Raw genomic sequence first — 903542 nt, 5'->3', positions numbered from 1 at the left:
AAGCGACAGCGCGTGTTCAATCGGGCTAAAAGCCCAGTAAACATTAGCTAAAAGACCAAAGGCGTACGTTTATTGGGTCCAAAAAAAAGCCCTTGCAAAGCATGTATTACGGTATACCATAAGACCTACAGACACATAAAAACCGCCAGAGGACCCTCCCATGATCGATGCCGCCATCTACAAACAAGTGATGGGTTCGTTTCCTTCCGGGGTGACGGTGATCACCACGCTGGATGACGATGGCCAAATCGTCGGCCTGACCGCCAGCGCCTTCAGCTCTCTGTCCATGGACCCGGCCCTGGTGCTGTTCTGCCCCAACTACAGCTCCGATTCCTATCCAGTACTCATCAAGAACAAACGCTTTGCCATTCACGTCCTGTCCGGCGGCCAGCAGAGCGAAGCCTATGCCTTCGCGCGCAAAGGCAAAGACAAGGCGCAAGGCATCGAATGGACATTGAGCGAACTGGGCAACCCGATTCTGGCTAACGCCACGGCGGTGATCGAATGCGAGCTGTGGCGCGAATATGAAGGGGGCGACCACGCAATCATGGTCGGCGCGGTGAAGAACCTGATCGTGCCCCAGCACAACGCCGGGCCACTGGTGTATTGCCACGGCAAAATGGGCGCCCTGCCTGCCGTCGCCTGATCCAGACGTATTTTGCGCATAGTGCGAATTTCGATTATTCAATAAGCCGCCAGCCGACTCCCGATCGACAGGCCAACAACAAAAGATCCGAGGTAAGCGTCATGAAGTTTTCCCTGTTCGTGCACATGGAACGTTGGGACGAAAGTGTCAGCCACCGTCAGCTGTTCGACGACTTGACCGAACTGACCCTGATGGCCGAAGCGGGTGGTTTCAGCACCGTCTGGATCGGCGAACACCACGCCATGGAATACACCATCTCGCCGAGCCCGATGCCGCTGTTGGCCTACCTGGCCGCCAAGACCACCACCATTCACCTCGGCGCCGGCACCATCATCGCGCCGTTCTGGCACCCGTTGCGGGTCGCGGGCGAATGCGCCTTGCTGGACGTGATCAGTAACGGTCGCATGGAAGTCGGTCTGGCCCGTGGCGCTTATCAGGTGGAGTTCGACCGAATGGCCGGTGGCATGCCCGCCTCCTCCGGCGGCCAGGCGCTGCGCGAGATGGTTCCGGTGGTGCGCGCCCTGTGGCAAGGCGATTACGCCCACGATGGCGATATCTGGAAATTCCCGACCTCCACCAGCGTGCCCAAGCCGATCCAGAAGCCTAATCCGCCTATGTGGATCGCCGCTCGCGATCCGGACTCGCATAACTTCGCCGTGGCCAACGGCTGCAACGTCATGGTCACGCCGCTGATGAAGGGCGACGAAGAAGTCCTCGATCTGAAGAACAAATTCCAGGCCGCGCTGGATAACAACCCGGACGTGCCACGCCCGCAACTGATGGTGCTGCGTCACACCCACGTTCACGCGGCCGACAACCCCGAGGGCTGGAAAGTCGGGGCCAAGGCGATCTCGCGTTTCTATCGCACCTTCGATGCCTGGTTCGGCAACAAGGTAACGCCGGTCAACGGCTTCCTGGAACCGAGCCCGGAAGAGAAGTTCGCCGAGCGCCCGGAGTTCCGACTGGAGAGCCTGCACAAGACCGCCATGATCGGCACCCCGGAAGAAATCATCCCGCGCATCAAGTACTACCAGCAATTGGGTGTCGACGAATTCAGCTTCTGGTGCGATAACAGCCTGCCTCACGCGGAAAAGAAAAAATCCCTGGAGCTGTTCATCAAACACGTGGTCCCGGCGTTCCGCTGAAAGTCCACCACCCCGGCCCCTCGGACGCAAAGCCAGGGGCCGCCTGACGTGTAGGGTCGATTCCAATGATCAATGATCGCCGCCCATCACTCGCCCTTCCCTCCGGCGCCGAGCAGGCTTACCTGCGCGGCGAATCGACCGTTTCACATCTGCATTTCAAGCGCCTGCGCGCCAGCGTGACTGCCAAGCAGAACGGTTTCTGGCAACCCGTTTATTGAGCTGACCCGAACTGGAATTCACGCACCCGCGTCTCTTCAAAACGAGGCGTGCCCGGTGCTTTGTGCTTCGGCCCATGATCAGGTTTGCTCAATGAATAATAAAAACGCGCTGTTGATCATCGACATGCAGCAGGAGGACGGATTCGTCCTGGAACACTTCGACACCGTGGCGGCCAACACCGTCGCCCTGCTCAAGACCGCCCGCCGCCAGCGGGTGCCTGTCATCTATACCCGTCACATCAACCAGGCCGACGGCAGTAACCTGCCGCGCGGCGAACCGCGGGCGGCCGACGGCGGCCCCAGCAGCTATCGCGCGGGCACCCGCCAAGTGGAAATCCTCGAACTTTTGGCGCCGCAGCCTGATGAGCTCGTTATCGACAAGAGCCGTTACAGCGCCTTCCACCGCACCGACCTGGATGGCCGGCTCAAGGCGCTCGGGGTCGATACCCTGATCGTCTGCGGCGTGTTGACCGATGTTTGCGTGCTCAGCACGGTGTTCGACGCCTTCGCCCTGGGTTATCAGATTCGGCTGGTCAGCGATGCCTGCACCACGACCACACTGGCGGGGCATTACTCGGCGCTGCTGATGATGGCCAACTGGATCTACGCCATGGAAATCCTCACCGGCGCCGAATGCCTGCGAGCCCTGGAGAACCGCGATTATCTAAGCCTGATCCCCGAGCGCCCAGACCTGTTCGCCCACCAGCCCCATGAGCTGGAACGCACCATCGCCCGCTTGCAAACCCACCTCGCCCGGACTCAGGAGTAATCGCCATGCAAGTTGAAAAAAGAAGCATCGATTTCATCCCTGAGGCTGAACGCCATGGCCAACCCGGCTCGCTGTTCTTCATCTGGTTTGGCGCCAACATGAACATCACGACCATTGCGTCCGGCGTGTTGCCGGTCGTGATGGGGCTCAATCTGTTCTGGAGCGCGCTGGCGATCATCATCGGTTCGCTGCTGGGGGCCATTTTCATGGCCTCCCATTCTGCCCAGGGACCGAAACTGGGCATCCCGCAAATGATCCAGAGCCGGGCGCAATTCGGCGTGCTGGGGGCGGTATTGCCGCTGCTGTTCGTGATGCTGATCTACCTGGGGTTTTTCGTCAGCAACACCTTGCTCGCCGCCCAGGCATTGGAGTCCGTCAGCCCGTTGCCGGCCACCGGCAACATCTACCTGATCGGGGCATTGTGCTTTGTCGTCGCGCTCTACGGTTATCGCCTGATTCACCGCTTGCAGAAGCTGCTGTCGATCCTTTCGCTGCTGGTGTTTATCGGCGCGACCGTGTCAGCGCTCCAGTTGCCAATTCCTGCGGAGCAATGGCTGCCAACCGACTTCTCGTTGTCGAAGTTCCTGGTGGCGGTGAGCATCGCCGTGACCTGGCAACTGTCCTACGCGCCGTACGTGGCCGACTACTCGCGTTACTTGCCGAGTAGCACGCCAACCGCAAAAGTGTTCTGGTACAGCTACGTCGGCACGGTCAGCGGCGGTGCCTGGATGATGATTTTAGGGGCGATTCTCAGCGTCGGTATCACGGGCTTTTCCAGTAACGTCGGCAGCCATATCGCCGGCCTGTTTGGGAGCGGCGCGCTGCTGCTGTTCGCCTTCATCGTCTATGGCCAGGTGTCGATCAATGTGTTCAACCTGTACGGCGCCTTTATGTCGACCATCACCGTGATCGAACCCTTTGCCCAGCTCAAGGTGACACCTCGTGTACGCGGCCTGTTCATGCTGCTGATCAGCCTGGTGGCCACAGCCTTGTGCACCATCAGTCAGGACGACTTCATCAACTTTTTCCTCAATTTCATTTTCTTCATGAGCTACTTCCTGATCCCTTGGACGGCAATCAATCTGGTGGATTACTACTGCCTGCGCAAAGGGCAGTACCGGATCGATGACATCTTCGACAAGGACGGGATCTACGGGCGCATCAACTGGATCGCTTGCGGCAGTTTCGTGCTGGCGATCGCGCTGGAAATCCCCTTCATGAACACCACGTTGTATGTCGGCCCGGTGGCCAACGCCCTGGATGGCGTAGACCTGGCGTGGATGGTCGGGTTGCTGGTACCCGCCCTGAGTTACTACTGGCTGATGAAACTCGGCAAGCGTGCCCAGGGGGTGGGCGAGATGTCTTGAGTGTGAGGCAGGGCAGCAGGTGTAAGGCCAACATCGATCGGTAGCCAACATGCCCTTGCTCGCAGGTTTGTGATGGATCATCGGGGCGCAACGATGCCTCGATGATCAGGTCTGTTTTCGGATCGAGGTCTTGATCGGGGCACAGGGAGCAAACGACCGTGTTGTTTCGCTGCTCACCCGGTGCGAATATTTCGCTTTATGTACCAGGCAATAGGGAGGCTTCGAACGTGAGCGCTACTGCTTCAATCTGGTTATTTGTCGTGCCATTCGCCATTGCAGCCGCAATCCCCGGCCCTGCTCAGGGAGCCCTGCTCGGCCAAGTGGTGTCGCGCGGCGCAAGGTCTACGATACCCTTCATCGGCGGTATGGTGCTGGGAAATGCGGCCTGGCTGGTGGTTGCCACCCTCGGTCTTGCGGCGCTGGCACTGCAGTTCGAGCATGTGTTCATCGCGGTGAAATGGCTGGGTGTTGCCTTTATTCTGTTCATCGCATGGAGCCTATGGTGCAAGAGCACCGAACAACCTCAAGCACCTCCCAAGCGCTCAGTGGGCCGAGGCCTTCTTGCAGGCGCTGTGCTGACCCTGAGCAATCCAAAGGCGGTGGTATTTTTCGGCGCGGTGTTGCCTCATGCATTTGATCTGACGGCTCTGTCCTGGCCCGAAGTCCTCTTTATCACCGCACTCGGCATTGGGATTGATCTGACCATCCAATTGGCTTACCTGGTTACCGCATCGCGAATCAAGTGCGCCCTCCAGTCACCCAAGGCAATGAAGCGTCTGAACAGAACATCCGCCGGCGTAATGACTGGCTGTGCGGGCTGGATGGCTGTTTCACACTGATCTGCTTGCAGCAATGTTCACCGTTGAAGTCTACGCCGCCCCAGGTTGGCCTTTTGCATCAAGGATGAAATGCGCAATGCTGCAGACGAAAAAAAGCCCGCTCAATGAGCGGGCTTTCTGTGGTGACCTGGCGTTCAGCGTTCCAGGTTACCGAATATGGCGCAGCGGACGGGACTCGAACCCGCGACCCCCGGCGTGACAGGCCGGTATTCTAACCGACTGAACTACCGCTGCGCGTAACACATGAAGCGAATGGTGGGTGATGACGGGATCGAACCGCCGACCCTCTGCTTGTAAGGCAGATGCTCTCCCAGCTGAGCTAATCACCCTTCGTCTCGGTGTGGCGCGCATTCTACGGAGCGACCCTGGGTCTGGCAAGCACTTTCTTAAATCTTTTTTTTGAGGCCTTCCAATGGCTTAGGCAGGGTTGGCCTGGGGCGTTATCAAGAGAATAATGCCCCCCTTTGTATAAAGGAGAGACTCACCCCATGTGGTTCAAGAACCTGCTTATCTATCGCCTGACCCAAGATCTGCCTGTTGATGCCGAGGCGTTGGAGACTGCAATGGCCACCAAACTGGCGCGCCCTTGTGCAAGCCAGGAGTTGACCACTTACGGTTTCGTCGCGCCTTTTGGTAAAGGCGAAGACGCTCCCCTGGTACACGTCAGCGGAGATTTCTTGCTGATCGCCGCACGCAAGGAAGAACGCATTTTGCCGGGTAGCGTGGTACGTGACGCGCTCAAAGAGAAAGTCGAAGAGATCGAGGCCGAGCAGATGCGCAAGGTCTATAAGAAGGAACGCGACCAGCTCAAGGATGAAATCATCCAGGCCTTCCTGCCGCGCGCGTTTATCCGTCGCTCGTCGACCTTCGCCGCCATCGCGCCGAAACAAGGCTTGATCCTGGTGAACTCGGCCAGCCCCAAACGCGCCGAAGACTTGCTGTCGACCCTGCGTGAAGTGATCGGCACCCTGCCGGTACGCCCACTCACCGTAAAAACCGCACCGACGGCGATCATGACCGACTGGGTGACCACCCAAAAACCAGCCGATGACTTTTTTGTCCTCGACGAGTGCGAACTGCGCGACACTCATGAAGACGGCGGCATCGTGCGCTGCAAGCGCCAGGACCTGACCGGCGAAGAGATCCAACTGCACCTGACCACCGGCAAGGTCGTGACGCAACTGTCCCTGGCGTGGCAGGACAAGCTGTCCTTCATGCTCGACGACAAAATGACCGTCAAACGCCTGAAGTTCGAAGACCTGTTGCAAGACCAGGCGGAACAGGATGGCGGCGACGAGGCCCTGGGCCAATTGGATGCCAGCTTTACCCTGATGATGCTGACCTTCGGCGAATTCCTGCCGGCGTTGGTTGAAGCGTTGGGCGGCGAAGAGACCCCACAGGGCATTTAAAGCCATGTGAATCAAACTGTGGGAGGGGGCTTGCTCCCTGCCACATTTGATAGGTGTTCAACTTCAAGAATCTGATAACAAGGACATCCCCATGCGCGCACTCGCCGCCCTGAGCCGCTTCGTCGGCAATACCTTCGCCTACTGGGTGCTGATTTTTGCCGTGCTGGCCTTCCTTGAACCCGGTTGGTTCATCGGCCTGAAAAGCGCCATCGTCCCGCTGCTGGGCCTGGTGATGTTCGGCATGGGGCTGACCCTCAAACTCGATGACTTCGCCGAAGTCGCGCGCCACCCATGGCGAGTGGCGCTCGGCGTGGTTGCGCACTTTGTGATCATGCCGGGCGTGGCCTGGTTGTTGTGCCAAGTGTTCCACCTGCCGCCGGAAATAGCCGTCGGCGTGATCCTCGTCGGGTGCTGCCCAAGCGGCACCTCGTCCAATGTAATGACGTGGCTGGCACGCGGCGATTTGGCGCTGTCGGTGGCCATCGCGGCCGTCACCACCCTCCTCGCCCCACTGCTCACGCCGGCGCTGATCTGGCTGCTGGCCTCGGCCTGGTTGCCCGTGTCGTTCATGGAACTGTTCTGGTCGATCCTGCAAGTGGTGCTGCTGCCGATCGTGCTCGGCGTGGTTGCACAACGCCTGCTCGGCGAGCGGGTGCGTCATGCCGTGGAGGTGTTGCCGCTGGTGTCGGTGATCAGCATCGTGATCATCGTTGCGGCGGTGGTTGCCGCCAGCCAGGCGAAGATCGCCGAGTCGGGCCTGTTGATCATGGCCGTGGTGATGTTGCACAACAGCTTCGGTTTCTTGCTGGGTTACTTCACAGGCCGCGTGTTCAGGTTGCCATTGGCGCAACGCAAGTCGCTGGCGCTGGAGGTGGGCATGCAGAACTCCGGGCTGGGCGCTGCGCTGGCCAGCGCGCACTTCTCGCCACTGGCGGCGGTGCCGAGTGCGCTGTTCAGCGTCTGGCACAATATTTCCGGGGCATTGCTGTCGACCTACTTCCGTGGCATGAGCGAAAAGGAAGACCGGCGCATGGTGGAGAACACTCCGCAAACTTGATCGCCCGATCCGTTTTCGGCACTCTACGGGCTTCGCGGGGACGACCTCGCGACGCCAACGAGCGTTGAATCCGGGGACGACCCCGCCTGAAGAAGCGAGGTCATCATGTCCTGGATCATTCTGTTTTTTGCCGGGTTGTTCGAAGTCGGCTGGGCCGTGGGCCTTAAGTACACCGACGGTTTCAGCAAGCCGCTGCCCACTGCCCTCACGATTGTCGCCATGGCCATCAGCCTCGGCCTGCTGGGGCTGGCAGTCAAAGAGCTGCCACTGGGTACCGCCTATGCCGTATGGACTGGCGTAGGCGCCGTGGGTACGGTGATTGCGGGCATTGTCCTGTTTGGTGAATCCATGGCGTTGTTTCGGTTGGCCAGTGTGGCCTTGATCATTTGCGGGCTCATTGGTCTCAAGATCAGCACTTAGGCCACTGCCGCTTCCCAGAGCGAGCCCCACATTTTGATGTGTGAATGTGGGGCTTGCTCCCGATGAGGCCGACCCAACCCATGCAGGGCTACCGGACACTCCCCCGCAAACCGCCCACCACAGCCTGCAACTGCACAGGCGTTGCAGCCTGCGCGGCAATCGGCTCCCCGGCCACCAACACCACCCGCGACCAAATCCGGTGGAAAAACCCCTTGTTTGGATCGCGACTGAAGAAACTTCCCCACAGCCCCTGCAACGCCATCGGGATCACCGGCACCGCCGTCTCTTCCAGAATGCGTGTCACCCCGCCACGAAACTCATTCATCTCGCCATCGGCGGTCAGCTTGCCTTCCGGGAAGATGCACACCAGTTCGCCGTCCTTCAGGTACTGCGCAATCCGTGTGAAGGCCTTTTCGTAGATCTGGATGTCTTCATTGCGCCCGGCAATCGGAATCGCGCCGGCGGTGCGGAAGATAAAATTGAGTACCGGCAGGCGGTAGATCTTGTAGTACATGACAAAACGAATCGGCCGACGCACTGCGCCGCCAATCAACAATGCATCGACAAACGACACGTGATTGCACACCAGCAACGCCGCGCCTTCATCAGGAATGGCCTGCAGGTTGCGATGTTCCACCCGGTACATGGAATGGCTGAGCAGCCAGATCATGAAACGCATGGTGAACTCGGGGACGATCTTGAAGATGTAGGTGTTGACCGCGACGTTGAGCAGCGACACCACCAGGAACAGTTCGGGGATCGACAGCTTGGCCACGCTCAGCAGCACGATCGACACAATCGCCGACACCACCATGAACAGCGCGTTGAGGATGTTGTTGGCGGCAATCACCCGTGCGCGCTCGTGCTCGGCGGTACGCGACTGGATCAGCGCATACAGCGGCACGATATAGAAACCGCCGAACACCCCCAGGCCGAGGATATCGAACAACACCCACCACGCCTGACCGACACTGAGCACCGCCAGCCAGTCGTTGGCCTGGATGTTCTGCACGAAGCCGCCGGAATGCCACCACAGCAACAGGCCGAACACCGTCAGGCCGAATGAGCCAAAGGGCACCAGGCCGATTTCCACCTTACGCCCGGAAAGTTTCTCGCAGAGCATCGAACCGAGGGCGATACCCACCGAAAACACGGTGAGGATCAACGTCACCACGGTTTCGTCGCCATACAACCACTCTTTGGCGTACGCGGGGATCTGCGTCAGGTAGATCGCCCCGACGAACCAGAACCATGAGTTGCCGACGATCGAGCGCGACACCGCCGGCGTCTGGCCCAGGCCCATGCGCAAGGTGGCCCAGGACTGGGTGAAGATGTTCCAGTCCAGGCGCAGCTGCGGGGTCGACGCCGCCGCACGGGGAATGCTGCGACTGGCCAGGTAACCCAGCACCGCGACGCCAACAATCGCCACGGACACCACAGGCGCATAGTGGGCGGACGACATCATCACTCCCGCACCGATAGTGCCGGCCAGAATAGCCAGGAAGGTGCCCATTTCCACCAAGCCGTTGCCGCCCACCAACTCGTCGTCGTGCAGGGCCTGGGGCATGATCGAATACTTGACCGGGCCGAACAGCGCCGAGTGCGTGCCCATGGCAAACAGCGCCAGCAGCATCAGCTCCAGATGGTTGGTCAGGAAGCCTGTGGCGCCCACGGCCATGATCACGATCTCGCCGATCTTGATCGCGCGGATCAGCGCATCCTTGTTGAATTTCTCGCCAAACTGCCCGGCCAACGCCGAGAACAGGAAAAACGGCAGGATAAACAGCAGCGCGCACAGGTTGACCCAGATAGAGCGGTCACCGTCGATGGTGAGCTTGTAGAGAATGGCCAGGATCAACGACTGCTTGAAGATGTTGTCGTTGAAAGCGCCCAGCAACTGGGTAACGAAGAACGGCAAAAAGCGCCGTGTGCGCAGCAAGGTAAATTGCGAGGGGTGGCTCATCGTCCGTGTTCCTGCGTGGCCTTTATTTATCAGGCCACGACTTTACCTAATCGCGCTTACTTATTCCCTAATCCTGCAATGCAGGGTGAAACAAAAAGCTCACCTTTGTAGGCGCCTTGCACGGTGCGCTTGGCGACAACCCACCACATCAGCGCCAAGGCCGCTACCAACACGCAGCCCATTACGCCGAAGAAGCCCAGGTGCAGCACGGCTGCCAGTTTCAGCGTGGCCAGGGCATACACCCCCAATGGGAAGGTAAACCCCCACCAACCGAGGTTGAACGGGATACCGGCGCGCAAGTAACGCAGGGTGATCAGCACTGCGATCAGCATCCACCACAGGCCGAAGCCCCACAGGGTGATACCCGCGATCAGGCCAAGGCCGCCGGCAATTTCACCGACGCCGGGCAAGCCATTGGCGGCAAAGATGACGGGAGCATCGCCGCCCAGCAACAACATCCCAAGGGCCCCGGTGCCGATGGGACCGAGCGCCAGCCAACTCGACGCGGCCATATTGGCGTGGGGCAATTTATGCAGGGCCATGCGCAGCATCAGGATAGTCAGGATGCTGAACGCCACCGGCAGGGAAAACGCCCATAGCACGTAGCTGGTCACCAGCATCACCAATTGCCCATGGGCATCTGCCAGGTGTGGCGCGAGCAAGCCACCGCTGGCTGCGGCGACTTCAGCGGCGACTACAGGCAGCAGCCACACGGCGGTCATCTGGTCGATGCTGTGTTCCTGACGGGTAAACATCATGAACGGGATCAGCACACCGCAGGCCAGCGCCATGGCCACGTCCAGCCACCACAGCGCTTCGGCCAGCGGAATCACATCGGCACCCCAGCGCGGCAGGCCGAACAGCAACAAGCCGTTAAGAATGGTTGCCAGGCCCATGGGAATGGTGCCGAAAAACATCGAAACCGTGGAATGCCCGAAGATCCGGCGCGCCTCGTGAAAAAACATCACCCACCGCGCCGCATACAAAACGCTGAACAGCAGGAACAGGCCAATGGTCAACAGCCAAAGCCCTTCGGCGAGCGCCTGCACACCTGGCAGAGTGACGGGCAACTGCGCCAAGGCCAGCGCCAGCACCCCGGTGCCCATGGTCGCGGCAAACCAGTTGGGGGTGAACTGGCGAATCACTTCCCGAAGGCGGGTCAGGTGGCTGAAGGGTTTGAAGCGGGCAGTAGTCGAGCAGGTCATGATGGCAATCCTCTTCCTCGCATGAGGGTGGGACCATGGTAGAACCTGATCGAATATCTATATAACGGGTAATATCTCTAACTGTTATCTATTTTGCCGATAAGCGCTAAACACTGCCCTCGCTTTCTATCACCAGAATTCGCGCAGGGCCCTGGGGATGAGCCACGTGCTCGGTGCCGACGCTGGCGTAGAAAATATCCCCCACCGCCAGCTCCGCCACCTGCTCCAACCCATGGTCGCGGTAGTACATGTTTACCCGCCCATCCAGCACCACAAACACTTCTTCACCGTCGTTGGTGTGCCAGCGATACGGCTGGTCGGTCCAGTGCAAACGGGTGGTGATGCCGTTCATGTTGGCAATATCCAATGCTTCCCAGGCACGGCTGCCGGTGAAGTCCTTGCTGCGAATGATCTTCATGCTTGAATCTCACGGCTTTTTGAATCGGCGATTATTACCGGATCAAGGGCTGGATGTCGCCTTGCGCCTGGAAGAATCCTGCATGAGCAGCGCGACCAAGGCACTGAGTGTCAGCCCGATCAACAGCGCCCCATACGCATCCGTAGTGGCAATTAAACCAACGCTGCGGATCAGATTACCCGCCAACAGTGATGGCACGCAGAACGCCAGGTAACTCAGCACATAGAACGCCGACATCAAACCCGCCCGCTCATGGGGCAAGGCCAGCGGTACGACGCTGCGCACAGCCCCAAGGAACCCGGTTCCGAAGCCACTGCCGGCGATCAGCGTGGCGACAAAAAATAACGGCAAGCTGCCGGCGTGCACAGCGCTCAGGATCAACGCCACACCCACCGCCAGCAATACAGCCCCCAGGCGCAGGAGCCTGTCGGCCGAGCGATTGCGCAGGCTGTAGATCATCAGCGCTGCGCTCAATGTCAGCACGGCCACCAACCCGCCACCGATCAGATGGGATGTGGAGCCGGTCGCCGCCCGCACCAGCGACGGCGCGAGGGACAGATAAAAACCTCCCATGGCCCATACCGCGACGTCTACCGGCAACGCCACCCATAACGCGCGGCGAGCCTGGGCCGGCACGTGCAAGGTGGGCCACAGCGAGGCCAGCGCTCCCGGTATCCGGCTGACGGTTTCCGGCAAGCGCACTACATACAAGGCTTGTAACAGCATCAGGCTGAACAGCACCGCATAAATCAAGGTGGTCGGGAACGGTGCAAACTCCACCAGCAGGCTGCATCCCATCGCCCCGCACGCCATCCCCAACATCGGCGCCACACTGTTGATCAGCGGCCCTTGCTGGCGATCGTTATCGAGCAACGCCGCCCCCAGCACCGCCGTGGCCATGCCGGTGGCAAAGCCCTGCAATGTACGCGCGGCAATCAGCCAGGCCACGCTGCTTTCATTGATAAATAGCAGCATCGCCAGCATGTTCAGGACCAGCGCGGCAAAAATCACCGGCCTGCGCCCCAGATGGTCCGACAACGACCCCACGGTCAGCAGCGCCGCCAGCAGGCTCAAGGCGTACACGCCAAAGATCAGCGTGAGCATGCCTGCCGAGAAATGCAGGCCTTCCTGATACAGAGGGTACAACGGCGTCGGCGCGCTGGAGGCGGCCAGGAATGTGAGCAAGGTGATCGCGAGGAACACCAGACTGGAACGATGAGACGTCAGGTTGGGCATGGGCACGCTCCGCTAAAGCTAATATTTTGCTTTTGTGGAGTGTGCGACCGGCCAGCACTTAAAGCAAATTCTTTGTGTTAAGGTCACAAACATGGTGATTAAAGAAGGCCTCCGCCCGGGAGGCCGTAGTGCCCGGGTACAAGAATCCGTTCATTCGGCAGTGCGCGAACTGCTGGAGACCCATGAACGCACGAGCGTGACCGTGCCGATGATAGCCGCGCGCGCAGGCGTCACCCCGTCGACCATCTACCGACGCTGGGGCGACCTGTCGGTGCTGCTCGCCGACGTGGCCCTGGCGCGCATGCGCCCCGACAGCGAACCGGCCAACACCGGCAGCCTGCGCGGTGACCTGCAAGCCTGGGCCGAGCAATATCTGGATGAAATGAGTTCGGCGCCGGGGCGCAACATGATGCGTGACGTGCAGTGCAGCGTGACGCCAGGATATTGCGTGAGCATCTTGAGTGGGCAGTTGCAGGCGATTGTCGACCGCTACCCGGACCAGGCGCCACCGAGCGTGGACCGTTTGATCAACCTGCTGGCGGCGCCGACGGTGTTTCGCATTCTGTTTTCAAGCGCACCGTTGGAAGTTGAACAACTGCACGAGCTGATCGAGCTGGCGCTGAAGTCATAAGGCCTCATACAAAACCAAATGTGGGAGGGGGCTTGCCCCCGATGGCGGTGTAACAGTCCACATAGTTTTGACTGCGCCACCGCTATCGGGATGTAAGCCCCCTCCGACATTTTTTACCGCGTTCAGATCAGTACTTACGTACGCATCCCACGCCCACTCACCAGCAACCGCGCGCAACCGATATACAACACCACGGTGGCCACGATCATGAAGGTGATCGCCACGCTGATCTTGATATCCGACACACCCAGGATGCCGTAGCGGAAGGCGTTGACCATGTGCAGCACCGGGTTGGCCAGTGACACGGTCTGCCAGAACGGTGGCAGCAAGGTGATGGAATAGAACACGCCGCCCAGGTAGGTCAGCGGCGTCAGCACGAAGGTTGGGATGATCGAAATATCATCGAAGTTGCGTGCAAACACGGCGTTGATAAACCCCAGCAACGAGAAGATCGTCGCCGTGAGCACCACCACCAGAATCGTCACCCCGAGGTGATGCACTTGCAGCTGCGTGAAGAACAGTGACAACAGCGTCACGATCACCCCGACCATCAAACCGCGCAGCACGCCACCCAAGGTGTAGCCGATCAGAATGGTGTGCGGCGACACCGGCGACACCATCAATTCTTCGATGGAGCGCTGGAACTTGCTGCCGAAGAAACTCGACACCACGTTGCCGTAGGAGTTGGTGATCACTGACATCATGATCAGGCCCGGCACGATGTACTCCATGTAGGTGAAACCACCCATGTCGCCGATCTGCCGACCGATCAGGTTACCGAAGATCACGAAATACAGGACCATGGTGATCGCCGGCGGCAGCAACGTCTGCGGCCAGATCCGGGTAAAGCGCTTCACTTCGCGGTAGACGATGGTTTGCAGCGCAACGAGGTTAGGTTGCAGTTCGGAACTCATACCGCCACCTTCGTCAGATTTTTCTCCACCAGGGACACGAACAACTCCTCAAGGCGATTGGTTTTGTTACGCAGGCTCAGCACTTCGATGTTCTGGGTTGCCAACTGCGTGAACAGCGCGGTAATGCCCATGGCTTTGTCGACCTGGACTTCCAGGGTGTGGCTGTCCACCAGGCGGCTCGGGTAGCCGAGCAGTTGCGGCGGCACCGACAGATTGTTCTTCAGGTCGAGCAGGAAGGTTTCCACATGCAACTGGCCCAGCAGGTTACGCATGCTGGTGTTCTCGACGATGGTGCCGTGGTCGATGATGCCGATATTGCGGCACAGCTGCTCAGCCTCTTCCAGGTAATGGGTGGTGAGGATGATGGTGATGCCCTTCTCGTTCAGCTCGGTGAGGAAGGTCCACATCGAGCGACGCAGCTCGATGTCCACGCCGGCGGTGGGCTCATCGAGGATCAGCAGGCGCGGTTCGTGCACCAGTGCGCGGGCGATCATCAAGCGGCGTTTCATACCACCGGACAGCGAGCGCGAAGGCACATCGCGCTTGTCCCACAGGCCCAGTTGGGTCAGGTATTGCTCGGCGCGTTCCTTGGCGACTTTCATCGGGATGCCGTAGTAACCGGCCTGGGTCACGACGATGTCGAAGGTCTTTTCGAACTGGTTGAAGTTGAATTCCTGGGGCACCACGCCGATAGAGCGCTTGAGCGCCGCCGGGGATTTATCCAGGTCATGACCGAAAATATTCACCGTGCCGCTGGTCTTGTTCACCAGGGTCGAGAGGATACCGATGGTGGTGGATTTACCTGCGCCGTTGGGGCCGAGCAAGGCGAAGAAGTCACCTTCGGCGACGTCCAGATCGATACCACTCAGGGCCTGGAAACCGTTGCCGTAGGTTTTGGTTAGCTGCCGGATGGACAGAGCGGAACTCATATCGGAATACGCACCAAAGAAGGGAATAGAAAGAATAGATGAGGGCGCACCGCAGGTAGTTCAACCTGCGGCGCATGGCGAGCATGGTGCGTGCCCGCGTCGCACAAGTACAGTCACCTGTATTAATAGTCAGTATTAAGTCAACACGGTCATGACCGCTTTGCGATACGCCGGCCGCTGCTGCAGGCGTTGGTACCAAGCCTCTAGATGGGGCATTGCAGGACGTTCGATGGGCATTTCGAACCAGGCGTAAATGAAACAGCCCAAGGGGATGTCCCCCATGCCGAAAGCGTCGCCGGACAGGTAAGGCTGCCCGGCGAGGGCCTGCTCGACCGTCTGGAGCGCATCAATGCAGGCTTGGCGTCCTGCGTGGATGGCGTGCCAGTCCTGTTTTTCTGCGGGGGTACGCAATACCCCCCAGAACACGATCTTGAAGGGCTCGGCCAGGGTCGAGGTGGTCCAGTCCATCCACTTTTCGGCATTGGCACGGGCTTGCAGGTCGCTTGGGTAAAACGCCGACGCGTGCTTGGCGCAGAGGTAACGCACAATGGTGTTGGACTCCCACAACGCAAAGTCGCCGTCCTGAATCATCGGCACCCGGCCATTGGGGTTCAGCGCCCGGTACTGCGGGGTATCGACCACACCAAACGCCCCGCCCGCATCAATTGCCTCATAGTCCAGGCCGAGCTCCTCGGCGCACCACAGTGCTTTCCTGACATTGGATGAATTTTTACGACCCCAGATCTTCAGCATGACCGCGCCTTATTGTGGTGAACATGGCTTGATGAACGCAGCAGCATACGCCGGTTCACCCACGGCTTAAATCGCTCTGCAAGTCGCCCAGCAGGCTCGGCATGTGTTCGGCAAACAGGTGCGGGTAACATTTCTGAATATGGGCGAAGAACATTTCTTCGGGCACATCGGCAAATTGCCCATGGTCCAGCACGTACTCCATCGAACGCTGGCCTTGACGATTGAACGCATGGAACACGCTGTCGTTAACCCCATCGAATTCCAGCGGCGGCACATCGAATAGCTCACACAATTGCTGATTGAACGCAGGCGTGGCCTTGACCCAGCCACCGTCCAGGTACAGCTCGGTGTAACCGTGCATGGCGAACACATCACTCTTGAGCAACGCGAGCAGACGCGGGGTCGACAGGTGATTACGCACATCCGCCAGGCCGATGCGCGCGGGGATACCGCAATGGCGGGCGCAGGCGGCGAGCAAGGTGGCCTTGGGCACACAGTAGCTCTCGCGGGTAGCCAGGGCGAAGCTGGCGTTCAACGTGCCGGGGTCGCGGCTGAAGGTGTAGGGGTTGTAGCGCACAGCCTCGCGTACGGCGAGATAGAGACTGACTGCCTGGTCACGTAAATTCGCATGGGTTCCGCGGTTTTTTTCGGCGAACTCCACCACCGCAGGGTGGTCACTATCGATGAAGCGGCTGGGACTCAGATACCTTTCCATGAGCTTTATCTCCAAAGCAAGCCTGAAGTCTAACGACCGGCCTGCCGCAGAGATAACGACGATTCGGCCAAATGTCGGCGCCTGCTGATCGTTGCCTCCCGTACAACTCGTTACACCCCGACCACCGCGCTTTCTAGGATGCCGACTAAGCTCCTTGGTGGTTTCGCCCTGGTTCACGGAGGATTGAATATGCTGTTGTTGTGGATACTGGTTCTGGTGGTCGGCGTTGCTTACCTGGCGCACCGCCGCACGGCGCCCCTGCCCGCCTTGGGCGTGGTTGCCGTTTACTTGTTGGCGATGGGGGCCTGGAGCCATGCACCGGGTTGGCTGCTGCTGATCTTCTGGGTGTTGATCGCCATCGTCGCCGCGCCCTTGTTGCTGCCCGACCTGCGCCGCCAATACTTCACCAAACCACTGTTCAGTTGGTTTCAGAAAGTCCTGCCGCCGATGTCCGAAACCGAGCGCGACGCCATCGACGCCGGCACCGTGTGGTGGGACGGCGAGCTGTTCAGCGGTCGCCCCGACTGGGACAAATTGCTGGCCTACCCCAAGGCCCGATTGACCGAAGAAGAACAGGCCTTCATCGACGGCCCCACCGAAGAACTCTGCGCCATGGTCAGCGACTGGGAAATCGGCCAGGCCATGGACCTGCCGCCCGCCGCCTGGGAGCACATCAAGACCCACGGTTTCTTTGCCCTGATCATCCCCAAGGAATACGGCGGCAAGGGCTTCTCCGCCTACGCCCACTCCCAGGTCGCGATGAAGCTGGCCACACGCAGCGGCGACCTGGCGTCCACTGTGATGGTGCCCAACTCCCTCGGCCCGGCCGAACTGTTGCTGCATTACGGCACCGATGAGCAACGCAACCACTACCTGCCGCGCCTTGCGCGTGGCGACGACATCCCGTGTTTCGCCCTCACCGGCCCGCTGGCGGGCTCCGACGCAGGCGCCATGCCCGACACCGGCGTGATCTGCAAAGGTGAATGGGAAGGCCAGGAAACCCTGGGCCTGCGCCTGAACTGGGAAAAACGCTACATCACCCTCGGCCCGGTCGCGACCTTGCTCGGGCTCGCCTTCAAGGCCTATGACCCGGACCACCTGCTGGGTGAAGAAGAAGACCTGGGCATCAGCCTCGCGTTGATTCCTACCGATACCCCTGGCGTGGAAATCGGCCGTCGCCACCTGCCGCTCGGCGCCGCCTTCATGAACGGCCCCAACTCCGGCAAGGATGTGTTCATCCCCCTGGACTACCTCATCGGCGGCCAGGAAATGCTCGGCAAGGGCTGGATGATGCTGATGAATTGCCTGTCGGTAGGCCGTTCAATTTCCCTGCCGGCGGTCGGCACCGGCGCGGCCAAGTTCACCAGCCTGGTGACCGGCCAATATGCTCAGGTGCGCGAGCAGTTCAATGTGCCGCTGTCGGCTTTCGAAGGAATCCAGGAAGCCCTGGCGCGTATCGGCGGTAACGCCTGGCTGATGGACAGCGCCCGCATGCTCACCGCCAACGCCGTCGACCTGGGCGAGAAACCCTCAGTGCTGTCGGCGATCCTCAAATACCACCTCACCGAGCGCGGCCGCGAGTGCATCAGCCACGCCATGGACGTGCACGGCGGCAAGGGCATCATCATGGGCCCGAACAACTACCTGGGCCGCAGCTGGCAAGGCGCGCCCATTTTCATCACGGTGGAAGGCGCGAATATCCTCTCGCGCAACCTGATGATCTTCGGCCAGGGCGCCATCCGCTGCCATCCGTTCGTGCTCAAGGAAATGGCCCTGGCCGGTCGTGAAGACCACGACCAGGCGCTGAAAGAGTTCGATGGCCTGCTGATGCAGCATATTGGTTTTGCCGTGGGCAACGCTGCCAGCACCCTGGTACTGAATCTCGGCGTTGGGCATTTCGAGAAAGCCCCCGGCAACCGCTTGAGCCAAGGCTATTTCCGTGCACTCAATCGCCAGGCCGCCGCGTTCGCCCTGCTCGCCGACTTGAGCATGATGCTGCTGGGCGGCGAGCTGAAACGCCGCGAACGCCTGTCGGCACGCTTGGGCGATGTGCTGAGCCACATGTACCTGGCGTCGGCGGCGCTCAAGCGTTATTACGACCTGGATTCGCCCGACCATCTGGAACCGCTGTTTGCCTGGGCCATGGAAGAAAGCCTTGGCGAATCGGAACGCGCACTGGATGAACTGCTGAGCAACTTCCCGAACAAGGTGCTCGGCTGCCTGCTGCGGGTGATCGTGTTCCCGTTCGGCCGTCGCCACACCGGGCCGTCGGATGCACTGGATGCCCAAGTGGCTGCGGTGATCGGCCGCGCCAAAGGCGACCCGACCCTGGAAGAATTGCTGGCCGGCTGCTACCGCCCGCAATCGGCGGACGATCCGGTAGGCGCGCTGCAACAGGCTTACGATCTGCTCGGCGCCAGCCATCCGCTGCAGAAAAAACTCCACACCGCGCTGAAAAGCGGCCAGGTCAAACCGGCCGCCGGCGAGCATGCCATTGACGCCGCGCTGCACGCCGGCGTGCTGCAACCGGCCGAAGCGCAGGCCCTGCGTGACGCCGAAGCGGCGCGACGCAAGGTGATCGACGTGGATGATTTCAGCAAGGAAGAACTGAGCCAGGCAGAGGGCAAAACCCGCTGAGTCGAGCGGTCATATAAATACGGGCGCTTGAGCTATATACTCTCGCGCCCGTTTTTGCTTTAGAGGACTTATCTCGTGTCCAACGTCGTTGCCGATCATCTCGTCTTGCTCGACCACCTGCGCAGCATCCTGGTTGCCGTCGGCGAAGCCGAACAGGTGCCCGAGGAAAGCCACACCCTGTTCCTGGAGCGCTTTGACGAATTGCGCGCTCTGCTGCCCATCGACCCGATCGAGAGCCAGTACCTGGGCCAAGACCTGATGAGCCAGGTCATCCTGCGCTACCCGCAAATTGCCCACCTGGTGCCGCGCGACCTGCTGTGGTTCTTTGGCGGCGATTGCCTGCACTTTATGCCCGACGAAGAACTGGACCTGTACCAGGCCCTGGAAGAGCGTCGCTATGAAGCCGAACAGAACGACGAACCGTTCGATTGGAACCAGGAAAAGCAGTTGATGGCGATGCCCCAGGATCAGAGCAAGCACTGATCTGGAGAATGCTGAATTCCAGTCTGTGTGCGAGCACGCCCGCACACATTTCCATTGCGTTTCTACCGTCGACGCAATGTCGGCTCCTTCGCCATGCACTCCACCAGATAGTCGATAAACACCCGCAACTTCGGCGGCAGGTAGCGCGTGGGCGAATGCAGCAACCATGCGTCGCCATGGTAGGACGCAATAAAATCCCACCCTGGCAACACCTGGACCAATCGCCCCTCCTCCAGCGCATGACGCGCCGTAAAGTACGGCAGGCTAGCGATACCCACATGCTGCAACACCGCATCCAGCCGCACGCCGGTGTGATTCGCCGCATAGCGCCCGCGCACGCCGACGGTGACGGCCTTGCCGCCCTGACGAAATTTCCAGCGTGAGTCAGCCGGGGTTTCGCCAAGGTAAATGCAACTGTGCTGCAGCAAATCATGGGGATGCGCCGGCGTGCCGTGTTCGGCCAGATAGTGCGGCGTCGCGCAGAGCAAATGCTCGATCGGCAACAACTGTCGCCCCACCAGCCCCGGCGGCGGGCTGTCGGTAATGCGGATGCTCAGGTCGACGTTATCGTCGATCAGGTCCACATGCCGGTCTTCTAGGATTAACTGCACATCCACCTTGGGATAGCGCCGCAGGAACGCCGGCATATGCGGATGCACCACAAACCGCCCCACCGCCTTGGGCACGCTGACCCGCACCAGGCCCTCGGCTTCATGAGTGAACTGGCCACTGACCTCCATTACCGAGCGCGCCGCACTGACCATCTCCTTGCAGCGCTTGAAGACTTCTTCACCGCCTTCGCTCAGGCGCAATTTGCGCGTGGTGCGTTGCAGCAAGCGCGTGGCCAGGGCCTTCTCCAGGCGCGAAATACTGCGGCTCACCGCCGACGGCGAAACGCTCAACTGTCGCGCCGCTTCGGAGAAGCTGCCGGTTTCCACCACTTTGACGAAAATTGCCATTTCGCCCAGTAGCGGCAAAGGAAGATTGATGCTCATGACGCATAGGTCCATTGATAATTGCGCGGATTATCACTCATCGGCGCACTATTTATACTGCCCACAGAACCCTGATGCGGATGTAGAAATGACCGAGCGCCTGTTTTTCACCCATGACCACCTGACCGCCGAACTTGAAGTGATCAGTTGCATACCCCGCGAGGGCCAGTTTGCGGTGATCCTGCGGTCGACGATTTTTCACCCGCAGGGCGGCGGCCAGCCCTTCGACACCGGCCAGCTCGGCGAAAGCAACGTACTGCGCGTGGCCCTTGAGGCCGATTGCGTGGTGCATTACCTCGACCAACCCGTGGCGCCCGGGCCAATCACCGTGCGCGTCGATGCACAACGCCGCGCCCTGCATAGCCGCCTGCATTCGGCCGGGCACTTGATCGGCAACGCTGGTGAAACCCTGGGCTGGAAGCCGATCAAGGCGCACCACTGGCCAGGTGAAGGCAAAATCACCTTTATCCGCGGCGAGGCCGCTCAAGCGATGAATGCCGAAGTGATTCAACAGCAAGTCAACCAATGGATCGCGGCGGACTTCCCACGCCATACGGCCCTGGAAGACGGCACCCGTGAAGTGGGCTTCGGTGAATTGCCCGTCTATGCCTGCGGCGGTACCCACGTGCAAACGCTCAGCGAATTGGGCCAAGTGACGATCCTGGCCTTATCAGAGAAAAAGGGCGCACTGTCGGTGCGTTACACCCTCGATTGAGGGGTGTGGCCATACCCTGGCCAGCCTTGACCATGGCCACCCGAGTAGTGGTAGTGTGTAGAAATGTTTCTGACAGATCGATCAGAAACGCCCTACTCCCACCTTGCAAAGGAATGCTTTCAACAATGCACTTTCCACTCAAGCAATTGGCGGCGGCCACCCTGTTCGCGGCTGGCCTTTCGTTAGTGACCTCGCCCGCCTTCGCTAATATCACGCCGTCACAAAGTACGGCGATTCTCAAACAGTTCAACGAAACGTCCGTCACCGATTTTCGTGGTTTCCTCGGCACCCTGGCCAAGGGCGACCTGGGCAAAACCGATGACGTGGGCCCGGCGATCGGCGCCTTCCTCGATAACCAAACCTTGAGCGCCGACCAGCAAAACGAGATCAACCGCCTGCTGGGCATTTATACGCGGGTGAAATACGGCAAGGCAGCCCTGGAAACCCTGCGCGAGCTGGTGGAAATTCCGACGTTCAATGTGGACGGCGTGCCGCAATACCAAAACCCGGAGTTCCTCAAGATCGCCGACAAGATCCAGGCCCTGGCCAAGACCTTCAACCTGGACTTCCGCAACGTCGATAACCGCGTGTACGAAATCTCGCTGGGAGGCAGCGGCGACGAAGTGGTCGGCATTCACGCACACGCCGACGTAGTGCCGGTGACGCCGGAAAACTGGGTGCTCAAGGACGGCACCAAACTCGACCCGTTCAAGGTCACGTTGATCGGCGACCGCATGTACGGTCGCGGCACCGAGGACGACAAGAACGGCATCGTGGTAGCGATGTACGCGATGAAGGTGATCAAAGAAGAAAAGCTGCCGCTGGCGCGCCACTTCAAGCTGCTGGTGGACACCACCGAGGAGACCTCCGGCGACGCGATCCCTTATTACTTTGAACACAACCCCACACCGCAATACAACCTGGCGCTGGATGGCGGCTACCCGGTGGTGATTGCCGAGAAGGGGTATGGCACCGTCATGGCCACGTTCCCGCGTCGCACGGGCGAAGGCAAAGGTGCAGAAATCGTCGCAATGACGGGCGGCATGGCGACCAACCAGATTCCGTCGGCCTCGGTCGCCACCTTTATCAGCGACACGCCTGCGCAATTGGCGGCCAGCCTGCAAACGGCCGGCACCGAATACGCCAAGCGCAACGGGGGCGACTTCGAGGTCACCGCCAAGGTCGATGGCAAGGACGTCAAACTGACCGTCACCGGTGTGTCGGCCCACTCCTCCGAGCCGGAATCCGGTATCAACCCGGTGGCGCGCATGCTGGAGCTGATCCACAGCGTCGACGGCAAGATCGCCCTCAAGCACAACCACATCACCGACGCTGCGCGGTATGCGTCCGATAACTGGGGCCTGGATTATCTGGGCGGTAAATTGGGCGTGGGTTTCTCCGATGAATTCATGGGGCCATTGACCACCTCACTGACCTTTGTCGGCCTGGATGACAACACTTTCAAGCTGGCGGTGAACCTGCGGGTGCCGAAGGGCAAGTCCCCGGAGAAACTCAAGGCCCAGATCGCCGAGAAGCTGAGCGCCTGGGACAAGCAGACCAAGGTCAACGTGAACTTCACTTACTCGGTCGCCGAGCCGATGTTCCGCAACCCGGAAGGTGAATGGGTGAAGGCCTTGCTCGCGGTAGCCAGTGAAAACCTGGGCATGGAACACAGGTTCGGCACCTCGGCCGGCGCAACCTCGGTGCATGAGCTGCCGAACGGCGTGCAATTCGGCCTGGCGCGGCCGGAGGTGAAGTACACCGGGCATACCGACAATGAGTTCAAGACGGTCGAGCAGTTCTTGCTGGACCTGCAGATCGTCACGGAAATGATGGGGCGTGTGGGGCAGTTGCCGAAACTCTGAAACCTCTGCTCTCACCCATATGAAAACGCCGCTCCCCCTCAGAGCGGCGTTCTTGTCTGGGCAGAACATGCGTAGGAAACCTCCTGTTTTGCTCGACCTCAGCCCCTATGAGTCTTTCAGGCTGCTGTTCGACACCACTTTCCATGGCATTGGGTGCTAGTTTCGACAGGCCTCTCCAACTACCTACGCAGATAGGAGTGCCATAATAATGAACAACCCACTCAAAGCACTGCTCGCCGCCACTGCGCTCGCCGGCAGCCTTTCAACATTCTCCCTGCCCACATACGCCAACATTACCCAGCAGCAGAGTTCAGTCATTCTCTCGACTTTCAGTGAGACATCGTTCACCGATTTTCGTGAGTTCCTGAGACGCCTGGGCACCAGCAGCCTCGCCGTCAGCCAAACACTCGCACCGGCAATCAATGCCTTCCTCGATGCCAAGGACCTTACCAACGAGCAGCAAAACCAGCTTCATCGACTGCTTGGCTTGTATGCACGACTCAAATACCGTGATGCAGCCATCGATACCCTGGGTGAACTGGTGGCCATCCCAACCTTCCGCGTGGAAGGCGTCGCTCAGCATGAAAATCCCGAGTTCCTTCGGTTCGCCTACACCCTCGAACGCATTGCCCGATCGTTCAACCTGACATTTCGCAACGTCGACAACCGCGTATATGAAATATCCTTGGGCGATAGCGGCAACGAGGTCGTGGGAATCCATGCGCATGCCGACGTGGTACCAGCCAATCCAGAGGACTGGGTGCTTGAAGACGGCACACGCCTCGATCCATTCCAGGTTACTCAGGTAGGTAACCGCCTGTATGGCCGAGGCACGGAGGATGACAAAAACGGGATCGTCGTGGCGCTATATGCAATGAAAGTCATCAAGGAAGAACAACTGCCGCAGGTACGCAGTTTCAAACTACTGGTGGATACCACCGAGGAGATCGCCGGCGATGCGATCGCCTACTACTTTTCACGCAACCCAACCCCCAACTACAACATCGCACTCGATGGCGGCTATCCCGTGGTGATCGCCGAGAAGGGCTACGGCACGCTAGTTACCCATTTCCCCCGGCGCGACGCACAGGGCAAGGGCGCCGAAATCACCTCCGTGACGGGAGGACTTGCCGCGAACCAGATCCCGCGGACGGCCGTCGCGACTTTTGCCGATGACAACCCGGCACAATTGGCGGCCGTCCTGCAAAAGACTGGCGCCGACTATGCCAAGGGCAATGGCGGCGACTTCGAGGTGACCGCCGAGGTCGTCGGCAAGGACGTCAAGCTAACGGTTACGGGGGTTGCGGCCCATTCCTCGGAACCCGAGTCAGGTGTAAACCCCGTCGCCAGGATATTGGGCCTGATCCACGAGTTGGCGGGAAAAATCGCCCTCAAGCGCAACCACATCACTGACGCAGCGCGCTACGCCACCGACAACTGGGGCCTGGATTATCTGGGCAACAAACTGGGGATTGGCTTTACCGATACATTCATGGGGCCACTGACCACCTCCTTGACCTATATCGGTATGGACGAAAGAGCTTTCACCGTGACGGTCAATCTGCGAGTGCCGAAGGGCAGGGCCACAGAAGCACTCAAAACCGATATCGATGAAAAGCTGCAAGCCTGGAGCCAACAGACCGGGGTGGCGATGACCATCGATTGCTCGATTGCCGAGCCGATGCACCGCAACCCCGAGGGTGAATGGGTCAAAGCATTGCTGGCCGTGGCCACCGAGAACCTTGGCATGGAGCCCAAGTTCGGCGCGTCCGCAGCCGCTACATCGGTCCATGACCTGCCCAACGGCGTGCAATTCGGCCTTGCCAGACTCGATACCAAATATACCGGCCACACCAACGGTGAATTCAAGACAGTCGACCAGTTCCTCCTGGATTTGCAGAACGTGACCGAGATGATGGGGCGAATCGGGCAAATGCCCAAGCTCTGACGACGAGGTCTTTATAAATCAAGCACAAACAAAAACGCCGATCATCACTGATCGGCGTTTTTGTTGAATATGGAGCGGGAAACGAGACTCGAACTCGCGACCCCGACCTTGGCAAGGTCGTGCTCTACCAACTGAGCTATTCCCGCAAATGGCGTCCCCTAGGGGACTCGAACCCCTGTTACCGCCGTGAAAGGGCGGTGTCCTAGGCCACTAGACGAAGGGGACACGCTACTGAAACACATGGTGTGTATCTCAGTGCCCAGAGGCCTCGCCCGAAGACGTGGCCCTGGTTTCACTCAATGTCGCCCAAAGGCAACACTGCTTAAAATTTGGAGCGGGAAACGAGACTCGAACTCGCGACCCCGACCTTGGCAAGGTCGTGCTCTACCAACTGAGCTATTCCCGCAAATGGCGTCCCCTAGGGGACTCGAACCCCTGTTACCGCCGTGAAAGGGCGGTGTCCTAGGCCACTAGACGAAGGGGACACGCTACTGAAACACATGGTGTGTATCTCAGTGCCCAGAGGCTTCGCCCGAAGACGTGGCCCTGGTTTCACTCAATGCCGCCCAAAGGCAACACTGCTTAAAAATTGGAGCGGGAAACGAGACTCGAACTCGCGACCCCGACCTTGGCAAGGTCGTGCTCTACCAACTGAGCTATTCCCGCATATGGCGTCCCCTAGGGGACTCGAACCCCTGTTACCGCCGTGAAAGGGCGGTGTCCTAGGCCACTAGACGAAGGGGACACACGTACAACATTCACTACTCAACGCGTTTTGCTGTGTGCTTTACGCTTTAAGTGGCGCGCATTCTATGGATGGATTGGTAGATCGTCAACCCCCAAGGATAAATTTATTAAAATCAATGACTTCGCCTGCGTTTGCAGGCTTTCATGGGCATTCTGCCCGTCCAGGCCTTGGCGCCTATATTCTGGCGCACGACAAGACGTTATAGTTCGCTCAAGCAAATGATGGCAATGTGCATCCATGCAGGGAGCGCGTACCTATATAGAAGAAACTACCTGGGCAATTGGTCGATCAGTCCTATCCGATAGCTGGCCCAGTCACTACACTCCACTGTAAACCCTATAAAGAGGTCACACCGGTGACACCACTCATGATCACCCTGCTGGTAATAGCCGGGATCGCAATACTGATCGCCATTGGCTACATGAACCACGTGGTGGAAAACAACAAGCTGGAAAAACAACGCACCGTGATCGAGCTCAACGATCGCATGCGTCGTTGCGGTGAAATCACCGAGACGTTCCCTGGCCAATTCATGACCCCGGCGCTCAAACTGTTGTTGACCCGCCTGGAGCTCAACGTCAACCAGCGCCTGTTAAACCTCAACAAGACCAGCGCAGCTCACAAGGCGCGCATCACCGAGTTGAGCGCGCTGGTGGCCCAGGGCGAGTCCATTCCGGTAAACAACCCACCCACGCCGATCCAGACCGAAGCCAAGGCCAAGGACGTACGCTTTTTGCTCGAAGCCCTGCATGGCCAGGTCACTCGCGCCGCCCAGGACGGTTTCCTGCCGGCAAACGAAGCCAAGCACTGGATCAAGGAAATTCGCCATATCCTGGTGCTGCTGCACATCGAGTTCTTCAATAACCTCGGCCAGCACGCCTTGCAGCAGGGTCAGCCGGGCCAGGCGCGCCTGGCCTTCGAGCGCGGCGCGCAATACCTGCGCAAGCAACCGGAGCCTGTGCTCTATAGCGCGCAGCTGCAGCAGCTGGAAGCCCAACTGGCGCGTACCAACGCTACCGTGCTGGCAAACAGCCAACAGACGATAGAAGAAGCCAGCGAATTGACCGAGGGCATGAAAGAGGTCGAGGCCGACGCCGAGTGGAAAAAGAAAGTCATCTACGACTGACCAAGCCTCCCCTCGTGGTGAGCCCTGCTCACCACGAGATGCCATCACTTTGCACCTATCCCCTTGCCCAAGACTCGCGTAAAAACATGCCCCTCACTCCGTGAAGTTAGAGGTCGTGCCATGCCTTTCGCCGTGATTGATGGACAACCGCTGCACTATATCGACCAGGGCACAGGCCCCGTGGTCCTGCTGGGGTCAAGCTACCTGTGGGACCGCCATATGTGGGCACCGCAGATCGAGGCCCTGTCGCAACAGTACCGCGTCATCGTTCCCGAGCTGTGGGGGCATGGCGAATCGGGCCCGCTGCCCACGCACACCCACTCCCTCGACGACCTTGCGCGCCAGGCCCTGGCGCTGCTGGATCAGTTGGACATCGCGCAAATCAACCTGGTTGGCCTTTCGGTGGGGGGCATGTGGGGCGCGCGTCTCGCATTCTTGGCGCCCGAGCGCATCAACAGCCTGGTGCTGATGGACACCCACCTCGGGGCCGAACCCGAAGCCACGCGCCAATACTACTTCTCGCTGTTCAAGATGATCGAAGACGCCGGCGCCATTCCTGAGCCGTTGCTGGATGTGATTGCCCCCATCTTCTTTCGCCCGGGTATAGACCGCGAATCGGCGCTGTATCAGGATTTTCGCTCGTCGCTGCAAGGCTTCCCACGGCAACGCCTGCTGGACAGTATCGTGCCATTGGGCCGCCTGATCTTCAGTCGCGAGGATGTACTCAAGCAACTGCCGAGCCTGGACCGCGACACCACATTGGTGATGTGCGGCGAGCAGGACAAGCCGCGCCCCCCGCACGAGTCCGAGGAAATGGCCGAACTGATCGGCTGTACCCTGACATTGATTCCAGACGCCGGGCATATCAGCGCACGGGAAAACCCGGACTTCGTCAACGAAGCCCTGCTGACCTTCCTCGCCAACCACGCCTGACCACCCTCGCCTTTGCTCACCGCTCCCCGGCGGCGATCAGAGGCGGAAGTGCCCCACCATCCCCTTGAGCTGCGCCCCCAACTGCGCCAGTTGGATGCTGGACGCGGCGTTACCCTGCATGCTCAACGCCGACTGATCGGCGCTGGCACGGATACTGGTGACACTGCGGTTGATCTCTTCGGCCACCGAGCTTTGCTCTTCGGCCGCGGCGGCGATCTGCTGGTTCATCTGTTGAATCAATGACACCGCCGCCGCGATGCTGCCCAAGGCACTTTCTGTTTCCAGGGCATCACTGACCGCCAACTTCACCAGTTCGCCACTTTGCTGGATCTGTTGCACCGACGACTGCGCCGCGCTGCGCAAGGTGCTGACCAGCCTCTCGATTTCTTCGGTCGATTGCTGAGTCCGCTTGGCCAGCGCCCGGACCTCATCGGCGACCACGGCAAAGCCACGGCCTTGCTCACCTGCACGGGCGGCCTCGATGGCTGCGTTCAAGGCCAGCAGGTTAGTCTGCTCGGCCACGCTCTTGATGACGCTCAACACCGTGCCGATGTTCTGGATTTCGGCGCTGAGGCTTTGGATGCTGGCACTGGCACTGGTGCTCGAATTGGCCAGCAACTCGATGCGCTGCAAACTCTGGCGGACCACTTGTTGGCCGCTGTCAACCTTGTCGTCCGCCGTCTGCGCGGCTTGCGCGGCCTCTTCGGCATTGCGCGCCACGTCGTGCACGGTAGCGGTCATCTGGTTCATCGCCGTGGCCACTTGCTCGGTTTCTTCCTTCTGGCTGCTGACCTCGACATTGGTCTGCTCGGTGACGCTGGACAACGAATGCGCCGAGCTGGCCAATTGCTCAATGCCAGCTTGCAGCCCACTGACCATATCGCTCAAGCCGTTCCCCATCTGTTGCATCGCCTGCATCAACTGCCCGATTTCATCCCGGCGGCTGACCTCCATGCGCCCACTCAGATCACCGGCTGCGATTTGCTGCGCCACCGCGATCACACTGCGCAGCGGCGCGACGATCAGGCGCGTAATCACCCAGGCCGCAATCAACCCCACCAGCAACGCCAACGCCGACGACCCGATGATCAACATCGCGCTTTTCTTCAGTTGTGCCCGCATCGACACATCTTCAGCGTCATAGGCCTGGTTGACCCGGCTGACCACTTGGTCGGCCCGATCATGCAACTGTTTGTAGACGACCTTTTCCTGCGCCAGCAGGCCGGTGTATTCGCCCAGTTTCTCGCTGAAGGCGGCGATATGCCCCGAGACTTCGCCGAGTACCGTCTGGTAGCCAGGGTCCTTGACCGCGGTTTTCAGCTGTTCCACCTGAGCCAGGGCTTGATCGGCCTGCTCGATCTTGCCTTGCTCGGCGTCATCCGCATCGACCCTGCGGCTCTGGTCCAGGCGCACGTGGGCTTCGTTCATGGCCTGCAGCATCAAACGCGAGACCTGACTGACCTGGCCGGCCTGCTCGATAAACTCGGCGCCCTCCTTGCCTTGGCTTTCCTTGAGACCATAGGCGCCGTCGTCCGCCAGCCCGGCCTGCAACACGTCGAGGTTATTGGCCACACTGGACACCGACCAACTGGCCATTTCCAGGGCCAGGTCCTTGGTCTGGGTCAGTTCGACAAACTCGTCGAACGCCTTGCGGTAGGCGGCCAGAGCCTGCTCTACATCCGTCATCACCGGCACATTCGCCGCAGACTGGGCCTTGAGGCTGGCCGCCTGCGCGGCCAGGGCATCGATACTTTCATGCAAGGCATCGACCGCCTTGGGGTCGGCATGCAATGCATAGTCCTGCTCGATCAGGCGCACCTTGAACAAACCGCTGTTGAGCGACGACATGGCCTTGAGGTCTTCGAAACGCTGACCAACGGTTTGCAATGACCACACGCCGATAGCCGCTACCAAGGCCGTCAGCAGCAGCACCAGAGTGAATCCAAGAGCCAGTTTTTTCGCCATACCGAGGTTGGCGAAACGTCGTTGCACGCCCGAAATCATTGCACGTGATCCTCTTGCAATGGCAGATGCCATCAAGCCCGATTGACAAGACACGAGATTCGCAACGACCAGGCCATCAACACAAGGCGTCGGCGCCACAATAATGGCAAAAAGCTACACGATCGTCGTTTTCAGGATGGTCGAGGTCGATCTGGCAGGTGCCATGGCACGGAACAAGGCCAAGGCCCGCTGATCAGCAGCATAGGCCACATTTATACGCAGCCACTCACTGTGTTCACCGGTCGGGCTGAACAGCGCCCCAGGCGACAGCAGCACCCCCAGCCGTCGGGCACAGGCTTGTAGCCGCGACAGCTCACTCTCGGCCGGTCGCGCCCATAACAACATGCCGCCGGCGGGCACGGCGAACACCTCCCATTCTTCGTCCTCCAGCACTTGCAACGTGGCGGTCATTTCCGTGCGCAGCCGCTTGCGCAAGCGCTGCACCCACTTGCGGTACGTACCATTGGCCAGCAGCGCGGCGACCACTGCTTCGGCAAACCGCGAAGTGCCGAAACCGGTCAACGTCTTGAGGCTGACCAACTGCGCGATGATCGCCGCGCTGGCACAGAGGTAGCCCACGCGCAACGCGCTGCTCAGGGTCTTGGAAAAACTTGCGATGTAGATCACGCGATCGCCATGGGGCAGCGCCGAAAGCCGTGTGCAGCTGGCGTGCTGCAGATCCCCGTAGACGTCTTCTTCAATGATCAGGAAGTTGTCGCGATGGGCCAGCTCCAGCAAGCGCTCGGCCACCGCCCGACCGAGGCTGGTCCCGGTGGGGTTGTGATACAGGCTGTGAATGAACAGGCATTTGGGGCGATGCTGCTGCAACAGCGTTTCCAGCGCCGGCAGGTCCGGGCCGCCTCGGGTGCGCGGCACTTCCAGCAGGTGCACGCCCTGGAACGCCAATTGCCGATAGAGGTTGCCATACCCCGGCGTTTCCACCACCACGCTGTCACCGGCCCGAAGTAACGTGCGTATCAACAGGTCCTGGGCATGGCTGGCGCCTGCGGTCGTGAGGATGCGATCAAGGCTGGTGGCGATGTGAACCCGGGTAAGGTGCTTGAGCAGTTGCTCGCGCAGCACGGGCAAACCCAACGGGGTGCTGTAGTTGAACAGGCCCGCCGTGTCGGAGCGGGTGACTTCACGAATGGCATAACTGATGTCATCGCTTTCATGCCAGGTATCCGGCAGCCAGCCGCAGCCGAGTTTAAGCTCGCCCACGGGGTTATCGGCAAACGCCCCCCAATCGCGCTCCGCGCCCTCATACCAGTGGCCCTCGTGCGAGACAGGCGGCTGGGCCACCACAAACCCCGAGCCCTGCCTCGGTGCCAGCAACCCTTGAGCGACCATCCGCTCGAAGGCCTCGATGACGCTGGATTGGCTAAGCAGGTTATCCAGGGCCACCTGCCGGATGGACGGCAGGCGCGTGCCGGGACTCACCCCGTCCTTGCGGATCCATTGCGCCACCGCGCTGACGATTTGCTGCACCACCGGTACAAGGGCTTGTCGATCGATCCCTAAATCCATGAGCCACTCACTTCAACTGTCTGATTTCAACCCGAAGAGTTAAGCACAGAAGCCCGTAGTGGCCGGCGGCAAAAATCTATTAAATTATTGATTTTATTAGCTTATTTACCTAATGATACACATTCGATCACAGCGTTTTGCCAGCTTTGGAAAAGCCCCACAGCACCCCAGACTTTTTCGAATAGGGTGCGGCGCAAGGTCCTAGATCGCCGTCGCGCCACCGTCGACCGCCAGGGCGTGGCCGGTGGTGAACGCAGCGCCATCGCTGCACAGGTACAACACGGCGCTGGCGATTTCCTCGACTTTGCCGATCCGCCCAACCGGGTGCATGGCCGCAGCGAATTCGGCCTTGCGGGGGTCGGCCTCATAGGCGCGGCGGAACATATCGGTGTCGATCACCGCCGGGCACACCGCGTTGACGCGGACTTTCTTCTTCGCATACTCGATGGCCGCCGACTTGGTCAGGCCGATCACGGCGTGTTTGGAAGCCGCATAAATGCTCATTTTCGGCGCCGCGCCCAAGCCCGCCACCGATGCGGTATTGACGATGGCACCGCCGCCCTGGGCCAGCAGCAACGGCAACTGATACTTCATGCACAGCCACACCCCCTTGACGTTGACGCCCATGATGGCGTCGAACTCATCCAGGCTGCCGTCCGCCAGCTTGCCTTTCTCAATCTCGATCCCGGCGTTATTGAAGGCGTAGTCAAGACGGCCATAGGCGTTGACGGTTTGCGCCATCAGTTGTTGCACGTCCGCCTCCAGCGTGACATTGCAGCGCACGAACAGGGCCTCACCGCCAGCTTGCCGGATCAACGCCACAGTGCCCTCGCCGCCCGCCACATCCAGGTCGGCAACCACGACCTTCAAACCTTCTGCGGCGAACGCCAGCGCGGTGGCGCGGCCAATACCGGCGGCGGCGCCGGTCACCAGGGCGACCTGGCCGAAAAACGTCATGCTCATGGGAATGTCCTGTGGAAGAAATAGCGGTGGCGCGAGTCTAGCCAACGCCGGGACTTGCACGTCAGCACTATCAAACGGCCGGTTAGCGCTGCATGAGTGCTGGTGATAAGCCGCCAGGGCCGACTATCAATGACACCTATCGACAAGCATTCGCCCCCAGCACGAACCTTGCCCGCAGGCCCTGGAAGGTCTATCACTCATGCTTCATTTCTAAAGAGCCGCTGCCATGACCGCCCAGACCAATCGCCAATTCCTGCTCGCCAAACGCCCGGTCGGCGCAGCCACCCGGGACACCTTCACCTACCAGGAAGTGCCGGTGGGCACGCCGGCGGACGGGCAAGTGTTGGTACACAACGAATACCTGTCCCTCGACCCGGCCATGCGCGGCTGGATGAATGAGGGCAAGTCCTACATTCCGCCCGTCGGTATCGGCGAAGTCATGCGCGCGTTGGGCGTGGGTAAAGTAATTGCGTCGAACCACCCCAACTTCGCCGTCGGGGACTACGTGAACGGTGCCCTGGGCGTGCAGGATTACTTCGTCGGCGAACCGCGGGGTTTCTATAAGGTTGATCCGTCACTGGCGCCTCTGCCCCGCTACCTGTCCGCGTTGGGCATGACTGGCATGACCGCCTACTTTGCCCTGCTGGACACCGGCGCGCCCAAAGCCGGCGAAACCGTGGTGATCTCCGGCGCGGCCGGCGCGGTGGGCAGCATTGCCGGGCAAATCGCCAAACTCAAGGGCTGCCGCGTGATCGGCATTGCCGGCGGTGCCGACAAGTGCAAGTTCCTGGTGGATGAACTGGGCTTCGACGCCGCCATCGACTACAAGAACGAAGACGTACCCGCCGCCCTCAAACGTGAATGCCCCAAAGGCGTGGATGTGTATTTCGATAACGTCGGCGGCGACATTCTCGACGCCGTGCTCAGCCGCCTGGCGCTGAAGGCACGGGTGGTGATTTGCGGCGCCATCAGCCAGTACAACAACAAGGAAGCCGTGAAAGGCCCGGCCAATTACTTGGCACTGCTGGTCAATCGCGCGCGCATGGAAGGCTTTGTGGTGATGGATCATGCGGCGAACTTTGCCGCTGCCGGGCAGGAGATGGCCGGTTGGATGGCCCAGGGCAAGCTCAAGAGCAAGGAAGACATCGTAGACGGGCTGGAGACCTTCCCGGAGACGCTGATGAAGCTATTCAACGGCGAGAACTTCGGCAAGTTGGTACTCAAGGTCAACTGAACCACCCTGGAACCTCTCAACAGGGGAGCGGGCTTGGCTCGCTCCCCTGTTTTTTTACCGCGTATGCCCCAAGGTCAGGCGATCTCGGCCACTACCGCCGCCAACGCCTTGGCCGGATCGGCCGCCTGGCTGATCGGACGACCGATCACCAGATAGTCGGAACCCGCGTCCAGCGCCTGGCGCGGGGTCAGGATACGGCGCTGATCGTCGTGGGCGCTGCCTGCGGGACGGATACCCGGCGTCACCAATTGCAACGACGGGTGAGCGGTCTTCAGCGCCTGGGCTTCCAGGGCCGAGCACACCAGGCCATCAAGGCCGGCTTTCTGTGCCAGGGCGGCCAGGCGCAGTACCTGCTCCTGGGGCTCGATGTCCAGGCCGATCGCCGCCAGGTCTTCGCGTTCCATGCTGGTCAGCACGGTCACGCCGATCAGCAGGGGCTTGGGGCCGCTGCGCTGTTCCAGCACTTCGCGGCAAGCACTCATCATGCGCAGGCCGCCTGAGCAGTGCACGTTGACCATCCACACGCCCATTTCGGCGGCAGCCTTGACCGCCATCGCGGTGGTGTTGGGGATATCGTGGAATTTCAGGTCGAGGAACACTTCAAAGCCTTTGTCACGCAGGGTGCCGACGATTTCCGCGGCGCAACTGGTGAACAGTTCCTTGCCGACCTTGACCCGGCAAAGCGCGGGGTCCAACTGGTCAGCCAGCTTCAGTGCGGCGTCACGGGTGGGGTAATCCAGGGCGACGATGATAGGAGTCTGGCAGACGGACATTGGGATGGGCTCTCAGGCAAGTCGAAATCGGCGCGGATTGTAGCGCAAGCGGCGCCGTTGCGGGATCCGATGATCGGTAAATACTGACCAAGCGCTACCCGGCGGGCATTGGCGGGCATTATGTCAAAGCCGATACATTCACGACATGCCCCCAACACGCCCCGCCGCTAGCCTCGCTCGCACGACCTACCGACCAGCACTTCCAGCCATGGGGCTGGGCGCCTATGCTGACCGCAACAACCAGGCAGACGATCGCACTATGCAGACCCCCTTTGTCCCAGTGAACGGCGAACAGAAAGGCGCGGTAATCGCCGATGAAAAACGTTGGAACACCCGCGCGCTGATCGTCGATGACGATGTGCCGATCCGCGAATTGCTGATCGACTACCTGGCCCGCTTCAATATCTTCGCCACCGGCGTCACTGACGGCACCGCGATGCGCCTGGCCATGCAGGCCGAAACCTTTGACGTGGTGGTGCTCGACCTGATGCTGCCAGGCGAAGACGGCCTGTCGCTGTGCCGCTGGCTGCGCGCGGAGTCGGATATCCCGATCCTGATGCTCACCGCCCGCTGCGAGCCCACCGATCGCATCATCGGCCTGGAGCTGGGCGCCGACGACTACATGTCCAAGCCGTTCGAGCCGCGCGAGCTGGTGGCGCGTATCCAGACCATCCTGCGCCGGGTGCGGGATGACCGTACCGAGCAACGCGCCAATATCCGCTTCGACAACTGGCGCCTCAACAGCGTGCTGCGCCAGTTGGTGGCCGACAACGGCCTGGTGGTGCCGCTGTCCAACGCCGAGTTCCGTCTGTTGTGGGTGTTTATCGAGCGCCCGCGCCGGGTGCTGAGCCGCGAGCAATTGCTGGATGCGGCCCGTGGGCGTTCCATCGAAGCATTTGATCGCAGCATCGACCTGCTCGTCTCGCGCCTGCGCCAGAAACTGGGGGACGACCCCAAGGCCCCGCAGTTGATCAAGACCGTGCGCGGCGAAGGCTATCTGTTCGACGCACGGGATATCGGTTGATGCGTGCGCCCTTCAACACACTGTTTGGTCGGTTGTTCGGCGTGTTGCTGGTGGCGATTGTGCTGGCCCATGCGCTGGCGTTCTTCTGGTTTCACCACTACGGGCAACCGCCTCCACCGCCGGAGCGTTTTATCGAGCAGCCGGGCGCGAGCAGCATGCCGCTGCGCGAAAAGCCCCCCCGCCCTTGGTTCGGCGGCCCGGTCGTGCCCCTGACCTTTCAATTTTTCTCGCTGATTATTGCGGCCTGGTACGGTGCCAAATTGTTGAGCCGACCGATCCAGCGCCTGAGCGAAGCGGCAGAACGCTTGAGCCTGGACCTCGACAGCCCGCCCCTCGACGAATCCGGCCCACGGGAAGCGCGCCAGGCAGCCTCGACCTTCAACCTGATGCAAAAGCGCATTCGCGAACAGGTCAGCCAGCGCGGGCGCATGCTCGGCGCTGTCTCCCACGACCTGCGCACTCCGCTGTCACGCCTCAAGCTGCGCCTGGAGCAGATCGACGATACAAAATTGCAGGGCCAGATGCGCCAGGACCTGGACGACATGATCGGTATGCTCGACGCCACCCTGAGCTACCTGCACGAACAGCGCACCAGCGAAACCCGACACTGGCTGGACGTGCAAGCCCTGGTGGAGTCGACGAGTGAAAACGCCCAGGACCAGGGGTCGGATGTGCAATTCACCGGCACCTGCGCCCCACTGCAGGTGCAGCCCATGGCCTTGCGCTCCTGCTTGAACAACCTGATCGACAATGCGTTGCGCTATGCCGGCACGGCACGTATCGAGCTGGCGGACAGCAGCGAAGCCTTGGTAATTCGGGTGATCGACCAGGGCCCGGGCATTGCCGCCGACAAGCGCGAGGCGGTGTTCGAGCCGTTCTATCGGCTCGAAGGCTCCCGCAATCGCAATTCCGGCGGCGTGGGTTTGGGCATGACGATTGCCAAAGACGCCGTGGAACGCCTCGGCGGCCGCCTGAGCCTGGAGGAGACCCCAGGCGGCGGCTTGACGGCGGTGATGTGGTTACCCCGCACCTGACCCGGTAGCCACTACGACGGTTTGTCTTCGCGGCGCCCCTGCGCCTGGGTGGCGCTCCAATCCGTCAGCAGGCTGTACGCCACGGCCAACAGGGTGGGGCCGATAAACAGGCCGATAAAGCCAAAGGCGATCAAACCGCCGAATACCCCGAGCAACACGATCACCAGCGGCAGGTTGCCGCCACGGCTGATCAGGTACGGCTTGAGCACGTTGTCCACGCCGCTGATGATGAACGTGCCCCACACGCCCAGGAACACCGCGTAGGTGTAGTCGCCCTTCCATGCCAGCCAGGCCGTGGCCGGGATCCACACCAGCGGCGGGCCCATGGGGATCAGGCTGAGCAGGAACGTGACGATCCCCAGCACCAGCGCGCCCGGCACACCGGCGATCAGGAAGCCGATCAGCGCCAGCACGGCTTGGGCGGCGGCGGTGCCGATCACGCCGTTGACCACCCGTTGCACCGTACCGGCCACCAGTTCGATGTAGTACCCCGCGCGGTCACCGATCAGGCGCTCCAACAGGCGGTGCACGAACATCGCCAACCGTGGGCCATCGCGATAGAAAAAGAATACGAACACCAGGCTCAAGGTCAGTTCAAGGATGCCGCCGCCGATCTGCGCACTGCGCGCCAGCAACCAGTTGCCCACCTGGCCCAGGTAAGGCTTGAGGCTGACCATCAACGCCGCACCCTGCTGATCGATGCTGTTCCACATCCCGACCAGGCGCTCCCCCACAAAAGGGATCGAACCCAGCCAGGTCGGCGCCTCGGGCAGGCCGTCGACCTGAATATCCTTGATCAATGCCACGGCGTCGCGCACATGGTCCGCCAGGTTGAACCCCAGCCACACCAGCGGCACCGCCACCAGCAGCATCCAACCCAGGGTCAGGATGCCGGCCGCCAACGATTCGCGGCCGCCCAGCCAGCGCGTCAGCAGCACCATCAGCGGCCAACTGGCAAATGCCAGTACCGCGCCCCAGAACAGCGCCGACCAAAATGGCGCCATCACCCAGAAGCTGGCACCAAACAACACCAGCAGCAGGATTTGCACCAGCAGGCGATCGTTATTGAGCATGGGTATCTCGAGAAGAAGACTGTAGGAAGAGAGCTTAGGCGAACGGCGCGGGTCCGTTCGCCTGGTAGCGGTCAGCGTATCAGATGCAGGTGCAGGCCTTTGGTTTCAGCGGTACCGGTTTCCAAACGGGCGGCGCGCACGCCTGTGTCGACCAAGGCCTGGCGCCAGGCCTCGGCATGCGGGCCGGCCAGGCTGACGCGCAACGTGGTGTCGAGGTTCAAGCCACGGGAGATCAAGGTCAGCCAGGTGGCGTCCGGCTCTGCGCCGAGTGCGGGAAAGTCCAGCTCGCCGGTGCTTTTCAACTCGCGCAACAACGTCGCCGAGGTGGGCAACAGAGCCCCCAGCGGCGCGCTCGCGTTCATTTGCTCTACATGCAGATAGGCGCGGCGGTTACCGCGGGTGATGCCGTACAACGCTACCAAGGCATTGTCCTGCGGTGCGGCCAGACGCAGCAGCAGGTATTCCTGCTGGCCATCGGCACCCACCAACTTGGCGTTGCCGAAAATCTCGTTGGCCCACAGGCTGCTTTCGCCGCAATCGCGGGCCTGGCACCAGAACAACAGTTGCGCGCCGTTGGCCTGCAATGCCTCGCGGGTGGCGGTAAACGCAGCGCTGGAGCTGTGTTCGGCGGGCATTTCATAGGTAATGGCGGTGGTTTGGCCGCGCGCGGTGGCCTGGCCTTCATAACGCAATTGGCCGCTGATCTTGCGGATCGCGCCCATGGGGTAGATACGTTCTTTTTCTTCGGCGGGGCGGTAATCGACGATTTGCGCATCGACCTGACGGGCCACGGCAGGCAGGTCCTGGCTACCCGGTACGTCGGCGGCAAACACCCAGGGGCTGAGAAGGCTCAACCCGAAGATACGGACACATCCGTTACGCACGCTCATAAGATCAACGCGCCTTGGCCATCGTAGGTCGCAGCGGTGTTGAGATTGTTCATGGTTGACTCCCTTTCAATCCGCCCAGCCTCGGCAGTTGACCGCGCCAAGTCAAGGCGCGGAGAAGAACCGATTGAAACAGTCTGCAACAAGAACCGCACCGGGCTCATCATTCAGGTGCAAATGATGGCCACCTGGCAGCGTCGTCACGCTAAAGGGGAGCTGGGAAAGCAATTCCGGATGTTTCGCCAGCATGCCGTCGGCTGCCACCACCAACTGCGCAGGGCAAGCGACACGACGCACGAAAGCCATGGCCTGTTCGTCGGTCAGACGCATCGGCGAAGCCAGGGTCAAGCGGCTATCGGTGCGCCAGGTATAACCGCCCGGCACCGGCATCAAACCACGCTGGGCCAGCAGTTCGGCGGCTTCACGGCTGACGGCCACCAAGCCTTTCATCCTCGCCTCGACGGCGCGATCCAGGGTGGTGTACACCGGCTTGCGCTTGCCTTGCAGGTTCAATTGCGCCTGCAACGCCATGCCCAGGCGCTCGGCCGCGTTCTCGCCACTGGCCGTCGGAGGGATCACACCGTCGATCAACCCCAAGTGCGTGACCCGTTCCGGCAAGGCACCGGCCAGCACCAGAGAAACGATGGCGCCGAGGGAATGGCCAAGTAATGCAAAACGTTTCCAACCCAGTTGCTCGGCCACTTGCAACACATCGAAGACGTAATCCCACAATGCATAACCGGCGCCGGTTGGACGGTGCGCCGAATGCCCATGGCCCGCCATGTCCAGCGCCACGATGCGCAAGCCTTCGAGCTTGGGCGCCAGGCGCGCAAAGCTGTTGGCGTTGTCCAGCCAGCCATGCAGGGCGATCACCGGCACGCCATCCTCCGGGCCAGACAAATGCGCGGCCAATTCGATATGCGCCAGGCTCAGGCGGACTTCTTCGACCGGCGTGCTCATGCGCAACTGCGCTCGCGGGCCTGCCAGCGGGCGAACAGGGTCTTGATCAAGGTCGCCGTGTCTTGCGGACGTTCAAGCGGGAACATATGTCCGCCCGGCATGGTGAGCATCTCTCCCATCGGCAGGCGGTCTACGCCGCTGGCATGGTGACGCATCACCACGCGGCTCTGGCGGCCGCGCACCACCGCCAAGGGCACCTTCAACTGGCGTACCTGGCCGGGGCTGGTGTGGGGCACACCACGGTAAATGCTGATTTCAGTGGCCGGGTCGAAACGCAAACGCAGGCGATCACCCGCCTGGTACAGGCCATGTTGCAGGTAAGCCTCGAAGCAATCGGGGTCGAAGCCACGAAACAGTGTCTTGCCGGCGAAGTAACTGCGCGCGGCGTCCAGGTCGCTGAACTCCTCACGCCGGCCCAGGGTGCGCCCCGCCGGGGTCAGGCGGTCGATAAAGCCGAAACGCTTGGCCGCGCGTATCACCCAGCGGTCCGCACGGGTCAGTACCGGCGAGTCGAGCATTACCACCCCGCGATACAGTTGCGGCCGGCGCAGGGCCGCGTGCAAATGCAACACGCCCCCCAAGGAGTGGCCCACGCCCCATACTGGTTCCGGCTGTTGTTCCAGATGGTGGATCAATTCATCCACCAGGTTCTGCCAGTTATCGTCCACGGGAAACCTGGGGTCGTGGCCGTGCTGCGGCAAGTGAGCCACGCTGTATTGCGGGGCCAGGGCGGCAAACAGCTTGCCGTAGGTGGCCGATGGGAAGCCATTGGCGTGGGCAAAAAACACGTGCTGCGACATACCGGCCCCCTCTCCAAAACAAAAGTGGATTGTCACAACGCCAGGTCGGCACAGCAATGACTGTAACTGCCAGGAATGATGACACTCACGCCACGCCTATCGCGCCGGCGGGTTCTCGCCCAGGGGCACCACGGCCATGGTCAGGCGCGAAACGCAGTTGGCCTTGCCATCCTCGGTGGTCAGGCGAATGTCCCACACCTGGGTGGTGCGGCCGATATGGATCGCCTTGGCCACCGCCGTCACGCGCCCGCTGCGCACGCCGCGCAAGTGGTTGGCGTTCACCTCCAGGCCCACGCAGTAGAACTTGCTGGGGTCGATGCACAAGTAGGCGGCCATGGAACCGACGCTCTCGGCCAGCACCACCGAGGCGCCACCGTGCAGCAGGCCGTAGGGCTGATGGGTGCGGTGATCGACCACCATGCTGGCGGTCAGGGAGTCGTCGTCGAAGCTTTCAAAGCGAATATCCAGCAGTTCACCGATGGTGTTTTTCTGCGCGGCATTGAGCTGTTCGATATTCGGTTGGGTGCGCCACAGGCTCATGGGGGTAGTCCTTGTTGGTTTTATGATGGGCCTAATCCTGCCACACAACGGTCTCGGAACGCTCGCTCCAACGCTGCAATTGCGCGCCGTAGGTCGACTCGATGACGTTGCGCTTGATCTTCAAGGTTGGCGTCAGGAAGCCGTTTTCCACGCCCCAATTGTCGTTGACCAACACCAACTGACGCAGGCGCTCGTGCTTATCCAGCGCCTGGTTGACGTGTTCCAGCCAGCGCTCAAGGCTAGCGCGCAACGCTTGTCGGTCATGGCCTGCCGCCGACAGCACGCACAGCCCTATCGGCGCCGCGAGGCCATCACCCACCACGCACACCTGCTCGATGCTCGCATGTTCGGCCAGGCGGTTTTCGATCGGCGCCGGGGCCACATATTTGCCTTTGCTGGTTTTGAAGATCTCCTTGAGCCGCCCGGTCAGGCGCAGGCGGCCGTCGGCATCCTGCTCGCCTTTGTCGCCCGTGCGCAGGAAACCATCGGCAGTGAGTGTCTCAGCGGTTTTTTGCGGGTCTTTGAAATAGCCGAGCATGGTCGCGTCGCTGCGCACCTGCACTTCTCCCGACGGTTCGATCCGCACCTCGACGCTCGGGCACGGCGGGCCGATCCAACCGATTTTCTGCGCGCCCGGGCGGCACACATGGGAATAACCGCAGCTCTCGGTCATGCCATACACCTCAAGCACGTCCAGGCCCAGCCGCCAATACCAGCGCAGCAGGGCTTGCGGCACCGGCGCCGCGCCGGACAGCGCAATACGCAACGCATCCAGGCCCAAGCCGGCAAGCACCTTATGGCCAACGTACTTGCCGATAAACGGCAGGCGCAGCAAGGTGTCGAGGCGCTTCTGCGGGATCTTGGCGTACACCCCCATCTGGAATTTGGTCCAGATACGCGGCACGCCAAACAGCGCGGTCGGGCGTGCCCTGCGCAAGTCCGCCAGAAACGTGTCCAGGCTCTCGGCGAAAAACACGGTTTGCCCGGTATAGATCGCGGCCATCTCCACGAACATACGCTCCGCCACGTGGCACAGCGGCAAGTACGACAGCAAGCGGTCACCCTCCCCCAGGCCAAACAATTCGGCGCCGCGGGTAGCGGCGAAGCCCAGGGCACCGAAACTGTGCATCACGCCTTTAGGCAGGCCGGTGGTGCCGGAGGTATAGATGATGGTTGCCAGGTCGGCGGCCGCAGGCGCGGGGTTGTCCTGGATCGGCGGGCAGGCTTGGAGGTCGGCCCAGCTGAAGTCGAACGCGCCACCCGGGCACAGCGGCAGGCTGATGGTCGGCAAGCCGCCAGGTACGCCAGGGGCCATGGCGGGCCAATCGTCGAGTTTGCCGACAAACACCAGCGCCGCTTCGGAATGCCTGAGCACATGGGCAACCGAGTCAGCCGTGAGGTTGGGGTAAAGCGGCACCGAGACATGCCCGGCCATCCAGATCGCCAGGTCGGCGATGACCCAGTGCGCACAGTTTTTCGAGATCAGGGCAATGTGCGAACCCGCCGGCAATTCCCGCTCGCGCAGCCAGCGCGCAGCGCAACGGGCCTGGTGGCCTACTTCACTCCAGGTGAGCGTCTGCACCTTGCCCCCGCGAAGGGGCTGAACCAGAAAGCGCTGGCGCGGATGGCGCGCCTCACGTTCGAAGAAGACGTGCAACGGCAAACGAACAGCGACGGGCATGGGACGCGCTCCTTTGTGATCCGACCATAGCCAACCAAGCACTTGCTTGGTCTACGGTATAGCACACACAAAGCAGCGCCAGCGCCTAGGGGTTCTTCACGCTCACCAGGCTCATCAGCCCCGCCAGCGGGAAGTCGCCCTCCAATTCCGCCAGGCTGGCGGTGTACATCGGCTGCGGCTGGCGTTGATGGCCATGCTGCAAAAAGCTGATCAGGCTGCCGACCAATGGCTGATGGCTGACCAGCAGCACAGTGTCATCGGTCTCGAGTTTTTGCAGCACCTCCAGTGGGTTGCCCTCCGGGGTCAGCCACGGCACGGTGCGGACCTGAGGTTCAAAACCAAGGGCTTCGCGCACCAGTTGCGCGGTCTGCTGCGCCCGTACGTAGGGGCTGGCGATGATCGCCGTGATCGGCTGGCCGATCAGGTGCGCGGCGCTGCGCAGCACTTCGGCGCGGCCATGCTCGGTGAGGTTGCGTTCAGCGTCGCTAGGGGCATGCCCCTCGGCCTCACCGTGGCGCAAAATCCACAGCTTCACAGTTTCGGCTCTTCATCACGCACCGGGTGCGGCGCCGGCGGCACGCTGTGGGCGGCCTCGCCCTCCGGTGCGCGCGGGGTGGGCCAATCGGCGAAAGGCCAAGGCTTTTGTTCGCTGTGAAAGCTGCCGAAGCGGCCGATCTGCGCCAGGAACTGGCTGAGGCTGTCGCCGAAGTTCATCAGGCCCAGGCTCGGCGCGCCGTACACCAGGCGGTAGATCAATTGCACCACGACCAGCGCGCCAAGGAGGAACTGCGCCACTTGCCACACCAGGGCAAACACCAGCATCCAGAGAATGCGCAGAACAATGGATTCGTATTGGGGGGCTGCTTTCGGATCGTTCATGACGCGTTCCTCAGTTGAAACCACTGGTGGAAATAAAGTCGACATCGGTTTTCGGCTCGGCGCGCATCAGCAACTCGATGACCTGATTCAAGGTGCGCCCTTCGAACAGGATCGCGTGCAGCCCGGCGACCAGCGGCATATACACGCCCACTTCCTGAGCCTTGGCCTTGAGCACCTTGAGCGTGTTGACCCCTTCGGCCACTTCGCCAAGACGCGTCACCGCGTCGTCCAGGCTCAAGCCCTGGCCCAGGGCGAACCCCACCTGGTAGTTGCGGCTTTTCGGCGACGAGCAGGTGACGATCAAGTCGCCCACGCCCGCCAGCCCCAGGAAAGTCATCGGGTTGGCCCCCTGGTTCACCGCGAAGCGGGTCATCTCCGCCAGCGCCCGGGTGATCAGCATGCTCTTGGTGTTTTCGCCCATGCCCAGGGCCACCGCCATGCCGGCGATGATCGCGTAGACGTTCTTGAGCGCGCCCCCCAGTTCGACGCCGAAGCGATCGCCGCTGGCATACACCCGGAACGTACGCCCGTGCAACACCGCCTGGACGCGCTCGCACAAGGCCTCATCTTCACTGGCGACCACGGTGGCGGTCAGCGCATGCTCGGCCACTTCCCGTGCCAGGTTCGGCCCCGACAGCACACCAATGCGCGCCTGGGGGGCGATGTCTTCAAGGATTTCGCTCATCAACTTGAAGGTCTGCGCCTCGATGCCCTTGGTCAGGCTGACCAGCATTTTGCCCGCCAGGCGTTCGGCGTGAGGCGCCAGCACTGAGCGCAACGCGCTGGACGGCAGCGCGACAAAACACAGCTCGCAGTCGGTCAGGGTGGCCAGCAGGTCGGTAACCGGTTCGACCGCCGGATGAATCTTGATGCCTTTAAGGTAACGAGGGTTTTCGCGATGCACGCGAATGGCCTCGGCTTGCTCGGGATCACGCATCCACTGGCGCACCGCGTGACCGTTCTCGGCCAGCAGGTTAGCCACGGCGGTACCAAAACTTCCGCCTCCCAGGACCGCAATAGGGCGCTGTTCAGTCATATGCAATCCGTTAATCCATACCAGTGGCGATGGCGGCATTATACGGAGCGGCCCGTTTGCGGCCAGCCCCCGTGTCAATTCGTGCGCCTGTCGGAAAATGCCATGTCTGTGTGAAGTAATTGCAAGGGCGACGACTGGCAAATGGCCCCGCCTCGGTTAACATGGGCGGCTACCCGTCATTATCAAGGCCGTGTCGTGTCTCTGGGCCCTCCTCCCCGTTCATCTGTATTGCTGATGCTGCTCTGCAGTGGCGCCGTGCTGGCCGACGACCTGTTCCTCGACAGCCAGCCGCTGCCGCAGGTCTTGACCGCCACCCGCCTCAAGCAGTCGGCCGCCGCCGTGCCCGGCAGCATGACCGTGATCGACAGCGAATTGATCAAGGCCAGCGGCGCGCGGGACGTCAGCGAACTGCTGCGCCTGGTGCCGGGGATGATGGTCGGCTACACCACCGGCAACCAAGCGGCGGTGAACTACCACGGCACCAGCGCCAGCGATGCGCGACGCATGCAAGTGTTGATCGACGGCCGCTCGGTGTATCGCGCGGGCCTGGCCACGGTGGACTGGAGCGACATTCCGGTGGCCATGGAGGATATCGAGCGCATCGAGGTATTCCGTGGCCCCAACACCGTCAGCTACGGCGCCAATGCGCTGATGGCAGTGGTGAATATTCTTACGCGCTCGCCGGCCAACAGCCATGGCTCGCGGGTAAAAGTCATTCGCGGCGAACGCGGAATCAACGACTTTTACGCCAGCCAGGGCGTGGGTTGGGAAACCGGTGATTTGCGCCTGACCTTGTCAGGGCAACAGGACGAGGGCTTTGACAGCGATGCCGCCGGCGCCGACCGCCGCGACGGCCGCCGCCTCAACCGCTTCAGCCTGGCAGTGAGCCAGACGTTGAATGCGCAGCAGAGCATCGACTGGCAGCTGGACGCCAAGGAAGGCACCAACCAACGCCCGTACACCTACACACCGGTATTTGCGGGGATTAACGAAGGTGGCGACAACTCCGACGTCAGCGCCAAGGACTACGCAGGCTCCCTGCGCTGGAACGTCGACTTCAACCCCGAACACAGCCTGTATGTGCAAGGCTCGGCCCAGCAGTGGGACCGCCGGCAAATCTGGAAAGCCTGCGACGCCAAGGTCTCGTTCAGCCCCGAGCTGACCCAGTTGTGGCAGCTCAACCCCAACTACGCCGAGCTTCTGGCCCGGCATATGGATACCTTCAGCAGCGCCCCACCCGGCAGCGCCGCCGAGCAGGCCTTGGCCAACCAGGTGCTCGATCAATGGCGCAACGGCGCCAACCAGAGCGTGTGCGGTGACATCGACCAAAGCACCCGCGAAAGCCGATACGACCTGGAGATCCAGGACACCCTCAGCCTGTCCGACAGCCTGCGCCTGGTCAGCGGCATCAACTACCGCTACGACCGCGCCGACTCCGACACTTACTTCAACGGCACCCTGGACGACACCACCTGGCGCCTGTTCGGCCAGTTGGAATGGCGTGCCAGCGAGCATTGGTTGCTGCAAGGCGGCGCCATGTATGAAGACACGCACCTGAGCGGTCATTCCTTGACGCCCCGAGTGGCCGTCAACTACCTGATCAACCCGCGCCACGGCCTGCGCGCGGTGTATTCCGAAGCGATCCGCTCGCCGGACATGTTCGAGAACAACGTCAACTGGAGCTACCGCGTCACCAACCTCAGTTCCCCCACCTATGGGCAGAACACCGGGCAGTACTTCGTGAAGACCCGCGGCCCGGGCAACCTCGACAAAGAACTGATGCGCTCGCGGGAACTGGGCTACAACGGTTTTTTTGCCGACATCGGGCTGAACATGGACGTGAAGCTGTTCTACGACGAAATCACCAACATGATCAGCTCGCCCCTGCGCAACAACCAGTACATCGCCAGCAACGCCAACCGTTCGCGGTTCACCGGGGCGGAGTCGCAGTTCGACTGGCGCCTGAGCAACGCCGACCGCCTGCGGCTGACCTACGCTTACGTGGACGCCACGACCAGCAACCCGCTGGACAAAGCGCAAACCGCGCGTAACAGTGGCTCGGCCGGCTGGTTGCGCGAGTGGGGCCAGGGTTGGTCCAGCGCGCTGTTCTACTATGGCGACGACGCACTCAACCAATATCGCTTCGAACGGGTCGACCTGCGGGTGGCCAAGCGCATTGCCCTGGGCAAAGCCAATGTGGAGCTGGCCGGCATGTTGCAACAACGCCTCGATAACCAGCCCACCACCTGGGCCGACAACCATTACGACCATCGCCATGTGCTCTACTTCAGCGCGGAGTTAGAGTTCTGACATGGGCGACTCGTCACGGATGACCTTCTTCTTTATCCATACGCTGTGGCGACGCGCCGTGCTGCTCGCCTGCCTGCTGCTGGCCACGCCCGCGTGGAGCGCCGACATCCTGCTGACCGCCGCCGACGACGCTGCCGGCGTGCAGGCCTTTACCCACGCCCTGGCCGCGCAGCGCCCTGAAGACCGCATCACCTTTACCGCCCTCAAAGACTTGCCGGCACCCAACCGGCTGCCTGCCGGCACGCGCCTGATCCTGCTGGACCTGCCCGGCCTCGACTGGCGCCTGCAAGACCCCCAAGGGCCACCGACCCTGGTGCTGCGTATCAGCCGGCTGCAAGCCCATCAGCGGCCAGGTGTCGCGCAGCACGCGCGCATCAGCCTGTTATGGAGCGATCCCCCGCTGGAACGTCAGTTGCAGCTAATCACCAGCATCCTGCCCCAGGCGCGGCGCATCGGTGTGCTCTATGGTGCCGAAAGCGAATTCCTGCTGCCCGAGCTGCGCCACCGGGCGTCGGCACTGGAGCTGGAGATAGTGCCCCAGCGCTGGGACAACACCATCGACAGTCGCCCGCTGCAAACGCTGTTCAGGAACAGCGACGTACTGCTGGGCCTGGACGACCCGCAGTTATACAACCCGAAAACCGCGAAAAATCTGTTGCTGAGCAGCTACGCCCAGCAATTGCCCCTGGTGGGGCCCAATGCAGGGTTTGTACGGGCCGGCAGCCTGGCCAGCACCTACAGCGACCAGACCGACTGGCTGGCTGTGCTCGACCGCCTGTTGGATCACCCGCCGGCCAATTGGCCACGCACGCTGTACCCGGAACACTTCAAAGTCGTGGCCAACCCACAAGTCGCGCGCTCACTGGGCATCGAACAGATAGACGAAGCCGGCGTCGCCGCCCGCCTGGCCGAAGGAGAAAAACGCCCATGACCTTGCGCCGTCGTTGGGACATCAATACCCGCACCCAGCTCATCACCCTGGGCCCGGCGCTGTTGCTGACACTGCTGTTGATCAGCTTCTTTACCTTCGTGCGTATCCAGGACCTGCGCCAGGAACTGGACCACACCGGTCAATTGATCGCCAACCAGTTGGCCCCCGCCACCGAGTATGGGGTGATTTCCGGCAACAACGAGGTGCTCGAAAGTTTGCTGCGCGCCACCCTGGCCACACCGCACGTGCGTTTCCTGGAGATTCAGGACAGCACCGAACACATCCTGGTGTACGTGGAGCAACCGTCGGAAAAACACGACCGCTCGCTGTCGGTAAAAGTGTTCCAGGCGCCGATTCGCCTGCAGCATATCCAGTTGGGCAATGACTTTTTCCAGGACAACCTCAACGAACCCAAGGCGCCGCGCGCCGATTACCTGGGCCGGGTGATCGTCGGCATGTCCAACGATGCCTTCAGCCAGCGCCAACAGGAGATCCTGTTCAAGGCCGGCATCCTCGCGCTGTTCGCCCTGCTGTTTACCTTCCTGCTGGCCCGGCGCCTTGCCGCCAGCCTGTCGCAACCGATCAGCGCCATGGGCCATGCGGTCAAGGCCATCCAACAAGGCGACTACAAGACGCCGCTGCCGATTGTGGATGACTCCGAGCTGGGCGACCTGTCTCGACATATCAATAACCTCGCCGAAGGCCTCAACCAGGCCAGCCGCGAACAGCAGCAGGCCATGGCCCAGTTGATCCAGACCCGCGAAGAAGCCGAGCGCGCCAACAATGCCAAGTCGGACTTCCTGGCAATGATGAGCCACGAACTGCGCACGCCGATGAACGGCGTGCTGGGCATGCTGCAGTTGCTGGAAACCACCGAAATGACCGAGGAACAGGCCGAATATGCGGCGCTGGCCTCCGAGTCCACCGAACACTTGCTCAAGGTCATCAACGACATCCTCGACTTTTCGCGCATCGAGCGTGCGGCGCTGGAGCTGGAACACATTCCGTTCAACCTGGCCGACCTGATCAACAGTTGCGCCCAGGCCTTCCAGCACAGCGCACAGCAGCGCGGGCTGGAGCTGAAGCTACCGATTCCGCCGGGCATGGAGACCTTGCGGGTGCAGGGCGATCCGACGCGCATCCGCCAGATCCTGGTGAACCTGATCGGCAATGCGCTGAAATTCACCGAGCACGGCAGCGTCAGCGTCGAGCCGCACTGTCAGCCCCTGGATCATGAGCTGGTGTGGTTCACCTGTACCGTGCGCGACAGTGGCATTGGTATTTCCACCGAACGCCTGGAGTTGATGTTCGATGCGTTCCAGCAGGCCGACAGTTCCATTTCAAGACGTTACGGGGGTACCGGCCTGGGCCTGCCCATCGCCCGCACCCTGGCCGAACGCATGGGCGGCACCCTGCGCGCCCAGAGTGAAGAAGGCCGTGGGTCAGTGTTTACCCTGGAAATCCCTCTGGCCATCGACCAGCACAGCCTGCCCGCCATTGCCTCGGATGCCGAGGGCAAAACCAGTGCCGGTGATGGCCGCCATGTGCTGCTGGTAGAGGACAACCCGGTCAACCGCGCGGTGGTCGAAGCCATGCTACGCAGCCTGGGTTTTGAAGTGAGTTTGGCTACCGACGGCGCCGAAGCGATCCGCAGTGCCGAAAGCCTGATTTTCACGGCCATCCTGATGGACTGCCGCCTGCCATTGATCGACGGCTATGAAGCCACTCGGCAGATTCGCCAGTTGCCGGGCTGCGCCGACCTGCCGATCATCGCGTTGACCGCCAATGCCTTGCAGGGCGACCGCGAAGCCTGCCTGGCAGCGGGAATGAACGATTACCTGGCCAAGCCGTTCAAACGCACCGAGTTGCAGCAAATCCTGCAGCGCTGGGTACAGTAGCGCCGCGCCATCAGCCAACTGCGACTGGCGTGAAAGACGAAAGTGCGGCAGTCTTAGGCACCCGAACGGGCCTATAAACAGACCCGGTTTAAAATTTCAGTGAACAAGTGTACATTCAGTGCCTTGAAGCTGTGACTTTCACTACAACGCAATAGTCTATGTGTAGGCTGCCGACATGAGGCATGAACGCTTCATTCGGTTCGGGAAGATTTGCCCTACCCTGCCGCATGGGATTATTGAGGAGCTCGCATGACCAAACAAAACGCCTTTACTCGGGAAGACCTGCTGCGCTGCAGTCGCGGTGAGCTGTTCGGCCCAGGTAACGCGCAATTGCCCGCCCCGAACATGCTGATGGTGGATCGCATCACCCATATCAGCGAAGAGGGTGGCAAGTACGGCAAAGGTGAATTGGTCGCCGAGCTGGATATCAACCCGGACCTGTGGTTCTTCGCCTGCCACTTCGAAGGTGACCCCGTGATGCCAGGCTGCCTGGGCCTCGACGCCATGTGGCAACTGGTCGGCTTCTACCTGGGCTGGCAAGGCCTGCCGGGCCGGGGTCGCGCCCTGGGTTCGGGCGAAGTGAAGTTCTTTGGCCAGGTCTTGCCGACCGCCAAGAAAGTCACCTACAACATTCAAATCAAGCGCGTCCTCAAGGGCAAGCTGAACCTGGCCATCGCCGACGGTTCGGTGACTGTCGACGGTCGCGAGATCTATACTGCCGAAGGCCTTCGGGTCGGCGTATTCACTTCCACTGACAACTTTTAAGGGTTATCCGCATGCGCCGCGTCGTTATCACTGGTCTGGGCATCGTTTCTTGCCTGGGCAATGACAAAGAGACCGTCACCGCTAACCTGCGTGCAAGTCGCCCTGGCATCCGCTTCAACCCGGAATATGCCGAAATGGGTCTGCGTAGCCAGGTTTCCGGCTCCATCGACCTGCCCCTCGAAGAACTGATCGATCGCAAGATCTATCGCTTCGTCGGCCACGCTGCCGCCTACGCCTACCTGGCCATGAAAGACGCCATCGCCGACTCAGGCCTGAGCGAAGACCAGGTTTCCAACGTACGCACCGGCCTGATCGCCGGCTCCGGCGGCGCATCAACCCTCAACCAGATGGAAGCGCTGGACATCCTGCGCGAAAAAGGCGTGAAGCGCGTTGGCCCCTACCGTGTAACGCGGACCATGGGCAGCACCGTTTCGGCCTGCCTGGCCACGCCGTTCCAGATCAAGGGCGTGAACTACTCGATCTCCTCCGCCTGCGCCACCAGTGCTCACTGCATCGGTACCGCCGTAGAGCAGATCCAGTTGGGCAAGCAGGACATCGTATTCGCCGGCGGCGGTGAAGAAGAGCATTGGAGCCAGTCGTTCCTGTTCGACGCCATGGGCGCACTGTCCACCCAGTACAACGAAACCCCGGAAAAAGCCTCCCGTGCCTACGATGCCAAGCGTGACGGTTTCGTCATCGCCGGCGGCGGCGGCATGGTGGTGGTTGAAGAGCTGGAACACGCTCTGGCCCGTGGTGCCAAGATCTACGCGGAAATCGTTGGCTACGGCGCAACGTCCGACGGCTACGACATGGTTGCGCCAAGCGGTGAAGGCGCCATCCGTTGCATGCAGATGGCGATGTCCACCGTCGACACCCCAATCGACTACCTGAACACCCACGGCACTTCGACTCCGGTCGGCGACGCCAAGGAAATGGAAGGCGTGCGTGCGGTATTTGGCGACAAGGCTCCGAAAATCAGTTCCACCAAGAGCCTGTCCGGTCACTCCCTGGGCGCCGCCGGTGTTCATGAAGCGATCTACTGCCTGTTGATGATGGAAGGCAACTTCATGGCCGGCTCGGCCAACATCGACGAGATCGACCCGGTCGTCGCCGATATGCCGATCCTGACCAAGACCGTTGAAAACGCGAAAATCGACACCGTGATGAGCAACAGCTTCGGCTTCGGTGGCACTAACGCCACCCTGGTGCTGAAACGCTGGCAGGGTCAGTAAGCCCTGTAGCCCCATGAAAAAGCCCCGACTGGTTCGGGGCTTTTTTATGGGTGAGCCCATGTGGAACCGCCTCGCCTTTACCGCACCTTCATTGCATTCAGCGCTTGGGCAGGATGGCCAGGAAGTTATCGCGGGCCACCTTGCGGGCGATGTCCTCAGGCAAGGCGTCCAGGAAAGGCTCAAAGCGGCGCATTTCCTTACCCAATTTGTTGAAACGCCCCACTACGTCCGAGCCCAACATAAACCGCTCCGGAAAGCGCTCCACCAGCTCGACCCACTCCGCACGAGGCACGCCTGCGTCATCAAGCAAATACGGCGTGAGCATGCTCCAGGACAGGTCGATGTACAGATTGGGGTAAGCCTCCAGCAGGCGACTCAAGGTGGGCAGCAAAAAATCCATCTGCACCTGATGTCGATGGATCTCTTTGCTGGTACCCGCGTGCGCCCAGATAAACCGTGTGTGCGGGTGGTTGCGCAGTGGCTCTTCGATTTCGGCCAGGTACAACGGGTTGCGCTCGCGCTTGGAGGTGATGTTGGAGTGCAGCATCACCGGCAAGTCGTTTTCGGCGGCCAGGTGGTAAATGCGCGTCATGGCTTCGTTGTTGGCGCGAGGGGTGTCGCCGGACGTCAGGGCCGTGAGGTCATCGTGGCGGGTAAACACCTCACCGATGCCCTGCCACAGGCCTGGGTTAAGGTCGAGCATGCGCTGGATATGCGCGTCGGAATTCTTGTCGTTGGGGTTGAAACCGCTTAGAAACGGATGAAAGTGCTGGCGCTGTTCAGGCGTCAGCTTATTCACGGCCGCGGCGACAATAACGTCGGTGGCGCTGTACCAATAGGCATCTGCGTCATCGCCCGCGTAGTAGCGCGGGCGCTTGGGTTCGTCTTCGTGCCACTTTTTCGCCACGGGGATGCCGGAAATCATCACGTGCTCAATGCGATTTTCGTGCATGGCCTTGAGCAATTTTTCCATGCCCGCCGTTTCCTGGAAAAAATCCACGTAATGCAGGTGCGCGTCGCTGTAGGCATAGTCGCGGGCCTGCACGGCAAGGCTGCTGGCGGCGAACAACAGGGCAACACTCAGGCGGGTCCAGAGCACGATACAACCTCGATCAGGGCGAGTACGAGTAGACCTTGCCTTGCGCGCCGAGGTTCATCATGCAAAAACGTGGAACACCCCAAGGCCCGCATGCTCTATAACTGCATGACCTACATCCTGCCACCCTGTGAGGTTTGCCATGCCTGTTACCGTGAATACACTGAACGCTGAAAATTTTCGCCACAGCGTCAACATCAATAACCACGAGTTGTTTACCGACCTGCCCAAAAGCCTGGGCGGCGACGACTCCGCGCCCTCCCCCCACGATTACTTCGACGCGGCATTGGCGTCCTGTAAAGCCCTGACCGTCAGGCTGTATGCGCAGAAGAAAAACATCCCGCTCACCGGCGTCACCGTGGAAGTGACCCACGACGCCGCCGAGGAACAAAAGGGCAAATACAAACTCGGCGTCAAGCTGACCCTCAAGGGTGTGCTCACCGACGCACAGCGCGACGAGTTGCACCGCGTTGCCGACAAATGCCCGGTGCACAAGCTGATGACCACCGCCGAGATCAGCATCGAGACCACGCTATCGGAAGGTGCGTTCAGCCAATAGCAGCAACCTCTCGTCGAGCGGGTTATGCTCACGGCCAACTAACCCGCTCAGATTGGGACGCACCATGACCCTCCTCACCGTGATCCGCCCTCGCCAGGAAGAGGTTGAAGGCCAGCCGATCCTGCGCCCGCTGCCCTCGCGCGAATGCCGTAGCGTCGGACCTTTTGTATTTTTCGACCATATGCTGTCCACCCGCTACGCACCGGGCAGCGGCATGAATATCCGCCAGCACCCGCATATCGGCCTGTCCACCCTCACCTACCTGTTTGAAGGCGCGTTGCAGCACAAGGATAGCCTGGGCTCCGACCAAGTGGTGCAGGCCGGCGATGTGAGCTGGATGACTGCCGGCAGCGCAATTGCCCACGTCGAGCGCACACCAGAAGCCCTCAAGGCCAGTGGTTTCAGCCTGCATGGGTTGCAAGTATGGCTGGCCTCGCCCAGGGACCACGAAACCGGACCAGGCCATTACAGCCATCACCCCGCCAACAGCCTGCCGGTGAGCGACAACCTGGGCGTGTGGACTCGCATGATCGCGGGCAACGGGTTCTGCCTCGAATCACCGGTGCCGGTGCTGTCGCCCACGCTGTATGCCGAGGTGCGCATGCAGACGGCCACCACCCTGCCGATCCCGGACGAGCATCAGGAACGCGCGGTGTATGTGCTGGAGGGAGAAGCGCAGCTCGACGGCGAACTGTTGCAGGCACATAGCCTGGTGATATTGCCGAGCGGCCAGGCGATGACGTTGTTTGCCGAGTCCGATTGCCACCTGGTGGTGTTTGGCGGCGCGCCATTGGATGGACCGAGGCGGATCAACTGGAATTTTGTCGCGAGTGATCCCGCAGTGATCGAGCAAGCCAGGCAGCGTTGGGCGGCTGGGGATTGGCCGACGGTGCCGGGGGAATCCGAAAGAATTGAGTTGCCTGCGAGATAGCCATCGGAAGCAAGCCCCCTTCCACATTTGAAGGTGTATACCAATCAAGTGTGGGAGGGGGCTTGCTCCCGATGGGGTCGGAACAGGCGCTAGAGAATCAACCCTTGAACACTTCATCCAACAAGTTATGCATCGAGCGGAACGCCCGTGCAGCAGTCTTCGCGTCGTACATCATCTTGCCCGGCACATTGGCGTGCGGGTCGGTGAAGGAATGCACCGCGCCACCGTAGCTCAGCAGTTGCCAATCCACACCGGCGGCGTTCATTTCGTCTTCAAAGGCCGGCAGTTGCTCTTTGGGCACCAACGGGTCGGAGGCGCCATGCAGCACCAGCACCGAACCCTTGATGTTATTGGCATCTGCCGGGTTTGGCGTGTCGAGGGTGCCGTGGAACGATACCGCGGCCTTCAATGGCGCGCCCGTGCGGGCCAGCTCCAGGGAGCAGCAACCGCCAAAGCAGAAGCCGAAGGTCGCCAGCCTGGACGTATCAACAGCCGCTTCAGTCTGGCTTTGCAGTTGCTCAAGGGCCGCCTGCATGCGCTTGTTCAACAATGGGCGGTCATTTTTCAACGGCATCATCGCCGCACCGGCCTCATCGCCATTCGATGGACGCACGGTTTGCCCGTACAGATCGGCAATCAGCACCACGTAGCCCTTGCTCGCGACGGTCTTGGCGATTTCTTCCGCGCCGGCACTCACGCCCATCCAGTTCGGCGCCATCAGCAAGCCCGGCAACGGCCCTTTTTGGCTCGCATCGAACGCCAGGCGGCTCTCGTAAGACTGGCCATCAATCTCATAGACCACGGAACGCACAGTGACTTGGCTCATCATTCTCTCCAGTTGAGGTGCACTAGAACGAAAAAACCCGCCGAAGCGGGTTTTTCTACAACGGTGTTAAACCGACAGTTCAACCAACAGCTTGTTCAGTCGGCGCACATAAGCGGCAGGGTCTTTGAGGCTGTCGCCAGCGGCCAGGGCCGCCTGGTCGAAGAGGATGTGCGACAGGTCGCCAAACCGCTCTTCGCTCTGCTCGCCGTCGAGTTTCTCGATCAGCGGGTGAGCCGGGTTGAACTCGAAGATCGGCTTGGAATCCGGAACCTTCTGCCCGCTGGCTTCGAGGATCTGACGCATCTGCATGCCCAGGTCCTGCTCGCCGATGGCCAGGATCGCCGGGGAATCGGTCAGACGGTGGGAAACCCGCACTTCGCTGACGGCATCGCCCAGGGCAGTCTTGATCCGCTCAACCAGGCCTTCTTTGGCCTTGGCGACTTCTTCGGCTTCTTTCTTCTCTTCTTCGGAGTCCAGGTTACCCAGGTCCAGGTCACCACGGGCCACGTCGACGAAGGTTTTACCGTCGAACTCGCTGAGATAGCTCATCAGCCACTCATCGATACGGTCGGTCAGCAGCAACACTTCAATGCCTTTCTTGCGGAAGACTTCAAGGTGCGGGCTGTTCTTGACCTGGGCGTAGGTTTCGCCTGTCAGGTAGTAGATCTTGTCCTGACCTTCCTTGGCGCGCGCCAGGTACTCGGCCAGCGACACAATCTGCTCGCCCTCTTCGCCCTGAGTGGAGGCAAAACGCAGCAGGCCGGCGATTTTCTCTTTGTTGGCGAAATCTTCCGCCGGGCCTTCTTTCATGACCTGGCCGAAGTTTTTCCAGAAGCCTTTGTATTGCTCAGGCTCGTTCTTCGCCAGTTTTTCCAGCATGTCGAGGACGCGCTTGGTCAACGCCGACTTCATGGAGTCGATGATCGGGTCTTTCTGCAGGATTTCCCGCGACACGTTCAGCGACAGGTCATTGGAGTCGACCACGCCTTTGATAAAGCGCAGGTACAGCGGCAGGAACGATTCCGCCTGATCCATCACGAACACGCGCTGGACATAGAGCTTGAGGCCTTTGGGCGCTTCACGCTGGTACAGGTCGAACGGCGCACGAGCCGGCACGTACAGCAGCGAGCTGTACTCGAGCTTGCCTTCGACCTTGTTATGGCTCCAGCTCAGCGGGTTCTCGTAATCGTGGGCGATGTGCTTGTAGAACTCCTGGTATTCCTCATCCTTCACTTCAGTGCGAGGACGGGTCCACAGGGCGCTGGCGCGGTTGACCACTTCCCATTCCTGGGCAGGGGCCTCTTCGCCTTCGGCGGCCGCTTGTTCTTTGGGCAGTTCAATCGGCAGCGCGATGTGGTCGGAGTACTTTTTGATGATGTTGCGCAGGCGCCAGCCGTCGGCGAATTCGTCTTCACCGTCTTTGAGGTGCAACACGATACGCGTACCGCGGTCGGCCTTATCGATGGTGGCGATTTCAAACTCGCCCTCGCCCTTAGAGGCCCAATGCACACCTTCGCTGGCATCAAGGCCGGCACGACGGCTGAATACTTCAACCTTGTCGGCCACGATGAAGGCCGAGTAGAAGCCCACGCCGAACTGGCCGATCAGGTGCGAGTCTTTCTTCTGGTCGCCCGACAGGTTTTTCATGAAATCGGCGGTGCCGGATTTAGCGATGGTGCCCAGGTGGGTAATCGCATCGTCACGGCTCATGCCGATACCGTTGTCTTCGAGCGTGACGGTCTTGGCGTCTTTGTCGAAGCTCACACGGATTTTCAGTTCGGCGCCACCTTCCAGCCACTCGGGCTTGGACAGGGCTTCGAAACGTAATTTGTCGACAGCGTCAGAAGCGTTCGAGATCAATTCGCGAAGGAAGATTTCCTTGTTGGAATACAGCGAATGGATCATGAGGTGCAGCAGTTGCTTCACCTCGGTCTGGAAGCCCAGGGTTTCCTTTTGAGTTTCCACACTCATGGTCATCAAACTCCAATTGGATGGCAGTGGCCGCCCCCGAAAGGGTTAGCGGCGGGTTGTCATCAGAGTTGGGGCCTAAGACCAGGATTTCAAGGGCGGCTCGTTTCCTCAATCTTGAAATGCGCACGGGCGGTGGCAATGGGTTCCGCCGGCGTGCTTTGCCAGGCGGTGATCGCCACATTCGCCACCCGGCGGCCTTGGCGCCAAACCTGGCACTTGGCGTAGGTGTCGCGGAACTGGCCCGCACGCAGGTAATCCAGGGAGAAATCGATGATCTTCGGCAGGCCGGGGGCGCCGGTAAACACCAGCAGGTGCAGCGCGGCCGACAGCTCCATGAAGCCTGCAATCACGCCACCGTGCAGCGCCGGCAATATGGGGTTACCGATGTTGTCCTTGTTGGCGGGCAGACGAAACAGCAATTCGTCGCCCAGGCGCGTGCATTCGATGCCGATCAGCTTGGCATAGGGGATCAGGTTGAGCAGCGCCTCATAATCTGCGCGTTCATGGGCTTGTTCGAGGCGGGTCTTGAATCGGTGCGTCATGCCTGCTCTCCCTTGATCGTGCTGCGAAAGCCTTGGGTGCCGCTGAGACGCTTACCCATGCGTATGAACGTGCCGACCACATGGGCGATGGGTTGCTGCGGGTCGTCCTGGTAGGCGACACCACGAGTGAAGATCACGTCGGTGGTCACCCGGTAGCACTGAGCGAAACCGTAGACCGGTTTGTGCGGTTCAGCGGGATGCATGTAGTCGATGCGCAGATCGAGGGTCGGGCACACCTCGAATTCCGGCAGCACGCACAAGGTGGCCATGCCGCAGGCGGTATCCATCAACGAGGTCAGGGCGCCGCCGTGGATGACGCCGGTGGTGGGGTCACCCACGATCGCCGGGGTGTAAGGCAACACCAGCGTCATGCCCTCCTCGCCAGCTTCGTGCACGTTAATACCCAGTACCTGGCAATGGCGCAGGGCCGATACAAATCGCGTCGCACGCTCTAACAATAGGTTTTCGGTCATTCGATCCAGACTCTTATTAGTGTTGATTCGCGCAGTAGGCGGTGCGCGAGAAAGTTCCTTGAACAACGCGGTTTATATATCTGCGTCATAAAAGGAACTAAAACTGAGCCCTCGGGCTCGAAAGGCCAGTAGATATCTTCAATAAGGAGAAACACCCCATGCGCAAGACTTTAGCTATTTCCATGATGTTGGCCGCTGCCCTCGGTCTCGCTGCCTGCGACAAAAAATCCGAAGACAAAGCCCAAGACGCTGCGGCACATTCTGAGCAAGCTCAGAAAGACATGGCCAAGGCTCAGGATAAAGTGAACGACGCTGCGAAAGAAAACGCCGATGCTGCCAAAGCTCAGGCTGAATCGAACGAAGCCGCCGCGAAAGAAGCAGCACCTGCTACCCCTGCCACCGGTTCTTGATACCGCGGCTTGAAATAGCTTGGCTGCAAAAAGAAAGCCCGCTTAGATAGCGGGCTTTACTTTGTCTGCCGTTTTTATTCGCAGCGTTAATACGCGCAAGTGGACTAGGCCGTCTCTTTGACGGTATCAGGCGCCGTCGTATCCGTTTGCGTATACACCATCACTTGCAAGACGTCGGAATGAAACTCGCGGCGATACAGCACGAACACCACCCCCGCGCTCATCAACATGAACAACCAAGGGCTGACGAACCACGCCAGCATGGTCATGCCGAAGTAATAGGCGCGCAGGCCAAAGTTGAACTGGTTGGCCGCCATGGAAATCACCCGTGCCGCGCGCAACGCAAACGCCCTGCGCTCCTGCTCCGACACCAGCCGTTCACCGATCATCGGCGCCGACCCCACCAGCACTGCCGCAAAGTTGTATTGGCGCATGCACCAACTGAACGTGAAGAACGCGTAGACAAACACCAGCGCCAGGCACAATAGCTTGATTTCCGACATGCCCTGGGACGCCTGTTGCACCATGGGAATGTCCGCCAGCAACGACACGGCCCGCTCGGATGCACCGAGCACGGTGAGAATGCCAGCGAGGATGATCAGGGTACTGGAGGCAAAGAACGAGGCATTGCGCTCCAGGTTACCGATCACACTGGCATCGGCGATACGGTTGTCCCGCAGCAGCATGCGACGCATCCAGTCTTCACGGTACAGATGCAACACACTGGCCAGGCATGCAGTGTCGCGGGCCTTCCAAGTGGCATAACGGGTATAGCCGCCCCAGCACAGCACAAACCAGAGGGCGGCAAGCAGGTGGATCTGATTGGTTTCGACGAATGACATGCGGGTCCTTTTTACACGGTGTTGGCTCGCGGAATGCAGTACGAATGTGGAAGGGAGTTTGCCCCGATGGCGGTGGGACAGTTACAGGTTTATCCACTGACACACCCTCATCGGGCAAGCCCCCTTCCACCTGTTGAAAGCGTGCCAACTCTAGAAGGTTGTCGCCTCTCAAACATAAAATGCCCCGTATCGATTGATACGGGGCATTTCAGTACTGCGCGAAACCGGTCGTTACGCGATCGCTTCGCTGCGCTTGCCGAGCATACGGTCAATCCCCACCGCTACCACCAACACCATCACCGACGGTATCAGCCAGGCCAGGCCTTGCTCGCTCAGTGGCAAGTTCGCCAACTGCACCGGCATCCAGCCCGCCAGCCCTGCCCCCTTGAGCGCGTCGATGCAGCCCAAGATGAACGACACCAGCATCACCGGGCCAACGATACGGCCCTGCTCCTGCCAGAAGTCTTTGCAGAAACTCAAGGCCACCAGCACGATGCACGGCGGGTAGATGGCGGTCAGTACCGGGATCGAGAAGGCAATCAGCTTGGTCAGGCCCAGGTTGGATACAAACAACGAGAACAACGCCAGGATCACCACCAGTGTCTTGTAGGACAGTGGCAGCACACGGCTGAAATACTCGGCGCAGGCGCAGGTCAGGCCGACGGCGGTCACCAGGCACGCCAGAGAGATCAGTACGGCGAGGAAGCCGCTACCCAGGGAGCCAAAGGTGTGTTGCACGTAGGCGTGCAGCACAGCGGCGCCATTCGCAGCGCCGGCGGCCACTTCATGGCTGCCCGAACCCAGGCGAAACAGGCTCACATAGACGAGGGCCAGGCCCATGCCGGCAATCAGGCCGGCGATGATCGCGTAGCGGGTGATCAGCTTGGGCGATTCGACGCCACGGGAGCGAATGGCGTTGACGATCACAATGCCGAATACCAGCGCGCCCAGGGTATCCATGGTCAGGTAGCCATTGATAAAGCCCTGGGAGAACGGCGCGGCGACGTATTCCGGAGTGGCGACACCCACGTCGCCGGCCGGCAAGGCAAACGCGGCGATGCCGAGGATGGCCAGCGCAATGATCTTCAACGGCGCAAGAAAACGACCCACGGTGTCCAGCAGTCGACCCGGGTACAGCGAAACGAAGAACACGACCAGGAAGTAGACCGAGCTGTAAAGGAACAGCGCCAGCGGGCTTTCACCCGTCAACGGCGCCAGGCCGACTTCAAAAGACACGGTCGCGGTACGCGGGGTGGCGAACAGCGGCCCTACCGCCAGATACGCCGCCGCCGCGAGCAGGCCACCGGCGATCTTGCCGATCGGGCTGCTCAACGCGTCCATGCCACCGCCGACCTTGGCCAGGGCGATTACGGTAACCACCGGCAAGCCTACTGCGGTGATCAGAAAGCCCAGCGCCGCCATCCAGACGTCAGGCCCTGCCTGCAAACCCACGATAGGCGGGAAGATGATGTTGCCGGCGCCCACGAACAGGGCAAAGGTCATAAAACCCAACGCCAGGATGTCCTGGCTTTTCAACACTTTCATTTGAGGAAATACCACACTACTGAATCGGAATTTAGAGAGGGATTCCCTATGGATGAGGGAAATACTGCCGGCCCTTGTGGGGACCGACCGGTCTGGCGCGCAGCGGCCTTTTGGGATGCGGGCGCATAAAGAGGGGGCTAGGGTACAGAATTGAGCTGACAAACGCACTGTTGCGGGGCGCACTGTCCGATAAGCGACAGCTCGATGTCGCGTTTTCGTACTTAATTCGGCAATACGATCCAATGCGGGAGGGGGCTTGCTCCCGATAGCGGTGGTTCAGTCACATCATCAGTGGCTGGCTCACCGCTATCGGGAGCAAGCCCCCACATTGGATTGAGTACATTTCAACCCAAAACGCACAAAGGCCACCCGAAGGTGGCCTTTGTGTGGTGAAGCGTCAGTTAAGCGCGAGGCTTACTTGACAGCCCAACCGGTCAGCTCGGCCAGGGCCTTGCCGATGTCTGCCAGCGAACGCACGGTTTTTACACCTGCGTCTTGCAGTGCAGCGAATTTCTCGTCTGCAGTGCCTTTGCCGCCGGAGATGATTGCGCCAGCATGGCCCATGCGCTTGCCCGCAGGGGCAGTCACACCAGCGATGTAGGAAACAACCGGCTTGGTCACGTGAGCCTTGATGTAGGCTGCCGCTTCTTCTTCAGCCGAACCGCCGATTTCACCGATCATGACGATCGCTTCGGTCTTCGGGTCTTCCTGGAACAGCTTCAGGATGTCGATGAAGTTGGAGCCTGGGATCGGGTCACCGCCGATGCCGACGCAAGTCGACTGACCGAAACCGGCGTCAGTGGTCTGCTTCACAGCTTCGTAGGTCAGGGTGCCGGAGCGCGAAACGATACCGACTTTGCCTGGCAAGTGGATGTGACCTGGCATGATGCCGATCTTGCATTCGCCTGGAGTGATCACGCCTGGGCAGTTAGGGCCGATCAGGACTACGCCCAGCTCGTCGCACTTAACTTTAGCGTCCAGCATGTCCAGGGTAGGAATGCCTTCGGTGATGCAGACGATCAGCTTGATGCCGCCGAATGCCGCTTCCAGGATGGAGTCCTTGCAGAAAGGAGCTGGAACGTAGATCACGCTGGCGGTGGCGCCAGTGGCAGCTACAGCGTCTTTCACGGTGTTGAACACTGGCAGGCCCAGGTGCTCGGTGCCGCCTTTGCCCGGAGTTACGCCGCCAACCATCTTGGTGCCGTATTCGATGGCTTGCTGGGTGTGGAAACTACCTTGCGAACCGGTAATACCCTGGCAGATAACTTTGGTGTCTTTATTGATCAGGACGCTCATTATTTGCCCTCCGCAGCTTTGACAACTTGTTGAGCAGCGTCGGTCAGGCTGGTAGCCGCGATGATGTTCAAACCGCTTTCTGCCAGTACTTTAGCGCCCAGTTCAGCGTTGTTGCCTTCAAGGCGAACAACAACCGGGATTTTAACGCCGACTTCTTTCACTGCACCGATGATGCCTTCGGCAATCATGTCGCAACGAACGATGCCGCCGAAGATGTTGACCAATACTGCAGCGACGTTGGAGTCGGACAGGATGATCTTGAACGCTTCGGTAACGCGTTCCTTGGTAGCACCACCGCCCACGTCGAGGAAGTTGGCTGGTTTGCCGCCATGCAGGTTGACGATGTCCATGGTACCCATGGCCAGGCCGGCACCGTTGACCATGCAACCGATGTTGCCTTCCAGGGCTACGTAGTTCAGTTCGAACTTGGCAGCGTGCGCTTCGCGCGGATCGTCTTGCGACGGATCGTGGAAAGTCTTCAGCTTAGGCTGACGGTACATGGCGTTGGCGTCGATGTTGATCTTGGCGTCCAGGCAGTGCAGATCGCCGTCAGCCTTGATCACCAGCGGGTTCACTTCCAGCAGGGCCAGATCGTGATCCTGGAACAGTTTGGCCAGACCTACGAAGATCTTGGCGAACTGGGCGACTTGCTTGCCTTCCAGGCCCAGCTGGAAAGCCAGCTCGCGACCTTGGAATGGCTGAGCGCCAACCAGTGGATCGATAGTGGCTTTCAGAATTTTTTCTGGGGTTTCGTGAGCGATCTTCTCGATGTCCACGCCACCTTCGGTGGAAGCCATGAACACGATGCGACGGCTCGAACGGTCAACGACAGCGCCCAGGTACAGCTCTTTAGCGATATCAGTACACGATTCAACCAGGATCTTGGTGACTGGCTGGCCATTGGCATCAGTCTGGTAAGTCACCAGACGCTTGCCCAGCCACTGCTGTGCGAAGGCCTTGGCGTCTTCTTTGCTGCGAACCAGCTTAACGCCGCCCGCTTTACCGCGACCACCTGCGTGGACCTGGGCTTTGACAACCCACTCGGTGCCACCGATTTTGTCGCAAGCTTCTGCTGCTGCTTCCGGGGTGTCTACTGCGTAGCCCTTGGAAACTGGCAGGCCGTATTCAGCGAACAGCTGCTTACCCTGATACTCGTGAAGATTCATGCTTTTTACCGTCTTCGTTAGGTACTGCGCATTCGGCGCTGCGCTCATTATGAGTGCCGCGCCACCTGTGACTGCTGCTTGCGCAACTTGCGGGGCTTATGGCCCGTAAAGCTGCGCAAGGCTGCGTCCAGCGGATATTCCGCGGTGAGTCTTGCGCGCAAGGCTCACGACGGGCAACTCCGCCGTGGTTTCTTATTATCTCGCTTAGCGCTTCTTGCGGTTGGCGATGTGGATGGCGCCGCCATTCACTGCCAACGCAGCTTCGTGCAACGCTTCGGACAGGGTCGGATGGGAGAAGACCATCATGCCCAGGTCCTCGGCACTGGTGCCGAATTCCATACCGATTGCGCCTTGCTGAACCAGTTCTGCAGCGCTCGGGCCAATCACGTGGACGCCCAATACGCGGTCAGTCTTGGCATCAGCGATGACTTTGACAAAACCACCGGTGTCGTTGGCTGCCATGGCACGGCCAGAAGCGGCAAACGGGAAGGTGCCGACGTTAACTTCAACGCCTTCAGCTTTCAACTGCTGTTCGTTCTTGCCGACCCATGCAATTTCCGGGTGGGTATAGATGACCGATGGGATCAGGTCGTAGTTCATCTGGGTTTTGTGGCCCTTGATGCGCTCGACAACCATGATGCCTTCTTCGGACGCCTTGTGCGCCAGCATCATGCCGCGAACCACGTCGCCAATGGCGTACACGCCAGGCACGGTGGTTGCGCAGTGATCGTCAACGTGGATGAAGCCACGCTCGTCGATGTTCACGCCGCTGTCAGCCGCCAGCAGGTCGGTGGTCACTGGACGGCGACCAACGGCTACGATCAGCTTGTCGAACGTGATGGTTTGTTCGCCATCCTTGTCGGTGTAGGTCACGACCACTTCTTCGCCGTTGACCTTCGAACCGGTCACGCGAGCGCCCAGCTTGATGTCCAGACCTTGTTTGGTCAGGGTTTTCAGCGCTTCTTTGGACACTGCGGTGTCGGCAGCCAGCAGGAACGTGTCCAGGGCTTCCAGCACGGTCACTTCGGACCCCAGGCGGGACCAGACCGAACCCAGCTCTAGGCCGATCACGCCGGCGCCGATTACGCCCAGACGCTTAGGCACAGCCTGGAATTCCAGGGCGCCGGTCGAATCGACGATCACGTTCTGGTCAACCGGGGCCGGTGGAATGTCGATTGGACGCGAACCTGGCGCCAGGATCACGTTTTCGGCTTCGATGACTTCTACCGAACCGTCTGGCTTGGTGATTTCAACTTTCTTGCCGGCCAGCAGTTTGCCGTGGCCTTGCAGGGACGTTACGCCGTTGGCCTTGAACAGGGTTGCAACGCCGGAAGTCAGGCCTTTGACGATGTTGGCTTTACGGCCGACCATCGCTGGCACGTCCATGGTCACGCCAGCGTGGTTGATGCCGTGGATGGCAAAACCGTCTTGCGCTTCGTGGAATTTCCAGGAGCTGTCCAGCAGCGCCTTGGAAGGAATGCAACCAACGTTCAGGCAAGTACCGCCCAATGCCAGTTTGCCTTCCTTGTCGGTGTATTTTTCGATGCAAGCAGTCGAGAGGCCCAGTTGTGCGGCCTTGATGGCGGCAACATAGCCGCCAGGGCCTGCACCAATCACTACAACGTCAAATTTCTGCGACATGAAAATAGTTCCTCTATTTAGCAGCAAGCTTTCAAGCCGCAAGCTCCGGGCAAGGCCGCCTCATGGGCGACCCGCCACGGAGCCTGCAGCTGCTTCTATCAGATATCCAGCAGCAGACGAGCCGGGTCTTCCAGCAGGTTCTTGATGGTCACCAGGAAAGTCACGGCTTCTTTACCATCGATCAGGCGGTGATCGTAAGACAGTGCCAGGTACATCATTGGGCGGATCACGACTTGGCCATTGATGGCCATCGGACGCTGGATGATGTTGTGCATGCCCAGGATCGCGGCTTGTGGCGGGTTGACGATCGGCGTCGACATCATCGAACCGAAGGTACCACCGTTGGTGATGGTGAAGGTACCACCGGTCATCTCATCGATGGTCAGCTTGCCGTCACGGGCTTTCTTGCCGAAGCCGGCGATGCCGCCTTCGATTTCGGCCAGGCTCATCAGCTCGGCGTTACGCAGAACCGGAACCACCAGGCCACGGTCGCTGGATACGGCAACGCCGATATCCGCGTAGCCATGGTAAACGATGTCGGTGCCATCGATGGAAGCGTTGACGGCCGGGTAGCGTTTCAGCGCTTCGGTAGCCGCTTTCACGAAGAACGACATGAAGCCCAGGCGCACGCCGTTGTGGGACTTCTCGAACAGGTCCTTGTACTTCGAACGCAGCGCCATGACTTCGGTCATGTCGACTTCGTTGAACGTGGTCAGCATCGCCATGTTCGATTGTGCTTCAACCAGGCGCTTGGCCACGGTGGCACGTACGCGGGTCATCGGCACGCGCTTCTCGGTGCGATCGCCAGCGGCGAACACAGGCGCGGCGGCAGCCGGTGCGGCAGCCTTGGCAGGTGCGGCGGCTGGCGCGTTTTTCTTGGCTTCAACAGCGGCAACCACGTCTTCCTTGGTCACGCGGCCGTCTTTGCCGGTGCCTTTGATGGACGCCAGGTTGATGCCGTTTTCTTCAGCCAGCTGACGAGCAGCCGGTGCGGCGATTGGATCTTCACCGCCAGCGGCCGGAGCGGCAGCCGGTGCCGAGGCAGCCGGGGCTGCAGCGGCGGCAGGTGCTGCTGCGGCGCTGCCCTCTTCGATCGAACCCAGTACCTGGTTCGACAGAACGGTAGCGCCTTCTTCGGCAACGATTGCGCCCAGCACGCCGTCAGCTTCGGCCAACACTTCCAGAACGACTTTATCGGTCTCGATGTCGACGATCAGGTCGTCACGCTTGACGGCCTCACCTGGTTTCTTGTGCCAAGTGGCAACGGTGCCATCGGCAACCGATTCCGGGAATGACGGGGCTTTGATTTCGATAGCCATTATCTGTGGGTCCTTAAAATTCGGTTTCAGTCAGCGCGAAGGCGTTAAACAGTGAAAGCATCTTGCAGCAGTTTTTCCTGCTGCTCGGCGTGCATCGACGCATAGCCACACGCAGGCGCAGCAGAAGCATCACGACCGGCATACTCCAGGCCCAGGGCCTTGTTGTGATTGCCGATGCTGCGACGCAAGTGATGCTGGCTGCTGTACCAGGCGCCCTGGTTCATCGGTTCTTCCTGACACCAGACCACGTTCGTGAGGTTGGTATAAGGCGCGATGATCTCCATGAGGTCATCTTCCGGGAACGGGTAAAGCTGCTCGATACGCACAATGGCGATGTCTTCGCGGCCTTCGGCACGGCGTTTTTCCAGCAAATCGTAGTAGACCTTGCCGCTGCACAGGATCAAGCGAGTGACTTTGGCGGCGTCCAGCGTGTCGATTTCCGGAATAACGGTCTGGAACGAACCTTCGGCCAGATCTTCCAGGGTCGAGATGGCCAATTTGTGACGCAACAGCGACTTGGGCGTCAGCACGACCAGCGGCTTGCGCAGCGGGCGGATCACCTGGCGACGCAGCAAGTGGTAGATCTGGGCCGGGGTCGTCGGCACGCACACCTGGATATTGTGCTCGGCGCACAGTTGCAGGTAACGCTCCAGACGGGCCGAGGAGTGCTCAGGCCCCTGACCTTCATAACCGTGCGGCAGCAGCATGGTCAGACCGCACAGGCGGCCCCACTTGTGCTCGCCGCTGGTGATGAACTGGTCGATAACCACCTGGGCACCGTTGGCGAAGTCGCCGAACTGGGCTTCCCAGATCACCAGCGCGTTAGGCGTGGTGGTGGAGTAACCGTATTCGAACGCCAGCACGGCTTCTTCGGACAGGAACGAATCGTACAGGTCGAAACGTGGCTGGCCTTCGTACAGGTTCTGCAACGGGATGTAGGTGCCCGCGTCTTTCTGGTTGTGCAGCACCGCATGACGGTGCGAGAACGTACCGCGGCCGATGTCCTGACCGGTCATGCGGATCGGGTGACCTTCGAACGCCAGGGTCGCGTACGCCATGGTTTCGGCGTAGCCCCAGTTGATCGGCAGGCCACCGGCTTGCATCTTCTGACGGTCTTCGTAGATCTTCGCAACCTGGCGCTGCACCACGAAGCCTTCTGGGATTTCCAGCAGCTTGGCGGACAGTTCCTGCAGGGTCTTGAGGTCGAACGAGGTGTCGTGACGCGCGGTCCAGGTGTGACCCAGGTACGGACGCCAGTCCACGAACAACTCTTTGTTCGGCTCTTTGACCAGGCTTTTTACTACATGCAGGCCGTTATCCAGGGCGTTGCGGTATTCATCGATCTTCGCCTGAACACGCGCCTCATCCATCACACCGGCCTTGGTCAGGCTTTCGGCGTACAGCTCACGGGTGGTGCGCTGCTTGGTGATCTGCTGGTACATCAACGGCTGGGTGCCGCTCGGTTCGTCGGCTTCGTTGTGACCGCGACGGCGGTAGCACACGAGGTCGATCACCACGTCACGCTTGAACTGCATGCGGTAGTCGACAGCCAGTTGGGTCACGAACAGCACGGCTTCCGGATCATCACCATTCACATGGAGGATCGGCGCCTGGATCATCTTGGCAACGTCGGTGGCGTACTCGGTGGAGCGCGCATCCAGCGGGTTGCTGATGGTGAAGCCAACCTGGTTGTTGATGACGATGTGAACAGTACCGCCGGTCTTGAAACCGCGGGTCTGCGACATCTGGAACGTTTCCAGAACCACGCCTTGACCGGCGAACGCCGCGTCGCCGTGGATGGAAATCGGCAGAACCTTTTCACCGGTGGTGTCGTTGCGACGGTCCTGACGAGCACGGACCGAACCCTCGACCACCGGAGAAACGATTTCCAGGTGGGATGGGTTGAAGGCCATGGCCAGGTGAACTTCACCGCCGGTGGTCATCACGTTGGACGAGAAGCCCTGGTGGTATTTAACGTCACCGGAACCCAACTCGACCTTCTTCTTGCCTTCGAACTCGTCGAACAGCTCGCGCGGGTTCTTGCCGAAGGTGTTGACCAACACGTTCAAACGACCACGGTGAGCCATGCCGATCACGATTTCCTTGGTACCGTAGGAACCGGAACGCTGGATCAGCTCGTCGAGCATCGGGATCAGGCTTTCGCCGCCTTCCAGACCAAAACGCTTGGTACCCGGGTATTTGGTACCCAGGTATTTTTCCAGGCCTTCGGCTGCGGTGACGCGCTCAAGCAGGTGGCTGCGCACGTCGGCGGACAGCACCGGACGGCCACGCACGCCTTCCAGACGATGCTGGAACCAGTGGCGTTGCTCGGAATCGGTGATGTGCGTGAATTCAGCGCCAATGGTGCGGCAATATGTCTGCTGCAACGCTTCGTGAATTTCGCGTAGGCTCGCTTCCTCTTTGCCGATGAACAGGTCGCCGGCACGGAAGGTCGTATCAAGATCGGCATTGGTCAAGCCGTAATGATTGATCGACAGGTCAGCCGGTGCAGGACGCTGCCAGAGCCCCAGCGGGTCAAGCTGGGCCGCCTGGTGGCCGCGCATGCGGTAGGCCTGGATCAGTCGCAGTACTTCAACTTGCTTCTTCTCATGCTCACTGCTCACGCTGCCGGCGGAAACCGGTTGGGCGCGGCGCTGGTTCTTTGCCAGCAGCACAAATTGATCGCGAATTGTTGCGTGCGATACATCGGTGGCAGCGTTGCCGTCTGAAGACAACGTCTGAAATTTGGTGCGCCATTCTTCTGGCACAGCGTTAGGGTCGTGCAGGTAGAGCTCATAAAGCTCTTCCACATAGGCAGCGTTACCACCTGAAAGATAGCCGCTGTTCCACATGCGCTGCATCACGCTTTCTTGCATGCTTGGTCACCCTCGATTTGGGGACACCACCGGCGAAAACACCGAGTTTGCTTGCAAAAGGCCAAGTGCAGCGACCAAAACAAGCCACTTAGGATCACGCTGATAGTTCGGGTACCAACCCGAATGCCCCTGCTTGTCTCATTTCTTCAAAATAAGAGCTGCGGCTTTGTAAGTCGCTGCTCAAGTTAAAACTACGGCGCCGGTTGAAGCCTGCGCCGCAGCATTTACGGGCACAACGGTCCTGCTCTATTGCAACGTCAGTTACACGCCGCTTTGCAGCAACATGTTACGGATGTGACCAATGGCCTTAGTCGGGTTCAGGCCTTTAGGACATACGTTGACGCAGTTCATGATCCCGCGGCAGCGGAATACGCTGAACGGGTCATCCAGCGAAGCCAGACGCTCGGACGTCTTGGTGTCACGGCTGTCTGCCAGGAAGCGGTACGCTTGCAGCAGTGCAGCTGGGCCCAGGAACTTGTCCGGGTTCCACCAGAAGGACGGGCACGAAGTCGAGCAGCAGGCGCACAGGATGCACTCGTACAGACCGTCGAGCTTTTCACGTTCTTCAGGGGACTGCAGACGTTCGATGGCCGGAGCCGGCGTATCGTTCTGCAGGAACGGCTTAACTTTCTCGTATTGCTTGTAGAAGATGCTCATATCGACGACCAGGTCACGGATAACCGGCAAACCTGGCAGAGGACGAACGATCAGCTTGTTGCCTTTGACCACGGCCGACAGCGGCGTGATGCACGCCAGGCCGTTTTTGCCGTTGATGTTCATGCCGTCGGAACCGCACACACCTTCACGGCAAGAGCGACGATAGGAGAAACCTTCGTCCTGCTCTTTGATCAGTGCCAATACATCCAGCACCATCAGGTCTTTACCACCGGTATCGACCTGGAATTCCTGCATGAACGGCGCGGCGTCCTGATCAGGGTTGTAGCGATAAACACTGACTTTCAACATGGCAGCCACCCTTAGTAAGTCCGAATCTTCGGTTCAAACGTCGGCACCGTCTTCGGCGAGAAGTTCACGGCACGCTTGGTTACGCGCTTGTCACCCGGGAAATACAGGGTGTGGCACAACCAGTTTTCGTCGTCGCGATCTTCAAAGTCTTCACGAGCGTGAGCACCACGAGATTCTTTACGAACCTCGGCGGCGATCGCAGTCGCTTCAGCCACTTCCAGCAGGTTTTGCAGTTCAAGGGCTTCGATACGAGCAGTGTTGAACGCCTGGCTCTTATCGTTGATCTTGACGTTGGCGATGCGCTTGCGCAGGTCAGCCAACTGGGCGATACCCTTCTGCATGTATTCGCCGGTACGGAACACACCGAAGTAGTTCTGCATGCAGCTTTGCAGTTCACGACGCAGGGTCGCCACGTCTTCACCATCGGTACGCTCGTTCAGAGCGTTCAGGCGCGCGAGGGCGGTCTCGATGTTGGCGTCGGTGGCGTCATCGTATTCGATGCCGTCGGTCAGGGCTTTTTCCAAGTGCAGGCCGGCAGCGCGACCGAATACCACCAGGTCGAGCAGCGAGTTGCCGCCCAGGCGGTTGGCACCGTGAACCGATACGCACGCCACTTCGCCTACGGCGAACAGGCCATGAATGATCTCGTCCACGCCTTCGGCGTTCTGGGTGATCGCCTGGCCATGAATGTTGGTCGGCACGCCGCCCATCATGTAGTGGCAGGTTGGAACAACCGGAACCGGAGCAACCACTGGGTCAACGTGGGCAAAGGTCTTGGACAGCTCGCAGATACCTGGCAGGCGGCTGTGCAGTACTTCTTCACCCAGGTGATCGAGTTTCAGCAGTACGTGATCGCCGTTAGGGCCACAGCCGTTGCCGGCGATGATTTCTTTAACCATCGAACGGGCAACCACGTCACGACCGGCAAGGTCCTTGGCGTTCGGAGCATAACGCTCCATGAAACGCTCGCCGTGCTTGTTGATCAGGTAGCCACCTTCGCCACGGCAACCTTCGGTTACCAGTACACCGGCGCCGGCGATGCCGGTTGGGTGGAACTGCCACATTTCGATGTCTTGTACCGGCACGCCTGCACGCAGAGCCATGCCGACGCCGTCACCGGTGTTGATCAGGGCGTTGGTGGTCGAGGCGTAGATACGGCCTGCACCGCCGGTCGCCAGCACGGTAGCCTTGGCGCGGATGTAGGTGGTTTCACCGGTTTCGATGCAGATGGCGATCACGCCAACAAATGCGCCGTCGGCGTTCTTTACCAGGTCGACCGCGTAGTACTCGTTCAGGAACGTAGTACCGGCTTTCAGGTTGCCTTGATAAAGGGTGTGCAACAGCGCGTGACCGGTACGGTCGGAAGCTGCGCAGGTACGGGCAGCCTGGCCGCCTTTACCGTAATCCTTCGACTGGCCGCCGAATGGACGCTGGTAGATACGACCTTGCTCGGTACGGGAGAACGGCAGACCCATGTGGTCCAGCTCGAACACCGCGGCAGGGCCTTCCTGACACATGTATTCGATAGCGTCCTGGTCACCGATGTAGTCGGAGCCCTTGACGGTGTCGTACATGTGCCAGCGCCAGTCATCGTTCGGGTCGGCGGAGGCGATGGCGCAAGTGATGCCACCCTGGGCCGAAACGGTGTGGGACCGCGTCGGGAACACCTTGGTGATCACGGCAGTCTTGTGACCACCCTGGGCCAGCTGCAGCGCTGCGCGCATGCCGGCACCGCCGCCACCAATAATGATGGCGTCGAAGGAAATAGTAGGAATGTTAGCCATGAATCAGATACCCCAAAGAATCTGCACACCCCAGACGAAGTAAGCGAACATCGCGACGCCGCATACAGCCTGGAAGAGGAAACGGACTGCGGTCGCAGACTTGCCCAGCGCCATCGGCGTGAGGTAGTCGGTCGCGATGGTCCACATGCCGACCCAGGCGTGAGCGCCCAGGGCTACAAGGGCCAGCAGACTGAAGATTCGCATCGCATTGTGGGAAAACAGGCCGTGCCATTGCTCATAGCCGATGCCCGGATTTGCGACGAGGTATCCGATCAGGAAAATGAAATAAGCCGCGAGAACGACCGCAGACACACGCTGTGCCATCCAGTCATAGAGGCCCGAACGCGACAGATTCGTTACGCTGGTTACCATATCCAAACTCCTGCCAGAACGATCAGCACCACGGAAATGGCGATGATGATTTTCGAGCCCAGGCGGCCGCCTTCCAGCGTCTCACCGATGCCCATATCCATGATCAAGTGGCGCACACCGGCTACCAGGTGATACAGCAGAGCGGACAGGAGGCCCCATGCTACGAACTTGGCCAGCGGGCTGGTCAAGCATGCCTTCACCTCGGCGTAACCTTCCTCGGAACCCAGGGATTTGCTCAATGCATAAAGCATGATGCCCAAGCCCAGGAACAGGATGATGCCGGAAACACGGTGCAGGAACGACGTAACGCCGGTGATGGGGAGTTTGATGGTCCTTAGGTCTAGGTTTACAGGTCGTTGGCTATTCACGGCTTTTTTTCACACTGAAGAGCCCCTAACAATCAGGGCAAAGTTGTTGGGGAGTGCGACTGGTCAGGTAAGCACCACCCAGGGAGTGCGACCCCCAATGAAAGCAAGCCCAAAAGCCCTTGGCGGTCGGTGGCCGAGTATAGACAGTTAGGTTACTAATGACAACGCGCGCACCTCACCCTAATAGCGGATTGCGCTGGCGGGATAAAAGGCGTAAATGGCAGTTAATTTCGACGAAAAAGTACGGTTAAAGCCTTCTGGAGCAAGACTTTAGGCAAATTGACATCTGAATTTATCTCACTATAGTGGTGCGGGCCCTGCGTGGGGGGTCTGTCTGATGATTTGAAGCATAAATAGGAGGCCACATGGCTGACAAAAAAGCGCAGTTGATCATCGAGGGCGCAGCCCCCGTCGAGCTGCCCATTTTAACCGGCACCGTTGGTCCCGATGTAATCGACGTACGGGGCCTGACGGCCACGGGCCGTTTCACTTTCGACCCAGGCTTCATGTCGACCGCCTCTTGCGAGTCGAAGATCACCTATATCGACGGCGACAATGGCATTCTGCTGCACCGGGGCTACCCGATCGAGCAACTGGCTGAAAAGTCGGACTACCTGGAAACCTGCTACCTGCTGCTAAATGGCGAATTGCCAACAGCCGAGCAAAAAGCCCAGTTCGTCAGCACCGTGAAGAACCACACCATGGTTCACGAGCAGTTGAAGACCTTCTTCAACGGCTTCCGTCGCGACGCCCACCCGATGGCCGTCATGTGCGGCGTGGTCGGCGCCCTGTCGGCCTTCTATCACGACTCCCTCGACATCAATAACCCGCAGCATCGCGAAATCTCCGCGATCCGCCTGGTTGCCAAGATGCCGACCCTGGCCGCAATGGTTTACAAGTACTCCATGGGTCAACCCATGATGTACCCGCGCAACGACCTGACGTACGCGGAAAACTTCCTGCACATGATGTTCAACACCCCGTGCGAGATCAAACCGATCAGCCCGGTACTCGCCAAGGCCATGGACCGGATCTTCATCCTCCATGCCGACCACGAGCAGAACGCCTCGACGTCCACCGTGCGCCTGGCGGGCTCTTCGGGTGCCAACCCGTTCGCCTGCATCGCCGCCGGCATCGCCGCGCTGTGGGGCCCTGCCCACGGCGGCGCGAACGAAGCCGTATTGACCATGCTCGATGAAATCGGCGATGTCTCCAACATCGACACCTTCATCGCCAAGGCCAAGGACAAGAACGATCCGTTCAAGTTGATGGGCTTCGGTCACCGGGTCTACAAGAACCGCGACCCGCGCGCCACCGTGATGAAGCAGACCTGCGACGAAGTGTTGAAGGAACTGGGCATCAAGAACGATCCGCAACTCGAACTGGCCATGCGCCTGGAAGAGATCGCCTTGACCGACCCGTACTTCATCGAGCGCTCGCTGTACCCGAACGTCGATTTCTACTCGGGGATCATCCTCAAGGCGATCGGCATTCCAACCAGCATGTTCACCGTGATCTTCGCCCTGGCGCGGACCGTGGGCTGGATCTCCCACTGGAAAGAAATGCTCTCCAGCCCGTACAAGATTGGCCGCCCGCGCCAGCTGTACACCGGCTACGAGTCGCGCGACATTACCAAGCTGGAAGATCGCAAGTAAGCAATCAGCTTAAGTTGTACTGAAAACGGCCTCCCTTAGTGGAGGCCGTTCTTATTTGTGTCTCCTGATCTACCGCTATCGGGAGCAAGCCATAGCCCAGACACCCCAGAACCCCAGATAAAAAAATACCCCGGCCTTGCGACCGGGGCACTTCTTATCCAGCGACAACCTTAGTGGTTAACCGCCCCACTCGCCCCCAGGCCAGTCTGCGAACGCACAAACTGCGGGAAGTACAGTGCACGCTCTTTCTCTGCCGCCGCCGACTTGTCGGTGATGGAGAAGAACCAGATACCCACGAACGCGATGATCATCGAGAACAGCGCCGGGTATTCGTACGGGAAGATCGCTTTTTCATGGTGCAGGATCGACACCCAGATGGTCGGACCCAGCACCATCAGGCCCACGGCACTGATCAGGCCCAGCCAGCCGCCGATCATCGCGCCACGGGTGGTGAGGTTTTTCCAGTACATGGAAAGCAGCAACACCGGGAAGTTACAGCTGGCGGCAATCGAGAACGCCAGGCCCACCATGAATGCGATGTTCTGGCTTTCGAACAGGATACCCAGACCGATGGCCAGCACGCCCAAGGCCACGGTGGTGATCTTCGACACACGAATCTCGTCCTTATCGTTGGCCTTGCCCTTCTTGATCACACTGGCATACAGGTCATGGGACACCGCCGAAGCACCGGCCAGGGTCAAACCGGCAACCACCGCCAGGATGGTGGCGAAGGCCACGGCCGAGATGAAGCCCAGGAAGATACTGCCGCCCACTGCGTTGGCCAGGTGCACCGCCGCCATGTTGTTACCGCCCAACAGTGCGCCGGCAGCATCCTTGAACGCCGGGTTGGTGCTCACCAGCAGGATCGCGCCAAAGCCGATGATAAAGGTCAGGATATAGAAGTAGCCGATGAAACCGGTGGCGTACAGCACGCTCTTACGCGCTTCCTTGGCGTCGCTTACAGTGAAGAAGCGCATCAGGATGTGCGGCAGGCCGGCGGTACCGAACATCAGTGCCAGGCCCAGGGAGAATGCCGAGATCGGGTCTTTCACCAGGCCGCCAGGGCTCATGATCGCTTCACCTTTAGGGTGAACCTTGATCGCCTCGGAAAACAGCATGTTGAAGTCGAAGTTGACGTGCTTCATCACCATCAGCGCCATGAACGAAGCACCGGACAGCAGCAACACTGCCTTGATGATCTGCACCCACGTGGTGGCCAGCATGCCGCCGAACAGCACGTACATGCACATCAGGATGCCGACCAGGATCACCGCTACATGGTAGTCCAGGCCGAACAGCAGTTGGATCAGCTTGCCCGCGCCGACCATCTGCGCGATCAGGTAGAACGCCACCACCACCAGCGAACCACAGGCCGACAGGCTGCGGATCTGGGTTTGCCCGAGGCGGTAGGACGCCACGTCGGCAAAGGTGTATTTACCCAGGTTACGCAAGCGCTCGGCGATCAGGAACAGAATGATCGGCCAGCCCACCAGGAAGCCGATCGAGTAGATCAAGCCGTCATAGCCAGAGGTATACACCAGCGCGGAAATCCCCAGGAAGGATGCCGCCGACATGTAGTCACCGGCAATCGCCAGGCCGTTCTGGAAACCGGTGATCTTGCCGCCGGCCGCATAGTAGTCGGCCGCCGACTTGTTACGCTTGGAAGCCCAGTAAGTGATGCACAGGGTGGCACCGACGAATGCGATGAACATCACGATGGCCGAGATGTTCAGCGGCTGCTTGTGCACTTCACCGGTCAATGCGTCCGCCGCCCAAACGGCAGGAGCAAAAAGCGAAGCGCCGAATACTGCCAGTAGACGACGGATCATTGCGCAGCCTCCTTGAGAATCGCATTGTTCAGGTCGTCAAACTCGCCATTGGCCCGACGCACGTAAATGCCGGTCAAAATGAAAGCGGACACAATCAGCCCGACGCCCAGGGGAATGCCCCAGGTAATCGACGAACCAGGGCTGAGCTTGGCCCCCAGTACTTGTGGCCCGTAAGCGATCAACAGGATGAAAGCGGAGTAAAGCCCTAGCATGATCGCCGAGAGAATCCAGGCGAACCTTTCCCTTTTTCTCACCAGCTCCTTGAAACGCGGGCTGTTTTGAATCGAGAGGTAAATGCTGTCGTTCATTGTTTTTATCCTCGCAGCACAGCTTTTTTATTATTGGAACATGGCCACTGTATGCGGCTGCCGAACAGGTTCCAGACGACCTTAGTAGTAGATCGAGTGTAGCGAGGGATTGGGAGGGCGCAGAAACATTTGCGGGAGGGTGAAACCAATGTGGGAGCAACTGTCTTGATGACCCTAACTTTGGCATCGCTTTTTAAGACAGCCAAGCTCCCACAGCTTCAAGCCGTGTGACCTTCAACCACACATCGCTGCCGATTCAGGCAGCGTGTTCTTTCCATTCGGCTCTATAACGCAGCATCGCGTTCAGCCTGACTAACAAAACACGCATGCATGCAATTAGCGCAACTTTTGCGCGTTTGCCTTTGTCGCGCAGTGCTTTATAGCGGGCCTGGAATTCAGGCTGTTCCCGGATGACAACCCAGCAGGCCATGTAGAGCGAGCGACGCACGGAAAACCTTCCGCCGCTAATGTGACGCGCACCTTGGTGTTTCCCACTGTCGTTGTTATACGGAGCGAGGCCCGCTAGCGCCGTGATCGGACGCCTGCCAATCTCGCCCAGCTCCGGCAGATATGCCATTAGGCTAGCCGCCGTAATGAGCCCGATGCCCTTAACTGAGCACAGGCGTTCGACCTTTTCGCGGTCTAGCCTGTTGGCGGTTTCGCGAATCAGCTGCTCTATCGCGTTCACAGCCTTGCTCAAGTAGTCGATATGGCTCTGCAACGCCGGTTTTACTACGTCGCAGGAGGCTGTTTTCAGGCGCCTTCTGTCATCGTCCCTCTGCTGAACAAAGTTCTCTCGCTGCTGGACTAACGCGCGCAACTCGTCATGTTCCGGGCTGGTGATTCGGCTGCTTGGTGAGTCGAGAACCGCTGCGAACTGCGCAAGAGACTTTGCGTCTATCGGGTCGGTTTTAGCGTGTTGCCCCATCGCCCTGGAAAAACTCTTGGCCCGACGGGGATTGACGCAGATGACATTAAGGCCCGCAGCCTGAAGCGCCTTCATGACTTTGCGCTCATAACCGCCAGTAGCCTCCAACACCACGCGTCCGACCTGGTGAAGCAATAGCCACCCAATCAACCCAGGGAAATCTTCTTCGGCGTTAGCGCAATTTACCCCAACGTCAACCTGATGAACTCGAGCTTCAAGGCTGTCCTTGGAAACATCAATGCCTGCTGGATAGGAAAACATAGCCAAACCCTCTTACACTAAAAGTGAGAGCGCTCTGGCTTGGCCCACGCTTGTAACTGTTCGAGGTGGGCTCGTTCAACTGTTCGGGCTCATGTCCAGAGCGGAGAAGTGAGTGGCAGCATGGGCTCCCACACGTGCTTTAAGCACTTCGGGCATTCAGCTTGCCACTCACCCTCTCACTCTCAGCTTAATCCCGTATCAAGACACAAGGGGGCTTGCTCCCGACTGCGGCATGTCAGTCAATATTGCTTAACTGGCACACCGCAATCGGCAGCAAACCCCCTCCCACAAGGGATTGCATCAAGGTAGTGAATTACTTAGCGGTCCACTCGGCCACACGCTCAGGGTGCTTGGCGACCCAATCCTTGGCCGCTGCTTCAGGCTTGGCGCCCTCCTGGATGGCGAGCATGACTTCACCGATTTCATCCTTGGAGGCCCACTGGAATTTTTTCAGGAAGGCCGCGACTTCCGGCGCTTTCTTCTCCAGGCCCTTGCTGCCGATGCTGTTGACGGTCTCAGCAGCACCATAAATCCCTTTTGGGTCGTCCAGGAAACGCAGTTTCCACTTGGCGAACATCCAGTGTGGCACCCAACCGGTGACGGCAATGGATTCCTGCTTATCTTCGGCACGCGTCAGTTCAGCGATCATCGCCGCACCCGAACTGGCTTGCAGTTTGTAATCGAGACCGTACTGCTTGATGGCTTCGTCGGTCTTGAGCATTACGCCTGAACCGGCGTCGATACCGACGATCTTGTTCTTGAAGGTGGTGTCGGTCTTGAGGTCTTCGATGGACTTGGCCTTGACGTACTCCGGCACGATCAAGCCGATCTTGGCATCTTTGAAGTTGGGGCCGTAGTCGACCACCTTGTCCTTGTTCTTGGTCCAGTACTCACCGTGGGTCACCGGCAGCCAGGCGGAGAGCATGGCGTCGAGTTTGCCGGTGGCAACGCCCTGCCACATGATCCCGGTGGCGACCGCTTGCAGTTTCACGTCATAACCGAGCTTTTGTTTGATCACTTCTGCCGCCACGTGGGTGGTGGCAACGCTGTCCGACCAGCCATCCACGTAGCCGATGCTCAGGGTTTTGCTGTCGGCACTGGCCAGTGTGGAGCTCATCGCAACTACCAGAGTGGCAGCCGCGCCCAAGAGTCGTCGCATCTTCATCGTACTTCCCCGAAAGTGCTGCGCCCGACGGATGCCGAGCGACGTCAACCTGTTGTTATGTGGTGCACCACGCCCCCTTCACGCGCATCGATCCGGTGGCTGCGGTATCAGTGGAGTGCTGACAGCCTGATCATCAACCTGCCGGGTTCATCGACCTGCTCTGTCAGCGACCTCAGGTAAGCAAGAAACGACATCACATCGCCAGCAGGACGATTATGAGGACATGGCGTCAAAATCCCGCCCGAAGTTTGCATGTCAAAAACATGCTGCTGCCACTGGCGAGGGCCAAATCCGGGTAAGATGCGCGCCTTTGCTCCCCCAGATAAGCCGACCATGCCCGCGACTGCCCGCTTCCCTGCCCTGCCCTATTGCTTCGCTCTGATCCTTGGCCTGCTGGCCATTGCCGGCTACTGGTACGGCCTCGGCCGGCCGGTGGCGCTGCCGGACGTGGCCAGTGCCAGCCACAAGCTGCAATGTGCGTCCTACACGCCGTTCGACAAGGACCAATCGCCGTTCGACCAGCCTTTCACACTGCGCCCTGCACGCATGGACGCCGACCTGGCGCTGCTGGCCACGCGCTTCGAATGCATCCGCACGTACTCCATGACCGGGCTGGAAGCCTTGCCTGGCCTGGCGCGCAAACATGGGTTGAAGCTGATGATCGGCGCCTGGGTCAGCAGCGACCCGGTGGCGACCGAAAAGGAAGTCGATCAGTTGATTGCCTCGGCCAACGCCAACCCCGATGTCGTGACTTCGGTGATCGTCGGCAATGAAGCCTTGCTGCGCAAAGAGGTCACCGCCACGCAACTGGTGCGACTGATCCAAAAAGTCAAAGGCCAAATCAAGCAACCGGTGACCTATGCGGATGTCTGGGAGTTCTGGCTGCAACACCCGGAAATCGCCCCGGCGGTGGATTTCCTCACCATCCACCTGTTGCCGTACTGGGAAGATGACCCGTCCGGCATCGACCAGGCCCTTAAGCATGTGGGCGAAGTGCGCCAGACCTTCGGCAACAAATTCGCGCCCAAGGATGTGCTGATCGGCGAAACCGGCTGGCCCAGCGAAGGTCGCCAGCGCGAAACGGCGGTGCCGAGCCGGGTCAATGAAGCCAAATTCATGCGCGGCTTCGTGGCCATGGCCGAAGCCAATGGCTGGCGCTACAACCTGATCGAAGCCTTCGACCAGCCGTGGAAGCGTGCCAGTGAAGGGGCCGTGGGCGGGTATTGGGGCCTGTTCGACGCCGACCGCCAGGACAAGGGTATCCTCGCCGGGCCGGTGACCAATGTGCCTTATTGGCCGCTATGGCTGGGCGTGGGCGGCGCCATCCTGTTGGCTACGTTGGCACTCGGTGGTCGCGTGCGCAGCGCGCGCAACGCACTCGCGCTGCCGCTGCTCGGCGCCGTTGCTGCGTGTTCCATCGGCACCTTTGCTGAACTCACCCGTATCACGGCCCGTTTTAATGATGAGTGGGTATGGGCAGGCTTGCTGGTGCTGTTGAACCTGCTGGTGCTGGCTCACGCCGCCTTGGCCTTGGGCGCCCGCGAAGGATGGCGCCAGCGTGCCTTCAACTGGCTGGAGCATCGTGCGGGCTGGCTGGTCGCGATCGCAGGGTTCGCAGGCGCGGTGATGATGCTGGCGCTGGTGTTCGACCCGCGCTACCGCAGCTTCCCGAGTGCGGCACTGGTGCTACCGGCGTTGATTTACCTGGTGCGCCCGGTGACCGGGCCGCGTCGGGAGATTGCGTTGCTGACCTTCATTATCGGGGCCGGCATTGCGCCGCAGCTGTATCGGGAAGGTCTGTTGAACCAACAGGCATGGGGTTGGGCGGCAGTCAGTCTGTTGATGGTTGCAGCCTTGTGGCGTTGCCTGCGGGTGCGCAAGGCTTAAGAGCGAAATCGGCAAGCCACCCTCTCACCTTTGGAGTGCGTGCTCAGGTGGGAGGGGCGGCACGACGATTCGCCTTGCCCCCCGATTGGCCTTATCAGGCGCCGCGAGGCTTCCTGACCAGCCGCAACCCCGCAATCACCACCGCAAACACGGCAAATGTGGTGTTGTACAACGCCAGCGCCGGCACCCCGAACACCAAGCCCAACACCGCCAACCCCCACCCCGCGCGCCCCGGCACAAAAAACGCGAGTACCGAGGTGATCAATGCCGCCCAGCCCAGCACCTGGAAGTGGATCATCAACCCCAGGTTCGAGCGCAACTGGCATTCCCAGCGACTGGCCTCATCCGCGCAAATGCCCACCCACCGGCCATCTTCCATAAAACCGTAGCGCGCGCCATAACTGGCGGCCAGCCAGAGCGGCAGGGCAATAAGCAGCAAAATCAGCGGCAAACGACGGGACATGAGGCACTCCGATAGGCAAAAACGGCGCTCAGCTTAATGCCCCGACGGCCGTTAGCAAGGTACATACACACAATTAGTGTTCACCCATGCGTGGCAAAGTGTATCGTCTGGCTACTATTACCCCGATTCTGACGTTTATTTCCGACTTTTCGTGCCGAGTACTGGCACTTCGGACGCTACGCGGTGGTCATAGCCTGCGAACTTCATTCAGCACGTTTCCTCTTAGGGATTAAGTCATGCTCCGTTCCTTGCGCTGTGCTGCCTTACTGGGCAGCCTTTTTTTGAGTGCGTCAGCACTGGCGGTCGACATTGACCAAGCCAGCTATGGCTACCCTTTGACCAACCCGTTCGAAGCGACCATCGCCACCACCCCGCCTGACCTTCGGCCCACGTTGCCGACCGACGACGAGATCAACCAGTCCGACTACACCCTGACCATGCGCCCCGAGCGCGAGTTCAGCCTGCCGGACAACTTCTGGGCAGTGAAGAAACTCACCTATCGCATCGCCAAGCAAGACCGCGCCGCACCGCTGATCTTCCTAATCGCGGGCACCGGTGCGCGGTTTGACAGCAGCATCAACGAATACCTGAAAAAACTGTACTACCAGGCTGGCTACCACGTGGTGCAACTGTCGTCGCCCACCAGCTTTGACTTCATCGCCTCCGCGTCGCGCTTCGCCACCCCCGGCATCAGCCAGGAAGACGCCGAAGACATGTATCGTGTAATGCAAGCCGTGCGGGCGCAGAACGCCTCGCTGCCGGTGACCGACTTCTACCTCACCGGCTATAGCCTGGGTGCCCTGGATGCGGCATTCGTCAGCAAGCTCGACGAAACCCGCCGCAGCTTCAACTTCAAGAAAGTCTTGCTGCTGAACCCGCCGGTCAACCTCTACACCTCGATCACCAACCTCGACAAGTTGGTGCAGACCGAGGTGAAGGGCATCAACAACACCACCACCTTCTATGAGCTGGTGCTGAACAAGCTGACCCGCTACTTCCAGCAAAAAGGCTACATCGACCTCAACGACGCCCTGCTCTACGACTTCCAGCAATCCAAGCAACACCTGACCAACGAACAGATGGCCATGCTGATCGGCACCTCGTTCCGCTTCTCGGCGGCCGACATCGCCTTCACCTCGGACCTGATCAACCGCCGCGGCCTGATCATCCCGCCGAAGTACCCGATCACCGAAAGCACCAGCCTTACGCCATTCCTCAAGCGTGCGCTGCAGTGCGACTTCGACTGCTACCTCACCGAGCAGGTGATCCCGATGTGGCGCGCCCGCTCCGACGGCGGCAGCCTGCTGCAACTGGTTGACCAGGTCAGCCTGTACGCCCTCAAGGACTACCTGCACGCCAGCCCGAAAATCGCCGTCATGCACAACGCCGACGATGTCATCCTGGGCCCGGGCGACCTCGGCTTCCTGCGTAAAACCTTCGGCGATCGCCTGACCGTCTACCCGCTGGGCGGCCATTGCGGCAACCTCAATTACCGCGTCAACGCCGACGCCATGCTGGAGTTCTTCCGTGGCTAAATATCTTTTGCTGCTCGCCGCGCTGATGTGCGCAGGCGTCGCCAATGCCGACAACAGCAAGGCCCACGAGCCGGTGACGATCGATGCCGATGGCTTCAAGGAGCCGTTGACCAAGCTCAAGTTCAACCCGGGCCTGGACCAGCGCGAATTCGAGCGGTCGTCGCTCACCGCGCTCAACGTGTATGACCCGTTGGAGTCGTGGAACCGCCGCGTCTATCACTTCAACTACCGTTTCGACCAATGGGTGTTCCTGCCCGTAGTCAACGGCTATACCTACGTCACACCAAGCTTCCTGCGCACCGGCGTGAGCAATTTCTTCAACAACCTGGGCGATGTGCCCAACCTGTTGAACAGCCTGTTGCAACTCAAGGGGCATCGCTCCCTGGAAACCACCGGGCGCCTGCTGCTCAACACTACCGTCGGTATTGCCGGCCTGTGGGACCCGGCCACCGCCATGGGCCTGCCGCGCCAAAGCGAAGACTTCGGCCAGACCCTGGGCTTCTACGGCGTACCCGGTGGCGCCTACCTGGTGCTGCCGATCTTCGGCCCGTCAAATCTGCGCGACACCGGCGGCTTGCTGGTGGATTACACCGCGGAGTCCCAGATCAACTTCCTGAACGTCTCCGAAGTCAGCTCCAACCACCCGGAAATCTGGGCCCTGCGTGCCGTGGACAAGCGCTACCAGACCAGCTTCCGCTACGGTCAGATGAACTCGCCGTTCGAGTATGAGAAGGTGCGGTATATCTATACCGAATCGCGCAAGTTGCAGATTGCCGAGTAAACAGCGCGCACAAAAAAGGCCATTCGATTGAATGGCCTTTTTTATCGCGCTGATTTTTAATCTCTTACTCAGCTAATATTTTCTGGAATTTCTCATAATTCATTTGGAGGCACGCCGTAATCGTTCACTCCCCTATCGCCTTGGGTGAACAACTGAATGGACACCAGGATAAAACCAACTACCGGTATCAAAAGCCAAAGGACGTAAGCTCCCGTGACATTTACGTCATGGAGCCGCCGGAAGGTCACTGACAACGCGGGTGGAATCATAAACAACACGTAGATACCAAATGGAACGTAGAACCACGGATTCGAATAAATACCTGCCTGGTTCGCTACCACTACGGAGCCCAACATAACCATTGCGTCCATTACTGCAAACGCCCAATACTCCCGTCTACAGGCTCGCCCACTGAACTTGGCATAGTTTTTTATCGCTTGAAAACACCAGTTCATCCTTAACCCCTTATCGATCCATTTTTTATCGCGCCACTTCACATGAAGAAGCGCGACGCATCCTATAAATGCCTGGAAAACCGAACTGTAGGATTAATCTTAAACAGCGTTTCAAACTCTACTCGATACGAACGAATCAGCGTTTCGCCGCTCGCCATGCTTTGCCAAGTATCGATACAACCGCCAGCACGACGGCCCCGGCAATAATCCCCGCCACCGCATTGAGCACTGTAGGCATCAACCACGCCAGGCCACCGACACTCTGGCTCACCGTCTCGATCCAGTGATGCACCACCGGCACGCCATGGGTGAGGATGCCCCCACCGACCATGAACATCGCCGCCGTGCCGATCACCGACAGGCTCTTCATCATGTACGGCGCCGCCCGCAGGATGCCGCCACCAATACTGCGCGCTACCTGGCCAGGCTTTTGCGTGAGCCACAAACCCAGGTCATCCAGCTTGACGATACCGGCCACCAGCCCGTAAACGCCCGCGGTCATTACGATGGCGATACCCGACAACACGATGACCTGCTGCGTCAATTGCGCATCGGCCACGATACCCAGGGTAATGGCGATGATTTCCGCCGAGAGGATGAAATCGGTGCGGATTGCGCCTTTGATCTTGTCCTTTTCGAAGGCCACCAAATCGGTCGCTGGGTCGGCCACGGCTTCGACCAGTTGCGCATGTTCGGCCTGATCGTCTGCCTTGCTGTGCAGGAATTTATGCGCGAGTTTTTCGAACCCTTCAAAACACAGATAGGCGCCGCCGAGCATCAACAGCGGTGTGACCGCCCAAGGCGCAAAAGCACTGATCAGCAGCGCCGTCGGCACCAGGATCAGCTTATTGACGAACGAGCCCTTCGCCACCGCCCATACCACGGGAATTTCCCGCTCGGCACGCACGCCGCTGACCTGCTGGGCGTTGAGCGCCAGGTCGTCGCCCAGCACGCCGGAAGTCTTCTTCGCGGCCATTTTTGTCATCAGGGCGACGTCATCGAGTACTGCGGCGATATCGTCGATCAACACCAACAAGCTGCTTCCTGCCATGAATCGGGTATCCATAAGGGAGAGAAGCGGCGAGCATAACGCGTTGCGGGCACATTGTTGAGGCTCGCGGATAGCCGGTGCTACCATGCGCAACCGCCTGTCATGGCAAGGAAACCTCCCGTGCTCAGTTTCATAGATACGTTTCTCTTTTGGCGAGCGGCTGTTGTCGTCAGGCAAGGAGCCGCGACGACTCATAGCTCGCTATGGGGAGGAGCGGCGACGCAGAATGGCGGCAACAGCCGCCGTCAAAAAGAAACAGTATCTGTGAGACTGAGCACTTTATGAGCAGCATTCGCGAGCGCAACAAAGAAAAAATCCTGCGGGCGGCCAGCGAGGAGTTTGCCGACAAGGGCTTCGCCGCGACCAAAACCAGCGACATCGCCGCCAAGGCCGGGCTGCCCAAGCCCAACGTCTATTACTACTTCAAATCCAAGGACAACCTCTACCGCGAGGTGCTCGAAAGTATTATCGAGCCGATCCTGGCGGCCTCCACACCGTTCAACCCAGACGGCGCCCCTTCGGTGGTGCTCGGCAACTACATCCGCTCGAAAATCCGCATCTCCCGCGACCTGCCGTTTGCCTCAAAAGTGTTCGCCAGCGAAATCATGCACGGCGCCCCTCACCTGAGCGCCGAGCAGGTCGAACAGCTCAATGCCCAGGCCAGGCACAATATCGAGTGCATCCAGAGCTGGGTGGATCGCGGTTTGATAGCCGCCATTGACCCTCATCACCTGATGTTCAGCATCTGGGCCGCGACCCAGACCTACGCCGATTTCGACTGGCAGATCTCCGCGGTAACCGGCAAGGCCAAGCTGGATGAAGCCGATTATGAAGCGGCGGCGCAGACGATTATCCGGTTGGTGCTCAAGGGCTGCGAGCCGGACTGATACACCGAAGGGCCTTTGCCCATCGGGAGCAAGCCCCTCCCCCATTTGAACGGTGAACACGGTCAAAACTGTGGGAGGGGGCTTGCTCCCGATGAGGTCCTGACAGTCACTCAATACTCAAGCTGACACCCCCGCATCCGCCCGCAACCCCACCCCCTCAATCGCCGTAATCGCACACTGCTCGTCAATATCCGACGTATCCCCGCTGATCCCGATAGCCCCCAGCACCACACCGCCGTGATCGCGAATCAGCACGCCACCCGGCGCCGGCACGACGCTGCCCTGCCCCAGGCTGTTCAGCGCAGCGATAAACGCCGGGCGTTGCTGTGCGTCCAGCGCCAGCAAGCGCGAGCCCTTGCCCAGGGCAATCGCGCCCCAGGCCTTGCCGATGGCAATGTGCGGGCGCAGCAGGCTGGCGCCGTCTTCGCGTTGCAGCGTGATCAAGTGGCCGCCGCTGTCGAGCACGGCGATGGTCAGCGGCGCGGCCGCGATGGTGCGCCCGGCGTTGAGGGCATCGCTGGCCAATTGGCTGGCGAGTTTCAAGGTTAAAGCGCTCATGGTGCCGTCCTTCTTTTGTTATTGAGAATACGGGTGGAGGTCTGTTTGATCAGATGCTCGGCACAACAAATAGAACACAATGATTTATATTTTTGTATACAATATTTTCTCCAACGCCTTCCATCTGTCGAAAAAACGCCTTCCGCCACGCGTAAACACCCATCAATAAAATGAATTGACCTGCGTCGCTTGTCGTGAATACACTTCGACCCAACACCACTTGTATACAATTACAAAACGCAAGAGGCACCAAAACATGAGCAAAATGAGAGCAATCGAAGCCGCCGTCCTTGTCATGCGCCGCGAAGGCGTGGACACCGCCTTCGGTATCCCTGGCGCCGCGATCAACCCCCTGTACTCAGCCTTGCAGAAGGTGGGTGGCATCGATCACGTCCTTGCTCGCCACGTTGAAGGCGCCTCGCACATGGCCGAGGGTTACACCCGCACCAAGGCCGGCAATATCGGCGTGTGCATCGGCACCTCGGGCCCGGCGGGCACCGACATGGTCACCGGCCTGTACAGCGCCTCGGCCGACTCGATCCCGATCCTGTGCATCACCGGCCAGGCGCCGCGTGCCCGCCTGCATAAGGAAGACTTCCAGGCCGTGGACATCACCAGCATCGTCAAGCCGGTGACCAAGTGGGCGACCACCGTCCTCGAACCTGGCCAAGTGCCCTACGCGTTCCAGAAAGCCTTCTATGAGATGCGCTCCGGCCGTCCGGGCCCGGTGCTGATCGACCTGCCGTTCGACGTGCAGATGGCCGAGATCGAATTCGACATCGACGCCTACCAACCGCTGCCATTGGCCAAACCGCTGGCCACCCGCGTCCAGGTGGAAAAAGCCCTGGCCCTGCTCGACACCGCCGAGCGCCCGCTGCTGGTCAGCGGCGGCGGCGTGATCAATGCCAACGCCAGCGAGTTGCTGGTTGAATTTGCCGAACTCACCGGTATCCCGGTGATTCCGACCCTGATGGGCTGGGGCACCCTCCCTGACGACCACCCGTTAATGGTAGGCATGGTCGGCCTCCAGACCTCCCACCGGTATGGCAACGCGACGATGCTCAAGTCGGACATGGTGCTGGGTATCGGTAACCGCTGGGCCAACCGCCACACGGGTTCGGTGGAGGTCTACACCGAGGGGCGTAAATTCATTCACGTCGACATCGAACCGACGCAGATCGGCCGGGTATTCACCCCGGACCTGGGCATCGTTTCCGACGCCGGTTCCGCGCTGACGATGTTTATCGAAGTCGCCCGCGAGTGGAAAGCCGCCGGCAAGCTCAAGGACCGCAGCGCCTGGCTGCATGAGTGCCAACAGCGCAAGGCCACCCTGCACCGCAAGACCCACTTCGACAACGTCCCCGTCAAACCGCAACGCGTGTACGAAGAGATGAACCAGGTGTTCGGAAAAGACACCTGCTACGTCAGCACCATCGGCTTGTCGCAGATTGCCGGCGCGCAATTCCTGCATGTCTACAAGCCGCGCCACTGGATCAACTGCGGCCAGGCAGGTCCCTTGGGCTGGACCATCCCCGCCGCGCTCGGCGTGGTCAAGGCCGACCCGAGCCGCAAGGTAGTGGCGTTGTCCGGCGACTACGATTTCCAGTTCATGATCGAAGAACTGGCCGTGGGCGCACAGTTCAAGCTGCCGTACATCCACGTGGTGGTGAACAACTCCTACCTGGGGCTGATCCGCCAGGCCCAGCGCGGGTTTGAAATGGACTACTGCGTGCAGCTGTCTTTCGACAACCTCAACGCGCCGGAACTCAACGGTTATGGCGTCGACCACGTCGCCGTCGCCGAAGGTCTGGGTTGCAAGGCCCTGCGCGTGTTCGAACCGGGCCAGATCCAGCCGGCGTTACGCAAAGCCCAGGCGATGATCGAAGAGTTCAAGGTGCCGGTGATCGTGGAGATCATCCTGGAGCGCGTGACCAATATTTCGATGGGCACCGAAATCAACGCCGTCAACGAATTTGAAGACCTGGCACTGGTCGGCAACGATGCGCCCACTGCCATATCCCTGCTCGATTAAGGAGAACCCTATGCCACGTTTTGCCGCCAACCTGTCCATGCTGTTTACCGAGCAGGACTTCCTCGCCCGCTTCAAAGCGGCCGCCGAGGCCGGGTTCGAGGGTGTGGAATACCTGTTCCCGTATGAGTTCAGCTCCGCCGAGATCAAGGCGCAACTCGATGCCAATGGCCTGACCCAGGTGCTGTTCAACCTGCCGGCCGGGGACTGGGCCAAAGGCGAGCGCGGCCTGGCGTGCCATCCGGACCGGGTCGAGGAGTTCCGCGCCGGGGTCAAGCTGGCCATCGCCTACGCCCAGGTTTTGGGTAACACCCAGATCAACTGCCTGGCGGGCATTCGGCCAGAGGGGGTGGATGATCAAATGCTGCAAAAGACCTTCGTCGCCAACCTCAAATACGCCGCCGACAAACTGCAAGCGGTGGGTATCAAGCTGGTGATGGAGGCGATCAACACCCGCGACATTCCAGGCTTTTACCTGAATAACACGGCGCAGGCCCTGTCGATTCGCGAGCAGGTGGGCAGTGACAACCTGTTCCTGCAATACGACCTCTATCACATGCAAATCATGGAAGGTGACCTGGCCCGCACCCTGTCCGCGCACCTGGGTGAGATCAATCACGTCCAACTGGCCGACAACCCCGGCCGCAACGAGCCGGGGACCGGGGAGATCAACTACCGCTTCCTGTTCGAGCATTTGGACCGCATTGGCTACACCGGCTGGGTCGGCTGCGAGTACAAGCCGTTGACCACCACCGAAGCGGGACTGGGTTGGCTCAAAACCCATAACGCCATCTAACAAACACAACACAAAGCCCAATGTGGCAGGGGGCTTGCCCCCGAGGGGTCTCTGATTCAACAGGTGTGTCGGCTGGTACACCGCTATCGGGAGCAAGCCCCCTCCCACAGGGGACCTGCGGTGTCATTACAAGAGGATTTCATCATGGCTAAAATCGGCTTTATCGGCACCGGCATCATGGGCGAACCCATGGCCGCGAACCTGCAAAAAGCAGGTCACCAACTGTTTCTGTCCGAACATCACGGCAAGGCTCCGCAAGCGCTGAGCGACGCCGGCGCCGTGGCCCTCGCCACCCCGCAACATGTCGCGCAGGAAGCCGAGTTCATCATCGTCATGGTGCCCGACACTCCGCAGGTGGAGGACGTGCTGTTCCGCGCCGATGGCGTCGCTGCCGGCCTGTCGCCAAACAAGGTGGTGATCGACATGAGTTCGATCTCCCCCACCGCCACCAAGGCCTTCGCCGAGAAGATCAACCAGCACGGCGCGCAGTACCTCGATGCGCCGGTGTCCGGCGGTGAAGTCGGCGCCAAGGCCGGCACCTTGAGCATTATGGTCGGTGGCGAGCCGCGGACCTTCGAACGCGCCCTCGCGTTATTGCAGAGCATGGGCAAGAACATCACCCTGGTCGGCGGCAATGGCGACGGCCAGACCGCCAAGGTCGCCAACCAGATCATCGTCGCGCTGAACATCCAGGCGGTGGCCGAAGCGCTGCTGTTCGCCGCCAAGAACGGCGCCGACCCGGCCAAGGTGCGTGAAGCGCTGATGGGTGGCTTTGCTTCGTCGAAGATCCTGGAAGTGCATGGCGAACGCATGATCAAAGGCACGTTCGATCCGGGCTTTCGCATCAACCTGCACCAGAAAGACCTCAACCTGGCCCTGGCCGGTGCCAAGGAGCTGGGGATCAACCTGCCGAACACCGCCGGCACCCAGCAAGTGTTCAGCACGTGCGCTGCGATGGGCGGCGGTCACTGGGACCACTCGGCGCTGATCAAGGGCCTGGAGCATATGGCGAATTTTTCGATTCGCGATCAGTAATCCCCTTTGGAATGCAATCAACTGTGGAAGGCGGTTTGGCCCCTCCCACAGTTGATCCCATTCCACGTCTGAAAATGGCTGCACATCTAATAACAAAAATCCTCGGGAGCCCGCTTATGTCGGTCGATCCGCAACACCTGCTTCGCGAGCTGTTTGCCACAGCCATCGACGCCGCCCATCCCCGCCGAGTGCTTGAACCTTTTCTGCCCGCCGACCGCAGCGGCCGGGTGATCGTAATCGGCGCAGGCAAGGCGGCGGCCGCCATGGCACTCGTCGTCGAAAGTTGCTGGCAGGGTGAAGTCACTGGCCTGGTGGTCACCCGCTACGGCCACGGCGCGCCGTGCAAAAAAATCGAAGTGGTCGAAGCGGCTCATCCAGTGCCCGATGCCGCTGGCCTGGCCGTGGCCTGCCGCGTACTGGCGTTGATCAGCAACCTGGGCGAAGACGACCGCGTGATTTTCCTGCTCTCCGGTGGCGGCTCGGCGCTGCTGGCGCTGCCCGCCGAAGGCATCACCCTGGCCGACAAACAAACCCTCAACAAAGCCCTGCTCAAGTCCGGCGCGACCATCGGCGAGATGAATTGCGTGCGCAAGCACCTCTCGGCGATCAAAGGCGGCCGGTTGGCCAAAGCGGCGTGGCCGGCGACGGTGTACACCTACGCGATCTCCGATGTGCCGGGCGACCAGGCCACGGTGATCGCCTCCGGCCCTACCGTCGGCGACCCAAGCACCTCGCAACAGGCGCTGGCGATTCTCACGCGCTACGGCATTGAGGCTCCGGCGTCAGTGCGCAGTTGGTTGCAGAATCCGGCCTCGGAAACCGTCAAGCCCGGTGACCCGGTGCTCGCCCGCAGCCACTTCCAATTGATCGCCCGCCCTCAGCAATCCCTGGAAGCGGTGGCGGTCAAAGTGCGTCAGGCCGGCTTCAGCCCGCTGATCCTCGGCGACCTGGAAGGCGAAGCGCGGGACGTGGCCAAGGTGCACGCCGGGATCGCCCGGCAAATCGTGCAGCACGGCCAGCCGTTGGCGGCGCCGTGCGTGATCCTTTCCGGCGGTGAAACCACGGTGACCGTGCGCGGCAACGGCCGTGGCGGGCGCAACGCCGAATTCCTGCTGAGCCTCACCGACAGCCTCAAGGGCTTGCCCGGCGTGTATGCCCTGGCCGGCGATACCGACGGCATCGACGGCTCGGAAGACAACGCCGGCGCAATCATGACCCCGTGCAGTTATTCGCGCGCCGAGGCCTTGGGCCTGAGCGCCGCTGATGAGCTGGACAACAACAACGGCTACGGCTATTTCGCCGCGCTCGACGGCTTGATCATCACCGAGCCGACCCGCACCAACGTCAACGATTTTCGCGCCATCCTGATCCTTGAGACTGCCAACCATGACGCCTGACAAGAAGGTCAAAATCCTGGCCACCCTGGGCCCGGCCACCGACGGGGTCGACGCCATCCGCGAACTGGTGGAAGCCGGGGTGAATATCTTTCGCCTCAACTTCAGCCACGGCGACCACGCCGACCATGCCCGGCGTTATCAGTGGATCCGCCAGGTGGAGCGCCAGCTCAATTACCCGCTGGGCATTCTCATGGACCTGCAAGGGCCAAAACTGCGGGTCGGGCGTTTCGCCAAGGGCAAGGTGCAACTGGTGCGCGGCCAGGCGTTGCGCCTGGACCTGGATGAAACCCCAGGCGACCAGCGCCGGGTCAACCTGCCCCATCCGCAGATCATCGCGGCCCTGGAGCCGGGCATGGACCTGCTGCTCGACGATGGCAAGTTGCGCCTGCGGGTGATGACCAAGCATGCCGATGCCATCGACACCACGGTGCTCAATGGCGGCGAACTGTCTGATCGCAAAGGCGTGAACGTCCCACAAGCGTTGTTGGAACTGAGCCCACTGACCGCCAAGGACCGACGTGACCTGAGCTTCGGCCTGGAGCTGGGTGTGGACTGGGTAGCGCTGTCGTTCGTGCAACGCCCGGAAGACATTCGCGAAGCCCGCGAGTTGATCGGTGACAAGGCGTTTCTGATGGCCAAGATCGAGAAACCTTCGGCCGTGCAGCGCCTGCGGGAAATCGCCGAACTGAGCGACGCGATCATGGTGGCCAGAGGCGACCTGGGCGTGGAAGTGCCGGCCGAGAGCGTGCCGCAGATCCAGAAAGACATCATCCGCACCTGCCGCCAACTGGGTAAGCCGGTGGTGGTGGCCACGCAGATGCTCGAATCCATGCGCTTTTCACCCGCGCCGACCCGCGCCGAAGTCACCGATGTGGCCAACGCGGTGGCCGAAGGCGCGGACGCGGTGATGCTCTCGGCGGAAACCGCATCGGGCGAGTACCCGCTGGAAGCCGTGCAGATGATGAGCAAGATCATTCGCCAAGTGGAGCGTGGGCCGGATTACCAGGCTCAACTGGACGTCAGCCGCCCAAAAGCCGATGCGACAGTCTCGGACGCGATCAGCTGTGCGATCCGCCGCATCAGCAGCATCCTGCCGGTAGCCGTGCTGGTGAACTACAGCGAGTCGGGCAACTCCAGCCTGCGCGCGGCGCGAGAGCGGCCGGTGGCGCCGATCCTCAACCTTACGCCGAACCTGTCCACGGCACGCCGCTTGAGCGTGGCGTGGGGCGTGCATTCGGTGGTCAATGACCGGCTGCGCCAGGTGGATGAAGTGTGTTCCACCGCGCTGGAAATCGCCCAGGCCCAGGGCATGGCGCAGCGCGGGGATACGTTGGTGATTACCGCCGGGGTGCCGTTCGGGCAGTTGGGGTCGACCAACTCGCTGCGTATCGAGACGCTGATTTAGCGCCGGTAAGGGCCTTATCGGGAGCAAGCCCCCTCCCACACTGGACTGTTTTCACACCTATGAATGTGAACCCAATCAAGTGTGGGAGGGGGGCTTGCTCCCGATGAGGGCAACTCGGTCTCACTGACAACCCATCATGCACAACCCAACCTGCCCCGACTGGGCCGAAGCCCTGCTCAACGGTTTCAGCCAGATTTTCCTGCAGCGCCACCCGCTGTGTGGCCTGCTGTGCCTGCTGGCGATCCTGATCGGCGCCCCGGCCGTGCTTGGCGGTGCGCTGCTGGGTGGGCTGGCGGGGCTGCTCACCGCTCAGCGCCGGGGCTATCCCAAGGCTGAACGCCAGGCGGGTCTATATAGCTACAACGGCGTATTGCTGGGCGTATTGATCAGCCAGCACTTTACCTGGTCAGCCTTGGTGCCGCCGTTGATCCTGGCGTGCGGCGGCCTGAGTGCGATCCTCACACGACAGTGGCTAAAACGCGCGCCACATCCCGAGAACCTGCCCGCCTACACCGCGCCGTTTGTCCTGCTGGGGTGGCTGCTGTTGGGCAGCATCCCGCCACCCCCGGTCGCCTTCAGCGAACCCGAGGTCTTGACCCTGCTCGCTGCGCCTCTCACCGGCCTGGCGCAAGTCATGCTGCTGGACCAGCCCCTGGCCGGCGCCTTGATTGCCATCGGCCTGTGGCTGGCCGACCGGCGCGCCGCCGCGTGGGCACTGGCCGGTGCGATCAGCGGCGTGTCGGCCGGCCTGCTGCTGGGCGATAACACCGCTACCCTGTTGGGCCTGCACAGCTACAACCCGGCCCTCGCGGCCCTGGCCTTGAGCCCGGCACGCCGCCAACCCTGGTTGCCACTGCTCGGCATCCTGCTGGCGATTCTGCTTACGCCGGGCTTTGCCAGCCTGCCCGTGCCGGCGCTCACCGCGCCGTTTATCCTCGCCTGCTGGCTGGTGCGCGCCGGCCGCCGAGTGCTTGCGCAACCGCGCATGGACAGCCCCTTCGAATCGCCCTAGGCTTGCTCGATATTCGATTCGGGCGGGACTTATGGACAGCAACAACGACTGGCGCCAGCGCCTCTACGTCATGGTTTTTCAGAGCGATACGCCGGCTGGGCGGCGCTTTGACGGCATCCTGCTGCTGATCATCCTGGCCAGCCTTGTGATCGTGATGCTCGACAGCATCGACCAGATCCACCAGAACTACGCGGATGTGCTGGCGTATATCGAGTGGGGCTTCACCGTGATTTTCCTGATCGAGTACGGGCTGCGCCTGTATTGCTCGCCCAAGCCGTTGCGCTATGCCTTCAGCTTTTACGGGCTGGTGGATTTGCTGGCCATCGTGCCCGGCATCCTCGCCCTGTATTACAGCGACGCTCAATACCTGCTGATCATCCGCATCATCCGCATGCTGCGTATCTTCCGCGTGCTCAAGCTCAGCCCGTACCTCAAGCAGGCCAACTACCTGATGGCGGCGCTGCGCGGCAGCAAGCAGAAGATCGTGGTGTTCCTGGTCAGCGTGTGCACCCTGGTCACGGTGTTCGGCACCTTGATGTATGTAATCGAAGGCCCGCAACACGGGTTTACCAGCATCCCCAAGGGCATCTACTGGGCCATCGTCACCCTGACCACCGTGGGCTTTGGCGATATCGTGCCCAAAACCCCGCTGGGCCAGGTGATTTCGTCGCTGGTGATGATCACCGGTTACTCGATCATCGCGGTACCCACCGGGATTTTTACCGCCGAACTGGCCAGTGCCATGCGCGGCGAGCAGTTGCAAACCGATTGCCCGGTGTGCAAAAAAAACAGCCATGAGCCCAGCGCGGCATTCTGTTCACGCTGCGGCAGCAATCTGTTTAAGAAAGTGGAATAAGCAAAGTTCTTTTTAATCTTTAAGCGACTATGGCGCCCCGGCTATAGTCGCTGGCAAATGGCCTTACCCTTCTCTCGAACAACAAGGAATGAGCAGTGAAAAAAATCCTCAGCGCCTCTCTATTGGCCGCCGGCCTGGCCCTGGCGGGCTCCGCCCAGGCAGCGACCACCCTGCTCAACGTCTCCTACGACGTGATGCGCGATTTCTACAAGGACTACAACGCCGCCTTCCAAAAGCACTGGGAAGCCGAGCACTCGGGCGACAAGCTGACGGTGCAGATGTCCTTCGGCGGCTCCAGCAAACAAGCGCGCTCAGTGATCGACGGCCTGCCGGCTGACGTGATCACCATGAACATGGCCACCGACATCAACGCCCTGGCCGATAACGGCAAACTGGTGCCGGACAACTGGGTCACGCGCCTGCCGGACAACAGCGCGCCGTTCACCTCGGCCACTGTGTTTATCGTGCGCAAGGGCAACCCAAAAGCCCTGAAAGACTGGCCGGACCTGCTCAAGGATGGCGTGCAGGTGATCGTGCCCAACCCGAAGACTTCGGGTAACGGCCGCTACACCTACCTGTCGGCCTGGGGCTATGTGCTCAAGAACGGCGGCGATGAAGAAAAGGCCAAGGCCTTCGTGGGCAAACTGTTCAAGCAGGCGCCTGTGCTCGACACCGGCGGCCGCGCCGCCACCACCACGTTCATGACCAACCAGATCGGCGACGTACTGGTGACGTTCGAGAACGAGGCCGAAATGATCGCCCGGGAGTTCGGCCGTGATCAGTTCGAAGTGATCTACCCAAGCGTCTCCGCCGAAGCCGAGCCACCGGTGTCGGTGGTCGACAAAGTGGTCGATAAGAAAGGCACCCGCGCCGCCGCCGAAGACTACCTGAAGTACCTGTGGTCGCCACAGGGCCAGGAAATCGCCGCCAACAACTACCTGCGCCCACGTGACCCGAAGGTGCTGGCCAAGTACACCGACCGTTTCCCCAAAGTCGACTTCCTGTCGGTGGAGAAGACCTTTGGTGACTGGCGCACCGTGCAGAAGACCCACTTCAATGACGGCGGGGTGTTTGACCAGATTTACTCCGGTCAATAACTGACAAAACGCGGTAAACCTGTGGGAGGGGGCTTGCTCCCGATAGCGGTGGATCAGTCAATACTGCGTTGACTGATACTCCGCTATCGGGAGCAAGCCCCCTCCCACATTTGGTTTTTGTGTAGTTGTTTCTGAATGTATCATCGCCCTGCATAAGTGATATCACCACAAACGGCCTACTCAGCATGGAGCCTTGTCTTTACTCTCGCTCGCCATCTTCCTTCGCTTTTATGAGAACACCATGAACGCAACTTCCCACGCTACAACCACCATGACCCGAGGCATGGTGATGCTGTTTGCGTTTTGCTGCGGCGCGATTGTCGCCAACATTTACTACGCGCAGCCGATCATCGAATTGATCGCCCCGGACATCGGCCTCACGCCGGCAATGGCCAGCCTGATCGTGTCGCTGACGCAGATCGGCTATGCGTTGGGCTTGTTCTTCCTGGTGCCGTTGGGCGACCTGCTGGAAAACCGCAAGCTGATGATCCTCACTACCGTCGTGGCGATTGCCAGCCTGTTGGGCGCTGCATTTACCGAGCAGCCGAACCTGTTTTTGCTGGTGTCATTACTGATCGGCTTCAGTTCGGTGTCGGTACAGATCCTGATCCCGCTGGCCGCGCACCTGGCACCCGCCGAATCCCGTGGCCGGGTGGTCGGTAGCATCATGGGCGGCCTGCTGCTCGGTATCCTGCTGGCACGCCCGGTGTCCAGCGTGGTGGCGGATCACTTCGGTTGGCGTGCAATGTTCATGGCCGCCGCGGCGTTGATGGCGTTCATCAGCGTGGTGCTGATGCTGACCATTCCCAAGCGCCAACCCGACCACAGCGCCAGCTACGGCCAGTTGCTGGGCTCGCTGGGCACCCTGTTGCGTCGCCAGCCGGTATTGCGCCAGCGCGCGTTTTACCAAGGCTGCATGTTTGCCGCCTTCAGCCTGTTCTGGACCGCAGCCCCGCTGGAACTGGCGCGCAATCATGGCCTGAGCCAAAGCGAGATCGCCCTGTTTGCCCTGGTCGGTGCCCTGGGCGCTGTCGCTGCGCCCATCGCCGGGCGCCTGGCCGATGCCGGCCACACTCACCGTGCTTCGCTGCTGGCCATGCTGTTTGCGGCGCTGAGCTTCCTGCCGGCCTTCATACACCCGCTGTTCAGTGTGATCGGCCTGGCGGTGACCGGCGTGGTGCTGGACTTCTGCGTGCAGATGAACATGGTCATCGGCCAACGCGCCGTCTACGCCCTTGACGCCCACAGCCGCAGCCGCCTGAACGCGCTGTACATGACCAGCATCTTCATCGGCGGCGCCTTCGGTTCGGCGATTGCCAGCAGTGTGTATGAACACGGCGGCTGGCTGGGGGTAGTGGTGGTGGGCAGTGCGTTGCCGCTGGTGGCGTTGTGGCGGTTCTTCAGTGCGTCACGGCAGACGGTTGCGGCAGTGGCCTGATCGCAACTCCCACCGAGCTCGCATCAGGAGCGGACCAACTGTTGGCTGAGACTTCATCACGTCCGACAGTTGATCCAAGCTCCGTCAGGCTACGCCCCTAGCCCAGGCAGCAGAGCAAACGCTCGACCGTGTGCTCCAGCGGGCCGGAGTTATCCAGCACGCACAACCCCGCGCCATTGGCGGCGATCAGTTCCTCGGTGAACCGTGTGTTGCGCGCCAGGCGTTCCTCGATATCCGCCAGCGACTCACGCCCGCGCGCGAGCAAGCGCTGGCGCAATACGGTTTGATCCACCGTCAGCAACAGCACCAGCAACGTCGGGTAACGCTCGCGGGTTTGCGCCAGGTGCGCGCGGGAGCCATTGACCAACACGTCCTCCCCCGCCGCCAGCCATTCGTCAATCGCCTTGGGAATGCCGTAGCACAGGCCGTTGGCCTGCCAGCTGAGGGCAAATGCGCCCTCGGCCTCCATCACCGCAAACTGCGTCGGGCTCACGCCCTGGGCGGCTTCGCCTACCGCCTCCGGCGAACGCGTGATCACCCGGCGCGCAATGCGGCAGCCACGCTCGGCCAACCGTGGGCGTGCCGCGTCCAGCAGGCTGTCCTTGCCCGAACCCGAAGGCCCGATGAGATAGATCAACCTGCCTGCCATCACCACACTCTCTTTGCTTGTTTTCAGACTTCTTGGACCACGGCGCTGGGTAGTCGGCACGGAAAAGTTCACCCAGCACGCGCTCGGAAGCCAGGCCCGCGGCGGCCACATTACCGGAGTGCGACATGCCGTGCATCACGTTCTGCGTATACGCAAAGGGGGGCTTGCCCCGTGGCGATGGCGATTGGATGTCCCCTGTGGGAGGGGCGGTGCCACTTGCTCCCGATATCGGTGTGGTAGCCCGGTTCCTTCATAGATCCCCAAAACGCTCAAGGGCGTTTTTTTGCGCGGGCTGCTTTGTGGCGGCTGTGCATGGGAGGCTTCGGCCTGCCGGGTTTCTATGACCGGTCTACCACCCCGTGTACAGTCGCCTCCTTACATCGTGTGGTAGCGAAATGGAGGTGCTCATTCATAGGAGCTTCGCCATGAAAAAGTTACTTCGAGTCCCCCACCATCCGCCTCGGATGACACCCCGCAACCCCCACCCGACGTCATCTTCGGCGTCCGCCCCGGTCTCGGCACCGAAACAGGCCTGAGCAATGCCGCATTTTGACCCCGGTGTTTGGAAGGATGCATTTCACAGATATTAAAAAGGCGACCTCGTGGAGGTCGCCTTTTGTCATTGCGCGTACTGCTTGCTCAACCCCGGCGGTACGCCCTGCACGTCGGTGTCTTCCCACGGGCCGTTCGGGCTGATGGAGCGGCTCCAGCCGTTGCTCCAGCGGTAATAGGTGCGCTGGCGGTAGAAGGTGTCCGGCTGGTCGTCGAGCACGTAGACCTGCATCTTGCCGTCCCAATGGCTGGCGGCGCCGGGCGGTGGGGCGAATGTCGGCGATTTGGTCGGTAGCGGTTTTGGCGCCGGAGTGACTGGGCCGGAAGGTTGTTTGCTCGGCTGGCTGGACGGGCCCGACGGCGGGATGGTGGGGCCGGTGGGGCTCGGAGGTGGCCGGTGGACCGCACAGGCACTCAGGCCTAATACGAGGCTGAGCAGGGTAATGCGTGCGAATGCGGTCATGGTGTTTCCTCGAATTACTGGTCCGGACTGTCGATGGTCAGTTGCTGCTGCGCAGTGGTGCTGCTGGCCAGGGGTTGGCTGCGGCCGATCCACTCGCCCTTGGTCGGCTGACCGGCCCGGGAGATGCGCGCAACCAGTTGGACTTCAGGGAAGTTGGACAGTTTCAACTGCGGCATCATTGCGTCGGCATCGCCCAGTTCGACGGTGATGGGCAACTCGGCAACGGTGACGCGTTTAGCCGCCAACGGCGCCGGCGGGCCGCTGACGGCGCGGGCGAAGATGAATACGCTGTCGGTCGGCAGGGCGTTGGCCTTCACGTTGGCGGCCAGGTCCACGCGCACTTTAAGCCGCGCCTTTTGTGCGACGGTGCCGCCGCTCTCTTTGAGTTTTTCCGTCGCCCGGTCGATGCCGCCTTGCAGCGCAGCGCGGGAATTATCCTGCGCGGGTAACTGCGCCAGCAGGCGGCCCCAGTAATCAATCGCGTCCTGATAACGCTGGCCTTCAAAGGCGGCAATGCCCAGTAGACCCAAGCTGGTGACTTCGTTCGGGTCAAGCTTCAACGCTTCATCGGTCAGCGCCTGCACGTTGGGCGACCACTGTTTGTTGTCGGCAAAGTACTGCGCCTGGGCCCATTGGCCGAGCAGTTCCGGCTGGCGACCGGCCAGGGCCACGGTGCGTTCGAAGACCTTGGCGGCATCGGCGGCACGGTCCTGGGCCATATACGCGCGGCCGAGGAAGTACAGGCCTTCGGCCGAGTCCGGCTGGGCGGCGGCGGCGCGCTCCAGGCGCTGGGTCATGTCTTGCAGGGACACCGGCGGCTGGGAGAATTCGCGAGTCAGTTCGACCTTGTCGCTGGCGCCGAAGTGCAGGTAGAGCCCCAGGCCCAACACGGGCACCAGCACGGCGGCGAGTAATGGCAGCGGTTTGCCCAGGCGCGATTCGCGGGGTTTTTCCATGCCTTCGGTATCGGCGAGCAATTCGCGGGCGGCTTCGGCGCGGCCGGTGTCGAGTTGCGCGGCGTTCAATACGCCTTCGTCCTGCTGCATTTGTAATTCGGCGACGCGCTCTTGATACAGCGCCACGTTCAGCGCGGTGCGATCCTCTTCACGCTGGGCACGACGGCCGCGCAACACAGGGATCAACAGGAAACTCAGGGCAATCAGAAGCAGCAAGCCGGCTGCGAGCCAGAAATCAATCATCAGTCTTGGTGTCCAGCAATTGGTCGAGACGTTTGCGTTCTTCAGGGGACAGCGCGTCACTGCCATCGGCAGGCGCGGCGCGGCGGCGGCGGACGATCACGGCCATCACCACCACACCGGCCAGCAGCAGCCCGGCGGGGCCAAACCAGAGCAGCGCGGTCTTGCCGGTGAGCGCCGGTTTGTAACGCACGAAATCACCGTAGCGGTCGACCATGAAGTCGATGATCTGCTGGTTGTTCTTGCCCTCCCCCAGCATGCGGAAGATCTCTTTGCGCAGGTCGGCGGCGATGGGTGCGTTGGAGTCGGCAATGTCCTGGTTCTGGCACTTGGGGCAGCGCAGTTCCTTGGTCAGGTCGCGAAAGCGCTCACGCTCGGCGTCGTTGGCGAATTCATAGGTGTCGATGGCGGCGTGGGCCACACCGACCAGCCCCAGGGCCAGGACAGCAGCGGCTAACAGACGCTTCATGGCTTGGCCTCATCGACCAGCGCCTGGTACTTGGCGGCCAGTTGCTCGCGCCATACCACTTCGTCGATCACGCCCACGTATTTGTCGCGGATCACGCCCTTGGCATCAATAAAGAAGGTTTCCGGCGCGCCGTACACGCCCAGGTTCAAACCGAGGTTGCCGTCTTCATCGCGGATATCCAACTGGTACGGGTTGTGGAACTCCGCCAGCCATTTCAGGGCCGCCGCGTTGTCGTCCTTGTAGTTGATGCCGTAGATCACCACGCCTTTGTCGGCCAGTTTGTTCAGCACGGGGTGCTCGACGCGGCAGGAGATGCACCAGGTGCCCCACACGTTGACCAGCGCCGGTTTGCCCAAGAGGTCAGCACGGGTCAGGGTTTTGTCGCCCTGCACGTTGGGCAGCGAAAACTCGGGGAACGGCTTGCCGATCATTGCCGACGGCAACTCGGCCGGGTCCAGGTACAAGCCGCGATAGAGGAACACCGCCACCACCAGAAACGCCGCCAGCGGCAACACCATCAACCAACGCTTCATACCGCCACTCCCATGCCGAGGGCGTCACGCACCCGGCTCTTGACCTTGACCCGATAACGCCGGTCCAGCGCCGCGAGCAACCCACCAAACCCGGTAAGCAAGCCGCCGAACCAGATCCAGCGTACAAACGGTTTTACATGTACGCGCACCGCCCAGGCACCCTCGCCCAGCGGCTCGCCCAATGCCACATACAGGTCACGGGTGAAACCGGCGTCGATACCCGCCTCGGTCATCATCGAACTCTGCACGGTGTACAGGCGTTTTTCCGGGTGCAGCACGGCGATTTCCTTACCGTTGCGTACTACGCGCACGGTGCCTTTGTCTGACGTGAAGTTAGGCCCCTCGAAGTGCTTGGCGCCTTCGAAGATGAACTGATAGCCGGCCAGGTCCATGGACTCGCCCGGCGCCAGGCGCAGGTCGCGCTCGGCACTGTTCTGGCTGGAGAGCACCACGCCCAGGGCGCATACGGCGATGCCGAGGTGGGCGATTTGCATGCCCCAGTAACTGCGGGTCAGCGTCGGCAGCCCTTTGATCAGGCCTTTGTGGCGGGTCTTGTCGGCGATATCACGCACGCCGGCCAGCAACACCCAGGCCGCCAGCAGGAACGTGGCCAGTACCGCCCAGTTGAAATCGCCATAGGCCACGCCGGCGATCACCGCCAGGGCAACACTGCCCAACAGCACCGGCATCAGCATGCCGGCCAGCCATTTCACCGGGGTGTCTTTCCAGCGCACCAGCACGCCCACCGCCATCACCACCATCAACAGGCCCATCAACGGAATAAACAACGTGTTGAAATACGGCGGGCCGACGGACAACTTGGCGCCGCTCAAGGCATCCAGCACCAGCGGGTACAAGGTGCCAAGCAAAATCATCGACGCGGCCACCACCAGCACCAGGTTATTGCCCAGCAACAGGGTTTCCCGCGACCACAGGTTGAAGCCCACCTGACTCTTGACCACCGGCGCGCGCAGTGCGAACAGGGTCAGCGAACCGCCCACCACAAACAGCAGGAATATCAGGATAAACACGCCGCGCGCGGGGTCGGAGGCAAACGCATGGACCGAGGTCAACACGCCCGAACGCACGAGGAAGGTGCCGAGCAGGCTGAGGGAAAACGCCGCGATGGCGAGCAACACGGTCCAGCTTTTGAACACGCCGCGTTTTTCGGTGACGGCCAGCGAGTGAATCAGCGCCGTGCCCACCAGCCAGGGCATGAACGAGGCGTTTTCCACCGGGTCCCAGAACCACCAACCGCCCCAGCCGAGTTCGTAGTAGGCCCACCACGAGCCGAGGGTGATGCCGATACCGAGGAAGGCCCAGGCGACGATGGTCCACGGCCGCGACCAGCGCGCCCATGCTGCGTCAAGACGCCCGCCCAGCAAGGCGGCGATGGCAAACGCGAAGGCCACCGAGAACCCCACGTAACCCATGTAGAGCATCGGCGGGTGCACGATCAGGCCGATGTCTTGCAGCAAGGGGTTGAGGTCATGCCCGTTGGCCGGGATCTGCGGCAGGATGCGGCTGAAGGGGTTGGAGGTCATGATCAGGAACAGCAGGAAACCGATGCTGATCATGCCCATCACCGCCAGTACCCGCGCCAGCATCACCTGCGGCAGTTGGCGCGAGAACACCGACACGGCGAAGGTCCAGCCGCCGAGGATCAGCGCCCACAGCAGCAACGAGCCTTCGTGGGCGCCCCACACGGCGCTGAACTTGTAGTACCACGGCAGCGCGCTGTTGGAGTTATTGGCGACATAGGCGACGGAAAAGTCGTCGGTCATGAAAGCGTAGGTCAGGCAGCCAAACGCGAACAGCAGGAAGGCGAACTGGCCCCAGGCGGCCGGCTGCGCCAGGCTCATCCACAGGCGGTCGCCACGCCAGGCGCCGAGCAACGGCACCACGGCCTGTACGATGGCGAAGCACAGCGCGAGGATCATCGCCAACTGGCCCAATTCGGGAATAAACAATGCGGGCATCATCACTCAGCCCTCCTTCGCGGGTGTTGGCGCGGATTGGCCGCTGTCCTTGAGCGCCTTGGTGACCTCCGGCGGCATGTATTTTTCATCGTGCTTGGCCAGCACTTCATCGGCCACCACCACGCCGTCGGCGTTGAGCTTGCCCAGGGCGACGATGCCCTGGCCTTCGCGGAACAGGTCCGGGAGGATGCCCCGGTAGGTGATGGTCACAGCCTTGTTGAAGTCGGTGACCACGAAGGTCACGTCCAGGGAGTCGCCGGAGCGCTTGAGCGAGCCCTTCTCGACCATGCCGCCGGCGCGGATGCGGGTATCGACAGGCGCTTCGCCATTCGCGATCTGGGTCGGGGTGTAGAACAGATTGATGTTCTGTTGCAGGGCGCTCAGGGCCAGGGCCACGGCAATGCCGACGCCGGCCATGATGGCGAGGATGATCAACAGACGCTTTCTACGCAGCGGATTCACTTTTCGGTCTCCCGGCGCAGACGACGCGCCTCTTGTTGCAGGTAACGCTTGCGGGCCAGGATCGGCGCGGCGACGTTGAGGGCCAGCACCGCCAGGCAGATGCCATAGGCCGTCCAGACATACAGGCCATGGTGGCCCATGGCGAGAAAATCACTGAAAGAAGCAAAACTCATCCGCGCACTCCCAGGCTGCTTTGCACGTGGGCCTTGACCCAACTGGTGCGGGCTTCACGCTTGAGCACTTCGAGGCGCATGCGCATCAGCAGCACCGCCCCGAAGAAGCAGTAGAACCCCAGCACCATCAGCAGCAGCGGTGCCCACATCTCCACGGGCATCGCCGGTTTTTCGGTGAGGGTGAACGTGGCGCCCTGGTGCAGGGTGTTCCACCACTCCACCGAGTATTTGATGATCGGGATGTTGATCACACCAACAATCGCCAGCACCGCGCAGGCCTTGGCGGCGCTGTCACGATTGCTGATCGCGTTGCCCAGGGCAATCAGACCGAAGTACAGGAACAGCAGGATCAACATGGACGTTAGTCGCGCATCCCACACCCACCATGAACCCCAGGTAGGTTTGCCCCAGATAGCGCCGGTGACCAGCGCCACGGCCGTCATCCACGCACCGATAGGCGCCGCGCATTGCAGGGCCACGTCGGCCAGTTTCATCTTCCACACCAGGCCGACGATGCCGCACACCGCCAGCATCACGTAGCAGGACTGGGCCAGCATCGCGGCGGGCACGTGGATATAGATGATGCGAAAGCTATTGCCTTGCTGGTAGTCCGGCGGCGCAAAGGCCAGGCCCCAGACCAGGCCGATGCCGATCAGCAACACGGCGGCGACGCTCAACCATGGCAGCAGCTTGCCGCTGATGCCGTAAAACCATTTGGGCGAGCCGAGCTTGTGAAACCAGGTCCAGTTCATTGCTGTTTCTCACGGTTGCTTCTTGTCGTTGCAAGAAGCGTAGGGTCTTTACTGGCCAGGCGTGCAAAGCCTGACCAGACCTCATTATTCGCCGACGCTGATCTTCAGGCCGGCGGCTATGGCAAAGGGTGTCAGGGTTACCGCCAGGGCGGTCAGGCTGCCAAGCCACAGGAGGTAACCGGTCGCCGGCATGCCCATGAGCGCGGCTTGCAAAGCGCCGCTGCCGAGGATCAGTACCGGGATGTACAAAGGCAGAATCAACAGGGCCAGCAATAGGCCGCCGCGCTTCAAACCCACGGTCAACGCTGCGCCCACCGCCCCCAACAGGCTGAGCACCGGCGTACCGAGCAACAACGACAGCAGCAATACCGGCAGGCACTCCACGGGCAAGCCGAGCATCATGGCCAGCAGCGGCGAAAGCAAGACTAGCGCCAAACCGGAAAAAGCCCAGTGTGCCAGTACCTTGGCCAGTACCAGAAGTGGCAAGGGGTGCGACGAAAGGACCCACTGCTCCAGGGAACCGTCTTCGAAATCACTGCGAAACAGCCCGTCCAGCGAGAGCAGGACCGATAAAAGCGCCGCCACCCACACCAGCCCCGGAGACAAGGTTTGCAACAGTTTAGTCTCAGGGCCGACCGCCAACGGGAACAGCGCGATGACGATGGCGAAGAACACCAGCGGGTTGGCCAGTTCGGCCGGACGACGGCACAGCAGGCGCGCTTCGCGAGCGACCAACAAGGCGAATACGCTCATGCCGACCACCGCCCCAGGTCCAGATCGCGGTAACCGGCAGGCATACGGGTGAGGGTGTGATGAGTGGTGAGCAGTACCGTGCCGCCCTGCTCGCAATGGCGCGCCAAGTGTTCTTCAAGCTGGGCGACGCCTTGTTTATCCAGGGCGGTGAAGGGTTCGTCGAGAATCCACAGCGGCGGGCCCGGCAGGTACAAGCGGGCCAGGGCCACGCGGCGCTGTTGGCCGGCGGACAGGGTGTGACAGGGAACGTCTTCGAAGCCCTTGAGGCCCACGGCCGCGAGTGCCTGCCAGATGGCGTCACGCGAGGCGGGGTGATGCAGGGCGCTGAGCCAACTGAGGTTTTCTTCGGCGGTGAGCACGTCTTTGATACCGGCGGCGTGGCCGATCCAGATCAGGTTGCGCGCCAGCGTAGTACGTTGCTCATTGAGCGGTTTGCCGTTGAGGCGTACAACACCGGCCGTAGGCTGCATCAACCCGGCCAGCAAACGTAACAAACTGGTCTTGCCGCTGCCGTTGGGCCCGCTGACCTGCACCATGTCACTGCCCGCCAGTCGCAGTTCGAGGTGCTCGAACAACAGGCGCAGGTCGCGTTCACAGGAGAGCGCTACGGCTTCAAGAAGAGGGCTGGTCAAGAGATCGCGGGCCTTTACGGTTCAAGTCGGCGGTGCAGCGGCCGTTAAAGAGAGATGCACAATAACGGCTTTGGCGACCGATTTTAGAGAGCTGGATCAAATAGTTGTGAGGTTTTTACCGCTCTCTTTACAGACGGGCGGCATTATACATGCGATGCCCTACGCTAAAGAGGGCTATTTCCCAGAGACGATGCGCACGATGACCGGCGAGATCAACCTTCCTACGCTTGCTCCCCCTCCTGCCGCCGGGCAAAGCCCCGCGCCTGCACCGGGAGCCTTGCTCAAACTGCTGGAGCCGCAGATCGGTTTGATCGATCCGGGGAAAACCGCGAACGCCGAAGTCATCGCCCTTAAACAAGGCGGCGAAGCCTTTCAGTTATTGCTCAAATTGACCCTTGAGGGCGGCCGCCAGACCCTGGTACAGGCCAGCAGTGCCCAACCGTTGCCGCTGGGCAGCAATGTGGCCGTGAGCCAGACGCCAGCGGGCAACCTGACCCTCAGTTTGCAGCAGGCCTTAAGCGCCAATGTGGCGGCCCTGACCCGCATCGACATCGACCGGATGCCGATGGGCACGTTGTTGCAAGCCAAGGTGCTGACCACTCAGATGCTGCCCCAGGGCACCACGCAGCCGGCGATCTACCGCTCGCTGGTGACCGTGCTCAACAACGCCCTGGCGGGTGCGACGCTGACCGTGGAAAGCCCCCAGCCCTTGCGCGTGGGTAGCCTGCTCAGCGCCGTGGTGCAGGACGCGCAAACCTTGAGCTTTGTGCCGCTGAGCGGGCTCAAGGATCAATTGGCCGTCGCGCAACAGCTGGCTACCCAGCAGAGTCGCCAAGGCTCGCTGGATGCAGTGTTCACGGCCTTGCAGAACCTGCCGCGCGGCGACAGCACCTCGGCCGACCTGCGCGCCGCGGCGGATCGTTTGCTCGCCGCCCTGCCCGACCTGGCACAGGTGAGCAACCCCAAGGTGCTGGCCCAGGTGATCCAGAACAGCGGCGCGTTTCTGGAAGCCAAGTTACTCGCCGGGCAAAACCCCCAGGTACCGCCGCTGGATATGAAAGGCGCGCTGCTGCGCCTGGTCGCCGATCTGCTGCCCGCCCTGCCCACCGCCACCAACCTGAACGCCATCCTCGCCGCCAACACCCTGGCCCAGGTCATGCCGAATTTCGTGCGCAGCCCGCTCAACACCCTTGGCCAGGTCAGCGCCCGGCAGGCACCGGTGGGCTTCCCGCTGCCGGAGCGGCTCATGGCCAAACTGGAAGGCGAAGGCGACCTGGAAAACCTGCTGCGCCTGGCCGCCGGCGCGATTTCCCGCCTGCAAAGCCATCAACTGTCGAGCCTGGAACAAACCGGCACCACCGCCGATGGCCGCCTGCAGACCACCTGGCAGTTGGAAATCCCCATGCGCACCCTGCAGGACATCGTGCCGCTGCAGGTCAAATTCCAGCGCGAAGAACCGGCGCAGGAGAAGGAACAGCCGGAACGCAAGGCGAATAAAGAGGCCAAGCAGATGCTCTGGCGCGTCGAACTGGCCTTCGACATGGAGCCGCTGGGGCCGTTGCAGGTGCAGGCGCAACTGAGCCAGGGCAAGCTGTCCAGCCAGCTCTGGGCAACGCGGCCGTTCACGGCGAGTTTGATCGAAAGCCATTTGGGCAGCCTGCGCGAGCGCCTGGTGACATCGGGCATCAACGTCGGCGACCTGGATTGCCACCTGGGTACCCCGCCACGCGGGCCGAAGACCGGACTGGAGCAACGCTGGGTGGATGAAACCGCATGAAGAACACCGAATCACCACGCCAGGCGATTGCCCTCAAATACGACGGCCAGCAGGCCCCCACCCTCACCGCCAAAGGCGACGATGCCCTGGCCGAAGCGATCCTCAAGCTGGCGCGGGAAAATGAAGTGCCGATCTATGAAAACGCCGAGCTGGTAAAACTGCTGGCGCGCATGGAACTGGGCGACAGCATTCCCGAGGAGCTGTACCGCACGATTGCCGAGATCATCGCGTTTGCCTGGACGTTAAAGGGCAAGTTCCCGGTAGGGTATGACCCGGATGCGGGGCCGGTGGAGCGGGATGTGACGGAGCGCGGCGACGATTACTGAATAGCCATAGGCACGCACACGTCCAAAATGTCGGAGGGGGCTGGCTCCCGATAGCGGTGGGTCAGCTACGGATGTATGGCTGAGCCCCTGCTATCGGGAGCAAGCCCCCTCCCACAGTTGGATTTGTGTTCAGTTCAGGACTTCACTCAGGGGAATGAAATTGACTCGATCGCCGACCTTGAGCGTCGTCCCTTCCACCACTTCCACAAACCCCTCGGCCCACGCCGCGCTGCGCAGCACGCCGGAGCTTTGGTTGCGGTAGATGATCGCCTGGCCCTGCTCGATACGCCCGCGCAGATACTCGCGGCGATTGCCCGGCTTGGGCCACTCAAAGCCCACCGGCACCTCCAAGCGCAACGGTTCCACGTCGGCCACGCCTTGGCGCCGCAGGATGTAAGGCCGCGCCAGCAATGCGAAGGTCACCAGGGTCGAGGCCGGATTACCCGGCAGGCCGATCACCGGCACACCACGGAAATGGCCGACGGTCAGCGGCTTGCCCGGTTTGATCGCCAGCTTCCACAGCGCCAACTCGCCCTCTTCGCGCAGGGCGACACCGAGGAAATCCGCTTCGCCCACCGACACGCCGCCAGTGGACAGGATCAGGTCGACGCTGCCCAGGCTCGCCAACCGTGTACGGGTCTGTTCGAGGTCATCCGGCAGGATCCCGGCGTCGAGCACTTCGCAGCCCATGCGTGCCAACCAACTGCACAGCACGCGGCGGTTGCTGTTGTAGATCTGGCCCGGGCTCAGCGGCAAACCGGGTTCGATCAGCTCATCGCCCGTGGACAACACCGCCACGCGCACGCAGCGCACCACCGCCAAGCTGTCACGGCCCAGGGAGGCGGCCAGGCCCAGTTCGATCGGGCCCAGGCGTGTACCGGCCGACAACACGCATTCGCCGACCGTGGTTTCCTGGCCCTGGGGACGAATGTTCTGATGAAGATGCAGGGGTTCGGTAAAGCTCACGCGCGCGTCGGCGTGGAGCACAGCGTTTTCCTGCATTTCGACGCAGTCGGCGCCCGCCGGCACCGGCGCGCCGGTGAAGATGCGCGCGCAGGTGCCGGGCGCCAAGGGCTCAGGCGCAGTGCCGGCGAAAATGCGCTGGCTCACCACCAGCGGCTCGCCGGTCCAGTCGGCCAGGCGCAGTGCGTAACCGTCCATGGCGCTGTTGGGCCAGGGCGGCAGGTCGAGGGTGGAGACCAGGTCCTGCGCCAAGACCCGACCATCGCATTCAGCCAGCGACAAAGCGTGCGACTCACGGATCGGCGCGGCTTCGGCCAGCGCCAGCAGCTGCTGCAGTGCGGTTTCCACCGGCATCAGAGTGCCGGTCTTGCCGGGCTTACCCACGGGATTCACAAGGCTCGGCCTGTTTCAGATGCGGCACGAAGTTGCACGGGCGATGGCGGTTATCCAGTTGCTCGGCAAGGATGCCGTCCCAGCCGGTGCGCACCGCATTGGTGGAGCCCGGCAGACAGCACACCAGCGTACCGTTGGCCAGGCCGGCCAGGGCGCGCGATTGCACGGTGGAGGTGCCGATATCGGCCACGGAGATCTGGCGGAACAGTTCGCCAAAGCCATCGACCTGTTTGTCCAGCAGGCAGCTCACGGCTTCGGGGGTGCTGTCGCGGCCGGTGAAACCGGTGCCGCCGGTGATCAGCACCACTTGCACCACGTCTTCGGCGATCCAGTGGGCTACCTGGGCGCGGATTTTGTAGAGGTCGTCCTTGAGCAGTACGCGCTCGGCCAGGTGGTGGCCGGCGGCGCTCAGGCGGTCGACGAAGACCTGGCCCGAGGTATCGGTGTCCAGGGTGCGGGTGTCGCTGACAGTCAGTACAGCAATATTCAGGGGTACGAAGGGCGCATCAGCCTTGGCTTTCATGGCACGGTCCGGTTGTCGAAGGAACAGCCCGGTGTTATATCACAGGCCCCCATTTACCTGCCGCAGCGGAACCGCCATGTCTCTTGATTCTTCGCGCCTGCCCTGTTCGATTCTGCTATTGGCCGGTGGCCGTGGCCAACGCATGGGGGGCCAGGATAAGGGCCTGGTGAAGTGGCGCGGCCAACCCCTGATCGCCCACTTGCAGCGCCTGACGCGCCCGCTGACAGACGACCTGATTATCTCGTGCAACCGCAATCACGACCGCTACGCCCCCTATGCCGATCAACTGGTGAGCGACGACAGCCCGGACTTCCTTGGCCCCCTCGCGGGCATCCGCGCCGGTTTGGCGGCGGCACGCCACTCGCGTCTGCTGGTACTGCCGTGTGATGTGCCGACTATTGACGCTGACTTACTCAACGCCCTGCGTGACACGCTGGAGCGCAACCCGCTGTGGCCGGTCATGGTGCGTCACGGCGAATTCTGGGAACCGTTGATCTGCATCATCCCGACCTACCTGCGCGCCGAGATAGAACAGGCTTGGCACGCCGGTGAGCGCAGCCCGCGCCAGATCTTCCTGCAACTGGGTGGCATCGGCGTGGAATGCGCGGCGGATGACCCACGCTTGGCCAACCTGAATACGCCTGAGCTGTTGCACCCAAGGTCCGACGTGTCAGAATGAACCTTCGCACAAGGAACTTTGATGACGTCTTACACGTCTCAAGGTCAGCACTTAAAAGTATTCTCTTGGAGACAACACCCATGACTCAACGGACCATCGCCGCTCTCATGCTTGCACTGGGCCTCGCTACCCTCGCCGGTTGCGCCTCGCCAACAGTGATCACCCTGAATGACGGTCGCGAAATCCAGGCCGTCGACACCCCGAAATACAACGAAGATTCGGGTTTCTATGAATTCGAACAACTGGACGGCAAGCGTACCCGTATCAACAAGGATCAGGTGCGTACCGTTAAAGACCTGTAAGTCTTAACGTTTGCCATCAAGGCCCGCCTCGCGCGGGCCTTGTCGTTTCCGGGGTTACCAGTCGAGCGTGATCCGGCTGCGGAAACTGCGCGTTTGACCGGTCACCGGGTCGACAAATCGCACGCCCTGGGCCAGCAGTTTGAGGGGGTTGGCGTAGTCGTCCACGGCGTCCTGGATCACCTGCGGGTAGAACGGGTCGTTGCAGATGCTCGCGCCGAGCGCGGCCATGTGCACGCGCAACTGGTGCTTCTTGCCGGTCACGGGGAACAGGCCGTAGCGCCACAGGCCGGCGTGTTTTTCCCGCACCTGCACCGCCGTTTCGGTGTTGCTGGCACCTTCGCCTTCCTGCATGCGGAAAAAGGGTTCGCCCTCCACCAGGCGGCTTTTGTGCACCAACGGGAACGTCAGCCCAGGCAGGGCCGGGGCGATGGCTTCGTAGAATTTATCGATCCGGCGTGTGGGAAACAGCTGCTGATAGGCCGAACGACTGGCTGGATTGGCCGAGAACAGCACCAACCCGGCGGTGTGCCGGTCGATGCGATGCAGCGGCACCAGCGAGGGGTTGTCCAGGCGGCGGATGAGGCGGCGCAACAGGGTTTGCTCGACATACTCACCGGCAGGCGTCACCGGCAAGAAGTGTGGTTTGTCCGCCACCACCAGGTGTTCATCGGCGTACAGGATGGTTTCCTGAACCGGTATTACCTTTTCGTTCGGCACTTCGCGGAAGTAGTAGATGCACAGCCCCTCTTTGTACGCGAGGTCCTGGCGGATCGGGCTGCCGCTGATATCCAGCACCCGACCGCGGGCGATGCGGTCCAGCCAGTGTGCGCGGCTGACGGCCGGGAAGTGTTCGCACAGGCAGTCGAGCACCGTCGCCCAACGGCCTGGAGGCAAGTACAACGTGCTGGCTTGATGCTGGGACGCGGAAAAACCGGAAGTGGACATGCCGATGCTCGAAGCCTTGAGAAAACCGGCGGGCATTATCCCGCATGAAGCGGGATTCGGCCTAGGGCGGATATCACGCCTTGGCCAATTGCGCCCGCAGGATCGGCGACGCACTGGCGGCCTCGGTGAACTCCTTGAGCCAGCGCAGTACGTCCACTGCTTCCCAGCGGCCCGGATCGTACAAGGCGTAGAGCAAGCCCTGGTAGCCCACTACGTCCAACTGCTTGTGGTAACCGGCGCGCTGGAACAACGCTTCGATCTCGGCAAAGCAGGTATTGAAATGCACCTTGTTAAACGGCGTCTTGCCTTCCGTGACCAAGCCATCGAGGCGCAGCTCGTTCACCGCATCGCGCACGACGTCGGCAGACATGCGATTGACGCTGCTTTTCAGTTGTTCAACATTCACCACGGGCGTTCCCTCTATTCAATCGCTGTACAAACATACAGTAACTTAATATTTGGAAACCCGCCATCGCATAAACCTCAGCGAAGGAAGGCGACAACCTGTTCAGTGTCGAACGGCCAGTCCAGTTCCGCGCCCGTGTCCCTGCGTCGAAGCACCGGAATTCTTAGGCCATAGGCCTCGGTCAGGTCGTCGGGGTCGGTGATGTCGACCAATTCAACGAGCAGTCCGTGTTCGACGAGCGGCATGATTTCAGCTTCAGCAATCTCACACAGATGGCAACCCAGGGTGCCGAACAGCTGGCATTCAGGAAGCATGGCGAATAGACCTGGCAGGGGACGAGTGAGCATTCTAAAGCCGCCCTGGCGCTGTGACCCACAAAAAAAATTGACCCAGATCAGCATGGCCTATAACTGATTCAGCGATTCTCGCGGCTTTTTGCCCGCTCACCCTGCAACGGAGATGCTCGTGTTTGCCAACCTGCTGATCATTCTGGCCTCCTCCCTGGTGGTGATTGCGCTGTTTCGCCGGCTGCAACTGCCTCCCGTGCTGGGCTACCTGTGTGTGGGCCTGGCCGTGGGGCCGACGGCTCTGGATTGGGTGAATGACAGCGAAGAGCTGCCCGACCTCGCGGAGTTGGGCGTGGTGTTCCTGCTGTTTTCCCTGGGTTTGGAGTTTTCCCTGACCAAGATGCTGGCCCTGCGCCGCGTCGTATTCGGCCTGGGCAGTTTGCAAGTGCTGGGTTGCGCGGTGCTGCTGGGCGGTATGTTGATGGCCTTGGGCGTGGCGCCAGGCATCGCCTTGCTGCTCGGTGCGGGGCTGGCGTTGTCGTCTACGGCCATCGTCAGCAAGGAGCTGACCAGCCTCGGGGAAATCTTCAGCAGCCATGGCCAGAATGCGATCGGCGTGCTGCTGTTCCAGGACGTGGTGGCCGTGTTGCTGCTGACCCTGGTGCCCGTGTTTGCCGGCAGCAGTGACCACGCCTGGTACTGGGCCTTGCCGCTGACCCTGGGTAAAACCGGGGTGCTGTTCGTGGGCCTGCTGCTGGCCAGTCGCTGGTTGTTACCGCGCCTGTTTCACGAAGTCGCCGCGTCCCATTCGGCCGAGCTGTTTGTGCTGTTGGCGCTGGTGATTGTGTTGTTGACCGCCTGGCTCACGCACTTGCTCGGCCTGTCTCCGGCCCTTGGTGCGTTCCTGGCCGGCATGCTGCTCGGCGAAAGCCATTATCGCCACCAGATCGAAGCGGATATCCGACCGTTTCGCGACATCCTCCTGGGGCTGTTTTTCGTCAGTATCGGCATGCTCATCGACCTGCAGTTATTCCTAAGCCACGGCCTGCTGATCCTCGGCCTGACCCTCACCTTGATGCTTATCAAGGGCGCCGTGGTCGCCGTGCTGGTCAAGCTGCGCGGCAGCGACAGTGAAACCGCCTGGCGCAGCGGCCTGGCCCTGGCCCAGGGTGGTGAGTTCTGTTTTGCGCTGATGGCGCAGATGCAGCAGAGCCAACTGATTCCGGACCAGTTCAATGGCGTGCTGCTCGCCGCGACCTTCTGCTCGATGCTGCTGACTCCGCTGTTGTTGCGCGCCGCGCCGGCGATTGCCCTGCGCCTGCACCGCAAACCCAACCAACAGGTGCAACTGGAAGCAATCACCGCGCTCAACGCGCAGTTGCACGGGCATGCGGTGATCTGCGGCTATGGCCGTGTCGGGCAGTCCATCGGGCGTTTTCTGCACCGCGAGCGGCAGGCGTTTATCGCCCTGGATGACGACCCGGAACGGGTGCAGGAGGCGGCCACCGAAGACAGCAGCGTGCATTACGGCGACTGCCGCCGAGGCGCGCTGCTCAGTGCGGTGGGCCTGGAGCGCGCGCGGTTGGTGGTGATCGCCGTGGACAACAGCGATGTCGCCCTGCTGGTGTTGAAGGAGGCACGCCGAATCAACCCCGACGTGCCGATCCTGGTGCGTACCCGCGATGACAGCCAACTGGCTGAGCTGAAAGCCGCGGGCGCCAGTGAAGTGGTGCCCGAGTTGTTGGAGTCGAGCCTGATGCTCGCCTCCCACGCCTTGATCCTGCTGGGCCTGCCGGACCAACAGGTACAGGCCCGGGTCGATGAAGTGCGGCAAACCCGCTACCGCCTGCTGCACGGTTTTTACTCCCACCCCGGCAATGACGACGAGGCGCCGATCAATCCTGACTGACCGCGCCGATCTTGTGGATCGACAGGTCCGCGCCGTAGTACTCCTGCTCCTGGCTCAGGCGCAGCCCGCTTGCGCGCTTGATCACACCGTACACCAGCAGGCCGCCGCCAAACGCCACGGCTACGCCCAGGCCGGTGCCGATCAACTGGCTGATCAGGCTCACGCCGCCCAACCCGCCCAGCGCCGTCTGGCCAAAGATGCCGCAGGCGATGCCACCCCATACGCCGCACAAACCGTGCAGCGGCCATACGCCCAGCACGTCGTCGAGCTTCCAGCGATCCTGGGCCGCAATAAAACACCACACAAACAAGCCGCCGGCGACCACACCGGTCACCAGCGCGCCCACCGGATGCATCAAGTCGGAACCGGCGCAGATCGCCACCAGCCCGGCCAGCGGACCGTTATGTAGAAAGCCTGGGTCATTGCGGCCGATCACCAGCGCGGCGACGGTGCCACCGACCATGGCCATCAACGAGTTGACCGCCACCAGCCCGCTGACGCCGCTCAGGGTCTGCGCACTCATCACGTTAAAGCCGAACCAGCCGACGATGAGGATCCACGACCCCAGCGCCAGGAACGGAATACTCGACGGTGCAAAGGCCACCAGGCGCCCTTCGCGGTAGCGCCCATTGCGCGGGCCGAGCAGCAACACCGCCGCCAGCGCCAGCCAGCCGCCCATGGCGTGCACCACCACGGAACCTGCGAAGTCATGGAAACTGGCACCAAAGGCGGCAAGCAACCAGGCTTGCAGGCCGAAATTGCCGTTCCAGACCATGCCTTCAAAGAACGGGTAGATAAACGCCACGATCAACGCAGTGGCACACAGCTGCGGGGCGAATTTTGCACGCTCGGCAATGCCTCCGGAAATAATCGCCGGGATCGCTGCGGCAAACGTCAGCAGGAAGAAGAACTTCACCAAACCGTAACCGTGGTCGGCGCTGATCACGGCCGCCGGTTGCATGAAGCTCACGCCGTACGAGATCCAATAGCCTATAAAGAAATAGGCCAGGGTGGAGATGGCGAAGTCGCTGAGGATCTTGGACAGGGCGTTGACTTGGTTTTTCTGGCGCACCGTGCCGACTTCGAGGAACGCGAAGCCGGCGTGCATGGCCAGTACCATGACCGCACCGATCAGGATAAACAGGGTGTTGGAGCTGTGGACCAGAGTGTCCACCGCGCTTTGCAAATTTTCCATGGAGGTTGGCAGGCCTGTGTTAAACACAAAAAGCACCAAAGCGGTTCGAGCCAGGGTTGCGCGCACTAAATTGGCACCGACGGCCCCGCCCCTCTGCAGAAGGCGTGAACCGCTTTAGCGCAGCGATCAACCTGAAAAGCCGTGGCCGACAGGGTTTTTCCGCGAGTTTGAGTTATTTAAGGTAAGGTTTTTGATGGCTTGAGGCCTTACCGCCCAGATTCAGCGCAGCCTTCAGGGCCTGCGCACCAAGGCAAAGCAAAAGCTGTACCAGACAATTGCACTGAACCTTCACCGATGCCGGTGACTCGAAACCACACGTACAGATCAGCCCATCACGGAGATACCATGGCCAGAAAAACAGCACAGACCGCGCAGGAAATATTGATGGCGGATTTTCAAACCCTGGTCAGTGACACCGAAAAGTTGCTGGACGACACCGCGATCCTGGCCGGTGACCAGGCCGACGAACTGCGCAGCAAGATCCATGAAAGCCTGCTCAAAGCCCGCGAAACCCTGCAACTGACCGAAGACTCCCTGCGCGAACGCGGCCAGGCAGCGGTAACCGCCACTGAAGATTACGTGCAGGCCAACCCTTGGCAGGCGGTGGGCATTGCCGCTGGCGTGGGGTTTCTGATCGGCCTGCTGGCTACAAGGCGCTAACACTATGTCTATCGACGAAAGCGGCTCGTCCACGGGCACACGTTCTACCTCACGACGCCTGGGCGCGGCCGTTCTAGGGCTGCTGCACAGCCACGTCGAATTGTTTGGCATCGAACTGCAGGAACAAAAGGCGCGTACCGTCAGCCTGCTGCTGTTTGCAGGCCTGGCGCTGGTGTTTGCCCTGCTGTTGCTGGTGGGGTTGTCGACGCTGGTAATGATTCTGGTATGGGACACCGGCTATCGCCTCACCGGGATCATCTGTCTATGCGTGTTTTATACCCTCGCCGCCGCGTTCTGCGGGGTGCGCCTGAAGGCGGCGGTGTTCGATGAATCCACGCCCTTCCACGCCACGCTCGAAGAGCTGGCCAATGATCGGGAGCGCCTGCTGCCATGAGCCTGACTGAAATCCCTCACACCACCTCCCGCCGGGAAATGCGCAAGGCGTTGATCCGCCTGCGCATGGAAATGCACCGCCAGGAAATCCGTCACGAGTCGCAACAATTGCTCGCACCCCTGCACAAAGTCCGCGATATGCGCCACAACTGGCAGGACAGCCTGGGCATCAAGCACGCGCCGCTGTGGGGCGTGGCGGCGGTGACGCTGATGGGCTTCTTTACCGGCAAGGGCGCCAAGGGCGGCAGCCTCAGCAGCCTTACGCGCCTGGTGCGCCTGGGTGCCGGTTTGATCCCGTTGATCAAATTGGCGATGGCCAGCTCTTCGCGTAAAGCTTGAGCCCTGCTGGCTGCATTCTTGCAAACAGAATCGGCCCGGCCCTCTTGAATGAGGGCCGGGCCTTTTTTTCGCCACCTCGCTTAAGGAGGCCCCGTGATCGACGGGCAACCGCTCGCCTGCTTCCAGCCGTTTATCGATACCGCCACCGGGCGCATTGCCGGCGTCGAGGCCCTGGGCCGACTGCGCCAGCCGGACGGCCGTTTGCAATCCGTGGGCCCGCTGTTCGACGACCCGCGCACACCGGGCGTGGCGTTGCGCCGCCTCGACCGGCAGATACGCGACAACGCGCTGAGCCGCCTGCATGAAGCCCCCGACGATTGGTTCCTGAGCCTGAATATGTCGCCGCGCTGGATCAACCGCCTGCGCCCGGGCCAGGCGTTGCCGAGCCTGAAACAGATACACAGGCATGGCGTCGACCCTGCGCGCATTGTGTTCGAGATCACCGAGTTGGGCGGCGATATACAGCGCCTGGCCGACGTGGTGGCGCGCTATCGCGCGGCGGGCGCACGTATTGCCATTGACGATTTCGGCGCTGGCTACTCCCAGCTCGACCGGGTACTGGCCTTGCAACCGGACATTCTCAAGCTGGACATGCGCCTGTTCCAGGCCGCCGCCCGAGGCGGACCGAGCAGCGACGTGGTGCGGGCGCTGGCGCAGATGGCGGAAAAGACCGGTTGCTGGATCATCGCCGAAGGCGTGGAGACCGAGGCGCAACTGAGCTTCGCCCTGGAATGCGGCTCGCGGTATGTGCAGGGCTATCTGTTTGCCCAGGCGCAGTTGGACTGGTTCGCCACCGACGCCTTCGTACCGCGTTTTGCGCAACTGCGCACGGCGTATGTGCAGCAAAAACTGGCGGAGCGCGGACGCCTCATGCACCTGCGCCAGCAACTGACCGAACTGATGAAGATCCTGCAAACCTGGGCCCAAGGCCAGGCGCCGCTGGCCCTGCTGCCGCAGCTACCGGACTTCCCCTGGTTGCTGCGCTTTTATCAGTGCGACCGGCATGGAACGCAGTTGACGCCCAACTTCGAGTGGCGCCAGGACGCGTGGCAGTCCGACAGCCGCTACCTGGGCCATAACTGGTCGTGGCGCCCGTACTTCTATCACTTGCTGGCCGAAGGTTGGGAGGAACGGCGCCTGACCCTGTCCTCGACCTACCGCGACGCCACCACCAACCAGTACTGCCTCACCGCCGGACAATTCTTCGACAATGGTCAGCGCCTGCTGTTAATCGATATTGACGCCGCCGGCCTGTAGATTTTCGCTTGCCCCGCCAAGGCGGAACCGGGAAGCTGGGAGGGTCATTTACCGCCCGGAGAGTACTCGCCTTGGATTGGCCCACCCTGCTTACCCGCGAACGTCTTGGAAAACCCCTCCACAGCCCGGAAGAATTGGGCCGCAGCCCGTTTCACAAAGACCATGACCGCATTATTTTCTCCGGTGCGTTCCGCCGCCTGGGCCGCAAGACCCAAGTGCATCCGGTGTCGAGTAACGACCATATCCACACGCGCCTGACCCACTCGCTGGAAGTCAGTTGCGTAGGCCGCTCCCTGGGCATGCGCGTTGGCGAAACCCTGCGCGGCGCCTTGCCCGATTGGTGCGACCCGAGCGACCTGGGCATGGTGGTGCAATCGGCTTGCCTGGCCCATGACATCGGCAACCCACCCTTCGGGCATTCCGGCGAAGATGCCATCCGCCATTGGTTTCAACAGGCGGCGGGGCGCGGCTGGCTGGACGACATGAGCGGTGCCGAGCGCAATGACTTTCTCAACTTCGAAGGGAACGCCCAGGGCTTCCGGGTGCTGACGCAGCTTGAATATCACCAGTTCGATGGCGGCACACGGCTGACCTACGCCACCCTGGGGACTTACCTGAAATACCCCTGGACCGCCCGCCACGCCGACTCCCTGGGCTACAAAAAACACAAATTCGGCTGTTATCAGAGCGAGCTGCCGATCCTCGAACAGATCGCCCACAAACTCGGCCTGCCGCAACTCGAAGAACAACGCTGGGCCCGTCACCCGCTGGTGTATCTGATGGAGGCCGCGGATGACATCTGCTATGCCTTGATCGACCTGGAAGACGGCCTGGAAATGGACCTGTTGGACTATGCCGAAGTCGAGTCGCTGCTGCTTAACCTGGTGGGCGACGACCTGCCGCAGACTTATCGGCAACTGGGCCCACTGGACTCACGCCGCCGCAAGCTGGCGATTTTGCGCGGCAAAGCCATTGAGCACCTGACCAACGCCGCCGCGCACGCGTTCGTCGAGCAGCAGGACGCCTTGCTGGCCGGTACCCTCCCCGGCGACCTGGTGGAGCATATGCACGGCCCGGCCAAACGCTGTGTACTGGATGCCAAAGACATGGCGCGCAAGAAAATCTTCCAGGACAAGCGCAAGACCCTGCATGAAATCGGCGCCTACACCACGCTGGAGATTCTGTTGAACGCCTTTTGCGGTGCGGCGCTGGAGCAACATGGCGGACGCACGCCGTCCTTCAAGAACCGGCGCATTCTCGACCTGCTTGGCAACAATGCGCCCAACCCTGCATGGCCATTGCACACCTCGTTCCTACGCATGATCGACTTCATCGCCGGCATGACCGACAGCTATGCCACCGAGATGGCGCGAGAGATGACCGGGCGCTCCAGCCCTCAGTAACGGAATTGATCAAGCCGTCTGCCGCCTTCAAAGAATCCCCCTACACAGGGAACAGAGCGGCCTGATCGAATTCGCACAAACACCCGGAGAATAATCGCGCACGCTCCGGGCAAACGTGGATAACTGCCCTGCGTCCCCATCGACGCTTGACTCATCGTGTACTTTCTATGCCCAGTTACCCCCTTCGTATCCTGTTGGTGGAGGACCATCCCTTTCAACTGTTGGCCACCCAGTGCCTGCTTAGAAGTTTTGGCTTCGAGCAACTGACACCGGCGGAAAACGCCGAACAAGCGATCCGCTTGATGACGCTGGCCGAGGCGCCCTTCGACATCCTCCTGTGCGACCAATGCCTGCCCGACCTGCCTGGGCTTGAGTTGATAGACATCGCCAGTCGCCAACGCTTTATCAACACCGCGATCCTGCTCAGTGGCTTGCCCTTGGCAGAACTTTCCATGCTGCAAACCCAAGCCTTGGAACGAGGCCTTCCCCTGCTCGGCTACTTGCCAAAACCCTTAAACAAACATGAACTTTCATGCTTGATCCGAGCATTGAGCCCGGCCTGAATGTAGGACGTTAAACCTATTAACCCGTCGAAAACATTCCGGCTTATCTTCACCTAATCCATCGCATCAGCATTCAGCCAGCTAGTTGCAAAACACCGGAATGCCGCTTCAGAAAGCCTTAGCAACTCGTAAGTCTTCACCTTTTTTTATGTAGGACCTTTCCTGTTTTATATCTGCCCCCCTTCGTGCTCATGCTCCACACCCTCTTCTGAGCTAATGTGCCCGCTTTATTTGCACCAGCATGGAATGTGACTATGAACACCGTTTTTATTATCGATGACCATCCGGTTATAAGGCTTGCCATCCGAATGTTGTTGGAACATGAGGGCTACAAAGTAGTGGGTGAAACGGATAACGGATGCGACGCCATACAAATGGTGCGCGAATGCCTGCCGGACCTGATCATCCTCGATATCAGCATTCCAAAACTGGACGGGCTGGAAGTGCTCTGCCGATTCAACGCCATGAATGCCTCAATGAAAACGCTGGTGCTGACGGCCCAGTCGCCGACACTCTTCGCCACGCGATGCATGCGGTCGGGCGCCGATGGGTATGTGTGCAAGGAAGGCGACCTGAGCGAGCTGCTGAGCGCTATCCGTGCCGTGCTATCCGGTTACAACTACTTCCCCAGCCAGGCATTGAATGCCGCCGGCATCGACTCCAAAGAACTCGAACTGTTCAAAGCGGTCAACGATCGCGAACTAATGGTATTGCAACTTTTTGCACAAGGCCGCACCAATAAGGAAATTGCAAAAGGTATGTTCTTGAGCAACAAGACAGTAAGTACTTATAAAAAGCGGCTGATGCAGAAACTTCAAGCCAAGTCCTTGGTAGAACTTATCGAGATGGCAAAACGAAACGCGCTAGTGTGAGAAAGCGGATGCCCAGGTGTATAAAGGACTATCTGATTATATTGAGTGCCGGTTTGTGCTTCAGCACCGCTGTGCCTGCAAACACTCAAACAAGCCCGGAACACTTCAACTTGTTGAGTCGCGCAAGCGCCATACAACTGGAGCCCAATCTGGACAAGGCGCAACGCCTGTGGTTGCAGAACAAACGCGAACTACTGCTGGGGGCCGCATCACCCGACTATCCGCCCTTCGACCTCACCTCAAGCGGTCGCGACTATGAAGGCCTTACCGCCGACTACGCTGGCCTGCTGGCTCAGGCACTGGACCTTCCGGTGAAAGTGTTGCGATATCCGTCCCGTGAGGCCGCCATACGCGCCCTGGAAACAGGCGATATCGATTTGCTGGGTTCCTCCAACGGTTTTGAAGCGGCGAACCCCAACCTGACCTTGTCAGAACCCTATGCCGTGGATCAGCCGGTACTGGTCACCCGCGAGGGCGAAACCCGCAGCCTCAGTGATGGCCTGGCGCAACTGCGCCTAGCCCTGGTCTACCACTACCTGCCGCTGGACGAGGTAGAGAAGCTGTACCCAGAGGCAATCATCCGCGCCTACCCCTCCTATCAAAACGCCCTGAATGCGGTGGCATTCGACCAGGCCGACGTGTTCCTGGGCGATACCATTTCCACCCATTACCTGATCAACAAGGGCTACCTGAAAAACATCCGCATGGCCAACTTCAGCAAGCATGAAGCCTACGGTTTCAGTTTTGCCGTGCCCCAGCACCAGCGCACCCTGTTGAGCATCGTCAACGCGGTATTAATGGCCGTGCCCATCAATGAACGGGAAGCGATTGCCAAGCGCTGGAGTGCCGGCAGCGATATCTTGCTGACTGACCACAAGCTGCAACTGACCCTTCGCGAAGAGCGTTGGCTGAAGGACAACCCGGTGGTCAGGGTGATCGTCAACGAAGCCTATGCGCCGTTGACGTTCTTCGATGCCGAAGGCAATTTTCGCGGCATCACCGCCGACCTCCTGGAGCTGATTCGCCTGCGCACCGGGTTGCGCTTCGACATCCAGCGCGGCCGGGATGTGGACGCGATGATCAACCAAATCGAGGCCGGCAAAGCGGACATCATCGGCGCCATCGTTCCCAGCACCGAACGAGAAACCCAGCTGAACTTCAGTCGCCCCTATCTGGAAAACTCCTACGTGATGTTAACGCGCAAGGAGAACCAAGCTCCCACTGGCCTGGAAGAAATGGAAGGCAAGCGGCTGGCGATCACCGTAGGCAGCCCGTTGGAAAAATTCCTGCGCGAGAATTTTCCGAAGATTCATCTGGTTGAAACAGGTGACTCCTTCAAGTCGACCGAACTACTGGTAAAAGGCGAGGTGGAGGGTGCGGTCAATACCCTGGTGGTCGCCAACTATTTCCTGTCATCGCGGGTGTTCCAGGACAAAACTCAAATCAGCTTCAGCATCGGGACGATGCCCGCCACTTTTGCGCTGGCGACCTCACGCAGCGCTAACGAACTCAGCTCGATTCTCGACAAGGCCCTGCTCAGCATCGCGCCGGATGAACTGGGGGTGATCAATAGTCGCTGGCGAGGCTACAGCGTCGACTCCGACAGCTACTGGCGCGATTACCACCAATTGATCGCGCGCATCATCATCGGGACCGGGCTGCTGCTGCTGACGTCCCTGATCTGGAACGCTTACATGCGCCGCCAGATCAAGCATCGGAAGATGGCCGAACGCGCGCTCAATGATCAGTTCGAGTTCATGCGCGCCCTCGTCAATGAAACCCCGCACCCGATCTATGTGCGTGACCGACAGGGCTTGCTGCAGACCTGCAATGACAGCTACCTGCAAGTGTTCGACGTCAAGCGTGAAGACGTGATCGGTAAAACCGTGACCCAGATCGGCACCGCCCAGGCGGCGGAGGCGGCGCAATATCACGCCGACTACCAGCGCGTGGTCGCCGAGGGCAACCCGCTGATCCTGGACCGAACCCTGCACATTCATGGCAAGAAGCTGACGATCTACCACTGGATCCTGCCGTACCGCGATTCCGTCGGTGAAGTCCAAGGCATCATCGGGGGCTGGATAGACATCAGCGAACGACGCCAACTATTCGATGAACTGCGCGCCGCCAAGGAGCAAGCCGATGAAGCCAATCGCGCCAAGAGTACGTTCCTCGCCACTATGAGCCATGAAATACGCACGCCGATGAACGCGGTGATCGGCATGCTCGAGCTGACTCTCAAGCGAGCCGACCAGGGCCACCTGGATCGGCCGGCCATCGAAGTGGCCTACAACTCAGCCAAGGATCTGCTGGAACTGATCGGCGATATCCTCGACATCGCGCGTATCGAGTCCGGCCGCCTGAGCCTGGCGCCGGAACGCGTCAACCTGCGCGAGGTGATCGAGTCGGTGGTGCGCGTCTTCGACGGCCTGGCCCGCCAGAAAACCCTCAGTTTGTTGCTGGAGTTCAAGCCCGACCTGGTCCATACCGAAGTGCTGATCGATCCACTGCGCTTCAAGCAGGTGCTGTCGAACCTGGTGAGCAATGCCATCAAGTTCACCGAGCGTGGCCAGGTGAAAATCAAGGTGGAGGTATTGCCCACCCAACTGCCGCAACAGGTCGAAATGAAATTGGTGGTGGAAGACACCGGCATCGGCATCAGCCGGGACGATCAGGCGCGCCTGTTCGAACCCTTTGCCCAGGCCGACAACTCCGGGCAACTGGCCAGGAGCGGTGCGGGCCTGGGGCTGGTGATCTGTCGCAGCCTGTGCGAAATGATGGGCGGCCAATTGAGCCTGAGCAGCGTGCCGATGGTGGGCACCCAAGTGCACGTCAGCCTGAAGATGACGCGCCTTCAACCTGAGCTGGCGAGCACCGAACCCAAGCCCGAGGCGACGGCGACCGCACCGGTGCTCAGTGTGCTGGTGGTGGACGATCACCCGGCGAACCGCTTGCTGATGTGTCAGCAGCTCGGTTTCCTGGGCCACCAGTTCACCGCGGCCCAGGACGGTGCGATGGGCTTCCAGGCCTGGCGCCAGGCGCACTTCGATCTGGTAATCGCCGACTGCAACATGCCGATCATGAATGGCTACGAGTTGAGCCGTTCTATCCGCGAATACGAGCAGCGCGAACAACTCACACCTTGCGTGGTGTTGGGCTTTACCGCCAATGCCCAGCCCGAAGAGAAGCAGCGCTGCGCCCAGGCGGGCATGAACGATTGCCTGTTCAAGCCCATCAGCCTCACGGCATTGGAGCGGCAATTGGCCCATATCCACCCTAAACCGGCTGGCCCGATGCTCGACCTCGGCAACTTCGATGCCCTGACCGGCGGCGACCCAGACATGCGCCGACGCTTGCTGGAGGAGCTGTTGAACAGCAGCCGGCATGACCGACAGCAATTGCTCACGCTGATGGCGCCGCCGGCCAAGCCCCAGGAGATTATCGAGCAGGCCCACAAGATCAAGGGCGCCGCCCGCATCGTTCAAGCCCGCTCATTGGCCGCGCAATGCGAAGTCATCGAGCAGGCCTGTGCGCGCGGCGATGACCCACCCTCGATCGAAGCCGCCGTGAAAACCCTGGAAAAGCTGATGTTGGAATTGGAAGAGAGGCTGCACATCCAGCTCGGGGAACTGAATGACCAATAACGGAGGGCGGTCCCAAGACCGCCCCTGCCGGATCAGCAATCGGTCAGGCGCAGGAAAATCGCCGCCAGCTGTTCAATACCCACTTGGTCCTGCGGGGTAAAGCGGGCCAGCGAAGGGCTGTCCAGGTCGAGAACGCCGATCAGTTGGCCGGCCTTGACCAACGGCACTACCAACTCACTGTTGGATGCACTGTCACAGGCGATATGCCCGGGGAACGCGTGTACATCCTCCACCCGCTGGGTTTGCCGCGACGCCGCTGCAGCCCCACACACCCCTCGCCCGAACGGAATACGGACACAGGCGATCTGGCCCTGAAACGGCCCCAGCACCAGCTCATCATTACGATTGAGATAAAAGCCGGCCCAGTTCAGATCGTCCAGCTGGTTAAACAGAAAGGCGGAAAACTGCGCGCTATTGGCGATGAAATCACGCTCATCGGCCAACAGCGACTCCAGCTGTGCGCAGAGCATGGCGTAGCCGTCCAGGCCGGTGCCGGCCTGCTGTAAATCGATCATGGTTGACGCTCCAGCAGTTTCAGGCCCACCCAATAGCGGGCGAATTGATACGCGCAACGGCCATTGCGGTTGCCGCGCCCGGTCGCCCAGCGCACGGCAAGAATGTCGAGCGCTTCATCCCGCTGCCATTGCAAACCGGCCTTGCCGGCCAGCTCACCCACCCAGTGCTCCACCACCTCCAGGAAGTGCTCTTGAGTAAAGGGATAGAACGACAGCCACAAGCCAAAACGGTCAGACAAGGCAATCTTGTCTTCCACCGCTTCGCTGGGGTGCAGTTCACCCTCCACACGCTTCCAATTGTCGTTGTCGCTCTGGTTTTCCGGCACCAGGTGGCGGCGGTTGGACGTGGCGTACAGCAGCACGTTTTCCGGCGCCTGCTCCAGGGAGCCGTCCAGCACACTCTTGAGTACGCGGTAGTCGCCTTCACCGGCCTCGAACGAAAGGTCGTCACAGAACAGAATGAACCGCTGCGGCAGCTTGAGCAGTTGCTCGACCACCCGCGGCAGGTCGGCCAGATGGTCACGCTCGATCTCGATCAGGCGCAAACCGGCCTGGGCATGCTGGGCCAGCAAGGCGCGCACCATCGACGATTTGCCGGTGCCACGCGAACCCCACAGCAACGCATGGTTGGCGGGCAGGCCATCGAGGAATTGTTGAGTATTGCGCGCCAGTGTTTCACGTTGCTTGTCCACGCCGATCAAGTCGGACAAGCGCATATCCAGGCTCACCTCCAGCGGCAACAGAAAACCACTGCGACCTTCGCGCTGCCAGCGGGCGGCGAGGCACTGGTTCCAGTCGATGGTTTGCCGTGGCGCGGGCAATAAGGGTTCCAGGCGGGCGAGCACGGCGTCAGCGCGCTCAAGAAAGGCATTCAATCGAGAATCCACAATTATTCCTCTGGCAACTTCCTGCAAAAGATGGCGTATTGGCAACCCTGCGACAGGCCGTACAGGGCTGCGTAAAGAACGATTCATGCCGGGCAGCAAACGCTTGTGGATGTTCAGCTATGCTTGCCGGGCGAAGGGAAACGTAACGTGGTTCAACACTCGATGGATATCAAGTTCGCCCACCGCTTGTCTTATAAACAAGCCAGATTGACTGTGCTGGTCGGTTTCGTCTTGGGAACCTTGCTCAGCCTGATCCAAATCGGCATTGATTATGCCAGCGAAGACGCATCCATCAACCGTGAAATTCGCTCGTTGATTGAAATCAGCCACAACCCCGCGTCACGCATTGCCTACAACATCGATGCCGAACTGGCCCAGGAACTGACGTTGGGCTTGTTGTACTCCCCCGCCATTACGCACGTGCAGTTGATCGACAACAACGGTGTGGTGCTGGCCGATGTCGACCGGCCGCGCAAAGAAAGCACCTATCGTCCCATCAGCGACTTTTTGTTCGGCGCCAACCGCCAGTTCGAAGACCGGCTGTTCCTGAGCCACATGCCCAACGAGTCCCTTGGCGTGCTGCGGCTGGACGTCGACACCTACGCGTTTGGCAGCCGCTTCCTGCGTCGCGCCGAGATAACCCTGCTCAACGGTTTTGCCCGCAGCCTTTTGCTGACCGGCATCCTGCTGGGCTTGTTCTACGTGATGCTGACGCAACCGCTGGTGCGCATTATCGGTGAGCTGAGCACTCGCAAACAGACCCGCCTGGACTGCCCACCGGGGCATGAACACGATGAAATCGGCGTGCTGGTAAACGTCGCCAACCAGCAATTCGACACGCTGGAAACCGAGATCCAACAGCGCCGCCATGCGGAAGACCGGTTGACGGAATATCTGGGGCAACTGGAGAACATCGTCTCCGCGCGCACCCTGGAGCTCAAGGCCAGCAACCAGCGCTTGAGCCAGTCCAACGATGAGTTGGAAGCCGCAAAGATGAGTGCATTAGGCATGGCTCAGGCCCGGGCGGCGTTCCTGGCCAATATGAGCCACGAGATTCGCACGCCGCTCAATGGCCTGTTGGGTATGATCGCGCTGTCGCTGGACAGCCCGCTGAACGCCGAACAACGTCAGCAACTGTCCATCGCCCATGACTCCGGCAAAGTACTGGTGGAGTTGCTCAACGATATTCTCGACCTGTCCAAATTCGACGCCGGCCAACTGGAGCTGGAGCACATCCCGTTCGACTTGGGGGCGCTGGTGGAAGACACCGCCAACCTGCTGTCGCAGAACGCCGCGCCAAGCGTCGAGCTGACGTGCCTGATCGACCCGCAGTTTCCATCCCAGGTACTGGGCGATCCGACCCGGGTACGGCAAATTGTCAGTAACCTACTGTCCAACGCGTTGAAGTTCACACGCTTCGGCCGGGTGGACGTGCGCCTGCGCACCCATGACGGCGGAGTGCGCGTTGAAGTGTGTGATACCGGCATCGGCATTGCGCAGGAAGCCCAGGCGAAAATTTTCCAACCGTTCACCCAGGCGGGCGCAGGGATCACTCGCCAGTTTGGCGGTACCGGCCTGGGCCTGGCGTTGACGCATAACCTGTGTGACGCGATGAAGGGACGCTTGAGCATCAGCTCGGAAGTGGGCTTTGGCAGCCAGTTCTGCGCAGACCTGCCACTGCCCACCCACCTACCGGCGGCCCAACTCGCGCCGCTCACAGGCGCAGTGATCGTCATCACCAATACCGGCAGTGGCCTGGCGGAGTTGCTCACGACCCTGCTGCCCAGTTGGGGGCTGGCACCGCGTTGCTTAACCCTGGATGACGACTTGAGCGGGCAAACGCCCGACCTGCTGATTACCGACTGCCCGGAATGCCTGTTCCGCATACGGCCGGGTATTACCGCGCCCATTTTGCTGGTGACGGCCTACGGCAACTTTATGCCCAGCGAAGAAGTCGCCGCCCTGGCGCCGCTGCAGCAACAGGCACGCCCTTTGAGCCGCAGCGCGTTGCACCAGATCCTGCAACGCAACTTGCGCACCGACGCGCACCTGGTACTTGACCCGATCCAGCTGGACGCCGCCCCGCTCGCACATCGGGCGCGAATCCTGCTGGTGGAGGACAACCCCGTCAACCAATTGGTGGCCAAAGGCATGCTCAGCAAGCTGGGTTGCGAAGTGATCGTGGCCGCCCACGGTGGCGAAGCGCTCAGATTTCTCGAAGAACAACGCTTCGACATGGTGTTGATGGACTGCAACATGCCGGTGATGGACGGCTACGAGGCCAGCCGGCAGATACGCCACAGCGGACGCTGGCCGGAATTACCGATTGTCGCGTTGACGGCCAACGCCATGTCCGAAGAACGCGAGCGCTGCCGTGCGGCGGGAATGAACGATTACCTGGCCAAGCCGTTCCGCCGCGAAGAACTCAACGCCCTGCTGGACCTGTGGGTGCCGACGACGACAGCGCTGTGACCTGTGCCAGCAATTGATCCAGACCGTCGCGCAGGGCGTCGGCCTGGTTCAGGTCGACGCCGCTGTCGCACAACAGCCGGGCCTTCAGGGCGAGGGTCCGATCACGCAGTTGCGCGCCGGTGTCACTCAGGCTCAGGTGCACTTCGCGTTCATCCTGGGCACTGCGTCGGCGTCGCACCCACGCCAGTTGCTCCAGGCGCTTGAGCAAGGGTGTCAACGTGCCTGAGTCGAGCATCAGACGCTCACCCAAGGCCTTGACCGTAGGTTGTGCCGGGGGAGCGTCGTGCCACTCCCACAACACCAACATCGCCAAATATTGCGGGTACGTCAGGCCCAACTGATCGAGCATCGGCTTGTAGGCGCGGGTTACCGCGCGTGAAGCCGCGTAGAGCTTGAAGCACAGCTGGTTGTCCAGCGCCAGGGATACAGCGGGCAAATCGGTCATTTGAGCAGCGCTTCGATCTCTTGAGTCAGGTCCTGGGGCTTGGTAGTCGGGCCGAAGCGCTTGACCACCTGGCCGTCATGGCCGACGAGGAACTTGGTGAAGTTCCACTTGATACCCTTGGAGCCGAGCAAGCCCGGCGCGCGTTTCTTCAGTTGGACGAACAGCGGGTGGGCGTCGCTGCCATTGACGTCGATCTTTTTGAACAACGGGAAACTGACACCGAAGTTCAGCTCGCAGAACTCGGAAATAGCGCCTTCGTCACCCGGCTCCTGCTTGCCGAACTGGTTGCAGGGGAACCCCAGCACCACCAGGCCCTGATCCTTGTATTGCTGCCAGAGCTGTTCAAGGCCCTTGTACTGCGGGGTGAAGCCACATTTGCTGGCAGTGTTGACCACCAGCACAGCCTTGCCCGAGAAGTCGGCCAAGGTCTTTTGCTCGCCCTTGATGGTGGTGCAGGGGATGCTCAGCAGGTTGTCGCTCATGGCAGTGCCTCGACGTCAGAGAAAGGCGATAAAAATAGCGAGCAATTCAATTGTGTGCAATTTAATTGACCACACTTATAACCCGTTATAGATCGCCCCCGCACGCAAATGCAAAGGCTGGGGGCGATCATGGCTTAGCGCGGCACCAGGTCCAGGCACACCGAGTTGATGCAGTAACGCAAGCCTGTCGGCGGCGGGCCATCCGGGAACACATGGCCCAGGTGCGCGTCGCATTTGGCACAGGTGACTTCGGTGCGAATCATGCCGTGGCTGACGTCACGGATCTCGACCATCGCGCTGTCGGCGATCGGCTCATAGAAGCTGGGCCAGCCGCAGCCGGAGTCAAACTTGGCCTTGGAATCGAACAGCGGCTCATTGCAGCAAATGCAGTGGTACACGCCGTCGGTCTTGGTGGCGTTGTACTTGCCGCTGAAAGGTCGCTCGGTGCCCTTGAGGCGGCACACGTTGTACTGCTCCGGATCGAGCATGGCCTTCCATTCTTCAACGGTCTTCTGCAACTTTTCCATCGGTACACCTCGGCAACTGAAAAAGCCTGATCTGTGTCTTTTCCATGGATCAGGCGGCACGTATGATTGCGCCTCTTCAAAACGCCAGTCTGGCACCCGCGCTATCGGCATTCAAACGTATTTATGGGTGCGCGCCTCGCGGGATTTCACAGTACGGTAGTGTCCACGCCGTCTGGATCGTTCATTTTCAGGATCACATCGCCATGCAGGTCAGCAAATCGAACAAGCTCGCCAACGTCTGCTATGACATTCGCGGCCCAGTGCTCAAGCACGCCAAACGCCTGGAAGAGGAAGGCCATCGCATCCTCAAGCTGAACATCGGCAACCCGGCGCCCTTTGGTTTCGAAGCGCCCGACGAGATCCTGCAGGACGTGATCCGCAACCTACCTACCGCCCAGGGCTACAGCGACTCCAAGGGCCTGTTCAGCGCGCGCAAGGCGGTGATGCAGTACTACCAGCAAAAGCAGGTGGAAGGTGTCGGCATCGAAGACATCTACCTGGGCAATGGCGTGTCCGAGCTGATCGTGATGTCCATGCAGGCACTGCTCAACAACGGCGACGAAGTGCTGGTGCCCGCACCTGACTACCCGCTGTGGACCGCTGCCGTGACCCTGGCCGGCGGCCACCCGGTGCACTACCTGTGCGATGAGGGCGCCGACTGGTTCCCGGACCTGGCCGACATCAAGGCCAAGATCACCCCTAACACCAAGGCCCTGGTGATCATCAACCCGAACAACCCTACCGGCGCGGTGTATTCCAAGGAAGTGCTGCTGGGCATGCTCGAACTGGCGCGCCAGCACAACCTGGTGGTGTTTTCCGACGAGATCTACGACAAGATCCTCTACGATGACGCCGTGCACATCTGCACCGCCTCCCTGGCACCGGACCTGTTGTGCCTGACGTTCAACGGGTTGTCCAAGTCCTACCGCGTGGCGGGGTTCCGCTCCGGCTGGATCGCCATCTCCGGCCCGAAACACAATGCCCAGAGCTACATCGAGGGCATCGATATGCTGGCCAATATGCGCCTGTGCGCCAATGTGCCGAGCCAGCACGCGATCCAGACCGCCCTGGGCGGTTACCAGAGCATCAACGACCTGATACTGCCCCAGGGCCGCCTGCTGGAACAACGCAACCGTACCTGGGAGCTGCTCAACGCAATCCCGGGCGTGAGCTGCGTAAAACCCATGGGCGCGTTGTACGCCTTTCCCCGGATCGACCCGAAAGTCTGCCCGATCCTCAATGATGAGAAGTTCGTGCTCGACCTGCTGCTGTCGGAAAAACTGCTGGTGGTCCAGGGCACCGCGTTCAACTGGCCATGGCCGGATCACTTCCGCGTGGTGACCTTGCCGCGTGTGGACGACCTGGAAATGGCCATTGGTCGTATCGGCCATTTCCTCAAGTCCTATCGCCAGTAGCGAAAATCGCGCTGTACGAGCGACATCCGGTCGTACAGCGATTATCTGGCAACACTTCTCTGTGCGTGGCCGTTCGAAGCCCTTGAGTTGCCCCTCTTCAGCCGCCGGCCCCCTATAATTGCAGGGCTGTGAGGCAACCGGAGGCTAATCAGGGGTTATATTCCGGGTCGGAAAATCCCTTCAGGGCTCTACATCCAGGCTGTAGGACACAGTTTGAAATAGTCGCCCGGTTGAATCACCCCAGGCTGCACCTTATATACCCCGCAGTAAGCGACATATTAAGCATGAGGAGAACTCTACAACCATGATGCGCATCCTGCTGTTCTTGGCCACTAACCTGGCGGTCGTGCTGATTGCCAGTGTCACCCTGAGCCTTTTCGGGTTCAACGGGTTCATGGCGGCCAACGGGGTTGATCTGAACCTCAATCAGCTGCTGATCTTCTGTGCGGTCTTTGGTTTTGCCGGCTCGCTTTTCTCGCTGTTCATCTCCAAGTGGATGGCGAAGATGAGCACCAGCACCCAGATCATCACTCAACCACGCACTCGCCATGAACAATGGCTGATGCAAACCGTGGAGCAGTTGTCTCAAGAAGCAGGTATCAAAATGCCCGAGGTGGGGATTTTCCCTGCTTATGAAGCCAACGCCTTCGCCACGGGCTGGAATAAGAACGACGCCCTTGTGGCCGTGAGCCAGGGGCTTCTGGAGCGTTTTTCGCCCGATGAAGTAAAAGCGGTGCTGGCCCATGAAATCGGTCACGTGGCCAATGGCGACATGGTCACCCTGGCATTGGTGCAGGGCGTGGTGAACACCTTTGTCATGTTCTTCGCGCGGATCATCGGTAACTTTGTCGACAAGGTGATCTTCAAGAATGAAGGCGGTCGCGGCATCGCCTACTTCGTGGCGACCATCTTCGCTGAAGTGATACTGGGCTTCCTGGCCAGCGCCATCGTGATGTGGTTCTCGCGCAAACGCGAGTTCCGCGCAGACGAAGCCGGCGCACGCCTGGCGGGCACCAGCGCAATGATCGGCGCACTGCAACGCCTGCGCTCCGAACAGGGCCTGCCGGTGCATATGCCCGACAGCCTGACCGCCTTCGGCATCAACGGCGGCATCAAGCAAGGCCTGGCTCGCATGTTCATGAGCCACCCGCCGCTGGAAGAACGCATCGACGCACTGCGTCGTCGCGGCTGATAGCATCGGCAAACACAAAAGGAGCGACTGGATCGCTCCTTTTTTGTGAGCCCCGGTTTATTCCAGCACGAGCCTGTAGACCCGCTCGTCGAGGTGCGTGACGCCGTCCTGCACGAACTTCCAGCTCTCGCTCAGGATGTCTTGCTCTGCAAGCTTCCGCTGGGTCCAGTGCGACCCGAACAGAACCCTCACTTCGTCATCCGTTACTGCAAAGGGTGGGCCGGCCTTTTGCGTCTGGTCGTAGTCGAGGGTGACCAGCAACCCTTGGCAGCCCTGCTGCAACAGGCCGCTTAGATGCTCGGCGTACCGCGCGCGCATCAATGGCGGCAAGGCAATCAACGCGGCACGGTCGTAGAGCGCGGTGCAATCGGCCACTGCGTCCGCAGCCAGGGCGAAGAAGTCACCGCACCACAGTTCAATCGAACCCGCCTGGTACACCTTGAATTCGCCCCGTCGAGTGATGCGAGGCGTCAGATTCTGCTCGTCAAAGAACGCTTCAACCGCCAGCTCCGACAGTTCTATACCGAGCACAGGGTGCCCATGACTGGCCAGCCAGATCAGGTCCAGGCTTTTGCCACACAATGGCACCAGCACCTTGGCGCCTTCAGCCAAGTCCAGCTGCGGCCAATACTGGAGTAGGTAAGGGTTGACCTCGGACAAGTGAAAGCCGATCTGATTGCGCGCCCAGCGCTCTTGCCAAAATGTGGGCTCCATGGGGTCACCTCTGAAAAATCGATCAAATAGCGCTAAAACTTATATTAGATTTAGATCAATGATCTGATTGAAGATGGGCTCATGTTAACGCTCAGGACCCCTCTTATGCTCCCTAGCCTGTTTATCTCTCACGGTTCGCCGATGCTCGCCCTGCAACCCGGCGCCAGTGGCCCGGCGCTGCAACGTTTGGCGGCGCAAATAACCCGCCCGAAGGCGATTGTGGTGGTGTCGGCACACTGGGAAAGCCATGAACTGCTGGTCAGCGGCAGTGCGGCGCCCGAAACCTGGCACGACTTCGGCGGCTTCCCTCGCGAGCTGTTTGCCGTGCAATACCCGGCACCGGGCGACCCGCAGCTGGCGGGCGAGATCGTCGAACGCTTGCACGCCGATGGCCTGGCAGCTCGAATCGATGACAAACGCCCTTTCGACCACGGCGCCTGGGTGCCGCTGTCGCTGATGTACCCCGAGGCGGATATCCCGGTGGTCCAGGTTTCCCTGCCCAGCCGAATGGGCCCTGCCCTGCAAACCCGAGTCGGACACGCCTTGGCGGGGCTGCGTGAACAAGACATGCTGCTGATCGGTTCCGGCAGCATCACCCATAACCTGGGAGAGCTGGACTGGCATGCCGGGCCTGAAAGCATCGAGCCCTGGGCACGCGACTTTCGCGATTGGATGGTAGACAAGCTGACTGCCGATGATGAAGCCGCGCTGCACGATTACCGGCGCCAGGCCCCACATGCCGTGCGCAGCCACCCCAGCGATGAGCATCTGTTGCCGCTGTACTTTGCGCGCGGTGCCGGCGGTCAGTTCAACATCGCGCACCAAGGCTTCACCATGGGCGCCCTGGGAATGGACATCTATCGCTTCGGCTGACGCAGATCCCGAATTTCCAGACAAAAAAAATCCCCGAACCAGTCGGGGATTTTTTATCTGCGATCAATCAGCCAAGAGGCGGATCAATCTTCGCGGTAGCGACGCAGCTTCAACTGCTTACCGGCCACGCGAGTGTCTTTCAGCTTGGTCAGCAGTTTTTCCAGACCGTCTTCCGGCAGCTCTACCAACGAGAAGCTGTCACGAACCTGGATGCGACCGATGGCTTCACGTGCCAGGCCACCCTCATTGAGGATAGCGCCCAGTAGGTTCTTGGCGGCGATACCGTCACGCGCGCCCAGCGCGGTACGGCAACGAGCACGACCTTCAGCCAATGGAACCGGAGCACGACGCTCACGATCGCCACGGTCCGGGCGGTCGCCGGTACGCTCTGGACGATCACCGCGTGGCGCGTTGTTCGGTACCAGCGGGCGTTCTTTCTCGATGGCGGCCAGGGTCAGGGCCTGACCGTTGGTAGCTTTGCGCAGCAGGGCTGCGGCCAGGGCACGCGGGGTGCACCCGATATCGGCGGTCAGGCGGTCCAGCAGATCGCCGTGGGTCGATTCGGCGTCAGCCACCAGCGGTGCCAGGCTGTTGGTCAGTTTCTTGATGCGGGCATCAAGAACGGCCTGGGCATCCGGCAGGCGGACTTCGGCGACTTTCTGACCGGTTACGCGCTCGATCACTTGCAGCATGCGGCGCTCACGTGGAGTCACCAGCAGCAGTGCGCGACCTTCGCGACCCGCACGGCCGGTACGGCCGATACGGTGAACGTAGGACTCCGGATCGTAAGGCATGTCAACGTTGAACACGTGGGTGATACGTGGAACGTCTAGACCACGAGCGGCTACGTCGGTTGCCACAACGATGTCCAGGCGGCCATCCTTGAGGGAATCGATGACGCGCTCACGCTGGTTCTGGGCAATGTCACCGTTCAGCGCAGCGGCTTTATAGCCTTTGGCTTCCAGGGCACTGGCCAGGTCCAGGGTCGCTTGCTTGGTGCGCACGAACATGATCAGGGCATCGAAGTCTTCGACTTCCAGCAGGCTCAATACAGCCGAGGTCTTCTGGTCAGCGTGAACCAACAGGTGAGCCTGTTCGATCGCGGTAACGGTCTGGGTCTTGGTCTGGATCTTCACGTGTTGCGGATCGCGCAGGTGGCGTTCGGCAATGGCACGGATCGACTGTGGCAGGGTAGCCGAGAACAGTACGGTCTGACGGGTCGGTGGCAGAGCCTTGAAGATGACTTCCAAGTCATCCATGAAGCCCAGCTTGAGCATTTCGTCAGCTTCGTCGAGCACCAGGTGATTCACGGTCGACAGGACTTTTTCGTCGCGACGCAGGTGGTCGCACAGACGGCCCGGGGTGGCGACGACGATCTGTGCGCCGTTACGGATGGCTTTCAGTTGTGGGCCCATAGGCGCGCCGCCGTAAACGGCCACAACGGTTACGCCTGGCATTTGCTTGGCGTAGGTTTCGAAAGCGGTTGCTACTTGCAGCGCCAACTCACGGGTTGGCGCCAGGATCAGGGCTTGCGGTTCGCGCTTTGCAGGATCGATGCAGTGCAGGATAGGCAGGGCGAACGCGGCGGTTTTACCGGTACCGGTTTGCGCCTGGCCAATCATGTCCTGGCCGGCCATGATGATCGGGATCGATTGCTGCTGAATAGCCGAAGGTTCTTCGTAGCCGGTCGCAATGACGGCAGCGAGAATGTTCGGGTTAAGATTAAAAGCGGCGAAGCCGCCGGTTTCCTGGGTCATGGGTCTGCCTCTAAGTGCATCCGCAAAGACCCATGCTCCAAAGCTGCGCATGCCGTGTTGAGACTCAAGAGTCGCCCTGGCTGCTTTGTCGGCGGGGATTTGCGAAAACGAATGAATGAAAAAGATTCGTCAAGGAAGAGTCCGCTGTGCGGACGTGCAGCCGAAGCTGACTTCGGGGAATTGCGCTACCTAAACGCGGCCCGGTTAAAGGCCGGCGCGCACTATACCGGAAATACCTGAAAAAGGGAGCTTTTTTTATCAGCAAGCGCCGATAAACCGCGCTGAATCACAGTCTTTGCAGATAACACCGCCAGGGTCTATTTTTAAAGGCCCGGCGCTGTTGGTCATAAAGCTTAAACGGTTCACCCAACCCTGAAGACCTTTGGTCCGAAACCCTTCCCCGCACCCGAGGGCACCCCCGATGAATCTAGCCAGCAGCAGCCGTGTCAGTCGTGAACTCCAGGGCCATGTCCTGCTGTTGGGCCTGGACCGGGTGGCCAAGCGCAACGCCTTTGACCTGGAGTTGCTCAACCAATTGAGCCTGGCGTATGGCGAATTTGATCGAAACGAGGCTGCACGCGTCGCGGTGGTATTTGCTCACGGCGACCACTTCACCGCCGGCCTGGACCTGGCCAATGTCAGCGCCGTGATGGCCGGGGGCTGGCAGCCGCCACTGGGAGGCTGTGATCCATGGGGCGTATTTGCCGGCCCACGCGTGAGCAAGCCGGTGATTGTCGCCGCCCAGGGTTACTGCCTGACGCTCGGTATCGAGTTGATGCTGGCGGCTGATATCAACCTGTGCGCGAGCAATACGCGCTTTGCGCAGATGGAAGTACAGCGTGGGATCTTTCCGTTTGGCGGCGCGACATTGCGCTTTCATCAGATCGCCGGCTGGGGTAACGCCATGCGTTGGCTGCTTACCGGCGATGAATTCGATGCCCATGAAGCGCTGCGCCTGGGGCTGGTGCAGGAAGTGATGGCCAGCGAGGACCTGCTACCGCGTGCCATCGAACTGGCCAGCCGCATCGCCCGCCAGGCACCGCTGGGCGTGCAGGCTACGTTGATGTCGGCACGGTTGGCGCGCATGGAAGGCGAGACGGTGGCCGCCGCAGCCTTGCCGCCGATGGTGGACAAATTGTTTAACAGCGAAGATGCCAGGGAAGGGGTGCGGGCAATGGTCGAGAAGCGGCCGGGAGTGTTCAAGGGGATTTGAGTTGGCTGTACGGCCGCCATCGGGAGCAAGCCCCCGATGGCGTCAGGACAGACAACTAGGTCGCCGGCCGAATCGCCTTGATCAACGCCTGCAACGAATACCCCAAACGCGGCGCCAGCGCCTCGGCGCGGGCCGTGAGCGCGCCAAGGTCGAGTTCCTGATCAAGCTCCGAAGGCACCAACAGAATCACATTGCCCTCCTTCACCGGCAGTTCCCAGTAATGCCGGTGATACAACCCACGCAACAAGGCCGCCCCCAGGGGCTTGCCATCGTCGGTGGCCCACTGGTTGATCACCAGCCAGCCGCCGGGGTTGAGTTTTTTCTGACAGTTTTCCAGGAAAGTCCAGGCCAGGTGCCCGACTCCGGGGCCGACATCGGTATACAGGTCGACGAAAATCAGGTCAGCCGATTCAGCGGTCTCCAACAAATCCAGGGCGTCGCCGATGCGGATGTACAACCGCGGATCGTCATCCAACCCCATGAATTCAATGGCCAGGCGCGGCACATCGGGGCGCAGTTCGATGGCTTCGACGTCCTCCAGCGGCAGGAACTTGAGGCAGGCCTGGGTCAACGTACCGGCGCCCAAACCGAGGAACAATGCACTCTCCGGCTGTTCATGGCACAACGCGCCGATCAGCATCGCGCGGGTGTAGTCGTACTCCAGCCAACTCGGATCGGCGGTGAACACGCAGCTTTGCTCGATGGCATCGCCGAACTCGAGAAAACGGTAATCGGCCACTTCGAGCACGCGGATCATGCCGAAATCATCATGGACTTCAGCCAGCAGGCGCTCGACACGCTCCTCGGTCATCACTACTCCTAAAGGGTTTACCGCACGGCAAAGGCGCGATTGTCGGCCAACCGGCAGCAGCAGGTCACGCACTAATTGCTGATAACATTGGCGCCCGACCGTCAATCACCCAATCGAGTTCATGATGAGCCAACCCTGGAGCCCCGACAGCTGGCGCGCCCTGCCGATCCAGCAACAACCCCAGTACCCGGACGCCGCACACCTGTTGCAGGTAGAGCAGAGCCTGGCCAGCTACCCGCCATTGGTGTTTGCCGGGGAAGCGCGCGAGTTGCGCCGTCAGTTTTCCGAGGTAACCCAGGGCCGCGCCTTCCTGCTGCAAGGCGGCGATTGCGCCGAGAGTTTCGTCGAGTTCTCCGCCGCGAAAATCCGCGACACCTTCAAGGTGCTGCTGCAGATGGCGATCGTCATGACTTTCGCCGCCGGCTGCCCGGTGGTGAAAGTCGGGCGCATGGCCGGCCAGTTCGCCAAGCCGCGCTCGGCCAACGATGAGACCATCGACGGCATCACCCTGCCCGCCTACCGTGGCGATATCGTCAACGGCATCGGCTTCGACGAAAAAAGCCGCGTGCCGGACCCGGACCGCCTGCTGCAGTCCTACCATCAGTCCACCGCCACCCTCAACTTGCTGCGTGCCTTTGCCCAGGGCGGCTTTGCCGACTTGCATCAGGTGCACAAGTGGAACCTGGACTTTATCGCCAACTCTGCGCTGGCCGAGAAATACAGCCAACTGGCCGACCGCATCGATGAAACCCTGGCGTTCATGCGCGCCTGCGGCATGGACAGCTCGCCGCAACTGCGCGAAACCAGCTTTTTCACCGCCCACGAAGCGTTGCTGCTCAACTATGAACAAGCCTTCGTGCGCCGCGACAGCCTGACCAATGACTACTACGACTGCTCGGCCCACATGCTGTGGATCGGCGACCGCACCCGTCAGTTGGATGGCGCTCACGTGGAATTCCTGCGCGGGGTGAACAACCCGATCGGCGTCAAGGTCGGCCCGAGCATGAACCCCGATGACCTGATCCGCCTGATCGATATCCTCAACCCGGACAACGACCCCGGCCGCCTCAACTTGATCGCGCGCATGGGCGCCGGCAAGGTCGGCGATCATTTGCCAGACCTGATCCGCGCCGTGCAGCGCGAGGGCAAACAGGTGCTGTGGAGTTCGGACCCGATGCACGGCAACACCATCAAGGCCAGCAGCGGCTACAAGACCCGCGACTTTGCGCAGATCCTCGGTGAAGTGAAGGAGTTCTTCCAGGTACACCAGGCCGAGGGCACCTATGCCGGCGGGATTCATATCGAGATGACCGGGCAGAACGTCACCGAGTGCATCGGCGGCGCGCGACCGATCACCGAAGACGGCTTGTCCGACCGCTACCACACCCATTGCGACCCACGGATGAACGCCGATCAGTCGCTGGAGCTGGCGTTTCTGATTGCCGAGACCTTGAAGCAGGTCAAGCGCTGAGAGACTTGCCGACTGAACTGACGCCCTCGCGGGCAAGCCCGCGATCAGCCCCTAGAAATCAATCTCCAGCCTGATCATCGCCGCCCTTAACCGGGCGGCACTCGGCCTTTGGCAATTGAGCTGGACCTGCTCCAGCCCAAGCCAGCTCGCCATTTGCCGCAGGTTCAGCGCAAGCGCCAGCAGGCCTTCCTCATCCAGCCCCGGTTCTTCTTCGTGTACCGCATGCACCGCCAGGCGCCCGTTGGCGCGTTCGGCACGCAGGTCGATCCGCGCGGCAATCCGCTCGTGATGCAAAAACGGCAGCACGTAGTAGCCATACACCCGCTTGTGTTGCGGGGTGTAGATCTCCAGCCGGTAACGGAAATCAAATAAACGCTCGGTGCGGCTGCGCTCCCAGATCAACGAATCGAAGGGCGACAGCAAGGCGCTGGCTGCCACCTTGCGTGGCACCTTCGGCTCGGGGAGACAGTACGCCGCTTGCTTCCAGCCCTGCACCTGACACGCGAGCAACTGGCCATCCTCGACCAATTCGGCCAAGCGACTGCGGCTATCGGCGGGGTCCAGGCGAAAATAATCGCGCAGGTCTTTTTCGGTGCCCACGCCCAGGGCTGTCGCGCTGTGCAACAGCAGGCCGCGCTGGGCCTCGGCTTCGGTCAGGGGCGCGCGTTGCAGGATGTCGGCGGGGATGACACGTTCGGGTAGATCGTAGAGCCGTTCGAACCCGCGTCGCCCCGCGACGGTGACCAGGCCGGCGGCGAACAGCCATTCCAGCGCATGTTTTTCATCGCTCCAGTCCCACCAGGGGCCGGCGCGCTCTTCACGGGTGGACAAACTGCCCGCGCCCAGCGCGCCCTGTTGTTCGACGGTCTTCAACACACGCTCGATAGTCGCCTGCCGCTCGCGCCCAAAACGCGCCATTTGCGAGTAAATGCCTTGCCCGCGCTGCGCCCGCGCCATGCGCCAACGCATCAACGGGTACAGCGCCATGGGCAGCAATGACGCCTCATGCCCCCAATACTCGAACAACGAACGCCGTCGTCCCTGGCTCCAGGCCGCCTGTTCAAGTATCAACGGGGAATAACTGCCCAGCCGGGAAAACAGCGGCAGGTAATGAGAGCGCACCACCGCGTTGACAGAATCGATCTGCAACACGCCCAGGCGTTCGATCAGGCGGTTAAGGTGCGCAGCCTTGATCAGCGCAGGCGCCTGGCGCCCGGAAAAGCCCTGGGCCGCCAGAGCCATGCGTCGAGCTTGCTTGAGGGAAAATGCCAGGTCGGCGAGCATGTACATCTCCTTGAGTGCGCGCGACCTACCCTACTGCATCCCGCATCATTTTCGCAGCGGGTCTTCCCAGAAATGCCGATGATTTTCGTGCTCCACATCGGCGCGGTTGAGGCCGATGTCCTTGAGCGCATCGTCGCTCATGCTCGCCAGCATCTGGCGCTCGCGGTGCAAGGCCTGCCAACGCGCCAGGGTGTGGAACAGCCCGACTAGCGGCCGTTTAGCCATCAATACAAAACCTTGTTGACCTTTCATCTTCTCGCCCTCCCTTGGGGATGACGGAAGTGTGTGCCCGGCCTTATGATCAATCCAACGAATGTTTTTAATGCAATACATCTCAGAGTTTGATCAATTGTCCAGCTACCCGAGTATCGACACCGATGTGCTGCGCACCTTCGTCGCCATCGCCGACCAAGGCGGTTTTACCCGCGCCGGCGAGCAGGTCAACCGCACGCAATCAGCCGTGAGCATGCAGATGAAGCGCTTGGAAGAAGACGTGCTGCAACGCAAGCTGTTCGAGCGCGATGGCCGGCAGGTGCGGCTGACTCCCGAAGGCCAGGTGTTGCTCGGGTATGCGCGGCGCATCCTCAAACTGCACAGCGAAGTGTTCAACACCCTGCGCGAACCGCACATGGTGGGCCTGGTGCGCATCGGCACGCCGGATGATTATGTGATGCGCTTTCTTCCTGGGATTCTCAAACGGTTTTCCAAGGCTTATCCGCTGATCCAGATCGAGATGCACTGCGAGTCGTCGCAAGTATTAATGCAACGCAGGGATTTGGCCTTGACCGTGATCAGCCGCCAGCCCGGCGATGACATTGGAGAACTGTTGCGCACTGAGCGCCTGGTATGGGCAGCGGCGCAGAGTTTTTGCGTGGATGAGCACCAGGTCGTGCCTTTAGCCGTTTCGGGGACCGATTGCTTCGGTACCCAGTGGATCCAAACGGCATTGGATGCGGCCGGGCTCGACTACCGCCTGGCCTATCACAGCTCCAATTGCGCGGCGATTCAGAGCGTGGTCGGCGCCGGGCTGGCGGTCATGGCCAGCATGGAAAGCCTGGTGACCGAAGACTTGCGGATACTGGGCAGCAACGAAGGCTTTCCGCCATTGCCTTCGATGAACCTGCGCCTGCTACGCAACCCGGCGATGGCGTCGCCCATCACCGAATGCCTGGCCGATTACATCCTCGAAGGCTTCAAACTTTAAAGGTGAGCATCACCGCGCAGAGCACCAGGAAGCCGCAGAACAGGCCGCGCAGCAGACGCTCCGGCAATGCATGGGCGACCTTCACCCCCCAACTGATGCTGAGCAGGCCACCGATGGCCAGGGGGATGCCGATCATCCAGTCGACTTCGTGGTGCCAGGCGTAGGTCACCAGCGTCACACCGGTGCTGGGCAGCGCCAGGGCCAAGGACAAGCCTTGGGCGACGACTTGGGTGGTGCCGAAAATACTTGTCAGCACCGGTGTCGCAACCACCGCGCCGCCGACCCCAAACAAACCGCCCATGGAGCCGGAAGCGGCGCCCAGCACCCCAAGCCATGGCCAGGAGTAACGCATCTGTGCTGTCGGCGGCGCATTGCGGGTGAACATGCGCACCAGGTTGTAGGCCGACAGCGCCACCAGAAAGGCAATAAAACCGATACGCATGGCGCCAGCATCCAGGCCTACTGCCCAGATCGACCCGAGCCAGGCAAAGGTGAAACCCATCACCCCCAGCGGCAACGCATGGCGCAATTCAATCCGGTTGCGCTGGTGATACCGCCACAGCGCAAGCATCACGTTCGGCACCACCATCACCAGCGCGGTGCCCTGGGCGATCTGCTGATCCAGGCCGAACAGCACGCCCAGCACCGGGATGGCGATCAGCCCGCCGCCAATCCCAAACAGCCCGCCCACCGTGCCCAAGGCCGCGCCCAATACCAGGTACATCGCTAAATCCAACACCACGCATCACTCCATAAACCCAGGCCTTGCATGCTACGCAGTCGGCTCTGGCGCGCAAAGGCACAGCAACGCACAATGGCTGTGCCAATCTCGCATAAGCGTTTGCTCATGAACCCCAACACCCTTACCGACCAGTTGAGCCTGTTTCTGGATGTATTGGAGACCGGCAGTTTTTCCGCCGCCGCCCGCCGCCATCCGCTGACGCCCTCGGCGGTGGCGCGGCGTATCGACAGCCTGGAAAGCTCGGTGGGCAGCCGCCTGTTCCAACGCAGCACCCATGCCGTGGTGCCAACGCCCGCCGGCTTGGCGTTCGCCGAGCGCGCGCGGCGGATCGTCAGTGAGTTACAACTGGCGCGCGCCGAAGCGGTTTCCCTGAGCCATGCGCCCGAGGGGTTGATCCGGGTGGACGCACCGGCGGCATTTGGTCGGCGGCACCTGGCGCCGGTGATTGCAGACTTTCTGAAGGTGTACCCCGGCCTGGATGTGCACCTGCATCTGATCGACAGCTTTGTGGACATGCAAGGCGCGCATTTGGGCAAAGTCGATCTGGTGCTACGCGCCGGGCATATCGTCGATACCCGACTGATCGCCACGCCCCTGGCCAGCATCGTACGCATCGCCTGCGCCAGCCCGGCCTACCTGAAAAGCCGTGGCACGCCGACCCATCCCCGCGAGCTGAATGAACACGACGGCCTGGACTGGGATGGCCTGGCGCCGATGTTCGCCTGGCGCTTTGAGCTGGACGGGCGCCGTGCGACGTACCGCCCGCAACGTATCCGCATGAGCGCCAACAACGCCGAGGCCCTGCTTTGCGGCGCGCTGGCCGGTTTGGGTATCGCCCACTTGCCGACCTGGCTGGCCAGCGAGTACCTGGTGCGTGGCGAACTGCTGCCCCTCTTTTGCGAAAATGGCCTGCCCAGCCCGGAAACCACCGGGATCTATGCCCTGCGCCTGGAACAACAGCCCAATGCGCGCAGCCGTTTATTGCTGGAGTACCTCAAATCCCGTTTCAGCCCGGTTCCGCCCTGGGACCTGGCACTGCAAAGCGGCCTGGCCTGACCGTTCGGCCAGAATTATCTGGCGCATTAAACATTTGCCCGCTAGATTCCAGGCCAGACACGTTTTTTAAAGGCCCCGCCATGAGCAAGAACCCTGACCCATGCGAATCCCTGATGCTGAACAATCAGCTGTGTTTCGCCCTGCATTCCACGTCGCTGTTGATGACCAAGGTCTACAAGCCCCTGCTGCAGGCTCTCGGCCTGACCTACCCACAGTACCTGGCCATGATGGTGCTGTGGGAAGAGGACGGTTTGACCGTCGGCGAAATCAGCAGCCGCCTGCTGACCGATCCCGGCTCCCTGACACCTTTGCTTAAACGCCTGGAGGTCGAAGGCCTGCTCAGCCGCACCCGCAGCCGTGAAGACGAACGCGTGGTGGTCGTGGAATTGACCGACGCCGGGCGCGCCTTGCAGGACAAGGCCATGGGCATTCCCCACTGCATCCTCGGCGCCAGCGGGCTGGAGTTGGACCAACTGCGCAAGCTGCAAGGTGAATTGATTGCCCTGCGCAACAACCTGCAAAACGCGCTCTGACAGGCGATAAAGCACGCCAAAAAATGTGGGAGGGGGCTTGCTCCCGATAGCGCTGGGTCAGTGACATAGGGATTGACTGACGCACTGCTATCGGGAGCAAGCCCCCTCCCACACTGGTTTCAGGGGCACAGAAAAAATATTTGTAGATTTATCTTGCGCACTAAACATTAGCGCTATACATTCGCCTCACCAACTACTTAGCGCGCAAATGTTTAGCGCAAAACACCACAAGAGGAAAACCTCATGCAAACGCTCTATACCGCAGTAGCCACCGCCACCGGCGGCCGTGATGGTCGTGCTGTTTCCAGCGATAACATCCTCGACGTCAAGCTTTCCACTCCGAAAGAACTGGGCGGCGCCGGCGGCCAGGCCACCAACCCGGAACAACTGTTCGCCGCCGGTTACTCGGCCTGCTTCATCGGCGCACTGAAATTCGTGGCCAGCCAGACCAAACGCAAAATCCCGGATGACGCCTCGATCACCGCCCACGTGGGCATCGGCCAGATCCCCGGCGGTTTCGGCCTGGATATCGACCTGCACATCAGCCTGCCGGGCCTGGCCCAGGATGATGCGCAAAGCCTGGTCGACGCCGCTCACCAGGTGTGCCCGTACTCCAACGCCACCCGTGGCAACGTCGATGTCCGCCTGCACGTGACCGTCTGATCACCTCTACCGCCCTCAGGAGAAGAACATGAACACTATTGGTAAAGCGCTCACCGGTACCCTGCTCGCCCTGTCCATCAGCAACGCCTTCGCCGCCGGCGGCGATGTCGAGCACAACACCCAGGCTTTTCTGGATGTGTTGAACGCCGGCACGGGCAAGCCGATCGAGCAGCTGACGCCCAAGGACGCCCGCGCGGTGCTGACCGGCGCCCAGGCCGGCGTAAAGCTGACGCTGCCCAAGGCCGATGTGAGCCAGAAGACCATCCAGGTCGATGGCAAGCCACTGGAGCTGACGATCGTGCGTCCGGCCGGGGTCAAGGGCACATTGCCAGTGTTCATGTTCTTCCACGGCGGCGGCTGGGTGCTTGGGGATTACCCGACCCATGAGCGTCTGGTGCGAGATCTGGTGGCGGGTTCGGGGGCGGTGGCGGTGTTTGTCAATTACACACCGTCCCCTGAAGCGCACTACCCGGTGGCGATCAACCAGGCCTACGGCGCAACCAAATGGGTGGCCGAGCATGGCAAAGAGATCAACGTAGACGGCAAGCGCCTCGCGGTAGCGGGCAACAGCGTCGGCGGCAACATGGCAGCCGTGGTCAGCCTGATGGCCAAGAACAAGGGCACGCCGGCCATCAAGTTCCAACTGCTGCTATGGCCGGTGACCGACGCCAACTTCGACACGGGGTCCTACAACCAATACGCCGAAGGGCACTTCCTCACCAGGAACATGATGAAGTGGTTCTGGGACAACTACACCACCGATGCCAAGCAACGCGCCGAGATCTATGCCTCGCCGCTGCGGGCCACCACTGAACAACTCAAGGGCCTGCCGCCCGCGCTGGTGCAGACCGCCGGTGCCGACGTGCTGCGTGATGAAGGTGAAGCCTATGCCCGCCAGCTGGATGCGGCCGGTGTGCCGGTGACCGCGGTGCGCTACAACGGCATGATCCACGACTACGGTTTGCTCAACGTGGTCAGCCAGGTGCCGGCGGTGCGTTCGGCAATGCTGCAAGCCTCGGATGAGCTCAAGCAACACCTGAAGTAAAACCTGCGCTCATAAAAAACCCGACTCATGGTCGGGTTTTTTGCTTCGTACGGCAGGGCCAGAATTACTTCTTGGCGCGACCTTTGTACGAACCGCCTTCGCGGGTGTCGATCTCGATGTCATCACCGATTTCGATAAAATCTGCAACTTGCAGTTCGGTACCGTTTTTCAGTTTGGCTGGTTTCATCACCTTGCCAGAAGTGTCGCCGCGAGCGGAACCTTCGGTGTAGTCAACGGTACGAACGATAGTGGTCGGCAGTTCTACGGAAACCAAGCGCTCTTCGAAGAAGATGGCTTCGCAGACGTCGGTCATGCCTTCTTCCACGAACGGCAGAACGGCTTCGATGTCTTCAGCGTTCAGCTCGTACATGGTGTAGTCGGTGGTGTCCATGAACGTGTAGGTGTCGCCGCTGATGAACGACAGGGTCGCTTCTTTACGGTCGAGGATCACGTCGTCCAGTTTGTCATCGGCGCTGTAGACGATCTCGGTTTTGTAACCGGTCAGCAGGTTCTTCAGCTTGGTCTTCATGATTGCGCTGTTACGACCAGACTTGGTGAACTCAGCTTTCTGAACCAGCCAAGGGTCGTTTTCAAGACGGATCACTGTACCGGGTTTCAGTTCTTTACCAGTTTTCATTGCATATATCCGAAATTTGGATGGGATTTACAAAATTCAAGGTGGCGTATCATATCCAACTTTCATAAAACTGTACCAGCGCCGTTGCAAGATCGGCCTGCAAGGCCTGTTCCAGAGGCCACGTTTGGGCGTGCCGACTCACTTGCGGCCAGTGCTCCAGCAGCATTTTCCACGGCTGCACCATATCGCCTTCGGTGTTCCAGGCTTGCCAGAGCGCAACCAGTGCAGCCTTGGCGGCCGGCGATAACGCCGCGGTGTACAACGCAAGAAAAGCATCGAGCTTGTCGAGATGGATGTCTTCGTCCTGGCGATAGATATGCCACAGCAACGGCCGCCCGGCCCACTGGGCGCGCACGAACGAGTCTTCACCGCGCACGGCATTGAAGTCGCAGCACCACAGCAAGCGGTCATATTGCTCCTGGCGCACGAACGGCAGCACCTGCACGGTCAGGCCGTCGCGTTGATGCACATCCCCCGCCGCCAGCCGCTCTACACCGAGCCAACGTTGTACGTCGCCGAGGATGCGCCCCTCCGGCACCAATAGATGAGTGGCATGCCCGTCCGTCGACAAGACGTCCAGCCAACCGGCCAGGCCGGCGTTTTCGTAGGCAAACAGGGAAAACAACCGCGCACCGGCTGCCGGAAATACACCCAACCCCTGCAAGAATTGTCGCTGTGCTGTGGCATCCGCCTGAAATGCCTGACGTTGCTCAAGCAACCCCGCCTCACGCAACAGACCACCGGTACCGGCGCGGAAGCCAGGGAAAAAGAAGTACTTCTGCACCCCCTTGAACTTCACCGACGGCAGGCGATGACAGCCCACCACCCAGTCCTCGGCGCTCAGGTAATCCAGATTCATCCACAACGGCGTGCGCTCACGCTCGGCCATGGCTTCCATATAGTCAGGCGGTAACTGGCAGGCGAACGCGGCAATCACCACGTCGGCCGCCGGCGTTGCCGACCATTCGGCCGGCCAGTGGCGTACTTCGACGCCGTCTTGCCATTGTTGGGCCGACTGCACGTCAATGTCGGGGCACATGCGCTCAAAGGCGCGCAGGTCATCGACCCACAAGCACACGGCACAGCCGTGCTCCGCCACCAATTGCCGGGCCAGGCGCCAGGTCACGCCGATGTCGCCGTAGTTATCGACAACGCTGCAAAAAATATCCCAGCGGGCTTTCATTCCGGGCTCCAACACTCAAAGGCTCGATTGTCCGCATAAAAGCGCCGATGCAGAAGGCTTGATCGCGATTATTCTGCACAGTGGCTGTGCGACAATCGCGGCCACGCCGTCAATGCCTGCCAGGAGGCCATCATGTCCGAACGTCCGTTGTCGCTGTTCAAGCTCAGTGCTGCCGTGGCTTTTGGCCTGTGGCTGGGGTTTATCGCTATTGTGCTGACCGCCTGGCTGGCATCGCGCTACCTGTTCCCACACAGCCTGGCCCCCGTCGCCCAAGCGGTTCAGCAGTTGGGCAAACCGGCCGCTGCTGCGCCGGAGCCGCCCAACCGCATGTTTGAGCAGTACCAACAGAACCTGCAAAAGCAGGAACAGCAGCAAACCCTGGACCAGGTACGTAACAATGCGCGCAACCTGTCCAACCCCAAATGCCAGTTCTGGCTGCAACAGGACCAGAACGCCCCGAATGAAAAAAGCCGGGCGAATGTCCTGCAATTCTGCGATTGATGACCCATTACCCCATGAATAAACACGCCGTTCTCCAACTGATCCTGGAAAAACTCAACGTCGACCTGGAGACCGCCCAACGTGCGGCCCAAACCGCCTACGAAACCGCGACCCACGAAGAAAACATCGCGGAAAACAAATACGACACCCTGGGGTTGGAGGCTTCTTATCTGGCGGCCGGACAGGCCAAGCGGGTCGAAGAGATCCGGCAGTCGCTGGCGCTGTGCCAGAACCTTCAGTTGCGCGCATACGATGATCAGCGCGGGATCGAACTCGGTGCGCTAGTGGGTCTGGAGGATGAGAACGGGCGCCAGCAATGGCTGTTCCTGGCACCCGATGCAGCGGGGTTGAAGGTGGATGTGGTCGGGCAACCGGTAACCGTCATCACGGCGCGCTCCCCCTTGGGCAAAAACCTGCTGGGCAAGCGCATCGATGATGAGGTGGAGATTCTGGTGGCGGGCGCCCAGCAACACTTCACTGTCACCGAGGCCCGCTGACGCCGTTAGTGGACAGGCAGTTCTACGCCGTCAAACAGCTCTTCCAGTTCCTGTTTGTTATGGCACTGAATCGCCTTGGCCATGACTTCACGGGTCAGGTGCGGCGCGAATTTTTCGATGAAATCGCACATGAAGCCACGCAGGAAGGTGCCACGACGGAAGCCGATCTTGGTCACGCTGGACTCGAACAACTCGCTGGCATCGAGCACCACCAGGTCTTTGTCGAGGTTGGTGTCGACCGCCATCTTGGCGACGATCCCCACGCCCAGGCCCAGGCGCACGTAAGTCTTGATCACATCGGCGTCGGCGGCGGTGAACACCACTTTAGGCGTAAGGCCGCGATGGCTGAAGGCTTCGTCGAGCTTTGAACGCCCGGTAAAACCAAAAACGTAGGTGACGATCGGGTATTCAGCCAGGGCTTCCAGGGTCAGCTTCGGCAGCTTGGCCAATGGGTGGCCCTGGGGGACGACCACGCAGCGGTTCCAGCGGTAGCACGGCATCATGACCAGGTCGCCAAACAGCTCGAGGGCTTCGGTGGCGATGGCGAAATCCACGGTGCCATCAGCGGCCATCTCGGCAATCTGCATCGGCGAACCCTGGTGCATGTGCAGGGCCACGTCGGGGTATTGCTTGATGAAATCGCGGATCACCGGCGGCAATGCATACCGTGCCTGGGTGTGCGTGGTGGCGATCGACAGGGTGCCCTTTTTCTCGTTGGAGAACTCCTGGGCGATCTGCTTGATGCTTTCGACTTTACGCAGGATCTCGCCGGCGGTGGTGATGATGCGCTCACCGGCCGGGGTGACACGGGTCAGGTGCTTGCCGCTGCGCGCGAACACTTCGACGCCCAACTCATCTTCGAGCAGGCGGATCTGCTTGCTGATACCGGGTTGCGAGGTGTAAAGGCTTTGAGCGGTAGCGGAAACGTTGAGGTCGTGGTGCGCCACTTCCCAGATGTAGCGCAGTTGTTGGAGCTTCATATGTGTCCCTCAAAGCAGATAGACGCCACGGGTATCAGCGACGGTATATAACTATATTAAAGGTCAGACAGATAAATCTAGAACTTTTTTATCGTTTTCACCCTTCACACGTCATCACTGCGTCGACGTTGTAACGACGGCACCAGGTAAACCGGCACCGTAGACAGCTGCAACACACGTGCAGCGGTGCGCCCAAGGGGCGTGGCGGCTGGCGTTGCATCGCTGTGACTTCCTACGATCAACAAGTCGACGGAAAGTTTGCGCAGTTGGTCGAGAATCACCTCGCATGGGTCCCCCTGGATCACCCGTACCGAGCGGATCAACTGCAGGTCCTGCCCGCCCTCTCCCAATTCCTCGCGGAAACTGTCGAGCACCCGTTGCTCGATAGTCGCCAATACTGTGGTCATCCCCTGGCTCTGCCACTCAATCAAGGCCTTTTCATCCAGGTAACTTTGCAACACCGACTCAGCGAACAGCCCGATTGGCTCGACCACGTGGATCACATACAGGTCCGCCTTGAACGTTCGCGCCAGCGCCAGTGCATGCTGCATCACATACGGGGCATACAGACCGAGGTCCGTGGCATACAGCATCGAACGAATCATAAAACCTCCTGGACTGCCAGGCTGGAGGAGATTGAATGAGCTTAGCAGCGCCCTCAGGGCTCGGCCTGAATCCTCACTTCGTTACTGATGCCATGGGGCACATGCCCGGTGGCCACCACTTCCCTGGCTTTTTCGCAGTGACCGGCCTGGTCGTCGAAAAACACATCGGCGGCAAACGCTTCCAGAAACGCGGATTTCTCCAGCCCACCGAGAAACAACGACTCGTCCAAACGGATATCCCACTCACGCAGTGTGCGAATCACGCGCTCGTGAGACGGCGCCGAGCGGGCGGTAACCAGCGCCGTGCGGATCGGGCAGGCATCGTCTGGAAACTCGCGCTGCAACAAGTTGAGCGCCGCCAGGAACCCCTTGAAGGGGCCGCCATGCAAGGGCTGTCGGGCCGATTCGCGCTCGCTGGCCTGGAACGCCGCCAAGCCGCCGGCCTGGTAGACACGCTCGGACTCATCGGAAAACAACACCGCGTCACCGTCAAAGGCGATGCGCAACTCTTCACTGCAAGCACGACGCGCGCCGCCGGACAAAATGGTCGCGGCGGCGAAGCCGGCGTCCAGGGCACTGCGCACATCTTCAGCATGGGTCGAAAGAAACAGGTGGCAACCAAATGCCGCCAAATAAGGATAAGGACTACGCCCGCCTACGAAAGCGGCGCGGGAAATATCCAGGCCGTAATGCTGGATCGAGTTGAACACACGCAGGCCGGTGTCTGCGCTGTTACGCGACACCAACACCACCTCGACCCGGGCGCGCCCCAGGCTGGCGTTGAGGCTCAGCAGTTTCTTGACCAGCGGGAAGGCATCGCCGGGTTCGAGGATTTCCTCCTCGTGCTCGATCTGGTATTTGCGGTACGCCTCCACCCCTTGGGCCAGGTAGACCTTGTGGCTGTCGCTCAGGTCGAACAGTGCCCGCGACGAAATCGCCAGCACCAGTTTGTCGCCCAATCCCGTTGCCATGACGCTTCCCCCCGACTCAGCGGTTGTGCCGATCAATAAAACTCAAGGCCTGGTACAGCGCCTGTATGCGCGGCAACTCGCAACCGGCGGCCTTCGCGGCCGCCAGAGGTCGAGCATAGATTGCCGCCAGCTCCAACGGGCGTTTGTGCACGTGATCGTGGTACATGCTCGGCAGGTAATCCTCCATGCTCTCGGTCATGGTGAACATCTGCTCGGCGTAACTCTGGGGAATATCATGGCCGCAGGCATGGGCGCCCTGCACCACTTCGGTCATCAGCGCCTGGATCAACGCGCGGCTGGACTCGTCCGCCATCATCGCGGTGGTGCCGCTGCCCAACAATACCGAGAGACCGTTATAAGGCACGTTCCACACCAGTTTGTGCCAGCGCGCCTGATGCACATTGGCCATGGCCTGGGATTCGATGCCGGCTGTATGAAACAACGCAGCGCCGGCTTCGACAATGGCCTTCTGGCGGGCCTCATCGTTGGCCGCCGTGCCGCTGTGGTAGCCCAGATTGACGCGCCCCAGCGCCTGGTGCTCGACCACACCCGGGCCCGAGCGGTGCACACCGATGTAGCACAGGCCACCGAGCAGATGCAGCGACGCCGGCAGGTGCTCACGCAGGCTGTCTTCCACATCCAGGCCGTTCTGCAGCAAGATCACTTTGGCGTCGGGAGCCGCGACCTGAGCAATGGTCGGCGCCAGGTCGACATTGCCCGTGGATTTGGTGCCCACCAGCAACCAGTCGCACGGCGGCATGTCGGCGGCCTGGGCGTAGGCCTGCACCGGGTGCAGGTGCAATTCGCCGTGCAGCGTGCTGTTCAGGCGCAAGCCGTGCTCGTTGACTTGGGCGTACTCGCTGCGCAACAGGAAGTGCACATCGAACCCGGCGCGCGCCAGCATCACACCGTAGAAACCACCGATGGCGCCGGTACCGATGATGCCGATGCGCGGGGATTGAGTGGTCATGGCAAGTCCTCTGGTGTGCGGGTAAGCGCTTGATTGATCGCGTCGGTAAGGTCGGCAGACGTAAGGCGGGCCTGTAGCTGTCCGAGGAATTGACCCTCGCACACCACGAACAACGCGGGCAAATGAAAGATTTGGTAACGCTCGACCGCGCCGCCGTTGTGCCCGGCATCCACCCAGCACACGCGGTCTACCGGCAGTTGCCAGCCGGGTAATTGCTGGCGCGCCCAACGGCAACTGGAACAGCCCACACTGGTGAACACCACCAGCGAAATGCCTGGCAATCCCAGCAATTGCTGGTCAATATCCAGGTCGGTCAATTCCTGTTCCTTCACTATACTGCTGCTGCCGCCGTCAACTGGACGGTGCTCGGAGTCCGTGTACATGGGTCGTTTTTTACCTCACCCTGATGATGTCGCCGCACTGTTGATCCAACGTCCTTCCCCCGCCCTTCCCCGCCAACGCCTGCACACTATCGGCCTGGGCGGCATCGCCTGCAATTGCCCACGTGCCTGGCGCCAGGGCACAGCGGTGGATCTGCATATCCCGTCCCTGGGCGCCACTGCGCGTTATCCGGGCTACGTGGCGTGGTGCCGCAAGGTCGAAAGCGGCTACCGCGTCGGTATTTCATTTACCGATGAACATGCGTTGTTCGGTGCGCGAATGGGTGAGCAAGCATGCCGGATGGAACGCTACTGCCGCCAGCACGAAGATGCCGAGCCAACCCCCGCGCAAGTCGAAGCCTTGGCCCGCGAGTGGGTGTCGCGCCATGCCGGCGAGTTCTCCCATGAGGCATTTGTGCGGCCGGCACTGGATTAAAGCGGGCTTTGCCCATTGTCGCGGCCCCGTGTTACGCGCTAAGGTTCCTCCCCCCTGCATCCAAATCATGCTGTGCTCCGCCGCACGGGGATGGCTGGCGGCCGGCACCCGTGACCCTGACGAGTAACACGATGGCTGATTTACCGATCAATGACCTAAACGTCGAATCCAACGAGACCCTGATCACACCTGATCAGCTCAAGCGCGAAATTCCTTTGAGCGAGGCTGCCCTGCAGACCGTCACCAAAGGCCGCGAAGTCATCCGTGAGATTCTTGACGGCACCGACCACCGCCTCTTCGTCGTCATCGGCCCTTGCTCGATCCACGACCTCAAGGCCGCCCACGAATACGCCGAGCGCCTCAAGGTGCTGGCGGCGGAAGTGTCCGACACCCTGTACCTGGTGATGCGCGTCTATTTCGAGAAGCCGCGTACCACTGTCGGTTGGAAAGGCTTGATCAACGACCCGTACCTGGACGACTCGTTCAAGATCCAGGACGGTTTGCACATCGGTCGCAAATTGCTGCTGGACCTGGCCGAGATGGGGCTCCCCACCGCCACCGAAGCGCTGGACCCGATTTCTCCGCAATACCTGCAGGACCTGATCAGTTGGTCGGCCATCGGCGCGCGCACCACCGAATCCCAGACCCACCGCGAAATGGCGTCCGGCCTGTCCTCGGCCGTCGGCTTCAAGAACGGCACCGACGGCGGCCTGACCGTGGCGATCAACGCGCTGCAATCGGTCTCCAGCCCTCACCGTTTCCTGGGTATCAACCAGGAAGGTGGCGTCTCCATCGTCACCACCAAGGGCAATGCCTATGGTCACGTGGTGCTGCGCGGCGGCAACGGCAAGCCAAATTATGACTCCGTCAGCGTTGCCCTGTGCGAACAGGCGCTGAACAAGGCCAAGATCAAGCCAAACATTATGGTCGATTGCAGTCACGCCAACTCCAACAAGGACCCGGCCCTGCAACCACTGGTGATGGAAAACGTCGCCAACCAGATCCTGGAAGGCAACCAGTCAATCATCGGCCTGATGGTCGAGAGCCACCTGAACTGGGGTTGCCAGGCCATTCCAAAGGACTTGGCCGACTTGCAGTACGGCGTGTCGATTACCGATGCCTGCATCGATTGGGCCGCCACCGAAAACACCCTGCGCAGCATGCACGCCAAGCTCAAGGACGTATTGCCCAAACGCAAACGCACCTGAATTGCGCACACAAAAACGCCGGGCTAAGCCCGGCGTTTTTGTGTGCGCAGTTTATTCCTTACAGCTTCGCGGCATGGCGCTGATGGCGCTCCATGTAGCGTTCGACATAGGAACAGGATGGAATCACCGTGTAGCCTGCCTCTTCGGCAAACTTCAAGGCCTCTTCGGTCAATGCCGCCGCGATGCCACGGCCCCGCAGTGCGTTGGGCACGAAGGTCCGATAGATATCCAGGGTCTGCTTCCCGAGGTCCATATAGGTCAGATAGGCACGATGACCGTCCACATTGGTCTCGAACTGATGACCAGCCTGGTCATGGTGGATGGACAACGCCTCGCTCATCACTACTCCTCGCGGGTCTTGGTTTCTGACCCCTACCTTACCGATGTTTTTCCGGCGAAGGAACATCTACGCCACCCCGTGCCGGTTTCGACAACGAGAAAACCTTTAGCGCTCACAACCAGCACGTAGGGAATAGTAGGCACCAATCCTGCGATTGCTCAAGGCGCACTCGTCATCCCCTGCCGCTGGTGGATAAAGAAAGAGCCCCCGACCCATCTGTGATCGAAAGCCTGAACATTGCCGGCAGTTGAACCTTGAGACGAACAGGCGCTCTTAAAGTCACCTCTACATGCGTGAAAGATACGCGACCCGGCAACACCCAACTGAACGAAAGTGTCGGCGCAGATATATAAAATTTCATCTATTCACGCGGCTCAACACATGCGGGCCGGCCCTTTCAGCCTGGGTAGCGTTTGCCTCCAATGAAAAAAATTGGACACTTTTTATACAAATCCCCAAAAGGTTAGCCAAAATAGATTCGCCGCGAGAATTTTTTTTGCTTCTTGCGCTACGTCAGTTTACTTACTACAAGTAATGGGTAGTATGTACGCCGGCTATTAGCTCACTCTGAGAAAGTAGCCATTTAATAGAAAGTCCTTGAAGGGGAACACGATGAACAACGTTCTGAAATTCTCTGCTCTGGCTCTGGCCGCAGTTCTGGCTACCGGTTGCAGCAGCGTCTCCAAAGAAACCGAAGCTCGTCTGACTGCAACTGAAGACGCAGCAGCTCGCTCCCAGGCCCGTGCAGACGAAGCCTATCGTAAAGCTGATGAAGCTCTGGCTGCTGCTCAAAAAGCACAACAGACTGCTGACGAAGCTAACGAGCGCGCTCTGCGCATGCTTGAAAAAGCTAGCCGCAAGTAATAATCCCTCGGGGTTGTTATCAAGCCGATCCATTTATGGGTCGGCTTTTTTATTGCCTGAATGCATGAAGGGCTTGCTCCCGATAGCAGTGTAGCCGCCAGCACATCAGGTACTGACCGACCGCTATCGGGAGCAAGCCCCCTCAAACATGGTTGTTCGCTCGGGTTTATTGCTGCAGATCGATCGGCATGCTCGAGGCTATAGGCGCTGCACCCGGCACCCCGATTTCGGTGGGCAAACCATCTTCCGCCGCCACCACATCACGCACTTGGTCCCAATTGACCCGCAGGTTATTGGCCAGGTCTTCACGCTTGAGCAAAGCGTTGATCACCGCCGTGTGCTTGTCGACCACCGACGGCGTGCCATCGTCGTTCAACGGCGTATGCGCCTCCAGATAGACCTTGCCGCCGCTGCTGCCGAACTTGTACGCATCGTTGATGATGCGCACCGAAGTGCCCACCGGCACCATGCCGGCCATCTCCAGCACGTTGTTGTTGAACATGCGGAAGCAACCATGGCTGGTACGCGTGCCGATGCCGAACTTCATGTTGGAACCGTGAATCAGGTAACCCGGCGTGCCCAGGGTGAACTTGAACGGCCCCAAGGGGTTGTCCGGGCCGGCCGGTACCACATTGGGCAGCGGGTCGCCGTTGGCGGCGTGTTCTGCCTTGATCGAGGCGGGCGGCGTCCAGGTCGGGTTCGGCGTCTTGGCGATGATGCTGGTATGGGCAATCGGCGACCCCCAGCCCTCACGACCAATCCCCAGCGGGAAGGTGTAGACCACGTTCTGGCCCTTGGGGAAATAATAGAGCCGATATTCCGCCAGGTTGATCACGATGCCCTCACGCGGCCCCGGTGGCAGGATGAAGCGTGTCGGCAACACGACCTCGGTGCCCGCCCCCGGCAACCAGGCATCGACCCCCGGGTTGGCGGCAACCATCTCCGAATACCCCAAGTCGTAAGTGGTGCCCAGGTCGGCAAAGGTGTCTTCGTACTTGGCCTTGATCACCTGCACTTGCCCGACGATGTCTTCACCCGGCGGCGGCAAAGGCAACTGCAAAGCGGATGCAGAACCGGCCGCACAAAGTGCAGCAAGAGACAGGCAGCAGGTAACGACGGAAAGGCGCGACAACATCCGGAAAATCCTTCGCAGAACGACGGGTAGGTAAAAATCGATTGTATACGTGAAGCGAGCTTGTAGCTGCAAGCGTGTAGAAGCTACTAGAGTTCGAAACGCAGCTCCGGCCAGATTGGCGGCGTGCCACGCTTTTGGGACTCCAGGATCGCGCGGCACAAGGGGCACAGGCGCTGGTCCTGAAAGATCGAACGGTCGACCACCGACCAGCGTGGTTGCGCCGGCAATAACGTGCCGCACAGCGTGCGATCAATGGAGCCGCCCAATTCCAACTGTCGCGTCACCAAATGCACCCGCACTTCCTGGCAGGCGAACAGATCCAGCTGCTCGTCAGGCTCGATCAGTTGGTAGTTAAACAAGGACCAGGCAGGACGCGACATCAGGGGCTCCAGATCGGGGGGGCGCCACCTTAGCCGAAAGCCTGCCGGTAGAAAAGCGTCACAGCAGGGGTTTTAGCGTCGGCCAGACATTTTCCAGCAACTTGCCTTGCGCGGCGACCGCCGGGTGCAGCCCATCAGCCTGCATCAGCTCCGGATGGCCACCAATGCCTTCAAGGAAAAACGGCACCAACGGCACCTTTTTCTGCTCCGCCACGTCACTGAATACCTTGGCGAAAGAATCGACATAACGTTTACCGTAATTGGGCGGAATCTGCATGCCCAGCAGCAACACCTTCGCGCCGCTGTCCTGGGACTTCTGGATCATCGAAGCAAGATTTTGTTGCAATTGCGCCGGCGGCTGTCCGCGCAGGCCATCGTTGCCACCCAACTCGATAACCACCACGTCCGGCTTATGCTCTGCAAGCGCCGCGGGCAGCCGTGCCAGGCCTCCGGCGCTGGTATCACCGCTGATGGAGGCGTTGACCACTTTATCGTCGAAACCCTCCTTCTTGAGCCGTTGCTCCAGCAAGGCAACCCAACCTTTGCTGGTATCCAGGCCGAAACCGGCACTGATACTATCGCCAACGATCAGGACTGTACCCGCCGCTGCGTTCTGGGCCATGCACATCAAGGCCAGGCCAGCACTCAAAAACCACATTCGCATCGGATTCTCCATGGGCGCAAGCATTCTCATCGCGCGGGACCTTAGCAAAGTGGTTCCCAGCGCGGAAGGTGAACTGACTATCCTGCACGAACTGAGCCTGGAACTGAACACAGGCGATAGCCTGGCTATTGTCGGCAGCTCCGGCTCAGGCAAATCCACCCTCCTCGGCCTGCTGGCCGGCCTCGACCTGCCAAGCAGCGGCGAGGTCATCCTGGCCGGGCAAGCCCTCAGCACACTCGACGAAGACCAACGGGCGCGCATCCGCGCCGAACACGTAGGCTTTGTGTTCCAGTCGTTCCAGTTGCTCGACAGCCTCAATGCATTGGAAAACGTCATGCTGCCGCTGGAACTGGACGGCCGCAAAGACGCCCGCGAGCGCGCCAAACATCTGCTGGAACGCGTAGGCCTGGGCCAGCGCCTGACCCATTCGCCGCGCCAATTGTCTGGTGGCGAACAACAGCGGGTAGCGATTGCCCGTGCGTTTGCCGCCGAACCAGACGTGCTGTTTGCCGATGAACCCACCGGCAACCTCGACAGCCACACCGGAGAGCGCATCAGCGACTTGTTGTTCGAACTCAATAAAGAGAGTGGCACGACCCTGGTGCTGGTCACCCATGACGAGCGCCTGGCCCACCGCTGCCGACGTCTCATCCGCCTTGAAGCCGGCCTGATGGTCGCACCCCTGGAGCCTTGATGGCACGTTTGCCGCTGTTGCGCCTGTTCAGCCTTGCCATGCGCCAATTACTGCGCGACGCTCGCGCGGGCGAATTGCGTGTGTTGTTTTTCGCCCTGCTGGTAGCGGTAGCCGCCAGTACCGCCATCGGTTACTTCGGCGCGCGCCTCAATAGCGCCATGCTGTTACGCGCCACCGAGTTCCTGGGCGCCGACCTGGTGCTTGAAGGCAGCTCGCCGGCCCGCCACGAACAAATCAAATCCGGCACCGAACTGGGCCTGAACCATGCTCGCGTGGTGGAGTTTTCCAGCGTCATTGCCACCGACAACGGCATCCAGCTGTCCAGCATCAAGGCCGTCAACGAGCAGTATCCGCTGCGTGGCGAGCTCAAGAGCGCCGCGGCCCCCTTCGCGGATGAAACGGCGGGGGGCGGCCCGAAACCCGGCGAAGCCTGGGTGGAGGCTCGGTTGCTGACAGCGCTCGAACTCAAGGTGGGCGACAGTATCGATGTGGGCATGAAAACCCTGCGCCTGGCCCGTGTGCTGACCTATGAACCCGATCGCGCCGGCAATTTCTATAGCCTCACGCCTCGGGTAATGATCAACCTGGCGGACCTTGACGCCACGGGCGTGGTCCAGCCCGGCAGCCGCGTCAGTTATCGCGAGTTATGGCGCGGGCCGCAAGACAGCACCGCACTGCAAACCTATCGTGACCTGATCAAACCCGGCCTTGCGGCCAATCAGCGCCTGCAGGATTCACGGGACGGCAACCAGCAGATCGGCGGCGCCCTCGGCAAGGCCGAACGCTACCTGAACATGGCCAGCCTGGTGGCGGTGCTGTTGGCCGGTGTGGCTGTGGCCTTGTCCGCCAACCGCTTCGCCACCCGACGCTTCGACGCCAGCGCACTGTTGCGCTGCCTGGGTTTGTCGCGACGTGAAGCCATGATGCTGTTCAGCCTGCAACTGACTGTGCTGGGCCTGTTGGCGAGCCTGGCCGGCGCCCTGCTCGGCTGGCTTGCGCAGTTTGGCCTGTTCTACTTCCTGCACGACTTGTTGCCAGCCGATGTCCCACCTGGCGGCCTGTTACCGGCCGTTGCCGGGGTCGGCACCGGGCTGGTCGCGCTCGCTGGTTTCGCGCTGCCGCCGCTGGCCGCGCTGGGTCGCGTGCCACCGCTGCGGGTATTGCGACGCGACTTGCTGCCTATTCCGTCCAGCACGTGGATGGTCTACGGCGCCGCGCTGTTTGCCCTGGGCCTGATCATGTGGCGCCTGAGTCTCGACTTGGTGTTGACCTTCGCCCTGCTGGGCGGTGGCGTGGTGGCTGCATTGGTGCTGGGCGGCTTGCTCCTGCTGTTGTTGCAAAGCCTGCGGCGCCTGTTGGCTCGAGCATCCCTGCCCTGGCGCCTGGGCCTGGGCCAGTTGCTGCGCCACCCCCTCGCGGCGGCAGGCCAGTCCCTGGCGTTTGGCTTGATCCTGCTATCCATGGGCCTGATCGCCCTGCTGCGTGGCGAATTACTCGACACCTGGCAAAACCAGTTGCCCAAGGACGCACCCAACTATTTCGCCCTGAATATCCTGCCGGCCGACAAGGACGCCTTTGGCGCCCGCCTGCTTGAAGTCCAGGCGCAATCCGCGCCGTTGTACCCCGTAGTACCAGGGCGACTGATCAGCATCAATGGCGAACCGGTGCAAGAGATTGTCAGCAAGGACTCCAGCGGTGACCGCGCGGTACAACGCGACCTGAGCCTGACCTGGGCCGCCGACCTACCGCCCGGCAACGCCCTGACCGCGGGCTCGTGGTGGTCGCAGCAACCCACCGATGACATTCCCGGCGTCTCGGTGGAGGCCAAGGTCGCGCAAAGCCTCAAGCTCAAGCTCAACGACCACTTGGTGTTCACGGTGGCGGGGGAAAACCGCGAAGCTCGGGTGACCAGCCTTCGCACCATCAACTGGGATAACTTCCAGCCCAACTTCTTTATGATTTTTCAGCCGGGCACCTTGAAAAATCTGCCCGCCACCTACCTGACCAGTTTTTACCTGGCGCCGGGTCATGACCAGCAGATCGTCGACCTGTCGCGGGCCTTCCCCGCAGTGACCATCCTGCAGGTCGAAGCCCTGCTGGAGCAATTGCGCAGCATCCTCGCCCAAGTAACCTTGGCGGTGGAATATGTGCTGTTGTTCGTACTGGCAGCCGGGATGGCGGTGTTGTTCTCAGGCTTGCAGGCCACACTGGATGAACGCATCCGCCAGGGCGCGCTGCTGCGAGCGCTGGGCGCGGAACGCGCGCTACTGGTGAAGGCCCGACGCATCGAGTTCGGCTTGCTGGGCGCGGTAAGTGGTTTGCTGGCGGCATTGGGCACCGAGCTGGTGACCTGGGTGCTCTACCGCTACGCCTTCGACCTGGCCTGGCACCCGCACCCGTGGCTGTTGCTGCTGCCGGTGATCGGCGCCGTACTAATCGGCGCCGCCGGGGTATTCGGCACACGTCGCGCGCTGAATGCCAGCCCACTGACGGTATTGCGCGAAGGCTGAAAAGTTGATTGCCCGCGCCGCCAAGGGGCGCGGGCCAATGCTGTTTACTTCACGTACTCAATGGCCGTAATCCACCAACAGACTTCGCCACCTGGGGTCTGCACGATGGCCTCATCGTCAACCTCTTTGCGTAACAGCGCGCGCGCCATCGGCGAATCGATAGAGATGTAGTCCATGCGATCATAAATTTCGTCATAACCGACGATACGAAAACGCTTGGTCTCGCCCTGCTCGTTTTCGATTTCCACCCAGGCACCGAAAAACACCTTCCCTTCCTGCTCGGGCACGTACTCCACCACGCGCATGTCTTCCAGGCGTTTGCGCAAGTAGCGCACACGGCGGTCGATCTCACGCAGCAGTTTCTTGTTGTACTGGTAGTCGGCGTTCTCGCTGCGATCCCCCAGAGACGCAGCCCACGTTACCTTTCGCGTGGTATCCGGGCGCTTCTCTCGCCACAGGTAATCCAGTTCCTTCTTCAGCGCTTCATGACCTTCTTTGGTAATCAGCTTGGTACTCAAACGCTTGCATCCCCAGGCAATGTCCATCGGTGCCGATACGCCAGGGCTCACGCTCCGGCGTCGACTGGCTGGCATTGATAATAAATGAACCGAGAAAAGTAGCCAGGGCAGTTCTAACGATCCAAAGCCTGATCCAGTTCATGCAGCACGCCTTGCAGACTCTGGCGCAAGCCTAATAACTGCGACGTCATCACATTCAATGCTTCGGCCTTCCGGTTGACTGCCGACGCCTGCTCCTGCAGTTCAAGGTTGCGCTGCTCTTGGGCTCGCGCGGTGTCGTCCACTTGATCCTGCTCGCGCTGCAGCCGAGCCTTCCATTGAGCCAATACTGTCTCCTGCTCGACCGCAGCGAGTTTCTGCTGGGTCAACTCCTGCGCAACACGAGCAAGGTTGGTGAGCGTGCTGTCCACCTGGAACAAAGCGCTCTGGTCCAGTGGCGCCGCCAGCCCTGGCTGCATTGACAAGTCGGGCTCAGCCGTGGAAATGGACGCTATTTGCAATGGCACCACGGATGGCGTCTCGACGAGGGCCGGTACTGGCTCTTCAAGCCTTCGCTCGGGCAGTGCCTGCGGGGCAGGTTCAGGTCGGCTTGGCGCTCTGGGCGGCGAGACCATTTGCGATGAGAAGCGAATGGACGGCACGATCAACGTAGCGCTTTCAATGGCCGGCAAAGTGGGCGCGGATATGCCCAAGGTGATCACTTTCATCACCAGCGCTTTCTTGATGATCAGCGAGTGATGATCCTCTGGCCTGGCAGGCGGCAACTTACTGCCCTTCAGATCAACAAAATGGTACGGCACCTGGGTTTCATTGGTACCGCCAGCCTTGGTCTCCAGTGCGGCCGCCAGTATCAGGATCTGCTTGAACACATGCATGGCTATTTGCAGGTCTTCCTTGGACTCAACACCGCCCAAAAAATACCGTTCGGCTTTTTTGCGCAAGGTCGCGATATACACCCGTGAACTACCAGGCTCAACCTCCTCATCCAGGCTGTAGGCAATAAAGTTAGAGGCAATCTGACCGACAGCAAAACCACACAGCAACGCGCCGTTGACAGGAGCATCTTGGCCATTGCGTTCAAGAACTAACGTACGTAGAAGCATCATGATAATCAGGCCTCACTGAGACATTTAAAAATACACACCAATTGTTTCAGTGACGCGCCCGACACGCACGTAGGATTTTTCTTATTAATACCAATGGACATTCCCAAACGAGACCATTAACCGTACTCTTTTTCAAATCTCAGCACCTGCGTCATACACACTTATTCGGTAAAACCCGTGATCGAAATAAGCAACCTGACAAAATACCTGAACAAAAAGAATAGACTTAGCGATATTTCATTCAACGCAAAGCCCCGCGAATGCTTGGGATTATTTGGGGATGACCCCATTGCCAAAACGACACTTTTGAATTTAATGTCGGCTTCAATATTTCCCTCCAGTGGAAATATAAATATTCAAGGCTTGGATACACGTACTCAAACGCGCGAAGTCAAAAGACTGGTTGGTTATCAACTTTACCGACACGTTAGCCATGCCACTCTGACCGTAAAAGAATTCCTTTACTACATCGCAGCGACGTATGGATTTAAAGGCGCCGAACAGCGTGCACGCGTGGAACAAGCCGCCACGCGCCTGGAATTGCTGACGGCGCTCAATGCCCCCCTCGACGCCTTGTCCATCGGGTTGAAGCGCAAAGTCGGGATCGCCCAGGCCATTTTGCACACGCCCCTTGTGTTGCTGATGGACGAACCAACGGAAGGCCTCGCGCCTGATCAGAAACATGCATTCACCGGGCTGATCCAGTCGTTGAAGCAGGACATGACGCTGGTCATCGCTTCGCGTAACCCTGATGAACTGTCGCAGTTCTGCACGCGTGCGCTGGTTATCGCCGACGGCCGCCTGGTGACGGACGCCCCCTTGCAGAAACTGCAACGTGATTCCCGTCATTTCCAGGCGGTCACCCTCACCGCCGATACCCCCTTGGACTTGCTGGCCCTCGCTGTGCTGCCTGGAGTCGCGGGTATTGAAGAACATCAACATGCACCGGGCACCGTCACCGTTCTGGCCATGCCCGGGCACACCATCTACACCCACATTCACACACTCATTGCCAACCGTGGCTGGAAAATCAACACATTGGATCTGGAGCCCGGTCGCGTGAACGAGGTGGTTCCATATCCGAGCCAGGAGAGGCGCCTGTGAGACTGTTGCCCGTTATTTTCAAGCATCAACTCACCAGTTATGCCTCAACGCCTGCGACCTACTTGAGCATTGCTCTGTTTTTGCTCATGTCCGTCACGCTGGGGCTTTATGCACACCGCTGGCTGGAGCAAGACACGCTTGATCTGCAGATTTTCTTCCAACTGCATCCCTGGCTCTATTTGGTGCTGATGCCTACCCTGACGACGCAACTCTGGGCAGAGGAATCCAATGCCGGTTTTCTCGACGTGGTCAAAATACTTCCCATCACTGCGTCAGAACTGGCTATTGGCAAATTCCTGGCCGCCTGGGCCGTGGCATCGGCGGCCTTGATCTCAACGTTCCCTCTCGTCATCGTGGCTAACTATCTCGGCACCGCAGATAACGGGCTTATCGCGTCTCAATTTATAGCGAGCTGGCTGTTAGCGGGCAGTTATTTGGCGGTAGGCTGTTTTATATGTTCCTTTACACGCCAGCATATAATTATTTTCATATTCACGTTATGTTTGCTGTTGATCGCCAGTGGCTTGTCTACGGCCATCGATAATCTTGAACATCAGGCACCTGTGTGGTTGATCGACAGTTTAACTGTTCTCAACCCACTATCACGCTTCAGCACTATCGACAACGGCAAGCTGACACTTCATGACGCGGCTTACTTCATCAGCATTATTGTCGCCTTTCTCACTGCGACAACTGTCATTCTCAACCATAAACACCGCTGAGGAGGACAGATCACCATGCGATCCACTTTGCGTACGGGCATGACACTTACTGTCATATTGCTGCTGTTCCTCGCTTTTAATCTGGTTTGGGTAGCAAAAATCCCTGATATCCGGTGGGACTTTTCTGAAAAAAAAATCCATACCCTATCCCCTTCGGTCCACTCGTTATTGGTATCCCTGAATAGCCCTCTGGACTTGTATTACTTCAACGCACACAACACCCCAACACGCAGCGATGCCTTGAAACGCTACGGTAAGCGCATTGAAGATCGGCTTCGGGAATACGAAAAGGCAGCGAAAGGCATGATCAACCTGCACGTTATCGACCCCGAGCCTTTTTCAGAAGACGCCTACAAAGCCGGGTTGTTCGGCCTCAACGGCGAGACGGGTTTCATGGGGCTGATTGGCACGCGTGCGAATCGCGGAGCACAACGGATAGAGTCATTCAGTCTGGATAGGGAGCCGTTGCTTGAATATGAGATCAGCCAGTTGATCTCCCGGTTGCAGCACCCGCAACCTCCTACCGTAGGGCTGCTGCCAGGGCTGACCCTCGACGAAACATCGGGCCGGCTATTGGGGGAACTACAGCAGCACTTCAAGGTGGTCAACTTGGGAACGACCACCGATCGCGTGCCGGAGAATGTCCAAACGCTGATGGTTGTGTATCCGCAAGCGCTGTCCGAACGGACGTTGTATGCCATTGAGCAGTTTGTACTGAAGGGCGGCAGGCTCATGATGTTTATCGACCCGATAAACGAACAGGACTCAACCCCATCGGTGGTCAATCCCAAGCTGGATGAACTGCTCGCCGCATGGGGCATACAATTGCCAGCGGACAAATTGCTCATCGATAACCACTATGCAATGTCGCAGACACAGGGTGCCGGCAAGCCCACCGTGCAGCATCCGGCCAGGTTGAATCTGCCCCGACAAGCAATGAATACACACGATATCAGCACCCGGAAAGTGAATACCGTGACGGTATCGAGCAGCGGCGCCCTTTTTCAGCGCAAAAAAGCGCGCACAACCTTCACCCCTCTCCTACAAAGCTCAAGGCACTCCGCACTGCTGGAAACCGAGCGTTTCGCTTCAGCAACCACGTTCAGTTCGGTATTCGAAGAAGCCTCCACTGCAGCGCAACGCCACGTGATCGCGGCCCGTATTGAAGGGCCGGCTTACTCAGCCTTTCTCGACGGCATGGCGGGACAGCCGCCCGGTTTGCAGCAAGCGGCGAACATCCATGTGGTGGTAGTCACCGACACAGACCTGCTCACGGATCAAGTCAGCAACTGGGCATCCGACAGCAATGCGCTGTTTGTACTCAATACACTGGATAACTTGGCGGCCCCCGATACGCTCGCCAATATCCGCCCACGCGCAGCGGCGCAGGGGTCGACAAGTAAGCTGGGGCGACTGCGTGATGATGCCGCACGCGCCTATCATCAACAGGCGATTGAGTTGGAGCAGCGTCTACAGCGAACAGAACGGGAATGGCAACGGCTGAGCCCACAAGCGCTGGCTCCCGGGCCCCAGGCTGTGGATACGAACTCAACCTTACAGGCGCTCAATAAAGAGCGCCTGCGTTTGCCTATCGAATTACATGCTTTGAAGGTAAAGACGTATGCCCCCGTGCATCGCATGGAGCAGACGATAAAGGGGGTGTTGAGCTTGGCGATGCCACTGACATGGTGCCTGCTCGCCTGGTTTATCTTCCTGCGCCAGCGTCGCCGGCTGCGGCATGAAGCGGTCTTATACTGACGCGCTATCAACGACGGGCAATCAACCCCTGGCGGGCGATTCGGGTCAACTGACGGATCACTTCATCCGCTTCATCGGCACATGGCGCCTGGATAACCGCAAGGTCAAAGCTATCACTGGCAAAGCGCGCAAGAGAATCGCCATCCTCAACGAACTGAATCAGGAACGCTGAAGGGCGCCCGGTGCGACGTGGCCAGCCGTCCAGATAACGCAATAGCGTCGGCTGGTGCTTGCCGCCCAGGAGAATCTTTGGATTGCGTTGAGTGAGGTCCGCGGTGATCGGGGCCAGGCGTATCAGGGGGCGTAGTGCATTCATCGTGTCGTGTCTCTGCCTCAAAAGTCTGCGGGCAGGTGAGAGGCAACACCGAACCAGCGCTTTAGCGGTATTTCGAAGTGCTCTCGTCAGGCGAGAACAAGCTTCTGTCGGGCTGCATCGAGTCCCAGTGGCGCCCCGCAATTAGCTGTTTAAATCGGCGCATGAACGGCATCCTAGAGAAGCCGATGGGCCGGTGTCAAGAATCCCAGGCAACGAAAAGGCCCGCATGGCGGGCCTTTTCGATGTGTCAGCAGGCAATCAGTTGGCGATGGCCCGGTCGGCAGACAGTTTGCCGGCACCTTCCAGCAACACTGCCAGCGAGCCGCCCAACAAGGCCAGTGCGAACTCGTAACCGTTATTGGCCATGAACAGACCGTTATGGATATGCACCGAGAAGATCGCCACCAGCGACAGGATGGTCAGGCCCAACGCCGCCGGGCGTACCAGCAAGCCAATGATCAACGCTAGGCCGGCAAAGAACTCGGTGCCACCCGACAGCAGCGCCATCAGGGTACCCGGCGCCAGGCCAATGCTTTCCATCCACTGGGCAGTGCCCGCCAGACCGTAGCCGCCGAACCAGCCAAAGAGTTTTTGCGACCCGTGCGCGGCGAAGATGATGCCGACAACAATGCGCAAAATAGTCAGGCCGTAGCCGGCACGGGTGGACAGAAGACTTTTGATCATTGGGCTCATGCTGAGAATCCTTTTCGGAGTAGGGGTTGGTTGGCCGCTATATTAATCAGTTTAAGCAATGATAAAAGCCGAAAAAATGCTTAATTAATATCGATAAACCTGATCACTTGCGTGATGCCACTTTCGCCACCGGGGGCTCCAGAGACTCCCGCTCCCGGTCAAACGCCAAATAATACTTGTTGACGCTATTAACATAGCTGACCCCGCCCATCCCCACCTGCTCCATGGCGATGCGTTCGACCTGGAAGAACCACTGGTTCGGATTAAGCCCCCGGCGCTTGGCCTCGGTACGCATGCCCTGCACCCGCTCCGGCCCCATGTTGTAGGCCGCCAGCACAAACGCCATGCGTTCGCGCTCGTTAAGCTTGGGGCTGGCAAAAAATTTGCGCCGGATCAACGCCAGGTAACGTGCGCCCGCCTGCACATTGCTGTCGAGGTTTTCAATATTGTTGACGCCCACCCGTTGCGCCGCCGAGGGTGTGATCTGCATCAGGCCGGTGGGGCCACCGCTGTTGCGTGCACCGGGGTCGAAAGCGGACTCCTTGAAAGCCAGTGCCGCAAGGTTCAACCAGTCCATACCCTGCTCCCGGGCGTGCTTTTGCAACACCGGGCGCAGTTTTTCCAGGCGTTGGCGGTCGACACGGGCCAGTGGATTACGGACTTGGTAGAGGCGACGGTAGATACGTTGAAAGGCCACATCCTGGTCGGACGGCGTTCGGTAAGTCTTGAGAAATCGATCAATACTGGCTCGCAGCATCGAAGCGTCCTGGCTCACAAACCAGTACTCGTCGCCCGGCTCACTGATCACCACCTGCTTGTCGAAACGCAGTTTGGGCAGGACCTTCGACCAGCGCTCGGCAATCGGCTTTTCGACAATGGTCAGATGAAAGATGCCCGCCTGGACCATCTCCAGCACATCTTCCACGGCCAGGGTCGGGTCGACCCATTCCACTTTGATCGGCGGCTGCTTGTGCAACGCCAACTTCTGGTTGACCTGGTTGATGGCGTCCGCCGCCGCACTGCCGGTGGTCAGCGCCAGCGTGCGCCCAGACAACTGCTCCAGCTTGGTAAAGCGTTTTTCGCCTTTTACGCCAACCAGCCACAAGGGTATGCCGCTGGCAATCGGATCGCTGGTGGTGATCTTGTGAGCGGCGGTTACATCAAGCAACTCGCCGGGTGCCACGAGGTCGCCTTCGCCACGTGCCAGCGCGCCGAGCAACTGGTCCTTGGCCTTGGGAATGATCTTGAGGTTGATTTCCTGGCCATCACGGGCGTGGCCATTGAGGTATTGCTCGAAGGCCCGCAGGCGATGGTACTCGACACCGATGGCCTGGCCCTGTACTTCGCCGGAACTGTTGCGACTCTGGTTGACCAAAACACGCAAGGTGCGGCTGGCGCGGATCTGCGCCAGGTCGCGCACCTTGCCGGGCTTGGTCACTTCCAACGGCCCGTCCAGACGCGCGACCGCCGCCATGGGCAGCAGTAATGTCAGGCACAACACAAGCAACGCCGAGGGTCGGATCATCCGCTCTCCGGAAAGAATACTGGCCAGTGCCCTCGCGAAAACGAGGCGCTGGGAGTCAGAAACAGAGCGCTTTAAGCGCAGGCTTTGCGCGCAACGGTGGCACAGTGCAAGGCAGCCAGCCAATCACGATGTCACTTGCGACGTTCAAAGACAGCTATAACTCGTTGTAGTTCTTCGATTTTCTTATAAATCTACAGCTCTGATATGCTTTCCGGCCGCAGGCGGAGATAGCACCATGCAACTCATTGATATCGGCGTCAACCTGACCAACCCCAGTTTCGACGACAAGCACCAGGCCGTTCTCGACCGCGCCTATGCCGCCGGCGTGCACCAGTTGGTGCTCACCGGCACCAGCGTCGACGGCAGCGAACAGGCTTTGGAGCTGTGCGTAAACCTCGATGAAAGCGGCCAACGCCTGTTCAGCACCGCCGGCATCCACCCCCATTGCGCCAGTGACTGGAATGATGACAGCGCCCAACGCTTGCGCGGTTTGCTCAGCGAAAGCCGTGTGCGGGCGGTGGGCGAATGCGGCCTGGATTTCAACCGGGACTTCTCGCCGCGCCCGCAACAGGAAAAGGTCCTCGAAGAACACCTGGCCCTGGCCGTGGAACTGAAACTGCCGGTATTTCTTCACGAGCGCGACGCCAACCAGCGCTTGCTGGACATCCTCAAGGGCTACCGCGACCACCTCAGCGCAGCCGTGGTGCATTGCTTCACCGGCGAACAGCAGGCGTTGTTCGGCTATCTCGACCTCGACTTGCACATCGGCATCACCGGCTGGATCTGCGACGAGCGCCGTGGGACGCACCTGCATCCACTGGTCAGGGAAATTCCCCGCGGCCGCCTGATGCTGGAGAGCGATGCGCCCTACCTGCTGCCGCGCACCCTGCGACCCAAGCCAAAGAACGGCCGCAACGAACCGGCCTACCTGACCGAAGTACTGCGCGAAGTCGCCCTGCACCGTAACGAAAGGATGGAAGACCTGGCCCGCCACAGCACCGCCTGCTCCCGGGCGTTTTTTGGGTTGCCTAGCGTGGATTGATGCGGCGCATTGACCCATGTCAAAACCGGATTTCTGAGTAGCGGCACAATAATGGCACCTTGCCAATGCTGTTTCCGCTATCAGAGAAAACCTTCCATGGGTGCCTGGCTTAGCAATATCTCGCTGAAGTACAAATTCTGGGCCGTGAACGCGGTCGCCTTTATCACCACCCTGCTGCTGGTCCTGTACGCCGTGCAGCTCGAACAACAAGCGCGCAGCACAGCGTCCCAGGCCTCGGCGCAGGCCCAAGGGCAACTGCTCGGCGCCTGGCCGGCCGACAAACCGTTGCCCAAGGGCGAGCATTGGCTGGCTTTTGCACGCGGCCAAGTCCCACAGCTTGGCGACCTGGATCTGTCCGCCCTGAGCAGCAGCACCGGCTGGGTCGAACTCAACCCTATGCCGCTGTTCGGTGAAAACCCGCTGCTGGGCGCTGAAGTGGTCGCCCGTCCTGACGGGCAATATATCGCCGTGCTTGCTCACGCCCCCAGCCTGAGCCAGGTCTTCGGCGAACGCTTCGCCAACTATGCGGTGGCGGTCCTCATCCTGATGCTCGCCATGCTCGGCGCTTCGCAGTTGCTGATCCGCTTCCTGCTCAGCCAACTCAACACCCTCAAGGACGTGATGCTACACGTGGAGAAAACCGGCGACCTGTCGGCCCGCGTGCCGTTGGCCTGCAAGGACGAAGTCGGCCAGATGGCCAGCGCATTCAATGCCATGCAGGCCGGTTACCAGCGGGTCGTCAACACTGTGGCGCGCACCGCCCGGCAACTGGACGAGGGCGCCGCACGCCTGGCCGGCAGCATGAACGAGGTGCAACACGGCATGCTCGGCCAGCAAAGCGAAACCGACCAGGCCGCCACTGCCATCAACGAGATGACCACTACCGTCCACCACATCGCCCAGCATGCCGGCGCCACCCGCGATTTATCCCAGACCGCCGACACCCTCGCCGGCAGCGGCCAGGCCGTAGTAACCCGCGTGCAACACTCTATCGCGGGCCTGTCCAGCGGCGTGCAACAGACCGCCGAAATGATCCAGAAACTGGCCGAAGACAGCCAGAAAATCAATGGCGTGGTCAGTGTGATCCACAGCATCGCCGAACAGACCAACCTGCTGGCCCTCAACGCCGCCATCGAGGCCGCTCGCGCCGGGGAAATGGGCCGTGGCTTTGCCGTGGTCGCCGACGAAGTACGCAACCTCGCCAAACGCGTACAAAGCTCCACCGATGAAATCACTCACATGGTCTCGGCGCTGCAAGCCGGCACCCGCGACGCCGTGGACTTCATGCAGGAAAGCTCGTTCAAGGCCGACGATTGCGTGCAGCAGGCTCAGGAAGCCGGCGCCGCTCTCGCCGAAATCACCGGTGCCGTGGCGCAGATGCGCGAGAGCAACACCCAGATCGCCGTCGCCGCCGAACAACAAAGCCATGTGGCCGAAGAGATGAACCGCGCGGTGGTGAGCATCCGCGATGTGACTGAGAACACGGTGCGGCAAACCGTGGACTCGGCCACCACCAGCCAGGAGCTGGCCACCCTGGCGGGTGAGTTGAGCAAGGCGATTGGCCAGCTAAAACTGTAGGACCGACCAGCCTGTAATCCGACTCCTACGATCGGCCCTGCATTTACCCGCCGTTTTGGCGAAACCTCCTAACCGTCCTGGCGAATAGCGCCGACTTCTTTACCTGACGAACCTCTCCAAAGTCTCTCGCCTGATCATTCAGTGCGAGGGACCGCCGATGCACCTACCCGTTAATGCCCTGCTCAGTGGGGCTGCCTCTTGATTCCGGTCATAGGTCAGCTTGTCCTGTCTCCCATGAACGCCAAGGCGCCGGACGTTGAAGGCGTCTTGCGTGATTTGCGGGCATGTCTCAACACCTTTGACGACTGGGCCGAAAGCGTCTGGAGTGGCTCGGCGCTTGAGGTGGAGCAGGTTTTCAAAGTCGGCGAAGAGGTTGCGTTAATCGCGCCGGTTTCTTCCACAGAGCCCAGCGCTGTCGTCGCCAAGTGTGATGCCCAGGGCTCGCTCACCCTGCTGCACATGTTCGAAAGCACACGGTCGGTGCCTATCGGCAACACGCCGGTAGTGCTGCAGGCCATCGACCAGGATGGCAGCCCGACGGGACCGTCCATCCATCGAACCATCGGCCCCAGCGGCATTCTTGAAATCCAGGAATGTACCCGCGACCAGAAATACCAGATCACCTTTTATCCCAACGTTTCCAAGGATCACGTCAAGGCGCTGTATGCGTCTTATCAGTCGGTGATCGCGGAGCTGGAAACGCGCCTGCGTGATGAATGGGCCAAGACTTTCAAACCCCAGTGGGACGAGTTTGCCAACGCTACATCGTTGCAACGCAGCGCGATGCAGGGCATGGCGTTTTCCAGCGGTTTGGCTCAGGCGCTCTACAACCTGTGGGACAACGTTACGCAGGTGTATGAGCTGCTGGCGGATCTCAAGGCCAACAGCGAGAAGCTGTTGGCGTACATCTCCCAGGCTGAACTCGATGCGCTGCTGGCGCTCGGCAGCGACGCGATTGCCAACGGTTTGCTGGTGCTTAGTGATGAGCCGCTGCTCTTCATCTACCTGACAGCGATGGTCAGTTGGATACGCCTGTTGCCGCCGCCTGAGATGTACGAAGTACTCGGAGAAATCACCGGTGAGGTGTTGATCAATCTGCTGCTGATTTGGGCGACGGCGGGCACCGGCGTGGCACTGCGCTTGGGCGCCCAAACGCTGAGTTCCATCAAGTCCGTACGGGTGCGAGGGTTGTTGGAGTTGCTCGCCAAGCACCTTGTGGGGCCGAGATTGGAACTGCATGTCGAGACGGCTAAACCATTGCTGCTGGGCAGTGCGCCAACGCCGATCAAGACGATTCCGGTTGCGCCGTTGAAGGCTGGGGATCAGGTGGTCTCGAACCCTGTTCCGTTGGTTCGTAACAAGTCCCAGCAGACGGTGTTGGTTCGGCAGGAGCATGTCGATGATGTGCCGGTCGTGGCTACGAATCCCAAGGGTGACGCGGCGACTTCGGCGGACAAAACAGCGACCAATGGCTGCCCGGTGTCGATGGTCACTGGGGAGGAATTGCTCACCCTCACCGATGGTGTTTTGGACGGGATATTGCCGTTTGAGTGGACCCGTTTGTACCGCACCAGCGCGGTGGAAGTGGATGTTGGGCTGGGGTTTGGCTGGAGTCATTCGCTGGCGCAGCGGCTTTCTGTTTCGGGCGATTCGGTGGTGTGGACCGACCATGAAAACCGGTCGACTGAGTTTCCACTGCCGACCGAGGCGCGACCGGCGATCACCAACAGCCTGGCTGAAGCGGCGATCTATTTGGGGGCTTCGCCGGATGAGTTAGTGCTGGCCCAGGCCTCGCGGTTTTATCACTTTCGTGACGGGGTGCTGGTCTCGATCAGCGATGCGTATGACAACCGCCTGCGGATTTCGCGGGATGTGGTGGGGCGTATTGCACGGCTGGATAACGGCGTCGGGCGCTCGTTGTGTTTGCGCTATGAACTGGGCCGCATGGTGGCGGTGGATTACCAGGTTCAGCGGGCCAAGGGGTATGAGCCTTACGAATGGATCACGGAACAGAACGTTGTTTCCTACGCCTATGACGACGCGGGACGACTGCTTTCGGCAACCAACGCCGTCGGCGAAAGCGAGGTTTATCGGTACGACGAGCAGCACGTCATTCTGGAGCGGGGCTTGGCCGGCGGGGCGAGTTTCTTCTGGGAATGGGAACGCTCTGGCAAGGCGGCGCGGTGTGTCCGGCACTGGGCCAGTTTTTCGCAGATGGATACGCGGTATGTCTGGGAGGACAACGGCCGCGTGGTCGTGCATAACGCCGATGGCAGTCAGGAAGTGTATGTCCACGATGACCGCGCACGGCTGGTGCAGCGCATTGATCCGGACGGCGCCCAGCACTTCAAATCCTACGATGACAAGGGTCGACTGACAGTCGAGCAGGATCCGCTCGGGGCGGTGACGGCGTATCAGTACGACGATGCCGGACGCTTGGTGGCGTTGTTTCCGGGAGATGATGAACCGACGTCCTACGAGCATGACAACGGCTTCGTACGGGTTGTGCGGCGTGGTGAAGCGGTCTGGAAGTACGAGCGTAACGACCAGGGCGACCTGACGCGTAGGACCGATCCCGATGGTGAGGTGACGGACTACAGCTACAACAAATACGGGCAACTGACGGGGGTTTGGTATCCCGATCACAGCTGTCATCGGCTGGTATGGAATGAACGCGGCCAGCTCATTGAAGAGCAACTGCCCAATGGCGGCGCCAAGCGCTATCGCTACGACGATCTGGGCCGCCAGATTGCCCGCGAGGATGAACAAGGCGGGCTGACCGGGTATCAGTGGGACAGCGTTGGCCGGTTGATTCGCATCGTGTTGCCGGGCGGTGCAACCCGCGAATACAGCTACAACCCCTATGGCAAAATCACTACCGAACGCGACGAACTCGGCCACGTCACCCGCTACGAATACGCCGACGGCCTGCACCTGATCAGCCGCCGCCTCAACGCCGATGGCAGCCAGGTCAACTACCGCTACGACAACGCTCGGCTGTTGCTCACCGAAATCGAAAACGAGGTCGGCGAAACCTACCGGCTCAACTACCACCCCAACGGCCTGATCCAGCAGGAAATCGGCTTCGACGGCCAACGCACCGCCTACGTCTACGACCTCAACGGCAACCTGCAGGAAAAAACCGAACACGGCGACGATGGCCGTCAGCTAGTTACCCTTTACCAGCGCGACCACGCCGGCCGACTCGTACGAAAAACCCTGCCCGACGGCAATACCGTTGATTACGCCTACGACCGCCAAGGCAACCTCCTCAGCGTCGACGACGGCCACTGGGCGCTGGCCTACGAGTACGACACACAAAACCGCCTGACCGCCGAGCATCAAGGCTGGGGCACCTTGCGTTATGGCTACGACGCCTGCGGTCAACTGCAACACCTGCGCTTGCCGGACAACAATCGACTGACCTTCAACCATGCCAAAGGCGGCCATCTCGCCACCGTTGAGTTGAACGGCACACTGCTGACTTCCCACCTTTTCAAAGCCGGCCAAGAGCACCAACGCCAACAAGGTCAACTGCTCAGCCACTACCACTACGACGACCAACACCGCCTGCACGCCCACACCATCACCCAACAGGAAAACCACCTCTACCAACGCCACTACGATTACGACAAATCCGGCAACCTCACCCGCCTGAACGACACCCGCAAGGGCGAACACCACTACCGCTACGACCCGCTAGCCCGCCTCACCCGCGCCGACCATTCGCAAGACCTGCACGAACGCTTCGGCCACACCCCAGCGGGCAATCTACTGATGCACGACCGCCCCGGCCCGGACATCGTCGCCGGCAATCGGTTGATGATCCAGGGCGACCGGCACTATGACTACGACGCCTTCGGCAACCTGATCCGTGAACGGCGTGGCAAAGGCCATCAACTCGTTACCGAGTACCGCTACGACTGCCAGCATCGCTTGATCGGTATTACACAACCCAACGGCCAGACCGCGAGTTACCGCTACGACCCGTTTGGGCGGCGCATCAGCAAAACCGTTGATGGCATAACGACCGAGTTTTTCTGGCAAGGCGAAAAGCTGATCGCCGAGCACCATGCGGATCGGCATCGCAGCTACCTCTACGAACCGGACAGCTTCCGTCCGTTGGCCTTACTGGAAGGGTTTGGTCCCAAAGAAACCAAGCCCTACCACTACCAACTCGACCACCTCGGCACGCCCCAGGAACTCACCGCTCCAGACGGAGAAATCGTCTGGTCCGCCCACTACCGCGCCTACGGCCAAATCAGCCGACTCGACATCGGAAAAATCGACAACCCGCTGCGCTTCCAAGGCCAATACTTCGACCCAGAAAGCGGGCTGCACTACAACCGCCATCGCTACTACAATCCGGATGTTGGTCGTTACCTGACGCCGGATCCGGTGAAGCTGGCGGGTGGGATCAACGCCTACCAGTACGTGCCCAACCCGACTGGATGGATTGACCCGCTAGGGCTAAATGCAAATTGTCCAGCAACAGGCAGAAAAAGCGCCGAATGTGAAAAACAAGCGGAACTAACTGCACCGGAAGTTTCTAGGAACGGGGCGTTTAAGCAAGCAAAGTCCGATGCCGGAATACCGAGAACACAACATCCGGAGCCGGTGTTTGATCCTAGATTGGGGAAAACCAGGCAATACTCAATGGTCACGATGAGAGACAGACAAAAAAATGAAGTTTTGGACGAACACGGCAAACCGATAATGACTCGGGAATACCTATTCACTCGTGGTGACCGCTTTCCAGTCTTGATTCAAGATCACGGAGCCGGACACAAATACTCAGATCCCGACGGTAAAGGAAATCAAACCGCGCATTTCAATCTTCGACCGAAAGAAAGACCTCGAACTGGCAAACTAGATGAAGCCAAAACCCATTACTACTTCAAGGATAAAAAATGAAGCACTGGAACGAGTTAAACGACACGATCTTTTTCAATAAAGTATTTACTTTCCCCGTGGAAATTGGAGAAATCACCCTCTACTCACTAACCATCGATAATGACAGACCCAATATCGGAATGGGTTTTGACATCAAAGAGTTACCGGACGCCCCACCAGAAAAATGGATTAAAGAAGGATATAACACTTGCAGGATAGGCTTGGATTTCGGAGGGGTAAGCGATGTAAAAATCGAAAATATCCCTACTCGCGAACCTCTGAGAATGAAAATAACCAAGCTTGAAGATCATTATGCAATCCACGCTAAATCCGGTACATCTACAATCGAATTAAAAGCCAAATACGTTTCTCTGTGCGGACCTTCCGTTTATATCTGCGATCCAGATTCCGCTGGTTATTAGCTTTTATAGCTTACGGACTTTGCTTTTTCTATGCCTCCCATAGCCAACCCCAATTCGCCGCCCCGCCCTCTCCCACCTAGACTCCATCCAAGCCATTTCAACGGACAGAGGATTCACCATCATGGGCAAACGTCATCCCAATCTCCCCGCCTGGCAATGGCGTAACTACCCGCAGAACCATCAGCACCCGACCAATCTGGCGCTGCATATGATTGCCGTGCCGCTGTTCATCATTGGTTTTCTGTTGATCGTGTCGGGTGTGTTCAGCCTGAGCCTGGCCAGTTTCGCGGTAGGCATCGTCGGTCTCCTCGCGGGCCTGGCGCTGCAGCGTCACGGCCATAGCCTGGAAGCCGAGGCGAGTGAGCCGTTCAGTGATCGTAAAGATGCGGTGCAGCGCCTGGTGGTCGAGCAGTTTGTGACGTTCCCGCGGTTTGTGTTGAGCGGTGGTTGGTGGCGCGCCTGGCGGCAACGCCATCGGCATTGAGGTTCAGGCGAAGACCACCACGGTCTGGCGGCTGAGGGCGATCAACTCGCCGGTTGGGCTCCACAGCGCGGCGGCGGCATGGCCGTAGCCGTCGCGGGCGTGTTCGATATTGACGTGGTATTGGCACCAATCGAGGGTCGTCAAGTTTTGTAAGGGCTGGATGAACTCGATGGTCCAGGTCAGGGTGCTGCCCGGCGCCGGTTTTTTCAGGTGCGGGAGCAAGGCCGGGGGCCAGGCATCGACCAGGGCGAGGATATGCGCTTCGGTCAGGGGTTCTTCTTTTACGTCACCACGCAAGCGTACCCAGCCGCCCATATCGCGGGATTTATTGCCGGTAAATGGCAGCCCGCCGACACTCCAACGCATTGCCATATGCCGCATGAATTCAGGGGTTACGCCCTTGATATAGGGCAGTTCCTGGCACTCGTCCCAATGTTTGAACACTGGCGGCGCTTCACTTGCCACATCAATTTCTGACTCACGGGACGCACCGAAGCTGGCCTGCACCAGCGTCGCCGTTTCACCGTTCTGCACCACGCGCCCGAGCAGTTGGCTGACCGCTTTGCCCTCGCGCAACACCTCGACGTGGTAACTGGCGGGCACGTCAGGCGCCACCGGGCCGACGAAGGTCACCGCCAGCGAGCGCAATGGACGATCGGCAGGCACCTGGGCGCGCAATGCTTCATATTGCAAAGCGGCGACCAGGCCACCAAAGGTCGCGCGCCCCTGGGCCCATTCGGCGGGGATGGTCACATCCAACGGGTTGCTACGGGCGGCGTCGAGCAAATCACTGAAGCGCATGGCGACCTCACGTCAAAAGAACAGATGGGGGATCTTAACCATCGGGCCGGCGAGGTACAGCGCTCATTCCGGCCAAAAGCCGGACCGATTCAGAAACATTCGGCGCTGAGTTTGTCCAGCACACGATCCGCCTTCCCTTCGGCCTTGACCATGGTTTTATGCCATATCGCCACGCAGGGTTGCAGGTCGGCTTGCTGTTCGGCCTGGGCCAGCCACTGCCAGCAGTCGTGCCAATCGCCCAGGGCTGCCTGGGCTTTCTTCAGGCGCGACATGGCGTTGGCAGGCAATCTGTCCAGTTCGGGATAGGCCTCGGCGGCGTAGCGCACACGCTTGATCAACAAGCGCAGGCGGTGGCGATCATGGTCGGGATCCTTCAGGGCCTCGTCGAGTGCCTGCCATTGCTTGGCCAGACGTTTCTCGACGCGCGAACGCAAGCCCTTGAGGAGTTTCTGATGTTCTGAGGCGCGAATAAAACGCGGGAAGGCATCCAGGATCAGCAGCAAATGCGCAAGTTGAGCACTTTGCGCCACCTGGCGATACGCATCGGGTTGCAGGCGCAAGCGCCGATCCGCCGCTGCGTGATGACCATGCTGATGCAGATAGGCCGCCAACACTTCACGGTCACGCAGCGGCGTGGTCAATTGGCCGACCGCGGCGGCGGCCATTTCAAGCTGTTCGACGCCTGGCAACCCACGCAAGGGGCGCAACAGGCTGCGCAGGCGCCGCACGGTGGTGCGCAAATCATGCAAGGCTTCATCGTCGGTGACGGCAGCAAGGCGAGCCTGGCAGCTCAGTAACCCTACTTCCAGGCCAATGACCTGAGCGACTAACTGATCGACCAACGCTGACATCCTGCCCTCACTTTCCGATGAAAAATCCTACTTGCTATACCTCAACGCCCGGCGCGCGACTCACGGATATAGAACCGCGCCTTCTCAGCCTTGTTGGAGCAACCTTCAAACGCTTCAAACTGTTGCTGGGTCTTGGCGCCCGTCAACAGGGATAAAGCCTTGGAGTAACTGACGGTGCCGGCAAACCCTTCTGCCTTGGCCAGGTCGAGCTCTTTCCAGGCGGCGTCCAATTGCGAGCCGCAGCTGTCGCGGTAGGCAGTCTTCCCGGCACAACCGGCCAGGGCCAGCATGATCACAGGCACACACATCCAGGCTTTCATCGATGACACCTCAAAAATAGAAAAACAGTCGTAGCGTGTAGACGTTACCTACGACAAAAAGTGCCTTGTCCATAGCCTGAAATCGGTAGTACCTATTGCCAGAGCATACCCGAGCCTAGTGGTTTTTCTGGAAAAATATTGCGCAGCTCAGCGAAGATTGAAGCCGCCCCCTCAATAGGTGCATTGTGGGCACCTGCCGATAAAGGACATGGACCATGAAGAAACGTGTTGCCTTGGTGCTGGGCTCCGGCGGCGCCCGGGGCTACGCCCATATCGGAGTGATCGAAGAGATCGAACGGCGCGGCTACGATATCGCCTGCATCGCTGGCTGTTCCATGGGCGCCGTGGTAGGCGGGATTTACGCCGCCGGCAAGCTGGATGAATACCGCCGCTGGATTGAAAGCCTCGATTACCTGGACGTACTGCGCCTGGTGGACGTGAGTTTTCGCCTGGGCGCAATTCGCGGCGAGAAAGTCTTCGGGCAGATCCGCAAGATCGTCGGCGATATCAATATCGAAGAGCTGCGCATTCCCTACACTGCCGTGGCCACCGACCTCACCAACCAGCAGGAGATCTGGTTCCAGGAAGGCTGCCTGCATCAGGCCATGCGCGCTTCGGCGGCGATCCCCAGCCTGTTCACCCCGGTAATGCAGGGCAACCGCATGCTGGTGGACGGCGGCCTGCTCAACCCGTTGCCGATCGTGCCGGTGGTGTCGAGCCACTGCGACTTGATCATTGCGGTCAACCTCAACGCCACTAACCAGAAGCACTACCAGTTGCCGGTGATCCAACGCCCGCCCGCGTTCAAGAGTCGCTTTAACAGCCTGGCCAAGTCATTGGGTTCGCACCTGCCGTTTCGTCGCAAGCAAGCCGAGCAGTTGATGAAACTCGAGCAGGAAGCCCTGCACGCCCAGGCCGCCGAGATCAACCCGTGGCTGGAATCGGCCGAACCCGAATCCCAGCAACCCGCCGCCGCGCCGGAAAAACCCGGCGCGCCGAAGTCGGCCACCGGGTCGTTCATCATCGACAACGTGGGGCCGGCGTCGCTGCTGGACCTGATCAACCAGAGTTTCGAAGTGATGCAAACGTCGCTGGCCCAGTACAAGATCGCGGGCTACCCGCCCGATGTGTTGATCAACGTGCCGAAGCGGGTGTGCCGGTTCTTCGAGTTCTACAAGGCGCCGGAATTGATCGCCCTGGGGCGGGAGATTGCCAGTGACACATTGGATCGATATGAGAGTGAGCAGCCTTGAACGCGATAGCGGCGGTTCAGACAACGAAATGCATCAGGCTCAAGCACTGAGCAACCGATACCCCACCCCCGCCTCGGTCACGATAAACCGTGGCTGAGTGGGGTCATCCGCCAGCTTCTGGCGTAGATGGCCCACCACGATACGCAAGTAGTGGCTGTCTTCGGTATGGGTAGGGCCCCAGATATCCTTGAGCAGTTGCTGCTGCGTAATCACCCGTCCCGCATGCCGCGCCAGCTGCGCCAGCACTGCATATTCCTTGCGGGTCAGCGCCACTTCGGCACCGTCCAGCAACACGCGGCGATAGGCCAGGTCCACCGTCAACGGGCCAAAATTCAACGCCGCTTCCTGCGCCTCCCCCGCTGGCGCCTGGCGCAGCAATGCGCGCACCCGAGCGAGGAACTCCTGGATGCCAAACGGTTTGGTCACGTAATCGTTGGCGCCACCGTCGAGGGCTTCGACTTTCTGCCCTTCGCTGGCGCGCACCGACAATACCAGCACCGGCACCGTCGACCATTCGCGAAACTCACGTAGCACCTGCTGGCCGTCCATGTCCGGCAGCCCGAGGTCGAGCACCAGCAGGTCCGGTTTGTTCAATGCTGCCTGGGCCAGGCCTTCGTTACCGGTACCGGCCTCGATCACTTTGTAGCCCTGGGAGGCCAGGCTGATGCGCAAGAATTTGCGGATCTGCGGTTCGTCATCAATGACCAAAATCGTCGCGGTCTGGCTCATGGTGTCCAATCAAAATACGAGGTGCAAAGAGGGTAGCTCACGAGTCGCGCTCCAGGCCAGGCTGTGTCGGTAACGGCAGGAACAGCGTGATGCAGGTACCGCGCCCTTCGATGCCATCGGCCACGCTGATGTGCCCACCGTGTGCGCCGACCATGCCCTGGCAAATCGCCAGGCCCAGGCCCGTGCCCTGCCCGCCTCGATCGCCGCGCGCAGCGGTGTAGAACATATCGAAAATCTTCACGCGCTCGTCCTCGGGAATCCCAGGCCCCTCATCGGCCACGGCGAAAAACAGCTGGTTATCCAACACCCCCGCGCTCAATTTCAAACGGCCCTGGGGCGGCGAAAAACGAGCGGCGTTTTCCAGCACATTCACCAGGGCCTGCTCGATCAGCGCCGCATGCACGTACAACAACGGCAACTCGGGCGGCACGTCGGTGCTTACCTGCAACGGCGCCAGCACCGCGCGCAAGCGGCCGAGGGCGCTGCCGACGATATCGCCGGGCGACACCCAATCGCGCGCCAGCTTCAGCGCGCCGTGCCCCAGGCGGGTCATGTCCAGCAAGTTCTGGATATAGCGGTCGAGGCGCTCGGCCTCGTCGCGGGTGCCTTCGAGCAACTCGCGGCGATCCTCCAAGGGGATGGCCTCCCCCAGCGCCAGCAGGCTGTCGATGCTGCCGCGCATGGACGTCAACGGCGTGCGTAAATCATGGGACACAGAGGCGAGCAAGGCGCTGCGCAGCTGCTCGGTTTCGCCGTGCAAGCGCGCGGACTCCAGTTCCTGCGCCAATTGAGCCCGGGCCAGCGCCTGAGCCAGCGGCTGGCTCAAAGCCGTGAGCAAACGCCGACGTTGGCCGCTCAGTTCCAGCCCTGGTTTGGCGCTGACACCGAGCAAGCCCAACGGGCCTTCTTCACCTGACAACGGCCACCACCACCAGCGCCCAAACGGCAAGGTGCCAGTGCCCATGCCAGCGGGTTGATCATGCTGCCAGGCCCAGTCGGCGGCAGCGCGTTCAGATTCGCTGAGGGTCAGCGGGCCGCCCGTCTCGATCTTCCAGCCACCCTGACCATCGCGATTGAGCAGGCACAGGTCCAGGTCGCTCCAGCCCTCCAGGTGATGGGCCGCCGCGCTGACCACCGCCTGACGATCGGTGGCGGCGGTGAGTTTGCGCGACAGGTCGAGCAGTTCGCTGGTTTCTTCCTGTGTGTCTCGCAAGGCTTGCAGTTGTCGGCGCTGGCGGGCGGCGAGGTTGCCGGTGAGCGCCGCCATCAGCAGGAAAAACAGCAGGGTCAGCACATCTTCTTCGCGCTGGATGGCGAAGGAAAAATTCGGCGGAATAAACAGAAAATCGTACGTGAGAAATGACAACGCCGCACACACCAGGGACGGTCCCAGGCTGCTGCGCACCGCGACCAGCAGCACGGCGGCGAGAAACACCAGCGAGATATTCGGCAGCGGCAACACACTGGACACCGCCCACGCCATCGCAGCGGCCACGACGGTGGCAACCACCGCCAGGGCGTAATCGAACCACACCAACCCACGCACCTCGGGCAAGCGTGGCGATGCCGGCGTGTCGTCGCTGTCGAGCACGTTGATTTCCAGGCTTCGGGCATTGCGCAGCAGGCGCGACGCCAGGCCGCCACCAAACAGGCGACGATGCCAACGCATTCGCGACTGCCCCACCAACAACAGACTGGCGCGACGTTCGAGGGCGTGCTGGATAAGCGTCTTGGCCACCTCCCCCGCCCGTAGCAACACCACCTCCCCACCCAGGCGCTCGGCCAGTTGCTGAGCGTTTTGCAAGCGCAGGCGCGACTGCTCATCCCGCGCACGGCCGTTATCGATATGCACCAGGCTCCACGGCAGGTGCCGACGCTGCGCCACACGGCTGGCATGCCGCACCAGGCGTTCGGCCTGCGCGTCGCCATCCACGCCCACCAGCAAACGGCCGCGTACCGCCGGGGCGGCCTGGCCAAGTTGGCGATAACCCTGGGCCAAGTCGTCGTCGACATGGGCCGCGGCGGTCTGCATCGCCAGCTCGCGCAAGGCCATCAGGTTGGTCTGGGTGAAAAACGCGTCGATGGCGGCACGCGCCTGTTCCGGCACATACACCTTGCCATCACGCAGGCGCTCCAGCAGCTCGCGCGAAGGCAGGTCGATCAGCAGCAGTTCATCGGCCTCTTGCAGCACCCAGTCGGGCAAGGTTTCACGCACTTGCACGCCAGTGATGCCGCGCACCTGGTCGTTGAGGCTTTCCAGATGCTGGACGTTGACCGTGGTGAACACGTTGATACCGGCGGCGAGCAGTTCCTGAATGTCTTGCCAGCGCTTTTCATGGCGGCTGCCGGGAGCATTGCTGTGGGCCAGTTCATCCACCAGTACCAGCTTGGGCTTGGCGGCGAGCAGGCCGTCGAGATCCATTTCTTCGAGCATCACGCCACGGTACTCGCTGCGCAGCAACGGTTGCTGCGGCAGACCGCTGAGCAGGGCCTCGGTCTCGGCGCGGCCGTGGGTTTCGACGACGCCGGCGATCAGCTTCACGCCCTGGCGCAGTTGAGTGTGGGCGGCCTGAAGCATGGCGTAGGTCTTGCCCACGCCGGGCGCGGCGCCGAGGAAGACCTTGAGCCGGCCACGGCCGTTGCGGGGTAAGTCGGCTAACAGGGCGTCGGCGCGGCCGGAGTCGCTCATGCGTGGGGTTCCTTCAGGTGTTGATATCGTCAGTTCAATCACGATCAAAATGTGGGAGCGAGTCGAATCGTCGCACCGCCCCTCCCACAAGGGTTCAGAGTTTTTCCAGGGCCATGTTCAGTGCCAGTACATTCACCACCGGCGGGCCCACCAACGGGCTTTCGGTGTGCTCATCCAACAGCCGTTGCAAGGTCGACACCGGCAGATTCCGCGCCGCCGCCACCCGCGCCAGTTGATAGGCAATCGCCTCGGGTGGCAAGTGTGGATCAAGACCGCTGCCGGAGGTAGTCAGCGAGGCTAAAGGCACCGGGCCCTGGCCGGGCACCTGCTGTTTGTTGGCGTCGTCGAACACGCGGGTGGCCAGCGCCGGGTTGCTCGGGCCGAGGTTACTGGCACTGCTGGAAACCGTCGCAAAGGCGCCGGCCGAAGGACGCGGGTGGAACCAGCTGTCACCGCTAAAGTCCTGGGCGATCAGGCTGGAGCCGCGCACTTTGCCACTGGCATCGCGCACCAGGCTGCCATTGGCCTGGTCGGGAAAAGCGACCTGAGCGACGCCGGTCACCACCAGAGGGTAGGCGACGCCGGTGACCAGGGTCATGAGCACCAGCAGGCTCAGGGCCGGACGGATGATGTTGGACATATTCAAATCCTCAATTGAGTCGAGAAACCCTGTGGCGAGCGAGTGTGCTCCCTCGCCACATAAGCACCGTTCGGGTTACACCAGGTGCAACGCGGTCAACAGCATGTCGATGGCCTTGATGCCCACGAACGGCACCAGCAGCCCGCCCAGGCCGTAGATCAGCAGGTTGCGCCGCAGCAACGCCGCCGCACTCGCCGCCTGCACCCGCACGCCACGCAGCGCCAGGGGAATCAGCACCACGATGATCAGCGCGTTGAACACGATGGCCGAAAGGATCGCGCTTTGCGGGCTCTGCAGATGCATCACGTTGAGCACGCCCAACTGCGGGTAGATCGCGGCAAACAGCGCCGGCAGGATCGCGAAGTATTTGGCCACGTCGTTAGCGATGGAAAACGTGGTCAGCGCGCCACGGGTCACCAGCAACTCCTTGCCGATCTGCACCACATCCAAGAGCTTGGTGGGATCGCTGTCGAGGTCGACCATGTTGGCGGCTTCGCGGGCGGCCTGGGTGCCATCGTTCATCGCCATGCCCACGTCGGCCTGGGCCAGCGCCGGCGCGTCGTTGGCGCCGTCACCGCACATGGCGACCAGGCGACCGTCGTTCTGCTCATGGCGAATACGCGCGAGTTTTTTCTCTGGGGTGGCTTCGGCCAGTACGTCATCCACGCCTGCTTCTGCGGCAATCGCGGCGGCGGTCAAGGGGTTGTCGCCGGTCACCATCACGGTGCGGATGCCCAGTTTGCGCAGCTCGGCGAAGCGTTCACGGATGCCGGGCTTGACCACGTCCTTCAGATGAATCGCACCCAGCAATTTGCCATCGGCGCACACCAGCAACGGCGTGCCCCCGCTTTGGGCGATTTTGTCGATTTCCCGCGACAACGCCGGTGGCAGCTCACTGCGCTGCTGGCCTATGAATGCCAGCAGCGAATCCACCGCGCCCTTACGGAACACACGGCCCTGGTAATCGACACCGGACAACCGGGTTTCAGCGCTGAACGGCACGGCCGTCAGTTCATCGACGGATGGCTCAGCCTGGGGATGCAAGGCGCGCAGGTACTCGACGATGGATTTACCTTCCGCCGTGTCGTCCGCCAGGGACGCAAAGAGCGCGCCTTCGGCCACTTCGCGAGCGCTGACGCCAGGCGCCGCCACCACCGCCGCACAGCGACGGTTACCAAAGGTGATGGTGCCGGTTTTGTCCAGCAGCAGCACATGCACGTCCCCCGCCGCTTCCACCGCCCGGCCGGACTTGGCGATCACATTGAGGCGCACCAGGCGGTCCATACCGGCGATGCCGATGGCCGACAACAAGCCGCCAATGGTCGTCGGAATCAGCGTCACCAGCAGTGCGACCAGGAACACCAGCGGCAAGCTGCCATTGGCGAAGTGGGCGAACGGCTGCAGGGTGACGACCACCAACAAAAAGATCAGCGTCAGACCGATCAGCAGAATATCCAGCGCAACTTCGTTGGGGGTTTTCTGGCGTTTGGCGCCTTCCACCAACGCGATCATGCGGTCCAGGGTCGACTCGCCCGGGTTGGCGGTGATGCGGATCAGCAGCCAGTCCGAGACCAGGCGTGTATTGCCGGTGACGGCCGAACGGTCACCGCCGGACTCGCGGATTACCGGGGCGGACTCGCCGGTGATCGCCGCTTCGTTGACCGCCGCGATGCCTTCGATGACCTCGCCGTCACCGGGGATCATCTCCCCAGCGGCAACACGCACCACATCGCCTTTGCGCAGGCTGGTGGCCGGCACCACCTTGAAACTGCCGTCGGCCTCCTTGCGCCGTGCACTGAGGCCCTCGCTGCCGGCCTTGAGGCTGTCGGCGCGGGCCTTGCCACGGCCTTCGGCCAAGGCTTCGGCGAAGTTGGCGAACAGCACGGTGAACCACAGCCACACGGCGATTTGTACGGCGACAAACGTGGGCACGGCGGTATCAGGCACAAAGCACAGCACGGTCGTGAGGATCGCGGTCAGCTCAACCACCAGCATCACCGGTGAGCGTTGCAACTGGCGCGGGTCCAGTTTGACGAACGCCTGGATCAGCGCCGGGCGCCACAGCGCGGAAATGGCGGTTTTGGCAGGCGCCTGAGTATTGGTCGGGGCCGCGTTTTTTGCAGGCATATTCATCTTCATATCCCCTCTTAGAAGCCCATGCTCAGGTGTTCAGCAATAGGGCCCAACGCCAGCGTCGGCAGGAAAGTCAGGCCGCCCACCAGCAAAATGGTCACGGTCAACAGGGTCACGAACAGCGGTCCGTGGGTGGGGAAGCTGTTCTGGCCAATCGGTGCGCTCTTTTTCATCGCCAGGCTGCCGGCCAGGGCCAGTACCGGGAGGATGTAGCCAAAGCGACCGATCAACATGCCCAGGCCGAGCATCAGGTTATGGAACGGCGTGTTGGCGCTGAAGCCAGCAAACGCCGAGCCGTTGTTGGCACTGGCTGAGGTGTAGGCGTAGAGCAGTTGGCTGAAGCCATGGGGGCCAGGGTTGCTGATGGCACCGGCTGGGCCTGGCAGGCTGGCAGCAATGGCACCGAGCACGAGCACGCCAACCGGCATCACCAACAAGGTCACGACGAGCAGTTGCACTTCCTTGGCCTGGAGCTTCTTGCCGAGGTATTCCGGCGTACGCCCGATCATCAGGCCGGCGAGGAACACGGCGATCAACACGTTGAGCAACATGCCGTACATACCGGCGCCGACGCCGCCGAAGATCACTTCGCCGACCATCATATTGACCAGCGCCACCATTCCGCTGAGCGGGCTCAGGCTGTCTTGCATGCCGTTGACCGAACCGTTGGACGCCGCCGTGGTGGTCACCGACCAGAGCACCGTGCCGGTGGTGCCGAAGCGCGCTTCCTTGCCTTCCAGCGGCGCGGTTTGCTCCACGGCCGGGTTGTTCAGGCTCGGGTTGGGCTGGTACTCAGCCCACAGTGACGTCGCGCCGCCGATCAGGAACAGCGCGAGCATGCAGCCCAGAATGGCGCGGCTCTGGCGCAAGTCTTTGACGTAGTGGCCGAAGGTGAACACCAATGCCACCGGGATCAGGATGATCGACGCCACTTCAAACAGATTGGCCCAGGCGGTAGGGTCTTCAAACGGGTGCGCCGAGTTGACGCCGAAGAAGCCACCACCGTTGGTACCCAGTTGCTTGATCGCGATCTGACTGGCCGCCGGGCCCAGCGGGATCACCTGATCCACGCCTTGCATCGTCACGGCATCGACGTAATGGGCGAAGGTCTGCGGTACGCCCTGCCACACCAGGAACAGTGCCAGCACCAGGCACAACGGCAACAGCCCGTAGAGGGTGGCGCGGGTCATATCGACCCAGAAGTTACCGAGAGTCTGAGAAGATTTGCGACCAATCCCACGGCATAACGCGACCAGGACTGCCAGACCAGTGGCTGCACTGACGAAGTTCTGCACGGTCAGGCCGGCCATCTGGCTGAGGTAACTCAGGGACGCTTCGCCGCTGTAGTTCTGCCAGTTAGTGTTGGTCATGAAACTGACTGCGGTGTTGAAGGCCAGCGTCCATTCCTGGCCCGGCAATTTCTGCGGGTTCAGTGGGAGAGATCCCTGGAACAGCAAAATCGCGAACAGCAGCAAAAAGCCCGCAAGGTTGAACGCGAGCAACGCCAACATGTATTTGCGCCAGCTTTGTTCCTGCTGCGCGTCCACGCCGGCCAGGCGATAACAGGCCCGCTCGACAGGCCCCAGCAGCGGGCTGAGCCACGTGCGCTGGCCTTCCATCACCTTGTAATAGAACCGCCCCAGGAACGGCGCCGGCACCAGCACCACGGCAAAGAAGGCGATGATCAGCCAATAGTCATAACTGTGCATAGCCCGCTCCTAGTTCCGATCCGCGCGTAACAGCGCAACCAGCAGATAAATGAACAGCGCCACGGCCAATAGCAGTGACACCCCGTCCAGAACGCTCATGGAAGTCTCTCCGTTTAGCGGCGAGTGCCGCGTGTGGGGCAATTGTCCGCAGGAGTGGCGTAAAGGAACGAGAGCATGGGGGTAGGCGGGGCGTAAAGATGGCGTAAAGAGTGGGTTTATGCGGGGTTTACGCCGGGGTATTCGGCGTTTGGGCGGGCGTTATCGGGAGCAAGCCCCTTCCCACATTGAACCGTATTCCAAGGATGTATCCGGTCAACATGTGGGAGGGAGCTTGCTCCCGATAGCGCCGGCACAGTCACCGCCGCACCCCTCTGGTGCAACGCCGAGAAATTTCAAACGCCAAACCGTCCCCCAGGCGACAGTTGCGTCGCTTTACGACAATGATTCTCAGGCTGGCATGGCCGCTGCAACACCTTGAATCATTCCAAACCGTTCCGGGAGCGCAGCACAATGAACACACAACTCAAACCCACCTTGGGCACCCTGCACTTATGGGGCATTGCCGTCGGGCTGGTGATTTCCGGGGAGTATTTCGGCTGGAGCTACGGCTGGGGCGTGGCCGGGACCTTGGGCTTTCTGGTGACCTCGTTGATGGTCGCCGCGATGTACACCTGCTTTATCTTCAGTTTCACCGAGCTGACCACCGCAATTCCCCATGCAGGCGGCCCGTTTGCCTACAGCCGCCGCGCCTTTGGTGAGAAAGGCGGCTTGATTGCGGGGCTCGCCACTTTAATCGAATTCGTCTTCGCCCCACCCGCTATCGCGTTGGCCATCGGCGCTTATCTGAACGTGCAGTTTCCGGCGCTGGACCCGAAACACGCGGCCGTCGGCGCCTACATCGTGTTCATGGGCCTGAACATCCTCGGCGTGAAACTCGCCGCCACCTTCGAACTGGTGGTGTGCGTGCTCGCCGTGGCCGAGCTGTTGGTGTTCATGGGTGTAGTCGCGCCAGCCTTCAGCTTCAGCAATTTCGCACTGAACGGCTGGGCCGGTTCCGACACGTTTGGCGCCCCGGCGATTGCCGGGATGTTTGCGGCAATTCCGTTTGCCATCTGGTTCTTCCTCGCCATCGAAGGCGCGGCCATGGCCGCCGAGGAAGCGAAAGATCCGAAGCGCACCATTCCAAAGGCCTACATCAGCGGCATCCTCACCCTGGTGATCCTGGCCATGGGCGTGATGTTCTTCGCCGGCGGCGTGGGTGACTGGCGCACCCTGTCGAACATCAACGACCCGCTGCCACAGGCGATGAAAACCGTGGTGGGCGACAGCTCCGGCTGGTTGCACATGCTGGTGTGGATCGGCCTGTTTGGCCTGGTGGCCAGCTTCCACGGGATTATCCTTGGCTACTCGCGCCAGTTCTTTGCCCTGGCTCGCGCCGGTTATCTACCGTCTTTCCTCGCCAAACTGTCGCGTTTTCAGACGCCCCATCGCGCCATCATCGCCGGTGGTGTCGTCGGTATTGCCGCCATCTACAGCGACGGCCTGATCAACCTGGGCGGCATGACCCTGACCGCGGCGATGATCACCATGGCCGTCTTCGGCGCCATCGTGATGTACATCATGAGCATGCTCAGCCTGTTCAAACTGCGTAAGACCGAACCGCTGCTGGAACGCACCTTCCGCGCACCGGGTTATCCAATCGTGCCCGGCATTGCGCTGGTACTGGCGGTGGTGTGCCTGGTGGCGATGGCCTGGTTCAACACGCTGATCGGCCTGATCTTCCTGGGCTTTATGGCGGTGGGTTTTATCTATTTCCAACTGACCGCGCAGGACCGTGCCGATGCACCGGTGGACGCAATGTTGACCGGGCTCTAAGGTTTCGAGGCAGAACGGGCCTACACTGAACTACTCAGAAAGCCCGTTACTCAAAGCAGCTATTGCCGTGGGAAAATTCTCCCACGGCAAGCTGCCTCAAGGAGAGCCTTATGCCGTGGTATGCGTGGTTGATTATGGTGGTTGCGATCGGGTCGATCGTCGGTGGGCTGATGATGCTGCGTGACAGCGCCAACAAGGTGGAACTCACCGACGAACAACGCAAACGCGTAGCCGAGCGCAACGCCCAGGCGGATGCCAAGGATGCGCAGGATCGCTAGGGCTGCTTACTCCCAGTCCGCCTTGGCGATATGCAACCCGTGCTGCCCCTTATAGGCAGCACGCTCCGGCTGGCTCCAGCCGCTCAATAGTTCATTCTCCAGCTTATAGATCTCAACCCCAAGCGGACGGCAGACCGTCAGCGGGTCCTGTGCATCCGGCCCCCACATGGGCAGCGACAAATCCCCACCCGGGCACGTCGACAGCGCGCACAACACATCTATCTCGGCAAAAAACTCCAGGTAATCGCCCTTCTGCGCCGGGCACGCCTTCATGAAATACATGTCGTCGTGATTCAGGCCCGTACATTGGAAGATATTCAGCACGTCATGCACATCAAACTCTGTCAGACCGTGGGGTAATACCGCACGGGTCAGGTTCGAATGGCAATGGTGATGGAAGTCCTCACCGGTCAACATGCGGTTCACATAGGGATCGCAACGCGTGCCCAGCAAATCGTGCAGGCGCCCGCCGTGTTCATCGATGCCGTAACTGGCCAGGCTGTCATCGGTAATGGTTACCAGAGGCCGCAAAAATGGCAGGTTCGACCACAGCCGATCATGGGTGCTGACATGCGCCCCCTGCAACTGGCGAGTACGCGCCGCCCACAGACGCTCGCGCGGATCATGGGCATTCCACACGTTAAAATCCCCCACCTGCGGCCCCACCGGCGTGGTCACACGAAACACATGCCCTGCCGGCACCTTCCACGCTTTGCCCGTTCGAATCGGTACCTCGAACTGCTCGATCAACGTACGTTTATCCGCCCGATCACGAATACGCTCATAAAACGCAGTGTCGACCTGTAGCGCTGAACCCTTACTGACCTGATAAGCGGCCGGATAGTCTTTGTACATGGTGCAAGTCCTCGATCAGGGATAGGAAAACAGGGCCAATGACAGGCGTTCCGAATCATCCAGGTACACGCTCATCGCCTCCCCTGCCGCCGGCTTGTCTTGCTGGACCAATAATTGATAAATCTCACGGTCACGCTCCAGCCAGGGCGATTGAAAACGCTGCTCATCAGGCGCCGCGCAAAACACCAGGCGCAGTTGCGCGATGACTTGGGCGAAAAACTCATCGAACAACGGGCTGCGCATCAACCCCACAATCTGCTGATGGAACAGCAAACTGTGAGTCGCCACGGCTCGCCAATCTTCACGTTCGCGAGCCAGGGTGGTGGCGTCAATCGCGTTTTGCATGCACTCCGATTGCTGCAGGGTAAGCGCACCGCTCAGGGCTATGGCCTGCAATTCAAGGGTGCGACGGACGACGAATAAATCCCGCACCTCTGCGCGCTCCAATCGTCGGACCACCACCCCCTTATTGCGCACATAGCGGGTCAGCCCTTCCTGCCCCAGGCGATGCAAGGCTTCCCGGATGGTATTGCGCGACGCGTTATAGGCCTTGACCAATTCCACCTCCACCAACGCCATACCCGGCAACAGCCGCCCACCGATGATATCGGCGCGCAACTCCAGAGCTATCTGGTCGGCTAAAGACAAACTGAGCGTCATGGCTACCTCGGGATTGTTGAACAATCTTTCGGGTAGATGTAATCACTTTTCATGCCAAGGCCGGCGCACGAGGGGAAATACAGAGTGGTTAACTTGCGAGTCTGTAACCGAGGCTGCGCTATGTTTTTTTCTAACGGCTATGTAAAACGGCATCAGGGAATGGATGTGAGCAAAAGCGCTTGGCGACAATGTCGACCCTGATGGTCGCATTGGGGTTGGCGAGAAGTGGAAAACGCAAAATTGGCGAACCGCGTCATGAACAGGCTGCGGGGAAGAGCTAAGGCACAGGTTTCGAAATGGCAAAAAGGCCGGCCAACGACCGGCCCCCTTTACTTAATTGACAACAAGCCTTTCGCGGTTCTTTTCCAGCAACGCTTTACCGATGCCTTTTACTTCCAGTAACTCGTCCACCGCCGTAAACGGGCCGTTACTTTCGCGGTAAGCGATGATTGCCTTGGCTTTGGCGGCACCAATACCGAACAGGTCGCGACGCAGGGTTTCGGCATCAGCGGCGTTGAGATTGACTTTGGCGGATTGCTCGGCCTGGCTCATCTGCGCCGAGACAGGGGCTGGGGCTTCGGGTTTGATGGAAGGGGCTGCGGTGGTCGCAACCGAAAACGCGGTGACGACGGCAAAGATCAGGGAAGAGATGTAGGTATTTTGCATTGGTGACGCTCCATGACATCGGTAGAAGAGAAGCAGCTTTCCGAAGCTGCTTTTCAAACTTAGGCGATGTCTGGAAGGAGTCAAAAACCCAGGCGTTACAGAGTGTGAGCTTAAGGCTCCAAACGGCGCTGTTGAAAAATAAGATCGACGATTTCACCATCCGGCGAATAGCCACTTACCGTGTCGCGCAGCAGCTGTCGAACACGGGAGTAATCGTCCTGATCCAAGGCCCCCAACAGTTCGTTCAACTTACCTTTGAGAAGATCCCAAGCCAGATGATCTTCATTGGCGCTCATGATCATCGGGTGCTGAGTTGCAACTACGTTGTCGCCGATAAGTAATTCTTCGTAAAGCTTTTCACCGGGGCGCAGTCCTGAAAACTCGATGGCGATATCGCCATGAGGGTTTTTATCAGAGCGCACACTGAGGCCCGACAAATGAATCATCTTCTCAGCGAGCTCGACAATCTTCACCGGCTCGCCCATGTCTAGCACGAATACGTCGCCGCCCAAGCCCATGGAACCGGCCTGAATTACCAACTGCGCAGCTTCCGGAATAGTCATGAAGTAGCGGGTGATTTTCGGGTGAGTGACGGTCACCGGGCCACCCGACTTGATTTGCCTGTGGAACAGCGGAATCACCGAGCCAGAGGAGCCAAGGACATTGCCGAAACGCACCATGGTGAATCGGGTCTTGTTAACGCGCGAGACGTTTGAATTGTCGCCAAACAATACGGGGGCTACCTCTCGACTAAGGGCTTGCAGCGTCAGTTCGGCGAGGCGCTTCGTACTGCCCATCACATTGGTCGGGCGGACCGCCTTATCGGTAGAGATCAGCACGAAATTGGCGACGCCCGTCTGCAATGCGGCTTGCGCCGTATTCAGTGTGCCCATGACATTATTCAACACGCCTTCGGCGATGTTGTGCTCCACCATCGGCACATGTTTGTACGCGGCAGCGTGATAAACAGTGCTGATGTGCCAGGCTTTCATGACATCGAGCAACTTGGATTGGTTACGCACCGAACCCAGGATGGGTAAAATTTTGACCGGTAGCGACTCGCGGTTAATACGCTCTTCGAGTTCGCAAAGGATGCTGTATAAATTGAACTCACTGTGTTCGAACAGCAGCAGCGATTTAGGGCGCAGTGGAAGAATCTGCCGGCACAGTTCTGAACCAATTGACCCACCCGCACCCGTTACCATCACGTTCTGCCCTTTGATACAGCGTTCGAGCAATTCGTGCTGGGCTGGCACCGTGTCCCGACCCAAAAGGTCTGCAATATCGACTTCCTGGATATCGTCGACCTTCACCCTGCCACTGGCCAAGTCCATGAAGCCGGGAACACTGCGCACATGCAGAGGGAAACCTTCAAGAAACCCGAGGATTTCACGGCGGCGACCGCGGTTGGAGGATGGAATAGCCAGCAGTATTTCCTGCGCCCCCGTGGCATCGATCATGCGTTGAATGTGCTTGGGCTTATACACTTGCAGCCCGGAAATAACGCGCTCGGAAATACTAGAATCATCATCAATAAAAGCCACCGGCCGCATAACACGCCCCATTCGCAAGGCGGCTACCAATTGATTGCCGGCAGCGCCTGCGCCGTAGATGGCGACGCGCGGCAGCCCATCCTCACGATTAGTAAACGGCACATGTTGCGCAGCGGAAAACCAATCACCCAAGAAGTATTGGCGCATGCCAAGTCGCACGCCGCCTACCATGATCAGACTGAGCCACCAGTAGTTGAAAATAATGGAGCGCGGAACCACATTTTGATGGTTGCTGTACCAGTAAACCACCACGCCAAGAATGAGCGAAGACAAGCTGACCGCCTTGATAATCGCGATCAATGCGTCGTTGCCGAAGTAGCGCATCACAGCACGGTACATACCAAAGCGAATGAACAGCGGAATTGAAATCACTGGAGCGGCAATGAACAACCAGAGGTGAAGACGAACCGGGTTGGCCAATTCATCGATGCCCAGGCGTACAACGAAAGCAAGCCATAAGGCAGCCCAAACGACAAACACATCCGTGCCGACCTGAATCAGTCGTTTTTTTCGTCTAGGCAAAGCGACCAAGTAGGCCCTTAACTTATCCATAGCGTTTTCAAACACCTCTTAACATCCTAATGCTTTGCCTTGGTAAAGCCATCCATGAGCCCTTCGAGGCGTTCTGCCCGGCTGCACGTGCGGCTCAGTCAATAACGTCTGATCGCTCAAGTTCTCCAGCATGAAACTTGATCGCCAGGAAGATCAGCGGTAGATAAGCGACAACCAGAGCCCACGTTCCATCCCATCCATATAGAACAACACCGAGTGCAATGGGCAACAACCAAACGATATTAATGGCCGCCACCGCCAACGTCACTGGCAGGTGTCTACCGAACTTGCGTGAAGCAAACTGATAGGCATGACTGCGATGCGCTTCGTAGACCTTATCGCCCCGTAGCAGGCGGCGCACCAGAGTGAACGTTGCATCAACCACAAACACACCCAACAAAATCAACCAGGCCCAGAAAAACGATGATTGAACCCAACCGGCCTGAATCGCAAAACAACCCAAGATAATGCCCAGAAATCCGCTTCCGGCATCCCCCATGAAAATTTTGGCAGGTGGGAAATTCCAAACCAGGAACGCGCTCACAGCAGCAGCTAAGAGCAGCGGTAACCAAATCATGTCCTGATGACCACTCAACGCAAAGAGCAAACAGCCACCAAGGCACGCGCAGATGGCTTCAACACTGGCAATCCCATCTATACCATCCATAAAATTATAGAGGTTGAGCATCCAGACCAGAAACACAGCGGCCAGAATATTCCCGATCAGCCCCAGATGCAGTTCCCAGCCGAACACCGTCAGCGGGCCAAGTCCGTCCATCCAGAACAACGCCCAGATCGCTGATGCGAAATGGCCAGTCAGGCGCCAGCGGGCAGCGATATGGCCATGATCATCCATAAAACCCAGTACGGCTACCAGCGCGCCGGCTCCTCCCATTGCGATCAACGTATGGGCCGAAACCAAATCCAGCCACCCCAAAACAGGAGTCACCGCCAGAAACGCCAGCACGATTGCAACACCACCACCGCGTGGCGTGGGAATCGAATGCGAACTGCGCGCATTCGGGATATCCATAATGCTTCGCGAAAGCGCATAACGCCTAAGTACAGCAGTCATCAAAAATGAGGTTAATGCAACAACAAGAACAATCCACCCTTCACTCATTTCTTTTCATTTTCCATGTAATCCGAGGCAGTGAGCCTCAACGCCTGTTCCACTGACAATGGCGGCGTCCACCCCAGAACGGCACGCGTTTTGGCGATATCAACCTGCAATGAACCACACAACCGTTGAGACAAGCTGCGCTTGCCTAGCATGCGGGCAGCGGCATTCAGTAAAACGGCAGGGACGGGAAGCAGACGCGCCGGCCTTTCCAACGCTGATGCCATCTTGCGTAACAGGGCGGTGGTGGACAAATCTTCGCCATCGCTGACCATAAAGGTCTGGTTGGCAGCCGCCGGATGACTCAGACACAGAACGGTCAGATCAACCAGGTTATCCAACGCTACAAGGCTGCGAGCGTTATGAATGGCGCCAAAAGGCAAAGGTAACCCCTTATGCAGCCAACGCATCATGCTCAGAAAATTAGCTTTCACACCTGGCCCATAAACCAGTACGGGGCGAATGATCACCACCTCCATACCCGTCGTTAGGGCCAACTCCCGAAGGCGCTGCTCGGCTTCCATCTTTGAAACCCCGTAAGGGTCTACCGGGTTGCCTGGCTGATCAGCAGTAAACGGCACACCGGGCTCGGTGCCTTCGCCGTTGACCTTGATCGAGCTGAGAAACACAAAGCGACGTACCCCAGCCTCCGCAGCCTGACGCGCCACGTTAAGCGTGCCTTCGACATTGACCACGCGGAATGCGTGAAGGGGGTTAGCTTCCAAGTCGTTCATGACGTGAACACGAGCGGCGCAATGGACCACTGCGTCCACCCCAGACAGTTCCGCCGAGAAACTCGCCGTTGCAAGGTCCTCGAATCGAACCACCCGCTCGGCCGTTGCGCAGGTAAGATGACGGCCCCTTGCGGCAACAGTGACACGAGTGTCAGCACGAGCGGCTAACACTTGAACCAACCGGCTGCCGACAAATCCCGAAGCTCCAGTGACGAAAATGTGCACGTAAAGCTCCTTGCCTACGACTTAGACCAAACAGTGCGATTAATATAATCAGTATAACTGTGCACAATACGCACGACTTTCTTGGATACAGCACCGCCAAGATAATCATCGACCACCGCAAGCGCCCGCTCGCCACGAACATGTTGCGTGGTGACGATACGCACCGAATCAAGAACGCGCTCGGCTCTCAACCCACACATTATCAGCGTGCCTGCATCCATGCCCTCTGGTCGCTCATGAGCATTGCGGATGGTGACTGCCGGCAAGTTCAGCAACGAGGCTTCTTCGGTGATAGTACCGCTGTCGGACACCACGCAAAACGCCTCCATCTGCAATTTGATGTAGTCGAGCAGGCCAAACGGCTTTACGAAGCGAATCAGTGGATGATCCAGAGACTCGCCCAGTGCCTCAAGGCGCTTGCGGGTGCGAGGGTGAGTAGAGACGATGACCTGATAGTGGTATTCGTCTGCCAGTGCCTTCAGTGAACCGAGCAAATCCTTCAAATTGTCTGGGGTATCAACGTTTTCCTCACGGTGCGCGCTGACAATAAAATATTGCCCCGCGACCAGCCCTTCTCGAACCAGAACATCCGATGCTTCAATTTTGGGCATGTAATGCTGCAAGACTTCCGCCATATGCGACCCGGTCTTGATAATGGTCTCGGGACGCACACCTTCATCCAGTAAATAACGACGTGCATGCTCGGTGAGTACCATATTGATATCACTCAAATGGTCCAGCACTTTGCGGTTGAGTTCCTCGGGTACACGCTGGTCGAAACAGCGATTCCCCGCCTCCATGTGGAATACCGGGATTTTTCGACGTTTGGCGGATATAACCGCCAGACACGTATTCGTATCCCCGTAGAGCAACAGGGCGTCGGGTTTTTCCAACTCAAAAAGCGCGTCTGATTTGGCGATCACCTCTGCAATTGTCTGAGCCGCAGTTTCGCCAACGGCGCCTAAAAAGTGGTCGGGCTTGCGAATGTCCAGCTCGTCAAAAAACACTTGATTAAGCTCATAGTCATAATTCTGGCCCGAGTGAACCAAAATATGCTGAGTCTGTTTATCGAGTTCTGCGATCACCCGACTCATCTTAATAAGTTCCGGGCGAGTACCGACTAGCGTCATGACCTTAAGCATTGAGCTGCTCCTGAATAAACTCCAACTTCAACAACAGCGTTTTAACACCTTCGACGTCCAAACGTTCTGTATTATGGGAGGTGTAATCATCCAACTCGGAAATATGCGTTTCGCCTTCGACAAAGTACTTCTCATAATTCAAGTCGCGATTATCCGCCGGAATCCGATAGTAGCGCCCCATGTCCTCGGCCTTGGCCATTTCCTCCCGCGAAATCAGCGACTCATAAAGTTTCTCACCGTGTCGAGTGCCAATAACTTTAATCGCATTTAAACGCTTGAACAGTTCTTTCAGCGCTTGCGCCAAATCCTCTACCGTAGAGGCCGGAGCCTTTTGCACGAAAATATCGCCTTGCTCGGCAAACTCGAAAGCATGCAACACCAAGTCCACGGAGTCTTCCAGCGACATCAAGAAGCGGGTCATATTGGGATCGGTAACCGTCAATTCGCCGCCTTGTTTCAGCTGATTGACGAACAACGGGATGACCGAACCCCGCGAGGCCATGACATTGCCGTAACGCGTGGAGCAAATAACCGGGCCGCCTTGTGGGATCATTCTGGACTTGGCAACCACCAGCTTTTCCGCCATAGCCTTGGAAATACCCATGGCGTTGATCGGGTACACCGCTTTGTCAGTGCTCAACACCACGACACGTTCTACATTGTTCGCAATGGCCGCGTTGAGCACGTTCTCTGTACCCAGAACGTTGGTTTTGACAGCCTCCATTGGGTAAAACTCACAGGACGGAACCTGCTTGAGTGCCGCCGCGTGAAAGATATAATTGACGCCCACCATGGCTTGGGAAATGCTCGCGTAGTCACGCACATCACCAATATAGAACTTGACTTTGTCATTGCCCAACGCAATGCGCATATCTTCCTGTTTTTTCTCGTCGCGACTGAATACCCGAATTTCTTTTACTTGGGTGTCGAGAAAGCGCTTTAAAACGGTATTACCGAAAGAACCAGTGCCACCGGTAATCATCAAAATTTTGTTATCAAACATAAAACCTCCTAATTTATCGCTGTGCGCGCATAAACTGAATCAGCTCCGGCCATGACGGCGGATTATAACCCACGGCCTCCCGAAAGCGCGTCGAGTCAAGGGAACGATCGATCGCTAATTGGTTATCGGGAATAATATCGATATTTTTCTGGTAGACCTTAGCGATTTCGGTCAGCAGCGTAAATTTATCAATTGGTTTGGCAGAGACGTGATAAAGACCGGATAACTCTGGTTTTGGCAGTACAAACTCAGCGATGATACGAGCCAGCTCTACGGTAGGCACACCGGAAAAAATAGCTTTCGTGAAGCCCTTTACCGAACCTTCCTGGGACAGAAACCAGTCGACCAGAGATGCACTACTTGCTAACTCATGGCCAATAATCGAAGTGCGCAACGTTATCGCATGAGGCTGATCATTCACCTCACCAATGAATTTGGATTTACCGTAAAGGTCCACTGCATCCGACGTATCGGATTCGAGGTACATGCCCTTCGTTCCAGTAAATACGCAGTCGGTACTGATATGAATCAGCCGTGCGTTAATCAATTGGCATAACTTGGACAGGCGATGCGGCAGCATTGAATTGAGCGGCAGCGTCGACAGGGGATCTTTGGCTTGGGCTAATTGCTTGATCAGGCCGACACAGTTGATCACCACGTCAGGACGGTTTTTTTCAAACACCGCTACCAAAGACTCGTAATCCAAAACATCAACATCCGAATAAAAGCAGCACGCGTGCTTCTCTTCGAAGTAATTGGCCCCGCCTTTGCCACGCATAGTACCGAAAACGCTATGTGAAGTGTGATTGGAAATGTACTTGAACACGGTACTTCCAAGCATTCCCGTCACGCCCAGCACTAATATTTTCATGATTGATCTCTAAGAGTTGGCAATACGGTTTTCAATAATTTGTACCAATCGATGGCATTGCGTCTTCATTTCGTAATTGTCACAGAAAAACCTGAATGCCGCCGCTCCGTAGGCGGCTCTTTTTTCCGGCGTAGCCTCGTAGAGCGCCTCAATGTTCTTGGCCAGCGCTGCGGCATCCTCTGCTTGCGAACATAAGCCAGCCCCCGCCTGGGCCAAAATCCTGGCCCCTTCGCCATCCAGAGCAGCCAGAATAGGCTTGCCTGCTGCCATATAGGCTTGGATCTTACTGGGTATGGTCAATGCGAATATCTCTTCTCGCTTGAGTGTCACCAGTAACGCCCCACTTTTTGCGAACAATTCGGGCATAGCTGAGGAGGGCAAACGGCCTACGAGTTCCAGATTGTGCAGATGGTGCTGGCGTTTTTGTTCCTGCATCCAATCCAAACGGCTACCACTGCCCACCACGACAATCTTGCAATCCAGGTGCACCAGAGCCTTGGCGGCATCGACAATAGTCTCCAAGGACTGTGCAAACCCAAGGTTCCCGGCAAAGACCACGCAAAAATTCGACAGCAATAACTGGCGGACCTCAAGCGGCACGCCATCAACAGCATTCGCTTGCGTGGCTGCAACGCGGTAAGAGTTGGGGTAGTAGACGAGCTTGTCTTTCGCCACGTACTTGGACGCAGAGGAAATGAACGCTTCAGATTGAACCAGGACCGTGTCCGCCCGTGCGTAGATAAAACGCACCAAGACACCTATTGCCTTCAACAGCATTGGATTTTTGATAAACCCTGTTGCCTTGAGCGTTTCCGGCCACAAATCCTGCACCCAAACCATCAAGTGAGCCTTGCTGGAACGTTTTAACACGATGGCAGGAATAGCTGCTGTAATCGGCGAAACCGCAAAAACGATGATTGCGTCAAATTGCTTACCAGCGTTTTGTTTCGGGAAGTACCTAACGCCATTTGCCACAAAGGAAAGGTAGTTGAGAAGCAAGTTTTTAGCGCCACCTGACTTTCTGGGCCTCAACGGAACCCTATGAACTTTTACTCTGTCCTTGTAGATCTGCTCACTACAAGCAGTGGAGTCATAACCTTTGTAGGTATCGCCTTCGGGATAATTAGGTTGTCCTGTAAAGACTTCAACAGTGTGCCCGAAGCACGCCAACTCCTCGGCAACATCATTGATAATGAAGCTCTCAGGATAAAAATACTGAGTGACAATCGCTATATTCAAAGACATATCATCCCACACTATCAAATCGGGACTTAAGCGCTTTAGGCCCCTGAAGAATAACTGACTTGACAAATGACAACATGGCAACCCAGCGATTAATTGAAATATCAAATACAGGGGTCCGATTAGACAGCTCAACAAACCGCTTTGATGTTTCAACGATATCAAACGATTTGGCTTTTTGCCGATGTTTATCAGAAACTTCGCTGTATCCCTCAGGACTCATACTATGTAACATCTCGATTGTTTCCCGAATCCCTACTCTCACTGTAGTCGCTGACACTTCGTTGTAGGAATACCCTGAGACATCCGAAAATAGACCACACGTCAGCGGTAACTCTATGGATTCAATGCCCACCACCGAAGGAATACCGGCTGCAGATGCTTCAATGATCGTCGTACCAGAGCCCACGAAACAAAACGCGCCGTCGAAAATGCTGGGGAGCTCGGCATACTCCACTTCGCCCATAAAGTGCACATAATCACTGACACCGCATGTCTCAGCCAGCGAGATAAGCGCAGCGTGCTCTGGACCGGCGCCGTAGATAAAATACTCAAAATTTGCACGTTTACGAAGCTCTGACAGCTGTGCGATGACATGCTTATTATAAACTTTAAAATCGACTAAACGGCCTATGGAAACGATGCGCAGAGACGACTGAAGTGGCTGACGAGTACTATAGCTTTCAAAGGATACCCCCAGCGGCAATACATCCAGCGTCGCCACATCGACATTAGAAAGCGCCGCTGCCATCTCCGCGGTTCGCTCATTAGGAAACAGCGTCAAGTGGACGTTTTTATCATACAATTCGAGCATTTTCTTTCTGAAATATATATTTCGACCCCGCCACCAACTGATTTCCATAGAGTGATAGATACCAATACTAAGGAAAGTGAACTTCAACCGCGCCTTATTCAAAAAAACATAAGCCAACGTTAACACGTCCACCACATGCACGACATCGTATATAACCGGATCCTTTGGCACGGGCAACAGCGCATTTATCCAACTGGACGCAGGAAAAAATGGCAGATGTTCTACGATATTGACTGTAGCGTAATTAGACAACTCATTGAACAGGCCTGCGTCATACTTATTCGAAAGTAATGTAACTGTTACATTACACCCGGACTGACTGAGGTATTTAGACAACCTGACAACATAGGTCTCAACGCCACCAATGGCCAAGCCACCCAATACAAGCAAAATATTCTTCATACACTCACCGAGAAAAATTATAAAAAATCAAAAAAAATTTCAGAACCGCCCGTCCACCTTAAATTGCTGCTCAGATTCAAATAAAGTGCACCGAGGGCGTAGACAGCGACAATCAAGAAGCCATTTCTCTTGCCAAAAAGATGCACTGCAATCATAGGCAACAGTATATATTCAAACATTGATATACTCGCGTACCCGCGACCTGCAAGAATTGCAAAGTCGCCCAAGACAATTCGCAAGAACGTCGCACAATAAAAAACGCAGAAAACGAGATTGAAAGTGGGATAGCTTACCTCCAGCTTTTTCCACCACACCCACCCAGCTATAATCAGAAGTAAATTCTTAATATTGACCATATCAAAAAGTGGCAATGCGTAGCCGTACTTTTCAGTGGTTAGATATGAGTCAATTTTTTCACTGATAAAACTGATGAACGCCATTTGCCGCAACAACCATTTCGAGTCAACAAAGGATGTCATAAAAACAAGAACTACCGTGAGCAACAGATACATCACGCGTGTTGGCCTGAGCATATACAACACGACAGGAACTATAAAAAAAGCCGACGACACGTGTACAGTCATCGCCAGCGCAAGATAAAACGCCAACAGCATATATTGTTTTTTATGAAGATACGTCGCGGCTAAAAATACTATGCCAGAGGCTATCCCCAGACGTATCGCGTTCAAGTCCTTCGCAAGATAAAAATGCGTAAAGTAAATCAGCATACCCAAGGCAAAGTAAGGAGAGAAATACCGAATACTCCTAACATTGAAACTTATCGCCGCCAGTGAACTGACCCCAAATAAAATATAAGAGTTTCTCGCTAACGCCGCGAGCGTTGAGAGAAGCATAAAGAAACCGAATTCGATATTAAATGTTGTATAGCTGTAATCACAATAAATATTGCTGCATTCCAAAATTGAAGGAATTTCATGCAGCATTGTCAGGTAAGCAAGATCGTCATTGCCCACACCGGCCACCCTGAAGGTTGCCAATAGGAAAAGCGGCACCCCCATCAGAGCAGAAACAACCGCTTGCGGCAGTTTCTGTTCACCCAGTATGTCCCACGCGGCGACGATGACCAGAAATCCGAATACGAGATACAGCGGGAGAAAAAACTGCATGCCCATCAGTTACGTGCCCAATAAATAAAACCGGCCATCGAAATCATAAAGTATATGATATATGCTAGCATGTAAGCATACATGACACCGTGCACCCCACCCACTTCGCGCCCTACAGTAAATGTCAAGCCGATAAAAAGTAGCGCCTGCAGCACTTCAGCCAAGATATATAGTTTCGTTGCCGCCTTCGCCACCGCGACGAAACCAACAACATAAGCAGAGACTTTAAAAAAATCGCCAATCAACTGATAAATTATATAGCCTTCCAATTCATGAAATTCGGAAGATAATAATGCTGGGATAAAAAAACTACGCCCAAAATAAAGAACACTACCGCCAGCTAAGAAAGCCGCCATTACCAATAGAAGAAATTTCACTACCTGGGCTTTAACCGCTGCTTTATCTTGAGTCGATGACACCAGCGGCATGTAATATGATGCTAAAAAAACGCTGAAAAAACCAATATACGCGCTCGAGAGCTTGATACTCCCTTGCCAAATTCCCGCCTGGGCATAGCCCACCTGCGTTATTAGCGATTCCCTGATGATTATTTCGACCACTGGAAACATTAAGGCGCTGACAAGCAGCATCAATCCGAATCGGGAAAAATTCCTGCCAAGTGTTATATCAAACTTCTGCCACTTGACCATTCTGAAAATCGACATCCTCCTCAGAAAAAACAAAGAAATGAGCGCGGGCATGGTAAACAATGACACCATTGCCATCGCTGCACCAGACACACCCCATGCAGAAATTAACCACCAGATTATGGGGAGCACAAGAATATTGGAAATAACCTGAACGCTGGCGTTTACCTTCAGTTTCCCTAGACCGTTAAAAAAACCGGAGAACAAAATATTGAACGCAAATACAAATTGAGCAAAGGCCAGCACTATAACAATCCAGAAGTCTTCACGCCGCCCGAATATTAGCGTCGAAATTTTTTCTGAAAAAACAAGCAGAAAAACAAACGCCACAAGGCAAAAACCCAAGGCGTAGAATATTGACGTCGAGAACAATTTGTACATTTTAAAATGACTTTCTTTAAACTCCGCGACGTACTTGATTACGCCGTGGCTTATACCGCCCCCTGCCAGCAACACAGCGATAGATACCAAGCTCATGAAATGACCCAGCTTGCCGAGGCCATCCGCCCCCATGTACACGGCGATTAATTTTAGTAAACAGAAGCCAACCAATATCTTTGACGCTTGAGCAGCGCTTGTAAAAAAGGCGCCGATCAGCATACCTCGGTTTGAGCCATCCAACTTACCGGCCGAGGGCATTAACTGCACCTATCACGGAATTGATAACATGCTGGATCTCAGCCTCTGTCATACCATGCCAGACAGGCAAACGAATAAGACGCTCGCTTTCCCTGGTAGTAAAACGGTCTTCACCGTTGAATCGACCGAGCAAAACACCTGCAGGCGCGCTGTGAAGTGGAACATAATGAAAAACCGCCCCCACGCTGGCATCCTTCAAATGGCTGAGAACTGCCCCGCGTGCAGCGATATCTTTTACTTTGATATAAAACATATGCGCATTGGCCACACAGCCATTTGGAATGGTCGGAACTTCAATCAGTCCCGTCGCCGCCAACTCTGCGAAGGCCGTACGGTAGTGCTGCCAAATACTGAGTCTAGAATCATTAATGAGCGTCGCGTATTCTAATTGCCCAAATAAATAAGCGGCCTGCAATTCCCCCGGCAAATAACTACTACCAATATCAACCCATGTATATTTATCAATCATACCTCTAAAGAACTGGCTGCGATTAGTACCCTTTTCCCTAATGATTTCGGCGCGACCAATAAAGCGCTTATCATTGATTAACAACAAACCACCTTCACCGCCACTGGTGTAGTTTTTTGTTTCATGAAAACTATAAGCAGCCAAATGCCCGATGGTCCCTAGCCAACGCCCTTTATAAGTCGACATCATGCCCTGAGCAGCATCTTCCACGACAAACAAGTCATGTCGCTGCGCAATATCCATGATCGCATCCATGTCACAGGCAACACCGGCATAATGAACGGGCACAATCGCCTTAGTTTTTGTAGTGATCGCCGCTTCGATAAGCGTTTCATCAATATTCATTGTGTCTGGCCGAATATCTACAAAAACAATCTTCGCGCCTCGAAGTACAAATGCGTTAGCAGTACTTACAAAGGTATAGCTTGGCATGATGACTTCGTCACCCGGCTGTATATCTATCAAGATAGCAGCCATTTCGAGCGCTTGAGTGCACGAAGGTGTCAATAACGCTTTTTCACAAGAGAATGTTTTCTCAAACCAACGCTGACAACCAATGGTAAACTCACCGTCACCAGACATCTTGGCACTGCGCATGGCACGTATTACATATTGATCTTCGTTACCCGTATAGGGTGGTTTATTAAATGGAATCTGCATCGCGCTCACCGTAAAATTCTTTTGCTTACTGGGCTTAAGCCAAATATTGCTTAAAGACAAGACCCGCAAATAGAATTGATCGCGAGCCGATTAATTGCTGCCTCGGCATTTGTTCGAACACAAAACTGGAGGAGTTTTCACACAGATATGAGGGTATTCACAGTAGCAGATCGCCGGCCGAATCCCGCCTAACTACTAGCACTGAAAACGCAAGACGCCAGCTATCGTTGATGGGCTGCATTTTACCCGATAACCGGTGCGCTTTGAACCTTGACGTGGCGCTTTTATAACGCCAACCCTAGGCAATCTATCCGCAACTGACTGATTTTTATGAAGAAAATCCTAAGCTCAAGGTATCGATTAACTCGACTGAGCAAGAGGAAGGGCGCGCTTTCAGTAGAGCCCCTCCAAATAATGCGGGCCTCACTTGACGATTACCCGGAAGGAAAATAGCCCCCTACACAACCCATAGGGAGAAGCGGTCGCGAGGAGGAACTTTATCCGCGCGCAGCCGACGCTCGCTTATTACGGCGGACACTGGCTGCCAATACGCAAAAAAAGGGACCTATCAACAACCCGACGATTAGCGCAGCGACGACATAAACGGCCACTGGCAGTTGCATGGTGGCCCACCCCAGGAACGAAAGAGAGACGCCTTGTTGGTTCTCCAACACAAAAGCTGCAACCATCAGTGCAACAGCTAGCACTACCAACATCAGAAAAACACGTTTAATCCCACGCATGACTTACTCCCACCCTAACGCCACTCAGACGCCTTCTTCCTCATCTTCATTCACCCGATCCCGCAGTTCCTTCCCCGGCTTGAAATGAGGCACAAATTTCCCATCCAGACTTACCGACTGCCCAGTCTTAGGATTGCGCCCTACCCGTGGCGCACGATAGTGCAGCGAAAAACTCCCAAATCCACGGATCTCAATCCGATCCCCGGTAGCCAGGCACTGGGACATTTGCTCAAGCATGGTCTTAATAGCCAACTCCACATCCTTGGATGAGAGCAGCCCTTGATGGGTGACAATTCGTTCGATCAACTCCGACTTCGTCATATTTTTCCCTTCTTTTTCAAGCAGCTAGGAAAAGCGCTTCGAAGGTTTTAGCATGACTTGATGAATTTGAACAGCCCATGCATAAACTTATCTGCTGGTTAAATAAACACCTGAATAGAACACAAAACCTCTCAATTGCATATGACGAGCATCTTGCGAGTAACCGCGCCGGCGGGGTTCCAGCCGAACAGGTAGTCGCCCTCCTCATCCTTGGCGTCGCTGGATCGAGTGATGACCTTATAGCCCTGCATCTTGCATTCACGAGCGGCGCGCCTCTCGCACTTATCCCAGCCGTTGCCAAGACCGGAGCAGTCGACCTCTATGCCGCTGACGCCGCGCCTGGCGTGAGTTTTGGCGCTGGTGACTGAGCAGCCTGCAAGCATTACCACTGCGAATATTACGATAAGCTTGTTCATTGAAATCCTTATTAAAACAACAACAAAACGGGTAACGCTTTTACCAAGACTATAGTCAGTTCTGACCCCGAGCTAAATGCCTTGGTTCTCGCTTGTTGATTCAACAAATTGCAGGCACAAAAAAGGGCGACCGAAGTCGCCCTTTTTACAGCCTTACAGAACTTAGTTCTGCTTAGCCATAGCTTCGCGCAGCAGGGAGGCCATAGTGGTCTCGCCTTGTGCAGCTTCCGGAGCCGATTTCAGGCTCTGGATTGCTTCTTTCTCTTCCACTTCGTCTTTGGACTTGATGGAGAGCTGGATTACACGGCTCTTGCGGTCAACGCTGATGATCTTGGCTTCTACTTCCTGACCTTCTTTCAGAACGTTGCGCGCGTCTTCAACGCGGTCACGGCTGATTTCGGAGGCTTTCAGAGTCGCTTCGATATCGTCGGCCAGAACGATGATGGCGCCTTTAGCGTCAACTTCTTTCACAGTGCCTTTAACGATGGCGCCCTTGTCGTTCTCTTGAACGTACTCGGAGAACGGATCGCTTTCCAGTTGCTTGATGCCCAGGGAGATGCGCTCGCGCTCTGGGTCAACCGACAGGATAACGGTGTCCAGCTCGTCGCCCTTCTTGAAACGACGAACAGCTTCTTCGCCAACTTCGTTCCAGGAGATGTCGGACAGGTGAACCAGGCCGTCGATGCCGCCGTCCAGACCAATGAAGATACCGAAATCGGTGATCGACTTGATGGTGCCGGAGATTTTATCGCCCTTGTTGAACTGGCCAGAGAAATCTTCCCATGGGTTAGATTTGCACTGCTTGATGCCCAGGGAGATACGACGACGCTCTTCGTCGATGTCCAGAACCATAACTTCCACTTCGTCGCCGACTTGTACGACTTTCGAAGGGTGGATGTTCTTGTTGGTCCAGTCCATTTCGGAAACGTGTACCAGGCCTTCCACGCCTTCTTCCAGCTCAGCGAAGCAGCCGTAGTCGGTCAGGTTGGTTACACGCGCGGTAACGCGAGTGCTTTCTGGATAACGGGCTTTGATAGCAACCCATGGATCTTCACCCAGTTGCTTCAGGCCCAGGGAAACACGGTTGCGTTCGCGATCGTATTTCAGAACCTTGACATCGATCTCGTCGCCAACGTTGACGATTTCGGAAGGATGCTTGATACGCTTCCAAGCCATGTCGGTAATGTGCAGCAGGCCATCGACGCCACCCAGATCGACGAATGCGCCGTAATCGGTGAGGTTCTTGACGATACCTTTGACTTGTTGGCCTTCCTGCAGGGATTCCAGCAGAGCTTCACGCTCGGCGGAGTTTTCTGCTTCCAGGACGCTGCGACGGGAAACGACAACGTTGTTGCGCTTCTGGTCGAGTTTGATGACCTTGAATTCGAGTTCCTTGCCTTCCAGGTGCGTGGTGTCGCGCACTGGACGAACATCGACCAAAGAACCTGGCAGGAACGCACGGATGCCGTTAACGTCGACAGTGAAGCCGCCTTTAACCTTACCGTTGATAACGCCCTTGACCACTTCTTCAGCTGCGAAGGCTGCTTCGAGAACAATCCAGCATTCAGCGCGCTTGGCTTTTTCACGGGACAGCTTGGTTTCACCGAAACCGTCTTCAACCGAGTCCAGAGCAACGTGAACTTCGTCACCGACATTGATTGTCAGATCGCCAGCATCGTTGTAGAACTGTTCCAGCGGGATCAGAGCTTCAGACTTCAGACCAGCGTGAACGGTTACCCAGCGAGCTTGGTAATCGATATCAACGATAACACCGGTGATGATGGAGCCTGCCTGAAGGTTCAGGGTTTTTAGGCTTTCTTCAAAGAGTTCCGCAAAGCTTTCGCTCATTTTAATTCCTGTTGATAAGGGCGAAGAATACGCCCATCTCCACACCCCAGACGGTGTGGGTCAGTTTCAGTTAAAAGAAGCCACCGCAGGACTATGACTGGTCCCCTGCGGCCTTCTTGATCACCCGGCGATATCGCGAATGGCGATTTCGCTCAAGATGCGTTCCAGCACCTGCTCGATGGACAGCTCCGTGGAATCCAGCTGGATGGCATCAGCCGCCGGCTTTAGCGGGGCTACTGCGCGCTGGGTATCACGCTCATCGCGTGCACGGATCTCATCTAGCAGACTCGACAGACTAACACCATCGACTTTGTCCTTCAACTGCAAGTAGCGGCGGCGAGCCCGTTCCTCGGCGCTGGCTGTCAGGAAAATCTTCAGCGGCGCCTCGGGAAATACCACCGTGCCCATGTCGCGACCGTCGGCCACCAGGCCCGGTGGTTCCTGAAAAGCCCGCTGACGCTGCAGCAGCGCATCACGCACCGCCGGCAGCGCGGCAACCTGGGACGCCCAGGAGCCGACCTGCTCGTTGCGCAGATCATCGGTCACATCATCACCTTCGAGGATGATGCGCTGGGGATGGCCTTCCGTCGCCCCGACGAACTGCACATCAAGGTGCGCCGCCAGTAGCTTCAGAGACTCTTCGTTGGTCAGGTCGACGCCATGGTTGCGTGCGGCAAATGCCAGCAGGCGATAGAGCGCGCCGGAATCCAGCAGGCACCAGCCCAGGCGCTTGGCCAGGATGCCGGCGATCGTGCCTTTGCCCGAGCCGCTTGGCCCGTCGATGGTAATCACCGGAGCTTTGATATTCACAATTGAGCCTCTTGGGCAACACGCATGCCGACATGGGCACACAGTGTAAGAAAGTTCGGAAAAGACGTAGCAACATTGGCGCAGTCATGGATACGAATCGGCGCCGTTGCCCGCAGGGAAGCGACGCTGAACGCCATGGCAATGCGGTGATCGCCGTGGGCGTGTACATCACCGCCGCCTATCGGGCCGCCGTCAATGATAATCCCATCAGGGGTCGGTTCACACTTCACCCCCAGCGCCAGCAGACCGTCGGCCATCACCTGGATTCGGTCGGACTCCTTCACGCGCAACTCTTCAGCGCCACACAAAACGGTCCGGCCCTCAGCGCAGGCCGCCGCCACAAACAGCACTGGAAACTCATCGATAGCCAACGGCACCAGCGCTTGAGGAATCTCGATACCCTTCAGCGCAGCCGCACGTACACGCAGGTCAGCAACCGGCTCGCCACCCACTTCGCGTGGGTTTTCCAGGGTGATATCGGCACCCATCAACCGCAGGATATCGATCACACCGGTTCGGGTCGGATTGATTCCCACGTGCTCCAGCAACAACTCGGAGCCTTCGGCAATCGAAGCGGCCACCAGGAAGAACGCCGCTGAAGAAATATCCCCCGGCACTTCAATGTGGGTCGCTGTCAGTAAATGGCCCGATTCCAGCGATACGGTAGCGCCCGGCACTGCCACCGGATAACCAAACCCGCGCAACATGCGCTCAGTATGGTCGCGGGTCGGCGCAGGCTCCGTCACCGCGGTGACGCCTTTGGCGTACAACCCGGCAAGCAACAGACAGGACTTGACCTGAGCACTGGCCATCGGCAGCGCATAATTCATGCCTTTCAACGATTGCCCACCACGGATGGTCAGCGGCGGACATCCTTGCGGGCCTGTCTCGATCAACGCCCCCATTTCCCGCAAGGGCTTGGCCACGCGATTCATCGGGCGCTTGGACAGCGACGCGTCGCCCGTCAACACGCTGTCGAAACTTTGCGCCGCCAGCAACCCGGCCAACAAGCGCATGGACGTACCGGAGTTCCCCAGATAAATCGGCCCCGGTGCAGCCTTCAAACCATGCAAACCCACGCCATGAATGGTCACGCGCCCATGGTGCGGGCCCTCGATGACCACCCCCATGTCGCGAAACGCCTGCAAGGTGGCCAAGGCATCTTCACCTTCAAGGAAACCTTCGACTTCGGTCACGCCTTCAGCCAACGAACCCAGCATGATCGACCGATGGGAGATCGACTTGTCGCCCGGCACGCGGATACGCCCGCTCAAGCGACCGCCCGGGTTGGCGATGAAGGTCAGCTCATCGGCATTCACAGCTGTTTCCATATAGGCCCGGCGCGCCAGGATCTTGCTGAAGTGCTCTCGCGCCACTCGTGCACGCGTAAACACGCCCAATAATTGATGGCCGTCCCCCGCATCGACCGCGTCGCGCAAAGCGTCGAGGTCACTGCGAAAAGTGTCCAGAGTGCGCAACACCGCTTCGCGATTGGCGAGGAAGATGTCGTGCCACATCACCGGATCACTGCCGGCAATCCGCGTAAAGTCGCGAAAGCCACCGGCGGCGTAACGGAAAATATCCAGGTTCTCGTTGCGCTTGGCCAAAGAATCCACCAGGCCGAACGCCAGCAAATGCGGCAGATGGCTGGTCGCAGCCAAGACCTCGTCATGACGCTCGACCTGCATATGCTCGACATCCGCTCCCAGCTCACGCCAGAGACGATCTACCACCGCCAACGCGGCCGGATCGGTTTGCGCCAACGGCGTGAGGATCACTTTATGCCGACGGAACAACTGCGCATTGGACGCCTCCACCCCGCTCTGCTCGGAGCCTGCAATCGGATGGCCCGGCACAAAGCGCGCAGGCATGCCGCCAAAGGCCAGTTGCGCGGCGCGCACCACATTGCCCTTGGCACTGCCGACATCCGTGAGAATCGCGCCGCCCAACTCCATGCCGGCCAGCAACGCCAACAGTTTTTCCATGGCCAGGATCGGCACGGCGAGCTGGATCACGTCGGCGCCCTGGCATGCGAACGCCAGGTCGGCCTCACACCGATCCACCACCCCCAACTCAACGGCCAGCTTGCGCGATTGCGGGTCCAGGTCCACACCGACCACTTCGCCGCATAGCCCGCTTTCGCGTAGGCCTTTGGCGAAGGAGCCGCCGATCAACCCCAGGCCGACCACCACCAGGCGACCGATCATAGGCACAACAGGTTGCAATGCAGTGACATCAACCACGAGCCAGAACCTTGGCCAGCGCCTCCAGGAAGCGGCTGTTTTCAGCCGGCAAACCGATGGTGATGCGCAGGTGGTTCGGCATACCGTAGTTGGCCACCGGACGCACGATCACGCCTTCACGCAACAGCCCCTGGAACACCGGGGCCGCCACCTGGCCGAGGTCGACGCAAATGAAGTTGCCCTTGGACGGAATCCAGCCCAGGCCCAAATCACGGAAGCCATCCTGCAACTGCAACATGCCGCTTTCATTAATGCGTCGACCTTCTGCCAGGTACTCGGCATCTTTCAACGCCGCACACGCCGCCGTCAGGGCCAGGCTGTTGACGTTGAACGGTTGGCGCACGCGGTTCAGCACATCAGCCACCACCGCCGTGGACAAACCATAACCAACGCGCAACGACGCCAGGCCATAGGCCTTGGAGAAGGTGCGCGACACCAGCAGGTTCGGGTAGGCCGCCAGGAAGTCCAGCCCATCCGGCAGGTCGCTGCCTTCGGCGTACTCGATGTAGGCCTCATCCAGCACCACCAGCACATGCTCCGGCACGTCTTGCAGGAATTCATTCAGCGCCGCTGCATCAAACCAGGTACCGGTCGGGTTGTTCGGGTTGGCGATAAACACTACGCGCGTCTGGGCATCGATGGCCGCCAGCATCGCGGGCAGATCGTGGCCCCAGTCTTTGGCAGGAATCACGCGGGCTTGAGCGCCAACGGCCTGGGTGACGATCGGATAAACCGCAAACGCGTGCTCGCTGAACACCGCATTCAGGCCCGGCGCCAGGTAGGCACGGCCGACCAGCTCGAGGATGTCGTTGGAGCCGTTACCCAGGGTCACCTGGTTCAGCTCGACACGACACTTTTGCGCCAGCAGCGATTTAAGAGCAAAACCATTGCCGTCCGGGTAGCGGGTCAGCTCGGCCAGCTCTTCACGAATCGCCACCAACACCTTGGGGCTCGGGCCGAGCGGGTTCTCATTGCTGGCTAGCTTGACGATCTTTGAAGGATCCAGGTTCAACTCACGCGCCAGCTCGTCCACAGGCTTGCCCGGTACGTAAGGCGACAGTTGTTGCACGCCCGGCTGAGCCAGGGCGAGGAAGTTGCCACTCATGTTAACGCCTCACAAAACCGCTTTCGGGTAAGAACCGAGCACCTTGAGCGCCACGGCTTCCTGACTTATTTTCTCCAGCACGCCCTTGACCAGCGGGTCGCGGTGATGGCCGATGAAATCAATAAAGAACACGTAGGTCCATTTACCGCTGCGCGAAGGCCGCGTCTCGATGCGTGTCAGGTCAATCCCGTTGTCGTGGAATGGCACCAGCAACTCATGCAACGCGCCGGGCTTGTTGCTCATGGAGACAATGATCGACGTCTTGTCATCGCCGGTCGGCGGCACTTCCTGGCTGCCGATCATCAGGAAACGCGTGGAGTTGTCCGGGCGGTCCTCGATTTTCTCGGCCAGGCGCGTCAGCCCGTAAAGGCCCGCCGCCATATCACCGGCGATCGCCGCCGAATTCCACTCACCCTTGACCCGCTTGGCCGCTTCGGCATTGCTGGACACCGCCACCCGCTCGACATTCGGATAATGGGCGTCCAGCCACTTGCGGCACTGAGCCAGGGATTGGGCATGGGAATAGATACGACTGATGCTGTCGGTCTTGGTGTTCTCCCCCACCAACAAGTGATGGTGGATACGCAACTCGACTTCCCCACAGATCACCATGTCGTGCTCGAGGAGGCTGTCCAGCGTGTGGTTGACCGCGCCTTCGGTGGAGTTTTCCACCGGCACTACGCCAAAATTCACCGCGCCGGCCGCCACTTCACGGAACACTTCGTCGATGGCTGCCATCGGCTTGCTGATCACCGCGTGGCCGAAGTGCTTCATGGCCGCCGCCTGGGTGAATGTGCCCTCGGGCCCGAGGTAGGCGACCTTGAGCGGCTGTTCCAGGGCCAGGCACGAAGACATGATTTCACGGAACAACCGCGCCATTTCTTCGTTGCCCAACGGCCCCTTGTTGCGCTCCATCACCCGCTTGAGTACCTGGGCTTCACGCTCGGGACGGTAGAACACCGGCACCTCACCTTCCGCCAGGGACGCCATCTTCACCCGCGCCACTTCCTGGGCGCAGCGCGCGCGCTCACTGATCAGTTCCAGGACTTTCTCGTCCAGGCTGTCAATGCGCACGCGCAGGGCCTTGAGCTCTTGTTCAGACATTAGCCGTGTTCCTTTTCGAACTCTGCCATGTAGGCAACCAGCGCGTTGATCGCGTGAATGTCGACGGCGTTATAGATGGAGGCACGCATGCCGCCCACCGAGCGGTGGCCCTTGAGGTTCAGCAGGCCGCGCTCGTCGGCGCCGGCCAGGAACGGCTTGTCCAGGCGGTCGTCCGCCAGGCGGAACGGTACGTTCATCCATGAGCGGTCGGTGAGGTTGATCGGGTTGCTGTACAGGCCGCTGGCGTCGATAAAGTCGTACAGGACGCGCTTTTTCTCTTCGTTGAGCTTGCCCATGGCCGCCACGCCGCCCTGCTCCTTGAGCCATTCGAACACCAGGCCCGACAGGTACCAGGCGAACGCCGGCGGCGTGTTGTACATCGAGCCGTTATCGGCCGCGACCTTGTAGTTGAGCATGGTCGGGCACAGCGAGCGCGCGCGGCCCAGCAGGTCTTCGCGGATGATATTGACCAGGATGCCGCTAGGGCCGATGTTCTTCTGCGCGCCGGCATAGATCATGCCGTACTTGGAGACGTCGATCGGGCGCGAAAGGATGTCCGAGGACATGTCGCACACCAGCGGCACGTCCCCCACTTGCGGCACCCAGTCGAACTCCAGGCCACCGATGGTTTCGTTCGCAACGTAGTGCACGTAGGCCGCGTCCTTCGATAGCTTCCACTCGTTCTGACCGGGAATGGCGAAGTAGTCGTAGGGCTTGGCGGTGCCTGCCACGTTGACATGCCCGTAGCGCGAAGCTTCTTCGATGGCCTTCTGGCCCCAGATACCGGTGTCGATATAGTCGGCGGTGCCGCCTTCCGGCAACAGATTCAGCGGGATTTGCGCGAACTGCTGGCTGGCGCCGCCTTGCAGGAACAGCACTTTGTAGTTCGATGGGATGTCCAGCAAGTCGCGCAGATCCTGCTCGGCCTTGGTGGCAATGGACACGAACTCATCGCTGCGATGGCTCATTTCCATCACGGAGAGGCCTTTTCCATGCCAGTCGAGGAGTTCACCCTGCGCACGCTGCAGGACTGCTTCAGGAAGCGCCGCGGGACCGGCACAGAAGTTATAGGCTCTCTTGCTCACATCCAATCTCACTCTGATCTGGTGGGGTGGTGCAATAAACGGGTATTCAATACTTTCATAAGGGACAAACAACAAGGGGGCGAATCTTCATCCGCCCCCCTGTGTGCCCGCTTATTCCTGCGGTTCTTCTTCGTCTGCGGCAGCGTCGAGGGTCGGCTCGTCGACGTTGTCATCGCCTGCTGCGATCACCTCGCCTTCAAACGCGTCCCCTTCCAGCTCTTCGCCTTCGACTTCCGATGGTTCCTGGACGCGCTCCAGGCCTACCAGTGTTTCGTCGCTAGCCAGCTTGATCAGCGTCACGCCCTGGGTGTTACGGCCCAGGCTCGACACTTCGGCCACACGAGTACGTACGAGGGTGCCCTGGTCGGAAATCAGCATGATCTCCTCGCCATCGAGCACCTGCACCGCGCCGACCAGACGACCGTTGCGGTCGTTGCTGACCATGGCGATAACGCCCTGGCCGCCACGCTTGTACTCCGGGAACTCGCTGATAGCGGTGCGCTTGCCATAACCGCGCGCCGAAGCGGTGAGGATCTGGCTGCCTTCTTCCGGAATCAGCATCGAAATCAGCTTCTGCCCTTCCGGCAGGCGCATGCCACGCACACCGCGGGCAGTACGGCCCATGGCGCGAACGTCGGATTCCTTGAAGCGCGTGACTTTGCCGCCGTCGGAGAACAGCATGACTTCGCGCTCGCCGTCAGTGATGGCTGCGGAGATCAGCACGTCGCCTTCATCCAGCTCCAGGGCGATCAAGCCCACGCTGCGCTGGCGGCTGAAGGACTCCAGCGGGGTCTTCTTCACGGTGCCTTTGGCGGTCGCCATGAAGATGAAGTGACCTTCGGTGTACTCCTCGACCGGCAGCATGGTGGTGATGTATTCATCGCTGTCCAGCGGCAGCAGGTTGACCAACGGACGACCACGGGCGGCACGGGAGGCCTCCGGGATTTCGTAGGTCTTGAGCCAGTACACCTTGCCCTTGCTGGAGAACAGCAGCAGCGTGGTGTGGCTGTTGGCGACCAGCAGGTGAGCGATGTAGTCCTCATCCTTCACGCCAGTAGCCGATTTACCCTTACCACCACGACGCTGAGCCTGGTACGCGGCCAGCGGCTGGGTCTTGGCGTAGCCACCGTGGGAGATGGTCACCACGCGCTCTTCTTCCGGGATCATGTCACCCAGGGTCAGGTCGAGGCGCGCATCGAGGATTTCGGTGCGGCGCACGTCGCCGTATTCGGCGCGGATCACTTCCAGTTCTTCGCGGATCACTTCCATCAGGCGCACGGCGCTGTTGAGGATGCGGATCAGCTCGCCGATCTGGTTGAGAATCTCCTGGTACTCGGCCAGCAGTTTCTCGTGTTCCAGGCCGGTCAAGCGGTGCAGACGCAGTTCCAGGATGGCCTGGGCCTGTTCCGGCGACAGGAAGTACTTGCCGTCACGCAGGCCGTATTGCGGATCCAGGGTCTCCGGACGGCAGGAATCGGCGCCGGCACGTTCAACCATCGCCACTACGGCGCTGGATTCCCATGGCATCTTGATCAGCGCTTCCTTGGCTTCCGACGGCGTCGGCGAAGCTTTGATCAGGGCGATCACCGGGTCGATGTTCGACAGCGCAACCGCCTGGCCTTCCAGGATGTGGCCGCGTTCGCGAGCCTTGCGCAGTTCGAACACGGTACGGCGGGTGACCACTTCGCGACGGTGACGCACGAAGGCTTCCAGCAGATCCTTGAGGTTCAGGATGCGCGGGCGACCGTCGATCAGCGCGACGACGTTGATACCAAACACGCTTTGCAGCTGGGTCTGGGCGTAGAGGTTGTTGAGGATCACCTCCGGCACTTCGCCACGACGCAGCTCGATCACCACGCGCATACCGTCTTTGTCGGACTCGTCGCGCAGCTCGGTGATGCCTTCGAGCTTCTTCTCTTTAACCAGCTCGGCGATCTTCTCGATCAGGCGCGCCTTGTTCAACTGGTACGGCAGTTCGGTGATGACGATCTGCTGGCGACCACCGACCTTGTCGATGTCTTCGATGATCGAGCGGGCGCGCATGTAAATGCGGCCACGGCCGGTGCGGTAGGCTTCGATGATGCCGGCGCGACCGTTGATGATCGCGGCGGTCGGGAAGTCCGGGCCAGGGATGTACTGCATCAGCTCATCGACGGTCAGCTCGGGGTTGTCGATGAGGGCCAGGCAACCGTCGATGACTTCACCGAGGTTGTGCGGCGGGATGTTGGTGGCCATGCCCACGGCGATACCGCTGGAACCGTTGACCAGCAGGTTGGGGATCTTGGTGGGCATTACAGCCGGGATCATTTCGGTGCCGTCGTAGTTCGGCACCCAGTCCACGGTTTCTTTATGCAGGTCGGCCAGCAGCTCGTGCGCCAGCTTGGTCATGCGCACTTCGGTGTATCGCATGGCCGCGGCGTTGTCGCCGTCGACCGAACCGAAGTTACCCTGGCCGTCTACCAGCAGGTAGCGCAGGGAAAACGGCTGGGCCATCCGAACGATGGTGTCGTACACCGCAGTGTCGCCGTGAGGGTGATACTTACCGATCACGTCACCGACAACACGGGCAGATTTCTTGTACGGCTTGTTCCAGTCGTTACCCAGCTCGCTCATCGCGAACAGCACACGCCGGTGCACGGGCTTCAAGCCATCGCGCGCATCAGGCAGTGCCCGACCGACAATTACGCTCATCGCGTAGTCGAGGTAGGACTGTTTCAGCTCGTCTTCGATATTGACCGGGAGGATTTCTTTGGCCAGTTCGCCCATGAGAAGCCTGATTCCTTTTTCGGGTGAAACCTCGTCACATCCATATGGGACGAACGAAGCTCGCCGCTGCCGACAGAGTGCCTGGCAACGACTTACGACAAATCAACGAGTTATGACACGGATCTGCGCGTTATAGGCCACCCCTTGGGGCAGCCCTGGAAACCGCCGGATGTTATCACAATCGCCGCCACGCACCTATCCCCCTGATGCGCATGGAGCATAGTAAGTTGACGGATGACAGGCTTGAGGGGGACGAGAGAGGCTCAGAGGTGGGGTGGTGCTGTTTTTTGCGGGTGGATCCGGGAGTTTTATTGACTTTAAGGGCCAATCGGGGGCAAGCCCCTCCCACACTTGAAGGGTGAACACAGTCAAAATGTGGGAGGGAGCTTGCTCCCGATAGTCATTTCACAGACACCACGGCCCTCAATGCAGGCGTTTACGGCACATCAGTTGGGCCAGCTTGGCAGTGTCGGGCCGTTCAACGATGCCTTTTTCGGTCACGATCACGTCAATGAGGTCGGCGGGGGTCACGTCAAACACCGGGTTGTAGGCGCTCACATCGGCAGCGAAACGCTGGCCGGCCACTTCCAGCAGCTCGCCCGCATCACGCTCTTCAAGGGCAACGTCATCGCCGGTCGCCATCATCAAGTCGAGGGTCGAACTCGCGGCCACCACCATAAAGCGCACACCGTGGTGCATCGCACACACGGCCAGTTGATACGTGCCGATCTTGCTGATGACGTCGCCATTGGCCGCGATGCAATCCGCGCCGACGATCACCCAGGTCACGCCCTTGGACTTGAGAATATGCGCACCGGCCGAGTCGGCATTGATCATGACCGGGATACCCTCTCCCACCAGCTCCCAGGCGGTCAGCCGTGAACCTTGCAACCACGGCCGGGTTTCGTTGGCGTAAACCTGCTCGACCATGCCTTCCAGGAAGGCTGCGCGGATCACCCCCAGAGCCGTGCCCACGCCACCGCAGGCCAAGGCGCCGGCATTGCCGTGAGTGAGGATCGCCTGGGCATTGCCCTGGTTCTTGCGGATCAGCTCAACGCCAAGTTGAGCCATGGTCAGGTTGGCTTCGCGGTCGGTTTGGTGGATCGCAATCGCTTCGGCTTCGAGCAGCGCCAGCGGGTCGGCGTGTTTTGTGATGCGGTCCAGGCGGTCGCGCATGCGCTTGAGGGCCCAGAACAGGTTGGATGCCGTCGGACGGCTATCGGCCAGGAGTGCGTAGTCTTCTTCCCACGCAGCCTGCCAGTCACCGCCCTCTGCGATGCGTTCACGGGCGGCAAGCACCAGGCCATAAGCCGCGCTGATCCCAATGGCCGGCGCACCACGCACGACCATCGAACGAATGGCTGCAGCCACTTCGTCAGCCGTGGAGCAGGCCACCCAGCTTTCCCGGGACGGCAAGGCGCGCTGATCGAGCAGGTACAGCGTGCCGTCGCGCCAATCGATGGCCTTCACTTTCTCCGCAGCCAACAGTCGATCGCGCATCCCTTACTCCGCACTCATGAACAAAAGCCGCCGATTATAGCGATCCGCCAGCCAGGACGCTCGGGTATACTTCGCCCTTCTTTATATAGCTGCCCAGGAAGAAGCCTGCGATGACCGCCACTGCCGCCCCGCTCGACTTGCTGTTGCTGCCAACCTGGCTGGTACCGGTCGAACCCGCCGGCGTGGTGCTCAAGGAGCATGGCCTGGGCATTCGAGATGGGCGCATTGCATTCATCGGGCCACGCGCGGCGGCGCTGAAACTGGCGGCCACCGAAGTGCGCGAGCTACCGGGCATGCTCCTCAGCCCCGGCTTGATCAACGCTCACGGGCATGCCGCAATGAGCCTGTTTCGCGGGCTGGCCGACGACCTGCCACTGATGACCTGGCTGGAAAAACACATCTGGCCCGCCGAAGCCAAATGGGTCGATGAAGCCTTCGTGCGTGACGGCACCGATCTGGCCATTGCCGAGCAACTCAAGGGCGGCATCACCTGCTTCAGCGACATGTACTTCTACCCCAAGGTCGCCAGTGACTGCGTGCACAACAGCGGCATGCGCGCGCAAATTGCCATTCCGATCCTCGATTTCCCGATTCCCGGCGCCAGCAGTGCCGATGAGGCGATTCGCCAGGGCATCGAGCTGTTCAGCGACCTCAAGCATCATCCCCGCATCAAGATTACCTTCGGCCCACACGCGCCCTACACCGTGTGCGACGACAACCTGGAAAAGATCCGGGTCATCGCCGAAGAACTCGACGCCGCAATCCACATGCATGTGCATGAAACCGCCGTTGAAGTGCAGCAAGCGATCGAGAGCACCGGCGAGCGGCCACTGGCGCGCCTGAGCCGCCTCGGCCTGTTGGGCCCACGCTTCCAGGCCGTTCACATGACCCAAATCAGCGAAGACGACCTGGCTTTACTGGTAGAAAGCAACACCAGTGTCATCCATTGCCCGGAATCGAACCTCAAACTGGCCAGCGGCTTCTGCCCGGTGGAGCGTCTGTGGCAGGCTGGGGTCAATGTGGCCATCGGCACCGACGGCGCCGCCAGCAATAATGACCTGGACCTGCTGGGCGAAACCCGCACGGCGGCGATGCTGGCCAAGGCCGTCGCCGGGTCGGCCACCGCCCTGGACGCCCACCGCGCCCTGCGCATGGCCACGCTCAACGGTGCCCGCGCCATGGGCCTGGAAAGCCAGATTGGCTCGCTGGAAATCGGCAAGGCCGCGGACATTGTCGCGTTCGACCTGTCGGGGCTGGCGCAACAACCGATCTACGATCCGGTCTCACAGCTTATCTACGCCACCGGACGCGATTGCGTGAAACACCTTTGGGTCGCCGGCAAGCAGTTGCTCGACGACCGGCAACTGACCCGCATGGATGAACAACAGTTGACCGCCACGGCCATTGCCTGGGGCCAACGCATCAGCGGCCACCGCGAATAACGTCGGCGTTGAACCCGCGTTCAACGCCGACAAACCGATTATCAGCTTCAGAGGAACCACCATGAGCAACGTCGACCACGCCGAAATCGCCAAATTCGAAGCCCTGGCTCACCGCTGGTGGGACCGTGAAAGCGAATTCAAGCCCCTGCACGACATCAACCCACTGCGGGTCAACTGGATCGACGAACGCGTCAACCTGGCCGGCAAGAAGGTCCTGGATGTCGGGTGCGGCGGCGGCATCCTGAGCGAAGCCATGGCCCAGCGCGGTGCCACGGTGATGGGCATCGACATGGGCGAAGCGCCTCTGGCCGTGGCCCAACTGCACCAACTGGAATCCGGCGTGAGCGTGGAATATCGCCAGATCACCGCCGAAGCCCTGGCCGAGGAAATGCCCGAGCAGTTCGACGTGGTGACGTGCCTCGAGATGCTCGAACACGTACCGGACCCGTCTTCGGTGATCCGCGCCTGTTTCCGTATGGTCAAGCCCGGCGGCCAGGTGTTCTTCTCCACCATCAACCGCAACCCCAAGGCCTACCTGTTCGCGATCATCGGCGCCGAATACATCATGAAGCTGCTGCCGCGCGGCACCCATGACTTCAAGAAATTTATCCGCCCGTCCGAACTCGGCGCCTGGAGCCGCCAGGCCGGCCTGACCGTCAAGGACATCATCGGCCTGACCTACAACCCGCTGACCAAGCACTACAAGCTGGCCAGCGACGTCGACGTCAACTACATGATCCAGACCCTGCGCGAGGAGTAAGCCTGTGAAGTTGCGAGCGGTTCTCTTCGACATGGACGGTACGCTGCTGGACACCGCGCCGGACTTTATCGCCATCTGCCAGGCCATGCGCGCCGATCGTGACCTGGCGCCGATCAACCCCGAGCACATCCGCGATGAAATTTCCGGTGGCGCACGGGCGATGGTCGCCGTGACCTTCTCGATGGACCCGGAGTCGCCAGGTTTCGAGGAACTGCGCCTGGAATTTCTGGAGCGCTACCTGAAGGGCTGCGCGGTTCACAGCCGCTTGTTCGACGGCATGGCCGAGCTGCTGGAAGACATCGAAAAGGCCCACCTGATCTGGGGCGTGGTCACCAACAAACCCGTGCGCTTCGCCGAACCGATCATGCAGCAATTGGGCCTGGCCGAGCGCTCGGCCGTGCTGATCTGCCCGGACCACGTGACCAACAGCAAACCAGACCCGGAACCGATGATCCTCGCATGCAAGATGCTCGGCCTCGACCCGGCCAGCGTGCTGTTCGTGGGCGATGACCTGCGCGATATCGAATCCGGCCGTGACGCCGGCACCCGCACGGCGGCGGTCACCTACGGCTATATCCACCCGGACGACAACCCGCGTCATTGGGGCGCGGATGTGGTGGTGGACCACCCGCTGGAACTGCGCAAGGTGCTGGACAACGCGCTGTGCAGTTGCTGATAGCGCCCACACGCTAATGACCGATGAAGATTAAAAAATGTGGGAAGGGGCTTGCCTCCTCCCACAGGGGATCTTCAGTGTTTTCAAATTCGAGGCTATTTATGTTTGATTATTCTGCCCCCCCAGAACTGCTCAAAGGCCGGGTCATCCTGGTGACCGGCGCCGGTCGCGGGATTGGCGCGGCAGCGGCGAAAACCTATGCCGCTCATGGTGCCACCGTGCTGTTGCTGGGCAAGACCGAAGCCAACCTGGCGCAGGTGTATGACGAAATCGAAGCGGCGGGCCACCCGCAACCGGTGGTCATCCCGTTCAACCTGGAGACCGCCCTGCCCCATCAGTACGATGAGCTGGCGGCGATGATCGAAAAAGAATTCGGCCGCCTCGATGGCCTGTTGCACAACGCCTCGATCATTGGCCCGCGTACGCCGATCGAGCAGTTGTCTGGTGAGAATTTCATGCGGGTGATGCACATCAACGTCAACGCGATGTTCATGCTCACCAGCACTTTGCTGCCGCTGCTCAAGTTGTCCCAGGATGCGTCGGTGGTGTTCACCTCCAGCAGCGTCGGGCGCAAGGGCCGTGCGTATTGGGGGGCTTACGGTGTGTCGAAGTTTGCCACTGAAGGCTTGATGCAAACCCTGGCCGACGAGCTTGAGGACGTGGCGGCGGTGCGCGCCAACAGCATCAACCCAGGCGGTACGCGCACCAGCATGCGGGCCCAGGCGTATCCGGGAGAAAACCCGATGGAAAGGCCGGCACCGCAAGAGATCATGCCGGTATACCTTTACCTGATGGGGCCGGACAGTACCGGCATCAATGGGCAGGCGTTTGATGCGCAGTAAACCCTGACACCACCGGAACAACAGGTGGGAGGGGGCTTGCTCTCGATAGCGGTGAGCCAGTCACAGATGCGGTGACTGACACCCTGCTATCGGGAGCAAGCCCCCTCTCACATTTTTTTACAGCGGTGCTTCCTAGTTTTTTACCACTTCTTCAAGCGTGAAACGGCCGAGCGGGTTCTGCAGGAAGTGACTCACATTCTTGCGTGAGATATTGATGTACGGGCTGTAGTACAGATCGATCCAGTTCACATCCTGTTTGGCCAGTTTCTGCAACTCCACATACATCTGCTCGCGCTTGACCGGGTCGGCCTCGATGCGCGCTGCCGCGACCAGGTCCTTGACCTTGTCGTTCTTGTAGCGGGTCATGTAGTTCTGGTTGGTGTCGTGACCCAGCACGAAGGTGGTTTTCTGGTCCGGGTCGAGGATGTCGTTGGTCCAGTACATCACCGAAATATCGTATTCACCGTCCACCAGCATCTGCCAGCTTTGGGTTGGGTCGACCTTTTGCAGGTTGGCGGTGACGCCGACCTTGGCCAGCTGATCCTTGATGATCACCGCAATCTGCTCGTCGGCTTCGTTGCCGGCGTTGACCACGTAGTTCAGCTTCAAACCCTCGGCGCCGGCAGCGGCCAGCAATTTCTTGGCCTCGGCCGGGTCGTATGGGCGTTGCAGGTTGTTGGCGTAGTGGTACAGCGAGCCTTTGGGAATGTAGGAATAGGCCACGGTGCCTTGACCATAAGTGGCGGTCTTGACCAGCGATTGTTTGTCGATGGCCATGTCCAGCGCCTGACGCACTTCGGGTTTGGCCAGCAGGCCGTGGGCGTGGTTGATCAGCAGGTGATCTTCACGGGTGGACGGGTCGGCATGGATCACCACGTTCTTGTCTTTCTTCAATTCGTCAACCCGCGAGAACGGTACGAAGATCGCCGTGTCGAGTTCGTTGTTCTGCACCATGCGCATGCGCGTGTTGTCATCGGTCACCGAGACCCATTCCACGCCGTCGAGGCTGACGTTCGTGGCCTGCCAGAAGTTCGGGTTTTTCTTGAGGATTACCCGATCGCCCTTGCGCCACTCATCCACGGTAAACGCCCCGGAGGTCACCGGGTTTTCCGAGTAGGCGTCTTCGCCCATTTTGGTCATGGCTTTTTCCGACAGGATCGACACGGTCGGCGACGCCAATTGCGAGAGAAAGGCGACCGCCGGGGTCTTGAGGGTCACCACCAGGGTTTTCGCGTCTGCGGCCTTGGCCGTATCGATCAGGTTGAAAGGGTCTGCCCACAGCGAGGCTTTGTTATCGCGGATGCGCAACAGGCTGAATGCCGCGTCATCAGCAGTGATCGAGGTGCCGTCGGAGAACTTCGCGTCGCGCAGTTTGAAGGTGTAGGTCAGGCCGTCCTTGGAAATCTCCCAGCTTTGCGCCAGGCCCGGCACCATCTTGGTGCCCAGGTTATCCACGCGGACCAGGGTGTCGTAGACGTTGGCGAACACCCAGGTATCGCGGTTCTGCGCGCTTTTGATCGGGTCAAACGTGGTGCTGTCTTCACGGCAGCCGATGGTCAAAACGCCAGCGGCCTGGGCCAGGCCGGCAGTGAGGGACCAAGCGGTCAGCGTGGCGGCGGCGAGCAACTTCAAGTGGCGCGATTGCATGTCATAACTCCTTGTTTATGGACGGCAGAAAGGGTCAATGGCTCTTCAAGCACGCAACTGTACCGATGCTCGTGCAGAAAATGGGTCGGCGGCAACACCACGGAACACATGGCGCGCGCATAGCCGCAACGCGGGTGAAAGGCACAACCGGTGGGTAAGTTCAGTGGGCTGGGCGGCTCGCCCGGCAAGGGCTCGGCAGGCAATGGCCGATGCGGATCGATCTGCGGAATCGCCTGGATCAACGCCGCCGTGTACGGATGACGCGGTGTGGTGAACACCGCCTCCACCGGGCCTTCCTCGACGATCTTGCCCAGGTACATCACCGCCACGCGGTCGCACAGGCGCCGCACAATGGCTAGGTCATGGGCGATGAACAGGATCGCCAGGTTCATACGCTGTTGCAGTTCCAACAGCAGGTTGATGATCTGGCCCTGGATCGACACATCCAGCGCCGCCACGCACTCATCGGCGATGATCAGGCGGGGTTCTACCGCCAGGGCCCGGGCGATACCGACGCGCTGGCATTGCCCGCCGCTGAGGGAGCCGGGTTTGCGGCCGGCCAACTCAGGGCGCAGCCCCACCAACTCCAGCAGTTCATTGACGCGGGCGGGAATGTGCTCTGCGGTCACTTTGCGCTGCACGCGCAAAACTTCGGCGATGGTTTCGCCAATGGTATGGCGCGGGTTCAGCGCGGCGTAGGGGTCCTGGAAGATCATTGCCGTTTCCTGGCGCAGGCGCGTGATGTCGATCGCGCTGCCATGGGCCATGTCGACCCCGTCGAACAGCACCTGCCCGGCGCTGATCGGGTTGAGGTGCAAAATCGCGCGGCCGAGGGTGCTTTTGCCGCTGCCGGACTCGCCCACCAAGCCGAGGGTTTGGCCTGCGGCGAGGTTCAACGAAACCCCGTTCACCGCCCTCACCCACTGTTTGTTCAGGCCCAACAGGCCAGTGCCGGACGCGGCAAAACGTACCTCCAGGTCCTTGATCTGCAACAGGCTCATGGGCGCGCTCCCAACGGATAGTGACAAGCCACCCGCACGCCTTCAGGCAAGCGTTCGGTACACAAGGCGCCGACCTGCGGGCAGCGCGGGTTGAAGCGGCAGCCGGCGGGTAATGCATCGAGCAAGGGCGGTTGGCCGGCGATGGTGCGCAACAGGGCGTGGCCGCTGCTGTGGGCCGGCTGGCAGTCGATCAGGCCAGCGGTGTAGGGATGTTGCGGATGCGCCAGTACGTCGTACTTGCTGCCGTGCTCGCACAGGCGCCCGGCGTACATCACCGCGATGGAATCACAGGTTTGCGCCACCACGCCGAGGTCGTGGGTGATCATGATGATCGACAACCCGTGCCGGTCACGCAGCGCCAGCAACAACCGCAGGATTTGCGCCTGCACGGTCACATCAAGCGCCGTGGTCGGCTCGTCGGCGATCAATACCTTCGGCTTGCAGCCCAGGGCCACTGCGATCATTGCGCGTTGGCGCATGCCGCCGGAAAACTCGTGAGGGTAGTTGTCGACCCGCGCCTGGGGGTCGGGAATGCCCACTTGGCGCAGCACGTCGATGGCCGCCAGGCGTGCGTCTTTTTTCGACGCGCCTTGATGCAGGCGAATACCTTCGGCGATTTGTTCGCCGATGCGCATCAGCGGGTCCAGGTGGCTGCTGGGGTTCTGGAAAATCATGCCCAGTTGCCCGCCACGCACCGCGCGCATGCCGGCCTCGTCCAATTGCAGAAGGTCCTGGCCGGCCAGGCGCACCGCCGCGCCTTGTACCCGCAAACCGGGCGACGGCAGCAGGCGCATCAGGCCACGACAGGCCATGGTCTTGCCCGAGCCGCTCTCGCCCACCAAACCAAGGATTTCGCCTTCGGCCAGGTCAAACGACACGCGGTCGACCAGGGTCACATCGCGCCCGGCATTGTTGGCGATCACACTCAGGTCGCGCACCTGTAACAGGCTCATGAGCGCTCCCCCAACACTTGCGCCACGCCATCGGCCAGCAGGCTGAAGCCCATGGCCAGGGTCACGATGGCCAGCCCCGGAAAAGTGCAGATCCACCACGCAGTGGTAATAAACGCCTGCCCTTCGGCGACCATGGTGCCCCACTCGGCGGTGGGCGGCTGCACGCCGAGGCCCAGATAACTCACGGCCGCGCCATTCAGCAGCACCAACACCGCATCCGACATGGAAAACACAATCGAGCCAAACAGGGCATTGGGCAGCAAGTGCCGGAACAGGATGCGCCCATGGCCAAAACCCAGGCTCTTGGCGGCCAGGGCGAAGTCGCTTTCCTTGAGCACCAGGATCTGCGAACGGATCAGCCGTGCATACGAGACCCATCCCACCAGCGCCATGGCGATATAGAAACTCTTCAAGCCCGGGCCGAGGATGGCCATGATCGCCAGCATCAGCACCAGGAACGGGAACGCCAGGACCACATCGATCACACGCATGCAGAGGCTGTCGAAACGCCCGCCGATATAGCCCGACACCGCGCCGATAAAGGTGCCGATCATGAACGGGAAGATCACCCCGATAATCGCCAGTTGCAGGTCGATGCGCGCGCCCCAGATCACCCGCGACAGAATGTCTCGGCCGTAGTTATCGGTGCCGAATGGATGGGCCAGGTGAGGGCCGAGCAAACTGATATCGGTGTTCTGCGCAATCGGGTCATACGGCGCAATCCACGGCGCAAACAGCGCGAGGCCAAACCACGCCAGCAGGATCGACAGCCCCCACGCCGCCGTCAGCCGACCATTGCGAAAACCAAAACGCAGACGCAAGCGCCAAGGGGCAATCAGTGGGCGGCTGCTCATCGCATATTCACCCGCGGGTCGAGGGCCACGGTCGCCACGTCCGCGAGGAAGTTGACCACCACCGTCGCGCAGGCCAGCACCATGGCCACGCCCTGCACCACCATGTAATCGCGGGTAAAGATGCCGCGGACCAATAGCTGGCCAATACCGGGAATGGCAAACAGGCTTTCAATCACCACCGTGCCGCTGATCAGCCAGCCGATATTCACCGCCAGCAGGTTGACCGCCGGCACCAGGGAGTTGGGCAACACATGCCGGCGAAACACCGCTGCCTCCGACAACCCGCGCGCCCTGGCCGCAGTGACGTGATCGGCCTGCAACTCCATCAACATGCCCGCCCGCAGGTTGCGTACCAGCACCGCCGACAGCGCCAGCGCGATAGTCAGGCACGGCAACACCATGTGGTGCGCCTTGTCCAGCCAGGTGCGCCCGTAGCCCGACACAGGGAACAGCCCCCATTGGACACTGAGCAGCAAAATCAGCATCAAGCCCAGCCAAAAGGCCGGCATACCCAGGCCAACGGTGGTGAACACGCGGATCAGGTTATCCGCCCAGCGGCCTTGGTTGCGCGCGGCCAACGTCGCCAATGGCAGCGCAATCAGCAGTGCCAGCAGGACACTGCCGAGCACCAGCACCAAGGTCGGTTCGATGCGGGTGACGATCAGTTTCAAGGCGTCGACCTTGTACAGCAGCGATTGCCCGAGGTCGCCCTTGAGCAGGTTCTTCAGGAAGTAGAAATATTGCAGCCACAACGGCTGATCAAGGCCGTACTGGGCGCGGATTTTCAGCAAGGCATCCGGCGTGCTGCGTGAACCGAGCAAGGCGCGCGCCGGATCGCCGGGGATCGAGCGCACCAGCACAAAGGTGATCAGGCTGATGCCAAACAGCACCGGCAGCAATTGCAGCGGCCGGGACAGCACAAAACGGTAGCGCGCCAGGTTCATCGGTCAGCCTCGATGACGAGCGAGAAAGTCGAGCAGCACCGGGAAATACGCCTGGGGTTCTTCATAAAACGGCATATGGCTGCTGTTGGGAAAGACGTGCAATTGGGCGTGTCTGGCGGCCATTTTCATGCGCATGGCGCAGGCGGGGGTGAGTTCGTCGTGCTGGCCGGTGGTGATCAGTATGGGCATGGTGAAATCGGCCATCTCCTTGAGGCGGTTCCAGTCCTTGAGGTTGCCGACGTAGAGAAACTCGTTGGGGCCCTGCATGGTTTCGTACGGCCCCATGTTCCAGTCGCCGAGGGAGCGTTTGACCGGCTCGGGCCACTCATCCAGGCGGCACACGTGGCGGTAGTTGAGCAAGGTGATTGCGGCCTGGTACTGCGGGTGGTCGAGGGTACCCATGGCTTCGTGGCGTTGCATCATGGCCACGGTTTCGCTGCCCAGCGCGCCGCGCAGGCGTTCGAGCTCCTGGGACAGGTGCGGAATGTCGCCGACGGTGTTCTCGAGGATCAGGCTTTTGAGTGCGGCGGGGTAATAAATGGCGTATTCGATGCCCAACCAGCCACCCCATGAATGCCCAAGCAAATGCACGCGGCCCAGACCGAGGGCCTGGCGCACGGTTTCGACTTCTTCGACATAACGGCGGATTTCCCACAGGGAAACATCGGTCGGTCTGGCTGATGCGCCCGTGCCAAGCTGATCGAATGCAACCACTCGTAGGTTATGGTCCTTGAGCCAGCCATGGGCGTCGCGCAAGTAGTCACACGGCAAGCCCGGCCCGCCGTTGAGGCACAAGAGCACCTCATCGCCTTCGCCAAAGCTGTAGACCGCGAGGTTGTGGCCGTCGACTTGCACGGTGTACCGCTGGTCGGGGGCAATTTCACGCCACATGCATACATTCCTTGTGTTATCGGCCTGGTGGGTAGTGGCCGTTTACCACGCCAACACTACCGAGGATGCCGTGCGTCCATAACCTAGTATTTCTTATAGGTTTGGCCTGGCTGTCCTTCGCCGGGGCGTGGCATTCTACTTGCAGGAAGTCGAGATTCAAATGAATTCGGGAGCAGAACGGATGCTGGCCAAGCTAACTGCCGTCAATAATCGTCTGATGCCGGGCAGGAGCCTGGACGAGCAGATGGACAACGCTTTTATCCTCGCCCAGCAGTTGGGTTTCGATGCCTTGGTGTATGACTACACCCCGGTGCCGATCGATCAGGATGGTGCATTGATCACCCCCTCGGTGCTGGAACTGCGCAATACACCGCCAGGCTGGCACACCTTGTGGTGCAGCGAAGGTTTTTACCAGATAGACCCGGTGCAGCATCTGGCCCTGAGCACGGTTTCACCGTTTGTGTGGTCCTACGAAGCCAAGGCCGATACCCCGCTGCAGAAGATCATCGACCCCTGCCACGCGCCAGTTTCAACCTACCTGCACGACCAGCAACTGACCTGCGGCGTGAGTGTGCCCATCCACCTGCCCCGCGGCGGTTTTGCCTCGTTGACCGGCCTGCGCACCGGCAAGGCCCAGACCGTGCTGCAAGAGGCGCAGCACACGTTGTCGGATTTCAGCCTGATTTCCCACGCCTTGCAGGAAGCGGCCTACCCGCTATTCAGCAAGGAACTGCGCACCTACCCACATATCCACCTGACCAAACGCGAACGCGAATGCCTGAAATGGGCGGCCGAAGGCCTCACCGCCGCTGAAATCGCCACGCAGTTGAGCCGGTCACTGGCCGTGGTCACCCTGCACCTGGCCTCGGCGATGCACAAACTGGGCGCCAAAAACCGCGTACAGGCTGTGGTTCGCGCCACCCATTACCGCCTGCTCGACGACTGACTCCTCGGCAAAACCTAGCTGTTTTGCTAGTTACTTAAATGTTGCCGGCGGATTATCGTGCCCCTGATCGTTTTCTTCAGAGCAGGGTACGAAATGGAGTTCATCGAAAAGATCCGCGAAGGGTATGCAACGTTCGGCGCCTACCAGACCTGGTACCGCGTCACCGGCGACCTGGCCAGCGGCCGCACGCCGTTGGTCATCATCCACGGCGGCCCCGGTTGCACCCATGATTACGTCGACGCCTTCAAGGATGTCGCCGCCAGCGGCCACGCCGTGATCCACTACGACCAACTGGGCAATGGCCGCTCCACGCACCTACCCGATGAAGCCGCGTCTTTCTGGACCGTCGACCTGTTCCTCAAAGAACTGGACAACTTGCTGGATCATCTGCAAATCAGCGACAACTACGCGATCCTCGGCCAGTCCTGGGGCGGCATGCTCGGCAGTGAACACGCGATTCTGCAACCTAAGGGGCTGCGCGCGTTTATCCCGGCCAACTCACCGACCTGTATGCGCACCTGGGTCAGCGAAGCCAACCGCCTGCGCAAATTGTTGCCAGAAGGCGTGCATGAAACCCTGCTCAAGCATGAAGCCGCCGGCACCTACCAGGACCCGGAATACCTCGCCGCCTCGCGAGTGTTCTATGACCAGCATGTGTGCCGCGTCAATCCGTGGCCGGAAGAGGTGGCGCGCACTTTCGCCCAGGTCGACTCGGACCCCACGGTGTACCACGCGATGAGCGGCCCGACCGAGTTCCATGTGATCGGCAGTTTGAAGGATTGGAAATCCATTGGCCGCCTGTCGGCGATCAAGGTACCAACCCTGGTGATTTCCGGTCGGCATGACGAGGCTACACCGCTGGTGGTCAAGCCGTTCCTGGATGAAATTGCGGATGTGCGCTGGGCGCTGTTTGAAGACTCCAGCCACATGCCCCATGTGGAAGAACGCCAGGCGTGCATGGGCACAGTGGTGAAGTTTCTGGATGAGGCGTGTCCGGTGCCGCACGCAGAGCGCAAGGCCGGCTGAGTTCAATGTGTGGGAGGGGCGTGCCCCTCCCACACATTCAGACCTCGGAGGTCTCAGGTTTCGATGCGTGCCTTGAGGCTTGCTCCATCAACGGAATCTCCTTGCCCTCGGCATCGAACAACTTGCCGCCCCTGAAATAGTCCCCATCACGCAGCGCCGCCACATCGTGGAAGCACAAGCTGCGCTCGGTCCCCGCCACAAACACCGACTGCTGGTCCGAGTTGCCCGCCGTGAAATGGTTGAACGCCAGGTTCAACGCTATCGCCATGATCGCCGACGAACTGATGCCCGAATGGAAAATGGTCGCGAACCAGCTGGGGAACTGATCATAGAAACTTGGCGCGGCGATAGGAATCATGCCGAAACCAATGGACGTGGCGACGATAATCAAATTCATGTTGTTGCGGTAATCCACCTTGGACAAGGTGCGAATACCGCTGGCCGCCACGGTGCCGAACAGCACAATCCCGGCGCCGCCCAGCACTGACGTCGGCACTGCCGCGATCACCCGGCCCATGAACGGCAGCAGGCCGAGGATGACCAGAAACAGACCACCGGTGGCGACCACAAAGCGACTCTTCACCCCGGTCACCGCCACCAGGCCGACGTTCTGGGCGAACGCGCTCTGGGTGAACGAACCGAAGATCGGCGCAAACATACTCGACAGCATATCGGCGCGAAGGCCGTTACCCAGGCGTTTGGAGTCGACCTTGGTGTCGATGATTTCGCCCACGGCCAGGATGTCGGCAGAAGTTTCCACCAGAGTCACCATCACCACGATGCACATGGAAATGATCGCGGCGAGGTGGAAGGTCGGCATGCCGAAATGGAAGGGTGTGGGAAAACCGAACATCGGCCCCTGGGTCACACCGGAGAAGTCTGCCATGCCGAGCAACACCGCAATCAGGGTGCCGATCACCATCGCCAACAGGATGGACAAGCGTGAGATGGTCGCGCTGCCGATCTTGCTTAGCAGCAGTACCAACACCAGCGTCAAGGCGGCCAGGCCGATATTGGGCATGCTGCCGAAATCCGCCGCGCGGCTGTTGCCGCCCATGGCCCAGCGCGCCGCAACGGGCATCAGGGTCAGGCCGATGGTGGTGATCACGATACCCGTGACCAAGGGTGGGAAGAACTTGGTGATCCTGGAGAACACCGGCGTGATCAGCAGCCCGATGAACGACGCAGCCATCACCGCCCCGAGAATCGCAGGCACCCCGCCAGCACCGTCGCTGCCGACAATCGCGACCATGGTGGCCACACCGGCAAACGACACGCCCTGCACCAGCGGCAACTGACACCCAAAGAACGGCAGGCCAAGGGTTTGCAACAGGGTGGCCAGGCCACCGGCAAACAACGACGCGGCGATCAACAAGCCAATATCCGCTGGGGATAACCCAGCCGCCTGGCCAACGATCAGGGGTACCGCGACGATGCCGCCGTACATGGTGAGCACATGCTGCAGGCCGTAAGCCATGTTGGCGGCGACGCCAAGATTCTCATCTTCCGGCCGCTGCGGTGACGCCTTCGGGATAGTCATGGTGAGGGGTTCTCTGTTTTTGTTGTGCGGCCACTGTATGCAATGTGAGGACTAGATGTCCATATAGTTGTATACAATCAACCGAACAAGATACCCTCCATCGGCGTTACAAAAACCACTCGGCCGCGATGAGCCAGAACGCCAAAGGACCTAGAACAATGAAAAAGGCATTACAGGGCGCCACCGTTGCACTGACCCTCCTCGGCGGCGGCGAGGCCGTTGCCATGGAATGGATGAACAACAGCGTCGGCTTTCGCTACGGCCAGCATTTCACCAATCCCAATAACCCCGACGACTTCAGCAAGCGCATCTACAGCTTCACCCACGCCAGCGGCTACCGCTACGGCAGCAATTTCCTCAACCTGGATGTGTTCCTGTCCGACAGCCGCGACCCGCGCAAGGGCACCGACCATGGCGGCAGCGAGGTGTACGCGGTGTATCGGCACCAGCTGTATGCCTCACGCGTCTTCGACATGCCGCCGGGCACCGGGCTGATCAAGGATTACGCGTTGACCCTGGGTTTTGATGCCAACCGCAACAACAACTTCGCCTCGGCCAGAAAACGCGCGCTGGTGTTTGGCCCCACGCTGAAATTCAACAGCGTCGGTGTGCTGGATTTGAGCCTGATGTACTACAAGGAAAAGAACCACACCGGCATCCCCGGCGCGCAAGAATCGAACCACACGTTTGATGACACCTACCTGCTCAACCTGACCTGGATGCGCCCGTTCGAGATCGCCAACCACACGGCTAAATTCCAGGGGTTTATCAATTACGTCGGGGAAAAAGGCGAGGACTATCATGGCCGTGACACGGCGCCGGAAGCGCTGATGCGCACGGCGCTGATGGTGGCGGTGCGGCCAGGCAAGAGCGTGAAGCCGAACCTGTACCTTGGGGTAGGTTATGAATACTGGCACAACAAGTTCGGTGTGGACGGTGGCCGGGGGAGCCGCACCTCCACGCCGACGCTGAACATGGAAGTGACGTTCTAGCGATGCACTTCATTCACTCAATCCACATGTGGGAGGGAGCAACCCCCTCCCACATTTTTACGCATTCTCAGTTCAGGCATTGGCCAGTTCGGCGGGGTCCGCCTTCGGCCGCGCCAGCCAATAGCCCAACACCGCCAACGGCGCAGTCGCCAGCATCACCATCACCGTGATCAACAACGGTTGTTCGATCATCGATGACACCAGCAGGCTGCTGAGGAAGCACAGCCCCAACTGCAAGGTGTTTTGCAGTGCTGCGGCCTTGCCGGAATTTTCCGAAAAGGGCATCAGCGCATTCGCGACCACGATCGGGTAACTGGCGCCGTTGACCAGCGCCATCAGGCAGAACGGAATCAGTAAGGTGGTGAGGGTCGGCACAGTCCAGGTGGCGACCATGTACAACGCCACCATGCTGATGCAGTAAGCCACCAGCAGCCAGGGCAGTAATGTCTTGCCCTGGAAACGCTGCAAGGCACTGCGACAACTGTAGCCACCCACCAGAAACGCCAGGGTTGGCGGCACATAGCTCAGGCCGATGTCATTGGGGCTGTAGCCCATGTCGCCAAGGATGAACGGCGAAGCCGTCAGCCAGGCGAAGAAACTGGCGGAGCAGGCGGCGAAGATCATCACGTTGCCGCTGAACACCCGAGACCTGAACAACTGCGCATAACCGAGGCGCGACGGCGTATGCGTCACATTTTTTGGCGTACGGCGCAGGCACACCGTCGGCAGCAGCAACAGCAGCGACACCCCCAGCAACACCCCGAAAATCGCCTGCCACCCCAAGTGATTCAGCACCATCGCGCCCAACAGCGGCGCCAGGGCGGGCGACAGTGACATCAACGGCATGATGCTGGCGAACACCCGGTGCGCCTTGTCGGCCGGGTAACGATCAATCACCAACGCTTGCCAGCTCACGGCAGCCGAGCACACACCAATCGCCTGCAGAAAGCGCAAGGCCAGGAGCTGCGGCGCCGTCTCGACCCAGAACATACCCGCGCAGCCCAGTACGAACAGACTCAACCCCACCAGCAGAATCGGCTTGCGCCCCAGTCGGTCGGACAACGGCCCCCACAACAACTGCCCCAACGCAAAACCGGCGAGGAAGATGCTCAAGCTGGCGCCCACCGCGCCAGCGCCGATCTGCAATTGCTCGCCCATGGCGCCGAACGCCGGCAAGTACATGTCCATGGCGAGATAACCAAGCATGCTCAGCCCCGCCAGGTACCAAGTGAACCCAAAAGAATTTTTCATCGAAACCTTGTTGAATCTGCCATCAAACCATTTGCTGACTGGCAGTCATTATGAAGCTGACATATTTTGTGTGAAGCGATAATAATTGGACACTATCATCAAAAAATTTGAAGGCAGCCCGTATGTGGTCTGAATACTCCCTGGAGGTAGTCGACGCGGTAGCGCGCCATGGCAGTTTCAGCGCCGCCGCCCAGGAATTGCATCGCGTGCCGTCGGCCATCAGCTATACGGTACGTCAGATTGAGGAGTGGCTGGCAGTGCCATTGTTTGTGCGGCGCCATCGCGACGTCGAACTGACCCCCGCCGGCCGCCTGTTTATCGACGAAGCCCGTGGCGTGATGAAAAAAATGCTCGGCACCCGGCGTTTGTGCCAGCAGGTGGCCAACGGCTGGAGTGGCCAGTTGAAGGTGGCGGTGGACTCTATCGTCAAACCTCAGCGCTGCCGGCAGTTGGTGCTGGATTTCTATCGGCGGTTCCCCGAGGTGGAGTTGCTGCTGGAGTACGAGGTGTACAACGGCGTGTGGGATGCCTTGGCCGACGAGCGTACCGACATTGTGATCGGCGCCACCAGCGCAGTGCCGGTGGCCAGCCGCTTTAGCTTTCGCGACATGGGGTTGTTGAACTGGCTGTGTGTCGTCAGTGCAACGCATCCCTTGGCCAACATTGAAGGGTTGCTCAGCGATGACCAACTGCGCCCGTTCGCCTCGCTGTGCATGACCGACACGTCGCGCAACCTGCCCAAGCGCGACACCTGGACCCTGGATAACCAACGTCGCCTGGTCGTACCGAACTGGGCGTCGGCCATCGATTGCCTGCGCGATGGCCTGTGCGTCGGCATGGCACCGGCGCATCAGGTATTGCCGTGGATCGAACGCGGCGAACTGGTGGCGCTGCAACTGACCCGACCCTTCCCCGCCAGCCCGTCGTGCGTGGCCTGGGCACAGGACAAGCTGTCCCCGGCCATGGCGTGGTTGCTGGCGTATCTGGGAGACACCGAGACGATGAATCAGGAATGGCTGAATGGGCATGACCTATAAGCCCGCAGTTTCAGCGCACTTCAATCCAATAGCCGGGTGATGGCCCGTACGATCATCTCGACCTCCTTGGCCTCCAGGGTCAGGGGCGGCAACAGGCGAATGACTTTGCCCCGCGTCACATTGATCAACAGCCCATGCTCGTGGGCGGCGCGCTGCGTCAGGTCGCGACTGGGGCTGGCCAGTTCGATGCCGATCATCAGGCCCCGCCCCCGAATCGCCAGTACCTGCGGATGTTCATCCAATTCCACCCGCAACCGCGCCAGCAAGCGTTCCCCCTGTTGCGCCGCGTTCTGCAACAGGCCTTGCTCTTCGATAATGTCGAGCACGGTGCAGCCTACTCGGCAGGCCAGCGGGTTGCCACCGAACGTGCTGCCGTGACTGCCCGGCGTGAACAACTGGGCCACCGCCGTGCGAGCCAGGCAGGCGCCGATGGGTACCCCGTTGCCCAGGCCTTTGGCCAGGGTCATCACGTCCGGCACGATACCTTCGTGCTGGAATGCAAACCAGGTACCGGTACGGCCGATACCGGTCTGGATTTCATCGAGCATCATCAGCCAGCCATGCCGGGTGCAGTGATCGCGCAGGGCGCGCAGGTAACCCGCGGGCGCCGGCATGACGCCGCTTTCGCCCTGGATCGGCTCCAGCAAGACCGCCGCGATCCGCGAGCCAAACGTTTGGGTGATCGCTTCAATGGCCGCCAGATCACCGAACCGGACCTTGAGAAAATCGCCGGGCAAACGTTGAAACCCAAGGCGTACCGACGGCCCATCGCTGGCCGCCATGGTGCCGAGGGTGCGGCCATGGAAGGCGTTTTCCATCACCACCACCAGCGGCTCTTCGATGCCTTTTTTCCAGCCATGCAACCGCGCCAGCTTCAGTGCGGCCTCGTTGGCTTCGGCGCCGGAGTTGTTGAAGAAGGCGCGGTCCAGGCCCGACAGCTGAGTGAGGCGCCGGGCCAGGCGTTGCTGCCAGTCGATGCTGTAGAGGTTGGATGTGTGCAATAACAAGCCGGCCTGTTCGCTGATGGCCGTCACCAGTTTCGGGTGAGAGTGCCCGACATTGGTCACCGCCACGCCTGCCACCGCATCCAGGTATTCGCGCCCCTGCTGATCCCACAGGCGCGTGCCCAGGCCGCGAGTAAAGCTCAAGGCCAAGGGTTGGTAGGTCGTCATCAGGCAGGTGGCGGTCATGGTGGCAAGCTCCAGTGCATCGTAGGGGTAGCTGAAGTATCGTTAACCACCCCAACTGGATAAACTGCGCCTTTCTGCAATGACTTTAAATCAGGGATTGATAATGGATCTGTTCCAGGCGATGTCGGTGTACGTAAAAGTGGTCGAGGCCGGCAGCATGACCGCCGCCGCCCATGCCTGCGGGATGTCGACCACGATGGTCGGCAATCACTTGCGCGCCTTGGAGCAACGCCTGGGTGTCAGCCTGCTCAAGCGCACCACGCGTAAACAAAGCCTCACGGAATTCGGCGGCCAGTATTACCAGCGCTGCCTTGAAGTACTGGGGCTGGTGGCCGACTCCGAGCAATTGGCGGAACAAGCGCACAGTGACGTGCCCAAAGGCACCTTGCGCATCACCGCCCCTCCGGCGTTCGGCACCGAGCGCCTGGCGCCGGCCTTGAGCGAGTTCTCCCAGCGCTACCCGCTGCTCAAGCTCTATGTCGTACTCAGCAATGAACGCATGGACCTGGTCGACAGCGGCTTCGACGTAGCGATCCGCCTGGGTGAACTGGAACCTTCAAGCCTGATCGCCCGGCCCCTGCAGGATTACACCATCACCCTCTGCGCGTCCCCGGACTACCTGGCGCAGCGCGGCACGCCCGCTCGCCCTGAAGACCTGCAACAGCACGACTGCCTGGCGTTCGCCTACCCCTCCACCGACGATTGGCGCAATGCCGACAAGCTATGGCGCATGACCGGGGAGCAAGGCGAAGTGGAGATTCCGGTGTCCGGCTCATTGACCATCAACAGCTCCCAGGCCCTGCGCCAAGTGGCGGTGCAAGGCATGGGCATCGTCATGCTGCCCGATGCCCTGGTGCAGCCCGACCTGCAGAGCGGCAAGCTCGTGGCCTTGCTGACCGACTATCAACTGCCCAGCCGGCCCATGCATTTGCTCTACGGCCAGGACCGTTACCGCCTGCCGAAACTGCGGGCGTTTGTCGATTTCGTCATGGAAAAGTGGGCGCGCTAAAAGCTCACGCCCAGCTCACGCAATCGTGCGGCGGTATGCTCGGCCGACACATGGTGAATGCCCTGCCAACCCAACGCGACGGCGGCGTCGATATTGCCGGCCACGTCATCGATAAACACCACTTCTGCGGGGCGGATATCCGGCAGGCACGCACCTGAGCCAGGCTGGCGTGGTAGATCGCCGGATCGGGCTTGATGAGTTTCAATTCGCCGGACACCACAATGTTGCGAAAACACTGCAGGAATGGGTAATGGGCCCGCGCATAGGGAAAGGTTTCGGCAGACCAGTTGGTGAGCCCGAACAGGGGCATATGGGCAGCATGCAGCGCATTGAGAATCGCCACCCCTTCCGGCAACGGGCCGCGCAGCATCTCGTGCCAACGCTCGTAATAAGCCTGGATCAAGGTTTCATGGCACGGGTATTGGTCGATGAGGGTGCGCGTTGCGTCGGCGAGCGTGCGCCCGGCGTCCTGCTCGGTGTTCCAGGCCTGGGTACAAATGGTGTCGAGAAACCATTGCCGTTCGTGGTCGTCGGCAATCAGCTTGCGGTACAGATGGTGCGGGCTCCAGTCGAACAGAACACCGCCGAAATCAAAAACTACTGCACGAATCGTCATCAGATCCTCCGTTGGCGCGGCTTGATAGCCGAAGGAGTCTGGCAGATCTGAAAAGCGGGAACTGCGCGCCGAAGCGTAAGAATTTTCTGAAACGTACACAACCAAACGTGGGAGGGGGCTTGCTCCCGATTGCGTCGGGCCAGACAGCTTATCGCTAGCTGACCCCTCGCTATCGGGAGCAAGCCCCCTCTCACATGTTCAACCGCGTTTAGGCTTGGACCAGACCGTTGATTTTGACGGTCGGGTTCACATCAGCATCGTAGTCCACACCCTTGACTTCAAAGCCGAACAACCGCATGAACTCTGCCTTGTAGCCGGCAAAATCGCTGATCTCGTTGACGTTCTCGTCGGTGACCTGGTTCCACAGCGCTGCCACGGCGTCCTGGACTTTCGGCTCCAGCTCGGCCAGGTCGGCACGCAGGCGGCCGTCGGCGTCGAGTTTCGGCTGGCTGCCGTACAGGCTGTCCTTGAACAGGCCGTAGACCTGCTCGATGCAGCCTTCATGAGTGCCCTGCTCTTTCATCACCTTGAACAGCAGCGACAGGTACAGCGGCATGATCGGGATCGCCGAGCTGGCCTGGGTGACCACGGCCTTGAGTACCGACACGCGGGCATCGCCCTTGAGCGCGGCGAGGTTGTCACGCAGGGTCAGGACTTTCTTGTCCAGGTCTTTCTTGGCTTCGCCGATGGAGCCGTTCCAGTAGATGTCCTGGGTCAGCTTCTCGCCGAGGTAGGTGAACGCGGTGGTCTTGGCGCCTTCGGCCAATACATCGGCGTCACGCAGGGCGTCGATCCACAGCTGCCAGTCTTCGCCGCCCATGACCTTCACGGTGCCGTCGATTTCTTCCTGGGTGGCCGGCTCCAGGGTGGTGTCGACCACAACGCCCTTGTCGGTGTTGATACCGCGCAGGGTCACGGCCTTGCCGATCGGCTTGAGGGTGGAGGTGTGCACCACGCCTTGCGGGTCGGTACGGCGTGGCGCGGCCAGGCTATAGACCACCAGGTCGATCTTGCCCAGATCTTTTTTGATGGTCTCGATGGTCAGGCGCTTGATCTCGTTGGAGAAGGCGTCGCCGTTGATGCTTTTGGCATACAGGCCTTTTTCAACGGCAAACTTCTCGAACGCGGCGCTGTTGTACCAGCCGGCGGTGCTCAGCTTGCCTTCTTCGCCTTCTTTCTCAAAAAACACGCCCAGGGTGTCGGCGCCGCAGCCAAACGCAGCACTGATGCGCGCGGCCAGGCCGTAGCCGGTGGAAGCGCCAAGAACCAGCACCTTCTTCGGGCCACCTTTGATTGCGCCGTGTTTGGTTACGTAGTCGATCTGTTCCTTGACGTTCGCCTCACAGCCAACAGGGTGAGCGGTCACACAGATAAAGCCACGAACCCGCGGTTTGATGATCATAAAATTTCTGCCTCTTCCAAGGTGCCGAAGGCCAGTGGTGGCCATTCAACTTCAATCGTACCGGTCTATGACGCCCGAAAAACCGAAGCGTCACGATAGTCGCAAATCTTCTGTTTACAAAATCCAATCCAAACACGGCCGGCAGCGCTTAAAAATGTGCAGGGTTTTCACAATTTCGCACTATTAAAAAACGCCTTTGCGGCGCGGAACGGCTTATTATGACGCAGTTGTTTCAATATGTTTCAAAACCCAACCACTCGCGGCCACGGATCCGGAACTGTCGAATGGCGTCCTGCTGGAGCGAAGTTGCATGAACACGCTGGCCTTGCGTAAAAAAATGGTATCGGTTGCCTGGGTACTCGCCGTCCTGTTGATCATTGATGTGTTCCCAGAAACCACCCTGGTATTCCTCTGCCTGGTGCTGGTGTGCGGTATTTACGACTTCCTGCGTAACGGTTTGTATGACGCCCCTACGTTCAAGAAGTATTTTATCGGCAGCGGCCGCAACACCTGGCTACTGGCGCCGTTCAACACCTTGTTCGACCTGTTGAGCTCGCGCAACCGCCATGTTTACACGATGAGCGACCTGCCACCCGCCTGGCGTGAAGACCTGCAACAGGTCCTCGACGACGCCATGGCCCATAAAGATGAAATCATCGGTTACCTGGATGAACGCATGGCCGAGAAAAAGCGCGGCATGTTGTTTTTCCAATGGTACGGGCGGTCAATTGAAACCACGCTGGATATTCCCGAACTGCGCAAAAAACTGCCGTTCGTGAAGACCATCGGCGTGTCGGTGTTCAATGAAAACCGCTCGACCTCGTTTCACTTCGGCCCCCTGCGCATGATGTTCCGCGTGCTTTACAACATGGCGCCGGCGCCCCATCACGACGGCGTGTACATCCAAGTGGGCAAGCATAAGCATTACTGGCATGACGACCCGTTGTTCATCTTTGATGACACGCTGATGCACGCGTCCTTCAACAAGAACGATGCCAAGCGCTACTGCCTGTTTATCGATATCGTGCGGCCCACTCCAGTGCCGACGGTGCTTAACGCTGTGATTGCCGGGTTTGCCGGGATGGTCTTTACCCTGCGTCGGGTTTTCTACAAAAACTGGAAGCTGATTCAGTAAGTTCTGCGGCATGATGGTGTTGGACGGTATTTGCGCTCGGCCTTGCGCCTGAGGTAAATAGTCGGCTCGTGCGCTTCAACCGCGCCCACCATTCTCAAGCCATCGCGCCTCACCGGGTGCGGTGGCTGTGCTTTCAAGGAATCAGAATGCCCCAACGTCAAGTCATCAACGCCTCCGTCAGCCCCAAGGGCAGCCTCGAAACCCTTTCCCAACGCGAAGTCCAGCAACTGAGCGAAGCCGGTACCGGCAGCATCTACACCCTGTTCCGCCAGTGCGCCCTGGCAATCCTCAACACCGGCGCGCATATCGATAACGCCAAGACCATCCTCGACGCCTACAAAGACTTTGAAGTGCGCATCCACCAGCAGGACCGTGGCGTGCGCCTGGAGCTGCTGAATGCTCCGGCCGACGCTTTTGTCGACGGCGAAATGATCGCCAGCACCCGTGAGATGTTGTTCAGCGCCCTGCGCGATATCGTCTACACCGAGAACGAACTGGACAGCCAGCGCATCGACCTGAGCAACTCCCAGGGCATCACCGACTATGTGTTTCACCTGCTGCGCAACGCCCGTACGTTGCGCCCGGGTGTCGAGCCGAAGATCGTGGTGTGCTGGGGCGGGCATTCGATCAATACCGAAGAATACAAATACACCAAGAAGGTCGGCCACGAACTGGGCCTGCGCAGTCTCGATGTGTGCACCGGTTGCGGCCCTGGCGTAATGAAAGGCCCGATGAAGGGCGCGACCATTTCCCACGCCAAACAACGTATTACCAGCGGGCGCTACCTGGGCCTGACCGAGCCGGGCATCATCGCCGCCGAAGCCCCGAACCCCATCGTCAATGAACTGGTGATCCTGCCCGACATCGAGAAGCGCCTGGAAGCCTTCGTGCGGGTCGGCCACGGCATCATCATCTTCCCGGGCGGCGCCGGTACGGCGGAAGAGTTCCTGTACCTGCTGGGCATCCTGATGCACCCGGACAACCGCGACGTACCGTTCCCGGTCGTCCTCACCGGGCCGAAACAGGCCGCGCCGTACCTGCAACAATTGCATGCGTTCGTCGGCGCCACCCTCGGTGAAGCGGCGCAGGCGCACTACCAGATCATCATCGACGACCCGGCCGAAGTGGCGCGCCAGATGACCGCAGGTCTCAAGGCGGTGAAACAGTTCCGCCGCGAGCGCAACGACGCCTTCCACTTCAACTGGCTGCTGAAGATCGATGAAGGCTTCCAGCGCCCGTTCGACCCCACCCACGAAAACATGGCCGGCCTGCAACTCAACCATGCATTGCCGCCCCATGAGCTGGCGGCCAACCTGCGCCGGGCGTTCTCGGGGATCGTGGCGGGGAACGTGAAAGACAAGGGTATCCGCCTGATCGAACAGAACGGTCCTTACGAGATCCACGGCGACCCGGCCATCATGCAGCCGCTGGACGAACTGCTTCAGGCATTCGTCGCCCAGCACCGCATGAAGTTGCCGGGCGGCGCGGCGTATGTACCGTGCTACCGCGTGGTGCAGTGAGCTAACGCTGGAGGATCGGGCTGGATACCAACGTACTCGTGCGCTATGTCACCCAGGATGATCCTCTGTCCAGTCCCCCAAGGCATCCGCCCTGATCGAATCCCTCGCCACCCTCTCGCCAGGCTTTGTCAGCCTGGTGTGCGTGGTGGAACTGGTGTGGGTTTTATAAAGCTGCCCATCGACCAAGAGCGAAGTCGTCACCGTGCTGGAAACGCTCTTGCGCACCCGTGAGTTGACCGTCGAACATGCCGAAGTCATCTGGCAGGCGTTGCGACGATTGGCAGGCTTTGGTAGAAATCGCCTTCACCTTCCGATGGAGAGAAAGCCCACGTGCGCACGCTTCTTCTTGCTGCCCTGGCCACATTGCCTGGCCCGACCTGCCAACAACCTGCTTCGTGAGCGGCCGCTCTGCCACCAGCGTAGGTTCAGCGAACCCAGCCCCCTACCTGCCAGTGATACCCATCGCTGCGTTGCACCCAGTGCGGATGCACATAGCGATAGCCTTCGCGCACCGGCTCCCAATGGCCGTGCACCGCCACATAGCGCCCGCCTTCCCAGCGCCAATAGCCGCGTGACCACAAGTAGCCTTCACGTACCGGTGGCTCGACCTCAATCACCTGCACCGGCGGCGGTTGCGGCGCCACCACCTCGACATATTCACGTTGCACCGGCCGACGCTCATGCACAACGCGCTCTTGCACACACCCGGATGCCGCGACGACGACCGCCGCCAATGCCGCATAACGTAACAACATAAAAACCCCTCGGGCGCTGACGCCCAACACGTGCACCAGTAAAAAATCCCCCTGTGTTTCAGCCGCGCTCCTGCTTGGCCTGGGTACTTTTTTAACAGGCGGTGTCTGTCAGATTGCTGAACCCGAGGGCATCAAGAAGTGCAAGCGACAGTCGGTCGTTGGCGCTGATCGGGGGGAAACCGCCGGTCGCCGCTCAAGCAAAGGACATCACGCGGGACCGAAGCGCTGAACCACTGCCTCGACAAATCGCCGCAGCTTGGCCGTACGCTGCCGGTTGGCGGTGTAGACCAAATGCATCGACCGGCTCGGCGCGTCAAAGTCCGGCAGTACCCGCACCAACTCGCCCCTGGCCAAGGCCCCGCGCAGAAAATCCTCCGGGCCAAGGACAATGCCGAAACCATCCAGCGCGGCCGACATCAGGGCCCGGCTTTCATTGATCTGCAAACGGCTGGCAACCTGCACCCTGTGCGCGGTCGCCCCCTGGAAAAACACCCACTCGCGATCGGCCGGGCGCGACCAGAAGGCATATCCCAGGCATTCGTGATGCTCAAGGTCTGCCGGCACCGCCGGTGTACCGCGGGCCGCCAGGTAGGCCGGCGCCGCGCAGACCACCAGGCGATAAGGCGCCAGCGGCCTGGCCGTGAGGCCGGTGGTTGCCAGGGGCCCGATACGAAAGGCCGCTTCGTACCCCTCCTCCACCAGGTCGACAAACCGATCCGTCAGGTGCAGGTCGATTTCCACATCCGGGTGGTCACGCAGGAACCCGGTAATCAGCGGCATCAAGCTGTGGGAGCCAAACGTGACCGGCGCGGTGATTTTCAACTTGCCGCGCGGGGTGTCGTTCATGATCTGCGCCAGGGACTCGGCGGCCTCGGCCTCTGTGAGGATGTGTTTGCAGCGTTCGTAGTACGCGCTCCCCAACTCCGTCAGGCTTTGCCGGCGCGTGGTGCGGTTGAGCAACCGTGCACCCAGGCGCAATTCCAGCGCGGCGACATGTTTGGCCACCATCTGCGGCGACATGCCCAGGCGCTCAGCGGCACGCGCGTAGGAGCCCAGCTCAGCCGCCGTCACGAACGCATTCATACTTGATAGGCGATCCATCATTCCCCACTCCCAGTAACAACATCCACACCAGAATGACGATTTATCACCCATTGGTTGCCAATCATCATAACGGCTCCCCCCATTCACAGGAGCACAATCATGAAGATTGGCGTTATTGGAGCAGGCTTTATCGGGCGCGCCGTGGCTCAACTGGCACTGGCGGCCGGGCATGAGGTGATGTTGAGCAACTCGCGCGGCCCCCACACCATGAGCAGCGTGGTAAGCGGGATACTCGGCGTGCAAGTGGGCAGCGCCGAAGACGCCGCTCGATTCGGCGATATCGCCCTCGTGGCGATTCCCCTGGAGCATTACCGCAGCGTCCCGGCTCAATGGCTGGAAGGCAAAACAGTGATGGACGCCAATAATTACTACCCTGACCGCGACGAGCATATCCCGGTGCTGGATCGCTTTGAAACCACCACCAGCCGACTGCTGGCTGACCACCTTCCCCACTCGCACGTAGTGAAGGTATTCAATGCGATCTTCGCGCCCGAGCTGACACAGGATGCCCGCCCCCACGGCGCGCCCGACCGCCGTGCCCTGCCGGTGGCCGCGGACGACGCCGCCGCGAAGGCACACGTGATCCAGTTGCTCGACGAACTCGGTTTTGATGCCGTGGATGCGGGTGGGCTGGATGACAGCTGGCGGTTTGAGCGGGCCAAGCCTGCGTATTGCGTGCCGCTGGACCAAGCCGGCTTGAAGGCGGCGCTGGCGGCGGCTGAACGCACGGTTGAACTGCCTCCCGTCGAGCGCTCGCGCCCCTAAACACCACGCCATGAAAAAGCCCGCTGACCGTCACCGGTTCAGCGGGCTTTTGCACAGCTTTGTTTACAGCGCCAGATCAGACGCCGGCTTGCTCGGCTGGGCCGCAGGCTTGGCCGCCTCGGTCGCCGCCGGAGCGGTCCTGGCCGGAATCACAGGCGGCGTTGGCAGTTGCAGAACGCCAGCGGTGTAGGCCCATTCCTTGGCAACCGCTTCAGGGCTGTCGTTCAGCTTGGTGCCGTAGCTCGGTACGATCTGGTGCAGTTTTGCCTGCCACTCAGGGGTCGCGACCTTGTCCTTGAACACCTTCTGCAGCACGGTCAGCATGATCGGAGCCGCGGTCGACGCGCCTGGCGATGCACCCAACAGGCCCGCGATGGTGTTGTCGGCGGAGCTGACCACTTCGGTACCGAGTTTCAGGACGCCGCCCTGCTCTTCGTCACGCTTGATGATCTGCACGCGCTGACCGGCTTGCCACAGGCGCCAGTCTTCTTTCTTGGCATTCGGGAAGTACTCTTGCAGCGCCTTGAAGCGGTCGTCGTCCGACAGCATCAGTTGGCCGGCAAGGTACTCGACCAGTGGGTATTCACGAATACCGACTTTGGTCATTGGCCAGATGTTGTGGGTGGTGGTGCTGGTCAGCAGGTCCAGGTACGAGCCTTCTTTGAGGAACTTGGTGGAGAAGGTTGCGAATGGGCCAAACAGGATCACGCGCTTGCCATCCAGCACGCGGGTGTCCAGGTGCGGAACCGACATCGGCGGCGAACCGACCGAAGCTTTACCGTAGGCCTTGGCCAGGTGTTGCTCGGCCACGGTTGGGTTATCGGTCACCAGGAACGAACCACCCACCGGGAAGCCGGCGTATTCCTTGGCTTCAGGAATGCCCGACTTTTGCAGCAGGTGCAGGGCACCGCCGCCGGCGCCGATGAACACGAACTTGGCGTCGGTTTCAGTCTTGGTGCCGTCTTTCAGGTTTTTGTAGCTGACACGCCACGAACCGTCATCGTTCTTGGTGATGTCCTGCACTTCGCTCGACAGTTTCAGGTCGAACTTGGGCGTGGTCTGCAGGTGGGCAACGAACTGGCGGGTGATCTCGCCGAAGTTCATGTCGGTACCCAGCGGGCTCCAGGTGGCCGCGATTTTCTGGTTCGGGTCACGCCCTTCCATCATCAGCGGCACCCACTTGGCGATCTGCGCCGGGTCTTCGGAGTACTGCATGCCGGCGAACAGCGGGCTGGCCTGCAGCGCTTCGTAACGCTTCTTGAGGAACTTGATGTTGTCATCGCCCCACACAAAGCTCATGTGCGGTGTGGAGTTGATGAACGAGCGCGGGTTCTTCAGCACGCCCTGCTGGACCTGCCAGGACCAGAACTGACGGGAGATCTGGAACGCTTCGTTGATCTCGACCGCTTTGGGGATCTCAACGTTGCCGTTCTTGTCTTCCGGGGTGTAGTTCAACTCAGCCAGGGCCGAGTGACCGGTACCGGCGTTGTTCCAGCCGTTGGAGCTTTCTTCGGCCACGCCATCGAGGCGTTCGACCATTTCCATCGACCAGTCCGGTTCCAGCTCGTTGAGCCAGACACCCAGGGTCGCACTCATGATGCCGCCGCCGATCAGCAGCACATCGACTTTCTTTGCCTCTTGCGCGTGGACGGTCGAGATCCCCATCGACAACGCCAGCCCCAGCAAGGCAGTGTTTACTTTTTTAAACATCAGTAGCACCTATGATAAAACGCCATCCGCCCTACCGCCCCTGACTCTTCAGGCCGTAGGGTGGGCACACAAGGCCGACGTATCGACCTCACTTTTATGTCCCTTCTGCGCTGACTTCTTATCATTATTGGCTTCAGCTACCTGGACGACAGCCAATCGCCGGGACGTATACGGGTGTACGCACCAGGAAAGACTAGCCCAAGACGGCGCGCAGAATATCACGGCAAACAGCGTTTATGCGCCGTTTGGCCAATTGACAGCTCTGAATCGCGGGTTTCGCCGCGCCAGTGTCAAGTGCATCGAGCGCGACGTGGCGTCACAGGCCCGGAACTCTCGCGCGTGCGGCGGTTCTAGACACCTTCACCGTCGCGTGCGTAGCATCGGCGACTGACTTTCGTGCCCCTATCCAACAGAGCAATCCATGTCTACCCACCAAACACTCGGGCACGTGCTGCCTGCGCGCAGTGCCGCCAAAATGGAAGCGGCCATGGCCGTGGGCGCTTTCGCAATCGGTACCGGCGAATTCGCCATCATGGGTTTGATGCCCGACATCGCCCAGAACCTGGGCTTGAGCGAACCCCAGGTGGGCCACGCCATCAGCGCCTACGCGCTGGGCGTCATGGTCGGTGCCCCGCTGCTGGCCATCCTCGGCGCCAAGCTACTGCGCAAACATATGCTGCTGTTGTTGATGGGCCTGTATGCCCTGGGCAACTTCGCCACGGCGTTTACTCCGAGCTTCAGCTCATTGGTGGCCTTCCGCTTTATCAGCGGCCTGCCCCACGGTGCTTACTTCGGCATCGCCGCCGTCGTCGCCTCCAGCATGGTGCCCACCGACAAACGCGCCGGCGCCGTGGCCCGGGTAATGATGGGCCTGACCCTGGCCATGCTGCTGGGCAACCCCATCGCCACCTTCCTCGGCCAACACCTGGGCTGGCGCTCGGCGTTCGGGCTGGTGAGCGTGATTGCCCTGTGCACCATCGCCCTCGTCTGGCAGTTCGTGCCGCACCGCCACGATGAAGAACGTAGTGACCCACGCAAGGAAATGCGCGCCTTCACCAAACCGCAGGTGTGGATGGCGTTGTCCATTGGTGCGATTGGTTTTGCCGGGATGTTCTGCGTATTCAGCTACCTGGCGCCGACCATGCTGGAAGTGACCAAAGTCTCGCCGCAGTGGATCCCCTTCGGCCTCGCCGCGTTTGGCGTGGGTGGGATCATCGGCAACATCGCTGGCGGCAAGCTGTTTGACCGCCTGCAATTTCGCGCGGTGGGTTTGATATTGGTGTGGTCGATTGCGGTGTTGCTGTTCTTCCCCTTTGCGGCGTCGTCACTGTGGGGCGTGCTATTGAGCATGGGCCTGGTCGGCACCATGGTGGCCTTGGCTGCGCCGTTGCAGATCCGCCTGATGGACATTGCGCACGAGGCACCGAGCCTGGCGGCCGCGTCCAACCACGCGGCGTTCAACCTGGCGAATGCACTGGGGCCGTGGTTTGGCGGTATGGCGATTACGGCGGGGTTGGGCTGGACCAGCACTGGGTACATCGGCGCAGTGACGGCGCTGATCGGCCTGGGCCTCTACCTGATTGCCCGGCGCATGAAAGGCGGCCACTAACGACGCTAGTTTTGCGCCGATTATAGATCCAATGTGGGAGGGGGCTTGCCCCCGATAGCAATAGGTCAGTCACTACCCCAATGACTGACCCACCATTCATCAATCATCATGCAACAACCCCGACCCATACTCCCCATAACTGCTCCCCAGCCCACTCCCGCCAAAATTCATCTTGGCCGCCTTGCTCGGGCTATGGTCCCCAAACGCCTGGCATCCGCCAGTAAAACAAGGGTCACCACTCCCGCCCGACGTTCCCGTCGAACAAGCACCCAACAGCAACGTGCCAGCAATCAGCACGACTTTAACCAGGTTCGAGATCATGTTTTCAGTTCCCTATGGGCTGGAGGTACGGGGGGCCTCTCTTGAACAGTAGCGTAGTCCCCAAATACGCAGGGAATTATGAAACTTTGCGCGGTGACAGCAGGGGTTCAGGTTGCCGCCTTGGGGTAAGGCGGCGGGGTTGGCAGCAGGCGCGACTTGCTCTTGGGCGCGGGCGATGAGTAGAGCGCTTAGGTCGATGAGTTGGTGGATGCCCAGGATGATGGCGCGGTGCGGGTCTTCGAGGTCAAAAGCCAGGGTTGCGGCCATTTGGTTGGCGGATGCGAGGTTTTCGGCGGCGTTGGCTAGGAGGGTTTCGGGGTCGATGGTTGGATTGACCAGAAAGAGGATGCCGCTTGGGCGTTCGCTAACGGTACCGTCGTCAGATGGCGGCAAGTGATGCTCGATTGCTCGCTGGGCTGCGGCTTGAAGATTGAGATCAGAGGATGTGGCGCTTGAAGCATAAGGCGGGTTAGGTGTGGCTTTGTACATGGCGAAGCTCCTTTAGCGTTTAAGGAACTGCCTATCTCACTTCCACATGAGAGGTGGCAGCTGTACGCAGGTGTGGAAGACCAGGGCTAAAGGACCCGGCGCACCGAAGTGCCCCGCGCACAGCCGCCATAAGCAATCATACAGACGTAAAAAAACGCCGGTAGGTGTTTATGGGCGATTGAGCGCCTTCAGCTTGGTCGGACTTCCACATCCGGCCGCTGGGTTGGCAGCGGCTGGGGGAGGTTAGCTAGCAGGAGTCTGAGGGGCAAGCTGAGAAAAGTGTGGGAAATTTCTTATAAACAATTGAATCAGCTTAATTTTTTATTGACTCAAAAAAGTCAGACTTCAAAAGCTCATCGCCTTTTAATGACTTGCGCAAATAACCGCGCTCATAGTGAACAGCTTCAATATGAACTAGATGTGCAATAACTTGTAGGACCTCCGAAGCAGGAACCCCCTCACACTTACGAACAATATCATCATCACGCAAAAAAGCCCCACTGGAAATCTTAGCCATAATCAATTTAGCAAGTTTGTAATCATCATTCTTCTTTTCACTTTCTGACTCCAAACCTAAACCTTTAGCAGGGGCTCCATGCGATATATCGCCAGATCTCTTCTGCCCAACGAAATCCACACCAGCAGAATTTATGGATCTTTTACGACCTAACAAAAAGAACAAGATAGCAGTAACCATCAGCGAACAAAACCACACAGACAACGGTACTGTTACGGAAAAAAACAAGAACCCAAATGTAGACTTAATGAAACCCCACACAGTCCCATCTAAAATATATGCAGCAATAAGACTGCCAATCACACCCAAAACCACTGTCACTACTAAAGCTCTAATTTTATACATTATAAAGATCTCTTCACTAAACCCTAACAGCCCTACAAAAAAGCTAAGCTACGGAAATAACTGAGTCGACAAGAGGGAGGGGATAGAACTTACCACCCTCAGAAACCTTTCTGATCCAGGCTTCCGACAGCGCAGCAGATAAGCTTGACTCAGGGACATTGCTAAATAGATTTGCATCATATCTAGCAGCATCATCGTCTTCCTCTTTACCTGCAAAGTACAAGCTAGCAGCATACAATCGCTGGAGCAATAAGACAGCAGTGTGCCCACGACATAAACGAGTACAAATGTCGATATCAGTATTATCTACCACGACCAAAAAACCCTCATAAATATTGACAAATTTTTCCATAAACTCGTCCTGCACAGGTTCATTTCGAAACCCTAGATCTATTACACCACCTTCAAAAGCAACATTATGCCACTTAACAATACTTGCCGGATAATTCGCACAATTTAACACTTTCGCCGCTAATGTTACTGCAGCAATTTTCCTTATCGAATCATCAAAACAATCATTAAAGAGACGAAGAGCCGCATCCTTACTCCCCGAACCACTTAAAAATCTAAATCCTTCACTTAACATGTAAGGACTTAAAAAATAATTCTCAATAGAGTGACCTAAAGTCCATGATAAATTCCCATCTACCTCATGCACCACACTAAGATCCTTTATTTCATTCTCAATAGTAAAATTTCGAAACTCTCTATCACATAAGAAAAACAATTTACGATGGGTGCTTGCCGCCTTACACTGCAAATGAATACCTTCAATCTTTGCGCGATTATTAGACCTGGTAGCATTACACTCCCCTAAAATATCAACAGCAATATCAACTTTAATCCTTAGTCTTGGCGCAAGTATTTTCAGCAAGTTTAAAACATGCCCCCTATCATCCTTGCCCTCAACCAAAACGCGAATTTTAGAACTCATTCTCGCCATAGCTATGTATTCAGAGATATCGTATTTCAACTCCATTAGTTCACCTCCTCCTCATCATCAGCAATCTCGAGGCGAGAGCTAGCAGAGTTCGACAAAACCGGAACGACTTCTATCATAAACTCCCTATAGTCTGATGCTATGGAAGGGGAGTGAGTGCATACAATTATTTGTCGACCACCAAGTTGCCCCATCATTTTCGAAAGGAGCTCTTCTTGCCAATCTATGTGCAAGGATAATTCAGGCTCATCAATTAAAACCAATGAATCAGAACTCATTTTGGTCACAGCATATAACATTGTGAGCAACTGCCGCTCACCAGAGGACATCACCCTAATGCTGCTCCACGCACCATCCTTAAACTTAAGCCCGACTTTCGGCACCCGTCTACTTGAGTCGGGTACATAGTGAAGCTCTTTTTGCTCAAGAAAAGCATTTACTGCATCAAAATACTTATCAATTTTCGCAAAGATACTAGCTTGAAAATCTCGTCGCTCCTTAAGTGCGTCACGATAAACTTTTAACGCCCCTGTCGCGGAACTTGCGAGCTCTTTCGACTCCCTACTTTTTCCAACCAAATTTTGCAATTGCCCATAGGTGTGCGAAGGCCCCTCCAAATTCGCCAACTTGTTCAATGCCGTCTCGGTAGTCAGTTCCGAGATTTCTTCCAGCAGTCTTTCGGCTTCCTGAGCCGTACCTTCCTCATCACTCAAAATCGCTGAAAAAACCTTGACAAAAGACTCGGAAAACACCGAGCTTTCATATCTTGCTATTTTAAGGTGAGCATCTCTAATCTCCTCCCGCAAATTATGTTCAATACTTAATGGCGACGGATAGTTAATCACCGGAAGAAACTTCCCAAATAAATTCCGTGCGAAAGCCGTAACCTTTTGAGTTGGAATCGAATAAGAAGATGTTCTTCCGAAACGCCTAAAATCCTCCTCAAACTGACTTGACCAAGCTTCCAGCATAGTTCTAAACGCAGGAAAATAAGATGTTTTTATCCGGGGTATTCCATTTTTCTCAACAAATACTCCTAATCGCGCTGTCAACTCTGAAACATATTCGCGAGAAGGAGCTTTATCTTCTTCAGTCATAGCTAAAGACTTTAAAGCTTCTTCGGTAAAAAAGATAAATCCGGGATCAAATAAAGAGTTTAGATTCCTGATTCTATAGGTATTCTCACCCTCAGACTTGAAAATCCCCAACCGCAACCCACTAGAGTAACCCACAATAATGCTTTTAAAATCCAGATATATAAACCGTAAAAAATCGCAATTTGCCAAGTTAGCCAAAATATGAACTAACGTAGATTTCCCTGTACCATTTTGCCCATGTAAAACATTCAAACTATCAAAAAAATTTATATTCAAATCATATCGCTGATGAATACCTTCAAGCTCGATACTTTTGATTGTTACGTTATCCATACGCTTATGCATCCCTGATGGGGAGAGCCCGCTGCGCCCTCGAAGTGCCATCATAGCGCCAGCCTACGCACTAAATATAGAGGGAAATTGGAATAATCAGATTCAGAAGGAAATATGAGTCAGACGGAAACGTAAAAGCTGCCAATTGAGTTCGCTCTAGCTTGACTCTGAAGATGTTGGGGTTAGACCACGATATTCTGACGCAATGGCCGCCTTCAAACCCTGGGCATTTCCACACGAAGCATCATTACGTGCGAAGTGGCGTGAGGCGCGGAACACACACCTCCCCGACATCCAAGACCCATCCCTGATAAACTGCTCCCCATTCGCCCCGCTGACTTATATCTCCAATGCCCCTACAAACCGCTCCCCTCTCCCGCCGCTTCTCCGTTGCACCCATGATGGATTGGACCGACCGCCACTGCCGGTTCTTCCTGCGCCTGCTCTCCAAACACGCCTTGCTCTACACCGAGATGGTCACCACCGGCGCGATTCTCCATGGCGACCATGACCGCTTCCTGCGCCACAACGAAGCCGAGCATCCTCTGGCGCTCCAGTTGGGCGGCAGTGTGCCCGCCGACCTGGCCGCGTGTGCGCGCATGGCTGAAGCCGCCGGCTATGACGAAGTGAACCTGAACGTCGGCTGCCCCAGCGATCGGGTGCAGAACAATATGATCGGCGCGATCCTGATGGCGCATCCTGCGTTAGTGGCCGATTGCGTGAAGGCGATGCGCGATGCGGTGTCGATTCCGGTGACGGTGAAGCATCGCATCGGCATCAATGGCCGGGACAGTTATGCCGAGCTGTGTGATTTCGTCGGGCAGGTGAAGGACGCCGGTTGCACGAGTTTCACCGTGCATGCGCGGATTGCGATTCTGGAGGGGCTGTCGCCCAAGGAGAATCGCGACATTCCGCCGTTGCGCTATGACGTGGCGGCGCAGTTGAAGCGGGATTTTCCTGAGTTAGAGATTGTGCTTAACGGCGGGATCAAGACGCTGGAACAGTGCCAGGAGCATTTGCAGACGTTTGATGGCGTGATGCTGGGGCGCGAGGCTTATCACAACCCGTATCTGCTGGCGGAGGTGGATCAGCGGTTGTTCGGGAGTGAGGCGCCGGTGGTGGGTCGGGCGCAGGTACTGGCGCAGTTGCGGCCTTATATTGCTGAGCATCTGGCGAGTGGTGGCGTGATGCATCACATCACTCGGCATGTCCTGGGGCTGGGCACCGGTTTCCCAGGGGCGCGCAGGTTCAGGCAGTTGTTGTCGGTTGATATTCATAAGGCGGCGGATCCGTTGGCATTGCTGGATCAGGCTGGGGCTTTGCTGGAAGGGCGTTAACCCGATTGCTTGCAGGGGGGTCAGTTAGTTGTGGATTGACTGACACACTGCTATCGGGAGCACGCCCCCTCGCACATTTTGTGCGGGGGCAGGCAAGCCGGTCTGCACAGTTTTATCCACGTGTCATCGGGCATTGGGTTGAACCTGCCCTGCATTTTGCCCTCCTATTGAGCAGTACGGCCGGGCTTTCAAACGGCTGTTTTCAGGTTGTTGCCCGCGCAAACGATCGAACGCATTTGCGCCTTGAGCGCCTGCCAGCGCTCGGGTAATGTCACCAGACCCATAGGACAGAGCACGCCCATGACTTCCAAGCTGGAACAACTCAAGCAATTCACGACTGTCGTAGCCGATACCGGCGATTTTTCTACCCTCGCCAAGCTCAAGCCGCAGGATGCGACCACCAACCCTTCGCTGTTGCTCAAGGCTGCGTCGATTCCGGGCTATGCCAAGCTGCTGGATGAGTGCGTGCAGGATTGCAATGGCGATGTGGGCCTGGCCAGCGACCGTTTCGCGGTGGCGGTGGGTCAAGAGATCCTCAAAGTAGTGCCGGGCCGTATATCCACCGAGGTGGATGCGCGCTTGTCGTTCGACGAGGGCGCTATTCTCAAGCGTGCGCACCGTCTGATCGACCTGTACGAAAAAGCCGGGGTTGGCCGTGACCGCGTGCTGATCAAGATCGCCTCCACCTGGGAAGGTATTCGTGCGGCGGAGAAGCTGGAAAAAGAAGGCATCCAGACCAACCTGACACTGCTGTTCTCCTTCGCCCAGGCGGTTGCGTGCGCAGAGGCCGGCGTGTTCCTGATTTCGCCGTTCGTGGGCCGTATCTATGACTGGTACAAGAAGGCCAACGGCAACGACTACACCGGTTCCGATGATCCGGGCGTGCAGTCGGTGACGCGTATCTACAACTACTACAAGGCCAATGGCTACAAGACCGTGGTGATGGGTGCGAGCTTCCGCAACCTGAGCCAGATCGAGGAGTTGGCCGGGTGTGACCGCCTGACCATCAGCCCGGACCTGCTGGAAAAACTGGCGGCGGATGAAGGCAAGCTGGAACGCAAATTGTCGCCAGGGCACGCGGGTGAAGCGCGAGTGCATATGACTGAAGCGCAGTTCCGTTGGGAGTCCAACGAGGATGCGATGGCGACTGAGAAACTGGCGGAGGGTATTCGTCAGTTTGCTCGGGATCAGGAGAAGCTGGAGGCGTTGTTGTCTGCCAAGCTGTAAGGGCAGATAGCAGCAAAAAGGGCGGCACCTGTGAGGGTGCCGCCCTTTTTTGTGTCTTCTGTCCCGTCCTGAATAAGGTTTACACCTTCTGATCTGCTTTTCAGGAGGACGTAATGGAATCAGTAAAAAGGCGCAGTCAGCGAGACTACACGTTGACCTTCAAATTATCGGTCGTCGATCAGGTCGAAAAAGGCGAGCTGAGTTATAAAGAGGCTCAGGAGCGCTACGGGATTCAAGGCAAAACGACCGTTCTGACCTGGCTACGCAAGCACGGTCGGCAGGATTGGAGCCCGGGCACATACATTGGCTCGCCGAGGATGGGGTCTATGCCCGACAAAAACCGACCATTAACGCCAGAGCAACGCATCAAAGAGCTTGAAGAGCAGTTGGCGCTGTCCAATCAGAAAGCGCAGTTTTTTGAGGCAGTCGTGGATGTCTTGAAAAATGACTACGGTCTCTCTGTCGTAAAAAAGCGTCCCGGCAAGTCCTCGCCCAAAAACGAATCCAAAACCTGAGCATCAGCAGGGCTTGCCAGTTCATGGGGATAAGCCGCCAGGCTTACTACAAACGCAATCGCGCCGATGCGGCACGTCTCGCTCTGGATCAGAAAGTTGCCGATTTCGTTCAGCAAAAACGTCAGCGGCAGCCACGTTTGGGCACCCGAAAGCTGCATTACTTGCTGCAGTGCCAACCTCAGCTTGAGCTGCAAGTGGGTCGAGATCGCCTGTTTTCGATTCTGCGTGAACGGCGTTTATTGGTAGCCCGCAAGCGGGCGTATCACAAGACAACCGACAGCCATCACCGCTTTCGGCGTCATCCAAACCTGCTCAAACCCGGCCCTGATCAAGTTATTCCCAGCGGCCCGGAACAAGTCTGGGTGGCTGACATCACCTATCTGCCCACTCAGGAAGGTGTGGCCTATTTGAGCCTTGTGACGGATGCTTTTTCACGAAAGATCGTGGGCTATCACGTCCATGAAAGCCTGCACACCGAGTCGGTCGCGCAGGCGCTGCGCCGAGCGGTGAAATATCGTCGAACGGAGCAGCCGCTGGTGCATCACTCAGATAGAGGCAGCCAATATTGCTCGGGAATGTATCAGGAGTTGCATGCGAAGCACGGCATCAGGTGTTCGATGACGGATGGCTATGACTGCTACCAAAACGCCTTGGCAGAGCGGGTCAACGGGATATTGAAGACAGAGCTTTTGCTCCAGCGGCCACAGGATTTAACGCAGGCGAAGAAGATGGTCAGCGAGTCGGTATCGATCTACAACCGTGAGCGTCCACACCTGTCTTTGAAATACAAAACGCCCGATGCGATGCATCGGGCGTTAGGGTGAAACAGGTGTAAACCTATTTCAGGACTAGACATTCGCCGGTCTCAAGCCGAGCAGACTCCAACTGTGGGACGTGTTTCAGGAAGGACGTCAGTGACGCTCGAGGGCGTTGACGAGGTCGTGGAAGGCTTCGCGATTGGACTCGTTGAGACCCATCAGGATCTTGTGCGCTTCCAGCACTTTGACCCGCACCACTTCTTCGGACTGGTCCTGGGACGGCAGGTCGGTCAGGCATTCCGGGCAGGGGATCGGGCGGTCAACAATGTTGAACACTTGGTCGAAACCCATGGACTGCAGCAGCCGGGTGATGTCTTCGTGGGTAGTGACGACGGTCGGCAACAAGCCGACCTTCTGCCGCGACAGAATGGACAACTTGGCCAACAAGCCCAGCGTGGTGCTATCAATGCTACGGGTTTCGGTCAGATCGATCACGATCGCCGAGAAATTCAGCGCAGTGAAGATCCGCTCAATCGTCGCATCCAGTGCCGAACACAAGGTCAGGCGCACTTCACCGACAAACTTCAGGACAAAAGTCCCATCTTGCTCGGCGAATTGGATTCTTCCGGTACTCATCAAAGATTCCTGCTCAACACCAATAGGGCGATATCATCCGGCATCTCCCCTAGCGTGGCCAATCCAAAAACCTGCCGCAGGCCATCCAGGCTGCCGCCCGCCGACTTGACCCGTTGGGGCAAGGCGGCTTCTTTCTCTTTGAGTGTAGGCTCTGGCAAAAGGTCCAGGATACCGTCGGACATCAGCGTTAGGCTGAAGGTCGGCGGCAGCTCCAGGATGTGGTCTTCGTACGTAGCCTCATTGAACAAGCCTACGGGCAGACCACGCCCTTCCAGGTAGCGCACACTGTCGGGAGTGTATAAAACAGGCATCGGCAGGTGACCGCCAATGCTGTAGGTCAAAAGACCCGTTTCTTCATCAATAACGCCGCCGACCATCGTCACGTGCTTACCCAGCTTGCAGCTGATCAGGCCTCGGTTGATGTGGCCCAGCACTTGCGAAGGGGTGAACTCCGGCAAGGTGCCATTGCGCTTGGATTCGAACAACAGCCGTGTGGTCATGAACTTCAACAACACGGTTACAAAGGCAGAAGACGCACCGTGGCCGGACACATCAGCCAGGTAGAACGCGACGCGCCGCTCATCCACGCGAAAATAGTCGACAAAGTCCCCTGAGAGGTACAACGAGGGGATGATCTGGTGTGCGAACTGGAACTCATCAATGGTCCAAGGGCTCACCGGCAGCATGTTCATCTGCACCTGGCGACCGGCGTTCTGGTCTTCCTGAAGCAGGTTCAGGCTGGCTTCGAGCTCGCGGTTGGCGGTCTCGAGCTTTTCGCGGTAGCGCTGGTTCTCCAATAGCAAACGCGCACGATCCAGGGCGCGGCGCACCGAATGCTCCAGCACCGCCAGGTCTTCCAGGGGTTTGATCAGATAGTCGGCGGCACCCAGGCGCAAAGCCTCGACAGCATCGCTCATGACCCCGGCACCGGACACGACAATTACCGGCGTCTGCGGGGCAAGCTCGGTCACCTGGCGGATCAGCTCGAGGCCGCCCATCTGGGGCATGCGCAGGTCGCAGATCACGAGGTCGGGCTGGTCGCGCTCGAATACCTGGAGACCCTGTTGACCATTGCTGGCCTGCAATACGCTGAAGCCGCTGTCTTCCAAATAGGCCGCGAGGCTCGCACGCACTACTTCGTCGTCATCGATTATCAGCAGCGTGGCACTGGTTTTTTGCATGTGGGCAAACGGCGCCAGAATTAGGTTGGCGTAGGCGGCTCGGCAATGGCCGGGCTCACACTACTGGATTCGCTTTCTAGCCTCTCTGTCCTACAAAGCATAGGCGTTTTGCCCACGCACAACTGTAAAGCAGAGGTGCCCTTCTAAGGCGCAGACGGTACTCCCATCCGACAGGCGTTTCAAGCTCACGCCGATGGTCGCCGGGCGTCTTTACACCGCAAATCACCGGGAGTTATAAGAACAGCCACAACCACAACACAATGTAAGGATGGAACCCATGAGCGAACACGAGCGCGACTACGCTGAAAAACGCGATTTCATCCGCATGAAAGTGGATGCCGATGTGGCGCTGATCCACGCAGGTCAGGAGATTGCAGGCGTCTGTGTGGACCTTTCAAGCTCGGGCATGCAGGTGCAGGCGCCTCGTCAGTTCAACGTGGGTGACCCACTGACGGTGCGTATCGAATCGGAGCACCCCGCGCTCAAGGGGCTGGAGGCGGACACTGAAGTGGTGTGGGCTAAAACGGTGGGTGATGAGCAGCAGCTCGGCCTCAAGATCCTGAAAATGCGCTGAAATGCGCGCATAAAAAAGGCGATCACCCAGGATCGCCTTTTTTCGTTTCAAAACGTCACAGCTTAAAAGTCGTCGACAACCTTGCCATCCTTGACCTTGAACTCGCGGTTCTGCAGGTAAGCGTTACGGATGAAGGTGTACTTGTCACCAGTGATCAGCCGCTCGCTGTCGAGCAGGCTGGCGCGAGTGTCGACAATATTCAGGCCCATGACGCTGTTGCGCACGGACACATCATCCATATAGCGGTACGGCTGGGTGTAGCTGTCCACGTATTTGGACGGCGCATCACGCAATGTGCTCGGGCCCAGCAACGGAAGCATCACGTACGGACCGCTGCCGACCCCCCAGTAACCCAGGGTCTGGCCGAAGTCTTCGTCGCTGCGCTGCAGCCCCATTTTGGTGCCTACATCAATGAAGCCCAGCACGCCAAAGGTGGTATTGACCAGCAAACGGGCGGTGTCGACGCCAGCGTTATGAGGCTTGAGCTGCAGCACGTTGTTGGCCAGGTTGCCGACATCGCCGATGTTGCGGAAGAAGTTGTGGATACCGTCTTCGACAAATTGCGGGGTGACCCACTGATAACCTTGGGCCAGGGGCTTGAGGGCATAGGTGTCAACAGTGTCGTTGAAGGTGAAGATCGGGCGGTTGATGCTTTCCCATGGGTCATCTTCCGCAGCCTGGACGGCGAGCGGGGCCAGCAAGACAGTGGCACACACCGACAGCTGAGCGAAATAGTGGCTCCAGCGCATAGCTTTAGCTCCTTGAATGGTCTGTCATGGGCGCTATGCCCTGAATAAGGCTGTCAGTATATGACGGAAGCGCCCATTTAGGCAGTCGCTAGGAAACGTCTTAACTAAAATGGACAAAATTCCTACAATTAGCCGGACTGTCATCGGCCTGTCATCCTGCCCCGATAGCGTCACAGCTATTTCAGGGATGTCGACATGCCTCACGCCGAGATAGCCATCGCCAGCGCCCCCGCCTTGACTGCTGTGTTGTTTGGCCTGAGTGGCTGCCTGGTGGACTTTGGTTCCCAGGCGCGCACCGACTCTTGCGCCCTGAGTTCCCAAGCCACACCTGGTGCCCTGAAAGTCCTGCGCCACCTCAAGGAACAAGGCATACCCTGCGCCTGGCTGGATGAGCTACCCCCGTCGATAACGACCCCACTGGCCGCCGCGCTACCCGACTGGCTCAAGGCCGCCTCGCCCTCCTCCATCCGCTGGCCTGCGCCCCATGCTTGTTGGCAAGCCTTGATGGAATTGAACATCGAACGCCTGGAAGGCTGCGTATTGGTCAGCGGCGAGCCGCGCCTGTTGCAATCGGGCCTGAACGCAGGGTTGTGGACTATCGGCCTGGCCTCCTGCGGTTCACTGTGCGGCCTGGCGCCCGAGCAGTGGCAAGCGCTGAGCGACAAGGAACGCGAACACAAGCGCGGCAAGGCTACCGTGGCGCTGTATGGGCTGGGGGTGCACTCGGTGATCGATCACCTCGGCGAGCTGGGCACCTGCCTGGCGGACATCAGCCTGCGCCGGCTCAAAGGCGAGAAGCCCTGATCGAGATCATGCACAGTCGGCGCCGGTGGATTAATCTACACGTCAGCCCGTAGACCTTTCACGGCGTGCCGCGGTCTATGCCAGTGCCTATCGATAAAAGGAAAGAACGTCATGCCTGATCGCAAAAAACTGGAAGAACAGGTCGAGATCCTGCGCGGGCAATTGGAACAGGACCCGCCACTGCCGGAAGAAAAACGTGAAGCACTGGAAGCCTTGATCGCCAAGTTTGAAGTGCAACTTGAACTGGAACCGGCCACCCAGTCGCCCAGTATTTCCGACGACGTGAGTCAAGCGGCTATAGAGTTTGACGCTGAGCACCCAGTCATTTCCGGGACATTGCGCAATATCATGATCAGCCTGGGCAACATGGGCATCTAACCCGCCCGCCAGCCAAGCGCAGATGCAAAATGTGGGAGGGGGCTTGCTCCCGATAGCAGTGGGTCAGGCACAAATACCGTGACTGACACCCCGCCATCTGGAACAAGCCCCCTCCCACATTGGGTGTTGCGTGAAGGCTTATTGCCGTGCCAGACGCACGTTCTGGAACGCCACATCCTCGGTACTGCGATACGGGTTGATATCCAACCCACCGCGGCGCACATACCGCGCATACACCGTCAATTTTTCCGGCTTCAGCAGGCGCTGCAAGTCGAGGAAGATGCGCTCCACGCACTGCTCATGAAAATCCGAGTGCTGACGAAAGCTCACCACGTATTCCAGCAAGCTGGCGTGATCCAGCGCGCGGCCACGGTACTCCACCACCACACTGCCCCAATCAGGCTGGCTGGTGACCGGGCAGTTGGATTTGAGCAGGTGGCTGTGCACGCTCTCCTCCACCACACGCGAGGCATCGCAGCGCAGCAACTCCGGACGGGGGTGTTCGTAGCTGCTGACGTTGATGTCCAGGTCGTCGATACACACACCCGGCAACGCCATCACACCTTCGGCCTCGACCTCGACCAGGCTGCGGATACGCACGCTCACCGGCTTGCCGGCGGCGGCACTGAGGTCAGTGCGCAGGGTCGCCTCCAGGCTGCTAGTGTCGATAAACGCCGTCTGGTTCAACGAATTGAGGTACAGCTTGAACGACTTGGACTCGATGATATTCGGCGAGTCGGCGGGAATGCTGAACTCACCGATCGCCACCACCGGCTTGCCCGACGGCAGCAACCAGGACAATTCGAAGCAGTTCCAGAAATCCACACCTTTGTAAGGCAGGGTCTCGGCACTCAGGCCCAGCTCGGCCCACTTGGCGGCACGAGGGATCGGGAACAGCAACGAAGGGGTGTAAGTGGAGATGTATTCACTGGACTTGCCCAGCGGCGAATGTTCGGCTGCGGGATGCATGGCGGAAACCTGGCTAAATTAACCGCGCCAGTCTACCAGCCTTTGCCCCCGCTCTTAAGCTGCGCCTCACTCAACGGTCAACTTGCCGACCATACCCGCCTGGTAATGCCCGGGCAGGTTGCAGGCGAACTCAAGGCCAGTCGCCTGGGTGAAGGTCCAGGTCAGCTCAGCGGTTTTACCGGGCTCGACCAGCACGCTGTTAGGGTCATCATGTTTCATGCCGCCCATATCACCATGGCCCATCGCGCCGTGGTCCATCTTGCCCATCCCGGTGGACGTAAGCATGCCACTGGCCTGCATCTGCATCATTTCCTTCTGGTGCTCGGCATGCATCGCCGCGTCACCAAGGTTGAATTCATGCAGCAATCGGCCCTTATTGACCAGTACAAAGCGCACCGTCTCACCGGCTTTTACAGCCAGGGACTTAGGCGAAAAGGAAATATCCTGCAGCGTGACTTCCACGGTCCGCGTGGCTTTATCCGCCTTTGCCGGCTGGCCAAACGCGTAGGCGTGGGCCGTATCGGCCATTGCGTTGACACTCAACGCCAACAGGCAACCAGCCAACAGCAAGGGGGTACGCAACGTCATGGCTCTTCTCCAAAAATCTATAAGCATCTTGGGCTGCACTCTAAGATGACGCCGCTGCCAGCCAGCTGACTGCTAGATTACAACTTTGTCAGGTTGCGCCCTTCGCCTGGCACCCACGGTATAAAGCCCTTCGTCACCCGTTGCCAAGAGCCGCCCATGAAACTGCTGATCGTCGAAGACCAACCAAAAACCGGCCACTACCTGCGCCAGGGCCTGGCCGAGGCGGGTTTTACCACCGAACTGGTGGCCGACGGCACCAACGGCCAGCATCTGGCGCTGACCGGTGACTATGACTTGCTGATCCTCGATGTGATGCTGCCCGGCCGCGACGGCTGGCAAATCCTGCAAGCGGTACGCAGCGCCGGCCTGGACATTCCGGTGCTGTTTCTCACCGCGCGCGATGCCGTGGAAGACCGCGTGCACGGTCTGGAGCTGGGTGCCGATGACTACCTGGTCAAGCCCTTTGCCTTTTCCGAACTGCTCGCGCGCGTGCGCAGCCTGTTGCGCCGCGGCGGCAGTACACCCCAGGAAACTACCCTGCAACTGGCTGACCTGCGCCTGGACCTGATCCGCCGCCGCGTTGAGCGTGACGGCCAACGCATCGACCTTACCGCCAAGGAATTCTCCCTGCTGGAGCTGCTGCTGCGGCGCCAGGGCGAAGTGCTGCCCAAGACCTTGATCGCATCCCAGGTGTGGGACATGAATTTCGACAGCGATACCAACATCATCGAAGTGGCGATCCGCCGCCTGCGTCTGAAAGTGGACGACAACTTCCCCAACAAGCTGATCCACACCGTGCGCGGCATGGGGTACGTGCTTGAGGAGCGCTTGCCGTGATCAAGCGCCTGTCCCTCGCCAGCCGCCTGGCGCTGCTGTTTGCCGCTTGCACAGCCATGGTCTCGCTGGTCGCCGGCGTGTTGTTCAACCATGCCAGCGAGGCGCATTTTATCGAGCTGGACCAGCAACAGCTCGACAGCAAACTCATGACGCTGCGCAGCACCTTGCAAGGCGTCGACTCACTGGAAACCTTCGCTCAACGTGAAGCGCAATTGCGCGCCGAACTCACGCGCCAGCCCGACCTGAGGCTGCGTATCAGCGCTGACGGTCGACGCTGGCTGGACGATGCGCCGAGCGTCAACCTGCCGACGGCGCCCGGCCTGTACAGCCTGCAAACGGCCGACACCGATTACCGTGTATACAACGCGCCGTTGACGCCAGGCCAGCCCGGCTCGCCGCAACTGAGCTTGATGCTCGACATCACCCACCACCAGCATTTCCTGCAGCGCATGCAGCATTTGATCTGGCTCACCGTCGGGCTGTCCGCCCTGGCCACCGCGCTGTTGGGTGCCTGGGCCGCACGCAGCGGGTTGCGCCCGTTGCGGCGCATGGGTGAAGTGGCCGCCGGTGTGTCCGCCCATTCCCTGACCCAGCGCCTGCCTCAACAGCACATGCCGATGGAGCTGGCGGAACTGGCCCAGGCCTTCAACGCCATGCTTGGCCGCCTGGACGATGCGTTCCAGCGCCTTTCGGCGTTCTCCGCCGATATCGCGCATGAACTGCGCACCCCGTTGTCGAACCTGCTGACCCAGACCCAGGTCATCCTTACCCAGCCGCGCCCGCTGGAGGATTACCGTGAAGCGCTGCACAGCAACCTCGAAGAGCTGCAATGGATGGCCCAACTGGTCAACGACATGCTGTACCTGGCCAAGGCCGACCACGGCTTGTTGATGCCCAAGCGTGAACCCTTGGCACTGGCGGATGAGGCAGAGGCGCTGCTGGAATTTTTTGCATTGCTGGCGGAAGACGCACAGGTTTCGCTGGTACGCGAAGGTAGCGCCCATACGGCTGGGGATCGCGGCATGCTGCGCCGGGCGCTGTCGAACCTACTGGATAACGCGCTCAGGTTTACCCCGGCGGGCGGCGAAGTTCGCGTGAGCCTGAGCGAACACGCAAAGGGCGTAACGCTGACGGTGGCGAACACCGGCGACGGGATTCCGGCGCAGCTGTTACCCAAACTGTTCAATCGGTTCTACCGGGCCGATCCGGCGCGCTATGAAGGTAGCAGCGAGCATGCGGGGCTGGGCCTGGCGATTACCCAGTCGATTGTGCGGGCGCACGGAGGGCGGATTTTTTGTGAGTCTGAGGCGGGGTTGACGCGGTTTGTGATTGAGTTGCCGGCTGGAGATTGAGGCAAGCTGTACCGGCCCAATCGGGGGCAAGCCCCTTCCACACTTAATTCGTTAACACCGTCAAATGTGGGAGGGGGCTTGCCCCCGATTGCAATCTAAAGGCTTACGAATACCTCAGCGCATGCGCCGGCTCAATCTTCGCCGCCCGATACGCCGGGTACAGCGTCGCCAGGAAGCTCAACACAAACCCGGCCGTGCAGATCAGCAGCACATCCGCGCCTTGCAGCTCCGAAGGCAGGTTGCTGACGAAATACACGTCCGAACTGAAGATATGCTGCCCACTCACCCGCTCGACCCAACCCACCAGCTCACTGACGTTGAGCGCCGCAATCACCCCCAGCACCCCACCTATCAGGGTGCCGACGATACCGATCACGGTGCCCTGCACCATGAAGATCGCCATGATCTGCCGTGGCGTGGCGCCGATGGTGCGCAAAATCGCGATGTCCGCGCCCTTGTCGTTCACCACCATGATCAAGGTGGCGATGATGTTGAACGCGGCCACGGCGACGATCATCAGCAGCAACAGGCCGATCATGGTCTTTTCCATTTTCATCGCGCTGAACAGGCTGCCCTGAGTGTGGGTCCAGTCATCGGCCTTGTAAGCCGCGCCCAGGCCGGTAGCGATAGCCGCCGAGACGCTTGGCGCCGCATACAGGTCTTTCACCGCCAGGCGTACGCTCTGCACCTGGTTGGGCTGCCAATGTTGGATTTGCGCCGCGTCGGCCATATGAATCAACGCCATGGAACCATCCAGCTCGGCGCCGACCTTGAAGATCCCGACCACGTTCAACCGCTGCATACGCGGGGTGATCCCCCCCGGTGCGCTGCTGATTTCGGGCACGATCAACGTGAGCTTGTCACCCACGTTCAGGCGAAAACGCCGCGCCGTGATTTCGCCCACCACCACGCCGAACTCGCCGGGCTTCAGGTCATCCAGTTTGCCCCGCACGATGTGCTGCGCCACGATAGACACCTTGCCTTCCTGGGCCGGGTCGATACCGCTGATCTCGATGGGCTGCATCGCGCCTTTGTAGGAGAACATGCCGTCCATTTGTGTGAACGGAACAGCGGCGGTCACTTGCGGGTTCTTCATCGCGGCGGCGGCCACCGGCTGCCAATCATCGATCGGGTTCACGCCGACGATGGTGGCGTGCGGCACCATGCCGAGGATGCGCGAGCTCATTTCGCGCTGGAAACCGTTCATCACCGACAGCACCACGATCATCGCCAGCACGCCCAGGGCGAGGCCGATCATCGAGGTCATCGAAATAAACGAAACAAAACGGTTGCGGCGCTTGGCGCGGGTATAGCGCGTGCCGATAAAAATCGATAACGGTCTGAACATTCGCGGGCACCGTTGAAAAAATAGAAAACCCGGCGTCGGACGCCGGGCTTGAAACAGGTCAGATGGCGACCAGATGACCTTCCTGCAGGTGCAGCACACGGTCCATCTGACGGGCCATGCTCATGTCATGGGTCACCACCAGGAACGCGGTGCGCATCTGGGTGCTCAGTTCCAGCATCAAATCCTTGATGCCCTGAGCGGTGTGGGAGTCGAGGTTGCCGGTCGGCTCGTCGAGCATCACCAAGCCTGGGTTGTTCACCAGGGCACGGGCAATCGCCACACGCTGACGCTCACCGCCGGACAACTCGGCCGGCTTATGCTCCAAGCGATGGCCCAGGCCGACGCGTTCCAGCAGGGCCTTGGCACGCTGGCGCGCTTCGGGGATTGCGGTCTTGCCGATCAACAACGGCATGCACACGTTTTCCAGGGCGGTGAACTCCGGCAACAGGTGGTGAAACTGGTACACAAAGCCCAACGAGCGGTTACGCAATTGGCCACGCGCCTTTTCGCCCAGGGCCGACAGCTCTTCACCGGCCAGCCAGACGCTGCCCTGGGACGGCGTATCGAGGCCACCCAGCAGGTTCAGCAAGGTACTTTTGCCGGAACCGGAACTGCCGACGATCGCCACGCGCTCGCCCGGATGCAGCTCCAACTGCAGATTGGACAGCACCACCACCGACTCCGGACCTTCCTCATAGGATTTGCCCAGGTTGCGGCAGCTCAGGATTGCTTTTTCACTCATGCCCGATTCACTCATAACGTAAGGCCTGTGCTGGCTGGGTACGTGCCGCGCGCCAGGCTGGATACAGGGTGGCAAGGAAACTCAAGACCAACGCGGCGCCGCCCACCATCAACACGTCCTGGGCCTGAACCTGGGACGGCAAATAGTCGATGAAGTAGACATCGGCGTTGAGAAACTTGTGGCCGATCACTTTTTCCAGCAAGGCGATGGCGGCGCTGACGTTCAGCGCCGCCAGAATACCGACCGCCGTGCCGATCAGCGTTCCGACCACGCCAATCACGGTGCCTTGCACCATGAAGATCGCCATGATCTGCCCCGGCGTTGCGCCCAAGGTGCGCAGGATGGCGATGTCACCCTTCTTGTCGTTCACCACCATCACCAGCGTGGAAATGATGTTGAAGGCAGCAACCGCGACGATCAGCAGCAACAGCAGGCCGATCATGGCTTTTTCCATACGGATGGCCTGGTACAGGTTGCCGTGGGTACGGGTCCAGTCGCGAGCGTAATATTGGCTTTCACCCAGGTGCTGGGCGATTTCCCAGGCACCGCGCGGGGCGTCGAACAGGTCGGAGAACTTCAAGCGCAGGCCCTGCACCTGGTCCGGCTGCCAGCGATGCAGGCGCGCCAGGTCGGTGAGGTTGGTCAGGCCCAGGTAGCCATCGATTTCGCCGGCGCCAACGTGGAAGGTACCGACCACGGTAAAGCGCTTCATGCGCGGGAACATGCCGGCCGGGGTCACGGTGACTTCCGGCGCGACGAACGTCAACTTGTCGCCCAGGCCCACGCCGAGCTTGGCCGCGGCCTTGTCGCCAATCACGATGCCGAAACTGCCGGGCGCCAGGTCATCGAGTTTGCCCTGCAGCATGAACTTGTCGATGATCGAGACGTTGCGCTCCTGGGCCGGGTCGATGGCATTGAGCAGGATCTTCTGCACCTTGCCGTCGTTGGTCAGCAGCCCCTGCATCTGGGTGAACGGCGCGACGGCCACCACCTTGGGGTTCTGCTTGACCTTGGCGGCCAGGCTTTGCCAGTCGCTGATGGGCGCATCGCCCTCGATGGTTGCGTGGGGCACCATGCCCAGCACGCGGGTGCGCATCTCATGATCGAAGCCATTCATCACCGACAGCACCACGATCATCACGACCACGCCCAGGGCGAGACCGATCATCGAGGTCAAGGAAATGAACGACACAAAATGATTGCGACGCTTTGCACGGGTATAACGCGTGCCAATAAATACGAAGAGAGGTCTGAACATGTCGGGGCTTGTTCGGAGGAAAAGAAGACGTCCCGGTGGCGGGGTCTGATAAGCAGCTTTACACTCAGACCATTACCGTTACCTGGGGTTCGCCATGTCGACATTAGATGAAGAAGAGCGCCGCGAATACTACCGTATCGATGACATGATCGCACTCCAAATCAAAAGCCTGTCTGCCCCCGAAGCGGCGAGCAAGGAAGTGTTGCTGGATGATTCGCCGCTGTTCAACCTGCTCAGCGAGCTGCACCTCAGTGAATTCGAAGCCCAACACCTGTTGCGCCAGCTCAGCGAGAAGGATCGCACCCTCGCGGCCTTCCTGCGCGTACAGAACAAACGCCTGGATTTGCTCAGCCAGATCATGGCCCGCGGCCTGCTGGACGAGGTCGGGGCCCCGCAGCCGGTGATCATTTCCGAAGGCGGTATCGACTTTCAACACCCTGCCCCACTCGCCACCGACACCCACCTGGCCGTCAAGCTGGTGCTGATGCCCCAGGCACTCGGCCTGCTGCTGCGCGCAAAGGTGACCCACTGCGATCCCAAGGGCGACGGGTTTGATGTCGGCACTGAATTCGAAGCCATGACCGATGCCCAACGCCAACTGCTGGCGCGCTACATTCTGCAGAAACAAGCCCAGCAACGCCGACTGGCGCGGGAAAAGAGCGACGCCCAAGACACCTGATTTCGTATTGACCTGGCCAGAAGACCTGGCATTGAGGAGCAACTGTGACCCTGATTTACGGCCATCGCGGTGCCAAAGGCGAAGCACCGGAAAACACCCTGAGCAGCTTTCAGGAATGCCTCAAGCACGGTGTACGCCGTTGCGAACTGGATTTGCACCTGTCCATGGACGGCGAGTTGATGGTCATCCACGACCCGACCCTCAAGCGCACGACCGACCGGCGTGGCAAGGTCGTCGAATACTCGGCGGCCGACCTGGTAAAGATGGACGCCCGTAAAGGCGGCCCGGGTTGGGTCACGCCGTGCCCGATTCCACGCTTGGAAGAACTGTTCGAACAGTGCGATTTCGATCACTGGCAACTGGAAGTCAAAAGCGCTTCGCGCACCCGCGCCGCGACCACCGTGCTGGCGATCCGTGAAATGGCGGTACGTTTCGGCCTGATGGATAAGGTCACCGTGACCTCGAGCTCGCGGGAAGTACTCAAGGCGGCGGTTGAACTCACACCGGACCTGTCGCGCGGCCTGGTGGCCGAATACGCCTGGCTCGACCCGTTAAAGGTCGCGCAGAACTATGGGTGTGAGTACCTGGCGTTGAACTGGACGCTGTGCACCCCTGAGCGCCTGGAAAAAGCCCAGCGCCAGGGTTTGCACGTGTCCGTGTGGACGGTCAACGAACCTGCACTGATGCGCAGGCTCGCGGACTTCGGCGTAGATAGCCTGATTACAGACTTTCCCGGTTTGGCCACTGCCACCCTCGGGAATTACTGAAATCGGTCTCCCCGGCCGGCTCAGGCCACCGGCCGGAGCCGCTCAAAAAAGCCGGTTGAGGCCGTCGTAGGCGGCGACCCGATAGGCTTCGGCCATGGTCGGGTAGTTGAACGTGGTGTTCACAAAATACTTGAGGGTATTTTGCTCACCCGGCTGGTTCATGATCGCCTGGCCGATGTGCACGATTTCTGAAGCCTGATAGCCAAAGCAATGCACGCCGAGCACTTCCAGGGTCTCGCGGTGGAACAGGATCTTCAGCATGCCTTGCGGCTCGCCGGCGATCTGCGCACGCGCCATGCTCTTGAAGAACGCCTTGCCTACTTCGTAAGGCACCTTGGCCTTGGTCAACTCGTGCTCGTTCTTGCCGATCGAGCTGATCTCGGGAATCGTGTAGATCCCGGTCGGCACATCGTTGACGTAACGCCAGCTGCCATTATCGACAATGCTGCCGGCCGCCGAACGGCCCTGGTCATGCGCCGCACTGGCCAGGCTCGGCCAACCGATCACATCACCGGCGCCGTAGATGTTCGGCACGCAGGTGCGATAGTTCTCATCCACCTCGATTTGGCCACGGCTGTTGACCTTGACCCCGATGTTTTCCATGCCCAGCTTGTCGGTGTTGCCGGTACGGCCGTTGCACCACAGCAAGGCGTCGGCCTTGATCTTCTTGCCGGACTTGAGGTGCAGGATCACACCGTTGTCCAGGCCTTCGACGCGCTCGTACTCTTCGTTGTGGCGCACGGTGATGTTGTTGTTGCTGAAGTGGTAGCTCAACGCCTGGGAAATTTCCGAGTCGAGGAAGCTCAGCAACTGGTCGCGGTTGTCCACCAGCTCCACCAGCACACCCAGGCCGCTGAAGATCGAGGCATATTCACAGCCGATCACGCCGGCGCCGTAGATAATCAGTTTGCGCGGGGTGTGGCCCAGGCTCAGGATGGTGTCGCTATCGTAGATGCGCGGGTGGTGGAAATCGATGTCCGCCGGGCGATACGGGCGCGAACCGGTGGCGATGATGATGTGCTTGGCCACCAGTTTCTCGACCACGCCGTTGGAGCACACCACTTCAATGGTTTGCTCGTCGGCGAAGCTGCCGGTGCCGAAGAACAGGTCGACACGGTTACGGGCGTAGTAGCCGGTGCGCGAAGCGACTTGCTTGGAAATGACTTTTTCGGCGCTTTTCAATACGTCCGGGAACGAGAACCAGCGCGGCTCACCAATGGCCCGGAACATCGGGTTGGTGTTGAACTGCATGATCTGGCGGACCGAGTGACGCAAGGCCTTGGACGGGATGGTGCCCAGGTGGGTGCAGTTACCGCCGACCTGGCGACGGCTATCGACCATCGCGACCTTGCGCCCAGCTTTGGCGGCATTCATCGCCGCACCTTCTCCAGCCGGGCCGGAACCCAGTACCACCACGTCGTAGTTGTAGACAGCCATGCGTACTCCTCAGAACAGGCCAGGCGTACGGTTGGACGCCGGGCTAAATCATGCCGCGGCCAGCGGGCATGAAGGACAATTTGGCTCAAGTGTGTGAACCGGGGCACAGTCTATATAAGGCTCAACGCCGCGCACATTAACCCTTGGTCGCGTCGTAGGCCAGTATTGCCATACTACATGACGCAAATCAGCGCCAATTTCAGGATGAGCCATTATGCGACAACTCTTTATCTGTTTGATGCTGATGATGTCGATCACGGCTCACGCCAACGATGCGGATCGACTCAAGCATGCTGATTTCCCCGCACAGTTCGAGGGCCTGGCCCGCAAAAACCAGGCGGTGCTCACGTATCTGTGGGCCGATGTATACGCAGCCGCGTTGTATGCCTCTGCGGATGTGAGCGCCAGACAGGCCTGGGCCCAACAACAGGACCTGCGCCTTGTGTTGTATTACTTTCGCGACATCGACCGAAAGGATGTGATCAAAGCCGCCACCGCGACGTTGGAGCGCCAGCAAGCCAGTGCTCGTTTGAAGCCTGAGCTGGATCAACTGCATGCGCGCTTTCGCAATATCCGCAGCGGGGATCGTTACGCCCTGGATTTTCGGTCGGGGCGCGGTTTGAACCTGGAGATCAATGGCCAGGTGGTGTTCAGCAGTCGGGATACTGAATTGGCGAAAGCCTATATGGGTATCTGGCTGGCACCGAAGGGGTTGTCGGACAGTTTGCGTGGGCAGTTGCTCAATTGATGCGTCGGCTGAGCTACCAAGCCTCTTCCCACATTTGAATATATTCACAAATCAAACTGTGGGAGGGGGCTTGCTCCCGATGAGGCCCATACCCACACCACAAACCACCAGCCATAAAAAAGCCCCGAACCAGTCGGGGCTTTTTCATTCAGCACTCAGGCTTAGCGCGGAAACGCAGGCGGGTTGACCCCGGCCATGTCTTCCATCACGCGAACCACCTGGCAGCTGTAGCCGAACTCGTTGTCGTACCACACGTACAGCACAACGCGGTTGTCCTGGGTGATGGTCGCTTCCGCGTCCACCACACCGGCGTGGCGCGAGCCCACGAAGTCGGTGGACACCACTTCCTGCGAGTTGACGAAGTCGATCTGCTTGTGCAGGTCGGAGTGCAGCGCCATGTAGCGCAGGTACTCGTTCATCTCTTCACGGGTGGCGGCTTTCTCAAGGTTCAGGTTGAGAATGGCCATCGACACGTTCGGCGTCGGCACGCGGATCGCGTTACCGGTCAGCTTGCCGGCCAGCTCAGGCAGGGCCTTGGCAGCAGCGGTGGCCGCACCGGTCTCGGTGATCACCATGTTCAACGCGGCGCTGCGACCACGGCGATCGCCTTTGTGGAAGTTGTCGATCAGGTTCTGGTCGTTGGTGTACGAGTGAACGGTTTCAACGTGACCGTTAACGATGCCGAACTTGTCGTTCACTGCCTTGAGCACCGGCACGATGGCGTTGGTGGTGCAGGAAGCGGCGGACACGATCTTGTCGTCAGCGGTGATTTCGGCGTGGTTGATACCGTGCACGATGTTCTTGAGCTTGCCCTTGCCAGGCGCGGTCAGCACAACACGGTCAACACCCGGGCATGCGAGGTGCTGGCCCAGGCCCTCGGCATCACGCCATACGCCGGTGTTGTCCACCAGCAGGGCGTTCTGGATGCCGTACTGGGTGTAATCCACCTCAGTCGGGTTTTTCGCGTAGATCACCTGGATCAGGTTACCGTTGGCGGTGATGGTGTTGTTTTCTTCGTCAATGGTGATGGTGCCGTTGAACGAGCCGTGTACCGAATCGCGACGCAACAGGCTGGCGCGTTTGGTCAGGTCGTTTTCGGCGCCTTTGCGCACCACGATCGCACGCAGGCGCAGGCCGTCGCCGCCGCCGGTTTTTTCGATCAGGATGCGCGCCAGCAGGCGGCCGATACGACCGAAGCCGTACAGCACAACGTCGGTGCCTTTGCGGGCCGCCGCGTTTTGCTGGCCAACCACATCGGCCATTTCTTCACGCACGAACTGCTCGGCGCTGCGGCCATTGCCTTCGTTGCGGAATTTGTACGCCAACTTGCCCAGGTCTACCGAGGCCGCGCCGAGCTTGAGCTCACTCATGGCCTTGAGCAGTGGGAATGTTTCGTGGACGGAGAGTTCGCTGTCGTCGGCGGAGCGATGGCGCGCAAAGCGGTGCGCCTTGAGAATCGCGATGACAGACTGGTTGATCAGGCTGCGGCCATAGATCGAGCTCACCACATTGTTATTGCGGTACAGCTGACCGATAAGCGGGATCATCGCTTCTGCGAGTGCTTCACGGTCGATCCATTCACCAAGACACTGGTCGGGCTTCTGAGTCACGGGAACCTTCCACATGTAGGGGCTGAAAAAAGGGGCTACATTATGTCGCCCGACTGCGCGTTGAGCAATGCGCGACGGGCAACAAAAAGCCCTTGCAAAAAAATACCACCCCGCCACAGGCCAGGAAATACGCGGGCTTCAGAAGGCCACCATTGGCACAAGCCTGCCGACTTGTCCGTAACCCTCCGAAATATCCGCGCCGTTTGGCACTACATATTGAGTCAAAAGGCTGCATTGTTTGTCTTAACCACTACATTTCCTACAAACCGCATTACACACAGTCAGCAACTGACAGGCGGCACCTCGGGCCGCTACAATTACCGACTTTGTCGCAACGCTTGGAGCTCAACCTTCCGTGCCCGTTCTGCGTCTACCGCTACTCCCTGCCGCGGCAGGTAAACAGCATTGGGGCAACCTGCCCGGTGCCGCCCTGAGCCTGGCCATCGCCGAGGCTGCCAGCGCAGCCAAGCGCTTTACCCTGCTGCTCACCGCCGACAGCCAAAGTGCCGAACGGTTGGAGCAGGAGCTGAGCTTCTTCGCCCCCGATTTGCCGGTGCTGCATTTTCCCGACTGGGAAACCCTGCCCTACGACCTGTTCTCGCCGCACCAGGACATCATCTCCCAGCGCATCGCCAGCCTGTACCGCTTGCCGGAACTGGCCCACGGCGTGCTGGTGGTGCCGATCACCACGGCGCTGCATCGCCTGGCGCCGACCAAGTTCCTGCTGGGCAGCAGCCTGGTGCTGGATATCGGCCAGAAGCTCGATGTGGAACAGATGCGCACACGCCTGGAAGCCAGCGGTTACCGTTGCGTCGACACGGTGTACGAGCACGGCGAGTTCGCGGTGCGCGGCGCCCTGATCGACCTGTTCCCGATGGGCAGCAAGTTACCGTACCGCATCGACCTGTTCGATGACGAAATCGAGACCCTGCGCACCTTCGATCCGGAAAACCAGCGTTCCATCGACAAGGTGGAATCGGTCAAGCTGTTGCCGGCGCGGGAATTTCCACTGCAAAAAGATGCGGTCACCCGTTTCAAGGCGCGCTTTCGCGAGCGCTTCGACGTGGACTTCCGCCGCTGCCCGATCTTCCAGGACTTGAGCAGCGGGATTACGCCGGCCGGTATCGAGTACTACCTGCCGTTGTTCTTCGACGAAACCTCGACCCTGTTCGATTACCTGCCCCAGGACACCCAAGTGTTCTCGCTGCCAGGCATTGAGCAAGCGGCCGAGAACTTCTGGAACGACGTGCGCAACCGCTACGAAGAACGCCGCGTCGACCCCTCCCGGCCTTTACTGCCGCCCGCCGAACTGTTCCTGCCGGTGGAAGACTGCTTCGCACGCCTCAAAAACTGGCCGCGCGTGGTCGCCAGCCAACAGGACGTGGACGCAGGCGGTGGCCGCGAACGTTTCCCGGCGCAAGCGTTGCCAAACCTGGCGATTGAAGCCAAGGCCAACCAGCCGCTGGAAGCGCTGTCGAACTTCCTGGGTGGCTTCCCCGGCCGCGTGCTGTTTACCGCCGAATCCGCCGGGCGCCGTGAAGTGCTGCTGGAGCTGCTGGAGCGCCTGAAGCTGCGGCCGAAAACCGTCGACAGCTGGCCGGACTTCATCAGCAGCAAAGAGCGCCTGGCGATCACCATCGCCCCCCTGGATGAAGGCTTGTTGCTGGACGACCCGGCCCTGGCCCTGATCGCCGAGAGCCCACTGTTCGGCCAGCGCGTGATGCAGCGTCGTCGCCGTGAAAAACGCGCCGACGCCAACAACGACGCGGTGATCAAGAACCTCACAGAGTTGCGCGAAGGCGCGCCGGTGGTGCATATCGACCACGGCGTCGGTCGCTACCTCGGTTTGCAGACCCTGGAGATCGATAACCAGGCAGCCGAATTCCTCACCATGGAATACGCCGAGGGCGCCAAACTCTACGTGCCAGTGGCCAACCTGCACCTGATCGCCCGCTACACCGGCAGCGACGACGCCCTGGCACCGCTGCACCGCCTGGGCTCCGAGACTTGGCAGAAAGCCAAGCGCAAGGCCGCCGAACAGGTGCGCGACGTGGCCGCCGAACTGCTCGACATTTATGCGCGCCGCGCGGCCCGCGAAGGGTATGCGTTCGCCGACCCGAAAGCCGACTACGCCACCTTCAGCGCCGGCTTCGCCTTCGAAGAAACCCCAGACCAGCAAACCACCATCGAAGCGGTGCGCGCCGACATGCTCGCGCCCAAGCCGATGGACCGCCTGGTCTGCGGCGACGTAGGCTTCGGCAAAACCGAAGTGGCCATGCGCGCCGCCTTTATTGCCGTGCACGGCGGCCGCCAAGTGGCGATCCTGGTACCGACCACACTGCTCGCCCAGCAGCACTACAACAGCTTCCGCGATCGCTTTGCCGACTGGCCGGTAACCGTCGAAGTGATGAGCCGCTTCAAGTCGGCCAAGGAAGTGAACGCGGCCGTCGCCGATTTGGCCGAAGGCAAGATCGACATCGTGATCGGCACCCACAAGCTGCTGTCGGACGATGTGAAGATCAAGAACCTGGGCCTAGTGATCATCGACGAAGAACACCGCTTTGGCGTACGGCAAAAAGAACAGCTCAAGGCCCTGCGCAGTGAAGTCGACATTCTTACGCTCACTGCAACGCCAATCCCACGCACCCTGAACATGGCCGTGTCGGGCATGCGCGACCTGTCGATCATCGCCACGCCGCCGGCGCGACGCCTGTCGGTGCGCACCTTCGTCATGGAACAGAACAAAAGCACGGTCAAAGAAGCCCTGCTGCGCGAACTGCTGCGCGGCGGCCAGGTGTACTACCTGCACAACGACGTGAAGACCATCGAGAAATGCGCCGCCGACCTCGCCGAACTGGTGCCCGAAGCACGCATCGCCATCGGCCACGGGCAGATGCGCGAGCGCGAACTCGAACAGGTGATGAGCGACTTCTACCACAAGCGCTTCAACGTGCTGATCGCCTCGACCATCATCGAGACCGGCATCGACGTGCCGAGCGCCAATACCATCATCATCGAGCGCGCCGACAAGTTCGGCCTGGCGCAACTGCATCAGCTGCGCGGCCGCGTTGGGCGCAGTCACCACCAGGCTTATGCCTACCTGCTGACGCCGCCGCGCCAACAGATCACCTCCGACGCAGAAAAGCGCCTGGAAGCTATCGCCAACACCCAGGACCTGGGCGCAGGGTTTGTGCTGGCCACCAACGACCTCGAAATCCGTGGCGCCGGCGAACTGCTGGGCGACGGCCAGAGCGGGCAGATCCAGGCGGTGGGTTTCACCCTTTATATGGAAATGCTCGAGCGCGCCGTGAAAGCCATCCGCAAGGGTGAACAACCGAACCTCGACCAACCCCTGGGCGGTGGCCCGGAAATCAACCTGCGCCTACCGGCCTTGATTCCCGAAGACTATCTGCCCGACGTGCACGCGCGGCTGATCCTGTACAAGCGCATCGCCTCGGCCACCGACGAAGAAGGCCTCAAGGATTTGCAGGTCGAGATGATCGACCGCTTCGGCCTGCTGCCGGAACCGACCAAGAACCTTGTGCGCCTGACGCTGCTCAAACTGCAGGCCGAGCAGTTGGGAATAAAGAAAGTCGACGCCGGGCCTCAGGGCGGGCGTATCGAGTTCGAAGCGCAGACGCCGGTAGATCCCTTGGTGCTGATCAAGTTGATCCAGGGCCAGCCCAACCGCTACAAGTTCGAAGGGGCTACGCTGTTCAAATTCATGGTGCCGATGGAACGTGCCGAAGAACGCTTCAATACCCTGGAGGCGTTGTTTGAGCGCCTCATTCCGAAATCTGTTTGAAGGACGCCCCAATGCGCTTGTTCCGCATGCTGAGCTTGTTGTTGGTAGTCGTGGCGCCTTCGGCCTTCGCCGACAGCCCGTACCTGGTAGAAATGATTTTGGTACGCCAGAACGCGGAGCCCGTGATCAACAGCCGCGCCGCGCCGGAAAACTGGGATGCCGGGGCCGTGCGCCTGGGCGATAAAATGAGCCCGCCGCGCCTGAACAACATCGTCGACAAGCTCAATGCCGATAGCAGCTACACCGTGCTGGCGCATAAAACCTGGGAGCAGAACCTGGGCGAGCAGCCGGTGAAAATCGCGATCACCGACGGTCAGGAGCAGTTCGGCCAGTTTCCCATTGAGGGCACATTGAGCCTGCAACTGGGCCGCTTCACCGATATCGATGCGCAGTTCTGGGTCAACCAGTTCGACAGCAACGCCAGCGTGATCGCCAGCGAACACCTGAGCCAGACCGACGTGCGCACCAAGAACAATCAGCTCAATTACCTGGATGGCGGCCACCTGGCGCTGCTGATCAAGATTACCTCGCTGACCGCCAAGCCACCCAGCGCACCACCGCCCGACATCCAGGACTGATCCAGCGCCATGCCCCTGACGTCGTCGTTGACCAAGCCCCTGGCCCCTTCGTGGGCCAATCGCTTCAAAGAGCAAAGCCTGGAGCGCGGGCGGCGGTATGCCTTGGAGAACCGCGTGCGCATCGTCGAATCCGGCGACAGCACCATCATCGCCAATTGCGAAGGCTCGGGCGGCAACGTTTATCGGCAGACCATTTCACTGCGCGAGTCAGCCAAGGGCACGTTGATCCTGGTGGACAGCCGCTGTACCTGCCCGGTGCACACCAACTGCAAACACATCGCGGCCGTGCTGCTCAAAGTCCAGGAAACCCTGGCCTACCCGGCAGCGGCCCAGGATGCCGAGTTGTTGCAAAAACTCCAGGCCGTGCTGGATAACCGCGTGGTGCTGCCGCAAGTGGTGATGGACGATGTGCTACCGATCCCGCGCCTGTGGCTGGCCAGTGTCGAATTCAGTGCGTTTGAGCCGCGCAACGGCAAGATGCAGCGCTATATCCAGCACCGCGCGGCGCTGTCGTTCAACTATTTGGGCAACTATGTCAGCGGGCAGAAGAACGCCGACATTATTGTGCGCCAGGAAACCCAGAGCCTGCGCATCAAGCGGCATCCCGAGCTGGAGCAGCGCTATCGCGAGCAACTGCGCCTGCTGGGCTTCAAAATCGCCACGCGCCAAAGCAAGGCCTTGCCTGAAAGCGCCGGCGAGCTGTTCGAGATGGTCAATGACAGCGCCTGGCTGAACTTCACCCTCAATGCATCGCCCACCTTGCGCAGCGCGGGGTGGGAGTTGCAGATCGATGAGGATTTCGGCTTCGACCTGAGCCCGGTCGATGACTGGTACGCCACCGTCGATGAAGGGCCCGAGCGTGACTGGTTCGACCTGGAGCTGGGGATCATCGTCAACGGTGAACGCCTGAGCCTGCTACCGATCCTGCTGAACCTGATGCGCTCCCACATCGAGATCCTCAACCCGGAAAAAGTCGCGCGCCGCCGCGATGACGAACTGATCCTGGTGAACATTCCCGGCTTGCCCAACGGCGGCCACGGCCCCCTGCAAGTGGCACTGCCCTACGGCCGCCTGAAACCGGTGCTGGCCACATTGGGCGAGTTCTACCTGCAAGAGCCCGGCACCACCACCCTGCGCCTGGCCAAGGCCGATGCGATTCGCTTGAACCCTCTGCAAGACCTGCCCCTGCAGTGGGAGGGTGGCGAGAAGATCCGCCACTTCGCCCAGCGCCTGCGGGATATCAAGGACTTCACGTGTGTGGCGCCCGAAGGCTTGAATGCGACGCTGCGCCCCTATCAGCTGGAAGGCTTGAGCTGGATGCAGTCGCTGCGCCAGCTCGACGTCGGTGGCATTCTCGCGGATGACATGGGCCTGGGCAAAACCCTGCAGACCTTGGCACATATGCTGAGCGAAAAGATCGCCGGGCGCCTGGATCGGCCGTGCATGGTGGTCATGCCCACGAGCCTGATCCCCAATTGGCTCGATGAGGCGGCGCACTTCACTCCACAATTGAAAGTGCTGGCGCTGTACGGTGCCGGGCGCAAGAAGCATTTCGACAACCTGCAGGATTACGACCTGCTGCTGACCACCTATGCGCTGCTGCCCAAGGACATCGAACGGCTGGCCGCCCTGCCCTTGCATGTGCTGATTCTCGATGAAGCCCAGTACATCAAGAACCCCTCCAGCAAGGCCGCCCAGGCCGCAAGCGAGCTGAACGCGCGGCAACGCCTGTGCCTGAGTGGCACGCCACTGGAAAACCACTTGGGTGAGCTGTGGTCGCTGTTCCACTTCCTGTTGCCGGGCTGGCTGGGCGACGTAAAAAGCTTCAACCGCGATTACCGCGTGCCCATCGAAAAACGCGGCAGCGAGGTGCGATTGCAGCACCTCAATGGTCGGATCAAGCCGTTCCTGCTGCGGCGTACCAAGGAACAGGTGGCCACGGAATTGCCGCCCAAGACCGAGATCATCCACTGGGTGGACCTCAACGAAGCGCAGCGCGACGTGTACGAAACCATGCGCCTGGCCATGGACAAAAAAGTCCGCGACGAGATCACCCGCAAGGGCGTGGCGCGCAGCCAGATCATCATTCTTGAGGCGCTGCTCAAGCTGCGCCAGGTGTGTTGCGATTTGCGCCTGATCAACGACGCTACCCTGCCCGCCCGTGGCAGCACCTCGGGCAAACTCGACAGCCTGCTGGAAATGCTTGAGGAGCTGTTTGCCGAAGGCCGGCGCATCCTGTTGTTTTCCCAGTTCACCTCGATGCTGAGCCTGATCGAAGCAGAACTGAAAAAACGCGGGATTGCCTACGCCCTGCTGACCGGCCAGACCCGTGATCGACGCACGCCGGTGAAGGATTTCCAAAGCGGCAAGCTGCAGATTTTTCTGATCAGCCTGAAGGCAGGCGGTGTCGGCCTGAACCTGACCGAAGCCGATACCGTGATCCACTACGACCCTTGGTGGAACCCGGCCACGGAAAACCAGGCCACCGACCGTGCGTATCGCATCGGGCAAGAGAAGCCGGTATTCGTCTACAAGATGATTGCCCGCGGCACGGTGGAGGAGAAAATCCAGCACCTGCAGAAAGAAAAATCCGACTTGGCAGCGGGCGTGCTGGATGGACGTACCACCGGGGACTGGCAGTTGGGCAACGAAGATATCGAAGCGCTGTTTGCGCCGTTGCCCACTAAACAAGAGAAGCGCGGTTAGAGTGCGCCGGATGCCCAATCATTCGATGAGTTGGGCGGCCCTCAGAGCAGTCAGCGCCGCCAACCAACGCGGATCCTGCTTGTAGTCCGGTGAAGCGATCCCCTGGCCGCGCATGCGCGCGATCCGTGCCGACGGCTTGACATTCATGCGCTGCGCTGCGGTGAGTGCCAGCTCGGCAGCCGCGCGATCATTGCACACCAACCCCATGTCGCAACCGGCGGTCAGCGCCGCTTCTATGCGACTGGCTGCGTCACCAACCACATGGGCACCGGCCATGGACAGATCATCGCTGAAAATCACCCCGTCAAATTGCAGCTCGCCACGCAGAATCTCCTGCAGCCAGCGGCGCGAAAAGCCGGCGGGCTGGGCGTCGACCTGCGGGTAGATCACATGCGCCGGCATCACCGCCGCCAGTTGCTTGCTCAAACGTGCGAAAGGTATCAGGTCATTCGCGCGAATCTGTACCAGGCTTCGTTCGTCATTGGGAATGGCGACGTGGGAATCGGCCTCAGCCCAACCGTGGCCAGGGAAATGCTTGCCGGTAGCGGCCATACCCGCGCTGTTCATGCCACGAATAAACGCCCCGGCAAGCACGGCGGCGCGCTCGGGATCGCCCTCGAAAGAACGCGTGCCCACCACGGCGCTGCGCTGGTAGTCCAGGTCCAGCACCGGGGCGAAGCTCAGGTCCAGGCCGACGGCCAGCACTTCGGTGGCCATGACCCAGCCGCACTGTTCGGCCAGGTACTCAGCGTTGGGGTTGTCCGCCAACGCGCGCATGGCCGGCAGACGCACAAAGCCCTGGCGCAGGCGCTGTACCCGACCGCCCTCTTGGTCGACAGCCAGCAGCAGGTCCGGGCGCACCGCGCGAACCGCCGCACTCAGCTCCCGCACTTGGCGCGGGTGTTCGATATTGCGCGCAAAAATGATCACGCCACCCACTTCCGGCTGGCGCAACAGGTGGCGATCCTCGGCCGTCAGCCAGGTACCGGCAACGTCGACCATCAAAGAACCTTGCAGGGCAGCAGTCATAAACCTTCCTTAAATAACGCGCACAACCCGTTGCCCTCAAGCGGCGCAATAAGCACAGCGAGGTACAACGGGTTGCGAGTAAATAGCTGAAATCGGCATGGCGGCTAGCTTAGCGGATGCAAGCGGCCGCGCACACCCGGAGCGGTCAAACCTTGGCGGGAACCGGCACGGTTTTGCTGCGTGGGCGCAACTGTGCGGCGGCCATGGTCGGGTCGGTCACACCGGTTTCGGCGCGCATGCCGGCGGCGAGGAACGGCACCATCAGGCGCATCACCTGCTCGATGGACGTGTTGACGCCAAAATCGGTCTCGGCAATCGCGCGCAACGCCTTGATCCCGGACATGCTGAACGCGGCCGCACCGAGCATGAAGTGCACGCGCCAGAACAATTCGATCGGCGGAATACGCGGCGCGGCGTCGTTGACCAGCAGCATATAGCGACGGAACACCTTGCCGTACATGTCTTCCAAATAACGACGCAAGTGACCCTGGCTCTGGCTGAACGCCAAGCCCAACAAACGCATGAAGATCGACAGGTCATTGCCGCTGCGAGGCTGAACCACCAAGGCCTGCTCGACGAGGATTTCCAGCAGTTCTTCCAGGCTGGGCTTGTTGTCGGCCTTGGCTTGGCGACGCTCCAGTTCGCGGTCGAGACTGGCGCAGAACGGGCCCAAAAAGCGCGAGAACACCGCCTGGATCAGGGCCTTTTTCGAGCCGAAATGGTAGTTCACTGCGGCAAGGTTGACCCCGGCCTTGCTGGTGATAAGCCGCAATGAAGTTTCGGCAAATCCTTTTTCCGCGAACAATTGCTCGGCAGCATCGAGAATGCGTTCAACGGTTTCCGACTGGGCCATGGCTACTCCGCCTGACAAACACTTGTTTGAAACATACGTTTCAGGGTGTGTCTTGTCAAGCCTGCAGGTTCGTTTTGCGGCCGGGCAGTCATCTATTTGAGCGCTATTTAATCACATCCTTTCAGGTCTGTAGGCAGCGCTATCTCAACGGCGTAGGACGGCGGACCAATGACCGTCCAGCGGAGTCATGTAAAAGGATGATTGCCAAGCGCAGTTCACTGTATATAATCCCAGTCACTGTATAAAAAGACAGAGCGATCAACATGCTAAAACTGACGCCACGCCAAGCTGAGATTCTGGCTTTTATCAAGCGCTGCCTCGATGACAACGGTTATCCGCCGACACGAGCCGAGATTGCGCTGGAACTGGGGTTCAAGTCCCCCAATGCCGCCGAAGAACACCTCAAGGCCCTCGCTCGCAAAGGTGCGATCGAAATGACCCCCGGTGCCTCGCGAGGTATTCGCATCCCTGGTTTCGAAGCCAAGGCCGACGAATCGACACTGCCGATCATTGGCCGCGTCGCCGCCGGTGCGCCGATCCTGGCGCAGCAGCACGTCGAGGAATCCTGCAACATCAACCCGACCTTCTTCCACCCGCGCGCCGACTATCTGTTGCGGGTACATGGCATGAGCATGAAGGACGTGGGTATCTTCGATGGCGACCTGCTGGCCGTTCACACCACCCGCGAGGCCCGCAATGGCCAGATCGTCGTAGCGCGTATCGGTGATGAAGTCACGGTCAAACGCTTCAAGCGTGAAGGCAGCAAGGTCTGGCTGCTGGCCGAGAACCCTGAATTCGCCCCGATTGAAGTGAATCTGAAAGACCAGGACCTGGTGATCGAAGGCCTGAGCGTCGGCGTTATTCGCCGCTAAAGGAGGCATCATGCAGCTCGTGCACACCCCACAACACACGCAACTGTCGCTGTTCGAAGCCTTTATGGCCCAACCCCTTGTGCCTACTCTCAAGGAAACAGTCGAGGCGCCCTGGAGCGCCGAACCTGAGGCGTTCAGTGAACTGTCGTTGCGCGGCGCTGCCGGAAGCTGCCTGAGCCTGCTGGCACCGATACTGCGTCAGTTGAGCGAAGAGCAGGATGCCCGCTGGCTAACGTTGATCGCCCCGCCCGCCAGCCTCACCCAGGCCTGGCTGCGGGATGCCGGCCTGAACCGCGAGCGCATCCTGCTACTGCAACCACGCGGTACGCAAAGCGCCCAGCAGTTGACTTGTGAAGCGCTGCGCCTGGGGCGTAGCCACACGGTGGTGAGCTGGTTGAACCCGTTGAACGCGACGGCCAAACAGCAGTTGATCAGTGCTGCGCGCACAGGGGATGCGCAGAGTTTGAATATTCGATTGGGATAAAATCACAGGCTTGGCCTGTAGTGATCGGGCTCGCCACTAAAGCCCGTTCACCACGAGACTCAGTGAAGAATCCGCGGTCCGTCGTCTTTTTCCGGTTCGCCTTCCGCCAACCGACCGGCCATCTGCACACCCACGCTCAACATGGCTTTTGCCACTTCCACGTGCTGGCCTTGCAGAAACACTTTGGCGTCTTCGGAAAAATCCAGAGTAACCAGAGAACCTTCGTCCTCGGCCCGGCGCAGTTCGATTCGACCGTCAGGCAGTTCAACAATTTCCAGAAAGGACGTCGGCATAAAAGTCTGTTCTCCACGAAAGGCCGGGATTATATCAGTCATACACCCAGCCTCGCTGAGGATCTGAACAGGTTTCTTTACAGCTTGATGAACGGTGCTTTTTGAGTCCGAGCCGCTATTAGCACTCGTTAAGACCTTCACGAAAGCGCAGTGCCATCTTCTTCAGCTCTTGCCGCCAACCTTCCAGCTCCGCCCGACTCAGTGGCTGGGGCTCCTCCTCGTCCAAGGCTACCGCTACGATCAGCGGTTGAGTGACGTCACCCTTAGGCACATGGGGAACACGCGGCGGCTGGAACATATCAGCATGGGCCTTGAGCAAACGCGCCACCCAGCTGTCGGGGCTCTGAGCCATCTCTACCAGCTCGGCCAATTCGGGGATGGCCATGGACTCCAGCACTTCATGGTTCATGATCATTTCCGCACGAGGCGAACCGGCCTGGGGCAAACGGTAGAACCCTGCGATCTCATGGCACAGCCCGAGCAAGGCGCCGTACAAGTGGAACAACGCCGCCTCGCGCCCTGCCTGGACCAGCGCGATAGCATTCATCTCCTTGCCTTCCTCCGCACGGCCAAGGGCCTCCAGAGACAAACCCGCGAAGTAAATTTTCTGATTGGTACGGGTATAGAGTTCGTTGGCCATACGGCAATCTCCACAACGAATGAGGCAGGATGCTGGCTGAACAGTGTCACGGATCAGCCGAGCCCACTGCAAGTGCCATGAACGGCCGCTTACGTGAGAAGAAACTTCACTTACAGAACCACGCAGATGCAAAAGGGGCTTGCTCCCGATAGCGGTATACCAGTCGACGTGTATATAGACTGATGCACCGCTATCGGGAGCAAGCCCCCACACTCAAGCGTCGGCGTCTCCGGCAGATCAAGCGCCCTGGCGCTTGTCCTCGACTTTCCACTTGCCACCGTCGTAGAACGCTTTCCAGCCGGTAGGCTTACCGTCCACTTCGGTCTGCACGTACTGCTCCTTGGTTTTACGGCTGTAGCGGATCACGGCTGGACGACCATCCGGATCCTTCTTCGGCGCTTCACACAGGAAGTGGTACTTCGGATCGATCTCATCCTTGTGCGGCACGATCTCCAACACCAGCGGTGCACGGGTCTCGCGGTTTTTCGGGAACTGGCTGGCAGCCAGGAACAACCCCGAGGCACCGTCACGCAGGATGTAGGTGTCGTTGACCTTCTCGCACTTGAGTTCAGGCATCTTCACCGGGTCCATCTTCGGCGGCGCTGCGTCACCGCTTTTGAGCAGTTTGCGGGTGTTCTTGCAGGTCGGGTTGGTGCAGCCGAAGAACTTGCCGAAACGGCCGGTCTTGAGCTGCATCTCGCTGCCGCACTTGTCGCATTCCAGGCTCGGACCTTCGTAGCCCTTGATGCGATAAGTGCCCTCTTCAATCTCGTAGCCGTTGCAATCCGGGTTGTTACCGCAGATATGCAACTTGTGCTTCTCGTCGAGCAGGTAGGCATCCATCGCCGTGCTGCAGATCGGGCAACGGTGCTTGCCACGCAATACCAGCGACTCGGATTCACCTTCGTCATCGGCAGCGATTTCATCACCCGGCACCAGGTTGACCGTGGCCTTGCAGCGCTCTTTTGGCGGCAGGCTGTAGCCCGAGCAACCGAGGAACACACCGGTGGATGCGGTACGAATCTGCATCGGGCGGCCGCAGGTCTGGCACGGGATGTCGGTCATCACCGGCTGGTTGGCACGCATGCCGCTGTCAGGGCTTTCGGCCACTTCGAGTTTCTTTTTGAAGTCGCCGTAGAACTCGTCCAGCACGTTTTTCCAGTCACGCTCGCCCTGGGCCACGTCATCGAGGTTCTCTTCCATGCCGGCGGTGAAGCCGTAGTCCATCAGGTTGGAGAAACTCTCGGACAGACGCTCGGTGACGATGTCACCCATCTTTTCCGAATAGAACCGACGGTTGTGCAGCGCCACGTAGCCACGGTCCTGGATGGTGGAAATGATGGCCGCGTAGGTCGAAGGACGACCGATACCGCGTTTTTCCATTTCCTTGACCAGGCTGGCTTCCGAGTAACGCGCCGGCGGCTTGGTGAAGTGCTGCGACGGATCGAGCTTGATCAGCTTCAACGTGTCGCCCTGGGCCATGTCCGGTAGCACATCGTCATCGCCCGGTTTGGCGATTTGCGGCATCACACGGGTATAGCCGTCGAACTTGAGGATACGGCCCTTGGCACGCAGCTCGAAGTCGCCGGCGCCCACGCTCACGGTGGTGGACAGGTATTGCGCCGGCAGCATCTGGCAAGCCAGGAACTGGCGCCAGATCAGCTCATAGAGGCGCTCAGCATCACGCTCCATGCCGCTCAGCTTTGCCGGCGTGGTGTTGGCGTCGGAAGGACGAATCGCTTCGTGAGCCTCCTGGGCGCCTTCCTTGCTGCTGTAGACGTTTGGCTTCTCCGGCAGGTACTTCTTGCCGAATTCGCTTTCAATATAGGTGCGCGCCATCGCCACCGCGTCTTGCGACAGGTTGGTGGAGTCGGTACGCATGTACGTGATGTAGCCGGCTTCGTACAGACGCTGGGCCATCATCATGGTTTTCTTCACACCGAAGCCCAGGCGGTTACTCGCGGCCTGTTGCAGGGTGGAGGTGATGAACGGCGCCGACGGCTTGCTGCTGGTCGGTTTGTCTTCACGCTTGACGATGCTGTAACTGGATGCCTTGAGCTTTTCCAGCGCGGCCATGGCCTGGGCTTCGTTCAGCGGCTTGAAGGCCTCGCCTTTCTCGCGGGCCACTTCAAAGCGCACGTTGGCGCCCTTGGCGGTGCCGAGGTCAGCGTGGACTTCCCAGTACTCTTCGGGGTTGAACGCACGAATCTCACGTTCGCGCTCCACCACCAGCTTGACTGCTACCGATTGCACACGACCGGCGGACAGGCCACGAGCGATCTTGGCCCACAGCAGCGGCGAGACCATGTAGCCCACGACGCGGTCGAGAAAACGTCGCGCCTGCTGGGCGTTGACGCGGTCGATATCCAACTCGCCCGGCTTGGAGAAGGCTTCCTGGATGGCTTTTTTGGTGATTTCGTTAAACACCACGCGTTTATAGCGGCTGTCATCCCCGCCAATGGCTTCGCGCAGGTGCCAGGCAATGGCTTCCCCTTCGCGGTCCAAGTCCGTTGCGAGATAGATGGTGTCGGCATCTTTGGCGAGCCGGCGCAGCTCTTCGATGACCTTTTCCTTGCCCGGAAGGATTTCGTACTTGGCCTTCCAGCCATGATCCGGGTCCACACCCATGCGCGAGACCAGTTGCTTGCGCGCTTTCTCTTTTGGCGTGAGTACCGGACCTTCACCCGCAGCCGCCTTGCCGCGCTTGGCGGCAGGCTCCTTGCTGGCGCTAGCCGAACCGCTGGTGGGCAGGTCTCGGATATGGCCGATACTCGACTTCACCACGTACTCGTTGCCCAAGTACTTGTTGATGGTCTTGGCCTTAGCCGGGGATTCCACAATGACCAGCGATTTGCCCATGGATCGGAAAATTCCTGAATTCGAGAAGTGAAAGGCAGTTGGCGCCTGACGCGGCAACGCTATATATAGTGGCAACCGGGTGAGGTCAAGCGCAGCATTCTGCGCGACCTGCCGTTATTGCCCTGAAAAAACACTGGGTTCGGCCTGGACCAAAGCAAAGCGCGGGACCTGCTCGCCGTCAACTTCGACGGACTCCAGGAACATGCTCAAGGGGCGCACCCAAAAGCCGTAATCACCATACAGAGCTTGGTAGAACACCACTTCCTCTTCGGTTTCGGAGTGCCGCGCCACACTGAAAACACGGTACTGCGGCCCCTTATAATGTTGGTAGAGCCCTGGTTCGACTTTCATGCTCCGGCCCTCTTACAAAATTTGTTTAAAAAAAAATACAAAACTGCCCAAAAACAAAAACCGGGGCACTGGGCCCCGGCTTCCGTCAACCCAACGCTCAGACGCGTTCGAAGACGGTGGAAATGCCTTGGCCGAGGCCAATGCACATGGTAGCTACCCCGAGGTTGCCGCCATTCTGCTTCATCACATTGAGCAAAGTGCCAGAAATCCGCGCACCAGAGCAACCGAATGGGTGGCCCAGGGCGATCGCACCGCCGTGCAGGTTAACCTTCTCGTTCATCTTGTCGAGTACTTTCAAATCTTTCAGCACCGGCAGGGCCTGTGCGGCAAAAGCTTCGTTGAGCTCGAAGAAGTCGATATCGGAGATGGAAAGGCCCGCACGCTTCAAGGCTTTTTGCGTGGCCGGTACAGGACCATAACCCATGATCGCAGGGTCCACCCCCGCCACCGCCATCGAGCGGATCACCGCCAGCGGCTGTATACCCAGGTCCTGGGCACGCTGCGCCGACATCACGATCATGCACGAAGCGCCGTCGGTGATTTGCGACGAAGTACCAGCAGTCACGGTGCCGCCCTTTGGATTGAAGGCAGGTTTAAGTGCCGCCAGGCTTTCCAGGGTGGTGTCCGGACGAATGGTTTCGTCATAGTCAAACAGTTTCAGGAAACCGTTTTCGTCGTAGCCGTTCATCGGGATGATTTCATCCTTGAACTTGCCTTCCACGGTGGCCTTGTGGGCGAGCTGGTGAGAGCGCACGCCGAACGCGTCCTGGGCTTCGCGGGTAATGCCATGCATTTTGCCGAGCATTTCCGCGGTCAGGCCCATCATGCCCGAGGCTTTTGCCGCGTACAGCGACATGTGCGGGTTAGGGTCGACGCCGTGCATCATGCTGACGTGGCCCATGTGCTCCACGCCGCCGACCACGAACACATCACCATTGCCGGTCATGATCGCCTGGGCGGCAGTGTGCAACGCGCTCATCGACGAACCGCACAGGCGGCTCACGGTCTGACCCGCCGCAGTGTGCGGGATCTGAGTCATCAAGGAAGCCATGCGCGCAATGTTCCAGCCCTGCTCCAGGGTCTGGTTGACGCAACCCCAGATCACGTCCTCGACTTCATTCGGGTCGACCTTGACGTTGCGTTCCAGCAGTTTGCTGATCAAGTGCGCCGACATGTCTTCGGCACGGGTGTTGCGGTGCATGCCGCCCTTGGAGCGGCCCATCGGTGTGCGACCGAAGTCGACAATCACCACGTCTCTTGGATTCAAGCTCATAAATATTCTCGCTCTAGTCGTTTGGGCGCTTAACCGAAGAAGCTCTGGCCGTTCTTGGCCATTTCACGCAGCTTCGCGGTCGGGTGGTACAGCGGGCCCAAATCAGCGTATTGATCAGCCAGGGCAACGAATTCAGCCACACCGATCGAGTCGATGTAACGCAGCGCACCGCCACGGAATGGAGGGAAACCAATACCGTACACCAGGCCCATATCGGCTTCGGCGGCGGTCTCGACGATACCGTCTTCCAGGCAACGCACGGTTTCCAGGCACAGTGCGATCATCATCCAGTTGATGATGTCCTCGTCGGACACCTCACGCTGCTCATAGATAACCGGCGCCAGTACTTCGTGCACCGACGGGTCAGCAACTTTCTTCTGCTTGCCCTTCTTGTCAGCCTCGTAGGCGTAGAAACCCTTGCCGTTCTTCTGGCCCAGGCGCTTGGCGTCGTAAAGTGCGTCGACAGCCGAGCGACGGTCGTCCTTCATGCGGTCCGGGAAACCTTCAGCCATCACGTCACGACCGTGATGACCGGTGTCGATGCCGACCACGTCCATCAGGTACGCCGGGCCCATTGGCCAGCCGAATTTTTCCATGACCTTGTCGATACGCACAAAGTCCACGCCGGCACTGACCAGCTTGGCGAAACCGCCGAAGTACGGGAACAGTACGCGGTTGACCAGAAAGCCCGGGCAGTCGTTGACCACGATCGGGTTCTTGCCCATTTTCTTGGCGTAGGCAACGGTAGTGGCAACGGCCAGCTCGCTGGACTTCTCGCCACGGATCACTTCCACCAGCGGCATCATGTGCACCGGGTTGAAGAAGTGCATGCCGACGAAGTTTTCCGGACGCTTGAGAGCCTTGGCCAGCAGCGAGATGGAAATGGTCGAGGTGTTGGAGGCCAGGATGGTGTCGTCTTTGACCTGGGCTTCCACTTCAGCCAGCACGGCCTGCTTGACCTTCGGGTTCTCGACAACCGCTTCGACCACCAGGTCGACATGACCGAAATCGCCGTAGGACAGCGTAGGACGAATACCGTTAAGCACTTCGGCCATTTTCGCAGCAGTCATGCGACCTTTATCAACGCGGCCCACCAGCAGTTTGGCGGCTTCCGCCAGGCCCTGCTCGATGCCGTGCTCGTTGATGTCCTTCATCAGGATCGGCGTGCCTTTGGACGCCGACTGATAGGCGATACCGCCGCCCATGATCCCGGCGCCGAGCACGGCGGCCTGTTTCACGTCTTTGGCGATTTCGTCGTAGGCCTTGGCTTTTTTCTTCAGTTCCTGATCGTTCAGGAACAGGCCGATCAGGCTTTGGGCAGCCGAGGTTTTCGCCAGTTTGACGAAGCCTGCCGCTTCTACTTCCAGGGCTTTGTCGCGACCGAAGTTCGCGGCTTTCTGGATGGTCTTGATCGCTTCAACCGGCGCCGGGTAGTTCGGGCCGGCCTGGCCAGCCACGAAACCTTTGGCGGTCTCGAACGACATCATTTGTTCGATGGCGTTGAGCTTGAGTTTTTCCAGCTTCGGCTGACGCTTGGCCTTATAGTCAAATTCGCCGCTGATGGCACCCTTGATCAGGTTAAGCGCGGCTTCGGCCAGTTTGTCCGGGGCAACCACAGCGTCGACGGCACCGACTTTCAGCGCGTCTTCCGCTTTGTTTTCCTTGCCGGCGGCAATCCACTCGATCGCGTTGTCCGCGCCAATCAGGCGTGGCAGGCGCACGGTGCCGCCAAAACCTGGGTAGATGCCCAGCTTGACTTCAGGCAGGCCGATTTTGGCAGTGGCCGCCATGACGCGAAAATCCGCCGCCAGGCACATTTCGAGGCCGCCGCCCAGTGCGATGCCATTGATGGCGGCAACGGTCGGCACATTGAGGTCTTCGAAATCGCTGAAAATCTTGTTGGCTTCGAGGTTGCCAGCCACCAGCTCGGCATCGGGCAGCTTGAAGTTGTCGACGAATTCGGTGATGTCAGCGCCGACGATGAACACGTCCTTGCCGCTGGAAACGATCACCCCCTTGACCGAAGCATCTGCTTTGATGGCGTCTACGGCCTGACGCAGTTCGTTCAGGGTTAGACGATTGAATTTGTTGACGGACTCACCCTTGAGGTCGAATTTCAATTCGACGATGCCACTTTCAAGAGCCTTAACCGTGATGGCTTTACCTTCGTAAATCATCAACTGATCTCCACGATATGGAAGCTGAACAGTACACATTGGACGCTGGCCTCTGGTTTGACACTGACAGTTGCATCAATGCTCACGCCAATCCGCCAGGCACACCCGCCAATGCGATAGTCGGGATTCTGTATGAACGGTCTGACAGACAAACGCTCAATTCATACGCCCGTTTGATTTGGGTACGCCACCTTCATCCAATTCAGGGCAATTGTCAATCGCCCGAAAGGCTAGGAAAAAGGCGACTTTCCAGTCATTTTCAGAACCTCGCCCCAGGCGTGCGCCTCGCCAATATCTAACTATTCACGAAATCAATAATTCAAAAATTTTACGAAAGACTGTACAGAACGCGATATGCCGCTAGGCTTGCGGCAACCGTACCGCGCGCGGATCAACATCCGACGCGCCAAACCCTGATTTACCGGCCTGCCTGGCCAACTCCAGCCCGATGATGATGTCGGGCTTTTTATTGCCAGCTTATTTTAACCAAGTGCTATCAAGCCAATGCCTTGAGCAGTGCATCGATGGCCAGCAAGTCACTTGCCTGACCCTTCTCGCCCCAATACAGGGCGATCATTTGCTTGTCGGCGTCGACTTTGTAGACGTTGGCCGGCAACGTCGCAAAATGCGGCAACAACCTTTCATCCACACACACTTCGCGCCACTGATTGACCCACACACCTGGCTCCAACTGCCAATAACTCCAGATCGCCGGCGTACCGCCGCGCCGTGGCCGGCAGTACTGCGCGCACGGGCTTGGCGGCTCATGCTTGAGCCAGTGGGGCCACTCCTGAGGCGCCAGTTGCATGGCCAGGCCAATGCGGCGCGCCTCCATGCGCAAGGCCATGCGCCCGCTCTGATGGCGCGAAGGGCGCAGCCATGCCAGAGGGCTCAAAACCACGACAAGGATTGACACCACTATCCAGACCGTCATATGTGTACTCCCGATTTTTCTGATGAGCGGATTTGACCTGACGCAAGCCGATCCGCTTGAAAGCAGCCATACTGAATTTATTGCAGTCCCCCTGGAGGAACGCCTCATGCCCTACGAACATATTCTGGTCGCTGTCGACCTGACCGAAGAGTGCGATCCAGTGATCAAGCGCGCACAGGAATCTGCATTGGCCAATGGCGCCATACTGTCGCTGGTGCATATCGTCGAGCCCATGGCCATGGCCTTTGGCGGTGACGTGCCGATGGACCTTTCCCAGTTGCAGCAACAACAATTCGACCAGGCCAAGGAGCGCCTGGACCGTTTGATTCTCAAATACCCGCACCTGAAAAAGGAAGACTGCCACCTGACATACGGCCAACCGCGCCAGGAAATCCATCACTTGGCCAAGGAAAAGGCTTGCGACTTGATCGTGGTGGGTAGCCATGGTCGTCACGGTTTGGCGTTGTTGCTGGGTTCTACTGCCAATGATGTACTGCACGGCGCGCCGTGCGATGTGTTGGCCGTCAAACTGGTCAAAGACAAGTAAGACCGATGAAGATCCAACGTGGGAGGGGGCTTCCTCCCACATTTGAACTGCATTTCATATAAAAAAGCCCGACGCTCAATCAAACGAGCGCCGGGCTTTTTATCAGACCGCCATCACTCAGCCATCCAACTCAGCCCAACGCTCCACCAACACTTCCAGCTCCTGGTTCAGCGTCTCCAGGGAAGCGATGACCTTGGCGGTTTCCGCCGCAGGGCGCTGGTAGAAACCCGCGTCAGCCATTTCTGCTTCTACGGCGGCGATCTGCTGTTCCTTGGCGTCGATATCGCCCGGCAAGGCTTCCAGTTCGCGCTGCAGCTTATAGCTGAGCTTCTTCTTATTGGCCGTCGGCGCTGCCTCCGGAACCGGCGCAGCTGCCACAGGGGCGACCACGGCCGACGTCAGGTCGGCTTTGCCCGACTTACTTTCAGTCACGCCCAGCAAACGCGGCGAGCCACCCTGGCGCAGCCAGTCCTGGTAACCACCGACGTACTCGCGCACCTTGCCTTCACCTTCGAAGACCAGCGTGCTGGTAACCACGTTATCGAGGAATGCCCGGTCGTGACTGACCATCAGCACGGTACCGTTGAAGGTCAACAGCACTTCTTCCAGCAGTTCGAGGGTTTCCACATCGAGGTCGTTGGTCGGTTCGTCGAGCACCAGCAGGTTTGCCGGTTTGCTGAACAGCTTGGCCAGCAGCAAACGCGCACGCTCGCCACCGGACAAGGCCTTGACCGGCGTACGTGCACGCTGCGGGCTGAACAGGAAGTCGCCCAGGTAACTCAACACGTGGCGGCTCTGGCCGTCGATATCGATGAAGTCGCGACCCTCGGCCACGTTATCGATCACGGTTTTTTCCAGGTCCAGTTGATGACGCAACTGGTCGAAGTAGGCCACGTCGATGCGCGTACCTTCCTCCACGGTGCCGCTGGTCGGTTGCAAGCCACTGAGCATCAACTTGAGCAAGGTGGTCTTGCCGGTACCGTTGGCGCCCAACAGGCCGATACGGTCGCCGCGCTGCAGGACCATGGAGAAGTCCTTGATCAGGAACGGGCCGTCCGGGTGGTGGAAGCTGACGTTCTCCAGCACCATCACCTGCTTGCCCGACTTGTCGGCGGTATCCAGCTGGATATTGGCCTTGCCGGTGCGCTCGCGACGTTCGCTGCGCTCAACGCGCAAGGCTTTCAGCGCACGTACGCGGCCTTCGTTACGGGTGCGGCGGGCCTTGATGCCCTGGCGGATCCAGACTTCTTCCTGGGCCAGTTTCTTGTCGAACAGCGCGTTGGCGGTTTCTTCGGCGGCCAGCGCGGCTTCCTTGTGTACCAGGAAGCTGGCGTAGTCGCCGTTCCAGTCGATCAGGCCGCCGCGGTCCAGTTCAAGGATGCGCGTGGCCAGGTTCTGCAGGAAGGAACGGTCGTGCGTGATGAACAGCACGGCGCCCTGGAAATCCTTGAGGGCTTCTTCCAGCCAGGCGATGGCCCCGATGTCCAGGTGGTTGGTCGGTTCGTCGAGCAGCAGCAGGTCCGGCTCGGACACCAGCGCCTGGGCCAGCAGCACGCGACGACGCCAGCCGCCGGACAATTGGGCGAGGGTCTTGTCGGCCGGCAATTGCAGGCGGCTCAGGGTGCTGTCGACCAGTTGCTGCAGGCGCCAGCCGTCACGGGCCTCGAGGTCCTGCTGAACATGCATCAGCTTGTCCAGGTCTTCTTCGGTGACGCAGTTCTGCGCCAGGTGGTGGTATTGCGCGAGCAACTCGCCCACGCCGTCCAGGCCTTCGGCAACCACGTCGAACACTGTCCGTCCGTCGGCCACCGGTAATTCCTGGGGCAATTCGCCAATCTTGAGGCCCGGCGCGCGCCACACAGAACCGTCATCGGGCTTCTGGTCGCCTTTTACCAGCTTCATCATGCTGGACTTGCCGGTGCCGTTGCGGCCGATGATGCACACCCGCTCACCACGGGCGATCTGCCAGGACACCTTGTCCAACAACGGCATAGCGCCGAAAGCAAGGGACACATCGCTGAATTTGAGCAGGGTCATACGCTTCTCCAAAAACTGGGCGCGCATTCTACCTGAGTTGAGGGTGGGATGCGGCCCGCATTTTCTCTGTCGACACGTTCTGTAGGACATTTCCGATGAACTTGAATGAACCGCCCGGCAAAGCTTTCGCCGGTCGCTGGCAAAAGGCTAAGCTAGGGGCAATCAGTGTCGGCGGTGCCGGTGCTAGTCGTGATTTCTCTGCACGGACGTCTCATGCGCAGTCGCCTTTTCAACTTTTTATCTTGTCTGCTTCTTTCCGCCACCGCCGTTCAATCCGCCCAGGCCGTGGACCTCACCACCCAACGTCAATATTACGATGAAGCCAAACGCGCCCTCGCCAAGGGCGACAGCGGCCCGTACATGCAATACAGCCAGGCCCTGGCCGACTACCCGCTGACCCCCTACCTGGCCTACGACGAACTGACCGCCCGCCTGAAAACCGCGAGCAACCCGGAAATCGAACAGTTCCTTGCCAAAAATGGCGACCTACCCCAGGCCAACTGGATGAAACTGCGCTGGTTGCGCTGGCTGGCGGAACGGGGCGACTGGCAGACCTTTGAAAAGTACTACGACTCCAAGCTCAATTTCGTCGAACTGGACTGCCTGCACGGCCAATACCAACTCACCCACAACCTGAAGGCCGAAGGCTACAAGACCGCTGAAAAGCTGTGGATGACCGGTAAATCCCAGCCTGCCGCCTGCGATGCCACCTTCGGCCAATGGGCGGCGGACGGCCAGCTCACCGAACAGAAGATCTGGGACCGCGCCAAGCTCGCCGCCGAAGCGCGCAACTACGCGCTGGCCAATAGCCTGGTGAAAACCTTGCCCACCCTGGGTGCCCAAGGCCGCCTGATGGTGGACGTGGCGCAGAAGCCCGACATGCTCAGCGACCCATCGCGCTTCCTGCCGGCCACCGAGGCGATGTCGGATGCCGTCGGCCTGGGCTTGCGCCGCCTGGCACGCCAGGACCCGGACAAGGCCATGGCCCTGCTCGACGGCTACGCCAGCAGCATGCACTTCTCCCGTGACGAAAAAGTGTCGATCGCCCGCGAAATCGGCCTGACCCTGGCCAAACGCTTCGACCCGCGCGCCCTTGACGTGATGACCAAGTACGACCCGGAACTGCGCGACAACACCGTCTCCGAATGGCGCCTGCGCCTGCTGCTGCGCCTGGCCCGCTGGGAAGATGCCTACCAGTTGACCCGCAAACTCCCACAAGACCTCGCCACCACCAACCGCTGGCGCTACTGGCAGGCCCGCAGCCTGGAACTGGCCGAACCGAAAAACCCGCAAGCCCTGGTGCTGTACAAGAACCTGTCACGCGAGCGGGACTTCTACGGTTTCCTCGCCGCGGACCGCTCCAAGGCCCCTTACCAGTTGAACAACAAGCCACTGGTGATGAGCCAGGCGCTGATCAACAAAGTGCGCAATACCCCTGGCGTACGCCGCGCCCTGGAGTTTTACGCGCGTGGCCAGGTGGTCGATGGCCGCCGCGAGTGGTACCACGTCAGCCGCCACTTCAACCGTGACGAAATGGTCGCCCAGGCCAAGCTGGCCTATGACATGAAGTGGTATTTCCCGGCCATCCGCACCATCAGCCAGGCGCAATACTGGGACGACTTGGACATCCGCTTCCCAATGGCCCACCGCGATACCCTGGTGCGCGAAGCCAAAGTCCGTGGCCTGCATTCAAGCTGGGTGTTTGCTATCACCCGCCAGGAAAGCGCCTTCATGGACGACGCCCGCTCCGGCGTCGGCGCCAGCGGGCTGATGCAACTGATGCCCGGCACCGCCAAGGACACCGCACGCAAGTTCAGCATCCCGCTGGCCTCCCCGGCCCAAGTGCTGGACCCGGATAAAAACATCCAGCTCGGCGCTGCCTACCTGAGCCAGGTGCACAGCCAGTTCAACGGCAACCGCGTGCTCGCCTCCGCCGCCTACAATGCCGGCCCCGGCCGCGTGCGCCAGTGGCTGCGCGGTGCGGACCACCTGAGTTTCGACGTGTGGGTGGAAAGCATTCCATTCGACGAAACCCGCCAGTATGTGCAGAACGTGCTGTCTTATTCGGTGATCTACGGGCAGAAGCTCAACTCGCCACAGCCGTTGGTGGATTGGCATGAGCGGTACTTTGACGACCAGTAAGGCACCCTTGGCAGAACGAAACCCCTCCCACATTTGGTTATTTGTAATGTCTGAACTGTGAGGCTCGTTAGCGCTCGCCACCACTGAACTGCAACGCCGCCAACCGCGCATACAGCGGATTGCTCGCGATCAACTGCTGATGCGTGCCCACCGCCACCAGCTTGCCCTGGTCCATCACGGCAATCCGGTCTGCATTTTTCACGGTGGCCAGGCGATGGGCGATGACCAGGGTGGTACGTCCCTGCATCAATTGCGGCAGGGCTTGTTGGATCAAGTGCTCACTCTGTGCATCCAGGGCGCTGGTGGCTTCGTCCAGCAGCAGGATCGGCGCATCCACCAGCAAGGCGCGGGCGATGGCCAGGCGTTGGCGCTGGCCGCCGGAGAGGCCCATGCCGCCATCGCCCAGATGGGTCTGGTAACCGTTAGGCATTTGCAGGATGAAATCGTGGGCGTGGGCGATGCGCGCGGCGGCTTCCACCTGCTCGCGGGTGGCGCCTGGGTTGCCGTAGCGGATGTTTTCTTCGACGCTGCCAAAAAACAACGCCGGGCTCTGCGACACCAGGGCGAAGTGGCGGCGCAGGTCCATGGGGTCGAGTGCGGTCAGCGGCTGGCCTTCGAGCAGGATGCGCCCCTGCTGGGGGTCGTAGAAGCGCAGCAGCAGGTCGAAGATCGTCGATTTGCCGGCGCCGGACGGGCCGACCAGCGCCAGGGTTTCGCCGGGGTTGATGGTCAGGCTCAGGCCATCGACGGCGTAACTGTCAGGCCTTGAAGGGTAGGAAAACCGCAGGTCCTGCAATTCCATGCGGCCGCTGACCCGCTGCGGCAATTTCACGGCGGCGGTGGCGGGTGCCTGGATGTCGTTGCTGGACTGCAGCAGTTCACCGATGCGCTCGGCTGCGCCGGCCGCGCGCTGCAACTCGCCCAGCACTTCACTCAACGTACCGACGGCGCTGCCGACGATCAGGCTGTAGAACACAAACGCCGCCAGCTCGCCGCCGGAAATGCGCCCGCTGATCACGTCCATACCGCCCACCCACAGCATCACACCCACGGCGCCGAGCACCAGCATGATCACCAATGTGATCAGCCAGGCGCGTTGCGCAATGCGCTTGCGCGCGGTGGCGAACGCCTCTTCCACCGTCACGGCAAAGCGCTGCTCGTCCTGCACTTGGTGGTTATAGGCTTGCACGGTCTTGATCTGGCCGAGGGTTTCGGCCACGTAGCTGCCCACATCGGCAATACGGTCCTGGCTCAGGCGCGACAGGCTGCGCACACGCCGGCCGAAAATCAGAATCGGCGCCAGCACCAGCGGCAGCGCCACCACCACGATGCTGGTGAGCTTGGGGTTGGTCACAAACAACAGCACAATGCCGCCGATCACCATCAAGGCATTGCGCAAGAACAGGGACAGCGATGAGCCGATCACCGATTGCAGCAACGTGGTGTCGGTGGTCAACCGCGACTGGATTTCCGAGCTGCGGTTGTTCTCGTAGAAACCGGGGTGCAGGTAGATCAGGTGGTTGAACACCTGGCGCCGAATGTCCGCCACCACCCGCTCGCCGATCCAAGACACCAGGTAAAACCGCGCAAAGGTGCCCACCGCCAGGCCCAGCACCAGCACCATGAACAGGCCGATAGATTGGTTGAGCAAGTGCGGCGACTGGGTCATGAACCCTTGGTCCACCAGCAGGCGAATGCCTTGGCCCATGGACAAGGTGATGCCGGCGGTGACGATCAGCGCCAGCAAGGCACCCAGCGCCTGCCAGCGGTAGGGCGCGATAAAGCGGCTGGCCAGGCGAATCGCGCGGCGTTGACGGGTAGAGAACATAGAAGGCATCACCGATGAGGAACCTACCCCTCAACATTGGGGGAACTCTGGCAAATAACAATGAGTCAGGTTAATTATGCCAACCGATGCGGGCCGCTAGAGGCTATTGGTCTAATGCCTGGCTGGCAATTGGCCGCCGTTTCTGGTGGACTGAGCGTTCGAACCGCCGACCCGCCAAGGAGTTGTAACAGCGTGGTCACGCGAGGGTTTTAGAGTAGGTACACAACCTGATGAGGAGACAGGCCATGACCTTGCAACACAGCAGCGATGCCAAAATTGAAGTCATCCGCCAACCGCAGCAACTGCCTTGCTCGTACATCGACGCCAAGGGCCGCGAAGTGCAGATTACCGAAGAAATGATCCAGCAAGCCTGCAGCGAGCTGGAACAGCGCCTGGTCAAACCTGCCCAGCAAGGCTGAAGCGCCCACGCTCTTTCAGACCCGGCCTAGATGGCCGGGTTTTTTATGCGCGTCAGATCAGTTCAGCGCCCAAGGCCGAGACGATCTGCGACAGCGCGGCGGATTCGCCGTTGATCCGCACCTTCAACCCCTCGATCTCACGGCGTGCGGGGTAGTGCTTGCGCAGCAGGTCAAACGCCGTGCGCTGTTCTTGCACTGTTCCTACAAGGCTGCGACGAAAATCCGCATCGTCGCGGCGCGGGTCGTAGACACTGCGGCACAAGGTCGCCAACGCCCACGCCGGGTCGGTTGCCGCATTCAAGTGCACCTCGGCCAGCCACAGGGGCGGCAGCAGGTCATTCAGTAGAATGCCTGGCGCCTGGCCCAGGTGCGCGCAGAACGCCTGATAAATCTGCGCCGTGCCGCGCTGCCGGCCTTCAAGGCTGTAACCGGCGATATGCGGCGTGGCCAACACGCACAGGTCGGCGAGGTCGACGTCCACCTCGGGCTCGCCCTCCCACACGTCCAGCACCGCTTGCAGGTCTTCGCGTTCCAGCAACACCTCGCGCAGCGCGGCGTTGTCCACCACCGCGCCACGGCTGGCGTTGATCAGCCAGGTGCCGGGCTTGAGCTGTTCAAGGCGTTGGCGATCAAGCAAATGCCAGGTGGCGCCGTTACCGGACTTGATCAGCGGCGTGTGCAGGCTGATCACATCGCACTGTTCGATGACCTGCGCCAGGCTCACATACTCGCCACCTTCGGCGCTCTGCCGTGGCGGGTCACACACCAGCACATTCCAGCCCAGGCCCTTGAGCACCTTGACCAGGCGCCCGCCCACTTCACCGGCACCGACGATGCCATAGGTGCGCGTGGCGAGGTCGGCGCCTTCGATCTCGGCCAGGGTCTGCAGGCTGCCCAGCACGTAGTCCACCACCCCACGGGCATTGCAGCCAGGGGCACTGGCCCACTGGATACCGGCCTGCTTGAAGTAGTCCAGGTCCAAGTGGTCGGTGCCGATGGTGCAAGTTCCCACAAAGCGCACCTTGGAACCCTCCAGCAGCGCACGGTTGACGTTGGTCACCGAACGCACCAGCAACACATCGGCCTGCTCGACGCTGGCGCGATCCATGGAGCGGCCGGGTACCCGGCGAATCTCGCCAAACCCTTGGAAAAATGCATCGAGTAGCGGGATATTTTCGTCGGCAACAATCAGCATGGCAGGCTCCTTTGGCGGACCGGCAGTGTACAGGCTTGCGAAGATCCAATGTGGGAGGGGCACTGATCTTGGGAGTGCTTACAAATCGCTAACACAGGTTTTTTCCTGACCGTTGCGTCAAAGCGTAGAATCCGCCGTCCTTGCGCCCCTTCTATCGGACACCTGTACGTGAACACTGCCATCGCCCCACTCACCCGCCCCGCCCGCATCCGCCGGGAAGTGCGCGACCTGCTGACACTCGCCCTGCCGATCATGATCGGCCAACTGGCCACCACCGCCATGAGTTTCGTCGACGCGGTGATGGCCGGGCGGGTCAGCCCTCAGGATCTGGCGGCGGTGGGCCTGGGCAACTCGATCTGGATCCCGGTGTACCTGCTGATGACGGGCACCCTGCTGGCCACCACGCCGAAAGTCGCCCAGCGCTACGGCGCAGGTCACTTTAGTGAAATCGGCCCGCTGGTACGTCAGTCATTGTGGTTGGCGGTGGTCGTGGGGGCCATCGGCGCCTTGCTGCTGCTGTGTGCCGAACCGATCCTGCAGGCGATGAAGGTCGAAGCCGACCTGATCGAACCGTCCATGGGCTATCTGCATGGCATTGCGGCCGGCATGCCGGCGGTGGCGCTGTATTACGTGCTGCGCTGCTTCAGCGACGGCCTGGGCCGCACCCGGCCCAGCATGGTGATGGGGCTGGTCGGCCTGGCGCTGAATATTCCACTGAACTACATCTTCATCTACGGCCACTTTGGCGTGCCGGCCATGGGCGGCGTGGGCTGCGGCTGGGCCACGGCCATTGCGATGTGGGTGATGATGCTCGGCATGGCCGTCTGGACGCGCTGGGGAGCGGCGTACCAGAGCAGCGAATTGTTCAAACGCTTCGACTGGCCGCAATGGGCGGTGATCAAACGCGTATTGGGGATTGGCCTGCCGATTGGCGTGGCGATCTTTGCCGAATCGAGCATCTTTGCCGTGATCGCCCTGCTGCTCGGCAGCCTGGGCGCCACGGTGGTGTCGGGGCATCAGATCGCGCTGAACGTCAGTTCGCTGGTGTTCATGATCCCCTACTCCCTGAGCATGGCGGTCACCGTGCGCGTCGGCCAGGCCCTGGGGCGTGGCGAGGCGCGTGAAGCTCGCTTCGCCGCTGGGGTCGGCATGGGCACCGCGCTGGCGTATGCCTGCCTGTCGTGCAGCCTGATGTTGGTGTTTCGCGAGCAGATCGCGGCCATCTATACGCCGGACCCGATAGTGATCCACCTGGCGTCGACGCTGATCGTGTTTTCCGCGTTGTTTCAGTTCTCGGACTCGATCCAGGTCACCGCCGCCGGCGCCTTGCGCGGCTACCAGGACACTCGGGTGACCATGGTGCTGACCTTGTTTGCCTATTGGGGCGTGGGGCTGCCGGTGGGCTATGCCCTGGGGCTGACCGATTGGCTCGGCGAACCCAGCGGCCCGAGCGGGTTATGGCAGGGGCTGATCGTGGGCCTGAGTTGCGCGGCGGGGATGCTGCTGGTGCGCCTGGCGCGCAGCGCACGCCGGCGCATCCGGGCCGACAAGGCGCGGGGTTAATCGGCCTTCTTGCGGATCCAATACAGGTAGGTACCGGCCTGTTCCTGCTGACCCACCAACTCGTGGTCAAGGAACACGCAGAACTTGGGGATATCGCGACGGGTCGACGGGTCGGTCGCGATCACCTTGAGCAAACCGCCAGCCGGCAGGTCGCGGATGTGCTGGTGCAGCATCATCACCGGCTCCGGGCAATTGAGGCCCGTTGCGTCGAGGGTGCCATCAACGGCGGTGTTGAAAATATCGCTCATTGTCTACTCCTGAAACCGGCGCTCAGTTCAGCGGGCCTTGGTTTTCTTCACATCCACCAGCCGACGCAGGTGGCACGTCACTTCCTCGCGGTCGTGGTACAGCTGCTTGCAGCCGATTTCCACGCGAATGCCGCGCGCCTTGAAGCCGTCTTCGATGCGCTCCAGCAGGCGCTTCACTTCGGCATAACGCTGTTTCATCGGCAACTTCAGGTTCACCACCGCTTCGCGACAATGCCCCTCGCCGATCCAGGTTTCCAGCAGCGCGGCGTTGCGCGCGGGTTTCTCGACGATGTCACACACCATCCAGTCCACCGGTTGCTTGGGCACGAAGGTAAAGCCGTCGGCCATCAGGTGTTGTACCAGGCCGGTGTCCATCAGGCTTTCAGCCATGGGGCCGTTGTCGATGGCCGTCACCAGCATGCCACGGTTGACCAATTGCCACGTCCAGCCGCCCGGTGCGGCACCGAGGTCGACGCCGGTCATGTCGCCATGCAAGCGCTCGTCCCACTGGTCGCGGGGGATAAAGTGGTGCCAGGCCTCTTCCAGCTTGAGCGTCGAGCGGCTCGGCGCTTCACGCGGAAACTTCAGGCGGGGAATGCCCATCGGCCACATCGCCGAGTTGTTCGACTCGGCCAGGCCCATGAACACTTCGCGGCCACTCTTGAACGTCAGCAACAGGCGCGGCTTGCTCGGGTCTTCCACCAGCTTGCCGGCATTCAACAAGGCTTTGCGCAGGTGCACTTCGAACTTTTTGCAGAAATTCGACAGCTCCTTGCCATCGTTGGTGTCGACCATCTCCAGCCACAGGCTGCCGCAGACTGGGAAGCTTTGCAGGTGGGTGAGGATGACGCTGATGCGGTCGGTTTCCGGCAGGTCGATGAACACCCCGCGCGCCCACTGCCGGGGGAAGATCAGCTCGGCAAAACGTTGGCCGTGCATCAGGCGCTGGGCGCCGTCCTCTTCGGTGCAGACGAATTCGGCGCAGGCGCTGCCAGTCTTGGCCTTGGCGTAGCCGGACACGTTCAAGCGCGCGGCGTGTTCCGCGATCTCGGAACAGACTTCGCCTTCAAACCCCGGGCGGCAGTGCATAAAAAGGGTGTTCATTGCATCTCCTGGTGAATCAACCGGCGTTGCGCTATCGCCATGCCTGTCATGAAAACGCGCGCATGATAGCCGAGTTCGGAACCTTGGACTCAGCGATAGAGTCCAGTTATTAGCCTGCTAATCAAAACAGAGCTAGTTTTAAAGCTCTGTTCGTCCCGTCAGGTCCGTAGCCGTGCGGACCATAAGGAGTTGCGTCATGTCATCGCTTGATAGCCTGAGAACCCTTAAGACCCTGCAAATAGACAGCAAAACCTACCACTACTTCAGCCTGCCCGAAGCCGCCAAGAGCCTGGGCGACCTGGACCAGTTGCCAATGTCGCTCAAGGTGCTGCTGGAAAACCTGCTGCGCTGGGAAGACGACAAGACCGTCACCGGCGCCGATCTCAAGGCCATTGCCGCCTGGCTCAAAGAGCGCCAGTCCGACCGCGAGATCCAATACCGCCCCGCCCGCGTGCTGATGCAAGACTTCACCGGCGTGCCCGCCGTGGTCGACCTGGCCGCCATGCGCGCCGCCGTGGCCAAGGCCGGGGGCGACCCGCAGCGCATCAACCCGCTGTCGCCGGTGGACCTGGTGATCGACCACTCGGTGATGGTCGACAAGTTCGGCAACGCCGACGCCTTCGAGCAAAACGTCGACATCGAAATGCAGCGCAACGGCGAACGCTACGCCTTCCTGCGCTGGGGCCAGAGCGCCTTTGACAACTTCAGCGTGGTGCCGCCCGGCACCGGTATCTGCCATCAGGTCAACCTCGAATATCTGGGCCGCACCGTCTGGACCAAAGACGAAGACGGCCGCACCTATGCCTTCCCCGACACCCTGGTAGGCACCGACTCGCACACCACCATGATCAACGGCCTCGGCGTACTCGGCTGGGGCGTCGGCGGTATCGAGGCGGAAGCGGCGATGCTCGGCCAGCCGGTGTCGATGCTGATCCCGGAAGTGATCGGCTTCAAGCTCACCGGCAAATTGAAAGAAGGCATCACCGCCACCGACCTGGTGCTGACCGTGACCCAGATGCTGCGTAAAAAGGGCGTGGTGGGTAAATTCGTCGAGTTCTACGGTGACGGCCTGGCCGACCTGCCCCTGGCGGATCGCGCGACCATCGCCAACATGGCTCCGGAATACGGCGCCACGTGCGGTTTCTTCCCGGTGGATGAGGTCACTCTCGACTATCTGCGCCTGTCCGGCCGCCCGGCCGAAACCGTGAAACTGGTGGAGGCCTACACGAAGGCTCAGGGCCTGTGGCGCCATGCCGGTCAGGAACCCGTCTTCACCGACAGCCTGGCCCTGGACATGGGCAGCGTCGAAGCCAGCCTGGCCGGGCCGAAACGCCCGCAGGACCGCGTGGCCCTGCCCCATGTCGGCCAGGCCTTCAGTGACTTTCTCGACCTGCAATTCAAACCCACCAGCAAGGAAGAAGGCCGCCTGGAAAGCGAAGGCGGCGGCGGTGTGGCCGTAGGCAATGCCGACCTGGTGGGCGAAGCCGATTACGAATATGAAGGCAGCACCTATCGCCTGAAAAACGGCGCGGTGGTGATTGCCGCAATTACGTCGTGCACCAACACTTCCAACCCCAGCGTGATGATGGCCGCCGGGCTGGTCGCCAAAAAAGCCGTGGAAAAAGGCCTGGCCCGCAAACCCTGGGTCAAAAGCTCCCTGGCGCCCGGTTCCAAAGTGGTCACCGACTACTACAAGGCCGCCGGGCTCACGCAATACCTGGACGCCCTCGGCTTCGATCTGGTGGGCTACGGCTGCACCACCTGTATCGGCAACTCCGGCCCGTTGCCCGAACCGATCGAAAAAGCCATCCAGAAAGCCGACCTCAGCGTCGCCTCGGTGCTGTCCGGCAACCGCAACTTCGAAGGCCGCGTGCACCCCCTGGTAAAAACCAACTGGCTGGCCTCGCCGCCGCTGGTGGTCGCTTATGCCCTGGCCGGCACCGTGCGCATCGATATCAGCAGCGAGCCGCTGGGTAACGATAAAAACGGCAAACCGGTGTACCTCAAGGACATCTGGCCAAGCAGCCAGGAGATCGCCGACGCCGTGGCGCAGGTCAGCACCGGCATGTTCCACAAGGAATATGCCGAGGTATTTGCCGGCGACGCGCAGTGGCAGGCCATTGAAGTTCCGCAGGCCGCAACCTACGTATGGCAGCCGGATTCCACTTACATTCAGCACCCGCCGTTCTTCGACAACATCGCCGGCCCGTTGCCGGTGATCGCGGACGTCAAAGGCGCCAACGTGCTGGCCCTGCTGGGGGACTCGGTCACCACCGACCATATCTCGCCCGCCGGCAACATCAAGACCGACAGCCCCGCCGGCCGCTACCTGCGCGAGCAAGGCGTGGAACCGCGTGACTTCAACTCCTACGGCTCACGCCGGGGCAACCATGAAGTGATGATGCGGGGCACCTTCGCCAATATCCGTATTCGTAACGAAATGCTCGGCGGCGAGGAAGGCGGCAACACGCTGTATATCCCCACCGGCGAGAAAATGCCGATCTACGACGCTTCGATGAAATACCAGGCCTCGGGCACGCCGCTGGTGGTGATCGCCGGGCAAGAATACGGCACTGGCTCAAGCCGCGACTGGGCGGCCAAGGGTACCAACCTGCTGGGGGTCAAGGCGGTGATTGCCGAAAGCTTCGAGCGCATTCACCGCTCCAACCTGGTGGGCATGGGTGTGCTGCCGTTGCAGTTCAAGCTGGACCAGAACCGCAAGACACTCAAGCTGACCGGCAAAGAGAAGATCGACATCCTCGGCCTGACGGACGTGGAGATCGTGCCGCGCATGAACCTGACGCTGGTGGTTACGCGGGAGGATGGCAGCAGCGAGAAGGTCGAGGTGCTGTGCCGGATCGACACGCTCAATGAAGTGGAGTACTTCAAGTCAGGCGGGATTTTGCACTACGTGCTGCGCCAGTTGATCGCCTCTTGAAGAACGACGCAAACCAATGTGGGAGGGGGCTTGCCCCCGATGGCGGTCTGTCAGTCAATACATCAGTGACTGAACCCCCGCTATCGGGAGCAAGCCCCCTCCCACATTTTGACCGCGTTTAACGCTTCGGCTCAGCCGAACAACCACTTCCACAGCAGTACGAGGACAACCACCGCCAACACCGGCCGCGCAATGCGGTAAGCCTTGGGATGCTTGCGCTTCCACTGTTTGACCTGGCCGCTGAACTTATCGCTGAAGGTCTTGCTCCAGGCATAGGCCTGGTTGATCCCACCGACACGCTCGTCATCCAGGTTCTGCGGCGCGGTGGCACGCCCCAGTTGCTTGCTGACCCAGCGATTGACGCGGGTCATCAGGCGGTTGCTCAGCGGGCGTTCGATATCGCAGAACAGGATCACGCGGGTCTGCTCGGTTTCGTTCTTCACCCAGTGCACGTAGGTTTCGTCGAACATCACATCTTCGCCGTCGCGCCAGGCATAAATCTGGCCGTCGACGAAGATGCGGCAGTCGTCGGAATTGGGCGTGGACAGCCCCAGGTGATAACGCAGGGAACCGGCAAACGGATCGCGGTGCGGGTTGAGGTGGCTGCCGCCCGGCAACAGCGCGAACATGGCGCCCTTGACGTTGGGAATGCTGCTCACCAGTGCCACGGTTTTAGGGCACAGCGCCTCGGCGGATGGCAGCGGCTTGTCATACCACTTGAGGTAGAAACGCTTCCAACCCTTCTTGAAGAACGAACCGAAACCGGCGTCGTTGTTCTTTTCGGCGGCGCGGATGTAACCCTCGTCAAACAGGTGCATGGCCTCCTCGCGAATCACTTCCCAGTTGTCCTTGAGCACATCCAGTTCAGGGAACTTGCTGCGGTCCAGATAGGGTTTGGAGGGCACCGCCGAGAACAGGTACATCAAGGCGTTGTACGGGGCGAACAGCGCCGAATGGTTGACGAACTGGCGCAACATCGGCAAACGGGCCTTACCGCGCAGGTGCACATACAGCGTGCTGCCGATAAACAACAGCAACACCGACAACTTGGCGGCCAACGAAACGGTCATGCAGCAACTCCTGAAAATAAGCGCCTAGCCAACAGCAGACATAGCAGCTGGCCATGATAAACAGTTGGGCCAGTATGCAGAAGGCCCTGGCTATCGGCGCTGACCCAAATCAAGCCTGGTTTTCCTGCTCGGTAAACAAATCGCTGAACAGCATGCTCGACAGGTAGCGCTCACCCGAATCCGGCAGAATCACCACGATGGTCTTGCCCTGCATTTCCGGCTTCTCGGCCAGTCGCACCGCCACCGCCATCGCCGCGCCGCAGGAAATACCGCACAGAATCCCCTCCTCCTGCATCAGGCGCAGGGCCATGGCCTTGGACTCGTCGTCACTCACCAGCTCCACGCGGTCAACCATCGACAGGTCGAGGTTTTTCGGCACGAAACCGGCGCCGATCCCCTGGATCTTGTGCGGGCTCGGCTTGATCTCCTGACCGGCCAGGGCCTGGGTGATCACCGGCGACACGATCGGCTCCACGGCCACCGACAGAATCGGCTTGCCCGCGGTGTTCTTGATGTAGCGCGACACGCCCGTGATGGTACCGCCAGTGCCCACGCCGGCCACCAGCACGTCTACCGCGCCGTCGGTGTCATTCCAGATTTCCGGGCCGGTGGTTTTTTCATGGATCGCAGGGTTCGCCGGGTTTTCGAACTGGCCGGGCATAAAGTAGGTAGCCGGGTCGCCAGCCACGATTTCAGCAGCTTTCTCGATGGCGCCCTTCATCCCTTTGGCCGGCTCGGTCAGCACCAGTTCGGCGCCGAGGGCCTTGAGCACCTTGCGGCGCTCGATGCTCATGGATGCCGGCATGGTCAGCAGCAGCTTGTAGCCACGCGCGGCGGCGACGAACGCCAGGCCGATGCCGGTATTGCCCGAGGTGGGTTCGACGATGGTCATGCCGGGCTTGAGTCGGCCACTGCTTTCCGCGTCCCAGATCATATTGGCGCCGATGCGGCACTTCACCGAATAACCCGGGTTACGTCCTTCGATCTTGGCCAGGATGGTCACGCCACGCGGGGCGATGCGGTTGATCTGAACCAGGGGCGTGTTACCGATCGAATGCGCGTTGTCAGCAAAAATGCGGCTCATGACGGGTCCTATTGGGCAATTTCAGGAAGGCAACAAGGGTATGCCTCGTCTTCCAAGGCGTCCAGTCGGAGGAACGTTGCGCCCATCGCAACAGTCCATCCCCTATATGGCACAGAGGACCCTTCCCATGAAACGTCGCTACAGTTGGCCGCTCCTGACCATCGCCGGGCTGGTGGTGGTTCTGGTTGCCTTGACTATCGCCCTGCCCTACCTGGTGCGCAATTACTTGAATGACAAGCTTGCGGACATGGGCGACTACCGTGGCCAGATCACCGATGTGGACCTGGCCCTGTGGCGAGGCGCCTACAAGATCAACGGGCTGCAGATCGTCAAGGTCGACGGCAAGGTGCCGGTACCGTTCGTCAAGGCACCGCTGATCGACCTGGCAGTGAGCTGGCACTCCTTGTGGTACGACCATGCGGTGGTGGCCACCGTGCTGTTTATCGACCCGCAAGTTAATTTTGTCGACGGCGGCGCCAACAAGCAGGCGTCCCAGACCGGTAAGGGCACCGACTGGCGCGAGCAACTGGGCAAACTGTTGCCGATCACTCTGGATGAGGTGCGCATCCAGAATGGCAAGGTCGCGTTCCATAACTTCAACTCCCAACCGCCGGTGAACATCAACGCTACCGAGGTCAACGCCAGCTTCTACAACTTGACCAACGTGGTCGACCTCAAAGGCAAGCGCGACGCACGCTTCGACGGCAAAGCCCTGCTGCAAGGCCAGGCACCGCTGGAGGCCAGCGCCACCTTCGACCCGCTGAGCAATTTCGAAGACTTCGAATTCCGCTTTCGCGCCAAAAACTTGCAGCTCAAGCGCATGAATGACTTTGCCTCGGCCTACGGCAAGTTCGATTTCAGGGCGGGCACCGGGGACGTGGTCATCGAAGCCCAGGCCGACAAAGGCCAATTGACCGGCTACATCAAGCCGCTGATGCGCGATGTAGAGGTATTTGACTGGCAGCAGGATGTGGAAAACAAAGACAAAAACATCTTCCGCTCGATCTGGGAGGCCGTTGTGGGCGCCAGCGAGACCGTGTTGAAAAACCAGCGCAAAAACCAGTTCGCCACCCGCGTCGAACTCAGCGGCAGCGTGCATCAGCAAGATATCAGCGCCTTCTCCGCATTTTTAGCGATCCTGCGCAACGGTTTTATCCAGGCCTTCAACGCACGCTATGAACAACCCAAGCCGTCAGCGGATTGATGTAACGCTGACCGGCCATTCAGAGACTGAATAACCCGTCTGCGTTCACAGTCGCCAGGGCTGCGCGGTATAGTCCGGGCATTGATGAATTCGAGGAAACACCGATGAAGTTCGAAGGCACCCAGGCCTATGTGGCTACCGATGACCTGAAACTGGCCGTCAACGCCGCCATTACCCTGGAGCGTCCGTTGCTGGTCAAGGGCGAACCGGGCACCGGCAAGACCATGCTCGCCGAGCAGCTGGCCGAGTCTTTCGGCGCCACGTTGATCACCTGGCACATCAAGTCCACCACCAAGGCGCATCAGGGCCTGTATGAGTACGACGCGGTCAGCCGCCTGCGCGACTCGCAACTGGGCGTGGACAAGGTGCACGACGTGCGCAACTACCTGAAGAAGGGCAAGCTCTGGGAGGCCTTCGAGTCCGACGAGCGGGTGATCCTGCTGATCGACGAAATCGACAAGGCCGACATCGAATTCCCCAACGACCTGTTGCAAGAACTCGACAAGATGGAGTTCTACGTCTACGAAATCGACGAGACCATCAAGGCCAAGAAACGCCCGATCATCATCATCACCTCCAACAACGAAAAAGAGCTGCCGGACGCGTTCCTGCGCCGCTGCTTCTTCCACTACATCGCCTTCCCCGACCGCACCACGTTGCAAAAGATCGTCGACGTGCACTACCCGGACATCAAGAAAGACCTGGTCAGCGAAGCGCTGGACGTGTTCTTCGACGTGCGCAAGGTACCGGGCCTGAAGAAAAAGCCGTCCACCTCCGAACTGGTCGATTGGCTCAAATTGCTGATGGCCGACAACATTGGCGAAGCGGTGCTGCGCGAGCGCGACCCGACCAAGGCCATCCCGCCGCTGGCCGGTGCCCTGGTCAAGAACGAGCAAGACGTGCAATTGCTGGAGCGTCTGGCGTTCATGAGCCGTCGCGGTAACCGCTGATGTTGCTCAACCTGTTCAACGAGATGCGCGCCGCCAAGGTGCCGGTGTCGGTGCGCGAGCTGCTCGACCTGATCAACGCGCTCAAGCAGCGCGTGACCTTCGCCGACATGGACGAGTTCTACTACCTGGCCCGGGCGATCCTGGTCAAGGACGAGCGGCATTTCGACAAGTTCGACCGGGCTTTCGGGGCCTACTTCAACGGCCTGGAAAAGCTCGACGACCACCTGCAGGCGCTGATTCCCGAAGACTGGCTGCGCAAGGAGTTCGAACGTTCGCTCAGCGATGAGGAACGTGCACAGATCCAATCCCTCGGTGGCCTCGACAAGCTGATCGAAGAATTCAAGAAACGCCTGGAAGAACAGAAGGAACGCCACGCCGGTGGCAACAAATGGATCGGCACCGGCGGCACCAGCCCCTTTGGTTCAGGCGGCTACAACCCCGAAGGCATTCGCGTCGGCGACGCCGGCAAGCGTCAGGGCAAGGCGGTGAAGGTCTGGGACCAGCGCGAGTACAAAAACCTCGACGACCAGGTTGAACTGGGCACGCGCAATATCAAGATCGCCCTGCGCCGCCTGCGTAAATTCGCCCGCCAAGGCGCGGCGGACGAATTGGATATCGACGGCACCATCGACCACACCGCCCGCGATGCCGGCCTGCTGAATATCCAGATGCGCCCGGAGCGGCGCAACACCATCAAGCTGTTGCTGCTGTTCGACATCGGCGGCTCGATGGACGCCCACGTGAAGATCTGCGAAGAGCTGTTCTCGGCGTGCAAGACCGAGTTCAAGCACCTGGAATATTTCTACTTCCACAATTTCGTGTACGAATCCGTGTGGAAAAACAACCTGCGCCGCACCTCGGAGCGCACCTCCACCCAAGACCTGCTGCACAAGTACGGTGCCGATTACAAAGTGATCTTTATCGGCGATGCGTCGATGGCGCCGTACGAAATCACCCAGGCCGGCGGCAGCGTCGAGCACTGGAACGAAGAGCCGGGGTATGTGTGGATGCAGCGCTTCATGGCCAAGTACAAGAAGCTGATCTGGATTAATCCGTATCCGAAAGACACCTGGGACTTTACGGCCTCGACGGGGATTGTGCGCGAGTTGGTGGAGGACCAGATGTACCCGCTGACGCTGCGCGGGCTTGAGGAAGGGATGCGGTTTCTCTCCAAGTAACCACACATCCAGATAATTCAGGTAATCCAATGTGGGAGGGGGCCCCCCTCCCACATTTGGACCTCGGTGTTTTTCAGGCGGTGCTCAGCCGCTGCAGAAATTCGATGTGCTGCCGATGCGCCGTCTCCTGCACCACCGGCGCCAACCTCACCTTTTCCCCCGGCAAACATTGCGCCAGTCGCGCCAGCGATAAAGGCGTCAACGCGCCCAGACGCGGGTACCCGCCAATGGTTTGCCGATCATTGAGCAACACAATCGGCTGCCCATCGGGCGGTACCTGGATCGCGCCAAGCGGGATCCCTTCGGAAATCAACGACGGCCCCTGGTACTGCAATGGCGTACCCAGCAAGCGCATGCCCATGCGGTCGGCGCGGCTGTCCAAGGCCCAGTCGGTGTTGAACGCATCAAACAGGCTTTGCCCACTGAACTGGCCAATTTGCGCGCCGACGATCACCTGCAGCGCTGTTTTAGCGGACAAGGCGGGCTCGCTGAGCATTTTCATCGCCCCGCCTGTGCCCGAATAAGCCAACCGCCCGCCTTCGCCCAAGGCTTTGCCAAAACCGTCCAGGCCGCCCAATTCCTCGCGCACTACCGTGGCGCAACTGCCCAGCACAGCCGGCGCCTGGAACCCACCCGGCGCCGCCAGGTATGCCCGCGCGCCGCTGAATGGCTGGGTAAAGCGCAGACGCTGGCCCTTTTGCAGGATAAAACTGCGTCCAGGGCTGATGGCGCGCTCGTCGATGTACGCGCCCAGATCCGCTCCGGCCAGGGCCAGCAGGCAATAATCCTCGGCCTGCACGGTAAACCCGCCCAAGGTGATTTCCACCACCGGCGCATCCAATGCATTGCCCAGCAGCCAGTTGGCCCAGGACATCGACACCCAATCCAGCGCGCCGCCCTGGGTCACGCCCAGGTGGCGCACGCCAAAGCGGCCGGCGTCCTGCAGCAGGCACAACGGCGTGCTGGCCTCGATGATCAAGCGGCTCATGGTTGCGCCTCCAACGGTGTGTCATCGCCACCCAAGTTGATGAATTCGGCACGCTCGACGGGTTCAAAACGCACCGTGTCACCGGGTTGCATCAGGCTATAACCGTCACGCTCGCGGTCGAACAGTTTGGCCGGGGTGCGGCCGATCAGGTTCCAGCCACCGGGGGAGACCACCGGGTATGCCGCGGTCTGCCGTTCGGCAATCCCAACGCTGCCGGCGGCCACGCGCTTGCGCGGGGTGTTGAGGCGCGGCGCGGCGAGGATCTCGTCCACCAGGCCCATAAAGGCGAAACCGGGAGCGAAACCGAGGGCGAACACCTGGTATTGGTGAGCGCTGTGGCGACGGACTACCTCGCTTACCGCCAGGCCGCTGCGTTGGCTGAGCAAGCTCAGCTCAGGGCCGACGCTCAGGTCGTACCACACCGGCAGCACATGGCACTGGCCGCTGCCCTGGGCCTGGGCTTGCAGGTCGGTCAGGGCCTGGTCGATCAGTTCGCGTGCCTGGGCCGGGTTCAACGCGGTGAGGTCGTAATGCACCATCAAGGTGGTGTACGACGGCACCAGATCCACCAGCGCCGCGCCGAACCCGCTGCGCAGGCGCTGGGTGGCGGCGAGCATCCACGGCATGTTGGCTTCGGCGATCACGTTAAACAGACGCACCATCAGGCAGTCGATGGCTACCACTTCAATGCGTGGCTTCATGCTGGCTTCAACGCCTCGCGGATACGCTTCACCGCCGCGACGGAACTGGCATTGTCGCCGTGTACGCACAAGGTGTTGGCCTGCAAGACCAAGGGGCTGCCGTCACTGGCGGTGAGCGGTTGGCCACGGGAGAGGGTCAGGGCCTGTTGCACGATGGTGTCGGAATCGTGATGCACCGCGCCCGGCAACTGCCGGGACACCAACTGGCCGTTGTTGTGATAGGCGCGGTCAGCGAACGCTTCGAACCACAGGGTCACGCCGTACTCGTCGCCCAAGGCTTGGGCGGCGCTGTTGTCACGGGTGGCCAGCAGCATCAGCGGCAACTCGCCATAGGCGGCGACGGCCTGGATCACCGCGCGCAACTGCACGGGGTTGGCCATCATGTCGTTGTACATCGCGCCGTGGGGTTTTACGTAGCTGACCCGACCACCCTGCGCCCGGCAAATACCGTCAAGCGCGCCGATCTGATAGTGCAACAGGTCCTGGATTTCCTGGGGTGTGTACTGCATGGAGCGCCGACCGAAGCCTTGCAGGTCTTGATACGCCGGGTGCGCGCCGACTTGGACGCCATGCTTGAGTGCCAGGCTGACGGTCTTGCGCATGATGCTCGGGTCACCAGCGTGGAAGCCGCACGCCACGTTGGCGCAATCGATGAACGGCATGACTTCGGCGTCCAGACCCATGGTCCAGTTGCCAAAGCTCTCGCCGATGTCGCAATTGAGTAAAAGGCGGCTCACGCTGGTCGCTCCTGTAGGCTTTGTTTTTTTGTAGTGTGGGATCTTTTACCAAGATCCCGCAACGCTGTTGTCCTGAAACCCAACCACGCTTATCGTGGAATGGCTCGATTTTTGGCGCTGGCCGGCAACGGCGTCCAACTAATAAAAACCGATCCATGCATAAGAAAAAGTTGATCCCATGAATTTGAAGTTCCTCGAAACCTTCGTCTGGGTGGCCAGGCTCAAGAGCTTTCGCCTGACCGCCGAAAAGCTGTTCACCACCCAGGCTTCGATTTCCAGCCGCATCGCAGTGCTGGAAAGCGAGCTGGGCGTGAAGCTGTTTCTGCGTGATTCGCGCGGTGTGAGCCTGACCCCGGACGGTGTGAAGGTGCTCGATTACGCCGAGCAGATGATGGTGACCATGCAGGGTTTGAAACAGTCCCTGGAAACCACCAGCAGCAAGGTCGGGCGGATTCGCATCGGCGCGATGGACACCGTCATCCACACGTGGCTGAGCCCGTTCGTGGCGGAACTGATGGAGCATTTCCCGCTGGTGGAAATCGAATTGGTCGCCGATACCGCGCTCAACCTCAGCGATCAGCTGCAAAAAGGCTTCCTCGACCTGATCCTGCAAACCGACCTGCTGCGACTCGAAACCGTGCGCAGCCTGGAGCTGTGCAGCCATCCCATGGCCTGGATCGTCGCCAGCCGGTCGATCTATAACCGCGACTACGCGTCCCTCGCCGAACTGGCCCAGGAGCGCATCATCACCTACTCGAAAAACTCCCACCCGCACCAGGATGTACTGAGCCTGATGCAGGCCAACGGCGTGGCCGCGCCGCGCATGAACTGCGTGAATTCGGTGTCGGCGATCACGCGCTTGCTGCGCGACGGGTTTGGAATTGGCGCATTGCCGCCGGTGCTGGTCAGCGAAGAACTGGCGCGCGGGGAATTGGTGGTGTTGCCGCTGGCGCAGCGCTTGCCGCACTTGCAGGTGGTGGTGTCATGGCGCGTGGGCGTGGAGCTGGTGGAGGAGATTGTGGGGTTGTGTCAGAAGGCGGTGGCGCGGTATGCCGAGGAAGTCGGCGAAGAGCGGATGGTGCTGCCTGCCCTGACGAAACACGATTAAAAATGTGGGAGGGAGCTTGCCCCCTCCCACAGTTTGACCGAGTTGGGTCTTTAGAGGCCTTTGAGGTCACGCTCTTCGATCGGCCGGCTCTGGCGCATGCGCTTGCCGCCCAGCACGATCCAATCGATCAGGCGGAACAGGCATTCCAACCCGAACGACAACAACATCGCCCCGCCCAGGCCCCAACCCATCGCCTCTGGCGTCAGCAGAATCTGGTAGCTGTAGCCGTTCCAGGTTTCCAGGCGGATATCCGGGTCGGCCGCCACCGCCACTTGCAGCGCGCGGATGTACCACGGGCCTTGCATGGCCTGGAATTGCTTGTCCAATGCCACCTGGCGATCGAGCATGGCGCCCAGGCTGTTGGCGTCGCTCTGGAACACCGGGTCATCGCTGGCGCGGTAGTGCGCCACCAACGCGTGCAAGTCGCCCTTGAAAAACTGCTGCGCGGTGGATTCAAACCCGCGCAAGCCGGTTTGGGCTTCGATCAGGTGAGCTTCGACGCGCTTGGCGTAGTCGTTGATAAACCCCGGCACTTGCACCCCGACCAACAGGCCAATGGCAAACAGCACCAACCGCAGATAGCTGAGCAGCATGGTCGATATCCTTACTCGGTAATGCCCTGGCTGACGCATTCACCGCGTCGCCACAAGCTCCATTGGCCCGGTTCGTAGCGGGTCCAGTTTTCATTGTCGGTCAACGGCTCGGTGGCGATCACCGTCACCACGTCATTGGGGGTGGTTTCGGCCTGAAAATCAACGATCACGTCGACATCCTTCAAGCGCGCCGGGCCAAACGGGGCGCGGCGGGTGATCTGGGCCAATTTGGTCGAGCAGTAGCAGAACAGCCAGTCGCCATCGCTGAGCAGGCAATTGAATACGCCTTTGCTGCGGTATTCGGCACAGGCCGCGATCAGGTCGGGCAGCATTTGCTCGATGTCCACAGGCTCCGGGAAGGCTTCGCGCACACGGTTGAGCAAATCGCAGAAGGCCGCTTCGCTGTCGGTATCGCCCACCGGCCGGTAAAAGGTGGCTCGCGGGCTGAAATCCGCCAGTTGGCCGTTATGCGCAAAACACCAGTTGCGCCCCCACAGTTCGCGCACGAAGGGGTGGGTGTTGGCCAGGCTCACCTTGCCCACGTTGGCCTGGCGAATATGGCCAATGACCACTTCACTCTTGATCGGGTAACGCTGCACCAGCAGCGCGACTTCAGACTCACTGCTGGCGGCCGGGTCCTGGAACAGACGCAGGCCGCGCCCCTCATAGAAGGCGATGCCCCAACCGTCGCGGTGGGGGCCGGTGCGCCCGCCGCGCTGCATCAGCCCGGTAAAGCTGAACACGATATCGGTGGGGACGTTGGCACTCATGCCCAATAATTCACACATGCCAGGGCTCTCGCTGCAACGTTAAAGGCGCGGTTCGACCCGCATGCCGCCCGGCGCCGGGCGACGGAATGGCTCGTCGTCATCCTCGTGCGGCTCGGCGGCCAGGGCGGCATCCGTAGCGGCCTTGCGCTCACGGCGCGCATTGGCCGCGCGCTCGATGGGCCAGCGGATCAAGACAATGATGAGATACACGCCAAAGGCGATCATCGTGTACATGAACAAATCGGAAATCGCCCGCCAGGCGTTGTTGCCGACCTTGAGCACCAGGTCCAGGGCGGTGATGGCCACGGCCGGTGCAAACTGGGTCTTGACCGGGTCGACGATGGTCGGGCTGAACAACAGCACCGCCATCAGCAATTGCAGCGGCTCGCGCAGCCAGCGCCAGATCCAGCGGGTCATGCGCCACCACACCAACAGGCAGCCCAAAGCGGCAAAGGCGTAAAGGCCCCACGCGGTCAGATAGTCGTTCTCGGTCATGGTGTCCATGGCAAGGTAGGCAAACAGGCGGCTATGATAACGGCTTTTGCGTGTCGCGGCTGCAATGCCTGCCACCGTCCGCCAGACAGAGAGTGATCCATGCCTATATCGACCGCCCCGATCGCCCGCAAGGCCCCAGGCCAAGACCCGTACGCCTGGCTGCAAGAGCGTGACAACCGCGAAGTACTCGATTACCTCAAGGCCGAAAACGCCTGGCAGGACGCCCAACTCGCCGATCAGGCCGCATTGCGTGAAAGCCTGTTCGAAGAGATCAAGGGCCGCATCCTCGAAACCGACCTGTCGCTGCCCTCGCCATGGGGGCCGTACCTGTATTACACGCGCACCACCGCTGGCGACGAGTACGCCCGCCACTACCGCTGCCGCCGCCCGGCCGACGACAGCAACCAGGTGGACGAGCGCAGCGAAGAGCTGCTACTGGACCCGAACGAACTGGCCAACGGCGGCTTCTTCTCCCTCGGCGCGTTCAGCATCAGCCCCGACCACCAGCGCCTGGCCTACAGCCTCGACACCAGCGGTGACGAGATCTACACCCTGTTTGTGAAGGAATTGGCCAACGGCAAGGTCAGCGAACTGGAGTTTCAGGACTGCGACGGCAGCATGACCTGGGCCAATGACAGCCTGACCCTGTTCTTCGGCGAACTGGACGACACCCACCGCCCGCACAAACTCTACCGCTATCGCCTGGACGGCACGGCGGCGCAGGAAGTGTTCCACGAGCCCGACGGACGTTTCTTCCTGCATTGCTACCGTTCCAGCTCCGAACGCCAGTTGCTGCTGACCCTGGGCAGCAAGACCACCAGCGAAGTCTGGGCGTTGGACGCCGACCAGCCGCACCTGGCCTTTACCTGCCTGGCGCCTCGGGTCGAGGACCACGAATACGATGTCGACCACGGCCAACTCAATGGTGCCTGGACCTGGTTTATCCGCAGCAACCGGGACGGCATCAACTACGCGCTGTTCGTGGCCACCGACATTGGCGACGTGCCCACCGAGGCTGAGTGGCAAAACCTGATCCCCCACAGCGATGACGTGATGCTCGACGGTGTGAGCCTCAATACCGGTGCCATGACCCTGAGCCTGCGCATCGGTGGCCTGCCGGTGATCGAAGTGCACCCGCAGGGCGTGCCGGCGTATCGCGTGGAATTGCCCGACGCCGCCTACAGCCTTTACGTACAGAACAGCCTGGAGTTCGCCAGCGACAAGATTCGCCTGCGTTACGAGGCCCTCAACCGCCCGGCCCAGGTGCGTCAATTGGAGCTGGCCAGCGGCGCGCAACAGGTGCTCAAGGAAACTCCGGTGCTGGGCGTGTTCAACGCCGACGATTACGTAAGCCAACGCCTGTGGGCCACTTCCGCCGATGGCACCCAGGTGCCGATCAGCCTGGTGGTCAAGCGCGACCAGCTCGGTAAAGCCGCGCCGCTGTACCTGTACGGCTACGGCGCCTACGGCTCGAGCCTCGACCCATGGTTTTCCCACGCACGCCTGAGCCTGCTCGACCGTGGCGTGGCGTTTGCCATCGCCCACGTGCGCGGCGGCGGCGAGTTGGGTGAAGCCTGGTACCGCAACGGTAAGCAGGCCCACAAGCAGAACACCTTCAGCGACTTTATCGCCTGCGCCGAACACCTGATCAACAACGGCCTGACCACCTCCAAACAGTTGGCGATCAGTGGCGGCAGTGCCGGTGGCTTGTTGATCGGCGCGGTGCTCAACCAGCGCCCTGAGCTGTTCCAGGCGGCGATTGCCGAAGTGCCGTTTGTCGATGTGCTCAACACCATGCTCGACCCGGAACTGCCGCTGACCATCACCGAGTACGACGAATGGGGCAACCCCGAAGAGCCCGAGGTGTATGAACGCATCAAGGCCTATGCGCCGTACGAAAACGTCCGGCCCCAGGCCTACCCGCACCTGCTGGTGATCGCCGGCTACAACGACAGCCGCGTGCAGTACTGGGAAGCGGCCAAATGGGTGGCCAAGCTGCGTGACACCAAGACGGACGACAACCTGCTGTTGCTCAAGACCGAACTCGGTGCCGGCCACGGGGGGATGAGCGGTCGTTACCAGGGATTACGTGACGTAGCGCTCGAATATGCATTTGTGTTCAAGGCGCTGGGGCTGGTTTAAGGAACTAAGGGCGGCGGTTTTGTCTGAACACAGGACCGCCCACGGATTGATGGATCAAGATTGCAGCCATGGCACTACCGACTTTGATGAGTTCTTCCCTACAAACAGAAATCCGCGAAATGCTCATGGATTGCGGCCTGTTTGACCCTCTGTTGCCGGAAGATTTCCACATCGCCGCCGGCTACTTCAACATCAGCACCATAGCCCGCGATGAAGCGATTTTCCTCGAAGGCGATGCCGGCACCTTCATGTGCATCATCCACAGCGGCCAGGTGGCGGTGCAAAAAACCAACCATGACGGGCAACGCCTGACCATCGCCACCCTGCGCAGTGGCCGGGCCTTCGGTGAAATGGCGGTACTCGACGGCGAGCGACGTTCCGCCAGTTGCGTGGCCGCCAGTGACTGCGTGCTGCTGAACCTGGGCAAGGACTCCCTGGAAAAGATGCTCAACGAAGCGCCCAGGATTGCCGCCAAGATCATCCGGGCGATTGCGATTGCCTTGTCCAAGCGCCTGCGCATGGCGGATGGCCAATTACTCAATCAACAGTTTTAACCGCCGGGCGTCTTCGGCTTGCTGTCGTTCTGCTGCAGGCCAGGCACGGTCTGGTCCTTCGGCGGCGCGGGCAGCACAATAGGCGTCAAGGGCGGCGAGCCGTTGGTCTTGGGCAGTGCCGGCGGGGTGACTTGCGGGTACAGCGTCGGTGTCGGCGTGCCCGGCGCACCGGGGGTTGGCGCGGGTGCGACCGGTACGGTTTGCAACTCCTGAGCCCGTACCCCACCGCAGGCGAGCGCGCTCAACACAATGACCGTTAGAATGCTGCACTTCATCGATGGCTCCATGGCCTGACCGGAATGTCGTAAGGCTACTCCCAACCGCGCAAGAATGCCCTTCCCAATGAGATTTCCATGAAACGTTTCGTTCTGCTGGACACCACCCCGATCCCCGACAACGGCGGTGCCTTGTGCCTGTTCGAATACGGTGAGGATTTTGTCATCAAGATCCAGGGCGGTGATGGCGGCCAACTGATGAACACGCGCATGCACGGTTCCGAAGACGCGCTGGCCGAAATCCCCTGCCGCAAGGTCGCTGGCCGCCCGGCTTCACGGGTGCTGATCGGTGGCTTGGGCATGGGCTTTACCCTGGCGTCGGCGCTCAAGCATTTGGGCAAGACCGCCGAAGTGGTGGTGGCCGAACTGGTGCCCGGCGTCGTGGAGTGGAACCGTGGCCCACTGGGGGAAAAATCCGGGCGCCCGTTGCTCGACCCGCGCACGGTGATCCGCCTGGAAGACGTGGCCAAGGTGCTGCAAGCCGAGCCTCAGGGCTTTGATGCGATCATGCTCGACGTCGACAACGGCCCCGAAGGCCTCACGCAAAAAGCCAACAGCTGGCTCTACTCCGCCGGTGGCCTGGCCGCCTGCGCCAAGGCCCTGCGCCCCAAGGGCGTACTGGCGGTGTGGTCGGCCAGCGCCGACAGGCTGTTCAGCGAAAAACTGCGCAAGGCCGGCTTCAAGGCCGAGGAAGTGCAGGTGTTCGCCCATGGCAACAAAGGCACCCGGCACACCATCTGGATTGCGGAAAAGCTCAAGGGCTGAGCACAACACTGAAGATCAATGTGGAAGCCAGCCCCCTTCCACATTGTTGATCCCTGGTCAGTTATGGGAATTGCGGTAGTCGATCACGTACGGGATTTTCTTATCGAAGGTCTTTTCCAGTTCATCGCGGTCCAGCTGGGTCATGCCGCCCAGTTGCTGGGCGGTGAAGCCGCTGTTCCCGACCTGTGCGCCCGGTGCCAGGCTGACCATGCGTTTGGCCACCGCTTCGATAGCGTCCCTGTAGCCGCTTTTTTTGTTCAGGTCGTACTGGCCCAGATCCATTTGCGTGCGCAGCCAGTTGCCCCAATAGAACTCCAGAAATTCCGGTGCGACCGCCCCCGCGTCCGGCTTGCCGTAGGCAGCCTTGCGGGTGAAATACACCAGGCTGCGAAAGGTGTCGTCCTGCAAGTTCTTGAACCCCAGGTGCGCCGGCAGTTGCCCGGGCTGCAGGGGTTGCCCCTGATTGTTCTTGAGCCAAACCTTGCGGGCCGCTTCCATGCGTTGCCAGAAGGTGGCGAGGTCCGGGCTGTTGCTGAAATCGTCGGTGACCTTGACCCACATTTTCAGCTGCGGGCCACCACCGGGGGCTTCCCATAATGTGGTGAAACTGTGATGACCGTCGGTCAGGTACAACTGGCCGCCGGGGCCGACAACCACGGTTTTCATGTCCTCGGGGTGCGCGCCTACCGGGTCTTTGCAGGTGAAGCTGGTGGGCTGGAGCAGCTTGGCGTTCTTGGGCACCTTGTCGGCCTCGCCCTGACCGTTGGTCTCGCAGTATTCATCGAAGGCTTTGGTAGGTTTGTCGGCAAACAACCCGAGGCTGTAATAGATCTGGTCGAACCCGACCACGGCCTGGGTCGGGTGCAGTTGCTCAAGGGCGACCTCGATCACCTGCCCGGGCCTGGGCGTCGACAACGCCTGGGCCTGAGCCGCCAGGGCGCCGAGTAGCAGTGCAAGTATCCAGGTGTACCGGCGCATAGGGTTCAGCTCCTGATGAATTGAATGAACTGATACTACAAACGCGCGCCGGCGGCTAGAATCAAGCTTATCCGTGACCCACCAGACAGCCAGGAGCCATGATGAGCTCGACCAACCCGCCCTCCCACACCGCCAAGCTGGACCGCATCCTCGCCGATGCCCAGCGCGACCGGGAAATGGGCTATCGCGACAAAGCCCTGAAGATGTACCCCCACGTATGTGGCCGTTGCGCCCGTGAATTCGCCGGCAAACGCCTGAGCGAACTCACCGTTCACCACCGTAACCACAACCATGATGACAACCCCCAGGACGGCTCCAACTGGGAATTGCTGTGCCTGTATTGTCACGACAACGAACATTCGCGCTACACCGACCAACAGTACTTCGGCGAAGGCTCCACCAGCAGCCCGACCATTGCCAAGGCCACGCACAACCCGTTTGCGGCGTTGGCCGGGTTGATGAAGAAAGACGACTGAAGAGGCCCTTGCGGCCTCATCGGGAGCCAGCCCCCTCCACACGTTGATGGGTGAATACGTTCAAACGGTGGGAAGGGGCTGGCTCCCGAGAGCGGTGGCCCAAGCAATACATCACCTTCAGGCCGTATAATCGCCGCTTTTCTCCAAGGCACCTTCCCCCGTGGGCAATAAACGCTACAGCTGCATCGGCCTGTATAACCCCAAATCTCCCGAAAACGTCGGTTCGGTCATGCGTGCCGCCGGCTGCTACGGCGTGGCCTCGGTGTTCTACACCGGCGTGCGCTACGAGCGCGCCCGAGACTTCATCACCGACACCAAGAAGGTCCACCACGACATTCCGCTGATCGGTATCGATGACCTGAAAAAAATCCTGCCCCTGGGCTGCATCCCGGTTGCGGTGGAGCTGGTTGAAGGCGCCCGCCCGCTGCCCGAGTACACCCACCCCGACCGTGCGCTGTATATCTTCGGCCCGGAAGACGGCTCGCTGGATAAAGAGATTCGCGACTGGTGCGAAGACGTGGTGTACATCCCCACTACCGGCTGCATGAACCTCGCCGCCACCGTTAATGTGGTGCTCTACGACCGCATGGCCAAGGGCAATAACACCCGCTCGGGCCCCAAGTACTGAGTTTTCGGGAACATCCGGCTCTCGCCGACAGTCAGCTACTTACACTTGCCCTTGTTGGAGACAGATTATGAGCGACAGCAAAACCGTGCGACCTATCATCGAACCCGCGCCACTTCAGTCCCCACCCACGCAAAACGTGCATGGCTGGGAGCGCATCGGCTCGGTGGCCGGTGGCGTGATGATGGTGGGCAAAGGCCTGCGGCGTGGCGGGATTTTCGGTTTGATCCAAGTGGCGATCGGCGGCGTGGCGCTGGCCCGTGGTTTTACCGGGCACAGCTCGCTCAAGGATAAGCTGGAGCAGGGTCGCCAGGAAATGAACAGCGTGCGTACCAAGATTGAGCGCGCGGGTGAAGAGTTGAAAAACTTGAAGACCAAGGCGGAAGTGGCGGCTGAAAAAGCGGTGAAGACCACCGGCTGACCTCGGCCTCCAGACTATTGGAGATTCCAATGTGGAAGGGGGCTTGCTCCCGATAGCAGTGTGTCAGTCAATACATCAGTGACTGAACCACCGCTATCGGGAGCAAGCCCCACACACACATTTCGTTTTGTGCAGGGCTACGAATCAGCGCAGGAGTTTGGAATCGAGCACCACCGACGATTCGCCCAGGATGCTCTCGGCCAATTGAACGAAGCCTTGGGTATTGACGCTATCGGCCCGCATCACCGCCTGCGCCAAATCGTCCAGCGAGCGCTTGTTATGGGTTTTCACGCGAATCTCGCGGTCCAGCTCCTGCATCACCAACACCGCCCGTGACACCGTCGCGCCGCTGACGTGTTCGCCGCGCAGGGTGGTCACGTCCTGGCCTTCCCTGGCCAAGCGCACCTGTATCGCTTTATAGCGCTCATCGGTGATGCCGCCGGCACGCCGCAGCAGATCGATGGCGTAGTACTGCGCCAACCCTTCGCTGATCCAGTCACTGGTGTCGTGGTCGTTGAAACGGCCAATGGCTTGCACCACTTCACGCATCAACGGGCTGCTGCCGTTTTCGCTGACCAACGACGTGCGGCTGTTGAGGTAAATCGAGTCATGCGCCGCAAATGCGCCACGGCGCATCGGGTCACTCGCCCCCACCACCAATAGTTTGCCCGGATGGCGCGGGAACACGGCTTCCACCTGCGGCCAGACGAACGTCAGCAACGTCAGCACATCCATGCGATGCATGGCCTGGCCCTTGGGCGACGCCACGGTGACTTCGGTTTCGCCCAGGCGCACGCGGCGGCTGCCGAGCGTGCCGGCGAGCATCCAGCCGGTGGGGCGGTCGAACAGGCGGGACACGTTGTCGATACGGAACTTGTTTTTGCCGATGCGCGGCCAGGCGGTTTCGATGCTTTTCCAGCCGGCCGGCAGTTCGAACACCAGCCGCGCGACCAACTCGACGCCGTCCTGCTGGTCCAGCCGTGCGCCAGGCACCAGGTCTTCGCCGCGAAACAGCGCCCAGCCCGGGGTGATACGCGCTTCATAGCTGCCCGGCTTGAGCGCCTGGGTCAGGCGTACGCGGTAGCTGAGGCTGGCCTTGTCGGCGCTGGGCTGCCACACGCCGCGGCTGCCCGTGACCTGCCACCGGCCGTCGGCCTTGAAATCGCTGTAGCGACCGTCGCGGCCAAGGTCGAAGTCCAGGCTGCGCACCGCCGAGCCCTGGGCCAGGCTCACACGCACCTGCGCCTGATCGCTCTGGGGCAGCAGCTTGACGTGATAGTCCAGGTCGACTTTGTTGGCGCACCAGGCCGGCGCGCTCAGCACCAGCAGCACCAGGCCTGCCGCCAGCCGGGTTCCCAGCTTCATACACACTCCTTGTTCAGCCCGCGCGGAAGATCAGGTAATCCTCCCAGTCGTCTTCGGGCACGCTGCCTTCACTGAGCATGCGCCCGGACTGGGAAATGCGTTCGTGGTGCACGGCGTCGCGGTCACCGCAGACCAGGTGGTGCCACAGCGGCAGGTCCTTGCGCTCGCTGACCAGACGGTAGCCGCAGGTGGGCGGCAGCCATTTGAACTGGTCGGCCTGGCCTGGGGTGAGCTGGATACAGTCGGGGACCGAGGCGCGCCGGTTGGGGTAGTCGGTGCACTGGCAGGTTTTCAGGTCAAGGAGTTTGCAGGCGATTCGCGTGTAATAGACGCTGTTGTCCTCTTCATCCTCAAGTTTCTGCAGGCAGCACAGGCCACAGCCGTCGCACAACGACTCCCACTCCTCCTGATCGAGGTGTTCGAGGGTTTTGCGTATCCAGAAAGGTTCGACTTTGGCGGCCATGGTTCTACATCAGTATCGGTAGGTGAAAAGGCCGCCAGTCTAGTACCCAAGGCCTTCGGAACCAAGTGCTTACGACTGGCGGCGTTACAAGACTTGTCAGCCCAGTGGGCGCGCAGTAGCTTGGAACGCCGAATCGTCCTTCAGGAGCCGCCCATGAGCGCCAATCCACGTGTTGCCGACCACTCGATCCACACTCAATTCACCGACCGCTGGTCGCCGCGCGCGTTCACCGGCGAGAGCATCCCGAAAGACACCCTGCTGAGTTTCTTCGAAGCCGCACGCTGGGCGCCGTCGGCCTATAACTCGCAGCCATGGCGTTTCCTCTATGCGCGCCGCGACACGGCAGACTGGGCGCGTTTCCTGGGCCTGCTCAATGAATTCAACCGCGGCTGGGCGCAGCATGCGTCGGCCCTGGTGATCATCGCCTCGAAAACCGACTTCATCGCTCCGGGCGCCACCGAAGAAACCCCGGCGCTGTGGCATACCTTCGACACCGGCTCGGCCTGGGGGCACCTGGCGCTGCAAGCCAGCCTCAGCGGCTGGCACACCCACGGCATGGCCGGCTTCGATCAGGACCTGACGCGCAAGGAGCTGAAGATTCCAGACGGTTATGCACTGCATGCCGCCGTGGCGATTGGCAAGCTGGGAGACAAGTCGACCTTGCCGGAGTACCTGCAAGATCGTGAAGCGCCAAGCCCGCGCAAGCCGTTGAGCGAGCTGGTTTGCGAAGGTGACTTCAGCCTGTAGGCCTCCCACATTGGTATTGCGTCGTGTCAGTAACCCCGTGCGAAATCAACTTCCCCGCGCAGCGTTTCCTTGGTCCGGTAGGCACGCAGGTTCTGTAAAAACAACTCGACCATCATCGGCGGCGACGTCGGCGCGGAACTGTGCCCGGTCAACAACAGGCCCCAGGCGGTCCAGAACGGGTGGCGCTGCGGCAGCGGTTCCTGGCGGCACACGTCGATCACCGCGCCGGCCAGGTGCCCTTCTTTCAATGCCTCGACCAGGTCGGCATCGACCACCGCCACACCACGGCCCACGTTGATGAGCAAGCCCGTCGGCTTGAACTGCTTGAACAGCGCGGCGTTATACACATCGTGGGTATTAGGCGTGTTGGGCAGCAGGTTGATCACGTAGTCCACCTCCCCTACCAGCCGGCCCAGTTGTTCGAGCCCGGCCACTTCGATAAAGGGTGCTTGCTCGCGCGCGGTACTGGCGATGCCGTACAGCTTCACGCCAAAGGGTACGAGGAACTCGGCGACGCTCTGGCCGATATCGCCCGTGCCGACGATCAACACCTTGCGCCCCGCCAGGCTCTGGCCCGTGCGGTTGTCCCACTTGCGTTCGACCTGGCTGACCAACCGCGCCAGCACTTCGCGCTCATGGCCCAGCATGTAGGTGAGGACAAATTCGGCCATGACCTGGCCAAAAATGCCGACCGCGCGGGTCAGGCGATAATCGCGCGGCAAGCCTTCGGCCAGCAGCGGCGTAATGCCAGCCCAGGTCGATTGCAGCCATTGCGGACGATGGCCCTGGCGCAACAGCGTTGCCAACAGGTCCGGCTGGCCCAGCCACACCGGGCAATCGGCGGCCAGGCGCGACAGTTCGGCCGAGTCGCCGCTGGTGAGCACCTCAAGGTCCGGCGCCACGTCGTTGAGCAATTGTGCGTAGAGCGGGTGATCCTGTTCAGCAATCAGAACGCGCATGGTTCAAACCTTTCAAAAACAGTGCAGACGGCCGCCCGCATCCTTACGGCCACCGCCCACTAATACGATTTCATTGAAGCAGGTGCCCAGGACAGAGCACCGGTCGATCACATCGGGTCGTTGCGACGCAGCAGCTCTTCGGGCAAGTGTTCGATGTACTCGTCCTCGGCCGGCGGCATTTGCAGGTGGTAGCCCTGCGTGTCGAGGTTTTCCAGGACCACGGCGATGTCTTCGCGCGACAGCTTGCGCTCGGGCGTCAGCACCATGTCGAACGCGTGGTGCGGCTTGCCGAAGGCGGCCATCAAGGGCTCGGGCACGCGCTCGAGGGCATCGCTTTTGAGCACGTAGAGGTACATGCCGTCTTTTTTCAAGCTGCGATAGATGGAGCAGATACGTTTCAAGGCTGTTCTCCGGCAGTGGCCAGGCTGTCGAGCAGCGCCTGGCCCATCAACTCGCGGCGCCAGCCACGCAGCGAGTCTGGCAATTGGTAAGGCCCATCGGGGTAGCCACTTTTAACCAGGGCTTCGAGGGTTTTCTTGCGCAGCATCAGTTCCGGCGCCATGTCCAGGCGCTCGGCGAACGTTTGGCCCAGGGCACGCAGTTGCTTGATCAGCGCGGCGGCATCCACCGGCAGCGGTTCAGCCACGGCGGGCGGCCATTGGTCCATGGGCAGGCTGCCGGCACGTTTGATCAAGTCCAGCAGGAACTGGCCATCCTGGCGCACGGTGCGCGGGTGCATGTCTTCGATCTTGCCCAGTGCGGCGAGGTTGTCCGGCTGGGACTTGGCCAGGGGCCACAACGAGTGCTCGCGAACGATTCGGTTGCGCGGCAGGTCGCGGGCGCGGGCTTGCTGCTCGCGCCAGGCGCACAGCTCTCGCAGCACGGCAAGTTGAGCGCGGGACAGTTTCCAGGCCAGCTTGGCGTCGCGGTACACCTCGTACGGGTCGACTTCGCGGCGCAGGTTGGCCACCAGTTCGGCACCGTCCTCCAGCACCCAGGCGTATTTGTCGTCGGACAGCTGCGGGCGCAGGCGAATGTAGACCTCGGCCAAATGCACCGCGTCTTCGGCGGCGTAGCTGATTTGCGTCTCGGACAATGGCCGCTGCAACCAGTCCGAACGCGTCTCACCCTTGGGCAGTTCGATGTCGAGCACGGCTTGCACCAGGCGCGAATAGCCCATGGAAAAGCCGAGGTTCAGGTAAGCCGCCGCCAATTGGGTGTCGAACAACGGCACCGGCAGGCTGCCGGTCAGACGCAGCAAGACTTCGAGGTCTTCGCTGCAGGCGTGCACCACCTTGATCACCGCTGGGTTTTCCAGCAGCGCGGCCAAGGGTTGCCAGTTGTCAATGGTCAGGGGATCGATCAGGTAAGCGCGTGCGCCATCGCCGATCTGGATCAACCCGGCAATGGGATAAAAGGTGTCGACCCGCATGAATTCGGTGTCGAGGGCGACGAATGGCAACTGCTGCCATTCGGCGCAGTGCTGGCCGAGGCTATCGTTGTCGCAGATCCAGTGAATATCGATGGCCACACGGCTCTCCCTTGAAGAATGGCGCGCAGTATATATCGCGAAAGGGACTTGCGAGCATCCACAGTGCACAGGCAACCATGAAAACTCAGACAGGAGACGAAGAATAGCCCTACAGGGGATGGTTATCCTTTCTTACGCAGCACGTAGACACGCCACAGCGCGGAGCCCGGAATGAATTCCTGGTAATTCAGGACTTTGAAGCCGGCCTGGCGAAACTCATCGTCCACTGCCGTACGCGAGTTGACGGAGACAATCACCGTGTCGCGGCTGACCCGGTGAAACTCGCGCAGCAACGCCAGTCGCCCTTCACTGCTGGGCACATGACGAAACAACTCCAGGCAGAAGATGCAATCCACCGCATTCGCCGACAGACCAATGGAAAACGCCGAGCCCTGAAAGGTCTTGATCCGCTTGAGCAATGCCGCCGGGTGATGGGTACAGGCGTGATCGAGCATGGCCTGGGAGTTGTCCGACGCCAGGATCACCCGGTTGACGTGCTCGGCCAACACCGGCCAGAACCGCCCCGCGCCGCAGGCCAGGTCGAGGATCAGCCCCGGTTCGCCGGCCACTTTGAGCGCCTGGCGTACCAACCACTCGTCGCGCCACGACGCCAGGCGGCGGCGCAGCCCAGGCGGGCGCGTGTCGCCGCAGGCCCTGGCGTGTTCGCGGTCACAGCGTTCGGCGTATTCGATCTCGATCGAGGAGGGAGGTTGTGGCGACATCATCGGCTCATAAGGGTTAAACGGGAGTGAACGACCTTGATTCGCAGCTTAACCACTGCAACGTGAAAAAAAGGTCGAAGCCATCACGCCCGTTGATCGGCTCAGGCCTGATGCAAATACCAACGCCAATCCTGCTCCCCCACCTCACCCATGAACTGGCGATATTCAGCACGTTTGACCGCCAGGTACACGCCAAGGAACTCGCTGCCGAATGCCTCCCTGGCCCAGCTGGAATCTTCCAGCGCGCGCAGGGTGGTGAGCCAGTCGGTGGGCAAAAGGCTCTTGGCCTGGGCGTAACCGTTACCCTCGACCGGCGCGCCGGGGTCGCATTGTTCGCGGATTCCCCGGTGGATGCCGAGCAGGATCGCGGCGGCGGCCAGGTAGGGATTGGCGTCGGCGCCACAGATACGGTGCTCGATGTGCCGGGAGCTGGCCGGGCCGCCCGGCACGCGCAGGCTGACGGTGCGGTTGTCCACCCCCCATGTGGCGGCCAGGGGTGCGTAGCTGTTGGCCTGGAAGCGCCGATAGGAGTTGGCGTTGGGGCAGAACATCAGCAGCGAGTCGAGCAACGTGCCGAGCATGCCGCCCACCGCATGCCGCAGCAGCGGCGTACCGTCGCCGGCCTCGCTGGCGAACAGGTTGTTGCCCTCGGCATCCGCCAGGCTCACGTGCATATGCATGCCGGTGCCCGCCAGGTCGTCGAACGGCTTGGCCATGAAGCAGGCGCTCATCCCGTGCTTGTGGGCCACGCCCTTGACCAGGCGCTTGTAGCGCACGGCTTCGTCCATCGCCTGCAGGGCATCGGCGCGGTGTTGCAGAGTGATTTCCACCTGGCCCGGGGCGTACTCGGAAATCGCCGTGCGCGCCGGAATGCCTTGCAGCTTGCAGGCGCTGTAGAGGTCAGCGAGGAAGGGTTCGATCTGCTCCAGTTCGCGCAACCCGTAGACCTGGGTCGAACACGGGCGACCGCCGTCGACATCCCGCGCCGGTTGGGGGCGGCCGTTGCCATCGGGTTTCTGGTCGAGCAGATAGAACTCCAACTCGGCCGCCATCACCGGGTAATAGCCGTCGGCCTTGAGCGCGTCGATTACCCTGGCCAGCAAATGCCGAGGGTCGGCCACGGTGGCGGGCAGGCCTTCAGTGGGGTGCATGCTGACTTGCACCGCGGCGGTCGGGATCAGGCGCCAGGGCATGCGTTGCAAACTGCCGCTGATCGGGTAGGCGCGGCAGTCGATGTCGCCCACGTCCCACACCAGGCCGGAGTTTTCCACGTCGTCGCCATTGATGGTCAGGCCCAGGATGGTGCTGGGCAACGGGCGCCCGCATTGATACACCGCCAACAGTTCATCCCGGTGCAGCAACTTGCCGCGCGGTACGCCGTTGTTGTCGAGGATGAACAGCTCGAACATCTCGATGTCGGGGTTGTGCTCAAGGAAGGATTGGGCTTCGTGCAGGCTGGCAAACACACTCATGGCGGTTCTCATACGGTTGCGACTGGCGGGCGCGCGGGCGCCGCCGGGCAGATGCGCACAGGCGCGCGTCATCCATGGGGTAGATCAACGTAGGAGAGAGGTGTCTGGAGGGCGTGCATGCCGACAGTGAAACAACGCCCAGAACGCCAGCGTGGACGGCAGTGTCGCAAGGTGCGTATCAGCGGAACCGTCCATGGGCGAATCACGGTGAGGTACAGGCCCGCAGCGTCACACGCCTGGGCAGGCGGTTAAATTCAGGGATGCCGGAGTGTGGTTGCAACCCGGCTAAACATTCGCCGCGCCTTGCCACCCTGCCCCGCGCTGGAAATAATGGCTGCCCCCGACCATGCCCCAAGGACTCGACCGCATGAAAGCTCCGCTCGCCCTGTGTGTACTGGCAACCCTGGCCACCAGCGCCCTGGCCGACACCGCCCCGTCGCGCCTGGATGAAGTGCTGCAACGCGGCACCCTCACCGTGTGCACCACCGGCGACTACAAGCCCTATACCTCCCTGCGCGCCGACGGCACCTATGAAGGCATCGACATTGCCATGGCCGAGTCCCTGGCCAAGAGCCTCACTGCCAAGCTCATCTGGGTGCCCACCACCTGGAAAACCCTGATGCCGGACTTTCTTGCCAAGCGCTGTGATATCGCCGTAGGCGGTATTTCGGTGTCGCTGGAGCGCCAGAAAAAGGCGTTCTTCAGCCAGTCTCTCGGCGAAGACGGCAAGATCCCGCTGGTGCGCTGCGCCGATGTGCAGCGCTACCAGACCGTCGAACAGATCAACCAGCCGCAGGTACGGGTGATCGAGCCGGCCGGCGGCACCAACGAAGTGTTCGCCCGCGCCCACCTGGGCCAGGCGCAGATCCGCCTGCACGACAACGTGACCATCTTCGACGAACTGCTCGCCGGCAAAGCCGATGTGATGATCACCGACGCCAGCGAAGCGCGTTACCAGCAAAAACTCAAGCCCGGGCTGTGTGCGGTCAACCCGCAGCGGCAGATGCAGTACAGCGAAAAAGCCTTTTTGCTGCCGCGCGACGATATGGCCTGGAAAAGCTATGTCGACCAGTGGCTGCACCTGAGCGTGGCCACAGGCGAGTACCAAGCCATCGTCAAGCAGTGGCTGGCGGCGCCTTGATCAACGGGCACGCGGCGCGGCGGCAGGCAGTTGGAGGGTAAATACCTCCCGACAAACCGCTCTGATCAGCCGGCACCGTCTACGCTCTTGGAAATCAACAAAACGAGGGACGGGTCATGAAGGCACTGTTGCGGATCACCTGGCTGCTGTTGTTGTGTTTCAGCCAGGTGCACGCCAATCCAACTCAGGCTCAAGACGCCGAGGCGGCCAAGGCCCTGCTGGAAAAAGCCCTGGCTTACTACCAGAGCCATGGCGACAAGGCATTCGCCACGTTCAGCCGCCAGGGCGACTTTATCGACCAGGACCGCTACGTATTCGTGGTCGATACCCAAGGTGTGTTGCTGGCCAGCGGCGGGCCCTCTTCGGCCTTGATCGGCCGCGACGTGTCTGAAGTATTGGGGCCGGACTTGCGCCAGTCATTCAAGGACGCCCTCAAGGTACCCGAAGGCCAGGGTATCCAGCAGGCCGACTACCGCTGGCAGAACTGGAACGACGGCAAGGTCGAGCACAAGCATGTGTTTTATCAGCGCGTCGGCGAACGCATCCTCGCGGTGGGTTATTACCTGCCACGGGCCACGCCGGAACAGGCGCGCGCCCTGCGCAACAAGGCGGTGAACGCGCTGGTCAAGGATGAGGCCGGCACGCTCAAGGCCATCAACTCATTGCAGGGTGGCTTCCTGCAGGACGACCTGTATGTGTTTGTGGTGGACCTGAACACCCGACGCTACGTGGCCCACGGCACCAACCTGAGGCTGATCAACACGGACTTCAGCAAGATCAAGGACCCGGATGGCAAACCGGTGGGCGAGCCGATTCTCAAGCTGATGGCCGAGCAGGACCAGGGGGAATACAAGTACCGCTGGAAAAACCCGGTGACCGATAAGGTCGAGAACAAACATGCTTATATCCGCAAGAGCGGGCACTTCATGGTGGCGGTGGGTTACTACAGCCCCTGAAGCTGAAATGCGGTAAAAAAAATGGGAGAGGGCAAGCCCCCTCCCAGATTTTGATCTCTATGGTGTCCGTTATCTGGCCTTGTCTTCGCGGCCGCGCAGCACCCGATTCGGCATGGCGATGGCGGCCGCGAGCCCCAATAGAGACACCGCTGCACTCACCATCAGCAAATGCCGGAACGTCACCGCCAGTTCCCCGCGCAAGGCATCCTGCGCCGGGCCTGGAGCGGCGTTCAGCCCGTCCAACAACACGTTGCCGGAACTGCCCTCGGCCACCAGCGCACCGCTGGCCAGGTGGGCGAAGCTGGAGTCCTGCAACAACGCCAGCAGCAACGCCGACATACAGGCCACGCCCACCGCGCCACCAAGGGAGCGGAACAGGTTAGTGGTGCTGGTGGCAACGCCGATGTCGCGCTGTTGCACCGAGTTTTGCGAGCCCACCAGCGAGGTCGGAAATTGCATACCGGCGGCGATCCCGCACAGCAGCATGAACACGCCGGTGAGCAGCACGTCCTGAGGCGCACTCACAGCCATGCCCATAATCGCCAGCGGGCTCAACAGCGCACCGCTGAGGATCATCGGTTTATAGCGCCCTGTCACCGAGGTCATGCGCCCGGCGGTATACGCGCCCATCGGCAGGCCCATCGCCAGGGGCAGCAAGTGCAAGGCCGCGCTGTCGGCACCGCCGCCGGTCACGGCCTGAAAGCGCAGCGGCATCAACACTGTCAGGGAAATGGCCTGGAAGCTGGTGAAGAAAATCGTGCACCAGCACAACACCGCGCTGCGGTTGGCGAACAGGTGCATCGGCAGCAAGGGCTCCGGCGCACGGCGTTCGTGCCACACAAACAGCGTCAACGCCACCAGCGCGCACGCCAGCAGGCCGAGCACCTGGCTGTCACGCCAAGGCCGGCCCTGGCCGATTTCGGTGATGCCCAGCAGCAAGGCGGTCAGGCCGATGATCATCAGCACGGTGCCGAGGTAATCGATGATCGGCTTGCGCTGCGGTATCGGCAGCCCCACCAGGGTGCGATAGGCCACGTACCAGGCGCCGGCGCCCAGCGGCAGGTTGATCAGGAACACCCAGCGCCACGACAGATATTCGGTCATGTAACCGCCCAGCACCGGCCCGGCCACGCTGGCGACCGCATACATGCTGCTGAAATAGCCCTGGTAACGCCCGCGCTCACGGGGCGCGATGATGTCGCCGATGATCGCCTGGCTCACCGAGATCATCCCCCCCGCCCCGATGCCTTGCAGCACCCGCGCCAGCACCAGTTGCTCCATGCTTTGGGCCAGGCCGCAAAACAGCGACGCCACGGTGAACAGGCCCATGCCGATCAGCATCATCGGGCGGCGCCCGTACAGGTCGCCCAGCTTGCCGTAGATCGGCACCGCCACGGTCATGGCCACCATGTAGCCGGAGATCACCCAGGCCAGCAGGTTGACATCGTGGAACCGCGCGGAGATGGCGGGCATGGACACTGCGACGATGGTCTGGTCCAGGGCGCCAAGGAAGATCGCCATCATCAACGAGGCGAGGATACTGCGCACCGCCGGGAGCGGCGGTGCGGGCTGATTGAGCTGAGTCACGGTAGAACCTTCGAGCCAGGCCGGCAGGCAACGGCAGCCCACGGCAATGCTCGATACGATAGCAGGCTATTCGATAGCCTCGTAAGGAAGCCCGACGTAATTTTCCGCGATGGTTTTGCGCCCGGCTTCGGAGTGAATGAAGTACTCCAGCTCGCTCTGGGCAATGCGCTGGCTGAAGCCATCGGCCTCCGGGAATTGATGCAGCATCGAGGTCATCCACCAGGAGAACCGCTCGGCCTTCCACACGCGGCGCAGGCAAATGGCGGAGTAGCGTTCCAGCAAATCCACGCGTCCTTCGCCATACACCTTGAGCAGGATCCGGAACAGGGTGCTCACGTCACTGGCGGCCAGGTTCAGGCCCTTGGCACCGGTGGGCGGCACGATATGCGCCGCATCCCCGAGCAGGAACAGGCGCCCGTATTGCATCGGCTCCACCACGAAACTGCGCAGCGGCGCGATGCTTTTTTCAATCGAGGGGCCGGTGACCAGCTGTGCGGCCAGGGCGCTGGGCAGACGGGTTTTCAGTTCGTCCCAAAAGCGCGCGTCAGACCACTCATCCAGCGGCTCCTCGGCCGGCACTTGCAGGTAATAGCGGCTGCGGGTGGGCGAACGCATGCTGCACAGGGCAAAGCCACGCGGATGCTTGGCGTACACCAGTTCATCGTGCACCGGTGGCGTGTCGGCGAGGATGCCCAACCAGCCAAAGGGGTAGACGCGCTCGAAGACTTTCAATGACTCCGCAGGGATCGACTGGCGCGCCACGCCGTGGAAACCATCGCAACCGGCGATGTAGTCGCAGTCCAGGCGATACGCCTGGCCCTGGTGCTCGAAGGTCAGCCAGGGGCGATCGGTTTTCAGGTCGTGGGGCTGCACATGGCTAGCTTCGTAAAAAGTCTGGGCCCCGGCGGCGGCGCGAGCGGCCATCAGGTCACGGGTGACTTCGGTCTGGCCGTAGACCATCACCGACTGGCCGCCGGTGAGGGCCTTGAGGTCGATATGGGTGAGCTGGCCATTGAGCGCCAGTTCGAAGCCATCATGCACCAGGCCTTCGGCCTCCATGCGCTGGCTGACACCGGCCTCGCGCAGCAGGTCGACCATGCCTTGTTCCAGCACCCCGGCGCGGATACGGCCTTGCACGTAATCGGCGCTCTGGCGCTCCAGGATAAGCGTCTGGATCCCGGCGTTATGCAGCAGCTGGCCGAGCAGCAGTCCGGAGGGACCGGCGCCAATGATGGCGACTTGGGTTTTCAACGTTTTCATTATTTTTATCGCCCGCACGTTACACCCGAACGGATCAGGTGAAAGAGTTGTCATTGCTGAGGTAGCTGACATTTTTCACTTGAGTGGGCGGCATAAGAAGGTGAAAACTTAGCCAAAGCCTGCGCTTTTTGCCAATTGGGGCGATTACCGAACAACTATCCTGAGTGTCGGATTGAAACCATGACTAAAACCGCGATTCCGGTCTTCAAGCTTTACGGAGAAAGCCAGCAATGGCCGACCCCCGATTTGTTGCACTGCGAAACCATTTCCCGCCGCAGTCGGGAATACCAGTGGGAAATCCAGCCCCACCGGCACGCGGATCTGTGCCAGTTGTTGTATGTACACAAAGGCCAGGCACAGCTGGAAATCGAGGGCCAGCGCACCACGCTCAACGAAGCCACGCTGCAGGTATTGCCGCCGTTATGCGTGCACGGATTTCGCTTTGCCGAAGATGTCGAAGGCTATGTGGTGACCCTGGCGGCGCCGCTGGTCAGCCATTTGCAGGCCCAGTTGGGCGCCACGGCAGGCGGCCTGCAGGCGTTGGGCAGTTACCCGGCGGGCGCGGACAGCGACTACCTCAACAGCCAGTTCGCCCGCCTGCAAGCGGAATACGCCAACGAACAACCGGCACGGGACATGATGATGCACGCCTTGATCAGCGTGCTGCTGGTGTGGATCAGCCGCCAGGCCATCCAACGTCGCCACCCGCGCGCACCACGGGGCAGCGAGTATTTCCGGCGCTTTACCCAACTGGTCGAACAGCATTACCGCGAACACCCGAAGATCGAGGACTTGGCCCACAAGCTGGGTATTTCGGTCTCACACCTGAATGGAACCTGTCGCGAGCTGGGTGGGCAGCCAGCGTTGCAGATCATGCATGACCGCCAGTTGCTGGAAGCCAAGCGCTTGCTGACTTACACCAGCATGACCATCAATGAAATGTCGGAGGTGCTGGGTTTTTCCGACCCCACCAACTTCTCTCGGCTGTTTCGCCGACGGGTCGGGTTCTCACCCAAGGCGTTTCGCGAGCAACTCAAGGCTGAACCGCCGCTTACCTGAGTGCACTGAAACTGCCGGAGTGGGGAACGCAGTGGTCCTGATGGCAGCTGATCGCGAAGGTCGGCTGCATACGGGTCTGTTCCACCCGGTAGGCGGCAGTCCCGTAGAGTGCGCTGGCCAAGGCGCAGAGGGTGAAAATCATCAGGTATTTTCTGGTTTTGATGCTCATGGCACAGACCTCTGGACGGATCCACACGGTGCTGTTTAAAGCATAGGCCAGCCAGGGCGAGTTGCCATTATTGGGCGACATTCAACAGCGTTATGTCGCCCTAGAGACCGATATCCCATGCCGGCTCTTCGGGGAACCTCAGCACCAGGAAATCCAGCAGGCTGCGCAGCGCCGAGGGCATGTGTTTACGCGAGGCATACACCGCGTAGATGTTCATTTGCCGGGGGTCGGCCTGGGGCAGCAGTTTCACCAATTCGCCGCGGCGGATGTGATCGCCGGCCTGGTAACTGGGCAGCATCGCCACCCCGGCCCCGGCCAGCGTCACGCGCAGCAGGGTGCTGGCCTCGTTGGCCGTGATATTGCCGTGCACCGGCACCGACACGTGCTCACCCTGCTCTTCGAAATGCCACAGGCTTTTGCCGAAATACGAGTGGGTCAGGCAGTTGTGCCGCGCCAGGTCTTCGACTTTTTGCGGCGCCGGATGCTCCAGCAGATACGCCGGGGACGCGCACACCACCGAGCGACACACGGTCAGGCGCCGGGCGATCAGGTTGGGGTCCAGGTCGTTACTGGTGCGGATGGCCAGGTCGATGCGCTCATCCACCAGGTTCACCGTGCGGTCGAGCATTTGCAGGTCGACCGTGACCAAGGGGTAGCGCTTGACGTATTCGGCAATGGCCTCGGCCAATTGCGCCTGGCCAAATGAAGTGCTGACGCTCAAGCGCAGCAGGCCGCGAGGCGCATCGTCGGGTTCGCTGACGGCGGCCTGCATGTCACCGCACAGTTCCAAAAGTTGCCGGCAGCGCGGCAAGGTTTCGCTGCCGGCGGCCGTGAGGCTCAGTTTGCGCGTGGTGCGGTGCAGCAGGCGCGCGCCGACCCAGTCTTCCAACTCGGCCAAATAGCGCGACACCACCGGGCGCGACAGGTCCAGATGATCAGCCGCGGCAGACTGGCTGCCCAGGTCCACCACGGTGACGAATACCCGCATTGCTTGAAGACGATCCATGATTTGCCCGATTTCAGAAACAAACTATGTCCCAGCATCGCATTTTTAGTCGTGTTTGGTGCAACTAAGCTCTGTGCACTCTTTGAACCGATTGCTGGAGCTGCCCGATGTTCTCAACCTTCAAGCGCTTGACCCTGGCCACCGCCGCCCTGGCATTTGCCGCCCATGCGGCAGCGGCCGACCTGAGCCTGGACGTGTACAACCCTGGCGAGGCGGCGATCTTCCCGGTGACCTCGGTGCTGGTCAGCGGCGCCAAGGACGCGATCCTGGTGGACGCGCAATTCGGCAAAGGCCAGGCCGAGCAGTTGGTGCAGAAGATCCGCGCCAGCGGCAAAAACCTGACCACCATCTACATCAGCCACGGCGACCCGGATTATTACTTCGGCCTCGACACCCTCACCGCCGCGTTCCCGAAAGCCAAGGTAGTGGCGCCGCAACCGGTGGTCGACCATATCAACGCCACCGTGGCCGGCAAATTGGCGTTCTGGGGCCCGAAAATGGGCGCCGACAAACCGGCCAAGACCATCGTGCCGCAGGTGTTACAAGGCCATAGCTTGACGCTCGAAGGCCAGCAGCTGGACGTAATCGGCCTGGACGGCCCGCAGCCGGATCGCAGCTTTGTGTGGATCCCCTCGATAAAAGCCGTGGTCGGTGGAGTAGTCGTCGCCGAGAACATCCACGTGTGGATGGCCGACACCCAAAGTTCGCAGTCTCACAAAGACTGGCTGGCCACCCTGCAACGCATTGCAGACCTGAAGCCGCGCACCGTGGTCCCCGGCCACTACCTGGGCACACCGTCGCCGGCCTCGGTGGCATTTACCGCCGACTACATCAAGGCGTTCGACCTCGAAACCGCCAAGGCCAAGGACTCCGCCGCGCTGATCGCGGCCATGAAAAAGCGTTACCCGACCCTGGCTGACGAAAGCTCGCTGGAGCTGAGCGCCAAAGTCGCCAAGGGCGAAATGAAGTGGTGAAACCGTTCAAACCTTAACCGTACTGGAGAACATCATGAGCACAATCGCAATTATTGGGGCCACTGGCCGTGCGGGTAGTCAACTGCTGGAAGAAGCGCTGCGTCGCGGGCATAGCGTGGTGGCTATTGCGCGTAATACCGACAAGCTGGCCGCGCGCCCGGACGTCACCGTTAAACAGGTCGATGCGCTGAACGCCGAAGCCCTGCAACAGGCAATCAGCGGTAGCGATGTGGTGATCAGTGCCGCGCACTTCGCCACCCTCCCCGCCAGTGCCGTGATCGGCCCGGTGAAAAAGGCCGGCGTACCACGCTTGCTGGTGGTGGGCGGCGCGGGCTCGCTGTTGCTGCCGGGTGGCGGCCGGGTGATCGACAGCGAGGGGTTCCCTGCCGAGTACAAGGCCGAGGCCAGCGCAGGTGCTGAATTCCTGGAGGCCCTGCGCCAGGAAGCACAATTGGATTGGACGTTCCTGTCGCCATCGGCGCTGTTCGATGGCACCGAACGCACCGGTAAATTCCGCCTGGGCCAGGATAATTTGCTGGTGGGCAGTGACGGTAAAAGCTCGATCAGCTTTGCCGACTATGCCATCGCCATGCTCGATGAAGTGGAAACACCGAAGCACTCGCGCCAACGCTTTACCGTCGGTTACTGACCCAACGCGGTCAAAAATGTGGGAGGGGGCTTGCTCCCGATAGCCGTGGATCAGTCAGGATGTAACCACTGAACCACCGCTATCGGGAGCAAGCCCCCTCCCACATTTTGATAGGTGCTCTTGCAGCCACTGCAATTTTTCAATAGTGCCTGCGACTTTCTCATTTGCCCCACTCCCCCAACCATGGCCTGATTGCCCCTTGTTCACCCAAGGCAGGCCCATGGAAAACGTTCAGGCAAAACCCACCACCGCCCCCTGGCTGATGATCAGCGTGGTACTGGTCGCCCTTAACCTGCGCCCATCGATGGCGGCGGTAGGCCCCTTGTTGGCGTCGATTCGCGGCGATGTGCCGTTGAGTTTCAGCAGCGCGGCGTTGCTGACCATGCTGCCGGTGATGGCCATGGGCCTGGCGATGTTCTTTGGCATGGGCCTGGCCAAGCGTGTTGGCGAGCACCGCAGCATTGTGTTGTCGCTGGTGGTGATTGGCGTGGCGACGTTGTCGCGGTTGTTCCTCGATTCGGCGCTGGAGCTGATCGTCAGCGCCATCGCGGCGGGTATCGGTATTGCGATGATCCAGGCGTTGATGCCGGCGCTGATCAAGTCGCGCTTCAGCAACAATGTTTCCCTGTTCATGGGCCTGTATGTCACCGCCATCATGGGCGGCGCGGCGCTGGCGGCAGCGTTCTCGCCCTTCGTGCAAGTGCACACCGGCAGTTGGCGCATCGGCTTGGCGATCTGGGCAGTGCTGGCGCTGGTGGCGGTGGTCGTCTGGTACGCCCAGCGCTCGGTGCTGCCACCGTTACCCCACGCCGGTTCAGGCGCACAGGAAGCTTTTTTCGGTAATGGTCGCGCCTGGCTGCTGGCGATCTTTTTTGGCCTTGGCACAGCGTCCTACACCTGTGTACTCGCCTGGCTGGCGCCGTACTACGTCGAGCAAGGCTGGAGCGAACAAAACGCCGGTTTACTGCTGGGTTTCCTGACGGCGATGGAAGTCGTGTCCGGCCTGGTTACCCCGGCCATTGCCAATCGGCGCCGGGATAAACGCAGCGTGGTGGCGGTGTTGCTGGTGCTGATCATCATCGGCTTCTGTGGGCTGATCCTGAGCCCGCACCAGCTGAGCCTGTTATGGCCATGCCTGCTCGGCCTGGGCATCGGCGGGCTGTTCCCGATGAGCCTGATCCTTTCCCTGGACCACCTGGACAACCCGCGCCGTGCCGGTGGGCTGACCGCGTTCGTACAAGGTATCGGCTACCTGATTGCCGGCTTGTCGCCGCTGATCGCCGGGATGATTCGCGACCAATTGGGCAGCTTCGAATGGGCCTGGTGGGCGCTGACGGCGGTTGTGGTGGTGATGCTGTTGATCGTCATGCGCTTTGACCCCAGGCATTACGCGCAACATATCCGCTGACGTCGTGTTGCAAACAGTATTTGTCCCACCAAAAACATAGAAAAAACCTACAGCGCTTTCTATTGGCACGCCCGTTCCGTTAAGCTTTTGCGCTGTTGTGTACTGAGTTCGGTACAGCGGGTTTACGGACGGAATGGATGCTAAACAGTAACTTGCTCAGAAAACTCGATATGCAGGACTTGATGGTGTTTATCGCCGTCTACGATCAGAGCAGCGTTACCGATGTTTCAGAAACGCTGTTCGTCAGCCAGTCCACCGTGAGCTACAGCCTGAAGAAGCTGCGCACCAGTTTTGAAGACGAGTTGTTTATCAACACTCGGGCGGGCATGCGTCCTACGCACAAGGCCACGACCATGTACGGCCATGTGCAAAAGATCCTCGAAAGCATCAACCTGTGCCACGCCGGTGGCCAGGCCTTCGATCCCACGCAGAAGGCCGTGACCTTCAATATTTGTGCCCCGGAATACTTCGAGCAATTGATCCTGCCGCGCCTGTTGAAAACCTTCGACCGCGCCGACCTGCCGGTGATCGTCAATGTGCAGAAACTGGAAACCGACATCCCCGCCGACGACCTGCGCGAAGGCCGCCTGGACCTGGTGATCTGTTTCGGCCCGCATTTTCACCGCGCCCATAAAGACTTCAAGACCCAGATGCTGCTGGAAGACGATTTGGTGTGCGTGTTCGACAAACGCTCGGCTCCCCGGGAGCCCGCATTCAGCCTGCAATCGTTCGTCGAGCGGCGCCACGTATTCCCCACGCCATGGACGTCCGATACCAACATGATCGACGGCTGGCTCGCCCGCCAGGCCCACAAGCGCCACGTGATCGCCCGGGCCAACAGCTACAGCGCAGCCTTAAAGATGATCACCGGCACCGACTTTATCGTCACCCTGCCCCGCCGCGTGCAAAAGCTGCTGGCTTTGGCCCCCGCCTACGGCCACTGCGAGGCGCCCAACGGGTTGCCTGGGTTCACGCTGGATATGCAATGGAATGAAACCAGTGAACAGGACAGCGCCAATACCTGGTTTCGCGAGCAAGTGGTGAAGGTGTGTGCCGAGCAAGGTCTGCTCTGAACACCGGTGGTGAGGGAGCTTGCTCCCCCACCCGCCGTGTTAATGCGTATCAGCCGATTGCGACTTTGCTATAAGCGTCGCGATCCATGTCGACCAGTTGAACACTGAGTTGAACCTGCACGTCAGCCGGCCAGTCGCCCAGATCCTGCAATGCCGCCAACAGGCTCTGGGACAACTGCTGTTTGACCTGCGCCGACCGCCCGCTGAGCAACGACAGCTTCACCGCGATAAAGCCGCGTGAACTGAGCGATGTACCCACCTGGAAACTCTCGACTTTCACCGCGCGGCTTTTGATATCGAATTCAGAACCGAACTGCCCGGATGCCATCAACACATTGTTAAGCCGCAACAAGGCCTTTTCGACGGCCAGGCCTGTAAGGTTGGCGGTGTATTCGAGGTGCAGGTGGGGCATGGGTGTCTCCGAGTTCTTGTAGGAAGATTCTTAGATGTATACCACGGATAAACGCTTCAAGCCTTGGCCCCAAGCCCTCGATCACTCATAAACGCCTCCAACCGCGAGCGTACCCAGCGCTCGGCCGGGTCGGTGTCCACGTGGCTGAGCCAGACCATGGACAAGTCCAACGTCGGTGTTTCGAACGGAAACGGCTCACAGAACAGGTTGCCCGACACCGCCATGGCTTCGGCGGTGTAGTCCGGCAGGCTGGCGATCAGGTCGGTACCGGCCAGCAATGCGGGCAAGGCGCTGTATTGCGGCACCGACAGCACCACATGACGCTTGCGGCCGATTTCTGCCAGCCACTCATCGGCAAAGCCCGACACGTTGGCGGTGTGAGACACCAGCACGTGGGGGCGTGAGCAATATTCATCGAGGGTCAGCGGCGTGTCCGAGGCATCGGCGCGCAGCAGTCGCGGGCGGATATGGCGCAGCAATTTGCGCTTGGCATTCGCCGGCAGCCCACGGGTTTGGGTGATGCCGACGGTAATGTCACCGGAGGCCAGCAGGTCAGGAATGCGCCAGTAATCCACGTGTTGCACCACAAACACCACCTGCGGCGCTTCCTGGCGCAAGGCGCGCAGCAACGGCGGCAGCAGGCCGAATTCCACATCGTCGGACAGGCCGATACGAAAGGTCATGGTGCTGATGGACGGGTCGAAATCGTGGGTCAGGCTCAGCGCCGAGGACAACGAATCCAGGGCCGGTGACAGGTGCAGGATGATCTCCTCGGCGCGCGCCGTGGGCTCCATGCGGTGGCCGACCCGAATGAACAACGGGTCGTTGAACAAGGTGCGCAAGCGGTTGAGGGCAGAACTGATGGTCGGCTGGCCGAGAAACAGCTTCTCGGCCACCCGCGTGACATTGCGCTCCAGCATCAGTGCTTCGAAGACCACCATCAGGTTGATGTCGGCCTTGCGTAATTCATTGCGATTCATCGGCGCCTGCCTCTTCCCCACGACAGGCCGCAGTGTAGAAAGCGCGGCGCGCGGCGTCTATGCGCCTATCTGCCGATACGCCGCAAGGCCCGCGGCTCAAGGCTTGAGCGGAAACTCCTGATCCCGCTCAGAAAGCTCCGTCCCGTCGTCCGGGTGCTTCCAGGTCTGCGGTTTCTCCTCTTCGTGCTGCCGCTGGGGTTGTTCGCGTTCCGGCTCGTCTTGTTGCTTGCGTTCGTTACCCATAGCCATCTCCCATCCGTAAGAATTGGTCACACCTTTAAGCATAGAACAGGCTGGATGATTTGAACGCTGTGCCCGTCCGGTAAGCGGCTCACAAAAATAAAAAGAAAAATATTCACTTATCATTTCTAAATGTGTCAGCCACTATCTCAGGTCGTAAGTGAAACAAGCACTTTAAAAGAACGCTGGAGACACATAACCATGACTAGCCCTTCCCGGCCCGATTCTGCCAGCTCGAAAATTGGTGCGGTTTTCCGCGTTACTTCGGGCAACTTTCTTGAACAGTTCGACTTCTTTCTGTTCGGCTTCTACGCCACCTACATCGCCGCCGCGTTCTTCCCCGCCGCCAATGAGTTTGCCTCATTGATGATGACGTTCGCCGTGTTCGGCGCAGGTTTCCTGATGCGCCCGCTGGGTGCGGTGATCCTGGGGGCCTACATCGATGACGTGGGGCGCCGTAAAGGCCTGATCGTGACCTTGTCGATCATGGCCAGCGGCACGCTGTTGATCGTGCTGGTGCCGGGCTACCACACCATTGGCCTGTGGGCACCGTTGCTGGTGCTGCTCGGTCGCCTGTTGCAAGGCTTCTCGGCCGGGGCGGAACTGGGCGGTGTGTCGGTGTACCTGGCGGAAATGGCCACCCCGGGCCGCAAAGGGTTCTACACCAGTTGGCAGTCGGGCAGTCAGCAGATTTCCATCGTGGTCGCCGCTGCCCTGGGTTACGGCCTGAACGTGTGGATGGAGCCGGCCGTGGTTGCCGACTGGGGCTGGCGCATTCCGTTTGCCGTCGGTTGCGTGATTATTCCGTTTATCTTCCTGCTACGCCGCAACCTGCAGGAAACCGAAGAGTTCGCCAAGCGCCAGCATCGCCCGACCATGCGCGAAGTGATGGCGACCCTGGCAAAGAACTGGACCGTGGTGATCGGCGGCATGCTGATGGTAGCCATGACCACGACTGCGTTTTACCTGATCACCGTGTATGCGCCGACCTTCGGCAAGACCGTGCTGCAACTGAGCACCTCCGACGCCCTGCTGGTGACCTTGCTGGTAGCCGTGTCGAACTTTGTCTGGCTGCCCATCGGCGGCACATTGAGCGATCGCTTCGGCCGCAAGCCGGTGCTGCTGGCCATGACTGTGCTGACCGTTCTCACGGCTTATCCAGCCCTGTCCTACGTGGTGAATGCCCCAAGCTTTGCGCATATGTTGGAGACGCTGCTGTGGTTCTCCTTCCTCTATGGCATGTACAACGGCGCGATGATCCCGGCGCTCACCGAAATCATGCCGGTGGAAGTGCGCGTGGCAGGCTTCTCCCTCGCCTACAGCCTGGCGACCGCGGTGTTTGGTGGCTTTACCCCGGCCATTTCCACCTGGTTTATCCACATCACCGCAGACAAGGCCTCGCCGGCTTACTGGATGATGTTCGCCGCGCTGTGTGCCCTGTGCTCGACCCTGGCGTTGTATCGCCGCGCCGGCAACCGTGGGCAGGTGGTTCAGCAGGCGATGTAACGTCGCCTCGGCGCCTCACGACCTGCGTGCCACCCACCCGTGGTCGGTGGCACGCGCTTGCTACACCTGAAAGCGTGCCACCGCTTCGTTGAGTGCAACCGCCAGCCGCGCCAGCTCCTGGCTGGAACCATTGATCTGCCCGGCACCGGAAGACGATTGCGCCGACAGGTCGCGAATGTTCACGATGTTGCGATCCACTTCCTTGGCCACCTGGGCTTGTTCCTCGGCAGCGCTGGCAATCACCAGGTTGCGTTGGTGAATCTGGTCGATAGAGTCGGTGATCTGGCTCAAGGCCCCCCCCGCCCCCTCCGCCAGGGCCAGGGTGTCGGTGGCACGCTGGGTACTGGACTGCATTGAAGTCAATGCATCATTGGAGCCGATGCGCATGGCGGTCACCATCTGATCAATTTCCAGGGTCGATTGCTGGGTGCGATGGGCCAGCGCACGCACTTCGTCGGCTACCACCGCAAAGCCACGCCCGGACTCACCGGCGCGCGCAGCCTCGATCGCCGCGTTGAGCGCCAGCAAGTTGGTCTGCTCGGCGATAGAGCGAATCACATCGAGGACCTTGCCGATATCCCGTGACTGCTCCGCCAGGTTCTGCACCAGGGTCGAGGTTTCGCCGATATTGGTGCTCAGGGCTTGAATCGCGCTGACGGTCTCGCCCACGCGATGCTGGCCTTCGCGCGCGGTTTCGTTGGACAGCCGCGTGGACTCGGAGGTGGACACCGCATTGCGCGCCACTTCGTCCGCCGCCGAGGTCATCTCGTTGACCGCGGTAGCGGCCTGCTCGATTTCCGCCGTCTGCTTTTGCAGGCTGCGACTGCTTTGATCGGTGATGCCATTCAGGTCGGTGGCAGACGACGCCATCTGCCCCGCTGACTGGCGAATCAGTTGCAAGGTCCCGCGCAGGTTGGCTTGCATGCTCTTGAGAGCCACCAGCAGGCGAGTGACTTCATCGTCGCCAGTCACCGCCACCGTTTGCGTCAGGTCACCCTGGGCAACGTTCTCGGCAGCCCGAACGGCCTGGCTCAACGGGCCGACAATACTGCGCGTGAGTAACCACGCCAGCACCACGGTGCTCAACGCGGCAAGGAGCACAAAACCGAACACCATGGTGCGCGAGCGGCTGTACTGCGACTCCGCCGCTTGCCCCTGTTGGTTGATCTGGGCGTTGTAGTAATCGGCGAGCGCATTGAGTTGAGCGCCGGAGCCATCGACCACGGTTTTCATATCCACCAACAGCAACTTGTTAAGTTCGGCGCCCTGCTGCTTGTCGGCCAGCACGAATGATTGAGCCAAAGCTTGCTGGTATTGGCGAAGCGAGACCTGGAACTGGTCGTAGAGCGTACGGACTTCAGGCGTGTCGATCACAGCCTCCAAATCGGCCAGCCGTTTCGTCAGGTCCTGGCTGCGAGTGTCCATCTGACTGCGGTATTGCGGGATGCCCGCAGGGTTCGGGTCCAGCGCCATTCGCAAAGAGATCGTACGAATGCGCAGCATGATTTCACGAATATCAGCGACCAACCGCATCTTCGGCACTAGCCCGCTTTCAACCTGTACCGCACTGGCGCGGATGCTCGCCATGTTCGATAGCGCAAAAAAACCCAACAGGGCCACGAGCAAAGCAATCAAGGCAAAACCCAGGCCCGCACGGCGGGCGATAGACAGGCTGCGAAGGGACATTTAGGCGGGATACTCTTATTTTGGGATACGACATCGTATGACAGCATTTCGACCAGAAGGAGGCGGACTTTAGGAATCGACCCTCCAATGCACGAAAAGCCTGCTGAGCATTGAGATCAGCGGGCTTTTTTCAGTCACCGACACAAAAACGCCCGCTTGTTCGCGGCGTTGGGGAAGATTTGCTGCAGTCGTTTTTCGGTGATGTTCATCTCGATAGCCCTCAGTAGTGCGTCACGTCCGCCACCAGCAGGGTTGGGGGGTGTCAGGTACGGGTCCTGGCCAACAGGTTGTCTTCCTGCTGTTGAATCTCCGTCAGCAGTTCCTCATAGCCGCGTTGGGTGTTGAGGTGATCAACCGCCAGCGCCGCCCGTTGCCGCCTGTGTAGATCCGGGCGTTGGGCAATGTCATCGCGGACGGCGTCTTCTCCAGTCGCAGGACCGCAGCTTCGCAATTTTCGAGCAGTATAAAGGCGAGACGCGGGTCGCTACCGAAGCGGTAGTCTCCGACGCCAAAGACAACGGTGGCGAGCGACAACAGTAGACCCATGCAGATGAATGAACGCGTGATGATCGGTCGCACGTTATTTCTCCCAGATGGAAAAGTGCGAACGTACCACCGGTTTTCAATCGAGTCTGTCGGCTCGGTCTGTCAGACAGCGGTTATTTTGTGACAACTCAAACTAACCGAGCGTTAATTTTTCCGAATTGATTTTTTTGGAATACATGTCGCTTGAAGCAGCGCACTGATGAAAGCGATCCATCGAACCCAATCGTTATTCACCAGAAACTCCAAGGGGGAGGAAAAAAGAAAAATTGAGCCGTAACGGGCCACACTAAACTGAGCCGCCCCCCAAAGCAGAACACCTACCAAGCACACCCAAAACCACTTCTCGCTAAAGTTATCGCCCGAAAGCTTTCTACTGACCAAGCGACAGACTAAAAATACCGAAAGAGACATTACAAAATAAATTACGGTTAAAAAAACCTGGTCAGCGTCCATCATTTTTAGACTCTTTATATAAGGCATCGACCGTAGCTAAATCAGCAATCATCGCCACGGGCAACCACTTCGGCATAGGCGGTGCTACTTTTGAAAGCGCGATGGTCGTCATCGCTGATACTTAGGCTGCCGCCTTTGTAGATCCGTGTGTTGAGCAGGGTCATCGCAGACGGTGTCTTCACCAGTCGCAAGTCGGCGGCTTCGCAGTTTTCGAGCAGTACGTACGGCGCGGCGTGTGTGTTGCCGAAGCGGTAGAAACCCAAGGCAACGATGAAGATGAACAACGCCAGCACCAAACTGATCAGGGAACGCTTGATGACAGGTCTCACGTGATTTCTCCTGGAGAGAAAAATGCGAAGGTATCATCGGTTTTCAATCGAGTCTGTCAGCTCGGCCTGTCAGCCAGCGGTTGCTTTCGTGGCAACTATCGCTTGTACGGTTTTTTGCTCGGAATGCTCGCTGCCTGTAATAGAACACTGATGAATGCAATCCATCGCACCCAGTAGTTTTGCACAAGAAAATCCAGTGGCTGTGTAAAGAACAAAATAGACCCGTTTTTAGACACACCGTATTGCATCGCCCCCCATAGCAAGACTCCAGCAAGGGACATCAAAAACCATATACCCCTAAAACACTCACTGGAAAAATACCTGATAACGGCACGCCAAAATAAAAAACCCAACATAGAAACAACAAAATATATAACGGTAACAAAAAGCTGATCACCGTCCATCTTCAGCAGTTTCCTTATACATGGAACCCATCGTAAACCCGTCAGCGGTCATATCTACTGCGAAAGCCTGTTTGCTCGTATTGATATACGCACGTTGATAATCACCACGAACATAACGAAACAGGCGCCAAGAGTCAGGTTTCAATACCAACCGGCCTAAACCATAGGCAGACATCAATAAGTCTGCGCCTCCATAGGCCATATTCCCTTCAAATTCGTCACCGCCCATCACTTTGGAAACTTCGTGATAACCCTTACGCACAGGTCCTTGGGTATCCGTGCGGTCCTCCCATAGATTGCGTGCAGTTTCATAAGTGTTATTAGCACCATGCGCCATCAATGGCGCGCCTGCCACCAGACAAAGCGTGCCAACAGAGCCGTAGCAAATCCCTGCCCCCGCCGCGAACTGCAATACACCAGCGACCACCCCGACACCCTTTTGAGCAATTTCCAGTGACTGCTCAAGCAGGCTTTTTTGCTCGTCCTCCAAGTCGCGAAGACCCTGCTCCGGTGATTTTCTACCCTGCTCCACATCGTGGACGATACTTCTCGCGTAGTACGCCACTTCACGATTGAATTGCAGACGTAACACACCATCTTGGATATGGCGGGCGCTCACGGTACAAGCTTGGTTAGCAAGGATGCTTCCAGCGCGGCTGACTTGCCAAAAGTCGCAGCTGCTTGGTTCATTGCCGCCATTCTTATCTCTGAACGGCATCACTCGTCCCCCCCCCAAGAACTGTACCCGGTCGTTCCAGCAAGGTGGTGGACCCAAGTTATGCTCCGATAACGAATAGCAACATGCTCCTGGGGTTCAGCGTCATTTTGTAAAATGACATGCGGCATATCCAGCGTCAGGTCCGAAATGACGCCCCCTTCAATTGATATCGAATAGAACTTTTCCTGTTGTCCGAAAGAAGACACACGGTAAAAACTAATCGTACATTGAATTTCTTCTCGACTTGAAAGAGCTTGTGCCAGCAACGGTGAAGACTTATCGACATTTTTTGTTAGGACAATTGGCCGATGCGTCGGCTTATCGACATTCCCGAGATTTGCCATGTTATGGCTATAGGAAAGTACCATGATCTCATCGAGATGCCCTGGCTGGCATTTATTACCTATCGAGCTCTGACTTGAACATCCTGCCGAAATCAACCCTTGAATCTTACCAGTGATCGACATATATCCAGTGTTCGCCATGGGTGCCTTTCCTTGTAATAAACCAATCGGCTGAGCAGGCTATTACATCAACCCAAAGCGCAGTTGTAGGACGCTTCTGTATTTCAAAGAAATCTGAAACTCGAAGTTTCAAACTGTCTGCGTCGCCAGGTATTTACGCAGTTGTGTTTCGCCCTCATCCGCATCCAGATCTGCGGGTTCAGCTTTGCGCTGCCATTTCGGCAATAGCTCCAACGCCGTAACCTAAGTGCCAGAAGAAGCAGTTCAGCATTCGCAGTTTTGCCCTAAATTTGCCCTAAACCAAACCCCAACAACGAAAAAACCCCTGAAATGTTCAACCATTTCAGGGGCTTAGTCGTATTCAATAATGGCGGAGAGATAGGGATTCGAACCCTAGGTACCGGTGAAGGTACAACGGATTTCGAATCCGTCCCATTCGGCCACTCTGGCATCTCTCCAACGGCGCGCATCATAACAGCATGACTCGTGGATGCAAAGCGCCGAAGCGATTTTTTTCCGTGCTATCAGATGCTTGCGTCGATTAAAGCGGTACGCCTAGACGATTGGCGACTTCTTCGTAGGCTTCGATGACGTCACCGAGGCCCTGGCGGAAGCGGTCTTTGTCCATCTTCTTCTTGGTGTCCTTGTCCCACAGGCGGCAACCGTCCGGGCTGAATTCGTCACCCAGGACGATGGAGCCGTCGTGGAATACGCCGAATTCCAGCTTGAAGTCCACCAGCAGCAGGCCTGCGTCGTCGAACAGCTTGCTCAGCACGTCGTTGACCTTGAGGGACAACTCCTTCATGCGCGCCAGTTGTTCAGCGGTGCCCCAGCCGAACGCCACGACGTGGGATTCGTTGATGAACGGGTCGCCCTTGGCGTCGTCCTTCAGGAACAGTTCGAAGGTGTAAGGGTTGAGCTTGAGGCCCTCCTCCACGCCCAGGCGCTTGACCAGGCTGCCGGCGGCATAGTTACGCACGACGCATTCGACCGGGATCATGTCCAGCTTCTTCACCAGGCACTCGTTGTCGCCCAGCAGTTTGTCGAATTGGGTCGGAATGCCGGCCTCTTCGAGTTTCTGCATGATGAAGGCGTTGAACTTGTTGTTCACCATGCCTTTTCGGTCCAGCTGTTCGATGCGCTTGCCGTCGAACGCCGAAGTGTCGTTGCGAAACAGCAAGATCAGGCGGTTAGCGTCGTCGGTCTTGTAAACTGACTTGGCTTTGCCGCGGTAGAGTTCTTCACGTTTTTCCATGATGGGCTCCGCTTTGAGTGAGGTGGGCTAGGCGATGTGTCGCCAGTCGAGCCCTGAATCTTGATCGGCCAATTGCAGCCAGTCCGGGTCACACCCTAGGGTGTCGACAAAACATTGCCGGGCAAGCGTCGGCAGGTTGTTCTTGCTGCTCAGGTGGGCCAGGACCAGGTGTTGCAGGTCTTGCCAGCCCAACTCATACACCAGGTACGCCGCCTGGTGGTTGTTCAAATGTCCCAGTTCGCCGCCCACCCGCTGCTTGAGGAAGTACGGGTAATGACCGCGAGCCAGCAGGTCTCGGCAGTGGTTGGACTCGATCATCAATGCGTCGAGGTCTCGATAGCCGTCCAGCACCTTGCTGCAATAGGAACCCAGGTCGGTCAGTACGCCGAAGCGCCGCTGCCCATCACTGAAGACATACTGCGTTGGCTCCTGCGCATCATGCGCCACGGCAATCACGTCAATGCTCAAGGCACCGATCTGGAGTTGCTCGCCACCGGCCAGGAAACCTGCGGGTTCAATGGGTTTGCGCATCCCGCGCAAGGTGCCGCGACTTAAGTACACCGCAAGATTGTAGCGCCGAGACAGCAAACCCACGCCATGCACGTGGTCGGCATGTTCGTGGGTCACCAAAATCGCACTCAGCTGCGCGGGGTGAACCCCCAGGCGCAGCAGGCGCCGCTCGGTTTCTTTTAACGAGAAACCACAATCCACCAGTATGTACGTGTCGTCGTGGGCGACCAGCGTGCCGTTCCCTTGGCTACCGCTACCGAGAACAGCAAAACGCATCGGATCAGCCCAGGTTGTCCTGAATCACGCCCAGCACTTTGCGGGCTGTTTCAGCCGGCGCAACGGTGTTGATGTTCTTCTCGACGGTGACTTGCACGCTTTCGCCAACTTTGCTCAAACGCACCTGATAACGCTCGGCGCGGGTCTCGATTTCTTCCTTGGTCGGCTGGCTGCCGAACAGCTTGCCGAAGAAACCAGGCTCGTCGTCTTTGCGCTCGGCCTTTTCAGCCACGTTGATGTAGTAAAGGCCCAGGCTGCGGTTGATGTCTTCAACACGCCACGGGCCTTGCTCCAGGGCACGACCCACGCTGGCCCAGGCACGGTCCAGGTCTTCACCCAGGTTCAGCACCACGTTGCCGCTGCCGTCTTCGGTGAGGCTGACGCGGCTCGGGGTGTCGTAATCACGTGCGGCGAGCAGGGAAACGGAACCGCCCTTCTCGGAAATACGGCTCATGCTGGCCAACATCTCGTCGACCAGTGCCGAATCGACGCCGGTGTTGACCGAACGGTTGGTGAAGGCGACATCGGCGGTGCTGCCGGCGGGACGCTCGGCGCTGACTACGTAGACTTCACTGGTATTGCGCTGCACGCCTGGCTCGATGCGCACACGCACGCGCGCTTCGCTGTCGGCGGCTACACCGCCGGCCTGCAGGCGCTTGGCCATAGTGGCGGACAGTTCGCTGCCTTGCTGCCATGCCGTGGTGAATTCCCCGGTCTGCGGGCGCTGCTCGTCGATGCGAAAGCCGTTGTCCTGGAAGAACTGCACAGCCACCGGCCAAACTTCCGCGGGAGGGCGTTGAGCCACGATCCAGCGCGAGTCACCGCTCTTCTGCAGGCTGTAGTCGCTGGCATCCGCCACGGCCGAGATCGGCTGCGGACGAGGCACCACGTACTCACCCTTGGTGGTGTCGTCGGCAACGTTGCGCGGGATCGGCAGCAACGGATCAAGGCGCTTGGCGACGTTGACGCCCGGCGGCAATTCCATTGGTTTGGTGGGTTGTGCTTCCAGGTAATCGCTGCCGCGGTCACGGAAGTAGCCTTCCGGGCCCCAGATCCAACCGCAGCCACTGGTGCTGGAGATAATCAAGGCAAGTGCGGAAAGTCCGGCCAATCGCTTCATGCGTAGTGCTTCCTCAATTAAACCAGGACGCCGGACTGGCGCAGGGCCTGTCGCAGCGGTTCGTGACAGGCTTCGCTGAGACGGGTGAGCGGCAGACGGATACCGTCCGGCATCATGCCCATTTCAGTCAGTGCCCACTTCACGGGAATAGGGTTGGATTCAATAAAGAGTGTCTTGTTGAGCGGCATCAGCTTCTCGTGGATCGCCCGGGCGGTCACGGCGTCACCGGCGATGGCGGCGGCGCACATGTCGCTCATGGCACGCGGGGCCACGTTGGCGGTCACGGAGATGTTGCCCTTGCCGCCCAACAGGATCAGCTCGACAGCGGTGGCGTCGTCACCGGAATACAGCAGGAAATCGCTGCTCACGCCGGCCAGGATGTCCTTGGCGCGCTGCAGGTCGCCGGTGGCTTCCTTGATACCGATGATGTTCGGCACGGTGGACAGGCGGATCACCGTCTCGGCCTTCATATCGCACGCGGTACGACCCGGTACGTTATAGAGGATCTGCGGGATCTGGACGGCTTCGGCGATGGCTTTGAAGTGCTGGTACAAGCCTTCCTGGGTCGGCTTGTTGTAGTACGGGGTCACCAGCAGGCAGGCGTCGGCGCCGGCCTTCTTGGCGTTCTTGGTCAGCTCGATCGCTTCACGCGTCGAGTTGGCGCCCGTACCGGCGATGACGGCGATACGGCCCGCAACACGCTTGACCACGAATTCGATCACCTGGATGTGTTCTTCCACATCAAGGGTGGCCGACTCACCTGTGGTGCCGACGGCCACAATGGCGTTGGTGCCTTCTTGCAGGTGAAAGTCCACCAGTTTGCCCAGGCTGTCCCAGTCGAGATTACCTTGTGCATCCATGGGTGTGACCAGTGCCACCATACTGCCCGCAATCATGCAACCGCTCCTGCCGGAAAAAGAGAGCCGTAATGGTACTGGCGCCAAGATGCTTGTACAAGCAAAGTACCGCGTGTGGATGCGTTCTGGCGCAACTAAACGATGGGCAATGCCATCATCGGGCCAGAGCATGGCTTTGAACGGGGTGAAATCCAGCCGATCACGCAATGAAAACGCCACCTCCTATCCCTTAGCGATGCTTTTCGCTACCCTTGATCCTTTGATCGATACGGCCCCCATAGTATCGACCGCTCATCGTTTAGGAAGGCTGCATGTCCACCCCCACAGTTCGCGAACAATTCCTTGTTATCAGTGCCCTCGGCGCCAACCCCATGGAGCTGACCAACGTCCTGTGCCGCGCCAGCCATGAAAACCGCTGCGCCGTCGTGACCTCCCGCCTGACCCGCCACGGCGAGTGCAGCGCGCTGGTGTTGCAGATATCCGGCACCTGGGATGCGCTGGCGCGTCTGGAGACCGGCCTGCCGGGCCTGGCCAAGAAGCACAATTTCACCGTCAACGTGGTGCGCAGCGCCGCCCTGGAAAATCGCCCACAAGCCTTGCCTTACGTGGCCTACGTAAGTTCGGCCTACCGCTCGGACATCGTCAATGAGCTGTGCCAGTTCTTTATCGACCATAACGTCGAGCTGGAAAACCTCACCTGCGATACCTACCAGGCCCCGCAAACAGGCGGAACCATGCTCAACGCCACCTTTACCGTGACCTTGCCGGCCGGGGTGCAGATCAGTTGGTTGCGCGACCAGTTCCTGGATTTCGCCGATGCCCTGAACCTCGACGCACTGATCGAACCATGGCGCCCACAGAACCCAATGTAAGGAAGTACTCATGGCGGTAGTCATCGATAAACCGGTCGCCGATTTCGACGCCCAGGCCACCAGCGGGCAGACCTTCAGCTTGGCCGCGCTCAAGGGCAAGCAAGTGGTGATCTACTTCTACCCGAAGGACAGCACCCCAGGCTGCACCACCGAAGGCCAGGGTTTTCGTGACCAGTACGCGGCGTTCAAGGCGGCCAACACCGAAGTATTCGGCGTGTCGCGCGACAGCGTGAAGTCCCACGAGAACTTCAAGGGCAAGCAGGCGTTTCCCTTTGAGCTGATCAGCGACAAGGACGAAGCGGTCTGTCAGCTGTTTGATGTGATCAAGCTGAAGAAGCTATACGGCAAGGAATACCTGGGCGTGGATCGCAGCACTTTCCTGATCGACAGCCAGGGTGTACTGCGCCAGGAATGGCGCGGCGTGAAAGTGCCAGGGCATGTGGATGCCGTTCTGGCGGCAGCGCAGGCACTGAACAAGGCCTGATGTAACGAGCGGGCTTGCCCCGCTCACTAGAAAGGGTGATGCCGCTACAGCAGCGGCGCCACCACTGGCTCCCGTCGCGGCCACGCATCCAGCACCGCCTTGAACAGCGTCGCCAGGGGTATCGCAAAGAACACTCCCCAGAACCCCCACAACCCGCCAAACAGCAACACCGCGCAAATGATCGCTACCGGGTGCAGGTTGACCGCCTCCGAGAACAGCAGCGGAACCAGCACGTTGCCATCCAGCGTCTGGATAATCCCGTACACCGCCATCAGGTAGATGAACTGGTCGCTCCAGCCCCACTGGAACAGGGCGATCAGGGTGACCGGCACCGTCACAACCACTGCGCCGACATACGGCACCACCACTGAAATGCCGACCAGCAATGCCAGCAGCGCTGCGTAGTTCAGGTCCAGGGCGATAAACGCGATGTAGGTCACGCCGCCGCAGATAATGATCTCAATGACCTTGCCACGGATATAGTTGGCGATCTGCCGGTTCATCTCCTCGGCCACTCGGGTAATCAGCGCCCTTTCGCGCGGCAGGTAGCCACTCACCCAGCGGCCGATCATTGCGCGGTCCTTGAGAAAGAAAAACACCAGGATCGGCACCAACACCAGATAGATCATGATGTTGACCAGCAGCGGCAGGCTGGACAGGGAAAAGGTCAGCGCCCATTGCCCGAACTTTCCGATTTCACCGCGCGCCACTTCAATGGCCTGCAGCACCTGCTCATCTGACACCAGGTGCGGGTAGCGCTCCGGCAGTAGCAGCAACAGCGACTGCCACTTGGCGAGCATGCCGGGCAGTTCATTGAACAGCGTGATCAGTTGATGCCACAGCAGCGGCAACACCACCACGATAAACACCACCAGCAGCCCCATGAACAAGGCAAACACTAGCCCTACCGCCGCCCCGCCCGGCAAGCGCAAGCGTTCCAAGGTGGTGACCAGGCCTTGCATCAGATACGCCAGCACCATTCCCGCCAATACCGGCGCGAGCATGCCACCCAAGGTGAGCACCGCCGTAAAGGCCAGAAACAGCAGGACGGCCAGCACCACGGCTTCTTCATCGGAGAAGTAGCGCTGGATCCAGTCTCGTAACACTTTGAACATCAATCAACCTCGAGCGATGGGAGCAAACGGTTCAGGCCTTGCGCAACCAGTAACGGTACACACCGGCGGCGTCTTCTTCGTGCAGCAACGTGTGCCCGGCCAACTTGGCAAATGTACGGAAATCACGCTGTGACCCTGCGTCCGTGGCGATTACCTTGAGCACGGCGCCACTGGCCAATCGATTGAGCTCCAGCTTGGCCTTGAGCAAGGGCAACGGGCAATTGAGGCCGCTGGCATCGAGTTCGGCATCAAAGGCTACAGCGTCGGTCATGGTTTTACTCCGGGCAAGCGTTCGGGGGTGCTTAGAATATCTGGTCCGAAGCTCAGTGTCCGGCTACAGTAAGCTCTTTGTTGAAAGGCTTTGTGCATGACTTTTTTGCGCCCCACTATGCTGACGCTGGCTTGCCTGCTGGCCTCCCCAGGCTTCGCCGACGACCTGCCGTCGCTTGGCGACGCCAGCTCTGCCATTGTCTCGCCGCAACAGGAATATCAATTGGGCCGTGCCTGGCTGGCCTACCTACGTGGGCAGGTTTCGCAACTGAACGACCCGCAACTCAAGGACTACGTCGAAACCAGCGTGTACAAACTGGTGGAGACCAGCCAGGTCAATGACCGGCGCCTGGAGTTCATCCTGATCAACAGCCCGCAACTCAACGCTTTTGCCGCGCCAGGCGGCATCGTGGGCGTGAACGGCGGCCTGTTCCTCAATGCCCAGACCGAGGGGGAATACGCCTCGGTAATGGCCCACGAATTGGCTCACTTGTCCCAGCGTCACTTCGCTCGTGGCGTTGAAGCGCAACAACGCATGCAGATCCCAATGATGGCAGCCCTGCTCGGCGGCATCATTGCAGCGGCGGCGGGTGCCGGCGATGCCGGCATTGCCGCGATTGCCGGCACCCAGGCCGCCGCCATCCAGGAGCAGCGACGGTTCTCTCGGCAAAATGAACAAGAAGCGGACCGCATCGGTATCGTCAACCTGGAAAAAGCTGGCTATGACCCTCGCTCCATGCCGACCATGTTCGAGCGGCTGGGTCGCCAGTACCGCTTCGACGCCAAACCACCGGAGTTCCTGCTGACCCACCCGGTCACCGAATCGCGGATCGCCGACACTCGCAACCGCGCCGAACAATCCAAGCCCGGCGGCAAGGAAGACAGCCTGCGCTACCAACTGATTCGCGCCCGGGTGCAACTGCAATATGAGGACACATCAGGACTCGCAGCCAAGCGCTTCCAAGCGCAATTGGACGAGAACCCGAAAAACGATGTGGCGCGCTACGGCCTGGCTATCGCCCAAATCAAAGCCTCGCAGTTCAAGCAAGCGCGGGATAGCCTGCAAGCCTTACTGGCCAAGGCGCCCAACGACATTACCTATAACCTGGCGCAGATTCAGCTCGATATCGATAACAACCGTTTACCCGACGCCCAGCAACGCACCGATCGGATGCTGAGCCAATACCCCGGCAACTATCCGCTAAATCAGATGCGCGTAGACCTGCTGCTTAAACAGAACCGCACCGCCGATGCCGAAAAAGCGCTGGATGGCTTGCTCAAGTCCCGCCCGGATGATCCTGACGTGTGGTACCAGGTCGCGGAGACTCGTGGATTGTCCGGCAACATCATTGGTCTGCATCAGGCACGCGCCGAGTACTTTGCCCTGGTGGGCGACTTTCAGCAGGCGATCCAACAGTTGGATTTTGCCAAACGTCGCGCCGGCAGCAACTTCCCCCTTTCGTCGCGTATCGACGCACGCCAGCGTGAGCTGATCGAACAGGAACGCTTGGTCAAGGGGATGATGGGCTAAAACCCGATACAAAAAAGCCCCGCCTTCGTTTAACGAAGGCGGGGCTTTTTATCGGGCCGTGGAAGTTATTCAGCCAGCTTGAAGGTGATAAAGCTGGCACGCCCTTCACGCAACACGCGCATCGACACGGAGCGGTTCTTCGGCAATGCCTTGGCGATATCCGTGAATTGCTTGGTCGTTTCAATCGCCTGATTGTTCAGGTGTGTGATCACATCGCCCGGCTGCAGGCCGATCAAGGCGGCAGGACCGTCCTGCACTTCCTTGATCACGACACCGCTCTTGAGGTCGAACGCCTTCTTCTGCTCATCGGTCAACTCCGCCACGGCAATGCCCAAGCGGTTGCTGCTGCGCTCGGCGCCCGGCTTGGTGTTGCCCAGAGCATCCAGCGTTGCGCCTTCTTCAGGAATGGCGCCAACGGTGAGCTCCACATTCTGGCGTTTGCCATCACGGATCACTTCCAGCTTGGCTTTGCTGCCCGCCTTAAGTGCGCCGACCAGGTGTGGCAGGTCTGCCGACATGATGATCGGCTGGCCGTTCATGCTCAGGATCACGTCACCAACTTGCAGGCCACCCTTGGCAGCCGGACCGCCGTCCTGGATCTGCGCAACCAACGCACCGGCCGGCTTGTCGAGGCCGAAGGACTCAGCCAGGTCCTTGTTCACTTCCTGGATCACCACGCCCAACCAGCCGCGGCTCACCTTGCCGCCGCTTTTCAGCTGATTGGAAACATCCATGGCCACGTCGATCGGGATAGCGAACGACACGCCCATGAAACCACCGGAACGGGTGTAGATCTGCGAGTTGATGCCTACCACTTCGCCCGCCAGGTTGAACAGCGGACCGCCGGAGTTGCCTGGGTTGATTGGCACGTCGGTCTGGATGAACGGCACGTAGTTTTCATTCGGCAGGCTGCGGCCGATGGCACTGACAATGCCTTGGGTCACGGTGTGGTCAAAGCCAAACGGCGAACCGATGGCCACGACCCACTGCCCGGCCTTCAAGTCTTGAGACTTGCCCAGCTTGAGCACTGGCAAGTCCTTGCCCTCGATCTTCAGGAGCGCCACGTCGGAGCGCGGGTCGGTGCCCACCAGCTTGGCTTTCAACTCACTGCGATCGGCCAGGCGCACGAGAATCTCGTCGGCGTCGGCAATCACATGGTTATTGGTGAGGATGTAGCCATCGGGCGAAATGATGAAGCCCGAGCCCAGCGACTGCGCTTCACGCTGGCCACCGCCACCGCCACGAGGCGCGCGCGGTTGAGGCATGCCACGCTCAAAGAACTCGCGCAGCATTGGCGGCAGGCCCTCCAGATCGGGCATCTGCTGGTTCGAGACCTTGCGATCCGGCAGCTTCTGCGTGGTGCTGATGTTCACCACGGCTGGCGAGGCTTGCTCAACCAATTGAGTGAAGTCAGGCAGCTCGACCGCTTGCGCGGTCACAGCCTGCCCCAGCACCAGCACCGTGGCGACTATGGATAGGTAGGATTTCAAACGTGGTATCGACATACAGCTCCCGTTACGACGAGCAGGGTTGAGCGACAGGGTTCAAGAAACGCCGAAAACTGCGACCGACGTCTTTGTTCCGCGAACAAAACAAGGCCAGAGCCGAGAAGCCCTGACCTATAAAAAACATGAGAGATTTTTGCAAGTGAAAATGCTGATCCGGACATTTCATGTCTCTCGGTAGCCAACGTGGCACAGACCAACAATGAAAGCGCTGGATGAACATAGGATTAACGGCTCACGGCTGAGTGATCGCCTTTTTTTCACCGCGCACCGACAGCGCGATACGTTCGGCCGTACCGATCGGGATTTCCCCCACCACCGTTACCATCATTTCCCCATCCACCGTGTTCAACCGACGGGACACCGCGACCGTGGGGCCCAACTGGGTACGCGTCTCGGTGATGCCCACATCACTGATCGGCTCAAGAAAAACCGAGAAACGCGCCAGCCCATCTTCATACATCAAGCTATCGACGGTGGCTTTGGTGTGGGTGTCTTTGCGCGAAGTGCTATTGGTCAGTTGAAAGCCAGGCGGCAACCATTCCAAATGCCACGCCTCGGTGGACTCAACGGCCGGCGCCCTGCCATCAACCACAGAAATAGGCGTGCACTCCTTGCTGGGCAGCAAGTCGCTATCATCGGGCGGCTTAGATGTGTTCAAACGTGTGAATTGAAAGCGCTCCAACAACTGCCCTTTGTCATTGAGCAAAAGAGACTTGAGCGGTAGCGCGGTTTCCCGATCCAGATGCAGCTCGAAACCGTAGCGGTACTGATCACGCGGCGCGATTGAAACAATCACCGCATTTCGACCAGCCACGCGGGATTTGCCAATGACAGCCAGTTCATAGAATTGATTGAGTTTCTGTGGGTCAAGCGCGCGTGAAGATGCATCACGCGAATTGCCAAGGCCGGCGACAAGGGTGCCACTGACGCATTGGGTTCGGCCATCTACCCGCACGACTTCCTGGGCGGAACCATCAAGCTGCAAGAGCCGCTCACGGACCTGACCGTTCTGGACACGATGCCAGATGTCATGGGTAGAAAAACTGCCGTTACGCTCGTAGACGAACGTCCCTTGGAAGCTTTGCTGCTGCTCTGCACGCCCAAGCCGTGTCAGCCAGTCTTGGGCTTCATCGGCATGGGCGGGGAGTGCAAACCAGCCACTGAGCAAAAGCGTAAGGAGCGGTATGGCGCGCATAGAGCCCCTTAGTGGTTTAGCGGTTTTCCAGGCTTGCAGCGCGAGCGTATGGCAGAGCGCTTTCAGTGCCTTTCAAGGCCGATTCCTGTGCGTGTTGGCGCAGGTAGCCTGGAAGACGCTGGTCTTGCCAGCCGGATTGCCCTTGCAATACACCGTTAGCCATGGGGCCGGTGGTGTCGGAGCTTTCCTTGTAGCCGGCCAGTACTGCTGGGCCTTTGACTTGCGGGCCGGCCATGACCGGTTGCTGCGTCTGCTGAGCCAGTTCGGCACCGGCAATTTCGTCCTGGTTGTACAAGCGAACACCGGCCAGCACTGCAACAGTTACCGAGGCAGCGACCGCCAGACGGCCCAGGCTACGCCAAGGACCACGAGCAGCTTTTGCCGGAACGGCTTCATCGGCCAACGCAGCAGAAACGGCCGCAGCAATATCCAGACGAGGGATTAGAAGATCCTTGTGCATCACCGCCCGAGCGACTTGGTAACGAGACCAGGTATCACGGGTTTCGGCATCATCAAATGCATTGAGCACTCGACGAAGTTCCAGTTCATCCGCTTCGTTATCCATCACTGCGGACAGCGATTCCTGCAGGGCATCACGACTCATGGCGGTTCCTCTCTTGGCTGTCGCCGCTGTCTTTAGTTTTCCTGCAACAACGGTTGCAAGGCTTTATCGATGGCTTCCCGGGCCCGGAAAATCCGGGACCTTACAGTCCCCACCGGACACTGCATGACGCTCGCAATGTCTTCGTAACTCAGACCATCAAATTCACGTAAAGTTAACGCCGTACGTAAATCTTCTGGCAGTTGCTGAATAGTGCGATGAACGGTGCCTTCGATCTCATCGCGCAGCAATGCACGCTCCGGCGACTCGAGATCTTTGAGGCCGTGATCACCATCGTAAAATTCTGCATCTTCTGAACTCACATCACTATCCGGCGGGCGGCGTCCGCGAGACACCAGATAGTTCTTCGCCGTGTTGATGGCGATGCGGTACAGCCACGTGTAAAACGCACTGTCACCGCGGAAATTGCCTAGTGCACGGTATGCCTTGATAAAGGCTTCCTGTGCAACGTCCTGCGCTTCATGGGTGTCGTGCACAAACCGCACGATCAACCCGAGAATTTTGTGCTGGTATTTCAGCACTAGCAGATCAAATGCTCGCTTGTCGCCGCGTTGTACGCGCTCGACCAGCTGCTGATCCTCTTCCTGGGTTAGCATGAACACTCCTCGTTGTGCTTTAAGGAGGCTTGCATAACTAAACGATCAGGCTTGCAAACATAGACTCGGACTTTTCGCAAAAGTTCTCCCCCTTCAAGCAAGTTTCCGGCATGCACTGATTTGGCACACACGAAAAACGCAGCGCGGGCAACGCCGGCTGCGCGAATAATCTTGTCGCCGGTTTTCTGACGCGTCCACTGCTCCCGACGGGCCAATAAACTCAACGTTTTCCCAGCTTTCGGGCAACCTGCTATTGAGTCAGGGCTTATGCAAAAAGTTCCCGTTTCAATAACCGGTTGATTTTACCCAAGCCGTGCACCGTAATCTCACATTGCCACGAATGCCTGACTATTGTGCCGCTCCCCCCCTCTATATACTAGTGGGCCGTGTGACCCTTTGATTCGCCGATCCGGGCGTCCTGTTTGCGCCACCCCCTTTGGATCGCTTTTTGCGGAATCCTTCAAATGAGCCAACAGTTTCAACACGATGTTCTGGTGATTGGCAGCGGCGCGGCCGGGTTGAGCCTTGCGCTGACCCTCCCCGGCCACCTGCGCATTGCAGTACTGAGCAAGGGCGACCTGGCCAATGGTTCGACCTTCTGGGCCCAGGGCGGTGTAGCCGCCGTGCTGGACGACACCGACACAGTGCAATCTCACGTCGAAGATACCCTTAACGCCGGCGGCGGCCTGTGCAACGAAGACGCTGTTCGCTTTACCGTCGAGCATAGCCGCGAGGCAATCCAGTGGCTGATCGACCAAGGCGTGCCCTTCACTCGCGATGAACACGCGGGCAGCGATGACGGCGGCTTCGAGTTCCATCTAACGCGCGAGGGCGGCCACAGTCATCGCCGCATCATCCATGCGGCCGACGCCACCGGCGCCGCTATTTTCAAGACACTGCTCGAACAGGCCCGCCAACGTCCCAACATCGAATTGCTCGAACAGCGCGTCGCCGTCGACCTGATCACCGAGAAACGCCTGGGCCTGCCGGGCGAGCGCTGCCTCGGCGCCTATGTGCTCAACCGCACCAGCGGCGAGGTCGACACCTACGGTGCGCGCTTCACCATTCTTGCCTCGGGCGGCGCGGCCAAGGTCTACCTCTATACCAGCAATCCGGACGGCGCTTGCGGGGATGGCATCGCCATGGCTTGGCGCTCGGGCTGCCGGGTGGCCAACCTGGAATTCAACCAGTTCCACCCCACCTGCCTGTATCACCCGCAAGCCAAGAGCTTCCTGATCACCGAAGCCCTGCGAGGCGAAGGCGCACACCTGAAACTGCCCAACGGCGAACGCTTCATGCAGCGCTTCGATCCGCGCGCCGAGTTGGCCCCGCGCGATATTGTCGCTCGCGCCATCGACCACGAGATGAAGCGCCTGGGTGTCGACTGCGTGTACCTGGACATCAGCCACAAGCCCGAAGCCTTCATCAAGGCCCACTTCCCCACCGTCTACGAGCGCTGCCTGGCGTTCAACATCGACATCACTAAAGGCCCGATCCCCGTCGTACCGGCGGCGCACTACACCTGTGGCGGCGTGATGGTCGACCAGCACGGTCGTACAGACGTACCCGGCCTGTATGCGATCGGCGAAACCAGCTTCACCGGCCTGCACGGCGCCAACCGCATGGCCAGCAATTCGCTGCTCGAATGTTTCGTGTACGCCCGCTCGGCGGCGGCGGACATTCTCGAGCAACTGCCGCGCATACCGGTGCCGGCCGCACTGCCGCGCTGGGACGCCAGCCAAGTGACCGACTCGGACGAGGACGTGATCATCGCGCACAACTGGGATGAGCTGCGGCGCTTCATGTGGGACTACGTCGGGATCGTGCGCACCAACAAGCGCCTGCAACGCGCGCAGCACCGAGTGCGCCTGCTGCTGGATGAAATCGATGAGTTCTATAGTAATTACAAGGTCAGCCGCGACCTGATCGAACTGCGCAACCTGGCCCAGGTGGCCGAGTTGATGATCCGCTCGGCCATGGAGCGCAAGGAAAGCCGGGGCCTGCATTACACCCTCGACTACCCGCAGATGTTGCCCGAGGCCCGGGACACTATTCTGGTGCCAACCACCTACGCCGGCTGAACTTCAGACGAACCCGCAGGCGCCGATGCACATCGGCGGCCTGCGAGTCCTTTGGTACACAGATCGATCGCACCCACCATTCGCCTTGCACGCGATAGCGCAGCACCACGAGCAGCGGCAAGGCCAGGCTGTCGGGCCGCAATTGCACGCTGTGCCAGCCTCGCTCGTGACTCAATAGCTGCCAGCCATCTTCATCACGGCGCAGGCCCCGAATCGATGAGCGGTGAGTCAACAGGACATGGCGCGGCAGCACCCAGGCGGCGTGAGCCAGGCACAGGAACCCGCCAAGGAAAGCAAAAGGCAGGTCCAGCACCAGCAGAGCCCCCAGGGCGACTACCTGGGCAAGCAGATACACCGCGAGCAGCAACCGTGAGGCCTGCCAGCGGCATTCAAAGCGATTATTTGGGCTGGACACGATCCAGAATCATCCGAACCATGCGCTGCAACTCAGGGTCCTCAGATTCGGCACGCTCCATGAACCAGCCGAACATGTCCTGGTCTTCGCACGTCAGCAGCCGTACATAAAGGTCGCGGTCCACTGGGTTGAGCGTCGCATAGACCTCTTTGGTAAAAGGCACCAGCAACACATCCAACTCCAGCATGCCGCGGCGGCTGTGCCAGTACAGGCGATTGATTTCTACGTCTTCGACCATGGAGCGCTCCTCAAATAGCGCGTCAGTATACAGGCCCGAGTACAGCGGAACAGTCGGCTTTGGTCGCCCCATATCGAAACTATCCATTTGCCGGGCGCCCCTCTATGATGCACCCATGACTTTTTGACCTGCGATGACCCATGGCCGACTCCGCTTTTTTCTGCCCCCTGTCCCACGAAGGCGTTCTCGCCGTCCGCGGCGCCGACGCTGCCAAGTTTCTGCAGGGCCAACTCACCTGCAACCTCAATTACCTGAGTGACGCCCACGCCAGCCTCGGTGCGCGCTGCACGCAAAAAGGCCGCATGCAGTCGAGCTTCCGCATCCTGCTGCAAGGCGATGGCGTGCTGTTGGCGATGGCCAGCGAGTTGCTGGAACCGCAACTGGCCGACTTAAAGAAGTACGCCGTATTCTCCAAATCCAAACTCACCGACGAAAGCCCCGCCTGGGCGCGCTTCGGTGTAGCCAATGGTGATCACGCCCTTTCCAGTCTGGGTCTTGCGCTGCCGGCCGAGACCGACAGCGTGGTGCGCGCGGACGCACTGATCGCCCTCCGCGTCTCCCCCGGCCGTGCCGAACTCTGGGTGCCTGCGGAGCGGGCCGACGCCGTGCGCAGCCAATTGGCCGCGCACTTGCAGCAAGCCGAGTTGAACGAATGGCTGCTGGGCCAAATCCGCGCCGGCATCGGCCAGGTGATGGCGCAGACACGCGAACTGTTCATCCCGCAGATGCTCAATCTGCAGGCCGTGGGCGGCGTGAGCTTCAAGAAAGGCTGCTACACCGGCCAGGAGATCGTCGCGCGCATGCAGTACCTAGGCAAACTCAAGCGTCGCCTGTACCACCTGAGCCTTGATGCGACACACATGCCCGAGCCAGGCACTCCGCTGTTTTCCCCCAGCCACAACAGCGCGATCGGCGAAGTGGTGCTTGCAGCGAAAGCTGACCAAGTGATTGAACTTCTGGCGGTATTACAAGCCGAAGCAGCCGATAGTGGCGATGTGCATGTAGGCACGCTGGAGGGTCCTGGCTTGCACCTGCTTGATCTGCCCTACACCCTCGACCGCGATCGAGAGATCCAGCGTTAGTCGCCGCACCTTTTTGCAACACCCTAGAGAGCATGAATGAACAAACTGGCGGAAAAAATCCAACAGGCGTTGGTTAAGGCCATCGATAACGATGACCTGGTTCTGCCGACATTGCCGGAAGTGGCCCTGAACATCCGTCAGGCCGCCGAAGACCCGGAAATCAGCATCAACCATTTGAGCAAAGTGATCGGTCGCGATACCGCGCTGTCGGCGCGCCTGATCAAAGTGGTCAACAGCCCGTTGTTGCGCGCGACCCAGGAAGTCACCGACCTGCACACCGCCATTACCCGGCTGGGCACCAACTACAGCAGCAACCTGGCCATCGGCCTGGTGATGGAACAGATCTTCCATGCCCGCTCCGAAGTCGTCGAACAGAAGATGCGCGATGTGTGGCGCCGCAGCCTGGAAGTGGCGGGCGTCAGTTATGCCTTGTCTCGCAGCCACAGCCAGCTCAAGCCGGACCAGGCAGCGCTGGGCGGCCTGGTGCACCAGATCGGCGTGCTGCCGATCCTTACCTACGCCGAAGACCACTATGAGCTGCTTTCCGACCCCGTCAGCCTCAACCACATGATCGACAGCATCCATCCGGTGTTGGGCGACAAACTGCTCAGTCGCTGGGACTTCCCGGAAATGCTGGCCAAGCTGCCGGGCCAGTACCTGAACCTGGAACGCGACTCTGCCAGCCTCGACTACATCGATCTGGTGCAGGTCGCCGTGCTGTATTGCCATTGCGATACGGATCATCCGCTGGCCAGAGTGGATGTCTCAAGCGTGCCGGCGATGAAGAAACTGTCAATTGACCCCTACAGCGAGAAGCTACGAGCGGAGCTGGATGAAGCACGGTCGATGTTCTACTGATCAACCGGCGATAAAACTCACCCGCACCTTCAACCCCGCCAGTTCGCCATCGTGCAGGCTGATCTGCGCCAGATGCGCCCGGCAGATTTCGCCGACAATCGCCAGCCCCAGGCCAGACCCCATGCCCTGCTGGCTACGCCGATAGAATCGCTCGAACACACGATCACGCTCGTCGGCCGGAATCCCCGGCCCGTCATCTTCAACTTCCAGTACCGCTGGCGCCGTGACCCGTAAAATCACATTGCCGCCGGGTGGCGTGTGGGCCAGGGCGTTGTCCACCAGGTTGCTCAGCAGCTCATTGAGCAACGTCGGTTCGCCGCGCAACCACACCGGTTCATCGGCCTCCAGCGCCAGCGCTACGCCTCGCGCGTGAGCCAACGGCGCCATCGCCATGCCCAGTTCACGGGCCAATTGGCTTAGGTCCAGCAATTGCGCGCCGCCTTCGGCAATCGCCCGGGCACCGTTTTCGATACGCGCCAGGGACAGCAATTGGTTGGCCAAATGGGTCAGCTTATCGGTGTTCTGCGCGGCCGTTTCCAGCGTGCTGCGCCAGGTCGCCGGGTCTTCGGCGCGCAGGCCCAGCTCCAGGCGCGCCTTGAGTGCCGCCAACGGGGTGCGCAGTTCGTGGGATGCATCGGCAATAAACTGCGCCTGGCGCTCAAACTGGCCGCGCAGGCGCTCGGTGAAGTGGTTGAGCGAACGCACCAACGGGCCGAATTCATGTTGCACCTCCACCAACGGCAATGGCCGCAGGTCGTCGGGCTGGCGCTCTTCCACCGCAGTGCGCAGGCGTTCCAGTGGACGCAGCGCCGCGCTCACGGCGAACCACACCAGCAGCAACGCGCCGATGGCGAGCATGCCCAAGCGTAGCAAGGTGTCGGCCATCAGGCTGCGGGCCATGCTCACCCGCGCTTCATCGGTTTCGGCCACGCGGATTTCCGCCATACCGTTCATGTTCGGTTCGGAGACGGCCTTCAGCAAGCTCACTACCCGCACTTGCTGGCCTTGATACTTGGCGTTGTAAAACCGTGCCAGCGCCGGATAGTCATCGGTTCGCGGCGTGCCGGGCGGCGGGCCGGGCAGGTTCTCGTAACCGGAGATCAGCTTCTGGTGGATGTCATTGACCTGGTAATAGATGCGCCCGGCGCTGTCGTAGGCGAAGGTGTCCAGGGCCACGTAGGGCACGTTGGCGCTGAGGGTACCGTCCACCTGGGTCAGGCCGGCGGCGATGGTCCGCGCCGAAGCCAGCAGTGTGCGGTCATAGGCGGTGTCGGCCGCCTCGCGACCGTTCCAGTAGGCGCTCATGCCGCTGGCCAGCATCAACAACACCAGCAGCAGCGCCAGGTTCCACAGCAGGCGCCAGCGCAGGCTGCTGGGCTTATGCATCGCGAGCTTCCAGCAGGTAGCCGAGGCCGCGGAAAGTCACGATGGCGATAGGTTGGCCGTCGAGTTTCTTGCGCAGCCGGTGCACGTAGATTTCGATGGCGTCGGGGCTCGCTTCTTCATCCAGGCCGAACACCTGGGACGCGAGCTGCTCCTTGCTCATCACCCGGCCCGGGCGCGCGATCAACGCTTCAAGCACGGCCTGCTCGCGGGAGGTCAACGTCATCAGTTCGCCACCTACGGTGAACCGCCGCGTATCGAGGTCGTATACCAGCACGCCGCAGGACTGTTGGCGCTCACCGCCCAGCACACTGCGGCGCAACAACGCCTTGACCCGCGCTTCCAACTCCGTCAGTTCGAACGGCTTGGCCAGGTAATCATCAGCCCCCAGGTTCAGGCCATGCACGCGGTCTTTGACATCACTGCGCGCGGTCAACATCAGCACGGGCAGGTTTTTTCCACGGGCGCGTAAACGCGCAAGCACCTCAAAACCATCCATGCGCGGCAACCCCACATCGAGGATCGCCGCCGCGTATTCCTCACTGCTCAAGGCCAGGTCCGCGGCCACTCCATCGTGCAGCACGTCGACGGTCAACCCCGTGCTCTTGAGCGCTTGGGCAACACTTTCGGCGAGTTGCAAATGGTCTTCAACCAGGAGGACACGCATGGATTTCTACCTTATTCGAAAGTGGTCAGTGCCACGCTTTGCGAGGCAGTTTACAGGCGCCGCCTGCCCTGTGAAGCCCGAAAACATTGAAAGGCGATTGAAAGGTTGATGAAAGCTTCGCCCTTTAGCATCCAGACAAGGTAGGCCATGCCCGCCCAGCTACCTCAACCGTAGCGCCCGAAAAACGCCTCGAAGCGTTTTCGCCAAAATAAGAACAATAACGGAGTGCACCACGATGCTGTCGACACAGCCCCACGCTTGCCCGCCTGTTCGTTTTTCCCGCCTGACCCAGACCGCCCTTGCCAGCGCCGCCGCACTTGCCGGCTTTTCGCCGCTTAGCCAGGCTGCCTTCTTCGAAGACAGTAGCGCGACCCTGGAAACCCGCAACATGTACTTCAACCGCGACTTCCGCGACGGCACCAGTGCCCAGCAATCCAAGCGCGACGAATGGGCTCAGGGCTTCATGCTCAACCTGCAATCGGGCTACACCGACGGCACCGTCGGTTTTGGCGTGGACGCCCTGGGCATGCTCGGCGTCAAGCTCGACTCAAGCCCCGACCGCACCGGCACCGGCCTGCTGCCCACTCACGACGATGGCCGCGCCGCCGATGAATACTCCAAACTGGGCCTGACCGGCAAAGTGAAAATTTCCGCCACCGAGTTGAAAATCGGCTCGCTGATGCCTGAACTGCCGATCCTCAAGCCCAACGACGGGCGCATCCTGCCGCAAACCTTCAATGGTGGCCTGCTGACCTCCAAGGAATTCAAGAACCTGGTATTCACCGGTGGTCGGCTGGATAAAGCCAAAGACCGCGACGACAGCAACTACGAAGACATCGCCCTCAACAACAAGAACAGCCGCTTCCTCAGCGGCGCCACCGGCAAGCATTTCAACTTCGGTGGCGTGGACTACAAGTTCGCCGACAAAATCACCGGCAGCTACCACTTCGCCCAGCTCGACGACGTCTACCGCCAGCACTTCCTCGGCCTGGTCGCCGCCCGCCCCATGGGCCCCGGCACCTTCGCCACCGACCTGCGCCTGGCCATCAGTGATGACACCGGTTCAGCCCGTGGCGGCAAGATCGACAACACTTCCCTCAACGGCCTGTTCAGCTATGCCCTTAATGGTCACAAGCTCAGCGCCGGCTACCAGCACATGTCCGGCGACAGCGCCTTCCCGTATGTGGACGGCAGTGACCCGTACCTGGTCAACTTTGTGCAGATCAACGACTTCGCCGGTGCCCAAGAGCGCTCCTGGCAGGCGCGCTACGACTACGACTTCGCCAAGTTGGGCATCCCCGGCCTGAGTTTCATGAGCCGTTACCTGTCGGGTGACAACATCAAACTCAAGAACGGCGACACCGGCAAAGAATGGGAGCGCAACACCGAGATCAAGTACGTGGTGCAAACCGGTACGTTCAAGGACGTGGCCGTGCGCCTGCGCAATGCCACGTACCGCTCCAACTACTCGGCCCGCGATGCGGACGAAATGCGTGTGCTGGTGAGCTACAGCGTCGCGCTCTGGTAAGTAGAACCCCATAACAACAACGATGGAGATAACCATGACCCCTTCACTGCGTAAATTGGCCCTCGCCGCCGGCTGCATGCTGTTTGCCGGCCAACTGCTGGCCGCCGATGAGCCCAAGCGCCCGGAATGCATCGCCCCGGCCTCCCCCGGCGGTGGTTTTGACCTGACGTGCAAACTGGCGCAAAGCGCGCTGGTCAACGAGAAGTTGCTGAGCAAGCCGATGCGCGTGACCTACATGCCCGGCGGCGTGGGCGCGGTGGCCTACAACGCGGTGGTCGCCCAGCGCCCTGCCGACGCCGGCACCCTGGTGGCCTGGTCCAGTGGTTCGCTGCTGAACCTGGCCCAGGGCAAGTTCGGGCGTTTCGACGAAAGCGCGGTGCGCTGGTTGGCCGCGGTCGGCACCAGCTACGGCGCCATCGCGGTGAAAAGCGATTCGCCCTACAAGTCTCTTGACGACCTCGTAAAAGCCTTGAAGAAAGATCCGGGTAGCGTAGTGATCGGTTCCGGCGGCACCGTCGGCAGCCAGGACTGGATGCAAACCGCCCTGATCGCCAAGGCCGCCGGGATCAACCCGCGCGAGTTGCGTTACGTGGCCCTTGAAGGCGGCGGTGAAATCGCCACCGCTCTGCTCGGGGGTCACATCCAGGTCGGCAGTACCGACATCTCCGACTCCATGCCGCACATCCTCAGCGGTGACATGCGCCTGTTGGCGGTGTTCTCCGAGAAGCGCCTGGACGAGCCCGAAATGAAAGACATCCCGACCGCCAAGGAGCAAGGCTACGACATCGTCTGGCCGGTGGTACGCGGTTTCTACCTGGGGCCAAAAGTCAGCGATGCCGAGTACGCCTGGTGGAAAGACGCCTTCGACAAACTGCTGGCCTCCGACGAGTTCGCCAAGCTGCGTGACCAACGCGAGCTGTTCCCGTTCGCCATGACCGGCCCGGAGCTGGACACCTACGTGAAGAAGCAGGTGGCTGACTACAAAGTGTTGGCCAAAGAGTTTGGCCTGATCCAGTAAACGCCCCCCCCTGTTCGCGCAGCCACGTCTTTGCGCAGCACAGACGTGGCCCAGGAGTTTCCCATGCTCTTACAACGCATTTTCGCGGCCGTGCTGTTACTGGCCTGTGTCGGCTTGGCGCTGATGGCCTGGCCGTATCAGGCGGCCTTTTCCTACGAGCCCGTAGGGCCCAGGGCCTTCCCATTGCTGCTGCTCGGGCTGATGGGGCTGGCGCTTGTTTATATGCTGATTCGCCCGCAACCGACCAAACACACCGACGACGAACCCGCGCTGGACCGACCGACACTGATCAAGATCGCGATCTGTGTGGTGTTGTTGCTGGTGTTTGCCGGCACTTTCGAATCCCTGGGTTTCATCCTCAGCAGCATGCTGATCGGTATACCGATGGCACGGCTGTACGGCGGCCGCTGGTTGCCCGGTGCGGTGATCATCACCTTGATGAGCGTCGGTCTTTATCTGTTGTTCGATAAAACCATGGACGTACCGCTCCCCCTCGGTCTGCTCGACGTTCTGGAGAACTGATATGGATACTTTTGGCTATTTGGGCCAGGGCTTCGGCATCGCGCTGAGCCCCTATAACCTGGTGACCGCGCTGTGCGGCACCTTGATAGGTACGGTGGTCGGCCTGTTGCCGGGCCTGGGCCCGATCAACGGCGTGGCGCTGTTGATCCCCATCGCGTTCGCCCTGGGCCTGCCGCCGGAGTCGGCACTGATCCTGTTGGCGGCGGTGTACCTGGGCTGTGAATACGGCGGCCGTATCAGCTCGATCCTGCTCAACATTCCGGGTGAAGCCTCCACCGTGATGACCACCCTCGACGGCTACCCAATGGCCCGTAAAGGCCTGGCCGGCGTAGCGCTGTCGTTGTCGGCGTGGAGTTCGTTCATCGGCGCGTTTATCGCCACCTGCGGCATGGTGCTGTTTGCCCCGCTGCTGGCCAAATGGGCGATTGCCTTCGGTCCGGCGGAATATTTCGTACTCATGGTGTTCGCGATTGTCTGCCTGGGCGGCATGGCCGGCGACAAGCCCCTCAAGACCTTTGTAGCGGCGCTGATTGGCCTGTTCCTCTCGGCCGTCGGCATCGACGCCAACAGTGGCGTGTACCGTTTTACCGGCGACAACATCCACCTCACCGACGGCATCCAGTTCGTGGTGTTGGTGCTGGGCCTGTTCTCCATCAGTGAGATTCTGCTGCTCCTGGAAAAAACCCACCGTGGTCAGGAAGCGGTGAAAGCCACCGGACGCATGATGTTCAACGTCAAGGAAGCCTTGTCGGTGTTGACCGTGAATATCCGTTGCGGCGTGTCGGGCTTCATCATCGGTGTGTTGCCGGGTGCCGGAGCGACCATGGCTTCGGCCGTGGCCTACATGACTGAGAAACGTATCGCGGGTGCCAGCGGCAAATTCGGCCAAGGCGATATGCGTGGCCTGGCCGCGCCGGAAACAGCCATCGGCGCGTCAGTCTGCGGCGCCATGGTGCCGATGCTGACCCTCGGCGTTCCAGGCTCGGGTACCACGGCGGTGATGATCGGTGCCCTGTCGCTGTACAACATCACGCCGGGCCCGCTGCTGTTCCAACAGCAACCGGACATTGTCTGGGGCCTGATCGCGTCGTTGTTTATCGCCAACATTATGCTGGTGATCCTCAACATCCCGATGATCCGCATCTTTACGCGTATCCTCGCCGTGCCGAACTGGGCACTGGTGCCGGTGATCGCCATTATCACTGCGATAGGCGTCTATGCAGTGCATGCCACCACCTTCGATCTGTTCCTGATGATCGCCATCGGCATCTTCGGCTACATCCTGCGCAAGCTCGACTTTCCGCTGTCGCCGCTGCTGCTGGGCTTTATCCTCGGTGGCCTGATGGAGCAGAACCTGCGGCGCGCGCTGTCGATCTCCAACGGTGCGCTGGAGATCCTCTGGTCGAGCCCTATCACCTTCGGCGTCTGGGTATTGACCGCGATCATGCTGTTCGTACCGCTGCTGCGTATCTGGCGTAAACGTGTGCAACAGCGTCGTGCACTGGCCGATGTCTGAGGTCACCTTTAAACAATGGTGGGCAACACCGCTGGTCGGCCTGGCCGGCGGTTACCTGGCCAGCCTCGTCGGCTGGCCGTTGCCGTACATGGTCGGCTCGCTGCTGGCGATCATCCTGGTGCGCTGCCTCACGCCGTGGCAATTGGCCGAAATTCCCGGCGGGCGAAAATGCGGCCAATGGGTGGTGGGCATCGGCATCGGGCTGCATTTCACGCCGCTGGTGATCGAGCAGGTGATGAGCCACTTCGGCCTGATCTTCTTCGGCGCGCTGGTCACCAGCCTGTCGAGCGTGGTCGGTGTGTGGCTGATGCGCCGCAGTGGTGAAGACCGAGCCACCGCGTTTTTCTCCAGCATGCCGGGCGGCTCCGGCGAGATGGTCAACCTCGGCGCCCGCAATGGCGCGGTGCTCAGCCGTGTCGCGGCGGGTCAGAGTTTGCGGGTGCTGGTGGTGGTGCTGTGTGTACCGGCGATCTTCAAGTATTTGCTGGGAGGCGGCGCGCCGCAGTTTCATCCGGCACCGGTCAGCTGGGCCTGGCTGGCGTTGCTGTTTCCCGTCGGCGCGCTGGTGGCGTGGGGCTGGCAGCGTTTGCATCAGCCAAACCCGTGGTTGTTCGGACCGTTGTTGGTCAGCGCCACCGCCAGCGTGGAGTGGGACCTGCATATCGGCCTGCCCGACGGCGGCAGCCAGATTGGCCAATGGCTGATCGGCAGCGGCCTGGGTTGCCACTTCAACCGTCAGTTTTTTCGCAGCGCGCCGTCATTCATGGGGCGCACCCTGATCGGCACGGCGCTGACCATGGCCTTGGCGACACTGGCGGCGGTGGGCTTGAGTGCCCTGACCCACCTCGACCTGCGCTCCCTGACCCTGGGCATGATGCCGGGCGGCATTGCCGAGATGAGCCTCACGGCCGAGACCCTGCAACTGTCTGTGCCGTTGGTCACGGCGATGCAAGTGATGCGCTTGTTGTTTGTATTGTTTTTGGCGGAGCCATTGTTCCGGCATTGGAACCGCCAGCCGGATAAGGCCTGAGCCCTCAGAGCGGTGGCAACCGCCATTCAATCGGCGTTTCGCCGTTCTGCTCAAGAAACTTGTTGGTGCGGCTGAAATGACCGCACCCCAAAAACCCGCGATACGCCGACAACGGCGACGGATGCACCGACGTCAGCACCAAGTGCTTGGTGGCATCGATCAGCTTCTGCTTGCTTTGCGCATGGGCGCCCCACAGCAAAAACACCAGATGCGGCTGATGCTCGCTGACCACTTCGATAATCCGATCGGTAAAGAACTGCCAGCCCTTGCCCGCATGGGCGTTGGCGTTGGCGCGTTCAACGGTCATGGTGGTGTTGAGCATCAGCACCCCTTGGTCGGCCCAATTTTGCAGGTAGCCGTGGTTGGGGATGTCGATGTTCAGGTCGCGCTTGAGTTCTTTATAGATATTGACCAACGACGGTGGCGCCGGCACGCCCGGCTGCACCGAGAAGCACAAACCGTGGGCCTGGCCAGGGCCGTGGTAGGGGTCTTGCCCGAGGATCACCACTTTGACGTTGTCCAGCGGGGTTGAGTTAAGCGCATTGAAAATCAGCGGGCCGGGCGGGTAGATCTCTTTGCCGGCGGCGTGCTCCTGGCGCAGGAACTCGCGCAACTGAGTCATGTAAGGCTTGTCGAATTCATCGCGCAGGGCGTGTTTCCAGCTGGGTTCGAGTTTGATGCGGTCGCCTTCGGTCATCGTGAGGTCATCGTGTAAAAAAGAATGGGCGAACCCTAGGAAAGCCGACCCCGCTTGTCAATTGATCTAACACACCACCCGCACTTTCCCTTGGCGCGACCATACTCATCCTTCACCTTCTTGAATGAGGTCATGATGAACCTGCACTTCCAAGAGCTGACCGGCAGCGCCGGCGCCCGTATCGGCATCGCCAGCCTCGATGCTGAAAAGTCTCTCAATGCCCTCTCCCTGCCGATGATCCTGGCCCTGGGCGAGCGCCTGGATGCCTGGGCCAAAGACCCGCAAATCGTCTGCGTGTTAGTGCGCGGCAACGGCCCCAAAGCGTTTTGCGCGGGTGGCGAAGTGCGCAGCCTGGCCCTGGCCTGCCTTGAGCAGCCAGGCGAAGTACCGGCACTGGCCTCGCAGTTCTTTGCTGCGGAATACCGTCTCGACTATCGCCTGCATACCTATCCAAAACCGCTGATCTGCTGGGGCCACGGCTACGTGCTGGGCGGTGGCATGGGCCTGCTGCAGAGCGCGGCCATACGCATCGTTACGCCGAGCAGTCGGTTGGCCATGCCCGAGATCAGCATCGGCTTGTATCCGGACGTGGGTGCCAGTTGGTTTCTGTCGCGCCTGCCGGGGAAACTGGGGGTGTTCCTCGGGCTCACCGGCGCCCATCTCAACGGTAGAGATGCCTTGGATTTGGGGCTGGCCGACCGTTTCCTGCGCGACGATCAACAAGACGAACTGCTCGACGGCTTGCTGCAACTGAACTGGCAGGAACAGACCGCGATGCAGCTCAACAGCCTGCTCAAGGCCCTGGCTCAGGAGGCCGTGGGCCAGCTACCCGAAGCGCAATGGCTGCCCCGCCGGGCGCAGATCGACGCGTGGCTGGATGTGGGGGATGTACACGGCGCCTGGCGCGCCATCAGCCAATTGCGCGATCACGCCGACCCATTATTCAGCCGCGCCGGCAAAACCATGAGCGAAGGCTGCCCACTGACCGCCCACCTGGTATGGGAACAAATCCAGCGCGCCCGCCATTTGTCCCTGGCCCAGGTGTTCCAGATGGAATACACGCTGAGCCTCAATTGTTGCCGTCACCCGGAATTCAGCGAAGGCGTGCGCGCGCGGTTGATCGACAAGGACCAGAAGCCCCACTGGCATTGGACGGACATCGACAAGATCCCGGAAACCGTAGTGCAGGCGCACTTTACCAAGGCGTGGGAAGGTCGCCACCCGTTGGCCGACTTGTCCGATTATTGAGATATCGGCCCACAAAAAAGCGGCGCTTCATGCGCCGCTTTGTCATGGGACCTGTCAACGGTGCCCACCCCGGTCACCGCCATGACCGCCGCGTCCATGCTCACCGCGCCCACGCCCACCGTTGCCCCAACGATCGCCCCAGCCCTGGTTCGGGTAAGGCCGATAACCGGCCCTTGGTCCCGACGGATAGTAGCGCGGTGCAGGCTGGTAATAACGTGGCGCAGAGTAGTAACGCGGTGCAGGCGCGTAATAGCGTGGCGACGGGTAGTAATCCCGGCGGTACGGGTACGCGGAGCCACCACCGTAGTAGTACGCCGGCGCCGGTGAGGTGTAGACCTCGGATCGATAGTAGCTTTGGCCTCCATCGTAGTAGGGCACACAAGCGCAAAGGGTTAGACCGAGTAAAGCGCTGAGCAGCAGTCGTCGATACATGGCGGCCTCCTGGACCGCGAAAGAGCACCTCCAGCGACGCTGAAGGGCGGCATACAGCTTTCACTGAATGACGAAATATCTGACATCAAAAACCGAATCTGGTGCGTTTCGGTAACAACTTGATACATGATGTGATCCGCAGCATTACCGACCAGACCAAGCTGCTGGCGCTCAACGCGGCAATCGAAGCAGCTCGCGCCGGTGAGGTGCGAGCACAGGCCCATCGCACCCAGACATCCAGGCCCTGTCGCGCCTGGCCACTTCGTTCAATGGGCTGGTCAGCAAGTTCCATTTGTAAGTAGCCGGTCGAGGGTGGGCGCTGTATCGTGCAGGTCCAAGCGAACCATGCCCGATGCAGCCCGCCCCATGACCACGCCAACCCTTTGTCCCGCCTGCGGCGCCCGCAACGACTGCTCCCTGGCCGACCCGCGTACCGCCGACCAGGCCTGCTGGTGCTACAGCGTCACCATCGACCCTGCGGTGCTCCAAGCACTGCCCGATGAAGTGCGCAACCAGGCTTGCCTGTGCCCACGTTGCGCCCAAGTGGACGAACAGTTGCGCAACCGCAATGCGGGTTGATCGCTTCCTCAGCAACTTGCCGCGGTTCAATCGCCAGCAAGCGCGACGGTTGTTGGTTGAACGACGGATCAGCGTGGATGGCGTGACGGTCAGCGACCCTCACTACGAAGTCCGCGAATTCAGCCGCGTATGCCTTGATGCTGAAGTGCTGCAGGCGGGCAAACCGGCGCGTTATTTTATGCTGCACAAGCCCCAGGGGTGCGTGAGCGCAACGTCGGACCCGCAACACCCCACGGTCCTCGACTTACTGCGTGAGTCGGATAAAAACGAGCTGCATATTGCCGGGCGCCTGGACTTCAATACCACCGGGCTGATGTTGATCACCAATGACGGCCAGTGGTCGCGGCGTCTCACGCAACCGACGACCAAACTGCCCAAGGTGTACCGGGTAGAAACTGAAGACGTTATCGGCCCCGATTACGCGGCGACGTTTGCCGCCGGCCTGTACTTCGCGTTTGAAGACCTCACCACCCAACCTGCCGAGCTGGCAGTGCTGGGGCCGACGACGGCGCGCTTGAGCATCATCGAAGGGCGTTACCACCAGGTGAAGCGCATGTTCGGGTACTTCAACAACAAAGTGATTGGCTTGCATCGCGAACGCATGGGGCCGCTTGAGCTGGATCCTGCACTCGCGCCGGGCGAATATCGCGCGTTGACCGTTGAGGAAATCCATCAGGTTTGACGACCGTTCGGCCGGTGAAAGCCAAATCTCTTTTTAACCACTTGCGTGATACCGAGTCTGTGCTTGACTCCCATTCACCAGCCCAATGATGACTGGCGAGTCGCCTATAACCTCCAAGACCTACCTTGCCATCGCCCGCGCTCGATCTACGGGCCCTCCAGGCAAACAGCCCGCCATAACAACACCCGCCGGCCAGCCGTCATCGGACCGACATGGGCCTTCCTTTTCCAGGCGTATGCCTACCTGTCACAAAGCTCGTGCAGAGTTATCTGCGCGCCCTACCCGCTTGCCAGGAGTCTTACGACATGAGGCCAGAAATCGCTGTGTTGGATATACAGGGTCAGTATCGGGTTTACACGGAGTTCTATCGCGCGGACGCTGCTGAAAAGACCATCATCCTGGTCAACGGCTCCATGGCCACCACGGCATCCTTCGCCCAAACCGTGAAAAGCCTGCACCCGCAATTCAATGTGGTTTTGTACGACCAGCCCTACGCTGGCCGCTCCAAAATCCATAACCGCCATGAGCAAATGCTGACGAAGGAAGTCGAAGGCCAGATCCTTCTGGAGTTGATCGATCACTTCGCCGCCGAACACGTGCTGTCATTCTCATGGGGCGGCGCCGCCACCCTGGTCGCCCTCGCCCACCGCCCGCGCCGTGTGGAAAGAGCGGTGATCAGCTCGTTCTCGCCCGTCATCAATGCGCCCATGCGCGACTACCTGGAACGCGGCGTCGACTACCTCGGTAACCTCGACCGCGATCGCGTGGGGCACCTCGTCAACAGCACCATCGGCAAACACCTGCCGTCGCTGTTCAAACGTTTCAACTACAAACATGTCAGCAGCCTGGCCGAACACGAATACGGGCAGATGCACTTCCATATCAGCCAAGTGCTCAACAGCGATCGCCTGTGCTACCTCAAGGCAGCCAAGGCCATCGACATTCCGGTGTTGTTTTTGAACGGTGAATGGGACGAATACACCAGCGCCCAGGATGCCAAGCTGTTTGGCCAGCATGTGGTCAACAGCAGCTTCAGCACCATTGCGGCGACAGGACATTTTCTGGACATGGAACACAAAGCGGCATGCCGGGACAGTCGGGACGCGGTCGTGGGCTTTTTGAAACCGCAGCGGCCGATCAGCCGGTTGCGTTACAGCCAAGGCCAGACACAGCATGCATTTGCGGTTTGAGGCGGCACCTGACGGTGGCGAGGGAGCGCGCTCCCTCGTCATAACTTGCACATTTCCAAAGAAAAACTTCAAATCCAGGCGAACATCTGGTACAAAGTCAGCCGCTCTGAGCGGGTATAGTTTAGTGGCAAAACGAAAGCTTCCCAAGCTTTAGTTGAGGGTTCGATTCCCTCTACCCGCTCCACTTTTTGCGTTCCCCTCGTTTTTCCGCATCATCCCCCCTACGTTTCCACATCAGCGACCTGCCCGGCAACCTGCGCTCTCTGCGGTCGTGTACGCTCATTGCGTAGCGCTAGCCGCACAACTTAGGGATAAGTTGGACATGCACACCTTCATAACAGAATTGCCAAAACCCTAATTTTTATCAAAATCAAGCCAAGGATGACGCTGTGTCACAACCCAATGCAAATATCGACGCCAACATCGTAGACTGGACCTTCCAGAACTACGCCACGCTGGCAAGCATGCTGAGTGGAATTGCAATCTGCGCGTTGATTTTTTATATCTACAAGCGCTCAGGTTCACTAATATTTTTGCGCGACCTCATGTGGCGCTTTTTTGGGGGTTCTACTAAATTCGAAGATGAAGAATATGAACTCGTTCGAAAAAACTTGCGCGAGGTTGAGTACTACCGTTTCGAATTTAATATACCCGCGCAAAATCTGACCGAGACAAAACTTGCTGAAGAGTGGATCAAAAAGCATGGCTTTTGTCACAGGGACGTGGCAAAAGTAAGAAACTACATAAATTGGAATAACTTCAGTACATTAACATTTAAAGAAACGCTATTTTCCAAGCTCACCCAAAACATCACCATTGGATTGCTTATATTCTTTTTTATTATCATTTCTTTCATCGTACCTGTCACAAACTCACCCTACCTGATGGTCTCGTTGAAAGACGCCCCCGAAGCCCCGTCATTTTATCTTTCAAAAGAGAATGCAAAATTCTACTTTTTCAAATCCGAGCCAACGCTATCAAATACGGAATGCCAATCGGCTGAGTCGCTTGAAGCCTTCTCCGAACTTGGATTCACAACAGACCAGTTAGATACTATTTGCTCGTTCTTCTTGCTCGACAACTACCGCACGCATATCGCCGATGGGCTAAAAGGGCAACGAGGCATCTTACTGAGCATTGTCGCCATCTCGATATTTTCCGTATTTTGCATGCTGGTCATGCTCACTAGGCAAGACGTAGCGAGAAAGCTTCATAAAAAAATAAACCTACCGAAAACAACCAATAAATAATAAATCGACTTTCCACTGCATCGCGACTCTACTGCCCTCCTTTAGAGTCGCCTTACATAAGCTATAGCGCATTGAAACTTAGCTAACGCGCTGCTCGAACCAGCATCAAATCCAGATTGCCGCTGACACAACCCCCCCCCAAGCTTCTCGCAGCCGTCCTGACCCATTGAAAGTCCGAGAAGGCTGCGTGGCCGATAAAGGGGCTCAGTAGTTCCTTGACCAAAAATCTATACAAACACAAAATTCTGTACAACTATAAGACCTTGAGCGCTGGCATGACGCCTCGCACGATCAAGGAGCCAGGCAATGAAACGCCTGCTGGTTTCACTGTTCCTGCTATTGAGCCTGTGCAGCTGCGGTAACGTCGGTGTCGAGCACTATGCCGACCAAAAGCCGCAATTGGACTTGGAGCGCTTCTTCAGTAAACCCGTCAAGGCCTGGGGAATATTCGAGAAACGCTCGGGCGAAGTCGCCAAGCGTTTTGAGGTGGATATTGCCAGTCATCGCGAGGGCAACAACCTTATTCTCGACGAAAAATTCCTGTACAGCGATGGCACGCGCCAGCAACGCGTATGGACGCTCACGCCCGATGGCCCGGGGCGCTGGCGCGGACGGGCCGGGGATGTGGTCGGTGAGGCCATCGGCGAAGTGGCCGGGAACGCATTGCGTTGGCGCTACCGCCTCAACCTGCCCGTGGACGGGTCGGTGTACGAAGTGAGCTTTGACGACTGGATGTACTTGATGGATGAAGACACGATGATCAACCGGTCGAGCATGTCCAAATTCGGCGTGGAGTGGGGCCAGGTCACGCTGTTCTTTCGACGCCAATAACACCCACAGCGAAGGTGAATCATGAATCTGCGCAGGCTGACCGCACTGGCCGAAAAAGGCGAAATACGTGAGTTGGAGTTACTGTCGTTGGAAGGCGGTTTCTATATTGCGCGTATAAAACTTGCGCACCTCGAGATGACGTTACTGGACGACAGCGGCAAGACTTTGCGCATCCGGTCGAGCACGCATTTACGCGACCTGTTGCAGCAAGTGCCGCCATTCCCGTGTGTGCTGGTGCAGCAGTGCGTACATGACGAAATGTGCGGTACCCGTGAAGGGGCGATCGGTGCGTTGCGCATTCCTTTTTCGCTAGCGGCACCCTTTTAAGATCGCGGTGTCTCTTGGCTGCGCTGCCCTTGATAGGCGCCTTCAGGGGCAAGCGGCGCCGGATAACGTCACGATGTTCGCTCCCGTAGAGGCTGCGCTGGCCGCCACCCGGTCAGCGCTATGACCAGAGTCAGCAGCTGAAAACCCATGATCAGCGCCACACACCCCGCCCAGCCCCACTGCTCCCAGATCAACGCCGGAGCGATAGCGCCGCAACTGCCACCCAAGTAGTAACACGTGAGGTAGACCCCAACGGCAGCGGCTTTGTTATCGCGAGCGGTCGCGGTGGTGAAGGCGTTGGCAGCGGCCTGGGCGAGGAATACGCCGGTGGAGCTCAGGGCGAGGCCGGTCACGATGCACCACAAAGATGGCACCAGGGTCAGGGCCGACCCACTTACGCCAAACAACGCAGCACCCGTCAGCAATTGGCCATGCGGGCGGGCTTTACTGAGGCGCCCTGCGATAGGGATCACAACCAGCGCCAGCAGGAACACCATGTACAGCGTACCCAAGGCCGCAGGCCCGAGGTTGAACGGCGGTAGGCCAAGGTACAAGCCCGCGTAGGTGAATGTCGCGACCTGAGAGAACAACACGCAAAAGCCTACGGCATAGGCGGCCAACAACGGTTGACGAAAAACACCTGAAACGGACCCACTGAGCCGCTTTGCTCGCGCACGATTGGCCGGCAGCAGGAACTGAATAAACCCGCCAACCATGAGGCTCAACGCCGCAAGCAATTCAAAGGCTTCGCGCCAACCGACATATTCAGTCATCACGCCGGTGACAAAACGCCCGGCAAACCCGCCCAACACCGTGCCGGCGACATACAGGCTGGTGACTTCAGTGACGGTACCGCCGCTCCAACGGTCGCCGATGTAAGCCACGCTGGTGGCAAACACCACCGGTATCAACATGCCTTCTACGAAGCGCCACACCAGCACTTCGGCAAAACTGTCGGCATACGCGGTCATGAGCGTCGGCAACGCCAGCAGCAGCGCGGCCGCGGCGATGACCGCGCGCTGCTCGAAACGCCCAGTCAGGCGGCTGACAAACGGCGCAGTGAGCGCCACCGCCAGCGTGGTCACGGTGATACTCCACCCGGCAGCCTTCGCGCTGATCTGAAACTGCGCGGCAAAGATTTGCAAGATGCTCTGGGTGGCGTACAGGTTGAGAAACGCCGCGCAACCACACAGGAAGAGGGCAAGGCGGGCACAATGCAGGCGCGGTTTCATGAAACCTCTCGTTTTATGTTGAAAGGCCTTTATAGAATGGCCGAAAGGTTTTGCACCAATACCGAATGACGACCGATTGATACCCAAGGACCTGGATGCTCGACCTACGCAAGCTGCGTTACTTTCTGACAGTCGCCGAAGAATTGCACTTCGGCCGCGCGGCCATTCGCCTGCACCTGGCCCAGCCGCCGCTGACACGTCACATTTCGGCGCTGGAAACCGCGTTGGGCTTCAAGCTCTTCGATCGCACCAGCCGCACAGTGGCCCTCACCGCGCAAGGCCGGTCGTTCCTGCCCTACGCACGTGGTGTGCTGGAACAGGTGGCGCTGGCTCAGGTCATGGCGGATAAACTGGCCGCGGGCACCGCCGGGCAACTGGCGCTGGGCTATGCCAGTTCGATCGCCCTATCGGATCTGTTCAGCCAGGCGATCCAGGCCTTCGCCCAACGCTTTCCCGACGTGCAGTTGACCTTGGTGGAGTGCGCCTCCGGCAACCTGGGCGCACAGGTGGCGGATGGGCGCTTGGATATTGGCCTGAGCCGGCTGTTGCCGCAACGCACAGACGTGCAGGCGCTGTCGCTGGGTGAAGAGCGCTTGGTCGCGGCGGTGTCCACCGACAGCCCGCTGGCGAACCTGGCGCAGATCAGCCTCGCACAGTTGAGCGCGTATCCGCTGATTCTGTTTCCGGCGGACTACGGCTCGGGGCTGAACCAATCCATCGAAGCGCTTTACCGCCTCCACGACCGGCCCTTGCGACGGGGGCCTACCGGGCGGCAGATCACCTCGATCATCGCGCTGGTGGCAGCCGGGCAAGGCGTGGCGCTGGTACCCGAATGTGCGCAAAGCCTGATGAACAAAGGTGTGACGTACAGGCCGATGATGGAATTGGAGGCGTGTGCACAGTTGCTCGTACTCACTCGCGCTGAAACAAAAAATGTATTGATCGACGCGTTTCTGACAGTCCTCACAGAGGCACCACACACGCTGTAATACCATCGAAAAACCCCGCAATACCTCTCTCCTGCGCCCTCTGCGCGCACTCATACACTTCCTTGACCCCCTACCGAAATACCGGTCATCGACTGTCGGTAGGTAGCGTATTGATAATTTATTTTCAGTGGTTATAGTCACCACCAACACACACCACAAGGAGGTGCTGTGGATAGCCGATATTTGATAGGTCACATCGTTGCGGACGGTTGGTATCTGGTGCGCACAAGGGGCAGTCATCATCATTTCAAACACCCTGTGAAGCCGGGGCTGGTGACGATTCCCCATCCAAAAAAGGACCTGTTGGACAAGACCGCCAAGAGCATTTTGAAACAAGCTCTAATGAGCTAACCGTCCCTGGAGGACAACACACATGCTGTATCCCATCGCAATTTCAACGGGCGATAACGACCATGCCTGGGGTGTGGAAGTCCCGGATATTCCCGGCTGCTACTCAGCCGGCGACGACCTGGACGACGCCATGGCCATGGCCCGGGAAGCGATCGAAGGGCACTTCGAGATCCTCGCCGAAGACGGTGCACCGATTCCCAGCGCGCGCAAAGTCACCGTGCATGCCGCCAACCCGCAGTACGCCGGCTGCACATGGGCAGTCGTGGATATCGACGTCACCAAGTACCTCGGCAAGGCGCAGAAACTCAACATCACCTTGCCGGGTTATCTGCTTAACCGCATAGATGAATACGTTCTGCACCACCCTGAAGAGAAAAGCCGTTCAGGTTTTCTCGCATCCGCGGCGCTGAAGGTGCTGCAACAGGATCGGTAGCATCACGTCAGCATTGCCTGACAGCCACCCACAGCAAGTACCCCGACAATGCCGGATTGTTGGCCTGAAAGCGGAAACACCCCATGCTGGAACCTGGACAACCCACACCAAAGTTCATAGTGCGCCAGGTATTCGGTTGGGTGCTGGTACTGCCCCTGCTGGTCTCGTTTATAAAACTGCCGTTTCCCTTGGCGCTGGTACTCTCGCTGGGCGTTTTGGCGGCCTCGCTTTACGGCGTACAGTTAGCCAGGCGCCATGCCAGTCGACGCGTGGCCCTGTTCGCCGCAATCGTCACCGCGCTCAATGGGGTCTCGTTTCTGGCAATGTCGACACCCTCAGTGCTCAAAGCCCTGTATTACATCGTCTGGTTGTACGCGTATCCGCATTATTCAAACTGGGCGTACTGGAGCTTTTAGACCCTGCAGAATTTGATCGCAAGAAACGTAGTTTCCCACCCGGCTGATAGAACTACAGTCACGACGTAACCGTTTGAACCGGCCTTTTGAGGAGCCCATCCATGCCCTACGACTACAAGCTCATGCCCTCCCCCGTCGGCCAGCTCACCCTGGTGGCGCGTGATGGCAAACTCAGCGCCATTTTGTGGGAGTGCGAGCGCGCCAACCGAGTGCGCCTGGGCGAATTGCGCGAGGCAAACGACAGCCGGGTGCTGCTGGAAGCCGAGCGCCAGTTGCGGGAGTACTTCGCCGGCACACGCAGCACATTCGAGCTGGAACTGGACTTCACCGGCACCGACTTTCAGAAGCAAGTCTGGCAGGCACTTCTCACCATCCCCTTCGGTGAAACCCGCAGCTACAGCCAGATCGCCCGACAGATCGGCAACCCCAAAGCCGTGCGTGCGGTCGGCGCCGCCAACGGGCGTAACCCGATCTCGATCATTGCCCCCTGCCATCGAGTGATCGGTGCGTCGGGCGGCCTCACCGGCTTCGCCGGAGGGCTGCAAGCCAAGCAATATTTGCTCGCGCTGGAAGGCACAGGCCAGGCGGCTCTGGCATTCTGAGCCAGGCAAAAAAAACGGCGGTTGAATCAAATCCAACCGCCGTTTTTTATTTCAACCCAAGGCCTCAACCGTCGCCTTGATGACCTTTGCCGTAGGTCGATGCCAAAGCACGGGCTTTGTGCAAACGCTCTTCCAGCTTAGGCAGTGTTTCGTCCACCAGGGCTTTGATTTCCGGGACATCCGAAGCAGCGCCTCCCTGCTTGAACAGGGCGATAGCGTCTTCATTTTCCTTGACCTGTTGCGCGGTGTAGGCGGCATCAAAGGAGTCGCCGTCCTTGAGTTCAGGCATCAGGGTCTCGGCTTTGTCGACGATCTTCTCGCGCGGCGCCACAGGCAGGTCGAGCTTCTTGGCAATGGCGGCCAGGTGCTGGTTGGCAAGGGTGCGCTCGTTGATTACCTCGATGGTGTAGTCCTTGATTTCCTGGGACGAGGTTTTGGCGTGGGCCATGCGACTGGTTTCGATATCGGCCATGCCTTTGGCCGATGCCTGCTCGATGAATTCAGCAGGCGACTGGGCGAAAGCATTGCTGGCGCCGAGGCCCAGCAGCATCGCGAAACTGGCGGTGCGTAACCGGATAGCCATGCGGCTCATGATGGGTTCCTCCAGGGCAAAAATAAGTGCGGGGGAACACGCCCCGCCCTGAATTCGAATTTTCAGGACGGTAAAGGTTTAGAAAAAACTTGCCCGCACGACGAACGGTCGTTGCCGCATCAGGCCGGTTTACTGCCGAACAGGCCGGGTAATGCATGCGCCAAGGCGTTGATGGCGAAACCGATAAACATCACGCCGCAGAGCTTGGTGATAAGGATTTCATGACGTTGATACACCGTGCGCACGCGCTGCGCGCCGACCACGCCGACCAGGATCGCATAGGCCAATAGGCCGCCGATAAAGCTCAAAACAATCAACCCCGGCAGCATCGCCCAGGTCAGCATCTCGGCACGACTGGACAGCAACGCAGTGAAGGTTGCAACCGCCACCGGGTAAGCCTTGGGGTTGGTCAAGCCGAACACGATGCCGTGCCAGAACGGATGCCGCGCCGCGCCCTGTGGCGCATCACCGCTACGCTGGCGGGTGCGAATCGCGCGCCAGCCAAGCCAGAACAGGTACAGCCCACTGAGCACGCCCAGCACATCAAACGCACTGCTGCCCACTTCCCGCGCGCCGACAATCGCGATCAGCGCCGTGCTGCACCACACCACATCCCCCAGCAAATGCCCGCAAAGAAAACCCGCCCCGGCGCGACGGCCTCGGGCGGCGCCGATGCCGAACACAGCCAGCACACCAGGGCCAGGCGTGATGCCATAGATAAAGCCTGAAGCAAGGACCGCGAGCAGCAGGGATGGGGTCATGGCGGCGACTCTGGAGAGGTTGAACGTGGAGGGATTCTGCCTGTTCTGCCAAGGAGTGCAAATGCCACGAGCGGGTTACGTCAATACGCCCTGCACCCGCCCAATCAACCACTGCAACCCCGAATCCCCGCCGCGCCGCGCGTGCCATGCCAGCTCAAACGCAAACGCCGGGATATGAAACGGCGGTGGCACGGCCAGCAAATGCTGCTGATCGATATTCAGCAACCCCCGCGACGACACCGTCAGGATCAAGTCCGTGCCTTCAATCAACTGCGGCGCCACGCCCCAGTGCGGCAGGCTGACTGCCACATGGCGCCGCTCGCGAATCGCCGTCAGCGCCCGTTCGATTTCCGGGGTACCGCTGCCGCGCATTTCCAACAGCACGTGGGGACGCGCCAGGTAGGTAGGCAAATCGAGCGTGGCGTTTTCCGGCAGGCTATTGCGGTCCACCAGGCAGGTATAGTGCTCTTCGAATAATGGCGTAGTACGCAGCTCGCAGGGCATGTCGGGAAATACCCCGGCGGCCAGGTCGAGATCGCCATTGAGCACGCCGTCCACCATGCCCTCACGGCTGGCCTGGATGATCTGCAAGTCGATGCCCGGCGCTTCACGACGCAGCACACGGATCAACTTGGGTAGGAAAATTGCCGCGCTGTAGTCCGACATCGCCACGCGAAAACGGCGTTTGGCCGAGGCTGGGTCGAAGCGATTCGGCGCCAGCAGTGCCTGCACCTGGGCCAGGGCTTCGGCCAGTGGGGCAGCCAGCTCCAGCGCACGCGCGGTCGGCACCAATGCGCCGCCCTGGCGCACCAACAACGGGTCACCCAACAGGTCACGCGAGCGCGCCAGCGCATGGCTGACCGCCGGTTGGCTGAGGTGCAGGCGTTCGGCGGCGCGGGTGACATGTTGCTCACTCAGCAAGACGTCGAGGATCACCAACAGGTTGAGGTCGATACGGCGCAGGTCATTCATCAGCTGCATACTCAGCATAAAAACTTTGAATTTAAATTTGCGCGACGAATAACTTAGAGTCCAGCAAAACCTCTAGGAGTTTCGACATGACGATGTGGCATTGGGCAGGTTTGGGCGCGCTGGCGCTGATGGCTGGCGCGGTGGTGCCGTTTCAAAGTGCGATTAACGCCAACCTCGGGCGCGGGCTCGGCCACCCGTTGTGGGCCACTTTGGCCTCGTTGCTGGTGAGTATCATCGTGTTGTTGCCCGTGATTATCGCCCTGCGACTGCCCTTGCCGAGCCTGGCGTTTATCACCCAGGCACCCTTGTGGATGTGGGCTGGCGGTGCATTTGGCGTGTGTTTTATTTCCCTGGCGTTAATGCTGTTGCCCAAGCTGGGGGCATCGGGGTTTATTGCCTTGGCCCTGGCCGGGCAGATGCTGGCATCGCTGCTGCTCGACCACTTCGGCCTGTTCGGCCTGGCGCAGCGCCAACTGACAACGCCCCGTGTCGTCGGGGCGCTGTTGTTGATGGCCGCAGTGGCGTTGATTCAGTTCGCCAACGCGCCGGCCAAAGCCTTGGCCGCTGCGTGAAACGAGGTCAGCGCTTGTCGGAGGTACGCATTTTTTGCGGCAGGCCCCACATCAGCAGCGCCGCGGCAACCAACGCGCACACGCCAATGACATACAGCGCCGGCGTGGTGCTGCCGGTGATGTCCTTGATGCGCCCCACCATTACCGGGCTGACGATACCGCCCAGTTGCCCCAGGGTATTGATCAACGCGATCCCGCCCGCCGCACCGGCGCCGGCACCTGCCAGCAATTTGGGCGGCAACGTCCAGAACGTCGGGATCGAGGCAATAATGCCGGCCCCCAGCAAACCCAGCGCAATGATCAGGAAGGTGGTGTGGTTATCAAAGATCCCAGCGCAGAAGAAGCCAATCGCCCCCAACACCACCAACCCACTGACGAACTTGCGACGCTCACCTGTGGCGTCCGACCAACGCCCCACCACGACCATGGTGATGGCCCCGCAGATGTACGGGATGGCGGTCAACAAGCCAATCACCATCGGGCTTTCGATACCCGCGCTTCGGATCAACTGTGGCGCCCAGAAGTTGAGGCCGTAGGACGCCACCTGGATCAGGAAATAGATCAGCCCCAGCATCAGGAAACCCGGGATGCGCACAGCCTGGAGCAACGAGCCTTTCTTGTGCACTTCATGCACCGCGATGCGGCTGGCCAACAGGGCCTTTTCGTCGGCGCTCAGCCAATGTGCATCTTCAATGCGGTCCTTGAGTTGCGTCAGCACCATCCACGCCAACAGCAGGCACGGAAGGCCACCCAGCAGGAACAACCAGTGCCAGCCGCGTATCTGCAGCACGCCATCCATGTGTTCCAGCACCAGCCCGGAAAACGGCGCGCCCACCAGCCCGGAAAACGCCGAAGCCAGGAACAGCATTGACGTGATGCGCCCACGGAAATCCTGCGGGAACCAAAGCGTCAGGTAATACAGCACGCCAGGGGCAAAACCGGCCTCCATGGCGCCGATCAGAAAACGCAGCGCGTAGAACTGCCACTCCGCGGTGACGAACACCATGGCGGCGGTCGCCAGCCCCCACGACACCATGATCCGTGCGATCCAGCGCCGTGCACCGAACTTGTACAGCATCATGTTGCTCGGCACTTCGAAGAGGACGTAACCCACCACGAAAAGACCCGCCCCCAGGCCATACGCGGTATTGCTCAAGCCCAGGTCGGCTTGCAATTGAAACTTGGCGAAACTGATGTTGATCCGGTCAAAAAACGCGAACAGGTAGCACACCATGATCAGCGGCATCAGGCGCCAGGCGACCTTTTTAACCACCGCTTTAATGGCGTCGTCTTTGCCGACCGGGTGCGCGCCAGTCTCTAACGTATCAGTGCTCATTGTGCTTCTCCAGCGGACCGCTCATGGGCGTCCGATTGTTTTTGTTGTCTGGTATGGCGTTACAACGTGGCGATGTAAGCCGCAGGTGAATGCAGGTCACTGTTGCGCCCGGCCTTGACCACCTGGCCGGGTAACTCATGGCCCAATAGCGCCGGCAAACGGCGCGACAGGGTCAGCAGATGCGGCAGGTCGATACCGGTGTGAATCCCCACTTCCTCACACAGGTTGACCAGGTCTTCGGTACAGATATTGCCCGACGCCCCCGGCGCAAACGGGCAACCGCCAAGGCCGCCGAGCGCCGCGTCAAAACGCCGTGCGCCGGCCTCGTAGGCGGCCAGCACATTGCACAAACCCAGGCCACGGGTGTTGTGGAAATGCAGGGTCAGGTCGCTGGCCGGCACGTGTTGCAGCACGCGTTTCACCAAACGCTGCACCTGACGCGGGTTGGCCATGCCGGTGGTGTCAGCCAGGGTGATGCCCTGGATGCCCAGCTCGCGATAGGCCTGCACGATCTGCAGCACGCGGTCTTCGTCGACCTTGCCTTCGAACGGGCAGCCGAAGGTGGTGGCGATGCTGCCGTTGAGGCGCACCGGATGGTCGGCGGCAAACCTCACCACCTCGGCAAACGCCGCCAACGATGCTTCGCAGCGCATGCGCATATTGGCCAGGTTGTGGGTCTGGCTGGCGGACATCACCAGGTTCAGTTCATCGGCGCGGGACTCGATGGCGCGCTGGGCGCCCTTGAGGTTGGGGATCAACGCGACATAGATCACACCCGCTTTGCGTTCGATGCCGTGGAACACTTGCTCGCCGTCACGCAGCGCCGGGATGGCCTTGGGCGAGACGAACGAGCCCGCCTCGATCCGTGAAAACCCGGCGAGAGAGAGTTGGTCGATCAGCGCGATCTTGTCGGCCGTCTCGACCCAGGTCGGTTCGATTTGCAGGCCATCGCGCGGCGAGACTTCCTGCACGATCAATGGCTCGGAATAATCCTGGATCATTGCACCACCCCCGTATTTTTTAAGCGTTGGATATCGGCGTCGGCGAGGCCCAGCCCACTGAGGATGTCGTCGGTGTGCTGGCCCAGCGCCGGGCCTTGCCAGTTCACGGCGCCCGGTGTCTCGGAGAGCTTGGGCACGATGCCGGGCATCTTCACCGACACGCCGCCGGGCAACTGGGCGTTGAGCAACATGTCGCGCGCCTGGTAGTGCGGATCGCTGACGATGTCCGCCACCGAGTAAATGCGCCCGGCCGGTACTTCAGCGGCTTCCAGCGCGCTGAGCACTTGTTCGATGGGCAGGCTGCTGGTCCAGTGGGTGATGGCGGCATCCAGCACGGCGCTTTTGGCCGCGCGGCCATCGTTGTGGGCAAACTCAGCGGCTTCGGCCAGGTCGGCGCGGCCGATGGCGGTCATCAGGCGCTTGTAGATCGGGTCGCTGTTGCCGGCAATCACCACGTAGGCGCCATCGGCGGTCAGGTAGGTATTGGACGGTGCAATGCCGGGCAACGCGCCGCCGCTGCGTTCACGCACATGGCCGAGCATGTCGTATTCGGGCACCAGGCTTTCCATCACGTTGAACACACTTTCGGCCAGGGACACATCGACCACCTGCCCATCACCCTGGCCGGTCTTGACCCGCAGCAACGACATCAAGGCACCGATCACACCGTGCAGGGACGCAAGGGAGTCACCCAGGCTCACCCCCACCCGCGCCGGCGGCGAATCCGGGCTGCCGGTGGTGTAGCGAATGCCGCCCATGGCCTCTCCGATAGCACCAAACCCCGGGCGGTCGCGATAGGGACCGGTCTGGCCGTAGCCAGAAATGCGCACCAGCGTCAGCTTGGGGTTTAGAGCGTGCAATACGTCCCAGCCCAGGCCGAGTTTTTCCAGGCCGCCGGGGCGCAGGTTTTCGATGAGGACGTCGGCGTCGCCGAGCAGTTGCTTGATAAGCCCCAGGCCTTCGCTGGACTTGAGGTTCAGGGCCAACGACTTCTTGTTGCGCGATTGCAGGTACCACCACAACGACGTGCCTTCATGCAGCTTTCGCCATTTGCGAAGCGGATCGCCCTGGCCCAGGGATTCGATCTTGATCACTTCGGCGCCAAACTCGGCCATCAACCGTGCGGCAAACGGTGCGGCGATCAGGGTGCCGATCTCGATCACCTTGATGCCGCTCAGGGGAGTCGTCATGAGGTGTACCTCTTATTCTTGGAATGTGAACCAAGGCTAGAGGACCGGCATTAGAGAAATCCAACCGTCAGTCGGCAAGGTTCGTTCGCAAAACGCGAACGCTCAGCGAATAGTCTGTAGGACAGAACTCACAGGCAGCTCAAGGGCAGGCATCGAGAGGCTCAGATAATCGAACAACAAACGGCTCACCGGCGACAACTGCGCCTCGTCACGCGCCACGAGGATCAATCGGCGGTCCGACCAGGCGTCGGTCAGCGGCACCGCGTGCAGGCCCAGCGCACGTCCAAACAGTTCGTAGGCCTTCTGCGGCAGGATACCGATGCCCATATTCGCCTGGACCATGCGGCACATTGCATCAAAGCCCGGCACATGAATGCGCAGGCGCAACATCTTGCCGGCCTCGCGCGCGGCGGCATGGGTGCGCATATTGATGGAACTGGCAACATGCAGCCCCACGTAGTCACTGCCCAACGTCTCGGCGAAAGCCAAACTGTCGCGCGCGGCCAGCGGATGATGAGCGGGCATCAGTACCATCAGTTTGTCGTGGCGATAGGTCACGCTGAGCAGGCCCTTGGTATCGGTATCGCAGGAACAGATGCCCAGGTCCGCCACGCCATCCAGCACGCCTTGCACAACGCCGGTACTCGGGCGTTCTTCCAGGTCGGTCTTCACTTCGGGATGCAGCTCGGAAAAATCCCGCAAATCTTCCGGAAGGAACTGAATGATCGCCGAGAGATTGGCCAGCATCCGCACATAACCGCGCACACCGTGGCTGTGCTCGCCCAGCTCCATGCCCATTTTTTCGACGTTGAACAGCATCTGCCGTGCGTGGTGCAACAGGGTTTCGCCGGCGGCCGTCAGGTCCATGCCCTTGGCGCGGCGCACGAACAGGCTCACGCCCAACACATGCTCCAGATCCATCAGGCGCTTGCTGGCGGCCGATACCGCTATGGCTTCGCGGGCGGCGGCGCGGGTCAGCGTACCCTCCTCGAACACCGAGACAAACAACTGCAAGGTGATCAGGTCGAGGCGGCGCACCAGGCTTTTGTGCAACATCAGTGACGCTCGCCGGCCAAGCGATGGAGATCGGCCTGCTCCACCACCGGTTGCGGCGCGCCCTGACGCACCGCCTGCAACATCGCCCGGCCGACCGTCTCGGTACTCACCACCCAGCCCGGCCTGACACGGCGCACCAGCGACAGCAACGGGCCCAGGACGGCATAAAAACCTTGATACAGCGGCGTCTTCGAGCGCACGCCGTGCAGTGGCTGGATCAGCCCCGGCCGGAACAGGTACACGGCCTTGAACGGCAAGCGCAGCAACGCATTTTCGGTCTTGCCCTTGACCCGCGCCCACATCGACTTGCCCGCTTCGGAACGGTCGGTACCGGCGCCGGACACATAGATAAACGTCATCTGAGGATTGAGCCGCGCCAAGGTGCTGGCGGCAACCAGCGTGAGGTCATAGGTGAGGTGGGTGTAGCGGGTTTCATTCATGCCTGCCGACGAAACGCCGAGACAAAAGAAGCACGCATCAAAGCCTTGCAGCAGGTTTTCCAGGGGATGGAAATCGAGCATGTCGCTGTGCAATACCTGGTGCAGCTTGCCGTGCTCCTGAGGCAACGGCGTGCGGCCGACGGCGACGACCTCCTGCACGTCGGCGGCCAACAGGCATTCACGCAGGACGCCCTGGCCAACCATGCCGGTGGCGCCGAATAACAGAACTCTCATAAGGGGACCTCAGCGGCACGCCGCAAGCTCAAGTTAAACGCATTCGACTTGTAGCTTAACGCGTGCAGCGTGCCGCTGCCCCTATTCAAAACGCGCTGCGAAAGATCTCCTCGATCTGCCGCTGATCCGCGCGTCGTGGGTTGGTGAGCCCACACGCATCCTTGAGGGCATTGCCGGCCAGCAGCGGAATATCCTGCAATTTGGCCCCCAGTTCGCGCAGGCCGGCGGGAATTTCAACATCCTGGGCCAGGCTGCGAATGGCGGCGATGGCCGCTTGGGCGCCCTCTTCATGGCTGATGCCCCTGGTGTCAGCGCCCAATGCGCGGCCCACGTCGCTCAGGCGTCTGGCGCAGACGCTGGCGTTGAAGCTCTGCACATGGGGCAGCAGCACCGCATTGCACACGCCGTGGGGCAAGTCGTAGAAACCACCCAGTTGGTGCGCCATGGCGTGCACGAACCCCAGGGATGCGTTGTTGAAGGCCATGCCGGCGAGGAACTGCGCGTACGCCATGTTTTCCCGGGCGGCCTTGTCACTGCCGTCGCGTACGGCCAGGCGCAGATTGGCGCTGATCAACTCTATCGCCTTGATGGCGCACGCATCGGTGATCGGCGTGGCGGCGGTGGACACGTAGGCTTCGATGGCATGGGTCAAGGCGTCCATACCGGTGGCGGCGGTGAGGCCCTTGGGCATGCCGACCATCAACGAGGGGTCGTTGACTGACAGCAGCGGCGTGACGTTGCGGTCAACAATGGCCATTTTCACGTGACGGGTTTCGTCAGTGATGATGCAGAAACGGGTCATCTCACTGGCGGTGCCGGCGGTGGTGTTGATGGCCACCAAGGGCAGTTGCGGCTTGGCTGATTGGTCGACACCTTCATAGTCACCAATGTGCCCGCCGTTGGTCGCGCACAGGGCGATGCCCTTGGCACAGTCATGGGGCGAACCGCCGCCCAAAGACACCACGAAATCACAGGCACTTTGCTGCAGCAGCGCCAGGCCTTTCTCGACGTTTTCCACATTGGGGTTGGGCTTGGCGCCGTCGTAAATCACCGAATCGATGTCCTGCATCGCCAGTTTCTCGGCGATCATGCTCGCCACGCCCGCCTTGGCCAGGCCGGCGTCAGTGACAATCAGCGCCTTGCGAAAGCCGTAGTTGCGAATCGCGTTCATGGCTTCGTCGAGGCAGTCGGTGCCCATGATGTTGACGGCGGGAATGAAAAAGGTGCTGCTCATGGCGAATCCTCGGATAACGTTTATGCCTACAGCATCGACCTCGCGCGCCAGCGGCATCTTGATCAGGATCAACGCCGGCTCGTGATAAAGTCACCACCCAGCCGATTTGAGTAGACCCGCCGCAATGAAGGACTTCCAAGCTATTGACGCCCACCTTGAAGACTGGAGCGCACTGCGCAGCGCCATCCACTTCAGCGGGATTTTGATCGGCAACGGCGCAAGCCGCACGATTTGGGAAGACTTCGCCTACGACTCGCTGTTTGAAAACGCACGCACCGTGGAAGAAAAACCCCTGAGCCAATCCGAACTCAGCGTGTTCGACGCCCTGCAAACCCGTAGCTTCGAGCAGGCCCTGGGGGCGCTGAAAACCACCAGCCGGGTCAACAAGGCCCTGGCGGTCAGTTCGGCCGCACCGCGCAATCGCTACTACGCAATCAAGGAAGCCTTGATCAATACCATCCACAGCGTGCACATCCCGTGGCGTCTGGTGCAGCCATCGACGCTGGCGACGATCAACGCCGAGTTGAAGCACTACTCAACGGTGTTCACCAGCAATTACGACCTGCTCAATTACTGGGCGACCCTGCATGCCCCCGGCATCGACGATCTATTCGGCAGCGCCGACGCCAGCTTCGACCTGCGCCACACCCACTGCGAGGCCACGCGCATTCTGTACCTGCACGGCGGCCTGCACCTGGTGCGCAACCTCGACGGCACCGCGCGCAAATTGCCTTCCACCGACAGCACCTTGCTCAGCAGCTTTGCCATCAACCATACGATCAAGACCCTCGACGACGTGCCGCTGTTCGTCAGCGAAGGCCAGGTGCAAGAGAAGCTCAAAACCATCCGCAGCTCCGATTACCTGTCGTTCTGCTATGAGCAATTGTTGAACCACGAGGGCGCGCTGTGCGTTTTCGGCCATGAGTTGGGGCCGCAGGACAAACACTTGGTGGATGCGATTCGCCAGGCCCGGCTGACGACCCTGGCGATCTCGGTATCGGGGCGCAGCGAGGGGTTTATCCGCCAGCAGAAGCGGCGCTACTCGGAGTTGTTTGACGGCACCGGCGTGCAGCTGAAGTTTTTTGCGGCGCGCACCCATGCATTGGGTAATCCGGCGTTGTCGGTGCCGGTCGAGCGCTGATTTCAAGCCCCATCGCTATCATTCCTCGGCGCTGTGCACCACCACCAGCAACTGCGCCTGCACCTCCCCCACCGAGCGAATCCGGTGGGGCTTTTGCGCGTTGAAATGCAGCGCGTCACCGCGCTCCAGAATCACTCGCTCATTCATGAAATCCACCTCGACCGAACCTTCATGCACAAACAAAAACTCTTCCCCGAGGTGCTCCTTGAAGGTCTTGTCGCTGAATTGCGCCGGCGGGTAGATGATGAACGGCAACAGGCTGCGTTCGCTGACCTGATGGGCAAGTACCGCGTAACCCGGTGAGGTGTCGGGCCGCTCGTGGCTGCGTACCAGGCTGTAGCTGTCGAGGCTGACACGGTCTTCGCTGAACAGTTCTTCGACGTTCACGTTCAACGCCTTGGCCAGTTTTAGCGCGGCGGCGATGGACGGCGTATTGAGCCCGCGCTCGACCTTGGACAAGTAGCTCTTGGTCATCCCGGATTTTTCGGCCAGGGTCTCCAAGGTTACGCCAAGTTTTTTTCTCAATAATTTCAAACGGATAGACATGTGCTGCAGTTAATCCATGCAAGAAACGATAGGCTGCGCTTGCCAATGACACAAAGTGTCATATAGCATCATTAGTGTCATTTGCCTTCACCCAACGACCTTGCGAGCAGCGGGAAACAGCAAATCCGACGTCCATTGAACCACCCAAAGGACACCGATATGGCCAAGACATTAGCACTCCCCAAAGACCAACTGGTCAAGCAAGCGCTGGTCCAGATGCAAAACACCCTGGCGGATAATACGTGGACCGACCGGCAAAAGCTGGCGCTCACTTGCCGCATCCTGTTCGAGAACGGCCACGACTCCGGTCTGGCCGGACAGATCACCGCGCGCGGGCCGCAACCGGGCACCTATTACACTCAACCACTGGGCCTGGGTTTTGACGAGATCACCGCCAGCAACCTGTTGCTGGTGAACGAAGACCTCGAAGTGCTGGAAGGTCATGGCATCCCCAACCCGGCGAACCGTTTTCACAGTTGGGTGTACCGTGGCCGCCCGGATGTGAATTGCATTATTCACACGCACCCGACGCATATCGCGGCATTGTCGATGCTGGAAGTACCGTTGCAGGTGTCGCATATGGATCTGTGCCCACTGTACGAAGACTGCGCCTTCCTGGAAACCTGGCCAGGGGTGCCGGTGGGCAATGAAGAAGGCGAAATCATCACCGCGGCCCTGGGCGATAAACGCGCGATTCTGCTCTCGCACCATGGCCAATTGTCCACCGGCGCGAGCATCGAGCAAGCCTGCGTGATCGCGCAGTTGATCGAGCGCGCGGCCAAGTTGCAGTTGCTGGCAATGGCGGCGGGCACCATCAAGCCAATCCTGCCGGCGCTTGGGCGCGAAGCCCACGACTGGATCTCCCGGCCCAAGCGTGATGGCGCCGCGTTCAATTACTACGCCCGGCAGAACCTGCGCCAACACGCCGATTGCCTGAACTGACCTGCCCTTTTTCGACCGGAGACTTTCCATGTCCAGCCCAACTATTCACGGCATCATCGGCTACACCATCACTGCGTTCAGCGCCGACGGCCAGCGCATCGACCTGGATGCCCTCGGGCGCTCCATCGACCGTTTGATCGACAGCGGCGTGCATGCCATCGCCCCCTTGGGCAGCACCGGCGAAGGCGCGTATTTGAGCGATGCCGAGTGGGATGAAGTCAGCGCCTACAGCCTGGCAAAGATCGCCCGGCGCGTACCGACTATCGTCAGCGTGTCCGACCTGACCACCACCAAAGCCGTGCGCCGTGCCCGGTACGCCGAGGCCAACGGCGCCGATGTGGTGATGGTGCTGCCGACCTCGTACTGGAAACTCAGCGAGGCGGAAATCCTCGCCCACTACGCGGCGATCGGCGACAGCATCAGCGTGCCGATCATGCTGTACAACAACCCGGCCACCAGCGGCACGGACATGTCGGTGGATTTGATCCTGCGCATCATCAAGCAGGTGAGTAACGTCACGATGGTCAAGGAAAGCACCGGGGATATTCAACGCATGCATCAGTTGCATCGCCACAGCGACGTGCCGTTCTACAACGGCTGCAACCCGCTGGCGCTGGAAGCCTTCGCGGCGGGCGCCAAAGGCTGGTGCACGGCGGCGCCTAACCTGATCCCACAGCTGAACCTCGCGTTGTATGACGCCGTATTGGCCAACGACCTGACCAAGGCGCGGGATTTGTTTTATCGCCAGTTACCGTTGCTGGACTTCATCCTCAAAGGTGGGTTGCCGGCGACGATCAAGGCGGGCTTGCGCTTGACCGGGCTGGAGGTGGGCGATCCGCGCTTGCCGGTGTTTCCATTGGGCGAAGCGGCAATGGAACAGCTGAGAACATTGCTGCGCTGAAGCGGCGATCGAGTGTGGGAGGGGGCCCCTTCCCACCTTTTAAATAGAGACAAATAGCAATAATTCTCGATATCATTCGCGACCTTTCCAAGCCGTGCTTCGTCAAGAAGGATATCCATGTCTCGTCCCAAGCCCGACCCGTTGTCGGCCGATGCCTTTCGCGGGTTTTATACGGACATTCTGTATTTCCTGCGCAAACGCACCGACAACGTCAACGACGCGGCCGACATGACCCAGGATGTCTTTGCGCAATGGCTCAACTACCGCGACCGGGCCAACGTCGAGCAGCCACGGGCGTTTCTGTTCCAGATGGCGCGCAACCTGCTGCGTGATCACTGGCGCAAACAGAAGGTACGGCACACCGTCCATGCGGGTCACGATGACATAGACGCGGAACCTGTCACCGACGAGCAAAACGACCCCATGGCCGCGGCGCTGCGCCTGCAACGCCTGGAACAGTTGAAAGAAGTCCTCGCCGAACTCTCGCCCCGCAGGCGAGAAGCCCTTATGCTGCACCGCTTCGAAGGCCTGAGCCAGGCGCAGATCGCCGAGCGCATGGGCATTTCGACCAGCATGGTGGAAAAGCACATCGCCTTTGCCCTGCTGCATTGCAAGCGACGCCTTCACACCGAACCCGGCACGGAGCAGCCAGAATGAACCGCCTGAGCGACACCGACGCCCTCGACATCGAAGACAGCGACGCCATCGATGCCCAGGCCGCCAGTTGGTTTGCCCGCCATCGCAACGACGCCGACCGTGCCGACCGCAAGGCCTTTGCCGCCTGGCTGGCAACACCCGCGCACGCGCGCGCCTATGCCGAGTTCGAACAACTGTGGGCCGACCTGGCCCAATTGCAGCAACTGAACAAACCCGTGGCGCTGCCGACGCGCAAAACCTCCGTGTGGCGCCCTGCCCTGGCCGTGGCCGCCGGGTTGCTGTGCGCCGTACTGGCCACCCAGATAGGCGCGCCCCGCACGCTTTACCACACCCAGGTCGCGGCGCATGCCAAGGGCATGCGCACCTTGCCCCTGCCGGATGGCAGTACCTTGTATGTGAATGCCAATACGCGCCTGCGCGTGGATTTCACCGCGCACCAACGCATCGTGCATCTGGACAAAGGCCAGCTGTACATCGAAGTGGCCGCCGACAAGGAACGGCCGCTGTTCGTGCAAGCCGGCGAGGCCAGCGTGCGGGTAGTGGGCACCGGGTTTGACGTGCGGCGCAGCCCGCAACAGCTGGTGGTCAGCGTCGCCCATGGAGAGGTCGCCTTCGAGCCGGACGCAAAAAGCCCGGCCACCCTGCTTGGCGCCCGGCAACGCGCCAACTACAGCTACGCCCAGGGCACCGTGCAACAACAAACCCTCACCGGCGAAGAGGTCGCCGACTGGCGCGGTGGCCACTTGTCGTTTCGCAACCGTGAGCTGGCCGGCCTGATCGATGAACTGAGCCTGTACCGCCCCCAGGCACCGATGCAGGTCAGCAACGCCGTGGCGCACCTGAAGGTCTCGGGCAATCTTGATGTGAACGATCCAGACGCCCTGCTCAACGCATTACCGGCCCTGCTGCCGGTGAAAACCGTGGTCTCGGCCGATGGCATCGTACGGATTGAATCGAGCAAATAACTCGCTGAAAGCCACACATGAGAATATTTTTCATTCGCAGGTGTGGTTTTTTTTGCCTGCTCCGTCTTCCTCCGGTCTGCGTTTGATACGCGCACCTTTCTGGCCATTTGGCCGCACCGGGGGATTTCATGTTTCGCGCGCCTTGCCATGCTTCGCACCTGTTTCTTCGACCGACCCTCATCGCCACCTGCCTGGCCTTAAGCCTCAGCGCCCAAGCCGACTCGCTCACGCTGCAGCTGCCTGCGCAGCCATTGGCAACATCCTTGAGCCAAGTGGCGCAGCAGGCAAAAATCCAGCTGCTGTTCGATGAAGAGTTGCTCAAGAACGTAAAGGCGCCGGCCCTCAGCGGTGACTTCACGCCGGAAGTGGCGATCCGCACCCTGCTGAAAAACGGCGAATTCACCTTGATCAAGGTCGGCAGCACCTACGTGGTAAGGCCCGAAGAGGCCAAGACCACCAACAGCGGCGCGATCCAGCTGGACGCTCTGAGCGTGATCGGCACCGGCAATGAAGTCGACTCCAGCACCGTAGGGCGTTCCACCTTGAGCCAGGCGGATATCGATCGATACCAGCCCGACAACATTCCATCGCTGCTGCAGACCCTACCTGGGATATTCATGGGCGGCTCACCCAAGCCAGGCGGCCAGACCATCAACATTCGAGGCATGGGCGACGCCGAAGATGTGCCCATGACCGTGGATGGCGCGACCAAAAGCGGCTTCGAACGCTATCAACAAGGCACGGTTTTTATCGAGCCGGAGCTGATCAAAAGCATTGAGGTAGAGAAAGGCCCCTACTCGCCATTCAACGGCAACGGCGGTTTCGGCGGCACGGTCAACATGACCACAAAAGATGCACCGGACCTGCTCCAGGACGGGCGCAATGCCGGAGCAATGACCAAGTACGGCTACTCCAGCAATACCCACGAGCAGGTGTACAGCGGCGCGCTGTATGGTCGCACCGATGACGGGCGCATGGACGGCCTGATCTACCTGACCAAGCGCGACGGCGCAGACATGAAGCTGGCAGGCACGCCGCCGGACCCGCGCAATGAATACCCTATAAACCCCAAGCGCCTACCCAACAGTGCACAGGATGTAGAAGGCGAGCTGTTGAAGTTCAATGCTCACTTCACCGACGAACACAGCATGGGACTGTCCTACTCCAGCGCCAAAAGCGAACGCATGGCGCCGTTTTCGGCTAAAAGCTACCCGTCACCACCCACGCAATCGACCATCAACCGGTATGGCTACGAAGGCGCGCTGAAACGTCTTCTGGCCGACCGAGAAACCGTCGACACCACCTGGTCGGGCAAATACCAATACCAGCCGCTGAACAATCCGTTGATCGACCTGAAACTCAGCTACTCATTCTCTCAGACCGACCAGACTGACGAGCGCGCCGAGAACGCTGTCATAGGCCTGAGTACCGGTGGACGCAAGATGGAAACGTCTTACATCGATCGAATACTTGAGGTACGCAATATAAGCCTGCTGACCACAGGCCCGCTGGAACACGCGGTCACCACCGGCGTGCAGATTCGCAAGCACAGCCGCGAAACCGAAAGTTGGATGCCGGGGGCAACCTACAACACCGCTAGATACAATTATGGGCATTTCCAGCCCTACTTCATGCCTCACGGCAAGGCCGATACCAACGCTTTCTATGTGCAGGACGCCGTAACACTCGGCGACGTAACAATCACCCCGTCCCTGCGTTACGACCATGTGCGCAACCGCGGCGAAGCCAATGATGCGCCGTACTACAGCAACCCGGACCCGCGTGTCGGCCATGACTACAGCGACCGCACCTATACAGGATGGTCGCCGCGCCTGGCCGCGTTCTGGAACGTGACCCCGGATGTGGCGTTCTTCGCCAGCTGGAACCGCACGTGGCGTGCGCCGGTCATTGATGAACAATACGAGGTCCAAGGTGCCAACAGCACTCGCAGCGCCACCAGCCTCAACCTCGAACCGGAGCGCATTACGGCCATCACAGCGGGCAACGTCACCCATTTTTCCGGTGTCTTTACCCGCGATGACAACCTGCAACTGCGCACCACCCTGTTCCACAACCGTATCGAAGACGAAATCATGAAGGCCACCGGCATCGGCTGCGAACGGCAAATGACGGTGCCGGGCAATATCGATACGGTGTGTACCGACACGGCGTCCAGAACCAACTATCGCAACGTCGGCGGCATGACTATCAAGGGTGTCGAACTGGAGGGCTACTACGACTCGACGTACCTGTTCGGCTCCCTGACTTACTCCTGGGCTACAGGTAAACGCGATAACCCCTACACCAACCCCTGGGCTACCGACCGTCACGTATGGGCACGGGATATCCCCCCGGCCAAATGGGTCGTGGTATTGGGCACCAAGATTCCGAGCTGGAACGCGCAAGTGGGCTGGCAGGGCCAGTTCGTACGCAAGACCGATCGCGTACCCACCGACATCTACTCTGGCGGCTTGAACTCAACCATCGGCGACTTTATCTATGACCAAACCGAAAACGCCAGCTACGACACCCAGGGCCTGTTCGCCAACTGGAAACCGCAACAGGCAGGCCTCAAAGGCACCGAATTCAACTTCACCGTAGACAACCTGTTCAACCGCAGCTACCAACCTGCGCTCAGCGGCGAAGGTGTCTACAGCGAAGGCCGCAACGCCAAGATCAGCGTCACCCGCTTCTTCTAAAACTGTACGGATAAATCCGCGCCCAGCTGTAGGCCCGCGTTCGGCGGGGGTTGTGGCTAGATGGGCTTCCCTTGAAGCCCTCTGGATTTCGGTTACCCCATGAACTCGCGCGAAAACACCGGCATGGCCCTCGGCCTGTTGGGCGTCATCATCTTCAGCCTGACCCTGCCCTTCACTCGTATCGTGGTGCAGGAGATCCACCCGCTGCTCAACGGCCTCGGCCGTGCGCTGTTTGCGGCAGTGCCGGCGGCGGCGCTGCTGCTGTGGCGCCGCGAGCGCTGGCCTGGCTGGCGCCAGGTGCGCGGGCTGTGCCTGGTGATCGCCGGGGTGATTCTGGGCTTCCCGGTGCTGTCGGCCTGGGCCATGCAAACCTTGCCGGCGTCCCATGGTGCGCTGGTCAATGGCCTGCAACCGCTCTGCGTGGCGCTGTACGCGGCGTGGTTGTCCCATGAGCGGCCATCCAAAGCCTTCTGGGCTTGCGCGGCGTTGGGCAGCGGGTTGGTGCTCGGTTACGCGTTGATCACCGGGGCCGGCAGTATCCAGGCGGGCGATCTGTTGATGCTCGGCGCCATTGCGGTAGGCGGCCTGGGCTATGCCGAAGGCGGCCGCCTGGCCAAGGAAATGGGCGGCTGGCAGGTAATCTGCTGGGCACTGGTGCTGTCGACACCGGTACTGATCGGCCCGGTGTGGTACCTGGCGGCGCAGCATCAAGGTGTGATTTCCATACGCACCTGGTGGGCGTTTGGCTATGTGTCGCTGTTCTCGCAGTTCCTGGGGTTCTTTGCCTGGTACGCCGGGTTGGCCATGGGCGGCATTGCGCGGGTCAGCCAGATTCAGTTGCTGCAAATCTTCTTCACCATCGCGTTTTCGGCATTGTTCTTCGGGGAACATATCGAACCGATTACGTGGGTGTTTGCGTGTGGGGTGATCGTGACGGTGATGTTGGGGCGCAAGACAGCGGTGCAGCCTGCGCCCATTCCCAAGGTACACACCGTCTAACGGTGAGGTGCTGTGTTCAGCCCAGCAACCCATCCGCGCGCAGCAGGGTTTCCAGGCAGTGTTCGCTGATGTGGTAGAACGCCTTGAGCTCTTGAATCTTCTCCAGCAACTGCGCGTTGTCCACCGGCTCGGCGCGCTTGACCGCCAGGATCATCTTGTTCTTGTTGGTGTGTTCCAAAGAGATGAACTCGAACACCTTGGTCTCGTAACCACAGGCTTCAAGGAACAACGCACGCAAGCTGTCGGTGACCATTTCCGCCTGCTGGCCCAGGTGCAGGCCGTATTGCAGCATCGGCTTGAGCAACACCGGGCTCTGGATCTGCAGGCGGATCTGTTTGTGGCAGCACGGCGAGCACATGATGATCGACGCGCCGGAACGGATACCGGTGTGGATCGCGTAGTCGGTGGCAATGTCGCAGGCATGCAGGGCGATCATCACGTCCAACTCGCTGGGCGCCACGCTGCGCACGTCACCACACTTGAACACCAGCCCCGGGTGTTCCAGGCGGGCGGCGGCGGCGTTGCACAGGGTTACCATGTCTTCGCGCAGTTCCACGCCGGTGACTTCGCCTTCGGCCTTGAGGGTATTGCGCAGGTAGTCGTGGATCGCGAACGTAAGGTAGCCCTTGCCCGAGCCGAAGTCGGCGACGCGCACCGGTTGCGCAAGCTTCAGCGGTGACGAGGTCAGGGCATGGCTGAACACTTCGATGAACTTGTTGATCTGCTTCCACTTGCGCGACATCGACGGGATCAACGCCTGCTTGGCGTCGGTCACGCCCAGGTCGGCGAGGAACGGGCGGCTCAGGTCGAGAAAGCGATGCTTCTCGCGGTTATGTTCGGCCGAGGGCGCCTCACGCAGTTGCTGCGGCTTGCTTTTGAACAGCGAACTTTTGTTCTTCTTGCTGTATTCCAACTGCGCTTCATCGGTCAGCGCCAGCAAATGCGCGTTCTTGAACGCTGCCGGCAGCAGTTCGGCAATCGCTGCCACCCCGTCGGCCAAGGGCAAGTTCTTGGTGATGTCGCGAGTTTTGTAGCGGTAAACGAAGGACAGGCATGCCTGCTCCTTGACCGTCACAGGCTTGATGATCAGCCGTTGCAGTTCGGCTTCGTCACCCACGTACTTGGCCAGTACCAGTTTGATAAAGGCGTTCTGCGCCAGGTTTGTGCTCAGCAGTTCGATGAACTGGGCGTGATGATCCGGTTGAGCGGTGACAGACATGAACAAAAACGCCTCGGGCAGGGAATACCAGGCATTTTAGGGGGGATGGGGGTTAAGGGCACGGGGTTATTTGATCAGTGGTAAATTCCTGAGCCACTGTAGATCCAATGTGGGAGGGAGCAAGCCCCCTCCCACACTTTTGCTCAGTGGTGGCTGGGCTATTCGAGCACCACCAGGCGATTGGGCAACTCATTGCGAGCCTGCGTCACCGGCACATGCACCTTGAGCAACTCGCCACAGGCTTCAATGCAAGCGATAAACCCGGCCAGCGTCTGGCCCTGTTTAACCTGCTGGGTAAACGTCTTGACGATGGCATCCCAACTGCTGTTATCCAGGCGCTTGGAAATGCCCTCATCCACCAGGATCTCCACATACCGCTCGGCCTCGCTGACAAAAATCAGCACGCCGGTACTGCCCAGGGTGTGGTGCAGGTTCTGTTCGAGGAATTGGCGACGTGCCAGGTTCGAAGCACGCCAGTGGCGCACCGACCGGGGGATAAGCCGCGTGGTGACCTTGGGCAGGCGAAACACCAGGCACAGCACAATGAACGTCGCCCATTGCGCCAGCAACAAGGTGTACATGGTCAGGTAGCCCGACAGGTAATGCACCACACCTGGCACCACCAACGCGATCAAGCTGGCCCACAACAACGGGATGTAGGCGTAATCATCGGCACGCGCGGCCAGTACCGTCACCAGTTCGGCGTCGGTCTGTTGCTCGACCCGGGCGATGGCTTCGGCGACTTGGCGTTGCTCGTGTTCAGTCAGTAATGCCATGGTTGTACATGCTCTTTTCTCGTTATTGTCATCACCAGCCACCTGAAGCGCCGCCGCCGCCAAAACCGCCACCACCGCCACGGAAACCACCGCCACCACCGCCTCCCCCGCCGCCGCGCCCGCTGCTGAGCAGCGCCAGCAAGATCGCCCCCACCGGCAGGCCCATGCGGTTGCACAACCACAACACGCCGATCAGCAGCACGAACAGGCCAATGGAAAACCCGGGATTATCCTTGGCGAAATTGGCATCCGCCACATGGGCGGGCACCGCCAGCGGCTCGCCGCCCACCACCTGGATCATCGCGGCCACGCCGTCGCTGATGCCCTGGCTGAAGTTGCCGGCCTTGAATTTGGGAACAATGACCTGGTTGACGATCACCCAGGACTGCGCGTCGGTGAGCACGCCTTCCAGGCCGTAACCCACTTCGATGCGCAATTTGCGCTCATCGCGGGCGACGATCAACAGTGCGCCGTTGTCCTTGCCCTTCTGGCCAATGCCCCACGCACGCCCCAATTGATAACCGTAGTCTTCAATGGGCACGCCCTGCAGGTCGGGCACGGTAACCACCACGATCTGGTCACCGGAGGTTTGCTCCAGCGCCTGCAACTGTTGGGTTAGCTGCTGGCGCGTCGCCGGGTCGAGCATCTGGGCGTTATCCACCACCCGCCCGGTCAACGCCGGGAAGGTCAACGCCGCCTGGGCCGCGCCCACGCAGGCCAACAGCCACAGCGCCAGGCCTATCCGTAATAAACGCATCGACACCTCAGTGCAGCCTTATTTGAACTTCACTTGCGGTGCTTTATCGGCATCGGCGCTGGTGGCTTCAAACGTGGCGCGGATCGGCAAGTCGCTGTACATCACGCTGTGCCACAGGCGACCGGGGAAGGTGCGGATCTCGGTGTTGTAGGCCTGCACAGCCTGGATGAAATCACGACGGGCCACGGCAATGCGGTTTTCGGTGCCTTCAAGTTGCGATTGCAGGGCCAGGAAGTTCTGGTTGGCCTTAAGGTCCGGGTAACGCTCGGACACCACCATCAAGCGGCTGAGGGCGCCGCTCAAACCGTCCTGGGCTTGCTGGAACTGCTTGAGTTTTTCCGGGTTGTCGAGGGTGCTGGCGTCCACTTGGATCGAGGTGGCCTTGGCCCGCGCCTCGATCACGGCAGTGAGGGTGTCCTGCTCGTGGGCGGCGTAGCCCTTGACCACTTCCACCAGGTTGGGGATCAGGTCGGCGCGGCGCTGGTACTGGTTCTGCACCTGGCCCCAGGCGGCTTTGGCCTGCTCATCCAGCGTGGGGATGTTATTGATGCCGCAACCGCTCAGCACGGTGCTGATCAATAGCAAAGCCGCGGCCTTGAAGCCCCAGCGGTAACCGTGTGCTGCTTGCATGGTGTATCTCCTGCCCAATCTTTGATGGAATTTGACGACTAACCCTATAAACCACGCGCTTGGGGCATAATCCGCCACCACTGGAATGCATCGAGCCAATCAGCTACAAAGATGCCCAGCGCGAAAAAGAGTTCAGAGTGTGCTGCATTTATCTGAACAACACCCGAACAACAATAGACGCTCCCCACATTTTGGCCGACGGCGCCCATGGTGCTGTGCAGTGAGCCGAAAAAGGATATTCATGAAAAAGCTGTGTTTGCTCGGCCTTGTTGCCACTCTGGCCAGTCACCCCGTATGGGCAGAAACAAAGCCTGCTGCGCTTAAAGACAAGGACGCCTTCGTCAGCGACCTGCTCAAGCAGATGACCCTGGATGAAAAGATCGGCCAATTGCGCCTGATCAGCATCGGCCCCGAAATGCCCCGTGAGCTGATCCGCAAGGAAATCGCCGCCGGCCGCATCGGTGGCACGTTCAACTCCATCACCCGCCCGGAAAACCGTCCGATGCAGGACGCGGCCATGCGCAGCCGCCTGAAGATCCCGATGTTCTTCGCCTATGACGTGATCCACGGCCACCGCACCATTTTCCCGATCAGCCTGGCCCTGGCGTCCAGCTGGGACATGGACGCCATCGGCCGCTCCGGGCGCATCGCCGCCCAGGAAGCCGCCGCCGACAGCCTCGACATCACCTTCGCGCCGATGGTCGACATCTCCCGCGACCCACGCTGGGGGCGCACGTCCGAAGGTTTCGGTGAAGACACCTACCTGGTCTCGCGCATTGCCCAAGTGATGGTGCGCGCCTTCCAGGGCGCCAGCCCCGCGAACGCCGACAGCATCATGGCCAGCGTCAAGCACTTCGCCCTGTATGGCGCGGTGGAAGGCGGGCGCGACTACAACGTGGTCGACATGAGCCCGGTCAAGATGTACCAGGACTACCTGCCCCCTTACCACGCGGCAATCAAGGCCGGTGCCGGCGGCGTGATGGTGGCGCTCAACTCGATCAACGGCGTGCCCGCCACCGCCAACACCTGGCTGATGAACGACCTGCTGCGCAAGGACTGGGGTTTCAAGGGCCTGGCCGTGAGCGACCATGGCGCGATCTTCGAGCTGATCAAACACGGCGTGGCCAAGGACGGGCGTGAAGCCGCCAAGCTGGCGATCAAGGCCGGCATCGACATGAGCATGAACGACTCGCTGTACGGCAAGGAGCTGCCAGGGTTGCTCAAGTCCGGCGAGATCGAGCAGAGCGACATCGACAACGCCGTGCGTGAAGTGCTCGGCGCCAAATATGACATGGGCCTGTTCAAGGACCCGTACCTGCGTATCGGCAAGGCCGAGGACGACCCGGCCGACACCTACGCCGAAAGCCGCCTGCACCGCGCCGATGCGCGTGATATCGCGCGCCGCAGCCTGGTGCTGCTGAAAAACCACAACCACACCCTGCCCCTGAAAAAATCCGCGACCATCGCCCTGGTCGGCCCGCTGGCCAAGGCGCCGATCGACATGATGGGCAGTTGGGCGGCTGCTGGCAAACCCGAACAATCGGTGACCCTGCTTGACGGCCTGAACGCGGTGATCGGCGAGAAAGGCAAAATCATCTACGCCCGTGGCGCCAACATCACCAACGACAAGGCGGTGGTCGACTACCTCAATTTCCTCAACTTCGATGCCCCGGAAGTGGTGGATGACAAGCGCGCGCCGCAGGTAATGATCGACGAAGCGGTCAAGGCCGCCAAGGAGGCCGACGTAGTGGTCGCCGCCGTTGGCGAGTCCCGTGGCATGTCCCACGAGTCGTCGAGCCGCACCGACCTGAACATCCCGCAAAGTCAGCGCGACCTGATCAAAGCCCTCAAGGCCACCGGCAAACCGCTGGTATTGGTGCTGATGAATGGTCGTCCATTGTCGATCCTCGAAGAGAACCAACAGGCCGACGCCATCCTGGAAACCTGGTTCGCCGGCACCGAAGGCGGCAACGCCATCGCCGATGTGCTGTTCGGTGACTACAACCCGTCGGGCAAGCTGCCGATCACCTTCCCACGCTCCGTGGGGCAGATTCCGACCTACTACAACCACCTGACCATCGGCCGGCCGTTCACCCCAGGCAAGCCGGGCAACTACACCTCGCAGTATTTCGATGACACCACCGGGCCGCTGTTTCCATTCGGCTACGGCCTGAGCTACACCACCTTCAGCCTGTCGGACATGGCGCTGTCGTCCACCACCCTGAACAAGACCGGCAAGCTCGACGCCAGCGTCACCGTGCAAAACACCGGCAAGGTCGACGGCGAGACCGTGGTGCAGCTGTATATCCAAGACGTGGCCGGCTCGATGATCCGCCCGATCAAAGAGCTGAAGAACTTCCAGAAAATCATGCTCAAGGCCGGCGAAGAGCGCACCCTGCACTTCACCATTACCGAAGAAGACTTGAAGTTCTATAACACCCAGCTCAAGTACGCGGCGGAACCGGGTGAGTTCAATGTGCAGATCGGGTTGGACTCCCAGGACGTGCAGCAGCAGACGTTCGAATTGTTGTAATACCCGCGGCCCCCTCTTCAGCAAAAGAGGGGGCCGCGTGCTCGCCCGTGTCGAGCCGCGCTAAGTTAACTTTCGCTCACCTCTCCAAGCCAAGTCCTACATCAAGCCCCCTGCGTACTCGCACACCCTGTCCGCCCAATTTCATGTGCAGGTGTGTGGACTATGTCGCCCACGAAAAACGCCCGAGCGGCAACTCGAAAGACGTTCGATCCATCATCGTTCAAGCGGAATGCGTTCGCCCTCTGTGTCCTTGGCGGCCTCTCGGGTACGCCCGTTGATGCTGCAAATTACGTGGAACAAGGCCGGCTGCACGACGCGGTCAGTTGGCGCAGCGAAGAATTCAAACGTAACTGGGGGCTGGGCGCCGTAGGTGCCGATTACGCCTATGCCAGAGGTTTGAGCGGCGCGGGTGTACGCCTGGGGGTGTATGACTCCGGAACCGACCTGCGTCATAGCGAGTTTGCGGGCAAGCCCAATAATGGCGTGCGCCTGGCAGACCCTGGGTGCATGAGCGATACCGTGCTGTACGACGGCTGCTTCTACAGCGAAGGCGACCGTGGTGCCGTAAACGTTGTGGATGCACTGCCACCCGAAGCGTTGCTCGCCCTGGAAGAGGCCATTGAAAATGGTGACCTCACCAGAGAGGAATTGGACAACTACCTCAAGAACGTGAGCAACCGATACGACCCGCACGGTACTCACGTTGCGGGTATCGCGCTGGCCAATCGAAATGGCGAAGGCGCACAGGGCGTTGCCTACGCCGCCACCGTGAGTGCGGTGCGCCGGTTCAGCAATACCTACCAAGGGACGCCTGGTGAATCACCCTTCATGGTCGCCAATATGACGCGCGAAGCGGTCGACCTCGCCTACGCCGACCTGCACAGGCAGGGCGTGCGTGTGGTCAACCACAGTTGGGGCGCCCCGACATTGCCGGCGGATGAAGCAGCGCTGGACGCGTTGTTAAACAACACCAGTAACCTCCAATACCCAGAGCTCAAGGCCATTGCCGACAGCGCGGTCAAATACGGCATGCTGCAAGTCTGGGCAGCGGGCAATACCCGGGTAGAAAACATGTCCCCGCAAACGGCGCCCTTTCCCGGACTTCATGCCAGCCTGCCACGCGCCATGGCAGAGCTTGAGCCGTATTGGTTGAGCGTGGTCAATTTAAATAAAGAGCTGACCTTGAGCGATCGTTCCTACCGCTGCGGTTTCAGCAAAGACTGGTGCCTGGCCGCACCGGGAACGGGCATCCAATCCACCTGGGTGGCAGGCTCGGTAAACACCGAAAATCACTACGACGACGAAGGCGCGGTCGACGGTTTCAAAGTGACCGGCGACACACCCGAACTCGCTTACTCGACTCAGTCAGGCACCTCCATGGCCGCCCCCCACGTCACCGGCGGGCTGGCGTTGCTGATGGAACGCTTCCCTTACCTCAGCAACCCGCAGATCCGCGACGTACTGCTGACCACGGCCACCGACCTCGGCGAGCCGGGCGTGGACGACGTCTACGGCTGGGGCCTGATGAACCTGAAAAAAGCCATCGATGGGCCCGGCCAATTGCGCGTCGATACCGTGGTGAATATGGACCGTCCTGCCGGCGGCGCCATCGTCTGGCAAGGCGCTGCCTGGGACGACTGGCGCAACGATATCAGCGGCCCCGGACGCCTGGAAAAAACCGGTATCGGCTGGCTGCGCCTGAGCGGTAATAACAGTTTTGCCGGGGCCACGCTCAAGGAAGGCGTTCTGGAACTGGACGGTACCAACCGTCTCAAGGGCGACGTCGCACTCGACGGCGGTGTCCTGCGCCTCAATGGCACGCTGGCTGTAGAGGGTGATTATCAGCAAGCCGGCGGCGCAACCTTGATGACCGGCCTGGTGGCTCAGCCCGCTGCGGCAAACCTGCAGGTCAGCCGGCAGGCTTCGATCAACGGCGGCACGCTGTACCTGAACGCATCGCCCAACAGCTACCCCTTGGGCCAGCGCTACAACATCCTGCAGGCCAAAGGCACGTTGAACGGCGAGTTTGCCTCGATTGACCATCGTGAGTTCTCCCCCTTCCTGAGCGTTTCGCAGCTCAAGCAGGGCAATGACTTGCTGGTGGAATTCGGCCGTGGGCGCTCCCTGGCGTCAGCGGCCGACACTGCCAACCAACGCGCCGTCGCCGCTGCGGCAGACGCGCAAACCTCGCCCACCCCGTTGCTGCAACGCCTGACAGCACTGTTTCCGGACCAGGCGCCGTCCGCCCTCGACCAGTTGAGCGGCGAACTGCATGCCAGCACCCAGGCGGTGTTGATCGAAAACAGCCGTGTGCTGCGCCAGGCGGTGCTTGAGCGTCAACGCGTTGCGCACGACAGCCGCGCCGACGAATCAGATGCGGCGAGCCGTGGCGCCTGGGTGCTGCTGCCCCGCCAATCCGGCCAACTGGCAGGCGATAACGGCAGCGCACGCACGTCGCACAGCAGCACGGGCCTGCTGGTCGGTTTCGATCATCAACTGGAACAAGGCACGCGCATGGGGCTGGTGGCCGGCACCGGTAGCACCGAAATCAAGGCCGGGCCACGCGGCAAAGCGACTGTCGACACCTACCAGTTGGGCCTGCACGCCGGGCACACCTGGGACGCGTTCGGCCTCTATGGCGGCATCGCCTATGCGCAACACGACATCCAGACCAAGCGCCGCGTCAGCTTCCCCGGCGTAGAGAACCGCCTGTCCGCCCACTACGCCAGCCGCACGGTGCAGACGTTTGCCGAAGCCAACTACAGGTTCATCCATGACTTCTGGGATTGGCAGCCCTATGTGCAACTGGCCAACGTGCAGCAGCGCAGCAAGGGTTACAACGAGCGAGGCGGCATGGCGGCACTGCGCGGCAAAGGTTCGAAAGAAAGCGTCAACCTGACCACCGGCGGTGTGCGACTCAACCTCGACCTGGGCAAGGCGCAAATCGGCCCATCATGGCTGAGCGTGCGTGGCGCTCTGGCCTACACCCATGCCAGCGGCGACCTGCAGCCTTCCACCCAGGCCGCCTGGGATGGCGCAGGGGTGATGACTGTCAGCGGTGCGCCGCTGGATCGCCTCAGTACCCGCATGGAGTTGGGCGCCACCGCGCGCCTGACCCGCGCGAGTGCCATCGACCTGAGCTTCACTCGGCAGCGGGGCGAACGCACGCGCGACCAAAGCCTCACCGCCCAGTACACGCTGCAGTTTTAAGCCACCGGCGGGGGGCCTTACCCCCGCCGATCCAACAGGTTGACCACTAACCGATCAATCCAACCCCACACCCGCTGCTTAACCCGCCGCCACAATGGCCGTGCTTTCCAGGCCTCCAGGCTCACCGCCTGGCTTTGCGCAAAATCGCGCTCGAAACTGCCCGCGACCGCCTGCGTCAACTCAGGGTCCAACGCCTCAAGGTTGGCTTCCAGATTGAACCGCAGATTCCAGTGGTCGAAATTGCACGAACCGATGCTGACCCAGTCGTCCACCAGCACCATCTTCAGGTGCAGAAAACACGGTTGGTATTCAAATATCCGCACGCCCGAGCGCAGCAAACGCGGGTAATAACGGTGCCCGGCGTAACGCACGGAGGGGTGATCGGTACGCGGGCCGGTGAGCAGCAAACGCACATCCACCCCACGCCCGGCCGCTCGGCGCAACGCACGGCGCACGCCCCACGTGGGCAGGAAGTAAGGCGTGGCCAGCCAGATGCGTGCCTTGCTGTTGTTAAGTGCACGGATCAACGATTGCAGAATGTCGCGGTGTTGACGGGCGTCGGCATACGCGACGCGACCCAGCCCAGGCCCGGTGGCCGGCAGCTTGGGCAGGCGCGGCAACCCAAAGTGGGTGGCCGGCTTCCACTCCCGGCGAGCCACGTTGGCGTGCCATTGCCGGTCGAACAGCGCTTGCCAGTCCAGTACCAGCGGGCCGCTGATCTGCACCATGACTTCATGCCAGTCGGCGGTGTCCTGCCCTGGCGTCCAGAATTCATCGGTAACGCCGGTACCGCCAACCACGGCGATGCTCTGGTCAATCAACAGCAACTTGCGGTGGTCGCGATACAGGTTGCGCATCCAACGCCGCCAATTCAGGCGATTGTAAAAACGCAACTCCACACCCACCTCGGTCAAGCGCTTACGCAGCCCGAGGGTAAACGCCAGGCTGCCGTAATCATCGAACAGGCAGCGCACCCGCACGCCGCGCTCGGCGGCCAGCACCAACGCCTGCACCATGGCTTCGGCGCAGGCACCGGCCTCCACCAAATACAACTCCAGATCAACCTGACGTTCGGCGCGGGCAATGCCCACCAGCATCTGCGGAAAAAAACGCGGCCCGTCGATCAGCAACTCGAAACGGTTGGCGCTGCGCCACGGGAACACCGCGCCACTCACTTCAGCGCGCCGTAAAAATCAGCACCGCACCCACCGGCACCGACAAACTGATCGACTTGAGCCCCGCCGCCTTGCGCAACGCCGCCACACCCGGCGCGAGGTCGAAATCCTCGGCATGCAACACCACAGGTTCCAGGGTGACCACTTGGAAGCGCCGGTCATCCAGGCGCGTGGCGAGTAATTCGGCGCTGTAGGTCTGGGTTTTGCCGTGCAGGGTCACGCTCAGCGGCAAACGCAATTCCAATTGCGCGCCGGGGGCAAGTTCGTTGATGGGTTGCAGGTTGATCTGCGTGTTGATAAGCGCTTCAGGGAAGGTCTTGATCTGGAACAGGCTATTGCGCATGCGCTCGTCACGCAGCGGGATGCCGCTGTTGACCGACTCCAACTCCACCTCCAACTGCGCGGCGCCCTTGCCATCGACCTTGCCGTGCAGCACCAGAAAGCGCTGCACTTCGGCGATCTCGGTGTTTTTGGTGGTGACAAACGACAGGCGTGAGGACTCGTTGTCCAGGTACCAGTCGGCGTGGGCGGGCACGGCGGCACCGGCCAGCAAGGTGAAGGCCAGGGGTTTGAACACAGACGCGTTGAACATAAAAACTCGTGGGGCGAAAAACCTGGACGAACCTTAAGCGCATGTCACGAGCGGCGCAAATCCAAATGTGGGAGAAGGGCTGAATCAGGGGGTCAACCGACACCCCTGCCGCTCGCCCAACCACCGCGCCGTGTGCGTGCGCCCCAACCCTGTCGCTGTTACCTCGCTGCGCTGCGGGTTATCCCTGAACGCGCTGGTGGGTACGTATTGCTTTACATACCCCAGGCAATACTGCGCCGGGTTATTCGCCACGTACCGGCACGAGCAGTATTCCTTAGCGGTGTACGCCGCGATGATGTCGGGGAAGGCCTGCAGGTTGACGCGCTCGTGCCACCCCCAGCCGAGCAAGGCGAGCAACAGCAGCAGGAACAGGCTGGTAAATGGCCGACGACGGATCATGGCTGCACCGCTGCGAGTACGCGTTTAAGCAGTTCGTTGTGACGATAAGTACCGTCGCGATCATCGCCGTAGCGCACGATCACCACGTGTTCGGCGGGCATTATGAACAGTGCCTGGCCCCAGTGGCCAAGGGCGGCGAAGGTGTCGGCGGGGGCGTCGGGCCAAGGCTTTGGCGTGCCCTGGTTAAGCCACCAGTGGCCGCCGGGAACGGCTTCGTCCTGGCCGGTGTTGTAGTGAGCGAACGGCTGGCGGTTGAAGGCGACCCACTCCTTGGGCAGCAATTGCTGCTGGTGCCAACGCCCGTCACGTGCCATCAACAACCCTACGCGAGCCAGGTCGCGGGCGGTGAGGTAGGCGTAGGACGAGGCGACGAAGGTTTCGTCGGCATCGGTTTCCCAGGTGGCGTTGCGAATGCCCAGCGGCTGGAACAGCACATCCCACGGGTAACTCATGTAGGCCTTGTGGCCGAGCATGCCCTTGAGCGCGGCGGACAATAAATTGCTGTCGCCACTGGAGTAACGGAAAGCCTGACCGGGGGCGCTGAATGAGTCGGAGTTGGCGGCGAACTCGGCCATATCGCTGCGGCCTCGGGTGTAGAGCATCGCGACCACCGAAGATTTCAGCGGCGCGTATTCGTAGTCTTCCTGCCAGTCCAGGCCCGAGGCCCAGTGCAGCAGGTCGGCCATGGTCACCGTCGGGTGCTGTTTCATTGGCGGGTAAAAACGCGCCACGGGGTCGCTGAGTTTGAAGCGGTTATCGCCGTAGGCCACGCCGAGCACGGTGGCCATCAGGCTTTTACTGATCGACCAGGTCAGGTGCGGCGTGCTGGCGGTGGTGGGCGCGGCGTAGCGTTCATAAATGACCTGGCCGTCGCGAATCACCAGCAACGCGTCGGTGCGAATGCCTTGGCGGGTGGCGTCATCACGCGCAGGGAATGCGTAGGTTTCGAGGGCTTCGACGGCGGGGCCGGACAGTGGCGGGCCCTTGACCCAGTCCGTGTCGGGCCAGGTTTCAGCGCGGGCGGTAACGGTGATGAACAGCAGGGCAACACACAACAAGCCTCTGACCATGGACGCAGACTCAAGGGGGCATTCGAGCCCGCGAGCCTAGCCCAGGCGCATGACAGATTGACGACAGAGGGGCTGTCATCCAAGCGTCACCATAACTTCATGGAGATGACACCGGGGCTACATAGCCTGAGTTTGGACAAACAAGTCGACCGGCCGAAAGTGGCTGGCACTCGGAGATTCGCCATGACTCAGATCGCCCGCATCAGCGACACCGGCAATGAACGCCGCCTGCAAGCCGAACGCCTGGTTGGCGCCAACGCTTTGCAGGAAGCCCAGGCCCTGCGGTTCAACGTGTTCAGCGGCGAATTCAACGCCAAGCTGAAAGGCGCGGAACATGGCCTGGACATGGATGACTATGATGTTCACTGCAGCCACATCGGCGTGCGGGATTTGAACAGCGGTCGATTGGTCGCCACCACCCGTTTGCTCGACCACCAGGCCGCCAGCACCCTGGGCCGGTTCTACAGCGAAGAAGAATTCAGCCTGCATGGCCTGCTGCACCTGCAAGGGCCGATCCTGGAAATCGGCCGCACCTGCGTCGACCCGGCTTACCGCAACGGCGGCACCATCGCGGTGTTGTGGGGCGAGTTGGCCGAAGTGCTCAACCAGGGCGGCTACAGCTATTTGATGGGTTGCGCGAGCATTCCGATGCACGACGGCGGTATCCAGGCCCACGCCATCATGCAGCGCCTGCGCGAACGCTACCTGTGCAACGAACACCTGCGCGCCGAACCGAAAAAACCGCTGCCGGCGCTGGACTTGCCGTCCAACGTAATTGCCGAAATGCCGCCGCTGCTCAAGGCCTATATGCGCCTGGGCGCGAAGATCTGCGGCGAGCCATGCTGGGACGAAGACTTCCAGGTCGCCGACGTGTTCATCCTGCTCAAGCGCGACGAGCTCTGCCCGCGTTACGCACGTCACTTCAAGGCGGCCATGTGATGAGCCGGCTACGCATCTACGGGCGCATCGCCCGCGTGCTGGTGGTGGTGGCGCTGGGCTTGAGCATGGCCAGTGTATTTGGCCTGTTCGAACGCTTGGGCGTGGCCAATTCGATGGTGCGTCGCCAGCGCTGGTCGCGGTTCTTTATGGCCCGGCTGACCAACGCCCTGCCCTTTCGCGTGACGGTGCACGGCGAGTTGCCGACGCAGCCGATGCTGTGGGTGAGCAACCACGTGTCCTGGACCGATATTCCACTGCTGGGCGCGGTGGCGCCGATGTCGTTCCTGTCCAAGGCGGAAGTGCGCACCTGGCCGGTCGCCGGTTGGCTGGCCGCCAAGGCAGGCAGCCTGTTTATCCGTCGCGGTTCGGGTGACAGCCAACTGATCCGCAAGCAGATGACCCGTCACTTGGAACAACAGCACCCGCTGCTGATGTTCCCCGAAGGCACCACCACCGACGGGCGCAGCCTGCGCACGTTCCACGGGCGTTTGCTGGCCAGCGCAATCGACGCGCACGTATCGCTGCAACCGGTGGCGATCCGCTACCTGCGCGACGGGCAAGTGGATGCGCTGGCGCCGTTTATTGGCGATGACGATTTGCTGTCGCACCTGATGCGCTTGTTTGCCAACGATCAGGGCGATGTGGAAATCCACGTACTCAAACCGATTGCCTGCGCCGGGCAGGAACGCGCGGCGCTGGCGTATCAGGCGCAGCAGGCGGTGCAGAAGGCGTTATTCGGGCCGTTGCCGGAGACCGAACAAGTGGCTGTTCGGCCAGCGTTCGCCGCCTGATATGAGCTAAACACGGTTCCAATGTGGGAGGAGGCTTGCTCCCGATAGCAGTAGTTCAGTCAACCTATACAGTGACTGACCCACCGCCATCGGGGGCAAGCCCCCTCCCACAGCTAGATCTCAGTAGTCAGTTGGTCTTGTGCAAATGCCTGCAATTGTGGATAGAACATCCGGAAGTCCTCACTCAGCGGCTCATACAACACACGCAACTCCTGCATCGCATGTTCCAACGCCTGCGGCTGAGTCAACCGCCGCGAAATCCCGCGCAGCACCTGCTCCATCACCGCGAACTCACGGTACGAGCCCAGCCAATCGTCCGCTGCCATATACGGTGCAATCTGCGCCAGCCGCCCCGGCAGTTGCGGTTCGGCCGCGAGCACGCGGTACACCTGCGAAGTGAAATGCTCCAGCGGCTGGTCGGCATACAGCGCCCAATCCCGCGCCAGGCAGTGGTCGAAAAACACATCGAGGACGATCCCCGCATAGCGCCTGCGCGTAAGGCTGAAGCGCGATAACGCCGCCCCTACCAGCGGGTGGCTGTCGGTGAAGCGGTCGATGGAACGATGCAACTGGATCGCCGATTCGATCGGCAGGCTGAACTGGCCCTGCAGGCGACCTTTGACAAAGTCGCCATAAAGGCTACCCAGCAGTTGTGCCGGAAGTTGGCCGCCCAGATGCAGATGTGCGAGATAATTCATGGCGCGCAGTCTAGCACTGCCAACCACGTATCGTTATAACCCGATATACCGATTCAGAAGGGTCTCAGATCAAAATCATATTGGTATATCGGGATGTAGCGATTTAAAGTTCGCCTCATCGCGATATAACGCTTTCCGAAACGAGCAACTGCCATGTCCATCGACCTCGACGAAATAATAAAAGCCCTGGCGCACCCAGTACGACGAGACATTCTCACCTGGCTCAAAGACCCGAAAGTGCAATTCCCCGAGCAACTGCACAACCACGAATACGGCATCTGCGCCGGGCAGATCGACCAACGCTGCGGCTTGTCCCAGTCGACGGTGTCGGCCCACCTGGCCACCTTGCAACGGGCGGGATTGATCAGCAGCCAGAAGGCCGGGCAGTGGCATTTTTTCCGGCGCAACGAGGAAACGATCCAAGCCTTCCTCGCGGCGCTTACCACTGAACTCAGCGCTGAATTCAGCGCGCCGCTGTAAAGGACACGAAAATGCCTCTCTCGCTGCTTATCCTGGCCTTGAGCGCCTTCGCTATCGGCACCACCGAATTCGTCATCATGGGCCTGCTGCCCGATGTTGCGGCGGACCTCGGCGTATCGATCCCCGGCGCCGGTTGGCTGGTCACCGGCTATGCCCTGGGCGTGGCCATCGGCGCACCGTTCATGGCGCTGGCCACCGCCAAGCTGCCGCGCAAGGCCGCACTGGTAGCGTTGATGGGTATTTTCATTATCGGCAACCTGCTCTGCGCCCTGGCCAGCGACTACAACGTGCTGATGTTTGCCCGGGTGGTCACCGCGCTGTGCCACGGCGCGTTCTTCGGCATCGGTTCGGTGGTGGCGGCTAACCTGGTGCCGGCCAACAAACGCGCATCGGCCGTGGCCTTGATGTTCACCGGCCTGACCCTGGCCAACGTGCTCGGCGTACCGCTGGGTACCGCGCTGGGCCAGGAAGCCGGCTGGCGCTCGACGTTCTGGGCGGTGACGGTGATTGGTGTGGTGGCGTTGATCGGCCTGATCCGTTTCCTGCCCGCCAAGCGTGACGAAGAGAAACTCAACATGCGCGCCGAACTGGCGGCCCTCAAGGGTGCCGGTATCTGGTTGTCGCTGAGCATGACCGCACTGTTCGCCGCCTCCATGTTCACCCTTTTCACCTATGTGGCACCGCTGCTCGGTGATGTCACCGGCGTGTCGCCCAAAGGCGTGACCTGGACGCTGCTGCTGATCGGCCTGGGCCTCACCGTGGGCAACATCATCGGCGGCAAGCTGGCGGACAAGCGCCTGGCGGCCACGTTGATCGGCGTGTTTATCAGCATGGCGGTGGTGTCCACGGCGTTGAGCTGGACCAGCGTCGCGGTGATCCCGACCGAAATCACTTTGTTCCTGTGGGCCACCGCCTCGTTCGCCGCCGTGCCCGCGTTGCAGATCAACGTGGTGACCTTCGGCAAGGCCGCACCGAACCTGGTGTCCACGTTGAACATCGGCGCCTTCAACATCGGCAACGCCCTCGGCGCCTGGGTTGGCGGCAGCGTGATCGCCCACGGCTTCGGCCTGGCCAGCGTGCCTTTGGCGGCGGCGGCGCTGGCGATCCTCGCCCTGCTGGTAACCCTGATTACTTTCCGTCAGAGCGGCAACGCCGACCTGGCCCCTGCGACCAACTGATCAACTCACTTGAAAGGTGTTATTTCATGACGACTATTTTCGATCCGATCACACTGGGCGACCTGCAACTGTCGAACCGCATCATCATGGCACCGCTGACCCGTTGCCGTGCCGATGAAGGCCGGGTGCCCAACGCGCTGATGGCCGAGTACTACGTGCAACGCGCCTCAGCCGGGCTGATCCTCAGCGAAGCCACGTCCGTGACGCCGCTGGGCGTGGGCTACCCGGACACGCCGGGCATCTGGTCCAACGACCAGGTACGCGGCTGGGCCAACGTGACCAAGGCCGTTCACGGCGCGGGCGGCAAGATTTTCCTGCAACTGTGGCACGTGGGCCGCATCTCCCATGAGTCGTACCTGAACGGCGAGACCCCGGTAGCCCCTAGCGCGATCCAGGCCAAAGGCCATGTCAGCCTGGTGCGCCCGCTGGCCGACTACCCGACGCCGCGCGCCCTGGAAACCGCGGAAATCGCCGAGATCGTCGACGCTTACCGCACCGGTGCCGAAAACGCCAAGGCGGCCGGCTTTGACGGCGTGGAAATCCACGGCGCCAACGGCTACCTGCTCGACCAGTTCCTGCAAAGCAGCACCAACCAGCGTACCGACAACTATGGCGGCTCCCTGGAAAACCGTGCACGCCTGTTGCTGGAAGTGACCGATGCGGCCATCGAAGTCTGGGGCGCCGGCCGTGTGGGCGTGCACCTGGCACCGCGTGCGGATGCTCACGACATGGGCGACGACAACCTGGCGCAAACCTTTAACTACGTCGCCAGCGAACTGGGCAAGCGCGGCATCGCGTTTATTTGCTCCCGCGAGAAAGAAGGCGCCGACAGCCTCGGCCCGCAACTGAAGAAAGCCTTCGGCGGCGTGTACATCGCCAATGAGCGCTTCACCAAGGACAGCGCCAATGCCTGGCTGGCCGAGGGTAAAGCGGACGCCGTAGCGTTCGGCGTGCCGTTCATTGCCAACCCGGACCTGCCTGCGCGCCTGAAGGCCGATGCGCCGCTCAACGAAGCGCATCCGGAAACCTTCTACGGCAAGGGCCCGGTGGGTTACATCGATTACCCGACGCTGTAATCACCTCAGACGCAAAACCAAATGTGGGAGGGGGCTTGCTCCCGATGGCGGCGGGTCAGTCACTGTATGTGTTGACTGATCCACTGCCATCGGGAGCAAGCCCCCTCCCACATTTTTGACTGTATGTTTCACCTTTGAAACATTGCTTCACATAGCGGCAACAATATCGCTACAAAATACTTAGGCGACTACCTATCAACCGCCTGCCAGCCCGTATATAAAGTCACCCCACCAATCAGGCAGAAGGACGATTGACTGTCCTTAGGCTTTACTGTTGACACAACCTGATGCAATTACGCATTTTGTCTCAATTGCGCAGGCTAGGGCTCAGGCGCAGCATGTCGAGCCCTGCATCCACCCAGCGTTCGGCTTCCTGATGTAACTGAAAGCTGTCGGGCACCAGCAACCACTGGCCAATCAACCCGTTGATGTAGGCATGGATGCAAACAGCGCCCCGGGTAGTGTCGAGGTTTTGCGGAAGCTGCCCGCGATGGACCGCGTTACGCAGTGTCAGGCCGATGCGCAAGTTGCATTCCAGGCTATGGGTTTGGCGCTGGCGGCGCATGTCGCACATTTCATCGGTGAATTCGCACTTATGAAACAAAATCTCGTTGATGCGCCGGGTTTTCGGGTCCAGGGCCACTTGATGAAACAGATGAATCAGCAGCTTGCGCATGCAGCCCAGTGGGTCGAGTTCATCCTCGCTTTCGCTGGCCCTGGCCAATTCATCCAGCGGTTCATGCAACGTATCGAGCAGCGCCCGCAGCAGATCGGATTTATTGCTGAAGTGCCAGTAAATGGCGCCCCGCGTCACACCGGCCAACGCGGCGATGTCGGCCAACGTGGTGCGCGCGACGCCGCGCTCATAGAAGGCTTGCTCGGCAGCATCGAGAATCTGGCTGCGCGTTTCCTGAGCTTCCTCTTTGGTGCGACGAACCATGGCAGTAAAACCTCAATCAAGACACTTGAGACTATCGTTAACGCAACGTTAATAGACGCGGACGATCATCAAAATATTTGTGGGACGACACCGTCACGGGTGCCGAACGTAATGGAATCGAGGTTTCGGGCGTTGCTTTGTCAACAAAGCGCGAAACCTGTCAAGAGTTTACAAACAACCATGAACGTAAGTATATTGCGTAGCAAGCTACTTATCTACTCACCGTTTGTTTTTTACCCTTCCACACTGCTTGTGCGCACTCTGCGCGCCTGACCCGAGGATCTTCATGCAACTTAAGCCAGCTGTTACCGCTCTGGTCACTGCCGTCGCCCTGGCATCGCTGCTCAGCGGATGTAAAAAGGAAGAAGCGGCTCCGCCCGCTCAAACCCCTCAGGTCGGCGTGGTCACCATTCAACCGCAAGCCTATACCCTGACATCCGAGCTGCCTGGCCGCACCACCGCCTACCGCATCGCGGAAGTTCGCCCGCAGGTCAACGGCATCATTCTCAAGCGCCTGTTCAAGGAAGGCGCAGACGTGAAGGAAGGCCAGCAGCTCTATCAGATCGACCCGTCGGTGTACGACGCGACCCTGAAAAGCGCACAAGCCACCCTGACCCAGACCAAATCCATCACCGACCGCTACAAGCAGTTGGTCGATGAACAAGCCGTCAGCCGCCAGGAATACGACACCGCCGTCGCCAACCGCATGACCGCCGAAGCAAACGTTCAAACGGCCCAGATCAACGTGCGCTACACCAAAGTGTTCGCGCCGATCTCTGGGCGTATCGGCCGTTCTTCGGTGACCGAAGGCGCACTGGTCAGCAATGGCCAGGCCGATGCGATGGCCGTGATCCAGCAACTGGATCCGATCTACGTCGACGTCACGCAGTCGTCGGCTGAAATGCTCAAACTGCGCCGCGACCTGGAAAGCGGCCAGTTGGAAAAAGCCGGCGCCAATGCCGCCAAGGTCAAGCTGACCCTGGAAGACGGCAGCGACTACGGCCAGGAAGGCAAGCTGGAGTTCTCCGAAGTGTCGGTCGACCAGACCACCGGTTCCGTGACGCTGCGCGCCGTGTTCCCCAACCCTGACCACACCCTGTTGCCGGGCATGTTCGTACACGCCCAATTGCAAGCCGGTGTGAACAGCAAGGCCATCCTGGCGCCACAGCAAGGCGTGACCCGCGACATCAAGGGCATTCCGACGGCGCTGGTGGTGAACAAGGACAACAAGGTCGAGCAACGCACCCTGGTGGCCAACCGCACTGACGGCGCTTACTGGCTGGTGGAAAAAGGCCTGAACGCCGGTGACCGCGTGATCACCGAAGGCCTGCAATTCATCAAGCCGGGCATCGAAGTCCAGGTCAAGGACGCTGACAACGCCAAGCCCGCCGGTTCCGCTCCTGCTGCCGCTGCTGGCAAAGGGGAGTAACCCATGTCGAAATTTTTTATCGACCGTCCCATTTTTGCCTGGGTAATTGCCCTGGTGATCATGCTGGTCGGGACCCTGTCGATCCTGAAGTTGCCCATCAACCAGTACCCGGCCATCGCGCCGACCGCTATTGATATCCAGGTGACCTACCCAGGCGCGTCCGCACAAACCGTGCAGGACACCGTGGTGCAGGTCATCGAGCAACAGCTCAACGGTATCGACAACCTGCGTTATGTCGCCTCGGACAGTAACTCCGACGGCAGCATGACCATCACCGCGACGTTCAACCAGGGTACCAACCCGGACATCGCCCAGGTTCAGGTGCAGAACAAGCTGAACCTGGCGACCCCATTGCTGCCGCAAGAAGTGCAGCAGCAGGGTATCCGCGTGACCAAGTCGGTGAAGAACTTCCTGATGGTGATCGGTCTGGTGTCGGAAGACGGCAGCATGACCAAGGACGACCTCTCCAACTACATCGTGTCCAACATCCAGGACCCGATTTCCCGTACCGCGGGTGTCGGTGACTTCCAGGTGTTCGGTTCGCAGTACGCCATGCGTATCTGGCTGGACCCGGCCAAGCTGAACAACTACCAGTTGACCCCGGTCGACGTCAGCACCGCCATTTCCGCGCAGAACGTGCAAGTGGCCACTGGCCAATTGGGCGGCCTGCCCGCCCTGCCCGGTACCCAGCTGAACGCAACCATCATCGGCAAGACCCGCCTGCAAACCGCGGAAGAGTTCGGCAAGATCCTGATGAAGGTCAACGCCGACGGCTCGCAGGTTCGCCTGCGTGACATCTCGCGTATCGAACTGGGCGGCCAGAACTACAGCATCAGTGCGCAGTTCAACGGCAAGCCGGCGTCGGGCATGGCGATCAAACTGGCCTCGGGCGCCAACGCCCTGGACACCGCCAAGGCCATCCGTGCCACCGTGGCGTCCCTGGAGCCGTTCTTCCCGCCAGGCATGAAGGCAGTGGTGCCGTATGACACCACGCCAGTGGTAACCGAATCGATCTCCGGCGTGGTGCACACCCTGGTCGAAGCGATCGTGCTGGTGTTCCTGGTGATGTTCCTGTTCCTGCAGAACTTCCGCGCCACCATCATCACCACCATGACCGTACCGGTGGTATTGCTGGGTACCTTCGGGATCCTGGCGGCGTTCGGTTTCACCATCAACACCCTGACCATGTTCGGCATGATCCTGGCCATCGGCTTGCTGGTGGACGATGCCATCGTGGTGGTAGAGAACGTTGAGCGGGTGATGGCCGAGGAGCATCTGTCGCCCAAAGAAGCGACGGTCAAGTCCATGGGCCAGATCCAGGGCGCCCTGGTGGGTATCGCCCTGGTACTGTCGGCGGTATTGCTGCCGATGGCGTTCTTCGGCGGTTCCACCGGTGTGATCTACAAACAGTTCTCCATCACCATCGTTTCGGCCATGGCGCTGTCGGTACTGGTTGCGCTGATCTTCACCCCGGCCCTGTGCGCCACCATGCTCAAGCCGATCGACCCCGAGAAGCACGGCCAACCCAAGCGTGGTTTCTTCGGCTGGTTCAACCGCACCTTCGACCGTGGCGTTATCAGCTACGAGCGCGGCGTGGGCAACATGATCAAGCACAAGTACCCGGCGTTCTTCGTGTACCTGATCATCTTCGTCGGCATGATCTGGCTGTTCACCCGCATTCCAAGCGCGTTCCTGCCCGAGGAAGACCAGGGTGTGATCTTCGCCCAGGTACAGACCCCGGTCGGCTCATCCGCTGAACGTACGCAAAAAGTCATCGACGACATGCGGGCTTTCCTGCTCAACGACAAGGAAGGCGAGCCCGGCGAAGGCAAGGCCGTGAAATCGGTCTTTACCGTCAACGGCTTCAACTTCGCTGGCCGTGGCCAAAGCTCGGGCCTCGCGTTCGTGATGCTCAAGCCATGGGATGAACGCGATGCTTCGCAGTCGGTATTCGAAGTGGCCAAGCGTGCCCAGGGTTACTTCTTCGGGGCCTTCAAGGACGCCATGGTTTTCGCCATCGTGCCGCCTTCGGTCCTGGAGTTGGGTAACGCCACCGGTTTCGACGTGTTCCTGCAAGACCAGGGCGGTGTCGGCCACGAAAAGCTGATGCAAGCGCGCAACCAGTTCCTCGGCATGGCCGCCCAGAGCAAGATCCTGGCCGGTGTGCGCCCCAACGGCGTGAACGATGAGCCGCAGTACGAACTCACCGTCGACGACGAGAAGGCCAGCGCCCAAGGCATTACGCTGTCGAGCATCAACCAGACCCTGGCGATTGCCCTGGGTGGCAGCTACGTCAACGACTTCATCGACCGTGGTCGTGTGAAGAAGGTGTACGTGCAGGGCGACGCCGCCAGCCGGATGTCCCCGGAAGACCTGAACAAATGGTTCGTACGCAGCGACTCCGGGAAGATGGTGCCCCTGTCGGCCATTTCTTCGGGCAAGTGGATCTACGGCTCGCCCAAGCTCTCGCGCTACAACGGTGTTGCGGCAATGGAAATCCTCGGTACGCCGGCACCGGGCTACAGTACCGGTGATGCCATGGCCGAAGTCGAACGCATCGCCAAGCAATTGCCGGCGGGCGTAGGCTATGCCTGGACGGGCCTGTCGTACGAAGAACGGCTGTCCGGCTCGCAGGCACCGGCGTTGTACGCCCTGTCGCTACTGGTGGTGTTCCTCTGCCTCGCGGCGTTGTACGAAAGCTGGTCGATCCCGATCGCAGTGGTACTGGTAGTGCCGTTGGGTGTGGTGGGTGCGTTGATCGCCACCAGCCTGCGCGGCCTGTCCAACGACGTGTTCTTCCAGGTCGGCTTGTTGGTGACGGTGGGCCTGGCGGCGAAAAACGCCATCCTGATCGTCGAGTTCGCCAAAGAGCTGCATGAACAAGGCAAAGGCATTGTCGAATCGGCCATCGAAGCATCCCGTATGCGTCTGCGCCCGATCATCATGACCTCCATGGCATTCGTGCTCGGCGTGTTGCCGCTGGCGATCTCCTCGGGCGCCGGCTCCGGCAGCCAGCACGCGATCGGTACCGGTGTGATCGGCGGTATGATCACGGCCACGGTCCTGGCGATCTTCTGGGTGCCATTGTTCTTTGCAACCGTGTCCGCCGCAGGCGAACGCAAACAGACTGAACCCAAGCAAACTCCTAAAGAGGCTGGCCAATGAGCAAGTCGCTACTTTCCTTAGCCGTCACGGCATTCGTGCTCAGTGGCTGCTCGCTTATACCTGACTACCAGCGCCCCGACGCGCCGGTGGCGGCACAGTTCCCGCAGGGCCCGGCGTATTCGTCGGCCCAGGCGCCGAACCAGGCCGCTGCCGAGCAGGGCTGGAAGCAGTTTTTCCATGACCCCGCGCTGCAACAGCTGATCCAGACCGCGCTGGTGAACAACCGCGACCTGCGTGTCGCGGCCCTGAACATCGACGCCTATGCCGCGCAGTACCAGATCCAGCGCGCCGACCTGTTCCCGGCCGTCTCGGCCACGGGCAACGGCAGTCGTTCGCGTACGCCGGCCAAGCTGTCGCAGTCCGGTCAGGCGACCATCGCCAGCCAGTACTCGGCGGGCCTGGGGATCAGTTCCTATGAGCTGGACCTGTTCGGCCGCGTGCGCAGCCTGAGTGAAGAAGCACTGCAAAAATACTTCGCCACTGAAGAAGCGCGGCGCAGCACCCAGATCAGCCTGGTGGCCAGCGTGGCCAACGCCTATCTGACCTGGCAGGCCGACAAGGAACTGCTCAAGCTCACCCAGGACACCCTGGGCGCGTATGAGCAGAGCTTCAAGCTCACCTCGCGCAGCAACGAAGTCGGCGTGGCTTCGGCCCTCGACCTCAGCCAGGCGCGCACCTCGGTGGAAAACGCCCGGGTAGCCCTGGCGCGCTATACCCGCCAGGTGGCCCAGGACGAAAACAGCCTGACCCTGCTGCTGGGCACCGGCCTGCCGGCGAATATCGCCAGCAAGCCGCTGTCGGATGACCTGCTCAGCGAAGTACCGGCCGGGTTGCCATCGGACCTGTTGCAACGTCGCCCCGACATCGTGCAGGCCGAGTACAACCTCAAGGCGGCCAACGCCAACATCGGCGCGGCCCGTGCCGCGTTCTTTCCGAGCATCAGCCTGACGGCCAGCGCCGGTACCGCCAGCCCGACACTGGGCGGCCTGTTCAAGGGCGGTTCGGGTACCTGGTCGTTCGCGCCGCAGATCAACATCCCGATCTTCAACGCCGGTAGCCTGCGCGCCAGCCTGGACTACTCGAAGATCCAGAAAGAGATCAACGTGGCCAACTACGAGAAGGCCATCCAGACGGGCTTTCAGGAAGTGTCCGACGGCCTCGCCGCGCGTGAGACCTACAAGCAGCAACTGGACGCCCAGCGCGGCTTCGTCGCGGCCAACCAGGATTACTACCGCCTGGCCGAGCGCCGCTACCGCATTGGTGTCGACAGCAACCTGACCTTCCTTGATGCCCAGCGCCAACTGTTCAGCGCCCAGCAATCGCTGATCACCGACCGCCTGGCGCAGCTGACCGCCGAGGTCAACCTGTACAAGGCCCTCGGTGGCGGCTGGAACGAGCAGACCGCGAAGAACGAGCCGTTGAAAGAAGAAGCACCGGCGCTGAAGTTGTTCTGATCGTGCTGCTGTAAACAAAAAAACCGCCTCCTCACCAGGAGGCGGTTTTTTTATGCCATTTTTTTACACCATCGATTAAATGTGGGGGCTTGCTCCCGATGGCGGTCTGTCAGTCAGCTCATCTGCAGCTGACCCACTGCCAGCGGGAGCAAGCCCCCTTGTGTCTTGATACGGGATTAAGCTGAGAGTGAGAGGGTGAGTGGCAAGCTGAATGCCCGAAGTGCTTAAAGCACGTGTGGGAGCCCATGCTGCCACTCACTTCTCCGCTCTGGACATGAGCCCGAACAGTTGAACGAGCCCACCTCGAACAGTTACAAGCGTGGGCCAAGCCAGAGCGCTCTCACTTTTAGTGTAAGAGGGTTTGGCTATGTTTTCCTATCCAGCAGGCATTGATGTTTCCAAGGACAGCCTTGAAGCTCGAGTTCATCAGGTTGACGTTGGGGTAAATTGCGCTAACGCCGAAGAAGATTTCCCTGGGTTGATTGGGTGGCTATTGCTTCACCAGGTCGGACGCGTGGTGTTGGAGGCTACTGGCGGTTATGAGCGCAAAGTCATGAAGGCGCTTCAGGCTGCGGGCCTTAATGTCATCTGCGTCAATCCCCGTCGGGCCAAGAGTTTTTCCAGGGCGATGGGGCAACACGCTAAAACCGACCCGATAGACGCAAAGTCTCTTGCGCAGTTCGCAGCGGTTCTCGACTCACCAAGCAGCCGAATCACCAGCCCGGAACATGACGAGTTGCGCGCGTTAGTCCAGCAGCGAGAGAACTTTGTTCAGCAGAGGGACGATGACAGAAGGCGCCTGAAAACAGCCTCCTGCGACGTAGTAAAACCGGCGTTGCAGAGCCATATCGACTACTTGAGCAAGGCTGTGAACGCGATAGAGCAGCTGATTCGCGAAACCGCCAACAGGCTAGACCGCGAAAAGGTCGAACGCCTGTGCTCAGTTAAGGGCATCGGGCTCATTACGGCGGCTAGCCTAATGGCATATCTGCCGGAGCTGGGCGAGATTGGCAGGCGTCCGATCACGGCGCTAGCGGGCCTCGCTCCGTATAACAACGACAGTGGGAAACACCAAGGTGCGCGTCACATTAGCGGCGGAAGGTTTTCCGTGCGTCGCTCGCTCTACATGGCCTGCTGGGTTGTCATCCGGGAACAGCCTGAATTCCAGGCCCGCTATAAAGCACTGCGCGACAAAGGCAAACGCGCAAAAGTTGCGCTAATTGCATGCATGCGTGTTTTGTTAGTCAGGCTGAACGCGATGCTGCGTTATAGAGCCGAATGGAAAGAACACGCTGCCTGAATCGGCAGCGATGTGTGGTTGAAGGTCACACGGCTTGAAGCTGTGGGAGCTTGGCTGTCTTAAAAAGCGATGCCAAAGTTAGGGTCATCAAGACAGTTGCTCCCACATGGAATTGCATCAAGCTGCCCTAAACCTGCCGCCTTGCTTTTCCGCCAACCTTTCAGGGTAAAATTAGTTACTGATTCTTACAGACCACAGAGGGAGCTTGTCGTAATGATCGTAGGAATCGACCTGGGGACCACCAACAGTCTCGCCGCTGTCTGGCGGGGTGACGCCGCCGAATTGGTGCCTAACGCCCTTGGCCATCTGCTCACGCCAAGCGTGGTCGGGCTGGATGATCAAGGCCGTGTGCTGGTCGGCCAGGCCGCCAAAGAGCGCCTGCATACCCACCCGCACCTGACCACTTCGCTGTTCAAGCGCTACATGGGCAGTGCCACCGAAGTACGCCTGGGCGACCGCTCGTTCCGCCCCGAAGAACTCTCGGCATTGGTGCTCAAAAGCCTCAAGGAAGACATCGAGCGCACCTACGGCCATACGGTCACCGAAGCCGTGATCAGCGTGCCCGCCTACTTCAGCGACGGCCAACGCAAAGCCACGCGCATCGCCGGTGAGCTGGCCGGGCTCAACGTTGAAAAACTGATCAACGAGCCCACCGCCGCCGCCCTGGCCTACGGCCTGCACCAGCGTGACAAAGAGACATCATTCCTGGTCTTCGACCTCGGCGGCGGCACCTTTGACGTGTCGATCATCGAGCTGTTCGACGGCGTGATGGAAGTACGCGCCAGCGCCGGCGACAACTTCCTCGGTGGCGAAGACTTCGACACCCTGCTGCTGGAGCACTTCGTCGACAGCCAACGCAACGCCGCCGACTTCCCACCCACCAGCAGCGTGCTGCACGCCCTGCGCCGGGAGGCCGAGCGCGTGCGCAAAGCCCTGGGCCAGGACGACAGCGCCGAATTCGCACTGCGTGTCGACGGCCAGCAGTGGGTCAAGACCATCACCCAGCAAGAGCTGGCCAAACTCTACACGCCGCTGCTGGAGCGCCTGCGCGCGCCGATCGAACGCGCCCTGCGCGATGCGCGGATTCGCGTCGGCGACCTCGATGAAATATTGCTGGTAGGCGGCACCACGCGCATGCCGCTGGTGCGCAAACTCGCCGCGGGATTGTTCGGCCGCTTCCCTTCCATCAGCCTCGACCCGGACCAGGTGGTCGCCCACGGCGCCGCGATCCAGGCCGCGCTCAAGGCGCGTTCCGCTGCCCTGGAAGAAGTAGTGCTGACCGACGTGTGCCCCTACACCCTGGGCATCGAAACCTCAAACCAGTACGGCGGCCATATCGAAAGCGGCCACTACCTGCCGTTGATCGAACGCAACAGCAGCGTGCCGGTGAGCCGGGTCAAGAGCGTGGTCACCCTGTACGACGACCAGACCCGCGTGCTGCTCAAGATCTATCAGGGCGAAAGCCGCCTGGTCAAAGACAACATCGAACTGGGCCAACTGGACATCAGCGTGCCCAAGCGCAAGGCCGGTGAGGTCTCGCTGGACGTGCGCTTCACCTACGACAACAACGGCCTGTTGGAAGCCCAGGTGAATATCCCGCTGACCGGCGAGCAACACTCATTGGTGATCGAGAACAACCCTGGCGTGCTCAGCCCGCAGGAGATCCAGCAACGCCTGCAAGCCCTGGCGCAGTTGAAGGTTCACCCGCGCGACCAGCAGGTCAACACCGTGCTTACCGCGCGCCTTGAGCGGCTCTATCAGGAAAACCTCGGCGAACTGCGCGAGCAACTCGGCCACTGGGCGGCGCAGTTCCAGCAAGTGCTCGATACCCAGGACGAACGCCGCATCCGCGAGGCCCGCAGCGAACTGACCCGTCAACTCGAGCAGTTGGACAACGGCTTCTGGCGCTGAGGGAGGACCCGATGGAGTGTTGGAACGTACTGCAACTGCCCGAAGATGCCGACGAGCGCACCATCAAGCGCAGCTATGCGCGGCTGCTCAAAAGCTGCCGTCCGGACGACGACGCCGCAGGCTTCCAGCGCCTGCGCGAAGCCTACGAGCAAGCCTTGAGCGAGGCACGCTGGCGAGCTGACCGCGAGCCACAAGAACGCGTCGAAGTGCCGGTGGTCGAACCGACCTATGCCAACCTCAACGATTTGGCCGAGCTGATGGACATCCGGCCCCTGCAACCGGCCCCCTACGAAGCCCCGGCGCCGGACCCGGCCCACGCCCTGCTCAGCGGCCTCACCACACACAACCTCGACGCGCGCTGGGCCCAGGCCCAGCAACAGCACTGCACCGAGGCCTTCCAGGCCGGCCTGCTGCGCCATTGCTTCGATACGCCCGGCGAGCGCAGCGCCATCGCCCAGTGGGCGGTGCAACACCTGGACTGGCTGACGCCGTGGCAACAGATCGCCATGACCCCCTGGCAGCACGAAGCGCTGACCGGCGAGCTGTTGCAAGACTACCGCCGCACCTTGCAGGAATTGCTGGAGCAAAAGGCCGAGCGCGAGTTCATCAGCCAGCTCACTCACTACAACAACCAAGCGTGGCTGCGGGTGTTCGACCTGCAACAACAATGGCAACGCATCATTTTGCAACTGCTCCACGATACCCAGTGGAGCGTGCCGCTGTTCGAGCGCGTGTGCCAGGCCTTCGCCTGGGACGACCAGAAAGGCGTGTACCCGGAGCCGGCGTGGATGTGGCGCGAACTGGTGGGGCGCTGCGAACAGGAAAGCTTCTACGCCCACTTGCAGGACAAGGCCCAGGACACGCGACGCACCTCTGCCGACGCCATGGCCGCACGCTTGCTGCTGACGCCCATGACGGCCACTCAGCAAAACAACATGATCGATGGGTTTGGCGAGAACGAGCGGAATGCCTGCCAGCACCTGGCCCAGACCCTGACCTGGCGCTACCCGCAACTGGTTGAACGCTTGCCTCAGGCCGATGTGTTTTTCTGGCGCAAGTTCGTGCCGCGGCCGATCTACACCCAGGTGTTTATCCGACTGTGGGCAATCCTCGCCCTCGCCATCGGCCTGAACATTGCCCACGACACCCCGGGCAAGCTGGACCTGATGTCGGTGGTTCTGTTCATGCTGATGTCATTCGTGCCGGCCCTTGTGGCCTTCCGCGTCACTCAGTTCTGGGCGGTCATGAGCTCGGTGTATCGGGTGCCGGACGTCTGGCTGAGCCAGTACCTGATTCCCAAACGACTCAACCCCAACGACTATTGGCTGGTGATTCGTCACGGCGTTCCCCAGGCGATCATGCTGATCGCCTGTGCCTTGATGCTCGGCGTACTCGGCGCCGTGACCTATGCCGGCGCGCTGCTGATCAACCTGCTGCACACGAAACGCATCGGCCAGATGAGCCAGAAACTCAGCGAAGGTTACCCCTGGCTGAACGGCCTGCACTGGGCATTCTGGAGCCCGCTGCAAGCGGTGTTCGTGGCGGTGATGGTGGCGCTGATCATCGCCGCCCAGCATTACTTGCCGGCGATCCCCTGGACCCACCTCACCCCGCCCAAATCCTGACCGCCACGGCCGGGCCTCAGCGCCCGGCAACTTGCGTTCGATCATCGCCCACAACCCGCCCTCCCCCAATTGAACCGCCCCCGCACCGCCACGCACCATGGCCGCCACCTGCATAACCCCAATAACAACAGGTCCACCGCCATGAGCACGTTCCGCCCTCGCCAGCTGTTGCTGGCCACCGCTGTCGCCAGTGTTGCCTTGCCTGTCTTCGCCCAAGAACAGGGTTTTCTCGAAGACGCCAGCGCCAACCTCAACCTGCGCAACTTCTTCATCAACCGTAACTTCACCAACCTCACCAAGAGCCAGGGCGGCGCACAGGAGTGGACCCAGAGTTTCATCCTCGACGCCAAGTCCGGCTTTACCCAGGGCACAGTAGGTTTTGGCGTGGACGTGTTGGGCCTGTACTCGCTCAAGCTCGATGGCGGTCGCGGCACGGGTGGCACCCAGCTGCTGCCGCTGGACCATGACGGCCGCCCGGCGGATGAGTTCGGCCGTCTTGGCGTAGCGTTCAAAGCGCGCATGTCAAAGACCGAAGTGAAGGTCGGCGAATGGATGCCGGTGCTGCCGATACTGCGCGCGGACGATGGGCGCTCGTTGCCGCAGACCTTGCGCGGCGGGCAGATCACGTCAAAGGAAATCGACGGCCTGACCCTCTATGGTGGCCAGTTCCGCGCCAACAGCCCGCGTGACGACAGCAGCATGAACGACCTGTCGATGACCGGTAAAACCGCATTCACCTCCGACCGTTTCAACTTCCAGGGCGGCGAATACACGTTCAACGACAAACGCACCCAGGTTGGCCTGTGGAATGCCCTGCTCAAGGACATCTACCGCCAGCAGTTCATCAACCTGATCCACAGCCAGCCCCTCGGTGCCTGGACCCTGGGCGCCAACCTCGGCTTCTTCTATGGCGAGGACGACGGCAGCGCCCGCGCCGGCAAGCTGGACAACAAGACCTGGTCCGGTCTGCTCTCGGCCAAATACGGCGGTAACACCTTCTATGTGGGCCTGCAAAAACTCACCGGCGACAGTGCCTGGATGCGCGTCAACGGCACCAGCGGCGGCACCCTGGCCAACGACAGCTACAACGCCAGCTACGACAACGCCCAGGAGAAATCCTGGCAAGTGCGCCACGATTACAACTTCGCCGCCCTCGGCGTGCCGGGCCTGACGCTGATGAACCGCTACATCAGCGGCAGCAACGTACACACCGCCACTGTCACCGATGGCAAGGAGTGGGGGCGTGAGAGTGAATTGGGCTACACCGTGCAAAGCGGCAGCCTGAAGAACCTGACGGTACGTCTGCGCAATTCCAGCATGCGCCGCGACTACAGCAACAACGAGTTCGATGAAAACCGGTTGATCGTCAGTTACCCGATAAGTCTGCTGTAAACCCGCGCGGCACTTACTGTATCGTGCGCGCCTGCCGCTGCTGATCCACACAGCAGCGGCCTCTTATTCGAGCTTGCGCCCACCATGAAATCCTTTGCCATCGCATCCGCCGTGCTTGCCCTGGCCATGAGCCTCAGTGGCTGCATTGGCGCGCCCATCGCCTTGACGCCACAGACCGCGCAACGCCTGCAAGCCCAGGCGCCGATCCGGTTTTTGCTGACCTTCGATGACGGCCCCAGTGCGTCGGGCTACAACAACCCGAGCCGTTCGGTGGTGGCCGACCTGGCCGACAACCCGGTATTGCCGGGTATCAAGGCCGTGTTCTTCCTGCAGACCGAAGCAACCCGTTCCGGCGGCAGTTCACGGGGCCGCAAGACCATGGAACGGGAGTACGCCGGCGGCCATGTCCTGGCGTTCCACACGGCTACCGCGTTTCATACCAACCACCGCTGGCTGAACAACGCCGAGCTGGAAAGCACCCTCACCCAGGGCGCCGCAGACATTGCCGCCATCACCGGCGCGCCGCCGGTGCTGGTGCGCCCGCCCTTCTGGAACTATGACCGCCGCACCTTCGCCGCCTATCAGCGCCACGGCATGCAGGTGTTGCTGACCGACCTGAGCGCCAACGACGGCAAGATCTGGGGCTTCAACGCCAGCCCGCGTCGCCGCGCCAACCTGTATCGGCAACTGTCGGTGGTGCGCGAGCGCATTGCCCTGGGTGAATTGCCGACGGTGGACGGCGTGATACCGGTGGTGGTGACCTTCCACGACATCAACCGCTACACCGCACGGCATATGCAGGAATACCTGCAAATCCTGATGGACAGCGCCCGCGTCAATGGCATGAAGACGGCTGCCGAGCCGTTCTACACCGACCATGGCGCCCTGGAACGCGCGGCGCTGGCGCGGACGGTGAAGGATGTGAGCGAGCCAGTGCACCTGCCGGGGGTATGGAACTGGGTGTGGGATGGCGATTCCCACTGAAATCTACAGTCCTTGTGAAGAACACACATGTGGGAGGGGGCTTGCTCCCGATAGCGGAGTATCAGTCAGTACATATATCGACTGACACACCGCTATCGGGAGCAAGCCCCCTCCCACTTTTTCTACCGTATTTCAGTCCTGGCGGGACTCCACGCCAAGCTCATCCCACACCGACTCCGCCAGATGGAAAGTGGCATTCGCCGCCGGGATCCCGCAGTAGATCGCGCTCTGCATCAGCACCTCCTTGATCTCGGCCCGGGTCACGCCATTGCTGGCGGCGGCGCGCAGGTGCAGCTTGAGTTCTTCGGCGCGGTTCATGCCGATCAACATGGCGATGGTGATCAGGCTGCGGGTGTGCCGCGGCAGGCCCGGGCGGGTCCAGATATCACCCCAGGCGTGGCGGGTGATCATTTCCTGGAACTCGCTGTTGAACTCGGTCAGGGCATTGAGGCTGCGGTCGACGTGGGCATCGCCCAACACTTCGCGGCGCACCTGCAGGCCTTCGGCATAACGTTGTTTCTCGTCCACAAAATGCTCCTTAGCGGGCCAGCAGAAATTCAATCACCCGGTCGCTGAACGCAGCACCGGCCTGGACATTGGACAGATGCGCCGCATAGAACTCGGCATACTCCGCGCCCCGCACATGGCTCTGGATAAAGTGGCCACCGGCCGGCGGTGTAACGGCGTCTTCAGTGCCGGCAATCACCAGGGTCGGCGCCTGGATTGCCGCCAGTTGCTCACGGAAATCGGCATCCCGCACGGCGGCGCAATTGGCCGCATAGCCTGGCGGCGACGTGGCCGCCAGCATGTCGGTGATCTGCTTGGCCTGGTGCGGGTTGACCGCGGCAAAATCGGCGGTGAACCAGCGCGCGATGGACGCATCACGCAGCGCAACCATGGCCGCCGCGCCGTCGCGCAGTACCATTTCGATGCGTGGGTTCCAGATGTCCGGCGTGCCGATTTTGGCGGCGGTGTTACACACCACCAGGCGCTCCAAGCGCTCGCCGGCGTTGATCCCCAGCCATTGGCCGATCAAGCCGCCCATCGACAACCCGCAAAAATGCGCGCGTTGAATGCCCTGCGCATCCAACAAAGCAAGCACGTCGCGCCCCAACTGCTCGATGCTGTAGGGCCCTTCGGTGACCAGGGATTTGCCATGGCCACGGGTGTCGAACCGCAACACGCGAAAATGCTCGGTAAAGGCCGGGATCTGGATATCCCACATATGCAGGTCGGTGCCCAGGGAGTTGGAGAGCACCAACACCGGTGCGTCGACGGGCCCGTCGAGTTGGTAATGCAGTTCGCCGTCGGCGAGTTGTACATAGGCCACAGTGGCCTCCTCAGGCAGTCAATTGAAAGTGTTCGGTTACTGCGCGAGTGACCCAGGTGCGCGCCTGGCCCAGGTAGTGGGCCGGGTCGAGCAGGCGGTCCAGCTCGGCGGCTGACAGCTGGGCGGTGACCTGCGGTTCATCCGCCAGCACCGCGCGCAGGTGGCGACCCTCTGCGACGGCACGTTTGCAGCACTGCTCAAGCAAATGGTGCGCGGTTTCGCGGCCCAGGCGTTGGGCCAGCACGATGCTCACCGCTTCGGCCAATACCAGGCCTTGGGTCAGGTCAAGGTTCTGCCGCATGCGCTCGGGGTCGACTTCCAACCCTTCGCTTATCAGCAGCGCCTGTTGCAGGGCGCCGGATACCAGCCGGCAAATCTGCGGCAAGGTTTCCCATTCGGCGTGCCACAGGCCCAGGCTGCGTTCGTGCTCCTGGGGCATGGCGCTGAGCATCGTCGAGACCAACCCCGGCACGCAGGTAGCCGCGCTGATCAGCACGGCGGCGCCCACCGGGTTGCGCTTGTGGGGCATGGTCGAGGAGCCGCCTTTGCCCGGCGCCGACGGTTCAAACACTTCCGCCGCTTCGGTTTGCATCAACAGGCTGATATCCCTGCCCAGCTTGCCGAGGCTACCGGCGATCAAGCCCAGCACGCCGGCGAACTCCACCAGGCGATCACGCTGGGTGTGCCAAGGTTGTTCGGGCAAGGTCAGTTGCAATTGCGCCGCCAACGCTTCGGCCACCGGCAGGGCTTGGTCGCCGAGCGCGGCCAAGGTGCCGGACGCGCCGCCGAACTGCAGCACCAGCAAGCGCGGCTTCAACTCGACAAGACGTTGCCGGTTGCGGCTGACCGCCCCCAGCCAACCGGCGATTTTCATGCCCAGGGTCACCGGCGTTGCATGCTGCAACCAGGTACGCCCGGCCAATGGCACATCGGCGTAACGCTGCGCCTGGTCAGCGAGAACCGCGCCCAGCCGAGCCAGGTCGGTTTCGATCAGTTCCACGGCGCGGCGCAGTTGCAGCACCAGGCCGGTGTCCATCACGTCCTGGCTGGTCGCGCCCAGATGCACATAACGCTCGGCGCCGGCGTCTTCAGCGGCAATCAATTTGCCCAACGCCTTGACCAACGGAATCGCCGAATTCCCCGCCGTGGCAATCGCCGCGCCCAAGGCATCGACGTCATACAGCGACGCCAGGCACGCCTGGGCAATCGGCGCCACGGCGGCCTGGGGGATCAACCCGACCTGGGCCTGTGCGCGAGCCAGGCCGGCCTCGACATCCAGCATGCCCTGCAAGCGGCCCTGGTCGCAGAACACTTCGGCCATGCTGTCGGCCGTGAAGTAAGCGTCGAACAATTGGTTGCTCGTGCGCAGCGTCATAATGTATCCCTTACAAATCGTGGTGCAGGTACGCCGCCTGCTTGGGCAAGCGCAAACTGAACAGGAAGGCCACGGCCATCATCGCAGTGACGTACCAGTAAAAGGTGTTTTCCATGCCCATGGATTTCAACCCCAGGGCGACGAACTCCGCCGAACCGCCAAAGATCGCGTTGGCCACCGCATACGCCAGGCCGACGCCGAGGGCACGGACCTGGGGAGGAAACATTTCCGCTTTCACCAGGCCGCTGATCGAGGTGTAGAAGCTGACGATGGCCAGCGCCAAGGTGATCAGCGCGAACGCCAGGAACGGGCTGCTCACGGTTTTGAGGGTCAGCAGGATCGGCACGGTGAACAACGTCCCCAGGCCTGCGAACCACAACATCGAATTACGTCGGCCGATCTTGTCCGCCAGCATGCCGAATACCGGCTGCATGCACATATAGAGGAACAATGCGCCGGTCATGATGTAGCTGGAGGTCTTGGCGTGCATGCCCACGGTGTTCACCAGGTACTTCTGCATGTACGTGGTAAAGGTGTAGAAAATCAGCGAACCACCGGCGGTGTAGCCCAGCACCGTGATAAACGCCGCCTTGTGGTCGCGAAACAGCGCAGCGACGCTGCCGGCGTCCTTGTCTTCGCGCATTTCCTTGCTGGTGGTTTCTTTCAGGGTACGCCGCAGCAACAGTGAGATAACCGCCGCAATCGCGCCGATCACAAACGGAACGCGCCAGCCCCAGGCACGCAGCTCTTGCTCGGTGAGGATCTGCTGCAGGATCACCACCACCAGCACGGCCAGCAACTGGCCGCCGATCAGCGTCACATATTGGAAGGACGCAAAGAACCCGCGCTGGCCCTTGAGCGCGACTTCACTCATATACGTGGCGGTGGTGCCGTACTCGCCGCCCACGGACAAGCCCTGGAACAGGCGCGCTACCAGCAGCAGGATCGGCGCCCACACGCCAATGTCGTTGTAGGTGGGCAAAAACGCGATGACCAACGAGCCGGCGCACATCATCAGCACCGAAATCATCATCGAGTTTTTGCGCCCGTGTTTATCGGCTACGCGACCAAACAGCCAGCCGCCGATGGGGCGCATAAGGAACCCGGCGGCGAATACACCGGCGGTGTTGACCAACTGGACGGTGGGGTTGTCCGACGGAAAAAACGCCGGGGCAAAGTAGATGGCGCAGAAGGCATAGACGTAGAAGTCGAACCATTCGACCAAGTTACCGGAGGACGCACCAACAATCGCAAAGATCCGTTTGCTGCGTTCTTCTCCGGTGTAATGACTGGTTTCTGTGGTCATGGCGTTTTCACTCAGTGGGAACGGTTATAGCCTAGACATACTTTGCAACAACCATGTTCCGCAAGCAGACATTTGGGTAGGTGTCTTCTGAAGCGGCCCTATCGGGGGCTTGCCCCCGATAGCGGCCTGACAAGCGACTCAATAATCGAAGAACACCGTTTCCTTATCGGTCCCCTGCAGGATCACATTCCACTGATATACCCCCGCCCCATCCGGCTGGGCAATCAAGGTGCCCCGCCGCTCTGCCGGCACACAGGCCAGCAACGGGTCATCGCCATTCAACGCTTCCCCGTCGAAGTAAATCCGCGTGAGCAGGTGCTTGACCAAGCCACGCGCAAACACCAGCACCACCAAATGCGGCGCCTGGGTCGTGCCTTGAAGGCCCGGCACGCTGCCCGGCTTGATCGTGGTAAACCGGAAGCGCCCTTCGGCGTCCACCGGCACGCGGCCAAAGCCTTCGAAGTTCGGGTCGACGGCTTTGTCCTGCTCGTCCTCGGGGTGGTCGTATTTGCCGGCGGCATTGGCCTGCCAGACTTCGAGCATGGCGTCGTTGACCGCATCACCGTTGCCGTCCACCACTTGCCCACTGATCGCCACGCGCTCACCGAGGGTGGCGGCGCTGGTCAGGTCTTCGCGGTTCAGCCAGGTCAGGCCGATGTGGTAATACGGCCCTACGGTATGGGACGTGGTTGCGTAAAGACTCATCTCATTTCTCCATCGGCGTGGCGTCGCGGCCGCGCAGGACGATGTCCCAGCGGTAGCCGAGGGCATAGGAAGGAATGGTTTTCTCCAGGTCGAAACGCGCGATCAGGCGTTCCTTGGCGCTGGTATCAGGCACACAGTTGTAGATCGGGTCGTATTCCAGCAACGGGTCGCCGGGGAAATACATCTGCGTCACCAGGCGCGTCAGCACGCTGGGGCCGAACAGTGAAAAGTGGATGTGCGCCGGGCGCCACGCGTTGTGGTGGTTGCCCCACGGGTAGGCGCCGGGCTTGATGGTCTGGAACTGGTACCAGCCGTCGGCGTCGGTGACGGTGCGCCCGGTGCCGGTGAAGTTCGGGTCCAGCGGCGCGTTATGCAAGTCGCGTTTATGGTTGTAGCGTCCGGCGGCGTTGGCCTGCCAGATCTCCACCAGAATGCCCGGCACCGGCAGGCCGTTTTCATCCAGCACCCGGCCGTGGATGATGATGCGCTCGCCCTGAGGCTCGCCTTCATGCTGGGCGGTAAGGTCGTTGTCCTGCGCATTGATCCGCTCGGCGCCGATGGTCGGGCCGGTGATTTCCGACAGGGAATGGGGCAAAAACACCAAGGGCTGAGACGGCGAACGCAGGTTCGTCGACTGGTAGGCCGGGTGCAGGTAATCAGGTTGGGTGCCCGCTTGCGGGCGCCGGTAACCGGGCTTGTCACTCATGGAGCAATCCTCTCTTATTAGACGCGTTCAATCGCCAGGGCCAGGCCTTGGCCGACGCCCACACACATGGTCGCCAGGCCTTTGCGGCCGCCGGTTTTTTCCAACTGATGCAGGGCCGTCAGTACCAGCCGCGCTCCGCTCATGCCCAACGGGTGGCCAAGGGCGATGGCGCCACCGTTCGGGTTGACCTGCGGCGCGTCGTCGGCGATGCCCAGCTCACGCAGCACCGCCAGGCCTTGGCTGGCGAAGGCTTCGTTGAGCTCGATCACGTCAAAATCGGTGACGGCCAGGCCCAGGCGCTCGACCAACTTGCGCACTGCCGGCACCGGGCCAATGCCCATCACGCGCGGCGCGACACCGGCGCTGGCCATGCCCAATACCCTGGCGCGGGCGGTAAGGCCATGTTTTTTGACCGCTTCGGCCGAGGCCAGAATCAGCGCGGCGGCGCCATCATTGACACCCGACGCGTTGCCGGCGGTGACGGTCTTGTCCGGGCCGTTGACCGGCTTGAGTTTGGCCAGGGCGTCGAGGGTGGTGTCACGCGGATGCTCATCGCGCTCCACCACGGTTTCGCCTTTTTTATGCGCAACCCGCACCGGCACGATTTCTTCGGCAAAGTAGCCGGCGGCCTGCGCGGCAGCGGTACGTTGCTGGCTACGCAGGGCGAAAGCGTCCTGGTCGGCGCGCGACACGTTGTAATCGTCGGCCACGTTATCGGCGGTCTGCGGCATCGCATCTACGCCGTACTGGGCTTTCATCAACGGGTTGATAAAGCGCCAGCCGATGGTGGTGTCCTCCAGCTTCATGGTGCGCGAGAACGCCGCGTCGGCCTTGCCCATCACGAACGGCGCACGGGACATCGACTCGACGCCGCCGGCAATCGCCAGCTCCATCTCGCCGCTGGCGATGGCACGGAAGGCAGTACCGATGGCGTCCATGCCCGAGGCGCACAAACGATTGAGGGTCACGCCCGGAATACTCTCCGGCAGGCCCGCGAGCAACAGCGCCATGCGGGCGACGTTGCGGTTGTCTTCGCCGGCCTGGTTGGCGCAGCCGAGGAACACCTCGTCCACCGCCGTCCAATCCACCGACGGGTTGCGCTCCATCAGCGCCTTGATCGGCAGGGCGGCCAGGTCGTCGGCACGCACCGTGGCCAGCCCCCCGCCGAAACGGCCGATGGGGGTGCGGATGGCATCACAGATAAATACGTCGCGCATCAGGCTTCTCCTGGCGCTTGGCCATGGGCGGCGGCGGTGCGCGCTTCGAGGTCACGCAGGGCCGTGAGTTCTAGCTCGGTGGGTTCGGCGGTGGTATCAACCTGGTCGGCAAACCGAATCGCCCAACCGGTGGCCGCCACGACTTGTTCGCGGGTCACGCCCGGGTGCAGCGCGGTGACCACAAACTCATGGGTGCCCTCCTCCGGCTCCATGATGCACAGGTCGGTAATAATCCCGACAGGACCGGCTCCCGGCAGGCCCAGGCGCTTGCGTGAATCGCCGCCTTCGCCGTGGCCTACGGAGGTAATGAAATCCAGCTTGTCGACAAACGAACGCGAAGACTGCTTGAGTATGATCAGTACGCTCTTGGCCGAGCCGGCGATCTCGGGCGCGCCACCGGCACCCGGCAGGCGCACTTTGGGCCGGTGATAGTCACCGACCACGGTGGTGTTGATGTTGCCGAAACGATCAACCTGGGCCGCGCCGAGAAACCCCACGTCAATGCGCCCGCCCTGCAGCCAGTAGCGAAAAATCTCACCGGTCGGCACCACGGTGTCGGCGGTTTCCGCCAGCTCGCCGTCACCGATGGACAGCGGCAGTACCGAAGGCTTGGCGCCAATCGGGCCGGACTCGTAGATCAGCACCACATCGGGCGACGACGTCAGGCGCGCCAGGTTGGCCGCTTTCGACGGCAAGCCGATACCCACGAAGCACACCGAACCGTTCTTCAGGCGGCGCGCGGCGGCGACGGTCATCATTTCATTGGTCGAGTAAGCCATTAGTTGGCCTCCTGCGCGGTGGCCAGTTTGGCCTGGAATTCACTGAAGTCGGCAGTGCCGTGGATGTATTCGTCAATCCATGCGGTAAAGGTCCCACGGTCGCGGGCAATCGGGTCCCACGCCTGGTAGAAGCGGTTATCGCGTTCGTTGTAACCGTGAGCGTAGGACGGGTGTGCGCCACCGGGTACATGGCATACCGCGGTCAGGGCCCAGGTGGGCAGGACGCAGCTGTTCATCGGGGCATTCAGGTCGTCGACGATTTCTTCCACGGTGACGATGCAACGCTTGGCCGCCAGGGCCGCTTCCTTCTGCACACCGAGGATGCCCCAGAGCAGCACGTTGCCCTTGCGGTCGGCCTTCTGTGCATGGATCACGGTGATGTCCGGGCGTACCGACGGGACCGCTGCCAGCACTTCGCCGGTAAATGGGCAGGTCACGCTTTTGATCAGCGGGTTGACCTTGGGCAGGTCGGAACCGGCGTAGGCCCGCAGCACCGCGAACGGCAGGCCGGACGCGCCGGCGACGTAGGCGTTGGCCAGGTCGGCATGGCTGTGTTCTTCGATCTCCAGCGGCAGCGGCCATTGCTTTTCAACCGCGTCACGCAGCCGGTGCAGGGACCCCACGCCGGGGTTGCCGCCCCAGGAAAAAATCAACTTGCGTGCACAACCGGCGCCAATCAACTGGTCGTAAACCAGGTCAGGCGTCATACGCACCAGCGTCAGGTCTTTCTTGCGCTGACGAATGATTTCGTGGCCTGCGGCAGTAGGGATCAGATGGGTAAAACCTTCGAGGGCGACGGTATCGCCGTCGTTCACGAAGCGCTTGACCGCATCACGCAGGGTGAGAATTTCAGCCATGGGGTTGGGCTCCCGGTGTTGATCGAAAAAGGCGCTGAGGTGGCGCCGAACAGCTTGAAGATTAAGCCGGCCCCTTAGGCCAAACAATCCGATAATCGACTAACCGTTCGATTATCGAACCGATTGTTGGCAAGCTATCAATCAACCTCAGGTCGCATCCGCGTGGCTGACCATGCCCTTGATGACCACTGCGGCAGTCGCCAAGGCAGCCGGGATCACCAACGCCGTGAGTACCTGCTCGAAGTTCCAGCCCAGACCCAGCAGGGTCGCGCCCATCCAGGCACCGAGAATCGCGCCGAAACGTCCGATACCGAGCATCCACGACACGCCGGTGGCGCGGCCTTGGGTCGGGTAGAAGCGTGCTGCCAGGGACGGCATCGCCGATTGCGCACCGTTGACACACATCCCGGCAACCAGCACCAGGGTGGCCAGCAGCGTGATGTTGCCCAGGCTCTGCCCGACCGCGTAGGCAAACACCCCGGCCAGCAGGTAGAAGGTGCCGATGACCTTGTGGGGATTGAAGCGGTCCATCGCCCAACCCACGCCGACCGCGCTCAACACCCCGCCGAACTGGAACAACGCGCCGATAAACGCGGCCTGTTCCATGCTCGCGCCGCTGTCACGCATCAGGGTCGGCAGCCAGCTGGTGAGCAGGTAAACAATCACCAGGCCCATAAAGTAGGTGAGCCACAGCAACAAGGTGCCGGCGCTGTAGGTGCCGGCGAAAATCACCGCCAGCACATTGCGGGCCTTTACGGTTTTTTGCTCGGGCACGCTGAAATGGGTGGCTTGACCCACGATATGGGGCTCGATGGGTGACAGTGTTTTGCGCACCTTGTCTGCGCCGCGATTGCGCACCACCAGGTAACGCGCCGATTCCGGCAACCACACCAGCAGCACCACGGCCAGAATCAACGGCAGGATGCCACCGATCAGCAACAGGCTGTGCCAGCCGAACGCTGGTATCAGCTTGGCCGAGATAAACCCACCACCGGCCATGCCCAGGTTGAACCCGCAGAACATGCTGGTGACCAGCAGCGACTTGTGGCGCTCAGGGGTGTATTCGGACAGCAGCGTGGTGGCGTTGGGCATCCCCGCCCCCAGGCCCAGCCCGGTGAGGAAGCGCAGCACCAGCAGTTGATCGACGTTGCTGCTGTAGGCCGACGCCAGGCTGAACGCGCCAAACACCAGCACCGCGCCCACCAGCACCACCTTGCGGCCGAAGCGGTCGGCCAGCGGGCCGGAACCCAGCGCGCCAAACACCATGCCGATCAACGCGGCGCTCATCACCGGCCCGAGGCTGGCGCGGTCGATGCCCCAATCCTGAGACAGCGCAGGCGCGATAAAGCCCATGGCGGCGGTGTCGAGGCCATCGAGGAACACAATCAGGAAACACAGAATCACCACGCGCCACTGATAGCGTGACAGTGGCTGGGCGTTGATAAAGGACTGTACGTCCAGGGTGGAACCGACAGAAGGCTGATTCATTATTTTTATTCCACACCGATGGCGGGCCGACCACCTGGGGTCGTCATTATTATTGGGGGCACTGGCAAGAGCGCTGCCGCACATTAATAAGCCTGGGGAAACACCGTCAATTGATCACGCCGGGATCTGTGCGGTCACCGAACACCTTAGGCAAACAGCTGCGCGCTCAACTCACGGCTGGCACTGAGCATGCTCGGCAGGAAGCGCTGTTCCAGCTCGCTGCGGCTGACCCGTCCGGCGTGGGTGCTGACATTGAGCGCCGCCAGCACTTGGCCAGACGCGTCATACACCGGTACGGCAATCGAACGCAGGCCCTGTTCCAGTTCCTGGTCGACGATACACCAGCCCTGCTGACGCACTTGTTGCAGGCACTCGAACAGCGCTTCGGGGGTGGTCAGGGTGCGGCTGGTCTTGGTGGGCAGATCGGCGTGGTCGAGGTAGTCCTGCAGTGACGCGTCATCCAGCGCCGCGAGCAGGATGCGCCCCATGGAGGTGCAATAGGCCGGCAACCGCCCTCCCACTGACAGGTCGACCGAAATCAGGCGCTGGGTCGTGGCCGAACGAGCGATGTAGAGAATGTCATCACCTTCGAGGGTGGCCATGTTGCAGGCTTCGTGAAGCTGCTCGCTCATGCGGTCCAGATAAGGTTGCGCCGACACCGCCAGCGGCGTGGACGACAGGTAGGCATGGCCCAGGGTCAGGACCTTGGGCAACAGCGAATAGGTACGCCCGTCGGTGGTGGCGTAGCCGAGTTTGATCAGGGTGTGCAGGCAACGGCGTACGGCGGCGCGTGGGATTTCGGTGCGATGGCTGATCTGGGCGATGGTCAGGTGGCGCTTGCGTTCTTGAAAAGCCTGCACCACGGCCAGGCCACGGGCCAGGGAAGTCATAAAGTCCGGATCACCCGTGAAAGCCTGGATGCGCTTGGCTGGCGATGCAACGATCGGCGGCGCCACTGACGCGAAAGAGTTGCGCAATTGATCGTTCATGTGGGGGTCCTATTCTCTTATTGTCAACCACTGGAGGGATGGGGCTGCTATTACAAGCCGCGTCGGCCGCGATGCACAAGGCAGCGCCAAGAACATTGGGCGATTATCGGACGATCCGGCGATTATCGCAATTTGGCTGCCGCCCATGGGCTACGAGCGAGAAAACCGCGTAAACCCACCGCAGCGTTAAGGAGAAGTTGTTAACTCTGACCACTTTATACAATCTACGACGCCAGAACGCCTGCAAACTACCCACGCGTTGGTGTAATAAAACGCTCATACAACGTTGACGCTTTTTAACTTTATGCCGATAGTGTTATTCAAATGCGCCGCTATAATGCACCCTGTGCGCGGGTCACCCTTTATCGGGGCCCACGTTCGCCAGGCCATGCACATGCAGTGCATCGGCGGTTGCAACTACCCGCCTCGAAAGGCTGCCGACACCCAGTAATTTCGCCTCATTCAAAGTTGAACACCCACGGTTCAACTTTGGACAACGCGAAGGTGCCAGTCAGGCATAACGTTGCACTGTAATTACACTCAACTCAATTAGGTAACAATGTGACGAAAGATGAACTGCGCGCGGAACTTGAGCGCCAGGAGCAACGTTACAAGGACGTTTACGGCGGGGAAGTCACCACCTACGCCGCCCAGCCTGAACCTGAGCGCAAACCATGGCGCAAACGCGCCAGCTTGCTCGACCAGGCATTTGCCCAGGAAATCCAAAAGATTGAACAGGAACTCAAAGCCGAAGAGCCATAAGCGCTTCGGTTTGAGCCCAGGGCCGGCCTCGGCTGCTCGCCATGCCGGCAGCCGGCAATCCCGCGCCCTTAATCACCTGTAAAATTTCTTACAAATATTTCAGACATGACGTTTTGATGACAAAACCCTGCCTTTTCGCCCCGGCGCGTTATAAATCAAAGGCTTGCCAAAGCCCCGAAAAGCCTGGGACAGCCCGCTTCTACCCGGTTTTTTTCACTGAAGATTGTTACCGATGAGCAGCTAGTGCATCGATTACCGAGGTTTTCTGGCATAATCGCGCCCCCTTACGACCGGGTCAGAAAACCTTCATGATCGATTTATTCAGCGGACTGGATGCTTGGGTTCTCGTGAGCCTGTTGCTCGCCCTGGCCTTTGTCCTCGCCTTCGAGTTCATCAATGGCTTTCATGACACCGCTAACGCGGTGGCCACAGTCATCTATACCAAAGCCATGCCGCCGCATCTGGCCGTGTTCTTCTCCGGGGTGTTCAACTTCCTCGGCGTGTTGCTCGGTGGTGTCGGTGTCGCCTACGCCATCGTGCACTTGCTGCCGGTTGAGTTGCTGATCAACGTGAACACCGGCCACGGTCTGGCCATGGTCTTCTCGTTGTTGGCAGCGGCGATCACCTGGAACCTGGGCACGTGGTACTTCGGTATCCCCGCTTCCAGCTCCCACACGCTGATCGGCTCAATCCTCGGTGTCGGCCTCGCCAACGCCCTGATCAACGATATCCCCTTGGCTGACGGTGTGAACTGGCAGAAGGCTATTGATATCGGCGCCTCCCTGGTGTTCTCGCCGATGGCCGGCTTCCTGGTCGCAGCCCTGGTGCTGATCGGCCTGAAGTGGTGGCGCCCGCTGTCGAAAATGCACAAGACGCCGGACCAGCGCCGCAAGCTCGACGACAAGAAGCACCCGCCGTTCTGGAACCGCCTGGTGCTGGTGATCTCCGCCATGGCCGTCAGCTTCGTGCACGGCTCCAACGATGGCCAGAAAGGTATCGGCCTGATCATGCTGGTGCTGATCGGTATCGTGCCGGCCCAGTTCGTACTCGACCTGGGCAGCACCACCTACCAGATCGAACGTACCCGCGACGCCACCGTGCATTTGAGCCAGTTCTACCAGCGCAATAACGCCACGCTCGGCGAATTCCTGGCACTGGGTAAAAGCGTGAAGGATGACCTGCCGGGCAAGTTCCAGTGCAACCCGCAGCAGACCGAGCCGACCATCAATGCGCTCGTCAGCACGTTAAAGGGTGTCTCCGACTACCACTCGTTGACCTCCGACCAGCGTATCGAAGTGCGCCGCTACCTGCTCTGCCTGGATGACACCGCGAAGAAAGTCGGCAAGCTGCCGGGCCTGGAAGCGCGTGAGAAGGCTGACCTGGACAAGCTGCGCAAAGACCTGACCGCCACCACCGAGTACGCACCGTTCTGGGTGATCCTTGCGGTAGCACTGGCCCTGGGCCTGGGCACCATGGTGGGTTGGAAGCGCGTGGTCCTGACCATCGGCGAGAAGATCGGCAAGCAGGGCATGACCTATGCCCAGGGCATGTCGGCGCAAATCACCACCGCGACGATGATTGGTTTTGCCAACATCTTCGCCCTGCCGGTATCCACCACCCACGTACTGTCTTCCGGCGTGGCCGGTACCATGGTTGCCAACAAAAGCGGCCTGCAAGGCGGCACGGTCAAGACCATCCTGATGGCTTGGGTGTTGACGCTGCCGGCAACCGTTGGCCTGTCGGCCGGGTTGTTCTGGTTGGCATCAAAGGCGCTCGGCAGCTAATAGTCCGCTGCAATAAAAAAAGGTGCGATCCGCAAGGGTCGCACCTTTTTTATTGCGTGTTTCAAACGCACCATTGTCCAACTGCGGGAGCCCGCGCCCCGCTTCATGTATCAAATAACAGGCAAAAAAAAGGCGACCGAAGTCGCCCAAAATGCCTTGCGTGCTCATGTAACCCGGAAAAACCTATGGTTTTTTACGCTTGTTCGCGTCTTTCCAGATAAAAAATCCAAACCCTACAAAAAACAGCACCATGAGGCTTACAGTCAGCACTCCGGCGAATACCACATTATCGATAAACATGACCGGCCTCCTGTGCTTGCCCTGTTGCGATAGGGCTAAGTTAATGGAGAAGGCGGGTTGGAAAATTGACGAGGATCAATGTCGCCCACAACAGGGCGTAAAGAAGGGCAATAACTGACCTGCATCAATAGATGCAGGGGGGGGTTCAACGCTTTTTAGGTTTGTTTTTTGATTTTTTCTTGGCTTTCCCTAAGGGCATCGCCTGCTCAAACGCTTGGCGAACTTCATTCAGGCGCTTGTCATTGAGGTCATGAACTCGCTTGGCGCGTTCGGCACTCAGGTCAATCAACTTGTCGTCTTCACTCATGGCTTGGCTTACGTCGTGGCGGGAATGGCCCAATAATGCGGCCTCTCCCGCCTGACGGCAAATCAGCGCAAGACAAAAGGCAGGCCCTCGCCCAAAATCGACATTCTCGACCCGACCCAGGAAGCCCATTCAGGTGGCACTGCACAAAGACCTTCCGCCGTTGCTGGCCCTGCGCGCCTTTGAGGCGGTGGCCCGGCACTTGAGCTTTATCAAGGCGGCGGATGAGTTGTCGGTGACCCAGAGTGCCCTCAGCCATCAGGTACACAAGCTTGAGCAATACTTGGGCAAATCGATGTTTGTACGACGCACCCGCGCCATCGACCTGACCGCCGATGGCCAGCAGTACTACAACGAAATCCGTCCCGCCCTCGACATCATCGCTGCCGCGACCCGCGCGCAACGGGTAGCCCCCGGCACCACGGTGTTGCGCATCGGCCTGCTGGCGTCCTTCGCCACGCTGTGGCTGGCCCCGCGCCTGGCCGGGTTTCTCAGCCGCTACCCGCACATCCAGGTGGAACTGCTCCCGGCGATTCAACTGGCCAACGTTGCCGCTGCGCACGTCGACCTCGCCATTCGTTACGGCAAAGGCGGTTGGCCCGATGTAAAGGCCACGCGACTGATGCCGGAAGTGATCTCACCGGTGTGCAGCCCCGCGTTCAAGGCCAGCCGACCGCACAACGCACCGCTGTTGATGGCCACCTCGCACAGGCCGTTCGAGTGGACGGATTGGTCCCGGCATTATCAAGTCGACCTGCAACTCCACCCCCGCGTGATGCTGCACGACTACAACATCGTGGTCGAAGCCGCCGTGGCCGGCCAAGGCATTGCCATGGGGCGTCACCGCCTGATCGAGCGCCGGCTCCAGGACGGCAGCCTGGTCGAGGCTTTCGACTGGCCGCCCTACCACAGCGACATCGGCTACTGGCTGATCAGCCCTCAAGGCGCCACCAACGAAGCGGCCGACTGCTTTGGCCAGTGGTTGAAACAAGCCTGCGGCGATGCTTGAGTTATTTCGATACGTCGAGTGAGTTCTATCCGTTTGTCGCCGCCTCCCGAGCACCACATGCTCGCGCCTTTAGAACCCGAAGGATTGAGATCATGAGCGACTCCCTGCGCCTGGGCGTGTTTATCGCCAGCAGCGCCGATTTCCAGCGCCAAGGTATGGTGGCCAACGGTGCGTCGAACCTATTGGTCAATGTCCTCGGTGAAAAGGGCCGCCATGTGCGCACGGCGGTGGGTGTTTGCAGCCTGCCGGCCGGCGTAGCGGTGGAGGTTGACGCGATTTTCGAGCTGCGCCCATGAGCCCGCTCGACGTGCGGCAATTGCGGGCCGCCACCCCCGGCTGCCAATCGGGCATCGTGCACTTCAACCATGCCGGAGCCTCCCTACCGAGCCAGGCAACCCTCGATGCCATCATCGATCAACTGCAACGCGAAGCCCGCGACGGCCCCATGGAGGCGGGTGAACAGGGCGCCGTGCTGATGGAAAACGCCCGCAGTGCCGCCGCGCAATTGCTCAACGCACCCACCCGCGCGGTAGCCTTCGCCGGCAGCGGTTCGGCCGCCTGGAATATGGCGTTCCAGGCCTTGGGCCCCTGGCAGCCGGGCGACCGTATTCTGGTGGGCCGTCATGAATGGGGCGGCAACCTGGCAAGCATGCAGTTGGCCGTGCAGGCGGGCGCGCGCGTGGAAGTGATCCCCTGCGATGAAACCGGCGCGGCCTGCCCGCTGGCGCTGGCGTCAATGATCGACGCGCACGTAAAGCTGATCGACCTCACCTGGCTGCCGGCCAACAGCGGCCTGATCAACCCCGCGCAGGCCATCGGCGAAGTGGCCAGGCGCCATGCCATCCCCTATTTCATCGACGCCGGCCAAGCCGTGGGCCAAGTGCCCGTGGATGTGCAGGCGCTGCATTGCGATGTGCTCAAGTCAGCCGGTCGCAAACACCTGCGCGGGCCTCGGGGCACAGCATTGCTGTACGTACGCCCGGATTTCCTGCAGCGGTTGAACCCTGCTCAGCGCGACGTATTTTCGGCACCCTGGAGCCCCCAGGGGTTCGACCTGCGCGACGACGCCCGGCGTTTTGAAACCAGTGAGGTGTCTTTCGCCTTGTTGGCGGGGTTGGGCAATGCACTGCAGGAGATGAATCGATTGGGGATTGAGCGCGTGTGGGAACACGTCTCCCGAACCAGCGCGCGAATCCGCGCAGCACTGTGTGAGATTCCGGGCATTTGCCTGCATGACCTGGGCGCGAAGCAATCCGGCTTGATCGCGTTCAACCTCGCAGGTTGGGACGCCTTTGAACTGAAGCGACAATTGGGTTTGAAGCGGATCAATATCGGTGCCAACGGCGTGGCCTACACCCCACTGGATATGCAGGCGCGCGGCCTGCCCAGCATTGCGCGAATCTCCGTCAGCCCCCTCAATAACGATCACGACATCGAACGGCTGATGGCTGGCCTGCGGGAACTGCGCGGTTAAACCTCGACGTCCACCCACAAGCCCTGGCGCGGTGCATCTTCGATCAGCGGCACCACGGGTACCGTGTTATCGGCGTTGAGCAGGTCGCCGGGGATCGCCAGGTGCTGGTCGGGGTCCGCGTCGGCTTCGCGCCGGCGTTTCTGTTGTTCCTGCTGGCGGCGCTGTTCTTCACGCAGCAAAAAGGTCGACTGCTCGGCATCGCCCTTTTTCAGGTCGATCGTGCTTTCGTTGGCGCCCGCTTGCACGGGGACCACCGGCGGGATATCCGGTTTCTGGCGGACCGGGTCGAGTTGTGACGTAACCGGCACAACGCTCACGGGCAGCATAGGTGGCAACATAATCTTTCTTCTCCTGATCAACAGGCTGTCGGCGCAACACAGGGCGACTTGAACACCCGTTCGCCAACCTGTGACCCAGTCGACACTCGCAAGTGCCCGCCACCTGTCGATTCACGGCTCGCCGCCGCCCTCAAACGGAGTAGTTTTTGTCAGAGTCCTTTGGCTGAGGACCTTGTTCCGTTAAGATAGTCGGCTTTTTCACGGCGGGAGTCAGGCAGCATGGCGCAGCAGTATCAACCGGGGCAACGCTGGATTAGTGACAGCGAAGCAGAGCTGGGGTTAGGCACCGTTCTGGCACAGGACGGCCGCTTGTTGACCGTGCTCTATCCGGCCACTGGCGACACTCGCCAGTATGCGCTACGGAATGCGCCCCTGACCCGCGTGAGGTTCTCGCCGGGCGACTCCATCACCCATTTCGAAGGCTGGAAAATGACCGTACAGGAAGTCGACGACGTCGACGGCTTGCTGGTCTACCACGGCCTCAACGGGCAGAACGAGCAGGTCACCCTGCCGGAAACCCAGCTCTCCAACTTCATCCAGTTCCGCCTGGCCAGCGACCGTCTGTTCGCCGGGCAGATCGACCCGCTGGCCTGGTTCTCGCTGCGCTACCACACTCTGGAGCACACCAGCCGCCAATTGCAGTCCTCGCTGTGGGGCCTGGGTGGCGTGCGTGCGCAACCTATTGCCCACCAACTGCACATCGCCCGCGAAGTGGCTGACCGCATCGCGCCACGGGTGTTGCTGGCCGACGAAGTGGGCCTGGGCAAGACCATCGAAGCCGGCCTGGTCATCCACCGCCAGTTGCTGTCGGGCCGCGCCAACCGTGTGTTGATCCTGGTACCGGAAAACCTGCAGCACCAATGGCTGGTGGAAATGCGCCGCCGCTTCAACCTGCAGGTTGCGTTGTTCGATGAAGAACGCTTTATCGAAAGCGATGCCGCCAACCCGTTCGAAGACACCCAGTTGGCCCTGGTGGCCCTGGAATGGCTGGTGGACGATGAGAAGGCCCAGGACGCGCTGTTCGCCGCCGGCTGGGACCTGCTGGTAGTCGACGAGGCCCACCACCTGGTCTGGCATGAAGAAAAGGCCAGCGCGGAATACGCACTGGTGGAGCAACTGGCCGAGGTGATTCCTGGCGTGCTGCTGCTCACCGCTACTCCGGAGCAACTGGGCCAGGACAGCCACTTCGCGCGCCTGCGCCTGTTGGATCCGAACCGTTTCCATGACCTGCAAGCCTTCCGCGCCGAAAGCGAAAACTATCGCCCGGTGGCCGAAGCCGTGCAGGAACTGCTCGACAAAGGCCGCCTGTCACCGGCGGCGCACAAGACCATCCAGGGTTTCCTCGGCAACGAAGGCGAAGCGCTGCTCAGCGCCGTCAACGATGGCGACACCGAAGCCGGTGCACGCCTGGTGCGTGAGCTGCTCGACCGCCACGGCACCGGCCGCGTGCTGTTCCGCAATACCCGCGCCGCCGTGCAAGGCTTCCCCGAGCGCAAGCTGCACGCCTACCCGCTGCCGAACCCGGACGAATACCTGGAACTGCCACTGGGCGAACACGCCGAGCTGTACCCGGAAGTCAGCTTCCAATCGCAGCCGGACATCGAGGAAGAAAACCGCTGGTGGCGCTTCGACCCACGGGTGGAGTGGCTGATCGACCAGCTGAAAATGCTCAAGCGCACCAAGGTGCTGGTGATCTGCGCCCACGCCGAAACCGCCATGGACCTGGAAGACGCCCTGCGCGTGCGTTCCGGCATCCCGGCCACGGTGTTCCACGAGGGCATGAACATCCTCGAACGCGACCGCGCGGCGGCCTACTTTGCCGATGAAGAATTCGGCGCCCAGGTGCTGATCTGCTCGGAAATCGGCAGCGAAGGTCGCAACTTCCAGTTCGCCCACCACTTGGTGCTGTTCGACCTGCCGTCGCACCCCGACCTGCTGGAACAGCGCATCGGCCGTCTGGACCGGATCGGCCAGAAGCATGTGATCGAATTGCACGTACCGTACCTGGAAACCAGCCCGCAAGAGCGCCTGTTCCAGTGGTACCACGAAGCGCTGAATGCGTTCCTCAACACCTGCCCGACCGGCAACGCCCTGCAGCATCAGTTTGGGCCACGCCTGTTGCCGCTGCTGGAAAGCGCCGACGACGGCGAGTGGCAAGCCCTGATCGACGAAGCCCGCGCCGAGCGTGAGCGCCTGGAGCAGGAACTGCACACTGGTCGCGACCGCCTGCTGGAGCTTAATTCCGGCGGCGCGGGTGAAGGCGATGCGCTGGTCGAAGACATCCTTGAGCAGGACGATCAGTTCGCCCTGCCGATCTATATGGAAACCCTGTTCGACGCGTTCGGCATCGACAGCGAAGACCACTCGGAAAATGCACTGATCCTCAAGCCGAGCGAAAAAATGCTCGACGCCAGCTTCCCCCTGGGCGACGACGAAGGCGTGACCATCACCTACGACCGTAACCAGGCGCTGTCACGCGAAGACATGCAGTTCATCACCTGGGAACACCCGATGGTGCAGGGCGGCATGGACCTGGTGTTGTCCGGCTCCATGGGCAACACCGCCGTGGCGCTGATCAAGAACAAGGCGCTCAAGCCGGGCACCGTATTGCTCGAACTGCTCTACGTCAGCGAAGTGGTTGCGCCGCGCTCGCTGCAACTGGGCCGCTACCTGCCGCCGGCTGCGCTGCGCTGCCTGCTGGACACCAACGGCAATGACCTTTCCGGCCGCGTCTCGTTCGAAACCTTGAACGACCAACTCGAAAGCGTGCCCCGCGCCAGCGCCAACAAGTTCGTACAGGCCCAACGCGATCAACTCACCCCGCGCATCAACGCCGGTGAAGAGAAGATCACCCCGCGCCACGCCGAACGCGTGGCCGAGGCCAAGCGCCGCCTGGCAGCGGACACCGACGAAGAGCTGGCACGCCTGAGCGCCTTGCAAGCGGTCAACCCGACCGTGCGTGACAGCGAACTGGTTGCCCTGCGCCACCAACGCGAGCAAGGCCTGGCCATGCTCGACAAGGCAGCGCTGCGACTGGAAGCGATTCGGGTGCTGGTGGCGGGTTGATCAGCATTTGAGTCAAAAAAAGGCCCGCAATGCGGGTCTTTTTATTGGCCTTGAGGGCCTCATCGGGAGCAAGCCCCCACATTTGACCGCGTATCCATGTGGGAGGGGGCTTGCTCCCGATAGCGTCACCACTGTCTCAGGCCGTAGCCACCGCAACCGGCACCTCAACCGCACTCAACCCCTCTTTCATCCGCTTGGCATCGCGCACAAAACTGCGCGAGGCCTGGAACAGAAACAGCATGGTCAAGAACAGCGCCACCGGGATCAGGTACATGGCGTCGTGCAGGCCCACCGCTTTATAAGCCTCGGTCATCTGTTCAGCCCCCGCTGCGTACATCGCCGAATGGGCAAAGTGATCGGACAAGCCGCCCACCACGATCGGCCCCATGCCGCCGCCGAGCAAATACAACCCGGCAAAGAACAACGCCATCGCGGTCGCCCGCAGGCGTGGCTCAACCACATCCTGGATGGCCGTGTACACGCAGGTATAGAAGTTGTAAGCGAACAACCAACCCACACTGAACAGAGCCACGAACACACCAATCTCGATGCGCCCGGCATGCAAGGCCCAAGCGGTGGTGACGGTGGAAATGATCAGGCTGAACGCGGCGAACAACAGCCGTCCATTGGCGATGCGTTGATGGATCTTGTCGGCAATCCAGCCGCCCAGGGTCAGGCCCACCAGGCCGGTCAAGCCGACGATGACGCCAGTGGCCACCGCCGCGTCCTGCAACGGCATGAGGAAATAACGTTGCAGCATCGGCACCAGAAACGAATTGCACGCATAGGTGGCGAAGTTAAAACACAGCCCCGCCAACACCAGCCAGAGGAAGGTCGGTACCGCCAGGACGCGGCGAATCGGGCGGTCGACGCGTTCCTGGGACACTTGCACGGTTTCGGCCGCACCGCGCTTGGGCTCCTTGATATAGAACATGAAGACCGCGAGGATCAGCCCCGGCACCGCGGCAATAAAGAACGGCGCACGCCAGCTGTCGAACGCCTTGACCATTGCGCCGATGGTGAAGAACGCCAACAACAGCCCCAGCGGCAGGCCCAGCATGAAAATCCCCATGGCCCGGGCCCGGCGGTGCGCCGGGAACAAATCGCCGATCAGCGAGTTGGCGGCCGGCGCATAACTGGCTTCGCCGATACCAATGCCCATGCGCACCAGCAAAAAACTCCAGAAACTGCCGACGAGCCCGTTGATCGCCGTCAGCCCGCTCCAGGCAAACAGGCCCCACCCCATCAGTTTGCTGCGCGAACCGGTGTCGGCCATGCGCCCCAGCGGCAACCCGGCGATGGCGTAGACGATGGTGAAGGCGGTGCCGATGATGCCGAGCTGGAAGTCGCTCAGGTGCCACTCCATGCGGATTGGCTCGATGATGATCGCGGGGATGGTGCGATCGAAGAAGTTGAACAGGTTGGCGAGGAACAGCAGGAACAGAATGCGCCAGGCATTCGCCGCTTGGGTCGAGTTCTGCATGGGTCCGTCTCTTTTATTGTTATGAGAGCTGCGATGCCCGATGCATCCTGCTCAGGTACCTGCAACATAGTCAGGCGCGCGACGGTTGTCTGTAATGATTCGTAAGGCTGATAGGGCGTAATTTCGCCCGTCGTTACGGGACTTTCCTGACAAAAATATATGTGTGTGCCCCCCTTCCTAATGGCCATGGCATGGATAGAATGGCGAGCCTTCCCGTCGTTCCCCTCCCTTACTTTTTATTGATGACGCCCATGTCCGAAGCCAGTCCGTGTCTGAGTTGCGGTGCCTGCTGTTCACACTTTCGTGTGTCTTTCTTCTGGGGCGAGTGCGCCTCATCGGGCGGCACCGTGCCCGATGACCTGGTGGTGCAGATCAACCCCACCCGCGTGGCGATGATCGGCACCGACCAAAAACCCGCACGATGCTGCAGCCTTGAGGGCGAAGTGGGCAAAGGCACGCGTTGCTCGATTTATGAGCAACGCGCAAGCCCTTGCCGAGAATTCGATGCATCGTGGAGCCAGGGTGAACACAACGTCGATTGCGATGCCGCGCGCGCCGCATTCGGCCTGCCGCCGCTGCAAGCCCCATTCGATTTGGACCTGCCCATCAGCGCTTAGCAGCGAACGCTATGGATGCGATGCCAAATTAGTTAAAAGCAAAGTGCCATTATCCGTGGAAAATCCCGCGCGGCTTCTATACTCGAGCCCATAGGTCACCGCCCTAGGCAGTGACGTGGGAGCTATGACGGGGCGTGCTATGGAATGGCTGGGGCTGATTTTTTTCACCGACCTTCCAGAAAACGGGCACTTATTGCTCAATTGCAGCCATAACCCTTTTCTGGTGCTGCTGGCTTATTTGGTCGCCTGCGCAGCTGGCTTCGGCACGCTGGACATGGCTGAGCGGGTCGGCCATGTCGAAGACCCCACCGCCCGTCGCCACTGGCGCTGGCTCGGTGCCAGCTGCCTGGCAGGCGGTATCTGGTCCACCCACTTCATCAGCATGCTGGCCTTCCAGGCGCCCATCGCCATTCATTACGAATTGATCACAACGTTCGCCTCGCTGGTCATCGCCCTGATCGCCTCGTTGTTCGCCATGCGCACCCTCAGCCATACGAACCTGCAGCTGCATCAATACCTGCTGGCATCGCTGTGGATGGGGCTGGGCATTGCCTTGATGCATTACGTCGGTATGTCGGCCATGCGCTCCCAGGCCCTGGTGTATTTTGAGACCGGGCGCTTCTTCGCCTCAGTGGTTATCGCCATTGGGGCCAGCCTGGCCGCGCTATTGTTGTCGAGCTACCTGCGCACCGGCGCGGGCATGTTTCATCAATTGCTCAAATACGCCGCCAGCCTGGTGTTGGGCGCGGGCATTCTGAGCATGCATTTCACCGGCATGGCCGCCATGCAGATGCTGGTGCCGGACGGGGCGGACCTATCATTGCCCCTGGCCGATAACCCCACGCAACTAGGCCTGTCGGTGGCGGTGATCACCCTGCTGGTGATCGGCAGCAGCATCAGCGCGGCCCTGGCGGACAAGAAGCTGCAACACAAGGAGCGCGACCTGCGTCGGGTCAATACGCTGCTCAGCGAACTGGACCAGGCCCGCGTCTCACTGCAACAGGTCGCGCATTACGACGCGCTGACCGATTTGCTCAATCGCCGAGGCTTCAACCAGATTTTTGCAGAGAAAATCGCGGAAAAAACCGTTTCAGGTGGCATGCTGGCGGTTATCTTCCTCGATATCGACCACTTCAAGCGTATCAACGACAGCCTCGGTCATGACGCCGGTGACCAACTGCTCACCGTACTGGCCGGCCATATCAAAGGCTCTGTGCGAAGCCATGCGGACGTAGTCGCACGGTTTGGCGGCGATGAATTCTGCATCCTGATCAGCATTCACCACCGCGACGAAGCCCGGCACCTGGCTCAACGCATTTTGCAAAAAATGAAAGAGCCGGTCGAACTGGCCGGCCGCCGCATGGTGATGACCACCAGTATTGGCATCAGCCTGTTTCCCGACGACGGCCAGACCTGCGAAGAACTGCTCAAAACCGCCGACATGGCGCTGTACCAGTCCAAAGACGCCGGGCGTAACAGCTTGCATTTCTTCAGCTCCAACCTGAAGACCCGGGCCTTCCTCGAGCTGCAATTGGAAGAAGAGCTGCGCAGTGCCCTGCACACCCAGAAACAACTGGTGCTGTTTTACCAACCGATCTTCGACATGCAACTGGGCAAGGTAACGCGCCTGGAAGCCTTAGTGCGCTGGCAGCACCCGCAGCATGGTTTGCTGGCCCCGGACCGCTTTATCGGCATCGCCGAAAGCAATGGGTTGATCGCTGAACTGGATCACTGGGTCCTGCGCCAGGCCTGTCATGACTTGAGCCTGCTCTCCGACAAGGGTTACACCGAACTGACGATGGCCATAAATTGCTCGGCCCTGAACCTGGCCCGTGATGAACTGGCGGACGAAATCGAAGATGCCCTGCGCTTCAGCGGGATCGCTGCAAACCGCCTGGAACTGGAAGTCACTGAAAACGCCCTGATGGGAAATATCAGCAGCACCCTCGCGTTGCTGCGCCAACTCCGCGCCCTGGGCGTGTCGCTGGCCATCGATGACTTTGGTACCGGTTACTCCTCGCTCGCCTACCTCAAGCGCCTTCCGCTCAACATGTTGAAGATCGATCGATCGTTTATCCAAGACATTCCCAAGTCGAGCGCTGACCTCGAGATCGTCCAGGCGATTATCGGCATCGCCCACACCCTGCACTTGCGGGTCGTGACCGAGGGCGTGGAAACCCAGGCCCAATTCGAGCTATTGCATGACCACGGCTGTGATTTCATTCAAGGCTATCTACTGAGCCCGGCGGTGCCCGTCAGTGACATCATTGGCGTAATGCAAGGCATCGACAGACACAACCCGCTTCGTTCGCTCGCTACGGCGGGTGCCCAAAAGGCGCGTTCGCCAAACGAGCCAGCCCCTGGTCGAAGCGGTGCTTTCATCGTCCGGCCAATACGCTGACGCCCAAACTTTGGCATTTCGCCATCAGTTAGCTAAAGATCGCCGACAAACGGCCGATTCATCAGAGTCCGGCCAGGTTTTCCTTGAGAACACAGGGACACGCCCGAACACGCCGGACAAGGACGCACTGCAAAGTCGCGAACACCCATTCCGTGATGGCCATTTGATTCTTTTCAGCCATCCGCCCAGGCACATGGCGCACAATGACTTCTAAAAATAACCCTGCCACCGTGGTATCCGACGTGTTGCCCACAGCTCCTGCGGACAAACCCTCAGGTTCAAAGTCATTGAGCACCACACGCCCGCTGGCCACCCAGCAGTACCTGTACTTCACCGAAACCAATACTGACCGCATCCTCGACAACCTCGACGGCCTGCGCGACATGGTGTTCCCGCGCCCGCCCCATCTTGAAGGCGACAGCGATCCGCGCAGCGAACAGGAATTTCCCTCGGTGTGCCTGATCGGCCTGGGCCGCTGCGGTTCCAACATTGCGCTGGACGTGGCGGAGTTGGTCTATAACGCGCGCAAGTTCTACCTGAACGAATTCAGTAACGAAGACAAACTTCAATTTAAAAAGACCCAGGGCTACAGCCCCACCCAGTGGATCCGCAATAACCTGCGCCTGGGCGGCGGCAAACCCAGCAAACCGGTGTTCCTGGTGGAGCCACTGGTGATGCTGGGCGACCTGGACAAAGACATTGCCGGGCGCATCCGCTTTTCGCGCAAGGGCGAAAAAAGCGGGTTCCTGCGCGACTACAGCAAGATGAAAATCATGGACCTCTCCGAAGTCCATGCCGGCGGCGCCGGTAACGCGCCGATCCTCGGCCAGTACCTGGCCAAGATCATCCTCAACAAAGACACCCAGCGCTTCTCCAGCCCCGACTGGAAGATGATCCACTCGTACCTGATCGACTCGTGCGGCATCAAGGCCAACCAGTCGCGCCTGTATTTTTCGATTTTCAGCGCCGGCGGCGGTACCGGCTCGGGCATGGCCTCGGAGTTCGGCCTGGCCCAGCAGCACTCGTACATGAACAAAACGTTCGACACCAAGCCCGCCGACGAGCACGACAGCAAGAGCGGCCACGCATTTGTGTTCGAGCCGATCTTTACCAGCGGCATCTGCGTGCTGCCGAATATTTCCGATCACCGCAGTGAAATGTCCGAGGCGCTGCACATCAACGCCGGGCGACTGCTGTGCAAGTACCTGTCGGAGGAATGGGACTTCTCGTACAACTTCGCCAATGAAGACAGCAGCGAAGCCAGCGTGAAAGGCCGTATCCGCCCGTGGAACGCGATGATGCTGATTTCCAACGACATCATGCGGTACGCCGAAGAGAGCGATGACGGCAACATCCAGAACATTGACGTCAATGCCATGGAAAAACACGCCAACCAGTACATCTCCCAACAGATCTTCAACATTCTCACCGCCCAGGCCGTGACCACCGACTACGACCAGAACTACTTCCGTCGCGCCGGCATCGACATCGGCGAAACCATCCGCCTGGATGCCAACGACCTGTTTATGAGCCTGGCGGGCCCGGTGGCAATTGCCTACGCCGAATCCGTCGTCCCGGAAACCCCGGCGCCGTCGAATGACAAGTTCAAAGTGTTCGAAAAAGAGCCGCAGCGCCTGAACATCGACGACCTGTTCTTCCGCTCCATCGACTTGCCGCACTTCAACAAGGTCACCCAAGCCATCGAAGGCATCAGCCTGTTGCCGATCGAATCCAAGCGTTACAAGGCGTCTCTGGAGCAGTACAAGAACTCCGGCTACGACGCGGCGGCGCTGCACGACCTGCACTTCTTCAAGAACTGCTCGTCGGTGGTGTCCATCGTCTCGCTGCCCAAGGACTACAAGCTGTCCTATATGGACCTGAACCGGCTCAAGACCCACCTCAACAGCCTGTTCCCCAACACCACGCTCAAACGTTACGCGCTGGTGATCGGCGCGTCGGCCAACCTTTCGCTGACCACCCTGATCGCCAAAAGCCCCTGCCTGTCGGATGATTTCCTGACGCTGATCGTGGCCTTTATCAAGCGCTGCTTCGCCCGTAACCCGTACCGCTTCGACGATACGCTGGACAACTCGATCCTGGACTTCATCATCCATGAGGACTTCGATGAAGACCGCATCGACGAGTTGCTCAACGAATTCGAGAACCCGGCCAAGATCCTCGACACCAACTGGTATGCGATCAAGCCGATGTATGAGAAGAAGTACCGCGAGCTTATCAACGACAAAGACAAGTTTGTGTCGATCAATGACATTCGCCTGTCACGCGATTGCGTGAAGAAGGCGATTAAGTACCTGCGCGAGATTTACCGTCATCGCATCGGCAAGACCAAGGTTATTTCGCTGAATAACCATACGGGCAAGACCGCTTAGACCAAGGCGCCCGTTCGCGAGCAAGCCCGCGCCCCTACCTGACCGCATGTGTGCTGAGATTCGGTCATGTGGGGGCGCGGGCTTGTTCGCGAACGGGCGCTAGACCCGGCAACTGATTTTCTCAGCCTGGAATACTTGGAAACAATTGCCCGCCGTCTCGGCCGCTCTTGTAACTGTTCCCGTGACGTTTACGTCACCCTGACCTGTGACCTTTCTCTACGGCAAGGTGCCATCACCGGCTCGGCGGTTACTCCGCTACACACTTGCCGCACCAGGATCACGCACCTTTTTCGTGCGGACTTTTCTTACACTGCCCTTTCCTGGATCAGAATCCACGGCGAAACCACCACCGCCCACAGGCTCGGATCGCGCTCAACCAGGTCCAATGCCCGCGTGGCAGACACTTCGCCAAGGCTCCCGGCGGCCAGCCAGGCGGCGACTTTGTCGCGGTTATCCTCGGCCATTCCTTCGGCTGCCTCGATCAAATCCAGACCGGCGTCGACCCACAATAGGGCACCCTTGGCAAAGAACGGTTCAAGCTCCTTCCAGGAAATTTCGGCGGTTTCACCGAGCAGCTTGGCATAGAGGGTGCTAGGTTCTTGCGTCATGGGAATCCACCTTGGGAAAAAATCGGCGCAATCATAACGTCGCAGCCCAGGTAGAAAAACCCAGTTGCAAATGAGTCATCGAGAGAAAGTGTCAGGAACGCCAAGGATTGCCCGAAAGTCTGGCACCACCCCGCCGCTATTCTGTCTCTTTCTTTCATTTATGCGACACACCCGGGTTTTGCCCCCAGCAGCCAGCTTTTCAAGCGATCAACCGGCGCTCTACACTGTACCGGTACAGTTGCCAGGGCACTGCCGGGGGGATATCCGAGATATCTGATCCGGTTCAGCAGCTCACGAGGCCGCTAGAACTATAAAAAATACAACAGTAAGAGTGGAGCACTATGAATAAGGCTACTAAGCAGATTTCCAAACTGTTTGCCGCTATGGTCCTGGCTGGGGTTGCCGGCCATTCGTTCGCAGCTGACACCATCAAGATCGGCATCGCCGGCCCCAAGACCGGTCCTGTAACGCAATACGGTGACATGCAGTTCATGGGTGCCAAACAAGCCATCGCCGACATCAACGCCAAGGGCGGCGTTGACGGCAAGATGCTTGAAGCCAAGGAATACGACGACGCTTGCGATCCTAAACAAGCCGTTGCCGTGGCCAACAAAGTGGTCAACGACGGCGTCAAGTTCGTGGTCGGTCACCTCTGCTCCAGCTCCACTCAGCCCGCGTCGGATATTTATGAAGACGAAGGCGTCATCATGATTACTCCTGCCGCTACCAGCCCGGAGATTACTTCCCGTGGCTACAAGCTGATCTTCCGTACCATCGGCCTCGACAGCGCCCAGGGCCCGGCGGCCGGCAACTACATCGCCGACCATGTGAAGCCGAAAATCGTTGCCGTGCTGCACGACAAACAGCAATACGGTGAAGGTATCGCCACCGCCGTCAAGCAGACCCTTGAGAAGAAAGGCGTGAAGGTTGCCGTCTTCGAAGGCCTGAACGCCGGTGACAAGGACTTCTCCTCGATCATCCAGAAACTCAAGCAAGCCAACGTCGACTTCGTCTACTACGGCGGCTACCACCCAGAGCTGGGCCTGATCCTGCGCCAGTCCAAGGAAAAAGGCCTGAACGCCAAGTTCATGGGCCCAGAGGGCGTCGGCAACGACTCCATCTCGCAAATCGCCCAAGACGCCTCCGAAGGCCTGCTGGTCACCCTGCCGAAGTCCTTCGACACCGACCCTGCCAACAAAGCCATCGTTGAAGAGTTCGCCAAGAACAAGCAGGACCCAACCGGTCCGTTCGTATTCCCGGCCTACTCGGCCATTGAAGTCATCGCCGGTGGTATCAAGGCAGCCAAGAGCGAAGACACCGCCAAAGTGGCCGAAGCCATTCACGCCGGTACCTTCAAGACCCCAACCGGCGACCTGAGCTTCGACGCCAAGGGCGACCTGAAGGACTTCAAGTTCGTGGTCTACGAATGGCACTTCGGCAAACCTAAAACCGAAGTTTCCCCTCAGTAAGCCAGGCGTTACTGGCCCTACAAGCCCACTGTGAAAGCAGTGGGCTTTGTTTTACGAGGTTTATGGGCCTGTCACCCGCGATCCGGGCGCTGGCTCACCTGAAAATCTTAAAACCGTCACCAGCGGTTCGCTGGCAAACGCTTTGTGCAAATGTGCTCACAGAACACAGCACGGGGCCGGAACATGACTCCACCAGTGAAATGCGTATCGGGTTTTTAGGAGCGCTGTAATGCCTGAGATCTATCATTTTTTCCAACAGCTGGTTAATGGCCTGACCATTGGCAGCACCTATGCCTTGATAGCCATTGGCTACACAATGGTTTACGGCATCATTGGAATGATCAACTTCGCCCATGGCGAGGTGTACATGATTGGTTCCTACGTGGCCTTCATCGCCCTTGCCGGGCTGGCCATGATGGGTATCCACTCCCTGCCGCTGTTGATGACCGCCGCGTTCCTTGCGTCGATCGTCGTGACCAGTGCCTATGGCTACAGTATCGAGCGCGTTGCCTACCGTCCCTTGCGTGGCAGCAACCGTTTGATCCCGTTGATTTCCGCCATCGGCATGTCGATTTTCCTGCAGAACACCGTATTGCTGTCCCAGGACTCCAAGGATAAATCCATCCCCAACCTGATCCCGGGGAGCTTCTCCTTCGGCCCGGGTGGCGCGGAAGAAGTCCTGATTTCCTACATGCAAGTGCTGGTCTTCGTCGTCACCCTGGTGGCCATGCTCGGCCTGACCCTGTTCATCTCCCGCTCCCGTCTGGGGCGCGCCTGCCGGGCGTGCGCTGAAGACATCAAGATGGCCAACCTGCTGGGCATCAACACCAACAACATCATCGCCCTGACCTTCGTGATCGGCGCCGCGCTGGCAGCCGTCGCGGCGGTACTGCTGAGCATGCAGTACGGCGTGATCAACCCCAACGCCGGTTTCCTGGTAGGCCTCAAGGCCTTTACTGCGGCGGTATTGGGCGGCATCGGCAGTATCCCGGGCGCGATGCTCGGCGGGCTGGTGCTGGGTGTGGCCGAAGCGTTCGGCGCCGATATCTTCGGCGACCAGTACAAGGACGTCGTGGCGTTCGGCCTGCTGGTTCTGGTGCTGTTATTCCGTCCGACCGGCATCCTGGGCCGTCCGGAGGTTGAGAAAGTATGAGCAGATATCTTAAATCGGCGTTTTTCAGCGCCTTGCTGGTATGGGCCGTGGCCTTCCCGGTACTCGGCCTCAAGCTGAGCATTGTGGGCATCAACCTTGAAGTGCATGGCACAGGTCCCGTGACCCTGACCATCATTGCCCTGTGCTCGGTGCTGATGTTCCTGCGTGTGCTATTCACCCAGCAGGTCGGTGCCTTGTTCAAGGGCAACCGCGCTCCGTTGGTGTCGCCCAAGGTCAGCCAATTCCTGACCCTGCCGCGCACCCAGCGCTACATCATCATCGGCCTGATCGTGGCCGCGCTGATCTGGCCGTTCTTCGGCTCGCGCGGCGCCGTCGACATCGCCACCCTGATCCTGATCTACGTGTTACTGGGCCTGGGCCTGAACATCGTGGTGGGTCTGGCCGGCCTGCTTGACCTGGGTTATGTGGGCTTCTATGCCGTGGGTGCCTACACCTACGCGCTGCTCTCGCACTACCTGGGCTGGAGCTTCTGGATCTGCCTGCCACTGGCAGGTATGGCGGCGGCCACGTTCGGCTTCCTGCTGGGCTTCCCGGTATTGCGCCTGCGCGGTGACTATCTGGCGATCGTGACCCTGGGCTTCGGCGAGATCATTCGCCTGTTCCTGCGTAACCTCACCGATATCACCGGTGGCCCCAACGGCATCAGCAGCATCCCCAAGCCAACGTTCTTCGGGCTGTCGTTCGACCGCAGCGCCGCTGAAGGCATGCAGACCTTCCACGAGTACTTCGGGATCGCCTACAACCCGGTGAGCAAAGTGGTGTTCCTGTACCTGGTGGCGCTGTTGCTGGCATTGGCCGCCCTGTTCGTGATCAACCGCCTGCTGCGCATGCCGATCGGCCGTGCATGGGAAGCGCTGCGCGAAGATGAGATCGCCTGCCGTGCCCTGGGCCTCAACCCGACCATCATCAAGCTCTCCGCATTTACCCTGGGCGCTGCGTTCGCCGGTTTCGCCGGCAGCTTCTTCGCCGCGCGCCAAGGCCTGGTGACCCCGGAGTCGTTCACCTTTATCGAGTCGGCGATCATCCTCGCCATCGTGGTACTGGGTGGCATGGGCTCGCAGTTGGGCGTGATCCTGGCCGCGATCGTGATGATCCTGCTGCCGGAAATGATGCGTGAGTTCAGCGAATACCGCATGTTGATGTTCGGCGCCATGATGGTGCTGATGATGATCTGGCGCCCTCAAGGCCTGCTGCCCATGCAACGTCCTCACATGGAGCTGCGCAAATGAGCCGCGAGATCCTGAAAGTCGAAAACTTGAGCATGCGCTTCGGCGGCTTGCTGGCGGTCAACGGCGTAGCCCTGACCGTGAAAGAGAAACAAGTGGTTGCGTTGATCGGCCCCAACGGCGCGGGCAAAACCACGGTGTTCAACTGCCTCACCGGTTTTTACAAGCCGAGCGGCGGCAGCATCCTGCTGGACGGCCAGCCGATCCAGGGCCTGGCCGGTCACGAGATCGCCCGCAAGGGCGTGGTGCGGACCTTCCAGAACGTGCGGTTGTTCAAGGACATGACGGCGGTCGAAAACCTGCTGATCGCCCAGCACCGTCACTTGAACACCAACTTCTTCGCCGGCCTGTTCAAGACCCCCGCGTTCCGCAAAAGCGAGCGCGAGGCCATGGAATATGCGGAGTACTGGCTGGACAAGGTCAACCTCACCGAGTTTGCCAACCGCCCTGCCGGCACCCTGGCCTATGGGCAGCAACGTCGCCTGGAAATCGCCCGCTGCATGATGACCCGCCCGCGGATCCTGATGCTCGACGAACCGGCCGCCGGCCTGAACCCCAAGGAAACCGAAGACCTCAAGGCGCTGATCAGCGTGCTGCGTGAGGAAAACAACGCCACGGTGCTGTTGATCGAACACGACATGAAACTGGTCATGAGCATTTCCGACCATATCGTGGTGATCAACCAGGGCACGCCACTGGCCGACGGGACGCCGGAGCAGATCCGCGACAATCCTGAAGTGATCAAAGCCTATTTGGGGGAAGCGTAAAATGCTGCAATTCGAAAACGTTTCCACTTTTTACGGCAAGATCCAGGCCCTGCACAGCGTCAATGTGGAAGTGCGCCAGGGTGAGATCGTGACCCTGATCGGCGCCAACGGCGCCGGCAAGTCCACCCTGCTGATGACCTTGTGCGGTTCGCCCCAGGCGCACAGCGGCAGCATCCGCTACATGGGTGAAGAACTGGTGGGCCAGCAGTCGTCGCAGATCATGCGCAAGAGCATTGCGGTGGTGCCGGAAGGCCGTCGTGTGTTCTCGCGCCTGACCGTCGAAGAGAATCTGGCCATGGGCGGGTTCTTCACCGACAAGGGCGACTACCAAGAGCAGATGGACAAGGTGCTGCACCTGTTCCCCCGGCTCAAGGAGCGCTTCAGTCAGCGCGGCGGCACCATGTCCGGCGGCGAACAGCAAATGCTCGCCATCGGCCGCGCACTGATGAGCAAACCCAAGCTGTTGCTGCTGGACGAACCGTCCCTGGGCCTGGCGCCGATCATCATCCAGCAGATTTTCGACATCATCGAACAGCTGCGCAAAGACGGTGTGACCGTGTTTCTGGTGGAACAGAACGCCAACCAGGCGCTAAAAATCGCCGACCGCGCCTACGTACTGGAAAACGGCCGGGTAGTGATGCAAGGCACGGGTGAGCAGTTGCTGACCGATCCGAAGGTGCGCGAGGCCTATTTGGGCGGTTAACCCACGGTTGCTGTAGATACCGGCGCAAAAAATGTGGGAGGGGTGTTGCCCCTCCCACATTTGTTTTGTGTGCTATGAAGTTTTTTTGACTGAGGTTGTAACGAACTCAGTCCCCCCGTCTCTAGTGGTGCATGCAGGCAATCGAGCCTGCGCATTCAACCACTGCTGGAGAAACACCATGACCACCAAACTGTCCGCCGCTACCCTCGTCCTGGCCCTGGGTTCCGCCCTGAGCCTGTCCGCCCTGACAGGCACCGCCCACGCCGCCGACGACATGCAAAAGTGCTTCGGCGTCGCTGAAGCCGGCAAGAACGATTGCGCCGCGGGCGCCGGCACTTCCTGCGCCGGCACCTCGAAAACCAAAGACCAGGCCAACGCCTGGAAACTGGTCCCCGCCGGTACTTGCACCCAAACCCCAAGCTCCACCTCGCCGACCGGCTTTGGCCAGGAAGCGGCCTTCACCGCCAAGTCCTGAACCGCCACCACAGCCTGAGCACCGATGATGCCCCGTTCATCCCCGACAGCCGTCTCCCAGGCCCAGGCGCCCGGCCTCCCCTCTCGGGCGGGGCTGGGGCTCAAGCGCGAGCACTTCAGCGAAGTGCTCCATACCTGCCCCGACATCGGTTTTTTTGAAGTGCACGCCGAAAACTATATGGTGGCCGGCGGCCCGTTTCATCACTACCTGGGGTTGATCCGCGAGCAGTACCCGCTGTCATTGCACGGCGTGGGCCTGTCCATCGGCGGCGAAGGCCCGCTGAATGCCGAGCACCTGACCCGTTTGAGCAGGCTGATCGAGCGCTATCAACCTCAGTCCTTTTCCGAACACCTGGCCTGGTCGAGCCATGGCGAGGTGTTTCTCAATGACCTGCTGCCCCTGGCCTACGACGCCGATACCCTGGACCGGGTGTGCGCCCACGTCGACCAGGTACAAAGTGCCCTCAAGCGACGGATGCTGCTGGAAAATCCGTCTACCTACCTGCAGTTCCAACGCTCCACCCTGGACGAAACCGAGTTTCTCAGCGAGATCATCCGACGTACCGGTTGCGGCCTGCTGCTCGATGTAAACAACGTGTATGTGTCGTGCATCAACCATCAGCGCGACCCGTTGGCCTACATCAACGCCTTGCCACTGCACGCGGTGGGTGAGATTCATCTGGCCGGTTTTGCCGAAGACACCGACAGCCTGGGTGATCGCCTGCTGATCGATGATCACGGCGCGCCCGTTGCCAGCACCGTATGGCATCTGTACGAGCAAGTACTGGCGCGCATCGGCCCGATGGCCACGCTGATCGAGCGCGACAACCACGTGCCCGCCTTCGGTGTATTGATGACCGAAGCCCGGCGGGCCGAATGGCATCTGACGCAGGCACGCTCATGAGCGTTCAAACCATATTTGCCAACGCCTTGTTGGCGCCCGACCAGCCTTGCCCCGACGGCCTGTTCAGCAGCAACGGAGCCGACCCGCAAAGCCGCTTTGCGGTGTACCGCAACAATGTGCACAGCTCATTGATCAACGCATTGGTCGCCGCTTACCCCGTCACCCTGCAACTGGTGGGCGATGATTTTTTTTGCGCAATGGCCAGCGTTTACGTACAAACATCGCCACCCGGCAGCCCGTTGATCAGCGAGTACGGCAGCACATTCGCCGATTTCATCCAGGGCTTCAAACCTGCCGCCAGCGTGCCTTACCTGGCGGACATCGCACGCCTGGAGCGCCATCGAGTGCGCGCCTATCACGCAGCGGACGCCCGGCCACTCGACCCGCTCAGCGTGCTCCAGCAACTGCAAGGTTCAACAGACCTCGGGCAACTGCGCCTGCAACTGCACCCGTCCCTCGCCACGCTCACTTCGCCCTACGCCATTGTCGCGATTTGGGCAGCGCACCAGGTCGAGGGCGCCGTGGCCACCTTAAACCCCTGGCATGCTCAAGCCGCACTGGTCTTGCGCCACGGGCTAGAGGTCAAGGTGTTTGCCATCGACAGCGGCGCGGCGGCGTTTATCGACAGCCTGAACCAGGGCACGGCATTGGAAATGGCCGTGGCGCAGGCCCTCGAAGCCTCGGCCGACTTCAACCTGCAGCAATGCCTGTCGCTGCTGATCAGCCACGACGCCATCACTCAACTCCTTCCAGAACAAAAGGTATCGCTATGAATATCCGCCCTTCGTGCCTGATCAAACAGGTCATCGCCGTTTTCGAAAAAATCCCCTACAGCCTGATCGCCTTTATCGCACGGTTCTCCATTGCCGCCGTGTTCTGGAAGTCCGGGCAAACCAAGGTTGAAGGTTTTGCCATTGACCTGGTCAGCGGCACCTTCCAGCTCGGCGAACCCAGGCTTGCCGCCTCCACCTTGCCGCTGTTTCGCAGCGAATACCACGTGCCGTTGCTGTCGCCGCAGGTGGCCGCGCATATGGCGGCATTCGCCGAACACTTCTTCCCGGTGCTGATCCTGGTGGGGTTCGCCACGCGCTTCTCGGCCCTGGCCTTGATCGGTATGACACTGGTCATTCAGCTATTCGTCTACCCCGACGCTTACCCCACCCACGGCACTTGGGTCGCCTTGATGCTGCTGTTGGTCGCCAAGGGACCGGGGCGTTTGTCCATCGACCAACTGATTGCACGCCGCTATCGCTAAAGCCGATCCAACGCCTCGCCGCTGCGCTTGAACCAATCCACCAGGTAGTCTGCCAGCACTTGGGTGCGACGCGGCAACCCCCCTTGATAGGGATGCACCAGGTACATCGGCAGGCTCCGCGTCTGGTAATCACGCAACAGCCAGCGTAATCGGCCGTCAGCCAACTCCGCCGGCAGCACGTAGGACGGCAGGCGGGCGATACCGGCGCCCACCAAGGCGGCCTTCTTCAACAAATTGTAATGGTTGGAGGCGAACGTGCCGCTGACCCGCACGCGCAATAGCTCATGTTGTTGGTGATACAGCCACTCTTCGCGGCCACTGTAGTGGCTGTTGAGCAGGCAGTTGTGGGCGGCCAGGTCGGCGGGAGTCTGGGGTTCGCCGTACTGGTCCAGATAGGCCGGGCTGGCACAGGTCATTTCGTGCCAGGCCAGCAGCGGCCTGGCCACCAGGCGCTGGTTTTCAAGCGCGCCCGAACGCACCCCCAGGTCAAAACCGTCCCGCGCCAGGTCGCGGTAGCTGTTGTTGAGTTCCAGCTCGATCTGCACCTGGGGGTACTGCCTGGAAAATTCCAGCAACAACCCATCGAAGAATGTATCGCCTAACGAAACGGGAACTGTCATACGCACCGGCCCGGCCAAATCATCCTTGAGTCGCGCCAAGGCCTGACGGGCGCGATCCACCTGTACCACCAGCGCCTGGGCCTGCGGCAACAACGCCGCGCCGGCTGCCGTGAGGCTCAGTTTGCGGGTGGTGCGATGCAGCAGCACCACGCCAAACTGCGCCTCCAACTGGCTGATGCGCTTGGACAACTGCCCTTTACTGCAGCCCAGTTGCTCGGCCGCCACGGTAAAGCTGCCGGCTTCGATAAGCACGGCAAAGGCTGCCAGGTCATCCATCTCGCTCATGGATTGTTTCCAATTGAAAACCAAAGGTTGCCTATTAGCACGTTTATCCACCTGAAAAGCCACCCTAGACTGGACCCTCATTGACCCCTGGAGTAACTGCATCATGAAAATTCTATTGATTGGCGCCAGCGGCACCGTCGGATCGCAGGTCAAGGCGGAACTGGCCCAGCGTCACGAGGTGATCAGCATCGGCCGCAACAGCGGTGACTTTCAGGTAGATATCAGTGACAGCGCCTCGATCCGCAAACTGTTCGAACAGACCGGTAAGTTCGATGCCCTGGTGTGTGCGGCAGGCCGCGTGAATTTCGTGGCACTGGGCGACATGAGCGAAAGCGATTTCGAGCTGGGCCTGCGTGACAAGCTGATGGGCCAGGTGAATCTGCTGTTGATCGGCCGCGAATACGCCAACGACGGTGCGTCGTTCACCTTGACCAGCGGCATCCTCAACCGTGACCCGATTCGTACCGGCGCGTCGGCCGCGCTGGTCAACGGCGCAATCGACGCTTTTGTGAAAGCGGCCGCGATCGAACTGCCACGGGGCTTGCGCGTCAATGCCGTCAGCCCGACGGTGCTGGTGGAGGCCATGGGCAGCTATGCGCCCTATTTCCGCGGCTACAAACCGGCCAGCGGCGCCGATGTGGCCTTGGCCTACGCCAAAAGTGTGGAAGGCTTGCAGACGGGTCAGACATTCATCGTGGGTTGAATGCCACGTCTGTCAGAAACGCCTGAAGCTGGCAGGCGGGCTTGTGATGCATCGCCAGCCTGCGTAACGTGGCGGCACTTGTCTGGAGACCCCTTATGCGTGCCGTCCGTACCCTCACTTTATGTGCCTTGCTTCCTTTGTTCGCCGCTTGCCAGATGTTCGAAAGCGAGCCGGCCAAGCCGTCTACCGTCGGGCTGACCCGCATGCAGGGGCAACTCACGGCGGTCGGTGGCAAGCTGTTGTTCCAGCCGTGCCGCGATCAGCGCAACTACCTGGTCAAGGACACCGGCGGCACCAACATCCTGCAGGAAGCGGCCTCTTTGGCCGGCCAGCAAGGCGTGCTGTTTGCCGACCTGCGCGGCAAGTTTTCCGGGGTCGCCGCCGGCACCCAGGGCGAAGTGGAGCTGCAGCAGTTGTACCGTGTCGAGCGGTCGACCGCGGCCTGTGACGATCCGGACTTCAAACGCATGATCCTGCGCGCCAATGGCCACAAGCCAGCCTGGGCAATGAACGTGACGGCCAAGGGCATGGTGCTGGAGCGCGAAGGCCAGCCACCCCTGGCGGTGCCTTATGTGGAAGAGCAAATCGGTGACGGCCGCTTCAACCTGATGACCGAAGCCGATAACCAGCACATTGAGCTGTGGGTGGCCCCGCAACGTTGCGTCGACAGTGTCAGCGGCAGCCTGCAACACATGACCGCGCAGTTGCGCGTCAACGGCCAGGTGCAGCAGGGCTGCGCGGCGTTTGGCGGTTCGCGCGACGACTGAATCGGCCCTGCGCTGTTTTAACATGACGGAAACCGGCCATTGGGGCTTATAATCGCCGGTTTGCTAAAACAGCCGGCATCGAAGCCCGCCGCCTACCGGATCCCGTCATGTTACGAATCACCGAACTCAAGCTGCCCATCGACCATCCCGAAGAAGACCTGCGGCCCGCCATTGTGCAGCGCCTGGGCATCGCCAGTGATGACTTGCTCGATTTCACCCTGTTCAAGCGCAGCTACGACGCCCGCAAGAAAACCTCGGAGCTGTGCTTCATCTACACCATCGACCTGAACGTAAAGGGTGAAGCCGCCCTGCTGCTCAAGTTTGCCGATGACCGTAACGTCAACCCGGCCCCGGACATCAGCTACAAAGTGGTGGGCCAGGCGCCGGAAGGTCTGGTCGAGCGGCCGATCGTGGTGGGTTTTGGCCCCTGCGGGATCTTCGCCGGGCTGCTGCTGGCGCAAATGGGCTTCAAGCCGATCATCCTCGAACGCGGCAAGGAAGTGCGCCAGCGCACCAAGGACACCTGGGGCCTGTGGCGCAAAAGTGTGCTCAACCCTGAGTCCAACGTACAGTTTGGTGAAGGCGGCGCCGGCACCTTCTCCGACGGCAAGCTCTACAGCCAGATCAAAGACCCGAAATTCCACGGCCGCAAAGTGCTGCACGAGTTCGTCAAGGCCGGTGCGCCGGAAGAGATCCTCTACGTCAGCAAGCCGCATATCGGTACGTTCCGCCTGACCGGCGTAGTGGAGAACATGCGCCAGCAGATCATCGCCCTGGGTGGCGAAGTGCGCTTCGAGCAGCGGGTTACCGACGTGCTGATCGATGATGGCCAGTTGAATGGCGTGGTGTTGGACAGCGGCGAACAACTCCTGTCCAGGCACGTGATCCTCGCCTTGGGCCACAGCGCCCGCGACACGTTCCGCATGCTGCACAGCCGTGGCGTGTACATGGAGGCCAAGCCGTTCTCGGTGGGCTTCCGTATCGAGCACCCGCAGTCGCTGATCGACGCGGCACGCCTGGGTAAATACGCCGGGCACCCGAAACTGGGCGCCGCCGACTACAAGCTGGTACACCACGCCAAGAACGGCCGCTCGGTCTACAGCTTCTGCATGTGCCCGGGCGGCACGGTGGTAGCCGCCACCTCCGAGCCGAACCGCGTCGTGACCAACGGCATGAGCCAATACTCGCGTAACGAGCGCAACGCCAACTCGGGCATCGTGGTCGGCATCACACCTGAAGTGGACTACCCAGGTGGCCCGTTGGCAGGTATCGAATTGCAGGAACGCCTGGAGTCCCACGCTTATATCCTCGGCGGCAGCAACTACGAGGCCCCGGCACAGCTGGTGGGTGACTTCATCGCGGGCAAGCCATCCACGGCCCTTGGCAGCGTGGAACCGTCCTACAAACCGGGCGTTTCGTTGGGCGACCTGGCCCTGGCGCTGCCGGAGTTCGCCATTGAGGCGATCCGAGAAGCACTGCCGGCGTTCGAGAAACAGATCAAGGGCTACTCGCTGCACGATGCAGTATTGACGGGCATCGAAACGCGCACCTCCTCGCCGCTGCGGATTACCCGTAACGAATCGATGCAAAGCCTGAACGTGAAAGGCCTGTTCCCGGCCGGTGAAGGTGCCGGCTATGCCGGTGGGATTCTCTCGGCGGGTGTCGACGGGATCCGGATTGCCGAGGCGCTGGCGCGGGATATGTTGGGTATCGAGGCGTGAGAAACGCCGCATGTTGAATGTGGGAGCAAGCCTCCCACATTTGGTTTTGCGTTGTTTTCAGATATTCGCGCGCAGGATGCTATCCGGCAATGGCTCGCCCCGCTCCACGCTGGCCGCAACGGCCGCGATCAACCCTGGCAGCGCATACCCCTGCGCCGCCAACCACGCCTGATCGTAATAGGTAGTGGCATACCGCTCGCCGCCATCACACAAGATCGCCACGATCGAGCCCGACTCGCCGGCGGCTTTCATCTGCTGCGCCGCCATCAACGCGCCGATCAGGTTGGTCCCGCTGGAACCACCGACCCGGCGCCCCAACCGCTCGGCCAGGTAATGCATGGCCGCCAATGACAACGCATCCGGCACCTTGACCATTGCATCGATCACCTTCGGCAAAAACGACGCCTCGACCCGTGGCCGGCCAATGCCTTCGATCCGTGAACCACAGTCCAGGCGCAGGCTGGCATCACCCGTCTGGTAGTAATCAAAAAATACCGACCGCTCGGCATCGGCGCACAACACGCGCGTGCAATGCTGGCGATAACGCACGTATCGACCGAGGGTGGCCGTGGTGCCGCCCGTGCCGGGGCTGGAAATCAGCCAGCTCGGCTCGGGATGCCGTTCAAAACGCAGCTGCTGGAAGATCGACTCAGCGATGTTGTTGTTAGCGCGCCAGTCGGTGGCGCGTTCGGCGTAGGTGAACTGGTCCATGAAGTGACCACCACTTTCCTGCGCCAAGCGTTCGGATTCGGCGTAGATCTGCGTCGGATCCTGTACCAGATGGCTCTTGCCGCCATAGAAAGCAATCTGTGCGATCTTTTCCTGGGACGTGGTGGCGGGCATGACGGCAATAAATGGCAGGCCGAGCAGCCGTGCGAAATACGCTTCGGAAATCGCGGTAGAACCGCTGGACGCTTCGATCACGGGCGCTCCCGGCTTGAGCCAGCCATTGCACAGCGCGTACAGGAACAGCGAGCGGGCCAACCGGTGTTTCAGGCTGCCGGTGGGGTGGCTCGACTCGTCCTTGAAATACAACTCGATGCCAGGCAAACCCGGCAGCGGCAAGGGGATGAGGTGTGTATCGGCGCTGCGCTGGAAGTCGGCTTCAATGATGCGAATGGCTTCGCGGGCCCAGGGACGGTGGTCGCTCATAAGGGGGATCTCTAAGGATTTTCAATCAGAATTTTAAGATGTTTCCAACACCGCATACCGATACAGTAACGACTCAATTGGTCACACAATTGCCGGGCCAAGGCGCAACGCCAAATCTGTCCATTTTTATAACAAATAAGAATATAACTTTTGTTTTAACAACTAACGGTACGGGTTAGGGTACCCACCTATTGAATCCGGATTGGAGAGCATCCCTTGGCTCTGCGTAGCACGTTCACCCGTTTCTTCCAGCTGGAAGCCGCCAGCGGTCTGTTATTGATCGCCGCCGCCGCTCTCGCGCTGATCGTCAACAACTCACCGTTGTCACACCTGTACGCCGCGTTTCTGGATGTACCGGTGGTGGCGCAGATTGGCGCGCTGAAAATCGCCAAGCCGGCCCTGCTGTGGATCAACGATGGCCTGATGGCGCTGTTCTTCCTGCTGATCGGCCTGGAGGTCAAGCGCGAACTGCTCGATGGCCACCTGTCCAAACCATCCCAGGTTGTCCTGCCTGGCGCTGCCGCCATCGGCGGTATGGTGGTGCCGGCGCTGATCTACTGGGCCATCAACAAAGACTATCCCGCCGCGCTCTCGGGCTGGGCGATCCCGATGGCCACCGACATTGCCTTTGCATTGGGCGTGCTGGCGCTGCTGGGCAAGCGTGTACCCGTGTCGCTGAAACTGTTCCTGATGACCCTCGCCATCATCGATGACCTTGGTGCGATCATCGTTATCGCGGTGTTTTATTCCGCCGATCTGTCCGGCGCGGCCCTGGCGGGTGCGGGCGCCTGCCTGGTGGCGTTGATCGCGATGAACCGCCTCGGTGTGATCAAGCTCGGCCCCTACCTGATCATCGGCCTGATCCTGTGGGTGTGTGTACTCAAGAGTGGCGTCCACGCCACACTGGCCGGCGTGACGCTCGCGTTCTGCATTCCGATGCGCACCAAAAACGCCGAGACCTCACCGCTGCTGACGCTCGAACACGCCCTGCATCCGTGGGTGGCCTATGCCATCCTGCCGCTGTTCGCGTTTGCCAATGCCGGCGTATCCCTCACCGGCGTCAGCCTCGATAGTTTCACCCATCACGTCCCCATGGGCATCGCCGCCGGCCTGCTGATCGGCAAGACCATCGGCGTATTCGGCCTGACCTGGCTGGCCATCAAGACCGGCCTCGCGGCATTGCCCAGCGGCGCCAGCTGGGGCCAGGTGTTCGGCGTGGCGATCCTGTGCGGCATCGGCTTCACCATGAGCCTGTTCGTCGGCTCCCTGGCGTTCGTACCGGGCGCCAGCGAGTTTGCCGGCGAGGATCGAATGGGCATCCTGACCGGGTCGATACTGGCGGCCTGTATGGGTTATGCGGTAACGGCGATGGCGAGTCGCAAAAAAGCCTGACCGTTTGCAGGAGCCGGCAAGCCGGCTCCTGCTTCATCCGATTCCTCCCTCTTTAGCAGTTCCTTCCTACACCCACCCTCCTCGGCTTGCTCTAACGTCAGCACCCGGCTTCTACGCCGGATTTCGTTAAGCATCACGCCAGGAGGGCAAATGGCAAACAACAAGGACGTATTTAAAGTCTGGCGGTCCTACGGCACGGGTACCGGCGGATATCGCCGACTTGAACCCATGACTGAGGCTGAGTCAGCGGCCTGGACGGCAATCCGGCAACAAGCTCAACGAGAATCGATCGACCGTCAGATTGCCGAAGACGCGTACTTTCAGGTTGAATCGCCACCGCCTGAACTGCCCAAGGTGGGGTGCGTGAATTGCGCTCCATGGCCAGGGCGCGCACTCGGGTACGCCTGCATATCGAGCAACGCGACGACGGCACGCTCAAGGGGTATGCCTTCTATACCGGAAAAAATCCCGGCTGGGAGATGATCGACGTCGTGCAGTTTGAGGTATCCGACACGCAGTACATCGCCCACTTGGGGGATGGCATTGAGCTGATCTGGACACCCGCCGCAGACACCGCCGATACACTCGGAATACCAGCACTGGAAGCGGCGCCATCGACACCACACATATGGGTGTATCCGCCGACCGAAAAAGCCGCCGCTATCATCGTGGACCCGATTTATCCGCCTGAGTACAGGGATTTCATTCTTGTCTTCCCGGCGGACTCCGGTGTCAGGCCCCTGTATGTCGTTGTGAGCTGGAAGTATGAGGATGCGCCTTATCACAGCAAGAAGGGCAACTCGGTTAAAAGTAAAAACCCCACTAACGGCCTGGACGCTTTGAACGACTCAGTGTTGGTCAAGCCTGGAGAGCCTCGCCAGATAGGTATTGACCCGCATACGAAGGAGTTTGTGATTGTTGACAAGTCAACAGATGACACTTTTCACGGCCACGTACGATCATGGAGCGCACTTAACCAACATATGAAAAACGCATTGATAAGGGCTGGAAAAACTAACCGCAAAGGAAAAGTCCTAGGAGACCTGAAATGAATATGCGCTATCACGATCCTGACTTGACTCACGATGAATCAGTGACTGATCTTGCCACTGGTGACGTAAGCAAAGTCACCACAGCACTAATTTCAGTGGGGCTCAACGAAACCGATTGTACCTGGGCACAAAGCGTTTGCTTACAACATATGCGTGACGACAACGAAGACATCGCGTCAGCTGCCATAGTTGCCATAGGCCACATTGCACGTCGATTTGGGACATTGGACATGGACAAGGTAATGCCGGCACTGCAACAAGCTATGCGTAAATGCCCTGCGCTCAGCGGTGTCATTGGAAGTGCAATGGATGACATCGAAATGTTTACCTGACACCTTCCGAAAAGCCATTCAACACAAAGCCCCAACCGGTCACCCGGTTGGGGCTTTGTGTTTCTACAACCGATGTTCAGCGAGTAACGCGGCTGGTGCCGTCGACGGTCATGATGCGCACGCGGTCGCCAATGCGGAAGATTTCATTTTCCTGCACGGCCTGTACGTAGGCGCGCATGCTGCCGTCGTCTTCACGAACGGTGATTTCCACGCCTTGTGTGCGGGTCAGGCCTTCTTCGGTGGCCGAACCCAGCAGGCCGCCGGCAACGGCGCCGATCACGGCAGTGACGATACTGCCACGGCCACCGCCAATGGCGCTGCCGCCCACGCCACCAATGACAGCACCGGCCGCGCCGCCGATTGGGGTCTTGGTGCCTTCGATTTTCACCGGACGCAGGGATTCGATGGTACCCATGCGCACAGTCTGTACACGACGCGCTTCATCACGGGAGTACGAGTCGCCGGTCAGACTCGAGGCGCAGCCACCCAACAGCAAGGACAGGGTGGTAAAGCAGGCAACCAGTAAAACGGACTTACGCATAGCATCAACTCCAAAGGACAGGTATTCATTAGACGCTGCGGCTTGACGCCTGTCACGGCAAGCGCGGCAGAAAATTGCTTTCATTCAGCCTTAGTACAGACTGCCAGCACCAAAAACCTCGACGAACGGTAGCACTCTTCTCAACAGGGACGTTCATGGATTACTTCATCATTGTAGTCACTACTCTAGCCGGCCTGTATTTCCATGGCTGGCTGTACCTGCGGATCAAACGGTGGGTAGACCGCGACCTCGCACTGTCTCTGGCCGGCGATGATCCGCTCAAGCGGGCCTTCATGCTGCAACAGTTGGAGCAGGCTCGCACCTTGAAAATCAAACGCGGCGACTTGCCGGGCTGGCTGAAAAACGCCGCGCAGCACTACACACCCGATGCCTCGTTATAGAGACGTCGGGGTGATGTGCATCATTCAGGTGAGGTGACGAAAGGTGCCGCTCAGGGCGCCAGGCGCTCGCGGGTCCAGTCGGCCCCTTGCAGGCGGTAGTTCAGGCGGTCATGCAGGCGACTGGCACGGCCTTGCCAGAACTCGATGCGCTCGGGCAACAGGCGATAGCCACCCCAATGCTCGGGGCAGTCAGGCTGGGTATCGCTGAAACGCTGTTCGGTGGCCTTGAGCAAGTCTTGCAGTTCTTCACGGTCACGAATGACCTGGCTCTGCGGCGACGCCCAGGCCCCCAGACGGCTGCCCAGTGGGCGGACCTGATAATACGCGTCCGACTCTTCGGGCGTGACCTTGACCACCCGCCCTTCGATACGCACCTGGCGCTCCAGGGTCGGCCAGAAAAAGGTCATGGCCGCAAACGGCCGCGTCGCGAGCTGTTGGCCCTTGGCGCTCTGATAGTTGGTGAAGAAGGTAAAGCCCTGCGCATCCAGGCCTTTGAGCAACAGGATACGGCAGTGCGGGCGACCGTCCTGGTCGACCGTGGCCAGGGTCATGGCGTTGGCTTCCACCGGCGGCTGCTCGGTGTTCACCGCATCGGCAAACCACTGGTGGAATAACGCAAACGGCTCGCTCGGGGCCTGGGCCTCGCTCAAACCGTCCCGTGTGTAGTCACGGCGCATATCGGCCAGTGCCTGAGTCATGCGGCTTTATCCTTCTGGTTCAGCAAATCAGTTTTTTGCCTGGTCGTTCGCCGGTGCATCGGCCTTGGCTTTGGCCGGCGCGGGTTTCTTCGCTGCTGGCTTGGCCGGGGCCTTCTTGGCGGCTGGTTTGGCGGCGGCTTTCTTGGTGGTTGCCTTGCTGGCGGCGGCCTTTTTTGCCGGGGCTTTTGCAGCCGGTGCCGGGGCGGGAACGTTCTGCACCGCGACCATTTCAGCCACAGGCGGGGTCTTGCCCGAGTTGTACTTGCTCAGCAACGCCAACATGGTGCTGCGTTGAGTGAACATGATTTCCATGCGACGGTTCAGGGCACGGCCCTGGGAGCTGTCGTTGGCGGCACGCGGCATCAGGTCCCCCATGCCACGCAGCATCAGGCGATCCTGCTTCAGGCCGCTGAGGCTGAAAATCGAAGCGATGGATTGCGCGCGCTCCTTGCTCAACGCCTGGCTGGCTGGCGCCGTGCCAGTGGCATCGACGTGACCCAGAACCAGAACGGCGGTTTTCGGGTCGGCTTCAACCGCCTTGGCCACGCGTGTGAACGGACCGAGGGTAACCGGCAGCAGCATGGCCGGACGCTTCGGGTTGTAGGAACCGTCTACCGGAGCAATGACCACCAGCACGTTGTCGCGACGTTCCAGTTGCAGGTTGCTGTCCTTGATGGCGGCGCGCAGGCGCGGCTCATAGTCATCCAGCCAGGCCTGGGTGATTTTCGGGTCAGGCATCGGCACGTTGGTCACATCGACCTTGGCCAGTGGCTTGGGTTTGCTTTCGAACGGCCACCACCAGTGGGTTTCAGTCTCGTTTTTGGCAACGGACGGGGCTGGCTCGGCGGCCTTCAGATCGGCCTTCAGGTCAGCCTTGGCGTCAGCGGCCTTTTCATCAGCGGTTTTGGAACCAAACGGCCACCAGCTGGAGCCGGTGTCGGTTTTCGCGGCCGGCGCTACGGCTGGAGCGGGAGCGGCGGTGGCGGCTACCGGTGCGGCAGGCTTGGCGCCAGCGGCGGGCTTGGCATCCGGCTTGGCGTCGGTTTGGGTGACTGCGTCCTTGGTAACGGCCTTATCAGATCCAAATGACCACCAATGCCCACCTTCGGCATCATTTTGTGGCGTTTGTGCGCAGCCGGTAATGGTGAGGCAAAGAGCCAGTGCCAAGGACTTGTTCGATAACATGAGATATCCACAAAATGAGAAAAGAAACGGGGGTCTGGATGACCCGTTAAACAGACGCTTACAGAACTTTAAAGTTACAAAATTTCGTTCAGCGCCTTCTTATAGTTGCCTTTGTAACAAAAAATTGTGAAACAGCAAGGGGTTTACAGACAACCGGCCAATATTCCGACCAACTTCTGCGCGCGCGGGTCCATAAGTACATAGGGTCCCAATGTATTAGTTACGAAACCAAAGGCTACATCATGCTCCGGGTCGGCAAACCCGACCGAACCACCCGCGCCAGGATGCCCGAAAGCACGCGGGCCAAGGCCGAACGTCGCATTGGGCAACTGCGGTTGGTCCAACATGCAGCCCAGGCCAAAACGGGTGTTGGTCAATAATGTTTTGTCCGGCCCGATACTGTGTTCACGGGTCAACTCTTCGAGCATGTCGGCTTCAAGCAAACTACCGTCTAACAAACCACTATAAAAACCGGCCAGGCTGCGTGCATTACCGTGACCATTTGCCGCCGGCTGCTGCATGCGTCGCCATTCTGGCTTATTAGTACTGGTCAGAATGGACGGTGGGTTGGCAAATGCCCGCGTCGTCATTGCAGTCGGCTCACGCATCATTACTTGCAGTAAACGTTGCGCAGCTTCGTCGCCCATGTTGCCTTTGCTGCGCGCTATATGGGCTACGCGATGAAACTCTGCGTCCGCCAGCCCCACATGAAAGTCCAGCCCCAGCGGGCGTGCCACCCGCGCCACGATGGACTCACCCGGCCCACACCCGTCAGCGCGGCGCAGCAATTCACCGACCAGCCAGCCGTAGGTGATGGCCTCGTAGCCATGGCCCTGGCCCGGCGTCCACCACGGCGCTTCGGCGGCCAGGGTATCGACCATCAACTGCCAGTCATAAAGGGCTTCGGCGGGCAGCATCTCGCGGATCGCCGGCAACCCGGCCTGGTGGCAGAGTAACTGGCGCAGGGTGATGGCCTCTTTGCCGGCTGCGGCGAATTGCGGCCAATACCGGGCCACCGGCGCGTCCAATTGCAGTTTGCCCTCGGCCACCAGTTGCAGGGCCGTGACGGCGGTGAAGGTCTTGGTGCAGGAGAACAGATTGACGATAGTGTCGCTGTGCCAGGCCTCGGCGCCGTCCTTGTCAGCGGTACCGGCCCACAGGTCGACGACCGTCTCACCGCCGACCTGAATACACAGCCCGGCGCCACGCTCCTGCGGGTCATCGAACAACGCGGCGAACGCTTCACGCACCGCTTCGAACTGGAGCTCGTAATGACCCTGAACCTGCACCTAAGCCCCCTCGAAAAACACCATGAAAAGTGGCCGACATTGTTCCAGCCCTGGTGGGTTTTGTGAACCCGTCAACGCGCAATCAATGGCCATTTCCCGAATGCCCGCCGGCGTGCCCGGCGCCCTGCCCCGCGCCTTGGCCTGCATGCCCCGGCTTGCCGCCCTCGCTTTCGCGAACCACGTCGGCGGCCTGGGTTTTCTGCGCTTGCCTACCCAGTTGATCGACCGCCGCCAGGTTGCTTTTGCGCACGCTGTCGACAAAGCCCTGATACGGCACATCGGTAATGCCCACCAGGCCGAAGTGTCCGTTTTCCCCGTCAAGCAAACGGCCGGTCACCGGCTGGTCCAGGTACTGGAACCAATGCACACCGACAATCGACGGTTCGGCCATGGCCTGCTTGAGGAAGTTGGCGTACGCCACGCCGCGATCGTCTTCCTTGGCCAGTTGGGTCACGCCGCCCCAGAACGGGCCACGATCGGCCGAGCCAAAGTTGAACTCAGTGATCAGCACCGGCTTGTCCAGTGCGCGCAGCGCCGCGAAGTCATAACCGTCCTGTGGCTTGAGGGTGTACATGTTGAAGCTCAACACGTCGCAATACTGTGCGCAGGAAGCAACCGCTTCCGGGGTGCTCACCGCGTAACGACCGCCCAGCAGCAGCTGATTGGGGGCATGCCACTTGAGCGAATCGGAAAGGGTCTTGAAGTAAGCGTCGGCGAAGGTCTTCTGGAAGTATTTGAAGTCCGCTTCGATTTCCGGGTGCTCAGGGCTGGGCATCGGTGGCTCGAAACCGGGATCTTCCATCAGTTCCCAGCCCGCCAACTGAATGCCCCAGGCTTTCGACAAGCCCGCTTCGTTGCGGTACTTGTCGCGCAATTGCTTGAGAAACGCACGCTTGGCCGGTACGTCGGTGGTCATGCGCAACGTACCGTAGGCCAAGGCGTAACGGGATTTGGGGTCATCACCGGGGCCGGCCCAGGCCAGTTCGTTATCGGCAAAGAAGCCGATCAGCCACGGGTCATCACGATGATCGCGGGCGGCAATGGCCACGGCGCGCTCGGTGGCCATGGCGAAGCGCGGGTCGAACGGGTCGGGCATGCCGCCCCACCAATCGGTGCCGGTACTGATGCTGGCGTAGTCGCCGACGATCGACAGCGGCAAGGTGTAGGGCACGCGGTCGGCGGCGGCCAGCGCATCGTCGCTCCAATTGCCGACGGTGTTGAAACCCCAGGCTTGCAGACGGTCGAGGGTATGGCTGACCCAACGTTTCGGGTCGAAGCCTTCGCCACCATAGGTGCGCTGCAGGTTGGCCGCATAAAAGTCGTACCAACGGCCGGCACCGAAACTGCGCCCTTCGCCCGCACCATTACCGGTGCGGTTGTCGCCGCTGCCGTAATACTTGTCGAACGGCTCACCGGCCTTGGGCAATGCGGCAAACATCCACTCACGGCCGGCTACGTAGGTCTGGCTGTTGTCCGGGGCCACGGTATTGACGCCCAGGGAATAAAACGGATGGCCCAGCGGAGTTACCAGGTACCAGCGACCGTCGCGCTTTTCGGTGCGGAAGAACCCGCTGGCCTTGAACGCCGGGCCCTTGCTCCAGCCACCGTATTGATCCAGTGAGGATTTGTCCCGCGCGGCCAGCCAACCTTGGAGCTGGGTGTGTTCCCTGGCTGCGGCGGCCTTGAGCTGTTCGTCGCTGCTGACCTTCTCGGGCCAACGCGCACGGGTAGATTGCCCGTAAGCATCCACCAATTCGCTGTAGGCCGCCTTTAGCACCGGCTCACTGTCCTGCATGCCAAAGCGCTCCAACAGAATGCTCTGGGCCGCGTTGGGCTTGAGCATCGACAAGGTCACCGAGACCACCTGGCTGCGGTCGATTTCACCGGCGCTGGCGGCCAGCAACACGCGTTGGCCATCCACGGTGATCGGCATCGGCGGGCCGGCTTTCATGCCCTGGCTCAGTGGTGAGTTGGCTTGTAACGGAACCAGCAGGGTCTGGGCCGGACCGGCCGGCAGGTCGATGCGACTGACCAACGTTCGGCCGTCATTGCTCTGCACCTTGACGTAGAGGGTCAATGCCCAGTCCATGGCACTCTGGATCCGCAGGCTCATGGCACCGGACTGCGACCAGTCCCACACGCCGCTTTGCGGGCTGAGCACCAGGCTCGGCTCGGCGGCAGGGTTGAACGTGATACGACGAAGCACCTCGCCTTCAGGGGTTTGTTCGGCGTTGTATTGCGGCAGGCTGGCGTCCTGGGTCGCCACCTTGACCACATCGGCAGGCCGGACGAAGTTGAACAGCGTTTGTTGCCCGGCGGGCGCGGCCATCAAGGGCGCCGCGAACAACAAGGCAAAAAGGGCGGGCAGCGTGCGAATCATACGAGCAAGGTTCTCCCAGAGGGCCGATGAACGGCCTGATGAACGACATGAGATAGACCACGAAGTGGGCGAAACCGCCCACGGTGGCTTAAGAAATTTCGCGCCTGAAGGGCGGCAAAGCATTAAGGATAGCTTTGCCGTAGCGCTGAGTGACCAAGCGACGGTCGAGCAAGGTGATAGTGCCGCGGTCTTCTTCGGTACGCAGCAAGCGCCCGCAGGCCTGCACCAGTTTCAGAGAGGCATCCGGCACGGAGATTTCCATGAACGGGTTACCGCCACGCGCTTCGATCCATTCGGCCAACGCCGCCTCGACCGGATCATCCGGCACCGAAAACGGGATTTTGGCGATCACCACGTGTTCACAGTAGGCACCGGGCAAGTCCACGCCCTCGGCAAAACTCGCCAGGCCGAACAGCACGCTGGAGTCGCCACCATCTACCCGTGCCTTGTGTTTGTTGAGGGTTTCCTGTTTGGACAGGTTGCCCTGGATAAACACCTGCTTGCGCCAGTCGCGATCCAGGCCGTCGAACACGTCCTGCATTTGTTTGCGTGAGGAGAACAGCACCAGGGTGCCGCGCGAACCTTGCACCAGCTCCGGCAGGTCGCGGATGATCGCAGCGGTGTGCGCCGCTGCGTCCCGTGGGTCGGCCTTGAGATCGGGTACCCGCAGCACGCCGGCATCCGCGTGGTGGAAGGGGCTCGGCACTACCGCAGTGACGGCTTTTTTCGGCAACCCGGCGCGCATGCGGAAGCGATCGAAGGTGCCCAGGGCGGTCAGCGTGGCGGAAGTCACCAGGCAGCCGTAAGCCACGTTCCACAGGTTGCGGCGCAGCATTTCGGCGGCGAGGATCGGGCTGGCGTTGACTTCGATATCAAACAACGCACCGCTTTCCGACAGGGTCAGCCAACGGGCCATGGGCGGGTTGTCTTCAGGGTCTTCAACGGTAAAGGCGGTCCACAACTCCCAGTTACCCTGGGCGCGGGACAACAGGCTGCCGAACAGCGGGTACCATTCTTCGGCCTGGTTGCTGGCGATGCCGATATTGACTTCGCCATCCATGCCTTCCTTGAGCAGGTCGGTCAGGCGCGTGAACAGGTCGGTCAAGCGTGAAAAACCCTTCTTCAGCTCGATGCCCATTTCGCGCATGTGCTCGGGGATCATCCCGCCGACAAAACGGTGGCGCGGCCGCTCGCGGCCTTCCACGTCTTCGCCGGGCTTGAAGTCGGCCACCTGTTCGCAGGCACTGAACATGAATTGCTGTTGGGTCTTGATCTCCCGCGCCAGCTCCGGCACTTGTTCGATCAGCTTGCCCAAATCGCCGGGCAGCGGGTGCTGGGCCAGCAGCTTGGTGAGGTTCTTGGCGGTGGACTCCAGCCAGTCGGCGGTGGAGCGCAGGCGCGTGTAGTGGGCAAAGTGACCGATGGCCTTGTCCGGCAGGTGATGGCCTTCGTCGAACACGTAGAGGGTGTCGCGCGGGTCGGGCAGCACGGCGCCGCCGCCCAGGGCCAGGTCGGCCAGCACCATGTCGTGGTTGGTGACAATCACGTCGACCTTGCCCATACCCTCGCGGGCCTTGTAGAAAGCGCACTGGCCAAAGTTGGGGCAATGGCGATTGGTGCATTGGCTGTGGTCGGTGGTCAGGCGCGCCCAGTCGGCGTCTTCCAGGGCGGTGGGCCAGCTGTCGCGGTCGCCGTCCCATTTGTTGCCGGCCAGTTTCTCGATCATGCTGGTAAACAGCTTCTGGCTGACTTCATCAACCTCGATCTTGAAGCCTTCTTCTTCGAACAGCGACGCCGTGGCGGTTTGCGCGTGGCCTTCCTGCAACAACACGTCGAGCTTGGACAGGCACATATAGCGGCCACGCCCCTTGGCCAGGGCGAAGGTAAAGTTCAGGCCGCTGTTGCGCATCAGGTCGGGCAGGTCTTTGTAGACGATCTGCTCCTGCAGGGCGACGGTGGCGGTGGCGATCACCAGGCGCTTGCCGGCGGCCTTGGCGGTCGGAATCGCCGCCAGGCTATAGGCCACGGTCTTGCCTGTACCGGTGCCGGCCTCGACGGCCACGACCGCGGGCTCACCTTCGCGGCGACCTTCATCGTCGGTGTCGATATCCCCGAGGACCTTGGCCACTTCGGCGATCATCAGGCGTTGGCCATAGCGCGGTTTCAAGCTTTTGGCTTCGAGAAAACGCGAATAGGCGCCCTGGATCGTGGTTTTGAGTTCAGTGCTGATCATGAATAGTCGGGCGCAAAAAACGCTGGATAAATTTTCAGTGGTTCGGATCGGCCGCTATCATACCCCGCTAATTAATCCCGCGCAGAACGGAGTACCACCATGACCGCGTTTAGCCTCGCTTACACCCTGCATGTATTGGCCGCCCTGATCTGGGTCGGCGGTATGTTTTTCGCCTGGATGATCCTGCGCCCCGCCGCTGTGGCGGCACTTGAAGGCCCTGCCCGCCTCACGCTGTGGGTAAATGTGTTTCAACGTTTTTTCGTATGGGTGTGGGTTGCGGTGCTGATTTTACCGATCAGCGGTGTGGGCCTGTTGCACCTGCGCTTCAGCGGGTTTGAAACCGCGCCGCGCTATGTACAGGTGATGATGGGGTTGTATCTGGTGATGACGGCGTTGTTTATCCGCATCCAGGCGTTGAAGCTCCCGGAGCTGAAGGCAGCCGTGGCGGCGCAGGATTGGCCGGCGGGCGCGACTGCGCTGGGGCAGATCCGCAAGTTGGTGGGGATTAATTTGAGTGTGGGCTTGATCGTGGTGGCGATTGCTTCGGCTCGGCCGATGTTCTGAAGCAGCGTTAGAGGGACCCATCGCGGGGCACGCCCGCGATGGCCTCAGAGCAACCGAATCAAAGCCTCTGGATCGTCACAGAACCCGCAGGCCCCACCGGCCCCGGTTGCCCTTCCAACCCTGGCCGCCCCTTCTCACCACCATCGGCGCGGTACACCAGGCAGCCTTTGGATTCGCCGCCCTTGCCGGGTTTACCCGCCGTGCCGGGCAAACCGCCCGCACCGCCGTCCACCCAGACCTTGATCTGTTGTGCCGGGAAGTCCTTCGGCAACTCGACACGCACTTGCGCCCCCGCCGCGCCCGGCAGGCCATCGCCGCCGTTATCGCCATTGAAGCCGCGCCCGGCCGAGCCCCAGGTGCAACCTGGGTCTTCGCCGTTGGCGCCGTCCAGCCCGGCATAGCCCTTGGCCCCGCTGCCACCACGGGCATCCACCGACAGTTCTTCAGCCGTCAGCTTATTGATCCGCAAGGTCAGGTCACGTCCGGCCTTGGCGGGTTTCTCGTGGGTACCGGGGGCGCCGCGCGAGGTAATCTGGCTGCCATGCTCGAGTTGCGCAGCCCCCACCTGCAATTGCAACGCAGTATTGCCGGGCACAATGGTGATGCGGGCGTCGCGCCCCAAATGCAGTTGATCCACAGTGACCTGGCTGATGGTCGCCGGAATCAGCAATGTGCCGTAATCCGCCACCTCAAGGCGCTCCAGTTGCAACACACCGGTGCTGCTGGGCAGGCGCATCAAGGAGTTGGTTTCAACGCTGACGCTCTGAGCCAGGGCAACGGGGCTGACCAACAGGGCCAGCAGGAAAACCTTACGCATCATGGGGCTCCTGAGTATTTTTTGAATTTTTCTTTGGACGCACAGTAACGACTTCTACAGGCGCTTTGCCAGTGAAGGATCAAAAAAGTTAATAAAGGGGAGGCTTCAACGAGGATCGCCGACAATGCCCCCGTGGAAACCACGGGGGCAAGGGTTATCAGCGGTTGATCTGGATTTCCGTGCGACGGTTCAGTGCGCGGCCGTCAGCGGTTTTGTTGTCGGCCACCGGATGGCTTTCACCCGCGCCGGTCACCGACACAAAATTGCTGCGCGGCACGCCGGCACCGATCAGGTACTCCGTGACCGAATGCGCACGCTTTTGCGATAGTTTCTGGTTATAGGCCTCTGCGCCGACGCTGTCGGTATGCCCGCTGACCCGCAGTTGGGCGCTGGGCGCTTCCTGTTTCAAACGAGTGGCGATGGTGTCGAGCTTGGTTTTGTCGGCCGCCGTCAACTTGGCCGAGTCGAACTGGAAGTGCACATCGCGAATCACGATGGTTTCTTCCTTGACCGCCACGACGTCCTCAACCACCGCCGCCGGGGGCGCAGGAGGGCAACCATCGGCATCCACCTGTACGCCTTTGGGCGTACCTGGGCATTTGTCGCGGCTGTCCGGCACACCGTCGCCGTCCTCATCGCCGTCGCCATGTACCCAGCAATAGGCGCCGGCCATACCGCCGATCAACAGCGCGCCATAGCCCGCGTAGGCTGAGCTTTCCGTTGCGCCGATCGCCGCACCGGTCACACCGCCGACAGCGGCACAGGTAGGCCAGTCGGTTTTTTGCAAACCTGCGCAACCTGTCAATACTCCGGTTAGCAGAACCAAGGGTAGAGCTGTCCGCATGATGCTCATCTGTTTTCTCCTGAGGGCGTCGGCGGGGGGCCGACAAAGCAAGTAAAGACCGCTCTTTTCAACTGCGCCACTACGCCACGCCCCCGTATTCATTGAGCTTTGCGCTCCATGTAGGACTTTTCGCCGCCGCCCGCTCTAGGCCCACACGCTCAGCCGCGCTAGTCTCTAGGGTTCTGATGTGAGGATCTGTGATGACCGCTGGTATTTCTGCCCGTACACCCCAGCAGGCGCTGGCCGCCTTGCTGGATCTGCACCAGCCAAAATGCCTGTTATTGTTGGGCGCCAGCCGGTTTCCGGCGCTGGATGCGTTCATAGAAGCGCATCCCGAGACGCAGGTGTCCGTCGCCGGGCCCGGGGCGCTGCCTGCGGAGTTGGCCGCGCAGCGTTTTGACCTGGCGCTGGTGGTCGACTGCCTGGAGCACCTGTCAAAACCGCAAGGCCTGACCTTGCTCGGCGGTATTCGCAACCTCAATGCCAGCCGCATTGCGGTGCTGGTAGACCTGGCGGCCTGCGACTGGAAGGACACCGACTTCTTCTCACTGGCCCTGGAGGCCGGCGAACGCTTCCAGCGTGATGAACAGGTGTTGACGCTGTTTACCTATGATCTGCTTGACTATAAACAGGTGCCGGACTGGCTTAACGCGCGGTTCTGGGCCAACCCGGAAAACTTTGGCAAGTATTGGTGGTAACCCAATGAGTACATCCATTTGCCCCTGCGGCAGTGGCAACCTGCTGGACGCCTGCTGCGGCCATTATCACGCCGGCCATCCCGCGCCCTGCGCCAGCGCACTGATGCGTTCGCGCTACAGCGCCTATGTGCTGGGCCTGGTGGACTATCTGGTTGCCACTACGTTGCCCGCGCAACAGGCCGGCCTCGACCGTGACGCCATCGGCGCCTGGAGCGCGCAAAGCACCTGGCTCGGCCTTGAAGTGGAAAGCTCCGAGGTATTCGGCGGCCAGCCGGAACATGCCTTCGTGACCTTTACCGCACGCTGGCATGACAGCAGCGGCGAACATAGTCACCGCGAGCAGTCGTCTTTCGTACAGAATGACGGGCGCTGGTACTTCATCGACCCGACGGTGGAAGTGAAAACCGGACGCAACGATGCGTGCCTGTGCGGCAGCGGGCAAAAATTCAAGAAGTGCTGCTCCAGCTATCTCTGACCCCCAAGGACCCACGCCATGCTCCGGATCTACAGCTTGATGCTGGCGTTAACGTTCGGCCTGACCGGGTGTACGTCGTGGTTCGAAGACGATTCGCCGCCGCCCCATGTCTCCCTGGTCAAGGTCGAAGTGGTGCGGGCCAAGCTGCTGGAGCAGAAATTCAAGCTGTACTTTCGCGTAGACAATCGCGACGACGCCGACCTGACCGTGCGTGGCCTGATCTACAAAGTGACCCTGGACGACTTTGTGCTCACCGAAGGCGAGTCCAACGAATGGCTCACCGTACCTCCTCGCGGCCATGGGTTTTTCAAGGTATCGGTGCGCACCAACCTCTGGCCGCAGATACGGGATGTGGTGCAGATGCTGAAAAAACCCCGCAAACCCGTGCCTTATCGTCTGGAAGGCGAGCTGAAAACCGGATTATTCATCGGTTATGACGTGCAGGTGGCCCACAATGGCGAGATAATCCCCGGCGATTTTATTCCGGAGCAACATCGATGACTCAGCAACCCCATGTCCACGGTCCTGACTGCAACCACGATCACGATCACCATGATCACGACCATGGTCATGTCCACGGCCCGAACTGCGGCCACGCCCACCAAGAACCGGTGCGCAACGCCCTGAAGGATGTTGGCCGCAACGATCCTTGCCCATGCGGCAGCGAAAAGAAGTTCAAGAAGTGCCATGGCGCGTAAGCCACACAGATAATCCTGATGCCTGATGTGGGAGAGGCGTGCTCCCTCCCACATTAATTTGCGCAAATCCCAAGATTTCACGCCCGGCCACAACTCCCGCTTGCGTCGTTTCACCGCGCTCACTAACGTAGCGCCTTTACTGACGCTACCCCCGCAGGAGCTTTGCCATGGCCTCGCCAGCCCTCTCACATTTTCTTCCCCGGTTCGGCGTAGCCGCGGCAGTGGCCAGTGCTTTAAGCCTGGCCGGTTGCCAGCTCCAGAGCACCCAGGACACCCTGCCGCCGGTTACCGGCGTGCAGCCGATCAAAGGTCTGGCACAGAATGTGTCGGTGCGCCGCAATGCCCAGGGCATGCCGCTGATCGAAAGCAACACCTTCCACGACGCGCTGTTCAGCCTCGGTTATGTGCACGCCAGTGACCGCATCACCCAAATGGTCACCTTGCGCCTGCTGGCCCAGGGCCGTCTGGCGGAAATGTCCGGGGCCGAGGTGCTGGATATCGACCGCTTCATGCGGGCGGTCAACCTGAAAAAAAGCGCCGGCGAGCTGTACAGCGCCTCTTCGCCGCGCCTCAAGCGCTTCTTCGAAGTGTATGCCCGAGGCGTCAACGCCTACCTGTTCCGCTATCGCGACAAGCTGCCGCCAGACCTGGCCCAGACCGGCTACAAGCCCGAGTACTGGAAGCCGGAAGATTCGGCGCTGTTGTTCTGCCTGCTCAATTTCAGCGAGTCGGCCAACCTGCGCGAAGAGCTGGCCTCCCTGGTGCTGGCGCAAAAAGTCGGGGTCGACAAACTGGCCTGGCTCACCCCCAGCGCACCGGATGAACCGATCCCCCTGGCCGAAGCCGACAAACTCAAAGGCGTGAACCTCAGCCAGATCACCGGCTTGGCCGGGTTGGACACGGTCAGCCAGCAACTGGGCAGCCTCAATTCGCTGGCGGTCACCACCTCGAGCAACTGGGCGATCGGCCCGCAACGCAGCCGTAGCGGCAAAAGCCTGTTGGCCGGCGACCTCGCCGCGCAGCCACAGGCCCCGTCGCCGTGGAACTACGTACAGATCCGCGCACCGAAATACCAGGCCGTCGGCGCCTCGATTGCCGGCCTGCCGACCCTGCTGTCCGGGTTCAACGGCAAAGTGGCGTGGAGCATGAGCACGGTCAAGGGCGACACCCAGGACCTGTTCCTGGAGAAGGTCAAGCGCCAGGGCAACGCGCTGTACTACGAGAACAACGGTAAATGGCTGCCGGCCGGCGTGCGTAACGAAACCTTCTTTATCAAAGGCCAGCGCTCGATTCGCGAAGTGGTGTACGAAACCCGTCATGGCGCCCTGCTCAACAGCAGCCAGGCCCTGACCAGCGGCCTGGGCCTGGCCCTGCAAACCGCCGACTTCAAAGATGACAAGAGCCTGGATGCGTTCTTCGACCTGTCTCGCGCGCAAAACGTCGCCAAGGCTTCGGATGCCACCCGGGAAATCCGCGCCATCGCCTTGAACATGGTGTTTGCCGATGCCACCAATATTGGTTGGCAGGTCACCGGCCGCTTCCCTAACCGCCGCGAAGGTGAAGGCCTGCTGCCCTCCCCTGGTTGGGACACGCGCTTTGACTGGGACGGATACGCCGACGCGATGTTGCACCCCTATGACCAGGACCCGGCCCAGGGCTGGATCGGCACCGCCAACCAGCGCACCGCGCCGCGCGGCTATGGCATGCAATTGTCCAACTCGTGGGACGCGCCGGAGCGCAGCGAGCGCCTGGCGCAACTGGCCAATGCCGGCAAGCATGACAACCGCAGCCTGATCGCCATGCAATACGACCAGACCACCACCTTCGCCGCCAAGCTCAAGACCATGTTCCAGGCACCGGGCATGGCCCTTCCGTTGAAGCAGGCAATCGACGCATTGCCGGTGGTCGAACAGGCCAAGGCACGCGAAGCGTTGAATCGCCTGATGGCGTTCGACGGCCGCCTTGCCTCGACATCCGCCGACGCCGCGCTGTACGAATTGTTCCTGCAGGAAAGCACCCGGCAGATCTTCCTCGACGAACTCGGCCCGGAAAACAGCGCCAGTTGGAAAGCCTTCGTGAGCAACGCCAACCTGTCCTATGCCGCTCAGGCCGACCACCTGCTGGGCCGTGAAGACAGCCCGTTCTGGGATGACGTGCGCACCGCCACCAAAGAAGACAAACCGGCGATCCTCGCCCGCAGCCTGGCCACCGCGATCACCGCCGGCGACAGCCAACTGGGCGCCGATCACAAGGCCTGGCAGTGGGGCAAACTCCACAGCACCACCTGGAAGAATGCCGCCGGCCAGATCATTCGTGGCCCGCTGGCGTCCGGTGGCGACCACAACACCCTGAACCCCGCGCCGTATAGCTGGGGCCAGGACTTCAACACCACCCAAGTGCCGGCGCTGCGCATGATCGTCGACTTCGGCCAGGCGGAACCGATGATGGGCCAGGGCGGCATCGGCCAATCGGGCAACCCGGCCAGCCCCAACTATGCCAACGGCATCGACCCCTCGCTCAAGGCGCAATACCTGAGCTTCCCGATGCAGCCGCAGAACTTTGAGAAGGTGTATGGGAAGGCGCGGTTGACCCTGACACAGGGGAAATAACAGCCACCCAATGTGGGAGGGGGCTTGCCCCCTCCCACATTGGGATCCCATGCATTCAGATAGAACTTCCGTGTCCGGCCTCATCTCATAAGTAACAAGCCCACCTCCCCGGTCACCCCATGGACCTCGTCATCGCCCGCCCCGAAGGCCTCTATTGCCCCGCCGCAGATGTCTACATCGACCCCTGGCGCCCGGTGGAACGCGCGGTCATCACCCACGCCCACGGCGATCACGCCCGTACCGGCAACGAGCATTACCTGGCGGCGGCCCCCGGCGAAGGCATCCTGCGCTCACGTCTGGGCCAGGACATCAACCTGCAAACCCTGGCCTACGGTGAAAAACTGCTGCATCACGGCGTCACCCTGAGTTTCCACCCCGCCGGGCATGTACTCGGCTCGGCGCAGGTGCGCCTGGAATACCAGGGCGAAGTCTGGGTCGCGTCCGGCGACTACAAGGTCGAACCCGATGGCACCTGCGCGCCTTTCGAACCGGTGCGTTGCCACACCTTTATCACCGAGTCGACCTTTGGCCTGCCGATCTACCGCTGGCAGCCCCAGGCGCAGATCTTCGCCGGGATCAATGACTGGTGGCAGGCGAACATCGCGGCCGGCAAGGCCAGCGTGCTGTTCTGCTATTCCTTCGGCAAGGCGCAGCGCATCCTGCACGGCATCGATGCCGGCATCGGCCCGATCCTCAGCCACGGCGCGGTCGAACCCTTGAACCGGGTGTACCGCGAGGCCGGCGTCTATATCCCCGAAACCCTCTATGCCGGTGATTTCAAAAAGACCGACCCCTTGCTGCGCCAAGCCCTGATCATTGCCCCGCCCTCCGCCGGCGGCAGCAGTTGGATACGCCGCTTCGGCGATTACAGTGATGCGTTCGCCAGCGGCTGGATGCGCCTGCGGGGCACACGGCGGCGGCGTGGCGTGGACCGTGGCTTTGTGCTGTCCGATCACGCCGATTGGCCGGGCCTGTTGTGGGCTATCGAACAAACCGGCGCAGAGCGGGTGATGGTCACCCACGGTTCTGTAGGCGTATTGGTGCGGCACCTGCGGGAAAAAGGCCTGGACGCCCAGGGGTTCAGCACTGAATACGGCGATGACGAAGAGGAAGCCAGCGCATGAAGGCCTTCGCCGAACTGTACGCCAACCTCGACGCCACCACGTCCAGTAACGCCAAGCTCGCGGCGTTGCAGGCTTACCTGCGGCAAGCCCCCGCGCAAGATGCTGCATGGGCCGTGTACTTCCTGGCGGGCGGGCGCCCCCGGCAATTGGTACCGACACGCCTGCTGCGCGACATGGCCAGCGAAGCCTCGGGCATCGAGCCGTGGTTGTTCGAGGAAAGCTACCAAGCGGTGGGGGATTTGGCCGAGACAATTTCCCTGCTGCTGCCAGAATCGACCTACACCTCAGAAGACGGCCTGGCCGTGTGGCTGGAAGAAAAACTCCTACCCTTGCGCGGCCTGTCTCCCCAGGACCTGGCCGCACGTTTGCCGACTTTGTGGGCACAACTGGATCAACCCAGCCTGATGGTGTGCATCAAATTGATCACCGGCAGCTTTCGCGTCGGCGTGTCCAAACTGTTGGTCACCCGCGCCCTCGCCGCCTTGGCCGAGCTGGACAGCAAGCGCGTGGCCCAGCGTTTGGTCGGCTACACCGACCTGTCCAACCGGCCCACGCCTGAGGGTTACCTCAAGCTGATCGCCGCCGAATCGTCTGACGAACATGCGCAACGCGGTGGGCAGCCTTATCCGTTTTTTCTCGCCCATGCCCTATCGCAACCGGTGGAGCAGTTTGAGGCGCTGCTCGGCTCACCCGCCGACTGGCAGGTGGAATGGAAGTGGGATGGCATCCGCGCGCAATTGGTCAAGCGCGAAGGCCGGTTGTGGGTCTGGTCGCGTGGAGAGGAGCTGGTAACCGAACGCTTCCCCGAACTCCACAGCCTGGTGAGTGGCTTGCCCGATGGCACGGTGATCGACGGCGAAATCGTGGTGTGGAAGGACTCGGTGCAACCCTTTGCACTGTTGCAGCAGCGTATCGGCCGCAAAACCCTGAGCAAAAAAGTCCTCGAAGAGGCGCCGGTCGCGGTGCTCGCCTACGACCTGCTGGAGTATCAGGGCTGCGACTGGCGCAACCACCCCCAGGCCGAACGTCGCGCCCGACTGGAACAGGTGATTGCCCAGTGCAACCAGCCCGTCTTGCAGCCCTCGCCCGTATTGACGGGCGCGACCTGGGAGGAACTGGCCCAGCAACGCGAAGCCTCGCGCAGCCTTGGCGTGGAAGGCATGATGCTCAAGGACCGCAACGGCCTTTACGGCGTGGGCCGCACTAAGGACATGGGCTTGTGGTGGAAGTGGAAAGTCGACCCGTTCAGCGTCGATGCGGTGTTGATCTACGCCCAACGCGGGCATGGTCGGCGCGCCAGTTTATACAGCGACTACACCTTCGCCGTGTGGGACGGCCCGCCCGGCAGCGAGCGCAGCCTGGTGCCGTTCGCCAAGGCATATAGCGGGCTGACCGACGAAGAAATGCGCAAGGTCGACGCCATTGTGCGCAAAACCACGGTGGAAAAATTCGGCCCGGTCAGCAGCGTGACGCCGAGCATGGTGTTTGAGCTGGGGTTTGAAGGTATTGCCTTGTCCAAGCGCCACAAAAGCGGGATTGCGGTGCGCTTTCCGAGGATGCTGCGCTGGCGCCAGGATAAGGCCGTGGATGAGGCGGATAATTTGGCCACCCTACAAGACCTATTGGCCTGACGCAGAACCCTGGTGGGAGCCCCCTCCCACACGCCCCGAAAAAGTGCACTCAATTTTCAATGCCCATTTTCGGGCACCTCCTACACTCCAAACTTCCTAGTCCTACCTTTTAAAACGAGTATTCGGAAACAAATCCGGAACTATGGTGCAGAAATTGCTACCAGTGATCCGTCTGACACCGTTCAGTAACAGTCCTACACGCGCCACAAGCGCTTATCTTGGTTTCCAGGGATTACATAATGAAAAAAGCATTGCTGACCCTTTCTGCACTGGCACTGTGCATGGCCGCAGGTTCCGCCTTGGCCAAGGAATACAAGGAATTGCGTTTTGGTGTCGATCCGTCCTACGCGCCGTTTGAATCCAAAGCCGCCGACGGCAGCCTGGTGGGCTTCGATATCGACCTGGGCAATGCCATCTGCGCTGAGCTGAAAGTGAAGTGCAAGTGGGTCGAAAGTGACTTCGACGGCATGATTCCGGGCCTGAAAGCCAACAAATTTGACGGTGTGATTTCGTCCATGACCGTGACCCCGGTGCGCGAAAAGGCCATCGACTTCTCCAATGAACTGTTCTCCGGCCCCACGTCGCTGGTGTTCAAGAAAGGCGCGGGTTACTCCACCCCTGAATCGCTCAAGGGCAAATCCGTGGGCTATGAGCAAGGCACCATTCAGGAAGCCTACGCCAAGGCTGTGCTGGACAAGGCCGGTGTGACCACCAAGGCCTACGCCAACCAGGACCAGGTTTACGCTGACCTGACGTCCGGCCGCCTCGACGCGTCCGTGCAGGACATGCTGCAAGCCGAACTGGGTTTTTTGAAGTCGCCAGCCGGTGCCGGCTACGAAGTGAGTGCGGCCATTGACGACCCGCTGCTGCCATCGAAAACCGCAGTCGGTATCAAAAAAGGTAACACTGAACTCAAGGCGCTTTTGGATAAAGGTATCAAAGCGTTACACGATGATGGCACCTACGCCACTATCCAGAAGAAACACTTTGGCGATCTGAACCTGTACAGCGGCAAGTAATGCCCGGGGCGCCCCTCCTCTGGAGGGGCGCTTTTTTATCGCCATAGGTCCTGATTTATGTTCGAAGATCTGTTGCAAACCCTCGGGCTGAGCGCGTTCAGCTTGAAGGGTTTCGGCCCGCTGTTGCTGCAAGGCACCTGGATGACCCTTAAGTTGTCGGTGCTGTCCCTGGCCGTCAGCGTATTGCTGGGCCTGCTCGGCGCCAGCGCCAAACTGTCCAGCCTGCCCTTCCTGCGCATTCCCGCCCAGCTCTACACCACGCTGATTCGCGGGGTGCCCGACCTGGTGCTGATGCTGCTGATTTTCTACAGCCTGCAAACCTGGCTCACCGGTCTTACCGACTTTATGGAATGGGAATACATCGAGATCGACCCATTCAGCGCCGGGGTCATCACCCTGGGCTTCATCTATGGTGCCTATTTCACCGAGACGTTTCGCGGCGCGATCCTGGCCGTCCCCCGTGGTCAGTTGGAAGCCGCCACCGCGTATGGCCTCAAGCGCGGCCAGCGGTTTCGCTATGTGACCTTCCCACAGATGATGCGCTTTGCCCTGCCCGGCATCGGCAATAACTGGATGGTGATGCTCAAGGCCACCGCGCTGGTGTCGATCATCGGCCTGGCCGACCTGGTCAAAGCCGCCCAGGACGCGGGCAAAAGCACCTATCAGCTGTTCTATTTCCTGGTCCTCGCCGCGCTGATCTACTTGCTGATCACGAGCGCCTCCAACTTTGTCTTGCGCCGTCTTGAACGCCGCTACTCCGCGGGCGCCCGGGAGGCCGTGCGATGATCGAACTCTTGCAGGAATACTGGCGCCCGTTCCTTTATAGCGACGGCCAACACATCACCGGCCTGGCCATGACCCTGTGGTTGCTCAGCGCCGCGCTGGTGATCGGCTTTCTGGTGTCGATCCCGTTGTCCATTGCCCGCGTGTCGCACAAGCGGCTGGTGCGTTGGCCGGTGCAGTTCTATACCTACCTGTTTCGCGGCACGCCCCTCTATATACAGCTGCTGATTTGCTACACCGGCATCTACAGCATCGCCGCCGTGCGCGCCCAACCGGTGCTGGATGCGTTCTTTCGCGATGCGATGAACTGCACGATCCTGGCGTTCGCCCTCAACACCTGCGCCTATACCACGGAGATTTTCGCCGGGGCAATCCGCAGCATGGCCCACGGCGAAGTCGAGGCGGCCAAAGCCTACGGCCTTAGCGGCTGGAAGCTGTACGCCTACGTGATCATGCCCTCGGCCCTGCGCCGCTCGTTGCCTTACTACAGTAACGAAGTGATCCTGATGCTGCATTCGACCACCGTGGCGTTTACCGCGACGATCCCGGACATTCTCAAAGTCGCGCGGGACGCCAACTCGGCCACCTTCATGACCTTTCAATCGTTCGGCATCGCGGCGCTGATCTACCTGGCCGTGACCTTCGCCCTGGTCGGCCTGTTTCGGCTGGCGGAGCGGCGCTGGCTGGCCTTCCTCGGGCCGAGCCACTAAGGAGATCCTATGCGTCATCAGGTGCATGAACTGATCGCGCCGGTGCCAGGTACCGCGCGGCAGATTCACAGCTTCCACTTCGGCCCTGCCCAGGCCGAAGGCAAGGTTTATATCCAGTCATCGCTGCATGCCGATGAGTTGCCGGGCATGTTGGTGGCCTGGCACTTGAAGGTGCGCCTGGCCGAGCTGGAAGCGGCCGGGCGATTGTCGAGCGAGATCGTACTGGTGCCCATCGCCAACCCGGCGGGCCTGGAACAGGTGCTGATGGACACGCCGCTGGGCCGCTACGAGCTGGAAAGCGGGCAGAACTTCAACCGCCTGTTTGTCGACCTCGGCGAAGCCGTCGGCGATCGGGTCGAGGCATTGCTCGGCGATGATGCGCAACATAATGCCCGGCTGATCCGCGCGGCATTGAGCACCGCCCTGGCCGAGCAACACGCCGCGACCCAATTGCAGTCCCAGCGCTTGGTGTTGCAACGCCTGGCCTGCGAGGCCGACATGGTGCTGGACCTGCATTGCGACTTCGAAGCCGTGGCCCACCTGTACACCACCCCCGAAGCCTGGCCGCAGGTGGAGCCGTTGGCGCGCTATATCGGCTCGGAGGCCAACTTGCTGGCCACCGATTCCGGTGGGCAGTCCTTCGACGAATGTTTCACCCTGGTGTGGTGGCAGTTGCAACAACGCTTCGGCGAGCGCTTCCCGATTCCCATGGGCAGCTTTTCGGTGACCGTCGAACTGCGCGGCCAGGGCGATGTGAACCACGGCCTGGCCCGCCTCGATTGCCAGGCGATCATCGACTACCTGATCCACTTCGGCGCCATTACCGGCGACCCGGCGCCACTGCCCGCGCTGCCCTACCCGGCCACCCCGCTGGCCGGCGTCGAGCCGGTGGCCACGCCGGTGGGCGGCTTGCTGGTGTTCAGCGCCCTGCCCGGTGAATACCTGGAGGCCGGGCAACTGATCGCCGAAATCATCGACCCCATTACCGACCGCGTAACGCCCGTGCACTGCCGGAACGCAGGCCTGCTTTACGCCCGTTCGCTACGCCGCATGGCCACTGCCGGAATGGTCATCGGCCATGTCGCCGGGACCCAGGCTTACCGTAGCGGCTATCTACTTTCGCCTTGAGGATGCACGCCCCATGTACAAATTGACCGTTGAAGGCCTGCATAAAAGCTATGGCGACAATGAGGTGCTCAAAGGTGTCTCGCTCAAGGCCAAGACCGGTGACGTGATCAGCCTGATCGGCGCCAGCGGATCGGGCAAGAGTACCTTTTTACGCTGCATCAACTTTTTGGAAACCCCCAATGACGGCGCCATGACGCTGGACGGCCAGCAGATCCGCATGGTCAGCGACCGCCACGGCATGCGCGTGGCCGACGAAGCCGAGCTGCAGCGCCTGCGCACGCGACTGGCGATGGTATTCCAGCACTTCAACCTGTGGAGTCACATGAGCGTGCTGGAAAACATCACCATGGCCCCGCGCCGGGTGCTGGGCTGCAACAAGAAGGACGCCGAAGACCGTGCCCGTCGTTACCTCGACAAAGTCGGCCTGCCGGCGCGAGTGGCCGATCAATACCCGGCGTTTCTCTCCGGCGGCCAGCAGCAACGGGTGGCCATTGCTCGTGCATTGGCGATGGAGCCCGAGGTCATGCTGTTCGACGAACCGACCTCCGCGCTGGACCCGGAACTGGTGGGTGAAGTGCTGAAGGTGATCCAGGGCCTGGCCGAAGAGGGTCGCACCATGATCATGGTCACCCACGAGATGAGCTTTGCGCGCAAGGTGTCGAGCCAGGTGCTGTTCCTGCATAAGGGCCTGGTGGAGGAGCAAGGGGCGCCGGAAGACGTGTTGGGTAATCCGAAAAGCGAACGCCTGCAACAATTTCTGAGTGGCAATTTGAAGTAAACCTTTGCGGTGCCTGGAGGGTCTGTGGCAATAGACCCTCCGGAATGTCAGCCGCCGTATGGCAAAACCCACCGACTTCGCCAAGCAATGGTTTGCCGCCAAAGGCTGGAAGCCGTTCGCCTTTCAAAAAGACGTGTGGGCGGCGGTCAAGCACGGCCAGTCCGGGTTACTGCATGCCAGCACCGGCGCCGGCAAAACCTATGCGCTGTGGTTCGCCGCACTCAATCGCTTGGCCATCACCCACGTGCCCGTTGCCGGTAAACGCAAGCCACCCGCCGAACCGCTGACGGTGTTATGGATCACGCCGATGCGTGCGCTGGCGGCCGACACCGCGCGCGCCCTGCAAGCGCCGCTTGAAGCCTTGCAGATTCCCTGGAGCGTCGGCCTGCGCACAGGTGACACCAGCAGCAGCGAGCGCGCCCGTCAGACGCGTCGCCAGCCGAGCGCACTGGTCACCACGCCCGAAAGCCTCACGCTGATGCTGGCCCGCGCCGACAGCGAGGTGAGCCTGGCGCACCTGCGCATGGTCGTCGTGGATGAATGGCATGAATTGATCGGCAACAAGCGTGGCGTGCAGTTGCAATTGGCATTGGCGCGGTTGCGACGTTGGCATCCGGGGTTGATGGTATGGGGGATCTCGGCGACCCTGGGTAACCAGGCCCACGCGCTAGAGGTCTTAGTCCCACAGGGCGGTGGGGTCAATGTGCAGGGGCAAACGGCCAAACAGCTGACAGTCGACACTTTATTGCCACCGATTGCCGAGCGTTTTCCCTGGGCTGGGCATATCGGCTTGAAGATGCTGCCGCAAGTCGTGGCGCAGGTGGACGGGAGCCGCAGTTGTCTGGTGTTTACCAATACCCGGGCACAGTCGGAAATCTGGTACCAGGCGCTATTGGAGGCGCGGCCGGATTGGGCCGGCGTGATCGCCCTGCACCATGGTTCGCTCTCGCGGGAAACCCGTGACTGGGTGGAGCGGGCCTTGAAAGACGGGCAACTCAAAGCCGTGGTATGCACATCCAGCCTGGATTTGGGGGTGGATTTACTGCCGGTGGAGCGGGTGTTGCAGATCGGTTCAGCCAAAGGCGTGGCGCGCCTGATGCAACGCGCGGGGCGCTCCGGCCATGCACCGGGGCGGCCGTCACGGGTGACGCTGGTGCCCACACACAGCCTGGAATTGGTGGAAGCGGCGGCAGCCCAGGACGCGATTGCCGCGCGACGCATCGAAGCCCGCGAATCACCCTACAAGCCGCTGGATGTGCTCGTACAGCACTTGGTCAGCATGGCGCTGGGGGGTGGTTTTACGCCGGATGCGCTGCTGAAGGAAGTGCGCGGTGCCTGGGCTTATCGCGACCTCACCGACGCCGATTGGGCCTGGGCCCTGGGGTTTGTGCGCCATGGCGGCCTGTCGCTGACGGCTTATCCGGATTACCGCCGCGTGGAACCCGATGAGCACGGCGTGTGGCGCGTCCCCGACGCACGACTGGCGCGGCGCCATCGCATGAGCGTCGGCACCATTGTCAGCGATGCGAGCATCCAGTTGAAGTTCTGGAGCAAAGGCGGCGGCGGCAAGAACCTGGGTAGCGTCGAAGAAGGTTTTATCGCGCGGCTCAAGCCCGGTGATGGCTTCCTGTTCGCCGGGCGCTTGTTGGAACTGGTGCGCGTGGAAAACATGACCGCCTATGTGCGCCGCAGCACCGTCAAGAAAGCCGCCGTGCCGCGCTGGAATGGCGGGCGGATGCCGCTTTCCAACGAACTGGCCCAAGCCGTGGTAGAGCGCTTCGAAGCGGCGGCGCGCGGGCATTTCGAAGGCCGGGAGATGCAAGCGGTGCAACCCTTGTTGCAAACGCAGTTGCGCTGGTCGGGCTTGCCCACACGCGAGCATCTGCTGGCCGAAGCGTTGACATCGCGGGAGGGGTGGCACCTGTTCCTCTACCCGTTCGCCGGGCGGCAAGTGCACGTGGGGCTGGCAAGCCTGCTGGCGTGGCGGGTCGGCCAGGTGCAACCGGTGACCTTCTCCATTGCGGTCAACGATTACGGCCTGGAGCTGTTGAGTGCCACGGCGGTGGAGTGGCCGGTTGTGTTGAACAACGCGCTGCTCAGCCCGAAAAACTTGCTCGCGGACGTGGCGGCCAGCCTGAATGCCGGGGAACTGGCCTTGCGCCGCTTTCGCGAAATCGCGCGGATTGCCGGGCTGGTATTTGCTGGCTACCCGGGCGCGCCGAAAAGTACCCGGCAAGTGCAGGCGTCCAGCGGTTTGTTCTTTGAAGTGTTCAAGCAATATGACCCGCAGAACCTGTTGCTGGCCCAAGCTGGAGAAGAAGTCCTACGTGATGAGTTGGACATTCGTCGGCTGGAAGAGACCTTATCTCGTCTGTCTGCGCTGAAACTGGACTTACACGTCATCGAGCGCGCTACGCCGCTGGCCTTCCCGCTGTTGGTGGAGCGGATGCGCGAGAGCATGAGTTCGGAAAAGCTGTCGGAGCGCATCGCGCGGATGGTCAAGGACCTGGAGAAAGTCGCGGATAACGGGAAACGTTGATGCATTGCTCAGTGACGCTTGAGGGTGAAGAACTTTGGCTGCTGGCGGATAAGGCGGTGTATTGGCCTGCGCGCCAATGCCTGCTGATCGCCGATGCGCATTTCGGCAAGGCGTCTGCCTATCGCAGCCTGGGGCAACCGGTACCGCAAGGCACTACCACCGAGAATTTGCGGCGATTGGACCGGCTGCTGGCGACTTATCCCTGCCAACAGCTGATCTTTCTGGGTGACTTTCTGCACGGCCCCGGCTCCCATGCCAGCGGCACCCTGGGCGCGCTCGATGCCTGGCGGGCGCGCCATCGCGACCTGCCCATGACCCTGATCCGCGGCAATCACGATAAACGCGCGGGCGATCCACCTGCCGGCTTGAGGATCGAGGTGGTGGCCGAGCCGCTGCTGCTCGGCCCTTTCGCCCTGCAACACGAACCGCACGCCCATGCCAGCCATCATGTGCTGGCGGGGCATGTGCATCCGGTGTATCGCCTGCGCGGCAAGGGGCACCAACGTTTGCGCCTGCCGTGCTTTCAGTTGGGTACGCGGGTCAGTTTGCTGCCGGCGTTTGGAGCGTTTACCGGCGGATACGCGGTGGAGCAGGACGATGATCACCGAATTTTCGTGATCGGCGACCAGCAGGTCTGGCCAGTACACTGAAAGCCCCCACTGGCCATCCAGGTATCAGGCAACAGGCGCGGGTGGCGGCTCGTCCGGAAGGGTCGGCTCACCAGGTTCGGCAGGCTGCGGGTAATCCGGCTCGGGTTGGCCGGGGATGCCGCCCGCATAAGTGGGGTCGGCCATCAGGGACCAGGCCAGAACACCAATCTGGTTGGGTTCAAGCCGGGCAAGTTCTGCGCTGATTCGCGGGTTGATTTTCATAAGGCACTCCTCAAGCGTGGCTCGGCGCGCTTTACACGCGCCGAGGCAGTACACCCAATAGAGTCACTTTCTGCAGACTAATTCCCTTTGCGCGTAGGACCTTTCGATCAAGCGCGCGGCAAGGTGACGCCGCGCTGGCCCTGATACTTGCCGGCACGGTCTTTGTAGGACACTTCACAAGCCTCATCGGACTGCAGGAACAGCATCTGAGCCACGCCTTCATTGGCGTAGATCTTCGCCGGCAGCGTGGTGGTGTTGGAGAACTCCAGGGTTACATGACCTTCCCACTCGGGCTCAAGCGGTGTCACGTTAACGATGATGCCGCAGCGCGCGTAGGTGCTTTTGCCCAGGCAAATGGTCAGCACGTCGCGGGGAATACGGAAGAACTCCACAGTGCGCGCCAGGGCGAAAGAGTTTGGCGGGATGATGCACACGTCACTCTTGACGTCGACGAAGCTCTTTTCGTCGAAGTTTTTCGGATCGACGATCGCCGAATTGATATTGGTGAACACCTTGAATTCATCGGCGCAACGCACATCGTAGCCGTAGCTGGAAACCCCGTACGAAATCACACGCTCGTCGCCTTCGCCACGAATCTGGCGCTCGACAAACGGCTCGATCATGCCGTGCTCTTGCGCCATGCGGCGAATCCACTTGTCCGATTTGATGCTCATGGCGGGTGTCCTGAATAGCGAGGTGGAAAAATTCTGTGTGGCATCTTACCGGGGCAGACGTTGGGGTTCAAAGGCCGTGGGGGTTTTCTTGATGAATGCCCTGCCCGGCATAGGCCGCAGCCCGCGGGGCCGGTACCCGGACGACGGTGCCCGGCGACCGTAAATACCACCGCCAGTCACGAAATTAGAGAAACCTTCGGAAATACCATTGGCACGTTCCGGAAAAACGGTTAAGGTGGCGTCACTGTGTTGCTTGTGTCACTGAGAATCTCTACACGATATGTTGAATTTCGATCCAACCATCTCCAAGAATTTTTCCTGCTCTTTGCACTCAGTCTCGGCCAGGGCTTTTCCTGAGTCGCAGTTAACTTTGTTCAAGGAGTTACACCATGTCTAATCGCCAAACTGGTACCGTTAAGTGGTTCAACGATGAAAAAGGCTTCGGCTTCATCACTCCACAATCCGGTGACGACCTGTTCGTTCACTTCAAAGCTATCCAATCCGACGGCTTCAAAAGCCTGAAAGAAGGCCAACAGGTTTCTTTCATCGCTACCCGCGGTCAGAAAGGCATGCAAGCTGAAGAAGTTCAAGTTATCTAACTTGTACTGACTTAGTCGAAAAGACCCCGCCCTTAAAAGCGGGGTTTTTTTATGCCTGGATTTTCTTGAAATACCCGAACAAACGCCAGGCATAAAAAATGTGAGAGGGGGCTTGCTCCCGATAGCGGTGAATCAGTCAATGCATCCATTGACTGTCACTCAACAATCGGGAGCAAGCCCCCTTGTGTCTTGATACGGGATTAAGCTGAGAGTGAGAGGGTGAGTGGCAAGCTGAATGCCCGAAGTGCTTAAAGCACGTGTGGGAGCCCATGCTGCCACTCACTTCTCCGCTCTGGACATGAGCCCGAACAGTTGAACGAGCCCACCTCGAACAGTTACAAGCGTGGGCCAAGCCAGAGCGCTCTCACTTTTAGTGTAAGAGGGTTTGGCTATGTTTTCCTATCCAGCAGGCATTGATGTTTCCAAGGACAGCCTTGAAGCTCGAGTTCATCAGGTTGACGTTGGGGTAAATTGCGCTAACGCCGAAGAAGATTTCCCTGGGTTGATTGGGTGGCTATTGCTTCACCAGGTCGGACGCGTGGTGTTGGAGGCTACTGGCGGTTATGAGCGCAAAGTCATGAAGGCGCTTCAGGCTGCGGGCCTTAATGTCATCTGCGTCAATCCCCGTCGGGCCAAGAGTTTTTCCAGGGCGATGGGGCAACACGCTAAAACCGACCCGATAGACGCAAAGTCTCTTGCGCAGTTCGCAGCGGTTCTCGACTCACCAAGCAGCCGAATCACCAGCCCGGAACATGACGAGTTGCGCGCGTTAGTCCAGCAGCGAGAGAACTTTGTTCAGCAGAGGGACGATGACAGAAGGCGCCTGAAAACAGCCTCCTGCGACGTAGTAAAACCGGCGTTGCAGAGCCATATCGACTACTTGAGCAAGGCTGTGAACGCGATAGAGCAGCTGATTCGCGAAACCGCCAACAGGCTAGACCGCGAAAAGGTCGAACGCCTGTGCTCAGTTAAGGGCATCGGGCTCATTACGGCGGCTAGCCTAATGGCATATCTGCCGGAGCTGGGCGAGATTGGCAGGCGTCCGATCACGGCGCTAGCGGGCCTCGCTCCGTATAACAACGACAGTGGGAAACACCAAGGTGCGCGTCACATTAGCGGCGGAAGGTTTTCCGTGCGTCGCTCGCTCTACATGGCCTGCTGGGTTGTCATCCGGGAACAGCCTGAATTCCAGGCCCGCTATAAAGCACTGCGCGACAAAGGCAAACGCGCAAAAGTTGCGCTAATTGCATGCATGCGTGTTTTGTTAGTCAGGCTGAACGCGATGCTGCGTTATAGAGCCGAATGGAAAGAACACGCTGCCTGAATCGGCAGCGATGTGTGGTTGAAGGTCACACGGCTTGAAGCTGTGGGAGCTTGGCTGTCTTAAAAAGCGATGCCAAAGTTAGGGTCATCAAGACAGTTGCTCCCACATTTAAGCTTTCAGGTTGCGTCGTTATTGGAACAACGACTCGCTCGACAAGCCATTCCTCTCCAGGATCTCACGCAAGCGCTTGAGCCCTTCGACCTGGATCTGCCGCACCCGCTCACGGGTCAGGCCGATCTCCAGGCCTACGTCCTCCAGGGTACTGCTCTCATGGCCACGCAGGCCGAAGCGGCGAATCACCACCTCGCGCTGCTTGTCCGTAAGCTCAGACAACCACTGGTCAATGCTTTGCGACAGATCATCGTCCTGCAACAGTTCGCAAGGATCCGTAGGGCGATCATCCGTCAGGGTGTCCAGCAGGGTTTTGTCCGAGTCCGGACCCAGCGAGACATCGACCGAAGACACGCGCTCGTTCAGACCGAGCATGCGCTTGACCTCACCCACCGGTTTTTCCAGCAGGTTGGCAATTTCTTCGGGCGAGGGTTCATGATCGAGTTTTTGAGTCAGCTCACGCGCTGCCCGCAGGTAGACGTTCAGCTCTTTGACCACATGGATCGGCAACCGAATGGTACGGGTCTGATTCATGATCGCCCGTTCGATGGTCTGGCGAATCCACCAAGTGGCATAGGTTGAAAAGCGAAAGCCCCGCTCAGGGTCGAACTTCTCCACCGCCCGGATCAGGCCCAGGTTGCCCTCCTCGATCAGGTCCAACAGGGACAACCCACGATTGACGTAGCGTCGGGCGATTTTCACCACCAGGCGCAGGTTGCTTTCAATCATGCGTTTGCGCCCAGCCGGATCACCCTTTTGCGATAAACGCGCAAAATGGACTTCTTCTTCGGGAGTGAGCAGAGGGGAAAAGCCGATTTCATTGAGGTACAACTGGGTCGCGTCGAGCGCCCGTGTGTAATCAATGTACTTATGTTGCTTTAACGCGGTGGAGTTCTTGGATTTGGTGCGAACTGAAGGTGTTACAGGTCCCTCATTCGACATCGATTCCATAGCGATACCGGTCTCCATAAGGAGAACCTCATCGTCGATGTCAAACTCCGGCGCTTCTTTACTGAGAGCCATTGTTATAGTCCTTTGGTGAGTTCGACCTCAAGCTCAAGCGACGCCTTTATCCTTGGCAACGCTGGAGCCTGTTCCTTCTACGTAAGGAACAGGCTGTGCAACACATCAACGACGGGGTAGGAATTGCAGCGGATCTACAGGCTTCCCTTGACGGCGAATCTCAAAGTGCAGTTTCACCCGGTCCGTACCAGTTGACCCCATTTCGGCAATTGTCTGTCCGACTTTGACCTGTTGCCCCTCCCGAACCAAAAGCCTGCGGTTATGACCGTAGGCACTGACGTAGGTATCGCTGTGTTTGATGATGACCAGCTCGCCGTAGCCCCGCAAACCACTCCCGGCGTACACCACTGTCCCATCAGACGCAGCTAAAACAGGCTGTCCCAAATCCCCGGCGATATCAATGCCTTTATTCAAACTACCGTTTGAAGAGAATTTTCCAATCAACACTCCATTTGAGGGCCATCCCCAACCGGTCGGCGCAGGCCCCGCAGGTGGCAGCGGCGCGGGTGCCGGCTTGCTTGCAGGCGTCGCCGCAACCGTGCCGGCAGGCCTTGTAAAGACGGTGGTTTTGCTCGAAGACGACGGCGAAGATCCGGTGTTTGTCACAACTGCCGTGGGCGTTGAGCCGGTGCGGCCGTCAAAGCGAATCGTCTGACCCGGATGAATCGTGTAGGGCACAGGAATGTTGTTACGGGCTGCAAGCGCCTTGTAGTCCCAACCGTAACGAAAGGCGATCGAGAACAATGTATCGCCCTTGCGCACCACGTACTGGCCGGTGGTGACCGTCGGCTTTTGTGGGGCGGCATTATTACGATCGACGACCCGCGCGCCACTGCTTGGCGAGCTGGAACAGCCTACCAACAAGGAACCGAAGACAAGGCCAAGCACCAGTCGCTGAAAACTTGTTTTACCCATACGCTGCGCAAGACCTGTGAGACTCACCCGCCGCTCCCTTTGTGGTGGCTGAACATGTATGCCTGTATCAGGCTTGAAATATGTCGCAAGTATAACTGGGCATTGAAGTTTTACCGGCACACGACTGAAACGAATCATCCAGCGTGTTGAATCGCTGCGCCCATCATGTTGACTTGATAGACCCCGCTGTAAGACACATCCACACCAGCAGAATTCACTGTCGGCAAAAATTGATCAGGCCAGTGGGCCGTTGAGCAACGGAACAAAGCGCACGGCCCCCAGCACGTGCCGAGAGAACCCCTCTTCTTCACGCACAATAAGCATCAATTGTTGCACTTCACCGGAGCCCACCGGGATGACCAGCCGCCCACCGGGGGCCAACTGGTCGAGCAATGCCTGCGGTACGTCGGTGGCCACGGCGGTGACGATGATGCCGTTGTATGGCGCCAGCGCCGGCCAGCCTTCCCAGCCATCGCCCCAGCGGAACACCACGTTGCGCAGGTTGAGCTCAACCAGACGCTCCTTGGCGCGATCCTGCAACACCTTGATGCGCTCCACCGAGAACACCCGCTCCACCAACTGCGACAGTACCGCGGTTTGATAGCCGGAGCCGGTGCCGATCTCCAGCACCTTATCCAACGGCCCCGCCGCCAACAGCAGCTCGCTCATGCGCGCAACCATGTAGGGCTGGGAGATGGTCTGGTTATGGCCGATGGGTAACGCCGTGTCTTCATAGGCGCGATGGGCCAAGGCCTCATCGACGAAAAGATGGCGCGGCGTGCGGCGGATCACTTCCAGCACCTGGGCGTTGGACAGGCCTTCTTCGTACAGGCGCTGGATCAAACGCTCACGGGTACGCTGGGAAGTCATCCCGATACCGCGACGCAGCAGGTCGTCTTGTTCACGAGCCATCAGCGCAGCCCCTCCAGCCAGCCATCGAGACCACGGAAGGCATCACTGAAAGTGCGATCGAGTTGCAACGGGGTAATCGACACATAACCTTGCATCACCGCATGAAAGTCCGTGCCCTCGCCACCGTCTTCGGCGTCGCCCGCGGCAGCGATCCAATACCCTTCCTTGCCGCGCGGGTCGACCACTTTCAGCGGGGCCGCTGCCCGGGCGCGATGGCCCAGGCGTGTCAGCTGGATGCCGCGAATGTGGTCGAGGGGCAAATTGGGGATATTGACGTTGAGCACCGTGCGCGGCGGCAAGTCCAGGGAGCCGTGGGCCTCCACCAGCTTGCGCGCGAAATAGGCGGCGGTGGGCAGGTTGTCGAGTTGGCGCGACGCCAGGGAAAACGCGAACGAGGTACGGCCTAGGAAGCGCCCTTCAAGAGCTGCCGCCACGGTGCCGGAATACAGCACGTCATCGCCCAGGTTGGCGCCGAGGTTGATACCCGACACCACCAGGTCCGGTTCCCGGTCCAACAGGGTGTTGATCGCCAGGTGTACGCAGTCGGTAGGGGTACCGTTTACGCTGATAAAGCCATTGGCCAGAACCTGCGGATGCAGGGGACGGTCGAGCGTCAGCGAACTGCCGGCGCCGCTCTTGTCCTGGTCGGGGGCAACCACCACGCACTCGGCGTAATCCGCCAGCGCAGCATGAAGCGCGGCAAGACCGGGTGCGGTGGCACCGTCATCGTTTGATATCAGAATACGCATGGGCTGTCCGTCTGCCCCACCGGCACCAGATCAACAAGCTCGCGCACCAAGACAGTGGCGAAGCATCCGGCCGGCAGGACGAATTCCAATTGCAGAATGTCAGGCCCGGGATAATGCCACGTCAACCCGCCAATGGGCAGCCGCAGAATGCGACGTTCCTGGCTCATGCCGGCATTCACCAGCCAATCACGCAGATCGGCTTCGCTTGCGGCGATCGCCTGCTCAAGTTCATGGGTCGCGCCGGTTGCGGGCGAATCGCCCTCCCCCCACTGCGGCCCGGTCGGGTGCAGGTCCAGGATTGCCAGGCGCGGGTCGCTGCATTCAGCTTCGCCAGCCGGGAAAAAACTGCGGCTGTCGGTAAATGCCAGCAAGTCGCCAACCTGGGCCCGTTGCCACGAACCGTCGGCCACGCGTGCGGCCAGCACCTTATTAAAGAGAAAACTGCGCGCGGTGGACAACAGTCGCGAACGCACATTGCGCTGTTCGGGCAAAGCCTTGCGAGCGGCCCACTCACGGGCGTCAACCACGTTACCGCCGTTATGGCCAAAACGCTGGGCGCCGAAGTAATTGGGGATGCCGTGTTGTGCAATCTGTTGCAAGCGTGCGTCGATGGCGGCGGTATCGCCGGCCAACTGGGTCAGGCGCAGGGTGAAACCATTGGCCGAATGCGCGCCCCGTTGCAGCTTGCGCCTGTGGCGAGCGGTTTTAAGGATCTTGAGAGTGTCGTTTTCGGCACCCTTCATGTCCGGGTCAGCCTTGCCCGGCAACTGCACGCTGAACCACTGGCGGGTCAGCGCCTGGCGATCCTTGAGCCCCGCATAGCTGACGGTGCGCAACGGCACGCCGGCGGCCTTGGCGATACGGCGCGCGGCTTCCTCGGTGTTGAGGCCACGTTTTTCCACCCATAACCACAGGTGCTCGCCGTCGCCGGTCAGGGGGATATCCAGCACTTCGTCCACTTGGAAATCTTCAGCGGTGGCCTTCAGGACGGCGCTGCCCAAGGCTTCGCCATAGGCTCGCGGGCCCAACAGTTGCAGATCATTCATGCGCGCAGCAACAAGGCGACGGAGTGCACCGCGATGCCCTCTTCACGACCGGTAAACCCGAGCTTTTCGGTGGTGGTGGCTTTCACGTTCACTTGATCCAATTCAATTTGCAGGTCTGCGGCAATCAGTGCGCGCATCGATTCGATATGGGGCGCCATTTTCGGGGCCTGGGCCACGATGGTGTTGTCGACGTTGCCGACCTTCCAGCCCTTGGCATGGATCAGGCCGACCACATGCCGCAGCAACACCCGGCTGTCCGCGCCCTTGAACGTCGGGTCGGTATCCGGAAAGTGCTTGCCGATATCCCCCAACGCCGCCGCGCCGAGCAAGGCATCGCTCAAGGCATGCAACACAACGTCGCCGTCGGAATGAGCCAGCAACCCGTGGTGGTGCGCAATGCGCACGCCGCCCAGGGTGATGAAATCGCCTTCAGCGAAACGGTGCACATCGTAGCCGTGGCCAATACGCATAAAAAAACGCCCCGATTTTATTCAGGGCGTGATTCTACCTACTTTTGCCGCACATTAACCGAGCAAAGCACGGCCATGGTGCCGCAAATGGTCTTCGATGAAGCTCGCGATGAAGAAGTAGCTGTGGTCATAGCCCGGTTGCAGGCGCAGTTCGAGCGGATGCCCGGCTGCCTTGGCCGCCTGCTGCAAGGCTTCAGGCTTGAGCTGCACCGCGAGGAAATCGTCGCGGTCGCCCTGGTCCACCAGCAGCGGCAGCTTTTGCGAGGCTTCGCTGATCAGTACGCAGGCGTCCCATTCACGCCACTTCGAGCGCTCGTCGCCCAGGTAACGGGAGAAGGCTTTCTGGCCCCAAGGGCAATCCATCGGGTTGTTGATCGGCGAAAACGCCGACACCGACAGGTAACGCCCCGGGTTACGCAAGGCACACACCAATGCACCGTGGCCGCCCATGGAGTGGCCACTGATACCGCGTTTGTCCGACGCCGGGAAATGCGCTTCAACCAATGCCGGCAATTCCTGCACCACGTAGTCATGCATCCGATAGTGCTTAGCCCAAGGTTCCTGGGTGGCATTCAGATAAAAGCCCGCGCCCAGGCCGAAGTCCCAGGCGCTGTCCGGGTCACCCGGCACACCGGGCCCGCGCGGGCTGGTGTCCGGCGCGACGATGATCAGCCCCAGCTCGGCGGCCATGCGTTGGGCGCCGGCCTTCTGCATGAAGTTTTCATCGGTGCAGGTCAACCCGGACAGCCAGTACAGCACCGGCAGCTTGCCGCCCTGCTCCGCTTGCGGCGGCAGGTAGACGGCAAAGGTCATGTCGCAACCGAGCACATCCGAGTGATGCTTGTAACGTTTATGCCAGCCGCCGAAGCTCTTCTGGCACGACAGGTTTTCCAGACTCATGGCCGACCTCAGAAATGGATGACGGTGCGAATGCTCTTGCCTTCATGCATCAGGTCGAACGCTTTGTTGATGTCTTCCAGGCCCATGGTGTGGGTAATGAAAGTATCCAGCGGGATCTCGCCGGTCTGAGCCATCTCCACGTAGCTTGGCAATTCGGTACGGCCGCGCACGCCGCCGAAGGCCGAACCGCGCCAGACGCGACCCGTCACCAGCTGGAATGGACGGGTGGCGATTTCCTGGCCGGCCCCGGCCACGCCAATGATTACCGACTCGCCCCAACCTTTATGGCAGCACTCGAGGGCGGCGCGCATCAGTTGCACATTGCCGATGCACTCAAAGGAGAAGTCGACGCCACCGTCGGTCAAATCGACAATCACGTCCTGGATCGGGCGGTCATAGTCTTTTGGGTTGATGCAGTCGGTGGCACCCAATTGCTTGGCGATTTCAAACTTGGCCGGGTTGATATCGATGGCGATGATGCGACCGGCCTTGGCCTTGACCGCGCCGATCACCGCCGACAAGCCGATACCGCCGAGACCGAAGATCGCCACCGTGTCGCCCGGCTTGACCTTGGCGGTATTGATTACCGCGCCAATACCAGTGGTGACGCCGCAACCCAGCAGGCAGACTTTTTCCAGCGGGGCTTCTTTAGGAATTTTCGCCACGGAAATTTCCGGCAGTACGGTGTATTCGGAGAAGGTCGAAGTCCCCATGTAATGGAAAATCGGCTGACCCTTGTAGGAAAAACGCGTAGTGCCATCCGGCATCAAGCCCTTGCCCTGAGTGGCACGAATGGCCTGGCACAGGTTGGTCTTGCCCGACAGGCAGAATTTACATTTGCCGCATTCAGGGGTGTACAGCGGGATCACGTGATCGCCGACGGCCACCGAGGTCACGCCTTCGCCGACGGCTTCAACCACCGCACCGCCTTCATGGCCCAGGATCGATGGGAAAATACCTTCCGGGTCAGCGCCTGACAGGGTATAGGCGTCGGTGTGGCATACGCCGGAAGCCACCACGCGCAGCAGCACTTCGCCAGCCTTGGGCATGGCGACCTCCACTTCCACGATCTCCAGCGGTTTTTTGGCTTCAAAGGCGACAGCGGCGCGTGACTTGATCATCCGGTTTTCTCCAGGCACTGAAAATTGAGAAGAGCAGTGTAAAACACGGCTCATTGATTAATAATCCAGCACAAAGCAAAACATTATTGCTGTACAGGGATAATCATGACGCAGGAAAACCGCTGGGAAGGCATCGACGAGTTCGTCGCCGTGGCTGAGTGCAGCCAATTCACGGCGGCAGCCGAGCGTCTGGGCGTGTCGTCATCCCATATCAGCCGACAGGTCGCACGCCTGGAAGAGCGATTGCAAACCCGTTTGCTGTATCGCAGTACCCGCAAAGTCACCCTGACCGAAGCCGGGCAAACGTTCCTGCAACATTGCCAGCGCCTGCAAGACGGCCGCGAAGAAGCGCTGCGCGCGGTGGGCGACCTGGCCAGCGAACCCAAAGGCATGTTGCGCATGACCTGCGCAGTGGCTTATGGCGAACGCTTCATCGTGCCGCTGGTGACGCGGTTCATGGGGCTTTATCCGCAGTTGCGGGTGGATATCGAACTGAGCAATCGCCAGCTCGACCTGGTACACGAAGGCTTGGACCTGGCGATTCGCCTGGGGCGTCTTTCTGATTCAAGGATGGTCGCCAGCCGCCTGGCGCCCCGACGCATGTATTTGTGCGCATCGCCGTCCTATCTGGAACGGTACGGGCGCCCGCATAGCTTGTCGGAACTGAGTCGGCATAACTGCCTGATCGGCAGTTCGGATATCTGGCAACTGGCTCAGGATGGGCGCGAATTTTCCCAGCGAGTACAGGGAAACTGGCGCTGCAACAGTGGGCAAGCGGTGCTGGATGCGGCGCTGCAGGGGGTGGGGTTGTGCCAGTTACCGGACTATTACGTGCTGCAACATTTGCACAGCGGGGCGTTGGTGTCGTTGCTGGAGGCCCACCAGCCGCCGAACACGGCAGTGTGGGCGTTGTATCCGCAACAGCGGCATTTGTCGCCGAAGGTCAGGAAGTTGGTGGATTTTTTGAAGGAAGGGTTGGCTGGGCGGCCGGAGTACAGCGGGTGATTATTCGGTGTTTGCGCTGGACACGGTTTAACCGACTAGCGCCGATTCGCCCACCGCAACCTAAGCCACTCAAGATCCTCCGGTCGGGTCACCTTGATATTGTCCGAGCGCCCTTCGATCAGGCGCGGCGCCTGGCCGGACCACTCCATCGCCGAGGCTTCGTCGGTGATGACTGCGTCGGCCACCAGGCTGTCGGCCAATGCACGGTGCAAGGCACCGAGGCGGAACATTTGCGGCGTGTAGGCTTGCCAGATCAAGCTGCGGTCAACGGTTTCCACCACCCGGCCGTGCTTGTCGACGCGTTTAAGGGTGTCGCGGGCCGGTACGGCCAGCAGGCCACCGACAGGATCATCGACCAGCTCGCTTAACAGTTTGTCGAGATCATCACGGCTCAAATTGGGCCGGGCAGCATCATGCACCAGCACCCAGTCATCATCACTGGCGCCCAGGGCGTTCAAGTGCAGCAGTGCATTGAGTACCGAGCCCGAGCGCTCTGAACCACCGTCCGCACGCTGGATACGTGGGTCAACGGAACAGGCCAGCGTGGGCCAATAGGGATCATCGCAGGCCAGACTGACCACCAGCCCCTTGAGGTCTGGGTGATCGAGAAAACAGCCAAGGCTGTGTTCGAGAATAGTGCGTCCACCGAGCTGCAAATATTGCTTGGGACGGTCCGCGGCCATACGGGCACCGACGCCCGCGGCAGGAATCACGGCCCAGAAGGCCGGCAAGCTGTTGCTCATTGGGCCAACTGGTAGAGGGTTTCGCCCTCCTTCACCATGCCCAATTCATGACGCGCCCGCTCTTCAACGGTCTCCGTGCCTTTCTTCAGCTCGAGCACTTCGGCGTCGAGGACGCGGTTGCGCTCCAGCAGGCGTTCGTTTTCGGCGTGCTGGTCGGCAATTTGCTGGGTCAGGTCTTTTACCTGCGCAAAGCTGCCATTACCCACCCACAGGCGGTACTGCAGGCCAGCCAGCAACAAGAGCAAGACGAGGAACAACCAATTGGGACTGCGCATCGAATATCGGGTATCCAGTGAAAAAAGACAGCCATGCATCACTTTTGAAGCAACTGATAGCACGAAGCCTGGAAGAACCAGGCTTGTGCTTGATAGCCATCAGATTAACGCCGAAATGTTCACTATCGTGAACTTTCCGACGCAATCCGCTGACTTTTACCACGCCCTACCAACCAGTAGCGATCAACCGCGAAACTCGCCGCGACCGTTGTACTTGGCCTTGCCGGCCAATTGCTCTTCGATACGCAGCAATTGGTTGTACTTGGAAACACGATCGGAACGGCACAGGGAACCGGTCTTGATCTGGCCCGCCGAGGTGCCCACGGCCAGGTCGGCAATGGTCGAATCTTCGGTTTCGCCCGAGCGGTGGGAGATCACGGCGGTGTAGCCCGCAGCCTTGGCCATCTGGATGGCTTCCAGCGTTTCGGTCAGGGTGCCGATCTGGTTGAACTTGATGAGGATCGAGTTGGCGATCTTTTTATCGATGCCTTCTTTGAGGATCTTGGTGTTAGTCACGAACAGGTCGTCGCCCACCAATTGGACTTTTTCGCCGATTTTGTCGGTGAGGATCTTCCAGCCATCCCAGTCGGACTCGTCCAGGCCGTCTTCGATCGAAATGATCGGATAGCGCTGGGTCAGGCCCTTGAGGTACTCAGCGAAGCCTTCGGAGTTGAACACCTGGCCTTCACCGGACAGGTTGTACTTGCCGTCTTCATAGAACTCGCTGGCTGCGCAGTCCAGGGCCAGGGTCACGTCGGTGCCCAGCGTGTAGCCAGCGTTGGCCACGGCTTCGGAAATGACTTTCAGCGCATCTTCGTTGGACGCCAGGTTCGGCGCGAAACCACCTTCGTCACCTACGGCGGTGCTCAGGCCACGGGCCTTCAGTACGGCCTTGAGGTGATGGAAAATCTCGGTGCCCATGCGCAGGCCTTCGGAGAAGGACTTGGCGCCAACCGGCTGCACCATGAATTCCTGGATATCGACGTTGTTATCGGCGTGCTCGCCACCGTTGATGATGTTCATCATCGGCACGGGCATCGAGTAAACACCCGGCGTGCCGTTCAGGTTGGCAATGTGCGCGTACAGCGGCAGGTCCTGATCCTGGGCGGCAGCCTTGGCGGCAGCCAGGGACACGGCGAGGATGGCGTTGGCGCCCAGGCTGCCTTTGTTTTCAGTGCCGTCGAGCTTGATCATCGCGTGGTCCAGGGCTTTCTGGTCCAGCGGGTCTTTGCCCAGCAGCAGGTCACGGATCGGGCCATTGATGTTGGCTACAGCCTTGAGGACACCCTTGCCCAGGTAACGGCTCTTGTCGCCATCACGCAGTTCCAGCGCTTCGCGCGAACCTGTGGAAGCACCGGATGGCGCGCAGGCGCTGCCGATGATGCCGTTATCGAGAAGCACGTCGGCTTCGACGGTGGGGTTGCCACGGGAGTCGAGAACTTCACGACCTTTGATGTCGACGATTTTTGCCATTGTTGTAAACACTCCAAAGTTGACGAAAACGACGCAGCTGAAGGGAAACTTTTGACCGACCGCAAGGGTGGAACAACGGGGCAGGCTTGCAGGCGACAAGGCTCAGGCCCGACGGCCTGAGCAGAAAGCGTGGGAAAGTCTACCGGAGAAACGCCGCTTACGCGGTCTCTACCGTCGGAAAACTCTTGACCAGTTCGTCCAACTGCTTGAGCTGGGCCAGGAATGGCTCCAGCTTGTCCAGGCGCAGAGCGCAGGGGCCGTCGCATTTGGCGTTGTCCGGATCCGGGTGGGCTTCCAGGAACAGGCCGGCCAGGGACTGGCTGAGACCCGCCTTGGCCAGGTCCAGCACCTGGGCGCGGCGACCACCAGCGGAGTCTGCACGACCACCGGGCATTTGCAGCGCGTGGGTCACGTCGAAGAACACCGGGTATTCGAACTGCTTCATGATGCCGAAACCGAGCATGTCCACCACGAGGTTGTTGTAGCCGAAGCTCGAACCCCGCTCGCAGAGAATCAACTGGTCGTTACCCGCTTCCACGCACTTGTTCAGGATGTGTTTCATCTCCTGAGGCGCAAGGAACTGGGCTTTCTTGATATTGATCACGGCGCCGGTCTTGGCCATCGCCACGACCAGGTCGGTCTGGCGCGACAGGAAGGCCGGCAGCTGGATGATGTCGCACACCTCGGCGACCACGGCAGCCTGTTCAGGCTCGTGGACGTCGGTGATGATCGGCACGCCGAAGGCTTGCTTGATGTCCTGGAAGATCCGCATGCCTTCTTCAAGGCCCGGGCCGCGATAGGAGGTCACGGACGAACGGTTGGCCTTGTCGAAGCTGGCCTTGAACACATAAGGGATACCCAGTTTCTCGGTAACCTTGACGTACTCTTCGCAGACCTGCATCGCCATGTCGCGGCTTTCCAGCACGTTCATGCCGCCGAACAGCACCATGGGCTTGTCGTTGGCGATCTCGATGTCGCCTACGCGAATGATCTTCTGGGCCATCAGGTTTACGCCTTCTTCTGGTGTTGCGTCAGTGCCGCCTTGACGAAACCGCTGAACAACGGGTGGCCGTCACGTGGCGTCGAGGTGAACTCCGGGTGGAACTGGCAAGCGACGAACCATGGATGATCCGGTGCTTCGACCACTTCAACCAGCGCGCCATCACCGGAGCGACCGGAAATCTTCAGGCCGGCGGCTTTGATCTGCGGCAGCAGGTTGTTGTTCACTTCGTAGCGATGACGGTGACGCTCGACGATCACGTCCTTGCCATAGCAATCGTGAACCAAAGAACCGGCTTCCAGCAGGCAGTCTTGCGCGCCAAGGCGCATGGTGCCGCCCAGGTCGGAGCTTTCGGTACGGGTCTCGACCGCGCCGGTGGCGTCTTCCCACTCGGTGATCAGGCCCACGACCGGGTGGCCGCTCTTGCTGTCGAACTCGGTGGAGTTGGCGTCTTTCCAGCCCAGCACGTTACGGGCGAACTCGATGACGGCCACTTGCATGCCCAGGCAGATACCCAGGTACGGCACCTTGTTCTCACGAGCGTACTGCACGGCGGTGATCTTGCCTTCCACGCCACGCAGGCCGAAACCGCCTGGCACGAGGATCGCGTCGACCCCTTCGAGCAGCGCGGTGCCCTGGTTCTCGATGTCTTCGGAATCGATATAACGCAGGTTGACCTTGGTACGGTTGCTGATGCCGGCGTGGCTCATCGCTTCGATCAGCGACTTGTACGCATCCAGCAGCTCCATGTACTTGCCGACCATGGCGATGGTGACTTCGTGCTCAGGGTTGAGCTTGGCATCGACCACGGCTTCCCACTCGGACAGATCCGCGCCGTTGCATTGCAGGCCGAAACGCTCGACCACAAAATCATCCAGGCCTTGTGAATGCAGGATGCCCGGGATCTTGTAGATGGTGTCTGCGTCTTCCAGGGCAATCACCGCACGTTCTTCAACGTTGGTGAACTGGGCGATCTTGCGACGCGAGGAAATGTCGATCGGATGATCGGAGCGGCACACCAGCACGTCTGGCTGCAGGCCGATGGAACGTAGTTCCTTGACCGAGTGCTGGGTAGGCTTGGTTTTGGTTTCGCCGGCGGTGGCGATGTATGGCACCAGGGTGAGGTGCATCAGCATCGCGCGCTTGGCGCCGACTTCGAAACGCAGTTGGCGGATGGCTTCGAGGAACGGCTGGGATTCGATGTCACCCACGGTGCCACCAATCTCGACCATCGCCACGTCGGCATCGCCCGCGCCCTTGATGATGCGGCGCTTGATTTCGTCGGTGATGTGCGGGATCACCTGGATGGTTGCACCCAGGTAGTCACCACGGCGCTCCTTGCGCAGCACGTGCTCGTAGACACGGCCGGTGGTGAAGTTGTTGTTCTGGGTCATGGTCGTGCGGATGAACCGCTCGTAGTGGCCCAGGTCCAGGTCGGTCTCGGCGCCGTCGTGTGTGACGAACACCTCACCGTGCTGGAACGGGCTCATGGTGCCCGGGTCGACGTTGATGTACGGGTCCAGCTTGAGCATGGTGACTTTAAGCCCCCGCGCCTCCAGGATGGCCGCCAATGAAGCGGAGGCAATGCCTTTCCCCAATGAAGAAACAACACCGCCCGTGACGAATATGTAGCGCGTCATGAAAAACCCTAGAAGTCTGCGTTAAAGCGGTCCGAGCCGCCGGGGAAAGCGAAGAGAGGCCGAAGCCCCCGATCACCTGCATTAATCACAGTGCACCTTTCAAAAAAACCGCCGCGTTGTGACAGACCAGCAATGAAACACCGGTACGTTGATCGCTACACATTTTTTGGAATCGCCCAGCAAAGACTGCTTGGTAATCGGCAACTGCTGCGATTCAGGCGAATCCACAGAAGTTGTATCAAGAAGGGAGCGTAGTCTACCGGAAAGGCGCTATCAGCTCAAACCTTGATCGCAGCTCTGTGGCAACCAATCCAATTGCCCGTCATCCACCGAGCGGGTCCATGCCCCCGCGACGCTTGGCACAGCCAGCAATTGCTCGCCCCGATAGACCAGCGGCAATCTGCCACGGACGAAGCCCGGCAAACCACTTTCATTGAGCAGGCGCTTGAGATCACGCCGACCTCGCCCCGGCACATCGAAGATTTCGCCCCCCTGGCGATAGCGGACCACCAACGGGCCTTCGGGGGCCCGGCCGATAAATCTCAGCTGGCCATTGCCCATCAACTCGAGTGGTTGTTGGGGATCGGGCCAGCTCACCGATGCGTCGGAAAACGTCGACCAGGTTGTGGGCAACCACCAGATGCGTTCACCGCTACGCTGCATTTGGCCGTCGGCCAGGCGCCATAGAGGCTGTGCGTCACCCTTGGCATCGCGCAGGGCGTTCCAACCGGTCCAGTGATCGCTGTCGGGCAAACGGGTCAGTGGCGTCAGCCAATACCGCAAAACGTTACGCTGGCGGGCATCGGACAATTGGCGTAAGGGTTCAAGCGCCAGGGACGGCAGAGGCAACCAGGGAAACGCAGAAGGCTGACCGGCGCGCTGCAGGTCCATCTGCGCCAACTCGTCGAGCAGCCCTAGAGCCTCAGCCATGTGTTCAGCCGTGCGAGCCAGCTGGGTGATCGCCTGCGGCCAGCGCTCCGTAAGGCTGGGAAGTACACGGTGACGCAGGTAATTGCGGGAAAACCGTGGATCAACGTTGGAGGGATCCTCGATCCAGTGCAATTGATGCTGTTGCGCGTAGGCTTCCAGTTCGCTACGGGAAAATGCCAGCAACGGCCGCACCAAGTGGCCCTGCGCCAAGGGGCGGTGCTCAGGCATCGCCGCCAACCCTCGCACACCGGCACCGCGCAGCAGGCGAAACAGCAGCGTTTCGGCCTGATCGTCGCGATGCTGGCCGGTGAAAAGCACCTCCCCTGCCCCCATTGCCTGCATGAACGCCTGATAGCGCGCATCCCGCGCCGCACGTTCAAGGCTCGCGCCCGGCCTCACCTGCACACGCATGAGGCGCAAGGGTACGCCCAGGCTGTCGCAGACCGCTTGGCAATGAGCTGGCCATGCGTCGGCAGCAGCTTGCAGGCCGTGGTGGACATGGACGGCGCGAAGGGGCGGTAGGGTTTGGGTGTTTGCCAGGGAGGCGAGAAGATGCAGCAGGACGGTGGAATCAAGCCCACCGGAAAATGCGATGTGCCAGGCCGGGGCATTGCGCCAGGGGGCCAGGGCTTGCAGGAGTCTTGCGGCAACATCCGGTTTCATCACACATCAACGCTGCAAATCTGGAATAGGTTTACCAGCATACACAAAGCAAATGTGGGAGGGGCTTGCTCCCGATAGCGCAGTGTCAGCCACCGCATGTGCAAGCTGATCCACCGCCATCGGGAGCAAGCTCCCTCCCACATTAAGTGCCAGCGTCGGCTTAGAGGCCGTAGCTCATCAGACGCTCGTAACGACGGGCCAACAGCGCTTCGTTATCAAGCTTCTTGAGCATCGCCAGTTGCGAACTCAACTCGGCACGGATGGTCGCGGCGGCAGCGGCCGGGTCGCGGTGCGCGCCACCCAGTGGCTCGGCGATGACTTTGTCGACGATCCCCAGGCCTTTGAGGCGATCAGCGGTGATGCCCATGGCTTCGGCAGCATCGGGCGCCTTTTCTGCGGTTTTCCACAGGATCGAGGCGCAACCTTCCGGCGAGATCACTGCGTAGGTCGAATATTGCAACATGTTCAGTTGGTCGCAGACGCCGATGGCCAACGCACCGCCGGAACCACCCTCACCGATCACGGTGGCGATGATCGGGGTCTTCAGGCGGGACATGACACGCAGGTTCCAGGCAATCGCTTCGCTCTGGTTGCGCTCTTCGGCGTCGATGCCTGGGTAAGCACCCGGCGTATCGATGAAGGTCAGGATCGGCATTTTGAAGCGTTCGGCCATTTCCATCAGGCGACAAGCCTTGCGGTAGCCCTCCGGACGCGGCATGCCGAAGTTGCGACGTACTTTCTCACGCACTTCACGGCCTTTCTGGTGACCGATGATCATGACCGGCTGGTCGTCCAGGCGAGCGATACCGCCCACGATGGCCGCGTCGTCAGAGAAGTGGCGATCGCCGTGCAACTCGTCGAACTCGGTGAAGATATGCTGGATGTAGTCCAGGGTGTACGGACGGCGCGGATGGCGAGCCAGGCGCGCGATCTGCCAACTGGTTAGCTTGCCGAAGATGTCTTCGGTGAGCGTGCTGCTCTTGTCTTGCAGGCGAGCGATCTCATCGCCGATATTCAGCGAATTGTCATTGCCGACCAGGCGCAGTTCTTCGATCTTGGCTTGCAGGTCAGCGATCGGCTGTTCGAAATCAAGAAAATTCGGGTTCATAAGCGTCCGTCTTGGGTCGACGGCCAAGGGGTACCTGGCCAGCCGGTTGTCTATTCGCGCCTTACCTTAAGGGAGAGGCGCGTTCAGGTCGAGATTAAATGTTCAGTCGAGATCAGGCGCAATGCCATCACCGACGCATCAACGGTATTGGAGGAAGACGTTGTCACGGCCGAACTGGTCACGCAATGCTTGAATCAAGCCATCAGCAGGATCAATTCGCCAGGTCTCACCAAACTGCAACATCGCCTTGGCGTCGTTGCCGGTGTACTCCATGGTCACGGGGCACGCACCACGGTGACGCTTGAGCAGGTCGCCCAACCAGCGTAGCTGATCGCCTTTGAGCGCTTCGGTTTTCACCTTCAAACGCAGGCTCTCGGCCAGGTTGGTACGCGCGTCTTCCATGCTCATCACGCGCTTGATGCGCAGGCGCAGGCCGCCGGAGAAGTCATCATTACTGACCTCCCCCTCGACCACCACCATGGCATCGGTCTGCAACAACGACTGCGCGGAGTGGAAGGCGTCGGCAAACAGCGACGCTTCGATCCGACCCGAGCGATCGTCGAGGGTAATGAAACCCATCTTGTCGCCCTTTTTGTTCTTCATCACTCGCAAGGCGATGATCATGCCGGCGACGGTCTGGGTGTCGCGTGCAGGCTTGAGGTCGATGATGCGCTGACGCGCAAAGCGGCGGATCTCGCCTTCGTATTCATCAATGGGGTGACCGGTGAGGTACAGGCCCAAGGTGTCTTTTTCACCTTTGAGGCGTTCCTTGAGGGTCAGCTCTTTGGCCTTGCGGTGGTTGGCGTACACGTCCGCGTCTTCTTCAACGAACAGCCCGCCAAACAGGTCGGCGTGGCCGCTGTCGTGGGTGCGGGCGGTCTGTTCGGCGGCCTTGATCGCTTCTTCCATGGCGGTGAGCAGCACCGCGCGGTTGCGGTCGATATTCGCTTGATACGCCTTGGGCTCGTCATGGAAATACGGGCCCAGACGGTCCAGCGCGCCGCTGCGGATCAAGCCATCCAGGGTGCGCTTGTTGATGCGCTTGAGGTCAACCCGCGCGCAGAAGTCGAAAAGGTCCGTGAACGGGCCGTCCTGGCGCGCTTCGGTAATCGCTTCCACCGGGCCTTCGCCCACGCCCTTGATCGCACCAAGGCCATAGATGATGCGGCCTTCGTCATTCACCGTGAACTTGAACTCCGACGCGTTCACATCCGGCGCGTCGAGGCGCAGCTTCATGGTGCGCACTTCCTCGATCAAGGTTACGACCTTGTCGGTGTTGTGCATGTCGGCCGACAGTACCGCCGCCATGAACGGCGCCGGGTAGTGGGCTTTCAGCCAAGCGGTCTGGTAGGACACCAGGCCATACGCGGCGGAGTGGGATTTGTTGAAGCCGTAACCGGCGAATTTTTCCACCAGGTCGAAAATGTTACCGGCCAGGTCGGCATCGATATTGTTGGTGGCGCAACCCTCAATGAAACCACCGCGCTGCTTGGCCATTTCCTCGGGTTTCTTTTTACCCATGGCTCGACGCAGCATGTCCGCGCCGCCGAGGGTATAACCCGCCATCACCTGAGCGATCTGCATCACCTGTTCCTGGTACAGGATGATGCCGTAGGTCGGCGCCAGTACGGGCTTGAGGCCTTCGTATTGGTAGTCCGAATGCGGGTAAGCCAGTTCGGCGCGCCCGTGCTTGCGGTTGATGAAGTCATCAACCATGCCTGACTGCAGCGGGCCAGGACGGAACAGGGCCACCAGTGCGATCAAGTCTTCCAGGCAGTCGGGCTTGAGCTTTTTGATCAGTTCTTTCATGCCACGCGATTCAAGCTGGAATACCGCCGTGGTTTCAGCCTTTTGCAGCAAGCTGTAGGTCGGCTTGTCATCCAGCGGGATAAACGCGATATCCAGCGGCTCTTCACCGACCTTGGCGCGGTCGCGGTTGATGGTCTTGAGCGCCCAGTCGATGATCGTCAGGGTTCGCAGGCCAAGGAAGTCGAACTTCACCAGGCCGGCCGCCTCCACATCGTCCTTGTCAAACTGGGTAACCAGGCCATCGCCCTCTTCGTCGCAATAGATCGGCGAAAAGTCGGTGAGCTTGGTAGGCGCGATCACCACGCCACCGGCGTGTTTACCCACGTTACGCACCACACCTTCGAGCTTGCGCGCCATGTCCCAGATTTCGGCGGCTTCCTCATCGACCTTGATGAAGTCGCGCAGGATTTCTTCCTGCTCGTAGGCCTTCTCGAGGGTCATGCCGACTTCGAACGGGATCATCTTCGACAGACGATCCGCCAGGCCATAGGACTTGCCCTGCACTCGCGCCACATCACGGATTACCGCCTTGGCGGCCATCGAACCGAAGGTGATGATCTGGCTGACCGCGTTGCGGCCATATTTCTCGGCCACGTATTCGATCACGCGGTCGCGACCGTCCATGCAGAAGTCGACGTCGAAGTCGGGCATGGAAACCCGTTCCGGGTTCAGGAACCGCTCGAACAGCAGGTCATATTCCAGGGGGTCGAGGTCGGTGATTTTCTGCACATAGGCCACCAGCGAGCCGGCACCCGACCCACGACCCGGGCCGACCGGTACGCCGTTGCTTTTGGCCCACTGGATAAAGTCCATTACGATCAGGAAGTAACCGGGGAAGCCCATCTGGATGATGATATCCAGCTCGAAATTCAGCCGGTCAACGTAGACCTGGCGCTTGGCTTCGTAATCTTCGGTGGTGTCTTTGGGCAGCAGGACCGAGAGGCGTTCTTCCAGGCCGTCAAACGACACTTTGCGAAAGTACTCGTCGATGGTCATGCCGTCGGGGATCGGGAAGTTGGGCAGGAAGTGCTTGCCCAGCTTCACTTCGATGTTGCAGCGCTTGGCGATCTCGACGGAGTTTTCCAGGGCCTCGGGCAGGTCGCTGAACAACTCGGCCATTTCCTCGGCGCTTTTGAGGTACTGCTCTTCGCTGTAGTTCTTGGAGCGACGCGGGTCATCCAGGGCCCGGCCTTCGCCGATGCACACGCGGGTTTCGTGGGCTTCGAAATCTTCCTTCTTGATAAAGCGCACATCATTGGTCGCCACCAACGGTGCGCCCAGCTTGTCGGCCAACGCCACGGCGGCGTGCAGGTGCTCTTCATCATTAGGACGGTTGGTGCGCTGCACTTCGAGGTAGAACCGATCGGGAAAGACCTGCATCCACTCCTTCGCCAGCACTTCGGCTTCATGGGGGTTGCCACCCAGCAGTGCGATCCCGATCTCGCCCTCTTTGGCGGCCGACAGCATGATCAGGCCTTCGCTGGCCTCGGCGACCCATTCGCGCTCGATAATGATCGAACCGTTGCGCTGGCCCTCGATAAAACCACGGGAGATCAGTTCGGTGAGGTTGCGATACCCCACGCCGTTCATCGCCAACAGGCTGATGCGGCTCAGGGCATTATCCGGATCTTTGTTGGACAGCCACAGGTCGGCGCCGCAGATCGGCTTGATGCCGGCACCCATGGCGTTCTTGTAGAACTTGACCAGGGAACACATGTTGTTCTGATCGGTCACCGCGACCGCAGGCATGTTCATGCCCACCAGGGTTTTGACCAGCGGTTTGATCCGTACCAGGCCGTCGACCAGGGAGTACTCAGTGTGCAGGCGTAGGTGAACGAATGAAGCCGGCATAGTGATCCTGTCTTATACGTGGAAACAACAAGGCCCGGATTGTACCGGGCCTTGGCAAAAACATCAGCCTCGCGACTAAACCTCGATGAGACTCCCGCGCGTCTCGTAAGCCAGCCGTACAGGGGCAAACGAGCGACGATGGATCGGCGTGGGGCCAAGGCGGGCCAGGGCTTCCAGATGAACGGGGGTCGGGTAGCCTTTATGGCCGCCGATGCCATAGCCGGGGTAGATCAATTCGAAAGCCGCCATTTCACGATCACGGCTGACCTTGGCCAGGATTGAGGCAGCCGCAATGGCCGGCACCTTGCTATCACCCTTGACCACCGCCTCGGAGGGCATGGTCAGTTTCGGGCAACGATTGCCATCGATCATCGCCATTTTTGGCGTGATATGCAGGCCTTCCACCGCACGCTGCATGGCGAGCATGGTGGCGTGGAGAATATTCAACTGGTCGATTTCTTCGACTTCGGCCCGGGCGATATGCCAGCTCAAGGCCTTCTCACATATCTCGTCGAAGAGCTTTTCACGGCGCGCTTCGGTGAGTTTTTTCGAGTCGTTGAGGCCGAGGATCGGACGGCTCGGATCAAGGATCACCGCCGCAGTAACCACGGCGCCACATAAAGGCCCGCGCCCCACCTCATCAACCCCGGCCACCAGTTCGTGGGCCTCGGCAACCAGGCTGAAATCCAGCCCCATCTGCGTGCTCATAAGGCTTCCTGTTTATGGCCAATCAAGCTCAATACGGCGTTTGCCGCCTGGTTTGACGCGTCACGACGCAAGGTGCGATGAATCTCGTCAAATCCGCGGGTCTGTTCTTCGCCGCCGTCGATCAAGGGGAGCAGGGTTTGCGCCAAGGCTTGGGGCGTTGCATCGTCCTGCAACAACTCCGGTACCAACAGGCGTTGGGCCAGCAAATTGGGCAAAGAGATGTAGGGACTCTTGACCATGCGCTTGAGAATCCAGAACGTCAGCGGCGCCAGACGGTAGGCCACGACCATCGGACGCTTGTACAGCAAAGCCTCCAACGTCGCTGTACCCGAGGCGATCAGCACCGCATCACAGGCCGCCAACGCCAGGTGCGACTGGCCGTCGAGCAAGGTCAACGGCAGGGTGCGACCTTCCAGCAGCGTTTCGATCTGCGCACGACGCTGCGGGCTGGCGCAGGGCAACACGAAACGCACGCCTGGCTTCAACACTTGCAGTCGCTCGGCGGCATCGAAAAACACACTGGCCAAACGACCAACCTCGCCACCGCGACTGCCAGGCATCAATGCGACGAGTGGACCGTCGGGCAAGCCCAGTTCGGCACGCGCAGCTGTGCGGTCTGCCTGCAAAGGGATGGTGTCGGCCAATGTGTGCCCGACAAACCGAACCGGCACGCCCTTCTCTTCGTAGAAACGGGCCTCGAAGGGCAGCAACGTCAGCATCAGGTCACAACCTTCACGGATCTTCAGCACACGTTTCTGCCGCCAGGCCCACACAGACGGGCTGACGTAGTGAACGGTCTTGATGCCGGCCTGACGCAACTTGAGTTCGATATTGAGGGTGAAGTCCGGCGCGTCGATGCCAATGAAGACGTCAGGCTTTTCTTCGATAAGCGTCTGGATCAGCAGCTTGCGCCGAGCGAGCAGCTCACGCAGGCGACCCAGCACTTCCACCAGGCCCATGACCGACAGGCGCTCCATGGGGAAGTAAGACGTGAGGCCTTCAGCCTGCATCAGCGGACCGCCGACGCCAATAAACTCAACCGCAGGGTGCTGGGCCTTGAGAGCCCGCATAAGACCTGCGCCCAGAATATCGCCGGAAGCCTCTCCCGCCACCAGCGCGATACGCAGATTGGCCATGGTCAGCGGGTGATGCCGCGAGTCGACGCCTGGATCGAGTCACGGAACACCGCGACTTCCGGGAACAACGCTGCCGGCTCGGTCAGTTGGGTCAATGCCTGGTCTACCGTCAACCCTTGGCGATACACCACCTTATAGGCGCGGCGCAGCGCATGGATCGCATCTTCGCTGAAACCACGACGGCGCATGCCTTCAAAATTCATGCTACGGGCCTCGGCCGGGTTGCCGAACACCGTGACGAACGCCGGAACGTCCTTGCCGATGGCGGTACCCATGCCGGAAAAGCTGTGGGCGCCGATATGGCAGTACTGATGTACCAGGGTGAAACCGGACAGGATCGCCCAATCATCAACGTGCACATGGCCCGCCAACGCAGTGTTGTTGACCAGGATGCAGTGGTTGCCGATCACACTGTCGTGGCCGATATGGGCATAGGCCATCACCAGGTTGTGATCACCCAGGGTGGTTTCCGCACGATCCTGCACAGTACCGCGGTGAATGGTCACGCCTTCACGGATGATGTTGTGGTCACCGATTACCAAACGTGTTTCTTCACCCTTGTACTTCATGTCCGGGGTGTCTTCGCCTACCGACGAGAACTGGTAGATACGATTGTGTTTGCCAATGCGGGTCGGACCTTTAAGGATCACGTGCGGCCCGATGACAGTCCCCTCGCCGATTTCCACACCTGCGCCGATGATCGACCAAGGGCCGACCTCAACGTCGGCGGCCAGAACGGCCGACGGATCGATGATTGCGCGAGGGTCAATCAAACTCATAGTTTGCGTTCCGCGCAGATGATCTCGGCGGAGCATACCGGCTTGCCGTCTACCGAGGCCTGGCATTCGAATTTCCAGATCTGGCGCTTGCAGCTGATGAACTTGGCTTCCAGGATCAACTGGTCACCCGGGGTAACCGGGTTGCGGAAACGCAACTTGTCGGAGCCCACGAAATAGTAAAGCGTGCCATCGGCAGGCTTGAGGTCGAGCATTTTGAAACCAAGGATACCGGCAGCCTGGGCCATTGCTTCGATGATCAATACGCCTGGCATGATTGGATGCGCAGGGAAGTGACCGTTGAAGAACGGTTCGTTGATGCTGACATTCTTGTAGGCACGAATGCGCTTTTCCTCAACATTGAGGTCCACTACGCGGTCCACCAGCAGGAACGGGTAACGGTGAGGCAGGTATTCGCGAATCTCGTTGATGTCCATCATTTCGGGGGGAAGCCTGTAATAAAGATTGGGGGCGGGCGAATAACGCACGCCCCGCTAGCAAATCAAGGAGGCAAGTCTAGCGGCTGTGCACACTTGATATGGAAATGGTATCAGCCTTCTGATGAAGCATTACCGCCAGGGGTCACGTCCCCAACACGCTTTTCCAGCTGTTTGAGACGTCGAGCCATGTCGTCGAGCTGCCTCAAACGCGCTGCACTTTTACGCCATTCAGCCGCAGGCTGCATGGCGGTACCGGAAGAGTAGGCCCCAGGCTCGGTAATCGAGTGAGTGACCATGGTCATGCCGGTGATGAATACGTTGTCGCAAATATCGATATGCCCCACCAGCCCTACGCCACCGGCGAGCATGCAATGCTTGCCGATCTTGGTGCTGCCGGAAATCCCCACGCATGCGGCCATGGCGGTGTGATCGCCAATCTGAACGTTGTGAGCGATCTGGATCTGGTTGTCGAGCTTCACACCATTACCGATCACGGTATCGGCCAGGGCCCCGCGATCGACAGCCGTGTTCACCCCGATTTCCACGTCGTCGCCGATCAATACGCCGCCGACCTGGGCAATCTTGTGCCAGACACCTTTGGCATTGGCAAAGCCAAAGCCTTCACCACCGATCACAGCACCGGATTGAATTACCACACGCTCACCGATACGCACATCGTGGTACAAGGTCACGCGCGGGGCCAACCAACCATCCGCACCGATTTCGCAGCGTGCGCCAATAAAACAATGCGCACCAACCGTTACACCGGCCGCGATACGGGCGCCACTCTCGATCACCGTAAACGCACCAATGCTCGCCGCAGGGTCAACCTGGGCATCATCGGCGATGACCGCCGACGGATGAATACCGCCGGCAGCCTTGGGTTTCGGATCAAACAGGTGCGACACCCGCGCATAGGCCAGGTAGGGGTCGGCCACCACCAGCGCATCCCCGGCAAACCCTTCAGCATCAGCGGCCTTCAGCAATACGGCTGCAGCGCGGCTGTCGATGAGGTATTTACGGTATTGAGGATTTGCGAGGAAGCTCAACTGAGCTGGGCCAGCCTCCTGCAAGGTGGCTAGCCCAGTAATTTCCTTCTCCGGGGAGCCACGCAAGGTAGCCCCCAGGAACTCGGCCAACTCGCCGAGCCTGATAATCGCGGTCATGGCTTACTTCAGCTGATTCATGCGCTCGATCACCTGACGGGTGATGTCGTATTGAGGCTTGACGTCGATCACTGCGCCACGCTCGAACACCAGGTCAAAGGCACCTTTCTTGATGACTTCTTCCACTGCGCTGTCGAGTTTAGGCTTGAGCTGCTTAAGCATTTCGCGGTCGGCAACAGCCTTGGCTTCGTTCAGTTCCTTGGACTGGAACTGGTAGTCACGGGCCTTTTGCTTGAATTCAAGCTCCAGACGCTCGCGCTCGCCTTGCTGCATCTTGTCACCACCGGCTACCAGACGATCCTGGATGCCCTTGGCACTGCTTTCCAGGGTCTTGAGCTTGGTCAGTTGCGGACCGAATTTTTTCTCGGCATCCACGGCGTACTTCTTGGCCGCGTCGGATTCGAGCAGAGCCATCTGATAGTTCAGAACGGCGATTTTCATTTCGGCGAAGGCCGGGGTGGTTACCAGCACGGTGGCCAGCAGAACCAATTGAGTCAACTTACGCACAATGCAACTCCTACAGAATCCGTTGTCGTTATCTTGGGTCAGACGCTTAGAACGTCTGGCCGAGGGAGAATTGGAAAATCTGGGTTTCAGCGTTATCCGGTTTCTTGATCGGCATGGCCAGAGCAAAGCTCAACGGGCCAAGCGCAGTCACCCAGGTCACACCCACACCCACGGAGCTCGCCAGATTGCTGAGGCTCACGTCGTTGCACTGAGTGTTGGACTTCACGCCGCTTGGGTTGGTGACCTGTTCGCACTTGGAGTCGAACACGTTACCCACGTCCCAGAAGACCGACGTACGCAGCGACCGCTGATCTTTAACAAACGGCAGCGGGAACAGAATTTCCGCACCGCCCTGGATCAACACGTTACCACCGAATGGCAGCGGGTCATTGTCGGAGTCGACCGTAGTGCCTTGGTTACCGGTCACGCCAACACCACGGCTTGGTGTACCACGCGGCCCCAGGGTGCTGTCCTTGAAGCCACGTACGGAGTTGAAACCACCCGCGTAGTAGTTTTCATAGAACGGCAGGCCATTGGTCGAACCATAACCGTCGCCATAACCCAGCTCAGTGTGCAGGCGCATGGTGTAGTTATCGCTCAGCGGCTGGAACAACTGGCCACGGTAGTCGAGTTTGAAGAACGACAGGTCACTGCCCGGCGTGGTGGTTTCCAGGGTCAGGCTCTGGGAGTGACCACGGGTTGCCAACACGCCTTTGTTCAGGGTCGACTCGGACCAGCCGGCAGACGCCTTGAAGTTCAGGAACTTGTCGCCTTCGCGACGGGTAAAGTCGAAGATTTCATCCACGGTGTACACACCGGTCTTGATCTCATCCTGTTGCGCGGTCAGGCCGAACGTCAGACGCGACGTCTCGCTGATCGGGTAACCGACGTTGACGCCGGCACCCAGGCTGTCGATCGCATAGCTTGCAACATCAACATCGAGATCTTTGTAGTCGGTGGTGCGATAGAAGGCGTTGTAGCCAAGGCTCACACCGTCAGCAGTCCAGTAGGGGTCGGTATAACCGAAGTTATAGCGGCTCTGGTATTCGCTTCGGGTCAGGCCGATGGACACACGGTTACCGGTACCGAGGAAGTTGTTCTGGGTGATGGAACCACCCAGGATCAGGCCGGCACTCTGTGCAAAACCAACGCTGGCGGTGATCGAACCCGAGGCTTGTTCCTCTACGGCGTAGTTCACGTCGACCTGGTCGTCCACACCGGGTACGGCTGGCGTTTCGACGTTGACTTCCTTGAAGAAGCCCAGGCGTTCCAGACGGGTCTTGGACTGGTCGATCAGGTAAGTCGACGCCCAGCCACCTTCCATCTGGCGCATTTCACGACGCAGCACTTCGTCGGCGGACTTGGTGTTGCCACGGAAATTGATGCGGTTCACATAGGCACGCTTGCCCGGGTCGACCACAAAAGTGATGTCCACGGTATGGTCTTCATCGTGCGGAGTCGGTACGCCATTGACGTTGGCGAAGGTATAGCCTTCGTTACCCAGGCGGCGGGTGATCAGTTCGGACGTAGTGGTCATCAGCTTGCGCGAGAATACCTGGTCTTTCTGCACCAACAGCAGTGACTTGACCTGGTCTTCAGGCACTTTCAAGTCGCCGCTCAGCTTCACGTCACGAACTTTGTACTTCTCGCCTTCGTTGACGTTGACGGTGATATAGACGTGTTTCTTGTCCGGGGTGATGGATACCTGGGTGGAGGCGATATCCATGTTGATATAGCCGCGATCCAGGTAGTAGGAACGCAGACGCTCCAGGTCACCGGAGAGTTTTTCACGGGCGTACTTGTCATCGTTCTTGAAGAACGACAGCCAGTTGGTGGTCTTGAGTTCGAACAGGTCGATCAGGTCTTCATCGGCAAACTTGGTGTTGCCCACCACGTTGATGTGCTGGATCGCCGCCACGGTACCTTCGTTGATGTTGACCTTGAGGCCGACACGGTTGCGAGGTTGCGGCACCACTTCCGTTTCCACGGTCGCGGAGTAGCGGCCCTGGGCAACGTATTGGCGTTGCAGTTCGTTACGCACACCTTCAAGGGTGGCGCGCTGGAAGATCTCGCCCTCGGCCAGGCCGGATTGCTTGAGGCCCTTCATCAGGTCTTCAGTGGAGATCGCTTTGTTGCCTTCGATCTCGATACTGGCGACGGAAGGTCGCTCGACGACGGTGATGACCAGGACGTTGCCTTCGCGACCCAGTTGGATGTCTTGAAAGAACCCGGTTTTGAACAGCGCACGAGTGGATTCCACCAGGCGACGGTCATCAGCCTGTTCCCCGACGTTCAACGGCAAGGCACCAAAGACGCTACCCGCGGAAACCCGCTGGAGGCCGTTGACGCGAATATCGGAGATGGTGAAGGACTCGGCGTGAACTTCGGCGATCATCAATACGGTGAGAACCGCAGTTAGCAGCAGACGTTTCATGAAGTCCTTTCTTATTCCAACTGGCAATAAACAAACTGCCGCAAAATGCGGCAGATTCGCAATTCAGCGAAGCGTTACAGTCGACCCAGATCGTTGACCAAGGCTAATAACATCACCCCGACCACCAAACTGATACCGATCTGTATCCCCCAACCCTGCACCCGATCCGACAAGGGGCGACCACGCACCCACTCGACCAGATAAAACAACAGATGCCCCCCATCCAATACGGGAATGGGCAGCAAATTCAGAACCCCCAGGCTGATACTCAGATAAGCCAGGAAATTCAGGAAATCCGCGACACCCGACTGGGCAGAAGCGCCCGCCACTTTAGCAATGGTTATCGGTCCACTCAAGTTTTTTACCGAGAGCTCACCGAACAACATTTTCTTGAGGGATTCGAGGGTCAGCACACTCATGGTCCAGGTGCGTTTCGCGCCTTCGCCAATTGCCGCCAACGGCCCGAAACTCACCTCACGCACCATGGATGGCGGCCACTCGACACCTTTGACTCCAGCCCCCAGGTAACCCCCGGCCGCCTTGGCTTCCCCGCGAACCGCCAGAGTCACCGGCACGTCAATCTGAGCACCATCGCGCTCAACTTTCAGCAAAATCTTGGTATCAGGACGGACACGCACCAGGTCGACCACTTGCTGCCAATCGCCCAGCGCCTGGCCATCGAGCGCCAACAAACGGTCACCGGTTTTCAGACCTGCGGCCTGGGCCGGACCTTTCGGATCCAGCTCGGCGAGCACCGGCGGCAGTGCAGGTCGCCACGGACGAATACCCAGGGACTTGATCGGATCAGGCTCATCGGCCCCTTTGAGCCAATGGTCCAAGGCCAGTGCACGCGGGGTTTCAGCAGTGGAATCCTGCTCACGCACCACGACATTGACGGTGCCGCTTTCACCCAGGCGACGCACCAACTGCAAATTGACGGCGCCCCACCCCGTGGTCGGCTCGCCATCAATGGAAACAATTTCCTGCCCCGCTACCAGACCGGCCTTGGCCGCAATACTGTCCGCCTCAACCGCGCCGATAACCGGACGTACCTGCTGGCTCCCCAGCATGGCCAGGACCCAGAAAAACAGCATCGCCAACAGGAAGTTGGCGATCGGGCCGGCGGCGACGATGGCAATACGCTGACGAACGGTCTTGCGATTGAAGGATTGGTCCAACTGATCAGCCGGCACCTCCCCTTCGCGCTCGTCGAGCATCTTGACGTAACCACCCAGCGGGATGGCCGCGATTACAAACTCGGTGCCACGACGATCATGCCAGCGAACCAGCGGCATGCCGAAACCAACGGAAAAGCGCAATACCTTGACGCCGCAACGACGCGCCACCCAGAAGTGACCGAATTCGTGAAAGGTAACCAGTACACCCAGAGCAACCAGGGTGCCGACAATCATGTAAAGCGCACTCATCTAATTTCTCCGCATTCCAATCCAGTGCCTGGAGGCGCAAACGCCCCCACAGGCTAACGCGCGTTGCGGCTCAACCAGTGTTCGGCAAGCGCCCGGGCCTTGGCATCCGCCTCGAATACCGCATCCAGATCATCCACCGCCACAACTGGCTCAAGGCTCAGGACGTCCTCGATGATACTCGCGATCTGTGGAAAGCGGATGCGCCGTTCGAGAAATGCCGCCACCGCCACTTCATTTGCCGCATTGAGCATCGCCGGCGCGCTATTACCCGCCTCCGCCGCCTGCCGCGCCAGGCGCAGGCAAGGAAAGCGCTGCTCGTCCGGCGCCTCGAAGTCCAGGCGGGCAATTGCAAACAGGTCCAAGGCAGCCACACCGGAATCAATTCGCTCCGGCCAGGCCAGGGCGTTGGCAATCGGCGTGCGCATATCGGGGTTTCCCAACTGCGCCAATACCGAGCCGTCCACGTAGTCAACCAAGGAATGAATCACGCTTTGCGGGTGGATCACCACCTCGACCTGATCAGGCCGCGCATCGAACAGCCAGCACGCCTCGATCAACTCAAGGCCCTTGTTCATCATGCTTGCCGAATCCACGGAGATTTTGCGCCCCATGGACCAGTTGGGATGCGCACACGCCTGATCTGGCGACACATGCTCCAGCTCGCTCAACGGAGTTTGCCGGAACGGGCCACCGGAAGCGGTCAACAGGATGCGGCGCACGCCTACCTGACTCAAGCCACGGGCATAGTCACCAGGCATGCACTGGAAGATGGCGTTATGCTCGCTATCCAGCGGCAGCAACACGGCACCGCTTTTACGCACGGCCTGCATAAAAAGCGCGCCAGACATCACCAGTGCTTCTTTATTGGCCAGCAGGATTTTCTTACCGGCGTCGACGGCCGCCAAGGTCGGGCGCAGGCCCGCGGCACCGACGATAGCAGCCACCACGGTGTCCACCTCGGCGTCGGCCGAGACCTGGCACAAGCCCTCCTCCCCCACCAGCACACGCGTAGCCAACCCGGCAGCCCGCAGATCCTCCTGCAGACCTTGCGCGTCGCCCGCCTCAGGCACCACGGCAAAGCGCGGCGCATGGCGTACGCACAGGGCCAGCAACTGGGCCAGGCGAGTAAACCCGGTGAGAGCAAAGACTTGATAGCGCTGCGGGTGACGAGCGATCACATCCAGGGTGCTCAGGCCCACCGAACCGGTGGCACCCAGCACGGTTACTTGTTGCAGGCGGCTCACGAAGCGGTCATCCACAACAGTACGGCAAAGATCGGAATGGCCGCGGTGAGGCTGTCGATACGGTCCAGCACGCCACCATGACCCGGCAGAAGGTTACTGCTGTCCTTGATCCCGGCCTGGCGCTTGAACATGCTTTCGGTGAGGTCGCCCACGACCGAGATGAAGACGACAATGGCCGTGCCCACCAGGGCCAGGAAGATTTCCTTCACCGGCCAATCGCGCACCACACCCACCACCACGGTGATCAGCAAGGTCAGCGCGAGACCGCCGTATACGCCTTCCCAGCTTTTACCGGGACTGACTGCGGGCGCCAGCTTGCGCTTGCCGAATGCTCGCCCCGAAAAGTAGGCACCGATATCGGCCCCCCACACCAGCACCATCACCGCCATGATCAGCCAGTTGCCCATCGGCGAATTCTTGATTTCCACCAGCCCTTGCCAGGCAGGCAACAGAATCAACAAACCGATCACCAACTTGCTGGCCACGCTGGACCACTGCGCGCTGGTACGCGGGTACGTCAACACCAGGTAGGTCGCAAGCGCCCACCACAACACCGCAGCGCCCAACACCCAGGGCACGACGATGCTCGACAGGGTATGCATCAGGAACAGCAACACTGCCACGGCAGCGGCGTAGGCCACGCGTGGCAGCTGCGCGCTGAAACCTGCCAGGCGCGCCCACTCCCAGGCACCCAGGGTGACGACCAGACCGATAAACAGGGCGAAACCGGAACCATCGAGCAGGAAAAACCCACACAAGGCGATCGGCAACAGGATCAGTGCTGTGATGATTCGTTGTTTTAGCATTTAAACCCGGGCTCCAGCTTCGATCTGCTCGCTCGTTTTACCGAAACGCCGCTGACGGGAAGCGAAATCTGCCAGCGCAGTGCGCATGGCATCGTGTTTGAAGTCCGGCCAGAACAGGTCGGAGAAGTACAGCTCGGTGTAAGCCAGCTGCCACAAAAGGAAATTGCTGATGCGATGCTCGCCACCGGTACGGATGCACAAGTCCGGCAACGGCAGGTCGCCGGTTACCAGACAGGTTTGCAACAGTTCAGGCGTGATGTCCTCGGGCCGCAGATGACCGGCCTGCACTTCACGGGCCAGCCGTTGCGCGGCCTGGGCGATATCCCACTGGCCACCGTAGTTGGCTGCAATCTGCAGCACAAAACGGTCCGCACCCGCCGTAATGGCCTCGGCTTCACGCATAGCCGCCTGCAATTCAGGGTGGAACCGCGAGCGGTCACCGATGATGCGCAGGCTGATGTTGTTATCGTTGAGGCGCTTGGCCTCGCGACGCAACGCTTTGAAGAACAAGTCCATCAAAGCCGTGACTTCGTCGACCGGGCGCTGCCAGTTTTCACTGGAGAAGGCGAACAGGGTCAATACCTCGACCTTCGCCTCAGCGCACACCTCGATCACCGCCCGCACCGCATCGACACCCGCTTTATGCCCGGCGACACCTGGCATAAAGCGTTTTTTCGCCCAGCGATTATTCCCATCCATGATGATCGCGACATGGCGCGGCACCACTGAGGGTACAGTCTGCTTGGTCTTTTCCATGAAGGTGTCCTGACCCCTTATACGGCCATCAGGTCCTTTTCTTTTTCTTCCGTGGCCTTGGTGATCTGGGCCTCGGCATCTTTGGTCAGCTTGTCGATATCGGCAACGGCACGACGCTCTTCGTCTTCGCTGATTTCCTTGTCCTTGACCAGTTTTTTCAGGTCACCCAAGGCATCGCGACGGATGTTACGCACAGCAACGCGTGCATCTTCAGCCGCGCTGCGCGCCTGCTTGGTGAAGCCCTTGCGGGTTTCCTCAGTCAGGGCAGGCATGGAGATCAGCAGCAACTCACCCAGGTTGGTCGGGTTGAGGTTCAGGCCGGCGCTCTGGATGGCCTTGTCGACAGCGGCGAGCATGTTGCGCTCAAACGCTACGACCTGCAGGGTGCGCGAATCCTTAACGGTCACGTTGGCCACGCCGCTCAGCGGAGTGTCAGTGCCGTAGTACGGCACCATCACGCTGCCCAGGATGCTTGGGTGCGCCTTGCCGGTACGAATCTGGCCGAATGCGTGGCTCAGAGACTCCAGGGATTTTTGCATACGCGCTTGGGCGTCTTTCTTGATTTCGTTGATCATTGTTGGCCTTCCTCGATCAGAGTCCCTTCCGCGCCGCCGTGTACGATATTCAGCAGGGCGCCGGGCTTGTTCATGTTAAATACGCGCAGCGGCATCTTGTGGTCGCGGCACAGGCAAATAGCCGTCAGGTCCATCACACCCAGCTTGCGATCCAGCACTTCATCGTAGGTCAGATGATCGAACTTCTCGGCATGCGGGTCTTTGAATGGGTCTGCGGTGTACACGCCATCCACCTTGGTAGCCTTGAGCACCACGTCAGCATCGATCTCGATGGCGCGCAGGCACGCTGCCGAGTCGGTGGTGAAGAACGGGTTACCCGTGCCAGCGGCGAAGATCACCACTTCCTTGGCGTTCAGGTGGCGCATGGCTTTGCGGCGATCATAGTGATCGGTCACGCCGACCATGGAAATAGCCGACATCACGATTGCCGAGATATTGGCACGCTCCAGGGCGTCGCGCATTGCCAGGGCGTTCATCACAGTGGCCAGCATGCCCATGTGGTCGCCGGTAACCCGATCCATGCCGGCCGCACTCAGTGCCGCGCCGCGGAACAGGTTGCCGCCGCCAATCACCAGGCCGACTTGTACGCCGATACCGACCAGTTGGCCGACTTCCAGCGCCATACGGTCGAGCACCTTGGGATCAATCCCGAACTCTTCCGAGCCCATCAGGGCCTCGCCGCTGAGCTTGAGTAGAATGCGTTTATAGCGAGCCTGATAACCACTGCCCTGCTGAGCCATTGCGAATCTCTCCTGCGGCGTATTTTAAAAATTCTTGGCGAGCCGTTTACGGCTTGCATTCACTCTAGCTGGACGCTATCACAGCGCCATCGGAACACGGCTTTGTAAGCCAGTTCCGAGGGGAAGCCAAATAAAATTGGCCTGCCCATTTGAAAAGAGGCTGCGCGCGTGAGCGGGCAGCCTCTTTCGGGCGACAGTTGAAAACTGTCTTATTGCTTAGCGGCAGCCAGCTGGGCAGCAACTTCTTCAGCGAAGTTGTCGACCGGCTTCTCGATGCCTTCGCCTACTTTGAAGTAAGTGAAGGAAACGATTTCAGCACCGGCTTTCTTAGCCAGCTCGCCAACCTTGATTTCAGGGTTCTTGACGAACGCCTGCTCAACCAGGCTTGCTTCGGCCAGGAACTTGCTGATACGGCCTTTGACCATGTTCTCAACAATGTTTTCTGGCTTGCCTTTGATTTTTTCTTCGTTCAGCTGCAGGAACACAGCTTTTTCACGCTCGATGGCTTCGGCAGAAACTTCCGAAGGCAGCAGGAACTCAGGGTTGCTGGCCGCTACGTGCATAGCGATGTCTTTGGCCAGTTCAACGTTACCGCCTTTGAGCACAACCGCAACACCGATCTTGTTGCCGTGCAGGTAACCACCAACCACATCACCTTCAACGCGCACCAGGCGACGGATGTTGACGTTTTCGCCAACCTTGCCGACCAGTACCAGGCGATCAGCTTCTTGAGCGGCGATCAGCGGAGCGGCGTCAGTCAGTTTGTCGGCGAACGCTTTTTCAACGCTGGCAGCAACAAATGCCTTGAAGTCGTCCTGCAGAGCCAGGAAGTCGGTCTGGGAGTTCACTTCCAGCAGAACAGCAGACTTGCCGTCTTCTTTCAGAGCGATAGCGCCTTCAGCAGCCACGTTGCCTGCTTTCTTGGCAGCCTTGATGGCGCCGGAAGCACGCATGTCATCAATGGCTTTTTCGATGTCGCCGTCAGCCTTTTCCAGGGCCTTCTTGCAATCCATCATGCCTTCGCCGGTACGCTCACGCAGTTCTTTAACCAACGCTGCAGTAATTGCTGCCATTTTCAAATTCCTCTTGGATAGGTTTTCAACCATTCCACCCGATCGAACGGGGGATCAATTCTTCCCGAACCACCCTTGTTAGCCGCTGCACGTTACAGATGTTGTAGCTGCGCTGCCGACAAATGGTTTTCGAGGTGGCAAAAAGGGGGCCAAGCCCCCTTTTTGCTTACTGAGTCAACGCCAGGGCGTCACTTACTCAGCTGCGGCTACCGGAGCTTCTTCAACGAACTGCTCGGTACCACCAGCAACGTGGTTGCGACCACGGATTACAGCGTCAGCCATCGAACCCATGTACAGCTGGATAGCGCGGATTGCGTCATCGTTGCCTGGGATGATGTAGTCAACGCCTTCCGGGCTGCTGTTGGTATCGACAACGCCGATAACAGGGATGCCCAGCTTGTTGGCTTCAGTGATCGCGATGCGCTCGTGATCAACGTCGATAACGAACAGTGCGTCAGGCAGACCGCCCATGTCCTTGATGCCACCCAGCGAACGATCGAGCTTTTCCAGGTCACGGGAGCGCATCAGCGCTTCTTTCTTGGTCAGCTTGGCGAAAGTACCGTCTTCGGCTTGCACTTCAAGGTCACGCAGACGCTTGATGGAAGCACGGATGGTTTTGAAGTTGGTCAGCATGCCGCCCAACCAGCGGTGATCGACGTACGGCGAACCGCAACGTGCTGCTTCTTCAGCAACGATCTTGCCAGCGGAACGCTTGGTGCCGACGAACAGAATCTTGTTTTTGCCCTGGGCCAGGCGCTCTACGAAAGTCAGAGCTTCGTTGAACATTGGCAGGGTTTTTTCAAGGTTGATGATGTGGATCTTGTTACGCGCGCCGAAAATGTACTTACCCATTTTCGGGTTCCAGTAACGGGTCTGGTGACCGAAGTGCACACCGGCCTTCAGCATATCGCGCATGTTGACTTGGGACATGATAGTTCCTTAATAAGTCGGGTTTGGCCTCCACGTATCCCAATGACCAACCAGCGGCATCAAGGCCTCCGGCACCCAGGTCATCGTGTCGACACGTGTGTGGATTTAAGCCTTTCGGGGCATCCCCGGAAAGCGGCGCATTTTATACCACACGAAGGGCGAAAACGAAACCCGCAATCACACCTGACGTGAGCGGCGTATAGGCAACCCGTTGAATAGAGCGGATTTAACCCCACCCTATAGAGAGAAGCGATCGTCAGGGGCTCATGGTTTACCACCCGCGTCTGGTAGAATCGCGTTTTTTGTGGCTTGTGCGAATTCTGTAACCTTTTGTCGCACGCCCGTAAACCGTATTGATTTCAGCGCGTCGCGCTAGAGAGAGCCTGTATGACCGTTAGTTTGAAAACCGCCGAAGACATCGCCGGCATGCGCATTGCCGGCAAGCTGGCTGCCGACGTGCTGGAAATGATTGCCGAGCACGTCAAGCCCGGCGTCACCACCGAAGAGCTGAACCAGATCTGCCACGACTATATAGTCAATGTGCAAAAGGCCATCCCTGCCCCGCTCAACTATAAAGGCTTCCCCAAGTCGATCTGCACCTCGGTCAACCACGTGGTCTGCCACGGCATTCCGGGCGACAAGCCATTGAAGGATGGCGACACGCTGAACATCGACGTCACCGTGATCAAGGACCGCTACTTCGGCGACACCAGCCGCATGTTCCACGTCGGCACCGTGCCGGTCTGGGCCGAGCGCCTGTCCCAGGTGACTCAGGAATGCATGTACAAAGCCATTGAAATCGTCAAGCCTGGCTGCCGCCTGGGCGATATCGGTGAAGTCATCCAGAAGCACGCCGAAAAGAACGGTTTCTCGGTGGTACGCGAGTTCTGCGGCCACGGTATCGGCACAGTCTTTCACGAAGAGCCGCAGATCCTGCATTACGGCCGTGCCGGCACCGGCATGGAACTCAAGGCGGGCATGACTTTCACCATCGAGCCGATGATCAACCAGGGCAAGGCCGACACCAAGGTACTGGGCGACGGCTGGACCGCCATCACCAAGGACCGCAAGCTATCCGCCCAGTGGGAACACACCTTGCTGGTCACCGAAACCGGTTACGAGATCTTCACCTTGCGCGCCGACGACACGATCCCACGCGTTTCAGCCTGAAGGTTGCCCAGGTTTTCCCCCACAGCGTGTTGTGACTGACTGACAGATAGAAAGGAAAGCCGATCGATGCCCCAGGTGGATCCCGAACTCTTCGACCGTGGCCAGTTCCAGGCCGAGCTGGCCCTGAAGGCGAGCCCCATCGCCGCATTCAAGAAGGCGATCCGCCAGGCTCACGAGGTGCTCGATGAGCGCTTTCGCAGCGGCCGGGACATCCGCCGGCTGATCGAAGACCGCGCCTGGTTTGTCGACAACATCCTGCAAAAGGCCTGGGAACAGTTCAGTTGGAGCGAAGATGCCGATATCGCGCTGGTAGCGGTCGGTGGCTACGGTCGGGGCGAGCTGCATCCCTACTCCGATATTGACCTACTGATCCTGCTGGACAGCGCCGACCATGAGATCTTTCGCGATTCCATTGAGCGGTTTCTTACACTGTTGTGGGACATCGGCCTGGAAGTCGGCCAGAGCGTTCGTTCGGTCGACGAATGCGCCGAAGAAGCCCGTGCCGACTTGACGGTCGTCACCAACCTGATGGAAAGTCGCACCATCTGCGGCCCCGAGCGCCTGCGCCAGCGCATGCTCGAAGTCACCAGCACCGCGCATATGTGGCCGAGCAAGGAGTTCTTCCTGGCCAAGCGTGCCGAGCAGAAGGCCCGGCATCACAAATACAACGACACCGAATACAACCTGGAGCCCAACGTCAAAGGCTCGCCGGGCGGGCTGCGCGACATCCAGACGATTTTGTGGGTCGCCCGTCGCCAGTACGGCACCCTGAACCTGCGCGCCCTGGCCGGCGAAGGCTTTTTGGTGGAGAGCGAAAACGCCCTGCTGGCTTCGTCCCAGGAGTTTTTGTGGAAGGTGCGCTACGCCCTGCACATGCTCGCCGGGCGCTCGGAAGACCGCCTGCTGTTCGACCACCAGCGCTCCATCGCCACCCTGCTGGGTTTCGAAGGCGAGGACGCCAAGACCAGCATCGAAAGCTTCATGCAGCAGTACTACCGGGTGGTCATGAGCATTGCCCAGCTCAGCGACCTGATCATCCAGCACTTCGAAGAAGTGATCCTGGCCCCCGAAGACGAAGCGCCGCCGCAGCCGATCAATGCGCGCTTCCAGTTGCATGACGGTTATATCGAGGCGCGCAACGACAGCGTGTTCCGGCGTACCCCGTTCGCCATGCTGGAAATCTTCGTGCTGATGGCCCAGCAGCCGGAAATCAAAGGCGTACGCGCCGACACCATCCGCCTGCTGCGGGAAAACCGGCACCTGATCGACGACGACTTTCGCAACGACATCCGTAACACCAGCCTCTTCATCGAGCTGTTCAAGTGCAAGATCGGCATCCACCGCAACCTGCGCCGCATGAACCGCTACGGCATCCTTGGGCGCTACCTGCCGGAATTCGGCTTTATCGTCGGGCAAATGCAGCACGACCTGTTCCACATCTATACGGTAGACGCCCACACCCTGAACCTGATCAAGCACCTGCGTAAGCTGCAATACACCCAGGTATCAGAGAAATTCCCGCTGGCCAGTAAGTTGATGGCCAAGCTGCCCAAGCCGGAACTGATCTACCTGGCCGGCCTGTATCACGACATCGGCAAGGGCCGGCATGGCGACCACTCGGAAGTCGGCGCGGTCGACGCCGAGGCGTTCTGCCAGCGTCATCAGCTGCCGCAATGGGACAGCCGCCTGATCGTCTGGCTGGTGCAGAACCACTTGGTGATGTCGACCACCGCCCAGCGCAAGGACTTGTCAGACCCGCAGGTGATCCACGACTTTGCGCAGATCGTCGGCAATGAAACCCGCCTCGACTATCTGTACGTGCTGACGGTCTCCGATATCAACGCCACCAACCCGACGCTATGGAACTCGTGGCGCGCCAGCCTGTTGCGCCAGTTGTATACCGAGACCAAGCGTGCCCTGCGCCGTGGCCTGGAAAACCCGGTGGACCGCGAAGAGCAGATCCGCCGCACCCAAAGCGCGGCGCTGGATATTCTGGTGCGCGGCGGCAACGACCCGGACGATGTCGAGCAATTGTGGTCGCAACTGGGCGACGACTACTTCCTGCGCCACACCGCAGGCGACGTGGCCTGGCACACCGACGCGATCCTGCAGCAGCCGGCCGATGGCGGCCCGTTGGTGCTGATCAAGGAAACCACCCAGCGCGAGTTCGAAGGGGGCACGCAAATCTTCATCTACGCCCCCGACCAGCATGACTTTTTCGCCGTAACCGTGGCCGCCATGGACCAGCTCAACCTGAACATCCATGACGCACGCGTGATCACCTCCAGCAGCCAGTTCACCCTCGACACCTACATCGTGCTCGACACCGACGGCGACTCCATCGGCGACAACCCGGCGCGGGTGAAAAAGATTCGCGAAGGCCTCACCGAAGCCCTGCGCAACCCGGACGACTACCCCACCATCATTCAGCGTCGTGTGCCCCGCCAGCTCAAGCACTTTGCCTTCGCGCCCCAGGTGACCATCTCCAATGATGCGCAACGCCCGGTCACGGTGCTGGAACTCAGCGCACCGGACCGCCCAGGCCTGCTGGCACGCATCGGTGGGATCTTCCTGGAATTCGACCTGTCGCTGCAGAACGCCAAGATTGCAACCCTCGGCGAGCGCGTGGAAGACGTGTTCTTCATTACCGACGCCGACAACCAGCCGCTGTCCGATCCTGAGCTGTGCCTACGATTGCAGGAAGCCATCGTGCAGCAGTTGAGCGTGACTCAGGAACCCGGTGTCGAGCTGACGCGCCTGACGATCTAAACCTCATTCCAGTTTTTAACGCCTTGCACGAGATTCCCATGAACAACGCCCTGAACCAGCTGCAGCCCTACCCATTCGAGAAACTGCGCGCCCTGCTCGGCAGCGTCACACCGAACCCGGACAAGCGCCCGATTGCGCTGTCCATCGGCGAGCCCAAGCACAAGTCGCCGACCTTTGTCGCCGAGGCGCTCAGCAACAACCTCGACCAGATGGCGGTATACCCCACCACATTGGGCATCCCGGCCTTGCGCGAGGCCATCGGCGCCTGGTGCGAACGCCGCTTCGATGTGCCCAAGGGGTGGCTGGACCCGGCGCGCCATATCCTGCCGGTCAATGGCACTCGCGAAGCGCTGTTCGCCTTCACCCAGACTGTGGTCAACCGTGGCGACAATGCATTGGTGGTCAGCCCGAACCCCTTCTACCAAATCTATGAAGGCGCCGCGTTCCTGGCCGGGGCCAAGCCACACTACCTGCCTTGCCTGGACAAAAATGGCTTCAACCCGGACTTTGATGCGGTGTCGGCGGATATCTGGAAACGCTGCCAGATCCTGTTCCTGTGCTCCCCCGGTAACCCGACCGGTGCACTGATCCCGGTCGAGACCCTGAAAAAACTCATCGCCCTGGCCGACGAATACGACTTCGTCATCGCCGCCGACGAGTGCTATAGCGAGCTGTACTTCGACGAACAAACCCCGCCGCCGGGCCTGCTGAGCGCCTGCGTTGAACTGGGTCGCCAGGACTTCAAGCGTTGCGTGGTATTTCACAGCCTGTCCAAGCGTTCCAACCTGCCCGGCCTGCGTTCTGGTTTTGTCGCCGGTGATGCCGATATCCTCAAGGCCTTCCTGCTCTACCGCACCTACCATGGCTGCGCGATGCCGGTACAAACCCAGTTGGCCAGCATCGCCGCCTGGCAGGACGAGGCCCACGTACTGGCCAACCGCGACCTGTACCGCGAGAAATTCGACGCCGTGCTGGCGATCCTCAAGCCGGTGCTGGACGTGCAACACCCCGACGGCGGTTTTTACCTGTGGCCGAATGTGAATGGCGACGACGCCGCCTTCTGCCGTGACCTGTTCGTGGAGGAACACGTGACCGTGGTGCCGGGCTCGTATCTGTCGCGCGAAGTGGATGGCTTCAACCCGGGCGCCGGGCGAGTGCGCCTGGCACTGGTTGCGCCGCTGGCCGAGTGCGTCGAAGCGGCTGAACGGATTCGCGCGTTTATTCAGCGCAGGTCGTAACCCTTGCAAAACCCGCACTGTGCAATGCAGTGCGGGCGCCCGGCGCGATAGCACAGGGAACCAGCTGCCACGCGCTTGCCACTACTCGGCGCATTACCACAAGAGTAGAACGCATGCGTCTGACATCCCAACACTCGGTCAACCTCCCTTCCAACCTGTCGCCCATCGACCACGAACCGCCAGCTTCTGCCGGCACTTCGCGAGTGAAAAGAGGCCTGGCCGATAACCGCAAGCTCTGGCCTCCCGGCGTTATTACCGTTTCGTTGGATTTGAAAGATCAAAAAAGCACCGCCTTGGCGGTAGATGCAATCCAGGAGTGGGCCCACAACACTCCGGCCCTGCAATTTCGCATCGTCAGAAGCAGAGAGGGTGATATCCGCATTTGCGACGACGAAAGTCTGAAGGGAAACTGGTCCGTGATCGGCACCGACGCGGGCAACATCCCCCTGAACGAGCCCACGCTGCATTTGGAGCGCAACGATGACTCGAAGACATTTCGCGCAACTGTTTTGCACGAGTTCGGACATGCCCTGGGGCTGCTGCACGAACACCAGAACCCCGAGCACACGATCAACTGGAACAAACCCGCGGTCTACAAGGCTTACGCCAGTGATCATTTCCCCAGAGAACTGGTCTATAGCCAGATCCTGGAACTGCCGGTGGGTGATCGGTTGGAGGTCACACGCTATGACAGTCGATCCGTCATGCACTACGCGTACCCCGGTTACGTAACCCACGACGCCAAAGGTGTCGATACCCAACACTGGCTTTCTGACGGCGACAAAGCCATCGCGCGCAGGCTGTACAGCTGACCCCCTGACGGCGTGCAGAGCCTGCCGGCCGCTATTTCATCACGCCCAGATTCGCCTCGCTCATATCCAGATCCGCCAACACTTCGCGCAATACGTCATCACCGATCTGGTGATGACGGCTCAGGCTGTAAAGCTCCAAGCGTTGCGCGCGCAGGGCCTTGAGTCGCAACTTTCGCTCCAGCAAATCCATCTGACGCGCCAGCGCCTGGGCTTCGGCCGAGTCGTTGAACACGTCCAACTGATGGCGATATTCCGACATCAGCCGCGCCTTGAGTTCGGCGGCCAGCGCGGCCTGGGCGGCGTCCGGGGTTTCACTTTCGCCAGGCTCTTCAGCTTCAAGGGCATGAATCGCGGCCACGGCGGTTTTTTTCCAGGCTTCACGCACTTCGTTATGCCGCTTCTCGTCGGGGCTCTTTTCGATGCCGCGCAGTAACAATGGCAAGGCGATGCAGGCGGCGACCAACGAAAACAGGATCACGCCGGCGGCAATAAAAATCAGCAAATCGCGCTCGGGAAAGTCTTTGCCCGGCGCCAGCAACAACGGCACCGACATCACACCCGCCAAGGTCACGGCACCGCGCACACCGCCGACCGTCAAGAGCCAACAGGATCGCGCAGTGGGCACCAATGTCAGCTCGCTTTTCCCCCGCAGGCGACGCAATAACCCCGACAACCGCCAGATGCTCTGCACCCAGATAAAACGCAATACCACCAGCACCAGGAAGATCCCCAGCACCTCCAGGCCGCGATAGAGCAGCGCCGGCCACAGCGTCGACTCATGGCTCACCACGGCCTTGATAATGTCCGGTAATTGCAGGCCCAGCAGCAAGAAGATCAAGCCATTGAACGCAAACTCCAACAACGCCCACACGCTGCGGTTGAGCAGGCGCGTGCTCGTCTGGCGTGGCAGCAGGTCGAGCCAGCTTTGCATCATGCCCGCCGCCACCGCCGACAGAATCCCCGAGGCCCCCAGACGCTCAGCCAATACATACGCGGCAAATGGCAGCAACAACATGAACACCACATGGGTCGCAGGATCATCCCAACCACGGGCGATCATCCAGGCTCGCAAACGACCGACCAGCCAGCTCAGCGCTACACCAACCGCCAGGCCGCCCACCGCTACCAATACAAAGGTCAGGCTGGCGTCGGCAAGGGAAAACACCCCAGTCAACGCCGCCGCCAGGGCGAACTTGAACGTCACCAGGCCCGACGCGTCATTCATCAGCGCCTCGCCCTGAAGCATATGCATCAACGGCTTGGGCAAACGGTTCTGGGAAATGGCCGACACCGCTACGGCATCTGTCGGTGATAAAACCGCCGCCAGGGCGAAGGCGACCGGTAAAGGGATGGTAGGCAATAGCCAATGGATGAAGTAACCGGCACCCACCACGGTAAACAGCACCAGCCCCACCGCCAACGTCAGGATCGGCCCGCGCAGGCGCCACAACTCGCGCTTGGGCATGCGCCAACCGTCGGAGAACAGCAATGGCGGCAAGAACAGAAACAGAAACAACTCCGGGTCCAGCGCCACATGCAACCCCAGCGTGGGCCAGGCCAGCAAGGCGCCGGCGGCAATTTGCACCAGGGGTAGCGGCAGCGGGATGACACGCCCCACCAAACGCGAAACGCTGACCAGCATCAGCAGGATAAGAACGGTGTAGGCGGTTTGCATAACGCGGATTTCCCGGACAATCGACTTACTACGACACATCAGGCAACACGTAGCCGTTGAAGTGCCATATTTCCCGGCTATGGTACCCGCCCAGGCTACGCGATGGCTTTTGCACAAAAGTCGCAGCGCGCAGGACGATCGGCACCCAAAGCCGCTGGTCGTGGCATAATCCGTAACCTTTCGTTTTCATCAGTCCAAAAGGGGGCAATTCCTTGACCGCTTCAAGCAAAACCTTGCACCTTTTCGGCATCAAAGCCTGCGACACCATGAAAAAGGCGCGCACCTGGCTCGATGAGCACGCGGTGAGCTATGAATTCCACGACTACAAAACGGCCGGTATCGACCGCGAACACTTGACCCAATGGTGCAACGAGCACGGTTGGCAGGTGGTGTTGAACCGTGCGGGCACCACCTTTCGCAAACTCGAAGACGAACGCAAAGCCGATCTCGATCAGTCGAAAGCCATTGAATTGATGCTCGCACAACCCTCGATGATCAAGCGCCCAGTGCTCGATCTCGGTGACAGAACCCTGATTGGCTTCAAGCCAGAAAGTTATTCGGCGGCCCTCAAGTAGGCCAGCCCTTCCATTTTTGTAGAGGTAACAGCATGTCCAATTCCCTGTTCAGCCTGGGCTTCGGCGTCGGCACTCAGAACCGCCAAGGTGCTTGGCTGGAAGTGTTTTACGCACAACCGTTGCTCAACCCATCGGCTGAAATCGTGGCGGCTATCGCACCGATCCTCGGTTACACCCAAGGCAACCAGGCCATCACCTTCACCGTGACCCAGGCCCTGCAACTGGCTGACGCACTTAAAGGCGTCGATGCTGCCCAAGCGGCCCTGCTGAGCCGCCTGGCCGAAAGCCACACGCCGCTGGTCGCCACTCTGCTGGCCGAAGACACCGCGCTGACCTCCACCCCTGAGGCCTACCTCAAACTGCACCTGCTGTCCCATCGCCTGGTCAAGCCTCACGGCCTGAACCTGGCCGGTGTGTTCCCACAGTTGCCGAACGTGGCCTGGACCAGCCAGGGCGCGATCGACATCGCGGAACTGGCCGAGCGCCAGCTCGAAGCGCGCCTGCGTGGCGACCTGCTGGAAGTGTTCTCGGTGGACAAATTCCCGAAAATGACCGACTACGTGGTGCCGGCCGGTGTGCGTATCGCTGATGCCGCCCGCCTGCGCCTGGGTGCCTATGTAGGCGAAGGCACCACCGTGATGCACGAAGGCTTCGTCAATTTCAACGCGGGCACCGAAGGCCCGGGCATGATCGAGGGCCGTGTGTCGGCCGGCGTGTTCGTCGGCAAGGGTTCGGACCTGGGCGGCGGTTGCTCCACCATGGGCACCCTGTCGGGCGGCGGCAACATCGTGATCAAGGTTGGCGAAGGCTGCCTGATCGGCGCCAACGCCGGTATCGGTATCCCGTTGGGCGACCGCAACACCGTGGAGTCGGGCCTGTACGTCACCGCCGGCACCAAGGTCGCACTGCTCGACGAGAAAAACCAACTGGTCAAGGTAGTCAAGGCGCGCGAACTGGCCGGCCAGCCGGACCTGCTGTTCCGCCGTAACTCCGAGACCGGTGCCGTGGAGTGCAAAACCCACAAATCGGCGATCGAACTGAACGAAGCGCTGCACGCTCACAACTAAGCAGCCACTCGATGCCACTAACGGGCCGCGCCTTCCGGGGCGGCCCGTTTATACGAGTCTTGACCACCATGCTTGTGCCCTCCCCCTGGCGCGCCGATTTCCCGGCCATCGCCACCCTGCAACGGCAAGACCAGACCTATCTGGATAACGCCGCCACCACGCAAAAACCCCAAGCCCTGCTGGATGCCATCAGCCATTACTACGCCAATGGCGCAGCCAATGTGCACCGTGCCCAGCATTTGCCTGGGGCTCATGCCACCCAGGCCTTCGAGGACAGTCGCAGCAAGGTTGCGCAGTGGCTGAATGCAGGCGACACCGGGCAAATCGTGTTTACTCACGGCGCGACCTCTGCGCTGAACCTCTTGGCTTACGGCCTTGAGCACTTATTCAATGCGGGCGATGAGATTGTGATCAGCGCCCTGGAACACCACGCCAACCTGCTGCCCTGGCAGCAACTGGCCAAACGCCGCGCGCTGCAACTGGTGGTGTTGCCACTGGGCGATGACGGCGTGATCGACCTGCATGCCGCCGCCGAGCTGATCGGCCCACGTACGCGCCTGCTGGCGGTGAGCCAGCTCTCTAACGTACTCGGCGCCTGGCAACCGCTGGAAGCCCTGCTCGCGCGCGTCAAGGCCCACGGCGCCCTGAGCGTGATCGACGGGGCCCAGGGTATCGTCCATGGCCGCCACGATGTGCAGGCGCTGGGCTGCGACTTTTATGTGTTTTCCAGCCACAAGCTCTACGGCCCCGACGGCGTCGGCGTGCTGTATGGCCGCAACGAAGCCCTGCATCATCTGCGTCACTGGCAATTCGGCGGCGAGATGGTGCAACAGGCCGACTACCACAGCGCGAGCTTTCGCCCCGCGCCGCTGGGCTTCGAAGCCGGCACGCCGCCGATCGCCAGCGTGATCGGCTTGGGCGCGAGCCTCGATTACCTGAGTTCACTGGACCAGCAGGCCGTCGTGGCCCACGAAGCCGCCCTGCACGACTACCTCTTACGCGGCTTGAAAGCGCGCAATGGCGTGCACGTGCTGGGCGCGCCGCAGGTGGCGTTGGTCAGCTTTGTGGTAGAAGGCGTGCATAACGCCGACCTTGCGCACCTGCTGACCGAACAAGGCATCGCCGTGCGTGCCGGCCATCACTGTGCAATGCCGCTGTTCAAAGCGCTGCATTTGTCAGGAGCGATCCGTGTATCCCTGGCGCTGTACAACGATTCAGACGACTTGGAGCGCTTCTTTGACGCACTGGACCAGGCGCTGGATATGTTGCGATGAGCGTGCCAATCGACGCAGTCGCGGCGCTGGCGGCATTCCAGTCAGTCGGCAGTTGGGAACAACGTGCGCGCCTGCTGATGCAATGGGGCGAGCGTCTGCCCGCCTTGGCCGATGAAGAGAAGGTCGATGCCAACCTGGTGCAGGGCTGCGAAAGCCTGGTGTGGTTGGTAGGGCGCTTGCACGACGGCCATTGGCAGTTTGCCGCCAGCAGTGATGCGCGAATGATCCGGGGGCTGGTGGCGTTATTGCTGGCGCGGGTTAATGGGTTGTCGGCGGCTGAGTTGCAGGCGGTGGATTTGCCTGACTGGTTCAACCAACTGGGGCTTTCACGCCAACTGTCGCCGTCGCGCAGCAATGGCTTGAATGCCGTCCTGCAGCGCATGCGCGAACTCAGCCACTCGCCACACTGACATTCAGGCGGGCTTGACCCGCTCTGAAGGCCGGCGCACCCCGGCGACAATCTTGTCCACCGCCTTGGTGGCCGCCACCATGCCGAAGGTGGCAGTGACCATCATCACCGCGCCAAAGCCCCCGGCGCAGTCCAGCTTCACCCCGTCGCCGACAAAACTCTTCTGCAGACAGATACTGCCGTCCGGCTTGGGATAGCGCAGTTGCTCGGTGGAAAACACGCACGGCACGCTGTAATGGCGGGTCACGGTGCGGGAGAAACCATAGTCGCGGCGCAACGTAGAGCGCACTTTCGAAGCCAGCGGGTCGTTGAAGGTGCGGTTCAGGTCGCACACCTGGATCAGCGTCGGGTCGATTTGCCCGCCGGCGCCGCCGGTGGTGATGATCTGGATCTTGCGACGCTTGCACCAGGCAATCAGCGCGGCCTTAGCGTTAACGGCGTCGATGCAGTCGATCACGCAATCGATGTTTGGGGTGATGTACTCGGCCATGGTGTCGCGGGTCACGAAATCCGCCACCGCATGCACCGTGCAGTCCGGGTTGATGCCGCGCAGGCGCTCGGCCATCACCTCGACCTTGGGCTTGCCCACGGTGCTGTCCAGCGCGTGCAACTGGCGGTTGCTGTTGCTCACGCAGACGTCATCGAGGTCAAACAGCGAAATTTCACCCACCCCGCAACGGGCCATGGCCTCGGCTGCCCAGGAGCCTACGCCGCCGACACCGACGATCGCCACGTGGGCCGCTTTCAAGCGCTCCAGGCCTTCAATGCCATACAAGCGGGCGACGCCTGCAAACCGCGGATCTTCTGTACTCATGACCATTACCCCAAAAACCGGCGCGCATTATGGACTACGCAGCGACAAGTTCGAAACGACAAGCTACAAGTAAAGAACTTAGATGGTCTTTCGCTGACTAACGTCCGGCTTTTCTCTGTCTGCTGTACGCTCGGGGAAAGGCCGGTGTAGGATGCGCGCCGTTCGGCGCAGGCCGGCACCTCTTTTCGTTCCACACCTTTTGGAACCCGACATAACCATGGCATCGCGTAAATTTGGACTCAACCTGGTGGTGGTGCTGGCAATTGCCGCGCTGTTCACCGGCTTCTGGGCGCTGATCAACCGCCCGGTCACCGCTCCCAACTGGCCTGAGCAGATCTCGGGGTTTTCCTACTCGCCGTTCCAGCAAGGCCAGTACCCGCAGAAAAACCAGTACCCCACCGATGAGCAGATGCGTCAGGACCTTGCGATCATGAGCAAGCTGACGGACAACATCCGCACCTATTCGGTCGACGGCACCCTGGGGGACATCCCCAAGCTGGCGGAAGAGTTCGGCCTGCGCGTGACCCTCGGGATCTGGATCAGCCCGGACCTGGAACGCAACGAACGCGAGATCCAGCGCGCCATCGAGATCGCCAACACCTCGCGCAGCGTCGTACGAGTGGTGGTGGGTAACGAAGCGCTGTTCCGTGAAGAGATCACCCCAGAGGCACTGATCGTGCTGCTGGACCGCGTGCGCGCCGCCGTGAAAGTACCGGTGACCACCTCCGAGCAATGGCACATCTGGGAAAAAAACCCGCAACTGGCCAAGCACGTCGACCTGATCGCCGCGCACATCCTGCCGTTCTGGGAGTTCATCCCGATGGACAAGGCCGGCCAGTACGTACTTGACCGTGCCAAGGACCTGAAGAAACTGTTCCCGAAAAAGCCGTTGCTGCTGTCGGAAGTGGGCTGGCCGAGTAACGGACGCATGCGCGGTGGCAACGAAACGTCCCCCGCAGACCAGGCGATTTACCTACGCACCCTGGTGAACAAGCTTAATCGCCAGGGCTACAACTACTTCGTGATCGAGGCCTTCGATCAGCCGTGGAAAGTCAGCGACGAAGGTTCGGCAGGCGCCTATTGGGGGGTGTTCAACGCTGCGCGCCAGCAGAAATTCAACTTTGAAGGGCCTGTGGTCGCGATCCCGCAATGGCGCGTGCTGGCCATCGGCTCGGTGGTGCTCGCGCTGCTGTCCCTGACGTTGCTGATGATCGACGGCTCGGCCCTGCGCCAACGTGGCCGTACCTTCCTGACGTTTATTGCGTTCCTGTGCGGTTCGGTGCTGGTGTGGATCGGCTACGACTACAGTCAGCAATACAGCACCTGGTTCAGCGTCACCGTGGGTATCCTCCTGGCGCTCGGCGCCCTGGGCGTATTTATCGTGCTGCTCACCGAAGCCCACGAACTGGCCGAAGCGGTGTGGACCCACAAGCGTCGGCGTGAATTCCTGCCGGTTGAAGGGGATTCGCACTACCGCCCGAAAGTGTCGATCCACGTGCCGTGCTACAACGAACCGCCGGAAATGGTCAAACAGACCCTCGATGCCCTGGCCGCCCTCGATTACCCGGACTACGAAGTCCTGATCATCGACAACAACACCAAGGACCCTGCCGTTTGGGAACCGGTGCGCGACTACTGCGAAACCCTGGGCCCGCGCTTCAAGTTCTTCCACGTCGCCCCGCTGGCCGGTTTCAAGGGCGGCGCACTGAACTACCTGATCCCGCACACGGCCAAGGATGCCGAAGTGATCGCAGTGATCGACTCGGACTACTGCGTGTCGCCAAACTGGCTCAAGCACATGGTGCCGCACTTCGCCGACCCGAAAATCGCCGTGGTGCAGTCGCCGCAGGATTACCGCGACCAGAACGAAAGCACCTTCAAGAAGCTCTGCTACGCGGAATACAAAGGCTTCTTCCATATCGGCATGGTCACCCGTAACGACCGCGACGCGATCATCCAGCACGGCACCATGACCATGACCCGTCGTTCGGTGCTCGAAGAACTGGGCTGGGCCGACTGGTGCATCTGTGAAGACGCCGAATTGGGCCTGCGCGTATTCGAGAAAGGCCTGTCGGCCGCGTATTACCACGACAGCTACGGCAAAGGCCTGATGCCGGACACCTTTATCGACTTCAAGAAACAGCGTTTCCGCTGGGCCTACGGCGCGATCCAAATCATCAAGCGTCACACCGCCAGCCTCTTGCGCGGCAAGGACACCGAGCTGACCCGTGGCCAGCGCTACCACTTCCTCGCGGGCTGGTTGCCGTGGGTGGCGGATGGCATGAACATCTTCTTTACCGTCGGTGCGCTGTTGTGGTCGGCGGCGATGATCATCGTGCCGACGCGGGTCGACCCGCCGCTGCTGATTTTCGCGATCCCGCCCCTGGCGTTGTTCGTGTTCAAGGTGGGCAAGATCATCTTCCTGTACCGCCGTGCGGTAGGCGTAAACCTCAAGGACGCGTTCTGCGCGGCCCTGGCCGGCTTGGCGTTGTCCCACACCATCGCCAAGGCGGTGCTGTATGGCTTCTTCACCAGCAGTATTCCGTTCTTTCGTACACCGAAAAACGCGGATAACCACGGCTTCTGGGTGGCTATTTCCGAAGCCCGCGAAGAGATGTTCATCATGCTGCTGTTGTGGGGCGCGGCGCTGGGGATCTACCTGGTGCAGGGCCTGCCGAGCAATGACATGCGCTTCTGGGTGGTGATGCTGCTGGTGCAATCGCTGCCGTATGTGGCGGCGTTGATCATGGCGTTCCTGTCGTCGCTGCCCAAACCGGCGGCCGCAGTGGAGCCTGCAAGCGCGGTGTAAAAACTTGCGCAATGCACTAAACGGCGGCCCTTGGCCGCCGTTTTGCTATAAGATAACGGCCCTTTTGTGCGCCCGCCCGGCTCTCCCAAATACGCTTTCCGGAGTTTCCCCCATGACGGCCCATGCCGACCTTTCGCCGACCCTTCAACTTGCCATCGACCTGATCCGTCGCCCGTCGGTCACGCCGATCGACGCCGATTGCCAGAAGCTGATGATGCAGCGCCTGGGCGACGCTGGTTTTGCGCTGGAGCCGATGCGCATCTTCGAGGTGGATAACTTCTGGGCCACCCACGGCAAGCACGAAGGCCCGGTGCTGTGCTTTGCCGGCCACACCGACGTGGTACCGACCGGCCCGGTGCAGGCCTGGCAGAACGATCCGTTCGACGCGCTGATCGACGAAAACGGCATGCTCTGCGGGCGTGGCGCCGCCGACATGAAAGGCAGCCTGGCGGCCATGCTGGTGGCTGCCGAGCGTTTCGTCACCGACTACCCGGACCACAAGGGCTCGGTCGCCTTCCTGATCACCAGCGATGAAGAAGGCCCGGCGCACCACGGCACCAAAGCGGTCATCGAACGCCTGGCCGCGCGCAAAGAGCGCCTGGACTGGTGCATCGTCGGCGAACCGTCGAGCACTACCCTGGTGGGCGACGTGGTCAAGAACGGCCGCCGTGGCTCACTCGGCGCCACCCTGACCGTGCGCGGTGTACAAGGCCACGTGGCCTACCCGCACCTGGCGAAAAACCCGATCCACCTGGCCGCGCCGGCCCTGGCCGAATTGGCCGCGGAGCATTGGGACGACGGCAACAGGTTCTTCCCGCCGACCAGCTTCCAGATCTCCAACCTCAACTCCGGCACCGGGGCCACCAACGTGATTCCCGGCGACCTGACGGCGGTGTTCAACTTCCGCTTCTCCACCGAATCCACCGTCGAAGGCCTGCAACAGCGCGTCGCGCAGATCCTCGACAAGCATGGCCTGGACTGGCACGTGGAATGGGCGCTGTCGGGCCTGCCGTTTCTCACCGAACCGGGCGCGTTGCTCGATGCCGTCTCCGCCAGCATCAAGGCGATCACCGGGCGCGAGACCCAGGCGTCCACCAGCGGCGGCACCTCGGACGGGCGTTTCATCGCCACCCTCGGAACCCAAGTGGTCGAGTTGGGCCCGGTCAACGCGACGATTCATCAGGTCAACGAGCGCATTCTCGCCAGCGACCTCGATGTGCTGACCGAAATCTACTACCAGACCCTGATCAAGTTGCTCGCCTGATGCTCGCTTGCCCCATTTGCAGCGCCCCGCTCAACGCGGTGGACAATGGCGTGGCGTGCCCGGCCGGGCACCGTTTCGACCGCGCGCGCCAGGGTTACCTGAACCTGTTGCCGGTGCAGCACAAGAACAGCCGCGATCCGGGCGACAACCTGGCCATGGTCGAGGCGCGCCGCGACTTCCTCAACGCCGGGCACTACGCCCCGGTGGCCAGGCGCCTGGCGCAATTGGCCGCCGAACGCGCGCCGCAGCGCTGGGTCGACATCGGCTGTGGCGAGGGTTACTACACGGCGCAAATCGCCGACGCCCTGCCCCAGGCCGACGGTTACGCGCTGGATATTTCCAAGGAAGCGGTCAAGCGCGCCTGCAAGCGCAACCCGGCGCTGACCTGGTTGATCGCCAGCATGGCCCGCGTGCCGTTGGCCGATGCCAGCTGCCAGTTCCTTGCCAGTGTGTTCAGCCCGCTGGACTGGCAGGAAGCCAAGCGCCTGCTCAGCCCTGGCGGCGGCTTGATGAAGGTCGGCCCCACCCGCGGCCATCTGATGCAATTGCGCGAGCGCCTGTACGACGAAGTGCGCGAGTACACCGACGACAAGCACCTGGCCCTAGTGCCCGAGGGTATGAGCCTGGCGCACAGCGAGACCCTGGAATTCACTCTGCGCCTGGATGAACCCCAGGACCGCGCCAACCTGCTGGCCATGACGCCCCACGGCTGGCGTGCCAGCGCCGAGCGCCGTAGCGAGGTGATCGAGGCTGCCGAGCCGCTGCTGGTCACCGTGTCGATGCGCTACGACTATTTCGTGCTTCAATAACCGACTTTTCTACATCCGCGAATGGATTTTCGAATCCCGCAACGAGGAACATCCATGCGCCAACCCGATATCGAGATTTACCTGAAGGACGCTGACGTCGACCACAAGGCCATCGCCGCCTGGCTCGGCGCCGCCCTCGGCCCATGCACCGACTGGGTCCAGAAGGGCCAGACCTACAAATGCAAGGCCGGCAATGTGCCGGTAACCTGGCTGCCCAAGGCCGTCGGCAAATGGAACAGCCTGTATCTGGAAAGCGACCAGACCCCGTGGGACGACGACATCGCCTGCGCCCGGGCGGCCTTTGCCGCGCTGAACGTCGAAGTGCGTTGTGCACCGGGCACGTGGATTGAGGAAGAAGGCGAGGAAAGCGCTGACATCTGGATTCGCATCAGCGCAGACGGTGAAGAGCAGATCACCTGGAAAACCGCCTGATCTTAAGCTGAACACCCAATCAAAAATGTGGAAGGGGGCTTGCTCCCGATGGCGGTGGGTCAGTCAATGTATTCAGTGACTGACACTCAGCCATCGGGAGCAAGCCCCCTCCCACATGGGTTCTGCGGTGTAACAAAAGCCCGCATTACAAACCGACCACATCCTCGGCCTGCAAGCCCTTCTCACCGCTCACCACGGCGTATTCCACCTGCTGGCCTTCGGCCAACGAGCGATGCCCGTCCCCGCGAATGGCGCGGTAATGCACGAACACATCCTTGCCGTCTTCACGCTGAATGAACCCATAGCCTTTTGCATCGTTGAACCACTTCACATTCCCGGTTTCGCGCGTTGCCATTTGTCTCACTCCCCCTTCGGTTTTTTTATTGTTGAGCCGGTTCGCGTTGAACTGCCGAGTATAAGACAGGCTCAAAAACGATCAACTCAAGTTTACATCGCTGCTTTTTTGCCGATTTTCGGCGAATACGGCACACTACCCGCCCGAGCGCCCGCTCGGTTTTTTCCACTTCAAGCAGCTCGCCTATGACCCGCTCCCCGTTCCGCCGTCTGGTATTTGGCACCTTGCGCCGACTGTTGTACCTCTGGGTTCGCTCGGAGACGATCAACCAGTCGTCCCTTACCCTTAACCTGGACCGCAGCCGGCCGGTGTTTTACGTCCTGCAATCGCCCTCCCTCACCGAGCTGGCCGTGGTCGATGCCGAGTGCACCAAGGCCGGCTTGCCGCGCCCGGTGCTGCCGGTATCGGTAGGCCCGCTGATGGAACCGGCAGCGTTCTTCTACCTCACGCCGGAACCCGACTGGCTCGGCCGCCAGGACAAGCGCGGCGCGCCGCCGACCCTGACCCGCCTGGTCAACACCCTGAGCGAACACGCCGAAGAGAATGCACAAATCATTCCGGTCAGTGTGTTCTGGGGGCAGACCCCGGCGAGCGAGTCCAGCCCGTGGAAACTGCTGTTTGCCGACAGCTGGGCCGTCACCGGCCGTCTACGCCGCTTGTTAAGCATCCTGATCCTGGGTCGCAAGACCCGTGTGCAATTCTCTGCGCCTATCAACCTGCGTGAGTTGATCGAGCACAATAAAGGGCACGAACGCACCGTGCGCATGGCCCAACGCATACTGCGTGTGCACTTTCGTAACCTGAAGACCGCCGTGATCGGCCCCGACCTGTCCCATCGCCGCAACCTGGTGAAGGGCCTGGTGAATATGCCGCTGGTGCGCCAGGCCATTCTTGATGAAGCCGAGCGCGAAAAAATCAGCCCGGAAAAAGCCAAGGCCCAGGCCCTGCGCTATGGCAACGAAATCGCCTCGGATTACACCTACACCGCGATCCGCTTTTTGGAGGTGGTGCTGAGCTGGTTCTGGAACAAGATCTACGACGGCATCAAGGTCAATAACATCGAAGGTGTGCAAAAGGTTGCCCAGGGCTATGAGGTGATCTACGTACCCTGCCACCGCAGCCATATCGACTACCTGCTGCTGTCGTACCTGCTGTTCAAAAATGGCCTGACGCCGCCGCATATCGCGGCCGGCATCAACCTGAACATGCCGGTAATCGGCAGCCTGCTGCGCCGTGGCGGTGCGTTTTTCATGCGCCGCACCTTCAAGGGCAACCCGCTGTACACCTCGGTGTTCAACGAATACCTGCACACGTTGTTCACCAAGGGCTTCCCGGTGGAGTACTTCGTGGAAGGCGGGCGTTCGCGCACCGGCCGCATGCTGCAGCCGAAAACCGGGATGCTGGCGATTACCCTGCGCAGTTTCCTGCGCTCCTCGCGCATGCCGATTGTGTTCGTGCCGGTGTATATCGGCTATGAACGCGTACTGGAAGGCCGTACTTACCTCGGTGAGTTGCGCGGTGCGAGCAAGAAGAAAGAATCGATCTTCGACATCTTCAAAGTGGTCGGCGCGCTCAAGCAGCGTTTCGGCCAGGTGGCGGTCAACTTCGGCGAGCCGATCAAGCTGGCTGAGTTTCTCGACAACGAACAACCCGACTGGCGCGCCCAGGAGCTGGGCCCGAACTACAAACCGGCCTGGCTCAACGAAACCACCAACCGCCTCGGCGAACAAGTGGCCCGCCACTTGAACGAAGCCGCAGCGGTGAACCCGGTGAACCTGGTGGCCCTGGCCCTGCTGTCGACCACGCGCCTGGCCCTGGACGAACAGGCCATGGCCCGCCAGTTGGACCTGTACCTGGCGCTGTTGCGCCGCGTGCCTTATTCGCCGCACACCACCCTGCCGGAAGGCGATGGCCTGGCGCTGATCAAGCACGTCAAGGACATGAACCTGCTGTCGGAACAGAGCGACGCCCTGGGCAAGATCCTGTACCTGGACGAGCAGAACGCCGTCCTGATGACCTACTACCGCAACAACGTGCTGCACATCTTCGCCCTGCCGGCGTTGCTGGCGAGTTTCTTCCAGAGCAGTTCGCGCATGAACCGCGAGCAGATCCTGCGCTATACCCACGCGCTGTACCCGTACCTGCAATCGGAGCTGTTTATTCGCTGGTCGCTGGAAGAGCTCGACGCGGTCATCGACCAGTGGCTGCAAGCGTTTGTCGAACAGGGCCTGCTGCGCTTCGAAAAAGACGTGTACCTGCGCCCGGCGCCGAGTTCGCGGCACTTCGTGTTGCTGACGCTGCTGTCCAAGAGCATCGCCCAGACCCTGCAACGCTTCTACATGGCGATTTCGCTGCTGCTCAACAGCGGCCAGAACAGTATCAGCGCCGAAGAACTGGAGGACCTGTGCACGATCATGGCCCAGCGCCTGTCGATCCTGCATGGCCTCAATGCTCCGGAGTTCTTCGATAAGAGCCTTTTCCGACATTTTATTCAGACGTTGCTGGAGCAGGATGTGCTGCGCCGCGACGAAGCCGGCAAGTTGAGCTACCACGCATTGCTCGGCGAACTGGCCGAAGGCGCCGCCAAACGCGTGTTGCCGGCCGACATTCGCCTGTCGATCCGCCAAGTGGCCCTGCACCGTGTGGACGGCGCAGCCGAAGCGTCAGTCGAGGCGCAAGAAACCCGCTAGATTTAAACAGGCGCCCGTTGGATGCAGGCGCCATTGAAAGGAGCCGCACCATGAAAAAAATTATCCTGCTGGGCCTTACCGCCCTGCTTGGAGCCTGCCAATCCGTGCACCACTCCCCCCAGGCAAGCCTCGACGGCGAGGTGTTCTACCTGCAACGCATCGCTCTTCCTGCGGCCGCGACCTTGAGCGTCAGCCTGCAAGACGTATCCCTGATGGACGCGCCGGCCGTGACCCTCGCCGAACAGAAAGGCCCGGTCAAAGGCCAGGTGCCCCTGCCGTTTCACCTGAGCTACGACCCGGCGCAGGTCAAGCCCGGCCACACTTATTCGGTGAGCGCTCGCATCGAACTGGACGGCAAGCTACTGTTTACCACTACCGAACGGCACGCTGTTCAGCTCAACGGCCAGGACCCACAACCTCTGCGCCTGCGCGTCGATGCCGTGGCCCACTGAATTCGATCATAAGGAAGCGCCCATGCTCCGTAACTCCCTTCGCCTTACCGCCCTGTGTGCCGGCCTGCTGCTCGGTGCCAACGCCATGGCCCTGGACCTTGGCAGCCTGTCCCAAGGCGACGCCAGCGGCGGCCTCAAGGATGCCCTCACCCAAGGCGCACAGATCGCCGTGAAACAACTGGGCACACCCGGCGGCTTCAGCAACAACCCCGAGGTCAAGATCGGCCTGCCCGGCAAGTTGGGCAAAGTCGCCGACAAGCTGAAAATGTTCGGTATGGGTGACCAGGTCACGCAACTGGAAACCAGCATGAACAAAGCGGCGGAAACAGCAGTGACCCAGGCTCAGCCGATCCTGGTCAATGCCGTGAAAAAAATGAGCGTCACCGACGCCAAGGGCATCCTCAGCGGTGGCCAGGACTCGGCAACCCAGTACCTGAATAAAACCAGCCGCGAAGAGATTCGCGCCAAGTTCCTGCCCATCGTCAAGGCCGCCACCGACAAGGTCGGCGTGGCTCAGCAGTACAACGCCCTGGCAGGCAAGGCGGCGGCATTCGGCGCAGTGGATGCCAAGAGCGCCAACGTCGAAAACTACGTGACCGAGCAGGCGCTGGACGGTTTGTTCAAGATGATTGCCGAACAGGAAGAAACCATTCGCAAGAATCCGGCGGCGGCGGCCACCAGCCTGGCGAAGAAGGTGTTCGGCGCGCTGTAACCCCTTCCTCACTGCGCCCAGGCCGCTTCCTGCGAAACTGGGCGCAGTGGTCTTACGCCTGACGCTTAGCGGTTAAACAACGCAAACAACGGCCGGCTCGGCAATTGAGGATGGCTGATCGGGTGCGTATGCGGGTGATGCGGTGTGGCACAAGCGGGACGCGTGGGGTGCGGCCGCCCATAACCTGGCCGGGTTGGATGGGGGCGATGAGCCTCGCCTCCTGGTCTTTGCTGTAAAGCTGGAGCAGTGCCTTCGCGCGGCAAGTAGCCACCCAGCAACGCCCCCAGAAATGCACCCTTGAACGCAGCAATTGCGCTGAAAAACGACATCTGACACTCCTTGAACTCAGTGAAATCAGGCCGGCCGCCAACGGGCGGAACCAAGACCTGTGCCTGTCCATCAGGCAAATCTGAGTGGAGTGAAACCCATGAACGTTCCACCTGGCCTGAGGCGTGTTTGCATCAGCATGTGAAACGCCGGCCAATCAATGCATAACCGCCTCGGCCAACCGCCCCATCATGAGCGTGGCAAAACAACCGATCGCCACGGACGTTGCGCGATTGATCCTCAACGGCGTGAGCCAGGTTTTTTGAATCCCTGCAAAGCGACTGCCCAGCACGATCCAGGCCGCCCCCACCGGTATCACCACCAGCGCCAGCGTGCCCATGAACGTGACATAACCTTGCAGCGTGGCAAAGGTGCTGGCCGGCGCGATGAAGGATACGATCAACAGCCCCTTGGGGTTCATGACCGTCAGCCAGAAAAAATAAAGCCCAGAGAAGCGGTCGTGCCGTGGGTCGAGGGCGCTGTTTTTGCGTTGCCAGAGCTTGTACGAGACATACAACAGGTAGCAGGCGGCGGCCAGTTGCGTCGCTTGCAATGCCCAAGGTGAATAAGCCCCCAGGTAGAGCAGCGCGACGCCCCACACCGACACTTGGAGCAGGTACGCCAGGCATTCGATAAACACCAACAGCCACGAAGCCCGAAGCCCGAACAACACCCCGGCGCGAAACAACAGGGTATTGGTGGGGCCTGGGGCGAGCAGCAGCAGCAACAGGGCTGAAACAGTGGCCAACATGATTACGCGACGTCCTTCCTCACTCGGAACCACGCAGCATACAGCGCCGGCAGGAACAATAGTGTCAACGCCGTCGCCACAATCAACCCACCCATGATCGCTACCGCCATCGGCCCGAAGAACACGCTGCGCGACAGCGGGATCATCGCCAGCACCGCCGCGAGTGCCGTCAGCACAATCGGGCGAAAGCGCCGCACGGTGGCCTCGATAATGGCTTGCCACGGTGCCAGGCCGGCCTTGATGTCTTGCTCGATCTGGTCCACCAGGATCACCGAGTTGCGCATGATCATGCCCGACAGGGCGATGGTGCCGAGCATCGCCACGAAACCGAACGGCTGGCGGAACACCAGCAGGAACAGCGTCACACCGATCAGGCCCAGCGGCGCGGTCAAGAACACCATGGCGCTGCGCGAGAAGCTGCGCAGTTGCAGCATGAGCAAGGTCAGCACCACCACGATAAACAGCGGTACCCCGGCCTTCACCGAGTTCTGCCCACGGGCGGAGTCTTCGACGGTGCCGCCGACCTCCAGCTGATAACCGTCCGGCAGTTCGGCACGTACGTCGGCGAGCGTTGGCAGGATCTGCTGGACCAGGGTCGCCGGTTGCTCCTTGCCATAGATATCGGCGCGCACGGTCACGGTCGGCAGGCGGTTACGGTGCCAGATAATGCCCTCCTCGAAGCCGTATTCGAGGGTGGCGATCTGCGACAGCGCGACGCTTTTGCCGTTGTCGGTCGGCACGGCCAGGCTTGGCAGCAGCGACAACTCGGTGCGTTCATGAACCGTGCCGCGCAACAGGATCTCGATCAACTCGTTGTCTTCCCGGTACTGGCTGACGCTGGAGCCGGTCAGCGAGCTCTGCAGGAATTTGGCCAGGTTGGCGGTACTGACCCCCAACGCCCTGGCGCGGTCCTGGTCGATATTCAGGTAGACGATTTTGCTCGGTTCTTCCCAGTCCAGATGCACATTGGCGACGTGGGAATTTTCGCGGACCTTGGCCGCCACTTTCCGAGCCAGGGCGCGGACCTCTTCGATGTGCTCGCCGGTTACACGAAACTGCACCGGATAACCCACAGGCGGTCCGTTCTCCAACCGGGTGACGCGCCCGCGCAGTGCGGGGAATTGTTCGTCGAGGGTTTCGATCAACCAGGTACGCAGGCCTTCGCGTTCTTCGATGGTTTTAGCCAGCACTACAAACTGCGCGAAGCTGGCCGCCGGCAGTTGCTGGTCCAGGGGCAGGTAGAAACGTGGCGAGCCGGTGCCGACATAGGCCACATAGTTTTCGACGCCGGCGTGGGCCTTGAGCAATCCTTCCAGACGTTTTACCTGGTCGGCGGTGTTGCTCAGGGAGGCGCCTTCGGCCAGTTTCAGATCAACCATCAACTCCAGGCGACCGGAAGCCGGGAAGAACTGCTGCGGCACAAAGCGGAACAAGGCCACCGAGCCGATAAACAGTAGCAAGGTCAACACGATCACGGTTTTGCGCCGGCGCACGCACCATTCCACCAAACGTCTGACGCGCTGGTAAAACGGTGTGCCGTAGGGGTCAGGGCCATCCGCGCCGTGTTTGGCCGCGTGAATCTTCGCCAGGTCAGGCAGGAGCTTTTCCCCCAGATACGGCACAAACACCACAGCGGCGACCCACGAGGCGAGCAACGCGATGGTCACCACCTGGAAAATAGAGCGCGTGTATTCGCCGGTACTGGATTGCGCGGTGGCAATCGGCAGGAAGCCGGCGGCGGTGATCAGCGTACCGGTGAGCATCGGGAAGGCGGTACTGGTCCAGGCGAAACTCGCGGCTTTAAGCCGGTCATAGCCCTGCTCCATTTTGATCGCCATCATTTCCACGGCGATGATCGCGTCGTCCACCAGCAGGCCCAAGGCCAATACCAGCGCACCGAGAGAGATCTTGTGCAGGCCGATGCCGAGGTAATACATGGTGGCAAAGGTCATCGCCAACACCAGCGGAATCGCCAGGGCCACCACCATGCCGGTGCGTACGCCAAGGGAGAAGAAGCTCACCAGCAAGACAATCGCCAAGGCCTCGGCCAACACTTGGACGAACTCTCCGACACTGGTTTTCACCGCTGCCGGTTGGTCCGATACCTTGCGCAGCTCCATGCCGGCCGGAAGGTTCTTCTGCAGGCGTGCGAATTCACCCTCAAGGGCCTTGCCCAGTACCAGAATGTCGCCGCCGTCGCGCATGGCCACGGCCAGGCCGATGGCATCCGCGCCCATATAACGCATGCGCGGCGCCGGTGGGTCATTGAAACCCCGATGGATGTCGGCCACATCGCCAATGCGGAAGGTGCGGTCGCCGACGCGAATCGGAAAGTTACGGATCTCTTCCACCGTTTTGAAGTTACCCGACACGCGCAGTTGCACGCGCTCGCTCGGGGTTTCAAAGAAGCCGGCGGTGGACACCGCATTCTGCTCCTGCAACGCCTGCTGCACCGCCGCCAACGGCAGGCCGAGGGTAGCGAGCTTGAGGTTGGACAGTTCGATCCAGATCTTCTCGTCCTGTAGGCCAAGCAGTTCGACCTTGCCCACATCCGGCACACGTTGCAGTTGAATCTGGATGCGGTCGGCGTAGTCCTTGAGCACGGCGTAGTCGAAGCCGTCGCCAGTCAGGGCATAGATGTTGCCGAAGGTGGTACCGAATTCATCGTTGAAAAACGGCCCCTGGATGTCCGGCGGCAAGGTCTGGCGGATGTCGCTGATTTTCTTGCGCACCTGGTACCACAACTCGGGAATCTGCACGGAGTGCATGGAGTCGCGAGCAATGAAGGTGACCGTGGACTCACCGGGACGCGAAAACGAAACGATGCGTTCGTACTCGCCGGTCTCCATCAGTTTTTTCTCGATGCGCTCGGTGACCTGGCGCGAGACTTCCTGGGCGGTAGCACCCGGCCAGTTGGTCTTGATCACCATGGCCTTGAAGGTGAACGGCGGGTCTTCGCTTTGCCCCAGTTTGGTGTAGGACAAAGTGCCGACCACCGCCAGCAGGATCATCAGGAACAGTACGATCTGGCGATTACGCAACGCCCATTCGGAAAGATTGAAACCCATCAGGGACTACTCCTTGGCCGCTAGATTGACCACACGGTTGGAGCGATCCACCGGGCGCACTTGCTGGCCCTCGTGGAGCACGTGCACGCCCGCCGCGACTACCCAGTCGGTGGGGGTCAGGCCTTCCAGCACCGGGACGGTTTTTTCGCCGAACGCGCCGATACGCACCGGCACGCGCTTGAGGGTGTTGTCCGGCTGCACACGCCAAACGTAGGACGCGCCATTCTCCGCGCTGAGGGCCGACAACGGCACCGACAGTGGAATAACACCGTCGGCCTGGATAAATACGCGGGCGCTCTGGCCCAGTTCCGCCGGCACCTTGCCACCGGTGAACGCAACGCGTGCAGCAAACGTGCGCGACTTGGGATCGGCAGCCGGTGACAGCTCACGAATGCGCCCGGCAAAGCGCTGGTCCGGCTGGCTCCACAACTCCACCGCCACCGGCTGGCCGATCTTGAAGCGGCCAAACCCCTGCTCCGGCAGGCTGATCAGGACCTCCCGCTCGCCATCGGTGGCCAGGGTGAACACGGTTTGCCCGGCGGACACCACCTGGCCGACTTCCACCGCACGTTTGGCAACCACACCGTCCTGCGGCGCACGAAGCACGGCATAACCGGCCTGGTTGCTGGCCACATCGAACTCGGCCTTGATCTGCTTGAGGCGCGCTTCACCGGATCGGTAGAGGTTTTCGGAATTGTCGTACTGCGAACGGCTGACCATCTGACGGTCCATCAGGGTTTTGTAGCGGTCACGTTCAGCGCGCACCAGGCTCAGGTTGGCCTCGGCGGCGGCCACTTGGGCACGGGTGGCTTCCAATTGCAGGCGCACGTCCTGGGGGTCGAGTTCCGCCAGGGCTTGGTTGGCCTTGACGCGCTCGCCCTCTTCCACCAACCGTTTGCTGACTTTGCCGCCGATGCGAAAGGCCAGGTCCGGTTCATAGCGGGCACGTACTTCGCCGGGGTAGCTGTCCGTCGACTGCGCCGATGGCTGCGGCTGCACCACCATGGCCGGGCGGACGGTGGTCTGGGCCGCTTCTTCATGGCCGCAGGCGGCCAATAGGAAGACCAGGCTGACAGGCAACGCAAGGGGCAGGAAAGTACTGCGCATGCTGAAGGACCTTTCGCAAATGGAGCTAGGAATAATTATACTGGCCAGTATGTTATTAATACCAAACTCACCAGTCCAGTATTAAAGGTGAAAATGTCCGACAATCCATTGAACACCAACAGCCCCGGGCGCCCCAAGGACATGGCAAAACGCCAGACGATCCTCGAAGCAGCGAAATTTCTGTTTTTGAGTCATGGTTACGCCAACACCAGCATGGATGCCGTGGCCCTTGAAGCCGGCGTATCGAAACTGACCGTCTACAGCCACTTCACCGACAAAGAGACGCTATTCACCGCCGCCGTCGTGGCCAAGTGCGAAGAGCAATTACCGGTCATGTACTTCGAGCTGCCCGACGGCATGCCCGTCAAGACGGTGCTGTTGAACATCGCACGGGGCTTTCATCGCCTGATCAACAGTGAGGAGTCGGTCAACCTGCATCGCCTGATGATGACCACCGGCAATCAGGACGCGAAACTGTCGCGGATCTTTTTCGAAGCCGGCCCGATGCGCATGCTGCAAGGCATGGAGCGCCTGCTCGGTAAGATCGACCAAAGCGGCGCCCTGAGCATCGACAAACCCTTTAAGGCCGCCGAGCACTTTTTTTGCCTGCTCAAGGGCACGGCGAATTTCTGCTTGCTGTATGGCTGCGGCGGGCAACTGACTGAAGAAGCCGCCGAAGCGCATGTGCAGGACGTGGTGGGGTTGTTTATGCGGGCCTACAGGCCTTGAACATCAAGGCTTGAGCGCTTTCTTCGGATAGATGTCATAGCGGCTGGACTTGCCATCCAGCGCATGGCTCGGCTTGGGCCCTTCGATGCAGGGCGCCTTGCGTGGGCGCTTGACCACCACGCGGTGGCTGGCCAGGGCCAGTGCCGCGGCCAACAGGGCCGGCGCGTCCGGATCATCGCCCACCAACGGCCGGAACAGGCGCATTTCTTTCTTCACCAGGGCAGTTTTCTCACGATGAGGGAACATGGGGTCGAGGTAGATAACCTGCGGCGGCTCGCCTTCCCAATGACGCATCACCTCGATGGAGTTGCCCTTGAGCAGCTTCATGCGTGCCACGATGGGCGCCACTTCGAAATCCTCCGCGCCGCGCGCCAGGCCGTCTTCAAGCAAGGCGCCGATCAGCGGCTGGCGTTCGATCAGGCTCATGTCGCAACCGAGGCTGGCCAGTACGAACGCATCCTTGCCCAGGCCGGCCGTGGCATCCAGTACGCGTGGGCGCACGCCTTGGGCAACGCCAACGGCCTTGGCGATCATCTGCCCGCTGCCGCCACCGTATAAACGCCGGTGCGCGGCGCCACCCTCGACAAAGTCCACACGCACCGGCCCCGGTGCGTCAGGCCCGAGCTGTTGCAGTTGCAGGCCATGTTCCCCGACCTGCAGGGAAAACTCCGCATCCGCGAGCTGTAAAGGCAGACCAAGCAACGAAGCCCATTGCTCGGCGCGAGCCTGGAAACCTTCGGCCAAAGCCTCGACCTGGATGCGGCTGGCCGCTGGATGTTCGCTCATCAATCGCTACGCTCAAAAATATTAAGGATCGGCAAACAACGGCCGATAAAAATCACAGTCAGGTATTTTGCCAGAGCTGAGCGTCGACCGAAAAAAATGTCAGACATTCTCCCCCTAACCATCGGTGTACTGCCGACCCACAACCACTACGGCCTGCGCAATACCCAAGCGCTGGCCGGGGTGAGCCATGTGTGGCAGGACTTCTTCGCCCGCGCGTTGGCCGAGCAGCTTGGCGATACGCCAGGCGTGCCGGCTGCCCAGGCGTCGGCTGCGATGGACCCGGCGGTAGAACCCAGCGAAGGCGCCGACCTGCTGGCGCAGATCCTCACCCAGCGTGAGTGCGACGTGAAAGACACCATCATCGCCCCGCCTGAGCCGCTGTTCCTGCCCATCGCCGAATTCGACACCGAGTTGCTGCCACCGGCCGCCACGCCATTCCCGCAAGAAGAGATCGTTGCCCAGCAACGCCAGCAGAATTTTGAAAGCGGTTGGGTACGCCCCATCGTGCTGAGCGCCGGCCAGCCATTGCCCGAGCCAGGCCCGGCGCCGCAACCACGCCCATTGCATCTGCCGATTGCCGAGTTCGAGCTGGACCTGCTGCCACCTCCCGCCACGCCGTACCCGACCGAGGAGCTGCTGGCGCAACAACAGGCCCTGGACTTTGACTACCATTGGGCACGCCCGCTGGTCACCCAGAACCTGCGCCTGGCCGCCTGACCTTCAGCGACACACCCACCAGGGGCCCATGTCCAGGTGGAAATGGTTGCGGTGCGCGGCGTTGTAGTCTGGCCCCAACACCACGTTGAAATCATCACAGGCGCTGTCGCGTACCTGTCGCAGGAAGCGCGCCTTGTCGCCCTCCCCCGGCCAGTCCTTGAGCACGCTGATGCTGCGCCCATCCGCCAGGCGAAACCCGGCGATATCCAAGGCGTTGGCCGAGGCATGCTGGCTCAGCCGCCCTTCGGCACGGTTATACATGTTGCGACAGGCAAAACTGCCCAAATGATCGACCCGCGTCACCGCCTGGCCAAATATCGCCTGGGCCGCCGGTTGCAGGCTGTGACGCTCGAACAGGGCGAACGCCACGGCCAACGGGCAACTGGCGAGAAAGCTGCCGCTCAAGCCGACCGCCGCGCCCTGCACGCGCAAGGTATTGCGCAAGGGACAGGCAACGTCGGAGGGCGTATCAGCTTGATGGCTCACATGCAGGCCGGAAGTTTCCAGCACCTGTTCGCACAACGCGGGGTCATTTGCCAGACGCCCCAGTTTGTAGCGGGTCAGCAGGTTGGGGGTGGCGCGTACATCCAGCGGCGCCCAGGGGTTCCATTGATCCGCTACCGGCACCCAGCCGCGCCAGACCCCAACGGCAACAACGCCGCCGAGCACCAGCAGCGCCCCCATGACGTTGAAAAAACGCACGGCTTAACCTTTGAAGAACTGGTTGGCCCGGCTGAACGGCATCGAGCGCTCGGTAAAACTGAATGTGCCCAACTCATAAACCTCCTGAGCCGCGCGATAAAACTCGCCATAGGCCGCCAGCGCCATTGCCGAACCGACACTGATGCGCTTGACGCCCATCGCGTTCAATTGCGCCACGCTGAGTTTGAGCCCGCCGGACATCAACACATTCACCGGTTTGGGCGCCACAGCCTTGACCACCGCCAGCACTTCCTCGGCACTGCGCAAGCCGGGCGCATACAGCACGTCGGCACCGGCCTCGGCGTAGGCTTGCAGGCGGCGAACAGTGTCGGGCAAATCCAGGCGGCCATGCAGGAGGTTTTCCGCGCGGGCGGTCAGGGTGAAGGGGAATGGCAGGCTGCGGGCAGCCGCGACAGCAGCTTCCACACGTTCAACAGAGAGGTCGAAGGAATAGATCGGGTCGGCGGCAACACCCGTGGCATCTTCGATCGAGCCGCCGACAATGCCGGTGGCCGCGGCACGCAGGATGGTGCGGGCGCAGTCATCGGGGGCGTCGCCGAAGCCGTTTTCCAGATCGGCCGCTACCGGCAACGCGGTGGCGTTGGCGATCATCGAGGCATTGAGCAAGGTATCTTCCAGGGACAGCGCGCCTTCCGCGTCCGGGCGCCCCAGGCTGAACGCATAGCCGGCACTGGTGGTGGCCAACGCTTCGAAACCCAGGCTGGCCAGCATCACGGCGGAGCCGGCGTCCCATGGGTTGGGCATGACGAACGCACGGTCACGCTCGTGCAGGGCCTTGAAGGTTTCGGCGCGAAGGGTTTGAGCATCCATGTCTGGCTCCTGGCGGAAAAAGGAGCCTAGAGTAACCCCAGTTGTTCCACTTCGGGAGTGCGATTGAGCGTAGGCAGCGCCGGCAGGCCGGGTAGGCGCTCGCGCAGTTTTTCGTGGAACCGCAGCGCCAGTTGCGCGGCCAGGCGGTTGTCGGAGGTGTGCAGGAACACATAGGGTGTGCGGCCCTCTTCGATCCAACCGGCGATTTTTTCTACCCAGGGAACCAGGAAGGGGTCATTCGCCTCAAGCTCGGGGTGGCCGATAAACCGCACCTGCGGAAACAGCGTCAGCGCGGCCGGACGCGGCGGCACCTTGGGCTTTTTTGATTGGGCATGCAGCACCGCCGCCGAGGTCGAGGTGCAACTGAACAGTGCACGTGGGTCGAGGCAGATGCGCTCCACACCACGGTCACGCAGCAAACGGTTGAGCATGCGTTCGGCATCGCCCTTGGCGAAGAACGCCGGGTGGCGTACTTCCACCGCCATCGGACGCTCCAGGCCCTCAATAAAACCGGCCAGCTCAGCCAGGCGCTGCGGCGAAAAACTCGCCGACAATTGCAGCCACAGCGGTGAAACCCGCTCACCCAATGGGCTCATCAAGCCAACAAAACTCTGCGCCGCCGGCAATTGCTCACGCAAATCGCCACCATGGCTGATATCACCGGGGAACTTGGCGGTGAAGCGGAAATCTGCGGGCATGATGTCGGCCCAGCGCTGCACCGTGGCGGCCGAGGGGCGGGCATAAAACGTGGTGTTGCCTTCAACCGCGTTGAAGACCTGGGAATACAGCGCAAGGTAATCGCTGGAGTGAGCATCGGCGGGGTACAGGTACTCGCGCCAGGCGTTTTCACTCCAGGACGGGCAACCGAGGTAGTAAGGCAGACGCATCAGATATGGATGTCGAGGCCCAGCACTTCCATATCCCATTCGACAAAGCTGGCGGTGGTCAGGTAACTGGCCAGGGCAGTGGCAACGCTTTTGCTCATGGAGCGCGGGAAGATCATGTCTTGCTGACGGGCTGGAAGGCCGCTGATGCGTGCTTGAGAACTGGCCTGCGCGTCGGACTGCACTTCGATGAAATCCGGCGAATCCTCGACGGAGTCGTCCACCGTGGCGTTTGCCTTACGCGGCTTACGCTTGATTGGGTACGACTGTGAGGAAAATCCATCAATACGCATGGGCGCGAACTCGCTATCAGTGATGGCATTTTGGCAGCACTGTCCGTTGTGCGCAAATGCTCTGGTGATAACTAGAACACATAATTTGAAAAAGGTTTAAAAACGGGGGCAAATTCTGACGATTGGCGACTTTTGCCCCAAATTGCCATCATTTTTGGCGTCAAATAATTCCTCGTTCCGCCTTGGTCTGCGCGACTTTATCGCGCAGGTAAACCGGTGCCGCCTGATCAGCAGCAATCGCCTCGCCCCGCTCAAAAGCAAAGCGTGCCAGCGTCAGCAGGTCTTCGGCGTGAGGCAACATCGTGACGTCCTGGCCAGCCAGTTGCACGCCGATACGCTCGCCATAGCCCCAGCCGGTGCCAGCACCAAACCAGTCACCGCCGGCGCCCTCAGGTAGCACCGAGGACTCGGGGGGCTGCACCGCCTCCACCCCCACCAGGCGCATCTCGCCAGCCGTTTCGCGGTAGCAGCCCCAATAGACCTCGTCCATTCGCGCGTCGATGGCTGCGGCCACTTGCAAGGCCCCTTGTTCGCGCAACGCGCGCTGGGCCAGCACCGCGAGGTTGGACACCGGCAATACTGGCCGCTCCAGCGCAAACGCCAGGCCCTGCACCACGCCAATGGCGATGCGCACACCGGTGAAGGCACCCGGGCCACGACCAAAGGCGATGGCATCGACGGCGGCCAGGGTGGTGCCCGCGTCTTCCAGCAACTGCTTGATCATCGGCAACAGCTTCTGCGCGTGCAGGCGCGGGATCACCTCGTAGTGGCTGGTTACTTTGCCGTCGTGCAGCAAGGCAACGGAGCAAGCTTCAGTCGCGGTGTCCAGGGCCAGCAGGGTGCTCATCGGTGTGGGTGTCCAAGTCGAAAAAAAGTGCGCCAGTATAAACAACAACGGCCCGCAAGCGGGCCGTTGTCTGTGAAGCTGAGCGCAAGGGTTATTTCAGTGCTTCAAGCACCTTGGCAGTAATCGCTTCCACCGAGCCAACGCCAGGAATGTGGCTGTACTTCGGCTTGCCCTGGGCAGCGGACAGCTTCTGGTAGAAGTCCACCAGCGGCTTGGTCTGCGAATGGTAGACCGACAGGCGATGACGCACGGTTTCTTCGGTGTCGTCTTTGCGCTGTACCAGGTCTTCACCGGTGACATCGTCCTTGCCTTCAACCTTTGGCGGGTTGTAGACAACGTGATACACGCGGCCCGAACCTTCGTGAACGCGACGGCCGGCAATGCGCTGAACGATTTCTTCGTCTTCAACGGCGATTTCGACCACGGCGTCCAGCTCGACGCCCGCCTTCACCAGGGCTTCGGCCTGGGGAATGGTGCGTGGGAAACCGTCAAACAGGAAACCGTTCTTGCAGTCTTGCTGGCTGATGCGTTCCTTGACCAGGTTGATGATCAGGTCATCGGAGACCAGGCCGCCGCTGTCCATCACGCTCTTGGCGATCAGGCCCAGCTCGGTGCCGGCCTTTACGGCCGCGCGCAGCATGTCGCCGGTGGAGATTTGTGGAATGCCGAATTTCTCGGTGATGAACTTAGCCTGAGTACCTTTACCGGCCCCGGGAGCTCCCAGCAGAATGACGCGCATCGATGTGCTCCTCAATTTTTTATAGAGATGACGCTCGGATTCGCCGCGTGGGGCCAATCTCGTAAAAATATGGCTCTTAAAAATGTGAGCCGAGGCCGCCCAAACGGCCAAAGGCTGATCAAGATACACAGCAGGCCTTAACCACACAAGCCGCCAAAAGTCGCAGGAACCCGTGCCACGCATGCGCCATAGGTAGGGTGTGCCTGGGTGCAACCCGACCGTTCAAACAACGACCGCCCGTTTCGGGGCGGCCGTCGCGGTTTAGCTGCAAGCCATTGAGAACACGCCGAAAACCTCAACCGGTGTTGCGCAAACCAGCGGCGATACCGGCCACGGAGACCAGCAGCGCCTGTTCCAGAGGGCTGTCCTGTGCCGCTTCCTGCTGGCGCGAACGTGCCAGCAACTCGGCCTGCAACAAGTGCAGCGGGTCGAGGTAGGTGTTGCGCAGGCGGATGAACTCCAGGGTGTCAGGGCTATGGGCCAGCAGTTGCGACTGGCCGGTCAGGCCAAGCACCACGTCGCAGGCCTGCGACAATAGGTCGCGCAAATGCGCACCCAATGGCAACAGGTCGGGCTGCACCAGGCGCTCATCGTATAAACGCGCGATATCGGCATCGGCCTTGGCCAACACCATTTCCAGCATATCGATGCGCGTACGGAAGAACGGCCACTGCTCGCGCATCTGCCCCAGCAGTTCGCCCTCGCCACGCTCCAGAGCCTTGCTCAAGGCGGCTTCCCAGCCCAGCCAGGCGGGCAGCATCAGGCGGGTCTGGGTCCAGCCGAAGATCCACGGGATGGCGCGCAGGCTTTCGATACCACCGGCGCGGCGCTTGGCCGGGCGGCTGCCCAACGGCAAACGGCCGAGTTCCTGCTCTGGGGTGGACTGGCGGAAATACTCGACGAATTGCGGGTTTTCCCGCACCACGGCGCGGTAAGCGCTGACACCGTCCGCGGCCAGTTCGTCCATCAAATGCCGCCAGGCAGGCTCGGGTGGCGGCGGAGGCAACAGCGTCGCCTCCAGCACCGCCGCCAGGTAAAGATTGAGGTTCTGTTCGGCGATGTCCGGCAGGCCGAACTTGAAGCGGATCATTTCGCCTTGTTCAGTCGTACGGAAACGCCCCGCCACCGAACCCGGCGGCTGCGACAGAATCGCCGCGTGAGCCGGGCCGCCACCGCGCCCGACGGTGCCGCCGCGACCATGGAACAACAGCAGTTCCACCTGTTGTTCGCGGCAGATGTCCACCAGCCGTTCCTGCGCCCGATATTGCGCCCAGGCGGCGGCGGTGGTGCCGGCATCCTTGGCCGAGTCGGAGTAGCCGATCATCACTTCCTGCGGCCCCTGCAACCGCGCGCGGTAACCCGGCAGCAGCAACAATCGCTCGATCACGGGGCCGGCGTTATCCAGGTCGGCCAGGGTTTCGAACAGCGGCACCACGCGCATCGGCCGTTGCACGCCCGACTCTTTAAGCAACAGTTGCACCGCCAGCACATCCGAGGCGGCGCCGGCCATGGAGATGACGTAGGAGCCCAACGAGGCGGCCGGTGCGGCAGCGATCTCCTTGCAGGTATTCAATACTTCAGCGGTATCCGCCGACGGTTTGAAATAACCCGGCAGCAGCGGACGACGGTTGGCCAGTTCCTTCATCAGGAAGCTGATGCGTGCGTCTTCGTCCCAGTCCTCATAGCGGCCCAGGCCCAGGTAATCGGTGATTTCAGTCATTGCCGCGCAATGGCGACTGGAATCCTGTCGCACGTCCAGGCGCACCAGGAACAAGCCAAACGTCACGGCCCGGCGCAGGCAGTCGAGCAACGGGCCATCGGCGATCACCCCCATGCCGCATTCATGCAGCGACTGGTAGCACAGCTCCAGCGGCTCCAACAGATCGCGGTTGTTCTGCAACACTTCAGCCGGTGCCGGCGTACTGCTGCCCAACGCGGTATGGGCCCACTGGCGCGTGGCGCGCAGGCGTTCGCGCAGTTGCTTGAGCAAGGCGCGGTAGGGCTCGACGCTGTCGCCGACCTTGGCCTGCAATGCCGGGCTGGCTTTTTGCATCGACAGTTCGGACGCCAGGTGATCGATATCGCGCAGGTACAAATCGGCGGCCATCCAGCGCGCCAGCAACAACACTTCGCGCGTCACCGGCGCGGTCACGTTCGGGTTGCCATCACGGTCGCCGCCCATCCAGGACGCAAACCGGATCGGCGCGGCCTCAAGCGGCAGGCGCAGGCCGGTGGCGGCGTGCAAGGCCTGGTCAGCCTTGCGCAAATAATTGGGGATGGCGTGCCACAACGAATGCTCGATGACGGCAAAGCCCCACTTGGCTTCGTCCACCGGGGTGGGCCGGGTGCGGCGGATTTCTTCGGTGTGCCAGGCTTCGGCGATCAACCGTTGCAGGCGCTGGCGGATCTGTTCGCGCTCGGCCGTGGTGAGGTCGCGGTGGTCCTGCAGCGCCAATTGCGCGGCGATGGCATCGTATTTCTGGATCAGGGTGCGGCGCGCCACTTCGGTGGGGTGGGCGGTGAGGACCAGTTCGATCTCCAGGCGCCCCAATTGACGGGCCAGGGACTCGTTGCTGTGACCTTCGCTTTGCAGGCGCGCCAGCAGTTGCGGCAACACCCGAGACTCGAACGGCGCCGGTTGCGACTCATCGCGGCGGTGAATCAACTGGTACTGTTCGGCGATATTGGCCAGGTTGAGAAACTGGTTGAACGCCCGGGCCACCGGCAGCAGTTCGTCTTCCTGCAATTGGTTGAGGCTGCTGCTCAGTTCATCGCCGGCGCCGCGGCGGTCGGCCTTGGCGCCTTTACGGATCTGCTCGATCTTGTCGAGAAAATCAGCGCCGTACTGCTCTCGAATGGTGTTGCCCAGCAGTTCACCCAGCAGGTGAACATCCTCACGCAAGCGTGCATCGATATCACTCATCAGCCAATCTCCAGCCAGAAATCCGGGACGCGCAGGTGTGTCAGAGTGCCGCCAGCCTCGTTTTATGACAAGACTTTAAACCTTGCGGCGTGCAGCTAGTCTCACTGTTGAGTCGTCGCGTTTATCCACGCGGGCGACTGGTCACTCATCACCGCCCGCTATCGTGGGTTTTATTGAGGTTGCCATGAAAATTCGAGAACTGGCCCAGCATTGGGAAGAGAACGCCAAGGGTCGCCTGACCAAGACCGAGTACGCGATCCACCTGGATGTAGAAGCTGCCGCGCGGCTGGCGGCCATCGCCGAAATGTATCCCAAGCGCCACCCCGAAGAACTGCTCGGCGAGCTGATCGGCGCCGCCCTTGAAGAGTTGGAAGCCAGCTTTCCCTATATCAAGGGCCAGCACGTCATCGCCACCGATGAGGAAGGCGATCCGCTGTACGAAGACGTCGGCCCTACCCCGCGCTTTCTCACCTTGTCACGGCGTTACCTGCACGATATGGCTGCCGGCGCCGACAAACCCAAGCACTGATAAAACCCCGCCACACCCTTTTACGCCGGGCCTTGGTAAAGGCCCGGCGTACCGCTGCGCCTGCCGAAAGTTCCAAGTTTTTACGCTGACCATTCAGTCAGATATTTTTTTAGGCAAATCGCCATCTTCTCTGAACTATTCAAAAAAGCCGCCAGTCACAGCCAGTAAGCCATCACTTGGAACGGTCGTTTAAAAGGGCACCATGAGCGTTACCGTCGAGCCCTGAACCGTTGACCCACAGCGATGGATTTTGAAGTTTTTCAGGAGTTATCCAATGGAGTTGAAGACGATGAAGACCAGCACTGCCAAATCCACGTTTAACCACTTGCGCGGGCTCAAATTGGCCGCGCTGGCAATCGGCACCAGCTTCGTTTTGGCTGGCTGCGCCGGCAACCCTCCGACCGAGCAATACGCGGTGACTCAATCGGCGGTCAACAGCGCTGTGAGCGCCGGCGGCACTGAGTACGCGGCCGTAGAAATGAAGTCGGCCCAAGACAAGCTCAAGCAAGCTGAACTGGCTATGCATGACAAAAACTACGATGAAGCCCGTCGCCTGGCTGAACAAGCCGAGTGGGACGCTCGCGTTGCAGAGCGCAAAGCCCAGGCCGCCAAGGCTGAGCAGGCCGTGAAGGATTCCCAGAAGGCTGTTGACGAGCTGCGTAAGGAAGGCATGCGCCCGGCGGCTATCCAGCAGAAATAAGCCACGCGCCTTGACTGCATCGCACCCGATATCGAATTGAAAGGACGACACGATTATGCGTAAACAATTGATGATCCCTGCCCTGTTGGCGATGAGCGTTGCCCTGGCGGCGTGCTCTACCCCGCCGAACGCGAACCTGGAAAACGCACGAACCAACTTCTCGGCCCTGCAAGCCAACCCGAACGCAACCAAGGTTGCCGCTCTGGAAACCAAGGACGCCCAAGACTGGCTGGACAAGGCCGACAAGGCGTACCGCGACAAGGAAGACCAGAAGAAGGTCGACCAACTGGCCTACCTGACCAACCAGCGGGTTGAAGTAGCCAAAGACACCATCGTGCTGCGCGAGTCCGAAGCCAAGCTGAAAAACGCCGGTGACGAACGCGCCCGCGCCCTTCTGGATGCCCGTGATGCACAGATCAAGCAACTGCAAGACAGCTTGAATGCCAAGCAAACCGATCGCGGCACCCTGGTGACCTTTGGTGATGTGCTGTTCGCCACCAACAAGGCCGACCTCAAATCCAGCGGCCTGGTGAACATCAACAAACTGGCGCAGTTCCTTCAGGAAAACCCTGATCGTCAGGTGATCGTTGAAGGCTACACCGACAGCACTGGCAGCGATGCCTACAACCAGAGCCTGTCGGAGCGTCGCGCCGCGTCGGTGCAGGTCGCGCTGATCAAGATGGGCGTTGACCCGCGCCGCATCGTGACTACCGGTTACGGCAAGGAATACCCGGTTGCCGATAACGGCAGCGTGTCGGGCCGTGCCATGAACCGTCGCGTTGAAGTGACCATTTCCAACGACAACCAGCCGGTCAAGCCACGTTCGTCGATGACGAACTGATTGATCCAGCCTGAAAAAAAACCCACCTGACGGTGGGTTTTTTTGGGTCAACTCACTATTTGGCGACCGTTGTCACTGTCCGGCATCAGCGCTTCCATACCCTGGCGCCCCGACATCATCTTGCTGATCCGCTCTTGATCCACTTGACCGTCAGCACCGCCACCGCCCTGAGCGCCATCCGAAAGCATCTCCATCAGTTTCTTGAGCACGTCCGGGTCTATTTTTTCCTGGCGCTGGACAGTGCCTTGGGCGGCGTCCTGTCCCAGTCGTTCATGGCCCCTGGCCATTCTCAACATCTTGCCTATGGCAGCGATATCCATCTTTTACTCTCCAAAGTTCCGTATTCGTAAGTGATCTGCCAGTCGCACTGACAGACCCGTCAGTGGCGCCCTACGAAAAACGGTTCCAGATGTTTCCAGCTATTGGCGCGATCCTCCTATTGCTGCAGTTGCGGGGTTTCCTGCCCCATGCAGCGCACGGCTTGCTTCTTGTTGTTTACCAGCACGCCACTCAGGCCCTTTTGCTCGGTGTCGAACATCACCAGCACACCGTCCACACATTGCGCCACTTGGGCCGCCGGGGTCAGGGAGATCTTGTAGTCCTCGCCGGGTACGGTCTTGAGCATGGTGAAGTCACTGAGCAGCAGCGCATCCTGCGGCTTGGCAAAGTGCAGGTAGCCGTAGTACCACAGGCAACCGACGGTACCAATGATGGTGCCGATGCCAGTGAGGATCAGCGGGATCATGTTGCGTTCTTCGCTCATTGCGGGCTCTCTGATCAATCAACTTTAGAAGTGGGGTAGTTCGCGATTTCGCCCAGGCGACGCAGGCCATTGAAGTGTTGCGGGTCATCCAGATAGCGCAGCATCACGGTTTGCCAGGTTTTGTCGGCAAAGGTCTGCACATGCCCACCGCGCGTCAGTTGCAACACCCTGGGCGGCGGCGCGGCCTGGTACAGGCGGATGCCATTGGCCAGCGGCACGATCGGATCATCCAGGCTGTGGAACAACAGTTTCGGCACGCCGGTCAGTTGGGGCATGGCGTTGATTGCGCTGTCGGCATCCGGCACCAGCCAGGACAAAGGCACTTGTAACGGCCATGTTAACCAGGAGGTGCTCAGGGCGAATTGTCCTACGTCACGATAACTGGCGGGCACGCCGTCCAGCACCAGCGCCTTGAGCCTGGCCTGGCGCTCGGGGTGCGCCGCCAGGTAATGCACCGCCAGCGCGCCGCCCAGGCTCTGGCCGAGGACGATCAACGGTTGGCCCTGGGTTTCGGGAGCCTCGTCGATCCAACTGAAGGCGGCGTCTACATCCTGGTAGATCGCGGGAAGCGAGGGTTTGCCCTCCGACAAGCCGTACCCGCGATAGTCCAGCAGTAACACTTGATAGCCCTGCTCGGGCAGCCACCAACTCCCCCCCAGGTGCCAGGCCAGGTTACCGCCGTTGCCGTGCAGGTGCAGCACCGTGCCCTTGAGCGGCACGCCCGGCTTGGCCGGCAGCCACCACGCGTGCAACTTCACGCCATCGGCGGTGGTAAGGGTGACGTCGCGGTAGGCAAGCCCGGCCTTTTGCGGTGTGAACGGCAGGCCCGGTTCGGGGTAGAACAGCAGTGAGCTGCAGCCGTTCAGTGTGAGTAGCAGGCACAGAATGCCGAGGATTCTCATCCGTTGAAGCCTCGTGATTGAGTTGGAATATGCCGACTTGTGCAGATCCACTGTGGGAGGGGGCTTGTTCCCTCCCACAGTGAGCCGGTTTCGTCTGTCATATCTGTTACAGGATGTTGGAGTAATCCGCCTCAATCCGGTCCAGGCTCAGGTGGTTGAGGAAGTTGGAGAAGCACATCCACGCCGCCAGCGCATTCATGTCGCGGAACTGTTCGGGCAGGTACTTGGGCGGCACCACCAGGCCTTCGTCGACCAGTTGGCGCAGGGTGCGCATGTCTTCCAGGGTGGTCTTGCCGCAGAACAGCAACGGCACTTGCTCCAGCTTGCCCTTACGCACGGCCAGCTGGATGTAGTTGTAGACCATGATAAAGCCCTTGAGGTAGGACAAATCCTTGGTAAACGGCAGGCCATTCGGCACCGAACCGCGAAATACCCGGCTGGCGTTGCCATAGCTCTCGGCCATTTCAAAGCCTTGCTCGCGGAAGAACTCGAACACCTGCAGGAAGTCGGCGCCCTCCTCCACCATATGGATGGCGCGGGTGCGGTTGGTCAGTTTGCGCAGGCGGCTGGGGTAGGACGCGAACGTGATGATCTCCATCAGGATCGCCAGGCCCTCCTGGGTCACGGTGGACGACGGCGGGCCCTTGGACAGGAACGTGCAGATCGGCTGGTTCTGGCCGTTCAAGGTAGTGCCGACGTGGACCAGGCCTTCATGCACTTCCAGGGCACGCACGTCACGGCTGTTGAACATCGCGTCGGCGCGGATCTTGATGTAGTCGGCCCCTGCCGCCGCGTCGGCGACGATACCGTCGGACTCAAACACGCGGATGGTTTCCTCGGCCTCGCCAAACACCTTGTTCAGGCGGGTTTGCAACAGCGCGACGGCGTCTTTGGCGGTGAGGGTCTTGGCTTCGTCCTTGAGGTCGCCACGCCCGTCGATATTGTTCAGGTAGTCGGAGAGCATCAGGCCAAGGTCGGCCAGGGTCGGGTCACCGGCGTGGAAGGCGTCGGAGGCGGCGCCGTAGAGTTCCTGGGAGATCAGGCCGAAGTCCTCGGTGCCGCGTGCTTCGAGCATGCGCACCACCATGCGATATTCACGGCACATGCGGCGCATGATCTGCCCCACCGGGCTGAACTGGCCGAGCCGGCGGGTGATGTCACGCTCGATGTTCTGGAACTCCAGCTTCACCGCGCTGGAGTCGAACGACAGCGGCCGGTTCAGGTAATAGTCGCGGTCCACCGCAGGCATCGCCTTGCCCTTGGCCTTGAGAAAGCCCTGGCGAATGTTGTCGTCCCACTTCACGGCGTCGAGCACGCGAATCGGTGTTTGCGCCAGCACAATGCGATCGGACAAGCTGCGTATCGTCTGCTGGTAATCGTCCACCGGGTGCTTCCTTCTTTAAACGTTATTTGCCCGCACGCTGGTAGCGCACGGCTTCAACGAACACATCGGCGTTGGCCGGGTTATCCAGGTAGGCAAACACCTGCTCCATCGGGCTGTCCACCAATACGCCGTCGCCTTCGACGGTTTCTACGGTGTGGCCGCGCAATGCCTGCTGGCCGATGGCTTGGTGGATTTGCTCCAGATCGAGGTTGTAGACCACCAATTCGTGCTTTTCGTTGATTTCGAAGCCCGCCAGAATAAAATGCCCGCCCAGCTTGGCCGGCAAAGGTGCCGACAGATACCAGCGGCTGCCATGGCGCGACACGCTGAACAGGTACTCATCCCGCTGGCCCGGCTTGGCGACAGGGTAGCTCACGGCTTTATATCGCTGCTCGCCCGCGCGGGTGATGTGCAGGTTGAGCGGCTCGCCCCAGGCGTTTTTGCTGGCCCACTTGCCCAGTAGTTCAGCCGGCGCCGTATCCTGCGTTGCCAGCGGCGACTTGAAGGTCACCAGGCAACCGCTGAGCAACAGTAACGACAAGGCGACTACCGCGATACGCCAGGTTTTCATGTAATACCCCGTCAGATGTGAGGCGCCGACACACCAGCTCCCACATAAAGCAGATCGTGCATGGGGCCAGGCTAGACCGAGGCCAACACCAAATGCATGTAGCGCTTGAGAATCTCAAGCATCTCTTCACCGGTCAGAGGCTCTGCGCCGCCCAGCAGGCCCTGATATTCCATCCGACTGATAATCGCCGTCAACACCTTGGCGTCCTGTTGCGGCTCGCGGGAGCCCAATACCTGAAAAAACTGCCCGGTGCCCTGCAACAGGATCTGCTGGTGAGAGCGCACCAGTTCAGCCAGGCGGGGGTTCAGCAGCGCTTCCTGGCGGAAGGCCAGCTCGGCCATCAGGTAGTCGCGACGGTTGGTCAGTTGGCGCAGCACGTAGTCGGCGGTCAACCGCGCAATGTCATCGGCCAACTGCGAGCGCGACGCTGCGCTGCCATCGCCATAGGCGACCATCTCGCGCAGCAAGCCTTCGTTGCGTACCCACAGCTTGCCCATGTACGCGGCGCTGCGCTCCACGTACTGGGCGAAGGTATCGGTGAGCAGGTCGTCGATGTCCTTGAAGTAATAGGTGGTGGCCGACAACGGCACCCCCGCCTCCGCCGCCACCGCCCGATGGCGCACGGCACGCACGCCATCGCGCACCACGATGCGCATGGCCGCGTCGAGAATGTCTTGTCGGCGCTGTTCGCTGCCTCGACGGCTGGCCTTGCGGCCCTGGTACTGGACGCTTTCAGCCACGGCAGCAGCGATGCCGGCGGCGCCTTCTTGTGCGGTTACGCGGTTCACCAAACACATCCTTGAGAGTAAAAAACCTGGCGTCGTTTGCTTGACGCTTATAAACGCCACATAAAAAAGCCGCCTTATAAAAGGCGGCTTCGGATTTCGCTACGGTTACGCTTGTGGCCGCATATGCGGGAACAAGATCACATCGCGGATCGATGGCGAGTTGGTCAACAACATCACCAGACGGTCGATGCCGATGCCTTCGCCGGCCGTTGGCGGCATGCCGTATTCCAGGGCACGTACGAAGTCAGCGTCGTAGTGCATCGCCTCGTCGTCGCCGGCGTCCTTGTCGGCCACCTGCGCCATGAAGCGCTCGGCCTGATCTTCGGCGTCGTTAAGCTCGGAGTAGGCGTTGGCGATTTCGCGGCCACCGATGAACAGCTCGAAACGGTCGGTGACGTTCGGGTTGTCGTCGTTGCGACGCGCCAGCGGCGACACTTCGAACGGGTACTGGGTAATGAAGTGCGGCTGTTCCAGCTTGTGCTCCACCAACTCTTCGAAAATCATCACTTGCAGCTTGCCCAGACCTTCGAAGCCCAGCACCTTGGCGCCGGCTTTCTTGGCAATGGCACGAGCCTTGTCGATGTCGTTGAGGTCGTCAGCGGTCAGCTCAGGGTTGTACTTGAGGATCGAGTCGAATACCGACAGGCGCACGAACGGTTCGCCGAAGTGGAACACCTTGTCGCCGTACGGCACGTCGGTGCTGCCCAGGACCAACTGCGCCAGCTCGCGGAACAGTTCTTCGGTGAGGTCCATGTTGTCTTCGTAGTCGGCGTAGGCCTGGTAGAACTCCAACATGGTGAATTCAGGGTTGTGACGGGTCGAGACGCCTTCGTTACGGAAGTTGCGGTTGATCTCGAAGACCTTTTCGAAGCCGCCCACCACCAGACGCTTGAGGTACAACTCAGGCGCGATGCGCAGGAACATTTCCATGTCCAGGGCATTGTGGTGGGTTTCGAACGGTTTGGCCGCGGCACCACCGGGGATGGTTTGCAGCATCGGGGTTTCCACTTCCAGGAAGTCGCGCTGCATCAGGAAGCTGCGGATGTGGGCGATGACTTGCGAACGCACGCGGAAGGTCTGGCGCACGTCTTCGTTGACGATCAGGTCAACGTAGCGCTGGCGGTAGCGCTGCTCGGTGTCGGTCAGGCCGTGGTGCTTGTCCGGCAGGGGGCGCAGGGACTTGGTCAGCAGGCGCACGCTGGTCATTTCGACATACAGGTCGCCCTTGCCCGAACGGGCCAGGGTGCCTTCGGCTGCGATGATGTCGCCCATGTCCCAGGTTTTCACCGAGGCCAGGGTTTCTTCAGGCAAGGTTTTGCGGTTGACGTAGACCTGGATACGCCCGGTCATGTCCTGGATCACCATGAACGAGCCACGGTTGAGCATGATGCGACCCGCCACCTTGACCGGGATCGCAGCCTCTGCCAGCTCTTCCTTGGTCTTGTCCGCATACTGCTTCTGCAAGGCATCGCAGTAGTTGTCGCGGCGGAAGTCGTTGGGGAAGGCGTTACCCTTGGCGCGCTCGGCAGCAAGCTTTTCCTTGCGCAGGGCGATCAGGGAGTTTTCTTCCTGTTGCAGGGCTTGCGGGTCGAGTTGTTGGTCGCTCATGTCTTTTGAAATTCCATTACAGGTTCGTTGCCCCCACTGGTGGCGGGGGACTTGGGTCTTGGCTGACGGTTTACAGCCCTGATTTCAAGCTGGCTTCCAGGTATTCGTCGATATCGCCGTCGAGCACCTTGTCGCAGTCGCTGCGTTCGATGTTGGTACGCAGATCCTTGATCCGCGACGCGTCGAGCACATAAGAACGGATCTGGTGACCCCAGCCGATGTCCGACTTGGTGTCTTCCAGCGCCTGGGAAGCGGCGTTGCGCTTCTGCATTTCCTGCTCGTACAACTTGGCCCGCAGCATTTTCATGGCGGTGTCCTTGTTCGCGTGCTGGGAGCGCTCGTTCTGGCAACTGACCACGGTGTTGGTCGGTACGTGGGTAATACGTACGGCCGAGTCGGTGGTGTTTACGTGCTGGCCACCGGCACCGGAGGAGCGGTAGGTGTCGATACGCAGGTCGGCCGGGTTGATCTCGATTTCGACTTTGTCGTCGATCTCTGGCGAAACGAACACGGCCGAGAACGAGGTGTGGCGGCGGTTGCCGGAGTCGAACGGGCTCTTGCGCACCAGACGGTGTACGCCGATCTCGGTACGCAACCAGCCAAAGGCGTATTCACCCTTGATGTGCACGGTAGCGCCTTTGATACCCGCGACTTCGCCGGCCGACAGTTCCATGATGGTCGCGTCGAAACCGCGCTTGTCGGCCCAGCGCAGGTACATGCGCAGCAGGATGTTGGCCCAGTCCTGGGCTTCGGTGCCGCCGGAACCGGCCTGGATGTCCAGGTAGGCGTTGTTCGGGTCCATTTCGTGGCTGAACATGCGGCGGAATTCGAGCTTGGCGAGGTTTTCCTCGAGACGGGCCAGCTCGGCGACGACATCGCCCACTGCGCCTTCGTCGTCTTCTTCGACGGCCATGTCCAGCAGGTCACGGCAATCGGCCAGACCGGTGTTCAGCTCGTCGAGGGTATCGACGATCTGCGCCAGCGCAGCGCGCTCGCGGCCCAGTTCCTGGGCGTATTCAGGTTTGTTCCAGACACTCGGATCTTCAAGCTCGCGATTGACTTCGGTCAGACGCTCATGCTTTTGATCGTAGTCAAAGATACCCCCGAATAGTTTCGGAGCGCTCGGACAGGTCCTTGATGGTGTTAAGGATCGGGTTGATTTCCATGGCGGGCAGCACTCGTTGGCGAACTTTTGAAAGCCGGCGAGTATAACGGCAAACGGGCGGGAGCGGCAGCCCGCTTGGCGAAAAGGCCAGTGTTTACACACGATTCACCGAATAATCCCGATCACATGTGGGGGCTTGCTCCCGATGAGGGCCTGTCAGTTGATGAAGCTGTGCCCGCCTCGAATTACTCGATGCCGACCAGATTGCGCCCGTTGTGCTTGGCGGTATACAAGCCCTTGTCCGCCGCCATGATCAATTTTCGGCAATCGGTGCCCTGCACCGGTGTCATCGTCGACAGCCCGATACTGACGGTCAGGCTCGAGCCTTCAACCGGGGCTATGTGCGGGATCTTCAGCGCGGCCACGGCCATGCGCAGCTTCTCGGCCACCAGACGCGCCCCACCCGGCGAGGTGTTCGGCAACACCAGGGCAAACTCTTCGCCGCCATAGCGCGCCGGCAGGTCCGAGGGGCGACTGCTTGCTCCACGGATGGTGTCAGCGACTTTGCGCAGCGCTTCATCGCCCTCGACGTGGCCGAAGCTGTCGTTGTAGGTCTTGAAGAAGTCCACGTCGATCATCAGCAGCGATAGCTGGGTCTGGTCACGCATGGCGCGGCGCCACTCCAGTTCCAGGTATTCGTCGAAGTGGCGACGGTTCGACAGCCCCGTCAGGCCATCGGAGTTCATCAGCCGTTGCAGCACAAGGTTGGTGTCCAGCAGCTGTTGCTGGCTGACCCGCAGCGCACGATAAGCCGCATCGCGCTGCAACAGGGTCATGTAGGAGCGCGAGTGATAGCGGATACGTGCCACCAGTTCGATGTTGTCCGGCAGTTTGACCAGGTAATCGTTGGCCCCGGCCGAAAACGCCGCGCTCTTGATCAACGGGTCTTCCTTGGTGGAAAGCACGATGATCGGGATGTTCTGCGTGGCCGGGTGGTTGCGGTATTCACGCACCAGGGTCAGGCCGTCGAGGCCTGGCATGACCAGGTCCTGCAGGATAACCGTCGGTTTGATGCGAATGGCCTGGGCAATCGCCTGGTGCGGGTCGGCGCAGAAGTGGAAATCAATATTCTCTTCATGGGCCAGGCCGCGTCGCACGGCTTCGCCGATCATGGCCTGGTCGTCGACCAGCAATACCATGGCGGCGTTTTCGTCAGTCTTGATGCCATCGATCTGTAAATCATTCATGTGCAGTCACCTGAATTACTGCCTGCAAGCCAGCGCTGCCAAAGACCCTGCTCATTGTGCAAAGACCTCCAGCAACCGGGGCGCAATTCTATCCAGTGGGCGAATTTCAACAGCAGCATCAATTGCCGCCGCCGCTTTGGGCATGCCATACACCGCGCAGCTTTGCTGATCCTGGGCGATGGTCAAATATCCTTGTTCCCGCATCAACTTGAGGCCTTGAGCACCGTCGCGGCCCATGCCGGTCAGCAGTACGCCGACCGCATCGCCACTCCAGTAGCTGGCCACGCTTTCGAAAAAAACGTAGATCGACGGCCGGTAAATCTCATTCACCGGCTCGGCGGTGTAGGCCAGCGTTCCGTTTTTGAGTAACCGAATATGGTGGTTGGTACCCGCCAGCAGCACTACCCCGCCTTGCGGCGGTTCGCCTTCACGGGCCAGGCGCACCGGCAACCCGGAGGCACTGCTCAGCCACTCAGCCATGCCGGCGGCGAACACCTGATCCACGTGTTGCACCAGCACAATGGCGGCGCAAAAGTCGCGGGGCAAGCCCTTGAGCAGGATCTCCAGGGCTGCGGGGCCACCGGCCGAGGAGCCGATAGCCACCAGGCTCTGGCGTTTGCCGGTATGGCGCGCCGGCGTGGTTTCGGCCCGTACGCGACTGCCACGCTGGCCGATCAACCAGCCGATATTGAGGATTTTGCGCAGTAACGGCGCCGCCGCATCCTTGGGGTTGCCCACGCCCAGCGCCGGGGTGTCCACCACGTCCAGGGCGCCATGCCCCATGGCTTCGAAGACCCGGCCCATATTGGCCTGGCGGTCGACGGTCACCAGCAGGATCGCGCACGGCGTCTCGGCCATGATCTGTCGCGTGGCCTCCACCCCGTCCATCACCGGCATGATCAGGTCCATCAGGATCAGGTCCGGCGTCAGCTCGGCGCAGCACCGCACCGCTTCCAGGCCATTGGCGGCCACCCACACCAGTTGGTGCGCGGGTTCGAAGCTCAAGGCACGGCGCAACGCCTCTACCGCCAGGGGCATGTCATTGACGATCGCGATCTTCATGCCCGCGCGCCTCCGATCAACTCGACCACGGCATCGAGCAGCGCGTCATCGTGGAAACTGGCCTTGGCCAGGTAGTAATCGGCGCCGGCGTCCAGGCCACGGCGACGATCTTCTTCTCGGTCTTTGTACGACACCACCATCACCGGCAATGATTGCAGGCGAGTATCACGGCGCAAGAGTGTGACCAATTCAATACCGTCCATGCGAGGCATATCAATGTCAGTGATCAAAAGGTCGAAGTCTTCGGAGCGCAAGGCGTTCCAACCGTCCATACCGTCGACCGCCACAGCCACTTCGTAACCACGATTAAGCAGCAATTTACGTTGCAACTCCCGCACGGTGAGCGAGTCGTCCACCACCAGCACGCGTTTGCGCGGCGCCTCGGTGGCCTGCTGGCTGCGCCGGGCGATACGTTCCAGGCGACCGGTGTTGAGCAATTTGTCCACCGAACGCAGCATGTCTTCCACATCGACGATCAGCACCACCGAGCCGTCGTCCAGCAAGGCACCGGCGGAAATATCCTGGACCTTGCCCAAACGCGCATCCAACGGCAACACCACCAGGGTGCGTTCGCCGACAAAACGCTCCACGGCGATACCGTACACCGCATCGCGCTCGCGTATCACCACCACCTTCAAGGTTTGATCATTGTTCTGCCCCGGCGGGCGCTGTAACAACTGGCTGGCGGCGACCAGGCCGACATGCCGGCCTTCGTGCCAGAAATGCTGGCGGCCTTCCAGTTGCACGATGTCTTCGGGGGCCAGGTCGCACATGCGCTCGATGTGCGCCAATGGAAACGCGTAGGCTTCTTCGCCGACTTCCACCACCAGGCTGCGCACCACCGACAAGGTCAGCGGCACCTCCAGATGGAACCGGCTGCCCTGCCCCGCCGTCTGCTCCAGCACCACCGCGCCGCGTAACTGGCGCACCATATGCTGCACCGCGTCCAGCCCGACGCCGCGCCCGGACACTTCGGTGACCTTGTCGCGCAGGCTGAAGCCCGGCAGGAACAGGAACGTCAGCAGTTCCTCTTCGCTCAGGTTCAGCGCCGTTTCCAGGGTCGAAAGGTGGCGATCCACAATGCTGCCGCGCAGGCGCTCCAGGTCGACACCATTGCCATCGTCGCTCAGTTCCAGCACCAGCAACCCGGCCTGGTGGGACGCGCGCAGGCGGATCAGCCCTTCGGCCGGTTTACCCGCCAGCAGGCGCTGTTCAGGGGTTTCGATGCCGTGGTCGACGGCATTGCGGAGCAAATGGGTGAGTGGCGCTTCGAGCTTTTCCAGCACGTCGCGGTCGACCTGGGTTTTTTCGCCTTCGATCTCCAGGCGCACCTGCTTGCCCAGGCTGCGGCCCAGGTCCCGCACCATGCGCGTTTGCCCGGCCAGCACATCGGCAAACGGGCGCATGCGGCACGCCAGTGCGGTGTCGTAGAGCACCTGGGCACGCTGCCCGGCCTGCCAGCCGAACTCATCCAGTTCGGCGACTTTTTCCGCCAGCAAGGCCTGGGCTTCGTTCAGCAAGCGGCGGGTATCGGCCAGGGCTTCCTGGGCTTCAAGGTTCAGGGCCAGCGGCTTGAGCTGGCCGTCCAGGACGTCGAGGGCGCGCACGCTCTGGCTTTGAATGCGCTTGAGGCGCTGCATGCCGGCCAGGTAGGGCTTGAGGCGCTGGGTTTCCACCAACGACTTGCTGGACAAGTCCAACAGGCTGTTCAAGCGCTCGGCGGTCACACGCAATACGCGCTCGCCGCCTTCGGTCATGTGTTTGTTCTGGCGTGGCGTGTCGCCGACGACCGGCGGCGCAGGCTCCGGGTCCGGCGCCAGCGCTTCAACGACGGGGGCGGGTACGGCGGGCGGCGGCGCGACTTTGGCGGTCGGCTGCGAGGGGTCGAGCAGGCGCTCCATCAGCACCACATAAGCGTCGATATCCGCCGGGCCCAGGCTGTTGCCCGGCGTGGCTATGCGCATCAGCAGGTCGGTGCCTTGCAGCAAGGCGTCGATATGTTCGGGTTGCAGGTACAGGCGGCCTTCCTGGGCACTGACCAGGCAGTCCTCCATCACATGCGACACGCTCACCCCGGCGTCTATGCCGACAATGCGCGCCGCGCCCTTGAGCGAGTGCGCCGCACGCATGCAGGCCTCGAGCTGGTCGGCCTGGGTCGGGTTACGTTCCAGGGCCAGCAGCCCCGCGCTCAGCACCTGGGTCTGCGCATCGGCTTCCAGGCTGAACAGTTCCAGCAGCGAGGCATCGCGCATCTGGTCGGGGGTCATGTGAGGCTCCGAGTCACGGCGGACAACAATTGCGCCTCGTCCAGCCAACGCAGGCTGCGGCCCTTCCACTGCAATACCCCCTGGGTAAAGCGTGCGCTGGCCTGGGCGCCCGAGGCCGACGCGGCGTCCAGGGTGCGCTCGTCGATAGCGTGGATGCCGTCCACTTCATCCACCGGCACCACCACCGGCCCATCCTGCGCGGCGATGATCAACATGCGCGGCATGACTCGCCCACCGCCGGTGCCGTTGCCGGTGGTGTCCAGGCCCAGCAGTTCCACCAGCGACAGGCACGCCACCAGCGCGCCACGCACATTGGCCACGCCGAGCAGCGCGCGCGAACGCTGGTGCGGCAGCGAGTGGATCGGTTGCAACGGTGCCACTTCCACCAGGCAGCGGGTGGCAATCCCCAGCCATTCTTCGCCGAGGCGAAACATCAGCAAGGAGCGGGTCACGATCTCTTCGTCGACCTTGGCGGCCGTCGGGCGGCGGTCATCCTGCTGCAAGGCATAACGGTCCAGCAAGCGCGTAGCGGCCGCCGAGTAAACCGAGCAATTGCGACAATGGATGTGATCCACCAGCAGCGGGCACGACTTGTCGCCGTGAATACCGATGCGGTTCCAGCAATCGTCGATGGCTTGGGTATCGGCCAGCGTCAGGTCGAGGCCGGCGGTGTCGAGCGCGTCAGGGCTACTCATCGTTTGGACTCACTGTCAGCTCGCTCGCTACGGGCGGCCCGCGCCTGCAAACGGCGCGCCCCCGCGCTGTCGCCCTGGGACTCAAGCAACGCGGCCAGGTGCATCAAGGCCTGCGGATGCTGGGGTTCCAGGTACAAGGCTTTTCGATAATACCCCTGGGCTTGCAGGGCGCTGCCGTCCACATCGCTGAGCAGCCCCAGCCAGTAAAACACCTGGGCGACCGGCGGGTGGCTGCTCAAATACTGATCGCACGCGGCCCGCGCCTCGGCACTTTTGCCCTCATTGGCCAGGGTGGCGATACGGCTGAGCAAGGTGCTTGCATCGGCGAGCGCCGGCTTGATCGGCACGACGTGCGCGCTGGCGGTGCTGAACGGTCGCGGCTTGACGGGGATGGGTGCCGCACTGCGCGGCGGCAGGGGCATGGGCACAAAGGTTGGCGCAGGCGCCACCGGCTCCGCATGCCGGCTGAACGCGAATGACTGCGGCACGCCAATCGAGCGCATGCCATGGCGCCCCAGCAGGCTGCCCTCGGCCGGGCCGATAAACAGCACCCCGTCCACGTGGGTCAGGCCCTTGAGCACATCGAACACTTGCTGCTGGGTCGGCTGGTCGAAATAGATCAGCAGGTTGCGGCAAAACACGAAGTCATAGCTCGCCTCATGGGCCAGCAGCGCCGGGTCGAGCAGGTTGCCGACTTGCAAGCGCACCTGTTCGCGCACGCGGTCGGCGATGTGGTAACCGTCGCCGCACTCCACAAAATGGCGCTCGCGAAACGCCAAGTCGCCACCGCGAAAGGAGTTCTTGCCGTACACACCCCGTCGCGCGCGCTCCACCGACAGCGGGCTGACGTCCATTCCCTGCACCTTGAACTGGTGCGGCGCCAGGCCCGCATCGAGCAAGGCCATGGCGATCGAATAGGGTTCTTCGCCGGTCGAACACGGCAGGCTGAGGATGCGCAGCGCGCGCATCTGCTTGATCTCCAGCAGGCGCGCCTTGGCCAGTCGGGCCAGGGTTGCAAAGGACTCGGGGTAACGGAAAAACCAGGTTTCGGGGACGATCACCGCTTCGATCAGCGCTTGCTGTTCATCTTCGCTGCTTTGCAGGTGCTGCCAGTACTCGCCTGCGGTTTGCGCCTGCACCGCCTGGCTGCGTTGGCGCACCGCGCGCTCAATGATCGCTTCGCCGACCGATGCGACGTCCAGGCCGATACGTTCTTTCAAGAAGACAAAGAAGCGTGGGTCGTGGCTCATAGGCTCAGCTCGGCAGAAAACAACAAGGCGCGCACTTCATCGGTGAGCAGGTCATTCACGCTGATCCACTGCATCAGGCCCTGCGCGTCTTCGCGCACGGGCCCCAGGTACGGCGCCTGGCGGTTGTCCAGGCCGTAGGGCTGGAACTGCGCCGGGTCGCAACGCAGGGTGTCGGTGGCCTGCTCCAGGATCAGCCCCAGCCAGCGCGCTTCTATCCACGGGTGCGGCTGGTAATTGACCAGCACCAGCCGCGTGCTGGTGCGGGCCTGGGCCGGGGTGCCGAAGGTCAATGCGCTGAGGTCGATCACCGGCACCAGCGCGCCGCGATGGGCAAAGATGCCCGAGACCCACAGCGGTGCATGGGCGATCGGCTTAAGCGGCAGGCGTGGCAGCACTTCGGCCACTTCGGTGGCCTTGAGGGCATACCGTTCACTGCCGATGTGAAACACCAGGAACAACGCCTTTTTCGCTGCCGGGACGGCGCCGCGTTTAGCCGCGAGGTCGCTCATCAGACTTTGAAACGCGAAACGCCGCCGCGCAGGCCCACCGCAACCTGGCTCAGCTCATCAATCGCAAAACTGGCCTGGCGCAGGGACTCCACCGTCTGGCTGCTGGCATCGCCCAGTTGCACCAACGCGTGGTTGATCTGCTCGGCACCGGTGGCCTGGGCCTGCATGCCTTCGTTGACCATCAACACGCGCGGCGCCAGCGCCTGCACCTGGTGGATGATCTGCGAGAGTTGCTCGCCCACCTGCTGCACTTCGAACATGCCACGGCGCACCTCCTCGGAAAACTTGTCCATGCCCATCACCCCGGCGGAGACCGCTGACTGGATCTCGCGCACCATCTGCTCGATGTCGTAGGTGGCCACGGCGGTCTGGTCGGCCAGGCGGCGCACTTCAGTGGCGACCACGGCAAAACCGCGTCCATATTCACCGGCCTTCTCGGCCTCGATGGCCGCGTTGAGCGACAACAGGTTGGTCTGGTCGGCCACCTTGACGATGGTCACCACCACTTGGTTGATGTTGCCGGCCTTCTCGTTGAGGATCGCCAGCTTGGCGTTCACCAAGTCGGCGGCGCCCATCACCGAGTGCATGGTCTCTTCCATGCGGGCCAGGCCCTGCTGGCCGGAACCGGCGGCCACCGAAGCCTGGTCGGCGGCGGTGGACACTTCGGTCATGGTGCGGACCAAGTCTTTGGACGTGGCGGCGATTTCCCGCGAGGTGGCGCCGATTTCGGTGGTGGTGGCAGCGGTTTCAGTGGCCGTGGCCTGCTGCTGCTTGGAGGTGGCGGCAATCTCTGTCACCGAGGTGGTCACCTGTACCGACGAGCGCTGAGCCTGGGACACCAGGGCCGTCAGTTCGGTCATCATGTCGTTGAAGCCGGTTTCCACGGCGCCGAATTCGTCCTTGCGCTCAAGGTTCAGGCGCTTGCTCAGGTCACCGGTCCGCATGACCTCAAGGATTTCGACGATACGCTGCATCGGCGCCATGATTGCGCGCATCAGCAGCAGGCCGCACAGGCCGGCGGCGAAGAGGGCCACGAGCAGCGACAGGAACATGCTGATTTTCGCGGCGGACACCGCATCATCAATGGCGTTGGTCGCACGGTCGGCGACATTCTTGTTTTCGGTAATGATGTCGTTGAGCTTCATCCGGCCTGCGGTCCAGGCCGGTGTCAGTTGCGTGTCGAACTCTTTGCGCGCGGCCGCGATGTCACCGCGCTGCAAGCTTTCTTTCACGGTGGCCAGGCTCTTGTTGTAGAGCTGGTGCAAGGTTTCGAATTTGTCGAACTCGGAACGGTCGTCACCGGCGGCGATGGTTTTCTCGTAGAGCGCCATCTGCTGCAGCATGCGCGTTTCGAAGCTTATGAACTCGGCCTTGTCGGCATCGCTGAGCTTTTTATCTTCGCGCAGGCCCAGAAGTTCCAGGGTATGCAGGTAACTGTCGACCCACGCGCTGCGAATCATCGAACTGAGGTACACCCCCGGCACCGCATCGTCGCGCACCGCGACTTCGCTGGATTCGATCTTCATCAACCGCGAATACGAGACCACAACCATGAGCAGCATGATGGCGATAATGACCGCAAAGCTTGCCAAGATGCGTTGGCGCAAGGTCCAGTTCTTCACAGTAATTCCTCGGAGGGCCATTCAAATGGAGGGCAGTATAGCCGAGCGCAAGCCCTCATAAATCAATGGGTTTGGATGCAGCGCTCGCAAATTGCAAAAACACCCCGGGGTATTGCACCAGACGGGGTGCCTGATATAAGCGCAAAGGCTCAGAGGGTGGCTTGGCGCACTTGCTTTTCCAGCTCCAGTTTCAAACCTGGTTCAAGCTTGAGTTGACGCGCCAATTCGTCCAGATAGGCCTTTTCCATGAAGTTTTCTTCGTCCACCAACATCACGCTGGCGATATACATCTCGGCGGCCATTTCCGGGGTGCCGGCCGCTCGCGCCACGTCGGCCGGGTCCAGCGGTTTGTTCAGTTCGGCGTGCAGCCAGCTTTGCAGTTCGCGGTCATTGTCCAGTTTGGTGAACTCACCCTCGATCAGTGCGCGCTCGCGCTCGTCCACATGCCCGTCGGCTTTTGCCGCGGCCACCAGCGCCTTGAGGATGCCCTGGCTGTGTTGCTCGACCTGGGCCGGTGGCAGGCGGTCAATGGTTTGCGGTTCGCCCCGAGGGGCGCCGGCCTGATTGGCCTGCCAGTTGCCGTAGGCCTTGTAGGCGATCACGCCCAGCGCCGCCAGCCCGCCATAAGTGAGGGCCTTGCCGCCGAATTTGCGCGCCTTTTTGTTGCCCAGCAACAGGCCCATGGCGCCGGCCGCCAAGGCACCGCCACCCGCGCCGCCGAGCAGGCTGCCCAGCCCACCGCTGCCGAGCAAACCGCCCAATGCGCCTTTATCGTCCTGCTTACGTTGGCCGCCAGCTTTGTTTTGCAACATGTCCTGGCCCGATTTGAGCAACTGATCGAGCAATCCACGGGTGTTCATAAAAGCCTCCAGACACTTGGGTTCATAGGACCAATAGGCCACCAGCGTAAAACTAAGTGCCAAAAAACCCCGATCTAGAGTGCTTCCAGATGTAACGCCGGTGCCGTTCGCTAAAATCGATATACACTCGATCAAATCTATAAAAACACCCCACCGGTAATTCCAGCATGATGACCCTGCGTCAAATCCGGCACTTCATTGCCGTGGCCGAGACCGGTTCGATCTCCGCCGCCGCGCAAACCGCGTTCATCTCCCAATCGACCCTGACCCTGGCGATCCAGCAATTGGAGCAGGAAATCGGCGTCAACCTGTTCAACCGCCACGCCAAGGGCATGACGCTGACCCACCAGGGCCACCAGTTCCTGCGCCAGGCGCACCTGATCCTCGCCACCGTCGACAACGCCAAGCGCAGCCTGCAACAGAGCACCGACCAGGTGGCTGGGCAGCTGATCATCGGCGTGACCAGCCTGGTCGCCGGCTATTACCTGGCGGACCTGCTCACCCGTTTCCAGCGTGCCTACCCCAATGTGGAACTCCGCGTGATGGAAGACGAGCGCCCGTATATCGAGCATTTGCTGGTCAGCGGCGAGATCGACGTGGGCGTGCTGATCCTCTCCAACCTGGAAGACCGCCATGCGTTGCAGACCGAAGTGCTGACCCATTCGCCCCATCGCCTGTGGCTGCCGGCGCAACATCCGCTGCTGGAGCACGACAGCATCAACCTCGCCGATGTGGCGCGCGAGCCGCTGATCCAACTGAACGTCGACGAAATGGGCCACAACGCCCAGCGCCTGTGGACCAGCGCAGGGTTGCAACCGCGCGTCACATTGCGCACGGCATCGACGGAAGCCGTGCGTAGCCTGGTTGCCGCAGGCCTGGGCGTGTCGATCCAGCCCGACATGACCTACCGGCCCTGGTCACTGGAGGGCGACATCATTGAAGCGCGGCCCATTGCCGACCTCAGCCAGACCCTCGACGTAGGCCTGGCCTGGCGCCGTGGCACGGCAAGGCCTGCGCTGGTCGACCCATTCCTTACCGTGGCCCGGGAGCAGCCACACCCACGCAAGCCATCTATTTAATCGAATGCTGCATTCAGTATTTAGTATTTGTTGAGCTCGTGCCTGGCCTCTAGTCTCTGTTGATCCCCTAAGAGAAGGTCAGGCGCCTTGTAAGAGAACGCCCATGACCGCACAAGAAAAGAGATCACGAAAAATGTCCGGCGCGCCCACTCCGCTGCTCACTGCGTTGCTGATCGACGGCGAACTGGTCCCTGGCCAAGGGTTTGTCGAGCCGATCCTCAACCCGGCCACCGGCGAAGTGCTCACCCAGATCGCCGAAGCCAGCCCCGAGCAAGTCGAAAGCGCCATCCTGGCCGCCCACCGTGCATTTGCCGGTTGGTCGCGCACCACGCCGCAGCAACGCTCCAACATCCTGCTCGGCATCGCCGATGCCATCGAAAAACAAGCCGACTACCTGGCCCGCCTGGAATCCCTGAACTGCGGCAAGCCGCTGCACCTGGCGCGCCAGGATGACTTGAGTGCCACCGTCGACGTGTTCCGCTTCTTCGCCGGTGCCGTACGTTGCCAAACCGGCCAGCTCAGCGGCGAATACCTGCCGGGCTACACCAGCATGGTGCGGCGCGACCCGATTGGCGTGGTGGCGTCCATCGCCCCATGGAATTACCCGTTGATGATGGCCGCCTGGAAAATCGCCCCGGCACTGGCCGCCGGCAACACCTTAGTGTTCAAGCCGTCGGAGCACACGCCGTTGTCGATCCTCGCCCTGGCGCCGGCCCTGAAGGATTTGTTACCACGCGGGGTGATCAACATCCTGTGTGGCGGCGGGGAAGGCGTCGGCAGCCACTTGGTCAGTCACCCGAAAGTACGCATGGTCTCGCTGACCGGCGATATCGTCACCGGGCAAAAGATCCTCCAGGCCGCCGCCAAGACCCTCAAGCGCACCCATTTGGAACTGGGCGGCAAGGCCCCGGTCATTGTGTGCAACGACGCCGACCTGCAAGCCGTGGTCGAGGGCGTGCGCGCTTACGGTTATTACAACGCTGGCCAGGATTGCACCGCCGCGTGCCGTATTTACGCCCAGGCCGGTATCCACGACACCTTGGTCGCCGAACTGGGCGCAGCGGTCAGCAGCCTGCGTTTTGCCGGCAAGCGCGATGCCGACAATGAACTGGGCCCGCTGATCAGCACGCGCCAGCGCGACCGCGTGGCCAGTTTTGTCGAACGCGCCCTCGGCCAGCCGCATATCGAACGCGTCACCGGTGCCGCCGTGCATTCCGGGGCGGGCTTTTATTACCAGCCGACCTTGCTCGCCGGCTGTAAACAGAATGATGAAATCGTGCAGCGCGAAGTGTTCGGCCCGGTGGTCACCGTGACGCGGTTTGACGAGCTGGAACACGCGGTGGACTGGGCCAACGAGTCCGAATACGGCCTGGCCTCGTCGGTGTGGACGCAAAACCTGGACAAGGCCATGCAAGTGGCGGCGCGTCTGCAATACGGCTGCACCTGGATCAACAGCCATTTCATGCTGGTCAGCGAGATGCCCCACGGCGGCTTGAAGCGCTCGGGGTATGGCAAGGATCTGTCCAGCGATTCGCTACAGGACTACAGCGTGGTGCGCCACATCATGGCTCGCCACGGCCAGCATCTTTAAAACAACAACTACGCTCATGCGTCACCGGTTCAAAACACTGCCCCGACCATAATTAAAGAAGAGGGAACCCCCATGTCCGCGCACAAGACAGCATTACTCAGCGCCTTGACCACCGCGCTGCTGGCCAGCGTCAGCGTTCAGGCCGCCGAACCGCTCAAGGCCGTTGGCGCAGGTGAAGGCCAGTTGGATATCGTCGCCTGGCCCGGCTATATCGAACGCGGCGAAAGCGACAAGGCCTACGACTGGGTCACCGGTTTCGAGAAGGAAACCGGCTGCAAGGTCAACGTGAAAACCGCCGCCACCTCGGACGAAATGGTAAGCCTGATGGCCAAGGGGGGTTACGACCTGGTCACCGCGTCGGGTGACGCATCGCTGCGCTTGATCGCCGGCAAACGGGTGCAACCGATCAACACCGCGTTGATCGCCAACTGGAAAAACATCGACCCGCGCCTCAAGGACGGGCCGTGGTACGTGGTAGGCCAGCAAACCTACGGCACCCCTTACCAATGGGGCCCGAACGTATTGATGTACAACACCAACGTGTTCAAGACCGCGCCCACCAGTTGGGATGTGCTGTTCAAGGCGCAGAACCTGCCGGACGGCAAACCGAACAAGGGTCGCGTGCAGGCCTATGACGGCCCGATCTACATCGCCGATGCGGCGCTGTACCTCAAGTCGACCAAGCCGGAGCTGGGTATCCAGAACCCGTACGAACTGACCGAAACCCAATACAAGGCCGTGCTCGACGTGTTGCGCGCCCAGCAACCGCTGATCCACCGCTACTGGCACGACACCACCGTGCAAATGAGTGACTTCAAAAACGAAGGCGTGGTGGCCTCCAGCGCCTGGCCGTATCAGGTCAACGGCCTGCAAAACGAGAAGCAGCCGATCGCCTCGACCATCCCGAAAGAAGGCGCCACCGGTTGGGCCGACACCACCATGTTGCACAGCGAGGCCAAACACCCCAACTGCGCCTACAAGTGGATGGACTGGTCGCTGCAACCCAAGGTCCAGGGCGATGTAGCCGCCTGGTTCGGCTCGCTGCCGGCGGTGCCCGCAGCGTGTAAAGAGAGCGAACTGCTCGGCGCCGAAGGCTGCAAGACCAACGGGTTCGACCAGTTCGACAAGATCGCCTTCTGGAAAACCCCGCAGGCCGAAGGCGGCAAGTTCGTGCCGTACAGCCGCTGGACCCAGGATTACATCGCGATCATGGGTGGGCGCTGAGGCCCTTCAGACAACATAGGCCCCTGTGGGAGGGGCTTGCTCCCTCCCACACTGACCGTATTCACAGATCTGTTGTTTTTTCAGAAGCCCAGGCCGGGCCGCTGCGACGGCCCATGCTTTTTTGGAGCACCGCACCATGACGCTTGCAGTCCAATTCACCCACGTTTCTCGTCAGTTCGGCGAAGTAAAGGCCGTTGACCGGGTTTGCATCGATATCCAGGACGGCGAGTTCTTTTCCATGCTCGGCCCTTCGGGCTCGGGCAAGACCACCTGCCTGCGCCTGATCGCAGGCTTCGAGCAGCCGAGCGCGGGCTCGATCCGTATTCATGGCGAGGAAGCCGCCGGCTTGCCGCCCTACCAGCGCGACGTCAACACCGTGTTCCAGGATTACGCGCTGTTCCCCCACATGAACGTGCGCGACAACGTGGCCTACGGCCTCAAAGTCAAAGGCGTGGGCAAGGCCGAGCGCCTGAGCCGTGCCGAAGAAACCCTGGCCATGGTGGCCCTGGGCGGCTATGGCGAGCGCAAACCGGTGCAACTCTCCGGCGGCCAACGCCAACGCGTAGCCCTGGCCCGCGCGCTGGTCAATCGCCCGCGGGTGTTGCTGCTCGACGAACCGTTGGGCGCCCTCGACCTCAAGCTGCGCGAACAGATGCAAAGCGAGCTGAAAAAGCTGCAACGGCAATTGGGCATCACGTTTATCTTCGTGACCCACGACCAGACCGAAGCGCTGTCAATGTCCGACCGCGTGGCGGTATTCAACAAAGGCCGCATCGAACAGGTCGACACCCCGCGCAACCTCTATATGAAACCGGCCACCGCGTTCGTGGCGGAGTTTGTCGGCACCTCCAACGTGATTCGCGGCGAGCTGGCCCAGCTGCTGAGCGGCAGTGCGCAGGCGTTTTCGATCCGCCCGGAACACGTGCGTTTTGCCGAAGGCCCGGTGGCGGCCGGTGACGTGGAAATCAGCGGTGTGCTCCACGACATCCAGTACCAGGGCAGTGCCACGCGCTACGAGTTGAAACTGGCAAACGGCCAGGCGCTGAACATCAGCCAGGCCAACAACCAGTGGCTCGATACCAGCAGTGCGCATCAGGTCGGCCAGACCATCACCGCACGCTGGGCGCGGCAAGCCATGACGCCGCTGGCCGACAGCACAGGCGAGGTGTGAGATGAGCCTGGCCGTTTCCCGACAACCGCCGCTGCGCAGGTTTTCCAACCTGCTGTACCGCAAGCCCAACCTCTACCTGGCGATGTTGCTGATACCGCCGTTGATCTGGTTCGGCGCGATCTACCTGGGTTCGCTGCTGACCCTGCTCTGGCAAGGTTTCTACACCTTCGACGATTTCACCATGGCGGTCACGCCGGACCTGACCCTGGCCAACTTCGCCGCGCTGTTCCAGCCGTCGAACTTCGACATCATCCTGCGCACCTTGAGCATGGCCATCGTGGTGTCGATCGCCAGCGCGATCGTGGCCTTCCCTATCGCCTACTACATGGCGCGCTACACCACGGGCAAGACCAAGGCGTTTTTCTATATCGCGGTGATGATGCCGATGTGGGCCAGCTATATCGTCAAGGCGTACGCCTGGACCCTGCTGCTGGCCAAGGGCGGCGTGGCGCAGTGGTTCGTGCAGCACCTGGGGCTGGAGCCGCTGTTGCAGTTCGTGCTGGGCATTCCCGGCGTGGGCGGCAGCACCTTGAGCACCTCGCACCTCGGGCGGTTCATGGTGTTTGTGTATATCTGGCTGCCGTTCATGATCCTGCCGATCCAGGCTGCGCTGGAGCGTTTGCCGCCGTCGCTGCTGCAAGCCTCGGCCGACCTGGGCGCCAAGCCGCGCCAGACCTTTATGCAGGTGATTCTGCCGTTGTCGGTGCCAGGGATCGCCGCCGGTTCGATCTTTACGTTTTCACTGACCCTGGGCGATTTCATCGTGCCGCAACTGGTGGGCCCGCCGGGCTACTTTGTCGGCGGCATGGTCTACGCCCAGCAAGGCGCCATCGGCAATATGCCCATGGCCGCGGCGTTCACCCTGGTGCCGATCGTGTTGATCGCCGTGTACCTGTCCATCGTCAAACGCCTGGGGGCCTTCGATGCACTCTGATCAATCATCACTGGGCCTGAAAATCGCAGCCTGGGGCGGCCTGGTGTTTCTGCACTTCCCGATCCTGATCATCTTCCTCTACGCCTTCAATACCGAAGAGGCCGCGTTCAGCTTCCCGCCCCAGGGGTTTACCTTGAAGTGGTTCAGCGTGGCCTTCGCCCGGCCGGATGTGCTGGAAGCGATCAAGCTGTCGCTGCAGATCGCCGCGATTGCCACCCTGATTGCCATGGTGCTCGGCACGCTGGCGTCGGCGGCGTTGTATCGCCGGGAGTTCTTCGGCAAGCAAGGCGTGTCCCTGATGCTGATCCTGCCGATTGCGCTGCCGGGGATCATCACCGGTATCGCCTTGCTGGCCACGTTCAAGACGCTGGGCATCGAGCCTGGAATGTTCACCATCATCGTCGGCCACGCAACGTTCTGCGTGGTGATCGTCTACAACAACGTGATCGCACGGTTGCGCCGTACCTCCCACAGCCTGATCGAAGCCTCGATGGACCTGGGCGCCGACGGCTGGCAGACCTTTCGCTACATCATCATGCCCAACCTGGGCTCGGCGCTGCTGGCCGGCGGCATGCTCGCCTTTGCGCTGTCGTTTGACGAAATCATCGTCACCACCTTCACCGCCGGCCACGAGCGCACCTTGCCGCTTTGGCTGCTCAACCAGCTCAGCCGCCCACGGGACGTGCCGGTGACTAATGTGGTGGCGATGCTGGTGATGCTGGTGACGATGGTCCCGATTCTGGGGGCCTATTACCTGACACGTGGCGGGGAAAGCGTGGCCGGTAGTGGCGGTAAATAACTTGACTGGAGGAATGCGATTCCAATGTGGAAGGGGGCTTGCTCCCGATAGCTGTATTTCAGTCAATACAGGGCTGTCTGATGTACTGCCATCGGGGGCAAGCCCCCTCCCACATTTAGAGCCGGTTTCTTCAGGGAAATAACATTCGTTTGAGGAGAGCTGAACCATGCAAACCAAACTGCTGATCAACGGCCAACTGGTACAAGGCGAAGGCCCGGCCCAGGCCGTATTCAACCCGTCATTGGGCCGGGTGCTGGTGGAAATCAACGAAGCCAGCGAAGCCCAGGTCGACGCCGCCGTGCGTGCCGCCGACGCGGCCTTTGAAAGCTGGTCGCAAACCGCGCCGAAGGACCGTTCGCTGCTGCTGCTGAAACTGGCGGACGCGATCGAAGCCCACGGCGCTGAGCTGGCCAAGCTCGAATCGGACAACTGCGGCAAGCCGTACAACGCCGCACTGAACGACGAGATACCGGCGATTGCCGACGTGTTCCGCTTTTTTGCCGGCGCCAGCCGCTGCATGAGCGGCTCGGCGGGCGGTGAATACCTGCCGGGCCATACGTCGATGATCCGCCGCGATCCGGTGGGCGTGATCGCCTCTATCGCGCCGTGGAACTACCCACTGATGATGGTCGCCTGGAAAATCGCCCCGGCCCTGGCCGCCGGTAATACCGTGGTGCTCAAACCGTCGGAGCAAACCCCGCTGACGGCGTTGCGCATGGTTGAGCTGGCGGCGCGGATTTTTCCGGCTGGCGTGCTCAACCTGGTGTTCGGTCGTGGGCCTACGGTGGGCAGCCCATTGGTCAGCCACCCGAAAGTGCGCATGGTGTCGTTGACCGGCTCCATCGCCACCGGCGCGAATATCATTTCCAGCACCGCTGACGGCGTGAAGCGCATGCACATGGAGCTGGGTGGCAAGGCCCCGGTGATTATTTTCAACGACGCAGACATCGACGCCGCCGTGGAAGGCATCCGCACCTTCGGCTTTTACAACGCCGGCCAGGACTGCACCGCCGCGTGCCGCATTTATGCCCAGGCGGATATCTACGATGCCTTCGTCGAGAAACTCGGCATCGCCGTGTCGAGCATCAAGTACGGCTTGCAGGATGACCCGGCCACCGAGTTGGGCCCGTTGATCACCGCGCAGCACCGGGACCGCGTCGCCGGGTTTGTCGAACGTGCCGTGGCGCAGCCACATATCCGCCTGGTCACGGGTGGCAAGGCCGTGCAAGGCAATGGGTTCTTCTTTGAGCCGACGGTATTGGCCGATGCGCAGCAGGACGACGAGATCGTGCGCCGCGAGGTGTTTGGGCCGGTGGTGTCGGTGACCAAGTTCGCCGACGAAGCCCAGGTGCTGAACTGGGCCAATGATTCGGACTACGGCCTGGCGTCATCCATATGGACCGCCGATGTAGGGCGAGCCCATCGCTTGGCCGCACGCTTGCAGTACGGCTGCACCTGGGTAAATACCCACTTTATGCTCGTCAGCGAAATGCCCCATGGCGGTCAGAAACTGTCGGGGTATGGCAAGGACATGTCCATGTATGGGCTGGAGGACTACACCACCGTTCGCCATGTGATGTTCAAGCACTGAAGCCAATGGGGGAGGGAGCAAGTCCCTCCCCGTTTTTTATCTGCATGATTTCGGGGTAGGGTATTCCCCTCACAGGCTCGGAAACGTCTTGTTTCATATGCACTGCCATCACCCCGCCATCAATCAATTTTCCTTCCCCACCGAACCGCTTAAGCTATCCGGCGTCTGTTTAATGTCCGTTGCGTTTGGCCGAAGGCATGTCCGAACCGTAATTTCTGATCCAGCACGTGCCAGGTACGGCGCGGGATTTGCTCACGACAGGTTGTCTCTATGCATCGCAGGAATTTGCTCAAAGCGTCCATGGCCATTGCGGCTTACACCGGTTTATCGGCCAGCGGCCTGCTGGCCGCGCAGGCTTGGGCGGGTAACCGCGCCGCCGATGGCAAGGCCGTGGCGTTCGACTTCGACACGCTGAAAGCCCAGGCCAAGCAACTCGCCGGGACCGCGTACAAAGACACCAAACAGGTGCTGCCGCCAACCCTGGCGAGCATGACCCCGCAGAATTTCAACGCCATCGGCTACGACGGCAAGCATTCGCTGTGGAAAGAGTTGAACGGCCAACTGGACGTGCAGTTCTTTCACGTCGGCATGGGTTTCAAGACGCCGGTGCGCATGCACAGCGTCGACCCCAAGACCCGTGAAGCGCGGGAGGTGCACTTTCGTCCGTCACTGTTCAACTATGAAAAAACCACCGTCGACACCCAACAGCTGACCGGCGACCTGGGCTTCTCCGGCTTCAAGCTGTTCAAGGCACCGGAACTGGATCGCCATGACGTGCTGTCGTTCCTCGGCGCCAGTTACTTCCGCGCGGTGGATGCCACCGGCCAATACGGCCTGTCGGCACGTGGCCTGGCCATCGACACCTATGCAAAAAAACGCGAGGAATTCCCCGACTTCACGCAGTTCTGGTTCGAAACCCCGGACAAGGACGCCACCCGCTTCGTGGTCTACGCCCTGCTCGACTCGCCGAGCGCCACCGGCGCCTACCGTTTCGATATCGACTGCCAGGCCAGCCAGGTGGTGATGGCCATCGATGCGCATATCAATGCACGTACCACCATCGAACAACTGGGCATCGCACCGATGACCAGCATGTTCAGTTGCGGCACCCATGAGCGTCGGATGTGCGACACCATCCACCCACAGATCCACGACTCGGACCGCTTGGCGATGTGGCGCGGCAATGGCGAGTGGATCTGCCGCCCGCTGAATAACCCGGCCAAGCTGCAGTTCAACACCTTCACCGACAAAGACCCGAAAGGCTTCGGCCTGGTGCAGACCGACCATGAGTTCGCCAGCTACCAGGACACCGTGGACTGGTACAGCAAGCGCCCAAGCCTGTGGGTAGAACCGACCACCGCCTGGGGCGAAGGCTCGATCGACCTGCTGGAAATTCCGACAACGGGCGAAACCCTGGATAATATCGTGGCCTTCTGGACCCCGAAAAAACCGGTGGCGGCCGGCGACTCGCTCAACTACGGCTACAAGCTGTACTGGAGCGCCTTGCCGCCGGTGAGCACACCGTTGGCGCAAGTCGACGCGACCCGCTCAGGCATGGGCGGCTTCACCGAAGGCTGGGCGCCGGGCGAGCATTACCCGGACGTGTGGGCGCGCCGTTTCGCCGTGGACTTCAAAGGCGGTGGCCTGGATCGCCTGCCCGCCGGCACCGGGATCGAGCCGGTGGTGACCTGTTCCCACGGTGAAGTGAAAGACTTCAGCGTGCTGGTGCTGGACAACATCAAGGGCTACCGCATCCTGTTCGATTGGTACCCGACCAGCGACAGCGTTGAACCGGTGGAGCTGCGCCTGTTTATCCGCACGCAGGACCGCACCTTGAGTGAAACCTGGCTGTATCAGTACTTCCCGCCGGCGCCGGAGCTGCGCAAGTACACCTGATACCCATGTGAGAAGGGCTTGCTCTCAAGAGTGATGTGTCAGTGACAGGTTAGCCGACTGGTACACCGCATCGGGAGCAAGCCCCCTCCCACCCTGGTTCTACGTTGACCCTAAAACCGCGACACACTCTTCATCGCTCCCACCAGATAACGCATCGCCACCTGATCGTTTTCGTTCAAAGCGCGATACTGCGTAAGCAATTCGGCCTCATCCGAACTCAACCTGCGACCACGCAAGGACAGCCTGCGGGCCAAAAAAGACGCCACCACACCCGCTACACCATAGGACTTGGCCATGGACTGCTTCTCCTGATCTCGATCAAATACTCACGGCGCCCACCCACTGCCTCCTGTGAAGCGCTACGCCTCCCTGGACAAGACTGACTTCTTGGGCCAGCAACCAGTCCTACCCTAAGCGTAGAAACAATCTTGTTACGTGTGGGATTTTTTTAGAGCATTCACTTAAAAAACCCCTTCGGTAACAAATACCTACAGCCAAATCCCACGACCATACGCAAAAAAAAACCCACCGGCTCAGGGTGGGTTTACGACTGCCGAGAAAAACTCAATCGCGCAAGTCAGACTCATGAATCGGCTGGTCCCGATGAGTCGCCCGTTGGTACTGCGCCGGCCAGATCGCTTTGCGCCCGCCCAGGTCATCGTCGGCGTGCAACGGCCAGTACGGGTCGCGCAGCAGTTCGCGGGCCAGGAAGATGATATCGGCCTGGCAAGTGCGCAGGATGTGCTCGGCCTGGGCCGGTTCGGTGATCATGCCCACGGTGCCGGTGGCGATGCCCGACTCTTTGCGCACGCGCTCGGCAAACCGTGTCTGGTAGCCGGGGCCAGTGGGGATCTCGGCATTGGCGGCGGTGCCACCGGAGGAAACGTCGATCAGGTCCACGCCCAAATCTCTCAGGCGGCGCGCCAGTTCCACGGTTTCATCGGGGTTCCAGCCGTCTTCCACCCAGTCGGTGGCCGACACCCGTACGAACAGCGGCAGTTCTTGGGGCCAGACTTCGCGCACGGCCCTGGTTACCTCAAGCACCAGGCGGATGCGATTTTCAAACGAGCCGCCGTACTGGTCCTGGCGCTGGTTGCTGAGGGGCGAGAGGAATTGGTGCAACAGGTAACCATGCGCGGCGTGGATCTCTACCACCTCGAAACCCGCCGTCAATGCGCGTTTGGCGGCGGCGACAAAGTCGGCGACCACTTGCTGGATCTGCCCTTCATCCAGCTGCTTGGGTTGGGTGTGTTGCGGGTCGAAGGCAATCGGCGAAGGCCCTACCGGCACCCAGCCACCATCCTCGGGCTTGACACTGCCATGCTTGCCGATCCATGGCCGGTGGGTGCTGGCCTTGCGCCCGGCATGGGCCAGTTGAATCCCCGCCACCGCGCCCTGGGCGGCAATGAAACGGGTGATCCGTTGCAGCGGTTCAATCTGCTGGTCATTCCACAGGCCCAGGTCCTGGGCGGTGATGCGGCCGTCGGCGGTCACGGCGGTGGCCTCGGTGAATATCAGCCCGGCCCCGCCGACGGCACGACTGCCGAGGTGGACCAGGTGCCAATCATTGGCCAGGCCATCGTCACTGGAGTATTGGCACATCGGTGACACCGCAATGCGGTTGAGCAGGGTCAATTGACGCAGGGTATAGGGTTCGAGCAGCTGACTCATGGCGCACCTCTTCCGGGTTCTGTGGGCGAGCTTCAAGACTCTCTAACGGTGAGTAGAGCCTAGTCGACAACGCTCGATTGCACAGGGTTCAGAAGACAAAACGGGAGCCGATTGCCGGCCCCCGTACAGCGCCAGGCTACATTTCGACCTGGGTGCCCAGCTCGATCACTCGGTTTACCGGGAGTTTGAAGAAGCGCAGGTTGCCGTTGGCGTTCTTCAACATGAAGGCAAACAAACCTTCGCGCCAGCGCGCCATGCCCTCGAGTTTGGAGGCAATCACCGTTTCGCGGCTGAGGAAGTAGGTGGTGCGCATCGGGCTGAAATCCAGATCGTCCAGATGGCACAGTTTCAGCGCTTGAGGCACATCCGGCTCGTCGGTGAAGCCGAAATGCAGAATCACACGGAAGAAACCTTCACCGTAGGCATCCACCTCGAAACGCCGAGAGGCCGGTACGCGCGGAATGTCTTCGTACACCACCGTCAGCAGCACCACTTGCTCGTGCAGCACCTGGTTATGCAGCAGGTTGTGCAACAGCGCATGGGGCACTGCATCCGGCCGCGCGGTCAAGAACACCGCCGTGCCCTGCACGCGATGGGGCGGTTGCACGCGGATGCTGCTGATAAAGATCGGCAGCGGCAGGCCGCCTTCGTCGAGGCGATCTACTAGCAATTGCTTGCCGCGCTTCCAGGTCGTCATCAACACGAACAGCACGATCCCCGCGACCACGGGGAAAGCGCCGCCCTGGATGATTTTCGGCACGTTGGCCGCAAAATACAGCCCGTCGACCAACAGGCAGCAAAGCAGTACCGGCACGGCCAGCACCGGTGGCCATTTCCACAGCAGCAGCATCACGGCCGAGACCAGGATGGTGGTCATCAGCATGGTGCCCGTCACGGCCACACCGTAAGCCGAGGCCAACGCGTTGGAGGACTCGAAGCCCAGCACCAGCAGGATCACGCCGACCATCAGCGACCAGTTCACCGCGCCGATATAGATCTGGCCCTGTTCGGCGCTGGAGGTGTGTTGAATATGCATGCGCGGGATGTAACCCAGCTGGATCGCCTGGCGCGTCAACGAGAACGCCCCGGAAATCACCGCTTGGGAGGCGATCACCGTAGCCAGGGTCGACAACCCCACCAGCGGGATCAGCGCCCAGCTCGGCGCCAGCAGGTAGAACGGGTTGCGCGCGGCTTCCGGGTCGCCCAGCAGCAGGGCACCCTGGCCGAAATAATTGAGCACCAGCGCCGGCAGTACCAGCATGAACCAGGCGCGAGCGATGGGCTTGCGGCCAAAATGGCCCATATCGGCATACAGCGCTTCAGCGCCGGTCAATGCCAGCACCACGGCGCCAAGGATGGCCACGCCAATGCCTGGGTGAGCTTCGAAGAACCGCACGGCCCAGATCGGGTTCAAGGCCTTGAGCACTTCCGGATGCTGGGAGATGCCATAGATGCCCAGGCCGCCCAGCACCAGGAACCAGGTCACCATCACCGGTCCGAATAACTTGCCGATACGGTCGGTGCCGTGCTTCTGGATCAGGAACAGCGCCACCAGCACCACCAGCGCAATGGGCACGACCCATTTTTCCAGGCCATCGAACGCCAGTTCCAGGCCTTCTACCGCCGACAATACGGAAATCGCCGGGGTGATCATGCTGTCGCCGTAGAACAGCGCCGCGCCGCACAGGCCACAGACCACCAGGAAACTGCGCAACTTCCTGCGCTCCCCTGCCGCCCGTCGAGCCAGCGCCGTCAGGGCCATGATGCCGCCCTCCCCCTGGTTGTCGGCACGCAGCACAAACAACATGTATTTGATCGACACCACCCAGATCAGCGACCAGAAGATCAGCGCCAGGATCCCAAGCACACCATCATGATTGACCTGAACCCCATAACCGCCGGTGAACACCTCTTTAAGGGTATAGAGCGGGCTGGTCCCGATATCGCCGTAAACCACCCCAACCGCTGCCACCAGCATGCCAATCGGCTTGACGTTGGAATGCTCGGCACCCGCTGCCTGACTACTTGCCTGACCCATCAACCACTCCTGCCCTTTGACCTGCGGTCTTTTATAAACAACGCCTCTAAGCTGACCCTAGCATGCGCTGTTTTACTTCTCGTAACAGACGTTTTGTTGACCCACGGGTTTTCCCGGTGGGTAACGGCGCGAAGCATAGCGCAGCACTCGTCGCATTTCCCTGCTCAAGTGCTTTAGAGGCTGCTTTAGGCGATCAGTTATGACTGACACAGCCTTTTGGAGCCTTTTTGCCTGCATTGATCACACTTACCACCGACCGTATATTTTGGCGCGACTCGGCGGTGCCTACCTTAACGATGCGATTAAGAAATCCTTGGCCGGCTTGGTTCGCTCTATCAAACGTGCCCGCGCACGGCGATCGCAGTCGATATAGAAACTCAATCATCGACATGTCTCTTTCAAGGTACATTCCTTATGTACGAAGTGAAACACGTGCTGTCCGCCAATGGCGTGGATATCTACCAAGCCTGGCTAGACACCGTTCAAGACAATCGTTCTAAAGCAAGAATCACCACCCGAGTGGACCGAGCGTCACTTGGTTACTTCGGAATAACCGAGCCGGTGGGTGATGGGGTCTTTGAAATGAAGCTCGACTTTGGCCCTGGGTTTCGCGTGTATTACGCACTCCAGGACCGAAAAATTGTTTTCCTGTTGGGCGGTGGCTCAAAGGCCAGGCAGCAGAACGACATCGAGCAAGCCAAGGCTCTCTGGAAATCCTATAAGGTGCAGCAAAAATGACTATTCGTACTCGCTCTCATGAAGACAGCGTCCTTGAAATGCTCCGAGACAACAAAGCCTTCGCTCTGGAGTATCTATCCGCCGCACTTGAAGAAATCGATGAAGCGGGTGGTGAGGACGCCTTTCTTGTCGCTGTCCGTCGAGTGGTGGAAGCGCGTGGAGGGATGCTCAACCTGTCCCAGAACACGGGACTCAATCGGGCAAATCTGTACCGGTCCATTGCAGTCGGCGGCGACCCGAAGCTCTCCACCCTGCTCAAAGTGCTTCAGGCGTTGGGCGTGGGGATGTCCAAAGTCGTATCTCACCGTACAGAGCAAGATGTTCACGCTTAAAAAGCGTAAGTAGCCGCACTGCGAATTACCCAGCGCAGCACTCGTCGCATTTCCCTGCATAAAGCTGGTCAATTGCTTTGCCCGTCGCTAGAATTGCGCACTTTTTGATCAGAGGCGCGCCAAGCGCCCGTCCGTTGCCTCGTCGTGCACGACCGGCGGCGTCATTCAATACCGAGGTTAGACATGTCCACCACCATCGCAAAAGCCAACCCCAAGGTTGGCTTTGTTTCCCTGGGTTGCCCGAAGGCGCTCGTCGACTCCGAGCGCATCCTTACGCAACTGCGTATGGAAGGCTATGACGTCGTGTCCACTTACCAGGACGCCGATGTGGTGGTGGTCAACACCTGCGGTTTCATCGACTCGGCCAAGGCTGAGTCGCTGGAAGTGATCGGCGAAGCGATCAAGGAAAACGGCAAGGTCATCGTGACCGGCTGCATGGGCGTGGAAGAAGGCAATATCCGCAACGTGCACCCCAGCGTGCTGGCGGTGACCGGCCCGCAGCAGTACGAGCAGGTGGTCAACGCCGTGCACGACGTGGTGCCGCCGCGCCAGGACCACAACCCGCTGATCGACCTGGTGCCGCCGCAAGGCATCAAGCTGACGCCACGCCACTACGCGTACCTGAAGATTTCCGAAGGCTGCAACCACAGCTGCAGTTTCTGCATCATCCCGTCGATGCGCGGCAAACTGGTCAGCCGCCCGGTGGGCGATGTGCTGGACGAGGCCCAGCGCCTGGTCAAATCCGGCGTCAAAGAGCTGTTGGTGATCTCCCAAGACACCAGCGCCTACGGCGTCGACGTGAAATACCGCACCGGTTTCTGGAACGGCGCGCCGGTGAAGACCCGCATGACCGAACTGTGCGAAGCCCTCAGCAGCCTGGGCGTGTGGGTGCGCCTGCATTACGTTTACCCGTACCCGCACGTCGATGAGCTGATTCCGCTGATGGCCGCTGGCAAGATCCTGCCGTACCTGGACATTCCGTTCCAGCACGCCAGCCCGAAAGTGCTCAAGGCCATGAAACGCCCGGCCTTCGAAGACAAGACCCTGGCGCGCATCAAGAACTGGCGCCAGATCTGCCCTGAGCTGATCATCCGCTCCACCTTCATCGTCGGCTTCCCCGGCGAAACCGAAGAAGACTTCCAGTACCTGCTGGACTGGCTGACCGAGGCCCAGTTGGACCGCGTCGGCTGCTTCCAGTATTCGCCAGTGGAAGGCGCCCCCGCCAACCTGCTGGACCTGGCCGTGGTGCCGGACGACGTCAAGCAAGACCGGTGGGAACGCTTCATGGCGCACCAACAGGCGATCAGCTCGGCGCGCCTGCAACTGCGCATCGGTAAGGAAATCGAAGTATTGATCGACGAAGTCGACGAGCAAGGTGCCGTTGGCCGCTGCTTCTTCGACGCGCCGGAAATCGACGGTAACGTGTTTATCGACGACGCCAGCGGCTTGAAGCCGGGCGACAAGGTGTGGTGCACGGTGACCGATGCCGACGAGTACGACTTGTGGGCGGAAAAACGCGCCTGATCGGTAAAGAATAAAAAAGCCCTGCTTCTGGACAAGATGCAGGGCTTTTTTAGGTCTATTGTTTCGCCCATCAGCACCGTTCACAGCGAGGGGCAGCGGGCATGCGTCAGCATTCGGTTATCCACACACCTAAAACCAGTGACTACCCAGCATTGGCGCGGATCTGGGAGGCTTCGGTGCGGGCCACCCACGATTTCTTGCCGGACAGTTACATCGTGTTGCTCAAAGAGTTGGTGCTGACCCGCTACCTCGACGCCGTGATGCTGATCTGCACCAAGGACTCGCGCCAGCGCATCACCGGGTTTGCCGGCGTAGCAGCGGGCAAAGTGGAGATGCTGTTTATCGACCCACAGCACCGTGGCCAGGGCCTCGGCCGGCAACTGCTGGGGTATGCGGTTGAGCATATGAACGCCGAGGAACTGGACGTCAACGAACAGAACCCCCAGGCCCTGGGGTTTTATTTAAAGTTTGGGTTCGAAGTAATCGGTCGTTCGGCGCATGACGGCCTGGGCCAGCCTTATCCGTTGCTGCATCTGCGTTTGCGCCAGCAGCAGCAACGATGCCGTGGCTGACCCACACCGCGCCATTTTGAATTGCGTTTGATCAATAGAGCACCGCGCTGAAATGGGGCCGGGATTAACCGGCGCCAGGCAGGTACAATAGCCGCCCCCTTTTGTTACGGCCCTTGTCATGACTGACCCCATACGCCTCTCCAAACGCCTTATCGAACTGGTCGGTTGCTCCCGTCGGGAGGCTGAGCTGTTTATCGAAGGCGGCTGGGTCTCGGTGGACGGCGAAGTGATCGACGAGCCGCAGTTCAAGGTCACCACCGAGAAGGTCGAACTCGACCCCGAGGCCAAGGCCACCGCGCCGGAGCCGGTGACCATCCTGCTTCACGCCCCTGCCGGCGTGGATGCCGAGACGGCCATGGCCTCGATCAGCGCCGACACCCTGTCCGAAGAACACCGCTTCAGCAAGCGCCCGCTCAAGGGCCACTTCCTGCGCCTGACCGCCAGCGCCGACCTGCAGGCCAAGGCCAGCGGCCTGCTGGTCTTTACCCAGGACTGGAAAATTCTGCGCAAGTTGACCGCCGATGCAGCCAAGATCGAGCAGGAATACGTGGTGGAGGTCGAGGGCGACATGGTTGCCCACGGGCTCAACCGCCTCAACCACGGCCTGACCTACAAAGGCAAAGAGCTGCCAGCGGTCAAAGCCAGCTGGCAGAACGAAAACCGCCTGCGCTTTGCGATGAAAAACCCACAGCCCGGCGTGATCGCGTTGTTCTGCGAAGCCGTTGGCCTGAAGGTTGTGGCCATTCGCCGCATCCGCATCGGCGGCGTGTCCATCGGCAAGGTGCCGGTCGGTCAATGGCGTTACCTGTCCGGCAAAGAGAAGTTCTAAGCCGCTCCCCTTTTCTCGGTACCGCCCGATAGGCGGTGCCCTCAGTTGAATACCAGGATTGCCCACCATGATTCACAACGACGTACTGCGCAGCGTGCGCTACATGCTCGACATCAGCGACAACAAGATGGTCGAGATCATCAAGCTCGGCGGCATGGACGTGACCAAGGACGACCTGCTGACCTACCTCAAGAAAGACGAAGAAGAAGGCTTTGTGTTCTGCCCGGACGACGTCATGGCCCACTTTCTGGACGGCCTGGTGATCTTCAAGCGCGGCAAGGACGAAAGCCGTCCACCGCAGCCGATCGAAACGCCGGTGACCAACAACATCATCCTCAAGAAGCTGCGCGTGGCCTTCGAACTCAAGGAAGACGACATGCATGCCATCCTCAAGGCCGCCGAATTCCCGGTGTCCAAGCCGGAACTGAGCGCGCTGTTTCGCAAGTTCGGCCACACCAACTACCGCACCTGTGGTGACCAGTTGCTGCGCAACTTCCTCAAGGGGCTGACCCTGCGGGTTCGTGCGTAAACCATGAGCTATCAAGTCTCGCCCGTCGGCTTCGTTCGCTCCTGCTTCAAGGAGAAGTTCGCCATCCCGCGCCAACCGCAACTGGCGCCTGCAGCCCGGGGCGTGCTGGAGTTGGTGGCGCCGTTCGACGGTGGTGAGGCGGTGCAGGGCTTGGAGCAGGTCAGCCATGTGTGGCTGCTGTTCCTGTTCCACCAGGCCCTGGAAGACACACCACGCCTCAAAGTGCGCCCGCCTCGCCTGGGCGGCAACACGTCCATGGGCGTATTTGCCACCCGTGCGACCCATCGGCCCAACGGCATCGGCCAGTCGGTGGTCAAGCTGGACAAGGTGGAAGCGGGCCGGCTATGGATTTCCGGGATCGATTTGCTCGATGGCACACCGGTTTTGGATATCAAGCCGTATGTGCCGTATGCCGATATTGTCGACACGGCCACCAATGGCATCGCCAGTGGTGCGCCGGCGTTGATTGCGGTGCAGTGGCTGAAGACAGCGCTGCAGCAGGCACAAGGCCATGCGCAGCGCCTTGGTGAACCGTTGGTGGAGTTGATTGATCAGTGTTTGGCGCAAGATCCACGGCCGGCGTATCAAACGCCTGGGCCTGAGCGCGAATACGGAGCGCAGTTCTGGGATGTGGATGTGCGGTGGCACTACCCTGAAGCTGGCGTCATTTGTGTATTGGAAGTGGTGCCTGCTGGATAAACCGGAAACCCAATGTGGAAGGGGCAAGCCCCTCCCACATTGGGTTCTACTGTGTTGCGAAGTCAGCACATGGCCTGACTGTTTTACTTCTCGACGAATGCACGCTCGATCAAGTAGTCACCCGGCTCACGCATCCGTGGCGAAACTTTCAGGCCGAAGCTGTTCAGCACTTCGCTGGTCTCATCCAACATGCTTGGGCTGCCACACAGCATGGCGCGGTCGTCCTCGGGGTTGATCGGCGGCAGGCCGATGTCGCGGAACAGTTTGCCGCTGCGCATCAGGTCGGTCAGGCGGCCTTCGTTCTCGAAGGGCTCGCGGGTCACGGTCGGGTAGTAGATCAGCTTGTCACGCAGGGCCTCGCCGAAGAATTCGTTCTGCGGCAGGTGCTCGGTAATGAATTCGCGGTAGGCGACTTCGTTGACGTAACGCACGCCGTGGCACAGGATCACTTTTTCGAAGCGTTCGTAGGTCTCTGGGTCCTGGATCACGCTCATGAACGGCGCCAAACCGGTACCCGTGCTGAGCAAGTACAGGTGTTTGCCCGGCTTCAAATCGTCAAGCACCAGGGTGCCTGTCGGCTTTTTGCTGATGATGATCTCGTCGCCTTCCTTCAAGTGCTGCAATTGGGAAGTCAGCGGGCCATCCGGCACCTTGATGCTGAAGAACTCCAGATGTTCTTCCCAGTTCGGGCTGGCAATGGAGTAAGCACGCATGAGCGGGCGGCCGTTGGGCTGTTGCAGGCCGATCATCACGAACTGACCGTTCTCGAAGCGCAGGCCCGGATCACGGGTGCACTTGAAGCTGAACAGAGTGTCGTTCCAGTGATGAACACTGAGGACACGCTCGTGGTTCATGTTGCTCATGTACGGGGGACTCCTGGAAGTGGGTCTGCGCCAGAGATGAAGCGCGCAATTGCACAGCATTCTAATGGCGGCGACAATATCTGTTAACTGGATTATTAAGATAAGGGTTATCGGTTATATCGATATGCGATTTACTCTCCGTCAACTGCAAGTCTTCGTCGCCGTCGCCCAGCAGGAAAGCGTCTCACGCGCTGCTGGCCTTCTGGCCTTATCCCAATCTGCGGCCAGCACGTCGATTACCGAGTTGGAGCGCCAATCCAGCTGCCAATTATTCGACCGTGCCGGTAAACGCCTGAGCCTCAACGCGCTCGGCCATCAGCTATTACCGCAGGCGGTGGCATTGCTGGACCAGGCCAAGGAGATCGAGGACTTGCTCAATGGCAAGTCCGGCTTCGGCTCCCTGGCAGTCGGCGCCACCTTGACCATCGGTAATTACCTGGCGACGCTGTTGATCGGCAGCTTCATGCAGCAGCACCCGGAAAGCCAAGTGAAGCTGCATGTGCAAAACACTGCCAATATCGTGCACCAGGTTGCGCATTACGAAATTGACCTGGGTCTAATCGAAGGCGACTGCAGCCATCCGGACATCGAAGTGCAAACCTGGGTCGAAGATGAGTTGGTGGTGTTTTGCGCGCCGCAGCATCACCTGGCCAAACGCGGCGTGGCAACGATGCAAGAGCTGACCCATGAAGCGTGGATCCTGCGCGAACAAGGCTCAGGCACGCGCCTGACTTTCGACCAGGCCATGCGCCATCACCGCAGCGCACTGAATATCCGCCTGGAGCTGGAACACACCGAAGCGATCAAGCGCGCCGTGGAATCCGGATTGGGGATTGGCTGCATCTCGCGCCTGGCGCTGCGCGACGCGTTTCGGCGCGGCAGCCTGGTGCCGGTGGAGACCCCGGACCTGGACCTGGCGCGACAGTTCTACTTCATCTGGCACAAGCAGAAGTACCAGACCTCGGCGATGCGCGAGTTTTTGGAGCTGTGCCGCGCTTTCACCGCAGGGGTTCAACGCAGCGACGAGATCGTACTGCCGAACATTGCCTGAGGCTCAGACCAGGATCACTGCCCATACCAGAGTGATCATGGTCAGCGCGACGAATTGCGCGGCGCTGCCCATGTCCTTGGCGTTTTTCGACAGGGGGTGGCGGTCCAGAGAGATGCGATCGATGGCCGCTTCCACCGCCGAGTTGAGCAACTCGACAATCAGGGCCAACAGGCATACCGCAATCAGCAAAGCGCGCTCGACCCGGCTGACGTTCAGGAAAAAGCTCAGCGGGATCAGGATCACGTTGAGCAGCACCAACTGACGGAAAGCCGCCTCGCCAGTGAAGGCCGCGCGCAGGCCATCCAGGGAATAGCCCCCCGCATTGAAGATACGTTTGATACCGGTTTGACCCTTGAAAGGCGACATAGACGTAGGCAACTGAACCAAAGAAGTGGGGAAGCTAGATCACGCAAAGTCAAAAAAGCGTGAACCCGTGACATTTTATTGCGACGAAATTGACTCAAGTTGTTGCAAAAGCAGCGCCGCCTGAGTCCGCGTCCGCACATTCAGTTTGCGGAAAATTGCTGTCACATGCGCCTTGATGGTCGCTTCCGACACGCTCAGCTCGTAGGCAATCTGCTTGTTCAACAAGCCCTCGCAGACCATGGTCAATACCCGGAACTGCTGGGGCGTCAAACTGGCGAGGCCGTCACGGGCAGCCTTGGCTTCGTCGGACACGTTGATTTCTTCGAACGCCTGCGGCGGCCAGGACACATCGCCATCGAGCACTTTGCGCACGGCGTTCTGAATATCGTCCATGGCGCTGGACTTGGGAATGAAACCGCTAGCGCCAAACTCTTTGGAGCGCACCACCACGTCGGCGTCTTCCTGGGCCGAGACCATCACCACCGGGATCTGCGGGTATTGCCCGCGTAACAACACCAACCCCGAAAAACCGTAGGCACCGGGCATGTTCAGGTCGAGCAGCACCAGATCCCAGTCGGACTTTTCGGCGAGGCGGGTCTCCAACTCGGCAATGCTGGCCACTTCGACCAGGCGCACGTCCGGGCCAAGGCCCAGGGTCACCGCTTGATGCAGCGCACTGCGAAACAGCGGATGGTCATCGGCTATCAGGATTTCGTATGTGGCCATTGATTAAATGATCCTGTTTTTTAAGGCAGCCCTGATGGGTTCAGGGTTCGCCAGTACACACGGCAGCGGCCAGGCAGCCATTGCCACAGGGCAAACTCGACGTCAAAAGCGCCTGGAACGACGTCGAAAAGTCACGGTTGCGCCCCAATCGGCGCCCAGCATGCCCAGCGTAGCCTGGGGGGTCAAGCACCACGCCCAGTGGGCATTTTAGCGGCGAGTGGCTTTACGGTGCCATCATGCAAACGTCGTCTGGCTATACGCTCGGTATATAGGGCGCCAGTCGAGTATGGACGATATCAGTCGGGTCCAAAGGCATCTGGAACTTGGCGGCCAGGTAATGAGTGCTGAAGACGTCGAGGTAGGCGTCCAGTACTTCGCTGGCGGCACCGTCGGCGGCCAACTCCAGACACAAGGCGGCGACTTCGGCGGTGCAGAAATGATCATCGCGCTTGGACCGGCGCAGTTTGTAACGCGACAGTTGCTCAGGCGCCAGGCTCAGGACCGGCAAATGCTCCAAATAAGGGCTCTTGCGAAACATCTTGCGCGCTTCACTCCAAGTGCCATCCAGCAGGATAAACAACGGGCGCTTGCCCTCTTCCACCTTGACCTCACCGACCACCCGTTCAGGCGCCACGAATTCGCCGGGGAACACGATATAGGGCTGCCATTGCGGGTCAGCGAGCAAGGTGAGCAACTCGGGATCGACTTCGGTTCGCGACCACGCGAAGGCGGTCGTGTCTTCGATGACATCGGCGATCAACCAGCCAGTGTTGCTGGGCTTCATCGGCTCGACATCATGCATCAGCAGGCACATGGCGGACTTGGCCTGGACCCTGGGCCGCCAATCGCACAGGCAGTACTCGGGGATCACCCGGCAACCGGGGCAGCGTTCGGCACGGGAGCCCCGGTTGACGAAGGGCTTGATAGCACGCGCCAGACGCTGGGTACGCAGGCGGGAGACGGCGTGGTTCATCGGATGCGCCGCAGGGACGGAGAGATCGACACGGGATAGCTCAAGAAAGGTTGAAGTGGCGGCAGTTTACCAGCGATACGCCTGGCTGTAGTGGCAAGGGCTCACCTATAATTGCCCGCCACTGAACGCACAGCGCAGTGGCTGGTCTATGCACCAGTAACCGAATCAGGAGAGTTTCATGCTGCGTTCCATGCTGCGCCTTGCCGCCCCATCCATTGCGCTTGCGCTGGTTTTGCCCGTAGGCGCCCAGGCGGCCTCGCTGCTGGAGGCGCAAATGAACAGGAAGCTGCAAAGCGTCGCAACCGAAAGCAACAAGGACCTGCCCCGGGAAATCGATGAAAAAACCCTGGAAGTGGCCTACACCGTTGAAGGCATGCAACTGATCGATCACCTCAGCGTACTGCCCGACCGCGCCGAACAGATGCGGGCCAACCCTAAGGCTGTGTATTTCCAGCTGGGCCAGAGCGTGTGCCTGAACAAGGGTTATCGCGAGCTGATGGCCAAGGGCGCGGTCATGCGCTACGAAATCACCGAGAACAAAACTAACCGCCCGGTGGCATCGGTGAAGTTCGTGGAAGCGGATTGCCCTGCCCCCGCTTCAGCCAAGAAGAAAAAGTAACCTCTGCCTGACTTCGCGCGTTGCTGCCAGTGACGCGCACTTCCCCCGCTTCAACGCTCCGCCTGCAGCTAGACTCCGTGTGAGTGACCAATAAGCGGTTGCCAGGCAAGGGTTTTTCAGCCCATCATCAGGCCATCCCCCACAGCTCACTCACAGCATTTCTCATGCTGTTCTGTAACATTTTCAGGGCAAAAGAAGGTTGCCCTCTGCGGCAAGCAGCGACACATGCAGTGTCGTAGCCTCCGGCGAATCGCTCGTCGGCCATCCGGGCCCTGTAAGAAGGAGACGTTGAATGCCATACGAACCGAATGACAGCCTGCTCCGGCACTTTGAAGAAAGTGGAGCCGACCTCACGCAACAGGTCGAAGCGCAACTCCATCTGATCGCCCCCAACAGCCCGAATATCCCTCTGTATCGCGACATGATCCTCACCGTGCTACGCATGGCCCAGGACGACCGCAACCGTTGGAACGCCAAGATCACCCTGCAAGCCATCCGCGAACTGGACCATGCCTTTCGCGTGCTCGAACAGTTCAAGGGCCGACGCAAAGTCACGGTATTCGGCTCCGCGCGCACGCCCGTGGAAAGTCCCCTGTATGCCCTGGCCCGTGAAGTGGGCGCCGCGCTGGCACGCTCCGACTTGATGGTAATCACCGGCGGCGGCGGGGGCATAATGGCCGCGGCGCATGAAGGCGCCGGCCTGGAGCACAGCCTGGGGTTCAATATCACCCTGCCGTTTGAACAGCACGCCAACCCGACCATTGATGGCACCGAGAATCTGCTGTCGTTCCACTTCTTCTTTACGCGCAAGCTGTTTTTCGTCAAGGAAGCCGATGCGTTGGTACTGTGCCCGGGCGGCTTCGGCACACTGGATGAAGCGCTGGAAGTGCTGACCCTGATCCAGACCGGCAAGAGTCCGCTGGTACCGGTGGTATTGCTGGACGCGCCAGGTGGCGGGTTTTGGCAAGGTGCCCTGGACTTTATCCGTAACCAATTAGAAGCCAATCGCTATATCTTGCCGACCGACCTCAAGTTAGTGCGCTTGGTATACAGCGCTGAAGAAGCGGTGGAGGAAATCAATCAGTTTTATGCGAACTTCCATTCCACGCGCTGGTTGAAGCGCGAGTTTGTGGTGCGTATGAATCACCCGCTGAGTGATCGAGCGCTTAAATATCTGCAGAGTGAATTTGCCAGCCTGCGATTGAGCGGGGAATTCCAGCAACTTGCCTATACGGGTGAGGATCATGACGAGCCAAAATTCAGCCATTTGACACGGCTGGTGTTCAACTTCAATGGGCGAGATCAGGGCCGGTTGCGAGAGTTGGTGGATTACATCAACTTGCCGGAGAACTGGGCATCGGCTCAAGGGAAGACACAGCAGCGGGTGGCGCCGGAAACGGCTTGATTTTTAAGCGCAAAAAAAGACCCACTATTTTCATAGTGGGTCTTTTTTGTGGCGAATCAGGTCGGTGATGGAGGATTTAGGGCTGCTGTGCAGCTCTGCGGGAGCAAGCTCCCTCGCCACAGTCAACTCAGTCATCCATGTCTCGGCCGCTCAACAAGCGGCTGATCATCTCCATAGAAAATCCGCGATAACTCAGGAAGCGGCCTTGTTTCGCTCGCTCCTTGGCATCGATGGGCAGCTGGCCAGAGAACTTGCGCCGCCAAGTGTCTTCCAACTGCGCCTGCCAACTGATACCGCACTCGCGCAGGGCAAGGTCGATATCGGCACGTTGCAGACCACGCTGGCTCAACTCTTCACGAATTCGCGCAGGGCCGTAACCGGAGCGGGCGCGGTAGGAGACAAAACTCTCAAGGTAACGGGATTCCGACAACAACCCTTCTTCCGTCAACCGGTCGAGTGCTGTATCGATCATCTCGGGGTCTGCGCCGCGCTGACGCAGTTTACGCGTCAGCTCGACTCGACCGTGCTCGCGTCGAGCGAGCAGGTCCATCGCAGTGCGCCGAACGGCGACGAGTGTATCCAGTACAACTGTCATCGTTTGCTTCAGATGTCAGTGTCGGCTTCTTCTACTTCTTCAACCGGCTCGCGGTTGGCGGCTGCTTTCACGTCTGGCGCGGCCGTCAGCAGCTTGTCGCGGATCTGCTTTTCAAGCGTGGCAGCGATGTCCGGGTTATCTGCCAGGAACTTGGCCGAGTTGGCCTTGCCTTGTCCGATCTTGCTGCCGTTGTAGGCATACCAGGCACCGGACTTCTCAACGAAACCGTGCAGCACGCCCAGATCGATCATCTCGCCGTTCAGGTAGATACCCTTACCGTAGAGAATCTGGAACTCGGCCTGACGGAATGGTGGAGCCACTTTGTTCTTCACAACCTTGACGCGGGTTTCGCTACCGACAACCTCGTCACCTTCCTTCACCGCGCCGGTACGACGGATGTCCAGACGGACCGAAGCGTAGAACTTCAGCGCGTTACCACCGGTGGTGGTTTCCGGGCTGCCGAACATTACGCCGATCTTCATACGGATCTGGTTGATGAAGATCACCAGGCAGTTCGCGTTCTTGATGTTGCCGGTGATTTTACGCAACGCCTGGGACATCAGACGGGCTTGCAGGCCCACGTGCATGTCGCCCATTTCGCCTTCGATTTCCGCCTTCGGTACCAGGGCAGCCACGGAGTCAACCACGATCACGTCGATGGCGTTGGAGCGCACCAGCATGTCAGTGATTTCCAGGGCTTGCTCACCAGTATCCGGCTGGGAAACCAGCAGGTCGTCAACGTTGACACCCAGCTTGCCGGCGTATTCAGGGTCCAGGGCATGTTCGGCATCGACGAACGCACAGGTGGCGCCCATTTTCTGTGCCTGGGCGATCACCGACAGGGTCAGGGTAGTTTTACCCGAAGATTCAGGACCGTAGATTTCAACGATACGGCCTTTTGGCAGACCGCCAATGCCGAGCGCAATGTCCAGACCCAGAGAGCCAGTGGAAATAGCCGGGATCGCCTGACGGTCATGATCGCCCATACGCATTACGGCACCCTTGCCGAATTGACGTTCGATCTGACCCAGGGCCGCAGCCAAGGCTTTCTTCTTGTTGTCGTCCATTAAAGTCCTCACGTAATCAATAAGGCCTGACGGCCAACACCTGTATAAGTAGACAGTATTGTTCCACAAAGATCGGAGATCGCCTACCCCTGATTTTCTATTTCTGCTGCAGCTCGTCGCAACAAGCCCTCAAGGGCGGCCTTTACCGTTTGTCGGCGGACCTCGTCGCGGTTGCCGGCGAAGTGCTCAAGCTCGGCGGTCACCTCATCGCCCACACCGAACGCGAGCCATACAGTGCCCACCGGCTTGTCCGGCGAGCCGCCGTCCGGCCCCGCCACACCGCTGACCGCCACGGCAAACCGCGCCAGGCTTTTTTCCTGAGCGCCGCGCACCATGGCCTCCACCACTTCCCGACTGACCGCGCCCACTTTTGGAAACAAATCCTCCGGCACGTTCAACTGCCGGGTCTTCTGCCGATTGGAGTAGGTGACGTACCCCGCTTCGAACCAGGCAGAACTCCCCGGAACCCGCGTGATGGCTTCGGCGATCCCGCCGCCCGTACAGGACTCAGCGGTGGTGACATGGGCATTGAGCACCTGCAAACGTCGGCCTAGTTCAGCAGCAAGTGGGGTGATGTCGTTCACGGGCGTCTCCAGAAGTGGGCGGGCGTTCGCCTACCCTACAGGAGCGAATCGCACACGCAAGCGACAGACTGAATCAAGACGCTAACAGGCGACGCCACGCACATAGGCCTGGCAGGCACGCCCCCCCTTCGACTAAAAAGCACACAGTTATTGCTGATCCGGCCGGGAAGGTGGGCCCTGGTTGACGCCGATACGCTTGGCCGCCCAACGCTCATAAAGGCCGATGGCGACGTCGGCCCCCGCCATGGCGGTGAGGCAACCAATCGCGCCGGCGGTCCAGATCGACATACCCGCGGCGTAGCACAACATCAACGCCGAAACACCGCAGACCATGCACGCTCCGGATCGCAGCGCCAGGCGCCGTACCAGGGACCAACCGCGAGCGCCCTCCTTGTCGGCGCGCCACATTTCGCCGGACACTGCGCCGATCAGCGCCAGTACGATCACCAGCCAGATAGGCATTTCCGCTAACGCTTGCTGCTCGGTTGTCATGTCGCGCCTCCTGGCTGAGCAACGCCGGCAACATGCCGGTGTCTGGGTAATTCCGTATAGGCAGGCATTCCAAAAAGCCCGGTTGCCCAGGCTTTTCAGTAATACGGTCCTTCGGCGCTACTGGCGCGTTACGGATTGGTCCTTGATGTTTTTCCGACCACGATCCTTGTCTGCCGGATAACTGTTCTGATGCTTCAAGCTGTACACCCAGACCAACCTTCCGAACCGTCAAAGCCGATTCATTACTGTTTATCTGGATACAACCTTGTAACTAAAGAGCGTCGGCATCCTTGCCGGTGTTGCCTGGCGTCCTTGCCATCGCTCGGATGGCGTCCTTGCCGATGTTGCGTGCCTTCCCTGTCTTCCTAGGCAGCATCCTTGCCGCCTCCACCAGACCTTGTTGGCTGGCTTGAGATGAAGAGTATTACTGGATGCATATACAGTCAATGCATTAATGCATTTATTTCTCTCGGCAAAATGCACATACGCATTTATAGCCCGACAGGCTTAGGGTTTAGTGATTTTTTACAGGTAAAAAAGCCCGCACGTTGACGGGCTTCGTCTGACAGAAGATGGTTAGCGGGCGTACATGCCCCACCAGAACACATGGCCGAGGATGCTGATCTGCTCATCCTGAATATCCTGGAAGCTGTAGTCTTCATCCGGGTGCTCATCACGATTGAAACTGCGCAGGCGAATACCCGAGGGCAGGCGATAGAGCTGTTTAACCCGCAACTGGCCATTGTGATTAATGGCATACAGGTCGCCATCGACAATGTCGCCAATCGCGCTTTTTCCGGCATTCACTCCGACCGTCGCGCCATCGCGCAGCACCGGCAACATACTATTGCCGCGCACCGTCACACATTTGGCCTGGTCGAACTGCACTCCGTTATGCCGCAGGCTGCGCTTTCCAAAACGCAGGCTGGCCTTTTCGCTTTCCTCAATGACGAATCTTCCTGATCCAGCAGCCAATTCAACCTCGCGCAAAAAGGGGATCGATACCTCGTCATCATTCACGGGGGTGTCATCGTCCCACAGGCTTATGTCCTTGAGTTCCGAATGCATCGGGTCGCGCCCCTCTTCGCGCGAAACGCCCAGCGCCACACGTCCGCGCAGTTGATCGGTGCTGACGCAAAAATACTCGGCGATACGGGAAATGTGCTTGTCCGATGGATCAACGATTTTGCCGCTGAGGATCCGGGACAGCGTGGATTGAGGCACTCCGGTGCGCCGGTAAAGCTCCGTGGGGGAGATCCGGTCGCGGCCCAGCAGTTCTCTTAAGACGATAGAAACGTTGCGTTTTTGCATAACGAGGATAGTGCCGGGTGTTTAAGGGGTTGGCAAATGCTGACCTGCATCAAAATGCATTATTTATGCACTCGGCATACCTTTTAGCAGACCTGCGAAGGTCAGGCTTGAGTGTTAACCTTTTCTACATCGCAGATATCGACGGGATGGGCGGCAAGGATGAGTCAATGGCGAACCTATAGTTTCTGGACCAAGGCCTGGATCCTCGGCCTCCTGGCACTTATGGCCGTAGTGTCCGATGGTGCAGACCTAAGTTCTCTGGGAGAGGGCTCGTCCCACCGCAAGCGCGTCTTCAGCCCCGGCTTCATTGTGTTGTGCATTTTTGTAGCCGTATGTGAGCTGATACTGCTGAACCACTTCTACGGTGTATGACCTGAATTTGTAACCCACGTGGTTGAGTCATACCCTTTCATATTTTGCCTCTCCGTTTGCGACCTGCGAAGGGCCGACCTCGCATGTTAACCTTGCCGCCATCGCAAAAACTGCTGGGCCAAGCGCGCCCTTTGCCCCATCACTTTCAACGAATTTGCCTACTACCCAATGAGTAAAAATACGTCCGATCTGTCCTCCCACACCCCAATGATGCAGCAGTATGGGCTGGAACAGTGCATAGGCCACGTAAAACGTGGCTTTCAGCATTTCACTGTCTAAAACCATACCGTCATTTAGACGCGTTTCAGGTCAGTGAATACGCGGTAGGCGGGGGTAGTTTTAGACAGAAAATCAGCCGATTTTCTACACGGACTTGCCGTCAATCCTCACGCTGGCGTTGCCGGTGTCAGAGTTCGGAATCCGCACCTCCACCCGTTTACCCGATTCGGTAGTAATCGTAATGACCACACTCGTGGGAGGCGGCCGCAGATCATCACCGCATATAAGTTCGACAATTTCCGCGCCCGACGCGCGCTCGCCGAGTGGATCCCACAAATTGCCATTAACGAGTGGTGCAGTGACTTTGATCGACATACCGTATTCCCGCTTGGTTAGGCTTGTCGTCAGACGCTACCAGATGCGCAGAAAATATTCTTTCGTCACACCAGGAAAGGCAAGAGGGCGCGGATTAGCTGGCGTTTTTGGTCTGAGGTTTTAACGGACTTCAGGTGGTTTTCAATCCCCTAAACGCCGCTAGAGAAGCGGCGGAATGGTGTAAAAAGTTGTACGAGATTACTTGAGGAGTTTTAGCATAGTGGATTGGTGGCTCATAAAGGCCTCGCACCCATGCTGGATCATATTAGAAGCTTGAAAAGAATCTTCGAACTTAATGCAGTTTGCTATTACGATAGCATCGCCTCCTACATAAATAGCAGAAGCCCCTGCGTGAAACTTTTCCGAGACGTTTGTATGTATATTTGCTATTAACCCATCAAAGTAGAACCGGTAGCTATTTAACATCAATGGCCCATTTCCAGCGCCAAAGTCCAAAGGAGTTTTCATTTCCAACGGGCCAAGGTTGTGACGTGCACCACGAGTTACCATCTGAGTTAGATGCACCGGAAAAAAACTTAAAGGATATGGGTTTTTGTTTAAAACCATAAGCCTAAGCTTTTCCAACTCGCACTCTTGTAATTTAATATTTGCGTATTGTGGCATGTCAGATGCCGCAGATCTCCAAAGCAAACTAAGAAAAAAAATTCGCAACTTTAGAACATCCAGATCAGGAACTAAACGAACGAATTGCTCGCTCTCCGGATATTTAATTATTTTATCCTTGATTACCGTTTCTTTCCCCCAGCCACTCCAAACTAATCGCGCATTGCGAAGTTCAGTCGCAGCAAAGCTGTCCAAATCAGCGAGAATATCCTCGCCTGAGCGCGTGACCAGTTCACGGTCATACCAACTAGTCGGCCTCCTGGTCGGACGACCTCCCGGTGCTCCATCGATGAAATAGCACCCCTCGCTTGGAGCTGAGAACGCTAGGGGAATCATGTGTGACTTCACAAACTTCCCGGATTTCAATGTCAGCTTGCATGTCCCTATAGCCACGATCTGCCTCCGGTGATGGATGACAGTTAGGGTGCCCTAATTTCTTCTGCACGGCAAAATGACACCATGAAAGATCTATGGTAGTTTTTCCGCCTCTCTGGACATAAGCCACACGACCATTGCAGGTCGTTGTGCATCCGACCAGTTGGGTAGCTGCCACCGACCTCCTGGAAACCCCGTGCGAGCGGAAAAAGGAAATAGGCAGAGATAGTCTGAACCTCCTTGCCAACTGCAATATGAGACCGGGAGAACAGCTAGGGAGGATTGCCATGCGCATTTCTGAACAAGCTGGTTCAGCAGCTTTACACCTTCGCCTCACGGCGTTAGGCAGCTTCGTCGGAGTGCTTTGCGCTTCCGGTGTAGCCCCGGTAATCGCTGTTGTACTGGGGTTAATTGCTGCTGCTGTTTTAAACAGGGTGTAAGGCTAGGGTGGTCATGGACGCGAACGTGACCATTCGAACCTTATGCAACCTCTTCCGGCAATCTGCCGAACCAGCCATGCTAATTTTCTCGCCTCGAATGTGGGTCAATGCGTTAGCGCTCTGACATACGCCTGGCACGCCCACAGAGCGATCAGTCCTTGGTCGCCGGTGTCGGTGATGGCTATGCTTGAGCTGGCTCTTAATAGGTCTGCCGTTGTGAGGGGATCAGACCAATTGATAAATAGTCTCTTTCTTTCCTTGAATTGGTTTCTTTCTGTGAGCCGGCTTTTTGCTTGGACTATTTACAGGCTCGAGAAATGGTGACCAGTGCCTCTCAAGGAAAGCCTCATAACGCTTCATGCTGTACATCACTCGCCCATCAACCTTTCTCCAGATGTCCGCGGGGATTGCTCCGGTAGAACGCCTTCCTTCTAGGGCTCGCCGTGTCACACCTAATAGCTCGGCCATCAGGCTTTCTGTGACCTTGTCCCAGCTGTCAGTCATCTCGACGAGGCTGGCCTGAGGCTCCAGTGATAGTTCGGCAGCGGGTTCAGCTAGACCAAACTTGTGCAGTAATGCCTGCCGAGCGACTTTGGGCATGCCGTCACCACCTACGATGAATGGGATTCCATTCGCACGTAACCATCGAATCTGGATAGCCGAGCGCGCACTAGCAGTAAGCTCTGCAAGGTCCTGAGAGCTGATAAACATCGATTCCAAATGACCAGCCATAGTATCGCTCCTCCAGCACTAGCGGCTTCAAGCCGTTTGCGCCGGTGCTTACCAGCGCGACTATTTCGGGCATAGTATTCTGTGCGCTTGGTGTTTGAAGGCGCTACAGTAATTTTATGGATCAGAGACCGGCCATCCCGTATGGCATGGTCAGCAGACAGGAGGCCAGCGTGGCAGAGTTCACAAATACCGTCACAAAGCGCATAGGTATTGTTCTGTTGCTGGTCGGACTGATTATCCTATCTATTGGTCTTTACAATATGGGCGGGCGCTACCTGAGTCCGGACCGCTTTTTTGAGCGGTGGCTAGATGTGATCAGTTGGAATAAATATCGCGTTAAGGAGTACCCGGCAGTCTTTTACGGTAGCTACCTTGTGATAGTTGGGCTTTTCTTGTCAGTCCTGTATGACAAGGTAACCGGCCGACTCGTGCAGTGGATTTTGACTGGCCGAACGAAACGAGATACCTGACCATGCCTCTCACCAAACCCAACCAGCAGCTACGCCGCGATCTCAAGGCGATAGCGTTCAACATCGAGCAATCCTGTGTCGACCTGGGCAAGCTGGCAGAAAAGCTCAGCGATGCCGACGCCATAGCCCTGATGGGATTGGTAGGTACGCTTTATGAGGAAGCCGACAGGCTGGTGGGGTATGCGGATGAAGTGAAGGCCGGCCGGATAAGTCGGGCTGCGGAATACCGCAAATGACTGCATGGCGAGAGCAGAGCTTCTGGAGCAAGGTTGGGGTCATTGCTTGCGTGGCTTTCCTCATGATGATTCCCGGTTACTCCGACGCAGCTGGTCTTAGCTGGGGCTCGTCCGGCCGCAAGCGGGTCTTCAGCCCTGGCTTCGTTGTGCTCTGCACCATCGTGGCGGTGGTTGAGCTGGTAGCGCTGAATCACTTATATGGTGTGCCCAGGTGATGTGAGTCAGATGGAAATGGCGGCGGTCGACTAAATTAGACGGTTGATAGCAGGAACCGTACACTCCCTTCAAGATTTACAGGAGCTTGACCCGAGGGTTATGGGCAAATGGAGCGAATAGATTTCAATCATGCACGGATCGGTTGGTGCTGCCGGGAAAGCGGCATATCGTTGCGAACACTTGCTTCGGAGACTGGAGTGGCTGAGGCCACATTGTCGAAGGCTGCAGAGGGGGAGCGAGGGCTATCTTTCGCCCAGCTGAAGAGAATCGCAGACTACTTTGGCCGTGGTGTTCTCTTTTTCATGGAGGAAGGTGAAGCTAATCCGGTGACAATCCATACCGCCGCATTTCGTAGTATAGCAAATCAAAAGCCCACTATTAACAATAAGCTCCGCAATCTAATTGAACGCGCTGAGCGGCAGAGAGATATTTATCTAGATCTGGTAAGCGATATCGAAAATGAAGATATCGCTCGATTTGCACCTCCGGAAATTTCAGAAAATGTCAAAGAAGCGGCTCATGCAACAAGAGAGTGGCTATGCTTAAAGAAGCACTCTACGTTTGAGCAGTACCGCACTGCTGTAGAAGCGAAGGGAATACTCGTATTTAGAAGTAACGGGTATCACGGGCAGTGGCAAATAGCTAAAGAAAACCCAGTTCTTGGGTTCTCTTTATACAGCGAAGAATGCCCTCTTATTTTTGTTAAAAAACAGTATGTTGAGACTCTTCAGACCTTCACTCTAATGCACGAGCTTGGGCACATTTTGCTGCACAATGAAAGCTCTATTGATGATGATGGTGATTTTCATAATGCGAGCGGTCATGAGAAAGAAGCCAACGAATTCGCAGGGTTAGTTTTAGTACCAGACAGTTTTTTGCGCCTTATAGAGTTAGGCAGCAAGCCAGATGACGCAGAGGATTTTGACGATTGGCTTGAGCCACAGAGAAAAGCGTGGGGTGTGAGCGGCGAGGTTATAATTCGACGTCTTCGCGACGAAGGTTTCATACGAAACGATGAATACGAAGCTTACAGGAGCTATCGCGCGCGCCTGAAAATGCCAGAGCTTGACCAAAGCGGTAATAGAGCATTTAGACATCGAGAGCCAAAGCACATTTTTGGCGATGGATTTGTGCGGGTGGTACTCGACTCTCTTAATGCAAGAAATATCAGTCTCGCGAAAGCCAGCACCTACTTAGACGGAATTAAAATCAGGGATATAGATAGCCTTAAGGAATTCTATGTGGGCATTTGATGCTTCATCAATGATATATGCTTGGGACAATTACCCTAAAGAGCAGTTTCCAAAGCTTTGGAATTGGGTCAGCAATCAAATATTCCTTGGCACAATTTCGATGCCATTGGTTGCTTTCGACGAGACAACGGCTAAAACACCCGAGTGCGGTAAATGGCTGAAGGATGAGGATATAAGCATTCTCCACCCTGACACAGCCATATTGCGATGTGCAGCCAGACTTAAAGCATTATTAGAAATCGATGGGAATCGATACGGAGCTGGTGTAGGAGAAAATGATTTAATCATTATCGCAACAGCTGAGATAAAGGGCCTGCCGCTTGTATCAAATGAATCCCCCCAGCTCACCCTTCCGAAATTACTGTCCAAGTACAAGATACCTGCTGTATGTGGATATAAAAAACCTCCTACGATCGTGATCGACTTTGTAAGCTTCATTAAGCAATCTAAAGCCACTTTCTAATAAGCCCGGCCCAGCGCCGGGCTTCTTGTATCTGGTAAGCGCCCTGCTCTGCTATTGTGGTGCTCTCTGGACGCAATGGAAGCAACGAAGAATGGACTCATGGAAGAACCTGGCAATCGCCGCCATGGTGCTAAGCAGCACTCAGGCAATTGCAGCCGAAAACAACAACCCGTTCCAAGGCGCGCTAATGATCACCACCATAGTGCCCGCGGTGATCATCTCAGCGCCCACGGCTATTACCTCGGAAATTCCAGAGTATTTTAAGTCCGCCAAGACTGACGCCCTGGCGTTCATTGGTTCGGACGGCGAGATTCGCGGCGCACAGTTTGAGCAAGCATCCCGACACTACCGATTGAGGTCTAGGGCTCCCCTCATGTCCGATATGCAACTCGCCAAGGCGATCGCAGCGACCTACTGAGCATGGCCATTCACGTTCTTTTCACAGCAGAGGGTCTATGGTTCCCCCAGCTCCTTATGAAACTCTTTCAGCCCGCCCTCCCCATCGCGGGCTTTTCTTTGCCTGCAATTTGCCGAGCCCGCCCGCTTTTGGATGGGCTACGCTCATCGCACCATCGAATGGAGACATAGCAATGCACTCGCCCGAATACTCTCTTCCTGATGTCTTGGAACGCATCTACGAAAACCAACTCGCCCTGGAGGCAGCGATCATGGAGCTGTCGATGTGGACCGCGAACCATGGCGGCCCTCACGTAGACGAGAATGTCCGCGGCGCCCTGGAGACCATCGGAGAGAACGCAGGCCACATCAAACAGGGCCTAGCGCGACTGAAGCAAAACCCCAGCGTATAAACGAGAATCCGGAGAACTTTATGAGCGAGGAATCCGAGGTAATTTACGTTGCAGATCTGGCGCGAATCCTGGGCCGAACTGAGGTATCAGTTAGAGAGGGTATTCGCCGCCAAGCTTCTTGGTTGCCCAAGGGCTTCAGAATGGGGATCAAGCATTGCTGGCTAAGAGCAGATGTGATGCAGTTCCTGCTCGACTACAGGGATGGCAAGATCCAAACCAAGCCAATAAGAGTGGGAAGGAAGCGGCAGGTGCCCCCTACCTTGAAAAGTATCGGTCGTTGATCAGGAGTACCTATATGGTCAATTACAAGACGGTAAGGCAATTTTCGGCAGAGAGCGGATACACGGAAGCTGCAATTAGAGCCAAGATGGCTGACGGGACTTGGATTAAAAACCTAGTCTGGCGAAATGCTCCGGATGGCCGGGTATTGATCGACGTACGCGGGTATGAGGCATGGGTAGAAAGCACGATCACCACGAAGCGTGCAGTCCGCAGATTCCCGAAGGTGGTAACCAGTCAGAAAGGAGGGGCCTCTCTAAGCCCTCCACCTCTGATATGACGAATATTTTTAGAACGAGTTAATGAATTACGCAGTTCAATACGAATCAGCGCCTGCTGAGGGTAGAGCCGGCCTCCTGCCGGCGAACACCACTCCCAAATCATGCAGCCCTGAATGAGATCCCATCGAGCGACGCGTAGGAATTGCTGCCTACCTGAAGGACCACGCCACCGCCAGTGGTGATATTGAAGAACCCAAATGCGTTGTTGGATACGCATGGGAAATAAGAGTTGCCGGCAGGCCTGAATCCTGCGGGGAGCAGGAACGCAGCAGCAGCTACAGTACCTGACTTTATAGCCCCCCTCAGATGCACAATCCCATCTGTATCTTTGTAATAAGAGACAGGGCTGAAAGTGCCACCACCATAATCAAGCCAGGAGTTTGTAAACACCGTGATCGGGATCCAATCGTATTGGGCGGCGGTTGCACGGTCGGTGCAGTTGAAAACGTTTGCCCCAATGTTGTTCGTGGCCTGGTTATCGGAGAACATGATTCCGGTAAGGCCGCCTGGCTGCTCAGCATAACCCCCCTGCTGGTAACGGAACCCACCGACTCTGGTGTCGTACATCTTGTTGTTGACCACCAGCGTCCCGCTAGCGTTGTAAGTTGCATCTTGGTAGGCGTTGAAAATCCCGTACGACCTGTTGTTGTAGCAAATATTGTTGGCGATGAGGCAGTTCTTACCGCCGTTGCCAATTCCGTCACCGAAGTTTCCGTAGCAGATGTTGCCCGTGATGATCGAGTTTGGCGCCCAGTTTTCGATCCCCTGCGGCCAGTAAGGAGATACATCCGCCTCTTGCCTGGAGTCGTGGCAAATGTTGTTGGTGATGGTCAGGTTGTAGCACGACGACGTTGCCTGAGTATTGATCCCAGCGCTGAACCCCCAGCCAGTAACGATGTTCCCATCGATGATCGTATTGATGGCGTTGACCGATATCTGGCAGTAGTAGCACCGGTTACCCTCGATCCGCATGTCCGAGGATTCACCGCTAACACCGATGCCATGGTTAATGAAAGTATCATTGCCACCACGGTCAAGATGATTTCCGCGAATCGAACTTTTAGATACTACGTTCGCTAGCAGGCCCATGTTGTAAAAGCCAATAAATCTGCAATCCACAACTTTGAACTGACTGCACTCTGAGATATGCACGCACGGCAGAAGACTTGGGAAGTGGCCAACCCCGGCGGTTAACTGTCCGTTGCCATCAAAGCAAATACCGGAAATATCAAAATTAGTTTTCTGCTGGATATAGACCATGTCCAGCGTCGGCGGCACTAGCATCTTTAGGATGCAAACCAGATCACCATCGCCCTCCCAAATCTGACTTGCCACGCCAGTTAACCCAGCGGCCCCTACACCATATGTTCCCGACCCATATTTGACCTTTTTGGCACCCGAGTAGATAGCAGCCTGCATTGCTGCCGTGTCATCGGTGCCAATACCCTTCGCGCCGAACTGTCGCAGGGTGACAACCCGTGTGCGTGAGGACTTCCACCGCGCACCATCGATGCCGACGATGACGGTGCCACCGTTATCAGCAGACGTGGTATCTGTGGTGTCGACGTAGTAATACCCGCCGCCGCCATCGCCCTTGTCATAGTAGCCATAGACGTGAGCCTTCTGGTTTCTTGCAGACGAAAGCAGACGAAGCTCGGCAATGCTGTCAACAGCACGCGCATTCCAGAAGCGCAGGAAGTCGAACAGCGTGAAGGTGTCGTACGGGATGCTGGCAGTGGAAACGATGGCGCCGGTGAACGCCTCAAGGTAGGTGGCCAGCCAGCCTTTGTTCACGGCATCTTTCGGTGCTACAGGGTCAGCCAGATTCGAAATGTTGCGGTTTTCGGCGTCGAAGTAATCAGTGCCTGGCTTGCGCATCAAGGCGCGCTTGGCAATGGAAAGCCCCTGCTGGAAGAGCATGGTCAGACGATCGAACACGTCCTCGTGGGTTTCTGCCAGGAACTTGCCCTGGTTTCTGAGCGACGTTTGCTGATAGGCGAGCATCTCGCGCGAAACGACAAGCTGTCCGGGGCCGGCGAGTGCGGACGTCGTCACGATGCTCCCACCTGCATCGTTGCCTGCCCCATTCACGGTGTACTGCGACCCAAGGGTCAGCGTGCTGCTTACGCCAGCCGGGTTCACATAGGTGACAACCAGGTCCTCATTTGCCAGGAACTTGAAATAAAACGGGAAATTGGTGGTAACCCCGTTGGTATCAAACTCGGCAATGCTGTCGATTGTGTTGACGGTCACGGTTGTGACTCCTTTTCTCTGGGCAAAAAAAATCCCGCTCAATGGCGGGATTCGGTGGGGTGTGTTCGGTTATCGGGCGATGCCCAGGGGGTCGAGGTAGCTTTGCGAAGGCTTGACCAGGAACTTCTGGCCGTTTTCCTGCTGGATGCGTTGCTCGGTTCGGCGTAGCGACCCTGGGTTCATGGCCTCCTGCACCGACCACAGGAACAGGTGGTCCATGGCGATGCGCGTATAGAACAGGTTGAGAAAAGGTGTGTTGTTCTGGGCCAAACGCAGCGCTGACGATGCCGCGTCATCACCTGATCGGACCTTGGCCCACAGATCGATAACGTTCGCGGCGGTGCCGAGCGTTGGACCGGCGAGAGTTTCAAGCGGCTTGTTGCCGAAGCGGCTGACCTCGCCGAACATGAAGTCGCCCATGATCCCGAACCCGCCGCCTTGGGTCATCGCAGCAATCCACGTCTTGGGATCATCCGCTGGCCGTGGCTGGCGGCCCTTGACCGCATCCTTGGCAGACATAGACAGATAGCCAAATGCCGTGGTCCACAGCAGCAACTGAGCCATAGCCAGGCGCTCGCCATTACCGTTGCGCAGGGCGGCGATCAAATCCTTGCTGCCCCGATAGCCCTCCCCCAGCGGGGTCGGCGCATATCCACGGCCATACAGTTCCCGGCCCAGGGTCTTCTGCATATACGCAGCAGGGAAGCTCTTGAACTGGGTCATGAACCGGTTGAGGTCGCCCATGATCGTACCCGGCCGGGTGCCTTGGTTCATGATCGAGCGCGTGCGGGCGTCAGGCTCCAACACCGCATAACTTACCCGGTCGTTGACATAGGCGCGCAGGCTGCGCTCCAGGCCTTCCCTGGTTTCGCGAACGGCCGCGTCGGACACCTTTCGCCCCTGATCAGCGAGATATGCGCTGATGCGCTCATCAGGAATGCCGGGAATGCCGTCGGTGGTCATATAGTCCCGTCCATCAGCCATGCGGGTATCCATCCCGCGCAACAGATCCCACTTGCCGGCATCGAGGTCGTACAACTCAAGCGTGCGGCGCAGGCCAGTGTCCATGCCGCCCCACGCCCTGCCTTTGTTCTGCGCCAGGTTGTGCGCCATCATCAGGCCAGCGCTGGCCTTGTTGGCGTCGGTCCACCAGGATAGGCCGTTCAACTTGAAGAACAGCGACATCCCTCGCGACATCTTCCCGCCCACAGAGTCATCGGCAGAAAAGCGCCGCATGATCTCGCCGCGCATGGCATCCCCATACACCCCAAAACTCGAAAGAATCTCACGCTGCTCCAGGCTGCCACGGCCCTTGGCCAGTCCGGCGGTCATTTCCCCAAGTGAACCCAGGAAGCTCTTGCCCTGGTACCGCATTTCACTGGCGGCCACCGGCAGGTCAGCAAAGCTCGACAGCAATGCGCCGCCAAGCTTTGACAGTGATTGCCATGCCCGGACGTTGGCCGAAATCCTGGCGGCCCAAGCATTGCCTGGTATCCGGGTTGCCCCGCTAACCTCGGCGAAGCGGTTGGCGATCATGTTTCCGCGAGCGGTATTGAAGTTGGTCAGCGCCTTCGGGTCGCCCGACTTGCGCACATCCTCGGCCAGGATATCCATGGCCATGTTCAGGTTCGCTTCTGGATTGGTTCCGAGTCGGCGCATGATCCCGGTGTTCTGCCCAGCCATGTCCAGGCCGCGCAGCACGGACTCGCGCAGGTTTCCGGTGCCAAACATGGTGTTGTATTCGTGCCAGGCAACGCCGTCCTTGAAGTGCAGGACCCGTTCCTGACTGACCTTTTTGGCGATGTTGGCCGGGCCCTTGAAGCCGTTCGAGGGTTTATCGCCTGGCGCCTTGAGGTGATCACCCGAAACCAGGCCGTCATAGACGCCACGCAGGAACTGTGCGGGATTGGTTACATCCTCGAAAGTTCGAGGGTCCAGGCGCGGCTGAATTTCCTCAAGCCACTTATCGAAACCTGCAGATCCGATCTTCTCGCCGTCATGGCTCTGGCGGGCTATGTAGCCTGGCAAGTTGCCGATATTGGCGCCGGCGCGGTTCGCATCGATACGCGCCGCCTCTTGGTACTTCTGGATGGCTCGGGCGATGCTTACCACCTGATCGTTGAGCTTTGAGGTGTCTTGGCTCGTGCCGATTTTCCACAGTGCATCGGCGATATCTACATCTGAATCGCCCTTGGCCAGGATTCCAGTCAGGTCCTGGCGCTCAAGGTCGTGAATGAATCCGCCGATATAGGCATCGCCCAGGGCTTTCTGCTCGGCGGCGACAGACATGCGAGAGCCCTGCCGGGACAGGTTGGTCCCAACCAACAGCGATTCAATGCCAAGGTCTGGCCGATCGGCGAAGCTGCCGCGCACAAAGGAAACGATCTCGCCGCGGCGGCGCAAGTTGAGCAGCGCATTGCGTTTCTCGATCAACGCCGCATGCTGGGCCTGCTTGCCCAGCTCGTCCGCCGCTCGCAACGTGGCCTGCTCCATTCCCAGCGCGCCCTCCCTGGCCATCAGTTCCTTGGCTCTCCCCCGCAACAACTCGAATATTTCGGCAACCTCTCTGTCTTCCAGGTTGCCGGCGGCAGCCCGTACAGCATCAATGCAAGGAGTCATTGTCCGTTCCTTATGTCGCATACGGCTGCGGCGCGGTATGCCTTCGAGTATTGTTCGGCGCGGTCGGCCTGGGCCTGGGCGGCTTCTGCTTCGTCGCGGCTGGCGGCCATGACGTCGGCGCGGTCCTGTTCGGGGAGTTGGTCGAGCATCTCGTTAACCAGTGCCTCGTCCTCTTCGAATTGCTGGCGGGTGGCTTCCAATTCGTCCTGGGGCTGGGCTTTTGGCGCGCTGTCTACACGCAGGCTTTCGGCCTGGCCTTCTGGATCAAGACGGCGGGTAAGCGGGCGCTTTACGTACTCCAGTGCCCCAGCAGCTTTACCTGGGGCTTCCAGATCGAACAGGGCCTGCACGTCGACATCACGGCCGCTGACGGCCTGAGCGACAGCGGTACGCAACGCACTGTCGCGCACGGTCCAGTCCGCATCCTGAGCGGTCTCGCGCGCGGTTCGGATGGCCGGGCCCAGCGGGCGCACCTGGTAACCCTGCATGATCTGCTTGGCGCGGGCTTCAATCTGCGGGCGTAAACGCTCTGGAACTTCGCCACGCTCGATCAAGCCAAGGTCACGTCGATAAAACTCACCTGCACGGTTGCGCTCAAGGGCGGTGTTAATTTCGGACTGCCGTGCGCCGATCTGCTCGCGCTGGGTTGCGATAGTGTCTCGCGCGGCGCGCTCTGCCTGTTTTCGGGTCATGCGCTGGCCCTGGAACTCTTTGGCCAGGTCCTTGAGCGTTGCATCCAGCCCCATGGCGCGCTGAGTCAGAGCAAGGCGCTCAACATGCAGGTCTGCCACGTTTCCGACACGCTCACCTGTCAGTGTCGGCCTGATCTCATCAATGGCCTGACGTTCAGCGTTGCGGTACAGGGTGGCGCCATCAGCCTCCAGGTCGCGGGCAAGTGCGCCGCGCAGTGCTGTTTCCGGGTCTTGGTCAAACACGCGATCGAAGTCGGCCGAGCGCGACGGCTGCGGGGCCTGACGATCACCGGAATTCAACACGCTTTCGACTTGCGGGGTAGGCTCGGTCGCGATTCGGCGGCGCAGGGCGTCAGACACTGCCCCCCCTACAGTATGCAGCCCGCCACCCAGAAGGCCGCCCATGGCGATGTTGGCCAGGGAGTCGGACAGGCCGTATTCAGTCTGGTCTTGCTGGGCCGCCAGAAGCGGCAGTGGCTCAATAATCGCAGCACCCACGGCGCCCTCAACGGCGCCGACGCCAGCGCGAACACCGGCACGGCCCAATGGTGTAGCGGCACGACCCAGAATTGACGCATAGCGAGCCTCGCCAACCACGGGTACAAACGCCGAAGCGATGTTGAGCGGGTCAAGCAGAGAAGCGGATATACCGGCTGCTAACTGCGTGCCAAACGCCCCGCCGTTCGCTCGAGTCATGACCTGCTGGCGGGCGGCCTGCTCACGGTGACGATCAATGAGAATGTCCAGAGCGCCCTGCCGGATGCCTTGCTCGGGTATTTTGATATCCAGGCCCATGCCTGAAACCTTTTCCCGTGCTGCCTGAGCGTCGAGCAAAGGTGTATCCGGTGCGAGACGCTGCGACGGAAGGCGCCCAAGGCCTGCGCCAACTTGGGGGGCTCCTACCTCTTCATCTTCCAGTGCTCGCATGCGCATAACGGAAGAGGTTGGGTTGGTTGCGTAGGCACCGCCAAAAGATGCATCCCATACCTCGCCGGCGTCGGCCGGAATATCGAGCATTGTCCGCCGGTCAAGGACCGGGGCATCGCCTGCATAGATGGTCATGGCATGAACCCCATTGGCGCCACGCGGTACTGATCAGGCTCGCGCAATCCATTCTGCTGAAGATCGGCCCAGCTGCGAGTGATTGGCTTGCCGTCGGCGCCACGCACGCGATAGCCATTCAGAGTCAGCGACAGCCCGCTTTCATCCTCGTTCGGCACCCACTGTCCGCTGGATTGAAGTGCGTCGTGCAACTGCTGGCGGTTCTGCTCCTCAGTAACACCGGCGAATCCAGGCAGCGGCATCAGCTCATCAGGCTTGATCTGGCGCATAGCCTGCTGGGCGCCTCGACTGACAGCATCGGTGTCCTGGGTTTTTGGCACGCGGTAGGTGCCGAAGAAGTCGTATTTGTCGTTGAGCATCCCATTCACGACTTTGCTTGCAGCCTTTTCCGGGTCCATGCCCTGGAGTACGTAGGACGTCGCAGTGCGGGCGGCCGCTTGATACATGGTGTTATAGGTGTTGATGCCGCCAGACTGACCTTGCAAAGACTGGGCGAACGGCGCCATGGCAGCTGATACAGACTGATTGATCGTATCCTTCTGCCCTTTCTGAAGCCCTGCATGCAGGTCGCTGTCCTTGATAGATGCCACGGAAGCCATGCGTTCGGCCACATCCTTCGGCAAGCCGGTGGCAATCACCTGGGCTTCGGCCGGCAGCTTGTTACCGACCTGCTGCAACACAGCCGGGAAGTCCTTGCCCCATAGCTCTTGCTGCTGCTCGATCATGGTGGCGGCATTCTCGCCCCCATTGATCTGGTTGTTGAAGTTGGCAACCAACTGATCGGCGGCCGCATCCGGCAACAGCTTGGGCTGCTTGACGCCAAGGCGCTGCTGTTCGGCCAGGGTGGTACGCGCGTAAGCCTGGTAGGCCTCTGGCGTTCCATCTTGCTGAGCGGCCACAAAAGCGTTCTGCACAGTTGGGCTGTACTTGGCTACATATGCTGCCGGGTCGTCCTGCTGCTGTTTCATCAGCCGCACGCCGACGTTGGTGAGGTGCTGATACAGCTGGCTATCTTCCTTGAAGCCCTCGCCGGCGGTGCCGTCCTTGCCTGGCTGGAATTTTGACAGGATCTGCTGGCGCTCTTGCGGGTCAGCGGTGGCAAACTCACGAATGGCTGGGGCCAGTTCTTGAACCTTGGAAAAGCGCTCGTACTCTTTGGCGCCCTTCTCCGGCCCGTACGCTGCGGCAAAGTCTACTTTCGACGGCGGATTGTCGAAGTCCAGGCCCTGCGAATAGGCCGCACTGGCATCCTGCACTCGACTGCCCAGCTCCATGCGGTTGATGGCCTGCATCTGCCGGGCCTCAACCTGGCGCTGGCGGGCCTCGGCCTCAAGGCGGCGAAAGCCCTGGTCAATACCGTTACTGGTGCGTATCTGGTCTTCGGCCGTCATCGTGTCCTTATAGGACTCGTAATAGCTCTTTGCCTTCTGCGGCGAGTCAATCAGCATTCGCTGGATCACTGCGCTGGACATGCCGCTGTTGGTTTCCAGGCGCTCAGCCTGCGCGGCTTCAGGCGACAGCCCAAGGCGCTGGGCACGGCTGGACAGAACTGCGTCAACCTTCTGCCGATACTGATCAACCTTGCTCGGGTCTTGATACTCCAGAGCGGCGCCCTGCATAGAGGTTTCAAGCTGGGCCTTTTCGACTTGCCCGTAATAGTTCTGGCGCTCGCCGTACTCGTAACGGTTCAAATCGCTGGACAGGGAGTTGCGCCGACTGTTGACGATCTGCGCATACCTGGTCTTCTGCTGATCGTTGGTCAGGGTTTTGGCAATCTCGGCCTGAGCTTTGTCGAACTGGTCAAGTGTCTGGTTGGTGACATCCAAGGCATTCTGACCCTTGCGGGTATAGGCGCCGTTCTCGCCGTACATACTCTGCTGCTGCCACTTGGTGAGCTGGTTGTCGGCATCCATCAGTAGCGCGGTATCGGCCTTCTCGCGCTCTTTGTCCATGAGCATCTGCGCGCCGCGCCCCAGAGTTTGAAGGCCCTGAGCAATCGAGGTGGTGTCAGGCGCTACGCCTTGCAGTTGAATGGCGCCGGTCGGTTGCTGTTGAACCTGGGCCGTATCGTACGTAGGTACCCGTGGCATTATCGAGCCCCCGCGAATGAACCGAATGCGCCACCGATACCGCCAAGGATCGAGCCCATTGCGGCGGTGTTACCGTTCTGCACAGTCTGGTTGGCGTTGAGTAGGTCCTGCCTGGCCTGTACGCGGTAGCCATAGGCCTGGCGCGCGGCGTTGTTCTGGATCGTCAGGGCATCAAGCTCGCCAAGCATGGCGGTATCGTCCTGAATCTGGGCGGCGCTACCGCTGTTCACGTCGATTCCGTTGGCCGCTTGTACGCTGCGCTGGGTGCCGATGGCCTGCCCAGTTCGCACGCGCTGCCAGTCTGCTGACGTGTCACCAGCATTCAGTACTTCCTGAGCCGTCTGCCGCTTGAAACCGGCATTCTGCTGCATCATGTCCGACTGGAACCCGGCGTTCTGCTTCTGTCCCTGGGCCTGCATCATGCTGCCGGCCAGGCCGATAGCGACGGGTATCAATGCCATCCAGCACATGGGTTATTCCTCTCGATTCAGCGTAAAGGGGTAGAACGGCAGGCGCTTTGGCCCGTATGGGATGGCCTCGCCGAATTCGAAGCCCAACCATTTCAGCCAGCGAATAGCCGAGGTGTTTCGGGCGTCGACGTAATTCATGAGGTGCCGGTGCCGGGTAAGCATCCCCTGCACCTCCGGCTTGCAGACCTTGAGGAAGGCTCGGGCGTTGCGCTCTACATGGATGGTACTGATGAGCCAGGGCACGCCGATGGAGCCCAAGACGCTGTGTACCGCATCACCGAATACGGCGACGATCTGGCCATCGACGACGATCTTGCGGGCGTTGAGGCTGCCAATAATGCCCTCCAGCAGCTCCATCTCCAGGGAGACGCCGAGCCCTTCAACGATCTCGTCTATGTCGGCCTGGCGCACATCTCGCAGGATCACCGGCACATCTTCTGGCTCAATGGGCAACACATCAGCGGCCGCCAATTGTCACCTCCGGGATAACAGCCAGGACCGACAGTGGTAGTGGGTCTGACTGACGAATGAACACCCGGCCCTTGCCCTGCCAGTCGTTGGATATCGGAATTTCAGCCTGTCCAGTGAGCAGATCAATAGGCAGTTCGTATTCATCACGATCGGTCTTGCATTCGTACAGGTGGTTCTTGTCCTTGCCCGCAAAAATGCCCCGCGACTCTTCGACGCGTATGGTCAATCCAGTGACCGCGATCTTCTTGTCTTGCACGGTCTCATTGGCGTTTTTCAGCTCAAGATCAAGGGTTTCCATATCGGATACGTATTGCAGGCCGACGTGTGCAATGCCTGCGGCCTCTTGCAGCACTACCGTTCCGGCGGTGACGACGCGTTGAGGGTGAACACTGCCGTCAGCCAGGATCGAAACTGTTTTGCCTTCGAGATGGCCCAGCCCCGACAGAGTTTTGACCTGGCGCGCCCATGTCGAAACGGGTACGCCACGCAGCGGTGCCGGGCAAACGATCTGAAGTTCTACGGTGACAACGCTGGCGCTGGTGTAGCCAACCACCTCCACACGGACGATCTCGGTGGTTTGGTCATCGTTCTCGTCAGTAACCACCACCTTCAGCGAGTAATTGACGCCAATGCTCCCAACCGTAAATGGCGTATGCCCCACGGCAGTCATGGTGACAACCTCGGGAAAGCCCCAGGTGGTACCGCCGGACAGGGTCATTGTCTTGGCTGTATCGGCGTTTCGCCCGTCGTAGGTCAGGCCACAGTCGACAAAGAACGCGTCCTCGATACTGGTGATCTGCCGGCTTGCCATGCGCTCGATATAGCGCTTCTGCACGCCGTTGATGTTGCGGCGTACCACCATGTACAGAACGTCTTCCTGGCCCTCGGGGATGCATGCAATGGACTCAACAAAGCCATCAGTGTCATGCCAGTGCCATCCAACCAGCTGCTGTTCGGGAACATAGGTCATCCCCAGCAGAACGCCGTCGTCGCGCACGTACCAGACAATTGAGTCAGGCACCTTCTGATACGCAACGTTCGTCAACTCTTTGCCCTTGAATAGGTGGGCGCTGAACAGCGTCAGGTCGTCAGCGGCAAATCCATCCGCATTCAGGGAGTAGCCGAACGATGAAACGCGGTTGCCTCGCGCCTGGACGTACACGGCACTGTTACCAACCACCACCGGCGGAACGATGGATGAGCCGTCGTAGCCCTCAGGGCTTGCCTGTACGGTCTTGGCTGAAAGCCCTGTTTCACCGCCGGCAATGGTGAACTCCGCACCCGTGGTGAGCGCAATCAACTTGCGCAGGCCCAGTAGGTGGCGCACCCGATTCACCTTGTTACTGCTCAGGGTGAAGGTGATTGCATCGTCATCCTTGTTCGGCACCGAGTATCCGAAGTTCTTGAACAGGCCGGTCTTGCTTGTCCATACCGTCTGAGGCTTCAAATCGCTGCCGGCGAATATCAAGCGCTGCTGGTAATACACCACTGCACCTGGGTAGTTACCGGTACCCACGAATGGGTCATTGCCGTTCGGCGGCGTGTCAGTCTTGACAGCGGTAATATTTTGGTCGGTGAAGGTGGTGCCGGTGGCGCGACCAATAAAGCCGTAGATCCCTGCGCCGGCGTTGTCTTTGTAGATGATGTAGTAGTTCGCACCAGTGACAGCCGTCCAGGTAATGGTGGCTGATGCAACGTCGGCATGACTGGTAATGGGGTTCGACGTGACTGGCAGTGATTCGTCAAGCGTGTTGCCATCGTCAAGCACCGCGGTCACTTGGTAGCGCCAGGTTTGGGAAACCCCAGAACCGCCACCGGTAACCGCTGTCGCCGTTGCAGGAGCTGCAATACGCGGCGCCAGGTTGATCTCTGCCGTAGTCCAGTTGTCATGCGCGAGACGGTTCAGTTCACGAGGCTTGTAGGCTGGCTGGGCGAACGTCATGACGTCGGCCGACTGAGTGAAGCTCAGCAGGCTCAAATCATTCTGCGTGTATGGCAGCGCCAGTTCGAATGGCTGCCCGATGTTGGGGCCAGAGCTATAAAGCACCTGCCCGCCATCCTTCATGACGCGCATGTTCAGGTCGCTGAATGCCAACACGTAGGTCTGTACGTCATTGAACTGGAACGGGATCAGGCGGCAACGCTTGGTCGAATCCTTTACCTCGGCAACCAGCCGAGTGCCTGCTCGGTTACGCACGCCGCCGTATGGCATCACCGTGAAGTTACGACACAGTTTCAGCCCGGTGTAGTACCGAGCGATATCGGTACGGGCACTGGCCGATGGTGACAGCTCGCCCGCCGCGAAGGTTGGCTGAAGTACTCCGCTCATGCTCGCACCGTAATAAATTCAGATTCAGGCTCTGGATCGTCCTGGGATTCTTCGAGGGCTGACCCCTCGGCCATGGTCAAGGCCATCTGGTATTGCTGGGCGGCGAACTGCTGCAGGTCCGGCTTGGAGCTGAGCGGTAATGCCAGATCCATCGCCAAGCGCCAGGCCAGTGCGTCAGCGAACTGCGGGTCAAAGAACGTTGAGTCCTCGACCTTGAAGGTAAAGCGGCATGCGGCCTCCGGCTGGTCGGTGTGGATCACTCGACCGCCAGAGTCGTAGCCAATTTTGAAAGGGATCTGCTGGTCGGCGGATAGCGCCCTGCGCCATCCTGGCTGAACGATATCTCGAACCTGCAAGCAATCTGCCGGGTAGCGATAGCGGTAGGCCCAGCCAGGCGCAGGATTGCCCAGGCTGGCCAGCGCAACGATGGATTCCGCGAACGGCCAGGGGAATGCCTGCAACACCAACTCGCGAAGCGGGCCATAAAACACCCGGCACAGCTCAGCGGCCTTGCTCTTTTCCGTGAACGATACGATTGGCTGGGTGTTGGCAACCCGAGACAAGGCGATGTTGCAAATCTCTACGTCGCTGGACATTCGGGAACCTCAGAAAAAGAAAAGGACCCCGAAGGGCCCTTGAGGATTGCTACTGGTGATCAGGCGTCCGGCAGGCCGTTGCTGCCAGTTTCAGCAGCGTCAGCGCCCTGCTTGCCGGCAACTTCACCGCCAGCATTCAGGCGTGCGGCTTCCACTTCCGCTTCATCCTTGTTACCGGTGAATTCGCCAACACGGTCGCCACCCTTGTTGATGATGATGAAGCGGCCGCCGCCATTGTGCTTGGCGGTGAAGTCGGCAGCGTCAGCGCCCTGCTTGCCGGCGGATGCTGCACTGCCGCCCAGCTGCTTCAGGTTGCCGCCGGGGCTGTCGATCTCCAGCACCAGCACTTCGCCTGGCTCATAGAGCTGGCCGTTGATAAACGACCGCTCCAGCACTTCATAGCGCTTAGGCATTGGTCTGTACTCCAGCGACCACGCCGGCGGTTACCTTGCCCAAAGTAGGCGCGGTGCCGGTCACGGTGTAGTTGACACGCAGATAGCGCTCAGTCTTCTGCGGCAGGGTGATGACTGGCGTTTGGTAGCCCAGCTTCAGATCAGCCAGCGGAACAACTACCTGAAACAGGGAGCGCGGCGAGCTGAACGCCGAGTTGTCATCGGCTTGCAGTTCGATGGTGAGGCTGGTCAGGGTGTTGAACGCTTCAACGACCTGGATCAGCAACGGAATATCACCGGTGCGACCCACATCCTTGGTGTCGCCGCGATCGATGATGTCGGTCGATGCAGCCGTGGCGGTGATGGCCTGGGCGCTCGACATGAGCAGCTTTGCGTCAAAAAGCATGATGGTTTCTCCGAAATAGAGGAAAACCACGCAGTCGTTAGACTACGCGGGCTTCGGTGTTCAGCAGTGCGTCAACACGCTTGATTGGGATTCCCAGGAACTCGGGGATCTTCTTGCCGGCGTATTCGCCGATAGTCAGGTTCACGTTCTTGGAGTTCATGGCCTGCAGGTGCAGGAAGGTTTGCAAGGTGCGGTTGGCGTAGATGACGGTACGGCCCTCACCCTGCATAGGGTTTTCCAGCAGGTAATAGGCCTTGATCATCTGCTCGATCAGCTTGGCGCCAGTCGCGCCATCGGCGGTCAGGGCGGTCACATCGATGTTGGCGATACGCGAGTTGGCGCGCCAGTCACGTACCGACATGCCGATGTCCCACTTGAAGTGATCGCGGTAGGCCTGGTATTCGCCGCCAACCGCATCCTTGACGGTGTCTTCACCCAGGTTGCGGTGCTGGAAGCCGGCCACGCTGCCCTTTGGATACAGCAAATGCGTGGTCATTTCGCCCCAGGTAACGAACCAGAGCGATGCGTTGGTGGAGCCGGTGCCGCCTGCGTCGATGATGTTGGCGCCGGATTCTGCTGCCAGGCTGTTGTAGCGTGGCGCCAGGCCGAGGAACGCTTCTGGCTCAGAACCGGTGTTGCCGTAGAACATGTAGCGCGCAGCTTTGTTGTTGAAGCCTTGCAGCTTGGCGATGTTCTCGGATACGCGGAAGGCGTCGGCGTTGCCCGACAGATCAGCCAGAGCCTTATCGACCAGGCCGTAGTCTTCCATCATGCCGGTGGTATCGAGTACCGGCACAGTGGTGGACTTGCTTGGCTGAATGCCCTTGTTGAACAGGCGCCATGTTGGCTCAGGGATGCCCGAGCGCATGGTGGTCTTGTGCTTGGAGCCGTCATTGCACTCCTGATATTCGGCGTCCATGAGGATATCGTTCTGCTTGGCCATCAGCTCGACGATCTTCATGATCTTTTTCTGGCTGTCTTCCCGGCTGAACTTATCCAGCAAGGTCGGCATGGTAGAGGTCAAAATGCCCATCTGTGTATCTCCTACGGTTGGTCAGGGCCTTACTTGAAGGCGTCGATGATGCTCATTTCTTTCGGTGCGTTGGTCTGGCTGCCGGGCATGACGAACTTGTCTTCCGAGATAGCCGAGCTGATGCGGTGGCAGAACTTGAACAGGGCCGGGTGGTTGCCCAGCCCGGAGGTATTCAGCAGCTCGGTCAATGCCGGGTCGCCGAAGGACTGAATGACCTTGATGGCGCTCTCTACGCTCTTGTCGTAGTTCTCACCGCCTACTTCAGGGTCACTTTTGATGGACGCCGCCCAGTCCTGGCCCTGCTTGATCACTGCTGCCTGGTACTGCTCGGCCTGCTTGGTCGCCAGCTGGGTTTGGAAGTCGATCAGCTGCTGGGCCTTGGCCTGTGGAATATTCAGTTCCTTGGCCAGGCTCTGGAATTCGCCCAGGACATCCGCGTCCATCTCCATGCCTTCGGGCAGGGTGAACGCCTCGTAGGCCTCGGGCGCGCTGGTATCGGCCTTGAGCTTCGCTGCCGCGTCGGCGTCCTGTTGGATCTGCTCAGGGGTTTTGGCTGCATCTGGCGCCGGTGCAGCCGCTGGGGCTGGCGGGGTCAATACCGAACCTTCGGCAGCCGGGGCCGGGGCGTCCGCTGCGGGAGCGGGCACCGGAGCATCAGCACCGCCACCCTGCCCGCCATCAGCTGGTGCCTCGTTCATGTACACGCGGCCAAGCAGCTTCATCATCAAAGGGCTCATTCATCTGTCTCCTGGGTTTGTTCGGGGATCGGCTGCGGCGCGTTCTCAGCAGCCATGACCGCGTACAGCGATGGGGTCAGGTCGTTCACCTGGCTCAAAAGAAGAAGGCCAACATTGCGCTGGCCTTCGTTGAAGTTCGTGATTGCGTCTGTGGGGCCTATTGAGCCCTGGAACAGCTTGCAATGGCCGAGGGTTCGCCACATGAAGCGGCGCCCGCGGTGGTCGCTCATCAGCCACTTGAAGTCGGCGATGTCCTGCAGTTCCTGCTCGGTTGGTTGTTGCTCGGCCATTACACAGCACCTGCCAACGCGGTCAGGGCGTTATCGCCGCTGGTGTCGGTCTGGCTCAGCACCTGGGCGCCTTGGATGGCCGTACCCAGTTCTTGCTGCATCTGCGCCGCTTGCTGCTGCTGCGCGCGTTGCTGGCGGATCTGCGAGACCATATCGTCAGCGCGCACCATAGTTGGCGGCACACCGATAAGCTCGAAGTACTGGCGCATGGCTTCATCGCCATCAAGCAGATCGAGCGGCTCCAGGCTTTGGGTTGTAGCCGCCACGGTGCCGGCGAACCCAATAGCGCGCTCAATGCTGGAAACGCCGATAGCCTTCTGTGCCTGAGCCAAGATGCTGGTGAACTCGATACGCAAGTCCATGTTGGCCAGCTCCTTTGGTGGAGGTGGCAACAGTGGCGCTCCCGGCAACATCCCCTGCCAGCGTGGAATGGATTGCTCCAGCATCTGGTTGAAGTACATGTCGACCAGCGGATCGAGCAAGTCATCGGTCTGGCGCTCCAGCACCGGGCCGAGCATCAGCAGCTTTTCTTCCTTGCGGGTTGCGATCTCGTACGCGGTGCGCACGCTGTCCATCTGGCTGATCATCAGGAACAGATCGACGAAGAAGGCTGTGTCGATGATCGAGCTGTCGGCAGCGATCTCACCACGCAACTGGCCAAGCCATGCAGGCTGAACCTCATACAACGGCGCAAACTTGGCGCCGACCTGCATGTCATTCAGATAAGTGATGCTGCCTGGCAGGATGGAAGCCCGCTGATTCTTGAGGCTGGCGGGTGCGCCCATTGGTGGACGCACGCCCTTCTCAAGCAATTCGGCCTTGCGGCGCTCCATCAACTGGATGGCCTTGGTGGTACCGATGCACATTGAGCCAGGGCCGGTGCCGTACACGTCTTCACCCAGCACATCCCAGCGCGGCGCCATGACCGGGAACACCTTGAATCCCGACTCCCGCAGCATTGAATCCTTGTCGCCACTCTTCTCCCAGTACACGGATCGGAACGGCATGTTGGCGTTGTCCTTGCGGCCCTTCTCTCGGGTATCGTTGGGTTCGATGCCGTGGCAGATGTCGATCCAGGCGTCTGGCTTGCTGGCCAGCAGGTTCTGCGCCGTGGTGGACATCTTGTCCTTGCCGAACTGCTGCTCCATCTGGCGCCCAGTCATGCGGAAATCACGGTAAAGCGTGTCCACCTGGTTGCGGCTATTGTTGGCCAGCATGTAACTGCCTACAGCCAGCGGATACGAGCGCAGCAAGTCGCTGTCGTCGGGCATAACAACCATCGGCGCGGTGCCGAATATGCCTTCTTCGCTGTAGCGGTTTGGTAGCACGCTGTAAAGGTTGCCCCTGGCCATGACTTCGCGCATAGCCTTCTCTGCTGCAAACAGCCATTCCTTGACGGGGGCATAGTCCATAAGGCCTGGGTCTGGCGTTCCAAACTTCACCCAAGGCGACGACGGGTTGGTCATGCCGGTGTGCATGCCAGCGCCCAGCGTACGAGCCGCAAACGTGGCCTGTGGGTTGATGATCTTCTGGTCGCGGCGCTTGCCGTCGTTCGTATCGGTGTTGTACCAGCGGCCAGAGCGCGGGCTGATAAAGTCCCCCAGTTCTTTCCACTCAGGCAGCCAATTACTGTCGCGCTCGCTCTTGAGAGCGGTGTAGCGCTTCTCGCAGCGTTCGCGCAGGGAGTCGGCCAACTTACACCCCCAACAACGTTTTCTGCCCGGTACTGGCGCCACCAAGCAGGCCAGAAGATCCGGTCAAGATGGTGCCGTTCTGCCCCGACTGGGCAAGGCGGCGTTTGCGCTCAGCCTCGACAGCGGCCTGTACTGAGTCGCTTGAGGTAGTGGCTGCCACCGCCGTCGATTCGGTAGAGCCTGCGGCGCCAGCGGCCGCCTCTGCTGCTGCCTTCTCGCGCTCAGCTTTGTTGAACATGCCAGTGTTCTCACCGAACATGTTCGGCAATCCCATGCCTTCAAGGATGACGTCACCACCGCGCAACGGGTCGAGCTTGACCACCTTGTTGACCAATTTCTTAATGCTCTTTCCGCACATGTCAGTTACTCGCGTAAGGGTCGTATTCGGATTGGAATTTGCCCGAGTCATTTGACTCAAGCTGCCAGCGCTGCTGACCAAAGCGGCGCATCATGTATGCGTAACGGGTGGCCGAAAGGATGTCGTCATTCAACTTGACGATCTTTCCGTTCTCATCCCGGTGGTAACTCATCTTCTCGTCGAAGAAGTCAGACAGGTGCGAAAACACCTTGAAACGGCCTGTGGTCATGCGCTCGTAAAGCTCAACCAAGCCGATTTCCACGCCGACACCACCATCAGCCCAGGTGGCATGCACGTCGAGCATCTGCCAGCCGGCATCGACATAGGCCTTCTTCTGCTGTTCGCCCGATGATTTCTCAGACTGCAGGCCGTCAGATGGCCATGCAGTGGGGATGTTTGCAGCCCAAGCCTTGACGGTGCCCCACACGGTTGATGGCGTGACGCGCGACTTCTTCCAGGCTTGGGCCAGGTAGATCACATCCGACTCGATGTCGATCCACAGCTGAACGTGTGCTTGCGGGTGATCCCAGCCGAAGTCCATGCCGTTGATGACGTAGAAGTGCGGCGGACAAGGGAACGGCTGGCACTTAATGTCTTCATCGGAGAAGTCGAATATCAACCCAGTACCAAGCAACGGAAGCCCCTTCGAACGCATGTCGCGCTGCCACTCGGGATACATGCCAAGCAGCTTGCGCTGAGTGTCAGCGGTTAAGTGCGGTGCATCAGCCCAGGTAGCGCGCTGGATGTATTGGCCCTCGGCAGGGCAGTCCATGAACTGAACAACCAGTTCGGTTCGGCCGTTCTCCGGGGTGAACGTCAAAATTCCCCGACCGCCCTGGCCGCCATCACCGGTGGCAGTACGAGTCAGCACTTGCGGGTAGATCGCTTTGTCTCGTGGCTCTTCGTCGATGTGATACCAGTCGACGCTGTCACCCATGATTGCGTGCTGGCCCTGGCTGTATGACCAGAACTGCACTGTTGATTGACTGCCGGACTTGTGCCGGACAGTGATCTGACGCATTGCCCCTGATGTTCCGGTAGCAGACAGATGCGCAATGATTCGATCAGCGGGGATTAACCCGCCAGTCCACTTGCCGCCTTCCAGCGTGCCGAACAGCGGCGTCTGGAGCAGGTCGCGGGTTTTCTCCATCGAGAACCCCAGCAGCCAACACATCGGCGCATGGTCAAATGCGTGGCCCTCCCAGTCTTCGGGGTAATCGCCCAGCAGGTGCATGGCATCAACTGTCAGCCCGGTGCGCGTCTTGCCCACTCGGTTTGCCGCCATGAGCATGCAGGACGTGTGATCAGCCGTAGCCCTTACAAACTTGCGCTGCCACTCGTAAAGCGTCTCAAACTGGAGCAGGTGCCGCCTCTGTGCATCCCTGCGCGCCTTTTCCTCAAGCAGCGCCAATAGCTCAAGCTTGTCAGCCCTGGCCTGCGAGCTTGGCGATTCTGCGATCAAGTTCTTCTTCCGTCAGTTGACTGCGGTCATCGCCTGGTTTCTCGGCGCCGACGTCATAGGCCTGACGCTCCAGGGCGATCAGGTTCTTCAGCGTCTCTCCCAACTCCTTGAGCGTCTTGGTGCGGGATGGCAACCCAATCACCTTGTGATAGGCATCGCTCAAGCGTGGGTCTTCTGGGTTATGCAGGATCTCGCCAAGCTCTTCGAATAGCTCACGGTTATCAGTGACGCCTTCCAGCTCGTCCAGCAGCTTGTTGGCCAGCTTTCGGTACCGACCAATGTCAGTCCTGTGCCCAATGCGGATACCAGCAATGACTTGAGCATTCGCCTCAACGATTCCGCGCTCGGTTGCCAGCGCCTCTGTGGAAACCTGCTTGGAAACCTCTGCTTTGGAAACCAGCGAATCGGCCTTAGCCTGGATCTTCGCCTTAAGGTCTCTTTCCCAACTGCCTGCCTTGGCCCGCTTATTGATCGCGGTATGGGAGACGCCACACGCTGCGGCGATTTCTCGGACGGATAACACGCCGGCTCGGTAAAGCTGTTCAATCCGCTCCCAGTCGGTTGGCTGCTTGTCAGTCATCACTCACCGGCCAGCTCAAGCTTTTCGGTGGACGGCTCAGGCTCAACAACTGGCGCCGTCTCGGCGGGGATGACCTTGAGCCATTCGAACGAGGCGAATATGGCAACAACTGAGCCGCCCTCACCAATCAGACGCAGGTCAACGCCCTGGATGAACGTGACAGCCATCACCTCGTGAACTTCATTGGCGGATTTGACTCGGTACTTGATCATTGGGTGCCTCCCTTCAGGCATACGGCGGTGATGTAGTCCTGTGCCGCGCGCAGGGCGATCAGTCCTTCGTCACCGTCGTTGGCGATGGCGATAATTCTTGCTCCAGCCGCTGGGTCAAGTTCGGCTCGCGCGTCTGCATGATCCAGGCCGGTGGTGGTGCCGGCGGTTCGCACGGCGGGACAGGTGGCCTTGACTGACAGCCGGCGAGCGCCAGTAGCGACAGCAGTACGAAGCTGGTTGTTAGCGGTCTGGGCATCGGTCAGAGCCTTTGTATGTTCGGTATCCAGCTGGGCCAGCAGGCGTTGGGTGTTCTTGCGTGATGCGTTGGCAGCCTCCAGCACGCCTACACGCTCTGTTGAGGCATTAAGCTTGGCGCTGACATGGTCCAGGCGCCACAACGCCAGCAGCAGGCCAACGGCGAGCGCGGCGCAGATGCCGAGGGTGATCCTCATTGCGCGTCCATGCACTTGGCGTGGCGATCAAGCTGGCGAGCCCACACACCGGCGCAGCGCTTGTTGCCCGGCGTGGAGCAGTCGAAGCCAGCGGCGTAGCGATACTTGAGCAGGTCGTGGCAGGCCTGGGCGTAGTTGCCGGCCAGCAGGTCACGGCGAGGGGAGCCCTTGAGCCAGGTGCCAATGCCGTACTGGCCAATGAAGTCCATGTACACGTCAAACTCAGCTTGATGCAGCGTGACACCCGGCAGTGACGCGGCGAACTGCTTCTCTGCCTGGCTGTTCAGGTTGCGGGCCAGGATCTCGGCGCGGGCCGGGGTGATGGTGTCCCCCATGCGGACTGGCGTGCCGTCTTCGTATCGAGTGGAGCCGTGGCCGATGGTGGGAACGTCGCCCTTGGTGGGGATGATCGCAACAGGCGTATAGCCCTCGCTGGCCTGCCAAGTTGCGAAGCCGGCGGCGCTCATGCCAAGGATGGCAACAGCGATACGCTGGCGGATGACGGGGCTCATGATCGGCACTGTTCGCGCAGGGCCTGGATACGCGCCTGACTCTCGGCGTGTTCCCGGCGATCCTTACGCACTTGGAAGTACAGATTGATCAGCAGGCCAAGCACCGCCACAACAACACCGGCCACACCGATCCAGTTGACCTGTGAGAAAAATCCCACCATGCCAGCGGCACCGCCAACCAGCATGCCCTTATTGGCCACTGACGCACCCACCACCTCTACGATGCTCTCGGGCGTCGGGTTGGCCATGTTTCTGCTCCTGCCTGGGGCTGCCATAGGGGCCTCCAGATACGAAAAAGCCCCGCACAGTGGCGAGGCTCAGGGTTGTTAGAAAACGTCAAATTGCGGCGTATCCAAGGCATGCAAATAGAAAAGCACCCTTAAAAAACGCTGCTAATATCAGTTTGCCTTCACTATAAAAAATAGGGATAAACATGAGCAAGCTAACAATCTTACTTATATCGCTAACTATGCTTCTTGGATGCAGTGGAAAAAATCTTCGCCCAATGGATTTATCCACTACAAAATGCACCTCCGCAACTCCAAGCATTTGTCGGATGATGTCCATACAAAATGAATTGGCCGAATATGCAAACGGGGCAAATTTAAACAGTTCCACCTTGAACTTAGTAGCCCTAGGCGGCGCGGGAGTCGGGGCAATAGGGTTAGCAACAGACTCACATTCTGATCTATACAAATCAGCTGGAGCCATTATCTTAACCTCACTAGGATTTAAGTCATGGGGAAACTTTGAAGAACAATCAAAAATTTACTCTTCCGCCTACTATAAGTTGGGATGTGCAATCCCTTATGTAGAGAGTATTAATAAAAAAGGTGATGACCTTCAGAAAATCTCAGCGTCCCAAGCTGGGGCCTCATATTTAAATTCATTGAAAATCGCTCCCCCAGCTGAAAGCTTAACGGATGAAAACCTTCCAATGGCTATCGCTAAAGGCATTTCAAATTACAGAACATTAGAAAATAAAGCGATCGCGGAAAACATCATCGCCACAATCAACATAGACGCTTCCGCAGATGCTCTAAATCTTCAAAAAAATGCGCGCACCGATGTAGAGAAGAATTCATTCAAAACTGAAGAAAGCATCAAGGTGATCTACAACACCGCTTTTCAAAGCACTAACTTTAAGTCTGACGCAGGGGATGATACAGGCCTATCCAAACTATATGCAGATGTAATATCAGACAAAGTAAAATATCTTGAGTGCATGCAGTTAAGCTCTGAACCAAAGCCATAACCTTAGACAAAAATCGTCTCATATTAAATCATTGGAAAAGCCCGACTCGTTTGTCGGGCTTTTCTGTGGTGTCGTGCTGGAACAGCTAAACACCGTGCCATGAAAACAGGTCGGCATCCGGCATGAAAGGACTATTTACGCGGCATCGCTCATCCCGTGTAGGACTCCATCAATCCAACCTACTCCGGCCTTGATTACTTCTCTTGTCGAGCGCTCTGACATTTTGCCCGACTCCCCTATTCGCACCATCGTCCATTTGGCGCCAAAGTAGAGCCAGAGGAACAAACCCATCTGCTCATTACGGCGCGTCAGCTTTGCCATGGCAGAATCCACCGCGAGAGCCTGATCATCTGTGATCACGTAGCTGGACGGGCTCGCCATTTGGACATTGTCACGCATGAGCGCTAAGAGCGGCGACACGTACCGGGGCACCCCCATACCATCCATGCGCCACCAGCCCCACTGCTCCAACAGGTATTCCGTATCGCCAAGCGGCTTGTCGGTGTAGGTACGCTTCTTCATGCGGCTTTCCTCGGATCTGGATCACTCAGGCCAAACAGGTCACGCAGCAACCGGTCAGCGGGTTTGTTCTTTGCATTGCCCTCGATAAGCCAGCGTTGCCCGAAGTCATGGAAACCGATCTGGGCCCGGCTGCCGTGCCAACTGGCGACCATGTCCAGCAGGTAAGCCAGCGCGCTCGGCCCGCCAACTTTGACCTCGGCCAGCTCCTCACCAGCGATCTTAAGAAAGCGCCGCTCTAGGTCGCTCATGCTTTTGCGCGGCAATGCCGCAGTAACGTTACCCATGTTTTTTTCTCCCCTTGTACTGGTCGGCGAAGGGGCGGTTGATCTCCACCTCTTCCTGGGTGGGCTCACGGCCCGCGAAATTGACGAAGCGCGCGAACTTGCCCTGCTGCTGCACAACGCACGAACCGACCGGCGCGTGCCTGCACTTAGGCATGATCAGCTCGGTCACACCGTTCTGGCCCTGCTCGTCGTCCATGTCGCGGTGGACCAGAATGATGCAGTGGGCGTCAGCCTCGATCTGGCCAGAGTCACGCAGATCTGAAGCAATGGGCTTCTTGCCTGGGCGTTTGGTCGAATCCCGGTTGAGCTGGGCGAGCAGGATCACCGGCACCTCCAGCTCCTTTGCGATGTTGACGATGCCGGTCGAGATCTTCCCGAGTTCAGACGTGCGGTTGAACGCCTTCCCGTCGGAGCCAATCAATCCGATGTAGTCGATGACCACCACGTCGAGGCCATGCTTTCGCTTGACCTGTCGACAAATGCTGCGGATGCGCGCGACGGTGAGATCAGACTTGTCACAGACATACAGTGGCTTGCCGTTGATCTTGCTGACAGCGGAGGTCAGGCGAGGCCAGTCGTCGTCCTCAAGTCGCCCACTGTCCAGAACCTGCAGGTCGACGGAGCCCAGAGACGCCAAGGCCCTGTTCGCCAACTCCTCCTCTGGCATTTCCAGCGAGAACACCATGCCGACACCGAACCCTCCGCATGCGATGTGCTGGGCAATTTGCAGCCCAAGTGTGGTTTTACCGCTGCCCGGCAGGCCGGCGACGATAGTCACCGTCTTTTTGCGCAGGCCTCGGATCAGCTTGTCCAGATCCGTCAGGCCGGTAGAAAGACCAGTCGGCAAGTTGCCGTTGTATTTTGAGTCGATGATGTCGATGTTTCGCGTGACCACCTCGTCCATTCGCTTGTAATCAGGCTCGCCGGTGTCAAGGTCGCGAAGATCGGCCATGGCCTGCTGCGCGCTGGCAATGATTTCAGCCACCGGCCTGTTCTCATTGGCCGAATCACGCACAGCGTCGGCAGCTTCAACCAGGCGCCGAAGCACTGCCCTCTCTGCCACCGTTCGGGCGTATGCCTTCCAGTTGGCCGTGCTGGGGGTGTTCCTCGCCAGTTCGCCCGCGTAGGCAATGGTCGTGCCGCCACTTGGGAGGAAAGGTTTGAAGTCGTGAAGCGTGACGGGGTCAACGGGGGCCCCGGTAGCGTGCAGGTCCAGCATGACCTGGAACAGCGCCGCGTTCTCCGGATCGTGGAAGTCGGCGGTGGTCACGCTGGCAGTGATCGAGTCGAACAAGTCACCATCCAGCATCAGCGCGCCAAGCAGCGCGTGCTCGGCCTCGTCGCTGTAGAGCTCGCGGTAGTCGTTCATGCGCGCCCCCGTGCCGAGGCCCAGGTGAAGCCGGCCAGCAATGCGCCGTTCTCGCGTAGACGATCCAGGGCCCGAACGCCGATGTACTGCTCTAGGCTCGGCGTGGACTTCCCGTCAACGTCCTGCTTCGAGGTGGCCGGCAAGTTGGAGATCAGTACCGAAGGCCGGACCAGTTGATAGCGCTTGTCGATGACCTCATGCAGAACTGCCAGCTCGTACGCTGTGCCTGCCTGGGCGCCGACTTCATCGACTACCAACAAGTCAAAGCTTGCCAGCTCATCGATCACGTCGCCCTCGGTGTAGCCGGAGTCCCGTGCCATTGAGCGCTTGAAAACCCGGATGATCTCGGCGGCGGTGGTGATCACTGCGATCGCATTCAGGCCGATAACCTGCCGAACGATGCTGCAGGCCAGGTGGGTCTTGCCGGTACCGACATTCCCGGTCAGCAGCAGATTGCGGCCGGCCTGGTAGTGCTGGGCGAAGTCTCTGGCGTAGACCTGGCACTTCTCCAGGGCGTCGACCATCGCGGGCGTAGTTGCTCGGTAAGTTGCGAATGTGCATTTAGCGAATCGAGGCGTTATGCCAGAGCCTATAAACGCGCTGTTAACGCGTTCAGCAGCGAGGTGAGCCAGTGCCTGGGAATGCTCTGCGCTACCCTGCGGCGCCACCCGCAGGCCATGGTACTGGCACTGCTTGCATGGGCGGGTCAGTATCGATCCGTCGAACTGCTCAACCTCGGAACGATCCACCGCGCCGTGGATAGGGCATTCACCGGCGAACTCGCGCATCTCAGGCTGGCGGCGAAAGTTAGAACGCTGAGCCATTGGGCGCCTCCTGCTGATACATATCGTCGGTGTGCTGGGGTAGGTTGTTGTATGCCTGGCCATTGGCGGCAGCGGGCTTGAGTACGTCAGTCCAGCGCTCGCCGTTCAGCCAGGTCGACGCCATCGGCACGAACTGCCCGTCGTCCTTGGTCCAGTCGCGGGAAAGGCGGTGGTTGCCCAAGGCGGTCATCAGGGTCAAGCGAAGTTCAGCGTCTGGCTCGAGCTTGTCCCAGGCCTTGCGAGCGTCCTTCTTCGATTTCTTGTTGGGGTACAGCTTCCAGAAAACCTCGAAGGCTTCACCCAATTCCGCTTCCGGCGTGCACAAGATTTTAGGTTCATTGACTGGTTCAGAAGGGTGATTGGTTCTGGTGCTTTCTGTGCCTACACCCCCTGTAGGCACAGCGCCCACACCTGTGCTTTCTGTGCCTACAGGTGTGCTTTTTTGGCCTACACCTCCGAGGGTCAGGAAATACAGGTTCGAAGAGTTGCCCTTGGGGCCATCACGATTCTCCACCCGCAACAGCCCCTGCTCGGCTAACTTCCTGATATGCCTACGAACAGTGCTACGGTCGATCTCGCACTGGTCGGCGATATGCTGGTACGACGGCCAGCACTCGCCCTGATCACTGGCGTTATCGGCCAGCTTGACCAGTACCAGCTTGCGCAGCGGGTTGCCAACCTTGGTTTTCATGGCCTTGACCATCAGATCCATGCTCATATGTCTAGCTCCCGCGTTACCCGGCGCACGAAATCGTCATAGCTTTCATCCATAACGATGCCCCTTTCTTCCAAAGCTTCACGGCCAGCTTTGGCAAGGCCATAGATCTCCCAGCGTTCGCGCTCAGGCAGGTGGCGGCAGTTAAAATAATTCGGCCAGGGACCAGCGACCACTTCGGCAGTGGCAGGTTTAATTGCGGGGATTCCTGTAGTTAATTCGACAGGCTTGGTCATTGCAGAAACTCCCCAGGCTTGCGGCACAGACTTGCGCCCATGGCTTCCACCGAGCCACCAAACAGGCGCAGTACTAGCAGACGCAGGGCGGTAGATGCGTCAATGACGTTCGTCCTAGCCTCATCCAGGGCAAGTGCAGGCGGCGTGTGGTTTTCCACGATCAGCGATCGAACGCGATCGGTTGAGTTGAACGCAGCGCAAGCCAGCTGCTGATCGGTCAGACCGTCGAAAGCCTCGTCTGGCAGGCATTCGGCCGGGTACACGACGACGGGTATTTTGTTTTCGGGTCGCGACTCCCCACCCAGCAGATGCCGGGTGATTGCCTCTTGGTGGTCTTGGGCAACTTGCGCAGCATCGTGTCCAGTGCGGCGCCGGAATAAAACCTTGAGCGCGTAGTAGGCACGGTACAGATCGATGTGAGTGTCATCCTCCTGTTCAATGGAGTATTCAGGCTCGGCGATTACGTCCAGTGCGTCCTTCACCACCTCGAAGCATTTCAACAACAGCGCGGCGTCGTTGTTTTTCTCGAAGTGGGCCTCGTCGATATGCTCAACAGGCATCACCTTCGGTGGGAAAACTATTACTTTGCTCATGCTTGTTCTCCATCGGCGCCAAACAGGTCAGCCAAGTCAATTTGGTAAACGGCTGCCCAGGCAGAGGCGGGCCAGGAGCGAACCCAGCCATAACGCGGATCGTGGACTTTCGGGACTTGCACGCCGTTCTCAGCGCACCAATTCTTCAGCGGACGGAAACCCTGCTTGCCTAACTTGCGCTTGGCTACCTTCTCCACCGCGGCGACGGTGGCCTGCCGCAGGCCGCGCCCAAGTTCTTCCTTGAGCTGGTTGGCCTGCCGAACAGCTGCCGACGCTGTGGCCATCGCCGTAGCTTCACGGCGCGAACCGATCTCAGCCTTAGTTTCGATGGCCTGGTCGCGCTGCTCGATCGCAAGCTGTTCGGAGCGCTTAGATTCAAGCAAGTGCTCCAGGGCTGAGATGTAGTCGCCGGGCAACGCTGGCGCCTGCACCTGCTGCTCCAGATGTTGCCAACGATCTACCAGCGCGCCAGTGAACTCAGGGCTGAGTTGGGCGACCACGACGAGGCTGTCGCGCTTACCCTTAGCGCCTGAAAACACGTAAACGCTTACCGGTTTTGTAGCGGTCGGGATTTCCTCAATTTGAGGTAATCCAATAACGCGGCCTGCCGCAAGCGACTCGATGGTCCGCTTCACGTTGTCGTGACGCTTGCCCACCAGGTCGGCGATCTCTTGCGAGGACATGGTGACAGCTTCGCCGCCTTCGAATTTGGCGATGATCATGGCCGGACCTCCGCAGAGTTTATGATTTCGCAGAAGTCGTCATGCGCCTGGGCGCTGATCAACAGAACGGCCCGCATGACAGCGTCGACATCCAGATGGTCGAGCTGAGCCTCTGGCTCGCTACCACGCAAAGCTTCGTTGTTGATCAGTATCTTGCTCAACTGGTTGATAGTGAGCAGCGCGTTTTCCAGGCGATCCGGCAGCAGGGTTTCACGACTCATGTCCGGTCACCCCGCTTTCCCCCGCCACGTTTTCGGATTGCGCAGAACGTGGCGCGTAACCTTCATATGAGCCGAACTGGCCGAGGCGAGCCATGAACTCATGACCAGGACGATCCGCCGAACGAACCGACTTAATCATGTCGGTCACGCGGTGTTCCATGCGGAGGAAGCTTTCAACTTCTTCCTCTTGACCAGCAATCCACAGAAGCCGAACAGGATATGGAGCGTGTTCCGGCTCAAGCATCCCCTTCAACTCCAGAGCAAGGTGCTTGTCCTGCACACCTGGATAGGTTCGCTTAAGCCCGGCATCCTCGTAGAGGACTTGAACCTCGTAATAGGTGAATCCTCGAAGAGGCTCAGGCCGCGGCCTTGATGGCCGGTGTTGCGCTTTGGGGCGCACGGTGGTATTTTTTTGGTGTGACATATCGTTCTCCAGAACGAAGAAGTACCTAAGCGCTTGCGTCAACAAGTGCCGATTGAGAACCCGCTGCCAGGCGGGTTTTCTGCTTTCTGGGATTCAGAAAGTCAGAATTCTAAGCAGGCGCACTATCAGGGCGGGTCTGTTGATTGCTGCTCTGGTGCGGCTGCGCGTTTCATTCTTAAATCCTTGTACTGGGGTTACATACAGTAGGCGTAGAATACTCTAGGTATCCATCCATAGCGCTGAGAGACCGGCACATCTTGAGGAACACATTTCGTCAACGGCCCGGAAACTTGCTGACTTCGGTTGCCGAAATCCTGCCGTCTTCCGTTCGCTCGACAAAAATGGTCCTTCCCATCGCGATTGCTTTCGACAGAGCGGGCCCTGTACAGCCGAGCGCCTGAGCCGCTTTTGCCCTACCTACTCGCTCAATAAATTCAGCAAGCGGAATACAGACCGAGATACCGCTCACCGGGTAACCTGATGGGTACTGGATACATTCACAGGTCCTTCAGGCGCTTTTTTTGGCGCTGTAGATGGCCTAGCATTTACGAACTCACTTAGCTGAGGCTCCCTGCGCTGCCCGGGGAACGGCTTTTCCTCCACAGCACTAATTGATCCATCGGGACAATCTGTGACGTAAATGACCCGTCCATCACGAATGGCCTTGCTCAGCGCGCCCTGAGTCATTCCCAAGCGTTTTGCCGTCAAGGCATGGCGTTTAGCGGCATATTCCGCGAGTGGTGTGCGCTGCACTTTCATGCCTCCATAGATTGACCCTACTGAATAGTGCCAGCGGGATTTTTGCATGTCAATCCTAGCGGGATTTGATTTTAAATCCCGCCAGCAATATGGTCGTTGATTATGAAAATACAGAAAAAAAAGCCACTGACTGAAAAGCAGCTGGCGGAATGCGCAGCGCTGAAAGAAATATTCAACGCTAAAAAAGAAGCCCTAGGCCTTACTCAGGAAAAAGCGGCTCAACACTTAGGGATGAACCAGGGTTCGTTTAGTCACTACCTGAATGGTCGAAACGCTATCAATCTCGAATTTGCGCTCTCTGTTTCCCAGTTACTGGGAGTGCCAGTAACAGACTTTGCTCCTCGTTATGCGACAGCTCTTTCGGACTTTGGGCCTCGCAGCCTTGATAGCTTCATGCGCTTTCGTATCGAGGGCAAAGGGGCTGAAGGGCATATAAATGAATGGTTTGGGCATATACACGCTTCAGCAGCAGCCTATCCACTAGTGCCTTGGTATAGCCTTCGAATGAGGAACCCTGCCAGCGACCGATTTGAAGACGAGAGCGACCCAGATTTTATTGCAAGCACTGAGCCGGCTGGAGCCGACGGTTATTGGATCCCAATGCAAGGCCCTTCGATGTCGAGCGCTGCCGCTCCCAGCTTCCCTCCAGGCTCATACCTACTCATAAAACCAAATGATTTTGAGATTAAAGCTGGGAAGTTTTACCTAGCGCGTCACTCTGGCGGCGACTTTGCGATCAGGCAATACATGAGGGAGGCAAGCTCTGATTATCTGGTCGCCCTCAACCCGACCTTTCCCACATTGGGGCTTAATCCAGACTGGACTTTGGTGGGCCGGGTAGTCGATGTGCGCATGCCGGGATTATAAATAATCCCGCAAGCATTGACATGTAAAAATCCCGCAGGCACTATTCCACCCATATTCAACTGAATGGGTCGGAAGGTCATGGAATTTATCGTATCGGGATCATGGAAGGGTCAGCTAGGAATGGGGTTGGCCGCACGAGAGATTTCGTGTCTTCTTGCTGTTGCTGCCGGACATACAGATAAAGAAATTGCTGCGCGCGACGGACTTTCTCCAAGATCCGTCAAGGGCCGGATTGAATCCGCCATGTTCAAATTGGGCGTTTTCAGGCGCCCAGCACTTGTCGCCGAAGCTATGTTGCGTGGTCTTATCACCGCTACAGCCCCGTCCTCACCTGACCCCCGACAGCACGATCAAAAATCCGAAGATGGTGTATTCATCGCCTGATCCAGCGGCGTGCGCCTTCTGTCGGGCGTAGTCCAGTGGATCAGCGGATGCCGATCACCTAACCCAACCTGATTTTCGCGAAAGCCGACAACGCGGCCGGGACTCGTTCGGCCTGGAGAAAGTGAAGCCAATGAATCGACACCAGTTGAATCGTGCAGTGCTGCAAGCGGTAACCCTACTTTTGATCGCCGGTCATACCACCGCCGGCGAGCAGTTGATCGACGTCCAGCACGACAGCGCCCGCGGCGTCACCTGCTGGATATTGAACAACACCGGTATCAGCTGCCTGCCGGACAGTTCACTCCTAAAGGTGCCCACCAGCACCACCACGGACGAAAGCCAGGCGGCACGGGCTTTTCTGGCAACCTCCATGTGCCAAAACGAGCAATTGACCACCACCCCGCTCCCACAGGAAAAGGGGTTCCAATTATGAGCCGCTGCAAGACTACCAAGGGCCAGCGCCTGATCGAACTGTTCAACGCCCTGCAGCGCCGAGAAACCACGTTCGGGCAGATCTACGCGATGTCGGCATCCTGCGGCATCGACGCGCGCCGAGTGCTGGCTGAACACTTTCAGCAAAACGCGAGCACTGCATGAACCCGGACGCCACCACGCGATAGAGGTAGGAATGTTTCTGACAGCAGAGGAAGTTGCCGACCTGACCGGCTACAAGAAGCCAGGGGCACAGATAAAGTGGCTGACCGCAGAACGATACGGGTTCGCGATAGGTGGCGATGGGCACCCGAAGGTGTTGCGCCAAGTTGTCATCGGGCGACTGGGTGGTATTCAATCAAGGAAAGGGCCAGAGCTTCGGCTGGGCTGAGGTGAAGATCGATGCGTCCGCGCAAGAAGGACCGGCACCTGCCGGCGTGCATGTACCAGAAGCATGGCGCTTACTACCTAGTCCGCAAAGGCAAATGGAAGCGCCTGGGCACTGACTTCCAGGCATCCCTGGCCGAATACGCCAAGCTGCTGGATAAGGGAAGCCAGGGCGGAATGCCGAAGCTGATCGACGATGCGCTCGAATACATGCGCACCAGGACAAAGCCCGCGCTGAAGCCGAACACACTGAAGCAGTACGAAGCAGCCTGCGAGCGGCTGAAGGAAAACTTCGCCGACTTTGAGCCGCGCGAGGTTCTCCAGCGACACGTCGTAGCGCTCAAAATGCACATGGCGGACACGCCAAACATGTCAAACCGGGTGATCTCGGTGCTTCGGGCGGTGTTCACCTACGCCTTGGAGCAGCAGATCGTTGACTCAAATCCGTGCACCGGCATTCGGCGCCATCTTGAACACAGGCGCGACCGCTACATTACCCACGGTGAATTCCAGGCGATTTGCGAAAACTCCAGCGACAACATGCGGGTCATTTACGAGATGTGCTATCTGACCGGCCAGCGGATCGGCGACGTGCTGGCCATCCGGCTGGTCGACATCAGCCCCGAAGGAATCGCGTTCAAGCAGGAGAAGACGAATGCGAGGCTGCTGGTGCAGATGACACCCGACCTAGAAGACCTGATCGCCAGGGCCAGAGCGCTCCCTCGGAAGATCCGCGGGCTCACCCTTTTCTGCTCGCCGCGCGGCGGAAAGCCAGTGCACTACAGCTCGGTGAAGGACGCCTTCGCGATCAGTTGCAAGAAGGCTGGGGTCGAGGACGCGAGCCTGCACGACCTGCGCGCCAAGTCGCTTTCCGATACCGACGACCAGGGCAACGACGCACAGAAGCTCGGTGGCCACACCGATGCCAGGATGACACAGCGATATCTACGCCTGCGAAAAACTAATGTAGGACTACCACCAATGATGCCAAAAAACACTTGAGGTGTTTATGCGCGGAGCCGCGCCATCTCGTAAATCACTTCCAAACCTGCTGGATGCACTACGTTATAGGAGAGCTTCTTACCCTCGTAATAGTGAGCAGCCCCAAGAGCCTGCTCGGGACGGAATCGAGGATATTCTCCGATATTTTCAATCTGAGCAAGGAATTCCTCAAGATTAAGACCGACTCGGCCGATTATATTCCTTTGCCATTCTGCGTCCTTCTCGTTAATCGGCCATGTCGAACGATCAACTAAGTCCATCCCATACTTTCGCATAGTCTCCAAAACAAAGGTAGCACAAGTAAAGCCATCACTCGGCTTAACTAAAACAAGCTTACCATCGCCATCGAAATAATCTCGATCCTGGTACTCTGTAGAATAAGAAATTCTACCTTGAGTGTCATGATGCAGTAAAAAAAGAAACGCCACGATTGGTACTTCTACGGCAGGCTCGAGGTAGGGAATCAACAAGTAATTATAGCTTAAGCTAACTTGACCCTTTCTGAAATCATTATGCGTGGCGAGATGAAACAGGTAAGTTTCACCCATCATATTGCGCACAACAAAACCAGTATGACGCTGCTCTTCAACGCCAAGATCCCCACAGATAACGAGAGCCAAGCTTACATCTTCAGGCAATTCAACGTCAAACTTATGCAACTCCAAACCCATGGTAAGCCCCAGCATCCTTTGAAATTAAAATCAGTCATCCAGACCCGCCAGAAGCCTACTAATGCGCGGATTGTCTTTTAATTGCAGCTTGACTTGTTTATAAAACACCTCCCAAGCCGGAAGAGATTGTTTAGCTGAAAATGAAGCTCGCAACATTGCAACCATGGACCACTCAGTAAGCCTCTTTACCGATGTTGTAAGCATCAGTGAGTTAATGGCTTCTAGGTTCATAGCGGCGTAATTTCTTTCAATAAAAAAGACCGCAAATACTGAAGCAATGCGCCCGTGCTGGTTCCCTTCCCAGTGATACAGGAGTTCCTGGGCTTTTTTGTGGTTCCCAAGAGTGAGATCAACAGAGCTGAGCAACGCCGAATACTTTGTTGTTAAGGACATATGATATGTGGCGCTTGAATATTTAGTGCATAACTCTTCGCGCACATTAGTAATATTTGGAGACCTCCCACCTTCACTTAAGCAGTGCTTTTCAGCCAAACTACGATTCTCAATATAAACCGCGCCGCCCAAATCGGGAGTTGCTTGCTCTTCTATCCAACCAAGAGAAAACGTCTCATACACTGAATTATTCACAACTAAATACTCTTAGTTAAGATAACTTCAACATCCCCAATCATTTCCTCAACAATATCTATAGCTGACCGAACGCCAAATAAATTCATCCATTGAGGAGATGTATTTATATCAAGATCACACCTCAGCACAGTATCCGCCTCTACAACCGGCACTCCTGACGCCGCCATATTTACAACCTGCCGCGTAGCTGTATTAAGCCTTACAAGCCTATTAATCGACAAGCCAGGGAGCCTTAACGAAGGAGTTGGAGAGTTGACTTGAATAGCGATATCAATCAAATTTTTACTTGTAAAATCAACAAAAGGAAAAAAACTTTCTATAACAGAGTTGGAAAATTTTTCACTAGCTACAGGAACAATCATCGCAACGCCCAGCGCTATTCTCTGAGGCGTGAAACCTTCGTTATTCATCCATCGACTAATAGCCATTAACCATTCCGCAAGAAGCACTTTAAGCTCTAAGTGCGAGGGTGAATGGGGAAGTCCTGCAAATGGAAATGATACAGCCCAGTCAACCCTATTGAATAAAATCTTTAACTCACATTGCCCATCTAAAAAGCTGCCAGTTTCAGTATATTCACCAAGATGTGGTTTATTTACCTTGGCTTCGGCCTCTCGCCCCGCAAAACTTTCCCACCATTTCTGATGTTGTGCGTTAACAGGCACAGCAAAGAAAAGTGAAAATCTCAGTGCCTCAACCTGCCAAGACTCAAGCTTAGGCAAACCCATTATCAGCTCCCTCTCAACCAATTTCATCCGTGCCATCAGTGATGGCACATTTACACCATCAGTTTATGCGCTGCAAGACTTAAAAGAAATGGGCTACAAAATTCCTTCATACTGATGAGCGTTTATCATTCGTAGCCTTTTTCATAGCGCGTCGATACACGGTAGTATTAGACGATCTTGAGTCATCTATTAGACAAATCTTCGTAAGGTATTGAATGTCTGACCTTTCCTCACACACCCCGATGATGCAGCAGTACTGGCGCCTGAAAAACCAGCACCCTGATCAGTTGATGTTCTATCGCATGGGCGATTTCTACGAGATCTTCTACGAAGATGCGAAGAAGGCCGCCAAGCTGCTGGACATCACCCTGACCGCGCGCGGGCAGTCGGCGGGGCAGGCGATTCCGATGTGTGGGATTCCTTACCACTCACTGGAAGGTTACCTGGCCAAGTTGGTGAAACTGGGTGAGTCGGTGGTGATCTGTGAGCAGATCGGTGACCCCGCCACCAGCAAGGGGCCGGTGGAGCGTCAGGTGGTGCGCATCATTACGCCGGGTACGGTGAGTGACGAAGCGCTGCTGGATGAGCGTCGCGATAACCTGATCGCCGCGGTACTGGGCGATGAACGCTTGTTCGGACTGGCGGTGCTGGATATCACCAGTGGCAATTTCACGGTGCTGGAGATCAAGGGCTGGGAGAACCTGCTGGCGGAGTTGGAGCGGATCAATCCGGTGGAGTTGATGATCCCGGATGATTGGCCAAAAGACCTGCCGGCGGAAAAACGTCGTGGGACCAAGCGGCGCGCGCCGTGGGATTTTGAGCGCGATTCGGCGTTAAAGAGCCTGTGCCAGCAATTTTCCGTGCAGGACCTCAAGGGTTTCGGTTGCGAAACCCTGACCCTCGCCATCGGCGCCGCCGGTTGCCTGCTCAGCTATGCCAAGGAAACCCAGCGCACCGCCCTGCCGCACTTGCGTAGCCTGCGCCACGAACGCCTGGATGACACCGTCGTGCTGGATGGCGCCAGCCGTCGCAATCTGGAGCTGGACACCAACCTGTCCGGCGGACGCGACAATACCCTGCAATCGGTGGTCGATCGCTGCCAAACGGCCATGGGCAGCCGCTTGCTGACCCGTTGGCTGAACCGTCCGCTGCGGGACTTGAAGGTGCTGCAAGCGCGTCAGTCCTCTATCACGTGCCTGCTGGACGGCTATCGCTTTGAAAAGCTGCAACCCCAACTGAAAGAAATCGGCGATATCGAGCGCATCCTGGCGCGTATCGGCCTGCGTAACGCGCGCCCCCGTGACCTGGCGCGCCTGCGCGACGCACTCGGCGCGCTGCCGCAACTGCAAGCAGCGATGACCGACCTGGACGCACCGCACCTGCAACAGTTGGCCGTCACCAGCAGCACTTACCCAGAACTCGCGGCGCTGCTGGACAAAGCGATCATCGACAACCCGCCGGCGATCATCCGCGACGGCGGAGTGCTCAAGACCGGTTACGACAGTGAGTTGGACGAGCTGCAAGCCCTGAGCGAAAACGCCGGGCAATTCCTGATCGACCTGGAAGCCCGCGAAAAAGCCCGTACCGGCCTGGCCAACCTGAAGGTCGGCTACAACCGCGTGCATGGCTACTTTATTGAGCTGCCGAGCAAACAGGCCGAGCAGGCGCCGATTGATTATCAGCGCCGCCAGACCCTCAAGGGAGCCGAGCGTTTTATCACCCCGGAGCTGAAAGAGTTCGAAGACAAGGCGCTGTCGGCCAAGAGCCGTGCGCTCGCCCGCGAAAAGATGCTCTACGAGGCGCTGCTGGAGGACTTGATCGGCCAACTGGCGCCGCTGCAAGACACTGCGGCAGCCCTGTCGGAACTGGACGTACTGAGCAACTTCGCGGAACGTGCGCTGAACCTGGACCTGAACTGCCCGCGCTTTGTCGGCGAACCGTGCATGCGCATCGTGCAAGGACGCCACCCCGTGGTGGAGCAGGTGTTGACCACGCCGTTCGTCGCCAACGACCTGTCGCTGGACGACGACACCCGCATGCTGGTGATCACTGGCCCGAACATGGGCGGTAAATCCACCTACATGCGCCAGACCGCGTTGATCGTGTTGCTGGCGCACATCGGCAGCTTTGTGCCGGCGGCCAGTTGCGAGCTGTCCCTGGTCGACCGTATTTTCACGCGGATCGGCTCCAGCGATGACTTGGCCGGTGGTCGTTCGACTTTCATGGTCGAAATGAGTGAAACCGCAAACATCCTGCACAATGCCACCGAACGCAGCCTGGTGCTGATGGACGAGGTGGGTCGCGGCACTAGTACCTTTGACGGCCTGTCCCTGGCATGGGCGGCGGCCGAGCGCTTGGCCCATCTGCGCGCCTATACGCTGTTCGCCACCCACTATTTCGAACTGACCGTGTTGCCTGAAAGCGAGCCGCTGGTGGCCAACGTGCACCTCAATGCCACCGAGCACAACGAGCGCATTGTATTCCTGCACCATGTGCTGCCAGGGCCGGCCAGCCAGAGTTACGGCCTGGCCGTGGCGCAACTGGCGGGTGTGCCGAACGACGTTATCCTGCGCGCCCGCGAGCACCTCAGCCGCCTGGAAACCACGGCCATGCCGCACGAAACCGTGGTCGCCAGCCCTGCCAAGAGCAACCGCAAGCCCTCGGCGCCACACCAGAGCGACCTGTTCGCCAGCCTGCCCCATCCGGTGCTGGATGAGTTGGCAAAGCTTGATCTGGATGACTTGACTCCGCGTAAAGCGCTCGAAATGTTATATGCACTGAAGACTCGGATATAACGCAGACGCTTGCAAGCTGGTAGACTCTCGCGCGGTTTGGGATGCTGCAGGCTTTTAGCCTGGCCTGCAGACTATCGCTCCCGAACCTCGCGAGCCCTGCCATAAAGGGTTTCGCTGCCGCCGCCTGAGGAGAAAATTAGAAATGACCTTCGTCGTCACCGACAACTGCATCAAGTGCAAGTACACCGACTGCGTAGAAGTGTGTCCGGTGGACTGCTTCTACGAAGGCCCGAACTTCTTGGTTATCCACCCGGACGAGTGCATTGACTGCGCCCTGTGTGAGCCAGAATGCCCGGCCGTTGCGATTTTCTCCGAGGACGAAGTGCCTGCGGGTATGGAACAGTTCATCCAGTTGAACGTCGAGCTGGCAGAAGTGTGGCCGAACATCACCGAGCGCAAAGATCCGATGCCGGATGCCGCTGAGTGGGATGGCAAACCCAACAAGATTGAGCAACTAGAGCGCTAAAACGCCGCTGCCCAACAAAAAAAGGCCCTCAAGGGCCTTTTTTGCATTCTGGTGCCTGCGTTCACTTTCCTACAGGCGAAAAAAGGGGCGGTATGACCCGCCCACATTTTTTCCCTAGTCCCTGTATTCCTTTTCATCATCCTGATGAATCGCATCCCGCGATATTCCTTGAACCATCGTTCCGTGATGGCCGTGCCAATCCGTGGACACAGGGCTGATGTTAGAGAGTTCCAAGGGAAGTTCAACGAGATGCTACCAGCGCACTGATGGGCTTACCCGCTTAGACACCAGAAAATAATTCTTATATTTCAATAAGATAGAAAACACGTTCGCAATTTCGAGACGGACACGGCGAATAAAAACCCCAAACGCTTACGAAAAAGTAAGCCATTGCTTACACGAACAATTGCGTAAAGGGGTAATCAGCGCACATTGCCCCTCTGCCAGGCGTAAAAAAGCCCCGACACTGTCGAGGCCTTTTACCTTAAACAATCTCAGTCGTCGCTGACGGTAATCGTCGGCATCGCCGGGGCAGCGGCTTCCTGCAACACGATCCGCGCGCCCACATGACGAGCCAGTTCCTGATAAATCAGGGCGATCTGGCTATCCGGCTCTGCCATCACCGTTGGCTTACCGCCGTCAGCCTGTTCGCGAATCTGCATCGACAACGGTAGCGAGGCCAACAGTTCCACCCCGTACTGGGTCGCCAGCTTTTCGCCACCACCTTCACCGAACAGATGCTCGGCGTGACCGCAGTTGGAGCAGATGTGCACGGCCATGTTCTCCACCACACCCAACACCGGAATGTTGACCTTGCGGAACATCTCAACGCCCTTTTTCGCGTCCAATAGCGCCAGGTCTTGAGGGGTGGTCACGATCACGGAGCCGGCCACCGGGACTTTCTGCGCCAGGGTCAGTTGGATATCACCAGTGCCTGGCGGCATGTCGATCACCAGGTAATCCAAGTCGCCCCAGGCGGTCTGGGTGACCAATTGCAGCAACGCCCCGGACACCATCGGCCCACGCCACACCATCGGCGTGTTGTCGTCGGTGAGGAAGGCCATGGACATCACTTCCACGCCCAGGGACTCGATCGGCACGAACCACTTCTGGTCCTTGACCTTGGGCCGCGTGCCTTCGGCAATGCCAAACATCACGCCCTGGCTGGGCCCGTAAATGTCCGCGTCGAGGATGCCCACGCGCGCACCCTCACGGGCCAGGGCCAGCGCCAGGTTGGCCGCTGTAGTGGATTTACCCACGCCGCCCTTGCCGGACGCCACCGCGACAACGTTTTTAACGTTGGCCAGGCCCGGGATCTGCGCCTGGGCCTTGTGCGGCGCGATCACGCATTGAATGTCAACCTTGGCCGAGCGCACGCCGTCGAGGTTTTCGATGGCCATTTGCAGCATCTGCGCCCAGCCGCTCTTGAACAAGCCGGCGGCGTAGCCCAGTTCCATTTGCACTGACACCTGATCGCCCTGGACCTCGATGCCACGCACACAGCCGGCACTGACCGGGTCCTGGTTCAAATAGGGGTCGGTGTACTGGCGAAGAACGGCTTCCACCGCTGCGCGATTCACGGCGCTCATGAGCTACTCCCGAAAAAGACTGACTGAAACAGGCGGCTATCCTAACCGTTCCGGCGAATTAACGGCATGCTTTCGAAGGTTCGGAAGATTCGGAAACAGCGCCACGGGGTGAAATATATCCGCCGGCGCTTTATAGTGGCCGACCTCCGTTTCATCAAGTAGCCGAGCCCCATGTCCGAGCCACGCAAGATCCTCGTCACCAGCGCCCTGCCCTATGCCAATGGTTCCATCCATCTTGGCCATATGCTTGAGTACATCCAGACCGATATGTGGGTGCGTTTCCAGAAACATCGCGGCAACCAATGCATCTATGTCTGCGCGGACGACGCCCACGGTTCGGCCATCATGTTGCGCGCCGAAAAGGAAGGCATCACCCCGGAACAACTGATCGCCAACGTGCAGGCTGAACACAGCGCCGACTTTGCCGAGTTCCTGGTGGACTTCGACAACTTCCATTCGACCCACTGCGAAGAAAACCGCGAGCTGTCGAGCCAGATCTACCTGCGATTGAAGGAAGCGGGGCACATCGACCAGCGTTCGGTGACCCAGTATTTCGACCCGGAAAAGAAAATGTTCCTGGCCGACCGCTTCATCAAGGGCACCTGCCCGAAATGCGGCACCGAAGACCAGTACGGCGACAACTGCGAAAAATGCGGCGCCACCTACGCACCGACCGACCTGAAGGATCCGAAGTCGGCGATTTCCGGCGCCACGCCGGTGCTCAAGGACTCCCAGCACTTCTTCTTCAAGCTCCCGGATTTCCAGCAAATGCTGCAAACCTGGACCCGCAGCGGCACCTTGCAGGACGCCGTGGCCAACAAACTCTCCGAATGGCTCGACAGTGGTCTGCAGCAGTGGGACATCTCCCGCGATGCGCCGTATTTCGGCTTCGAGATCCCGGGTGAGCCGGGCAAGTACTTCTATGTGTGGCTGGACGCGCCGATCGGTTACATGGCCAGTTTCAAAAACCTGTGCGAGCGTACGCCGCAGCTGGACTTCGATGCGTTCTGGGGCAAAGACTCCACCGCCGAGCTGTACCACTTCATCGGCAAGGACATCGTCAATTTCCACGCGCTGTTCTGGCCGGCGATGCTCGAAGGCTCGGGCTACCGCAAGCCGACCGGCATCAACGTGCATGGCTACCTGACGGTCAACGGTCAGAAAATGTCCAAGTCGCGCGGCACCTTTATCAAGGCGCGCACCTACCTGGACCACCTGTCGCCTGAATACCTGCGCTACTACTACGCCTCCAAGCTGGGCCGTGGCGTCGATGACCTGGACCTGAACCTGGAAGACTTCATACAGAAGGTCAACTCGGACCTCGTGGGCAAAGTCGTCAACATCGCCAGCCGATGCGCTGGTTTTATCCACAAGGGTAACGCCGGTGTACTGGTCGCCGAAAACGCTGCGCCGGAACTGACCTACGCGTTCCTGGCCGCCGCGCCAAGCATCGCCGACGCCTATGAAGCACGCGACTTCGCCCGCGCCATGCGCGAAATCATGGGCCTGGCTGACCGCGCCAACGCCTGGATCGCCGACAAGGCACCGTGGTCGTTGAACAAGCAGGAAGGCAAGCAGGCTGAAGTCCAGGCGATCTGCGCCACCGGCGTCAACCTATTCCGCCAACTGGTGATCTTCCTCAAGCCGGTGTTGCCGTTGCTGGCCGCCGACGCCGAAGCGTTCCTGAATGTGGCGCCGTTGACCTGGAACGACCACGCCACCTTGCTCAGCAATCACACGTTGAACGAGTTCAAGCCGCTGATGACCCGTATCGACCCGGTAAAAGTCCAGGCCATGACCGACGCCTCGAAAGAAGACCTGGTTGCCAGCCAGACCGATACCGGCTCGACGGCACCGGCAGGTAATGGTGAATTGGCCAAGGACCCGATTTCTCCAGAAATCGAGTTCGACGCCTTCGCCGCCGTGGACCTGCGCGTCGCGCTGATCGTCAAGGCCGAAGCGGTGGAAGGTGCCGACAAGCTGCTGCGTCTGACATTGGATATCGGTGACGAGCAACGCAACGTATTTTCCGGAATCAAAAGCGCTTATCCGGACCCGTCCAAACTCGATGGTCGCCTGACCATGATGATCGCCAACCTCAAGCCTCGGAAAATGAAGTTCGGTATTTCCGAAGGCATGGTGATGGCGGCCGGCCCCGGCGGTGAAGAGATCTACCTGCTGAGCCCTGACAGCGGCGCCAAGCCGGGCCAGCGCATCAAGTAAGCCCTGCCCGACAGCCCTGTCGTCTCGGCGACAGGGCTTTTCAGCTAGTGCCCCTCTCTTGGTTGCCGGATAATCAGGTTCTGTTTGTTTAACCGGCATGCCCAGGGGATTGTCATCACTCGGGTGACGCTCCTGGGTTTCAACGCAATGACCAACGCATGAACCTCATTCAACGTATCGACGCGCTCCTGCCACAGACCCAATGCGGCAAATGCGGGCATCCGGGCTGCAGGCCTTACGCCGAGGGTATTGCCCAGGGTGAGGCGATCAACAAGTGCCCGCCGGGCGGCCAGGAAACCATTATCGGGTTGTCGCAGTTGCTGAGCGTGCCGGTACTGAAGCTGGATACAACCCGGGGCGAGGCGCCTGCACAGGTGGCGTATATCCGTGAAGCTGAATGCATCGGCTGCACCAAGTGCATCCAGGCGTGCCCGGTGGACGCAATCGTCGGCGCGGCCAAGTTGATGCACACAGTGATCATCGACGAGTGCACGGGCTGCGACCTGTGCGTAGCGCCCTGCCCGGTAGACTGCATCGAAATGCGCCCACCAACGACAGCCCTGGCGATTGTGGGCGGCCTGGCGAAGAGCGACGAGGAGCGCCGCCAACGCGATTTCAAGCGCAACCGCGCACGGCAGCGCTTCGAACAACGTAACGCGCGCCTACACCAGGAAGAAGAACACAAATTGGCCGAGCGCCTTGCCAGGCTCAAGCGATCGCCGGCGATAGAGCCCGTTCAACTTGACGAAGCACAGGCTGCCCGGGACGCGGCGGTAAAGAAAGCCAAGATCAGTGTCGCGATGAGCCGCGCCCAGTTGCACAAGTCCTTGAAGGCGTTTGGGCATCCACCGACCTTTGAGCAACAATCGCAATTGATTGCGCTACAGCAACAGTTCGAAACGTCGGAGCAGGCACTGGCCGCCCTAGAGGCGAGCCATACAATCACGCCGACGCCGCCCTCCAGTAATGCCGATCTAAAACGCGCCAAGATTCAGCTGGCTATGCGCCGCGCCGAGCTGAAAAAAGCCCAGGATCAGCATGCCGACCCGCAACAGTTGGCCCAAGCGCAACACCGATTGGATGAAGCACAGCGCCAGGTAGATACCCATGGTGCTTGACCCACTACTCGATACAACGCTGATCGAGCGTAAGGACCCCTGCGCCCCATGAATGCCGCAAAACGTCTGGAAATTTTCCGCCGGTTTCACGAAGACAATCCGGAACCCAAGACCGAACTCGCCTACTCGTCACCGTTCGAGTTGCTGATTGCGGTAATTCTGTCGGCGCAGTCCACGGATGTTGGCGTCAACAAGGCCACCGCAAAGCTGTATCCCGTCGCCAATACGCCAGAGGCGATCTATGCCTTGGGTGTGGAGGGTTTGTCGCAATACATCAAGACCATCGGCCTGTACAACAGCAAGGCCAAGAATGTCATCGAGACCTGCCGCCTATTGATAGAACAGCATGGCAGTGAAGTACCGCAAACGCGCGAAGCGCTGGAAGCGTTGCCGGGTGTGGGGCGAAAGACCGCCAATGTGGTACTCAATACCGCGTTTCGGCAACTGACCATGGCCGTGGACACGCACATTTTCCGGGTGAGCAACCGTACCGGTATCGCTCGCGGCAAGAACGTGGTGGAAGTAGAAAAGCAGCTCATGAAGTTCGTGCCCAAACCCTATCTGCTGGACTCCCACCATTGGCTGATTCTTCATGGGCGCTACGTTTGCCAAGCCCGCAAGCCACGTTGCGGGAGTTGCCGCATCGAAGACCTGTGCGAATACAAGGACAAGACGTCCGACGATTGAGCGATCATTAACTTTTTCGATGAGTCGATTGAAAAAATCTTTTTTACCGCTTCATCAATTCTCGTTATAAGGAGCGCCAACGGCAGTCTTAGCCTGGAGTTAACCTTATGAGCACTGGCAAGGAACAACTGGAAGTAGAAGACGACCTCGTTGAGTCGGATGACGATGTGGCAGAAGCCCCTGTAGAGGTGGCAAAAACCAATCTAAGCAAACGCCGCACCATCGACAATCTTCTGGAAGAGCGACGCTTGCAAAAACAATTGGCCGATTACGACTTCGACCTCTGAACAAGCGACCAACGACCGGAAGCCTCCCTGACGGAGGCTTTTTTCTGCCGGTTGCCCTGGTTATTCGGGGAGTTGCGTCACCCCTATACCAGTCCGTTACGCTGCGCCAACTCGATCAAGTCAACCAGCGACCGAGCATTGAGCTTGAGCAACAGGCGAGTCTTGTAGGTGCTGACGGTCTTGTTGCTGAGGAACATACCGTCGGCGATCTCCTTGTTGGTCTTGCCCCGTGCCAATTGTTGCAACACCATCATCTCTCTGCCCGAAAGGCGCTCGACCATATCGGCTTCGCTGGCGTTGCCCATGGTGGAGCGCACGGAATTGAGCGCCTGGTTTGGAAAGTAGCTGTAGCCTGATAGAACAGCCTTGATCGCACTCAGCAACTCGGTCAGGTCCTGTTGTTTGCACACGTAGCCGGCAGCGCCTGCCTGCATGCACCGCATGGAAAAATGGCCAGGAGCCTGAGAGGTCAGCACCAGCACCTTGAACGGCACAGATTGTTTGGTTGAAGACAGCCGGCAAATAACCTCCAGGCCATCGAGTTTGGGAATCCCAATATCCAATATAACAATGTCCGGCATATGCTCCCGTGCAAGTTGCAACGCGTCGACACCGTTGTCGGTCTCGGCAACGACCTCATAACCATGACGTTCCATTAGCATACGCACAGCAAGACGAATGACGGGATGATCATCCACGATCAGCACTTTATTCATGAGAAAGTCCAATTTCGCTGTTCGAATTATTTAGAGCAAACACAATAGCCTAGTCGTTTCCTAGTTGGCATAGCGTTCCCCCCCGAGCAACAGCAAGCAGAGACGTAACCCACAGAGATAAAAGAAATGCCCTACAAAAAAACGCCGACTCAGATGTGTCTTGCTTTACAGAGCCTTTCAGACCTTTCCGGGGGCTTACATATTTTGAGGGAAATGACCCGACGATTAAGGGGCGGCGGTAAACGCGCCGCGCATGGCGTTCAGGCAAACCCTGCTGCACGGGGCATTCAGGAGCGGGACCGCGTGAAAACAAATAGTGTGTTTCAGTTCCCTTTAACATATTTATTAGATCCTTGTTTCCTACAGAACTTTCAGCGGCAAATAGACTCACCACAGTTTCATAAGTGAACTTTCTGTAAGACCAGTTCCTACACAGGTGTAAAAATTCATTCCCCTTTAAAACAACCCGCTTTAGGGCCGATACAAAATCGGTCCCACACGAACTTGAGCAATCATTAAATGGATAAACAACGCGTATTTATCCAAGGCTTTCGGCCAAAAAAAATGGCCCCTTTTAAGGGGCCATCCTTCACTGCGGATACAACAATCAGAACAACGAGCGGCCTTTGTTGGCAGCGATGCGCATGCGCAAGGCATTCAACTTGATAAAACCAGCTGCGTCCGCCTGGTTGTAAGCACCGCCATCCTCTTCGAAAGTGGCGATGTTGGCATCGAACAGCGAATCATCGGACTTACGCCCGGTGACAATCACATTGCCCTTGTACAGCTTCAGGCGCACAACGCCATTCACGTGGGCCTGGGAGGCATCGATCATCTGTTGCAACATCAGACGCTCAGGGCTCCACCAGTAGCCGGTGTAGATCAGGCTGGCGTACTTGGGCATCAGCTCGTCTTTGAGGTGAGCCACTTCACGATCCAGGGTAATGGACTCGATGGCGCGGTGAGCGCGCAGCATGATGGTGCCGCCCGGGGTTTCGTAGCAACCACGGGACTTCATGCCCACGTAACGGTTCTCGACGATGTCGAGGCGGCCGATGCCGTGTTCGCCGCCGATACGGTTCAGGGTCGCAAGCACGGTGGCCGGGGTCATTTCGACGCCGTCCAGTGCCACGATGTCGCCGTTGCGGTAGGTCAGTTCCAGGTACTGCGGTTTGTCTGGAGCGTTCTCCGGAGAGACGGTCCATTTCCACATGTCTTCTTCGTGCTCGGTCCAGGTGTCTTCCAGCACGCCGCCTTCATAGGAGATGTGCAGCAGGTTGGCGTCCATCGAGTACGGGGACTTCTTCTTGCCGTGGCGCTCGATCGGGATCGCATGCTTTTCAGCGTAATCCATCAATTTTTCACGGGACAGCAGGTCCCATTCACGCCAAGGTGCAATTACTTTCACGCCTGGTTTGAGAGCATAGGCGCCCAGTTCGAAACGCACCTGGTCGTTACCCTTACCGGTAGCGCCATGGGAAATAGCGTCAGCACCGGTTTCATTGGCGATTTCGATCAGGCGCTTGGCGATCAGCGGACGTGCGATGGAGGTACCCAGCAGGTACTCGCCTTCGTAGACGGTGTTGGCGCGAAACATCGGGAAAACGAAATCGCGGACGAACTCTTCGCGCAGGTCGTCAATGTAGATCTCTTTCACGCCCATGGCTTGCGCCTTGGCACGTGCTGGCTCGACCTCTTCGCCCTGACCCAGGTCAGCGGTGAAGGTCACCACTTCACAGTTATAAGTATCCTGCAGCCACTTGAGGATCACCGAAGTGTCCAGGCCGCCGGAATACGCGAGAACGACCTTGTTTACGTCGGCCATGCCATCACTCCACGGGGTTGTACGGAAAGGCGTCGATTCTACCGACCAAAACCGTGGATTTACAGGGGCGCGACAGCAAATGAAGATAAAGCGACAGATTATGTCGAGCGGGCGACCGATGGTCGCACGCTACGAGCGCACTTATGACTGCCGTTATGAAGTGTGCGCAGGATTGCTCGGGCCACTGGCCTGGGGAGCCGGTTTCTCCGGAGCCGCTACCCGCTCAAGCTGAATATTCACACGGCGGTTGCGGGCCCGATTGGCGGCATTGGTGTTGGGCACCAAGGGGTAGCTTTCGCCATGGAAACGCAGGGTGACCTGGGATTCCTGAATGCCGTTGGCCTTGAAGTAATCCATCACCGCCAATGCGCGACGACGCGACACATCGCGATTGCTCAGGCGGTTGCCACTGTTGTCCGAATGACCGTTCAACTCGATATGGTTGACGGTTGGATCCGCCTTCATGAATTCGAGAATCACCGACAATTTCTGTTTGGCCGCTGCATCCAATTCGATACCGCCGCCGGGGAAGCCGACTTCGGTCTGCTTGACCTGATCGTAATTCATCGGCAACAGCTTGGCGGTGCACAGCTGATAATCGCTGTAGGCCTTGTTGAACTTGACCGGCAACAGGCGAATTTCCGAGTAGCCGCCCTCACGCGCATAATGCCGAACAGTCGGCGAGCGCCCTTCGAGCAAGCCATTGAACAGGCGACCAGCCTGAGCCTGGGAGCTGTTAAAAAGCACATCGCCACTGCCGGCGCGCACGGCACCGAGGTTGATGTCGCCACGCCCCGGCTGCCAGGGAGCAGCAGCGGCCAGTAGGGTGGCCGACCCGGCGCCCAGCGAGCCGCCATAGGCTTTCAGACGGAAAGTCGCTTGCTCACCGGCCCGGCGTACGAACTCACCCGAACCGAAGTCGGTGATCGGCTGGGTCAGTCGGCACTCGAACTTGTCGCCTTCCACCTTCCACTCAATGTTCTCCAGACGTGTCTGGAACGTGAGGGCCATCGCAGGCAGGCTGGCGAACACACTGAGCAGGGCTAGATAATGCTGGCGCACGGGAGGCTCCACTGGTTTCTACAACACTTCAAAGCGTCATACATCGATAAGGCATACGAAAGGCTATCGGATGCATCCTGCAAAACTTGATAGCGAGTGCCTGCAAGAGTCTTTTCCGGTAGCATTCCCACCAGATTGACCCGCCTGGAATCCCCAATGTCCGACCGCCTGACCCTGCTGCGTCCCGACGACTGGCATATTCATCTTCGCGATGGTGCTGCGTTACCTCAAACCGTGGCCGATGTTGCGCGTACGTTTGGCCGCGCCATCATCATGCCTAACCTGGTACCACCGGTGCGCAATGCCGCTGAAGCCGACGCCTATCGCCAGCGAATCCTCGCTGCACGACCGGCCGGCAGCCGCTTTGAGCCGTTGATGGTGCTCTACCTGACCGATCGCACCCAGCCCGAAGAAATTCGCCAGGCCAAGGCCAGCGGTTTTGTGCACGCCGCCAAGCTGTACCCGGCCGGCGCGACCACCAACTCCGACTCCGGCGTAACCAGCATCGATAAAATCCTGCCGGCCATCGAAGCCATGGCTGAAGTGGGCATGCCGCTGCTGATCCACGGTGAAGTTACCCGTGGCGACGTGGACGTGTTCGACCGCGAGAAGGTCTTCATCGACGAGCATATGCGCCGTGTGGTCGAGCTGTTCCCGACCTTGAAGGTGGTGTTCGAGCACATCACCACCGCCGATGCCGTGCAATTCGTCACCGAGGCTTCGGCCAACGTCGGCGCGACCATCACCGCGCATCACCTGCTCTACAACCGCAACCACATGCTGGTGGGCGGGATTCGGCCGCATTTCTATTGCCTGCCGATCCTCAAGCGCAACACCCACCAAGTGGCCTTGCTGGATGCCGCGACCAGCGGCAATTCGAAGTTCTTCCTCGGCACCGACTCCGCGCCCCACGCTCAACACGCCAAGGAAGCCGCGTGCGGCTGTGCCGGTTGCTACACCGCGTACGCCGCCATCGAGCTGTACGCCGAAGCGTTCGAACAACGCAATGCACTGGACAAACTCGAAGATTTCGCCAGCCTCAACGGCCCGAAGTTCTATGGCCTGCCGGCGAATACCGACCGCATTACCCTGGTCCGTGAAGACTGGACCGCCCCTGCCAGCCTGCCCTTTGGCGAGCTGACCGTTATCCCGCTGCGCGCCGGTGAAACACTGCGCTGGCGCCTGCTGGAGGAAACCAAGTGAGTGAAGACCATTACGACGACGACCAGGAACACGGCGGCGGCTCGCGCCACCCGATGGCCGAACGTTTTCGCGGCTACCTGCCGGTCGTTATTGACGTAGAAACCGGTGGGTTCAATTGCGCCACCGACGCCCTGCTGGAAATTGCCGCCACCACTATCGGCATGGATGAACAGGGCTTTGTGTACCCAGAACACACCCACTTCTTCCGCGTCGAGCCGTTCGAAGGCGCGAACATCGAAGCCGCAGCCCTGGAATTCACCGGCATCAAGCTCGATCACCCACTGCGCATGGCGGTAAGTGAAGAAACGGCCCTGGCCGATATCTTCCGTGGCGTGCGCAAGGCGCTGAAGGCCAACGGCTGCAAGCGCGCGATCCTGGTCGGGCATAACAGCAGCTTCGACCTGGGTTTCCTGAATGCCGCCGTGGCGCGCCTGGACATGAAGCGTAACCCGTTCCACCCATTCTCCAGCTTCGACACCGCGACCCTCGCCGGTCTGGCGTACGGCCAGACTGTACTGGCCAAAGCCTGCCAGGCAGCCGGTATCGACTTCGACGGGCGCGAGGCCCATTCGGCCCGCTACGACACCGAGAAGACTGCGGAGCTGTTCTGCGGCATCGTCAACCGCTGGAAACAGATGGGCGGCTGGGAAGACTTCAACGACTGAGAGTCTCCTGAACGCGCCGCGTACCCAATGTGGGAGGGAGCTTGCTCCCGATGGCGGCGTGTCGGTGATGTATCCATGGGTTGATGCACTGCAATCGGGAGCAACCCCCCTCCCACAAAAAACCGGCCTTCACAGGCCGGTTTTTTTTACCTTGAATCCGGCTTACAGCTTGCCGGCGTTCTCGGTCAGGTAGGCTGCAACACCTTCCGGCGAAGCGTTCATGCCCTTGTCGCCTTTCTTCCAGTTGGCCGGGCAGACTTCGCCGTGCTCTTCGTGGAATTGCAGGGCGTCGACCAGGCGGATCAGCTCTTCCATGTTACGGCCCAGCGGCAGGTCGTTGATGATCTGCGAGCGCACAACGCCCTTGTCGTCGATCAGGAACGCGCCACGGAATGCCACGCCGCCTTCGGACTCAACGTCGTAGGCCTTGGCGATGTCGTGCTTCATATCGGCAGCCATGGTGTATTTGACTTTGCCGATGCCGCCATCGTTGATGGCCGTGTTACGCCAGGCGTTGTGAGTGAAATGGGAGTCGATGGAAACGGCAACCACTTCAACATTACGCGCTTTGAAATCGTCCATGCGGTGGTCCAGAGCGATCAGCTCCGAAGGGCAGACGAAGGTAAAGTCCAGTGGGTAGAAGAACACCAGGCCGTATTTGCCTTTGATGGCTTCGGACAGTTTAAAGCTGTCGACGATTTCGCCATTGCCGAGAACGGCCGGTACGTCGAAATCCGGGGCTTGTTTGCCGACGAGTACGCTCATTGGGTATCTCCTGATGCAGGGGTGACGATTGAAGTAAAAGGACCGGTCATGAGTCTGCCGCGTTTAAGCGACAGGCCTGTGACGCAGTCACGCTTCGTGAAGACCGACCATCATACACGGAAAAAACCGTTCGTCAGCGCGAGGGCGATGGCGGTAAATAGCCTACGAATCTACTTTGACAATCATTCTCGTTAACATTAAGATCCATCGCACTTAAGCCTTAAACCCGCGACGGTTCTCCCTTATGTATGTGTGCCTGTGTACCGGCGTCACCGACGGACAAATCCGCGAAGCAATCTACGAAGGTTGCTGCAGCTACAAGGAAGTGCGTGAAACCACCGGCGTTGCCAGCCAGTGTGGTAAATGTGCTTGCCTCGCCAAGCAAGTGGTACGGGAAACCCTGACGCAGCTGCAGACAGCCCAGGCCGCGCTCCCCTATTCAACTGAATTTACACACGCCTGATAACGCGTGTTTTAAAGAACCGGACTTAGTGTCCGGTTTTTTTATGCCTGTAATTCAATTAGTTAGCGCCAAGACGCGGAACACAAACATTCTTATTCCGATTAATTTTCATTTATTATTCAATAACTTAGGTTTGACACTAAGGTTTTCGCCGCTCAAACTCCGCCCTATACACAGCTATTACAGGGCAGGACCCCAGTCATGAAAGGCGACATCTCAGTCATCCAGCAACTCAACAAAATCCTTGCCAATGAACTGGTCGCGATCAATCAGTACTTTCTGCATGCACGCATGTATGACGATTGGGGCCTGGAAAAGCTCGGCAAGCGCGAATACAAAGAATCGATCAAGGCCATGAAAGACGCGGACGCGCTGATCAAACGCATCCTGTTCCTGGAAGGCCTGCCGAACGTGCAGGACCTGGGCAAACTGAATATCGGCGAGCACACCCAGGAAATGATCGGCAGCGACCTGGGCTTTGAACGCAAGAGCCACAGCGACCTCAAGGCCGCCATCGCGCATTGCGAAGCCCAAGGCGACTTCGGCAGCCGCGAACTGCTGGAAGATATCCTGGAAGACCAGGAAGAACATATTGACTGGCTGGAAACCCAACTGGGCCTGATCGACAAGGTCACCCTGGAAAATTACCTGCAATCGCAGATGGGTGAATAACCCTTCGCCCACAGGTACAAAAAAGCCCCGCTCTCGTATGAGAAGCGGGGCTTTTTATTGCGTGGCCTTTTACAACAGCATCAAGCTTCAGTCTTGCCTGCCGCTTTTGTCGCTGCGTCTTTGATCAACGCTTGCAACGAACCATCAGCCGCCATTTCGGTAATGATGTCGCTGCCGCCGACCAGCTCACCCGCCACCCACAGTTGCGGGAAAGTCGGCCAGTTGGCGTACTTGGGCAGGTTGGCGCGGATTTCAGGGTTTTGCAGGATATCCACGTAAGCGAACTTCTCGCCGCACTGCATAACAGCCTGGGACGCCTTCGCGGAGAAACCGCACTGAGGAGCGTTAGGAGCGCCCTTCATGTAAAGCAGAATGGTGTTATTGGCAATCTGCTCTTTGATCGTTTCGATGATATCCATGGAACACCTCTGCAGGAACTTTGCGACTCACGGGTCGGCACGGTGGCGCATTGTAACGCAAAATTCCAGCAGGGTGCTCAGCCACCTCAAGCCGCCGCCACTTGCACTGGCACACCATTCAGGGCCGCGTTGCCCGAAAGCTCATCCAACTGCCGTTCATCGGTCAGGTCATTGGCGCTTGCTCCCGGCTGCCCGCTGGCAATGCTCATCTGCACCCCCGGGCGGCCGTGCCCCCAACCATGGGGCAAGCTGACCACGCCGGGCATCATATCCAGGCTCGCCATCACCTCTACCTCGACCATGCCGATGCGCGAACTGACGCGCACCCGCTGGCCATCGCTCAATTGGCGGCGGGCAAGGTCGTCGGGGTGCATCAGCAATTGATGCCGAGGCTTGCCCTTCACCAGCCGATGGTAGTTATGCATCCAGGAGTTATTGCTGCGCACGTGACGACGGCCAATCAGCAGCAACTCGTCGGCCACCGGCACCGGCTGCGCGGCAAAACGTGCCAGGTCGGCGAGAATCACAGACGGTGCCGCCTGTACCTTGCCGTCCGCCGTTTTCAAACGCGCACAGAGGTTGGGACGCAGCGCGCCCAAATCCACACCATGAGGATGGTCGGCCAGCATCGCCACCGACAATTTATGGCTGGACGCATCCCCGTACACACCGGCGCGCAGTCCGAAATCGATCATCTGTGCCGGAGGCATGGTGGGTTTGAGCGCCACGCCGGTCTGCGCCGCGAACGCCTTGGCCAGACCGACAAAGATCTCCCAATCATGCAAAGCGCCATCAGGTTTAGGCAGGATCGCCCTGTTGAAGCGCGTGACATTGCGCACCGCAAACATGTTGAACGTGGTGTCGTAGTGATCGTTTTCCAGCGCCGATGTGGACGGCAAAATCAGGTCGGCATAGCGCGTCGTCTCATTGATGTACAGGTCGACGCTGACCATGAACTCCAACCCATCCAGGGCCTGCTCCAATTGGCGACCATTGGGCGTCGACAACACCGGATTGCCTGCCACCGTGACCAAGGCGCGGATTTGCCCTTCGCCTTCGGTGAGCATTTCTTCGGCCAGGGCCGACACCGGCAATTCGCCACCATATTCCGGACGCCCGGACACGCGGCTCTGCCAGCGATTGAAATGCCCGCCGCCGGTGGAAGCCACCAGGTCCACCGCCGGAGAGGTGCACAGCGCGCCGCCGACCCGGTCCAGGTTGCCGGTGACCAGGTTGATCAGTTGCACCAGCCAATGACACAAGGTGCCAAATGCCTGCGTCGAGACGCCCATGCGCCCATAGCAAACGGCCTTGTCCGCAGCGGCGAAATCCCGTGCCAACTGGCGGATCTGCTCGGCGGGCACGGCACACTGGTGGCTCATGGCTTGGGCCGTGAACCCGGCGATCGCACGGCGCACATCATCCAGCCCCTCAACCGACAAATGAGTGTCGCGCGTCAGGTTCTCGCTGAACAAGGTGTTGAGCAGCCCGAACAACAGCGCCGCGTCGCCACCCGGTCGCACAAACAGATGCTGGTCGGCAATCGCCGCCGTCTCGCTGCGCCGTGGGTCGACCACGACCACTTTGCCGCCCCTGGCCTGGATCGCCTTGAGCCGTTTCTCCACATCCGGCACGGTCATGATGCTGCCGTTGGACGCCAACGGGTTGCCGCCCAGGATCAGCATAAAGTCGGTGTGATCGATATCCGGGATCGGCAATAACAGGCCATGGCCGTACATCAGATGACTGGTGAGGTGATGAGGCAATTGGTCTACGGAGGTTGCGGAAAACCGGTTGCGCGTCTTGAGCAGGCCGAGGAAGTAATTGCTGTGGGTCATCAGCCCATAGTTATGCACGCTGGGGTTGCCCTGGTACACCGCCACCGCATTCTGCCCGTGCCGAGCCTGGATGCCCGCAAGGCGCTCGGCCACGAGGGCAAACGCCTCGTCCCAGGCGATCGGCCGCCAGTCACTGCCCACCCGCAGCATGGGCTGGTGCAGCCGGTCCGGGTCATTCTGGATATCCTGCAAGGCCACGGCCTTGGGGCAGATGTGGCCACGGCTGAATGTGTCTTGAGGGTCGCCCTTGATCGAAGTAATCGCCAGGCTGCCATCTTCGGCGCGGGTGGTTTCCAGGGTCAGGCCACAGATGGCTTCACACAGATGGCATGCACGGTGATGGAGAGTCTTGGTCATGGCCAGTCTCTTTATAGGGGCTTTGGCCTCACTATGGGCCGCGCCCCTGAGACGCACCAGCATCGTTCGCCGTGTGAATCCACAGGCATCAGGCCAGGCCATGGGCAAGCGTGAGCAAATGTTACAGAACCGCGCGCACAGCCCCCGAAACCGACGCAGCCTGGCCCAGGCCCGCCGCCGCGCATTGCAAAAGGTTGCGAGGCCAGTGTACAAATGGCTCGCTGCTGTCAGGAAATCGTCTTCAAAAGCGCTCTCGCGCCCTTCTTGAACACCTCTAAAAACGTAGCCCTATTGGTAAGACGCGACATTTAATGTCAATATCGCGCCTTCCCCTATTTCGTCGCCCCGTGCGGCTTTCGCCGCAGGTCTCGCCCGTTGTCACAATAAACAAGGCTTTGAGTATCTGCGGTCTGTTGCAAAAAGGTAGTTAATGATGAGCGCAAGGCACTTTCTCTCCCTGATGGATTGCACGCCCGAAGAGCTGGTCGGCGTGATTCGTCGAGGCATTGAGCTTAAAGACCTGCGTAACCGCGGCGTACTGTTCGAGCCCTTGAAAAACCGCGTTCTCGGGATGATTTTCGAGAAATCGTCCACCCGCACCCGCCTGTCTTTCGAAGCCGGCATGATCCAACTCGGTGGCCAGGCCATCTTCCTGTCACCGCGCGACACCCAGCTGGGTCGTGGCGAGCCGATCAGCGACTGCGCCATCGTCATGTCGCGCATGCTCGATGCGGTAATGATCCGTACCTTTGCTCACAGCAACCTGACCGAATTTGCCGCCAACTCGCGCGTGCCGGTGATCAACGGCCTGTCCGATGACCTGCATCCCTGCCAACTGCTGGCCGACATGCAAACCTTCCTCGAACACCGTGGCTCCATTCAGGGCAAGACCGTGGCCTGGATCGGCGACGGCAACAATATGTGCAACAGCTATATAGAAGCGGCGATCCAGTTCGACTTCCACCTGCGCATCGCCTGCCCTGAGGGTTACGAGCCCAATGCCGAGTTCATGGCCAAGGCCGATGGGCGCGTGCAGTTGTTGCGCGATCCGAAAGATGCCGTCGTGGGTGCCCATCTGGTCAGCACCGACGTCTGGACCTCCATGGGTCAGGAGGACGAAACCGCCAAGCGCCTGGCACTTTTTGCGCCGTACCAGGTAACGCGCGCCCTGCTCGACACGGCCGCGCCGGACGTGTTGTTCATGCACTGCCTGCCTGCCCACCGTGGCGAAGAAATCAGCCTCGACCTGCTCGACGACCCGCGTTCAGTCGCCTGGGACCAGGCCGAAAACCGCCTGCACGCCCAAAAGGCCCTGCTCGAATTCCTCGTCGAACCGGCGTACCACCACGCATGAGCCATCCATTACTGCTGAACCTGCGCAATCTGGCATGCGGCTATCAAGATCAACGGGTGGTGCAAAACCTCAACCTGCACCTCAACGCAGGTGACATCGGTTGCCTGCTCGGGTCCTCGGGCTGTGGCAAGACCACCACGCTGCGTGCCATCGCGGGCTTTGAGCCGGTGCATGAAGGCGAAATCAGCCTGGCCGGCGAAGTGATCTCCAGCGCCGGTTTTACCCTGGCTCCCGAGAAACGTCGTATCGGCATGGTGTTCCAGGACTACGCGCTGTTTCCTCACCTCAGCGTGGCCGACAACATCGCGTTCGGCATCCGCAAGCATCCGCAAAAGGAGCGCGTGGTCGCCGAGTTGCTGGAACTGGTCAACCTGAAGAACCTGGGCAAGCGTTTCCCCCATGAACTCTCGGGCGGCCAGCAACAACGTGTCGCCCTCGCCCGCGCCCTGGCGCCGGAGCCGCAACTGCTGTTGTTGGACGAACCTTTTTCCAACCTTGATGGCGAACTGCGGCGCAAGCTCAGCCATGAGGTACGTGACATTCTCAAGGCGCGCGGTACCAGTGCGATCCTGGTTACCCATGACCAGGAAGAAGCGTTCGCCGTCAGCGATCAGGTGGGTGTTTTCAAGGAGGGTCGACTCGAGCAATGGGACACGCCCTACAACCTCTATCACGAACCGCAGACGCCGTATGTCGCCAGTTTTATCGGCCAGGGCTACTTCATTCGTGGGCAGTTGAGCTCGCCTGAATCCGTGAGTACCGAACTGGGCGACCTGCGCGGCAATCGCGCCTATACCTGGCCCACCGGTGGCGCAGTGGATGTGCTGTTACGCCCGGACGACATTGTTTATGCGCCGGACAGCGCCTTGAAAGCACGGATCGTCGGCAAAACCTTCCTCGGCGCATCCACGTTGTACCGTTTGCAACTGCCGACCGGCGCGCAGCTGGAATCGATTTTCCCCAGCCATGCGGACCATCAGGTCGGCGCCGATGTGGGGATCCGTGTGGCGGCTGAGCATTTGGTGCTGTTCCAGGCATCAGGCAGCGTCGCTGCGCAAGTACCTCGTTCCGAGTCAGGCGTACGGCGCTACAGCCCGGTCAGTTGAGTATTTGAAGAAACCGGGGCGAAATCTGGGAGAGGGCTTGCCCCCTCCCACACTGGATCTCCAGTAGCCTGGATTATGCCCGGCCAATTTCTGCGAATTTAGCCTGGGTATGTTCAGCCAGCACCTGCGCCGACAGCTCCACCTCCAACCCCCGCCTCCCCGCACTCACGTAAATCGTCGCCAACGGCTGCGCCGTTTCATCTATAAACGTGCGCAGGCGCTTCTTCTGCCCCAACGGGCTGATGCCGCCCAACAGATAGCCCGTAGAGCGCTGCGCCGCCGCCGGGTCGGCCATTTCGACTTTTTTCACGCCAGCCGCATGCGCCAGCGCTTTCAAATCCAGACTTCCGACGACCGGCACTACCGCCACCAATAATTCGCCCTTCTCGCTGCTCGCCAGCAGCGTCTTGAACACGTGCGCCGGGTCCAGGCCCAATTTTTCCGCAGCCTCCAGGCCATACGAAGCCGCCTTGGGATCGTGTTCATAACTGTGGATACGATGTTCGGCACGAACTTTTTTCAACAAATCCAATGCAGGGGTCATGAAGGCTCCAGGCGAGACAAACAGAGGGCCGATTCTAGGCCAAGCCCACGTAAAACGCTCTAGTGCGGCGATTTATCTCATTACACCGGCTCATGTAAAGCGTGATCATTCATCAAACCAATAGTTCGAAAGTGACCAACAGTTCACTTTCGACCTTTGACAGCCGTCATTCTTGTCTATATTTTTTCGTTTCCGAATACTGCATACGTATAGCCGCAGCATTCGAGCAGTAAGCCGTGGTTTGGATGGGGATCCTCGTCACGGTGAAAATCGCGCAACAGCCCGTTGAGGCCGTGCGCCAGACAAGAACAACAACTGAGGTTTTCCATGACAACTGCTCTTCAACAGCCTTCACTTTCGAGCCAATGCATGGCCGAATTCCTCGGAACTGCGCTGCTGATCTTCTTCGGTACCGGATGTGTCGCTGCGCTCAAGGTCGCGGGTGCCAGCTTTGGCTTGTGGGAAATCAGCATCATCTGGGGCATCGGCGTCAGCATGGCGATCTACCTGAGTGCCGGCATTTCCGGGGCGCACCTCAACCCGGCCGTCAGTATTGCACTGTGCATCTTCGCCGACTTCGACAAGCGCAAACTGCCCTTCTACATGCTCGCCCAGATCGCCGGCGCCTTCTGCTCGGCCGCCTTGGTGTACACCCTCTACAGCAACCTGTTTTTCGATTACGAACAAACCCACCACCTGGTGCGCGGTACACAAGCCAGCCTGGAGTTGGCGTCGGTGTTCTCCACCTACCCTCACGCACTGCTGAGCACCGCCCAGGCGTTCCTGGTGGAAATGGTCATCACCGCCATCCTGATGGGCGTCATCATGGCCCTGACCGATGACAACAACGGCCTGCCACGCGGCCCACTGGCCCCACTGCTGATTGGCCTGTTGATTGCTGTGATCGGCAGTGCCATGGGCCCGCTGACCGGCTTCGCGATGAACCCCGCACGGGATTTCGGGCCCAAGCTGATGACCTTTTTCGCGGGTTGGGGTGAAATGGCCTTTACTGGTGGCCGCGATATTCCTTACTTCCTGGTGCCGGTTTTCGCGCCTATCGTGGGCGCATGCCTCGGCGCCGCGGCCTATCGCGGGCTGATCGCCCGTCACCTGCCGAACGCCGCACCTGCTATAGCTGAAACACCTGACACGGCTGTCAACGGCAACACCCGTATTTCCTGAAAGCGCCAGCCTGGCCCTGCTGCCCTTTGAGGCCCAGGCTGATTTCTGACTTCCTTATTTTCGTGCAAGGCAATCGACATGACCGACCTTCAGAATAAGAACTACATCATTGCTCTCGACCAAGGCACCACCAGCTCCCGGGCGATCATCTTTGATCGTGACGCCAACGTGGTGTGCACCGCCCAGCGTGAATTCGCCCAGCATTACCCACAGGCGGGCTGGGTCGAACACGACCCCATGGAGATTTTTGCCACCCAGAGCGCGGTGATGGTTGAAGCCTTGGCCCAGGCCGGCCTGCACCATGACCAGGTCGCCGCCATCGGCATCACCAACCAGCGTGAAACCACCGTGGTCTGGGACAAGGTCACCGGCCGCCCGATCTACAACGCCATCGTCTGGCAGTGCCGCCGCAGCACCGAGATCTGCCAGCAGCTCAAGCGCGACGGCCACGAGCAGTACATCAGCGACACCACCGGCCTGGTCACCGACCCGTACTTCTCCGGCACCAAGCTCAAGTGGATCCTCGACAACGTCGAAGGCAGCCGCGAACGTGCGCGCAACGGCGAGTTGCTGTTCGGCACCGTCGACAGCTGGCTGATCTGGAAATTTACCGGCGGCAAAACCCACGTCACCGACTACACCAACGCCTCGCGCACCATGCTCTTCAACATCCATACGCTGGAATGGGATTCGAAGATGCTGGAGATCCTCGACATTCCGCGCGAAATGCTGCCGCAAGTTAAGTCGTCCTCGGAAATCTATGGCCGCACCAAAAGCGGCATCGCCATCGGCGGTATCGCCGGTGACCAGCAAGCGGCGCTCTTCGGCCAAATGTGCGTAGAAGCCGGCCAAGCCAAGAACACCTACGGCACCGGCTGCTTCCTGCTGATGAACACCGGCGACAAAGCGGTCAAATCCAAGCACGGCATGCTCACCACCATCGCCTGCGGTCCGCGTGGCGAAGTGGCCTACGCCCTGGAAGGCGCGGTCTTCAACGGCGGCTCCACCGTGCAGTGGTTGCGCGACGAGCTGAAGATCATCAACGACGCCCACGACACCGAGTACTTTGCCGGCAAGGTCAAGGACAGCAACGGCGTGTACCTGGTCCCGGCGTTCACCGGCCTGGGCGCTCCGTACTGGGACCCCTATGCCCGTGGCGCGCTGTTCGGCCTTACTCGTGGCGTACGCGTGGATCACATTATTCGCGCAGCCCTGGAGTCGATTGCCTACCAGACCCGCGACGTACTCGACGCCATGCAACAGGACTCCGGCGAACGCCTCAAAGCCTTGCGTGTGGACGGCGGCGCGGTGGCCAACAACTTCCTGATGCAATTCCAGGCCGACATCCTCGGCACCCAGGTCGAGCGCCCGCAAATGCGCGAAACCACCGCACTCGGCGCCGCCTACCTGGCCGGTTTGGCCTGCGGCTTCTGGGGCAGCCTGGATGAATTGCGCGGCAAGGCCGTGATCGAGCGCGAATTCGCACCGCAACTGGACGAAGCCGCCAAAGAGAAACTCTACGCCGGCTGGCAAAAAGCGGTCAGCCGCACGCGCGACTGGGAACCGCACGAAGGCGCCGAATAAGCCAAGGGCAAAATCCACTTAGGGTTGTAACTGGCAGGGAGTCGATTCCTGCGTCATCATGGGCCACTTTTGTATGGCAGCCCAAAGGACGCCCCATGAATCTGCCTCCCCGCCAGCAACAAATCCTCGAACTGGTACGCGAACGCGGCTACGTCAGTATCGAGGAAATGGCGCAGCTATTCGTTGTCACCCCGCAAACCATCCGCCGCGATATCAACCAACTGGCGGACGCCAACCTGCTGCGTCGTTACCACGGCGGCGCAGCCTATGATTCCAGCGTCGAAAACACCGCGTACGCCATGCGTGCCGACCAGATGCGCGATGAGAAACAGCGCATCGGCGAAGCCATCGCCGCACAAATCCCCGATCACGCCTCGCTGTTCATCAACATCGGCACCACCACCGAATCCATCGCCCGCGCGTTGCTGAATCACAACCACCTGAAAATCATCACCAACAACCTCAACGTCGCCACCATGCTCAGCGCCAAGGATGACTTCGACGTGCTGCTCACCGGCGGCAACGTAAGGCGTGACGGCGGCGTGGTGGGCCAGGCCAGTGTCGACTTCATCAACCAGTTCAAGGTCGACTTCGCCCTGGTTGGCATCAGCGGTATCGACGAAGACGGCAGCCTGCTCGATTTCGATTATCAGGAAGTGCGGGTTTCCCAAGCGATCATTGCCAATGCGCGCCAGGTGATCCTGGCCGCCGACTCCAGTAAATTCGGGCGCAACGCCATGATTCGCCTGGGGCCGATCAGCCTGGTGGACTGCCTGGTGACTGACCAGCAGCCGGTGCCCGCGTTGGTGCAGTTGCTCAATGAGCATAAAGTTCGGCTGGAAGTCGTTTAGCGTCTGCGCTGACATCATCGGGGCAAGCCCCCTCCCGCCTTTTGAGCTGTGAACGCAGTCCAATGTGGGAGGGGGCTTGCTCCCGATAGCGATTTATCCTGCACCCTTTTTCTTGAGCCCGCCCCAGGCTCATGTTCACAAATTTTCCTTTTCCCGCCCTTCGATGAGTTTTTTCAATCGAAGTCGGCTGGCTGTGCCCGCGTTTATCAGCTACCATTTTCGCAAATGAACATTCATGTTCGAATTCCAATACGAAAAAGATCGCGAGGCCAGCCGATGAACCCCTCTACCTTGCCTGCTCCACCGCTTGCCGAAGTCTATGACGTCGCCGTTATCGGCGGTGGAATCAACGGCGTCGGCATTGCAGCAGACGCAGCCGGGCGCGGTTTGTCGGTATTCCTTTGCGAAAAGGACGACCTGGCCAGCCATACCTCCTCTGCCAGCAGCAAGCTGATCCACGGTGGCCTGCGCTACCTGGAACATTACGAATTCCGCCTGGTGCGCGAAGCCCTGGCCGAACGTGAAGTGCTACTGGCCAAGGCCCCGCACATCGTCAAGCAGATGCGTTTTGTATTGCCGCACCGCCCGCACCTGCGTCCGGCCTGGATGATTCGTGCCGGCCTGTTCCTGTACGACCACTTGGGCAAGCGCGAAAAGCTCGCCGGCTCCAAAAGCCTCAAGTTCGGCGCCGACAGCCCGCTGAAAAGCGAAATCACCAAAGGCTTCGAATACTCCGACTGCTGGGTCGATGACGCCCGCCTGGTGGTGCTCAACGCCATGGCCGCCCGCGAAAAAGGCGCGCACATTCACACCCAGACCCGCTGCATCAGCGCACACCGCAGCAACGGCATGTGGGACATGAACATGGAACGCGCGGACGGCAGCCTGTTCTCGATCCGCGCCCGTGCGCTGGTAAATGCCGCCGGCCCATGGGTCGCCAAGTTCATCAAGGACGACCTGAAGCTGGACTCGCCCTACGGCATCCGCCTGATCCAGGGCAGCCACCTGATCGTGCCTAAACTGTACGAAGGCGCCCACGCACATATCCTGCAGAACGAAGACCAGCGCATCGTCTTCACCATTCCGTACCTGAACCACCTGACCATCATCGGTACCACCGACCGCGAATACACCGGCGACCCGGCCGCCGTTGCGATTACCGAAGGCGAAACCGACTACATGCTCAATGTGGTCAACGCGCACTTCAAGAAGCAACTGAGTCGCGACGACATCGTCCACACCTACTCCGGCGTACGCCCGCTGTGCAACGACGAGTCAGACAACCCATCGGCCATCACGCGTGACTACACCTTGTCGTTGTCCGGCGGCACGGGCGAAGCGCCGATCCTGTCGGTATTCGGTGGCAAGCTGACCACCTATCGCAAGCTCGCCGAATCGGCCATGGCGCAACTGGCCCCGTATTTCACCCAGATGCGCCCGAGTTGGACCGCCAAGGCCAGCCTGCCGGGCGGCGAAGACATGGCCACCCCAGAAGCCCTGGCCGATGCCATCGGCAACACATTCGACTGGTTGCCGAGCGAGATTGCGCGCCGCTGGTCCACCACCTATGGCAGCCGCACCTGGCGCCTGCTGGAGGGCGTGCAGTCGCTGGCCGATCTGGGCGACCACCTGGGGGGCGGCCTGTACACCCGCGAAGTCGACTACCTGTGCACCGAAGAATGGGCAACCCAAGCCGAGGACGTGTTGTGGCGCCGAACCAAGCTCGGCCTGTTCACCACCCCGCAAGAACAGGACAACCTGAAACACTACCTGTGCAAGGTTGAGCAAAATCGCAGCAAGACCCAGGCGGCCTGACAGGCCCTCGCTCCCCAAGCCCCTGCACCGTGAGGTCCAGGGGCTTTTTTTATACCTGCCAGGCATTCGGTTTTCCGAACGCCATATCCAGGGCTATTCGGTTTGCCGGACTCAAGCGTTATAAATCCTCCGCCAAACAAAGATAATTATTATATAAATCAGCCGCTTAACCTTTTACTTCTGGCCTGGCACGACTCATGCTCTACACTTTTGGACGATTGCCTGAACCCCCTCAGGAGCCGTCACGGGCATTCGCTGTACAACAGAGCCGTTTAACCGGCTTCATAAAAAAAACAAATGTCGAGGAAGTATTGATGCGCATCGTTCCCCATATCCTGGGCGCAGCTATCGCTGCCGCTCTGATCAGCACTCCAGTTTTTGCAGCCGAACTCACCGGCACACTGAAGAAAATCAACGACTCCGGCACCATCACCCTCGGTCACCGCGACAGTTCCATTCCGTTTTCCTACATCGCGGATGGTTCGGGCAAACCGGTGGGCTACTCCCACGACATTCAGCTGGCCATCGTTGAAGCCCTGAAAAAAGACCTGAACAAACCCGATCTGCAGGCCAAGTACAACCTGGTCACCTCGCAGACCCGTATTCCGTTGGTTCAAAACGGCACTGTCGACATCGAGTGCGGTTCCACCACCAACAACGCTGAACGCGCTCAACAAGTCGCCTTCACCACCAACATCTTCGAAATCGGCACCCGTCTGCTGGTCAAAAAAGATAAAGACGGCAAGCCAAGCTACGCCGACTTCGCCGACCTCAAAGGCAAGAACGTCGTGACCACCGCCGGTACCACGTCCGAGCGTATCATCAAGGCGATGAACGCCGACAAGCAGATGGGCATGAACGTCATCTCCGCCAAAGACCACGGCGAATCCTTCCAGATGCTCGAAAGCGGCCGCGCTGTCGCGTTCATGATGGATGACGCGCTGTTGGCGGGTGAAGAAGCCAAGGCCAAGAAGCCGGATGAATGGGTGATCACCGGTACTCCACAGTCCTTCGAAGCCTATGCGTGCATGGTTCGCAAAGACGACCCGGCCTTCAAGAAGGCAGTCGACGACGCCATCGCCGGCCTGTACAAGTCCGGCGAGATCAACAAGATCTACGCCAAGTGGTTCGAAAGCGCGATCCCACCAAAAGGCCTGAACCTCAACTTCCCGATGAGCGACAAGGTCAAGGAACTGATCAAGAACCCGACCGACAAGCCGGCGCCTGACGTAAAAATCTGATTCCTGACTAACCTTATCCCCTGAGGGAGCCAACCCTCCCTCAGGTGTCTGTTACTACCTGCTGGCTATAACTTGGAACACTCGACCTGGCGGTTTTCGAGCCGATCGTGTGTGCCTGGCGTTCATCGCCGGGTGGGAACGGATTTTCCCCAAGCGGGTGCTTGTACATCGATCGATTTCGGGGGAGACCCTAATGAATTACAACTGGGACTGGGGCGTGTTCTTCAAGTCCACCGGCGTGGGCAGCGAGACTTATCTCGACTGGTACATCTCCGGGCTGGGCTGGACCATCGCCATCGCCGTCGTGGCATGGATTATCGCCTTGCTGCTGGGCTCCATTCTGGGGGTCATGCGCACGGTGCCAAACCGCATCGTATCGGGCATCGCGACCTGCTACGTGGAACTGTTTCGCAACGTGCCGCTGCTGGTTCAGCTGTTCATCTGGTATTTCCTGATACCCGACCTGCTGCCGCAGAACCTGCAGGACTGGTACAAACAAGACCTCAACCCGACCACCTCGGCCTACCTGAGCGTCGTCGTGTGCCTGGGCCTCTTCACCGCCGCCCGCGTGTGCGAGCAAGTGCGTACCGGTATCCAGGCGCTGCCACGCGGCCAGGAATCCGCCGCGCGCGCCATGGGCTTCAAGCTGCCGCAGATTTACTGGAACGTGCTGCTGCCCCAGGCCTACCGCATCATCATTCCGCCGCTCACCTCGGAATTTCTCAACGTGTTCAAGAACTCCTCCGTGGCGTCCTTGATCGGCTTGATGGAATTGCTGGCGCAAACCAAGCAGACCGCCGAGTTCTCGGCCAACCTGTTTGAAGCCTTCACCCTGGCCACGCTGATCTACTTCACCTTGAACATGAGCCTGATGCTGCTGATGCGCCTGGTCGAGAAGAAAGTGGCGGTGCCCGGCCTGATCTCCGTGGGGGGTAAATAATGGAATTCGATTTCAGCGGCATCATCCCCGCTATCCCAGGCCTGTGGAACGGCATGGTCATGACCTTGAAGCTGATGGTCATGGGCGTGGTCGGCGGCATCATCCTGGGCACGATCCTCGCCCTGATGCGCCTGTCGTCCAGCAAACTGCTGTCGCGCGTGGCCGGCGCCTATGTGAACTACTTCCGCTCGATCCCGCTGCTGCTGGTGATCACCTGGTTCTACCTGGCGGTGCCGTTCGTGCTGCGCTGGATCACCGGCGAAGATACCCCGATCGGTGCGTTCACCTCCTGCGTCGTGGCCTTCATGATGTTCGAAGCCGCGTACTTCTGCGAAATCGTGCGGGCCGGCGTGCAGTCGATCCCCAAGGGCCAGATGGCGGCGGCACAGGCGATGGGCATGACCTATGGCCAGACCATGCGCCTGATCATCCTGCCCCAGGCGTTCCGCAAGATGACCCCGTTGCTGTTGCAACAGAGCATCATCCTGTTCCAGGACACCTCGCTGGTCTACACCGTGGGCCTGGTGGACTTCCTCAACTCCGCCCGCTCCAACGGCGACATCATCGGCCGTTCCAATGAGTTCCTGATCTTCGCCGGTGTTGTCTACTTCATCATCAGCTTTTCCGCCTCGCTGCTGGTCAAGCGTCTGCAAAAAAGGTTTGCCGTATGATCTCTATCAAGAACATCAACAAGTGGTATGGCGACTTCCAGGTGCTGACCGATTGCAGCACTGATGTCAAAAAAGGCGAAGTGATCGTGGTGTGCGGGCCGTCGGGTTCGGGCAAATCCACCCTGATCAAGTGCGTCAACGCGCTGGAACCGTTCCAGAAGGGCGACATCGTGGTCGACGGCACCTCTATCGCCGACCCGAAGACCAACCTGCCGAAACTGCGTTCACGCGTGGGCATGGTGTTCCAGCACTTCGAACTGTTCCCGCACCTGACCATCACTGAAAACCTGACCATCGCGCAGATCAAGGTGCTTGGCCGCAGCAAGGAAGAAGCCACCAAGAAAGGCCTGCAACTGCTTGAGCGCGTGGGCCTCTCGGCACACGCCCACAAGCATCCTGGCCAGCTCTCCGGCGGCCAGCAGCAACGTGTGGCTATCGCCCGCGCCCTGGCCATGGACCCGATCGTCATGCTGTTCGACGAACCGACCTCGGCCCTGGACCCGGAAATGGTCAACGAAGTACTGGACGTGATGGTGCAACTGGCCCAGGAAGGCATGACCATGATGTGCGTGACCCACGAAATGGGCTTTGCCCGCAAAGTGGCCGACCGCGTGATCTTCATGGACGCCGGCAAGATCATCGAAGACTGCCCGAAAGAAGAGTTCTTCGGCGACATCAGCGCCCGCTCCGAGCGCGCGCAGCACTTCCTTGAAAAAATCCTGCAGCACTAAGCCCACAGCTTCCCCCTGCCGAAACAGGGCCAATGTGGGAGGGGGCTTGCCCCCGATAGCGGTGGATCAGTAACAGATGTTGCGACTGACACACTGCTATCGGGGGCAAGCCCCCCTCCCACACTGGACCGCGCAGGATGGCAGCTCTGGTTGACCCAAGGCATCTGTGATGAAATGCGACCCCAACCAATTTCGCGCCGCACCGCCATCACTTGCCGTGAAACCTCGTCTGATCCGCCAACTGTTCCTGCCGCCGTTGATCCTCGCGCTGATGATCGGCCTGGGTTATATCGGCTTCTGCGTCAGCGAGTACTACGGCATCCGCGCCCTCAGCGACAATGGCGAACGCCAGTTGGAGCTGCACGCCCGCACCGTCGAGAGCGAAATCAGCAAATACACCTACCTGCCCAGCCTGTTGGAATTGGAGTCCAGCGTCTCCACGCTACTGGCCGACCCCAACCAGGAAACCCGGCAAACCGTTAATGATTACCTTGAAGGCCTGAACCGGCGCAGCCGCAGCCGGGCCATCTACGTAATGGACACCACCGGGCGCGTACTGGCCACCAGTAACTGGCGCGACGCCGACAGTTATCAGGGCGAAGACCTGTCCTTTCGCGCCTATTTCCAGAACGCCGTACGCGGCAGGCCCGGACGCTTTTACGGCATCGGCAGCACCAATGGCGAACCTGGCTATTACCTGGCCCATGGCCTGGAAGAACACGGCAAGATCATCGGCGTCGCTGTCGTCAAAGTGCGCCTCGAAGCCCTGGAAGAACGCTGGCAGCGCGCGCGCCTCGAAGCCTTCGTGAGCGACGAGAACGGCATCATCATCCTCTCCAGCGACCCGGCCCGCCGGCTCAAGGCGGTGCGACCGCTGAGCGATGAGACCAAGGACCGTCTGGCCCACAGCCTGCAATATTACTGGGCCACGTTGAACGAACTGGAGCCATTGGCCCGCGAGCGGCTCAACGAAGGCACCGAGAAACTGACCTTCCCGGCCAACAGCGAAGTGGTCAACGACGAGCAAGCCGTCAGCTACCTGGCGCAAACCCGCCCGCTCAACGACACACCGTGGAATTTCACCCTGCTCACCCCGCTCAACGAGCTGCGCCGCGCGGCCATCAACCAGGGCATCCTGGTGGCCGTGGCGTTCGGCCTGGTGGCGTTGTTGCTGATCGCCTGGAACGAGCGGCGCAAAGTCATCGCCACCCGTCTCGCCGCGCGCGAAGCCCTGCAGGAAGCCAACAGCCAACTGGAGCGACGGATTACCGAACGCACCGCCGACCTGCGCGCCAGCAACGAACGGCTCAAGGGCCAGATACGCGAACGGCGCCAGGCCGAAGAAACCCTGCGCCGCGCCCAGGACGAACTGGTGCAGGCCGGCAAGCTCGCAGCCATCGGCCAGATGTCCACCAGCATCGCCCATGAGCTGAACCAGCCGTTGGCCGCGCTGCGCACCTTGTCCGGAAACACCGTGCGTTTCCTCGAGCGCGGCGCTCTGGACACGGCCACCGCGAACCTCAAGACCATCAACGAACTGATCGACCGCATGGGCCGCATCACCGCCAGCCTGCGCTCCTTTGCCCGGCGCGGTGACGACCAGGGCGAGGCCAGCCTCGCCAAAGCGGTGGATGCCGCGTTCCAGGTGCTCGGCGCGCGCTTGGACGGCCTGCCGCTGACCCTGCACCGCGACTTCGCCAACGCCCAATTGCAGATTGACCAGACGCGCCTGGAGCAGATCCTGGTCAACCTGATCGGCAACGCCCTCGACGCCATGCAGGCGCAACCGGCGCCCGAACTGTGGCTGGAGGGCAGCAGCAGCGAGGGCAAATACCGCCTGCATGTGCGCGACAACGGCCACGGCATCCCCCCCGAAGCGCGCAAGCATTTGTTCGAACCGTTCTTCACCACCAAGCCCGGCGAGCAAGGCCTGGGCCTGGGCCTTACGCTGTCCGCCAGCCTTGCGGCGGCCACCGGCGGTAACCTTGCCGTGGAACACCCGGCCAGTGGTGGTACTGCCTTTGTCCTGAGCCTGCCATTGGCGGGCGCTCAACCAGCTGAGTCGACATGAATATTGATCCTCAAGACCTCACCGTGCTGATCGTCGAAGACGACCCCCATGTGCTGCTCGGCTGCCAGCAGGCCCTGGCACTGGAAGATATCCCCAGCGTGGGCGTGGGCAGCGCCGAAGAGGCGCTCAAACGCGTCGGCGAGAACTTCGCGGGCATCGTGATCAGCGACATTCGCCTGCCGGGCATCGATGGCCTGGAACTGCTCACCCGCCTCAAGGCCCTGGATAAAAGCCTGCCGGTGGTGTTGATCACCGGGCATGGCGATATCTCCATGGCCGTTGGCGCCATGCGCAACGGCGCCTACGATTTCATGGAAAAACCCTTCTCCCCCGAACGCCTGGTCGACGTCGCCCGCCGCGCCCTGGAACAACGCGGGCTGGCGCGGGAAGTCTGGTCGCTGCGCCGCCAGTTGGCCGAGCGCGACTCCCTCGAAGGCCGCATCATCGGCCGCTCCCCGGCCATGCAGAACCTGCGCGAACTGATCGCCAACGTCGCCGACACCTCGGCCAACGTGCTGATCGAAGGTGAGACCGGCACCGGCAAGGAACTGGTCGCCCGTTGCTTGCATGATTTCAGTCGGCGCCATGCCCACCAGTTCGTTGCACTCAACTGCGGCGGCCTGCCGGAGAACCTCTTCGAAAGCGAGATTTTCGGCCACGAAGCCAACGCCTTCACCGGCGCGGGCAAGCGGCGTATCGGCAAGATCGAACACGCCCACGAAGGCACGCTGTTCCTTGATGAAGTGGAAAGCATGCCGATCAACCTGCAGATCAAATTGCTGCGGGTGTTGCAGGAACGCACCTTGGAACGCCTGGGCTCCAACCAGAGCGTGGCGGTGGATTGCCGGGTGATCGCCGCCACCAAGTCCGACCTCGACGAGCTGAGCCGCGCCAGCCAGTTCCGCAGCGACCTGTACTACCGCCTCAACGTGGTAACCCTGGAACTGCCGCCGCTGCGCGAACGCCGCGAAGATATCCTGCAGCTGTTCGAACACTTCCTGCAGCAGTCATCCCTGCGCTTCGACCGCACCGCGCCGGAGCTGGACAACCAGACCCTGTCCAGCCTGATGAGCCACGACTGGCCCGGCAATGTGCGTGAACTGCGCAACGTCGCCGAGCGTTTCGCCCTGGGCCTGCCCGCTTTCAAAAAAAGCGGCGCCGGCAGCACCGGCCACGGCCTGGCCTTTACCGAAGCGGTGGAAGCCTTCGAACGCAACCTGCTCAGCGACGCCCTGCAACGCAGCGGCGGCAACTTGACCCAAGCCAGCCAGGAGCTGGGGATGGCCAAGACCACCCTGTTCGACAAAGTCAAAAAATATGGGTTGAGTCACTGATGGATCTGTTTTTGAAAGCCGCCCTTGGCGCGGCGGTGGTGCTGATCCTGGCCGCACTGGCCAAAACCCGGAACTACTACATCGCGGGGTTGGTGCCGCTGTTTCCCACCTTTGCGCTGATCGCCCATTACATCGTCGGCAAGGGCCGTTCGGTGGAAGACCTGAAGACCACCATCCTGTTTGGGATGTGGTCGATCATTCCGTACTTCGTATACCTGGCGACGCTGTATGTGATGGTGGACCGAATGCGGCTGGAGGCCTCTTTAGCGGTCGCAGCCGTTGCGTGGCTGATGGCCGCAACGATCCTGGTGAGTATCTGGGTACGCGTCCATACCTGACCCAACTCCCACATTGCTATCCCGGTTATGTCAGCGAACGATCTTGTCCACCTGGATACCGAGCTTTTTCAAGCGATACCAGAAGCTCCTCTCCGAAATTCCGATCTTCGCCGCCGCCGCGGCCTGCACGCCGTTGCTCTCGTGCAATGCCGCCAGAATATAGGCCTTCTCCACCTCCGCCAGCGCCGCGTCCAGGTCTTGGGGGATCCCCGGCCCGTCGCTCAACACCGCCGCAACACCGCCCGCCCCGCTCGGCTTGGATGCAAACAGGTAACCCGGCAAGTCGATATCCTCGATGAGCGGTGATGCCGCCACAATGGTTGCGCGTTCCACGCAGTTTTGCAGCTCGCGGATATTGCCCGGCCAGTGGTACGCCGCCATGGCCTGCAACGCCTCGGCGCTGAAACCGGTGATGCGTTTGCCGGCGGTGGCGCTGAGGGTCTGGGCGAAATGCCGGGCCAGCGGCGCGATGTCTTCCACGCGTTCGCGCAAGGCCGGCAATGGGATCGGGAACACATTGAGGCGGTAATACAGGTCTTCGCGAAACTCCTTGTTGGCCACCGCATCCAGCAAATTCTTGTTGGTGGCGGCGATCACCCGCACATCCACCTTGCGCTCGCGCGGGTCGCCCACCGGCTCGATCACTCGCTCCTGCAAGGCACGCAGGATCTTGGCTTGCAACGCCAGTGGCATGTCACCGACCTCGTCAAGAAACAGCGTGCCCTTGTCGGCCTGCATAAAGCGCCCTACCCGATCAGCCACGGCGCCGGTAAACGCGCCCTTGCGATGGCCGAACATCTCGCTTTCCAGCAGGCCTTCGGGGATCGCCGCGCAGTTGACGGCGACAAAGGGCTGGTCGGCGCGGCAGCCATGCTTATGGATAGCCCGGGCGACCATTTCCTTGCCGGTGCCGCTTTCGCCGGTCAGCAAGATGGTGGCGCTGCTGTCGCGCACCGAGTCCACCGCGTGCAGCACCTTGCGAAACGCCGGGCTATCGCCCACCAGGCTGTCGAACTGTGCGTGTTCGTCCAATTCGGCGCGCAGGCGGGCGTTGTCGCGCAGGATGTCGCGAAATTGCAGGGCCTTGGCCACGGTGATGTCCAGCTCGTCGATATCGAACGGCTTGGCGATGTAGTCATAGGCGCCGTTACGCATCGACTGCACGGCGTTCTTGACGGTGCTGTAGGCGGTCATCACGATCACCGGCACATGGGGGTAGCGCACTTTGATCTCGGCCAGCAGCGCCGGGCCGTCCATGCCTGGCATGCGCCAGTCGCTGATCACCAGGTCGATGGCTTCCTGCTCCAGCACCTTGAGCGCGTGCAGGCCGTTGCCGGCGATAAACACCTGGATGCCGTTCTGGCCCAGGGCCGATGCCAGCAGGTCGCACAGCTTGGGTTCGTCATCGACTACCAGAATGTTATGCGTCATGTGTGTCCTCGTCGTCTTCGCCCATCGCCGGAATGTACAGGCTGAACGTGGCGCCGGCATCTTTCTCGCTGGTGCATTCGATGCTGCCGTCGTGACTTTCCATGATCGAATAGACCTTGGCCAGCCCCAACCCCGTGCCCGAGGCCTTGGTGGTGACGAAGGGCGTGAAGATGCGCTCGATCATGTCGGGCGCAATGCCCTGGCCGGAATCGGCAATGCTGATGACCGTGTTGTCGCCGACCGTACGAATCCCCACCGTCAGGCGCCCGCCATCGGGCATCGCATCAATCGCGTTGAGAATCAGGTTGAGGCAGGCCTGTTTGAGTTGCTTGGCGTCGGCATACATCATCGCCCCCGGCGCCTGGTCGTCGACCTGCGCATCGATGTTATGCGTCGCCAGCTCCGGCGCACAGAAGCCGAGGATCTCCTCCACCAGAGGGCGCGCCGGCTGCACCACGCGCAAGGGTGGGTTGGGCTTGGCGAAATCGAGGAATTCGGTGATCAGGTCGTTGATGCGGCTGACTTCGCTGACCACATATTCCAGGTGGCGTTTGTCGGTGTCCGGCAGGTCGGCGCGGCGGTGCAACAACTGGGTGGCGGTCTTGATGATGCCCAGGGGGTTGCGGATTTCGTGGGCCAGGCCCATGGCGACTTCACCCAGCGCATGCAGGCGGTCACGTCGGCGCAGTTGGGCTTCGAGGTAATGCAACTCCCCCAGGCGCTCGGTCATATGGTTGAAGGTGCTGCTCAATTGCGCCAGCTCGTCGCCGCCGCTGACCGCCACGCGGTGCGTGTAGTTGCCGGAGATCACCGCCCCCACGCCTTGGGACAAATCTCGCAAAGGCCGGGTCAGGCGTCGCGACACCAGCACCCCCGCCGCCAGCGACAGCGCCGAGCTGACCAGGAAAATCAGCACGAACAGGTTGCTCTGGTTGACCAGCCCCACCAGGCTGCTGTGGCGCAGCAGGCCGCTGAAGATCACGCCTTGCAAGTCGCCGGCATCGTTGAAGATCGGCCAGTACAAGCCGCTGTAGTTATTGGTGAACTGCTCGCTGGGCTGGCGCGTGGCGCGCATGGCGGTTTCGACATTCTTGGGGATGCGCGCGGGGTGGTCCTCGAAGCGCTGGGTCGAAAAGATTTCCGTGAACCCGTCCGGGTTGGCCAGGTACAGGCGCAGGTCGAGGGAATGCACATCGGCAACACTGGTGAGGAAACTGCTGTCCAGGTAGGTACCGACCAGCAACAGATAGTCGACGCCGTCCCGGCTGGTCTCGAAGGTGGAGACCACAATACCGGTGGTGGCCCCGCCCACCTTGACCGTTTGCAGCACCGTGTTCTTGGCCAGGCTGATCTGCTGCACGATGTCATCGGCGGCGGTGGTAAAGACCACTTTGTGATCACTGGCGCGAATCAGCGCCACCACGTCGATATCCGTGGCATCGGCAATGTCGGCCGTCAGCCGGTCGTGCCGGACGGCTTGGCGGTTATCCGGCGCACTGGTGTAGCGCAAGAACAGCTTGGCCATGCGCGCGTTGTCGTGAAGGATGTCTCCGATCTCGTCCTTGACGATCTTGGTCGACTCCTGCAGCCAGATGCGCACGTTACTGTCGAAGATCTGCGACAGCGTAGTGGCGGCCAGCTCCGCCGCGATCATGGTGGGAACCACACTCACCAACCAGAACGCCAGCACCAGCTTGCGCTGGACACTCCAGCGCGAAATGGCAAAAGGGCGGGCTTTCTGGCGGGTCTTGGTGATCATCAGGTTTCGCTTATCGCAGCAGCCATGGCAGGGTCGGAACGATCCGGTCGAATGAACAGTTTTACAAGCTTGAGCAGGCCGTTGACCAGCCGGTTGCGATGGCGAAAGAACAAGCTGTTGCCCCGGAACCCGCAGCCCAGGCGCAGCTTACTGGCATACCCGGCCTGGCCGCACTCGTACAGCGCAATATTGTGTTGAATACAGTAGTCGACGTTGGTCAGCCAACTGCGCAAGTACAGGTTGTAGTCGCGAGTGGCCTCCACGTCATGCCCGAAAAACTTGTCGACCAGCCGCTGTTCGTCCACCAGCATCAGGTTGAACGCCACCAAGTGCTCATCCACCCAGTAAAGCGCACACACCGCGCGCGACCCAAGGCGCTCAAGCACGCCGGTGAAATAGCTGGCGGGCAAGCGTTCGAACTGCAACTCGGCGCGGCTCAGGGTGGCTTCGTACAGGCGCATGACCTCGGGCAGCACATCGTCGATAGTGCGCCGCCACTCTACCCGTGGGCCGGGCGCGCGCAGTTTGCGGCGCAGGTCCTTGCGTGTGGATTTGCCCAGCGAGCCGAGGTAGGCGTCCACCGAACCATAGGGCAACGGCAATACGCCCGTGGGCAAACTCGGCATCGTCTGGAAACCGTTGGCACGGCAACTGTCGACCCAGTGCGGGTCGTTGCTCGGCGCGTCCTTGACCGCCAGCAGGCCGATACCGAAGTCATCGGCATCGTGGCGCGCGGCCTCCAGCACATGCCGGAGCAACAGCGCACGCCGCGCCGCGGGCACGTGGCTGGCGAACCCGGCATCGCAGCGCTCGGCCACCGGCGAGCCGATGGCGTACAGCCCCAATTGCAAAACACCCGGCCACAGGCGCTCCAGGCGGTCGGTCAAGCGCTTGCCGGCGCCGGACACCGTGGTGTCGAGGCGGTAATGCGTGATGAACGCGGGCGCGACCGCCACCAGGGTCCCGTCTTGGTAAACCGCCAGGTAACGCCATTGGAAATCCTCGATGGCGGCGTTTTCCACGGCGACGTAATAGTCCCAGTCCTCCAGGGCACCCGGGAAGCAATCGTTCCAGGCACTGCGCTGGAGGGCCCGGATGGTCGGGAAGGCTTGGGTGGTGATCACGTATTTCCCTTATGCCGAGCGGCAATCAACGGTGTGCAGGCTGTGGGAGCTTGTGTTCCGCTCGATAAACTCCGCACTCAACTCAATCACCCGCCGGTATTGCAGGTCGACGGTGATCATGTGGTAGCAGTTATCCAACAGGATCTTGGTCACCGGCCCGCCGAGGTGGCGCTCCACGTAGTCGGCGTTCCAGCGGCTGGTGATGTCGTCCTCGATGGAGTGCAGCACCAGGGCCGGAACCTGGATGCCGGGCATGCGTTTCTTGACCACCGCGTTCATCCAGTGCAACTCGCGCACGGTGACGCCTTCCATGGTCAACAACCCCGCTTCGCTGCTCTCGCCCTCCTTCATCTGCCGTTCGACGATCGCCCGCAGCCGTTCATTCTTGATGCCGTACGGGGGCTTCTCGGTGAAGCGGAACAGGCGCACACCGAAGGGAATGCGGATCAGCAACGGCGTGATAAACGCCATTTTGCTGATGCTCCAACCGTCGTACTTCAACGTAGTGGAGTACATCAGCAAGCCGGCGACCTGGCCCGGATGCTCGGAGGCCAGGTACATCGACATCACCGCGCCCATGGACAAACCACCGACAAACACCTGCGCGTGGCGCCGCTTGATCTGCACGAAGGTCTTGCGCACGCCTTCGTACCAGTCCCGCCAGCCGGTGGCCTGCAGGTCGCTGTTGTCACCGCAGTGCCCGGCCAGGGTGGGCACGTACACCGTGCAATTGCCCGCCCTGGCCAGGCCCTTGGCGACCTGGCGCAGTTCGGTCGGCGTGCCGGTCAGGCCGTGGATCAACAGGATCCCGACCGGCCCGGCACCGAGAACGAAGCCGGCATCCCCTTCGCCGAGGTCGATCCCTGCGCTGTTCACCGGTGGGTCGCTCGCACCAGCAGTTGCTCCAGCAGCTTCAGGCCCAGTTCGATTTCCGGGTAGCTGATTTCCAGGGACGGCGCCAGGGTGATCACGTTTTTGTAGTAACCGCCCACGTCGAGGATCAGGCCGAGTTTCTGGCCATCCACCAGCATGTCGCCCTTCATGCCTTCTTCGACCATGTAGTCCAGGGTCGCCTTGTCCGGCGTGAAACCATCCGGCGCGCAGATTTCGCAGCGCAGGGCCAGGCCCAGGCCGTCGACGTCGCCGATGATCGGGAAGCGTTTTTGCAGGTCTTGCAGGCCTTCGAGGAAAAATTTGCCCTTGGCCATGACCATCGCGCCGTAGTCGACTTCGTTGGTCATCTTGAACATTTCCAGGCCTACCGCCGTACCCAGCGGGTTGGAGGCGAAGGTGGAATGGGTGGAGCCCGGCGGGAAAATCTTCGGGTTGATCAGCTCTTCACGGGCCCAGATACCACCCAGCGGGTTGAGCCCGTTGGTCAGCGCCTTGCCGAACACGATCACATCCGGTTGTACGTCAAAGTGCTCGATCGACCAGAGTTTGCCGGTGCGGTAGAAGCCCATCTGGATTTCATCGGACACCATCAAAATGCCGTGCTGGTCCAGCACATGCTTGAGCTCGCGGTAAAAGTTCATCGGTGGGATCACGTAGCCGCCGGTGCCCTGGATCGGCTCCACATAGAAGGCGGCGTATTCGCTGCTGCCGACTTTCGGGTCCCACACGCCGTTGTATTCGGTTTCGAACAGGCGGGCGAATTGCTGCACGCAGTGGCTGCCGTATTCTTCTTTCGTCATGCCCTTGGGGCCACGGAAGTGGTACGGGAACGGGATGAACTGCGCGCGTTCGCCAAAGTGGCCGTAGCGACGACGGTAACGGTAGCTGGAGGTGATCGACGAGGCGCCCAGCGTACGCCCGTGGTAGCCGCCTTCGAAGGCGAACATCAGGCTCTTGCCGTTGGTGGCGTTGCGCACCACTTTCAGGGAGTCCTCGATGGACTGCGAACCGCCGACGTTGAAATGCACGCGACCGTCGAGGCCGAATTTGTTCTTGGCGTCCACCGCGATCATTTCCGACAGCTCGATCTTGCCCTTGTGCAGGTACTGGCTGGCGATTTGCGGCAGGGTGTCGATCTGCTGTTTCAGCGCATTGTTCAGGCGCGGGTTGGCGTAGCCGAAGTTGACCGCCGAGTACCACATTTGCAGGTCGAGGTAGGCCTGGTCTTCGGTGTCCCACACGTAGGAGCCTTCGCAACGGCTGAAAATACGCGGCGGCTCGATGTAGTGGACGGTGTCGCCGTAGGAGCAGTACTTGGCTTCTTTATCCAGAAGGATCTGGTCTTCGGCGGTGGCGATGCGGATATCAGACATGGTGCAAGAGTTCCTGATTTTCAATAAAGAGGTCAGCCGTCGTAAAGGCGGTGGCATTGGCGGCGACGCTTTGCGGCAGCTGCGCGAGCAGCGCAGGCAGTTGGGCGAAGCAATCGAAGCGCGCATGGGGAATACGGTTGGCGATGCAGTACTCGGCGAGGCTGCCCTTGGCGAACACAAAGTCGGCGGTGGAGGCCACGCACATGTCGGACTTGCCGTCGCCGATCACCAGCACGCGTTTGTTGCGCGGCGTGGACTTGCATTTGCAGTTGCCCGACGCCGCGCGGCAGGCATCGCTCGAATAGGGGAAGTCGATGCGCCAGCTGTTCTGATCAACCTGGCGCAGGCGGTTGGCGAGGATCGGCAGCAGGGTCACGTAGTTGCGCGACAGAATCCGCGCGATGCCTTGCTCGATGCCATCGCTGACCACTTCGAGGGACGCGCCCAGGCCGATCACGTGATCGACGAAGTCCGGAAAGTCCGGGTCGATCTCGACGCTGTCGAAATAGGCCAGTAACTCGGCGGGCGTGGCCTTGATCAGCGCCAGTTGGCGGCTCAGGCATTCGCGTGAACCGATGTGCCCATCCAGCCATTGCTGTTCGATGGTTTCCCATTCGGGGCCGGCGAAGCGTTGGAGGACGTTGTCGATGACGTCGGAGGGGGTGATGGTCCCGTCGAAGTCGCACACGATATGCCAGTCGATCATTGCGGTTACCTTGATGGAGTGCGCTGTCTGCGCTTGCACCAGGGCTAGAGCAGGGATTGTGCCAATTGGCCATATCCCAGCGGGGCCGGGGCTTTGCGCGGTGCGCGCGGGGGATTTGTGTCGTGCAAGCTACAATTTTTGTAGCTTGCTACAAACAAGATGAGTGCTTGCACAGGCGCGCGGGTTTGCGCGTTCATGCGCGTGTACTCACCTAAGGAACTGTGACCATGTTGCGGATCACATGCGCTGCACTGGCCGGCTTATTGAGCCTCACCGCGCAGGCCCAAGGCATCACCGGTGACGTCGGCGCAGGCGTCAGCTATCAACCCCACGACCCCACCGGCAGCCGCTACGAAACCCGGCCCGTGCCCTATCTCGACCTGGACTGGGGCAATGTCAGCCTGGGCACCGATGACGGCCTGACCTGGAGCGCCTTGAACAGCCACGGGCTGACCGCCGGCCCGTATATCAATTACTTGCAGGGGCGCACCACCAACGGCTCATTGCAGGGGCTGCGCAATGTGTCGGACATGGCGGAGGTCGGAGGTTTCATCCAATACGCGCCGGCTGACTTCTGGCGCGTTTATGCGCGGTTGGGCCAGGCGGTCGGCGGTGGCCACGCGCAGAGCGGCGCGCTGGGCAAGGTCGGTGGCGAGTTGGGTTACCCGCTGGGCGGCGGGGTCATCGGCAGCAGCGGCCTGGTAGCGCACTTCGCCGATGCGCGCCAGACCCAAACGTTTTTCGGGGTGGATGATAACGAAGCGGCGGCCACGGGTTTCAAGGCCTACAACGCCAGCGGCGGTTTCCAGAACGTGACCCTGAGCCAGAGTTTCCAGTTTCCGCTGACGCCCAACTGGTCGCTGCTGACCAGCGCCAGCTGGGTACACCTGGTGGGTTCGGCGGCGGACAGCAGCATCGTGCGCCAGACCGGTGAAGTGAATCAGGGGCAAGTGCAGACGGCGATCAGCTATACCTTCGAATGATTCACCTGAGGTCTGGAGATACAAAGGTACAAAATGTGGGAGGGGCTTGCTCCCGATAGCTGTGTATCAGTCATGCATGTATCGGCTGAACCACTGCTATCGGGAGCAAGCCCCCTCCCACATTCGCCCCCATCTCATAGCACTATTTCAGTTCTCTTCGCCCTCGGCCAACAGCGCAATCCCGCCGATAATCACCGCCACGCCCACCCAGTGCAGCGCGCTGATATGTTCGCCCAGCCCCAGCCACGACCCGAGCAACACCACCACAAACACCAGCGAACTCAGCGGGAACGCCAGCGACAGGCTGCTGCGCCGCAGGATCAGCATCCACACGAAAAACGCGCCGATGTAACAGGCAATCGCCGCCAGTATCCCCGGGTTACGCGCCACGTCGGCCAGCCACTGCCAATTGAAATCCATCTGCCCCAACTGGTCACCGGCGAGCTTGGTAAACAACTGCCCGGCGCTCTCGGTGCAGATCAACAAGGCCCACAGCACAATCGTGCCGAACCGCCCATGCAACCACGTCTGCGTCGTCATGCCTGGCTCCCGGCAACGGCCACCAGCATCACCCCCAGGGTGATCACCAACGTGCCCAGCCAGCGCCGGCGGCTGACGGTTTCCCCCAGCACCACCTTGCCCACCAGCACCACCCCGCAATAGGCCAGCGCCGCCGCCGGAAACAACAGGCTCAACGGCGCACGGGACAAGGCTTCCAGCCACACGAAAAACTCGATGACGTAGGCGCCGATCCCGGCCCATAGCAACGGCGCATTGAACACCTGGCCCCAGAACGCATTCAGGCGAAAGCCGCCTTCCAGCTCCGGCAAACGGTCCAGGCCGAGTTTGAAACACAGCTGGCCGATCACATCGAGCACGATAGAAAACGCTACCAACAACACCACGGTCAGGCTCACGGGAACAGCTCCTCAAACAGCTCGATCAAGGCTTCATTGGTCGCGGCATTGCGCTGCAGGTCCTCAGGCGTCCAACGCTGCGGCGGCTGGTCGGACTTGGCCTCCCAGCGCTTGAACGCATTGCTGAACGCCGGCGTGGCGAACTCGCCGCACACGTCGATGCCGATGATGCGCTTGCGCGCCGCCAACGCCCGCAGCGCTTGCAGCAAATGCGTCAGGCGCATGCCGCCCTGGTCCCAGTTGGTGGCCGCGTCTTCGCAGGCCAAGACGTCTTTGTCGATGGTGATCCAGATCGCCTCGGTGGGCAGGCCGCTGATCATCTGTTCGAGGAAGGCCGCCCAATCCAACTGCGCCAGGTTGCGCCAGTGCAGATGGTTTTCCTGCTGCTGGTGACCGGCGCCATCGCCCACCCTGCCCCACACTTTCGACGGCGGGTGCTGCCAGGGAAACAGCTGCAACTGCCCACGCTTGAGGGCGCCCAGGTTGCCGCCGCGCAGTTGCGGGTTATGCAGGTCATCGCTGCACGGGCCCAGGGTGACGATGCGTTTGATCGCCGGCATTTTCAGCGCGCGGTTGACCCACGAACCACAGTGACGCTTGGGCGCAAAACGCACCCAGTCGGGGTGGTTGTCGAAGTGGATCAGGCTGATGGGTTCCTTGAGATCGGCAAGAAACGCAGGCGTGAGATGGTGATAGTCGCCGGAGCCGACAAACAGGATTTCCGGCCGCGCATCCGTGGGCCGTGGCCGTCCGGCCAGGCGTTCGGCGAAGCGTTTCCAGGTTTTTTCGGTGGACCACAGGCGCAGCTTGGGGCCCAGGTCCAACAGGTCGATACGGGTGGCACGGCCACAGGCCAAACGCCGGGCAATCGGCGCCTGGGCCGTGAGGCTATGGTCGAGGTCGAGAATGTTCAAGGCAGTGTTTCCCCTATGGCTTTAGGGGGTCAATGCAAGGGGCGGGCCAGCGCTTAACTCAAGGACAGTGAGAAACAAATGTGGGAGGGGGCTTGCCCCCTCCCACATTCAGGATTTTGCTTCATTGATGATCTGGCGAATCGCGCCCACGAACGCTTCAGCCGGCTGGCCGCCGCTCACCGCGTATTGGTCGTTGAACACAATGGTCGGCACCGAGCTCACGCCACGGGAGATCCACAGCTGCTCCTGCTCGCGTACCTCGGCAGCGTATTCATCCGAGGCCAGGATCGCGGCGGCGCGCTGGATGTCCAGGCCGACGCTTTCAGCGATGATCGCCAGGGTGGCGTGGTCGGACGGGTTCTGGCCATCGCTGAAGTAGGCCTTGAACAGCGCCTCCTTGAGGTTGTACTGCAAGCCTTCCAACCCGGCCCAATGCAGCAGGCGGTGCGCGTCGAAGGTGTTGTAGATGCGGCTCTGGCCATCGGTGCGGAACGCGAAGCCCAGCGCGGCGCCCATGTCGCGGATGCGCGCGCGGTTGGCCTGGGATTCTTCGGCGCTGGAGCCGTATTTTTCGGTGATGTGCTCAACGATGTTCTGACCGATGGCGGGCATATTCGGGTTCAGTTCGAACGGCTGGAAATGAATCTCGGCCTGCACCTCGGCGCCCAACTGGTCGAGGGCTTCGGTCAGCCCGCGCAGGCCGATGATGCACCAGGGGCAGGACACGTCGCTGACGAAATCGATTTTCAGGGGAGTACTCATGACAGGCAACCTCGTAGGCAAAATGTGCCGCAAAGGTTGCACCATACACCACCTCACAACAGCTTCGCAGGCGCCACCGGTTCAATCTGCGCCCAGTGCGCCGCATCTTCACGATGGGCTTGCAGGTACGGCAACACCGCCGTCAGCAGCGGCGCCTTGAACGCTTCCTGGAAACGATGGGCCATGCCGGGAATCAGCTTCAGCTGGCTGCCCTGGATATGCGCGGCCAGGTGCACGCCGTGCATCACCGGCAACAACGGGTCGGCGGTGCCGTGCACCACCAGGGTCGGCACGCGCAGTTGGTTGAGCAGCGGCACGCGGCTGGGTTCGGCGAGGATCGCCATGATTTGGCGCTTCACACCGTCCGGGTTGAAGGCGCGGTCGTAGGACAGCGCCGCCTGGTGCAGCAACGCCTGGCGGTCGTCCTTTACCGTCGGGCTGCCGAGTGCGGCAAGCAAATCGGCCTGTTGCTCCAGGGCCACTTCACGGTTGGGCGCGCCACGCCGTGACAGTAGCTGTACCAGCGCCGCACTCGGTGCCGGCAAGCCTTCGGCGCCGGAGCTGGTCATGACCAGCGTGAGGCTCTCCACCCGCTGCGGCGCCATGGCCGCAAGATGCTGGGCGATCATGCCGCCCATGCTCGCGCCCAGCACGTGGAACTGCCGAATCTGCAGCGCATCCATCAACCCCAGGGCGTCATCGGCCATATCGGTCAGCGTGTAAGGCGCCGCCACCGGCAGGCCGAGTTTGTAGCGCAGCACTTCGAACGTGAGATTGGCAGTGGCCGGCGGCTGGCGCCAAGTGGACAGGCCCACATCGCGGTTGTCATAGCGGATCACCCGAAAGCCCTGCTGGCACAGGGCGACGACCACTTCATCCGGCCAGTGGATCAATTGCCCGCCCAGGCCCATCACCAGCAGCAAGGCCGGGTCGGACGCACGGCCGATACTCTGGTAGGCGATGCTCACCGTTTCCAGATCAACCGTTTGGGTCGGGACATTGACATCACATCGAGACGCCGCAAAAGACGGCAGGCCGAACAGGAAGGCGGCCAATAAAAGCAACACACGCATGAAAAACACCGAAACGCAGAACCCCAGTAGAGCGCGAGTCTGATGAACTTTGTTCAAGCGCGCTGCCACAGTTCGATGACAGTTTGATGAAGTGTGCCCAGTGGTCATGGTCGACACGCTTTGCAACATGAGACAAACTCACGCTATTCGTTTTCATCACAAATTGTCTTCATGGAGAGCCTGTGCTCGAGATCCGTCACCTCAAGACCCTGCACGCCCTGCGCGAAGCCGACAGCCTGGTGGAAGCCGCCGAGCGCCTGCACCTGACGCAATCGGCATTGTCCCACCAGTTCAAGGAGCTGGAAGAGCGCCTGGGCATGCCGTTGTTCGTGCGCAAGACCAAGCCGCTGCGCTTCACCAGCGCCGGTCTGCGCCTGCTGCAACTGGCCGACGCGACCCTGCCCTTGCTGCGCGGCGCCGAGCGCGATATCGCGCGATTGGCCGGCGGCACGGCCGGGCGGTTGCACATGGCCATCGAATGCCACAGTTGCTTTCAGTGGCTGATGCCGACCATCGACCAGTTCCGCGATGCCTGGCCCGAAGTCGAGCTGGACCTGGCCTCCGGTTTTGCCTTTGCGCCATTGCCGGCCTTGGCCCGCGGCGACCTGGACCTGGTGGTGACCTCCGACCCGCTGGAACTGCCGGGCATCACCTATGTGCCGCTGTTTACCTACGAAGCCATGCTGGCCGTGGCCAACCAGCACGCGCTGGCGACCAAGGCGTATATCGTGCCCGAAGACCTGCTCACCGAAACGCTGATCACCTACCCGGTGGAACGTGACCGCCTGGACATCTTCACCCGTTTCCTGGAACCGGCCGACGTGGAACCGGCTCAGGTGCGCACGTCGGAGCTGACGGTAATGATGATGCAACTGGTGGCCAGCGGCCGTGGCGTGTGCGGCATGCCCCATTGGGCGCTGCATGAATACAGCTCGCGCGGCTACGTGAAGGCCAAGCGCCTGGGCGAAAAAGGCCTGTTTGCGACGTTATATGCGGGGATCCGTGCGGACATGCTGGACGCGCCCTACATGCGCGACTTTTTGCTGACGGCCAAGGACACGTCGTTTTCGACCTTGGATGGGGTGAGCGCGGTGCGCTGATTAACCCGCTGTCTGAATCAATCGGGTTGGAGTTCGCGCCACATGTGGATCTTGTCGAAGTACTCAAGGCCCACCCGCACGGCCAACGGCTCCAGGCCGTACTGGATAAAACCGCACCGTTGATAGAGCGCAAACGCGGCATCGTTGCCGGCGGTGACGGTCAGTTGAATCACCTTGAGGCCCGCCCGTTGGCGCGCCTCACCCAGCGCCGCCTCCACCAACCGACGGCCCAGGCCGTGGCGCTGATAGGCCGCGTTCACGTACATACCGAACAACGTCACCTTGTGCCGGGCCTTTTCCCGGGGTTCGAAGGCCAGGCCGACGATGCCCGCCAGCCGGTCATCCGCAAACGCGCCGAACAGCCGGTCCAGCGGGTTGTCCAGGCGTTTTTCCCACCAGCTCAACGGCATCGACGCGCGCTCGGCCACGCTGGAGGTGAACGCTTGGGGATAAACCCCATACGCCTCAAGCATCAATGCCCGATAAGCCTGGGCATCACTGGCCACCAGCGCGCGTATGAGCATCAGGCCGGCGTAGCCAGTGAGGCGCGATAGAACGGCAGGATCAGGTCCCGCGTCAGTGGCGCCAGGTGCAGGCCGCCGTCGCCCGCCGGGTCGATCCAGCAGACTTCTTCGATCTCGGCAGCCGGGCTCAGCGCCCCGTCGACCTGAACCTGGAACATTTCAGCGTGTACGGTGCAACCCGGCTCGTTGGCCGCCGGCGCCGAGAACTGCCCGAGGTAAAGGGCGTGTTCCGGGTCGATGTGCAGGTTCAGTTCTTCGTGCAATTCACGCGCCAAGGCTTGCGCGGGTTGTTCGCCGGCGTCGATCTTGCCGCCCGGTTGCATAAACGCCTGAGTGCCGCGCTTGCGCACCAGCAGGGTCTGGCCGTCGGCATTGATCAGGAGCGCGGCGGCGATGCGGATAGTCGTGGGCATAGGATAAAAGCCATCGATTCAAACAATGAGGGAACGCAGCTCACGCCTCGTCCGGTTCCTTGATAAATACGCTGTACTTGGCGCCTTCCATCGCTTCGAACGCGATGAGTTTGTCCACCAGCGGCAGGTTCAGCACCTTGCCGGCGTTGAGCAGCAGCATGCCGTTATCGGCATTGAGGTTGCGCGCCAGCACCATGCCGGCCTCCAGCTCGCGGGTGCTCAAGGCTTTAACGGTCGGGTCGCCCAGGGTCACGTCGCTGAGGAACGTGGCGCAGGCCAGGACGAAGTCTTCGACCAGGTCCGGGTCGTAAAGGCGCCCGGCATATTTGCGGATATAAAGCAGCGCTTCATCGCTGTTCAAATGGCGCTCAAGGATCAGCCCCTTCTGCAGCTCAATGAAATCCACCGCGAGTTTCAGCAGGCGCGAGCCAAACGGAATCGCGTCGCCCTTGAGGCGGTCGGGAAAGCCAGTGCCGTCCCAACGTTCCTGGTGATGGCGAATCATCCGCGCCGCATCCTTCATCGGCTCCAGGGTCATCAACAGCGACTCGCTCTGGGTCGGGTAGCCACGGTACCGCTCGCGATCAGTGCTATAGAGCTTGTCGGCCGGCTCGTTCAGCATGCTGTCGCTCCAGCTCAGCTTGCCGATGTTGTACAGCGCGGCGGCCATCGCCAGGTCACGCGACGTGGCTTCGTCGATAAACTGGGCGGCGCAGTACACGCGCACCAGTTCGATCAGCGCGCGGTTGGTCTGTTTGGCCTTGGGCAGGCGCAGGTTGGCCAATAGCGAAAACACTTCGGTGCCGGTCACGTAGCTGCGCTTGAGCTCGTCGTAGGCCAGGTCGAGCATGTCGGCGGTCTGTTGCAGCTCACTGGTGCGCGCGGCCACGCGTTTTTCCAGGGTGGCATTGAGCGTCTTGAGTTGCTCGTTCTGCGCATGGGTCAAGCGTTCCAGGCGCTGGTGTTCCAGGGCCTGTTGCAGGATCAGCTTGAGTTCTTCGTCGTTCCAGGGCTTGGCGATATAGCGGTGGATCTGCCCGTCGTTAATCGCCTTGATGATCGTCGGCACGTCGGCATAACCGGTCAGCAGGATACGACTGGTGGTGGGGTACAACCGGTGCACCTCGGCCAACAACTGCGCGCCGTCCATGCCGGGCATGCGTGCGTCGCTCATCACCAGGTCGATGGGCTGGGCCGCCATGATCTCCAGGGCCTGGGCACCGCCGCCGGCGAGTACCACATCGAAAGGCTGGCCGCGTAACAGACGGCGCAGGCTGTTGAGGATCGACTCTTCATCGTCGACCAGCAAAATCGTGGGTTTGGTAGCGAGTTGTTCTTCCATGCCTGCGGCGCCTTCACATTAAACTGAATTGAGCTAGATTGAACCCGTGTGCCAAGCCGTCTTCCCTCGCTTTTGGCGCGGGGTTGATTTGACGCCAACTGGCCGTCAATTTCAAGGGAGCTGGACTATGCTGTCAAAGCAGCCCTGCCCCCCCGCTCAGAAGTAGAACCAAGGAAGGACTCGTTATGCCGTCGAACCTTTTGCCGTTGGGGATTGCGCCATGAACTCGGGTTCGGCACGCGCCAACCGGCGCATTTTGATCGTCGATGACACCGCCTCCATCCATACGGATTTCCGCAAGATCCTGTGTGCCGAGGCCGCGCACGAGCAGTCCCTGGACACCCTTGAAGAAACCCTGTTCGGCACCACCACGCCCCCACGCCAGGCGTTCATGCTCGACTCCGCCTACCAGGGCCAGGAAGCCCTGGCCCTGGTGAACCAGGCCCTGGCCGCCAACGCCCCCTATGCCATGGTGTTTATCGACATGCGCATGCCGCCCGGCTGGGATGGCCTGCAAACCATCGAACAGCTGTGGAACGTCGATCCCAACCTGCAAATCGCGTTGTGTACCGCCTATTCGGATTATTCCTTCGAGGCGATCGAAGCGCGGTTGAAGTTCAACGACCAGTTGCTGATCCTGAAAAAACCCTTCGACCAGCTGGAAATCCGCCAGATGGCCAGCGCCCTGACCTGGAAATGGCAGCTCGCCCAGGACGCCGCGCTCAAGGTCATCAGCCTGGAGCGCACCATCGAAGAACGCGTGCAGGAGCTGCTCAAGGTCTCGCACCTGTTGCAGTACGACGCCCTCACCCAGTTGCCCAACAGCACGCTGCTCGGTGACCGGCTGACCCAGGCCATGGCCCTCGGCCGGCGGCATGACACGCAATTGGCGGTGATGTTTATCGGGCTCGACCGCTTCAAGCGCATCAACAATGCCTTGGGGTATCCGGTGGGCGACGAGGTGCTCCAGCTGGTCAGCCAGAGCCTGGCCGCCAGCGTGCGCGAATCAGACTCGGTGTTTCGCTACGGCTCCGATGAGTTCGTGATCCTGCTCAATGATGTGCTGCATCCCCAGCAAACCCAGCACATTGCGCAGAAGGTGCTCATGGCCATCAGCGCCACCCGCCATGTCGCCGGGCATGACCTGAGCGTCACCGCCAGCCTGGGCATCAGCATTTACCCCAATGACAGCAACAATGCCGTGGTGCTGATCAAGCAGGCCGAAACCGCGATGCACACCAGCAAGGAACGCGGCCCGGACGATTTCAGCTTTTATACCGAAGACATGAACTTGCGCGCCCAGCACCAGCAAAACCTGGAAAGCGCCATTCGCCAGGCGCTGGAGCGCGATGAGTTCGTGCTGCACTACCAGCCCAAGTTGGCCCTCAAGTCCGGGCAGATCGTCGGTGCCGAGGCGCTGATACGCTGGTTTCAGCCGCGCTCGGGCTGGGTCAACCCGACCGACTTCATCCCGGTGGCCGAAGACAGCGGCTTGATTGTCCGCCTCACCCAATGGGTCCTGCGCCAGGCCTGCGAGCAAGCGCAAAGCTGGAATGCGATGGGGCTGCCGGCGTTGCCCGTCTCGGTGAATATCTCGGCCATCGACTTTCGCCAGCGCGACTTTATCGACAATCTGGCCACCATCCTCAAGGAAACCGGGCTGCCCGCCCACCAGTTGGAACTGGAGATCACCGAAAGCGTGCTGATGCAAAACGTCGACGACACCGTGGAGACCCTGCACAAGATCAAGGCCATGGGCGTACGCCTGGCCCTGGATGATTTCGGTACCGGTTACTCCAGCCTCAGTTACCTGCGACGTTTTCCCATCGACGTGCTGAAAATCGACCAATCGTTTGTGCGCGGCTTGAACGTCAACAGCCAGGACGCACAGTTGATCAGCGCGATCATCGCCATGGGCAAGAGCCTGGAGCTGAACATCATCGCCGAAGGCGTGGAGACCGCCGAACAACTGGACTTCCTCAGGGCCCAGGACTGCGAAGAAGGCCAGGGTTTCCTGTTCAGCAAGGCGGTACCGGCAAAAGATTTCGCCCAGTTACTGCAGATGGGCTGCGCCATGCCGATAACCCGTCTATAGCCCCACGCTTGCAAGGAGTGCTCGCTTGAGCGAAGTCTCGATTTACGGTTTCGGCCTGGCCCTCATCGTGGGCTTTGCCTTGCCGGCGATGGCCGCGCCGCTGGACGAGGCACTCAAACCCTTGCCGGCGGTTCCGGTATTGGACGCGGCCAAGGTCGAGTTGGGCCGCCGACTGTTCAACGAACCGCGCCTGTCGGTGAACAACACGCTGTCCTGCGCCAGTTGCCATCGCCTGGAGACCGGCGGCGCCGATGACAAGCCGTTCTCCCTTGGCTTTGACGGCAAACCGGTAGGGATCAACACCCCCTCGGTGTTCAACGCCAGCCTGAATTTCAAGCAGTTCTGGAATGGCCGGGTGGACACGCTGGAAGCGCAGATCGAACAGGTGGTTATCAGCCCCGTGGAAATGGGCAGCGACTGGAAAACCGTGGTGCACAACCTCACCGACCTGCCCCTCTACCAGCGCGCCTTCAGCCAGGCCTACCCCGACGGCGTCACCGCCGCCAATGTGCAAAACGCCCTGGCCAGCTATGAGCGCACGCTGCTCACGCCCAACTCACGCTTTGACCAATACCTGCTGGGCAATACCGATATCCTCACCACCCAGGAAAAATACGGTTACCAGCGCTTCAAGGAATACGGCTGCATCGCCTGCCACCAGGGCATCAACATCGGCGGCAATATGTTCCAGAAGTTCGGCGTAATGGGCGACTACTTCAAGGCGCGTGGCAACCCGATCGAAGCGGACCTGGGGCGCTACCTGTTGACCCAGGACGAGGACGACCGCCACGTATTCAAGGTACCCAGCCTGCGCAATGTCGCCGTGACCGCGCCGTACTTTCACGATGCGTCGGCCAACACCCTGGCTGACGCGGTGGATGTGATGTTCAAGTACCAGTTGGGGCGCAACCCGAGCCAGGAAGACAAAGACTTGATTATTCAGTTTCTCAAGACCCTGACCGGCGAATGGGCGGGCAAGCCTTTATGAGCAGACCGTCATGAGCTTCATCCGCCGCCACACCAGCTTGGTATTGCTCGGCCTGGTCGCCCTGTTGCTGGCCTCGACGCTAACGTTTCTGTACCTCAAATCATCCCGTGACCAGACGGCCAGCTACACCCAGTCGCGGGACTTGATCCGCCAGTTGCAGCAGCTCAATGCGCAGTGGGACAGCGAGGTGCTCAAGGCCCGTATCGCGATCACCCACAACTACGACCCACTGGTGACACCGCTGGCGGAAATGACCCGACTGTGGGCAGACCTCAACAACCGGGGGACGTACCACAGCCCGCAAGACCTGGCGCGCTGGCAGGCCAGCCATGCGGCTTACCAGGCCGCGATCCGGGAAAAAGCGCGGTTGGTGGACCAGTTCAAGTCCCACAACGCGGTGCTGCGCAACTCGCTCGCGTTTCTACCCACCGCCGAAGACGACATCCAGGCGGAATTCAATCGCATCGACGGGGAAGGCCGGCTGCAACTGCAAGGCGTGGCCACCGACACCTACGACCTGCTGCTCAGCAGCCTGGAGTTCGCCCAGGTCACCAGCGACGAACGCGCCGCCGATATCCTCGTGGGCCTGGGCAAACTGGCGATCAACAAAGAGCGCCTGCCCAGCGATTTCCAGGCCCCGGTGGAGATCCTCAGCAACCACATCTCGCTGATTCTGCGCGAACAGCCGGTGGTCAACACCTTGCTCGAACGCATTGCCGCCGTGCCTGTGGCCGAGCGCCTGGACGACTTGACCATCCACCTCGACCAGGACCAGCAAGCGGCGGACCTGAGCGACGATCAATACCACCGCTACCTGCTGATTTTCTCGACCTTACTGGTGGTGGTGCTGGTGTACCTGACGGTGCGCCTGCTGCGTAGCTTCGCCGAGATCAACCGGGTCAACCGCGCCTTGCAGGCGGCCAACGAAACCCTCGAACAACGGGTGGAGCGGCGCACCCAGCAACTCAAGGATGCACAGAGCGAACTGCTCGACAGCGCGCGCCAGGCCGGCATGGCGGAGATCGCCACCAACGTGCTGCACAACGTCGGCAACGTACTCAACAGCGTGAACATCTCCGCCGACATCGTTACCCGCAAGCTGCGCAGCAGCAAAGCGCTGGGCCTGGGCAAGGCCATGCAGTTGATCAACGAGCACCGGGGTGACCTGGGCGCGTTTCTCACTGAGCATGAAAAAGGCAAGCTGCTGCCCGACTATCTCAACCAACTGGTGGAGGCCATTGCCGTCGAACAGCAAGGCATGACCGACGAGCTGGCACAGCTGAGCAAAAGCGTCGACCACATCAAGGACATCGTCTCGACCCAGCAATCCTATGCCGGTGCGTCCACCCTGCTGGAACCGGTACACATCAGCGCCTTGATGGAAGACGCCCTGCGCATGAACGCCGGCGCGCTGAGCCGTCACAACGTCACGGTGGTCAAGGAGTATGGGCAGGTCCCGGAGATCATGGCGGACAAACATCGCCTGCTGCTGATCATGGTCAACCTGATCAGCAACGCCAAGTACGCCATGTCCAACCTCAGCGACCGGGCGCGGCAGATAACCCTGGCGGTCAAGCAACTGGAAGACAACACCGTGCAGATCAGCGTGAAGGACGACGGCGAAGGCATCCCCGCCGAAAACATGACGCGCATCTTTACCCACGGTTTTACCACCCGCAAGGAAGGCCACGGCTTCGGTTTGCACAGCTGCGCCCTGGCCGCCGTGGAAATGCATGGCCAGCTCAGCGCACACAGCGACGGGCCCGGCCTGGGCGCGGTGTTCACCTTGACGATCCCTATGACCCCTGCCGGAAGCCCCCTATGAACCAACCCCCTAACCGGCGCATTTTGCTGATCGACGACACCCCGTCGATTCACGATGACTTCCGCAAAATCCTGATGCCCGCCGTTGAGACCAACCAGGCGCTGGATGACATGGAGTCGGCGCTCTTCGGTGACACCAATGCCCCCACGGCGCAACCCTTTGACTTGCACTCGGCCTATGGCGGCGAAGAAGGCTTGCAATTGTTGACCACCGCGATGGCCGACAAACGCCCCTATGCCCTGGCATTTGTCGACATGCGCATGCCCCAGGGCTGGGACGGCGCCAAGACCATCGAAGAGTTGTGGAAAGTCGACCCCGGCCTGCAAGTGGTGGTGTGCACCGCGTATTCGGATTATTCCTGGGACGAACTGCTGCACCGCCTGAACGGCCACGACCGTTTACTGATCCTGAAAAAACCGTTCGATAACATCGAAGTGCAGCAGATGGCCAATACCCTGGCCAACAAATGGGACATGGCCCGTCGCGCCTCGCTGCAAACCGCGCACCTGGAACAGCTGGTTGAACAGCGCACCCAGGCGCTGCAAGTGGAAATCGACGAACGCAAGCAACTCGAAAGCCAACTGGTGCAGTCGGAAAAACTCGCCTCGCTGGGGCAACTGGCAGCAGGCGTGGCCCATGAGATCAACAACCCCGTGGGGTTTATCTCATCCAACCTCAGCACCCTGGACGGCTACTTCACCCAACTGCAACAGATGCTGGACGCTTACCTGCGCGCCGAAGAAAGCCTTGCGCCGGGCGAACAACGCGATCAGCTCAAAGCCTTGCGCAATGAGCTTGAGCTGGATTTTCTCAAGGACGACATACCGATCCTGATCCGCGAATCCAAGGAAGGCATCGGCCGCGTGGTGCAGATCGTCAAGGACCTGAAGAACTTCTCGCGGGTGGACAATGACCAGACCTGGCAATTCGCCAATCTGCAACAAGGCATCGATTCCACGCTGAACATCGTCGCCAGCGAACTCAAGTACAAGGCCGACGTGGTGAAACACTACACGCCGCTGCCGGAAATCGAATGCCTGGCCTCGCAGCTCAATCAAGTGGTGATGAACCTGGTGGTCAACGCGGCGCAAGCCATGGGGCCGGAACGCGGCACCATTACCATCAGCAATGGCGTGGAGGGCGAGAACATCTGGCTGGAGGTAGCGGACAACGGCTGCGGGATCAGCCCGGACACGGTGCAGAAAATCTTCGACCCGTTTTTCACCACCAAACCGGTGGGCGAAGGCACGGGCCTGGGGTTGTCACTCTCCTACGGCATCGTCAAGAAACACCGCGGCGATATCTCGGTGAGCAGCGAGCTGGGCAAGGGCACTACGTTTCGGGTGGTGTTGCCGATTCGGCAGACGGCGGCGTAGGGCCTGGCTCAAACGCGAACGTCGTGGATAAAAACAGCCCGCACGGTCTATGCGCAGCTGCGCAAATGCCTGGTTGAAAGCACACACGCTGTTTTCAATCGGCTGACAGGCGCAGAATGCCGCATCGACCTGCAGAGTCCGAACCCAAGGAAACCGTATGAGCCTGTCCTTGCTAAGCCGCTACGCCTTCTTTGCCGTGTGCGTCATTTTCACCCTCGCCAGCCTCCCCTTTATCGAACATGAATGGCTATGGCCCATCAGCCTGGTCACCGGCCTGCTGAGCCTGATCGGCCTGTTCGACCTGCTGCAAAGCCCCCACGCGGTACGCCGCAACTACCCGATCCTGGGCAATATCCGTTACCTGGTGGAAGCCATCCGCCCGGAAATCCGCCAGTACCTGCTCGAATCCGACAGCGACGCCCTGCCCTTCTCCCGGGCCCAACGCTCGCTGGTGTATTCGCGCGCCAAGAATGAAACCGCCGACAAACCCTTCGGCACCTTGATCGATGTGTACCAGTCGGGCTTCGAATTTATCGGCCACTCCATGCGCCCCGCGCCGCTGAGCGACCCCAGCGCGTTTCGCGTCATGGTCGGCGGCCCGCAGTGCACGCAGCCGTACTCGGCCTCGGTGTTCAATATTTCGGCGATGAGTTTTGGCTCATTGAGCGCCAATGCAATCCGCGCGCTCAACAAAGGCGCCCAGCTGGGTAACTTCGCCCACGACACCGGCGAAGGCAGTATCAGCCCGTACCACCGCGAAAACGGCGGCGACCTGACCTGGGAACTGGGCAGCGGCTACTTCGGCTGCCGCACCCGCGACGGTCGTTTCGACCCGGAACGCTTCGCCGCGCAGGCGCAGGACCCGCAGGTACGCATGATCGAAATCAAGATGAGCCAAGGCGCCAAACCCGGCCATGGCGGGATCCTGCCCAAGCACAAAGTGACCCAGGAAATCGCCGAAACCCGCGGCATCCTGATGGGTGAAGACTGTGTCTCACCGTCGCGCCACAGTGCGTTTTCCACGCCGATCGAGCTGATGCAGTTCATTGCCCAACTGCGTGAACTGTCCGGCGGCAAACCGGTGGGCTTCAAGTTCTGCCTGGGCCACCCGTGGGAATTCATGGGCATCGCCAAGGCCATGCTCGAAACCGGCATACTGCCCGACTTCATCGTGGTCGACGGCAAGGAAGGCGGCACCGGTGCCGCGCCCGTGGAGTTCACCGACCATATCGGCGTGCCGCTGCGTGAAGGCCTGTTGTTCGTACACAACACCCTGGTGGGCCTGAACCTGCGCGACAAGATCAAGCTGGGCGCCAGCGGCAAGATCGTCAGCGCATTCGACATCGCCAGTGTCCTGGCCATCGGCGCCGACTGGGCCAACTCGGCGCGCGGCTTTATGTTCGCCATCGGCTGCATTCAGTCGCAAAGCTGCCACACCAACAAATGCCCCACCGGCGTCGCCACCCAGGACCCACTGCGCCAACGCGCGCTGGTGGTGCCGGACAAGGCCCAGCGGGTGTTCAACTTCCACCGCAACACGCTCAAGGCCCTGGCCGAAATGCTCGCGGCGGCCGGGCTGGATCACCCTTCGCAACTCTCGGCCAAGCACCTGGTACGGCGCATGTCGGCCACCGAGATCAAACTGTTTTCGCAGTTGCACATCTTCCTCAAACCCGGTGAATTGCTCACGGGTGAAGTGAACGGCCAGTTTTATTCACGCATGTGGCAGATGGCGCGGGCGGATAGTTTTGAGCCGCGAGAAGTGGAAGCGGCATAACGCGAATACATGCGCCCATCCAACGATGGGCGACTGTGCATCAATCTCGCTTGAACTGCTCCGTGTAGTCCTCGGGATCGGCCCTGTACTTGAGCGTAATAAAACCACTGTCACCGACCACGCAGATTGCATAAAACGGATTATTCACAACGGTCTTGCACGGCTGTGTTTTCAGCGCATTTATCTCGGCCTGAAAACCCTTGAAGTAGCCATTCACAACGTTGGTTATACCGATCCTTGGAAAAAATTCCGGAAACAACATGGCATTCGAGCTACTTAAAATATAACGCTGCACCGGCATCTGCGTCATTGCGCCGTGGGCGCCAGGAATCCAATTGACCGACACCGGATGGGACAAATAGTAAAACACCTTCTTGGTATTAAGCTCGTTGTATGACATCAGGTCATAGGCAATATAAGTGGCCGTTGCAGTTTGCAATTCCTTCTTCGCTATCAGCACCTGACCATAGGCATAGCACAACGAAAACATGAAAACCGTCGGCACCACTAAGACACAGGTTGCGCTCTTGAACACGCGAATAAACAACTCATGACTCAGCAAAAACACAAACACCAGCACCACCGAAAATCCAATATAGTTTCGCGCATCCACATCATCCCCGACGAGCAGCAACATGACGCCAGGCACACATAAAGCGAGGATTGGAACGACCAAAAGATACAAGACGCTTATCACCGCTTTGCCAAGGATGCTTCCCGTCATCTCGGGAATCTGCTTGACCACGATCAAATAGCTGGTAGCCGCAGCCGCCAACAGTACAACGGCAATAGCCCACAGCACGGGGTTGAATAACAGCATCACCTTGTCCAGGGTAAACATCAGCTTGGCGCCGACTTGCTCCAGCCAGTAGCTGTCCAGCGGCAGGAACCGGCCGCGCTCACTGCTCGCAGACTGAAAGGCCGTGAGGAAATAAATCACCCCGCCCACTGTCAGTTGCAGGCCCCGGACTAGAACCGCCGACAACACATCCTTGACCGGAAGTTTGTTTCTAACACTCCACACAAACTCAACGACGCACAGCCCCACAAATACACTTACGGTCAGTTGATATAACCCCAGGACAACAGCAATCAACAGGGCCGAGACGGCACAGCGCAAGCCCGTGGATTTGGCATTATTGGTGAGTGCATAGAGAGCGGCTGCCACCGCCAACACCATTCCTGGCCCATCATATTGATAGGTCAGATTCCCCAGGAAAAACGGATTGCACAATAGCGGTAAGAACACCAGGCAGGTCATCAGCGAGGGTCGCGAAAAGAAGTACAACGTCACACTGGTCATCGCTGTAGCAATGACCAACATGGCTATCAACAGAGGCAGTGGGAACATATTTATCTTGGCCGGCGCGAACGAAAGGCCCTTGAGCATAAAATCCAGCAAGATTCGGCCCTGGTCGCGCCAAAGATCATATTCCAATAACAGCGATCGCCAGTTGTCGTCGATATACCGGAAATCGGCATGAATAACAGGAAACGCATACAGCATCGACGCTGCTAGGAAAAAACCAAAGACTTCCCGCCTGCTCAATACCCTATTGGCCCACATTGCTCACGTCCTCACATTCATTTCCTTGGACGGCCTGCCTCACTACCTCTTGCACCACATACCGCGGCCGATGCTTGGCCTCCATATAAATGCGCCCCACATACTCCCCCAATATGCCGATTCCTATCAGTTGCACCCCACCCAGAAACAAGATCGCCGTCATCACCGACGGATACCCCGGCACGTCATTGCCGAACAGCACTTTGTCCATCACCAGAAACCCCGCATACACCAGCGCCAGCAGCGAGATACAACCGCCGATATAACTCCACAACCGCAGCGGCACGGTGCTGAATGAGGTGATGCCGTCCAACGCCAGGTTCCACAGTTTCCACGCGTTGAACTTGCTCTGGCCGTTGCTGCGGGGGGCGCGGTCGTATTCGACGATGGCCACGCGAAAGCCCGCCCAGGACAGCACGCCCTTCATAAACAATTGCTGCTCGGGCAATGCCTTGATCACGTCCACCACCTTGCGGTCCATCAGCCGGAAGTCGCCGACGTTTTCTTCGATGTGGGTGTAGGCGATGCGGTTGAGCAGGTGATAGAACAGCGACGCGCTGTGGCGCTTGAGGTAGCCGTCGCTGACGCGATTGCGACGTTTGGCCAGCACCACATCAGCGCCTTTTTGCCATTCGGCAACCAACTGCGGGATGACCTCGACCGGGTCTTGCAGGTCCGCGTCGATGGGGATCACGGCGTCACCCGTGGCGTACTCCAGCCCGGCGAACAGTGCCGCTTCCTTGCCGAAGTTGCGCGAGAAGTTGATCAGCACCACGTTGCTGTCGGCCAGGGCAATCGCGCCGGCGTATTCGGCGGTGCGGTCGGTGCTGCCATCGTTGATCAGCACCATCTGCACGGTGTGGCCATGCAGCGTCGACTCCTGGCGAACGACGCGGTAGAACTCGCCCACCGCCTGTTCCTCGTTAAACAGCGGCACCACCAGCGAGATCCTCACCGCGCACGCTCACGAAACACCACCAGGCGCGAAAGCAGGAACCCCCAGACCAGGCTCACCAGCGAAAACACCAGCACCGTGACCAGCCCGGGCACGCGCCAGTGGTCGCCCAGCCAGCCCACGCCCAGGCTCAAACCGCCCAGGCACAACATGAACAGCCCATAGCGGGGCAGCGAGGCCGGCATGGCGAAGGTGTAGAGCGCATTCATATAAAAGGAGAACGACGCCGCCACGCAAAAGGCGAAGAGGTTGCTCATGGCCTGACTGAACTCGAACGCGGCCCTGAACACGAAAAACAGCTGCCAATGGATCACCGTGTTGGCGATGCCAATCACTGTGTAGCTGGAGAAGCCCTTCCACAGTCTGTTCATACCGTCGTCCTATTGCGGCTGAGCTCAGCAAGCCACAGCCCCGAGCGGTGCGTCTACTGTCAGATCTAACAGGTACGCCGCCTGCGCAATTGAGACATTCTGTAATACCCAACCTTTGCAATTGCTTACAAATCCCGCCAACCTGCGCCCGCCCGACGCACGGCGTATGACATCGGCGACGCCTTTCGGTCCTTACTAAACCCTTTGTTCAAGAGCCCGCTGCCATGCTGAACGGACGCGACCCGCGCATCGATTTTTTTCGCGGCCTGGCGTTGATCTTCATTTTCTGGGATCACGTGCCCCACAACCCCCTCGGCCAGATTACCCTGCGCAATATCGGCTTCAGCGATGCGGCGGAGGTGTTCGTGTTCCTCGCCGGCTACGCCTCGGTACTGGCCTATGGCAAGGTCTTGCAGCGCGAGGGTTATTGGATGGCCGGCCTGAAGATCCTGCGGCGCACCTGGGTGTTGTACGTGGTGCATATCTTTTTGTTGGCGATCCTGATGGGCATCGTGTTCTTCGCCAACAGCAAGGTGGAAACCCGCGACCTGGTCCAGGAGATGGGCTTGACGCACTTCATCACCAACCCGCAGCAAGCCCTGACCGATGAGTTGTTGCTGCGCTTCAAACCCAACCTGATGGACCCGCTGCCGCTGTATATCGTGCTGCTGGCCGGCCTGTCGCTGGTGCTGCCGTTGATGCTGCGCTACACGGGGGCGGTGGTGGCCGTGTCGGCCACCGTGTATTTACTGGCGCCCTGGATGGGCTGGAACCTGCGCGCGATTGCCGACGGTGTGTGGTACTTCAACCCGGTGACCTGGCAGTTGCTGTTTGTACTCGGCGGCGCGGCGGCGCTACATGCCGGCCGGCCGCGCCCGGTGAAACCCCGTGGGCTGTGCAGGCAACCGCTGTTCATCGTGGCCGCCGCCTATGTGCTTGCCGCAGGCGTGATCACCCTGTCCTGGCGTTGGCCCGAGGTCCACGACGCGTGGATGCCGCCCGCACTCAGCAACCTGCTCTACCCGATCAGCAAGACCGACTTGTCGCCGGTGCGCTTGCTGCACTTTTTGGCACTGGCCTATGTCACCGCCAAACTGCTGCCGGGCCGCGCCTGGACAGAGCATTGGCTGGCCCGGCAAACCTGCCGCATGGGGCGTTTTTCCCTGGAGGTGTTTTGCCTGGGCGTGCTGCTGGCGCCGTTGGCGGACATGGTCAACGCGCTGGCCGGTGATGCCTTCGTCATGCAGCTTTTCACGGCGCTGGTGGGCGCCGGCTTGATGGCGCTGCTGGCGGCCTGGCTGGAGCTGAACAAGCGGTTGAGCCAACACCCTCAGAGTGCCTAGGCCTCTTTTTACTTCATGAGTCGTTTCAACAGCAGCGCCTGCAGGTTTTTTCGGGTGTCGCCAATGATGTGGATGTAGACCGTATTGTCGCGAATTTCGTAGATGATCCGGTTCATCCCGCTGACCACCTGCCGATACTGGATGAGATTCAACCTCTCAATCTCTTCAGGTACCGGGCCCGCATAAGGCAGCGTTTCGAGACAGCGCAGGGCCTGCTTCAACGACTCATAGGTGTGTTGCCAGGTCGATGTCGAAAACTGACCGATCAGGTAGGACTTAATGTCTTTCAGGTCGCTTTTGGCCGAATGCAACATCACGACTCTGAACGTCATTGACCATCATCCTTGTCCAGTTCCGCGAACACGTCCTCCAGGTCCTGAAACTGCTGGTGTTCAATCTGTCGATTACCCAAGGCCAGCAGCTTCAACAAGGCCATGGTTTCTGCCTGTTCTTCGAAACTTTTTACATCCATTACCACCAGCTTGGCTTCACCGTTTTGGGTGATAACCAGTGGTTCGCGGCTTTCCGTGAGCGTTTTAACGATTTCAGCCGTGTGGCTTTTCAAATAGCTGATCGGTTTTATCTGAGATGAAAACTTCATGGGTTGGCCCTCGCCTGGCAGTGCGACCGATTTTAGTCTTAATTCAGTTACAGATAGGCAGGTACCGACGAAAGGCCGGCATTCAAGCCCAAAAACCCACCTGCAAAAAAAACAAAAAGCCCCGATCCAGGGGCTTTTTGTTAGGCATTGGGCGGTCAGGCCTCTGAGCGTGCCGCCGTTTGGGTCGGCTGCAACTTGAACACGTAGAACAACACGGTCAGCAGCACCAGGAACGCGGGGCCGATGTACAACGCCACGCGCGTGTCCGGGAAGTACGCCATCAAGCCCACCACCAGCACCAGGAAGGCCAGGGCCAGGTACGAGCTGACGGGGTAGAGCCACATGCGGTATTTCAGGGCCTTTTGTTCGGCCGGGCTGAGGCTCCGGCGGAATTTGAGTTGCGCCAGCAGGATCATCACCCAGGTCCAGATCGCGCCGAAGGTGGCAATCGAGGTTACCCACACAAAGACTTTTTCGGGCACCAGGTAGTTGAGCAACACGCCCAGCAGCAAGGCAAAAATCGACAGCAGCAGCGCCCGGCGCGGTACGCCGTTGCGGGAGGTGGTGGCGAACGTCGCCGGCGCCTGGCCGTTTTGCGCCAGGCTGTAGAGCATGCGCCCGGTACTGAAAATGCCGCCGTTGCAGGACGACAACGCCGCCGTGATCACCACGAAGTTGATGATTCCCGCCGCCGTCTTGATGCCCAGGCGCTCGAAGGTCATCACGAAGGGGCTGCCCTGGGTGCCGATTTCATTCCACGGGTAGATCGACAGGATCACGAACAACGCGCCGACATAGAACAACAGGATGCGCCAGAACACCGAGCCGATGGCATTCGGTATGGTCTTTTGCGGGTTGCGCGCTTCGCCGGCGGTGAGGCCGATCATCTCCACGCCCAGGTACGCGAACATCACCATTTGCAACGACATCAACACACCGGTCACGCCATTGGGCATAAAGCCGCCATGGGCCCACAGGTTGGAGACGCCCAACGCCACGCCATCGTTGCCGAAACCGAAAGCGATGATGCCGACGCCGCCGATGACCATGGCGATGATCGTGACGATCTTGATCAGGGCGAACCAGAATTCGAATTCACCGAAGGCCTTTACCGCGATCAGGTTGATGGTGCCCATGCTCACCAGGGCGGCCAGCGCCCAGATCCAGCGCGGCACATCGGGGAACCACACGCCCATATACACGGCCACGGCGGTGATCTCGGCGACGCACGTTACCAGCCACAGGAACCAGTAGTTCCAGCCGGTGAGAAAACCCGCCAACGGGCCGAGATAGTCCTGGGCGTAGCGGCTGAACGAGCCGGCCACCGGGTTGTGTACGGCCATCTCACCGAGGGCGCGCATGATCACCAGAATCGCCAGGCCGCCAATGATGTAGGAAAGCATGATCGCCGGGCCGGCCATTTCGATGGCCTTGGCCGAACCTAAAAACAGACCGACGCCGATACAGGCACCGAGCGCCATCAAGCGAATATGCCGTTCGCCGAGTTCGCGTTTGAGCGGGCCGCCTTGAGCGGTCTCGCCGTGGGGCAGGTGATTGCCTACGGGCATAAGGTTACAACCTCGTCTTGTTATTGGAGATGAGTGGCGGAGCATTGGCCGATCAGCCGTCACTTCACGCCGACGCTGCGGCTTTGTGAGCCAAAACGCCGGCGAGTATTGCACAGCCTTGGTGCACGGTCATTCCCCTGCCTTGGTCGTAAGCGCTCTGGCACGGGCGATTCCGGCAGCCTTGCGTGGCGCCGGCGCCGACAAAAATTCCTGAGCGGCGCCAATCTGCGACTAAGCTTCAGACAAGTCCGATCAATCTGCTTGAAGGGATCAATCGACTATGGGCGCTCTGCGGCACACCGATTCGAGCAAGGCTGCGATTCTTGACGTCGGCCCGGATTATCTGCCGCAAAAAACGCCCCCGCGCCGTTACGGGCGGCGGCTGTTCTGGCTGATCGTGCTGATGGTCCTCGCCGCCCTGGGCTATGCCCTTTCCCGCGAAATGGGCACCTCCCGCTGGCAGGCCCGCCAGCTCAGCCGGTGGGCCGCCGACCTCGACTATCGCCTCGCCCCAGGCGCCAGCGACGCCCAGGTGTACCCCGGCGCCGGCCCTTTTGACAAACGCCTGGGCTACAGCGACCTGCCGCAATTGCTGCCGCGGTTGATCAAGCGCGATTATGTGATCGTCGAGCAGGCGCGCTTCTCCGCTGCCTTGCTCGATTACACGCGCCACGGCCTGTTCGTGCCCTATGCGGAAAAAATCCAGGCGGGCCTGTCGATCACCGATTGCCGCGCCGCACCGCTGTACCACTTCAACTACCCGCAGCAGCTTTATAACGACTTCGCCGCCATCCCGCCGCTGGTGGTCAACAGTTTGCTGTTTATCGAGAACCGCGACCTGCTCGACCCTGCGCGCCCCCAGGCCAACCCGGCGGTCGACTGGCCGCGTTTCGGCATGGCGGCGTGGTCGCAAGTGGCGCGGGTGCTGAACCTGCCCGGCCAGAGCGCGGGCGGCAGTACCCTGGCGACCCAATTGGAAAAATACCGCCACTCACCCGACGGCCTGACCCAAAGCGGCGGCGAAAAGATCCGCCAGATGCTCTCCGCCAGCGTGCGCGCCTACGCCAACGGCCCCGACACCGTGCACGCCCGGCAAGCCATCGTGCGTGACTACCTCAACAGCGTGCCGTTGTCGGCGGTGCCCGGCCACGGCGAGGTGCACGGCATGGCCGAAGGCTTGCGCGTGTGGTACGGCGCCGACTTCGTGCAGGTCAACCAGGCCTTGAGCAGCCGCGCGCAAGACGCACCCAGCCTGGCGCAACGCGGCCTGGCCCTGCGCCAAGTGCTGTCGTTGATGATCGCCCAGCGCAGGCCCTCCTATTACCTGACCAAGGGTCGCGACGACCTGGCGCAACTGACCGACAGCCACTTGCGCCTGCTGGCCCAGAACGGCGTGCTGGAACCGGCATTGTTGACGGCGGCACTGGCAAGCAAGGTGCGCTACCGCGATTGGCAACAACAGCCGACCCTGCAGATGATCGACACCAACAAAGGCATCAGCGCTGCCCGCAGCCGGTTGGCGGCTTTGCTTGACCGCCCGCTGTACGACCTGGACCGCCTTGATTTGTCGGCCACCAGCACCTTGCAGGGCCAGTTGCAGGAACAGGTCACGGCGTACCTCAAACACCTCGCCGACCCCGTCTACGCCGCTGAGGTCGGCCTGCTGGGCGAGCGCCTGCTCACCCCGGCCAGCACGCCCCAAGTGCGCTACAGCTTTACGCTGTTCGAACGCACCGCCGATGGCGCACGCGTGCGGGTGCAAACCGACAACACCGACCAACCCTTCGACATCAACGAAGGCAGCAAACTGGAACTGGGCTCTACCGCCAAACTGCGGGTGCTCACCACTTACCTGCAAATCGTCGCGCAACTGCATGATCGCTACGCGGCCTCGACACCCGCCGCGCTGAAAAAAATCGAGGTCGCCGAACACGACAACATCAGCCGCTGGGCCCTGGATTACCTGCGGCAAAACCCCGGCAAGCCGTTGGCCGACATGCTCGACGCGGCGCTCAACCGCACCTATTCGGCCAGCCCCGGCGAGGCGTTTTTCACCGGCGGCGGCCTGCACCGTTTCCACAACTTTCGCAACGAAGACAACGGCCGCAACCCGACCCTGCGCGACGCCTTGCGCGAATCGATCAACTTGCCGTTCATCCGCCTGATGCGTGACCTGGTGCGCTACAGCACCTACACCAGCGCCAACAACAGTGCGCAGTTGCTCAAGGACGACAGCGAACCGCGCCGCCAGGAATACCTGGCGCAATTCGCCGACCGCGAGGGCACCACGTTTTTGCTCAAGTTCTGGAAGAAGTACCAGAAAAAAGACACCCAGGCGCGCCTCGAAACGTTCCTCGACGGCCTGCACCCCACGGCCATTCGCCTGGCGGCGGTGCACCGCTATTTGCTGCCCGAGGCCAGCCGCGAGAGCTTCAACCGCTTCGTCCGCTCGCGCCTGGCCGGCGCGAAAAACCAACAGCCGCTGACCGACAAGCGCCTCGACGCGCTCTATGACAGTTACGGCCCCGGCGCCTACGACCTGCCCGACCAAGGCTACATCGCCAAGGTGCACCCGCTGGACCTGTGGCTGCTGGGCTACCTGATCAATCACCCCGACGCGACGTTCAGCGAGATCGTCAAAGCCAGCCAGTTCGAGCGCCAGGAAGTCTACAGCTGGCTGTTCAAGAGCCGCCATCAAAGCGCCCGCGACAGCCGTATCCGCACCATGCTGGAAGTCGAAGCGTTCCTGGATATCCACCAACGCTGGAAGGCCGTCGGTTACCCCTTCGACCATCTGGTGCCGTCGCTGGCCACCGCCATCGGCAGCTCCGGCGACCGCCCCGCCGCGCTGGCCGAGTTGATGGGCATCATCCTTAACGACGGCGTGCGCATCCCGGTGCTGCGTATCGACAGCCTGCACTTTGCCGCCGGCACGCCCTACGAGGTGCGCTTGATCAACGACCCCAACCGGGCGCGCCGGGTGATGCCGTCTGAAGTCGCGACGGCCCTGCGCGGGGCGTTGTCCCAAGTGGTCGACGCCGGTACCGCCAAACGCGTGGCCGGCAGCTTCAAACTGGACGACGGCACGCCGCTGGCCATGGGCGGCAAGACCGGCACCGGCGACAACCGCATCGAAGCGATCGGCGCGGGCGGGCGGATTCTCAGCTCCAAGTCGATCAACCGCACCGCCACCTTTGTGTTCTACATCGGCGACCACCACTTCGGCACGCTGACCGCGTTCGTACCGGGCAGCACCGCGCAGAACTTCAAATTTACCTCCGCATTGCCGGTGCAAGTGCTCAAGGGTATGGCCCCGCTGCTGATGCCGTATCTGCAACCCGCCGGGCCTCTGCGCTGCGCGGTTCAATAACCGATGAGTGCGCCAATTATTTGCACTTTTATCCATTTTTCGAGGGATAGGCTGATGATTTAACCCCACCGGAAAACCCGCCCCATGCCCGAACTTCCCCGCACCCAGCGCGTGGCCCAAAGCGACAAAGGCCCGCATTACGCACTGATCAACAACACCGCGCCCGACTGGCTGAAAAACGCCGACCTGGAACGCCTTCACCCACTCAGCGAGTTGGTGCTGCAACGGCCCACCTGGTACGCCACCGCCACCGCGCAGCAGCATGCCACTAAGGCCCTCAACGGCCAGGCCTGGGCCGCGCAAAATACCTTGGATACAAAACTGCGCCCGGTGCAGGACGTGTATGCCTTCGCCGAGCCGTTGCTCAAGCGCGCCATCAAAGACCAATACGCGCTGGACCTGGACGTCAAAACTACTTACCTGCGCATTTACACACCGAAAAAACTGCCCTGGTACGCCCTGGAACTGTCCAATGGCGTGACCTCCCGAGACGTGTCGCTACTGGACGCGGCGCTGCATAATTTTGCCGGCCACGAAACCTTCGAACGGTACTCCTGCTACATCACCCGCCCAGACTATCGGGGCCACTTCAGCATCCTGCACCACGAACGCACAATGAGCCTTGAGCAGTTCAAGACCCTGTGCCGCGAGCTGGACCTGGGTGCGCGCTATCAACAGCATCTCAAGCAATTCCTGTTGCCCGATGAGCCGGTGGCCCAGGGTTACCTGCAAGGGCTGGTCACCGCCAGCCAGAAGGCCACGCTCAAGGCCGCCGCGCAGATGGCGTTGATGAACAACGACCTGCAAGCATCAGCCTATGCGGTGGTGATGGGGGTACTCGACGGCACGGAGCAACGCGCCACGTTCTATCAACTGAGCATGCTCGACACTCCGCTGACCGGGATCCTGTTGATCTCTACCGACCTGGACCGCGCGGCCAGCGTGGCGAAGGTCATCGCGTATATCCCCAACGACCCGGCCAGCCCGCTCAAGCAGTACGCCTCCAGCAGCGAGTTCGTGATGGACTTGTCGCGCCGCTTGCAACTGAACGCGCCGCTGCCTTCCAGCAAACACTTGCCACAACACACCTACCAACAGTTTTTCAGCCAGTTCGTGCCGCACGCGCGGCGCGGTCTGTTCTTCGCCACGCTGACCGAGCACCTGTACAGGGTGCAATGGCATGAGCGCAGCCCCCTGGACCCGGCCCCCGCGTGGTGTGAGGACCCGGTCGACAAGCCATTCCTGAAATTCGAGGCAACGAAGATAAAAGGCGCGCTGTGGCCGCATCTGTATCAGGCCAGCTTCAACAAAATCCTCAATGATGGGCGCAGCCTTGCCGTGTCCACCGCCCAGGCCGACAGCCAGGAGCGCCGCAGCTGGTGGGACAACGTGCTGAAGATCGCGTCGGACCTGTTCAACGTGGCGCTGCTGGTGGTCACCCCGTTCGTGCCGGGGCTGGGCGAGTTGATGCTGGCCTACACCCTGTATCAACTGACCGACGATGTGCTCGAAGGCATCGTCGATCTCAGCGAAGGCCAGGCCGGTGAAGCGGCGCAGCACGTGATCAGTGTGGTCACCGACGTCTTGCAGCTCGCGCTGATGGGCACCGGCGGGGTGCTGGCCAAGGAGGTGTTGTTCAAACCTTCTGCCTTTGTTAACAGCCTCAAAGCGGTACAAGTGAATGGCCAAACGCGCTTGTGGAACCCGGACCTGGCGCCTTATGTACGCAATGACCTGCACCTGCCCGAGGGCAGCCGGCCCGATGCGCTGGGCCTGCATGCACATCAAGGGCAAACAGTCGTGCGCCTGGAAGAGCGGCACCTGGTGCTCGAACACGATGCGCAGAGCAACACCCACCGTATCCAGCATGCGACCCGGCGCGGCGCCTATTCGCCGTTGATCGAACCCAACGGCAGCGGCGCCTGGGTGCATGAGGGTGAAGACCCCTGGGCGTGGGACGACGCGCAACTGCGCGGCCGCCTCGGGCACGGCACCCAGGCGCTGGACGCCCGGCAAGTGGAACAGGCCTGCAGCATCAGCGGCACCGACGACAGCGCGCTGCGCCAGATGTATGTCGAACTCAAGCCCACCCCGCCGCTGTTGGCCGATACGCTCACGCGCATGCACATGTTTGACCAGGCCAAGCAATTGCCCCAGAAAATCCGCAACGGCGGGCTCACGCAGGAAGAGTTCAACTGGTCGGCACAATTGAGCAGCGAGCTGAAAAACTGGCCGTCGGATAAAGCCATCAAGGTATTTTACGAGCCCGATTTAACCGGTTATCACATCACCTACGGCACGGCGAGCGATGCGGCCCACACGCTCAACATCAGCCATCAAGACATCAACGCCGGCGTGCTGCCCGAACGGCTCGTGGGGTTTCTAACCGAGGCCGAACTGCAAGCCCTGCTGCCCGCGCCCCTGCCCGACACCCCGGCGGCACGCACCGCAGCGCTGCGCGACCTGTTGGCGACCAAAGTGGCCAGCGAGCACATCTCGATCTTCAACCACCTCTACAGCACCCATGAAGTGCTTAACACCGCGCCTGCGCAACTGCTGCGCAGGCGCTACCCCCAACTGCCGGCCGAGTTGATACAACGCCTGATGCTGCGCGTGTCACCCGACGAAGTGAAGGCGATGGGCGATGAGCAGCGCATCCCCTTGCGGGTGAGCAACCTGGCCACTGAGCTGCAAAACGAAAGCATCGCCAGCCATGCCTATGAAGGGTTCTACAACGATGAGCTGATCACGCCGGACACCGAGCGCATGGTGCTGAACATCCTGCGCCGCCATCGCGATACCCTCGGCGATGTGAACATCAGCCTTTACCAGCACTCGCCCGCCGGTCGCTTGCGCGCCCAGGCCGGGCCGCAGGATGCCGGCACGCAAATCGTGTTGTTGCGCAAAGACGACGGCCGCTACCAGGTGCGGGGGCAAACACCCGCCGCGCACTATGACCTGTTCGAAGCGCTGCTGCGGGCCTTGCCCGCCGACAGCGTCGACTACGTACCCGGCCAGGGAAGGTTGTTCAAGCGGTGGCTCAAAGACCAGCTGCAGGCGCCGGCCGAGCGGCGTACCGCGCTGGAGGCCCCGAGCCTGCGCAAGCCCGACCCACGCGTGACGCAAAAACTGCTGCAAAAACCGATGTTCGGCGCCTTCCGCCGGCTGTTCACCCCCGCCACCCCGCCGACCACGCAAGAACGCGTCGCCAAACTGTTCCCGCGGCTGCGTGCGGAACCGGCGCAAACCCTGCTCGACGAACTCGCCGCCCTGGAAAACGGCGACCAGATCCTGGAGGCCCTGGAAACCGAAAAACGCCAGTTGCAGGAAGACTTCAAGCGCTGGAAACGGCGCCCCACCCAGGCCGCGCAATACAGCGAACAGGCCGAGAACGAAACCTATATGCGCGACCGCATCATCGACGACCTGGTCGAGTGCTGGGAGGCGCGCGCGGATGGCCGTGTCACCGCCCAGGGCTTGATGCCGCGCGGACGGCTACTGGATTTGTCCGAGAAATGGTTGGGGCGCTATATCCGAAGCCTGGGGAGGATGCGGGCCAATTTCGACCACGTCACCGTGTTGAATCTGATGAGCACCGGGTTCATGTCCGGCGACGTCGGGTTTCTGGACAACTTTCCCAACCTGCGCGGCCTGGACCTGAGCAATAACGTACTCTTCAGCGTGCCCACGCAAATGACCACCCTGCGCGATCTGGTGACCGTCGACCTGAGCCACAACCCGATTACCTGGAGCCACATGGACTTCACGCAACTGTACGAATGCCGGAACCTTGAGTACCTCAACCTGCAGGACCACCCGGACCTGAAGGTGGCCCCCGATCTGCGTAGCCTGCCTCACCTCAAGCAACTGGTACTGCGCAATACAGGCGTGACCGAATGGCCGCTGGGTATGGAAGTGCCGCGCGCACACCCGCTGGAGCTGAACCTTCTGAACACCGGCGTCAAACAGATACCGGTCCTGCCCGAAGGCTCACCCGCGATAGACGTGATCGCTCATAGCTGGCTGGACCGCGCCGCGCTGACCAATGCCGACGAAGCCCGTTTCGTCGCTTACCGACGCGCCTCCGGCATCGACCCCTATCGCACCCTGCCCGCGGGGGACCCGGAAGACAGCGAGTATTGGCTGGACGAGATGAAACCAGAACTGCTCGACGAGGCCAGAGCGCTGTGGAACACACTGGAAAACCAGCCCGGCTCTCAAGGCTTTTTTGAGATCCTCAAGCTGCTCCGGCCGTCGCAAGTCATGCAGACCGAGGCAGACCGAAAGCTGTTCAAGAAAGGCCGCAAAGACCTCAAAGACCGGGTCTGGGACGTGCTGGTCGCCATCGACCGTGACCCCCAACTGCGCGAACGGTTCTTCGCCGAAGCCAGTGCCCCCGTCAATTGTGCCGATGCGGGTGCGCAGGTCTTCAACAAGCTGGGGATCGAAACGCTACTGGCCGATATCCTTCAGGATTCAACCGAGCAAGGCCTGGCCACGCGGGACAACAAGCTGGTCGAACTGGCCTGGCAGACCTGGCGATTGAAGCAGCTCAATGAGTTCGCCAAGCAAGACATCATCCGGCGCACCCAACCCGTGGCACAGGGTGGCCTGGGGCTGGGGTTCGGCAGCGGCGCGCTGGAGGTCGACGAGGTGCAGGTGTATCTCGCTTACCAGACGGGCCTGAAGACGCGGCTGGACCTGCCTTGGCTGTCCGAACACATGGCCTACCGTAACACCGCCAAAGTGACCCGCGACCAACTGGATGCCGCCTACCAATCGGTGATCAGCGCCGCGGCCAATGACGGGGCGGTCAAGGGGGTGCTTGATCAAGACTTCTGGCGCGATCACCTGGAAGACAAGCATGCCGATCAATACGCAGCGCGACGACGCGAACGCGATGACGCCGGCGGCGAACTTGCGGACTTGCTCGACGAGCAAAAAGAATGGGCCGCCACCGAGACCACGCCCGAGCGCAAGGCCCAGTTGCGCACCCAGATCGTGCGCAGGCTTAACGAGTTCAAGCGCATGGGCCTGAAGATTGCCGACAGCACGATCCTGGTCGACCACGCCTTGTCGGATGCCACCGTGCAAAAATTGTATGAAGAGGTGCAGCGCCCCTACCGGGAACTGGGCATTCGCCTCACACGCGAAGCGCTGCAAAATGCCGGGCTGTAAATAGCTACTTTTCACTCCTGATTAGTCGGCGCAAACGCCGCTGTTCGGCGCTTTTTACACCCAGATTTCACGCTTTTATTCCAACGCGTCATGCAGATAATCGGATGATCCCATTGCACTTCAAGGATCATCCGATCATGGCTTCCCCCGTACCTCCCGTGGCCGAAAACCTCGGCACACACCACGCCTTCATCCGGCAGAAAATCCCCGCCTGGCTCGCCGAAACCGCCTTGCCACGCCTCACCGCGCTCACTGCCACAAGCCCCGCCGACGCAGCGCCGCCGCCTGAATTACGCAACGCCTTCAAAACCGCCCTGGGTGAACATTGGTCGACCCAGAACACCCTCGACCAGAAACTCGCCGCGCTCAACGACCTGCGCGCCTTTGCCGAGCCGCGGCTCAAAACGGCCCTGCTCCCCTATGGCGATATCGACGTGACGCAGACCTTGATCCGCCTCTACGCCCCCGCCGATCTGCCGTGGTGGACCCTCGACGTGAAGCACGGCGTAAAGAGCCGCACCGTCTCGCTGCTGGATGCCGCTTTGCACAATTTCTCGGCCTCGGAAACCTTCGAAGACTTCGCGTTTTTATCCAAGGCCGATGCGCGCGGGCAACAACGGCTGCTGACCTTCACCCACAGCGCAACAGGTGAGGCACTCAGCGCCGAGACCTTCAAGGCGCTCTGTCGCTCGCTGGATATCGGCGCGCGTTACCAGAAACACCTCAACACCGCGCTGGGCTTTGACAACGTCACGGTGGCCGAGTCGTTGCGGCACAAAGTGGTCGCCCAGCAAAAAGCCGCGCTCAACGCCGCCGCCCACATGGCCCTGGCGCAACAACACATCGCCCGGGATGCCTATGACCTGATCCAGGCCATGCTCAGTGACGCGCCGCTGCTGCAACTGGACGGCCGCAGCGTGGAGTTGCATACCCTGGACCTGCTCGGCTGCAGGCTCACCGGCGTGCTGGTGATCGCCGCACCCAACCCCAAAGGCCTCACGCGACTGCTGGTTTACATGCCCAACGACCCCGAGCAGCCGTTGAAGGAATACGCCTCGCCCACGGCGTTTCACCAGGACTGCACGCAACGCTTGCTCGGCACTCCGGCCAACGCCGAGGCGTTCCCCGGCGCCTACGCGCGGTTCATCAGCCAGTTCATTGCCCACGACCAGCGCGGGCGGTTTTTCTACACCCTCAAGCAGCGCCTGTTCGAATGGCGCAGAACGCCAAGGCCTCCCGTCGAAGGCCCGACCTGGCAGGCGCAACCGGTGGCCCGCCCCAACCTGCAATGGCGGTTGCAGGCGGTGCGCGAGGATGTGCAAAACCGATCCAGCTCACCGGCCCGCGATGACCTGTGGCAGTACCTGTACCGGGTCAAGCTGAACAAGGTCGTCGATGACGCGCGCGAACTGGCCATCTCCACCGCCTACGCCGACCGCATGGCGCGCTGGGCGTGGTGGGACAACCTGGAAAAAATCGTCACCGACCTCACCAACGCCGCCCTGCTGGTGCTGACGCCCTTCGTGCCGCTGCTGGGGGAATTGATGCTGGCCTACACCGCTTATCAGTTGGCCGATGACGTCTTCGAAGGCATTGTCGACTGGGCGCAAGGCCAGCGCATCGAGGCCCAGGAACACTTGCTGGCGGCGACGCAAAACATTGTGCAGGGGCTGATTTTTCACCGGGGCGGCAAGATCGCAGAGATCGCGAAGCTCAAACTGTCGCCCTTTGTCGAAGGCCTCAAGCCGGTGCAACTGCACACCGGTGAAAGCCGCCTGTGGAACCCGGACCTGAGCGCCTACCGCCTCAAAGCGCCGCCCGACACAACCAGCCCACAGGTCGTGAAAGTCGACGAACACCACTACCGAGTCGGCCAGGACCCGATCACCGACACCCATCACCTGCTGCATCCGCAGCGCCCCGAGGCCTACCGCCCGGCGGTCAGCCTCAACGGCGACGGCGCCTGTGTGCTGGAAGGCGAGCAGCCCCGGCACTGGAGCGACGCGCAACTGATGCGCCGCCTGGGGCCGCAGACGCAAGGGTTGAGCGACGCGCAGCTTGAGCAAGTGCGCCTGATCAGTGGCGTTGACCACGATGCCTTGCGCCACCTGTACGTCAACAACCAACCGACCCCGCCGCTGTTGGCCGACACCTTGAAGCGCTTCAACAGCGCCAGGCAGGTCGATAGCGACATCCAGAAGGTGCGCGGCGGCCAGGCCCTGGACCCGAGCGCCTACTGGTTCGAGCAGATGGTCACCGAGCTTAAGGGCTGGCCGAAAAGCAAGGCGTTGCATGTGTACCCGCGCGCCGACCTCAGCGGCATGGCTCATGAGTTCGGCAACCCGCACGCTAGCGGAAGCAATGTGTTGAAACTGAGCACCGGCGAGGTGTTGTCGGGCCGTTTACCGGAGAAAGTCCTGGCGTTTCTCGACCCCTTGCAGGCCAATAAACTGCTCGGTGAAACCCTACCCGCCGACCAGCAGGTACAGGCCCTGCGCGAGCGGCTGGCCGATTACCTCAAGCAGCAAAGCGAGTCGCTGATCCGCCATCACTATCACCCGCAGGAAGCCTCATCGGACCCGCAGATCCAGTTGCTACGCAGCCAATACCCCGACCTGCCGCTGAGTATCGCCCGGCAATTGGTCAGGCATACCCGAGGCAGCGATTTGACGGTAATGAGTGAAGACAAGCGCCTGCCGCTGGCGGTGAAAAACCAGGTGCAGGAAGCCAATTTCGAAGTGACCAGTACCCGATTGTTCGAACAGTTGCACCAGGACCGGTCGCTGTCACCCGAGGCCGAGCGCCTGATCCTCAATACCCTGCGCATCCATAGCGATGCCTTGGGGCGCCTGCAAATCGAAGTGCGCGACGGCGATTTTTTCGGCGACCTCAGGGCCCAGGTCGGCGCCCACGATGCGCCCGACGTGCGGGTGCTGGTACGCGACGACCAAGGACGCTACACAACCTTCGACGCCGACGGTAAACGCCTGCACCGCGCAACAGACTTCTACAGCGCAATGGACCACACCTTGACCAGGGCCAAACCGGCCACCGGCAGCGACAACCTCAGAGACTGGGTGCTGGAACACATCGCGCCTCCGGCAGAGCGTCGTCACGTACTCGCCGAACCGCCGATTCGCATGCGCGCGGCGCGCGAAACCCTGGTGTTGCTGCGCGGCGGTGGCAGCAGCTCCTTGCGCGGCACCTCGCCCGGCAGCGTCGAGCAGCGTATCCGCACCTTGCTGCCCGGCATGTCCGAACAGGGCGTGAAGCCATTTGCCCTGGCCTCGCAAAGCCCCGAGGGGCTCAAGGTGCTGGAGGGCCTGGAAGCCGAGAACAAAGCCCTTACTCACGCGCTGGATGACTACGTGCGCGCCGCCACCCAGTTCCGCCCCGGCAGCCGCCGCGAAGCTATCGCCCGACGTACCCGCGCCTTGTTCGCCGATCGCCTGATGGAAGCCTGGCACGAAGGTTACATCCGCAAGCACGATGAATTCAGCCCCGTGCGCGGTGGCGCGTCGCTGGACCTGTCGACGGCGCAACGGCCAGACTCACTGCCCACCTTGCCCAACCCGCTGCGGCGGGTCACGCACCTGAACCTGCAAGACTGTGACTTCACCTCCGACCGCGCCGACTTCCTGCTGCACTTCCCCAACCTGCGCGTGCTGGACCTGAGCGACAACCTGCTGCACAGCCTGCCTGCGGCCATCGGGAACATGCGTTCACTGCGCGAGTTGGACCTGAGCGGCAACCAGATCGCCCTGGACGCCGACGCCGTGGGGCGGTTGCGCCCGCTCTCGCGCCTGCGCCGGCTCAACCTGGCCAGCAACCCCTTGGGCGCCACGCCGGATATCAGCCTCATGCCGGACTTGAACCTGCTTGAGCTGGGCTTTACCGGCATCAGTGAATGGCCGGTTGGCCTGTTTGCCCAGTCGCGTAACGGCGGGTTCACCCTGCACTTGCAAGGCAACCCCATCACCAGCGTGCCCGAGGTCACGCCGGGCTCGGCAGAGGCGGCGGTGGTCGCCCTCACCCGCCTGGACCGACCGCGCCTGCGCCCAGACTTCCAGGACCTGTTCGACAGCTACCGTGAATCGTTCGGGCTAGACCCCCAGCGCACCTATGAACCACAGGGCGACCACCAATTCTGGCTGGAAAGCCTGGGTGAAAACGCGCGCAAGCTCTACCGCACGGTGTGGGACGACCTGGAACATGAAAAAGGCTCCCAAGGCTTTTTCGAAGTGATCAAGGCGCTGGAACCGCCGGATTTTTTCGAAGACCCCACCGACGAAGCCCGCTACCAGCGCACCCTTGGCCTGTTGCGCTCACGGGTCAGGACCATGCTGTTGGCGATGGCAAGCGACACTGAACTGCGCGAAAAGCTGTTCATGATGTCCAGCTTCCCCGGCCTGTGCCCGGACGCAGGGCAGCAGATTTTCAGCAACATGGGGGTTGAGGTGCTGGTCAGCAACGCCAACGGCTTCAGCCGTACCAGCGCCGAACGCGAAGAACGCCTGGTCCACCTGGCCAGGGGCGCGGCGCGGCTCAAGTTCGTCAACCACGTGGCCCGCGCCGATATCGCACATCGCCTCAAGCCGGTGGAGCAAGGCGGCCTGGGCCTGTTGCTGACCTCGCAACGGGTCGATAGTGAGCCGGGCACGGTGGATGAAGTCGAGGTGCACCTGGCCTACCAGACCCGCCTGGCCAGACGGCTGGATTTGCCCTGGATCAACGAGTACATGCTGTACCGCCGCACCTCCGACGTCAGCGACGCAGATATCGAGCGGGCCTACAACGCCGTACAGGCATTGAGCGAAGGTGACGGGCTGGTGGACCAAATGCTGCTTGAGCCGTATTGGGAGCAGTTTTTGCGCGAACAGTACCCCACCGAATACGCGCAGCATGAGCAGCACATCGACGAGCAGTTCGAGCGCCTGGACCACTTGCACAGCGAGCAGCAGGCCTATGCGCTGGCACCTGACGACACCCGGCGCGACACCCTGAAAAGTCTCGCCGAACAGTTGAACCTGAGCCAGGCACAGGTGCTGACCGGCGAGCCGATGCCCGACGCGTTATACAGCCAGGTGCTCAACAGCCTGGGGGATCTGCGCAAGCAGTGGCTGCGTGAGCAGACGCATTTGCTGCTGAACCGGGCCGAGGTAACGCCAGGCCTGCCTCAAACCTCCGAGTCCCAGACCACCGTGACCACCCCCGAATAAGTGGTGCCGGGCTGCTTGAGCATCTCGGTCACGTGCTCCTTCTGGACCTCAAAGTGCAGGGTACCGGGCCGGTTGTTCACGTAGTGCAAGGCCTGGAATAGCTCGGTGCCCACGCCGTCGAGGCGCAGCGGCAGCTTGTTCACGGTTTGCCCGTACTGGTCGTTCAGACCAAACGGCAGGCTCACGGCGACCTGCAACGGCACCTCGTCGCCTGCGCCATTGCGCAGGCCGCAGGTGTTGCCGATGACCAGGCTGCATTCGAGGTTCATCTTGAAGCGCGAGCTGGCGGCGATGCGGAAGGTTTGATCGCGAAACAACCTTGCGGGCTGTCGCCCGCGATTGAGCCAGGCTTGCCAACCGCCTTCGGGCAGCAATTCGACACGGTTGCCGCCGGGCGGTAACTCGACCTTGAGGATGTGCTCCACCGTCAGGGTGAAGTTCAAGGTGAGCGCAGAATCGCTCGGCAGCATCACGTCGCCTAAATCGAAGTCCTGATTGGGGCCGATGCCGTAGTTCAATACACCGGTGTAGGTCCCGGCTGACATCGCCAATGGGTTGGGCGTGCGCAACTCGTAGGCGATATCCAGATAGGAATAGCTCATGAGCGGAATCGCATAGGCGGCAGGCTTGACACAATTACCCTCCACCGGTGTTTTCCAGAAAAACGTATACCAACTGGCCCCCAAAAGACCCACGCCACTGTATCTGCAAGGCGACGCTGCGTTTACCCAACTACTTCCCACCCAGAGCTTCTGGTGGGCGGTGATAGCTGGCACACCTCCGCCGACCAGTTCAGCAGCATGTCGGTCAAGAGCATATGTTGACCCAATACCGCTGATACGTATTTCAACGGTTTGCGTTTCACCTTGAGTGTTCGTCACGCTCACCTCGCGCCACTGCGCGGGAACCTTCCACAAGGCGGTTTTACGTGGGTCGCTCGGGTTCGCCTCCAGTGGCCCGCCGCTCGCGGTGATCGGTAGGCGAATGCTGAACATCTCGTAGCATTGCGAAGGATAACTCTGACAGTAACCGCTCACCGGCGTGGTATTGGTAAATCGGTTTTGATTCGCGTCGGAAGGGTTCGGCCTGAACATTGCGGTAATTTCCTGCACAAACGCGACGGCTGGGCTGCCCCACAGCAGGCTGCTGAAACCCAGCACTGCAACTACCCACGTACTGAAGACCCTGCTTTTATCGTTCATCGTTTAATGCGACTCTTAAAGGACAGGCTCAAGGCGCCAGAAAATCAAACACGATATGCACCGTGCCGTAGTAATCGCCGCCCTTGTAACCGGTCTGCGGTTCGATGGCGGCGATCTCCAGTTCAGCGCGACGGCCCACCCGCGCCTCATCGGCGTTGATCACTTCGGTCGAATCCAGGGTCAGGGGCACGCGGTTGAACAGCACCTGAAGGTCAATCCGGTTCTGGCCGCTCAACAGGTACGGGGTGTCGCCCAACCGCGCGGCGACGCCGCCGTTGAGGTTTTTCACATCGAAGTTCTTACGCAGGTGACTCAGGCGCGACGTCACCAGGTCCCAGGCCAATACCTGGTCGCGGCCCATCCAGTCCGGCTCGGAGGGCAGCACGTAGGCTTCATGGACCGGAATGGTCACCGACACATCGAAACTCTGGCGTTCCTGAAACGCCTGCGCCTGCCCACCCCACAAAACCGGGGCCATCAGCGCAGCCACTACCGTTACTTGCTTGAACATTGTCATCACCCGTTGCTGTTGACGGTCATCGGTTTTTTGTCCCGGCCTTCAACCATCTGGAAGCTGAACTGGCGCTCGGGTTTCTTCTCGAACACCAACTGGCGACCGGGCAGGATGTGGTGCTTGGTGGTGGGCTCACACTCGGCTTTGTTGGCCACCGAACAGTCGCGGAACTCGTCGAGCACCACCACGCTGTTGCCGGCGTTGCGCAGGCTGTACTGGGTGGCGGTCTCGTTGATTTGCGTGTCGAAACGCGTGTCTTTGGGCCGCACGAAAAACACCGTGCCGTAGCCGGCCAGCACGTTGACCCCGGCCGCCAGGCCTTTTTTGTAGTCGCTGCGCTCTGCCTCGGTCACGGCGAAGTCGTCTTCCTTTTCCGGGACCACGGGGATGAACCGCACGCGGAAATAACGCTCCTTGTCGCGCTGGCCCATGTACAGCAAGCGCGTGCCCTGGCGCCCGCCGGCCGGCACGATCAGCCGCGCCGGGCTGGCCATCAGGCCGTCGCGGTTGGTGGCGCTGCCCTTGGCGTCGGTCATCGAGGCGACCGGCACTTCCTTGGAGGTGCCGTCGGCGTTATAGACAATCTCCAGCACATTGACCTTGATAAACGCGGTGCTGGTGCCGCCGTTGTAAACCCGCTTGAGGTAGGAACTGCGATCGCCTTCCAGGTAGTCGTACACCACGCCCACGTTGATCGCCGGCCCCGCCTGTGCCGTCAGCGACGCCAATACCAACCCGATCCCTAACACTGCCTGTTTCATGTTTGCTTACGCCTCATTGATTGAACGCGGCCCGCCACGCCAAAGTGCCGGCGGGCCGTTGCGGATGGCCCGCTTAAACTTCCGAGTCCCAGACCACCGTGACCACCCCCGAGTAGGTGGTGCCGGGCTGCTTGAGCATGTCGCCCACCTGTTCGCGCTCCACTTCAAAGTGCAGGGTGCCGGGGCGGTTGTTCACGTAGTGCACGGCCTGGAACAGCTCGGTGCCCACGCCGTCGAGGCGCAGCGGCAGCTTGTTCACGGTTTGCCCGTACTGGTCGTTCAAGCCGAATGGCAGGCTCACGGCCACCTTCAACGGCACCTCGTCACCCGCGCCATTGCGCAGGCCGCAGGTGTTGCCGATGGCCAGGCTGCATTCGAGGTTCATCTTGAAGCGCCCGCTGGCCGCGATGCGGAAGGTTTGATCGCGAAACAACCTTGCGGGCTGTCGCCCGCGATTGAGCCAGGCTTGCCAACCGCCTTCGGGCAGCAATTCGACACGGTTGCCGCCGGGCGGTAACTCGACCTTGAGGATGTGCTCCACCGTCAGGGTGAAGTTCAAGGTGAGCGCAGAATCGCTCGGCAGCATCATGTCGCCCAAATCGAAGTCCTGATTGGGGCCGATGCCGTAGTTCAATACACCGGTGTAGGTCCCGGCTGACATCGCCAATGGATTCGGGGTGCGTAACTCATAGCCGATCTCCAAATACTCATAGGCCATCTTCGGGATCTCGTATTGAGCCAGCTTGACGCAGTTAGCCTCCTCGGGCGTCCTCCAGACAAAGCTGAAATAGTAAGACCCATAGGATGCCAAGCCTATCCCCTTGCAGGGGCTCGGCGGGTACAACCAGTTCCCGCCCCATAACATCCCATGCGCTTGCAGCGCAGAAACTCCGCCCCCTACAAGCTCGGCGGCGCTGCGATCAAGCACATACTTGGAGCCGATCGCATTAATACGTACTTCTACAGTCGCTTCCTCACCACTTGAATCAATCACGCTCAGTTGGCGCCATTGCGCGGGAACCTTCCACAGTGCGCTTTGCCGCGGGTCGCTCGGCTTTGCCGGCAGCGCGCCGCTGGACGCGGCAGTGATCGGCAATCGAATACTGAAGACGTTGATGCAATAGCCCGGGTAACTCGCACAGAAACCCGTTACTGGCGTGGTATTGGTAAATCGGTCCTGATTCGGGTTTGAGGGGTCTGGCCTGAACATGGCAGTTATTTCCTGCACAAATGCTGAAACCGGGTTTGCCCATATCAAGCTACCCAGCAAACCCGCAGACAGAAACAGGCCTCTGATTGTCCGTGTGCCCTGATTGCTCATGAATTAACCCGCCGCCTCAAATTTGATGGAAGTTTCCGCCAGGGTGTCCGGCGTGCAGCGCAGGTCACCGATCATCAACACGTCGTTTTCATTCGGCGCGTTGCTCGGGTCGAGGCGGAACTGGCAGAGCAACTGGTTTTGGTAACGCACTTGCAGGGTCGGCGAGCTGGCGCTCATTTCCATCGAGAAGAACCCGTCCACTTCGCTGACCCCACGGCTGGCGTGGTTGATCACGTGATGGCCCTTGAGCGGCGCGCCACGTTCGTCGAGCAAGCGCCCGAGCACGGTGACGGTCTTCATCACCGAGATCTTGCGGTAGTCCACGCCCCCCTTGTTCAGGTGATAGCTGGAGCGCGTCGGCTGGATGTTGGCCGCCGGCGGGTAGTTGCCTTCGAAGTCGAAACTGACGCTGCTGCTCTTGTAGGCCGACACCGGCACGTAGTTGCGCCCCGGCCGCAGCAGGGTGCTGCCGCCGCCCAGGTCGTCGGCGCGCAGGGCGATGTCGTCGAGGTCGGTTTCAAGGTCGATGATCATGCCCGCGCCGTTGCCCTGGTACTGGCTGCTGAGCAGCATCTGGCCGGCACCGGCGACGAAGGTGCTGTTGAGGTTCAAGCCACCGGTGAGTTCGCCGTTGTAGGAACTGCGCTGCAGGAAGCCGTCGCCGCTGACCGCACTGGTATTGAAGCTGGCCGTGCCCGACAGGCCGACGCCGTAGGTGTCGGTGATCGCAGTGGCCGAGACGCTTTGCAGCACGTGGTCGGTGAGGTCCTGGCGGTACGTGACCGAGGCGTTGTTGTCGCGCCCGCCGTCACGGGCGGTGCGGCTGCCGAGGCTGCCGGAAATCTGCCGGCCGTCGCTGCCCAGGTTCACGCTGAGCGACACATCGACCCCGCGATTACGCTTGTCGCTGGTACCGGTAGTGCCGGGCCGGTCGAACACCGAGAAACGCCAGTTGGCATCGCTGCCCAGGAACGTGTCGTGACGGCTCCAGCCCAGGTCGATGCCGGCGCCTTCGATATTGCCCTCGCTGTGGGACAGGCGCATGTTCGCGCTGTTTTTGGCGTCGAAACGGTGGTTGACCGACAACGCGGTATTGCTCGTCTCGCCGACAAAGGTGTTGCGCCGCAGACGGGTGCCGTCGGGCAGGGTTTCGTAGGTGTCGCGGGTGTCGAGCCAACTGCGGTTGTGGCTGAACACCAGGTTGGTCGCGCCAAAGGAATAGAGCCCTTGCAGGTCCATGCCGGTGCCGTGTTCCTGGGTTTGATACAGGTTGGCGTAGAGGCTGGTGTTGTTGGCCACGGTCCAGTCGACCGAACCGCCGTATTGCAGTTGTTCGCGCACCTGGCGGGCCGACAGGCCGAGGATCACGCGCGGGTGCAGCAGGTAGTTGATCGACGCGCCGGCGGTCATCGCGCCCGAGGCTTGTTCATCCCAGTTGCTGAGCAGCTTGGTCTCGCGCCCGGCGAACAGGTTGTAGCGCCAGCGGTCTTCGGCATTGCGCCAGTTGCTGGGCTTGTACACCAACTCCTGGGTGGTGCTGGTGGTGAGGCCGTCTTCGATCAGGCGCACTTCCACCTCGTAGATACCGCCGGGCAACGGCCGGGTATCCAGGGTTTGCAGGCCGGCGGCGACCGCCTGGGTGTTGATCAGCAAGCCGTTGCGGTAGATCTCCACCGCCGCCTGACGGTTGGCGGTGACGTAGATCGGGTACACGCTGGGCTTGGCGTTGTTGATGGCCAGGCTGTCGGAACTGCCGTACATCACGCCCAGCGCCGTGTCGGGGCTGGCGCCGAAGCTGCGCAGTTGGCGGGTGAGGCCATCGGAATTGGGGGTGAAGTGGCCCAGGCGGAAGAACTGCCCTTCCATTTCACGCTGGGTGTAAAGCTCGTGGATCGCGTGGCGCATGGGTTCGTCATCACCGCTCTGACGCGCCAGTTGCAGGTTGAACACCTGGCTCCAATTACCCACGCTGGAACTGGCCTGCAGGCCGTAACGCCCGCCCAGGCTTTCTTCTTGGCCACCGTTGAGGTTGAGCTGGTTGTTGATGATCAACCCCAGGCTGCCACCTTCGGGCTGCTCGTAGAAACGCGGGATGTCGGCACTGCGTTCGACGTCTTGCGTGAGGATCGACAGCTGTGAGCTTTCGAGGTTGTAGAACGCCGAGATCATTTTTTCCGGGCAGGACTGGTTGCAGGCGCCCAGCGCGACACCTTTTTCCAACACCGCTTGCCAGGTGTCGCGAGTCGCGGCCGGGACCTTGCTGTCGCCGGTGTCGGTGAATTCGAGCAGGGTGACGCGGTCGTCGCGCGACAGCACGATCAACGCTTCGCCGAGCAGTTGCTCGTCGAGGTCCACGCGCACAGCCAGCGGCACCTCGAAAAAGTGGTCGGTAAACCCTGCGGGCAGGCCTTGGGCCTGGGTAATCAGGCTGCCGGGGGTCGAGGCAGGCGCAGCCAGGGCACTCGTACAAATCAACAGCGCAAGCGCAGCCGCGATGGAGGTCATCGGGAACATGGACGGATACTCTGAATGCCTAGAGACTAAGAAAACCAGGCCGGCGCACAGGGGAGAGGGGCACGCCGGCCTGCAAACAGCGCTCGCGGTCAGCGAGCGCTCATGTGCATCAAGGTGCTGGCAGTACCGCGTCGAACACCACCGGCATCACTGCGCTGTAGGCGCCGCGCTGAGTGGCCGTAGGCTTGGCGGCGACGATGCGCATTTCAGCACCCACGCCCGGCGTGGAGTCCGCCTCGTTGACCACTTCCTGCGGGGTGCCGGTCAGGGTCACGCCGTTGAGGGTGGTGGTGAGCGGAATGTTCTGGGTGGTATTGCCGTTGAACAGCATCGCCGGGCCACCTTCGATGTAGGCATGCACCGAACCGTTGGTGTTGCGGATGTCGTAGATGGCGGTCAGGGGCGCCAGCTCACCGCTCACCACGTTGTAGTTCATGGTTTCGTCGCGGCCCCAGTTCGGGTCACGTGGCTGTGCATGGAACACGGTGGTAGGGATGTTCGCCCTGAGGTTGACGGTATGGCTGGCTTCGCCGGCAGCGACTGCTACCTGGGAACTCAGCGCAATAACAGCCAGTGGAACAGTGATCGCTAACTTCTTGAACATGGGTCAATACCTATAGGTTTTCAGCATTAATTGGATCGTTGCTAGTTGAATTCAAAGCCAGGGCTTTAGCTGACTCACAACGAACTACGTTGCGCAAAGTTGAACTAGTGCAACGCCGGGCAATGATCCATGAATGTCAAAAACAGGTATGCAGGCCGCTTCCCACGCGGGCGTAGCTTAAGGAAACTGCGTTCGCGGGAAAAACATGGCCTTTTGCCAAAACTTATAATTCAACTGTAAGAATTGGACTACACACTAACAAGTTGCTGTTTGAGTGGGTATGAAACTGTCAGAACGGTACCACAAAAGTGCCTATTCACGTTAAACGAAAGTGCAAAATTGGAGCTTTAACTCTAATAACTAGTTATAGACTTACATAGAGAGAACCGTCCACGGTTTTTTGCGGTTTTACGCTCGGCCTGCCTCGCCATACGGCCGTCGACCGTTGGTCGCGGCCCTCTGTTCAGCGCTAAAGATATATCTTAAGTTATGTCTAAATCTTTCACAGAGCGACGAACATGCGCGATCACCCTCACCACCGCGACCCCGGCAACGACCCTGACGGCTTCGAAAAACGCCCCGGCCGTGAACGCGGCGGCCGTGGCCCCCGCGTGTTCGCACCGGGCGATTTGAAATTGCTGCTGCCGGCGCTCATCGCCGAACAACCGTGCCACGGCTACGACCTGATCCGCCGGATCGAAGGCCTGTTCGACGGCGCCTACACCCCGAGCCCAGGCGTGATCTACCCGACGCTGACCTTCCTGGAAGAGAGCGAGTTGATCAGCGGCGACGCCGAAGGTGGAAAAAAACGCTACACAATCACCGACGCCGGACGTCTGTTCTTAAGTGAACAGACGGTTGCGCTGGACGGCGTACGCATGCGCATCCAACTGAGCAAACGCTCGCTGCGCGGGCATGACCGCCCGCCGCAAATCCACGAGGCGGTGCACAACCTGCGCCATGCCTTGCATTCACACCACGGGCGTTGGAGCCCGGAAGAAATCGCACGTGTCGCGGCGCTGCTCAACGGCACCGCTCAAGCCATTGCCGACGGGAAATCCTCATGAATACACACGCCATCCACCGCGTTACCCACGAGATCAAACGCCGCCGCCTGCAGGTGTTGCGCGTGGTCGATATCACCCCGCGCATGCGCCGCATCACCCTGGGCGGGCCTGAACTGGCCGGGTTCGTGAGCCTGGGCAGCGACGACCATATCAAGCTGCTGTTCCCACAGAACGCCGCCGAGCAGGCCGCGCTGCAAAGCCCGACCTTCACCGTCAAGGGCGACGGCCCGCAGCCAGCCATGCGTGACTACACGCCACGGCGTTTTGACCTGGACCTTGGCGAGCTGGATATCGATTTCGTGCTGCATGGCGATGGCCCTGCGTCCACCTGGGCGCAACAGGCCCAGCCGGGGCAACACCTGTATATCGGCGGGCCACGGGGCTCGCTGATCGTGCCGGATATCTTCGACAGCTACCTGCTGATCGGCGACGAAACCGCGCTGCCGGCCATCGGTCGTCGCCTGGAGGAACTACCCGCCGGGTGCAAGGTGCTGGCGGTGATTGAGATTGCCGATTTGGCGGAGCGGCAAACGCTGGAAAGCGCCGCCGAGGTCGACATCATTTGGGTGGTGCGGGGCCAGGATGACCTACTGAAGTGCGTGCGCAACCTGACGCTGCCCAGCGGCACGCTGTACAGCTTCGTCGCCACCGAAACCAAGCTGTCGCGCCAGGTACGCCGCGTGCTGCTGGACACCCATCAGGTCGATGAAGATTTTCTGAAGGCCGTGGGTTACTGGCGCGCCGAAGGTAGCGACGACGAGTAAACCCCCGTGTGGGAGCGGGCTTGCTCGCTCCCACAGGTTTTATTGCGTTCGCTTGAGCGCCTTATCCAGCCCCACCACTGCCAATGCAATCAACACAAACCCCGCCAAGATCCCTGCGGCATTCACAAACACCTGTGGATAACCGAGGGTGCTCACGTCGATGAACGGGTACTGATACTGCCCGAGCAAATTCCCACGTAGCAGCGCATAGGCGAAGTACACCAGCGGGTAAATCACCCAGGCGCCGATGTGTTTGAGGTGCAAGGTGCCCTTGGGCACACAGCGCCACCAGTAAATAAAAAACAGCACCGGCATGACGTCGTGGAGCAGCTCGTCGGCGACCAGTTGAAAGCCTTCGGGCTGCCACAAATGCCGCAGCAACAGGCTGTACGCCAGGCCCACCACCAGAATGCTCACCGCGATTGCGCTGCTGACCCTGGGGGCGAGAAAAAACCGCTTCGCCGCGCTATCGCGGTTCACCACGGCGTAGCTCAACACCACCACCGCCAGGGTGTTGGTGAGTACCGTAAAGAAACTGAAAAAGTTGATCAGCCCGCCCAGCAGGCTGGCGCCGGTGGACCAGCGCGAATAGAAAATAAGGTATTGCTGAATCGCCAACCCCACCCAACCGGCCAGTGCGGCCGCTGCCGTAAACCGCTTCATTGCCTCAGTCCAACGGGCGTTTGGTGCGCATCAGCTTCACGTACAACCCTTCGACTTTCTCCCGCGCCCACGGGGTTTTACGCAGGAACGTGAGGCTCGACTTGATGCTCGGGTCGCTCTTGAAGCAGCGGATATCAATGCGCTCGGCAAGGCCTTCCCATTCGTAATGTTCCACCAGGGTGGTGAGGACGTGTTGCAGGGTCACGCCGTGGAGGGGGTCGTTGCTTGTCGCGGTCATGCCGGGGCCTATGAAAAACGGTTGAGGAAGGCGCACACCTTATCACCCCGCCCGGCCAGTTATAAAAAGTTCCCGCTTGCGGCGAAAAAGAGATGTTATATTGTAACCATTACTTTCAAATCTTTTCGCCGTATTGCCAAGGAATGTCCGATGTCCCTCTCTTCCCTGTGGCGCTTGACCCCGCTTGCCGCCGCCCTGTTGATCTGCTCCGAAGCCCACGCCCTTGAGCTGCCACCCCAAGTCATCACCGGCAACCCGCTGGGCAGCGAACAGCTGGCGTCGCCGACCACCGTGCTCGAAGGCGATGACCTGACGCTGCAGCAAAAAGGCAGCCTCGGCGAAACCCTGAACAAGCAGCCGGGCGTGTCGTCCTCGTATTTCGGCCCAGGCGCCAGCCGGCCGATCATTCGCGGCCAGGATGGCGACCGCATCCGCATCCTGCGCAACGGCGTGGGCGCGCTGGATGCCTCGTCACTGTCCTACGACCACGCGGTGCCGCTGGACCCGGTCAACGTTGAGCGCGTTGAAATCGTGCGCGGCCCGGCGGCGTTGTTGTATGGCGGCAGTGCCATCGGCGGCGTGGTCAACACCTTCGACAATCGCATCCCCACCCAAGCCATCGAAGGCATCCACGGTGCCGGTGAGTTGCGCTACGGCGGCGCCGACACCACCCGCAGCAGCGCAGGCAAACTGGAAGCCGGCAACGGCACGTTCGCCCTGCACCTGGACGCCAATGCGCGGGAATTCAATGACCTGAAAATCCCAGGCCAGGCGCGCAGCCGCCATGCGCCGGACAGCGAAGACAGCCCCGGCAAAAATGCTCGCCTGGGCAACAGCGACGGGCGCCAGGACGGCGGTGCCGTGGGCGGTTCCTACACCTGGGATGACGGTTACGCCGGGCTGTCCTACAGCAATTACGACAGCAACTACGGCTCCCCCGCCGAGCAGGCCGTGCGCATCCGCATGAAGCAGGATCACTACGCGTTCGCCTCCGAAATCCGCAACCTGCAAGGCCCGTTCAGTTCGGTGAAATTCGACGCCGGCTACACCGACTACGAGCACCGCGAAATCGAAGACGGCGAGACCGGCACGGTGTTCAAGAACAAAGGTTATGAAGCCCGCGTTGAAGCGCGTCACCAGCCGATCGGCCCGTTCGATGGGGTGGTGGGCGCGCAGGTGACCCGCAATGAGTTCTCGGCCCTGGGCGAAGAAGCGTTCGTGCCGCAGACCGACACCAATGCCGGCGCGCTGTTTATCCTCGAAGAAATGCAGGCCACCGAACGCCTCAAACTCAGCCTCGGCGGGCGCCTGGAACACACCCGCGTAGACCCGGACGCCAAAGGCAACGCGCGCTTTGCCGGCGCCGACAAGAGCAATGACTTCACCGCCGGCAGCCTGTCGTCCGGCGCGGTCTACACCCTGACGCCCATCTGGTCCGTGGCCGCCACCCTGGGCTACACCGAACGCGCGCCGACCTTCTACGAGCTGTACGCCAACGGCGCCCACGTCGCCACCGGCACCTTTGAGCTGGGCGACGCCAACCTGAAGAAAGAAAAAGCCGTGTCCAGCGACCTGGCGCTGCGCTTTGACAATGGCACCCACAAGGGCAGCGTCGGCGTGTTCTACAGCCACTTCTCCAATTACATCGGCCTGCTGGGCACCGGTCGTACGCTGAACGATGAAGGTGAAGAAGACGCGAGCGGCATCCCTGAGTACGAATATTCCGGCGTGCGTGCCCGTTTTGCCGGGTTTGAAGCCCAGGATCACTGGAAGCTCGGTGAAAGCGCCTACGGCAAGTTCGCGCTGGAGCTGTCAGGCGATTACACCCGCGCCACCAACCTCGACACCGGTGAAGCCTTGCCACGCATTGCCCCGTTGCGCTTGAACAGCGGGTTGCTGTGGGAGCTGGACCGCTGGCAGGCGCGTATCGACGTCGAACACGCCGCAGGCCAGGGCCGTGTGCCGGATAACGAAAGCGGCACCGACGGCTACACCACCTTGGGCGCGAGCGCCGGTTACCACTTCAATATGGGTGGCAGCCAATGGTTGGCATTTGTGAACGGGGAAAACCTCACCAACCAGACCGTGCGGTATGCCAGCTCGATCCTGCGCGACATCGCCCCGGCGCCGGGGCGCAGCGTGCAGTTCGGGCTTCGCACCACCTTCTAACCCACAGTGCAATTCCCGTGGGAGGGGGGGCTTGCCCTCCTCCCACAAGTGTTTTCGCAGCGACATCGGGTCACTGTTACCAAATCCGAAATGATGCATCTTGCGATTCAGGCTTTCTCTTGGCCCTGACTCCCTTTATCCTTCGCAACAACCTGAAACGTTTCACTTCCTCGGCCGCCCCCATCTTGCTGATTATTCCCGCACGCAAAGACAGCGCTGTCTTGCCCACGACCGCGCCTGGGGATAAATCGCCGGCCTGTGGATAACAGCGCCGCTCCACGGAAAAACCCAAATAACGCTGAACCAAGCCCGCGCCGAATCGTCATCTACAGTGAATGAAGCACGGGGTTACACCTTTATTCCAACGTCACGGAGAAACACACTATGAGCACTGATGGTGCTTCAAGTCCAAGCCGCCTGCTCCCCAGGCTGCTAGGCGTCTTGCTGCTGATCATGGGCCTGGCCTTGTTGGCCGGCGGTATCAAGCTGACGATGCTCGGCGGGTCGTTTTACTACCTGCTGGCCGGTATCGGCATCACCTTGACCGGCATCCTGTTGCTGGCCACCCGTCGCGCCGCGCTTGGCCTGTACGCAGTAGTGCTGTTCGCCAGCACGGTGTGGGCACTGTGGGAAGTCGGCTTGGACTGGTGGCAGCTGGTGCCGCGCCTGGCACTGCTGTTTGCCTTGGGCCTGGTCATGTTGCTGCCGTGGTTTCGCCGTCCGTTGCTGCGTGGCCAACCTGCCCCGCTGGGCACCGGCGCACTGAGCGTGGCCGTGGTGCTGGCCGGCGCCGCCGCCATCGCCAGCCAGTTCACCAACCCGGGTGAGATCAAAGGCCAACTGGACCGCGACGCGGTACCGGGCATGGCCAATGCCGCGCCGTCGCAGGCCGATGGCGACTGGAATTCCTACGGTCGTTCATCCTTCGGCGACCGCTACTCGCCGCTGGCGCAGATTACCCCGGAAAACGCCCACAAGCTGGTCCCGGCGTGGACCTTCCGCACCGGCGATATTCCGGGTGCGGGCGACCCAGGTGAGACCACCGCGGAAAACACCCCGCTGAAAGTCAACGGCATGCTCTACGTGTGTACCCCGCACAGCCAAGTGATTGCCCTGGACCCGGACACCGGCAAGGAAATCTGGCGTTTCGACCCGAAGATCAGCACCCAGGGTGCCGAGAACTTCAAGGGTTGGGCGCACATGACCTGCCGTGGCGTGTCGTATCACGATGACGCCGCCTACGCGTCCGAACAGAGCCCCACCGGCAGCGCCAGCCCGGCCACCGCGCCGACTGCCTGCCCGAAACGCATCTTCGTGCCGACCGCCGACACCCGCCTGATCGCCCTGAACGCCGACACCGGCAAGATGTGCGAAGACTTCGGCGACAAAGGCCAGGTCGACCTGCGCGCCAACATCGGCAGCTTCGCCCCAGGCGGTTACTACTCCACCTCGCCACCGGCCGTGACCAAGAACCTGGTGGTGATCGGCGGCCACGTGACCGATAACGTCTCGGTCGACGAGCCAAGCGGTGTGATCCGCGCGTTCGACGTACACACCGGCAAGCTGGTGTGGAACTGGGACAGCGGCAACCCGGGTGACACCACCCCGTTGGCCGAAGGCAAGACCTACACCCGCAACTCGCCGAACATGTGGTCCATGTTCGCCGTGGATGAAAAACTCGGCATGCTCTACCTGCCGATGGGCAACCAGATGCCTGACCAGTACGGCGGCGACCGTACCGACGATTCCGAGAAATACGCCGCCGGCCTGACCGCGCTGGACATCGACACCGGCCATGTGAAGTGGACCTTCCAGTTCACTCACCATGACCTGTGGGACATGGACGTGGGCGGCCAACCGTCGCTGATCGACATCAAGACCGAAGCCGGCGTGAAGCAGGCGGTGATGGCGTCGACCAAGCAAGGCAGCATCTATGTACTGGACCGTGCCACCGGCCAGCCGGTGGTGCCGATCCACGAAGTGGCGGTACCGCAGGGCGCAGTGGCGGGCGACCGCACCTCCCCGACCCAACCCAAGTCCGAGCTGAACTTCATGCCGCCGCCGCTCAAAGAGCGCGACATGTGGGGCGTGACGCCGCTTGACCAGATGCTGTGCCGTATCGACTTCAAGTCCATGCGCTATGACGGTGCTTTCACCCCGCCATCGCTGCAGGGCTCGATCGTGTACCCCGGCAACTTTGGCGTGTTCGACTGGGGTGGCATTTCTGTCGACCCGGTGCGTCAGATCGCGTTCGTGAACCCCAGCTTCATGGCGTTCAAATCCAAACTGATCCCGGCCGCCGACATCGCCAAGCAAGGCCCGCGCGTCAGCGAAACCGAAGGCGTGCAGCCGAACAAAGGCGCGCCGTACGGCGTGATCCTCGAAGCGTTGCTGTCGCCAATGGGCTTGCCGTGCCAGGCACCGGCGTGGGGTTATGTGGCGGCGGTCGACCTGACCACCCACAAAACCATCTGGATGCACAAGAACGGCACCGTGCGTGACAGCTCGCCGGTTCCGATCCCCCTGAGCATGGGCGTACCGAGCCTGGGCGGCACCTTCACCACCGCCGGTGGCGTGGCGTTCCTGAGCGGTACCCTCGACCAGTACCTGCGTGCCTACGACGTGAAAAACGGCAAGCAACTGTGGGAAGGCCGCCTGCCAGCGGGCGCGCAAACCACACCGATGACCTACACCGGCAAGGACGGCAAGCAGTACGTGCTGGTCGTGGCGGGGGGTCATGGTTCCCTGGGTACCAAGCAGGGTGACTATGTAATGGCGTTCAAACTGCCGGACTAAGCAGGACCGGCGGTAAAACAAAGGCGGCTACCCTCAACAGGTAGCCGCCTTTTTAATGGACGATGACGATCAAAATGTGTGAGGGGGCTTGCTCCCTCCCACATTTGAACCTTGGTGTTCAGGTGACTAGTGTTCGATCACTTCACCGCGCATCACCGCCAACCTGGCAATCAACCGATTCTGCACCGGCACTGGGATCCCCTCGCTGTCCATCGCCTTGATCAAATCCTCCACCAGCGCATTGAAGTCACTGCGGCTAACGTTCTGGCCCTTGTGACTTTCGGCCATGCTGTCTCCGGTGTAGGTACATGGCCCGCCGGCTTCGACGCAGAACTGTTCGATCAATTTGTTGCGCAAACGCTGGATGTCAATGCGCCGAAAGCGTTCGACGATGCGCTCATCGCGGGCGATGTGGAGCAGCATGCCTTCGACAATCCGCGTGATGCCGGGCATGGCGCCCAAATCGCGATACAGGCTGTCGTCCTTGGGCGGTTGTTGGGCGCAGGCGCTGAGCAGCACCGCCAGCGCGATGGGTAGAACGCGCATCAGAAGCTCCCCTGCACCGACAAGTAGGTGCCGTTCTGGTTATCCAACGTGGCGATTTCCCCAAGCCGCGCGTAGGCCAATACAAACGATACGTGCTTGTTGGGAAAGTAGCCGACGAACACATCCGCCCAATCGCTTTCACCGGCAAACGACAGGTTGTCGGGCTTCTCACGGTATTCGACGCCCAGCGCCCAGCGCGGGTTGAACAGCAGCGCCACCGAGCCTTCCTTGAGCAGGCTGCGGCTGCTGCGACGATCGCCGCCGAAGCCAAGCAACCCGGTTTCGTTGGCGCGGCTGTAGCGCAGGCTGGTGTTGACCAGCACGTTGTAGCCAAAGGCCGCGCCCATGAACAAACGGCTGGCGGCGAGGTAGCCTTCGACGTCGCTGTCGCGCTTGGCCCCCACCAGGCGGGGGATATCGAAGTGGGTCTGGTGTTTGTATTCCAGGCCGAGGGACACCTGCGGCAAACGGTCGTAAATCACGTCGCCGAACAGCCGCACCTTCACACCCAGTACATCCTGGCCCAGGTTGTCTTCGGCCAAGTTGAGCTTGTGCACCAGGCTGCCGAGGTCGAAGCGTTGGCGGGCGAAAGACACTTCGACACGGTTGTCGTAAGCCAGCGCCAAGCCGGCCACGTCCAGCCGATAGTCCGGCAGGTTGACCGTGGTGGCGAACGCCGTGGCGCCCCATTCGTGCTGTTCGCCGTAGCCGGCCAACACCGCCCAAGGCGTGATACCACCGCCCGCCGAGCCCTCGATGCTGCTGGCACCGCCCGTGGCGATCAGGCGGCCGTTATCGGCCCACGCCGTGTGCAGGGTGAGCGCCGCGAGGCTGCCGATCAGAAGAGAAAGTCGCACGTCAGCTACTCAATGAACCAAGGAAGTGTGCGCACTGAGGGGCAACGCCACCCAGGCTTCGAAAGCGTCGGCGCTCAACGGCCGGCTGATCAGGTAGCCCTGGGCCGTGTCGCACTGCCACCGCTCCAACAAACGCAGGCTGTGGGCATACTCGACGCCCTCGGCGACGACCTTGAGGCCCAGGTTGTGGCTCATCTCGATGGTGGAGCGCACGATCACCGCGTCTTCACTGGTTTCATCGAGGTTGCGCACAAAGGATTGGTCGATCTTCAACTCCTGCACCGGCAGGCGCTTGAGGTGAGCCAGCGACGAGTAGCCGGTACCGAAGTCATCCACCGACAGGCTGATGCCGCAATCGCGTAACAGGTGCAGGACCTTGAGGGCTTTTTCCGGTTCACGCATCACGGCACTTTCGGTGATTTCGAACAGCAACTGTTCGGCCGGCAAGCCATAGCGCCGCAGCAAGGCCGAAACCCGATGGGCCAGCTCGTCACCGAGCAAATCGTCCGCCGAGATATTCAGTGACAGCTGTAGAGACAGGCCGCGACGGTTCCACTCGCACAGTTGGCGGATGCCCTCCTCGATCACCCATTGGGTCAACAATTGGATGCTGCCCGAGCGCTCGGCCAGGGGGATGAACTCTGCCGGCGAGACCATGCCGAACTGCGGGTGCTGCCAGCGCAGCAAGGCTTCGGCCTGGCGTACATGGCCTTGGCGAATGTCCAGTTTGGGCTGGTAATGCAGCAGCAATTGGCCTTGGCTGGGCGCGTGGCGCAGGTCGCGGATCAGGGTGATCTGGCGGCGGTGCACCAGGTCGCGGCCCTGCTCATAAACCTGCAGGCGGCCGGGCATTTTCGCCGCGTCGTTCATGGCGATGGCCGCGCGTTCGAGCACGGTGTGCGGGCTTTCGCCATCGGCCGGGTAGGCCGCGATGCCCAGCCGGCAATCCAGCGCCAGGTCGTGGCCATTGATGCGCTGGGGGCGCAGCAGCAGTTGTTGCAGCTTGTCGGCCATGCCCACGGCCTCGTCGCTGCCCGCGCCTTCGAGCAACAGCAGGAATTCATCGGCGATCAGGTGCGCCAGGGTATCGCCGGGGCGCAGCACTGCTTCCAGGCGGCGGCTGACGGCCAGCAGCAATTGGTCCACCGCATCAGGCCCGGCGGTTTCGCTGGCGGCGCGCAGGTTATCGATACCCAGGTAGATCAACGCCACCGGCCGTTGCAGAGCAATCGCACTGCCCAGGCGCTCCATGGCCAGTGCGCGGTTCGGCAGGCCGGTGAGGCTGTCGTGCAGCGCGTTATGCGCCAACTGTTGCTCACGTTCGGCGATGCCGCTTTGCATCGCATTGAACGCATTCGCCAGCAACCCCAGTTCGTCACTGCGCGCCAGGGCCACCGGCGTGTGGTAATCGCCCTGGCCTATGCGTTCGGCCGCCAGCGCCAACGTCTGCACCGGGCGCGATACGGTGCGCGCCAGCAACAAGGCACCGATCAACGAGGCGAGCAAGGCGACCAGCGCGATGCCAAGAATCTTTTCGTCCAACGGTACGAAAGCCTGCATCGCCGCATCCAACGGGCTTTGCAGCAACGCCAGGACCTTGCCGTTCTGATCGCTGGCCAGCACCAGGGACTGGCTGAGAAAACGCTGCGCCAGGTGATCGGTGGTGGACACCCCAAGGCGTGCCGTATCGCCCTGCATCAGGGCCAGAATGCTGTCGCGCAAAACCTGCGGCTGGGTGCTGACCAACTCGCCCGGCCGATCATGAGCGATGGCCAGGAACGACACTTCCAGGTTGCTCAACGAGCGCAACTCATCGGCAAATGCGCCGTCCATGCTAAAGCCCATCACCACCCGTGCAATCGGCAACGGCGCCAGCACCGGGGATTCCACCAACAGGTGCGGTTGGCCTTGCAGTGGCACGATCAGCATGGCCTGGCGGTTGCGCCGGGCATCGCGCAGTGACTGATCGTATTGGAAGGTCGAGCCCTCGGGCACTTCGCTCAAGGTACTGGCCAGGACTTGGCCGTCCATGCCCAGCAGGATCATGTCGCTGGCGTTGATGCGTCTGCCATGGTTGAGCAGCACCGAGCGCATCGTCGCCGAATCGCCGCTGGCCACCGCATCACGAAAGCCGAAGTCGGCGGCCAACAGTTGCACGCCATCGGCCAGACGGCGACCGCGAACGTCCAGCAAGCGCTCGAACACCCGCGAACCGACCTCCAACTGAGCCAGTGCCTGGCCGCGCACCGCTGAACGGGTGGCCACCTTGACACTGAAATACAGCGCACCGATCACCACCAGCAACAGCAGGATCAGGACACTGGCGACCCGCGCCTGGAAGCTACTGCGCAGTTTCACGGGAGGCTCGATTGAACGCATCGCCAAACGCACTCGGCGTCGGCGGGATATCGGCGGAGGTCGGCTCCAGGCTCAGCACCACGTTGTGGCTGAGGCCGGCGGCGGTGATATGCAAGGTGCCGCCGTCCAGGGGCTGCATATCCTTGAGTTGCGGGTGCCACACCGTGGCGTGGTAATCGCCGGGCGGCAGTTGTTCCAGGCGCACTCGGCCTTGGGCGTCGCTGACACCAAAACGTGGGTCGTCGGTCACGTAGATATAGCCGAGCATCCAGTCATGGATGTTACAGCCAAGCACCACCACGCCAGGCTTGTCGAACAGCAACGGGTCGGTGGGCGTGCCTTCGTACAGGCGCAGTTCGAAACGCTTGGCGGCGGAGAAGGAATAAACCTGATGGCGGATGTTATCGCTGTTGGGGAAGCGCACCTGGGTACCGGTGTGCACCGCCAGCACATGGGGCGCAAAGCGTTGGCCACGCTGGTCCATATCGGCCTTGAGCACACCGTTGAACGCACCCGCCGGGCCCTGAAGGGTCACGACGCCATCCGCCACCTTGCTGCCGTCGGCCTGGCGCAGCAACACTTCCAGGGTGGCGGCCGAGGCTGGGCACGCCACCAGCAGCGCCAGCGCTACACCTGAAAACACATGAATCATTCGGGCCATGGGGCATCCGCGACAGATAAAAAAAGAGCGGCCAGCCTTGGGACTGCAATGCGCAGCCATCATGCCGCAAACAAGGCAAAATGCCATCACTCAATGCCAAAAAACCTATGCGATCGGTCAAGCTCTGTAGAGGTTATCGACCCCGCGGCGGAATTCTGTAGCCCGCCGGCTGGGTTCTAGACGGGCGCACGCTCACGCCGCAGCCACCTCTCGAACGCCATGGCGTTCAATGGTCGGCTGATGAGGTACCCCTGCGCCGTGTCGCAATTCCATTGCTTGAGCAATTTCAAACTCGGCTCGAACTCCACCCCTTCAGCCACCACCTTGAGCCCCAGGTTGTGGCTCATCTCGATGGTCGAGCGCACGATCACGCCGTCGCCGCTGGTGCTGTCCAGGTTGCGCACGAAGGACTGGTCGATCTTCAATTCCTGCACCGGCAGGCGCTGCAACTGCGCCAGCGACGAATAACCGGTGCCGAAGTCATCCACCGCCAGGCTGATGCCGCAACCGCGCAGTTGCTCCAGCACGCGCAAGGCCTGTTGCGGGTTGTGCATGATCGCGCTTTCGGTGATCTCGAAAATCAATTGCTCGGCCTGTACCGCGTATTGCGCCAACAAGGCGGTAACGCGGATGGCCAGGTCATCATCGGCCAAGTCATCCACCGAGATGTTCACCGACAGCTGGATCAGCAGGCCACGCCGCGCCCATTCGGCACTCTGGCGGATGGCCTCTTCGATCACCCATTGGGTCAGGCCGGCCATGCTGCCGGTGCGTTCGGCCAAGGGGATGAATTCGGCCGGCGACACCAGCCCGAACGTCGGGTGTTGCCAGCGCAGCAAGGCTTCGGCCTGGCGCACCTGGCCGTGTTTGAGGTCAAGCTTGGGCTGATAACACAGGTGCAGTTCGCCTTCAGCGGCGGCCCGGCGCAGGTCGCGGATCAAGGTGATCTGGCGCTGGTGAGCCAGGTCGCGGTCCTGCTGGTACACCTGCAAATAGCCGGGCAACACCGCCGCATCGTGACGGGCAATGGCGGCGCGGCTGATCAGCTCTTCCACCTGCTGGCCGTCGGCGGGGTAAGCGGCAATGCCGATGCTCACTTCGTGGCGCAGTTCGTCATGGCCGATGTGCTGGGGTTCGGTGAGCAGTGCGTAGAGACGGTCGGCGCGGGCCACGGCGCGGTCGACTTCGGTGTTTTCCAGCAACAGCAAAAACTCGCTGCCGGTGATGCGGGCCGCCGTATCGCTGGCCAGCAGGCTCATGCACAAACAGCGGCTGGCTTCGCGCATCATGATTTCGACGCCCTCGGGGCCGAAGCCTTCGTTGATCGCCCGATAATTCTCGATGCCCAGGTACAGCAACACCACCGGCCGCCGCGCACTGATCGCACTGCCCAGGCGTTCCATGGCCAGGGCCCGATTGGGCAGGCCGGTGAGCGGGTCATGCAACGCGTTATGCGCCAGTTGCCGCTCACGCACGGCGATGCCGCTTTGCATGGCATTGAACGCGCGCGCCAGCAGGCCGAATTCATCGTGGCCGCGTACCCGCACCGGCGTGCGGTAATCACCGGAACCGATGCGACCGGCCGCCTCCACCAGTGCATTCAGCGGGCGCGATACGCGCCGCGCCAGGAACAGCGCGCCGGCCAACGACACCACCAGCACCGCCAGGGCAATCCCGAGGAACTGCCGGTCCAGCGGCGCAAAGGATTCCAGCGCATGTTCCAGCGGGCTTTGCAGCAACACGCGCACCTCATCGGCGCCCCCTGTATTGGCCAGCGACACCACTTGGCTGAGCACGCGCTCGCCATAAAACAGCTGGATTGACGCCTGCGCGTTGGCCGGCGCATCGCGCAGCAGGCTGAAGGTGGTGGCCTGATGCGCAACAGGCTGGGTGCTGAACAACGGGCCGGGCCGGCCGGCCTGCACGCTGAGGAACGATACGTCCAGGTTGCTCATGGAGCGCAATTCATTGGCAAACAGCGTATCCATGGGAAACCCCATGACCACCCGCGCGATGGGCTGTGGGTCGAGCACCTGGTCTTGCACCAGCAAGTAGGGGCGCCCGTCCATGGCGACGATGAGCATTTGCAGACCACTGCGCCGCGCCTGGCGCAATGCATCGCGGTAGGGGAAGGTCTGGCCACGGGTGAAGAGCGCCAAGGTGCTGACCATTACATCGCCGTCGAGCCCCAGCACAAACACTTCGCTGGACCGAATGCCCGTGCCGTGCCGGCGCAATGCAGCCAGAACCTTGGCCGGGTTGCCTGCGGCCACGGCCTGCTTGAACGGGCCGTCTGCGGTCAGCCAACCCAGCCCGTATTGCAGGCGCCGCCCGCGCAGGTCGAGCAAGCGTTCGAACACCTGGCGACCGGTGTTCAACTGGACCTGGGCCTGGTTCTCCACCGCACGTGTAGTGGCGGCCTTGACCGCGAAATACGTGGCGGCGACCACCACCAGCAGCAACAGCGCCAGCACCCCGGCGATGCGGGTTTGGAACGTATGGCGCCACGTCATGGCAGTGCCCTCTGGCAGCGTTAGCCTGCTTCTGCCACTACGTCCCTTTGTCATGTGCATTCCTTGCAACAGCTGACCTGGCGTCAAAAAAATATCCATTTTTATTGGATATTTGGAATTAGCAGATTAGCTGGCGAAACGCATAAGTCCACCCAATAAAATCGGGTGTTTCACCGATGTTTGATGGGCGACGAGCACTGAGTCGACGCCTCAGCCACGGGCGCGCATAAAGTCCCCCCAGCGCCGCACCAGATAGTTGTGTTCATCCATCACCGAGTTCCACACGGCGATATGCCCCATGCGCTGTTCGTACGACCCGCCATCGCGCACTTCGCCGATATCGATCAACGGCAAATCGTCGCTGCCCACCAGTTCTTCCCGCGCAGGCAGGCCGGCGTACCAGTAGTCCCATTCGGCGCTGCTCAGGTGGTCGCGGCTGCGCGCCGGGTTGCCGATGTAGTAACCCTGGCGCGCCATCACCGCGCCGGGCCAGCCGGACAGCCACCAATTGAGGTACGCATACGCCGCATCCAGCACCGGGCCTTGGGCATGACGCGACAGTGACAAGCCACCGAACCAGGCGCGATAGCCCTCGCGGGGCACCGCCAGGCGGTATTTCACGCCCGCGCGATGCAGGCGCATCAAGGTCGGCGACCACAGGCTCTGGATATCGATGCTGGGGCTGAGCATCAATTGCGCAGCCTCCTCATCGTCCGACCAGAACGCGGCGAAGTGGCCGCCCTTTTGTTTGCGCACCAGGATATCGGCGAGCACATCGATCTCTTCGATGCTCATATTGCCGATGTCCCTGAAGTGCGCCAACCCCGCGCCCTGCACCGCCAGCGCGGCATCCAGCGCACCGATGGCGGCATCGCTTTGCAATGCGGTGCGCGCGCGCCAGGCCGGGTCCAGCAGCCAGCCCCAGCTCTCGTTGCCGTGGCAAAAACCCTCGGGCAAGCGCTCTGGGCGGTAGGCGAAACTGTCGGCGTTGTGGGTCAGGGGCAACATGCTGATGCGTTCGGTAACCGTGCTGCCCAGGCTGCCGTCGTGCTGCACGAACAGGCGTTCGCTGGGCACGCTGCCGCTGCCCAAACGGTCATGGGGTGACAGGCGACCGCGCTTGGGCAGGTCGTTGATCTCATGCCACAAGGCGATACGCCGGGTGTCGATGGGCTGGATCGCCCGCGCCGGCCACACGAAGTCGACGTTGTGAAACCACTGGTCGTACAGGTCATAGCTGTCGGGCTGCATCACCGCGATGCGCTGGGCCTGTTCGACGTCATGCACCTGGTAGACCAGGCGAATGCCCAGTTCCTGTTCGGCGCGCACGCGCAAGGTTTCGAGCAGGGTCACCGAGGTACCCAGGACGCGCAGTGTGATCATGCCGCGAACCGCCGCGAGAACACATCAAAGGAACGGCGCAGCAATGCCGGGTCGAGGCCGCGCAGGATAAATACCAGGCGTGACTGGCGGTCGGTGCCGGGCCACGCGGGCAAGTGCACCGGCGCATGCAGGCAATGCTGCACGCCATGAATGACGATGGGGGCGTTACTGGCGTTCACGTTGAGCAGTCCTTTGACGCGAAGGATTCGTTCGCCGTGGCATCTTAGCAGCATCGACAGCCACACCCCGAAGCCGACCCAATCGAGCGGCTGGTCGAAAGTCAGGCTGCACACCTGCGCGGCGCCATGGCTGGCGCTGGTGGCCTGGTGCAGTTGCCAGCGGCTGACTTCCACGGCCGGTTCGGCGCTGCGCAACCCCTCGCCCAGCAGCAGTTGATCGCCGCTGTGGATGTCCGTGGTGATGAGGATCGGTGTACCGGCGTTGAGCGCCTGCAAGTGCGCACGCAACGGCGTGCAATCGCCGGCCAGGTCGGTCTTGCTCAGCAGCAAGCGGTCGGCGGCGGCGACCTGGGCCAGCCATTCCGGGTGCAGGCGCTCTTGCAGCGCGGCATGGCTGGCGTCGACCAGGGTGATAACAAGGCCGATATGGAAGCGCCCGCGCAGTTGCACGTCGTTGTTCAACGTCGCGAGGATCGGCGCCGGGTCGGCCAGGCCGGTGGTTTCGAGGATGACGCGTTTGAACGCGGGTATTTCGCCACGCTCGCGGCGTTGCAACAGGCCGAGCAAGGCGTCCTTGAGTTCGCCCCGAATCGAGCAACAGACACAGCCACTGGGCAACAGCACGGTGTCCGGCGCGACTTCTTCCACCAGCAGATGGTCGATGCCGACATCGCCGAATTCGTTGATCAGCAACGCTGTGTCGCCCAGGCTTTCACCTTGCAGCAGGCGCTTGAGCAAGGTGGTCTTGCCGCTGCCGAGGAAACCGGTGATGACATTCAGGGCAATGCTCATGGGGCTGACTCCAAGTGATCCAACAGCCTTGGATCGAGAGGATCCAACGCCCGGCCAAGCATGCTTTCGGCCGCCAGCCAGAGTTGATCCAGGCCGCTGGCCAGTGCCTGTTTGCCGGTCGCACCGAGCAGCAGGTAGGACGCGCCCTGAAAGTCTTCGACCTTGAGCCGGAACACCGCCAGCACCTGGTTGATCGCCGCGATGCGACGCAGGCGCTCACGCCGCCTGGGCAATTCATCGCCCAGCGGGTCGCTCCAGTGCAGGTCTTCGCCGAGCAAACCGCAGAGTCCGCACATGGCTAAACCCCGCTCATGGCATGACATCGCCGGAGTTGGGGCCCAGGGTCTGGCCGACGAACAGGTTGCCGCCCGGTTCGCTGGCGAGCAGCACGGCGGTGGGCGCCACTTCATCCGCCAGGCCGAAGCGGCCCAGGGGCAGTTCGGCGGCCTTGGCGCGTTTCCATTCGGCGCTGATCCCGCCCACCAACGGCGTTTCAATCGGGCCAGGGGCGATGGCGTTGACCAGCACATTGTCCTTGGCCACTTCCAGGGCCAGGGACTTGGTAAAGCCGATCACCCCCGCCTTGGCCGCCGCGTAGTGAGTCAGCTCGGCACCGCCCTTGATACCCAGTTGCGAGGCGACGTTGATGATCCGCCCCCAGCGCTGCGCGAGCATGTGCGGCAGGGCACGTTGGCTGGCGACGAACACGCTGGTCAGGTCGACGCGCAGCATGTCGTTCCACATGTCGATGGACAGGTCGACGCAACGTGCCTGCGTGAGCATGCCGGCGTTGTTGACCAGGATATCGATGCCGCCGAAGTGCTCGACGCAACGGTCGACACTGGCCTGGGCGCCTTCGACCGTGCCGACATCGGCCAGGCACTCGAACACCTCGGCGCCGAGGTTGCGACAGGTGATCGCGGTTTCGGCGAGGCTGGCGGCGTTGCGGTCGGCCAACACCAGGCGCGCGCCTTCAGCCGCATAGGCACGGGCAATGGCGGCGCCGATACCGCTGCCGGCACCAGTGATGACGGCGCGGCGGTTAGAAAGTTGGGGCATATACCTATCTCCTAAAGCAAACACAGGTCCAATGTGGGAGCCCCCTCCCACAATTGGATTGAGTACATCCGTCAGTCGGGCCAGCGTACGGTCAAGCCGCCGTCGATGACGATGCTTTGGCCTGTGAGGTAACTTGAGGCTTCACTGGTCAGGAACTGCACCAGCGACGCCACTTCATCCGCGCGCCCGACCCGGCCCAGCGGGATCGAGCGCGCCGCTTTGGCCAAGCCCTGCGGGCCCAACGAGTTCTTTGCATCCAGCGACTGCGGCGTCTCGATCAACCCAGGGATCACCGCATTGCAACGAATGCCCCTGGCCGCCAGTTCCACCGCCAGCGAACGGCATAACCCCGGCACACCGGCCTTGGCGGCGGCATAGTGTGAGTGCTCCTGCCAGCCATACACGCCACCGGCAATCGAGGAAATCGCCACCAGCGCGCCGCCGTCATGCATATGCCGGGTCGCGGCGCGGAAGGTACGCATCACCCCGGTCAGGTCGACGTTGAGCATCTCGTCCCACAGCGCATCCGTCATTTCCAGCAGTGGCGCACGGCGCAGCAAACCGGCGTTGGCCACCGCGTAATCCAGCCGGCCAAAGTGCTGCACGGCTTGCGCGGCCAGTGCGTCTACCGAGGCGGTATCGCCCACATCCAACGCCAGCATCAGGCACGCGCCACCGGCCTGTTCCACCAGGGCGACGGTACTTTGCGGGTCATGCGGGTCGGTCGGGTAATACCCGCCCACCACCGCCACGCCCACTCGCGCGTAGGCCACCGCGAGGGCTTGGCCGATGCCGCTGGCGGCACCGGTGATCAAGGCAACTTTACGGCTCATCTCACACTCCTTACTGAACGGTTTCCGGGCGCACATGGCGCGCGGCAAACATCAACATGCCGGACAAAAAGCACGGCACCGCGCCGAACCAGAGGGCGGCGGTCTGCCAGTCGCTACCGGCGGACAACACTTGGGTGGCACCGAAGCCTGCAACCACCGCACCGATCGGGCCCATGGCGTGGATGATCGCGCCACCGGTGGCACGAATGCTGGTGGGGAAACTTTCGCTGATGAAGAACAGCGCCGCCGAGTACGGCCCGATCAGGAAGAACAGGCCCAGGCTGTACAGCCCGACCACCATCGCCATGTTGCTCGGGCCGAACAGCATCCCGGCAAACGACAGGCCGCCGAGCATCCAGCCGAGGCCGATCACGTTGCGCCGGCCAATCTTGTCGCCCATCCAGCCGTGGCTGAGGTAACCGCAGTAACCCACCAGGTTCGACAGCACGAGGATGATCAGCGAGTTCTCGAACGAGATGTGGTGCACGCTGACGATCACCGAGGTACCCAACACACTGAACACCTGGATCGCCGCCCAGTTGAGCAACAGCGCGGCGCCGATCACCAACGTGGCGCGACGGGCCGGGCCACGGAACGCCGCCTTGAGGCCGGCCTTGCTGTGTTCGTCGTAGTCGACGCCGTAGGTGATGGCGACGTTTTGCGCTTCGCTCACCGCGCCGCTTTTACGCAGTTGGCTGATGCGTTCGTGGATCTGGAACTGCGGGCTTTCCTTGAGCTTGCGCGCCATGATCGCGATCACAATCGCCGGGATCGCCGCGAAGATGAAGCAGCCCTGCCAGCCGATGATCGGCAGCAACAGCGCGGTCAAGCCGGCGGCGATCAACGCCCCCACCGGCCAGCCGCCCTGCACCAGGCTGTAGATAAAGCCGCGACGCTGGGTCAGCCGCGGGTCTTCGGAGGCGCCATATAACTCGGTCAAATAGGTGGCGTTGACGGTTTCTTCGGCATAACCCAGGCCGCCCAGCGAACGGATCAGAATCAGCGGCGACTTGCCCCAGGCCCCGCCAATCGCGGTCAGCGCCGAGCACAATGCGGAACCGGCCACGGTGAAAATAATCCCTTTGCGTCGCCCCAGTTTGTCGACGATCGGCCCGATGGCCAAAGCGACGACGGCGGTCCCCACCGCCACCCAGGTCGCGATTTGTGCTTGCTCCACTTCGCCCCAACCGAAGTGCCGGCCGATCTCCGGCAGCAAGGTGCCGAACAGGATGAAGTCGTACACCGCAAACACCCAGGCGAAAAACGCGATCCAGGTGGCGAAACGCACTTCCTGGGACGTCAGTTGCCGGGGTTTCCAGCCAGTCAGATCAAGCTTGTTGTAGATGGACATAATCGCGCCTCGAGGGTGGGGGGGGCAGAAGGTCAGGAACGGGGTTGGCGGCGGATAAAGTCGTCGGCGATTTCGTCGAAGGTGACGAAGCGCACGCCGGCATGGCTCTGGATGTGTTCGATCAGGCGCTCAAGCATCAACAGCACTTGCGGGCGGCCGGACACGTCGGGGTGGATGGTCATGGTGAACACCGCGTGTTCGTGTTCGCGGTAGACCCAGTCGAACTGGTCGCGCCACATTTCTTCGAGGTGACGCGGGTTGACGAAGCCGTGGCTGTTGGGGGCTTTCTTGATGAACATCATCGGCGGCAGGTCGTCGAGGTACCAGTTGGCCGGGATCTCCACCAGGTCGGTTTCTTCGCCGCGCACCAGGGGTTTCATCCAGGTGTCGGGGTGCTGGCTGTAGTCGATCTTGGTCCAGCTGTCGCCCTTGCGCACGTAGTAGGGATGGAAGTCGTTGTGCATCAGGCTGTGGTCGTACTTGATGCCTTTTTTCAGCAGCAGCTCGTTGGTGACCTTGCTGAATTCCCACCAGGGCGCGACGTAGCCGGTGGGGCGTTTGCCAGTGACCTGGGTGATCAGGTCGATGGACTTGTCGAGCACGATTTCTTCCTGCTCGGCGGTCATCGCGATGGGGTTTTCGTGGCTGTAGCCATGCACGCCGATTTCGTGGCCGGCGTCGGCCACGGCTTTCATCTGCTCGGGGAAGGTTTCCATCGAGTGGCCAGGGATAAACCAGGTGGTGCGCAGGCCGTAGCGTTCGAACAATTTGAGCAGGCGCGGCGCGCCGACTTCACCGGCGAACAGGCCACGGGAGATGTCGTCCGGCGAGTCTTCGCCGCCGTAGGAACCGAGCCAGCCGGCGACGGCGTCAACGTCGACGCCAAATGCACAGAGGATGTCTTTAGCCATGGTGTGTCTCCTTAAACGTTAAGTACGGATTCGACGGACAGGGCCGCGCGCAACAGGCGCGCGTCTTCTCCCGTCGGGGCGCTGAGCAGCAGCCCGGTGGGCAAGCCCAGGGCATCGTGGCCACTGGGCAGGTTCACGCCGGGCATGTCGAGCAGACTGCCGGGCATGGTCAGGCGCAGGGTGGCGAGGTTGGTGCTGACGAACAGCGCGTCGTCGGCTTCCAGCGGTGCCAGGGCCGGCGCGACATGGGCGACGGTTGGCGTGATGAGGACGGCGCCATCCAGGTCATCGATCAGTTGCTGTTGCAGGCGTTGGCGGGCGTCGATCAAGTGCATGAGTTGGCTGGCGGGCAGCGACCGCGCCGCTTCGAGGCGACGGCGTACGCGGGGGTCGAGCTGCTCGGCATCGTGGCTGTCCAGCAAGGTTTCGTGCAGGGCGAAGGCCTCGAAGGCGCCGAGCCAGCCGTGGTGCTTGATCAGGGCCAGGGTGGCCTGGAACGTCGGGCATTCGCGTTCTTCGATCAGCGCGCCCTGGGCCTTGAGTTGTTCCACGGCGCGCAGCAGGTTATTGCGCACGGCCGGTTCGACATCCTGTTGCGCCAACACAAAGCGCTGGCCTTTGAGCGGGCGCGCGCGGTGGGTTTGGGTGCGGCCATGCAACAGATCATCGATGGCCAGTGCATCGCGCACACTGCGGGTCAGTGGGCCGAGGCTATCGAGGGTGCGCGCCAGCGGGAACACGCCGTCACGGCTGTAGCGTAGGCTGCTGCTGCGGTAACCGACCAGGCCATTGAGCGCCGCCGGAATACGGATGGAGCCGGCGGTATCGGTACCCATCGCGATCGGCACGATATTGGCCGCAACGGCCACCGCCGAACCGGATGACGAACCGCCGGGAATGCGCGGTTGGTCGACCCCACGCGGGTTGCGCGGCGTACCGAAATGCGGGTTGAGGCCGAGGCCCGAATAGGCCAGTTCGCTGAGGTTGGTCTTGCCGACGCTGACCATCCCGGCACGGCACAACAGGCCCACGCTGGGTGCATCGAGCAAGGCGGCGGGCGCGTTGCGACGGTAAGCGGCGCCGGCGGTGGTGACGCTGCCGGCTACATCGAACAGGTCTTTCCAGGCCAGGGGCACGCCATCGAACACACTCAACGGCTGGCCGGCACGCCAGCGTGCGGCGGCGGCTTTGGCTTCACGGCGCGCGCGCTCGAGGGTCAGGCTGATGAACACGCCGGCGTAGCGTCCCGCTTGGTCGATCGCGTGTTCGAGGGCTTGCACCGGGTCGCTGCGACCGCTGGCAAAATCCTCGGCCATTGACGTGGCGTCTGACATTGGGCTGCACCTCATAAAACGTACATATTAATAAAATGTACATTTTACAAAGGCAGATTCCGTGCCAGTCTTCAGGCAGGTGTTTTGGTCTTATCGGTTTTTTAGCCTGGACGTGCCGGCTAGATACGTAGGCTGACCGAAAAAATACGGCCGGGGCGGACCGATAGGCCTTCAATGGAATAATGTATCTTTTATTAATAAGTACATTTTGGTGCAGAAAAGTAACATTCTCGGCTTCAAGGCCCCAAAAAAGTGCCATCACCGTGGCGCAGAGTGACAGGCGCATCTATGAGAGAATCCCCGGCCACCGCCCTACATGCCCCAGAATTCTCAGAGAACGCGATGAAAGCAGTGTCCGCCTCGGCCTCCCGTTACGCGATGATTCACCAAGTGCTGCGTGATGCGATCGTCAACGGCACGGCGCGCCATGGGCTGGTGTTGCTGGAAGCCCCGCTGGCCGAGCTGTTCGGCACCAGCCGCGTGCCGGTGCGCAAGGCGCTGGACCTGCTGCACGCCGAAGGCCTGATCTGCCGTTTCAACGGGCGCGGTTACCTGATCAACCCCGACGGCCTGGCCATGGAGCCGCTGCGCCTGCCGCTGAGCCATGGGCAGTTGGGCCTGAACGATGAGGGTGAACTGGTGGACACGCGGCCGCTGGGCGAGCGCATCGTTGAGGAGATTGGCGCGGCGCTGTCCACCTGCATCGCTTTCGGCCATTACCGCCTGGATGAGCAAGCCGCCGCCGCCCATTACGGCGTCAGCCGCGCAGTGGTGCGTGAAGCGCTGATGCGCCTGCGCGACCGTGGCCTGGTCGAAAAGGAGCCCTACTCCCAATGGCTGGCCGGCCCGCTGACTGCCAGGGAAGTCACCGAAGACTACGAACTGCGCGCCTGCCTGGAGCCCGAAGCCCTGCGCCAAAGCGCACCGGACCTGGACCGCGACCTGCTCCAAGCCATGTTGCAACGCGTGCTCGACGCCCAGGACAGCCCGCAATGCAGCCTGGAAGCCATCGAGCAGATCGAAGAGGACCTGCACCAGCGCTGCCTGGCCGGGCTGCAGAACCGCAAGATCGCCGCGCTGATTCGCCAGGGCCAGAGCCCGATGATCATCAGCCGGATTTTCTACCGTTTGCTGGGGATCGGCGCTGATCCGGCGATGTTGGCTGAACATCGCTTGATTCTGGAGTTGTTGCTGCATGGCGCGTTTGATGCGGCGGCGTTGAATTTGCGCGAGCATTTGCAACGGGCCAGCCAGCGGATGTTGCAGCGGTTGAAGGTGCTTTCCGTACTTCCTGAACAACCGCTGCCCGCCTACCTGCATAAAATCAGCTGAGCAAGCCCCCTCCCACATTGACCGAGTCACATGCGAAATTTCATGCAAATTGTTGCTATGTCACCGCCCCCATTGAAACCACCATTGCCCTGCCCCATCTAAGCACCATACTTCCTGATGCAGGTGCCCCATGAGCGACCAGCAAGAATTCCCCGATTACGACCTCAACGACTACGCCGACCCCGAAAACGCTGAATCCCCTTCGTCCAATACGGGCCTGGCCCTGCCTGGGCAAAACCTGCCGGACAAGGTCTACATCATCCCGATCCACAACCGGCCGTTCTTCCCGGCGCAAGTGTTGCCGGTGATCGTCAATGAAGACCCGTGGGCCGAGACCCTGGAGCTGGTGAGCAAATCCGACCACCATTCCCTCGCGCTGTTTTTCATGGACACGCCGCCGGAAGATCCGCGCCACTTCGACACCTCCAGCCTGCCGCTGTACGGCACGCTGGTGAAGGTGCACCACGCCAGCCGTGAGAACGGCAAGCTGCAATTCGTTGCGCAGGGCCTGACGCGGGTGCGCATCAAGACCTGGCTCAAGCACCACCGCCCACCGTACCTGGTGGAAGTCGAATACCCGCACCAGCCCTCCGAGCCGACCGATGAGGTCAAGGCCTACGGCATGGCGCTGATCAACGCGATCAAGGAGCTGCTGCCGCTCAACCCGCTGTACAGCGAAGAGCTGAAAAACTACCTCAATCGCTTCAGCCCCAACGACCCGTCGCCGCTGACCGACTTTGCCGCCGCGCTGACCTCGGCCACCGGTAACGAATTGCAGGAAGTGCTGGACTGCGTGCCCATGCTCAAACGCATGGAGAAAGTGCTGCCGATGCTGCGCAAAGAGGTAGAGGTCGCACGCCTGCAAAAAGAACTTTCCGCCGAGGTGAACCGCAAGATCGGTGAGCACCAGCGCGAGTTTTTCCTCAAGGAACAGCTCAAGGTCATCCAGCAAGAGCTGGGCTTGACCAAGGACGACCGCAGTGCGGATGTCGAACAGTTCGAGCAACGGCTGCAAGGCAAGGTGCTGCCGGCCCAGGCGCAAAAACGTATTGATGAAGAACTCAATAAACTGTCGATCCTGGAAACCGGCTCGCCGGAATACGCGGTCACCCGCAATTACCTCGACTGGGCCACCGCAGTGCCGTGGGGCGTCTATGGCGAGGACAAACTCGACCTCAAACATGCGCGCAAGGTGTTGGATAAACACCATGCCGGCCTGGACGACATCAAGAGCCGTATCCTCGAATTCCTCGCGGTGGGAGCCTATAAAGGCGAAGTCGCCGGTTCCATCGTGCTGCTCGTTGGCCCGCCGGGCGTGGGCAAGACCAGCGTGGGCAAGTCCATCGCCGAGTCCCTGGGCCGACCGTTCTACCGCTTCAGCGTCGGCGGCATGCGCGACGAGGCCGAGATCAAGGGCCATCGCCGCACCTACATCGGCGCCCTGCCGGGCAAGCTGGTGCAGGCGCTTAAAGATGTGGAAGTGATGAACCCGGTGATCATGCTCGACGAGATCGACAAGATGGGCCAGAGCTTCCAGGGCGACCCGGCCTCCGCGCTGCTGGAAACCCTGGACCCGGAGCAGAACGTCGAATTTCTAGACCACTACCTGGACCTGCGCCTGGACCTGTCCAAAGTGCTGTTCGTGTGCACCGCCAACACCCTGGATTCGATCCCCGGCCCGTTGCTCGACCGTATGGAAGTGATTCGCCTGTCGGGCTATATCACCGAAGAAAAAGTCGCCATCGCCAAACGCCACCTGTGGCCCAAGCAGCTGGAAAAAGCCGGCGTGGCGAAAAACAGCCTGACCATCAGCGACGGCGCCCTGCGCGCATTGATCGACGGCTACGCCCGCGAAGCCGGGGTGCGTCAGTTGGAAAAACAGTTGGGCAAACTGGTGCGCAAAGCGGTAGTCAAGCTGCTGGATGAGCCGGACGCGGTGATCAAGATCGGCAACAAGGATCTGGAAAGCTCCCTGGGAATGCCGGTGTTTCGCAACGAGCAGGTACTGTCGGGCACCGGCGTGATCACAGGTTTGGCCTGGACCAGCATGGGCGGCGCGACATTGCCGATCGAAGCCACTCGCATCCACACGCTCAACCGTGGCTTCAAGCTCACCGGGCAGTTGGGTGAAGTGATGAAAGAGTCCGCCGAAATCGCCTACAGCTACATCAGCTCAAACCTGAAGTCGTTTGGCGGTGATCCGAAGTTCTTCGACGAAGCGTTCGTGCACTTGCACGTGCCGGAAGGCGCCACACCGAAGGACGGCCCGAGCGCCGGCGTGACCATGGCCAGTGCGCTGTTGTCGTTGGCGCGCAACCAGCCGCCGAAAAAAGGCGTGGCCATGACCGGCGAACTGACATTGACCGGGCACGTGCTGCCGATTGGCGGTGTGCGTGAAAAGGTGATTGCGGCGCGGCGCCAGAAGATCCATGAGCTGATTTTGCCGGAGCCCAATCGCGGCAGCTTTGAAGAGTTGCCGGACTACCTGAAGGAAGGCATGACCGTGCACTTTGCCAAGCGCTTTGCGGATGTGGCGAAGGTGCTTTTCTGATAAATCTGCAGCGTCTGTGAAGGCCGCATCGGGAGCAAGCCCCCTCCCACTTTTGAATGTGTTCACACATCAAAATGTGGGAGGGGGCTTGCCCCCGATGAAGCCCACCCCGCCAACACCCCACCCGCCTGTCACACCTTGCCCCATCTTCGGTTATGCTCGCCCTTCGTCGTGTCTAAACGGAGCCCTCATGACCGCTGCCCGCCTGCTTCTCCCCTTGAGCCTTGCCCTGCTGGCCGCATGCGCCAGCGCGCCGAAGCAACACGTCACCGTGGAAAACCAGAGCGCCTGCCCGCTCCAGCTTAAAAACGGGCAAACCCTGATCCTGACGCTGCCAAGCAACCCCACCACCGGCTACCGCTGGGCCATCCAGGATTCCGCCGGCGGCGTGCTGCGCGCGCTGAGCCCCGAGGTCTACAGCAGCACGGAATCGGGGGTGATCGGTGGCGGTGGCCAGTCGACTTGGCGCTTCCAGGCCTTCGCCGCCGGCCAGGGCCGTTTGCGCCTGACCTCTCAACAACCCTGGGAACCGGAGGCCGAACCGGTCGAGACCTTCGACTGCGCCATTACGGTGAACTGATATGCCCTGGCTGATTCTGGCGTTGATGGGCGCCGCCACGTTTGTCTACGGCCTGACCACCCATGCCACGCTGCTCTGCCTGCTGGTCAAACCCTTGCCGGTGCTGGCGCTGCTGGGCTGGTTGCATGATGCACCGCCCACCGACTATCGACGCTGGATCAGCCTTGGGCTGATTTTTTCCCTGGTGGGCGATGTGTTGCTCGCCTGGCCGGGCGACCTGTTTATCTTCGGCCTTGGCGCGTTTCTGTGTGCGCACCTGGCGTACCTCAAAGCCTATTTCAGCGATTGCCGACGTTTGGCCCTGCTGCCGTTGGTACTGGCGCTGGGCGTGGGCGCGATCCTGTTGAGCATCCTGATCGCCCATGGCCTGGGCGACTTGCTGATTCCCGTGGTGGTTTACGCCCTGGTGATCAGCGCCATGCTCTGGCGCGCCCTCGCCCGCCTCGGCAGCCAGGTGCCGCAACGCTCGGCACTGCTGGCGGCAGCGGGCGCGGTGTCGTTTGTGCTTTCCGACACACTGATTGGCATCAATCGCTTTGTGGTGGCGTTCGATGCGGCGCCGTATTTGCTGATCGCCACGTACTGGCTGGGCCAGTGGGGTATCACTGCATCTGCGTTCAGCCAGCGACACGCCAAGGACGAAGCCTACAATCGCTCCAAGGTGGATTTGTAGCTGACCACGGTATAGGCCAACTGGGCTTCGATGGCCTTCTTCAACAGCGCTTTTTCGGCGTCTTTTTCGGCGTTTTTTGCCGGGTCCGTGTTGTCTCGCACGCCCAGATCAAGGCGTCTGGCTTCCAGCGTCAACAGCTTTATCGCATCCGCCAGGATGTCGGCTGCGTTGGAAATAATGCGCAAGTTATCGTTTAAGGCCAGACGCTTGTTCTTAGCAACGTCATCATCGGAACGTTTTCTGAACTCAATGAACTCCACTGGCGAAACACGCTCGTCTTTGAGGATGGCTTTGATTTGCGCATCCAACTCGGAATCGGTAGAAGCAATTGTAAGACTCATGTCCATACCCTCTGGCGATTTAACGGTGCGATTCACCGACTCGTTAAGCTAGGTCGCCTAATGTCAGGGCGTCTACTGTCAGAGTTGACAGGTAGCTCACACGACTGACTAACGGTCCGATCAACCATGCACGCACCGGCCAACTTGGCTAAAATGCCGGCCTTTCCCCCTTCGTCGCCGGAACAACCGTGAGCAAAGAACCCGATCGCCTATTCGCCCAGCCCCTGCCCCAGGTGCCGGACTTCGCCTTTAACGAGGACGTGGTGCGGGTGTTCCCGGACATGATCAAACGCTCGGTGCCGGGTTACCCGACGATCGTCGAAAACCTTGGCGTACTCGCCGCGCAGTTTGCCCAGCCCCACAGTGTGCTCTACGACCTCGGTTCCTCCCTTGGCGCGGTGACCCAGGCGTTGCGCCGGCATGTACGTACCGACGGCTGCCGGGTGATCGCTGTGGATAACTCGGCAGCGATGGTCGAGCGTTGCCGTCAATACCTTAACGGCCAGGACTCGATGTTCCAGGAGCTGCTGCCGGTGGAGGTGGTCGAGGGCGATATCCTCGCGCTGCAGTTCCAGCCGGCCTCGGTGGTGGCGCTGAATTTCACCCTGCAATTCATCGCCCCGGCCGAGCGCCTGGCGCTGCTTGGGCGTATCCGCCAGGCGCTGCTGCCGGGCGGTGCGTTGATCCTCTCGGAAAAGCTGCGCTTCAACGATGTTGAAGAACATGCGTTGCTCACCGACCTGCATATCGCGTTCAAACGCGCCAACGGCTACAGCGAATTGGAAATCGCCCAGAAGCGCAGCGCCATCGAAAACGTCATGAAGCCCGACAGCCTCGAAGAACATCGCGAACGCCTGCTGGCGGCCGGGTTTTCGAAAGTCGTGCCGTGGTTCCAGTGTCTTAACTTTGCCTCGTTGATTGCCTTGCCATGATTGATTTGTCCCCCCTCGCCCGCCATCTGGTCGGCACTCCCCTGGCCGTTTGGGCCCAGGGCCTGCAAGCGCAGCTCGACAGCAAGATGGAGAAAGGTCATGGCGACCTGGAGCGCTGGCAAAGTGCGCTGGATGCACTGCCCAAGGTTCAGCCCAGCGACGTCGACTTGCTCAATGGCCTGACCCTGGACACCGACTGCGACGACGCCACCCGCACGCAAATGCACAGCGCGTTGATGGGGTTGAGCCCATGGCGCAAAGGCCCGTTCCACCTGTTCGGGGTGCATGTGGACACCGAATGGCGCTCGGACTGGAAGTGGTCCCGCGTGGCGCCGCACCTGAACCTCAAGGGCAAGCGCATCCTCGATGTGGGCTGCGGCAACGGTTACTACATGTGGCGCATGCTCGGCGCCGGCGCCGACAGCGTGATTGGCGTGGACCCCAACTGGCTGTTCTTCTGCCAGTTCCAGGCCGTGCAGCGTTACCTGTCAGAGCCCAAGGCCTGGCACCTGCCGTTCCCGTTCGAAGACTTGCCGGCAAACCTGGAGGGCTTCGATACGGTGTTTTCCATGGGTGTGTTTTATCACCGCCGCTCGCCGATCGAGCATCTGCTGGCGCTCAAGGACACCCTGGTCAAGGGCGGCGAGTTGGTGTTGGAAACCCTGGTGGTTGAAGGTGATCAGCAACAGGTGCTGGTGCCGGAAGACCGCTATGCGCAGATGCGTAATGTGTGGTTCCTGCCATCGGTGCCGGCGCTGATGCTCTGGCTGCGCCGCGCCGGTTTCAGCGATGTGCGCTGCGTGGATGTGAGCGTGACCACGGTGGAGGAACAGCGGGGCACGGAGTGGATGAAGTATCAGTCGCTGAGTGATTTCCTCGACCCGGACGATCACAGCAAAACGATTGAAGGGCTGCCGGCGCCGATGCGGGCGGTGATTATCGCCAGGAAATAAACCGGTATAGATCCAATAGAGATCCCAATGTGGGAGGGGGCCCTCAGTGTTCTTTAGACAGTGGTGTTTTTGCTCTTCGGGCTTTGAAGAATTCGCTCAGGACCGTCCCGCACTCCTCGGCCAATACGCCGCCTTCATACAGAACCTTATGGTTGAGAAACCCCTGGGTAAAAAATTGCCCCTGGCTCTGCACGATACCCGCCTTGGGCTCCAGCGCACCGAACACCACCCGCGCCACGCGCGAATGTACGATCAAACCCGCGCACATGCTGCACGGTTCCAGCGTCACATACAGCGTGCTGCCCACCAGGCGATAGTTGCTGATGGCTTGCGCGGCGGCGCGGATGGCGACCATTTCGGCATGGGCGCTGGGGTCGTTGCCGCTGATCGGGCAGTTGAAGCCGCGGCCGATGATTTCACCGTCCTGCACCAGCACCGCGCCCACCGGCACTTCGCCCAGCGCGGCGCCTTGGGCGGCGAGGGCCAGCGCTTGGCGCATGAAGTGCTGGTCGCGGCTGCGGTCGATGATCGCGGCGGGGCGGATCTGGCGCATCACGCCACCTCGATGGCGGCCATCAGGCCGGTTTCCATATGGTCGATCACGTGGCAGTGGAACATCCACACACCCGGGTTATCCGCCACCAACGCCACCCGAGCGCGCTCGTTCTTGCCCAGCAGGTAGGTGTCGGTGAAATACGGGATCACCTTGTGGCGGTTCGAGGCGATCACCTTGAAGCTCATGCCGTGCAGGTGGATCGGGTGCTGGTACTGGGTCATGTTCTTCAATTCAAAAATGTAGCTCTTGCCCTTTTCCAGTTTGGCAATCGGGCGATCGGCACAGGTCTTGTCGGTGATGTCCCAGGCCTGGCCGTTGATCTGCCACAAACTGGGCGGCTTGCCGTTGTCCACCGACACCGAGCCGACCCATTCGAAATTGAAGTTGAGTTTCTCGGCATTGGCCAGGTCCGGTTCGGCCACGGGGTTGGCCGGCAATGCAGGCGGCCACTGGGTGGGCGCGTCGGTGTTGGCCACCGAGCGGAAGGTGCCCAGGCGCACCGGGCCGTTACGGATCGACAACTCTTCACCCGCCGGCGGCGCCTTGATCGCCAGGCAGATACGCATGCCGGGGCCCAGCCAGTATTCTTTGCCGAGGGGGCGCGGTTCGATGGGGTTGCCATCCAATGCGTAGATCTGCGCTTCAACGTCCGGAATGTTGAGGCGATAGGTCAGGGTGTTGTCGAGGTTGAGCAGGCGTACGCGCGTGATCTGCCCGGCCGGCAAATCGATCACCGCCTGGGACACACCATTGATGGTCGACAGCCGGCCGGCCGTGCCGCCGCGCGCCGCCTCACGGGGAATGCTGAAGGCCACGAAGGCGCCTTCCTCGTCCACGTGCCAGCTTTTCAGGCTGAGGGTGCGTTCGTACTTGAAGCCGGTGGGTTCGCGCTCTTCCACGATCAGCGGGCCGACCAGGCCACGGCCGAGTTCTTCGCTGCTGTTCACATGGGGGTGATACCAATAGCTGCCGGCGTCGGGCACCCGGAATTTGTAGTCGAAGTACTCACCGGGCAGCACCGGCAGTTGCGAGACGTAGGGCACGCCGTCCATTTCCAGCGGCAGACGGATACCGTGCCAGTGGATGGTGGTGGCGACCGGCAGGTGGTTGATGAAACGCACCCGCAGCCATTCGCCCTGGCGCACACGCAACTCGGTGCCCGGTGCCGACGGGCCGAAGGCCCAGGCGGGGGTCTTGTGGCCCGGCACCAGTTCCACGTCCAACGGTGCGGCAATCAGCTCGTAGTCGTGCCCCGCCTCGGCGTCGGCGACTTTTCCCAGCCAGTAGCGGTAGGCGCCGCCAGCGCCGGCACCGACTACGGCCAGGCCCGCAAGGCCACCCAGGATTTGTCGACGGGAAAAGGATCGGGACACAACAACCTCACGTATCAGCCGCAGGCCAGTGGCCTGCAAAGGGCAGATACGATACACCTGCATCGGCTAAACAGTAAGGCTTCGCATTGCCGCAGTGGCCCGATCAGCCCTTGGCGGCCGCCAGAATCAGGGCTTTCATCTCGGCAACCGCGCCTTTGAAGCCGACGAACAGTGCATGGGCCACCAGCGCATGGCCGATGTTCAGTTCGTTGATGCCCTTGATCGCGGCCACCGCTTCCACGTTGTGGTAATGCAGGCCATGGCCGGCGTTGACGATCAGGCCTTCGCCAAGCCCGCAGTTCACACCGTCGATGATGCGTTGCAGCTCATCGGCCACTTCAGTGGGCGTGGTGGCATCCGCGTAACGGCCGGTGTGCAGTTCGATGGCCGGCGCGCCGACCCGGCGCGAGGCTTCGATCTGGCGCTCGTCGGCGTCGATGAACAGCGACACTTCACTGCCGAGCTTCGACAGCCGCTCCACGGCAGCCTTGATCCGCGCTTCCTGGCCGGCCACATCCAGACCGCCTTCGGTGGTGAGTTCCTGGCGGGTTTCCGGGACCAGGCAGATATGCGCCGGACGAATGCGCTCGGCGAAGGCCATCATTTCTTCGGTGACACCCATTTCGAAGTTCATGCGGGTTTGCAGCACGTCCTTGAGCAGCAGCACGTCGCGCTCCTGAATGTGGCGGCGGTCTTCGCGCAGGTGCACCGTGATGCCGTCGGCGCCTGCTTCTTCGGCATCCAGCGCGGCCTTGACCGGGTCAGGGTAACGAGTGCCCCGAGCCTGGCGCAGGGTAGCGACGTGGTCGATGTTGACGCCGAGAAGAATGCGATTGCTGGTGGTCACGGAAGCGCTCCTGAAAGGGGAAAGAAACGCTGCACAGCATACACGGGGTTGTCAGGGCTTTCGAAACAACTCGCGGCTGACCAGCGGCCGTCCGCCCAAATGCACAGCCAGGGCCTGGCGCATCAAGCGCTTGGCGGCCGACAACGCGCCAGGGGCCGACCAGTCCGCTTCGCTCATGGCGAGCAATTCGGTGCCCTGGAACAGGCCCGGCTGCAGCAGGTACACGCGCTCCAGGCCCGCGTCCACTTGCAGACGGTACATGCCGTCGGCGGCGATGGGGTCGCCATGCAGGTCGTTGTTCAGTTCGAAGCCGTAACCCAGGTCATCCAGCAGGCGCCATTCGAATGCGCGCAGCAGTGGTTCCAACGGGCGACCTTCGGCCAGGGCCAACAGGGTGGCGGCGTAATGATCGAAGACCGCCGGATGCGGGTCTTCGGCGGGCAGCAGGCGGATCAGCAGTTCATTGAGGTAGAGACCGCTGAACAGCGCATCGCCATTGAGCCAGGCGGAGGTGCCGACGCTTTCCAGCCGGCCGACGTTTTTCAGCTCGCCCTTGCCACGAAACTCCACGTCCAACGCCACGAAGGGCCGTGCCTGCGTGCCCGCCTTGCCCCGCGCGCTGCGCAACACTGCGCGCAGGCGGCCCTGGGGCGTGAGGAAGTCCACCAGGGCGCTCGTCTCGCGGTAGGCGCGGCTGTGCAGGACGTAGGCGAGTTGGCTGGGGGGTGGGGATTGGGACATGGGTTCTCTATCTTGAAAACAATACAAACCTAATGTGGGAGGGGGCTTGCCCCCGATGGCGGTGGTTCAGTCACTTATCTATTAACTGACCCACCGCTATCGGGGGCAAGCCCCCTCCCACATTTTTTGCCCTGCGGTGTCCTTACAGGTCGCCATAGCCCAGGGAGCGCAGCGCACGCTCGTCATCGGACCAGCCACCTTTCACCTTCACCCACAGGTTGAGCATGATCTTGGAATCGAACAGCAATTCCATGTCCTTGCGCGCCTCGGTGCCGATGCGCTTGATGCGCTCACCCTTGTCGCCAATGATGATTTTCTTCTGGCCGTCGCGTTCGACGAGGATCAGCGCATGGATATGCAGGGTCTTGCCCTGTTGCTTGAACTCTTCGATTTCGACGGTGATCTGGTACGGCAGCTCGGCGCCCATCTGGCGCATGATTTTCTCGCGCACCAGTTCGGCGGCAAGGAAGCGGCTGCTGCGGTCGGTGATCTGGTCTTCCGGGAAGAAGTGCTCGTTCTCCGGCAGGTGCTGGGCGATCACGCGCTCCAGGGCATCCAGGTTGTGGCCATGCTGCGCCGAGATCGGGATGATCTGCGCGTTCGGCAGCTGTTCCTGCAGCCAGCTCAGGTGTGGCATCAGCTCGGCTTTGTCTTCGATGCGGTCGGTCTTGTTCAGCGCGACGATCAACGGGCCGGTCACGTACTGCACACGCTCCAGGACCATCTGGTCTTCGTCGGTCCACTTGGTGCGGTCGACCACGAAGATCACCACGTCGACGTCTTTCAACGCGGCCGACGCGGTTTTGTTCATGTAGCGGTTGAGGGCTTTTTCGCCGCCCTTGTGCATGCCCGGGGTGTCGACATACACGGCCTGCACGCTGCCTTCGGTCTTGATGCCCAGCATGTTGTGGCGGGTGGTCTGCGGCTTGCGCGAGGTGATCGCGAGCTTTTGGCCGAGGATGTGGTTCAGCAGCGTGGACTTGCCCACGTTCGGGCGGCCAACAATGGCAACGTAGCCACAGCGTGTTGCGGTTGAATCAGTCATGGCCATTCTCCACGCCCAGGGCAATCAGTGCTGCAGCGGCCGCTACCTGTTCGGCAATACGACGGCTCACACCCTGACCTCGGCTTTTTTCATTCAGTAAGGTGATTTCACATTCCACGAAGAACACGCGGCAATGCGGCTCACCTTGGATATCCACCACTTCGTAGCGTGGCAGTTCGCACCCGCGCGACTGCAAAAATTCCTGCAGGCGGGTCTTGGGGTCTTTGTTGGTGTCGACCAGGGTGAGGCTTTCGATCTCGGAGGTCAGCCACGCGGTGACGCGCTCCTTGGCCGCTTCCATGCCTGCATCCAGGTAGATCGCACCGATCAGCGCCTCGAGGGCATCGGCCAGGATCGATTCGCGGCGGAAACCACCGCTCTTCAATTCACCGGACCCCAGGCGCAGGTATTCGCCCAGGCCGAAACCACGGGCCAGCACGGCCAGGGTCTCGCCTTTGACCAGGCGGGCACGAAGGCGCGACAACTGGCCTTCACGGGCTTGCGGGAAGCGCTCGAACAGCGCTTCACCGGCGACAAAATTGAGGATGGCATCACCGAGGAATTCCAGGCGCTCGTTGTTGCGCCCTGCAAAGCTGCGGTGTGTGAGGGCAAGGATCATCAATTCCTGATCCTTGAAGGTGTAACCGAGCTGGCGCTCGAGACGACTGAGAGAAACGGTCACTGTTTAGCCATACCTGGTTGATGCATATCGAGTTCGTGGCACCGGCGGCCATCGACGATTGACGCAGTATTCAAATTCAAATCCTGATTGGTGTCGCACGGGGCAGGCCAGATTTGTCCCAACCCCAGAAAAGCACTCGGCGCTGTGTTCACAGCGCCGCTTGTATTACTTGATCAGCCCGACCCGCGAGAAGTTAGGCAGGTGACTCAGCTTGGGTTCCGGCCAGCTCATCCAGACCGCGAAGGCCTTGCCGACGATATTCTGGTCGGGAACCATGCCCAGCAGCTCTTTGGGAATAGTGGGGTCATCCCAGTAGCGGCTGTCATTGGAGTTGTCACGGTTGTCGCCCATCATGAAATAGTGCCCGGCCGGCACTTTCCATTGGCCATCAGGCATGGCGCGGTAGCGGGTCATTTCCTTGCGGATTTCATGCTCTACCGCACCGAGTTTCTCCTGATACAGCTCGGCGCTGCCCAGGCTGTTCGGTTCGGAACCGAGCAGTTTTTCGGCCACCGACTCACCGTTGATAAACAGGCGCTTGTCGCTGGTGTAGCGAATCACGTCGCCCGGCAGGCCCACGACACGCTTGATGTAGTTGACGTTGGGATCGCTCGGGTAGCGGAACACCATCACATCACCGCGCTGCGGGTCGCCGACTTCGATGACCTTCTTGTCGATCACCGGCAGGCGAATCCCGTAGGAAAACTTGTTCACCAGGATGAAGTCGCCCACGTCCAGGGTAGGCTTCATCGACCCCGAAGGGATCTGAAACGGCTCCACCAGGAACGAACGCAGCACCAGCACGATGAACAACACCGGGAAGAACGACTTGCCGTATTCAACCAGCAAAGGCTCTTTGTTCAGCTTCTCGACCACCACCGCATCGGGCTGGCTGACGCTGCCCTGATAGGACGCGATAGCCGAGCGCCGACGCGGGGCGAAGAACACCAGATCGAGCAACGCCAGGAGGCCGCAAACGGCAACGGCGATGACCAGCAACAGCGGGAAATTTAGTGACATAGGACCTAACTATCCAACCTGAGCACCGCAAGGAAGGCTTCTTGTGGAATTTCCACGTTGCCCACTTGCTTCATGCGTTTTTTACCGGCCTTTTGCTTCTCAAGCAGCTTGCGCTTACGGCTTACGTCACCGCCGTAGCATTTGGCCAGTACGTTCTTTCTGAGAGCCTTGACGGAGGTCCGCGCGATGATCTGCCCGCCAATGGCGGCCTGGATCGCAACGTCGAACATCTGGCGCGGAATCAGTTCTTTCATCTTCTCGGTCAACTGGCGCCCTTTGTAGTGCGCGTTGTCCTTGTGCACGATCAGTGCCAGTGCATCGACCTTGTCGCCGTTGATCAATACGTCCAGCTTTACCAGATTGGCCGATTGGTACCGGTCGAAATGGTAATCCAGCGAAGCATAGCCGCGACTGGTGGATTTGAGACGGTCGAAGAAGTCCAGGACCACTTCGTTCATCGGCAAATCGTAGGTCACTTGCACCTGGGTACCGAGGAACAGCATGTCGTGCTGCACGCCACGCTTTTCGATACACAGGGTAATGACGTTGCCCAGGTGTTCCTGCGGCACAAGAATATTGGCCCGCACGATCGGCTCGCGCATGTCTTCAATGGAGGACAGGTCTGGAAGCTTGGACGGGTTGTCGACGTAAATCGTTTCACCGTTTTTCAGCAACAACTCGAAAATAACGGTTGGCGCGGTGGTGATCAGGTCCAGGTCGTATTCGCGCTCGAGGCGCTCCTGGATGATCTCCATGTGCAGCATGCCGAGGAACCCGCAACGGAAGCCAAAGCCCAGGGCATCGGAGCTTTCCGGGGTGTACTGCAACGACGAATCGTTGAGGGTGAGCTTTTGCAGGGCTTCGCGGAAGTCTTCGAAATCGTCCGAGCTGACCGGGAACAGGCCGGCATAGACTTGCGGCTGGATACGCTTGAAGCCTGGCAGCACGTCGACGTCCGGGGTGGAGCTCAAGGTCAGGGTGTCACCCACCGGGGCACCGTGGATGTCCTTGATGCCGGCGATGATGAAGCCGACTTCACCGGCTTTCAGGTCAACGGTGGCGGTGTGTTTCGGGTTGAATACACCGACGCTGTCCACCAGGTGGATCTTGCCGGTGGACTTGACCAGGATCTTGTCGCCCTTCTTCACACGGCCATGGCGCACGCGTACCAGGGAAACGACGCCCAGGTAGTTGTCGAACCAGGAGTCGATGATCAACGCCTGCAGCGGATCTTCGATATTGCCGGTGGGTGCGGGGATGGTCTTGACCAGGCGCTCGAGCACTTCGTCGACGCCCAGGCCGGTCTTGGCGCTGCACTCGACGGCGTCGGTGGCATCAATCCCGATGATTTTTTCGATTTCTTCTTTTACCCGGTCCGGATCGGCCTGTGGCAGGTCGATCTTGTTCAGTACCGGCATGACTTCCAGGCCTTGCTCGATCGCGGTATAGCAGTTGGCCACGGACTGGGCTTCAACGCCCTGCCCCGCGTCCACCACCAGCAGCGCACCTTCGCAGGCCGCCAGGGAGCGGCTGACTTCATAGGTGAAGTCGACGTGGCCAGGGGTGTCAATGAAGTTCAGCTGATACTTGATGCCGTCTCGGGCGGTGTAGTACAGGGTAACGCTGTGGGCCTTGATGGTGATCCCGCGCTCGCGTTCGAGGTCCATGGAATCCAGCACCTGGGCTTCCATTTCACGCTCGGCAAGGCCGCCGCACATCTGGATGAATCGATCGGCCAGCGTCGACTTACCATGGTCAATGTGGGCGATGATGGAGAAATTGCGGATATGACTCAAATCACTCACGGATCAACACTCAAAAAGGCTGCAGGCAGATTGCCCGCTGAAAAATAGCCGGGAATTGTACCTGATGCTCAGGCCAGACGTCATCTTTGCTGACCAGAACAAAAATGCCCCGATCTCTCGACCGGGGCATTTTTTGTTCATAAGCGCGCTATCAACCGGCCCGGCGCAACAGCCAGAACCCGGCAAGGGCGCAGATGGCGGTGGGCACCAGCACCGCAAACAGCGGCGAGAAACCGAACACCAGGCTCGATGGGCCAAGCAGGTCCTGGGCGATGCGGAAGGTGAAACCCACCAACACGCCGGTAAATACGCGCTGGCCGAGGGTCACGGAACGCAACGGACCGAAGATGAACGAGATGGCCATCAGCACCAGCGCGGCGGTGACCACCGGCTGCAACACCTTGACCCAGAACGCCAGCCAGTAGCGGCCGTTATTGAGCCCCTGATCCTTCAAGTAGTGGATATAGCCCCACAACCCGGAGATCGGCAGGCTTTCGGGGATCATCACCACGGTATTGAGCAATTCGGGCTTGAGCGCGATGTCCCATTCTTCGCTGGGCGAATTGATCACTTCGGTGCTGGCCTTGGTGCCTTGGCCGACATTGCGGAAGTAGGTGGTGGTGATGTCGCTCAGCTGCCATTTTTCGTCGCCGTACTGCGCACGTTTGGCGAAGCTGGACGACAGCATGTGGCGTTCTTTGTCGAAGGTATAGCGCGTGACGCCGATCAACAGGCCGCCCGGTTGCACGGCGTTGATATGGATGAACTCGTCACCCTGGCGGTGCCACAGGCCATGCTTGGCACTTTGCGCATCGCCTGAACCCTGGGCCAGGGCACGGTTGGCCTGGGCGGTGCTTTCAGCCGGCGGCGCGACATATTCACCGATCAGCACGCTGCACAGCATCAGCAGCAGCATGGGCTTCATCACCGCCCAGACGATACGGCCGACGGACACCCCGGCGGCACGCATGATGGTCAGTTCGCTGTTGCTGGCCAGGCTGCCAAGGCCGATCAGACAGCCGATCAACGCCGCCATCGGCATCATGTCGTACAGGCGACGCGGCGCGGTGAGCGCCACGTAGCTCATCACATCCCACACGGTGTAGGTGTCGCTGACGTTGCCCACCTCATCAATGAAGGCGAACAGCGAGGCCAGGCCCAGGATGATGCCCAGAACCGCCAGGATGGCGATCAGGACGCTGCTACCAATGTAGCGGTCGAGCTTAACCACGAGCCAACTCCTTCTGGCCGCGACGGCTCATCATTTTCAAACGGATAGGTTCCCAGTAGAGCAGCCCCAGGCCGATCACCAGGAAGATCCCGTGCACCCACCACAAGCCCAGGGTTGGCGACAGCTTGCCTTTTTCCAGGGAGCCACGGGCGGAGATCAGGATGGTGAGGTAAGCCATATACAGCAGGATCGCCGGCAACAGTTTGAGGAAGCGACCCTGGCGCGGGTTGACGCGCGACAGCGGTACGGCCATCAGGGTCACGATAAACACCAGCAGCGGCAGGGAAATACGCCATTGCAGCTCGGCGATGGAGCGCAGTTCCTTGCTGCCCAACAGGTCTTGCGTGGGGATCGCATCGCGGTCGGTGACTTCACTGCTGACATCCGGGCGGGCGAGCAATACGCCATAGGTGTCGTACTTGATGGCGCGGTAATCGGCCTGGCCGGGGCTGCCGTCATAGCGGTAACCGTTTTCCAGGATCAGGTAGCGACTGCCGTCCGGGCGCACTTCCTGGCGGCCCGAGTCGGCCACCAGCACCGAAATGCCGCGGTCCTTCTTGTCCTGGCCCAGGCGTTTCTCAGAGATGAACACCCCGCCCAGGTTGGCGCGGTCTTCGGTGAGGGTTTCGGTGTAGGTCACCCGAGTGCCGTCATTGAGTGCCTGGAAGCGGCCCGGCTCGAGGGTGTCGAACTCAGTCATCGCATCCTGCTTGTTCAATACCAACTGAAATTGCATCGCGCCCTGGGGGGCCAGGCTCAGGCTCAGCCAGGCCACGATCAACGCGACGCCGGCGGCCGGGATCATGGTCATGCCCAGCAGGCGCTGTTGGCTCATGCCGGTGGCCGAGAGCACGGTCATTTCGCTTTCGAGGTACAGGCGGCCATACGCCAGCAGGATCCCGAGGAACAGGCCCAGCGGCAAAATCAGCTGCAGGAACCCCGGCAGGCGAAAGCCCATGATCAGGAACAGCGAGCCCGGGTCCAGGGCGCCGGAAGCGGCCTGGGCCAGGTATTTGACGAAACGCCCACTCATGATGATGACCAGCAATACCGCGCTCACGGCACTCAGGGTCAATAGGACTTCGCGGGACAGATAACGGAAGACGATCAAACCAGACACTCCAGGGTTGTCAGGCTAAGGCGGCCAAACAAGCAAGCATACCGAGTCAGCCCATTTACAAGGGCCGGCTAAAAAGATGGCGCATTATCCTGTGATTGATCGCGCCTGTCACTGCGCAACCTCATGCGTAGGTACAAAGCATGCGCCAAGGGTTGTCAGGCTTTGCTTGCGAGGTTCAAACTGCGGCCTTTGTCGCGGGTGATTGACTCAGCCGCCACGCTTTAAAGCCTGGGTACATACGCCAGGCTCCCAGACCTTATATAAGGGACCCGAAAATGGAATTGGTTGTAAAAAGCGTTAGCCCCGAAACGTTGAAAACCGCCACCCTCGTGGTCGCCATCGGCGAAGGCCGCAAGCTCGGCGTGGCCGCCAAGCAACTCGACGAACTCAGCGGCGGCGCCATCAGCGCGGTGCTCAAGCGCGGCGACCTGGCCGGCAAAGTCGGCCAGAGCCTGCTGCTGCAAAGCCTGCCCAACCTCAAGGCCGACCGCGTATTGCTGGTGGGCGTGGGCAAGGACGAAGAACTGGGCGACCGCCCATTCCGCAAGATCGTCAGCGGCATCCTCAACACCCTCAAGGGCCTGGGCGGCGGCGATGCCACGCTGGCACTCGATGAAATCGTGGTCAAAGGCCGCGACAGCTACGGCAAGACCCGCCTGCTGGCCGAGTCACTGGTAGACGGCGGTTATACCTTCGACCAGTTCAAGAGCCAGAAAGCCGAACCCCGCGCCCTGAAGAAAATCACCCTGCTGACCATCAAGGCCGCCCAGGCTGAAGTCCAGCGCGCCGTGACCCACGCTACCGCCATTGCCAACGGCATGTCGTTCACCCGCGACCTGGGCAACCTGCCGCCGAACATCTGCCACCCCACCTTTCTGGGCGAACAGGCCAAGGCACTGGGTAAAGAGTTCAAGGGCCTGAAAGTTGAAGTCCTGGACGAGAAAAAGATCAAGGAACTGGGCATGGGCTCGTTCTACGCCGTGGGCCAGGGCAGCGACCAGCCGCCACGCCTGATCGTGATGCAATACAACGGCGGCAAGAAGTCCGAGAAGCCTTACGCCCTGGTGGGCAAAGGCATTACCTTCGACACCGGCGGCATCAGCCTCAAGCCGGGCGCGGGCATGGACGAGATGAAATACGACATGGGCGGTGCCGCCAGCGTGTTCGGCACCCTGCGAGCCGTACTGGAACTCAAGCTGCCGATCAACCTGGTGTGCATCCTGGCCTGTGCCGAGAACATGCCGAGCGGCGGCGCGGCTCGCCCAGGCGACATCGTCACCACCCTGAGCGGCCAGACCGTCGAGATCCTCAACACCGACGCCGAAGGCCGCCTGGTGCTGTGCGATGCGCTGACCTACGCCGAGCGTTTCAAGCCGCAGGCGGTGATCGACATCGCCACCCTGACCGGCGCATGCATCGTTGCCCTGGGCTCCCACACCTCGGGGCTGCTGGGCAACAACGACGAGCTGATCGAGCAACTGCTCAGTGCCGGCAAGGCCGCCGATGACCGCGCCTGGCAACTGCCGCTGTTCGATGAGTACCAGGAGCAACTGGACAGCCCGTTCGCCGACATCGCCAACATCGGCGGCCCGAAAGCCGGCACCATCACGGCGGCCTGCTTCCTGTCGCGCTTTGCCAAGAACTTCAACTGGGCGCACCTGGACATCGCCGGCACCGCCTGGACCAGCGGCGGCAAGGACAAGGGCGCCACCGGTCGTCCGGTTCCCCTGCTGACCCAGTACCTGCTGGATCGCGCCAAAGCCTGAAACTGAAGATGCCGGGGCGGCCAACACACCGCTCCGGTCTCAGGAACCGCAATGACCCAAGTCGACTTCTATATATTGCCCAGCGCCGACCCGCTCGCGCGCCTGGACTTTGCCTGCAAGCTCACCGAAAAAGCCTGGCGCATGGGCCACCGCATCTACCTGCATTGCAGCGATGGCGCCCAACGCGATGAACTCGACGCCCGCCTGTGGCGCTTCAAGGGCGAGAGCTTCGTGCCCCACGGCCCCGCCGAATCGGAACCCGAAGGCCTGGTTGTACTGGGTTTGGGCGACAGTTGCGGCGCTCACCACGACCTGCTGGTCAACCTGGACCTGAAAGTACCGCCCTTTGCCAAGGCGTTCGCCCGCGTGGCGGAAGTGGTGGTGGAGGATCCGGCTATTCGTCAGGCCGCGCGGGAGAGTTTCCGTTTCTACCGCGAACAGGGCTATCCTTTGCAAGATCACCGGCTACAACGACTTTGAGCACACGATGGACACTTCCAACCCCGTAAAAAAAGATGACCACCTGCTGGACGATCTCGAGTCGATCCGCAAGTTGCTGGGTGATGATGACTTACAACCGCCGCTGCTGACCGAGCCGGTCGATGGCGAGGTACAGATTCCGCTGTTGTTCGACATGGTGGGCGGCAAGCCCGCCGCGCCGGCACCGAGCGTCGAGGCCCCCGTCGTCGTGGAAGCCGCGCCTGCCGCCGCGCCTGCCGATAAGGCACCCGACGCCTTGCTGCTGCACCTGGACAACGAACTGCGCGCCGCCGCGCAATTGATCATGCAAGACGTGATCGACGACTTTGCCCCGCATATCGAAACCGAGATCAAACGCCGGATGGATGCGCGGATGGAGCGGTTGCTTAGCCAGTACCAATCTTAAGCCACACCTATCCCCTGTGGGAGGGGCTTGCCCCCGATGAGGGTGCATCAGTCTCAATATTTTTGACTGTCACCGCGCTATCGGGAGCAAGCCCCCTCCCACATTTGCCCCGCACACAGCTCAACCTCGCCCTGCGCCCTATCCCCCGTTATACTTGCCGGCTTTCCTGAATAAATGCCAACTAGGGTCCCGCCGCGCATGGATAAGACCTACCAGCCGCACGCAATTGAAACTTCCTGGTACAACACCTGGGAGTCCGAGAACTATTTCGCTCCGCAAGGTGCGGGCGAGTCCTACACCATCATGATCCCGCCACCGAACGTCACTGGCAGCCTGCACATGGGCCATGGCTTCAACAATGCGATCATGGATGCGTTGATCCGTTTCCGCCGCATGCAGGGTCGCGACACCCTGTGGCAGCCGGGTACCGACCACGCCGGTATCGCCACGCAGATGCTGGTGGAGCGTCAACTCGAAGCCACTGGCCAGAACCGTCACGACCTGGGCCGCGAGAAATTCCTGGAAAAAGTCTGGGAATGGAAAGACCAGTCGGGCGGCAATATCAGTCGGCAGATCCGTCGCCTGGGCTCGTCCGTCGACTGGAGCCGCGAGCGCTTCACCATGGACGACGGCCTGTCGGACGCCGTGAAAGAAGCCTTCGTGCGCCTGCATGAAGACGGCCTGATCTACCGCGGCAAGCGCCTGGTCAACTGGGATACCAAGTTGCACACGGCGATTTCCGACCTCGAAGTGGAAAACCACGACGAGAAAGGCTTCCTGTGGAACCTTAAATACCCACTGGCCGACGGCGCCAAGACCGCCGAGGGCAACGATTACCTGATCGTCGCCACCACCCGTCCGGAAACCATGCTCGGCGATGCCGCCGTAGCGGTTAACCCGAACGACGAGCGCTACCAGGCGCTGATCGGCAAGTTTGTCGAGCTGCCGCTGGTTGGCCGCCGCATCCCGATCATCGCAGACGACTACTGCGACCCTGAATTCGGCACCGGCTGCGTGAAAATTACCCCGGCCCACGATTTCAACGACTACGAAGTCGGCAAGCGCCACAACCTGCCGCTGCTGAACATCTTCGACAAAAATGCCGCCGTATTGCCGGCCTGCCAGGTATTCAACCTGGACGGCACGCTGAACGACAGCATCGACGGCCAGATCCCGGCCGAATACGCCGGCCTTGACCGTTTTGAAGCGCGCAAGCAGATCGTCGCGGCCTTCGACGCCGTGGGTTTGCTGGTGAGCGTCGACGACCACGCGCTGAAAGTGCCGAAGGGCGACCGCTCCGGCACCGTGATCGAGCCTTGGCTGACCGACCAGTGGTACGTGTCCACCAAACCGCTGGCCGAGCCTGCGATTGCCGCCGTGGAAGATGGCCGCATCCAGTTCGTGCCTAAACAGTACGAAAACATGTACTTCTCGTGGATGCGCGACATCCAGGATTGGTGCATCAGCCGTCAACTGTGGTGGGGCCACCGCATTCCGGCGTGGTACGACGAGTCGGGCAAGGTCTATGTGGGCCGCGACGAAGCCGAAGTGCGCGCCAAGCACAACCTCGGCGCGGACATCGCGCTGCAACAGGACAACGACGTGCTGGACACCTGGTTCAGTTCGGGCCTGTGGACGTTCTCCACCCTGGGTTGGCCGCAGCAGACCGAATTCCTCAAGAAATTCCACTCCACCGATGTGCTGGTCACCGGCTTCGACATCATTTTCTTCTGGGTTGCCCGGATGATCATGCTCACCATGCATTTGGTGAAAAACGAGGACGGCACGCCGCAGGTACCGTTCAAGACTGTGTACGTACACGGCCTGGTGCGCGACGGCCAGGGCCAGAAGATGTCCAAGTCCAAGGGCAACGTGCTGGACCCGCTGGACATCATCGACGGCATTGACCTGGAAACCCTGGTGCAGAAACGCACCTCGGGCCTGATGCAGCCGAAACTGGCGAAGAAGATCGAGAAGCAGACCCGCGACGAATTCGCCGACGGCATCGCCAGCTACGGCACCGACGCCCTGCGCTTCACCTTCTGCTCGCTGGCGTCCACCGGTCGCGACATCAAGTTCGACATGGGCCGCGTCGAAGGCTATCGCAACTTCTGCAACAAAATCTGGAACGCCGCGCGCTACGTGCTGGATAAAGGCGAAGACTGCGGCCAGAACGGCGAAGCCGTTGAACTGAGCCTGGCTGATCGCTGGATCATCTCGCAACTGCAACGCACCGAAGCCGAAGTGACCCGCCAACTCGACCAGTTCCGTTTCGACCTGGCCGCACAGGCCTTGTACGAGTTCATCTGGAACCAATATTGCGACTGGTACCTGGAGCTGTCCAAGCCGGTACTGTGGGACGAAAACGCGCCGGTCGAACGCCAGCGCGGCACGCGTCGCACCCTGGTGCGCGTATTGGAAGTGGCGCTGCGCCTGGCGCACCCGTTCATGCCGTTCATCACTGAAGAAATCTGGCAGCGCCTGGCGCCGCTGGCCGGTATCGAAGGCAAGACCATCATGCTGCAGCCTTGGCCAGTGGCCAATGAAGCGCGCATCGATGAAGCCGCCGAAAGCGATATCGAATGGCTCAAGACCTTGATGCTCGGCACGCGCAACATCCGCGCCGAGATGAACATCGGGCCAGGCAAACCACTGGCGGTGTTCGTGAAGAACGCCAGCGTTGAAGACCAGCGTCGCCTCAGCGAGAACGACGCCCTGCTCAAAAAGCTGGCGAAGCTGGAATCGATCACCGTTTTGGCCGAAGGCGCCGACGCGCCGCTGTCCGCCACCGCACTGGTTGGCGAGATGGAAGTGCTGGTGCCGATGGCCGGCCTGATCGACAAGGGCGCGGAACTGGCCCGTCTCGACAAGGAGATCCTGCGCCTGCAAGGCGAAGTGCAACGTGTGGGCGGCAAGCTGTCCAACGCGGCGTTCGTCGACAAGGCGCCGGCTGAAGTAATCGACAAGGAGCGCGCCAAACTGGCTGAAGCGGAACAGGCGTTGGGCAAGCTGGCCGAGCAACACGCGCGGATTTCCAGCCTGTAAGGCCTGAACCGTGTGAAAAAAAGAGACCTTCGGGTCTCTTTTTTTGCCTGGATATTCCCACCTACTGCCGTCAACGCGGTCAATGTGGGAGGGGGCTTGCCCCCGATGGCGGTCTGCCAGCCAGACATGTATTGACTGATAGACGGCTATCGGGAACAAGCCCCCTCCCACATTTGAACGAGTTGATCTCAGGAATGTGTGACAATGCCCACCACTTTGAGCCAACACCAGAATCATCATGACCGCCCCCAGCACGCCAAAACCTCCGCGCAAGAAACCTAAAACCGCCGCCACGGCCAAGCCCGTGGTACCGCGCAAAGAGGCTACCCTGCATCCGCGCAACCGTCACACTGGCCGTTACGACTTCCCGGCGCTGATCAAGACCACGCCGGAACTGGCGCAGTATGTGATCCTCAACCCCTATGGCAAGGAGAGCATCGACTTCGCCAGCCCGGATGCGGTGCGCGTGTTCAACCGGGCGTTGCTCAAGGCTTTCTATGGCATCCAGCACTGGGACATCCCGCAGGACTACCTGTGCCCGCCGGTGCCGGGGCGTGCCGACTACGTGCACTTCCTCGCCGACCTGCTGGCAAGTACCAATGACGGCAAGATCCCGCGCGGCTCAATCGTCAAGGTGCTGGACATCGGCATGGGCGCCAACTGCGTCTATCCGCTGATTGGCTACATGGAATACCGCTGGAACTTCCTGGGCTCGGAGGTCGACCCGATCGCCGTGTCCGCCGCCAAGGCCATCGTGCAGTCCAATGACCTGAGCAAGGTCATCCAGTTGCGCCAGCAGCCCAACCCCAAGCAGATTCTGTTGGGCCTGCTGGAGCCGGGCGAACGCTTTGACCTGACGATGTGCAACCCGCCCTTCCATGCGTCCATGGACGAAGCCACCAAAGGCAGCGAGCGTAAATGGCGCGCCCTGGGCAAGGCCGACCCCAAGCGTAAATTGCCGGTGCTGAACTTCGGCGGCCAATCGGCTGAACTGTGGTGCGAAGGCGGCGAAGCACGCTTTGTGACGCAGTTGATCGCCGAGAGCGCGCACTTTGCCCACAAGGTGTTGTGGTTCAGTACCCTGGTGTCCAAAGCGTCGAACTTGCCTGCGATCGAGACCGCCCTGAAAAAAGCCGGCGTGCTGGAAAGCCAGGTGGTGGAGATGTCCCAGGGGCAAAAGCAAAGCCGCTTCGTGGCCTGGACCTTCCAGACCAAGAACGAACAGCAGATCTGGCGCCAGCGCTGGGTGCGTGACTAAGCCAGAGGTGTAAGGGAGCTTGCTCACCACCATGAGCCAGCTACCCCGATAAAATCGCAGGCAACAAAAAACCGTGCCCGGATCGCTCCGGAGCACGGTTTTTTTTGCTGCGTCTTACTTGTTAACAGCGTCGGTCAGGCCTTTGGCCACAACCAGCTTGATAACTTTCTTGGCAGCGATTTCGATGGCAGCGCCAGTCGAAGGGTTACGGCCAGTACGGGCAGGACGCTCGGTCACTTTCAGTTTGCCAACGCCTGGCAGAGTGATTTCGCCGCCGTTTTCCAGCTGATCAGCAACAACTTGGCTCAGTTGGTCCAGCAGAGCGCGCACGGTAGTTTTCGGTGCGTCTACTGCTTCAGCCAGGTCAGCGATCAGTTGGTCTTTAGTAATAGCCATTGTGGTGTTCCTTCCCTATCAAATTCATATGGATTGCAGAGTGCAGTGTCAGCCGTCGAGCCCGACCGTCTAGGCCTGGCACCCCAGGCTTATAACCTCGAAGATCGGGGTTATAGATGCTTGAAACGGGGATTGGTTCGACCTGACAGATGCTGAATGCACGCTTAACGCCGAGACATGGCGTAAGACGGGGCAAAACTAGCACAGAGACGGGGAAATATCCGCCTCTACCTACCCATTTGGTCAGCTTTATCGCTCTAAACCGTGAAAAAAAGGCATATGCCCGGTCGGACAGCGGTCAAAACCGCCTTCGACGCGTGTCTTGGCCAATGGGTGCGGTACACTGGGCGACTTTTCGGGGAGGCCAGACGCTCCCCTTCAACCAGCCGAGAAGCCTATGCCGATCCGTCATTGCATCGTCCACCTGATCGACAAAAAACCCGACGGCACACCCGCAGTTCTCCACGCCCGTGATTCGGAGCTGTCCGAATCGGCGGCCATCGAGAACATGCTCGCCGACCTCAACGAGAGCTACAACGCCAAACAAGGCAAGGCCTGGGGGTTCTTCCATGCCGAGTCCGGCGCGCACCCGTTCAGCGGTTGGTTGAAGGAGTATTTCGACGGTGGCCAGGACTTCACCACCTTCAGCCGCACGGCGGTCGAGCACCTGCAAAAGCTGATGGAAGAGTCCAACCTTTCCACCGGCGGCCACGTGCTGTTTGCCCATTACCAGCAAGGCATGACCGACTACCTGGCCATCGCCCTGCTGCACCATAGCGAAGGCGTGGCGGTGACCGATGAGCTGGACGTGACCCCGTCCCGTCACCTGGACCTGGGCCAACTGCACCTGGCGGCGCGGATCAACGTGTCCGAGTGGCAGAACAACAAACAGTCCAAGCAGTACATTTCGTTTATCAAGGGCAAGAACGGCAAGAAGGTCTCGGAGTACTTCCGTGACTTTATCGGCTGCCAGGAAGGTGTCGACGGCCCGGGCGAGACGCGCACCCTGCTCAAGGCCTTCAGTGACTTCGTTGAAAGCGAAGACCTGCCGGACGAGTCCGCGCGCGAAAAAACCAAGACCCTGGTGGACTACGCCAGCAGCCAGGCCAAGCTCGGCGAACCCATGGGCCTGGAAGAACTCTCGGGGTTGATCGATGAAGATCGGCCTAAAGCGTTTTACGACCACATCCGCAACAAGGACTACGGCCTCTCGCCGGAAATCCCCGCCGATAAGCGCACCCTCAACCAGTTCCGCCGCTTCACCGGCCGCGCCGAGGGCCTGTCGATCAGTTTTGAAGCGCACCTGCTGGGCGACAAGATCGAATACGACGAAGCCGCCGGCACCTTGATCATCAAGGGCCTGCCGACCCAACTGACCGACCAGCTCAAGCGCCGTAATTGATGCTGGGCACCGTATTCAAGAAAGTCCTGTTGGTATTACTGGTGGTGGTGGCGATCCAGAACTGGGGCAAGGTCGAGCGGCTGTTCAACCCGTCGCAGGTGGCGTCGGAGCAGGTGCGGGCTTCGGCGCGCGTGGTGCTCTACGCTACCGAGTGGTGCGGTTACTGCAAACAGATCCGCCGCTTCCTCGATCAAAAAGGCATTGCGTACAAGGCATTCGATATCGAGAAAGACGCCTCGGCGCGCAAGGCGTACGAGGCGCTGGGCGGCGGCGGGATTCCGTTTGTGGACGTCAATGGCACGCTGATTCGCGATTACAACCCAGATGCGATCATGGCGGCGCTGAAGTGATCAGCGCACCACGATCATCCGCCCCAGCACGTTGTGCTGCTCAAACCCCAGCACCGCCTGCAACGCATTAAGCACCGCTTGCGGGTCTTTGCTCGGGAAGCTGCCGCTGACGCGCCTGGCGCCCATCTCTTCGTTGAGCAGCAGGATGCGCCCAGGGTAGTAGCGCGCTAGGTCCTTGATCACATCAGCCAGCGGCGCCTTGTAGTAATTGAGCCAACCCTCGCGCCAGGCCAGGCGCGATTCGCTGTCCACCGCCTGCGGGGGCTCAGCCATGCCATCGGCGTAGGCGACGTGCTGGCCTGCCGTAAGAATCTGCTGCCGGCCCTGTTTGGACGGCGTAACGCCGACCCGACCGGACAACACCGTCACCTCAGCCCCCGCCGGTTGCAAGCGCACTTCAAACTGCGTGCCGAGCACTCGTGCTTCGCCGCTGCCCGCCTCCACCACAAACGACTGGCCGGTATGCGCCACGCGGAAAAAACCGGCGCCGCGACGCAGTTGGATATGCCGCTCGCCATGGGTGAAATCCACGGCAATCGCGCTGTCGGCGTCGAGGGTGACTTGGGATTTATCCGCCAGGGTGACGGTTTTCACCTCCCCGACCGCCGTGACGTAATCGGCGCCAAAGTCATCGACCCAACGCGACGGCTGCCAACCGGCCCCCATCGACACCATCAGCAGCAGGCAGGCGGCCAGGGCCAGGGCGCCGGACCAGCGCATTACACGCGAGCGCTTGGAGGTATGCATCGCGTTGAGATAGCCCTGCAGCGCCAGGGCGTCTTCGCCCGCCAGTTTAAGCGCGGGCACTTCGCTCAATTCCCACGCCACCTGGGCCTGGGCGTAAGCCTCGACGTGGGCGGGGTCGGCACGCAGCCAGCGGTTGAACGTTGCCTGGTCGCCACTGCTGGGCTGGTCATGCAACAGGCTCAGCCAGGCCAGGGCGGCGTGTTCCTGGTCGGGCGTCGGGGTGACGTTCACGGTGCTTTCCCTGGCGTACGTGGGGGCGATGGTTCACGAAGGCTGGCCTTGCAGGCTTCGAGGGCACGCATCATATGTTTTTCCACGGCACTTTGGGACAGGCCCATGGCCTTGGCGATTTGCGCGTACTTGCGCCCGTGGATACGGTTGAGCAGGAAAATCTGGCGAGTGCGCTCGGGCAGGCTGCGCAAGGCGGCCTCGACATGGCGCAAATCGTTGCCCGCCTCCAGCGCGGCCTGGGGTTCGCAGCCCTGGTGATCCTGCTGCTCGGGTAACCAGCCTTCGCTGCTGCGCACGCGGGCGCCTTCGCTGCGCAGGTGGTCGATGGCGATATTGCCGGCGCAGCGCAGCAGGTAGGTGCTGAGTTCTTCGACCTGCACCAGCGGGCGGCGCCAGAAGCGCAGGAACAGGTCCTGCACCAGGTCGGCCGCCGTGGCGCGACAGCCCACGCGCCGGCTGACCAGGGCTTCCATCTGCGAGCGCTGCGACAAAAACACCTGCAAGAAATGCGCACGCCCGCCCGCCACGTCAGCCTGCGGGCTGTCCTGGGGTTCGGATGGGGGGCTGATCATCATGGCAGGGCTCAGAGGGCGGCGAAGGCCGCAACGGGGCTGACCAGCAGGCCGACGCCCGCCAGGATCAAGGCCAGCCTTGGCCGATAAGGCAACAACAGCACCAGCAGCAGCGCGCTGAGCATCAGCACCGCGCACCACTCCACCAGGCCCAGTGCCCAACCGTCGGCGCTCACGGCGGGCCAGATCGCAATGGCCAGCAGCGCCCACCCCGCCAGGCGCAACCCCTGGCGCCGACGCGGCGACGGCTTGCTGTGGAGCAGTTCGCCGTGATGGCGGTCTGTGGCCAGGCACAACGCGGTGAACCCCGCGTAACACATCAAGAGCGCGAGCAACATTCAGTTCGCCTCCTGCTTGAGGTGCAGCGGGCGCGGCCGTTGCGCCTTGGGCTGCGGCACCGTGCGGCGTTGCATCTTCCAGGCCGCCCAGGCGAGGAATGCGCCGCTGGCCAGGCAGGTCAGGTCGAAACCGGCCATGGCCCAGTCGCCCCGGACCAGGGACACACCCAAATGTTGGGATGTAGTGAGTGCATTGAGCAGCGGTACGGCCATAAACAGCAGCGCGGCGAAGCCCAACTGTTCCACCCAAGCCTGACGACCACGACGCAGGACCGCGTGCAACAGGCTCAGGCCCCAGGCGATAAAGAAGGTCTGCACCTCCCAACCGGAACGCTCGGCGAAGCTCACCGGCAGCAGGCGGTTGGCCCAAAAGAATGCCGCGATGGCGATCAACAAGCCGGACATGCTGGCAATGTTCAGCACTTCCACCAGCCGCAATTCAAATGGCATCACGGCCGTCTTGGCGTGCTTGAGCTGGCGCTTGCCCAGCCATATCACCAGCCCGGTGCCGATCATCGCCGTGCCCGCCAAGCCGCAGATAAAGTACAACCAGCGCAATACCGGCCCGGCGAAATGCCCCATGTGCAGGCCGAAGAAACCGCCGGCGACGAGCGTCGGCAGCGACTGCTCGTCGCTGACCTGCAACAGTTCACCGGTGGTGCCGTTGAATTGCACGACACTGCCGAAGTCATGCACCACCTTGTCGGAACCTGCGCGGAACATATTGACCGACGCGTTCACATCACTGGGATTATTCACCGCGATACGCCCGACATGCCCGCCCGCCCACTGCGCCCGCGCTTGCTCGTACAGCGCCGGCAGCGGCAGCAACTTGCCCGGCACACCCTGGGCCGGCGCATTGTTGCTGGCCGGGAACACCTCATTGAAGAAGGCACGGGCATCACCGCCATAGGAAGCCAGGATCGGCGCCGGCATCACCATGGTCATGAAGATCACCAAGCTGCTGTAGGTGATCATCAGGTGGAACGGCAGCACCAGCACCCCCACCGCGTTATGCCCGTCGAGCCAGGAGCGCTGGCCTTTGCGGGGGCGGAAGGTGAAGAAGTCCTTGAAAATCTTCTTGTGGGTGATGATGCCGGTGATCAGTGCGAGGAACATCACCATCGCCGCGAACGTCGACAACCAGCGGCCCCACGGGTGCGGCATTTGCAGCTGGAAGTGGAAGCGGTAGAAAAACTCGCCGCCCATGCTGTCACGGGCCTCTACGGCTTGCGCATTGGTTGGATCAAGGGTCTTTTGATTGAAATTGCCGCGTTTGCCGGGGTCGAGCTTGTCTTGCCACATCACCAAGAGCCCAGGGTCGCGGCTATTGGGCAAGGTGATGATCCAGCGGGCGGCGTCGGGCGCAACGTGCTGCAGGTAGTTTTGCGCGACGCCGAGGCTGCGCGCATCGTCCACTGCATGGGCCTGCACTTCGGGTTGCATCCAGTGACTGATCTCATCCTTGAAATAGGAAAGGGTGCCCGTCAGGAAAATCGCAAACAGCAGCCAGCCGAAGACCAATCCAGCCCAGGTGTGCAACCAGGCCATGGCCTGACGAAATCCCTCTTTCATGTGCGCGTCATCCAAAAACCTAATCCAGCCAGCGTCGCAAACGCCGCGCTCGGCAGCATCACACCCAACCAGGCGCGCCACGCGGTGCGGCAGGCAAAGCACCACAACATCGCCAGCAGATAGAACACAAAGGAACTCAACATGCCGGTGATTACCGCATCCGCACGGGAAGTGGGCAGCCACAGAGCCAGGCAGATACTGGCCAGGGACGCCATCAGGTAACCGCCGATGACAGCGGCCAGCACGCGCGAGGTAACGGCGAAGCGGTAGGCAAGCGGCAGTGAGGGTTTGCTTTTCATGCGGGAGGCGCCAGGTTCGTCAGTGCGCGATATTAATGATAAATATTCTCATAAGCAAAAAAGAACGGATGAATCACCTGCCCAGGCCGATTGCCGAACCGTGTCTTGCGCCCTACAATGCGAACAATTCTTGTTCTCTAACGCTTGTCGAGGCTTGTGGAGTGTTCCCGTTGAGCCCGTCCAACACCGTCGAAGTCCTGTACAACGACCATCACCACTGGCTCACAGGCTGGTTGCGACGCAAACTCGGCTGCCCGGAAAGTGCCGCCGACCTGGCGCAAGACACCTTCATCCGCGTGCTCAGCGCCCGCGAAGCCCCTACGTTGATCGAACCGCGCGCGTTTCTCACCACGGTCGCCAAGCGCGTGCTGTTCAACTTCTATCGCCGCCAGGACCTGGAACGCGCCTACCTCGACGCCCTGGCGCAGATGCCCGAGCACGTGGCACCGTCGGAAGAAGAACGCGCGATCATCCTGCAAACCCTGGTTGAGCTTGACCAACTGCTTGACGGCCTGCCCGTCCAGGTCAAACGCGCCTTCCTGCTGGCCCAACTCGATGGCCTGACTTACGCGCAAATCGGCGCCGAGCTGGGCATTTCCATCGCCACCGTCAAACGCCACCTGCATAAAGCCGCCCTGCGCTGCTACTTTGCCCTATGAATGTCTCGAACCAGGTCGCCGAACAAGCCGTGCATTGGCTGATGGAAATGCAGCAAGGCGCCCTCAACCCGCGCCAGCAAGCGGCCTGGCAGCGCTGGCTGAACGCCCACAGCGAACACCAGCGCGCGTGGGATCATATCCAGCACGTCAACCAACGCCTGCGCGGCATGCCCTCGCCCCTGGCGCATGCCGCGCTGAACGCGCCCACTTCAACCGGCCGGCGCCAGGCGCTCAAGCTGCTGCTCATCCTCGGCGCCGGCTCGGCCGCGGCCTGGAGCCTGCGTCAGCAACATATCCTGCCACCGCTGAGCGCCGATTACCGCAGCCCGGTGGGCCAGCGGCGCAAGGTGCAATTGGCCGACGGCAGCCAATTGCAACTCAACACCGGCAGCGCCGTGGATGTGCATGTCGACGGTCAGCAGCGCCTGATCCGCCTGCTCGAAGGCGAGATCATGTTGAGCGGCATCGCCGGCAATGCGCCGCTGCACGTACTCACCGGCCAGGGCCTGCTCACCAGCCAGGCGGCACGCCTGAACGTGCGCCAATTCAATGACCACACCCAACTGGCGGTACTCGACGGTCAGGTCGAGGTGCTGCCCAACAGCTACAGCGGCCTGCCGCTCACGGTGCAAGCCTCGCGCCAGGTCAACTTCATTCGCAAGGGCTGGGACACCCCACGCCCAACCGACGCCAACAGCGGCGCCTGGGCCGACGGCATGCTGGTGGCCGCGCATATGCGCCTGCAAGACTTCCTGGCGGAACTGGGCCGCTACCGTCGCGGCCAGGTCAATTGCGACCCGCAAGTTGCCGACCTGCTGATCTCCGGCAGTTACCCGCTGGACAACAGCGAGCGCATCCTCGACCTGCTGGAAGTCAGCCTGCCGGTAAAAGTGCGGCGCTTTACCCGCTATTGGGTGACCGTCCAGGCACGCGCCTGAAATTAATTTAAAAAACGGTGAGCCGTTTTCCCCGCCTCGCGTGACAGAGAAGGAAAGCCACCTTGAACCTTCCTTCTCAGGACCGCTCCTCATGCCCCAGCAGCCGACCCTCATCGCCCGCACCTTGCGCCAACTGTTCCTGGGCGCCAGCCTCAGTTTCACAGTCTTGCCTTGTGTGATGGCCGTCGACGCCAAGCCGTATCACATCGCCCCAAGCTCGCTTGAGGCAGCGCTGAACCAGTTTGGCCGCGAAGCCGGCGTGCTGATTTCCTTCGGTTCCGACCTCACGGCCGGCATGCAGAGCCGTGGTCTGTCCGGCAATTACAGCGCCGCCGAAGGCCTGCAAAAATTGTTGGAAGGCACCGGCCTGCAAGCCCGTGCCGAAGGTGACAACGCCTTCAGCCTGCAACCTGCGAACGCACCGGCGAGCGTCGAACTGGCAACCTCCAGCGTGGTCGGGGACTGGCTCGGCGATGCGGCGCAAACCAACGTGTTCGAACACCCCGGCGCCCGCGACGTGATCCGCCGCGAAGAATTCGAACGCCAAGGCGCCACCCAGGCCAAGGACGTGCTCAACCGCATCCCCGGCGTCAACGCGCCGGACAACAACGGCACCGGCAGCCATGACATGGCGCTGAACTTCGGCATTCGCGGCCTCAACCCGCGCCTGGCGTCGCGCTCTACAGTGCTGATGGACGGCATCCCGGTGCCCTTTGCGCCGTACGGCCAGCCACAACTGTCGTTCGCGCCGATCAGCATGGGCAACATGGACGCGGTGGACGTGGTGCGCGGTGGCGGCGCCGTGCGCTACGGCCCGCAGAACGTCGGCGGCGTGGTCAATTTCGTGACCCGCGCGATCCCGGATGCGCCCACCGTCAAAGGCGGCTTGCAGACCGAGACCAGCCCGTCGTCCAGCCACGACGGTTTCAAGACCACCGGCAACCTGCTGGCCGGCGGCACTGCCGACAACGGCCTGGGCGGCGCGATTCTATATTCCGGCACCCGTGGCGGCGACTGGCGCGAGCGCAGCGATACACAAATCGACGACCTGATCCTCAAGGGCAAGTACCAACTTGACGACGCCAACAGCTTCAACGCCATGGCGCAGTACTACGAAGGCCAGGCGGATATGCCCGGCGGCTTGAACGTGGCGGACTACAAGGCCGACCCGTACCAGTCCACCCGCCCCTACGACAAATTCTGGGGCCGCCGTACGATGTTCAACGTGGGCTATCGCTACGAACAGGATCGCCGTGAATTCACCGTCAACAGCTTCTTCACCAAGACCCTGCGCAGCGGCTACCTGGACCAGGGCACGTTCCTCTCGCTGTCGCCGCGTGAATATTGGGTGCGCGGCCTGGAAACCCGCTTCGCCCAAGGCTTCGACCTGGGCCCCACCAGCCATGAAGTGGGCGTAGGCTACCGCTACATCAACGAGGCCGGCCACGAACTGCGTTACCGCACGCCGATTTCGGCCAACAACCAGCAAATCCCCACCACCAACAGCCGCAACGACCGCGACACACGCGGCGGTACCGAAGCCAATGCGTTCTTCATCGACGACCGCATCGATATCGGCAAGTGGACCCTCACACCGGGCATTCGCTACGAGGTGATCGAGTCCCAGCAGACCAACAACCTTACCAACGTGAAATACAAGGGTGACTACAACACCGCCCTGCCGGCGTTGAACGTGCTGTATCACCTGACCGACGAGTGGAACCTCTACGCCAATACCGAAGGCTCATTTGGCAGCGTGCAGTACAGCCAGATGCCCAACCGCGTGACCAGCGGCGAAGTGAAACCGGAAAAAGCCCGCACCTGGGAACTGGGCACGCGCTATGACAACGGCAGCCTGCGCGCGGAAATCGGTGCGTTCCTGATCAACTTCGACAACCAGTACGAAAGCAACCAGACCAACGACTCGGTGATCGCCCGTGGCGAAACCCGCCACCAAGGCATCGAGACCAGCGTCAACTATGCGTTGGACGGCTTGAGCCCGGCGCTGGCCGGCTTCGATGTGTATGCCACCTACGCCTATGTCGACGCCACCATCCGTGAAGACGGCCCGAACAAAGGCAACCGCGTGCCCTTCTCGTCCAAGCACAAAGGCACTCTCGGCATGGGCTACACCGAAGGCCGCTGGAAGCTCAACCTGGACAGCAGCTACCAGAGCAGCCAGTTCGCCGACAACGCCAATACCCAGGCCGAAAGCGCAGACGGCGCCAACGGGCGCACCCCCGGCTACATGCTGTTCAGCAGCCGCGCGGCCTATGACTTCGGCCCGCAACTGTCGGATTTGAATGTGGCGGTGGGGGTGAAAAACATCTTCAACAAGCAGTACTTCACGCGCTCGTTCGATGACAACAACAAGGGTAAGTATGTGGGTGAGCCGCGCACGGTGTATGTGCAGACGTCCATTGCGTTCTGATCAACTACCCGCCAGGCAACTGGGCGTGGCCGCCACCAGCGCGTCGATCGCACAGCGCGTCTTGGCCGGCATATGCGTCGCAGTCGGCCAGATCACATGAATGGGTGACGGCTGCTCGCGGTAACCGGGCAGCACCGCTTCCAACTGCCCGCGCAGCACATAATGGGCAACCAGCCAACTCGGCAGCCAGGCCAGGCCGACACCCGCGATGGCGGCGTCGGCCACGGCCTGCAAATCGTCCACCAGCAACGGCGAAGCCACGCGGGAACGGTGCGGTGTGTTGTAACGGTAGGCGATGCCGCGATGGGCGGCGAGGTCTTCGATGGACTCAATCGGACCGACGCGCTGCATATACGCCGGTGCCGCCGCCAGGCACACCGATTGTTCCCCCAGGCGCCGTGCGCTCAGGCGGTCGGTGTCGGGCAGCGGGCCGATCCGCACGGCGACGTCGAAGCCCTCCTGCGCCAAGTCCACCAGCCGGTCGGCGAAGCAAATTTCGATCTCCAAGGCTGGGTAGCGATCCATCAAGCCCCACAACGCGGGCGCCGCATAGTGATGCCCGAAGGCCAGCGGCAAACTCACCCGCAAACGCCCGCGCGGCTGTTGCCGACCGCTTTCCAACACCGATTCGGCCGCCTCGAGTTCCGCCAGTGCGCGCAAGCAATGCTCGTAATAAGCCTGCCCGTCTTCGGTCAAGCGTTGGCGACGGGTAGAACGCTGCAACAGGCATGTGCCCAACCGCGCCTCCAACCGCGCCAAGCCTTTACCCACCGCCGAGCGCGTGAGGTTCAGCCGCTCGGCGGCCTCGGTCAGGTTGCCGCTTTCGACGATGTGCAAAAAGAGTTCAACGCCATCAAAACGCGCAGTGGCCATGCTTTATTTGTCATCCAATATTCCCCTATACGCGGAAAACTTATCACAAATAAAGAAACAGATTCCCCTGAGAATAAACCGACCCACTATCGAAAGGAGAATCCCATGCCACCCGCCACGACGTTATCGACCTCCCGCGCCCCAAGCACCGCCAGGAATAATCTCGCCCTCACCGCCGTGTGCCTGGTGGCCCTGATGTTCGGCCTGGAGATCTCCAGCGTGCCGGTGATCCTGCCCACCCTGGAGCAACAACTGGGCACGGGCTTTCAGGACGCCCAGTGGATCATGAACGCCTACACCCTGGCCTGCACCAGCGTGCTGATGGCGGCGGGTACGCTGGCCGACCGCTTTGGCCGGCGGCGCATGCTGGTGCTGTGCCTGTGGGTATTTGGGCTGGCCTCGCTGGCATGCGGGCTGGCCGATTCGGCCGTCACGCTGATCGTGGCGCGGTTTGTACAGGGTATCGGCGGCGGCGCAATGATGATCTGCCAGTTCGCCATTCTGTCGCACCTGTTTCGCGAGCCGGCGGAACGGGCGCGGGCATTTGCGATCTGGGGCGTGATCGCCGGCGTGGGCCTGGGCTTCGGGCCGATGGTGGGCGCTGTGATCCTGGCGCTGGCGGACTGGCGCTGGGTGTTCCTGGTGCACGTGCCGCTGACCCTGTTCACCCTGGCGCTGTTGCGTGTCAGCGTGGCGGAGTCCCGCGACCCGGCCGCGCACCGGCTGGACATCGCCGGCATGCTCACGTTGACGCTGTCGGTATTCGCCCTGGTTTACTTCATCACCCAAGGCAGCGAACACGGCTTCGGTACACCGGCCATGCTCGCCTGGGCGGGTTTGGCGGTAGTAGGGTTAGTGCTGTTCATCCTTGTTGAACGGCGCAGCGCGCACCCGATGTTCGACTTTTCGGTGTTTCGCATCCAGCGTTTCAATGGCGCGTTGATGGGCTCGATCGGCATGAACTTCAGCTTCTGGCCGTTCATGATCTACCTGCCGCTGTACTTCCAGGCGGGCCTGGGCTACGACACCCTGACCACCGGCGGCGCCCTGCTCGCCTACACCTTGCCCACCTTGCTGGTGCCGCCATTGGCCGAACGCCTGGCCCTGCGCTACGGTGCCGAACGCGTCATCCCCCTGGGGCTGGGCTTGATGGGGGCGGGCTTTTTGGCCATGGCTGCGGCCAACGGGGCTGAACGGCCGAGTATCGGGCTGGTGCTGCTCAGTTGCGTGATCGCCGGGGTGGGCCTGGCGCTGACCAACTCGCCCACCACCAACACCACCACCGGCTCGGTGTCGGCGGATCGCGCGGGCATGGCCTCGGGCATCGACCTCAGTGCCCGGCTGATTACCCTGGCGCTCAACATCGCCCTGATGGGCCTGGTGCTGTTGCTGGGGATCAGCCACCAACTGGCCGCAACGTTACCCGACAGCACCGCCATGGATTGGCCGGCCATCAGCCAAAGCATTGCCGCCGGCAAACTGGGCACGGTGGGGCTGAACGTCAACGACGCCCAGGCGGCACTGCGCAATGGCACCGGTTGGGCCATGCTGTTTGCGGGGTTGGGTGCCGGCGGCTTGGCAGTGCTGAGCCGGTATTTTTTCCGACGCGGCCGTTGAGCGAAAACGGGCCTGCATTTGCAGGCCCGTTTGTAGGGAGGGTTAAAAATCGATCAGCCGTTGATCACAGCGTTTTCGTTTTCCAGGAATTCCTCTTCCAGCGCGTCTTCATTCACTTTGTTGATGGGCTGGTTCTTCCCGGCAGCGCGAGGCTTGCCTTGTAATTTGCCAAACAGGTGTTCCAACGCATGGTCCAGCTTGGTGGCCGCACCGTCGATCGCCTGTTCCAGAGTATCGGCCTTGTGCAGTACCGAGATAGCTTGATGACCTTTTGGCCGCGCTTCCAGGCGGCAACTCAAATCATGGGGACCGGGCTTGTCGCCGTTCTCATCCCGCAGGTAGACCTCCACACGGGTCAGGTCTTCTTCGTAACGTTCGAGCGTGCTCTCAATGGTAGTACGTACCCACTCCTCCAGTCGGATGCTGCTTTCAATATGGTTATCGCTATTGACTTGGATTTGCATAGTTCTTCCCTTATTTCAGCTAGCTCGCGAGAGGTCACAACTGCGACACCGGGGTGGTGAAACCATGACCTCTTGATTACACAATTGAGCACCTGCAGGAACAATTCAACCCCTTTGCAAAGATAAATCCTACATTACAAATTAAGCCTGACGACAAGCAGAAACGCTGTTAGGGTGGGGAGTTAGTTACATCTTCTTACGCTCAGCGAACCTCACAATTGCCCCTCTCCCAAGGGATGCAATCCGCGAAAAATCTCCGCTTCCTCCACCAGCCAGTCATGTACCGCCCGCACGCCCGGATGGCTCAGCGCGCCCGGCGCATACAGCAACACATAGCGTTTATGGTTGGGCACGGCCAGGCCGAACGGTACGATCAAGGTGCCGCGTTCCAATTCATCGTTAAGCAACGTGCGTCGCGCAATCGCTACACCCATGCCGGCAATGGCGGCTTCGATGGTCAGGTGGTTACGGTTGAACGTGTGGCCGCGACGCACGTCAGCGACGTGGTAGCCGATAGCGTTCAGGTAAAACTCCCACTCGGCGTACTCATAACTCCCACGCCAGGCGGTGATGTCGTGCAGCAGCGGGAAATGCACCAGGTCGGCCGGGCCATGCAGCGGTGGGCGCCCCCGCAGCAAGCTCGGCGCGCACACCGGAAAGATCTGCTCATCCAGCAATGCGGTAGATAACAGGCCGGGGTAGCTGCCGTCGTTCAGGTCGATGGCCAGGTCAAAGTCGCCCTCGTGCAGCGCAATGCTGCTGTCCTCGGCGACCATGCGCAGTTGGATATCCGGGAAACGTTGCTGTAAACGCGGTAAACGCGGGGTGAGCCACTTGCCGAGAAACGAAGGGATCGAACGCAGGCGCAAGGTGCCACTGATCATGCCCGCATCCAGCCGCTGCAATTCGGCATCGATGCTGCCGTAAGCCTCTCCCACCGTAGCCGCCAGCCGCTGCCCTTCGGCGCTGAGTTCCACACCACGGGCTCGCCGGTGAAACAGTCGAAAGCCCAAGCGCTCCTCCAACTGGCGGATTTGCTGGCTCACCGCCCCCGGTGTGATGTGCAGTTCTTCGGCGCAACGGGTGAACGACAAATGCCGTGCCGCGCATGAAAACACATGGAGCCAGACGTAGGTCTGACCATGAAGGGGGCGGGCCATAGAGTTTAGTCCTGCTAAAGGGTGTCTTAGGATAATTCGTTGGTCAGTGCCAATCCAGAGGCTCAGTATCACGCCAATTGCGCTCGTCCTACAAAACATGGCAGCGATTCCTACTCCATTGCTTGTAAGGCTTTAGCATGGCTATCAGTGTTTTCGATCTATTCAAGGTGGGCATCGGCCCGTCCAGTTCCCATACCGTTGGCCCCATGCGGGCGGCGGCGACCTTTGCCCAAGCCTTGGGCGATCAGCAATTGCTCAGCGAAACCCGACGGGTGCAAGTGCGCTTATACGGTTCGCTGTCCGCCACTGGTGTCGGCCACGCCACCGACCGCGCCTGCGTGATGGGCTTGATGGGCGAGTGGCCGGACCGTGTCGACCCCACTTCGATCAACACCCGTATCCAGCGGTTGCGTGAGTCCGGCCGCTTGTTGCTGGCCGGCTCACAAGACATTGCCTTCGATTGGCACACCGATCTCCTACTGCTGGACGAAAGCCTGCCCTACCACCCCAACGCCATGTCCCTGCACGCCTATGGCGACAGCGGCCTGCTCAGCGAGCAAACGTACTACTCGGTAGGCGGCGGTTTCATCATCGACGCGGCTGAAGCGGCGTCCGGTATCGCGCCGACCAGCGATGTGGAGTTGCCCTACGACTTTTCCAGTGCGGCGCAACTGCTGGCCCTGTGCAATAAACATGACCTGCGCGTTTCCGAACTGATGATGGCCAACGAACGCGCCTGGCGCAGTGACGAAGAAATCCGCAGCGGCCTGCTGCATATCTGGTCGGTGATGCGCGCATGCGTGGAGCAAGGCCTGCGCGATGAAGGCATCTTGCCAGGCGGCCTGGATGTGCCACGGCGCGCGGCGAAATTGCACCGCAGCCTGTTGGAAATAGGCAAACCCAATGTCATCACCTCGACCTTGTCAGCCATGGAGTGGGTCAACCTGTTCGCCCTCGCCGTCAACGAAGAGAACGCCGCCGGCGGGCGCATGGTCACCGCGCCGACCAATGGCGCGGCGGGGATCATCCCGGCAGTGCTGCATTACTACATGAAGTTCAACGCCGACGCGTCCGATGACGATGTGGTCAACTTCTTCCTGGCCGCAGCCGCCGTCGGCATCTTGTGTAAGAAAAACGCCTCTATCTCCGGCGCCGAGGTCGGCTGCCAGGGCGAAGTCGGTTCGGCCTGCGCCATGGCCGCCGCCGGGCTGGCCGACATCCTCGGCGCCACGCCCGAGCAACTGGAAAACGCCGCCGAAATCGGCCTGGAGCACAACCTCGGCCTGACCTGTGACCCGGTCGGCGGCTTGGTCCAAGTGCCCTGCATCGAGCGCAACGCAATCGCGGCGGTCAAGGCGATCAACGCCACGCAAATGGCCCTGCGCGGCGACGGCAAACACTTCATTTCCCTCGACCGGGTCATCCGCACCATGCGCGACACCGGCGCCGACATGCATGACAAATACAAAGAAACTTCACGGGGCGGCCTGGCCGTGAGCTGGGTGGAATGCTGAGGAGCATTCCCTGACCGCCCCAACGTGAGCCCGCGCAAAAATAATAACGAGGCAATATCGATGACCGATGTACGTACACCTGCTGCCGAAAACCCTGAACGTGTAGAAAGCACCGTCACCACCGGCTGGACCCCGCACGACACCACCTGGATGCTCGGCCTCTACGGCACCGCCATCGGCGCGGGCACCTTGTTCTTGCCGATCAACGCCGGGGTCGGCGGCTTCTGGCCGCTGATCGTGCTGGCCTTGCTGGCCTTCCCGATGACCTTCTTCGCCCACCGTGGGCTGACGCGCTTTGTGTTGTCAGGCAAATCCGGCGATATCACCGACGTAGTCGAAGAACACTTCGGCGTCGGCGCGGGCAAATTGATCACCCTGCTGTACTTCTTTGCGATCTTCCCGATTTTGCTGGTGTACAGCGTGGCGCTGACCAATACCCTCGGCAGTTTTATGCAACACCAACTGCACCTGACGCCGCCGCCCCGGGCGATCCTGTCGCTGGTGCTGATCCTCGGCCTGATGGCGATTGTGCGCTGTGGCCAGGGCATGATCGTCAAGGCCATGAGCGTGCTCGTCTACCCGTTCGTCGCGGCGCTGCTGTTGTTGGCATTCAGCTTGATTCCCAATTGGAACGGCGCATTCTTCGCCTCCGCCAGGGAGGGCATGCCGCTGCCGATGTTCTTTCAGACGCTGTGGCTGGCGATCCCGGTGATGGTGTTCTCGTTCAACCATTCGCCAATCATCTCGGCCTTCGCCGTCGACCAAAAACGCGTGTACGGCCCGATGGCCGAGCGCAAAAGCAGCGGTATTCTCGCCACCGCCCACGGCATGATGGTGCTGACGGTGATGTTCTTCTGCTTCAGTTGCGTACTGGCGCTGTCACCAGCGGACCTGGCGGCGGCCAAGGCCCAGAACATTTCGATCCTGTCGTACCTGGCCAACCACTTCCAGACCCCGGTGATCGCCTACGCTGCACCGCTGATCGCGCTGGTGGCCATCACCAAATCCTTCCTCGGCCATTACATCGGTGCGAGCGAAGGCTTCCAAGGCCTGGTCGTCAAATCCCTGCGCGGGCGCAACCGCACGCTGTCAGCCAAATGGCTGGAGCGCAGCACCGCACTGTTCATGGTGCTCACCTGCTGGGCCGTGGCCACTTTCAACCCGAGCATCCTGGGCATGATCGAGACCATGGGCGGGCCGATCATCGCGTGCTTGCTGTTCCTGATGCCGATGTACGCAATTCGTCGAGTGCCATCTTTGCGCCAGTATTCTGGACAGGTATCGAATGTGTTTGTGGTGCTGATCGGTTTGATTGCGCTGTCTGCGATCGTTTTCTCCGTGCTGCCCTGAAATAGCCCACCGACTTCCAGCACAACGCAAAACACATATGGGAGGGGGCTTGCTCCCGATAGCGGCCTTTGAGCCAAGCATTCATTGGCCAATGCACCGTTATCGGGAGCAAGCCCCCTTCCACATGAGCATCCCACGGTCTGATAGGGCGTTATACGGCACGGCCCTTGCTGTAGAGCTTCTGAGGGAAATGGACTTTGGCCGGTGGTCAGGCAATGCGAACTAATCCCGACACCGGTCGTCAATGACTGCATGTTCTTATCAGGCGGTAACGCACCATGGACAATCCTTTTCAGATCATCACCGACACCTTCAGCCCAAAATACCGGGTCAACCTGAGCATTCAACGGCTTGACGGCAGCATCATGCTCACCCTTTCCGATGACACCGGCGTGGTGGCCAAGCGCATGATCAGCGCCGAACAACGCAACGACCCGCAACGGCTCAAACGCCTGGTGCAGAGCATCCAATTCGGCATCGCCATCGAGCAGGGGCACAGCGCGATGGAGATCCTGGCCGTGATGACGGATGGCGACAATCACAAACTATTGCAAAGGCCCCCCAGCCGCACCCTGCCCTTCAGCGTCGGGCTTTAAAGCTCACCTTTCTCCGTCTCCAGGCTCGCCTCGCCCTTGCGACGCGGGCCTTCGACCTTCACCGACGGAAACGCCGACGACGCATAGCGCACCACCAGAATCGCGAAAGCCAACAGCAGAATGCCGCCGCACAGGTAGATGATGCCCAGGTCTGGCGGGTTGTGGTGCGACACGTTAGAGATCAGCAGGCGCGTCAGCGCGGTGATGGCCACGTAGATCAGGAAACGCACGGGCATGTGGTTGGTCTTGAAATAAATCCCGACCATGGCGCCCAGTTCCAGATAGATGAACAGCAGCAAGATGTCATCGATCTTGATGTGCCCGTTCTCCAGCATCCCCAGAAATTCCATCACCGCCGCCCAGGCGGTCACCGCGCCAATGGCGAACAGCGCCAGGTAGTGGAACGACTCCACAAACAGATTGCCCAGCGACTCGGCCAGCCCATGGACTTGCTGGCGCAGCTTTTCGGCCCAGTTGATTTTCACGAAGGTGCTTCCTTAGGTCGGTTCGACCGGATAATGCGGGTTGGACGTGACGGTTGTTCTGCATGCAGAAAAAAGGCCAGAGGCGGGTATAAGATGATGGCGGGGTGACATGAGGCACAGATTGACCATTTCCCGACTACATTAAAAACCTACTATCCAAACCCCGGCGTTTGGCATATCCTCTTAGCTGTATATCGATACAGTAGTAGCAAAAGACAACTATCGTGAAGGCATGTGAGGTGGTGAATGGCCGTCGAAGTGGTATACCGCAGCAGCCGAGATCTGGAGCGTTTGTTCATGGATAAAGCCGAAGCTGACCGTCATGACAAAATGCTTGAACTCGCTGAGTTGCTGGCAGAAGTGTTGCAAAAAGCCGTGCCGTCCCTGAGCGAGCAGCAGGTGGAGGAAGCCGGGATCTACATGGCGAAGAACCGCGATGTATTTGCCAAGGCGTTCAAGAGCCAGCCGGACGCGTTGTCCGAATTGCTCAACGCAGCGGCCGAATAAAGCCCGAATTGAACAGGCCCTGAGTCCATGATTCAGGGCCTTTTTAATGCCTGCTCATGGGTAAAGCAGGCGCTCGGCGAGTTCGTCCGCCACCCGTGCGGGGGAGCGTTTTTCCGCTTGGGCATGGGCGTAGATCTCGGTCAGGCGCTTGCCGATGTTGGACAGGTGCGCGGTGATGGTCGGCAGTTCGGCGCCGCTGTGTTTGAGCGCGACGTAGATCAGGCCGCCGGAGTTGATCACATAATCCGGGGCATAGAGGATACCGCGGCCTTCCAACTGGTCGGCCACTTGCAGGTTGGTCAGTTGCGCGCTCGCGGACCCGGCCACGGCGGCGCAACGCAGTTGGCCGACACTGGTGCGGTTGAACACGGCGCCCAGGCCGCAGGGCGCAAGAATGTCGCATGGGGTGCTGAGCAAGGCGTCGTTGGCGATGGGGTGTGCGCCCAGTTGTGCCATGGCCAGTTGCACCTTGCCGTGGTCGATGTCGCTGACCAACAGTTCGGCGCCGGCGGCGTGCAGTTGCTCGGCCAGGGCATATCCGACGTTGCCCAGGCCCTGGATGGCCACGCGCAGGCCTTCGAGGTTGTCGCTTCCCAGGCGCGCCATGGCGGTGGTGCGGATGCCAGCGAACACGCCCATGGCCGCATGAGGCGAAGGGTCGCCGGCGGCGGTGGTGCTGGTGACGAAGCGGGTGTGCTGGGCGATGCAATCCATGTCGGCCACCGAGGTGCCACTGTCGATGGCGGTGATGTAGCGGCCATTGAGTTGCTCGACACACCGCCCGAAGGCTTCAAACAACGCAGCGCGGCTTTCCACATGCGCCGGGCGCAGGATCACCGCCGTGCCACCGCCCACCGGCAACCCGGCCAGGGCCGCCTTGTAGCTCATGCCCTGGGCCAGGCGCGCGGCGTCCGCCATCGCACTTTCGTCGTCGGGGTAGGCGATATAGCGACAGCCGCCCAAAGCGGGCCCCAGGCGACTGTTATGGATGGCAATGATCGCCTTGAGCCCCGTGACCGGGTCGATGCTCAGGTGCAGCGATTCAAGGCGGGTGCTGTGCATGAGAGCAAACATCGTCAAGCTCCCGAATCACTTCTTGTGTCGCCAAGTATAGGCTGGCGGCAGAAAACTGCCGGAGCGCACTGGAATAAGCCGCCAGGTTTTGCGGGACTTGCGACATAAGCAGGTAGGATGTGTCTTAAGGCACTGGACGAATTTTCCTGGCAAGGCTAAAACGGGAGCATCCGCCGGAGAACGCAATGACGCCCCGCCAAGCCTTTTTCGCCTGCCTGCAACGTTCGCCACCGGCGCTGTTCGAAGCCGCGCTATGGATCGCCGCCGAGCACGACCCGACGGTGCAGCCGCTGGACATCCTGCAGGGCCTCGCATTGCTGCAACAACAGGTCAGCCTGGGCATGCCCATGCTGCCGGCGGATGAGTTGGGCCAGCCGTTACTGCGGCGCATGAACGACCTGGGCTTTGCCCAAGACGAGTTCACCCCGCTGCGCCCCGCCGCTGCCCTGCTGGACAAGGTGTTACAACGCAAACGCGGGCAACCGCTGGCCATGGGGCTGATCGCCATGGAACTGGCGCGACGCCTGCAAATCCCGATGGCCGGGGTGAATTTCCCAGGGCATTTCCTGCTGCGGGTGCCCGGCGCCGATCACCTGCTGGACCCATGCGGCGGCCGGCGCCTGTACCCCAACGATTGCCGCGAACTGCTGCAACGCCAATATGGCCCCAAGCTCAAGTTGCAGGCCGATCATCTGCTGACGGCCGAGCCGCGTTCGATCCTGCAACGGCTGTCACGCAACCTGCGTCAACTGCACCTTTCCAATGACAAACCATTAGCCGCCCTGATTGACGCCGAGCGCGTGCTGGAACTGGGCAGCGCCAACGCCGCCGATTACCTGGCGCGGGCCAGCCTGTACCAACGCCTGGATTGCCCCAACGCCGAACGCTTCGACCTGGAACACGCACTGTTGCTCAGCGAAGACCCCATCCAGCGCCTGCGCCTGACCGAGCGGCTGGGGCACCTGCCGCCCAACTCCGTGGTGCACTAAGCCTGCGGCGTTTTGAGAATATCGCCATGCAGCGCGAGCTTCGGCGCTTGGCTCACCGGCGCGCGCACCTGGATGATCAGCAACGCGGCAATGACTGCCGGGATCGCGCAGAAGAAAAAAATCTGCTGCACAGGAATATGCATGGCCAGCAACAGGCTGCCGAACAGCGGCCCCAGGATCGAACCGAAACGTCCCACGCCCAACGCCCAGCCCGTGCCGGTAGCGCGAACATGTGCCGGGTAGAAATTGCTGGCGAAGGCGTTAAGGGTCAACTGCCCGCCGATGATGCAGAAACCGGCTGCGAACACACAGGCCACCAGGTAGCGCGGATTGTCGTGGTTCAACCCCAGCAGAACGGTACACACCGCCGCTGCCGCCAACACGCCGGACAACAGCCGCACCTCGCTTTTGAGGCGGTCGGCAAACCAGGCCATGCCGATCGCACCCAGGGTGCCGGCAAACAGAAACATCGAGGTCACCAGGTTGGCTTGCTTCAGCGCCAGGCCGCTTTCGAGCAACAACGATGGCAGCCAACTGATCATGAAATACAACAGGATCAGGCTGACAAAGAATGTCGACCAGATCAGCAAGGTCGGGCGCGCGTAACCGTTGCGAAACAGCTCCACCACCGTCAGCTTGCTGCCCTGCTCGTGCAGGTTTTGTGCCTCCCTCGCCGGCGGCGGTTGCCAATCGGGCAGCATGCGCGCGGTGACGCTGCGCAATCGCAGATACGGCGATGCGTCGCGTAACAGGCGCGGCAAGGATTCAGGCAGCAGCCACACCAAAAACGGCAACAACAGCAACGGCGTAACGCCGCCTGCCAGAAATACTGACTGCCAACCAAAATTGTCGATAAACCCTGCCGCCACAAACCCACCCGCCGCGCCGCCGAAGGAGAACCCGCACGCGGCCAGGGTCACCATCAAGGTGCGCAGGCGTGGCGGCGAATAGTCCGACATCAACGCCATGGCACTGGGCATCGCACCGCCCATGCCGATGCCACAGGTAAACCGCGCGGCCATCAGCGTGGTCAGCGAGTTGGCGAACACCATCAGCACGGTGAGGCTGGCGTAGATCAACACACAACCCAGCAGGATGCGCCGCACACCAAACCGGTCGGCCAGGGGCGTTACCAGCAGCGAGCCCAGTGTGAGCCCCAACAGGTTGGCGCTGAACACCGGCCCGAATGCGGCTTTTTCCAGCTCCCAGTCCTTGGCCAGCGCCGGCACCACATAGCCCAGCACCTGGGCATCGTAGCCATCGGTCACCAGCAGCAACGCCAGTAACAGGAGGATCAACCACTGATAGCGCGACACCGGACGGGCGTCGAGTGCCGCGCGAAAGCTGGCAATCTGAGTGTGCATCGCAAGGTACCTACTTATTTTTATGGGTAGGCGGCCCCGATCCAATGTGGGCGCCTTGAGCGTTATGGGGTGTCGGGTTGGTGGGCGGGATGGGCCTGAATGAACGCCGGATGCTGCGCCGCCAACGCCGCCACCCGCCCAATACGCGGGTAGGCCGCCAACGGCACCTTGAAGCGCTGTGCCGCATATAGCTGCGGAACCAGGAACGCATCCGCCAGCCCCGGCTGCTCGCCGAAGCAAAACCCTGTGTCGCCAATCAACTGCTCCACCGCGCCCAACCCCTGGCTGATCCAATGACCGATCCACTCCAGCACCTGTGCCTCATCATGCCCCCACTGGCGCAACAGGTTCTGGGTGCTGGAGTTGTGCAGCGGGTGGATATCGCAGCCGATAATTGCCGCAACGCCACGCTCGTGGGCACGGGTGGCCAGGTGCTTGGACAGCAACGGCACCTGTGGATAACGTTCGTCCAGGTACTCGATGATTGCCGAAGACTGAATCAGCAGCTCACCCTCATCGAGGCGCAACGCCGGCACGCGACCTTGCGGGTTGATGGCCAGGTATTCCGGCTGGCGATTGGCACCGCCCGCCGGTAACAGCAAGTTGACCGGCACCGCCGTACAGTCCAGCCCCTTGAGCGCCAAGGCAATGCGTACCCGGTACGACGCGGTGGAGCGGTAGTAGGTATAGAGTTCCATCACCCGCCCCTCTTAACGTGCCGCAACCACGGTACCCCGGCATTCGCCGAAGCCGATGGAGGCAAAGCCTTCACGCTTGCAGCGGGCGCGCAGGATGATCTCGTCGCCGTCTTCGAGGAACCTGCGCACTTCGCCGGACGGCAATTCGATCACCTTCTTGCCGCCTTCGGTAGTCTCCAGCAGGCTGCCGAACTGCCCCGCCTGCGGCCCGGACAACGTGCCGGTGCCGAACAGATCACCGGCCTGCAACTGGCAGCCGTTGACACTGTGATGCGCCACCAGCTGCGCCACGGTCCAGTACATATGCAGGCTGTTGCTCAGGGCCAGGCGATGGGCCCGCAGGTTCTGTTCACGCATGGCGGCGGTGGTCAGCAGCACCTCCAACTCGATATCCAGGGCGCCGTTGGCCTGGTCACGTTTGTCCAGCAGGTACGGCAGCGGTTGCGGGTCGCCCTCGGGGCGGGCCGGCTGGGCCTTGCGGAACGGCTCCAGCGCTTCGGCCGTGACCACCCAGGGCGAGATGGTGGTGATGAAACTTTTCGACAAAAATGGCCCCAGCGGCTGGTATTCCCACGCCTGGATATCGCGTGCCGACCAGTCGTTGAGCAAGCAGAAACCGGCGATATGCTCGGCCGCGTCACCAATGGCAATCGAATCGCCCATGGCATTGCCCGGGCCGATCCAGATCCCCAGTTCCAATTCGTAGTCCAAACGCGCACACGGGCCGAAGGTCGGTTCGGCCTGGCCGGCGGGCAGCGTCTGGCCTTTGGGGCGACGCACCTCGGCACCCGACGCGCGAATGGTCGACGCGCGGCCGTGGTAGCCAATCGGTACGTACTTGTAGTTGGGCAGCAACGGGTTGTCAGGACGGAACAGTTTGCCGACGTTTTGCGCGTGTTCGATGCCCACGTAGAAATCGGTGTAGTCGTTGATCCGCGCCGGCACATGCAGCTGGCAACCGGCGGCGCGATGCAGTACCTGGGCCTCGCGTGCGTGCAATGGGCTGCCCTCGGCCAGCAGTTCCAGCAGGCGTTCACGCAAAGCCACGCGCGGGCCACGGCCCAGTTCGAAGAAGGCATTCAACTGGCCGCCGGCGGTCGCTTCAACGGCACGACGGGCCTCGCCGTCAAACGCGTCCAACGCAGCGTGAAGATCGAAGATGCAGTCACCAATCGCCACGCCACTGCGCGGTGCCGAGCCGTTGATACTGAAGATACCCAGCGGCAGGTTCTGCAGCGGGAAATCACGGTGACCGTTGGCCGAAGCCACCCAGCTGCGGGCTAGCGTCTGTTGAGTCATGGGTTATCTCCGGTTCGGGTTGAAGGTGGCGGGCAGCGCGGCCCAGCACGCGTCGTAAGCGGGTTGCAGTTGCGGGCAGTCCAGGGCGAACTGGGTGGGACGCAGCACTTGGCTGGTCTCGAACATGAAGGCCATGGTGTTGTCGATCTTGTGCGGCGCCAGCTCGACGTTGATGGCTTTGGTGCAGGTCTCGCCGTCCGGGCCATGGGCACTCATGCAGCTGTGCAGCGACGCACCGCCGGGCAGGAAGCCTTCGGCCTTGGCATCGTAGGCGCCCTGGATCAGGCCCATGTATTCGTTCATCAGGTTGCGGTGGAACCACGGCGGGCGGAAGGTGTTCTCGGCCACCATCCAGCGTGGCGGGAAGATCACGAAGTCGAGGTTGGCCAGGCCGTGGGTGCTGGTCGGCGACGTCAGTACGGTGAAGATCGACGGGTCCGGATGATCGAAACTCACCGTACCGATCGTATTGAAGCGGCGCAGATCGTATTTGTACGGCACGTTATTGCCGTGCCAGGCCACCACGTTGAGTGGCGAATGATCCAGCTCGCAGGCCCACAACTCGCCGAGGAACTTCTGCACCAGCGTCGTGGGTATCTTCAGGTCTTCGTAATGGGCGACCGGGGTGAGGAAGTCGCGCGGGTTGGCCAGGCCGTTGCTGCCGATGGGGCCCAGGTCCGGCAGGCGCAACGGGGCGCCATGGTTTTCGGCGATATAACCGCGTGCTTGCGCATCCAGCAGTTCGACGCGGAATTTGAGCCCGCGCGGCAGCACGGCGATTTCCAGCGGTTGCACCTCCAGCACCCCCAGTTCGGTGGCGATACGCAGGCGGCCCTGCTCCGGAACGATCAACCACTCGCCATCGGCGTTGAAGAACACGCGTTCCATCGAACGGTTGGCGCGGTAGTGATAAATGCTGATACCTGCGGGTTTTTCCGACGCCGAGTTGGCAACCATGCCGACGAGGCCGTCGATAAAATCGGTCGGCTCGCTCGGAATATCCAGCGGGTTCCAACGCAGTCGGTTGGGTGTCACCGCGCCCAGCGGCCCACCGGCCAACTGCCGGTCCAGCTTGACGAACGCCGGGTGGTTGGCCGAGGGCTGGATGCGGTAGAGCCAGGTACGCCGGGCTTCGCTGCGCGCCATGGTAAACGCGGTGCCGGAGAACAGTTCGGTGTACAGCCCATACGGCGCTTTTTGCGGGGAGTTCTGGCCGACCGGCAGCGCGCCGGGCAGGGCTTCGCTGGCGAATTCATTGCCGAAGCCCGACAGGTATTCGAGGTTCATGGAGCATCCTCTGTATCACGTTATTTTTATCGTAATCGATTTACGCATAACGTAATTTGATCACTATCGAGCGTCAAGCTATAAAGACGCCCATTCATCTCTTGGATTCCCGCCCCTCCATGGAAAAGCCCCGCGACACCGGTAAACAGAAAGTCCGCTCGGCCGAAGTGGGTACCGACATTCTCAAAGCGCTGGCCGAGTTGGCGCCGGCCACCTCGCTGTCGCGCCTGGCCGAACATGTGCAAATGCCAGCGAGCAAGGTACACCGCTACCTGCAGGCCTTGATCGCCTCCGGGTTTGCCGAACAGAACACCGCCACCAACCACTATGGCCTGGGCCGCGAAGCCTTGCGCGTCGGCTTGGCCGCGCTGGGCAGCATGGACGTGTTGAAAGTCGGCGCCCTGCCCCTGGCGGAACTGCGCGACGAGTTGAATGAAACCTGCTTTCTGGCGGTATGGGGCAACCAGGGCGCAACCGTGGTGCAGATCGAACCGGCGGTGCGCGCGGTCACGGTGGTGACGCAGTTGGGCTCGGTATTGCCACTGCTCAGCTCATCCACCGGGCTGGTGTTCAGCGCCTTCCTGCCGTTGCGGGAAACCGTGGAGCTGCGCGAGCGTGAGGTGCAGGCAGGTCTTGCCCATGCGCTGGCGGACGACGGGGCCTACGCCATCACCTGCGAGCAGATCCGCCGCCGTGGCCTGCATTTTGTACACGGGTTGCTGATGCCGGGCGTGGACGCGTTGTCGGCACCGGTGTTCAACGCGGTCGGGCACGTCGCAGCGGTGATGACGGTGGTCGGCCCTACCTCGCTGTTCCACGCCGACGAAGATGGCCCGGCGGCGCAGCGCTTGCTGGCGGCGACCCGGGCCGTGAGTTGGCGCATGGGCTATCAGCCCTGAATCAGTCGCGCCACTGGGTCAGGGCCACAGCCAGGCGGTTTTCGAGGGCGCGGATCGGCGCCGCATCGCCCAGGTAGTTGTTGCTGAGCATCGAGAACACCAGGCGTCGCCCGTCGGCATCCTGGATGTAGCCACTGAGCGACGAGACGCCCGCCATGGAGCCGGTCTTGGCGTGCAGGTTGTTTTCAGCGGGCGTGCCGCGCAAGCGATAACGCAGGCTGCCGCCGCTCATGCGGTTTGCGTTGCCGGCGATCGGCAGCGCGTCGTACCAGGCCTTGAACCAGGGCTGTCTGGCCGTGGCCAGCAACAGGTCGGTCAAGTTCTGCGACGACACCAGATTGCGCCGCGACAAGCCCGAGCCGTCCACCTGGCTCAGCGTCGCCGGGTCCAGGCCCTGGCGCTGCATGAACGCCGCCACCGCTGCCACGCCCGCCTGGGCGGTGCCCGCATTCGCCGTCTGGCGCCCCATGGCCTTGAGCAAGGCTTCGGACATGTTGTTGTTCGAGAGCTTGAGCAGCGGCGTGATCAGTGCCTGCAACGGCGCCGACTGATGCTCTGCCAACAGCGTCGCGGTGTTCGGGGTGGCACCGCCGATCACGCGTCGACCCAGCACCTTGATGCCCTGCTGCGCCAGCGCCTGTTCAAACAGGTTGGCCACCAGTTGCGTCGGCTCCCAGACGCTCACCCACTCTCGGCGTTGCTCGCCCGGCGCCAGCGCACCGGTGAGTTGCAGCAGGTTGGTGCCGTGCCGGCGGGTGATGCCGTACGTATTGCCCGGGCCACTGACCGCGCGATTGCTCAGTTGTACGTAATCGGTTGGCGGGCTTAGCACCACACTCACCGGCTGGCCGGCTGTCGCCGGGGCCTTGGCGGTGACGATCAAGGTGCCCGCATCAAAATCGGTGTCGGGCGACACCGTGAGCGCCGAAATCTGCGCGCCGTAGTAGGTGCTTTCATCGTCCTGCGCCCAGTCGACACCCAGGCGTTCGGTGTCGAACCAGGTGTCGTCAAATACCAGGTCCCCCTGCACTTGACGCACGCCCTGGCTCGCCAGCTGCGCGGCCAGCGCCTGGTAATCGGCGAGCTGCGTGGTGGGGTCGCCCAGGCCACGCAGGTAAAGGTTGCCGGTCAGGCGCTCGCCTTGCTGCACGCCGTTACCGCGCAACTGCGTGGAAAACCGGTATTGCGGCCCCAGCACCTCCATAGCGGCCGCGGTGGTCAGCAATTTGAGATTCGAGGCAGGCACCAGCCGCGTACGCGGATTGTATTGGTAAAGCGTGGCGCCGCTGCGGGCGTCGCGCACCATCAGGGAGACGGTGGCGCCGTTGAGGGCCGGGTCGGCCAGCATTCGATCGAGGGTGGCCGAGGTGGAGGTCGGCGAAACGCTGGCGCAACCATTGAGTAACAAGCTCAAGCACAGCAGGTGCAGCCATCGTCCAAAGTGCATCGGTGTCGTTTCCCGCCAAGCCATCAGTGCCGGCAACGCTAACAGCTGCGCCCCCTTATGGCGAGCGGGCTGACCTCCCACACTTTGGATCGGTGCTGATCCGCAACCCCAGGTCACCGCTGCCCCTTTTAGAACTGCAGCGTGCTCGACACCGACACCTGCCGTGCATCCCCCATCGACACAAAGAACCGGCTGGCCGCCGAGGTGTAGTAGGTGCGGTCAAACAGGTTCTTCACGTTGAGCTGGAACTTGACCTTCTGCCCTTCAATTTTGGTGTCGTAAGTGGCGAACGCATCCGCCACGGTGTAGCCCGGCAAGTTGAAGTCGTTGGCCGCATCGCCTGCGCGCTCGCCCACATAACGCGCACCCGCGCCGACTCGCAATTGATCGCCGCCGAACACGTTGCCGAAGTCATACACCGCCGACAGCGAGCCGGTGTGCCTGGCCACGTTCTGCAGGCGGTTGCCTTGCAGGGTCGGGTCCTTGTCCTTGACGTCTTCGGCGTCGGTGAAGGCGTAGCTGCCGATCACGCTCCACTGGTCGGTCAGCTGGCCGCTGGCGTCCAGTTCCAAGCCCCGGGAGCGCACCTGGCCGGCGATGCTGTAGACCGTGTTGGCATTGGAGCCCACCGAGACCAGGACGTTGCGCTTGTCGATATTGAACAACGCCGCACTGGCGGTGATGCGCCCAGGGATGTCGAGCTTGGCGCCCAACTCCCATGATTTGGATTCCTCGGGCGTCAGGTCGCCGGTCAAGGTGCTGTTGTCGGCCAGGGCGGCGATGGTGGAGTTGGGTTTGAACGACTCGGTGTAGCTGCCGTAGAACGACAACTCGTCGGTGTAGCGATACACCAGGCCGGCGCGCGGCACCCAGGCCTGGCCGTTGCCGTTGGTGTTGGCCTTGAACGGCACGCCCTTGCCGGCGTATTGGTCGTACATCTGGTAACGCGCGCCGGCGACAAAAATCCACCGCTCGTTCAGGTGAATCGCGTCCTGGAAAAACACCGAGTCGCTGCGCAGCAGGTCGGTCTGGGCGCTGTCGGTGGCACTGACCGTGCTGCCCGCCACTTCATTGCCGTACACCGGGTTGTTGTAGTTGAAGGTGGTGCGCGAGGCCTGGCGGATCAGGTCGGCGCGATAGATCTTGCGGTACTCGTCGTCCAGGCCGAACACCACGTCATGTTGCATGCCCAGTGCGTTGACCTTGCCTTCCAGGCTCGCGGTGGCGAAACGGTCGGTGGTGATCGCGCCCTGGGTGCCGTCCATTTTGCGGGTCAGGGTGCCGTTGTCATTCACCGCACTGACGCGCACTTGGCTGGCATCGTAGGTCTCGCGGTTCCAGCTATAGCCGAAGTGGGCTTTCCAGTCGTCGTTCACGTCATGGTCGGCTTCGAAGCGGTACAGGTCGGAGCGGCCTTGCATGTTGTTGAACGGTTCATCCAGACGCCGGGTGGACGGGATGTCCAACGGGTGGTTGGACTTATCGATGGCGGTGCCACGGTCGAACGGCGAGAGAAACTCGCGGTGTTCATAGGCGAACAGCAACTTGGTGCTGTCGCCGTACCAGGCCAGGGACGGGGCAACCAGCGTTTCGCGATGGGTGCCGAAGTTGCGCCAGTAGTCTTCGTCTTCGTGGTCGACGATCAGGCGATAGGCCAGGCCCGAATCACCGATCGGCCCGGTGGTGTCGAGGCCGCCGCCGCTGCCGTTCTTGCCGTCGCCAAAGGTGGAGCCGCGCACGGTCAGGGACGTGGAGGGGCTCAACTCGGGCTTTTTACTGACGATATTCACCACGCCGCCCGGGTCCTGGATGCCATACAGCAACGAGGACGGGCCCTTGAGCACTTCGACGCGCTCGGCCGTGGCGTTCAATGCGCGCCCCTGCACTATCGGCATGCCGTCGCGCATGATCGAACCGTTACGGTTGTCGCCGAAGCCGCGCAGCATCACCGCGTCCTGAGTGCTGGCCAAGGTGTTGGCCTGGGTGATGCCGCTGATATTGCCCAAGGCATCGTCCAGGTTGCGCGGGGTCTGGTCACGCAAGACCTGCGCCGGGACCACATTGACGGTTTGCGGGGTTTCCAGCAGCAACGCATGGGAGCGCATCACCGAGCTGGTGGGCGGCGGCTGGTAACTGGTGCTGTCCTGGGTTTGGCCGACGCCGCTGATGGTGGTGGCGCCGAGGTTGAGCGCGCCATCGGTGGGTAGCGGCTCCAGGGCCAATGTGCGGGCATCGATTTGGCGGAACGTGAAGCCGGAGTCGCCCAGCAGGCGTTGCAAGGCCGCCGTGGCGCTCATCTGCCCGCTGACCGCCGGGGCGTTGAGGCCGTAGGGCGCTTCGTCGGTGTAGATCACGCTGATGCCGGTCACCCGGCTGAAGTCGCTCAGGGCCTGGGGCAGCGGCTTGGCGGCCAGGGCAAAATTGAACTGGGCACTTTGCTGCTCTTGCGCCTGTGCCACGCACAACGGCAGCAACGCTAGCCCCGACACCACCAATACCGAGGCTCCCAGCCACTGTTTAACCAAACCGCCCGCCATCGACTTCATGCTGTGAGAACCCGTGTAGAAAACGCTGTTAATGCGAATAAATCGCAGTTTCAAGCACTACACGGATGGGCCGCCGGTTTACCTCACGTTTATGTGCAAATTATTTTTAATCAGTGCGCCTGGATGCGGAAACCGAAGCGCGGAAAATGCACATGCACGGTGCCCGCTCGCGCGTCGGTGCGGCGCAGGATCAGCTCTTCGCGCCCGGCAAAGAGCAATTCGCCGGCGACCGGGTCGACCCCGTAATCGATGGCGCTAATGCTCACCTGCTGACCGGGCTGGAAGCCATTCAAGTCCTCGAACACTTCCGCGGGCAACGGCGCCGGTGTGGCGTTGCGCGCAACGTCCAATGCTTGCTCGGCGCTCATCTGGCTGGCGGTGCCGTGACCAAAACCGAGCACGCGGCCCAACCACGCCGACACGGCCGGATACGCATCCACCAACGGCGCGGTCACGGGCGTCGCCTTGAGGAACCACAACGGATGGGCCAGGGCAAAGTCGGCAATGCACGGCTCGCCAAACAGAAAGTCCCCCGGTTCACGCTGTAATTGCTGCTCCAGGCGCGCCATGATCGCCGGCCATTGGTGCTTGGCCAGTTCCGCCGGCAGCTTGCTGGCCGTGCCGCCGCTGAACAGCGCGGCGCGGTCCGCGAGGAACGCCTTGATCGCTTCCGGCGGCAACTTGCCGAAACGCACCGCCACCGACTCAGGCTGGAACACCAGGCTCACGGCGTGGGCAAACACCACACTGTCGGCCCAGGTGGCGAAGGTTTGGGTGATCATCTCCTGGCCCAGCGGGAACAACGCCGGCGCGGATTTTTCCTGCTCCAGACGGCGGGCGATCAGGGCGGTGTCGCAATAGATATCGGCACCCACTTGCAGCACCGGGGTCTTGCGGTAGCCGCCGGTGAGGGCAGTCAGGTCCGGCTTTGGCATCACCGGCGAGATATGCACCGAGTGCCAGGACAGGCCTTTGAAGCCCAGCAGCAGCCGCGCTTTTTCCGCGAAGGGGGACGTGGGGTAGTGGTGCAGGATTAGCTCAGACATGCTGGGGTCCACTGGACAAATGAACCCGCAGCTTAGCCTGCAACGGGCTCAGTGGGTGTGATAGCCGCCCATCAGTCAGATCAATGAACCACTGGCCGCCAGACACTCCTTGGCGCTCTTCTTCAATTTCTTGATCAACCGCTCCTGGCGCAGCGCCTCGCCTTTGCTTGCGCACTGCTCGGTATAGACCAACGCCACCGCCGGGCTGGAGAGGAAAAACCGCGCGCCCTTGCCGCTCTGGTGCGAGGCAAAGCGGCGTACCGGGTCATTGCTGATGCCACAATACAGCGCGCCATTGGCGGCGCGCACCAGGTACACAAACCAGGGTTTGGGTTCGACAGGATCAGTCACAGGCGGATTCAACAAACCAGAGGAACGCCAAGCTTATCAACGACTCGCCTGAAATGCCTTCAAGCCTTTGTTCGCCTGGGCGCGCACGGCGTTTTTCACCAGCGGTGTCCAGCCCAGCAGCAAGCCTTTGGTGCCCAATGCCTGGCGCGACCAGCGCCACAGGTCGAAGCTGTCGTGGTGCTCGCAGATCTTGCCGTCGCGCAACACAAACCGCGCCTGAATATCATTGACCACGGTGTTGCCGGTGGCACTGAACAAGTACGTAGCCACCCAATGCGCACCGCCGCTGCGATCATCGCTGCGCACGTTGTCGAACGTCAGGGAGAAGTCCTTGGCACGCGTGGTCAGCATGCGCCACATATCGCCGACATCGCGCCCGCGCAACTCACCGAAGGCCGGGTCGCTGAACACCACATCCTCGGTGTAGCAGGCGGCCATCGCGTCGGCGTCCAGGCGCTGGAAGGCCGTGTAGAACTGGGTGATCAGGGCGTTATGGGCATCGCTCATGGGCAGGCTCCGCTGGCGTCGAAAAGGTAGGCGCACGATAAGCCGCCCGCGCCGCTAACGCCACTGACATTCGCCACGCAAATGACCGGGGCTAGGGGCACGGGGGCGGCGCTAGACTTTTTCGCTGCTCACGCCTACGTACCGCGCACGGCCCGCGCCAACCCCGGCGACCATGGCCGCCACGCCGATCACTGCGAAAATCCAGCCCGTCGCGCCCCACCCACCGGTCCAATCGTGCACCAGGCCCACGGCCAGCGGCCCCATGGAGGCCAGGGTGTATCCGATGCCCTGGGCCATGCTCGACAGGTTCGCGGCCACATGGGCGTCGCGCGAGCGCAGTACGATCAGGGTCAGCGCCAGGCTGAAAGTACCGCCCTGCCCCAGGCCGAGCACAATCGCCCAGGCCCACAAGCCGTCGAGGGGTGCATACAGGCAACCGAACAGGCCGCCCAGCGTCAGCAACATCACGATCACGATGGCCAAACGCTGGTCTTTACCCCGCGTGGCCAGCCACGGTGCCGCCAGGGAACTGAACAATTGCACGATGATGGAACCGGACAGCGCCAGCCCCGCTTCGGTGGCGCTCAGGCCACGGCCGATCAGCATCGACGGCAGCCAGCCGAACACGATGTAGGCCAAGGACGATTGCAGGCCCATATAAAGCGTGACCTGCCACGCCAACGGATCGCGCAATAACCCCTTCACGCGATAAGCAACACGGTGCGCGCCGTGTCGTTGCCCGACCTGCGGCAGCCAGCACAACGCCGCGACCAGCGCCGGCACCATCCAGAACCCCAGGCCTATCGCCCAGCTATCGCCGAAGTAATCACTGAGTGGCACCGCAGCCCCCGCCGCCAGCGCAGCCCCCAGGCACAACGCCATGGTGTAGACGCCGGTCATGGCGCCCGCCTGCCTGGCGAAATCCCGCTTGACGATGCCCGGCAGCAACACCCCGATAATGCCGATGCTCGCACCGGCGATCAGGCTGCCGAGAAACAACCCCGCTTCACCCAGCACACTGCGCAGGATGATCCCGGCGGCCAGGGTCAGCAGGATGCCCAACACCACCCGCTCAGCCCCAAAGCGCCGCGCCAGGATCGGTGCGGTGGGCGCGAACAAGCCCAGGCACAGCACCGGCAACGTGGTCAGCAGCCCAGCCTTGGCGGCCGACAACCCCAGGCTGCTGGAGACTTCACTGAGCAAGGGCGCCAGACTCGACAACGCCGGGCGCAGGTTCAGCGCCACCAGCACCAGGCCCAGTAGCAGCAACCAGGGGCGGCTTACGGTTGGCGGCGTCTGTTGCACCACGTCGTCGTCGGCTTCGGCGTCGATCAGCAGTTCGGTGTTGCGTTGCGGTTCAAGGTTCATTGATCAACTGCCGGCAAAGGGATTTGGCACGTTCCGGGTCCTGGTGTTCCACGGCGTCGAGCAGGGCAACATGCAGGTCGAACACCGCCTGGCGACGCGGCGACATGCTCAGGGTCTGGCGCAACTGCGCCCCGACGATGGCGGAAAAATACCGGTACAACTCGCTCAACGCCGGGTTATGCGCTGCGTCCACCAAGCGTGTGTGGAACACCAGGTCGGCGCGGATATAGGCCTCCAGTTCACCGTGGTACAGCGCGGCGCTGGCCTGCAGCGCCTCCCGCAGCTGTTCGAGGTCTTGCTCGGTACGCCGCAGTGCCGCCAGGCCGATGGCCTCCACTTCAAGCATCTGCCGCGTCTCCTGCGCCTGCTCCAAGGTGCAGTGGGACAGCGCGCGCATCGCCCCCGCCGGGTCGGTCATCGAGCGCAGGTAACTGCCGTCACCCTGGCGGACTTCGATCAACCCGGAAAACGCCAACACACGCATGGCTTCGCGCACGGTATTGCGACTGATGCCCAGCTCGGCGCACAACTCGGGCTCGGTGGGCAGGCGTTCACCGACCGCCCACACCCCTGCGGCGATGCGCAGACGCAGTTGCTCCAAGGCCTGATCGACCAGGGAGCGTTTAATCAGGGGAGCGATGTCTGTCATGGGTGCGCGCTTTCGTCCAATCATAGGATGAATTTTCCTACAGACTATTCAGAGTTGCCTACAAAGACAAGGCACTAGGGTTCTTGGGCGGGAAAAGAAGCAGTATTTTCGATTGGTAAAATTACCCTTAAAGGGTAATTATTTGACCCAGGTGTCTTATGGAAAAGTACACACCTCATTACGATTTGGCGGTGATCAAGGCGGATGTCAGGCGGCTTGGGGGAAAGGCCTTTACTTCAACGGCGAAGAGCACAGGGAGGAAACTCGGCTTTGAGATCCATGAAATGCAAGAGGCCGTGTTTCGATTGCAAACCAGGATGTTGTACAAATCAATGACTACCTATGCAGATCATAAGGTCTGGCAGGACGTGTACCACATCAGTTCACACGGCATGGAGATTTACATAAAGGTCACCTACGGCTCAGGCGGTAACCCACCGGTAATCTCCTTCAAGGAGTGCGACTCATGAAAACTCAACAGTGCTTTATATGCGGTACGCCCGACGGCATGACTCGGTTCGAGGGCCGTAGCGAGACTATTAGCGTCAAAGGGATGGAGCGTCGTGTCGATGATCTTTCCGGCTGGGAATGCCATGTATGCGGCGACGGCATGTATGACCCGGATAGTTCAGAGCGCCACGCAAAGGTAGGTGATGAACTCGTCCGCGCCGCGCGGACAATGATCGGCAACGAGATGAGACGTATCCGTCGCAAGCTGCAACTTACGCAAAAAGAAGCCGTGCAACTGTTGTCCGGTGGCGGTCACAACGCTTTTTCACGTTATGAACGCGGTGAGCTTCTGCCACCCAAGCCACTGGTTCTGTTGATGCGATTACTGGACCGTTACCCGCATTTGCTTGCCGACGCCAAGGTATTGGCCGAAGGCGCTGACTTACGGGGGTTCACTCATACAGTGGACACAGGGCATGAGGCGCTCAAGGCCTGCTGAACGGACAAAAATAAACCCGGCCAGGCCGGGTTTATTTTTTAACCATCGATCAATGCAAAATCTGGCTCAAGAACAACTTGGTCCGATCATTCTGCGGGTTGTCGAAGAAGTCATTCGGCGCCGCCTGCTCAACGATCTCGCCCTTGTCCATGAAGATCACGCGGTTGGCCACGGTGCGGGCGAAGCCCATTTCGTGGGTCACGCACAACATGGTCATGCCGTCTTCGGCCAGGCCGATCATGGTGTCGAGTACTTCCTTGACCATTTCCGGATCGAGCGCCGAGGTTGGCTCATCGAACAGCATGATTTTCGGCTTCATGCACAAGGCACGGGCAATCGCCACACGCTGTTGCTGGCCGCCGGAGAGTTGCCCCGGAAACTTGTGCGCCTGCTCCGGGATACGCACGCGCTCCAGGTAGTGCATGGCAATTTCTTCGGCCTTGCGCTTGGGCATCTTGCGCACCCACATCGGCGCCAACGTGCAGTTCTGCAGGATGGTCAGGTGCGGGAACAGGTTGAAGTGCTGGAACACCATGCCCACTTCACGACGGATCGCTTCGATCTGCTTGAGGTCGTTGGTCAGTTCCACGCCGTCGACCACGATGCGGCCCTGCTGGTGCTCTTCCAGACGGTTGAGGCAGCGGATGGTGGTGGACTTGCCCGAACCCGACGGCCCGCACAGCACGATACGCTCGCCCTGCTTGACGTTCAGGTTGATGTCTTTCAACACGTGGAACTGGCCGTACCACTTGTTGACGCCCTGCATCTGGATAATGCCTTCAGGGCTCACAGGCTGTTTGATTGCTTCGCTCATAAAAAGAACTCCTAACGCTTGTGGCCTGTGTCGAGCTTGCGTTCCAGATGCATGGAATAGCGCGACATACCAAAACAGAAAATCCAGAACACCAGGGCGGCGAACACGTAGCCTTCAGTGGCCATGCCCAGCCATTTGGGGTCGGCGGCAGCTTGCTTGACGCTGTTGAGCAGGTCGAACAGGCCGATGATGATCACCAGGCTGGTGTCCTTGAACAGCGCAATAAACGTGTTGACGATGCCCGGGATCACCAGCTTCAGGGCTTGCGGCAGAATCACCAGACCCATGCTGCGCCAGTAACCCAGGCCCATCGCCGCGGCCGCCTCGTACTGACCTTTAGGAATCGCCTGCAACCCGCCGCGCACCACTTCGGCCACATAGGCCGACTGGAACAGGATCACGCCGATCAGCGCCCGCAGCAGCTTGTCGAAGTTCATGCCTTCAGGCAGGAACAACGGCAGCATCACCGACGACATGAACAGCACCGTGATCAACGGCACGCCGCGCCAGAATTCGATGAAGGTCACGCAGACCACACGAATCGCCGGCATGTTCGAACGTCGCCCCAGTGCCAGCACAATACCCAGCGGCAAGGCGCCGGCGATGCCGACAGTGGCGATCACCAGGGTCAGCATCAGGCCGCCCCACTGGCTGGTCGCCACGTTGGTCAAGCCGAACACGCCACCGTGCAGCAGGAAGTAGGCAACGATCGGGTACAGCACCAGGAAGCTCAGGCCGTAGATGGCCTTGTGTTGGAAGCGCGAGAGGAACAACGGCGCCACGCCGACAATCGCCAGCCACACGGTCAGGTCCACGCGCCAGCGCAGGTCGCCGGGGTAGTAGCCGTACATGAACTGCCCGAAGCGCTGTTGGATGAACACCCAGCAGGCGCCTTCCTTGGTGCAATCGGCGCGAGTGGTGCCCACCCAGTTGGCATCGAGGATCGCCCAATGCAGGATCGGCGGCACCACCAGGTACACCAGGTAAATCGACAGCAAAGTCAGCAAGGTATTGAGCCAACTGGAAAACAGGTTGGCGCGCATCCATGCCACCGGGCCGAAGACTTTGCTCGGCGGCGGCATATCGGGTTTGAAAGTATGAGAACTCATGTGCGTTTCCTCACCGCTCGATCAGCGCAATGCGCTTGTTGTACCAGTTCATCAGCAGGGAAATGCTGATGCTGATCGCCAGGTACACGCTCATGGTGATGGCAATGACTTCGATGGCCTGGCCGGTCTGGTTGAGCACCGTGCCGGCAAACAGCGAAACCATTTCCGGGTAACCGATACCGGCGGCCAACGACGAGTTTTTCGCCAGGTTCAGGTATTGGCTGGTCAGCGGCGGAATGATCACGCGCAAGGCTTGCGGAATGATCACCTTACGCAGCGTCGGCCCATTGCGCAGGCCCAGGGAACGCGCGGCTTCGGTCTGGCCGTGGCTGACCGACTTGATGCCCGAACGCACGATCTCGGCGATGAACGCCGCGGTGTACACCGTCAGGGCCAGGGTCAGTGCCAGCAGTTCAGGGATAAGCACCCAGCCGCCGACAAAGTTGAAGCCTTGCAGCTTGGGCATTTCCCAGTGCAGCGGCACGCCGAAGATCAACGCGCACAGTGCCGGGATCACGATGAACAACGCCAGGCCCGCCCAGAACTTATGGAACGGAACACCGGTGGCTTCAAAGCGCTTGTTGGCCCAACGAGTCATCAGCACGATCGCCACAATCGCCAGCACTACACTGGCCACAAACGGCCAGAACCCATCGGCGGCCAGCGCCGCCGGCATGTTCAGGCCACGGCTGCTGACAAAGAAGGTATCGCCGAAGTTATGGCTGTTGCGCGGCCCCGGCATGGTCAGGAACACCGCGAAGTACCAGAACAGGATCTGCAGCAGCGGCGGAATGTTGCGGAACACTTCCACATACACCGTCGCCAGCTTGTTGATCATCCAGTTCGGCGACAGTCGCGCCACGCCGACGATAAAGCCGAGCAGGGTAGCCAGGATCACGCCGATGAAGGTCACCAGCAGGGTGTTGAGCAAGCCGATTACAAAGACGCGGGCATAGCTGTCCGATTCGGTGTAGTCGATCAAGTGCTGCGCGATGCCGAAGCCGGCACTGCGCTCAAGAAAGTCGAAACCCGAGGTAATGCCTCGGTGTTGAAGGTTGGTCTGGGTATTGTTGAAGAGGTACCAGCCCAGCGAGACCACCGCCACAATCGTGATGATCTGGAAGAGCCACGCACGCACTTTGGGATCGCTGAAGCTGAGCTTCTGCTTTGGTGCGCCGATTTGATTTTGCATGAAGTGCCCCGGAAAGAATGGAACAGAACATCACCCGGCGGTTGGCCCACCGGGTGACAGAACCATCAGCGATCAGCGCACAGGCGGTGCGTATTGAATGCCGCCGTTGTTCCACAGCGCGTTCAGGCCACGGTCGATTTCCAACGGGGTGCTCTTGCCGAGGTTGCGCTCGAACACTTCACCGTAGTTACCCACTTGCTTGACGATCTGCACGACCCAGTCTTTCTTCACTTTCAAGTCTTTGCCGTATTCGCCGTCGGCACCGAGCAGACGCGCGACGTCCGGGTTCTTGGTGGACTTGGCTTCAGCTTCAACGTTTTTCGAAGTAATACCGGCTTCTTCGGCGTTGAGCATGGCGTAGCCTACCCAGCGCACGATGGCCAGCCACTCGTCGTCACCGTTACGTACCACCGGGCCCAGGGGCTCTTTGGAAATGGTTTCCGGCAGAACCACGTAGTCCTTCGGCGAGGCCAACTTGCTGCGCTGGGCGAACAGTTGGGACTTGTCGGAGGTCAGCACGTCGCAACGACCGGATTCCAGCGACTTGGCGCTTTCATCGGAGGTGTCGAAGGTGATCGGGGTGTATTTCAGACCGTTGCCACGGAAGTAGTCGGAAACGTTCAGTTCAGTGGTGGTACCGGCCTGGATGCAGATAGTTGCACCGTCCAGTTCCTTGGCGCTTTTAACGCCCAGTTTGTTGTTAACCAGGAAGCCGATGCCGTCGTAGTAGGTGATGAAACCCGGGAATTTCAGGCCCATGCCCGCATCGCGGGAGCTGGTCATGGTGGTGTTACGGGACAAGATGTCTACTTCGCCCGACTGAAGCGCGGTGAAACGCTCCTTGGCGTTCAACTGGCTGAACTTGACCTTGGTCGCGTCGCCGAACACGGCAGCGGCAACAGCGCGGCATACGTCAGCATCGATCCCCAGGATCTTGCCGCTGGCATCCGGTACCGAGAAACCCGGCAGGCCGTCACTCACGCCACATTGCACAAAGCCTTTCTTCTGCACGGCGTCCAGGGTGGCGCCGGCTTGGGCGAAACCACTGACACCCAGTACAGCGGCCGCGGAAACGATGGCCAGGGTGGATTTCAATACCTTCATTCAAACCTCCAGTTTTGCTCTTGTTGTGTCGGAGCTCGAACCCCACCGCACCCTTTTGAGGCGATCTTGACCCGTGTTGGCTTTTTTTGGGGTCAAACGGCATGAGGCTGTCGCTATAAGTCCAGTTGCTATCCCAGAGGCGGCTGTCACTGATAGTGTTACCGCCACGAGAGAGACCTGACATCGCTTTGTGCATAGCAAGCGCCGTACCAGAGTGACGGCTGAGTCGTTTCAGCCCATGGTCAAGAGCAAAAGATTCAAAGTTGCGACATCTAATTAACAAATCAACCGGTGACGCACCGTTCCGATGCACCCAATCGGAGCGAATGCACATCTATGGAGCAGACATGACCGAACCCTTGATTCTTCAGCCCGCCAAGCCCGCAGATGCCTGCGTAATCTGGTTGCATGGCCTGGGTGCCGATCGCTACGACTTCCTGCCTGTAGCCGAAGCCTTACAGGAAATCCTGCTGAGCACCCGCTTCGTTTTGCCCCAGGCCCCCACCCGTCCGGTGACGATCAATGGCGGCTACGAAATGCCCAGTTGGTACGACATCAAGGCGATGAGCCCGGCGCGGTCGATATCGCTGGACGAGCTGCAAACCTCTTCAAACATGGTCACAGACCTGATTGAAGACCAGAAGAGAACCGGAATAGACGCCTCGCGGATTTTCCTCGCTGGTTTTTCCCAAGGCGGCGCCGTGGTATTCCACACCGCGTTCAAGGACCTGGAAGGCCCTTTGGGTGGCGTGATCGCCCTCTCCACTTATGCACCGACCTTCGGCGATGAGCTCCAATTGTCCGCCAGCCAGCAACGCATTCCTGCCTTGTGCCTGCACGGCCAATACGACGAGGTGGTGCAGAACGCCATGGGCCGTACCGCGTATGAGCACCTCAAGAGCCGTGGTGTCACCGTGACATGGCAGGAATACCCAATGGGCCACGAAGTGTTACCCCAGGAGATACACGATATTGGTACCTGGTTGGCCGACCGCCTGCGCTGAACGCCGCGTTTAGGTAGCCGTATGACAGACGCACTACGCCGCGCCCGATTCTTGCATTACACTGGCCGGCGTATATTCCTTAACCAATTAATGAGATCACCGTGCTCAAAGCACTCAAGAAGATGTTCGGCAAAAACGAGGCTGAGCCGCTCGCGCCTGATTCCAGTGCTCCTGTCCCCACGCCCGGCAACCGTAATGACGGCCAACAGCCAGACCGGACAGCACCTGTCGCCCAGCCGAAGACGCCGACGGTGACGCCACCCGCACAGGCCATACCTGCTGAGGTAAAAGCCGAACCTGCGCCCAAGCCTCGCCGTGAGCGAGCACCCAAGCCGGTCGTCATCCCCTGGAAACTCGAAGACTTCGTCGTCGAGCCCCAGGAAGGCAAAACCCGCTTCCACGACTTCAAACTGGCCCCGGAACTGATGCACGCCATCCAGGACCTGGGTTTCCCGTACTGCACGCCCATCCAGGCACAAGTGCTGGGCTTTACCCTCGCGGGCAAAGACGCCATCGGCCGCGCGCAAACCGGTACCGGCAAGACCGCCGCGTTCCTGATTTCGATCATCACCCAACTGTTGCAAACGCCGCCGCCCAAAGAACGCTACATGGGTGAACCGCGCGCGCTGATCATCGCTCCCACTCGCGAGCTGGTGGTGCAGATCGCCAAAGACGCCGCCGACCTGACCAAGTACACGGGCCTGAACGTCATGACGTTCGTCGGCGGCATGGACTTCGACAAGCAGCTCAAGCACCTCGAAGCCCGCCATTGCGACATTCTGGTGGCCACGCCGGGCCGCCTGCTGGACTTCAACCAGCGCGGCGACGTGCATTTGGATATGGTCGAAGTCATGGTGCTGGACGAAGCCGACCGCATGCTCGACATGGGCTTTATCCCACAAGTGCGCCAGATCATTCGCCAGACCCCGCCCAAGAGCGAGCGCCAGACCCTGCTGTTCTCCGCGACCTTCACCGAAGACGTGATGAACCTCGCCAAGCAGTGGACCACCGACCCGTCCATCGTCGAGATCGAGGCGCTGAACGTCGCCAGCGAAAACGTCGAACAGCATATCTATGCCGTGGCCGGTGCCGACAAGTACAAGCTGCTCTACAACCTGGTCAACGACAACGGCTGGGAACGCGTCATGGTGTTCGCCAACCGCAAGGACGAAGTGCGCCGCATCGAGGAACGCCTGGTGCGCGATGGCGTCAACGCCGCGCAACTGTCCGGCGATGTGCCGCAGCACAAGCGCATCAAGACCCTGGAAGGTTTCCGCGAAGGCAAGATTCGCGTGCTGGTGGCCACCGATGTGGCCGGGCGCGGGATTCACATTGACGGCATCAGCCACGTGATCAACTTCACCCTGCCGGAAGTACCGGACGACTACGTGCACCGCATTGGCCGTACCGGTCGTGCAGGCGCTGCCGGTGTGTCGATCAGCTTTGCGGGCGAGGACGACTCGTACCAGTTGCCGTCGATCGAGGCGCTGCTGGGGCGCAAGATCAGCTGCGAGACGCCGCCGACGCATCTGTTGCGGGCCGTGGAGCGCAAACGCCCTTAACGGTTGGAATGCGCTAAAAAATGTGGGAGGGGCTTGCACCCTCCCACATTTGCATCTGTGTTTGGCGTGCTATTTCCAGCGGTCTGCAGCAGCGTGGTCGCTGTCGCGCCCTTCCACCCAGCGCGCACCGTCGGGCGTGTTTTCCTTTTTCCAGAACGGTGCCCGCGTTTTCAGGTAATCCATCACAAACGCACAGGCGTCAAATGCCGCCTGGCGATGGGCACTGGCCGCCGCCACGAACACAATCGGCTCACCCGGCTCCAGCGCGCCGACGCGGTGCAACACCTCCAACTTGAGCAACGGCCAGCGCTGCTCAGCCTCAACGGCAATCTTGGCCAGGGCCTTTTCGGTCATGCCGGGGTAGTGCTCCAGAAACATCCCCGACACGTCGCGGCCATCATTGAAGTCGCGCACATAGCCGACAAAACTCACCACCGCGCCCACGCCCACATTGGCCGCGTGCATCGCGTTGACTTCAGCCCCGGGATCGAACGCTTCGACCTGCACGCAGATGGCCATGTTCAGCCTCCGGTCACGGGCGGGAAAAACGCCACTTCATCGCCGGCCTGCACCGGTTCGTCGAGGCTGCACAGCTCCTCGTTGCGCGCGCACATCAGGCTCGTTTCGTTGAGCACTGCGAACTCCGGATCAGCGGCCAATGCCTGGCGCACCGCGTCGACAGTCGCGAAGTCGCCTTCCATTTCCAGCGAATCGAAGCCCACCGCTTCGGCGTAGCGCGCAAAAAACAGTACGTTGACGCTCATTGTTCATCCGCCTTGAAATGGCCGCTCTTGCCGCCGAGTTTTTCCAGCAGGCGAATACTTTCGATGGTCATGCCGCGATCCACCGCCTTGCACATGTCGTAGATCGTCAGTGCCGCGACACTGGCGGCGGTCAATGCTTCCATCTCCACACCGGTCTGCCCGGAGAGCTTGCAGCGCGCGACGATATGCACACAGTCTGCGCCCTCGGCACTGAGTTCGACCTTGACGCCCGTCAACATCAGCGGATGACACAGGGGGATCAGATCACTGGTTTTTTTCGCGGCCTGGATCCCGGCAATGCGGGCCACGGCAAACACGTCACCCTTGGGATGGGCGCCGTCGACAATCATTTGCAGGGTTTCGGGCAACATGCGCACCCGCGCTTCAGCCACCGCTTCACGGAACGTCACGGACTTGTCAGTGACGTCGACCATATGGGCGCGGCCTTGGGAATCGAGATGAGTCAGCACAGCGATACTCCTGATCAGGAGCCGCGATTGTAAACCCAACACGGAACAAAATGTGGAAGGGGGCTTGAACCCGACAGCGGTGGCACATTCAACATTTCTGTTAACTGGCCCACAGCAATCGGGAGCAAGCCCCCTCCCCCCTTGATCGCGTTTACAGGTGCGATTCGGCGTATTCGGCCAGAATCGAGCGCGGTACCCCTTGCAGCGCGATATGCACGCCGTTCGGGAAGTCTTTGAAGCGTTCCGTGAGGTACGTCAGCCCGGAGCTGGTCGCGGACAGGTAAGGGGTGTCGATCTGTGCCAGGTTGCCCAGGCACACCACTTTGGAACCGGCGCCGGCACGGGTGATGATGGTTTTCATCTGGTGCGGCGTGAGGTTCTGGCATTCATCGATCAAAATCAGGCTCTGCTGGAAGCTGCGACCTCGGATGTAGTTGAGGGATTTGAACTGCAACGGCACTTTGCTGAGGATGTAGTCGACGCTGCCATGGGTGTTTTCGTCATCCATGTGCAAGGCTTCGAGGTTGTCGGTGATCGCCCCCAGCCACGGCTCCATTTTTTCCGCCTCGGTGCCGGGCAGGAAGCCGATTTCCTGGTCCAGGCCCTGCACGCTGCGGGTGGCGATAATGCGGCGATAACGCTTGGTCACCATGGTCTGCTCGATGGCGGCGGCCAACGCGAGGATGGTTTTCCCCGAGCCAGCGGCGCCGGTCAGGTTGACCAGATGGATATCCGGGTCGAGCAGCGCGTACAGCGCCAGGCTCTGGTAGATGTCACGCGGTTTCAGGCCCCAGGCTTCCTGGTGCAACAGGGGTTCCTGATGCAGGTCGAGGATCAGCAGCTTGTCTACCTGGATCTCTTTGATCCAGCCCACGAAGCCCTGTTCGTCGACGATGAATTCATTGATATGCACGGCCGGAAGGTTGTCGATCAGTTGTACCTGATGCCAGGTGCGGCCATGGTCCTGACGGGTTTCGACCTTGCTCACGCGGTCCCAGAACGAGCCGGTCATCATGTGATAACCACGGGACAGCATCGACACGTCGTCGACCAGTTGGTCGGTACTGTAATCCTCGGCCGCGATCCCACACGCTCGGGCCTTGAGGCGCATGTTGATGTCTTTGGTCACCAGCACCACACGCAGGTCCTTGTCACGCGCATGCAGGTCGATCAATTGGTTGATGATTTTGTTGTCGTTGAGGTTTTCCGGCAGCAGGCTGGTGGGCTCGCCGCGCTTGCTCATCAGAATCGACAGCAAGCCCTTGGGCCCGCTTTTGCCACGCTGGATCGGCACGCCGACTTCAACGTCCTCCGGTGACGCTTCGCCCAATGTCTTGTCGATCAGGCGGATAGCCTGGCGGCATTCGGCGGCAACGCTGTGGTGCCCACTTTTGAGTTTGTCGAGTTCCTCAAGCACGATCATCGGGATAGCGACGTGGTGTTCTTCGAAATTAAGCAGAGCGTTTGGATCGTGGATCAATACGTTGGTATCGAGCACATAAAGGATTGGCTGGTCGGAAGAAGGGGTGCGTCCATGATCATCCATACTCGGTCACCTTTGTGGGAGCCAGTCGACGCAATACCACGACAGTGCTGCGCCTCGATTCGACCACCGAAATGCACCTTAAGTGACGTCAAGTGCATTGCCCACATGAGGAGTCTTGTAAGACGCCACCTGTGATGCAGGTTTCGGCGATCTGACTTCGTAATACCGCAAAACCCATGACAGGAAAAAGCACTTTGACGTTTTTTTGAAGTTTATTTTTCAGGATGACGAATAGCACTAGCCGAGTGCCATGTACCTCGTTAAAGTCGGAAGTCCGCCTGCATCGAAATGTTGCAAAAAAATCCCCCAAAAATACCCCAGACCCAACAGGGCCGGGCCCCTCAGCGAAATGCCTCGCGGCAGTCCTGCCACCCCAGACCACTCTGCCCCGTCGCCTGCAGCAACTGCGGTAATGCCACGCGCGCCTTGTCCTGGGTGTCATGAAACACAATCACGCCTTTGCGCCACAGCAGCATCAGCGTCAACACCCGTTGTGCCGACTCCTCAGCCTTGAGTTTGCCCGGCTCATCCTGGGAATCGATGTCCCATAACGCCACCTGCAAGCCCTGCGCCTGGAAGAAGCCCTGGCTGTCCGCGCGACGCTGACCGTAGGGCGGACGGAACAGCGGCACGTAGTTCTCCGGCATCAGGTTCTGCACCAGCGCCGCACTGCGGGTGATCGAGCTTTGCCAGTCCACCCAATGACTGTGGGACCGGTATTGCCAACCCTGGGTGCCGACACACTGGCCCTGGTACACCGCCTCTACCTCGGCGGCGGAACTGCGTTGCACACGGGTTTGCAGGCTGCTGCCGAGGACGAAGAACGTAGCGTTCATCTTCTGCTTGCGCAGGTAGTCGACCAGCCAGTCGGTATTGCCGCTGACCGGCGCCGGGCCGCCGTCGAAGGTGAGCAGGAACAGGCGGTCGTTGAGTTCGTCGCCATTGCGCTCGTGATCGCCGAAACGCGCGACTTCACTGCTGATCTGCGGGAACAGCGCGGCCTTGCGCAGCAGCTCGTCCAGATAGCGCTCGTGGAAGGCATGGCTGGGAGCGGCCCAGCCTATATAGAAGGAGTCTTCGCTGACCTGAAGCTTACCGGCCTCCTCGCGCAGGTCGTCCATGTTTTCCACCAGATAACAGAACGAGGCATCGACCTCGCAGCTCTGCTGGGCGAAGGTGTAGTTTTCCAGCAGGCGCTGCCAGAGCTGGCGGCGCAGGTCATCGATGGCGGCCCGGTTGATGATCTTCAAGCCCAGGCGCTGCTTGAGCGCCGCGTCATCCAAGGCTTCGCTGGCCAGCAGGCCGTGGGCAAACATCAGGTTTTCCGCGCGCGAGGCCACATCGAACAGCGCCGGGCTGGTGAGCTTTTCGGGCCAGGTACCACGGTCCAGGCTGGCCACATCCACCGGCGCCGCATGGGTGCCCACACATAACAGGCACGCGGACAATAAAAGCGCTATTCGCACACAGGGTCTCCCTCTCCAGAGTCGTCGGCCACTATAGCGGATCACGCCTATCGCCATCATAGGTGGAGTCAAAACGCCCCAGCCCCTAGAATCGCGCCCACGATTACAGGAGACGACTTCATGCTGATGGTGATTTCCCCCGCCAAGACCCTCGATTTCGAGTCAAAGCCGGTAACCCCGCGCTTCACCCAGCCGCAATACCTCGATCATTCCCAGGAACTGATCGAACAATTGCGCGAGCTGAGCCCGGCGCAAATCAGCGAGCTGATGCACGTGTCCGATAAAATCGGTGGCCTCAACGCTGCGCGTTTCGGCAGTTGGACGCCCGCTTTCACCCCCGAGAACGCCAAGCAGGCCTTGCTCGCCTTCAAAGGCGACGTGTACACCGGCCTCAACGCCGACACTTTCAGCGATGCCGATTTCAACTACGCCCAGGACCACCTGCGCATGCTCTCGGGCCTATACGGCCTGCTGCGCCCCTTGGACTTGATGATGCCGTATCGCCTGGAGATGGGCACCAAACTGGCCAACGCTCGCGGTAAGGACCTCTACGCCTTCTGGGGCACGCGCATCAGCGAGTGGCTCAACCAGGCATTGGCCGAGCAAGGCGATGACGTGCTGCTTAACCTGGCGTCCAACGAATACTTCTCGGCGGTCAAGCGCACGGCGTTGAATGCACGAATCATCAATACCGAGTTCAAGGACCTGAAGAACGGCCAGTACAAGATCATCAGTTTCTACGCGAAAAAAGCCCGCGGCATGATGAGCCGTTTCGTCATCGAAGAACGCATCAGCGACCCGGCCCGGCTCAAGCAGTTCGACGTGCAGGGCTATCGCTTCAATGCGGAGCAGTCCAAGCCGGACAACCTGGTGTTTTTGCGCGATCACGCACCTGAATGAAGCCTAGCGCCCTCTTTCAGACGATAAGTTGCACCTGTGGGAGAGGGCTTGCCCCCAATGGCGGTGTTTGAGTCGGCTCATATATCGACTGTTTTACTGCTATCGGGAGCAAGCCCCCTCCCACTTTTTGATTGCATTTCATCCCCGCATCGTCATTTATTTGACGTCAAAAAATATTCTGTCGCATACCTAACAATTCTTTCACTCGACATCCGTCGTTTTTTTTCGTAGTGGCACCACTTTTTTTGAACACTAGTGGCACAAAACTATCCCATCGCGCCAACTACCTGTAACTACTGGCCCAAATAGCAAGTGCTATCAATATAGTACTAGTGCCATCTCCGCTAATATTTCAAAAAATTTCGGCAAACAGGATGAGCGGCTAGGAACTTCACCCAAAAGCACCGCTCATACCACCGGTAACGAAATTCTCTGTTCCTGTAAGAGATGACTTACATAACGACCCAAGGAAGTAGCGAAGTTGCCCCATCAACTTTGACTCACGGGTCACATCATCAACTGATATGAGTTGAGGGCGGCGATAAGGATGTATTGCTATCCCCTATAGGCCAAGGCAGCGCTTACCCGAATGTGTCGGTGCTAACGCTTAAGAGATTGATTAAAAAGGGCTAATTGCCTCTATCAACGCTCTACGGCGCCGGCGCCAGGCCCTTCCCCCCGGAAGGCTGGCTGCATTTGAGGGCAAGCCCCAATAACAAGGCCACGTTGCGCACAACTTGAGTGCAATAGTTAGTCACTCACTATTAAACATGCCTGTACGCGGTAAGTCGGCGTCTGCTCGCCTAACTTCCGTGGCATTAGTGACGCTTGCAAACATGAACTCCAGCCATCTATTGGCAGAATTAACACCGTCTTCAATGACAACGAGGTAAATGCGATGCGCATCAGCATATTTGGTTTGGGTTACGTTGGCGCAGTCTGTGCCGGTTGCCTGTCTGCCCGTGGCCACGACGTGGTCGGCGTAGACATCTCCAAGGAAAAGATCGACCTGATCAACGCCGGCAAATCGCCGATCGTTGAACCGGGTCTGGGCGAACTGTTGAACCAAGGCATCGCAACCGGTCGACTGCGTGGTACCACCAACTTCGCCGAAGCCATCCGCGATACCGACCTGTCGATGATCTGCGTCGGCACGCCGAGCAAGAAAAACGGTGACCTGGAACTCGACTACATCGAAGCCGTGTGCCGCGAGATCGGTTTTGTCCTGCGTGACAAAGCCACCCGCCACACCGTGGTGGTGCGCAGCACCGTACTGCCGGGCACTGTCGCGAACGTAGTGATCCCGATCCTCGAAGACTGCTCCGGCAAGAAAGCCGGCGTCGACTTCGGCGTCGCGGTCAACCCGGAATTCCTGCGTGAATCCACCGCCATCGCCGACTACGACCTGCCTCCGATGACCGTTATCGGCGAGTTCGACAAAGCCTCCGGCGATGTCCTGCAGTCGCTGTACGAAGAACTCGACGCGCCGATCATCCGCAAGGACATCGCCGTGGCCGAAATGATCAAGTACACCTGCAACGTGTGGCACGCCACCAAAGTGACCTTCGCCAACGAAATCGGCAACATCGCCAAGGCCGTCGGCGTCGACGGCCGTGAAGTGATGGAAGTGGTCTGCCAGGACAAGACCCTCAACCTGTCCCAGTACTACATGCGCCCTGGCTTCGCGTTCGGCGGTTCGTGCCTGCCCAAAGACGTGCGCGCCCTCACCTACCGCGCCAGCTCCCTGGACGTGGAAGCGCCACTGCTCAACTCGCTGATGCGCAGCAACGAATCCCAGGTGCAGAACGCCTTCGACATCGTCTCCAGCCACGACAAGCGCAAAGTCGCCCTGCTGGGCCTGAGCTTCAAGGCCGGCACCGACGACCTGCGCGAAAGCCCGCTGGTAGAGCTGGCGGAAATGCTGATCGGCAAGGGCTTTGACCTGAGCATCTACGACAGCAACGTCGAATACGCCCGTGTACACGGGGCCAACAAGGACTACATCGAAGGCAAGATCCCGCACGTGTCGTCCCTGCTCAACTCGGACTTCGACGACGTGATCAACAACTCCGACGTGATCATCCTCGGCAACCGTGACGAGAAATTCCGCGCCCTGGCGCAGAACGCTCCGGACGGCAAGCAAGTGATCGACCTGGTGGGCTTCATGTCCAAGGCCACCAGCGCGACCGGCCGTACCGAAGGCATTTGCTGGTAACAGCAACGGCAAGTTTCGCGCTGCACGTGTCCTGATCCCCAGCACGTGCAGCGCGCAACCTTCTTCACCTTCGGATGACGCTTATGTCCAAGTTAAAACACGTACTGCTCCAATCCGCCGGCTGGCTGTTCTTCCTGAGCCTGCTGATGGGTCTCGCCCTGCTGTTGCCGGCGAGTACGTTCGACTCCGAGTCGAAGAATTTTATTTTCCTGATTGGCGCCGTGGGTATCTGGCGCTACTCGATGGGTGCTACGCATTTCTTTCGCGGCATGCTGTTCCTGTATGTGGTGTACCCGCACCTGCGCCGCAAAGTGCGCAAATTGGGCAAAGCCGCCGACCCGTCCCACGTGTTCCTGATGGTCACCAGTTTTCGCATCGATGCGCTAACCACCGCGCAGGTCTACAGCTCGGTGATTCGCGAAGCCATCGACTGCGGCTTCCCGACTACCGTGGTTTGCTCGCTGGTGGAAATGTCCGATGAGCTGCTGGTCAAGAGCCTTTGGGAAAAGCTGAACCCGCCCGACCGCGTCAAGCTCGACTTCGTGCGTATCGCCGGTACCGGCAAGCGCGACGGCCTGGCCTTCGGCTTCCGTGCCATCTCCCGCCACCTGCCGGACGACCGCGCCGTGGTTGCGGTGATCGACGGCGACACCGTGCTCGCCGAGGGCGTGGTGCGCAAGACCGTGCCGTGGTTCCAACTGTTCGGCAACGTCGGTGGCCTGACCACCAACGAATTCTGCGAAGTACGCGGCGGCTACATCATGAGCGAGTGGCACAAACTGCGCTTCGCCCAGCGCCACATCAACATGTGCTCCATGGCCCTGTCCAAGCGCGTGCTGACCATGACCGGTCGCATGTCGGTGTTCCGTGCCAGCGTAGTGACCGACCCCGGCTTTATCGCCGACGTGGAAAGCGACTCGCTGCAACACTGGCGCCTGGGCCGCTTCAAATTTCTCACCGGTGATGACAAGTCCAGCTGGTTCAGCCTGATGCGCCTGGGCTACGACACGTTCTACGTGCCCGACGCCGCGATCAACACCGTGGAACACCCGCCCGAAAAGAGTTTTATCAAGGCCAGCCGCAAGTTGATGTTCCGCTGGTACGGCAACAACCTGCGCCAGAACTCCCGTGCCCTGGGCCTGGGTGTACGCCGCCTGGGCCTGTTTACCAGCGTGGTGCTGTTCGACCAGCGCGTGTCGATGTGGACCTCCCTGCTCGGCCTGACCGTGGCCGTCATCGCCACCTTCAAATACGGCGGCGCGTTCATCCTCGCGTACCTGCTGTGGATCGGCATCACTCGCCTGATCCTCACACTGCTGCTGTCGTGCTCCGGCCACAAAATCGGCCCCGCCTACCCGGCGATTCTTTATTACAACCAGATCATGGGCGCGCTGGTGAAGATCTACGTGTTCTTCCGCCTTGATCAACAGTCCTGGACCCGCCAGGACACCAAACTGACCCGCGATTTGGCCAGCTTTCAACGTTGGTTCAACACCTGGTCGTCTCGGACCATGACCTTCTCCGCCGGCAGCATCTTCGTTGCCGTGTTGCTGATGATGGTCTGACCCTGCCAAGCCTGAATTAACCTAGGAATTACACCCGATGAATAGCCAAGTAAACGCCAACGTTGTCCACGAATCCGAAGCTCAGCGCCAACACGCCCGGGTGAAAATCCCGGCCAAGCTGCGCTTCTTCAACAGCGACCGCACGCCGACCGAGGCGAAGGTAATCGACCTGTCCGCCGGCGGCCTGGCCTTCACCGCCACCCAGCCGCTCACCATCGGCCAAGTGCACAAGGGCCGCCTGCAGTTCGTGATCGATAACCTGGGCCTTGCCATGGACGTAGAGCTGCAGATCCGCTCCTATGACCGCCAGACCGGCCGCACCGGTTGCCAGTTCCAGAACCTCGACGCCCAGGACATTTCCACCCTGCGCCACCTGATCACCTCGCACTTGTCCGGCGACATCGTGACCATGGGCGATGTACTGGCGACCCTGCAACGCGACAATTTCACCAAGGCGCGCAAGGTCAAGGACGGCGGCAGCGGCATGAGCTTTTTCGGCCGCCTGCGCGCCGTGACGTTCAGCCTGGCGATTTTCCTGGTCGGCCTGGCCGCGTTCGGGTTCATCTTCAAATCCCTTTATGGCATGTACTTCGTCAGCCACGCCCAGGCCGGCCTGGTCAGCGTACCCGGCATGAACGTAACCATGCCGCGCGACGGCACCGTGCAAAGCCTGCTCAAAGGTGACGCGATCGCCGCCAAAGGCGCACCGCTGGCAACCTTCAGCACCAGCATGCTGGATGTGCTCAAGGGCCACCTGGACGAAGACCAACTGCAGCCGGCCAAGGTTGAAGAACTGTTCGGCAAGCAAATGACCGGCACCCTGACCTCGCCGTGCGATTGCGTGGTCGCCCAGCAACTGGTCGCCGACGGCCAGTACGCCAGCAAGGGCGATGTGATCTTCCAGTTGGTGCCACGCGGCAGCCAGGCCAACGTCGAAGCACGCTTCACCTATCGCCAGTTTGGCGACGTGCGCCCAGGCACTCCGGTGACCTTCCAGGTCGCCGACGAAGAGCAAGTGCGCACCGGCACCATCGTCAGCAGCACCAGCCTGAACAGCGCCGACTTGTCCTCCGACATCCGTGTACAGATCAAGCCTGATGCACCGCTGGACAGCACCTACGCCGGCCGCCCGGTCGAAGTGACCAGCGACCGCGGCCCTTCCCTGAACTGGCTGATCGACAAAGCCATGGCTCACGGTCTGTAAGCGAGGACATGCCTGTGATGACTCTCTCAAAAACGCCACAGTCCCTGTGGGAGCGGGCTTGCTCGCGATGGGATCAGCGCGGTTTGCCTGACGCACCGAGTCGCCTGCAGCGGGAGCAAAGCTCCTCTCACATGGGTTCGGTGGCGTTGCTGGCTATTGCGGTGAGCCTGGCCGGTTGTGCCGGTTTGCCAGATCAGCGTTTAGCCAACGAAGCGTTGAAGCGTGGCGACACCGTCACCGCTCAACAGAATTACCAGCAACTGGCAGCGCTGGGGTACAGCGAAGCCCAGGTAGGCCTGGCCGATATCCAGGTCGGCACCCGCGATCCTGCGCAAATCAAGCAGGCTGAAGCCACTTACCGTGCGGCGGCCGACACCTCGCCGCGTGCCCAGGCCCGCCTGGGTCGCCTGCTGGTGGCCAAGCCCGGCAGCACCGAAGCCGAGCACCATGAAGCCGAAACCCTGCTGAAAAAAGCCTTTGCCAATGGCGAAGGCAATACCCTGATTCCGCTGGCGATGCTGTACCTGCAATACCCGCACAGCTTCCCGAACGTGAATGCCCAGCAGCAGATCACAAAATGGCAAGCCGCCGGCTACCCGGAAGCCGGCCTGGCCCAGGTGCTGCTGTATCGCACCCAGGGCACCTACGACCAGCACTTGGATGACGTGGAGCGCATCTGCAAAGCCGCGCTGAACACCACCGACATCTGCTACGTCGAACTGGCCACGGTTTACCAGAAAAAACAGCAACCGGAACAACAGGCCGAACTGCTCAAGCAAATGGAAGCAGGCTACAGCCGCGGCACCGTCACCGCACAACGTGTCGACAGCGTCGCCCGCGTGCTGGGCGATGCCACCCTGGGTACCCCGGACGAGAAAACCGCCCAGGCCCTGCTGGAAAAAATCGCCCCTGGCTACCCGGCATCCTGGGTCAGCCTGGCGCAACTGCTCTACGACTTCCCCGAACTGGGCGACGTCGACCAGATGATGAAGTACCTCGACAACGGTCGCGCCGCCGACCAGCCGCGCGCCGAGTTGCTGCTGGGCAAGCTCTACTACGAAGGCAAGTGGGTACCGGCAGACGCCAAGGCCGCCGAAGCGCACTTCGAAAAAGCCGTGGGCCGTGAAGTGGCCGCCGATTACTACCTCGGCCAGATCTACCGACGTGGCTACCTGGGCAAGGTCTACCCGCAAAAGGCCCTGGACCACTTGCTCACCGCTGCGCGCAACGGCCAGAACAGCGCCGATTTCGCCATCGCCCAACTGTTTTCCCAGGGTAAGGGCACCAAGCCTGACCCATTGAACGCCTACGTCTTCAGCCAGTTGGCCAAGGCCCAGGACACCCCGGAAGCCAACGACCTGGCCGCCCAGCTCGAAGCGCCGCTGACGCCGGAACAACGCGCCCAAGGCCAACGCCTGGTGCAACAGGAACTGGCCGCGCGCGGCACCCTGGCCCAGAGCACGTTGCAACTGCACGCCCTGGATGAAGAAGACGACGGCGAGGAATCCCTATGAAGCTCAATCCATTCGTCAAGGCCGGTATCGGCCTGACCTTCGCCCTGCTGTGGTCGTGCCCGACCCTGGCCGCGCTGACCGAAGCCAAGAACTTCGGCCTGGAAGTCAAAATCACCGGCCAGTCCGAAGACGACCGTGACCTCGGCACGCAAAAAGGCGGCGACGTCAACGGCGTGGGTATCGACCTGCGCCCGTGGGTCTACGGCGAAAGCGGCAACTGGAGCGCCTACGCCATGGGCCAGGCCGTTGCTTCCAGCGACATCATCGAGACCGACACCCTGCAACAGTCGGCCGATGACGAAAACCAGCAGACCAGCAACAGCGACCGCAAGACCAAGAAAAACTACCTGGCCATGCGCGAGTTCTGGGTCGGCTACAGCGGCTTTACGCCCTACCCCGGCGAGATCCTCAAGCTCGGCCGCCAGCGTCTGCGCAATGACGACGGCCAATGGCGCGACACCAACATCGAAGCACTGAACTGGACCTTCGACACCACCTTGCTCAAGGCCAATGTGGGCGTCGCCGAACGTTTCAGCGAATACCGCACCGACCTCAAGGAGCTGTCGCCGGTCGACAAGGACCGCCAGCACCTTTACGCCGACGCGTCCTACCAGTGGACGCCGGGCCAGTGGATCGGCCTGCGCGGTCACCACACCCATGACAACGGCAAGCTCGACTACCCGCAACCGGGCGTGCCCACCGACTCGCTGGACAAGCGCGAGAACGGCGACCTGACCTGGCTCGGCATCGAAGCCAACAGCGACGCCTACAACTGGCGCAACACCAACACCGTCAACTACTGGGCCAGCATCACCGGCATGCAGGGCGACCGCGACAAGGTCAATGCCTTGACCACCGACGGCAGCCGCCCCGCCAATGCCAAGCGCAGCGATGACGTGAGCGGTTGGGCCACCGACCTGGGCATCCGCCTGCGTCTGGACCCGCAGTGGCAAGTGGGCGCGGCGTATTCGCGCGCCAGCGCCGAGTACGAGCAGAACGGCCTGCAAAGCAACCGCTCGAACTGGACCGGCACCCAGTCCCGCGTACACCGCTTCGGCGAAGCGTTCCGTGGCGAGATGAACAACATGCAGTCCATGAGTCTGTTCGGTTCCTGGCAACTGCGCGAGGACTATGACGCCAGCCTGGTGTACCACAAGTTCTGGCGCGTCGACGGCAACAAGCCGGTGGGCAGCAACGGGATCGATGCGGTGCAGAACAACACCGATGACGTGACCGGCGCGATTGTGTCCAGCACGTCCCTGCCGCTGGAAGACGGCAAGAAAGACCTGGGCCAGGAGATGGACCTGGTGGTCACCAAGTACTTCAAGAAAGGCTTGCTGCCTGCCGCGCTGAGCCAGTCGATCGACGAACCGTCGGCCCTGGTGCGCTTGCGTGCGGGCGTGTTCAAACCGGGCGATGCCTATGGCAACCAAGTCGACTCTTACATGCACCGCGCCTTTGTCGACGTGGTCTGGCGATTCTGATGGGAGCCTGCGCAATGAATCCTCACGCCTTCAAAGGCTCGGTCAGCCTGCTGGTTGCAGCCATGCTGCTGGCCAGCACTTCGGCCATGGCCAATGTAGAGCCGCAGGTCAAGGCGCCGACCATCGCCAAAGAACTGCAACAGGCCAAGACTTACACCATTTCCAGCCCGCCCACCGCGCCGCTGGAAATGGCCAAGCCTGCGCTGCCGGACCTGTCGGGCTACACCGGCGCCGCCATCGAGAAAAAGATCGTGCGCGGCAAGCCGGGCAAAATCAGCATCCGCCGCATGATGCAGGAAGACGCGCTCAAGGACTTTATCGGCGGCGATAACAAGATGGCCGAGTGGGTGGTGCGCCAGCACGGCATTCCACAGGCGATCTTCGTTGACGACGGCTACATGAACCTCAAGGACCTGCTGGGCAAAGTGCCCAAGCAGTACCTCAGCGAAACCTCGCCGGGCGTGTTCCTGGCCAAGTTGCCGATTGTGGTGGGGCGCAAAGGCATCCTGGAAATCGATAAAAAGACCCAGGAGCTGCGCCTGTCCCAGCAAGCCGGTTCGTTCCTGATCAACGACGGCCAGCTGTTTGTGCGCGACACCAAAATCACCGGTTGGGACGAGAAGGCCAACGGCCCGGCGCTGTTCAAGTCTCCCAAGGAATTCCGCCCGTTCCTGCTGGCGTGGGGTGGCACCGAGACCTACATCGCCAACAGCAAGATGGCCAGTTTCGGCTACGCCAACAGTAAGTCGTACGGGGTGAGTATTTCCCAGTACACGCCGAACATGGCCAAGGTGCTCAAGCGCCCGGAACCGACCGGCTGGATCATTGATTCCGAATTCTCGGACATGTGGTACGGCTTCTACTGCTACGAGACCACCGGCTTTGTGATCAAGGGCAACACCTACAAAGACAACATCGTCTACGGCATTGACCCCCACGACCGTTCCCACGGCCTGATCATCGCGGACAACACCGTCTACGGCACCAAGAAGAAGCACGGCATCATCATCTCGCGGGAAGTGAACGACAGTTTCATCTTCAACAACCGCAGCTACGAGAACAAACTCTCGGGCCTGGTGATCGACCGTAACAGCGTGAACAACCTGATCGCCGACAACGAGATCTACCGCAACCACACCGACGGCATCACCCTCTATGAGAGCGGTGACAACCTGCTGTGGGGCAACAAGGTGATCAGCAACCGTCGCCACGGCATCCGCGTGCGCAACAGCGTGAACATCAAGCTGTACGAGAACACCGCCATGGCCAACGGCCTGACCGGCGTATACGGCCACATCAAGGATTTGACCGACACCGACCGCGACATCGCGCTCGACCCGTTCGACGCCAAGGTCTCGCTGATCGTGGTCGGCGGTGAGCTGGCGGGTAACGGCAGTGGGCCGCTGTCGATCGACTCGCCGCTGAGCATCGAACTGTATCGCGTGTCGATGCTGGCCCCGACCAAATCCAGCGGTATCAGCTTCTCCGGCATCCTTGGCGATCGCCAGGAAGAAATTCTCGACCTGCTGGTACGCCAGCAGAAAGCCGTGCTGATCGACCCTGTCGAACGCCAGACCGAAATGCAGGACTGAGGATGACCCTTATGCACCCACACATGATCAAATTGCTGAGCCTCTCGGGTCTGACCCTCGGCCTGCTCGCGGCCAGCCAGGGCGTGCGCGCCGATGAAGTCAAAGCCCCCACGTTCACCGCCGAACCGTGCTGCAGCCTGTGCCCGGCCGCCCATGACGCGAAGAACTACACCACGCGCTACCAGCAGAACTTCACCACCCTGGTACAAGCCCAGGGCGACTGGTTGTTCCGTACCCAGGAAGACCTGCGCACCGAATTCGACACCACCCCGGCCGGCTACAAGCGCATGCAACAGTTGCACGATGCGTTCAAGAGCAAGGGCGTGGAACTGGTGGTGGTCTACCAGCCGACCCGTGGCCTGGTGAACCGCAACAAGCTCAACCCCGAGGAAAAAGCCAAGTTCGATTTCGACAAGGCCTTGGGTAACTACAAAACCATGCTCGGCCGTTTCGCCAAGATGGGCTACGTAGTGCCGGACCTGTCGCCATTGACCAATGAGCAACTGCCGGATGAACTGCCGGCCCACGACTTCTACTTCCGTGGCGACCAGCACTGGACCCCATACGGCGCCCAGCGCACCGCGAAAATCGTCGCGGCCAAGGTCAAGCAGATGCCCGAATATGCCGAGATTCCCAAGCGCGAATTCGAGACCAAACGCTCCGGGCGCATGGGCAAGACAGGCACCCTGCACAACATGGCCGGGCAACTGTGCGGCACCAGTTACGCGATCCAGTACATGGACCAGTTCACCACCGAGCCCAAGGGCGAAGCGGGCGACGGCGACCTGTTCGGTGATTCGGGCAACCCACAGATCACCCTGGTGGGCACCAGCCACAGCGGCAAGAACTACAACTTTGCCGGGTTCCTGGAAGAGGAAATCGGCGCCGACATCCTCAACGTCGCGTTCCCCGGCGGCGGCCTGGAAGGTTCGATGATCCAGTACCTGGGCAGCGAAGAATTCCAGAAAAACCCGCCGAAGATCCTCATCTGGGAATTCTCGCCGCTGTACCGCCTGGACCAGGAAACCATCTACCGCCAGATGATGGCGCTGCTCGACAACGGCTGTGAAGGCAAGTCCGCGCAGATGTCGGCCAGCACCACGCTCAAACCCGGCAAGAACGAATTGATGGTCAACAGTTCGAACAAAGACCTGCGTAATGCCAACCACCAGGTCGATATCCGCTTTGCCGACCCGTCGGTGAAAACCCTGCAAGCCACCCTCTGGTACATGAACGGGCGCCACGAGGACATCAAGATCGAGAAACCCGAAACATCCGAAACAGACGGGCGTTTCGCCTTTGAACTGCGCACCGACGAAGACTGGGCCGCGCAGAACCTGCTGGCCGTGGAAGTCCAGGGCCCGGAAGCGGGCCAGGCCGCGCAGAAGGTCGAAGCGAAAATTTGCACACGCAACGTATTCCCAAGCGGCGGCCAAAAAACCGCCTCACTCGGGCAATGAGGTTACTTATGCAGAAGTTATGGATTCCATCGTTACTGGGCCTGGCGATCTTCGCCGGCGCAGCCAACGCCGCCGCCCCGCTGCGTCCGCCCCAGGGCTACTTCGCACCGATCGAATCGCTCAAGACCGGCGCCGCCAAGGAAAGCTGCGACAGCATGCCGACGCCCTATACCGGGCCACTGCAATTTCGCAGCAAGTACGAAGGCTCCGACAAGGCCCGTTCGACGCTGAACGTGCAGTCGGAAAAAGCCTTTCGCGACAGCACCGCCGACATCACCAAGCTGGAAAAAGACACCAGCAAGCGCGTGATGCAGTTCATGCGCGACGGCCGCCCGGAGCAGCTCGAATGCACGCTGAACTGGCTGGTGTCGTGGGCCAAGGCCGACGCGTTGATGTCCAAGGACTTCAACCACACCGGTAAATCCATGCGCAAATGGGCGCTGGGCAGCATGGCCTCGGCCTATGTGCGCCTGAAATTCTCTGACTCGCACCCGTTGGCCAACCACCAGCAGGAGTCCCAATTGATCGAAGCCTGGTTCAACAAACTGGCCGATCAGGTGGTGAGCGACTGGGACAACCTGCCGCTGGAAAAAACCAACAACCACTCCTACTGGGCCGCCTGGTCGGTGATGGCGACCTCTATCGCCACCAACCGTCGCGACCTGTTTGATTGGGCCGTCAAGGAATACAAGGTCGGCGTCAATCAAGTCGACGACCAGGGCTTTTTGCCTAACGAATTGAAGCGTCAGCAACGCGCCTTGTCGTACCACAACTACGCCCTGCCGCCGCTGTCGATGATCGCCAGTTTTGCCTTGGTCAACGGTGTCGACCTGCGCCAGGAAAACAACAGCGCGCTCAAGCGCCTGGGCGACAAAGTGCTGGCCGGGGTCAAGGACCCGGAGATCTTCGAGCAGAAGAACGGCAAGGAACAGGACATGAAGGACCTCAAGGAGGACATGAAATATGCCTGGCTTGAGCCGTTCTGCACCCTCTACACCTGCGCCCCGGATGTGATCGAGCGCAAGCACGGGATGCAGCCGTTCAAGACCTTCCGCCTGGGCGGCGACCTGACCAAGGTCTACGACCCGGCGCACGAAAAAGGCAACAAAGGCTCCTGAGCGAACCCGGTAAAAAATGTGGGAGGGGGCTTGCCCCCTCCCAGATTTAGAGCCGGTTTCGGCAGTGAGAATGTTGTACCGCCCTCCCCGTCTTTTCGTGGGGGGGTTTGGGGGGGCTGCGGCCCTTGACTGTTGGTTAAACATGGAGAGATCGGGATGGTTTTCTCGTCCAATGTGTTCCTGTTTCTGTTCTTGCCGATCTTTCTCGGCTTGTACTACTTGAGCGGGCAACGCTATCGCAACCTGCTGCTGCTGATTGCCAGCTACGTGTTCTACGCCTGGTGGCGAGTGGACTTCCTGGCGCTGTTCGCCGCAGTGACCCTGTGGAACTACTGGATCGGCCTCAAGGTCGGTGCGGCCGGCGTGCGCACCAAGCCGGCCCAGCGCTGGCTGCTGCTTGGGGTGGCGGTCGACCTGTGCATCCTCGGCTACTTCAAGTACGCCAACTTCGGCGTCGACAGCATCAACGTGATGATGAAGTCGGCGGGCCTGGAGCCGTTCATCCTCACCCACGTGCTGTTGCCGATCGGGATCTCGTTCTACATCTTCGAGTCCATCAGCTACATCATCGACGTGTACCGTGGCGATACCCCGGCCACGCGCAACCTGATCGACTTTGCGGCGTTCGTGGCGATCTTCCCGCACCTGATCGCCGGCCCCGTGCTGCGCTTTCGCGACCTGGCCGACCAGTTCAACAACCGCACTCACACCCTGGATAAATTCTCCGAGGGTTGCACGCGGTTCATGCAGGGCTTCATCAAGAAAGTCTTCATTGCCGACACCCTGGCGGTGGTGGCCGACCATTGCTTCGCCCTGCAAAACCCCACCACCGGCGATGCGTGGCTGGGTGCGCTGGCCTACACCGCGCAGCTGTACTTCGACTTCTCCGGCTACAGCGACATGGCCATCGGCCTGGGCTTGATGATGGGTTTCCGCTTCATGGAAAACTTCAAGCAGCCGTACATCAGCCAGTCGATCACCGAGTTCTGGCGCCGCTGGCACATCAGCCTGTCGACCTGGCTGCGTGACTACCTCTACATCACGCTGGGCGGCAACCGTAAAGGCACACTCACTACCTACCGCAACCTGTTCCTGACCATGCTGCTCGGTGGCCTGTGGCACGGCGCGAACATCACCTACATCGTGTGGGGTGCGTGGCACGGCATGTGGCTGGCGATTGAAAAAGCCATCGGCCTCAACACCGCGCCGCGCAGTTTCAACGTGGTGCGCTGGGCCTTCACCTTCCTGCTGGTGGTGATGGGCTGGGTGATTTTCCGCGCCGAAAACCTGCACGTCGCCGGGCGTATGTACGGGGCCATGTTCAGCTTCGGCGAGTGGTCGTTGTCGGAACTCAACCGCGCCAATCTCACCGGCCTGCAAGTGGCAACCCTGGCGGTGGCCTACGCAACGCTGGCGTTCTTCGGCCTGCGCGACTTCTACACCAACCGCCCTGCCGAAAAAACCAAGCCGGCCGACCCGAGTCTGATCAAGGCGGTGCCGGGCGACAACCCCGGCAGCATCCACCAGCCTGGTTTCAGCGTGGGCCGCGACGCCGCCGTGCAACCGGCCTACTGGACCGCTGACTGGCCACGCTACGCCATGCGCGCCGCCGTGCTGCTGCTGTTCGTGGCGTCGATTCTCAAACTGTCGGCGCAGAGTTTCTCGCCGTTCCTTTACTTCCAATTTTGAGGGAGCCGACCATGACCCGTTCATTACGCGTCCTCTATATCAGCCTGTTCATGGCCCTGCTGCTGGCCCTGGGCGCCTGGTCGCTGCGCAGTTTCTTCGGCTTCAGCACCAACGCCGATGCGACCGTGCTCAACGGTCGCTGGACCAAGGCCGTCGAGACGCACTACGACGATGAGTTCCCGATCAAACGCCTGGGCACCAACCTGTGGGCGGCGCTGGACTACAAGCTGTTCAATGAAGGCCGCCCTGGCGTGGTGCTGGGCCGCGATCACTGGTTGTACAGCGACGAGGAATTCAACCCCGCCGTCAACGAAGACCAGAACCTGCAAGGCAACTACGCGCTGGTCGAAGGCGTACGCCAGAAGCTCAAGGCCCAAGGCATTCAGTTGGTGATGGCGATCGTGCCGGCCAAGGTGCGCCTGTACCCGGAACACCTGGGCGAGGTGAAACCGGCCAGCATCCACGCCAACCTGTACCAGGACTTCCACGCCCGTGTGGCGGCAGACAAGATCCCTGCCCCGGACCTGCTCGGCCCGCTGCAACAGGCCAAGTTGGCCGGCAAGCAAGTGTTCCTGCGTACCGACACCCACTGGACGCCGGACGGTGCGGAAATCGCCGCCAAGCAATTGGCCAAGGCGATTGCCGACAAGACCCCACTGAGCGGCGAGCCACAGCGCTTTGTCACCGAAGCGCAAACCACCGAACCGCATAAGGGCGACCTGCGTCTGTTCCTGCCGCTGGACCCGCTGTTCGAAAACCTGATGCCGCCCAAAGAGCCGCTGCAAAAACGCGTCACGCACCTGGCCGAAGAGAAAGGTGATGACGCGCTGTTCAGCGACAGCGAAACCCCGGTGGCCCTGGTGGGCACCAGCTACAGCGCCAACCCCAACTGGAACTTCGTCGGTGCCCTCAAGCAAGCCCTGGGCAGCGACGTGGTCAGCTACGCCGAAGACGGCCACGGCCCGATCCTGCCGATGCTCAGCTACCTCAAAAGTGACGACTTCAAGAACAGCCCGCCACAAGTGCTGATCTGGGAGTTCCCTGAACGCTATCTGCCGGTCAACAACGAAATCGGTGATGCCGACCCCACGTGGGTTGCGCAGCTTAAACAAGCCGGTTCGCGCCAACAAAACATGGCAATCAACACCGCCGTAAAAAATCAGAAATCCGAGACGCCCGACCGGGCGCAAAACTGAAAGAGAGGTAACTCACATGACTTTCACTACAACTCCTCGTCGTCTCGCCAAAACCCTGGCCATCGCTGCCGGCCTGAGCGTCGCATCGATGTCTGCCTTCGCCGCCGGTGACGCCGCCTTGTACGGCCCTGTCGCACCAAAAGGCTCGAGCTTTGTGCGTATCTACAACGCCAGCAACCAGGAAGTCAGCGCCACCGTTGGCAACACCAACCTCAGCGAGGTTGCGCCACTGGCCAGCAGCGACTTCAGCTTCATGCCGGGCGGTGACTACAGCGCCAAGGTCGGCAGCCAGACCGTGCCGGTCAAACTCGCCGCCGACCACTACTACACCCTGGTCAACAGCGGCAGCGGCCAGCCACAGCTGATCGAAGAACCGCCGTTCAAGAACAAGCAGAAGTCCCTGGTGCGCGTGCAGAACCTCAGCGACAAGGCCCTGACCCTGAAAACCGCCGACGGCAAGACCGATGTGGTCAAGTCGGTGGCCGCCAAGGGCCGTGGCGAGCGTGAAATCAACCCGGTGAAAGTGAGCCTGGCGTTGTATGACGGTGACAAGAAAGTCGGCGATGTGAAGCCGGTTGCGTTGGAACGTGGTGAAGCGGCGGTGCTGTATGTCACAGGCTCCGGTTCGAGCCTGTCGCCAGTGTGGGTAAAACGCCCAGTGTCGACCCGCTGATCGCGCGAGTAATGAGCGACAAGCTTCAAGCTGCACCCCAAGCGCTGTTACTTGCAGCGTGTGGCTTGCAGCTTCCAACTATCTTTTAAGGAGAAACACTCATGATTCCAGTCATCCTTTCCGGTGGTAGCGGCTCACGTCTTTGGCCGCTTTCCCGCAAACAGTTCCCCAAGCAGTTCCTGGCCCTGACCGGTGAGCACACACTGTTCCAGCAAACCCTGGAACGCCTGGTATTCGAAGGCATGGACAGCCCGATTGTGGTCTGCAACAAGGATCACCGTTTCATCGTCAACGAGCAGTTGAGCGCGCGTAAGCTCGAATGCCAACGCATCCTGATGGAACCGTTCGGCCGCAACACCGCGCCGGCCGTGGCCCTGACGGCGATGATGCTGGTCAACGAAGGCCGCGACGAGCTGATGCTGGTGCTACCCGCCGACCACGTGATCGACGATCAAAAAGCCCTGCAACGCGCCCTGGCCCTGGCCACCGTGGCTGCCGAACGTGGCGAGATGGTGTTGTTCGGTGTACCGGCGACCCGCCCGGAAACCGGTTATGGCTACATCAAGTCCACCAACGATTCGCTGCTGCCCGAAGGCGTCAGCCGCGTTGAGCAGTTCGTAGAAAAACCGAATGAAAAACGCGCCGTCGAGTTCGTCAAAAGCGGCGGCTACTTCTGGAACAGCGGCATGTTCCTGTTCCGCGCCAGCCGCTTCCTCGAAGAGCTGAAAAAACACGACCCGGATATCTACGACACCTGCGTACTGACCCTGGAGCGCAGCGAGCAGACCCCCGACACCGTGACCTTCGACGATGCCACCTTCGCCTGCTGCCCGGACAATTCCATCGACTACGCCGTGATGGAAAAAACCCAGCGCGCCTGCGTGGTACCACTGAGCGCCGGTTGGAGCGACGTAGGCTGCTGGGCCTCGCTGTGGGCGGTCAACGATAAAGACGCCAACGGCAACGTGAGCAAAGGCGACGTGGTGATCCAGGACAGCCGCAACTGCATGGTGCACGGCAACGGCAAACTGGTGTCGGTGATTGGCCTGGACAACATCGTGGTGGTGGAAACCAAGGACGCGATGATGATTGCCCACAAGGACAAGGTCCAAGGCGTCAAGCAAATGGTCAACACCCTCAACGAACAGGGCCGCAGCGAAACCCAGAACCACTGCGAAGTCTACCGCCCGTGGGGTTCCTACGACTCGGTGGACATGGGCGGCCGCTTCCAGGTCAAGCACATCTCGGTCAAGCCGGGCGCGTGCCTGTCCCTGCAGATGCACCACCACCGCGCCGAACACTGGATCGTGGTCAGCGGCACCGCCGAAGTCACCTGTGACGACAACGTGTTCCTGCTCTGCGAAAACCAGTCCACCTACATCCCGATCGCTTCGGTGCACCGCCTGCGCAACCCGGGCAAGATCCCGTTGGAGATCATCGAAGTGCAATCGGGCAGCTACCTGGGCGAAGACGATATCGAGCGCTTCGAAGATATCTACGGTCGCTCGACGCCGGTTGAACGTGGCGTGTCGGTGAAAACTATCGCGCAGTAAAACAGTCGTACAAGAAGCCCTCGCCCAGCCCATTGCGTCCCCTATCCGCAGTGGGTTGGGTGGGGGCTTTTTGTTTGGAATCTGCGCTGGCTGTGAGGGCGCCATCGGGAGCAAGCCCCTCCCACAGTTTGACCGTATTCCAAGGCTGTAACCGGTCCAAATGTGGGAGGGGGCTTGCTCCCGATGAGGCTCGTGAGAACAATCGCCATCATTGACCCCTGCCCCCATCCTGCCTATCCTCGCGCCTGTCACGACTCATTCGTGATGAGGTTTGACGGCCTCGCTGTTCTCAAGATGCATAGTCCCTTTACTTTGCTCGTGCACTCATGTGCCCGCAGCACAGCGTTATGGCGACTGTGCGTGGGGCACCTTCGGGTGCGCCGGGTTCTTGAGACCGGTCCGTCAACCTGCGCACAGTTGCCACCCAATCGTTTGACGGCGATCAGAGGCAGCTTCTTTTTCTCAAGGAGCAAGACAATGCCCAAACAAACCACCCGCCCCACCCCCTTCGGCCCCTGCGAGCGCAGTGAAATACCACTGTTTCGCGTACAACCCGACATCCCCATCGAACATGCACTGGAACATGCCAGCTATGTACTGGGCACTGCCCGAGTCCTTACCTTGGCGGCTCAAGACCTGTGCACCGAACACCAGAGCTACCTGAACTGGGCCAGCCTGCAATTGGCGGAAACCGGCTTGGCCTTGGTTGAGGCTTCAATTGATGGTTTGCAGGCAGATTCTGCTGCTCAGTAAGTAAGTCATCGGGAGCAAGCCCCCTCCCACATTCGAATGTATTCACAATTTTAGTGTGGGAGGGGGCTTGCTCCCGATGGCGTCAGCCCAATCACCCCCCCTCTCAAGGTAACCAATCCCACCTAAGCTTAAGTTAGGATGCTCGTTCCCTATTCGAGGCGGTCTCCATGTTCTTCGGCGTTCTACTGATCATTACCTGGCTGATCCTGCTGCTGCGCTACCCGGCCAGGGCCCTGCCGGTTTCCCTCGCAGCCTTGGCGGGCCTGGGTTGCGTGGCCGTCTGGGTGGTATGGCTGGACAACCGCGAAGCCTCGCAGCTGGCGCGCCTGGAATTGCGCATCACCTACGCGCCACAGGAATGCCCCGCCGACCGCCCGCTGAAACTGACCCTGAACAACGGCAACGACGTGCCGCTCACCGAATTGCGCTGGCGCGTCGCCGCCTACGCACCCGGCGATACGGTCAACCTGGCCGACAACGTCTACGCCGCACCGCGCTATCGCGGCCCCGGCGAGTTGCAGGCCGGCGCCACCTGGGACGACTGCCTGCCCACCCCACCGCTGCGCCCCGGCTATCGCCCGCAAACCCTGGAATTTCGCGCCGAGCACCTGCAAGGCAGTTTCTCGGACTGACAAAGGATTGAGCCATGCCCAACGTACTCATCACCGGTTGCTCCAGCGGCATCGGCCGCGCTTTGGCCGATGCCTTCAAGGGGGCGGGCTATGAGGTATGGGCCAGCGCCCGCCGCCCCGACGACGTTGCCGACCTGAGTGCCGCGGGCTTCAACGCCGTGCAACTGGACGTCAACGACGACACTGCCCTGCAACGCCTGGCCGAACAATGGGGCGAGCTGGATGTGCTGATCAACAACGCCGGCTACGGCGCCATGGGCCCGTTGCTCGACGGCGGCACCGAGGCGATGCAGCGCCAATTCGAGACCAACGTGTTTTCCATCGTCGGCGTGACCCAGGCGTTCTTTCCCGCACTGCGTCGCGGCAAAGGCCTGGTGGTGAATATAGGCAGCGTTTCCGGGGTGCTGGTGACGCCATTTGCCGGTGCCTACTGCGCCTCCAAAGCGGCGGTGCATGCGTTGAGCGACGCATTGCGCATGGAACTGGCGCCGTTTGGGATTCGAGTCATGGAAGTCCAGCCCGGAGCCATTAATACAAGCTTCGCGAAAAACGCCGGCGCCCAGGCCGAATTGTTGATCAACGAGCAATCGCCGTGGTGGCCGTTGCGCGAAGGTATTCGGGCACGCAGCCAGGCGTCACAGGACAAGCCGACGCCAGCCAGTGTGTTTGCGGCGGATGTGCTCAAGGCCGTGCAACAGGCACAGCCGCCACGGCTGTTGCGTTCGGGTAATGGCAGCCGGGCGTTGCCGTGGATGGCGGCGTTGTTGCCCAAGGGGTTGCTGGAGAAGGTGTTGAAGAAACGTTTTGGTTTGAATGGGAGTTTGTAAATGATCGACTACACCGACTTTTTCGAAGAAGTAATCCAGACCCACGTCGAGATCGAGCAATGGTTTGCCGGCGTTGCGCCTGAGGGCACCCTGCAGAATTTGCTGGCGCGCTTCTCGCCGGAATTCAGCATGGTCGCCCCCGCCACCGGCACGCGGGTCAACACGGCTGGGGTGAACGCCCTGTTCACTCGGCTGGGCGGCATGCGCCCGGGGTTGAAAATCACTTTGAGTGAGATGGCCGGCATCGACAGGCATGCGCGTGGAGCCACGGTGACGTACCGCGAACATCAGGTGGATGACAGCGGCACGCAGACCGATCGACGTGCCACCGTGGTGTTCGAAAAACAGGCCAGTGGCGCGCTGCTCTGGCGTCATTTGCACGAAACCTTTATCAAGGCATAACACGGTCAAAGGTGGGAGGGGCGGTGCGACGATTCGACTTGCTCCCGATAGCGGTTTTCAGTCGACACATGCATTGACTGAACCCCTGCTATCGGGAGCAAGCCCCCTCCCACATTTTAGTTTTGCGCCTGGTCAACGATCACCGTGCAAGTAATCCCCGCCGCCAGCAATACCCCTTCCGGTACCTCATCAATATGAATCCGCACCGGCACCCGCTGGGCCAATCTCACCCAGTTGAAGGTCGGGTTCACGTCGGCGATCAGCTCCCGGCTCTCGGGGTTATCGCGGTCATAAATACCCCGCGAGATGCTTTCCACATGGCCTTTGAGGGTCTCGCCGCTCATCAACTGCATATCGGCTTTATCGCCGACCTTCACATGGGGCAACTTGGTCTCTTCAAAGAAGCCATAGACCCAGAACGAGTTCATATCCACCACGGCCATCTTGGCTTCGCCGATGCGCGCATAGTCGCCGCGATGCACGTTGAGGTTGGTGACATAGCCGTCTACCGCCGCCAGCACTTGCGTGCGTTTCAGGTTGAGTTCGGCGGCTTCCAACTGGGCCAGTGCGTGCTGGTAATCCTCCTGGGCCGAGTCGGCGATGTTGCTCGCGTCGTCGCGGTTTTCCCTGGAGATCACCAGGGCATCGAGGTCGGCGCGGCGGTGGGCGTTGAGTTTGCGCATTTCCCAGGTGGCTTTGCGCGACGCCACCAGCGCTTGCGCCTGTTTGACGGCGATGCGGTAGTGCTCGGGGTCGATCTGCATCAGCAGGTCGCCTTTTTTAACCAACTGGTTGTCGCGCACCGGCACGTCGACCACGACGCCTGTGACGTCGGCCGCCACGTTGATGATGTCGGCGCGCACGCGGCCGTCGCGGGTCCAGGGGGTCTGCATGTAGTGCACCCACAGCGTGCGGCCAATCCAGAGCGCCAATGCCAACACCAGCAAGGTGGCGAGCAGGCTGAAAAACTTTTTCATCGGGGCATTCTCAACGGTAGACGCTCAGCGCCAAAGCGCCGAACAGGCAAACGAACAGGCTCAGGCGCAGCAACGCCGGGTGCCAGAAAAAACGGTACAGGTCGAACCCGGCCAGGAAGCGGTCCAGCGCCCAGGCCAGCACGGCGGCAATCAAAAACATCAGGGTCATGGTCGGCATGTACAGGCCGTGGAACGCGATTTCACGGGGCATGCGGGGCTCCTTTGAGGGCCGCCAACGGCGATTGCGGGTCGAGCAACGAGGTGCGGATAAAGTGCAGGTAGCTCTTCACCCGACGCAGGGCCGAGGTGTCGAAATGCGGGGCGAAGGGTTCGTCGGTGGCCTGCACGCGGCTGATCGCATGGTCGACGGCGATCAGCCCACGCTCCAGGTTGCTGGCGCTGGGCTGCAGGAACAGCCGCACCAGCGAACGGCCCATCACGCGGATCGCCTGGCGCCACGGCTGGGATTCGGCATACGCCGGGTGCACCGGCAAAATCGCCTGTTCCTTGCGCAACTCGATGATCGCGTGGCCGACTTCGAGCACCACGAACATCCAGCGCAGCAGGTCGCGTTGCACGTGCGGCTGGCCGACGGCGAGGCCGTAGGCCTGGTGCAGCAAGTCACGGGTACGGCTCTCGAAACTCGACGTCAGGCCCTTGAGCTTGCCGCTGATCGCGTACACCACTTGCTCGCGCAGGTCCTGCTCCAGGCGGCGCCACAACCAGCGGCTGTTGGGCGGCAGGATGATCGCGCCGGCGGCCGCGCACACCAGCATGCCGATGACCATGGCGATGTAGTCGTTGATGAAGGTGTAGGGGTTGTAGACCGTGAGGTTGTCCGGCACCGAGCCGGTGCTGAAGAAGATCAACAGGCCCACGCCGACGCCCGCGTATTGCGGGCGCGACGCCAGGAAAGCACCGAGGACGATCACCGGCGCGAGCATCACGCACAGCAACGCGAAGCCGTCGATTAACGGGAACACGAAGAACATCTCGACAAAGCCCACCAGCGCACCGATCAAGGTGCCGCAGGCCATCTGGAACGCCATGCGCTTGGGGTTGGGCGTGGCGGCGGACAAGCCGACCGTGGCGGCGGCGATCAACGTCATGGTGGCGCCGCTGGGCCAGGCCGTCGCCACCCAGTAACTGCCGAGCACGATGAGGATAAAGGAGGCGCGGACGCCCGAAGCGGCACAGGCCAGCCAGTTGGTTTTCGGGGTGTAGGGTTCGTCCCAGTCTTCCCGCGCATGGGAGTGATCGGCCAGTGAGGCGTGGGTTTGCGCGTAGTTGTGCAGGTCATCGACAAAGCGGTACAGCAACTCGTAGGCGGTATGAAAATCCAGTTGCTCGGCTTCGCTCGGGTGGCCCTGCTGGAACGCCGCGCGCAGACTGCGCACCGTGGCGGGCAGGCCGTCTTTATAAGCGCTGAGCTGGTTAACCAGCCGTGCGGCATCAGGGCTTGTGAGCGCGCGGCCGGAAAAACCGTCAAGCACTTCGGCGAGGTCTTGCAAGCCGGGTTTGATCGCGACGACCACATGATCGGCGGCGTCGGTGCGCAGCCGCTCCAACAGTTGGTGCAGGGCGTTGAAGCGCGTCGTGATGCTCATGAATTCGCTGTTGAGGCGACTGAGCCGCCCATTGCGCCGACGCATGTGCGGGTCTTCAAACACGGTGATGCTGCGCAGCCCTTCCAGGCCCACGGCTTGGGCGATAAACCGCACGTTGCCGGCCTCGAATTCTTCACGCCGGCTACGACCGCGCAGGCCGTCGGTGACAAACAACGCGAACACGCCGAAGCGCTGGTACAAGGCATTGCGCATGGCGGCGCTGGCGGTCTGCGGCAGGATCGCCGCGCTGACCAGCGTCGAGCAAACAATCCCCAGGGAGATTTCCAGCACGCGCCACACTGCCGCCATGAACGCGCCGTCGGGGTGCGCCAGCGCCGGCAAACCGACCATCGCGGCCGTATAGCCGGCCAGCACAAACCCATAGGCACGAAAGTTGCGGTTACGCGTGGCACCGGCGGTGCAAATGCCCACCCAGATCGCCAGCGCGCCCAGGAACAATTCGGTGTTCTGCGCAAACAAGGCGATCAGCAACACCATCACCGCCGAGCCCGCCAGGGTGCCGAGCAAGCGATAAAAACTCTTGGCGAACACTTGGCCGCTTTGCGGCTGCATCACGATAAACACCGTGATCATGGCGGTGCGTGGTTGCGGCAGCTCCAGGCGCATGGCCAGCCACAGGGTAAGAAACGCCGCGATCAGCACCTTGAAGATATACACCCAGGTCACGCCGTCGCTGCGTGCCCAGTCGAAGAAGCCACGGCGCCATTCAAGGGAATGCAACCAGCGCAGCGGTGCAGGCAAGGGAGTCATCGCAACCTACTCAGTGGTCGAACACGGCCAGCGCCGCCGGGGTTTTGCCGGGGAGAGCCTGGGCGTCTTGGGGTATGTCCTTGCCAGCGTCGAGGCCGCCGCCCAGGGCGGTCACCAGTTCGGCATGGGCGCTCAGGCGCGCCGCCTGTACCTGCTGCTCGATCTGCTGCTGGCGAAACAGCAGGGTCTGGGCGTTGAGCACATTCAGGTAATCGGTGAGGCCGCGCTGGTAGGCGATCATCGCGATGTCATAGGTTTTCTGCGCCGAAGCCACCGACTGCGCGGCGAATGACGATTGCTTGTCCATGGATTCGCGGCGGATCAACTGGTCGCTGATGCCCTTGAGCGCATTGACCAGGGTCTGGTTGTAACGCGCCACGGCGAGGTCATAGCCGGCGCTGGCTTCACCCAGCTCGGCACGCAGGCGGCCACCGTCGAAGATCGGCAAGGTGAGCGCCGGGCCGACGCTGTAATTGAATTTCTTGCCGGCCAGAAACGCCAGCATGCCGCCGCCGGTGGCCACGTAGCCAAGGCTGCCGACCAGGTCGACGTTGGGGTAGAAGCTCGCCTGTGCCACGTCGATGCCACGCGCCTGGGCCGCCACTTGCCAGCGGCCGGCGACCACGTCCGGGCGCTGGCCGAGCAATTGCGCGGGCAGGGTCGATGGCAGTTTCAACGGCGCGGCCAGAGACAGGCTCGGGCGTTGCAACTGCGCGCCCTCGCCCGGCCCTTTGCCCGCCAATGCGGCCAACTGGTTACGGCTCAGGGCGATTTCCTCGTCGAGGGCGTCCAGTTGGCGATGGGTTTCGGGCAATGGCGTTTCGGCCTGGCTCACGTCGAAATGCGTGCCGATGCCGGCGTCCAGGCGTTTGTTGGCCAGCTCGAGGATCTGCTGTTGCTGGGCCAGGGTCGCGGCGACGATATCGCGGTTGGCGTAGTGCAACGACAGCTGGATATAGGCGCGCACCACGTTGTTCTGCAGTTCGAGCTGGGCCTGGCGCGCCTCGGCGACGCTCATGTGCGCCAGGTCCACGGCCCGCTCGGTGGCGTTGCGTTCGCGGCCCCACAGGTCGAGGGCGTAGCTCAGGCCCAACGACGAATTGTTGTCCCAGGTGTTGGCGCCGCTCAACTCGCCGGGGCCGTAGAACTGATCCTTCGGCCAGTTGTGGCGCTTGAGAGTGGTGTCGCTATTGATCTGCAACGACTCGGCCGACTCGGCAACCCCGGCCATGGCCCGCGCTTCACGCACCCGCGCGGCGGCCATGGCCATGCTCGGGCTGTCGCGGGTGGCCAGTTCGACCCAGCGGTCGAGTTGCGGGTCGCCGTACGCGTGCCACCAGTGCGCGGTGGGCCAATGGGCATCCCGGGCCGCGCTCTGGATGGCCTCGTCGGTGGCCAGGGTATTGGCATTCAGGGCCTGGCCTTGGGGGGCGATTCCTCCGGTTCCGATGCAGCCGCTGATAGCTAACGATAAAGCCCAAACACTGAGAGTCTTCAGCTCTCTGCTGATGCGAGGCGGCACGGCAAGCGAATTCCTGAGGTGGTGATGCACGGTAGGTGGCGCAATTCTAGGCGGCGCCATGGGGGACGATAAGCGGGCATTCCTGTGATTCTTTGTTACCGTTAAGGCGATAATCCATTGGTAGGGATCACTGGTCGACGTAACTTTCTGTCACAATTTGGCATCTCCCCAGAGAACACTCCATGGACACCTTGCAAAACATGCGCGCCTTCAGTTGTGTGGCCGACGCCGGCAGCTTCACCGCCGCCGCCGCGCAACTGGACACCACCACGGCCAACGTCTCGCGCGCGGTTTCCAATCTGGAGGCCCACCTGCAAACCCGCTTGCTCAACCGCACCACCCGGCGCATTGCCCTCACCGAAGCGGGTAAACGCTACCTGCTGCGCTGTGAGCAGATCCTCGCCTATGTCGAAGAAGCCGAAGCCGAGGCCAGCGATGCCCACGCACGCCCCGCCGGGCAGTTGAAAGTGCACACCATGACCGGCATCGGCCAGCACTTTGTGATCGACGCCATCGCCCGTTACCGCCGTACCCACCCGGACGTGACCTTCGACCTGACCCTGGCCAACCGCGTGCCCGACCTGCTCGACGAGGGCTACGACGTGTCCATCGTGCTGGCCAGCGAACTGCCGGATTCGGGTTTCGTCTCCCAACGCCTGGGCATCACCTACAGCATCGCCTGTGCCTCGCCGGACTACGTCAAGGCCAAAGGCTGCGCCCACCGCCCCAGCGATCTGCTCAACCACGCGTGCCTGCGCCTGGTCAGCCCGGTGGTCCAACTGGACAAGTGGACCTTCAACGGCCCCGAAGGCCAGGAAAGCGTGGCGATCAACACCTCGCCGTTTTTGGTGAACTCGGCGGACGCGATGAAAACCGCGATCACCAGCGGCATGGGCGTCGGCCTGTTGCCGGTGTATGCCGCCATCGAAGGCCTGCGCAATGGCACGTTGGTGCGGGTGATGCCCAACTACCGTTCCCAGGAACTGAACCTGTACGCCATCTACCCGTCGCGCCAGTACCTGGATGCGAAGATCAAGACGTGGGTGGAATACCTGCGCGGTTCGTTGCCGGAGATTCTCGCGGCACATCAGGCCGAGTTGGTGGCCTATGAGTTGAGTGGCAGTTTGGGCGGCGCGCGGTTGTCGAACTGATTGCCAACAAACACCACAGGGTCAATGTGGCAGGAGCGCCCTGACAATTGCCGGCGGGAATGTTAGCGTGCTTGGCATTCTTCCGTAGTCGATGAGCCCGCCTGCCATGAAAAAGACTGTCCTCGCCTTCAGCCGCATCACCCCGCCAATGATCGAACGCCTGCAACAGGATTTCGAGGTGATCGCGCCCAACCCCAAGCTGGGGGACATCAACGCGCAGTTCAACGAAGCCCTGCCCCACGCCCACGGCCTGATTGGCGTTGGCCGCAAGCTGGGCCGGGCGCAGCTCGACGGCGCGGGCAAGCTTGAAGTGGTGTCCAGCGTGTCGGTGGGCTACGACAACTACGACGTGCCGTACTTCGATGAGCGCGGGATCATGCTCACCAACACCCCCGATGTACTCACCGAAAGCACCGCCGACCTGGCCTTCGCCCTGCTGATGAGCAGCGCGCGCCGTGTGGCCGAGCTGGACGCATGGACCAAGGCCGGCCAATGGAAAGCCAGCGTCGGCGCGCCGTTGTTTGGCTGCGATGTGCACGGCAAGACACTGGGCATTGTCGGCATGGGCAATATCGGCGCGGCCGTCGCCCGTCGTGGGCGCCTGGGCTTCAACATGCCGATTCTGTACAGCGGCAACAGCCGCAAGGCCGCGCTTGAGCAGGAACTGGGCGCGCAGTGGCGCAGCCTGGACCAGTTGCTGGCCGAGGCGGATTTCGTCTGCCTGGTCGTCCCGCTCAGCGACAAGACCCGTCACCTGATCAGCACCCGCGAATTGGAGCTGATGAAGCCCGGCGCGATCCTGGTGAATATCTCCCGTGGTCCGGTGGTGGACGAGCCGGCGCTGATCAAGGCCCTGCAGAACCAGACCATCCGTGGCGCCGGGCTGGATGTGTATGAGCAGGAACCCTTGGCCGAGTCGCCGCTGTTCCAACTGAGCAATGCCGTGACCCTGCCGCATATCGGCTCGGCCACCCATGAAACCCGCGAAGCCATGGCCAACCGCGCCCTGGACAACCTGCGCAGCGCCTTGCTCGGCCAGCGCCCGCAGGACCTGGTGAACCCCCAAGTCTGGAAGGGCTGACACACACTCAGTGTGGGAGGGGGCCAGCCCGACGGAAAATCCGGTTAAAGCCTGGCCCTCCCAAGTCGATACCCTTCCATAGAAGATCGTCATCCCTGATCCACAGAAGGTTTTTATGTCCACCACCAAAGCCCGCGCAGACTCACTCTCGCTTCTGCTCTTTACCTTGCGCAGCGGCAAGCTGATGGCCATCAACCTGCTGAAAGTCAGCGAGATTATCCCTTGCCCGCCGCTGACCAAGCTGCCGGAGTCGCACCCCCACGTCAAAGGCATCGCCACGCTGCGCGGTAACTCGTTGGCGGTGATCGACCTGAGCCGTGCCCTGGGCGAAATGCCCCTGGAAGACCCGGATGGCGGCTGCCTGATCGTCACGGACGTAAGCCGTTCCAAACAAGGCCTGCACGTGCAAGCGGTGAGCAAGATCGTGCATTGCCTGACCACCGACATCCGCCCGCCGCCCTACGGTTCCGGCGGCAACCGTGCGTTTATCACCGGGGTCACTCAAGTGGAAGGCGGCTTGGTACAAGTGCTGGATATTGAAAAAGTCATCCACGGTATCGCGCCGGCGCCGATTGAAACGGCGCCCACCGACCTGACCATGGAAGAAGCCGAAGTGCTCGGCAACGCACGGATTCTGGTAGTGGATGACAGCCAGGTCGCCCTGCAGCAATCGGTGCACACCTTGCGCAACCTCGGCCTGACCTGCCACACCGCGCGCAGCGCCAAGGAAGCCATCGACGTGCTGCTGGAGCTGCAAGGCACGGCTGCGCAGATCAACGTGGTGGTGTCGGACATCGAGATGTCCGAAATGGACGGTTACGCCCTCACCCGCACCTTGCGCGAAACGCCGGACTTCAAAGACCTGTACGTGCTGCTGCACACCTCCCTGGACAGCGCGATGAACAGCGAAAAAGCCCGCCTGGCCGGGGCCAACTCAGTGCTGACCAAATTCTCCTCGCCGGAACTGACCAAGTGCCTGGTCGTGGCCGCCAAAGACGTGGCCGACAGGGGCCTGTAAGCGGTGCCTGAGTACTTCCATCTGCTGCGCCGCGACCTGCGCGGCAGCCTGCCCGCGCCACAGTGGCCGGCCGGTACGCGGCTGGACCACTACCGCGACGACCTGGCCCCGGCGATTCACGCGGTGTTGAGCATGACCCAGAACCAGGGCGGCGGCCGCGTTCCCCATCTGTCGGCCTGGCAGCAGCAGTTCGTGACCGATGCGGAGTTCGACCCTGCGTTGTGCCTGGTGGCCAGCAACGACCAGGGCATCCTCGGCGTGGCCCAATGCTGGACCAGCGCCTTTATCAAAAACCTCGCTGTGCACCCGTGTGCCCAGGGCCAGGGGTTGGGCCGCGCGCTGTTGCTGCACAGCTTCCAGGTGTTCAAACAACGCGGCGAAGCTTACGTCGACCTCAAGGTAGTGGAGAGCAACCTGCGTGCCCGGCGGCTGTATGAAAGTGCGGGCATGGTGTTGGTGTTGCGGGATGTGCTCAGCGAAGACTGAAAGGTGCTGGCGCATAACTTGCTTCCAGAGCACTGCAACGGTGCCAAGAGGTAAAAACCCGTCACCGTTCCTGCGTACCCCCTGACCTAGCCTGGTGACAGATCCGCGATGAATACCCACTTTTCCTGTGTCGGCTGCGGCAAATGCTGCAGCGACCACCATGTGCCCCTGACCCTCGACGAAGCCCGTATGTGGGCGGCGGACGGCGGTAACGTCATCGTGCTGGTGGAGGGTTTCCTCGGCAATGGCCTGGGCTTGGCGCTGCAACAACGCGAGCACGCCGAGCGCCGTTCGGTGAGGGTGCCCAGCGGCAGCACCGAGGCGTTCGTGGCGATCACCTTTGCCGCCTACAACGCCGGGCGCTGCCGGAATCTTGACGCAGACAACCTGTGCAGCATCTATGAACGCCGCCCGTTGGTATGCCGCATTTATCCCATGGAGATCAACCCGCACATCCCGCTCAACCCCGCCGCCAAGGAGTGCCCACCGCAATCCTGGGAACAGGGCCCTGCGCTGATCGTGGGTGGCGAGTTGGTCGACCTGGAATTGGCCGAGCTGATCGGCCGCTCGCGCCAGGCCGACCGCGACGACGTGCAGACCAAAGAAGCGGTGTGCGCGTTGCTGGGCATACGCACCACCGCACTCAAGGGCGATGGGTTTACCGCATACCTGCCGGACATGGGCGCGTTTGCCCAGGCGCTTGAGCGGGCGGGCGACCAACCGTGCGTGGCCAACGAGTGGGTATTTCATGTGTCCGGCATGGATATCGCCGAACAGTTGCTGGATGCGGGAGCGCAGATTGCCACCGAAGTACCGGCCAATTATGCGTTTATCCCGCTCAGGGCTGCCTGAACTCAGGGCATCGCAACGGGCGCGTCCAGGCGGTAGGGCTTGATGATCCTTTGGTACTCGCCATTGCGGATCAGTTGTTCAAGGGCGCGGTTGAGCGCGTCGCGCAAGGCGATATCGGGCTTGCGCACCGCGATTGCCACGCCATCGCCCAACAACGCAGCCGAAACGGCGGGGCCCAGGAAGTCGAATTCCTTGCCCTCGGGCTTGTCGAGCAAGGCTTCACGTATTTCCACGGTGCCTTGCAGGGTTGCATCGATTTCGCCCGCCACCAGGCTGCGCACCAGGTCGTCATTGAGCCAGAAGCATTTGATGACAACCCCTCTCGGCGCCCATTTCGCAAGAACGAACGTCGCGCGGTTACTGCCCAGCAATACGCCCACCCGCTTGCCCTCGAGGGATTGCACGTTGGGCAACAGGCCCGATGTCTTGCGCGCCACCAGGCGCGTGGTGAAGGGGTAGAGGTTATCGGTGAAACTCGCCCAGCGACGCCGTTTCGAGGTAGGCGCCATGCCCATGATCGCGTCCAAATGCCTGGATTCCAGGGCGCGGAAGTCCTCGACAATCACCTGGTCGACCCAGGTGCAGCGCACATTCAACTGCTCGCACAACGCGTTGCCCAGCTCGATGTTCAGGCCTACCAACTGCCCTTGCGGGTTGCGGCTCTGAAAGGGGGGGAATTGCGCGGCAACGCCAAAACGGATTTCGCGTCGGGGTGAGTCGCCGGCCGCCACGGTATCCACCGAGAACATCAGGGCAAGCATTACACAGATGTGTATCAGGGCCACGGGAAACGTCCTTTTCCGAAAAGAGCAGCCTCGCCACACCCGCTCGGTAAACCGTGCGGGACAGCAAGGGCTGTGCAAGCTTTCAAGAAACGGACGTAGGCCTACAATCAGAAATCTCAGCAGGTTTTGTAGGCAAGAGTCGATGCAGCGTACGACTATTTAACCTCAGCGTTTACCCATGGAGCGGCGTGTACCCGGCGGCGCCATGCCCGGCGACTTGGTGTGACCGTTCTTGGCGCCGTTCTTGTACCAAGGCTGGGCCGCCTGCTTGGCGCCAGCCAGTTCACCCGGTTTGAACGGAAACTTGAACGCCGGGATCTCGGCTTTTTCAACGCCATCGGCGCTGGCCGGATCGACGATGTCGGCCGCTTCAACAGGAGGTTGTGTCGGGGAAGTCATGGAAGCTCCGGAGCGTGCAAAAAATGAGGCGGGGCCGACTTGCGGGCCGCACTGGCACGCAGTATACCTGCGCGCTTCGGATCTTTAACCACCGCCTGTACGAATGGTCCAGCGTTTGCTGACAGCGCTGTCAGTTAGCAGTCACCGTGCTGACCGGATCACAGGGTTATAAAGACCGCTCACTCTCCCCATCCTTTGTCCCCGGCGCCTCATCCATGCAGATTCGACCAAAAACCGCCTTGATCGTGGGTGTACTTGTGGTAACGGCGGTTGCGGCATGGGCGCTGAACCGCCCGGCCAAGGCCAAACTGGCGGCGCCCACGGCGACTCCGGTACGGGTGGTGAGCGTGGCGCAACAGGATGTCCCGCGGTTTGTCAGCGGTATCGGCACCGTGTTATCGCTGCACAGCGTGGTGATTCGTCCGCAGGTCGACGGCATCCTCACCCAGTTGCTGGTCAAGGAAGGGCAATGGGTCAAGGCCGGCGACCTCCTGGCCAGAATCGATGATCGCTCGATCCGCGCCAGCCTCGACCAGGCCAGGGCGCAACTGGGTGAGAGCCAGGCACAACTGCAAGTGGCACTGGTCAACCTCAAGCGCTACAAGGAACTGAGCGTGGACGATGGCGTGTCCAGGCAGACCTATGACCAGCAACAAGCCCTGGTCAACCAGTTGAAGGCCACCGCCCAGGGCAACCAGGCGGCGATTGATTCGGCTCAGGTACAGCTTTCCTACACTCAGATTCGCTCGCCGGTCAGTGGCCGCGTCGGCATCCGCAATGTGGATGAAGGTAATTTCCTGCGGACCAGCGATACCCAAGGCCTGTTTTCGGTGACTCAGATCGACCCGATTGCCGTCGAGTTCTCCCTGCCGCAACAGATGCTGCCCACCCTGCAAGGCCTGCTCGCCGCCCCCACCCAAGCCCGTGTCGACGCTTACCTGGGCGCCGACACCGACGGCCGGACCGGCGACTTGCTCGCTGAAGGCCACTTGAGCCTGATCGACAACCAGGTCAGCTCAACCACAGGTACCCTGCGCGCCAAGGCAACGTTCAACAACGCGTCGCAACGCCTGTGGCCGGGGCAACTGGTGACCATCAAGATCCAGACCGCCCTCGACAAAAACGCCCTGGTGGTGCCGCCAACCGTGGTGCAACGCGGCCTGGACTCGCACTTCGTGTACCGGGTCAAAGGCGACAAGGTCGAGGCAGTACCGGTGCAAGTGGCCTATCAAGACAGCGACATCAACATCATCAAAGGGGTACAGGCCGGTGACGTGCTAGTCAGCGATGGCCAGTCGCGGCTCAAGGCCGGCGCGCAAGTGGAGGTGCTCAAAGAGCCGCCGCAATTGATCCAGACGGTCGACGCCAAGGTGCAGCCGTGAGTCGCTCGCCATCGGCATGGTGTGTCGACCACCCGGTCGCCACCCTGCTGCTGACCTTCGCCCTGGTGCTGCTCGGGATGATTGCCTTCCCCCGACTGGCCATCGCGCCACTGCCCGAGGCGGAATTTCCGACCATCCAGGTGACCGCACAATTGCCCGGAGCCAGCCCCGACACCATGGCCTCCTCGGTGGCCACGCCTTTGGAGGTGCAATTCAGCGCCATCCCCGGCGTCACCCAAATGACCTCCAGCAGCGCCTTGGGCTCCAGCCTCTTGACCCTGCAATTTACCCTCAACAAGAGCATCGACACCGCCGCGCAAGAAGTGCAGGCGGCCATCAACACCGCAGCCGGCAAACTGCCCAGCGACATGCCGAGCCTGCCGACCTGGAAGAAGGTCAACCCGGCGGACAGCCCGGTGCTGATCCTCAGCGTCAGCTCCGACAGCATGCCCAGCACCGAACTGAGCGACTACGTGGAAACCCTGCTCGCCCGGCAGATCAGCCAGATCGACGGTGTGGGGCAGATCAACATCACCGGCCAGCAACGCCCGGCGATCCGCGTGCAGGCGTCACCCGATAAACTCGCGGCCATTGGCCTGACGCTCGCCGATGTGCGCCTGGCCATCCAGCAATCGAGCCTCAACCTGGCGAAGGGGGCCATCTACGGCGAGAACAGCGTATCGACGCTCTCGACCAACGATCAGCTGTTTCACCCCGAGGACTACGCCCAACTGATCGTGTCCTACAAAAATGGCGCACCGGTTCAATTGCGCGATATCGCCAAAGTCATCAACGGCTCGGAAAACGCCTACGTACAGGCCTGGTCCGGTGACACGCCGGGGGTCAATCTGGTGATTTCGCGCCAGCCCGGCGCGAATATCGTCGAGACCGTGGACCGCATTCAAGCCGAGTTGCCGCGCCTGCAAGCCATGTTGCCGGCCTCGGTGCAGGTCAGCGTGTTGAGCGACCGCACCAAGACCATCCGCGCGTCCCTGCATGAAGTGGAAGTGACCCTGCTGATCGCGATTCTGCTGGTGGTGGCGGTGATGGCGTTGTTCCTGCGCCAATTGTCGGCGACGCTGATTGTGTCCAGCGTGCTCGGCGTGTCGCTGGTGGCCAGTTTTGCGCTGATGTACCTGATGGGTTTCAGCCTGAATAACCTGACCCTGGTGGCGATCGTCATTGCCGTGGGCTTTGTGGTGGACGATGCCATCGTGGTGGTGGAGAACATCCATCGCCACCTGGAGGCCGGGCTCGACAAGCGCGAAGCGGCGATCAAGGGCGCCGGCGAGATCGGGTTTACCGTGGTCTCCATCAGCTTCTCGCTGGTGGCGGCCTTTATCCCGCTGCTGTTCATGGGCGGCGTGGTCGGGCGCTTGTTCAAGGAATTTGCGTTGACGGCGACCTCGACCATCCTGATTTCGGTGGTGGTCTCGTTGACCCTGGCGCCGACCCTGGCCGCACTGTTCATGCGCGCGCCCACTCACCCCGGCCACGACAAACCCGGCTTCAGCGAACGCCTGCTGGCCGGTTATGCACGCAACCTGCGCCGTGCCCTGGCGCATCAACGCAGCATGGCCGCGCTCTTCATCATGACGTTGGCCCTGGCCGTGGTCGGCTACGTGTTTATCCCCAAGGGTTTCTTTCCGGTGCAAGACACCGGCTTTGTACTCGGCACCAGCGAAGCGGCGGCCGACGTGTCGTACCCGGACATGGTCGCCAAGCACAAAGCCCTGGCCCAGATCATCCAGGACGACCCGGCGGTGCAGGCGTTTTCCCATTCGGTGGGCGTGACCGGCAGCAACCAGACCATCGCCAACGGCCGCTTCTGGATTGCGTTGAAAGATCGCGGTAATCGCGATGTGTCCGCCAGCCAGTTCATCGACCGCATCCGTACGAAACTGGCAAAGGTGCCTGGCATCGTGCTGTACCTGCGCGCGGGGCAAGACATCAACCTCAGCTCCGGCCCCAGCCGCGCCCAGTACCAATATGTGCTCAAGAGCAACGACGGCGCGACGCTCAATACCTGGACCCAGCGCCTGACCGAAAAACTGCGCGCCAACCCGGCGTTTCGCGACCTGTCCAACGACCTGCAACTGGGCGGCAGCATCACCCACATCAGCATCGACCGGCAGGCCGCCGCCCGCTTCGGCCTGACCGCCACCGATGTCGACCAGGCCCTTTACGACGCCTTCGGCCAGCGCCAGATCAACGAGTTCCAGACCGAGATCAACCAATACCAGGTGGTGCTGGAACTGGACACCCAACAACGCGGCAAGGCCGAGAGCCTGAACTACTTCTACCTGCGCTCGCCCCTCACCAACGAGATGGTGCCGCTGTCGGCGTTGGCCAAGGTCGACCCGCCCACCGTGGGCCCGTTGTCCATCAGCCATGACGGTATGTTCCCGGCCGCCAACCTGTCGTTCAACCTGGCGCCCGGCGTGGCGTTGGGCGATGCGGTGATCATGCTCAACCAGGCCAAGAACGACATCGGCATGCCAGCCACCCTGATCGGCAACTTCCAGGGCGCGGCCCAGGCGTTCCAGAGTTCGCTGGCCAGCCAGCCGTGGCTGATCCTCGCGGCGCTGGTGGCGGTCTACATTATTTTGGGGGTGTTGTACGAGAGCTTCGTGCACCCGCTGACGATTATTTCCACCTTGCCCTCGGCGGGTTTGGGCGCGCTGATCATGCTGTGGCTGATGGGCCAGGACTTTTCGATCATGGCGCTGATCGGCCTGGTGCTGTTGATCGGCATCGTCAAGAAGAACGGCATCCTGATGATCGACTTCGCCCTGGAAGCCCAGCGCGTGCGCGGGTTGGCGCCGCAGGACGCGATTTATGAAGCCTGCGTGACGCGGTTCCGCCCCATCATCATGACCACGCTCGCCGCCCTGCTCGGCGCGGTGCCGCTGATGCTCGGCAGCGGCCCCGGCGCGGAACTGCGCCAACCGTTGGGCATCGCGGTGGTCGGCGGCCTGCTGGTAAGCCAGGCGCTGACGCTATTCACCACGCCGGTCATATACTTGTACCTCGAAAAATTCTTCCACCGACCCAAACCAACGCTCGCGTTGGCGACCACAGATTGAGGCGGTGTCATGCGCGTCCTGATTGTTGAAGATGAAGAAAAAACCGCCGACTACCTGCACCGTGGCCTGACGGAACAGGGCTACACCGTCGACGTGGCCCGCGAAGGCGTCGAGGGCCTGCACCTGGCGCTGGAAAACGATTACGCGGTAATCGTGCTCGATGTGATGCTGCCCGGCCTCGACGGCTTTGGCGTGCTGCGAGCCTTGCGCGCGCGCAAGCAGACGCCGGTGATCATGCTCACCGCCCGTGAACGCGTGGAAGACCGCATTCGCGGCCTGCGCGAAGGCGCCGACGATTACCTGGGCAAGCCATTTTCGTTCCTGGAGCTGGTGGCGCGCCTGCAAGCCCTGACCCGGCGCAGTGGCGGCCACGAGCCGGTGCAAGTCACGGTTGCCGACTTGTGGATCGACTTGATCAGCCGCAAGGCCAGCCGCAACGGCGTGCGCCTGGACCTGACCGCCAAAGAGTTTTCGCTGCTCAGCGTACTGGCGCGGCGCCAGGGCGAAATCCTGTCGAAAACGGCGATTGCAGAGATGGTCTGGGACATCAATTTCGACAGCGACGCCAACGTGGTCGAAGTCGCGATCAAGCGCCTGCGCGCCAAGCTGGACGGGCCGTTCGAACATAAGCTGCTGCACACCATCCGCGGCATGGGCTACGTGCTGGAGAACCGCAGTGTCAACTAACTCCATCGCCCTGCGCCTGAGCGGCATGTTCACCTTGGTGGCGCTGCTGATCTTTGTGTTGATCGGCGGCGCGCTCTATCAACAGGTGGACCGTGGCCTCGGCCTGTTGCCGGGGGCGGAGTTGGACGCGCGCTACAGCGTGCTGGAGTCATCGGTCAATCGCTTCGGCACGCCCGAGCATTGGCTGAAGATCAAGGCCAAGCTCAAGCTGCTGGGGGAGGAAGACAAGCGTATCCGTTTCTGGGTGGTCAGCACTGACCCGAGCTACGAATACGGTGAGCCGGACGCGCAGATCCGAGCCTTCGCCCAAGGCGCCACGGGTAAACGCGACTTGCACCTGCCCGGCTACGCTTACCCCTTCAAAGTGCTGGTAAGCCAGTTCCCGGCCAAGGAGCAACGCCCGCCACTGCGCTTCATGATTGCCATCGACACCGAAAATTTCCGCGCGACCCAACATCACTTACTGGTGGCGCTGGTCAGCCTGGCGTTGGTCGGCGTGGTGCTGGCGGCGCTGCTGGGCTTCTGGGTCTCGCGCCTCGGTCTCAAGCCGCTGGAAAAACTGTCCGAGGAAGCGCAAAAACTTGCGCCGCCCAAACTCTCCGGGCGCCTGCAACTGTCGCCATTGCCGCCGGAGCTCAAGCAATTCGTCAACTCGTTCAACGCCACCCTCGACCGCGTCGAGCAGGCGTATTCGCGCCTTGAGTCGTTCAATGCCGACGTGGCCCATGAACTGCGCTCGCCATTGACCAACCTGATCGGCCAGACCCAAGTGGCGCTGACGCGTGGGCGGTCCGCCGAGCATTACCTGGAGGTGCTGGAATCCAACCTGGAAGAGCTGGAACGCCTGCGCTCGATTATCAACGACATGTTGTTTCTGGCCAGCGCCGACCAGGGCACCAAGGCCACCAAACTGATCGAAAGCTCCCTGGCCGATGAAGTGGCAACTACCCTCGACTATTTGGACTTCATCCTTGAGGACGCCCAGGTGCGGGTGCAGGTCAAGGGCGATGCGCAGGTACAGATCGAAAAAGCCCACCTGCGCCGTGCGCTGATCAACCTGCTGAGCAATGCGGTGCAGCACACCGCGCCGGGGCAGGTCATCGAAGTCAACATCGTCGTGCGGGACCGTCAGGTAGCCATCGGCGTGACCAACCCTGGCGAGGCGATTGCCAGCGAGCACCTGCCGCGGCTGTTCGAGCGTTTCTATCGGGTGGACGCCTCGCGCAGTAACAGCGGCGCCAATCACGGGCTGGGCCTGGCCATCGTCAAGGCGATTGCGCTGATGCATGGCGGCGATGTGTTCGTACACAGCGACAGCCACGGCAATACCTTTGGCATTACGCTGCCGGCCTGATCAACTCGCCCTTCATAGTGGGTCGTCTATCCGTCAGCGGTGTTTTAAGGCGCCGATCTTTCTTTTTAACCCGCTATTTAATTTTCGTCGGGTAGAACTAAACTGCCAGCATTCACACCGCTGAAGTCCGCCCGATGAGTCAACGCCGTCGTCATCCCCGCACTGCACACCCCGAGCTGCTATTGATTCTGGGCAGCGGCCTGACCGTCGTCCTGATCGTGGTGATCGTGGCGGCGTTGTTGATCCGCGAACATGCCAGCACCTTGCAGGCGGCCACGCGCGCGACCACCAACATCGCCCAGTTGATCAATGCCGATGTGTTGCGCAACGTCGAACTCTACGACCTGGCGCTCAAAGGGCTGATCGCCGCCAAACAACGCGAAGACCTGGCCCAGGTGACGCCGAGCATTCAACACCTGGTGCAATTTGATTTATCCACCGCCGCGCCGTTCAAAGGCGAAGTGTTGCTGCTGGACGCCGATGGCACTGTCATCGCCGACTCTTCGACCCTGCACCCCACGCCCCGTAACTTCGCCGACCGTGACTATTTCCAGGTGCATGTGAGAGAGCCGCAGACCGGCTTGTTCATCAGTCGGCCGTTCAAGATTGATTGCGACTGCGAGCAGGTATGGCGCATGGCATTCAGCCGGCGCGTATCAGGCCCCAACGGTGAGTTTATCGGCGTTGCGGTGGCAACCATGCGCCTGGCGTATTTCGATCAGTTGTTCAGCACCCTCACGATCGGCAACAGCAGCAGCGTCAACCTGCTCAACAACAGGGGCATCCTGCTGGCCCAGCAGCCACTGCTCGAACGCGACATGATCGACAAGGACTTGAGCGATCGACCGAATTTCAAACGTATTCTGCGCGAAGGCATGGGCAGCTTTCAGGCGATCTCGGCCATCAGCGGCAAGGAGCGCCTGTACACCTTCACCAACGTTGGCGAGCTGCCGCTGATCGTGGTGGTGGCCTTGTCCAGTGACGATGTTTTCGCCCCCTGGAGACGTGCGGCCCTGCTGACCAGCGGCGCGACCGGCATCCTCTGTATCGGCTTGCTATGGCTTACCTGGATGTTGCGTCGCGAACTGCGGCGCCGCTTTCGCGCCGAACGGGTGCTGTCAGAACTGGCAGCCACCGACGCCCTGACCGGCCTGGCCAATCGTCGCACCCTGGATGAGCGCCTGCGCCTGGAATGGGACCGCGCCCAACGCTCGACGGAGCCGCTGACGCTGCTGATGATCGACGTAGACCACTTCAAAGCGTTCAACGATCGTCATGGCCATCAAGGTGGCGACGAAGCCTTGCGCACAGTTGCCCAGGTGATCGGCAGCAACATCCGCCGACCTGCCGACCTGGCGGCGCGGTATGGCGGGGAAGAGTTTGCGGTGGTGTTGCCGAACACCGATGCCAAGGGCGCCTGGCTGATTGCCGAACATATTCGCAGCAGCGTCGAGCATTTGCCGCGGGTGGCCGGGGATCAACGCCCCATTACCGTGAGTATTGGCATGAGCACTTGGCACAAGCGTAGTGGCACGCCATTGGAGGCTTTGCTGCTCAGCGCCGATCAGGCCTTGTACGAGGCCAAACACACGGGGCGCAATCGGATCGTGGATGCGGACGGGCTCTAACCCGGCTTCGCAAACGTGCTCACATAAAAATGGATATAAAAAAAGGCCACCCGAAGGCAGCCTTTAAAAACTAAAGAAAGAGAGTTGTTACTTACACCGCCGCAACGGGACGCATGTAAGAGATCGGTGCGGTGCTGGCATCTTCGAAGGTCACGACTTCCCAAGCGTCTGTCTGCTCAATCAACTTGCGCAGCAGCTGGTTGTTAAGGGCGTGGCCCGACTTGAAGCCTTTGAACTCGCCTATCAGGCTATTGCCCAGCAGGTAGAGGTCACCGATTGCATCGAGGATCTTGTGCTTCACGAATTCGTCTTCGTAGCGAAGGCCGTCTTCGTTCAGTACACCATCCGCGTCGACCACAATGGCGTTTTCAACGCTGCCGCCGAGTGCGAGGTTGTGCTTGCGCAGGTACTCGATGTCACTCATGAAACCAAAGGTACGGGCGCGGCTGACTTCTTTTACGAACGAAGTGCTGGAAAAATCCACGCTTGCACTTTGGGTGCGGTCACGGAATACCGGGTGATCGAAATCGATCTCAAAGCTCACTTTAAAGCCTTCGAACGGGACGAAGGTGGCGCGCTTGTCGCCGTCTTCTACTGTCACTTCCCGCAGAATGCGAATGAACTTCTTGGCTGCGTCCTGTTCTTCCAGGCCGGCAGATTGAATCAAGAATACGAAGGGTCCAGCGCTGCCATCCATGATAGGGACTTCGGACGCGGAGAGCTCGACGTAGGCGTTATCGATGCCCAAACCGGCCATGGCCGAGAGCAAGTGCTCCACCGTGTCCACTTTGACGTCACCGTTGACCAACGTGGTCGACATAGTGGTTTCGCCAACGTTTTCCGCGCGAGCAGGAATCTGCACCACAGGGTCCAGGTCGGCACGCACAAACACGATGCCGGTGTCGACAGGTGCGGGCTTGAGGGTCAGGTAGACCTTCTCACCGGAGTGCAGACCTACACCTGTGGCACGAATAATATTCTTCAGGGTGCGTTGTTTAATCATGGCTTGGACCGCTTCAGCGCAAATTGCGAACTGGTATCAACAAAGGCTGGCGATAATAGCAGACCAGACCTTTGCTGAACACCAATCACCTTCATAGCCCTGATACATTCCATCAATCGGCCTGACGACGCAGGAATGCCGGGATGTCCAGGTAGTCCAGATCATCTTGCGGATTCGGGCTACGCGAGGCAGCAGCACCGGCCTGGGCCTGGTTGCGCATCACGGTCGGACGGTCCAGATCACGGTAGTTGACCGACGGCAGTTCCTGGCGCGAAGGCGCTGGGGCGGCAGCCGCTTGGCTCGCGTGGCTGGCTTGGCTGTTATGCAGCGTGTTGTCGATGACCTTCACAGGCTTCTCGATTTTTGCGCCCAGACCGGTTGCAACCACGGTCACGTGCAGCTCGTCGCGCATGTCCGGGTCGATGACGGTACCGACTTTGACCATGGCGTGCTCGGAAGCGAACGCTTCGATGATGCTACCCACGTCGGAGTACTCACCCAGGGACAGGTCGGGACCTGCGGTGATATTCACCAGGATGCCGCGTGCGCCTTGCAGGTTCACGTCTTCGAGCAGCGGGTTGCGGATGGCCGCTTCGGTGGCTTCACGCGCACGGTTAGGACCGCTGGCGCAGCCGGTGCCCATCATCGCCATGCCCATTTCGCTCATCACGGTACGGACGTCGGCAAAGTCGACGTTGATCATGCCTGGGCGCTTGATGATATCGGAGATACCGCGAACGGCACCGGCCAGTACATCGTCAGCCTTGGCGAATGCGGACAGCAAGCTTGCGTCCTTGCCCAGGATGGTCAGCAGCTTCTCGTTGGGAATGGTGATCAACGAGTCGACGCTTTCAGACAGCAGACGGATGCCTTCGTCGGCGATCTGCATGCGCTTGCGACCTTCGAACGGGAACGGACGGGTCACGACAGCAACCGTCAGGATCCCCATTTCCTTGGCTACTTCGGCAATGATCGGCGCAGCACCGGTACCGGTACCGCCGCCCATGCCGGTGGTGATGAACACCATGTTGGTGCCTTGCAGCACTTCGGCAATACGCTCGCGGTCTTCCAGGGCGGCTTGACGGCCGACTTCCGGATTGGCGCCGGCGCCGAGGCCCTTGGTCACGGCTGTGCCCAATTGCAGGATGGTCCGCGCGCCGATGCTTTTCAGCGCCTGGGCATCAGTGTTGGCGCAGATGAATTCAACGCCTTCAATGTTGCTCTTGACCATGTGGTTGACAGCGTTGCCGCCGCCACCGCCGACACCGATTACTTTGATAACCGGGCTAGCGGGGATGTTGTCTACGAGTTCAAACATGTTCCCTCTCCTTTCGTTTTCTCTAGTTTTTTCGCCTACTGCTTACTGCGGTGTTGCGGTAAATCTTTAGAAATTGCCTTTGACCCATGCCTGCAGCCGCTCCAACAACGGCGCTTTCGCCTCGTCGTCACTGCGGTAGCTGTCACGGTTGCTCGGGCCCGACAGGGAAATGCCGTCGGTCTGCTTTTGCAGCCCGTACAACAGCAAGCCCACACCGGTGGAATAAATCGGGTTGCGCACCACGTCGCCCAGGCCTTTGACACCATGGGGCACGCCCAGGCGTACCGGCATGTGGAAGATTTCCTCGGCCAGCTCGACCGCGCCTTCCATCTTCGAGGTACCACCGGTCAGCACGATGCCGGCCGGGATCAGGTCTTCGTAGCCGCTGCGACGCAGTTCAGCCTGGATCAGCGTGAACAGTTCGTCGTAGCGCGGCTCGACCACTTCGGCCAGGGCCTGGCGCGACAGCTCGCGCGGCGGACGATCGCCCACGCTCGGCACCTTGATGGTTTCACCGGCACCGGCCAGCTTGGCCAGGGCACAGGCGTAGCGGATCTTGATTTCTTCGGCGTACTGGGTCGGCGTGCGCAACGCCATGGCGATGTCGTTGGTCACCTGGTCGCCGGCAATCGGGATCACGGCGGTGTGACGGATCGCACCTTCGGTGAAGATCGCGATGTCGGTGGTGCCGCCGCCGATGTCCACCAGGCACACGCCCAGTTCTTTTTCGTCGTCGGTCAGTACCGAGTAGGCCGAGGCCAGTTGCTCGAGAATGATGTCGTCGATTTCCAGGCCGCAGCGGCGCACGCATTTTTCAATGTTCTGTGCGGCGTTGACGGCGCAGGTCACCACATGGACCTTGGCTTCCAGGCGCACGCCCGACATACCCAGGGGCTCGCGAACGCCTTCCTGGTTATCGATCACGTAATCCTGCGGCAAGGTATGCAGTACGCGCTGATCGGCCGGGATCGCCACGGCCTGGGCAGCGTCGAGGACGCGCTCAAGGTCGGCCGAACTGACTTCGCGGTCGCGGATCGCCACGATGCCGTGGGAGTTCAGGCTGCGGATATGGTTGCCCGCCACGCCGACGAACGCCGAGTGGATCCGGCAACCGGCCATCAGCTGCGCTTCTTCGATGGCGCGCTGGATCGATTGCACGGTGGACTCGATGTTCACCACCACGCCCTTCTTCAGGCCCCGGGACGGATGCGTGCCAATACCGACGATTTCGATCGTGCCGTCTTCCCCGACCTCGCCCACCAGCGCCACCACCTTGGAGGTGCCGATATCGAGACCGACGATCATTTTGCCGCTTTGCACGTTTGCCATGGGTCCTGCCTCTTCTTAATTCTTCGCGACAGCGGGTTGCGCTGCCGTGGGCGCAGCCGGTTCACGCCAGCCGACGGCAAGGCCGTTGGCGTAACGCAGGTCGACGCTCGCAATGTTCGTAATCTGTTCTTTCAAGGTCTTGTCATAGATGGCGATGAAACGGCGCATCTTTTCCACCAAGCGGTCGCGTCCCAGCAACAACTGGATACCCGGGCCGGAACTGCCTGCCCCGGTCGTCAAAAACCAGCTGCCCCGTTCACGCAGTTCCAGGCGTGCAATGGAGAAGCCCAGTGGCCGCAGCATCTGGCTCAGGGCCTGGTACTGCTGCATCACTTGCTGCTGCGCCCGCTGCGGCCCGAACAGCTGCGGCAGGTGCTCGTAGTTGGCCAGCTCACGCGGGGTGAACGCCTGGCCCTGGTTATTCAACAGCGCCTCGTCACCCCAACGGGCCACGGGCAGTTGTTCTTCCAGGCGGATCGTCACCTGGTCCGGCCATACGCGGCGGACCTCGGCGTGGGCGATCCACGGCATCTGTTCCAGCTCAGCGCGCATGCCGGCCAGGTCGATGGTGAAGAAACTCGACGCCAGGAACGGGCCGATACGCTGCTGCACCGCCTGTTGGCTGATGTAACTCAAGTCCCCCTGCACGCTGATCTTGGTGATCGGCCGGTCGGCATACGGCAACAGGCGCTGTGCGCCTTCGTACGTGCCAAAGCCCAACGCCACCAGCATCACCGGCCAGAACAGCGCCTTGAGGAAACCAAAGTTGGCTTTCGGCAGGCGCGCCGACATCGGCTCTTTAGCCACCATTCGACTGGCACCCCGGGGCACCGGCTTGCGGCTCGGTGCTTGAGGGGGCTGATGACGAAGCGATGCGCCTTTCATGTCTTAGCCTCTGGGCTCAATACTGTCGGCCAGGATCGCCAGCACCAACTGCTGGAAATCCAGACCGGCGGCACGGGCGGCCATGGGTACCAGGCTGTGGTCGGTCATGCCCGGCGCAGTGTTGACTTCCAGGAACCAGAAATTCCCTTGGTCGTCCTGCATCACGTCTGCCCGCGCCCAACCGGCGATACCCAGCGCCTCACAGGCTTTCGCCGTGAGGTCCATCAATTGCTGTTCCTTGGTTGCGTCAAGGCCACATGGGATCCGGTACTGGGTATCGGAAGCCACATACTTGGCGTCGTAGTCGTAAAACGTGTGGGGCGTGCCCAATGCGATAGGCGGCAATACCTGGCCACGCAGGGTGGCGATGGTGTACTCGGGACCCTGGATCCACTGTTCCACCAACACTTGCGAATCGTAGGTACTTGCCGCTTTCCATGCGTCGATCAATTCGGCGGCCGAGTTCACTTTGGCCATGCCGATACTGGAGCCTTCATGGGCAGGTTTGACGATCAAAGGCAGGCCCAGTTCCTTGGCTGCGCAAATACAATCGTCTTCGCTGCACAGCACGCTGTGACGCGGGGTTGGAATACCCAGGCTGTGCCACACCTGCTTGGTGCGCAATTTGTCCATCGCCAATGCCGAGGCGAGGATGCCGCTGCCGGTGTAAGGGATGCCGGCGCATTCCAGCAGGCCTTGCATGCTGCCGTCTTCACCGCCACGGCCGTGAAGAATGATAAAGGCGCGGTCGATCTTCTCGGCCTGCAAGCGCGCGAGGAAGTCATCGCCCACGTCGATGCCGAACGCGTTCACACCGGCGCTTTGCAGCGCTTGGAGCACGGCATTGCCGGACTTGAGCGACACTTCACGTTCGGCGCTCTTGCCGCCGAACAGCACGGCCACGCGACCGAAGTCGGCAGGCGTAACCGTTGAGAACAGGGAGGCGTAGTCAGTGATCATTTCGACTTCCCCTTCGCCGCGACAAACAGCGGGCTCGCCAACAGCTTCGGCGCAAGGCCGCCGATATCACCGGCCCCCTGGCACAGCAGGATGTCACCGGCGCGCAGCAGCGGCTTGACGATCGGCGCCAGGTCCACACCGCGCTCGATGTAGATCGGGTCCAACTGGCCACGCTGACGGATGCTGTTGCACAGCTTGCGGCTGTCGGCGCCCGGGATCGGTTCTTCACCGGCCGGGTAGACTTCCATCAACAGCAGCACGTTGGCATCGGCCAGTACATTGACGAAGTCGTCGTACAGGTCGCGGGTACGGCTGTAGCGGTGCGGCTGGTACACCATGACCAGGCGACGCTCCGGCCAGCCACCCCGCACGGCCTTGATCACCGCGGCGACTTCGGTCGGGTGGTGACCGTAGTCATCCACCAGCATCACGTCACCGCCGTCTACCGGCAACTGGCCGTAGACCTGGAAGCGACGGCCCACGCCGGCAAAACGCGACAGGCCTTCGACGATGGCTTCGTCGCTGACGCCTTCATCGGAGGCGATGCAGATGGTCGCCAGGGAGTTCAATACGTTGTGGTTGCCCGGCATGTTCACCGACACATCCAACGGCTCGCGATCAGGGCGCAGCACGGTAAAGAAGGTTTGCATGCCTTCCTGGCGTACATTGATCGCGCGCACGTCGGCGTCTTCGCTGAAGCCGTAGGTCACGGTCGGACGCTTGACCTGTGGCAGGATCTCACGCACCACCGGGTCGTCCAGGCACACCACCGCCAAACCGTAGAACGGCAGGTTGTGCAGGAACTCGACGAAGGTTTTCTTCAACTTGTTGAAGTCACCGTCGTAGGTAGCCATGTGGTCTTCGTCGATGTTGGTCACCACGGCGACCAGCGGTTGCAGGTGCAGGAAGCTCGCGTCGCTTTCATCGGCTTCGGCGATCAGGTAACGGCTGGTGCCGAGCTGGGCGTTGGTGCCGGCTGCATTCAGGCGGCCACCGATCACGAAGGTCGGGTCCAGGCCACCGGCGGCGAACACCGAGGCGATCAGGCTGGTGGTGGTGGTCTTGCCGTGGGTGCCGGCGACGGCGATGCCGTGGCGATAGCGCATCAGCTCGGCGAGCATCTCGGCGCGTGGCACCACGGGAATACGGCGTTCAAGGGCGGTGGCCACTTCCGGGTTGGAGGTGTTCACGGCACTGGACACTACCAGCACGTCGGCCTCGGCGGCGTTCTCGGAACGGTGGCCGATAAAGATCTGCGCGCCAAAGGACTTCAGGCGCTCGGTGACCGGCGACTCTTTCAAGTCCGAGCCGGATACCTGGTAGCCCAGGTTCAGCAGGACTTCGGCAATACCGCACATGCCCACGCCGCCGATACCGACGAAGTGGATGCGACGGATGCGGCGCATCTCGGGTTGCGGCATGGCTTTCTGATTCTCAACCATGGGCCACCTCCAGGCAGATATCGACCACGGTGCGGGTTGCGTCAGGTTTGGCCAGGCGGCTTGCGGTGCTCGCCATGCTGTTGAGTCGTTCGGGTTGCATCAAAACCTCAGTCAGGCGTGCGGCCAAATCGGCCGCGCCAGTCGTTCTTTGCGGCAGCAGGAAGGCAGCGCCCTCCCCGGCCAAATATTCGGCGTTGCGGGTCTGGTGATCGTCAATCGCATGGGGCAAAGGCACCAGCAAGGACGGCAGACCGGCGGCGGCCAGTTCACTGACGGTCAGCGCACCAGCGCGACAGACCACCAGGTCGGCCCAGCCATAGGCATGGGCCATGTCTTTGATGAAAGGCTGTACGTTCGCCTCGACACCGGCCTCGCGGTAGCGCGTGGCGGTCACTTCATCGTGGTTCTTGCCGGCCTGATGGAAGATCTCCGGGCGCAACTGTTCCGGCAGTTGCGCCACCGCTTCCGGCAGCAGCTTGTTCAATGGCTCGGCGCCCAGGCTTCCGCCCAGGATCAGCAAATGCGCCTTGCGCCCGGCCAATGCCTGACGCGCGATGTCCATAAACAGTTCGGTGCGCACCGGGTTGCCGGTGGTACGCCGCTTGCTCGATGCTCCAAAAGTGTTCGGGAACGCTTCGCACACCCGCGCGGCCAAGGGCACCAGCAACCGGTTGGCGGTACCGGCGACGGCATTTTGTTCGTGCACGATCACCGGCACGCCGGCGAGCTTGGCGGCCACACCGCCAGGCCCCGTCACATAACCGCCAAAACCGAGCACACACACCGGCTGCAATTCACGGATGATTTTGCGCGCCTGCCACACCGCCTTGAGCAACACAAACGGCGCCTTGAGCAGGGACAATTTGCCCTTGCCGCGCAGGCCGGTGACGTTGATCAGATGCAGCGGTAAGCCGGCAGTGGGCACCAATTCGTTTTCGATGCCGCGCGGCGTACCCAACCAATGCACGGTGTAGCCACGGTTCTGGAATTCCCGCGCGCAAGCCAGGGCCGGGAACACGTGGCCCCCGGTGCCGCCCGCCATGATCAGCACATTAGCGCCCATGGGTCGGCTCCTCGGCGAAGTCGCTTTCGCTGAACTCCATGTCTTCGCTGCCCAGGTGGGTTCGACTCTCCCACTCGATGCGCAGCAACAAGCCCAGGCAGGCGCAGCAAATCACCAACGAACTGCCGCCATAACTGAGGAACGGCAAGGTCAGGCCCTTGGTCGGCAGCAAGCCGACGTTCACCCCGATGTTGATCAGGAACTGGCCGATCCACAGGAACGACAAGCCGTACGCCACGTAAGCGGCGAAATATTGTTTGGCCCTCTCGGCCCACAAGCCGATGTACATGCCGCGTACACACACGAACACGAACAGCGCGACGGTGCACAGCGAACCCACCACGCCCAGCTCTTCGGCGAGTACCGAAAACACGAAGTCGGTGTGCGCTTCGGGCAGGTAGAACTGCTTCTGCACGCTGTTGCCCAGGCCCACGCCCAGCCACTCGCCGCGACCAAAGGCGATCAACGCCTGGGTTAATTGGTAGCCGGAGCCGAACTGGTCGGACCAGGGGTCGGTAAAGGTAATCAGACGCGCCATTCGATAGGGCTGCGCCTGCACCAGGATGGTCACGGCGGCCACGGCCAGCACCACCATCAAACTGAAGCGGAACAGGCCCACGCCGCCCAGGAACAGCATCGCCGCCGCCGCCCCCATCATCACGACGGTGGCGCCGAAGTCCGGTTCCATCAGCAACAGGCCGGCCATGGGCAGCAGCACGATGAACGGCTTGAAGAAGCCCATCCAGCTTTCGCGCACTTCTTTCTGGCGGCGGACGAGGTAGCCGGCGAGGTAGATCACCACGAACACCTTGGCGATCTCCGACGGCTGCACGTTGAACGCACCGAAGCCGATCCAGCGCATCGAACCGTTCACCTCGCGGCCGATGCCCGGCAGGATCACCATGATCAGCAAGCCGAAGGCACCGATCAGCATCAGCCAACCCAGGCGTTGCCAGGTGGCGATGGGGATCATCATGGTCACGATGCACGCGCCCAGGCCGATGATCAGGTACACCAAGTGCCGGATCATCATGTAAAGGGTGTTGCCCGACTGTACGGCCGCCACTTCGGAAGAAGCCGAGGTGATCATCACCAGGCCCAGGCCCAGCAACGCGAGGCAACCGGCGAGCATCGGGAAATCGAGGTCAATGCCGCGCCCCGTGATGATCGGCGACGGGTAAGGCTTGATGATATTTCTGAAATCGATGCTCATGCCAAGCCCTCCACGGCGCGAGCGAACAACTGGCCGCGCTCTTCGTAGTTCTTGAACATGTCGAAACTGGCGCACGCCGGCGACAGCAGCACCGCATCGCCCGGCTGGGCCAGGGCCTGGCACTGGGCGATGGCATCGTCCAGGGACGTGGCGCGCACGTGCGGCACCGCATCACCCAGGGCAGCGGCGATCAAATCGGCATCGCGGCCCATCAACACCACGGCTCGGCAATGCGCGGCCACCGGTGCCTTGAGGTCTTTGAAATCAGCGCCCTTGCCGTCGCCACCGGCGATCAGCACCAGCTTGCCGTCGATATCGGCGCCAAGGCCTTCAATGGCGGCCAATGCGGCGCCCACGTTGGTGGCCTTGGAGTCGTTGTAATAGCTGACGCCATTGAGGTCGCGCACCCATTGGCAGCGATGTTCCAGGCCGCCGAAGGTGCGCAGGCTCGCGAGCATGGCGTCGAACGGCAGGCCCACGGCATGCCCCAGCGCCAAGGCGGCCAGAGCGTTGGATTGGTTATGGGCGCCGCGGATTTTCAGCTCGCGCACCGGCATCAGGTTCTGGAACTCGAAGGCCAGGTATTTCTCGCCGTTCTCTTCGCGGATGCCGAAGGCCTTGAAGTCGGGTTTGCCCAGGCCGAAGGTCCAGCAGGGCATGCCCTCGCCGATCAGCGGACGACTCAGGGCATCCTGGCGGTTGACCACAAACTGCTTGGCGCCGCGGAAGATCCGGTGCTTGGCCAGGTGATACGCGGGCAAGCCACTGTAACGGTCCATGTGGTCTTCGCTGACGTTCAACACCGTCGCGACTTCGGCGCCCAGGTCGTGGGTGGTTTCCAGTTGGAAACTCGACAGCTCCATTACATACAACTCGATGTCGTCGCTGAGCAGATCCAGCGCCGGCGTGCCGAGGTTACCGCCCACGGCCACGCGCTTGCCGGCCGCCATCGCCATGTCGCCGACCAGGGTGGTCACGGTGCTTTTGGCGTTGGAACCGCTGATGGCCACGATCGGTGCCTTCGCGTGGCGCGCGAACAGGTCGATATCGCCGGACAGCTTCACGCCACGCGCCGCTGCTGCTTGCAGGGCCGGTGTCGCCAGGGCCAGGCCAGGGCTCACGTAAAGCTCATCGGCGCGGCACAGAAACTCGACATCCAACTCGCCACAACGCACTTCCACGTGCGGGTAGTCACGGCGCAGCGTGACCAGCTCCGGTGGATTTTCCCGCGTGTCGGCCACGGCAAACGACGTGCCCCGGTTCGCCAGGAAGCGAACCAGGGACATGCCGCTCTTGCCGAGGCCGACAACGATGCGGAAGTGGTCTGAAGCGATCAGGGACACTCGTTTCTACCTCAGTTTCAGGGTGGCAAGGCCAACCAGTACCAGAATCACGGTGATGATCCAGAAACGGACAATCACACGCGGCTCGGGCCAGCCCTTGAGTTCAAAATGGTGGTGAATCGGCGCCATGCGGAACACGCGACGCCCGGTCAACTTGAAGGACGCCACCTGGATGACCACCGACAGGGTTTCCATCACGAACACACCGCCCATGATGAACAACACGATTTCCTGGCGAACGATCACCGCGATGGTGCCCAGGGCCGCGCCCAGCGCCAGTGCGCCGACGTCGCCCATGAAGACTTGTGCCGGGTAGGTGTTGAACCACAGGAAACCCAGGCCGGCACCGATCAGCGCGCCGCAGAACACAATCAGCTCACCCGCGCCCGGTACATAGGGGATCAGCAGGTACTCGGCGAATTTCACGTTACCCGACAGGTAGCAGAAGATGCCGAGCGCACCGCCCACCATCACTGTCGGCATGATCGCCAGGCCGTCGAGCCCGTCGGTCAGGTTGACCGCGTTGCTGGAGCCGACGATCACAAAGTAGGTCAACACCACGAAGCCGATGCCCAGGGGGATGCTGGCGTCCTTGAGCATCGGAATGATCAAAGTGGTTTCCACGGCGCTCGGCGCGGTGGTGTACAGGAAGATCGCGGCGGCAAGGCCGAACACCGACTGCCAGAAGTACTTCCAGCGGCTCGGCAGCCCCTTGGAGTTTTTCTCGATCACCTTGCGGTAGTCATCCACCCAGCCGATGGCGCCGAACAGCAGGGTCACCAGCAACACCACCCACACGTAGCGGTTGTGCAGGTCGGCCCACAGCAAGGTGCTGATGCCAATGGACGACAGGATCAGCGCGCCGCCCATGGTCGGGGTGCCGGACTTGGACAGGTGCGACTGCGGGCCGTCATTACGAACCGATTGACCAATTTGCAGGTTCTGCAGGGTGCGGATCATCCACGGCCCTAAAAACAGCGACAGCGACAGCGCGGTCAGCACACCCAGGATCCCGCGCAGGGTCAGGTACTGAAAGACCGCGAAGCCTTTGTGGAACTGTTGCAGATACTCAGCCAGCAGCAGCAGCATTAATGTTTCTCCGTACTTGAGCCACACAAGGCTGCGACGACGTTTTCCATCACCGCGCTGCGCGATCCCTTGATCAAAATGGTTGTGTGTTTGTCGTGTTCGGCGGCCGTCAGCGCCTCGATCAGCTCGGCCTGGGTGGCGAAATGCTGCGCACCGGGGCCGAAAGCGTTGACGGCGTGCGCCATGTTCGTGCCGACCGCGTAGAGGGCGTCGACTTTACCGGCGGCATACGCGCCGACGTCACGATGGCCTTGTTCGGCCCAATCGCCCAACTCACCGATATCGCCCAATACCAGCACCTTGCGTCCGGCAAAGCTGTTGAGCAGATCCACGGCGGCGTTTATGGAAGACGGGTTGGCGTTGTAAGTGTCATCAATCACGCGCATGCCGTTGCTCGATAGCTGCGCCACGGTGCGCCCCTTGACCGGCTGCACCGCACCCAGGCCCGTCGCGATACCGAACAGCGACACGCCCAAGGCATGGGCGGCGGCGGCAGCGGCCAGGGCGTTGGCGACGTTATGGTTGCCGAGCAGGTTCAACTGCACGTGCTCGTCACCTTGCGGGGTGTGCAAGGTGAAGGACGGGCAGCCACGGGCGTCGACGGTGATGTCGCCGGCATGAAAGTCGGCGGCCGCGTTCGACACGGCAAAGGTCAGGACCTTGCGACCGGCGGCGCGTACACGCCAAGTCTCAAAGGCCTTATCGTCGAGGTTCAGTACGGCGGTGCCCGAAGCGTCGAGGCCTTCAAGGATTTCGCCCTTGGCTTCGACGATTTTTTCCGGGCCACCGAACTCACCGACGTGGGCGGTACCGGCATTGTTGATGATCGCCACGTGGGGCTTGGTCAGCGCCACGGTGTAAGCAATTTCGCCGATGCGCGAAGCGCCCAGTTCGATCACTGCCGCGGTATGTTCCGGGGCCAGTTCGAGCAGGGTCAGTGGCGCGCCGAAATCGTTGTTCAGGTTGCCACGGGTCGCAAGCACCGGGCCGCGTGTGCGCAGCACACCGGCGAGCAGTTCCTTGACCGTGGTCTTGCCGCTGGAGCCGGTGACGGCTGCAACCGGCTTGGCGAACGCGGCGCGGTTCAGCGCACCCAGCCGGCCCAGGGCCAGGCGGGTGTCGGCGACCAGCAATTGCGGCAAGGCGGAGTCAGGCACTTCACGCTGCACCAACGCACCGACGGCACCTTTGGCGGCGACATCATTGAGGTAGTCATGCCCGTCGAAACGCGGGCCGGCCAGGGCGACGAACAGCTGCCCCGGCTGAATGTTACGACTATCAATACTCACGCCATTAAAGGTGCAGTCGCTCGACAGTACGCGGGCCGACAGCGCCTGGGCCAGTTCGCTGAACGTCATCGCCTTAAGCATGGGCCACCTCCCAGGCGGTCAAGGCGTTAGCGGCCTCGACCAGATCGGAGAAGGCATGACGCTCGCCGTTGATTTCCTGATAGTCCTCATGGCCTTTACCGGCCAGCACCACCACATCGTCAACGCTGGCGCTGGCGATCAGTTGGGCAATGGCAGCCCCGCGACCGGCAATAAAAGTGGCCTTGGACACGTCTTTGAAGCCCGTACGGATATCGTCGAAAATCCGGCTCGGGTCTTCGCTGCGCGGGTTGTCGTCGGTGACGAGGACGCCATCGGCCAGACGCTCGACAATCTCGGCCATCAGCGGGCGCTTGCCGCGATCGCGATCACCGCCGCAACCGAACAGGCAAAGCAGTTTGCCTTTGGCATGTGGGCGCAGCGCTTCGAGGACTTTTTCCAAGGCGTCCGGGGTGTGAGCGTAATCGACCACCACCAGCGGCTGCTTGCCGCCACCCAGGCGTTGCATGCGACCGGCCGGGCCTTCCAGTTTCGGCAACACCTTGAGGATCTCGTCGAGGGCGTAATCCAGGCCGAGCAAGGCGCCTATGGCGGCAAGTACGTTGCTCAGGTTGAAACGACCGAGCAAGGTGCTACGCAGGTGGTGTTCGCCCTGGAGCGTGACCAACGTGGCGCGTACGCCCTCGTCATTGAACTGGGCTTCGCGGCAATACAAGTACGCGCTGGAATCCAGCAGGCTGTAGCTGATCAGGCGCGCTTCGCTGTCTTCGGTGGCCAACTGGCGGCCGAACGCGTCATCCAGGTTGACCACCCGGCACTTCAGGTCATTCCAGGCAAACAGCTTGGCCTTGGCGGCGGCGTACGCCTCCATGGTGCCGTGGTAATCCAGATGGTCGCGGGACAGGTTAGTCACCACTGCCACGTCAAACGCCAGGGCGGTGACACGACCTTGATCCAGACCGTGGGAAGACACCTCCATGGCAACGGCCTTGGCCCCGGCCTTTTTCAGGTCGGCCAGGGTCGCTTGCACGGCAATCGGGTTCGGCGTGGTGTGCAGGCCGCTTTGCAGCGCGCCGTAGAAACCGGTGCCCAGGGTACCGACAATGCCGCAATGCTGGCCCAGCAGGTCGAGAGCCTGAGCGACCAATTGGGTCACGCTGGTCTTGCCGTTGGTGCCGGTCACGCCCACCAGATTGAGGTGACGGCTCGGCTCGCCGTAAAAACGCCCGGCGATGTCGGACAATTGCTTGGCCAGGCCCTTGACCGGAATCAACGGCACGTCGGTGATCGGCAGCACGGTGGCGCCTTCAGCCTCATAGGCCACCGCCGCCGCGCCGCGCTGCAGGGCATCGGCGATGTGCGCACGGCCATCGTACTTGCCGCCCGGCACCGCCAGGAACAGGTCACCGGCGCGCACATTACGGCTGTCCAGGGTCAACTCGCGAATCAGCAGATCGCGGCCGGCATGGGCAAATATCTTATTCAGGCTAAGAGACATCAGCCGCGCCCTCCATTGGCTTTGACTGCAGCGGCCGGAGGTACGGCGTTCGCTTGTTGGGTCGGCGGCAGGTTGTCCGGCGTGATGTTCATCAGGCGCAGGGTGCCGGACATCACTTTGCTGAACACCGGCGCCGATACCAGGCCACCGAAGTAACCGGCCTTGCTCGGCTCGTCGATGACCACGACGATGGCGTAGCGTGGGTCGCTCATCGGGCCGAAGCCGGCGAACAGCGAACGGTAGGAGTTTTCGGCGTAGCCCTTGGTGCCCACCGAGGTTTTACGCGCGGTGCCGGACTTGCCTGCCACGTGATACGCCGGCACCTGGGCGCGGAACACACCACGTGGCGCTTCGATCACTTGTTGGAGCATGCCCTGCATGGTCTTGGCGACGTTTTCCGGAATCACCTGGGTGGCTTTCGGCGCTTCGTCGACGTGAATCAGGCTCAACGGCACCATGCGGCCATTATTGGCCAATACCGAAAAGGCATGCGCCAGTTGGATCGCCGTCACCGATAGGCCGTAACCGTAGGAAAGCGTGGCGGTCTCGGCTTTTTTCCAGTCGCGGTAGTTCGGCAGGTTGCCGACGCGCTCACCGGGGAAATCCAGACCGGTGGGCTGGCCCAGGCCGATTTTTTGCGCCAGGTGGTAGATGGTCTCGCCACCGATATCGAAGGCAACCTTACTCATGCCCACGTTACTGGAGTTGATCAGGATACCTGTCAAATCCAGCACCGGGCCTTCGGTGCGCGACACGTCACGAATGGTGTACTTGCCCAACTGCAAGGTGCCTGGATACACCTCGACCTTGTCGCTGGGTTTCCAGCGTCCGGTTTCCAGGGCGGCACTCATGGAGATCGCTTTCATGGTCGAACCCGGCTCGAACACGTCGATCATGGCGCGGTTGCGCATCATCGCCGGTTGCAGGTTGCGACGGTTGTTCGGGTTGTAGGTCGGCTGGTTGACCATGGCGAGGATCTCGCCGGTCTTCACGTCCATGATCACCAGGCTACCGGCCTTGGCGCCGTTCTCGATGATCGCGTTACGCAACTCGCGGTTGGCCAGGTATTGCAGGCGCAGGTCAATCGACAACGCCAAGGGTTTGCCGGCCTTGGCGTTCTTGGTGACCTGGACATCTTTGATCAGCCTGCCGCGCCGATCCTTGATGACTTGTCGCTTGCCGGGCACTCCGGCCAGCCATTCATCGTAGGCCAGCTCCACACCTTCGCGACCGTGGTCATCGATGTCGGTAAAGCCGACCATATGCGCGGTGGTTTCACCGGCCGGGTAGAAACGGCGGAATTCCTCGATGCCGTAGACACCGGGCACTTTAAGGTCGAGCACTTGCTGGCCTTGTTCAGGGGTCAGGCCGCGAACCAGGTAGATGAATTCTTTATTGGCCTGGGCTTCCAGGCGCTCGGCCAGGGCCTTCGGGTCTTGCCCAAGAGCGGCAGCGAGCGCTGGCCAGCGATCCTTGGCCACTTGCAGTTCCTTGGCATTGGCCCACAAGGTGGTGACCGGCGTACTGACGGCCAGGGGCTCGCCGTTACGGTCGGTGATCAGGCCGCGGTGCGCGGGAATGGGAATATGCCGCAGGCTACGGGCGTCGCCCTGGCCGATCAGGAAGTCGCGGTCGACCACTTGCAGGTCGACGATCCGCCAGGCGATCGCACCCACCATCAATGCCAGCAAGCCGAGCATCAGACGGAAACGCCACGGGTACAGTGCGCCTTCGAGTTTCATCATGGCGCCACCATGCGAACGTCGGCCGCGCCCGGAATGTGCATTTTCAACTGTTCGGTAGCCAGCACTTCGATACGGCTATGGGCCGTCCAGGTGCTTTGCTCCAGGATCAACCGCCCCCATTCCGCCTGCGCCTTGTCGCGCACGCTCAGTTCCCCGTACAGGGTGTTGAGCAACTGGCGGTTATAGTGGGCGCTGTAGGACACCGCAATCGCGGACACCAGCACGCCGACAAACAGCAGCAACATAAAGAAGCTGCCGCCCGGCAGGGGTTTGGCGAAAAGCTTGCTCACCGCAACTTCTCCGCGACACGCATGACCGCGCTACGGGAACGTGGGTTGGCCTTCAGCTCGGCTTCGGAAGCGAACTGTGCCTTGCCATGGATTTTGATTTTCGGCACAAAGGCCTCGAAACGCACCGGCAAGTTGCGCGGCAGATTGTCGGACTCGCCCTTGACCAGGCGGCGCATGAACAATTTGACGATACGGTCTTCCAGCGAATGGAAGCTGATCACCACCAGGCGACCGCCCACTTCCAGCGCCTCGAGGGCGGCTTCGAGGCCAGCCTCCAGATCGCCCAATTCATTGTTGACGTGAATGCGCAGGCCCTGAAACGCACGGGTCGCGGGGTTCTTGCCCTTTTCCCACGCGGGGTTGGCGACCTTGAGCACTTCGGCCAGGTCGGCGGTGCGTTCGAACGGTTGGGTCTCGCGGCGCTCGACCACGGCGCGAGCCATGCGGCCGGCGAAACGCTCTTCACCGTATTCCTTGAACACACGGGCGATTTCTTCCACCGGCGCGGTGGCGATAAATTGCGCGGCACTCACACCACGGGTCGGGTCCATGCGCATGTCGAGCGGGCCGTCGTTCATGAAACTGAAGCCGCGCTCCGGATCATCAAGCTGTGGCGAGGACACGCCCAGATCGAGCAAAACCCCGGCCACCTTACCCGCCATGCCACGCTCGGCCACTTCGGCACCCAGCTCGGCAAAGCTACGCTGCACAACGACAAAGCGGCCGTCTTCGGCCGCTAGCGCTTGCCCGGTGGCAATCGCTTGGGGGTCTTTGTCGAACCCGAGGAGTGTTCCGTCGGGCCCGAGCTGGCTGAGTATCAACCGGCTATGCCCGCCCCTGCCGAAAGTGCCATCCAGATAGCAGCCATCCGCGCGCACGGCGAGAGCCTCAACGGCTTCGTCAAGCAGTACGGTGATGTGGTTAAAGCCGCTATCAATAGTCACAGAATCAAATCACGCAGTTCATCAGGCATGGCGCCCGGTTGTTGAATAGCCGCCAGGTCAGCTGCAGAAACAGCATCCCAGGCATCTTCGTCCCACAATTGGAACTTGTTCAGTTGGCCGACCAGCATTGCGCGTTTGTCCAGCTTGGCGTACTCGCGCAGACGCGGCGGCACCAGGAAACGACCACTGCCGTCGAGCTCGAGGTCGACGGCATTACCAATCAGCAAACGCTGAAGACGGCGGTTTTCTTCACGCAATGAAGGCAGGGCGCGCAACTTGGTTTCAATCAACTCCCACTCATCGAGCGGGTAAACACATAAACAAGGGTCAACGGCATCGATGGTGATGATCAACTGTCCGGAACTTCGCGAAATCAGCTCGTCACGATACCGGCTCGGCATGGCGAGACGGCCTTTTGCATCGAGACTGATAGCGTTAGCTCCGCGAAACACAGATGCGTTTCTCCAAATTTTAGCGTTTTACGTTCAAAAAACCCACTTTGTGCCACTTTCCGCCACTTGCGCACACTATAGGAATGCGCCCACCACACCGTCAAGGCGCGGATTCAAGGAAAAGCCTTACAGAACGGAGATTTAGGAGCGTAAAAGGAGGAGAAACCCGAGTTCGACGT

General features: G+C 60.4%; 856 protein-coding genes, 10 tRNA genes and 10 pseudogenes. 376 read left to right on the top strand and 500 right to left on the bottom strand.

The genetic code is table 11. The annotated features are described in order from the left end of the window. Positions 1-160 precede the first annotated feature (160 nt). The 6 genes from KSS96_RS09795 to KSS96_RS09770 all read left to right on the top strand — a co-directional run bounded on the left by KSS96_RS09795 (position 161) and on the right by KSS96_RS09770 (position 4984). Positions 161-646, top strand: a complete 486-nt coding sequence (locus KSS96_RS09795; protein ID WP_017530571.1) for a flavin reductase family protein — start codon at positions 161-163, stop codon at positions 644-646. 101 nt (positions 647-747) lie between these two features. Then, the gene (locus tag KSS96_RS09790; protein WP_217856050.1) at positions 748-1791 is read left to right on the top strand and encodes an LLM class flavin-dependent oxidoreductase; all 1044 of its coding nucleotides are present in this window, start codon (positions 748-750) and stop codon (positions 1789-1791) included. 65 nt (positions 1792-1856) lie between these two features. Next, positions 1857-2009, top strand: coding sequence for a hypothetical protein (locus KSS96_RS09785; RefSeq protein ID WP_017530573.1), 153 nt, complete (start codon positions 1857-1859; stop codon positions 2007-2009). Positions 2010-2100: 91 nt separating this feature from the next. Further along, entirely contained in the window at positions 2101-2778 is a 678-nt protein-coding gene (locus KSS96_RS09780; RefSeq protein ID WP_068932406.1) for a cysteine hydrolase family protein, read from the top strand. A 5-nt stretch (positions 2779-2783) separates the two neighbouring features. Next, on the top strand, positions 2784-4145 hold the full coding sequence (locus KSS96_RS09775; protein WP_017530575.1) for a purine-cytosine permease family protein: 1362 nt from the start codon (positions 2784-2786) through the stop codon (positions 4143-4145). Positions 4146-4372: 227 nt separating this feature from the next. Continuing rightward, the gene (locus KSS96_RS09770; RefSeq protein ID WP_116079454.1) at positions 4373-4984 is read left to right on the top strand and encodes a LysE family translocator; all 612 of its coding nucleotides are present in this window, start codon (positions 4373-4375) and stop codon (positions 4982-4984) included. Between the two features lie 157 nt (positions 4985-5141). Here the strand turns inward: KSS96_RS09770 and KSS96_RS09765 are convergent. Further along, positions 5142-5218 (bottom strand) — tRNA-Asp (locus KSS96_RS09765). A gap of 19 nt (positions 5219-5237) precedes the next feature. After that, a tRNA-Val gene (locus tag KSS96_RS09760) sits at positions 5238-5313 on the bottom strand. 159 nt (positions 5314-5472) lie between these two features. On the opposite strand from KSS96_RS09760, the gene rdgC reads away from it, so the two are divergent. The 3 genes from rdgC to sugE all read left to right on the top strand — a co-directional run bounded on the left by rdgC (position 5473) and on the right by sugE (position 7870). Further along, entirely contained in the window at positions 5473-6393 is a 921-nt protein-coding gene (rdgC, locus tag KSS96_RS09755) for a recombination-associated protein RdgC (RefSeq protein WP_017529793.1), read from the top strand. Between the two features lie 91 nt (positions 6394-6484). Beyond that, positions 6485-7450: a bile acid:sodium symporter family protein gene (locus KSS96_RS09750; protein ID WP_135196743.1), complete on the top strand. Its 966-nt coding sequence runs from the start codon at positions 6485-6487 to the stop codon at positions 7448-7450. Between the two features lie 105 nt (positions 7451-7555). Continuing rightward, positions 7556-7870 carry a quaternary ammonium compound efflux SMR transporter SugE gene (sugE, locus tag KSS96_RS09745; RefSeq protein ID WP_017529791.1) on the top strand — a complete coding sequence of 105 codons (315 nt, stop codon included), beginning with the start codon at positions 7556-7558 and terminating at the stop codon, positions 7868-7870. Positions 7871-7958: 88 nt separating this feature from the next. On the opposite strand, the gene KSS96_RS09740 is transcribed toward sugE, so the two are convergent. The 4 genes from KSS96_RS09740 to KSS96_RS09725 form a co-directional block, all read right to left on the bottom strand. Beyond that, the gene (locus KSS96_RS09740) at positions 7959-9833 is read right to left on the bottom strand and encodes an MFS transporter (RefSeq protein ID WP_017529790.1); all 1875 of its coding nucleotides are present in this window, start codon (positions 9831-9833) and stop codon (positions 7959-7961) included. Between the two features lie 56 nt (positions 9834-9889). Continuing rightward, on the bottom strand, positions 9890-11038 hold the full coding sequence (locus KSS96_RS09735) for a TDT family transporter (protein WP_217856048.1): 1149 nt from the start codon (positions 11036-11038) through the stop codon (positions 9890-9892). Between the two features lie 106 nt (positions 11039-11144). Next, a complete protein-coding gene (locus KSS96_RS09730; protein WP_068932413.1) occupies positions 11145-11456 on the bottom strand; it encodes a cupin domain-containing protein in 312 nt (103 codons plus the stop codon). 42 nt (positions 11457-11498) lie between these two features. Then, positions 11499-12692, bottom strand: coding sequence for an MFS transporter (locus KSS96_RS09725; protein WP_068932414.1), 1194 nt, complete (start codon positions 12690-12692; stop codon positions 11499-11501). A gap of 91 nt (positions 12693-12783) precedes the next feature. On the opposite strand from KSS96_RS09725, the gene KSS96_RS09720 reads away from it, so the two are divergent. Then, positions 12784-13323 (top strand): TetR/AcrR family transcriptional regulator, encoded by a 540-nt coding sequence (locus tag KSS96_RS09720; protein ID WP_017529786.1) that lies wholly within the window; start codon positions 12784-12786, stop codon positions 13321-13323. Between the two features lie 134 nt (positions 13324-13457). Here KSS96_RS09720 and KSS96_RS09715 read toward each other — a convergent pair whose 3' ends face one another. The 4 genes from KSS96_RS09715 to KSS96_RS09700 form a co-directional block, all read right to left on the bottom strand. Continuing rightward, the gene (locus KSS96_RS09715) at positions 13458-14237 is read right to left on the bottom strand and encodes an ABC transporter permease (protein WP_017529785.1); all 780 of its coding nucleotides are present in this window, start codon (positions 14235-14237) and stop codon (positions 13458-13460) included. Further along, complete coding sequence (locus tag KSS96_RS09710; RefSeq protein WP_017529784.1) at positions 14234-15166, bottom strand: ABC transporter ATP-binding protein; 933 nt, start codon at positions 15164-15166, stop codon at positions 14234-14236. Before KSS96_RS09710 ends, KSS96_RS09715 begins: the two co-directional genes overlap by 4 nt. A 135-nt stretch (positions 15167-15301) precedes the next feature. Continuing rightward, positions 15302-15919, bottom strand: a complete 618-nt coding sequence (locus KSS96_RS09705) for a glutathione S-transferase family protein (RefSeq protein WP_017529783.1) — start codon at positions 15917-15919, stop codon at positions 15302-15304. A 55-nt stretch (positions 15920-15974) separates the two neighbouring features. Continuing rightward, positions 15975-16634 carry a transglutaminase-like domain-containing protein gene (locus KSS96_RS09700; protein WP_217856046.1) on the bottom strand — a complete coding sequence of 220 codons (660 nt, stop codon included), beginning with the start codon at positions 16632-16634 and terminating at the stop codon, positions 15975-15977. A 189-nt stretch (positions 16635-16823) separates the two neighbouring features. Here KSS96_RS09700 and KSS96_RS09695 point away from each other — a divergent pair, with 189 nt between their 5' ends. After that, the gene (locus KSS96_RS09695; RefSeq protein ID WP_065876925.1) at positions 16824-19271 is read left to right on the top strand and encodes an acyl-CoA dehydrogenase; all 2448 of its coding nucleotides are present in this window, start codon (positions 16824-16826) and stop codon (positions 19269-19271) included. Between the two features lie 75 nt (positions 19272-19346). After that, a complete protein-coding gene (locus tag KSS96_RS09690; RefSeq protein WP_065876924.1) occupies positions 19347-19754 on the top strand; it encodes a PA2817 family protein in 408 nt (135 codons plus the stop codon). Between the two features lie 62 nt (positions 19755-19816). Here KSS96_RS09690 and KSS96_RS09685 read toward each other — a convergent pair whose 3' ends face one another. Beyond that, a complete protein-coding gene (locus KSS96_RS09685; protein ID WP_017529779.1) occupies positions 19817-20749 on the bottom strand; it encodes a LysR family transcriptional regulator in 933 nt (310 codons plus the stop codon). 88 nt (positions 20750-20837) lie between these two features. Between KSS96_RS09685 and KSS96_RS09680 the strand changes: the two genes are divergently transcribed. From KSS96_RS09680 to KSS96_RS09670, 3 genes are all read left to right on the top strand, one after another. Further along, positions 20838-21464 (top strand): alanyl-tRNA editing protein, encoded by a 627-nt coding sequence (locus KSS96_RS09680; protein ID WP_017529778.1) that lies wholly within the window; start codon positions 20838-20840, stop codon positions 21462-21464. A gap of 125 nt (positions 21465-21589) precedes the next feature. Next, positions 21590-23329: a dipeptidase gene (locus KSS96_RS09675; RefSeq protein WP_135196745.1), complete on the top strand. Its 1740-nt coding sequence runs from the start codon at positions 21590-21592 to the stop codon at positions 23327-23329. Positions 23330-23537: 208 nt separating this feature from the next. Continuing rightward, positions 23538-25277 carry a dipeptidase gene (locus KSS96_RS09670; protein ID WP_065876921.1) on the top strand — a complete coding sequence of 580 codons (1740 nt, stop codon included), beginning with the start codon at positions 23538-23540 and terminating at the stop codon, positions 25275-25277. A 70-nt stretch (positions 25278-25347) separates the two neighbouring features. On the opposite strand, the gene KSS96_RS09665 is transcribed toward KSS96_RS09670, so the two are convergent. The 6 genes from KSS96_RS09665 to KSS96_RS09640 form a co-directional block, all read right to left on the bottom strand. Beyond that, positions 25348-25423: transfer RNA gene (locus tag KSS96_RS09665), tRNA-Gly, on the bottom strand. A 3-nt stretch (positions 25424-25426) separates the two neighbouring features. Next, positions 25427-25502: transfer RNA gene (locus tag KSS96_RS09660), tRNA-Glu, on the bottom strand. A 105-nt stretch (positions 25503-25607) separates the two neighbouring features. Beyond that, positions 25608-25683, bottom strand: a tRNA-Gly gene (locus tag KSS96_RS09655). A 3-nt stretch (positions 25684-25686) separates the two neighbouring features. Next, positions 25687-25762: transfer RNA gene (locus tag KSS96_RS09650), tRNA-Glu, on the bottom strand. 105 nt (positions 25763-25867) lie between these two features. Beyond that, positions 25868-25943, bottom strand: a tRNA-Gly gene (locus tag KSS96_RS09645). 3 nt (positions 25944-25946) lie between these two features. Then, a tRNA-Glu gene (locus KSS96_RS09640) sits at positions 25947-26022 on the bottom strand. A 358-nt stretch (positions 26023-26380) separates the two neighbouring features. Between KSS96_RS09640 and KSS96_RS09635 the strand changes: the two genes are divergently transcribed. Together KSS96_RS09635 and KSS96_RS09630 are read left to right on the top strand one after the other, a co-directional pair. Beyond that, entirely contained in the window at positions 26381-27151 is a 771-nt protein-coding gene (locus KSS96_RS09635) for a hypothetical protein (protein ID WP_026067464.1), read from the top strand. Between the two features lie 120 nt (positions 27152-27271). Continuing rightward, entirely contained in the window at positions 27272-28084 is an 813-nt protein-coding gene (locus tag KSS96_RS09630; protein ID WP_017530383.1) for an alpha/beta fold hydrolase, read from the top strand. 36 nt (positions 28085-28120) lie between these two features. Here KSS96_RS09630 and KSS96_RS28255 read toward each other — a convergent pair whose 3' ends face one another. From KSS96_RS28255 to KSS96_RS09615, 4 genes and pseudogenes are all read right to left on the bottom strand, one after another. After that, complete coding sequence (locus tag KSS96_RS28255; RefSeq protein WP_370737719.1) at positions 28121-28963, bottom strand: methyl-accepting chemotaxis protein; 843 nt, start codon at positions 28961-28963, stop codon at positions 28121-28123. A 15-nt stretch (positions 28964-28978) separates the two neighbouring features. Continuing rightward, positions 28979-29179: pseudogene (locus KSS96_RS28250) on the bottom strand (HAMP domain-containing protein); the annotation flags it as partial. A gap of 1023 nt (positions 29180-30202) precedes the next feature. Beyond that, positions 30203-31615 (bottom strand): aminotransferase-like domain-containing protein, encoded by a 1413-nt coding sequence (locus KSS96_RS09620; RefSeq protein ID WP_017530385.1) that lies wholly within the window; start codon positions 31613-31615, stop codon positions 30203-30205. A gap of 201 nt (positions 31616-31816) precedes the next feature. Continuing rightward, positions 31817-32578 (bottom strand): SDR family oxidoreductase, encoded by a 762-nt coding sequence (locus tag KSS96_RS09615; RefSeq protein WP_217856043.1) that lies wholly within the window; start codon positions 32576-32578, stop codon positions 31817-31819. Positions 32579-32804: 226 nt separating this feature from the next. On the opposite strand from KSS96_RS09615, the gene KSS96_RS09610 reads away from it, so the two are divergent. After that, entirely contained in the window at positions 32805-33812 is a 1008-nt protein-coding gene (locus KSS96_RS09610; protein WP_017530387.1) for an NADP-dependent oxidoreductase, read from the top strand. 74 nt (positions 33813-33886) lie between these two features. Here KSS96_RS09610 and pyrF read toward each other — a convergent pair whose 3' ends face one another. Then, positions 33887-34585 carry an orotidine-5'-phosphate decarboxylase gene (gene pyrF / locus KSS96_RS09605; protein WP_017530388.1) on the bottom strand — a complete coding sequence of 233 codons (699 nt, stop codon included), beginning with the start codon at positions 34583-34585 and terminating at the stop codon, positions 33887-33889. 259 nt (positions 34586-34844) lie between these two features. Here pyrF and KSS96_RS09600 point away from each other — a divergent pair, with 259 nt between their 5' ends. Continuing rightward, a complete protein-coding gene (locus KSS96_RS09600; protein ID WP_065878062.1) occupies positions 34845-35609 on the top strand; it encodes a response regulator in 765 nt (254 codons plus the stop codon). Continuing rightward, positions 35609-36643: a sensor histidine kinase gene (locus tag KSS96_RS09595; protein ID WP_065878013.1), complete on the top strand. Its 1035-nt coding sequence runs from the start codon at positions 35609-35611 to the stop codon at positions 36641-36643. Before KSS96_RS09600 ends, KSS96_RS09595 begins: the two co-directional genes overlap by 1 nt. Before the next feature lie 11 nt (positions 36644-36654). Here the strand turns inward: KSS96_RS09595 and KSS96_RS09590 are convergent, their stop codons facing one another. The 9 genes from KSS96_RS09590 to KSS96_RS09550 form a co-directional block, all read right to left on the bottom strand. Beyond that, complete coding sequence (locus KSS96_RS09590; protein ID WP_017529287.1) at positions 36655-37716, bottom strand: AI-2E family transporter; 1062 nt, start codon at positions 37714-37716, stop codon at positions 36655-36657. Positions 37717-37787: 71 nt separating this feature from the next. Beyond that, the gene (locus tag KSS96_RS09585; protein WP_217856042.1) at positions 37788-38606 is read right to left on the bottom strand and encodes a DUF4892 domain-containing protein; all 819 of its coding nucleotides are present in this window, start codon (positions 38604-38606) and stop codon (positions 37788-37790) included. Between the two features lie 102 nt (positions 38607-38708). Next, positions 38709-39563 (bottom strand): alpha/beta hydrolase, encoded by an 855-nt coding sequence (locus KSS96_RS09580; protein ID WP_017529289.1) that lies wholly within the window; start codon positions 39561-39563, stop codon positions 38709-38711. Further along, entirely contained in the window at positions 39560-40363 is an 804-nt protein-coding gene (locus KSS96_RS09575) for an alpha/beta fold hydrolase (RefSeq protein WP_017529290.1), read from the bottom strand. Before KSS96_RS09575 ends, KSS96_RS09580 begins: the two co-directional genes overlap by 4 nt. Before the next feature lie 96 nt (positions 40364-40459). Next, positions 40460-40903 (bottom strand): hotdog fold thioesterase, encoded by a 444-nt coding sequence (locus KSS96_RS09570; protein ID WP_017529291.1) that lies wholly within the window; start codon positions 40901-40903, stop codon positions 40460-40462. A 31-nt stretch (positions 40904-40934) separates the two neighbouring features. Then, positions 40935-42584 (bottom strand): AMP-binding protein, encoded by a 1650-nt coding sequence (locus KSS96_RS09565; RefSeq protein WP_116079445.1) that lies wholly within the window; start codon positions 42582-42584, stop codon positions 40935-40937. Positions 42585-42669: 85 nt separating this feature from the next. Next, positions 42670-43119: a phosphohistidine phosphatase SixA gene (sixA, locus tag KSS96_RS09560; RefSeq protein ID WP_065878005.1), complete on the bottom strand. Its 450-nt coding sequence runs from the start codon at positions 43117-43119 to the stop codon at positions 42670-42672. Beyond that, a complete protein-coding gene (locus KSS96_RS09555) occupies positions 43116-43463 on the bottom strand; it encodes a DUF4389 domain-containing protein (RefSeq protein ID WP_017529294.1) in 348 nt (115 codons plus the stop codon). Before KSS96_RS09555 ends, sixA begins: the two co-directional genes overlap by 4 nt. A 10-nt stretch (positions 43464-43473) precedes the next feature. Then, the gene (locus KSS96_RS09550; protein WP_017529295.1) at positions 43474-44499 is read right to left on the bottom strand and encodes an NAD(P)H-dependent glycerol-3-phosphate dehydrogenase; all 1026 of its coding nucleotides are present in this window, start codon (positions 44497-44499) and stop codon (positions 43474-43476) included. A gap of 195 nt (positions 44500-44694) precedes the next feature. Between KSS96_RS09550 and KSS96_RS09545 the strand changes: the two genes are divergently transcribed. The 5 genes from KSS96_RS09545 (at position 44695) to fabB (ending at position 51635) form a co-directional block, all read left to right on the top strand. After that, positions 44695-46809, top strand: coding sequence for a TonB-dependent receptor plug domain-containing protein (locus KSS96_RS09545; protein ID WP_317617124.1), 2115 nt, complete (start codon positions 44695-44697; stop codon positions 46807-46809). A 1-nt stretch (position 46810) separates the two neighbouring features. Then, positions 46811-47740, top strand: coding sequence for an ABC transporter substrate-binding protein (locus KSS96_RS09540; protein ID WP_217856040.1), 930 nt, complete (start codon positions 46811-46813; stop codon positions 47738-47740). Then, positions 47737-49638 carry an ATP-binding protein gene (locus KSS96_RS09535; protein WP_217856038.1) on the top strand — a complete coding sequence of 634 codons (1902 nt, stop codon included), beginning with the start codon at positions 47737-47739 and terminating at the stop codon, positions 49636-49638. The genes KSS96_RS09540 and KSS96_RS09535 overlap by 4 nt, the downstream gene beginning before the upstream one ends. A gap of 249 nt (positions 49639-49887) precedes the next feature. Then, positions 49888-50403, top strand: coding sequence for a 3-hydroxyacyl-[acyl-carrier-protein] dehydratase FabA (fabA, locus tag KSS96_RS09530; RefSeq protein ID WP_017529299.1), 516 nt, complete (start codon positions 49888-49890; stop codon positions 50401-50403). 11 nt (positions 50404-50414) lie between these two features. Continuing rightward, positions 50415-51635 carry a beta-ketoacyl-ACP synthase I gene (gene fabB / locus KSS96_RS09525; protein WP_017529300.1) on the top strand — a complete coding sequence of 407 codons (1221 nt, stop codon included), beginning with the start codon at positions 50415-50417 and terminating at the stop codon, positions 51633-51635. A gap of 97 nt (positions 51636-51732) precedes the next feature. On the opposite strand, the gene KSS96_RS09520 is transcribed toward fabB, so the two are convergent. Beyond that, entirely contained in the window at positions 51733-52734 is a 1002-nt protein-coding gene (locus KSS96_RS09520; protein ID WP_065877997.1) for an amidohydrolase family protein, read from the bottom strand. 139 nt (positions 52735-52873) lie between these two features. Here KSS96_RS09520 and KSS96_RS09515 point away from each other — a divergent pair, with 139 nt between their 5' ends. Next, the gene (locus KSS96_RS09515) at positions 52874-53290 is read left to right on the top strand and encodes an OsmC family protein (RefSeq protein WP_017529302.1); all 417 of its coding nucleotides are present in this window, start codon (positions 52874-52876) and stop codon (positions 53288-53290) included. Between the two features lie 64 nt (positions 53291-53354). After that, a complete protein-coding gene (locus KSS96_RS09510) occupies positions 53355-54221 on the top strand; it encodes a pirin family protein (RefSeq protein WP_135196748.1) in 867 nt (288 codons plus the stop codon). 97 nt (positions 54222-54318) lie between these two features. On the opposite strand, the gene KSS96_RS09505 is transcribed toward KSS96_RS09510, so the two are convergent. The 4 genes from KSS96_RS09505 to KSS96_RS09490 form a co-directional block, all read right to left on the bottom strand. Then, positions 54319-55047: a dienelactone hydrolase family protein gene (locus KSS96_RS09505; protein WP_217856036.1), complete on the bottom strand. Its 729-nt coding sequence runs from the start codon at positions 55045-55047 to the stop codon at positions 54319-54321. Positions 55048-55113: 66 nt separating this feature from the next. Then, positions 55114-57018, bottom strand: a complete 1905-nt coding sequence (gene htpG / locus KSS96_RS09500; protein WP_026067377.1) for a molecular chaperone HtpG — start codon at positions 57016-57018, stop codon at positions 55114-55116. Positions 57019-57107: 89 nt separating this feature from the next. Next, a complete protein-coding gene (locus KSS96_RS09495) occupies positions 57108-57560 on the bottom strand; it encodes a PaaI family thioesterase (RefSeq protein WP_017529306.1) in 453 nt (150 codons plus the stop codon). Continuing rightward, positions 57557-58033, bottom strand: a complete 477-nt coding sequence (locus KSS96_RS09490) for a PaaI family thioesterase (RefSeq protein WP_065877990.1) — start codon at positions 58031-58033, stop codon at positions 57557-57559. Before KSS96_RS09490 ends, KSS96_RS09495 begins: the two co-directional genes overlap by 4 nt. Before the next feature lie 158 nt (positions 58034-58191). On the opposite strand from KSS96_RS09490, the gene KSS96_RS09485 reads away from it, so the two are divergent. Next, entirely contained in the window at positions 58192-58443 is a 252-nt protein-coding gene (locus KSS96_RS09485) for a hypothetical protein (RefSeq protein ID WP_010211724.1), read from the top strand. A 104-nt stretch (positions 58444-58547) separates the two neighbouring features. Here the strand turns inward: KSS96_RS09485 and KSS96_RS09480 are convergent, their stop codons facing one another. The 11 genes from KSS96_RS09480 to sdhC all read right to left on the bottom strand — a co-directional run bounded on the left by KSS96_RS09480 (position 58548) and on the right by sdhC (position 72618). Continuing rightward, positions 58548-59285 (bottom strand): DUF599 domain-containing protein, encoded by a 738-nt coding sequence (locus KSS96_RS09480; protein WP_017529308.1) that lies wholly within the window; start codon positions 59283-59285, stop codon positions 58548-58550. A 231-nt stretch (positions 59286-59516) separates the two neighbouring features. After that, positions 59517-60830 (bottom strand): branched-chain amino acid transport system II carrier protein, encoded by a 1314-nt coding sequence (brnQ, locus tag KSS96_RS09475; protein WP_217856034.1) that lies wholly within the window; start codon positions 60828-60830, stop codon positions 59517-59519. Positions 60831-61244: 414 nt separating this feature from the next. Further along, on the bottom strand, positions 61245-62126 hold the full coding sequence (gene sucD, locus KSS96_RS09470; RefSeq protein WP_003172813.1) for a succinate--CoA ligase subunit alpha: 882 nt from the start codon (positions 62124-62126) through the stop codon (positions 61245-61247). Further along, positions 62126-63292, bottom strand: a complete 1167-nt coding sequence (gene sucC, locus KSS96_RS09465; protein ID WP_003233235.1) for an ADP-forming succinate--CoA ligase subunit beta — start codon at positions 63290-63292, stop codon at positions 62126-62128. The genes sucD and sucC overlap by 1 nt, the downstream gene beginning before the upstream one ends. Positions 63293-63496: 204 nt before the next feature. Beyond that, entirely contained in the window at positions 63497-64933 is a 1437-nt protein-coding gene (gene lpdA, locus KSS96_RS09460; RefSeq protein ID WP_017529310.1) for a dihydrolipoyl dehydrogenase, read from the bottom strand. A 98-nt stretch (positions 64934-65031) separates the two neighbouring features. Continuing rightward, positions 65032-66252: a 2-oxoglutarate dehydrogenase complex dihydrolipoyllysine-residue succinyltransferase gene (gene odhB / locus KSS96_RS09455; protein ID WP_065877986.1), complete on the bottom strand. Its 1221-nt coding sequence runs from the start codon at positions 66250-66252 to the stop codon at positions 65032-65034. 44 nt (positions 66253-66296) lie between these two features. Continuing rightward, positions 66297-69128, bottom strand: a complete 2832-nt coding sequence (locus KSS96_RS09450) for a 2-oxoglutarate dehydrogenase E1 component (RefSeq protein ID WP_065877984.1) — start codon at positions 69126-69128, stop codon at positions 66297-66299. A gap of 261 nt (positions 69129-69389) precedes the next feature. Next, the gene (locus KSS96_RS09445) at positions 69390-70094 is read right to left on the bottom strand and encodes a succinate dehydrogenase iron-sulfur subunit (RefSeq protein WP_003172807.1); all 705 of its coding nucleotides are present in this window, start codon (positions 70092-70094) and stop codon (positions 69390-69392) included. A gap of 11 nt (positions 70095-70105) precedes the next feature. Further along, entirely contained in the window at positions 70106-71878 is a 1773-nt protein-coding gene (sdhA, locus tag KSS96_RS09440) for a succinate dehydrogenase flavoprotein subunit (RefSeq protein WP_017529313.1), read from the bottom strand. 3 nt (positions 71879-71881) lie between these two features. After that, complete coding sequence (gene sdhD / locus KSS96_RS09435) at positions 71882-72250, bottom strand: succinate dehydrogenase, hydrophobic membrane anchor protein (RefSeq protein WP_003172805.1); 369 nt, start codon at positions 72248-72250, stop codon at positions 71882-71884. Beyond that, on the bottom strand, positions 72244-72618 hold the full coding sequence (sdhC, locus tag KSS96_RS09430) for a succinate dehydrogenase, cytochrome b556 subunit (protein WP_003172804.1): 375 nt from the start codon (positions 72616-72618) through the stop codon (positions 72244-72246). The genes sdhD and sdhC overlap by 7 nt, the downstream gene beginning before the upstream one ends. 365 nt (positions 72619-72983) lie before the next feature. Between sdhC and gltA the strand changes: the two genes are divergently transcribed. After that, on the top strand, positions 72984-74273 hold the full coding sequence (gene gltA, locus KSS96_RS09425; protein ID WP_014717728.1) for a citrate synthase: 1290 nt from the start codon (positions 72984-72986) through the stop codon (positions 74271-74273). 170 nt (positions 74274-74443) lie between these two features. On the opposite strand, the gene KSS96_RS09420 is transcribed toward gltA, so the two are convergent. From KSS96_RS09420 to KSS96_RS09405, 4 genes are all read right to left on the bottom strand, one after another. Beyond that, the gene (locus tag KSS96_RS09420) at positions 74444-76102 is read right to left on the bottom strand and encodes a cation acetate symporter (RefSeq protein WP_017529314.1); all 1659 of its coding nucleotides are present in this window, start codon (positions 76100-76102) and stop codon (positions 74444-74446) included. After that, positions 76099-76410: a DUF485 domain-containing protein gene (locus KSS96_RS09415; protein WP_016972153.1), complete on the bottom strand. Its 312-nt coding sequence runs from the start codon at positions 76408-76410 to the stop codon at positions 76099-76101. Before KSS96_RS09415 ends, KSS96_RS09420 begins: the two co-directional genes overlap by 4 nt. A 256-nt stretch (positions 76411-76666) precedes the next feature. Continuing rightward, positions 76667-77599, bottom strand: coding sequence for an IS110 family transposase (locus KSS96_RS09410; protein WP_068931592.1), 933 nt, complete (start codon positions 77597-77599; stop codon positions 76667-76669). A 313-nt stretch (positions 77600-77912) separates the two neighbouring features. After that, complete coding sequence (locus KSS96_RS09405) at positions 77913-78764, bottom strand: glycine betaine ABC transporter substrate-binding protein (protein ID WP_017529315.1); 852 nt, start codon at positions 78762-78764, stop codon at positions 77913-77915. Between the two features lie 333 nt (positions 78765-79097). Between KSS96_RS09405 and KSS96_RS09400 the strand changes: the two genes are divergently transcribed. Continuing rightward, complete coding sequence (locus tag KSS96_RS09400) at positions 79098-80651, top strand: glycoside hydrolase family 17 protein (RefSeq protein ID WP_065877983.1); 1554 nt, start codon at positions 79098-79100, stop codon at positions 80649-80651. 94 nt (positions 80652-80745) lie between these two features. On the opposite strand, the gene KSS96_RS09395 is transcribed toward KSS96_RS09400, so the two are convergent. After that, a complete protein-coding gene (locus KSS96_RS09395; RefSeq protein ID WP_017529317.1) occupies positions 80746-81114 on the bottom strand; it encodes a hypothetical protein in 369 nt (122 codons plus the stop codon). A 236-nt stretch (positions 81115-81350) separates the two neighbouring features. Here KSS96_RS09395 and KSS96_RS09390 point away from each other — a divergent pair, with 236 nt between their 5' ends. Both KSS96_RS09390 and KSS96_RS09385 read left to right on the top strand, forming a co-directional pair. Further along, positions 81351-82649 (top strand): serine/threonine protein kinase, encoded by a 1299-nt coding sequence (locus KSS96_RS09390; protein ID WP_217856032.1) that lies wholly within the window; start codon positions 81351-81353, stop codon positions 82647-82649. After that, a complete protein-coding gene (locus tag KSS96_RS09385) occupies positions 82642-83430 on the top strand; it encodes an MlaA family lipoprotein (RefSeq protein ID WP_003172793.1) in 789 nt (262 codons plus the stop codon). Before KSS96_RS09390 ends, KSS96_RS09385 begins: the two co-directional genes overlap by 8 nt. A gap of 92 nt (positions 83431-83522) precedes the next feature. Here KSS96_RS09385 and KSS96_RS09380 read toward each other — a convergent pair whose 3' ends face one another. Continuing rightward, positions 83523-83885, bottom strand: coding sequence for a DUF805 domain-containing protein (locus KSS96_RS09380; protein WP_078823841.1), 363 nt, complete (start codon positions 83883-83885; stop codon positions 83523-83525). A 136-nt stretch (positions 83886-84021) separates the two neighbouring features. Then, positions 84022-84936 carry a DUF808 domain-containing protein gene (locus KSS96_RS09375; RefSeq protein ID WP_078823805.1) on the bottom strand — a complete coding sequence of 305 codons (915 nt, stop codon included), beginning with the start codon at positions 84934-84936 and terminating at the stop codon, positions 84022-84024. Between the two features lie 281 nt (positions 84937-85217). Between KSS96_RS09375 and KSS96_RS09370 the strand changes: the two genes are divergently transcribed. Further along, entirely contained in the window at positions 85218-85823 is a 606-nt protein-coding gene (locus tag KSS96_RS09370; RefSeq protein ID WP_017529321.1) for a TetR/AcrR family transcriptional regulator, read from the top strand. A gap of 117 nt (positions 85824-85940) precedes the next feature. Here the strand turns inward: KSS96_RS09370 and KSS96_RS09365 are convergent, their stop codons facing one another. Continuing rightward, entirely contained in the window at positions 85941-86381 is a 441-nt protein-coding gene (locus tag KSS96_RS09365) for a GlcG/HbpS family heme-binding protein (RefSeq protein WP_065877977.1), read from the bottom strand. Between the two features lie 256 nt (positions 86382-86637). Between KSS96_RS09365 and gcl the strand changes: the two genes are divergently transcribed. The 9 genes from gcl (at position 86638) to KSS96_RS09320 (ending at position 97446) form a co-directional block, all read left to right on the top strand. After that, the gene (gene gcl, locus KSS96_RS09360) at positions 86638-88413 is read left to right on the top strand and encodes a glyoxylate carboligase (RefSeq protein ID WP_017529323.1); all 1776 of its coding nucleotides are present in this window, start codon (positions 86638-86640) and stop codon (positions 88411-88413) included. A gap of 10 nt (positions 88414-88423) precedes the next feature. Beyond that, positions 88424-89206: a hydroxypyruvate isomerase gene (gene hyi / locus KSS96_RS09355; protein WP_017529324.1), complete on the top strand. Its 783-nt coding sequence runs from the start codon at positions 88424-88426 to the stop codon at positions 89204-89206. Positions 89207-89269: 63 nt separating this feature from the next. Then, positions 89270-90241, top strand: a complete 972-nt coding sequence (locus KSS96_RS09350) for a 2-hydroxy-3-oxopropionate reductase (protein ID WP_217856030.1) — start codon at positions 89270-89272, stop codon at positions 90239-90241. A 116-nt stretch (positions 90242-90357) separates the two neighbouring features. Further along, complete coding sequence (locus KSS96_RS09345) at positions 90358-91638, top strand: glycerate kinase type-2 family protein (protein WP_217856028.1); 1281 nt, start codon at positions 90358-90360, stop codon at positions 91636-91638. Then, complete coding sequence (pyk, locus tag KSS96_RS09340; protein ID WP_017529327.1) at positions 91628-93043, top strand: pyruvate kinase; 1416 nt, start codon at positions 91628-91630, stop codon at positions 93041-93043. Before KSS96_RS09345 ends, pyk begins: the two co-directional genes overlap by 11 nt. Before the next feature lie 136 nt (positions 93044-93179). Then, entirely contained in the window at positions 93180-94055 is an 876-nt protein-coding gene (locus tag KSS96_RS09335; protein WP_065877973.1) for an urea transporter, read from the top strand. A gap of 31 nt (positions 94056-94086) precedes the next feature. Then, a complete protein-coding gene (locus tag KSS96_RS09330) occupies positions 94087-94911 on the top strand; it encodes an ion transporter (RefSeq protein WP_017529329.1) in 825 nt (274 codons plus the stop codon). A gap of 95 nt (positions 94912-95006) precedes the next feature. Further along, a complete protein-coding gene (locus KSS96_RS09325; RefSeq protein ID WP_217856026.1) occupies positions 95007-96008 on the top strand; it encodes a sulfate ABC transporter substrate-binding protein in 1002 nt (333 codons plus the stop codon). A 241-nt stretch (positions 96009-96249) separates the two neighbouring features. Continuing rightward, positions 96250-97446 (top strand): MFS transporter, encoded by a 1197-nt coding sequence (locus KSS96_RS09320; protein ID WP_017529331.1) that lies wholly within the window; start codon positions 96250-96252, stop codon positions 97444-97446. A 97-nt stretch (positions 97447-97543) separates the two neighbouring features. Here KSS96_RS09320 and phnN read toward each other — a convergent pair whose 3' ends face one another. The 11 genes from phnN to ccmA form a co-directional block, all read right to left on the bottom strand. Then, positions 97544-98095, bottom strand: a complete 552-nt coding sequence (phnN, locus tag KSS96_RS09315; RefSeq protein ID WP_017529332.1) for a phosphonate metabolism protein/1,5-bisphosphokinase (PRPP-forming) PhnN — start codon at positions 98093-98095, stop codon at positions 97544-97546. 619 nt (positions 98096-98714) lie between these two features. Further along, on the bottom strand, positions 98715-99110 hold the full coding sequence (locus KSS96_RS09310) for a hypothetical protein (protein WP_017529333.1): 396 nt from the start codon (positions 99108-99110) through the stop codon (positions 98715-98717). Between the two features lie 14 nt (positions 99111-99124). Then, positions 99125-100309, bottom strand: a complete 1185-nt coding sequence (gene ccmI / locus KSS96_RS09305; RefSeq protein ID WP_065877964.1) for a c-type cytochrome biogenesis protein CcmI — start codon at positions 100307-100309, stop codon at positions 99125-99127. Further along, on the bottom strand, positions 100302-100775 hold the full coding sequence (locus tag KSS96_RS09300; RefSeq protein ID WP_017529335.1) for a cytochrome c-type biogenesis protein: 474 nt from the start codon (positions 100773-100775) through the stop codon (positions 100302-100304). Before KSS96_RS09300 ends, ccmI begins: the two co-directional genes overlap by 8 nt. Continuing rightward, positions 100772-101308 (bottom strand): DsbE family thiol:disulfide interchange protein, encoded by a 537-nt coding sequence (locus tag KSS96_RS09295; protein ID WP_017529336.1) that lies wholly within the window; start codon positions 101306-101308, stop codon positions 100772-100774. Before KSS96_RS09295 ends, KSS96_RS09300 begins: the two co-directional genes overlap by 4 nt. Beyond that, entirely contained in the window at positions 101305-103290 is a 1986-nt protein-coding gene (locus KSS96_RS09290) for a heme lyase CcmF/NrfE family subunit (protein WP_217856024.1), read from the bottom strand. Before KSS96_RS09290 ends, KSS96_RS09295 begins: the two co-directional genes overlap by 4 nt. Before the next feature lie 3 nt (positions 103291-103293). After that, entirely contained in the window at positions 103294-103749 is a 456-nt protein-coding gene (gene ccmE / locus KSS96_RS09285; RefSeq protein WP_017529338.1) for a cytochrome c maturation protein CcmE, read from the bottom strand. Next, a complete protein-coding gene (gene ccmD, locus KSS96_RS09280; protein ID WP_003172771.1) occupies positions 103746-103922 on the bottom strand; it encodes a heme exporter protein CcmD in 177 nt (58 codons plus the stop codon). The genes ccmE and ccmD overlap by 4 nt, the downstream gene beginning before the upstream one ends. Further along, on the bottom strand, positions 103919-104674 hold the full coding sequence (locus KSS96_RS09275) for a heme ABC transporter permease (protein WP_065877960.1): 756 nt from the start codon (positions 104672-104674) through the stop codon (positions 103919-103921). The genes ccmD and KSS96_RS09275 overlap by 4 nt, the downstream gene beginning before the upstream one ends. A gap of 84 nt (positions 104675-104758) precedes the next feature. Then, on the bottom strand, positions 104759-105427 hold the full coding sequence (gene ccmB / locus KSS96_RS09270; protein ID WP_003189951.1) for a heme exporter protein CcmB: 669 nt from the start codon (positions 105425-105427) through the stop codon (positions 104759-104761). After that, entirely contained in the window at positions 105424-106059 is a 636-nt protein-coding gene (gene ccmA / locus KSS96_RS09265; protein ID WP_017529341.1) for a cytochrome c biogenesis heme-transporting ATPase CcmA, read from the bottom strand. Before ccmA ends, ccmB begins: the two co-directional genes overlap by 4 nt. Before the next feature lie 199 nt (positions 106060-106258). On the opposite strand from ccmA, the gene fliK reads away from it, so the two are divergent. Together fliK and KSS96_RS09255 are read left to right on the top strand one after the other, a co-directional pair. Continuing rightward, complete coding sequence (gene fliK, locus KSS96_RS09260) at positions 106259-107836, top strand: flagellar hook-length control protein FliK (RefSeq protein WP_065878060.1); 1578 nt, start codon at positions 106259-106261, stop codon at positions 107834-107836. Further along, positions 107833-108162: an EscU/YscU/HrcU family type III secretion system export apparatus switch protein gene (locus tag KSS96_RS09255; protein ID WP_017529343.1), complete on the top strand. Its 330-nt coding sequence runs from the start codon at positions 107833-107835 to the stop codon at positions 108160-108162. The genes fliK and KSS96_RS09255 overlap by 4 nt, the downstream gene beginning before the upstream one ends. A 129-nt stretch (positions 108163-108291) precedes the next feature. Here KSS96_RS09255 and KSS96_RS09250 read toward each other — a convergent pair whose 3' ends face one another. Together KSS96_RS09250 and moaB are read right to left on the bottom strand one after the other, a co-directional pair. After that, complete coding sequence (locus KSS96_RS09250; RefSeq protein WP_065877958.1) at positions 108292-109518, bottom strand: molybdopterin molybdotransferase MoeA; 1227 nt, start codon at positions 109516-109518, stop codon at positions 108292-108294. Beyond that, on the bottom strand, positions 109502-110041 hold the full coding sequence (gene moaB, locus KSS96_RS09245; protein WP_017529345.1) for a molybdenum cofactor biosynthesis protein B: 540 nt from the start codon (positions 110039-110041) through the stop codon (positions 109502-109504). Before moaB ends, KSS96_RS09250 begins: the two co-directional genes overlap by 17 nt. A gap of 76 nt (positions 110042-110117) precedes the next feature. Here moaB and mobA point away from each other — a divergent pair, with 76 nt between their 5' ends. Then, positions 110118-110720: a molybdenum cofactor guanylyltransferase MobA gene (gene mobA, locus KSS96_RS09240; RefSeq protein WP_017529346.1), complete on the top strand. Its 603-nt coding sequence runs from the start codon at positions 110118-110120 to the stop codon at positions 110718-110720. 80 nt (positions 110721-110800) lie between these two features. Further along, positions 110801-111022, top strand: a complete 222-nt coding sequence (locus KSS96_RS09235) for a YgdI/YgdR family lipoprotein (RefSeq protein WP_010211805.1) — start codon at positions 110801-110803, stop codon at positions 111020-111022. A gap of 54 nt (positions 111023-111076) precedes the next feature. On the opposite strand, the gene KSS96_RS09230 is transcribed toward KSS96_RS09235, so the two are convergent. From KSS96_RS09230 to KSS96_RS09220, 3 genes are all read right to left on the bottom strand, one after another. Next, entirely contained in the window at positions 111077-111967 is an 891-nt protein-coding gene (locus KSS96_RS09230; RefSeq protein ID WP_065878058.1) for a pseudouridine synthase, read from the bottom strand. A gap of 73 nt (positions 111968-112040) precedes the next feature. Then, positions 112041-112376, bottom strand: a complete 336-nt coding sequence (locus tag KSS96_RS09225) for a hypothetical protein (protein WP_017529348.1) — start codon at positions 112374-112376, stop codon at positions 112041-112043. Positions 112377-112450: 74 nt separating this feature from the next. Beyond that, positions 112451-112687, bottom strand: coding sequence for a glutaredoxin family protein (locus tag KSS96_RS09220; protein ID WP_065877953.1), 237 nt, complete (start codon positions 112685-112687; stop codon positions 112451-112453). A 145-nt stretch (positions 112688-112832) separates the two neighbouring features. On the opposite strand from KSS96_RS09220, the gene KSS96_RS09215 reads away from it, so the two are divergent. Beyond that, positions 112833-114569: a cation:proton antiporter gene (locus tag KSS96_RS09215; protein WP_065877951.1), complete on the top strand. Its 1737-nt coding sequence runs from the start codon at positions 112833-112835 to the stop codon at positions 114567-114569. Here the strand turns inward: KSS96_RS09215 and KSS96_RS09210 are convergent. Beyond that, a complete protein-coding gene (locus KSS96_RS09210; protein WP_017529351.1) occupies positions 114556-115764 on the bottom strand; it encodes an ammonium transporter in 1209 nt (402 codons plus the stop codon). The genes KSS96_RS09215 and KSS96_RS09210 overlap by 14 nt on opposite strands. A 345-nt stretch (positions 115765-116109) precedes the next feature. On the opposite strand from KSS96_RS09210, the gene KSS96_RS09205 reads away from it, so the two are divergent. The 8 genes from KSS96_RS09205 to KSS96_RS09170 all read left to right on the top strand — a co-directional run bounded on the left by KSS96_RS09205 (position 116110) and on the right by KSS96_RS09170 (position 124895). Further along, the gene (locus tag KSS96_RS09205) at positions 116110-116424 is read left to right on the top strand and encodes an ElaB/YgaM/YqjD family protein (RefSeq protein WP_017529352.1); all 315 of its coding nucleotides are present in this window, start codon (positions 116110-116112) and stop codon (positions 116422-116424) included. A 4-nt stretch (positions 116425-116428) separates the two neighbouring features. Beyond that, a complete protein-coding gene (locus KSS96_RS09200) occupies positions 116429-116818 on the top strand; it encodes a phage holin family protein (RefSeq protein WP_017529353.1) in 390 nt (129 codons plus the stop codon). After that, positions 116815-117156: a hypothetical protein gene (locus KSS96_RS09195; RefSeq protein ID WP_017529354.1), complete on the top strand. Its 342-nt coding sequence runs from the start codon at positions 116815-116817 to the stop codon at positions 117154-117156. Before KSS96_RS09200 ends, KSS96_RS09195 begins: the two co-directional genes overlap by 4 nt. A gap of 93 nt (positions 117157-117249) precedes the next feature. After that, positions 117250-118413 (top strand): EAL domain-containing protein, encoded by a 1164-nt coding sequence (locus tag KSS96_RS09190; RefSeq protein ID WP_065877948.1) that lies wholly within the window; start codon positions 117250-117252, stop codon positions 118411-118413. A 71-nt stretch (positions 118414-118484) separates the two neighbouring features. Next, the gene (locus KSS96_RS09185) at positions 118485-119816 is read left to right on the top strand and encodes a deoxyguanosinetriphosphate triphosphohydrolase (RefSeq protein WP_017529356.1); all 1332 of its coding nucleotides are present in this window, start codon (positions 118485-118487) and stop codon (positions 119814-119816) included. A gap of 167 nt (positions 119817-119983) precedes the next feature. Beyond that, positions 119984-120379 carry a response regulator gene (locus KSS96_RS09180; protein ID WP_065877946.1) on the top strand — a complete coding sequence of 132 codons (396 nt, stop codon included), beginning with the start codon at positions 119984-119986 and terminating at the stop codon, positions 120377-120379. 254 nt (positions 120380-120633) lie between these two features. Then, positions 120634-121251: a response regulator transcription factor gene (locus KSS96_RS09175; protein ID WP_017529358.1), complete on the top strand. Its 618-nt coding sequence runs from the start codon at positions 120634-120636 to the stop codon at positions 121249-121251. Between the two features lie 8 nt (positions 121252-121259). Continuing rightward, a complete protein-coding gene (locus tag KSS96_RS09170) occupies positions 121260-124895 on the top strand; it encodes a transporter substrate-binding domain-containing protein (RefSeq protein WP_065876586.1) in 3636 nt (1211 codons plus the stop codon). A 32-nt stretch (positions 124896-124927) separates the two neighbouring features. Here the strand turns inward: KSS96_RS09170 and KSS96_RS09165 are convergent, their stop codons facing one another. Further along, positions 124928-125410: a free L-methionine (R)-S-oxide reductase MsrC gene (locus KSS96_RS09165; RefSeq protein WP_017529360.1), complete on the bottom strand. Its 483-nt coding sequence runs from the start codon at positions 125408-125410 to the stop codon at positions 124928-124930. After that, positions 125407-126297 carry an ATP-binding protein gene (locus KSS96_RS09160; RefSeq protein ID WP_065876587.1) on the bottom strand — a complete coding sequence of 297 codons (891 nt, stop codon included), beginning with the start codon at positions 126295-126297 and terminating at the stop codon, positions 125407-125409. Before KSS96_RS09160 ends, KSS96_RS09165 begins: the two co-directional genes overlap by 4 nt. A gap of 162 nt (positions 126298-126459) precedes the next feature. Between KSS96_RS09160 and KSS96_RS09155 the strand changes: the two genes are divergently transcribed. Further along, positions 126460-128769: a hybrid sensor histidine kinase/response regulator gene (locus tag KSS96_RS09155; protein ID WP_026067383.1), complete on the top strand. Its 2310-nt coding sequence runs from the start codon at positions 126460-126462 to the stop codon at positions 128767-128769. Here the strand turns inward: KSS96_RS09155 and KSS96_RS09150 are convergent. From KSS96_RS09150 to msrB, 3 genes are all read right to left on the bottom strand, one after another. Then, entirely contained in the window at positions 128723-129214 is a 492-nt protein-coding gene (locus KSS96_RS09150) for a MarR family winged helix-turn-helix transcriptional regulator (protein WP_017529363.1), read from the bottom strand. The two genes, KSS96_RS09155 and KSS96_RS09150, sit on opposite strands and share 47 nt — an antisense overlap. Next, the gene (locus tag KSS96_RS09145) at positions 129211-129696 is read right to left on the bottom strand and encodes a glutathione peroxidase (RefSeq protein WP_017529364.1); all 486 of its coding nucleotides are present in this window, start codon (positions 129694-129696) and stop codon (positions 129211-129213) included. Before KSS96_RS09145 ends, KSS96_RS09150 begins: the two co-directional genes overlap by 4 nt. 134 nt (positions 129697-129830) lie before the next feature. After that, positions 129831-130223, bottom strand: a complete 393-nt coding sequence (msrB, locus tag KSS96_RS09140) for a peptide-methionine (R)-S-oxide reductase MsrB (RefSeq protein ID WP_017529365.1) — start codon at positions 130221-130223, stop codon at positions 129831-129833. A 203-nt stretch (positions 130224-130426) separates the two neighbouring features. Between msrB and KSS96_RS09135 the strand changes: the two genes are divergently transcribed. Together KSS96_RS09135 and htpX are read left to right on the top strand one after the other, a co-directional pair. Continuing rightward, positions 130427-131638, top strand: coding sequence for a pyridoxal phosphate-dependent aminotransferase (locus KSS96_RS09135; protein ID WP_017529366.1), 1212 nt, complete (start codon positions 130427-130429; stop codon positions 131636-131638). A 304-nt stretch (positions 131639-131942) separates the two neighbouring features. Further along, positions 131943-132830: a protease HtpX gene (gene htpX / locus KSS96_RS09130; protein WP_017529367.1), complete on the top strand. Its 888-nt coding sequence runs from the start codon at positions 131943-131945 to the stop codon at positions 132828-132830. A 57-nt stretch (positions 132831-132887) separates the two neighbouring features. On the opposite strand, the gene KSS96_RS09125 is transcribed toward htpX, so the two are convergent. Next, on the bottom strand, positions 132888-133544 hold the full coding sequence (locus tag KSS96_RS09125; RefSeq protein ID WP_065876588.1) for a thiopurine S-methyltransferase: 657 nt from the start codon (positions 133542-133544) through the stop codon (positions 132888-132890). Between the two features lie 105 nt (positions 133545-133649). On the opposite strand from KSS96_RS09125, the gene KSS96_RS09120 reads away from it, so the two are divergent. Further along, positions 133650-134417, top strand: a complete 768-nt coding sequence (locus KSS96_RS09120; protein WP_068935767.1) for a DODA-type extradiol aromatic ring-opening family dioxygenase — start codon at positions 133650-133652, stop codon at positions 134415-134417. Positions 134418-134500: 83 nt separating this feature from the next. On the opposite strand, the gene KSS96_RS09115 is transcribed toward KSS96_RS09120, so the two are convergent. Beyond that, entirely contained in the window at positions 134501-136174 is a 1674-nt protein-coding gene (locus KSS96_RS09115; protein WP_003233351.1) for a DEAD/DEAH box helicase, read from the bottom strand. 421 nt (positions 136175-136595) lie between these two features. On the opposite strand from KSS96_RS09115, the gene KSS96_RS09110 reads away from it, so the two are divergent. Beyond that, entirely contained in the window at positions 136596-137387 is a 792-nt protein-coding gene (locus KSS96_RS09110) for a crotonase/enoyl-CoA hydratase family protein (protein WP_017529370.1), read from the top strand. A 55-nt stretch (positions 137388-137442) separates the two neighbouring features. Here KSS96_RS09110 and KSS96_RS09105 read toward each other — a convergent pair whose 3' ends face one another. Further along, on the bottom strand, positions 137443-138198 hold the full coding sequence (locus tag KSS96_RS09105; protein ID WP_017529371.1) for a spermidine synthase: 756 nt from the start codon (positions 138196-138198) through the stop codon (positions 137443-137445). Between the two features lie 124 nt (positions 138199-138322). Here KSS96_RS09105 and KSS96_RS09100 point away from each other — a divergent pair, with 124 nt between their 5' ends. Further along, positions 138323-139669: a class II 3-deoxy-7-phosphoheptulonate synthase gene (locus tag KSS96_RS09100; protein ID WP_017529372.1), complete on the top strand. Its 1347-nt coding sequence runs from the start codon at positions 138323-138325 to the stop codon at positions 139667-139669. 51 nt (positions 139670-139720) lie between these two features. Here the strand turns inward: KSS96_RS09100 and KSS96_RS09095 are convergent, their stop codons facing one another. Together KSS96_RS09095 and KSS96_RS09090 are read right to left on the bottom strand one after the other, a co-directional pair. Next, complete coding sequence (locus tag KSS96_RS09095; RefSeq protein WP_017529373.1) at positions 139721-140953, bottom strand: winged helix-turn-helix domain-containing protein; 1233 nt, start codon at positions 140951-140953, stop codon at positions 139721-139723. Between the two features lie 45 nt (positions 140954-140998). Beyond that, positions 140999-141205 carry a DUF1127 domain-containing protein gene (locus KSS96_RS09090; RefSeq protein WP_026067384.1) on the bottom strand — a complete coding sequence of 69 codons (207 nt, stop codon included), beginning with the start codon at positions 141203-141205 and terminating at the stop codon, positions 140999-141001. A 70-nt stretch (positions 141206-141275) separates the two neighbouring features. Here KSS96_RS09090 and KSS96_RS09085 point away from each other — a divergent pair, with 70 nt between their 5' ends. Then, positions 141276-142157 (top strand): LysR family transcriptional regulator, encoded by an 882-nt coding sequence (locus KSS96_RS09085; RefSeq protein ID WP_017529375.1) that lies wholly within the window; start codon positions 141276-141278, stop codon positions 142155-142157. Here the strand turns inward: KSS96_RS09085 and KSS96_RS09080 are convergent. Beyond that, on the bottom strand, positions 142147-142896 hold the full coding sequence (locus KSS96_RS09080; RefSeq protein WP_026067386.1) for a sulfite exporter TauE/SafE family protein: 750 nt from the start codon (positions 142894-142896) through the stop codon (positions 142147-142149). The genes KSS96_RS09085 and KSS96_RS09080 overlap by 11 nt on opposite strands. 108 nt (positions 142897-143004) lie before the next feature. On the opposite strand from KSS96_RS09080, the gene KSS96_RS09075 reads away from it, so the two are divergent. From KSS96_RS09075 to KSS96_RS09060, 4 genes are all read left to right on the top strand, one after another. Continuing rightward, entirely contained in the window at positions 143005-143955 is a 951-nt protein-coding gene (locus KSS96_RS09075) for a LysR family transcriptional regulator (RefSeq protein ID WP_026067387.1), read from the top strand. Positions 143956-144035: 80 nt separating this feature from the next. After that, on the top strand, positions 144036-144488 hold the full coding sequence (locus KSS96_RS09070; protein ID WP_017529378.1) for a MarR family winged helix-turn-helix transcriptional regulator: 453 nt from the start codon (positions 144036-144038) through the stop codon (positions 144486-144488). Positions 144489-144731: 243 nt separating this feature from the next. Continuing rightward, positions 144732-145151, top strand: coding sequence for an organic hydroperoxide resistance protein (locus tag KSS96_RS09065; protein WP_010176159.1), 420 nt, complete (start codon positions 144732-144734; stop codon positions 145149-145151). Between the two features lie 28 nt (positions 145152-145179). Then, positions 145180-146196, top strand: a complete 1017-nt coding sequence (locus KSS96_RS09060; RefSeq protein ID WP_065876589.1) for an alpha/beta hydrolase — start codon at positions 145180-145182, stop codon at positions 146194-146196. Between the two features lie 64 nt (positions 146197-146260). Here the strand turns inward: KSS96_RS09060 and KSS96_RS09055 are convergent, their stop codons facing one another. Then, positions 146261-146833: an elongation factor P gene (locus KSS96_RS09055; protein WP_065876590.1), complete on the bottom strand. Its 573-nt coding sequence runs from the start codon at positions 146831-146833 to the stop codon at positions 146261-146263. Between the two features lie 49 nt (positions 146834-146882). Next, positions 146883-148016 (bottom strand): elongation factor P maturation arginine rhamnosyltransferase EarP, encoded by a 1134-nt coding sequence (gene earP / locus KSS96_RS09050; RefSeq protein WP_017529381.1) that lies wholly within the window; start codon positions 148014-148016, stop codon positions 146883-146885. A 132-nt stretch (positions 148017-148148) separates the two neighbouring features. Here earP and KSS96_RS09045 point away from each other — a divergent pair, with 132 nt between their 5' ends. Together KSS96_RS09045 and KSS96_RS09040 are read left to right on the top strand one after the other, a co-directional pair. Continuing rightward, positions 148149-148517 carry a hypothetical protein gene (locus KSS96_RS09045; RefSeq protein WP_017529382.1) on the top strand — a complete coding sequence of 123 codons (369 nt, stop codon included), beginning with the start codon at positions 148149-148151 and terminating at the stop codon, positions 148515-148517. 14 nt (positions 148518-148531) lie between these two features. Then, positions 148532-149014: a GreA/GreB family elongation factor gene (locus KSS96_RS09040; RefSeq protein ID WP_065876592.1), complete on the top strand. Its 483-nt coding sequence runs from the start codon at positions 148532-148534 to the stop codon at positions 149012-149014. Positions 149015-149019: 5 nt separating this feature from the next. Here the strand turns inward: KSS96_RS09040 and cysB are convergent, their stop codons facing one another. The 5 genes from cysB to KSS96_RS09015 all read right to left on the bottom strand — a co-directional run bounded on the left by cysB (position 149020) and on the right by KSS96_RS09015 (position 152923). Continuing rightward, positions 149020-149994, bottom strand: coding sequence for an HTH-type transcriptional regulator CysB (gene cysB / locus KSS96_RS09035; RefSeq protein WP_003189876.1), 975 nt, complete (start codon positions 149992-149994; stop codon positions 149020-149022). A gap of 104 nt (positions 149995-150098) precedes the next feature. Next, a complete protein-coding gene (locus KSS96_RS09030; protein ID WP_017529384.1) occupies positions 150099-150599 on the bottom strand; it encodes a universal stress protein in 501 nt (166 codons plus the stop codon). Between the two features lie 53 nt (positions 150600-150652). Then, positions 150653-151570: a 5'-nucleotidase gene (locus KSS96_RS09025; RefSeq protein WP_065876594.1), complete on the bottom strand. Its 918-nt coding sequence runs from the start codon at positions 151568-151570 to the stop codon at positions 150653-150655. A 16-nt stretch (positions 151571-151586) separates the two neighbouring features. Beyond that, positions 151587-152540: a putative 2-dehydropantoate 2-reductase gene (locus KSS96_RS09020; protein WP_065876595.1), complete on the bottom strand. Its 954-nt coding sequence runs from the start codon at positions 152538-152540 to the stop codon at positions 151587-151589. After that, entirely contained in the window at positions 152537-152923 is a 387-nt protein-coding gene (locus KSS96_RS09015) for a YbbN family protein (RefSeq protein WP_017529387.1), read from the bottom strand. Before KSS96_RS09015 ends, KSS96_RS09020 begins: the two co-directional genes overlap by 4 nt. Between KSS96_RS09015 and KSS96_RS09010 the strand changes: the two genes are divergently transcribed. Both KSS96_RS09010 and KSS96_RS09005 read left to right on the top strand, forming a co-directional pair. After that, positions 152922-153356 (top strand): PilZ domain-containing protein, encoded by a 435-nt coding sequence (locus KSS96_RS09010; RefSeq protein WP_065876596.1) that lies wholly within the window; start codon positions 152922-152924, stop codon positions 153354-153356. The two genes, KSS96_RS09015 and KSS96_RS09010, sit on opposite strands and share 2 nt — an antisense overlap. Positions 153357-153487: 131 nt before the next feature. After that, entirely contained in the window at positions 153488-154564 is a 1077-nt protein-coding gene (locus tag KSS96_RS09005; RefSeq protein ID WP_065876597.1) for a 3-deoxy-7-phosphoheptulonate synthase, read from the top strand. 58 nt (positions 154565-154622) lie between these two features. Here the strand turns inward: KSS96_RS09005 and KSS96_RS09000 are convergent, their stop codons facing one another. Then, positions 154623-154904: a GNAT family N-acetyltransferase gene (locus tag KSS96_RS09000; RefSeq protein WP_003189869.1), complete on the bottom strand. Its 282-nt coding sequence runs from the start codon at positions 154902-154904 to the stop codon at positions 154623-154625. Positions 154905-155516: 612 nt separating this feature from the next. On the opposite strand from KSS96_RS09000, the gene oprI reads away from it, so the two are divergent. Next, entirely contained in the window at positions 155517-155768 is a 252-nt protein-coding gene (oprI, locus tag KSS96_RS08995) for an outer membrane lipoprotei OprI (RefSeq protein ID WP_003172710.1), read from the top strand. Between the two features lie 166 nt (positions 155769-155934). Here the strand turns inward: oprI and KSS96_RS08990 are convergent, their stop codons facing one another. From KSS96_RS08990 to KSS96_RS08980, 3 genes are all read right to left on the bottom strand, one after another. Beyond that, positions 155935-156903, bottom strand: coding sequence for a L,D-transpeptidase family protein (locus KSS96_RS08990; protein WP_135196765.1), 969 nt, complete (start codon positions 156901-156903; stop codon positions 155935-155937). Between the two features lie 86 nt (positions 156904-156989). Then, positions 156990-157283 carry a hypothetical protein gene (locus KSS96_RS08985; RefSeq protein ID WP_017529391.1) on the bottom strand — a complete coding sequence of 98 codons (294 nt, stop codon included), beginning with the start codon at positions 157281-157283 and terminating at the stop codon, positions 156990-156992. A gap of 58 nt (positions 157284-157341) precedes the next feature. Next, a complete protein-coding gene (locus KSS96_RS08980) occupies positions 157342-157947 on the bottom strand; it encodes an arylesterase (protein WP_017529392.1) in 606 nt (201 codons plus the stop codon). Positions 157948-157957: 10 nt separating this feature from the next. Here KSS96_RS08980 and KSS96_RS08975 point away from each other — a divergent pair, with 10 nt between their 5' ends. Both KSS96_RS08975 and KSS96_RS08970 read left to right on the top strand, forming a co-directional pair. Continuing rightward, complete coding sequence (locus KSS96_RS08975) at positions 157958-158641, top strand: ABC transporter ATP-binding protein (protein ID WP_017529393.1); 684 nt, start codon at positions 157958-157960, stop codon at positions 158639-158641. Then, positions 158641-161151, top strand: coding sequence for an ABC transporter permease (locus KSS96_RS08970; protein ID WP_065876599.1), 2511 nt, complete (start codon positions 158641-158643; stop codon positions 161149-161151). Before KSS96_RS08975 ends, KSS96_RS08970 begins: the two co-directional genes overlap by 1 nt. A gap of 44 nt (positions 161152-161195) precedes the next feature. Here KSS96_RS08970 and greB read toward each other — a convergent pair whose 3' ends face one another. Further along, positions 161196-161669 carry a transcription elongation factor GreB gene (greB, locus tag KSS96_RS08965; RefSeq protein ID WP_026067388.1) on the bottom strand — a complete coding sequence of 158 codons (474 nt, stop codon included), beginning with the start codon at positions 161667-161669 and terminating at the stop codon, positions 161196-161198. 113 nt (positions 161670-161782) lie between these two features. Further along, positions 161783-162775: a hypothetical protein gene (locus KSS96_RS08960; RefSeq protein WP_217856021.1), complete on the bottom strand. Its 993-nt coding sequence runs from the start codon at positions 162773-162775 to the stop codon at positions 161783-161785. Positions 162776-162952: 177 nt separating this feature from the next. Between KSS96_RS08960 and KSS96_RS08955 the strand changes: the two genes are divergently transcribed. From KSS96_RS08955 to KSS96_RS08945, 3 genes are read left to right on the top strand one after another with little or no spacing between them, the layout of a single operon-like run. After that, on the top strand, positions 162953-163879 hold the full coding sequence (locus tag KSS96_RS08955; protein ID WP_026067389.1) for an ABC transporter ATP-binding protein: 927 nt from the start codon (positions 162953-162955) through the stop codon (positions 163877-163879). After that, positions 163876-164601, top strand: a complete 726-nt coding sequence (locus KSS96_RS08950; RefSeq protein ID WP_068937872.1) for an ABC transporter permease — start codon at positions 163876-163878, stop codon at positions 164599-164601. The genes KSS96_RS08955 and KSS96_RS08950 overlap by 4 nt, the downstream gene beginning before the upstream one ends. 15 nt (positions 164602-164616) lie before the next feature. Beyond that, positions 164617-166359: a Gldg family protein gene (locus KSS96_RS08945; protein WP_065876601.1), complete on the top strand. Its 1743-nt coding sequence runs from the start codon at positions 164617-164619 to the stop codon at positions 166357-166359. Between the two features lie 7 nt (positions 166360-166366). Here the strand turns inward: KSS96_RS08945 and KSS96_RS08940 are convergent, their stop codons facing one another. From KSS96_RS08940 to KSS96_RS08930, 3 genes are all read right to left on the bottom strand, one after another. After that, on the bottom strand, positions 166367-166675 hold the full coding sequence (locus KSS96_RS08940; protein WP_017529400.1) for a hypothetical protein: 309 nt from the start codon (positions 166673-166675) through the stop codon (positions 166367-166369). A 258-nt stretch (positions 166676-166933) separates the two neighbouring features. After that, entirely contained in the window at positions 166934-167368 is a 435-nt protein-coding gene (locus tag KSS96_RS08935) for a DoxX family protein (protein ID WP_017529401.1), read from the bottom strand. 103 nt (positions 167369-167471) lie between these two features. After that, a complete protein-coding gene (locus tag KSS96_RS08930) occupies positions 167472-168893 on the bottom strand; it encodes an MltF family protein (protein ID WP_065876602.1) in 1422 nt (473 codons plus the stop codon). 235 nt (positions 168894-169128) lie between these two features. On the opposite strand from KSS96_RS08930, the gene KSS96_RS08925 reads away from it, so the two are divergent. The 5 genes from KSS96_RS08925 to KSS96_RS08905 all read left to right on the top strand — a co-directional run bounded on the left by KSS96_RS08925 (position 169129) and on the right by KSS96_RS08905 (position 177312). Then, positions 169129-169935 carry a TatD family hydrolase gene (locus KSS96_RS08925; protein ID WP_068937871.1) on the top strand — a complete coding sequence of 269 codons (807 nt, stop codon included), beginning with the start codon at positions 169129-169131 and terminating at the stop codon, positions 169933-169935. A gap of 96 nt (positions 169936-170031) precedes the next feature. Next, positions 170032-171513, top strand: coding sequence for a methyl-accepting chemotaxis protein (locus KSS96_RS08920; RefSeq protein WP_068937870.1), 1482 nt, complete (start codon positions 170032-170034; stop codon positions 171511-171513). A 198-nt stretch (positions 171514-171711) separates the two neighbouring features. Next, positions 171712-176427, top strand: coding sequence for an RHS repeat-associated core domain-containing protein (locus tag KSS96_RS08915; protein ID WP_217856019.1), 4716 nt, complete (start codon positions 171712-171714; stop codon positions 176425-176427). Continuing rightward, positions 176424-176828: an Imm50 family immunity protein gene (locus KSS96_RS08910; protein ID WP_065876990.1), complete on the top strand. Its 405-nt coding sequence runs from the start codon at positions 176424-176426 to the stop codon at positions 176826-176828. Before KSS96_RS08915 ends, KSS96_RS08910 begins: the two co-directional genes overlap by 4 nt. Before the next feature lie 121 nt (positions 176829-176949). Further along, on the top strand, positions 176950-177312 hold the full coding sequence (locus KSS96_RS08905; protein ID WP_065876991.1) for an Mpo1-like protein: 363 nt from the start codon (positions 176950-176952) through the stop codon (positions 177310-177312). A 3-nt stretch (positions 177313-177315) separates the two neighbouring features. Here KSS96_RS08905 and KSS96_RS08900 read toward each other — a convergent pair whose 3' ends face one another. The 3 genes from KSS96_RS08900 to KSS96_RS08890 form a co-directional block, all read right to left on the bottom strand. Further along, positions 177316-178113 (bottom strand): acyl-CoA thioesterase, encoded by a 798-nt coding sequence (locus KSS96_RS08900; protein WP_068933719.1) that lies wholly within the window; start codon positions 178111-178113, stop codon positions 177316-177318. 89 nt (positions 178114-178202) lie between these two features. Further along, entirely contained in the window at positions 178203-178964 is a 762-nt protein-coding gene (locus tag KSS96_RS08895; RefSeq protein WP_068933721.1) for a CHAD domain-containing protein, read from the bottom strand. 41 nt (positions 178965-179005) lie between these two features. Next, positions 179006-179284: a hypothetical protein gene (locus KSS96_RS08890; protein WP_003172685.1), complete on the bottom strand. Its 279-nt coding sequence runs from the start codon at positions 179282-179284 to the stop codon at positions 179006-179008. A 215-nt stretch (positions 179285-179499) separates the two neighbouring features. Here KSS96_RS08890 and KSS96_RS08885 point away from each other — a divergent pair, with 215 nt between their 5' ends. Beyond that, positions 179500-180537: a patatin-like phospholipase family protein gene (locus KSS96_RS08885; RefSeq protein WP_017526575.1), complete on the top strand. Its 1038-nt coding sequence runs from the start codon at positions 179500-179502 to the stop codon at positions 180535-180537. A gap of 39 nt (positions 180538-180576) precedes the next feature. On the opposite strand, the gene KSS96_RS08880 is transcribed toward KSS96_RS08885, so the two are convergent. The 6 genes from KSS96_RS08880 to kdpF form a co-directional block, all read right to left on the bottom strand. Continuing rightward, complete coding sequence (locus KSS96_RS08880; protein ID WP_017526576.1) at positions 180577-181266, bottom strand: response regulator; 690 nt, start codon at positions 181264-181266, stop codon at positions 180577-180579. Between the two features lie 37 nt (positions 181267-181303). Beyond that, positions 181304-183955, bottom strand: coding sequence for a DUF4118 domain-containing protein (locus KSS96_RS08875; RefSeq protein WP_217856017.1), 2652 nt, complete (start codon positions 183953-183955; stop codon positions 181304-181306). A 94-nt stretch (positions 183956-184049) separates the two neighbouring features. Further along, positions 184050-184595 (bottom strand): potassium-transporting ATPase subunit KdpC, encoded by a 546-nt coding sequence (kdpC, locus tag KSS96_RS08870; protein WP_065876995.1) that lies wholly within the window; start codon positions 184593-184595, stop codon positions 184050-184052. 75 nt (positions 184596-184670) lie between these two features. Then, on the bottom strand, positions 184671-186728 hold the full coding sequence (kdpB, locus tag KSS96_RS08865) for a potassium-transporting ATPase subunit KdpB (protein ID WP_439653347.1): 2058 nt from the start codon (positions 186726-186728) through the stop codon (positions 184671-184673). 14 nt (positions 186729-186742) lie between these two features. Then, positions 186743-188437 (bottom strand): potassium-transporting ATPase subunit KdpA, encoded by a 1695-nt coding sequence (gene kdpA, locus KSS96_RS08860; protein WP_017526580.1) that lies wholly within the window; start codon positions 188435-188437, stop codon positions 186743-186745. 9 nt (positions 188438-188446) lie between these two features. After that, positions 188447-188536 carry a K(+)-transporting ATPase subunit F gene (kdpF, locus tag KSS96_RS08855; RefSeq protein ID WP_003218754.1) on the bottom strand — a complete coding sequence of 30 codons (90 nt, stop codon included), beginning with the start codon at positions 188534-188536 and terminating at the stop codon, positions 188447-188449. A 411-nt stretch (positions 188537-188947) separates the two neighbouring features. Between kdpF and eat the strand changes: the two genes are divergently transcribed. Both eat and KSS96_RS08845 read left to right on the top strand, forming a co-directional pair. Beyond that, complete coding sequence (eat, locus tag KSS96_RS08850; RefSeq protein WP_017526581.1) at positions 188948-190312, top strand: ethanolamine permease; 1365 nt, start codon at positions 188948-188950, stop codon at positions 190310-190312. A gap of 110 nt (positions 190313-190422) precedes the next feature. Then, positions 190423-190590 (top strand): DUF2897 family protein, encoded by a 168-nt coding sequence (locus KSS96_RS08845; RefSeq protein WP_003172675.1) that lies wholly within the window; start codon positions 190423-190425, stop codon positions 190588-190590. 6 nt (positions 190591-190596) lie between these two features. On the opposite strand, the gene KSS96_RS08840 is transcribed toward KSS96_RS08845, so the two are convergent. From KSS96_RS08840 to mtnA, 25 genes are all read right to left on the bottom strand, one after another. Further along, positions 190597-191445, bottom strand: coding sequence for an urea carboxylase-associated family protein (locus KSS96_RS08840; protein ID WP_217856012.1), 849 nt, complete (start codon positions 191443-191445; stop codon positions 190597-190599). 15 nt (positions 191446-191460) lie between these two features. Continuing rightward, entirely contained in the window at positions 191461-192105 is a 645-nt protein-coding gene (locus KSS96_RS08835; protein WP_217856010.1) for a GntR family transcriptional regulator, read from the bottom strand. Between the two features lie 333 nt (positions 192106-192438). Then, on the bottom strand, positions 192439-192771 hold the full coding sequence (locus KSS96_RS08830; protein ID WP_017526584.1) for a ComEA family DNA-binding protein: 333 nt from the start codon (positions 192769-192771) through the stop codon (positions 192439-192441). A gap of 110 nt (positions 192772-192881) precedes the next feature. Then, entirely contained in the window at positions 192882-194876 is a 1995-nt protein-coding gene (locus KSS96_RS08825; RefSeq protein WP_017526585.1) for a polysaccharide biosynthesis protein, read from the bottom strand. Between the two features lie 94 nt (positions 194877-194970). Further along, positions 194971-195999, bottom strand: a complete 1029-nt coding sequence (locus KSS96_RS08820; RefSeq protein ID WP_116079478.1) for an MraY family glycosyltransferase — start codon at positions 195997-195999, stop codon at positions 194971-194973. Beyond that, positions 195996-196955: a UDP-glucose 4-epimerase family protein gene (locus KSS96_RS08815; protein ID WP_135196689.1), complete on the bottom strand. Its 960-nt coding sequence runs from the start codon at positions 196953-196955 to the stop codon at positions 195996-195998. Before KSS96_RS08815 ends, KSS96_RS08820 begins: the two co-directional genes overlap by 4 nt. 14 nt (positions 196956-196969) lie before the next feature. Then, entirely contained in the window at positions 196970-198097 is a 1128-nt protein-coding gene (gene wecB, locus KSS96_RS08810) for a non-hydrolyzing UDP-N-acetylglucosamine 2-epimerase (protein WP_017526588.1), read from the bottom strand. After that, positions 198090-199100 carry a polysaccharide biosynthesis protein gene (locus tag KSS96_RS08805; RefSeq protein ID WP_017526589.1) on the bottom strand — a complete coding sequence of 337 codons (1011 nt, stop codon included), beginning with the start codon at positions 199098-199100 and terminating at the stop codon, positions 198090-198092. The genes wecB and KSS96_RS08805 overlap by 8 nt, the downstream gene beginning before the upstream one ends. 13 nt (positions 199101-199113) lie before the next feature. Further along, on the bottom strand, positions 199114-199971 hold the full coding sequence (locus KSS96_RS08800) for a dTDP-4-dehydrorhamnose reductase family protein (RefSeq protein WP_017526590.1): 858 nt from the start codon (positions 199969-199971) through the stop codon (positions 199114-199116). A gap of 9 nt (positions 199972-199980) precedes the next feature. Then, positions 199981-201216: a glycosyltransferase family 4 protein gene (locus KSS96_RS08795; protein WP_017526591.1), complete on the bottom strand. Its 1236-nt coding sequence runs from the start codon at positions 201214-201216 to the stop codon at positions 199981-199983. A 1-nt stretch (position 201217) separates the two neighbouring features. Further along, a complete protein-coding gene (locus KSS96_RS08790) occupies positions 201218-202429 on the bottom strand; it encodes a glycosyltransferase family 4 protein (protein WP_158555753.1) in 1212 nt (403 codons plus the stop codon). Between the two features lie 17 nt (positions 202430-202446). Further along, a complete protein-coding gene (locus tag KSS96_RS08785; protein ID WP_217856008.1) occupies positions 202447-203562 on the bottom strand; it encodes an EpsG family protein in 1116 nt (371 codons plus the stop codon). Continuing rightward, positions 203562-204842, bottom strand: coding sequence for an O-antigen translocase (locus KSS96_RS08780; protein ID WP_135196692.1), 1281 nt, complete (start codon positions 204840-204842; stop codon positions 203562-203564). Before KSS96_RS08780 ends, KSS96_RS08785 begins: the two co-directional genes overlap by 1 nt. Beyond that, on the bottom strand, positions 204826-205971 hold the full coding sequence (rffA, locus tag KSS96_RS08775) for a dTDP-4-amino-4,6-dideoxygalactose transaminase (protein WP_217856459.1): 1146 nt from the start codon (positions 205969-205971) through the stop codon (positions 204826-204828). Before rffA ends, KSS96_RS08780 begins: the two co-directional genes overlap by 17 nt. A 497-nt stretch (positions 205972-206468) precedes the next feature. Further along, positions 206469-206714 (bottom strand): lipopolysaccharide assembly protein LapA domain-containing protein, encoded by a 246-nt coding sequence (locus KSS96_RS08770; RefSeq protein WP_017526596.1) that lies wholly within the window; start codon positions 206712-206714, stop codon positions 206469-206471. A 24-nt stretch (positions 206715-206738) separates the two neighbouring features. Continuing rightward, positions 206739-207035: an integration host factor subunit beta gene (gene ihfB, locus KSS96_RS08765; protein WP_003218804.1), complete on the bottom strand. Its 297-nt coding sequence runs from the start codon at positions 207033-207035 to the stop codon at positions 206739-206741. A 131-nt stretch (positions 207036-207166) separates the two neighbouring features. Then, on the bottom strand, positions 207167-207451 hold the full coding sequence (locus KSS96_RS08760; protein ID WP_017526597.1) for a hypothetical protein: 285 nt from the start codon (positions 207449-207451) through the stop codon (positions 207167-207169). A 162-nt stretch (positions 207452-207613) separates the two neighbouring features. Beyond that, positions 207614-209299, bottom strand: coding sequence for a 30S ribosomal protein S1 (gene rpsA, locus KSS96_RS08755; RefSeq protein ID WP_016975322.1), 1686 nt, complete (start codon positions 209297-209299; stop codon positions 207614-207616). A 120-nt stretch (positions 209300-209419) separates the two neighbouring features. After that, on the bottom strand, positions 209420-210109 hold the full coding sequence (gene cmk / locus KSS96_RS08750) for a (d)CMP kinase (RefSeq protein WP_217856006.1): 690 nt from the start codon (positions 210107-210109) through the stop codon (positions 209420-209422). After that, entirely contained in the window at positions 210106-212316 is a 2211-nt protein-coding gene (locus KSS96_RS08745; protein ID WP_217856457.1) for a bifunctional prephenate dehydrogenase/3-phosphoshikimate 1-carboxyvinyltransferase, read from the bottom strand. The genes cmk and KSS96_RS08745 overlap by 4 nt, the downstream gene beginning before the upstream one ends. Positions 212317-212344: 28 nt before the next feature. Next, positions 212345-213457: a histidinol-phosphate transaminase gene (hisC, locus tag KSS96_RS08740; RefSeq protein WP_017526599.1), complete on the bottom strand. Its 1113-nt coding sequence runs from the start codon at positions 213455-213457 to the stop codon at positions 212345-212347. A gap of 9 nt (positions 213458-213466) precedes the next feature. After that, the gene (gene pheA / locus KSS96_RS08735) at positions 213467-214561 is read right to left on the bottom strand and encodes a prephenate dehydratase (RefSeq protein WP_065877013.1); all 1095 of its coding nucleotides are present in this window, start codon (positions 214559-214561) and stop codon (positions 213467-213469) included. Beyond that, positions 214561-215646 (bottom strand): 3-phosphoserine/phosphohydroxythreonine transaminase, encoded by a 1086-nt coding sequence (serC, locus tag KSS96_RS08730; RefSeq protein WP_017526600.1) that lies wholly within the window; start codon positions 215644-215646, stop codon positions 214561-214563. Before serC ends, pheA begins: the two co-directional genes overlap by 1 nt. 111 nt (positions 215647-215757) lie before the next feature. Beyond that, on the bottom strand, positions 215758-218412 hold the full coding sequence (gene gyrA / locus KSS96_RS08725; protein WP_065877014.1) for a DNA gyrase subunit A: 2655 nt from the start codon (positions 218410-218412) through the stop codon (positions 215758-215760). Between the two features lie 423 nt (positions 218413-218835). Further along, positions 218836-219912: an S-methyl-5-thioribose-1-phosphate isomerase gene (mtnA, locus tag KSS96_RS08720; RefSeq protein WP_065877015.1), complete on the bottom strand. Its 1077-nt coding sequence runs from the start codon at positions 219910-219912 to the stop codon at positions 218836-218838. Between the two features lie 110 nt (positions 219913-220022). On the opposite strand from mtnA, the gene KSS96_RS08715 reads away from it, so the two are divergent. The 4 genes from KSS96_RS08715 (at position 220023) to KSS96_RS08700 (ending at position 223632) form a co-directional block, all read left to right on the top strand. Beyond that, a complete protein-coding gene (locus KSS96_RS08715; protein ID WP_116079485.1) occupies positions 220023-221354 on the top strand; it encodes a TRZ/ATZ family hydrolase in 1332 nt (443 codons plus the stop codon). 61 nt (positions 221355-221415) lie between these two features. Next, positions 221416-222114, top strand: coding sequence for a bifunctional 2-polyprenyl-6-hydroxyphenol methylase/3-demethylubiquinol 3-O-methyltransferase UbiG (ubiG, locus tag KSS96_RS08710; protein ID WP_003172645.1), 699 nt, complete (start codon positions 221416-221418; stop codon positions 222112-222114). A 4-nt stretch (positions 222115-222118) separates the two neighbouring features. Next, positions 222119-222790, top strand: a complete 672-nt coding sequence (gene mupP, locus KSS96_RS08705) for an N-acetylmuramic acid 6-phosphate phosphatase MupP (protein ID WP_068933592.1) — start codon at positions 222119-222121, stop codon at positions 222788-222790. 101 nt (positions 222791-222891) lie between these two features. Further along, positions 222892-223632: a YciK family oxidoreductase gene (locus KSS96_RS08700; RefSeq protein ID WP_068933590.1), complete on the top strand. Its 741-nt coding sequence runs from the start codon at positions 222892-222894 to the stop codon at positions 223630-223632. Between the two features lie 132 nt (positions 223633-223764). On the opposite strand, the gene KSS96_RS08695 is transcribed toward KSS96_RS08700, so the two are convergent. From KSS96_RS08695 to KSS96_RS08670, 6 genes are read right to left on the bottom strand one after another with little or no spacing between them, the layout of a single operon-like run. Continuing rightward, a complete protein-coding gene (locus KSS96_RS08695; protein ID WP_065877018.1) occupies positions 223765-225279 on the bottom strand; it encodes an ABC transporter substrate-binding protein in 1515 nt (504 codons plus the stop codon). Continuing rightward, positions 225261-226280, bottom strand: coding sequence for an ABC transporter ATP-binding protein (locus KSS96_RS08690; protein WP_065877019.1), 1020 nt, complete (start codon positions 226278-226280; stop codon positions 225261-225263). The genes KSS96_RS08695 and KSS96_RS08690 overlap by 19 nt, the downstream gene beginning before the upstream one ends. Then, a complete protein-coding gene (locus KSS96_RS08685; protein WP_068931591.1) occupies positions 226277-227233 on the bottom strand; it encodes an ABC transporter ATP-binding protein in 957 nt (318 codons plus the stop codon). Before KSS96_RS08685 ends, KSS96_RS08690 begins: the two co-directional genes overlap by 4 nt. Beyond that, positions 227230-228087 (bottom strand): ABC transporter permease, encoded by an 858-nt coding sequence (locus KSS96_RS08680; protein ID WP_017526607.1) that lies wholly within the window; start codon positions 228085-228087, stop codon positions 227230-227232. Before KSS96_RS08680 ends, KSS96_RS08685 begins: the two co-directional genes overlap by 4 nt. After that, on the bottom strand, positions 228084-229031 hold the full coding sequence (locus tag KSS96_RS08675) for an ABC transporter permease (protein ID WP_217856004.1): 948 nt from the start codon (positions 229029-229031) through the stop codon (positions 228084-228086). Before KSS96_RS08675 ends, KSS96_RS08680 begins: the two co-directional genes overlap by 4 nt. Before the next feature lie 3 nt (positions 229032-229034). Next, positions 229035-229922: a proline iminopeptidase-family hydrolase gene (locus tag KSS96_RS08670; protein WP_017526609.1), complete on the bottom strand. Its 888-nt coding sequence runs from the start codon at positions 229920-229922 to the stop codon at positions 229035-229037. Positions 229923-230103: 181 nt separating this feature from the next. On the opposite strand from KSS96_RS08670, the gene KSS96_RS08665 reads away from it, so the two are divergent. After that, on the top strand, positions 230104-230868 hold the full coding sequence (locus tag KSS96_RS08665; RefSeq protein ID WP_017526610.1) for a LuxR family transcriptional regulator: 765 nt from the start codon (positions 230104-230106) through the stop codon (positions 230866-230868). Between the two features lie 93 nt (positions 230869-230961). Continuing rightward, positions 230962-231894 carry a proline iminopeptidase-family hydrolase gene (locus KSS96_RS08660; protein WP_065877021.1) on the top strand — a complete coding sequence of 311 codons (933 nt, stop codon included), beginning with the start codon at positions 230962-230964 and terminating at the stop codon, positions 231892-231894. Between the two features lie 37 nt (positions 231895-231931). Here the strand turns inward: KSS96_RS08660 and KSS96_RS08655 are convergent, their stop codons facing one another. Next, positions 231932-233434: a nucleobase:cation symporter-2 family protein gene (locus KSS96_RS08655; protein WP_017526612.1), complete on the bottom strand. Its 1503-nt coding sequence runs from the start codon at positions 233432-233434 to the stop codon at positions 231932-231934. Between the two features lie 158 nt (positions 233435-233592). Here KSS96_RS08655 and KSS96_RS08650 point away from each other — a divergent pair, with 158 nt between their 5' ends. Next, positions 233593-234426, top strand: a complete 834-nt coding sequence (locus tag KSS96_RS08650) for a nucleoside-binding protein (protein WP_217856002.1) — start codon at positions 233593-233595, stop codon at positions 234424-234426. A gap of 72 nt (positions 234427-234498) precedes the next feature. Here the strand turns inward: KSS96_RS08650 and punC are convergent, their stop codons facing one another. Then, on the bottom strand, positions 234499-235677 hold the full coding sequence (gene punC, locus KSS96_RS08645; protein ID WP_017526614.1) for a purine nucleoside transporter PunC: 1179 nt from the start codon (positions 235675-235677) through the stop codon (positions 234499-234501). Between the two features lie 122 nt (positions 235678-235799). Between punC and punR the strand changes: the two genes are divergently transcribed. Further along, positions 235800-236714 (top strand): DNA-binding transcriptional activator PunR, encoded by a 915-nt coding sequence (gene punR, locus KSS96_RS08640; RefSeq protein WP_017526615.1) that lies wholly within the window; start codon positions 235800-235802, stop codon positions 236712-236714. A 20-nt stretch (positions 236715-236734) separates the two neighbouring features. Here the strand turns inward: punR and KSS96_RS08635 are convergent, their stop codons facing one another. After that, positions 236735-237904 carry an aspartate aminotransferase family protein gene (locus KSS96_RS08635; RefSeq protein ID WP_065877023.1) on the bottom strand — a complete coding sequence of 390 codons (1170 nt, stop codon included), beginning with the start codon at positions 237902-237904 and terminating at the stop codon, positions 236735-236737. Between the two features lie 103 nt (positions 237905-238007). Here KSS96_RS08635 and KSS96_RS08630 point away from each other — a divergent pair, with 103 nt between their 5' ends. Beyond that, positions 238008-238913: a LysR family transcriptional regulator gene (locus tag KSS96_RS08630; RefSeq protein WP_017526617.1), complete on the top strand. Its 906-nt coding sequence runs from the start codon at positions 238008-238010 to the stop codon at positions 238911-238913. Here the strand turns inward: KSS96_RS08630 and KSS96_RS08625 are convergent. Then, positions 238910-239529: pseudogene (locus KSS96_RS08625) on the bottom strand (HAD family hydrolase). The gene KSS96_RS08630 and the pseudogene KSS96_RS08625 overlap by 4 nt on opposite strands. Positions 239530-239737: 208 nt before the next feature. Further along, on the bottom strand, positions 239738-240931 hold the full coding sequence (fabV, locus tag KSS96_RS08620) for an enoyl-ACP reductase FabV (protein ID WP_217856000.1): 1194 nt from the start codon (positions 240929-240931) through the stop codon (positions 239738-239740). A 310-nt stretch (positions 240932-241241) separates the two neighbouring features. On the opposite strand from fabV, the gene KSS96_RS08615 reads away from it, so the two are divergent. The 3 genes and pseudogenes from KSS96_RS08615 to KSS96_RS27965 all read left to right on the top strand — a co-directional run. Beyond that, the gene (locus KSS96_RS08615; protein ID WP_017526620.1) at positions 241242-242066 is read left to right on the top strand and encodes an aspartyl/asparaginyl beta-hydroxylase domain-containing protein; all 825 of its coding nucleotides are present in this window, start codon (positions 241242-241244) and stop codon (positions 242064-242066) included. A gap of 146 nt (positions 242067-242212) precedes the next feature. After that, entirely contained in the window at positions 242213-243586 is a 1374-nt protein-coding gene (gene ppnN / locus KSS96_RS08610; protein WP_017526621.1) for a nucleotide 5'-monophosphate nucleosidase PpnN, read from the top strand. Between the two features lie 14 nt (positions 243587-243600). After that, positions 243601-243863 (top strand): annotated as a pseudogene (locus KSS96_RS27965) (type II toxin-antitoxin system VapC family toxin); the annotation flags it as partial. 148 nt (positions 243864-244011) lie between these two features. Here the strand turns inward: KSS96_RS27965 and KSS96_RS08605 are convergent. Together KSS96_RS08605 and KSS96_RS08600 are read right to left on the bottom strand one after the other, a co-directional pair. Further along, a complete protein-coding gene (locus tag KSS96_RS08605) occupies positions 244012-244341 on the bottom strand; it encodes a YXWGXW repeat-containing protein (protein WP_050553981.1) in 330 nt (109 codons plus the stop codon). 207 nt (positions 244342-244548) lie between these two features. Continuing rightward, positions 244549-245445, bottom strand: a complete 897-nt coding sequence (locus tag KSS96_RS08600; RefSeq protein ID WP_217855998.1) for a LysR family transcriptional regulator — start codon at positions 245443-245445, stop codon at positions 244549-244551. A gap of 99 nt (positions 245446-245544) precedes the next feature. On the opposite strand from KSS96_RS08600, the gene KSS96_RS08595 reads away from it, so the two are divergent. Next, positions 245545-246210: an NADPH-dependent F420 reductase gene (locus KSS96_RS08595; protein ID WP_137219861.1), complete on the top strand. Its 666-nt coding sequence runs from the start codon at positions 245545-245547 to the stop codon at positions 246208-246210. 63 nt (positions 246211-246273) lie between these two features. Here KSS96_RS08595 and mqo read toward each other — a convergent pair whose 3' ends face one another. After that, positions 246274-247920 (bottom strand): malate dehydrogenase (quinone), encoded by a 1647-nt coding sequence (gene mqo, locus KSS96_RS08590; RefSeq protein WP_065877026.1) that lies wholly within the window; start codon positions 247918-247920, stop codon positions 246274-246276. A gap of 421 nt (positions 247921-248341) precedes the next feature. On the opposite strand from mqo, the gene KSS96_RS08585 reads away from it, so the two are divergent. Continuing rightward, positions 248342-249529: an MFS transporter gene (locus KSS96_RS08585; RefSeq protein WP_065877027.1), complete on the top strand. Its 1188-nt coding sequence runs from the start codon at positions 248342-248344 to the stop codon at positions 249527-249529. Between the two features lie 99 nt (positions 249530-249628). Here KSS96_RS08585 and KSS96_RS27960 read toward each other — a convergent pair whose 3' ends face one another. The 5 genes and pseudogenes from KSS96_RS27960 to KSS96_RS08565 form a co-directional block, all read right to left on the bottom strand. After that, complete coding sequence (locus tag KSS96_RS27960; protein WP_026067160.1) at positions 249629-249850, bottom strand: hypothetical protein; 222 nt, start codon at positions 249848-249850, stop codon at positions 249629-249631. A gap of 135 nt (positions 249851-249985) precedes the next feature. After that, positions 249986-250339: pseudogene (locus tag KSS96_RS08580) on the bottom strand (DUF6124 family protein); the annotation flags it as partial. Between the two features lie 313 nt (positions 250340-250652). Then, positions 250653-251201 (bottom strand): hypothetical protein, encoded by a 549-nt coding sequence (locus KSS96_RS08575; RefSeq protein WP_068931586.1) that lies wholly within the window; start codon positions 251199-251201, stop codon positions 250653-250655. 43 nt (positions 251202-251244) lie between these two features. Then, positions 251245-252180 carry a DUF4435 domain-containing protein gene (locus KSS96_RS08570; protein WP_068931585.1) on the bottom strand — a complete coding sequence of 312 codons (936 nt, stop codon included), beginning with the start codon at positions 252178-252180 and terminating at the stop codon, positions 251245-251247. Next, positions 252180-253571, bottom strand: a complete 1392-nt coding sequence (locus KSS96_RS08565; protein ID WP_068931584.1) for an AAA family ATPase — start codon at positions 253569-253571, stop codon at positions 252180-252182. Before KSS96_RS08565 ends, KSS96_RS08570 begins: the two co-directional genes overlap by 1 nt. Before the next feature lie 350 nt (positions 253572-253921). Here KSS96_RS08565 and dusA point away from each other — a divergent pair, with 350 nt between their 5' ends. The 3 genes and pseudogenes from dusA (at position 253922) to KSS96_RS08550 (ending at position 257502) form a co-directional block, all read left to right on the top strand. Further along, positions 253922-254908 carry a tRNA dihydrouridine(20/20a) synthase DusA gene (gene dusA, locus KSS96_RS08560; protein ID WP_026067161.1) on the top strand — a complete coding sequence of 329 codons (987 nt, stop codon included), beginning with the start codon at positions 253922-253924 and terminating at the stop codon, positions 254906-254908. Between the two features lie 300 nt (positions 254909-255208). After that, positions 255209-256135 (top strand): transaldolase, encoded by a 927-nt coding sequence (gene tal / locus KSS96_RS08555; protein ID WP_017526630.1) that lies wholly within the window; start codon positions 255209-255211, stop codon positions 256133-256135. A 113-nt stretch (positions 256136-256248) separates the two neighbouring features. Beyond that, positions 256249-257502 (top strand): annotated as a pseudogene (locus KSS96_RS08550) (IS3 family transposase). Between the two features lie 59 nt (positions 257503-257561). Here KSS96_RS08550 and rssC read toward each other — a convergent pair. Beyond that, entirely contained in the window at positions 257562-258044 is a 483-nt protein-coding gene (gene rssC, locus KSS96_RS08545; protein ID WP_003172602.1) for an anti-sigma factor antagonist RssC, read from the bottom strand. Continuing rightward, entirely contained in the window at positions 258044-259225 is a 1182-nt protein-coding gene (rssB, locus tag KSS96_RS08540) for a two-component system response regulator RssB (RefSeq protein ID WP_017526631.1), read from the bottom strand. The genes rssC and rssB overlap by 1 nt, the downstream gene beginning before the upstream one ends. Before the next feature lie 277 nt (positions 259226-259502). On the opposite strand from rssB, the gene KSS96_RS08535 reads away from it, so the two are divergent. After that, positions 259503-259799 (top strand): PilZ domain-containing protein, encoded by a 297-nt coding sequence (locus tag KSS96_RS08535; RefSeq protein WP_017526632.1) that lies wholly within the window; start codon positions 259503-259505, stop codon positions 259797-259799. Positions 259800-259861: 62 nt separating this feature from the next. On the opposite strand, the gene KSS96_RS08530 is transcribed toward KSS96_RS08535, so the two are convergent. After that, on the bottom strand, positions 259862-260548 hold the full coding sequence (locus tag KSS96_RS08530; protein WP_217855994.1) for an MlaA family lipoprotein: 687 nt from the start codon (positions 260546-260548) through the stop codon (positions 259862-259864). Between the two features lie 195 nt (positions 260549-260743). Between KSS96_RS08530 and pcrP the strand changes: the two genes are divergently transcribed. Continuing rightward, complete coding sequence (gene pcrP / locus KSS96_RS08525) at positions 260744-261352, top strand: HAD superfamily inactivated hydrolase PcrP (protein WP_017526634.1); 609 nt, start codon at positions 260744-260746, stop codon at positions 261350-261352. 111 nt (positions 261353-261463) lie between these two features. Next, complete coding sequence (locus tag KSS96_RS08520) at positions 261464-261730, top strand: DUF4404 family protein (protein ID WP_017526635.1); 267 nt, start codon at positions 261464-261466, stop codon at positions 261728-261730. Between the two features lie 138 nt (positions 261731-261868). Here KSS96_RS08520 and queF read toward each other — a convergent pair whose 3' ends face one another. After that, positions 261869-262699: an NADPH-dependent 7-cyano-7-deazaguanine reductase QueF gene (gene queF, locus KSS96_RS08515; protein ID WP_135196701.1), complete on the bottom strand. Its 831-nt coding sequence runs from the start codon at positions 262697-262699 to the stop codon at positions 261869-261871. 66 nt (positions 262700-262765) lie between these two features. Continuing rightward, the gene (gene copI, locus KSS96_RS08510; RefSeq protein WP_217855992.1) at positions 262766-263287 is read right to left on the bottom strand and encodes a copper-resistant cuproprotein CopI; all 522 of its coding nucleotides are present in this window, start codon (positions 263285-263287) and stop codon (positions 262766-262768) included. A gap of 156 nt (positions 263288-263443) precedes the next feature. Here copI and KSS96_RS08505 point away from each other — a divergent pair, with 156 nt between their 5' ends. Continuing rightward, a complete protein-coding gene (locus KSS96_RS08505) occupies positions 263444-264124 on the top strand; it encodes a heavy metal response regulator transcription factor (RefSeq protein WP_017526638.1) in 681 nt (226 codons plus the stop codon). Beyond that, positions 264121-265476, top strand: coding sequence for a heavy metal sensor histidine kinase (locus KSS96_RS08500; protein WP_217855990.1), 1356 nt, complete (start codon positions 264121-264123; stop codon positions 265474-265476). Before KSS96_RS08505 ends, KSS96_RS08500 begins: the two co-directional genes overlap by 4 nt. A gap of 103 nt (positions 265477-265579) precedes the next feature. Here KSS96_RS08500 and KSS96_RS08495 read toward each other — a convergent pair whose 3' ends face one another. From KSS96_RS08495 to KSS96_RS08485, 3 genes are read right to left on the bottom strand one after another with little or no spacing between them, the layout of a single operon-like run. Then, positions 265580-266824, bottom strand: a complete 1245-nt coding sequence (locus KSS96_RS08495) for a lipoprotein-releasing ABC transporter permease subunit (protein WP_017526640.1) — start codon at positions 266822-266824, stop codon at positions 265580-265582. 58 nt (positions 266825-266882) lie between these two features. Beyond that, positions 266883-267566, bottom strand: coding sequence for a lipoprotein-releasing ABC transporter ATP-binding protein LolD (lolD, locus tag KSS96_RS08490; protein WP_017477213.1), 684 nt, complete (start codon positions 267564-267566; stop codon positions 266883-266885). A gap of 7 nt (positions 267567-267573) precedes the next feature. Beyond that, a complete protein-coding gene (locus tag KSS96_RS08485; protein ID WP_017526641.1) occupies positions 267574-268824 on the bottom strand; it encodes a lipoprotein-releasing ABC transporter permease subunit in 1251 nt (416 codons plus the stop codon). Between the two features lie 94 nt (positions 268825-268918). On the opposite strand from KSS96_RS08485, the gene KSS96_RS08480 reads away from it, so the two are divergent. Both KSS96_RS08480 and KSS96_RS08475 read left to right on the top strand, forming a co-directional pair. Beyond that, positions 268919-269503, top strand: coding sequence for a PilZ domain-containing protein (locus KSS96_RS08480; RefSeq protein ID WP_017526642.1), 585 nt, complete (start codon positions 268919-268921; stop codon positions 269501-269503). A 44-nt stretch (positions 269504-269547) separates the two neighbouring features. Further along, positions 269548-270270: a glycerophosphodiester phosphodiesterase gene (locus KSS96_RS08475; RefSeq protein ID WP_017526643.1), complete on the top strand. Its 723-nt coding sequence runs from the start codon at positions 269548-269550 to the stop codon at positions 270268-270270. A 42-nt stretch (positions 270271-270312) separates the two neighbouring features. Here the strand turns inward: KSS96_RS08475 and sthA are convergent, their stop codons facing one another. Beyond that, positions 270313-271707 carry a Si-specific NAD(P)(+) transhydrogenase gene (sthA, locus tag KSS96_RS08470; RefSeq protein ID WP_017526644.1) on the bottom strand — a complete coding sequence of 465 codons (1395 nt, stop codon included), beginning with the start codon at positions 271705-271707 and terminating at the stop codon, positions 270313-270315. A gap of 214 nt (positions 271708-271921) precedes the next feature. On the opposite strand from sthA, the gene KSS96_RS08465 reads away from it, so the two are divergent. After that, the gene (locus KSS96_RS08465) at positions 271922-272455 is read left to right on the top strand and encodes a chalcone isomerase family protein (RefSeq protein WP_017526645.1); all 534 of its coding nucleotides are present in this window, start codon (positions 271922-271924) and stop codon (positions 272453-272455) included. Between the two features lie 161 nt (positions 272456-272616). Here the strand turns inward: KSS96_RS08465 and KSS96_RS08460 are convergent, their stop codons facing one another. Next, positions 272617-274080, bottom strand: a complete 1464-nt coding sequence (locus tag KSS96_RS08460; protein ID WP_017526646.1) for a glyceraldehyde-3-phosphate dehydrogenase — start codon at positions 274078-274080, stop codon at positions 272617-272619. 340 nt (positions 274081-274420) lie between these two features. Here KSS96_RS08460 and mfd point away from each other — a divergent pair, with 340 nt between their 5' ends. From mfd to KSS96_RS08445, 3 genes are read left to right on the top strand one after another with little or no spacing between them, the layout of a single operon-like run. Continuing rightward, entirely contained in the window at positions 274421-277870 is a 3450-nt protein-coding gene (gene mfd / locus KSS96_RS08455; RefSeq protein WP_017526647.1) for a transcription-repair coupling factor, read from the top strand. Between the two features lie 11 nt (positions 277871-277881). After that, complete coding sequence (locus KSS96_RS08450; protein WP_017526648.1) at positions 277882-278448, top strand: CsiV family protein; 567 nt, start codon at positions 277882-277884, stop codon at positions 278446-278448. Positions 278449-278457: 9 nt separating this feature from the next. Further along, complete coding sequence (locus tag KSS96_RS08445; RefSeq protein WP_068937304.1) at positions 278458-281154, top strand: DEAD/DEAH box helicase; 2697 nt, start codon at positions 278458-278460, stop codon at positions 281152-281154. A gap of 18 nt (positions 281155-281172) precedes the next feature. Here KSS96_RS08445 and nagZ read toward each other — a convergent pair whose 3' ends face one another. Then, positions 281173-282183, bottom strand: a complete 1011-nt coding sequence (nagZ, locus tag KSS96_RS08440) for a beta-N-acetylhexosaminidase (protein ID WP_217855988.1) — start codon at positions 282181-282183, stop codon at positions 281173-281175. Between the two features lie 145 nt (positions 282184-282328). Then, on the bottom strand, positions 282329-283036 hold the full coding sequence (locus KSS96_RS08435; protein ID WP_065877050.1) for a TetR/AcrR family transcriptional regulator: 708 nt from the start codon (positions 283034-283036) through the stop codon (positions 282329-282331). Positions 283037-283299: 263 nt separating this feature from the next. Between KSS96_RS08435 and lexA the strand changes: the two genes are divergently transcribed. Beyond that, entirely contained in the window at positions 283300-283908 is a 609-nt protein-coding gene (gene lexA, locus KSS96_RS08430) for a transcriptional repressor LexA (protein ID WP_003172575.1), read from the top strand. A 10-nt stretch (positions 283909-283918) separates the two neighbouring features. Beyond that, positions 283919-284392 (top strand): SOS-induced cell division inhibitor SulA, encoded by a 474-nt coding sequence (sulA, locus tag KSS96_RS08425; protein WP_217855986.1) that lies wholly within the window; start codon positions 283919-283921, stop codon positions 284390-284392. A 59-nt stretch (positions 284393-284451) separates the two neighbouring features. On the opposite strand, the gene KSS96_RS08420 is transcribed toward sulA, so the two are convergent. From KSS96_RS08420 to KSS96_RS08390, 7 genes are all read right to left on the bottom strand, one after another. After that, entirely contained in the window at positions 284452-284685 is a 234-nt protein-coding gene (locus KSS96_RS08420) for a hypothetical protein (protein WP_017526653.1), read from the bottom strand. A gap of 118 nt (positions 284686-284803) precedes the next feature. Beyond that, on the bottom strand, positions 284804-285325 hold the full coding sequence (locus KSS96_RS08415; RefSeq protein ID WP_017526654.1) for a DUF6586 family protein: 522 nt from the start codon (positions 285323-285325) through the stop codon (positions 284804-284806). Positions 285326-285562: 237 nt separating this feature from the next. After that, positions 285563-288184 carry a type I DNA topoisomerase gene (topA, locus tag KSS96_RS08410; RefSeq protein WP_017526655.1) on the bottom strand — a complete coding sequence of 874 codons (2622 nt, stop codon included), beginning with the start codon at positions 288182-288184 and terminating at the stop codon, positions 285563-285565. 114 nt (positions 288185-288298) lie between these two features. Then, positions 288299-288535 (bottom strand): DUF1653 domain-containing protein, encoded by a 237-nt coding sequence (locus tag KSS96_RS08405; protein WP_017526656.1) that lies wholly within the window; start codon positions 288533-288535, stop codon positions 288299-288301. A 97-nt stretch (positions 288536-288632) separates the two neighbouring features. Further along, positions 288633-289808, bottom strand: a complete 1176-nt coding sequence (gene fadA, locus KSS96_RS08400; protein ID WP_003172567.1) for an acetyl-CoA C-acyltransferase FadA — start codon at positions 289806-289808, stop codon at positions 288633-288635. Positions 289809-289837: 29 nt separating this feature from the next. Then, on the bottom strand, positions 289838-291985 hold the full coding sequence (fadB, locus tag KSS96_RS08395) for a fatty acid oxidation complex subunit alpha FadB (protein ID WP_017526657.1): 2148 nt from the start codon (positions 291983-291985) through the stop codon (positions 289838-289840). Between the two features lie 496 nt (positions 291986-292481). Then, positions 292482-292919: a hypothetical protein gene (locus KSS96_RS08390; protein WP_017526658.1), complete on the bottom strand. Its 438-nt coding sequence runs from the start codon at positions 292917-292919 to the stop codon at positions 292482-292484. A gap of 106 nt (positions 292920-293025) precedes the next feature. Here KSS96_RS08390 and KSS96_RS08385 point away from each other — a divergent pair, with 106 nt between their 5' ends. Then, positions 293026-293466 carry a universal stress protein gene (locus KSS96_RS08385; RefSeq protein WP_026067164.1) on the top strand — a complete coding sequence of 147 codons (441 nt, stop codon included), beginning with the start codon at positions 293026-293028 and terminating at the stop codon, positions 293464-293466. Between the two features lie 117 nt (positions 293467-293583). Here the strand turns inward: KSS96_RS08385 and KSS96_RS08380 are convergent, their stop codons facing one another. Beyond that, positions 293584-295503 (bottom strand): ATP-binding cassette domain-containing protein, encoded by a 1920-nt coding sequence (locus KSS96_RS08380; RefSeq protein ID WP_017526660.1) that lies wholly within the window; start codon positions 295501-295503, stop codon positions 293584-293586. Between the two features lie 213 nt (positions 295504-295716). Here KSS96_RS08380 and KSS96_RS08375 point away from each other — a divergent pair, with 213 nt between their 5' ends. Continuing rightward, on the top strand, positions 295717-297645 hold the full coding sequence (locus tag KSS96_RS08375; protein WP_017526661.1) for a transglycosylase SLT domain-containing protein: 1929 nt from the start codon (positions 295717-295719) through the stop codon (positions 297643-297645). 67 nt (positions 297646-297712) lie between these two features. Here the strand turns inward: KSS96_RS08375 and KSS96_RS08370 are convergent, their stop codons facing one another. Then, positions 297713-299482, bottom strand: coding sequence for an ABC transporter transmembrane domain-containing protein (locus tag KSS96_RS08370; protein WP_161979889.1), 1770 nt, complete (start codon positions 299480-299482; stop codon positions 297713-297715). A 236-nt stretch (positions 299483-299718) separates the two neighbouring features. Between KSS96_RS08370 and KSS96_RS08365 the strand changes: the two genes are divergently transcribed. Next, positions 299719-299892 (top strand): PA1571 family protein, encoded by a 174-nt coding sequence (locus KSS96_RS08365; RefSeq protein WP_017526663.1) that lies wholly within the window; start codon positions 299719-299721, stop codon positions 299890-299892. Between the two features lie 52 nt (positions 299893-299944). Here KSS96_RS08365 and pdxB read toward each other — a convergent pair whose 3' ends face one another. After that, positions 299945-301087, bottom strand: a complete 1143-nt coding sequence (gene pdxB, locus KSS96_RS08360; protein WP_135196702.1) for a 4-phosphoerythronate dehydrogenase PdxB — start codon at positions 301085-301087, stop codon at positions 299945-299947. 168 nt (positions 301088-301255) lie between these two features. Here pdxB and KSS96_RS08355 point away from each other — a divergent pair, with 168 nt between their 5' ends. Next, positions 301256-302650 carry an MATE family efflux transporter gene (locus KSS96_RS08355; protein WP_068934951.1) on the top strand — a complete coding sequence of 465 codons (1395 nt, stop codon included), beginning with the start codon at positions 301256-301258 and terminating at the stop codon, positions 302648-302650. On the opposite strand, the gene tusA is transcribed toward KSS96_RS08355, so the two are convergent. Together tusA and rlmM are read right to left on the bottom strand one after the other, a co-directional pair. Then, a complete protein-coding gene (gene tusA, locus KSS96_RS08350; protein WP_065877054.1) occupies positions 302647-302898 on the bottom strand; it encodes a sulfurtransferase TusA in 252 nt (83 codons plus the stop codon). The two genes, KSS96_RS08355 and tusA, sit on opposite strands and share 4 nt — an antisense overlap. Before the next feature lie 27 nt (positions 302899-302925). Beyond that, positions 302926-304002: a 23S rRNA (cytidine(2498)-2'-O)-methyltransferase RlmM gene (rlmM, locus tag KSS96_RS08345; RefSeq protein ID WP_065877055.1), complete on the bottom strand. Its 1077-nt coding sequence runs from the start codon at positions 304000-304002 to the stop codon at positions 302926-302928. Between the two features lie 196 nt (positions 304003-304198). On the opposite strand from rlmM, the gene acnA reads away from it, so the two are divergent. Beyond that, positions 304199-306940 carry an aconitate hydratase AcnA gene (gene acnA, locus KSS96_RS08340; RefSeq protein ID WP_116079550.1) on the top strand — a complete coding sequence of 914 codons (2742 nt, stop codon included), beginning with the start codon at positions 304199-304201 and terminating at the stop codon, positions 306938-306940. Positions 306941-307071: 131 nt separating this feature from the next. On the opposite strand, the gene KSS96_RS08335 is transcribed toward acnA, so the two are convergent. Both KSS96_RS08335 and cysK read right to left on the bottom strand, forming a co-directional pair. Further along, positions 307072-308010: an aspartyl/asparaginyl beta-hydroxylase domain-containing protein gene (locus tag KSS96_RS08335; RefSeq protein WP_017526669.1), complete on the bottom strand. Its 939-nt coding sequence runs from the start codon at positions 308008-308010 to the stop codon at positions 307072-307074. 109 nt (positions 308011-308119) lie between these two features. Then, positions 308120-309094, bottom strand: coding sequence for a cysteine synthase A (gene cysK, locus KSS96_RS08330; RefSeq protein ID WP_065877057.1), 975 nt, complete (start codon positions 309092-309094; stop codon positions 308120-308122). Between the two features lie 127 nt (positions 309095-309221). Here cysK and KSS96_RS08325 point away from each other — a divergent pair, with 127 nt between their 5' ends. From KSS96_RS08325 to KSS96_RS08315, 3 genes are all read left to right on the top strand, one after another. Continuing rightward, on the top strand, positions 309222-310298 hold the full coding sequence (locus KSS96_RS08325) for a DUF748 domain-containing protein (RefSeq protein ID WP_017526671.1): 1077 nt from the start codon (positions 309222-309224) through the stop codon (positions 310296-310298). A gap of 104 nt (positions 310299-310402) precedes the next feature. Beyond that, on the top strand, positions 310403-311248 hold the full coding sequence (locus tag KSS96_RS08320; RefSeq protein WP_017526672.1) for an AAA family ATPase: 846 nt from the start codon (positions 310403-310405) through the stop codon (positions 311246-311248). After that, positions 311248-312426 (top strand): vWA domain-containing protein, encoded by a 1179-nt coding sequence (locus KSS96_RS08315; protein WP_017526673.1) that lies wholly within the window; start codon positions 311248-311250, stop codon positions 312424-312426. Before KSS96_RS08320 ends, KSS96_RS08315 begins: the two co-directional genes overlap by 1 nt. 73 nt (positions 312427-312499) lie before the next feature. Here the strand turns inward: KSS96_RS08315 and KSS96_RS08310 are convergent, their stop codons facing one another. Genes KSS96_RS08310 through KSS96_RS08300 form a run of 3 tightly spaced genes read right to left on the bottom strand, consistent with a single transcriptional unit; the run spans position 312500 to position 314852 of the window. Next, complete coding sequence (locus tag KSS96_RS08310; RefSeq protein ID WP_217855984.1) at positions 312500-313414, bottom strand: 5-oxoprolinase subunit C family protein; 915 nt, start codon at positions 313412-313414, stop codon at positions 312500-312502. Next, positions 313411-314115 (bottom strand): 5-oxoprolinase subunit B family protein, encoded by a 705-nt coding sequence (locus KSS96_RS08305; protein ID WP_065877060.1) that lies wholly within the window; start codon positions 314113-314115, stop codon positions 313411-313413. Before KSS96_RS08305 ends, KSS96_RS08310 begins: the two co-directional genes overlap by 4 nt. Beyond that, complete coding sequence (locus tag KSS96_RS08300) at positions 314112-314852, bottom strand: 5-oxoprolinase subunit PxpA (RefSeq protein ID WP_017526676.1); 741 nt, start codon at positions 314850-314852, stop codon at positions 314112-314114. The genes KSS96_RS08305 and KSS96_RS08300 overlap by 4 nt, the downstream gene beginning before the upstream one ends. Positions 314853-315030: 178 nt before the next feature. Here KSS96_RS08300 and KSS96_RS08295 point away from each other — a divergent pair, with 178 nt between their 5' ends. Continuing rightward, positions 315031-315960, top strand: a complete 930-nt coding sequence (locus KSS96_RS08295; RefSeq protein WP_065877061.1) for a LysR family transcriptional regulator — start codon at positions 315031-315033, stop codon at positions 315958-315960. Between the two features lie 50 nt (positions 315961-316010). On the opposite strand, the gene KSS96_RS08290 is transcribed toward KSS96_RS08295, so the two are convergent. Genes KSS96_RS08290 through KSS96_RS08280 form a run of 3 tightly spaced genes read right to left on the bottom strand, consistent with a single transcriptional unit; the run spans position 316011 to position 317893 of the window. Further along, the gene (locus KSS96_RS08290) at positions 316011-316553 is read right to left on the bottom strand and encodes a DUF2937 family protein (RefSeq protein ID WP_017526678.1); all 543 of its coding nucleotides are present in this window, start codon (positions 316551-316553) and stop codon (positions 316011-316013) included. A gap of 11 nt (positions 316554-316564) precedes the next feature. Further along, positions 316565-317341, bottom strand: a complete 777-nt coding sequence (locus tag KSS96_RS08285; RefSeq protein WP_003172536.1) for a class II glutamine amidotransferase — start codon at positions 317339-317341, stop codon at positions 316565-316567. Between the two features lie 21 nt (positions 317342-317362). Then, positions 317363-317893, bottom strand: a complete 531-nt coding sequence (locus tag KSS96_RS08280) for a hypothetical protein (RefSeq protein ID WP_017526679.1) — start codon at positions 317891-317893, stop codon at positions 317363-317365. 24 nt (positions 317894-317917) lie between these two features. Between KSS96_RS08280 and KSS96_RS08275 the strand changes: the two genes are divergently transcribed. Both KSS96_RS08275 and KSS96_RS08270 read left to right on the top strand, forming a co-directional pair. Continuing rightward, positions 317918-319960, top strand: coding sequence for a S9 family peptidase (locus KSS96_RS08275; RefSeq protein ID WP_065877063.1), 2043 nt, complete (start codon positions 317918-317920; stop codon positions 319958-319960). A gap of 68 nt (positions 319961-320028) precedes the next feature. Further along, on the top strand, positions 320029-320514 hold the full coding sequence (locus tag KSS96_RS08270; RefSeq protein WP_065877064.1) for a cyclic nucleotide-binding domain-containing protein: 486 nt from the start codon (positions 320029-320031) through the stop codon (positions 320512-320514). Here the strand turns inward: KSS96_RS08270 and KSS96_RS08265 are convergent. After that, positions 320511-320789, bottom strand: coding sequence for a hypothetical protein (locus KSS96_RS08265; protein WP_026067166.1), 279 nt, complete (start codon positions 320787-320789; stop codon positions 320511-320513). The two genes, KSS96_RS08270 and KSS96_RS08265, sit on opposite strands and share 4 nt — an antisense overlap. Before the next feature lie 78 nt (positions 320790-320867). On the opposite strand from KSS96_RS08265, the gene KSS96_RS08260 reads away from it, so the two are divergent. Then, the gene (locus tag KSS96_RS08260) at positions 320868-321554 is read left to right on the top strand and encodes a spermidine synthase (protein ID WP_017526683.1); all 687 of its coding nucleotides are present in this window, start codon (positions 320868-320870) and stop codon (positions 321552-321554) included. Positions 321555-321611: 57 nt separating this feature from the next. On the opposite strand, the gene KSS96_RS08255 is transcribed toward KSS96_RS08260, so the two are convergent. After that, positions 321612-322532 carry a ParB/Srx family N-terminal domain-containing protein gene (locus KSS96_RS08255; RefSeq protein ID WP_217855982.1) on the bottom strand — a complete coding sequence of 307 codons (921 nt, stop codon included), beginning with the start codon at positions 322530-322532 and terminating at the stop codon, positions 321612-321614. A 101-nt stretch (positions 322533-322633) separates the two neighbouring features. On the opposite strand from KSS96_RS08255, the gene KSS96_RS08250 reads away from it, so the two are divergent. The 3 genes from KSS96_RS08250 to KSS96_RS08240 all read left to right on the top strand — a co-directional run bounded on the left by KSS96_RS08250 (position 322634) and on the right by KSS96_RS08240 (position 324054). After that, entirely contained in the window at positions 322634-323008 is a 375-nt protein-coding gene (locus KSS96_RS08250) for a YajD family HNH nuclease (protein WP_003210675.1), read from the top strand. A gap of 160 nt (positions 323009-323168) precedes the next feature. Continuing rightward, positions 323169-323636, top strand: coding sequence for an RNA methyltransferase (locus KSS96_RS08245; RefSeq protein WP_017526685.1), 468 nt, complete (start codon positions 323169-323171; stop codon positions 323634-323636). Positions 323637-323703: 67 nt separating this feature from the next. After that, entirely contained in the window at positions 323704-324054 is a 351-nt protein-coding gene (locus KSS96_RS08240; RefSeq protein ID WP_017526686.1) for a YgaP family membrane protein, read from the top strand. Positions 324055-324198: 144 nt separating this feature from the next. On the opposite strand, the gene KSS96_RS08235 is transcribed toward KSS96_RS08240, so the two are convergent. Both KSS96_RS08235 and KSS96_RS08230 read right to left on the bottom strand, forming a co-directional pair. Continuing rightward, complete coding sequence (locus KSS96_RS08235; protein ID WP_217855980.1) at positions 324199-325419, bottom strand: hypothetical protein; 1221 nt, start codon at positions 325417-325419, stop codon at positions 324199-324201. 13 nt (positions 325420-325432) lie between these two features. Beyond that, on the bottom strand, positions 325433-325882 hold the full coding sequence (locus KSS96_RS08230; RefSeq protein WP_016971382.1) for a YcgN family cysteine cluster protein: 450 nt from the start codon (positions 325880-325882) through the stop codon (positions 325433-325435). A 153-nt stretch (positions 325883-326035) separates the two neighbouring features. Between KSS96_RS08230 and KSS96_RS08225 the strand changes: the two genes are divergently transcribed. Beyond that, complete coding sequence (locus KSS96_RS08225; protein ID WP_065877066.1) at positions 326036-326629, top strand: nitroreductase family protein; 594 nt, start codon at positions 326036-326038, stop codon at positions 326627-326629. 26 nt (positions 326630-326655) lie between these two features. On the opposite strand, the gene KSS96_RS08220 is transcribed toward KSS96_RS08225, so the two are convergent. The 5 genes from KSS96_RS08220 to KSS96_RS08200 form a co-directional block, all read right to left on the bottom strand. Next, positions 326656-327588, bottom strand: coding sequence for a D-2-hydroxyacid dehydrogenase (locus KSS96_RS08220; protein ID WP_065877067.1), 933 nt, complete (start codon positions 327586-327588; stop codon positions 326656-326658). 107 nt (positions 327589-327695) lie between these two features. Next, positions 327696-327989 carry a YcgL domain-containing protein gene (locus tag KSS96_RS08215; protein WP_017526690.1) on the bottom strand — a complete coding sequence of 98 codons (294 nt, stop codon included), beginning with the start codon at positions 327987-327989 and terminating at the stop codon, positions 327696-327698. Then, positions 327986-329119, bottom strand: a complete 1134-nt coding sequence (rnd, locus tag KSS96_RS08210; RefSeq protein ID WP_017526691.1) for a ribonuclease D — start codon at positions 329117-329119, stop codon at positions 327986-327988. The genes KSS96_RS08215 and rnd overlap by 4 nt, the downstream gene beginning before the upstream one ends. Before the next feature lie 122 nt (positions 329120-329241). Continuing rightward, positions 329242-329841, bottom strand: coding sequence for a class I SAM-dependent methyltransferase (locus KSS96_RS08205; RefSeq protein WP_017526692.1), 600 nt, complete (start codon positions 329839-329841; stop codon positions 329242-329244). Between the two features lie 101 nt (positions 329842-329942). Continuing rightward, positions 329943-331313 carry a glutamine synthetase family protein gene (locus tag KSS96_RS08200; protein ID WP_217855979.1) on the bottom strand — a complete coding sequence of 457 codons (1371 nt, stop codon included), beginning with the start codon at positions 331311-331313 and terminating at the stop codon, positions 329943-329945. A gap of 367 nt (positions 331314-331680) precedes the next feature. Here KSS96_RS08200 and KSS96_RS08195 point away from each other — a divergent pair, with 367 nt between their 5' ends. After that, complete coding sequence (locus KSS96_RS08195) at positions 331681-332454, top strand: transporter substrate-binding domain-containing protein (protein WP_026067168.1); 774 nt, start codon at positions 331681-331683, stop codon at positions 332452-332454. A gap of 116 nt (positions 332455-332570) precedes the next feature. Beyond that, positions 332571-333410 (top strand): cache domain-containing protein, encoded by an 840-nt coding sequence (locus KSS96_RS08190; protein WP_217855977.1) that lies wholly within the window; start codon positions 332571-332573, stop codon positions 333408-333410. Positions 333411-333479: 69 nt separating this feature from the next. Here KSS96_RS08190 and KSS96_RS08185 read toward each other — a convergent pair whose 3' ends face one another. Both KSS96_RS08185 and pobA read right to left on the bottom strand, forming a co-directional pair. Beyond that, a complete protein-coding gene (locus KSS96_RS08185; protein WP_068934967.1) occupies positions 333480-334997 on the bottom strand; it encodes an MDR family MFS transporter in 1518 nt (505 codons plus the stop codon). A 66-nt stretch (positions 334998-335063) separates the two neighbouring features. Further along, positions 335064-336248 carry a 4-hydroxybenzoate 3-monooxygenase gene (gene pobA, locus KSS96_RS08180; protein ID WP_175404186.1) on the bottom strand — a complete coding sequence of 395 codons (1185 nt, stop codon included), beginning with the start codon at positions 336246-336248 and terminating at the stop codon, positions 335064-335066. Positions 336249-336437: 189 nt separating this feature from the next. Here pobA and KSS96_RS08175 point away from each other — a divergent pair, with 189 nt between their 5' ends. Next, on the top strand, positions 336438-337316 hold the full coding sequence (locus KSS96_RS08175) for a helix-turn-helix domain-containing protein (RefSeq protein ID WP_017526698.1): 879 nt from the start codon (positions 336438-336440) through the stop codon (positions 337314-337316). On the opposite strand, the gene KSS96_RS08170 is transcribed toward KSS96_RS08175, so the two are convergent. Then, entirely contained in the window at positions 337309-337485 is a 177-nt protein-coding gene (locus KSS96_RS08170) for a hypothetical protein (RefSeq protein WP_017526699.1), read from the bottom strand. The two genes, KSS96_RS08175 and KSS96_RS08170, sit on opposite strands and share 8 nt — an antisense overlap. Before the next feature lie 100 nt (positions 337486-337585). Beyond that, the gene (locus tag KSS96_RS08165) at positions 337586-338491 is read right to left on the bottom strand and encodes a LysR family transcriptional regulator (protein WP_017526700.1); all 906 of its coding nucleotides are present in this window, start codon (positions 338489-338491) and stop codon (positions 337586-337588) included. A gap of 107 nt (positions 338492-338598) precedes the next feature. Between KSS96_RS08165 and KSS96_RS08160 the strand changes: the two genes are divergently transcribed. The 4 genes from KSS96_RS08160 to KSS96_RS08145 all read left to right on the top strand — a co-directional run bounded on the left by KSS96_RS08160 (position 338599) and on the right by KSS96_RS08145 (position 342595). Further along, positions 338599-339465, top strand: a complete 867-nt coding sequence (locus KSS96_RS08160) for an MBL fold metallo-hydrolase (RefSeq protein ID WP_065877071.1) — start codon at positions 338599-338601, stop codon at positions 339463-339465. A 34-nt stretch (positions 339466-339499) separates the two neighbouring features. Next, positions 339500-340114 (top strand): NAD(P)-dependent oxidoreductase, encoded by a 615-nt coding sequence (locus KSS96_RS08155; protein ID WP_017526702.1) that lies wholly within the window; start codon positions 339500-339502, stop codon positions 340112-340114. Between the two features lie 220 nt (positions 340115-340334). Further along, positions 340335-341522 (top strand): cyanate transporter, encoded by a 1188-nt coding sequence (locus tag KSS96_RS08150; protein WP_217855975.1) that lies wholly within the window; start codon positions 340335-340337, stop codon positions 341520-341522. A gap of 137 nt (positions 341523-341659) precedes the next feature. After that, complete coding sequence (locus KSS96_RS08145) at positions 341660-342595, top strand: LysR family transcriptional regulator (protein WP_065877072.1); 936 nt, start codon at positions 341660-341662, stop codon at positions 342593-342595. A 49-nt stretch (positions 342596-342644) separates the two neighbouring features. On the opposite strand, the gene KSS96_RS08140 is transcribed toward KSS96_RS08145, so the two are convergent. From KSS96_RS08140 to KSS96_RS08130, 3 genes are all read right to left on the bottom strand, one after another. Beyond that, positions 342645-343007 (bottom strand): 5-carboxymethyl-2-hydroxymuconate Delta-isomerase, encoded by a 363-nt coding sequence (locus KSS96_RS08140; RefSeq protein ID WP_065877073.1) that lies wholly within the window; start codon positions 343005-343007, stop codon positions 342645-342647. 56 nt (positions 343008-343063) lie between these two features. Continuing rightward, positions 343064-343987 carry a LysR substrate-binding domain-containing protein gene (locus KSS96_RS08135; protein WP_065877074.1) on the bottom strand — a complete coding sequence of 308 codons (924 nt, stop codon included), beginning with the start codon at positions 343985-343987 and terminating at the stop codon, positions 343064-343066. A 96-nt stretch (positions 343988-344083) separates the two neighbouring features. Further along, positions 344084-344230: a hypothetical protein gene (locus KSS96_RS08130; protein WP_175404185.1), complete on the bottom strand. Its 147-nt coding sequence runs from the start codon at positions 344228-344230 to the stop codon at positions 344084-344086. A gap of 198 nt (positions 344231-344428) precedes the next feature. On the opposite strand from KSS96_RS08130, the gene KSS96_RS08125 reads away from it, so the two are divergent. Then, positions 344429-345733, top strand: a complete 1305-nt coding sequence (locus KSS96_RS08125; protein WP_017526708.1) for an MFS transporter — start codon at positions 344429-344431, stop codon at positions 345731-345733. A 60-nt stretch (positions 345734-345793) separates the two neighbouring features. Here KSS96_RS08125 and KSS96_RS28245 read toward each other — a convergent pair whose 3' ends face one another. From KSS96_RS28245 to dapA, 12 genes and pseudogenes are all read right to left on the bottom strand, one after another. Beyond that, positions 345794-346603 (bottom strand): methyl-accepting chemotaxis protein, encoded by an 810-nt coding sequence (locus KSS96_RS28245; protein ID WP_420712914.1) that lies wholly within the window; start codon positions 346601-346603, stop codon positions 345794-345796. A gap of 48 nt (positions 346604-346651) precedes the next feature. Then, a pseudogene (locus tag KSS96_RS28240) lies at positions 346652-347419 on the bottom strand (MCP four helix bundle domain-containing protein); the annotation flags it as partial. Between the two features lie 312 nt (positions 347420-347731). After that, positions 347732-347998 carry a hypothetical protein gene (locus tag KSS96_RS08115; protein ID WP_065877076.1) on the bottom strand — a complete coding sequence of 89 codons (267 nt, stop codon included), beginning with the start codon at positions 347996-347998 and terminating at the stop codon, positions 347732-347734. A 111-nt stretch (positions 347999-348109) separates the two neighbouring features. Further along, positions 348110-348421, bottom strand: coding sequence for a hypothetical protein (locus KSS96_RS08110; protein WP_017529577.1), 312 nt, complete (start codon positions 348419-348421; stop codon positions 348110-348112). 38 nt (positions 348422-348459) lie between these two features. Further along, complete coding sequence (locus KSS96_RS08105; RefSeq protein ID WP_017529578.1) at positions 348460-348747, bottom strand: hypothetical protein; 288 nt, start codon at positions 348745-348747, stop codon at positions 348460-348462. Between the two features lie 393 nt (positions 348748-349140). Then, entirely contained in the window at positions 349141-349869 is a 729-nt protein-coding gene (locus tag KSS96_RS08100; protein WP_068934966.1) for a DUF4225 domain-containing protein, read from the bottom strand. Beyond that, complete coding sequence (locus KSS96_RS08095) at positions 349869-350354, bottom strand: Hcp family type VI secretion system effector (protein WP_065877079.1); 486 nt, start codon at positions 350352-350354, stop codon at positions 349869-349871. The genes KSS96_RS08100 and KSS96_RS08095 overlap by 1 nt, the downstream gene beginning before the upstream one ends. A 347-nt stretch (positions 350355-350701) precedes the next feature. After that, positions 350702-350791 (bottom strand) — tRNA-Ser (locus KSS96_RS08090). Between the two features lie 83 nt (positions 350792-350874). Further along, complete coding sequence (gene purC / locus KSS96_RS08085) at positions 350875-351588, bottom strand: phosphoribosylaminoimidazolesuccinocarboxamide synthase (protein WP_003172493.1); 714 nt, start codon at positions 351586-351588, stop codon at positions 350875-350877. 27 nt (positions 351589-351615) lie between these two features. Then, on the bottom strand, positions 351616-352374 hold the full coding sequence (locus KSS96_RS08080; protein ID WP_065877095.1) for an MBL fold metallo-hydrolase: 759 nt from the start codon (positions 352372-352374) through the stop codon (positions 351616-351618). A 4-nt stretch (positions 352375-352378) separates the two neighbouring features. Next, positions 352379-353494: an NlpB/DapX family lipoprotein gene (bamC, locus tag KSS96_RS08075; RefSeq protein WP_017529583.1), complete on the bottom strand. Its 1116-nt coding sequence runs from the start codon at positions 353492-353494 to the stop codon at positions 352379-352381. A 17-nt stretch (positions 353495-353511) separates the two neighbouring features. After that, a complete protein-coding gene (dapA, locus tag KSS96_RS08070) occupies positions 353512-354390 on the bottom strand; it encodes a 4-hydroxy-tetrahydrodipicolinate synthase (protein ID WP_017529584.1) in 879 nt (292 codons plus the stop codon). Positions 354391-354662: 272 nt separating this feature from the next. Between dapA and KSS96_RS08065 the strand changes: the two genes are divergently transcribed. Together KSS96_RS08065 and KSS96_RS08060 are read left to right on the top strand one after the other, a co-directional pair. Further along, positions 354663-355223, top strand: coding sequence for a glycine cleavage system transcriptional repressor (locus KSS96_RS08065; protein WP_017529585.1), 561 nt, complete (start codon positions 354663-354665; stop codon positions 355221-355223). Between the two features lie 10 nt (positions 355224-355233). Continuing rightward, a complete protein-coding gene (locus tag KSS96_RS08060; protein WP_017529586.1) occupies positions 355234-355707 on the top strand; it encodes a peroxiredoxin in 474 nt (157 codons plus the stop codon). A gap of 44 nt (positions 355708-355751) precedes the next feature. Here the strand turns inward: KSS96_RS08060 and KSS96_RS08055 are convergent, their stop codons facing one another. Together KSS96_RS08055 and KSS96_RS08050 are read right to left on the bottom strand one after the other, a co-directional pair. Further along, entirely contained in the window at positions 355752-356822 is a 1071-nt protein-coding gene (locus KSS96_RS08055) for an AI-2E family transporter (protein WP_003172484.1), read from the bottom strand. Positions 356823-356853: 31 nt separating this feature from the next. Continuing rightward, entirely contained in the window at positions 356854-357093 is a 240-nt protein-coding gene (locus KSS96_RS08050) for a sulfurtransferase TusA family protein (RefSeq protein WP_010212198.1), read from the bottom strand. A gap of 96 nt (positions 357094-357189) precedes the next feature. On the opposite strand from KSS96_RS08050, the gene KSS96_RS08045 reads away from it, so the two are divergent. After that, on the top strand, positions 357190-358623 hold the full coding sequence (locus tag KSS96_RS08045) for a M48 family metalloprotease (RefSeq protein WP_068937763.1): 1434 nt from the start codon (positions 357190-357192) through the stop codon (positions 358621-358623). Between the two features lie 65 nt (positions 358624-358688). On the opposite strand, the gene KSS96_RS08040 is transcribed toward KSS96_RS08045, so the two are convergent. The 4 genes from KSS96_RS08040 to rpoE all read right to left on the bottom strand — a co-directional run bounded on the left by KSS96_RS08040 (position 358689) and on the right by rpoE (position 362544). Then, positions 358689-360128: a DegQ family serine endoprotease gene (locus tag KSS96_RS08040; RefSeq protein WP_116078267.1), complete on the bottom strand. Its 1440-nt coding sequence runs from the start codon at positions 360126-360128 to the stop codon at positions 358689-358691. A gap of 235 nt (positions 360129-360363) precedes the next feature. Further along, the gene (locus KSS96_RS08035; protein ID WP_017529590.1) at positions 360364-361326 is read right to left on the bottom strand and encodes a MucB/RseB C-terminal domain-containing protein; all 963 of its coding nucleotides are present in this window, start codon (positions 361324-361326) and stop codon (positions 360364-360366) included. A gap of 16 nt (positions 361327-361342) precedes the next feature. Continuing rightward, entirely contained in the window at positions 361343-361930 is a 588-nt protein-coding gene (locus KSS96_RS08030; RefSeq protein ID WP_003172479.1) for a sigma-E factor negative regulatory protein, read from the bottom strand. Positions 361931-361962: 32 nt separating this feature from the next. After that, positions 361963-362544, bottom strand: coding sequence for an RNA polymerase sigma factor RpoE/AlgU (gene rpoE, locus KSS96_RS08025; RefSeq protein WP_003172477.1), 582 nt, complete (start codon positions 362542-362544; stop codon positions 361963-361965). Between the two features lie 464 nt (positions 362545-363008). On the opposite strand from rpoE, the gene nadB reads away from it, so the two are divergent. Beyond that, positions 363009-364625 (top strand): L-aspartate oxidase, encoded by a 1617-nt coding sequence (gene nadB, locus KSS96_RS08020; RefSeq protein ID WP_068937766.1) that lies wholly within the window; start codon positions 363009-363011, stop codon positions 364623-364625. Here nadB and KSS96_RS08015 read toward each other — a convergent pair. Both KSS96_RS08015 and KSS96_RS08010 read right to left on the bottom strand, forming a co-directional pair. Next, entirely contained in the window at positions 364594-365040 is a 447-nt protein-coding gene (locus KSS96_RS08015) for a protein YgfX (RefSeq protein ID WP_017529592.1), read from the bottom strand. The two genes, nadB and KSS96_RS08015, sit on opposite strands and share 32 nt — an antisense overlap. Beyond that, entirely contained in the window at positions 365024-365278 is a 255-nt protein-coding gene (locus KSS96_RS08010) for an FAD assembly factor SdhE (protein WP_017529593.1), read from the bottom strand. Before KSS96_RS08010 ends, KSS96_RS08015 begins: the two co-directional genes overlap by 17 nt. A gap of 140 nt (positions 365279-365418) precedes the next feature. Between KSS96_RS08010 and ygfZ the strand changes: the two genes are divergently transcribed. Next, on the top strand, positions 365419-366360 hold the full coding sequence (gene ygfZ, locus KSS96_RS08005; protein ID WP_017529594.1) for a CAF17-like 4Fe-4S cluster assembly/insertion protein YgfZ: 942 nt from the start codon (positions 365419-365421) through the stop codon (positions 366358-366360). A gap of 36 nt (positions 366361-366396) precedes the next feature. Beyond that, positions 366397-367218 carry an HDOD domain-containing protein gene (locus tag KSS96_RS08000; protein ID WP_217855973.1) on the top strand — a complete coding sequence of 274 codons (822 nt, stop codon included), beginning with the start codon at positions 366397-366399 and terminating at the stop codon, positions 367216-367218. Here KSS96_RS08000 and KSS96_RS07995 read toward each other — a convergent pair whose 3' ends face one another. Together KSS96_RS07995 and KSS96_RS07990 are read right to left on the bottom strand one after the other, a co-directional pair. Beyond that, the gene (locus KSS96_RS07995) at positions 367219-368604 is read right to left on the bottom strand and encodes a sensor histidine kinase (RefSeq protein ID WP_017529596.1); all 1386 of its coding nucleotides are present in this window, start codon (positions 368602-368604) and stop codon (positions 367219-367221) included. After that, positions 368597-369268: a response regulator gene (locus KSS96_RS07990; protein ID WP_017529597.1), complete on the bottom strand. Its 672-nt coding sequence runs from the start codon at positions 369266-369268 to the stop codon at positions 368597-368599. Before KSS96_RS07990 ends, KSS96_RS07995 begins: the two co-directional genes overlap by 8 nt. A gap of 235 nt (positions 369269-369503) precedes the next feature. Here KSS96_RS07990 and KSS96_RS07985 point away from each other — a divergent pair, with 235 nt between their 5' ends. The 5 genes from KSS96_RS07985 to KSS96_RS07965 all read left to right on the top strand — a co-directional run bounded on the left by KSS96_RS07985 (position 369504) and on the right by KSS96_RS07965 (position 374882). Next, complete coding sequence (locus KSS96_RS07985) at positions 369504-370796, top strand: OprD family porin (protein WP_017529598.1); 1293 nt, start codon at positions 369504-369506, stop codon at positions 370794-370796. Positions 370797-370830: 34 nt separating this feature from the next. Continuing rightward, positions 370831-371814: a Bug family tripartite tricarboxylate transporter substrate binding protein gene (locus KSS96_RS07980; RefSeq protein ID WP_017529599.1), complete on the top strand. Its 984-nt coding sequence runs from the start codon at positions 370831-370833 to the stop codon at positions 371812-371814. Between the two features lie 63 nt (positions 371815-371877). After that, on the top strand, positions 371878-372336 hold the full coding sequence (locus KSS96_RS07975; RefSeq protein ID WP_017529600.1) for a tripartite tricarboxylate transporter TctB family protein: 459 nt from the start codon (positions 371878-371880) through the stop codon (positions 372334-372336). 1 nt (position 372337) lies between these two features. Next, a complete protein-coding gene (locus KSS96_RS07970; protein ID WP_017529601.1) occupies positions 372338-373852 on the top strand; it encodes a tripartite tricarboxylate transporter permease in 1515 nt (504 codons plus the stop codon). Beyond that, entirely contained in the window at positions 373845-374882 is a 1038-nt protein-coding gene (locus KSS96_RS07965) for an AbrB family transcriptional regulator (protein WP_065877102.1), read from the top strand. Before KSS96_RS07970 ends, KSS96_RS07965 begins: the two co-directional genes overlap by 8 nt. Before the next feature lie 4 nt (positions 374883-374886). Here the strand turns inward: KSS96_RS07965 and ung are convergent, their stop codons facing one another. Further along, entirely contained in the window at positions 374887-375579 is a 693-nt protein-coding gene (gene ung / locus KSS96_RS07960; RefSeq protein WP_065877103.1) for a uracil-DNA glycosylase, read from the bottom strand. Positions 375580-375714: 135 nt separating this feature from the next. Here ung and dspII point away from each other — a divergent pair, with 135 nt between their 5' ends. Then, the gene (gene dspII / locus KSS96_RS07955; RefSeq protein WP_065877104.1) at positions 375715-376827 is read left to right on the top strand and encodes an enoyl-CoA hydratase/isomerase DspII; all 1113 of its coding nucleotides are present in this window, start codon (positions 375715-375717) and stop codon (positions 376825-376827) included. A gap of 54 nt (positions 376828-376881) precedes the next feature. Here the strand turns inward: dspII and KSS96_RS07950 are convergent, their stop codons facing one another. Next, positions 376882-377259: a hypothetical protein gene (locus tag KSS96_RS07950; protein WP_083221617.1), complete on the bottom strand. Its 378-nt coding sequence runs from the start codon at positions 377257-377259 to the stop codon at positions 376882-376884. Positions 377260-377387: 128 nt separating this feature from the next. Here KSS96_RS07950 and KSS96_RS28235 point away from each other — a divergent pair. The 8 genes and pseudogenes from KSS96_RS28235 to KSS96_RS07910 form a co-directional block, all read left to right on the top strand. Next, a pseudogene (locus KSS96_RS28235) lies at positions 377388-377498 on the top strand (methyl-accepting chemotaxis protein); the annotation flags it as partial. Between the two features lie 127 nt (positions 377499-377625). Then, positions 377626-377838 (top strand): cysteine-rich CWC family protein, encoded by a 213-nt coding sequence (locus tag KSS96_RS07940; RefSeq protein WP_017529606.1) that lies wholly within the window; start codon positions 377626-377628, stop codon positions 377836-377838. Further along, on the top strand, positions 377828-378520 hold the full coding sequence (locus KSS96_RS07935) for a 16S rRNA pseudouridine(516) synthase (protein ID WP_065877105.1): 693 nt from the start codon (positions 377828-377830) through the stop codon (positions 378518-378520). The genes KSS96_RS07940 and KSS96_RS07935 overlap by 11 nt, the downstream gene beginning before the upstream one ends. Before the next feature lie 305 nt (positions 378521-378825). Further along, positions 378826-379710 carry an alpha/beta fold hydrolase gene (locus KSS96_RS07930; RefSeq protein WP_017529608.1) on the top strand — a complete coding sequence of 295 codons (885 nt, stop codon included), beginning with the start codon at positions 378826-378828 and terminating at the stop codon, positions 379708-379710. A 110-nt stretch (positions 379711-379820) separates the two neighbouring features. Continuing rightward, a tRNA-Gly gene (locus KSS96_RS07925) sits at positions 379821-379894 on the top strand. Between the two features lie 205 nt (positions 379895-380099). Further along, complete coding sequence (locus KSS96_RS07920) at positions 380100-380960, top strand: DUF6216 family protein (protein ID WP_065877107.1); 861 nt, start codon at positions 380100-380102, stop codon at positions 380958-380960. Between the two features lie 306 nt (positions 380961-381266). Then, positions 381267-381791 carry a DUF3833 domain-containing protein gene (locus KSS96_RS07915; RefSeq protein ID WP_017529611.1) on the top strand — a complete coding sequence of 175 codons (525 nt, stop codon included), beginning with the start codon at positions 381267-381269 and terminating at the stop codon, positions 381789-381791. 21 nt (positions 381792-381812) lie between these two features. Then, complete coding sequence (locus KSS96_RS07910; RefSeq protein WP_017529612.1) at positions 381813-382118, top strand: DUF6482 family protein; 306 nt, start codon at positions 381813-381815, stop codon at positions 382116-382118. Positions 382119-382186: 68 nt separating this feature from the next. Here the strand turns inward: KSS96_RS07910 and KSS96_RS07905 are convergent, their stop codons facing one another. After that, positions 382187-383350, bottom strand: a complete 1164-nt coding sequence (locus tag KSS96_RS07905; RefSeq protein WP_065877108.1) for an MFS transporter — start codon at positions 383348-383350, stop codon at positions 382187-382189. Positions 383351-383445: 95 nt separating this feature from the next. Here KSS96_RS07905 and KSS96_RS07900 point away from each other — a divergent pair, with 95 nt between their 5' ends. The 5 genes from KSS96_RS07900 (at position 383446) to KSS96_RS07880 (ending at position 386141) form a co-directional block, all read left to right on the top strand. Then, complete coding sequence (locus KSS96_RS07900; protein WP_017529614.1) at positions 383446-384339, top strand: LysR family transcriptional regulator; 894 nt, start codon at positions 383446-383448, stop codon at positions 384337-384339. A gap of 168 nt (positions 384340-384507) precedes the next feature. Continuing rightward, the gene (locus KSS96_RS07895) at positions 384508-384690 is read left to right on the top strand and encodes a type II toxin-antitoxin system HicA family toxin (protein WP_065877109.1); all 183 of its coding nucleotides are present in this window, start codon (positions 384508-384510) and stop codon (positions 384688-384690) included. Positions 384691-384712: 22 nt separating this feature from the next. Further along, positions 384713-385123 (top strand): type II toxin-antitoxin system HicB family antitoxin, encoded by a 411-nt coding sequence (locus KSS96_RS07890; RefSeq protein ID WP_065877110.1) that lies wholly within the window; start codon positions 384713-384715, stop codon positions 385121-385123. Positions 385124-385206: 83 nt separating this feature from the next. Beyond that, complete coding sequence (locus KSS96_RS07885) at positions 385207-385539, top strand: hypothetical protein (protein WP_065877111.1); 333 nt, start codon at positions 385207-385209, stop codon at positions 385537-385539. Between the two features lie 101 nt (positions 385540-385640). Beyond that, positions 385641-386141, top strand: coding sequence for a methylated-DNA--[protein]-cysteine S-methyltransferase (locus tag KSS96_RS07880; RefSeq protein ID WP_017529615.1), 501 nt, complete (start codon positions 385641-385643; stop codon positions 386139-386141). A 64-nt stretch (positions 386142-386205) separates the two neighbouring features. Here the strand turns inward: KSS96_RS07880 and KSS96_RS07875 are convergent, their stop codons facing one another. The 3 genes from KSS96_RS07875 to KSS96_RS07865 all read right to left on the bottom strand — a co-directional run bounded on the left by KSS96_RS07875 (position 386206) and on the right by KSS96_RS07865 (position 388475). Then, the gene (locus tag KSS96_RS07875) at positions 386206-386733 is read right to left on the bottom strand and encodes a DUF4142 domain-containing protein (protein ID WP_017529616.1); all 528 of its coding nucleotides are present in this window, start codon (positions 386731-386733) and stop codon (positions 386206-386208) included. A gap of 119 nt (positions 386734-386852) precedes the next feature. After that, the gene (locus KSS96_RS07870) at positions 386853-387494 is read right to left on the bottom strand and encodes a LysE family translocator (protein ID WP_065877112.1); all 642 of its coding nucleotides are present in this window, start codon (positions 387492-387494) and stop codon (positions 386853-386855) included. Between the two features lie 75 nt (positions 387495-387569). Beyond that, positions 387570-388475, bottom strand: a complete 906-nt coding sequence (locus tag KSS96_RS07865) for a LysR family transcriptional regulator (RefSeq protein ID WP_411736600.1) — start codon at positions 388473-388475, stop codon at positions 387570-387572. A 77-nt stretch (positions 388476-388552) separates the two neighbouring features. On the opposite strand from KSS96_RS07865, the gene KSS96_RS07860 reads away from it, so the two are divergent. Next, complete coding sequence (locus KSS96_RS07860; RefSeq protein ID WP_017529619.1) at positions 388553-389038, top strand: DMT family transporter; 486 nt, start codon at positions 388553-388555, stop codon at positions 389036-389038. 7 nt (positions 389039-389045) lie between these two features. Here KSS96_RS07860 and KSS96_RS07855 read toward each other — a convergent pair whose 3' ends face one another. The 6 genes from KSS96_RS07855 to yiaY form a co-directional block, all read right to left on the bottom strand. Beyond that, the gene (locus KSS96_RS07855) at positions 389046-390374 is read right to left on the bottom strand and encodes an MFS transporter (RefSeq protein ID WP_065877114.1); all 1329 of its coding nucleotides are present in this window, start codon (positions 390372-390374) and stop codon (positions 389046-389048) included. Positions 390375-390433: 59 nt separating this feature from the next. Beyond that, positions 390434-391375 (bottom strand): hydroxymethylglutaryl-CoA lyase, encoded by a 942-nt coding sequence (locus tag KSS96_RS07850; RefSeq protein WP_017529621.1) that lies wholly within the window; start codon positions 391373-391375, stop codon positions 390434-390436. After that, positions 391372-392565, bottom strand: a complete 1194-nt coding sequence (locus KSS96_RS07845; RefSeq protein WP_217855971.1) for a CaiB/BaiF CoA transferase family protein — start codon at positions 392563-392565, stop codon at positions 391372-391374. Before KSS96_RS07845 ends, KSS96_RS07850 begins: the two co-directional genes overlap by 4 nt. A 102-nt stretch (positions 392566-392667) precedes the next feature. Then, positions 392668-393621 carry a LysR family transcriptional regulator gene (locus KSS96_RS07840; RefSeq protein ID WP_065877116.1) on the bottom strand — a complete coding sequence of 318 codons (954 nt, stop codon included), beginning with the start codon at positions 393619-393621 and terminating at the stop codon, positions 392668-392670. Continuing rightward, a complete protein-coding gene (locus KSS96_RS07835) occupies positions 393621-394295 on the bottom strand; it encodes an NAD(P)H-binding protein (protein ID WP_017529624.1) in 675 nt (224 codons plus the stop codon). Before KSS96_RS07835 ends, KSS96_RS07840 begins: the two co-directional genes overlap by 1 nt. An 85-nt stretch (positions 394296-394380) precedes the next feature. After that, complete coding sequence (gene yiaY / locus KSS96_RS07830; protein ID WP_026067406.1) at positions 394381-395529, bottom strand: L-threonine dehydrogenase; 1149 nt, start codon at positions 395527-395529, stop codon at positions 394381-394383. Positions 395530-395653: 124 nt separating this feature from the next. Here yiaY and KSS96_RS07825 point away from each other — a divergent pair, with 124 nt between their 5' ends. Beyond that, positions 395654-396670 (top strand): DUF4917 family protein, encoded by a 1017-nt coding sequence (locus KSS96_RS07825; RefSeq protein WP_017529626.1) that lies wholly within the window; start codon positions 395654-395656, stop codon positions 396668-396670. Positions 396671-396688: 18 nt separating this feature from the next. On the opposite strand, the gene KSS96_RS07820 is transcribed toward KSS96_RS07825, so the two are convergent. Then, a complete protein-coding gene (locus KSS96_RS07820; protein ID WP_116078288.1) occupies positions 396689-397216 on the bottom strand; it encodes a helix-turn-helix domain-containing protein in 528 nt (175 codons plus the stop codon). A gap of 159 nt (positions 397217-397375) precedes the next feature. On the opposite strand from KSS96_RS07820, the gene KSS96_RS07815 reads away from it, so the two are divergent. From KSS96_RS07815 to KSS96_RS07790, 6 genes are all read left to right on the top strand, one after another. Next, entirely contained in the window at positions 397376-398158 is a 783-nt protein-coding gene (locus KSS96_RS07815; protein ID WP_017529628.1) for an aldolase, read from the top strand. A gap of 28 nt (positions 398159-398186) precedes the next feature. Beyond that, positions 398187-399059, top strand: a complete 873-nt coding sequence (locus tag KSS96_RS07810) for a dihydrodipicolinate synthase family protein (RefSeq protein WP_065877117.1) — start codon at positions 398187-398189, stop codon at positions 399057-399059. Positions 399060-399176: 117 nt separating this feature from the next. Continuing rightward, positions 399177-399716, top strand: a complete 540-nt coding sequence (locus tag KSS96_RS07805) for an RNA polymerase sigma factor (RefSeq protein WP_068937770.1) — start codon at positions 399177-399179, stop codon at positions 399714-399716. Beyond that, complete coding sequence (locus KSS96_RS07800) at positions 399713-400681, top strand: FecR family protein (protein ID WP_017529631.1); 969 nt, start codon at positions 399713-399715, stop codon at positions 400679-400681. Before KSS96_RS07805 ends, KSS96_RS07800 begins: the two co-directional genes overlap by 4 nt. Positions 400682-400809: 128 nt before the next feature. Then, positions 400810-403380: a TonB-dependent receptor gene (locus KSS96_RS07795; protein WP_217855969.1), complete on the top strand. Its 2571-nt coding sequence runs from the start codon at positions 400810-400812 to the stop codon at positions 403378-403380. A gap of 99 nt (positions 403381-403479) precedes the next feature. After that, entirely contained in the window at positions 403480-404379 is a 900-nt protein-coding gene (locus KSS96_RS07790; protein WP_217855967.1) for a DMT family transporter, read from the top strand. A gap of 16 nt (positions 404380-404395) precedes the next feature. Here KSS96_RS07790 and KSS96_RS07785 read toward each other — a convergent pair whose 3' ends face one another. The 4 genes from KSS96_RS07785 to KSS96_RS07770 form a co-directional block, all read right to left on the bottom strand. Further along, positions 404396-405598, bottom strand: a complete 1203-nt coding sequence (locus KSS96_RS07785) for a class I SAM-dependent methyltransferase (protein ID WP_017529633.1) — start codon at positions 405596-405598, stop codon at positions 404396-404398. Between the two features lie 158 nt (positions 405599-405756). Then, the gene (locus KSS96_RS07780; protein WP_065877121.1) at positions 405757-406374 is read right to left on the bottom strand and encodes a TPM domain-containing protein; all 618 of its coding nucleotides are present in this window, start codon (positions 406372-406374) and stop codon (positions 405757-405759) included. 31 nt (positions 406375-406405) lie between these two features. After that, positions 406406-407131 (bottom strand): TPM domain-containing protein, encoded by a 726-nt coding sequence (locus KSS96_RS07775; RefSeq protein ID WP_026067408.1) that lies wholly within the window; start codon positions 407129-407131, stop codon positions 406406-406408. Between the two features lie 18 nt (positions 407132-407149). Further along, positions 407150-407761, bottom strand: a complete 612-nt coding sequence (locus KSS96_RS07770; RefSeq protein WP_017529636.1) for a LemA family protein — start codon at positions 407759-407761, stop codon at positions 407150-407152. Between the two features lie 241 nt (positions 407762-408002). Here KSS96_RS07770 and bglX point away from each other — a divergent pair, with 241 nt between their 5' ends. Together bglX and KSS96_RS07760 are read left to right on the top strand one after the other, a co-directional pair. Further along, positions 408003-410294, top strand: a complete 2292-nt coding sequence (gene bglX, locus KSS96_RS07765; protein ID WP_065877123.1) for a beta-glucosidase BglX — start codon at positions 408003-408005, stop codon at positions 410292-410294. A gap of 162 nt (positions 410295-410456) precedes the next feature. Continuing rightward, the gene (locus tag KSS96_RS07760) at positions 410457-413504 is read left to right on the top strand and encodes a S8 family serine peptidase (protein ID WP_217855965.1); all 3048 of its coding nucleotides are present in this window, start codon (positions 410457-410459) and stop codon (positions 413502-413504) included. Positions 413505-413521: 17 nt separating this feature from the next. On the opposite strand, the gene KSS96_RS07755 is transcribed toward KSS96_RS07760, so the two are convergent. From KSS96_RS07755 to KSS96_RS07740, 4 genes are all read right to left on the bottom strand, one after another. After that, positions 413522-414679 (bottom strand): phospholipase D-like domain-containing protein, encoded by a 1158-nt coding sequence (locus KSS96_RS07755; protein ID WP_017530486.1) that lies wholly within the window; start codon positions 414677-414679, stop codon positions 413522-413524. A 1-nt stretch (position 414680) separates the two neighbouring features. Then, on the bottom strand, positions 414681-415271 hold the full coding sequence (locus KSS96_RS07750; protein ID WP_017530485.1) for a YceI family protein: 591 nt from the start codon (positions 415269-415271) through the stop codon (positions 414681-414683). Positions 415272-415355: 84 nt separating this feature from the next. Further along, the gene (locus KSS96_RS07745) at positions 415356-415670 is read right to left on the bottom strand and encodes an amidase (RefSeq protein ID WP_068937775.1); all 315 of its coding nucleotides are present in this window, start codon (positions 415668-415670) and stop codon (positions 415356-415358) included. Beyond that, positions 415667-416740, bottom strand: a complete 1074-nt coding sequence (locus KSS96_RS07740) for a serine hydrolase domain-containing protein (RefSeq protein WP_017530483.1) — start codon at positions 416738-416740, stop codon at positions 415667-415669. The genes KSS96_RS07745 and KSS96_RS07740 overlap by 4 nt, the downstream gene beginning before the upstream one ends. Positions 416741-416923: 183 nt before the next feature. Here KSS96_RS07740 and olsB point away from each other — a divergent pair, with 183 nt between their 5' ends. Both olsB and KSS96_RS07730 read left to right on the top strand, forming a co-directional pair. Then, positions 416924-417679, top strand: coding sequence for an L-ornithine N(alpha)-acyltransferase (gene olsB, locus KSS96_RS07735; RefSeq protein ID WP_017530482.1), 756 nt, complete (start codon positions 416924-416926; stop codon positions 417677-417679). Beyond that, positions 417679-418470 (top strand): lysophospholipid acyltransferase family protein, encoded by a 792-nt coding sequence (locus KSS96_RS07730; protein ID WP_017530481.1) that lies wholly within the window; start codon positions 417679-417681, stop codon positions 418468-418470. Before olsB ends, KSS96_RS07730 begins: the two co-directional genes overlap by 1 nt. Positions 418471-418583: 113 nt before the next feature. On the opposite strand, the gene KSS96_RS07725 is transcribed toward KSS96_RS07730, so the two are convergent. After that, entirely contained in the window at positions 418584-419168 is a 585-nt protein-coding gene (locus KSS96_RS07725; RefSeq protein WP_017530480.1) for an acyl carrier protein phosphodiesterase, read from the bottom strand. 153 nt (positions 419169-419321) lie between these two features. Between KSS96_RS07725 and KSS96_RS07720 the strand changes: the two genes are divergently transcribed. From KSS96_RS07720 to KSS96_RS07710, 3 genes are read left to right on the top strand one after another with little or no spacing between them, the layout of a single operon-like run. Beyond that, complete coding sequence (locus tag KSS96_RS07720; RefSeq protein ID WP_017530479.1) at positions 419322-419648, top strand: ArsR/SmtB family transcription factor; 327 nt, start codon at positions 419322-419324, stop codon at positions 419646-419648. Between the two features lie 11 nt (positions 419649-419659). Continuing rightward, positions 419660-420826 (top strand): MFS transporter, encoded by a 1167-nt coding sequence (locus KSS96_RS07715; protein WP_017530478.1) that lies wholly within the window; start codon positions 419660-419662, stop codon positions 420824-420826. Between the two features lie 26 nt (positions 420827-420852). Continuing rightward, entirely contained in the window at positions 420853-421902 is a 1050-nt protein-coding gene (locus KSS96_RS07710) for an alkene reductase (protein ID WP_217855963.1), read from the top strand. Positions 421903-422209: 307 nt separating this feature from the next. Here the strand turns inward: KSS96_RS07710 and KSS96_RS07705 are convergent, their stop codons facing one another. Next, positions 422210-422842: a TetR family transcriptional regulator gene (locus KSS96_RS07705; RefSeq protein WP_017530476.1), complete on the bottom strand. Its 633-nt coding sequence runs from the start codon at positions 422840-422842 to the stop codon at positions 422210-422212. Positions 422843-423128: 286 nt separating this feature from the next. Here KSS96_RS07705 and KSS96_RS07700 point away from each other — a divergent pair, with 286 nt between their 5' ends. From KSS96_RS07700 to KSS96_RS07665, 8 genes are all read left to right on the top strand, one after another. Then, positions 423129-424271, top strand: coding sequence for an efflux RND transporter periplasmic adaptor subunit (locus KSS96_RS07700; protein ID WP_017530475.1), 1143 nt, complete (start codon positions 423129-423131; stop codon positions 424269-424271). A 3-nt stretch (positions 424272-424274) separates the two neighbouring features. Further along, the gene (locus KSS96_RS07695) at positions 424275-427436 is read left to right on the top strand and encodes an efflux RND transporter permease subunit (RefSeq protein ID WP_017530474.1); all 3162 of its coding nucleotides are present in this window, start codon (positions 424275-424277) and stop codon (positions 427434-427436) included. Beyond that, the gene (adeC, locus tag KSS96_RS07690; protein WP_017530473.1) at positions 427433-428890 is read left to right on the top strand and encodes an AdeC/AdeK/OprM family multidrug efflux complex outer membrane factor; all 1458 of its coding nucleotides are present in this window, start codon (positions 427433-427435) and stop codon (positions 428888-428890) included. The genes KSS96_RS07695 and adeC overlap by 4 nt, the downstream gene beginning before the upstream one ends. 367 nt (positions 428891-429257) lie before the next feature. Next, positions 429258-430190 carry an IS110 family transposase gene (locus tag KSS96_RS07685; RefSeq protein WP_068931592.1) on the top strand — a complete coding sequence of 311 codons (933 nt, stop codon included), beginning with the start codon at positions 429258-429260 and terminating at the stop codon, positions 430188-430190. A 213-nt stretch (positions 430191-430403) separates the two neighbouring features. Beyond that, positions 430404-432101, top strand: a complete 1698-nt coding sequence (locus tag KSS96_RS07680; RefSeq protein WP_017530472.1) for a molecular chaperone HscC — start codon at positions 430404-430406, stop codon at positions 432099-432101. 11 nt (positions 432102-432112) lie between these two features. Then, complete coding sequence (locus KSS96_RS07675; RefSeq protein ID WP_217855961.1) at positions 432113-433726, top strand: J domain-containing protein; 1614 nt, start codon at positions 432113-432115, stop codon at positions 433724-433726. A gap of 141 nt (positions 433727-433867) precedes the next feature. Beyond that, on the top strand, positions 433868-435118 hold the full coding sequence (locus KSS96_RS07670) for an OprD family porin (RefSeq protein ID WP_217855959.1): 1251 nt from the start codon (positions 433868-433870) through the stop codon (positions 435116-435118). Between the two features lie 84 nt (positions 435119-435202). Next, positions 435203-436102 (top strand): polysaccharide deacetylase family protein, encoded by a 900-nt coding sequence (locus tag KSS96_RS07665; RefSeq protein WP_017530469.1) that lies wholly within the window; start codon positions 435203-435205, stop codon positions 436100-436102. A gap of 132 nt (positions 436103-436234) precedes the next feature. On the opposite strand, the gene pcaC is transcribed toward KSS96_RS07665, so the two are convergent. The 11 genes from pcaC to pcaR form a co-directional block, all read right to left on the bottom strand. Beyond that, positions 436235-436630 carry a 4-carboxymuconolactone decarboxylase gene (pcaC, locus tag KSS96_RS07660; protein ID WP_003172401.1) on the bottom strand — a complete coding sequence of 132 codons (396 nt, stop codon included), beginning with the start codon at positions 436628-436630 and terminating at the stop codon, positions 436235-436237. Positions 436631-436640: 10 nt separating this feature from the next. Further along, the gene (pcaD, locus tag KSS96_RS07655) at positions 436641-437432 is read right to left on the bottom strand and encodes a 3-oxoadipate enol-lactonase (RefSeq protein ID WP_065877127.1); all 792 of its coding nucleotides are present in this window, start codon (positions 437430-437432) and stop codon (positions 436641-436643) included. 10 nt (positions 437433-437442) lie between these two features. Further along, positions 437443-438807, bottom strand: a complete 1365-nt coding sequence (locus tag KSS96_RS07650) for a 3-carboxy-cis,cis-muconate cycloisomerase (protein ID WP_017530467.1) — start codon at positions 438805-438807, stop codon at positions 437443-437445. A gap of 10 nt (positions 438808-438817) precedes the next feature. After that, positions 438818-440113 carry an MFS family transporter gene (locus tag KSS96_RS07645; protein WP_017530466.1) on the bottom strand — a complete coding sequence of 432 codons (1296 nt, stop codon included), beginning with the start codon at positions 440111-440113 and terminating at the stop codon, positions 438818-438820. Between the two features lie 138 nt (positions 440114-440251). Next, entirely contained in the window at positions 440252-440818 is a 567-nt protein-coding gene (gene pcaG, locus KSS96_RS07640) for a protocatechuate 3,4-dioxygenase subunit alpha (RefSeq protein ID WP_017530465.1), read from the bottom strand. Between the two features lies 1 nt (position 440819). Beyond that, a complete protein-coding gene (pcaH, locus tag KSS96_RS07635) occupies positions 440820-441524 on the bottom strand; it encodes a protocatechuate 3,4-dioxygenase subunit beta (protein WP_017530464.1) in 705 nt (234 codons plus the stop codon). A gap of 17 nt (positions 441525-441541) precedes the next feature. Then, positions 441542-442744, bottom strand: coding sequence for a 3-oxoadipyl-CoA thiolase (gene pcaF / locus KSS96_RS07630; RefSeq protein ID WP_175404187.1), 1203 nt, complete (start codon positions 442742-442744; stop codon positions 441542-441544). Continuing rightward, positions 442741-443520, bottom strand: a complete 780-nt coding sequence (locus tag KSS96_RS07625; protein WP_017530462.1) for a CoA-transferase subunit beta — start codon at positions 443518-443520, stop codon at positions 442741-442743. Before KSS96_RS07625 ends, pcaF begins: the two co-directional genes overlap by 4 nt. Then, complete coding sequence (locus KSS96_RS07620; protein ID WP_135196483.1) at positions 443520-444377, bottom strand: CoA transferase subunit A; 858 nt, start codon at positions 444375-444377, stop codon at positions 443520-443522. Before KSS96_RS07620 ends, KSS96_RS07625 begins: the two co-directional genes overlap by 1 nt. Before the next feature lie 147 nt (positions 444378-444524). After that, positions 444525-445865, bottom strand: coding sequence for a 4-hydroxybenzoate transporter PcaK (gene pcaK, locus KSS96_RS07615; protein ID WP_065877130.1), 1341 nt, complete (start codon positions 445863-445865; stop codon positions 444525-444527). A gap of 146 nt (positions 445866-446011) precedes the next feature. Further along, complete coding sequence (pcaR, locus tag KSS96_RS07610; protein ID WP_017530459.1) at positions 446012-446854, bottom strand: pca regulon transcriptional regulator PcaR; 843 nt, start codon at positions 446852-446854, stop codon at positions 446012-446014. 561 nt (positions 446855-447415) lie between these two features. Here pcaR and KSS96_RS07605 point away from each other — a divergent pair. Together KSS96_RS07605 and KSS96_RS07600 are read left to right on the top strand one after the other, a co-directional pair. Continuing rightward, positions 447416-447616, top strand: coding sequence for a hypothetical protein (locus KSS96_RS07605; protein ID WP_003172389.1), 201 nt, complete (start codon positions 447416-447418; stop codon positions 447614-447616). 308 nt (positions 447617-447924) lie between these two features. Next, positions 447925-449400, top strand: coding sequence for an inorganic phosphate transporter (locus tag KSS96_RS07600; protein ID WP_017530458.1), 1476 nt, complete (start codon positions 447925-447927; stop codon positions 449398-449400). A gap of 183 nt (positions 449401-449583) precedes the next feature. Here KSS96_RS07600 and ccoM read toward each other — a convergent pair whose 3' ends face one another. Both ccoM and KSS96_RS07595 read right to left on the bottom strand, forming a co-directional pair. Beyond that, positions 449584-449700, bottom strand: a complete 117-nt coding sequence (ccoM, locus tag KSS96_RS28130; protein ID WP_017530457.1) for a cytochrome c oxidase subunit CcoM — start codon at positions 449698-449700, stop codon at positions 449584-449586. Positions 449701-449845: 145 nt separating this feature from the next. Next, complete coding sequence (locus KSS96_RS07595) at positions 449846-450136, bottom strand: hypothetical protein (protein ID WP_135196484.1); 291 nt, start codon at positions 450134-450136, stop codon at positions 449846-449848. Between the two features lie 4 nt (positions 450137-450140). Between KSS96_RS07595 and KSS96_RS07590 the strand changes: the two genes are divergently transcribed. From KSS96_RS07590 to KSS96_RS07580, 3 genes and pseudogenes are all read left to right on the top strand, one after another. After that, positions 450141-451013: a LysR substrate-binding domain-containing protein gene (locus tag KSS96_RS07590; RefSeq protein ID WP_217855957.1), complete on the top strand. Its 873-nt coding sequence runs from the start codon at positions 450141-450143 to the stop codon at positions 451011-451013. Between the two features lie 104 nt (positions 451014-451117). After that, positions 451118-451309, top strand: a pseudogene (locus tag KSS96_RS07585) (RidA family protein); the annotation flags it as partial. Continuing rightward, entirely contained in the window at positions 451306-452487 is a 1182-nt protein-coding gene (locus KSS96_RS07580) for an aminotransferase class V-fold PLP-dependent enzyme (protein ID WP_017530453.1), read from the top strand. The pseudogene KSS96_RS07585 and the gene KSS96_RS07580, both read left to right, overlap by 4 nt. Here the strand turns inward: KSS96_RS07580 and KSS96_RS07575 are convergent. Next, the gene (locus KSS96_RS07575; protein WP_017530452.1) at positions 452484-452825 is read right to left on the bottom strand and encodes a hypothetical protein; all 342 of its coding nucleotides are present in this window, start codon (positions 452823-452825) and stop codon (positions 452484-452486) included. The genes KSS96_RS07580 and KSS96_RS07575 overlap by 4 nt on opposite strands. A 219-nt stretch (positions 452826-453044) precedes the next feature. Between KSS96_RS07575 and rapA the strand changes: the two genes are divergently transcribed. After that, the gene (gene rapA, locus KSS96_RS07570) at positions 453045-455891 is read left to right on the top strand and encodes an RNA polymerase-associated protein RapA (RefSeq protein ID WP_017530451.1); all 2847 of its coding nucleotides are present in this window, start codon (positions 453045-453047) and stop codon (positions 455889-455891) included. Between the two features lie 136 nt (positions 455892-456027). Here the strand turns inward: rapA and KSS96_RS07565 are convergent, their stop codons facing one another. Next, positions 456028-457374, bottom strand: coding sequence for a spinster family MFS transporter (locus tag KSS96_RS07565; RefSeq protein ID WP_017530450.1), 1347 nt, complete (start codon positions 457372-457374; stop codon positions 456028-456030). A 251-nt stretch (positions 457375-457625) separates the two neighbouring features. Between KSS96_RS07565 and KSS96_RS07560 the strand changes: the two genes are divergently transcribed. The 3 genes from KSS96_RS07560 to KSS96_RS07550 all read left to right on the top strand — a co-directional run bounded on the left by KSS96_RS07560 (position 457626) and on the right by KSS96_RS07550 (position 462782). Then, positions 457626-457991 (top strand): YkgJ family cysteine cluster protein, encoded by a 366-nt coding sequence (locus KSS96_RS07560; RefSeq protein ID WP_065877134.1) that lies wholly within the window; start codon positions 457626-457628, stop codon positions 457989-457991. 139 nt (positions 457992-458130) lie between these two features. Continuing rightward, positions 458131-460392, top strand: a complete 2262-nt coding sequence (locus KSS96_RS07555) for a putative bifunctional diguanylate cyclase/phosphodiesterase (RefSeq protein ID WP_068935515.1) — start codon at positions 458131-458133, stop codon at positions 460390-460392. A gap of 203 nt (positions 460393-460595) precedes the next feature. Continuing rightward, complete coding sequence (locus KSS96_RS07550) at positions 460596-462782, top strand: hypothetical protein (RefSeq protein ID WP_017530447.1); 2187 nt, start codon at positions 460596-460598, stop codon at positions 462780-462782. A gap of 305 nt (positions 462783-463087) precedes the next feature. On the opposite strand, the gene KSS96_RS07545 is transcribed toward KSS96_RS07550, so the two are convergent. Continuing rightward, a complete protein-coding gene (locus KSS96_RS07545) occupies positions 463088-463390 on the bottom strand; it encodes a DUF2288 domain-containing protein (protein WP_010212359.1) in 303 nt (100 codons plus the stop codon). 341 nt (positions 463391-463731) lie between these two features. Between KSS96_RS07545 and KSS96_RS07540 the strand changes: the two genes are divergently transcribed. From KSS96_RS07540 to KSS96_RS07500, 9 genes are all read left to right on the top strand, one after another. Next, complete coding sequence (locus KSS96_RS07540; RefSeq protein ID WP_017530445.1) at positions 463732-464859, top strand: branched-chain amino acid ABC transporter substrate-binding protein; 1128 nt, start codon at positions 463732-463734, stop codon at positions 464857-464859. A gap of 229 nt (positions 464860-465088) precedes the next feature. Further along, a complete protein-coding gene (gene livH, locus KSS96_RS07535) occupies positions 465089-466012 on the top strand; it encodes a high-affinity branched-chain amino acid ABC transporter permease LivH (protein WP_065877136.1) in 924 nt (307 codons plus the stop codon). After that, complete coding sequence (locus KSS96_RS07530) at positions 466009-467262, top strand: high-affinity branched-chain amino acid ABC transporter permease LivM (RefSeq protein ID WP_003172374.1); 1254 nt, start codon at positions 466009-466011, stop codon at positions 467260-467262. Before livH ends, KSS96_RS07530 begins: the two co-directional genes overlap by 4 nt. After that, positions 467259-468026, top strand: a complete 768-nt coding sequence (livG, locus tag KSS96_RS07525) for a high-affinity branched-chain amino acid ABC transporter ATP-binding protein LivG (protein WP_016975067.1) — start codon at positions 467259-467261, stop codon at positions 468024-468026. The genes KSS96_RS07530 and livG overlap by 4 nt, the downstream gene beginning before the upstream one ends. A gap of 1 nt (position 468027) precedes the next feature. After that, the gene (locus tag KSS96_RS07520; RefSeq protein WP_010212366.1) at positions 468028-468729 is read left to right on the top strand and encodes an ABC transporter ATP-binding protein; all 702 of its coding nucleotides are present in this window, start codon (positions 468028-468030) and stop codon (positions 468727-468729) included. A gap of 178 nt (positions 468730-468907) precedes the next feature. Next, positions 468908-469204 carry a BufA1 family periplasmic bufferin-type metallophore gene (locus KSS96_RS07515; protein WP_017529640.1) on the top strand — a complete coding sequence of 99 codons (297 nt, stop codon included), beginning with the start codon at positions 468908-468910 and terminating at the stop codon, positions 469202-469204. Positions 469205-469228: 24 nt separating this feature from the next. Continuing rightward, positions 469229-470107 carry an MNIO family bufferin maturase gene (gene bufB / locus KSS96_RS07510; RefSeq protein ID WP_017529641.1) on the top strand — a complete coding sequence of 293 codons (879 nt, stop codon included), beginning with the start codon at positions 469229-469231 and terminating at the stop codon, positions 470105-470107. Further along, positions 470104-470880 carry an HvfC/BufC N-terminal domain-containing protein gene (locus KSS96_RS07505; protein WP_217855954.1) on the top strand — a complete coding sequence of 259 codons (777 nt, stop codon included), beginning with the start codon at positions 470104-470106 and terminating at the stop codon, positions 470878-470880. The genes bufB and KSS96_RS07505 overlap by 4 nt, the downstream gene beginning before the upstream one ends. Then, complete coding sequence (locus KSS96_RS07500) at positions 470877-471362, top strand: DoxX family protein (protein ID WP_017529643.1); 486 nt, start codon at positions 470877-470879, stop codon at positions 471360-471362. Before KSS96_RS07505 ends, KSS96_RS07500 begins: the two co-directional genes overlap by 4 nt. Here KSS96_RS07500 and KSS96_RS07495 read toward each other — a convergent pair. Further along, a complete protein-coding gene (locus tag KSS96_RS07495) occupies positions 471359-472267 on the bottom strand; it encodes a LysR family transcriptional regulator (RefSeq protein ID WP_017529644.1) in 909 nt (302 codons plus the stop codon). The two genes, KSS96_RS07500 and KSS96_RS07495, sit on opposite strands and share 4 nt — an antisense overlap. Positions 472268-472370: 103 nt before the next feature. Between KSS96_RS07495 and KSS96_RS07490 the strand changes: the two genes are divergently transcribed. The 3 genes from KSS96_RS07490 to KSS96_RS07480 all read left to right on the top strand — a co-directional run bounded on the left by KSS96_RS07490 (position 472371) and on the right by KSS96_RS07480 (position 475458). After that, positions 472371-472970: a short chain dehydrogenase gene (locus tag KSS96_RS07490; RefSeq protein ID WP_065877138.1), complete on the top strand. Its 600-nt coding sequence runs from the start codon at positions 472371-472373 to the stop codon at positions 472968-472970. 95 nt (positions 472971-473065) lie between these two features. Further along, a complete protein-coding gene (locus tag KSS96_RS07485) occupies positions 473066-473737 on the top strand; it encodes a COG3650 family protein (RefSeq protein WP_065877139.1) in 672 nt (223 codons plus the stop codon). A gap of 107 nt (positions 473738-473844) precedes the next feature. Beyond that, positions 473845-475458: an NAD(P)/FAD-dependent oxidoreductase gene (locus KSS96_RS07480; protein WP_017529647.1), complete on the top strand. Its 1614-nt coding sequence runs from the start codon at positions 473845-473847 to the stop codon at positions 475456-475458. Positions 475459-475515: 57 nt separating this feature from the next. Here KSS96_RS07480 and KSS96_RS07475 read toward each other — a convergent pair whose 3' ends face one another. Further along, positions 475516-476610, bottom strand: a complete 1095-nt coding sequence (locus tag KSS96_RS07475; RefSeq protein WP_065877140.1) for a PLP-dependent cysteine synthase family protein — start codon at positions 476608-476610, stop codon at positions 475516-475518. Between the two features lie 216 nt (positions 476611-476826). Here KSS96_RS07475 and nhaA point away from each other — a divergent pair, with 216 nt between their 5' ends. The 3 genes and pseudogenes from nhaA to KSS96_RS07460 all read left to right on the top strand — a co-directional run bounded on the left by nhaA (position 476827) and on the right by KSS96_RS07460 (position 479386). Next, positions 476827-478002, top strand: a complete 1176-nt coding sequence (gene nhaA / locus KSS96_RS07470) for a Na+/H+ antiporter NhaA (protein WP_017529649.1) — start codon at positions 476827-476829, stop codon at positions 478000-478002. A 365-nt stretch (positions 478003-478367) separates the two neighbouring features. Continuing rightward, positions 478368-478764, top strand: a pseudogene (locus tag KSS96_RS27955) (S-type pyocin domain-containing protein); the annotation flags it as partial. 286 nt (positions 478765-479050) lie between these two features. Further along, the gene (locus KSS96_RS07460) at positions 479051-479386 is read left to right on the top strand and encodes a hypothetical protein (protein WP_065877141.1); all 336 of its coding nucleotides are present in this window, start codon (positions 479051-479053) and stop codon (positions 479384-479386) included. A 76-nt stretch (positions 479387-479462) separates the two neighbouring features. Here the strand turns inward: KSS96_RS07460 and KSS96_RS07455 are convergent, their stop codons facing one another. Next, a complete protein-coding gene (locus tag KSS96_RS07455; protein ID WP_003189251.1) occupies positions 479463-479927 on the bottom strand; it encodes an outer membrane lipoprotein in 465 nt (154 codons plus the stop codon). Positions 479928-480082: 155 nt separating this feature from the next. Here KSS96_RS07455 and KSS96_RS07450 point away from each other — a divergent pair, with 155 nt between their 5' ends. Then, positions 480083-480328: a hypothetical protein gene (locus tag KSS96_RS07450; RefSeq protein ID WP_065877142.1), complete on the top strand. Its 246-nt coding sequence runs from the start codon at positions 480083-480085 to the stop codon at positions 480326-480328. Positions 480329-480378: 50 nt separating this feature from the next. Here KSS96_RS07450 and pdxH read toward each other — a convergent pair whose 3' ends face one another. From pdxH to dinG, 5 genes are all read right to left on the bottom strand, one after another. Then, positions 480379-481026, bottom strand: coding sequence for a pyridoxamine 5'-phosphate oxidase (gene pdxH / locus KSS96_RS07445; protein ID WP_065877143.1), 648 nt, complete (start codon positions 481024-481026; stop codon positions 480379-480381). 27 nt (positions 481027-481053) lie between these two features. Continuing rightward, positions 481054-482211 carry an OmpA family protein gene (locus tag KSS96_RS07440; RefSeq protein WP_017529652.1) on the bottom strand — a complete coding sequence of 386 codons (1158 nt, stop codon included), beginning with the start codon at positions 482209-482211 and terminating at the stop codon, positions 481054-481056. A gap of 143 nt (positions 482212-482354) precedes the next feature. Then, complete coding sequence (locus KSS96_RS07435; protein ID WP_017529653.1) at positions 482355-483500, bottom strand: EstA family serine hydrolase; 1146 nt, start codon at positions 483498-483500, stop codon at positions 482355-482357. An 82-nt stretch (positions 483501-483582) separates the two neighbouring features. After that, entirely contained in the window at positions 483583-485880 is a 2298-nt protein-coding gene (locus KSS96_RS07430; RefSeq protein WP_065877144.1) for a beta-galactosidase, read from the bottom strand. Between the two features lie 88 nt (positions 485881-485968). Further along, on the bottom strand, positions 485969-488113 hold the full coding sequence (gene dinG, locus KSS96_RS07425) for an ATP-dependent DNA helicase DinG (protein WP_017529655.1): 2145 nt from the start codon (positions 488111-488113) through the stop codon (positions 485969-485971). Between the two features lie 99 nt (positions 488114-488212). Here dinG and KSS96_RS07420 point away from each other — a divergent pair, with 99 nt between their 5' ends. After that, positions 488213-488677 (top strand): CopD family protein, encoded by a 465-nt coding sequence (locus KSS96_RS07420; RefSeq protein WP_017529656.1) that lies wholly within the window; start codon positions 488213-488215, stop codon positions 488675-488677. A 58-nt stretch (positions 488678-488735) separates the two neighbouring features. Here KSS96_RS07420 and KSS96_RS07415 read toward each other — a convergent pair whose 3' ends face one another. Both KSS96_RS07415 and KSS96_RS07410 read right to left on the bottom strand, forming a co-directional pair. Continuing rightward, a complete protein-coding gene (locus KSS96_RS07415) occupies positions 488736-489494 on the bottom strand; it encodes a collagen-like domain-containing protein (protein WP_026067409.1) in 759 nt (252 codons plus the stop codon). Between the two features lie 157 nt (positions 489495-489651). After that, entirely contained in the window at positions 489652-490347 is a 696-nt protein-coding gene (locus KSS96_RS07410) for a PA1041 family peptidoglycan-binding anchor lipoprotein (protein ID WP_017529658.1), read from the bottom strand. Positions 490348-490538: 191 nt separating this feature from the next. On the opposite strand from KSS96_RS07410, the gene KSS96_RS07405 reads away from it, so the two are divergent. The 14 genes from KSS96_RS07405 to pdeM all read left to right on the top strand — a co-directional run bounded on the left by KSS96_RS07405 (position 490539) and on the right by pdeM (position 505180). Beyond that, positions 490539-491036: a DUF6231 family protein gene (locus KSS96_RS07405; protein WP_217855952.1), complete on the top strand. Its 498-nt coding sequence runs from the start codon at positions 490539-490541 to the stop codon at positions 491034-491036. Between the two features lie 4 nt (positions 491037-491040). Next, positions 491041-491511 (top strand): YchJ family protein, encoded by a 471-nt coding sequence (locus KSS96_RS07400; protein WP_065877146.1) that lies wholly within the window; start codon positions 491041-491043, stop codon positions 491509-491511. Between the two features lie 18 nt (positions 491512-491529). After that, entirely contained in the window at positions 491530-492012 is a 483-nt protein-coding gene (locus KSS96_RS07395) for an LEA/WHy family protein (RefSeq protein ID WP_065877147.1), read from the top strand. Further along, positions 492009-492209 (top strand): SEC-C metal-binding domain-containing protein, encoded by a 201-nt coding sequence (locus KSS96_RS07390; protein WP_003189235.1) that lies wholly within the window; start codon positions 492009-492011, stop codon positions 492207-492209. Before KSS96_RS07395 ends, KSS96_RS07390 begins: the two co-directional genes overlap by 4 nt. 167 nt (positions 492210-492376) lie before the next feature. Beyond that, positions 492377-494818 (top strand): penicillin acylase family protein, encoded by a 2442-nt coding sequence (locus KSS96_RS07385; RefSeq protein ID WP_137219925.1) that lies wholly within the window; start codon positions 492377-492379, stop codon positions 494816-494818. A gap of 119 nt (positions 494819-494937) precedes the next feature. Then, a complete protein-coding gene (locus KSS96_RS07380) occupies positions 494938-495942 on the top strand; it encodes a ligase-associated DNA damage response exonuclease (RefSeq protein ID WP_065877149.1) in 1005 nt (334 codons plus the stop codon). Next, the gene (locus tag KSS96_RS07375) at positions 495939-497573 is read left to right on the top strand and encodes an ATP-dependent DNA ligase (protein WP_065877150.1); all 1635 of its coding nucleotides are present in this window, start codon (positions 495939-495941) and stop codon (positions 497571-497573) included. The genes KSS96_RS07380 and KSS96_RS07375 overlap by 4 nt, the downstream gene beginning before the upstream one ends. Before the next feature lie 239 nt (positions 497574-497812). After that, positions 497813-498592, top strand: a complete 780-nt coding sequence (locus KSS96_RS07370) for a transporter substrate-binding domain-containing protein (RefSeq protein ID WP_017529665.1) — start codon at positions 497813-497815, stop codon at positions 498590-498592. 57 nt (positions 498593-498649) lie between these two features. Next, a complete protein-coding gene (locus tag KSS96_RS07365) occupies positions 498650-499378 on the top strand; it encodes an ABC transporter permease (protein WP_003172331.1) in 729 nt (242 codons plus the stop codon). After that, a complete protein-coding gene (locus KSS96_RS07360) occupies positions 499375-500085 on the top strand; it encodes an ABC transporter permease (RefSeq protein WP_017529666.1) in 711 nt (236 codons plus the stop codon). The genes KSS96_RS07365 and KSS96_RS07360 overlap by 4 nt, the downstream gene beginning before the upstream one ends. Before the next feature lie 9 nt (positions 500086-500094). After that, on the top strand, positions 500095-501213 hold the full coding sequence (locus tag KSS96_RS07355; RefSeq protein WP_068938130.1) for a succinylglutamate desuccinylase/aspartoacylase family protein: 1119 nt from the start codon (positions 500095-500097) through the stop codon (positions 501211-501213). 13 nt (positions 501214-501226) lie between these two features. Further along, on the top strand, positions 501227-501991 hold the full coding sequence (locus KSS96_RS07350) for an ABC transporter ATP-binding protein (RefSeq protein WP_017529668.1): 765 nt from the start codon (positions 501227-501229) through the stop codon (positions 501989-501991). 58 nt (positions 501992-502049) lie between these two features. Further along, positions 502050-504530, top strand: coding sequence for a ligase-associated DNA damage response DEXH box helicase (locus tag KSS96_RS07345; RefSeq protein ID WP_217855950.1), 2481 nt, complete (start codon positions 502050-502052; stop codon positions 504528-504530). Continuing rightward, positions 504530-505180, top strand: a complete 651-nt coding sequence (gene pdeM, locus KSS96_RS07340; RefSeq protein WP_065877153.1) for a ligase-associated DNA damage response endonuclease PdeM — start codon at positions 504530-504532, stop codon at positions 505178-505180. The genes KSS96_RS07345 and pdeM overlap by 1 nt, the downstream gene beginning before the upstream one ends. Positions 505181-505204: 24 nt before the next feature. On the opposite strand, the gene KSS96_RS07335 is transcribed toward pdeM, so the two are convergent. Further along, positions 505205-505402: a hypothetical protein gene (locus tag KSS96_RS07335; protein ID WP_017529671.1), complete on the bottom strand. Its 198-nt coding sequence runs from the start codon at positions 505400-505402 to the stop codon at positions 505205-505207. A gap of 107 nt (positions 505403-505509) precedes the next feature. Further along, on the bottom strand, positions 505510-506076 hold the full coding sequence (dcd, locus tag KSS96_RS07330) for a dCTP deaminase (protein WP_003189215.1): 567 nt from the start codon (positions 506074-506076) through the stop codon (positions 505510-505512). 389 nt (positions 506077-506465) lie between these two features. Here dcd and KSS96_RS07325 point away from each other — a divergent pair, with 389 nt between their 5' ends. Next, a complete protein-coding gene (locus KSS96_RS07325; protein WP_002554837.1) occupies positions 506466-506675 on the top strand; it encodes a cold-shock protein in 210 nt (69 codons plus the stop codon). Between the two features lie 391 nt (positions 506676-507066). Then, complete coding sequence (locus KSS96_RS07320) at positions 507067-507999, top strand: IS110 family transposase (RefSeq protein ID WP_068931592.1); 933 nt, start codon at positions 507067-507069, stop codon at positions 507997-507999. A gap of 129 nt (positions 508000-508128) precedes the next feature. Here KSS96_RS07320 and rpoS read toward each other — a convergent pair whose 3' ends face one another. The 8 genes from rpoS to KSS96_RS07280 all read right to left on the bottom strand — a co-directional run bounded on the left by rpoS (position 508129) and on the right by KSS96_RS07280 (position 515246). Next, positions 508129-509133 (bottom strand): RNA polymerase sigma factor RpoS, encoded by a 1005-nt coding sequence (gene rpoS / locus KSS96_RS07315; protein ID WP_017529672.1) that lies wholly within the window; start codon positions 509131-509133, stop codon positions 508129-508131. 105 nt (positions 509134-509238) lie between these two features. Continuing rightward, complete coding sequence (locus KSS96_RS07310) at positions 509239-510075, bottom strand: peptidoglycan DD-metalloendopeptidase family protein (RefSeq protein WP_017529673.1); 837 nt, start codon at positions 510073-510075, stop codon at positions 509239-509241. Between the two features lie 207 nt (positions 510076-510282). Further along, positions 510283-510918 carry a protein-L-isoaspartate(D-aspartate) O-methyltransferase gene (locus tag KSS96_RS07305; RefSeq protein ID WP_169865481.1) on the bottom strand — a complete coding sequence of 212 codons (636 nt, stop codon included), beginning with the start codon at positions 510916-510918 and terminating at the stop codon, positions 510283-510285. 41 nt (positions 510919-510959) lie between these two features. Continuing rightward, the gene (gene surE, locus KSS96_RS07300; RefSeq protein ID WP_017529675.1) at positions 510960-511709 is read right to left on the bottom strand and encodes a 5'/3'-nucleotidase SurE; all 750 of its coding nucleotides are present in this window, start codon (positions 511707-511709) and stop codon (positions 510960-510962) included. Further along, positions 511697-512755 carry a tRNA pseudouridine(13) synthase TruD gene (gene truD / locus KSS96_RS07295; RefSeq protein WP_017529676.1) on the bottom strand — a complete coding sequence of 353 codons (1059 nt, stop codon included), beginning with the start codon at positions 512753-512755 and terminating at the stop codon, positions 511697-511699. Before truD ends, surE begins: the two co-directional genes overlap by 13 nt. Continuing rightward, the gene (ispF, locus tag KSS96_RS07290; protein ID WP_012722614.1) at positions 512752-513225 is read right to left on the bottom strand and encodes a 2-C-methyl-D-erythritol 2,4-cyclodiphosphate synthase; all 474 of its coding nucleotides are present in this window, start codon (positions 513223-513225) and stop codon (positions 512752-512754) included. The genes truD and ispF overlap by 4 nt, the downstream gene beginning before the upstream one ends. Positions 513226-513279: 54 nt before the next feature. Next, positions 513280-514125, bottom strand: a complete 846-nt coding sequence (gene fghA / locus KSS96_RS07285) for an S-formylglutathione hydrolase (protein WP_065877154.1) — start codon at positions 514123-514125, stop codon at positions 513280-513282. Positions 514126-514133: 8 nt separating this feature from the next. After that, complete coding sequence (locus KSS96_RS07280; RefSeq protein WP_017529678.1) at positions 514134-515246, bottom strand: S-(hydroxymethyl)glutathione dehydrogenase/class III alcohol dehydrogenase; 1113 nt, start codon at positions 515244-515246, stop codon at positions 514134-514136. Between the two features lie 105 nt (positions 515247-515351). Here KSS96_RS07280 and KSS96_RS07275 point away from each other — a divergent pair, with 105 nt between their 5' ends. Continuing rightward, positions 515352-516251, top strand: a complete 900-nt coding sequence (locus KSS96_RS07275; protein ID WP_017529679.1) for a LysR substrate-binding domain-containing protein — start codon at positions 515352-515354, stop codon at positions 516249-516251. Between the two features lie 35 nt (positions 516252-516286). Here KSS96_RS07275 and ispD read toward each other — a convergent pair whose 3' ends face one another. From ispD to rpsB, 23 genes are all read right to left on the bottom strand, one after another. Beyond that, complete coding sequence (ispD, locus tag KSS96_RS07270) at positions 516287-516994, bottom strand: 2-C-methyl-D-erythritol 4-phosphate cytidylyltransferase (protein ID WP_217855948.1); 708 nt, start codon at positions 516992-516994, stop codon at positions 516287-516289. Next, positions 516991-517269: a cell division protein FtsB gene (gene ftsB / locus KSS96_RS07265; RefSeq protein WP_003172294.1), complete on the bottom strand. Its 279-nt coding sequence runs from the start codon at positions 517267-517269 to the stop codon at positions 516991-516993. Before ftsB ends, ispD begins: the two co-directional genes overlap by 4 nt. 183 nt (positions 517270-517452) lie before the next feature. Next, positions 517453-518742 (bottom strand): phosphopyruvate hydratase, encoded by a 1290-nt coding sequence (gene eno / locus KSS96_RS07260; protein ID WP_017529681.1) that lies wholly within the window; start codon positions 518740-518742, stop codon positions 517453-517455. Positions 518743-518899: 157 nt separating this feature from the next. Then, positions 518900-519745 (bottom strand): 3-deoxy-8-phosphooctulonate synthase, encoded by an 846-nt coding sequence (gene kdsA, locus KSS96_RS07255; RefSeq protein WP_065877156.1) that lies wholly within the window; start codon positions 519743-519745, stop codon positions 518900-518902. A gap of 5 nt (positions 519746-519750) precedes the next feature. Further along, positions 519751-521382 (bottom strand): CTP synthase, encoded by a 1632-nt coding sequence (gene pyrG, locus KSS96_RS07250; protein ID WP_017529683.1) that lies wholly within the window; start codon positions 521380-521382, stop codon positions 519751-519753. A 273-nt stretch (positions 521383-521655) separates the two neighbouring features. Continuing rightward, positions 521656-522975 (bottom strand): tRNA lysidine(34) synthetase TilS, encoded by a 1320-nt coding sequence (gene tilS, locus KSS96_RS07245; protein ID WP_217855946.1) that lies wholly within the window; start codon positions 522973-522975, stop codon positions 521656-521658. A 160-nt stretch (positions 522976-523135) separates the two neighbouring features. Further along, a complete protein-coding gene (locus KSS96_RS07240; protein ID WP_017529685.1) occupies positions 523136-524083 on the bottom strand; it encodes an acetyl-CoA carboxylase carboxyltransferase subunit alpha in 948 nt (315 codons plus the stop codon). Between the two features lie 138 nt (positions 524084-524221). Then, entirely contained in the window at positions 524222-527743 is a 3522-nt protein-coding gene (dnaE, locus tag KSS96_RS07235) for a DNA polymerase III subunit alpha (protein ID WP_017529686.1), read from the bottom strand. 75 nt (positions 527744-527818) lie between these two features. After that, complete coding sequence (rnhB, locus tag KSS96_RS07230) at positions 527819-528451, bottom strand: ribonuclease HII (RefSeq protein ID WP_068937597.1); 633 nt, start codon at positions 528449-528451, stop codon at positions 527819-527821. Beyond that, positions 528448-529587, bottom strand: coding sequence for a lipid-A-disaccharide synthase (gene lpxB, locus KSS96_RS07225; protein ID WP_017529688.1), 1140 nt, complete (start codon positions 529585-529587; stop codon positions 528448-528450). The genes rnhB and lpxB overlap by 4 nt, the downstream gene beginning before the upstream one ends. Before the next feature lie 2 nt (positions 529588-529589). Then, on the bottom strand, positions 529590-530366 hold the full coding sequence (lpxA, locus tag KSS96_RS07220; protein ID WP_017529689.1) for an acyl-ACP--UDP-N-acetylglucosamine O-acyltransferase: 777 nt from the start codon (positions 530364-530366) through the stop codon (positions 529590-529592). Further along, on the bottom strand, positions 530363-530803 hold the full coding sequence (gene fabZ, locus KSS96_RS07215) for a 3-hydroxyacyl-ACP dehydratase FabZ (RefSeq protein ID WP_003172281.1): 441 nt from the start codon (positions 530801-530803) through the stop codon (positions 530363-530365). The genes lpxA and fabZ overlap by 4 nt, the downstream gene beginning before the upstream one ends. Before the next feature lie 110 nt (positions 530804-530913). Continuing rightward, positions 530914-531969 (bottom strand): UDP-3-O-(3-hydroxymyristoyl)glucosamine N-acyltransferase, encoded by a 1056-nt coding sequence (lpxD, locus tag KSS96_RS07210; RefSeq protein ID WP_017529690.1) that lies wholly within the window; start codon positions 531967-531969, stop codon positions 530914-530916. A 3-nt stretch (positions 531970-531972) separates the two neighbouring features. Then, a complete protein-coding gene (locus tag KSS96_RS07205; RefSeq protein ID WP_003172279.1) occupies positions 531973-532476 on the bottom strand; it encodes an OmpH/Skp family outer membrane protein in 504 nt (167 codons plus the stop codon). A gap of 46 nt (positions 532477-532522) precedes the next feature. Next, positions 532523-534910 (bottom strand): outer membrane protein assembly factor BamA, encoded by a 2388-nt coding sequence (gene bamA / locus KSS96_RS07200; RefSeq protein WP_017529691.1) that lies wholly within the window; start codon positions 534908-534910, stop codon positions 532523-532525. Between the two features lie 74 nt (positions 534911-534984). Beyond that, positions 534985-536337 (bottom strand): sigma E protease regulator RseP, encoded by a 1353-nt coding sequence (rseP, locus tag KSS96_RS07195; RefSeq protein ID WP_017529692.1) that lies wholly within the window; start codon positions 536335-536337, stop codon positions 534985-534987. A 53-nt stretch (positions 536338-536390) separates the two neighbouring features. Continuing rightward, positions 536391-537581, bottom strand: a complete 1191-nt coding sequence (gene ispC, locus KSS96_RS07190; protein ID WP_065877160.1) for a 1-deoxy-D-xylulose-5-phosphate reductoisomerase — start codon at positions 537579-537581, stop codon at positions 536391-536393. Then, complete coding sequence (locus tag KSS96_RS07185; RefSeq protein WP_017529694.1) at positions 537578-538387, bottom strand: phosphatidate cytidylyltransferase; 810 nt, start codon at positions 538385-538387, stop codon at positions 537578-537580. Before KSS96_RS07185 ends, ispC begins: the two co-directional genes overlap by 4 nt. Continuing rightward, entirely contained in the window at positions 538388-539143 is a 756-nt protein-coding gene (uppS, locus tag KSS96_RS07180) for a polyprenyl diphosphate synthase (protein ID WP_017529695.1), read from the bottom strand. Between the two features lie 17 nt (positions 539144-539160). Next, positions 539161-539718: a ribosome recycling factor gene (gene frr, locus KSS96_RS07175; RefSeq protein ID WP_017529696.1), complete on the bottom strand. Its 558-nt coding sequence runs from the start codon at positions 539716-539718 to the stop codon at positions 539161-539163. Further along, complete coding sequence (pyrH, locus tag KSS96_RS07170; protein ID WP_003172271.1) at positions 539715-540458, bottom strand: UMP kinase; 744 nt, start codon at positions 540456-540458, stop codon at positions 539715-539717. Before pyrH ends, frr begins: the two co-directional genes overlap by 4 nt. A gap of 209 nt (positions 540459-540667) precedes the next feature. After that, the gene (tsf, locus tag KSS96_RS07165; protein WP_017529697.1) at positions 540668-541531 is read right to left on the bottom strand and encodes a translation elongation factor Ts; all 864 of its coding nucleotides are present in this window, start codon (positions 541529-541531) and stop codon (positions 540668-540670) included. Between the two features lie 192 nt (positions 541532-541723). Next, positions 541724-542461 carry a 30S ribosomal protein S2 gene (rpsB, locus tag KSS96_RS07160; protein WP_003189158.1) on the bottom strand — a complete coding sequence of 246 codons (738 nt, stop codon included), beginning with the start codon at positions 542459-542461 and terminating at the stop codon, positions 541724-541726. Positions 542462-542848: 387 nt separating this feature from the next. Here rpsB and map point away from each other — a divergent pair, with 387 nt between their 5' ends. From map to KSS96_RS07140, 4 genes are all read left to right on the top strand, one after another. Further along, complete coding sequence (map, locus tag KSS96_RS07155) at positions 542849-543631, top strand: type I methionyl aminopeptidase (protein ID WP_017529698.1); 783 nt, start codon at positions 542849-542851, stop codon at positions 543629-543631. A 66-nt stretch (positions 543632-543697) separates the two neighbouring features. Continuing rightward, a complete protein-coding gene (locus KSS96_RS07150; RefSeq protein WP_217855944.1) occupies positions 543698-546400 on the top strand; it encodes a [protein-PII] uridylyltransferase in 2703 nt (900 codons plus the stop codon). A gap of 38 nt (positions 546401-546438) precedes the next feature. Next, on the top strand, positions 546439-547638 hold the full coding sequence (dapC, locus tag KSS96_RS07145; RefSeq protein WP_017529700.1) for a succinyldiaminopimelate transaminase: 1200 nt from the start codon (positions 546439-546441) through the stop codon (positions 547636-547638). 113 nt (positions 547639-547751) lie between these two features. After that, complete coding sequence (locus tag KSS96_RS07140) at positions 547752-548450, top strand: M12 family metallopeptidase (protein ID WP_217855942.1); 699 nt, start codon at positions 547752-547754, stop codon at positions 548448-548450. 31 nt (positions 548451-548481) lie between these two features. Here KSS96_RS07140 and KSS96_RS07135 read toward each other — a convergent pair whose 3' ends face one another. After that, positions 548482-550125, bottom strand: coding sequence for a Na+/H+ antiporter (locus tag KSS96_RS07135; RefSeq protein WP_065877161.1), 1644 nt, complete (start codon positions 550123-550125; stop codon positions 548482-548484). Between the two features lie 266 nt (positions 550126-550391). Here KSS96_RS07135 and KSS96_RS07130 point away from each other — a divergent pair, with 266 nt between their 5' ends. From KSS96_RS07130 to KSS96_RS07115, 4 genes are all read left to right on the top strand, one after another. Beyond that, on the top strand, positions 550392-550700 hold the full coding sequence (locus tag KSS96_RS07130) for an arsenate reductase (protein WP_231984831.1): 309 nt from the start codon (positions 550392-550394) through the stop codon (positions 550698-550700). A gap of 32 nt (positions 550701-550732) precedes the next feature. Further along, positions 550733-551767 (top strand): 2,3,4,5-tetrahydropyridine-2,6-dicarboxylate N-succinyltransferase, encoded by a 1035-nt coding sequence (dapD, locus tag KSS96_RS07125; protein WP_017529705.1) that lies wholly within the window; start codon positions 550733-550735, stop codon positions 551765-551767. Between the two features lie 68 nt (positions 551768-551835). Continuing rightward, a complete protein-coding gene (locus tag KSS96_RS07120; RefSeq protein ID WP_068937595.1) occupies positions 551836-553041 on the top strand; it encodes an aminotransferase class V-fold PLP-dependent enzyme in 1206 nt (401 codons plus the stop codon). Beyond that, on the top strand, positions 553038-553451 hold the full coding sequence (locus tag KSS96_RS07115; protein ID WP_065877163.1) for a SufE family protein: 414 nt from the start codon (positions 553038-553040) through the stop codon (positions 553449-553451). Before KSS96_RS07120 ends, KSS96_RS07115 begins: the two co-directional genes overlap by 4 nt. A 3-nt stretch (positions 553452-553454) precedes the next feature. On the opposite strand, the gene tcdA is transcribed toward KSS96_RS07115, so the two are convergent. Continuing rightward, a complete protein-coding gene (gene tcdA, locus KSS96_RS07110; protein WP_065877359.1) occupies positions 553455-554264 on the bottom strand; it encodes a tRNA cyclic N6-threonylcarbamoyladenosine(37) synthase TcdA in 810 nt (269 codons plus the stop codon). 217 nt (positions 554265-554481) lie between these two features. Between tcdA and KSS96_RS07105 the strand changes: the two genes are divergently transcribed. The 4 genes from KSS96_RS07105 to KSS96_RS07090 all read left to right on the top strand — a co-directional run bounded on the left by KSS96_RS07105 (position 554482) and on the right by KSS96_RS07090 (position 559578). Next, positions 554482-557073 (top strand): glycosyltransferase, encoded by a 2592-nt coding sequence (locus KSS96_RS07105; RefSeq protein ID WP_217855940.1) that lies wholly within the window; start codon positions 554482-554484, stop codon positions 557071-557073. A gap of 112 nt (positions 557074-557185) precedes the next feature. Next, on the top strand, positions 557186-558337 hold the full coding sequence (gene dapE / locus KSS96_RS07100) for a succinyl-diaminopimelate desuccinylase (RefSeq protein ID WP_017529710.1): 1152 nt from the start codon (positions 557186-557188) through the stop codon (positions 558335-558337). Then, entirely contained in the window at positions 558337-559146 is an 810-nt protein-coding gene (locus tag KSS96_RS07095; protein ID WP_065877165.1) for a putative RNA methyltransferase, read from the top strand. Before dapE ends, KSS96_RS07095 begins: the two co-directional genes overlap by 1 nt. Positions 559147-559200: 54 nt before the next feature. Next, the gene (locus KSS96_RS07090; RefSeq protein ID WP_017529712.1) at positions 559201-559578 is read left to right on the top strand and encodes a hypothetical protein; all 378 of its coding nucleotides are present in this window, start codon (positions 559201-559203) and stop codon (positions 559576-559578) included. Positions 559579-559723: 145 nt separating this feature from the next. Here the strand turns inward: KSS96_RS07090 and KSS96_RS07085 are convergent, their stop codons facing one another. Continuing rightward, positions 559724-559933, bottom strand: coding sequence for a cold shock domain-containing protein (locus KSS96_RS07085; RefSeq protein ID WP_017529713.1), 210 nt, complete (start codon positions 559931-559933; stop codon positions 559724-559726). 185 nt (positions 559934-560118) lie between these two features. Here KSS96_RS07085 and plsB point away from each other — a divergent pair, with 185 nt between their 5' ends. Genes plsB through KSS96_RS07070 form a run of 3 tightly spaced genes read left to right on the top strand, consistent with a single transcriptional unit; the run spans position 560119 to position 563787 of the window. Beyond that, positions 560119-562623: a glycerol-3-phosphate 1-O-acyltransferase PlsB gene (plsB, locus tag KSS96_RS07080; protein ID WP_116078334.1), complete on the top strand. Its 2505-nt coding sequence runs from the start codon at positions 560119-560121 to the stop codon at positions 562621-562623. Between the two features lie 50 nt (positions 562624-562673). After that, complete coding sequence (locus KSS96_RS07075; RefSeq protein ID WP_065877168.1) at positions 562674-563075, top strand: YbaY family lipoprotein; 402 nt, start codon at positions 562674-562676, stop codon at positions 563073-563075. Positions 563076-563097: 22 nt separating this feature from the next. Further along, positions 563098-563787 carry a DUF4197 domain-containing protein gene (locus KSS96_RS07070; protein WP_017529716.1) on the top strand — a complete coding sequence of 230 codons (690 nt, stop codon included), beginning with the start codon at positions 563098-563100 and terminating at the stop codon, positions 563785-563787. Between the two features lie 484 nt (positions 563788-564271). Here the strand turns inward: KSS96_RS07070 and KSS96_RS07065 are convergent, their stop codons facing one another. From KSS96_RS07065 to KSS96_RS07055, 3 genes are read right to left on the bottom strand one after another with little or no spacing between them, the layout of a single operon-like run. Further along, the gene (locus KSS96_RS07065) at positions 564272-564865 is read right to left on the bottom strand and encodes a LysE family translocator (protein ID WP_065877169.1); all 594 of its coding nucleotides are present in this window, start codon (positions 564863-564865) and stop codon (positions 564272-564274) included. 2 nt (positions 564866-564867) lie between these two features. Further along, the gene (locus tag KSS96_RS07060) at positions 564868-567933 is read right to left on the bottom strand and encodes an efflux RND transporter permease subunit (protein WP_065877170.1); all 3066 of its coding nucleotides are present in this window, start codon (positions 567931-567933) and stop codon (positions 564868-564870) included. Between the two features lie 6 nt (positions 567934-567939). Then, complete coding sequence (locus tag KSS96_RS07055; RefSeq protein WP_065877171.1) at positions 567940-569040, bottom strand: efflux RND transporter periplasmic adaptor subunit; 1101 nt, start codon at positions 569038-569040, stop codon at positions 567940-567942. A 93-nt stretch (positions 569041-569133) separates the two neighbouring features. Here KSS96_RS07055 and KSS96_RS07050 point away from each other — a divergent pair, with 93 nt between their 5' ends. Then, positions 569134-569769, top strand: coding sequence for a TetR/AcrR family transcriptional regulator (locus KSS96_RS07050; RefSeq protein ID WP_217855938.1), 636 nt, complete (start codon positions 569134-569136; stop codon positions 569767-569769). 3 nt (positions 569770-569772) lie between these two features. Here the strand turns inward: KSS96_RS07050 and KSS96_RS07045 are convergent, their stop codons facing one another. Next, the gene (locus KSS96_RS07045; protein ID WP_065877172.1) at positions 569773-570555 is read right to left on the bottom strand and encodes a class I SAM-dependent methyltransferase; all 783 of its coding nucleotides are present in this window, start codon (positions 570553-570555) and stop codon (positions 569773-569775) included. 96 nt (positions 570556-570651) lie between these two features. On the opposite strand from KSS96_RS07045, the gene KSS96_RS07040 reads away from it, so the two are divergent. Beyond that, the gene (locus KSS96_RS07040; RefSeq protein WP_017529722.1) at positions 570652-571272 is read left to right on the top strand and encodes a hypothetical protein; all 621 of its coding nucleotides are present in this window, start codon (positions 570652-570654) and stop codon (positions 571270-571272) included. Between the two features lie 3 nt (positions 571273-571275). Here the strand turns inward: KSS96_RS07040 and KSS96_RS07035 are convergent, their stop codons facing one another. The 7 genes from KSS96_RS07035 to ppc form a co-directional block, all read right to left on the bottom strand. Then, positions 571276-571974, bottom strand: coding sequence for an extensin-like domain-containing protein (locus tag KSS96_RS07035; protein WP_217855936.1), 699 nt, complete (start codon positions 571972-571974; stop codon positions 571276-571278). A gap of 3 nt (positions 571975-571977) precedes the next feature. Further along, positions 571978-572805, bottom strand: a complete 828-nt coding sequence (locus KSS96_RS07030; RefSeq protein ID WP_116078336.1) for an isocitrate lyase/PEP mutase family protein — start codon at positions 572803-572805, stop codon at positions 571978-571980. 26 nt (positions 572806-572831) lie between these two features. Continuing rightward, complete coding sequence (locus KSS96_RS07025) at positions 572832-573692, bottom strand: DUF72 domain-containing protein (protein ID WP_017529725.1); 861 nt, start codon at positions 573690-573692, stop codon at positions 572832-572834. Further along, complete coding sequence (locus KSS96_RS07020) at positions 573692-573982, bottom strand: hypothetical protein (protein WP_017529726.1); 291 nt, start codon at positions 573980-573982, stop codon at positions 573692-573694. The genes KSS96_RS07025 and KSS96_RS07020 overlap by 1 nt, the downstream gene beginning before the upstream one ends. 160 nt (positions 573983-574142) lie before the next feature. After that, on the bottom strand, positions 574143-574829 hold the full coding sequence (tsaB, locus tag KSS96_RS07015; RefSeq protein ID WP_065877175.1) for a tRNA (adenosine(37)-N6)-threonylcarbamoyltransferase complex dimerization subunit type 1 TsaB: 687 nt from the start codon (positions 574827-574829) through the stop codon (positions 574143-574145). A 91-nt stretch (positions 574830-574920) separates the two neighbouring features. After that, positions 574921-575568, bottom strand: a complete 648-nt coding sequence (adk, locus tag KSS96_RS07010; protein ID WP_017529728.1) for an adenylate kinase — start codon at positions 575566-575568, stop codon at positions 574921-574923. A gap of 295 nt (positions 575569-575863) precedes the next feature. After that, a complete protein-coding gene (gene ppc / locus KSS96_RS07005; RefSeq protein ID WP_017529729.1) occupies positions 575864-578491 on the bottom strand; it encodes a phosphoenolpyruvate carboxylase in 2628 nt (875 codons plus the stop codon). Between the two features lie 184 nt (positions 578492-578675). Here ppc and KSS96_RS07000 point away from each other — a divergent pair, with 184 nt between their 5' ends. From KSS96_RS07000 to lptF (KSS96_RS06990), 3 genes are all read left to right on the top strand, one after another. After that, complete coding sequence (locus KSS96_RS07000) at positions 578676-579020, top strand: hypothetical protein (RefSeq protein ID WP_017529730.1); 345 nt, start codon at positions 578676-578678, stop codon at positions 579018-579020. Between the two features lie 274 nt (positions 579021-579294). After that, positions 579295-579720, top strand: coding sequence for a DUF4398 domain-containing protein (locus KSS96_RS06995; protein WP_017529731.1), 426 nt, complete (start codon positions 579295-579297; stop codon positions 579718-579720). 55 nt (positions 579721-579775) lie between these two features. Next, the gene (lptF, locus tag KSS96_RS06990; protein WP_017529732.1) at positions 579776-580561 is read left to right on the top strand and encodes a lipotoxin F family OmpA-related lipoprotein LptF; all 786 of its coding nucleotides are present in this window, start codon (positions 579776-579778) and stop codon (positions 580559-580561) included. A 47-nt stretch (positions 580562-580608) separates the two neighbouring features. Here the strand turns inward: lptF (KSS96_RS06990) and KSS96_RS06985 are convergent, their stop codons facing one another. From KSS96_RS06985 to KSS96_RS06910, 16 genes are all read right to left on the bottom strand, one after another. Further along, a complete protein-coding gene (locus tag KSS96_RS06985; protein WP_116078341.1) occupies positions 580609-580881 on the bottom strand; it encodes a hypothetical protein in 273 nt (90 codons plus the stop codon). 116 nt (positions 580882-580997) lie between these two features. Then, entirely contained in the window at positions 580998-581324 is a 327-nt protein-coding gene (locus KSS96_RS06980; protein WP_017529735.1) for a PA3694 family proteiin, read from the bottom strand. 14 nt (positions 581325-581338) lie between these two features. After that, positions 581339-582226 (bottom strand): alpha/beta hydrolase, encoded by an 888-nt coding sequence (locus KSS96_RS06975; RefSeq protein ID WP_065877177.1) that lies wholly within the window; start codon positions 582224-582226, stop codon positions 581339-581341. Positions 582227-582332: 106 nt separating this feature from the next. Further along, positions 582333-583610, bottom strand: coding sequence for a flavohemoglobin expression-modulating QEGLA motif protein (locus KSS96_RS06970; RefSeq protein WP_017529737.1), 1278 nt, complete (start codon positions 583608-583610; stop codon positions 582333-582335). 22 nt (positions 583611-583632) lie between these two features. Continuing rightward, positions 583633-584181, bottom strand: coding sequence for a hypothetical protein (locus KSS96_RS06965; protein WP_017529738.1), 549 nt, complete (start codon positions 584179-584181; stop codon positions 583633-583635). A 71-nt stretch (positions 584182-584252) separates the two neighbouring features. Further along, entirely contained in the window at positions 584253-584969 is a 717-nt protein-coding gene (locus KSS96_RS06960) for a TetR/AcrR family transcriptional regulator (protein ID WP_017529739.1), read from the bottom strand. 105 nt (positions 584970-585074) lie between these two features. Further along, complete coding sequence (gene lysS, locus KSS96_RS06955; RefSeq protein ID WP_065877178.1) at positions 585075-586577, bottom strand: lysine--tRNA ligase; 1503 nt, start codon at positions 586575-586577, stop codon at positions 585075-585077. Between the two features lie 70 nt (positions 586578-586647). Continuing rightward, a protein-coding gene (gene prfB / locus KSS96_RS06950) for a peptide chain release factor 2 (RefSeq protein WP_100226016.1) occupies positions 586648-587743 on the bottom strand; the annotation gives its coding sequence in 2 pieces (ribosomal slippage) (positions 586648-587670 and positions 587672-587743; 1095 coding nt in all). 184 nt (positions 587744-587927) lie between these two features. Beyond that, entirely contained in the window at positions 587928-588929 is a 1002-nt protein-coding gene (locus KSS96_RS06945; protein WP_017529741.1) for a diguanylate cyclase, read from the bottom strand. 51 nt (positions 588930-588980) lie between these two features. Beyond that, positions 588981-589991, bottom strand: coding sequence for a chemotaxis response regulator protein-glutamate methylesterase (locus KSS96_RS06940; RefSeq protein ID WP_217855935.1), 1011 nt, complete (start codon positions 589989-589991; stop codon positions 588981-588983). Beyond that, on the bottom strand, positions 589988-592258 hold the full coding sequence (locus KSS96_RS06935; protein WP_068934108.1) for a hybrid sensor histidine kinase/response regulator: 2271 nt from the start codon (positions 592256-592258) through the stop codon (positions 589988-589990). Before KSS96_RS06935 ends, KSS96_RS06940 begins: the two co-directional genes overlap by 4 nt. Further along, complete coding sequence (locus tag KSS96_RS06930; protein ID WP_137219934.1) at positions 592255-592953, bottom strand: chemotaxis protein CheW; 699 nt, start codon at positions 592951-592953, stop codon at positions 592255-592257. Before KSS96_RS06930 ends, KSS96_RS06935 begins: the two co-directional genes overlap by 4 nt. After that, positions 592950-594203 (bottom strand): CheR family methyltransferase, encoded by a 1254-nt coding sequence (locus tag KSS96_RS06925; RefSeq protein ID WP_068934110.1) that lies wholly within the window; start codon positions 594201-594203, stop codon positions 592950-592952. The genes KSS96_RS06930 and KSS96_RS06925 overlap by 4 nt, the downstream gene beginning before the upstream one ends. Next, a complete protein-coding gene (locus KSS96_RS06920) occupies positions 594200-594712 on the bottom strand; it encodes a chemotaxis protein CheW (protein ID WP_116078348.1) in 513 nt (170 codons plus the stop codon). Before KSS96_RS06920 ends, KSS96_RS06925 begins: the two co-directional genes overlap by 4 nt. Beyond that, positions 594712-596334 (bottom strand): methyl-accepting chemotaxis protein, encoded by a 1623-nt coding sequence (locus KSS96_RS06915; RefSeq protein WP_017529747.1) that lies wholly within the window; start codon positions 596332-596334, stop codon positions 594712-594714. Before KSS96_RS06915 ends, KSS96_RS06920 begins: the two co-directional genes overlap by 1 nt. Before the next feature lie 149 nt (positions 596335-596483). Next, positions 596484-597194: a tellurite resistance TerB family protein gene (locus KSS96_RS06910; protein WP_017529748.1), complete on the bottom strand. Its 711-nt coding sequence runs from the start codon at positions 597192-597194 to the stop codon at positions 596484-596486. 167 nt (positions 597195-597361) lie between these two features. Here KSS96_RS06910 and KSS96_RS06905 point away from each other — a divergent pair, with 167 nt between their 5' ends. From KSS96_RS06905 to KSS96_RS06870, 8 genes are all read left to right on the top strand, one after another. After that, positions 597362-598273, top strand: a complete 912-nt coding sequence (locus KSS96_RS06905) for a LysR family transcriptional regulator (protein ID WP_017529749.1) — start codon at positions 597362-597364, stop codon at positions 598271-598273. Positions 598274-598376: 103 nt separating this feature from the next. Then, complete coding sequence (locus tag KSS96_RS06900; protein ID WP_080598170.1) at positions 598377-599864, top strand: gamma-aminobutyraldehyde dehydrogenase; 1488 nt, start codon at positions 598377-598379, stop codon at positions 599862-599864. 72 nt (positions 599865-599936) lie between these two features. Then, positions 599937-601088: a putative ABC transporter substrate-binding protein YdcS gene (ydcS, locus tag KSS96_RS06895; RefSeq protein WP_065877183.1), complete on the top strand. Its 1152-nt coding sequence runs from the start codon at positions 599937-599939 to the stop codon at positions 601086-601088. Between the two features lie 136 nt (positions 601089-601224). Beyond that, positions 601225-602259: an ABC transporter ATP-binding protein gene (locus tag KSS96_RS06890; RefSeq protein ID WP_065877184.1), complete on the top strand. Its 1035-nt coding sequence runs from the start codon at positions 601225-601227 to the stop codon at positions 602257-602259. A gap of 1 nt (position 602260) precedes the next feature. Further along, positions 602261-603193 carry an ABC transporter permease gene (locus tag KSS96_RS06885; protein WP_017529753.1) on the top strand — a complete coding sequence of 311 codons (933 nt, stop codon included), beginning with the start codon at positions 602261-602263 and terminating at the stop codon, positions 603191-603193. After that, positions 603183-603992, top strand: a complete 810-nt coding sequence (locus KSS96_RS06880) for an ABC transporter permease (protein ID WP_116078351.1) — start codon at positions 603183-603185, stop codon at positions 603990-603992. The genes KSS96_RS06885 and KSS96_RS06880 overlap by 11 nt, the downstream gene beginning before the upstream one ends. 166 nt (positions 603993-604158) lie before the next feature. Beyond that, positions 604159-605583 carry a gamma-aminobutyraldehyde dehydrogenase gene (locus KSS96_RS06875; RefSeq protein ID WP_137219936.1) on the top strand — a complete coding sequence of 475 codons (1425 nt, stop codon included), beginning with the start codon at positions 604159-604161 and terminating at the stop codon, positions 605581-605583. 270 nt (positions 605584-605853) lie between these two features. After that, on the top strand, positions 605854-607479 hold the full coding sequence (locus KSS96_RS06870; protein ID WP_137219937.1) for a glucan biosynthesis protein D: 1626 nt from the start codon (positions 605854-605856) through the stop codon (positions 607477-607479). 110 nt (positions 607480-607589) lie between these two features. Here KSS96_RS06870 and KSS96_RS06865 read toward each other — a convergent pair whose 3' ends face one another. From KSS96_RS06865 to KSS96_RS06855, 3 genes are all read right to left on the bottom strand, one after another. Continuing rightward, positions 607590-607775 (bottom strand): hypothetical protein, encoded by a 186-nt coding sequence (locus KSS96_RS06865; RefSeq protein ID WP_017529757.1) that lies wholly within the window; start codon positions 607773-607775, stop codon positions 607590-607592. Between the two features lie 268 nt (positions 607776-608043). Further along, entirely contained in the window at positions 608044-609150 is a 1107-nt protein-coding gene (locus KSS96_RS06860; RefSeq protein ID WP_135196502.1) for an NADH:flavin oxidoreductase/NADH oxidase, read from the bottom strand. Between the two features lie 136 nt (positions 609151-609286). Then, positions 609287-611188, bottom strand: coding sequence for a potassium transporter Kup (locus KSS96_RS06855; protein ID WP_017529759.1), 1902 nt, complete (start codon positions 611186-611188; stop codon positions 609287-609289). A 414-nt stretch (positions 611189-611602) separates the two neighbouring features. Between KSS96_RS06855 and KSS96_RS06850 the strand changes: the two genes are divergently transcribed. From KSS96_RS06850 to tsaA, 7 genes are all read left to right on the top strand, one after another. Beyond that, complete coding sequence (locus tag KSS96_RS06850; protein WP_017529760.1) at positions 611603-611926, top strand: type II toxin-antitoxin system RelE/ParE family toxin; 324 nt, start codon at positions 611603-611605, stop codon at positions 611924-611926. Next, on the top strand, positions 611923-612258 hold the full coding sequence (locus KSS96_RS06845; protein WP_065877188.1) for a helix-turn-helix domain-containing transcriptional regulator: 336 nt from the start codon (positions 611923-611925) through the stop codon (positions 612256-612258). The genes KSS96_RS06850 and KSS96_RS06845 overlap by 4 nt, the downstream gene beginning before the upstream one ends. Before the next feature lie 183 nt (positions 612259-612441). Further along, positions 612442-613782 carry a 30S ribosomal protein S12 methylthiotransferase RimO gene (rimO, locus tag KSS96_RS06840; RefSeq protein WP_017529762.1) on the top strand — a complete coding sequence of 447 codons (1341 nt, stop codon included), beginning with the start codon at positions 612442-612444 and terminating at the stop codon, positions 613780-613782. Between the two features lie 101 nt (positions 613783-613883). After that, the gene (locus tag KSS96_RS06835) at positions 613884-614354 is read left to right on the top strand and encodes a GNAT family N-acetyltransferase (protein WP_017529763.1); all 471 of its coding nucleotides are present in this window, start codon (positions 613884-613886) and stop codon (positions 614352-614354) included. Positions 614355-614472: 118 nt separating this feature from the next. Further along, positions 614473-615183, top strand: a complete 711-nt coding sequence (locus KSS96_RS06830) for an rRNA pseudouridine synthase (RefSeq protein ID WP_065877189.1) — start codon at positions 614473-614475, stop codon at positions 615181-615183. A 67-nt stretch (positions 615184-615250) separates the two neighbouring features. Further along, positions 615251-615712 carry a YehS family protein gene (locus KSS96_RS06825; RefSeq protein ID WP_017529765.1) on the top strand — a complete coding sequence of 154 codons (462 nt, stop codon included), beginning with the start codon at positions 615251-615253 and terminating at the stop codon, positions 615710-615712. Between the two features lie 3 nt (positions 615713-615715). Beyond that, complete coding sequence (gene tsaA / locus KSS96_RS06820; protein WP_065877190.1) at positions 615716-616411, top strand: tRNA (N6-threonylcarbamoyladenosine(37)-N6)-methyltransferase TrmO; 696 nt, start codon at positions 615716-615718, stop codon at positions 616409-616411. An 83-nt stretch (positions 616412-616494) separates the two neighbouring features. On the opposite strand, the gene fpr is transcribed toward tsaA, so the two are convergent. Next, entirely contained in the window at positions 616495-617274 is a 780-nt protein-coding gene (gene fpr / locus KSS96_RS06815) for a ferredoxin-NADP reductase (RefSeq protein ID WP_017529767.1), read from the bottom strand. 124 nt (positions 617275-617398) lie between these two features. Here fpr and KSS96_RS06810 point away from each other — a divergent pair, with 124 nt between their 5' ends. Continuing rightward, the gene (locus tag KSS96_RS06810; protein ID WP_065877191.1) at positions 617399-618325 is read left to right on the top strand and encodes a LysR family transcriptional regulator; all 927 of its coding nucleotides are present in this window, start codon (positions 617399-617401) and stop codon (positions 618323-618325) included. A 3-nt stretch (positions 618326-618328) separates the two neighbouring features. Here the strand turns inward: KSS96_RS06810 and KSS96_RS06805 are convergent, their stop codons facing one another. The 3 genes from KSS96_RS06805 to KSS96_RS06795 form a co-directional block, all read right to left on the bottom strand. After that, positions 618329-618691, bottom strand: a complete 363-nt coding sequence (locus KSS96_RS06805) for a diacylglycerol kinase (protein ID WP_065877192.1) — start codon at positions 618689-618691, stop codon at positions 618329-618331. A 75-nt stretch (positions 618692-618766) separates the two neighbouring features. Further along, positions 618767-619417: a response regulator transcription factor ErdR gene (gene erdR, locus KSS96_RS06800; RefSeq protein ID WP_017529770.1), complete on the bottom strand. Its 651-nt coding sequence runs from the start codon at positions 619415-619417 to the stop codon at positions 618767-618769. A 253-nt stretch (positions 619418-619670) separates the two neighbouring features. Continuing rightward, positions 619671-620390: a tRNA-uridine aminocarboxypropyltransferase gene (locus KSS96_RS06795; RefSeq protein ID WP_017529771.1), complete on the bottom strand. Its 720-nt coding sequence runs from the start codon at positions 620388-620390 to the stop codon at positions 619671-619673. 178 nt (positions 620391-620568) lie between these two features. Between KSS96_RS06795 and KSS96_RS06790 the strand changes: the two genes are divergently transcribed. Continuing rightward, the gene (locus tag KSS96_RS06790; protein WP_017529772.1) at positions 620569-621009 is read left to right on the top strand and encodes a PA3611 family quorum-sensing-regulated virulence factor; all 441 of its coding nucleotides are present in this window, start codon (positions 620569-620571) and stop codon (positions 621007-621009) included. Positions 621010-621301: 292 nt separating this feature from the next. Further along, on the top strand, positions 621302-622414 hold the full coding sequence (locus KSS96_RS06785) for an LOG family protein (RefSeq protein WP_017529773.1): 1113 nt from the start codon (positions 621302-621304) through the stop codon (positions 622412-622414). Positions 622415-622541: 127 nt separating this feature from the next. Here the strand turns inward: KSS96_RS06785 and recX are convergent, their stop codons facing one another. The 5 genes from recX to KSS96_RS06760 all read right to left on the bottom strand — a co-directional run bounded on the left by recX (position 622542) and on the right by KSS96_RS06760 (position 626463). After that, positions 622542-623009 carry a recombination regulator RecX gene (gene recX / locus KSS96_RS06780; protein ID WP_065877193.1) on the bottom strand — a complete coding sequence of 156 codons (468 nt, stop codon included), beginning with the start codon at positions 623007-623009 and terminating at the stop codon, positions 622542-622544. A gap of 8 nt (positions 623010-623017) precedes the next feature. Further along, positions 623018-624076 carry a recombinase RecA gene (gene recA / locus KSS96_RS06775; RefSeq protein ID WP_003189042.1) on the bottom strand — a complete coding sequence of 353 codons (1059 nt, stop codon included), beginning with the start codon at positions 624074-624076 and terminating at the stop codon, positions 623018-623020. An 83-nt stretch (positions 624077-624159) separates the two neighbouring features. Continuing rightward, entirely contained in the window at positions 624160-624660 is a 501-nt protein-coding gene (locus KSS96_RS06770) for a CinA family protein (protein ID WP_065877194.1), read from the bottom strand. A 147-nt stretch (positions 624661-624807) separates the two neighbouring features. After that, positions 624808-625152 (bottom strand): phage holin family protein, encoded by a 345-nt coding sequence (locus KSS96_RS06765; RefSeq protein ID WP_017526369.1) that lies wholly within the window; start codon positions 625150-625152, stop codon positions 624808-624810. 576 nt (positions 625153-625728) lie between these two features. Further along, the gene (locus tag KSS96_RS06760; RefSeq protein WP_017526367.1) at positions 625729-626463 is read right to left on the bottom strand and encodes a LexA family transcriptional regulator; all 735 of its coding nucleotides are present in this window, start codon (positions 626461-626463) and stop codon (positions 625729-625731) included. Between the two features lie 159 nt (positions 626464-626622). Here KSS96_RS06760 and KSS96_RS28230 point away from each other — a divergent pair, with 159 nt between their 5' ends. Beyond that, positions 626623-626835 (top strand): hypothetical protein, encoded by a 213-nt coding sequence (locus KSS96_RS28230; RefSeq protein WP_017526366.1) that lies wholly within the window; start codon positions 626623-626625, stop codon positions 626833-626835. 27 nt (positions 626836-626862) lie between these two features. Here KSS96_RS28230 and KSS96_RS06755 read toward each other — a convergent pair whose 3' ends face one another. The 3 genes from KSS96_RS06755 to KSS96_RS06745 all read right to left on the bottom strand — a co-directional run bounded on the left by KSS96_RS06755 (position 626863) and on the right by KSS96_RS06745 (position 628389). Then, positions 626863-627102, bottom strand: a complete 240-nt coding sequence (locus KSS96_RS06755) for a hypothetical protein (protein ID WP_217855932.1) — start codon at positions 627100-627102, stop codon at positions 626863-626865. A 96-nt stretch (positions 627103-627198) separates the two neighbouring features. Continuing rightward, the gene (locus KSS96_RS06750) at positions 627199-627429 is read right to left on the bottom strand and encodes a hypothetical protein (RefSeq protein ID WP_217855931.1); all 231 of its coding nucleotides are present in this window, start codon (positions 627427-627429) and stop codon (positions 627199-627201) included. Positions 627430-627627: 198 nt separating this feature from the next. Then, positions 627628-628389: a hypothetical protein gene (locus KSS96_RS06745; protein WP_217855929.1), complete on the bottom strand. Its 762-nt coding sequence runs from the start codon at positions 628387-628389 to the stop codon at positions 627628-627630. 326 nt (positions 628390-628715) lie between these two features. Here KSS96_RS06745 and KSS96_RS06740 point away from each other — a divergent pair, with 326 nt between their 5' ends. Continuing rightward, positions 628716-628868: a hypothetical protein gene (locus KSS96_RS06740; protein ID WP_177019330.1), complete on the top strand. Its 153-nt coding sequence runs from the start codon at positions 628716-628718 to the stop codon at positions 628866-628868. A gap of 104 nt (positions 628869-628972) precedes the next feature. Here KSS96_RS06740 and KSS96_RS27945 read toward each other — a convergent pair. Both KSS96_RS27945 and KSS96_RS06735 read right to left on the bottom strand, forming a co-directional pair. After that, positions 628973-629059, bottom strand: a pseudogene (locus KSS96_RS27945) (lysis protein); the annotation flags it as partial. A gap of 34 nt (positions 629060-629093) precedes the next feature. Then, positions 629094-629600: a DUF4224 domain-containing protein gene (locus tag KSS96_RS06735; protein ID WP_217855927.1), complete on the bottom strand. Its 507-nt coding sequence runs from the start codon at positions 629598-629600 to the stop codon at positions 629094-629096. A gap of 170 nt (positions 629601-629770) precedes the next feature. Here KSS96_RS06735 and KSS96_RS06730 point away from each other — a divergent pair, with 170 nt between their 5' ends. The 8 genes from KSS96_RS06730 (at position 629771) to KSS96_RS06700 (ending at position 633328) form a co-directional block, all read left to right on the top strand. Continuing rightward, positions 629771-630070 (top strand): hypothetical protein, encoded by a 300-nt coding sequence (locus KSS96_RS06730; RefSeq protein ID WP_217855925.1) that lies wholly within the window; start codon positions 629771-629773, stop codon positions 630068-630070. Between the two features lie 2 nt (positions 630071-630072). Next, entirely contained in the window at positions 630073-630306 is a 234-nt protein-coding gene (locus tag KSS96_RS06725) for a hypothetical protein (RefSeq protein WP_217855923.1), read from the top strand. Next, positions 630303-630521, top strand: coding sequence for a hypothetical protein (locus KSS96_RS27940; protein WP_225913317.1), 219 nt, complete (start codon positions 630303-630305; stop codon positions 630519-630521). Before KSS96_RS06725 ends, KSS96_RS27940 begins: the two co-directional genes overlap by 4 nt. Positions 630522-630629: 108 nt before the next feature. Then, the gene (locus tag KSS96_RS06720; protein WP_217855921.1) at positions 630630-631775 is read left to right on the top strand and encodes a helix-turn-helix domain-containing protein; all 1146 of its coding nucleotides are present in this window, start codon (positions 630630-630632) and stop codon (positions 631773-631775) included. Next, positions 631762-632238: a DUF4411 family protein gene (locus KSS96_RS06715; protein WP_217855919.1), complete on the top strand. Its 477-nt coding sequence runs from the start codon at positions 631762-631764 to the stop codon at positions 632236-632238. Before KSS96_RS06720 ends, KSS96_RS06715 begins: the two co-directional genes overlap by 14 nt. A gap of 91 nt (positions 632239-632329) precedes the next feature. Continuing rightward, the gene (locus KSS96_RS06710) at positions 632330-632656 is read left to right on the top strand and encodes a DUF2388 domain-containing protein (protein ID WP_217855917.1); all 327 of its coding nucleotides are present in this window, start codon (positions 632330-632332) and stop codon (positions 632654-632656) included. 172 nt (positions 632657-632828) lie between these two features. Next, positions 632829-633047, top strand: a complete 219-nt coding sequence (locus KSS96_RS06705; protein ID WP_217855915.1) for a hypothetical protein — start codon at positions 632829-632831, stop codon at positions 633045-633047. Between the two features lie 20 nt (positions 633048-633067). Beyond that, positions 633068-633328, top strand: coding sequence for a hypothetical protein (locus KSS96_RS06700; RefSeq protein WP_217855913.1), 261 nt, complete (start codon positions 633068-633070; stop codon positions 633326-633328). A 378-nt stretch (positions 633329-633706) separates the two neighbouring features. On the opposite strand, the gene KSS96_RS06695 is transcribed toward KSS96_RS06700, so the two are convergent. The 21 genes from KSS96_RS06695 to KSS96_RS06595 all read right to left on the bottom strand — a co-directional run bounded on the left by KSS96_RS06695 (position 633707) and on the right by KSS96_RS06595 (position 654565). Further along, positions 633707-635860 (bottom strand): putative phage tail protein, encoded by a 2154-nt coding sequence (locus tag KSS96_RS06695; protein ID WP_217855911.1) that lies wholly within the window; start codon positions 635858-635860, stop codon positions 633707-633709. Between the two features lie 69 nt (positions 635861-635929). After that, complete coding sequence (locus KSS96_RS06690; protein WP_217855909.1) at positions 635930-638479, bottom strand: hypothetical protein; 2550 nt, start codon at positions 638477-638479, stop codon at positions 635930-635932. Further along, positions 638476-640233, bottom strand: coding sequence for a hypothetical protein (locus KSS96_RS06685; RefSeq protein WP_225913316.1), 1758 nt, complete (start codon positions 640231-640233; stop codon positions 638476-638478). The genes KSS96_RS06690 and KSS96_RS06685 overlap by 4 nt, the downstream gene beginning before the upstream one ends. After that, positions 640230-642323: a hypothetical protein gene (locus KSS96_RS06680; protein WP_225913315.1), complete on the bottom strand. Its 2094-nt coding sequence runs from the start codon at positions 642321-642323 to the stop codon at positions 640230-640232. Before KSS96_RS06680 ends, KSS96_RS06685 begins: the two co-directional genes overlap by 4 nt. Continuing rightward, complete coding sequence (locus tag KSS96_RS06675; protein ID WP_217855907.1) at positions 642323-642793, bottom strand: virion core protein, T7 gp14 family; 471 nt, start codon at positions 642791-642793, stop codon at positions 642323-642325. The genes KSS96_RS06680 and KSS96_RS06675 overlap by 1 nt, the downstream gene beginning before the upstream one ends. A gap of 3 nt (positions 642794-642796) precedes the next feature. Next, positions 642797-643264, bottom strand: a complete 468-nt coding sequence (locus KSS96_RS06670) for a phage protein Gp13 family protein (RefSeq protein ID WP_217855906.1) — start codon at positions 643262-643264, stop codon at positions 642797-642799. Then, positions 643251-645593 carry a phage tail protein gene (locus KSS96_RS06665; RefSeq protein WP_217855904.1) on the bottom strand — a complete coding sequence of 781 codons (2343 nt, stop codon included), beginning with the start codon at positions 645591-645593 and terminating at the stop codon, positions 643251-643253. Before KSS96_RS06665 ends, KSS96_RS06670 begins: the two co-directional genes overlap by 14 nt. Then, on the bottom strand, positions 645590-646189 hold the full coding sequence (locus tag KSS96_RS06660) for a phage connector family protein (RefSeq protein WP_217855902.1): 600 nt from the start codon (positions 646187-646189) through the stop codon (positions 645590-645592). Before KSS96_RS06660 ends, KSS96_RS06665 begins: the two co-directional genes overlap by 4 nt. A 59-nt stretch (positions 646190-646248) precedes the next feature. Next, positions 646249-646602: a hypothetical protein gene (locus KSS96_RS06655; RefSeq protein ID WP_217855899.1), complete on the bottom strand. Its 354-nt coding sequence runs from the start codon at positions 646600-646602 to the stop codon at positions 646249-646251. After that, positions 646595-646987 carry a Bbp16 family capsid cement protein gene (locus tag KSS96_RS06650; RefSeq protein ID WP_217855897.1) on the bottom strand — a complete coding sequence of 131 codons (393 nt, stop codon included), beginning with the start codon at positions 646985-646987 and terminating at the stop codon, positions 646595-646597. The genes KSS96_RS06655 and KSS96_RS06650 overlap by 8 nt, the downstream gene beginning before the upstream one ends. A 37-nt stretch (positions 646988-647024) precedes the next feature. Continuing rightward, on the bottom strand, positions 647025-648020 hold the full coding sequence (locus KSS96_RS06645) for a major capsid protein (RefSeq protein WP_217855895.1): 996 nt from the start codon (positions 648018-648020) through the stop codon (positions 647025-647027). A gap of 29 nt (positions 648021-648049) precedes the next feature. Beyond that, positions 648050-648757 carry a hypothetical protein gene (locus KSS96_RS06640; RefSeq protein WP_217855894.1) on the bottom strand — a complete coding sequence of 236 codons (708 nt, stop codon included), beginning with the start codon at positions 648755-648757 and terminating at the stop codon, positions 648050-648052. Next, on the bottom strand, positions 648754-649047 hold the full coding sequence (locus KSS96_RS06635; protein ID WP_217855892.1) for a Bbp19 family protein: 294 nt from the start codon (positions 649045-649047) through the stop codon (positions 648754-648756). Before KSS96_RS06635 ends, KSS96_RS06640 begins: the two co-directional genes overlap by 4 nt. Next, the gene (locus KSS96_RS06630) at positions 649047-650741 is read right to left on the bottom strand and encodes a portal protein (RefSeq protein ID WP_217855890.1); all 1695 of its coding nucleotides are present in this window, start codon (positions 650739-650741) and stop codon (positions 649047-649049) included. Before KSS96_RS06630 ends, KSS96_RS06635 begins: the two co-directional genes overlap by 1 nt. Position 650742: 1 nt before the next feature. Then, complete coding sequence (locus KSS96_RS06625; protein ID WP_217855888.1) at positions 650743-651099, bottom strand: hypothetical protein; 357 nt, start codon at positions 651097-651099, stop codon at positions 650743-650745. A 1-nt stretch (position 651100) separates the two neighbouring features. Beyond that, on the bottom strand, positions 651101-652561 hold the full coding sequence (locus KSS96_RS06620; RefSeq protein WP_225913314.1) for a phage terminase large subunit family protein: 1461 nt from the start codon (positions 652559-652561) through the stop codon (positions 651101-651103). Continuing rightward, on the bottom strand, positions 652524-653141 hold the full coding sequence (locus tag KSS96_RS06615) for a hypothetical protein (RefSeq protein ID WP_217855886.1): 618 nt from the start codon (positions 653139-653141) through the stop codon (positions 652524-652526). Before KSS96_RS06615 ends, KSS96_RS06620 begins: the two co-directional genes overlap by 38 nt. Further along, positions 653141-653353, bottom strand: coding sequence for a hypothetical protein (locus KSS96_RS06610; protein ID WP_217855884.1), 213 nt, complete (start codon positions 653351-653353; stop codon positions 653141-653143). The genes KSS96_RS06615 and KSS96_RS06610 overlap by 1 nt, the downstream gene beginning before the upstream one ends. After that, on the bottom strand, positions 653350-653805 hold the full coding sequence (locus tag KSS96_RS06605) for a lysis system i-spanin subunit Rz (RefSeq protein ID WP_217855882.1): 456 nt from the start codon (positions 653803-653805) through the stop codon (positions 653350-653352). Before KSS96_RS06605 ends, KSS96_RS06610 begins: the two co-directional genes overlap by 4 nt. Continuing rightward, the gene (locus KSS96_RS06600) at positions 653802-654317 is read right to left on the bottom strand and encodes a glycoside hydrolase family protein (RefSeq protein ID WP_217855880.1); all 516 of its coding nucleotides are present in this window, start codon (positions 654315-654317) and stop codon (positions 653802-653804) included. Before KSS96_RS06600 ends, KSS96_RS06605 begins: the two co-directional genes overlap by 4 nt. After that, entirely contained in the window at positions 654314-654565 is a 252-nt protein-coding gene (locus tag KSS96_RS06595; protein WP_217855878.1) for a holin, read from the bottom strand. The genes KSS96_RS06600 and KSS96_RS06595 overlap by 4 nt, the downstream gene beginning before the upstream one ends. A 185-nt stretch (positions 654566-654750) precedes the next feature. Between KSS96_RS06595 and KSS96_RS06590 the strand changes: the two genes are divergently transcribed. Next, a complete protein-coding gene (locus KSS96_RS06590) occupies positions 654751-655572 on the top strand; it encodes a hypothetical protein (protein WP_217855876.1) in 822 nt (273 codons plus the stop codon). A gap of 135 nt (positions 655573-655707) precedes the next feature. Here KSS96_RS06590 and KSS96_RS06585 read toward each other — a convergent pair whose 3' ends face one another. The 12 genes from KSS96_RS06585 to KSS96_RS28155 all read right to left on the bottom strand — a co-directional run bounded on the left by KSS96_RS06585 (position 655708) and on the right by KSS96_RS28155 (position 662241). Beyond that, entirely contained in the window at positions 655708-656094 is a 387-nt protein-coding gene (locus KSS96_RS06585) for an antiterminator Q family protein (RefSeq protein WP_217855874.1), read from the bottom strand. Beyond that, positions 656091-656378 carry a hypothetical protein gene (locus KSS96_RS06580; protein ID WP_217855872.1) on the bottom strand — a complete coding sequence of 96 codons (288 nt, stop codon included), beginning with the start codon at positions 656376-656378 and terminating at the stop codon, positions 656091-656093. The genes KSS96_RS06585 and KSS96_RS06580 overlap by 4 nt, the downstream gene beginning before the upstream one ends. After that, positions 656371-657747, bottom strand: a complete 1377-nt coding sequence (locus tag KSS96_RS06575; protein WP_217855871.1) for a replicative DNA helicase — start codon at positions 657745-657747, stop codon at positions 656371-656373. The genes KSS96_RS06580 and KSS96_RS06575 overlap by 8 nt, the downstream gene beginning before the upstream one ends. Beyond that, positions 657744-658571: an ATP-binding protein gene (locus KSS96_RS06570; RefSeq protein ID WP_217855869.1), complete on the bottom strand. Its 828-nt coding sequence runs from the start codon at positions 658569-658571 to the stop codon at positions 657744-657746. Before KSS96_RS06570 ends, KSS96_RS06575 begins: the two co-directional genes overlap by 4 nt. Then, positions 658555-659289, bottom strand: coding sequence for a helix-turn-helix domain-containing protein (locus tag KSS96_RS06565; protein ID WP_217855867.1), 735 nt, complete (start codon positions 659287-659289; stop codon positions 658555-658557). Before KSS96_RS06565 ends, KSS96_RS06570 begins: the two co-directional genes overlap by 17 nt. After that, positions 659286-659522, bottom strand: a complete 237-nt coding sequence (locus tag KSS96_RS06560) for a hypothetical protein (protein ID WP_217855866.1) — start codon at positions 659520-659522, stop codon at positions 659286-659288. Before KSS96_RS06560 ends, KSS96_RS06565 begins: the two co-directional genes overlap by 4 nt. Continuing rightward, complete coding sequence (locus tag KSS96_RS06555) at positions 659519-660115, bottom strand: hypothetical protein (RefSeq protein ID WP_217855864.1); 597 nt, start codon at positions 660113-660115, stop codon at positions 659519-659521. Before KSS96_RS06555 ends, KSS96_RS06560 begins: the two co-directional genes overlap by 4 nt. Beyond that, on the bottom strand, positions 660112-660837 hold the full coding sequence (locus KSS96_RS06550) for a Rha family transcriptional regulator (RefSeq protein WP_225913313.1): 726 nt from the start codon (positions 660835-660837) through the stop codon (positions 660112-660114). Before KSS96_RS06550 ends, KSS96_RS06555 begins: the two co-directional genes overlap by 4 nt. After that, on the bottom strand, positions 660834-661058 hold the full coding sequence (locus KSS96_RS06545) for a hypothetical protein (protein WP_217855862.1): 225 nt from the start codon (positions 661056-661058) through the stop codon (positions 660834-660836). Before KSS96_RS06545 ends, KSS96_RS06550 begins: the two co-directional genes overlap by 4 nt. Beyond that, positions 661048-661482: a hypothetical protein gene (locus tag KSS96_RS06540; RefSeq protein WP_217855861.1), complete on the bottom strand. Its 435-nt coding sequence runs from the start codon at positions 661480-661482 to the stop codon at positions 661048-661050. The genes KSS96_RS06545 and KSS96_RS06540 overlap by 11 nt, the downstream gene beginning before the upstream one ends. A 274-nt stretch (positions 661483-661756) precedes the next feature. Further along, on the bottom strand, positions 661757-661951 hold the full coding sequence (locus tag KSS96_RS06535) for a Cro/CI family transcriptional regulator (protein WP_225913312.1): 195 nt from the start codon (positions 661949-661951) through the stop codon (positions 661757-661759). Beyond that, entirely contained in the window at positions 661948-662241 is a 294-nt protein-coding gene (locus tag KSS96_RS28155; protein ID WP_217856445.1) for a Cro/CI family transcriptional regulator, read from the bottom strand. Before KSS96_RS28155 ends, KSS96_RS06535 begins: the two co-directional genes overlap by 4 nt. Positions 662242-662343: 102 nt before the next feature. Between KSS96_RS28155 and KSS96_RS06525 the strand changes: the two genes are divergently transcribed. The 6 genes from KSS96_RS06525 (at position 662344) to KSS96_RS06500 (ending at position 665313) form a co-directional block, all read left to right on the top strand. Then, complete coding sequence (locus tag KSS96_RS06525) at positions 662344-663108, top strand: XRE family transcriptional regulator (RefSeq protein WP_217855859.1); 765 nt, start codon at positions 662344-662346, stop codon at positions 663106-663108. Positions 663109-663186: 78 nt separating this feature from the next. Beyond that, positions 663187-663492, top strand: a complete 306-nt coding sequence (locus KSS96_RS06520; protein ID WP_217855857.1) for a response regulator transcription factor — start codon at positions 663187-663189, stop codon at positions 663490-663492. A 130-nt stretch (positions 663493-663622) separates the two neighbouring features. Beyond that, positions 663623-663925 carry a hypothetical protein gene (locus KSS96_RS06515; RefSeq protein ID WP_217855855.1) on the top strand — a complete coding sequence of 101 codons (303 nt, stop codon included), beginning with the start codon at positions 663623-663625 and terminating at the stop codon, positions 663923-663925. Continuing rightward, positions 663922-664089, top strand: a complete 168-nt coding sequence (locus tag KSS96_RS06510) for a hypothetical protein (protein ID WP_217855853.1) — start codon at positions 663922-663924, stop codon at positions 664087-664089. Before KSS96_RS06515 ends, KSS96_RS06510 begins: the two co-directional genes overlap by 4 nt. 31 nt (positions 664090-664120) lie before the next feature. After that, positions 664121-664315, top strand: coding sequence for a DUF4224 domain-containing protein (locus tag KSS96_RS06505; RefSeq protein ID WP_179606526.1), 195 nt, complete (start codon positions 664121-664123; stop codon positions 664313-664315). 11 nt (positions 664316-664326) lie between these two features. Next, positions 664327-665313 (top strand): tyrosine-type recombinase/integrase, encoded by a 987-nt coding sequence (locus KSS96_RS06500; protein WP_217855851.1) that lies wholly within the window; start codon positions 664327-664329, stop codon positions 665311-665313. Positions 665314-665318: 5 nt separating this feature from the next. On the opposite strand, the gene KSS96_RS06495 is transcribed toward KSS96_RS06500, so the two are convergent. From KSS96_RS06495 to KSS96_RS06485, 3 genes are read right to left on the bottom strand one after another with little or no spacing between them, the layout of a single operon-like run. Next, the gene (locus tag KSS96_RS06495) at positions 665319-665984 is read right to left on the bottom strand and encodes a hypothetical protein (protein WP_217855849.1); all 666 of its coding nucleotides are present in this window, start codon (positions 665982-665984) and stop codon (positions 665319-665321) included. A gap of 30 nt (positions 665985-666014) precedes the next feature. After that, a complete protein-coding gene (locus KSS96_RS06490) occupies positions 666015-666572 on the bottom strand; it encodes a hypothetical protein (RefSeq protein WP_217855848.1) in 558 nt (185 codons plus the stop codon). Between the two features lie 2 nt (positions 666573-666574). Next, complete coding sequence (locus KSS96_RS06485; protein ID WP_217855846.1) at positions 666575-667303, bottom strand: hypothetical protein; 729 nt, start codon at positions 667301-667303, stop codon at positions 666575-666577. 215 nt (positions 667304-667518) lie between these two features. On the opposite strand from KSS96_RS06485, the gene mutS reads away from it, so the two are divergent. Beyond that, positions 667519-670098 carry a DNA mismatch repair protein MutS gene (mutS, locus tag KSS96_RS06480; protein ID WP_217855829.1) on the top strand — a complete coding sequence of 860 codons (2580 nt, stop codon included), beginning with the start codon at positions 667519-667521 and terminating at the stop codon, positions 670096-670098. 142 nt (positions 670099-670240) lie between these two features. Next, positions 670241-670564 carry a ferredoxin FdxA gene (gene fdxA / locus KSS96_RS06475; RefSeq protein WP_003172109.1) on the top strand — a complete coding sequence of 108 codons (324 nt, stop codon included), beginning with the start codon at positions 670241-670243 and terminating at the stop codon, positions 670562-670564. 494 nt (positions 670565-671058) lie between these two features. Here the strand turns inward: fdxA and apbC are convergent, their stop codons facing one another. Continuing rightward, a complete protein-coding gene (gene apbC, locus KSS96_RS06470; RefSeq protein WP_065877195.1) occupies positions 671059-672153 on the bottom strand; it encodes an iron-sulfur cluster carrier protein ApbC in 1095 nt (364 codons plus the stop codon). Positions 672154-672324: 171 nt separating this feature from the next. Here apbC and metG point away from each other — a divergent pair, with 171 nt between their 5' ends. The 4 genes from metG (at position 672325) to KSS96_RS06450 (ending at position 676468) form a co-directional block, all read left to right on the top strand. Further along, on the top strand, positions 672325-674376 hold the full coding sequence (gene metG, locus KSS96_RS06465) for a methionine--tRNA ligase (RefSeq protein WP_217855827.1): 2052 nt from the start codon (positions 672325-672327) through the stop codon (positions 674374-674376). Between the two features lie 158 nt (positions 674377-674534). Continuing rightward, positions 674535-675494: an electron transport complex subunit RsxB gene (rsxB, locus tag KSS96_RS06460; RefSeq protein ID WP_217855825.1), complete on the top strand. Its 960-nt coding sequence runs from the start codon at positions 674535-674537 to the stop codon at positions 675492-675494. Between the two features lie 48 nt (positions 675495-675542). After that, complete coding sequence (nth, locus tag KSS96_RS06455; protein ID WP_217855824.1) at positions 675543-676181, top strand: endonuclease III; 639 nt, start codon at positions 675543-675545, stop codon at positions 676179-676181. A gap of 107 nt (positions 676182-676288) precedes the next feature. Then, positions 676289-676468 (top strand): PA3496 family putative envelope integrity protein, encoded by a 180-nt coding sequence (locus KSS96_RS06450; protein WP_017526359.1) that lies wholly within the window; start codon positions 676289-676291, stop codon positions 676466-676468. 83 nt (positions 676469-676551) lie between these two features. On the opposite strand, the gene KSS96_RS06445 is transcribed toward KSS96_RS06450, so the two are convergent. The 3 genes from KSS96_RS06445 to KSS96_RS06435 form a co-directional block, all read right to left on the bottom strand. Then, positions 676552-677184 carry a response regulator transcription factor gene (locus KSS96_RS06445; protein ID WP_017526358.1) on the bottom strand — a complete coding sequence of 211 codons (633 nt, stop codon included), beginning with the start codon at positions 677182-677184 and terminating at the stop codon, positions 676552-676554. A 607-nt stretch (positions 677185-677791) separates the two neighbouring features. Next, the gene (locus KSS96_RS06440; RefSeq protein ID WP_012722490.1) at positions 677792-679009 is read right to left on the bottom strand and encodes an argininosuccinate synthase; all 1218 of its coding nucleotides are present in this window, start codon (positions 679007-679009) and stop codon (positions 677792-677794) included. 153 nt (positions 679010-679162) lie between these two features. After that, entirely contained in the window at positions 679163-680071 is a 909-nt protein-coding gene (locus KSS96_RS06435) for a flagellar protein MotY (RefSeq protein ID WP_017526357.1), read from the bottom strand. Positions 680072-680227: 156 nt separating this feature from the next. Between KSS96_RS06435 and pyrC the strand changes: the two genes are divergently transcribed. Beyond that, positions 680228-681274 (top strand): dihydroorotase, encoded by a 1047-nt coding sequence (pyrC, locus tag KSS96_RS06430; protein ID WP_065877197.1) that lies wholly within the window; start codon positions 680228-680230, stop codon positions 681272-681274. Then, entirely contained in the window at positions 681271-681939 is a 669-nt protein-coding gene (gene rnt, locus KSS96_RS06425; protein WP_065877198.1) for a ribonuclease T, read from the top strand. The genes pyrC and rnt overlap by 4 nt, the downstream gene beginning before the upstream one ends. Before the next feature lie 162 nt (positions 681940-682101). Here rnt and KSS96_RS06420 read toward each other — a convergent pair whose 3' ends face one another. Continuing rightward, positions 682102-682704 carry a peroxiredoxin gene (locus KSS96_RS06420; RefSeq protein ID WP_003172097.1) on the bottom strand — a complete coding sequence of 201 codons (603 nt, stop codon included), beginning with the start codon at positions 682702-682704 and terminating at the stop codon, positions 682102-682104. Positions 682705-682948: 244 nt separating this feature from the next. On the opposite strand from KSS96_RS06420, the gene KSS96_RS06415 reads away from it, so the two are divergent. Together KSS96_RS06415 and bfr are read left to right on the top strand one after the other, a co-directional pair. Then, positions 682949-683167, top strand: a complete 219-nt coding sequence (locus KSS96_RS06415; protein ID WP_017526354.1) for a bacterioferritin-associated ferredoxin — start codon at positions 682949-682951, stop codon at positions 683165-683167. A 201-nt stretch (positions 683168-683368) separates the two neighbouring features. Further along, positions 683369-683839, top strand: a complete 471-nt coding sequence (bfr, locus tag KSS96_RS06410) for a bacterioferritin (RefSeq protein WP_017526353.1) — start codon at positions 683369-683371, stop codon at positions 683837-683839. Between the two features lie 80 nt (positions 683840-683919). Here bfr and grxD read toward each other — a convergent pair whose 3' ends face one another. Both grxD and KSS96_RS06400 read right to left on the bottom strand, forming a co-directional pair. Continuing rightward, positions 683920-684258 (bottom strand): Grx4 family monothiol glutaredoxin, encoded by a 339-nt coding sequence (gene grxD / locus KSS96_RS06405; protein ID WP_065877199.1) that lies wholly within the window; start codon positions 684256-684258, stop codon positions 683920-683922. An 86-nt stretch (positions 684259-684344) separates the two neighbouring features. Beyond that, on the bottom strand, positions 684345-686453 hold the full coding sequence (locus KSS96_RS06400; RefSeq protein WP_065877200.1) for a molybdopterin oxidoreductase family protein: 2109 nt from the start codon (positions 686451-686453) through the stop codon (positions 684345-684347). Between the two features lie 433 nt (positions 686454-686886). Here KSS96_RS06400 and argF point away from each other — a divergent pair, with 433 nt between their 5' ends. Further along, positions 686887-687807 (top strand): ornithine carbamoyltransferase, encoded by a 921-nt coding sequence (gene argF / locus KSS96_RS06395; RefSeq protein WP_017526350.1) that lies wholly within the window; start codon positions 686887-686889, stop codon positions 687805-687807. After that, entirely contained in the window at positions 687804-688913 is a 1110-nt protein-coding gene (locus KSS96_RS06390; RefSeq protein WP_017526349.1) for an ABC transporter ATP-binding protein, read from the top strand. Before argF ends, KSS96_RS06390 begins: the two co-directional genes overlap by 4 nt. Positions 688914-688986: 73 nt before the next feature. On the opposite strand, the gene ybaK is transcribed toward KSS96_RS06390, so the two are convergent. Then, entirely contained in the window at positions 688987-689457 is a 471-nt protein-coding gene (gene ybaK, locus KSS96_RS06385; RefSeq protein WP_017526348.1) for a Cys-tRNA(Pro) deacylase, read from the bottom strand. 327 nt (positions 689458-689784) lie between these two features. On the opposite strand from ybaK, the gene KSS96_RS06380 reads away from it, so the two are divergent. The 11 genes from KSS96_RS06380 (at position 689785) to KSS96_RS06330 (ending at position 702215) form a co-directional block, all read left to right on the top strand. After that, positions 689785-690639, top strand: a complete 855-nt coding sequence (locus KSS96_RS06380; protein WP_065877201.1) for an MIP/aquaporin family protein — start codon at positions 689785-689787, stop codon at positions 690637-690639. A 78-nt stretch (positions 690640-690717) separates the two neighbouring features. Continuing rightward, positions 690718-692223, top strand: a complete 1506-nt coding sequence (glpK, locus tag KSS96_RS06375; protein WP_065877202.1) for a glycerol kinase GlpK — start codon at positions 690718-690720, stop codon at positions 692221-692223. 95 nt (positions 692224-692318) lie between these two features. After that, a complete protein-coding gene (locus KSS96_RS06370; protein ID WP_017526345.1) occupies positions 692319-693074 on the top strand; it encodes a DeoR/GlpR family transcriptional regulator in 756 nt (251 codons plus the stop codon). 276 nt (positions 693075-693350) lie between these two features. After that, positions 693351-694889, top strand: coding sequence for a glycerol-3-phosphate dehydrogenase (gene glpD, locus KSS96_RS06365; RefSeq protein WP_065877203.1), 1539 nt, complete (start codon positions 693351-693353; stop codon positions 694887-694889). Positions 694890-695203: 314 nt separating this feature from the next. Next, complete coding sequence (locus tag KSS96_RS06360; RefSeq protein ID WP_065877204.1) at positions 695204-696130, top strand: glutamate/aspartate ABC transporter substrate-binding protein; 927 nt, start codon at positions 695204-695206, stop codon at positions 696128-696130. A gap of 193 nt (positions 696131-696323) precedes the next feature. Continuing rightward, on the top strand, positions 696324-697070 hold the full coding sequence (locus KSS96_RS06355; protein WP_017526342.1) for an amino acid ABC transporter permease: 747 nt from the start codon (positions 696324-696326) through the stop codon (positions 697068-697070). Beyond that, positions 697070-697741, top strand: a complete 672-nt coding sequence (locus KSS96_RS06350; RefSeq protein ID WP_017526341.1) for an amino acid ABC transporter permease — start codon at positions 697070-697072, stop codon at positions 697739-697741. The genes KSS96_RS06355 and KSS96_RS06350 overlap by 1 nt, the downstream gene beginning before the upstream one ends. Then, positions 697738-698472 (top strand): amino acid ABC transporter ATP-binding protein, encoded by a 735-nt coding sequence (locus tag KSS96_RS06345; protein ID WP_017526340.1) that lies wholly within the window; start codon positions 697738-697740, stop codon positions 698470-698472. Before KSS96_RS06350 ends, KSS96_RS06345 begins: the two co-directional genes overlap by 4 nt. Before the next feature lie 169 nt (positions 698473-698641). After that, complete coding sequence (aauS, locus tag KSS96_RS06340) at positions 698642-700543, top strand: two-component sensor histidine kinase AauS (RefSeq protein ID WP_065877205.1); 1902 nt, start codon at positions 698642-698644, stop codon at positions 700541-700543. Beyond that, positions 700540-701877, top strand: coding sequence for a two-component response regulator AauR (gene aauR, locus KSS96_RS06335; protein ID WP_017526338.1), 1338 nt, complete (start codon positions 700540-700542; stop codon positions 701875-701877). Before aauS ends, aauR begins: the two co-directional genes overlap by 4 nt. Next, positions 701877-702215, top strand: coding sequence for a GlpM family protein (locus KSS96_RS06330; protein WP_017526337.1), 339 nt, complete (start codon positions 701877-701879; stop codon positions 702213-702215). The genes aauR and KSS96_RS06330 overlap by 1 nt, the downstream gene beginning before the upstream one ends. Positions 702216-702245: 30 nt before the next feature. On the opposite strand, the gene KSS96_RS06325 is transcribed toward KSS96_RS06330, so the two are convergent. From KSS96_RS06325 to KSS96_RS06300, 6 genes are read right to left on the bottom strand one after another with little or no spacing between them, the layout of a single operon-like run. Continuing rightward, positions 702246-703646 (bottom strand): sigma-54-dependent transcriptional regulator, encoded by a 1401-nt coding sequence (locus KSS96_RS06325; protein ID WP_017526336.1) that lies wholly within the window; start codon positions 703644-703646, stop codon positions 702246-702248. Next, positions 703636-705405, bottom strand: a complete 1770-nt coding sequence (locus KSS96_RS06320; protein WP_065877206.1) for a sensor histidine kinase — start codon at positions 705403-705405, stop codon at positions 703636-703638. The genes KSS96_RS06325 and KSS96_RS06320 overlap by 11 nt, the downstream gene beginning before the upstream one ends. Then, positions 705405-706529: a GNAT family N-acetyltransferase gene (locus tag KSS96_RS06315; RefSeq protein ID WP_065877207.1), complete on the bottom strand. Its 1125-nt coding sequence runs from the start codon at positions 706527-706529 to the stop codon at positions 705405-705407. Before KSS96_RS06315 ends, KSS96_RS06320 begins: the two co-directional genes overlap by 1 nt. A 9-nt stretch (positions 706530-706538) precedes the next feature. Further along, complete coding sequence (locus KSS96_RS06310) at positions 706539-707405, bottom strand: alpha/beta hydrolase (RefSeq protein ID WP_065877208.1); 867 nt, start codon at positions 707403-707405, stop codon at positions 706539-706541. After that, positions 707402-708796 (bottom strand): aspartate aminotransferase family protein, encoded by a 1395-nt coding sequence (locus tag KSS96_RS06305; protein ID WP_017526332.1) that lies wholly within the window; start codon positions 708794-708796, stop codon positions 707402-707404. Before KSS96_RS06305 ends, KSS96_RS06310 begins: the two co-directional genes overlap by 4 nt. After that, a complete protein-coding gene (locus KSS96_RS06300; protein ID WP_217855823.1) occupies positions 708789-709502 on the bottom strand; it encodes an MtnX-like HAD-IB family phosphatase in 714 nt (237 codons plus the stop codon). The genes KSS96_RS06305 and KSS96_RS06300 overlap by 8 nt, the downstream gene beginning before the upstream one ends. A gap of 227 nt (positions 709503-709729) precedes the next feature. Between KSS96_RS06300 and KSS96_RS06295 the strand changes: the two genes are divergently transcribed. Continuing rightward, positions 709730-710485 carry a MipA/OmpV family protein gene (locus KSS96_RS06295; RefSeq protein WP_017526330.1) on the top strand — a complete coding sequence of 252 codons (756 nt, stop codon included), beginning with the start codon at positions 709730-709732 and terminating at the stop codon, positions 710483-710485. A 147-nt stretch (positions 710486-710632) separates the two neighbouring features. Here the strand turns inward: KSS96_RS06295 and KSS96_RS06290 are convergent, their stop codons facing one another. The 5 genes from KSS96_RS06290 to KSS96_RS06270 all read right to left on the bottom strand — a co-directional run bounded on the left by KSS96_RS06290 (position 710633) and on the right by KSS96_RS06270 (position 714151). Further along, positions 710633-711025 carry a DMT family transporter gene (locus tag KSS96_RS06290; protein WP_017526329.1) on the bottom strand — a complete coding sequence of 131 codons (393 nt, stop codon included), beginning with the start codon at positions 711023-711025 and terminating at the stop codon, positions 710633-710635. Beyond that, positions 711022-711402 carry a DMT family transporter gene (locus tag KSS96_RS06285; RefSeq protein ID WP_017526328.1) on the bottom strand — a complete coding sequence of 127 codons (381 nt, stop codon included), beginning with the start codon at positions 711400-711402 and terminating at the stop codon, positions 711022-711024. Before KSS96_RS06285 ends, KSS96_RS06290 begins: the two co-directional genes overlap by 4 nt. Next, complete coding sequence (locus tag KSS96_RS06280) at positions 711399-712316, bottom strand: arginase family protein (RefSeq protein WP_065877209.1); 918 nt, start codon at positions 712314-712316, stop codon at positions 711399-711401. Before KSS96_RS06280 ends, KSS96_RS06285 begins: the two co-directional genes overlap by 4 nt. 108 nt (positions 712317-712424) lie before the next feature. After that, the gene (locus tag KSS96_RS06275) at positions 712425-713078 is read right to left on the bottom strand and encodes a DsbA family oxidoreductase (RefSeq protein WP_017526326.1); all 654 of its coding nucleotides are present in this window, start codon (positions 713076-713078) and stop codon (positions 712425-712427) included. Positions 713079-713131: 53 nt separating this feature from the next. Next, positions 713132-714151 carry an alpha/beta fold hydrolase gene (locus tag KSS96_RS06270; RefSeq protein ID WP_017526325.1) on the bottom strand — a complete coding sequence of 340 codons (1020 nt, stop codon included), beginning with the start codon at positions 714149-714151 and terminating at the stop codon, positions 713132-713134. A 182-nt stretch (positions 714152-714333) separates the two neighbouring features. Here KSS96_RS06270 and metR point away from each other — a divergent pair, with 182 nt between their 5' ends. Continuing rightward, positions 714334-715251, top strand: coding sequence for a transcriptional regulator MetR (gene metR / locus KSS96_RS06265; protein WP_017526324.1), 918 nt, complete (start codon positions 714334-714336; stop codon positions 715249-715251). Positions 715252-715268: 17 nt separating this feature from the next. Here the strand turns inward: metR and KSS96_RS06260 are convergent, their stop codons facing one another. The 3 genes from KSS96_RS06260 to nosR are packed head-to-tail and all read right to left on the bottom strand — an operon-like array spanning position 715269 to position 717530. After that, complete coding sequence (locus tag KSS96_RS06260; RefSeq protein WP_017526323.1) at positions 715269-715775, bottom strand: GNAT family N-acetyltransferase; 507 nt, start codon at positions 715773-715775, stop codon at positions 715269-715271. Continuing rightward, entirely contained in the window at positions 715775-716188 is a 414-nt protein-coding gene (locus KSS96_RS06255) for an NUDIX hydrolase (RefSeq protein WP_017526322.1), read from the bottom strand. The genes KSS96_RS06260 and KSS96_RS06255 overlap by 1 nt, the downstream gene beginning before the upstream one ends. A 40-nt stretch (positions 716189-716228) precedes the next feature. Beyond that, entirely contained in the window at positions 716229-717530 is a 1302-nt protein-coding gene (gene nosR / locus KSS96_RS06250) for a response regulator c-di-GMP phosphodiesterase, NosR family (RefSeq protein ID WP_017526321.1), read from the bottom strand. 220 nt (positions 717531-717750) lie between these two features. Here nosR and KSS96_RS06245 point away from each other — a divergent pair, with 220 nt between their 5' ends. The 5 genes from KSS96_RS06245 (at position 717751) to KSS96_RS06225 (ending at position 725591) form a co-directional block, all read left to right on the top strand. Further along, positions 717751-719625, top strand: a complete 1875-nt coding sequence (locus tag KSS96_RS06245) for a putative bifunctional diguanylate cyclase/phosphodiesterase (RefSeq protein ID WP_065877210.1) — start codon at positions 717751-717753, stop codon at positions 719623-719625. A gap of 25 nt (positions 719626-719650) precedes the next feature. After that, positions 719651-720613: a cytochrome-c peroxidase gene (locus KSS96_RS06240; RefSeq protein WP_217855822.1), complete on the top strand. Its 963-nt coding sequence runs from the start codon at positions 719651-719653 to the stop codon at positions 720611-720613. A gap of 10 nt (positions 720614-720623) precedes the next feature. Continuing rightward, positions 720624-722438, top strand: a complete 1815-nt coding sequence (locus KSS96_RS06235; RefSeq protein WP_217855821.1) for a DAHL domain-containing sensor histidine kinase — start codon at positions 720624-720626, stop codon at positions 722436-722438. Next, positions 722435-723814: an ATP-binding protein gene (locus KSS96_RS06230; RefSeq protein WP_017526317.1), complete on the top strand. Its 1380-nt coding sequence runs from the start codon at positions 722435-722437 to the stop codon at positions 723812-723814. Before KSS96_RS06235 ends, KSS96_RS06230 begins: the two co-directional genes overlap by 4 nt. A gap of 157 nt (positions 723815-723971) precedes the next feature. Continuing rightward, the gene (locus tag KSS96_RS06225; RefSeq protein WP_017526316.1) at positions 723972-725591 is read left to right on the top strand and encodes an FMN-binding glutamate synthase family protein; all 1620 of its coding nucleotides are present in this window, start codon (positions 723972-723974) and stop codon (positions 725589-725591) included. Positions 725592-725631: 40 nt separating this feature from the next. Here KSS96_RS06225 and KSS96_RS06220 read toward each other — a convergent pair whose 3' ends face one another. The 3 genes from KSS96_RS06220 to KSS96_RS06210 are packed head-to-tail and all read right to left on the bottom strand — an operon-like array spanning position 725632 to position 728484. Further along, the gene (locus KSS96_RS06220; protein WP_065877213.1) at positions 725632-727158 is read right to left on the bottom strand and encodes a glucosyltransferase domain-containing protein; all 1527 of its coding nucleotides are present in this window, start codon (positions 727156-727158) and stop codon (positions 725632-725634) included. Next, positions 727145-728113 (bottom strand): glycosyltransferase family 2 protein, encoded by a 969-nt coding sequence (locus KSS96_RS06215; protein ID WP_065877214.1) that lies wholly within the window; start codon positions 728111-728113, stop codon positions 727145-727147. Before KSS96_RS06215 ends, KSS96_RS06220 begins: the two co-directional genes overlap by 14 nt. After that, a complete protein-coding gene (locus KSS96_RS06210) occupies positions 728110-728484 on the bottom strand; it encodes a GtrA family protein (protein WP_065877215.1) in 375 nt (124 codons plus the stop codon). Before KSS96_RS06210 ends, KSS96_RS06215 begins: the two co-directional genes overlap by 4 nt. A 224-nt stretch (positions 728485-728708) precedes the next feature. Here KSS96_RS06210 and KSS96_RS06205 point away from each other — a divergent pair, with 224 nt between their 5' ends. After that, positions 728709-729827, top strand: coding sequence for an OpgC family protein (locus KSS96_RS06205; RefSeq protein ID WP_017526312.1), 1119 nt, complete (start codon positions 728709-728711; stop codon positions 729825-729827). 8 nt (positions 729828-729835) lie between these two features. On the opposite strand, the gene KSS96_RS06200 is transcribed toward KSS96_RS06205, so the two are convergent. The 3 genes from KSS96_RS06200 to KSS96_RS06190 form a co-directional block, all read right to left on the bottom strand. Beyond that, on the bottom strand, positions 729836-730159 hold the full coding sequence (locus KSS96_RS06200) for a type II toxin-antitoxin system RelE/ParE family toxin (protein ID WP_135196511.1): 324 nt from the start codon (positions 730157-730159) through the stop codon (positions 729836-729838). Further along, positions 730156-730428, bottom strand: a complete 273-nt coding sequence (locus KSS96_RS06195) for a type II toxin-antitoxin system Phd/YefM family antitoxin (protein ID WP_017526310.1) — start codon at positions 730426-730428, stop codon at positions 730156-730158. Before KSS96_RS06195 ends, KSS96_RS06200 begins: the two co-directional genes overlap by 4 nt. Positions 730429-730583: 155 nt before the next feature. After that, on the bottom strand, positions 730584-731996 hold the full coding sequence (locus KSS96_RS06190) for an amino acid permease (RefSeq protein ID WP_017526309.1): 1413 nt from the start codon (positions 731994-731996) through the stop codon (positions 730584-730586). A 280-nt stretch (positions 731997-732276) separates the two neighbouring features. Between KSS96_RS06190 and KSS96_RS06185 the strand changes: the two genes are divergently transcribed. From KSS96_RS06185 to KSS96_RS06175, 3 genes are all read left to right on the top strand, one after another. Further along, positions 732277-735366: a transglycosylase domain-containing protein gene (locus tag KSS96_RS06185; protein WP_135196512.1), complete on the top strand. Its 3090-nt coding sequence runs from the start codon at positions 732277-732279 to the stop codon at positions 735364-735366. An 84-nt stretch (positions 735367-735450) separates the two neighbouring features. Beyond that, positions 735451-740544 (top strand): NEL-type E3 ubiquitin ligase domain-containing protein, encoded by a 5094-nt coding sequence (locus KSS96_RS06180; protein ID WP_217855820.1) that lies wholly within the window; start codon positions 735451-735453, stop codon positions 740542-740544. Positions 740545-740681: 137 nt separating this feature from the next. Continuing rightward, entirely contained in the window at positions 740682-745763 is a 5082-nt protein-coding gene (locus KSS96_RS06175; protein ID WP_225913311.1) for an NEL-type E3 ubiquitin ligase domain-containing protein, read from the top strand. Here the strand turns inward: KSS96_RS06175 and KSS96_RS28225 are convergent. The 6 genes from KSS96_RS28225 to KSS96_RS06145 form a co-directional block, all read right to left on the bottom strand. Then, positions 745721-746965, bottom strand: a complete 1245-nt coding sequence (locus KSS96_RS28225; protein WP_137219949.1) for a hypothetical protein — start codon at positions 746963-746965, stop codon at positions 745721-745723. The two genes, KSS96_RS06175 and KSS96_RS28225, sit on opposite strands and share 43 nt — an antisense overlap. Before the next feature lie 28 nt (positions 746966-746993). Further along, positions 746994-747476, bottom strand: coding sequence for a CS1 type fimbrial major subunit (locus tag KSS96_RS06165; RefSeq protein WP_135196516.1), 483 nt, complete (start codon positions 747474-747476; stop codon positions 746994-746996). A gap of 5 nt (positions 747477-747481) precedes the next feature. Continuing rightward, positions 747482-748240, bottom strand: a complete 759-nt coding sequence (locus KSS96_RS06160; protein ID WP_017526303.1) for a p pilus assembly chaperone — start codon at positions 748238-748240, stop codon at positions 747482-747484. 73 nt (positions 748241-748313) lie between these two features. After that, complete coding sequence (locus KSS96_RS06155) at positions 748314-749450, bottom strand: hypothetical protein (protein WP_369426500.1); 1137 nt, start codon at positions 749448-749450, stop codon at positions 748314-748316. A 114-nt stretch (positions 749451-749564) separates the two neighbouring features. Then, positions 749565-752075, bottom strand: coding sequence for a CS1-pili formation C-terminal domain-containing protein (locus KSS96_RS06150; RefSeq protein ID WP_217855815.1), 2511 nt, complete (start codon positions 752073-752075; stop codon positions 749565-749567). A 109-nt stretch (positions 752076-752184) separates the two neighbouring features. Next, positions 752185-752679: a CS1 type fimbrial major subunit gene (locus tag KSS96_RS06145; RefSeq protein WP_217855813.1), complete on the bottom strand. Its 495-nt coding sequence runs from the start codon at positions 752677-752679 to the stop codon at positions 752185-752187. A 518-nt stretch (positions 752680-753197) separates the two neighbouring features. Between KSS96_RS06145 and KSS96_RS06140 the strand changes: the two genes are divergently transcribed. Beyond that, positions 753198-753746 (top strand): PadR family transcriptional regulator, encoded by a 549-nt coding sequence (locus tag KSS96_RS06140; protein WP_065877221.1) that lies wholly within the window; start codon positions 753198-753200, stop codon positions 753744-753746. Then, positions 753743-754510: a siderophore-interacting protein gene (locus KSS96_RS06135; RefSeq protein WP_068937541.1), complete on the top strand. Its 768-nt coding sequence runs from the start codon at positions 753743-753745 to the stop codon at positions 754508-754510. Before KSS96_RS06140 ends, KSS96_RS06135 begins: the two co-directional genes overlap by 4 nt. A 39-nt stretch (positions 754511-754549) precedes the next feature. Here KSS96_RS06135 and KSS96_RS06130 read toward each other — a convergent pair whose 3' ends face one another. Together KSS96_RS06130 and KSS96_RS06125 are read right to left on the bottom strand one after the other, a co-directional pair. Continuing rightward, complete coding sequence (locus tag KSS96_RS06130) at positions 754550-755173, bottom strand: Pr6Pr family membrane protein (protein WP_065877223.1); 624 nt, start codon at positions 755171-755173, stop codon at positions 754550-754552. A gap of 4 nt (positions 755174-755177) precedes the next feature. Continuing rightward, a complete protein-coding gene (locus tag KSS96_RS06125) occupies positions 755178-755411 on the bottom strand; it encodes a VF530 family protein (RefSeq protein ID WP_012722427.1) in 234 nt (77 codons plus the stop codon). 150 nt (positions 755412-755561) lie between these two features. Here KSS96_RS06125 and KSS96_RS06120 point away from each other — a divergent pair, with 150 nt between their 5' ends. Next, positions 755562-757580 (top strand): TonB-dependent receptor, encoded by a 2019-nt coding sequence (locus KSS96_RS06120; RefSeq protein WP_065877224.1) that lies wholly within the window; start codon positions 755562-755564, stop codon positions 757578-757580. Positions 757581-757964: 384 nt separating this feature from the next. Further along, the gene (locus tag KSS96_RS06115) at positions 757965-760376 is read left to right on the top strand and encodes a glucose/quinate/shikimate family membrane-bound PQQ-dependent dehydrogenase (protein ID WP_068937542.1); all 2412 of its coding nucleotides are present in this window, start codon (positions 757965-757967) and stop codon (positions 760374-760376) included. Positions 760377-760502: 126 nt separating this feature from the next. On the opposite strand, the gene KSS96_RS06110 is transcribed toward KSS96_RS06115, so the two are convergent. The 13 genes from KSS96_RS06110 to KSS96_RS06050 all read right to left on the bottom strand — a co-directional run bounded on the left by KSS96_RS06110 (position 760503) and on the right by KSS96_RS06050 (position 775153). After that, positions 760503-760922: a group I truncated hemoglobin gene (locus KSS96_RS06110; RefSeq protein WP_065877226.1), complete on the bottom strand. Its 420-nt coding sequence runs from the start codon at positions 760920-760922 to the stop codon at positions 760503-760505. After that, positions 760922-761779, bottom strand: coding sequence for a DUF3034 family protein (locus KSS96_RS06105; RefSeq protein ID WP_137219952.1), 858 nt, complete (start codon positions 761777-761779; stop codon positions 760922-760924). Before KSS96_RS06105 ends, KSS96_RS06110 begins: the two co-directional genes overlap by 1 nt. A gap of 9 nt (positions 761780-761788) precedes the next feature. Further along, on the bottom strand, positions 761789-764137 hold the full coding sequence (locus KSS96_RS06100) for a bifunctional diguanylate cyclase/phosphodiesterase (protein ID WP_065877227.1): 2349 nt from the start codon (positions 764135-764137) through the stop codon (positions 761789-761791). After that, positions 764121-764789: a methylamine utilization protein gene (locus KSS96_RS06095; protein ID WP_026067137.1), complete on the bottom strand. Its 669-nt coding sequence runs from the start codon at positions 764787-764789 to the stop codon at positions 764121-764123. Before KSS96_RS06095 ends, KSS96_RS06100 begins: the two co-directional genes overlap by 17 nt. Positions 764790-764974: 185 nt before the next feature. Beyond that, positions 764975-767311: a putative bifunctional diguanylate cyclase/phosphodiesterase gene (locus tag KSS96_RS06090; RefSeq protein WP_135196520.1), complete on the bottom strand. Its 2337-nt coding sequence runs from the start codon at positions 767309-767311 to the stop codon at positions 764975-764977. A 210-nt stretch (positions 767312-767521) separates the two neighbouring features. Beyond that, the gene (locus KSS96_RS06085; RefSeq protein ID WP_017526289.1) at positions 767522-768694 is read right to left on the bottom strand and encodes an ABC transporter substrate-binding protein; all 1173 of its coding nucleotides are present in this window, start codon (positions 768692-768694) and stop codon (positions 767522-767524) included. Continuing rightward, a complete protein-coding gene (locus tag KSS96_RS06080; protein ID WP_017526288.1) occupies positions 768691-769665 on the bottom strand; it encodes a CobW family GTP-binding protein in 975 nt (324 codons plus the stop codon). Before KSS96_RS06080 ends, KSS96_RS06085 begins: the two co-directional genes overlap by 4 nt. Beyond that, positions 769662-769961 (bottom strand): hypothetical protein, encoded by a 300-nt coding sequence (locus tag KSS96_RS06075; protein WP_017526287.1) that lies wholly within the window; start codon positions 769959-769961, stop codon positions 769662-769664. The genes KSS96_RS06080 and KSS96_RS06075 overlap by 4 nt, the downstream gene beginning before the upstream one ends. A 13-nt stretch (positions 769962-769974) precedes the next feature. Beyond that, a complete protein-coding gene (locus KSS96_RS06070) occupies positions 769975-770724 on the bottom strand; it encodes an SDR family NAD(P)-dependent oxidoreductase (RefSeq protein WP_017526286.1) in 750 nt (249 codons plus the stop codon). A gap of 71 nt (positions 770725-770795) precedes the next feature. Continuing rightward, a complete protein-coding gene (locus tag KSS96_RS06065) occupies positions 770796-771557 on the bottom strand; it encodes an SDR family NAD(P)-dependent oxidoreductase (RefSeq protein ID WP_137219956.1) in 762 nt (253 codons plus the stop codon). Between the two features lie 10 nt (positions 771558-771567). Beyond that, positions 771568-772908: an MFS transporter gene (locus KSS96_RS06060; protein WP_017526284.1), complete on the bottom strand. Its 1341-nt coding sequence runs from the start codon at positions 772906-772908 to the stop codon at positions 771568-771570. Positions 772909-772940: 32 nt separating this feature from the next. Next, entirely contained in the window at positions 772941-773819 is an 879-nt protein-coding gene (locus KSS96_RS06055) for a polysaccharide deacetylase family protein (protein ID WP_065877231.1), read from the bottom strand. An 11-nt stretch (positions 773820-773830) separates the two neighbouring features. After that, complete coding sequence (locus KSS96_RS06050) at positions 773831-775153, bottom strand: amidase (RefSeq protein ID WP_068937546.1); 1323 nt, start codon at positions 775151-775153, stop codon at positions 773831-773833. A 342-nt stretch (positions 775154-775495) separates the two neighbouring features. On the opposite strand from KSS96_RS06050, the gene KSS96_RS06045 reads away from it, so the two are divergent. The 4 genes from KSS96_RS06045 (at position 775496) to KSS96_RS06030 (ending at position 780289) form a co-directional block, all read left to right on the top strand. Next, the gene (locus KSS96_RS06045; protein ID WP_017526281.1) at positions 775496-776485 is read left to right on the top strand and encodes a GntR family transcriptional regulator; all 990 of its coding nucleotides are present in this window, start codon (positions 775496-775498) and stop codon (positions 776483-776485) included. A 130-nt stretch (positions 776486-776615) separates the two neighbouring features. Then, entirely contained in the window at positions 776616-779036 is a 2421-nt protein-coding gene (lon, locus tag KSS96_RS06040; protein ID WP_017526280.1) for an endopeptidase La, read from the top strand. A gap of 190 nt (positions 779037-779226) precedes the next feature. Continuing rightward, a complete protein-coding gene (locus tag KSS96_RS06035) occupies positions 779227-779616 on the top strand; it encodes a protease inhibitor I42 family protein (protein ID WP_017526279.1) in 390 nt (129 codons plus the stop codon). A 1-nt stretch (position 779617) separates the two neighbouring features. Beyond that, positions 779618-780289, top strand: a complete 672-nt coding sequence (locus tag KSS96_RS06030) for a lysoplasmalogenase (RefSeq protein WP_017526278.1) — start codon at positions 779618-779620, stop codon at positions 780287-780289. Here the strand turns inward: KSS96_RS06030 and KSS96_RS06025 are convergent. After that, positions 780262-780666, bottom strand: coding sequence for a hypothetical protein (locus KSS96_RS06025; RefSeq protein ID WP_223271439.1), 405 nt, complete (start codon positions 780664-780666; stop codon positions 780262-780264). The two genes, KSS96_RS06030 and KSS96_RS06025, sit on opposite strands and share 28 nt — an antisense overlap. 152 nt (positions 780667-780818) lie before the next feature. Here KSS96_RS06025 and cmoA point away from each other — a divergent pair, with 152 nt between their 5' ends. Continuing rightward, on the top strand, positions 780819-781562 hold the full coding sequence (gene cmoA, locus KSS96_RS06020) for a carboxy-S-adenosyl-L-methionine synthase CmoA (protein WP_017526276.1): 744 nt from the start codon (positions 780819-780821) through the stop codon (positions 781560-781562). Further along, a complete protein-coding gene (cmoB, locus tag KSS96_RS06015) occupies positions 781559-782515 on the top strand; it encodes a tRNA 5-methoxyuridine(34)/uridine 5-oxyacetic acid(34) synthase CmoB (protein WP_068937547.1) in 957 nt (318 codons plus the stop codon). Before cmoA ends, cmoB begins: the two co-directional genes overlap by 4 nt. A gap of 43 nt (positions 782516-782558) precedes the next feature. Here cmoB and tadA read toward each other — a convergent pair whose 3' ends face one another. The 10 genes from tadA to lptF (KSS96_RS05965) all read right to left on the bottom strand — a co-directional run bounded on the left by tadA (position 782559) and on the right by lptF (KSS96_RS05965) (position 792926). After that, positions 782559-783068, bottom strand: coding sequence for a tRNA adenosine(34) deaminase TadA (gene tadA / locus KSS96_RS06010; protein ID WP_065877234.1), 510 nt, complete (start codon positions 783066-783068; stop codon positions 782559-782561). Further along, positions 783068-784444, bottom strand: a complete 1377-nt coding sequence (locus KSS96_RS06005; protein ID WP_135196394.1) for a multicopper oxidase family protein — start codon at positions 784442-784444, stop codon at positions 783068-783070. The genes tadA and KSS96_RS06005 overlap by 1 nt, the downstream gene beginning before the upstream one ends. 103 nt (positions 784445-784547) lie before the next feature. Continuing rightward, the gene (gene pdxJ, locus KSS96_RS06000) at positions 784548-785291 is read right to left on the bottom strand and encodes a pyridoxine 5'-phosphate synthase (RefSeq protein ID WP_065877236.1); all 744 of its coding nucleotides are present in this window, start codon (positions 785289-785291) and stop codon (positions 784548-784550) included. Between the two features lie 51 nt (positions 785292-785342). Next, positions 785343-786032, bottom strand: a complete 690-nt coding sequence (gene recO, locus KSS96_RS05995; protein WP_065877237.1) for a DNA repair protein RecO — start codon at positions 786030-786032, stop codon at positions 785343-785345. A gap of 142 nt (positions 786033-786174) precedes the next feature. Next, positions 786175-787077 carry a GTPase Era gene (gene era / locus KSS96_RS05990; protein WP_017526270.1) on the bottom strand — a complete coding sequence of 301 codons (903 nt, stop codon included), beginning with the start codon at positions 787075-787077 and terminating at the stop codon, positions 786175-786177. Beyond that, positions 787070-787759, bottom strand: coding sequence for a ribonuclease III (gene rnc / locus KSS96_RS05985; RefSeq protein WP_017526269.1), 690 nt, complete (start codon positions 787757-787759; stop codon positions 787070-787072). Before rnc ends, era begins: the two co-directional genes overlap by 8 nt. Before the next feature lie 165 nt (positions 787760-787924). Beyond that, positions 787925-788779: a signal peptidase I gene (lepB, locus tag KSS96_RS05980; RefSeq protein WP_017526268.1), complete on the bottom strand. Its 855-nt coding sequence runs from the start codon at positions 788777-788779 to the stop codon at positions 787925-787927. A gap of 5 nt (positions 788780-788784) precedes the next feature. Next, on the bottom strand, positions 788785-790584 hold the full coding sequence (gene lepA / locus KSS96_RS05975) for a translation elongation factor 4 (protein ID WP_017526267.1): 1800 nt from the start codon (positions 790582-790584) through the stop codon (positions 788785-788787). Positions 790585-790735: 151 nt separating this feature from the next. Then, positions 790736-791815, bottom strand: a complete 1080-nt coding sequence (lptG, locus tag KSS96_RS05970; RefSeq protein WP_017526266.1) for an LPS export ABC transporter permease LptG — start codon at positions 791813-791815, stop codon at positions 790736-790738. Next, positions 791808-792926 (bottom strand): LPS export ABC transporter permease LptF, encoded by a 1119-nt coding sequence (lptF, locus tag KSS96_RS05965; protein ID WP_017526265.1) that lies wholly within the window; start codon positions 792924-792926, stop codon positions 791808-791810. Before lptF (KSS96_RS05965) ends, lptG begins: the two co-directional genes overlap by 8 nt. A 284-nt stretch (positions 792927-793210) precedes the next feature. Between lptF (KSS96_RS05965) and KSS96_RS05960 the strand changes: the two genes are divergently transcribed. From KSS96_RS05960 to rlmF, 5 genes are all read left to right on the top strand, one after another. Then, positions 793211-794701: a leucyl aminopeptidase gene (locus KSS96_RS05960; RefSeq protein ID WP_017526264.1), complete on the top strand. Its 1491-nt coding sequence runs from the start codon at positions 793211-793213 to the stop codon at positions 794699-794701. A gap of 51 nt (positions 794702-794752) precedes the next feature. Then, positions 794753-795181, top strand: a complete 429-nt coding sequence (locus KSS96_RS05955; protein ID WP_017526263.1) for a DNA polymerase III subunit chi — start codon at positions 794753-794755, stop codon at positions 795179-795181. 7 nt (positions 795182-795188) lie between these two features. Next, positions 795189-795587, top strand: coding sequence for a hypothetical protein (locus tag KSS96_RS05950; RefSeq protein ID WP_017526262.1), 399 nt, complete (start codon positions 795189-795191; stop codon positions 795585-795587). Between the two features lie 198 nt (positions 795588-795785). Then, on the top strand, positions 795786-798632 hold the full coding sequence (locus tag KSS96_RS05945; protein WP_017526261.1) for a valine--tRNA ligase: 2847 nt from the start codon (positions 795786-795788) through the stop codon (positions 798630-798632). A 238-nt stretch (positions 798633-798870) separates the two neighbouring features. Beyond that, positions 798871-799890: a 23S rRNA (adenine(1618)-N(6))-methyltransferase RlmF gene (gene rlmF / locus KSS96_RS05940; RefSeq protein WP_065877240.1), complete on the top strand. Its 1020-nt coding sequence runs from the start codon at positions 798871-798873 to the stop codon at positions 799888-799890. Between the two features lie 114 nt (positions 799891-800004). On the opposite strand, the gene KSS96_RS05935 is transcribed toward rlmF, so the two are convergent. Next, positions 800005-800286, bottom strand: coding sequence for an HU family DNA-binding protein (locus tag KSS96_RS05935; RefSeq protein ID WP_003188840.1), 282 nt, complete (start codon positions 800284-800286; stop codon positions 800005-800007). 397 nt (positions 800287-800683) lie between these two features. Here KSS96_RS05935 and yejK point away from each other — a divergent pair, with 397 nt between their 5' ends. Continuing rightward, positions 800684-801688 (top strand): nucleoid-associated protein YejK, encoded by a 1005-nt coding sequence (gene yejK / locus KSS96_RS05930; RefSeq protein ID WP_003171997.1) that lies wholly within the window; start codon positions 800684-800686, stop codon positions 801686-801688. Beyond that, the gene (locus KSS96_RS05925; protein WP_065877241.1) at positions 801688-802038 is read left to right on the top strand and encodes a glutaredoxin family protein; all 351 of its coding nucleotides are present in this window, start codon (positions 801688-801690) and stop codon (positions 802036-802038) included. Before yejK ends, KSS96_RS05925 begins: the two co-directional genes overlap by 1 nt. Here KSS96_RS05925 and KSS96_RS05920 read toward each other — a convergent pair whose 3' ends face one another. Genes KSS96_RS05920 through KSS96_RS05900 form a run of 5 tightly spaced genes read right to left on the bottom strand, consistent with a single transcriptional unit; the run spans position 802039 to position 805800 of the window. Continuing rightward, on the bottom strand, positions 802039-803016 hold the full coding sequence (locus KSS96_RS05920) for a FecR family protein (protein WP_017526258.1): 978 nt from the start codon (positions 803014-803016) through the stop codon (positions 802039-802041). It abuts the gene before it with no gap. After that, positions 803013-803591, bottom strand: coding sequence for an RNA polymerase sigma factor (locus KSS96_RS05915; protein ID WP_017526257.1), 579 nt, complete (start codon positions 803589-803591; stop codon positions 803013-803015). The genes KSS96_RS05920 and KSS96_RS05915 overlap by 4 nt, the downstream gene beginning before the upstream one ends. 8 nt (positions 803592-803599) lie before the next feature. Next, entirely contained in the window at positions 803600-803926 is a 327-nt protein-coding gene (locus KSS96_RS05910; RefSeq protein WP_017526256.1) for a DUF3325 domain-containing protein, read from the bottom strand. Continuing rightward, complete coding sequence (locus KSS96_RS05905) at positions 803927-805501, bottom strand: PepSY-associated TM helix domain-containing protein (RefSeq protein ID WP_017526255.1); 1575 nt, start codon at positions 805499-805501, stop codon at positions 803927-803929. After that, complete coding sequence (locus tag KSS96_RS05900) at positions 805498-805800, bottom strand: DUF3649 domain-containing protein (protein ID WP_135196392.1); 303 nt, start codon at positions 805798-805800, stop codon at positions 805498-805500. Before KSS96_RS05900 ends, KSS96_RS05905 begins: the two co-directional genes overlap by 4 nt. Positions 805801-805970: 170 nt before the next feature. On the opposite strand from KSS96_RS05900, the gene KSS96_RS05895 reads away from it, so the two are divergent. The 3 genes from KSS96_RS05895 (at position 805971) to fecA (ending at position 809828) form a co-directional block, all read left to right on the top strand. Continuing rightward, positions 805971-806459 carry a sigma-70 family RNA polymerase sigma factor gene (locus tag KSS96_RS05895; RefSeq protein WP_017526253.1) on the top strand — a complete coding sequence of 163 codons (489 nt, stop codon included), beginning with the start codon at positions 805971-805973 and terminating at the stop codon, positions 806457-806459. Continuing rightward, entirely contained in the window at positions 806456-807397 is a 942-nt protein-coding gene (locus tag KSS96_RS05890) for a FecR domain-containing protein (protein WP_065877242.1), read from the top strand. The genes KSS96_RS05895 and KSS96_RS05890 overlap by 4 nt, the downstream gene beginning before the upstream one ends. Positions 807398-807488: 91 nt before the next feature. After that, on the top strand, positions 807489-809828 hold the full coding sequence (fecA, locus tag KSS96_RS05885) for a TonB-dependent Fe(3+) dicitrate receptor FecA (RefSeq protein WP_065877243.1): 2340 nt from the start codon (positions 807489-807491) through the stop codon (positions 809826-809828). Here fecA and KSS96_RS05880 read toward each other — a convergent pair whose 3' ends face one another. Then, positions 809829-810701 (bottom strand): LysR family transcriptional regulator, encoded by an 873-nt coding sequence (locus KSS96_RS05880; protein ID WP_065877244.1) that lies wholly within the window; start codon positions 810699-810701, stop codon positions 809829-809831. A gap of 105 nt (positions 810702-810806) precedes the next feature. On the opposite strand from KSS96_RS05880, the gene KSS96_RS05875 reads away from it, so the two are divergent. Beyond that, on the top strand, positions 810807-812318 hold the full coding sequence (locus KSS96_RS05875) for an MFS transporter (protein ID WP_065877245.1): 1512 nt from the start codon (positions 810807-810809) through the stop codon (positions 812316-812318). A gap of 53 nt (positions 812319-812371) precedes the next feature. On the opposite strand, the gene KSS96_RS05870 is transcribed toward KSS96_RS05875, so the two are convergent. Next, positions 812372-812782 carry an HPF/RaiA family ribosome-associated protein gene (locus KSS96_RS05870; RefSeq protein ID WP_017526248.1) on the bottom strand — a complete coding sequence of 137 codons (411 nt, stop codon included), beginning with the start codon at positions 812780-812782 and terminating at the stop codon, positions 812372-812374. A 212-nt stretch (positions 812783-812994) separates the two neighbouring features. Further along, entirely contained in the window at positions 812995-813942 is a 948-nt protein-coding gene (locus KSS96_RS05865; RefSeq protein ID WP_017526247.1) for a LysR substrate-binding domain-containing protein, read from the bottom strand. 137 nt (positions 813943-814079) lie between these two features. Here KSS96_RS05865 and KSS96_RS05860 point away from each other — a divergent pair, with 137 nt between their 5' ends. The 3 genes from KSS96_RS05860 (at position 814080) to KSS96_RS05850 (ending at position 817402) form a co-directional block, all read left to right on the top strand. Then, the gene (locus KSS96_RS05860) at positions 814080-815456 is read left to right on the top strand and encodes an L-serine ammonia-lyase (protein WP_017526246.1); all 1377 of its coding nucleotides are present in this window, start codon (positions 814080-814082) and stop codon (positions 815454-815456) included. 60 nt (positions 815457-815516) lie between these two features. Continuing rightward, positions 815517-816806, top strand: a complete 1290-nt coding sequence (locus KSS96_RS05855) for a serine/threonine transporter (RefSeq protein ID WP_065877246.1) — start codon at positions 815517-815519, stop codon at positions 816804-816806. A gap of 278 nt (positions 816807-817084) precedes the next feature. Beyond that, positions 817085-817402 carry a DUF3509 domain-containing protein gene (locus KSS96_RS05850; protein WP_017526244.1) on the top strand — a complete coding sequence of 106 codons (318 nt, stop codon included), beginning with the start codon at positions 817085-817087 and terminating at the stop codon, positions 817400-817402. On the opposite strand, the gene KSS96_RS05845 is transcribed toward KSS96_RS05850, so the two are convergent. After that, entirely contained in the window at positions 817399-817887 is a 489-nt protein-coding gene (locus KSS96_RS05845) for a phosphate-starvation-inducible protein PsiE (RefSeq protein ID WP_017526243.1), read from the bottom strand. The two genes, KSS96_RS05850 and KSS96_RS05845, sit on opposite strands and share 4 nt — an antisense overlap. A 246-nt stretch (positions 817888-818133) precedes the next feature. Between KSS96_RS05845 and KSS96_RS05840 the strand changes: the two genes are divergently transcribed. After that, positions 818134-818394: a YebG family protein gene (locus tag KSS96_RS05840; protein ID WP_003171979.1), complete on the top strand. Its 261-nt coding sequence runs from the start codon at positions 818134-818136 to the stop codon at positions 818392-818394. 54 nt (positions 818395-818448) lie between these two features. Here KSS96_RS05840 and KSS96_RS05835 read toward each other — a convergent pair whose 3' ends face one another. Beyond that, positions 818449-819468, bottom strand: a complete 1020-nt coding sequence (locus KSS96_RS05835) for a Leu/Phe/Val dehydrogenase (RefSeq protein ID WP_017526242.1) — start codon at positions 819466-819468, stop codon at positions 818449-818451. A 185-nt stretch (positions 819469-819653) separates the two neighbouring features. Between KSS96_RS05835 and KSS96_RS05830 the strand changes: the two genes are divergently transcribed. Continuing rightward, positions 819654-820457, top strand: coding sequence for a SirB1 family protein (locus tag KSS96_RS05830; RefSeq protein ID WP_065877247.1), 804 nt, complete (start codon positions 819654-819656; stop codon positions 820455-820457). On the opposite strand, the gene KSS96_RS05825 is transcribed toward KSS96_RS05830, so the two are convergent. The 4 genes from KSS96_RS05825 to hmgA all read right to left on the bottom strand — a co-directional run bounded on the left by KSS96_RS05825 (position 820454) and on the right by hmgA (position 825105). After that, complete coding sequence (locus KSS96_RS05825; RefSeq protein ID WP_065877248.1) at positions 820454-821821, bottom strand: MFS transporter; 1368 nt, start codon at positions 821819-821821, stop codon at positions 820454-820456. The two genes, KSS96_RS05830 and KSS96_RS05825, sit on opposite strands and share 4 nt — an antisense overlap. A 62-nt stretch (positions 821822-821883) precedes the next feature. Next, positions 821884-822519, bottom strand: coding sequence for a maleylacetoacetate isomerase (gene maiA / locus KSS96_RS05820; RefSeq protein WP_068937555.1), 636 nt, complete (start codon positions 822517-822519; stop codon positions 821884-821886). Between the two features lie 12 nt (positions 822520-822531). Next, positions 822532-823818, bottom strand: coding sequence for a fumarylacetoacetase (fahA, locus tag KSS96_RS05815; protein ID WP_217855810.1), 1287 nt, complete (start codon positions 823816-823818; stop codon positions 822532-822534). A 3-nt stretch (positions 823819-823821) separates the two neighbouring features. Then, positions 823822-825105: a homogentisate 1,2-dioxygenase gene (hmgA, locus tag KSS96_RS05810; RefSeq protein WP_017526237.1), complete on the bottom strand. Its 1284-nt coding sequence runs from the start codon at positions 825103-825105 to the stop codon at positions 823822-823824. Positions 825106-825224: 119 nt separating this feature from the next. On the opposite strand from hmgA, the gene KSS96_RS05805 reads away from it, so the two are divergent. Then, positions 825225-826004: an IclR family transcriptional regulator gene (locus tag KSS96_RS05805; RefSeq protein ID WP_017526236.1), complete on the top strand. Its 780-nt coding sequence runs from the start codon at positions 825225-825227 to the stop codon at positions 826002-826004. Position 826005: 1 nt separating this feature from the next. On the opposite strand, the gene dacB is transcribed toward KSS96_RS05805, so the two are convergent. The 7 genes from dacB to KSS96_RS05770 all read right to left on the bottom strand — a co-directional run bounded on the left by dacB (position 826006) and on the right by KSS96_RS05770 (position 833918). After that, positions 826006-827451, bottom strand: a complete 1446-nt coding sequence (gene dacB, locus KSS96_RS05800; RefSeq protein WP_026067134.1) for a D-alanyl-D-alanine carboxypeptidase/D-alanyl-D-alanine endopeptidase — start codon at positions 827449-827451, stop codon at positions 826006-826008. Between the two features lie 128 nt (positions 827452-827579). Continuing rightward, the gene (locus KSS96_RS05795) at positions 827580-829997 is read right to left on the bottom strand and encodes a TonB-dependent siderophore receptor (RefSeq protein WP_217855808.1); all 2418 of its coding nucleotides are present in this window, start codon (positions 829995-829997) and stop codon (positions 827580-827582) included. A 110-nt stretch (positions 829998-830107) separates the two neighbouring features. Then, complete coding sequence (locus KSS96_RS05790; protein ID WP_017526233.1) at positions 830108-831043, bottom strand: glutathione S-transferase family protein; 936 nt, start codon at positions 831041-831043, stop codon at positions 830108-830110. A gap of 75 nt (positions 831044-831118) precedes the next feature. Further along, the gene (locus KSS96_RS05785; RefSeq protein ID WP_017526232.1) at positions 831119-831394 is read right to left on the bottom strand and encodes a GIY-YIG nuclease family protein; all 276 of its coding nucleotides are present in this window, start codon (positions 831392-831394) and stop codon (positions 831119-831121) included. 36 nt (positions 831395-831430) lie between these two features. Continuing rightward, positions 831431-831901 carry a nuclear transport factor 2 family protein gene (locus KSS96_RS05780; protein ID WP_017526231.1) on the bottom strand — a complete coding sequence of 157 codons (471 nt, stop codon included), beginning with the start codon at positions 831899-831901 and terminating at the stop codon, positions 831431-831433. Between the two features lie 111 nt (positions 831902-832012). Beyond that, positions 832013-833269 (bottom strand): CynX/NimT family MFS transporter, encoded by a 1257-nt coding sequence (locus KSS96_RS05775; protein WP_068937552.1) that lies wholly within the window; start codon positions 833267-833269, stop codon positions 832013-832015. Continuing rightward, positions 833259-833918 carry a FadR/GntR family transcriptional regulator gene (locus KSS96_RS05770; RefSeq protein WP_217855806.1) on the bottom strand — a complete coding sequence of 220 codons (660 nt, stop codon included), beginning with the start codon at positions 833916-833918 and terminating at the stop codon, positions 833259-833261. The genes KSS96_RS05775 and KSS96_RS05770 overlap by 11 nt, the downstream gene beginning before the upstream one ends. Before the next feature lie 158 nt (positions 833919-834076). Between KSS96_RS05770 and KSS96_RS05765 the strand changes: the two genes are divergently transcribed. Both KSS96_RS05765 and KSS96_RS05760 read left to right on the top strand, forming a co-directional pair. Next, positions 834077-834388 carry a type II toxin-antitoxin system MqsR family toxin gene (locus KSS96_RS05765; protein ID WP_068937550.1) on the top strand — a complete coding sequence of 104 codons (312 nt, stop codon included), beginning with the start codon at positions 834077-834079 and terminating at the stop codon, positions 834386-834388. Further along, positions 834385-834867, top strand: coding sequence for a type II toxin-antitoxin system MqsA family antitoxin (locus KSS96_RS05760; RefSeq protein ID WP_068937549.1), 483 nt, complete (start codon positions 834385-834387; stop codon positions 834865-834867). The genes KSS96_RS05765 and KSS96_RS05760 overlap by 4 nt, the downstream gene beginning before the upstream one ends. Before the next feature lie 49 nt (positions 834868-834916). Here the strand turns inward: KSS96_RS05760 and KSS96_RS05755 are convergent, their stop codons facing one another. The 4 genes from KSS96_RS05755 to KSS96_RS05740 all read right to left on the bottom strand — a co-directional run bounded on the left by KSS96_RS05755 (position 834917) and on the right by KSS96_RS05740 (position 839086). Further along, the gene (locus tag KSS96_RS05755) at positions 834917-835681 is read right to left on the bottom strand and encodes an amino acid ABC transporter ATP-binding protein (RefSeq protein ID WP_003171943.1); all 765 of its coding nucleotides are present in this window, start codon (positions 835679-835681) and stop codon (positions 834917-834919) included. Between the two features lie 11 nt (positions 835682-835692). Further along, entirely contained in the window at positions 835693-836790 is a 1098-nt protein-coding gene (locus tag KSS96_RS05750) for an amino acid ABC transporter permease (protein ID WP_017526226.1), read from the bottom strand. 10 nt (positions 836791-836800) lie between these two features. After that, the gene (locus KSS96_RS05745; protein ID WP_017526225.1) at positions 836801-837982 is read right to left on the bottom strand and encodes an amino acid ABC transporter permease; all 1182 of its coding nucleotides are present in this window, start codon (positions 837980-837982) and stop codon (positions 836801-836803) included. Positions 837983-838054: 72 nt separating this feature from the next. Then, on the bottom strand, positions 838055-839086 hold the full coding sequence (locus tag KSS96_RS05740) for an amino acid ABC transporter substrate-binding protein (protein WP_017526224.1): 1032 nt from the start codon (positions 839084-839086) through the stop codon (positions 838055-838057). A gap of 347 nt (positions 839087-839433) precedes the next feature. Here KSS96_RS05740 and KSS96_RS05735 point away from each other — a divergent pair, with 347 nt between their 5' ends. Next, positions 839434-840090, top strand: a complete 657-nt coding sequence (locus tag KSS96_RS05735; RefSeq protein WP_017526223.1) for an alpha/beta hydrolase — start codon at positions 839434-839436, stop codon at positions 840088-840090. Positions 840091-840185: 95 nt separating this feature from the next. Next, positions 840186-841652 carry an ATP-dependent RNA helicase RhlB gene (gene rhlB, locus KSS96_RS05730; protein WP_026067133.1) on the top strand — a complete coding sequence of 489 codons (1467 nt, stop codon included), beginning with the start codon at positions 840186-840188 and terminating at the stop codon, positions 841650-841652. A gap of 69 nt (positions 841653-841721) precedes the next feature. Here rhlB and moaE read toward each other — a convergent pair whose 3' ends face one another. The 5 genes from moaE to KSS96_RS05705 form a co-directional block, all read right to left on the bottom strand. Further along, on the bottom strand, positions 841722-842171 hold the full coding sequence (gene moaE / locus KSS96_RS05725) for a molybdopterin synthase catalytic subunit MoaE (protein ID WP_017526221.1): 450 nt from the start codon (positions 842169-842171) through the stop codon (positions 841722-841724). Positions 842172-842173: 2 nt separating this feature from the next. Then, positions 842174-842416: a molybdopterin converting factor subunit 1 gene (moaD, locus tag KSS96_RS05720; protein ID WP_017526220.1), complete on the bottom strand. Its 243-nt coding sequence runs from the start codon at positions 842414-842416 to the stop codon at positions 842174-842176. Then, entirely contained in the window at positions 842413-842886 is a 474-nt protein-coding gene (gene moaC, locus KSS96_RS05715) for a cyclic pyranopterin monophosphate synthase MoaC (protein ID WP_017526219.1), read from the bottom strand. The genes moaD and moaC overlap by 4 nt, the downstream gene beginning before the upstream one ends. Before the next feature lie 151 nt (positions 842887-843037). Continuing rightward, positions 843038-844432, bottom strand: coding sequence for a PhoH family protein (locus tag KSS96_RS05710; protein WP_017526218.1), 1395 nt, complete (start codon positions 844430-844432; stop codon positions 843038-843040). A 341-nt stretch (positions 844433-844773) separates the two neighbouring features. Continuing rightward, positions 844774-845898 (bottom strand): polysaccharide deacetylase family protein, encoded by a 1125-nt coding sequence (locus KSS96_RS05705; RefSeq protein ID WP_217855804.1) that lies wholly within the window; start codon positions 845896-845898, stop codon positions 844774-844776. Between the two features lie 120 nt (positions 845899-846018). On the opposite strand from KSS96_RS05705, the gene yaaA reads away from it, so the two are divergent. The 17 genes from yaaA to KSS96_RS05620 all read left to right on the top strand — a co-directional run bounded on the left by yaaA (position 846019) and on the right by KSS96_RS05620 (position 866675). Beyond that, the gene (gene yaaA, locus KSS96_RS05700) at positions 846019-846798 is read left to right on the top strand and encodes a peroxide stress protein YaaA (protein ID WP_065877252.1); all 780 of its coding nucleotides are present in this window, start codon (positions 846019-846021) and stop codon (positions 846796-846798) included. Between the two features lie 898 nt (positions 846799-847696). Next, a complete protein-coding gene (locus KSS96_RS05695; RefSeq protein WP_017526215.1) occupies positions 847697-849013 on the top strand; it encodes a nucleotide sugar dehydrogenase in 1317 nt (438 codons plus the stop codon). A gap of 83 nt (positions 849014-849096) precedes the next feature. Next, complete coding sequence (gene alg8, locus KSS96_RS05690; RefSeq protein ID WP_161979891.1) at positions 849097-850578, top strand: mannuronan synthase; 1482 nt, start codon at positions 849097-849099, stop codon at positions 850576-850578. 37 nt (positions 850579-850615) lie between these two features. Beyond that, positions 850616-851782 carry an alginate biosynthesis protein Alg44 gene (locus KSS96_RS05685; protein ID WP_217855802.1) on the top strand — a complete coding sequence of 389 codons (1167 nt, stop codon included), beginning with the start codon at positions 850616-850618 and terminating at the stop codon, positions 851780-851782. Between the two features lie 131 nt (positions 851783-851913). After that, positions 851914-853296 carry an alginate biosynthesis TPR repeat lipoprotein AlgK gene (gene algK / locus KSS96_RS05680; protein ID WP_116078434.1) on the top strand — a complete coding sequence of 461 codons (1383 nt, stop codon included), beginning with the start codon at positions 851914-851916 and terminating at the stop codon, positions 853294-853296. After that, positions 853293-854780, top strand: a complete 1488-nt coding sequence (locus KSS96_RS05675; protein WP_065877255.1) for an alginate export family protein — start codon at positions 853293-853295, stop codon at positions 854778-854780. Before algK ends, KSS96_RS05675 begins: the two co-directional genes overlap by 4 nt. Continuing rightward, positions 854780-856372: a mannuronan 5-epimerase AlgG gene (gene algG / locus KSS96_RS05670; RefSeq protein WP_065877256.1), complete on the top strand. Its 1593-nt coding sequence runs from the start codon at positions 854780-854782 to the stop codon at positions 856370-856372. The genes KSS96_RS05675 and algG overlap by 1 nt, the downstream gene beginning before the upstream one ends. Before the next feature lie 11 nt (positions 856373-856383). Further along, positions 856384-857832 carry an alginate O-acetyltransferase gene (locus KSS96_RS05665; RefSeq protein WP_065877363.1) on the top strand — a complete coding sequence of 483 codons (1449 nt, stop codon included), beginning with the start codon at positions 856384-856386 and terminating at the stop codon, positions 857830-857832. An 8-nt stretch (positions 857833-857840) separates the two neighbouring features. After that, positions 857841-858950, top strand: coding sequence for a mannuronate-specific alginate lyase (locus tag KSS96_RS05660; protein WP_017526208.1), 1110 nt, complete (start codon positions 857841-857843; stop codon positions 858948-858950). A 156-nt stretch (positions 858951-859106) separates the two neighbouring features. Beyond that, a complete protein-coding gene (locus KSS96_RS05655) occupies positions 859107-860639 on the top strand; it encodes an MBOAT family O-acyltransferase (RefSeq protein WP_065877257.1) in 1533 nt (510 codons plus the stop codon). An 11-nt stretch (positions 860640-860650) separates the two neighbouring features. Further along, a complete protein-coding gene (locus KSS96_RS05650) occupies positions 860651-861835 on the top strand; it encodes an alginate O-acetyltransferase (RefSeq protein WP_017526206.1) in 1185 nt (394 codons plus the stop codon). Positions 861836-861851: 16 nt separating this feature from the next. Further along, entirely contained in the window at positions 861852-862508 is a 657-nt protein-coding gene (locus KSS96_RS05645; protein WP_017526205.1) for an alginate O-acetyltransferase AlgF, read from the top strand. Between the two features lie 101 nt (positions 862509-862609). Continuing rightward, positions 862610-864061 carry a mannose-1-phosphate guanylyltransferase/mannose-6-phosphate isomerase gene (locus KSS96_RS05640; protein WP_017526204.1) on the top strand — a complete coding sequence of 484 codons (1452 nt, stop codon included), beginning with the start codon at positions 862610-862612 and terminating at the stop codon, positions 864059-864061. 477 nt (positions 864062-864538) lie between these two features. Beyond that, positions 864539-864814, top strand: coding sequence for a DUF3077 domain-containing protein (locus KSS96_RS05635; RefSeq protein ID WP_017526203.1), 276 nt, complete (start codon positions 864539-864541; stop codon positions 864812-864814). 167 nt (positions 864815-864981) lie between these two features. Next, positions 864982-865446, top strand: a complete 465-nt coding sequence (locus KSS96_RS05630; RefSeq protein WP_078823312.1) for a multidrug transporter — start codon at positions 864982-864984, stop codon at positions 865444-865446. 14 nt (positions 865447-865460) lie between these two features. Further along, positions 865461-866273 carry an SDR family oxidoreductase gene (locus KSS96_RS05625; protein ID WP_068937563.1) on the top strand — a complete coding sequence of 271 codons (813 nt, stop codon included), beginning with the start codon at positions 865461-865463 and terminating at the stop codon, positions 866271-866273. After that, positions 866274-866675 (top strand): DUF4440 domain-containing protein, encoded by a 402-nt coding sequence (locus tag KSS96_RS05620; RefSeq protein ID WP_068937562.1) that lies wholly within the window; start codon positions 866274-866276, stop codon positions 866673-866675. Between the two features lie 116 nt (positions 866676-866791). Here the strand turns inward: KSS96_RS05620 and KSS96_RS05615 are convergent, their stop codons facing one another. From KSS96_RS05615 to KSS96_RS05600, 4 genes are read right to left on the bottom strand one after another with little or no spacing between them, the layout of a single operon-like run. Continuing rightward, complete coding sequence (locus KSS96_RS05615; protein WP_217855800.1) at positions 866792-867652, bottom strand: efflux RND transporter periplasmic adaptor subunit; 861 nt, start codon at positions 867650-867652, stop codon at positions 866792-866794. A 10-nt stretch (positions 867653-867662) separates the two neighbouring features. Continuing rightward, positions 867663-867863 (bottom strand): DUF1656 domain-containing protein, encoded by a 201-nt coding sequence (locus KSS96_RS05610; RefSeq protein WP_003171907.1) that lies wholly within the window; start codon positions 867861-867863, stop codon positions 867663-867665. After that, the gene (locus KSS96_RS05605) at positions 867853-870030 is read right to left on the bottom strand and encodes an FUSC family protein (protein WP_065877265.1); all 2178 of its coding nucleotides are present in this window, start codon (positions 870028-870030) and stop codon (positions 867853-867855) included. Before KSS96_RS05605 ends, KSS96_RS05610 begins: the two co-directional genes overlap by 11 nt. 10 nt (positions 870031-870040) lie before the next feature. After that, a complete protein-coding gene (locus tag KSS96_RS05600) occupies positions 870041-871552 on the bottom strand; it encodes an efflux transporter outer membrane subunit (RefSeq protein ID WP_217855798.1) in 1512 nt (503 codons plus the stop codon). Between the two features lie 182 nt (positions 871553-871734). Between KSS96_RS05600 and KSS96_RS05595 the strand changes: the two genes are divergently transcribed. The 5 genes from KSS96_RS05595 (at position 871735) to KSS96_RS05575 (ending at position 876140) form a co-directional block, all read left to right on the top strand. Continuing rightward, positions 871735-872703, top strand: coding sequence for a LysR family transcriptional regulator (locus KSS96_RS05595; RefSeq protein ID WP_017526196.1), 969 nt, complete (start codon positions 871735-871737; stop codon positions 872701-872703). A gap of 106 nt (positions 872704-872809) precedes the next feature. After that, complete coding sequence (locus tag KSS96_RS05590; RefSeq protein WP_217855796.1) at positions 872810-873784, top strand: 2-hydroxyacid dehydrogenase; 975 nt, start codon at positions 872810-872812, stop codon at positions 873782-873784. 115 nt (positions 873785-873899) lie between these two features. Continuing rightward, the gene (locus KSS96_RS05585) at positions 873900-874802 is read left to right on the top strand and encodes a chemotaxis protein CheV (protein WP_017526194.1); all 903 of its coding nucleotides are present in this window, start codon (positions 873900-873902) and stop codon (positions 874800-874802) included. Positions 874803-874805: 3 nt separating this feature from the next. Continuing rightward, positions 874806-875288, top strand: a complete 483-nt coding sequence (locus KSS96_RS05580; protein ID WP_217855794.1) for a GNAT family N-acetyltransferase — start codon at positions 874806-874808, stop codon at positions 875286-875288. A 108-nt stretch (positions 875289-875396) separates the two neighbouring features. Beyond that, positions 875397-876140 (top strand): YkgJ family cysteine cluster protein, encoded by a 744-nt coding sequence (locus KSS96_RS05575; protein WP_065877268.1) that lies wholly within the window; start codon positions 875397-875399, stop codon positions 876138-876140. Positions 876141-876142: 2 nt separating this feature from the next. On the opposite strand, the gene KSS96_RS05570 is transcribed toward KSS96_RS05575, so the two are convergent. Continuing rightward, positions 876143-876925: a transporter substrate-binding domain-containing protein gene (locus tag KSS96_RS05570; RefSeq protein ID WP_026067130.1), complete on the bottom strand. Its 783-nt coding sequence runs from the start codon at positions 876923-876925 to the stop codon at positions 876143-876145. 165 nt (positions 876926-877090) lie between these two features. Beyond that, positions 877091-877324 carry a hypothetical protein gene (locus KSS96_RS05565; RefSeq protein WP_017526190.1) on the bottom strand — a complete coding sequence of 78 codons (234 nt, stop codon included), beginning with the start codon at positions 877322-877324 and terminating at the stop codon, positions 877091-877093. Positions 877325-877539: 215 nt separating this feature from the next. On the opposite strand from KSS96_RS05565, the gene KSS96_RS05560 reads away from it, so the two are divergent. The 5 genes from KSS96_RS05560 (at position 877540) to KSS96_RS05540 (ending at position 885461) form a co-directional block, all read left to right on the top strand. Beyond that, positions 877540-878706: an efflux RND transporter periplasmic adaptor subunit gene (locus tag KSS96_RS05560; RefSeq protein WP_137219968.1), complete on the top strand. Its 1167-nt coding sequence runs from the start codon at positions 877540-877542 to the stop codon at positions 878704-878706. Then, positions 878703-881792 (top strand): multidrug efflux RND transporter permease subunit, encoded by a 3090-nt coding sequence (locus tag KSS96_RS05555; protein ID WP_017526188.1) that lies wholly within the window; start codon positions 878703-878705, stop codon positions 881790-881792. The genes KSS96_RS05560 and KSS96_RS05555 overlap by 4 nt, the downstream gene beginning before the upstream one ends. Before the next feature lie 9 nt (positions 881793-881801). After that, positions 881802-882479 (top strand): heavy metal response regulator transcription factor, encoded by a 678-nt coding sequence (locus KSS96_RS05550; protein ID WP_017526187.1) that lies wholly within the window; start codon positions 881802-881804, stop codon positions 882477-882479. Further along, positions 882469-883833 carry a heavy metal sensor histidine kinase gene (locus KSS96_RS05545; RefSeq protein WP_135196384.1) on the top strand — a complete coding sequence of 455 codons (1365 nt, stop codon included), beginning with the start codon at positions 882469-882471 and terminating at the stop codon, positions 883831-883833. The genes KSS96_RS05550 and KSS96_RS05545 overlap by 11 nt, the downstream gene beginning before the upstream one ends. A 134-nt stretch (positions 883834-883967) precedes the next feature. Beyond that, positions 883968-885461 carry a sensor domain-containing diguanylate cyclase gene (locus tag KSS96_RS05540; protein WP_065877270.1) on the top strand — a complete coding sequence of 498 codons (1494 nt, stop codon included), beginning with the start codon at positions 883968-883970 and terminating at the stop codon, positions 885459-885461. 91 nt (positions 885462-885552) lie between these two features. On the opposite strand, the gene lpxC is transcribed toward KSS96_RS05540, so the two are convergent. The 16 genes from lpxC to mraZ all read right to left on the bottom strand — a co-directional run bounded on the left by lpxC (position 885553) and on the right by mraZ (position 903363). Beyond that, positions 885553-886464 (bottom strand): UDP-3-O-acyl-N-acetylglucosamine deacetylase, encoded by a 912-nt coding sequence (gene lpxC / locus KSS96_RS05535; protein ID WP_003171886.1) that lies wholly within the window; start codon positions 886462-886464, stop codon positions 885553-885555. A 112-nt stretch (positions 886465-886576) separates the two neighbouring features. After that, complete coding sequence (gene ftsZ, locus KSS96_RS05530; protein ID WP_017526184.1) at positions 886577-887782, bottom strand: cell division protein FtsZ; 1206 nt, start codon at positions 887780-887782, stop codon at positions 886577-886579. Positions 887783-887848: 66 nt separating this feature from the next. Then, the gene (gene ftsA, locus KSS96_RS05525; protein ID WP_017526183.1) at positions 887849-889111 is read right to left on the bottom strand and encodes a cell division protein FtsA; all 1263 of its coding nucleotides are present in this window, start codon (positions 889109-889111) and stop codon (positions 887849-887851) included. A gap of 15 nt (positions 889112-889126) precedes the next feature. Further along, a complete protein-coding gene (locus KSS96_RS05520) occupies positions 889127-889996 on the bottom strand; it encodes a cell division protein FtsQ/DivIB (protein WP_217855792.1) in 870 nt (289 codons plus the stop codon). 3 nt (positions 889997-889999) lie between these two features. Continuing rightward, complete coding sequence (locus KSS96_RS05515) at positions 890000-890956, bottom strand: D-alanine--D-alanine ligase (RefSeq protein WP_017526181.1); 957 nt, start codon at positions 890954-890956, stop codon at positions 890000-890002. Beyond that, positions 890953-892398, bottom strand: a complete 1446-nt coding sequence (gene murC / locus KSS96_RS05510) for a UDP-N-acetylmuramate--L-alanine ligase (protein ID WP_017526180.1) — start codon at positions 892396-892398, stop codon at positions 890953-890955. The genes KSS96_RS05515 and murC overlap by 4 nt, the downstream gene beginning before the upstream one ends. Then, positions 892391-893461 (bottom strand): undecaprenyldiphospho-muramoylpentapeptide beta-N-acetylglucosaminyltransferase, encoded by a 1071-nt coding sequence (murG, locus tag KSS96_RS05505; protein ID WP_065877271.1) that lies wholly within the window; start codon positions 893459-893461, stop codon positions 892391-892393. The genes murC and murG overlap by 8 nt, the downstream gene beginning before the upstream one ends. Continuing rightward, positions 893451-894674 carry a putative lipid II flippase FtsW gene (ftsW, locus tag KSS96_RS05500; RefSeq protein WP_017526178.1) on the bottom strand — a complete coding sequence of 408 codons (1224 nt, stop codon included), beginning with the start codon at positions 894672-894674 and terminating at the stop codon, positions 893451-893453. The genes murG and ftsW overlap by 11 nt, the downstream gene beginning before the upstream one ends. Beyond that, positions 894671-896017 (bottom strand): UDP-N-acetylmuramoyl-L-alanine--D-glutamate ligase, encoded by a 1347-nt coding sequence (gene murD, locus KSS96_RS05495; protein WP_065877272.1) that lies wholly within the window; start codon positions 896015-896017, stop codon positions 894671-894673. The genes ftsW and murD overlap by 4 nt, the downstream gene beginning before the upstream one ends. Before the next feature lie 6 nt (positions 896018-896023). After that, on the bottom strand, positions 896024-897106 hold the full coding sequence (gene mraY, locus KSS96_RS05490) for a phospho-N-acetylmuramoyl-pentapeptide-transferase (RefSeq protein WP_003171875.1): 1083 nt from the start codon (positions 897104-897106) through the stop codon (positions 896024-896026). Further along, positions 897106-898476 carry a UDP-N-acetylmuramoyl-tripeptide--D-alanyl-D-alanine ligase gene (locus tag KSS96_RS05485; protein ID WP_065877273.1) on the bottom strand — a complete coding sequence of 457 codons (1371 nt, stop codon included), beginning with the start codon at positions 898474-898476 and terminating at the stop codon, positions 897106-897108. Before KSS96_RS05485 ends, mraY begins: the two co-directional genes overlap by 1 nt. After that, the gene (murE, locus tag KSS96_RS05480) at positions 898469-899932 is read right to left on the bottom strand and encodes a UDP-N-acetylmuramoyl-L-alanyl-D-glutamate--2,6-diaminopimelate ligase (RefSeq protein WP_217855790.1); all 1464 of its coding nucleotides are present in this window, start codon (positions 899930-899932) and stop codon (positions 898469-898471) included. The genes KSS96_RS05485 and murE overlap by 8 nt, the downstream gene beginning before the upstream one ends. Continuing rightward, positions 899932-901674 (bottom strand): peptidoglycan D,D-transpeptidase FtsI family protein, encoded by a 1743-nt coding sequence (locus tag KSS96_RS05475; RefSeq protein WP_175404190.1) that lies wholly within the window; start codon positions 901672-901674, stop codon positions 899932-899934. Before KSS96_RS05475 ends, murE begins: the two co-directional genes overlap by 1 nt. Further along, positions 901674-901967, bottom strand: coding sequence for a cell division protein FtsL (gene ftsL, locus KSS96_RS05470; RefSeq protein WP_004371991.1), 294 nt, complete (start codon positions 901965-901967; stop codon positions 901674-901676). The genes KSS96_RS05475 and ftsL overlap by 1 nt, the downstream gene beginning before the upstream one ends. Then, complete coding sequence (gene rsmH, locus KSS96_RS05465; protein WP_017526173.1) at positions 901964-902911, bottom strand: 16S rRNA (cytosine(1402)-N(4))-methyltransferase RsmH; 948 nt, start codon at positions 902909-902911, stop codon at positions 901964-901966. The genes ftsL and rsmH overlap by 4 nt, the downstream gene beginning before the upstream one ends. Next, entirely contained in the window at positions 902908-903363 is a 456-nt protein-coding gene (mraZ, locus tag KSS96_RS05460; RefSeq protein WP_003171868.1) for a division/cell wall cluster transcriptional repressor MraZ, read from the bottom strand. The genes rsmH and mraZ overlap by 4 nt, the downstream gene beginning before the upstream one ends. Between the last annotated feature and the right edge of the window lie 179 nt (positions 903364-903542).

Origin of the sequence: Pseudomonas asgharzadehiana (assembly GCF_019139815.1) — a bacterium.
Taxonomy (GTDB): Bacteria; Pseudomonadota; Gammaproteobacteria; order Pseudomonadales; family Pseudomonadaceae; genus Aquipseudomonas; species Aquipseudomonas asgharzadehiana.
This window is presented reverse-complemented; position numbering and strand designations above follow the sequence as displayed.

What these genes read in the sequence shown, in the direction of transcription:
- KSS96_RS09795 (WP_017530571.1), top strand. Translation starts at nt 161, where the DNA reads ATGATCGATGCCGCCATCTACAAACAAGTGATGGGTTCGTTTCCTTCC.
- KSS96_RS09790 (WP_217856050.1), top strand. Translation starts at nt 748, where the DNA reads ATGAAGTTTTCCCTGTTCGTGCACATGGAACGTTGGGACGAAAGTGTC.
- KSS96_RS09785 (WP_017530573.1), top strand. Translation starts at nt 1,857, where the DNA reads ATGATCAATGATCGCCGCCCATCACTCGCCCTTCCCTCCGGCGCCGAG.
- KSS96_RS09780 (WP_068932406.1), top strand. Translation starts at nt 2,101, where the DNA reads ATGAATAATAAAAACGCGCTGTTGATCATCGACATGCAGCAGGAGGAC.
- KSS96_RS09775 (WP_017530575.1), top strand. Translation starts at nt 2,784, where the DNA reads ATGCAAGTTGAAAAAAGAAGCATCGATTTCATCCCTGAGGCTGAACGC.
- rdgC (WP_017529793.1), top strand. Translation starts at nt 5,473, where the DNA reads ATGTGGTTCAAGAACCTGCTTATCTATCGCCTGACCCAAGATCTGCCT.
- KSS96_RS09750 (WP_135196743.1), top strand. Translation starts at nt 6,485, where the DNA reads ATGCGCGCACTCGCCGCCCTGAGCCGCTTCGTCGGCAATACCTTCGCC.
- sugE (WP_017529791.1), top strand. Translation starts at nt 7,556, where the DNA reads ATGTCCTGGATCATTCTGTTTTTTGCCGGGTTGTTCGAAGTCGGCTGG.
- KSS96_RS09740 (WP_017529790.1), bottom strand. Translation starts at nt 9,833, where the DNA reads ATGAGCCACCCCTCGCAATTTACCTTGCTGCGCACACGGCGCTTTTTG.
- KSS96_RS09735 (WP_217856048.1), bottom strand. Translation starts at nt 11,038, where the DNA reads ATGACCTGCTCGACTACTGCCCGCTTCAAACCCTTCAGCCACCTGACC.
- KSS96_RS09730 (WP_068932413.1), bottom strand. Translation starts at nt 11,456, where the DNA reads ATGAAGATCATTCGCAGCAAGGACTTCACCGGCAGCCGTGCCTGGGAA.
- KSS96_RS09725 (WP_068932414.1), bottom strand. Translation starts at nt 12,692, where the DNA reads ATGCCCAACCTGACGTCTCATCGTTCCAGTCTGGTGTTCCTCGCGATC.
- KSS96_RS09720 (WP_017529786.1), top strand. Translation starts at nt 12,784, where the DNA reads ATGGTGATTAAAGAAGGCCTCCGCCCGGGAGGCCGTAGTGCCCGGGTA.
- KSS96_RS09715 (WP_017529785.1), bottom strand. Translation starts at nt 14,237, where the DNA reads ATGAGTTCCGAACTGCAACCTAACCTCGTTGCGCTGCAAACCATCGTC.
- KSS96_RS09710 (WP_017529784.1), bottom strand. Translation starts at nt 15,166, where the DNA reads ATGAGTTCCGCTCTGTCCATCCGGCAGCTAACCAAAACCTACGGCAAC.
- KSS96_RS09705 (WP_017529783.1), bottom strand. Translation starts at nt 15,919, where the DNA reads ATGCTGAAGATCTGGGGTCGTAAAAATTCATCCAATGTCAGGAAAGCA.
- KSS96_RS09700 (WP_217856046.1), bottom strand. Translation starts at nt 16,634, where the DNA reads ATGGAAAGGTATCTGAGTCCCAGCCGCTTCATCGATAGTGACCACCCT.
- KSS96_RS09695 (WP_065876925.1), top strand. Translation starts at nt 16,824, where the DNA reads ATGCTGTTGTTGTGGATACTGGTTCTGGTGGTCGGCGTTGCTTACCTG.
- KSS96_RS09685 (WP_017529779.1), bottom strand. Translation starts at nt 20,749, where the DNA reads ATGAGCATCAATCTTCCTTTGCCGCTACTGGGCGAAATGGCAATTTTC.
- KSS96_RS09680 (WP_017529778.1), top strand. Translation starts at nt 20,838, where the DNA reads ATGACCGAGCGCCTGTTTTTCACCCATGACCACCTGACCGCCGAACTT.
- KSS96_RS09675 (WP_135196745.1), top strand. Translation starts at nt 21,590, where the DNA reads ATGCACTTTCCACTCAAGCAATTGGCGGCGGCCACCCTGTTCGCGGCT.
- KSS96_RS09670 (WP_065876921.1), top strand. Translation starts at nt 23,538, where the DNA reads ATGAACAACCCACTCAAAGCACTGCTCGCCGCCACTGCGCTCGCCGGC.
- KSS96_RS09630 (WP_017530383.1), top strand. Translation starts at nt 27,272, where the DNA reads ATGCCTTTCGCCGTGATTGATGGACAACCGCTGCACTATATCGACCAG.
- KSS96_RS28255 (WP_370737719.1), bottom strand. Translation starts at nt 28,963, where the DNA reads ATGGTCAGTGGGCTGCAAGCTGGCATTGAGCAATTGGCCAGCTCGGCG.
- KSS96_RS09620 (WP_017530385.1), bottom strand. Translation starts at nt 31,615, where the DNA reads ATGGATTTAGGGATCGATCGACAAGCCCTTGTACCGGTGGTGCAGCAA.
- KSS96_RS09615 (WP_217856043.1), bottom strand. Translation starts at nt 32,578, where the DNA reads ATGAGCATGACGTTTTTCGGCCAGGTCGCCCTGGTGACCGGCGCCGCC.
- KSS96_RS09610 (WP_017530387.1), top strand. Translation starts at nt 32,805, where the DNA reads ATGACCGCCCAGACCAATCGCCAATTCCTGCTCGCCAAACGCCCGGTC.
- pyrF (WP_017530388.1), bottom strand. Translation starts at nt 34,585, where the DNA reads ATGTCCGTCTGCCAGACTCCTATCATCGTCGCCCTGGATTACCCCACC.
- KSS96_RS09600 (WP_065878062.1), top strand. Translation starts at nt 34,845, where the DNA reads ATGCAGACCCCCTTTGTCCCAGTGAACGGCGAACAGAAAGGCGCGGTA.
- KSS96_RS09595 (WP_065878013.1), top strand. Translation starts at nt 35,609, where the DNA reads ATGCGTGCGCCCTTCAACACACTGTTTGGTCGGTTGTTCGGCGTGTTG.
- KSS96_RS09590 (WP_017529287.1), bottom strand. Translation starts at nt 37,716, where the DNA reads ATGCTCAATAACGATCGCCTGCTGGTGCAAATCCTGCTGCTGGTGTTG.
- KSS96_RS09585 (WP_217856042.1), bottom strand. Translation starts at nt 38,606, where the DNA reads ATGAGCGTGCGTAACGGATGTGTCCGTATCTTCGGGTTGAGCCTTCTC.
- KSS96_RS09580 (WP_017529289.1), bottom strand. Translation starts at nt 39,563, where the DNA reads ATGAGCACGCCGGTCGAAGAAGTCCGCCTGAGCCTGGCGCATATCGAA.
- KSS96_RS09575 (WP_017529290.1), bottom strand. Translation starts at nt 40,363, where the DNA reads ATGTCGCAGCACGTGTTTTTTGCCCACGCCAATGGCTTCCCATCGGCC.
- KSS96_RS09570 (WP_017529291.1), bottom strand. Translation starts at nt 40,903, where the DNA reads ATGAGCCTGTGGCGCACCCAACCGAATATCGAACAGCTCAATGCCGCG.
- KSS96_RS09565 (WP_116079445.1), bottom strand. Translation starts at nt 42,584, where the DNA reads ATGCCCGTCGCTGTTCGTTTGCCGTTGCACGTCTTCTTCGAACGTGAG.
- KSS96_RS09555 (WP_017529294.1), bottom strand. Translation starts at nt 43,463, where the DNA reads ATGAACGATCCGAAAGCAGCCCCCCAATACGAATCCATTGTTCTGCGC.
- KSS96_RS09550 (WP_017529295.1), bottom strand. Translation starts at nt 44,499, where the DNA reads ATGACTGAACAGCGCCCTATTGCGGTCCTGGGAGGCGGAAGTTTTGGT.
- KSS96_RS09540 (WP_217856040.1), top strand. Translation starts at nt 46,811, where the DNA reads ATGGGCGACTCGTCACGGATGACCTTCTTCTTTATCCATACGCTGTGG.
- KSS96_RS09535 (WP_217856038.1), top strand. Translation starts at nt 47,737, where the DNA reads ATGACCTTGCGCCGTCGTTGGGACATCAATACCCGCACCCAGCTCATC.
- fabA (WP_017529299.1), top strand. Translation starts at nt 49,888, where the DNA reads ATGACCAAACAAAACGCCTTTACTCGGGAAGACCTGCTGCGCTGCAGT.
- fabB (WP_017529300.1), top strand. Translation starts at nt 50,415, where the DNA reads ATGCGCCGCGTCGTTATCACTGGTCTGGGCATCGTTTCTTGCCTGGGC.
- KSS96_RS09515 (WP_017529302.1), top strand. Translation starts at nt 52,874, where the DNA reads ATGCCTGTTACCGTGAATACACTGAACGCTGAAAATTTTCGCCACAGC.
- KSS96_RS09510 (WP_135196748.1), top strand. Translation starts at nt 53,355, where the DNA reads ATGACCCTCCTCACCGTGATCCGCCCTCGCCAGGAAGAGGTTGAAGGC.
- KSS96_RS09505 (WP_217856036.1), bottom strand. Translation starts at nt 55,047, where the DNA reads ATGAGCCAAGTCACTGTGCGTTCCGTGGTCTATGAGATTGATGGCCAG.
- htpG (WP_026067377.1), bottom strand. Translation starts at nt 57,018, where the DNA reads ATGAGTGTGGAAACTCAAAAGGAAACCCTGGGCTTCCAGACCGAGGTG.
- KSS96_RS09495 (WP_017529306.1), bottom strand. Translation starts at nt 57,560, where the DNA reads ATGACGCACCGATTCAAGACCCGCCTCGAACAAGCCCATGAACGCGCA.
- KSS96_RS09490 (WP_065877990.1), bottom strand. Translation starts at nt 58,033, where the DNA reads ATGACCGAAAACCTATTGTTAGAGCGTGCGACGCGATTTGTATCGGCC.
- KSS96_RS09485 (WP_010211724.1), top strand. Translation starts at nt 58,192, where the DNA reads ATGCGCAAGACTTTAGCTATTTCCATGATGTTGGCCGCTGCCCTCGGT.
- KSS96_RS09480 (WP_017529308.1), bottom strand. Translation starts at nt 59,285, where the DNA reads ATGTCATTCGTCGAAACCAATCAGATCCACCTGCTTGCCGCCCTCTGG.
- brnQ (WP_217856034.1), bottom strand. Translation starts at nt 60,830, where the DNA reads ATGAAAGTGTTGAAAAGCCAGGACATCCTGGCGTTGGGTTTTATGACC.
- sucD (WP_003172813.1), bottom strand. Translation starts at nt 62,126, where the DNA reads ATGAGCGTCCTGATCAATAAAGACACCAAAGTTATCTGCCAGGGTATT.
- sucC (WP_003233235.1), bottom strand. Translation starts at nt 63,292, where the DNA reads ATGAATCTTCACGAGTATCAGGGTAAGCAGCTGTTCGCTGAATACGGC.
- lpdA (WP_017529310.1), bottom strand. Translation starts at nt 64,933, where the DNA reads ATGTCGCAGAAATTTGACGTTGTAGTGATTGGTGCAGGCCCTGGCGGC.
- odhB (WP_065877986.1), bottom strand. Translation starts at nt 66,252, where the DNA reads ATGGCTATCGAAATCAAAGCCCCGTCATTCCCGGAATCGGTTGCCGAT.
- KSS96_RS09450 (WP_065877984.1), bottom strand. Translation starts at nt 69,128, where the DNA reads ATGCAAGAAAGCGTGATGCAGCGCATGTGGAACAGCGGCTATCTTTCA.
- KSS96_RS09445 (WP_003172807.1), bottom strand. Translation starts at nt 70,094, where the DNA reads ATGTTGAAAGTCAGTGTTTATCGCTACAACCCTGATCAGGACGCCGCG.
- sdhA (WP_017529313.1), bottom strand. Translation starts at nt 71,878, where the DNA reads ATGGCTAACATTCCTACTATTTCCTTCGACGCCATCATTATTGGTGGC.
- sdhD (WP_003172805.1), bottom strand. Translation starts at nt 72,250, where the DNA reads ATGGTAACCAGCGTAACGAATCTGTCGCGTTCGGGCCTCTATGACTGG.
- gltA (WP_014717728.1), top strand. Translation starts at nt 72,984, where the DNA reads ATGGCTGACAAAAAAGCGCAGTTGATCATCGAGGGCGCAGCCCCCGTC.
- KSS96_RS09420 (WP_017529314.1), bottom strand. Translation starts at nt 76,102, where the DNA reads ATGATCCGTCGTCTACTGGCAGTATTCGGCGCTTCGCTTTTTGCTCCT.
- KSS96_RS09415 (WP_016972153.1), bottom strand. Translation starts at nt 76,410, where the DNA reads ATGAACGACAGCATTTACCTCTCGATTCAAAACAGCCCGCGTTTCAAG.
- KSS96_RS09410 (WP_068931592.1), bottom strand. Translation starts at nt 77,599, where the DNA reads ATGTTTTCCTATCCAGCAGGCATTGATGTTTCCAAGGACAGCCTTGAA.
- KSS96_RS09405 (WP_017529315.1), bottom strand. Translation starts at nt 78,764, where the DNA reads ATGAAGATGCGACGACTCTTGGGCGCGGCTGCCACTCTGGTAGTTGCG.
- KSS96_RS09400 (WP_065877983.1), top strand. Translation starts at nt 79,098, where the DNA reads ATGCCCGCGACTGCCCGCTTCCCTGCCCTGCCCTATTGCTTCGCTCTG.
- KSS96_RS09395 (WP_017529317.1), bottom strand. Translation starts at nt 81,114, where the DNA reads ATGTCCCGTCGTTTGCCGCTGATTTTGCTGCTTATTGCCCTGCCGCTC.
- KSS96_RS09390 (WP_217856032.1), top strand. Translation starts at nt 81,351, where the DNA reads ATGCTCCGTTCCTTGCGCTGTGCTGCCTTACTGGGCAGCCTTTTTTTG.
- KSS96_RS09380 (WP_078823841.1), bottom strand. Translation starts at nt 83,885, where the DNA reads ATGAACTGGTGTTTTCAAGCGATAAAAAACTATGCCAAGTTCAGTGGG.
- KSS96_RS09375 (WP_078823805.1), bottom strand. Translation starts at nt 84,936, where the DNA reads ATGGCAGGAAGCAGCTTGTTGGTGTTGATCGACGATATCGCCGCAGTA.
- KSS96_RS09370 (WP_017529321.1), top strand. Translation starts at nt 85,218, where the DNA reads ATGAGCAGCATTCGCGAGCGCAACAAAGAAAAAATCCTGCGGGCGGCC.
- KSS96_RS09365 (WP_065877977.1), bottom strand. Translation starts at nt 86,381, where the DNA reads ATGAGCGCTTTAACCTTGAAACTCGCCAGCCAATTGGCCAGCGATGCC.
- gcl (WP_017529323.1), top strand. Translation starts at nt 86,638, where the DNA reads ATGAGCAAAATGAGAGCAATCGAAGCCGCCGTCCTTGTCATGCGCCGC.
- hyi (WP_017529324.1), top strand. Translation starts at nt 88,424, where the DNA reads ATGCCACGTTTTGCCGCCAACCTGTCCATGCTGTTTACCGAGCAGGAC.
- KSS96_RS09345 (WP_217856028.1), top strand. Translation starts at nt 90,358, where the DNA reads ATGTCGGTCGATCCGCAACACCTGCTTCGCGAGCTGTTTGCCACAGCC.
- pyk (WP_017529327.1), top strand. Translation starts at nt 91,628, where the DNA reads ATGACGCCTGACAAGAAGGTCAAAATCCTGGCCACCCTGGGCCCGGCC.
- KSS96_RS09335 (WP_065877973.1), top strand. Translation starts at nt 93,180, where the DNA reads ATGCACAACCCAACCTGCCCCGACTGGGCCGAAGCCCTGCTCAACGGT.
- KSS96_RS09330 (WP_017529329.1), top strand. Translation starts at nt 94,087, where the DNA reads ATGGACAGCAACAACGACTGGCGCCAGCGCCTCTACGTCATGGTTTTT.
- KSS96_RS09320 (WP_017529331.1), top strand. Translation starts at nt 96,250, where the DNA reads ATGAACGCAACTTCCCACGCTACAACCACCATGACCCGAGGCATGGTG.
- phnN (WP_017529332.1), bottom strand. Translation starts at nt 98,095, where the DNA reads ATGGCAGGCAGGTTGATCTATCTCATCGGGCCTTCGGGTTCGGGCAAG.
- KSS96_RS09310 (WP_017529333.1), bottom strand. Translation starts at nt 99,110, where the DNA reads ATGACCGCATTCGCACGCATTACCCTGCTCAGCCTCGTATTAGGCCTG.
- ccmI (WP_065877964.1), bottom strand. Translation starts at nt 100,309, where the DNA reads ATGATTGATTTCTGGCTCGCAGCCGGCTTGCTGCTTCTGATTGCCCTG.
- KSS96_RS09300 (WP_017529335.1), bottom strand. Translation starts at nt 100,775, where the DNA reads ATGAAGCGTCTGTTAGCCGCTGCTGTCCTGGCCCTGGGGCTGGTCGGT.
- KSS96_RS09295 (WP_017529336.1), bottom strand. Translation starts at nt 101,308, where the DNA reads ATGAAGCGTTGGTTGATGGTGTTGCCGCTGGCGGCGTTTCTGGTGGTG.
- KSS96_RS09290 (WP_217856024.1), bottom strand. Translation starts at nt 103,290, where the DNA reads ATGATGCCCGCATTGTTTATTCCCGAATTGGGCCAGTTGGCGATGATC.
- ccmD (WP_003172771.1), bottom strand. Translation starts at nt 103,922, where the DNA reads ATGAGTTTTGCTTCTTTCAGTGATTTTCTCGCCATGGGCCACCATGGC.
- KSS96_RS09275 (WP_065877960.1), bottom strand. Translation starts at nt 104,674, where the DNA reads ATGAACTGGACCTGGTTTCACAAGCTCGGCTCGCCCAAATGGTTTTAC.
- ccmB (WP_003189951.1), bottom strand. Translation starts at nt 105,427, where the DNA reads ATGAGCGTATTCGCCTTGTTGGTCGCTCGCGAAGCGCGCCTGCTGTGC.
- fliK (WP_065878060.1), top strand. Translation starts at nt 106,259, where the DNA reads ATGACCGGCGAGATCAACCTTCCTACGCTTGCTCCCCCTCCTGCCGCC.
- KSS96_RS09255 (WP_017529343.1), top strand. Translation starts at nt 107,833, where the DNA reads ATGAAGAACACCGAATCACCACGCCAGGCGATTGCCCTCAAATACGAC.
- moaB (WP_017529345.1), bottom strand. Translation starts at nt 110,041, where the DNA reads ATGAAAGCCAAGGCTGATGCGCCCTTCGTACCCCTGAATATTGCTGTA.
- mobA (WP_017529346.1), top strand. Translation starts at nt 110,118, where the DNA reads ATGTCTCTTGATTCTTCGCGCCTGCCCTGTTCGATTCTGCTATTGGCC.
- KSS96_RS09235 (WP_010211805.1), top strand. Translation starts at nt 110,801, where the DNA reads ATGACTCAACGGACCATCGCCGCTCTCATGCTTGCACTGGGCCTCGCT.
- KSS96_RS09230 (WP_065878058.1), bottom strand. Translation starts at nt 111,967, where the DNA reads ATGTCCACTTCCGGTTTTTCCGCGTCCCAGCATCAAGCCAGCACGTTG.
- KSS96_RS09220 (WP_065877953.1), bottom strand. Translation starts at nt 112,687, where the DNA reads ATGCTTCCTGAATGCCAGCTGTTCGGCACCCTGGGTTGCCATCTGTGT.
- KSS96_RS09215 (WP_065877951.1), top strand. Translation starts at nt 112,833, where the DNA reads ATGCTCGTGTTTGCCAACCTGCTGATCATTCTGGCCTCCTCCCTGGTG.
- KSS96_RS09210 (WP_017529351.1), bottom strand. Translation starts at nt 115,764, where the DNA reads ATGGAAAATTTGCAAAGCGCGGTGGACACTCTGGTCCACAGCTCCAAC.
- KSS96_RS09205 (WP_017529352.1), top strand. Translation starts at nt 116,110, where the DNA reads ATGGCCAGAAAAACAGCACAGACCGCGCAGGAAATATTGATGGCGGAT.
- KSS96_RS09200 (WP_017529353.1), top strand. Translation starts at nt 116,429, where the DNA reads ATGTCTATCGACGAAAGCGGCTCGTCCACGGGCACACGTTCTACCTCA.
- KSS96_RS09195 (WP_017529354.1), top strand. Translation starts at nt 116,815, where the DNA reads ATGAGCCTGACTGAAATCCCTCACACCACCTCCCGCCGGGAAATGCGC.
- KSS96_RS09180 (WP_065877946.1), top strand. Translation starts at nt 119,984, where the DNA reads ATGCCCAGTTACCCCCTTCGTATCCTGTTGGTGGAGGACCATCCCTTT.
- KSS96_RS09175 (WP_017529358.1), top strand. Translation starts at nt 120,634, where the DNA reads ATGAACACCGTTTTTATTATCGATGACCATCCGGTTATAAGGCTTGCC.
- KSS96_RS09170 (WP_065876586.1), top strand. Translation starts at nt 121,260, where the DNA reads ATGCCCAGGTGTATAAAGGACTATCTGATTATATTGAGTGCCGGTTTG.
- KSS96_RS09165 (WP_017529360.1), bottom strand. Translation starts at nt 125,410, where the DNA reads ATGATCGATTTACAGCAGGCCGGCACCGGCCTGGACGGCTACGCCATG.
- KSS96_RS09155 (WP_026067383.1), top strand. Translation starts at nt 126,460, where the DNA reads ATGGATATCAAGTTCGCCCACCGCTTGTCTTATAAACAAGCCAGATTG.
- KSS96_RS09150 (WP_017529363.1), bottom strand. Translation starts at nt 129,214, where the DNA reads ATGACCGATTTGCCCGCTGTATCCCTGGCGCTGGACAACCAGCTGTGC.
- KSS96_RS09145 (WP_017529364.1), bottom strand. Translation starts at nt 129,696, where the DNA reads ATGAGCGACAACCTGCTGAGCATCCCCTGCACCACCATCAAGGGCGAG.
- msrB (WP_017529365.1), bottom strand. Translation starts at nt 130,223, where the DNA reads ATGGAAAAGTTGCAGAAGACCGTTGAAGAATGGAAGGCCATGCTCGAT.
- KSS96_RS09135 (WP_017529366.1), top strand. Translation starts at nt 130,427, where the DNA reads ATGCAGGTCAGCAAATCGAACAAGCTCGCCAACGTCTGCTATGACATT.
- htpX (WP_017529367.1), top strand. Translation starts at nt 131,943, where the DNA reads ATGATGCGCATCCTGCTGTTCTTGGCCACTAACCTGGCGGTCGTGCTG.
- KSS96_RS09125 (WP_065876588.1), bottom strand. Translation starts at nt 133,544, where the DNA reads ATGGAGCCCACATTTTGGCAAGAGCGCTGGGCGCGCAATCAGATCGGC.
- KSS96_RS09120 (WP_068935767.1), top strand. Translation starts at nt 133,650, where the DNA reads ATGCTCCCTAGCCTGTTTATCTCTCACGGTTCGCCGATGCTCGCCCTG.
- KSS96_RS09115 (WP_003233351.1), bottom strand. Translation starts at nt 136,174, where the DNA reads ATGACCCAGGAAACCGGCGGCTTCGCCGCTTTTAATCTTAACCCGAAC.
- KSS96_RS09110 (WP_017529370.1), top strand. Translation starts at nt 136,596, where the DNA reads ATGAATCTAGCCAGCAGCAGCCGTGTCAGTCGTGAACTCCAGGGCCAT.
- KSS96_RS09105 (WP_017529371.1), bottom strand. Translation starts at nt 138,198, where the DNA reads ATGACCGAGGAGCGTGTCGAGCGCCTGCTGGCTGAAGTCCATGATGAT.
- KSS96_RS09100 (WP_017529372.1), top strand. Translation starts at nt 138,323, where the DNA reads ATGAGCCAACCCTGGAGCCCCGACAGCTGGCGCGCCCTGCCGATCCAG.
- KSS96_RS09095 (WP_017529373.1), bottom strand. Translation starts at nt 140,953, where the DNA reads ATGCTCGCCGACCTGGCATTTTCCCTCAAGCAAGCTCGACGCATGGCT.
- KSS96_RS09090 (WP_026067384.1), bottom strand. Translation starts at nt 141,205, where the DNA reads ATGAAAGGTCAACAAGGTTTTGTATTGATGGCTAAACGGCCGCTAGTC.
- KSS96_RS09085 (WP_017529375.1), top strand. Translation starts at nt 141,276, where the DNA reads ATGCAATACATCTCAGAGTTTGATCAATTGTCCAGCTACCCGAGTATC.
- KSS96_RS09075 (WP_026067387.1), top strand. Translation starts at nt 143,005, where the DNA reads ATGAACCCCAACACCCTTACCGACCAGTTGAGCCTGTTTCTGGATGTA.
- KSS96_RS09070 (WP_017529378.1), top strand. Translation starts at nt 144,036, where the DNA reads ATGAGCAAGAACCCTGACCCATGCGAATCCCTGATGCTGAACAATCAG.
- KSS96_RS09065 (WP_010176159.1), top strand. Translation starts at nt 144,732, where the DNA reads ATGCAAACGCTCTATACCGCAGTAGCCACCGCCACCGGCGGCCGTGAT.
- KSS96_RS09060 (WP_065876589.1), top strand. Translation starts at nt 145,180, where the DNA reads ATGAACACTATTGGTAAAGCGCTCACCGGTACCCTGCTCGCCCTGTCC.
- KSS96_RS09055 (WP_065876590.1), bottom strand. Translation starts at nt 146,833, where the DNA reads ATGAAAACTGGTAAAGAACTGAAACCCGGTACAGTGATCCGTCTTGAA.
- earP (WP_017529381.1), bottom strand. Translation starts at nt 148,016, where the DNA reads ATGAAAGCCCGCTGGGATATTTTTTGCAGCGTTGTCGATAACTACGGC.
- KSS96_RS09045 (WP_017529382.1), top strand. Translation starts at nt 148,149, where the DNA reads ATGTCCGAACGTCCGTTGTCGCTGTTCAAGCTCAGTGCTGCCGTGGCT.
- KSS96_RS09040 (WP_065876592.1), top strand. Translation starts at nt 148,532, where the DNA reads ATGAATAAACACGCCGTTCTCCAACTGATCCTGGAAAAACTCAACGTC.
- cysB (WP_003189876.1), bottom strand. Translation starts at nt 149,994, where the DNA reads ATGAAGCTCCAACAACTGCGCTACATCTGGGAAGTGGCGCACCACGAC.
- KSS96_RS09030 (WP_017529384.1), bottom strand. Translation starts at nt 150,599, where the DNA reads ATGATTCGTTCGATGCTGTATGCCACGGACCTCGGTCTGTATGCCCCG.
- KSS96_RS09025 (WP_065876594.1), bottom strand. Translation starts at nt 151,570, where the DNA reads ATGGCAACGGGATTGGGCGACAAACTGGTGCTGGCGATTTCGTCGCGG.
- KSS96_RS09020 (WP_065876595.1), bottom strand. Translation starts at nt 152,540, where the DNA reads ATGACCACTCAATCCCCGCGCATCGGCATCATCGGTACCGGCGCCATC.
- KSS96_RS09010 (WP_065876596.1), top strand. Translation starts at nt 152,922, where the DNA reads ATGGGTCGTTTTTTACCTCACCCTGATGATGTCGCCGCACTGTTGATC.
- KSS96_RS09015 (WP_017529387.1), bottom strand. Translation starts at nt 152,923, where the DNA reads ATGTACACGGACTCCGAGCACCGTCCAGTTGACGGCGGCAGCAGCAGT.
- KSS96_RS09005 (WP_065876597.1), top strand. Translation starts at nt 153,488, where the DNA reads ATGGCTGATTTACCGATCAATGACCTAAACGTCGAATCCAACGAGACC.
- KSS96_RS09000 (WP_003189869.1), bottom strand. Translation starts at nt 154,904, where the DNA reads ATGAGCGAGGCGTTGTCCATCCACCATGACCAGGCTGGTCATCAGTTC.
- oprI (WP_003172710.1), top strand. Translation starts at nt 155,517, where the DNA reads ATGAACAACGTTCTGAAATTCTCTGCTCTGGCTCTGGCCGCAGTTCTG.
- KSS96_RS08990 (WP_135196765.1), bottom strand. Translation starts at nt 156,903, where the DNA reads ATGTTGTCGCGCCTTTCCGTCGTTACCTGCTGCCTGTCTCTTGCTGCA.
- KSS96_RS08985 (WP_017529391.1), bottom strand. Translation starts at nt 157,283, where the DNA reads ATGTCGCGTCCTGCCTGGTCCTTGTTTAACTACCAACTGATCGAGCCT.
- KSS96_RS08980 (WP_017529392.1), bottom strand. Translation starts at nt 157,947, where the DNA reads ATGCGAATGTGGTTTTTGAGTGCTGGCCTGGCCTTGATGTGCATGGCC.
- KSS96_RS08975 (WP_017529393.1), top strand. Translation starts at nt 157,958, where the DNA reads ATGGGCGCAAGCATTCTCATCGCGCGGGACCTTAGCAAAGTGGTTCCC.
- KSS96_RS08970 (WP_065876599.1), top strand. Translation starts at nt 158,641, where the DNA reads ATGGCACGTTTGCCGCTGTTGCGCCTGTTCAGCCTTGCCATGCGCCAA.
- KSS96_RS08960 (WP_217856021.1), bottom strand. Translation starts at nt 162,775, where the DNA reads ATGATGCTTCTACGTACGTTAGTTCTTGAACGCAATGGCCAAGATGCT.
- KSS96_RS08945 (WP_065876601.1), top strand. Translation starts at nt 164,617, where the DNA reads ATGCGATCCACTTTGCGTACGGGCATGACACTTACTGTCATATTGCTG.
- KSS96_RS08940 (WP_017529400.1), bottom strand. Translation starts at nt 166,675, where the DNA reads ATGAATGCACTACGCCCCCTGATACGCCTGGCCCCGATCACCGCGGAC.
- KSS96_RS08935 (WP_017529401.1), bottom strand. Translation starts at nt 167,368, where the DNA reads ATGAGCCCAATGATCAAAAGTCTTCTGTCCACCCGTGCCGGCTACGGC.
- KSS96_RS08930 (WP_065876602.1), bottom strand. Translation starts at nt 168,893, where the DNA reads ATGATCCGACCCTCGGCGTTGCTTGTGTTGTGCCTGACATTACTGCTG.
- KSS96_RS08925 (WP_068937871.1), top strand. Translation starts at nt 169,129, where the DNA reads ATGCAACTCATTGATATCGGCGTCAACCTGACCAACCCCAGTTTCGAC.
- KSS96_RS08920 (WP_068937870.1), top strand. Translation starts at nt 170,032, where the DNA reads ATGGGTGCCTGGCTTAGCAATATCTCGCTGAAGTACAAATTCTGGGCC.
- KSS96_RS08910 (WP_065876990.1), top strand. Translation starts at nt 176,424, where the DNA reads ATGAAGCACTGGAACGAGTTAAACGACACGATCTTTTTCAATAAAGTA.
- KSS96_RS08905 (WP_065876991.1), top strand. Translation starts at nt 176,950, where the DNA reads ATGGGCAAACGTCATCCCAATCTCCCCGCCTGGCAATGGCGTAACTAC.
- KSS96_RS08900 (WP_068933719.1), bottom strand. Translation starts at nt 178,113, where the DNA reads ATGCGCTTCAGTGATTTGCTCGACGCCGCCCGTAGCAACCCGTTGGAT.
- KSS96_RS08895 (WP_068933721.1), bottom strand. Translation starts at nt 178,964, where the DNA reads ATGTCAGCGTTGGTCGATCAGTTAGTCGCTCAGGTCATTGGCCTGGAA.
- KSS96_RS08890 (WP_003172685.1), bottom strand. Translation starts at nt 179,284, where the DNA reads ATGAAAGCCTGGATGTGTGTGCCTGTGATCATGCTGGCCCTGGCCGGT.
- KSS96_RS08885 (WP_017526575.1), top strand. Translation starts at nt 179,500, where the DNA reads ATGAAGAAACGTGTTGCCTTGGTGCTGGGCTCCGGCGGCGCCCGGGGC.
- KSS96_RS08880 (WP_017526576.1), bottom strand. Translation starts at nt 181,266, where the DNA reads ATGAGCCAGACCGCGACGATTTTGGTCATTGATGACGAACCGCAGATC.
- KSS96_RS08875 (WP_217856017.1), bottom strand. Translation starts at nt 183,955, where the DNA reads ATGAGCGACTCCGGCCGCGCCGACGCCCTGTTAGCCGACTTACCCCGC.
- kdpC (WP_065876995.1), bottom strand. Translation starts at nt 184,595, where the DNA reads ATGTCCAACATCATCCGTCCGGCCCTGAGCCTGCTGGTGCTCATGACC.
- kdpB (WP_439653347.1), bottom strand. Translation starts at nt 186,728, where the DNA reads ATGAATATGCCTGCAAAAAACGCGGCCCCGACCAATACTCAGGCGCCT.
- kdpA (WP_017526580.1), bottom strand. Translation starts at nt 188,437, where the DNA reads ATGCACAGTTATGACTATTGGCTGATCATCGCCTTCTTTGCCGTGGTG.
- kdpF (WP_003218754.1), bottom strand. Translation starts at nt 188,536, where the DNA reads ATGAGCGTTCTGGACGGGGTGTCACTGCTATTGGCCGTGGCGCTGTTC.
- eat (WP_017526581.1), top strand. Translation starts at nt 188,948, where the DNA reads ATGAACACACAACTCAAACCCACCTTGGGCACCCTGCACTTATGGGGC.
- KSS96_RS08845 (WP_003172675.1), top strand. Translation starts at nt 190,423, where the DNA reads ATGCCGTGGTATGCGTGGTTGATTATGGTGGTTGCGATCGGGTCGATC.
- KSS96_RS08840 (WP_217856012.1), bottom strand. Translation starts at nt 191,445, where the DNA reads ATGTACAAAGACTATCCGGCCGCTTATCAGGTCAGTAAGGGTTCAGCG.
- KSS96_RS08835 (WP_217856010.1), bottom strand. Translation starts at nt 192,105, where the DNA reads ATGACGCTCAGTTTGTCTTTAGCCGACCAGATAGCTCTGGAGTTGCGC.
- KSS96_RS08830 (WP_017526584.1), bottom strand. Translation starts at nt 192,771, where the DNA reads ATGCAAAATACCTACATCTCTTCCCTGATCTTTGCCGTCGTCACCGCG.
- KSS96_RS08825 (WP_017526585.1), bottom strand. Translation starts at nt 194,876, where the DNA reads ATGGATAAGTTAAGGGCCTACTTGGTCGCTTTGCCTAGACGAAAAAAA.
- KSS96_RS08820 (WP_116079478.1), bottom strand. Translation starts at nt 195,999, where the DNA reads ATGAGTGAAGGGTGGATTGTTCTTGTTGTTGCATTAACCTCATTTTTG.
- wecB (WP_017526588.1), bottom strand. Translation starts at nt 198,097, where the DNA reads ATGCTTAAGGTCATGACGCTAGTCGGTACTCGCCCGGAACTTATTAAG.
- KSS96_RS08805 (WP_017526589.1), bottom strand. Translation starts at nt 199,100, where the DNA reads ATGTTTGATAACAAAATTTTGATGATTACCGGTGGCACTGGTTCTTTC.
- KSS96_RS08800 (WP_017526590.1), bottom strand. Translation starts at nt 199,971, where the DNA reads ATGAAAATATTAGTGCTGGGCGTGACGGGAATGCTTGGAAGTACCGTG.
- KSS96_RS08795 (WP_017526591.1), bottom strand. Translation starts at nt 201,216, where the DNA reads ATGTCTTTGAATATAGCGATTGTCACTCAGTATTTTTATCCTGAGAGC.
- KSS96_RS08790 (WP_158555753.1), bottom strand. Translation starts at nt 202,429, where the DNA reads ATGAAGAATATTTTGCTTGTATTGGGTGGCTTGGCCATTGGTGGCGTT.
- KSS96_RS08785 (WP_217856008.1), bottom strand. Translation starts at nt 203,562, where the DNA reads ATGGGCATGCAGTTTTTTCTCCCGCTGTATCTCGTATTCGGATTTCTG.
- KSS96_RS08780 (WP_135196692.1), bottom strand. Translation starts at nt 204,842, where the DNA reads ATGCCCTCGGCCGGTAAGTTGGATGGCTCAAACCGAGGTATGCTGATC.
- rffA (WP_217856459.1), bottom strand. Translation starts at nt 205,971, where the DNA reads ATGCAGATTCCATTTAATAAACCACCCTATACGGGTAACGAAGATCAA.
- KSS96_RS08770 (WP_017526596.1), bottom strand. Translation starts at nt 206,714, where the DNA reads ATGCGTGGGATTAAACGTGTTTTTCTGATGTTGGTAGTGCTAGCTGTT.
- ihfB (WP_003218804.1), bottom strand. Translation starts at nt 207,035, where the DNA reads ATGACGAAGTCGGAGTTGATCGAACGAATTGTCACCCATCAAGGGCTG.
- KSS96_RS08760 (WP_017526597.1), bottom strand. Translation starts at nt 207,451, where the DNA reads ATGAACAAGCTTATCGTAATATTCGCAGTGGTAATGCTTGCAGGCTGC.
- rpsA (WP_016975322.1), bottom strand. Translation starts at nt 209,299, where the DNA reads ATGAGCGAAAGCTTTGCGGAACTCTTTGAAGAAAGCCTAAAAACCCTG.
- KSS96_RS08745 (WP_217856457.1), bottom strand. Translation starts at nt 212,316, where the DNA reads ATGATCGGTCGCCTGGTGGTGGTCGGCCTGGGGTTGATCGGCGGCTCC.
- hisC (WP_017526599.1), bottom strand. Translation starts at nt 213,457, where the DNA reads ATGAGTGGCAACTTCCTCGCCCTGGCTCAGCCGGGCGTGCAACAACTG.
- pheA (WP_065877013.1), bottom strand. Translation starts at nt 214,561, where the DNA reads ATGTCTGAACAAGAGCTCAAGGCCCTGCGCGTGCGCATTGACAGCCTG.
- gyrA (WP_065877014.1), bottom strand. Translation starts at nt 218,412, where the DNA reads ATGGGCGAACTGGCCAAAGAAATCCTCCCGGTCAATATCGAAGACGAG.
- mtnA (WP_065877015.1), bottom strand. Translation starts at nt 219,912, where the DNA reads ATGCGCGATCGACTGTTGGCTGCGGAGAAAGTGAAGGCCATCGATTGG.
- KSS96_RS08715 (WP_116079485.1), top strand. Translation starts at nt 220,023, where the DNA reads ATGACCGCCACTGCCGCCCCGCTCGACTTGCTGTTGCTGCCAACCTGG.
- ubiG (WP_003172645.1), top strand. Translation starts at nt 221,416, where the DNA reads ATGAGCAACGTCGACCACGCCGAAATCGCCAAATTCGAAGCCCTGGCT.
- KSS96_RS08700 (WP_068933590.1), top strand. Translation starts at nt 222,892, where the DNA reads ATGTTTGATTATTCTGCCCCCCCAGAACTGCTCAAAGGCCGGGTCATC.
- KSS96_RS08695 (WP_065877018.1), bottom strand. Translation starts at nt 225,279, where the DNA reads ATGCAATCGCGCCACTTGAAGTTGCTCGCCGCCGCCACGCTGACCGCT.
- KSS96_RS08690 (WP_065877019.1), bottom strand. Translation starts at nt 226,280, where the DNA reads ATGAGCCTGTTGCAGATCAAGGACCTGGAGGTACGTTTTGCCGCGTCC.
- KSS96_RS08685 (WP_068931591.1), bottom strand. Translation starts at nt 227,233, where the DNA reads ATGAGCCTGTTACAGGTGCGCGACCTGAGTGTGATCGCCAACAATGCC.
- KSS96_RS08680 (WP_017526607.1), bottom strand. Translation starts at nt 228,087, where the DNA reads ATGAGCAGCCGCCCACTGATTGCCCCTTGGCGCTTGCGTCTGCGTTTT.
- KSS96_RS08675 (WP_217856004.1), bottom strand. Translation starts at nt 229,031, where the DNA reads ATGAACCTGGCGCGCTACCGTTTTGTGCTGTCCCGGCCGCTGCAATTG.
- KSS96_RS08670 (WP_017526609.1), bottom strand. Translation starts at nt 229,922, where the DNA reads ATGTGGCGTGAAATTGCCCCCGACCAGCGGTACACCGTGCAAGTCGAC.
- KSS96_RS08665 (WP_017526610.1), top strand. Translation starts at nt 230,104, where the DNA reads ATGCTGGCCAAGCTAACTGCCGTCAATAATCGTCTGATGCCGGGCAGG.
- KSS96_RS08660 (WP_065877021.1), top strand. Translation starts at nt 230,962, where the DNA reads ATGGAGTTCATCGAAAAGATCCGCGAAGGGTATGCAACGTTCGGCGCC.
- KSS96_RS08655 (WP_017526612.1), bottom strand. Translation starts at nt 233,434, where the DNA reads ATGACTATCCCGAAGGCGTCACCGCAGCGGCCGGAAGATGAGAATCTT.
- KSS96_RS08650 (WP_217856002.1), top strand. Translation starts at nt 233,593, where the DNA reads ATGAAAAAGGCATTACAGGGCGCCACCGTTGCACTGACCCTCCTCGGC.
- punC (WP_017526614.1), bottom strand. Translation starts at nt 235,677, where the DNA reads ATGAAAAATTCTTTTGGGTTCACTTGGTACCTGGCGGGGCTGAGCATG.
- punR (WP_017526615.1), top strand. Translation starts at nt 235,800, where the DNA reads ATGTGGTCTGAATACTCCCTGGAGGTAGTCGACGCGGTAGCGCGCCAT.
- KSS96_RS08635 (WP_065877023.1), bottom strand. Translation starts at nt 237,904, where the DNA reads ATGACCGCCACCTGCCTGATGACGACCTACCAACCCTTGGCCTTGAGC.
- KSS96_RS08630 (WP_017526617.1), top strand. Translation starts at nt 238,008, where the DNA reads ATGGATCTGTTCCAGGCGATGTCGGTGTACGTAAAAGTGGTCGAGGCC.
- fabV (WP_217856000.1), bottom strand. Translation starts at nt 240,931, where the DNA reads ATGATCATCAAACCGCGGGTTCGTGGCTTTATCTGTGTGACCGCTCAC.
- KSS96_RS08615 (WP_017526620.1), top strand. Translation starts at nt 241,242, where the DNA reads ATGAACACGCTGGCCTTGCGTAAAAAAATGGTATCGGTTGCCTGGGTA.
- ppnN (WP_017526621.1), top strand. Translation starts at nt 242,213, where the DNA reads ATGCCCCAACGTCAAGTCATCAACGCCTCCGTCAGCCCCAAGGGCAGC.
- KSS96_RS08605 (WP_050553981.1), bottom strand. Translation starts at nt 244,341, where the DNA reads ATGTTGTTACGTTATGCGGCATTGGCGGCGGTCGTCGTCGCGGCATCC.
- KSS96_RS08600 (WP_217855998.1), bottom strand. Translation starts at nt 245,445, where the DNA reads ATGATGGATCGCCTATCAAGTATGAATGCGTTCGTGACGGCGGCTGAG.
- KSS96_RS08595 (WP_137219861.1), top strand. Translation starts at nt 245,545, where the DNA reads ATGAAGATTGGCGTTATTGGAGCAGGCTTTATCGGGCGCGCCGTGGCT.
- mqo (WP_065877026.1), bottom strand. Translation starts at nt 247,920, where the DNA reads ATGTTTAAAAAAGTAAACACTGCCTTGCTGGGGCTGGCGTTGTCGATG.
- KSS96_RS08585 (WP_065877027.1), top strand. Translation starts at nt 248,342, where the DNA reads ATGTCTACCCACCAAACACTCGGGCACGTGCTGCCTGCGCGCAGTGCC.
- KSS96_RS27960 (WP_026067160.1), bottom strand. Translation starts at nt 249,850, where the DNA reads ATGATCTCGAACCTGGTTAAAGTCGTGCTGATTGCTGGCACGTTGCTG.
- KSS96_RS08575 (WP_068931586.1), bottom strand. Translation starts at nt 251,201, where the DNA reads ATGTATAAAATTAGAGCTTTAGTAGTGACAGTGGTTTTGGGTGTGATT.
- KSS96_RS08570 (WP_068931585.1), bottom strand. Translation starts at nt 252,180, where the DNA reads ATGGAGTTGAAATACGATATCTCTGAATACATAGCTATGGCGAGAATG.
- KSS96_RS08565 (WP_068931584.1), bottom strand. Translation starts at nt 253,571, where the DNA reads ATGGATAACGTAACAATCAAAAGTATCGAGCTTGAAGGTATTCATCAG.
- dusA (WP_026067161.1), top strand. Translation starts at nt 253,922, where the DNA reads ATGCCCCTACAAACCGCTCCCCTCTCCCGCCGCTTCTCCGTTGCACCC.
- tal (WP_017526630.1), top strand. Translation starts at nt 255,209, where the DNA reads ATGACTTCCAAGCTGGAACAACTCAAGCAATTCACGACTGTCGTAGCC.
- rssC (WP_003172602.1), bottom strand. Translation starts at nt 258,044, where the DNA reads ATGAGTACCGGAAGAATCCAATTCGCCGAGCAAGATGGGACTTTTGTC.
- rssB (WP_017526631.1), bottom strand. Translation starts at nt 259,225, where the DNA reads ATGCAAAAAACCAGTGCCACGCTGCTGATAATCGATGACGACGAAGTA.
- KSS96_RS08535 (WP_017526632.1), top strand. Translation starts at nt 259,503, where the DNA reads ATGAGCGAACACGAGCGCGACTACGCTGAAAAACGCGATTTCATCCGC.
- KSS96_RS08530 (WP_217855994.1), bottom strand. Translation starts at nt 260,548, where the DNA reads ATGCGCTGGAGCCACTATTTCGCTCAGCTGTCGGTGTGTGCCACTGTC.
- pcrP (WP_017526634.1), top strand. Translation starts at nt 260,744, where the DNA reads ATGCCTCACGCCGAGATAGCCATCGCCAGCGCCCCCGCCTTGACTGCT.
- KSS96_RS08520 (WP_017526635.1), top strand. Translation starts at nt 261,464, where the DNA reads ATGCCTGATCGCAAAAAACTGGAAGAACAGGTCGAGATCCTGCGCGGG.
- queF (WP_135196701.1), bottom strand. Translation starts at nt 262,699, where the DNA reads ATGCATCCCGCAGCCGAACATTCGCCGCTGGGCAAGTCCAGTGAATAC.
- copI (WP_217855992.1), bottom strand. Translation starts at nt 263,287, where the DNA reads ATGACGTTGCGTACCCCCTTGCTGTTGGCTGGTTGCCTGTTGGCGTTG.
- KSS96_RS08505 (WP_017526638.1), top strand. Translation starts at nt 263,444, where the DNA reads ATGAAACTGCTGATCGTCGAAGACCAACCAAAAACCGGCCACTACCTG.
- KSS96_RS08495 (WP_017526640.1), bottom strand. Translation starts at nt 266,824, where the DNA reads ATGTTCAGACCGTTATCGATTTTTATCGGCACGCGCTATACCCGCGCC.
- lolD (WP_017477213.1), bottom strand. Translation starts at nt 267,566, where the DNA reads ATGAGTGAAAAAGCAATCCTGAGCTGCCGCAACCTGGGCAAATCCTAT.
- KSS96_RS08485 (WP_017526641.1), bottom strand. Translation starts at nt 268,824, where the DNA reads ATGTTCAGACCTCTCTTCGTATTTATTGGCACGCGTTATACCCGTGCA.
- KSS96_RS08480 (WP_017526642.1), top strand. Translation starts at nt 268,919, where the DNA reads ATGTCGACATTAGATGAAGAAGAGCGCCGCGAATACTACCGTATCGAT.
- sthA (WP_017526644.1), bottom strand. Translation starts at nt 271,707, where the DNA reads ATGGCTGTCTACAACTACGACGTGGTGGTACTGGGTTCCGGCCCGGCT.
- KSS96_RS08465 (WP_017526645.1), top strand. Translation starts at nt 271,922, where the DNA reads ATGCGACAACTCTTTATCTGTTTGATGCTGATGATGTCGATCACGGCT.
- KSS96_RS08460 (WP_017526646.1), bottom strand. Translation starts at nt 274,080, where the DNA reads ATGTGGAAGGTTCCCGTGACTCAGAAGCCCGACCAGTGTCTTGGTGAA.
- KSS96_RS08450 (WP_017526648.1), top strand. Translation starts at nt 277,882, where the DNA reads ATGCGCTTGTTCCGCATGCTGAGCTTGTTGTTGGTAGTCGTGGCGCCT.
- KSS96_RS08445 (WP_068937304.1), top strand. Translation starts at nt 278,458, where the DNA reads ATGCCCCTGACGTCGTCGTTGACCAAGCCCCTGGCCCCTTCGTGGGCC.
- nagZ (WP_217855988.1), bottom strand. Translation starts at nt 282,183, where the DNA reads ATGACTGCTGCCCTGCAAGGTTCTTTGATGGTCGACGTTGCCGGTACC.
- KSS96_RS08435 (WP_065877050.1), bottom strand. Translation starts at nt 283,036, where the DNA reads ATGGCCCAGTCGGAAACCGTTGAACGCATTCTCGATGCTGCCGAGCAA.
- lexA (WP_003172575.1), top strand. Translation starts at nt 283,300, where the DNA reads ATGCTAAAACTGACGCCACGCCAAGCTGAGATTCTGGCTTTTATCAAG.
- sulA (WP_217855986.1), top strand. Translation starts at nt 283,919, where the DNA reads ATGCAGCTCGTGCACACCCCACAACACACGCAACTGTCGCTGTTCGAA.
- KSS96_RS08420 (WP_017526653.1), bottom strand. Translation starts at nt 284,685, where the DNA reads ATGCCGACGTCCTTTCTGGAAATTGTTGAACTGCCTGACGGTCGAATC.
- KSS96_RS08415 (WP_017526654.1), bottom strand. Translation starts at nt 285,325, where the DNA reads ATGGCCAACGAACTCTATACCCGTACCAATCAGAAAATTTACTTCGCG.
- topA (WP_017526655.1), bottom strand. Translation starts at nt 288,184, where the DNA reads ATGGGCAAATCGCTGGTCATTGTGGAATCCCCGGCTAAGGCCAAGACC.
- KSS96_RS08405 (WP_017526656.1), bottom strand. Translation starts at nt 288,535, where the DNA reads ATGAAAGTCGAACCAGGGCTCTACCAACATTATAAGGGGCCGCAGTAC.
- fadA (WP_003172567.1), bottom strand. Translation starts at nt 289,808, where the DNA reads ATGAGCTTGAATCCAAGAGACGTGGTGATTGTCGACTTCGGTCGCACA.
- fadB (WP_017526657.1), bottom strand. Translation starts at nt 291,985, where the DNA reads ATGATTTACGAAGGTAAAGCCATCACGGTTAAGGCTCTTGAAAGTGGC.
- KSS96_RS08390 (WP_017526658.1), bottom strand. Translation starts at nt 292,919, where the DNA reads ATGACGGTCTGGATAGTGGTGTCAATCCTTGTCGTGGTTTTGAGCCCT.
- KSS96_RS08385 (WP_026067164.1), top strand. Translation starts at nt 293,026, where the DNA reads ATGCCCTACGAACATATTCTGGTCGCTGTCGACCTGACCGAAGAGTGC.
- KSS96_RS08380 (WP_017526660.1), bottom strand. Translation starts at nt 295,503, where the DNA reads ATGACCCTGCTCAAATTCAGCGATGTGTCCCTTGCTTTCGGCGCTATG.
- KSS96_RS08375 (WP_017526661.1), top strand. Translation starts at nt 295,717, where the DNA reads ATGCGCAGTCGCCTTTTCAACTTTTTATCTTGTCTGCTTCTTTCCGCC.
- KSS96_RS08370 (WP_161979889.1), bottom strand. Translation starts at nt 299,482, where the DNA reads ATGCCTTCTATGTTCTCTACCCGTCAACGCCGCGCGATTCGCCTGGCC.
- KSS96_RS08365 (WP_017526663.1), top strand. Translation starts at nt 299,719, where the DNA reads ATGACCTTGCAACACAGCAGCGATGCCAAAATTGAAGTCATCCGCCAA.
- pdxB (WP_135196702.1), bottom strand. Translation starts at nt 301,087, where the DNA reads ATGCTGATTGTTGCCGACGAAAATATCCCGCTACTCGATGCATTTTTC.
- tusA (WP_065877054.1), bottom strand. Translation starts at nt 302,898, where the DNA reads ATGAGCGATATTTTCAACACCGCCGTTGATGGCACCCTCGACGCAACG.
- rlmM (WP_065877055.1), bottom strand. Translation starts at nt 304,002, where the DNA reads ATGAACACCCTTTTTATGCACTGCCGCCCGGGGTTTGAAGGCGAAGTC.
- acnA (WP_116079550.1), top strand. Translation starts at nt 304,199, where the DNA reads ATGTCATCGCTTGATAGCCTGAGAACCCTTAAGACCCTGCAAATAGAC.
- KSS96_RS08335 (WP_017526669.1), bottom strand. Translation starts at nt 308,010, where the DNA reads ATGACCGTTTCGTTGGCCGCCAAGTTGTCGGTGTTGCTGTTGTTTATC.
- cysK (WP_065877057.1), bottom strand. Translation starts at nt 309,094, where the DNA reads ATGAGCCGCATTTTTGCTGACAACGCGCATTCGATCGGTAACACGCCC.
- KSS96_RS08325 (WP_017526671.1), top strand. Translation starts at nt 309,222, where the DNA reads ATGAAACGTCGCTACAGTTGGCCGCTCCTGACCATCGCCGGGCTGGTG.
- KSS96_RS08320 (WP_017526672.1), top strand. Translation starts at nt 310,403, where the DNA reads ATGAAGTTCGAAGGCACCCAGGCCTATGTGGCTACCGATGACCTGAAA.
- KSS96_RS08315 (WP_017526673.1), top strand. Translation starts at nt 311,248, where the DNA reads ATGTTGCTCAACCTGTTCAACGAGATGCGCGCCGCCAAGGTGCCGGTG.
- KSS96_RS08310 (WP_217855984.1), bottom strand. Translation starts at nt 313,414, where the DNA reads ATGAGCCGCTTGATCATCGAGGCCAGCACGCCGTTGTGCCTGCTGCAG.
- KSS96_RS08305 (WP_065877060.1), bottom strand. Translation starts at nt 314,115, where the DNA reads ATGAAGCCACGCATTGAAGTGGTAGCCATCGACTGCCTGATGGTGCGT.
- KSS96_RS08295 (WP_065877061.1), top strand. Translation starts at nt 315,031, where the DNA reads ATGAATTTGAAGTTCCTCGAAACCTTCGTCTGGGTGGCCAGGCTCAAG.
- KSS96_RS08290 (WP_017526678.1), bottom strand. Translation starts at nt 316,553, where the DNA reads ATGCTGCTCAGCTATCTGCGGTTGGTGCTGTTTGCCATTGGCCTGTTG.
- KSS96_RS08285 (WP_003172536.1), bottom strand. Translation starts at nt 317,341, where the DNA reads ATGTGTGAATTATTGGGCATGAGTGCCAACGTCCCCACCGATATCGTG.
- KSS96_RS08275 (WP_065877063.1), top strand. Translation starts at nt 317,918, where the DNA reads ATGCCTATATCGACCGCCCCGATCGCCCGCAAGGCCCCAGGCCAAGAC.
- KSS96_RS08270 (WP_065877064.1), top strand. Translation starts at nt 320,029, where the DNA reads ATGGCACTACCGACTTTGATGAGTTCTTCCCTACAAACAGAAATCCGC.
- KSS96_RS08265 (WP_026067166.1), bottom strand. Translation starts at nt 320,789, where the DNA reads ATGAAGTGCAGCATTCTAACGGTCATTGTGTTGAGCGCGCTCGCCTGC.
- KSS96_RS08260 (WP_017526683.1), top strand. Translation starts at nt 320,868, where the DNA reads ATGAAACGTTTCGTTCTGCTGGACACCACCCCGATCCCCGACAACGGC.
- KSS96_RS08255 (WP_217855982.1), bottom strand. Translation starts at nt 322,532, where the DNA reads ATGCGCCGGTACACCTGGATACTTGCACTGCTACTCGGCGCCCTGGCG.
- KSS96_RS08250 (WP_003210675.1), top strand. Translation starts at nt 322,634, where the DNA reads ATGAGCTCGACCAACCCGCCCTCCCACACCGCCAAGCTGGACCGCATC.
- KSS96_RS08240 (WP_017526686.1), top strand. Translation starts at nt 323,704, where the DNA reads ATGAGCGACAGCAAAACCGTGCGACCTATCATCGAACCCGCGCCACTT.
- KSS96_RS08235 (WP_217855980.1), bottom strand. Translation starts at nt 325,419, where the DNA reads ATGAAGCTGGGAACCCGGCTGGCGGCAGGCCTGGTGCTGCTGGTGCTG.
- KSS96_RS08230 (WP_016971382.1), bottom strand. Translation starts at nt 325,882, where the DNA reads ATGGCCGCCAAAGTCGAACCTTTCTGGATACGCAAAACCCTCGAACAC.
- KSS96_RS08225 (WP_065877066.1), top strand. Translation starts at nt 326,036, where the DNA reads ATGAGCGCCAATCCACGTGTTGCCGACCACTCGATCCACACTCAATTC.
- KSS96_RS08220 (WP_065877067.1), bottom strand. Translation starts at nt 327,588, where the DNA reads ATGCGCGTTCTGATTGCTGAACAGGATCACCCGCTCTACGCACAATTG.
- KSS96_RS08205 (WP_017526692.1), bottom strand. Translation starts at nt 329,841, where the DNA reads ATGTCGCCACAACCTCCCTCCTCGATCGAGATCGAATACGCCGAACGC.
- KSS96_RS08200 (WP_217855979.1), bottom strand. Translation starts at nt 331,313, where the DNA reads ATGAGTGTGTTTGCCAGCCTGCACGAAGCCCAATCCTTCCTTGAGCAC.
- KSS96_RS08195 (WP_026067168.1), top strand. Translation starts at nt 331,681, where the DNA reads ATGAAAGCTCCGCTCGCCCTGTGTGTACTGGCAACCCTGGCCACCAGC.
- KSS96_RS08190 (WP_217855977.1), top strand. Translation starts at nt 332,571, where the DNA reads ATGAAGGCACTGTTGCGGATCACCTGGCTGCTGTTGTTGTGTTTCAGC.
- KSS96_RS08175 (WP_017526698.1), top strand. Translation starts at nt 336,438, where the DNA reads ATGACTAAAACCGCGATTCCGGTCTTCAAGCTTTACGGAGAAAGCCAG.
- KSS96_RS08170 (WP_017526699.1), bottom strand. Translation starts at nt 337,485, where the DNA reads ATGAGCATCAAAACCAGAAAATACCTGATGATTTTCACCCTCTGCGCC.
- KSS96_RS08165 (WP_017526700.1), bottom strand. Translation starts at nt 338,491, where the DNA reads ATGGATCGTCTTCAAGCAATGCGGGTATTCGTCACCGTGGTGGACCTG.
- KSS96_RS08160 (WP_065877071.1), top strand. Translation starts at nt 338,599, where the DNA reads ATGTTCTCAACCTTCAAGCGCTTGACCCTGGCCACCGCCGCCCTGGCA.
- KSS96_RS08155 (WP_017526702.1), top strand. Translation starts at nt 339,500, where the DNA reads ATGAGCACAATCGCAATTATTGGGGCCACTGGCCGTGCGGGTAGTCAA.
- KSS96_RS08150 (WP_217855975.1), top strand. Translation starts at nt 340,335, where the DNA reads ATGGAAAACGTTCAGGCAAAACCCACCACCGCCCCCTGGCTGATGATC.
- KSS96_RS08145 (WP_065877072.1), top strand. Translation starts at nt 341,660, where the DNA reads ATGCTAAACAGTAACTTGCTCAGAAAACTCGATATGCAGGACTTGATG.
- KSS96_RS08140 (WP_065877073.1), bottom strand. Translation starts at nt 343,007, where the DNA reads ATGCCCCACCTGCACCTCGAATACACCGCCAACCTTACAGGCCTGGCC.
- KSS96_RS08135 (WP_065877074.1), bottom strand. Translation starts at nt 343,987, where the DNA reads ATGAATCGCAATGAATTACGCAAGGCCGACATCAACCTGATGGTGGTC.
- KSS96_RS08130 (WP_175404185.1), bottom strand. Translation starts at nt 344,230, where the DNA reads ATGGGTAACGAACGCAAGCAACAAGACGAGCCGGAACGCGAACAACCC.
- KSS96_RS08125 (WP_017526708.1), top strand. Translation starts at nt 344,429, where the DNA reads ATGACTAGCCCTTCCCGGCCCGATTCTGCCAGCTCGAAAATTGGTGCG.
- KSS96_RS28245 (WP_420712914.1), bottom strand. Translation starts at nt 346,603, where the DNA reads ATGGCGTCGTCTGCCACCGACCTGAATGGCATCACCGATCAAAGCAGT.
- KSS96_RS08110 (WP_017529577.1), bottom strand. Translation starts at nt 348,421, where the DNA reads ATGATGGACGCTGACCAGGTTTTTTTAACCGTAATTTATTTTGTAATG.
- KSS96_RS08100 (WP_068934966.1), bottom strand. Translation starts at nt 349,869, where the DNA reads ATGCCGTTCAGAGATAAGAATGGCGGCAATGAACCAAGCAGCTGCGAC.
- KSS96_RS08095 (WP_065877079.1), bottom strand. Translation starts at nt 350,354, where the DNA reads ATGGCGAACACTGGATATATGTCGATCACTGGTAAGATTCAAGGGTTG.
- purC (WP_003172493.1), bottom strand. Translation starts at nt 351,588, where the DNA reads ATGGAAAAACGTGAAGAACTCTACCGCGGCAAAGCCAAGTCAGTTTAC.
- KSS96_RS08080 (WP_065877095.1), bottom strand. Translation starts at nt 352,374, where the DNA reads ATGCGTTTTGCTGTTCTCGGTAGCGGTAGCCAAGGGAACGGCACGCTG.
- bamC (WP_017529583.1), bottom strand. Translation starts at nt 353,494, where the DNA reads ATGAAGCGATTGGCCGGACTTTCCGCACTTGCCTTGATTATCTCCAGC.
- dapA (WP_017529584.1), bottom strand. Translation starts at nt 354,390, where the DNA reads ATGATTGCGGGCAGTATGGTGGCACTGGTCACACCCATGGATGCACAA.
- KSS96_RS08065 (WP_017529585.1), top strand. Translation starts at nt 354,663, where the DNA reads ATGTCCACCCCCACAGTTCGCGAACAATTCCTTGTTATCAGTGCCCTC.
- KSS96_RS08060 (WP_017529586.1), top strand. Translation starts at nt 355,234, where the DNA reads ATGGCGGTAGTCATCGATAAACCGGTCGCCGATTTCGACGCCCAGGCC.
- KSS96_RS08055 (WP_003172484.1), bottom strand. Translation starts at nt 356,822, where the DNA reads ATGTTCAAAGTGTTACGAGACTGGATCCAGCGCTACTTCTCCGATGAA.
- KSS96_RS08050 (WP_010212198.1), bottom strand. Translation starts at nt 357,093, where the DNA reads ATGACCGACGCTGTAGCCTTTGATGCCGAACTCGATGCCAGCGGCCTC.
- KSS96_RS08045 (WP_068937763.1), top strand. Translation starts at nt 357,190, where the DNA reads ATGACTTTTTTGCGCCCCACTATGCTGACGCTGGCTTGCCTGCTGGCC.
- KSS96_RS08040 (WP_116078267.1), bottom strand. Translation starts at nt 360,128, where the DNA reads ATGTCGATACCACGTTTGAAATCCTACCTATCCATAGTCGCCACGGTG.
- KSS96_RS08035 (WP_017529590.1), bottom strand. Translation starts at nt 361,326, where the DNA reads ATGCGCGCCATACCGCTCCTTACGCTTTTGCTCAGTGGCTGGTTTGCA.
- KSS96_RS08030 (WP_003172479.1), bottom strand. Translation starts at nt 361,930, where the DNA reads ATGAGTCGTGATGCCCTGCAGGAATCGCTGTCCGCAGTGATGGATAAC.
- rpoE (WP_003172477.1), bottom strand. Translation starts at nt 362,544, where the DNA reads ATGCTAACCCAGGAAGAGGATCAGCAGCTGGTCGAGCGCGTACAACGC.
- nadB (WP_068937766.1), top strand. Translation starts at nt 363,009, where the DNA reads ATGAGCCAACAGTTTCAACACGATGTTCTGGTGATTGGCAGCGGCGCG.
- KSS96_RS08010 (WP_017529593.1), bottom strand. Translation starts at nt 365,278, where the DNA reads ATGGTCGAAGACGTAGAAATCAATCGCCTGTACTGGCACAGCCGCCGC.
- ygfZ (WP_017529594.1), top strand. Translation starts at nt 365,419, where the DNA reads ATGGCCGACTCCGCTTTTTTCTGCCCCCTGTCCCACGAAGGCGTTCTC.
- KSS96_RS08000 (WP_217855973.1), top strand. Translation starts at nt 366,397, where the DNA reads ATGAACAAACTGGCGGAAAAAATCCAACAGGCGTTGGTTAAGGCCATC.
- KSS96_RS07995 (WP_017529596.1), bottom strand. Translation starts at nt 368,604, where the DNA reads ATGCATAAGCCCAGCAGCCTGCGCTGGCGCCTGCTGTGGAACCTGGCG.
- KSS96_RS07990 (WP_017529597.1), bottom strand. Translation starts at nt 369,268, where the DNA reads ATGCGTGTCCTCCTGGTTGAAGACCATTTGCAACTCGCCGAAAGTGTT.
- KSS96_RS07985 (WP_017529598.1), top strand. Translation starts at nt 369,504, where the DNA reads ATGCTGTCGACACAGCCCCACGCTTGCCCGCCTGTTCGTTTTTCCCGC.
- KSS96_RS07980 (WP_017529599.1), top strand. Translation starts at nt 370,831, where the DNA reads ATGACCCCTTCACTGCGTAAATTGGCCCTCGCCGCCGGCTGCATGCTG.
- KSS96_RS07975 (WP_017529600.1), top strand. Translation starts at nt 371,878, where the DNA reads ATGCTCTTACAACGCATTTTCGCGGCCGTGCTGTTACTGGCCTGTGTC.
- KSS96_RS07970 (WP_017529601.1), top strand. Translation starts at nt 372,338, where the DNA reads ATGGATACTTTTGGCTATTTGGGCCAGGGCTTCGGCATCGCGCTGAGC.
- KSS96_RS07965 (WP_065877102.1), top strand. Translation starts at nt 373,845, where the DNA reads ATGTCTGAGGTCACCTTTAAACAATGGTGGGCAACACCGCTGGTCGGC.
- ung (WP_065877103.1), bottom strand. Translation starts at nt 375,579, where the DNA reads ATGACCGAAGGCGACCGCATCAAACTCGAACCCAGCTGGAAACACGCC.
- dspII (WP_065877104.1), top strand. Translation starts at nt 375,715, where the DNA reads ATGAACCTGCACTTCCAAGAGCTGACCGGCAGCGCCGGCGCCCGTATC.
- KSS96_RS07950 (WP_083221617.1), bottom strand. Translation starts at nt 377,259, where the DNA reads ATGTATCGACGACTGCTGCTCAGCGCTTTACTCGGTCTAACCCTTTGC.
- KSS96_RS07940 (WP_017529606.1), top strand. Translation starts at nt 377,626, where the DNA reads ATGACCACGCCAACCCTTTGTCCCGCCTGCGGCGCCCGCAACGACTGC.
- KSS96_RS07935 (WP_065877105.1), top strand. Translation starts at nt 377,828, where the DNA reads ATGCGGGTTGATCGCTTCCTCAGCAACTTGCCGCGGTTCAATCGCCAG.
- KSS96_RS07930 (WP_017529608.1), top strand. Translation starts at nt 378,826, where the DNA reads ATGAGGCCAGAAATCGCTGTGTTGGATATACAGGGTCAGTATCGGGTT.
- KSS96_RS07915 (WP_017529611.1), top strand. Translation starts at nt 381,267, where the DNA reads ATGAAACGCCTGCTGGTTTCACTGTTCCTGCTATTGAGCCTGTGCAGC.
- KSS96_RS07910 (WP_017529612.1), top strand. Translation starts at nt 381,813, where the DNA reads ATGAATCTGCGCAGGCTGACCGCACTGGCCGAAAAAGGCGAAATACGT.
- KSS96_RS07905 (WP_065877108.1), bottom strand. Translation starts at nt 383,350, where the DNA reads ATGAAACCGCGCCTGCATTGTGCCCGCCTTGCCCTCTTCCTGTGTGGT.
- KSS96_RS07900 (WP_017529614.1), top strand. Translation starts at nt 383,446, where the DNA reads ATGCTCGACCTACGCAAGCTGCGTTACTTTCTGACAGTCGCCGAAGAA.
- KSS96_RS07890 (WP_065877110.1), top strand. Translation starts at nt 384,713, where the DNA reads ATGCTGTATCCCATCGCAATTTCAACGGGCGATAACGACCATGCCTGG.
- KSS96_RS07885 (WP_065877111.1), top strand. Translation starts at nt 385,207, where the DNA reads ATGCTGGAACCTGGACAACCCACACCAAAGTTCATAGTGCGCCAGGTA.
- KSS96_RS07880 (WP_017529615.1), top strand. Translation starts at nt 385,641, where the DNA reads ATGCCCTACGACTACAAGCTCATGCCCTCCCCCGTCGGCCAGCTCACC.
- KSS96_RS07875 (WP_017529616.1), bottom strand. Translation starts at nt 386,733, where the DNA reads ATGAGCCGCATGGCTATCCGGTTACGCACCGCCAGTTTCGCGATGCTG.
- KSS96_RS07870 (WP_065877112.1), bottom strand. Translation starts at nt 387,494, where the DNA reads ATGACCCCATCCCTGCTGCTCGCGGTCCTTGCTTCAGGCTTTATCTAT.
- KSS96_RS07865 (WP_411736600.1), bottom strand. Translation starts at nt 388,475, where the DNA reads ATGCAGCTGATGAATGACCTGCGCCGTATCGACCTCAACCTGTTGGTG.
- KSS96_RS07860 (WP_017529619.1), top strand. Translation starts at nt 388,553, where the DNA reads ATGACGATGTGGCATTGGGCAGGTTTGGGCGCGCTGGCGCTGATGGCT.
- KSS96_RS07855 (WP_065877114.1), bottom strand. Translation starts at nt 390,374, where the DNA reads ATGAGCACTGATACGTTAGAGACTGGCGCGCACCCGGTCGGCAAAGAC.
- KSS96_RS07850 (WP_017529621.1), bottom strand. Translation starts at nt 391,375, where the DNA reads ATGATCCAGGATTATTCCGAGCCATTGATCGTGCAGGAAGTCTCGCCG.
- KSS96_RS07845 (WP_217855971.1), bottom strand. Translation starts at nt 392,565, where the DNA reads ATGACGACTCCCCTGAGCGGCATCAAGGTGATCGAGATCGGCACCCTG.
- KSS96_RS07840 (WP_065877116.1), bottom strand. Translation starts at nt 393,621, where the DNA reads ATGTTGCACAAAAGCCTGGTGCGCCGCCTCGACCTGATCACCTTGCAG.
- KSS96_RS07835 (WP_017529624.1), bottom strand. Translation starts at nt 394,295, where the DNA reads ATGAGAGTTCTGTTATTCGGCGCCACCGGCATGGTTGGCCAGGGCGTC.
- yiaY (WP_026067406.1), bottom strand. Translation starts at nt 395,529, where the DNA reads ATGAGCAGCACCTTTTTCATTCCCGCCGTCAACATCATGGGCACCGAC.
- KSS96_RS07825 (WP_017529626.1), top strand. Translation starts at nt 395,654, where the DNA reads ATGAAGGACTTCCAAGCTATTGACGCCCACCTTGAAGACTGGAGCGCA.
- KSS96_RS07820 (WP_116078288.1), bottom strand. Translation starts at nt 397,216, where the DNA reads ATGTCTATCCGTTTGAAATTATTGAGAAAAAAACTTGGCGTAACCTTG.
- KSS96_RS07815 (WP_017529628.1), top strand. Translation starts at nt 397,376, where the DNA reads ATGGCCAAGACATTAGCACTCCCCAAAGACCAACTGGTCAAGCAAGCG.
- KSS96_RS07810 (WP_065877117.1), top strand. Translation starts at nt 398,187, where the DNA reads ATGTCCAGCCCAACTATTCACGGCATCATCGGCTACACCATCACTGCG.
- KSS96_RS07805 (WP_068937770.1), top strand. Translation starts at nt 399,177, where the DNA reads ATGTCTCGTCCCAAGCCCGACCCGTTGTCGGCCGATGCCTTTCGCGGG.
- KSS96_RS07800 (WP_017529631.1), top strand. Translation starts at nt 399,713, where the DNA reads ATGAACCGCCTGAGCGACACCGACGCCCTCGACATCGAAGACAGCGAC.
- KSS96_RS07795 (WP_217855969.1), top strand. Translation starts at nt 400,810, where the DNA reads ATGTTTCGCGCGCCTTGCCATGCTTCGCACCTGTTTCTTCGACCGACC.
- KSS96_RS07790 (WP_217855967.1), top strand. Translation starts at nt 403,480, where the DNA reads ATGAACTCGCGCGAAAACACCGGCATGGCCCTCGGCCTGTTGGGCGTC.
- KSS96_RS07785 (WP_017529633.1), bottom strand. Translation starts at nt 405,598, where the DNA reads ATGTCTGTCACCGCTCAACCGGATCATCACGCCCAGTTCATCGAACTG.
- KSS96_RS07780 (WP_065877121.1), bottom strand. Translation starts at nt 406,374, where the DNA reads ATGGCATTACTGACTGAACACGAGCAACGCCAAGTCGCCGAAGCCATC.
- KSS96_RS07775 (WP_026067408.1), bottom strand. Translation starts at nt 407,131, where the DNA reads ATGCGTTTATTACGGATAGGCCTGGCGCTGTGGCTGTTGGCCTGCGTG.
- KSS96_RS07770 (WP_017529636.1), bottom strand. Translation starts at nt 407,761, where the DNA reads ATGCAAGCAGCACACGGTTACCGCTGGGGCTTCAAGGCCGCGGCTTTG.
- bglX (WP_065877123.1), top strand. Translation starts at nt 408,003, where the DNA reads ATGAAAAAGCTGTGTTTGCTCGGCCTTGTTGCCACTCTGGCCAGTCAC.
- KSS96_RS07760 (WP_217855965.1), top strand. Translation starts at nt 410,457, where the DNA reads ATGTCGCCCACGAAAAACGCCCGAGCGGCAACTCGAAAGACGTTCGAT.
- KSS96_RS07750 (WP_017530485.1), bottom strand. Translation starts at nt 415,271, where the DNA reads ATGTTCAACGCGTCTGTGTTCAAACCCCTGGCCTTCACCTTGCTGGCC.
- KSS96_RS07745 (WP_068937775.1), bottom strand. Translation starts at nt 415,670, where the DNA reads ATGATCCGTCGTCGGCCATTTACCAGCCTGTTCCTGCTGCTGTTGCTC.
- KSS96_RS07740 (WP_017530483.1), bottom strand. Translation starts at nt 416,740, where the DNA reads ATGGTCAGAGGCTTGTTGTGTGTTGCCCTGCTGTTCATCACCGTTACC.
- olsB (WP_017530482.1), top strand. Translation starts at nt 416,924, where the DNA reads ATGACTCAGATCGCCCGCATCAGCGACACCGGCAATGAACGCCGCCTG.
- KSS96_RS07730 (WP_017530481.1), top strand. Translation starts at nt 417,679, where the DNA reads ATGAGCCGGCTACGCATCTACGGGCGCATCGCCCGCGTGCTGGTGGTG.
- KSS96_RS07725 (WP_017530480.1), bottom strand. Translation starts at nt 419,168, where the DNA reads ATGAATTATCTCGCACATCTGCATCTGGGCGGCCAACTTCCGGCACAA.
- KSS96_RS07720 (WP_017530479.1), top strand. Translation starts at nt 419,322, where the DNA reads ATGTCCATCGACCTCGACGAAATAATAAAAGCCCTGGCGCACCCAGTA.
- KSS96_RS07715 (WP_017530478.1), top strand. Translation starts at nt 419,660, where the DNA reads ATGCCTCTCTCGCTGCTTATCCTGGCCTTGAGCGCCTTCGCTATCGGC.
- KSS96_RS07710 (WP_217855963.1), top strand. Translation starts at nt 420,853, where the DNA reads ATGACGACTATTTTCGATCCGATCACACTGGGCGACCTGCAACTGTCG.
- KSS96_RS07705 (WP_017530476.1), bottom strand. Translation starts at nt 422,842, where the DNA reads ATGGTTCGTCGCACCAAAGAGGAAGCTCAGGAAACGCGCAGCCAGATT.
- KSS96_RS07700 (WP_017530475.1), top strand. Translation starts at nt 423,129, where the DNA reads ATGCAACTTAAGCCAGCTGTTACCGCTCTGGTCACTGCCGTCGCCCTG.
- KSS96_RS07695 (WP_017530474.1), top strand. Translation starts at nt 424,275, where the DNA reads ATGTCGAAATTTTTTATCGACCGTCCCATTTTTGCCTGGGTAATTGCC.
- adeC (WP_017530473.1), top strand. Translation starts at nt 427,433, where the DNA reads ATGAGCAAGTCGCTACTTTCCTTAGCCGTCACGGCATTCGTGCTCAGT.
- KSS96_RS07685 (WP_068931592.1), top strand. Translation starts at nt 429,258, where the DNA reads ATGTTTTCCTATCCAGCAGGCATTGATGTTTCCAAGGACAGCCTTGAA.
- KSS96_RS07680 (WP_017530472.1), top strand. Translation starts at nt 430,404, where the DNA reads ATGATCGTAGGAATCGACCTGGGGACCACCAACAGTCTCGCCGCTGTC.
- KSS96_RS07675 (WP_217855961.1), top strand. Translation starts at nt 432,113, where the DNA reads ATGGAGTGTTGGAACGTACTGCAACTGCCCGAAGATGCCGACGAGCGC.
- KSS96_RS07670 (WP_217855959.1), top strand. Translation starts at nt 433,868, where the DNA reads ATGAGCACGTTCCGCCCTCGCCAGCTGTTGCTGGCCACCGCTGTCGCC.
- KSS96_RS07665 (WP_017530469.1), top strand. Translation starts at nt 435,203, where the DNA reads ATGAAATCCTTTGCCATCGCATCCGCCGTGCTTGCCCTGGCCATGAGC.
- KSS96_RS07650 (WP_017530467.1), bottom strand. Translation starts at nt 438,807, where the DNA reads ATGACGCTGCGCACGAGCAACCAATTGTTCGACGCTTACTTCACGGCC.
- KSS96_RS07645 (WP_017530466.1), bottom strand. Translation starts at nt 440,113, where the DNA reads ATGACCACAGAAACCAGTCATTACACCGGAGAAGAACGCAGCAAACGG.
- pcaG (WP_017530465.1), bottom strand. Translation starts at nt 440,818, where the DNA reads ATGAGTCTTTACGCAACCACGTCCCATACCGTAGGGCCGTATTACCAC.
- pcaH (WP_017530464.1), bottom strand. Translation starts at nt 441,524, where the DNA reads ATGAGTGACAAGCCCGGTTACCGGCGCCCGCAAGCGGGCACCCAACCT.
- KSS96_RS07625 (WP_017530462.1), bottom strand. Translation starts at nt 443,520, where the DNA reads ATGGCTTACTCGACCAATGAAATGATGACCGTCGCCGCCGCGCGCCGC.
- KSS96_RS07620 (WP_135196483.1), bottom strand. Translation starts at nt 444,377, where the DNA reads ATGGCTGAAATTCTCACCCTGCGTGATGCGGTCAAGCGCTTCGTGAAC.
- pcaK (WP_065877130.1), bottom strand. Translation starts at nt 445,865, where the DNA reads ATGAATCAGCCTTCTGTCGGTTCCACCCTGGACGTACAGTCCTTTATC.
- pcaR (WP_017530459.1), bottom strand. Translation starts at nt 446,854, where the DNA reads ATGAACGATCAATTGCGCAACTCTTTCGCGTCAGTGGCGCCGCCGATC.
- KSS96_RS07600 (WP_017530458.1), top strand. Translation starts at nt 447,925, where the DNA reads ATGATCGATTTATTCAGCGGACTGGATGCTTGGGTTCTCGTGAGCCTG.
- ccoM (WP_017530457.1), bottom strand. Translation starts at nt 449,700, where the DNA reads ATGTTTATCGATAATGTGGTATTCGCCGGAGTGCTGACTGTAAGCCTC.
- KSS96_RS07595 (WP_135196484.1), bottom strand. Translation starts at nt 450,136, where the DNA reads ATGGGCTTCCTGGGTCGGGTCGAGAATGTCGATTTTGGGCGAGGGCCT.
- KSS96_RS07580 (WP_017530453.1), top strand. Translation starts at nt 451,306, where the DNA reads ATGAGCCCGCTCGACGTGCGGCAATTGCGGGCCGCCACCCCCGGCTGC.
- KSS96_RS07575 (WP_017530452.1), bottom strand. Translation starts at nt 452,825, where the DNA reads ATGTTGCCACCTATGCTGCCCGTGAGCGTTGTGCCGGTTACGTCACAA.
- rapA (WP_017530451.1), top strand. Translation starts at nt 453,045, where the DNA reads ATGGCGCAGCAGTATCAACCGGGGCAACGCTGGATTAGTGACAGCGAA.
- KSS96_RS07565 (WP_017530450.1), bottom strand. Translation starts at nt 457,374, where the DNA reads ATGCAGAACTCGACCCAAGCGGCGAATGCCTGGCGCATTCTGTTCCTG.
- KSS96_RS07560 (WP_065877134.1), top strand. Translation starts at nt 457,626, where the DNA reads ATGTCCGAAGCCAGTCCGTGTCTGAGTTGCGGTGCCTGCTGTTCACAC.
- KSS96_RS07555 (WP_068935515.1), top strand. Translation starts at nt 458,131, where the DNA reads ATGGAATGGCTGGGGCTGATTTTTTTCACCGACCTTCCAGAAAACGGG.
- KSS96_RS07550 (WP_017530447.1), top strand. Translation starts at nt 460,596, where the DNA reads ATGACTTCTAAAAATAACCCTGCCACCGTGGTATCCGACGTGTTGCCC.
- KSS96_RS07545 (WP_010212359.1), bottom strand. Translation starts at nt 463,390, where the DNA reads ATGACGCAAGAACCTAGCACCCTCTATGCCAAGCTGCTCGGTGAAACC.
- KSS96_RS07540 (WP_017530445.1), top strand. Translation starts at nt 463,732, where the DNA reads ATGAATAAGGCTACTAAGCAGATTTCCAAACTGTTTGCCGCTATGGTC.
- livH (WP_065877136.1), top strand. Translation starts at nt 465,089, where the DNA reads ATGCCTGAGATCTATCATTTTTTCCAACAGCTGGTTAATGGCCTGACC.
- KSS96_RS07530 (WP_003172374.1), top strand. Translation starts at nt 466,009, where the DNA reads ATGAGCAGATATCTTAAATCGGCGTTTTTCAGCGCCTTGCTGGTATGG.
- livG (WP_016975067.1), top strand. Translation starts at nt 467,259, where the DNA reads ATGAGCCGCGAGATCCTGAAAGTCGAAAACTTGAGCATGCGCTTCGGC.
- KSS96_RS07520 (WP_010212366.1), top strand. Translation starts at nt 468,028, where the DNA reads ATGCTGCAATTCGAAAACGTTTCCACTTTTTACGGCAAGATCCAGGCC.
- KSS96_RS07515 (WP_017529640.1), top strand. Translation starts at nt 468,908, where the DNA reads ATGACCACCAAACTGTCCGCCGCTACCCTCGTCCTGGCCCTGGGTTCC.
- bufB (WP_017529641.1), top strand. Translation starts at nt 469,229, where the DNA reads ATGATGCCCCGTTCATCCCCGACAGCCGTCTCCCAGGCCCAGGCGCCC.
- KSS96_RS07505 (WP_217855954.1), top strand. Translation starts at nt 470,104, where the DNA reads ATGAGCGTTCAAACCATATTTGCCAACGCCTTGTTGGCGCCCGACCAG.
- KSS96_RS07500 (WP_017529643.1), top strand. Translation starts at nt 470,877, where the DNA reads ATGAATATCCGCCCTTCGTGCCTGATCAAACAGGTCATCGCCGTTTTC.
- KSS96_RS07495 (WP_017529644.1), bottom strand. Translation starts at nt 472,267, where the DNA reads ATGAGCGAGATGGATGACCTGGCAGCCTTTGCCGTGCTTATCGAAGCC.
- KSS96_RS07490 (WP_065877138.1), top strand. Translation starts at nt 472,371, where the DNA reads ATGAAAATTCTATTGATTGGCGCCAGCGGCACCGTCGGATCGCAGGTC.
- KSS96_RS07485 (WP_065877139.1), top strand. Translation starts at nt 473,066, where the DNA reads ATGCGTGCCGTCCGTACCCTCACTTTATGTGCCTTGCTTCCTTTGTTC.
- KSS96_RS07480 (WP_017529647.1), top strand. Translation starts at nt 473,845, where the DNA reads ATGTTACGAATCACCGAACTCAAGCTGCCCATCGACCATCCCGAAGAA.
- KSS96_RS07475 (WP_065877140.1), bottom strand. Translation starts at nt 476,610, where the DNA reads ATGAGCGACCACCGTCCCTGGGCCCGCGAAGCCATTCGCATCATTGAA.
- KSS96_RS07460 (WP_065877141.1), top strand. Translation starts at nt 479,051, where the DNA reads ATGAATATGCGCTATCACGATCCTGACTTGACTCACGATGAATCAGTG.
- KSS96_RS07455 (WP_003189251.1), bottom strand. Translation starts at nt 479,927, where the DNA reads ATGCGTAAGTCCGTTTTACTGGTTGCCTGCTTTACCACCCTGTCCTTG.
- KSS96_RS07450 (WP_065877142.1), top strand. Translation starts at nt 480,083, where the DNA reads ATGGATTACTTCATCATTGTAGTCACTACTCTAGCCGGCCTGTATTTC.
- pdxH (WP_065877143.1), bottom strand. Translation starts at nt 481,026, where the DNA reads ATGACTCAGGCACTGGCCGATATGCGCCGTGACTACACACGGGACGGT.
- KSS96_RS07440 (WP_017529652.1), bottom strand. Translation starts at nt 482,211, where the DNA reads ATGTTATCGAACAAGTCCTTGGCACTGGCTCTTTGCCTCACCATTACC.
- KSS96_RS07430 (WP_065877144.1), bottom strand. Translation starts at nt 485,880, where the DNA reads ATGATTCGCACGCTGCCCGCCCTTTTTGCCTTGTTGTTCGCGGCGCCC.
- dinG (WP_017529655.1), bottom strand. Translation starts at nt 488,113, where the DNA reads ATGATCAGCACTGAACTCAAAACCACGATCCAGGGCGCCTATTCGCGT.
- KSS96_RS07420 (WP_017529656.1), top strand. Translation starts at nt 488,213, where the DNA reads ATGACCGCGTTTAGCCTCGCTTACACCCTGCATGTATTGGCCGCCCTG.
- KSS96_RS07415 (WP_026067409.1), bottom strand. Translation starts at nt 489,494, where the DNA reads ATGCGTAAGGTTTTCCTGCTGGCCCTGTTGGTCAGCCCCGTTGCCCTG.
- KSS96_RS07410 (WP_017529658.1), bottom strand. Translation starts at nt 490,347, where the DNA reads ATGAGCATCATGCGGACAGCTCTACCCTTGGTTCTGCTAACCGGAGTA.
- KSS96_RS07405 (WP_217855952.1), top strand. Translation starts at nt 490,539, where the DNA reads ATGACCGCTGGTATTTCTGCCCGTACACCCCAGCAGGCGCTGGCCGCC.
- KSS96_RS07400 (WP_065877146.1), top strand. Translation starts at nt 491,041, where the DNA reads ATGAGTACATCCATTTGCCCCTGCGGCAGTGGCAACCTGCTGGACGCC.
- KSS96_RS07395 (WP_065877147.1), top strand. Translation starts at nt 491,530, where the DNA reads ATGCTCCGGATCTACAGCTTGATGCTGGCGTTAACGTTCGGCCTGACC.
- KSS96_RS07390 (WP_003189235.1), top strand. Translation starts at nt 492,009, where the DNA reads ATGACTCAGCAACCCCATGTCCACGGTCCTGACTGCAACCACGATCAC.
- KSS96_RS07385 (WP_137219925.1), top strand. Translation starts at nt 492,377, where the DNA reads ATGGCCTCGCCAGCCCTCTCACATTTTCTTCCCCGGTTCGGCGTAGCC.
- KSS96_RS07380 (WP_065877149.1), top strand. Translation starts at nt 494,938, where the DNA reads ATGGACCTCGTCATCGCCCGCCCCGAAGGCCTCTATTGCCCCGCCGCA.
- KSS96_RS07375 (WP_065877150.1), top strand. Translation starts at nt 495,939, where the DNA reads ATGAAGGCCTTCGCCGAACTGTACGCCAACCTCGACGCCACCACGTCC.
- KSS96_RS07370 (WP_017529665.1), top strand. Translation starts at nt 497,813, where the DNA reads ATGAAAAAAGCATTGCTGACCCTTTCTGCACTGGCACTGTGCATGGCC.
- KSS96_RS07365 (WP_003172331.1), top strand. Translation starts at nt 498,650, where the DNA reads ATGTTCGAAGATCTGTTGCAAACCCTCGGGCTGAGCGCGTTCAGCTTG.
- KSS96_RS07360 (WP_017529666.1), top strand. Translation starts at nt 499,375, where the DNA reads ATGATCGAACTCTTGCAGGAATACTGGCGCCCGTTCCTTTATAGCGAC.
- KSS96_RS07355 (WP_068938130.1), top strand. Translation starts at nt 500,095, where the DNA reads ATGCGTCATCAGGTGCATGAACTGATCGCGCCGGTGCCAGGTACCGCG.
- KSS96_RS07350 (WP_017529668.1), top strand. Translation starts at nt 501,227, where the DNA reads ATGTACAAATTGACCGTTGAAGGCCTGCATAAAAGCTATGGCGACAAT.
- KSS96_RS07345 (WP_217855950.1), top strand. Translation starts at nt 502,050, where the DNA reads ATGGCAAAACCCACCGACTTCGCCAAGCAATGGTTTGCCGCCAAAGGC.
- pdeM (WP_065877153.1), top strand. Translation starts at nt 504,530, where the DNA reads ATGCATTGCTCAGTGACGCTTGAGGGTGAAGAACTTTGGCTGCTGGCG.
- KSS96_RS07335 (WP_017529671.1), bottom strand. Translation starts at nt 505,402, where the DNA reads ATGAAAATCAACCCGCGAATCAGCGCAGAACTTGCCCGGCTTGAACCC.
- dcd (WP_003189215.1), bottom strand. Translation starts at nt 506,076, where the DNA reads ATGAGCATCAAATCGGACAAGTGGATTCGCCGCATGGCGCAAGAGCAC.
- KSS96_RS07325 (WP_002554837.1), top strand. Translation starts at nt 506,466, where the DNA reads ATGTCTAATCGCCAAACTGGTACCGTTAAGTGGTTCAACGATGAAAAA.
- KSS96_RS07320 (WP_068931592.1), top strand. Translation starts at nt 507,067, where the DNA reads ATGTTTTCCTATCCAGCAGGCATTGATGTTTCCAAGGACAGCCTTGAA.
- rpoS (WP_017529672.1), bottom strand. Translation starts at nt 509,133, where the DNA reads ATGGCTCTCAGTAAAGAAGCGCCGGAGTTTGACATCGACGATGAGGTT.
- KSS96_RS07305 (WP_169865481.1), bottom strand. Translation starts at nt 510,918, where the DNA reads ATGACTTCCCAGCGTACCCGTGAGCGTTTGATCCAGCGCCTGTACGAA.
- surE (WP_017529675.1), bottom strand. Translation starts at nt 511,709, where the DNA reads ATGCGTATTCTGATATCAAACGATGACGGTGCCACCGCACCCGGTCTT.
- truD (WP_017529676.1), bottom strand. Translation starts at nt 512,755, where the DNA reads ATGAATGATCTGCAACTGTTGGGCCCGCGAGCCTATGGCGAAGCCTTG.
- ispF (WP_012722614.1), bottom strand. Translation starts at nt 513,225, where the DNA reads ATGCGTATTGGCCACGGCTACGATGTGCACCGTTTCGCTGAAGGCGAT.
- fghA (WP_065877154.1), bottom strand. Translation starts at nt 514,125, where the DNA reads ATGAGTCTGGAAAACCTGTCGTGCCAGAAGAGCTTCGGCGGCTGGCAT.
- KSS96_RS07280 (WP_017529678.1), bottom strand. Translation starts at nt 515,246, where the DNA reads ATGATCAAGTCACGCGCCGCTGTCGCCTTTGAAGCCAAAAAACCGCTG.
- KSS96_RS07275 (WP_017529679.1), top strand. Translation starts at nt 515,352, where the DNA reads ATGACGCAGGAAAACCGCTGGGAAGGCATCGACGAGTTCGTCGCCGTG.
- ispD (WP_217855948.1), bottom strand. Translation starts at nt 516,994, where the DNA reads ATGAGCAACAGCTTGCCGGCCTTCTGGGCCGTGATTCCTGCCGCGGGC.
- ftsB (WP_003172294.1), bottom strand. Translation starts at nt 517,269, where the DNA reads ATGCGCAGTCCCAATTGGTTGTTCCTCGTCTTGCTCTTGTTGCTGGCT.
- eno (WP_017529681.1), bottom strand. Translation starts at nt 518,742, where the DNA reads ATGGCAAAAATCGTCGACATCAAAGGTCGTGAAGTTCTCGACTCCCGT.
- kdsA (WP_065877156.1), bottom strand. Translation starts at nt 519,745, where the DNA reads ATGGCCCAGAAGATCATTCGCGTAGGCGACATCGAGATCGCCAACGAC.
- pyrG (WP_017529683.1), bottom strand. Translation starts at nt 521,382, where the DNA reads ATGACGCGCTACATATTCGTCACGGGCGGTGTTGTTTCTTCATTGGGG.
- tilS (WP_217855946.1), bottom strand. Translation starts at nt 522,975, where the DNA reads ATGAAACCGGATGTTGCCGCAAGACTCCTGCAAGCCCTGGCCCCCTGG.
- KSS96_RS07240 (WP_017529685.1), bottom strand. Translation starts at nt 524,083, where the DNA reads ATGAACCCGAATTTTCTTGATTTCGAACAGCCGATCGCTGACCTGCAA.
- dnaE (WP_017529686.1), bottom strand. Translation starts at nt 527,743, where the DNA reads ATGCCGGCTTCATTCGTTCACCTACGCCTGCACACTGAGTACTCCCTG.
- rnhB (WP_068937597.1), bottom strand. Translation starts at nt 528,451, where the DNA reads ATGAGCACGCAGATGGGGCTGGATTTCAGCCTGGTTGCCGAGGCCCAC.
- lpxB (WP_017529688.1), bottom strand. Translation starts at nt 529,587, where the DNA reads ATGGCCAATCTGCGTATCGCGCTGGTGGCGGGAGAGGCTTCCGGCGAT.
- lpxA (WP_017529689.1), bottom strand. Translation starts at nt 530,366, where the DNA reads ATGAGTTTGATTGACCCTCGCGCAATCATCGATCCGTCGGCCGTTCTG.
- fabZ (WP_003172281.1), bottom strand. Translation starts at nt 530,803, where the DNA reads ATGATGGACATCAACGAGATTCGCGAATACCTGCCTCACCGTTACCCG.
- lpxD (WP_017529690.1), bottom strand. Translation starts at nt 531,969, where the DNA reads ATGACCGCGATTATCAGGCTCGGCGAGTTGGCCGAGTTCCTGGGGGCT.
- bamA (WP_017529691.1), bottom strand. Translation starts at nt 534,910, where the DNA reads ATGAAACGTCTGCTGCTAACTGCGGTTCTCACCGTATTGATGATCGCC.
- rseP (WP_017529692.1), bottom strand. Translation starts at nt 536,337, where the DNA reads ATGAGTGCGCTTTACATGATTGTCGGCACCCTGGTTGCTCTGGGTGTA.
- KSS96_RS07185 (WP_017529694.1), bottom strand. Translation starts at nt 538,387, where the DNA reads ATGCTAAAACAACGAATCATCACAGCACTGATCCTGTTGCCGATCGCC.
- uppS (WP_017529695.1), bottom strand. Translation starts at nt 539,143, where the DNA reads ATGGAAAAGACCAAGCAGACTGTACCCTCAGTGGTGCCGCGCCATGTC.
- frr (WP_017529696.1), bottom strand. Translation starts at nt 539,718, where the DNA reads ATGATCAACGAAATCAAGAAAGACGCCCAAGCGCGTATGCAAAAATCC.
- pyrH (WP_003172271.1), bottom strand. Translation starts at nt 540,458, where the DNA reads ATGGCTCAGCAGGGCAGTGGTTATCAGGCTCGCTATAAACGCATTCTA.
- tsf (WP_017529697.1), bottom strand. Translation starts at nt 541,531, where the DNA reads ATGGCAGCAATTACTGCAGCGTTGGTTAAAGAACTGCGTGAGCGTACC.
- rpsB (WP_003189158.1), bottom strand. Translation starts at nt 542,461, where the DNA reads ATGTCCCAAGTCAACATGCGCGATATGCTGAAGGCCGGTGTGCACTTC.
- map (WP_017529698.1), top strand. Translation starts at nt 542,849, where the DNA reads ATGACCGTTAGTTTGAAAACCGCCGAAGACATCGCCGGCATGCGCATT.
- KSS96_RS07150 (WP_217855944.1), top strand. Translation starts at nt 543,698, where the DNA reads ATGCCCCAGGTGGATCCCGAACTCTTCGACCGTGGCCAGTTCCAGGCC.
- dapC (WP_017529700.1), top strand. Translation starts at nt 546,439, where the DNA reads ATGAACAACGCCCTGAACCAGCTGCAGCCCTACCCATTCGAGAAACTG.
- KSS96_RS07140 (WP_217855942.1), top strand. Translation starts at nt 547,752, where the DNA reads ATGCGTCTGACATCCCAACACTCGGTCAACCTCCCTTCCAACCTGTCG.
- KSS96_RS07135 (WP_065877161.1), bottom strand. Translation starts at nt 550,125, where the DNA reads ATGCAAACCGCCTACACCGTTCTTATCCTGCTGATGCTGGTCAGCGTT.
- KSS96_RS07130 (WP_231984831.1), top strand. Translation starts at nt 550,392, where the DNA reads ATGAAAAAGGCGCGCACCTGGCTCGATGAGCACGCGGTGAGCTATGAA.
- dapD (WP_017529705.1), top strand. Translation starts at nt 550,733, where the DNA reads ATGTCCAATTCCCTGTTCAGCCTGGGCTTCGGCGTCGGCACTCAGAAC.
- KSS96_RS07120 (WP_068937595.1), top strand. Translation starts at nt 551,836, where the DNA reads ATGCTTGTGCCCTCCCCCTGGCGCGCCGATTTCCCGGCCATCGCCACC.
- KSS96_RS07115 (WP_065877163.1), top strand. Translation starts at nt 553,038, where the DNA reads ATGAGCGTGCCAATCGACGCAGTCGCGGCGCTGGCGGCATTCCAGTCA.
- tcdA (WP_065877359.1), bottom strand. Translation starts at nt 554,264, where the DNA reads ATGAGTACAGAAGATCCGCGGTTTGCAGGCGTCGCCCGCTTGTATGGC.
- KSS96_RS07105 (WP_217855940.1), top strand. Translation starts at nt 554,482, where the DNA reads ATGGCATCGCGTAAATTTGGACTCAACCTGGTGGTGGTGCTGGCAATT.
- dapE (WP_017529710.1), top strand. Translation starts at nt 557,186, where the DNA reads ATGACGGCCCATGCCGACCTTTCGCCGACCCTTCAACTTGCCATCGAC.
- KSS96_RS07095 (WP_065877165.1), top strand. Translation starts at nt 558,337, where the DNA reads ATGCTCGCTTGCCCCATTTGCAGCGCCCCGCTCAACGCGGTGGACAAT.
- KSS96_RS07090 (WP_017529712.1), top strand. Translation starts at nt 559,201, where the DNA reads ATGCGCCAACCCGATATCGAGATTTACCTGAAGGACGCTGACGTCGAC.
- KSS96_RS07085 (WP_017529713.1), bottom strand. Translation starts at nt 559,933, where the DNA reads ATGGCAACGCGCGAAACCGGGAATGTGAAGTGGTTCAACGATGCAAAA.
- plsB (WP_116078334.1), top strand. Translation starts at nt 560,119, where the DNA reads ATGACCCGCTCCCCGTTCCGCCGTCTGGTATTTGGCACCTTGCGCCGA.
- KSS96_RS07075 (WP_065877168.1), top strand. Translation starts at nt 562,674, where the DNA reads ATGAAAAAAATTATCCTGCTGGGCCTTACCGCCCTGCTTGGAGCCTGC.
- KSS96_RS07070 (WP_017529716.1), top strand. Translation starts at nt 563,098, where the DNA reads ATGCTCCGTAACTCCCTTCGCCTTACCGCCCTGTGTGCCGGCCTGCTG.
- KSS96_RS07065 (WP_065877169.1), bottom strand. Translation starts at nt 564,865, where the DNA reads ATGTTGGCCACTGTTTCAGCCCTGTTGCTGCTGCTGCTCGCCCCAGGC.
- KSS96_RS07060 (WP_065877170.1), bottom strand. Translation starts at nt 567,933, where the DNA reads ATGGGTTTCAATCTTTCCGAATGGGCGTTGCGTAATCGCCAGATCGTA.
- KSS96_RS07055 (WP_065877171.1), bottom strand. Translation starts at nt 569,040, where the DNA reads ATGCGCAGTACTTTCCTGCCCCTTGCGTTGCCTGTCAGCCTGGTCTTC.
- KSS96_RS07050 (WP_217855938.1), top strand. Translation starts at nt 569,134, where the DNA reads ATGTCCGACAATCCATTGAACACCAACAGCCCCGGGCGCCCCAAGGAC.
- KSS96_RS07045 (WP_065877172.1), bottom strand. Translation starts at nt 570,555, where the DNA reads ATGAGCGAACATCCAGCGGCCAGCCGCATCCAGGTCGAGGCTTTGGCC.
- KSS96_RS07040 (WP_017529722.1), top strand. Translation starts at nt 570,652, where the DNA reads ATGTCAGACATTCTCCCCCTAACCATCGGTGTACTGCCGACCCACAAC.
- KSS96_RS07030 (WP_116078336.1), bottom strand. Translation starts at nt 572,805, where the DNA reads ATGGATGCTCAAACCCTTCGCGCCGAAACCTTCAAGGCCCTGCACGAG.
- KSS96_RS07025 (WP_017529725.1), bottom strand. Translation starts at nt 573,692, where the DNA reads ATGCGTCTGCCTTACTACCTCGGTTGCCCGTCCTGGAGTGAAAACGCC.
- KSS96_RS07020 (WP_017529726.1), bottom strand. Translation starts at nt 573,982, where the DNA reads ATGCGTATTGATGGATTTTCCTCACAGTCGTACCCAATCAAGCGTAAG.
- tsaB (WP_065877175.1), bottom strand. Translation starts at nt 574,829, where the DNA reads ATGAGCACCCTGCTGGCCCTGGACACCGCGACTGAAGCTTGCTCCGTT.
- adk (WP_017529728.1), bottom strand. Translation starts at nt 575,568, where the DNA reads ATGCGCGTCATTCTGCTGGGAGCTCCCGGGGCCGGTAAAGGTACTCAG.
- ppc (WP_017529729.1), bottom strand. Translation starts at nt 578,491, where the DNA reads ATGAGTGATATCGATGCACGCTTGCGTGAGGATGTTCACCTGCTGGGT.
- KSS96_RS07000 (WP_017529730.1), top strand. Translation starts at nt 578,676, where the DNA reads ATGAAAATTCGAGAACTGGCCCAGCATTGGGAAGAGAACGCCAAGGGT.
- KSS96_RS06995 (WP_017529731.1), top strand. Translation starts at nt 579,295, where the DNA reads ATGGAGTTGAAGACGATGAAGACCAGCACTGCCAAATCCACGTTTAAC.
- lptF (WP_017529732.1), top strand. Translation starts at nt 579,776, where the DNA reads ATGCGTAAACAATTGATGATCCCTGCCCTGTTGGCGATGAGCGTTGCC.
- KSS96_RS06985 (WP_116078341.1), bottom strand. Translation starts at nt 580,881, where the DNA reads ATGGATATCGCTGCCATAGGCAAGATGTTGAGAATGGCCAGGGGCCAT.
- KSS96_RS06980 (WP_017529735.1), bottom strand. Translation starts at nt 581,324, where the DNA reads ATGAGCGAAGAACGCAACATGATCCCGCTGATCCTCACTGGCATCGGC.
- KSS96_RS06975 (WP_065877177.1), bottom strand. Translation starts at nt 582,226, where the DNA reads ATGAGAATCCTCGGCATTCTGTGCCTGCTACTCACACTGAACGGCTGC.
- KSS96_RS06965 (WP_017529738.1), bottom strand. Translation starts at nt 584,181, where the DNA reads ATGAAAACCTGGCGTATCGCGGTAGTCGCCTTGTCGTTACTGTTGCTC.
- lysS (WP_065877178.1), bottom strand. Translation starts at nt 586,577, where the DNA reads ATGAGCGACCAACAACTCGACCCGCAAGCCCTGCAACAGGAAGAAAAC.
- KSS96_RS06945 (WP_017529741.1), bottom strand. Translation starts at nt 588,929, where the DNA reads ATGAATGATTTACAGATCGATGGCATCAAGACTGACGAAAACGCCGCC.
- KSS96_RS06940 (WP_217855935.1), bottom strand. Translation starts at nt 589,991, where the DNA reads ATGAAGATCGCGATCGTCAATGACATGCCCCTGGCGGTAGAGGCGTTG.
- KSS96_RS06935 (WP_068934108.1), bottom strand. Translation starts at nt 592,258, where the DNA reads ATGACCCCCGACCAGATGCGCGATGCCTCGCTGCTGGAACTGTTCAGC.
- KSS96_RS06930 (WP_137219934.1), bottom strand. Translation starts at nt 592,953, where the DNA reads ATGAGTAGCCCTGACGCGCTCGACACCGCCGGCCTCGACCTGACGCTG.
- KSS96_RS06925 (WP_068934110.1), bottom strand. Translation starts at nt 594,203, where the DNA reads ATGAGCCACGACCCACGCTTCTTTGTCTTCTTGAAAGAACGTATCGGC.
- KSS96_RS06920 (WP_116078348.1), bottom strand. Translation starts at nt 594,712, where the DNA reads ATGAGCGACCTCGCGGCTAAACGCGGCGCCGTCCCGGCAGCGAAAAAG.
- KSS96_RS06910 (WP_017529748.1), bottom strand. Translation starts at nt 597,194, where the DNA reads ATGAACACCCGTGGATTGCTCGATCAGTTGCTCAAATCGGGCCAGGAC.
- KSS96_RS06905 (WP_017529749.1), top strand. Translation starts at nt 597,362, where the DNA reads ATGATGACCCTGCGTCAAATCCGGCACTTCATTGCCGTGGCCGAGACC.
- KSS96_RS06900 (WP_080598170.1), top strand. Translation starts at nt 598,377, where the DNA reads ATGACCGCACAAGAAAAGAGATCACGAAAAATGTCCGGCGCGCCCACT.
- ydcS (WP_065877183.1), top strand. Translation starts at nt 599,937, where the DNA reads ATGTCCGCGCACAAGACAGCATTACTCAGCGCCTTGACCACCGCGCTG.
- KSS96_RS06890 (WP_065877184.1), top strand. Translation starts at nt 601,225, where the DNA reads ATGACGCTTGCAGTCCAATTCACCCACGTTTCTCGTCAGTTCGGCGAA.
- KSS96_RS06885 (WP_017529753.1), top strand. Translation starts at nt 602,261, where the DNA reads ATGAGCCTGGCCGTTTCCCGACAACCGCCGCTGCGCAGGTTTTCCAAC.
- KSS96_RS06880 (WP_116078351.1), top strand. Translation starts at nt 603,183, where the DNA reads ATGCACTCTGATCAATCATCACTGGGCCTGAAAATCGCAGCCTGGGGC.
- KSS96_RS06875 (WP_137219936.1), top strand. Translation starts at nt 604,159, where the DNA reads ATGCAAACCAAACTGCTGATCAACGGCCAACTGGTACAAGGCGAAGGC.
- KSS96_RS06870 (WP_137219937.1), top strand. Translation starts at nt 605,854, where the DNA reads ATGCATCGCAGGAATTTGCTCAAAGCGTCCATGGCCATTGCGGCTTAC.
- KSS96_RS06865 (WP_017529757.1), bottom strand. Translation starts at nt 607,775, where the DNA reads ATGGCCAAGTCCTATGGTGTAGCGGGTGTGGTGGCGTCTTTTTTGGCC.
- KSS96_RS06860 (WP_135196502.1), bottom strand. Translation starts at nt 609,150, where the DNA reads ATGAGTCAGCTGCTCGAACCCTATACCCTGCGTCAATTGACCCTGCTC.
- KSS96_RS06855 (WP_017529759.1), bottom strand. Translation starts at nt 611,188, where the DNA reads ATGGGTCAGGCAAGTAGTCAGGCAGCGGGTGCCGAGCATTCCAACGTC.
- KSS96_RS06850 (WP_017529760.1), top strand. Translation starts at nt 611,603, where the DNA reads ATGTACGAAGTGAAACACGTGCTGTCCGCCAATGGCGTGGATATCTAC.
- KSS96_RS06845 (WP_065877188.1), top strand. Translation starts at nt 611,923, where the DNA reads ATGACTATTCGTACTCGCTCTCATGAAGACAGCGTCCTTGAAATGCTC.
- rimO (WP_017529762.1), top strand. Translation starts at nt 612,442, where the DNA reads ATGTCCACCACCATCGCAAAAGCCAACCCCAAGGTTGGCTTTGTTTCC.
- KSS96_RS06835 (WP_017529763.1), top strand. Translation starts at nt 613,884, where the DNA reads ATGCGTCAGCATTCGGTTATCCACACACCTAAAACCAGTGACTACCCA.
- KSS96_RS06830 (WP_065877189.1), top strand. Translation starts at nt 614,473, where the DNA reads ATGACTGACCCCATACGCCTCTCCAAACGCCTTATCGAACTGGTCGGT.
- KSS96_RS06825 (WP_017529765.1), top strand. Translation starts at nt 615,251, where the DNA reads ATGATTCACAACGACGTACTGCGCAGCGTGCGCTACATGCTCGACATC.
- tsaA (WP_065877190.1), top strand. Translation starts at nt 615,716, where the DNA reads ATGAGCTATCAAGTCTCGCCCGTCGGCTTCGTTCGCTCCTGCTTCAAG.
- fpr (WP_017529767.1), bottom strand. Translation starts at nt 617,274, where the DNA reads ATGAGCAACATGAACCACGAGCGTGTCCTCAGTGTTCATCACTGGAAC.
- KSS96_RS06810 (WP_065877191.1), top strand. Translation starts at nt 617,399, where the DNA reads ATGCGATTTACTCTCCGTCAACTGCAAGTCTTCGTCGCCGTCGCCCAG.
- KSS96_RS06805 (WP_065877192.1), bottom strand. Translation starts at nt 618,691, where the DNA reads ATGTCGCCTTTCAAGGGTCAAACCGGTATCAAACGTATCTTCAATGCG.
- erdR (WP_017529770.1), bottom strand. Translation starts at nt 619,417, where the DNA reads ATGGCCACATACGAAATCCTGATAGCCGATGACCATCCGCTGTTTCGC.
- KSS96_RS06795 (WP_017529771.1), bottom strand. Translation starts at nt 620,390, where the DNA reads ATGAACCACGCCGTCTCCCGCCTGCGTACCCAGCGTCTGGCGCGTGCT.
- KSS96_RS06790 (WP_017529772.1), top strand. Translation starts at nt 620,569, where the DNA reads ATGCTGCGTTCCATGCTGCGCCTTGCCGCCCCATCCATTGCGCTTGCG.
- KSS96_RS06785 (WP_017529773.1), top strand. Translation starts at nt 621,302, where the DNA reads ATGCCATACGAACCGAATGACAGCCTGCTCCGGCACTTTGAAGAAAGT.
- recX (WP_065877193.1), bottom strand. Translation starts at nt 623,009, where the DNA reads ATGACAGTTGTACTGGATACACTCGTCGCCGTTCGGCGCACTGCGATG.
- recA (WP_003189042.1), bottom strand. Translation starts at nt 624,076, where the DNA reads ATGGACGACAACAAGAAGAAAGCCTTGGCTGCGGCCCTGGGTCAGATC.
- KSS96_RS06765 (WP_017526369.1), bottom strand. Translation starts at nt 625,152, where the DNA reads ATGACAACCGAGCAGCAAGCGTTAGCGGAAATGCCTATCTGGCTGGTG.
- KSS96_RS06760 (WP_017526367.1), bottom strand. Translation starts at nt 626,463, where the DNA reads ATGCAAAAACGCAACGTTTCTATCGTCTTAAGAGAACTGCTGGGCCGC.
- KSS96_RS28230 (WP_017526366.1), top strand. Translation starts at nt 626,623, where the DNA reads ATGAGTCAATGGCGAACCTATAGTTTCTGGACCAAGGCCTGGATCCTC.
- KSS96_RS06755 (WP_217855932.1), bottom strand. Translation starts at nt 627,102, where the DNA reads ATGCTGAAAGCCACGTTTTACGTGGCCTATGCACTGTTCCAGCCCATA.
- KSS96_RS06750 (WP_217855931.1), bottom strand. Translation starts at nt 627,429, where the DNA reads ATGTCGATCAAAGTCACTGCACCACTCGTTAATGGCAATTTGTGGGAT.
- KSS96_RS06745 (WP_217855929.1), bottom strand. Translation starts at nt 628,389, where the DNA reads ATGATTCCCCTAGCGTTCTCAGCTCCAAGCGAGGGGTGCTATTTCATC.
- KSS96_RS06740 (WP_177019330.1), top strand. Translation starts at nt 628,716, where the DNA reads ATGCGCATTTCTGAACAAGCTGGTTCAGCAGCTTTACACCTTCGCCTC.
- KSS96_RS06735 (WP_217855927.1), bottom strand. Translation starts at nt 629,600, where the DNA reads ATGGCTGGTCATTTGGAATCGATGTTTATCAGCTCTCAGGACCTTGCA.
- KSS96_RS06725 (WP_217855923.1), top strand. Translation starts at nt 630,073, where the DNA reads ATGCCTCTCACCAAACCCAACCAGCAGCTACGCCGCGATCTCAAGGCG.
- KSS96_RS27940 (WP_225913317.1), top strand. Translation starts at nt 630,303, where the DNA reads ATGACTGCATGGCGAGAGCAGAGCTTCTGGAGCAAGGTTGGGGTCATT.
- KSS96_RS06720 (WP_217855921.1), top strand. Translation starts at nt 630,630, where the DNA reads ATGGAGCGAATAGATTTCAATCATGCACGGATCGGTTGGTGCTGCCGG.
- KSS96_RS06715 (WP_217855919.1), top strand. Translation starts at nt 631,762, where the DNA reads ATGTGGGCATTTGATGCTTCATCAATGATATATGCTTGGGACAATTAC.
- KSS96_RS06710 (WP_217855917.1), top strand. Translation starts at nt 632,330, where the DNA reads ATGGACTCATGGAAGAACCTGGCAATCGCCGCCATGGTGCTAAGCAGC.
- KSS96_RS06705 (WP_217855915.1), top strand. Translation starts at nt 632,829, where the DNA reads ATGCACTCGCCCGAATACTCTCTTCCTGATGTCTTGGAACGCATCTAC.
- KSS96_RS06700 (WP_217855913.1), top strand. Translation starts at nt 633,068, where the DNA reads ATGAGCGAGGAATCCGAGGTAATTTACGTTGCAGATCTGGCGCGAATC.
- KSS96_RS06690 (WP_217855909.1), bottom strand. Translation starts at nt 638,479, where the DNA reads ATGACTCCTTGCATTGATGCTGTACGGGCTGCCGCCGGCAACCTGGAA.
- KSS96_RS06685 (WP_225913316.1), bottom strand. Translation starts at nt 640,233, where the DNA reads ATGACCATCTATGCAGGCGATGCCCCGGTCCTTGACCGGCGGACAATG.
- KSS96_RS06680 (WP_225913315.1), bottom strand. Translation starts at nt 642,323, where the DNA reads ATGCCACGGGTACCTACGTACGATACGGCCCAGGTTCAACAGCAACCG.
- KSS96_RS06675 (WP_217855907.1), bottom strand. Translation starts at nt 642,793, where the DNA reads ATGTGCTGGATGGCATTGATACCCGTCGCTATCGGCCTGGCCGGCAGC.
- KSS96_RS06665 (WP_217855904.1), bottom strand. Translation starts at nt 645,593, where the DNA reads ATGAGCGGAGTACTTCAGCCAACCTTCGCGGCGGGCGAGCTGTCACCA.
- KSS96_RS06660 (WP_217855902.1), bottom strand. Translation starts at nt 646,189, where the DNA reads ATGTCCAGCGACGTAGAGATTTGCAACATCGCCTTGTCTCGGGTTGCC.
- KSS96_RS06655 (WP_217855899.1), bottom strand. Translation starts at nt 646,602, where the DNA reads ATGCCTAAGCGCTATGAAGTGCTGGAGCGGTCGTTTATCAACGGCCAG.
- KSS96_RS06650 (WP_217855897.1), bottom strand. Translation starts at nt 646,987, where the DNA reads ATGCTTTTTGACGCAAAGCTGCTCATGTCGAGCGCCCAGGCCATCACC.
- KSS96_RS06645 (WP_217855895.1), bottom strand. Translation starts at nt 648,020, where the DNA reads ATGGGCATTTTGACCTCTACCATGCCGACCTTGCTGGATAAGTTCAGC.
- KSS96_RS06640 (WP_217855894.1), bottom strand. Translation starts at nt 648,757, where the DNA reads ATGAGCCCTTTGATGATGAAGCTGCTTGGCCGCGTGTACATGAACGAG.
- KSS96_RS06635 (WP_217855892.1), bottom strand. Translation starts at nt 649,047, where the DNA reads ATGGCCGAGCAACAACCAACCGAGCAGGAACTGCAGGACATCGCCGAC.
- KSS96_RS06625 (WP_217855888.1), bottom strand. Translation starts at nt 651,099, where the DNA reads ATGTGCGGAAAGAGCATTAAGAAATTGGTCAACAAGGTGGTCAAGCTC.
- KSS96_RS06615 (WP_217855886.1), bottom strand. Translation starts at nt 653,141, where the DNA reads ATGACTGACAAGCAGCCAACCGACTGGGAGCGGATTGAACAGCTTTAC.
- KSS96_RS06610 (WP_217855884.1), bottom strand. Translation starts at nt 653,353, where the DNA reads ATGATCAAGTACCGAGTCAAATCCGCCAATGAAGTTCACGAGGTGATG.
- KSS96_RS06605 (WP_217855882.1), bottom strand. Translation starts at nt 653,805, where the DNA reads ATGAGGATCACCCTCGGCATCTGCGCCGCGCTCGCCGTTGGCCTGCTG.
- KSS96_RS06600 (WP_217855880.1), bottom strand. Translation starts at nt 654,317, where the DNA reads ATGAGCCCCGTCATCCGCCAGCGTATCGCTGTTGCCATCCTTGGCATG.
- KSS96_RS06595 (WP_217855878.1), bottom strand. Translation starts at nt 654,565, where the DNA reads ATGGCCAACCCGACGCCCGAGAGCATCGTAGAGGTGGTGGGTGCGTCA.
- KSS96_RS06590 (WP_217855876.1), top strand. Translation starts at nt 654,751, where the DNA reads ATGAGCAAGCTAACAATCTTACTTATATCGCTAACTATGCTTCTTGGA.
- KSS96_RS06585 (WP_217855874.1), bottom strand. Translation starts at nt 656,094, where the DNA reads ATGAAGAAGCGTACCTACACCGACAAGCCGCTTGGCGATACGGAATAC.
- KSS96_RS06580 (WP_217855872.1), bottom strand. Translation starts at nt 656,378, where the DNA reads ATGGGTAACGTTACTGCGGCATTGCCGCGCAAAAGCATGAGCGACCTA.
- KSS96_RS06575 (WP_217855871.1), bottom strand. Translation starts at nt 657,747, where the DNA reads ATGAACGACTACCGCGAGCTCTACAGCGACGAGGCCGAGCACGCGCTG.
- KSS96_RS06570 (WP_217855869.1), bottom strand. Translation starts at nt 658,571, where the DNA reads ATGGCTCAGCGTTCTAACTTTCGCCGCCAGCCTGAGATGCGCGAGTTC.
- KSS96_RS06565 (WP_217855867.1), bottom strand. Translation starts at nt 659,289, where the DNA reads ATGAGCATGGATCTGATGGTCAAGGCCATGAAAACCAAGGTTGGCAAC.
- KSS96_RS06560 (WP_217855866.1), bottom strand. Translation starts at nt 659,522, where the DNA reads ATGACCAAGCCTGTCGAATTAACTACAGGAATCCCCGCAATTAAACCT.
- KSS96_RS06555 (WP_217855864.1), bottom strand. Translation starts at nt 660,115, where the DNA reads ATGAGCAAAGTAATAGTTTTCCCACCGAAGGTGATGCCTGTTGAGCAT.
- KSS96_RS06550 (WP_225913313.1), bottom strand. Translation starts at nt 660,837, where the DNA reads ATGATCATCGCCAAATTCGAAGGCGGCGAAGCTGTCACCATGTCCTCG.
- KSS96_RS06545 (WP_217855862.1), bottom strand. Translation starts at nt 661,058, where the DNA reads ATGAGTCGTGAAACCCTGCTGCCGGATCGCCTGGAAAACGCGCTGCTC.
- KSS96_RS06540 (WP_217855861.1), bottom strand. Translation starts at nt 661,482, where the DNA reads ATGTCACACCAAAAAAATACCACCGTGCGCCCCAAAGCGCAACACCGG.
- KSS96_RS28155 (WP_217856445.1), bottom strand. Translation starts at nt 662,241, where the DNA reads ATGAAAGTGCAGCGCACACCACTCGCGGAATATGCCGCTAAACGCCAT.
- KSS96_RS06525 (WP_217855859.1), top strand. Translation starts at nt 662,344, where the DNA reads ATGAAAATACAGAAAAAAAAGCCACTGACTGAAAAGCAGCTGGCGGAA.
- KSS96_RS06520 (WP_217855857.1), top strand. Translation starts at nt 663,187, where the DNA reads ATGGAATTTATCGTATCGGGATCATGGAAGGGTCAGCTAGGAATGGGG.
- KSS96_RS06515 (WP_217855855.1), top strand. Translation starts at nt 663,623, where the DNA reads ATGAATCGACACCAGTTGAATCGTGCAGTGCTGCAAGCGGTAACCCTA.
- KSS96_RS06510 (WP_217855853.1), top strand. Translation starts at nt 663,922, where the DNA reads ATGAGCCGCTGCAAGACTACCAAGGGCCAGCGCCTGATCGAACTGTTC.
- KSS96_RS06505 (WP_179606526.1), top strand. Translation starts at nt 664,121, where the DNA reads ATGTTTCTGACAGCAGAGGAAGTTGCCGACCTGACCGGCTACAAGAAG.
- KSS96_RS06500 (WP_217855851.1), top strand. Translation starts at nt 664,327, where the DNA reads ATGCGTCCGCGCAAGAAGGACCGGCACCTGCCGGCGTGCATGTACCAG.
- KSS96_RS06495 (WP_217855849.1), bottom strand. Translation starts at nt 665,984, where the DNA reads ATGGGTTTGGAGTTGCATAAGTTTGACGTTGAATTGCCTGAAGATGTA.
- KSS96_RS06485 (WP_217855846.1), bottom strand. Translation starts at nt 667,303, where the DNA reads ATGGGTTTGCCTAAGCTTGAGTCTTGGCAGGTTGAGGCACTGAGATTT.
- mutS (WP_217855829.1), top strand. Translation starts at nt 667,519, where the DNA reads ATGTCTGACCTTTCCTCACACACCCCGATGATGCAGCAGTACTGGCGC.
- fdxA (WP_003172109.1), top strand. Translation starts at nt 670,241, where the DNA reads ATGACCTTCGTCGTCACCGACAACTGCATCAAGTGCAAGTACACCGAC.
- apbC (WP_065877195.1), bottom strand. Translation starts at nt 672,153, where the DNA reads ATGAGCGCCGTGAATCGCGCAGCGGTGGAAGCCGTTCTTCGCCAGTAC.
- metG (WP_217855827.1), top strand. Translation starts at nt 672,325, where the DNA reads ATGTCCGAGCCACGCAAGATCCTCGTCACCAGCGCCCTGCCCTATGCC.
- rsxB (WP_217855825.1), top strand. Translation starts at nt 674,535, where the DNA reads ATGAACCTCATTCAACGTATCGACGCGCTCCTGCCACAGACCCAATGC.
- nth (WP_217855824.1), top strand. Translation starts at nt 675,543, where the DNA reads ATGAATGCCGCAAAACGTCTGGAAATTTTCCGCCGGTTTCACGAAGAC.
- KSS96_RS06450 (WP_017526359.1), top strand. Translation starts at nt 676,289, where the DNA reads ATGAGCACTGGCAAGGAACAACTGGAAGTAGAAGACGACCTCGTTGAG.
- KSS96_RS06445 (WP_017526358.1), bottom strand. Translation starts at nt 677,184, where the DNA reads ATGAATAAAGTGCTGATCGTGGATGATCATCCCGTCATTCGTCTTGCT.
- KSS96_RS06440 (WP_012722490.1), bottom strand. Translation starts at nt 679,009, where the DNA reads ATGGCCGACGTAAACAAGGTCGTTCTCGCGTATTCCGGCGGCCTGGAC.
- pyrC (WP_065877197.1), top strand. Translation starts at nt 680,228, where the DNA reads ATGTCCGACCGCCTGACCCTGCTGCGTCCCGACGACTGGCATATTCAT.
- KSS96_RS06420 (WP_003172097.1), bottom strand. Translation starts at nt 682,704, where the DNA reads ATGAGCGTACTCGTCGGCAAACAAGCCCCGGATTTCGACGTACCGGCC.
- KSS96_RS06415 (WP_017526354.1), top strand. Translation starts at nt 682,949, where the DNA reads ATGTATGTGTGCCTGTGTACCGGCGTCACCGACGGACAAATCCGCGAA.
- bfr (WP_017526353.1), top strand. Translation starts at nt 683,369, where the DNA reads ATGAAAGGCGACATCTCAGTCATCCAGCAACTCAACAAAATCCTTGCC.
- grxD (WP_065877199.1), bottom strand. Translation starts at nt 684,258, where the DNA reads ATGGATATCATCGAAACGATCAAAGAGCAGATTGCCAATAACACCATT.
- KSS96_RS06400 (WP_065877200.1), bottom strand. Translation starts at nt 686,453, where the DNA reads ATGACCAAGACTCTCCATCACCGTGCATGCCATCTGTGTGAAGCCATC.
- argF (WP_017526350.1), top strand. Translation starts at nt 686,887, where the DNA reads ATGAGCGCAAGGCACTTTCTCTCCCTGATGGATTGCACGCCCGAAGAG.
- KSS96_RS06390 (WP_017526349.1), top strand. Translation starts at nt 687,804, where the DNA reads ATGAGCCATCCATTACTGCTGAACCTGCGCAATCTGGCATGCGGCTAT.
- ybaK (WP_017526348.1), bottom strand. Translation starts at nt 689,457, where the DNA reads ATGACCCCTGCATTGGATTTGTTGAAAAAAGTTCGTGCCGAACATCGT.
- KSS96_RS06380 (WP_065877201.1), top strand. Translation starts at nt 689,785, where the DNA reads ATGACAACTGCTCTTCAACAGCCTTCACTTTCGAGCCAATGCATGGCC.
- glpK (WP_065877202.1), top strand. Translation starts at nt 690,718, where the DNA reads ATGACCGACCTTCAGAATAAGAACTACATCATTGCTCTCGACCAAGGC.
- KSS96_RS06370 (WP_017526345.1), top strand. Translation starts at nt 692,319, where the DNA reads ATGAATCTGCCTCCCCGCCAGCAACAAATCCTCGAACTGGTACGCGAA.
- glpD (WP_065877203.1), top strand. Translation starts at nt 693,351, where the DNA reads ATGAACCCCTCTACCTTGCCTGCTCCACCGCTTGCCGAAGTCTATGAC.
- KSS96_RS06360 (WP_065877204.1), top strand. Translation starts at nt 695,204, where the DNA reads ATGCGCATCGTTCCCCATATCCTGGGCGCAGCTATCGCTGCCGCTCTG.
- KSS96_RS06355 (WP_017526342.1), top strand. Translation starts at nt 696,324, where the DNA reads ATGAATTACAACTGGGACTGGGGCGTGTTCTTCAAGTCCACCGGCGTG.
- KSS96_RS06350 (WP_017526341.1), top strand. Translation starts at nt 697,070, where the DNA reads ATGGAATTCGATTTCAGCGGCATCATCCCCGCTATCCCAGGCCTGTGG.
- KSS96_RS06345 (WP_017526340.1), top strand. Translation starts at nt 697,738, where the DNA reads ATGATCTCTATCAAGAACATCAACAAGTGGTATGGCGACTTCCAGGTG.
- aauS (WP_065877205.1), top strand. Translation starts at nt 698,642, where the DNA reads ATGAAATGCGACCCCAACCAATTTCGCGCCGCACCGCCATCACTTGCC.
- aauR (WP_017526338.1), top strand. Translation starts at nt 700,540, where the DNA reads ATGAATATTGATCCTCAAGACCTCACCGTGCTGATCGTCGAAGACGAC.
- KSS96_RS06330 (WP_017526337.1), top strand. Translation starts at nt 701,877, where the DNA reads ATGGATCTGTTTTTGAAAGCCGCCCTTGGCGCGGCGGTGGTGCTGATC.
- KSS96_RS06325 (WP_017526336.1), bottom strand. Translation starts at nt 703,646, where the DNA reads ATGACGCATAACATTCTGGTAGTCGATGACGAACCCAAGCTGTGCGAC.
- KSS96_RS06320 (WP_065877206.1), bottom strand. Translation starts at nt 705,405, where the DNA reads ATGATCACCAAGACCCGCCAGAAAGCCCGCCCTTTTGCCATTTCGCGC.
- KSS96_RS06305 (WP_017526332.1), bottom strand. Translation starts at nt 708,796, where the DNA reads ATGTCTGATATCCGCATCGCCACCGCCGAAGACCAGATCCTTCTGGAT.
- KSS96_RS06300 (WP_217855823.1), bottom strand. Translation starts at nt 709,502, where the DNA reads ATGATCGACTGGCATATCGTGTGCGACTTCGACGGGACCATCACCCCC.
- KSS96_RS06295 (WP_017526330.1), top strand. Translation starts at nt 709,730, where the DNA reads ATGTTGCGGATCACATGCGCTGCACTGGCCGGCTTATTGAGCCTCACC.
- KSS96_RS06290 (WP_017526329.1), bottom strand. Translation starts at nt 711,025, where the DNA reads ATGACGACGCAGACGTGGTTGCATGGGCGGTTCGGCACGATTGTGCTG.
- KSS96_RS06275 (WP_017526326.1), bottom strand. Translation starts at nt 713,078, where the DNA reads ATGAGTACTCCCCTGAAAATCGATTTCGTCAGCGACGTGTCCTGCCCC.
- KSS96_RS06270 (WP_017526325.1), bottom strand. Translation starts at nt 714,151, where the DNA reads ATGCGTGTGTTGCTTTTATTGGCCGCCTTCCTGTTCGGCCTGCCGTCT.
- KSS96_RS06260 (WP_017526323.1), bottom strand. Translation starts at nt 715,775, where the DNA reads ATGCTCATACGCGCGCTGGTGGCCAGTGATGCCCAGGCTTATCGGGCA.
- KSS96_RS06255 (WP_017526322.1), bottom strand. Translation starts at nt 716,188, where the DNA reads ATGCCCACGACTATCCGCATCGCCGCCGCGCTCCTGATCAATGCCGAC.
- nosR (WP_017526321.1), bottom strand. Translation starts at nt 717,530, where the DNA reads ATGGAAGAACAACTCGCTACCAAACCCACGATTTTGCTGGTCGACGAT.
- KSS96_RS06245 (WP_065877210.1), top strand. Translation starts at nt 717,751, where the DNA reads ATGAACTCGGGTTCGGCACGCGCCAACCGGCGCATTTTGATCGTCGAT.
- KSS96_RS06235 (WP_217855821.1), top strand. Translation starts at nt 720,624, where the DNA reads ATGAGCTTCATCCGCCGCCACACCAGCTTGGTATTGCTCGGCCTGGTC.
- KSS96_RS06230 (WP_017526317.1), top strand. Translation starts at nt 722,435, where the DNA reads ATGAACCAACCCCCTAACCGGCGCATTTTGCTGATCGACGACACCCCG.
- KSS96_RS06225 (WP_017526316.1), top strand. Translation starts at nt 723,972, where the DNA reads ATGAGCCTGTCCTTGCTAAGCCGCTACGCCTTCTTTGCCGTGTGCGTC.
- KSS96_RS06220 (WP_065877213.1), bottom strand. Translation starts at nt 727,158, where the DNA reads ATGTGGGCCAATAGGGTATTGAGCAGGCGGGAAGTCTTTGGTTTTTTC.
- KSS96_RS06210 (WP_065877215.1), bottom strand. Translation starts at nt 728,484, where the DNA reads ATGAACAGACTGTGGAAGGGCTTCTCCAGCTACACAGTGATTGGCATC.
- KSS96_RS06205 (WP_017526312.1), top strand. Translation starts at nt 728,709, where the DNA reads ATGCTGAACGGACGCGACCCGCGCATCGATTTTTTTCGCGGCCTGGCG.
- KSS96_RS06200 (WP_135196511.1), bottom strand. Translation starts at nt 730,159, where the DNA reads ATGACGTTCAGAGTCGTGATGTTGCATTCGGCCAAAAGCGACCTGAAA.
- KSS96_RS06195 (WP_017526310.1), bottom strand. Translation starts at nt 730,428, where the DNA reads ATGAAGTTTTCATCTCAGATAAAACCGATCAGCTATTTGAAAAGCCAC.
- KSS96_RS06190 (WP_017526309.1), bottom strand. Translation starts at nt 731,996, where the DNA reads ATGCCCGTAGGCAATCACCTGCCCCACGGCGAGACCGCTCAAGGCGGC.
- KSS96_RS06185 (WP_135196512.1), top strand. Translation starts at nt 732,277, where the DNA reads ATGGGCGCTCTGCGGCACACCGATTCGAGCAAGGCTGCGATTCTTGAC.
- KSS96_RS06180 (WP_217855820.1), top strand. Translation starts at nt 735,451, where the DNA reads ATGCCCGAACTTCCCCGCACCCAGCGCGTGGCCCAAAGCGACAAAGGC.
- KSS96_RS06175 (WP_225913311.1), top strand. Translation starts at nt 740,682, where the DNA reads ATGGCTTCCCCCGTACCTCCCGTGGCCGAAAACCTCGGCACACACCAC.
- KSS96_RS28225 (WP_137219949.1), bottom strand. Translation starts at nt 746,965, where the DNA reads ATGAACGATAAAAGCAGGGTCTTCAGTACGTGGGTAGTTGCAGTGCTG.
- KSS96_RS06165 (WP_135196516.1), bottom strand. Translation starts at nt 747,476, where the DNA reads ATGTTCAAGCAAGTAACGGTAGTGGCTGCGCTGATGGCCCCGGTTTTG.
- KSS96_RS06160 (WP_017526303.1), bottom strand. Translation starts at nt 748,240, where the DNA reads ATGAAACAGGCAGTGTTAGGGATCGGGTTGGTATTGGCGTCGCTGACG.
- KSS96_RS06155 (WP_369426500.1), bottom strand. Translation starts at nt 749,450, where the DNA reads ATGTTCAGGCCAGACCCCTCAAACCCGAATCAGGACCGATTTACCAAT.
- KSS96_RS06150 (WP_217855815.1), bottom strand. Translation starts at nt 752,075, where the DNA reads ATGTTCCCGATGACCTCCATCGCGGCTGCGCTTGCGCTGTTGATTTGT.
- KSS96_RS06145 (WP_217855813.1), bottom strand. Translation starts at nt 752,679, where the DNA reads ATGTTCAAGAAGTTAGCGATCACTGTTCCACTGGCTGTTATTGCGCTG.
- KSS96_RS06140 (WP_065877221.1), top strand. Translation starts at nt 753,198, where the DNA reads ATGCGCGATCACCCTCACCACCGCGACCCCGGCAACGACCCTGACGGC.
- KSS96_RS06135 (WP_068937541.1), top strand. Translation starts at nt 753,743, where the DNA reads ATGAATACACACGCCATCCACCGCGTTACCCACGAGATCAAACGCCGC.
- KSS96_RS06130 (WP_065877223.1), bottom strand. Translation starts at nt 755,173, where the DNA reads ATGAAGCGGTTTACGGCAGCGGCCGCACTGGCCGGTTGGGTGGGGTTG.
- KSS96_RS06125 (WP_012722427.1), bottom strand. Translation starts at nt 755,411, where the DNA reads ATGACCGCGACAAGCAACGACCCCCTCCACGGCGTGACCCTGCAACAC.
- KSS96_RS06120 (WP_065877224.1), top strand. Translation starts at nt 755,562, where the DNA reads ATGTCCCTCTCTTCCCTGTGGCGCTTGACCCCGCTTGCCGCCGCCCTG.
- KSS96_RS06115 (WP_068937542.1), top strand. Translation starts at nt 757,965, where the DNA reads ATGAGCACTGATGGTGCTTCAAGTCCAAGCCGCCTGCTCCCCAGGCTG.
- KSS96_RS06110 (WP_065877226.1), bottom strand. Translation starts at nt 760,922, where the DNA reads ATGCGCGTTCTACCCATCGCGCTGGCGGTGCTGCTCAGCGCCTGCGCC.
- KSS96_RS06095 (WP_026067137.1), bottom strand. Translation starts at nt 764,789, where the DNA reads ATGATTCATGTGTTTTCAGGTGTAGCGCTGGCGCTGCTGGTGGCGTGC.
- KSS96_RS06090 (WP_135196520.1), bottom strand. Translation starts at nt 767,311, where the DNA reads ATGACGTGGCGCCATACGTTCCAAACCCGCATCGCCGGGGTGCTGGCG.
- KSS96_RS06085 (WP_017526289.1), bottom strand. Translation starts at nt 768,694, where the DNA reads ATGATCACACTGCGCGTCCTGGGTACCTCGGTGACCCTGCTCGAAACC.
- KSS96_RS06080 (WP_017526288.1), bottom strand. Translation starts at nt 769,665, where the DNA reads ATGAGCATTGCCCTGAATGTCATCACCGGTTTCCTCGGCAGCGGCAAG.
- KSS96_RS06075 (WP_017526287.1), bottom strand. Translation starts at nt 769,961, where the DNA reads ATGTGCGGACTCTGCGGTTTGCTCGGCGAAGACCTGCACTGGAGCGAC.
- KSS96_RS06070 (WP_017526286.1), bottom strand. Translation starts at nt 770,724, where the DNA reads ATGCCCCAACTTTCTAACCGCCGCGCCGTCATCACTGGTGCCGGCAGC.
- KSS96_RS06065 (WP_137219956.1), bottom strand. Translation starts at nt 771,557, where the DNA reads ATGAGCCGTAAAGTTGCCTTGATCACCGGTGCCGCCAGCGGCATCGGC.
- KSS96_RS06060 (WP_017526284.1), bottom strand. Translation starts at nt 772,908, where the DNA reads ATGTCCATCTACAACAAGCTTGATCTGACTGGCTGGAAACCCCGGCAA.
- KSS96_RS06055 (WP_065877231.1), bottom strand. Translation starts at nt 773,819, where the DNA reads ATGGCTAAAGACATCCTCTGTGCATTTGGCGTCGACGTTGACGCCGTC.
- KSS96_RS06050 (WP_068937546.1), bottom strand. Translation starts at nt 775,153, where the DNA reads ATGTCAGACGCCACGTCAATGGCCGAGGATTTTGCCAGCGGTCGCAGC.
- KSS96_RS06045 (WP_017526281.1), top strand. Translation starts at nt 775,496, where the DNA reads ATGAAAGCAGTGTCCGCCTCGGCCTCCCGTTACGCGATGATTCACCAA.
- lon (WP_017526280.1), top strand. Translation starts at nt 776,616, where the DNA reads ATGAGCGACCAGCAAGAATTCCCCGATTACGACCTCAACGACTACGCC.
- KSS96_RS06035 (WP_017526279.1), top strand. Translation starts at nt 779,227, where the DNA reads ATGACCGCTGCCCGCCTGCTTCTCCCCTTGAGCCTTGCCCTGCTGGCC.
- KSS96_RS06030 (WP_017526278.1), top strand. Translation starts at nt 779,618, where the DNA reads ATGCCCTGGCTGATTCTGGCGTTGATGGGCGCCGCCACGTTTGTCTAC.
- cmoB (WP_068937547.1), top strand. Translation starts at nt 781,559, where the DNA reads ATGATTGATTTGTCCCCCCTCGCCCGCCATCTGGTCGGCACTCCCCTG.
- tadA (WP_065877234.1), bottom strand. Translation starts at nt 783,068, where the DNA reads ATGCGCCAGATCCGCCCCGCCGCGATCATCGACCGCAGCCGCGACCAG.
- recO (WP_065877237.1), bottom strand. Translation starts at nt 786,032, where the DNA reads ATGTCCCAATCCCCACCCCCCAGCCAACTCGCCTACGTCCTGCACAGC.
- era (WP_017526270.1), bottom strand. Translation starts at nt 787,077, where the DNA reads ATGACTGATTCAACCGCAACACGCTGTGGCTACGTTGCCATTGTTGGC.
- lepB (WP_017526268.1), bottom strand. Translation starts at nt 788,779, where the DNA reads ATGTCACTAAATTTCCCGCTGTTGCTGGTCATCGCCGTTGCCGTTTGC.
- KSS96_RS05960 (WP_017526264.1), top strand. Translation starts at nt 793,211, where the DNA reads ATGGAATTGGTTGTAAAAAGCGTTAGCCCCGAAACGTTGAAAACCGCC.
- KSS96_RS05955 (WP_017526263.1), top strand. Translation starts at nt 794,753, where the DNA reads ATGACCCAAGTCGACTTCTATATATTGCCCAGCGCCGACCCGCTCGCG.
- KSS96_RS05950 (WP_017526262.1), top strand. Translation starts at nt 795,189, where the DNA reads ATGGACACTTCCAACCCCGTAAAAAAAGATGACCACCTGCTGGACGAT.
- KSS96_RS05945 (WP_017526261.1), top strand. Translation starts at nt 795,786, where the DNA reads ATGGATAAGACCTACCAGCCGCACGCAATTGAAACTTCCTGGTACAAC.
- rlmF (WP_065877240.1), top strand. Translation starts at nt 798,871, where the DNA reads ATGACCGCCCCCAGCACGCCAAAACCTCCGCGCAAGAAACCTAAAACC.
- KSS96_RS05935 (WP_003188840.1), bottom strand. Translation starts at nt 800,286, where the DNA reads ATGGCTATTACTAAAGACCAACTGATCGCTGACCTGGCTGAAGCAGTA.
- yejK (WP_003171997.1), top strand. Translation starts at nt 800,684, where the DNA reads ATGCCGATCCGTCATTGCATCGTCCACCTGATCGACAAAAAACCCGAC.
- KSS96_RS05925 (WP_065877241.1), top strand. Translation starts at nt 801,688, where the DNA reads ATGCTGGGCACCGTATTCAAGAAAGTCCTGTTGGTATTACTGGTGGTG.
- KSS96_RS05915 (WP_017526257.1), bottom strand. Translation starts at nt 803,591, where the DNA reads ATGATGATCAGCCCCCCATCCGAACCCCAGGACAGCCCGCAGGCTGAC.
- KSS96_RS05910 (WP_017526256.1), bottom strand. Translation starts at nt 803,926, where the DNA reads ATGTTGCTCGCGCTCTTGATGTGTTACGCGGGGTTCACCGCGTTGTGC.
- KSS96_RS05905 (WP_017526255.1), bottom strand. Translation starts at nt 805,501, where the DNA reads ATGAAAGAGGGATTTCGTCAGGCCATGGCCTGGTTGCACACCTGGGCT.
- KSS96_RS05900 (WP_135196392.1), bottom strand. Translation starts at nt 805,800, where the DNA reads ATGAAAAGCAAACCCTCACTGCCGCTTGCCTACCGCTTCGCCGTTACC.
- KSS96_RS05890 (WP_065877242.1), top strand. Translation starts at nt 806,456, where the DNA reads ATGAATGTCTCGAACCAGGTCGCCGAACAAGCCGTGCATTGGCTGATG.
- fecA (WP_065877243.1), top strand. Translation starts at nt 807,489, where the DNA reads ATGCCCCAGCAGCCGACCCTCATCGCCCGCACCTTGCGCCAACTGTTC.
- KSS96_RS05880 (WP_065877244.1), bottom strand. Translation starts at nt 810,701, where the DNA reads ATGGCCACTGCGCGTTTTGATGGCGTTGAACTCTTTTTGCACATCGTC.
- KSS96_RS05875 (WP_065877245.1), top strand. Translation starts at nt 810,807, where the DNA reads ATGCCACCCGCCACGACGTTATCGACCTCCCGCGCCCCAAGCACCGCC.
- KSS96_RS05870 (WP_017526248.1), bottom strand. Translation starts at nt 812,782, where the DNA reads ATGCAAATCCAAGTCAATAGCGATAACCATATTGAAAGCAGCATCCGA.
- KSS96_RS05865 (WP_017526247.1), bottom strand. Translation starts at nt 813,942, where the DNA reads ATGGCCCGCCCCCTTCATGGTCAGACCTACGTCTGGCTCCATGTGTTT.
- KSS96_RS05860 (WP_017526246.1), top strand. Translation starts at nt 814,080, where the DNA reads ATGGCTATCAGTGTTTTCGATCTATTCAAGGTGGGCATCGGCCCGTCC.
- KSS96_RS05855 (WP_065877246.1), top strand. Translation starts at nt 815,517, where the DNA reads ATGACCGATGTACGTACACCTGCTGCCGAAAACCCTGAACGTGTAGAA.
- KSS96_RS05850 (WP_017526244.1), top strand. Translation starts at nt 817,085, where the DNA reads ATGGACAATCCTTTTCAGATCATCACCGACACCTTCAGCCCAAAATAC.
- KSS96_RS05840 (WP_003171979.1), top strand. Translation starts at nt 818,134, where the DNA reads ATGGCCGTCGAAGTGGTATACCGCAGCAGCCGAGATCTGGAGCGTTTG.
- KSS96_RS05835 (WP_017526242.1), bottom strand. Translation starts at nt 819,468, where the DNA reads ATGTTTGCTCTCATGCACAGCACCCGCCTTGAATCGCTGCACCTGAGC.
- KSS96_RS05830 (WP_065877247.1), top strand. Translation starts at nt 819,654, where the DNA reads ATGACGCCCCGCCAAGCCTTTTTCGCCTGCCTGCAACGTTCGCCACCG.
- KSS96_RS05825 (WP_065877248.1), bottom strand. Translation starts at nt 821,821, where the DNA reads ATGCACACTCAGATTGCCAGCTTTCGCGCGGCACTCGACGCCCGTCCG.
- maiA (WP_068937555.1), bottom strand. Translation starts at nt 822,519, where the DNA reads ATGGAACTCTATACCTACTACCGCTCCACCGCGTCGTACCGGGTACGC.
- fahA (WP_217855810.1), bottom strand. Translation starts at nt 823,818, where the DNA reads ATGACTCAACAGACGCTAGCCCGCAGCTGGGTGGCTTCGGCCAACGGT.
- hmgA (WP_017526237.1), bottom strand. Translation starts at nt 825,105, where the DNA reads ATGAACCTCGAATACCTGTCGGGCTTCGGCAATGAATTCGCCAGCGAA.
- KSS96_RS05805 (WP_017526236.1), top strand. Translation starts at nt 825,225, where the DNA reads ATGGAAAAGCCCCGCGACACCGGTAAACAGAAAGTCCGCTCGGCCGAA.
- dacB (WP_026067134.1), bottom strand. Translation starts at nt 827,451, where the DNA reads ATGCACTTTGGACGATGGCTGCACCTGCTGTGCTTGAGCTTGTTACTC.
- KSS96_RS05795 (WP_217855808.1), bottom strand. Translation starts at nt 829,997, where the DNA reads ATGAAGTCGATGGCGGGCGGTTTGGTTAAACAGTGGCTGGGAGCCTCG.
- KSS96_RS05790 (WP_017526233.1), bottom strand. Translation starts at nt 831,043, where the DNA reads ATGTCTGAGCTAATCCTGCACCACTACCCCACGTCCCCCTTCGCGGAA.
- KSS96_RS05780 (WP_017526231.1), bottom strand. Translation starts at nt 831,901, where the DNA reads ATGAGCGATGCCCATAACGCCCTGATCACCCAGTTCTACACGGCCTTC.
- KSS96_RS05775 (WP_068937552.1), bottom strand. Translation starts at nt 833,269, where the DNA reads ATGAACCTTGAACCGCAACGCAACACCGAACTGCTGATCGACGCCGAA.
- KSS96_RS05770 (WP_217855806.1), bottom strand. Translation starts at nt 833,918, where the DNA reads ATGACAGACATCGCTCCCCTGATTAAACGCTCCCTGGTCGATCAGGCC.
- KSS96_RS05765 (WP_068937550.1), top strand. Translation starts at nt 834,077, where the DNA reads ATGGAAAAGTACACACCTCATTACGATTTGGCGGTGATCAAGGCGGAT.
- KSS96_RS05760 (WP_068937549.1), top strand. Translation starts at nt 834,385, where the DNA reads ATGAAAACTCAACAGTGCTTTATATGCGGTACGCCCGACGGCATGACT.
- KSS96_RS05755 (WP_003171943.1), bottom strand. Translation starts at nt 835,681, where the DNA reads ATGAGCGAAGCAATCAAACAGCCTGTGAGCCCTGAAGGCATTATCCAG.
- KSS96_RS05750 (WP_017526226.1), bottom strand. Translation starts at nt 836,790, where the DNA reads ATGAGTTCTCATACTTTCAAACCCGATATGCCGCCGCCGAGCAAAGTC.
- KSS96_RS05745 (WP_017526225.1), bottom strand. Translation starts at nt 837,982, where the DNA reads ATGCAAAATCAAATCGGCGCACCAAAGCAGAAGCTCAGCTTCAGCGAT.
- KSS96_RS05740 (WP_017526224.1), bottom strand. Translation starts at nt 839,086, where the DNA reads ATGAAGGTATTGAAATCCACCCTGGCCATCGTTTCCGCGGCCGCTGTA.
- KSS96_RS05735 (WP_017526223.1), top strand. Translation starts at nt 839,434, where the DNA reads ATGACCGAACCCTTGATTCTTCAGCCCGCCAAGCCCGCAGATGCCTGC.
- moaE (WP_017526221.1), bottom strand. Translation starts at nt 842,171, where the DNA reads ATGGCCATCTGCGTGCAGGTCGAAGCGTTCGATCCCGGGGCTGAAGTC.
- moaD (WP_017526220.1), bottom strand. Translation starts at nt 842,416, where the DNA reads ATGAGCGTCAACGTACTGTTTTTTGCGCGCTACGCCGAAGCGGTGGGC.
- KSS96_RS05710 (WP_017526218.1), bottom strand. Translation starts at nt 844,432, where the DNA reads ATGGATGATCATGGACGCACCCCTTCTTCCGACCAGCCAATCCTTTAT.
- yaaA (WP_065877252.1), top strand. Translation starts at nt 846,019, where the DNA reads ATGCTGATGGTGATTTCCCCCGCCAAGACCCTCGATTTCGAGTCAAAG.
- KSS96_RS05695 (WP_017526215.1), top strand. Translation starts at nt 847,697, where the DNA reads ATGCGCATCAGCATATTTGGTTTGGGTTACGTTGGCGCAGTCTGTGCC.
- alg8 (WP_161979891.1), top strand. Translation starts at nt 849,097, where the DNA reads ATGTCCAAGTTAAAACACGTACTGCTCCAATCCGCCGGCTGGCTGTTC.
- KSS96_RS05685 (WP_217855802.1), top strand. Translation starts at nt 850,616, where the DNA reads ATGAATAGCCAAGTAAACGCCAACGTTGTCCACGAATCCGAAGCTCAG.
- algK (WP_116078434.1), top strand. Translation starts at nt 851,914, where the DNA reads ATGGGTTCGGTGGCGTTGCTGGCTATTGCGGTGAGCCTGGCCGGTTGT.
- KSS96_RS05675 (WP_065877255.1), top strand. Translation starts at nt 853,293, where the DNA reads ATGAAGCTCAATCCATTCGTCAAGGCCGGTATCGGCCTGACCTTCGCC.
- algG (WP_065877256.1), top strand. Translation starts at nt 854,780, where the DNA reads ATGGGAGCCTGCGCAATGAATCCTCACGCCTTCAAAGGCTCGGTCAGC.
- KSS96_RS05665 (WP_065877363.1), top strand. Translation starts at nt 856,384, where the DNA reads ATGCACCCACACATGATCAAATTGCTGAGCCTCTCGGGTCTGACCCTC.
- KSS96_RS05660 (WP_017526208.1), top strand. Translation starts at nt 857,841, where the DNA reads ATGCAGAAGTTATGGATTCCATCGTTACTGGGCCTGGCGATCTTCGCC.
- KSS96_RS05655 (WP_065877257.1), top strand. Translation starts at nt 859,107, where the DNA reads ATGGTTTTCTCGTCCAATGTGTTCCTGTTTCTGTTCTTGCCGATCTTT.
- KSS96_RS05650 (WP_017526206.1), top strand. Translation starts at nt 860,651, where the DNA reads ATGACCCGTTCATTACGCGTCCTCTATATCAGCCTGTTCATGGCCCTG.
- KSS96_RS05645 (WP_017526205.1), top strand. Translation starts at nt 861,852, where the DNA reads ATGACTTTCACTACAACTCCTCGTCGTCTCGCCAAAACCCTGGCCATC.
- KSS96_RS05640 (WP_017526204.1), top strand. Translation starts at nt 862,610, where the DNA reads ATGATTCCAGTCATCCTTTCCGGTGGTAGCGGCTCACGTCTTTGGCCG.
- KSS96_RS05635 (WP_017526203.1), top strand. Translation starts at nt 864,539, where the DNA reads ATGCCCAAACAAACCACCCGCCCCACCCCCTTCGGCCCCTGCGAGCGC.
- KSS96_RS05630 (WP_078823312.1), top strand. Translation starts at nt 864,982, where the DNA reads ATGTTCTTCGGCGTTCTACTGATCATTACCTGGCTGATCCTGCTGCTG.
- KSS96_RS05625 (WP_068937563.1), top strand. Translation starts at nt 865,461, where the DNA reads ATGCCCAACGTACTCATCACCGGTTGCTCCAGCGGCATCGGCCGCGCT.
- KSS96_RS05620 (WP_068937562.1), top strand. Translation starts at nt 866,274, where the DNA reads ATGATCGACTACACCGACTTTTTCGAAGAAGTAATCCAGACCCACGTC.
- KSS96_RS05615 (WP_217855800.1), bottom strand. Translation starts at nt 867,652, where the DNA reads ATGAAAAAGTTTTTCAGCCTGCTCGCCACCTTGCTGGTGTTGGCATTG.
- KSS96_RS05610 (WP_003171907.1), bottom strand. Translation starts at nt 867,863, where the DNA reads ATGCCCCGTGAAATCGCGTTCCACGGCCTGTACATGCCGACCATGACC.
- KSS96_RS05605 (WP_065877265.1), bottom strand. Translation starts at nt 870,030, where the DNA reads ATGACTCCCTTGCCTGCACCGCTGCGCTGGTTGCATTCCCTTGAATGG.
- KSS96_RS05595 (WP_017526196.1), top strand. Translation starts at nt 871,735, where the DNA reads ATGGACACCTTGCAAAACATGCGCGCCTTCAGTTGTGTGGCCGACGCC.
- KSS96_RS05590 (WP_217855796.1), top strand. Translation starts at nt 872,810, where the DNA reads ATGAAAAAGACTGTCCTCGCCTTCAGCCGCATCACCCCGCCAATGATC.
- KSS96_RS05585 (WP_017526194.1), top strand. Translation starts at nt 873,900, where the DNA reads ATGTCCACCACCAAAGCCCGCGCAGACTCACTCTCGCTTCTGCTCTTT.
- KSS96_RS05575 (WP_065877268.1), top strand. Translation starts at nt 875,397, where the DNA reads ATGAATACCCACTTTTCCTGTGTCGGCTGCGGCAAATGCTGCAGCGAC.
- KSS96_RS05565 (WP_017526190.1), bottom strand. Translation starts at nt 877,324, where the DNA reads ATGACTTCCCCGACACAACCTCCTGTTGAAGCGGCCGACATCGTCGAT.
- KSS96_RS05560 (WP_137219968.1), top strand. Translation starts at nt 877,540, where the DNA reads ATGCAGATTCGACCAAAAACCGCCTTGATCGTGGGTGTACTTGTGGTA.
- KSS96_RS05550 (WP_017526187.1), top strand. Translation starts at nt 881,802, where the DNA reads ATGCGCGTCCTGATTGTTGAAGATGAAGAAAAAACCGCCGACTACCTG.
- KSS96_RS05540 (WP_065877270.1), top strand. Translation starts at nt 883,968, where the DNA reads ATGAGTCAACGCCGTCGTCATCCCCGCACTGCACACCCCGAGCTGCTA.
- lpxC (WP_003171886.1), bottom strand. Translation starts at nt 886,464, where the DNA reads ATGATTAAACAACGCACCCTGAAGAATATTATTCGTGCCACAGGTGTA.
- ftsZ (WP_017526184.1), bottom strand. Translation starts at nt 887,782, where the DNA reads ATGTTTGAACTCGTAGACAACATCCCCGCTAGCCCGGTTATCAAAGTA.
- ftsA (WP_017526183.1), bottom strand. Translation starts at nt 889,111, where the DNA reads ATGGCAAACGTGCAAAGCGGCAAAATGATCGTCGGTCTCGATATCGGC.
- KSS96_RS05520 (WP_217855792.1), bottom strand. Translation starts at nt 889,996, where the DNA reads ATGAAAGGCGCATCGCTTCGTCATCAGCCCCCTCAAGCACCGAGCCGC.
- KSS96_RS05515 (WP_017526181.1), bottom strand. Translation starts at nt 890,956, where the DNA reads ATGATCACTGACTACGCCTCCCTGTTCTCAACGGTTACGCCTGCCGAC.
- murC (WP_017526180.1), bottom strand. Translation starts at nt 892,398, where the DNA reads ATGGTTGAGAATCAGAAAGCCATGCCGCAACCCGAGATGCGCCGCATC.
- murG (WP_065877271.1), bottom strand. Translation starts at nt 893,461, where the DNA reads ATGGGCGCTAATGTGCTGATCATGGCGGGCGGCACCGGGGGCCACGTG.
- ftsW (WP_017526178.1), bottom strand. Translation starts at nt 894,674, where the DNA reads ATGAGCATCGATTTCAGAAATATCATCAAGCCTTACCCGTCGCCGATC.
- mraY (WP_003171875.1), bottom strand. Translation starts at nt 897,106, where the DNA reads ATGCTGCTGCTGCTGGCTGAGTATCTGCAACAGTTCCACAAAGGCTTC.
- KSS96_RS05485 (WP_065877273.1), bottom strand. Translation starts at nt 898,476, where the DNA reads ATGCTTAAGGCGATGACGTTCAGCGAACTGGCCCAGGCGCTGTCGGCC.
- murE (WP_217855790.1), bottom strand. Translation starts at nt 899,932, where the DNA reads ATGTCTCTTAGCCTGAATAAGATATTTGCCCATGCCGGCCGCGATCTG.
- KSS96_RS05475 (WP_175404190.1), bottom strand. Translation starts at nt 901,674, where the DNA reads ATGAAACTCGAAGGCGCACTGTACCCGTGGCGTTTCCGTCTGATGCTC.